Origin of the sequence: Methylotenera sp. N17 (assembly GCF_000799155.1) — a bacterium.
In the GTDB taxonomy this organism is placed as follows: domain Bacteria; phylum Pseudomonadota; class Gammaproteobacteria; order Burkholderiales; family Methylophilaceae; genus Methylophilus.
Window position 1 is genome coordinate 633,050 of the sequence record NZ_JUGE01000001.1, and the last position, 922,746, is coordinate 1,555,795.

The window sequence follows — 922,746 nt, forward strand, 5'->3', positions numbered from 1 at the left end:
CTAGTGTGGCAGAGAATAATAAAGTTTGACGCTCTTTAGGTAGTGCTTCGCAGATACGCTCTACATCTGGCATGAAACCCATGTCCAACATGCGGTCCGCTTCATCTAATACCAACATTTGTAAACGGCTTAGATCAATACGGCCACGTTCCATGTGGTCAATAAAGCGGCCTGGTGTGGCCACTAAGATATCCAATGGTTGTGAAAGTAATTTGTTTTGTAGCGGATAAGGCATGCCACCAACGATACTGACTGTACGGGCACGAATATATTTACCGTATTTACGCGCCGCTTCGTTCACTTGTGCAGCCAACTCACGGGTTGGTGTCAGCACCAAAATACGTGGGCCACGGCTTTTAGATTCGTGTGGTGTTGCTAATAAATTGAGTGCTGGCAATGTAAATGCAGCAGTCTTGCCTGTCCCTGTTTGTGCGGAGGCCATGATGTCACGGCCATTCAGTGCTTCAGGAATCGCTTGCGCTTGAATAGCAGTTGGCGTGTCGTAACCTGCTTCGAGTACGGCACGTAAAATAGTTGGGTGTAGATTTAATGATTCAAAAGACAAAGTATGTCCCTTTCTAAAAACAATAAAAAAGGGCGCGAGCAAAACACAGTTCAGCTGAAAATCAGCGTAATACGCGAAAGCAGTATGAATAATGGTAAATCAGTTCATGTAAATGCTTTTTACTAGCGCACGGGCATAGCCGCTAACCAGTAAAAGATAGATAAGAGAGGTCTCATCTAAAAGATTGCTACTTCCATATTTCGCGAGTAGCCGTTGGGTCAGGGCAATGAATCTAAAACTTTTAATTACTGCATAAGTTTTAAGTTGTGCGCAGTATAACCATATCCATCCAAATGTCAAATTAAAATTCACATTGTCAAATAAGTTTCATGCTAAATGTGTTAAAATCGCGCCCTTCCAAACAATCGGCAGCTTTCATGTCTCGTAATCTCAGAAATATCGCAATTATTGCGCACGTTGACCATGGTAAAACAACCATGGTGGACAAACTTTTACAACAAGCAGGTACGTTTGCATCGCACCAAGCGGTGACAGAACGTGTCATGGACAGTGGCGATATTGAAAAAGAGCGCGGCATTACTATTTTAGCTAAAAATACAGCCGTTAACTTTGAAGGTACGCACATTAATATTGTGGATACCCCAGGCCACGCGGACTTTGGTGGTGAAGTAGAGCGCGTATTAGGCATGGTGGATGGCGTGGTGTTGTTGGTAGATGCTGTAGAAGGCCCGATGCCACAAACGCGTTTTGTGACTAAAAAAGCACTGGCACTTGGTTTAAAACCAATTGTGGTGATTAATAAAGTGGATCGTCCTGGCGCACGGCCTGATTGGGTGATTAACCACACCTTTGATTTGTTTGCCAACTTAGGTGCAACAGATGAGCAATTAGACTTCCCGGTGGTCTATGCATCAGCCCTTAACGGCTTTGCAACCTTAGATATGAAAACACCATCTGAGACCATGCGTCCGTTATTTGAAACGATTTTAAGTCATGTTGCACCACCAGTAGGCGACAGCGATGCGCCATTGCAATTGCAAATCTCTGCACTGGATTACTCTACTTACACAGGCCGTTTAGGCGTAGGTCGCGTGCGCAATGGCCGCGTCAAACCTGGTCAAGTGGTGGCAGTGATGCGTGAAGACGAACAAGTGGCGCAAGGCCGTATCAACCAAGTGTTGGGCTTTCAAGGCTTGGAGCGCGTGCCAGTGGAAGAAGCAGAAGCGGGTGACATTGTCATTATTTCTGGCTTAGATGATATTGGTATTGGTTTTACCATTTGCGATCGCGATAAGCCAGTTGGTTTGCCACACCTAGGCGTAGATGAGCCAACATTGACCATGGACTTTATGGTGAACACTTCACCATTGGCCGGTACTGAAGGCAAGTTTGTGACCTCACGTCAAATTAAAGACCGTTTAACCAAAGAGTTATTAGTGAACGTGGCGCTACGTGTAGAAGATACACAAGATACAGATGTTTTCCGTGTCTCTGGCCGTGGTGAGTTACACCTGACTATCTTGCTTGAAAATATGCGACGAGAAGGCTTTGAGTTGGCGGTAGCTAAGCCACGCGTGGTGTACCGTGAAATTGACGGTGTGAAATGTGAGCCATACGAAGTACTCACCGTGGATTTGGAAGATGATAACCAAGGTGCGGTGATGGAGGAGTTGGGTCGTCGCCGTGGTGAAATGCAAAATATGGAATCAGATGGCAATGGCCGCACCCGTTTGGAATATAAAATTCCAGCACGTGGTTTGATTGGTTTCCAAGGTGAGTTTTTAACCATGACGCGTGGTACTGGTTTAATGGCGCATATTTTTGATGAATATGCACCGGTAAAAGCCGATATGCCAGGCCGTCGTAATGGGGTGCTGATATCAGCCGAGCATGGTGAAGCCGTTGCTTATGCGCTTTGGAAATTACAAGATCGCGGCAAGATGTTCTCAGTACCAGGCGATAAATTGTACGAAGGCATGGTGATTGGTATTCATAGTCGCGATAACGATTTGATTGTGAACCCGATTAAAGGTAAACAACTGACTAACGTGCGTGCATCTGGTACCGATGAAGCAGTACGTTTGATTCCACCTGTTGCATTGTCTTTGGAGTCTGCGGTTGAGTTTATTGATGATGACGAATTGGTGGAAATCACACCAAAAAATATTCGTATCCGTAAACGTTTCTTGTTAGAGCACGAACGTAAACGCGCATCTAAAGAGTAATACATAAAATAAAAAGGCCGCTTTAAGCGGCTTTTTTATTATCTAGGAATCAGAGAAAGATTTACTCAATACCCTGGCTGGCCAAGTAATCCTCATAGTTGCCGGTAAAGTCGACAATACCGTCCGCTTTGATTTCGATAATACGGGTGGCAATCGAGCTGACGAACTCACGGTCATGGCTGACAAAGAATAAGGTGCCTTTGTATTTATCCAAAGCAGTGTTCAGCGCCTCAATGGATTCCATGTCCATGTGGTTGGTTGGCTCGTCCATGAGTAACACATTGGTTTTTGCCAGCATCAGTTTGCCATACAGCATGCGGCCTTTTTCACCACCTGAGAGCACTTTAACTGACTTTCTGGTCGCTTCGGTCGGGAACAGCAAACGGCCGAGCATGCTACGCACGGTGTTGTCATCATCACCTTGTTGACGCTGTGCAGTCATCCACTCGAACAGGTCTTCGCCTTTTTCAAATTCGTATTCATGGTCTTGAGCAAAGTAGCCAAGCTTGGCTTTTTCTGCCCATTTGACTTCCCCATGTTTAGGCGCGAGATCACCTGCCAGACAGCGCAGGAAAGTGGTTTTGCCGATACCGTTTTCACCAATAATGGCGACTTTTTCACCAGCTTCAAACATCAGTTCTAAATCGTTGAATAAAGTCTTGTCAAAGCCATGGCTGAGCTTTTTGAGTTCTACTGCGTTACGATGCAGCTTTTCTCTATCGTCAAACTCAAAGCGAATAAACGGATATTGGCGGCTAGAAGGTTTAAATTCCTCCACCTTGATTTTATCAATCTGTTTGGCGCGGCTAGTTGCTTGTTTGGCTTTAGATGCGTTAGCCGAGAAACGGCGCACAAAGTCCTGCAAGTCGGCAATCTGCTGTTTGGCTTTGGCGTTGTCTTTGGCTTGCTGATTACGTGCGGCAATGCTGGCCTCCATGTAATCATCATAGTTGCCGGGGTAAGAGGTGATTTTGCCGTAATCCATATCGCAGGTATGCGTACATACCTGGTTTAAAAAGTGGCGGTCATGCGAAATGATGACCATGGTGCAGTCACGATTATTGACCACATCTTCTAACCAGCGGATAGTGTTGATGTCCAAGTTGTTGGTCGGTTCATCCAGCAACAATACGTCTGGGTTGGCAAATAGGGCTTGCACTAGTAATACACGCAGTTTCCAGCCAGGTGCAACTGCGCTCATCGGGCCGTTGTGCTGCTCAATAGGAATGCCAACGCCTAATAATAACTCACCGGCACGCGCTTCTGCGGTGTACCCATCATATTCCGCATAGATGCCTTCTAATTCGGCAGCGCGCATGTAGTCTTCTTCTGTGGCCTCCAGGTTTTCGTAGATGGCATTTTTTTCTGCGTTGGCCTTCCACATTTGTTCATGGCCCATCATGACTACATCCAGCACGCGCTGGTCTTCATAAGCAAACTGGTCCTGCCTCAAAAAAGCCATACGCTCATTGGTATCCAGTGAAATATTGCCGCTAGTCGGCTCTAAGACGCCCGCTAGGATTTTCATAAAGGTGGACTTTCCACAGCCATTGGCGCCAATTAAGCCATAGCGATTACCATCGCCGAATTTGACTGAAACGTTTTCAAACAGTGGCTTGGCGCCAAACTGCATGGTGATATTGTTAGCGGTTAACATAGACTCTCAAAAATAGCGTTAAATTAAAATGTGTTGTAAATGACGACTTCGTCTAAAGGCAACTGACCGGCACGCGCACGCGCAGGTTCTAATGCTTTGCCGATGACGACGAACATGACTGGGGTATGGTCTTCTGGTAGTTTTAATAATTTGCCTACGGCATCAAAATCAAACCCATCCATTGGGCAAGTGTCATAGCCCATCTCTTTGGCCGCAAGCATCAATGTAGTGGCTGCCATGCCGCACGAGCGCATGCCTTCATCACGTTGTACTTGTGCGTTATCGCGGTAATAATTGCCAATAGCCGGCACTAAATAATCTTGCACTGCCTGTGGTGCATTACGCCAATAGCGTTCAGGCTGTTTTGCCCATGCATTTAAATCTGCTGTGAGCACCACCAATAACGAGGCTTCTTCCACTTGGGCTTGGTTCCAGCTCACGGCGCGAATTTGTTGGCGCAATACAGGCTCTGTGACGACTACAAAACGCCAGTTTTGAATATTAAAGGCAGTAGGGGAGAGTATTGCAAGCGACATCAGCTTGTGGATTTCTTCATCGGTCATTCGATGGTGTGGGTCGAACGATTTAACGGACCGCCGCGCAATAATAGCTTCGGATACTTGCATGCTTAATTACTTTCCATAATGAATTTCAATAATATCTATTTGTAAATTGCCGGCTGGCCGTTGCCATATCACACTATCACCGACTTTTCGTCCAATCAATGCGCGGGCAATGGGAGAAATATAGCTGACTTTATGTTCGGCAATGTTGGCTTCATCCTCGCCAACGATAATAAAGCCACTTACTTCACCCGTTTCATCTTCCACTTTGACGTGTGCGCCAAACAATACGGTATGTTGATCTTGTTGTGCTGGGTCGACCAATATTGCATTTTCTAACCGTGCGCTAATATAGCGTAAATCACGTTCAATCACCCCAAAGCGCTGATTGGCTGTTGGATCGTCTTTGCGTTTACTCAGTGTCAGACGTTCTTGCGCTAATGCTTGTGCTTGCGACTCCAGTTGTGCCAACCCTGCAGGTGTCACGTAGTTAGGGTGAGCGCTGACTGGCCGTTCAGGTAAATCGGTTCCCGCATGTTCCAAATCATCCTCTTTGACGAAGCCACGACTCATGTTGCGGCCTGCATTTGTGTCATGGCAGAGGACACTTGGCGATGCGGCTCCTCTGGGTGCCAGCCTAATATAGTCAAGATGACGGCAAATCCAATGATGTAGGCTACAACGACATGCCAGCCTTGACGTAGCCATGCTTGGGTATTACGTGCCTCCGGGTACATATTGCTGATTGCAACGCCTGCAGAGGAGCCAAACCATAGCATGGAACCACCAAAGCCAACGGCATAAGCAAGGATGCCCCAGTCGTAGCCGCCTTGTTTAATCGCGAGTGCGGTCAAAGGAATATTGTCAAAAAATGCGGATACAAATCCCATGGCGAATGTGCTAGTCCAAGTAGCAACAGGTAATTTTTCTACCGGCATCAGTGATGCGCACATCACTAAGCATAGTAAAAACAATGACCCTTTAAATGTCTCGGGCAATATCTCCCAATCGTGACGGCGTATCTGCGTCGTGAGTAAAATAGCCACCCATAATGCAGTGCCTATCCAAGGGAATAAGTCGGCTTGTTCTGGCATCTGCAAATTAATAAAGAAATTGGTCCCTAGCGCAGCAAGCAGCATGCACGCCACAATCATTAGGCGTTTCCAATCTATATGTGCAGTGGCGGTTGCATCCTTGATGATGGGGGAGTAAGCATGTTGCTGCTTAGCTGCAACCCATCCCACCACGCATAATGCGGCAATCGCTGCCACGTAAGCATGCAATACTTGCGAGGGGGCAATCCCGGCAATCCACATCATGGTAGTGGTAGTATCACCCACTACTGAGCCCGCCCCGCCGGCATTGGAGGCAGCCACGATACCAGCTAAATAGCCAATATGGACTTTGCCCTTAAAGAGTTGGTGTGCCATGGCGCCGCCGATTAAAGCTGCCGCGATATTGTCTAAAAAACTGGATAGCACGAATACCAAGACCAGCAGCATAAAGCCGCCTTTCCAATCATCAGGTAAGTATTTGGGCAATACTTCTGGCATTTGGCTTTTCTCAAAATGGCGTGCGAGTAGGGCAAAGCCAGTGAGTAAACATAATAAATTAGCCAGTAATACCCACTCGTGATTGAGGTGGCTAATGAAGCCTTGTAGACCGGCTCCGGTTTTAAACCCGGTAAATAACCATTGGTAGAGCACGATGCTGAGTAGTCCGCTGGCAGACACAGCGAGCGTATGCCTATGCAACGTGGCGACACCCAGCAGTGTTAACCCAAATAGCATAAACTCAACTGGCATGTGAATGCTTATTCCCACTCAATCGTTGCAGGTGGTTTGCCAGAGATGTCATAGACCACTCGATTAATGCCACGGACTTCATTGATGATGCGATTGGAGACTTTGCCCAATAAGCTGTAGGGCAGCTCTGCCCAGTGCGCCGTCATAAAATCACTGGTGACGACTGCGCGTAATGCCACTACATAATCATAAGTACGGCCATCACCCATCACGCCCACCGATTTGACGGGTAAGAATACGGTAAAGGCTTGGCTGGTCAGTTCGTACCAAGTTTTGCCGGTTTTTTTGCATGTGGTATTGCGTAATTCCTCAATAAAGATAGCATCGGCACGTTGTAAGAGTAGGGCGTAATCACGTTTGACTTCACCCAAAATACGCACACCTAGGCCAGGGCCTGGGAATGGATGGCGGTAGACCATGTCATGTGGTAAACCAAGTGCTACGCCAAGTTGACGTACTTCGTCTTTGAATAAATCGCGTAAAGGCTCTAATAGCTTTAGGCCCAATTTTTCAGGTAAACCGCCTACATTGTGGTGGCTTTTAATCGTCACCGCTTTTTTAGATTTTGCGCCGCCGGATTCAATCACATCTGGATAAATAGTGCCTTGGGCCAGCCATTTTGCGTTCGCACATTTTTTGGCTTCTGATTGAAACACTTCAACAAATTCACCACCAATAATTTTACGTTTAGCTTCTGGGTCGCTCACGCCAGCTAATTTGCCCATAAACTGTTCGGTGGCATCCACGCGAATCACTTTGGCATGTAAGCGGCCTGCAAACATCTCCATGACCATGTCGCCTTCATTCAGGCGCAGTAAGCCATGGTCCACAAATACACAAGTGAGTTGGTTGCCAATGGCACGGTGAATCAATGCGGCGGCAACGCTGGAATCCACACCACCCGACAGACCAAGAATCACTTCTTCATCGCCCACCTGGGCTTTGATTTTAGCCACAGCTTCAGTAATGTAGTCGCCCATGATCCAATCGGGTTTTGCGCTACAAATATCCAACACAAAGCGCTCCAGCATGGCTTGGCCTTGTTTGGTGTGCGTGACTTCTGGATGGAATTGCACCGCATAGAATTTACGTGACTCGTCTGCCATGGCTGCAATCGGTGTGGTGTCATTGCTGGCAATCACTTTAAAGCCAGTAGGTAGCTCGGTGACTTTATCGCCATGGCTCATCCATACGTCGATCAAGCCATGTCCTTCTGTATTGGTCGCATCTTGAATATCGCGGAATAGTGCAGAGTGTCCGCGAGCACGCACTTGTGCATAACCAAACTCACGTTTGTGACCAGCTTCTACTTTGCCGCCGAGTTGCTGCGCCATGGTTTGCATACCGTAGCAAATACCTAGCACAGGCTTACCTAACTCAAATACGGCTTGTGGCGCCTTATCAGTTTCTTCTTCATACACGCTGGCATGGCTACCGGAGAGAATGATGCCATCGGCGCCAAAGTTGCGCACAAACTCATCTGATACATCACAAGGATGAATTTCACAATAGACATGGGCTTCGCGCACGCGGCGGGCAATCAGTTGTGTGACTTGAGAGCCAAAATCGAGAATAAGTATTTTGCTATGCATGGTTGTCGTTTGCTTTAAGACATAAAGGCACAGTAGCTCAGAAAAATTCTGAGTGCTGTGCCTTTTTAGAGTTATTAAAAAGGGTTAATCAATACGATAGTTGGGCGCTTCTTTGGTAATTTGTACATCGTGCACATGCGATTCACGCATCCCGGCACTGGTAATTTGCACAAACTCTGCTTTGCTGCGCATCTCTTGAATGGATGCAGCCCCTACATAGCCCATCGAGGCACGTAAGCCACCCATTAATTGGTGAATCACAGCCAATACACTGCCTTTATAGGGTACGCGGCCTTCAATACCTTCGGGCACTAATTTGTCGGCATTGCCATTGTTGTCTTGGAAGTAGCGGTCACTGGAGCCTTTTTGCATAGCACCAATCGAACCCATGCCTCGGTAAGATTTGTAAGAGCGACCTTGGAACAACTCTACTTCGCCAGGCGCTTCTTCTGTCCCAGCAAACATGCCGCCTAGCATGACGCTATAAGCACCTGCTGCAATGGCTTTAGAGATGTCGCCAGAAAAACGAATACCACCATCGGCAATAAATGGCACGCCTGTGCCTTCTAGCGCTTCTGCTACATTGCTGATTGCTGAGATTTGTGGAACGCCTACACCAGCTACGATACGCGTGGTGCAAATGGAGCCTGGGCCAATGCCGACTTTAACAGCATCTGCACCAGCATCTACCAGTGCTTTGGCAGCGCTAGCCGTTGCAATGTTGCCACCGATGACTTCAATTTTAGGAAAGTGTTTTTTTACCCAAGTGACGCGATCCAAAACACCTTGAGAGTGACCATGTGCGGTATCTACCACAATCACGTCTACGCCAGCTTCGGCTAACGCTTCTACGCGCTCCTCTGTGCCTTCTCCTACACCCACGGCAGCGCCTACGCGTAAACGACCTTTGCTGTCTTTACATGCAAATGGGTGATCGCTCGATTTTTGAATGTCTTTGACGGTAATTAAACCTTTGAGCGTGTCATGGTCATCAATCACTAGCACACGCTCTAAGCGGTGCTGGTGTAATAGGTGAATGACATCTTCTTTGCTGGCACCTTCCCGTACCGTCACTAAGCGGTTACGCGGCGTCATGATGTTTTGGATGGTTTGATCTAAATTGGTTTCAAATCGCAAATCACGGTTAGTGACAATCCCGACAATCTTGTCATTGTCTACTACCGGTAGGCCAGAGATTTTATGCAATTGTGTCAGTGCAATCACATCGCGCACAGACATATGGGGGGAAATAGTAATCGGGTCATTCACCACGCCAGATTCAAAGCGTTTCACACGTGATACATGCGCAGCTTGTTTGATGGACGTCATGTTTTTGTGAATGATACCTAAACCGCCTTCTTGCGCCAGTGCAATGGCTAATGGCGCTTCAGTGACGGTATCCATGGCGGCAGACACCAACGGAATGTTGAGTTTAATTTTACGGGTGAGTTGCGTGCTTAAATTTACTTCACGCGGCATGACGATCGAATGTGCAGGAACTAATAAAACGTCATCAAAGGTTAGGGCTTGTTGCAACAAACGCATGTGAAATCCTTAATCTCCAAAACGAGATTATACCGATTTGCAACACTTATTCAAAGTTCAACGTGATAATTCCGCCATGTTGCATTCAACCGATTGGGCTTTGCTGCGTTTTACAGTAAACTCAATCATAATAATAGAAAGATAATGTGGTTTAGTCTGGCATTCTTTTTTATAAAAATAATAAATAAAATCAACTGGATAGGACATAATATGAGAGATGGTCGTTCAAAATTATTGATCGCTTTGGGTGTGTTACTAGTGACAGCATTGCCGGTGCAAGCAGAGATTTATAAGTGGGTAGATAAAGACGGTACAGTGAAGTATACCGATACGCCGCCGCCTGCTGGTGCTAAATCGCTTTCCACCATCAAAAAGAAGGCGACTAGCCCTGCAGTGATTCCTGCGCCTGCAGCTGCAACTCCTGAGGGTGGTTTAACAAATCCTACTCTTGCACAACCTGCGGGTGGTGATGGAGCTGCATCGGAGCAGGAAATGGCGAAGAAAAAGCGTGAAATAGACGAAATCGAAAAGAAAAACAAAGCTGAGAAAGAAGCGCAGGCCAAGCAAAAGCAACTGAATTGTAGTGCCGCCAAAGCCAATTACCAGAGTTACAGTCAGGGTGGGCGCGTTTACCGTATGAATGAAAAAGGTGAGCGTGAGTACTTAGATGATAAAGGATTATCGGATGGTGCAGCTAAAGCCAAACGCGATATGCAGGAGTATTGCTCTTAAGCTCGGTAGTCGAGGTGGTCGGTAGGGGATTACACTTCATCAGTAGCTAAATCGCCACCACCTTTTTTCATCACTTTTCCGTCCGCAGCACGTTGTTTTCTCACTGCTTTCGGGTCGGCAATCAGCGGGCGGTAGATTTCCACGCGATCCATTTGGCGCAATGTTGTGTCGTTTTTGGCGAGTTTGCCGAAAATGCCTAGTTGGAGCGCGTTAGCATCAATGTCGGGGAATTTTTGTAATATGCCCGACAGTTTGACTGCTTCTTCTGCTGTGCATTCTGCATGTACTTTCAATGGGATAATCAGTTGCTCATGTGGCAATGCGTAGGCGACCTCTACGGTGATTAGGTGCATGGTTGATTCGTTCATATAATGGATTTTCCTAGTTACTCAGCGGTACACTTCATCTGCTCGCAGCACAAAGCTATCTACAAATGTATTGGCGATATGGCTGAATACTGGGGCAATGATTTTTTCTAATATTGCATTTGAAAATTCGTAATTCAGTTTAAATTCAATTTTACAGGCATCTTCGCGTAGTGCAATAAAGTGCCAGTGGCCTTCCATATGTCTGAATGGTCCATCGGAGAGTTGGATGTCCATGCGATGCGGGTATTGCTTTGTGTTGCGTGTGGTGAAATGCTGTTTGATCCCATGATAATTAATATGCAGCGTGGCTTGTGTCACGTGTTCTGTTTGCTCATGCACGTCTACACCACCACACCATGGCAGAAAGCTTGAGTAGTGTGTGACATCATCGACCAATGCAAACATTTGGGCACATGAGTGCATCACCAAAACCGTTTTTTCAACTTGTGCCATGCCAATACGACGAGATAGAGTAAAATGCTATTTTAAGTCATTCACCCACAAAAAAAAGATTTATGAGCATTGCCCAAAATAAAAAAGCCTTTTTCGATTATTTTATCGAAGAAAAATATGAGGCTGGCCTCGTCCTAGAAGGTTGGGAAGTCAAGGCAATCCGTGAAAACCGCATCAACCTGAAAGAGGCTTATGTGGTAATTATGCGTGGGGAAGTGTATTTGATTGGCTGTCATGTAACGCCTTTAGGTGCGGCGTCTACGCACATTCGTCCCGATGCGATTAGAACGCGCAAATTGTTGTTGCATAACGAGGAAATTGCAAAGCTGATTGGCAAAGTAGAGCGCGCTGGCTATACGCTGGTGCCGTTGGATATGCACTTCACGCGCGGTAGAGTCAAGCTGCAAATAGGGCTGGCCAAGGGTAAAAAACAGCATGATAAGCGTGATACGGAAAAAGCGCGTGACTGGGAGCGCGAAAAAGGCCGCATTATGCGCGCACATAATAAATAGCTAGTATAAAAAATAGAGAGTTGTACAGCGTTTTATTTCACTTATTTATCACCTCGTTGATTGTGGTGAAACGCCCTTTACGGTAAAATTTCATCCCGTCTGCAATGTTTCGCAAAGTTCTCAATGACCAAATATGTATTCGTTACTGGCGGTGTTGTATCTTCACTTGGTAAAGGTATCGCAGCGGCCAGTCTAGGCGCGATTTTAGAGTCGCGCGGTATCAAAGTCACCATGCTCAAATTGGATCCCTACATCAACGTGGATCCCGGCACCATGTCTCCCTTTCAACACGGCGAAGTATTCGTCACCGATGACGGTGCGGAGACGGATCTGGACTTAGGCCATTACGAGCGCTTTATTAGCAGTCGTATGGCCAAACGTAATAATTTCACTACCGGTCAAATTTACGAAACCGTGATTAAAAAAGAACGTCGTGGGGAGTATTTGGGCAAAACTGTCCAAGTCATTCCGCATATCACCGATGAAATTAAAACCCATATCAAGCGCGGTGCAGAAGGTGCAGATGTGGCAATTGTGGAAGTCGGCGGCACGGTGGGGGATATTGAATCACTGCCGTTTTTGGAAGCCATTCGCCAAATGGGTTTTGAAGAAGGTAAGAACAATGCCTGCTATGTGCATTTGACCTTGTTGCCTTGGATTCCAACCGCAGGCGAACTTAAAACCAAACCAACACAGCACTCGGTGAAAGAGCTACGTGAAATTGGTATTCAGCCCGATATCTTATTGTGTCGCGCTGAACGTGAAATTCCAGAAGATGAAAAGCGTAAAATTGCCTTGTTTACCAATGTCTCATTTGAGGCGGTCATTAGCGCGATTGATAGCGATTCCATCTATAAAATCCCCGGCTTATTGCATGAGCAAATGATGGACGAGATTGTCTGCCACAAGCTCAATATTTTGGCAAAAGCTGCCGATTTGTCAGCGTGGCACAAAATTACGCACGCTGTTGCGAACCCCAAACACAATATTGATATTGCCTTCGTGGGTAAATATGTCGATTTGACCGAGTCATACAAGTCGCTGACCGAGGCGCTGATTCATGCCGGTATTCACACTGAGTCTAAAGTAAAAATTCATTATATCGACAGTGAAGAAATTGAGAAGTCTGGTACAGATAAGCTAGAATCCATGGATGCGATTTTGATTCCGGGTGGGTTTGGTGTGCGCGGTACCGAAGGTAAAATTAGTGCTATTCAATATGCGCGCGAACATAAAATTCCTTACCTTGGCATCTGTTTGGGTATGCAGCTCGCAGTGATTGAGTTTGCACGTAATGTAGCAGGATTAAAAGATGCGAACAGTACAGAGTTCAACCCACAAGCTGAGCATAAACTGATTGGTTTGATTACCGAATGGCAAGATGCCACCGGTAAAAAAGAAACGCGGGATGAAAGTTCTGATTTAGGTGGCACCATGCGTTTAGGCGCACAACGCTGCCCAATTGAACCGAATACCATTGCAGCAAGTGTATATGGCGCAGATGTGAATGAACGCCATCGCCATCGCTATGAGGTCAACAACCATTATGTAGAGCAATTGAAAGCGGCTGGGCTAGTGATTTCTGCGCGGACGCCGACTGAGGAGTTGTGTGAGATGATTGAGCTACCACAATCGACACATCCATGGTTTGTGGCGTGTCAGTTCCACCCAGAGTTTACTTCTAATCCGCGTGCAGGTCATCCGCTATTCAAGGCGTATGTGTTAGCAGCGCTAGCTCATAAAACCAAAGGGAGTGATGCATGAAGTTATGCCACTTTGAGGCAGGCTTAGAGCATCCGCTGTTCCTGATTGCTGGGCCATGCGTGATTGAGTCTAAACAAATGGCCATTGATACGGCTGGGCAATTGAAAGAGATTGCAAGCCGTGTGGGTATCCCGTTTATCTACAAGTCTTCTTACGACAAAGCCAATCGTAGCTCTACCAAGACGTTTCGTGGATTTGGCATGGAAGAAGGCTTGCGCATATTAGATGACGTGCGTGCACAAATTGGTGTGCCAATATTGACCGATGTACACACAGAAGAGCAAGTGCCACATGTAGCTGCCGTAGTAGATGTGCTGCAAACACCAGCCTTTCTTTGCCGTCAGACCGATTTTATTGTGGCGGTAGCGACTTGTGGCAAGCCTGTGAACATTAAAAAAGGCCAGTTTTTAGCGCCTGGTGATATGCGTCAAGTGGTGAGTAAAGCCAAAGAAGCCAATGGTGGCGCAGATACTATTATGGTGTGTGAGCGCGGCGCTTCGTTTGGGTATAACACGTTGGTATCTGATATGCGTGGTTTAGCAATCATGCGCGAAACACACTGCCCAGTGGTGTTTGACGCCACGCATTCGGTACAGCAGCCAGGTGGTCAAGGCGATAAAAGCGGTGGTCAACGTGAGTTTGTGCCGGTATTGGCCAGAGCGGCTGTTGCAAGTGGTATTGCCGGCGTATTCATGGAAACACATCCTGATCCGGCAAAAGCCTTATCCGATGGGCCCAACGCATGGCCATTACATAAAATGGAAGATTTGTTACATCTCTTAGTTGATTTGGATCGCGTAGTAAAAAAAGCAGGCTTTGCCGAGCAAAGCTTATAAGCGTATCGCTGAAAAATATTGACATACATTAAGGACTAAAACATGAGCGCAATTGTAGATATCATCGCCCGCGAAATTATGGATTCTCGCGGTAACCCAACGATAGAAGCCGACGTATTACTTGAAAGTGGTGTCATTGGTCGCGCTGCTGTGCCTTCTGGCGCATCCACAGGGGCTAAAGAAGCCATGGAGTTGCGCGATGGCGACAAAGGGCGTTATTTAGGTAAGGGCGTGTTGCAAGCAGTAGAGAACGTCAATACGGAAATTACTGAAGCGATTATTGGGTTGGATTGTGAAGAGCAAAGCTTTATCGACAAAACATTGATTGAGCTGGATGGTACTGAAAATAAAGACCGTTTGGGTGCAAATGCTATTTTGGCTGTGTCTCTGGCTTGCGCACGCGCAGCAGCAGAGGAAAGTGGTTTGCCACTGTACCGTTATTTAGGTGGCTCTGGTGCAATGCAATTGCCTACGCCGATGATGAACATTATCAACGGTGGTGCACACGCAGATAATTCTGTCGATATGCAAGAATTCATGATTATTCCGGCCGGTTTACCTACATTCCGTGAGGCATTACGCTGTGGTGCAGAAGTATTTCACCAATTGAAAAAAACACTGCATAAAAAAGGCTTGGCAACTACAGTGGGTGACGAAGGTGGCTTTGCACCTAATCTGCCATCCAATGAGTCAGCCATTCAATTGATTATGGAGTCGATCTCAGACGCAGGTTACGAGCCAGGTCGCGATGTGTTCTTAGGTTTAGATTGTGCAAGTACTGAGTTCTATAAAGATGGTAAATACCACCTAGCGTCAGAAGGCGTGTCATTGACCTCTGCGCAATTTACGGATTACTTAGCTACTTGGGTGGATAAATACCCTATTATCTCGATTGAAGATGGCATGGGTGAGTTTGACTGGGACGGCTGGGATATTCTTACCCAACGACTAGGTAAAACAACGCAATTGGTTGGGGATGATTTGTTTGTTACCAACGCAAAAATCTTACGTGAGGGCATCCGCCGTGGTGTAGCTAACTCTGTACTGATTAAAGTGAATCAAATTGGTACATTGACTGAGACTTTCCAAACCATTGAGATGGCAAAACGTGCAGGTTATACGGCAGTCGTATCACATCGCTCTGGCGAAACAGAAGATACAACGATTGCAGATATCTCAGTTGCGACAAATGCGTTGCAAATTAAAACCGGTTCATTATGCCGTTCTGAGCGCGTAGCTAAATACAACCAATTATTGCGTATTGAAGAAGAGTTGGGTGATGCGACTAGCTATGCTGGTAAAGACGCGTTTTATCAGTTATTTAAATAAGTACAGTTGAAAGCACTTACGCTTATTTTTGTTGTACTCATTGCCTTGCTACAGTACCCACTGTGGCTAGGCAAGGGTAGCTGGCTTAGGGTTTGGAATGTGAGTCAAAAAATTGACGAGCAAAAGAAACTCAATGTCAGTTTCAAGTTGCGTAATGACACATTGCGCGCAGAAGTCCGTGATTTAAAACAAGGCAATGCTGCGATTGAAGAGCGTGCGCGTAGCGAGCTTGGCATGATTAAAGAAGACGAAGTGTTCTATCAAGTCATCGACCAGCCAATGCCAGCTCAGCCTGTCTTACCTACACCTCAGCTCTCTATCAAGCCTAACGAGTAAGGCATTACTTTTTGTTCCAGTGCAACGGCTTGCCAAAACACTGTACCGACTTGTTGTGCTTCGATTCTAAGCTCGGCTAACACATCAAATCCGCCTGTTGCATGCGGGGCGCTACGTACAATTTGCCCTACCTCACTCTGGTTAGCATCTGCAATTTTATCTCCTGCACTCGGCTTATTTTCGCCTGGCACATGCATAAGAAAAGTACGGCGCTTAACGGTGCCGAGATAGTGTGTGCGTGCGACAATTTCTTGGCCGGTATAACATCCTTTTTTAAAGTTAATGGCATTGAGTAAGTCTAAATTCACCATCTGTGGGACGAATTGCTCTTGTGTAGCCGGTACGATTTCTGGAATCCCTGCATTCACCTCAAGCCAATCCCAGCAAGGTTTTCCAGCGGGGGTTGCCTTTTGTTTGAGCGACTCCCATAGCGCTATTGCATGGTCGAGTGTTGTAAATATTTGGTAGCGATCATGACCGGCTATGCTGGGCAGTTTAAGCAGAGTTGCTTGCTCTAGTGTGCTAAGCGCATAGTGTGCTGCTGGCACCTCACTGAAATGTTGTAGCAATATTTGCGATGCATCCGGGCCATTGAGTCCCAGTTTGATAATACGGTCTGATGTATCGCTAATGGTGACTTTGCTTCTCATGACATACATTTTCAAGCGTTTGCTCACCGCATCCGCAATGGATTTCGGCAGTTGTAAATGCAAATGATGTTGATGTGCAAACGCTAGAAACAGCGCAAGCAATCTGCCCTTGGGTGAGCAATAACCCGTGTAATGCGCATGCTTTCCATCCAATAGTTTTACATCATTGGTGACTTGTCCTTGCAAAAAAGGCACGGCATCTGCACCGCTGACTTCTAGCAAGGTCAGATGTGATAAATCATACAATGTGTTGTGCTGAGCGGTGCGTTTAAGCGCTTGTTGTTGGTCACCAAAATACGTGGCGTCACCATCTACGTGTGCGCCTTGAGCGATTAAATGTGATTGCCATTGCGTTGCAGTCATGCCAGTATGTGCCTAACGATAAAGTTAAAAAAATGAAAACGCGAATAGTGCCAGCGATACATGTCGCACTCCAACCTTCTTACTTGATATTGGGATGCTATGTGTTTGTTTCAATACTCAGCCTGTTGAGTGTATTGCAAACCAGTTTCTCTATACTACTCAAGTGTGTGATTGTCTGTGCGGTGATTATAGCGACAATTTACACGATATTGCAGGATGTCTTGTTGACGCTGCCATGGTCTTGGAAGTTGGTTGAGGTGACTAGCCAAGGGAAAGTGCGTGTGCACAACCAGCGGGGCGAACTATTTGAGGTAGTGCCATTGGCTTCTTCAGTCAGTCACCCTTGGCTGACGATTCTACGTTTTAAACGACTCACTTATCAGCATGGGTGGAGAAATAGCCTAATGCTCACTGCTTGGCAAGTGCGAGACCCGCAGCAGTTTCGTAAATTACGTGTTTGGCTCAACTGGGGGAGGGCTGATAAAAAACATCAGCCCTTAGTTGACGTTGCTTTGCCCGAGTAACGTGAAAAGCGCTTCAAAAGCACATGCCAAGCGTGCTTAGTTTCTTGGATGGGATGCTTAGGGATATACGCCATCAAGAACAGTAGTCCGGCCAAGCTTGCCAATAGCCAGCGTAATTCAAAGCGTGCTTTATCGCGTCGGGCAGGGGGCTGGTTTTTCATTGCAGCCAATACGTTTTGTATACTTTCGCCATTGACATAGTTGCCAGTCACTTCTTTGGCAATGGATTCAAGGTATTTCTCATCTAATCTAGATAAAAAACGATCGCTTTCACTAGGTGCGACGTTGTCATCCCGAATGCCGATATTCGCCTCTGAGATTTGCGCAATGCCCGGTTGCATGGCAAAACTTTCGCTAGACCAGTAACCAATCAACTGATTATGTTCGTCTAGTTTGGGTACAGCAGTGCCTTTGTCACTGCCAATGCCAACAAATAGCCAGTTTTTGCCACCCTGAAATCCGGTGAGGTCTTTGGTGTTAAACGCGTGCAGCCTAGGTGCTTCTTCACCATCGCTAAAATAAACCACCTGTGCAGGCTCCGGGAAGCTACGAATAAGTTTGGCTAAGGTAAACATGCTTTCTCGTACGCGACTATTGCCAGACCAGCCCATACGCCAATCTAAGTGATCGATGCTGTCTTCAATCGCATGGAAATTTTCGCATACTTCAATCGGCGTATATAAAGCAGCTACGCTAACGCCAGCAAATAAGCCAATACTGACCAAGGTCCCACAAGGCAGTTCGCCAATCACACGGTGTAGCATATGTTGTTGGTATTCCATGCGTGAGACAGGCTTGCCCAAAATCGACATGTCTTTCACGTTCATGCTTTGTGAAATGTCTGCAACAAGCAAGTAACTGTAAATGTCACGTTTAATCGGGATGCTTGGCTTAAACATGGCGACGATTAACAACAGCAAAGCCGCCGCCAATAAGGCTAAGTCACGACGATGGCGTAAATAGTTAATAAGTTTTTTTGACATGATTTACGGCAATCCAACCGGAATATTGCCCATAATCAGCCCTGGTGTATCTGACTCACCCACGCCAGGCGTTGGCGTGCCAGGCAGCATGGTAAGCAGGCGATCAAAGTTGTGGCGTACATCCCAATGCGTATTGTCTAATTTTAACGAAGATTGATAGGCAGTTTTGGCTTGGCGGATAAAGTATTCCGCTTCGTTGCGTACCGTCATGCTGGTACCGTTAATGGCTAATCCGCGTAAAAAGAACATATTGCCAACGTTATATTGTATGGCGGCTTTTTGAGATGTATTGCCTTTTGGCATTAATTGCGTAAACAGTAAGGTGGCTTCTTTGTAGCGCTCTTTTTTAGCTAAATACAGGGCTGTCGCAAATTTAGCCTCAACACTTTGTTGATCCGTATCAGGGGTTTTTCCTGCAGAGACTGCTTTATTAAAGGCATGAATCTGCTGGATGCGCTGATAAGTGTATAAGCTGGCCAATATACATAGTAGGCTAATGCCAACCAGTAACCAGGTAAGTTTTTTGACTGTAAACCAAGATATTATGCTGTGCGCCATGTATTCACCTCTAAATATTTCACGCCTAATAGCAACGCAATCATGAGCGCTGCAATAAAAAAGAAAGCATTCGAAAAATCTTTACCGGGGATTTTTTCCAAATACTTGATAGGCTTTTTTTCTTTACGATTAATGTCATCAATCGCCATTTGTAATGTTCTTGGGTTCTCCGCTTCATAAGCGTTGAATGGTGTCTTCAGTGTTTTGAAGAACTCATATAGCTCAATTTCCGGCGGTAGCGGTTGGTCTTCTTGCGGTTTGTAGTTTTTATCAAAAATACTCAAACCACCAGGTTGTCTCAACACAATCCAATACAGGCCAATTTCCATGCGGTCAAACCATTCACGGATTTTTTCTTGGGTATTGGCATCAATTCTGCCGGCACCATCAGAAAGCAAAATCACCGCACGTGAGCCTGAGTTAGGTACTTTGTCGAATAATCCAGCACCGGAAGTTAAACCGCTGCCAATATTGGTTTGGAATAGTGCATTGCCTGCCGTGGCACGTACGGCGGCGACAATCGCTTCTTTATTTTCCGTTAGCGGCAACACATACATGGCAGAGTTACTAAAGGTAATCATGCCCATCATGTCGTTTTGGCGTGATTGCACAAACTGTGTGATCAAGCGGCTGGCGGCTGCTGATTTAGTTTCTCCCACGGTGGTGGCCGTTGAGCCAGAGAACGGGTCGTCCATACTTGCGCTGCGGTCCAGCACCAGTGCGATTTGTGCGCCTACGCCTATACGTTCGACTTCTTGCTGGTGGCTGTGCGGTCCACTTAAGCCAACAATGGTGCAAGCTAAAATACACACGGCGAGTATTTTTAAAATAAACCCAATCAGATTAGATAGCGGATCAGTTGGTAGCATTTCCACCCATGAATAATTACGGGTATGCGCGCGCTGAAACACTAGCGGTAACAACGCCAGTGGTAGTAGCCACAATATATAAGGGTTGGAAAACGCCATGGTTAAGCTGCCTTGCGTGTTGCGCTGTTGCGCGTAGTGCTCAAACTGTCTGGAATCAAACCACGCTCGCAGTCACGGCATTGCTTGCAAAATCGTGCTAACCACGCTAACTGTTGTTCTCCCGCCGGTTTGTCAGCATTGGGCTCAAAAAACACTTGACGTGACAACTCAAAAAATTGGGCTAACTCAGCTTGAATATGCTGAAAAGCAGGTTTTTTTGCTAAAAATGCATTTAAATTGTTGCTGAATAAACTGTATCCTGCGCTGCTATTCAGTGCTTCATGCAAGTGGCTAGCCGCACCTTGAATGCCTTCTGCGGTATGAGGTGCTTTACGGATACTTCTGTAAGCTTTGGCAAACGGCCCGCCCATGCGTGGTAGCCATGTGTACTTGCCCAGCATGTATAACAGAGTAAGTAACGCAATCGCCAGCACTGCAAGCAATACGGTTAGGCGTGTTTGTAGTGGGGATGCATCTAATAAAAGCGGGCCTCGATAGCCACTCATGTCCTGCTCAATCTTGACCTGTCCGAATACAGAGATGGGTGAGATAGAGAAATTCCAGCTCGGAATTCTGTACCTATACACTTTTTTATCTTTGGATGAAGTATCGAGTAGGCGCAAATACTCGCCAGGCAATGCTGCAGGTTTGGCCACCACGTTATTGGTAAATACTTGATAACTCAAAGAAATATGATGGGTAGTCGCGTCTTTGGCACTTTCTTTTGAATAGTCCAGTTTGGATAGGTCAATACCAATTAGCTGACCTTTGTATCGGCGCTCATAACCTACAATCGGCAAAGACTCTTCTACCAGTACATAGGGTTTTTTAATGGTAACGGTGATTTCTCTCGTTAGCACATCGCCCACGGTATAGCCAACATCACGCTCCGGCTCTTGAATGTGGATACTGACAATGCCAGCTTTCACATCAGGCAAAAAATCAGTCTCTAGCGCATAAGCCTGATGATGCAACAGTGTGATGCTTGAGAGAGTGAGCAGGGTGCGTAAAAGTTTTTTCATGGTGTGTAGAAGTGCATTAGGCGGCAACAAATTGATGAAAGTATTCGGTCAGTGTGTCTGCATCAAACTCACCTTCCACAAAGAAAGGGGGCATATCAAACTGCATAAATAGTTTATAGATAGCTTCGCGACGCGCTTCAAAGGCAGCAATGATGCGATCGCGGTATTCTTTACGTAGGAAAAGCGTACGTTTCATACCACTTTCCGGATCCGTCACAGCCGTAATGCCAAACTCAGGCAGCGACTTATATTCATCTGCATCCCATAGCACAACGGGCACAATATGGTGCTTGAGTAAATTGGCCAGCGCCTCTTCCAGTTGTTTGAGTGGCATATGAAAATCAGACACCATGAATACCAGTGAACGCTCGCGAGGTAAGTAGCGCCAAACATCGGCGATACCATCTCCAGACACCATTTGCGGATGATGCTCTTTCAGACGCTCCATCAGCTCTATGGCGCGCTGAGGTTTGAATGAAGCAGTGCTAATCCAATCCTCACGCACGACTTCATCAAAGCCGACAAAGCCAAACGGATCTGCATTTCGACTCGCAGATCGTGCAATCGACTCGACAATGTCGGCCGCACGACGGATTTTTCGCGTTTGCGCGCCAAAATTCATACTGCCAGACATGTCGCAAATGGCAAACACAGGTGTCGCGCTTTTTTGGTTAAACAAGCGTACATACACTTGTTCCATGGGGTCGCGTATGGTTTGGCGTAAATCAATCCGGCGAGGATCAGGATAAGCCACTAAAGTGGTATGACCAATAAACTCCATGCCCATGCCACGTTGTGTGCTGGCATGGCGCCCCGGGTGGCGCCCACGGTTTCTCCAGCCGATATGGTAGCTAAACTCTTTGATTTCGTTATACATAGTCATGTATCAAGCTCATGTATAAAATTCTCATGTATAAAATTAAGGTGCCGCCACCGCATTAATAATGCTCGTCAACATTTCACGCGCAATTTCCGTGCGGCGCATTTCGTAAACCGGGCTGAATACCAAGCGGTGCGCCACTGTTTCATGGAATACTGCGTGAATGTCTTCTGGCGTCACAGCTGTGCGCTCATTGAGCCAAGCGTTTACGCGCGCAGCCCGTAGCATCATGCTCATGCCACGTGGACTGGCACCTGCCAACACTAGGCGGTTCATGTCTACGTTACTGACTTTGACACCATAGTCGAGTGGTTGGCGTGTTGCTTTCCATAGATTCAGTGCATATTTTTGCAATGTAGGGGAGGCTTCAACGCTGTTTTGTATAGTGCCGGAGAAGCTATTGAGCTGATCAAATTGTAAAACGTCGGCTTTTAAAGTATCCACTAAGGCATCCACATTGTGGAATTTAGTGTCAAACATCAAGCCTTGCATGATGGCATCATCATTGGGTACCACGATAGGAATTTCCATCATAAAACGGTCACGTGCCGCAGATGGAATTTCGAATGTCTCTTCTTTTTCTACTTGGTTACGGTCAGCAAATACAATCATGTGCGGGAATGCATGCTCTTTATTGAATGCAGAGAGCGTACGCTCAGCCATTACGCGTAGTAGTAATGAGTGCACTTGTGGGCGGGCGCGATTAATCTCGTTAAAAAAGAATACAGACAAGTTTTCGCCGGACATGAGCAATGGGCCTGCACTTACATGGGGTTTGCCATCTTCACCCAAATACGTATGGTAGACCAAATCGTTAGGCATCAAGTCAATCGTACCTTCGATACGTTGATAACCACCACCAATGCCGCGTGTAAATGCACGCAGTAGTGTTGTTTTACCTACACCCACATCACCCTCAAGCAATACATGACCACGCGCAAAAATGGCAGTGGTGATCAGGCGTATAGGGTTGCTTTGACCGACTACAACTTTATTGACTTCGGATTCTAGAGTTAAGGCATGCTGGCGCCAGTCGGCAAGTAGACGATCGCTCATCGTGGTTTCCTAAAGATTAAAATGATGAATGGTTTGTTAATTTGTAACTAATTTGTAAATAATATAAACGAATTTTTTAAAAGTGTATACAGATTTGTATAGTAATTTTTTTAGCTATTTCATGATTAGTTTACAGTTAGGGCTTTCGTTAAATGCAATTTCCAGCGAAAATAGCGTAAATATCGTCTAGTTGAAGTTATATTGAATGTCTAAACAAACAAGTTATACCAAAGAAGAGTTGCTAACATGTGGTCGGGGAGAGCTATTTGGTGAGGGCAATGCGCAATTGCCATTGCCGCCGATGCTGATGTTTGATCGCATTGTCTCGATTACCGAGGACGGTGGTAAATATGGTGCCGGACAAATCATTGCTGAGTTAGATGTCACGCCTGACCTATGGTTTTTTGGTTGCCACTTTACGGGGGATCCGGTCATGCCAGGCTGTTTAGGCTTGGATGCGATGTGGCAATTAGTTGGTTTTTACCTTGGCTGGAAGGGTGGCCCTGGTCGAGGTCGTGCGTTGGGAGCGGGCGAAGTGAAGTTTACCGGTCAAGTGTTGCCAACGGCTAAGTTTGTGCGCTATCACATTGATTTAAAAAGAGTTATCATGCGTAAGTTGGTCATGGGGATTGCAGATGCACGCATGGAAGTAGATGGGCGTGAAATCTACGTAGCCAATGACTTACGTGTAGGTTTGTTTACTACGACTGACAATTTTTAGAATAATAAGATTTAGGCAAGGGAATACTCAATGCGTCGCGTTGTCATTACAGGATTAGGCATCGTTTCTAGCCTTGGTAATAATAAGGATGAAGTGCTTGCAAGTTTGAAAGCAGGTCAATCTGGGATTACTTACCAGCCCGAATATGCTGAGCATGGTCTTCGCTCACAGGTGGCTGGTTCTATTAAAAACCTCAATATTGAAGAGTTGATTGACCGTAAACTACTGCGCTTTATGGCCAAGGGTCATGCTTATGCTTGGTTAGCCATGCAAGAAGCGATTGCTGATGCCAGCCTAGGTGAGGATTTGGTCTCTAATGTGCGTACCGGCATTATTGTCGGTGGTGGTGGTCCATCGACTGAAAGCATTGAGCAAAGCAATGCTGTGCTTGCAGAAAAGGGTATCCGCCGAGTTGGGCCTTATATGGTGACTAAAGCCATGTGTAGTGGGATTGTGGCGACTTTGGCTACAGGCGCTAAAATTAAAGGTGTTAACTACGGTATCAGCTCTGCCTGTTCTACCAGTGCACATTGTATTGGTGCCGGGGTAGAGCAAATTCAGCTTGGCAAACAGGATATTGTGTTTGCCGGTGGTGGCGAAGAGGAACATTGGACCTTGTCATACCTGTTTGATGCAATGGGTGCCATGTCTACCAAGTACAACGAGACACCGGATAAAGCCTCAAGAACTTATGATGCTGATCGTGATGGTTTTGTTATTTCTGGCGGCGGTGGCATTGTGGTGCTAGAAGAGTATGAGCATGCCAAAGCCCGTGGTGCACAGATTTATGCGGAAGTCGTGGGTTATGGTGCCACTTCAGATGGTTACGATATGGTCGCGCCGAGTGGCGAGGGCGCAGTGCGTTGTATGCAATTGGCATTGCAAGGTATCGATAAAGTAGATTACATCAATACTCATGGTACCAGCACGCCAGTGGGCGATACCAAGGAGCTTGAAGCTATCCGCGAGGTGTTTGGTACGGATAATCCAGTCGCGATTGCTTCGACCAAATCATTGTCAGGTCACGCATTAGGTGCGGCTGGTGTGAATGAAGCGATTTATACGCTCTTGATGATGAAACATGATTTCATAGCAGCCTCCGCAAACATCGAGACATTGGATCCTGCCGCAGAAGGCTTGAATATTGTGCGTCAACGCATTGATAACGTCAAAATTGAAACAGCGCTATCCAATAGTTTTGGCTTTGGTGGCACCAATGCGACACTCACGCTGTCTACTAAATATCTGGATAAATAAACGCGTAGTTTTATCCTCAACCATGTGCATTTACACAAGGTGAAATTGCAGAAACTAGTTAACAGCCTGATAGTTTGTCTATGTGTCCTCAGTACTGCGTGTGCTGTGATGGGTGATAAAACCGTGCGTGTGACAGAAGCGCAGATTCAGCAAAAACTGAACGAGCGCTTAGCGGTGCCTTTCTCTTTACTTAAAATCTTCGATGTCAATTTATCCAATGCCTTGGTCACGTTTGATAAGACCACTGGGCGCATGTATACCACCTTTGATACACGTTTAAGCAGTGCATTGCTGGATGAAGCCTATGCTGGCAAGTTAGGACTCTCCGGAAAATTGCGGTTTGATGCGCCAACACAAGCCGTTGTACTGGATGAGACGGAAATCGATAAGTTTGAATTGGATGGTATGCAGGCCAAACAAGCTGATATGTTGAATGCATTAGCCAAGAAACTGGGTAGTCAGATGCTGAACGGCCTGCCACTTTATACGGTTAAGCCAGAAGATCTCACCATAGGCAACAGGCATTACCAGCCTAAAGAAATGCTAGTAACGGATAAGGGGCTGCAAATTACCCTAAGCCCTCATCCTTAATACGGCCTCTACAATGTTTACTTAGCTTAAGCATAATATTGCAGCTACATTGCGCCCTTCACTCATCAAAATATTATAAGTTCTGCATGCTGCTGCTGTATTCATGCACTCCAGTGGAATGCCAAGCTCGGTTAGCCCCGAATATATGCGCGGATGTAAAAAGCGATGTGTGCTGCCCGAACCCAATAGCACCACTTCTGGTTTGGTGAGACTGATCTCTGCAAAATGCGCTGGTGTAAGTGAGGCGAATGCATCGCAACCCCAATCAGCATGGATGTGCTCAGGCGTCACAATCAAGTTGTGATGGAAACGTTGGCGATTAATTTCAATAAAATCGTCTCCATAGCCAGTGATGAGATTTTGCTTTTCTGCAGTGGTTAGATGTAGTTTCATACGGACGCACTCACGTTCTATTCATTCGGCTTCGCTTTCATTGAAGAGCGGAGCCTTTCTAAGGTAAAATAAGGTTTTTGTTCAATGCCAATTTGACCGATAGTCATGTTGGTGAATTCTAGTCCTTATGCAGCCAGTCAACAAATCAAATAAGCTTAGTAATGTTTGCTACGATATTCGTGGCCCTGTACTTCAACGCGCCCGTCAAATGGAAGACGAAGGGCAACGTATCATTAAGTTGAATATTGGGAATCCGGCCGCTTTTGGTTTTGAAGTGCCAGAAGAGATTCAACAAGACACGATCCGCAATATGGGTAAGGCGGGTGGCTATACCGATAGCAAAGGCCTGTTCGAGCCGCGTAAAGCCATCATGCATTATACGCAAAGCAAAAACATTGCTGGCGTGACGGTAGATGACATCATCATCGGTAATGGTGTGTCTGAGTTGATTGTCATGGCGATGCAGGGCTTGTTGAACAATGGTGACCAGATGCTGGTGCCGATGCCGGATTATCCGCTATGGACAGCAGCGGCGACTTTGGCTGGTGGTACAGCCCGTCACTATATGTGTGATGAAGCCAGTGGCTGGCTGCCAGATTTAAAAGACATCGAATCTAAAATCAATGCCAATACACGTGGCATTGTGGTGATTAATCCTAACAATCCGACTGGCGCGCTCTATCCACGCGAGATTTTGGAAGGCATTATTGAAATTGCCCGCCATCATGGTTTGGTGATTTTTGCCGATGAAATTTATGACAAAGTGTTGTATGACGACAATGAGCATATTTCCATGGCATCGCTGGCGGATGATGTGTTGTTTGTTACGTTTAACGGCTTATCCAAAAACTATCGCACTTGTGGATACCGTGCAGGTTGGATGGTGATTTCCGGTGAGAAAAAACACGCGACCGATTATATCGAAGGCCTAAATATGTTGGCTTCTATGCGTTTGTGTGCCAATGTGCCTGGCCAATTGGCGATTCAAACTGCATTGGGCGGCTACCAAAGTATTCATGATTTAGTGGCGCCAGCAGGTCGCTTGTGTAAACAACGTGATTTGGCTTATGAAATGCTCACGGCGATTCCCGGCGTAAGCTGCGTCAAGCCCAAAGCCGCCATGTACTTGTTTCCTAAGCTCGATCCTAAAATCTATCCGATTGAGGATGACCAGCAGTTTATTTTAGATTTATTGCTGGAAGAGAAAGTCCTGCTAGTACAGGGCACAGGATTCAATTGGAAAAAACCGGATCATTTCCGCGTGGTTTTTTTACCCAATGTGGATGATTTAACAGAAGCAATACACCGTATAGCTAGGTTCTTAGAAGGCTATCGTAAAAAGCATCAAAAATAACGAAAGTTGAATGTAGTGATGAAAGTACTTAAGGTAGGGTTGTTAGGGATTGGTACAGTAGGCGGGGGCACATACACTGTGCTGACGCGCAATCAAGCTGAAATTGAGCGTCGTCTAGGCGCATCCGTACAAGTGGTGCAAGTGGCAGACCGTAATATTGCACACGCCAAACAAGTGACGGGTGGCCAAGTGGCCGTAACAGATGACGCATTTGCAGTGGTGAATAACCCCGAAGTAGATGTGGTGGTAGAGCTGATTGGTGGCTATACCGTGGCTAAAGAGCTGGTGTTGAAGGCCATTGAAAATGGCAAACACGTGGTGACTGCTAATAAGGCGTTGCTTGCTGTACACGGCAATGAGATTTTTAAAGCCGCTGCTGCAAAAGGTGTGATGGTGGCGTTTGAGGCAGCCGTTGCCGGTGGTATTCCAATCATCAAAGCGCTACGTGAGGGCCTAAGTGCAAACCGCATTGAATGGGTCGCTGGCATCATTAATGGCACGACAAACTTTATCCTGACCGAAATGCGTGAAAAAGGTTTGGCGTTCTCCGATGTGTTGGGCGAGGCACAGCGCTTAGGTTATGCCGAGGCGGACCCTACGTTTGACGTGGAAGGCATTGATGCTGCGCATAAATTGACCATCATGGCTTCGATAGCTTTTGGCATGCCTATGCAATTTGACCAAGCCTATACCGAGGGTATTACCAAGCTGACGACCAAAGATATCAAATACGCGGAAGAGTTAGGTTACCGCGTGAAGTTATTGGGCATCAGCAAAAAAACAGAAGCCGGCGTTGAGTTGCGTGTACATCCTACTTTAATCCCTGAGAAGCGTTTGATTGCCAACGTGAATGGTGCAATGAACGCAGTGGTTGTAAAAGGCGATGCAGTAGGCCCTACTTTGTACTACGGTGCAGGTGCAGGTGCTGAGCCCACAGCCAGCGCAGTGGTTGCTGATTTAGTGGACATTGCCAGATTAGCCAGTGCAAGTGCAGAGCAGCGCGTGCCTTACTTAGGCTTTCAATTAGCACAGCAGTTTGCATTAAATGTGCTGCCGATAGCAGAAGTTAACAGTGCCTACTACATACGCATGCGCGCAATGGATAAGCCAGGTGTGTTGGCAGAAGTGACCAAAATTTTAGGTGATCGCGATATCTCAATTGATGCCATGATGCAGAAAGAGCCGCAAGAAGGCGAGTCTGAGGCTGACATTGTTATTTTGACGCACATTACCATGGAAAAAAATATGGATGCTGCGATTGAAGCCATTGAAGCATTGTCTGCGATTGCAGGAAATGTCACAAAAATCCGTATGGAAGAATTAGGGCGTTAATCAGGTATGAAGTACATCAGCACACGCGGGCAGTCGCCTGCGCTTAGTTTTAGCGAAATTCTTTTAGGTGGTCTGGCGCCAGATGGTGGATTGTATTTGCCAGAAAGCTATCCACAATTTAGTGATGCAGATTTAACCGCCATGCGCGGCATGCATTACCGTGACTTAGCATTTGCTGTATTAAGTCGCTTGGTCGATGAAAGTGATATCCCGCACGATGATTTGCGCACAATTATCAACAATACCTATCGTGCCGAGGTATATGGCTACGTACGCCAAGGCCAAAATGCAGAGGACATTACGCCCACGTTGAAGTTAGAAGATAACTTGTATTTGCTAGGGCTTTCTAATGGTCCTACGTTGGCATTTAAAGACATGGCCATGCAGTTGCTGGGTAACTTATTTGAATACGTGTTGACCAAAAAAGGGGAGACCACCAATATTCTGGGGGCAACCTCCGGCGATACGGGCTCTGCCGCTGAGTATGCTATGCGTGGCAAAAAAGGTGTTCGGGTATTTATGTTGTCGCCGCATCAAAAAATGAGCCGCTTTCAAACGGCACAAATGTTCAGCTTGCAAGACGACAATATCTTTAATATTGCTGTGAAGGGCGTGTTTGATGATGCCCAAGATATCGTCAAAGCTGTATCGAATGACCATGCATTCAAAGCTAAATATAAAATTGGTGCGGTCAACTCGATTAATTGGGGGCGCATTGCTGCGCAAGTGGTGTACTACTTTAAAGGGTATTTGGCCGTCACGCAGAATAACAGCCAAAAGGTTAGTTTTGCTGTGCCTTCGGGTAACTTTGGTAACGTATGTGCCGGCCATATTGCACGTATGATGGGCTTGCCGATTGACCAGCTCATTGTGGCAACCAATGAAAATGACGTATTAGATGAATTTTTTAAAACGGGCGTCTATCGTCCACGTGGCGCAGCCAATACTTACCATACCTCCAGTCCGTCTATGGACATTAGCAAAGCTTCTAATTTCGAGCGCTTTGTGTTCGATCTCGTTGGTCGCGATGGAGCGAAAGTCCGTGCGTTGTGGAGCAAAGTAGATGCAGGCGGCGCTTTTGATTTGAATGCAGATGGCTACTTCAGTCACGTTTCTGAGTATGGCTTTGTCTCGGGTAGCAGTAACCATGCGAATCGTTTGCAAACCATCCGTGAAACGCAAGCAAAGTATGGTGTGACCATTGATACGCATACCGCAGATGGGTTGAAAGTAGCGCTTGAACATCGCGATCAGCAAGTGCCTATATTGGTTTTGGAAACCGCATTGCCAGCTAAGTTTGAGGATGCGATTGTGGAGGCCTTGGGTCACGTGCCGGAGCGTCCAGCTAATTTAAACGGACTTGAGGATCTGCCGCAACGTTCTGTGGTGATGGATGTGGACGTAGATGCAGTGAAAGCGTTTATTGTTGCTAACACCTAAGTAGCCGTGATTTTGACGGCTGTAATATATTCCGTATAGATGCCGTCATTAATTGTCCGCTAGTTTCAATTTTAACCGAGTGCAAATATGAAGCAATACCTCGAGTTGTGCCAAAGAATTATTGACGAAGGTGTTTGGGTTGACAATAAGCGGACGGGAAAAAGATGCTTAACCGTCATCAATGCTGACCTTACCTATGATGTGGAAAACGGTGTTTTTCCACTCGTCACCACCCGTAAAAGTTTCTACAAGTCTGCCATAGCAGAAATGCTTGGCTATTTGCGTGGCTATGATAATGCGGCGGATTTCAGAGCAGCAGGTACGACCACTTGGGATGCCAACGCCAACGATAATCAAGAGTGGCTGGCAAATCCCTATCGAAAAGGGCAGGATGATTGCGGCTTTATTTACGGTAAAGTAGCCAGAAACTTCCCTAAGCCTGATGGCGGCAGTATCGATCTACTAGCCAACATCGTAAAAGATCTCACGCAAGGCATCGATAACAGAGGCGAGATTCTCACGTTTTACCACCCTGGCGTGTTTCATATGGGCTGTTTAAGGCCTTGTATGTACAGCCATCATTTCTCTTTACTGGGCGATACACTTTACCTGAACAGTACGCAAAGAAGCTGCGATGTGCCGCTCGGTTTAAATTTTAATATGGTGCAAGTGTATTTCTTGCTGGCGCTAATAGCACAGATTACGGGTAAGAAAGCCGGTAAAGCCTTCCATAAAATCGTCAACGCCCATATTTATGAAGATCAGCTTGAGCTGATGCGCGATGTGCAATTAAAAAGAGCGCCATTCCCATCCCCTACATTCATCATCAACCCAGATATTAAAACACTGGAAGACGTGGAGACTTGGGTGACGGTGGATGATTTTAATGTGGTGGACTACGAGTTCCATCCAGCCATCAAATACCCATTCTCTGTATAACTTGCCTGATTAAAGTAAATAGCACACTAAGAAGTAAGCCACACTCAAATTTTGGGCAAAAAAAAGTTGCCCAGTTTGTTTTTATTGGGCAACTTCGGAATAGGTGACTACAAGGGAGGAAGTCACTGATTTACTATTAGCGAATAGTGTGCCAACTTTTTTATTTTTATAAATCAATAGGTTATAAAATTCACCTGTGACGCACTTGGACTATTTTGTCGCTCATAAGTGACAAGTTTTGTAATGTAATCTGTAAGTGATTGAATTAAAAGTTAAAATTTTGTCGCCAAATAGCGACAGTGTTTACAAGTAGTGACACGAATTGGCGACATTTATAACAGGGGCTGTTTAAATAGTTGTGGCTCAATCGTATGACGCTCTAATAAGCGATAAAATTCTGTGCGATTACGTTGTGCCAGTTTTGCTGCTTGGGTGACATTGCCGTGTGTGCTTTTCAAAAGATTCACCAAGTACTGGTGCTCAAACTGCTGGCGCGCAACCTCAAACGGTAGCACAGCTTCATGGTCGGCTTGTAGTGCTTTTTTCACCAAGCTGACAGGAATCAACGGCGTGGTTGCCAGCACTACCGTGTGCTCAATCACATTTTGTAATTGCCGTATATTGCCAGGCCAAGCACCTTGGCTTAGATAGCTGAGTGCATCCGGGGCGTAGCCCTGTATTTGCTTTTGATGGCGCTCACTGAATATTTTAAGAAAGTGGTGTGCCAGCAATGGAATATCTTCACGACGTTCTGCCAAGGCGGGCAGTACCAAATTCACTACATTGATGCGGTAGAACAAATCCTCGCGGAATTGTTGCGCTTTCATCTCGGCCAAGAGGTCGCGATGGGTTGCCGAAATCAGTCTGACATTGATAGGAATGGTTTGTGTGCTCCCCACCGGGCGGATGACACGCTCTTGCAATGCGCGTAATACTTTGACTTGCAGAGAAAGTGGCATATCACCAATCTCATCCAAAAAGAGTGTGCCGCCATCTGCCGCCTGAAATAATCCGACATGATTGTTGACCGCGCCCGTGAACGCACCTTTGGCATGGCCAAATAACTCTGATTCCAGCAAGTTTTCTGGGATAGCCCCGCAATTGATAGCAACAAAGGGTTGATGTTGGCGTGCGCTGGCTTGGTGTAAGGCATGCGCTAGCAGTTCTTTACCGGTACCACTTTCGCCCTGAATGAGCACACTCACATCGCTGCTGGCGATTAGCTTGGCTTGGCCAAGCAGATTTTCCATGCGTGGACTTTTGGTCAGGATCATTTTGCGCCAAATGTCCTGCTCCTCTCGTGCTTGTGTGCTTAATCCACTCAACTGTAATGCATTGGCCACTTGCTGCAACAGCACCTGACTTTCAAAAGGCTTGGATAGAAAACTGAATGCACCTTGGTGTGTGGCTGCAACTGCATCAGGAATCGTGCCATGCGCCGTGAGTATGATGACCGGTAAGGTAGGGTGCTGGCGATGCAGTTGTAGCATCAATTCCATGCCATCCAGCTCCGGCATCAATAAGTCGGTAATCACAAGATCAGGGCGCTGCATGGCAACGCTGGCCAGTGCTGCTGCACCGTTGTGCGCAATCACCGTTTGATAACCGGCCGATTGCAATCGTAAATCAATCAATCTCAAAATATCGTGATCATCATCTACGATTAAGATGGTGGCCACACTCATGGTGATACTTTCTGTTGTGATACTTGATTAACGTACATTAAGCGATTTTTCGATATTCTTCAGGTGAATGAGTTTTTGTTCAGCAGCATCGTACTTTTTCTGCAATGTGTCGTATTTTTGCGTGAGAGTATCTAACGACCTGGCCTCATCTTTGATTTTTTGCAGCTGCTTGATATTCTCTACATTAAATAGGAATAAATGGTTGATATACGCTTTTTCGGTTGCGTTCAGTGCAGGTTCCTCACGCAGTTGAGACAGCAACGTATGCGCTTTTGTTGCATCTTTAAGGTAGCTGGAGGGTAGTGCGTAGATGCATGCAAGCTTGATGCGCTGCACCACATCCTGTTTGTTTTGGCTCAGGATCTGTTGTGTTTCTAACCATTGTTTCTTTTGCCCGTCTTGATCTGCTTTGCTGTAGCTCTCACAAGCTAGTATCGGCTGTGGTAAATCTGCAGGTTTGGCGGGTAAAAGTGTGACGCCGCTATTCGTGGGCTCAGGCAGTTGGGCATTCGAATCACTGGCCAGTGGCTCTTGGTCAGCAGTAGGCTTTTGCATTTGTGATGTGGCACATCCGGAAATTAGGATGATGCCCGCAAGCAAGGTTAAGTAAGTGTACTTCATAGCATGTCCGTTCTAGGCAATCTAATCACGACGTGTGCGCCTTTGTCTTCTGGTTTTAACTCAATGCTGCCTTGGTGCAGCTCAACTAAGTTTTTGACGATGGTCAATCCCAATCCGCTGCTGTTGACTAACCCTTGATGCAACGTTTTCCCTTGATAGAACGGGTCAAATAACTTGTTGATATCCTCTTTGCTCAACCCTGGGCCGCTATCTTGCACCTCAATTAACTGCCATGGTTTGTCTTGTCTGGTCGAGATCACAATCTGACCAGCCTGAGGTGTGAATTTTACGGCATTTGAGATCAAATTATCTAACATTACTATTAATGTTTCTGCGTCAGCATAGATTGTTCCCAACCAAAAACGTGTATCAATATGCAACTGCTTATTGCGGATAGTCAACGCATGCGAAGCCAGTACAGATGAGACAATCTCGTTGATGTTCAGTGCTTGCACTTGCATCACGTGCTTGTCCGATTCCATTTTGGTAAAGGTGAGTAAATTCTCAATCATTTTTTGTAGGCGCAAACTGTTGTCTTTGAGAATGTGTGCAATCTCGTGTTGTTGCGCAGACAGCGTACCGCCAATACCATCGGTCAGTAATTCGGAAGCCTCACGAATTGCGGTGAGCGGGGTTTTAAGTTCGTGAGAGATATGCTGCAAGAAACGCTGTTTTTGTTCTTTTAAATGCAGTAATTCTTGGCGCAACCAATCTAGACGTTGCCCCAGTAGCCTCAAGTCACCAGGCCCATCAATGCTAATGGCATTTTGGTATTCGCCTTTACCCAAATCCTTAATCACAGTATCCATGCGTTGAATGGGCCGACCCAACATAAAGGCAATGGCACCCGCAACCAATAAGGCAAACGGTACCAGAATCAAACTTTGTAAAAAAAAGCGTTGCTGTGCTTTGCTGGCACTGGTTACTAGATGCGCCGATGCGTTATCGATGGATTGGTTATTGCGCAGGATTAACTGATTGACTTGTTGTGTCAGCTGTTGAAAGTCATTCAGCACCGGCATTTGCTCTAAGTTGCTGATATTGGTATGCAAAATCACCAGATTTAATTTAGCCTCAGTCTTTTTTACTTCTAATAATTGATTACGCTGTTGTGCTTCCGGGCTTAATATAATGAGCTCCTGCAGCGCAGTTAAAAAAGCGGCACGCGTATTATGATAGTTCTCTAAAAACTCAAAATCATTTAATACAAGAAACTGTCTAGCGCTGCGTTCCATCAAGTGTAGTTGCTCTTGTAGCATGTGGCTTGCGCGCGTTGTCTTCACGGCTTTATCGATGGTATTTTGGCTGTTTTTAGAGAGCTGATTAAACGCAAGGTTGGCATTAATAAACGCCATAATCAACGGCAGAATGGCAAAGGCAAAACCAATCAGCAAAAGCTTGAGAAATGAGTTTGGATACTGAATGCGCATGGGCTTGCAGGCGAATCTGTGTAAACATCCAGTATAATAGAAAAATGTCTTGTTTATCGATGATTGTGGCAGTGGCCAATAACAGTGTGATAGGGGTGAATAACACTTTGCCTTGGCACATTCCTGAGGATTTGAAGCGTTTTCGTGCGCTCACGATGGGGCATCACATCATCATGGGTCGCAAAACTTATGAATCATTGGGCCGTTTGTTGCCCGGAAGAACAACAGTTATTGTATCTAGAAATCAGGGTTATCAGGTAGAGGGTGCTGTGGTCGTGCATGCACTACAAGATGCGATGCGTTTTTGTCAGCAAGATGAAGAGCTATTTTTGATAGGTGGCGCGCAGTTATACCAAGAGGGCTTGCACCTTGTGAACAAGCTCTATATCACGCGCGTGGATTTAGAGGTACAAGGCGATGCTTTTTTACCGGAAATTGATTTGAATGCTTGGACGCTGATTGAAAAAAAAGACCACGTCTCAACGAGTGGTCTTTCTTATAGCGATCTCACTTACTTGCGTAAGTAAATCGCTTCAACTTACTGCGCTACGCAGTCCACATAGTAAATGGCTTTACCATCCACGACTTGTTTTACCAAGCCGTGTACGTCTGTTTCAAAGCCTGGGAAGCGCTCATTAAAGGTACGTGCAAACTTCAAGTAATTAATAATGACTTGATTGAAACGCTCACCCGGAATCAACAATGGAATACCAGGCGGGTAAGGCGTGAGTAGCACCGCAGTAATACGGCCTTCCAAATCATCAATCGGCACACGGTCAATCTCGCGGTGCGCCATTTTGGCAAACGCATCGGTTGGCTTCATCGCCGGTACCATGTTAGATAAATACATTTCCGTAGTCAGACGCGCAACATCGTTGGCTTTGTACACTTCATGAATTTGCGTGCATAAATCGCGCAAGCCCAAACGCTCGTAACGTGGATGCTTTTGTGCAAATTCTGGCAAGACTTTCCATAACGGCTGGTTCTTGTCGTAATCATCTTTAAATTGCTGTAATGCCGCTACCATCGTGTTCCAGCGGCCTTTGGTAATGCCAATCGTGAACATAATAAAGAATGAGTACAGACCGGTTTTTTCAACAATTACGCCATGCTCAGCTAAATACTTAGTGACAATCGCTGCCGGGATACCAAACTTGTCTGAGAAGTCACCCTTGATATCTAAACCGGGTGTGATAATGGTAGCCTTAATTGGGTCGAGCATATTAAAGCCTTCGGCCAAATCGCCAAAGCCATGCCAAGCTTCGCCTGCTTTCAGCATCCAAGCATCTCGCTCTTCAATGCCTTCTTCCGTCAAGTCGTCCGGGCCCCAAACTTTAAACCACCAGTCGGCACCCCATTCTTCATCTACTTTACGCATGGCGCGACGGAAATCCAGTGCTTCCATAATAGACTCTTCCACCAAGGCGGTACCACCTGGCGCTTCCATCATGGCTGCAGCTACATCGCAACTGGCAATAATGGAATATTGCGGGCTGGTTGAAGTGTGCATCAAGTAAGCTTCGTTAAATACGTCACGGTCCAGCCTGTTTTCAATGGCGTCTTGTACTAAAATTTGTGATGCCTGACTTAAGCCTGCCAATAGTTTGTGTGTGGATTGTGTAGAGAACACCATGCTGTCTTTGCAACGTGGACGGTCTGCGCCAATCGCATGGTAGTCACCATAGAAATCATGGAAAGTCGCGTGGGGTAGCCATGCTTCATCAAAATGCAGCGTATCAATCTTGCCATCGAGCATGTCTTTGATTTCTTCTACATTGTAAAGTACGCCATCATAGGTAGATTGCGTAATCGTCAGCACACGTGGTTTGGCATTTTTATCAGTGGCAAACGGGTTCAGTTGAATTTTCTTTTGAATGTTTTCCCAAGTAAATTCACTTTTCGGAATCGGGCCGATAATGCCAAAGTGGTTACGTGTTGGCATCAAAAAGACAGGAATCGCGCCAGTCATAATGATGGAGTGCAACACGGATTTATGGCAGTTACGGTCTACCACCACAATGTCACCCGGCGCAACGGTTGAGTTCCATACAATCTTGTTAGAAGTAGAGGTGCCGTTAGTGACAAAGTATAGGTGGTCACAATTGTAAATGCGCGCTGCATTACGCTCAGAAGCGGCAACCGGGCCAGTATGGTCAAGCAATTGTCCCAACTCATCTACCGCATTGCACACATCTGCACGCAGCATATTTTCTCCAAAGAATTGGTGAAACATTTGCCCTACAGGTGATTTCAAAAAGGCTACGCCGCCCGAGTGACCAGGGCAATGCCAAGAATAAGAGCCATCTGCCGCATAGTGGGTTAAGGCTTTAAAGAATGGCGGTGGCAGGCTGTCCAAGTAGGCTTTAGCCTCACGAATAATCAAGCGCGCTACAAACTCTGGCGTATCTTCGTTCATGTGAATAAAGCCATGCAGTTCGCGCAACACATCGTTAGGAATATGGCGTGAGGTACGTGTTTCACCATGCAAGAAAATAGGAATTTCTTCATTGCGGTAGCGAATCTCACTGACGAACTTGCGTAGCTGCTCAATGGCTTCAGGTTTTTCTTCGACGATCTCTTCATCGTCAATCGAGAGGATAAATGCTGAAGCTCGGCTTTGTTGCTGGGCGAATGAAGTAAGGTCGCCATAACTGGTCACGCCTAAGACTTCGACGCCTTCTTCTTCAATGGCTTTGGCAAGTACACGAATGCCTAAACCAGAAGAGTTTTCAGAGCGGAAGTCTTCATCGATGATGACAACGGGGAAACGGAATTTCATAACATTAATCCTTTACCACAGAGACGCAGAGGCACAGAGAACCTGGATGGTTTAAGCTCTGTGCCTCTGTGGTGAAATGCATTGAATAAATAGCTTACTTATATTTTAGGGAGGGTAACGCCCACCTGCCCTTGATATTTGCCACCACGGTCTTTGTATGAGGTCTCGCAAATGTCATCTGCATCTGCTTCAAAGAACAACACTTGCGCACAACCTTCATTCGCATAGATTTTTGCTGGCAGTGGGGTAGTATTACTGAACTCTAGTGTGACATAGCCTTCCCACTCTGGTTCAAATGGCGTGACGTTCACAATAATGCCGCAGCGCGCGTATGTGGATTTACCTAAGCAAACGGTTAGTACATTGCGTGGGATACGGAAATATTCTACGGTACGCGCAAGCGCGAACGAATTGGGTGGAATGATGCAGTAATCGGCATTTACTTCTACAAACGAATTCGGGTCGAAATTTTTTGGGTCGACAATAGTGCTGTTGAGGTTGGTGAACAGCTTGAATTCTTTAGAGCAGCGAATATCGTAGCCATAGCTAGACGTGCCATAAGAAACCATACGTTGGCCTTCGGCATTCATTTTGACTTGCTTAGGCTCAAATGGCTCAATCATGCCATGTTCTTCAGCCATTTTACGAATCCAACGATCAGATTTAATGCTCATATGCGTTCAGTTTTAGAGGTTAAAAGTGAAACGCATTATAAGGCCTAAATACTGATAAATGATGAAAATTTGCAGTCAATAAGCGAAAAAAATCCCCATTCGATTTTCATCAAATGGGGATGGTTTGGTGCGACGAATTAACGCTGGTCGCCACCGAGTTCAATGCTATAACGCCAGAACTGATCTTCAGCTTCAAAAATCACTTGAGAAGCTTCTGGGTCGCGGCTGCCAGCAGGGTATTGATGCACTGGCTTTTTATCTTCAGCCCATGCTTTCACTACTGGGTCGACTAAACGCCATTGTGCTTCAGCTTCGGAAATATGCAGGTAATTTGAGTTATCACCTTGCATCAAGTTGAGCAATAACGCCTCGTACGCATCCACAGAATCATCTTCCGGTAAGCGGTTAGCGGCATCTAATTGAATGGTGCGTGTGTTGATGTCTAAACCAGGGATCTTGGACTGGATTTCCATCTTGATACATTCACGCGGTTGGATACCAATGATGAGCCAATTTTGGTCTTGGCCACCGTTGATTTGCAAAGGTGACTTCTTAAAGCGAATCGAAATGCGTGTGTCCGCTTCGTGCAAACGTTTAGCTGTACGAATATAGAAGGGCACACCTTTCCAACGTGGGTTATCAATAAACAGCTTCAACGCAGCATAGGTTTCTACCACGCTGCTACTATCGCCTAATTCTTCAAGATAGCCTGGTACTTTTTCACCATTCACTTCGCCAGCCGCATATTGCGCGCGGAACGCATGTTTGCTTAACTCATTGACTGGAATCGGACGGATTTGCTCTAACACTTTAATTTTCGCTTCGCGGATGCCATCCGGTGTTAAATCTTTTGGCATTTCCATGGTAGCTAGTGCAAGTGTTTGCAAGATATGACTTTGAATCATATCGCGTAAAGCGCCTGTGCTGTCATAGAACTGCGTACGGTCGCCCACGCCCAACATTTCAGTATTGGTGATTTGCACGTGATCAATGTATTGATTGTTCCAAATCGGTTCTAAAATAGTATTGGTAAAGCGCTGCAACAGAATGTTTTGCAACGCAGATTTGCCCAAGTAATGGTCGATACGATAAATTTGATGTTCTTTTAAATGCGTTGTAATGGCTTTTTGCAGTTCTTTAGCAGATGCTAAATCTGTACCAAATGGCTTTTCAATTACCACACGGCGCCAGTATTTATCTTCGTTAGTTAAGCCCACTTTAGCCAGTGACTCTACAACGGGCGCGAAATCGACTGGGCGCACAGATAAGAAGTAAGCCAAGTTTTGTGGGAAAGTGCTCTCGTCACTTAACGTTTTACTTAGTTTGGTAAATGCATCCGGGTCGGTCGGCGGATTGGCGTGATAGAAGTTACGCGCAATAAAACGTTCAAATACTTGTTGATCGTAGCCTTTTTTAAATTTGGTATCGAGCATGCTTTTAATGTCTGCACGCCAAGCTTCTAAATCTACGATTTGACGACCAACCGCCATGATTTTTAGTTCTGCAGGTAGCCGACCCAGTAAATCTAGTCTAAATAAACCTGGATAAAGCTTCACGCGTGCTAAGTTGCCACTCGCGCCAAATAAAACCAAGGTACAAGGATCAATTTGTTTTGTCATAATAAATCCAAAAAAGGAACTGCCTTAAAATTTAAAGTAATAGGGAAAGGCTACACGCCTTTCCCATTATGCTAGCAGTGCAACTGCGCCATTAAGCGTATTGCACTGTATGCGCTACATCATCCGCTATTATTTTTTGGATTTTACTGCGTGACCGCCAAATGCATTACGCATTAGCGATAACAGTTTGTAGCTATAACCTTCTGCATCTTGGCTTCTGAAACGGGCTTGTAATGCCACTGTCAGCACTGGTGCCGCAACGCCTTGCTCAACTGCTTCCACTACTGTCCAGCGACCTTCACCGGAGTCAGCTACATACGGAGCGATTTCTGTGAGGCTTTGATCTTCTTTCAGTGCTTCAGCAGTTAAGTCGAGCAACCAGCTACGCACAACAGAACCATGGCGCCACAATTCGGTAATTTGCGCTAAGTCTAAATCGAACTCTTCTTTACCTTTGATTAAATCTAGGCCTTCAGCAAATGCTTGCATCATGCCGTATTCAATGCCGTTATGGATCATTTTGGTAAAGTGACCAGAGCCGACAGGACCTACGTGAGCCCAACCGCGGTCTGCATGTGTCAGTGCTTGTGCATAAGGGGCTAATACATCTGCGTATTGTTTTTCGCCACCGTACATTAAGCAGTAGCCGTTATCCAGACCCCAAACGCCGCCAGAAGTACCACAGTCGATAAAGCCAATGCCTTGCTCAGCCAGCATCGCGCCACGACGTTGACTATGTTTGTAGTTAGAGTTGCCGCCATCGACGATGATGTCGCCTTTGTTCAGCATTGGGATCAAATCTTTGATTTGTTTTTCGGTGATCTCGCCTGCTGGCAACATCAACCAGACGATTTTTTGACCTTCCAGTTTGCTGACTGCATCAGCGACTGAGGTCGCTGCTTCCAAGCCTTCGTCTTTTACAAGTTTGTTAACGAATTCGGTATTAAAGTCAAAACCTACTACATTAATTTTGTGACGGAGTAAACGTGCAGCCATGTTGCCGCCCATTTTGCCTAAGCCTATCATTGCTAATTTCATTCAGATTTTCCTATGGTGTGAGGATTGTTAAGAAACATCTACCTTGTGGGTAAGATGCACTCATTTGCAGAGTTAGGTATAATTATAGCAAATGCAGCTTGGCACTCAAAGGCTGCTTTTTCTTTTTTCATCTATATCTCAAAAGTTTTTGGTGGTTTTCATGGCACTTAATCAAACGCGTTGGCATACATTCCAAACGCAAGACGACATCAATCAGGCAGCAGTCAGCCGCATTTTGGCCGCTGCAACAGAAGCAATTGCTCAATACGGTAGCTTTTTAGTGGTGCTAGCAGGCGGGAGCACACCCAAAAGCGTGTATCAATTACTCAGCAAACAATCAGCAGACTGGTCTAAATGGCATATTTTTCACAACGACGACCGTTGTTTGCCTGTAGATCATGCGGAACGTAACAGTAAAATGGCACGCGAAGCATGGTTAAATCATGTGGCCATCCCAGCCAACCAAATTCACGATATTCCTACTGAGCTGGGAAATGTGGACGGTGCAAAAGCCTATGCTAAAACGTTAGCTGGTGTGCGTGCATTTGATTTGGTGATTTTAGGCTTAGGTGAAGATGGTCATACGGCCAGCTTATTTCCTAACCAAGTGGTAGATAATAGCGCCGATGTGGTGCCTGTATTCAATGCCCCCAAGCCACCTGCAGACCGTGTAACGATGAGCCAAAATCGCTTGAACAATACACATGAAGTGATGTTTTTAGTCACTGGCGCGGGTAAGCAAGAAGCTGTCGATAACTGGCGTAAGGGCGTTTCGATTCCTGCGACATTGATTGCACCGGCCAATGGTGTGGATGTCTATTGTTTTGGTGTGTCTTTAAATTAACTTGTGTATTAGCAATAAAAAAGGCGCTCAATGCGCCTTTTTTATTTTGCGTACTTGTTTAAGTATTTTGAATCACAATACTAGGGAATTTTGCACTGTGATCTAAATTGGCCATGGCAATTTTACTGGCGGCTTTGCGCGCGATTTCTTTATAGACGGCTGCAATTTTACTATCAGGGTCAGCAATGACAGTCGGTTTTCCGCCGTCAGTTTGTATGCGGATACTGATATCTAATGGCAAGCTACCTAATAGATCCACATGGTAATCTTTGGCCATCACTTCGCCGCCACCTGCGCCAAAAATATGCTCTTCATGCCCACAGTTTGAACAGATATGCGTGCTCATATTTTCGACGATGCCTAAAATGGGAATGCCCACTTTTTCGAACATTTTCAGCCCTTTACGTGCATCTAGCAGCGCAATGTCTTGCGGCGTAGTGACAATAATAGCGCCAGTGACAGGGATTTTCTGTGCGAGTGTCAGTTGAATATCGCCGGTGCCTGGTGGCAAATCAATCACCAAATAGTCTAGATCACGCCATTTGGTATCACGCAATAACTGTTCTAGCGCACCTGTCACCATTGGGCCGCGCCATACCATTGGCGTATCAGTATCTACCAAAAAGCCGATGCTCATGGTTTGCAAGCCATGCGCAACCATGGGTTCCATGCTTTTGCCATCCATACTTTCTGGTCGACCACTGATGCCAAGCATCTGCGGTTGGCTTGGGCCATAAATATCAGCATCCAGTAAGCCAACAGTAGCGCCCTCGGCAGCCAGTGCCAATGCTAAATTTACAGACGTAGTGGATTTGCCAACGCCGCCTTTGCCGGAAGCCACAGCAATCACATTTTTCACGTTTGGCAGTAAGTTCACCCCACGTTGCACGCTATGCGAGACGATGCGGCTGCCTATATTGATATTCACTTTTCCAATGCCTTCCAACCCGACTAACGCATCGTTGATTTGCTGCTTAATATTTTCGAATTGGCTTTTTGCCGGATAGCCTAGCACTACATCTAAACTCACATCGTTGCCAGCCATTTGGATATTTTTGATGGATTTGGCCGTTACAAAATCTTTACCTGTATTTGGGTCAATACATAATTTGAGCGTGCTTTGAATCAGTAATTCTGAGATGGCCATCCGTTATCCTTGGAAACATACTTGAGTGGTGAATCATGACAATTTTAAACTATATATTCCGCTATAAACCATGTGAAAGCGCTCACCATTTGTTAAAATGCTTAATTCTTTGATTTGAATAAGTTAAACATGACACGCAAACTCTTAGTCACCTCTGCGCTACCCTATGCCAATGGCAGTATTCATCTAGGGCACTTGGTGGAATATATTCAGACTGATATCTGGGTGCGCTTTCAAAAAATGCAAGGGCATACTGTGCATTACGTTTGCGCAGATGACACTCATGGCACCCCCATTATGTTACGTGCAGAAAAAGAAGGCATCACGCCTGAAGCATTGATTGAAAAAGTACATGCCGAGCATAGCCAAGATTTTGCTGAGTTTTTAGTCGACTTTGATAATTACTACTCTACCAATTCGGAAGAGAATCGTGAACTTGCTAGCAATATTTACAAGGCACTAAAGGCTAACGATAAAATCGCAACCAAAACCATAGAACAATATTTTGACCCAGTCAAAAACATGTTCTTACCAGACCGCTTTATTAAAGGCGAGTGTCCAAAATGTCATGCCAAAGACCAATATGGCGACAATTGCGAGGTGTGCGGTGCCACGTATAGCCCTACTGATTTAATCAATCCATTCTCAGCTGTTTCTGGAGCCACACCTGTGCGTAAAGAAACTGAACACTACTTCTTCAAATTGTCTGAGTGCAGCGATTTTTTACGTGATTGGACGCGTTCTGGCACCTTGCAGGCCGAAGCGGCCAACAAAATGACCGAGTGGTTAGGCGAGGCCGGTGAGAACAAACTGTCCGATTGGGATATTTCACGTGATGCGCCATATTTTGGTTTTGAGATTCCTGATGCGCCAGGAAAATACTTTTATGTATGGTTGGATGCGCCGATTGGTTATATGGCGAGCTTTAAAAATCTTTGTGCAAAGAATGGCTTGGATTTTGATGAGTATTGGAAAAAAGACTCTACAACCGAGCTTTATCATTTTATTGGTAAAGATATTTTGTATTTCCATGCCTTATTTTGGCCAGCGACTTTAGAGTATTCAGGCCATCGTAAACCCACCAATGTATTCGCACATGGCTTTTTGACGGTCAATGGCGAGAAAATGTCTAAATCGCGCGGTACATTTATTACTGCACGTAGCTACTTAGACCATATTAAAAACCCGGAGTATTTACGCTATTACTATGCTGCTAAATTGAATGGCAGCATGGAAGACATTGACCTGAATCTAGAAGATTTTGTCGCACGGGTAAATAGTGATTTGGTGGGGAAGTACATCAATATTGCGAGCCGCACAGCTGGGTTCATCAATAAACGCTTTGCCGGTAAGCTCAATGTGACACCAAATAATGCTGTGATTCAAGAGCTGGTTTCTGCTAAATCATTGATTAAAAATGCTTATCATGACCGAGATTTTGGTAAGGCTCTGCGTGAAATCATGCGTTTAGCGGATTTGGCCAATGGCTACGTGGCAGACAAAGCACCATGGGTCATGGCTAAACAAGAAGGTGCTGACCAAGAGTTACAAATGGTTTGTTCGCAAGCCATTGAAATGTTCCGTTTGCTAACACTCTATTTAAAGCCTGTTTTGCCACAATTAGCAAAACAAGTAGAACAGTTCTTAAACGTACCAAGTTTATCTTTTGCAGACGTAGAGCAAGCTTTGCCAACGCAACACCAAATTGGTGAATATGCACATCTGATTACCCGCATTGACCCTAAACAAGTAGAAGCCATGACCGAAGCCAATAAAGAAAATCTACAATCTTCAGCACCTGCTGCTGCAGTGGTGACACCGCCAGCAGAGGAAGCCAATTACATCTCGATTGATGACTTTACCAAAGTAGATTTGCGTATTGCTAAAATCGTCAATGCAGAGCATGTGGACGGCGCTGAAAAGTTATTAAAACTCACGTTAGATATTGGTGAAGAAAAACCAAGACAAGTGTTTGCAGGGATTAAATCTGCATATGATCCAGAAACGCTCAAAGGCCGTTTAACGGTGATGGTCGCTAACTTAGCCCCGCGTAAAATGAAGTTTGGCCTAAGTGAAGGTATGGTGTTGGCCGCATCGGATGAGCGTGGCGGCCCATTTATTCTCAGTCCGGACAGTGGCGCACAACCGGGCATGCGCGTGAAGTAGACTTTTTGTTTGCTAGCGCGTTTTAATAAGAGCGAGCAGAGCATCCTCTTATGTCAGCATATTCCTACAGATAAATCAGTATCTGCCTATAGGACATCTGGTAGAGACGCACTTAAGATTGCCTCGCGTTACAAAAGTAGTTACTCAATTAAAAAGGAAGTCATCATGAAACATACATGGACGCTAATGTTAGGCGCTTTATTAATTTCTGGGCATGCACTGGCGGCAGATAGCAATGCCAAAACCGCAGTAGGTGGTGGTTTAGGTGCAGCGGCAGGCACTGCGCTTGGCGGCGTAGTGGGGGGCAGTACAGGTGAGGTAGTGGGTGGTGCCGTGGGTGGTGGTTTAGGCGGTGCTGTTACTACTAAAGGCGAAGGCCAAGCGGGTGCTGTCATTGGTGGCGCTGCGGGCGGTGCCGGTGGTGCTTATGTTGGCCGTAAAGTAAGTGGTTCAGGTACAGGCGCTGTAGTCGGTGCTGGCTTGGGGGGTGCGGGTGGTGCGGTTGTTGGTAAAGTGATCGATGAGCCGGCCAAAGGTGAGAAAGCCTATAACAAAAAAGGCAACAGCAAGCATAAACATAAACATGGTAAAGGCCATTACAAACATAATCACCAAGGCCATGATGATTAATTAGATTTTTCATCATAAAAAGCCACCTAGAGGTGGCTTTTTATATGCGGCGAATGGATTAAGATTTCGCTTTGGTATCTTTTTTGTCTGCGGTTTCTTTTTTTGCTTTGCTATCTGATTTGGTTTTAGTGGCTTTGTCTTCCTTAGCAGCTGTTTCTTTTTTAGCCTTTGTCTCTTTAGCATTTGTCTCTTTGGCTTTAGCTTCTTTTGCAGGTTTTTCTTCTTTAGTTGTTTTAGCGTCTTTTGCTTTAGTATCGCTAGCTTTGGTTGTTTTTTCTTCTTTAGCTGCTTTCTCTTTTTTAGGCTCGTCTGCTTTCACTGTTTTGCTGTCAGCTGTTTTACCGCTAGTTGCTGCTTTTTCAGTTCCCACTGCTTTGGTGCTCTCTTTAGCCGGTTTATCGGTTTTTTTGGTAGTGCTTTCAGTGGCTTTAGATGCAGCACTTGCCGGTAATGATGTTTTGCCTGAAATTGTAACGTCTTTACGTACGTTACCCAACGTAACAGGGCCAACGCCATCCACTTTTTCCAACTCATCGATAGATTTAAAACCACCATTTTTTTTGCGGTAGTCAATAATCGCTTGGGCTTTGACTGGGCCAATGCCTTCCAAGCTCTCTAATTCTGATTGTGTGGCGGTATTCAGGTTGACAGCAGCATAAGCACTGATGCTAAAAACGAGTGATACAAATAGCGAAATGAGTAATTTTTTCATACGATTCTCCAGTTTAAATTATTGTTGAGGGCTCCCCGTATTTGCGATTGTACTGCTTTCACAAGTACGTGCCTATATACCTAATTATTCTTTACAGAGCAGCTTAAACGGAGGTGGACTCGATTTCCTGAAGAATCAAATGTAGGGCTTGTAAGGGGTCTGCTGCTTGCGTGATGGGGCGGCCAATCACCAAGTAGTTTGAGCCAACAGCCAATGCTTGGCTAGGCGTAAGAATCCGGCTTTGGTCATCTTTACTGGCAAAGCTTGGGCGAATGCCAGGCGTGACCAATAAAAAGTCTTGACCAATATGTTGGCGAATCAAGGTGGCTTCTTGCGCTGAGCACACTACGCCATCCAATCCTGCCGCTTTAGTGAGTTGGGCTAATCGCAACACATGCTGTTCTATATCGGCTTCAACCCCGAGTTCATGAAGTACGGCTTGATTCATGCTGGTCAGCACGGTAACCGCGATAAGGTAGGGAGTATGTGTACCGGTGCTACCTTTAGATGTGCCCTCTAGCGCAGCTTGCATCATAGCGCTGCCACCACTGGCATGCACATTCAGCATCCATACGCCGAGCTTAGCTGCGGCTTCGCACGCTTTAGCCACCGTGTTAGGGATGTCATGAAATTTAAGATCCAAGAATACTTTAAAGCCGTTATCTACTAGTTGCGCTACCAGCTGTGGCCCAGCGCTTGTGAACAGTTCTTTACCTACTTTAAGTTTGCATAGTGTTGGGTCTATTTGTGCTGCAAAGGCAAGCGCTTGTTGTGCATCTTGAAAATCAAGTGCGACTACAATCGGGCTGTCGGTAAAAAGGGTACTTGCTGGTGATTGCATGCTGACGGATTATTTTCTATTGATAAGCTTAATATCGCGGATAGTGGCTTCGGAGGGCTCGGAAGGTAATGACTCCCATGCGTTACATGCCGGGCATTGCCAATGGTATTGTTTAGCGCGGAATCCACATTGATTGCAGTGGTAGGCAGCGCGGTCACCAATAGCATTGCGCACAGTTTGTTGCATGAGCTGAATATCTTGTTGGTGGTCATTCACCATTGCGCGTGCTTGTAACAATTGGTCTAAGGCTTTTAAATTCGGTTTGCGAATCAATTCATTGCGTGCCAATTTGGCAGCGGCCTCTGCGCCTTCTTCTGCGAGTGTAGCTTCGTACAATACAGAAATCAGCGTGGGTAATTGATAGGTTTCTAGATAATTGTTGAGCTGGGCAATACCTTCTTTTAAGCCAGCACTGCCTTTTTTACTGGCAGCATAGCTTTTGAGCATTTTATTGGCCACTAAGCCTAGAAATTCTGGCTGCTGAAACTCAATACGTTTCCAGTAAGAAATAGCCGCTGCATGTGCACCGGTATTGGCTTCAATATCGCCCAGTAATACATTGGCGCGTACACAATCCTTATTGGCTTCTAATGCCTCAGCCAGTAATTGTTTAGCCTTATCATAGTCTTGCGCAATGATGGCGTTCATAGCCAATTCACAATGGTATTGTGCAATCTCTTTACGGAAAGGCACGCCGGATAAGCGCTCCAGCTCAGTTGCCATGGCAATAGCTTGTGACCATTCGCGTTCGCGTACATAAATTTCTAATAATGAGCGCAGAGCTGGTTGACGGTAACGCGTGTCATCTAGTCCTTTGAATAACTCCTCTGCACGGTCGAACAAGCCTGCCTTGAGATAGTCTTGCGCCAGTTCTGCTTTAACTGCATTCTTTTGCGGTTCGGTGAGTTCTTTTTTCTCTAATAAACTGAGATGTAAGTGGATTGCACGATCGGTTTCGCCAGTGCGTCTGAACAAACTACCCAAGGCAAAATGCAACTCAAGGGAATCGTTATTGATATTAATGGCTTCAGTAAACGCCTCTACGGCTTTGTGATGCTGGTCGCTAATTAAAAAGTTAAGCCCTTTGAAATAAGCAGCGGGGAGGGTAGTAGACTCCGAGATAAGTTGTCTGATATCTACGCGAGCAGCAATCCAACCTAATGTAAAAAAGAGGGGAAGGACTAGCAGCCACCAATATTCAAATTCTACGGACATATATTCTGAATAAAACGTAATGTGGGTATTTTACCTAATGGGCATGTACTAGGCTAATGATTTAGGGCCTATAAATACAAGTTTTGCATGATGCGTTGCTGCTTGAGCATATTGGATGCAAGGCGCAATAAAAAAAACGACACATTTTCATGTGCCGTTTCTATTGTTACATTTGTTGCTTTTGAATTAAATCATCAACTTAGCGTTAAGTCGCAGAATCCACACGATCACGCAACTCTTTACCAGCTTTAAAGTGCGGTACGTGTTTTGCTGGCACTTGCACTTTGCTACCTGTTTTTGGGTTGCGCCCCAAACGTGGCGGACGGTAATTTAAACTAAAACTACCAAAGCCACGAATTTCGATTCTTTCGCCCGTAGATAAATTATCTGTCATGGCATCTAAAATCGCTTTTACAGATAGTTCTGCATCTTTAACGACCAGCTGTGGAAAACGCTCCGCAAGCAAGTTGATTAATTCAGATTTTGTCATTGCTTTAAGCCCTAAATAGGTAGATGACGATTATTTTTTACTATCTAACTTGGCTTTTAATAACGCGCCAAGGTTAGTAGTGCCGGCTGCCGCAGAGTCATCAGCAATGATGTCGTCTGCTTTTGTTTTAGCTGCTTTTGCTTTTGGCTTAGCGGCTTTGTCGTCGGCTGCAGGATTACTGCTACCATTAGGATCTTCTGTCAGTTGTTTAACACCTAAAGAAATACGCTCTTTTTCTACATCAATGGCAAGAATCACAGCTTGTAATTCATCACCTTTTTTGAAGTTGCGAATCGCTTCTTCGCCAGTTTGTGTCCATGACAAATCAGACAAGTGCACTAAACCGTCAATGCCACCTGGCAAGCCGATGAATACACCAAAGTCAGTAATTGACTTGATTTGACCGGATACTTTGTCGCCTTTAGCGTGAGTAGCAGAGAAATCATCCCATGGATTTGGTTTGCATTGTTTCATGCCTAAAGACAAGCGACGACGTTCTTCATCAATCTCAAGAATCATCACTTCAACTTCGTCACCTAACTGTGCAATTTTGCCCGGGTGAATATTTTTGTTGGTCCAATCCATTTCTGAAACGTGTACCAAGCCTTCAATGCCTGGCTCGATTTCAACGAATGCTCCGTAGTCAGTTAAGTTAGATACTTTACCGAATAAACGTGTGCTGACTGGGTAACGACGCGTTAATGCAACCCATGGATCGTCGCCCAATTGTTTGATACCCAATGAAACACGGTTTTTCTCTTGATCGAATTTCAAGATTTTTGCTTCAACTTCTTCACCTACCGTCAATACTTCTGATGGGTGTTTAACACGACGCCATGCCAAGTCAGTAATGTGTAGCAAGCCATCGATACCGCCCAAATCAACGAATGCGCCGTAGTCAGTAATGTTTTTAACGATACCTTTAATCACTGCACCTTCGGTCAATGTGCCCATTAACGCTTCACGGTCTGCACCCATGCTGTCTTCCATCACAGCGCGGCGTGATACTACGATATTGTTACGTTTACGGTCTAATTTGATAACTTTGAAATCCCACTCTTTATTTTCGTATGGAGTAGTGTCTTTAACTGGACGCACATCTACCAATGAGCCAGGTAGGAAAGCCATAATACCGTTTACAGAAACGCGTAAGCCACCTTTAACACGGCTGCTAACGAAACCTTTAACCACACGGCCTTCGTTCATTGCATCTTCTAAATCAAGCCATGCTTGCATTTTCTTCGCTTTTTCGCGAGAAAGTTGTGTAGAGCCAAAGCCGTCTTCGAGTTTTTCAATCGCAACTTTTACAAAGTCGCCAACGGCAACTTCGAGTTCACCTTGCGCATTTTTGAACTCATCAGCGTTAATCACGCTTTCAGATTTAAGACCAGCATTAACAATGACGAAATCGTTATCTACAGAAACAACTTCCGCAGTGATGACTTCGCCTGAGCGCATTTCTTGACGCGCTAAGCTTTCCTCAAAGAGGGCTGCAAAAGATTCCATAGTAGATGGGGTTGAGTTAGAAGTAGAAGCCATTAAAAGTTTGTATCCAAAAAAGTTACTTAATAAGCCAAAGTGGTATCCCAATTCGGTATTAAGTAATCCCACCTAGCAGTGGGGTAGTTAATTAAACATTACGCCTAAATGTAGTCGTAACAAGAACACAGGATATTACACAAAAAATATCTTATGTTCAATGACTTAAATGCTTTTTTTCTATATTTTTTTGTAGGAATGCAAGCTTTTTTGGTAGGCATCCAGCACAAAGTCCACTGCTTGCTGAATGCTTCTGTCGGATGTGTCCAATAATAGTGCGTCGGGCATTTGTTTGAGTGGCGCTGCGCTGCGCTGACTATCACGTAAGTCGCGCACTTGCAGGTCTTGCAGAATGGTCTCGTAATCAGCATCCAAGCCGCGGTTGCATAATTGCTGGTAACGTCTTTGTGCGCGAATCTCAACATCGGCAGTTAAGAATATTTTGAGTGCTGCATCCGGAAACACGACAGAAGCCATGTCTCGACCATCCCCCACCAAGCCGGGTGACTGTCTGAACTGTTTTTGTAAATCGAGCAGTGCATGACGTACTGCAGGATGTACTGCGACCTCCGATGCGCCGCGACCCATTTCCTCGCTACGTACTTCAGCCGTGATATTACTGCCATTCAGCATGATATTGCCATGCGAGAATTCAATATTCAGCTGCGTGGTGAGTTTGGCAATGGCTTCTGCATCGCTCCAAACAATGTGCTGTAGCTGACTAGCATAAGCAACAATACGATAAATCGCGCCGGAATCTAAGTAGTGAAACCCGAGTTGCTCAGCAACTAGTTCTGCAACGCTACCTTTACCGGAAGCAGAAGGGCCGTCAATGGCAATCACGGGAATGGTAGGGGTTGTATTATTCATTAATAAAACTTATCAAACTGTTTAAAACTATCAATTGGATTTGTTAAATGCTTGCGTGCATGATGATTACAACAGCTATTTAAGGAGTTGGCATCATGACAAAAACGATTACTTTTGCAATTTTACACTTTACCGTTGCGTTTACGGTGGGTTATTTATTAACGGGTAGTGCAATGGTGGGCGGCTTATTAGCAGTGATCGAGCCCGCGTGTAATACCGTAGTGTTTTATTTCCACGAAAAGGCTTGGAAGAAATTTGAAGAAGCGAATCCGCAAGGTCATGCCAAAGCGGTGAGTTTTGGCTGGTTGCATATACACTAAGATAAGTTAGGATACGAGCTTCTGAAATTCTTCGAAGTAATTGGGGAATGTTTTAGCCACACAATTTGGGTCATTAATGGTGATAGGCACGCCGCCTAAGCTCACCAGTGAAAAACACATCGCCATGCGATGGTCGTCATACGTGTCAATCACAGCATTAGGCGTGAGTTGCACAGGCGGGGTGATTTTAATGTAGTCCGCGCCTTCCTCAACCATTGCCCCCACTTTGCGCAGCTCAGTTGCCATCGCACTAATGCGATCCGTTTCTTTAACACGCCAACTTGCAATGTTTTTTAGCGTGGTCGTGCCCTCGGCAAACAGTGCCAAAATGGCTAAAGTCATGGCCGCATCGGGGATGTGATTGCAGTCTAAATTAATAGAAGTGAGTTTTGATGTTGGTGAACTCACTTCTATCCAATTGTCACCCCAGCTAACCATTGCACCCATCTTGCTAATTGCTTCGGTAAATTTGATATCGCCTTGAATGCTATCTTTGGTGATGCCAAAAACACGAATAGGCCCTAGTCCAATAGTGCCAGCAGCGAAAAAGTAAGATGCTGATGAGGCGTCACCTTCCACAAAAAACTGACCTGGGCTTTGATATTGACTATTGGCAGGAATGGTAAAGCGCTGCCAACCATCGCGTTGTACTTGCACACCAAATTTGGCCATCAAATTCAGCGTAATCTCAATATAAGGCTTAGAGATCAACTCGCCGACCACTTCAATGGTGGCTTGTTGTTGCGTGAGAGGAAGTGCCATGAGCAGTGCTGTTAAAAACTGGCTGGAAACATCGCCACGGATTTGAATGGGTTTACTAACATCCAATTGTGCAGGTGCGATATTCAATGGAGGAAAACCGCTATTCGCTTCATAAGCGATATTCGCACCGGCTTGACGTAAGGCATCCACCAAATCGCCAATCGGGCGCTCGTGCATGCGTGGTACGCCATGCAAATGATATTCGCCGTGAGATAAAGCAAGCGCAGCCGTGAGTGGCCTAAATGCAGTACCGGCATTACCTAAAAATAAATCCGCTTGCTTGTTGGGGAAGTTGCCAGCACAGCCAGTGACTTCCCAATCACAATCACCGCATTTTTTCAGTGTTACACCCAGAGTTTGTAATGCTTCTAACATGCGGCTGGTATCATCGGAAATCAGTAAATCACGGATCAGCGTGGTGCCTTTGGATAAAGCAGCCAGCAACAACGTACGGTTAGAAATACTTTTGGAGCCGGGCAGCTTAATCTCGCCATTTGCATGTTGAGAAGCGGGTAAGTGAAGTTGTTCCATGGTGTCTACTAATTCAAATTGAATGATGTGGCTATTGTTTGCCTTTTGCCCATTGATTTCTGGCATGGCTGGCGCGTTCAAACAAAGCTTCTAAGCCAGTGCTATCACTGTTGATGAGCAATTGCTTCACTGTCGCAAGCTCTTGCTCAAAAGCAGTGATTTCATTTAACAGCGCTTGTTTATTGGCTAAACTAATGTCTCGCCACATTTCAGGGTGGCTACCTGCAATACGCGTAAAGTCTCTAAAACCGCTGGCGGCAAAGCTAAATAATTGAGCAGCATTGGGTCGGGAGGCAATATCATCTACCAGCGCAAATGCTAGCAAGTGGGGAAGGTGACTGACTGCGGCAAAAATGGCATCGTGCTGTTCCGCGCTCATGGTGGATACATTCGCACCACAGGTACGCCATAACTCAGTGACTGCAGTAATTGCAATGGCATCAGTATCAGCACTAGGGGTAATGACTACATTTTTGCCCATAAATAAATCAGCCATGGCAGCAGCGGCACCACTTTTCTCTGCACCAGCAATGGGATGGCCACCAACAAATTGTTTGCACTGATCACCTAACACCGCGTTAGCATTGGCAAGCACATCGTTCTTTGTACTACCTGCATCTGTTATCACGGTATGGTTAGATAAAAATGGCTGAATGCTTTTAAGTATTTGCGTAGTTTGTGCCACTGGTGCAGCGAGTATAATCATGTCTGCATCACGCACGGCGGCTTGAATATCGGACTCTGCGGCATCAATCATGCCTAGGTTTAATGCCTCATCCAAGCTATTACGTGTGCGGCCAACGCCCACAATATGCGTATCAACACCTGCCTTTTTTAAAGCAAGTGCAACCGAGCCACCAATGAGGCCAACACCAACAATAACCAGCTTTTTCACAGAGATATCTTGCACAAACAGAATAAAGCCGAAATTGTAACATGCCATGCGTTTGGCTCGGCATGGTCAACTTAAGTGATTGCAACTGCGTTATAGCGTATAATGTGATTTGCTTTGGGGCTGACCAGGTTTCGACGTGGGTTGCAAAGCAGTGCAGGGCATACCGAGGATTCAGGTTACCTCGTAAATCCATCTGAAAAAAGTATAGTCGCAAACGACGAAACTTACGCTTTAGCCGCTTAATACCGGCTGAACGCTGCACCGAAGAGCTTCTCGGTCGGGCTAGGTAACTAGCAGCAGCGTCATAAAGAGAAGATCGTGGTGTATTGGGTTACTTAATACATCATTAAACCTAAGGTAACTCGCTTTACTCTTGCTTGCTCGTTGGTGAGTGTACGGTTAAATTAAACAACACAGCTAAGTATGTAGAACTGTCTGTGGAGGGCTTGCGGACGCGGGTTCGATTCCCGCCTGCTCCACCAATAAACAAAAATGGCTATCGTTACGGTAGCCATTTTTGTTTGTGGATTAGGCTAGGAATAAACCGCAGCGTCAGCTAGGGAATTTGCATTAGCTGACAATTTTGGATTCACGATCTAATTTAAATGTTGCCTCTACTGCTCTAATTGCCGCATATGTAAAAATGAGTGACAAAATAATATTATTTCCACCCCCAAGATCATGACCCATCTTATTTAAGGTAGTTAAAACCAATCCAACCAATGAAAGAATAAGCATACAAATAGCAGCTACTCGACTTTGTTTGTAAGCGACGAAGTATCCACCTACAGCTAGAAGCACGGCATCGATTAGCATAAATGGCGCGAACAACAATGCGACAGCACCCTGAATTATTGCTAAAACAAAAAAACCTTGACCACAATCTTTCGCCATTTTCTCAGCATCTTCTCTATTGACAATACTAGAGAATAATCCGGTTTTTTTGTAAGCTGTTTTAGATTTCGAAGTGCCCTTCAAAGATTCAGATGCACTTTCTAATAAAGAGCTACTACAGTTATTGCAACGCAGAGCAGTATATTCATTGATGTGACCGCATACTTTACATGTCATCTTGCCCTCAGCATGTTAACGTTTAATTGAGTTCCACCTTCATAATCAATAATTATGCATAATTATTTGGTAGTATTGCAACACAACTTGGTGCCTGATTTTGCGAATATTTTTTGATATGTGGTTATAAAAAGAAAGTGGGAAAAGTAATTGAATAAATTATTTATAGTATTTAGTCTGCTTGTATTAATTGGATGCGCCACAACAGATTCTTTGCAGCCAGGCAAGGTTGGTAGCACTAAACTCACCATTACTGGCAAAACATATGATGAGGTTTGGAAGGCAGCTGTTAAGGCAATGGGTAATAATCTGACCATCGTTGAGAAATCAAAAGAGAGTGGTTATATTAAATCAGAAAAAGGTGCTGGTATATCTACGTGGGGAGAGGTTGTAGGCGTATTTATATCACCAGCCAACAAGCCTGCGGATAAGTACACTGTTGAAGTTCAAAGGCTAAAACGCCACCGATTGCAAGTAACTGGTCAGGACTGGACGCAATCAATAGTTACTGCTATTGAAACTGATTTAGACCAATAAGGAGATTGGTATGATTCCAGCGCTGTCATTGATAATTGCTATGTATGTCATAACTAGATACATTGAGATGATATGCAATGAGCAGTCGAAAACTATCACCAAAATATTGGCAAGCATTTTCATATTAGTAACGGCTGTTTGTATTATTAATATTTATACTGCTGGTAGCTCAGTTCCGAATCTTGGTCAGTAAGCTCTAATCCAAGTCTTGCAATTCACATTTTCTGCCCACATATGTAGAGAGCGATCGAATCCGTGTCCGAAAAAATAGCCCGCAATTGCGGGCTATTTGCTTAATTATTTTTTAAGCAGCTTTCGCAGAGTCCGATTCTGCTTCTGCACTCATCACACGCGTCAGTTCGTGTAGTGATTTTTTAAGTTGGTCAAACGCTTCATTGCTTAAACCGGTTTTACAAGCAACGCCTTTTTGGATTTCTGCGACTTCGTCTTGTAATGCGTAGCCTTTTTCTGTGAGTTTGATTTCTACCACGCGCTCGTCTGATTTATTGCGTAATCTTTGCAAAATACCAGCGGTTTCTAGTCTTTTTAATATGGGCGTTAGACTGGCGGAATCTAGGTCTAATTTTTGCGCAATAGCGCTAACGCTCATGGTGTCGTACTCCCAAAGTACCAGCAAAACTAAGTATTGGGTATAGGTGAGTCCTTTTTCGTCCAGTGCCGCTCGGTAAGCGCGCGTAAGTGCATGGGTTGCTGAATACAGGGCAAAACATAGTTGACTATCTAGTTTTAGGTTGATGTGTTTCATTGTGGCCAAAAGTGAATAGGGATAAGTGTAAATATTACACTTTATCTTTATTCAATAGTTTAGATTTTTATATGCATGTCTAAAATTTACACTTAAGCGTATGAAAAAATACATATTTATTGAAATGTATGCTTTGCTATTTTAAATAGTCTCCAGTTTGTAAGTCTATTGGCAGTTTAATTGGCGCAAATTCTGCGCAGGTAAGCACGATGCTAAGCCTGCCAACCCATGTATATCGGTGTTGTGTTGGCTGTTTGACATACACATGCATGTCATGAACATTGTTAATGCATTAAATTTTAGTGTGTTTTTTGTTGCCAAATAAGGTTTACTAAAATACGATTACATTGAACTCCATGTACTACCTGTTTGGCATATAAAAAATATCAATAATGTTGCAATGTACCGAAGGGGATGAAAATTAGTGAGTTAAGCAAAAATTTACTCAAGATTATTTGGCCATTCATCATCATCATTTCCCTAATGCTTGTGATTGTGCGGTTCAGTCTATATACACAATCCTCGGTTAGAGCATATGTCACTGGGGAAAGCGAGTGGTCAAAAGGGCAGAAGGATGCCGTTTTTTATCTGAATCGCTATGTTGAATCAAAATCTGCATTTGATTATGACTTGTATACCTATGCGATTGCCGTGCCACTGGGCGATCATCTGGCCAGAATCTCGTTAAACCAATCTCCTCCCGATACTGAAGCAGCCAAAACCGGGTTTCTGCAAGGCAAAAACCATCCGGAAGATATCGGCGGCCTGATCAAGCTCTATGTGCATTTACACGATACGTTGTTGATGCGTGAGCCTGTGGAGTTATGGAAAAAAGGCGATGTCATCATTCTGAAAATCCAGAAACTAGCAGAAGCGCTTAAACAGACTGTCGATAGCACTCCCCAAAATACAAAAGCGATTAAATTGCTAATTGATGAGATTAATCGCTTAAATATTGAACTCACTCCGATTGAAGAGGATTTTTCCAATGCGCTGGGTGAGATTTCTAGGCAAATCAATACCTGGTTTTATGTGATGTCGCTCATATTCACGGCTATTTTAGTGGCGATAGGCGTGACGCTCTCACGCCGGATGGTGCAGTTCAATTTGATGGCCACCGAGAAAATCAAAAACAGCGAGCTCAGATTCAAAGCGTTATTAGGCTCTTCGATGGATGCTGTGATTGAAATTAACGCAGAGAGTGAGATTAGCCATTGGAGCGCGCAAGCGGAGCAGATTTTTGGCTATCTAGAATATGAGGCCATTGGTGAAAAGCTGCATTTATTAATCATTCCTGCAGAACATATTGAGGCTCATTTGATGGGTATGCGTCGCTTTTTAAAAACAGGTGATGGCCCGGTGCTCAATAAGCGCATTGAAGTAACTGCAAAACGCAAGTCTAAAGAAGAGTTTCCGGCAGAGCTGGTGGTTTCTGCCTATGCTTTAAATGGCAAACATATGTTCTGCGCCTATATTCGAGACATTACTGAACAGAAAAAATACGCAGAGAAGCTACGCACCATTGCGCATTTCGATTCTGTTACTGGCTTGCCTAATCGCTTATTGTTCCAAGATTGTCTAGATGGACAAATCAAACTGTGCGATCAGTCTAATTTGCCGTTATCGGTGATGTTTATCGACATCGATAACTTTAAAGATATCAATGACACTTTAGGGCATCAAACTGGGGATTATCTGTTGAAAGAAGTCTCTAAAAGAATGCTCGGTTGCTTGCGCAAGGCTGATTTTCTGGCTAGGTTCGGCGGTGATGAGTTTGTATTGATTGTGAATCAGTTTAATGCCGATGATGATGTGGATGATGTGGCCGAACGTTTGATTGAAGCCCTTAAAGTGCCGTTCCAGATCCAAAATGAAATGGTGTATGTGACGATTAGCATAGGGATCTCATCGTACCCGACAGACTCACACTCTTATCATGAATTGGTCAAAAATGCCGACCAGGCGATGTACATGGTCAAGAAATCTGGTCGCAACGGCTACGCCCATTTCAATACTGCGATGGAAGAGTCCGTGGTGCTTAAACGTCAATTGACCAGTGATATTCGCTTAGCATTGCAAGATAATCAGTTTGAAATTTATTATCAACCGATTGTCGATTTGCAAACCAGCCAGATTCTTAAATGCGAGGCATTATTGCGCTGGAATCACCCATCCAAAGGCATGATTCAGCCAGGTGTGTTTATTGGTATTGCAGAAGACACTGGTTTGATCGTCGAGATTGGGGATATGGTGTTTCAGCGAGCGTTAGCTGCAGTGCTGGGCTGGCGTAAAACGGTGCATCCGGATTTCCAAGTCAGCATCAATGTATCGCCGGTGCAACTGCATCAAGCAGGGGGCAACAACTGGTGTTACAAGCTTAAAAATGCACTTTCTTTAACTGATGCACTAGTGATTGAAATTACTGAAGGGGTGTTGGTGAATGCCAATGAGGTCGTCAGTAAAGCATTATTGGAGTACCGCGATGCCGGTATTCAGGTGGCGTTGGATGACTTTGGTACAGGGTATTCTTCGCTTTCTTATCTGACCAAGTTTGATATTGACTACATCAAAATTGACAAGTCGTTTTTGGTGGACTTAAGTGAAGCTTCAGAGAATTATGCGTTGTGCGAAGCGATGATAGTGATGGCGCATAAACTGGGTTTGGCCGTAGTGGCAGAAGGGGTGGAAACACCAGAGCAATTGGCGCTGCTTAAACAAATTGGCTGCGATTACGCGCAAGGCTATTTATTTGCGCGACCCATTCCGGAGCTTGATGTAGAGTCATTCTTGATTCAATTTAATACGCGCAAATTAGAAGTGGTGAATACTTAGATTCTGATTCTGGTACGGGTTTAACGCTTTTTATCTTCAGCATCTTTCTTTGCTTTTAATTCGGCGCGTTGTGCTGTTTTTCTGCGGCGCATACTCACAATACCTTCACCAGATTTACGTTTGTCCGGCTCTGCAAATGGGTTTTCACCTTGATTAAACTGCACACGTAATGGCGTTCCGGTCAGTTGAAACGTTTTGCGGAAAACGCCTTCCAAAAAGCGTTTATAGCTATCTTTAATCCCATCCACGTGGTTACCGTGAATCACCACAATGGGTGGGTTCATACCGCCTTGGTGTGCGTAGCGTAACTTGGGGCGAATACCACGGGTAATCGGTGGTTGGTGTTGCGCAATCGCATCGGTAAGTACGCGGGTGAGTTGTGGAGTAGGGAGCTTGGCCATGGCCGCTTTAAATGCGCCATCCACAGAAGTTAGGAGTTCCGGCAGGCCTTTTTTGCGTAATGCCGAGATGTAATGGAATTTGGCGAAATCTAAAAATATAAGTTTGCGGTCAATTTCGCGTTTAATCCAATCGCGTTCGTCGTCTTTAAGGCCATCCCACTTATTGATAGCGACCACTAAGGCACGGCCAGCATCCAGAATATAGGCGGCAACGTGCGCATCTTGCTCGGTAATGCCTTCTTGTGCATCAACCACTAAAATGGCCACGTTGGCATCTTCAATGGCTTGCATGGTTTTCACAACAGAGAATTTTTCAATGGCTTCAAACACGCGGCCGCGTTTGCGTACGCCGGCGGTATCAATAATGGAATAACGCTTACCGTCTTTTTCCATCTCAATTTCAATGGAGTCACGCGTGGTGCCTGGCTCATCAAATGCAATGACGCGGTCTTCACCCAGCAAGGCGTTGACTAAGGTAGATTTACCAACATTAGGTCTGCCCACAATAGCAATGCGGGGGATTTTGTCTGCGTGTTTATCTTCGTCGAAGGCTGGTTCAGGAAAATGCTCAAGTGCCAGTTCAACAATATCTTTGACGCCTTCACCATGTGCTGATGAAATGGAGAGCGGGTCACCTAAACCTAGTTCGTGAAAGTCTGCCGCAACTACGGCTTTATTCATGCCCTCGGTCTTGTTTACCGCTAACAGTACAGGCCGCTGCGCTTTGCGCAATTTATCGGCAATGATGAACTCTTGTGGCGTTAAGCCTGCACGACCATCAACTAGGAAAATAATGACATCAGCTTCATCAATGGCGAGCAAGGTTTGCTTGGCCATTTCTTTCAAAATGCCGCTTTCTGCAGTTGGTTCAAAACCACCGGTATCAATCACCAAGTAGGGTTTGCTTGCACCGATGCCGCGACCATAGTGCCTGTCGCGCGTCAAGCCGGGCAAGTCTGCCACCAAGGCATCACGGCTTTTGGTCATGCGGTTGAATAGGGTGGATTTGCCAACGTTAGGTCGGCCAACTAAAACAATGGTAGGTAGCATAAATTATTTCACCGTGATGGCATACAGGCCACCACCACGCGTTTCTGCAAGGAGTTGAGAGGTGCTATTGCCTGCAGCGAGTGACATCACAGCATTGTCGTCAATTTTAATGCGCCCGACGAAGTTGCCTTCATCGCGACTTAAGAAGTGAATGTAACCTTCTAGATCGCCTACGGCAATAAATGCGCCCATTGACAAGGGTTTGGTGAGTCTGCGATTAGACAAATTGCCTTGACGCCAGAATGTACGGCCATTTTCGTAATCGAGTGAGTAAACAGAACCTAATGTGTGGCTGACAAACAGTTTGCCATCTTCAGCCGTGAGACCGTTATAGCTGGAAATATCACGGTTCCATAATACTTGTCCATTTTTGCGATCAATCGCGGCAATTCTGCCTTGGTAAGCCACGGCAAATAAAAGCGGGCCATCCACAAATGGCAGGCTAGTAATGTCGGCAATACGTTCAATTTCTGTGACGCCTTTGGGTTGTGCCACTGTGGCTTCCCAAATCAATTTTCCATTGTCTGCACGAATGGCGGCTAATTTACCGCCTGCATAACCAGCGTAGACAGCGCCACCGTCGACGATAATCCCTACACTGCTTCTGAGTGTGAGGGCTGGCGCGGTACGTTCATACACCCACTTGCGGCTGCCATCGGCTGCATCAATGCCGTAAATACGATTGTCCCCGGTTCTAACGATCACTTTGCCATCAAAGTAACGGGGCACACTTAAAATTTCGCTGCTTAATTTAGAGTTCCATAACGGTTTACCGGTGACATCCAGTGCGTATACATGGCCTTTGTTGGTGCCTACCAGTACTAAACCGCCACCCGTGCCCACACCGCCGCTAATGGTTTCACCGATATTGGTTTTCCATAGTTGCTGGCCTTTTGTGGCATCCAGTTTGATGACATCGCCTTCCACGTTGGTACCGTAGACAAATCCGGTTTCTAGCGCTGGCGTATAGTCGTAACGTGCGGTATCACCCAGCGAAAATTTCCAATCCACTTTTGCTGTATAAGACGCTTTAATGTCCTCTAACTCAGCGGGTGGGTTAGGGGGTTCCTCACCAAACAGTTTATCTGCCATGTCTGCACGAAACTCGGTCAGCGCACTACAGGCAGTCAATGAAACCATCAGCAGCATAATGCCGACTTTGATGAGGTGATGGGTGTATAGACGGTGCAAACTAAATTTCCTAAAGACGATTATTCAATGGACGATACAATACAATGACCTAGCTGCCCAATGACTCAAGTTTTTGCTTGGTTAATTGAAACAACCTGCCTTGTGTATCTAAGTTTTTTAATGCGACTTCGAAGGCTTGTTTGGCATCTTGTGTTTTGCCTTCTGCCAGTAAAACATCACCTAACATATTGTCTTTGAGCCCTGCATAGCCTGGGTCTTTGATGTCACTCAGTACTTTTTTAGCTTCGGCATACTCTTTATTTTCAAAATGAATACCTGCTAATTGCAGCCCTGCAATGGCTTGTACGCTACTTTCTTTTGCATGTGCGATGGCCCAAGTTAATTGCTCGCTAGCGCCTTTTGCATCGTTAGCTGCGTACTGCGCTTTTGCAGCAAACACAGCGGCGCGTCCAGCGTAAGGCGTTACACTGTATTCTGATTTAAGTTGGTTGACCTGGGTTTTAATCTCTTCTAGCTTAGTAGGTTCCGTAGTGAGCATGGTTTGATAGAGATTAGATGCCCCTGTGGCCTTGCTTTGAATCCAGTAATGGTAACCTTGCCAGCCTGCGTAAGCCAACACCACTAGTAACGCAATGCTACTGACTAACTTGCCGTTTTTGTTCCACCACGCTTTAAATTCATCTAACTGTTCTTGCTCTTCTAAATCATACGCCATGTTAATTGCCCTGGTTTCATTATCTTTGGTTAATTATCTTAGTTTAAGCGGCCTTGCGACCTGGAATTGCCTGTAACAACTGCTGTGTATAAGGCTGCTGAGGAGATGTGTAAATATCTTCTACTGCGCCTTGTTCTACAATTTTGCCTTTGTGCATCACGACAATGTCATTTGCAATATGCCGGACCACGCGTAAATCGTGGCTGATAAAAATATAGCTTAATCCCATTTCTGCTTGCAACGATTTGAGCAGCAGTAAGATTTGTGCCTGCACCGAAACATCTAGTGCAGAAACGGGTTCATCACAAATCACCACTTTAGGTTGCAACACCAGTGCTCTTGCAATGCCAATGCGTTGTCTTTGCCCACCAGAAAATTGATGCGGATATTTCGTTGCATCTGCTGCTGTTAGCCCAACACGTTCAAGCATTTGATGCACTAGTGCAATGCGTGACGCCGTTGAACCCACTCCATGAATCAGCAATCCCTCGCCAACAATCTCACCTACGCGCATACGTGGGTTGAGCGAAGCGAACGGATCTTGAAACACCATTTGCAAATGTTTGCGCACACCGCGCAAATCTTCTTTATGAAGTTGGGCTAAATGCTGCCCTTGGAATATTACATCGCCACTGTCAAACGGTTGCAATTGTAACAGACAACGTGCCAAAGTGGATTTTCCACTACCGGATTCACCGACCACGGCGAGGGTAGTGCCTTGTTTTAGTTGGATACTGACATCATCCAACGCTTTGATGTGTGTAGTGTTGAAGCCAAAACGGCCACTGCGCTGGGTATACGTTTTATTGAGGTTTAAGGCCTCTAATATGATGTCACTCATGCGGTCGCCTCTTGACTGAGCCATGCATAATCAATGGGTTTAAGCGTCTTCAGGCCTTCGGCATCGGGAACGCAAGCCAGTAGCGCTTTGGTGTAAGGGTGTTGCGGGTGGTTTAACACCTGATCGCGCGTGCCTGTCTCTACAATTTCACCACGGAACATCACAATCACATCATCGGCAATGTCTGCCACCACACCAAAATCATGGGTGATAAATAACATCGCCATATTCATGCGTGTTTTAAGCGCATCCAATAATTTCAATACTTGAGCTTGTACTGTCACATCTAGCGCTGTGGTGGGTTCATCGGCAATCAATAGGGCGGGTTCGCAAGCAATGCTCATGGCAATCATCACGCGTTGACGTTGACCACCGGATAACTCATCCGGATAACTGTCGGCTCGGCTGGCAGGTATACCCACTTGTTCGAGTAGTTCGGCGACTCGCGATTTAAGTGCTTGGCCTTTTAATCTTAAATGTGCGGTCAATGGCTCACCAATTTGATAGCCCACGGTCAGCACTGGGTTAAGTGAGGTCATAGGCTCTTGAAAAATCATGCCGATTTTTGCGCCACGGATGGTTTGCATGGCCTTGTCATCAAGCTGTGTGATGTCTTGGCCTTGAAAAACCACATTGCCACTGGCTTGTAGCTGCTTAGAGAGTAAGCCCATGATAGTGAGGGCTGTAAGACTTTTGCCACTGCCGGATTCACCGACGATACAAGTGGTTTTGCCAGTAGATAAGGAAAAGTTCGCTTGGTTGACCAATAGGCGTGACGTATCGTTTTTGGGTGTCACGTTTAATTGGCTAATACGCAGAATTTCACTCATGGCTAGTCATTTGGCTATTCAATATTGTAAACAATGGTCACCACAACGCGCGCGGTTTTATCAATTGTCGATTTGTCGTAGACCCCGCCATAGCTGTTGTCGCTATCATCCGCGCCACCTACGGGCAAAATGTAAAACGCACCCTGACTGGCGGATTTCATGACGCCTACTTTCACGCCATCTTGCTTCACAAATTCTGTGGCGCGTGAGCGTGCATTTTTGGTGGCATCTGCAATTAAAGACATTTTAATCGCTTCCAAGTTGCTGACCAGATAACTAGGTGCTTGCGCATTCACTGGATGATTGTCTGCTTTTAATTGCAAGAAAGCCTTATTGGCTGCGGTGATTTTTGTTAAATCTTTGGTATTGATGCGTATGTTTTGGTAGGCATCAAACCCTTTTTGCACTTGGCGCGGCACATCTTTAATAAAGACCTCTTCGTAATGCGGGCCAATGGTTTCCACATCGATGGTCCAAGTGTCCTGTGTCAGACCTTGTTTATCTAAAAAGGCTTGTACCACTTTTAATTCATCGGCCAGTGCAGTGAGCGCATTGGCTTGGGTGTCGCTCGCAACGCCAATGGTAATCGTCCATTCTGCGCTATCGGCTTTAATAGGCTTTTCTGCTAACCCTTTGACGGTAATAGATTGTTGACCAGACACGGCGCGCTTAGCTTGTACGCCCAAAATAAAGGCAGCGCTTGCCATCCCAATGGCAAGTAGCAAGCCAAGGACAGTCATTGCTTTAAACAAATTTTTATGTTCGGTCATGATGCTCCAATCAACTAGCTAATCAATTCGCGTACTTCGTTTAGTTTACAACGTTTTTGCTCACCTGCATTGAGTAGTGGCTTAATCGAAATTTCGCCGGCTAAGGCTTCGTCATCACCAAGAATAGCTGCGAAGCGTGCGCCGCTTCGGTCGGCTTTTTTCATTTGCGATTTAAAGCTACCGCCGCCTGCATGTAACACCACACGTAAACCATCGTTACGTAATTGTTCTGCCATTAAAAATGCGTGTTTTTCAGCATGTTCTCCCACATTCACTAAGTAAATGTCTGGTGCATTACTTGCGGTCACGCCATATTCCTGCATCAATAAAAACACACGTTCTAAGCCAATGCCAAAGCCGCAAGCAGGGGTGGGCTGCCCACCCAGTCGCTCCACTAACGTATCGTAACGTCCACCACCGGCAATGGTGCCTTGCGCACCAAGCTTGGTGGTGACCCACTCAAATACGGTGCGGTTGTAGTAGTCCAAACCACGTACTAAGCGGTGGTTTACAGTGTAGGCTATACCGGCTTGTGTCAGTAGTTGGCAAAGGCGCTCAAAGTGTTGTTTAGAGGCTTCACCCAAGCAATCCATCAGCTTGGGCGCTGCTTCACATATGGCTTGCATGCGCGGATTTTTGGTATCTAAAATACGTAGTGGATTCGTATGTAAGCGGCGCTTGGCATCTTCATCTAATAAATCTGTATGCTGTTCAAAATATTGAATCAATGTTTGACGATAGGCGGCACGTTCACTTGCATCGCCTATGCTGTTGATTTGTAAGGCTACATCTTGAATGCCTAATGCATTCCATAGTCTGGCCAGCAGAATGATTTGTTCTGCATCCACATCCGGGCCATCAAAGCCAAAGGCTTCTACACCAATTTGATGGAATTGGCGTTGGCGGCCTTTCTGCACGTTTTCGTGTCTGAACATCGGCCCCATATACCATAAGCGTTGCGGCCCATTGTAGGTCAAGCTGTGCTCGACCACGGCGCGCACGCAACCAGCGGTACCTTCTGGGCGCAAGGTCAGCTTGTCGCCATTCAGCGCGTCTTCCCATGCATACATTTCTTTTTCAACAATGTCGGTGTGTTCACCCACGCTGCGCACAAATAGCTCGGTAGGCTCTACTAGTGGCATGCGGATATTGTTGTAACCATAGCTGGCGAGTACTTGGCGTGCGGTATCTTCCAATTTAAACCAGAGAGGCGTGGACTCAGGAAGGATATCGTAAAAGCCTTTGATGGACTGGAATTTGGAGGTGGGAGAGGTGCTCATTGCTTAAACTTAGGCTTAAATTGCTTGAATCGGAATGGTTTTAGGGGGTAGGGTGGTGCGTAACTTTCCACCTTCTACATAATTTTTCTGTACGTAGTCTTCGACAATCGCTTGGAATTCTTGTGCGATATGGTCGCCTTTAAGGGTGACGGTTTTTTCACCGTCGACAAATACTGGCGCAACGGGGACTTCGCCAGTACCGGGCAAGCTAATACCGATATTGGCCAGTTTTGATTCACCAGGGCCATTAACTACGCAGCCCATCACGGCGACGCTCATATTTTCTACACCTGGATATGCGGCACGCCATACCGGCATTTGCGTGCGCAGGTAGCTCTGAATTTGCATGGCTAGTTCTTGAAAGTAGGTACTGGTCGTGCGTCCACAACCCGGACAAGCAGTGACCAAGGGTGTGAAGGAACGGATGCCCATGGTTTGCAGAATCTCCTGCGCAACGACTACTTCTTTTGTGCGTGATTCATTAGGCTCTGGTGTGAGTGAGACACGAATCGTATCGCCAATACCTGCCTGTAACAGCAACGCCAAAGCTGCGGTAGAAGCCACAATGCCTTTGGAGCCCATGCCAGCTTCGGTTAAGCCTAAATGCAGCGGGTAATCGCAGCGCTGGGCTAAATCGGTATAGACTTTCACTAAATCTTGTACATTGCTGACCTTGCAAGAAATAATGATTTGATTGGGATCTAAGCCAATATCTACCGCCTGCTGTGCGCTCTCCAACGCAGATTGAATCAGTGCTTCCTGCATCAGAGCATCGGCAGAGAGTGGAGAAGTAGATTGGCTGTTTTCATCCATCATACGTGCCATTTTGGCTTGGTCTAAGCTGCCCCAGTTAACCCCAATGCGTACCGCTTTTTTATATTGAATCGCCGCTTCAATCATGGCGGCAAATTGCTCATCACGCTTACTGCCTTTGCCCACATTGCCTGGGTTGATACGATATTTGGCCAAGGCTTGCGCGCAATCCGGATAAGCTTGTAATAACTTGTGGCCGTTATAGTGAAAATCGCCCACCAGTGGCACGTTACAGCCTAGCGCATCTACGCCACGACGGATATTGCTCACTTGTGCAGCAGCTTCGGGCGAGTTCACGGTAATGCGCACTACCTCAGAACCGGCTTGCCATAGTTCGTATACTTGTTGAATGGTGGAGGCTGCATCGGCAGTGTCAGTATTGGTCATGCTTTGCACAACCACACTGGCTGGTATGCTCCCGTTTAGGCCACCGCCCACTGGGACGTGACCAACCATTACTTGTCGAGTGTTTCTACGCATCATCACACCTTAATTCACTTTGATGCGGGCGACTCTATCTCTAGTGTGTGCCAATAAATCTAGTGCTTGGCCATTCATGGAGATAGAAGTGCCATGCGCGTTGCCTACCGTAATGCTAAGGGGAGGGGCAATATTAACGCTATCTGATGTGCCTGCAGCCAGCACTTTGCTGTAGATTTGCTTGCCACTGGCATCCACTATATTTACCCAGGTTTCTTCTGTGGCATCAATGACCAGTTGTGCACTTTTAGCTGTGTTTTGGACAGGCTCTTTCGGTGGAATAGGTTCGATAGGTGGTGGGGTGGCTGTTGTCACATTTGGCTTAGGCTGGAGTGCATTGGCTGCTGCGGTTGCAGCGTTATTGCTAGTGCTCGCATTGTTTGTCGTAGGGATTACTCTTGTATTGGCCGCTTGTGGTCCCTGTTGGGTTGCCAATTCAGTGGCAGTGGGCAGTGTTAAATTATTGCTACTGGTAGCATCTGTGGCAGGTGCTGGTAACTCAATCGGTGTGGTGTTGTCTTGCCGCTCTGCAGCGGGCAACGCAAATTCTACGCCGCCATCAACAGGCGCTGCTGGCGTAGATTCGGCACCTGGTTTTGCAGCTGAAATCGCAATCTCGGATATCACGTTTGGTTTAATTACTTGCGTGTAGTAATAGAATAGACCAGCGATTAATGCAAAGCACAGCAGTAAGCCAATGAACGACTTGAAAGAAAAGCTAGCGCGATGCTCACCAATGACAGAACGGTGCTCTGGCGGTTTGACAGCGAAAGATTGTGGTGAAATATCTGGTACTAATGCGCTATAAGCCGCCACTATAGGCGCAGCATCTATTTTAAGCGCTTTAGCATAGTTGCGAATAAAGCCACGCACAATCGACGGCTGGGGCAACTTATCATAGCGATCGGCTTCAAGCGCTTCGACTTGATTGACGCCTAAACGTAATTGGCTGGCAATATCCTGTACGCTTAGTTTTTGTTTTTCACGGGCAGCCCTCAGCGCACCTCCACAAGCGGAAGGCAAGGCCTCTTGTATGAGAGGGGCTGGCGATTCGATCTCAACAGTCGCCGCTTGCGTTGGTTCAGTAGTCTCAACCACTTGTTCAGGTTTACTTTGTGCTTTTCGCGCCATGGTAAATGATCCGGAGTGTACTAATGTTGTGAATTTAACAGCAATTGTGTTTCGGCTGAGTTGGGGTATTGTTTTCTGAGCTGAATCGCATAGCTAGCCTCATTGTCTTTATCACCCAACACACGTTCAATCTTAATGCCTAACCACAGTACTTCTGCACTCGGTGCAGCAATCAACGTGTTTTGCAAGGTTGCTTTAGCTGCCTTTATATCGCCACGATTGAATTGCAAGTTGGCAAGATGGTAGGCAGCTGGGTGTAACAAAGGTTGCAATTGCAAGGCTGCGGTTAAGTAACGTTCGGCATTGATATAGTCTTTTTTACGAATGGAACAAATCCCAGCGTTGGCATAAGCGAGATGCGGTGTTTCGTACAAAGGGTTTTTAACGGCGCTTAAAAAGTGATTGATAGACTCATCATAACGGTTTGTTTTGCATAAAAAGTTACCATAATTATTGTGCGATTCTGAACTGTTTGGTTTAAGTTGCAATGCTTTCTGAAAAGCAGCGTCAGCTTTGGCATTTTCACCCAATGTCCCGTAAACCAGTCCAAGCCCGTTGTAGGCAAGGGCGTAGTCTGGGTCGTTACGCAGTGCAATATTGAATTCTTCTAAGGCAATCTCAAATTTGCTTTCTTGTAAGTAGGCAGCACCTAGCTCGGTGTGCGCACGCGCTTGATTGGTGAGCGCAGAATCGGTGTTATAGGGGTTGGTGGATTGTTGTGATACACAGGCACTGAGCACTACAGCCAGCATGGCCGCTACAAATCTACCCAACATCCATTGCATTAAGACACCGCCTGTACAGAAATATGTTTCAAACTACGTTTGGTTTTATCTAGGACTTTGCCAGCCAATTGACCGCATGCAGCGTCAATATCGTCACCACGGGTTTTGCGAACGGTCACGACATAGCCAGCGCTCATTAAAATATCACGAAACACGCGAATATGACTAGGTTTTGACGTTTCATAGCCGCTATTGGGGAATGGGTTAAACGGAATCAGGTTAAATTTACATGGGACATTTTTAACGATATCCAGTAATTGGTGTGCATGTTCCACCGTATCGTTCACACCGTCTAGCATCACATATTCAAAGGTGACGAAATCGCGCGGGGCTTTGACTAAATAGCGCTCACATGCAGCCATCAGGTCTTTAATTGGGTATTTTTTGTTAATCGGGACAATCACATCACGCAGTGCATCATTTGGTGCATGCAGTGATACAGCCAATGCAACCGGGCAGTCTTCCTTTAATCTGTCCATCGCAGGCACCATACCACTGGTAGAGAGTGTGACGCGACGGCGACTCAAGCCGTAAGCGCTGTCGTCCAGCATGATTTGCATGGCAGTCACCACGTTGTCGTAGTTGGCCAAAGGCTCACCCATGCCCATCATCACCACATTGGAGATAATCCGGTCATTGAGCGGTAGCATGTCGTAGCCATCTGCTTGGCGTAAAGATTTATTCGCAATCCACAGCTGGCCAATAATTTCGGACACGCTTAAATTGCGGTTAAACCCTTGTCGACCCGTACTACAAAATGTGCACTCCAGTGCGCAGCCTACCTGGCTGGAAACACACAGTGTGCCTCGGTCATCTTCCGGAATAAACACAGTTTCAATACTATTGGCAGTATCTGTACCAATCAGCCACTTGCGTGTGCCGTCATCTGAAATTTGCTCTAGTTGCACATCAGGCAACTTCATTTCAGTTTCCGTCATTAATTTTTCACGCAGCACTTTAGCGATATCCGTCATTTGATTGATATCGGTCACGCCAAAATGATGCATCCAGCGCATCATTTGCTTGGCACGAAAAGGCTTCTCGCCGATACTCACGAAGTAATCGGCGAGTTGAGGTTGATTGAAATTCAGTAAATTAATCAACGTTTAACCTTTTCAAGTACAGTTTGCAAAGTACAGTTTGGAGATTAACCAAAGAAGTATTTGATCTCGATAGCTGCATTCTCAGCAGAATCTGAACCATGTACTGCGTTAGCATCAATGCTTTCAGCAAAGTCAGCACGAATCGTACCTGCAGCAGCTTCTTTCGGGTTGGTTGCGCCCATCAGTTCACGGTTTTTCAACACAGCGTTTTCGCCTTCTAATGCTTGAATCATCACTGGGCCAGAGATCATAAAATCGACTAACGCTTTGAAGAAAGGACGCTCTTTATGCACAGCGTAAAAGCCTTCTGCTTCTGCTTGTGTTAATTGTGCCATTTTTGCAGCAACAATTTTTAAGCCCGCGTTTTCAAAACGTGTGTAAATTTGACCAATGACGTTTTTAGCTACTGCGTCTGGTTTGATAATGCTGAGGGTGCGTTCTACTGCCATGGAAACTCCAAATAAAATTTACAAAATTAAAGAATTAAAATAACTACTTACAAAGACCGACACCTTACCATTTTTAGTGGTTTTAATAAACCAAAAGTTGCGATTTTATACGCTATTAATATCGTTGCCGCCAGCTGCAACTAGCATCAAAAGCGGGAATAGCGCATGATTTGTTATGTTGATAACGCAATATGCCGCTATTCAACACGTTATGATGCTTAGGTGGTGAAATTGTTTCGTGTATTGATGTGATTGGTCATGCGATGATTCACTTATATTGAACTCATTATAAATATGGCAGAATAGTATTCATGCAAACTTCAACGACAAAGACAGTCAATGCAACTTGCCCCGCTTGTGGGTTGCTGTGTGATGATGTGACGGTAAGCTGGCAGGGCCCGGACGCCAAGCTAGATGTGACCGTGAAGTCAGGCAAACCCTGTGGTAAAACCGTGGCATTCTTTTCACGCCCGCTCAATGCAGCAACGCCGATGATTGCTGGAAAACCGGTGAGCTTGGTAGAAGCGATTGCGCATGCCGGAAAATTGGTACAGCAAGCGCAGATGCCTTTGGTGGCTGGACTCAGTACGGATTTGGCTGGTTTTAGAGCGGCTTATCAGTTTGCGCACCCTGCGCAATCTAACAGGCCGCAGGCCAATATGATGCACATGAATGTGCATAGCTCACTACGTAATACCAAGGTGCTGCAATCTACCGGATGGCAGACCACAACGTTAACCGAAGTAAAAAATCGCGCAGATATGATTGTCTGTATCGGTACTGATGTGGTGCACCACAATCCACGGTTTTTCGAGCGTGCCGTGTGGACCGACGAAGCCATGTTTACAGATGCTAGCGCACGCAAAGTGGTGTATTTGGGTGGCGATGATTTGAATACCGCACCGGGTGTGAGCCCTAAGGGTGAATTACCCACCGTGTTGCCTTGTGCAACCATAGATTTACCTGAGGTCACGGCTGCTTTACGTGCGCTGTTGCAAGGCAAAGTGCTCAAGGTAGATGCCATCGCTGGTGTGAAGGTAAGCGCGTTAACACAACTGGTCGAGCAACTTAAACAAGCGAAATATGCCGTACTGATTTGGGTAGCCAAAGATCTGGATTTTCCACATGCAGAACTCACCATACAAAATATTACAGAGAGCGTTGTCATTTTGAATCAGCAGTCGCGCGCCATGGGCTTGGGGTTGGGTGGTAGCGATGGCGATACCACTGTGAATTATGCACACACTTGGTTAGATGGCTTGACTTTAGGTGAGCAGGACGTGGATGCGCACGATTTGATTGTGTGGATCAATAGTTTTAGCCCAGATAAGCCGATGCCAAACGTGAGTCAGCCGGTAGTTGCGTTTGGGCACCCTGATACGCAATTTACAACGCCGCCGGAAGTGTTTATTCCAGTAGCCACGCCTGGACTAGATGCTGCGGGCACTCTGTTTAGAGTGGATTCCTCTGTGGTGTTGCCACTGAAAAAAGTACGTGAAAGTACGTTGCCAACGTTGGCCGAAGTGTTATTAAAACTGGAGGCGCAACTGGCATGATTACTCTACTTAAAAACGCCAAAGTCATTGATCCAGCACATGGCAAAGATGGTGTGCGTGAAGATATTTATATCCGCGATGGCCGCATTATTGCCAAACCAAGTGACACGGAAAAATTACAGCAAACGATTGATTTGAACGGCAAGATCGTCATGGCGGGTGCGATTGATATGCACAGCCATATCGGCGGCGGCAAAGTGAATATCGCCCGCATGATGTTGCCGGAATATCAGGAAACCAAGCGCTATACCGAGCCTGAGGCGCACATCTGTACGCCAAGCTGTACGCATCATGCTACGCCGAGCACCACCGATACTGGTATGCACTATATCGAAATGGGCTATACCGCTGCGTTTGAACCAGCGATTTTAGCGGTCAATGCCCGTCAAGCGCATTTGGAGATGGGCGATACGCCCATGATCGACAAAGGCGGCTACGCCATGCTGGGCAACGACGATTATTTTTTGCGTTTGCTAGCAGGTAAAGCCGACCAAAAAGCGATTAACGATTATGTGGCTTGGACACTGCATGCCACACAAACCATTGGTATTAAAGTAGTGAATCCAGGTGGTATTTCTGCATTCAAGTTTAATCAACGCCGTTTGAATTTAGACGAAAACAATGTGCATTACCAAGTGACTCCGCGCCAAATTTTACAAAGTTTGAGTCGCGCAGTGCATGAGCTGGGTATTGCAAAACCATTGCATGTGCATTGCAATAACTTAGGCGCGGCGGGTAACTTTCAAACCACGTTAGATACGATGGGTGCCAGCGATGGCATTCCGATGCATCTCACGCATATCCAATTCCATAGTTACGGCACAGAAGGCGACAAGAAGTTTTCATCGGCCGCTGCACAAATAGCACAAGCGCTTAACGCCAACAAGCATATCAGCGCAGACGTAGGCCAAATTCTATTTGGTCAAACTGTCACTGCTTCTGGCGACAATATGATGCAGCACCTCAATGCCAAAATCGCCAATCCTAAAAAATCGGTGATTATGGACATTGAATGCGATGCAGGTTGCGGTGTCGTGCCGTTTAAATATCGCGACCAAAATTACGTGAATGCGTTGCAATGGGCGATTGGCTTGGAAATTTTCTTAAGTGTAGAAGACCCATGGCGTGTTTTCTTAACCACAGACCATCCTAACGGTGCGCCATTTACAAGCTATCCGCATTTAATTCGTTTATTGATGGATAAAAGCTTTAGGAACGATGCATTTGCCAAGTTGAACCTAGACGCACAAGCCATGAGCAACCTGACCAGCCTGAATCGCGAGTACAGTTTGTATGAAATTGCGACCATGACACGTGCAGCAGCTGCCAAATTGATTGGTTTACATGACCGTGGTCATTTGGGTGTTGGCGCCGCTGCAGACATTACGGTGTATACAGACCAAGCAGACAAAGAAGCGATGTTCAGTAAACCGGATTACGTGTTTAAAGATGGTGAGCTGGTGGTAAGAGACGGCAAGGTAGTCAAAGTGGTGTGGGGTAAAACACATACGACCAAACCTGCGTTTGATGTGGGTGTGGAAAAAGGATTAAAAGACTATTTTGATAAGTATCACACCATGCAGTTAGACAACTTTAAGATTAGTAACGATGAGATTGCACAAGATGGGCGTAATCAAGTCATTAACCATATGCCAACGTGAGTAAATAATGATACTAAACGGCGTACAAATAGACGATACCTTTGCCGAAGCTTTTAATATGCGCGGCACGCGGATTATCATCACTGCACTAAATCTCAAATGGGCTTATCACGCAGCGAATGCGATGACTGGTTTTGCGACCAGCGTGATCGGCTGTGGCGTAGAGGCTGGAATTGAACGCGAATTGACTGCTGATGAAACACCAGACGGACGTCCAGGGGTGAGCATTTTGATGTTTGCCATGGGGAGCAAGGTGCTGATGCAACAATTGGAAACCCGCATGGGACAATGTATTCTCACCTGTCCAACGGCAGCCGCGTTTTCGGGCATCGCCTCGGAAGACCAAATTAGTCTAGGTAAACATTTGCGTTATTTTGGCGATGGTAATCAAGTGTCTAAATTGATTCCAGATGCTAACGGAGTAAATCAACGTTACTGGCGCATTCCGGTGATGGATGGCGAGTTTTTAACGCAAGAAACCACCGGTATGGTGCGCGCGATTGGCGGCGGTAACTTTTTGGTATTGGGCCAAAGTCAGCCACAAGTATTAGCAGCATGCGAAGCAGCGATTGAGGCCATGAAAAAAGTGCCTAATGTGATCATGCCGTTTCCTGGAGGTGTGGTGCGTTCGGGTTCCAAAGTGGGGAGTAAATACCCCAAAATGTTTGCCAGCACCAACGATGCATTTTGCCCAACCTTAAAAGGTGTGGTCAACACGGAGTTAGATATGGACATTGAAAGCGTGATGGAAATCGTGATTGATGGCCTGACGTTTGAGGACATCGCCTTGTCCATGAAAGTTGGTATTGAAGCGGCTTGCAGTCTAGGCAGCGAAGCTGGTATCAAACGTATCTCTGCCGGTAATTATGGCGGTAAATTAGGGCAGCATCATTTTAAATTACATCCAATCTTGCAAGGAAATCTATCGGGGGCGACAGCATGAGCGCATTGATATTCACGCTAAAACCAACGGTTACCACTCAGGTGGATTGTCGAGCGCTGATACCGGACACGCTAGCAGGTAAAACACTGACCGATATCAAAGCGATGCGCTTGCAGCAACAGCTCACCGTAGCAGATGTGTTTGATGTGGCTGGCGAAGACACTACACATCTCATATTCAAACAAGCAAGCCCATTGATGCACCATGTTGGCTATCAAATGAAAATAGGCCAAATTATTATTGAAGGCAATGTCGGTGATTTTGTGGGTGCAGCCATGCAAGGTGGCGTACTCATTTGCAAAGGCAATGTAGGCGAACGGGCAGGTGATACGATGCGTAGAGGCATGTTGCTGATTGAAGGCGATGCGGGTGCGTATTGTGCATCGAGTATGAAAGCCGGTACTTTAGGTGTGTTAGGCAAAACAGGTGCACGGCTAGGCTTTGGCATGAAGCGAGGCACGTTATTATTAGCACAGGCACCGACATTGCACGCTACATGGTTGGATTGTGGCTGGCATACATTACCATTCTTGAATATTTTGTATCAGTCATTTAAAACACTGGATTCACGCTTTGCTGCATTGACACAAATGCGTGTACAGCGCTGGGTAGGGGACGTATCTGGACTAGGGAAGGCTGAGATTCTAGTACTGGCCTAATGGGGTTGTTACCTCATTTTTAAAAAAAGATAAGAATTCATCAAGAGGAGTCGTCATGAGCTTATTAGAAAAGTTGCAAGGTGAGCGTGCTGCGTTGCCCGCTGCGTTCTCGGCCAAAGCGGTGGGGCTTGCTTGGTTAGGCGCGTTTATTGCGATTGCGGTTGTTGCAATCTTGACGCAGCGCTTGGAGCATATGCTGATACTTGGCTCCTTTGGCGCTTCTTGCGTGATTTTATTTGCATATCCCGATGCACCGTTTGCGCAACCGCGCAACACAGTCGGCGGGCATTTCTTGAGTTCATTGGTTGGGTTGACAGTAGTTTCTTTGCTTGGGGTGACTTGGTGGGCGTTGGCAATCGCCGTAGCCACGGCGGTCGCACTCATGATGGTGACACGCACCGTACATCCGCCGGCTGGATCTAATCCGGTGATTGTTTGGTTGTTGGCCGCTTCTCATGGTGGCTTAGGTTGGGATTTTCTGTTGTTTCCAACATTGTTTGGCGCCATTGCAATTACCATTGTTGCCCTCATTTATAACAATGTCACCCGTGAAGGCCGGTACCCAAAATACTGGTTTTAATACGCGATTAGAACGGGTGGTGTTAAAATCCCCTTTTTCAGTTAGTGTTATTGTGTGATGAGTCAATATTTAACCGCTGCCCTCTATAAATTTGTAAGTTTGCCGAATTATCAAGCATTGCAGGCACCTATTTTGGACGCCTGTAATCAGCACCATATTAAAGGCACGTTGCTATTAGCAGGGGAAGGCATTAATGGCACCATTGCTGGCGCACCGGAAGATATCCGTGCTTTGCTGGCTTATCTAAAAAGCTTTCCTGAATTCAGTGATCTTGAACATAAAGAATCTTACGCTGATACACATCCGTTTTACCGCATGAAGGTCAAGCTTAAAAAAGAAATTGTCACCATGGGTGTAGCGGGGGTAAATCCGAATGATGTGGTGGGTACTTATGTGAAACCGGAAGACTGGAATACATTAATTAGTGACCCGGACGTGATTTTGCTGGATACACGTAATGATTATGAAGTGCATATCGGTACCTTTAAAGGCGCAGTGGACCCTAAAACTGCTACTTTTAGAGAGTTTCCAGAATACGTTGCGCAGCATCTAGATAAAACCAAACATAAAAAAGTCGCCATGTTTTGTACCGGCGGCATCCGTTGTGAAAAAGCTTCTTCTTTTATGAAGCAACAAGGTTTTGAAGAGGTATACCATTTACAGGGAGGTATTCTCAAGTATTTGGAAACCGTGCCGAAAGAACAAAGTATGTGGGAAGGCGAGTGCTTTGTGTTTGACCAGCGTGTTGCCGTGAAGCATGGGTTGGAAGTGGGTGAATACGATCAGTGTTATGCCTGCCGTATGCCGTTATCACCAGAAGAGCTGGAAAGCCCGCAATATACGCCGGGGATTAGCTGTCCACATTGTTATGATAAGACGTCCGAAGAGAAGAAAGCTGCCTTAACAGAAAGGCAAAAACAAGTGATTCTAGCTAAAAAAAGGGGCGAGAGTCACATTGGAGAAAAACAAAAACCTTAAGTAAACAAGGCAACCGAATATGAGAAACGGCGCATGCATAAAGACGTGGAAGCATTAAACGCCTACTTACATTTTTTGCGTTCAAAAGGCGTGGTACATACCAACCTAGCGCAGCGTGTTGCATTTCTGAATACATTGATTGTCGGTTTGGCTGCCAAACCCTATGATCGGGTTGCCTATGCCAGCGCGCTAAACGGCATCATGAAAAAGACACGAGACCATTCTTGGCATTTTCATATGCAAATTGCCAGAGAGTTCTATCCGTTTTGGATGCAGGATATCAAAGCGATTGCCGTATTGAGCGAGAGTTATGTGGTGGATAAAGATGCAGTCACATGGTCACCACTACCAACGTCACTGAAGGCTTTGTCTGCCATGCTAGATCAAATGACCTTTAGTGAACTCGAGAGCATACAGCTTGAGCGATACTTAAATGGTATGCGTCAGCAAGCGTTGACCAAAGATGTGGTGGTAGTGAACATCAAGCTAGCCAAAATTATATTAATCCGCTTGCGTGATGCGCCCCAAAGAAATGGGGCACTTTACCGAGTGGCTGTAGATATGACATTGCCACTATTCCGATTAAAAAACTCAAGACAACAGTTTTTAAGTGTAGTCCGAGAGTTTTTTAATTACTGGGTAGTGACTTAACTACCATTAGGTGATTTATTTAAGTTACTACGTTGTAGTAACTGGGTAATTGTTGCTAGTAAAGGCTTTCCCAAAACTTCCACCAAATACGCTCGTCCTGTGTTGCTTTGCCAGCCAGCATTGGGTTTTGCGGATAGTTCGTCTTCAAAATACGCAGTGTGTCGTTCTTCAGGTCGTCCATTTCCATATAGTCGTAGGCGCTGACCATCACCACCAATGCTTCTTCCACAGAGGTAGAGTTTGGGTAATATTCCAACACGTATTTAGCACGATTCAACGCTGCGACATAGGCTGTACGGTTCATGTAATAACGTGCAACGTGCATTTCATGCTGCGCAAGCGCATTGACTAAATACACCATGCGTTGTGTTGCATCTTTGAAGTAGCGACTTTTGGGATAGCGATCAGTCAACTCTTTAAATGCCGCAAAAGATAATTTGAGCGTTTTAGGGTCGCGGTCTGTAATTTCTTGCGCAGTATATTTTTCCATGAAACCACGCTCATTAAAGGTAGCCAGCCCCTTCAAATAGTAAGCGTAATCCACATTAGGGTGATTGGGGTGTAACTTGATAAAACGCTCGGCTGCGGCCAAGCACAAAATGGGGTCTTGTTTTTTATAGTAGGCATAAGCAATTTCTAATTGCGCTTGCGTAGCGTAGACACCATGCGGAAAGCGCGACTCCAATTTTTGGAAGTAACCGATCGCTTTGTCATAGTCCTTGTCGATCATTTTTTCTTGGCCAGCCGCATAAATGCGTTCTGCTTGCCAGCCTTTGGTTTCATCTAATTCGGTAGGTGCACCAAAAATGGCGCAACCATTTAAAAATAAAGCTGAAATGAATACGAGGATAAGCGGTAAAATACGATTCACTATGAAAACCTACATGAAATATTAAAGGCATTATAACTGATGCCACAAAAAAATATGAAAGAAAGCACACTGCAAGCACTGGCGATTCCGGAGTCACTTAATGGCCAACGTTTAGACTTGGCGCTGCAAACGCTGATGCCTGAACACTCACGTAGTCGCCTGCAAGCTTGGATTAAAGACGGCTTGGTACAACTTAACCAGCAGCAGGTCACGGCCAAAACCAAAGTATGGGGGGGCGATAAAGTACAGGTCACGCCGCCGCCCAACTTACAGGAAAATGCGTTTAAGCCAGAAGATATTCCACTGGATATTGTGTATGAAGATGATGCGCTGCTGTTGATCAACAAACCAGCTGGGCTTGTCGTACATCCGGCTGCGGGTAATTGGTCTGGTACATTGCTGAATGCCTTACTGTTCCACTATCCAGCGCTCACTGATATTCCACGCTGCGGTATTGTCCATCGCTTAGATAAAGACACCAGCGGTTTACTGGTAGTGGCCAAAACCTTGGAGGCGCAGACCAGTCTGGTGCGTCAACTTCAGGCTAGGACAGTCAAACGAGAGTATCGCGCCATTGTGTGGGGCCAAATCTGGCGCAACGGCAAAATTGACCAGCCGATCGGTCGTCATTCGCATGCGCGTACCAAAATGGCAATTTCGCGCACTGGCAAACCCGCTGTAACGCATTACGAAGTGCTGGAACGCTTTGGCGTGCACACGTATTTGCGCTGTAGTTTAGAAACTGGGCGTACCCATCAGATCCGTGTGCATTTGCAGTTTTTAAAGGCGCCGATGTTAGGTGATCCGGTCTATGGCATTGGCAATATCATTCCGCATAAGTTGATGACACAAACACTACGCGATGCTGTCTCCGGCTTTAAGCGTCAAGCCTTGCATGCAATTAAATTGGGCTTGATTCATCCCGTCACGCAACAGCCAATGGAGTGGCAAATTGAATTGGCCGATGACATGAAAATGTTATTAGAAGCGATGCGTCATGAAGATCCGCCTGAAGACGTCGAGCCATTTGATTTTGGTGTCGATGAAAATGGCTTATATGTTGGTGATGACGACGATGATTGGGATGATGAAGATTTTGACGATCACGAACTGGAAGATGACGAATGATCGCGTCATCGACACTATTCACATCGTTTATTCAGCCTAGTTGGCCAGCGCCTGCTAATGTGAAGGCACTGCAAACCACGCGCCTGGGTGGTGTAAGTCGTGCACCTTACAATAGCTTAAACCTTGGGGATCACGTCAAAGACGATCCCGTCCATGTCGCGCATAATCGTCAGTTATTGAGCGATTTTGTGCCATCAGAGCCTGTTTGGCTTAACCAAGTGCATGGCACCCGAGTGATTGATGCAGCGCTCAGCAGTTGTATTGAAACTGCCGATGCCGCCTTTACGGATCGCAAACAAGTGGTGTGTGTGACCATGACGGCGGATTGCTTGCCAGTATTGTTGTGTGATGCACAAGGTAGCATGGTGGCAGCGGTACACGCTGGCTGGCGTAGTCTGTGTGATGGTGCGATAGAGGCTACGGTTGAGTCGATGCTTGCACGGCAACCCGCACTAAAACCAAACCAGCTCATGGCTTGGCTGGGCCCTGCTATTGGTCCGCAAGCATTTGAAGTGGGCAGTGAAGTGCGTGCGCAATTTATAGCGAAAGCGCCATTAGCTGAACAAGCTTTTATGCCACACGGGGATAAATGGTTGGGTAATCTTTACCTAATTGCCCAGCAACGCTTGCATGCCTTAGGCGTGACGAATGTGTATGGTGGCGACATGTGTACTTATACTGATGAAGCGAGATTTTTTTCATTTCGTCGCGATGGGGATACAGGGCGCATGGCAACATTGATATGGCTAAGTGCTTAATACCATGCAGTATTATCAGTTGTAACAGTTTATAATGCGCGCTAATTGTTATTTGGGTGTATATGCAATCGTTTGAATTTTCTTCGTTGACTTGGATTATCGGTACCTGTCTGTTAGGCGGAGTGCTGAGTGTGGTAATCGCCGCATTTTTTGCCTTAAATGCACAGCGCAAGTGGGTGCCTCTGTTGGTAAGCTATGCGATTGGCGCATTACTTGCAGCAGTATTTTTAGAAATTTTGCCACATGCCTTTGAAGTTGCGCCAAGTGTGGAGGCCATGACAGGCACAGTATTGTTAGGCATCTTGTTATTTTTCACTTTAGAGAAGTTGGTATTGTGGCGCCATTGCCATGGCGATCATTGTGAAGCGCATGCGATGCATGATGAAGCCCACTGTCCGGACGCACAGAAAAAACAAGGGGTTAAGTTTACGGCAGTCACGCAAAAAGCACCGAGCATCCATGTGCACCATCATCACGAAGCGCATGACAGTGGACGTAGTGGCATGATGATTATGATAGGCGATACCTTTCATAATTTTGTGGACGGCATTTTGATTGCTGCTGCGTTTATGGTGGATACGCAACTAGGCTTGGTGACTGCCATAGCGATTATTGCCCATGAAATTCCGCAAGAAGTAGGCGACTTTTTAATTCTGCTACATTCTGGGTACAGTAAAAAACAAGCGCTGTTGTTCAATCTATTTTCTAGCTTAGCCACTATGGTAGGGGGCTTGTTGGCTTATTTTGCCCTGCAAACTGTACAGAGCTGGGTGCCCTATATTTTAAGCTTGGCAGCGGCTAGCATGTTGTATGTGGCAGTGGCCGATTTAATTCCTGGCTTGCATAAGCGCACTGCCATTAAAGACACATTGATGCAGATTTCGTTGATTTTTCTGGGGGTAGCGTCCATTGCTATCACCAAATGGTGGCTAGAAGGTTGATATCAGTAGGCTATATCAGCCGTTTCTTTTTACCGTTATTTTTGTATTAGGTTTAAGTATATGCGTACTCCAAAAGTTGGTTTTGTTTCATTGGGATGCCCCAAAGCAGGTTCGGATGCCGAGCGCATTCTGACGCAATTGCGGGCAGAGGGTTATGAGATTAGCGGCAGCTATGAACAGTCGGATCTGGTGGTGGTCAACACCTGCGGTTTTATTGATTCTGCAGTACAAGAGTCTCTGGATGCAATTGGCGAAGCCGTGCACAAGAATGGCAAAGTGATTGTGACTGGCTGCTTAGGCGCTAAGCAAGATGTGGTGCAGAACGCGCACCCGAGTGTGCTGGCCATTACCGGTCCGCACGCGCTAGAAGAAGTCATGACACATGTGCATACGCATTTGCCCAAGCCGCATGACCCATACACCGATTTGGTGCCGCCACAAGGCGTGCGCTTAACACCTAACCATTACGCGTATCTTAAAATTTCAGAAGGCTGCAATCACCGTTGCAGTTTTTGTATTATCCCCAGTATGCGTGGCGATTTAGTCAGCCGCCCGATTGGTGAGGTGATGAATGAGGCTGAAAATCTAGTCAATGCAGGCGTGTCAGAAATTCTAGTGATTTCGCAAGATACATCGGCATATGGCGTGGATGTAAAATATCGCAGTGGTTTTTGGAATGGGCGTCCGCTCAAAACCAGAATGACCGAGTTGTGTAAAGCGCTTGGTGAGCTCGGCGTATGGGTGCGTTTACATTATGTGTATCCCTATCCGCATGTGGATGAAGTGATCCCACTGATGGCAGATGGTTTGATTTTGCCTTATTTGGATGTGCCGTTTCAGCATGCTAGTCCACGCATTCTTAAAAGTATGAAGCGCCCAGCCAGTAGCGAGAACAATTTAGCCCGCATCAAAGCGTGGCGTGACATTTGCCCGGACATTACAGTGCGTAGTACCTTTATTGCTGGCTTTCCAGGTGAAACCGAAGATGACTTTCAAATGCTGCTCGACTTCTTGGAGGAAGCACAGTTAGATCGCGTAGGCTGCTTTGCTTATTCTGCGGTAGATGGTGCAAAAGCCAATGACTTGCCCGACCAAGTGCCGGAAGAAATCAAACAAGAACGCCTGAGTCGATTTATGGAAGTGCAGGAACGCATTAGCGCAGCAAAGCTGCAAGGCAAAATTGGGACAATGCAAACGGTACTGGTGGACGAAATTACCACAGACGATAATGATAATGTGATTGCAATTGGCCGCACCAAAGCCGACGCACCTGAGATTGATGGTGTGGTGTACCTGCAAGATGCTGAAGGATTAACGCCAGGTGATTTTGTGGATGTGCAGATTTTAGGTGCGGATGGGCATGATTTGGTGGGCGGCCCGCCTGCAGATTAAGTAAGCGACAAGGATATGATAAAAGATACGCCAGCATTGGTGTCTGTTGTGATTGTAACCAGAGATCGGCTGGTGCTGCTGCAACGTGCTGTGCAGAGCATACTCAGTCAGGCGTATACGCAACTAGAAATTATTATTGTAGATAATACGTCTGTGAATTCGCCTGACTTTCATGCGGTGGACACTGGTGGTATTCCTATTCAAGTGATCCGTACGCCTTCATTCCTAACGGCGTCTGCCTCAAGAAATTTTGGCGTATCACAAGCGCGTGGTGAATGGATTTGTTTTTTGGATGATGATGATTATTATCTGCCCAATAAAATTCAAGCGCTGGTAGATGCGTTCAATGCTGATGCCTCTGTAGAGATGGCGTATGGCAATACCCAAATGCTGGGGCCTGACCAAATAGACTTAGGGGTTTGCAATGGCCCACCCGAGATTTTACAGTTGATGTATTACCGCTATATTCACCTCAACGCAGTCATGATCAAGAGAAGTGTATTGCAGCGCATTGCTTTTGATGAAACCATGACGACTTATGAAGATGCGGATTTGATGTTCCGCATCGTAAAAGACTGCCGTTGTGTGCATGTGGATCAAGTGCTTGCGGTATGGAATCGTGACAACCGACCGGATCAGTTGACCACCAAAAATTGGGCACGCGCGGAGAAGAATTGGTTAATGCTTTGTCAGAAATTTTCAACGAGCATACAAGCGCATCAAAAAACAGCGCAGATGTATTATAAAAAAATGAGTGTATTGTCTTTTTATAACTGGCATCCGCTACAGGGTATTTACTATGGTCTGTGCTATGCTTTTTTTGGTTGGTTAAAGCCGTCCAGCAGTAAGATCAATATTCAGTAATTATGTTGCTGCAGTATCAAACTGCGTCAGCAAATAAATCAGGCAATATCGGAGCAGGGCGCTCGCTATCCGCGCGGGCTTCCAAAAAGTCTAGCGTGTATGGGCAACGCATTGGCTTTTTAAGCACTTTTTTCTTCTTAGCGGTTTGCATGTCTATAAAAGGTGTTTGGCTGATTCTGATATAGCCGGCACTGCTTAATTTATCCGCGGTCGTTTCAAACAGACTTAATGGGTTATCAATGTTTTGAAGGGTGATGCCATGTTTTCCCACTTTAAGTACGTGGTACATGACAAAACGTTGTGCTGTTTGTTTGCCGTAGATTTCGCCAGTGAAGATTTGCATAGCGATTCCTCAAGTATTTTCAGCATAATAATTTCTTTGTAATTGATTTACAACAGATTTTTATACTTTTAATGGCCTTGCTTGCGCTTGGATGATTTTAAGCGAGATTAGATCGTTTATTTAGCTTAACTCTTCTGGAAAACTAACACACACCCAATCATCTCCTTGTTCTATTGGGTCATCGAATTTAACGATTTCGCGCTTATGATTGAAGTGAATCTCATAAAAAGTACGCGGCAGAAATTCAATCTTGGGCATGATTAAGCTGGCAGGCTTGTGCAGTAGCGTGTGGTATGGGATAAATATCGCAAAAAACTCTACATTTAAGCTGTTGCTAGAAGTAGTTTGCTCGTGCGTATCCGTCTCTTTTTTGATCTCAAATTTTTTCAGTGAGGCAAGGTTGGGGTTTTCAGTTAACAGCTCAATACCAATTTTTAATTTACCACCGCTCATTTGCTTGCTGTTTCTAATTACACCAATGGCTGGTTTGGCATGTGCACGCGTGGTGAGAATAGCCACTAACTTGTTTGGCTTGACAGCTGGGCTGGTCTCTTGTGAGACAAACGTACCTAAGCCTAGCGTGCTTTCGTTCAGAATGTTCCATTTCTCTTTGCCCACCATCAGTGTATTGGTAGTGCCTTGGCTGACTACCCGCGTTTGTACTGGCCGCTTTGTCAAACTGCCATCTGCTAAATTTTTAACTGGCACATGGCTTAAATCAAGTTGTTGCAGTAAATCGCACACCGCAGAAACGCCTACAGAGACAGAAGCGGTTCTAATAATGTCGTGACGTAACTCTCTTCTGCGTTGACGCTGGTAGCCTGTTCTAGACCATTCTTTTTTAAGATAGGTCAGTGTTTCTTCTAATAAATAGGTATGTTTGAGAGAGGTACCTTTAAAGGCAACCGTTTGGTGCGTGTGTATTTGATGCAATGCGTGTTGTATTGACGCTTCAAAACCATCTAGCTCCCAAAATAAACTATACGTACTTGGGATGAGTTTGCGGATACGCCTTGCTGGGTGGTCTTTGGTGAGTTCTACAAAAAAAGTATCGCGCGCATTCCATTCCGAGTGAAGATTGATGTCATGCATTGATAAATTCAGCAACTCAGCAACCGTTTCAATTTGCGATTTGAGTAAGCCGCTAAAGTTTAGATTACCTAGCATCCACAATTGCAATAGCAAACTATCGATAGTGGTGTGCTGGAGGTCGGCATAAGGCTTGATCATGGCCTTGTTTAGCTGATGTTCCGCAGCATATTGATATAAGGTATTGCTTTGGGACCAGAGGTTTGCCGGTGGGCCAGCGCGCTCAAAATAGCGCCATTTCAACATGTTAATCGATGTCATGATGGCTCTGGACAGCATGACTAGCTTAATCGGCTGCTGTGGTTGTAGCTCCCGCGGTTTGTTGAAGCTGATGTCAATCAGTTTGGTATAGGACAAAAACACCATCCTATAATAAGCATAGTTAATGTCTACAATATGATGTGTGATTTCTGGCTTGAGGTTGTCCAGCTTGATAAACGCAATCAATTGCTGTTGCAGTGTTGAGCGATTCGCATCTTCTATGAGTAGCAAGAGATGAATTTTCTCAGAGACTGACAATGCGCTGTCATTTAAAATGGAAGTAATGTGCTTAATAGATAGCTTAATGCCGCTGATGGCATCAAGATGTGCCAAATCCGGCAGCCAACTCAGCCTTGTATTTAGGCCATGAACGCCTTCTTTTTTAATCAGCGATGTGAGTAGGTTTTTCATACAAAACGTCAGATAAGTTTCTGATTTTAAATTCATTCACTATTTAAACTTAATATAATTCTGTTTAATCGCAGAAGCAAGCTAAATTCAAGTGCTTAGCCCAATTGAGTCATTGTGCAAGCAACATTCAGCACTTATCGCGACACTGGCGCATGGGATGGGTGCATACATGTTAAAATGAGCGTTCATTGTTGAGAGTAATTATGCAAGTTCGTACACGATTCGCCCCCAGTCCTACAGGTTTTTTACATATTGGCGGTGCCAGAACCGCTTTGTTTTCATGGGCTTATGCCAAACGTTTTCAGGGTCAGTTTGTCCTGCGTATTGAAGATACCGATGTTGCGCGCTCTACGCCAGAAGCTGTGCAAGCCATTTTGGACGGCATGCATTGGCTAGGTCTGGATTATGACGAAGGCCCGTTCTACCAAATGCAGCGCATGGACCAATACAAAGTGGTCATTCAAAATATGCTGGCAGCTGGTACCGCTTATCTCTGCTATTGCAGCAAAGAGGAACTGGATGCGTTGCGTGAGCAGCAAATGCAACAAGGTCAAAAGCCACGTTACGATGGTCGCTGGCGTCCAGAAGCAGGCAAAGTATTGCCAGCACCACCTCAGGATGTGTCTCCCGTCGTACGTTTCAAAAATCCAACCGCAGGCGTAGTCGCTTGGGATGATTTAGTCAAAGGGCGCATCGAAATCTCTAATACAGAACTAGATGACGTGATTATTGCGCGTGCTGATGGTACGCCCACCTATAATTTCTGTGTGGTGGTAGATGACTGGGAAATGAACATCACGCACGTGATACGCGGCGATGACCATGTGAATAATACGCCTAGGCAAATTAATATGCTCAATGCACTGGGTGCAAAAGTGCCGGAGTACGCGCACCTTTCCATGATTTTGGGCGATGACGGACAAAAGCTCTCGAAACGTCATGGCGCAGTGAGTGTAATGCAATACGACGAAGAAGGCTACTTGCCGGAAGCAGTACTTAATTATTTGGCACGGTTAGGCTGGTCGCATGGCGATGACGAAGTGTTTGATATGCAGCAGTTCTGTACTTGGTTTGACCTTGATCACATTACACCGTCAGCCGCACAGTTCAATACGGAAAAGTTAAACTGGTTGAATGCGCATTACATCAAGACTTGTGATATCGGTAAGCTTGCACAGGATATTGCTAAACGCTTGGCGCAAGCGGGCGTGTCTGATGCACCGCCAGCACAATTGGCATCAGCACTGCAACTGTACCGCGAGCGTGCTAATAACTTAAATCAACTGGCGCAAGATATCCATTTCTTCTTTACGTTGCCACAAGCGAATGCAGCGGATGTTGAGAAACATATTACGCCAGAGACCTTGCCAATTGTGGCTGACTTTGCCCAAAAACTACAAACTATTGATTGGACGGCAGAAGCAATTCATGCGGTGATGAATGAAATTGTCACTACACATCAGGTGAAGTTTCCGAAGTTAGCCATGCCATTGCGCGTTATGCTGATTGGCATCGCACAGTCGCCAAGCATTGATCAGGTGATGATGATTTTAGGGCGCGAAGCATCAATTGCAAGAATTAATGCCTATTTATCATAAAAAATCCCTGTTTTCACAAACTAAACTGGAACAAAATAGTACAATCGTAGTCATTAAATTTAATAGCATGGGTGAAGTTGGCTGTTGCACGCTACTCCAACATTATTAAAACTAAAAAGGAGCATAATAATGAACAATAAAGGACAGATGTTACAAGACCCTTTCTTAAATGCATTGAGAAAAGAGCATGTACAAGTGTCTATTTATCTTGTCAACGGCATTAAGTTACAAGGGCAAGTAGATTCTTTCGATCAATACGTTATCCTGTTGAAAAATACCGTCACGCAAATGGTGTACAAGCACGCTATTTCTACCATCGTGCCTGCACGTGCAGTGAACATGAGTATTCCGGAACAATCCGAAGAATAATGCTGCATGTTTGAAAGACCTTCTGGCGGAGATGCCGTAGTACTAGTTAGTGTGGATTTTGGCGACGCGGATTACGCAGAGAGTTTGCAAGAGTTGCGGCATCTTGTGACCACTGCCGGTATGCAAATACGGGCGACGGTTGAAGGAAAGCGGCAATCGCCGGATGCCAAATACTTTATCGGTTCAGGTAAGGCAGAAGAACTCAAACTCATGCTGGAATCGAGTGAATCCAAAGTTGCTGCATTCAATCATGATTTAAGTCCCTCACAACAACGCAATCTTGAGCGCTTTCTACAAGCGCGTGTGGTCGACCGAACCGGCTTGATTTTGGATATTTTTGCGCAGCGCGCACAAACCCATGAAGGTAAATTACAAGTCGAGCTCGCGCAACTAGAACACCTATCTACACGCTTAGTCCGTGGCTGGACGCACTTAGAACGCCAAAAAGGCGGTATCGGGGTGCGCGGTGGTCCTGGTGAAACCCAGCTGGAATTAGACCGCCGTATGCTACGTGTGCGTGTTAAACAGCTACGTGAAAAGCTGGAGAAGTTGAAACAACAACGCGGCATGCAACGCAGAGCCCGTAAACGCTCCAACTTAATGACCGTCTCTATTGTGGGTTATACCAATGCGGGTAAATCCACTTTGTTTAACCGATTAACGCGTTCTGGTGTATACGCAGCCGACCAATTGTTCGCGACATTGGATACGACCTCGCGCAAAATGCATTTGCCAGATGCCAACCCTGTTGTGCTTTCAGACACCGTAGGGTTTATCAAACACTTACCCACCACTTTAATTGAAGCGTTCGGCGCCACATTGGAAGAAGCGGCGCAAGCAGATTTGCTATTGCATGTGGTGGATGTCGCTAGCACGAATCGCGATGCTCAGATTGAACAAGTAAATTTTGTGCTGAACGAAATCGGCGCTTCGCAAGTGCATCAAATCTTGGTGTTGAACCAAATTGATCGCCTAGGAATGCCTGCTGGGATAGAGCGTGACGAGTATGGTAAGATTTCCAAGGTAAGAATTTCAGCCATTGATGGCACTGGCCTTGATGATTTGAGGTTGGCACTCACAGAGTATCAACAATTATTGAAACAATTGAGCACAGAAGAAAGTGCTTACGCATAATCAATTCGGAGTAATGCATGATTAAGTTTCCAGGATTTGGACAACGCAACAATGAAGGGCCGCCTGATTTAGACGAGGTTTTTCGTGATTTAAGTAAAAAAATTAACGGCTTATTTGGTGGTTCAAATAATCAAGGGTCCACGCCTAGTAGAAATACAGAGTTTCCTGTTCTGCCGATTATTGGCTTAATTGCACTGGTGTGGCTGGCTACTGGTTTTTACATTGTGGACCAAGGCTCGCGAGGTGTAGTGCTACGCTTTGGGCAACATGTGGAAACTACATTGCCTGGTCCAAGATGGCATATGCCATTTCCTATTGAAAGTGTAGAGAACGTCAATCTTGAGCAAGTGCGTACCATTGAGGTGGGTTATCGCTCTGCCGAAGGGGGCAACACACGTAGCCGTGAGTCACGTGAGTCATTGATGTTAACGGATGATGAAAACATCATTGATTTGCAATTTGCCGTGCAATACAACTTAAAAGATGTAGAAAACTTTCAGTTTAAAAACCGCGCAACAGAAGACAGCGTAAGAGGCGTGGCAGAAACTGCCATTCGCGAGATTGTGGGTAAAAGCCGTATGGATTTTGCGCTGTACGAAGGGCGTGAAGAAATTGCAGTGCGTGCTAAAAAGCTGATGCAAGAAGTGCTGGATCGCTACGATTCTGGCATTAATGTAGTGAACGTCACCATGCAAAATGCCCAGCCACCAGAACAAGTGCAAGCTGCATTTGATGATGCGGTGAAAGCCAAGCAGGATTTGGAGCGCCAAAAAAATGAAGGTCAGGCCTATGCCAATGACGTGATTCCTAAAGCACGTGGTACTGCATCCAGACTGGCAGAAGAAGCTGCTGGTTATAAATTGCGTGTGGAGAACGAGGCCAAAGGTAATGCCAATCGTTTTGAGCAGGTGCTTACCCAGTACAACAAGGCCCCAGAGGTTACACGTCAACGTTTGTACATCGATGCGCAAGAGCAAATTTTGAGCAACACCAGCAAAGTGCTGATCGACCAAAAAGGTGGCAACAGTCTATTGTATTTGCCTTTGGATAAGCTGATGGAGCGCTCAGGTACTAGTAGCCAATCCTCCACATCTTCGGCTAAATCAGCCACAACAGAGCCAGTGCAAGTAGAGTTAGATACCGATCGTTCACGGGATGCTTTTAGAAGCCGTGACCGTGATGAACGATAGAACGAAAGCGGACATAATATGAAAAATTTTGGTGCAGGATTAATTGGCGCGTTTGTGGTGATGGTCATCTTGACGTTGTCCGCGTATACCGTGGATGAGCGCGAGTATGCAATCGTCTTCAGGCTGGGTGAAATCGTTTCTGTGAAGAAATCGCCGGGCTTATATTTCAAAATGCCATTGGTGGAGAATGTACGTTACTTTGATAAACGTATTTTGACTTTGAACTGGGATGAGCCTGATCGCTTTATTACCAGCGAGAAGAAAAACGTGTTGGTAGACTCGTTTGTCAAGTGGAAGATTGTCGATCCAGCTAAGTTTTATGTGTCTGTCAAAGGCGATGAAGCACAGGCAGAGCGCCGTTTATCACAAACAGTCAATGATGGTTTGCGTGCTGAATTTGGTAAGCGCACCATTCACGATGTGGTTTCTGGTGAGCGTTCTGAAATCATGGAAATTTTGCGTCAACGCGCAGACAAAGATAGCCGTCAAATGGGCATTCAAATTTTAGACGTGCGCTTGCGTCGTGTGGATCTGCCTAAAGAAGTGAGCGAGTCTGTGTACCAACGCATGGATGCAGAGCGTAAATCTGTCGCCAATGAACTGCGTTCTCAAGGTGCGGCAGCTGCTGAGAAAATTCGTGCAGATGCGGACAAGCAACGAGAGGTGATTATTGCAGAAGCTTTCCGTGAAGCGCAAAAAGTGAAAGGTGAGGGCGATGCCAAAGCGGCAGAGGTTTATGCCGATGCCTTTGGTAAAAACCCAGAATTTTATGCGTTCTATCGCAGTACAGAAGCGTATAAAAACAGCTTTAAAAGTAAGTCTGACGTGATTGTCTTAGACCAAAGCTCAGACTTTTTTAAATATATGCGTAGCTCAGGCGCTAAAAAATAGCGTGCTAGCTTGAAAGACTCTTTGCTGACAGCGTTAGGCTTGGTGCTTATCATAGAAGGTTTATTGCCACTATTGATGCCTCAAGCTTGGCGCGACACTTTTCAGCGGTTGATTGTGCTTAAAGATGGTCAGTTGCGATTTATTGGCCTGGTTTCTGTCCTAGGTGGTTTTTTACTGACGATGTTCAGTCGCTAGCGTAAGCCGTTTTAGGCTGTTTGCGGTTATAATAACGCCATGCGAAATTGGTTACTCCCCGAATTTATTGAAGATGTGTTGCCTGCAGAGGCCGCGCGTATTGAGTCATTGCGTCGTCAGCTTTTGGATCTGTTCCAAGTGCATGGCTATCAGTATGTGATTCCACCTATGTTGGAATACATGGAATCACTGATTACCGGTACCGGGTATGATTTGGACTTGGCGACATTTAAAGTGGTGGATCAATTGACGGGTCGTTTGATGGGCGTGCGTGCAGACACCACACCACAAGCAGCGCGGATTGATGCGCACATGCTGAATCATCAAGGCGTGTCACGTCTTTGCTATGCTGGCACTGTATTACGCACCAAGCCAGATGGTCTGGCACGTACGCGTGAGCCACTACAGCTGGGCGCTGAGTTGTTTGGCCACGCTGGTATCGAGAGCGATGTAGAGATCCAGCGCTTAATGATTAAGGCATTGCAATTGTTGGGTCTCAAAGAACTACATATTGACTTTAGTCATGTGGGTATTTTTGAAAGTTTGGTCAAACACGCAGGTGTTGATGCTAGCTTAGAACAAAGCCTGTTTGCAGCATTGCAAAGTAAAGATAAAGCGACTGTGACCCAGTTGGTTCAGGCATTAGATGCGCCCATACAACGTGCATTTATTCGCCTTACCGAGCTTAATGGTGGCGTGGACATGCTGATACAAGCGGCAGCCGAGTTGCCTGCATTTGTGGAAATCACCCGTGCATTAAATGATTTGCGCGCGATAGCAGACTTATTGGCGGACTTGGATGTACAGGTTGGATTTGATTTGAGCGAGTTGCGTGGTTATCACTATCATTCAGGCATTGTGTTTGCCGCTTATGCACATGGCTATGCAGGTCCCATTGCCTTAGGCGGACGTTACGATGAAGTAGGTATTGCATTTGGGCGTGCACGTCCAGCCACCGGGTTCAGTCTCGATTTGCGTGGTGCGGTACTCGCACTCGCGCCAGCAGTTGCTACCAAAGGCATACTGGCGCCATCAGGCAATGACGCAGCATTGCTAACAGCAATAGAATCATTGCGTGCCTCTGGGCAGATGGTGGTACAAGCCTTACCTAATACGCCTGCGCAATTGGATGAACTTAATTGCGATCGTACGCTGGAATTGCAGCAAGGCCAGTGGCGCGTAGCCACTGTCTCTCATTAACTCATTTTATTTATCTACGTAGAGATACATCTACACTATTGAAATTATGGCAAATCAATCAAGTAAACATCAGGCAAAAAATGTAGTCGTCATTGGCACGCAATGGGGTGACGAAGGCAAAGGTAAAATCGTTGATTGGTTAACCGACCATGCACAAGGTGTTGTCAGGTTCCAAGGCGGACATAACGCAGGCCACACCTTAGTGGTTGGGCAGGGTGCGGAACAACGTATATATAAACTTAACTTAGTGCCGTCAGGCATTGTGCGCGCAGGTGTCAATTGCTATATCGGTAATGGCGTGGTGTTGGATGCCGGGCATTTGCTGAGTGAAATTGAAACTTTGGAGAAAGGCGGTTTGGAAGTCAAAAGCCGTTTAAAACTCAGTCCGGGCTGTCCATTAATTTTGAGCCACCACGTGGCGGTAGATATTGCCCGTGAAGCCAAACGCAGTGCTGATAAAAAAATTGGCACGACAGGAAAAGGCATAGGCCCAACCTATGAAGATAAAGTCGCACGCCGCGCATTACGCGTCTATGACTTATTCTACCCAGAGCGCTTTGCCGAAAAATTACGCGAGGTGATGGATTATCACAACTTTGTACTGACGCAATATTTAGGCGCACCTGCAGTTGATTTTAATCAGCAATATGAGGCCAGTATGCAGCAAGCGCAAGCATTAAAGCCTATGGTGGCCGATATTTCCGCTGAACTCTACGCAGCTAACACGCGTGGCGAGAATTTATTATTTGAAGGTGCACAAGGTACCTTGTTGGACATTGACCATGGTACTTACCCATATGTCACCTCTAGTAACTGTATTGCCGGACAAGCTTCAGCAGGGACAGGTGTAGGTGCCAGTATGCTGCATTATGTGTTGGGCATTACCAAAGCTTATACCACGCGTGTCGGCGGTGGGCCATTCCCAAGCGAGTTGGATATTGAAACAGAGGGTGTCCCTGGTTATCAAATGTCAAACAAAGGCCAGGAAATTGGTACCGTGACTAAACGTAAACGCCGCTGCGGTTGGTTTGATGCTGCAGCGTTGAGACGTTCTGCCCGTATCAATGGCTTGACCGGTTTATGCATTACCAAGCTGGACGTGCTGGATGGCATTGATAGCCTCAATATTTGTACTGGATACAAGCTGGACGGCAAAGTGGTGGATATGCTACCTGTGGGCGCCGATGATGTGGCACGCTGCGAGCCAATTTATGAAACAGTGGCGGGCTGGCACGACAATACCTTTGGCGTAAAAACTTGGGAAGGCTTGCCTAAAAACGCACAAATCTACTTAAAACGCTTGGAAGCTTTATGTGGTGTGCCTATTGCGATTGTATCGACAGGCCCTGAGCGCGATGAAACCATTGTGCTAGAACATCCTTTCCATATTGGATAATCAGATGCAGCAACGACTTGCATGGGCGATTACAGGTTCTGGCCATTACTTGCGTGAATCACTCGCCATTTTGCAAACACTGGAATCGGTCGATATTTTTTTGAGTAAGGCTGCGGCCGAAATCATCAAGCAGTACGGCTTTCAAGATTTAATTGATGCGACTGGCCACCGTATCTATCAAGATAAAACTGCCAGCAGTATTCCTGTTGAGCTGTTTTATGAAGGCAAATACCATAGCTTGGTGATTGCGCCTGCAACCTCTAATACCATTGCCAAGATGGCGTATGGGTTTTCGGATAGCTTGGTGACCAATCTATTTGCGCAAGCAGGAAAAACGCGTGTGCATAGCATTGTCTTTGCTTGTGATACGGCACCAGAGCTCGAGTCGGAAGCTCCCCGTGACAATGTGGTTAAAGTTTACCCACGCCAGATTGATCTCGATAACGTAATCAAATTAAAAGCCTTTACCCACACCGAAGTAGCTGAAGATATGCAACAGTTGCAACAGTACATCATGCACCGCCTAGCTGCTGTGCATCAAATGGATGCTGAGTAAGTGACATGACTGAAAAACTGTTATTTTTAACAGGAAAATTAGCCGAAAAAAGCCTGCATAAAGTATTGCGTCAAATACAAGCCGATATTGAAGTGCAGGCCAATCTTAAAACCCCACAATTCAAATACCGTGTTGAACAAATAGGTGTATCAGTAGCGGCCCTGATGACGCCTGAAATGATTGCGCGACGGCTCAAAGATGTGGGTGACGCCAATAAAGTGATTTTGCCCGGACTATGCCAAGGCGACCTAGGTCCACTTGAAGAAAAGTTGGGTGTGCCGGTGGAACGCGGTCCTGCGGATTTGAAAGATTTACCCCAATATTTCGGTCAACAGGGCATCGCGCCTGATTTATCGCAACACAGCGTGCAGATTTTTGCAGAAATTGTAGATGCGCCAGATTTGTCAGTTGACGCCATTATTGCCAAAGCGGAGCGTTTTAAGCAACAAGGTGCGGATGTCATTGACTTGGGCTGTTTGCCCGGCAAGCCATTTGTGCATTTGGCAGACGCAGTGAAAGCACTCAAGTCTGCTGGCCATTTGGTTAGCGTGGATTCCATGAGCATTTCGGATTTACGCATCGCTGGGCATGCCGGTGCGGATTTCTTGTTGAGCTTGACGGAAAAGTCGATTGATTTAATCGACGAAGTGGCTGCTACGCCTATTTTAATACCGGCAAAACCTGGCAATATGGCTTCGTTGTATCGTGCCATTGAGCACTGTCTGCGTAAGAACAAACCATTTATAGCCGATGCCATTTTGGATCCTATTCATTTTGGTCTTACCGATTCTATTGTGCGCTATCACAAGCTACGTAAAAAATACCCAGAGATTCCCATAATGATGGGTGTGGGCAATTTAACTGAACTGACCGATGCAGACACGACAGGCATCAATGCATTGTTATTTGGCATGATTAGTGAGCTGAATATCAATGCAGTATTGGCAACCTCTGTCAGTGCGCATGCGGTGAATGCGATTGCAGAGTCTGATGTTGCCAGGCGGGTCATGTATCGCGCTAAACAAGACAATCGTTTGCCCAGAGGTTACAGCAACGGTTTGCTAGGCTTGCATGACCGAAAACCATTTAGCTATGATGAAGCTGAGATTCAAGAAATTGCAGCACAAATCAAAGACCCTAGTTTTCGTATTATGGTGAGTGAGCAGGGCATCTACGTCTACAATCGCGACGGCCTGCAATTGGATCAAGACCCTTTTCAATTTTACCCACACTTGGGCGTTGAGAATGATGCCTCGCATGCCTTTTATTTGGGAGTAGAGCTGGCGCGGGCACAAATCGCATGGCAGCTTAAAAAGCGCTTTGTACAAGATGAAGAACTTAATTTTGGCGTGGCATCGCAAGTGCAAAATAAGCAACCCAAAAAAGCCCATCGCGAGGCTTCAATTAAAGAAAAAAAGCATCAGCCTAAACCATGATTTACGAAACCATTATTTCGACTGTAGACCTTGCTGGAAATGTGCATATCACGCCATTTGGCGTTCAAAAAAAAGATAGCCTGATAGTCATCTCACCATTTAAACCCTCTACGACTTTAGAAAACATTTTGGCAACAGAATGTGCGGTGATGAATCTGACCGATGATGTACGTGTATTTGCTGGCGCCATAGTCAAAACACAAACGCACGCTATATTGCCCGCAACTTTGGTCAAAGGGTTTCGGTTGGCGGACACTTTATCGCATGATGAGTTACGTCTTGAAAAAGTGGTAGATGACCCTGTGCGTCCACAGTTGTGGATGCGCAGCGTGCATCAAGAAACACATCAGCCATTTGCCGGTTTTAATCGTGCACAGGCTGCTGTGATTGAGTTGGCAGTGCTTGCCAGCCGACTTAACCGGTTACCGCAAGACAAAGTGTTGATTGAACGGGCGTATCTGCAGATTGCTATTGATAAAACGGCGGGTGAACGTGAGTTGCAAGCATGGCAATGGTTGGTGGAAAAAATTGACGGATATTATGCGGAACAATCTGGATTTACCCAGGCTTAGTAGGGCTCAAGCATGATTCGCTTATTGATTAGTGTGAAAAATGCAGATGAAGCCTTAGACGCCATGCACGCGGGCGCTGACTTCATTGACCTAAAAGACCCGGCATTAGGTGCTCTGGGTAGCTTGGATGATGATGTGAGTTTGCAGGCGGTACGTGCAGTGAATCGGCAGACGTTGGTAAGTGCCACCGTGGGGGATACGCATGATGATTTAGATACGCTATTAAATCTGATTCACCGTAAATGGGATTTGGGCGTTGATATTGTCAAATTACCGATCGCTTCGTTGCAAAAACAAGCGGACTATCTCGGTGCACTCGCCAGTTTGATTCGCTCGAAAAAAATGAAATTAATTGCCGTAATGTTTGCCGAGCAACCCATAGATTTGACTTGGATTCCCATGTTGGCTGAAATTGGATTTTATGGCGTGATGCTAGATACGGCAGATAAACAACACCATTTATTGACGGCGGTTGATACTGATACCATTCATGCGTTTGTAAAATACTGTGAATTACACCATCTGCAAGCAGGGCTGGCAGGCGCATTAAGGGTAGAATACTTGAATGAATTGACACCGCTTTATCCCAGTTATATCGGTTTTAGGTCTGGGGTATGTCGCGACAATGTGAGACAAAACAATTTATTACCGCATTTAGTTAAAGAAATCAAAGATAAGTTGTATAAACACAACAACTTTTGTAATAAAATGCAGTCTTAAAACCGACTGCGTTGATATGTCAATGTTGAATGAGTATAGTTAGGTGTGGGATTTACACTGTACGTCGAGAAGTTACTAACAAAGGAGTTAACAAGATGAAAAAAAGTTTAATGAGTTTTGCTGTCGCAGCAGCACTAGGTGTAACAGCCTTTACCGCAACAGCAGAAGATATGTACCGTGGCGCTTGGTACGCAGTGCCAGGTATCAGCTATATGCACACTGACAGTGATTTAGAAGCCGACAATGGCGCAGGTGGTTTTCTTAGCATTGGTAAAGAATTAAGCCAAAGCTGGGATTTACAAGGTCGTTTAGGCTATAACCGTGCTGACGAAGACACAGGTATTGCCGGTGCAGGAGGTAAATACAAACAAACTACCCTTGGTTTAGATGCACTCTATATGTTTAGTCGTGACAAATTCCGTCCATTCTTATTGGCAGGGATTGGTGCAGCGCGCAACAACGTAGATTACAGTGGTCTTGGCTTAACAGATAAAACAAAAACTTCATGGCTAGCTGGCTTAGGTCTTGGTGCACAATACTTATTCAGCGATTCATTTGGTATCCAAGCTGACTTGCGTCACCAATGGAGCAAAGCAGAAGCTAAAAACGCAGCACGTACTGTAGATGCCGATGAAACGATTGGTAATACATTGTTCAATGTGGGTGGTATTTTCCGTTTCGGCGCACCAGCACCTGTTGTTGCTGAAGCTGCACCAGAGCCAGCACCGATTGCAGCAGCACCAGAACCAGCGCCAGCACCGGCTGCTGAGCCAGCACCTGCACCTGTAGCGTGTAAACCACAAACAGAAACAATTACTGTAGGCGCTGAAAAATTATTTGGTTTTGATAAAGCTAAACTAAAAGATGAAGGTAAAGCAGCATTGGATGAAGCCGCAGCTAAAATCAAAGCAAATCCAGAAATCAAAGCAGTGATTGTAACGGGTCATACAGATCGTATTGGTTCTGATGCATATAACCAAAAACTGTCTGAGCGCCGTGCTAAACAAGTGGCAGATTACTTAGTTGCACAAGGTGTGGACTCATCTCTCATCACAGCAACTGGTAAAGGTGAATCTGAGCCTGTTGTACAGTGCGAAGGTAATAAAGCAACGAAAAAATTGATTTCTTGCTTACAACCTAACCGCCGTGTTGAGATTCGTGCAGAAGGTACAAAAGAAGTAGGTTGCAACTAATAAAGCAGTCATTACGCTTTAATGCTTCAAAAAAAGCCTCGCCTAGCGAGGTTTTTTTATTGCCTAAATCACTTTTCTAAACGACCTGTATCTACCTGCCAGCCTTATGACCAGTTATAATCCAACCATGATTAAATCTGTTGATCTGGTGATTGTTGCCCGTTGGGTATTACCAGTTATTCCAAAAAATACGGTACTTGAGCATCAGGCAGTCGTGGTTCATCAAGGGGTGGTTATTGAAATCTGCCCGGCATCTATTGTTTCTGAACGATTTGTTGCAAATGAGACAGTGCATCTGGACGAGCATGTGTTAATGCCGGGCCTGATTAATTTGCATACGCACGCTGCCATGAGTTTGATGCGCGGGTTGGCGGATGATGTGCCGCTGATGCCTTGGCTGGAAAAACATATTTGGCCTGTCGAGCAAAGGTTTGTTTCCCCACCGTTTGTTTATGATGGTACCTTGCTTGCCTGTGCAGAAATGTTAAGCGGTGGCATAACGACGTTTAACGATATGTATTTTTTCCCTGAGGCGAGCATACAAGCTGCCACACAAATTGGCATGCGCGCGCATATTGGTTTGGTGGTCCTTGAATTTGCGACCAACTATGCCAATGATGCCGGTATGTATCTCGAAAAAGGTACGGCAGTACGCGATGCGTACAAGACGCAACCGCGTATCACGTTTAGCTTTGCACCACATGCACCTTATACGGCAAGTGACGCAACCTTATCTACCATCGGTACATTAGCGGAACAATTGGATTTGGGTATTCATACCCATATGCATGAAACCATGCATGAGGTACAAACCAGCAAGGCAAACCATGGCTTAAGCCCGCTTACACGCTTTGCTAATTTAGGCTTATTAGGCACGCGTTTGACGCTTGCGCATTGTGTGCATGTGAACGATGCCGATATGCAACTGATGGCTGATTATGGGTGTCATATTGCACATTGCCCAACCTCTAATTTGAAGTTGGCGAGTGGGATTGCGCCGATGGCGAAATGTGATGCATTGGGTATCAATATTGGTATTGGTACGGACGGGGCAGCCAGTAATAATCGATTAGATATGTTTGCTGAAATGCGTATGGCTGCCTTATTGGCAAAAGGGCAAAGTGGCGATGCTACTGCGATTTCTGCACATCAAGCCTTGGAAATGGCTACCATCAATGGGGCAAAAGCTTTGGGTTTGGAGTCTCAGCTAGGATCAGTCACGGTAGGCAAACAGGCGGATTTAATTGCAGTGAATATGGCAGAGATGGTGTCTCAGCCTTGCTACGACCCCATTTCTCACTTGGTGTATGTTGCAAGCCGTGAGAACGTAACGCATACGTGGGTCGATGGTCAGCTCAGATACAATAAGCCTGAATCTAGCACGGGTGTTTTTAGCCAAGGCGTGTTTAGTGAGGTGGAGCCGCACACACTATTGCACATTGCGCAGCAGTGGCATCATAAATTAAGCGGTGCTTTCTCCCACCGCCAAGCATGACAAGTATGAATGGGATGAATGAAGATGAGTAATGTTGATAGCGCCGAGCTAGATAAATTTAGCGTGTTAGCCCATAAGTGGTGGGATAAAAACAGTGAGTTCAAACCGTTACATGAGATCAACCCGTTGCGTTTGCAATACATTGATGCGCGTAGCCAGTTACGTGGCAAGCGTGTGCTGGATGTTGGGTGTGGTGGGGGTATTTTGTCTGAATCCATGGCTCAAGCTGGCGCAATTGTGACTGGCATTGATTTGGGTGAGAAAGCGCTCAATGTGGCTAAACTACATAGCTTAGAGTCTGGTGTTTCTGTGGATTACCAACGTATTGCAGTAGAAGCATTTGCGGCGGCACAGCCTGCCTCGTTTGATGTGGTGACCTGCATGGAAATGCTAGAGCATGTACCAGACCCCGCCAGTGTTGTGCGTGCTTGTGCGCAGTTGGTGAAGCCGGGTGGACAGGTATTTTTTTCTACTATTCATCGCAACCCTAAGGCCTATCTGCTGGCCGTGATAGGTGCGGAGTATATTCTCAATATGTTGCCACGTGGCACGCATGATTATGCCAAATTTATCAAGCCTTCTGAGCTGGCATCATGGATGCGTGATGCGGAGCTCACATTACAAGACCAAGTTGGGCTGCATTATCAACCGTTTACACAACAGTACTCACTTAACAGCGATGTCAGTGTGAATTACATGGTGCATGCACAAAAGGCAGAAGCGTGAGTTCTATACAAGCCATTTTTTTCGATCTGGATGGCACGCTGGTAGATACTGCGCCAGATTTGGGCTACGCACTGAATTTGCAATTGACGCGTCACGGCAGGCCAACATTAACCGATGATGAGATTCGTCCATTTGCGTCACATGGCTCGCGTGGTTTATTGGGATTGGGGTTTGGTGTGACGCCAGAAGATCCTAATTTTATTGTATTGCGTGATGAGTATTTGCATTTGTATGACCAAGTGTTTACTCGGCAACCCAAGTTGTTTGCGGGTATGCAAACCGTGCTGACTGCGTTAGATGTAAGCCAAATTCCATGGGGCATTGTGACCAATAAGCCTAAACGCTTTACGCAGCCACTGGTGGCAAGCATGGGCTTGCATGTGCAAGCTGCTTGCGTGGTGAGTGGTGACGATGCGCCACAGCCTAAGCCATCCCCGGCCACTTTGTTGATGGCATGTGAACAGATTGCTGTGGACCCTGCAAATTGTATATATGTGGGCGATGCAGAGCGTGATATACAAGCAGGAAAAGCCGCAGGCATGCAGACAGTCGTTGCGTTATTTGGCTATTTGGATGCCGGTGATAGGCCTGAAGCTTGGGGGGCTGATGTCATGATTCATCAGCCTGAAGAATTGTTGGATTTTATTTGAGCTAGAAATTTAAGCTATAAAATCAGCTGGAAATTCGTTGGGCCAATCAATGCATTTAGAGTAAAGATTATCATTAAGCAACGACTTTTCGCTCAATTAGCGCGGTGGAGAGCGTGCCACTATCTACATACTCTATTTCGCCGCCCATAGGTAAACCCCGTGCGATGCGGCTTACGGCAATACCGCGGGCTTTCACCATTTCGCTGATATAGTGAGCGGTGGCTTCACCTTCGCTAGTGTAATTGGTCGCTAGAATCACTTCTTGGATGACGCCGTCTTGCACGCGCTTAATGAGTTTGTCTAAGTGAATTTCTTTCGGGCCAATGCCATCAATTGGCGACAAGCGACCCATCAGCACAAAGTACATCCCCGCGTAAGATTGTGTTTGTTCCAGCATCATTAAATCCGTAGGCATTTCCACCACGCATAACATACTAGGCTCGCGCTGCTCAGCGTTACACAATGCACAAACGGCTTGTTCACTAAAGTTATTACATAGTTGGCAATGGCCAATCGTATCTAGTGCGTGCTGCATGGAATACGCAAGCTGTCCTGCACCTTTTCGATCACGTTGCATCAGATGGTAAGCCATGCGTAATGCAGATTTTGGCCCTACGCCTGGCAGGCAACGCAGGGCTTCGATCAATTGCTCAAGGGCGGGTGGATTTTTCACAAGGTAATGTGGGTTAAATTAGAAAGGCATTTTAAAGCCGGCTGGCATGACTGCACTCATGCGCGCGCTGGAGGTGGCTTCTACTTTTGCTTTTGCATCTTTTAATGCCAGCAGTACTAAGTCTTCTAATGTTTCTTTGTCATCCATCACTGCATCATCAATCACCACACGCTTGACATCGTGGCTACAGGTCATGGTAATTTTAACCATGCCGTTGCTTGCAGAGCCTTCCACTTCAGTTGTGGCAAGTTCTGCCTGCGCCTTTTGCATGTTTGCTTGCATTTGCTGGGCTTGCTTCATCATGTTGCCCATGCCGCCTTTCATCATTTGAATGCTCCTTTATTAAATGAATTATTGAACAGGTTTAATTGAGTTAGGAATAATCGTGGCGCCAAAATCGCTCATCAAGGATTGCACAAAATGATCCTGCAAAATAGCGGTTTCGGCATTCGATTGAATCGTCGCTTTTTCAATCGCTATTTGCTTGGCAGGGGTATTGGCCTCGCTGCCGATTTCAAACTGTAATTTGATTTTACGCCCAAAGTGTTGATGTATCGCATCGCTTAGTTTGTCTTGATAGTTTGGACTCGCTAAATGCTTGTGCGTTTCAGCCACTTTAAGCGTAATGCTGTGCTCGTCATAAGTGACCATTTCGCAGTTTTGTGCCAATGCACGTGCCAAGCCTAGTTTGAGCCGCTGTTCTACTAGCGTACGCCAATCTCCGTTAAAGCTGCGCTCGTTTGACTCTTGTTGTGCATCGGCCAACGTCGGTTCTGGTGCTATTGGCCTGCTAATAACGGGTTGAGGCGATGTTAATTCCGTTGTGCTAGATGCTATTTGCGGTGCGGTAGGGGCTACTTCTGGCACGGCTTTACGCTGATCGCCTAAGTTGGCGGAGACATTAGTAGTGTTGGTAACGGCTTTGCGTTCTGGCTCGCCAGAATCTGATAGTTTTTCTTGTGGCGTAAAGGCCAACATACGCAGCAGGGTCATGGTGAAGCCTGCATACTCATCGGGCGCTAACCCGATATCACGGCGCCCCAGAATGCTGATTTGGTAGTAAAGCTGCAGGGTTTCAGCAGAAATGGTCTCGGCTAACTGCAAGAGTGCAGCACGCTCTGGCAAATCATTGGCAATGGTTTCCGGACAGGTTTTAGCAATGGCAATTTGATGCAGTATGCCCGATAGATCGCCCAGTGCCGCTTCAAATGAGATGCTACGGGTGTCCATGACTTTTGCTTTGGCAATCAGCGCAGCGCTGTCATTCGCAAGCAGTGCCTGCAAAATCTCATATAGATAACTTTGGTCAATTGCGCCCAGCATGCTGCGTACTTCTGCTTCATTCACGGTTTGGTTGCCATAAGCAATGGCTTGGTCTGTGAGCGAGAGCGCATCACGCATGCTGCCGGCAGCGGCACGCGCAATTAAATGAATAGCGCTGGCTTCAAACCCAATCTGCTCTTGTTGCAAAATTTGCGTGAGATGTTCTGTAATCGTGGTGCTTGCCATTTGACGCAAGTTAAACTGCAGGCAGCGTGAGAGTACCGTTACCGGCACTTTTTGTGGGTCAGTCGTGGCCAAAATAAACTTCACATGTGCCGGCGGTTCTTCCAGGGTCTTCAGCATGGCATTAAATGCGCTCTTAGAAAGCATGTGCACTTCATCGATGATATAGACTTTAAAGCGGCCTGCCGTTGGCGCGTATTGTGCGTTCTCAAGGAGCTCGCGCATGGCATCTACTTGTGTGTTGCTGGCAGCATCTACCTCAATCAAATCAATAAAGCGGCCTTTATCAATCTCTGTACAGGCATTGCATACGCCACATGGCGTAGCGGTAATGCCTTGCTCACAGTTAAGGGATTTGGCCAAAATACGCGCAATGGTTGTTTTGCCTACACCGCGTGTGCCGGTAAACAAATATGCATGATGCAAGCGTTGTTGCTCTAGCGCATTGGTAAGCGCGCGCACGACATGCTCTTGCCCGACTAAGGTATTAAATGATTTGGGACGCCACTTACGTGCGAGTACTTGATAAGACATCTAGTGGCCTTTGCGTCAATACGTTAAATGATACATGGGTGCGTAACATGCCAACACTTGATGACTAGATGATGTGTCCGGCATGAAAAAGTGCTAAACGTTTGGCATGCATGTGAACGATCCAATCAAACAACGTTATCTTCCATACAAGTGGAGGAGGCGAGCCAAACCCCCGGCACTTGCTCAATAGTTGTGGCTGCTTGCTTCCGCATCTGACCAGGTTGGCTACTTTACAATGCGGGGAGGCCCGCCAAACAGTATTTTACAATACTTTCCTTCGTTCAACTTCACTTCGCTTGGCAATTTTTCTCTCACTTGTCTTATCACTCACAGATGAGGCCAGCCAATCTTGTTAATAAACTGCGCTAATTTTAGCAATTAGAGGGCTTAAGTGTGCTTTTTCAAGCATTCAAAATCATGCACATCGGGCCAAAATGCTATGACGACAATTGTCCATTTAGGAAATCTCAGAATTATTATGGCAACGCCTCAACCCAAAAAAATTGTATCGGCACCCGATATCGCACGTGAGACCATTAAGCAAATGGCAATGCGCCGCGTTGAGCCTACGCCCAATAATTACGAGCTTATTTACAATGAGATTGCGGGTGTTCCGCAAAAAGAAACCTTAAACAGTGCGATTAAAAAAGCATTGAAGCAATTGCCAAATCAGAGCACAGAGCAAGCCAATTGGATCAACCGCTGGGAAAAGCTATTGAAGCAGGATAACTGGTCCGGGCTAGCCGATGTGTTGAATGAAGGTATGGACAGCAGTGTGACCCAATCCAAACAATGGCCCGATGCGATTCGTCTTTTACTCAAAGGTTGGGATGCGCGCCGTAGCAGTACCGATATTGCGCGTAAAAGAGAAACGCTGGAACGCGTGCTAATTAATTACGGTAGCGACTCTCAGCTGTCTACCAAAATTCAAAATCTAGCGACCAGCTGGGGTGCGAATGAGCCAGTTGGTGAGAATGCGATGCCAGCATTGACCGAGCCAGATGAGGCTAATCAAGCTGACACGACATTACTGCAAAAAATCGACAATAAATTGAGCGCTGTCATCGGCGTAGGCAATGATGAAACTAAACAGTTTCATGAGACTTTCCAGATTTTACAAGACATGTTGAAGCAGTCATTGAACCACGGATTGATTCCACGTTTAGATGGCTACCCGGAATTGCGTGAAGAAGCCTATGAACTAGCGGTGTTGACTGAAAAGGCCCGCAAATTAAAAGACTGGCAGTTTATGGCCAAGCAATTTAGGGCACTGTTGGTGAGGGTGGAACTGATTGGTGCAAACGAAGAAGGCATTAAACAAGATTTATTAAGATTGCTCAAATTGCTACTCAGCAATATCAGTGAGTTGGTGGCCGAGGATCAATGGCTAAGAGGGCAAGTCGCTACTGTGCAAACCATTATCTCTGGTCCGCTAGATCGTGTGCAGATTCAATCGGCAGAGAAAAGCTTAAAAGAAGTCATCTATAAACAAGGCATGATTAAACATAGTTTAATCGAAGCAAAAAACTCCTTCAAAACGATGATTTCTACATTTGTGGACCGCTTGAAACATATGGCGGATACCAGTGGTAGCTACCACGAAAAAATCGAAGTCTACGCTGATAAGCTCTCTGAGACTGATGATATTTTGAGAATCAATGAGTTGTTAGAAGGCCTGATGCGCGATACGCACACCATGCAGGCAGACATCATGCGTTCACGCGAGGCATTGCTGCATCAACGTGAAGAAGCAGAGAGCTCACAAGAGAAAATCAAAAAACTGCAAGAAGAACTGACACAGCTGAGTGAAGCCGTGCGCATGGATCAACTCACCGGTGTATTAAACAGACGTGGTTTGGATGACGCACTGACCACTGAAATTTCAAGGTTTGGTCGCGGTGGTGGCCCATTAACATTGGCGCTGCTGGATATTGATAACTTTAAACACCTCAATGATACCTACGGGCATCACGTGGGAGATGTTGCGTTGAAACATCTGGCCAATGTCGTCAAAAAAACCATTCGCCCAACCGACATTGTGACCCGGCTTGGTGGTGAAGAGTTCGTCATTCTGTTGCCAGATACCAACATTGACGAGGCTGTCATTACCATGACACGTTTGCAACGCACGCTGACCAAAGAATACTTTTTAGGCAATAACGAGCGCTTGCTGATTACGTTTAGCGCAGGGATTGCCTTGTTTAAAGTAGAAGAAGATCAAACGGGTCTGATTCACCGTGCCGATCAAGCCATGTATTTAGCCAAGAAATCTGGCAAAAACAAGGTGATGACTGAGCTGGATTTAGCCAAAGCGCAATAGGAACACACCGGATGTATACCACTTTTGATGTAAGGAAATTCAATTGTTAGCACTTGTCGAATCACAGTTAATTTTAAAATCACTCACATTGGCGCCTACCGATGAAATTTATGTATTGGATGCCACCACGCTGAATTTGCTTTATGCGAGTGATGAGGCACAAAAGAGAATCGGCAATGATGAGTTAATGATTCAGCCTGAACAGTTAGAAGCAATCCTCGGCGTGAGTTCAAAAACTTTGGTTACGTATGTGAATCAGCAACGTGACAAAAAAGCACTGTTCGAATTGAGCGTCAATCAGCCGCTGCCTGAGGCTGGGGTTCATAAAAATCAACTCCGTGTTATGCTAATACAATCAGGTCAAACCGAATATATTCTTGTGACAAAAAGCGAAATCTCCCCTAACGAAAAAGTAGTGATGGCACTCAGCGAGAGTGAATCGCGTTTCCAAGCCATTGTCTCCAATATTCCTGGCTTGGTGTTCCAAATGCAAATGACGGCTGATCACGAAGTGAGTTTTCGTTATGTGAGTGACGGCTGTGAAGCGTTGCTAGGACTTACCGCAAACGACTTGCAGGTTGATGCACAGCAGTTGTTTTCTATTATGAATACCCGCGACCGCCAAGATTTACGTGCCAAACTCATCAGCAGTGCGCAAAGCCTAGAAAAATTGGATTGGGAAGGGCGGGTGTGGATTGATGGTTGGCAAGATACCAAATGGATTAACTTGCGTGCCACTATTAGCCAGTTAGGCGATGGTGTGGTGCAGTGGGATGGCATTATGCTGAACATCACACAAAGTAAATTAGAGAAGTTAGAGATTGAACAGTCACGCCGTGAGCTAGAGCAATTGACTGCCCATATGAATCAAGTGAAAGAGCAAGAGCGTATTAGCATTGCGCGCGAGATTCATGATGACTTGGGTGGTAATCTAACCGCTATTAAAATGGGCCTGGCCAGCATTGCACAACAAATAGCTGCACAGCAATCCGTATCTTTAGAACAAACCGCTAACTTAGAAGCGATTGTGAACCGTACGTTTGAAGCGGTACATCGTATCTCTGGCAATTTAAGACCGAGCATTTTAGACCTTGGTATTGTCGATGCAGTTGAGTGGCAGGTGAATCAGTTTAAAAAACAAGTCGGTTTAAAATGTGTGTTTAGCACTAATCAAGCAGAGATCATGCTTTCCACAGAGCAATCGATGGCTTTATTTAGAATCTGCCAAGAATCACTTTCCAATATTGCGAAATATGCCAAAGCCTCACAAGTGAATGTGAGCTTAGAAGCCTCGGGCTATGAGGTAACACTACGAGTGATTGATAACGGTATTGGTATCAATGATGTGGATAAACTAAAAACCAACTCATTTGGGCTTCGCGGTATGCAAGAACGTGTGTCTGCATTGAATGGTAGCTTATCTATTGGCGTGGTAGACCAAGCGAGTAGCGGTACCAAAGTAGAGGTCACTTTGCCGATATAAACCCCGTTATAAATTCATCACTTCTCTTGTAGTTTCGATAGTTAGTTAGCCACCCACAGGGTGGCTTTTTCATTTTGTAATTTTAATTAACTGTTTAAATACAATGATTTATTGGTAAATTATCAAAAATTTACACTTATTTTTTTGTTTGGCACGCAATTTGCTGTTATGTAATTAACAGTTAAGGGGTGCGTATGAACAACAAAAAAATTAGAGTGATTGTGGTAGATGACCATGCCATTTTAAGATCAGGCATCAAACAAATCTTATCCACCACCGGTGAAATTGAAGTGGTTGCTGAAGCAGAAAATGCGACTGAAGCGATTAAATTTGCGCGTGAGATTGAAGCCGATGTGATGTTGCTGGATATTTCACTGCCAGACCGCAGCGGCATGGACGCATTGAAATGCATCAAACGCGATAATCCTTCACTGTCTGTATTGATGTTGTCTATGTATATGGAAGATCAATACGCTGTACGCGCTTTAAAATCAGGTGCTTCTGGCTACTTATGTAAACACAGCGCATCTAATGAATTATTGTCAGCCATTCACGCCTTAGCCAAAGGCAAAAAATATATTACGCCAGAAGTGGCCGAGATTTTGGCTGAGCAAGTCAGTGATGAAAAAACACAAAATCCGCACGAGACACTTTCAGACCGCGAATACCAAACGATGATCATGATTTCATCGGGCTTCTCTGTGAGTGAGATTGCCGAAAAATTATCGCTCTCTGTAAAAACAGTGAGTATGTACCGCACACGTTTGTTAGAAAAAATGCATTTGCGTCATAACTCAGACATCACGCATTACGCGATTAAGAATCAACTGGTTTAGATCTATCGGGAGGTAGTCCTCGGGGTTTGCTATGCAAACCCCATTTTTTTTGCCTCGCATATCTACGTTTGTGCACTAATTCTCCTCAAAGTTTATCTTAAGAGATAGCTGGTTTTTGTCTCTTTGTTAATCCCTTCACCACACAAAATAATCGCTATCATGCTGATATATCGTATTTTTTTAAGGAGTCAGCCCTAAATAAAAAGGTATTACCCTAAAGTTTTGAAAATGATAGCCGACATCATATTCATCGGGTCTGCTTAATCGGTAATTGTTTGAGGTTATGTGGGTTAAGTAACTGTTTCATAAAAAGTTTTGTTCTTACCCTAAACTTTTACAAAAGCTTACCGATAATAGATTTAAGTGCGACGCAATATGAAAAGTTGCCAAGCGAACAGTAGGGTGATTTGAATATTTTATTTTATTTAGGAGATTTATCATGGCTGCAGTAATTAATACAAACATTGCTTCATTAAACACACAACGTAACTTGAGCGCTTCACAATCAGGTTTAAATACATCTATCCAACGTTTGTCTTCTGGCTTACGTGTAAACAGCGCGAAAGATGACGCTGCTGGTATGGCGATTGCAACACGTATGGACTCACAAGTACGTGGCATGAACGTAGCGATGCGTAATGCAAACGATGCGATTTCTTTCGCACAAACTGCTGAAGGTGGTTTGAGTAAAGTAACTGACGCATTACAACGTATGCGTGAATTGGCAGTGCAATCTGCCAACGGCAGTAACTCTGCTGGTGACCGTACAAACCTAGATGCTGAGTTCCAAGAACTAGCTGCAGAGGTAACACGTATCGGTACAGCTACTAAGTTTAACGGTACAGCAGTGTTTGGTGGTGGTTCAACTACATTCCAAATCGGTGCTGATTCTGGCGACACGATCTCTGTATCAGCAGTAGCTGCAGCAACCATTACAGGTAGCGTTTCAACAGCAGCAGCAGCAACAACAGCGTTAGGTGCAATCGATACAGCGTTAGATGCAACGAATACTAAACGTGCGACATTGGGTGCGGTACAAAACCGTTTTGAAGCTGTGGTAGGTAACTTGCAAGTGGCTTCAGAGAACCAATCAGCAGCTAAATCACGCATCATGGATACAGACTTTGCTGCAGAAACAGCTAACTTAACACGCGGTCAAATCTTGCAACAAGCAGGTACAGCGATGTTAGCGCAAGCAAACTCACTACCAAACAACGTATTGAGCTTGTTAAGAGGGTAATTCGTAACTTGAGTAAATTGACTTCCACAGGGCGAAAGCTCTGTGGAATTTTCAGTAAGATAGGGAGTACAACATGTTCCAATCTTCTTTAGATGCATACGGTACAGCTAAATTAACTGCTGTTCCAGGAAGTCAAACCGTTCAGGCCACTAGTGGCCTAAAAGTCGTTACGAAGCCAGAAGAGTCTTTACCAGCTGCTGTTGAATTAGATAGAGCAACATTGACTGGCGCAGTGAAGAAATTGAATGATTATGTAGCGCCTGCGTTACAAACCATTCAGTTTTCAATTGATCAGGAATCTGAGCGGATTGTCGTCAAAGTCGTCGATACCGCCACCCAAAAAGTGTTAAGACAGATTCCTAACGAAGAAGTAATGGCGATTACCAAGACGCTGGATAAGTTACAAGGCTTGGTGATTAGACAAACGGCGTAACAGCAAGCGTGCGCTTTAATAGGATGCAGTAAATATTAAGGATGGATAATTATGGCAACAGTCTCAAGTACCTCAGCAATTGATGTTAATTCAATTGTCAGTAGCTTAATGAGCGTTGAACAACGACCGCTCACCTTAATTACCAACCAAAAAACTGCTTACGAAGCTAAGCTTACGGCTTATGGCACTTTAAAAAGTGCACTTTCCACGTTTCAAACTTCGGTCAGTGCACTGGCAGCTGCTTCCAAATTTAACGCACAATCTGCCACATCTGCCACGCCTAGCATGTTTACCGCTACGGCAAATGGCAGTGCAACTATTGGTGATTACGCAATCACCGTGAATCAACTCGCAAAATCACAGAAAATTGCTTTAGATGGCGTGGCCAATACCACGGATGTCATCGGCACTGGCAAATTGACCATAGCGTTTGGTACGTATGCTCCTGAGATTGTTTCACCCGCCACGCCTGCTAGCTTTACTGCCAATCCAAACAAGACCTCATTTGATGTCACTATCGATGCAAGCAATAACACGCTAGCGGGTGTGCGAGATGCGATTAACGCTGCCAATGGTGGCGTGACGGCCACCATCGTCAATGATGGTACTGCCAATCGCTTGGTGATTACCTCTAAAGAAACGGGCGAGGTGAATAGTCTGAAGATTACCGTAGCCGATGATGACGGTAATCCAACGGATAACACGGGTTTATCGAGATTGGCTTATGATCCATTATCGACTGCGGGCGCTGGCAAGAACATGAGCCAGTTACAAGCACCACTGAATGCGTTGCTCAATATTGATGGCATTGATGTAGTAAAAGCCAGCAATAGTGTGAGTGATGCGATTGAAGGCATTACCCTTAATTTGCTAGGCACCAGCAATAGTCAGCCCGTCAATTTGGCTGTGGCGTCTGATCAAGCCAAAATCAAAGAATCGGTGACGGCCTTTGTGGATGCGTATAACAAGCTGAACGATACCTTGCGTACCCTCACCAAATATGACGAAACTGGAAAATCTTCCGGTAAGTTGTTAGGCGATGCGACTGCACGCAATATCACGGCGCAAATTAAATCTGTGGTGACCAAAGTGGTGGATACGGGCGGCACGATTACTTCGTTGACCGACATTGGCGTGAGCTTTCAGCGTGATGGTAAATTGGCATTAGACAGCACTAAGCTGACCGATGCGATTAGCAACCATTTTGATGATATTGCAGCATTGTTTTCGACCTCTGCTAGGACTTCGGATGCGCAAGTATCTTACCTTGGTAGCACCAGTAAAACACAATCTGGCACCTATCCCATTACAGTTTCGCAATTAGGTTCCGATAATACTAATATGCTAGGCATGATCAACGGTGTTGCCGGCACTGGTTTGAATCAAGAGTTGATTGGTGCAGCCGGTGATGTAAGCGAAGGCTTACGAATTAAAGTGACCGGAGGCAGCACAGGCGCACGCGGTACGGTGACTTTTGTGAAAGGCTATGCTGCACAGTTGGATGATATTTTGGATGGATTGCTGGACGATGAAGGTTTGCTGGCAGCACGTACGGATGGCATTACGGCTTCAGTGAAACGTTTAGAGCAACAGACCGATGCGTTTAATTTGAAAATGACCGTGATTGAGAAACGTTACCGTGATCAATACACACGTTTGGATACACTGTTATCGAGTATGCAAAATACAAGCTCGTATCTCTCACAGCAGATTTCAGCGCTCGGCAATAACTAATAAAAAGGGGACATAACATGTTTGGATTTAAAAGTAATGGTGCCAATGTTTACGCCCAATTGGGTTTAGAAACAGGTGTGGTCGCCGCAAGCCCCAATAAATTAGTGGTGATGCTGTATGAAGGCGCTATTTCAGCTTGCCGCAATGCCATTACGCACATGGCTAATCAAGATATACAGCATAAAGGTGAGATGATTTCTAAAGCCATTTTAATCATTGAAAGTGGCCTACGTTTAAGCTTAGATAAAAAAGCTGGCGGTGAGATCGCACAAAGCTTAGATGCTTTGTACGCCTATATGTCACAACGTTTAACCATGGCCAATATCCATAATCAAGCGCCATTGGTTGAAGAGGTGATTGGCCTGCTCACAGAGCTGAAAGGCGCGTGGGAAGCGATTGAAAACCAAAAACCAAACGCTGCGGATCTGGCGAAAGTAGTGGCGATGCGGCCACAAGCCAATATTCCAGCTAACTATAACCGATTAGTATTTTAGGCGTATACATGCAAGCACAAACACTGATACCAGCATACACCGCACTGGCCGACACCATGGCGCAAATGCTGGCTGCGGCCAAGCAGAATAACTGGGATAAAGTATCTGAATTAGAGGCTGGCTACTTAGAAAACGTAGCGCAGATTAAAGTGTTAGAGCGCACAAGTATCCTCACGCAAGAAACCAAATCACAGAAAATAGAGATTATTCAGCGTATTTTGGCGGATGATCATCAGCTTAAATTGCTTATTCATCCATGGATGCAAAAGCTTAGCCAGTGGGTGCAACCCAGCCAGTCACAAGCCGCGCAAATGCAAGCAAAGTTGAATAGCGCTTATCAAATGTAGTCTTTGCCATGTTTATTCATAAACCAGAGCCAAGCAATCCCCAGCAGATTGGGTCGGTTTATCGCGTGGTACCCGTATTGCCGGTGGGCGCAATCAATACGCCTTCGCAAGAGCTGGCGGCGCAAGCAAAGCACTTAACCCCCGGTGAGACCTATGACGCACGCGTGATGCAACGGGTCAGTGATACGACTTTTCTAGTGCAAATTAACTCAAAACAAACACAGGTCAATCCAAATCAAGCGCAAGCAAATCTAACACAGGCACAGCCATTGTTGTTGAAAATGGATATCGGACAGCAGGCCAAACTGGGGCAAACTTTATCATTGCAATATTTGCAGGCGCAACCTGAGCTCACCTTTTTGCTCAAGCAACCCACCACTGTGGGCTACACCGGCACAGCTGTCAATTTAAGCCAAGCCGGTAGCCTGCTTGGACAGTATCTGGGGCAAGCAGAAGCACAGCAACTATCTACACGTTATGAAGCCATCAACGTGATTACCCATTTCCCTAACAAGCCACAGTTGGTGGCGCAAGATTTAAAGCAAGCGCTAAGTCAGACCGGCTTATTTTACGAGTCGCATTTACAGGCGCTTTCACAAGGCCAATATGCGTTGAGCCAATTGAGGCAAGAGCCGCAAAATCAAGCCGGATTTAATCCGGCACACATCACGTTTCAGCAGTTAGCTGTGCTGGAACATCAGCGCTTTTCATGGCATGGCGAAGTATGGCCGGGCCAAACCATGACTTGGGATGTTTATCAGCAGCGTTTACCCTCGGACTCCAATGCGCAAGCCCAGTCGGAATCGCCAGAAGCGACTTGGACCGCGACTGAACTCAAGATTGATTTCCCACATCTGGGTGAAGTAAAGGCCAAGCTAAGTTTGGTCAATGGTCATTTGCGCATTCATTTGGAAAGCGGGCGTACCGACACCTTTGCCTTGTTACAGCAGCAAAAAACCAAGCTGGCGCAAACCATGCAAGAGAATCACCAATCGATAGATGCATTGACCGTGACGCAAACGCCTACTGTGATACAGGAGCGCGAATAAGCCTATGAGCCATCTGCCGACAAAGTATCATCAGCAAGCCATCGCGCTGGCTTACGACACTGGCGATTATGCGCCGCGAGTTGTCGCAAAAGGGCAGGGTTTGGTGGCAGAGCACATTATCGCGCTGGCCAAAGAGCATAATGTGTTCGTGCACGAATCTAAAGAGCTGATGCAAATGCTGATGCAGGTGGATTTGGATCAGCATATTCCACCAGCGCTTTATTTGGCCATTGCGGAAATTTTGGCTTGGCTGTACCGCATTGAAGAAGAAAAAGCACTCGCCAAGCAACCCACAACATTTACCGAGTAAACCATCTACCGTAGAGATAGCCACCTACGGACCAATTTCATACAAGCATTGTGAGTTTGCATCTGCTGCCTGACGTGTTAAATTGATGCTGTTCTGTTAGTGGGGTTCACCATGGCCAATCAAGAAAAATCGCTCGATAAAAATCTAGACCAATACAAAGTCAAACCAAATAGCAAATTCTCTTTAAGTAGTATTCAACCTAACGATAAATCTGAACGCAGCGATAGCAAAGCCAAAGATGCATTAGCGTTGGAAAAATTGGCGGTAGAGATTAATGCATTGCAGGATATCTTGCATGCGCAAGCCAAGCATAAAGTATTGCTGATTTTGCAAGGCATGGATGCCAGCGGAAAAGATGGCACGGTCAAACATGTGTTCAGTGAGTGTGATCCATTAGGCATTCGTTTAGCCAGCTTTAAAGCCCCCAGTGCAGATGAGTTAGCGCATGATTATTTGTGGCGTGTACACAGCCAAGTGCCCAAAAAAGGCGAGATTGTGATTTTTAATCGTAGCCACTATGAGGATGTGCTAATTGTAAAAGTGCACGACTGGATAGATGAAGCTGAGTGTAAACGCCGCTTTACACAAATCAATGACTTTGAACGCATGTTGACCGAAACCGGCACGCTCGTCATCAAATGTTTTCTGCATATTTCTAAAGAAGAACAGAAAGTGCGCATGGAAGAGCGTTTAGATGACCCTACCAAAACGTGGAAATTCAATCCCGGTGATTTAAATGAGCGTGCTGTGTGGTCAAAATACATGGTGGCTTATGAGAATGCATTGCAAGCCACCTCTACAAGCTATGCACCGTGGTATGTAGTGCCCGCTGACTCCAAAACCAATCGCAACTTGCTGATATCCCGGTTATTGCTGAATGCGCTTAAATCGCTCAAGCTTGCATATCCACCTGTGCCGGCCGAATATAAGAAAATAAGCATAGAAGATTAGCTTGATTGGTTTTAGGTTTTTTAATAGTTTTTACGCCTTTTGAATGGTTTTTACACTTTTAATGGTTTTTACACTAGGGGTGCGAGAGCAATTGCGCAGATACTACGGCTTTTGTTGCACATGGATGGTATGAGTTTACGCTTTAGATTAAATCTGCTGGTGACGATGCTTTCTCTCGCGTTTATGCTCGCCGTGGGTTGGGTACTGGTGATTGACACACGTATTTCTATCCGTGAACGGGTGGAAGCCGCTACCCGTGTGACGGTGCAACTGTTAGATACGGTCATTGTGAGTTCTGCCATGAACCCGAGTTTTGGTCCAACGCATTTGGTAATGCAAGAGTTTTTGCGCTCTTTAGGCTATGTACGTAGCAGCCATATCGAGTTATATGATCACGCGGGAAATCCGCTTTATATCTCGCCCGAATCGACCTTTAAAAGCGATGTGGTACCGCCACAATGGTTTGTTAAATTAGTAGAGCCGCAAAAAGAATCGGTACAGCGCCGTATTCATTATGGCACCTTAATTGTGACTTCTAGCCCTGGTGGATCAGTGCGAGAGGCATGGTCCGGGTTTCAGCAATTAATTCTGATAGGTGTAGGGTTTTTTGTGACCCTTAACTTAATGGTATATGCCTTATTAAGCCATGCTTTGCGTCCGGTACGTCATATTCTTAATGCCATCAATAGTGTAGAGCAGGGCGACCTGACTGTGAAGTTGCCAGACTTTAAGCTGCCAGAGTTTGATAAGATCGGACATAGTTTAAACCGCATGGTGGTCTCGTTAGATGCTGAACGTCAGTTGGAAGAAAACCGTCAGCTTACGCACTTAATACAAAAGCATATTGAGGATGAACGCAGAAGTTTGGCGCGCGAGTTGCATGATGAACTAGGTCAATATGTCACAGCTATCAAAACATTTGCGGTGGCCATTGCCAACAAAACCAAAGAAAAAGCACCCGATGTTGAGGCAAGTGCGCAGACCATTGTTGCCGCAGCCAATCATATTTACGATGGCATGCACAATATTATTCGCCAATTGCGCCCGGGCTCGCTAGATAACTTAGGCTTGAGCGAAACGCTGCGAGATTTAGTCAACACCTGTCAAAGCCAGCACCCTAATCTGGCCATCGATCTAGATTTATCTGGCAACCTCAATCAATTAGGTGAAAACATTAATATCAATGTGTTTCGTATCGTGCAAGAATCTATCAATAATGTAGTAAAACATGCAGATGCCAAACGTGTACACATTCAACTACACGCAAATCAGCAGGGCGATTTAGCGTTGACGATTCAAGATGATGGCAAGGGTATGGAAGTTTCACAGGTAGATCAAAGCAATCACTTTGGCTTACTGGGTATGCGCGAACGAGTGCAGGCATTACACGGGCAGTTTAATATTGTGTCTAGCCTGCAAAAAAAATCGCGTGGAACTACAATCTCGATTGTGATTCCAAAAGCATTGAATACCTGAAATAGCGAGCGAATGTAATGAAAAAGGAGTGGTATGGGTCAGATTAACGTGATGCTGGTGGATGATCATGCGGTAGTGCGCATGGGATTTAAAATGCTGCTGGAATCCGCAAATGATATTAAAGTGATCGCGGAGGCTGAGAACGGTGAGGCCGGTATTAAAGGCTATGTAGAACATAAGCCGGATGTGGTGGTGATGGATATTACCATGCCTGGTATTGGCGGCATGGAAGCGATAGAGCGGATTTTAGCTAAAGACAGCCATGCAAGAATCTTGGTGTTATCTGCGCATGAGGACTCGGTGCACCCTAAGCGAGTGCTGAATGCTGGCGCTATGGGCTATCTGACGAAGCGCAGTGCGGCAGAAGAGTTGATTAAGGCGATTCGTAGCGTAGCCAGTGGTAAGAAATACATAGAAGCCAGTGTGGCGCAACAAATGGCCATTCAGCAATTGTCCGGAGAGCAAAACCCTGTGGATGTGTTGAGTGAGCGCGAATTTGAAGTGTTTATGTCTTTGGCCAAAGGCAAAACCACCAACGAAATTGCAGAAACGCTATTTTTAAGCCCAAGAACCGTGGGCACCCATCTCTACAACATTAAACAAAAATTAAATGCCAACAACTCTGCTGAGATTGCGTTAATCGCCATGCGCAGTGGGTTGATTGATCCTTAAGTAGCTTACTTAATTAGTTAGATTTATAGCGTGCGATATTGAGGTCGCCGGATTGAGACAACTCCACGGTGGTCATGCTGCCACTAGGGGGCTTGCCGAATGAAGGTGGAAGTAGAAAGGTAATCAGTGTCTGCGTGCTTTGTGGAGGCGATTGGATTTTACCTGTTGCCACCTGCCACTCTTGCCACTCCGCAGCATCTGGTAAGTTAAGTGCGCCCTGCATGCGCGCTTTTTCAAACACCGCCAACTTTTCTTCACCAATCAACAAATTAAATAACTCCACCTGTACTAGCGGGTTGGTTTTAAGAATCACGATTGGAATTTCTTGTGCTTCTGTCGGGTATTCAGGTAAGGGTTCTTGGATTGCTTTCAGCGGTGCAAAGTCCATATTCAGCATGGCATTGCGGTAGGGGTCGGGTGTTGGGTTGTACAACATGCTGTTGAGTGTTGGCTGCTTAGCGGCTGCCTTTTTATCTTCAGCTTCTACCGCACTTCCTATTGCGTTATCCGCTACGCTGGTTGCAATAGAGCGTGCGATTTGTTGCGCGATGGTGCCACCTAAACAGCCGGAAAGCACAAGAGATGCGCTTACAAAGCATACCAATCGAAATGAATGCATAAGTTTATACATCAAGTCATTAGCGCAATAAAGTTAAAGTAGGATATTAAGATTAATCCTAAGTGAATTAAATGTCTATAGCTTAAATACTCTGTGTGTGATTTACGCGGTTGATTTTTTCTGAGTCGTGGTATTGACGCTAATCATCCCACTCAAAATAATCATGCCGATAGCGATATATTCGCTGGCACTTAATGTCTCTTGCCAAAAAATCACGCCTAACAAGGTAGCAAAAATGACGGTGGTATAGGCTAAGCTGGCCACAATCAGTGTATTGCCTGTTCTGTAAGCACGCGTCATGGCCAGTTGCCCAATGGTGGCAGATACGCCCAAGCCTAATAGCAATGGTAAGTCTTGCCATGCCAGTGCAGAAAAGTGGTCGAATAACATCCACAGTCCGCTGATGACTGTCGAGATACAGGTAAAGTAGAACACGGTGCGCCAATCGGGCTCTTGTAGTGCCCCTAACTGTTTTACGTGTACATAAGCCATTGATGCGCCAAATCCTGATAGTAAACCAAGCGCACCAGCTAGCATGTTTTGGCTAGAAAAACTGGGTTTAAGCAGTAGCGCGATGCCAAGAAAGCCAAGCAGGATGGTGCCTAATAAAATGGGTTTTGGCTTCTCGTGCAGTAAAAAAGGCGTGAGCGCTGCCAAAAATAATGCAGAGGTGTAATTGAGTGTGATGGCGGTAGCCAGTGGTAGGTGTGCAATGGCGTAAAAGAACAGTGCCAATGAGATCAGCCCGACCACGGCACGGCTCACTTGCTTGCCTAATACCGGCGTACGCAGTGGGAGCTTGTGATAAGCAATGTACCCATAAATGCTGATTAAACCGAAGATAGAGCGATAAAACACTAACTCTGCGTTGGAAAATTTTGGTGAGCCAAGCTTAACCAGTGCACCCATCACCCCAAACCCAATGGCAGCCACCAGCATCCATAGGCTACCAAGGTGCGGTAGCCGGCCTGATAATTGTAGTTTGCCAGCGCGCATGACGCTTATCTGGCGCTATCTGTGGGTAGAAATGGAGTGAGTTGTTCACGGTACCAGCGATGGAAATGCTCCAAGCCGGCTTCTAGTGGTTGTTGATAGGGGCCACGCTCGTCTATACCTTGCAGATAAAGTGCTTTGCGGCCATCGTGCATACGTTGGCAAATTTCTTTGTCTTCAACAGCCGTTTCCTCGTAAGCGGCTTGCTGTGCTTGCACAAATTCGCGCTCAAACAAAGCAATGTCTTCTGGGTAATAAAACTCAACTACATTGGTGCAGCTCTCAACGCCGGTAGGAATTAAATGTGAAACCACCAGCACATTGGGATACCACTCAATCATCAGGTAAGGGTAGTACACAAACCAGATAGCGCCAAATGATGGACGTTGCTGACCATGGTACTGCTCAACCGATTGTTGCCATTGGCGGTAAACAGGTGAGGCATGTACATCCGGACTTGACTTGTAACCTACTGTTTGCACGCTATAGTGCTGGCCAAATTCCCAAGTTAAATCGTTGCAGTTCACAAACTGATTCAAGCCTGGATGGAATGGGCCAACGTGATAGTCTTCTAGATACGTTTCAATGAATGTTTTCCAGTTGAACTGGTAATGCTCAATGCTGACTTTGTCAAAATGGTAGTTGGTAAAATCAAATGCCTGCTTACAACCAAGTGCGGCAAGCTCCTCAGCAATATTGTGCGGCTTTTGCGTGATGTCAAATAGCAGACCTTGCCATTCCTGCAAGCGTGATTGCGCTAGATGCAGGCATGGGTCTTCTTTGAATAGGGGCGCGCCCATGAGTTTGCCTGATAAATCATAGGTCCAGCGGTGCAATAGGCAGACAATATTTGGCGTGTTGCCACGGCCATTCAGCATGATGGCTTGGCGGTGACGGCATACATTGCTCAGCAGTTGAATGCGATTTTCCTGATTAACCAACGCCTTCGCTTCGCCCATCCAGTCTAGCGCGTAGTAATCACCTGGATTGGGAATCATGCGTGCATGGCCAATATATTTGGGCGCTTGCGCAAATAGATGGTTGACCTCTAATTGATAAATATCCGGACTCAAATACCAATGAATTGGTAGCTGGCTAAACTTTTCCTGATGAGATGCTTTAGGGAGAGAAGTGACCGAAACCATAAACCTTAAATGTGTGCTGATGCGACAAAAGAGTGCAATTTTGCCTGAATCTCATTGAATTGAAAAGGTTTTTTATCGAATTGCCGGCATGTAATGTCCAAACGTGTGCAAGCCATAGCATCGGTTTTTTGGTGGTGACTTACGTGCGGGTAAAAGGTAAAAACCCTTTTTAATTCTTACTGTTAACAGGGTATTCCATGTCAATTTTCTTGCTAAAAATTGAGATTTGCGCTAATCTCAAGGCTGATAAAAATAACTAATTTCACAAGAGGGAGCATGCCATGAAAAATCCGTTGGAATCTGTTGCAGGTACCATTATCTCAGGTGTGGTGTTAACTGTTGTATTGGTGTTTTTTCTTAAAAACTTTTTAGTTGCGGGGGTGTAACATGGATTGGATGCCCGCAATTGCAAGATGGATTCACTTTTTAGCCGGTATTACTTGGATTGGCTTATTGTATTACTTTAATTTTGTACAAATGGCAGCGTTAAAAGATGCTGCTGCAGATGGTACGGCGGCGGGGATTAGCAAGCATGTGGCCCCTAGAGCGTTGTTGTGGTTTAGATGGGCTGCCGTAGTGACTTGGCTGGCTGGCGCTGCCTTATTGGGTGCTAATTTCACAGATGCATTCTTATTACGCAATGGCTTCGAGGCGATTGGCTTGGGCGCTTGGTTAGGGACAATTATGTTATTTAATGTTTGGGTATTGATATGGCCCAATCAGCAAAAGATTCTTGGTATGGTGCCAGCCGACGATGCGGCCAAGGCCAAGGCGCGACGTGTTGCCATGCTGGCGTCACGAACTAATGTCATGCTGTCCATTCCTATGCTGTTTTTTATGGCAAATGGATTGAGTCACCGCGCCGTGTTAGGGTTTTAAATATAGTTAAGGCAATAACGGCGGCCTTAGCCGCCGTTTTGCTTTTTTAGTATTCACTTTTTTAGGTTTGAGTTATGTCTGAACATTTGATGAACACTTACGGTAGACAGCCAGTCTCCTTTGATAAAGGCGTGGGTGTTTGGTTGTACGATCAACAAGGTAATGCCTATTTAGATGGGTTGTCTGGCGTCGCTGTGAATGGGTTGGGGCACGCACATCCCAAGTTTGTCGCCGCGATTCAAGCACAAGTTGCACGCTTGGTGCATGTGTCTAATATTTATCAAATTGCAGAACAAGCACGCTTGGCCGATAAGTTGGCTGAAATCTCCGGTATGGATAAAGTGTTTTTCTGTAACTCAGGCTGTGAGGCGAACGAGGCTGCCATTAAGTTGGCGCGTTTGTACGGTCACAACAAAGGCATTGAAAATCCGGAAATTATTGTGATGGAACGCGCTTTCCATGGTCGAACCATGGCAACGTTATCAGCCACTGGTAATCGTAAAACACAAGCTGGTTTTGAGCCCTTGGTCAGTGGTTTTGTGCGTGTGCCATTTGATGACTTGGAAGCCGTGAAGCAAGTGGCAAAACGCAAAAACAACGTGGTGGCCATTTTGGTCGAGCCGGTGCAAGGTGAGGGTGGTGTGCATATCCCAGCTGACCTTAAAGCCTATTTTCAAGGCTTACGTCAGGTATGTGATGAAAATGGTTGGTTGTTGATGCTAGATGAAGTGCAAAGCGGTGTCGGTCGTACCGGTACATGGTTTGCATTTCAGCACACAGGCATCATGCCGGATGTGATGACGTTAGCCAAAGGTCTAGGCTCTGGCGTACCAATTGGTGCATGTCTGGCTAAAGGTGCAGCTGCGGATACGTTTACACCTGGTAAGCATGGCTCTACATTTGGCGGTAACCCATTGGCAACTGCCGCTGGGATTGCCACGCTCGATATCATTGCGGAAGAAAAGCTGCGTGAAAATGCCGAAGTAATTGGTGCGTTTTTAAATACACAAATTGCAGAAGCATTTGCAGGCAATAAGCACGTGGTCAATGTTCGCAACGCAGGCCTGATGGTGGGTATTGAGTTGGATGTGCCCTGTGGTGAGCTGGTTAAGCTGGCGCTGGAGCAGAAGCTATTGATTAACGTGACGGCAGAAAAAGTGATCCGCTTATTGCCATCGTTAATTATGAGCAAGCAAGAGGCGCAAGAGTTGGTGAATCGTCTGGTTCCCATCGTAAAGACATTTCTACTTTCGGCTGAAAAGCCTGAGATAAAGTAAGTGCTGAAGTAAGAGAGATGGGTTATGGCGATTAAACATTTTCTACAATTTAATGATTTGGCGCGGGATGAGATTGAATATATCTTTCAGCGCGCGGCTTGGATTAAAAAGCAGTTCAAGTCTTATCAGCAGTATTGGCCGTTATCAGACCGTACGCTGGTCATGATTTTTGAAAAAGCCAGCACGCGCACACGCTTGTCGTTTGAGGCGGGAATGCAGCAGTTGGGCGGTAGTGCGATTTATCTTAATACGCGCGACTCACAGTTGGGGCGTGGCGAGCCAGTAGAAGATGCAGCACAAGTGATATCACGCATGAGTGATATTGTGATGATTCGTACTTTTGAGCAAAGCATCATTGAACGCTTTGCGGCCAACTCACGTGTACCGGTGATTAATGGATTAACCAATGAGTATCACCCATGTCAGATTTTGGCCGATATTTTTACCTTTATCGAGCATCGCGGCTCTATACAAGGGAAAACAGTGGCGTGGATAGGGGATTCTAATAATGTCTGCAATACTTGGTTGCAAGCGGCAGAAGTGCTCGATTTTAATGTGCATGTATCTACGCCGCCAGAATACGAGGTAGAGCCGGAGCGCGCTAACCTCTACGGCACTGATCACTTTGAGGAGTTTGCGGACCCTATGCAGGCTGCGAAGGGTGCGGATTTAGTCACAACCGATGTGTGGACAAGCATGGGTTTTGAGGCGGAAAATGAAGAGCGTCGCAAAGACTTTGCGGATTGGCAGGTGGATGCGGACATGATGCGTGTGGCTGGAGAAAATGCGTTATTTATGCATTGTTTGCCTGCGCACCGTGGCGAAGAAGTTGCAGCCGATGTGATTGATGGCAAACACTCCGTGGTGTGGGATGAGGCAGAGAACAGACTGCACGTGCAAAAAGCATTAATGGAATATTTGTTGTTGGGTAAAGTTTAAATTCAATATTGAAGAGTTGGGTAAAGAGAAATGAGCGAAATTAAAAAAGCCGTGTTGGCGTATTCCGGTGGTTTAGATACCTCTGTGATCTTAAAGTGGCTGCAAGATGAGTACCAATGTGAAGTGGTCACATTTACCGCTGACTTGGGCCAAGGCGAAGAGCTTGAGCCTGCGCGCGCCAAAGCCAAAGCGGCTGGCGTCAAAGAGATTTACATTGATGACGTGCGTGAAGAGTTTGTACGTGATTTCGTATTCCCGATGTTCCGTGCCAACACTGTGTATGAAGGCGAGTATTTGCTCGGGACTTCTATTGCCCGCCCATTGATTGCTAAACGATTGATTGAAATTGCCGCTGAAACCAAAGCGGATGCGATTTCTCATGGCGCAACAGGTAAGGGTAATGACCAAGTACGTTTTGAGCTAGGCGCTTATGCGCTTAACCCGAATATCAAAATTATCGCGCCTTGGCGTGAGTGGGATTTACTCAGCCGTGAAAAGTTGATGGCTTATGCTGAAAAGCATGGCATCCCAGTGGATATGAAACATAAGCAAGGTGGAAGCCCATATTCGATGGATGCCAACTTACTGCATATTTCTTACGAAGGGCGCCATTTGGAAGACCCAGCTGCTGAGGCTGAAGAGTCGATGTGGCGTTGGACGGTGTCGCCGGAAAAAGCACCGGATGCAGCAGAGTATCTGGATATTGAATACGTGAATGGTGATCCCGTGTCGCTCAATGGCCAAGCCATGAAAGCCCATGAGCTTTTAGCGAACTTGAATATCTTAGGCGGTAAGCATGGCATTGGTCGTTTGGATTTGGTGGAAAACCGTTATGTGGGCATGAAGTCACGCGGTTGCTACGAAACCCCGGGTGGTACCATTATGCTTAAAGCACATCGTGCCATTGAAAGCATTACACTAGACCGCGAAGTGGCGCATTTAAAAGATGACTTAATGCCACGCTACGCCAGTTTGATTTATAACGGGTATTGGTGGAGCCCGGAGCGTGTTACTTTGCAAACGTTAATTGACCACACGCAACATAGCGTCAATGGCTGGGTAAGACTCAAATTGTATAAAGGCAATGTGATTGTGGTGGGCCGCGACAGTAAAACCAATTCATTATTTGATTCAACCATTGCAACGTTTGAAGATGATAAAGGTGCCTATGATCAAAAAGATGCGGGTGGGTTTATTAAGCTGAATGCGCTCAGAATGCGCATTGCTGCGAATTTAAGAAATAAAAAGTAAATATAAATATAAGTGTTAGGAGATAAGCATGGCTCAGTTTGACAATGTCAGTGTAAAGAAAAAAGCAAACATCTATTTCGATGGTAAGTGTGTCAGCCACACCGTGATGTTCCCTAATGGCACACGTAGTACGATTGGTGTCATATTCCCGAGTGTTCTGACGTTTAATACTGCAACACCAGAATTGATGGAGATCAATAGTGGTGTGTGTAAAGTGCGCCTCAATGGCGAAACAGAATGGAAAACCTATAGTGCTGGTGAGAAATTCACAGTGGCGGGTAATTCTTCGTTCGATATAGAGACAGTAGAAACAGTAGACTACGTTTGCCACTTCGAGTAATGGTGGCTCAGTATTACGTCGCTGCAATCACTTGCCGTACTGTTCGTACTGTCTTCGCGGTTGCGCCTAGTACTACTTTCGCTTGAAAGGTTGAAAAAACAATATGCCTAGTTTTGATATTAGTTCTGAAGTCGATATGGTGGCGTTAAAAAACGCGATTGATACTGCGGGTAAACAAATTACCAATCGTTACGACTTTAAAGGGTCGTCCGCCAAAGTGGAGCTGAATGAAAAAGACAGCATCATTACGATTTTTGGCGACAACGATTTCCAGTTAGATCAGGTCAAAGATATTTTATTGCCGGCGATGGAAAAAAAAGAGCCGGATAGCACCAAGCGCCTTGAGCATAAAGACGTGCAAAAAGTGTCTGGTAATAAAGTAAAGCAAGAGATGAAAATCCGCGCTGGGATTGACAGTGATTTGGCTAAGCGCTTGACTAAATTGATTAAAGATTCAGGCATGAAAGTGCAAGCCAGCATTCAAGGTGATACGGTGCGTGTGAATGGCGCTAAACGTGATGTGCTGCAAGACGCGATTGCCTTTTGTAAAAAGAATGTGACGGATTTTCCGTTGCAGTTTGGTAACTTTAGAGATTAATCATAGGTTAAGAGTATGTCTGTAAAGACTTTGTACGATAAATTATTTGATAGTCATGTGGTGCGAGAAGAAAATGGCACCGCATTGCTCTATATCGACCGCCATTTAGTGCATGAGGTCACCAGCCCACAAGCATTTGAGGGGTTGAAATTGGCTGGCCGTAAGTTGTGGCGGATTAATTCCGTACTAGCCGTGCCTGATCATAACGTGCCAACTACCAATAGAAGTACGGGTGTAGCGGGCATCGCCGACCCTATCTCTCGTTTGCAGGTACAGACCTTGGATGCTAACTGCAGCGAGTTCGGTGTCACCGAATTTAAAATGGACGATGTGCGTCAAGGCATTGTGCATGTCATTGGCCCTGAGCAAGGCGCTACTTTGCCAGGCATGACAGTGGTGTGTGGTGACTCGCATACCAGCACGCATGGTGCATTTGGTGCATTGGCCCATGGTATTGGCACCTCGGAAGTAGAGCACGTGATGGCGACGCAATGCTTGGTGCAAAAGCGCTCCAAATCAATGTTGGTCAAGGTAGACGGTCAGCTAGGCCATGGTGTGACTGCGAAAGATGTAGCGTTAGCTATTATTGGCAAAATTGGTACCGCAGGCGGTACAGGCTATGCGATTGAGTTTGCAGGATCGGCCATCCGTGGTTTAAGCATGGAAGGCCGTATGACCTTATGTAATATGGCGATTGAAGCAGGCGCGCGTGCTGGGATGGTGGCAGTAGACGATACCACCATCAACTACGTGAAAGGCCGCCCATTCTCACCGAAAGCTGAGCAATGGGATGCTGCTGTGGCCTATTGGCGCACTTTACACAGTGATGAAGGCGCGCAATTTGACGCGACAGTGGCGTTGAAGGCAGAAGATATTCAGCCCCAAGTCACGTGGGGCACATCACCAGAGATGGTGGTGGGTGTGGATGGCAAAGTGCCTAGTTTGGATATGGCCAAGAATGATGTACAACGTGCTGATTGGGAGCGTGCTTACGCCTACATGGGATTGAAAGCCAATACGCCGATTGAGCAGATTCAAATAGACAAGGTATTTATTGGCTCCTGCACCAACTCGCGTATTGAGGATCTGCGTGCAGCTGCCAGTGTCGCCAAAGGTAAAAAAGTGGCTGACAATGTCAAGTTGGCACTAGTGGTACCAGGCTCTGGTTTGGTCAAAGCGCAAGCCGAACAAGAGGGCTTGGACAAAATTTTTAAAGAGGCTGGATTTGAATGGCGCGAGCCAGGTTGCTCCATGTGCTTAGCCATGAATGCAGACAGACTAGAGCCGGGTGAACGTTGTGCGTCTACCTCTAACCGCAATTTTGAAGGTCGCCAAGGGCAAGGTGGACGTACGCATTTGGTGAGTCCTGAAATGGCGGCTGCTGCAGCGGTGGCAGGACATTTTGTTGATGTCAGGCAGCTTGTTTGAAAATTAGATTTTTAAAAGTTAATTTGAGTAATGAATCGTCTGAAATGATAGGAACTGGAAATGAGTAAATTATTGGCGTTGATGGTATTGGCTGCAGCATGCGTTTTAACTGGCTGCAATACATGGCATGGTTTAGGTAAAGACGTGGAAAAGGTTGGCGAAAAAATCCAGAAATCGCCTAATAACTAAATGAAGCCTTTTACATTATTAAATGGGTTGGTTGCGCCGTTGGATCGTGCCAATGTGGATACGGACGCGATTATTCCCAAACAATTTTTAAAATCGATCAAGCGCTCAGGTTTTGGCCCGAATGCCTTTGATGAGTGGCGTTATCTTGACCATGGCGAGCCGGGCATGGATAACAGCAAGCGTGCAAAAAATCCTGATTTTGTACTGAATCAAGCACGTTATCAGGGAGCTAGCATCTTGCTAACAAGAGAGAATTTTGGTTGTGGGTCTAGCCGTGAACACGCGCCATGGGCACTAGAAGACTATGGTTTTCGTGCGATTATCGCGCCAAGTTACGCCGATATTTTCTTTAACAACTGCTTTAAAAATGGCTTGTTGCCAATTGTTTTAGCGGATGACATTGTTAATCAGCTGTTTAAATCTGTAGAGGGCAATGTTGGCTATCAGCTCACGGTTGACTTGGAAAAACAGACGGTAAGTACGCCAGATGGTCAATCCTATGGCTTTGAGGTGGATGCGGTGAGAAAGCATAACTTGCTGAATGGTTTAGATGATATCGGGTTGACGCTGCAGCATGTGGAGGCGATTAAAACCTTTGAAGTGAAACACAAATCTACACAACCTTGGCTGTTTAATTAACACATTAGAAATAGGGATTTTGGATGAAAATCGCAGTATTGCCTGGTGATGGTATCGGGCCGGAAATCGTAGCGCAAGCAGTGCAAGTATTAAATGGCCTTAACCTAGGGTTGGAATTGACCGAAGCACCGATAGGTGGCGCAGGGTATGAAGCTGCAGGTGACCCATTGCCTGATGCAACACTAAAACTCGCCAAAGAGGCTGATGCAGTACTGTTGGGTGCGGTGGGTGATTGGAAATACGACAAGCTAGAGCGTCACCTGCGCCCAGAGCGCGGCTTACTGCGTATTCGTAAAGAGTTGAATTTATTTGCAAATTTGCGTCCGGCCTTACTATATCCAGAACTGGCATCGGCTTCTACGCTCAAACCAGAAGTAGTGTCTGGCTTAGATATTATGATTGTGCGTGAATTAACCGGGGATATTTACTTTGGCCAACCACGTGGCATCAGCACGCTAGAAAATGGTGAGCGCGAGGGGATTAATACCATGCGCTACAATGAGTCTGAAATTAAGCGCATTGGCCGTGTGGCATTTGATATTGCGATGAAGCGTAATAAGAAAGTATGTTCCGTAGACAAAGCCAACGTGTTAGAAACCACCGAGCTATGGCGTCAGGTCATGATCGAGTTGTCTGCTGAGTATCCTGAAGTGGAGCTTAGCCATATGTATGTGGATAATGCTGCTATGCAGTTGGTGCGCGCGCCTAAACAATTTGATGTGATGGTGACTGGCAATATCTTTGGTGACATCCTCTCGGATGAAGCCTCCATGTTGACTGGTTCAATCGGTATGCTGCCTTCTGCTTCACTAGATGCGAATAATAAGGGCATGTACGAGCCAAGCCATGGCTCAGCGCCAGATATTGCAGGTAAGAATATTGCGAATCCACTGGCAACAATTTTGTCTACTGCAATGATGTTGCGCTATACCTTTAACGATGAGGCAAATGCGACACGCATTGAAGATGCAGTGAAAAAAGCATTGGCAGATGGTTGTCGAACAGCCGATATTTATACAGAGGGTACGAAAAAAGTATCTTGCAGTGAAATGGGTGCTGCTGTACTAGCTGCGCTGTAACGGGTTGATTGTAAATGATAAAATCACACGGCAGTAAGGTGTGAAGATAATAGAGTGATGGGGATATCAAGATGTTGAAAGTAGGGTTTGTCGGCTGGCGCGGTATGGTGGGTTCTGTGCTCATGCAGCGCATGATGCAAGAAAATGACTTTGCGGATATTGAGCCGCAATTCTTTACCACATCGCAAACAGGTGGGGCTGCGCCTAATGTTGGCAAAGATTCTCCTGCCTTAAAAGATGCAAAAAATATTGCAGAACTGACTGCAATGGATGTGATTGTCTCTTGCCAAGGCGGCGACTATACCTCTGATATTTTCCCGCAACTACGCAACGCTGGTTGGGATGGCCACTGGATTGACGCGGCCTCCACCTTGCGCATGGATAAAAATGCCGTGATCATTCTTGACCCAGTCAACATGGGTGTCATCAAAGATGCACTACAGGCTGGTGGTAAAAACTGGATTGGCGGCAACTGTACTGTTTCGCTGATGTTAATGGCGCTTAATGGCTTGTTTAAAGCGGATTTAGTGGAGTGGGCTACATCTATGACCTATCAGGCTGCCTCTGGTGCTGGTGCCCAGAATATGCGTGAACTCATCAAACAGATGGGCGTCGTCAATCACTCTGTCAGCGGACTATTGGCTGATCCTGCCTCGGCAATCTTAGAGATCGATAAAACGGTCGCGGATACTATTCGCTCAGATGCATACCCAACGCCACACTTCGGTGTGCCATTGGCGGGTAGCTTGATTCCCTGGATCGATAAAGATTTGGGTAATGGGCAAAGCAAAGAAGAGTGGAAGGGTGGCGTGGAAACCAATAAAATCCTTGGACGTGAAGCCAATCCTATCGTGATTGACGGCTTGTGTGTGCGCATCGGTGCCATGCGCTGTCACTCTCAAGCCTTGACTATCAAGTTAAGAAAAGATGTGCCGTTAGATGAAATTAATCAGATGCTATCTGAGGCGAACGAATGGGCAAAAGTAGTGCCGAATGAACGTGAAGTAAGCATGCGTGAACTCACGCCTGCTGCGGTGACTGGTACACTGACAACCCCTGTGGGGCGTTTGCGCAAACTGGCCATGGGGAATGATTACCTTTCTGCCTTTACCGTAGGGGACCAATTGCTGTGGGGTGCGGCTGAGCCATTGAGACGCATGTTACGTATTTTAGTGACGCAGTAAGTTTCATTGTACAGCTGTCATCCGTTGTTAAAATGACACAGATAACATTAAACAAATACATAGCTAGCGAACATAATGTGCGTTATGAGCTTGCATCTCTAACTATTTGATGTTATTTTTGTTCTTGCAGAAATTAAGTGAAACAAGGGTGGGATAGTGCAGAGTCCAAAATTAAAAAATTTAGCATTTGCCTTATGTCTAGCATTTCTTCCTTCTACCGTACTTGCGGCAGGTTTGGGAAAGCTAAATGTGATGTCGGGATTGGGTGAACCGTTAAAAGCCGATATCGAATTGCTTTCCGTTACACCTGAAGAACTCTCCACGATAAGCGCAGCCATTGCTTCTACAGAAGCGTATGCCAATCAAGGCATTGAAAAACCAGCCTCACATAGCGACATCAAAATACAGGTCACTAAAAATACACGTGGTGTACCTGTGCTTAAGCTCAATAGCGTACAACCTATTACCGATGCATTTTTAGATATGCTCATTCAGGTGGACTGGTCATCCGGTCGTCTGTTAAGAGAGTACACCTTGCTGCTAGACCCTCCTGGTTATAACAGCGAGTCACAAACAAGCACAACACAACTGCCTTCCTCAGGTGCTACTACACAGGCCACGGCTTCCACCACAACTGAGACAGTTGTGGGCGGTGGTGCAAAAGCTGCGCCATCCGGAGTCGCCAAGCCAAAGAAGTCTAGCGCGTCACCTAAGCCTGAAGAAGTTCGGGCAAATCAAGCTCCCGTAGAAGAAGTTGTTTCTACTGAAACACAAGAATATACCACCGCACGTGGTGACACGCTTGTTAAAATTGCGCAAGAAATGAAGCCAGAAGGCGTGAGCTTAGAGCAAATGCTGGTAGGTTTGTATCAAGCCAATCCTAAAGCATTTGACGGTAACAATATGAACCGCTTGAAAGTCGGTCAAATTGTTCGCGCGCCAAGTGCAGAACAATTAGAGTCGACCAGTAAAAAATCAGCGTCTAAAGAAGTACGCGTACACAGTGCCAACTGGAACGCTTATAAAAATAAATTAGCTGGTATTGTTGCTGAGAGCGCCGGTACAGAAGATACAGCACCTTCACAATCGAGCAGTGGTAAGGTGATGGCGGCTGAGGATAAAGCAACTCCTCCGGCAAGCGGACCACGTGATGTGGTGAAATTGTCGGCCAGCGATAGTGCTGCCAAAAATGGTACTGGCGATAAAGCATTGCAAGACAAAGTGATTGCATTGCAAGAAGAAGCGACTGCGAAAGAAAATGCATTAAAAGAAGCGCATGGCAGAACAGCAGATCTCGAGAAGCAAATTGAAGACATGAAAAAGCTCATGGCGCTTAAAAATGATGCCATGGCTAAAATTCAGAGTGATGCAGCCAATCAGCCTAAACCGGAAGCGACTACTCCTGCGACTGCACCTACGCCAGCAGAAGCAGCGCCTGTGCAGGCAGATACATCGCCCCCAGTCACAAATCCAACAGTGAATACGCCGCCCGCAGAACCAGAAGCTGCAAAACCTGCGGAAGCCAAAGCACCCGCTGCACCTACACCAGCACCTGTTGCCGAGCCGCCAAGTGTGGTAGATGGCATCTTGCAAAATGTGGATACCGCCACGTTAGGGCTTGCAGGCGGTGGTTTGGCATTGTTGGGTGCAGGATGGCTGTACCTCAGAAATAAACGTAAAAAGAACTTAACCAGCTTTGAAGAAGGCATCATGACTTCAGGTGGGTTGAAAGCGAATACCGTATTTGGTAATACGGCTGGTGGCACCGTAGATACTGGTGACACTTCATTTTTAACAGATTTCTCACAAAGTACTTCTGGCGGCATGATCGATGCGCATGATGTAGACCCAATTGCGGAAGCAGAAGTCTACATGGCGTATGGCCGTGACGCACAAGCGGAAGAAATTCTGAAAGATGCGATTGTCAAAGAGCCTAAGCGTCACGAGTTACACTTAAAACTTTTAGAGATTTATCAAGCGAGCGGCAATACCTCTGCATTTGAGACAATTTCCGGTGAGTTGTACACTACATTAGGCGCCTCTGATCCTGTTTGGGCAAAGGTTGCACAACTCGGGATTAAGATGGACCCGGAAAATCCATTGTATAAAGTGGAAGCAGTCGAGCAAGAGAGTCCTGAGTCCTCTGCAAGCAGTGCAAAAGACGATTTCTTCGCCAGCTACGACAGTGATGCAGTCTCGCAAGAGGCTGCCGAAGATGCGTTCTCGGTAGATCCACTCAACCTAGATCAAGACAACACGACCATTAGCAATGTCACTGAACAAAGTCCATTTGACCTGGATTTAGGTGCACTGGACTTTGATATGGATACGCCAGCAGAAGCGCTTCCAGCGGATGTTCCTGTCGCGCTAGAGGAGTCTGCATATGACTTGGATGCGTTAAATTTAGAAGATAGCGCAGGGGCAGCTGAGCAAGTGTTCTCTGTGAAAGGTGATGCAGACGCGTTATCTGATTTGCCGGAAATAGGTGCGATGTCGTTAGATGATGATGCATCAGATTTTTCAGCAGCAGATACGGACCAAGTAAAAGAGACGCCTGCGTCCTTAGATGTGCCCACCATCGACTTCCCCAATTTCTCGATGCAGGCAAGTAGTGAGGATAGTATTGAGATAACTGCGGTAAATGTGCCAGAACAAGTAGAAGTGAAGGAAGCTGGTCTTGAAGACTTTAATCTTGAGTTTGGCGAGTCAAACGACGATGCACAACCAGATGACTTGGGAATGGCGCAAGCGCCAAGCTTTGACTTAACCGATATCAATCTTGATTTAAATGAGTTATCTACCAGTAGTGCGGCGTCACCAATGATGTCAGCCGGAGAACCGGAAGAGGTGGAAACTAAATTGGATTTGGTGATGGCTTATTTGGATATGGAAGATAAAATAGGCGCAAAAGAGCTACTCGAAGAGGTGTTGAAAGAAGGTGGTGAAAGTCAACGCAAGCGTGCCACTGAGTTGCTAGAAAAAATAGGTTAAATAGCGCTGCGCAAGCGATAGTCTTATATAAAAGCCGACAGTCATGTCGGCTTTTTGTTTGCCCCTATTCCATGCTTGGCTAGGTATAATGCCGCATGCATGTTTTGGTAAAACTGTTTTGTTTATTGATGTTGACATTGGCGCTAGCCTTTGTGAACTTGCAACAGATCATTTGGATGAGCGTGGTATTGGTAGCTGCTGCGTTGACGGTTGATACAAAAACATTAGTTAGTATGATGGTGCGTATCCGGTGGCTGCTATTGATACTTGCGCTGATGTATGCTTTTTCCACACCTGGTGAATATATACCACTTTGGGGTTTGCCGTTGCGCCCTACATATGAGGGCCTATTGCTAGGGTTAACTCAGCTGTTGAAAATGGTCATTATGTTGACAGGGCTGAGCCTTGTACTTGCTACTACAAGTCGCAGTATGTTGATTGGTGGCTTGTACCAACTTTTGTTACCACTAAGATGCATTGGATTGGATGCTGAAAGGTTTGCGGTACGTATATGGCTAACTTTGTATTATGCAGAAATACGCAAGCAAACTATACGGCAGCATGCAAAAGGGTTGGATTTTAATCAATTGTTTACGCTATCTGAACAGATGACACCCAGCACTTCTCAAGACCGTATTACGATAGAAGTACACCGGATGAAGCGACGTGATTATGTATTGATGCTGTTTATTGCATTATATTTATTGGCATTAGGGGCGATGTAGTGTTGCGTATTGCATTGGGAATAGAATACAACGGCGCGCATTATTGCGGGTGGCAAAGCCAGCCGAACCAAAAAGCAGTGCAGGATGCATTGGAGCAGGCGATTCAGAAGATTGCCACGCACCCGATACGTGTGCATGCTGCTGGCCGTACTGATACCGGCGTACACGCATTGATGCAGGTAGTGCATTTTGAGACGTCAACACTAAGGCCGCTCACGGCTTGGGTACGCGGTGTCAATGCACATTTACCAGATACGGTGCGCGTGCTTTGGTCGTGCGAAGTAGATGAAGCCTTTCATGCAAGGTTTTCGGCCATACAACGTAGTTACCAATACGTATTATTTAATCAGCCACAAAGTGCTGCTATTCAGCACGATCGGGTCGGTTGGTATCATCAGCCCTTAGATATTGCGCAGATGCAACAAGCGATTGCCTATTTGCGCGGTGAGCATGACTTCAGTGCGTTCCGCGCCAGTGAATGCCAAGCAAAATCGCCCATCAAATGCATGGCTGTGGCAGAGGTAAATCAAATCGGGGATTATTTTGTGTTTGCGTTTTCTGCCAATGCATTTTTGCAACATCAGGTACGCAATATGGTGGGCGCGTTAATTTATGTGGGCGCGGGTAAGCAGGATGCTACATCTATTCAAACCCTATTGGCGGCACGTGATAGAACACAATCACCCCCAACATTTTCACCTAATGGCCTATATTTAACCGGTGTTCAATATGGTGCAGAGTGGGGTTTGCCGGATACGCAACGGCGATTGACGTTCATTTGACGTTGAATTAATGGTGAAAGACTGTGACATCTATAGATATCTGTGGATGTTTCAGTTAATCTTCACCCTCCCATAGGATAAGAGAATGCAATTGCGTACACGTGTCAAAATTTGCGGCATTACCCGCCCTCAGGATGCTATCACAGCGATTGAGCAGGGCGCAGATGCCATTGGCTTGGTGTTCTATGCACCAAGCCCTAGAAATGTCAGTATCGAGCAAGCCGCAGAAATCGTTGCAAATCTGCCGCCATATGTCAGCAAAGTCGGGTTGTTTGTGAATGCAGAGCCTGCGTTTATTAGCTCAGTACTCAAACGTGTAGCTTTAGATTGCTTGCAGTTTCACGGAGACGAAACAGCCGCAGAATGTGAGCAAATTAATATGCCTTATTACAAGGCGATTCGCGTTAAAAATGACACAAATTTGTTACAATACGCGTCTCAATATCCGCGCGCTAACGCGCTGCTGTTGGATGCCTATTCTGAGGCTGCAGTAGGGGGGACTGGACAGGTGTTTGATTGGTCATTAATTCCATCCGAGATGGGTAAGCCAATTATTCTTGCTGGCGGGCTCACACCGGAAAATGTAGCACAGGCAATCAAACAAGTCAGGCCTTATGCAGTAGATGTGAGTGGCGGAGTTGAAGCAAACAAAGGTATTAAAGATGCATCAAAAATCGCATCGTTTATGCAGGCTGTTAATCAATTTAGAAGTTAGATTTGGAGTTAAACATGCAAGTGTATGATATGCCAGATGCGCGTGGGCATTTCGGTCAGTTCGGCGGTGTTTTTGTAGCAGAGACCTTAGTAGAGGCGCTGGAAGAATTACGCTTGATGTATGAAAAATACCGTCATGATCCGGAGTTTTTGGCGGAATTTGCCTATGATCTTAAGCATTTTGTCGGACGTCCTAGCCCGATTTATCATGCCAAGCGTTTATCAGACAAAATTGGCGGCGCGCAAATCTATCTGAAACGTGAAGACTTAAACCACACTGGCGCACACAAAGTTAACAACACCATCGGTCAGGCATTATTGGCAAAACGTATGGGTAAGCCACGTGTCATTGCTGAAACAGGTGCAGGTCAGCATGGTGTTGCCACAGCTACAATTGCTGCACGTTTGGGTCTTGAGTGTGTCGTGTATATGGGTGCTGAAGATGTGAAGCGTCAGGCCCCTAACGTGTTTAGAATGAAGCTACTAGGTGCAACAGTTGTGCCGGTAGAAAGTGGCTCTAAAACGCTGAAAGATGCATTAAATGAAGCCATGCGTGATTGGGTCACCAATATCTCTGATACGTTTTACATTATTGGCACTGTAGCCGGTCCGCACCCATATCCTATGATGGTACGTGATTTTCAGTCGGTGATTGGTATTGAAGCCAAAGATCAAATGATTGAAATGCTTGGCAGACAGCCGGATGCGATTGTAGCTTGCGTTGGCGGCGGTTCAAACGCCATGGGGATTTTCTACCCATATATTGACGTGCCTAATGTGAGGCTTATTGGTGTAGAGGCTGCTGGCCACGGCCTTGAAACAGGCATGCATGCGGCACCGCTTACTGCGAATAGTCCGGTAGGCGTATTACACGGTAACCGTACCTATTTGATGCAAGATGCAGATGGCAATATTATCGAAACTCACTCGGTCTCAGCTGGTTTGGACTACCCAGGCGTCGGGCCAGAACATGCTTGGTTGAAAGATATCAAACGTGCTGAATATGTTGCCATTACCGATGATGAAGCGATGGCTGCATTTCATCAGCTGTGTCGTACCGAGGGCATTATTCCTGCATTAGAGTCTAGTCATGCGCTGGCTTATGCGGAGAAATTGGCTAAAACGATGCCTAAAGATCAGGTGATATTAGTGAACTTGTCTGGTCGCGGCGATAAAGACATCAATACCGTCGCCAAGCTTGCTAACATCACTTTATAAATACATCACACCCATCCCATCTATTTAACTTATCACTCTCATGTCACGCATTCAATCTACTTTCGATACCCTTAAATCGCAACACAAAAAAGCACTGGTACCCTATATTACGGCGGGTGATCCGCATCCTAAATGGACGGTGGAGCTCATGCATACATTGGTGAAGCATGGTGCGGATATGATTGAGTTGGGGGTTCCGTTTTCTGATCCAATGGCGGATGGCCCTGTCATTCAGCGCGCAAGCGAGCGCGCTTTGGTACACAAAATGGGTTTGCGTAAAGTGTTGGAAATGGTGGGCGAGTTTAGAAAAACAGACGCTCACACGCCGATTGTGTTGATGGGCTATGCCAATCCGATTGAAGCGATGGGTATCGCACAGTTTACGCAGTTATCCAAGCAAATGGGCGTGGATGGTGTGCTCACCGTAGATTATCCACCAGAGGAGTGTGGGGCGTTTAACCAAGCGCTGTCTGCGGCTGGCATTGATAGTATTTTTCTGCTTTCGCCCACTACAGAGCCAGCACGGACTGATTTGATTGCACAACAAGCAACTGGCTTTTTATATTATGTATCGCTTAAAGGTGTGACTGGTGCAGCAAATTTAGATATTGAAGAAGTGAAAAAGCGTGTTGCCGAGATTAAAACAAAAACGCATTTACCGATTGGTGTAGGGTTTGGCGTAAAAGATGCTGCTACTGCAAAATCCGTTGCCGCTATTGCGGATGCGGTGGTAGTGGGCAGCCGAATGGTGCTGACCATTGAAGCATCGAATGAAGATAATTTGATTGAGAATGTAAGCAAGCTGATGCAAGAGTTGCGTACAGCGATTGACGCATCTTAAATTATTACAATAACAATCCCAGAGTAGTCATGAGGAGTAGCCATGAGTTGGTTAGATAAAATCCCGCAAAAAGTAAAACGCGCAGTCGGTTCTGTGCAAAAACGTAATGTGCCAGAAGGTTTATGGAGTAAATGTGACTCTTGCCAAACGGTGCTTTATCGCTCTGATTTGGAGTCGAACGCAGAGGTTTGCCCTAAATGCAGCCATCATAATCGCGTGGGTGCACGTGCCAGATTAAATACCTTGCTAGATCCGGAAAACCGCATTGAGATTGGTGATGAAGTCAGCCCGGTAGATGCCTTAAAGTTTAAAGATAGCAAAAGCTACGCAGATCGCATGAAGCTAGCGCAAAAAGAAGTAGGCGAGAAAGACGCTCTCATTGTGATGCAGGGGGCTATAGAGGGCTTGCCTGTAGTCGCAGCTGTATTTGAGTTTAAATTCATGGGTGGCTCAATGGGCGCCGTTGTAGGTGAGCGCTTTGTCCGTGGCGTGCAGGCAGCGATTGCGCAAAAATCTCCCTTTATTTGTGTTTCTGCCAGCGGCGGTGCACGCATGCAGGAAGGTTTGTTATCGCTGATGCAAATGGCCAAAACCAGCGCTGCACTTACCAAGCTTTCTGAAGCGGGTATGCCTTATGTGTCTATTTTGACCGACCCTACCATGGGCGGTGTATCTGCCAGCTTTGCTATGTTGGGCGATATTATTATTGCCGAGCCTAATGCCTTGATTGGCTTTGCCGGTCCACGGGTGATTGAGCAAACCGTGCGCGAGACGCTACCGGAAGGTTTCCAACGCGCTGAATTTTTATTAGCACATGGGGCCATTGATATGATTGTAGACCGTCGTGAATTGCGCCAAAAGCTTGCCACCATGTTGTCCAGCCTGCTCAAAATTCCTAAAGTTGCCTAATTAAAGTCTATTTGTGAGTAAGCCTATTGCCAAGCCCAATTCTGTAGACGGATGGCTTGCGTACATTGAAGCATTGCATCCCAAGTCTATTGCCATGGGCTTGGAGCGTGTGTCTATCGTGGCGGAACGTCTGGGCTTTTTTCAGCACCATTCACGCCCCACTATCATTACGATTGCCGGTACCAATGGCAAAGGTTCTTCCTGCGCCATGCTTGAGCACATCTATACAGCGGCAGGGTATCTTGTAGGATGCTATACCTCCCCCCATCTATTACGTTATCAAGAGCGCGTACGTGTGAATCGACAAGAGATAGCCGACGATGCTTTATGTGCAGCTTTTGCTGCAGTAGAAGATGCTAGGCAGGAGATTGAACTTACTTATTTTGAAATGGGCACACTTGCAGCCATGTGGCACTTTGCGCAACAAGCACTCGACGTACTTGTGCTGGAGGTAGGCTTGGGTGGTCGCTTAGATGCAGTGAATATCTTTGATGCAGACTGCGCCATTGTCACCAATATTGATTTGGATCACATGGAGTATCTAGGCGATACGCGCGAGAAAATTGGCTTGGAAAAGGCTGGAGTCTACCGTCCACGTCAAATTTCGATTTGCGGAGACCGTGCGCCACCACAAAGTTTAATGGATTATGCAGTCTCGATCGGCACACATTTGGATTGCATCCAGCAAGCATTTGAAGTGCAATCTGATGCCAATGGCTGGCATTATCGTGATGCGTCAGGCGTGCTTAAAGTACCCCAACTCTCTTTAATGGGTGAGTTTCAAAAAGACAATGCAGCTTCTGTGATTTATGCGATACGGGCATTGCAGTCGGAATTGCCTGTGGCCGATGAAGTGATTGCGACTACGCTGCCGCGTGTGCAACTGCAGGGGCGTTTTCAGTATTTGCATCGCGATCCGGATGTGATTGTGGATGTTGCGCACAACCCGCAAGCAGCGCAGTCACTCTTTGATAACTTAACTGAAATTCAAAAAAATATGCCCAATAATGGGCGATTGATTGCAGTTTTTGCCATGCTTGCCGATAAAGATATTCATGCGGTGGTGCAAATACTCAGGCAAAAAATGGATGTATGGTATGTGGCTGAAATCAACCATCCACGCGCAGCCAAGCTTGATCAGTTGCTGGAGAGTTTGAAACTTGTGTCGACCAACACCGCTGTACATGCTTATTCGACCGTTGAAACTGCATTACTGGACGCCTGTAAAACTATGACAAAAAATGATAAAATAGTCGTGTTTGGTTCATTTTTTACCGTGGCTGCTGCGCTGGATTGTTGGCATCAAGCGGTCTTTTCAGATAATCACATTTTGGGTAAATCGTAAGATAAGACTTTTACATGCAAAAAGACTCTGCAGCAGATATTGAACTGAATCTTAAAAAGAAAGCGCGCAGACGCCTTGTAGGTGCAATTGCCATGGTGGTGTTAATGGTGATATTGCTGCCTGTCTTGCTCAAAGACAGGACGGCAGGGGTTTCGCAAGATGATGTGAAAATCTCTATTCAGCATGAAGACGTTGTTTCGCCTGTAGAGATGACACCAACAGCCCCTACAGATTTTGACTCTAACGTAGTGCCTGCAGAAAAACCGGCCACAGAACAATCATCCGTAGATAGTGTTGCGCAAGCCAAGCCATCAGATACCACGAGCAGTGTACCACCCGCTGCACCGGCTAAGCCAGCAGCGATAGAAGATCCAGAAGCTGCGGCTACAGTGCAACAGCCTAAGCCTGCGAAACCTGTAGATACACCGAAAGACAATGCGGCAAAAGGGCAGTTCTTTGTGCAAATTGGCGTGTTTTCCGAGATGACGAATGTAAAGCAATTACAATCCAAACTGACTAGCTTAGGCTATCAATCCAAGACCGAAAAAATCAGTACACCGAAAGGTGAGAAGATCCGTTTACGCTCGCAAGTGTTTGATAGTCGAAATGAGGCGGCGATTGCGCTGCAGAATATTAAAGAGGCTGGATTAACCGGGATGGTCGTGAGTCAATGACCATGCTGAGTGCAGCTTATGACAGTATTTGATTATGCTGTATTGGTGATTATCGGCATCTCTGTACTCATTAGCTTGATGCGGGGAGCTGTGCGGGAAATATTATCTCTAGCAGGCTGGATTCTGGCATTTTATATTGCACGCACCTATGCGAGCGAACTGGTGCCATTGCTGCCATATGGTATTCCAACAGAAAAACTCAAAATGCTCGCGGCCTTTTTGGTGTTGTTTTTAGCAGTGTTGCTGGTAACCAGTTTGTTGTCTATTGCACTCTCCGGCTTGTTAAAGGAAGTGGGGCTGGGTTGGCTGAATCGATTGCTAGGCGGTGTGTTCGGTTTGCTGAGAGGGTTGTTAATCGTGACCGTACTGGTACTGCTGGCGGGGATGACCCAGATACCTAAAGATGAACGTTGGGCCAATGCTATGTTTAGTGCGCCGTTGGAGGCATTGGCAAAAGCCGTGTTGATGTGGTTGCCCAAAAGCATCAGTCAGCATGTGAGTTATGAGCAAGTTTAGTTTTTTTAAATGTTTCAATCACACAGTGAAGGTTAATACATGTGCGGAATAATCGGTATTGTAGGTAAAAATCCAGTCAACCAGTTGTTGTACGATGGGTTGCTAGTACTACAACACAGAGGCCAAGATGCAGCAGGAATTGTCACCTGTGATGGCAATACGTTCAACATGCACAAAAACAATGGGCTAGTGAAAGATGTGTTCCAAACACGTCATATGCGCAGCTTGGTAGGGAATGCCGGTATTGCCCATGTGCGCTATCCTACAGCAGGCTCATCTAGTGCGGCAGAAGCACAGCCGTTCTACGTGAACTCTCCATTTGGTATCGTGCTGGGCCATAACGGTAACCTGACGAATTCCGAGCAGTTGAAATCTGAAATGTTCAGACAAGATTTGCGTCATATCAACACCAATTCAGATTCTGAAGTATTGTTGAATGTGTTGGCGCATGAGATTGAGAAAACCTCGCGCAATGCATTATTAAACACGGATATGGCATTTGATGCCGTGGCTGGCGTACATAGACGCTGTAAAGGCGCATATGCCGTCGTGGCCATGATTGCTAATTTCGGTTTGCTGGCGTTTCGTGATCCGCATGGCATTCGTCCTTTGGTGATTGGTAAACAAGATACCGATAAAGGGGTGGAATATATAGTTGCCTCTGAGAGCGTTGCATTGGATGTATTAGGGTTTAAACTCTTACGTGATGTGGAACCTGGTGAAGCCATCTTTATTGATATGGATGGCAATATGTTCAGCCGCCAATGTGCAGAAGCCCCTAAACTGACTTCCTGTATTTTTGAATATGTCTACTTAGCGCGCCCTGACTCTGTGATTGATGGCGTGTCTGTATACCAAACGCGCTTAGATATGGGTGTGAGTTTGGCTGAAAAGATCAAACGTGAGTGGTCTGATAAAAAAATCGACGTGGTGATTCCTATTCCAGATACCAGCCGCCCAAGCGCATTGCAATTGGGTATTGCACTGAATTTGGATTACCGAGAAGGGTTTATTAAAAACCGCTATATTGGCCGTACGTTTATTATGCCTGGCCAAGCTTTACGCAAAAAATCAGTGCGTCAAAAGTTAAATCCTATCGGCATCGAATTTAAAGGTAAGAATGTATTGCTGGTCGATGACTCGATTGTACGTGGCACCACCTCTCAACAAATTGTGCAAATGGCACGTGATGCGGGTGCTAATAAAGTATATTTTGCTTCAGCTGCGCCGCCAGTGCGCTTTCCAAACGTGTATGGTATTGATATGCCAAGTAGGGAAGAGTTGCTTGCTACGGGTAGAACTGACGAAGAAATTTGCCAAGAGATTGGTGCTGATGCATTGATTTATCAAGATCTTGATGCGTTGAAAGCAAGTATTGCCAAATCCAACCCACATTTAACGTCGTTTGATAGTAGCTGTTTTGATGGGGTTTATGTGACAGGCGATGTAGATGCGGCCTATTTAAACCGCATTGAAGCAGCACGCAGCGATATGAACAAAAAACAGAAGCCGCCAAACTCCAGCACACAGTTGGATTTGAATTTACTATCGACCGATACCGTCGGTGTCGATTGATTCTGTTAGCTCATATGGGTGATTTCTTAAAAAATTAAAGTTGATATACTGACTTCATTATTCTAAGAATTGTTGAATGAAGTCATGATTCCCTTTAATAAAATCTATCTGACGGGTAAAGAAATTACCTATATTCAAACCTCGCATGAGGTCGGTAATTTATCGGGTGATGGCGGCTTTACCCATAAAGCCTGCGAATGGCTCGAGCAAAGCACACATACCAAAAAAGCACTCATTACACACTCCTGCACGGCTGCACTAGAAATGGCGGCCATTCTTGCTGATATCCAGCCGGGTGATGAAGTCATCATGCCTTCTTACACATTTGTTTCTACCGCTAATGCTTTTGTGTTGCGTGGTGGCGTGCCGGTATTTGTTGATATTCGTCCGGATACGCTGAACATTGATGAAAGATTGATTGAAGCCGCTATCACACCACGTACCAAAGCCATTGTGCCGGTGCATTACGCTGGTGTCGGCTGTGAAATGGACACTATTGTCGCCATTGCTAAAAAACACAATTTAATGGTGATTGAAGATGCAGCGCAAGGCGTGATGTCGACCTACAAAGGTCGTGCATTAGGCACTATCGGTGATGTCGGCGCCTATTCTTTCCACGAAACTAAAAACATCATCTCTGGTGAAGGCGGGGCGATCTTAGTCAATCATGAGGATTTAATGCTACGTGCAGAAATTATCCGTGAAAAAGGGACTAATCGCAGCCAGTTTTATCGTGGGCAAGTAGATAAATATACATGGCAAGATGTTGGATCGTCTTATCTGCCGGGGGAGGATGTTGCTGCATTCTTGTTTGCTCAGCTTGAGCAAGCCAAGTACATTACACAGCGCCGCATGGATATTTGGAATACTTATCACACTGCGTTACAGGCGTTGGAGCAAAAGGGTGTATTAAGACGTCCAATTATTCCGGAAGGTTGTCAGCATAATGCGCACATGTATTATATTTTGCTTAACTCTCTGGAACAGCGCTCGGCATTGATTAAGCAGTTTAAAGCACGAGACATTCATCCAACCTTTCACTACATTCCGCTTCATGGGGCACCCGCTGGAAAAAAGTACGCACGTGCGCATGGCAGTATGCAACATACCGAAGACTTGTCCGATCGCTTATTGAGGCTACCACTGTGGGTTGGTTTGGAATCTCATCAGCATGAAGTGATTGATGTATTGACCCAATCATTTGCTTGATAAAATTCTTGACAACAAATTTGATTAAGCGTTAAATGGAATTGCGCTGATTTGAGTGGCCAACCTTAAACAAAGCCTTACTCAGCTTGCGAGCGCATAATAAATACAGCTAAAGCGAGAAAACAAAAACCCGTTTTAGCTTTGGCTTTAGCGGGTTTTTTATTGCCCAGAATGTGAAGAATCATGAACAATCAAGACTATCAAATTGAAACACTTAGTGTGCGTGCCGGTACCGAGACTACACCCTATGGTGAGAACTCCGAAGCACTGTTTTTAAATTCCAGCTTCCGTTTTAAAAATGCGGCACAAGCGGCAGCGCGATTCGGTGGTACCGAGCCCGGTAATATCTACTCTCGGTTTACCAATCCAACGGTTAGCATGTTCCAAGACAAGCTCGCAGCATTGGAAGGTGCGGAGCAGTGTGTGGCTACATCCAGCGGCATGTCTGCAATTTTAGCCTGCGTGATGGGGCTATGCAGCGCGGGCGATCACATTGTGGCTTCTAGAAGTATTTTTGGTACCAGTGTGCAGCTGTTTAGCAATATTCTTAAACGCTGGGGCTTGGATGTCACCTTTGTGTCTCTGACAGATGTAGAGGCTTGGCGTAGTGCAGCGTTGCCTAATACCAAATTGTTTTTTGTGGAGACGCCGTCTAACCCCTTAACCGATATTGGTGATATTGCAGCACTAGCAGACGTTGCACATGCGGTGGGTGCAAAATTGGTGGTAGACAATTGCTTTTGTACGCCAATTATTCAACGACCACTTGAGCTGGGTGCCGATATTGTGATTCACTCGGCAACCAAATATATTGATGGCCAAGGCCGTTGTTTGGGTGGTGCGGTGTTGGGGACGAAAGCGCTGATGGAGCCTGTGTATGGTTTTTTAAGAACAGCCGGCGTGACCATGAGTGCTTTTAATGCGTGGGTGTTTTTAAAAGGCTTGGAAACCCTGCACGTACGTATGGAAGCGCATGCGCGCAATGCACTGGCATTAGCAACATGGCTAGAGGCGCAGCCACAAGTGGCGCGTGTATATTACCCTGGCTTGGCATCACACCCGCAGCATGCCTTGGCGATGCGTCAGCAACGTAGTGGCGCGGGTATTGTGAGTTTTGAAGTGAAGGCAAAAGCTGGTCAGTCAGAACAAGAGGCTGCTTGGGCAGTGATTGATGCTACGGAATTGATTTCAATTACTGCAAACCTAGGCGATGCCAAGTCTACGATTACGCATCCGGCTACGACCACGCATAGTCGAGTTAGCGCAGAGGCGAGGGCGGCCGCAGGTGTCAAAGATAGTTTGGTGCGCATTGCCGTGGGCTTGGAGCATGTGGATGATCTGAAAAAAGATTTGGCCATTTTAAGCCAAGCTTGATATGAATGCAGTACATGAAAACGGGGCTAAGACCCCGTTTTTTTTATGGGCTATCTCCTTACTTTGCTGACGTATTTGTATGAATCATTTTTATGATTTTTAATGTAGCCAAACACAGCAGAAACATGAAAACCCTGAGACGATTGGCGCGTTATCATGATAAAATCAGAGGATAAATTTTAACTAAAAAAGCTAGTCTGACTATGAGCCAACCAACTGACCAATTCGCTAAAGAAACCCTGCCTATCAGTCTTGAAGATGAGATGAGACGCTCATACCTTGATTACGCCATGAGCGTGATTGTGGGGCGTGCGCTACCTGATGTGCGCGATGGTTTAAAGCCTGTACATCGACGCGTGTTGTTCGCGATGCATGAGCTATCGAACGACTACAACAAACCTTATAAAAAGTCAGCCCGTATCGTGGGTGATGTGATTGGTAAGTACCACCCGCATGGTGATACCGCTGTGTATGACACCATTGTACGTATGGCGCAGGACTTCTCTTTACGCTACATGTTGGTAGATGGTCAGGGTAACTTTGGTTCTGTGGATGGCGACAACGCGGCGGCGATGCGTTATACCGAAATCCGTATGGCAAAAATCGCACACGAGTTATTAGCTGACATTGATAAAGAAACCGTAGATTTTGGCCCTAACTATGATGGCAGTGAGCATGAGCCGCTGATTATGCCTGCGCGTATTCCTAACCTACTCATCAATGGTAGCTCGGGTATTGCGGTGGGGATGGCGACGAATATCCCACCACACAATCTCAATGAAGTGCTGTCTGCCTGTTTTGCGCTATTAAAGAACCCTGAAACTACGGTTGAAGAGTTGATTGAGTTAGTGCCTGCGCCTGATTTCCCAACAGCCGGTATTATTTACGGCACTGTTGGTGTAAAAGAAGGCTATCGTACTGGCCGTGGTCGTGTGGTCATGCGTGGTCGCACACACTTTGAGGACATGGATAAAGGCGGGCGCCAATCCATTATCATTGATGAGTTGCCCTACCAGGTCAATAAAAAGACACTCATTGAGAAAATTGCCGAATTAGTTAACGAGAAAAAAATCGAAGGCATTTCTGATCTACGTGATGAATCAGACAAATCTGGCATGCGCGTGGTGATTGAACTGAAACGTGGTGAAGTACCTGAAGTAATCCTGAATAATCTCTATAAGCAGACGCAGCTACAAGATACCTTTGGCATGAACATGGTGGCGCTGTTAGATGGCCAACCACGATTGCTTAACCTCAAACAAATGTTAGAGGCCTTCCTGCGTCACCGTCGTGAAGTAGTGACACGCCGTACTGTATTTGAATTACGCAAGGCGCGTGAGCGTGGCCATGTGTTAGAAGGCTTGGCAGTGGCATTGGCCAATGTCGATGACATGATTGCGCTGATCAAAGCAGCACCTACCCCGCCGGAAGCGAAAAAAGACCTGATGGCGCGCACATGGCAGTCGCCAGTAGTAGAAGAAATGCTGAAACGTGCTGCCATGGAGGCATCGCGTCCAGAAGGCTTGTCAGTGGATTTTGGTTTAACGCCAAATGGCTACCGCTTGTCAGAAGTACAAGCGCAAGAAATCTTGCAAATGCGTCTGCAACGCCTGACTGGCTTAGAGCAAGACAAGATTGTGACAGAGTACAAAGAAGTGATGGATGTAATTGCTGATTTGTTGGATATCTTAGCCAATGCGCACCGCGTCACGGCGATTATTACGGACGAACTCTTAGAAATCCAAAAACAATTTGGTGATAAGCGCCGTAGTGAAATTGTGGCAAATGCACAAGATTTATCATTAGAAGATTTAATCTCACCGCAAGATGTGGTGGTGACACTTTCACATACAGGTTACATTAAATCACAACCGCTAGATGAGTATCGCGCACAGAAACGTGGTGGTCGTGGTAAGCAGGCGGCGGCGACTAAAGAAGATGACTTTATCGACAAGATGTTCGTGGCCAATACGCATGATTACATCTTATGTTTCAGTAGCTTAGGCCAAGTGTATTGGCTGAAAGTGTATGAAGTGCCGCAAGGCAGTCGTATCAGTCGCGGTAAGCCGATTGTCAACTTGTTCCCGTTAGAAGAAGGCGAAAAAATCAATGCCATCTTGTCGGTGAAAGAGTTTGATGAGAATCACTTTATTTTCATGGCGACTGCACAAGGTACCGTCAAGAAAACAGCGCTGACTGAATTTGCGAACCCGCGTAAATCCGGCATTATCGCGATCAAATTGGATGATGGCGATTACTTGATTGGTGCCGAAATCACCAATGGTAAAAATGACATTGTCTTGGTGTCCAATGGCGGTAAAGCAGTTTGGTTTACAGAGGATGACGTCAGACCAATGGGTCGTGCGACGCGCGGTGTACGCGGCATGAAATTAGGCGCTAAACAACAAGTGCTGTCATTGTTGATTGCAGAAAATGATCAGCAATCGGTATTGGTGGCGACAGAAAATGGTTACGGTAAACGTACGGTGTTGTCTGAGTTTCGTCATTCTGGTCGTGGTACGCAAGGGGTGAAAGCGATTGCGATTAGTGAGCGTAACGGTACTGCGATTGCTGCAAAACTTGTACGTGAAGATGATGAAATCATGCTCATTACTACCGGTGGCGTGTTGATTCGTACCCGTGTAAAAGAGATTCGCGATATGGGGCGTGCTGCACAAGGCGTGACACTGATTAACTTGGGTGAAGGTGAAAAACTTTCAGGTCTTGAGAAAATTGTAGAAACAGACGACGAAGAAGAATAACGCGAGAGACTGGCATCGGTAATGAAACAGATTTATAACTTTTCAGCAGGCCCGGCAGTATTGCCTAAAGAGGTATTGCAACGCGCGCAAGCAGAAATGCTGGATTGGCACGGTTCAGGCATGAGCGTGATGGAAATGTCACACCGTGGTAAAGAATTTACCAGCATTCTGGAAAAGACCGAAGCGGACTTCCGTACATTATTGAATGTGCCTAGCCAATATAAAGTATTGTTTTTGCAGGGCGGTGCGATTGCTGAAAATGCAATGATCCCGTTAAATCTGCTCAATGGTAAAAGCGCAGATTACGTGGTGACGGGTGCTTGGAGTAAGCGCAGCGTGGAAGATGCGCGCGCTTATGGCGAGATTCGTATCGCAGCGACTAGCGAAGCGAGCAGTTTTACAGAGGTGCCATCGTTTGATACATGGCAGCTCAATCAAGATGCAGCGTACGTCCATATCTGTACCAATGAAACGATCAACGGTGTTGAGTTCGATGGCATCCCCAATACACATGGCGTACCTATCGTTGCTGATATGTCATCACATATTTTATCTCGGCCTGTGGATGTCTCACGTTATGGCGTGATTTATGGTGGAGCACAAAAAAATATCGGCCCAGCTGGTTTATGTATTGTGGTGGTGCATGAAGACTTGTTGAATCAAGCGTCGCCACTGACACCTGCGGTATTTAGTTGGAAAACGCAGGCAGACAACCAAAGCATGATCAACACACCGCCGACCTACAGTATCTATATTGCAGGCTTGGTGTTTGAATGGTTGCTGGCACAAGGTGGTGTAGCCGCTATTGAGCAAAAAAATATCGCAAAAGCTAATTTGCTGTACAACTACTTGGATGGTAGTGATTTTTACTACAATAATATTCAAGTGGCTAACCGCTCCAGAATGAATATTCCATTTAGGCTGCGTAATGAGCAGTTGAATGATGCCTTCTTAAAAGGGGCGGAGGCGCAAGGCTTGCTGCAACTGAAAGGTCACCGTATGGTGGGCGGTATGCGCGCGAGCATCTATAACGCGATGCCGATTGAGGGTGTGCAGGCACTGATTGCCTATATGACTGAGTTTGCAAAACACAACGCCTAAGGTTAAGTGGATATGTCTGATTTACTTAAACAATTTCGCAATCAAATAGATGCGATCGATGACCAGATTCTAGAATTGGTGAATGCGCGCGCGAAATTGGCGCGTGAGATTGGGCATGTCAAACAATCTGGCAATCAAAAAGACGATGGTGTGATTTATCGTCCTGAGCGTGAGGCGCAAATATTACGTCGTTTGCAAGGCCAGAATACTGGTCCGTTGGCTAATGAGGCGGTGAATAATATTTTCCGCGCGGTGATGTCCAATTGCCGTGCTTTAGAAAAAGAGCTCGCCATTGCTTTTCTTGGACCGTTGGGCACTTACAGCGAGGAAGCCGCACTTAAGCAGTTTGGTGAAGGCCGTACCGCCGTCGTGTGTGGCACGATTGATGAGGTGTTTCGCACTGTGCTGGCCGGACAGGCTGACTACGGTGTGGTGCCTGTAGAAAACTCTACAGAAGGCGCGGTTGGACTTACCTTAGATTTGCTCATGGGCACGCCGCTTAAAATCTGTGGGGAAGTGACATTACCTGTGCATCATTGCTTATTGTCTGGGCAATCTGATTTATCCAATATTTCCCACGTATTTTCGCACGGGCAATCGCTTTCTCAATGTCATGAGTGGCTCAATAAAAACTTGCCATTAGCGCAGCGTGAACCTGTGACTAGCAATGCACGTGCTGCGCAAATGATTCATGAATTGGTTGCAAAAGATGGTACGTTTGCCGCGGCAATTGCCAGCAAACGTGCTGCTGAATTGTTCAAACTGAATATTTTGGCTGAAAATATTGAGGACGATACCAAAAATACCACGCGTTTCTTAGTATTGGGTGCGCATGATGTGGCGCCTTCAGGCAAAGATAAAACTTCTTTGGTGATGAGCGCTCAAAACAAACCTGGTGCAGTGTTGCAATTGCTGGAGCCTTTGTCTCGCCATGGTGTCAGCATGACCAAGTTTGAATCGCGGCCATCTAAGCAAACACTATGGGATTATGTGTTTTTTGTGGATATTGAAGGGCATCAACAAGAAGCCGCCATCATGGCTGCGCTGGATGAGATTGCAAAGCAAGCTTCGTTCTTGAAGGTGCTAGGTTCTTATCCAGTAGCCATTGTTTAATTGAAATATTGAGTAAATAGTTAAAAGATTACGTCATGAAAGTATCCAATTTAGCCCCAAATTATGTGCGTGCGATTGCGCCTTATCAAGGTGGTAAGCCTATCAGTGAACTCGCCCGTGAGATGGGCTTGAACGAAGCTGATATTGTAAAACTGGCTTCGAATGAGAACCCGCTTGGCATGAGCCCTAAAGCACAAATGGCAGTCGAAGATGCCATCGCTGATATCGCACGTTATCCAGACGGCAATAGCTTTGCTTTACGCGATGCCGTACGTCAAAAATTCGGTGTGGCTTCCAATCAGATTGTGTTTGGTAATGGCTCCAATGATATTTTAGAGCTGAGTGCACGCGCATTCTTAAGTCCAGGTGATGAGGTGATTTTTTCGCAGCACGCGTTTGCTGTTTATCCACTGGTGACGCAAGCGGTAGGTGCGACGGGTGTGATTGTCCCTGCAAAAGCATTTGGGCATGATTTAGATGGCTTTTTAGCGGCCATTACCCCTAAAACCCGTTTGATTTTTGTAGCAAACCCGAATAACCCAACCGGTACTTTGATTGCCAAAGATGTGCTGTATGCATTCTTAAAACAAGTGCCTGCACATGTGTTGGTGGTATTGGATGAAGCTTATGATGAGTACTTATCAGCACAGCATAAATCAGAAGCGATTGCTTGGTTAAACGAGTTTGATCAATTGATCATTTCACGCACTTTTTCAAAAGCCTATGGTTTAGCAGGCTTAAGGGTGGGGTTTGGTTTAATGCATGCGGATGTGGCCGATATTTTGAATCGTGTACGTCAGCCATTTAATGTGAATTCGATTGCACAAGCCGCCGCGATTGCTTCATTAGCGGATGAAGATTTTGTAGAGAAAAGTTATGCGGCCAATCAAGCGGGCATGGTGCAGTTGACGCAAGGGCTTTCCAAGTTAGGGCTTGGTTTTATTCCATCATTTGCTAATTTTATCAGCGTGAAAGTGCCCAATGCGGCCAATGTGAATCAGCAATTATTGCAAAAAGGTGTCATTGTGAGACCGGTTGCTAATTATGAGATGCCAGATTATTTACGAGTAAGCATTGGTTTGTTTAGCGAAAATGCACGCTTTTTACAGGTGCTAGAAGAAATATTGAAACCATGACTGAACAAGAAAAAATGCGTTACGAAAAGTTAGCGACAGATGATGTCCGCATTCGCGAGATCAAGCCGCTGGTGACGCCATTGGTGTTGTTAGAGCGCATGAAAGAAAGTGCGAGTACGACGCAAAATATTTTGGAGACGCGTGCCGCTATCCATCGTATTTTGCACCAAGCGGATGATCGCCTGTTAGTGATTGTGGGACCATGCTCGATTCATGATACAGAAGCAGGTATGGAGTATGCACGCCGTTTATTAGAAGTGCGCAAACAACTCAGCGCAGACTTACTCATTGTGATGCGCGTGTATTTTGAAAAGCCTCGTACTACCGTGGGTTGGAAGGGATTGATTAATGATCCCCACCTAGATGGTACCTACGACATCAATGAAGGGTTATCCCGTGCGCGTAAATTCTTGCTGGATGTGAATGAGATTGGCATGCCAGCAGGTGCTGAGTTTTTAGATACCATTACCCCACAATACACGGCGGATTTAGTGAGTTGGGGGGCTATTGGGGCACGCACGACAGAATCACAAGTGCATCGTGAGTTGGCGTCTGGCTTATCTTGCCCGGTAGGGTTTAAAAATGGCACAGATGGCAGCGTGCGTGTGGCGATTGATGCCATTAAAACTGCGGCAAGTCCTCATCATTTCTTGTCTGTGACCAAAGAAGGGCAGTCAGCCATTATTGCCACTACTGGCAATGAAGATTGCCACGTGATTTTACGTGGTGGTAAACACCCTAACTATGATGCAAAAAGTGTAGAGGCTGCTTGTGATAATTTAGCCGATGCAGGCTTGGCACCACTGTTGATGATTGATTGCAGTCACGCCAACAGCCAGAAGCAGTATGAATTGCAAAAAGAAGTGGCCAAAGACGTAGCTAACCAGGTGGCCAATGGCGATGCGCGTATCATTGGTTTAATGGTGGAATCACACTTAAATGCGGGACGTCAGGAACACACGCCGGGTTGCACGCTGGCTTATGGGCAATCCATTACTGATGCTTGTTTGGGCTGGCAGGACAGCGTACAAGTTTTAGAAGGGCTTGCAGAAGCTGTACGCAAAAGGCGCCAAAAAAGGCTGAGCGAAGAGGTTTAATCGTCTCGTTTCGTCAGCATCATGAAAATCACTAGCCGTTAATCATTGAAGCTTGCAGGGCGCTAGGTGAACGACTCCGTATAGTGTCAATCTTACTAGTACATCAATAAGATGTTAACTTATTAAATTTGGAGATGATTATGTGGACAACCCCAGCAGCTACAGAAATGCGTTTTGGCTTTGAAGTGACTATGTACGTCATGAACAAGTAATTGTTCCGTACCAAAGGCTGCCTAATCAGGCAGCCTTTTTTACATCTTTATAATACTTAATTACTACTGTTAAAGAAATTGAATTCATGCATATACACGTACTAGGTGCCGCAGCAGGCGGTGGTTTCCCGCAATGGAACTGTAATTGTTTCAATTGCGATGGTTTGCGCAAGGGCACGATTAAAGCCACTAAGCGTACACAGTCTTCCATTTGCGTCAGCGGCGATGGTGTGAACTGGGTATTGTTTAATGCCTCACCTGATGTGTTGCAGCAAATTCAAGACTTTGCACCATTGCAGCCGGGCCGTGCGATTCGCGATTCTGGTATTCAAGCGATTATCTTGATAGATGCGCAGATTGACCACACCACAGGTTTGTTTATGTTGCGTGAAGGTAAAGTGAAGCGTGAAATTTACTGTACAGACATGGTGTATGAGGATTTAACCAGTGGTAATCAAATATTGAACATTTTGGGTCACTACTGCGGTATCAATCGCCATGATGTACCCATTGATGGCAACACTAGTTTTGAAATCCCTAACGTACCAAACTTACGATTCACTGCAGTAGCACTCAAAAGTGCGGCACCTCCCTATTCACCACATCGTAATGATCCGCATCCAGGTGATACGATTGGTGTATTGATTGAAGAGATCAGTACCGGTAAAAAATGCTGGTATTCCCCTGGCTTGGGTGAGATCGAACCGCACTTGCCACCATTGATGAGCCAAGCGGACTGTATTATGGTTGATGGTACCTTTTGGACGAACACCGAGATGATCGATATGGGCTTGATGACGAAAACTGCACGCAGTATTGGCCATAATCCACAGTCGGGTGAAGGTGGTATGATTGAAAAGCTAAATGAATTTGGAGATGTGCGTAAAGTATTGATTCATATCAATAATACCAATCCTATTTTAAGAGAGGATTCTGCCGAGCGCGCCATCTTAGACACACATAAGATAGAGGTAGCGTATGACGGTATGGACATTATTCTCTAGGAGACAGACATGAATGCACTCACAAAAGACCAACTCCCTTGGACTCGCGAAGAGTTTGAGGATAAGTTACGCCAAAAAGGGCAGGGTTATCATATTTACCATCCGTTTCATGTGATGATGTACGAAGGTAAGTTAACTAAAGAGCAATTGCAATGTTGGGTGGCAAACCGTTTTTACTATCAAATTGCCATTCCAATGAAAGATGCCGCGATTCTGTCTAACTGCCCGGATAAAGAAGTACGCAAGCAGTGGATCGTACGCATTACCGACCACGATGGAGTGGATGGTCAAGTCGGTGGTATTGAGGCTTGGATTCAATTGGGCGAGGCTGTGGGGTTAACACGTGAGCAAGTAACAAGCTTAGACATGGTTAGCCCTGGGGTACGTTTTGCCGTGGATGCATACATCAATTTTGCAAAACAACGCTCATGGCAAGAGTCGGTCTGTTCAAGCTTAACAGAACTATTTGCACCACATATTCACCAGCAACGCATTAGCTCATGGCCGACCATGTATCCTTGGATCAAAGAAGAGGGCTTGTCTTACTTTAAAAAACGCCTGACAGAGGCGCGCCGTGATGTAGAGCAAGGCTTAGGCGTGACATTGGACTACTTTAGTACATCACGCGAAATGCAAATGAAAGCATTGGAAATCTTACAATTTAAACTCAATGTACTTTGGGTGATTGCCGATTCCATTATGTTGGCATCTACAGACATCAAAACGGAAGGACGTGACTACTTGCGTCAACCAGTGATTCATTTTGATTAATAAAAGATAAGCGCTATGGAAAATAATATTCAGCCTACAGATATTTACGCATTGGCATTTCATCATCGCTTCCAATGGGAAGAAGCACAAAATAGCTATGTGATACTTTTTCCAGAAGGCATGGTCAAACTACATGGGGGTGCTGGAGAAGTGATTAAACGCTTAGATGGTAAAGCTACTGTAGCGGATGTTGTAGCTGACTTAAAAGCGACATTTCCTGATGCACAAGAGATTGAAAAAGATATTATCGGCATGTTTGAATTGGCTGTTAGTAAAGCCTGGTTAAGAAAAGTGAATTAGGCAGGCTTTAAAGGAGTAGCAAAATGACACAAGCTTCATTAGGTGATTCAGTCGTACAAAAAGAGGTGCACGCCCAACAGCAAAATAATGGCGTAGCTGCCAATATTACGCATACACAACCTTTGTGGCTGTTGGCAGAGGTGACGTATCGTTGCCCGCTACATTGCGCCTTTTGCTACAACCCAACCGATTACGATAAGCATACACAAAACGAACTATCAACTGAACAGTGGATTCAGGCCTTACGTGATGCACGTAAGATGGGTGCGATTCAGCTTGGTATCTCTGGTGGTGAGCCATTATTGCGTGACGATATTGAAGATATCGTGATTGAGGCGAAGAAGTTGGGCTACTACAGTAACTTGATTACTTCCGGTGTGGGTCTGACTGAAAAACGCATTCAAGCGTTTAAAGAAGGTGGCTTGGATCATATTCAATTATCGATGCATGACATTACCGAAGAAATTAATAACTTCATTACCAACACTAGAACATTTGAGTTGAAGAAAAAAGTAGCTGCGATGATTAAAAATCATGGCTACCCAATGGTGCTGAATGTAGTGATTCATCGCTATAACATCGGCCATATCAAAGAAATTTTGGAGATGGCAGAAGCCTTGGGCGCTGACTATGTCGAGCTGGCCAATACGCAGTATTACGGCTGGTCTTTGGTAAATCGTAGCCAATTGATGCCATTGAAAGAGCAAATTGATGAAGCCGAGCGCATCACCAATGAGTTCCGCCAAAAAGTAGGCAATAAGATGAAAATCTTCTTTGTGGTGCCAGATTACTTTGGCAACCGTCCAAAAAAATGTATGAACGGCTGGGGTGAGGTGTTCATGATTGTGACAGCAAATGGTGATGTGTTGCCATGCCACTCTGCGCGCGTATTGCCAGGGATAGAGTTTCCGAATGTCCGCGAAAAAGGCTTGGAGTGGGCATGGAAGGACTCGCCTGCGTTCAATAAATACCGCGGTGATGATTGGATGAAGGAGCCATGTAGAAGCTGCCCTGAAAAAGAAAACGATTTAGGCGGATGCCGGTGTCAGGCTTTCTTGCTAAGCGGTGATGCAGAAAGTGCAGACCCGGTATGTTCACTATCTCCTAATCACCACCTAATTGAGCAAGCGATTGAAGAATCCAAAAATCCGCAGATTCAAGCGCAACCGATTATCTTTAGAACCGATAAAAATTCTAAAAAATATGCGAGTGGTGAGTCTAATGAACGGGTCGAAGCCTTTCACGCTTTGCCATAAGTACATCATTTCAAGGCTATAATAAAGGGCGCTGATAGGCGCCTTTTTTATTCAAGTATTCTAGTCAAGAGCAGATTTTAATTTGAAAACACATTCTATTTTTCTCGTCTATGTATTGGCCGCATTGGCTGCGCTCGCACCATTTGCCATTGATACGTATCTACCGGCATTTCATGTCATGGGCGCAGAATTAGCTACATCAGACTTACATATTCAACAAAGTCTCACCTTTTACCTGTTACCTTATGCTGCCATGACGTTATGGCATGGCGCAATCTCGGACGCGATTGGACGCATCACTACGATCAAATGGGGCTTAGGTATATTTGTGCTGGCCAGCATTGGCTGCGCGTTTGCACCCAATGTGGAAACGCTTTGGTTTTTTAGAGCCTTACAAGGTGCCAGTGGTGGGGCAGGTAATACCGTTGCACGTGCCATGGTGCGCGATTTATTTGAAGGCGCACAAGCTCAGCGCGTGATGGCAACCGTACAAATGCTGTTTGGCATTGCCCCAGCTGTGGCGCCTATTATTGGAGGCTTCTTGCTGGGAATTCACTGGCAAGCCATTTTTATATTTCTAGCCATCTACGCTGCACTTACGCTGTGGGCTTCGGTGAAGTTTTTACCCGAGACCATGCCCAGCGAAAAGCGTACTCAGCTATCGGCACGTAGCGTGCTCAAAAGCTATAAAACGATATATAAAGACATGGAGTTTGCCAAGCTAGTGACCGCGATTGGTGCCAACTTCTCTGGTTTTTTTATTTATGTATTGGCTAGTCCGGTATTTTTAGGCAAGCACCTCGGCTTGTCACCTCAGCAATATGGTTATTTATTTGTCCCCACGGTGACCGGTATGATCATCGGCTCTTATTTGGCAAAACGTGCGGCAGGTCGATACTCTGCCTCTCTGGTAGTGCGGTGGGCTTACGGATGGATGCTGGCACTGGCACTCGTCAATCTTACGGTATGTTATGTGCTGCCAGTGGCGGTGATGACCAATATTCTACCGATTGCACTATTTAACATTGGCATGGCCATGTGCATGCCGGTGTTATCGATTGCTGCGCTGGATCGCCATCCAAGAATTCGCGGTACTGCAGCCTCTGCACAAGCGTTTATGCAAATGCTCTTATCTACCGTGTCGGCTGGTATTGTGGTGCCGTTCGTCTGGTTTTCACCACTAGGGTTGGCTTGGGCGATGGCGGTGTACCTTGTATTGGGTTGGGTGCTAGTGCGCAAAACGCAGTTATGGGAGCCAAAAGCAAACACTGCTGTTGAACACTAGTTATTGAGTATTAACGCCCAGTATCTGCATTATTTTGTGTAGCATTAGGGTGATGCCACGCCAGAGTTTAGGCAGCATCCATAACATACCCAGTACAAATAGCAGTAGCACGCCTACAAACACTACGGGGTGGGCAAGTGCCAGCCAGCCGCCACTCAGCCATAAACCATCCTCACCAAATGATGTCGTGATATTGCTGACAGGCTCAGGAGATGTATTGATGAGTGCACGGCTGCCGGCTTTGGTGACATGCGTAATCCCCGTGAGTGATCCTCCGAGCAAAGCCGCAATTGCTGCCATCATCGGGTCGCTTGCATTCATGGCGCCCATGGCAAGGTAGGCACCTGCCGGAATCCGAACAAACGTTTGGATGCTATCCCAGACACTATCTACATAAGGGATTTTGTCTGCAAGAAACTCCACTATCATCAAAATACCAGCTACACCAATCACCACAGGATGGCGCAATATATCAAGCGTTTGGGGTAACTGTAAGTATTCGTAGCGGCTTAATAAACCTACTGCAAATACGGTTGCATACAGGCGAAATCCGCTGGCCCAGCTTAATCCACTGGCTAATGCAAAGCTAGAAATTGCATCCATAACGCCCTTTTGTTCCACAGATTCATAGACAACAACCCTTGTTAGTATAACGATTAATAGTTTTAGACCAATCAAGTTTAAAGCTTTGAGGTCGATATAAACTTAAATAGAGAAGAAGTGTAACCATTTCTTTAGATACGCGACAAGGGAGTTTGACATGAGTACACGTGAACAAGATGCATTAAAAGCCTATTTGAATTTACTGGAACGCAAAGGCGTGCCAGAAGTGAAATTGATTCAACGCCAATATATTATTTTACGTTTAGTGCCGTTTATCGAGCACATTGAGCTAGACGGTTTACATTACCGCGAAGCAGTAGATCAGCTATTCAAAAAACTAGATCATGCTGAATGGGCAATCTGTATTCCAGTTATTCGCGATTATTTCTCATTTTGGGTCAAAGACATCAAAGCCATTGCTGGTATGAATCAAGATCACGCATTTGAAGCCAATGCTAAAACTTGGCAACCTGAAACACGTAACTTAAAAGAGTTATGGGAATCATTGGATAAAGTGACATTGACCAATGTAGAGGTGAAACCATTAGAAACCTATGAAAATGCGCTGCGTAGCCGTGGTGCAGATGATTTGTTTATTGATACACGTCGTAAACTGGCTAAATTGTTATTGCTCAGATTGCGTGATGTACCACATAAACAGCCTAATGCGTACCGCAAAGTGATGGAGGCGAACCTGCCATTGTTCACGACAGATGAAACGCACCACACGTTTTTGAATGTGGGTAGAGAGTTTTACTATTTCTGGAAAGGTGATGGTAATGCGCAGCATCAGCTAGCCATGGCCGCATAAGGGTAGTTGCACAAATAAAAAAGGAGACCGATGGTCTCCTTTTTTATTTAGATTTTGTTACTCAATCAACAATTCAGCTTTGCCTGGTACGCCATTCATTGCATCTGCATCCTCTAACGGTGCTTTTCTTGCGCTGATGACTGGCCATACTTTTGCTAGTCTTGCATTGATTTCGATAAACTCCTGTTGGTCTGCGGGCACGTCATCTTCTGCAAAAATCGCTTCGGCCGGGCATTCTGCCACGCATAATGTGCAATCAATACACTCGTCTGGATTAATCGCCAAAAAGTTTGGGCCTTCGACAAAGCAATCTACCGGACATACGTCTACGCAGTCGGTAAATTTACATTGAATACAATTTTCAGTGACGACATAAGTCATTATTTATTCCTTTACAGCTTTTAAAAGCCTAAAACATTATTTTATTAGATTTAATCATTGAACGATAGTCTGGACTTAGACAATCATCCCAGCGCCTACCGTGTTATTTGTGCTTTCATCGATTACAATAAAAGCGCCCGTCGCACGGTTAGATTTATAACTGTCTACCATCAACGGTTGTGCCAATTTAAAGGTGAGTCGCGCAATGTCGTTCATTTTTAAATCTGCAGTAGGTTGTTGCTCTAGTGTGTTCACATCCACTTTGTATTGAATCGCGCCGATTTTGGCTTTTGACTCACGCGTGGTATGACGCACAATATAAGTGCGGGCAGGGGAGAGCGGTGTTTCAGACAGCCAGCATACAAACGCTTCTATTTGTTTGACTGGCTCTGGCGCTTCACTTGTTTTTACAATCATGTCGCCACGGGAAGTATCGATTTCATCTTCCAGCAAAAGCGTCACACTTTGTTCAGTTTGCGCGCTTTCCAATTGTGTCTCGCCTAATTGGATGGCTTTCACTTTAGACTGATACCCGTTAGGTAGCACCGTCACAGCATCGCCTACTGCAATATTACCTGACTCAATGCGACCCATAAATCCACGGAAATCGTGTAAATCGGCATCGGCACTTGCGTGTGGGCGGCAGACAAATTGCACTGGGAAACGGAATTGCTCAGATTGCTCTGTATGTGCAGCCGGTGCTTTTTCTAGCATCTCCAGCAAGGTCTCGCCAGTATACCAAGGCATGCTGTCTAAACGGTCAACTAACATATCGCCATTCAGTGCAGACATTGGGATAAAGCGGATGTCTCTTGCTGCTGCAAATCCAATCTCTTCTGCAAACTGTAAATAGTCGGCACAAATTTTGTCGTATACAGCTTGGTCGTAATTCACCAAATCCATTTTATTCACTGCAACCACAATATGCGGAATGCCTACCAAATGTGCCAAATAGCTGTGACGACGCGTTTGTGTCAGTACGCCTTTACGCGCATCGATCAAAATAATCGCTAGATTAGCAGTGGATGCTGCTGTCACCATATTACGGGTGTATTGCTCATGGCCAGGTGCATCGGCAATGATGTATTTGCGTGTGCCGGTACTGAAATAGCGGTAGGCCACGTCAATGGTAATGCCTTGCTCGCGCTCTGCTTGTAAGCCATCGGTCAGCAAAGATAAATCCACAGCTTCCATGCCACGTTTTTTAGACGTGTTAGAAATTTGTGTCAGCGTATCAGCCAAGATGGTTTTGGTATCAAACAGCAAACGACCAATTAAAGTGCTTTTGCCGTCATCAACGCTACCACATGTCATGAAGCGTAATAAAGAATCATTGTGTTGCATATGGTTACTCATTAGAAATACCCCTCTTTCTTGCGTTGCTCCATCGAAGCATCAGAGGTTTGATCATCTAAACGCGTAGCGCCGCGCTCAGTAATGGTAGTGGTCGCTGTTTCCAGCACAATTTTGCTGACGTTATCTGCATCTGAAAGTACTGGCGCTGTGCAGGTGATGTCGCCTACGGTTCTAAAGCGTACTTGCATATTGATGATTTCTTCACCGGCTTTAGGTACGTTAATCACTTCGCCACTGGTTAATGCTACATTGGCGGGCATCATGGCACCACCGCGCATAATTATGTCGCGTTGATGCGAAAAGTAAATGCTAGGTAAGCCTAAGTTTTCACGTTCAATGTATTGCCAAACATCCATCTCTGTCCAGTTGGAAATCGGGAAGGCACGAATGTTTTCACCTTTGTGTGAACGTGCGTTATACAGGTTCCATAGTTCAGGACGTTGATTTTTTGGATCCCATTGACCAAACTCATCGCGGAAACTCATGATGCGTTCTTTGGCACGTGCTTTTTCTTCATCGCGTCGTGCACCGCCAATACAACAATCAAAACCAAACTCCTCAATCGCTTCTAGCAATGTCACAGACTGGTGTTTATTGCGTGGTTCGTCCGGTGTTTTGAGTACGACGGTACCGCGTTTCATCGAATCTTCAACTGAACGCACAATCAGGCGCTCACCCAATTCAGCCGCACGCTGGTCACGGAAATTAATCACTTCTTGATAGTTGTGACCGGTATCAATATGCATAAGCGGAAATGGGAAGCGACCTGGGCGAAATGCTTTTTCTGCCAAGCGCAAAATGCACAGAGAATCTTTTCCGCCCGAGAATAGCAACACAGGGTTAGAGCATTGTCCGGCCACTTCACGCAAAATGTGAATGGCTTCGGCTTCCAGCCAATCAAGATGGCTTAGCGTTTTTTGAGATGTAGTCATAGTTGTTTACGATTTAAAATTACTTTTTGACATGCAGGCCGCATTCTTTGGAGGTTGGATCTTCCCACCACCAACGGCCAGCACGGATGTCTTCACCCATTGCCACAGCGCGCGTACATGGCGCGCAGCCAATGCTTGGGTAGAATTGGTCATGCAATTGGTTATAGGGCACACTAAACATGCGGATGTATGCCCAGACTTCTTTTTCAGTCCAGTCACTCAAGGGATTGAATTTTTCTAACTGGTTGCTCGCATCAAATTCACGGGTTGGTAAACTAGCACGCGTAGTGGCTTGCTCGGCACGCATACCGGTCACCCATGCCTGTTTTCCGGCAAGCGCGCGCTGAAGTGGCTCTACTTTACGCATATGGCAGCAGGCCTTGCGTAGTTCGATACTTTCATAAAACGCGTTAATACCGTTTGTGCGCACATATTGCTCTACGGCTTCATGTTTTGGAAAAAACACGACGGGTTTTGTATGGTAAGTAGTTTCTACTTCACCCATCAATGTATATGTTTCAGCAGGTAAGCGGCCAGTATCTAATGAGAAAATCTCAATCGGCAAGTGTTCTTGCATGATGATGTCGGTCAGCACCATATCTTCTGCACCATAGCTGTTAGCAAAGGTGATGGCTGTAAACTCTGCACTGGCAGCTTGCAATAAGCTTAATACTTGCGCGCGTTTTGTATGGACGCTTTGCGTAAGCTCATCTGTCAGCTTAGGCGAGGTCGCTGGGTTGCTAGCAGCAGGTTTGAGCATGCTAACACTGGAAACACTCATGCGCGATCCACTCTACGCCACACTGGTAGCGCATCATCCACAGCACCTTGGTAAGGTTGACTGAAATCTTTTAAGCTGGCTAACGCGTCTTCTGCTGAGCGGTCTGCACGAATCAAGTAGCTACTAAAGCCAGAACGTTTTAAGAAAAACAATTGATCGCGTAACACATCACCGACTGCACGTAACTCGTTTTTAAAGCCATAACGGGTGCGTAACAAGTTACCAATAGTGAAGATTCGCCCATCGGGGAAACGCTCTACAAATACGGCAATCAGTGGCAACTCATTGATGTCAGCAAAGGTTGCTGCTAGTGAATCTAATGGCTCATGTGTCGCTATTAAAATGCCTATTTCTCCAGCTGCCATGCGGCTAGCGAGTTGTTCGACATTTGCTTGCCATACGGTTAATGGCAATAATACTTTGCCTGTAGCGGGTATTTGCGTAGCCGCTATTTGTGCAGGAGAATAAGTAGGCTCTCCTGTCAATTTGAAAAGCACCACTTTACCGGCTTGCTTTTTGACGACTTCGTCACCTAAACTAGGTGGAATCACCCTTGTCCACTCATCAGCCACCAGCGCATTGTCTTTAATTAGATTACTCATGCGGCCTCCTTCTCGGCATAGACGTGGGCCTTGAACGGCGCAATACCTAAACGACGCACTGTATCAATAAAGCGTTCTTCATCAGTACGTTCTTTTAGATAGACTTCAATCAGTCGTTGCACGACACCTGGCATTTCATCTGCGGAGAAAGAAGGGCCAATGACCGTACCAATGCTTGCATCATTACCTTGCTTGCCGCCAATGGTGACTTGGTACCATTCTGAACCGTCTTTATCTACGCCTAAAATGCCAATATGCCCCACATGGTGGTGACCGCAAGCATTCATGCAACCAGAAATATTCAGCTCTAAGTCGCCAATGTCATGCAAGTAATCTAAGTTATCAAATTGCATTTGAATCGCTTCTGCAATTGGGATACTTTTTGCATTAGCTAATGAGCAGAAATCGCCACCAGGGCAGCAAATCATGTCGGTGAGTAAGCCAATGTTAGGCGTCGCTAAACCTGCAACACGCGCTTTTTCCCAAATAGCGAATAGGTCGCTTAATTTCACATCGGCCAAAATCAAGTTTTGCTCATGTGACGCGCGCAATTCACCAAAACTGTAGGCGTCTGCTAAGTCCGCGACCATCTGCATTTGCTCGCTGGAGATATCACCAGGTGGTTTGCCATGTGGTTTGAGTGACAAGGTCACTGCACGATAGCCAGGCTGCTTATGTGCATGTGTACAACGTTTAACCCAACTAGAAAAAGCTGGGTTGCTAGCAATGGCGCTATCAAAACCTGCATCATGTGCTGGCAAGGTTTCATATGGCATTGGTTCAAAGTGCTGTGCTACACGATGGAGCTCAGCCTCTGTGATGGTGTTAGGACCATCTTTAATATGCACCCATTCTGCTTCTACTTGTTGTTTGAATTCTTCAATGCCTAGTGCTTTTACTAAGATTTTAATGCGTGCTTTATACGCATTGTCGCGACGGCCATGCATGTTGTACACACGAATGATGGCTTCGCAGTAAGTGAGCGCATGTTGCCACTCTAGATGATCGCGAATCACCGTGCCTAGAATTGGCGTGCGGCCCAAACCGCCACCCACCCATACTTTAATCGCCACTTGGTTATTACTGTCTCTGTAAAATTCCAAGCCAATATCATGTGCTTGCACAATGGCGCGGTCTTGCTTAGTGCCAGATACTGCAATTTTGAATTTACGCGGCAGTAAAGCAAACTCAGGGTGAAAAGTACTCCATTGGCGCATGACTTCGGCCATTGCACGTGGGTCAATTACTTCATCCGGGGCAATGCTGGCAAATTGGTCGGTCGTGATGTTGCGAATGCAATTACCGGACGTTTGAATCGCGTGCATTTGTACCGTGGCTAGCTCTGCCAAAATCTCAGGCACGTCTTCTAGCTTAGGCCAGTTGAGTTGCAGGTTTTGACGCGTGCTGAAGTGGCCATAGCCTCTATCATAACGTTTGGCGATATCGCCTAGTTTGCGTAATTGTTTGCTGGATAGCATGCCATAAGGCACGGCAATGCGTAGCATAGGCGCATGACGTTGAATATATAAGCCGTTTTGAAGGCGCAGTGGACGAAATTCGTCATCGGAAAGTTGGCCGGCTAAGTAACGGCGTGTTTGGTCGCGGTATTGTTTTACACGCTCATCAACGATTTGTTGGTCAATTGCATCGTATTTATACATAAATTATGGTGTTTCCTAACAGAGGCGATATTTTAATGTAAAACCAGCTTTAAGCCTACTAAAATCAGTATGGCAGCCAATACAATGCGTACCCAATGTTCAGCTATTTTTGAGCTCATATGGCTTCCTAAATAGATGCCTGGGATAGAGCCAATGAGCAGTGTGCCAAGAAGCGGGTAATCGATTGTGCCTAGAGAGGCATGGCCTAATCCTGCAATGAGTGTAAGTGGCACGGCATGCGCAATATCGCTTCCTACAATGGTGGTGATTTTTTCTTTAGGATACAACATGATGAGCGCAGTGACACCCAATGCGCCAGCACCTACAGAAGTGAGTGTAACTAACGCACCCAAAACGATGCCCAAGAATACTGTTGCAATTGGCACATATTGCACTGGGAGCCAGTGACCTTTGCTGGATAAGTGTTTGAGCTTGTTTCTGAATAGCACTGCGGCCGATGTAATAATGAGTGCAACACCTAGCCAAAATTTAATGGTGGAGATTGCGCCGCTTGATTCAATATCAATCGTTTTTAAAAATAAGATCGTGGCAATGGAGGCTGGGATGCTGCCTATGGTTAGCAACTTCACAATGTTCCACTCAATATTGCCCAATTTGCCATGTGCAAATATACCCACAGATTTGGTCACGGATGCATAAAGCAAATCTGTGCCCACAGCGACAGCCGCTTTTACATTGAAAAATATGAGTAAAATAGGGGTCATCAGTGAACCGCCGCCCACTCCAGTCAGTCCGACTAGAAAGCCAACGAGGAATCCTGCTAATATAAAGTAGTAATTCACTGTGAGTAAAATCTAAAGAAAAATAACCTTAGATTTTAACATTTAATATATGTTTTATTAATAACCGTTGATTATTTCTATATACTGGTTAATTATAAAGTCACGATTGTTTGGATGCCGCGCATGAAGTTACACCAGCTAAAATATGTGCATGAAGTTTCGCAGCAAGGTTTGAATATCTCGGCAGCAGCAGAAGCGCTGCATACCTCTCAACCCGGCGTTAGTAAGCAAATTCAATTGCTAGAAGAAGAGCTAGGGTTACAAATTTTTCAGCGCAATGGCAAACGCCTAGTCGGCATTACCGAGCCTGGTCGGCAAATTCTAAAATTGGCCGCGCAGGTGATGTTTGATATGCAAAATATCAAACGTGTGGGTGATGAGTTCAGCCGTGTTGAGACAGGTACATTAACCATTGCTACCACGCATACGCAAGCACGTTACAAACTGCCTTCTGCAGTGCAACAATTTATCCAAATGTTTCCCAATGTTAAGCTCACTATTCATCAAGGCAATCCAAGTCAGGTGGCGTCACAAGTGGCAAGTGGCGAGGCCGATATTGGTATTGCCACCGAGTCTATCAGCTTGGATGAGCGTTTGTTGACATTGCCTTGCTATCAGTGGAATCGCTGCTTGGTCATGCCTAGCTATCATCCGTTGGCCAGTAAGAAGTCGATCTCGTTGGCGGATATTGGCTCATATCCACTCATCACTTACGATTTTGCCTTTACGGGCGGGACGCTGGTGTCACAGGTATTTCATGATGCAGGTGTGACGCCTAATATTGTATTAACGGCGATTGATGCAGACGTCATTAAAACGTATGTGAACCTTGGTTTGGGCATAGGCTTAATTGCCAATATGGCATATGACGAAAAGCGTGACGCGCCTTTGATTAGCTTAGATTGCAGCCATTTGTTTCCAGATAGTACGACCTATTTGGGGGTGAGGCGAGATGCATTTTTGCGTGGCTATATGCTAAGCTTTATGCAATTACTTTCTCCAGACATCAATCTCAAAGCAATCGAGCAGACACTTAAAGGGACTTAATGACACGTGTCTTAATACTTGTTGCAGTAATGTTGCTCATGCCAGCATGTATGCATGTTGCCAAACATGAGGCTGAGTCCATCGTAGCGCCGCGTATCAAAGTGGTAGGGCATGGTATGCCGGATATTGATTTGAGCACGGCCATCTATGAGGTGCCAGTGAACGCTGGCGTGAGCTATCTAGATTTGGTAGATAGCTTAAAGTCTATTTCTGAGGGCATGAATTTTGTGAGCCCTGCCAATTTCCCCATTGGAGAGCACATGAAGTTACGTGGAATTGACCCGCAAGGTATCAAAGAAGTACGCACTTTTTGTAACCTAACCATGGGCACGGAAATCATCTTAGACCACCCAGAATTTTTGGTATTTGCGCCTTGCCGTATTGCTATTTATGAAAAATCGAATCAACTATATTTGGGGCTGGATCGGCCCACGTATGATTTGAAGAGCATCAAACACCCAAGTGCACGGGCCATTCAGTCCGCACAAACATTAGAAGATGCGTTAATCCAGCTCATGGAAAAAGCACGTCGCGGTGACTTTTAACTTTAAAAACAGAAAACGGAAAAATGACTCAACCCATTCGCCTAGCCAAATCAGAAGACTTTTTATACCTATTGCCAAAAATGGCGAATCGGCATGGGCTGATTGCAGGGGCAACTGGTACTGGTAAGACGGTTACATTACAGAGTCTTGCTGAGGGGTTTTCTGATTTAGGTGTGCCGGTGTTCATGGCCGATGTCAAAGGCGATTTGTCTGGCATGAGCCAAGTAGGGGGCGGCAACCCTAAAGTGGATGCGCGTGTTCAGCAATTGGAAATTCCGGATTATGCGCCAGCGGCCTCGCCAGTCACATTCTGGGATGTGTATGGCATCAAAGGGCATCCAGTACGCACTACGGTAGCCGAAATGGGGCCATTGCTGCTGGCACGCATGTTGAACTTGAATGATATACAAGCTGGCGTGCTAAATGCGATTTTTAAAATTGCAGATGACCAAGGCTGGTTGCTTCTGGATTTGAAAGATTTACGTGCAATGTCGCAATACGCAGCCGAAAATTCAGCGCAGTATCAGACTGAGTACGGCAATATTTCTGCAGCCAGTGTGGGTGCTATTCAGCGCGCTTTGTTGCAACTGGAAACAGAAGGTGGCGATCTGCTATTTGGTGAACCTGCGCTGAATCTAGACGACTTAATGCAAACAGATACCAAGGGGCGTGGTGTCATCAACATTCTCGCATCGGATCAATTGTTTAACTCACCGCGTGTTTATGCCACTTTGTTGCTGTGGTTGCTTTCTGAGCTGTTTGAAAAGTTGCCTGAGGTAGGGGATTTAGAAAAACCTAAGCTGGTATTTTTCTTTGATGAAGCGCATTTGCTATTCAGCGATGCGCCGCAAGCACTCATGCAAAAAATTGAACAAGTCATTCGTTTGATTCGTTCTAAAGGTGTCGGGGTTTATTTTGTGAGCCAAAACCCGCTGGATATTCCGGACATTGTATTAGGGCAGTTAGGCAATCGCGTGCAGCATGCCTTGCGTGCGTTTACACCGCGCGACCAAAAAGCAGTGAACTCTGCTGCTGAAACCTTTAGAACAAACCCTAAAGTGGATGTAAAAACAGCGATTACCGAGCTAGGGGTGGGTGAGGCCTTGGTTTCATTCTTAGATGAGAAAGGCATTCCATCACCCGTCGAGCGCGCGTTTGTCTGCCCACCAAAAAGTCGTATTGGACCAGCCACAGATGCAGAGCGCGCAGCTGTGATCCGCCAATCATTGGTTGCAGGTGTTTATGAGAAGTTGGTGGATCGGGAGTCTGCTTATGAGATTCTAAAACAACGTGCTACCGAAGTTGCAGCGAAAGAAGCGCCTAAGGAAGAGGAGCAGGGCTTTGATTGGGGCGGTGTGTTGGGCGGTAAAAAAGCAAGCCGCTCAGATTCTGTCTTAGAAAGTGCGGCAAAATCAGCTGCGCGTGCCATTGGCTCTCAGCTTGGCCGTAGCATTATCCGCGGCGTTTTAGGCTCTATTCTAGGCAAAAAATAACGGAATCTAGTCATTATTGGTTTGGCTGAGAGGCTTACCTTTCAGTCTTGCTAGTCATTAATTAGGGGAGTTTTTATGCAGTCTGATATTGAAATTGCGCAACGTGCAGTATTAAAGCCAATTTCGACGATTGCAGAACAATTGCCCATTGCACCTTCTGCGTTGATTCCTTACGGGCACCATATTGCTAAAATCAGCCAGGAGTGTGTTCGGACTTTGGCAGATCGTCCCAACGGAAAATTAATTCTAGTCACAGCCATTAGCCCTACGCCCGCAGGTGAAGGCAAAACCACGACGACCATTGGGCTTGCCGATGCACTGAATTACATTGGTAAACACGCGGTAGCTTGCCTACGCGAGCCTTCTTTAGGCCCGGTGTTCGGCATGAAGGGCGGAGCAACCGGCGGTGGCTATGCACAAGTGCTGCCGATGGAAAATATCAACTTGCATTTTACTGGTGATTTTCATGCGATTACCTCAGCCAATAATCTACTGGCTGCTTTGATTGATAATCATGTTTATCAGGGCAATGCATTAGATATTCAGCAAGTGACTTGGCGGCGGTGTATGGACATGAATGACCGTGCCTTACGCCATGTGACCTTGCATCAGCGGCAGGACGTGGATACAGGGTTCGACATCACAGTGGCTTCAGAGGTGATGGCTATTTTTTGCTTAGCTGAAGACTTACAAGACTTAACACAACGATTAGGTAAAATCCAAGTGGGTGTTAACAGTCAGCATCAACCGGTGTTTGCAAGCGACCTACAAGCCGAAGGCGCCATGACTGCCTTATTAAAAGATGCATTTCAGCCCAACTTAGTGCAAACCATTGCGCATACGCCAGCCATTGTACATGGCGGACCTTTTGCCAATATTGCCCATGGCTGTAACTCGGTAGTGGCTACTAAAACTGCATTGAAACTTGCGGATTACGTGGTGACGGAAGCTGGGTTTGGTGCCGATTTAGGGGCTGAGAAGTTTTTTGATATCAAGTGTCGCCTTTCCGGGTTAACCCCAGATCTGGTGGTGTTGGTCGCAACGATTCGCGCATTGAAATACCATGGTGGCGCTGAGTTAGCGACCATTCAGCAAGAAAATATCGATGCTCTGCAGGCGGGCATTGAAAACTTAAAAAGGCATCTGCATAATTTGCATGATTTGTTTGGCATGCAAGTGGTGGTAGCCATCAATCATTTTACGCATGATACTCCCAGTGAGATTGCTGCTTTAAAAGATGCTGTGCAAGCGCTAGGGTTTGAAGTATGCATATGCAAGCATTGGGCAGAAGGTGCTGCCGGTGCACAGGCATTGGCAGAAACCGTGGTCAATTATCTCGCGCAAAAACCATCCAAGTTTCAAACACTGTATCCATTAGAAATGCCATTGGTCGATAAGATTTTGACAATTGCACAGAAGATGTACGGCGCGAGTACTGTTGAATATAGCAGTACTGCGCAAATACAACTGGCACAATTGTCTACGCAATATTCAACGTTACCAATCTGTATCGCCAAAACGCAATACTCTTTTTCATGTGATCCAACCGTGCGCAATGCACCTACCGGCCATACGATAGAGGTAAGCAGCCTGCGTTTATCTCGCGGGGCAGGCTTTATTGTGGCTATTTGCGGCAATATGATGACTATGCCGGGTTTACCTAAACAGCCTGCTAGTGTGCGCATCGGGGTGAATGCTGATGGCAAGATCACTGGGCTATCTTGAGTATAATGGTCACCCATGATCACACTTAAGCAAGTCGGTAATGCTGACCAAACCATACAAAAATCACGATTTATTGCACAGGCAAAAATGTGTGAAACCGAGCGCGAAGTGGGTCTGTTTTTAAGGCAGCTCGCATCACAGCACGCAACAGCGCACCATTTAGCCTATGCTTTTAGAATTAAAACTGCCGAAGGTGTGATTCCTAGGTTTTCAGATGCTGGCGAGCCATCGGGTACCGCAGGTAAACCTATCCTGCAGATATTGGATGGGGAGCAATACGTGAACGTCTGTGTAGGCGTGATTCGATACTATGGTGGCATCAATCTAGGGACTGGCGGCTTGGTCAAAGCGTATGGGGGCACTGCCAAATTGGCGTTACTGCAAGCCGGGGCAATTCCCTTTGTTGAGATGCAAGAGATGCGTATAACCACTAGCTATAAACGTGTAGACGAGCTAACACGCGAATTAAATAAAGTGAATGGTGTCGTGCTCAACAAAGCGTTTGATGAAGCCGCACATTTCATCATCAAATTGCCAGTACAATCGGCACAACAATTTATTCAACGTTTTCAATCATAGGCAAGGTGTTTTCATGCAATCGTCCCAACGCTCCTCAGATAAGTACAATATTGCCGCCTGGCTGTTGATGGCAATTGCAATGTTTTTTGTGCTGCATGTGCATTTGTTACCTGCATTGCTATCGGGTTTGCTGGTGTTTGAGCTGGTACATATTATTTCCCCCTATATTGCCCGCAGGCTTCCGGGGAAAGGCGCCAAAGTAATTGCAGTCGCCATACTGGCCGTGCTGGTGATCGGGCTGCTAGCGGTGGTGAGTATGGGGCTAGTCTCCTTGCTGCGTTCTGACTCTGGTGGGTTGACTACATTGATTGCACAAATGGCTGAAATTATTGAAGACTCCCGCAAAATTTTGCCTGCTTGGTTAGATGCACGTTTGCCAGAAGATGCTGTTGCACTGCAACATGCGGTTACGCAATGGTTGCGCGACCATTCGAACGACTTGCAATTTGTGGGGACGGAAGCAGGGCGTCACGCTGCGCACATGTTGATTGCCATGGTGATAGGTGGCATGTTGGCTTTGCATGAAGCCACACAGCGTGATCGTTATCCTGTGTTTACACGTAGTTTGGTAGAGCGTATTAGCTTATTTAGTGCCGCGTTTCGTAATATTGTGTTTGCGCAAGTGCGTATCTCAGCCATTAACGCAACGTTCACTGGTATTTATCTTGCAGTGGTGTTGCCGTTATTAGGTATTCATTTGCCTTTTACTAAGACCCTGATTTTAATTACATTTATTGTAGGCTTGCTGCCAGTGATCGGTAATTTGATCTCTAACACCGTGATAGTAGTGGTGAGCATGAGTCATTCACTAGCGATTGCGTTGTCTTCGCTCTTATTTTTAGTGGTGATACATAAATTAGAGTATTTTTTGAATGCGCGTATTGTCGGCGGGCAAATACGCGCACATGCTTGGGAGTTATTGGTGGCGATGCTGACCATGGAAGCTGCATTTGGCATTGCAGGCATCGTGGCAGCACCGATTTATTACGCGTATATCAAAAGCGAATTAAGAGAGCTACAGTTAATTTAGCGCAAAGGATACAAACGTTTTTCTAATGTTTTTCCAGGTTTAAGTGCATCTAATTGCGTACCAGCGCTTTCACCCAATTGCGCAAGTCTGTCATCTGGGTGTGGGTGTGTTTTAAATAGCAAGGCTACGCTGTTATCGCTTTTGTTAATTTGCGCCATGTTCTGTAATACTTCCGGTAAGCCATACACATCGTAGCCTGCACGATATGCCAATATCATGCCCATACGATCCGCTTCGTATTCTGCGCTTTTGTCTAAGTTACGCGCGCTGATTTCTGCACCGGTATTGATGGCTTTTTTCGATAGTTTGCTGCTGCCATATTTATCGCCTAATAAACCAGCGCCCATGTCTAATAAAGCTTGTTTTTGCATCACTTTCAGCTGATGTTTTTTGACGATATGTGCAATTTCATGGCCAAGCACCCCAGCCAATTGCGCCTCGTTTTGAAAGGTTTGGTATAGGCCTTTGGTAATCAGTACGTAACCGCCAGGCGCAGCAAATGCATTCAAATCACTACTTTCAATCACGCCAAACCGCCAAGGTAAGTCAGGCCGTTCAGATTGGCTGGCAATCCAGCGCCCCACTTTATTGACATATTGCTGTAGTGCATCATCTTTGACCAATGGCGCGGCGCCCAATAAGCTGCCTGTCACTTCTCGACCAATCGCTATTTCTTCATCTCGACTTGGACTTTTCCAATTGATCTGTGGTTTAGCAGCAGCCGTGTCGTTAGTAGCTGTAGCAGCTGTTGATTCGGTAGTGCTTGGTGCCGCTTTATCTGTATTGGTAGCACCAGTCGACTCTTGGATTTTATCTTTGATTGCGCCTTCTAGGGCTTTGCCAAGGTCAAGCGCATAGGTGTTACTCGTCAGGCTGCATGAGACTAGAAAGGCAAGGGTAGCAATACGCATTATTTGGTTCCTTTCATATAAGCCGTCTGGTTGGCACTCAAGCCACCGGCGCTGGCAAATTGTTGTGCGTCGCTTTTGTTAACAGTGTAGCTTTCCATTTTTTTTATTTCTGCTTCGTTAAATTGTGCGGATTGCAGTTCCTCAGCACTCAGGCCGCGAATCCCAGTAGTCGATACCACTTTCCCAGTGCCTGCGCGTCCAGTAGCTACATCCACGGTACCTTGTAACGCATTGCCAGTACTGGCGCGTTTAACAGAGAGTAAGCGTACCCAGCCCGTGGATTTTTTGGTTTTGACTTGCAGCCATGCACCTTTTTTATTCACAATCTGCAGCGGTTCATTTTTGATCAGGGCACCAGCTGATTTAGCATCCGCAAATGGCTCAGTGCGCAAAGTATCGGCCTTCAATGCGGTACCTGTTTCTGCCGCCATGGCGACTGGATGAATCCATAGATTGATACATAAGCCAGCGATGGCATAGTAAAGTGTGCGTTGTTTCATGCAGATTCCTTTGTTACGGTTGATTGGCCATGTTCGAGTTGGATGACCAACTGCGCGAACAAAGTGCGCCATTGTGTTCCAAGTGTTGGACTAGAGCTAGATTGATTAGTTTTGTGTAATGTACCTTCATGCGTGCCATAACGCAGCAAGGTCTGTTTTGGTAGACCTAGTGATTCTAGATTGTCAGGAAAGCTATCGATTAAGCGCTGCATGTCCTGCTGCGCTGCCGCTTTATATTCAGCCTTTTCATCAGAATACATCCAACTGATCACCATCATATCGCCAAACAATCCCCAGATCCCCGTTTGTGTGCCAAGTAATACTTCCACGCTATTGGGTGTGTGGCTGGTTAGCTCGGCTTTGCGCTTCAATTTCTTCATCACCACATCGCCCAGTGGCTCATCACTCTCAATCATTACCGCCAGCATCAGTACGCTGGTGTGATCGGCATTGGCCTGTACACCAAAGGTGAGCCAGCGCTGTAAAGCTCTATCGGTTGCTAGTGCATATATTTTTGCAATACCAAATAGCGCGACCGCCCACAGGATAGGCCCTGTTAAATCTAGATAAGTATTGCTGATATTGATGCCAATGTAAGAAAGCACCAACAGTCCAATCTGGCTGCCGGTAAAAATAGAGTTAAATTTATCGCGATCTACTTTGAAATAAAAGGCGAGAGTAGTCAGCCAGATCAACAGCAAACTTAACACGATATAAGGTGTTTTGCCGCGCCATACTTTTAAATAGTCACCATGTTTAACGTTATCAATCGCCGTTGCCAATACCTCAACACCGGGAAACTGCTTATCCATGGCGGTCGGTTTAATATCAAACAAGCCAGCTGCGGTAGAGCCGATAATCACAGTTTTATTGGTGAATTCATCTTGCGGGCGCGTTTTATGTTGGCTGGCCAAATCGGTAAACACATCACTAAAACTCACGTATTGATAACTAAATGGCTTGCCGCGCCAATTGATCAGCATATTCTGTGGCAGCTCAGTCAGGTCACCGCCAGCATTGGCACCGACAATCTCTGGTAAGGAGGGCAGATGCCAGCCTTTTTCTTCATGGTAAATACGATATTCACGAACAATCCCATCGTTATCCGGATACACATTATGGGTACCTAAGCGGCCGGGTTTTCGTGCACCATCAAAAAAAGGCAAAATGGCCGCAATGGTTGCGTTCTGATTATGATCTGGCTTGGCGCGTATGCCAGGGATTTGCGCATACTTTAGCTGGCTTAATTTGTCCTGTGATGCATCTAGCCGCAAGATAGGGAAAAACACATTGTTGCTCGCTGCAATGACCTCATTAAAATAAGCATCACTATCCGGGTTGTAAATATCCGCATCACTGAACACAATATCAAACACAATAGCCTTGGGTTTTTGTGCTTGAATATTCTCGACAAACTCGCCCAGCACTTGGCGAGGCCAAGGCCAGCGGCCATACTCTTTAGCAAACGCAGCCAAACTTGCCTCATTGATATCTATAATCACAATATCTGTATCTGGCTTGGCTTGAATCACGCGGTGTTTCACCATAAAGTCAAACGCTTTATCGCGCATATTCAGCCCCACATGAAATACGCTGGCATCCAGCAGTACCAGCAACGTAAATAGCGTGGCGAGGTAAATGTAAAAGTTGTTTTTAAGTTTGCGTGTGAGTTTAGCTAGCCATTGACCTAACAATAATTTGAGCTTAATCATAGTCTGTAATAAAACCGTGTAATCGAATCAATTTACTCTAACACAGTGTCTTGAATGCCCACAAATCCAATCCTAAATCCAACTTTGTTGGCTAAAACCGTCTGTTTTTTGCATTTGTTTTATCTTTTTTCACTAAACCCCTTATAAATTAAGAAGATACTCAAAAAATATTGGCAAATTTAAATTATTAGTTGTATGATTTGCATCATTATTGTGATGTATCACTTCCTTTATCGGGCTTAACTATATGAGTTTTAATGCAAAAATAATTTTTTTCAGCTTCGTAATGCTATTAATAGTGGGTGGAATTGATGCGATGATGGTGATGGTTTAGAAAAATACATCAATTAATCAGTTACTTAAAAACTTTGGTACGCACTGTCGTGCTAAAGTCAGCGTTGATTCGTATCAAAGCCCTGGGGTGTGCCACCTGAGGGCTTTTTTGTTTTAGATGGTAGCTGTGATGAGAGTTACATTGTGACATCCGCTATAATCTTAAATATGAACCTTGAAATATTACAATTCATTTTGACATGCGGTTTGCTACTGGTTGTTATCTGGTTGCTACTGCGTGTGATCAAGCAGCAATCCAATGTCCTACTGATGCAACAGTTGGAAGATAAGCACCGCGCCATGTTGTTAGATTTGAATGATGGCTTAAATAAACTTGGCGATCGCCTAAATACGGCTTCACAAGAGAGTGGGGAACGTCTAAAACAAGCGGTTTCGCAAGAGCTGCAAGCCACGCATGAAGCCATGCAAACATTGCAGCTTGCGCAAAATAATAGCTTGGCGGCCACGCGTGAGACCGTACTGGAAACCCTGCATAAAACGTTGAGTGAGCAAGGAAAAGCGCAGCAGATGATGATGCACGACACCATGCTGAAGGCAACGACCACACTCACGCAAACCATCGAAAGTTTAAGCAAGATTGTCGATACGCGCTTAGAAGAAATCGGCGGTAAAGTTTCCGAGCGTTTGGAAGAAGGCTTCCGCAAAACCAATGAGACGTTTGTCAGCGTAATGGAACGCTTGGCGACCATCGACGAAGCGCAAAAGAAAATCGATGGCCTCAGTACCAATATGGTGAGCTTGCAAGAGCTGTTAGGGGATAAACGTAGCCGTGGTGCGTATGGCGAAGTGCAATTAGAAGGGTTGGTGCGCAATGTGCTACCAACCACCAGCTTTAAAATGCAGCATAGCTTTGATAATGGTACGCGTGTCGATTGCGCATTATTTTTGCCTGAGCCTACAGGGACGGTGGCGGTGGATAGCAAATTCCCTTTAGAGAACTATCACCGTATGTTTGATACCAGCCTGAGTGAAGCGATGCAAGCGCAAGCGGAAAAGCAGTTTAAAGCTGATGTTAAAAAGCATGTGGATGATATCGCGGCGAAATACATCATTCCCAATGTGACGTCCGATGGTGCGGTGATGTTTATTCCAGCAGAAGCGGTGTTTGCAGAAATTCATGCCTATCATCCGGAAGTGATTGATTATGCAATGAATAAACGTGTATGGGTAGTATCTCCCACCACCTTAATGGCGGTGCTGAATACCGCACGCGCCGTACTTAAAGACGTGGAAATGCGTAAACAAGTGCATATTATTAAAGATGAACTGGGCAAACTTAGTAAAGACTTTGAGCGCTTTGATGTGCGTATGAAAAAATTGGCAGACAATATCCGCCAAGCAAACGACAATGCCCAAGAAGTACACATTTCTAGCCAAAAAATTACGAATCGATTTAAGCAAATCGAGCGTGTCGAACTCGGCAATCAACCCATTGATTTACTGGATGAAGTTGATGAATAACCTATTATTAGAAGCTGTTTACCATGCAAATTAAAGTGTTATATTTCGCAAGAATTAAAGAGGCTGTTAACTATTCCAGCGAGGATGTGGACTTGCCTGAAACCGTTGAAACCATCACTGCGTTAAAGCACTGGCTGGCACAACGCGGTGAAGTCTGGGCGAACCTATTTAGCGGCAAGCTAGTGGTCAGAGCCGCAATTAATCATACCTTGGTTGATGATTTGGCCACATTCGAGTCGGGGGATGAGGTTGCATTCTTTCCCCCTGTTACCGGTGGTTAGTGTGGTAAAAGTACAAATAGAAGATTTTGATGTTGGAGAGGTGCTGGCCAGTGTGCGTCGAGACCACCCTCAAATAGGCGCAATCGTCAGTTTCGTCGGGCTGGTACGCGATATGAATGATCATCAATCTGTCACTACGCTTACGTTAGAGCATTACCCAGAAATGACAGAGAAATCGTTGCAGGCCATTGTCGATCAAGCCCAGCAACGCTGGGATATTATGGATGCGGTGGTGATTCACCGTGTCGGCACACTCAAACCGTTAGATCAAATTGTATTGGTTGTGATCAGCAGTGCACACCGCCAAGCCGCTTTTTCGGCGTGCGAATTTGTAATGGATTACCTAAAAACGCAAGCGCCATTTTGGAAAAAGGAAACGAACAACGAAGGCGAGCGCTGGGTGGAAGCTAAAAGCTCCGACGACCAAGCCCAAGCGCGCTGGCAATCTACAAGACAATAAATTTATGCACATACTAGAAGAACAAGCGCTCAATGCGCAGATTAACCCAGATCACTTGGGCTTTCAAACAACCGCTGAGTTGCTATCCGTGCAGTCAGGCCGTTATTCAGATGTACATGCGTGGGTAGCGCAAAGCGAAGCAAAGAAAGCCGCCTTATTTGGGCTAAATATTCAACAGCGTGGATTTAATGTATTAGTGCTGGGTGCACATGGCAGCGGCCGCACCTCACTGATGCAAAGTGCGATGCACGAAGTGGCAAAGCACCCACATGAGACCAACGTGCTGCATGATCTGGTTGCGCTGCATGATTTTAATCAATATGCACAGCCCATTTTGGTGAAGTTGCCGGTAGGGCAAGCCGCAACATTACGTACAGAGATGGATGGATTTGCCCGTACGCTGATGACAGAGTTCACCAGTTTGAGCAATACGGATATACCGGAAAAAATGTTAGCGCATATGCGCACTTGGTTAGAGGTTGCCGTTGCACAATTGGCAGCACGATTTGAAGGCATCAGCGACGCATTGTCGGCTTATTTTAAGTTGCTTGCACCAGAGGTGTTGGCATATTTACAAGCATGGCAACCCGCGCCTGCCAGCGAGTCAGACAATCCCATGGAGGGGCTCGTTAACGAAACATTTTTTGCACGTTTTCGTGTGAATGTATTGGTGGATCATCGCGCATCGCAAACACACGGTTTTAACCAGCCTCTAGTGTATGACAATGACCCTAGTTTGCAGTCACTGTTTGGTGCCATTGAAACCACTACAGACGCTACATTGATGCCGGACTTTCTGCGATTACGTGCAGGGCATCTGCATAAAGCGGACGGTGGCATGTTGCTGATTCATTTGCGAGATATTCTGAATGACGAGCAAAATGGTAGCCAAATGATCGAGAAGCTACACCGGTTTCTGAGAAATGGTACCTTGCAAATTGAAGATGTCAGCAGTGCAGCGCAAAGTAGTGCAGTGCTTGCCAGCAACACGCTGATTCCCGTACAGGTAAAACTGGTCATGATTGCCACGCGTGAAGACTTCTATGATTGTTTGGATGAGCAACCAGACTTTTTTAACTACTTTCCAATCAAAGTAGAGTTTGCCGAGCGCGTTGTGGCAAGCCCTGAAAACTATGCTGCCATTGCTGGGTTCATTGCACAAAAATGTCAATCGCACCAATGTGCACACTTTGACAAAGAAGCTGTGGCTACGTTGATCATCGCATTGCAGCGCGTAGAAGAAGACCAAACCCGCATTAGCACCAATTTTGCCTATTTAGAACAATTGATGTTAGAGAGCGTGGCATTTGCTGGCAAGGCAACCGTTGTTATGGCCGAGCATGTGAATGCGGCGTTGCAGGCAAAAGCACAGCGTAATCAGTATTTTGAGTCGCAAATTCGCGACTCTATTATTGATAACGAACTGCTGATCCAAGTGCATGGCGAGGTCATCGGGCAGGTCAATGGCCTCACGCATATTGAGTTGGGGGATGCCAGCTTTGGTTCACCTATACGTATCACCGCACGCTGTTATCCTGGTAAAACGGGCCTCATTAATATTGACCGCGAAGTGAATATGAGTGGACCAAACCACGATAAAGGGATTTTCATTTTGCAGAACTGGCTCAGTGCTAGCTTTTGGCAACTGGCGCCGCTTAGCTTAAATGCCTCATTGGTGTTCGAGCAAGAGTATAACGGTGTAGAAGGGGATTCCGCATCTTGTGCTGAGTTGTTCGCTTTGCTTTCGGCTTTGGCAGGCTTACCTATTCAACAGGGCATTGCAGTGACTGGTGCTCTTAATCAGTTTGGTGAGGTGATGCCGATTGGTGGTGTCAATGAGAAAATCGAAGGGTATTTCCGCGTATGTAAAGCCCTTGGCTTAGACGGGAAGCAAGGTGTAATCATCCCAAGACGGAATCAACGTCATCTACTGTTAGATCAAGCCGTGATTGCGGCAGTGCAAGCTAAACAGTTTCATATTATTGCCATTGATCATGTGCTGGAAGGCATCGAGTTCCTGACTGGCTTGCAGGCGGGGATGCAAAATCACTTGGGGAACTATCCTGAAGGTTCCGTGATGGGCTACGCCCAGCAGGCACTGGCCAATTACCGTAAAACGCTTGAAAGTAATCAGGCGCGACTACACCAGCTACCATTGATCGAATAAGCGTTTTTTAAAAGATTTGAATATGCCAGTAATACTATTTTACAGTGCTAAGCTTGCTCGCTACGATAACAAGCTTTACCATGCGCCCAGCTGTTTTTGTGGCCTTACTTTATACAGTCATGCGTCTGGCGCTAGTATCAACTGATATGTTTTGAGTGTTTTTCATGGTTCATTCAGCATCAGCAAAAGAAGATCAGCACTGCCGCTTGGATAAGTGGTTGTGGGCAGCACGCTTTTTTAAGACGCGCAGTATTGCTGCAGATGCAGTTGATAGTGGAAAAGTGCGTGTCGATGGCGTCCGTGCAAAAAACGCAAAAGAAGTGAAGCTGGGGATGTTGATTGCCATTAAAAATAAAGACATTGAAATAGAGGTGAGTGTAACTGGCTTATCGAATGTGCGGCGTGCTGCACCAGAGGCAGCGCAACTATATGCTGAAACTGCAGAAAGTGTCGCCAAACAAACGGCATTGAAATTATCACACGAGACTGCATCGGCGGTGCGTGAGCGCGGTGCTGGCAGGCCAACAAAGCGCCAGCTACGTGATATAAAAAAATTTACGGGAATCAAGTTTTAGTGCCATAATTAATAACTATATGGCTAGTTAATTGAAACCCATTACTGCAACAAAAAAACAAAAAATAGGCGTTTGAATATGAAAAAAGAAGTGACCAAAGCAGTGTTTCCAGTGGCAGGATTAGGAACACGTTTTTTACCGGCAACCAAAGCCAGTCCCAAAGAGATGCTTCCGGTGGTGGATAAGCCACTCATTCAATATGCTGTGGAAGAAGCGATAGAAGCGGGCGCTACCGAATTGATTTTCGTGACAGGGCGCAACAAGCGCTCTATTCCAGATCACTTTGATAAATCTTATGAGCTGGAAGCCGAATTAGAAGCAGCCAATAAGCATGATGTGCTGAAAATGCTGCGCAGCATTTTGCCTAAAAAAGTATCTTGTATTTATATTCGGCAACCGCAAGCCTTAGGGCTTGGACATGCCGTGCTATGTGCACGTCCAGTGGTCGGCAATGAGCCGTTTTCTGTGATTTTAGCGGATGATTTAATTGATGCTAAGGTATCTGCAGTTAAACAAATGGTAGATATTTACGACAAGCATCAATCTTCAGTGTTGGGCGTTGAGGATGTGTTGCCGTCAGAAACAGCCAGTTATGGCATTGTGGATGCGTTCCCAATCGAACAAAATTTGTTGCAGCTAAAAGGGATCGTTGAGAAACCACAACCGCAAGATGCACCTTCTACACTTGCAGTGGTAGGTCGCTATGTGCTGAGCGGTAAAATTTTTGAGTGTCTAGAAAAGGTGAAGCCAGGTAAAGGCGGCGAAATTCAACTGACCGATGGTATCGCGATGCTCATGGAATACGAAAAAATACTAGCCTATCGCTTTGAAGGTAAACGTTACGACTGCGGTAGTAAAATCGGCTTTATGCAAGCCAATGTAGAGTTGGCATTGAAACACCCAGAAATCTCACAGCATTTTGCCGAGTATCTCAAGTCTGTCGTCTCCGAGATTAAGTAATCGTCTTGCAGCCAGTGGTAGATCCGCATCAACTTATCGCGCATTCCTCATTAGTCTACACGGCGGATGAGGTAGAGCGTGCGGTTGATGCCGTGGCAAGTCAAATCAATCAACATTTTGCCAGCACATCAATCGTACTCATGTGCGTTATGACGGGCGGTTTATATTTTTCTGGTAAATTACTGTCAAAACTCACTATGCCAGTGGAGTTAGATTACGTACAAGCCAATCGCTATCATGATAAAACCAGTGGCGGGGAGCTGGTTTGGACTAAGCAACCTTCATTAACGCTTATACAAAAGCAAGTGCTACTTGTTGATGACATTCTGGATGAAGGCGTCACGCTCGCAGCCGTATATCAGAAATGCTTAGCGTTGGGAGCAAAGTCAGTTGTGACGGCAGTCATGGCAGATAAGTCCAACCACCAAACCAAGCCGATTGCTGCAAATTTCGTGGCGTTGACTGTGCCTAATCGTTTTGTGTTTGGCTGTGGGATGGATGCACATGGTTGGTGGCGAAATTTAGCAGAAATCCGAGCATTAGATGACGAGGCTAGTTAAGTAAACGCATAGTGTTAGACTGTTGTGAATGTGACACTAGTGTTGATAAATAAATCAACACCTGCGTTTTTAGTAAAAAGTTTATTATTTAACTTTATGTTTTTAAAAGGTTTTTATAAAAATTAGAAGTTGGTACTGTTTGTGCAAGGCTACATCTGAACAATTCAGTTATTGTGAGAGATGGGTCAAATGGTAAATTTAAAACAAAATTGGGAAACGATTTTTGAAGTCATTCAGAAATCTTATGCGATTGAAAAGCATGTGGATTTCTTTAACTGGCTCAAGGACGATGTCAACCCTGTGCTTCCTCATGACGTGCTGCTGGCTGCATGGGGCGAGTTTGACGGGGGAGAGCTCAACTATGATGTTGCTTCCAATATTCCCGGGCTAACCACACAACGTTTAATTGATGCGCCAGGTATTGTTTCGTATCTGATGGCAAATCTGCACAAGCGTTGGATTGATAATGATGAAAAGTGGTTTGTTATCAATAGCTTTGATGCTGCAGGCATTCATGCACAATCGCCTACACCTTTTACCAGCAATCTGATTGAAATGCATTCATTATTGGTTTACGGCGTAAAAGATTTACGTGGCAAACACGATTGTATTTATGTGTTCTTTGATAAATCCCATGTCTTTAATATCCAGCATTCATTGTTAGGCTTATTAATGCCGCATTTAGATGCCGCACTTAGACGTGTTGAATACATCGAACCGTCCATGTCTGACGAAGATATCTTAGAGAGTATTGCCTTGGGTTCACTCAGTGACCGTGAGCATGAGATTTTACATTGGGTCAGAAGCGGAAAAACCAATATTGAAATTGGCATGATCTTGTCGATTAGCTCCAATACGGTTAAAAACCATCTTAAACGTATCTTCCAAAAACTAGACGTTTCTTGTCGTGCGCAAGCGGTAGCAAAATTGGCGCCACACAAAGGAAATTAAAGCATTTCAAAAGTTAAAAACTGTTGCAAAATTAGCGAATTACGTGGTTTTTCTAAAGTTACCCGTATGGACTAATATAAAAATAACGATTGTGTGTTATCTTTATATTATTATTAAAGTCATACGGAGGAAGTTTATGAATATGATTCGCTATATGGGGTTAGTTGCATTTGGTTTTGTTGCGTTCGTTCAATCATTCAATGCGGTTGCTGAAGAGAATTACCGGTTGCATTATGGTGACGCGGTATTTATCTCTGTCTGGGGTGAAGACACCCTCCAAAAAGAAGTCAAAGTACTGCCAGATGGAAGTGTTACATTCCCATTGGCAGGCAGAGTAGATGTAGAGAATGCGACCACACAAGAAGCACAAAAACGTATCACAGAAAAATTAAAAGTTTACTTAAATGATCCGCAAGTGACTGTCGTGGTTACCAGCGTAGAAGGCAATAAAGCGTATGTGATTGGTAAAGTGCTGAAAACAGGTGCGATTCCACTGAGTGGGCCAACTACTGTACTGCAAGCGCTAAGCTTAGCAGGTGGTTTTGATAAGTTTGCAGAGCTCAGCAAAATTAAAGTCTTACGTACAGTGAACGGTAAACAAACAGTGAGTGCTGTCAATTACGAAAGACTCATACAAGGCCAAAGCTTGGAAAGTAACTTGTTGTTGCAACCTGGCGATACGATTCTTGTGCCATAATCAAACTAACTCACTTAAGAAATCTAGGTTTATTGCATGAGAACCACACCTGTTAAATCTTCTGTGTACTTAAAGTACGCTTGCCTGTTCGGTTGCTTGTCACAAGTTCATCCATTGTATGCATTGGAATTTAAGACAGGTTTTTACTTGCCGACTTCTATCAATTACGACAGTAATTTGCAAATGGTGGAAAATGGCGAGGAGTCAGTAAGCTTCTACAATATTGCTCCAAGACTGAGTCTGGTCGGTGCTGACGAGGTGAATACCATCAACTTGGATGGTAGTATTCTTTTTCAGCGCTCTTCAGATGACCGTATCAGTGAGAGTCGTCGAGATCCAACCGTTGGTTTAGGGTGGACACGTGATTTCACAAAAGGGCAGTTTACGCTTTCAACTAACTATAACAAAACAAGTACACGTGTTTCTGAGCTAAGAAGGACAGGGGTCGTGTTCACAGACGGTAGCGCAGTGAATCGCTCTATTAATGCCGGTTTAAGTTATTTGTTGACGGAGAAGTTAAATTTAACGACAGGCTTGGGTTATCAAGAAGTGAATTACTCAGGTGCTGGGCTGACAGACTTTAGCTCAAAAACAGCAAATGCCAAGTTGAATTATTTGTACAGTCAGCAACTTTCCCCATTTGTACAATTCTCGATTAATAAATACGAGAACGACACCAATACAGTCAATACAATTGTGGGTAGTGACAGTAGTGTTTCTAGAAACGTATTGGTCGGTTACACCTATCAAATCAATCCACAGACAGATTATTCAATTGCAGCAGGTGTAAACCGGGTAAGCTCTGCCGGAAGTGGCTGGATTGGTGTGGCTTCTGCGCGTTATGCCATCAATGAAAAATCTAATGTCAGTGGCGCCATTGCTAGATCGATTGTAGCCAGTGGTTTGGGTGGTTTTCAGAAAAGCGATAGCTTGAATCTTAACTATACTTATGACGTCAATCAAAGTAATCATGTGGGTGCGGAGTTTAGCTGGAATATTAACCGCGCACTGAATGATACGCGTTTTAAACAAATTAACGGATTCTATACTCACGATATTTCAAACAGTTGGGGTGTCAGAACCTACGCTCAATATCGCATGCTTGACGGCAACAATACCAGCGCTGATGGCTATCAAGTTGGTGTTTCACTTAATTATAACAACCCCAACTTTTTTTAAAGAATTAATGCATGGCTGCTGAATACGAATTAACGTTTAACGACTATTTGTCTATTTTTAAACGCAGGATATGGCAAATAGTCATTGTTGCCAGCGTGATTATCATCGCATCAATCCTCGTTGCTATCTTACTACCGCCTGTTTACCAATCGACAGGCACCATTTTGGTCGAGTCACAACAAATCCCAACGGAAATTGTGCAGTCTAGCGTCAATAGTTACGCTGATGAACGTATTGAAGTGATTAAACAGCGTGTGATGACACGTGAAAATTTGTATCGCATCATGCAAAAATACGGATTGTATGAGGATCGCCTTAGTAAAGACTCCACCTCATTCTTACTAAATGAAATGCGTAACAATATTGGTGTGGAGTTGTTGAGCTCCAATACCGGAAACGATTGGGAAAAGAAGGCCACCATTGCCTTCAACGTTTCATTTTCTTACAAAAGCCCGGATGTCACACATAAAGTAGCCAATGAACTGGTGACTTTGTTTTTGGATGAAAACGTCAAAGCCAGAACTGAGAAGGCGACCGAGACCACAGAGTTCTTGAGCCAAGAAGTAGAAATTCTGCGTAAAGAGCTAGAAGCGACCGAAAGTAAAGTGGCTTCATTTAAAGAGCAATATTCAGGTGCATTGCCTGAGCACATGGATATGCATATGACCATGTTGCAACGCTCTGAGATGGACATTAAAGAGATAGACCGTGACTATAAAGCAGCGCAAGAAGAACTCAGATACTTGGATGTAGAACTTGCCTCAGCGAGATCCGGTATTAATCGTAAGTCTGTCGATGCTCCAGTGATGCTTTCTAGTGAAGCAGAAATTGATAAGTTAAAACTAGAGCTGGAAAGGGCACAATCGCTTTATAGTGATTCACACCCTACTGTTAAAGCGCTGAAAAGACGTATTGATAAATTAGAAAGCGCGGCAGCAAGTAAACCAGCACCAGGGTCAGATGACGCCAAGCCTAGACGTGGCGATATCGAGACAGATTTGATGGTGGCGAAGGTGCAAGCACAGATTCAAGCCGCAAAAGCACGACTAGAGTCGCTTGCTGAACAAAAAATTGCTATGCGTAAACGCGTAGATCAATTACAAGCCAGAATCTCGATGAGCCCAGAAGTTGAAAAAGGGCTTTTCAAATTGATGCGTGATTATGAAAACGCCAAAACTAAGTATGAAGAAGTGAAGTCCAAGCAAATTAACGCGAAAATTGCCGAGAACTTGGAGCAAGAAAACAAAGCCGAAAGATTTACGATGTTGGAACCGCCAATCTTTCCTGAGAAGCCGGTGAAACCAAACCGTAAAAAAGTGATTGGCTTAGGCGTGTTTGGTGGGATTGCAGCTGCATTGGGATTAGTCTTCTTGTTAGAAACGATTAATGCACGTGTGCGCGGTGTAGATGCGTTGGAGTCTATTACCAAAGTGCGTACCTTGGTGACGCTACCTTACATTAATACGCAGGCGGAAATTAACCGTAAAAAACATTTCTACCGCTATTTGTTCTTAGGATTTTTGGCCTTTATATTGATCTCTTCCATTATTGTGCACTTTCTAATCATGCCGTTGGATTTGTTAATCGTTAAAATTCTGAATAGATTTGCATAAGGTGTAACGCATATGGAAAAAATCAAAGATGCATTAGAAAAAGCCAAAGAAAAGTCGGCAACGAGCACGAATACTCGTCAGGCCAGCACGAGCACTAGTCCAAGTGCTGCTTATGCGCAAGCTGAGCCTACTGCTGAAAGTGTATTGGAGCAAGCAAACGAGACAAAAATCAATGCGATTAACTACACCAACACTAAGACGATTGAATTAAACCCGCAACACTTAGAGAAAAATCGTATTGTTGCTTACAATAAAAGCGAGTCTGCCACTTGGATTTTTGATAAATTGCGGACACAAGTACTGCAAAAGATGCAAGAGAACAATTGGAAAACACTCGCGATATTGTCACCCACGCCAGCATCTGGAAAATCCTTTGTCGCCATTAACTTGGCAATCAGTATCGCCAATCAACCTCAAAAAACTGCCATGCTGGTAGATTTTGATTTGAGAAAACCTAGGGTTGCTAAATATCTTGGTATTGAGTGCGAAAAATCACTGAATGAATATTTGGAGAACCGTGCGGAATTACAAGAAGTACTGGTCAATCCTGGTTTGCCACATTTGGTCATTTTGCCTACTATGAGACCAGTGAGTCATCCTGCAGAAGTGCTGTCTTCTGCCAAAGTGAATGCACTAATGCAGGATATTGCTACGCGTTATGAATCACGTATTGTGATTTATGATTTGCCGCCAATTTTAAATGCAGATGATGCATTGATTATGCTCAAAAAAGTGGATTGCGCATTGTTAGTAGTTGGCAATGGCATGGTGAAAGAAACGGAAATTGAAGAAGCGATGCACCACATCCCTAAAGACAAGCTGTTGGGCGTGGTATTGAATAAAGCTGAAGTCGGTGTTGAAGAGTATTATTATTAATTAATACGGTGAGCATGCAAGACGTGCATGCTGACGCTTAGCAATGCCAATACCATTTAGCTTGATAGATACTCAAGCTTATTGGTAAAGCCTTGTGACGAAACAGTTTATTCAGAGTACTTTACGCTTTTTATTCTAAACCATAACGAGTGTTCAACCATCCGTTGATTTTTTAGTCAGACCTCATTCATGATCACTAAACTTCTGCCTGTGGCCAAATATGTCCGCGGTATTATCAAAAATAATATTTTGCAGGCTGATAAAAACTTATATCAGTTAGCGGAGGCGCAAGGGCAGAGTCTGAATGTGGTGTATATTTTGCCATCTAATAAAGCCTCAAAAGCTGGGGGCGATAAAGTCATCTATAAGCAGTCTGAGTATATCAATCAAAGGGCCTATCTTGGGGTCACTTCTCAGATACTACATCCAGATAATCAAGCATTTAAGCACAGCTGGTTTGAGCATCAGGTTGATTTTAAGCTCAATAATCAGCTTTCAGCGCAAACGGATTTTGTCATAATTCCTGAGGTGATGGTCATTCCACATGCCAAAATGTTGGCCAGTTTAGGCATACGTTTTGGCATTTATGTCCAGAATGGGTACTCGGCCAGCATTCCACTTTATGTAGGCAGTGAGCAGGATTTGCGTGATGCCTATCATGCCGCTGAAGTCATTTTAACAATTTCTGACGATACTAGTGAATGCATGCAGTTGGCTTTCCCACACCTTGCAGACAAGATTCAGCGCATCTATTACTCGGTGGATAGTGGTAAGTTTAAGCCACATGCACAAAAAGAGAATTTGATTACGTATATGCCAAGAAAATTGGCACGGCATTCGGATTTGGTGCGGTTTTTTCTACAGGACAACCTGCCTGCAGGATGGCGCTTGGCGGCGATACATGGATTGAACGAGACCGGTGTTGTTGACTTGCTGTCTAGGTCTAAAATATTCCTATCTTTTAGTGAATTTGAGGGCTGCCCATTACCGCCCGTAGAAGCTGCGCTTTCTGGAAATGTAGTGGTTGGTTATACCGGTGAGGGCGCGCGTGAATACTGGCAGGCGCCTACATTTACCGAAATTTATAATGGCGATATCAAGCATTACGTCAAAGAGATACTACAGGCAATTCAACGCTTGGAGTCCAATACGCAAGACGATCAAATGGAGCAGATTCGTCAAAATTTAGCTAGCCGTTATTCTTTAGAGGCTGAGAGGCAAAGCCTTGAGGCTTTTCTTGGCCGTATTGCAAGCCGCTAAATCGTAACGCGCAAAACACTCGGTCTTTGGTAGTATAAATCCAAGTGCTAAGTTGGCACTGGCTGTGTCGGCAGACTCTCTAGCAGCAGCACTTTCTTGACTATTTGTGAATATGCTACGCAAAGTGCAATCAGCATATAGTACAAGTAGGGAATAATCAGCGTATCACTCATGGCTGCAATCATGAACATCACGGCCAGTATGGAGCTGATGAGTGACCGACCAATTTGGAAGAGTTCGTTGTGCACAGTTCTGATTCTCTTCATGGCTCTGTACGCTGCCCAAATAGCAGTTAAAAACATACCGAGATAGAAAAATAATCCAACGTAACCACTGTTAAGCATCACAGAGACATAGATGTTGACCAGATCAATAATGTGCTCGCCTTGGACCATCTTTTTCATTTCAGGCGCTTCTTTGAAATTTCGGTTACCAAACCAAGGTGATTTAGCCACCACAATCAGCGAGGTATCAAGCAGTTGTTGTCTGTAGTCTACATTTTGACTATCCGTTTTACCAACAAATGGCAGTAAATTCATGACCTTACCCCCGATGGGTAGCATGAGCACCAAGGCCAGCGTAAGTATGCCGCCCATTGCCAATTTAAGTAGGTTGGATAAGCCGTTTCTACCAAGGTATAGGTAGATAGTCACGAGTACCATGGCGCCGACCCACGGCCCCCTGGAAAGTGGTGCAATGAGGCCTAAAGTGATAATGCCGAACCCTGCAAGTTTAAAGAATTTGTTTTTAATGGTCGATTGCACAAACAAATAAAAGCCTAAGGCAATCACCATGGTAAAGCCAAAGGCAATGGAGTGGCCGAATGATGAACTCGCACGTAGGCCGCCATCACGCATTAAGTATCCACCATATTGCCAATATTGATTAAGCGCATGCTGGATAGAGGTGTAGAGTAACCAGCTTTTTCCAGCTTCAAACAAGCCAATCATTGCAGCGGGAAAGCAGGCGACCATGAATCCGGCAAACACTGCCTTAAGATGATCTACATCTTGTACGCGTCGGCTAATGATGTAATAAGGCAAAAACGTCGTCAGAAAGATCACCGCGCACTGACGAATATTGTCGGTCATGGTGGTGCCAATCAAATTAAGACCGATATTGACCAATAGGTAACATAGTAAAAACACGTCTGTGTTAATGCGCCCAAAACTTGGCTGCGGAGACTTGAGTTTAAAGTAGACAATCAGCAGTAGGCCAGCAGAAAGCATCACCAAGTAATCTACTTGCATGAGGTAATTCATGACGCCAAAGCCGGGAATGGCTGCTGTGATGGGTGGTACAGCCGTGAGCAGCGCCATGTATAATGCAAGCGGCTGGGCAGTTTTTTTTACGCGCACGGCAACAAATACGCAAGAAGCTGCTAAAAATAGCCAAAAGTTGAAGGTCAAAAATGCAAAACTGGTTACAACGAGCCAGCTGTTTTTTAAATAATTGAATTGGGTGCTGGGTAAGATACCTGCGGTTGCTTTTTTTGCAAAATGAAAAGCAAATGTTGAGAGCACTAAGATAACAATGTAGGCTTTAATAAACTCAGGCATGAAAACGCATTTTCGAAAATAAAAAACAGAATGTAAGGCGCTATCTGTGGTTAAAATTATGTAATGATTATAACAAGTAAGATACTGTCATTAAGTTATATTTATCACTATTTAAAGAATAGCAATTGATTGTTTTTTACAAAGTAAACGTAAGTATTCAAGTAAAGTGTTTTCCGTAAATAGATTGGATTCAGTTTGGTAGACGTATCAATAATTTTCGTGAGTTATAACACGGCTGAAATGACAAAAAAAGCCATTGATTTAGTCAAGCAGTCCAAGCATCAGCTCAATCTTGAAATTTTTGTGGTGGATAATGCTTCGCGAGATGGCTCAGCGGAGATGGTCGCACAGATATTCCCGGACGTTACACTCATCACGAATGCAATTAACGTTGGTTTTGGCCGCGCAAATAACCAAGTGCTTCCGCAATATCGCGGGCGTTATGTATTGCTTTTAAATACCGATGCATTTGTCGAAGCGGATACCATTCAGAAAACAGTTGCCTTTATGGATAGCCACCCTACTACTGGTATTTTGGGTGTTAAGCTACTGGGGCGAGATGGTGTGCTACAACCATCATGCCGTTATTTTCCTACGCCATTCAATATCTTCTTAAATCGCACGGGTCTATTTAAACTGTTTCCAAGTACACAATTGGTAGATGACATGGCGTGGGATCATCAAAGTGTAAGGGATTGTGATTGGGTGCCTGGCTGTTATTACTTGATTAGAAAAGAAGCGATTGATCAAGTGGGTCTGTTTGATCAACGTTATTTTTTATACTACGAAGAAGTGGATCATTGCTATGCCACCAAGCAGGCAGGCTGGCAAGTAACTTACTACCCAGATGCGCCTGTTGTGCATATTGGGGGGGAAAGCGCAAAAATAGACCATTCAATTTCTTCAGTCAGCCGACAAGTCAGCGCCTTGCAAATTGAGAGCGAATTATTATATTTCCGTAAGAACCTAGGGTTGCTATCTGTGTGCTTACATGTGCTGCTGACCATCATCGCTGAAGCAATTTTAGCAGTTAAACAACTACTTAAAACGCCAGGTCAATTGCGTCAAGTGTTGAATTTTAAAGGGCTTGGCCTGTTTTTAAAGTTAACCTATCTCTCGCGCGCTGGTAGCCGCGTGCTGCGCTAAGCAATTGATATGTTTAATCATATACGCGCAGATTTAACCACTTACCAAAACGATTGGGGCGCCCAAGGGTTTTGGGTGATGGTGGTCTATCGGTTTGGTCGATGGCGCTATCAAATTAACAATACACTTCTGCGGAAAATATGTTCTTTTATTTATAAGTTTTTATACAAATGTGTACAGATACTCACTGGTATAGAGTTTCCTTGTGAGGTGGAAGTTGGCGACGGCTTTGTGATTGACCACTTTGGTGGGATCGTCGTCAGTGGGTATGCCAAATTTGGCCATCATTGCAGAATTAGAAACGGGGTTGTGGTCGGGTTAAAGAATGTTGACGACCCATGCGCGCCAGTGTTCGGTGATAACGTAGATATAGGGGCTGGCGCTAAAATTCTAGGCAATATTCGTATTGGCAATAATGTGACTATTGGCGCAAATGCTGTTGTATTGTGTGATGTGCCCGATAATTCGATAGCAGTAGGTGTGCCGGCCGTGGTGAAAGCCAAAAAATGAGTCAGACATTATTAAGCAATGAGTCCACACATGCGTAATGACATCGGGTTTGTTGTCATTGGCCGCAATGAAGGTAGTCGTTTGGTGGACTGTTTGGCATCAATTGCTGCGTATACGCCACGCATTGTGTATGTAGACTCTGCTTCTACCGATCAGTCGGTTCAGCACGCACAGGCACAACATGTACATGTGCTTGAGTTGGATATGTCGATTAAATTCACTGCAGCGCGTGCGCGCAATGCAGGGTTTGAACTACTTCTTCAACATTATCCAGATTTAAGCTACGTGCATTTTGTGGATGGTGACTGCATGGTGGATCAAGCCTGGGTCAGTCATGCTGCAGACTTTCTATCTCATCATGCACAAGTGGCCGTGGTGTGTGGTAGACGGCGCGAGCGTTATCCGCAAGCGACACCTTATAATCAGTTATGCGATATTGAGTGGAACACGCCGATTGGAAAAGCCAAGGCTTGTGGTGGCGATGCCATGATGCGTGTGGCAGTATTCAAGCAGGTGGGCGGGTTTAATGTAAACCTGATTGCCGGCGAGGAGCCAGAGCTATGTATACGCATTAGGCAGCTAGGGTTTGACGTATGGCGCTTGGACCATGACATGACATTGCATGATGCAGCGATAACGGAATTCTCTCAGTGGTGGAAACGTACGGTGCGGGCAGGATATGCCTATGCTGAAGGCAGCCGTTTGCATGGCGCCGCGCCAGAGCATCATTGGGTCAATGAATCGCGACGTGCCTGGGTTTGGGGTGGTATCTTACCCGCTTTATGGCTGATTGCTTTGCTGGCATGCCCACTAGTATTTATCGCATTGACAGGTTTGTTTATAGTGCAGTATTTCCGTTTATTGAGCAAACACAAGCATTTAGGCAACTTTTCTTCAGTCTATGTAAAATACTTGATGTTGGGTAAAGTGGCGGAAATGTATGGGCAATTGCGATATACCTGGCACCGCTTATTGAACGTGAAATCAACGCTTATTGAGTATAAATAATGCTTATTTTAAGTGTATTGACATACAAAATTGCGAACATAACTTAATTCAATATATTTATGACGAATTCAGAAGTTTCTGCTGAAACACCAGACTGGCAACGTGAAAAAAAATCGTTGCTAGAGTGGGCGCCACCACGTGCTTTGTTGGCGAGTATTCGGCGCTATCAACATGCAGATCGCTATTGGCTGGTAATTGCCCGTGTGATAAAGATCGTTGCAGTGTTACAACACCGTTTTTGGTCGGCAGTCACAGGGGCCGATATTCCCATCAATACACAAATTGGCGGCGGTCTATTAATCCCGCATCCCAATGGTATTGTGATACACCCTGGGGTGAGTATTGGGCCTAATTGTTTGATTCTGCAACAGGTGACCTTAGGTAGCAATGAAGCTGGCGACCTTCCAGCGATTGGTGGGCATGTGGATATCGGCGCGGGAGCTAAGTTGATTGGCAAAGTCCATGTTGGCAACCATGCTAAAATCGGCGCCAATGCAGTCGTTCTTATTGATGTGCCTGCCTACGCAACTGCAGTAGGCGTGCCAGCAAAAATCATTTCCAAGCCGGAAAATTGATGTCGGCATGTATGCAAATATTGCATGGTAAAGCAATCTTGAAACACTGCTTGCTCATACAAGCGCCCTTAAACTTATTGAATGCATCGTCAAATGCGCATCACACACTTAATTAATCAATATCCTAAAGTCAGTCATACGTTTATTCGTCGCGAGATTATGGCGTTAGAGCGCCAAGGTTTTGAAGTACAGCGTGTTGCCCTGCGCGGCTGGGATGAAAAACTTATCGACAAAGAAGATATTCATGAGCAAACCTTAACGCAGTACGTGCTAAAAGCAGGATTGCTTGGCTTGCTAAGTGCTGGCTGCAGCGTGTTTTTGGCTCATCCAGTGCGGTTTATAAACGCTGCTATCTGCGCAATTAAGATGGGGATACGTGCAGACCGTAGCGTGCCATATCATTTGGTCTATTTGCTGGAAGCATGTCAAACACTACGTTTCATGCAAGCCTTTCAATCGCAACATATCCATGCCCATTTTGGGACAAACCCAAGCGAAATCGCCATGCTTGTGCATCTATTATCTGGTATTCCGTATAGCTTTACCGTGCACGGGCCGGAAGAGTTTGACCGACCACAATTTTTAAAACTCAAACAAAAAATTGAGCAAGCCAAGTTTGTGGTGGCGATTTCAAGCTTTGGCCGAAGCCAATTACAGCGTTGGGTGGATTATTCACACTGGCATAAAATTAAGGTCGTTCATTGTGGGCTTGAGCCCAGTTTTTATGACGTGGCCATCACGGACAGACAGTATCCCTTAAAGCTGGTTTGTGTAGGCCGCTTATGTGAGCAAAAAGGCCAGCTGCTATTGGTTGAGGCAGCAAAGAAGCTGGCAGATCAAGGGATTGCATTTGAGCTGGTACTGGCAGGGGATGGTGAGTTAAGGCAACCAATTGAGGCGTTGATACAAAAGTATCAGCTGAATACACACATTAAAATCACTGGTTGGATTAGCAGTGATCAAGTGCGTGATTATCTACTGGCTGCCAGAGCGATGGTATTGCCCAGTTTTGCTGAAGGATTACCGGTGGTGATTATGGAGGCGATGTCGCTAAAACGTCCGGTCATTTCTACTTATATTGCTGGCATACCTGAATTGGTAGAACATGAAACCATGGGTTGGTTAGTCCCAGCAGGAGATGTAGATGCACTGACTGACGCCATGAAGAATGCATTATTGGCTTCTGAAGAGACCCTTTTTGCAATGGGGGAGGCTGCATATGCAACGGTCACCAAGCGTCATAACATAGACATAGAAGCCAAAAAATTGGCAGTTTTTATTCAAACAGCATAAGCGAGTAGCCAATAATGACAATATTCGTTGTGATTTTTTTGTTGGTATCTTGTGTGGTGTTGATTCCAATAGCCGTACTGTTTGTTCAAATTGTAGCCGCTGTCATTGCCTTGAAAAAACCACAGCATACGCAAACAGTCGCATCATCAATACGTCCAAGTGTGGCGGTAATTGTGCCTGCGCACAACGAAGCGCTTGGCTTAGGCAATACATTACGCTCGATTTTGCCGCAGCTACAAACACAAGATCGCTTGGTTTTAGTCGCGGACAATTGCACGGATGACACGGCAGCAGTGGCGAGAGAATACAATGTCATCGTGCTAGAGCGTTTCCATCAAACGCAGCGTGGCAAAGGGTTTGCGTTGGATTATGGCATGCAGTATTTAAAAGATGCGCCACCGGACGTGGTGATGATTATTGATGCAGATTGTGAGATTTCTCAACACTTGATTGAAGAGTTGGCGGTGCAATGTGTTGCGCGGAAACGCCCAATACAAGCGAATTATCAAATGCGCTTCCCAACGCCCGGAGGTATCAAGCAGCAGGTGATGGAGTTTGCTTGGTTAGTTAAAAACACTGTGAGACCAATGGGTTATCAATGGTTTGGGTTGCCATGTCAGCTCATGGGCACCGGCATGGCCTTTACTTGGGCAGACTTATCTAATGCCGATTTAGCTAACGGGCATTTGGTTGAAGATATGAAGTTAGGGCTAGATTTGGCTAGTGTAGGCCGTGCCCCTTACTTTTGTGATCGTGTGTCTGTAAAGAGCTACTTTCCAACAACAGCACAGGGCATAGCTACACAGCGTCTGCGCTGGGAACACGGCCATCTTGGGCTGATTGCTCAGGAGTTCCCACGTTATTTGCCTAAAGCCATTCAACAAAAAAATGGATTGCTATTTGCGCAGCTAATGGATTTAGCAGTGCCACCACTCGCATTATTACTGATGCTAACGTTAGGATTATGGCTGATAGCGTTGTTGCTTGCATGGTTATCGGCGGTTACTTTGCCTTTGTTAGTGATGACCATTGCGCTGTGCTTACTAGGGTTTGGCATATTAATTGCTTGGTATTGGTTTGCGAGAAGCATCATTTCTTTAAACACCTTGTTGCTGGCACCATGCGTTTTACTCATGAAAGTGCCGCTATATTTAAAATTTATAGTGCGTCGACAGGTGGATTGGGTGAGATCAAAACGAGACCATGATTAATACAAATACGAATAAAAGAATCACATTATTTAACATCGATATCGATCAACTCACGATGAAAGAAACGGTTGAGAGAATTGGACAGTGGCTTTTGTCCGATGAGATCCATAATCACTATGTGGTGACACCGAATGTCGATCATATTGTGAATTTACACAGCAATGTACAGTTCAAACAAGCGTATTCAGGCGCATCTTTAGTTGTGGCAGACGGCTGGCCCGTTGTGCTCACCTCTAAGTTATTAGGCCGTCCCTTGCCAGAAGTCGTTTCCGGAAGCGATTTGGTACCTGCATTGTTTGACTATTTTCAGCATGAAAAAAGCCGACCATTAAAGGTCTTTTTGCTAGGTGCCATGCCAGGAGTTGCTGAAAAGGCCGCAAACAATATCCATGACAACTGGTCACAAGTGCAAGTAGTTGGCTTATTTAGCCCAGATTTTGGCTTTGAAAAATCAGAGCAGGCTAGTTTGCATATTTGCCAATTGGTTAGCGAGGCGAAAGCCGACGTTGTGATATTTGGCGTGGGTGCGCCAAAGCAAGAGTTGTGGTCTAAACAGTATGCCAAACAGCTCAACACCAAAGTAATTTTGTGTGTAGGTGCGACAATTGACTTTTTAGCAGGTGAAAAAGCAAGGGCGCCGATGTGGGTACGTAAGATTGGTATGGAATGGTTACATCGATTGATGACCGAACCGAAACGGTTGGCAAAACGCTATTTTGTGGATGCGTTCATTTTTCCAGTCTTGGTATTTAGAGAGTGGAAAGAAAAGTTTTAACGATTGTGATCGCGCGTTTGCGCAAGTACGAACAATACAAATAACAAAGTAGATAGGGTGCGTATGTCTGGTAGTACAAAGCTTTTTGGTAGTAAACAATGGTTGCTGGCTGTGGGTTTGATGCTGACATTGACGTTAGTAGGCTGTGCTTCGCCAGAAGAAAAAGCAAAAGCTTATTATGAAAAAGGGATTGCGCTATTAGAGACTGATCCGGCCAAAGCCAAGCTAGAGTTCCAAAATGCATTGCAAATGAAAAAAGACATGACCGAAGCCGTGTATGGATTGGCGCTGGTTGCAGAAAAACAATCCGACTGGAAAGCCTGCTTTTCCCTATTAAATAGCGTGTTGGATAACCAGCCAAAACATACAGAAGCGATTGTGAAAATCGCACAACTTTTTTTAGCCGCCGGTGAGATTGATAAAGCCAAAGAAAATGCGGATAACGCGCTAGCCATTACACCAGGCCACTTAGGCGCCACCATGGTGCTTGCGGCGATTGATTTAAAGCAAGGTCAATTTAACCCTGCGGTAGAAAAAGCCAATCAAGTCTTGGTCAAAGACCCTAACAATATCGATGCTTATATGCTGTTGGCTTCTGAACGGTTTGCGCAGAAAGATTTACCAAGTGCACTCAAATATTTAGACCAAGGCATTGCGATTGACCACAAAAGCTTATTACTTCAATTGTTTAAGGTGAACGTATTGACGGCAACCGGCAATGTAGCAGAAGCTGAAAAAACGTTTAAAGCCTTGGTAGAAGCAACACCAAGCGACGCAAACCTCAATGCGAAGTATGCAGAGTTCCTCATGCAACATGATAAGCCAGCCGAAGCAGAAGTGCAGTTAAGAAAAATTATTGCATTGGATGCATCGGCAATGGCACCTAAAATCAATTTAGTACAATTTTTGCTCAAAACCAAAGGGCCTAAAGCTGGGCGATTGGCACTTGAGCAATTTGTGAAAGAAACTCCTGACGATGTGGAGTTGAATTTTCAGTTGGTGAATTTATATGAATCGCAGCAAGATGCGGCAGCAGCAGAAAGCCAATTGCGCAAAATCATTCAAGTGGCGGGCAACAAACCAGAAGGCTTGAGCGCCAAGGTAAAAGTGGCCACTAAACTATTGGCGAACCACAAAAAAACAGAAGCCATGCAGTTGATTCAAGAAGTGCTGGCGGCAGACGCAAGAAACGTGGATGCGTTGATTGTGAAGTCTGGCGTTGAGATTGATGAAATGCAGTACGAGACTGCCATTGCAGACTTAAGATCAGTATTAAGAGACCAACCAAATTCTGCGCAAGCGTATTACTTTATTGCAAGGGCATATGAGCTGACGGGCTCGAATGCTTTGGCAGACGAGAGCTACACTAAATCGTTGGAGATTAGCAAATACTCGCCAGCTTATGCGGTGCCATACGCAAAATCGCTCATGGGTAAACAAACCTTTGCACGTGCCGAAGATATTTTACAAAACACGTTAAAACGTAACCCCAGCAATATGGCTGCAACCAAACTGCTAGCACAATTAAAACTGGCTAAAGGCGATATTGCAGGTGCGCAAAGCATTGCCGATAGCATTCAAAATGCAGCTAACTCAAATTTAGCTGAAATGATTACAGCTGAAATTTTAATGCGCAAAGGGGACGATGCAGGCAGCATTGCCATGTTGGAAAAAGCGCATAAAAAATTGCCGGAAGACATGGAAGCTATCACAGCCATTGTAAAAGTGCATTTGAGTAAACAACGTACAGACACAGCAAAAGCATTTTTAGATACCGTATTAACAGCGCAACCTAATAATTACGATGCAAAATTACTGTTAGCACAAATTTACGATGCCTCGAATGCATCTGCACAAGCACAAGAAATTTTTGAAAATATTATTGTGCTGGAACCTCATAAAACAGAGGCTTATCAACAGCTGGCTTCTTCCTACGCAAAAGCTGGAGATTTGGTGCGCGCAAAAGCGACAATAGAAAAGGGCATTAGCGCCAACCCGAACAGCGCTGAGTTGTATATGCTGCTGGCAGAAGTGCACCAGATGAATAAGCACTATAAAGCGGCAATGGAGGTTTATGAGAAAATATTAGCTAGCCATCCGGAGTTATTGGTTGCACTCAATAACTACGTGAGTATTGTGGCCGATTATGAAACTGACCCTAAGTTGCTGAATAGCGCCTATGAGCGCGCGCAAAAACTGAAAGGCTCTGGCATTCCACAGTTTCTGGATACAGTTGGCTGGATTGCGTATCGTGTAGCAAAATATGATGAAGCGTCGCGTTTGTTAAATGAGGCGGTGGCAAAATTACCAGATAATGCGACTTTTCACTATCATTTAGGTAAAGTGTATCTAGCTAAAAATGATCAGGCCAAAGCAAAGGCAAGTTTGGAGAAGGCGTTATCACTTTCAAAAAATCAAGACCAAGCGTTTACTAAAGAAATTGCAGCGCTACTCAAGAACGTATAACGTTTCACTATAAAAAATTAAGGCAACTCACAATATGTATGAAGATTTTTATGGTTTAAAAGAAAAGCCATTTTCAATTCAACCAGACCCAGACTTTTTATTTTTTAGCTTACGTCACAGCATGGCGTATGCCATGTTGGAGTATGGCATTCAGAACCGTGCCGGCTTCTCAGTAATCTGCGGCGAAATTGGCTGCGGTAAAACCACCTTGGTAAGACATCTGCTCAACAATCTGAGCGATCAGTTGCAAGTAGGCATTGTCTACAACACGCATAAACATATCGATGACTTGTTGGGCTGGATTATGCTGGCGTTTGGGCAACCCTATGAAGGCAAGTCCAATATTGCATTGTTTGATGCATTTCAGCAGTTTTTGATTAGAAGTTATGCAGAAGATAAAAAAGTCGTATTGATTGTGGATGAAGCGCAAAATCTCACGGCTGATGCACTGGAGTCTTTGCGCATGCTTTCCAATATCAACGCAGATAAAGACCAGCTTTTGCAGATTATCTTGGTCGGGCAACCACAGCTGCGTGATTTGCTAAGAAAGCCAGAATTAACACAGTTTTTCCAACGCGTTTCAGTTGATTTTTACATTCCACCTTTGGAAGACTTTGAAGTGGAAAAATATATCAACCATCGCTTATTAGTGGCAGGCCGAGAAACGCCTTTATTCACGCCTGTGGCCATTAAACAAATCGCATCAACCACCAGAGGTATCCCGCGTAGCATCAACATTTTATGTGATACCGCGTTGGTGTATGGCTTCTCCACCGGTGCCGATAAAATTGATGTTGGCTTAGTGCGTGAAGTGATTAAAGACCGCAATGACTTTGGTGTGCTTGGCTCATAATGCCAGGTCACACGCGTCTTTAGATCTATACTCAGAGAGCTTTTCATATGCGCCCACTCAACGTATTAATCGTCTGTGAGCATGCTTCTAACATCTTTGGTGGGGAGGCCATGCTTCCCCTCAACTATTTTAGATTGCTTTCAAATACGCCACATCAGGCGTATCTGATTACGCATGAGCGCGTCAAAGCCTCTATTCAGCAAATTGCTGATATTCAACAAGATCACGTGTTTTATATTCCGGATACTTGGATGCATAAAATGCTGCATCGGCATTTTGGATTTTTACCAGAACGCGTGCGCGTTGTGATTATTGGTTTTTTAATGCACCTGATTACCCAATGCTACCAATGGAAATTGGCCAGAAAAATCATTCGCGAAAAGAAAATTGACGTGATTCATGAGCCGGCACCGGTTTCTGCCACACAACCGTCCGCCATGTTTGGGCTAGGCGTGCCGGTCATCATCGGCCCGATGAATGGCGGCATGACATTTCCAGAGGCGTTTGCAGATATGTCGGGTAAGTTTGAAAAAGTGGTGTACCGCTTGGTTAAGGTGGTATCAACCTTTTATAACCTGTTGATTCCTGGTAAGTTTTTTGCGGATATGTTGCTAGTGGCAAACCAAAGAACAGCCAATAGCCTGCCACGATTTAAATTGGGTAAGGTAGTTGAATTGGTAGAAAATGGCGTTTTTACCACTAGAGACGCACCTATTGTGACGCATAAAGACAGCAATATTAATGTGCTGTTTGTTGGGCGCTTGGTGGATTGGAAAGCTGTGGATATTGTGATGGATGCTGTTGCAACCACAACGCAGCAGGTGAATTTAATCATTGTGGGCGATGGTGAAGAGCGTGCATCTTTAGAGCAGTACGCTAAAGAGAAAGGCTATAGCAACATCCGCTTTGTCGGCTTGGTGCCACATGTGGAAGTGAATCGTTACTACGATGAGGCCGATATTTTTGTACTACCTAGCCTGCGTGAGTGCGGAGGTGCGGTGGTGTTAGAGGCCATGGCACGCGGCTTGCCGGTGATTGCTACCAACTGGGGTGGTCCGGCAGATTATATTGCTGCTGATACAGGATATCTGGTGGAACCCTCCTCTAGGGAGGCCATGGTAAAAGCATTTGCGCATCATATTGATGTGTTGGCGGTGAATCCGACACTGCGCTATCAAGTAGGCGCAGCAGCGATTGCGCGCGTGAAAGCGCATTTTATGTGGGACAACAAAATAGACACCATGACGCACTACTATCAGCAAGTTTTATCATCAAATCCATCTTAGCCAATTTTATCTATGTCACTTTTTAAAAAAACATTGAGCGAACATTGGCGACTTTTTGTCTTTGCATTGGTCGCTTCAGCTTTAGTGCTCATCTTTAACGATGCCATTTTGGAAATCTGGGTGCGTTGGGGAGAGGAACGTTACAGCCATGCGCCTATCGTCTTCTTATTGGCCATTTACCTAGCCTGGATTAAGCGGCATGAATTAAATGCAGAAAATACCCATGCTTGGTATGGCGTGGGGATAGTTGTCTTTTCGGCCATCATTTTGATGATAGGGGAGCTCAGCGCAATTTGGACTATCGTGCAGTATGCGCTGGTGTTCTTGTTGTTTGGCTTTGCTTGGACCATCCTCGGCGTGCAGATTCGGAAAGTTACCATCCCATTTTTGCATATTTTGGTGGTGATTCCTTTGCCTTACATGCTGGATGTGATGCTTTCCGGCAAGTTTCAACTCATGTCTTCAGATTTAGGTGTGCACATCATTCGCTTGCTCGGTATGTCCGTCTACCAAGAAGGTAATGTGATTGATTTAGGTATCTATAAGTTACAAGTGGTAGAAGCGTGTAGCGGCTTAAATTATACCTACCCGCTGATGACCATCGGTCTGATGATGGGGTATATGTATAAAGCGCCATTTTTTGCGCGGTTTCTGCTGTTTATTACCACCATTCCTATCAGTATCGTCATGAACAGTTTCAGGATTGCGGTGGTAGCTTTGTTTGTCAATCACTCTGGCATTAAAGCAGCAGAAGGCTTTATGCATTATTTTGAAGGTTGGGTCATCTTCATTATTTGCATTATTACCTTGCTGATAGAAGTGAAAGTGATTAACCGTGTGCTTGGTAAACGTGAGTCCTTGGCAGATTCATTTGATTACCTTGAAGCCAAGCATAGCATTGCTGCAGATGCATCCAAGGTCAGGATCAATAAGCGTCCAATCGTGATTGCCTTCATCTGCATATTGGTGACAACCTTATCTACGCTGACCATTCACCATCGCGATGAAGTCATCCCAACGCGTGTCACGTTTGACCAGTACCCATTGGAAATAGACGGCTGGGTAGGGCGTCGCCATGAGTTCCAAAACGGCGAAAATGACATTCTTAAACTCAAAGATTATTTCTTGGCAGACTATAACCGTGCTAATAGAAACGTAGGCGTGTATTTAGGCTATACCGAATCGCAACGCCGTGGCTTTGTGCCGCATTCCCCCAAAGCGTGTATTCCGGGGGGTGGCTGGGAAATTACTGACACCAAGTTACATCGTATTGACTTGGATGCAAACAAGCATTTTGAAGTGACGCGAATGGTGATTGCCAAAGGCGAATCTAAACAATTGATTTACTACTGGTTTCATCAACGTGGCCGTGATTTATCGAATGAATTCCCCATGAAATTTGCGCTATTGTATGACGCGATTAAGCTAAACAGAACCGATGGTGCGATTGTGCGTTTTACGACGACAATTTATAAATCCGAAGCAGAAGCCGACCAAGTGCTAAGTGAGTTTGTGCGGTTGAGCTACCCGCAATTTCCAAGATTTATTCCCAATTAATATTAGGCTTAAAATAGGGGGAGTGGATGGATGTCAACTTAACCGAAGCGTTGAAAACTTGCAAAAGGTGGAGATGGAAAAGCAGATGCGTTTAAATAAAACAAATAAATCAATCGAGTCTGACCCCATTGATTGCACGTAATGCTGTTAGCGGCGCTGGTCCGTTAAGGGAAGCCAAAGGTATTGTTTACGGTGTGCGTCAGATGGAATCCTTGGGCTTTGATCTTATAGACCAGAGCTTTGCATATAGTGGGAAACAAGGTATTGACCTTGTTTTTATTAATAAGCAAACCGGACACTACGCAACGCTGGAAGCCAAGAATGGACTTGGTTTAGCTAGATTGGTAGAGGATACCAATGGTTTAAGGCAGGGTGGTAGACTGTATAATATCGATAGGTTGACAAAATATTTAGCCCGTGCAGATAACCCAAATGTATCTCTTGCTGACGATTTGATAGCTGGATTTAGAGCTGGCAATGTGGATAGTTTTGCAAGTTTTTATCGTGGTAAAAGTTTGTATCAGTTGAATTTTGAAAGCACTGCTAACTTCAGATTGGAACCTGAGGCAGCAATAAAAATTAGGGGTAATTAATGGCAGTAAGTTTTGAAGAGATGCTTAACCGCAAAAGACAAAGTTTGCTCCGTCAAATAAGTAGAACTGAGGAGATATTCCAAACTGTACGGGCCAAGCAAGACTGGAGAAATATTGCTTTTAATGTTCGCATGGTATCTCAATCAGCCCTCTGCTTAGGGATGATACAGGCGCGGATAGATCAGGACTTTGCCACTGCACTGAGAACTTTTTCTGCCGGAAAAGTGTTCGCATTAGAGTTAATACAGTTGGTAGAGGATGGTGATAAATTCCCACAGCAGACAACAGGTGATATTCAGAAGAATCGGGACTTGACGGCTAATTTTGGGTTGCCGATTTATTGTAGTTTATTGTCGGGCGACATTAATTTAGCAATCAAGTTGGCACAAGCGCAGAAAACATTTAAGCTTACTCAAGAACTAGAGTGGTTCGAGCTAAGCGCGAGGCTTTTAGGTGCTTTTATCTTGGATGACAAGTCATTGTTTAATTCACTATTGAAAAGTTACAGCAAACTTAAGCTGCTATACGGACAAGAGCTTTTGGATATATATATTAAGCTTTATGAGAGTGTCATCAATCGAGATAAGGCGCAATATGAAGTCTTACTTAAAAAAGCATCAGAAGACTTTAAGCTGAGAGCTAAAGACAAAAAGTTGGGAGATATATCGCCTGAATATGGTAGTTTGGTAGAAAATGCGTTTGTACTTGATTTTATGGCTTTGGGTATTGCTGTTGTCGCAAATCAGCGGGGGATGGATATTGATGTTGATACTATATTTTTTCCTCAAAAGCTACTCCAACTTATCACATAGTAGGTCTAGGGAAATGCTGCTATAGCTTGATAATTACTCACAATTCACTTAACAACTTCAGAGCTCAATAATTGTCACAAAAGGTTTGACTTAGTAGTGGAATAATAGTGGACAGACCACGTTAATCGCTATAATTTAGTCCATTTTATCCGTTGAGTAGATGCTTCTTATGCCCCGCCGTCCTCGCGTCATCCTCCCCAACGTTCCACAACACATCATCCAGCGTGGTAATAATCGCCAAGCTTGCTTTTATGCCGATGAAGATTATCTTTCTTACCTTGAATGGCTAAAAGAATACTCAGAAAAAACCGAGTGTAAAATTCACGCCTATGTATTAATGACGAATCATGTACATTTATTGGTTTCTACTGACAAGACTGAAGCAGTTGGCACCATGATGAAAGCACTGGGGCAGCGTTATGTGCAATACATCAATAAAATGTATAAACGCACTGGCACCTTATGGGAGGGGCGCTATAGATATTGTCCCACGCGCTAAATAATAGGGGACAGACCACATAAATGCTACCGTTAGCGCATCATTCAATCAACTATTGAGCGCCACATGCCCTGAGGTCCCCGCGTTATTCTAAACAATCAATGGGGTCAGACACCATTGATTGTTAGCTTGTGAAGTTCTATCTTTAATTTACTAGTCTAAGTGCTTTTGAAGTTGGAGCATGTGTGACGGGTATTTCTTATTTCATACTAATAGATCATAGCAAAGTCTAATAGACTTAATATTAGCAAAGTAGGGTGGGTTCAAGAACCCACGCGAGAAAGTAATTCTCGAATCGATGGGCTCAAACTCGATTGATCTTGTAATTTTCTAGGTAGTGGGTAGCAATTCAACCATTATGAGAATTGTTTTAATGGGATTACGCGATTTACGCATCATCAACACCAAATTCCATCATGTGCAAATTCAATGTACAATTCAAGCCATCAGCCGAATCTGTGTTTGTAAGCAATAGAAGTTACAAATGAATGATTTGTATGAGATTTAGTTGGTGCCCAGAAGAGGACTCGAACCTCCACATCTTTCGATACTAGTACCTGAAACTAGCGCGTCTACCAATTCCGCCATCTGGGCATCCTGTACTTGCGGCGCATTTTATAGAAAGCACAATTCTTGTCAATTAAAAAAAGTAAAAATAGTTCGCGTGAAAACGATCCATATGCCAAGCGTGAAGCTGCGCAATATGAAACGCCATTACCAAGCCGCGAGCTGATATTACAAGTGCTCTCTGACCAAGGCATCCCCTTGAGTACAGAGCAATTATACGTGTTGCTGGATATAGATACCAGCGAGCGAGAGATTTTTGGTAAACGCCTCAATGCCATGGAGCGCGAAGGTCAAATCATTCGCAACCGCAAAGGCGCGTTGTGTCTGCCAGAGAAAATTCATTTAATCCCCGGTGTGGTGTTTGGTCACCCAGATGGCTTTGGCTTTTTAGTGCCGGATGACAAACTAAAACATCCTGACGATTTGTTCTTGGGGCCGCGTGAAATGGCGCAAGTGATGCACGGCGACCGTGCCATGGTGCGTATGGCTGGCTTGGATAGAAAAGGGCGTCCGGAAGGCAGAATTGTAGAAGTGCTTGAGCGCGCCAATAAAACGCTGGTTGGGCGCGTGATGCGCGGCCAGGGCGTCACCATAGTCGCGGCAGAAGATAAACGTATCAATCAAGATATTCTCATTCCCTACCATCTGGATATGGATGCAAAAGTCGGCCAAGTCGTAGTGGTGGAGCTCACAGAGCAGCCTTCTTCGCACGCCATGCCCATGGGTAAAATCGTACAAATTTTGGGTAATTATGCAGATAGCGGCATGGAAATCGAAATCGCGCTGCGTAAACATAAATTGCCTTACGAATTTAAGCCGGAAGCGATTAAGCAAGCTGAGGCTTACCCCAAAACAGTGCAGCCAGCCGACTACAAAGGGCGTATTGATTTACGTGAACTACCGCTGATTACGATTGATGGTGAAACTGCGCGTGACTTTGACGATGCTGTATTTGCAGAACCACAAGGCAAAGGTTGGCGCTTGGTAGTGGCGATTGCCGATGTGAGCTTTTATGTGAAACCAGGCGATGCGCTAGACAAAGAAGCGTTTGATCGCGGTAATTCCGTGTATTTTCCACGCCGCGTGATTCCGATGTTGCCAGAAGCGCTTTCAAACGGCCTGTGCTCGCTCAACCCGGATGTAGAGCGTTTGTGCATGGTGTGTGATATGCAAGTAGACGGCTTGGGCGTAGTTAAACAATACAAATTCTATCCATCGGTCATGCGCTCAAAAGCACGCATGACCTACACCAAAGTGTATGAAATACTGCAAAACCCAGAAGGGGAGTTGGCACAAGAATACACTTGGTTAATGCCACATTTGCAGCACTTATATAGTGTATATCAGCTCATGCTTAAGCAGCGCGAAAAGCGCGGTGCGATTGAGTTTGAATCCTCTGAAACCATGATGATTTTTAACGACAACGGCAAGATTGACAAGATTGTGCCAAGCACCCGTAACGAGGCGCATAAACTGATTGAAGAGTGCATGCTCGCAGCCAATGTCTGCGCAGCAGAGTTTTTGATGTCGCACGAGCATCCGGCTCTTTATCGTATCCACGAAGGCCCCACGCCAGAGAAGTTGGAAGCATTGCGCCAGTTTATGGGTGAATTTGGATTTGGTGTAGGCGGTGGTGAAAAACCACAAGCTAAAGATTACGGTAAGCTCATGGCACGCATTAAAGAGCGCCCGGATGCACAGTTATTACAAACGGTGATGTTGCGCTCTATGCAGCAAGCTGTGTATAGCCCAGATAACGCTGGCCATTTTGGCTTGGCATATGATGCCTATGCGCATTTCACTTCGCCGATTCGACGCTACCCAGATTTATTGATTCACCGTGCGATTAAAGCGGTGGTGAATGGTGAGAAATATAACGCCAAAGACTGGCATGGCTTGGGCACACATTGCTCCATGACCGAGCGACGTGCAGATGATGCGACACGCGATGTGACGAACTGGCTGAAATGCTTCTACATGCAAGATAAGATTGGTGAAGTATTTGAAGGTACAGTGGCTGGCGTGACCAGCTTTGGTCTGTTTGTGGCGTTAGATGAGGTGTACGTAGAAGGCTTGTTACACGTGACAGAGTTGGGCAATGATTACTTTGTGTTCGATAAAGCACGCCACGAAATGCTGGGCGAACGATCAGGGATGCGCTACCGCTTGGGAGATCGTCTCACCATCAAAGTCGCGCGCGTAGATTTAGAAACCAGCAAGATGGATTTTACCCTAGTGAGTAATGGCGGGCTGAGTAACGGTAAATCCAAACAGGTGATAGATGACACGCTAAGCGATATACCAAGCAACCAATCAACCGCTGAAGGCGAGTCTGGCAAAAAAACATTACGCGTAAGCAAACCATTGGTGGAACGTGTTGTGGAAAGCAAACCAAAAACAACACGTGCCTTAGAGCAGGCCAAAAAAGAGCGTAGTGTCTCTAATAACGCAAAGGCTAAGCAGCCCAATGCTGCTAAGTCTGCACACCAAAAGCCTAGTGCTGGTAAAGCCACCAAACCTCCGGCAAAGCATAAACAACGCCTAAAAGATCAAAAAAATAAAGGCAAACCTAAACGTTAATCTGTTTTAAATGAACGTATTTTCTAATTGAATGAATAAGTGAGTAAGCAGTATGTCAGAGTCCCGAATTTTATTTGGCTTCCACGCGGTATTAAGCCGCATGCGCCAACACAGCACCAGTATCCAAGAAATTTTGATCGACCGTGATCGTGTCGATGCACGTATGAAAGATTTGCTCAATATGGCAGACAGTGCCGGCGTGCGTGTCATGCAAGTAGAGCGCAGCCGTTTAGATGGAATGGCAGGTTTAAATGGTCGTCATCAAGGCGTGATTGCACGTGTCGTGGATACGCCGATTCCATATAAAGACATTCACGATATTTTAGAGTCAGATCTCAAAGAGCCGCCATTTTTCTTGGTGCTGGATGGCGTAGAAGACCCGCATAACTTAGGTGCGTGCCTACGTGTGGCTGATGCCATGGGCGTGCATGCCGTGATTGCACCCAAAGACCGCGCAGTGGGCTTGAATGCAACCGTAAGAAAAGTCGCCAGCGGTGCAGCGGAGACGGTGCCATTTATTGCTGTGACGAATCTGGCGCGTACTTTGCGTGAGCTGAAAGACGCGGGGGTCACTGTAGTCGGTACCACCATGGATGCACCTAGCACGCTCCTCAATACCAAGCTTGATGGCCCGATTGCCATCGTCTTAGGCTCAGAAGGTGAAGGCATTCGCCGCTTGACGGCCGAAACGTGCGATGCGTTGGTGACAATTCCAATGTATGGTTCTGTTGAGAGTTTGAATGTTAGTGTGGCTAGCGGTATGTGTTTATACGAGGTGCGCAGACAGCGTAATTTAAACGCTTAATCAAGGACTTGTTATATGCAATACATTTGGCTTCGCAGAGCACTCATCATTGTCTCTTTAGCTAGCTTGGGCTGGTTTATCTTCACAAGCCAGCAGTCTATGTTCACTGTTAAAGTCTATGCAGTGATTGCGGCACTGACATTTATTGCTTATGCGATGGATAAAGCAGCAGCAAAAGGCAATCGTTGGCGAATACCAGAAAGCACTTTGCATGTGCTGGCATTGGTGGGCGGTTGGCCAGGGGCAATATTGGCGCAATCAATATTGCGCCATAAGTCTGTCAAAAGAGAGTTCAGGCTGATCTTTTGGGTAACAGTGGGTATCAACCTATTTGTGCTTGGGTGGTTAGTCACGCGCTAGCATAAATAGCGCGTATATTGCAGCTACATCAAACCTAACGTTTGATGCGTATGTTGTCTTACCCGTTTCAGTAACTCTGCATTGTCAACCAGCGATTCACCGTAAGATGGAATAGCAGCTTTCAACTTGTATTGCCAATCTGCTTCTGCTACGCGGTCTTTAAAACAGCGTTGGAGTACGTCCAACATAGCTTGTACGCTGACAGATGCACCGGGTGATGCCCCGAGTAGGGCAGCAAGGGTGCCATCTTTGGCAGCAACAATCTCGGTACCAAACTCTAGCTTGCCCCATTTCTCTTCGCTGTTTTTAATAATTTGCACACGTTGCCCGGCATTTTCCAAGGTCCAATCGTTAGCGTTCGCACCCGGTAGAAAATCACGTAAAGCGTTCATGCGCTGCGCATGGGTTTGCTTGGTTTCTTTAATCAAGTATTTGGTTAAATCCATATTGTGGCGGCCCACACTGATCATGGCCTTTAAGTTGTTCAACTTGAGCGACTTGGCTAAATCAAGCTTAGAGCCGCCTTTTAAAAACTTGGTAGTGAACCCTGCAAATGGCCCAAACAATAAGGCACGCTTGCCGTTGATAACACGGGTATCCAAATGTGGTACCGACATAGGTGGCGCGCCCACGGCAGCTTTGCCATACACTTTGGCGTAATGCTGTGCAATGACGGCTTCATTGTGGCAAATCAGCCATTGGCCGCTGACCGGAAACCCACCATAGCCTTTACTTTCGTCAATATTGGCTTTTTGCAGTAAGGGTAATGCGCCGCCGCCCGCGCCTAAGAATACGAATTTCGCTTTAACTGTTTGTTTATGTTTTGTTTGCAAATCTTGCAAGTGCACATGCCAGGTATTGTCTTTGGCGCGATTTTTCACTTTGGTCAGGTTGCTGACTTTGGTTTGTTTGAGTAAGGTGAAGCTTGGGCTAGATTGCAGATATCTCACCATATAGCGTGTGAGTGCACCAAAATCAATATCGGCGCCATGTCCAATATAGCTGGCAGCCAGTGATTCGTCATGATGTCTATTGGCCATCATCAATGGCATCCACGCTTGCAGTTGTTCGGGTGTTTCTGAATATTGCATGTCTGCAAATAGATGATGTTGCTTGAGTTGGGCCACCCGTTGGCGTAAAAACGCAATATTCTTTTCACCCCAAACAAAGCTCAAGTGTGGTGTCTTGGTCATAAAGCGGTTGGGTGAGGGGAGTGCACCTGTTTCTACCAAGTGTGCCCAATATTGCAGTGAAATCTCAAAGGCGGCATTGATATTGAGCGCGCGCTGAATGCCGATGTTGCCATCATCAGCTTGTGGCGTGTAGTTCAGCTCACAATACCCTGCGTGGCCAGTGCCTGCGTTATTCAGTGCATCAGAACTTTCTAAGGCGACATCGGCAAGCTGTTCTACCATAGTGATGGTTAAGCTTGGGTCAAGCGCATGAAGGAGTGTGCCTAAAGTTGCACTCATGATGCCACCACCTACCAACAATATATCTGTTTCTAAATGCGCCACGCGTTCTTTCCAAAGTTAAGAGTTAAGCAAAGCCTCTATTATAATAGTGAGTTATACGCTTTAAAAATAAAAAGCCAGCACGATGGCTGGCAAAAGGTTCTGCTAGGTTTGAACGCAGTTTTTAATATGAGCGTCGTTTTACCGGTGTAAAACTACCTTTGGATTCAATATGTCTAAAGGTAATGCGACCGTTATTGATATCGTAAGGCGATAGTTCTAGCGTGACTTTATCCCCGGCCAAAATGCGGATATGATTTTTCTTCATTTTTCCGCCGGTATACGCAATTAATTTATGTCCGTTTTCTAGTGTGACGCGATAACGTGAGTCGGGTAAAATTTCATCGACCACGCCGTTCATTTCAATCAGCTCTTCTTTAGCCATGTCTGCACTCCAATCTGTAATGAGACCCGTTTTACGCAACAATCTCAGAGGAGCTTGCAAGCAAATTGTAGTGTTTGTTGAGCACTACTTAGGGATATTATGTGAATATGTGCTATATGCACATTCAAAGTGGGCGAAGTATAGACCTGATGCCTCTATATAGCAAATTTGTTGCAATAAGACCATTAATGTGAAGATTATCGCAAAGAGTTAAAATAAAGCTTGACTCGGTTTTATATAGGGCGTACAAGGTGCATTAGGCGTTTTTAAATTTTAATTTGATGAGTCTTAATGACTCTTTTTTTTTGGAAAGTAAAAACTTTCAGGGTGCCTCCCTTTTTAAAGTAAGAAAGTAATATTATGGCAACAGGTATTGTAAAGTGGTTTAATGATGCAAAAGGTTTTGGTTTCATTACTCCTGACGCAGGCGGTGACGATTTATTCGCACATTTCTCAGCTATCGTTGATAGCGGCTACAAAAGTTTGAAAGAAAACGATCGCGTTAGTTTTGACGTGACAGATGGTCCAAAAGGTAAACAAGCTTCTAACATTCAAAAAGCTTAATTCACCTAGAATTCAAACTTGTGAATTCTAAACAATAGAATTCTTAAAAATGGCCCTTATCGGGCCATTTTTTTTACCCATAAGGTTTGCTTGGGCTACACTGACAGTGGTGGTCGCTGTAGTGAATATGCGCTTTGGCATGGTTCCTGCATTGCTATTCATAAAACAATCTTTAAATTAAGCTGTTGAGGGAATGAAGTGGCAATTCGCGTCGCATTACATCATAAAACCAGTTATCAATTTGACCGGCTTGTTAGCCTCTCCCCCCACGAAGTTCGCTTAAAGCCAGCCGCACACGCACGCACGCCCATACTGTCTTATTCCATTACAGTAAATCCGTCGCAACATTTTGTGAATTGGCAGCAAGACCCTTACGGCAATTACATTGCACGGTACGTATTCCCCGAAAAGGTGCGTGCGCTCGATTTTACGGTCGATTTAGTGGCAGACATGACCGTGATTAATCCATTTGATTTCTTTGTAGAAAAGTACGCGGAGCATTTTCCGTTTCACTATACAGAGCAACAGGCGTACGAACTTGGTGCATATTTAAAGCCAGAACCTACATCCATTTTACTAAGAGAATGGATTACACAAGCTAAACGCGACATTGTGCAACCGGAGTTAGGCATTGCAAATTTCTTGGTAGCACTTAATCAACACTTGCAGCGTGACATTGGTTACTTAGTGCGCATGGAGCCAGGTGTGCAAACGCCAGAAGAAACCTTGACTAAGCGCACTGGCTCCTGCCGCGATAGTGCGTGGCTGCTGGTGCAGATTTTACGCAATTTAGGATTGGCAGCACGTTTTGTGTCTGGGTACCTCATTCAACTCACCGCTGATATCAAAGCATTAGATGGCCCCAGTGGTACTACCGTGGACTTTACAGACTTGCATGCTTGGGCCGAAGTGTATGTGCCTGGTGCAGGGTGGATAGGCCTAGATCCTACATCCGGCTTGATGGCGGGCGAGGGACATATTCCTTTGGCATGTACGGCAGTGCCATCTTCTGCTGCACCGGTAACAGGCTTCACCGATATTGCCGAAGTGACGTTTCAGCATGAAATGACGATTACCCGCATTCACGAAGACCCCCGTGTAACAAAGCCTTACAGCGAGGATGATTGGGCAAAGATCGATCGGCTTGGCAAAAAAGTAGATACTGACCTTAAAAAGCAAGATGTAAGGCTAACGCAGGGCGGTGAGCCTACGTTCGTGTCTATTGATGATATGGATGGCCCAGAGTGGAATACGCTGGCACATGGTGAAAAGAAGCGCGAGTTGGCAGGTAAGCTTGCCTTGAAGTTAAAAACGCATTTTGCCAGAGGTGGTTTGCTACATTATGGGCAAGGCAAATGGTATCCAGGTGAACCGTTGCCACGCTGGGCCATTAATATGTATTGGCGTGTAGATGGCAAGCCTATTTGGCGTGATGCTAGTTTATTCTCCGAGGAAGGCGTAGCAGATGGCTACACCGCTAAAGAAGCAGAGCTCTTTGCGCGGCACTTGGCCATGGAGTTACATTTTCCACAGGCGTGCTTGATTCCCGCCTATGAAGATGTATTGTCGCAAATTAACTTTGAACAAAACCTGCCCGAAAACATTGATCCGCTAGAAGCGAATTTGAAAGACAGTGAAGAGCGTCGTCGCTTAGCGCGATTGTTAGAAACTGATTTAGGTGCGGTGGTTGGTTTTGTCATGCCGATTAAGCCAGTTGACACTAAAAAAGCAGGGGAATGGCTTACCAGTAAATGGCCGCTCAAACGTGAGCATCTGTATTTGCTTAGTGGGGACTCTCCGATGGGTTTGCGCTTGCCGTTAAGCTCTTTACCATGGAAACTACCCAAGGATATGGAAGCGGAGTTTCCGCTGGATACGTTTGCTGAGCTAGCGTCTTTGGCGGAATATGAGGCAAGCAGTCTTAAACCAACAGTCAGTGTTAAGCATCAATCTGCAAAGCCACTCCCCAAAGAAGTGATTCATACTGCACTTTGTGTGCAAGTACGTGCAGGCCGGTTGTATGTATTTATGCCACCAGTCACACGTTTGGAAGACTATTTGGCGTTGGCTACTGCAGTAGAAAATACAGCGGCCAAACTAAAATTAAAACTGTGGGTTGAAGGCTATACGCCGCCACGTGATGCGCGTATCCAAGTATTAAGTGTGACGCCAGACCCCGGTGTCATTGAGGTGAATATTCATCCTTCTGCCAACTGGCAAGAGCTGGTGGATAAAATGACGGTGCTATACGAAGAGGCTAGGCTCACGCGATTAGGCACCGAGAAATTTATGTTAGATGGCCGCCATACAGGCACAGGTGGTGGTAATCATGCCACATTGGGTGGCGCAACCGCTGCGGATAGCCCGATGTTAAGGCGCCCGGATGTACTCAAAAGCTTGATTACTTATTGGCAAAACCATCCAGCACTTTCTTACTTATTCTCGGGTACTTTTATTGGTCCTACCAGCCAATCACCACGCGTAGATGAAGCCAGAGATGATAATTTATATGAGCTTTCTATTGCATTTCAGCAAATGGATAAGGTGTTGCCAGACATGGCCGAAAGTGAAAAGCCTTGGCTAGTAGACCGTTTATTACGCAACTTATTGGTGGACTTAACCGGCAATACGCATCGCGCCGAGTTTTCGATTGATAAACTCTATTCGCCTGATGGGCCCACTGGGCGCTTGGGTTTGGTTGAGTTTCGCGCATTTGAAATGCCACCGCATGCACGCATGAGCTTGCTGCAAAGCTTGTTGCTGCGTGCATTGGTAGCAAGGTTTTGGAAAGAACCTTATCAAGGTAAGTTGATTCACTGGGGCACAGAGCTACATGATCGTTGGATGTTGCCGCACTTTGTTGCGCAAGATATGGCCGATGTCGTGGCGGATTTACGCGCATTTGGCTACAAGTTTGAAAAACACTGGTTTGATCCATTTGTGGAGTTTAGATTTCCGCGCTATGGCACGGTGGCTTATCATGGTATTGAGCTGGAGCTACGGCAAGCCATTGAGCCTTGGAATGTACTGGGCGAGGAAATGAGTGGTGGTGGTACCGCGCGTTATGTGGATTCGTCAGTAGAGCGTATGCAACTGCGTGTGCGTGGCATGACCGATGGTCGCCATATCGTCACCTGTAATGGTCGCCCGCTGCCGTTACAACCTACTGGAATTGCCGGGGAATTTGTGGCGGGTGTTCGCTTCCGTGCCTGGCGTCCGTGGTCAGCCCTGCATCCAACCATTGATGTACAAGCGCCACTGGTATTTGATTTGGTGGATACTTGGAGTGGTCGTGCAATTGGTGGTTGTACTTATCATGTATCGCATCCTGGTGGGCGCAATTATGCGAGTTTTCCGGTGAATGCAAATGAAGCAGAGGCAAGACGCTTTACTCGGTTTTGGGGGCATGGGCATACGCCGGGTAAAATGACAGTAGCGCAGGAGCCAAGGAATCCGCGTTTTCCATTTACACTAGACCTTAGATGGCAAGCCCATTAAACTGTTTGGGTTATGCAATCAATTCTTTATCAAATTCCGTGTCAGGTTGATCACTATAACGAGCTGTTAGACGCTAACGGCTTGCCGCATCCGCATTGGCAAGCACTGATAGAAACCTTGGCGAATGAGCCGGCATCACAGATGCGCCATCGCGTTGAGGCGATTCAGCGCCAAGTACGCGACAACGGCGTGACTTACAATGTATATGCGGATACCAATGGGCTGCAACGCCCTTGGGATTTAGATGCGCTGCCATTTATTTTACCGCATGAAGAGTGGACACACATTGCGGCTGCTGTTGCCCAGCGCGCCACATTGCTCAATCAAGTGTTGTTAGATATTTACGGCGCACAACAGACCTTGAGCGAAGGTTTACTGCCTTCTGCCTTGGTGCATGGGCACGCAGGTTTTTTACGACCCTGCCATGGCGTGCAGCATGAAGACAATATTGCCTTGCATTTATATGCAGTGGATATTGCGCGCGCGCCAAATGGCCAATGGTGGGTGGTGTCTGACCGTACGCAAGCGCCTACAGGCGCTGGCTATGCGCTGGAAAATCGCACCATTATTTCTAGCGCGTTTCCGGATCTATTCCGTGATTTAAATATTCAGCGTTTAAGTGGCTTTTTTACCAGCATGCGCGACAGTCTATCGCACTGGGGGCGGCTGTGCGCGCAAAAGCAAAGCGTGGTGCACCCAGAAATTTTATCGCTGAGCGAAGGCGAGCAACCGCTAATTGTCATACTGACGCCAGGCCCTTATAACGAAACCTACCATGAGCAATCCTATTTGGCTGGTTATCTGGGTTTTCCGCTGGTGCAGGGGAGTGATTTAACTGTAAGAAATGGCATTGTCTGGCTCAAAACTATTTCTGGGCTGAAAGCTGTACACGTGATTTTACGGCGCTTGGATGATGATTTTTGTGATCCTTTGGAGCTGAATGCTGACTCGCTACTTGGAGTGGCGGGGTTGGCACAAGCTACTAGGCAAGGCCACGTGGTGATTGCCAATTCCTTGGGCTCCAACATTTTACAATCCGGCGCATTGTTAGGGTTTTTGCCTAAGCTGTGTGAGCGCTTTCTGGGGGAATCGCTGAAGATGCCTTCCGTGGCGACTTGGTGGTGCGGGGAGCCCAGCGCATTGGAGACAGTGATTGCCAACCTGCATGAACTGGTCATTAAGCCTGCGTTTCCACAAATCAATCAGCATCCCATCTTTGGTGAAGATTTAACTGCCGAAGGGCGCGATGCCTTGATTGAGAAGTTGCGCGAAAATCCACAGAATTATATTGCACAAGAGCAGGTCAAGATCTCGCAAGCGCCTGCTTGGAGCGCACATCACAAGCCTAATCTAAACTCGTTGGCGATTGGCTTACGGGTGTATGCCTGTGCAACGCCCAATGGCTACGCGATTATGCCAGGTGGGCTGGCACGTATTGCCAGTGGCAAAGACGAGCGCGTGATTACCATGCAACGTGGCGGTACCAGCAAAGATACTTGGATTACATCTCCCACAGCAACCTATTACAGCAGTTTGTTGCGTCGCACTATGTCGAGCAGGGATTTGGTGCGTGGCAATACCTATCTTTCTAGCCGCATGGTGGAGAATCTGTTTTGGTTTGGCCGCTACACTATACGTAATGGACACACCACACGGTTGATTCGCATTGCGATTCAATTCTTAATGGAGTTTTCTGGTGAGCATCGTCCCATTGAATGGACGACGTTGCGTAGTGTGTGTATGTGGTACGGCTTGATTCCTGATGCAGATGTAGACAGCGATCAGGATACTTCCGCAATTGAGCCGGACGACTTGAGCGATGAAGAGATTGAACGCCAGCTTATACACGCTGTGTTCTCAAGTAAAGACCATAGCTTGCAAAGCAGCATACAACAGTTTTTTCAACTGGCATTTAATATACGTGAGCGTTTATCTGGCGATAACTGGCGCATTATCAATCAAATGTCGCAACGTTTTACGCATAGCAAGCACATGCCCACGCTGACAGAGACATTAGAGCATTTGAATGAGACCTCGGCTTCTTTGGTCACGTTGTCTGGTTTTACATTGGATGGCATGACACGAGACCAAGGTTGGCGATTTATGTCCTTGGGCAGGCGTATTGAACGCTTACAATTTTTGTGCGTACTGCTCCAGCACGCATTGACCATGCCGCCTGAGAGCAATCTAGATTGGTTGCTTGAGCTGACCGATAGCATTGTGACCTATCGTGCGCGTTATTCTGCACAGCCAGAATGGTTGCCTGTTTTGGATTTATTGTTGATGGATGAACACAATCCAAATGCCATGATTTTCCAACTGAAAGGCATGGTCAAATACCTCGCAGAAGTGTCTGCCAACTATGGTGGTGGGGCGCATGAAGCTGTATTTATAGAGCGATTAGAAAGTTTGAAAGCATTGGACCCGGATTTAGCGCTTTACCATGGCAGCTCCACGCTACTGATTTGGCTCAATGATACGTATAAGAAAAGCATTGATATCTCAGACCAGCTTAATTTGCGCTTTTTTAGCTATAGCGGATTGCCCGCCATGGAGCGCTATTAATCATGCGTTATCACGTATTACATGAGACCGAATATCACTACGACAGCGTAGTCACGCTATCGCAGCAGATGCTGCATATGACACCGCGTAACAGCAACGCGCAGTATTGCGAGCAGTATTCGCTCATCATTAGCCCAACGCCAACAGAGCATACGCAGTACTTTGATTACTTTAAGAATTACAGTGACTACATTGCGGTGTTCACACCACACGAGCTGCTCAAAGTCAGTTCTAGCTTTACTGTGTCTTTGCAAAGGCGGCCTTATTGGACAGAGCTGCAAAACAGCTTGCCATGGGAGACCGTGGCACAGCAATTATTGCATCCGTCCAATGTAGATTTAGAAGTGGTGGGCTATTTGTACAGCTCGCCAAATGTAAAGAGTAGCCAAGCGTTGATGGATTTTGCATTGCTAAGTTTTTGGCAGGGCAGACCGTTGATAGAAGCCGCGCTGGATTTGACCCAGCGTATTTACCAAAGCTTTGAGTTTGATCCAGAGGCAACCAATGTGTCTACCCCCTTAGATGAGGTGTTGGCAGGTAAACGAGGGGTTTGCCAAGATTTTGCGCACTTGATGATTGGTTGTCTGCGCTCGTTAGGCTTGGCCTCTCGTTACGTGAGTGGCTATATCTTAACCAATCCGCCTGAAGGTAAAGAGCGCCTAGTTGGGGCAGATGCCTCCCATGCATGGGTGTCTGTATATTGCCCAACCTATGGCTGGATAGACTTTGACCCGACCAATAACTGCTTGGTGCAAAGTGAGCATATCACTGTGGCATGGGGCAGAGATTTCAGTGATGTCTCGCCAATGCGTGGTGTGGTATTAGGGGGCGGCGCACAAGAGCTGACTGTACGTGTGACAGTCACGCCTGTTCCCTTGATGGCCATGACTTAAAAAAGTTAAAAGTGCGTGTTTTTCACGCCTTCTTCTGCGCCAGCCGCTTCGGTGAGTGCAGCCACGTTTTCTTTGGTAAAGAACCCATCAAAACTGCCATAACGCTGTACATACTCAATAATCAGAGATGAGTGTTCAGATGCATTGGAGAAGATTTGCTTGAGCCCTTGCTCTTTAGAGCCAATCACATCTAACAAGAAGCCTTTGCCTTGCTGCGTAATAGCGTTAACCACAAACTCAATATTCTCCAGCCCATCGCGTTCGCCATCTTTCACGGCCAATGCCATGTGGTGTAACCGTGGCCCATAATTACGCACAAAGGTCTCGGTAGGTGAGGGTAGCTTTTCCAAGTGGTTTACAAAGTAGGGTGTGTTGTTGGCGGTAAATACTTTGGCCGGGCTTTTGGATTCCGGCACTTGGTGCACGCTTTTCGTCACATTGGTGGATGAGTTTTGATCCCAAATATTGTAAGCGCCCCAAAAATAATAGCTGCTCCAAGATAAGTATTCCAAAATGGCTACTTCACGATTTTGGCTATACACGCGCGTTGCCAAGTGATCGACCGGTAAGATCAAATCATCAATCCGCAAATCCACCTGTAATTGCTTAGCGCCTTCGTAGGCGGTTTGCACATCATTGCGAATGGTACTCATGCCCAACGCGTATACGCGCAAATCGCCCGGATTACGTTCCAAGTACGCCACAATGTTATGTGTATAGGGGGAAGGTTTGCTAATGGCCAAATTGCCAGGCAGTTCCAGCTTACGTACATCGTTCTGATTAAAAAAGCGGAACTCACGTGCTTGCTGGATTTTTTCCACCTCATGCAAATTGGTGACGCGAATAATTTCACCCATATAGCGGCTATTGGGTTTTTGTGACCCTACCGGATAGATTTCATTCAGTGCACGAAAAATGCCCCTAAAATTAGGGTCTTTCACCTCACGTACAATCAAATCGGGGGAGTTTAAATCAATGCGTAAAATGTGTGTCCAGTGAGACTCGCTCTCCAGTGTTACCAAATAATGGTAGGGCGTCATCAAGCAGAGCTCAGCAATATAGCTAATCGAATGGTCAGGATCCACCGTAATCATCAGTGCATCAATGTCATGCACCATCTCGGTTAGGCCCAGCCGATCACGCTCTTCTAACAAGCGCTGTAAATACTCTTCAAAAAATGGCGAGTTTTCCTTATCACCATGACGATCAAACTGTAATGAATTCATTCACACACCTAACATACATAAAAATGGCTCACCATATTGGTGCATTGACCACACAAAGAGCCCCTGCAAAGGCAGGTGCCCGCTATAAAGAAAAGAGACTGCGTATTAAAAGATTTAATAATCAATAAGATGCTAACACTTGCAGCATTTGACAGCGCTACTTATAGATAGTTATAGCTAATTATGTGCCAATTGTATTGGCTAAAGCATTTGTTGCGCATATGACCAACCCATTGAGGTGATAGCGCGCGCTTGAGTTACTATTTAGCCTGACGAAGGCAACAGTCCAATATGTTGCCGTTATCACTTTTTATTCAATCAATGATTTGCTTATGACCCCACAACGTACATTTTGGACACTGGTGATTTCAGCCGCGGCAATTTTGGCTGTCACGATGGGAATTCGCCAATCCATGGGCTTATTCCTTTCGCCATTAAACACATCAACAGGCCTAGGGATTGTCACGATCAGCTTTGCCATGGCGGTTGCCCAGTTTACTTGGGGTGCAGCACAACCTCTATTTGGCATGCTGGCGGATAGGGTTGGTTCATTCAAGGTCATCGTGTTTGGCACCTTCATGTTGGCGCTTGGTTTAGTTATCACGCCATTTGTAAGTTCTGGCTTTGGCCTAATCTTTGCAATCGGCATCCTTACAGCGGCAGGCGCAGGTGCAGGCAGTTTCTCAATTTTGATTGGGGCTGCTGCACAAAGGCTACCAGCAGAGCGTCGTTCTACAGCCGCAGGTTTTATTAATGCTGGCGGTTCTTTTGGTCAGTTTATCTTTGCACCACTCACACAGGCACTCATCAATGCATATAGTTGGGTCATTGCGATACTCGTACTGGCCGCCACATCGCTAACGACCATCCTTTTGGCACTACCATTACGCAATAAAAAAGACGATGCAGAGAAGCATGTCGTAGCAGAGTCCGATGGCATCAAACTAGGCGAGCAACTACGTATTGCCTTTAAAGATCGAAGCTATCTTTGTCTGCATGCAGGATTCTTTACCTGCGGCTTCCACATAGCATTTTTAGTGACCCACCTACCTGGCGAAGTGAATTTATGCGGCTTGTCGGCTTCAGTAGGCGCAGCTTCACTCGCTATTATTGGTCTTGCTAACATAGTGGGCAGCATCGGCGCAGGTTGGCTGGGACAAACTAAGCGCATGAAAATGATTTTATTTTGGATGTATGGTTCCCGTGCCGTTGCAATTGCCATCTACCTAGTGGCGCCCAAGACAGAGCTCACTTTCTATCTGTTTGCAGCCGTGCTTGGCTTAACTTGGCTATCAACAGTACCGCCTACGGCCGGGCTTGTAGGCAAATTATTTGGCACCCGCTATTTGGGTACACTGTTTGGTTTTACCCTGCTGAGCCATCAAATTGGTGGTTTCTTTGGGGCTTGGCTAGGTGGCATCGCTTTCGTCAAAACTGGAAGTTATGACTGGATGTGGTACGCAGATATCGTGCTTGCAAGCGCAGCAGCGCTGGTCAATTTACCCATTCGTGAAGAGCACCCAAAGCGCTTATTCGCTTAAAAAATCATAGTATCCAATAACGATTAGAGGATGCTATCAGGCAGTGTTACGCTTATACTTTAAGCAACTGATTTTATCGATATTAAAAGATGTGAATAGTGCCAGAAGTGTATGTAGAAAAGCATACGCTAAAAGCAAAAAAAGACTTAGGTAGTTAAACCTAAGTCTTTGATATATTTGGCTCCTCGACCTGGGCTCGAACCAGGGACACACGGATTAACAGTCCGTTGCTCTACCGACTGAGCTATCGAGGAATCGGTAGTACTTGTGAAGGCGTGATAATACTGGCTTAGCGGTACTTGGTCAATCGAAAATTGGGTAATTTTTTGAAAAAATCTAAAAAAATTTGGTTGGGTGTTATTGGGCTATTTGGCCTGTTATTTGTTTTGCCTTTTTTCATCCCTACAGCCAGCTATCTTGCACAATTTGAGCATCAAGCATCAGAGATATTGGGTGTACCCGTCAAAATTAACAGTGCACATATATTTTTCATGCCTACGCCACGTATCCGTATTGATGGGATAGTGGTGGGTGATGCAAAGCAAGCCACGGTTCAATCGCTGACGGTGATTCCAACTATCCGTACCATATTTTCGAATACGCGTGTGATTCAGTTAACGATAGATCAACCAGTGTTCAAAGAGAGTGCGTTGCCAATATTGACGCAATTCATGAATAAGCCTCCGTCGTCAGCTAAGCCCTCTGTGATTGTCACGGCAATAGATATTCATAAGCTGACACTGGATTGGCCTAAACGCAAGTTACCTATCTTGGATGCTGAGATGCGTTTTGACAATGATATGCAATTTTTAAACGCATTGATTACGAGTGAGGATGGGCAGATAGAGGCTGAAATCACCCCGCACGAAGCTGGGCAAGCTATTGTGGTGAAGTTGCAAAACTGGTTGTTACCATTAGAAAAGCCCTGGCAGGTTGAACAGGGACGATTGGATATGATGTTGCATGGTAGTCACCTAGATATTTCCAAATTCACGTTAGCAATGTATGGCGGTACTATCAACGGTAATGCAACGTTAGATTGGCAGCGTCAATGGAAGCTCAATGGGCAATTACATATCAAAGAAGTCTCGCTCAAAACACCAACAAGCATGATCAGCGTCAGTACCTATTTGGGCGGACGTTTAATGGCTAATGGTCGCTTTGCGGCTACCGCTAGCAATGCAGAAGCGTTGATGAATCAGCTACGTGCCGAGTTCACGTTTACGGTAACTCAGGGTGTGTTATATGGCATGGATTTAGTCAAAGTCGCCAGTTTACTCATCAAGCAAAATGTTGCAGGGGGAGAAACGCAGTTTGATACGTTTACAGGGCAGCTTGCCATTTCTGGCAAGCGCTATCACTTAAAACGTTTGAACGTGAGCTCCGGATTGTTATCGGCCAAAGGGGATATCAGTATTAATGCGCAAGAAAAACTGGATGGTAGCGGCGAGGTAGCATTGAAGCAGAGCGTAGGACTGGTGTCTGTGCCTGTTATCGTATCTGGAACCGTGAATCAACCCGTGGTGTTGCCATCAAAGGCTGCGCTGGCAGGTGCTGCATTAGGTACGGCGGTACTAGGGCCAGGCTTGGGAACCAGCCTTGGTTCCAAGGCTGGCAGTGCTATGAGTGGGTTAAAAGACTTATTTGGCGGCGATTAGGCTGAGCATTGATTAGCTGAGTGCTTTTTCAATGCGGTCTAGCGCTTCTTGCAAGTTAGCCATGCTGGTGGCAAACGAGATTCTGAAATAGCCTTCGGCACCAAAAGCAGAACCCGGTACAACGGCCACATCAAACTTTTCGAGTAAATACTCAGCCAGTGCCATATCTGTAGTGGCTGATATTTTTCCAGCATTGAATAGGTTGGCAATCGCACCGCGTGCATCTGGAAACGCATAAAACGCGCCACCGGCCATTAGACAACTTAACCCAGGCATAGCGTTAAAGCGGTCAACCACATATTTGTGACGCTCTTTAAACGCGGCGACCATGGGTTTAATACAGTCTTGCGAGCCGCTTAACGCAGCTTCTGCCGCATATTGCGAAATGGAAGCAGGGTTGCTGGTAGATTGGCTCTGCAGAATTTCCATGGCTTTGATAATGTAAGCTGGGCCAGCGGCATAACCAATGCGCCAACCTGTCATGGAGTACGCTTTAGACACACCGTTTAACACGATACAGCGGTCTTTCAAGCCGGGTGCCGCGTTGAGAATGTTATAAAACTTCTCGCCGGTGAGGTTCACATGTTCATACATATCATCGGTAGCCACTAGCACATGCGGGTGTTTTAATAACACTTCGCCCAATGCTTTCAACTCATCTAAGCTGTAAACCGCACCAGTTGGGTTAGAAGGCGAGTTAAACATTACCAGTTTTGTTTGGGGGGTAATCGCAGCTTCTAGTTGCGCAGGCAGTAATTTAAAGCCTTGTTCAATACCACATTCAATAATTACTGGTTTTGCTTCTGCTACCAAGGCAATATCAGCGTACGATACCCAGTAAGGCGCAGGTACAATCACTTCATCGCCTTTGTTCAATACAGCCAAACATAGATTAAAAATCGTTTGCTTGCCGCCCACACCCACAATCACTTCGTTTACTTGGTACTCAAAACCATTTTCATTTTTAAACTTGGCGACGATGGCTTTTTTAAGTGCGGGGATACCGCTGACTGGGGTGTATTTTGTGTAGCCGGCATCAATGGCGGCTTTCGCGGCGTCCTTAATATGTTGAGGCGTATCAAAGTCTGGCTCGCCTGCTGCCAAGCCAATAATTGGGCGGCCTTCAGCCTTATATTTAGCGGCTTTTGCCGTAATGGCTAAGGTTGGGGATTCTTTGATGGATTGAACGCGTTGCGATAAAACGGCTGATGCAGAATTGCTCAAAATAACTTCCTTAGGCGTGCTTAAATAAATGTTTTTACGTTAAAAAACATTATTTTACGCAAAAAACGCAGCTATTTACAGAGAAATTTCGCTTAAAGAATCTAACCCAGTGAGCCCGTAAATATTAACAAGATTTTCCGCAGCCAAGCAGCTCTATGTACTCGTTGGCTAAATCTTCGCTAATCTTAGCTAAAGCCACTTGAATGCGATGCATTTCTGCTGAATCTCCTTTGCTTTTTGCAATCAACCCAACGTGTACCAGTGCATCGTAATTATTCGCATCCAATAGAAATGCTTGGTTAAATGCTTTTGCGGCCAAGTCCGTTTTATTTAAGTTTTCCAGCGCCGTGCCAAGGCTGTACCATGCTTCTGCAGTTTTCGGTTCTGCTGTGGTCCATTTTTCGGACACCTCGGCAAGTTTCAGCCAATCTTCACGGGATTCCGGCACGGCGGCTTGCATGTAGTAAGGTTTTTTGTCTTCGTCTTCTTCCCATAAGGCTTTGCCTTGAATCGGGAAAGTTGTAATTTCAGGTTGTTTTTCCAGCGATTGCAGCCATTCAATTGGCAGCGCGAAATGAATAGCGCCACCAATACCTGCGGTTTTGAACGTGTTGATGCCGACGAGTTTGCCATCCATATCGAACAGGCCGCTGCCGCTGGCGCCCATCATAAACTTGGCACTGGTACGGATGACATTGCCTGGGTTATCTGGATACAAGCCTTTGACATTACCACGCGAGGTTAGTGGTGCAGGTACACCATTTGAGTGACCGATGCCTGCGACTTCTTGCCCACGTTTGAGCGTGGTGCTATTGCCTAGTTTGGCTGGTTTAAAAGGCATTGCTTGTGTGGAGACCAAACATAAGTCATGCCAAGTGTCTGCTTTGACAGACGTGATGGGGTAGGTGTCTTCCCCGCGTGAAATCCATGGTTGCTTGGTGGCGCGCAGTACATGGCAATTGGTAATGACTTGGTTTTCTGCTATAACTACGCCGGAGCCATAGGCTAGACCGCCACTTGTGTTGTAGCCGCGTATCATCACAACACTGTAAAAAGAGTCCATCAGGGCTTGCATATCATAGGCTTTTGCAGGCACAGCAACGGAGAGCAAGCTAAATAGCAAAAATAAGTGACGCATGATGACCCCAAATAGAATGTAATTTTATGTTTTGTTAATGGACTCTATACGCTTTGCAAAGTTCTTGAAAGTCATGATTCAGTTTAAGAAACTGACTTAAAGCCTGCTAAAATCCAAACTCAACTTATAGCGCTTGGGTGTCCATGTGTTTGTTACGTTTCCAAATAGTAAATATCAATTACATCAACCATTTCCGCCAGCAGGAGATCAGCCGCAAGCCATTGATAAGTTAACGCAAGGTATTGAAGATGGCTTGAAATTTCAGACACTGCTAGGTGTGACTGGATCGGGTAAGACCTATACCATGGCTAATGTGATTGCGCGCACTGGTAAACCTGCCATTGTGATGGCACCCAATAAAACGCTGGCGGCGCAACTCTACAGCGAGTTCAGAGAGTTTTTTCCCAATAACTCCGTCGAATATTTCGTCAGTTACTACGATTACTATCAGCCTGAGGCTTATGTACCGTCGCGTGATTTGTTTATCGAAAAAGACTCCAGCATCAATGAACATATTGAGCAGATGCGACTATCGGCCACTAAGGCATTGTTAGAACGCGAAGACAGCATTATCGTGGCGACAGTATCGGCCATTTATGGTATTGGTGACCCGACTGACTACCACAGCATGGTGCTGCACTTAAAGCAGGGCGATAAAATGAGTCAGCGCGATGCCATAGATCGCCTAATCGGCATGCAGTATGACCGTAATGACTTTGATTTTGGTCGTGGCTGCTTCAGAGTGCGTGGGGATGTGATTGATATTTTCCCAGCAGAAAATAATGAAACAGCTGTGCGTGTGAGTTTGTTTGATGATGAGGTGGAAACCATTACCTTATTTGACCCGCTGACCGGACAAGTTTTCAATAAAATTCAACGCTTTACCATTTACCCATCAAGTCATTATGTCACCTCCAGAGAGACCACGATTCGCGCTATGGAAGGCATCAAACATGAGTTGCGAGACCGGGTTAACTTTTTTATTAAAGAAAATAAACTGGTAGAAGCGCAACGTATTGAACAGCGCACCCGTTTTGATTTGGAAATGCTCAATGAAATCGGCTTTTGCAAAGGCATTGAAAATTACAGCCGCCATTTGTCTGGCGCTAAACCGGGAGATCCGCCGCCTACGTTGATTGACTATTTGCCCGATGATGCGCTGATGATTATTGATGAAAGCCATGTCACCGTGCCGCAAATTGGCGGTATGTATTTGGGTGATCGTTCACGTAAATCTAATTTGGTGGACTACGGCTGGCGCTTGCCATCGGCCATGGACAATCGACCGCTCAAATTTGAAGAGTTTGAGCGCATCATGCGCCAATGTGTGTTTATCTCTGCCACGCCTGCCGATTACGAAAAAAACCATCAGCAACAAGTGGTGGAGATGATTGCGCGCCCAACCGGGTTGATCGACCCAGAAATCACGGTGAAACCTGCTGATACGCAAGTGGATGATTTATTGGGTGAGATTAAACTAAGAACAGCAGTAGGCGAGCGCGTATTGGCCACGACTTTAACTAAGCGCATGGCTGAAGACTTAACCGATTATTTGTCTGAGCATGGCGTGAAAGTGCGTTATTTACATAGTGATATTGATACGGTAGAACGCGTGGAAATTATTCGTGATTTACGCTTGGGCGAGTTTGATGTGTTAGTCGGCATTAATCTGTTACGAGAAGGCTTGGATATCCCGGAGGTCTCGTTGGTGGCAGTGTTGGATGCAGACAAAGAAGGTTTTTTACGCTCCGAACGTAGTTTGATTCAAACCGCTGGCCGGGCAGCACGTAATTTAAATGGTAGCGTGATTTTTTACGCCAATCGTATTACACGCAGCATGAAGCTGGCGATGGACGAGACCACACGCCGCCGCACGATACAAACGGCGTTTAATGAGGCAAATGGCATTACACCTAAAGGGGTGAGCAAACGCATTAAAGATATTATTGATGGCGTGTACGATGTGGAAGATGGCAAGCGAGAGCGTAAAGCGGCGCAAGAGCAAGCTAATTACGAAAGCCTAAGTGAAAAGCAGCTGACCAAAGAGCTGAAGCGCTTAGAGAAGTCTATGCATGATGCCGCCAAGAATTTAGAGTTTGAAAAAGCGGCTAACTTTAGAGATCAACTCAAAAAGCTCAAGTTGAGGGTGTTTGGCGCTGAAATGCCGGATTTAAAATAGTATTAATAAAAATCAATAATTTAAGTTTAAATATTAAAGTAATTTATCATGATAATATCGGATTATTCACACTATATCGGGTCCGCAGGGGCGGTGATGACAACCATTTCATTTGTCCCGCAAGTGATCCATTCATACCGTACGCGTGATTTATCCGGCGTCTCGCTCTCCATGTATAGTATTTTTACGTTGGGAGTAGGGCTGTGGCTGTTGTATGGTGTGCTTAAACACGATTGGCCATTGATAGTAGCCAATAGCATTACGTTCTGTCTGGCTGCTATCGTGCTTGTATTGAAGATCCAGCAATCAAACAAAAAGTAGAGACATGCCATAAAAGTTGGAACTGATTTGAATGCTGTTTACTCAACCTAAGTATGACTAAACTATTCAAGAAATTGCCTGGCTTTATACAAAGTCCATCAGGGTTTGAATGGGTGTTATTTAAAAGGCTACCTATTTTATTTTTGATGGGCACACTGCTCGCCAGCACGCCAATCATCTATGCGTATTTTTTTAATCAACCCATTGATTTAGAAAAACAAAAAACTATTTATATGGCGCTAGGTTTGATTTTTAGCTATTGGTTTTTTGTTGGCGCTACTGCAATTGGATGTGTGCTGGTGATAATCATGAAAGGGCCCGCTTATGTTGCAGACCCTTATCCCTTACCCAAAGAAGACCCTGAGCTGGAAAAATCTTCGATTAATAGTTAGTGCTCGATGAACAACAACTATTGGCCCAATGAACGCAGCCCTGTCATTTCCCCATGCTGGTTAAAATCAACCGTCACGTTTTTCTCTGTTTGCATGTGCGTTAATGTTGCTTCATCTATGTTGAAATAACTGGCTATTACATTGCTTTTGATGGGTTCGGCGCCGCGCCGTCTAGTTTTGTTCTTGAACCTTAGCTGTTCAAGGTTTGCCCAAGCAATTAAAAAGCCACACAGCATCACAATGAATAATAAGTAATTGAGCAGCAGATGCTTAAACCCTAATATGCCGTTGAGATCAATCATATGGTACACAAACGTTTTGTAGCCCAGCCACCACGCCACTAGCGAGATAAGCGGTAGCCATAAGTAAACGTAGATAAACCATAAAAATAACGTCACGGACAGCCAAACAGATTTGAGCGTTTTAGATTGTAATTGTGCGTTTTCAATAATCATAAAATCACCTTATTTGGGTAAATGATGTAAACCGCGGTCAGGGCTGGTCCAGACTGCTTTTTTCTGCTTATTACGGAGAATTGCTTTTGGAAAGCCAATGACGGAGGTAATGGCAGACAGCACCCAGAACAGCATGGGATACCAAATCATCCAGTAGTAATAGCGTTTAATACGATGCTCGTATTTGCTATCAATCAGCAGGCTGACACCGAACTGTAGCAAGCAGGTAAAGCCTAAAATCACACCGTTCCAACCTGGTAGCAAGGTGTTGACGTACAAAGCCGGAGGTAATGGGATAAACTTCCCAATGGCCCACAGCAACATAATAGCCACCATCACGTATGCCCAAATGAGGCTGGTGATCAGTTCTAAGTAGATAATCCACATGCGGCGTTTGCGCCATAAATTGAAAATATCAAAATATTTCAATAAGACTTCGGCGCCGCCTTGTGCCCAGCGTATGCGCTGTTTAAATAAACCTTTCAATGTTTCTGGCATTAAAATCCAACATAAAGCATTAGGTTCAAAGCGCACATCCCAATGATTGGTTTGGAGTTTCCAACTGATATCAATATCTTCGGTAATCATATTGGTGCTCCAGTAGCCCACCTGATGCAATGCCGATTTTCTGAACATCGACACTACGCCGGAGACAGTGAAAATGCGGCCGTAAACACGTTGCGCGCGTTTGATTAAGCCGATGATAGAAGAGAATTCACCCACCTGTAATTTGCCCAGCAGGCTAGAGCGGTTGCGAATTCTGGGGTTGCCCGTGACTGCGCCTACACGTGGGCTTTCAATACAGTGGCGCATCATCCATGTAATACAGTGTGTATCTAATACGGCATCGCCATCAATACACATTAAAAATTCGTTTTTAGAGAGCATGGCTGCTGCACGTAAACCAGTGGCCTTGCCCTGGTTACTGCTCAAGTGAATGGCTTTTACCTTGTGATGCTTGGCGGCTAGCCGGTTTAATTTATCTCCTGTGTCATCGCTGCTACCGTCGTTTACCGCGATAATGTCATAGTCGGGGTAATCAAGTTGCAGCATGGCTTCTATGGTGTCTACCACATGCGCACCTTCGTTAAAGCAAGGCACAATTATACTTACCGGCGGGTACTCGGGCAGGATAGGCGCTTGTGTAAAGTCAGCGTCTTTTCTTTCCCAATGGAAATAATAATAAAGTCCGCCCACTATCCACAAGTAAGCCATAAACAGTGGGTAATAAAATGCAAAATCTAAGAGAAATTGAATCATGATTTATTTGGGTAAGTAGGGAAAATCACGTGCCGACATATAAGGCCGGATTTTTTCCACATTGGGTTGGTTGTGAATAAAGTCATCAGCGTAATAGCCAATGTGTTGCGCATCATTGCGCAGTAGTAGAGAGAACTGCTCAACTAATACTGCATCTTGAATCGGCTGTTTGCTTACCCAGTCAAAAGACTGCAATTCAAAAATAGTTTTTTTGATGCCATTAGGTGTATCTTTGGCTTGCTTCACAAGCGTTGTAAGCCATTGTTTGGAATCAGATACCTTTTCCATCTTAGGCATCGCCATGACGGCGGTGTAATCGTAATGACCTAAAAAGTCTGCATAATTTTGGGCCAGCCACGCTTCACTTTGTGGGTTCAGCATTGCGTTTGCATATAGATTCCGCGCAGTTTTGAGACCCGGTTGATATTGTTTGACCACATTGGCTAGCTCGACGGTAAAGTCAGTTATCCAGCGACTTTTCAAAGAGATCCACTGTGCTTTTTGTGTTGGATTGGCTTGAATGCGAGTAATAGAGCGGGGCAGTTGCCACTGCTTTTCATATACATCAAGTGCAAAATGGCTGTTATCTTCCTCGTCATTGAAGGTAGCATCATCATGAAAAATAATGCCTTGGAATAGCGCGTGTGTGGCTAAGTCCTCATAAATATCTTTGATCAGGGTGCGAGCTTCTGGCGAAAACGGGCTGAGGCGGCGATAGGTACCTGTATTTGCGCGCTGGGTAAGTGCCGTAACGCTGAGTTTAGCTTGCAGGGCTTTATCCGGTAAATCATAGGCCAGCACTGGCATCCACGCGTACACGTTTACGCTGGCGCGTGTGTTGAGCTGACGCGCTACACGGCTAAAAATATCTGCTCGAACCGGCAGATGGCGATTTTGAAAATACACGGCATCTGCCGTGCCATCACCATCTGGGTCAGCAAAGGCTTGTAAATACACGGTGGTTGGCGCGAGTGATTTGATACGCTCAATTAGCCCATCCAGATTTTTCCACATCTGCGCTTCGTCTTTGTCGTACACATAGTCTAAGTCCACATGTACAACACGCTGCTGATCATGCTCAATTTTGTGGCTGAGTATGCGGATAAGTGTTTCCTCATTGAGGTTAGCGTCAATAAGCGCACGGTTGATACTAGATAGCTCTTGGATGTTGTTCGGGTGCTCAGTGTTGTCATCCAGTGAAAAAGTGATCGGCATGCCTAGCTGCTTGGCGATATCGAGTGTGGTCTGGTTGTATCTGCCATAAGGCCAAGTCATGATACGTGGCCTTTTTCCTGTAATACGTTCTAGATAGTCGCTATTACGTTTTAAATCGTCAGTAATCCGTGCGACGTAAGCCGCTTGCGTTTCATAGCGTTTGCTTTCCGGATCGTATTGGTGCGTGATTGCTGCAGGCGCAGTGCTGCCATACGGGTTCAACAGCACGCCACGATGCAAGTTGTAGCTATGTGAAGAAAACTCAATCAGCCCGGATTGCCCCATCTCTTTGATTTGTGCCGTGCTTAAAAAACCATTTCTTGGCACCTGCACATCACCATAATTAACCATGGCTGTAGGGGCTGCATCTAACCAGCTACCTACCAGCGCAACCACAGCTGGGTATTTAAATAACTTGAGCAATGGGTAGGCGTGCGTATAAAAGCTTTGATAGCCATCGTCAAACGTGAGTAATACTGGTTTAGATGGCAATGGTTTGATGCCTTGTTGCGCATCTAGAATGTCGTTGACGCTAATAGGATGATAGCCATGGTCGCTGAGCCAAGTTAAATGGCTGGCTAAGTGTTTGGTAGAAAGTAGGGTGGTTTCTTTTTCCAAGCTGCCATCGACTTCGTCTTTGATATCGTGATAGCAAAGCACATCGTAACTGATGGCAGTTGGCGTGGCTTCAGCCATTGTTGTTGTGAGCAACGCTAGTAGTAGAAGTCCGTGGGATAGCAAGTTAAACATAAATAAAGTCGCTGTTAAAAAAGTAAGTTAATGTGGCCAAACAAGCTGCTGCGAGACTCTCTGATACCGTCGTAAGGTTGGCTACGGCGACCGATGCCATACTCCAAGTTCAGCCAGCGATTGATATCCCAATCATGGCTATAGCTAATCGCCCAAGTAGCGCCGCTACCAAAGTCTTGCTGCTGATAATTGCCTACACCGAGCGCCAGGCGCTGGGTAAACGAGCGGTCGTAACGGCGCCATGTCAGCCAATCCTGTCTTAAGGTAGCGCCAATGGCAACATCACTTTTAGGATTAAAGTACACCGTGTTATCACGGCTATTGCGAGAGGCTGATGCATCGATGCGCACATTGGCTTTGTAATGCGGTTGTGTGTACATGCGTCTATCCCAAGCCACTTGTAGGTTCTCACGTGTATTGCCATCGGACATATGCATATAGCCTACGGACGCGGCGGCCTGCGTGAGCTCGCTCCAGCGGTAAGTCAAGCCTGCAGTCATCAGGTCACCTTGAATACCCACGCGCTGGCCTCTTACCGGTGCTTGTTGAGAGTTAAACGCAATTTCTGAGTTGAATAACCAGTAATCATCTGCGCGGTACTCAGCACGCACCGCGCCGGTCGCGCCATGACCATCTTGGGTGGCGAGCCCTAACTGTGAGGATATCAGCCAATCGTGGCTGCGATACTCTAGTCCAACTGCTGGTGCAAGTACGGCGCCTGATCCTTCCGGGAAAGTGCCGTGGTTATAGTCTGTATTCGCATATACACGGTAGTTGTCGTTAAATGGTGCTGAGTACAACCATGCATTGATATAACTAGACTTAGTGCCAATGGCCGCACCAGAAGATTTGCCAGTATTGAAATCACTGATGAATTGTCGTTTTTGATGCAAGTCCCAGCGTTTATTCAATTCCTTGAGCGCTGGATCATCGGGCGTGATGTAGGTGTTGAGTGTCTGAATTTCTTTGTTAGCCAGCACCCAGTCTCTGCCATCCAAGTAAGTGTGGGCTAATCCATAGCGTGCTTGTGTGTCGTACTTATCTTGTGCCAGATTGTCTTGGTATGTTTTTCCGGCCAAATCAACCCAACCGCGCCAGCGCCAAATGTTTGCTAAGTTATTCTTAAGCTCAGGGTTGCTCGGACCGATGTTTTGTAATGCAACGAGCGCTTGTTCACTCCCCGCTAAGTTATCACCATAGGCCATTCCCATGGCGGCCACGGTATCTGCCTGAAGCTTTTTGTCGTTTTGACGTACTGTAGGGTTGTCATTACGATTCAGATAGCTTGGTTCTTCCGCCGCGATTTTTTGAATGTGCGCTGTTGCTTCGTCAAATCGCTCTAACTCGATCAACGCATAAAACTTATCTAATTTGGTATTGTAGTTTTGCGGATCCTTGACAAGGATTGCGTCCAGTACAGTAAGCGCATGTTCAGGTTCGCGTAGCTCAAGGTAGGCATCTGCCACAGCGCTCATTGCGTAAACTGGAAGTTCGATATGCTGTGCGTTGAGTTGATTGAAATGAGCAATGACCTCTGCCGCGCGGTGGCGGTCGCGTAATGCCAACATGCGGTCAAACACTAACTTGCGTTTCGCTATATCGTTAACGTCTACTGTTGCCCAGTCGCATTGACAGGCCTTGTCCAATGCGTTTAATGCTTGGTCGGTATCAGCATACGGGCGTAATGGATTTTGTGGCTCAAGTTCACCCCATCGTACGTAAGAAGCCGCATGACTGGCCTTAATAGGTTGTGCTTGATTGGCTTCAAATTGATATTGTTGCTGTAGCTCATTGGCTTTGCTGGTGGCGCCTAAATCGCTTGCGGCGGAAGCCAGTGTGCCTGCCATGGCTGTGTCTTTGGGGTTCAGTGCCAGCAATCGTTGGCTAGCATCCAGTATTTTAATTGGGCTGTGTGTTTGCTGACCTAAATAGAGTTGTGCATTTAGTAGCTCTACATTCCCTGCATAGTTTTCTTTTAATGTGGCAATTTCGGCCTCGGCTAGCGTATATTCCTGGCGATCAATTTGTACCAATGCATGTGCAATTTTGTAGTCTACCAATTGAGGGTTACGCACAATCAGTGTTTCATAATGTTGTAATGCTTGTGTAAAGTCACCGGTTTGGCGTGCTTTTTTGGCCAAAGTAGCAAGGGTTTGTTCTGATATTTCGTCAGTTGTGTTGTGTTGGCTGGCAGCTAATAGTGTTTGGCTTTGCATGCCAAATGCTAAAATAATTGCAATGCTCATCTTACGCATGGCGCTTGTTACAATAGGGTTAGACTGCTTGATACGGTTCATATGAGTAGGCATTTTTTAAACTTATAATTGAGACAAAATAAATAAGCGCAACATGGAAAAAGCAAATTTTGTGCCAAAAGAACTTTACCATTATAATGAATGAGATACGTCAACTTTATTGTAAAAATTCATTAAAAAATTATGTGTTTTAATCCGTTAAAATAGAGGCTGAGTGAAGGGGGATGTGAGGGTGTATAAGGTAACGCGCCTACACATGGCGCAAATTATCCCCACACATTTTTGCTAGGATATTGGCTTGAATAAAATAATACTTGGGGATTGATACGTAGCATTTCTGCGCAATCAATGCGTTAAGGCGGATAAATCGTTTGATTAATAAACCCTTTTGACCTATAATCGCGGACTTTCCAACCTTGCCACACCACAACGCATATGGGTGGCTTTAACCAAAAGGAGATTCCATGCGACATTATGAAGTAGTATTTATCGTTCACCCAGATCAAAGCGAGCAAGTGCCTGCGATGATTGAGCGTTACCGTACGCAAATCACTACAGGCGGTGGCAACATTCACCGTTTGGAAGATTGGGGTCGTCGTCAACTTGCTTATCCTATTCAAAAAATTCACAAAGCGCACTATGTGTTAATGAACATTGAATGCAGCCAAGAAGTGCTTGAAGAGTTAGAGCACGGCTTCAAATTCAATGACGCTGTATTGCGCCATTTAACACTGTCTACTAAAGCCGCTGTGACTGCGCCAAGCCCAATGATGAAAGAAGAGAAATCTAAATCAGTATTGGCAGACGCACCAGCAGCAACAGAGGCAGCTGCAGCGTAATTGAATAAATTAGTGCTGAGTGGTGCTGTAACCTCGATTGAGCCGTTACGCTACACACCAGCAGGATTACCGTTGTTGAGTTTTGTGTTACATCATGTTTCAGAAGTAAGTGAAGCAGGGTTAAAGCGAAAAATTGAATGTGAAGTGAGTGCTGTGATGATGGGCGAACTGGCCAATACAGCGATTCAATTGGGAAGCCAAATCAAAGCCGCTGGTTTTTTGGCAAAGCGAAGCGCAAAAAGTACACAACTGGTAATGCACATACAGAATATAGCGCTTATTTAAATATTAAAGTTTAGGAGTATTACCATGGCAAGAGATATGTACAAACGCCGCCGTTACTGCCGTTTCAGTGCAGAAGGCATCAAAGAAGTCGATTATAAAGATGTGGATTTACTGAAAGATTTCATTTCAGAAAACGCAAAAATTATTCCAGCCCGTATGACCGGCACAAAAGCTAAATACCAACGTCAATTAACCTCAGCGGTTAAACGTGCGCGTTTCTTAGCATTGCTACCATACACAGACAAACACCCAGGCTAAGGAGAGCAAGATGCAAGTGATTTTATTAGAAAAAGTAGCCAACCTTGGTGTGTTGGGCGATATCGTTAAAGTTAAAGACGGTTTTGGCCGCAACTTTTTAATTCCACAAGGCAAAGCAAAACGTGCAACAGAAGCTAACAAAGCCGAGTTTGCTGCGCGTCGTGCAGAATTAGAAAAACAACAAGCAGATATCTTGGTTGCAGCAAAAGCACGTGGCGAAAAATTAGCTGGGGTGAATGTGCAAATTACACAAAAAGCAGGTGTGGATGGCCGTTTATTCGGTTCAGTAACCAACATTGACGTTGCTGAAGGCTTAAAAGCACTCGGTCACGATGTGGTGAAATCTGAAGTGCGTATGCCAACAGGTCCGTTGAAAACTATTGGTGAGTTCCCAATCAGCGTGGCGTTACATCACGATGTAGTAGTGGACATCACTGTGACTGTGGCAGCAGAAGCTTAAGTTTTAAGCTGCAGTAAAAAAGCCGATCTTCATGGTCGGCTTTTTTTATTTCTATCATCGACGAGATAAAATAAGGTTATGAAGAAATTATATGTATGTTTGTTGCTGTTGAAGGCGCAATCTTTTGCTTATGCAGAAGATACCATTGAGGATGGCCGTTTTTGGTTAACCCTAAGTCATGATTACCATATCAATGATCAATGGCGTATCAATTTGCATGTGCAGCCACGCTGGCGCCACGAGGGCCGTGAGTTTGATCAGATTATTTACCGTCCTAGCATTTACTATAAGCTGGCGCCAAGTTTGAGCGTGGGAGGGGGGTATGGTTATATCCTGACGCATCTCACAAGCGGCGGTAATACACACGAGCAGCGCTTATGGCAGGATGTCATTTACCAAACCAACCTTACGGAAGACATTAAGTTTCTATCGCGCTCAAGATTAGAGCAGCGTCATTTAGAAGGCCGGTCAGACGTTGCGCATCGCTTTCGCCAGACCGTGCGACTTGCTGTGCCAACGCGGCTAATCAGCGGGTTAAGTGCGGTGTTTTATGATGAGTATTTCATCAATATGAATGATGCAAGTTGGGGTGTGCATCGTGGCTTTGATCAAAACCGTGCTTTCGTTGGCGTGAATTATCTATTCAATCAACACGCCAACATGGATGTCGGCTATTTAAACCAGTATGTGAATCGTCCAAATGTAGATGTTGAGAATCATGTTCTGGCGATTACGATTAACACGCAATTTTAGTTTTACAATTTTGTTAATCAGCGTTTCGAGCACTGCTATAATCGCCTTATGGCAGACGAACAATTAGACGCATTAAAACTCCCCCCACATTCCATCGAAGCAGAGCAGTCTGTCATTGGTGGTTTGTTATTAGAAAATGATGCACTCGATAAAATCGCAGATATTTTATCGCCAGATGACTTCTATCAGCATGATCATAAAACGATTTATCAGCATATTGCCAAGCTAATTGAGCGTAATCGCCCGGCGGATATTGTCACTGTTGCGGAATCATTGGAAAGTACTGCTGAGTTATCCGCAATGGGTGGCATCGCCTATTTAGGCGCACTGGCGCAGAACACGCCAACGGCCGCCAATATTCGCCGCTATGCAGAAATCGTGCGTGAACGCGCGATTATGCGCAAGCTGGTGGCTGTGGGTTCTGATATTGCTGGCAGCGCATACAACCCCAATGGGCGGGATGCGCAGCAATTATTGGACGAAGCCGAAGCCAAGATTTTCCAGATTGCCGAAGGAGGCAATCGTAAGTCTGAAGGCTTCCAAGACATCAAAGAGCTATTGCCTCAAGTGGCAGAGCGTATCGACATGCTGTTCTCACGTGATAACCAAAGTGATGTAACTGGCATTCCCACAGGCTTTTCCGATTTAGACTCCATGACGTCTGGCTTGCAGCCTGGCGACTTGGTGATTGTGGCTGGTCGTCCATCCATGGGTAAAACAGCTTTCTCATTGAATATTGCTGAGAACGTAGCGCTGGATACAGGTTTGCCTGTGGCGGTATTCTCAATGGAGATGGCGTCTACACAACTCGCCATGCGTATGATTGGTTCAGTCGGGCGCTTAGATCAGCACCGCATGCGTACTGGTCGATTAGAAGATGAAGATTGGGAAAAACTGACCACAGCATTAGGCAAGCTGAACGAAGCGCCCGTATTTATTGATGAAGGCGCGGGTTTGAGCAGCTTTGATGTGCGTGCGCGTGCCCGACGTTTGCACCGCCAAACCGGTAAGTTGGGTCTAATTGTGATCGACTACTTGCAGTTGATGTCAGCACCTGCCGGTAAGCAAGGTGAAAACCGCGCGACTGAAATTTCAGAGATTTCTCGTTCACTTAAAGCATTAGCCAAAGAACTGGATGTGCCGGTGATTGCGTTATCTCAGCTGAACCGAAGCGTGGAGCAGCGCCCTGATAAACGCCCAGTGATGAGTGACTTACGTGAGTCCGGCGCGATTGAGCAAGATGCGGACTTGATTTTGTTTATTTATCGTGACGAAGTGTATAACCCGGATAGCCCGGATAAAGGCACGGCAGAAATCATTATCGGTAAGCAACGTAACGGTCCTATCGGGCGTGTGCGACTCACCTTTATTGGTGCCAATACGCGTTTTGAGAATTTTGCCAATTCGGGTCATATGGCAGATGAATACTAGTTTTTATTTTTCAAAGTGGATAAAGCCACTTTTAAAGCCAGTTCTTTACCTTTTTTGCGCTTCTGCAGTCATCGTAATCGCTGCAATGGCTGTTGCTTGGTATTTATTGACACCTGATCATGATATTTTTAAAAGTGAGAAGTTTGATAAAAAATTATGGCGTGAAGATGCCTTGGCTAATCGGCTCAGCAACCCAAAGGATTGTCAACGCGGTCGTATGACTCAACACGTCATTGATACTATCCGCAATGCTCACCTAACCAGAAACGATGTTATCAATATGTTAGGTGAACCAGATAATTCTAACTCCGCTTTGTTTCAATATGATATCGGATGGTGTGGCTATATTGATCCTAATACGCTTGATATTGAGTTTATGGAAGATGGTTATATATACCAAGCTGGAATTGTTAATCATTAAATTGAGATTTTAAATTGCGTCCTATTTTAGCCACAGTATCCCAGCAGGCGCTCGCCCATAATCTAAATGTGGTTAGGCAACTCGCGCCTGATTCCAAGGTCATGGCCGTGGTGAAAGCCAATGGCTACGGTCATGGCTTGTTTAACGTGGCACATGGTTTAAACGATGCGGATGGGTTTGCCGTGCTGGGCTTGAATGAAGCCATTGATTTACGCGAAGCAGGCTTTACGCAGACTATTTTGTTATTAGAGGGTGTATTTGATGCGCGCGAGTTGAATATTGCAGCGTCATACCATGTTGACGTGGTCGTACATTGCCAGCCACAAATCGCAATGCTACAACAGACAAGCTTGATTGCACCGATGCATGTGCACCTGAAAATGAATACTGGCATGAATCGCTTAGGTTTTCAGCCAGATGCCTATTTGCAAGCGTATAGCGAATTACAAACCTGCGTCAATGTGTCGGACATCACCTTGATGACGCATTTTGCGACTGCGGATGAAGCAGCGGGCGTAGAGAAGCCTCTCCATACATTTCACTCTGTGGTCAAACAATTGCCAAATGCACAATCTGTGGCCAATTCAGCCAGTATTTTGCGCTACAAAGAAACCCATGCAGATTGGGTGCGCCCAGGCATTATGTTATATGGTGCAAGCCCTGTCAGCGGCACGCCTGTTGAGTATTTCAATCTGAAGCCGGCCATGCAGTTCATGAGCCAACTCATTGCAACGCAAACGCTAGCGGCGGGGGAGAGTGTAGGTTACGGACAACGATTTACGGCAACACAGCCTACGCGTATTGGCATTGTGGCGTGTGGTTATGCGGATGGCTACCCAAGGCATGCACCAAACGGTACGCCCATCGCGGTGAATGGTAAATTGACCCAAACCTTGGGTCGTGTATCGATGGATATGTTGTTCTGTGATATCACATCTATCCCAGATGCGCTCATTGGTTCCCCAGTGGAGCTATGGGGCAATACGGTTGCCGTGGATGCTGTAGCCGAAGCTTCAGGTACCGTAGGTTATGAGTTGTTATGCGCCGTTGCACCCAGAGTGCCAATGAAAGTTGTAGATTGATGGCCAAAGTAAAATCGGTGTACACCTGTACCGAATGCGGTGCAGCCGAGCCGAAATGGCAGGGCCAATGCCCAAGTTGCAATGCTTGGAATACGCTGGTCGAAAGTGTAGCTGAGACGAGTACCTCTACTAACCGCTATGCCAATAAGTTTGAAGGGCTGGCGACCACAGGTCAGTTACAAAAGCTTTCGACGGTTCAAGCCGCTGAAATCGCACGCATCCCGACTGGGATTAGCGAGTTTGATCGCGTGTTAGGAGGGGGCTTGGTGGAAGGTGGTGTCATCTTAATTGGTGGCGACCCTGGCATTGGTAAATCGACATTACTGTTACAGACGTTGTGCCACCTTGGGCGCAATAGCAAGGCTATTTATGTCAGTGGTGAAGAGTCCCCGCAGCAAATTGCCATGCGTGCACACCGCTTGGGGTTAGACGCTTCAGAGTTGGACTTGCTGGCTGAAATTAACTTAGAGAAAATTCTCGCCACGCTACAAACCCACAAACCCAATATTGCAGTCATCGACTCTATTCAAACCGTCTATTCTGAAGCGCTACAATCTGCACCTGGCTCGGTAGCACAAGTGCGTGAATGCTCAGCGCAATTGACGCGTCTGGCCAAGCAATTAGGTATCACGGTGATATTGGTGGGGCACGTGACTAAAGAGGGTGCTTTGGCAGGGCCGCGTGTGCTGGAACATATTGTCGACACCGTACTGTATTTTGAGGGCGACCAGAACTCGTCATTCAGATTGATTCGCGCCTTTAAAAACCGCTTTGGTGCGGTGAATGAATTAGGCGTGTTTGCTATGACGGAAAAGGGTCTGCGTGAAGTAGCCAATCCTTCCGCATTGTTTTTATCGCATCATGAAAGCCAAGTCGCGGGTAGCTGTATTACAGTCACCATGGAAGGAACACGTCCGTTATTGATTGAAGTGCAGGCGCTAGTGGACGAAAGCCACGCGCCCAGCCCAAAACGCTTGTGTGTAGGCTTAGAGCAAAATCGTTTAGCCATGTTATTAGCCGTGCTGCATCGCCATGCAGGCGTCGCATGTTTTGATCAAGACGTATTTATTAATGCTGTAGGTGGTGTGAAAATTAGTGAGCCTGCAGTGGATTTGGCTGTATTGTTATCCATCGTTTCTTCCTTAAAAAACAAACCATTAAACGATAAACTTATAGTATTTGGTGAGGTTGGGTTGGCGGGTGAAGTGCGACCTGTGACAGGTGGTCAGGTACGATTGAAAGAGGCAGCGAAGCTAGGCTTTACGCAAGCGATTGTGCCAAAAGCCAATGCGCCAAAAACCAAGATTGCGGGTATGGAAGTGATTGCGATTGATCGTTTAGAGCAAGCCTTGCAAGTGATTCGGCAACACTAATTTTTGTAACCTGGTTCTCGTATTTAGCCTTCGCAAGCTAGTTATCTTGCAATATCAAATTGGCAGCAGCAATTCCACTACGTACTGCGCCCTCAATTGTGGCTGGATAGTCGCCAGCGGTATAGTCACCAGCAAGGTATAGATTGGGATAAGCTGTCTGATGATTTGGGCGGGCTAGATTGACATCACAACTAAATGTAGCGCGCTTTTCAGTCACCACTTTATGCCATATTGGTTTCTCAAGCTGTGGAATCGCTTGTGTCAATTCTGTATGGATAGTCTCGGCGAGTGTAGTCTGATCCATCTCTAAATCGGCATGCGCGCTGATGACAACTGCCAATAAGCCATCTTGACCACACACTTGGCCCCGATCAAATACCCATTGTGATGTGCTATTGACCATGCCTAGCATGGACTGCGATAAGCGGGTGGTCTTGTTGTATTGCAAATAGACTGTAGTGATAGGCTGGTAAGCAAACTGTTCAGTTGCTTGATTCAGTAATGGAAGCGTCTTAGTCAAATACTTCACTTGATGCGGCCCCGTTGCAATCATGACGTGGCTAAATACAAGCTCCTCTTCTTGCGTGGTGAGTGCGTAACCATGTTCTGTTTGGCGAATGGCTTTCACTGTTGTACTGGTGAGAATACGGCCACTTTGCTGAGTAACAAAATCCGCCCACGGTGCACTCAGTAGCGTGGTTAAATCTGTTTTAGCCAATAAGACATCTGCATCATGCGTTTTCTGATTAAAGCTATCGCGCAACACGTTTAAGAATACTTGTGCGCTGGCTTGCTGCAACGGTGTGTTTAACGCAGCCAAGCACAAGGGCTCCCACAATGATTGAATCAGCGTTTTAGTTTGATGTTGGCGAGACAAAAATGCGGCTAAAGTCTCATCTTGAGGCACTGTAAATGCATGCCATTTCATCCACACCATCATGCGTAACGCACACCATTTGTCACGCAGTGATAAGCCTTGCGCAGTGAGTAGGCCCGCCAATATATGTAGTGGTGCGGGCAAATAGGTTGGGGCTTTTAAGCGAAAATAGCGTTGCTGCGCAAGGTCAAGCACCGAGAGTGCGAGTGGGATACGTTGAATCGTTTGATGTAGCGGAGCGTGGGTCAGCTTGAGTAATCGCAAAGTTTCACGATAAGCCCCCAACAGAATGTGTTGACCATTGTCTAAAGGAAGGCCTTGATATTGAATGCCTTTCGCCCGCCCACCCAATTGGCTGTTGGTTTCAAATACGGTCACATTTGCATCCGCGTTTGCTAAAGTCACTGCCGCGGCCAACCCTGCAACACCGCCACCAATAATGGCAATTGAACGCTTAGGCATATTTGAAGTAAGTATGTAAGGCTAGCCTAAATTTTCGGAATGGGGGCAGAGAGGTTTTGTGATTGAGTACTTTTTCTGGCTCAGCTTTAATTTCACGTAATAACGTGCGGTAGATGGCAGCCATCATTAAGCCTGTACGTTGTTGCTTGGTATCTTCTTTGGGTAGCTCGTTGAGTGCTTTGTCATAAAAAGTCTCAGCACGCTCGATTTGAAATGCCATTAAGGTTTTGACTGCCTCAGTTTCGTGGCCTTGTAAAATGTCTTCCTCAGTCACGCCCGCTTTTGCCAGTTCATCCAACGGCAAGTAAATACGGCCTCTACGTGCATCCTCGCCAACATCTCTAATAATATTGGTAAGCTGAAACGCCATGCCTAAATCATGTGCATATTTAAGCGTTTTGCGATGTTGGAAGCCAAAAATCTGTGCAGAAAGCAAGCCTACGACACTGGCCACGCGATAGCAGTAGAGCTGAAGTTGTTTGAAATCTTCATAGCGATTGAATTTTAAATCCATCTCCATGCCATCAATAATTTCCTGAAAGTGCTCTTCTGCCAATTGATATTGCTGCACAATAGGGGTAAGTGCTTTGGTGACCGGATGCTGCGCTTGCTTGAGAAATAAACGCTGGATTTCAGTTTTCCACCAGTTGAGCTTGGTCTGAGCGACTTGATAATCGGTGCATTCATCCACCACATCGTCGACCTCGCGGCAAAATGCATAGAGCGCTGTCATGGCCTCTCGCTTTGCTTTGGGTAGAAAAATAAAACTAAGCGTAAAGCTAGAACCGCTCTCGGCGGTTTTTTGTTTGCAGTATTCGAGTGGTGTCATCGTTGGGCTTGGTGTTATCGTTGGACCAGTGCTTTTAGCAAAATGATAACCCAATCCCCCATATTTAATTGAGGGCGATGATAAAAAATATCGCCATTGCACGCTTTTAATTTGCTGATGATACGTTCACCGCCGGCGATGATCATGCGTAATTCAAGGCCTAAGCGCCCGGGCAATTGTTTGCCTAAAGGTTTGCCACGTGTTAATAATTGTTCGGCACGGCCAATGTTCATTTGCATGAAAGATTGCCATTGGGCATTGACCTGTTTGTCCGCAATACTTGATTCGTCAATACCTGCAGCTTGCATCTCGTCTTGGCATAAATAAATGCGGCGCTTACCTTCATTTTTATCAAAGTCGATTGCAATATCCTGATAAAAGTTGATGAGTTGTAACGCGGTACAAATGTCATCTGATTGTTGTAGCTTCTCGGGTGTGGCTTGGCCATATAAATGCATTAGCAGATTGCCCACTGGGTTAGCCGAGCGCTGGCAATAATCAATGACCTCAGTAAAATTGGCATAACGTGTTTTGGTGACGTCTTGACTAAAAGCATCCAGCAGATCGAAAAAAGGCTTGAGTGGTAAACGGTGCGTTTGGATTGTTTGCTGTAACGCGATAAAGAAATCAGTATTGGGATGAATATAGGCCTGTATCAGCTCTAGCTCATCTCTAAAGCGTTGCAGGTTCTCTAATCGTTGTGCTGGGGCAATGTCCCCTTCATCAGCAAAGTCATCGGCCTGACGAGCAAAGCTGTAAATCATCGCAACCGCCGCGCGATAACGCTTGGGTAATAACACGGATGCCACTGGAAAGTTCTCATAATGCTGCTGCGCATGCTGTAAGCTTGCTTGCGCAATGGCCGAGTGTTGGTGTAAGGGTGCAGGTGTATGAGGGTTGGCGTTCATGAGGCGTAAAGTATGCCATAAATTAATCGTCGCCTCAGCATGCACTACTATTAAGTGCATACGTTACAATAATCAAAATTATCGAAAGAAGGCAGTTATGTTAGGAATCATTGGTGGAACAGGCTTAACCGAGCTGGCCAATTTAAATATTCATCGGCGCCTGATTGCGCGTACGCCCTATGGCGAGCCATCACAACCGTTGGTATTTGGTGATGTAGATGGCGTAGAAGTGGTGTTTCTTGCTAGGCACGGCGGTGGGCATACCATACCGCCACATGCGGTGAATTACCGCGCCAATATTTGGGCATTACATTCTGTAGGTGTATGCGAGTTATTGGCCGTAGCTACAGTAGGCGGTATCCATTTGCAGCTGCGTCCGGCAGACATCGTGCTACCGAATCAAATCATTGATTACACCCACGGCCGTAGAAATACCTACCACGATGGCATTGAATTGCCAGTAAAGCACATTGATTTTACCGAACCATATTCCGCAGAAATGCGTCAAAAATGTTTACGCGCAGCACAAAACATTGCACAACCGTTAATTGAAGAAGGGGTGTATGCCTGTGTGCAGGGGCCGCGCTTAGAGACTGCCGCTGAGATTAATCGATTGGAGCGGGATGGTGCCACCATTGTCGGTATGACTGGCATGCCAGAGGCTGCGCTGGCACGTGAGCTAGGCGTGGCATATGCCGCAGTATGCCCTGTGGCCAATTATGCTGCTGGACGTGGAGATAGCGTGAATGGCATTCAGTTCGAAGGCGTCATCCCACTGCTGAATCAAACCATGTTGAAAGTCATGCGTCTCATTGAACAAATTGCCAAGGAGCGATAAGTCAATATGGCTATTAGAACTGTGCTTAGAATGGGTGACCCGATACTGCTGCAAAAAGCAGCTGCGGTCACGCAATTTGACACGCCAGAGCTGCATGCGTTGATTCAAGACATGCAAGATACCATGGCGCATATGAATGGCGCAGGCATTGCTGCGCCACAAATTGGTGTGAGTTTACGTGTAGTGATTTTCGGCGTGGGTAGTAACCCACGTTATCCGGATGCTGAACAGGTGCCCTATACGGTGTTGATTAATCCAGCACTTACTCCGGTAGGTGGCGAGCAAGAGGATGGTTGGGAAGGGTGCTTGTCTGTTCCAGGCTTTAGAGGGGTGGTGCCTAGGTACGAACGCCTACATTACACCGGGTTTGATCAATACGGAAACAGTATCGATCGGTTGGTTTCAGGTTTTCATGCGCGCGTAGTGCAACACGAGTGTGACCACTTGGATGGTATTTTGTACCCCATGCGCATTCAAGATTTAACAAAATTTGGCTTTACTGACGTACTTTTTCCAAATCAGGATATTCAAGACGACTAATTCTTTGCTATAATGCCGTCTTTCGCGGAAGGGCGGTAGCACGCAAGGTTGTAATATGTGCATGCTGCGGTCTTCAGACTGTCTAATCAATAGTCTAAAAAGCGATAATGTTTTATTTGGAAGAGTGGCAGAGCGGTTTAATGCTACAGTCTTGAAAACTGTCGAGGGTTCACGCCCTCCGTGAGTTCGAATCTCACCTCTTCCGCCATATTTTACGATGCCGCTTGCTAGCGGCATTTTCATTTAACGGTTAAGTTAGGTAAAGGATTTAACATGAGTCAAATTATTATCGATCACAATCCATCTCAAGAAAAATTGAAAGAGCTAGGCGTTTCTAGCTGGTCTATCTGGGATTGCGAGCCATCAAAATTCCCACTGGATTTCAGCATGACTGAAAGCGCTTATGTGTTAGAAGGAGAATTCCACGTGACACCACAAGGTGGCGAAAAAGTGGTCATTAAAGCCGGTGATTTTGTTGTATTCCCAAAAGGTTTGAAATCACAATGGGAAGTAGTGAAAACATTGAAAAAACACTACAAACATTCTTAATTGCAATTGTGTGTTGAAAGCATAAAATAAGCCTTGAGATTTCAAGGCTTTTTTATTTCTACCATGAGGGGAGTGAAGCATGGCAACAATACATGTAGAAAAACCGGATCAAGCAAAACTAGATGCGTTGGGCGTGTCTCGCTGGCCTATTTGGACGAAGGAAGTGTCTACGTTTCCATGGTCCTATAGCTCGAAGGAAGTCGCTTACATTTTGCAGGGTGAAGTGACGGTAACACCAACAAATGGCGCGCCTGTGAGTTTTGGCGTAGGAGATTTAGTCACATTTGAAGCGGGATTAGACTGCACTTGGCACGTCAAGCAGCCGCTTAAAAAACACTATCATTTTGAGTGACTGCTACATGGCTAGCACTGAAGTGGTTGTTGAGCTTGATTACAGTTGTGAGAACGCAGCTTCTAAGTTTTTGATGGCTTCAACGTTGAGTTTTTTACCATGTGGGGCAGAGATCAAGAAGTGATCCTCAACACGATTGCCCAATGTGTTGATGTTTGCGTTACGCAACTCAATATGGCAACTTAAAAGAATCTGTGCCATTTGCGCCAACAAACCCGGCCGGTCATTGGCAATGATTTCCAGTTGATGGTACTGGTTGTGGCTATCGGAAAAAATTTGCACCTGCGTATTGATCGGCATGTGTTTGACTTGCCGGTTCATCCTACCCTGAATCGGCTTCTCTAGCATGCCATTTTGAATGAGTTCTGCGGTTAATGTGGCCTCGATATGATTTAACAAACCACTGTAACTTACTTGTTTAGTGGATTGTTCTAAAACAATAAAATTGTCTAATGCATATCCGTGTTGCGTAGTAAAAATTTTGGCCTGCGCAATGTTGTAGTGCATGCTATCGAAGAAGTGGCAAATGCGCGCAAAAATATCATTGCGGTCTTTTGCATAGATCATTACTTGAATGCCGTCACCTTTCGGGCTTAATCTGGCCCGTACAATGGGCACCAACGTGTTCTTATGTGGCATCAATAAGCGGCTTTGCCATGCAATTTCATCACTATCAAACCGGGTAAAGTATTGCTCACCAAAACTTTCCCAAAGTGGGGCAGCAGAACTTTGAGAGAGATTAAAACTCGCCAGCTTTTTGCTGACTTCTTGTTTACGTATCTCAATTTGCGTTAAAGAGTCTTTGTGCTCTGCGCGTAGTATGTGAGTGGTTGAAAAGTACAGACTTTCAAGCAGTCGCGCTTTCCATGCATTCCAAACTACTGGGCTGGTGCCACGGATATCGGCAACCGTAAGCAAATATAGCGCGGTCAGTCGGTATTCGTCTTTCACAAATTGTGCAAACTGCTCAATCACTTTAGGGTCAGATAAATCAGACTTTTGTGCCGTGCTGGACATTTTTAAGTGGGCTTGTACCAGCCACGCCACGAGCTCTGTTTCGGCTTTTTGCAGGCCATGTAACTTACAAAAGCGTCTGGCATCTATGGTGCCTAAATCCGAATGGTCTCCACCACGTCCTTTGGCGATGTCATGAAATAGAGCGGCGAGATAGAGCAGATAAGGCTTGTCAAAATGCGCGAATAATTTGCTGCACAGTGGAAACTCATGTGCTAACTCTGGTTTGGCAAAGCGACGTAAATTACGTAACACATTTAAGATGTGCTCATCCACCGTATACACATGAAATAAATCATGTTGCATTTGCCCGATGATTTTGCCAAACACAGGAATATATTGCCCTAACACGCCATAGCGATTCATGTTACGCAAGGCACGGTTGACGCCATCTGGCTGCGATAGGATTTCCAGAAACAGCGCTTTGTGCACGCTGGATTGTCGAAAATCGTGGTTGATCGATTTTTTAACCCGTTGTAACTCACGGATCAGGTCGGCGCCAAACCCTTGGATGCTCTGATGCTGCTGCAGCAGTAAAAAGCTCTCAAAAATAGCAGCAGGGTTAAGCTGGAAAATATGGGCAATATTGGCATGGAGTAATCCATGCTGCACATAAAAATGACGATTGATTTCTGTGATGCGGGCAGGCGAGTTCGCTAAGTTTTCTTGAAATGTTTTAAGCAAAATCTCATTCATTAAACTGATGTATTTAACGCTTTGGTAATAGCGGTGCATCAGCTGCTCGCTGGCGCGTTTATGTGGCGTGGTGACAAAGCCTAAATCAGCAGCCAACTCATTCTGAAAATCAAATAATAAGCGGTCTTCTCTGCGTTTTGCTAAGTAATGCAAGCGTACGCGTAGCGTTTGTAAGTTAAGTTCATGCCGCTTAATTTGACGCAGTTCTTTGTCAGAGATGATGTTATTTTTGCGTAGTTCTGCCCATGTTTTGCCCCAGCCTTGGCTTTGCGCAATCCATAGAATCATATTTAAATCACGTAATCCGCCTGGGCTTTCTTTTAAATTCGGCTCCAAGTTATAAGCGGTATCATTAAATTTTGCGTGACGGTTTTGTTGTTCTTTTAATTTCTTTTCCAGGAAAGAGGCGGGGGCCAAGGTGTTATTCACCTCTACCTGAAATAATTGAAACTGCTTTTGTGGGCCGATAATCAGGCGCGATTCAATTAAGTTAGTCAGAATCGTGACATCGCGCTGCGCTTCCTCCAAGCATTCGGCATGGGTGCGCACGCTATGCCCAACGTTTAAACCAATATCCCACAAAATGCCAATTAAACTTTCAATCTTTGCTTGCTGATCTTGTTCAGTATCTTCTGGCTGCAAAATCAGCAAATCAATATCTGAGTATGGGAAAAGCGTTTGACGCCCATAGCCACCGACGGCAATCAGGCAGATGTCTGGGTGAAGCTGAAGCTGCTGCCACACCTCTGCCAGTAGATGATCAATGCTGTGGCTGAGTTTTTTGAGTAAACGGGGCGTGTTCTGGTGGCTAAAAAATTGCGATTCTAAGTTGGCATGCTCAGTCTTTAGTGACTGACGCCAATTTAAAACGGCTTCTTTGCTTGCTGTCATTTAGGCAGGCAGAGGGCTAGCCGGAGAGCCGGCAGAAACCGTGAGTACTTCATACCCGGTTTCGGTCACAAGCACCGTGTGTTCCCATTGCGCAGATAGGCTGCGATCTTTGGTGACAATAGTCCAGCCATCCGGCAATTGTTTAATGTCGCGCTTGCCAGCATTAATCATAGGCTCAATGGTAAAAATCATGCCTGCCTGTAGCTTTAAGCCGGCACCGGGGCGCCCATAATGCAGCACTTGTGGCTCGGTGTGGAATTTCTTTCCGATGCCGTGCCCGCAGAACTCGCGGACGACACTAAATCCATTTTTCTCGGCAAAACTTTGTATGGCGTAACCAATGTCGCCCAAAGTCGCTTGTGGTTTTACTTGCTGAATACCTAGCCACATAGCCTGATAGGTTAAATCGCATAAACGCTTGGCTTGGATTGAGGTCTCGCCAATCTGAAACATACGGCTGGTGTCACCGTGGTAGCCATTTTTAATCACGGTAATATCAATATTCACAATGTCACCATTTTTCAGCACTTTGTCGCCAGGTACGCCGTGGCAAATCTGATGGTTGACCGAGGTGCAAATTGATTTTGGATATGGTGTGTGACCATCTGGCGCATAGTTGAGTGGTGCCGGAATCGCTTGTTGTACGTTGACGATGTAATCATGGCAAAGCTGATCCAGCTTTTCGGTGGTGACACCGTGTACAACAAAGGGAGTAATATAGTCTAGGACTTCTGAGGCAAGTTTGCCGGCAATCCGCATCTGTGCGATGTCTTCAGCATTGTTAATTGTAATAGCCATGATCGATAAAAAATGATTAATCAACACACATTTTAACATGAGCAAGTTTAAGTAACGCCATTTAATAAAATAGCCGGTAAAAACACGTTTAATCGTGCAATCTGACTATCAGCGTCTCGGGTACCCTATTAGGCGAACATAGGAGATGTGTATGAATACACTTGAGCAAGCGTTAAGCAGCAGCACGGTAGCTGACTGGATTGCGTTTTTTCAAACCGCTGATATTCCGGTACTAAGACAAACCGCTAGAGATATCGCTACCCTGAAAGCCGACGAAGACAATACTAGCGCACGTGATATTACGCTAGCTGTACTAAAAGATCCCATGATGGTGTTTAAGGTACTTACTTATGCACAACGCCATAAAGGTCGGCAGCAATTACAAGACTTGGTGCAGGTGGAGCAGGCTGTGATTATGCTGGGCACCAGCACGTTTTTTAATCATATTTTGCCCGAGCCAACTGTAGAATCAGTCATTGGTACGCGAGTGATTGCGCTCACTCATTTGCTAAAGCTCATTAAGCGTGCGCATCGCGCATCGCACTATGCAATTGAATGGGCTGCCTATTTAAAAGACTTGCATGCTGAAGATGTACGCCTAGCCGCACTATTGCGTGATTTGGCAGAAATGTTGATGTGGTGTTTCGCGCCGGAGAAAATGCTTGAAATTCATCAAAAGCAGCAGCAGGATCGGCAATTGCGTAGCACGGATGTGCAACTACAGGTGCTGACATTTAAGTTGATGGACCTGCAAAAATCGCTGGTGGAGGCGTTTGGTTTACCACCATTGCTGACGGAGTTGATGGATGAAGATAAAGCTGACGCGCAACGTGTGAAGAACGTACGCTTAGCAGTCAATTTGGCGCGACATACTGCCAACGGTTGGGATGATGCAGCGCTGCCGGACGATTACAAAGAGATTGCCGATTTGCTCCATGTGGACGTGAGTCGTGTGATGCATTTAATTGGTGCGCCCAACGTATCTGCCGAATAGTCATTGGCAGCAGATTTTAGCGTGATTTACGTAATCTAAAACTAGCAAATTCAATTGCTTAGTGGTAATATTCTGCCTTCGCATTTCAATAGAAATGTGTTTTTAAATCTACACACAGCCTAATCTAGGGTGCCTAAACATAACGAGTGGTATTTAACTGCTTGATTTTGAGGGTGTTTTTAGCGTTGTGTGAATTCATAACCCTTTGAGAGTGAGAATAGTATGTCAGTAACCATGCGTCAAATGCTAGAGGCCGGTGTTCACTTTGGCCATCAAACCCGTTATTGGAATCCAAAAATGGCCGAGTACATTTTTGGTGATCGTAACAAAATTCATATCGTTAACCTTGAAAAAACATTGCCAATGTTTGAAGATGCACTTAAATATGTGCGTACATTGGCAGCTAACAAAGGTCGTATTTTATTCGTTGGTACAAAACGTCAAGCACGTGACATCGTAAAAGAAGAAGCTGCGCGTGCAGGTTGTGCATATGTGAACCACCGTTGGTTAGGTGGTATGTTAACTAACTTCAAAACAGTGAAGCAATCTATTAAACGCTTGACTGACTACGAAGCGATGTTGCAAGACGGTAGCTTGGAAAAATTTGGTAAAAAAGAAGCTTTAGGCTATAAGCGTGAAGTGGAGAAGTTAGAGCGCTCTATCGGTGGTATTAAAGAGATGGGTGGCTTGCCAGATGCGATTTTTATCATTGACGTAGGTCATGAGAGCGGTGCGATTACTGAAGCGCAAAAATTGGGCATTCCGGTGATTGGCGTTGTGGATACAAATAACTCACCTGATGGCGTGACTTACATTATTCCTGGCAATGATGACTCAAGCCGTGCGATTCGTTTATATGCACGTGGTATTGCGGATGCAGTATTAGAAGGCCGTGCTAACGCGATTACAGAGATCATTAAATCAGCAAAAGAAGAAGAGTTTGTTGAAGTAGCTGAAGCAGCTGCGGAGTAATTGCTTTTTAATCAAAAGGGGCGCATAGCCCCTTTTTGTATTCTCAAATAATGAATATAAACATTGAATCATCAATTTAGATTAGGAGTTTAAGATGGCTGAGATTACCGCAGGTATGGTAAAAGAATTGCGTGAGCGTACAGATGCGCCCATGATGGATTGCAAAAAAGCATTGACTGAAGCTGAAGGCGATATGACGCGTGCTGAAGAAATTTTGCGCGTACGTTTTGGTAACAAAGCCAGCAAAGCTGCTGGCCGCGTTGCAGCTGAAGGTACGGTAGGTATTAATATCAGCGCTGATGGCAAAACAGGCACATTGATTGAAGTGAACTCTGAAACAGACTTCTGTGCAAAAAATGAAGATTTCTTGAAATTTGTGGCTGAGCTTGCACAAGTGGTTAATAGCAATAGCCCAGCCAATATTGAGGCGGTAGCTACTTTACCTATGCGCGGCGCAACAGCTGAAGAAGCGCGTGCACAATTGGTGGGTAAAATTGGCGAGAACATCACGCCACGTCGTTTTGTGCGTACGGAAGCACAAGGTAAATTAATCAGCTACGTGCATGGCAGCAAAATTGGCGTGTTGGTGGATTTGGTGGGCGGTGATGAAGCCTTGGGTAAAGACATTGCGATGCACATTGCTGCTGCAAAACCAAAATCATTGGATGCGTCAGGTGTGGATGCAGCGTTGATCGAGACAGAGCGTCGTGTTGCGATTGAAAAAGCAAAAGAAGCCGGCAAACCAGAAGCGATGCTAGAGAAAATTGCAGACGGTACAGTGCAGAAATTCCTGAAAGAAGTGACATTATTGAGTCAAACATTTGTTAAAGATGATAAATTGTCGATCGAACAATTGTTGAAATCCAAAAATGCTTCAGTGGCTTCTTTCACTATGTATACTGTAGGTGAAGGCATTGAAAAAGCAGTAGTGGACTACGCTGCTGAGGTGGCTGCTGCAGCTAAGGTGTAATTAAAAGCATTGTAGCGCTACTGTTTGTTTGGTGGTGTTAAAGAGGTGAGTTTGACTAACGTCAAGCTCACTTTTTTTTGGCTTGCAGCACCTAATCACCGCTTAAAAGTTTAGGCAAACAAGGTGGTTTGTGATTAAATAAGCAAAATTTTAAATTAAGGAATAATATGGATAAACCTGCCTTTAAGCGCATTTTACTTAAACTTTCAGGCGAGGCTTTGATGGGGGATGATGCCTATGGAATCAACCGCATCACCATTGCGGCAATTGTTGCGCAAGTCAAAGAAGTGGTGGATTTGGGCGTAGAAGTAGGTGTAGTCATTGGTGGCGGTAATATCTTTCGTGGTGTAGCGCCAGCAGCCAGCGGTATGGATAGAGCGACAGCCGACTATATGGGCATGCTGGCCACTGTAATGAATGCATTGGCATTGCAAGATGCCATGAAGCATGCGGGCATTCCAGCACGCGTACAAAGTGCGTTGAATATTGAAGCAGTGGCTGAGCCCTATATTCGCGGCAAAGCCATTCGCTATTTAGAAGAAGGGCGCGTAGTCATTTTTGGTGCTGGTACCGGCAACCCCTTCTTTACCACCGATACCGCTGCAGCGTTGCGCGGCATGGAAATTGATGCAGAAATCGTGTTAAAAGCGACTAAGGTCGATGGTATTTACACGGATGATCCGAAGAAAAATCCAGACGCAAAACGCTACGAGACAGTCACCTTTGATGAGGCGATTCAAAAAAACCTTAAAGTGATGGATGCGACAGCATTGACGTTGTGTCGTGATCAAAAGATGCCAATCTCAGTATTTAGTATTTTTAAACCAGGCGCTTTAAAGCGCGTGGTGATGGGTGAAAATGAAGGCACACGCGTAGTACTTTAATAGTGCTTTAATATGCAATAGTGCGTTAAGAAAATTGTTGGAGTAATGACATGTTAGATGATGTAAAAAAATCTGCTGAGCAGAAGATGCAAAAGTCGATTGAGGCTTTAAAAAACGATTTGGCCAAAGTGCGTACTGGTCGTGCACATACCGGTTTGTTGGATCACGTGATGGTGGAGTACTATGGATCTATGGTGGCCGTGAACCAAGTAGCCAATGTGAATCTGGGCGATGCGCGTACGATTAACGTACAGCCTTACGAAAAAAACATGATGGCCAAAGTGGAAAAAGCCATTCGTGATTGTGATTTGGGCTTGAATCCGGCGACTAATGGCGATGTGATTCGTGTGCCGATGCCAATGCTCACCGAAGAGCGCCGCCGTGATTTGACTAAAATCGTACGTACCGAAGGTGAAAATGCCAAAGTGGCGATTCGCAATGTGCGTCGTGATGCAAATGATGCCTTGAAAAAGTTGGTAAAAGATAAAGCCATTTCAGAAGATGATGAACGTCGCGCACAGGATGAAGTGCAAAAGATGACGGATAAATCGGTGATTGAAGTGGATAAACTGCTGCAAGTGAAAGAAGCAGATTTGATGGCAGTATAACCACCGCCATCATTGTTATAGTTGCATAAAGCATTTATGCCAAAAGCTAATTAATCAGGGTTAAATAATTGGGTTTTTTCTCAAGCAGCACACAAACCATTCCTATTAGTGGAGACATTCCTAATCATGTAGCCGTGATTATGGATGGTAATGGGCGTTGGGCGCGTAAGCGCTTTCTGCCGAGAGTTGCCGGCCATAAGCGCGGTGTAGAAACCGTACGCACGTTAGTAAAAAAATGTGCTGAACTGAATGTAAAGTACCTCACCTTATTTGCGTTTAGCAGTGAAAACTGGCGTAGACCAGAAGAAGAGGTCTCATTTTTGATGGGGCTGTTTATGGATGCGCTCAAGCGTGAAGTGGTCAAATTACATGACAATAATATTCGTTTGATTTTAATCGGGGATAGCGCAAAGTTTGGTAGCGGATTGATTGAGCAGATTCGTGTCGCAGAGCAGCTCACCGCGAATAACACAGGCCTTACGCTGACCATTGCGGCCAACTATGGTGGGCGTTGGGATATTCTGCAAGCAGTGAATAAGATGCAGCTTGCGCATCCTGAAAAGGCAGGGCAATTTGTTGAAAGTGATATTGCTGAAGCACTCTCCATGCATTATGCACCAGAGCCAGATTTATTTATCCGTACTGGCGGTGAGACGCGTATTTCTAACTTCCTGCTTTGGCAATTGGCATATACCGAGTTCTATTTCACAGACGTGCTGTGGCCAGACTTTGACGACCAGGCATTTCTTCAGGCAGTGCAATCCTATCAGCAACGTGAGCGTCGTTTTGGGCGCACTAGCGAGCAGTTAACAAGTAGTTCGGTCGATGCTTAAAACCCGCATTTTGACAGCATTGGCACTGCTTGCCTGTTTCATTCCGGCACTTTTTTATTTAGACGATGTCATTTGGTCTTGGCTGATGCTGGTATTGACGCTATTGGCATTAAATGAATGGGCGCAATTAATTGGTCTGAATGTCAATCAAACCCGCCTTTATCTACTCACATCATTGATTTTAGCGTCATTTGCAATTTGGCAGATGACACTTAACTTTCATTTGTTTTTCTTTCATGCTTTAACCGTATTCGCAGTTGCTGCGCTATTTTGGGTAGTGTTGGTGCCTATCTGGCTAGCCAAAGGCTTGGTTTGCCGAAACAAAATCATTAATGTAGGGATTGGCTGGCTATTATTAGGTAGCCTGTGGATGGCCTTGGTTTGCGCAAAGAGAGTGGATCCGTGGTTGTTGCTGATTATTATCTCGACCATCTGGATTGCGGATAGCGCGGCTTATTTTGCGGGTAAACGGTTTGGCAAACACAAGCTGGCACCCAGCATTAGTCCTGGTAAAACTTGGGAAGGTGTCCTCGGTGCGCTTGCTGCGGTGAGTTTGTTTGCGTTGTTGCTCATCTTGTCTAACGCGCACCAGCCTTGGGTTATCTTGCCCGGACTGTGGGTTGTGGCTGTGTTGGGGGTGTACGGTGATTTGTTTGAGTCCATGTTTAAACGGCAAGCCAACATCAAAGACAGTGGGCAGCTTTTACCTGGGCACGGCGGTATTTTGGATAGGATTGATGGCGTGATACCTGCATTACCCATCGCTATTTTAATGCTCTATATTTACCATTACGTGCAAGCAATGGTATAAGTACGGTCAGATTCATTTCTTACGCGGATTTTAGATTGCAAAACGTCACCATACTTGGCAGCACAGGCACTATCGGACAGCAAACACTCGACGTGATTGCGCGTCATCCTGCACGTTTTAATGCCTTTGCACTGGCAGCTAACAATAACGTAGATAGTTTGTTTAAGCAGTGTCTTCAGTTCAAACCACGCTATGCAGTGCTGTTAGAAGAGCAAGCGGCGCATCAACTCACGCAACGCTTACGCGAAGCTAATTCCTTGACTGAGGTCTTGGTAGGCATGCAAGGGCTGGAGTTTGTGTCCAGCTGCGATGATGTGCAGGTCGTCATGGCGGCGATTGTGGGTGCTGCCGGACTGAAACCTGCAATGGCCGCAGCCAATGCTGGTAAGCGTATCTTACTGGCGAATAAAGAAACATTAGTGATGGCGGGCAGCTTGTTTATGCAAGCGGTCAAACAAGGCGGTGCAACATTATTGCCTATTGATAGTGAGCATAATGCTATCTTTCAGGTGATGCCACCAGTATCACATGCCCATTTGCAAGAAGGTGGCGTGCGCAAGGTTATTTTGACGGCTTCTGGTGGCCCGTTTAGAAACTACAGCCAAGCACAATTAAAACAAGTCACTACTGAGCTGGCGTTAAAACACCCCAATTGGGTGATGGGTGCAAAGATCACCATAGACTCAGCAACCCTGATGAATAAAGGGCTGGAAGTGATTGAGGCACATTGGTTGTTTAATGCACAGCCGGAACAAATTGAAGTGGTGGTGCATCCACAAAGTGTGATTCACTCTATGGTGGAATATGTAGATGGCAGTGTGCTGGCACAGTTGGGGAATCCTGATATGCGCACGCCGATTGCTTACGCACTGGGATACCCTGAGCGTATTGAGGCTGGTGTCAAGTCTTTGAATTTGATAGAAATTGCGCAGCTACAATTTGAGAAACCGGACATGGAACGTTTCCCTTGTCTGCGTCTAGCGTATGACGCGCTCAAATTGGGTGGTACCGCTTCAACCATTCTAAATGCTGCAAATGAAATTGCCGTTGCAGCATTTTTGCAGAAATCATTACATTTTTTAGAGCTCCCACAATTAATTTCAGACGCGCTGATGGCTATTCCTACCGAGGCAGTGAGTAGTTTGGAGCAATTGATTGAAGTGGATGCGCGCGCTAGAGCGTATGCGCGAAATTGGTTGGCTAACCATGCCAATGTTGAGGTGTTAAGCGCATGATGACTGTATTAGCATTCATTGTCACTATTGGTTTGTTGGTGACAATCCACGAATATGGACACTATCAAGTCGCACGTTGGTGTGGCATACGTGTATTACGTTTTTCTATTGGCTTCGGCAAGCCGTTGTGGAAAACAACCCTAGGTAAAGACCGTACAGAGTTCATTTTGGCAGCCATTCCATTGGGTGGTTACGTCAAAATGTTGGATGAACGTGAGCTCCAACAAGAGCAGGCAGACCCTCAATTACGCGGACGCGTTCCTCAGTATTCTGAACAGGAGTTGGCAAACGCATTCAATCGTAAATCAGTATATCAGCGCATGGCCGTGGTATTGGCAGGCCCTGCGGCCAATTTATTGTTGGCGGTGATTTTATATTGGGGCTTGTTTTTATTAGGTGTCACAGGTATCAGGCCCATCGTGGGCGAAGTGCAGGCAGATAGTTTGGCTAGTCAGGCTAGTTTGAAAAAGGGTGATGTCATCCAAAAAGTGGATGGTCAGCCAGTGAAAACTTGGCAAGATGCTCGGTGGGTACTGTTAAACGCTTCTCTTGAAAAGAGTGCGGTGGAAATAGAGACATTAGATGCTGGCAATGCTTTGCATCTCACAACACTCAGTTTTGATGGTGTTAACAATAATGCGGAAGAAGATATCTTACATAAGTTAGGCATGGACATGACTAAGCCTGATGTACCGGCCGTGATAGGCGAGCTGTTGCCGTCATCTGTGGCAGTGGCTGCTGGGTTTCAAGTGGGCGATCAGATTGTTGCTTTGGATCATATCGCGGTGAAAAACTGGGAAAGTGTGGTCAGCTACGTCAAAGAAAGCCCCAATAAGCAGATTCAATTTGAGGTGTTGAGGCATCAGCAATCTATTCGTATTAATGCGACGCCAGAAGCGATCACGGAGAATGGTAGTACAGTAGGGCGTTTGGGGGCAAGTGTTAAGGTTGATAAGCAAGCGTTGGAAAACCTGCTCGTTGAGGTGAACTATTCCGTGCTGGAGAGTCTACAAAAGGCAGTAGAGAAAACTTGGGATACCTCGGTGTTTAGCCTCAAGATGCTTGCCAATATGGTGACTGGTAAAGTGTCTTGGAAGGGCATCAGCGGCCCGGTAAGTATTGCCAGTTTTGCCGGAGAAAGTGCAAGTTTGGGTATTAAAGTGTTTTTGGGCTTTTTAGCGCTGGTAAGCATTAGTATTGGTGTGCTCAACCTTTTGCCGATACCTGTGCTGGATGGCGGGCATTTGATGTATTATATCGTAGAAATTTTTAAAGGGTCGCCTGTCTCCGAACAGGTGATGATGATGGGTCAGAAAATTGGTCTTGGGGTACTAGGCCTTTTGATGATGGTCGCAATCTTTAACGATATCAATCGTTTTATGATTGGTTAATAGAAGCAAAGTAATGAAATTAAAACCAAAAATCATTTCAGCATTGATGTTTGCTTTATTAAGCAACTCCGCTTTGGCGATAGAGCCTTTTGTCATTAAAGATATTCGGGTAGAAGGCTTGCAACGTACAGAAGCTGGCACGGTATTTAACTATTTGCCTATGCAAGTGGGTGATGTGATGAGCGATGAAAAAGCCACACAAGCCATTAAGTCTTTATATGGTACGGGCTTTTTTAAAGATGTCCGCGTTGAGGCTGAAGGTGATGTACTGGTCGTGACTGTGCAAGAGCGTGCTTCTGTTGCGCAGATTGACTTTAGCGGCAATAAATCATTTCCTTCCGACAAAATGAAAGATGGTTTGAAGCAAATCGGCATTTCTGAAGGCCAGATTTTCGATAAATCCCAATTGGATCGTGCCGAGCAGGAAATCAAACGCCAGTATTTGTCGCAAGGTAAATACGGCGCATCTGTCAAAACAGTGGTCAGCCCGTTAGAGCGTAATCGTGTCGCCGTGAAGTTTGAAATTGAGGAGGGTGCGGTTGCCAAAATTCGTGATATCAATATTGTTGGCAACCAAGCATTCACCACCGAAGATTTACGCGCAGAGTTTTTGCTGACTACACCTAACTGGATGAGTTGGTGGAATAAAGATGACCAATACTCCAAACAAAAATTAACCGCTGACCTAGAAACACTCAAGTCTTTCTATATGAATCAGGGTTACCTTGAGTTTGCGATTGATTCAACGCAGGTGTCTATTTCTCCTGATAAACAAGACATTTATATTACAGTCAATATCACTGAGGGTGAAAAATACACCATTAGCGATGTGAAGCTTGCAGGTGATTTACAAGTGCCTGAAGCTGACTTGACCAAGCTCATTACAATTCATAAGGGCGATGTGTTTAATCGCCAACTGGTATCAGAAGCCAGCAAAGCGTTAGGTGACCGACTCAGTGAAGATGGCTATGCGTTTTCAAACGTCAATGCCATTCCGGAAATCAACAAAGAAAATCACACGGCAGCATTTACATTCTTTGTCGACCCTGGACGTAAAGTCTATATTAGACGCATTAACCTGACTGGGAATACACGTACACGGGATTCTGTATTGCGTCGTGAAATGCGTCAATTAGAGTCGGCTTGGTATGCAGGTGACAAAATTAAACGTTCAAAAGAACGTCTGGATCGTTTGCAATACTTTGATAGCGTAGAACTTGAGACGCCAGCAGTACCAGGTACAAATGACCAAGTAGACTTGAATGTGAATGTGGCTGAAAAGGCGACTGGCAGTGTTCAGTTTGGTGCGGGTCTGTCCAGTAACGAAGGCGTGGTATTAGGCTTCAATATTAACCAGCCTAACTTTTTGGGTACGGGTAACCGTGTCGCCACGCAAATCAACACCAGTAAAGTCAATACGGTATATTCACTTTCATTCACGGATCCTTACTTTACACCAGATGGTATCAGTCGCGGTTTTGATGTGTATCGTCGTGACGTAGACACAGATACTAGTCAGACGAGCCAGCTGGGTTCTTATCAAAGCTCATCTTACGGCTTCGGCGTACGCTTTGGTTTACCACTGACTGAGCGTGACTTTTTATCCGCTGGTATTACCGCTGACTTTACCCAAATTGATTTGAATAGCAGTAGCCCAGTTCAATATATTAATTTCTGCGGTAACACCAGTGGTTGTGATAGTAACTCGGTGCAATTGTCTGCAGGCTGGACCTATGATTCGCGCGATAATATCTTGTTCCCAAGTAAAGGTGTTTTACAGAAACTGACGGCAGAAGTGGCAATACCCGGCCTTGATTTGCAGTACTACAAACTTAACTATCAGCACGCATGGTATAAAGATCTAGGCAGTTCCTTCACACTCATGTTGAATGGTGAACTCGGTTATGGCGACACCTATGGCGGTAAGAAATACCCATTCTTTAAAAACTACTATTTAGGTGGCGTGAACTCATTACGTGGCTTCCAGAATGGTTCACTTGGCCCGCGTGATATTGATCCTACGACGGGACAGGAGTTCTCCGTGGGAGGTACCAAACGCGTGCTTGGTAACGTAGAGTTATTTATGCCCGTACCTTTGATTAAAGACACTAAGCAGTTTAGATTGAGTGCCTTCTTGGATGGCGGTGGTGTGTATGCTGGGTCGGAATCTATCAATGCCGATGCATTGCGGTTTTCAGCAGGTGTAGGTGTCACTTGGGTATCACCGTTTGGTCCGCTAAAGCTAATTTTAGCCAAGCCGCTGAATGATAAAGAGGGTGACGATACACAAGTGTTACAATTCCAATTAGGGCAGCAGTTTTAATTCGGCCGTGAATCCTATAAGATGAATGGATATCCAAGGAGTATTGATTGAAGCAATTTTTTGTATCGTTAACTGTTGTATTAGGGGTGGTGTTAAGCGCGACTGTTAGCGCAGCAGAACTCAAAATAGGATATGTGCAGGTCGATAAATTGCTGCAAGAAGCTCCGCAAACTGCAGAAAGTGGTAAAAAGCTCGAGAAAGAGTTCAGCCCGCGTTCACAAGAATTAGATCGCTTGCAAAAGCAAATTCGAGATTTAGAAGCTACCTTAGACAAAGACCGGTTGACGACCACAGATACTGAACGTCGTAACCGTGAGCGCGATGCTTCTAATCTCAAATTAGAATTTCAACGTAAACAACGTGAGCTCAGAGAAGACATTAATCTCAGAAAAAATGAAGAGCTAGCTGTGCTGCAAGACCGTATCAATAAAGCAGTTACGTCAGTGGCCGAAACAGATAATTTTGATTTGGTCGTGTACGGCGGCGTAGCCTATGCCAGTAAGAAAATAGACATTACCGATAAAGTACTTAAGCTTTTAGGTAAGAAGTAGCATCTCACGCGTGCTAGGGTGAGATGATGCTGACGATTGCCGCAATTATAAACACGCTGGGGGGTGAGGTGTCTGGGGATGCTTCCACGCCAATCGATCGTGTTGGTTCACTGGGCTATGCACAGGTTGGTGCAATCGGTTTCTTTATGGATACCAAGTACTTAAACGCACTTACGCAAACGCAAGCGAGTGCCGTGATTCTTAAGCCAGAACATACGCATTTAACAGCACTTCCTAAAATCATTACCGACAATCCTTACGCTTATTTTGCTAAGGTTTCTTCGTTGCTTAATCCTCAACCACAACGTGTTGCTGGCATTCATCAGAGTGTCGTGATTGGAGAGCATACACAAATTGACCCAAGTGTGTCGATTGAAGCAAATGCGGTGATTGCTGATCACGTGACGCTGGGGGCAGATGTTTTTGTAGGTGCTGGCTGTGTCATCGAACACCATGTGGTGATTGAAGCGGGAACAGTGCTTGAGCCCAATGTCACCATTAAGCACGGCACTAAAATTGGCAAGCACTGTCATTTATATACGGGTTGTGTGATTGGTAACGATGGCTTTGGTTATGCAGAAGAAAATGGTCGCTGGGTAAAAATTCCTCAAGTCGGTCGTGTGGTGATTGAAGATCATGTCGATGTTGGCGCAAACACCACTGTGGATAGAGGTGCGATTGACGATACCGTGATTGAAGAGGGTGTAAAGTTGGACAACCTGATTCAGATTGCCCACAACTGCAGAATAGGCGCACATACGGTGATTGCTGGTTGCGTGGGTATTGCAGGTAGTGCCATTATTGGCAAGCATTGCAAAATTGGTGGTGCTGCCATGATACTTGGACATTTAACGATTACGGATGGCGTTACTATTTCGCCTGGCAGCATGATTATGCGTTCGATTCGCCAAGTTGGAACCTATACTGCGCTCATGCCGTTCCAAGAACATGAGGCGTGGCTGAAAACCGCCGCAAATATTCGCCACTTGAACCAATTAACAGATAAAATAAAAGCTTTAGAAGATGCTATTCATCAAATAAGTCATCAAGCAAAATAATCAGAGTTAGAGAGTCGCTATGTCAGAAAATGCAATAAACAGTATGGATATCCACGAAATATTGGATCATTTACCGCATCGTTATCCTTTTGTATTGATAGACCGTGTGCTCTCGATGGAAATTGGTAAAGAAATCACAGCGCTCAAAAATGTGACCGTAAACGAACCGTTCTTTCCCGGACATTTTCCTTATCACCCGGTAATGCCTGGCGTGTTAATTGTAGAGGCGATGGCGCAAGCTGCTGCAGTACTTTCATTTAAAACCATGGGTACCAAGCCCAATAATGATTCTGTGTACTATTTTGCGGGAATCGACAGTGCAAGATTTAAAAAACCAGTGTCTCCTGGCGATCAAATTATTCTCAATGTAAAAATTGATCGTATTTTAAAAGGCATTTGGAAATACACTGGAGTTGCAACTGTGGATGGTACAGTGGTTGCTGAAGCCAGCATGATGTGTATCCTGAAGGCCATCGAAAAGTAATTGTGTGGCTGCTAACCGCCAGCCTAGTATCTAACCACTCAAGTAAACAAAGATTAGTGTATGACAACAAAAATTCATCCGACGGCAATCATTGACCATAAGGCGGAGCTTGATTCAAGTGTTGAAATTGGTGCATACACTACGGTAGGCGCGGGTGTGCGCGTGGGAGCGGATACACGCATTGGCAGTCATGTTGTGCTTGAAGGCCCAACGACTATTGGCAAGAGCAATCAGATTTTCCAGTTTTCCTCTTTAGGTGCACAACCACAAGATAAAAAATACCGTGATGAGCCAACAACCCTAGAGATTGGTGATAACAATACGATTCGCGAGTTCTGTACGTTTAATCGGGGCACCATTCAAGACAAAGGCACCACCAAGATTGGTAACGATAACTGGATTATGGCTTATGTGCATATTGCGCATGACTGTGTGATTGGCAACAATACCATCATGGCCAATAATTCTTCGTTGGCAGGGCATGTGGATATCCATGATTTTGCAATTTTAGGTGGGTTTACTTTAATCCATCAGTTTTGCAAAGTGGGTGCTCATGTCATTACCGCGGTAGGTTCTGTGGTGTTTAAGGATATTCCGCCTTATGTTACAGCGTCTGGCTACGATGCGCAGCCGCATGGCATCAATTCCGAAGGTTTAAAGCGTCGCGGCTTTAGCCCGGAAAGTATTTTAGAAATTAAACGCGCTTATAAAGTGTTGTATCGTAATAGTCTTACATTAGAAGAAGCTAAACTAGAGTTAGCCAGCATGAAGGGAAGATGTTCAGAAATCGGTTTGCTTACTGATTTTCTTGATATATCTACACGCGGTATTATCCGCTAGATTACTTAAAGTATCGTATGTCAAAAACCGCACCCAAAGTGGCCATAGTGGCCGGGGAAGCCTCAGGGGATTTATTGGGCTTTCATTTGATTCAAGCGTTGCAATCCGAGCGAAGTGATATTGCCTTTCTAGGCATTGCCGGGCCCAAAATGATTAGTTTGGGTGCGCAATCCTTGTTTCCCATGGAAAAGCTTTCTGTGCGCGGCTATGTTGAAGTCATACGCCATTTGTACGGACTACTCAAACTACGTAAGCAGTTGCTAAAACAATTACTAGAAGCTAAGCCTGACGTATTTGTCGGGATTGATGCGCCAGATTTTAACTTTTGGCTAGAGCGTAAATTAAAAGCCAAAGGCATCCCAACCATTCACTACGTGAGTCCCTCTATTTGGGCATGGCGTAAGGGGCGTATACATAAAATCAAGCGTGCGGTCTCGCATATGCTTGCATTATTTCCTTTTGAGGCACCTATCTACGAGCAAGTGAATATACCGGTCACTTATGTGGGGCATCCTCTGGCCGATGTGTTGCCAATGGAACCCGATGTTGACAAAGTACGTGAGACGCTGAAAATTCATGCCAATACCATTGTGGTGGCCATGCTGCCTGGTAGTCGTCAATCTGAGGTCACACAGCATGCGCAGCTGTTTGTGGATACCGCGCAGATTATTCAACATGAATACGCAGACACGACACAGGTGGTTTTTTTAGTGCCGCTCATTACACGCGAAACGCGCGAGATTTTTGAGAGGGCAATTCATGCCGCCTATCTTTTGCAACCTGAGATGGTGTTGAATATGCAAATAATGTTTGGCCATGCGCACGATGCAATGGAAGCCGCAGATGTCGTGATTGTGGCTTCTGGTACCGCAACATTAGAAGCAGCCTTGCTTAAAAAACCGATGGTCATTACCTATAAAATGCCATTTTTGAGTTGGCAAATTCTCAAGCGTATGCAATATCTTCCCTATGTAGGGTTGCCCAATATCCTTGCAGGTAAGTTCTTAGTGCCAGAGCTCTTACAACATGAGGCAACGCCACAGAACGTGGCTGATGCAACCTTGCGTTTACTCAGTGATAAAACCTATTTGCAAACGTTAAAAGATGCATTTAGCCATATCCATCAGGGTTTAAAGCAAAATAGTGCGAAAAAAGCAGCCCAAACTGTACTCAGCTATTTATGATCGTGGCACCCTATATCTGCGGCGTAGATGAGGCAGGCCGTGGCCCTTTGGCAGGTGCTGTCTATGCAGCGGCTGTAATACTCGATCCTTCACGCCCTATTGAAGGTCTGGCCGACTCTAAGAAATTGACCGAAAAAAAGCGAGATGCGCTTGCCATAGAAATTAAAGCGCACGCCCTGGCATGGTCTATTGCCAGTAGCTCGGTGGAAGAAATTGACCGGATTAATATACTGCAAGCCAGCTTGCTTGCTATGCAACGCGCCGTGACGCAATTGCAAGCTGAGTTTCAACATGCATTAGCCGGTATTGAAATATTGGTGCAGGTTGATGGCAACAAGTGCCCAACATTGAACCTACCTTGCGAGGCGATTGTGAAGGGGGATAGTAAAGTCCAAGCAATCTCTGCTGCTTCTATTTTGGCAAAAACTGCGCGTGATGCAGAGCTTTATTTGTTGGATCAACAATACCCTATGTATGGCTTTGCGCAGCATAAAGGCTACCCGACAGCAGCACATATGACCTTATTGCAACAACATGGTGTCTCGCCTGTGCATCGCCGTAGCTACGCCCCAGTGAGGGCGTTGTTATCGCTAGGCCAGTAGTAAAAACACTGTAGGCTTTTTATGCAAATCCGGCAGTGGGGTTTGTTTCCACTTGGCTACGGTTTTGGTCAGAATCAATTCATCCGCTAGGCTTACATTGCACGCCACACACAGTCTGGTTTCCGCATGGCAATGTGCCAAAATGTCTTCGAGCATGTGCTGGTTACGGTAGGGCGTCTCAATAAACATCTGGGTTTCGTGCATGGCTTTTGAGCGTTTTTCAATGTCTTTTAATTGCTGTATACGTGCCGCTTTATCGCTGGGTAGATAGCCTAAAAAGGTGAAGCGTTGCCCATTCAGGCCGCTCCCCATCAACCCAAGTAGAATAGCGCTAGGGCCAACAAGTGGCACGACTCGAATCCCTTTTTGATGCGCAAGCCAAGCAAGTGATGCCCCAGGGTCAGCAATGCCAGGGCATCCCGCTTCACTCATGAGTCCAACATCCACGCCAGCTATTAACTCTGTCAATAACGCAGCTAGCTCTTTCTCTGCGGTGTGAGTGTTCAGTGTTTTAAAGGTAATGTCGCGGATGGGTGTTGGGTGCTGAATCTTAGACAGAAAATGGCGTGCAGTTTTTTCATTTTCTACAATAAATGTATCAAGTGTGCGAATACGCGCCAATACTTCAGTGGGAAGCACATGTGCGACTAAATCATCCCCAAGGGTGACCGGAATAAAATACAGAGTGCCTGATTTCACTTGTGGTAGAGAGTGGTGATTAGTATTTGACTTGGGCGCGATAGCTGAGTGTGGTACTGCCCTCAGCTGGCACTTCTATTTGCCAAATAGCCAGTTGGCTATTGGCTTTGCGGTGCGGCGCACTTTCACTCAGGATTTTCCAATCGCCAGAAATGGGTTCTTGAACACTGACCACCACTTTTTCTTTTTTGGCATTTTTGAGCGTGATTTCGTATGCGCTTTCAAACGCATTGATGCCCTTAGTTGGCTTTGGCAGCACTTTAAATTGGGTTTGTTTTTTATCTGCCGTCACATCAAAAGCATCGCCAAGTTTTAAGCGCACCGTTTCATTTTTGGGCGTGTGGTCAATGGTATCTTCACCCACAAATTGTGCATTACCGGCATTGTCTTTTTTATACACGCGTAAAATACCTTTGGGCAAAGGCAAGCCAAGTTGCGCACGCTCTGTATTGTCAAACTCAACAAATACGCCCACTTTCATTTTGGTACCAATTTCGCCATATTGGCCTTGGTAATAGTAGTCAGCACCTTTTAACACCAGCTCTTTACGTGCAGGAATGTGCTGAGCGCTTAATAAGGCTACTTGTTTGGTTTGGTTATCGGCAATCGTAGTGGCGCGATCTAGCGTGTATAAATGATATTCCAACAGCGATTCCTCTTGCATAGGCATAGCGGCCTCTGCCATGGCCATATCACTGCGCATGGTTTTTACCATGGGTCTGCCTTGTGGATGTACACGATTAACATCACCTGCAACCAGTTGCAGTTTTGCATGTTGATACGTTGCGCCACTGGTGTTGGATAGTGTGACCCAGCCGGATAAATCAATACTGTCTTCTTTTGCATTCAACTCGGCTACGTAGTCTGCTTTCCAGCCCAAGCCGCCAGTTAAATAGCTGAGTTCCACAGTTTGTAGCTGCGCTACTTTGTTGTTAATCACTGTGGTGAGAGTGGGGCGGTCACGCAAGTTGGCAGGAATCGTGTCAAACACAATTTTCCCGTTAAGTGACCCGTTAAACGGACCGGTTTCAATACGATTGCCGATCTTGAGTACCACGCCGTTATTGGCAGAAAGTACGGTAGCTACCTCGTTAGTTTCTACACCAGTTGCCGGATTACTTTTTAATAGATTGACGGTTTTACCCACATATTTTTCTAATAATTTTTCTGGAGTGAGTAAGTCAAAATCGAAATTTTGCTCTAATACACTAATGCTGCCCACTGCATTGATGCTTTTAAATAAGGCTGTTTCCGGACGAATTTGTGCACTGACGTCGCGTAAAGCAATCGTTTGTATGCCTTTGCTGAGTTTGATGGCGCGTGTGTCTTTTACCAGTGCGAGATCATTGTTATAGATAGTAATGGCAAGCGACTGTTGGTCTTTGGCCAAACTTAACAGTTCGTTACTATCTTCAGCGGCAGTGAGGGAAGTCACAAATAGGGGTGAGAACAAAAATAAAGTTAAATATTTTGGAATATGCATTTATCTCATCTGTATCAGTGTGTGCGGTGAGAAAGCTTGAATCGAATAGCCACAATGGCAAGCGCTAAACCTAGTAATAAGTACACGGCTTTCGGTACGGGTACGTTGGATATTGGATTGGAAGGACCACCGTTGCCTGGCTCATAAGGTGGAGGTGGTGGACCAGGAGGTCCAGGGTCTTTTGGTTCTTCAATAGGTTTGTGAGGGCCGAGTGGTTGATCTTTCTCGAAATACGGCGTCTTAGGAGGGTATCGTTGATCGTTAGGTGACCCTACAATAAAAAGAGGGTCTTTAATGTCCTCTGGCACTTGGTCAATAACAAAGGTTTGAGCGTTAGTGTCACTCGTGGTACTAGGGTCGCTTAGCTGAGCAACGTGAATAGGTGATTTACGCTCTTCATTGACTTCTTTTACGACTGTTGGATTGGTTAAATCGCTAATCATCTGCTTATAGCGTTGAAAATAGTCGCCCTTGTTGGCAAATTTATTTTGTAAAAAAGCTAAGTCTAATGCGGTTGGTGAACTGCCTTTGCGTGTCGGGTCTGTGGCAAACGGGTTGTCACGTAATGACTCAAGAAATGCGAGCCATTTTTTTAATTTTTCGTTATCAGAGTAGGGGGATTGTGTATCACAGTTGATTAAACAAGGACGTTCTTTGAATAGCATGTCATGAAAAGCAGCATAACCAAGCAATGTGATCAGAGCTGGTAGTAAAAACATGAACACTTTAATTGTTTTTTTCTGTGTAGACATATAGTTAGCTTTTTAATGAAGGCTAATAATCAAATATGAATTGCATAATACGCTATATATTGGAATTTTTACAGCACCTACAACTATATATTGTAATTTTTTTAATTAAACGTTTAATTAAACGATAGTGACGCCCTCATTGGAAAACATAGTAATCAGCTTAATTAATGGCAAGCCAACCAATGCGTTGGGGTCTTCGCCTAACATTCTTTCAATCAACACAATGCCCAAGCCTTCGGATTTGGCGCTGCCGGCACATTGGTAGGGTTGATCTTTTGCCAGATAGTTTTCGATGGCCTCGTCAGAGTAATTTCTAAACTTGACCAAAGTAGGCACCACTTCGGATTGTATATTGCCGGTGGCCGCGTTTAGCAAGCAAAGTGCACTGTAGAAAGTGACTTCACGGCCGCGCATCAATTGTAATTGCTTGGTAGCATTTTGATGATTAAGCGGTTTGCCTAAAACGGTATTGTCCAATGTGGCGACTTGGTCACAGCCAATGACCAATGCATGCGGGTATTCATCCGCTACTATTTTCGCTTTTTCTTCAGATAATCTTAATGCCGTTTGATGTGGCTTTTCATCTGGATAAGGCGTTTCGTCAATTTTTGGGGAAACACAGCTAAATTGTACTTGTAGCTTTTGTAGCAGCTCGCGCCGATACACTGAGGATGAAGCGAGGATGATGGTTTGTTTCATAAGCGAGATACAGTAAGACCTGCCATGTGGTTCACTGGCAGGTCTCGCTGATTAGTCAGGCTGAATTTCAAGTAAAGACTCATCCGGTGTCACGGTGTCGCCTTTAGCGACATGTACGGCAACCACTGTACCTGTTTTAGACGCTTGAATTTCATTTTCCATTTTCATTGCCTCAATCACCAGCACGCCGTCACCCGCTTTCACTTTATCGCCCACATTGACCTTTACTGCGACAATAGTGCCCGGCATGGCGGTAGTGACACAGCCCGCATGGTGTGGGCGAGGGCGGCCACTACTGGTAACAGATGCAGTTTTTTTCTTGGCAGTAGATTTGCCGCCTGACACTTCTACTTCGCTCAGTGTTTCTACAATGACCTCTTCGGCAATACCATCCACAGAAACGTAGAATGGACGTTGCTCTTCACCGGCATGACCACTTCCAGTGAGCTTAATGTGGAAAGTCTCGCCATGTAAGGTCACTTTAAATTCGTTTGGTGCGTAGCGCGCAGATGAAGTATTCACAGCTTCTTTGGTGAGCAGTGCTTCTGGTTTTAATGAGCCGGCATTGCGCTCTTGCAAGAATGTTTTACCAATGTCCGGGAACATGGCATAGGTCAGTACATCCTCATCATTTTGCGCAATACGATCTGCTTCTGCTTGCAGTTTTGCCATTTCTGGTTCTAGCAAGTCAGCCGGTCTGCAAGTGATGACTTTACCATCACCCACTGCCAGTTTTTTTACTTCCGCATTGACGGTAGAGGGTGCTTTGCCGTATTGGCCTAAGAAGTAATTTTTTACTTCATTGGTAATGGACTTATAGCGGCCCCCAGTCATTACATTAAGCACTGCTTGCGTACCAACGATTTGTGAAGTTGGTGTGACCAAAGGCGGGTAACCCAAATCTTCGCGCACACGTGGGATCTCTGCTAACACTGCATCCATTTTGTCCAGCGCGCCTTGTTCTTTCAGTTGGTTGGATAGGTTGGAAATCATGCCGCCAGGCACTTGGTTCACCAATACACGTGTATCCACACCGGTAAATGCGCTTTCAAATTGCCAGTACTTCTGACGTACGTCTTTAAAGTATGCGGTAATTTCTTGAAGCTTAGCCAAATCAAGGCCAGTGTCGTATTCGGTACCTTTTAGTGCAGCCACCATACTCTCTGTCGTTGGGTGGCTAGCACCTTCAGAGAATGAAGAGTTACAGGTGTCGATAATATCCACACCATTTTCCACACTCTTGAGCATCACCATGCTAGCCAGACCAGACGTTGCATGACTATGCATGTGAACTGGTAAACTAACTGCTGATTTAAGCGCTTTTACTAAGTCACCGGCAATCGTCGGCGTGAGTAATCCGGCCATGTCTTTAATACCAATACTGTCGCAGCCCATGTTTTCCAATGTTTTGGCCATGTCTACAAAGTAGGCGATGTCATGTACAGGACTGGTGGTATAAGAGAGAGTGCCAATGGCGTGTTTTTTTACTTTTTTAACCGCTTCAATTGAAGTTTGTAGGTTGCGTACATCATTGAGTGCATCAAAAATACGGAATACATCAACACCAGCATTGGCCGCTTGTTTTACAAATGCGTGCACCACATCGTCAGAGTAATGGCGATAGCCCAGTAAATTTTGGCCACGCAACAACATGTTAATTTGGCTGTTTGGTAACCCTTTACGTAGCTTTTTTAAGCGCTCCCATGGGTCTTCTTTTAAAAACCTGACGCAAGCATCAAAAGTGGCGCCGCCCCATGCTTCTAATGACCAGAAGCCTACGGCATCTAATTGTGGGCAAATAGGTAGCATATCCTCAGTGCGCATGCGTGTTGCGATTAGAGATTGATGACCATCGCGTAAAACCAATTCGGTGATATGTATTTTGCTCATAATTTTTTAGTCTAAAACGTTAATAATTAAATGCCTTCGTGTGCTGCAATCGCTGCAGAAATGGCTGCAGCAAATAACTCTGGTGGAAACTCGGTTTTGTAGTTAACAAGCTCCGGGTGTGCTTCCACAAAACTGGTGTTAAAGTTAGCATCTCTAAAGTCGGGATGCTTCATGATTTCTTGGTAATATGGAATGGTGGTTTTAACACCATATACCACCATGTCATCAAGTGCTCGTCTGCCACGCTCAATGACGCCTTCCCAATCTAGCGCCCAAACAGTCAGTTTCGCGCACATCGAATCATAATAGGGCGGAATAACATAACCACTGTAAATGGCAGCATCCATTCTGACCCCAGGGCCGCCCGGAGAGTAGTAGCGCGTAATCTTACCAAAGCTTGGTAGAAAGTCATTTTTAGGATCTTCCGCATTAATGCGGTATTCCATGGCAAAGCCACGGAAATGAATTTCACTCTGTTTGTATTGCAATGGCAGTCCATAGGCTACGCGAATTTGCTCCTGCACAATATCCACGCCAGTGATGGTTTCTGTCACCGTGTGCTCCACTTGCAAGCGCGTATTCATTTCCATGAAGTAGAACGTATTGTCAGAATCAAGCAAGAACTCTACAGTGCCTGCATTTTCGTAACCCACTGCTTTGGCGGCTTTCACTGCTAATCCGCCAATATAGTCACGTTGTGCTTGGCTAAGTTGTGGGGAGGGTGCAATTTCAATCAGTTTTTGGTTGCGGCGTTGAATAGAGCAATCACGTTCAAACAAGTGAATCACATTGCCATGGCTGTCGGCCAATACTTGTACTTCAATATGGCGTGGTGACACCACACATTTTTCTAAGAACACTTCCGGCTTACCAAAAGCTTTGCTCGCCTCGGAAATGACACGGTCGTAATTGGTCAGTAAATCTTTCTCAGAGTCACAACGTCGAATGCCGCGCCCACCACCGCCATTGGTGGCTTTGAGCATGACTGGATAGCCGATTGAGCTGGCGAGCTTGACCGCCTCGTCCAAATTTTCTAAGTTGCCATCACTGCCCGGTGTGCATGGAATGCCAGCACTGGTCATGGCATTGCGTGCTTGAATTTTGTCGCCCATTTGGCGAATCACATTGGCATCCGGACCAATGAATTTAATGCCACGGCGTGCACAGATTTCGGCTAATTCCGGATTCTCAGATAAAAAACCGTAGCCAGGATGCAACGCATCACAGCCTGCGGCTACAGCCACGTTGACGATATTGTGCGCGTTCAGGTAGCCGGCAACGGGATCCGTCCCAATGTTATAGGCTTCGTCCGCTTTTTTTACATGCAATGCATGGCGATCCGCCTCTGCATAAATGGCAACCGATTTAATGCCCATCTCAGAGCAAGCGCGCACAATGCGTACAGCGATTTCCCCACGATTAGCGACCAATATTTTTTTGAACACAAGACACCTAAATTCTGACTAACAAACTTTTCAATTGTAACACGGGCGTCACTGCTTATAAAGGTGACGCTGGCGACAATTTGCCCCAAGGTTTAGAATGGCACTCTTCATTTAAGTATGTGGATTTGAGGAAGCAATGGAAGCGCATTACATTAATAATCTGGATTTTGCTAAGCGACAGCAAGTACTTGTGGGAGATGTACCATTGGCCAATTTGACACGCTTGAATGCGATGCTGACAGAACAGCATGTGGCTGGTACGTCAAAAGTGAGCTTTAAGCTGGCTGGACAGTCGCATCGTTTTCAATTGCCAAGTTTGCATTTGGATGTTGAAGCAAATTTGCCCATGGTGTGTCAGCGCTGCTTAGAGTCGATCCATGTGCCCATGACGCTCCATTTTGACTATGTGATTAGTGCTGAAGATGCTACGGCGCTAGATGAGAATGATGATTTGGATTGGGTTGAGTCATCCGAGGCGATGGATATACAGGCTCTAATAGAAGATGAGTTGTTGATTGCGTTGCCGATTGCGCCAGTACATCAGACGCAATGTAAGCAGTTAAATCTGGAGAGCGGGGAAAAGCCCAATCCGTTTTCTGTATTAAAGGCCTTAAAAAAGGACGGAAATTAAGATAATTTATGACAATATGTTGTGTTTTGATTTACACATGAACACAAAATAGATTATTATTATGGATTAGTCACTTATCGCATATTTTACATGATTGCCATTAATCTTCATTTTTGGCAGTTTTTAATTGGAGTACATTATGGCAGTTCAACAAAATAAAAAGTCACCTTCAAAACGTGGCATGCATCGTTCACACGATTTCTTAACAAACCCACCATTAGCCGTTGAGCCAACGACAGGTGAGACACACTTGCGTCATCACGTGAGTCCAAATGGCTACTACCGTGGTCGTAAAGTAATGCCTGCTAAAGGTGAGTAATTGTTAATCTGCTGCTATCTTTATTGATACAAAAGCAAGGTTAATTAAATGCGCCGCACTGTGACAAGTGCGGCGTTTGCATATCTAGCTTGAGTTAATCACAGGCCATTGGCCCATTTGAATGCACGTTTGGATACTATTATGACCACATCTCACCATCACCCGCACATGGATATCACGATTGCAATTGACGCCATGGGCGGTGACCATGGGCCGCACGTAACTGTGCCGGCGGCAATTCAAGCTATTCGAGAAAATGCCAGAGTAAATATCGTTTTGGTAGGATTGCAAGATGCGATTCAGGCTGAGATGACTGCACATAAGGTCAGCACTAGTCCGCGTCTACGCATTCATCATGCCAGCGAAGTGGTGCAAATGGACGAATCCCCACAGAGTGCTTTGAAAAACAAAAAAGACTCTTCCATGCGCGTCGCCATTAATATGGTGAAAACCGGAGAGGCGCATGCCTGTGTCAGCGCCGGTAACACTGGCGCATTGATGGCTACTGCGCGTTTCGTTTTAAAAACACTGCCTGGAATTGATCGACCTGCCATTGCCTCTTCATTGCCTTCGGAAAAAGGGACAACTTTTATGTTGGACTTGGGTGCCAATGCAGACTGCACGCCTGAGCATTTGTACCAATTTGCCATCATGGGGGCGATGTTGGTCAGCAGCGTTGAAAACAAGCCGAATCCAAGCATTGGTTTATTAAATATTGGCTCAGAAGAAATCAAAGGCAATGAAGTGGTAAAGCAGGCGGGCGAATTGTTGCGCAATAGTCACCTCAATTTCTATGGCAATATTGAAGGCGATGATATTTTTAAAGGTACCACCGATATTGTGGTGTGTGATGGCTTTGTAGGTAATGTGTCTTTAAAAACGACCGAAGGCTTGGCCCACATGATGGGCAAATTTTTAACGCAAGAGTTTAAAAAGAACTGGCTAACCAAGCTGATGGCGCTAGGGGCGATGCCTGTATTAAAGGCGTTCAAAAAACGTTTGGATCCGCGCCGTTACAATGGCGCGAGTTTCCTCGGTTTGCGCGGTATCGTTGTGAAAAGTCACGGCGGCGCAGACAGTGTGGCGTTTTGCAATGCCCTGCATGTGGCTATTGATGAGGCGGGCAGTGGTATGTTAAAACGCATCTCTGAGCAGCTGGAATTGGAGCATGCGCAAATTCTTTCTACGCCAACAGTCACTGAGCAAACAGCTTAAATGGTAGGTTTTGCAGCACTTTTCAGGCATAATCTCACGCTATGATTTATTCAAAAATAGCCGGGACAGGTAGCTACCTCCCACCCAAAATCCTCACCAATCAAGATTTAGAAAAAATGGTGGATACCACCGATGAGTGGATTTTTTCCCGCACCGGAATACGTGAGCGTCACATTGTTGAGCAGGAAACCACGAGTGATCTTGCCTATGAGGCATCTAAGCAAGCAATTTTAGCGGCGTCTGTGCAAGCCTCAGACATCGATTTGATTATTGTGGCAACCACCACGCCGGACAAAATATTCCCAAGCGTTGCCACCATGGTGCAGCGTAAGTTAGGTATTTCTGGCTGTCCTGCATTTGATATTCAGGCAGTATGTAGTGGGTTTGTGTATGCATTGGCAGTAGCTAATAACTTTATTAAAGCGGGTACTAACCGTTGTGTATTAGTCATTGGCGCAGATAGTTTTTCTCGCATTACAGATTACACGGATCGTAGTAACTGTATCTTGTGGGGCGATGGTGCTGGGGCTGTGATTTTACAAGCCGGTACTGAACAAGGCGTGATTTCCACACATATTCATGCGGATGGGCAATATGAAAAAATGTTGCATGTACCCAGAAGTGGTGGAAAGCAAGATTACGTGCAGATGGAAGGCAATGCCGTCTTTAAAGTGGCCGTGAACACCTTGGATCAAATTGTAGACGAGACCTTGACTGCCAACGGATTGCAAAAATCCGATGTGGACTGGTTGGTGCCGCACCAAGCCAATATTCGTATTTTGCAGGCAACTGCTAAAAAATTAGATATGTCGATGGATCGCGTTGTGGTGACTGTAGATAAACATGGGAACACCTCTGCGGCCTCTATCCCGCTTGCCTTGGACACTGCGGTACGTGATGGTCGAATTCAGCGCGGGCAAATCGTTCTCATGGAAGCGTTTGGTGGCGGATTCACTTGGGGTTCCGCGCTTGTTAAGTATTAATACCGTATTTTAGGAATATTTCAGTATGCAGAATTTCGCATTTTTCTTTCCAGGTCAGGGTTCTCAATCGGTTGGCATGATGGCTGGTTTTGAAGGTTTGGCTGTCATTCAAGAGACATTTCAGCAGGCCTCGGACACTCTCAAGACAGACTTTTGGGCGATGGTGACCGAGCCTAACGAATTGTTGAACCAGACACAACATACACAACCGCTGATGTTAACAGCAGGTATTGCTACTTGGCGTGCTTATCAACAGCTGGGCGGCACTGCGCCGAGTGTGTTGGCTGGCCATAGCTTGGGTGAGTACACCGCGCTAGTGGCAGCAGGTGCGCTCAGCTTTGAGGATGCTTTACCTCTAGTGAAGTTCCGCGCTGAAGTAATGCAAAGCGCCGTGCCGGAAGGGCAAGGGGCGATGGCGGCTATTCTTGGGCTGGGCGATGATGTGGTGCGTGCTGTTTGTGCCGAGTCAGCGCAGGGCGAGGTATTAGAAGCCGTGAATTTTAACTCGCCCGGACAAGTGGTGATTGCTGGCAATAAAGCGGCAGTAGAGCGCGGCATGGAGTTGGCAAAAGCCAAAGGTGCAAAACGTGCGTTGCCGTTGCCTGTAAGCGTACCTTCGCACTGTGCATTAATGAAACCTGCCGCAGAAAAATTGGCTGAGTACTTGAAGTCTGTACAGGTGCAAGTACCTAACATCAGCGTGCTACATAATGCTGATGTAAAAAGCTATACGGATGTAGATGCAATTAAGCATGCTTTAGTACAGCAATTGTATAGCTCGGTCAGATGGGTGGAAACAGTGCAAGCGATTCATCAGCAAGGTGTTGCCGTGGCTGCGGAATGTGGTCCAGGTAAAGTGTTGGCTGGACTCACCAAACGCATTGTGGCCGATATGAGCTGTGTTGCGTTGACAAATCAAACATCTATTAATGAGTTTATCTCATTATAATTTTATAAATAATACTCATTAATATCAATATATTACAGGGGATATCTAATGTTAAATAATCAAATAGCGTTGGTCACAGGTGCCAGTCGTGGTATTGGTGCAGCCATTGCAAAAGCACTTGGTGAACAAGGCGCTACCGTGATTGGTACAGCAACTTCTGCTGCTGGTGCTGATGCAATTACTGCAGCATTGAAAACTGCTGGCGTGAATGGCGTGGGCTTGGCATTAGATGTGACACAACCTGAGCAAGTGGATGCTGTGTTGAAACAAATTGCCGAGCAATATGGGGATGTGGCTATTCTTGTGAATAACGCCGGGATTACTAAAGATACACTATTGATGCGGATGAAGGACGAAGATTGGGATGCAGTACTGAACACCAATCTTAAATCTGTATTTCGCATGAGTCAGGCCGTGTTGCGCCCGATGATGAAAGCGCGTCAAGGTCGTATTATCAACATTTCTAGTGTGGTAGGCCATATGGGTAATGCAGGCCAAACTAACTACGCAGCAGCCAAGGCGGGCATGACAGGGTTTACAAAATCTTTAGCGGCCGAAGTAGGTAGCCGTGGGATTACCGTGAATTGTGTGGCACCTGGCTTTATTGAAACCGATATGACGGCTGAACTGCCGGAAGATATTAAACAGCAGATGTTGACGCGAGTGCCGCTAGCACGTTTGGGCCATGTGGATGAGATTGCGGCTACAGTGGCCTTTTTGGCTTCGCCAAGTGCTGCGTATATTACTGGTGAGACCATTCATGTGAATGGTGGTATGTATTGCGCTTAATACTTATTGTGTAAATTAATAAGTATTTTTTGTGTTATTGCGTAGTTTTGCTAGAATGTGCGCTTAGCAAAACAACGCTAATTTTTAACTAAAGGGGTATTTAGATGTCTGACATCGAACAACGCGTAAAAAAAATCGTTTGTGAACAATTAGGTGCAAACGAAGCTGACGTAAAAAATAATTCATCTTTTGTGGATGATTTAGGAGCTGATTCACTTGATACAGTTGAGTTGGTTATGGCACTTGAGGAAGAGTTTGACTGCGAGATTCCAGATGATGAAGCAGAAAAAATTACGACAGTGCAACAAGCGATTGACTACGTCAACGCCAACCTCAAATAAATTCCATACTTATCAGCTCTCGAGAGAGGGCTGATTTCTTAATATGACTAAACGCAGAGTAGTAGTGACGGGTTTAGGCGTGGTTTCTCCGGTGGGTATCGGGGTTTCTACCGCTTGGCAAAACCTCATTGCAGGCCAATCAGGCATCACCCGTATCACCAAATTTGATCCAAGTAATTTTGCATCGCAAGTAGCTGGTGAAGTGAAAAACTTCAACGTAGAAGATTTTCTGCCAGCTAAAGATGCAAGACGCATGGACACTTTTATTCAATACGGCTTAGCCGCGGGGATAGAAGCGTTCAAAGATTCCGGTATCGAAGTGACCGAGCAAAATGCCGAGCGTATTGGCGTAGCCATTGGTTCTGGTATTGGTGGCTTGGGCTTAATTGAATCCACCAACGATACTTACGATGAAGGTGGTCCACGTAAAGTGTCTCCATTCTTCATTCCCGGCACTATCATTAATATGATCTCCGGCAATCTATCCATTATGTTTGGCTTAAAAGGGCCAAATGTAGCCATTGTGACAGCCTGTACGACGGGTACACACTGTATTGGTGATGCTTCAAGAATGATTGAGTACGGGGATGCCGATGTCATGGTGGCAGGCGGTGCTGAAGCTGCCATTACTGAGCTGAGTGTTGCGGGCTTTGCCTCTGCACGTGCGCTATCTAACAGGAACGATGACCCGGCAACGGCTAGTCGCCCTTGGGATAAAGACCGTGATGGATTTGTGATTGGCGAAGGTGCTGGCGTATTGGTGTTGGAAGAGTATGAGCATGCCAAGGCCAGAGGCGCTAAAATCTATGCTGAGCTTTCTGGCTATGGCATGAGTGCTGATGCCTACCATATGACTGCGCCTAACATGGATGGACCTAGACGTTCGATGGTCAATGCGTTGAAAAATGCTGGGGTGAATCCAACGGATGTGCAGTTTATGAATGCGCATGGCACTTCTACACCGCTGGGTGATACCAATGAAACCAATGCCATCAAAGCCACATTTGGTGACCATGCATACAATTTAGTGGTGAACTCGACTAAATCAATGACAGGTCACTTATTAGGTGGAGCAGGTGGGTTGGAGTCTGTCTTTACGGTACTTTCTATTCACCATCAATTATCGCCGCCTACCATCAACCTGATGCATCCGGATCCAGATTGTGATTTGGATTACTGCGCGAATACAGCACGTGATCTTAAAATCAATTATGCCCTGAAGAACAATTTTGGGTTTGGTGGCACCAACGGTAGCTTGTTGTTTAAAAAAGTCTAGCGCTTGGTATGTTAAAAAAGCCTGTGTTAACCATAGCACAGGCTTTTTTGTTTGTAGCTGCTATGGTTTAATTGCGCATGATGAATAAGCAACACACCTATTTGATTAATGGCGGCACAGATGATGCCGTGAGTGCGTTAGACCGTGGTTTGAGCTATGGCGATGGCGTATTTCGCACTTTTCAAGTGGTGGATTGCGTACCGGTCAACTGGCCCATTCAGTACCAAAAACTGGTCGCCGACTGTGGTGCCATTGGTATTGTTTGCCCCAGTGCAGAGTTGGTGATGGCTGACTTTCAGGTACTGTTTACGATAGATGAGACAGCGGTGGCTAAAGTCATCATTACGCGTGGGATTGGCGAACGTGGCTATGCACCACCCGCGGTGACTACGCCTACACGTATCGTGTTGAAATCGCCAATGCCAGTATATGCAGAAACTAACTTCAGCGAAGGAGTGTCTTTATATGTGTGCAAAACGCCAGTGGCGCACCAACCCATGCTGGCTGGCATTAAACATTTAAATCGCTTGGAAAACGTGCTGGCGCGTGCTGAAAGTCTAGACCCTGTTTACGTGGATGGGCTCATGCTGGATGTGGATGGCCATGTGATTGAGTGCACGAGCGCCAATTTTTTTATACGGATTGGCAAGCGCTTGATTACACCGGATGTGACGCAAGCAGGCGTGGCAGGTGTGACTAGGCAGCGTATTCTAGACTTGGCACATTATCTTCAGTTGACAGCTGAGATAGGCTATATCCGTTTAAGTGATGTGTTGTCGGCGGATGAAGTCATTATCTGTAATAGCCTATATGGTGCTTGGCAAGTAAGACGTATTGGCGATACCCATTGGCCGGCTGGATCGCTAGCCCATGATTTAAGAGAGTTGCTTAAGGTATGATAAAAAAATTACGGTTGCTACTATGGATAGCAATCATCGGATGTGTTGGGTTAGCAGCCTGGATGGCGTACTACGCGAAAACACCGCTCAATATCCGACCGGACGCGCAAGAAATTACGATCAAGCCCAATAGTAGCTTGAGAAGTATTGCTAAGCAATTGGTAGCGCAAGGCGTACTTAAGACAGAGTGGCCTTTTGTATTGTTGGCCAAAGTGCTCAAGAAAGAGCCTTACCTACAAGCTGGCGATTACACGCTCAATAAAAATATCAATCCATATCAACTGCTGTTGTCACTTAACCATGGCAAATCGACACAAGGCAGCATTACATTTATTGAGGGTAAAACGTTTAAGCAAATGCGTCAGCGCTTAGCTAAAAACGATGCAATTAAACATACGATTCATGGGCTGTCTGACGCAGAGGTCATGCAAGTAGTGGGGCGAGGGGAGCATCATGCGGAGGGATTGTTCTTTCCGGATACTTTTTACTTTGACCGAGGCACTTTGGATACGGTGGTCTTAAAGCGCGCCTATGAAATCATGCAAAATAGGCTCACCAAAGCATGGGCGACCAAAGCGGATGGTTTGCCATATAAAACCAGCTATGATGCTTTAATCATGGCTTCTATCATCGAAAAAGAAACCGGTAAAGCCAGTGAGCGTGAAATGATTGCTGGCGTGTTTATCAATCGGCTACGCATAGGCATGCGTTTACAGACGGACCCCACTATTATCTATGGCATGGGCGATGACTATCAAGGCAATATCCGCCGAAAAGACTTGGTGAAAGACACGCCCTACAATACTTACACGCGTAGCGGTTTGCCGCCAACGCCCATCGCGATGCCCGGGTTGGCATCGATTGAAGCAGCGCTACATCCGGCCAATACGAAAGCGCTGTATTTTGTAGGCAAAGGAGATGGCAGCCATGCGTTTTCGAATAATTTGGCTGACCATAACCGCGCCGTTGTTAAATATCAATTACAGAAATAAATCATGAAGCATACTTCCGGAAAGTTTATCTCTTTAGAAGGCATGGATGGTGCGGGTAAGAGTACGCATATCCCGTCAATTATTTCGCAATTACAACAGCGTAGAGTAGAGGTTGTGTCTACCCGAGAGCCCGGTGGCACGGCGTTGGGAGAGCGGTTAAGAGAAATTCTACTGCATGAGCCTATGCACCCTGAGACCGAAGCTATGTTGATGTTTTCGGCACGGCGCGAGCATATTGCACAGGTGATTCAACCGGCTTTGGCGCGTGGTGCATATGTGCTGACGGATAGATTCTCCGATGCGACCTATGCGTACCAGTGTGGTGCTAAAGGCGTAGCTGCTGAAAAAATCATACAGTTGGAGCAATGGGTGCAAATGGGGCTTCAACCGGATCTGACCTTGCTATTTGATGTGCCACCGGAAGTCAGCCTACAAAGGCTTTCTACCGCTAGAGCACCAGACAAGTTTGAGCGGGAAGGCTTGGCATTTTTTGAGCAATTACGTAGCAGTTATTTACAGCGCGCCACGCAGTTTCCACAACGCTTTCGTGTGATCGATGCGAATCAACCATTGGAAAAAGTTAAAGTTTTAGTTGCAAATATTATTGCAACTATATAATTAATATGAAAATATATCCTTGGCAACAGCCTATTTGGCAACGCATTCATCAGCAAAAAGACCGCTTAAGCCATGCTTTGCTGTTGCATGGACGTGCGGGCGTTGGCAAGTTAGATTTTGCACAGCATTTAAGCCAGTCATTATTGTGTGCAACGCCAAAAAATGGCGAGGCATGTGATGTTTGCCCGCAATGTACGTGGTTTAAAGAAGGTGCGCATCCTGATTTTAAATACATAACGCCAGAAGACATCGACGCGGCAGAAGATGCCCCTAAAAAGAAAACGGGCAAAAAAATGCAGATTTCAGTTGACCAGATCCGTCAATTGATACAAATGTTAAGCCTGACCAACCACGGAGTCTCTAGCTTACGCGTGGTATTGATCCACCCAGCCGAAGCATTGAATACAGCTTCGGCCAATGCATTGCTAAAAGTGCTGGAAGAACCGCCAAATAACACGATATTTATTTTAGTGACACATCAAATTCACCGACTATTACCGACCATCTTGAGTCGTTGCCAATCCATTGCAATGCCAATCCCAGAGCGTAATGTGGCGATTGAGTGGCTGGCTGGACAAAAAGTAGCCAATGCTGCAGATCTGCTGGACTATCATGGTGGGGCGCCATTGGCTGTGCTACAGAGGCAAGCTGACTTTTCAGCGCAATCGAATGTGTTTCAGCAGTTGGCGAAAGGGGCCAAGTTAGACAGTGCAGTGTGTGCCGGTTTGTTGATAGAGCAGGGCATGGAGCATGCCATCACACTGTTGCAGAAGTGGGTGTTTGATCTTCAGTTGGCATTACACCAATTACCGCACCATTACCACATGCAACTAGGCAAGCCTTTGCAAGCGCTGGCGAAAAGCGTAAACTTAGGCGTGCTGTTAGAGTTTCAGCGCCAGTTGGTGCAAGCCAAACAAACAGCAAACCATCCATTGAGTCAGGAATTACAACTGGAAAATTTACTGTTACAGTATAAAAAAGCATTTAAGCATTAACATGGTGCGAAACGTGCCCATCACTTGAGAGTTATAGTTTTATGCAGCCAGATACCGAACAAAAAGAAGCCGCCAATAAACCAGGCGTATTGTCTCTTGCGATTAAAGAAAAGGCTGCGCTATATGCTGCTTATATGCCTTACATCAAGGGCGGCGGCTTATTTATCCCTACCAATAAAAACTTCAAGATGGGCGAAGAGGTATTTATGTTGTTAAGTTTGGTCGATGATCCAGTCAAACTTAAAGTGGTAGGTAAAGTGGTCTGGGTTTCACCGGCTCCGGTGAACAATCGCCCACAGGGTATCGGCGTGCAATTTAGTGAAAAAGACGGCGGTATCGAAGTTAAAAACAAAATCGAATCAATCTTGGGTGGCGCACTAAAGTCGAATCGTCCTACCCATACAATGTAGTGTGGTGATGTATGTTAGTTGATTCACACTGCCATTTAAACTTTCCCGAACTTTCCCAAAACATAGAGGCTGTACGCACTGCGATGGTCGAATCGCAAGTAGGGCACGCACTCTGTGTCTCCGTCACTTTAGATAAAGTGCATGAAGTGCTCGCATTGGCAGAGGCGTACGATAATTTTTACGCATCTGTGGGCGTGCATCCCGATTATGAAGACATAGAAGAGCCCACGGTCGAGGTGTTGGTCAAGCTGGCTGAGCATCCCAAAGTGGTTGCCATCGGTGAGACTGGCCTAGACTATTTTAGATTGACCGGAGATTTGGCGTGGCAGCGTGAGCGCTTTCGTACGCATATTCGTGCAGCGATTATTGCCAATAAGCCATTGATTATTCATACACGCAGTGCGGCAGAAGACACCATTCGTATCATGCGTGAAGAGCGTGCAGAGTTGGTGGGCGGTGTGATGCATTGCTTTACCGAGTCGTTAGAGGTTGCGCTGCAGGCCATTGAACTCGGATTTTATATTTCATTTTCCGGTATTGTTACTTTTAAAAACGCCGGCCAGCTTAAAGAGGTTGCCAAAGCGATTCCACTGAACCGTATATTGGTAGAAACAGATTCACCTTATTTAGCGCCTATCCCATTTAGAGGGAAAACCAATCAGCCCGCTTATGTGCGTTATACGGCACTGGAAATCGCGCAGTTACGTGGGATTGAGTTAGAAGAGGTGATGCAAGCGACTACCGACAATTTCTTTCGTTTGTTTGCCGATGCTGTCCCATGCAACTGACTATCCTTGGCGCCGGTTCCAGCGCGGGGACACCGGTCATTGCTTGTGATTGCGCAACCTGCACTTCATCGCATCCCAGAAACTATCGTACACGTTGCTCCAGCGTGGTGCAGTTAAATACTGGCGAAAATATTCTGATTGATACTGGCCCGGATTTACGTATACAGGCATTGAGGGAACAACTCACCCGTGTAGATGCGGTGCTTTACACACACACGCATGCAGACCATATTCATGGGATTGATGATTTACGGGCATTTTGCCAACGTAATCGCCAACAAATTCCTTTGTACGCCAAGCAAGATGCCGTAGATCATATTATGGCCAAGTTTGGTTATGCCATTCGCGCGCCTAGCCACTTTTGGGATCTACCGGTATTGAGCATAGAAGCCGTTGAAAAGCCATTTGCACTGCTTGGGCAAACCATTACGCCGATTCCTGTGGTACATGGACGCATGATGATTTATGGGTATCGCATTGGTAATATGGCATACCTGACGGATGTCTCTGCCATTCCGGAAACCTCATTCCCACTGCTACAGGGGCTGGAATTGCTGTTGATCGACTGTTTACGTCACGAGGCGCATCCCACGCATGTGAATCTAGAGCAAAGCTTAGCTTTAGTTGCGCAAATCGGCGCAAAACAAAGTGTTATGATTCATATGACACATGAATTAGAATACGAAACCTTGAGCAGTCTGCTACCAAGTAATGTGTATGTTGGCTATGATGGGTTAAAACTTAACTTCAGTTAGCTTGTCTAGGATTAACTTGTCTAGCGGTGTCAACACATTCAATTAAAAAGCGTTATTGTTAGAAAATGATAGGAAATCTAATTACCATGCAAATCTCCACCGTTTCAATCTTTAATTTATTGATGGCAATCTCATTATCTGTGGCTTCTTCGCTGAGTTTTGCGGGAGGTAAAACTTATACGGAAGACGAGTTTTTGGATTCATTTAGTGGTAAATCTAAAAAAGTGGTAGAGGCAAAATTAGGCACGCCCGCCAAAAAGCAATTGTCTGTAAAGCCAACCAATGCTGGGACTATGCTAGGTAAAAACGTAGAAGAAAAGAACTCCAAACCAGTGAAAGTGGAAATGTGGTACTACAAGAACATTGTGAAATATGACCCAAAACGTACCTACAAAGAAACTGAAATTACCTTTGTGAATGATAAAGTCATGAATATTGGTTTTTTCAATAACCGTTAATACGTCTATCCTGATTTTCCAATAAGCCTGCAATTGCAGGCTTATTTTTTGTGCCCGCACCACGTTTAACTAGGCTGAAAGTAAAACGCAGTACAATAACCTCATCTTATTTCTCAATCATCTATTTTCTTAATCATTATGTATTTTCATGGTTACTGACCGCAATGAAGCTATACGAGCAACTGGCTGATAGTATTGCTATTTCTATCCAAACTGGCGTGTTGCGCAGGGGAGATAGATTGCCGTCAGTACGTCAAACCAGTGTGAGCCGACAGGTAAGTGCTGCAACAGTGTTTCAAGCGTACTATTTACTAGAATCCCGTGGCTTAATTATTGCACGCGAGCGTTCCGGCTACTTTGTGAATGCGGGTGCAACCACCATTCCTAACCTGCCAGAGCCTAGCGCTAACCAAGAGATAAGCCCATCCGAAGTCGATGTCAGCCATTTGGTATTTGAAGTGTTGGCAGCGATTCGTAGTAAGGCTGTGGTGCCTTTTGGCTCTGCATTCCCCAGCCCATTGTTATTTCCGCTAAAGAGCCTTGGCCGCATGCTGAGTGCTGCCATTGAGCATGCTGACCCTTGGATGAGTATCGACAATATTAGCGCTGGCGATTTAGAGCTAAGACGCCAAATTGCATTGCGCTATATGATTGATGGCATGCAAGTCACCGCGGACGATATTGTGATTACCAATGGCGCACTAGAGGCGCTGAACCTGTGTTTGATGGCGGTGACACGGCCTGGCGACACCGTGCTGATTGAATCACCCACGTTCTATGCGGCATTACAATCCATAGAGCGGATTGGGCTCAAAGCAGTGGAGGTGCCTAGTCACCCCAAGCACGGCGTGGATTTGGTAGCCATGGAGCACGCGATTCAAAGCCATCAACCTAAAGCATGTTGGCTGATGACCAATTTTCAAAATCCGTTGGGTAGCTTGCTGACGAATGAGAAGAAGCAAGCATTAGTCAGCATGCTGGCAAGATACGAGATTCCATTGATTGAAGATGATGTCTATGGAGAGTTGTATTTTGGAGAGCAGCGTCCCACACCGGCGAAAGCATTTGATGGTCAAGGATTGGTGATGCATTGTGCTTCCTTTTCCAAATGCCTAGCACCTGGTTATCGGGTAGGGTGGGTGGTTGCTGGTCGCTTTGCTAAACAGGTGGAACGCCTAAAGCTCACGACAACGATTTCGGCCTCTGTGCCTGCACAGCTCGCGATCGCACGCTACCTGCAAAAAGGTGGCTATGACAAGCACCTGCGCCGATTGCGTCATACCCTGATGGTGAATCAAATCAAGTATATTGAGGCGATTGAACGCTATTTTCCAGAGGGGACACGGCTTACCGTGCCACAAGGCGGATATTTTTTATGGGCAAAACTGCCTGATGGTGTGAATGCACTTAGCATTCATCGCCAAGCGCTGCAGTTAGGGATCAGCATCGCCCCCGGCCCCATTTTTTCTGCCCAGCAACAATTTCAAGAATATATTCGCCTAAATTATGGACACATTTGGGATGCGAGTATTGAACAAGCGCTGATAAAGCTTGGTCAGCTGATTCAAGCTGAAATGAAATAGCATCTCAAGTAAGTTTTAGCTAAAGATCACACAATTTTTGTAGGCTTTTTTATCATCTGATATGGTTTTTATATCAATATCTGATGCTGTTTTTAATCTGTTTTTTTCTTTAATCTAACGCTGCACCTTTCTGTTATCCAAAGGCCAATGTATGCTGAGATCAGAGCTTAAACGCAGTAAAAAAATCATTCCAATTCTTCCACAAGCGTCGGAAGAGCAGTATGTCTCTTTATATGCCAGTCAGAGCAAAGTGTACCCGCGCGCGATTGCAGGGTATTTCAAAAACTGGCGTTGGGCCATGATATGGCTAACGCAATGCATATTTTATCTGGTGCCTTGGTTAAGTTGGGGTAATCGCCAAGCAGTGTTGTTTGATATTACGGCGCATAAATTCTATTTGTTTGGCTTGGTGCTGTTCCCGCAAGATTTAATCTACCTGGCTTTCATCCTGATTATTTCAGCCATGGCTTTGTTTTTGTTTACTGCAGTGGCTGGTCGTTTATGGTGTGGTTTTTCCTGCCCGCAATCGGTGTATACAGAGATTTTTCTGTGGATAGAGCGCAAGGTGGAAGGTGACCGTTTAGCGCGGATGCGTTTAGACAGTCAACCAATAGGTGTACATAAACTAAGCAAAAAGTTGAGTAAACACGCCATTTGGATAAGTTTTTCCATGTGGACTGGCTTTACATTCCTAGGCTACTTTTCGCCAATTCGCGATTTGATGCAGCATATCGTGGTGTTTAACCTGAGTGGGTGGGAAACTTTTTGGATTTGCTTTTATGGGTTTGCGACCTATGGCAATGCTGGTTTCTTGCGGGAGCAGGTATGTAAATATATGTGCCCATATGCGCGCTTTCAAAGTGCTATGTTTGATGACAATACACTTATCGTTGCTTATGACGAGCAGCGCGGAGAGCCAAGAAGCGGGCGCTCCCGCCATGTGAAGGCCGAAGCAGTGGGGTTGGGTGATTGTATCGATTGCAAGATGTGTGTGCAGGTATGCCCGGTGGGGATTGATATCAGAGACGGCTTGCAATACGAATGCATCAGTTGCGGCCTGTGCATTGATGCCTGTAACGACATCATGGATAAGATGGAGTACCCACGTAACCTGATTCGCTTTTCAACTAAAACTGATATGGAGCAACCGCAACTATCTACCTCCATTCTACGTAAAGTATTGAGACCGAGAGTGTTGATTTACAGTGCGATACTACTGGTAGTCTCAATTGGGCTGGTAGTTTCCTTGGCTGTGCGTACTCCATTTAAAGTGGATGTGGTGCGTGACCGTGGCGTGATGGCGCGGTTTACGTCAGATGGGCATATTGAAAACGTGTATCGCCTGCAAATTACCAATACCACAGAGTCAGCACATGATTACAAAATCACAGTGGATGGCATTGAGCAGCTTTCGGTGATTGGGCAATCCACTGTAAAAGTTAATCCGGCCAGTGAGCAAATGTTCCCTATCAGTTTGCAATTGCCTGATGGAAAAATCACCAGTGGCACGCATCCGATTCGCTTTACCATCAAAGCTACCGATATGCATGCACTTGTGGTGGAAGAGTCTATGTTCTATGTGCCTAGATAACCATTCAATCAAGCAACATTGCGTTATATCAATATGTTATTTAATACGGCATTTAATATTGTGCTATGCAAATTGTAACCAAGTGTAACAGTTGGCAAAAACCGTATTATTTAATTGAGGTACATTATGTATATTTATATAATGTGCAGCTTGATTTAGATGGTTAAACACGTGGTTAGGCGTGAACCCGTATGTTTAATTATCCTTTGGGATTCCAACCTTGAACAATGCAGCCTACATAGGATTAGACGAGACCGACGAATGGGCCAAGTTTAGTCATGCACTCAATTCGCCAAAACAGGTTTGGGAATCTCATATTGTGGTGGATGGCATGCACTGTGCCGCGTGTGCGATGAATGTAGAGCGTGCACTGACGTCTGTTGCAGGGGTCATTTCTGCTGAAGTCAACGCAACCAGTAAGCGTGCGCGTATTACCTGGTCTGCGGATACCACTAAACCATCTGCCTGGATGGCTGCACTGAGTCAGGCCGGTTATGCTGCATTGCCTGCCAATGAAGTGTTTAATCTGGATGCACGCCGTAAACAACAGCGATTAATGCTGTGGCGTATGTTAGTTGCTGGCTTTTGTATGATGCAAGTCATGATGTACGCATATCCTGCTTACATTTCCCCATCGAGTGACATGACGCAGGATATTCAAACGTTATTGCGCTGGGCGTCTTGGGTGCTGACGTTACCCGTCATGTTGTTTTCTGCAACGCCTTTCTTTAGTAACGCTTTCAATGATTTAAAAAATCGCCAAATCAGTATGGATCTGCCGGTGGCGCTAGGCATTCTCATCACTTTTGTTGTCAGTTCTGCCGGCACCTTCCAGCCAGAGGGGTGGTGGGGCCAAGAAGTCTACTTTGATTCGCTCACGATGTTTGTATTTTTTCTACTCACAGGCCGTTGGTTAGAGCTCAGAATGCGCGACCGCACAGCTGGTGCGCTAGATGTGCTGATGCGCAGATTGCCTAGCACCATTGAACGCCTCACTGCAAAGGGTGAGTTTGAGCGTATTGCTGTTAATCGCTTACTGGTGAATGATGTTGTACGTGTGCTACCCGGAGAAGCATTTCCTGCTGATGGTCAAGTGTTGGCAGGTGAGACGCGTGTAGACGAAGCGTTGTTGACAGGGGAGTCCTACCCACTCGTGAAAACTGTCGGCCAAACAGTCATTGCCGGTAGCTACAATTTGCAGACACCAATAGAAGTACGTGTCACCCAGCTAGGTAACAATACACGTTACGCACAAATTGTCAGTCTGATGGAGCGTGCCTCGATTGAGAAGCCAAGGTTAGCGATGATTGCAGATCGTATTGCCAGACCTTTCTTAATAGGAGTGATGCTTGCTGCCGCGATTGCGGCTATCCTCTTATGGCCAACTGATCATGCGCGCGCCTTGATGGCGGCTGTCGCTGTGTTGATTGTCACTTGCCCTTGTGCGTTATCGCTCGCGACACCGGCTGCCATGTTGACTATCTCCGGCGCGTTGGCGCAAAAAGGTGTATTGGTTAGAAAAATGCAGGCACTAGAGGCGCTATCACAGGTAGATACTGTGGTGTTTGATAAAACCGGCACCCTCACCCAAGATGCGCTGACGATTGCAAGCATAGACACTGCATCAGAGTACACGCCAGTACAAGCACTGGCGATAGCAGCTACGCTTGCCAGTGCCTCGCTGCACCCACTCTCTAAAGCGATTGTGCAAGCAGCTGCGCCGCAGCCGCCAGCGCAAGATTTGCAAACACAAGATTTACACATAAGTGCAGTGAAAGAAGTGCATGGCGCAGGGCTTAGCGCAAATTCTGCAATTGGCGCATTAAAATTAGGCTCTTCAGTATTTTGTGGATTAGAAAATTTAGATAGAATGGCGGCCCCTGTGGTTTATCTTGTTTCTGAGCACGGTTGGATCGCGACGTTTACGTTTGAAGAGTCCATCAGAGCCGATGCTGAGTCATCTATCCGTACATTAATCCAGCAAGGCATCCAAGTGCAGTTATTGTCAGGCGACCAAGCCGATACCGTGAGCGCTTTTGGGCAAAAAGTAGGGATCGCGCATGCCCGTGGTGGATGTACGCCAAAAGATAAATTGCTACATATGCAACTACTGCAGCAGCAAGGTAGTCAAGTAGCCATGATTGGTGATGGATTAAACGATGGGCCGATTTTAGCGCTTGCCAATGTGTCGATTGCGATGGGGCAGGCGGTGCCATTGGCGCAAGCGCAAGCGGATTTTGTGGTAATGAACAACCAAATTGGGATGGTAGTGTTATTGCTGAGTCAAGCTAAACGCACCATGCGTATTGTGAAACAGAATTTAATGTGGGCTTTAGCTTACAACGTGGTGTGTGTGCCGATTGCCATTATGGGATGGCTCCCAGCGTGGCTGGCAGGGTTAGGCATGGCATTGAGCTCGCTTTTGGTAGTGGCAAACGCTTTGCGCTTATCCACATTACCTACACAGAACTTATCCGGCTTAGGTAACACGGGTTAACTCAATCATGGATATTTTATTTTTATTGGTACCGCTGTCAGTTGTCCTAGTGTTTTTTATTTTAGGCGGCTTATGGTGGGCAATTAATACCGGTCAATTTGAAGACATTGAGCCGGAAGGTGAACGTATTCTGCACGAAGATTGATTTGTATCAATTTGGATACAGCAATTTTACGGCAAACTGATTTGTAGTCATTAAGTAACTTTGGAGAAGTCAATGCAACTTGAACATGCGCAACCAACCACCTATAACGACAAGGTGGTGCGGCAATTTTCTATTATGGCTGTCGTCTGGGGCGTCTTTGGGATGCTCATGGGCGTTATCATTGCCGCCCAACTGGTATGGCCGGAGCTCAATCTGGGTTTACCATGGACTAGTTTTGGTCGCTTAAGACCACTACACACCAATGCGGTGATTTTTGCATTTGGTGGCTGTGCGTTGTTTGCAACTTCTTTGTATGTAGTGCAACGCACCTGTCAGACGCGTTTATTCTGTGGCAAGCTGGCCTCGTTTATGTTCTGGGGCTGGCAGGCTGTGATTGTGGCTGCAGCCATTTCTCTGCCATTAGGTTATACCCAAGGTAAAGAATATGCAGAGCTGGAATGGCCGATTGATATCCTTATCGCCATTGTGTGGATCTCTTATGCGGTTGTTTTCTTTGGCACCATTGCGCAACGTAAGGTGAAACATATCTATGTCGCCAACTGGTTCTACGGCGCTTTTATTATCGCAGTTGCTTTGCTGCATATCGTCAATAGTGCGGCGATTCCAGCAGGTTATATGAAGTCTTATTCTGCCTATGCGGGTGTGCAAGATGCCATGGTGCAATGGTGGTATGGTCATAACGCTGTGGGCTTCTTCCTAACGGCTGGCTTTTTGGGCATGATGTATTACTTTGTGCCTAAGCAAGCAGAGCGTCCAGTGTATTCATACAGCTTGTCTATCGTACACTTTTGGGCATTGATATTTACCTACATGTGGGCGGGCCCGCACCACTTGCATTACACCGCGTTACCAGATTGGACACAATCATTAGGTATGGTGTTCTCACTGATTCTACTGGCACCAAGCTGGGGTGGCATGATCAACGGCATTATGACCTTATCTGGCGCATGGCATAAATTGCGTACAGACCCGATCTTACGTTTCTTGATTGTTTCGCTTTCTTTCTATGGCATGAGTACATTTGAAGGCCCAATGATGGCGATTAAAACGGTGAATGCTTTATCACATTACACCGATTGGACTGTTGGGCACGTGCATTCTGGTGCGTTAGGTTGGGTTGGGTTAATTTCCATGGGTTCACTGTATTACATGATTCCACGCCTGTTTGGCCAAAAACAAATGTACAGCGTCAAAGCGATTGAGTTGCACTTTTGGTTAGCCACAATCGGCATCGTGTTGTATATCGCTGCTTTATGGATTTCTGGCGTGATGGAAGGCTTGATGTGGCGTGCCATGAATGCGGACGGCACCTTGGCGTACACCTTTGTAGAAAGTGTAAAAGCTAAGTTCCCATACTACTTTACCCGTTTACTAGGGGGTAGCTTGTATCTCAGCGGCATGTTAGTGATGCTCTGGAATACCTATAAAACGGCCACCAATGGTAAACCAGTGGTGGTGAATATTCCTCCTGTAACTGCGCACGCTTAAGGAAGACAAGATGTCGAATGAACAAAAGAAAGGTGGCTTTAGCCACGAGAAAGTAGAAACCAACAGCTTTTTGTTGATTGTGTTAACACTGATTACCATTGCATTTGGTGGGCTGGTAGAGATCGTGCCGCTGTTTTTCCAAAAATCGACCACAGAGCCGATTCGTGGACTTGAGCCTTACACGGCTGTGCAATTAGCCGGGCGCGATGTGTACATTCGTGAAGGCTGCTACAACTGCCACTCACAAATGGTGCGCCCATTCCATGCGGAAACGTTGCGTTATGGACATTACTCAGTAGCGGGTGAGTATGTGTATGACCATCCATTCCAATGGGGTAGTAAACGTACTGGCCCAGATTTACACCGAGTTGGTGGTCGCTACAGCGATGATTGGCATCGTATTCACCTGAATAACCCACGTGATTTAGTACCTGAGTCTATTATGCCGGCTTACCCATGGTTAGAAACCGCGCAAGTTGATCCTTCACAAATGGCGCCTAGAATGCGTGCACTCCGCACGGTAGGTGTGCCATATACCGATGCACAAATTGCAGCGGCGGCTGATGAAGTGAAAGGTAAGACAGAAATGGATGCGGTGATTGCTTATCTGCAAGTGTTGGGTACCCACCTCAAATAATTAACAGGAGCAGCACATGGAAATTACGACATTGCGTGTATTGGCTACGGTGGTTAGCTTCTTGGTGTTTGTTGGGATTGCGGTTTGGGCTTGGCGCAATCGCGATTCATCAGGCTTTAAAGAGGCAGAATCACTGCCGTTTATAGAAGATTAAGGGAAGTTATTATGAGTGATTTTGTTCATGGGTTTTGGCCGGCGTTTATTACGGCCATCAGTTTAGGCGGTATTTTCGGTTGCGTACTATTGCTCTGGTTTGCTAGCAAAGTGAAAGTCAACGTAGCAGATGATGGTTCTAACGGCCACGTTTGGGATGAAGATTTGCGTGAAATGAACAACCCAATGCCGATGTGGTGGGTGGGTTTGTTTATCATCACTGTGATTTTTGGCTTGTCCTATTTGTTCTTGTTCCCGGGCTTAGGGACGTATGCAGGCAAACTGGGCTGGACGGAGATTAAAGAGTACGAGGCGGAAGTGGCTAAAACTAACGCTGCCATCGCGCCTATTTATGCTAAATACGCGGCAACCTCTGTCGAGGACTTAGCGAAAAATGAAGAAGCCAAAGGGATTGGGCAACGTTTGTTTTTGAATAATTGCGCACAATGTCATGGCTCAGATGCACGTGGTAGTCGTGGCTTTCCAAATTTAACCGATCACGATTGGTTACATGGTGGTAGCCCTGAAAAAATCAAAGAGACGATTGTCAATGGTCGTATCGGTATGATGCCTCCAATGGCTGGCGCGCTGGGCACAGAAGATGATGTCAAGAATGTAGCTAACTATGTGTTAAGCCTCTCTGGCAGTATGTATGATTCTGGACGTGCCGGCGCTGGTAAAGCCAAATTTGGTGTATGTGCAGCATGTCATGGCGCGGATGGTAAAGGCAACCCGATGATTGGCGCACCCAACCTAACAGATAATATTTGGTTACATGGCGCTGGCGAGGCGGCCATTATTAAACGTATCCACGAAGGTAAAGTAAACCAAATGCCAGCATGGCAAACCAAATTCACACCTGAGCAAATTCATGTGTTGACCGCCTATGTGTGGGGTTTGTCCAATAAATGATCGATGCTAAACCGCGGGGCGTGAAAGAGACAGCGATTCCACTGGAACAGGTGGTGTATTCGCTGTATCAATCTCAAGACAAGATCTACCCCCGCAGTGTCAGTGGCATATTTAACAATTGGCGCTGGGCCATGGTCTGGCTCACCCAATTGTTTTTTTATGGCGTGCCTTGGTTGGAGTGGGGGCAACGTCAGGCCATGCTGTTTGATATAGAGGCCAAGCGCTTTTATATTTTTGGCTTGGTATTTAATCCGCAAGATCTCATCTACCTTACTTTTTTGCTCATACTTTCTGCGCTTGCGCTGTTTCTGTTTACCGCCGTGGCTGGTAGGCTGTGGTGTGGGTACACTTGCCCGCAGACCGTGTATACCGAAATATTTTTGTGGATTGAAGCAAAGATAGAAGGGGATAGAGCCGCCAGAATGCGGCTAGATCAGTCCGGTGCCAATGTTAAAAAAGTCAGCAGAAAATTCTTCAAACACGTTGTTTGGATTGTTTTCTCCTTATGGACGGGCTTTACCTTCGTCGGTTATTTCACACCCATCCGTGAGTTGTCCGCGCATTTAATGCAATGGTCCATGGGCCCGTGGGAAATGTTCTGGGTAGGTTTCTACGGTTTTGCCACTTATGGCAACGCAGGATTCATGCGCGAGCAAGTCTGTAAATACATGTGTCCTTATGCACGCTTTCAAAGCGCAATGTTTGATGATGACACGTTGATTGTGACGTATGACGAGGCAAGAGGCGAGCCACGCGGTGGCCGTAATAAGAAATCGGTTGAGGCCAATGCCAAACTGGGTTCTTGCATTGATTGTAGCTTGTGCGTGCAAGTGTGCCCAACCGGGATAGATATTCGCGAAGGTTTGCAATACGAATGTATTGGTTGTGGTGCTTGTGCAGACGTGTGCGATACGGTCATGGATAAAATGGGCTTTGCCCGTGGCTTGATTAAATACTCCACACAAAATGCCATGCAGCAACACTGGTCTCGTCATCAGATTTTGCAGCGTGTACTCAGGCCTAGAGTGCTGATTTATTCTGCCATTTTGGGTTTGTTGACATTAGGCTTAGCCATTAGCTTATATGTGAAACCGTCATTCCGTGTGGATGTATTAAGAGACCGCACGGTAATATCACGCATTTCTCAAGACAACAAGCTTGAGAATGTATACCGCATAAAAATCATGAATAATGCAGAAGTGACACAGCAGTACGAGGTACATGTACTTGCGGATGCCGCGTTTGAAGCAGAGTTTAGCGAGATGAAATCGCTGCCGATTGACCGTGCACGCTACGTGATGGATATCAAACCAGGACAGGAACGTTCCTTGGTGATGGAGCTCAAAGTAGCGGACGGTGTGTTGAATCGTGGTTCGCATCCGATTGCTTTCCAAGTTAAATCACTGGGTACGCAAGAAACCACGGTAGAAAAATCTGTATTTATTATCACGCAGTAAACTCAAATTAAAGGTGTAGCGAATGAATCAAATGCAATCTAAACGTTGGTGGCAATATGGGTATGTATGGTTACTGATTGCCGGGCCTACACTGGTGGTGATTGCATCTTTTATTACTGCTTATTTGGCCATTACGCACCCGGATCCTCCCATTGAAGATTACTATCGCAAAGGTATCGAAATCAATAAAACGCTGGATGCCGAACGTGATGGCTTGGTCCCTGCAGTGCAAGGTAGAAACCATGCAGCAACTGGCGTAAAACCTACGCAGCCTGCAAACTAGGGCAAGACACTTATTCGCTCACATGCACGGTAATGCCTAACTGGCGAATTTGATGTGCAAAATCAGCCAGCCAAGCCTTGGGCACAGCCGAAATCCATGGTGCTTCCGGCTGATGTGATGGCCTAGCAACACCGTACACATAGACACCTTCAATCTCACTACTGACTTGTGCCAAGCAATTTAAGTAAGCCTCAACAAACTGCACATCGGGGGGCAAACCATGCCACGCAAACACACAAGTCTGTACCCAAGTAGGGCAGAGTGCAGTGCACGCGCGGAGACGTGACAACTGTTGTTGCGGATTCACATGCACATGGTTGATGCGTTGAATATCGTTGCGTGTGCCTGCATCTAACTTAAACCAGACCTCACCGTACATACCTTGTAAATACGCGATATTGTCTAATACCTGTTTGCGATGCATGAGGCTACCATTGGTGATAAGCCGTGTTTTTACTGCAGGTGGCAACTGATATTGGTGACGCAGCGCCTCAACAACTTCTAACGCTTGGTGCAACGCAATACAACTGGTAGGTTCGCCATCACCAGAAAACGCAATATCGCTCAATACGCGCATTTCAGGACCAACATGCTGTTGCATAAAGTCAGTATGTATCAGCATGGTCAGCGCTAGATTTAACTCACTCTCTAACTGCCGAACATTGAGCACTGGTGCCATGCCGCGAGTGAGGTTAGGCACTTGGCAATACACGCATTGCCAGTTACAAGCATGGTTAGGGTTGAGGTTAATGCCGAGCGATACGCCGCCAGCGCGTCTGGAGACTACTGGGTAAACATAGGTGTAATTTTCAAAATGACGGTAGTGATCATGTACCGATAGTAGCTCTGATTCAGGCATGGTAGTCACTAAAGGTACATATGTGCTGCTAGTTGTTGGTTCAAATGACCAACTGACTTAGCCACACGACTGCGGTGTAAAAATATTCTTCAGTGCATCCGGATTGAGAATTTTGACATTGCGTTGCTTGACTTCAATAATGCCTTCTTCGCTAAATTTTGAAAATGTGCGGCTGACTGTCTCTAACTTCATGCCTAAATAGCTGCCGATTTCCTCACGTGTCATGCGTAATACAAACTCAGTTTGGGAAAATCCACGTGCATGTAGCCGTTGCACGAGATTGAGTAAAAAAGCTGCAAGGCGCTCTTCTGCACGCATGTTGCCCAATAGCATCATGACACCATTTTCACGCACGATTTCCCGGCTCATGATTTTATGTACATGACGTTGCAACACTGGAAATTCGCGTGAAAGTTCTTCTACGTTCTCAAACGGCATGACACACACTTCGGCGTCTTCCAGCGCAATTGCGTTGCAGTGATGCTGGTCACTGACAATGCCATCCATGCCAATGATTTCACCCGCCATTTGAAAGCCTGTCACTTGTTCGCGGCCATCTTCTGACAGCACAGAGGTTTTAAAGTAGCCGGTACGAATCGCGTATAAAGTAGTGAACGGGTCGCCATGGCTAAATAAATGACTGCCTTCTTTAATGCGTTTTCTGGTAGAGACCACGCTGTCTAACTTCACCATTTCTGCTTGCTGCAGGCCGACTGGCATACACAACTCACGCAAATTACAGTTGGAACAGGCAACTTTAAATGATTCAGGATTCATTGGTGGCGATATCCAAGCTTGGTCTGACAAAGAGCTTACATTATATGCTTCCGTCAACGTGATTGCATCTAGCATGGTGTGATCCTGATGTAGAGGTGATAACGGATTATGCTGGATTGTATTTTTCATTGTTTGATGTACATCAAAGAGTTTGCCGATTAATGATGGCAAAGTAGCGCTTATCTTAAGGAGCACCATCATGACGACAGCCAATTCTATATATGCGGTTTTAGAGGATGTAATAGTTGCGCATTTACCAGAAAACAAATCATCGACTTTGCCAATGATTTCGCCATCGCACATTAAGCAATACGATGTAGCGGGGCCACGTTATACGTCTTACCCTACGGCGGATCGCTTTGTAGAAGCGTTTACTGAAGACGCCTATATACAAGCTTTGGCGCAACGCAGAGTGAGTCGTTGGACACAGCCCTTATCTATTTATGTACATATTCCATTTTGCGAATCGCTTTGTTTTTATTGTGCCTGCAATAAAATCATCACCAAGCAACACAAAAAAAGTACAGAGTACTTGCGTTACTTAAGTCGCGAAATTGATTTAAATATTGCCCATTTGGGTCGTGGTCAAACTGTGACCCAATTGCATTTAGGGGGTGGTTCGCCTACATTTTTCTCCGATGAAGAGTTAACCGAATTGATGACCATGATACGGCATCATTTTGAGTTGCCAATTACCGGTGAGTACTCGATTGAGATAGACCCAAGAACAGTGGATGCGCAACGGCTAGCCCATTTAGCCGCATTGGGATTCAATCGCTTGAGCTTTGGTGTGCAGGATTTTGACGAAGAAGTGCAAAAAGCCGTACACCGTATTCAGCCTGCTGAGCAAGTGTTTGACTTAACAAAAGCAGCACGTCAACTAGGCTTTAATTCAATGAATGTAGACTTGATTTATGGCTTACCTAAGCAATCAACCGAGTCATTTAAACGTACCTTGGATCAGGTTGTCGAGCTTAAGCCTGATCGTGTGGCTTTATATGCCTACGCACATCTGCCAGAGCGCTTCAAACCACAACGCCGCATCAGCCAATATGAGTTGCCATCGGCTGCTACTAAAATCAGTATGTTATCGGATGCGATTAGTACCTTGATGCAAGCTGGCTACATCTATATTGGTATGGATCACTTTGCATTGCCTACAGATGCGTTGGCGATAGCGAAAAAGCAGGGGCGTTTGCACCGCAATTTTCAAGGCTATAGTACGCAAGCCGATAGTGATTTAATTGGTTTGGGCGTCTCATCGATTGGCCGCATTGGCGCGACTTACAGCCAAAATGCGAAAGGCCTGGCAGAGTACTACGATCATATTGATCAAGGGCATTTGCCAGTTGCACGTGGGTTGGCGTTATCTCGCGATGATTTGATCAGGCGTGCTGTGATTATGGCTATTATGTGTCATGGTGAATTACAATACGAGTCTATTGAATTATCTTATATGATTCGCTTTAACGAATACTTCTCACAAGAGCTTACTGCGCTGAAAGAAAAAGAACAGGCGGGAATGCTCACCATGGAGCAGGATGGTTTTAAAGTGACTGAGATGGGATGGTTCTTTGTGCGTGCAATCGCCATGGTATTTGATCGTTACCTCCAAATCGATACTAACCGAGCGCGTTTTTCTAAAATTATTTAGTGAACACCTATCGTTGCCTGACATTCCATTTTCATTTGCAGTTGCCACTTTCTTGATGGGTTTTGCAGGCGGGCCGCACTGCGTGGCTATGTGCGGCGGCGCCTGTGCTTATATTCGACAAAACCAATCGCAACCTTACGATTACCTCATATTTCAAGCAGGCAGATTAGTCGGCTATGCCAGCTTAGGCGCAGTAGCGGCTTCCTCAGTCAAAAGTCTGGCTTGGGTGTCAGAACAAACCGCCACTTTGCATCCTTTATGGACATTTTTTCATGTGCTTGTGCTTGCTTGGGGGCTAATGTTGTTATTGCTAGCACGTCAACCCATTTGGGCTGACCAAGTAGGTAAGGGTATATGGGCACGCTTACGCCAAGTTGCAGGGCCCTCTAAAGGTGTATTTTTCACAGGCATGCTATGGGTGCTAATGCCCTGCGGGTTGTTGTATTCGGCTTTACTAGTCGCTTCCCTGCAAGCCAATCCACTCAATGGTGCTATCAGTATGGCTACCTTTGCAGCGGGCAGCAGTATTTCACTTATTTTAGCGCCGCAACTTTGGTTAAAACTTAAATCGGGTATTTCCTGGTTAACAGATGCAACCAGTATGCGTTTGGCAGGCTTATTGCTGACCTTGGTCAGTGCCACTGCGATTTGGATGGACTTAACACATCAAGTAAAAATTTGGTGTAATTGAGTCCTAAGTTTGTTGTGGTTGATGGTCAAAAAAACCTCTAACCTAGTGGGGACTAGGAAAGAGGCAAGGGAGCAGACCAAGTGGAGCAATAGGTTAAACTTTTACCGTTAAAACTTTTTACCGATGCCGATACCAACCACCCATGGATTAATATCAAGCGAGTCAATTTTTCTCCATGCATTGCCAGTAACCGCGCCTTTTAACTTCACGTCAGTATCCAGCCATACATATTTAACATCCGCATTAATAAGCCAGCCATCTTTTAAATTAATGTCAAAGCCTGCTTGCAGTGCAGGGCCCCAGCTATCGCTATCAATCTTAATTTTATTGCCGTTGATGGCGCCAGCGCTGCCTTTTAAATTACGGTCTAGCATGATGGTGTAGTTGATGCCTGCACCCACGTAAGGGTCAAATGTTTGGTCAGGATTAAAGTGCCACTGTGCTGTTAACGTAGGGGGCAGCAAGTTGACGCTACCCAATGCCTGGTTGCCTACAACCCCAGCGCGATCACCTTGAATGCTGACATTGTGGCGAGTGCCTACGGCCAAAATCAACTCAGCAGCAATGTTTTTAGTAATGTAGTAAGAAATATCCAACTCAGGAATCACTTTATCGCTCACAGCCAATTCTGCGCTGGGCGTCATCACAGATGCACCCACAACGTTATTCACAGTGCGACCTAATTTGCTGTCTTCATTTGGGCTGACATTCACTGCACGCAAGCGAACTACCCAATCGCCTTCCTCGGCGTAAGCAAAAAAAGGTGTAAAAGATGTGGCAATTAAAAGGCTAATGATTGTTTTTTTCATTTTTTTTGAACTCCGTATGTAAATTAAGAATCTGATGATTTGCATCTTACGTGTGTATTTCTTAAGTAGATTTGATATGGGTCAAATGGAATGCACTTAAATTCCATAAAATACAAGCATGAGGAGAGCGTAATGATTGGGAGCTATGGCATGACAAATTTGAATCAACTAAAAGGCAAAATTCAAGCCTCTTGGACTAAGTTAACGGATGATGATTTTGATACAAATGGATTAAGGCGGCAGCAAATTGTGTTGAAGTTACAAGAGAAGTATGGCTATAAAAAAGAACAGGCTGAAAATGCCTTGAAAGATTGGGAAATAAAGAACAGAAGTTTTCTCTAATTAACTCATGTATTTAGTGTGAGAGTTTGATTGCGACTAAGTACGCACAGAATTTTTATGTGTCTGTGGTATTGCAAACCAAACTAAACCAAACCAAACGAAACCATTTTATAGTCCGAACGGACTAGATAAACCGCGTATTTAGTCATCTTGATGAAATCTGGCTAAGACATCCTTACACCCTATTCACAAACGTTTGTTTGATGTTTGTAACGAAGAGGGTTTATGGTTAAAAAGCGAATAAAATCAACAAGTCATCAGCTTGTCAAAACATACACAGCGCTTTTGTCTGCCTCACGATTTTTGCTGGATAACGTGAGCTCACTGCTACGTATCCGTATATTCAATAAATTGGCTTCTGATTCTAGTTGTTCAACTACCGCGCAGCATTCAGCATTCAACTTATCACCACAAGCTTTTATTTTAGATGCCAGCGTTTCTGAGTCTGGCTATGTTGGTACTTGGTATCACGACTACTCACAAACAGCCAAGCCCTTACGCGTCATGATGCTGGGGTTACGTGGCTTTCCGCAGGTGCAGGGTGGCATAGAAACACACGCAGAGCATTTAGCGCCATTGTTAGTTCAGCAAGGGTGTCAGTTGGAAGTGATTGTTCGTGCCGCGTACCAACCGCAGGCAGTGGGCAATGTATGGCAAGGCGTTAAGTTCACACGTTTGTGGGCGCCTAAATCAAAAGGTTTAGAAGCCATCGTACATACCTTTTTGGGTGTGATATATGCCGCCATCAAGCGCCCTGATATTTTGCATATCCATGCCATTGGCCCGGCACTGATGACGCCGTTAGCAAGATTACTCGGCCTAAAAGTGGTGATCACGCATCATGGGCCAGATTACGATAGACAAAAATGGGGTAAGTTTGCCAAGTGGGTACTCAAAGCGGGGGAGTGGGCAGGTATGCGCTTTGCCAATGGCAGAATTGTTATCTCAAATGTCATTCGCGAACTTGTTGTGCACAAGCATGGCGTGCATTCGGAAATCATTCGTAACGGCGTGGTCATGCCTAGCTTAGATACATGTGATTCACATTTGGCGCAGTTTGGCTTGGAAAAGCAGCGCTATATCTTGCAAGTAAGTCGGTTGGTGCCTGAAAAGCGTCATTTAGACTTGATCCATGCATTTACACAAGCACGTTTTAATGGCTACAAACTAGTATTAGTGGGAACATCCGACCATCCGGATGCGTATGTTGCACAAATTGAACAAGCTGCCCGCGCGAATAGCAATGTTGTACTCACAGGATTTCAAACAGGAGATGTGTTGAAGAGTCTGTACACACATGCCGCTTTGTTTGTATTACCATCCTCGCATGAAGGGCTGTCTATTTCATTGTTAGAGGCATTGAGTTACGGCTTGCCCGTATTAGCGAGTGATATACCTGCTAATAAAGAATTGGAGTTGAACCCAATGGCTTATTTTGAATTGGGCAATATTGAAATGTTGACCGAGAAAATGCACTCAAAATTACATCATCCGCAATCCGAAGAAGCCAAAATGGACAAGCGTGCATGGATAGATAGCCAATATAATTGGCGGAAAGTGGCTGAAAAAACCTATAGCGAATATCGTAGGGCTGCTACTGATTAAGATAACACCCACTATTGGCGCGGCATAGTTACACCAATCTATTCATGCATCTAAGTTTTAGATAAGGTTTTAAGTAAGCAGCTAAACATTGCCAATCGTTTAGCATAGTCATTTCACTCGGTTTGCTAATTGCGCTACATTATTTAAGTGCGCAACATTATAAGACCGCTGCATTAGTGGACAACCACCTCACTACATCATCTCAGTCACAACATGCCCGTGTGCTAAGTAGATTGCGCGAATATTGATCCCAAAAATAGCCAAGCCATTGCGTGTAGCTTGCCGTATATGCAAGAAAAAACAAACAAAATTGAACTGGCCGCAGTTCATTCTGTCGGATGCTTAAAGCACCTTTAAAGATGCATTAACGTATTGACCCATTAGCCCTTTCAGGCTAATCTGATACTAAATGACTATCACTTTCATAAAACTTTAATTACAGTGTCATGTGGATAGCACATCCTCTGTTGAGGGAAAATATTTTTAATATGAGGAGTTTTAAAATGAGTTTAATGAAAGCCTTAGCATTCGCTTTATCTCTGAGTGCACCAATGCTAGTTTCCGCAACAGAATCCGTGCCTTTTAACCTATCACCTAATGGCAATAACCTATATGTGGCCAGCACTGGTGATGTGGTACTTACTTTTTTATCCAAGGATGCTGATTACTTCAATGATTTGTTCTTGGCTGGTATTGCCACACCAATTTTAAATAACCAATCTGCTGTTTCTGGTGCCCAGTTCAATTTAGGTAGTTTTGAAGCTGGTACACAACTTACATTTGGTATGTTTGTTTACAACACAAGCAATACGTTTTACAACGGGGCTGCATCTCTTAACCCAGATGGTTTAATTCATGCTGCTTATAGCGACGTGGTTGGTAACAATGTGACCATTGGTTTTGAAGACTTGTTTGCAGGTGGTGATACAGACTATAACGACTTAGTGTTTTCACTGAATAATGTGTCTGTGTCTGCCGTACCAGAGCCAGAAACTTATGCCATGTTGACCTTGGGACTTGGTTTAATTGGTTGGGCAAGCAAACGCCGCCAGTCAAAATAATCACAATAGTCATCTCAAATTAAAAAAAGCGATTGTTTCAATCGCTTTTTTTATGGGCGCTGTTTGCCAAATTGCAGTGACCGTCATAGTAAGGTCATGAATCATCGCTATCATGCTGATGAAGGTAGTAATCGTCACAGCAAAGAGAGCATGCAATGAAAGCAATGATTTTAGCGGCAGGCAAGGGCACACGCGTCCGTCCGCTGACCTATGAGTTACCTAAGCCTATGATTCCCATATTAGGCAAGCCAGTCATGGCGTATTTGATTGAGCATTTGGCACAGCATCAAATTAAAGACGTGATGGTAAATGTCAGCTATTTACATGAAAAAATTCAACAGTATTTTGGCGATGGACATCGCTTTGGCGTCAATATTGGCTATTCGTTTGAAGGCGATATAGACAATGGAAAAATTGTACCCAGCCCCGTAGGGTCAGCAGGTGGCATGCGCAAGATTCAGGATTTTGGTGGGTTTTTTGATGAAACCACGATTGTCATTTGTGGGGACGCCATCATTGATTTGGATATTACCAAAGCGGTCGCTGAGCATAAGCAGAAGGGCGCTTTAGTCAGTTTGGTGGCCAAAGAGGTACCTACAGATAAAGTGTCCGGCTATGGCATTGTCGTCACCGATGACGCCGGAAAGATTATCTCTTTTCAGGAAAAGCCAACACAGCAAGAAGCCCGTTCCAATTTGGCGAGTACTGGCATTTATATCTTTGAGCCAGAGGCGCTCAACCTGATTCCATCCGGGAGTACGTTTGATATCGGGTCGGATTTGTTCCCGCTGCTGGTCGAAAGAAATTTGCCGTTTTATGCTATCAACCATCCTTTTAACTGGATCGATATTGGCTTAGTCTCCGATTACTGGTTAGTCATGCAGCAAGTCATGCGTGGTGAAGTACCTAGCATGCCGATGCCTGGCACCCAAATTAAGCCTGGCGTGTGGGTGGGGTTAAATGTACATATTGATTGGGAGCACACCAGCATTGAAGGCCCCGTGTATTTAGGCTCTGGCGTTAGAGTGGATAAAGGCACGCAGATTATTGGCCCAAGCTGGATCAGTAATGGCTGTCATATTCAACGCGGTGGGCGTGTAGTGCGTAGCGTGTTGTTTGAATACACCCGTGTTGGGCAAGACTATACGTTTGAAGACATGATCGTATGCGGTGAGTATTGTGTCGATAAAAGCGGGCGCATGATGCATGTGGATGATGATGCTTGTGATCTGATTTGGTCGGATGCCCGTGAAAAAGTGATCTACCCAATGAATTACGCACATGCAAGGCTATAAGGTAATGTGGACTATAAGTTAATGTGATAGTGGGGCACTAGTGCAAATAGACTACATGCGTACATCGGCATGTCATCTGCCTTAAATAGCATAGCTCATATTTTAAACTCCCCGTTGGCGTGTTTGTGATGAATGATTTTGCATCACGCCTTTTTTCTTATGTGGCCTGTGAGAGTTGTTACAAAACTGTAAAAAAACTGACACTTAGTATTCATGCTAGTGTCATTCACATGGTCAAGAATAGTGCACTAATTATAATTAAATCAAAGAGCACTATCATCATTACTCAGCCCAGCCACCAGACGAGCCACCCAGAAGCGGAAGCCATGCTAAGTGCCGAACAGCGCTTAGTGTTTATGGAGGTGATTGAGGAATCGTTACGTTTAACGCAACGCACACACTTATTTAACTGGCTACAACGCGGCGTGCAATATTTAATTGGGCACGAAGTCATGCTGTTTGGCGTGCGTTCGTCGGATAGTGATTTATATGATTATGAGTACTTCACCTCATCACGTTATTTTGGTGAGTTGCAGTTTAATCAGGTGATTAAAAAAGACGAAGGTATCGTCAGAAAAGCATTGGCTACATGGAACAAAACCGGCACGCCAGTGTTTGTGACCAATCAAATCATGCCGGTCGATTTTAATCATTATGGCGTGATGAGCGCCGAAGACGATGAGCTATTGGCTGCTGAGCTTAAAAACTTTGTAGTGCATGGGTTTGGTGACAACCGTACACGCATTTCTACGGTAGTTGCATTTGGCCGCTTGTCTTCTCCTATTTCTGCGCATACCGCCTATTTGCTGGAACTGATCATGCCGCATTTGCATTGCGCATTGATTAAAGTGACTGCGAATCGTAGCGGCGTCTCAATGATATTAAATACGCCGCACACCACTAAAAAAATCACGAAACGTGAGTTTGAGATTTTGCAGTGGTTACATATGGGCAAAACCAATTGGGAGATATCTTCTATTTTGGAAATTAGCCCGTTGACCGTCAAGAATCATGTCCAAAATATTCTGCGCAAATTAGATGTAGAGAATCGCGGTCAAGCGGCTGTCAAGGCTGCCAAGTTGGGCTTAGTCACCATCTCCAATTAGCTTTTCTAGCTGTGAATTTAATCGTCACAAAATCTGCATCATTCCTAGTTCTTTCGGACTAGTTTATCTCCAATAAATATCACACCGTCTTTTTATACTTTTAAGTGAGTAATAGGTTTGATTAAGCGCCATTACCAGTAGTCCAGACAGACTAGATGAAAAGTTAGGGATGTCATACGCGGTGATTAAAGTGGCGAAGTCGCTTAATTAGATGGCATAAGCGAGATAGGTTGCCAAATAGCAGCACATATTGGCAAACAGTAGTGTTAAGTGTTTTTTTAATTTTTTGGGAGAAAAGTATGAAATTTCAATTGAAAGCATTGGCAGCAGCAATGGTATTGGCAGCAGCTGTACCAGCACAAGCGGCTATCGACTTTGCTAGTACAGGTAACAGCAGTTTGTCATTAGCAGTGTTCGATTCAGTAAATAACGTATCTGCATTGTTTGACTTAGGTAAAAGCTACAGTGATTTTAGTGTTATCGGTAGTTCATTTGCAGACAGCAACATAGACGCTTTGGGCACAAATCTATCATGGAATTTGACCGGTGGTGATTATTCTACTGCTTGGAATACATTCCTATCTTCAGCAAATATTGCAAACTTGCAGTTTGCAGTAATCGCTGCAGACAATAATGCAGGTACAGCAGCTGGTAACAAAGGCATTATTAGTACATTAAATGCTGAAACAGTTACTAGCGTAAACAATCTTGTATTGCTAGCGCAACTTGCTGGTTGGGATACCTACTTGGCTGCTGGGCAAACTGATAATGGCACAATTTACCAAAATCATTTACTGGTGGATAACGGTGCTAGTGTTGGTAACTCTGGTAAAGCAAATACATTGGGCTATTTTGGCCAAAATAAAAACAATGCCGCAGGTGGCGTTTCAGTGGGCAATATTGGCCAATCTTTAGCGGTATATCAGCAGGTGTCTGGCCCTTCTACAACGTCAACAGGCGCATTCACACTTTTTGGTAACAACGCAACTTTCACATTAGGTACTAATGGCGTATTGACTTACGCAACTGCACCGGTTGTTGAAGTGCCAGAAGCTGATACATGGGCCATGATGATGTTGGGCTTAGGCTTTATGGGCTTTGTAGCACGTCGTAAACAAGCGTAATTCGATTCAAACTCTGCCACGGCGAAGCGCTCGCCATCTACTGAACTAAACGAGTAGACCCTGAAATTGCTTCAGGGTGGCGGACTACTTATACCTATTATTTGAGGGAACGATCATGAAAATGAAACAAATCGCATTATTGGTAGCTGGCTTAGCGGCTTCAGCTTCTGTATTGGCAGCACCTGTGACTGTGGGCGAAATTGATGCTGCACGTTCAGCAGGTACATTGCAACAAGCTTGGATCTCTGGTGCATCTGCACCAACTAAATCAGTATACGAAGGCTGGGTAGGTTCTGGTACAGGCGTAGGCTGTGACTCTGGTACTAATACTATTTTTACTAACGCAACTGGCGCTTCAAACGTACCGGGTGGCTTAGGTAACTTTACTGCTTATGCATGTAAACGCTCTGGTATCGTTTCTGTGTTGTATCACACATTAGACGGCGGTTCATTGAATGCCTATTCACCACACACAGTGGGTACACGTTTAGCACGCCTTAAATTTGTAGGTACAGGTAACGGTTGTACATCAAACGCAAGTTATGTAGATGCAACCAATACTGAAAACAATGCAACCGTATGGAAGGGTTGTACTCGCGTAGGTAATGTATTGCCAGGTACGGGTGCTACGGCAGCATCCAACTCAGCCAATGCAACTGCAGTTGCGGCTGATCCATTTGCACCACAATTACCAGTAGGCGGTTTTTCTGATGTGGAAGCCGCCTTATTTCCACCAGTAATCGGTGGCGGTAATGTGTCTGCTAAAGGTGTTGAAAGTGATGCTAACGTAGGTCAAGTATTTGGCGTGGCAGTCAGTACGCATTTATACCGTGCATTGCAAGCTAAGCAAGGTTTGTCTGATGTGAACTCAACGACATACGACCCAGTCAATGCGCCAACCATTACACGTGCACAGTATGTGGCTATTGTTAGTTCAGGTGGTGCAGCTAACGGTGACTGGACACCTATTTTAGGTAGCAATCCGGGTAAAGTAAAAGTGGAGCGCCGTGTAAATACCTCTGGTTCACAAGCGAGCTCAAACGCATTCTTCTTAGCAAACCCGTGCGCTGATGGCGCAAGTGCTTCACTCTTCCCAGCAGCAACTGCAACTGACTCAACAACAGATTACGTTGTGACTGAGAATGCAGGTTCAGGCGATGTAAAAACACGCATCACTACTGCAACTTCAACGGGTGGCGTAGAAGGTTACGCAATCGGTGTGTTATCCACTGAGAATAACTGGCGCTTAGACAGTGGTACACAAAATGGCTACCGCTATGTCAAAGTAGATGGCGTACACCCAGAGTTAGGTGATACTGAAAATGCACGTGTAACAGCTACAAACGGCGACTACGAGTTCCACATGGAAATGAAGAACTTTGTACGTAGTAACTATGCTGGTGTACCTGCTAAAACAGCGTTTGAAAACAATGTTGTCGGCCAAATCACTGCAGCATTGGCTAACCCACAAGCAGCAGCTTGTGCAGTATTGCCACGTGGCTTGACATTAAATCCACTGGCAGGCTCTGTATGTACAGTTGGCGCACAAGTAGCACGTGCAACTAACTTGGGTAAAAACTGCTCACCAGCACAATTAGTACAATAATCTAACTTTCTCTGACACACACAGAGTAGCTAGTCAAAAGCACACACCTCACAAGGGTGTGTGTTTTTTTATGTGCAATAGATGTTGGTGCGGACTAGTCTTTTTCATCAACCTGAAACATAGTTTTTTGATAATGATGGAGTTTTTATAAATTGAAGTTGGTATGCAAACACCTCTCTTGCGAAAGCCCATAGCGAAACACAGATGGACTTACATATTGTTATTGCTGGCACCTTTACGTGTGCTTGCTGAGCATGCGGAGGCACCACCAGCGCCTAGCACCGAGCAAGATGGCCCAGCTCCATTTAGTCAATCCAATGGTTCTCCGGCTCCGGATAAGACCACGCAAGCACCTGAAAAAGAAACGCCTAAGTTTAATGTGTTTGAGTTTAAGGTGGATGGCAATACCGTGTTAGGCGCCAGCAAGATTGAAGAAGCGGTGTACCCGTTTATGGGTGAGGCCAAGACCATTGATGATGTAGAGAAGGCGCGTAGTGCGTTAGAAAAAACTTATCAAGATGCTGGCTACCTCACGGTATCTGTGAGCATTCCGCAACAAGAGGTAGATACCGGTGTAGTGCGCTTGTTAGTCACAGAAGGCACGGTAGAAGCATTACGTATCAAAGATGCGCAATATACTTCTTTGGCAGAAATCAAATCGCGTGTGGCGGAATTTCAGGAAGGCAAGGTACCGCATTTTCCTACTGCGCAACAACAATTGGGCACGGTCAACAAAGGTCAAAACCGCCAAGTGACGCCTGTGCTAAGGCCTGGAAAATCGCCCGGCAAAGTGGATGTGGATTTAAAGGTACAAGACAAACTGCCTTTGCATGGCAGCTTAGAATTGAATGATCGCTACTCGTCTAATACCACCGAAACACGGCTGAATGGCTCGATGCGCTATGAAAACCTTTGGCAAAAAGACCATAGCATTGGTTTGAGTTTTCAAGTCTCGCCAGAAGATTTGAACGAAGTGAAAGTGTTCTCTGGCACGTATGTGATTCCGCGCTTGAATGGTGATTACTTTGCTGCTTACGGCGTGATTTCAGACAGTGATATCAGTGCGGTGGGTGATGTGAGTGTGATTGGTAAGGGCTACATTGCTGGCGCGCGCTATATCCATCCCTTGCCTTATAGTGAGAATTTTTATCAAGGTCTGACGCTGGGTGCTGATTACAAAACCTTTAAAGAAAGCGTTGTGTTGCTGGGCGCGGACGGGTTTAACACACCGATTTCTTATCTCGCCTTTATGGTGGGTTACGATGGCACGTATCAAACGTCAAGCTCGCAAACGCAACTCAACCTTGCCTTTAACTTTGCGCCACGTGGCTTGGGTAACAATGAGCGCGAATTTAATGATAAACGTGATGATGCCAAGCCTAACTATGCATTTTTACGGGCGGATTTAAAACACACGCACAAACTGCCCATGGATTGGTCTGTGCAGGCAAAGTTGGGCGGCCAAATTGCGAGCGATAAATTGATCTCAGCTGAGCAATTTACCATTGGCGGCGTGGATTCCGTGCGTGGTTATCTTGAATCCAGCGAGTTAGGTGATAACGGTGTACTTGCTTCTTTAGAACTGCGCACGCCGCCACTCAAAAAATATATCAGCCAGCATTTATTTAGTGACTACATCAAAGACTTTTACGCCTTTGGGTTTGTAGATGCAGGTATCACAAAAACATACCTGTTATCAGGGAGCGATAGTACGCGTGAGCTCACTTCGGCCGGGTTGGGTTTCAAGATTAAAAGCAATGGTGGTGTATTTACCAACCTAGATTATGCGCACGCTTACAAAGATGCGGTGCAGGTCGACAAGGGTGATGATCGCCTACATTTTAGAGTGGGCTACGAGTGGTAACCGTTAGTTAACGTAAATCCATATTGGCACGGCAGCAAAGAAAAGGAAAATACAATGAATCAAGGCATATATAAACTAGTGTACAGCCGTGTGCTTCACATGATGGTGCCTGTCTCTGAGGCTGCCAAAGGACATGTGAGCAAGAGTGGTCGCCGTATCCGCAAACAAGTTGCACAGGCGCTGCAATATACCTTGATGCTGAGCTTTACGATGGTGGGGAATGCGTGGGCAGAGACGGTATTGTTGAATGGAAATGTAGTTATTCAAAGCCTTAATAACGCAGAGTTGGCGAGTCATAGTGCGACTAATGTCACTTTTAGAAATCTTGCTAATGCTGCGACTGGTGACTTTGCTAAACTAAATATACAGCGTGGCCAAAGTTTGGATGTGTTGATGAATGCAGGCCAGAGTTTTTTAGCGCGCATTCATGATGTTGACCCAAGTATTTTAAATGGCAGTATTAATGCCGCGGGAAGCCTATATTTTATTAATGCTAACGGCATTATTATTGGTAAAGATGCGCAATTTAACGTGGGCTCGCTATACGCTGGCACACTCAATATCACGGATGAGATGTTTCAATCCGGCTTTGTGAACGACCAAACCTTTACCAAAGCCTTTGAGCTTGTGGGTACATTGGACTTAACTGACGCAGCGCGCGCCAAGGTGGAAAACGCACAAGTGTTAGTGCAAGGCGGTGCCCAAATCACCACGGCTAACAATGGCAAGGTGATGCTGTTTGCGCCCAATGTCAAAGTGGAAAAAGAAGGTGTGGTCACGGATATCAATGGTGTTGTACAAAAAGACGCCAACGGCAACGCCATCATGCGCGAGACATTAATCCGCACACCAGAAGGCCAAACTATTTTGGCCGCCGGTAAAAAGATTTACTTAAAAGGCGCCACAGATCCGGCGGGATTTTTGGTGGAAGTGGATGCCGGCGGTTCTGCCGTCAACTTAGGTAAGATTGTGGCAGAGCGTGGCAATATCACCATGATGGGCTTAGCCGTGAACCAAGGCGGCACCTTGACTGCCACCACATCGGTACGTGCCAATGGCTCGATTAAATTGATTGCGCAGGACCGTGCAACTGAAACCGGTGTGAGTGTCGTAGGGGCGCGTAATGGTAGTGTGACGCTCGCTAAAGGCAGCGTCACTGAAGTGAAGCCGGATTATGCGGATAAAGAAGAAACGATCGTATCGCAGCCATTTAAAACCTCGGATGTGACGATTGAGGCCAGCTTAATTAATATTGATGGCAAAGTCAGCGTGAAGGGCGGCAATGTGACCGCTAAGTCTGAGTTTGATGCTTCTAGCGCCCTTAAATTTGATAGCAATGGCAATGTGGATTTAAGCTTAGATCCAACCATTGCAAAAGCTGGTGTGAATAAGCGCCGTATCTATTTGGGTGAAAATGCCAGCATTGATGTTTCCGGTGTAGATGCTATTGCACCGATGTCACGTAATCAGCTGACAATTCAGTTGTTTTCAGACCAACTAAAAGACAATCCGATTCTGCGTAATAGCGGCTTGTTTAAACAAACCGTATATGTAGATGCGCGTAAAGGCACCGACCTATTGGATATTCAGCCATTCTTGGATTTGGTTGGGGCAACAGTAGCAGAGAAAATGACCAATGCCGGTACGGTGACACTCTCAACCAATCAAGACTTAATTATTAGTAAAGGTGCCGTGATTGATGTATCTGGCGGTTCTACAACATATACAGCCGGCACAGTAAAAGAATCTCAGTTGCTATATAACGGCAAGCTGGTGCCAATTTCTGAAGCCAAAACTGGTGTGGCTTATGACCAAGTGGCGGACAGCCAAAAAATTGTGGATGAAAAGTGGGGGACGGTAAAGACCTACACACTTGGGGGTGCCACGCAACAGGTGAATACCTATTTTGAAGGTGCAAATGCCGGTACGGTGAATTTGACTACGCCCGTTGAAGCTGAAAACACCCAAAATCTAGTCTTGGCAGGGCAACTGATTGCCAATACTAAAGTGAGCAAAGAGCAACTGCTCGCACATGAGGTGCCAAAGCAGGGTAGGCTGCTGGCCAGTGCAAACAAATTGACCATTGATAAACAGGCCAAGGCTTTGCCAAGTGAGTTTAACTTTAATCAGGCGCTAGCAGACAGTGCCAATTATCAGTCGGTAATTAGCAGTGACTTTTTAGCCAATGGGTTTAATGATGTTGATTTGTCCAAGGTGACGCAGTTAACGGTCAATACACAACTGAATATCAATCCACATGGTCAACTCATATTGGGCAATAGCGGCGTTGGTACCATCACCAATATCAACGCGAGCATTTACGCACCTAACTCAGATATTTTGTTGCAATCATTGCGTACCAATATTGCTGATAATGTCACGCTCAGCACTGCGGGGATATTTACTAATGACCGGCCGGTGATTGCTGGCGCACAAACGCGAGAAGTAGCCGCTGATGGTGGCAACATTACCGCTGGTTTACTGTCGCTTGGCAAGAACGTTACTTTAGATGCTTCAGCAGGCGCGTGGGTAGACAGTGCTGGCACCTTGCATACCGGGGAAGCAGGCGATATCAGTTTTAAATCTAACCAAAATATCGACAGTAGCATTCGCTTGCAGTCTTACGGGTTTGACCATGGCGGTCGCTTAGCCATTAACTTTATTAATGTAGATGCGCAGGATGGGGAGCTAGCTGCTACCTTAAACATAGCCAATAATTTGAGTGGCGACTTTACTGTCAATAATGGTTTTTTCAGTCAAGGTGGCTTTTCCGAATACGCATTGTCCGCACACCAAGTGAATATTGGCGCGGCGGGCGGCACGGCGCAGCAAGTGTATGGCGTTGCGCAAAATTGGCAGATTAATGCCGGTTACCTCAATCAATCAGGTGGTCAGGCTATCTCAGCCATGGCTAAACCTGTCGTGCAGGCCGATTATTTACGTGAGGCAGTTTCTCTGGACTTTACTGCCAATCGTGTAGGCAACGATTTAGGTACTTTAACGCTGGCAGAAAACACCACACTGCGTACGGATAGAGGCGGTAGCGTATCGCTAAGTGCTGGCAAGCAAGTCAATGTGTTGGGCGATATTACAACACCAAGCGGCCACATCAATATTCGTATTAACGATAAAGACATAGAACTGCCGAATGATGCTACGCAAGCTGTGTATATTGGCGAGAATGCTTACTTAAGTGCTGCTGGCAGCACAGTCACGCTGCCGGGTTCACGCGATAAGTTGCTAAAAACACAGGTGTTTGATGCCGGTACGATTGATATTAATAAGCCTGAGGATAGTTCAGACCCGAGAAAAGGCGCGACGATTATCAAACAAGGTGCGGTGCTGGATGTGTCTGGCGCTTCTGTGGTGAACGATACCCAGACCACCAAAGGCTATGTCAGAGAAACCTTGTACGGAGATGCTGGCACCATTTCACTCAACGGTACTGGTGCGTTATTGGTAGATGGTGATTTTAAAGCGAGCGCGAGTGGTACTGGCCGCGATGGCACATTGAATATGGTGTATAACGCTAGGCTAACCAATGATTTTTCACCAGTTGTGTCTGGAACTGAAACCGTGGTGCTGACCAATGACAAACAGTTATCTGCGGCAGGGTTTAGCATGGGCGATGCCATTAAAGATGGCAGTGGTATTAGCGCGCCTTATGTTAAAGCGCAGTTGTCAGCTGACCAGATTGAGCAAGGCGGTTTTGCTAATGTAACTGTCAAATCATTTCTCAATACGCCTAATGCCAATGACAAGATTGAGTTGGCGAATGGGTTCTCGCTCAATATCGCCGGGAATCTCACGCTGGAAACCCCTATATTACATGTGCAGAATGATGGGATTGCCAACATCAATGCCGGGCATATTACTTTTAAAAGCCCTACTTTATTTTTAGATCCAAGTAGTGTGGTGGCGGGCAATGGCCAACTGACCACGCAATCTAAACAAGTGTATGTTGACGGGTTAATGGGCGTTTCTGGTACGCAGCAATTGGCCATTAATACAGACTTGGATATTCATGGACAGGGTACTAGAACCTATGTGCAGGATGGTGCTGAGGCGACAGAATCAGGCTTAACCGCTAATGGTGAAATCACACTGACCGCGCGTCAGATTTACCCAGACTCCGGTGCAAAACTGAAGTTTGAAGCATTGGGCACTGCAAGTAAAGTCACCGTGAATAGCAATGGCAAAGCCGCTACGCCAGTGCTTTCCGCAGGGGGTGAGCTCACACTGAAAGCCGCAGATGTGGTGCAAAACGGCGTGTTGACTGCGCCGTTTGGTCGCATTAACTTGGTGGGCAGTAACTCTGTTACCCTCACCAGCAATAGTAAAACCAGTATTTCCGGTAGCGGGCAGAATATTCCGTTTGGGATTACGACTACCGGCGGTGAAGTATTTAACCCTAGTGGCGGTGCCACAAGGCCATTGGTAGAAAAAACCATTGATATCGATGGTAAAAATGTAGATTTGCAACAAGGCGCAGTATTGGATTTATCTGCCGGTGGCGATATGTTTGCCTATGAATGGGTGCCTGGTATTGGTGGTAGCAAAGATATCCTAGCGCAGCCCAATACCTATGCGGTGATCCCTACCTTGAAAGGTGAGTTTGCACCTACAGATTTAACTTACGCAGGCAGCTCTGCAGGGGTGGGTGTCGGTCAATCGGTATATCTAAGTGGTGTGCCTGGCTTGCCGCCTGGTATGTACACTTTGTTGCCTGCGCGCTACGCACTAGTACCGGGCGCCTATGTGGTACAAACCCAATCTACCAATGTATTACCGGGCACTGCGGTCAAACAGCAAGATGGTAGCACCTTGACTGCAGGTTATTTTGGGGATGTCAGCACTGGTGCACGTGATGCTAACTGGTCTACATTTAAAGTACTAGATGGTGCTATTTTCAGGCCAGCTACAGGCGCGGTGTCACAATCACCATCGCAATATATCCTGACTAGCGCCAATACCTTCTTTAATAATCCACTCAAAACGAATGGTGCGGAAGTGAATACACCTCTGGATGTGGGTAAGCTCAGTTTAAGCGCAAGCCAATTAGCATTAAATGCGCACGTCATTGCCAATACGCAAGTAGGCGGTAATGGCTTAGAGGTCGATATCAGCTCAGGCAAGATTCGTGTAGTAGATGCGCAAGACAACAGTAACGATGGTAGTTTGCAACTCACCGCCGCCAGCTTGAATGCACTGAATGCAGAAAGCGTGTTATTAGGCGGTAAACGTCAATTGGTGAAAGGCGTGACGGACATCACGACCGTGGCGGATAGCGTGGTCATCGAAAATACCAGCGCACAAGTGTTACGCACCACAGAGTTTATCGCAACAGCGAACCAGCAGGTGGTGGTGAATGCTAATGCAGTGATTAATACTGGCGCGGCAGCAGCCAAGCCCGGCGAAAAAGTCATCACTAGTAATGGTCAAGGCGCGGTGTTAGCGCTGTCATCCAAAAACAATATCACTTATAGCCGTAATGGTGGCTCTGCCAGCGCGACGCAAGGCGAGTTGATTGTGCATGAAGGTAGCCAGCTCATCGCAGGTAATTCAGCAGTATTGGATGCGACCAATAATGTAAGCTTAAAAGGGGATGTGAAGTTAAGTGATGGCGGTAAGGTAACATTAGGCGCTAAACGTATATTGATTGGTGATGCACCGCAAGGCACAGCAGGATTAAATGTTACCGCTGCGTCTTTGGCAGCATTGGGCCAGCTTAAAGCACTGACACTGAACAGTTACAGCAATATAGATACGTTTGGTGCAGTAAATGTGGGCAATAACAACTTAGACTTAACCTTTAATGCTGCTGGCATCGTCGGGCACTTAGCTGCGGGTGAAAGTGGTGCACCAAGTAGCAATGTTGCCAGCGTGATTACGGCCAACACTTTTACGCTGAAAAATAACCAAGATGCTGTGTTGATTGGCACTGCGGACAACTCAGGCAGAGCGCTGAATATCAACGCGAACACAGTACGATTTGAAGGTGAGCAATCGCCGGTCATGACGAATGGTCAATTAGCCACGACGGATCAGACCACAGTGCAAGGGTATAGCCAGTTGAATATCAACGCTGGCGAAGTACGTACGGCGGCTACTGGACAAACTAATCTGAACGTTGCGCAGACCAATATCAACGCAGGGCGCATCACCAGTGAAACTGGTGGAAAATACACACTGAAAGCCAGCGATACGTTAAATACGCAACAAAATACAACCGTGAACTTGGGCGCAAACACGCAGTTTGGTGGGCAACTGACCATTGCGGCTGATCGCCTGAATGTCGCGAGCAACATCGAGTCATTATCTGGTCAGGTTACATTGCAGTCTAACCAAGATTTAACCTTGGCCTCGGGTGCAAGTATATCTGCAAACTCACAAACCATAGGCTATTACACCACTACCCAGCATTTGAATGCAGGTAAGGTGACTTTGAGTTCTGCTAACGGCAATGTGAATGTAGACACAGGCGCAGCGGTGAGTGTGACCAGTACCGGCGATGCGAAGGCCGGTATGGTGCAAGCCAATGCCATGCAAGGTACGCTTAACTTAAATGGTACGCTTAACGGTAAGGCCAATGGCACTGGGCTAGGTGGCCAGTTGGATGTAGACGTGAAGACATTGGCGAGCCTGACGGCGACAGACCAAAAAGCGACAGGCTTTAGCGAATCAAGGCATTACCGTGCGCGCACTGGTGATGTGGCGATTACCGGTACAGGTGACCAAGCCTTGACCGCGCGTGATATTAGCGTGTCGGCAGATGCAGGCAATATCCGTGTGAGTGGCGATATTGTTGCCACAGCCCCAAAAAATAGTCGTGTAGGCTTATATGCCAATCAAAACCTTACCTTAGAAAGCACCGCCAATATTCAGGCCAATAGCACTAAGTCTGGAGAAGCAGGCGGTAAGGTGGAGTTGTTTACCCAACAGGGTACGCTAGCACTCGAGAATGGCTCCAAGATTAACGTAGCAGGCGGTACTGGCGGTGCCGGTGGCGATGTGCATTTACGTGCGCCAAGAACAGGCGCAGGTGCTGGTAATGACGTTGCTGTGAGCGCTTTAGCAACGGCGATTAATGGTGCAAAATCCACGGTGCTAGAAGCATTTAAAGTATTTACTGGCGTGACTACGGTGACTACAGGTAATAGCACAGGTGCAACGCTTGGGTTTAATACTGTAGCCAATGACGTGACGGATTTTATGGCCAACAAAGGTAATATTGTGGCGAGCTTAGGCAAGAGTGGTGACGATAGCTTCCATCTACGTGCAGGTACTGAAATTCAATCAAGCGGCAATTTAACTGTGGTCAGTGATTGGAATTTGTATAGCGAAACCCGTGCCGGTAATGAGCCCGGCGTATTGACCTTACGCGCGGCTGATAATTTGATGTTGAACGGCAGCATTAGCGATGGCTTTACCACGGCGCTACCTACAGGCCTGATTGGCAGTGGTGATGCATGGGCGTATCGTTTGGTGGCCGGTGCTGATTTTAACGCGGCAAGTCCTCTGAGTACCATCGCATCGGCAAAAGCAAGCGATGGTAGTTCGCTGACTGGCAATATAACCCTAGCCAATAACAAACTGATTAGAACCGGTACGGGCGATATTGATATTGCAACCGGTGGCGATGTCATCATGCGTAATGCCTCATCTGCTATTTATACGGTAGGTACACAAGCGCAAGCATTGGATGGTTTTGATGCGCCTACAGCTGGGAACCCACTCTATTTAACCAATGGCGGCGATATACGTGTCACTGCTCAAGGCAATATTGTGGGTGCTGAACCAGCAAGTGGCCGTCAGTTAATCAACCAATGGTTGTTTAGACAGGGCGGTGGCAACAGTAATTTAGATACCACATGGTGGGTGCGCCCAGATCTGTTCAAACAAAGCCTAGCCACGCTTGGCGGCGGCGATATTGAATTGCGAGCTGGTGGTGATATTTCCAACTTCTCTGCTTCTGCGCCAACCACTGCGCGCTTTGATAATTTTGGTACAACGGGTGACCTTGCGACCAATGTACAACGTATCGATGGTGGTGGCGATGTTACCGTGGTAGCAGGTAACAACATTAACGGCGGTGTATATTTTGTTGCAAAAGGGGATGGTGACATCAATGCTGGTGGCGCTATTCAACCGCAAGAGGGCACCTTTGGTACCGTATTGGCATTGCAAGATGGTCAATGGAATGTCAACGCCGGGGGCAATGTGCATATCGATGCGATTATCAACCCGACACTGGTGGCACAATCTACCACTAACGCACCCGTGCTAGATGCCACTGGCAGAAATAGCTACTTTAATACCTATGCACCACAGGCAAGCGTACATTTAGCGAGTGTGGTGGGCGATGTCAATCTAGCGGTACAAAATGCGATATTGACGCAAACAACTGGCCTAGATAATAGCATCACCAACAGTCTGTTATATGCACCAGCAAACATCAGCATGGCTGCATATCAGGGTGATGTCAACGTGGGCGACGTTACTTTGATGCCAGCTGCATCTGGCAATTTGAATGTGTTTGCTGCGCAAAATGTTGGGCTTGGCAATGTCAGCATGTCTGATGCGGACCCTAATATCTTGGCAGGTATCAACACGCCGAGCTCAAGGTTTAAAGGGTTTACCAATACCATCTTTAGCCAACTACTCACCCATAGTCCTAGTTTACTGCATGGTGCAGATACACAGGCTTCGTATATCGTGGCTAAAGAAGGCGATATCTTTGCTAATGTGGCCAACGCAATTGTCAGTTTGCCCAAAGCCACCAAACTAGTTGCGGGCAATGATATTACTGGGCTTAATATTGCATTACAAAATAACCGCACGACCGACATTAGCGTGATTAAAGCGGGTAATGATGTGAACACGCAAAACATTACGGTGGCAGGCCCTGGTGAGTTGTTGGTACAGGCAGGGCGCAATATTGATTTGATCTACCCTAATGTGACGACTATCACTACAACGGGTAACTCTGGTAGTACCAATCCGATTTTTAACAATACGTTTGCATCGCGTGCCAATACTGCGCTGCCAAATGAAGGCGCCTCTATTACTTTGCAAGCAGGTTTGGGGCAGGGCGCTGCGGTACAGGCTTATATTAACCAATATGTATTGCCAACAGGCACTGGCCCTGTAACTTTGGCCGAAGACGCCAAACGCTTGGCCGAATATCGTAAAGCCACTGCGCAAGCAGTCACGGATTTTATGCGTAAACGTAATGGTGACAACACGCTGAGTGATGACGAGGCATTGGCACAATTTAGCGCGCTGGATGTAGAAGCAAAGACGATATTTGCTAATCGCCACCTCACTTCTGAATTGATTGGTTCCGCCAAAGACTTTGCCAAAGCAGGTAACCATGCACGTGGTGAAAATGCGATTGCCAGCTTGTTTCCAACGCTCAGTCAAGGTGATATCTTATTGTTTAACAGCAAAGTATCGACCAACAGTGGCGGTAGCATCGATCTGATTGCGCCGGGCGGCCTGATTAACGTCGGTGTGCCGGGTCGAGGCGGTGACATTGGCATCATCACGGAAAAGGGTGGGGAGATTCGCGCGATTGCTGATGGTGATTTCCAAGTCAATCAATCTAAAGTCATTACACAGTTCGGCAGTGATATCGCTATCTGGTCTACGCACGGCACGATCGATGCGGGTCGTGGTTCCAAAACAGCGACTTCTGTGCCAGAACGTATTGTGCAAACCGATGCTTTTGGTAACACCATTATTGAAGTACGTGGCGTAGCTGCCGGTAGTGGTATCCGCGCGCAGAGTTATGATCCGGATGGTCCGAATGGCCCGAAAGTAGAGCCGAAAAAAGGGACTGTCTATCTAACAGCGCCAACCATCGATGCAGGTGAGGCCGGGATTGAAGCAGGTGACCTTTTTGCAGTTACTCAAAACTTCCTCAATGCGATTAATGTGCAGATACAGGGCACGTCATCTGGCGTCCCAATTGCCGCAACTTCTAGCATTGCTGGTGTTGGGGCAGGCTTATCGCCAGATGCAGTCAACTCTGCTACACAATCTGTAGTGAATAGCGTAGCCCAGTCTGCAAATAACAGTTTTGTGAAACCTACATTACCGTCCATTATTTCTGTCGATGTGATTGGTTTTGGTAATTAATAAATAACATTAAATTATATTAATAAATTACTGATTTATAATAAAAATATAGCCTGTATCTTTATCAATAGGTACAGGCTTTTTTTATAGGTAATTTGTGCAAGGACTAGTCCTTTTTTAATCAAACTGACACATTACATTCATACAATGCCTGCAAGTCTAATTTTATAAGTACATGGCATGTTCACCACAATTTTTGCATTTACCACACAACGTTTTACCAAGATTTTTGTTGCTGCGTTACTCACCATTCATGCTGGGCTTTCACACGCAGAGTGGAATGCAGACTGGCCTGTACGTAACAAAGTTAGCATTAACCCGCAGGCGTTGGGGGTAAGTGAGCCAGCTGTTGCTTTGATGCGCTTACATTCTGGTAACTTTGACTTTACCAGTGTCAATGTGGATGGCTCGGATATTCGCCTGATTGCGGCGGATGATAAAACAGAGCTCAAATTTTATATTGAAAAATTTGATGCAGTGAATGAGTTGGCAACCATTTGGGTGCAATTGCCCACCATTGCCGCCGGTGAGAAAGATGCACATATCTGGGTATATTCCGGCAACGAAAATGCAACTACCGCCAGTAACGAAAAAGCACTGGTAGCAGCCAGTACCACAGGCCTGTTCCATTTTGCCGAAAATGGCTTGTTAAAAGACAGTAGCGCAAACAATTTGACCACAACTGGCGCAATCACTGCACAAAAAGCAGGGTTGATTGGTGAGTCTGCCGTATTTAATGGCGCTGCGCTCAGCATTGCCGCGAACCCAGCCATCACCTATGCCAACGGCTTTACCTGGTCCGCTTGGATTAAACCTGCCAGCCTGCCGCAAACCGCAAGCTTATTTGCGCAAGCCGATGGCGCAACATTGACCATTGATGCACAAACGCTGCAATTAAACATTGGCGATGCCTTGATTTCTGGAGGCGAGCTCAAAGCCACCACTTGGCAGCATGTTGCATTCACCATTAACAACGGTGCGGCCACGTTATATGTAAACGGTGCAGAAGTGGCTACAGGCGCAGCACCTGTACTTACCCCAGCCGCTGCGATTAGCATTGGTGAAGCATATCTCGGTGAGATGGATGAGATGCAATTGGTCAATACCGCGAGCAAAGCGCACATTCAACTCGCTGCAAGCAGCCAAGGTGTGGATAGCAAAATATTCGCAGTCGCTGCCGGAGAAGGGGGTGAAGGCGAAGAAGAGGGTGAAGCGAACTATATCGGCATCTTGATTGGCAGTTTGACGCTCGATGCCAAGATCGTGATTGCTATTTTGGCGGTGATGTTTGCTATCAGTGCGTGGGTCATGTGGACGAAAGCGCAACTGGTGGCCAAAACCGATAAAGACAATAAAAAGTTTTTAGCGCGCTTTCAAAAAGCCAGTGGCAAAGAATTGCTAGAGTTAGACAAAGGTGCTCACTTCCCCAACTCCAATCTATTTGGCTTGTACCAAGCTGGCTTACGTGAAATTAAAAAGCGTGAACATGATGGTCAACTATCCCTCAGCGGCGCCTCTATGGACGCCATTAAAGCAGCGATTGACGCAGACTTGGTACGCGAAACACAACGCCAAAATGCCGGCATGGTGTTGCTGACGATTGCGATTTCTGGCGGGCCATTTTTAGGCCTATTAGGTACGGTAGTGGGTGTGATGATTACGTTTGCCGCGATTGCAGCAGCCGGGGATGTGAACGTAAACGCGATTGCGCCGGGTATTGCAGCAGCGTTGTTAGCGACTGTGGCTGGCTTGGGCGTGGCGATTCCAGCTTTATTTGGTTACAACTACTTAGCCAGCCGCATTAAGAACATCACCATTGCCATGCAAATTTTCGTCGATGAGTTTGTGACACGTACCGCAGAGCTGTTCGGTAAAGAATAGGGCAGGCTATGTCAGAAGGCGTCAAAGAAGAGAACCAGCTGTATGACGAAATCAATATCACGCCGATGCTGGATTTGGCCTATGTGTTACTGGTGATTTTTATCATCATGACCACGGCATCAGTACAAGGCGTGAAAGTTGAAACGCCACAAACGGTGAACTCTGCTGCGTTGGCAAAACCGCAAATGCGGGCCATTACCATTACCAGCGATGGCGCAGTGTATTTAGATGCGTACCCAGTGGATATGGCGACCTTAGAGCAACGCTTGGCAGAGTACAAAAGTGGCAATCCGGAATTGCCAGTGGTGCTAAAAGGCGATGCTGCCGCCCATTATGAAAAGGTCTCAGAAGTGCTAGAGATTTGTAAAAAGTTGAATATTACTGAAGTCGGATTAGTGACGAAAAAGGTGGCTGAATAATGCAGGTTCAAAACGACGCTCAACCTTACGACACCATCAACATCACGCCGATGCTGGATTTGGCCTATGTATTGCTGGTGATCTTTATTTTGATGACCACGGCCGGTGTGCAAGGGCTGACGATGAACCTGCCCAAACCGTCTAACAAACCAAGCACCGAGAAGCACGACGTGAAAATTGTTCAGGTGCAGCAAGGTGGCTCCGTCACCATCAACGGTGCAGGTGTGAGCATGGCGGAATTGGAAAGCCAGCTTAATAGCGCTAAAGCCGCAGACCCTAAATTTAACGTGATGATTAAAGGCGATGCCAAAGCGCCTTATGCAGGCGTAGTCAGCGTGATTGATTTGGTGAACAGACTAGAAATAGAAAACGTGGGTTTGGTCACCGGACGTATTGGAACTTAAGGATGCAAGTGACTCACGATCCGATGATTGATGGCGAAGACGCAAATACCATGCAATTGTGGTTGAAGCGTATTGCCATTTGGCTACTCGCGCTATTGGTGCTGGGTGCCATTGGCTACGGCATTAGCAAATTGATGTCTGGTGGGGCAACACACAAAAAACAAGTGACCACCATTAAGTTATTACCAGATACGCCGCCACCGCCACCGCCGCCACCGCCAAAGGAGCCGCCAAAAGAACAGCCTAAGGAGCAACCCAAAGAAGCGCCTAAAGCCCCTGAGCCTAAGCCAGCAGAAACGCCACCGGCTGAAAACCTGAAGATGGAAGGTGCGGCAGGTGATGGCCCTAGCCCGTTTGCTGCAGGGGCGGTGAGCAATGACTATAAAGGTGGCGATGTGAAAACCATCGGCTCGGATGGTGGTGCCAAATTCAATTGGTATGCGGGTTTGGTCAAATCGCAAATTGAAAATGCGCTGGAAAAAGATAAGAACATCACCCAAGGGCAGTACAAATTAGTGGTGAATGTGTGGATTAAATCTAACGGTGATGTAGAGAGACTGGACTTGGTGCAATCCGATGCCAAAGATGACGTAGAGCAAGCTGTGAAGGCAGCGTTGAACAGCATGCCACGCATACGAGAAGCACCACCAGAAGGTATGCCGCAGCCCATTAAGTTACGTATTTCTGCAAGAAAGCTTGGCTAACAAGCAGTAAATGAATAGATGAGAGAACAATAGAATGATTAAACACTTGCCGATGAAAAAGATATCCCTTGCGATTTCCATCATGATGGGCTTAGGCATGACTGCGACACAAGTCCAAGCGGATGAACGTGAATCACTGGAGCAGTTAAAAGCCACCACGACCAACTTGATTGATCTGTTAGTCAAAGAAGGCGTATTGCCTAAAGACAAAGCAGATGCTTTGGTGAAAAAAGCGACAGAAGATGCCGCCAGACAAGTAAAACAGCAACAGGCGTTGGATGCGCTTGTAGCAAAACCAAACGAAACGGCTGTTGTGGATGAGAAATCGGTACGCGTGCAATATGTGCCAGAGCACGTGAAAAAAGAAATGCGCGCCGAAATTGAAAAAGAAGTAATGACCAAACTCAACTATAAAGCAGGTGAGCGCTTGGGCTTGCCTGGCTGGCTGGACCGTATTGAGTTTTACGGCGATATTCGTTTACGTGCACAAGAGGATAGCTTTGCTTCTGATAACGCAGACATCGCTCGTTTAAACGATCCAGAGCAGGATATGAATCTTAAAAATTCCACAGTAGATAGAGACCGCTTGCGTGTACGTGCTCGTTTGGGTGCAGATATCAAAGTGAATGACTGGCTCACGGGTGGCTTGCAGTTTGTAACAGGCTTGCAAACAACACCCGTCACGCCTAACCAGACCGAAGGGATTGCACAAGGTAAATATATTTTTGGTTTAGACCGCGCATTTTTAAAAGCCACACCAAGACCTTGGTTGATGGTAGAGGGTGGGCGCTTTGCTAACCCGTTTCTGTACACAGATATTATGTTTGACCCCGATTTGGCGTTTGATGGCGTGGCGGCAACATTTTCGCCTAAATTGACTGACTCATTCACCTCGTTCACGACAGTTGGCGCCTTTCCTATTGAAGAAGTCGAATCGTCTGAAGACAATAAGGCAAAAGACAAATGGTTGTACTCATTGCAAACTGGGCTGAAATGGCAAGCACCGAATAAATCTACGGTGAAGTTGGCAGTGGCTTACCATGATTACAAAAATGTAGAAGGACAGTCTAATTCGGTTGGTTTAAATGACTACAGCGGCACTGCACCTGCCTTCAGACAGCGTGGCAATAGTACTTTTGATATCAATGCGGCGAACCTTCCAGGCCAAGCATCCATTATTGGTCTGGCCTCCAAGTTTGAGCAAATCAATATTATCGGTCAAATCGATTTTCTCAATTTTGACCCGGTACATGTCACCCTCACTGGCGATTACATCAAGAATATTGGTTTTGATAAAAACGAGATCCTGAGAAGAACAGGTAATCTCTATAAAGAGGAAACTGATGCATACCAAGTAAAAATGGATGTAGGCACCAAAACGTTTAGCGGGCTACGCTCTGAGGCGATTGAAAAAGATGATTGGCAAGTATCGTTGGCCTATAAACGCATAGAAGCCGACGCTGTATTAGATGGCTTAAACGACTCCAACTTTAGGTTAGGCGGCAGCGATGCTAAAGGTTGGGCTTTAGTGGGTAATTATGCGATTGATAAAAATACATGGGTAGGCGCACGCTACTTATCTGCTGATACGGTAAGCGGCTTGGATTATTCGGTCGATGTATTTTTATTGGATTTAAATGCCAAGTTCTAATATGCCCAGTTCTAACATGCACAGTACTAATATGACAAATTTTCATGCAGATAGTGATAGGAGAGACGATATGCGTATCTATTCCAAGTTAATTGCACTGATCATCATTCCATTTTTATTTGGCCTGTTTGCCGACCCAAGCTTTGCTGCGGAAAAGAAAGATAAAGCTGCGCGCAAGGCTGCATTAATGATGCAGAAAATGAAACAAGACATGGAAGCTGAAAAAGCAACGCTACAGGCACAGTTTGCAACAGAAAAGAAAACGCTGGAAGACCAACTCAAAGCAGAAACAGAAGCCAAAGATCTGGCACAAAAAAAACTCAGTACGGCTGAATCTAAAGTGCGCAGCCTAGGTGCAGAACTCACAAAAGCAAACACTGAAAAAACAGCACTAGACACACAGCTGACGCAGACAAAAGCCGATTTGGAAACGACACAAAACAATTTGGCTGAGTTAAAAACACAGCACCAAAAAGCACTGGGCGATTTGGCGTTTAATGATGGTCAGCGTAAAACTTTATCCACCAACTTGGCGGAGACCACCAAATCACTCAATACCTGTGAAGATAAAAACGGCAAGCTCTATACCTACGGCAAAGAGCTAGTGCAGATTTATGATAATCCTAGCTTGTATGAATCGGTGATGCGTAAAGAAAAGTTTTTTCAACTAAAACGCGTGGAGCTGGAAAATATTTTGCAGAGTCAGCAAGATAAATTGGACGAAGCGCGGTACGTGCACGTCACTAAGCCATACTGAGTGGGTATGAAGGTTGGCTATATCGATAGTTTATCTAAATAGCCAACCAGTAATTAATCACGCAGTAAGCGCGTTATTTCTTTTTAGATGATTTTGTTAACATTTGCGCACGCTTTTCACGCCATTCTTTCAATTCTTCGTCTTCAATTTCCAGTTGGATGGCGAGTGCCTCTTGTAACGTTAGCTTTTGGTCTTCAGCACGGCGATAGAGCTTGCCGCGCATTCTGTACTGCAGCTTGTCAATTTCATCGTCTGAGAGATCTTGTGCTTTTGCTAGGTATTCATCTTTGGCGGTTTTAATTTTCACTTGATATCCTTAAGTCAACGCATACGGGCGTAGGCCGTGCCTGCGCAGATTATAAAACGGATGTAATAGCTGCTATGTTAAATATTTATGAAATAAATGATACACCTCAGTGTAAAGCATAGTCTGCATAGACTATATTTTATAGGTACGCCGTCATCACTGCGTCACGCCATTTTCATACGCTAGTTAGGTTTTAATTTGTATCATCAAAACTACTATTTAGAGGGAAGAGCAATGAAAAAAAGTATGATTACTGCGCTGGTCGCTGCGCTATTTTTGCCACATATGGCAATGGCCGATAGCCCATTTACCAGCATCACGAAAGCGTGGACATACAGCCATGCCAACACTGGCGTTACATCAGAGATCAGCGCTTACGACAGTATCAGCAACACCATTTGGGTGGCGGGTGTGGTCGGTGTAGATGTCTTGAATATGAGTAACGGTAGCTTGGTGCAACATATCGACACTACCAGTTTTGGCTCTATTAATAGTATTGCCATCAATAATGGCGTGGCTGCGTTTGCCATCGAATCTAGCACTAAAACCAACCCTGGTATTGTTCAACTTTACAATACAACTACGCGCGCCCTGACGAGCGGCACCAATACCATTACGGTAGGTGCACTGCCAGACATGCTGACATTTACTGCAGATGGCTCTAAATTGCTAGTAGCTAACGAGGGTACGCCAAGTACTTATGGCGCAAGAATCGGCAGCACAATCCCACGCGTGTTTGGCGCGGCAGCGGTAGACCCAGCGGGCAGTGTCAGTGTGATTGATATGAATACGCGTACTGTAGCGGCAACCGCAGGTTTGAATGGCGTAGCGCAATCTGGTAGCTATATCCGTACCAATACTGGTATGGATTTTGAGCCTGAATACATTGCTGTGAATGCTGCAGGCACTAAAGCCTATGTGACACTACAAGAGGCGAATGCGATTGGCGTGTTAAATTTGAACACCAATCAATTTGATCAAGTGATTGGTTTAGGCGTTAAAGATTTTAGTTTGCCAGGTAACACGATCGACCCATCCAACAATGGTACCGTCAATTTTGTGTCTGCCAATGTAAAAGGCTTTTACATGCCGGATGGTATTGCAGCCTATCAAGCCAATGGTCAAGATTACTTGGTCATGGCGAATGAAGGCGATTTCCGTGAGGATGATGGTGACCGTTCTGCAGCTAGTTCAGTAGGTGCAACAGGCGACCTCACCAATCTGCGCGTGACCAATACAGATTCATCTGTTGGTAACTTATTTGCAGCAGGTGCAAGATCGTTCTCTATTCGTGATGCCAACGGCAATATCGTATTTGATAGTGGTGACTTTTTAGACAAAAAAGCGGCCGAATTAGGCATTTACGATGATGCAAGAAGCCGCGACAAAGGCGTGGAGCCAGAAGGCGTGGAGTTATTTACCATCAATGGCAGAACGATTGCTGCGATTGGTTTAGAGCGCACACTAAAATCAGCAGTAGCGTTGTATGACGTGACGGATCCAACCCAAGCCAGCTTTATTGACATGATTGTGACCGATGGTGACTTAGCACCAGAAGGCATTGAAGCGTTTACATTCAATGGCTTGACTTACTTGAGCGTGACTAATGAGACATCTAACACTACTTCGCTATATAACCTTACTGCTGTGCCAGAACCTGAGACTTATGCCATGTTACTTGCTGGCTTAGGGTTAATGGGTGTGAGCGCACGTCGCAAAGCAAACAAATAAACTGTATTGATGCTGTTAAAAAAGCCTCGTATTTGCGAGGCTTTTTAATTGTTGAAATGCAGCTTGTGCCAGTGGTTGAAAGTAATCAGCCATCTTGGAGTAAAGATAGATTGTCATTGCAATCAAAGTTTGTTAGATTAGGCTCATGGCTTTAAATAACACTAGATGGGTTACGTTAGCGGTTGCTATTTGCTTTGCAATTTTGCAAGCATTGCAACCGTTTATTCACGCGCATCTAGATACTGAGCACCCCATTCAACACACTGGTTTTCATGTGGGCGATGAGCACGAAGAAGCTTATAGTGTGGAGCATTCAGCAGACCATGCCGTATCAAATATTCCGCATGCTACGCACACAATTTCAGTTGCTTCTGGCATTAAGCAAGATGTTGATGTTAAGTTGCTTATTAATATCCTTGCTGTGGTATTCAGTGTTTGCTTTTTACTCAAGTTACAAGCCACTCAAAAACTCAACCCCGCACTTTTATCAAACCCCAAAGAGTCTCTCAAGCGACGGCTGCCTGCCGCACGCGCTCCACCCCAACGCTAAATTCAATTCGTTGATAGCTACTCATTTCTAAGTCATTACTTAGATGGAAGTTATCGGATTTGTATTAGATTTGGGAGAGCATCTTGCTATTCACACTGAAATATTTTATTAAGCCAGTCAGCACAGCGCTTTTGATGATGGCCTTTACCAGCCATTTGGCAAACAGCGCCGAGCATGTAGAACCAGCTTATCCATTAACGCTAGCAGCGGCAATAGACTTAGCGATGCGCGCTAATCCTAGCATTGCAGTTGCAAAGCGTGAGCTTGAAGCGATTGAAGGCGTGAGAACGCAAGCTGCGGTTCGGCCTAACCCTACCATTTCTACTTCGATGCAAGACACCCGTAGCGACACCCGCCAAATCTATCTGCAACTCAATCAAGAAATTGAAATGGGAAATAAGCGTGAAGCCAGAATAGAGGCTGCGGATGCTTTCTACCAAAAAGCACTAGCGGCGCTTGAAAGTAGAAAAGCAGAGGTACATGCCAATATAACCAATGCATTTTATGAGGTGTTAGCAGCGCAGGAACGATTAAAGCTAAGCAAGTCCTCTCTGGATATTGCAAATCTAGCATTGGATGCGGCTGCCAAACGCGTGAAAGCAGGTAAAAGCGCACCGGTCGAAGAGACCAAATCCAAGATAGCTGAAGTTGGCGCCAAGATAGAGTTTAATCAAGCCACCAGCCAACTCAACAGCGCACGCAAGCGCTTAAGTGCCTTATGGGGCAATCCATTGCCGGTGTTTGAGCGTGCGCAAGGCAATGTTGAGGAAATTCCGCCTGTTGCGACTTCCGCAGAGCTATCCGCCTTGTTAGAAAATGCACCAGCCATTAGCCTAGCCAAGCTAGAGATAAGCACGCGCGATGGAATGACCAAGATTGAGCGTAGCAAAGCCACGCCCAATATCACACTTAGCGCCGGTGTCATCAATAACCAAGAGCTAGGTGGGCTGAATCAAGCATTGCTTGGGTTAACCGTGCCCATACCGTTGTTTGACCGCAATCAAGGCAATCTGCAAGAGGCGGTCAGCCGCCAGTATAAGGCGCAAGATGAACTCGTTGCATTAAGAGCACAGTTGGAAGCCAACCTTGCAACCCATTATGAGCGGCTAAGCGCATCAAGACAAAGTGCGGAATCGTTACGTAGCGAAATACTGCCTAGTGCTCAAAGTGCATTTGATGCGGCAAGTAAGGGGTTTAGTGCGGGTAAGTTTAGTTTTTTAGATGTGCTAGATGCCCAGCGCACCTTATTTCAAGCCAAATCTCAATATATTCAGGCCTTGTTAGATGCACATCAAGCTGTTGCTGAAATCGAACGTATTTTAGGTAATCGGGTGATAAATCCAACCCAACGGACACAGGAGTAACACATGCGATTCATACACAAAAACAAACAAATCGTAGCCATTTTTGCGGTGATTGCCATTGGCGTGATATTGGCAATATGGATACTAAGCACTGAAAAACCTAAAGCTATGGATGAAGAGCATGGGCATACAAATGAAAGCATGTCTTCAGCGCCGGATACCAGACCCCAACATGGTGCGCCGGGACACAACCATGAAAAAGACCATTTACCTTTGCCTACAAGTGATAGCGTGCCACACGATGCGCATGAACATCAGGCACAACCGCATGAAATATTAAAGGGGCCACATGGCGGCAAACTCTTTACGCAAGCCGGGTATGGCTTGGAAGTGACTATTTTTGAACAAAACGTACCGCCAGAATTCAGGATATATGCCTATCAAGATGGTCAAGCAATCGCGCCGGAAGCCTCTACCGTCAGCATTGAATTGGACCGATTGGGACGTAAGCCAGAAGTGTTTAAGTTTGAGAAAGAGAATGACTACCTCAAAAGTAATGCGGTGGTTGAAGAGCCACATTCTTTTAAGGTCAATATCACTGCGCAATACAACAACCAACACTATCAGTTTGCTTACGATCAAGTGGAGGCAAGAGTGCAAGTGAGTGATAAGCAACTTACGTTGAATAGTATCGAGGTGCTGACAGCAGGGCCTGCAAGCATTAAGTCTGTATTAAATTTACTGGGTGAAATCAAGCGCAATGCAGACAAAAGCGTACAAGTAGTATCACGCGCCAGCGGTATTGTGGAATCGGTCAATGTGAACGCTGGCGACAACGTGCATAAAGGCCAAGTGCTGGCCAGCGTATCTAGCCAAGCCGTTGCAGATATGCGTAGTGATTTATTTGCAGCACAAAAACGGATGGAGTTAGCGCGTACAACCTACATCAGAGAGAAGCAACTTTGGGAGGAAAAAGTCTCTGCTCAGCAAGATTATCTGCAAGCGCAGAATGACTTGCATGAGGCAGAAATTACTGTGCAACGCTTACAGCAAAGGCTGGTAGCCATAGGCGCGAGTGCCAGCAGCAAAGGACTCACACGCTATGATATCCGCTCCCCAATTGATGGTGTGGTGACCAATAAGCAAATCAGCCAAGGTCAAGTAGTCAGTGAGACAGATAGCCTTTATGAGATTTCAGACCTATCTACCGTGTGGGCCGAGATGGTGATTTATGCCAAAGACATCAACACGGTAAAGGTCGGCCAAACCGTTACCATTAAAGCAACCGCCTTTGCAGCAGAAACTACTGGCGTGATTGCTTACGTCAGCGCTTTGGTTGGCGAGCAGTCTCGTACCGCGATGGCGCGTGTGGTGTTAAATAATGCTGGCCGTATTTGGCTGCCAGGGTTGCCAGTCAATGTCGTACTTGTTTCCGATGAAGTAAAGGTGCCGCTGGCCGTATCTGTAGAGGGCATACAAACGTTGCGAGATTGGTCTGTGGTGTTTGGCCGTTATGGTGAATATTTTGAAGCCAGACCTCTGGTGCTCGGTCGGCGAGATGATAAGTACGTTGAGGTGTTGGAGGGTATTCAAGCGGGCGATAAGTATGCGGCAGGTAACAGTTTTTTGATTAAAGCAGATATTGGTAAGGCAGGGGCTAGTCATGATCATTAAATTAGCCACCTTGACGCAAGAAACTATCCAATCGAAGGAGTGCTGCTATGTTTGAAAAGCTGATTCGTTTTGCCATTGATCAGCGTTGGCTCATCATGCTGATTGCATTGGCTATCGCCATAGTGGGTTTCTTTAGTTACAAAGCGCTGCCTATTGATGCTGTCCCCGACATTACTAATATTCAAGTGCAAATAAACACCGCAGCCCCAGGCTATGCACCGCTGGAGGCTGAGCAAAGAGTGACCTACCCAATTGAGACAGCAATGGCTGGGTTGCCTAGATTAGAACAAACGCGTTCAGTTTCACGCTTTGGCTTATCGCAAGTCACCGTTGTGTTTGAAGAGGGTACGGATATCTACTTTGCACGCCAACTCGTCAACGAGCGGATACAACAGGCGAAAGAGAAATTGCCCGCTGGTATTTTGCCTGTAATGGGGCCCACGTCGACTGGCCTTGGTGAAATATTTATGTGGACGGTTGAAGCGAAAGAGGGTGCTTTAAAAGCAGATGGCACACCGTATACGCCTATGGATTTACGTGAAATTCAAGACTGGATTATTAAGCCGCAATTGCGCAATGTGCCCGGCGTCAATGAAATCAATACGGTCGGCGGTTTCGTCAAGCAATACCAAGTGGCACCTTACACAGACCGTTTAATGGCCAGAGGGTTGACACTGAATCACTTGGTGGCGGCACTGGAAAATAACAATGCCAATATTGGCGCAGGGTATATCGAAAAATCAGGTGAGCAGTACTTGATTCGTGTGCCCGGCCAAGTCAGCAGTTTAGAAGACATTGGTAACATTGTGGTGGATACGCAAGCAGGTGTTCCGGTACGTATCCAAGATGTGGCTGACGTGGTGATTGGAAGTGAGTTACGCAATGGCGCTGCCACTGAAAATGGCCAAGAAGTAGTGTTAGGTACGGTGTTTATGCTCACAGGGGAAAACAGCCGCAAAGTATCTGCCGCGGTAGAAGTCAGACTCACGCAAATCAACCAAACCTTACCCATGGGGATTGTTGCAAAAACAGTTTATGACCGCACGACCTTGATCGATAAAGCGATTAATACCGTCAAAACCAACCTATTGGAAGGCGCGTTATTGGTGATTGTGGTGCTGTTTATTTTTCTAGGTAATATGCGTGCAGCCGTGATTACCATGCTCGTCATCCCACTGGCCATGCTCTTTACATTCACTGGTATGGCGGCAGGCAAGGTCAGTGCAAACTTGATGAGTTTAGGCGCATTGGACTTCGGCATTATCATCGATGGTGCGGTGGTGATTGTGGAAAACTGCATGCGACGGCTTGCGCATGCGCAAACCAGTTTAGGCCGCCCACTGACAAAGCAAGAGCGCTTTGCCGAGGTATTTACTGCTGCGCAAGAAGCCAGAAAACCATTGGTGTACGGCCAGCTGATTATTATGGCCGTGTACTTGCCCATCTTTGCACTGACGGGCATAGAGGGCAAGATGTTCCATCCGATGGCATTTACGGTCGTCATTGCATTGATTGGTGCGATGCTGCTTTCAGTGACGTTTATCCCGGCAGCCGTTGCCATTTTTATCACGGGTAAAGTCGAAGAAAAAGAGCAGGTGCTGATTCGCTGGTCTAAAAAACGTTACTTAACGTTGTTGACATGGGCAATGGTCAATAAGGCCTTGGTGCTGACAATCGCTGTGGTATCCGTGCTATTAAGTGGCTTGTTAGCCAGCCGCATGGGCAGCGAGTTTATCCCCAGTTTAAATGAAGGCGATATTGCGTTACATGCACTGCGTATCCCGGGCACCAGCCTGACACAAGCTGTTGAAATGCAAAAAGAACTGGAGCACACGATTAAAGGCTTCCCGCAAGTGGATCGCATATTTGCCAAATTAGGTACTGCAGAAATCGCCACTGACCCAATGCCACCGAGCGTTGCAGATAACTTTATTATGCTCAAGCCCACATCAGAATGGCCTGACCCTAGCTTGACCAAAAGCGCGCTGATTGCACAAATGCAAGAAGCTGTGCAACAGGTGCCTGGCAATAACTATGAGTTTACGCAACCCATTCAAATGCGTTTTAATGAGCTGATATCAGGTGTGCGTAGCGATGTAGCCGTCAAAGTGTATGGCGATGATATGCAAGTGATGCATGCGACAGCGGAAGAAATTTCCAAAGTGTTATCTAGCATTCAAGGTGGTGAAGATGTCAAAGTGGAGCAGACAACGGGCCTGCCAATGCTTACCGTGAAAATTGACCGCCAAAAGATTGCAAGGTTGGGGGTCAATATTGCGGACGTACAAGATGCCATCTCTATTGCAATGAATGGTCGCGAAGCCGGCACCCTATTTCAGGGGGATAGGCGATTTGAAATTGTGGTTCGCCTACCAGAAGAGGCTAGGGCGGATATAGAAGCGTTCAAACGGCTACCGATTAACATCAACGGCAAAACGGAGACACCTGTTTACTTGCAGCTTGGCGAGGTAGCCAGTATTGACATTGCGCCTGGTGCAAACCAATTTAGTCGCGAAAATGGAAAACGTAATGTGGTGATTACCGCCAATGTGCGTGACCGCGACATTGGCTCTTACGTGGCAGAGGCACAGCAACGTGTGCAGCAGGAAATAAAAATCCCCACGGGATATTGGATGCACTGGGGCGGGACTTTTGAGCAATTGCAGTCTGCAAGCCAGCGCTTGCAAGTGGTAGTGCCGTTGGCATTGTTATTGGTATTTGTATTGCTTTATGCCATGTTTAATAACTTTAGAGATGGCCTGATTGTATTTACCGGCATTCCATTTGCGCTTACAGGTGGTGTGCTTATGCTGTGGTTAAGAGATATTCCCCTATCCATTTCTGCCGGCGTTGGTTTTATTGCCTTATCTGGCGTGGCGGTGCTGAATGGCTTAGTCATGATCAGTTTTATTCGCCAGTTATTGGCAGAAGGGAAATCACTAGACACGGCCATCGAGGAGGGTAGCTTGAGTCGTTTAAGGCCTATTTTAATTACGGCGCTGGTAGCGTCGCTCGGCTTTATCCCAATGGCGATTGCGACTGGCACGGGTGCCGAAGTGCAAAGGCCGCTGGCAACTGTCGTCATAGGCGGTATATGGTCTTCCACATTACTGACGCTGTTAGTGCTACCTTTACTTTATCGATTGGTTTACCACCGAAGTAAACTTAATTTTAGCTAGGCTGGGGAGTGAGCGCTGTGATGGCTGGAAATATTTGGTTTCTCCCTAAAGTTTTGGCCTGGTACAAGCGCATATCAGATTCATGCCATAGCTTTTCAAAGTTTTGTGCTACTTCAGTGGAACTGGCTATACCAATGGAAACTGTCAGTGCAATCGGGGTGTCGTGTAACAACCTAAAGGAATATTCCTGAACTGCTAGCCTTAATCGTTCGGCAATCGCTAGCGCAGCTTCTAAATCTGTTTCTGGTAATAGCACCGCAAACTCCTCACCACCGATACGCCCAACCAAATCATGCTCACGTAATATGTATTGCATTACTTGGCTTAATTGTTTTAATACGTTATCGCCTGATAGGTGTCCGTATTGGTCATTCACCGCTTTAAAATGGTCTATGTCTAGCATAAACAGTGATAGCGGATATTGATAACGCTTAGCACGTGCTAATTCCAAATGGGCTTGCTTCATCAAAAAACGTCGATTAGCCAGCCCGGTCAGATCATCATGGTTGGCTTGCTGTGATAGCTTGTCGATTAAATCAAGACGATCTGTCACATCACGCGCAATACCAACAAACTCAATTAATTCACCCTGTGCGTTAGTTAAGCCTTTTCCCGTCCATTCCAAACGGCGTATACCTCGCGCAGTATTCTCTCGATGTGTAAAGTTGACCGCATAAGGGGGAGTGAATAATTGATTAAAAAACACATCAACCATGGCTCGATCATCTTCTACTACATCCTCTGAGTAGTGCCGCCCTAGCAAGTTGTTAGCTTCAATGCCATATAGCGCACAAAATGCAGGGTTTACATAGGTGTAATGGCCGCTTAAACTCACTTTGATAATGAGGTCTAAGCTATTTTCGACCATGCAACGAAAATCATGTGCTTGCTGATGGGGGTTGGGGGGTGCAGAGGAGGCTGTTGCTGTTTGATGATTTTCCATCTAGGGTAGATCCATATTTCTTCATGTTGTTGGTAAATATCGGCAAGCTTAGCCTATATCTTAAGCCCAACTCATGGTATCAAACTTGTATGTGTAGCTTATTTCAGCAATATCAATCAATTTCAATTTGATATTTGCCTTGGATTACAAGTATGAATATCTGGCAAAAAAGCCCTGCGAAAAGGGCTTTTCAACCTGTATAATGCTTATTTATTAACTGCAGATTTAAGTGAAGCACCTACTGAAAAGCTTACGCGGTTACTTGCAGCAATTTTCAATGTTTCGCCATTTGCAGGATTACGGCCATCGTAAGCAGGTTTATGCGTTACTTTGAATTTGCCGAAGCCGATGATGTTCACATCATTGCCTTTTGCTAAGGCATCAGTAATCACAGCCAACACATCGTTTAACGCTTCTTGTGCCTCTTTTTTGTTGCGGCCATTGGTTGCCAATAACTCCACTAATTCTGATTTTCCAATAATTACTTTTTTTTCTGTTGTAGCCATCTGTATTTCCTCTACTTGGTAGTTAGTCGTATGAAACCCTATCAAACGGGGTGATGCGACAATAAAGCACAAGTTAGTTAAGGTCAAATAGAAAACTGCATAACAGGGCGCATTTACATAGTTTGCGCATTTATTTACACATTTAAGGAGCATTTCCCGTGACCAACGCACAACGCAGAGCGCTAGCCAGAATGGCTGAATTGAACTCAGCAAGTAACGGCAGCAAGCCTGCGCCAACCCTCAGTAGTGCGTTTAGCCCACATGCACTGGGCGCGTATTATGTTATTTCGGTGGCAACGGTTGGCAAAATCATCAATTTACTAGCCAATGAAATCGAACCGCCCGTTTATACGTATGGAATTACCACCATTCACTTTGAACGGGATACGGATACCGGCCAATGGTTCTGGTTTGATGGTAAGGAAAAGCTATCCCCACGCAAAAACCAGAGCAACTGGCGCTTAGGTAGCAAGATAATATATGACACGCGCGAAGCTGCAGAAGCTGAACTTCAGCGAGTGATGGCAAAAAACGGTGACCGCGTAACCAAAGTACATGATTTGCCAGATGATTTAACGCATTTAAAAAAAATCCGTAGTGCAAATCATCCAGACCGCAACAATCCTGATTCCGACCATGATCTCTATCAAGCAGTGGTCGAGAAAATTGACAGAATGCGTTTGGCGAGTGTTTGAAGCGTGTAGTGAATGTCATCTATATCCTATCCGGCAGAATCCCCTAAGCAGACCTAACAATGACTTCCTCCATCACTAAACCAACCAACTTAAATTAAAAATTAAAAATCACTGCTGTAGTCGCGGTTAGACTTTCATCAGAAAGCCCGTCATTATCTTCAAAGATTTTGTCCTGACTGTGAAATTTCCTCAGCTCTGCTCTAATCGCAACATTATTAGATAGCCTGTAATCAAGATTAGTTGAATAGCTGAATGTTCTAAAGCCATTAGGTGTGTCAGTGGTGACAATCACACCATCTTTGTCTTGGTAATATTCTGCTCTTACAGCCAGACTCAACTTATCCGAGTAGGTATATTTTGCAATCACAATAGGCGTCAACCACACGTTGTAGCGTTTGCTGTTTCTCTCAGTTTGCTCAGCACCAATATCAAACCCTGTAATGAGACCCCATCGATCATTTAATTGATATTGGCCATAAAAATTGTGGAAATAACGCATTCTTCTATCGTTATCTGACTTATCGTTACCAATGAATGAACTGCTATTAAGGGTAATGTTTGCGTTGGGTTTGTAAGTGAGTTGATGGCCGATTGCTGGCGTTGTATTGCCATCTGGCCTTTGAATGCGTTGCCAGCCATTCAATAGTAAGCCACTGGCATACCATTTGCCATCGTCTGAGGTATAAGAAAGCCTTACGCCTGTTTCAAAATAAGGCGAGTTATCCGCCAGCATGCTTCTGGTCAGCGTCCAATTGTCTAAGCCAATGGCACTTTCAAATCCAATGTGTGAGGGCATCACACCTGCATCCAGCCACACGTTATCAGTAAGCTTTAACCCAACATTCGCTTCGAATATCTTTTGTAAGTCTCTAGGCTCTAATGCGTAATTAGCGCGCATGTAAGTGCCTGAACCTAAAGCCAAATTGGCTCGCATGCGCTCAGTATTTACACTCGCTTTAATAAGCCCTAGATTAATACTGGGTTTGTCTGTGACATTGTGGCTATAAGTAAAGCCAGGCCGAATATCACCTGTGGGGCGATTAAAATCATGCAGATAGTAGGTTTCCAGATAACCACTTATACGAACATCAATAGGTGCTTGTTGAGTGGCGCCTTGAAATTGCGGCGTTTGTATTGTCACATCCTCTTCACTGGCTTGCGCTATCGTGAGGTAAGTGCAGCTTGCTATGCCAATGAGGGCGCTAATATTTGTTAACAGTTTCATACTTTCCATAATCCCTTTTGTTTAACTTTCATGTTCGCAATTGTGTTGATTCAAAGCACTTGCGATACATAACTAGCTTATCTTGTCAGGTGTTAAACAGTTGTAAAACTATGGTGACTCGATATAAAAAAACTGTAAATATCGAGCGTTATTCCAATGATTGGTGTGCAATGCATCACAATCAGTCAGCGCGCTATCTTTAATCTTTACACTTTTTTTACACCACTGCGCAGACTTATTACGACATTTTTACTGCGCGAAGCCTACCATTCGCTCATCACAAACTTCATCACATAATCAAATGTATTTTTACAGCGCTGTCTTGATTTGCATTTATCTCATTTGTTGTTATGGGGTGATCTATTTATTGTTGAATTGGATGGATGAAAAATGAATGTAATGCTTTGGGTCAGTGGTGCATTGGCTTTGCTTGTGCTGATTTATTTGATGTACGTATTGTTTAATCCGGAGAACTTCTAATGCTCTCAAATATGGTTGTTCAAGTGGGTTTGTTTTTTATAACGCTTTTGGTACTCACCAAGCCCATGGGTTTGTGGTTATCAGCCGTAATGCATGGTGAATGTAAATTTATCAATAAAGTAGGTGGGCCAGTTGAACGGGCAATCTACCGGCTCATTGGTACATCACCAGAAGGTGAGATGGGCTGGCGGCAATACGCAGTTGCAGTAATGATTTTTAATGTAGTAGGCGCAATCTTCATCTATTTTTTACAGCGCTGGCAATTAAATTTACCTCTCAATCCACAACAGTTCCCGGCTGTCAGTGTGGATTCATCAATCAATACGGCCATTAGTTTTGTCACCAACACTAACTGGCAGGGTTACGCTGGTGAGGCAACCATGAGTTACCTCACGCAAATGTTGGGATTAACCGTACAGAACTTTTTATCTGCGGCTACAGGTATTGCTGTGTTGTTCGCGCTGATTAGAGGCTTTGCCCGACATACGTCTAAAACAATCGGTAACTTTTGGGTCGATGCCACACGCTCGACCTTATATGTCTTATTACCCTTATCTTTTTTGCTGGCGGTTGCGCTCATTGGGCAGGGCGTCATTCAAAATTTTGATGCCTATCAAGAAGTGACAACGATCAATCCAACCAGCTACATTACAAAAGATGCAGCGGGTAAAGACATTACCCAAACGACTAATACGCAAACCATTGCTATGGGGCCGGTGGCATCTCAAGAGGCGATTAAAATGTTGGGGACCAATGGTGGTGGCTTTTTTAATGCCAACTCAGCACATCCGTTTGAAAACCCGACGCCGCTATCAAACTTTCTAGAAATGCTCGCCATCTTTTTAATCCCAGCAGGATTGTGCTTTGCATTCGGCAAAATGGTCGGTGATAAGCGGCAAGGTTGGGCAATTTTTAGCGCGATGTTCATCATTTTTATCGTGATGGTAGCTGCGACGCTATGGGCAGAGCAATCAGGCAATCCAGTGCTTACTGCAAATGGTGCAGATCAAACTGCGGTGGTTTCTGAATCAGGTTTCGCACTTCAATCTGGCGGCAACATGGAGGGTAAAGAAACGCGTTTTGGTATCGTTAGTTCTGCATTATTTGCCACCATTACCACAGCAGCTTCATGCGGTGCAGTCAATGCAATGCATGACTCACTGACGCCCATTGGTGGATTAGTGACGATGTGGCAAATGCAGCTAGGAGAAGTTGTTTTCGGAGGGGTTGGTTCTGGTCTTTACACCATGTTGATTTATGCTGTACTCGCGGTATTTATTGCAGGATTAATGATAGGACGTACACCCGAATATTTAGGTAAGAAAATCGAAACCTATGAGATGCAAATGACCGCGCTCATTATATTGGTCACTCCGTTGCTGGTGTTGATGGGTACCGCCCTTGCAGTAAGCGTTGCTGATGGCGTTGTCGGTATTGCCAATCCTGGCGCACATGGCTTTAGTGAGGTGCTCTACGCTTTATCATCGGCTGCAAACAACAACGGTAGTGCTTTTGCAGGCCTATCTGCCAACACACCATTCTACAACTCATTGTTGGCGGTAGCGATGTTCTTTGGTCGCTTCGGCATCATTATTCCTGTGTTGGCAATAGCAGGTTCTATGGCGGCAAAAAAACGTATTCCAGTGAGTGTGGGCACTATGCCAACACACGGGCCATTGTTTGTCATTTTATTGATAGGGGCGGTCATTCTGGTAGGGGCATTAACTTATATACCAGCGCTTGCACTTGGCCCTGTGGTTGAACAATTACAGATGCTTAATATTTAAAAGATACATTTTAGGATAACACCATGTCTAGTCCCGCAATCAAATCATTGTTAGACCCTACGCTAGTCAAACCCGCTATTGTAGATTCATTTAAAAAATTGGCACCTCAAATACAGTGGCGCAATCCTGTCATGTTCGTTGTATATCTTGGTAGCTTGCTGACAACCGCTTTGCTCATTCAGGCCTTGCTTAGTCATTCAGAAGCATCGTTAGGCTTTATTGCCTCCGTGGCTATTTGGTTATGGTTTACTGTGTTGTTTGCCAACTTTGCAGAAGCGATGGCCGAAGGACGTAGCAAAGCGCAAGCAGCCTCTCTCAGAAGTGCTAAAAAAAATGTCGTCGTCAAAAAACTGGCGAATGAATCCAGAGATGCTGCGGTCACCATTACAGACAGCAATAGCATACAAAAAGGAGATATTCTCTTGATTGAGGCCGGTGATATGATACCGGCGGATGGCGAGGTGATTGAGGGAATAGCGTCCGTGAACGAGGCCGCAATTACTGGTGAGTCTGCACCCGTCATTCGAGAATCTGGCGGAGACTTTAGTGCCGTGACTGGCGGTACACAAGTACTATCTGATTGGATAGTTATGCGTGTCACGGTTAATCCAGGTGAAGCATTTTTAGATCGCATGATTGCCATGGTTGAAGGGGCAAAACGTCAGAAAACGCCAAACGAGATTGCACTCACTATTTTACTGGTGACATTAACTATTGTGTTTCTGTTGGTAACAGTCACGCTAATGCCATTTTCTTTATTTAGTGTAAACGCTGCAGGTGCCGGGAGTCCGCCAAGCGTGACAGTACTTATCTCTTTATTAATCTGCTTAATTCCCACAACAATTGCTGGTTTATTATCAGCTATAGGTGTGGCTGGCATGAGTCGTATGATGCAGGCCAATGTGATTGCGACATCTGGCCGTGCAGTAGAGGCGGCGGGGGATGTCAATGTACTGTTGTTAGATAAAACTGGCACCATTACTTTAGGTAATCGCCAAGCGTCCATTTTTATTCCTGCTGCGGGCATTGCTGAGCAAACGTTAGCAGATGCAGCACAACTCGCATCCATGATGGATGAAACCCCAGAAGGTCGAAGTATCGTTGTACTAGCGAAAAATCGTTTTAATATCCGTGAGCGCGATGTGATGTCACTTGGTGCAAGCTTTGTGCCATTCACAGCGCAAACGAGAATGAGTGGCGTTAATTTACAAGAGGGTGAACATCAACGTCAGATTCGTAAAGGTGCAGCCAGCGCTATTCAATCACACGTGGAAAGTTTAGGCGGCGAATTTTCAAACGATATTACTCAAAAAGTGGATGAGGTAGCGCGTCGAGGCAGCACACCATTGGTTGTTAGCGATGGTAGTCAAGTATTAGGAGTGGTTGAACTTAAAGACATTGTAAAAGGCGGTATTAAAGAGCGTTTTGCAGAGCTGCGACGCATGGGCATTTCTACCATTATGATTACTGGCGACAATCGTCTCACGGCTGCGGCGATTGCAGCAGAGGCAGGTGTGGATGACTTTCTAGCGGAAGCAACGCCAGAAGCTAAATTGAAGTTAATCCGCGACCATCAGGCAGAAGGTAAGTTGGTCGCCATGACCGGTGATGGTACGAACGATGCGCCTGCACTGGCACAAGCGGATGTGGCGGTAGCCATGAATACAGGTACGCAAGCGGCAAAAGAGGCCGGCAATATGGTGGATTTGGACTCAAACCCGACTAAATTAATTGAAATCGTAGAAATTGGTAAGCAAATGCTGATGACCCGAGGCTCATTAACTACATTCAGTATCGCCAATGATGTCGCTAAATACTTTGCCATTATTCCAGCTGCGTTTGCCAGCACCTATCCACAGTTAGATACGTTGAATATCATGCAGCTGACCAGTCCGAATTCGGCCATTTTATCGGCGGTGATATTCAATGCGCTTATTATTATTGTGTTGATTCCATTGGCACTTAAAGGCGTGAGCTATACCGCGATTGGTGCGCAACAATTGCTGCGTAAAAACTTGGTAATTTATGGCTTAGGGGGGTTAATTGTTCCTTTTATTGGGATCAAAATCATTGATATGTTGTTAACGGCTTTAGGTTTAGCCTAGTTTATTCATAGTGAGCAAAGTGAAGGAAAAATCATGCAAGAAACATTAAGCGGTCATAGCGATACATTGAGTTTCAAGTTGGCACTTAAAGCACTAAGGCCAGCACTCATGCTGTTTGTGATATTGACCATCATCACGGGTGTCATATACCCACTGGTAACAACAGTGGTTGGACAGTGGTGGATGCCATTTCAGGCCAATGGCTCTCTTATCGAAAAAGGTGGGATCGTTGTCGGGTCTTCATTCATCGGACAGAATTTCACGGAAGCAAAATACTTTTGGAGTAGGCCGTCTGCCACAGGGCCTTATAGTTACAACGCAGCCGCATCCTCTGGTGCTAATCAAGGGCCACTTAACCCAGCACTTGCAGATGCAATCAAAATCCGCATAGCTGCTTTAAGAGAGGCGGATACTGATAACAAATTGCCAATTCCTGTAGATCTAGTGACGGCCTCGGCAAGTGGGTTAGACCCACATATCAGTCCCGCAGCCGCGCAATACCAGCTAACCAGAGTTGCAAAGGCAAGAGGCTTGAGCGCGGAAAGCATTCAACAGATGATTGATAACCATACAGAATCGAGGCAACTAAGCATTTTGGGAGAGCCTAGAGTGAATGTATTACAATTAAATTTAGCTTTAGATAGCATGGTGCAACCATAGTACGCTGCTGTAATTTATAAATATGTGATAGCAATTACACCTATGACAAATGATGAACGACCAGATCCAGACCAGTTACTAGAAAAAATCAATAAGGAGGCTGAGCGTGAAAAACGAGGTCAACTTAAAATATTTTTTGGTGCTTGTGCTGGCGTGGGTAAAACCTTTGCCATGCTGTCAGCAGCAAGGACAATCAAGCAAGACGGCACAGATGTCATCATCGGTATTGTAGAGACGCATGGTAGAGCTGAAACAGCAGCCCAGCTTGGTGATCTAGAAGTGTTGCCATTGAAGAAGGTGGCTTATCGAGAGAAAGACTTAACAGAATTTGATTTAGATGCGGCATTAGCACGCAAACCATCGCTTATTCTGGTGGATGAGTTAGCACACTCCAACGTTGAGGGTTCACGCCACCCTAAACGCTGGCAAGATGTGGAGGAGCTGTTATCCGTAGGCATTGATGTGTTTACCACGTTAAATGTGCAACATATCGAAAGCCTCAACGATGTGGTTGGTCAAATAACAGGGATTCGCGTCAATGAGACCATTCCGGATAAAGTGTTTGATATGGCGGATGAAGTTACATTGGTTGACCTCCCTGCAGATGAACTACTGCGGAGGCTACAAGAAGGCAAGGTGTATCAAGCGCAACAAGCAGAACGTGCCGGTAAAAGCTTTTTTCGCAAAGGTAATTTAATAGCTTTGCGTGAAATGGCATTAAGAAGAACTGCCGATCGTGTGGACTCACAAATGCGTGAGTACCGCAATGACAGTGCAATTAGCCAAGTGTGGCAGACTAAAGATCGTTTGTTAGTATGTGTGGGCACGGATGCAGAAGCTGAAAGACTTGTCAGAGTGGCGGCAAGGCTAGCGCAGAGTTTAAAGTCCGATTGGCTGGCTGTGTACGTTGAGACACCCAAGTTGCAACGGCTGCCAGAAACGCAGCGCAGTATTATTGCAAAAACACTTAAACTTGCTGAGACATTAGGCGCTGAAGCTGCATCGCTAAGTGGTACCAATGTTGCAGAAGTCATACTTAACTACGCTAGAAACAAAAACGTCACCAAACTTGTGGTTGGAAAATCGAATCGCTCTGCTATCGAGCGACTGATTTACCCCGGGGTTGTAGACGATATCACTCACCTAGCCACCGACATCGACATTCACGTTGTGTCGCGAGAACGCACATTAGCAGAAAAATATACCGATTCAAAAAACGCATCCCAAGCTGAAGTTTCAACTCACGAGGTTGCTTATACTGGTTATTATGTTTCGGCAATGGTATGTGTAGCAACTGTATTGATTGCGACGCTACTTATGCAGTATTTTGAATTGGCCAATGTAGTGATGTTGTATCTGTTAGGTGTGATTTTAATCTCATCTAGATACGGCAGAGGACCAGGTATTTTCTCATCCTTTATAAGTGTCGCTACGTTTGATTTTATTTTCGTGCCACCCAGATTCTCATTCAGTGTATCCGATACCCAATACCTACTCACTTTTGGCGTCATGCTGACTGTTGCTCTAGTGGTGAGTAATTTGACTGCGAACTTACGTTATCAGGCGATGGTAGCCATGCACCGAGAGCGGCGAAGCCAAACACTCTATGATTTAGGAAAGGCTTTGGCTTCTGCATTGACAGCAAACCATATCATTGAAATTAGCACGCATCAACTAACTGGTATTTTTAAATCTAAAGTATGCATATTGCTTCCTAATGGCGATGAAAAAGTAGTCATGCCACTTCAAAACAAGCAAGATCCACCTCATGAAATACAAGACCAAAATCATCAGCTGGCTGTCGATTTGGGGATAGCACAGTGGGTATATGACCACCAGCAACAAGCGGGTCTGGGCACTGATACCTTACCTTCTACACCAGCGCTATATATTCCCCTGCAAGCACCAATGAGAACACGCGGTGTTTTAGTGATTTTTCCGAGTAATGTTTTGTTTAAAGGCAGCAGGACAAGCATTTTGCTAGAGCAAAGACAATTGCTGCAGACGTTTGCCTCACAAATTGCCATTGCTATTGAACGCGTGCATTATGTAGAGGTTGCACAGCAAGCGCTTGTTTCAATGGAATCGGAGCGTTTGAGAAACTCCGTGCTCAGCGCAATTTCACACGATTTAAACACGCCACTTACCACAATTGTGGCAGCAGCTAGCTGGCTCAAGCAAGAAACGCCATTGAAAGACAAGCGATACGAGTATATTTCGATGTTATATAGTCAGTCTATTCGCATGAAAAATCTAGTCATCAACTTACTTGATATGGCAAGGTTGCAGTCTGGTAAAGTGAGGTTGAATAAACAATGGCAAGTATTGGAAGAAGTTGTAGGGACATCGCTTCGTACGATGAAAGAAATCTTAGGTAAACGAAATGTAGTGATTGATTTGCCCGTTGACTTACCTTTGGTTGAATACGACGCAATTCTAATAGATAGAGTGTTGTGTAATTTATTAGATAACGCCGCTAAATACACAAGCGCGGACAGCAAAATTTACATCAGTGCTAGAACAAATAAACACGATATGTTGATCTCAGTGGCTGATGATGGTGCAGGGCTACCTAAGCACGCTGAAATTCAAATATTTGAGAAGTTTACCCGTGGCGAGAAGGAATCTTCGAATACAGGCGTTGGATTGGGATTGTCTATTTGCAAAAGTATTGTAGAAGCGCATCAAGGAAAAATATGGGCATCGAACAAACTGCCGCAGGGTGCAATATTCACATTCTCGCTACCTTTAGGTACACCGCCAGCATTGCCACAGATTGAGGAACATTGAGGTATCCATGACTAATCACTCGGGAAATATTGTTTTAATCGAGGATGATGCGCAGATTCGTCGCTTCGTCTCCTCTGCCTTAGAAAGTGAATGTTTCACTGTTTACTCTAGTGAGACTGGTAAAAAGGGGTTGATTGAGATCGGCACAAGAAAACCAGATGCCGTTATTTTGGATTTGGGTTTGCCAGATATTGATGGTTTAGAGATCATCCGAGAAACCAGAAATTGGAGCAATATCCCCATCATTATTTTATCGGCCCGCACACAAGAGCAAGAAAAAGTTGCCGCGTTGGACGCTGGCGCAGATGATTTTTTATCCAAACCGTTTGGTACGCAAGAGCTAATTGCAAGACTACGTGCGCAGTTGAGGCGCAGTAACATGGTGGGTGAAGTAAGTCATCACGGTATTTATGATTTTGGTAATATTAATGTGGATTTACCAAAAAGGCTCGTGACGAAGAATAATCAGCTCGTGCACCTTACCCCTATAGAGTTTCGGCTATTTTCAGAATTAATTAAAAATGCTGGTCGCGTAGTCACGCAACGACAGTTATTAAAAGAAGTTTGGGGTCCAAGTTATGTTGAGAATGAGCACTACCTTAGAATTTACATGAGTCACTTAAGACAAAAGTTAGAGGACGACCCAACGCAACCGGAACATTTCATTACTGAAATAGGCATTGGATTTAGATTCGTTTAATCGATCAAAAGGAGAGTCTGTTGACTCTCACAGTTAATGATTAGTTAAGTCCGCTTTGTCCCCCAAGCAGCCACTTAATTGACTAATTGACAGTCACGTACTTAGCTGAGTTTTCTGAAGGCATTGCGATTAACGATACTTTCATTTCGGCGACTTCATCCATCGGTGTCCGCCCAAAGAAACGTTTAAATTCCCGGCTGAACTGAGAAATGCTTTCGTAGCCGACTTTTCGAGATGCAGTGGATGCGCTCATGCCGTCTTGTAACATATGTAGTCTAGCCTTATGAAGACGGGTTGTTTTGAGGTACTGTATCGGCGTTGTTGCTGTTAGGGCTTTAAAATGCGCATGGAATGCTGCTATGCTCATATTGGCATCTTCAGCCAAAGCAGATACGTTTAAGTCGCCTGCAAAATCGCTATGTATGCGTTTCAACGCTTTGCCTATCTTGCTGAAATGACTTTGTTGCATTAACACTTCTCGAATAGCTGCGCCTTGTTGCCCTGTGAGTACACGATAATAAATTTCCCGCATGATCGATGCGCCTAGAATTTCAGACTCTTGCTGCGAGGACAGCACTTCAAGTAGCCTCAATATGGCATCTGATAGTTTGTCGTCCAATGCGGTGGAAACCATGCCTAATTGCGGAAACCCTAATTCTGAATTACCGGAATCTAGCGACAGTACTAATTCGGCAACCACAGCGAGATTAATGCGAATGGAGATTGCCAGCATAGGTTCTTCTATCGTGCCTATGGTTTCGCTTTCAAAAGGCAGGGGTAGAGATAGCACTAAAAATTGTTGCGGGTCATACTGAAACACCTGATCGCCAAGATAACCCAGTTTTTTTCCTTGTAATACAACGACAATGCTAGGTTCGTATAGCACCGGCATTCTAGCGATGTATCGATTAGCGCGCATAAACTTTACGCCATTCAAAATGGATAAGGTGTAGCCCTCGTTAGGCGCAAGTTTTAGTAGAAGGTCTATCATGGACTGCTGACGTGTCATGGTTTACTCCAATTTGGCCTGTCATAAATGTGCAGTATATTAGGCATTAATTTATATTTAATGTCCATATTAGAATAGGAATAGGCAATATATAAAGAATTTTAGGCATTTTGTTCTTAATGGCGGAAATCTACACTTGCTGTTAGGTTCTTAAGCTACTGACACATGTGGAAAGTGACATTGGCAATGAACATTCGATTCGTTTTTTGAAAAGAGGGCATGATGCAAATCAGATACAAAGTATTGAGTGCGGTAATTCTTGCAACATTAGGTTTACATGCGGTTTCCAGTATGGCTGGCGCTGCAGATGTCGAGGCGAATTTAAGTAAACTCCATATGCCACCGGGTTTTAAAGTGGAGATCTATGCTGAGGTACCGGGTGCGCGACAAATGGCGCTTGGTACGAATGGCAATGTATATGTTGGCACGCGCGGAAATAACGTTTACGCCGTTGTCGATAAAAACAAGGACCACAAGGCAGATAAGGTTGTAGTGATGATGGATGACCTTAAAGTTGCGAATGGTGTCGCGATGTACAATGGCAATTTATATGTAGCAGAGCAAAACAGAATCACACGTTATGCAGCGCCAGACTTTGACTTGAGCCTGCCATTTAAGCAAATGCGTGAAGTGATTTACGATAAACTTCCAGACAAGGCGCATCATGGCTGGCGCTATATTACATTTGGACCAGACAGTAAGCTTTACGTCACGGTTGGGGCCCCATGCAATATTTGTAATGCTGAAGGGATTGAAGCCAGTATTATTCGCATGAATCCGGATGGCAGCAATGTAGAAACGTTTGCTAAAGGGGTTAGAAACTCTGTTGGCATGGATTTTCAGCCTGGCACCAATGTCTTGCACTTTACCGACAATGGGGTGGATATGATGGGAGATGATATCCCCCATGATGAATTGAATGCAGCGCCCAAGAAAGACATGCACTTTGGCTTCCCATTCTTTGCGGGTGGAGAGGCTAGACAATCTGAGTGGAAAGACAAAACGCCGCCTAAAAATGTCGCTTTCCCAGCCACTGAGTTCCAAGCCCATAGCGCTAATTTAGGGTTTAAATTTTATACTGGTAAACAGTTTCCAACTGAATATCAAAACAATGCCATCATTGCGCAGCATGGTTCATGGAATCGTTCTAAACCAGTAGGCTACCAGCTTATGCGTGTTACTTTTGATGACAAGCATCAAGTAAAAAGTAGCGAAGTCTTTATTGATGGCTGGTTAGCCAATGGTGAAATATGGGGACGCCCAAATGATGTATTGCAAATGCCAGATGGCTCGCTGCTTGTCTCTGATGATTATAATGACATCATTTACCGTGTCAGCTATGGTGAGCAATCCGCACCAGTTGCTAAGGCAGTGAATGGTTCAACCAAGACATTAACCGGTTTGCAAATGCCTGAGTCATCCATTGCCCACCCGGATGGTCGTGTGTTTATCACCGAAATTGGTGAGTTTGGTAAGAATGGTGATGGTAAAGTAACTGTAATGAATACCGATGGCTCTACCAAGACACTTGCGGATGGTCTAGATGACCCCAAAGGCATTGATTTATTTAACAATCAGCTATACGTGGCCGATGTGAATCAGGTAGTGCGTGTTGGCTTAGATGGTAAAAAGACAGTCATCGCGAAACCAACTGACTTTCAGGATGCTCCAATCTTCCTGAACGATATTGAAATTGATGGTGTAGGTAATGTCTATGTCTCAGACAGTGGCGACGACAATGGCAAGCATGGGGCGATCTATAAAATCACGCCTGCTGGAAAAGTCATTCAAATCATCAATGATAAGTCAGGTATCAAACGCCCTAACGGCTTACTGATGGATGGCCCTAATAAACTATTGGTTGCCGATTTTGGTACTGGCAAGTTGTTTCAGGTTACCTTTGATGGTGCGTCCAACAAACCAAAAGCAAAAGTCACGTTGCTGAATAGTGGATTTGGCGGTGCAGATGGGTTGATTCGCGATACAAATGGTGTTTTATATGTCAGCGATTGGGCAAGCGGTAAGGTTTGGCAATTGAGCGAACCTAAAGCGACACCGCAATTACTCACAGAAGGTCATCAATCTGCAGCAGATATTTCATTGTCTATCGATGGGCAATTTATCCTGATGCCGGATATGAAAGCAGGGCAACTGGTGGTATTACCCATATCAAGCAAATAAAAAAAGGTAAGCATGTTTAATGTAGTTGGTATAGCTTTAAAACGTCCATACACGTTTGTGGTCATGGCCTTGTTGCTGCTCATTGCTGGCATACTGTCTGCGCTACGTAGTCCAGTAGATATCTTTCCGGAGATTCGTATTCCAGTGATTGCGGTGGCATGGCAATATGCTGGCTTACCGCCAGATGACATGGCAGGGCGTATTACTACGCTATACCAACGCAGTCTCACTACTACTGTGAATGACATCGAACATATTGAAGCCAACTCTTATACTGGCTTTGGTATCGTTAAAATTTTCTTCCAACCAGGTGTGGATATTGCCACGGCAAATGCGCAAGTAACGGCTATTTCACAAGTGGCGACACGCCAAATGCCAACGGGGACGACACCGCCCCTTATCATGAATTATAATGCGTCAACCGTCCCTATCTTGCAGATTGCTTTGTCTGGCAAAGGCCTCACTGAGCAGAATCTGGCTGACTTAGGGTTGAATGCGGTTCGTTTACGTTTAGTCACCGTGCCAGGGGCTGGGGTGCCTTTCCCTTATGGAGGCAAAAGCCGCCAGGTTCAAATTGATCTTGACCCATCAGCGATTCAAGCGCGCGGCCTTTCTGCACAAGATGTCTCTAACGCCTTGGCCGCGCATAACCTGATATTGCCTGTGGGCACACAAAAGATCGGCAGCATTGAGTACACGTTAAATCTCAATAACTCAGCAGTTGAAATTGATGACTTGGGAAGTTTACCCGTCAAAGTCGTCAATGGTGCAACGGTGTATATCCGTGATGTTGCGCAGGTGCGTGATGGTAATCCACCTCAAACCAATATCGTGCATGTGGATGGAGGACGCTCGGTATTGATGACCATTCTTAAAAATGGTGCCACCTCTACACTGTCTATCGTGTCTGGCATTAAAGACAAGCTCGAAGAAATCAAACCCACCTTGCCAGAGAATTTAATTGCTACGCCGATTAATGACCAATCGTTATTTGTACGTGCAGCCATCAAAGGCGTAGTGTTTGAAGGTGTGCTTGCAGCTGTCCTCACTAGCTTAATGGTATTGTTGTTTTTGGGGAGCTGGCGCTCTTCATTGATTATTGCAACTTCTATCCCGCTTTCAATATTAGGTGCCATCATTGCGCTTTCTGCCATTGGCGAAACGCTCAATATTATGACACTGGGTGGTTTGGCGCTGGCAGTGGGTATATTGGTCGATGAAGCCACCGTGACGATTGAGAATATCAACTGGCACTTAGAGCAGGGCAAAGAGGTTGAAGCCTCCATCTTAGATGGCGCAGCACAAATCGTGACCCCGGCATTTGTGTCTCTATTGTGTATTTGTATCGTATTCGTCCCAATGTTTTTCTTAGAAGGCGTATCACGCTTCTTGTTTGTGCCAATGGCAGAAGCAGTGATGTTTGCAATGGTGACTTCGTTCATTTTGTCGCGAACGTTAGTACCAACGATGGCCAATTACTTACTTAAAAAGCATGCACCGCATACCGATCAAGATGGCACCGTAACATTACCAACCAGAAACCCTTTAGTACATTTTCAACGTGGTTTTGAAGCGCGCTTTGAGCGTTTCCGCGCAGGTTATAAAGGCATATTAGAGCTGGCTGTCTCGCATCGCCGCATCTTTGTAATGGGCTTTCTGGCTGTCATCATGCTTTCATTTTTGCTGATTCCATTTCTTGGCCAAAACTTTTTCCCTACGGTAGATAGTGGGCAGATATTGATGCACGCACGCGTGCCTGTGGGTACCCGCGTGGAAGACACCGCCATGCGATTCGCAAATATACAATCTGCAATAAAGAAAGTGATTCCAGCCGATGAGATCCTGACGATTGTAGACAATATTGGCATTCCGATTAGTAGTATCAATATGACCTATAACAACACAGGGCTGATAGGTGCGCAGGATGGCGATATACAGATTGCGCTTAAAGAACACCATGCGCCGACAGCCGACTATGTGCGTAAATTACGTGAAATATTACCTAAGCACTTCCCGGACACTACATTCTCTTTTCCGCCGGCAGATATCGTCAGCCAAATATTGAATTTTGGTTCGCCAGCGCCGATTGATTTACAGATTCGTGGGGGTAAGCTCGCCGATAATTTTGATTATGCCAATAAGCTATTGGCCAAAATTAAACTTGTGCCCGGCGTTGTCGATGCGCGCATTCAACAGTCACACACTCGGCCTGTATTTGATATCAATCTTGATCGAACGCGCTCACAAGAGGTGGGCATTAGCACCAGAGACGTGACCAATAGTTTGGTCATTAATTTAGCCGGTAGTTCGCAGGTATCGCCCACATTTTGGCTAAATCCAACCAATGGCGTGTCTTATCCTATTGTGTTACAAACCCCGCAATATCATCTAGATAGCCTAAATGCTTTAGCTAATTTACCTATTAGTAGCGTAGGCGGTGCTCCACAGACATTAGGGGCGTTGGCAACGTTTAAGCGTAATACCGGTAATGCGGTTGTCAGCCAATATGATATTCAAGCCATGGTCCAGATCAATGCCACTACACAAGACCGTGATTTAGGTGCCGTGGCGAAAGATATTCGGCAAATCATTGCTGATTCAGCAGACCACGTGCCTAAAGGTGCAACGGTCGCGTTATTGGGTCAAGTCAAAACCATGGATAGTGCGTTTTCTGGCTTGTTATATGGTTTGCTTGGTGCCATCGTATTGATTTACTTGCTGATTGTGGTGAATTTCCAATCATGGAGCGACCCATTTGTGATTATTACCGCGTTGCCAGCAGCACTGGCAGGTATTGTCTGGATGTTGTTTGTAACCTACACACCATTATCTGTACCGGCTTTAACTGGTGCCATTATGTGTATGGGGGTGGCTACTGCCAACAGCGTGCTAGTCATTAGCTTTGCGCGCGAACGACTCACGCAATTAGGGGATGCTACTGCAGCAGCGATTGACGCAGGTTTTGTGCGTTTTAGGCCTGTATTGATGACAGCGCTCGCAATGATTATTGGAATGACGCCAATGGCATTAGGTTTAGGCGAAGGAGGGGAGCAGAACGCCCCCTTGGGTCGTGCAGTGATTGGTGGCTTGATTTTTGCCACGGTTGCCACGCTGTTTTTTGTGCCTGTCGTATTCAGCATTGTGCACAGGCGCTATAACAATCAACTTAGTCACAAACAATCTGTACCCAATTCAACTGGAGAATTTCATGCAGTCTAATCACAAAACCTCTGGTAGCAAGTTATCAAATAGGACTTTGCGCATAAGCGCTGTACTCGTGGCCATTGTAGCGATAGCGCTTGTCGTCGTCGGCGTGACGACTCGTGCTAATCACTACGCCAACCTGAAAGCGCAGACGGATAAGCGAGCAGTGCCTACAGTGAGTGTCGGTTTGCCAGTGAATACGAGTGAAGGGGCGTCTACGTTAGCATTGCCAGGCAGGTTTGAAGCCTATGCACGTGCACCTATTTACGCGCGTGTGGGTGGCTATTTAAAAAACTGGAAGGCTGATATTGGTACGACAGTAAAGGCTGGGCAATTGCTAGGTGAAATCGAAACGCCGGATTTAGACCAAGAGTTACTGCAAGCCAGAGCTGATTTAGCCAGTGCACAAGCGAATGTTAGCCTAGCCGAAACGACAGCCAAACGCTGGCAAGAAATGTTAACCACACAGTCTATTGCTAAGCAGGAAGTGGACGAAAAAGTAGGGGATTACATCAGCAAACAAGCCATAGTAAAAGCAGCAGAGGCAAACGTGAACCGTTTGGTGGCGTTAAAAGGGTTTGCACGCATCGTTGCACCATTTGATGGCTCAGTGACTGCACGAAATACGGATACTGGCGCATTGATCAATGCTGGCAGCAGTACGGCACTCCCGTTGTTTGAGATTTCTGACACGCGTAAATTACGCTTGTATGTCAATATCCCGCAAAATTATGTCGCCAGTATTAAAGTGGGTACGCAGGCAAAAATTACCGTTCCTGAACACCAAGGAAAAACTTACACTGCAATCATTAACTCTACTTCAGGGTCTATTGATGCTGCCTCTGGCACTACTTTAGTACAGCTTTCAGTAAACAACGCTGCAGGTGAGTTATTGCCAGGCGGGTTTGCCAATGTCAATTTGGATTTGCCGAGCAATACAAGCTTGCTGAGTGTGTCCGCAAGCGCATTGATCTTTGATCAAGCCGGGTTACGCGTTGCGACTGTAGGCCCAGATAATAAGGTGATGCTAAAAGCGATTACTATTTCACGCGATTTTGGTAAAACCATCGAGCTGTATTCTGGTGTGGCGGCCAATGATCGTGTGATAGAAAATCCACCGGACGGTATTTCGAATGGCGATCTAGTTAATATTGCAAAGACAATCTAAAACCATCTAGCGCATTATGCCTGATGAACAACCGCCATTTAGAGTGTTAAATGGTGGCCTAATTTGTTCTTTTTAGTCGCGAGATATCCTTGGTTTGAATCATTTAGCTGCGTTTGAATCGGGATGAGTTGATTGACTAAAATGCCTAGTGATGCGAGCGACTCGCTTTTAGTTGGGTTGTTAGTCATCAATTTTATGGATTGGATATGCAATAATTTAAGTATGTTAGCTGCAACATCATAGCTTCGGTTGTCTATTGGAAGTCCTAGCGCCAAATTCGCATCTACAGTATCTAAGCCTTTATCTTGCAACGCATAAGCGCGGATTTTATTGGGTAGGCCAATGGCTCTGCCTTCATGACCACGCAAGTAAATGATGATGCCGGCGCCTTCATCACGAATGCGCTGCTGGGCTAGTTTTAATTGATCGCCGCAATCGCAACGCGTAGATGAAAAAACATCTCCTGTCACGCATTCGGAATGGACTCTAGTCAGCACATCTTGTTTGCCTTCTAGGTCACCCATGACCAGTGCAATATGTTCTAAATCGGTGTCTGCGTCTTGATATACATGAATTTTGTAATTGCCAAACGCAGTAGGTAAATCAGAGGTTGAGAGTTGAATGATGTCGCTCATTATTTCGTTTTAATATGCTATCCAGTTGATTTGTCAGATTATCTGAGAGCGCTGATGGCCCCCATTTTAATTAATTTCGCTCTAATAATATTTCGGCTCACACCAAGTAGTTTTGCTGTTTGCACTTGATTATTGTGGCAATGATTATAAGCTGCTCTGACCAATGTGTCCTCAAAATGCTCATATAAATTACTTGAGTAGCTTGATGAAGGTGTTGTTGAGTAGTGGCCTAGCGCTCTATGCTTGAGTTCAGATGGGGTTAATCTAAAGGAATATCTCTAGGAAAGTAGTGCAAACCATTTCGCTACATTAGATATATTTATATCGATATACTTGAGATGTATTAATTAGACGAGTTTATACTTCAGTACGCAGCCATGTGTGACGCTTTGAAGTTTAAACTATTAATTTATTGGATTATTACTGCGAATTAATCGTTTAAGATTAACTGGCGTCCCCACGGGGAGAGAAAGCATTTTTTAATAATTATGCTTGGAAGCCACATCTAGCTTAGCTTTGAAACTTTTAGAAAAATTTTTTACAGCGTCGAATCAGTGACACCATCAGTGACACTTTCTCCTATAAAAATTAATGAATAAATCCAATTGAAGCTTTGATTTTTTGCGCAACTTGGTCAAAATCTTCAACCCTTAAACTACTTCTTTTTGCAATGGCTGCTCGTCCTAAACCGGTCTCAAGAGATAGCATAATTCTTCTTGGCGACAGTTTGATTAGATAGTCGGTCACATCATCACTTAACTCAGCATCAAACTTTGATTTAAGCAGTTCTGACTCGCTCAATATAGCACTATAAATTCTGCTCGTAATCAATCTTGCTTGGTGACTATCTGGCTTAGGTATTCTAAACATCCTCACTCTAGATAGAATTGCCTCAGGGATTGTCTCCTCGGAGTTTGCAGTCAAAATCCACGTAATTTTACTCGCATCAAGCATCAAATCAGGCAGTGATTCATCATTAAACGACTTCGCACTGGTAACTTCCAACAAGTTATAAAGGCTATTAAGTGGATTATACTGAGAATGTACATTGGCCTTATCTAACTCATCAAGCACTACCACTGGGTTGCCGTATTTCTCATTGGTCAGCAAATTAAACACAAGGCCAGCCTTACTATTGCTCCAAAAGTCTGCACTGCCCACTAAACCCGCACTGGTTTGTTGATTCTCCATCCGCATGACTCTAAAAGGCACATTCATACAACCTGCCAATGCTTGTGCAAACATGGTTTTACCCAAACCGGGTGGGCCAAGTAACAGAGTAGGGGGGATTTTCGGCACATTCAATTCGTTCGATAGTGCCTGAATGCCCTTAAGCATGTCTGTAACTTCCTTAAAATTAGGAAAGTTATGTTCAAGCTCATCCAGTACGTGCGGTATAGGTTGAATAACCTTGTTAGGGCCAATTTTGAGTAGTTTGTTTAGCGTTGTTTTTACTTTATTGGCATCATCTCTATCTCGATATTTGTTCTGCACATCAGCCAATAACTCCTTAGCTTGGCTCACACTAAATACATCAATACTATTAATTGACTGCAAGTTAGATTGATTAACAGTCTCGGTTGAATCCATTCCCTCGTTTACGACTTCTGCTGTATCAAGTTGTTTTTCAATATCATCATTGTCAGTCACCTTGCTATCGGCATCATTGCTCTTTTCATCTTTCTGCTCCTTTATCTTGGTACAACCGCAAGTCGGCAACTCATGGTATTTGTGATTTTTCATTTCAATATCGCTTCCACAATCCACGCAAACAAACTCACTCATGCTGCGTAACTCCTCAATTAAGCTTTCCACAGCCAAAGCTTTAGCCTTTGCCTTGTCGTCAAATGCACATTCAAGGAAAAGTTGAAGCTTGTAGTCACGCACGGCAGCAAAAAAATACTGAATCTTTTGCTGTGGATTCTCTGGGCTTAGTAATGCCTCAATTTCACAGCAAGCGCTCTCAAGTAGTTGAAGCCACCCATTCGGTAGTCGTATACGACGGTTTCCAACCCATGGATGTCTCTTTACCAATGCATCTTCAAAAGTTGTTTCTCGATAATCTAAAAGCATATTCTTCTTCTTTCATTTTTAATTTTTTCATTGGTGGCTTTCCAACTATATTTCCGGTCTGTTTCATTCCATGCAAACCCAACGGCACGTTTACCCTTGTAAGCTTTTTGATGGTCATAGTGGTCAGCACTGAATTTGTCAGCAAATCTCACAATATTTGCCAGCGGGGTACAAGGTTGAAACCCATAGCGACTGCCTGGGCTCGAGCAAGTCCAGATATGCCTTAGCGCATTGGCTGCATCTGGCCAGTCTCTATCAAGCGCTTTCAATGCAACTGCGCAAACTTCAAGGGTCAATTGATCGTGACTCACCATTTTTCCAAGATTTGTAGTTTTCATGTTGGTCGTATACGACTTTGTTTTACCAATGTCGTGAAGCAACGCTGCAACAACTGTGATATCGCGATCCTCAGTGGAATCGTATCGTTGCAGTGTTGCTATCTCCGCAGCTTCAATACTGTGTTCCATCAATCCCCCCACATAATTGTGATGATGCTCTGTGCTCGCAGGCAGCTCTAAAAATGCACTCATGATCTTTTTATCGCTAAATACATTTCCCAAGAACCTATTGAGGGCAGGGGACTGGATGCTATGCATTAATTCCATCAATCTATTTAAGTTAATTTGTTCGATGTCCATTTGGTTAGTTGCCAATTCATGGTTGCGTTTTGTTTTAACTATCACTTGTTTCACTGAGTTGCTCCTTTTATATATCTACATTTATCAAAGTTATTTGCTGAATTTGTATCTTGTCTATTGTGTAGACAAGATACATCGTAACCACTAGGGTTTCATGTGTCAAGTCTAAAGTGTAGACAAATATCAAAAATATTGATAAATGTTGTAAACTAAGAAAAATGATTAATAGGGGTGTGCAATGGTCGATAACTCAGCAAAAAATGCTGTTGAACGAATACAAGTGAATGTTCGTGTAGATGGTGATTTAATACGACTGCTGGATGAAAAGCGTACAGAACTTCTAGATAAAGTTGGTTCAATACCATCACGCTCAGAAGTAATACGCATGGCCCTAGAAGAATATCTAAATAAAAAATAGCAATAGGTAAAGTAATGGCAAAAGATAAAGAACAAAAAAACCCACTAGAAAAGCAACTCTGGAAAACCGCAGATATACTCCGAAAAAATATTGATGCGGCTGAGCACATGAGTATTCCAGCGAAAAACGCCACCCAGAATTATTTCAAAGTTGCCAGTGATTAATGTTTAATCTATACCAATTTATTTAACGCATACTTTGGGTACAAAGCCGCCTGTTAGTTAGGGTTTTTAGAGGGCAACATTCGGCCCAAAACAGTCATATATAGATTCGTATTTCGAATAATCCCAACTTCAATTAAAATCATTTTTGTTAATGCTCTGACTCTAAATTCACTATTAGAATTTTGGATTAATTAAAGCCAACTCATAAACTTAATAACAAAGGTTAACTGTGAAAAAATTAAATATCTTTATCATTGCAATTGTTCAATTCTTGATTGTTGGTTGTGCTGGTAATGAATTCATGACAAAAAACCTTTCTACAATTAGCTCCGAAAATAAGATCATCTTTAATGAAGATCAGACTTACTTACAGAAAAGAGGAATTGGAGTGATGTGGAAAGAAGGGTTGAAAAGAGGCGTATACAGGCCTGAACTCGAAAATGAGGCTGGCACTTTCTACAGAGGTCCTGAAGGGTGTGTAATCCAATTTATGGAAGCAAGTTCCATGGGACCTTTTGATGGAGGCATTTGGATTCCAAAAGATAAAATTAACAACCGTCCAAGAATTTACTATTATTTCAATTTTAACCATGAAAAAGCTATCAAGGCTGGTGGAGCTATTGTAGCCTTATTGCTAGCGCCGTCAGTTGGCGATATTACTATTATGCCTTCTGCTGAGAATGGCACATTTCTAGATGAAATCAGCATTACTAATTTTTAATATTAGGATAGTTACTTGAGCCCATTATCAAGCGGTACACGTTAAAGAGCACCATTTATCACAAACTTTAGGTTTAATCATGGACGGCTTCAGAAAGTTATTATCAATGTTGCTAATCTATCCAGCTATTTGTTTTGGAGCCGAAAGTATGAGTTGGAAATTTGACCAATCAACATACGTTGCAACAGTGACAACAAAGCAGGTTATGCATGAGAAACTCCCTATTTGATGGTTGTACACTATGCGCATGATCATTCGTGGGGGGGGTTACTTGTGGTACAACAAAGAAATCTGAAGACATAATGTTGGTTGGTATTGGGCAAGTGGTGGACCTTGACCCAGCACTAGAATCTATCGCAGATTTGCCAGCCGATTGGAGTGCTCAAAGAAAATCAATAAATTTAAGCTGGGTTCGTATTAAAGATGAGTAAATCTAATCCATTATCAACGTGCAATATCTTAAGGGTCACCTCAAACCAAGCACGATGGAGAGGTCATTTGTGAAAATCAATTTTGCACTGGCATTTATTCTGTTGAGTCTCACTGCGTGGGCTTCGCTTAACACAGTCGAAGCATTCCCTGTCAAAAGAAAACAAGTGCTTACTGGGGAATATACAAATGTTGCTGCTTCTGATAAAGCTCCCAAAGTTATATTTCGGATAAATCCCATATATCCTGCGAAATTTATCAATAGCGGTATAGAAGGCAGAGTTAAAGTCTTTTTTGTTGTAGATATCCAGGGTATCCCGGTTCAGGTTCAGTACATAGAAGCAACAGATTTAGCGTTTGCTCAAGAAGCGATAAATGCAGTAAAAGAGTGGCGTTTTGAACCAGCATTGAAGGATGGGGTTGCTGTACCTGCTTGCGTTGTGGCATCAATAGTTTTTCTATCAAATGCCTCTAATGGATAATGGCGCCCCTTAACTTAGACATTAGGCCAATTAAACTATTACGGAATAAAGAAAATATGAATCAAGTGATTACAACAATAAAAAGATTAACAGTTTTTTTTGCTTTTCTTTTTCTTTCAGCTTGCGCTAGTTATTCGCACATTCAAAACTATCCCGAAAAACAAGCAATCAAAACAGTTGTGATTGCCAAATCTCCATTATCTAAAATGTCTGATCTCCCTATGGGCGTATTCTATGATGAAGAAAACCAAATCATTGTTAGTGGACACCAAAAAGGAAGCTTTCTAGGTATACTTTTTGGTCCATTAGGAATGCTTGCCACTGATCAGGCTAACAAGGCCGCCGGAGAATCGCGATTCGGTTCAACAGTCAAGAGTAATACAAATGATTTAGTTCAAATAACCCAAAATGAGTTGAATGAACTTATTGCCTCTGGTTCTTCGCCCCTAATTAAACTTGGCAGCGGTAACGCAGATATTACAATCTCCCCTCATGCTCAATTTACGGTACTTCCATCAGGCAAAGCAAAGCTATACGCATTGCTAAAAGTAGATATGAAGAACTCAACAGATGGTACGAATTGGTCGGCTCGTTATTGGTCAATGGCTCCAGGAGAGTACTTTATTGAAGGAAATGATGGCTGGATGACAAATGGACGTTTTAGTGAGGGCATGCAGTTCGCACTTAAAAATGCGATGAAAGTATATTCAGCGGAAATTCACAGCACACTCACGGGAGCAAAAAAAATTAAGGCAAAGGGTATGTTCCCGTATATAGGCAACCCAGTAGAAATGCCATTTATATCTATTTACGAAACCACCGACAAGATTATTGGACGGCTTGCAGCAGGAGATGCAGTTACCTTTTCAGGGACACATATTTTGTACAAAAATGACTATGAAATAAGTGATACTGATTTTCAAGACCCTCGTAAATAGAACATACAACAATACCTAACCCATCTTTTAAGCAGGACGCATAACGGCGCACCTAAATTCAAACGTTAACTATAAATAATGAAAATTTACTGGTCTATTATTACTATATTTAGTTTGTTTATAATTGGTTGTGTAAAAACTTCCCCTTACATCAAACCCAGTTCTGAGAATAAAGCCTTTATTGAATTTCCTAAGTCAGAGTTCTCTGATGGCTTTGTTCAATATATGGAAGATGGTGAGAATTGTGGTGATATTAAAAGTTTCACTGATGAAACTAATCCACTTAAAAACTTTGAAGTTGCGATGGAGGTACCAGCTAATAAGCGTATCGCTTTTAACATAATTGACACCAGATTTCTTACATCATGCAATGTTATCTTATCTTTCGAACTACCCAAAAATTCTAAATATCGATTCAAAAAGAAATGGGTTGGCGAGCACTGTTATGCTTCATTAGTAAAAATATCAAATGGTGAAGAAACGGATGGAAGTGATGCCAAAGTAAAACAAATGATACTGACAGGGTTAAACAATGATAGTTGTAAAGTAAAAAATAATGCTAACTCATCACTCAGCGAGACGCTTAACGGTACTCCTTAATCAAACATTAGTCATCAAGCCTTAAAGGAGATTAAATTGGATCAAAGAGTAGTAGGTTTATGTGTTTTTGTGGCGGCGTATGTTGTTGTTATGGGCCGTAAGCGGCATTTAAAGCAGTGCAACTGAGCGGCTGCTATGGGGATTTATGAGCCATCGTTATTGTGTTAATAATCTATTGGCTCCATCTTATAGGTATGATTGGCGCTCTTAAATTCTAATAGGTGGTATAGCCTCTATAATTTTGGGTGGAATACACAGAGTGCAAACACATTATATTAGGCTTAATCTTTCTTAAATATATCTCCGATTCGTTCGAGCAACACTTTGCTAAATTGAAAGAAGGTGAGGGTGAATACGAAGGCGCAGATTCGCGAAAATACAAGTATCGATTGGACCATTAAAGAAAACGTAAAAGCCAAACTCAAAGTAATTGCTAAACGCACACTCAGACAGTTCGGCTACCCTCCCGACATGGAGCTTTTGGCTATTGAAACTGTGTTGATGCAAGTCGAAAGGGTAGCGGACGAATTTGTAAACGTTTAGTCCTTAAGATTTTCATTTTGATAACCACGCAATAAATCTTCAAGTGCGGTTACTTACCCGCTCAATAATCATAATCTGGACATTTACCCGCCCAAGCATATTTTTTTACTTTATCTATCCTGTTATTATTAACCCTAACGGATAGAGGTTTGAAGTCGGTTTTGTCCTCGTAAGATTTTATGCTTGCTTGTCTCTTCTGTGAGGATTGTTTTTTAGAGGAAGTCATACTTAATCCTTGGAGAACTTAAAGTCTTCGATTTATGAATGTAATCCGAATTTTTAGCCTTTTTGGGTGGCCTTACTGGATTTGTTGCCTCAATGCTTAGAGGTGGGATTCTGTCAATGCCAAGTGTCGATGAACCATAGGTTGATTTGGTGTCTGCACTTTGATGACCTAGCGCTAACGAAATATCATCTCTATCAATATTAGAGCTTTTTAAATTTGATGCAATCTGATGACGAACTGAATACGTAGAGATTATCTTCTTTGCCTTCGTAGCTTTTCGTTCAATTTTTTTACCATAATTCCTTACAGCATCTTGAATTTGTTTTGAGTTTGCAAAGTAGAAACCTGGCTGCAGACCAGCTACAAATGGATGGTCTTTCGGGAAGGTCAATTTTCTGAACTCTTGACCCGATTTTCTATCATCGCTACATTTTGAACCAGCAATTGTAATTGATATGATATCGCCCAATATTTCCACCTTAATACCTGCAGAATTTTCAGACTTTAATTTGTTTGCAAACTCTGAGGGACGACATCCAGTAAGACACATAATCCTAATGTGACTTGCAAATTTTGATCTGAAAGATAACGATATTAGCTGGGCTAACCAATCATCATCCAATCCTATTATTGAATCTCGTTTTGTGTCTTTTACTGACTTGTTACATTGAAGTTCACCAATCTTATACTTGAGCTGGTTTGCATGTGCATCAGAATAGGTTTTTTGTACAAGCTTGTATAACTTGATAGCTTTATTTGGAGCGGTAATTGAAAACTTAACAATTTCTTTCGCTGCACAATAACGAAATGAACATCTATGAAAAGATCTTGTGTTTTTACAAGACAAGTTATTTATATCATTGATATCCAATCTTGGCTTCTGAGTGATCGGTTCGTTTTTGGTGTACATACGATAAACCCTTTTATACTGAGTTATCGTTGCCTCTTTAATGTTAACCCTAGCCTGATTTGCTAAGAATGATTCTGCCCATTCCTTAGCTAGCATTAGTTCTGTTGGCTGTTTACTCTGTAGCCATATATTCTGTATCGGAAATCTCATTTTTACTCCTTTGTGAGCCGAATTGACTAATATCCGGGTGATTGAGAATTTCGCCACCACCGTGGCGAAAAATCTCCCTCACCCTAGTATTATCGTGAGTAAAAATCGTCACGATAATACGAATAAACCAAGCAGTTTTGGCTCACCTTTTTCTTATTTGTTTTTGATTCCAGCATTCATTTTGTACCTGCTAGCCTGCAGATATTTTTACTGGTACTCAATTTCAAATTTGAAGCTTTGGTTGCCAAATTTAACCGATTTCATTTGTGGTTTAACTGTGGTTGTACGTATAAAATATCATCGCTTAACCAACAATTAAACATAATTAAGTTATTGTTTTTATTTAATTGTTTTAAATATATTAAAACCAATTTTGTTGATTTTGTTTGTATCAAAATTTCACTTATGGGCCTGATCAATTTAGGGTTGTTGTATAAAAGACACATCGACATTTTTATATTTTTTTCATGAGTTTTATTGATTGTTTACAGTAAATTGATTTAAATTTTTTTTTGAGTATTAAGTTCCTTAAATCTAAGTTGCATCTGTGGGTTTGAATTCAATATCAACCTGAAATTTGTAGTCTTTTCGCAGTAGAAATGAATACACTGCAAATTAAAATGTTTAATCAAAGGTGAATTTAGGGTGAATTTGTTCAATTGCTAAAACCCTTGCGATTACTGGCTTGTAGCTGAATTTCAAAGCGTTGTATTTTGTTTAGTAAGAGTTGTAGCTGACACTTGATGTGTTGTGGTTAGTTAATTTTGCTTACTTGATAGCAAGCGGCTGATTACTATATGTTTACTATTTGATTTGTAGTCGTTTCGTAGTGGAAATGAATACACTGCAAATTAAAATGTTTAATCAAAGGTGAAATTTGGGTGAATTTGCTAAATAGCTGAATTCCTTCTAAATAGAGGGTTCTAGCTGATTTTTAGAGTGTTGTATTTTGATTAGTAAGTGTTGTAGCCGACGTTTGATGTGTTGTGGTTTGTTCTTTTTGAATTATTGAAGTTCACCTACTGATTAATATGTCATTTGTATTCGTTTTGTTGTTGAAACGAATACACTGGAAAATGAAGTGTTTAATTAAGGGTGAATTTAGGATGAATTTGTTCAATGGCTAAAACCCATGTATTTACGGGGCTGTAGCTGAATTCTAAAGTGTTGAGATTTATTTGAAAAGTGTTGTAGTTATTTCACAAAGCGTTGTTAGTGTCATATCAATTTCCTAAATGAAAAAAGCTCTTGTTCTAATGTGAAAGTATGGTGGATGGTTATAAAGTTATGCCTTGCTTAGTTGCAAGCACAGCAATTAGCCCGATACTTTGACTATATCTTTCCAGTTCGTTGTATACGACGGACTTTTATTTTCCTGCTTCATCTTCCAAGGCCTAGTAAAGCCTTCACTGGCAAGCTTAATCGATTCCTTGCCCATTTTCCTATTGATCGCATCCATGGCCTGCATAAGGTTGGCAGATTTAGCTGAGGTGTGCACCACGCTGAACATGTCGGATTGCACGCCTTGAGCTGGCACTAACTCGCCTAGCATCACTCCAGCCTTCGCGTAGTTGTAGTTGGGTTTGTAAAGTCGTTTAAGTATCCACAGCGCGATGTTCACTAACTGCATGGTGTCATTAGTAGGAGAGGAGACGGGGATCGTCATGCCATTGCTATAAAAGGAGTCCTGCTCTCTGAACGGACTGGTTCTGATGTACACATACACTGACCCTGCAAAGGATTGCTGTTTTCGTAGTTTCTCTGCTGCTCGGCTCATATACAAGGTAATCGACTCGGCCAAGCTTTGGTAATCACGCACAGGACGGCCAAAGCTACGTGAACTGAGTATTTGCTTTTTAGGCGGTGCGATTTCCTCCAACTCAATACACACTGTGCCGTTTAGCTCTCGGACGGTCTTTTCCATCACAACGCTAAACTGTTGCCTTAACTGCTCTGGGTCGGCTTGCTTTAAATCCAATACGGTATGAATACCTAATGCATAGAGCTTTGGGGCTAGCTTTCTACCGACACCCCACACTTCACCCACAGCTATCTCACTCAGAATCAGATTTAATGCAACATCATTCATCGTATTGAAATTACACACGCTATTAAAGTGTGCACGCTTCTTTGCACAGTGATTAGCAAGCTTGGCTAGTGTCTTTGTGGATCCTATACCTACGCATACTGGTAACCCAGTCCACCGCAAGATACGTTTGCGCATCTGTTGGCCATAGCTGATTAAGTCACGTGATTGAAAGCTGGTTAAATCTAAGAAGGACTCATCTATCGAATAGATTTCCTGGTCTGGACTGAACTGCCTGAGGATCGACATCACTCGATTGCTCAAGTCAGCATACAAAGCATAGTTAGATGAGTAAGCAATGATGCCGTGCTGTTTGGCTAAGTCTTTAAACTTAAACCAAGGTGCACCCATGCCCACGCCCAGCGCTTTCACCTCATTGCTTCTCGCCACGGCACAGCCATCATTGTTAGATAGCACTACGACAGGCTTATTAATCAGCTTAGGATTGAATACGCGCTCACATGAGACGTAAAAGTTATTCACATCAATCAGTGCAATATTGCGTGGCGGCTTTAGATGGTGCATTTAATACTCAGAGTAGATTCAATAAAAACACAGTGACGTAGGCACTACTCATGAAATTACGCAGTCTTCATTCATGATGAGTGATAGAGCTAATTTTTAACCGAGGTGCATAATGAATACATACGAACAAGACATATCGTCGGTTCAAACAGACAAACACTTTGGAGATTATTATGTGGACAACACCAGCAGCTACAGAAATGCGTTTTGGCTTTGAAGTAACAATGTACGTAATGAACAAGTAATACAGAGTTCACGTACTTCCGAAAGCCTAGCCTAGCTAGGCTTTTTTGTTTTTAAGTAGACTGGTCTTCGATTTCATCTGCTTTAAGTTTATAAAACCATCGTTTCCCACCTTTGTTGGTCTCTTCTTCCAGTAAATCAAACAGCTCAGATGCAAGTAAAACGTCTTTAAATGTTTTGAATCCAAACTGCTCTTTCAACTTATCAAAAGCACCTGGAAGCACCTGCTTAATTTCGTTTCCGGCATTTGCCAAAGATGTCCAACCATCTTGTCTTGATGCGTTCAAAGCAATCTCTACCAATTTTTGTACTAAGTTACTTTGTTGGATAAACATCAAATCAACTTGCTTAATACCTGCTGGCGAATTGATAAAGTCATATTGAGCTTTTGACGATTCAGCAAATCCATTAACCATTACCCTCAGGTACTCATGCTCAGCGACAATGCGCTCACGCTGGTCGTCTAAAAATGCATCAATCTCGATATAACGATCGATTGATTCGTGGTTCACCTCACTAAATATGTGGTGAACTAGATGATTACGCTCATCCACTAGGTCTTTTAATATTTTTCTTCTGGTCTCGATATACTCTGGCGTGGTTTCAATATTAAATCTTGTCCTGACATGTTCTTCTTTAATGTTTCCCAAAGAATCATTTGATGTTTCTTCTGCTTTTATTTTTTCTGCAGTCGTGTAGATGTTCTCTATGAGGTTCTTAACCAATGGACCCATATTGGAGCTATTGGATTTCTCTCTCTGAATCGCCACTAATTTTATAGACACTCTTCAGCCGTTTTCTTGAATTGGTTTTCGTAGTCTATCGGAGATAGCAAGTTATTGGAATTATGACGTCGTTTTGAGTTGTAGAACAACTCGATGTAATCAAAAATATCCTGCCTTGCATCATCGCGATGATTGTATATTTTGCGTTTGATCCTTTCCCGTTTTAATAATTGAAAGAAGCTTTCAGCCACAGCATTATCGTGGCAATTTCCGCGTCTACTCATGCTGGACTCAAGGTTATGTGCCTTCAAGAATATATCCCAATCCTCGCTGGTGTATTGGCTACCTTGGTCAGAATGTATCAGCACTTTATGTTTAGGTTTCCTGCGCCATACCGCCATCAGCAATGCATCCAACACCAGCTCTTTAGTAATGCGCGATTGCATGGACCAACCCACAATGCGTCGTGAGAACAAATCCATGACCACAGCAAGATAGAGCCAGCCCTCATGGGTACGGATATAAGTAATATCTGTTACCCATGATTGGTCTGGCAATGTGGGATTGAATTGCCTATTTAACGTGTTGGGACTGGTTATATAAGGCTTGCCACCATAATGCCTAGGCTTACGGTAGCCCACCTGCGCTTTTAAGCCGTGTGCATGCATCAAGCGATAGACGCGGTTAACCCCAATACGCTCACCCAGTGCACGCATATCACTATGTACTTTACGATAGCCATATACGCCACCGGACTCTAGCCAACATTGCTTAATCAAGCCTGTTTGGCGTTGATCGTTCTTATGGCGAATTGAGTGCGGATGTTTTAACCAGGTATAGAAGCCGCTGGGATGCACCTCTAGCATCCTACACAGCCATCTTGTCGGCCAACAGTCCTGATGATCTTTGATAAAGGCATACCTTACTCGGACTGCTTTGCGAAGTATGCCGCGGCTTTTTTTAATAGATCACGCTCTTCTGTGACACGTTTCAGCTCTTTACGTAGCCGGTTGAGTTCAGCTTGTTCCGCATGTTTGGTTTGGTGGGTTGCTGCGTCGGGTCCGAACTTCTTCACCCACGCATAGAGGCTGTCAACAGTCACATCAAGTCGCTTTGCCACATCGGAGACTGTATACCCCCCTTCAGTGATTTGACGGACTGCTGCTAATTTGAATTCTTCTGGATATCGTTTACCGCTCATTTGTCGCCTTTCTTTGGTCGCCATTATTACGGCTCAAAGGCGTCTAGTAAACTAGTGGCGATTCACTCTTTAGTTTGGCAATCTTTTCTAACTTACTTACAGGGCCAGCAAGATTGTTAATAGAATTTAGATGTTTGAGTAACTTTTCAACTTGCTGGAATAGATATAAGTTTCTTCCCGCTTTTCGAAATACTTCGTTGCGGATTGATAAGAGCTTCTCATCCTGATTGGTCGAATCTGTCACTGAATAATGCTCGCTACCATGAGGTTTATTTATACTTCCTAAACGACCCTGTCACCACACCCCAAATCTCTACATGCATGTGCTTTTTAACTTCAATCGGTTTGTATTCACCCGATTTGTTAGCCGGCAAAAGCAGGGGAGAACCGTCTTTTGAACGCCCTAAAGTTTTGATGGTGAATTCACCATCGACGATTGCGAGCACAATGTCACCAACGTAGGCCAGTTTAGAGCGGTCTACCACAGCTTTGTCACCAGGGATTAGTCCAGCATCCACCATTGAATAACCTTGTATGGTCACAAAGAACGTGGCGTCTACCTGCTCGATAAGATAGTCATTAGGACTTAACCGTGTTTCTACATGGTCATCGGCAGGGCTTGGAAATCCAGCTGGTACCTTAGAGTTGAATAGGGGAATATGGATAGTTTTTTGATGCAGCAAGGGCAATATAAAATCACCGACAGCATCTATATCAATCTTGTGGTCATTAGTTTGCTGTTTACGTGCATAGGCTTCTAAAAAGTCTGCGATGACAGGCTCTTGGCTAGTAGGGACGCGAATGACTTTGGTAGGCTCTTGGAATTTACCAGTGCCCGTTTTGCGGCCCGATCCTTCGCGGTATCCGCCTCTTTTCGCTTTAATGTTTTCTGATTCGTTTTCCATTTGGATATTGTAACGATAATCAAATAGATGTAAAGTTAATTGAATATAAAAATTGCTTATTAAACTCTATGACATATACATCCAAATAGCTGACTTAAAAAGATGTAAGTTTATCAAGATGAATTTAAGATTCTCTTAGCTGGCAAGCTTTGTTTTATGGCTTTAGTAAAATGGCGATATTCACCAAGCATAATTATAGGCTTAGTAATATATAGTTCTGATAATTGATAAATTGATCTAGTTTGATCTGCAAGTGGCCAAAATATTCGTAGCGGCCAAATCAATCAAAGCTAACCTAGCCAAAACAGGTTTAATCGTTGGAAGTAGACAGGTGAAACTATTATGACCATCAATGTGTTTTTGGATTGCGAGTTTACCAACTTCGATCAGCCAAAACTGATCTCGATTGCATTGGTCACAGAAGACGGCAAACAAAGCTTCTATGCCGAGTTAACAGACACCTATACGCTTGCCGATTGCTCTGAATTTGTTATCGAGAATGTGTTACCTCTCCTAGATGCCCAGGAATTCTCTTTGCCAGAGAATGGCGGCTACTCTAACGTTCATTCTAAAATGGCATTTGCTCAATGTAGCGAATATATGAAGCGTTGGATTGATTATTTAGATGAAAAAGTTGTAATCTTCAATGATGCTGCACACTATGACTTCACATTTTTAACTGAGGTGCTTTACGACAACTGGCCAGCGCAGCTGCGCAAGAAATGTCATCAGATATCTGCAAGAACTATTGAAGGCCAGGAGCGATACGAAAATACCACAAACGAAGAGTTCAAAAATGGCTTTAGGCAGCACCATGCGCTTGATGATGCAAAGGTCATGATACGCGCTTTTAGAGCCATGAACAGGAGACACAATGCTAAATTTTATTAACACTTTCAATGCAGAGTTTCTGACCAAAATTAACTGTTACCTATCTGGCGACGAAGCGATACATCTGCTCACAAACCAATTCCGTGAACCAACAGAATTGCGATTTGTTTGTGCAAGCAGAGAAGGGTATGCAACGCTGGTTGATAACTTATATAACAATGATATAGGATCACTGTTTTTATCAGGCATGGCGCCAAAGCTTTTGGGAAATATTAAGGGTGACATGTACGGTAGATACATGCTGGTTGAATTCGACGGCAACCCCATCAAAATCACGTTTGCAAACGCCATGTTTCCGGTTACTAGCGAACCTAGCTCATTACCTCTGGCCACACTTTCAAAAGAATCTTTGTTTACCGAGAAGCTTACGGCTTTAGATGAGCACATCGACCACCCAGACTTGCTTGAACAGGATTTCCAGGACCTAATTGCAATGCAGAGAATTTGGGGTGATATCCAAGAGTCTGTTTTAACAAGTGCGGGCAGTAGGGCAACAGAAACTTACTTAAAAAGACTAAACACAAATTTATCCTGAACCGTAACAATAATTCAAAATAGAACAGTTTTGTCATTAAATAACAGGGGTGAATCGCTACAAGTTATGTGGACACTAATTTTCCGTTGTCTTGAATTGATTGTATGTCTATTTAGTCTCATAAATCCCCATAGCAGCCATTCAATAATCAAAATTTCCATATCAAGCAACTTCATGGAAAATCACTTTACATTGCCTCTTTGACTCTATAATAATTGGCTGATATCAACCGCCATTATGGTTAATATCAACCAAACTCATTAAGGAAATATTCCCTGCTGATTAATTAATCGTATTGAATTCATATAGTTAATTTCGGGTGTTGTAACGGTATAAAACTTGCACGCAATTGAGTTGTTAAATAATTGCGGGACCCTAAATGCCTGTTTTGAGCAAATGAATATGATGTTTTGGTACGGCATTGATTTGCGCTGGGCTTATGCCGATTTATTACCAAGTATCTACAGACAAACAACATGTAAACACTCGGCATACGACATTTTGCATGATGCTTTAGTACGTTTTGCATTAAGCAGTAACGTTAGTCGCCAAGAAAATCCTCATGCCTATCTGCGAACAATTACACAAAATTTAGTGGTCGATGGGTTTAAACAACGCTCGCGTTTTGTGTCGGCCTTTGATGCCAATTCAAATCATGCCGAAACCAATAATGATATTGAGAGTTTGCAACAGCTTGATTCAATCCCATCAGCAGAGCATCTGCTAGATATTAAGCAACGGTTACAAATTGTGCAAAACATCATGGATAAGCTGCCAGCAAAATGCAAACAGGTGTTTTGGTTATACCGTATTGAGTCAATGCCACAAGAAGAAATTGCAACCGTCATGAATATCTCTAAAAATATGGTGCAGCGCCACATGATGAGAGCGATGTTAGATTTTATGGAAGCAAGAGACATAGTCTCGTAATATCAATGCATCAGGCTCAACAAAAAAAGACACTTCGTGAAACCGCCATTAGTTGGTTTTTGCGCATGCAGCAGGTGGATTATGATCACCCAGACCGTGGTCAATTTGAAGCTTGGTTGATGATGAGTCCTATCCACCAAATTGCATATGAAGAAGTCGCCAAAACTTGGGAAGTATTTGATTCAACCGAAGATCTCAAGTCACTAGATGCGGCAATGGAGCAGAAAACCTTTTTAGATAAGAAAAAACGCAGCAATAAAATCACACAATCAATTGGCTCCTTATTGGCTATCACGCTTATCGCTTTTGCAAGCCTTTTTGCGTATCGCAGTTGGCAAGCGCAACCCATCATGGAAGTAGTCAAAGTTGCAGACATTGGGCAAATCAAAAATGAAGTACTAGACGATGGCACCAAACTTAATCTCAATGCCAATAGTGAGCTGGAAATTACTTATTTCCGTGATCGACGCGTCGCAAAACTAAAACGTGGCGAGGTAATTTTTGATGTGGCGCGTGATGAGAGCCGTCCATTTATTGTAGATAGCGGCTATGGGCGTATTACCGTGCTAGGCACCAAGTTTGCAGTCAATCGATTACAAAAACTGATTCGCGTTAGTGTGGACCACGGTAAAGTGCAAGTGGATGCGCTAGACACTACAGGCGCTTCACTAAGTGCGCCATTGGTGATTACAAATGGGCAAGTCGCAGAGGTGCATCAAAACCACCCACCAACACGCACAAACCAACTGGCTAGTGATGCATTTAGCTTTACCGATGGCATTATCACGTTTGATAAAGCAGGGCTGGAAGAGATTGCAGAGACTTTATCAAGATACCGTCAGCCACAAGTTAGCGTGCAAATGCCATTAACTAGCGATGCCGAGATAACCGCTGTGATCAATAAACAGGACGTGGAGAAGTTTATTGCCAACTTGCCTAATATGGCATCAGTAGGCATTGAAAAGTCACCTAATCAAACATTGATTCGGCAATCCAAAAATTAATTAGATAATTTTTAGATATTTTTTCAATTCAGGCATCAGTCGATTTCTTATTAAACAGTTAAACAAGTATCAACACTGTTTTTTAGGAAATTGGTATGAAGTATTCAAAACGACAACAATTAAAGTCTTTGGCTTTAGCCGTTTCAGTCTCAGGCTCGGCTTTTATGAGTGGTTTGTTGCTACCAACATCCGTTCAAAGTGAAGAGTTGAACACCAAACTACCAGCCACGCAAGATAACCACTTCAACCTACCTGTTACTGTTGATCTGCCTAAACAGCCTTTATCAATGTCTTTAAAGGAGTTTGCGCGTAGCTCAGGGCTTAGCCTTTCATTTGATAATAAATTAGTAGACGGAAAAACAGCGCCAGCCATTAAAGGCCGCATGACTCGAAAAGAAGTGTTGCGAGAACTACTCTCAAACAGTGGATTAACGACTGAGCTTGATGGTGATAGTGCAGTCTTAAAGAAAATCCCAGATACTGATAGCACCAACATCCAATTGGATCAAATCAATGTACGCGCCAAACGTTTTTATGAGGTAGGTCCACTACCTGGTTTAGGTCTCACCAAAGATCAAATCCCTGGCAATGTTCAAAGCATTACCGCCAAAGAAATTAAAGAGTCACATTCATTAAGCCTTACTGATTTAATGAACAAAAAATTGCAATCGGTTAATGTAAATGATTACCAAGGCAACCCATTTCAGATGGATGTAACTTATCGCGGCTTTACTGCAGGCCCACAGATTGGTACACCTCAAGGTCTCTCAGTGTTCTTTGATGGTATTCGAGTCAACGAGCCCTTTGGTGATGTTGTCAATTGGGACATGATTCCCATGAACGCCTTAGCTAGCGTGGATGTGTTCCCAGGCTCTAATCCCATCTTTGGTTTAAACACGCTAGGCGGCGCTTTCACGCTCAAAACTAAGGATGGTTTTAACAACACAGGAGTAGATGCTGAAGTGCTGACCGGCTCGTTTGGTCGTAAACAGTTGCAAGTGGAGGGCGGTGTTAACAACGGTACATTTGCCCTTTTCGGTGCTGGTAATTTCTTTCTAGAAGATGGCTGGCGCGAAAACTCTCCGAGCAAGGTTAACCAACTTTTTACTAAAGCCAGCTATAGAGGAGACAAGCTAGATATTAACCTCAGTACCTTGTGGGTGGGGACTGATTTAGTAGGGAACGGTTTGCTTCCTAGCCAGATGTATCAGCAAGATCGCAATGCCTCATTCACTTCCGAAGATACCACTAAAAACAGGCTCAGTCAGTTTCAACTTTCTGGTAGCTATTTTGTGAATGACAATTTCACTATTACTGGGCAAACCTATAGAAGAGATAGTAAGCGTAGATCTCTAGGCGCAGATGCATATACCGACGGTTTTGGCGATACAAATTACGTCCTTCGTAATTTAGACCCTGGCGAAGAGTTCACTTGCCAGTATCTCAGTACTAACCAATACCGCATACCCGATTATTACGTGCTGGATATTGACCCGCTCACTGGGTCAAACGCATTTTTAGATGATTTTAATGCCAATAGCGGCGACCCTGCTTATGATCTTTATCAAAGAATTAGTGATTTCGCAGGTGTCATCACAAAAAATGGTGAGCTTACCGCGGCATATGCACAAGCAGCAGAATACAACTTTAACTATTACAAAAATGATGCCGACACACGAATTTCTCGTCCCAATGATCCTGTGCCCATCAATCTTGGACCAATAGAAACCTATTCCAATGGCGATTTTTCTTATCAAACCTTGGATCAAACACTTTGGAACTTTCCCAAATCTTATGCTTTGGATATAGATCCTAATATCGAAGGTAATTTTAATTATTTTTATACAACTGATGGTGTAAAACACATAGTAGCTACCATTGCACCTATAAATAAGAGTGCTTGCTACAACAATCCACAATTACTTGTTGCGCCTACAAGTCCTACAGGAACCTCAGCGGATAGATTCCGGCCTGATGGCAATGGTTTTGCTGACCCTGGATTGGTTGAAGGTACGCCAGTTGCATTACTAACTGATAATAATATTAAGCAAATCGTCGATGGCGGTTCATTCCAATTTAACTGGAATCTAGAAAAGCACAAGTTTATGGTAGGTGCTTCTATTGACGTTGCTAGTGCTAGTTATACCAATAGCCAACGCTTAGGTTTGTTTGATAATAATCGCAAGGCATATCTTTCACCCGAAGGCATTCGTGACCAATATACAGCGGCGGATGTCCCAATTTCTAATAATGATTTTGATGGTACTTCTGTCACTAAAAGTATTTATGCCAGTGAAACTTGGAGCCCAATTGATACATTGCATATTACTGGCGCTATACGCTATAACGACACACATGTAAAAAATAAAGTAGCTACTCGAACAGCATTTACTTTTTTCGACTTGGCAAACTATCAATCCAGACCAGATGATTTTGGCCTTTGTTTTGGTAGCGCGGCTAACTGTCCTAGCAGTGGTTACAGACAAAGTGACGGTAGCAAAGTACTGAAACCTGCAGAAACAGAAAAATTTAGCTATTACTCACTTAACCCCTCGTTTGGCGCAAGCTGGCAAGCCAAAGAGAATTTAAATGTGTATGGTAATTTTGCACAAGGTACCCGCACACCTAGCGTAATTGAGTTGGGCTGCGCATTTGATAGAACGCCTATATACAGAGGTGGGGCAGCAGGAGATCCAAATGATCCCGCAAACTATGTAGCTAAAAGTTTACAAGAGAACCGTTCTTGTTCTTTACCCACAACTTTATCTGGAGATCCATTCCTACCGCAAATTAAAGCAACCACCTATGACATTGGCTTGCGAGGTAGTTTTAAAGGTTTATTAGAAACAGATAATTTGCAATGGAATTTAGGGGCATACCGTACCAACCTCAAAGATGATATTTATTTGGTTGGCATTGGTGGTACAAATAGTTTTTTTGATACCGTCGGTAAGACCAAGCGCCAAGGCATAGAAGCTGGATTATCTGGCAATTTAGGCAAGTGGGGATTTGGCCTTAACTATGCGCTCACTGATGCTACCTTTCAAGATACTTTCGACATTATATCGCCAAATAATAGCAGTGCCGTTCAGTTACCTCTTTTTAGTACAGGAAGAGAAGCTTTTAAATCAATTACCGTGAAGCCAGGGGACCGTATGCCTGGCGTACCGTTGCATAATTTAAACGCCAGTATGAATTACGAAGTAACGCCAAAATGGCAAGTCGGTTTGAGCGCAGTGTTGCACAGTGAAAGTTTTATACGCGGTAACGAGAATAATAAACACAAACAGGGTGTAGCAGAAACTTACGTCATTAGTGTGCCAGATGGTGTTGGTGGGTTTGTGCCTGTAACTGCAACTAGACAGCCTTTTACTAACCCCGGAAAAGTGGCGGGTTACACCGTATTTAACTTGCAAACTAGCTATAAGTTTAATAACGAATGGATAGCTACTATGCAAATTAGCAATTTGTTCGATAAAGAATATTTCAGTGCTGGTAGGTTAGGGCGCAATCCATTTTCACCAAGCATTAATGGCGCCATTGGCCCTGGCGGTTATAACCATAATTCTGATGACTGGTTAGCATCTAACTTTTTGGCACCGGGTGCGCCAAGAGGTATCTGGTTTAGCTTGCGGTATTCGTTTGACCCTAACGCCAAGCCTAGCTTTTAGAGCCTAAGCTGTAGTGACCTACCTGTAAATAATGCTGCTTACTCATTGCTAACAAATACATTAAAACAAGAACATTAATAACAACACTCAAAGGAACCCCATGCTCTTCCAACTCCCCAGCATCATCGATAGCGTACTCATCCTACTCGCCCTCATGTCTATCGTGGTATGGGGAGTCGTCATCCATAAATGGGTGAGCTTCTACCAACTCAACAAACGCAATCATCTATTCCTAGAAGAATTCAGCCAAGCAGAAGATCTGCAGCATGTACGCGCTAATACCAAACTCACCGATGGCAGCTTGGCAAGGATTTGCCAAGCTGGCTTGGATGAATGGAAACGTTTACGCCTCAGTGTGAACGCATTTAACCATGACGACAGAAAAGCACTGGTCACCGCCGTACTCCAACAACAAGCCCATATCGAACAATCCCATACCGAGAAAGGCCTTGCCATCCTTGCCAGCATTGGCTCTACAGCCCCCTTTATTGGCTTGTTTGGCACGGTATGGGGCATCATGCATGCCCTCAAAGACATCTCCAGCAAAGGCTCAGCAGGGCTTGATGTCGTCGCAGGCCCGATAGGGGAGGCCCTCATTGCCACTGGCATTGGTATTGCCACTGCTGTCCCTGCTGTACTCGCTTACAACTACTTCCTCAGACAACTCAAAAGCTCCAATGCCCAAATCGAGAACTTCGGCATTGCATTTCACTACCTCATCGTGAAATCAGGCATGGGTGCCAAACTACCATGAGCATGTTACTCAGCAATCAAGAAGACCAAGTCATGAGCGAAATCAACGTCACCCCACTGGTCGATGTCATGCTGGTATTACTCACCGTGTTTATTGTGACCGCACCCTTGCTCATGAACGCAGTCTCCGTCAAGCTACCGCAAGCCAATGCCCACATTGCCAAGACCGAACCCAAGACCTTACAACTTAGCATCTCACCGCAGGGGGACATCACCCTCAACACCACCCCCATTACCATCACCGCACTCAGTGACGAACTGAATATGCTCAAAACCAGTACCGACCCAGCCATAGAAATCTATGCAGATGAGCAGGCTGCGTATGGCACTGTGGCGAAAGTCATGGCCGCCATACAACGTGCCAACATCACCAAATTTAGCTTTGTGATGCTGCCAGAGGCTACCAGCTCTTAATTCGCCAAACGTTCTGATTCATTCACCACACCTCTCCATGCCTACCTACCACCAATCATTTCTTGTGACGACACAAGACAATGAAGACCAATCCCTAGTCTGGGCATTATTCGCCTCCATGCTATTGCATATCGCCATCGCATACGTCTTTCCGTACTTTAACCAACAGAGCCTGCAACCACGCAGTACCAGCATACAGATCGAGTTAAACCCATTACCAGAACAACCCACATCTGCAGCAACACAACCACCAGCACCACCTGTATCACAAGCAGAACCACAGCCAGAAGAACAACCTAAGCCACCCATACCTATTCCACCTACCCCAGTGACCAAACCACTTAAAACGAAGACAGAGCATCCAGTAATCGCCACCCCCACACCAGTGCCTGATCCAAGCTACCAAGTCCCTGTAGAACCACAGACAGAGACACCACCAGACACACAGGAAGAAACACCCCCAGTACAGACATCACCGAACACTACCCCTGCTACAGCCAACCCCACACCAATACAGACTAAAACAGCGCCTACCAATACAGAGAAAACCAGGACAAGCACTACACAAGATGCCACGGCAAGGTCTAGTGAAGTAGCGACCTCAGACGAAGTATGGGATGGTTACGGTAAAGCCTTAGCAGCTATGGTAAACAAACTCAAACAATACCCGACTATCGCGATACGTCGTCATTTGGAAGGGGAGGTGCAAGTGATTGCCAGTTTTAGGCAAGGTAAACTTATTTCAGTCGAGCTAGCAGAGGCAAGTCAACATCAAGTACTGAATGAAGAAGCGATGAGAACGATTAAGAAAGCGATTGAGCAGGTGGCGTTAAATGCCAATTTAGAGCGTAAAACCTTTACGGTGACGATTCCTGTGGGGTTTAAGTTGGAGTAAGTCTAAACAGTGCTAACTCTTACTGGACGTCTGCTTTGTCCCCATAGCTGACCTCATGAATGTGTCGTATACGACAATAAATTACCTTAAAAAGCTGTTAGCCAACTCTTTGAGTTTCTTTTCGTCTAACTCCAATCCGCAATACTCTTGCCAATTTAACTTTTCAATCAGATTGGTTTGGATAGATTTCAGACTCAAAGCCTCTCTGCCATATACCTTATTATGAACACCTCCACCTTTATCATGACCTGTATACTGGCATTGATGAGCAAAGGGGATATCTAATTGATTCATGTGATCAATGATTGTGTGCCTGAAACTGTGGAATACCTTGTTATCACCGATTAGGCCGATCTTATTTTTGTACTGTGTAAACCACTTGCTTGGAGCGGCACCATAACCATTTTGAGCACTTGGTGTGATGTCAAATAACATTTCCTTGCCCGCTCTTTTTCTCATTTCAGCTAATTTCAATAAGCCTAATTTTTCTAAAGCGGGGTGAATAGGAATATCTCTCGGACTTGCATCTGTTTTGGTGCCAGGTAAGTGCATTACGTTTAAACCGGACTTGAAATAGATATGTTCTGTCTTTAAAGACGCTATTTCACCAATACGCGCGCCTGTATATAAGCCAATCAATGGAATGTAGAAATGCCATGGCTTTTTTGCATGTTCGATGAGACTATCAAAGATTAATTTCAGGTCATTGTTATTTAAATATGACCAGTGTTCACCTTTGGCTTCAATTTTAAAAGTTAGAGGGGTGGGGGAGTGATTTCTGCTTGGACTTGAAGCCCAGGCCGAGTAAGAGCGTATGAAGCTTAGATCGCGTTTAATAGTTGTTTTTGCTACTTCCTTTAATCTAGCAGGTAGCCACTTGTTTTCAATAACTTCGTCATTTAACTGTTCTGCAAGAAAATCATGACCAAGTAATTCTAATAGACCATTAAGAGTCGAAATAGCCATTTTTTTTGATTTTTCGGCTTGACTACTTTTTGACAACTCAAAAATATAGTCTTTTATCGAATCTACTAATTTAATAACTGTTTTTGTAGAAGTATCTGGAAAAGGGTGACTTGAGCCATTTTTTAATTGTGCTTGTGCCATAACAAGCATAACTAACGCATCTTTTGCACGTTCATGATCTTCTGGTGACCCGTCAGTTGTGATTTCCATACCATCTGAATTTGATTTGATGGTATAGCCTTTGATTTTTTTTAAATCCATAGCTGAAATTGTAGCACCTAGAGAATGTGCAGCAATAGTCGCAACGGATAAATCACGTGTCCTTAACGATACTCTCTTATCTATCCCTCCACGCTGTAAGCGCAAGTAATAAATACCATGACGTGACTTAACTAATCGAGATGTTAGATTCAATTTCAACAGTGACACTAGCAGTGACACTACTGATTCGACGACTCTTAAAAAATGACTTTAAAATCAAAGGCTAAGATAAATTGGCGTCCCCACGGGGATTCGTTGATTCAACAGTTAATTTAATAAAAATCAATGAGATATAAACATCCAAGTGAGCTTATGTGTAGCACTTTAGTGTAACAGATAATCATGTATAAAATTTTAATCTATACTATTTATTATAAGTTATCCTTAGAGGGTAATATGCACAAGAAATCTACTTATTATCGATGTAGTTGAGGAATCAAAAATGGCTCTAGATGCAACAGATGAATTAATTGATGCGGAGACGAAACTCCAGCAAGAAGATGACAATTCAGAAACACCTCCCTCAGATATTGTAGCCTTTAACGAGTTGAGATCGTGTGCAGACTTAACCAGAATGGATAAGACTAACCAGCTAATAATCAAACCAGAGTTTCAAAGAGATATTGTCTGGCCAAATACAGCGCAAACGAGATTTATTGACTCTTTAGTTAAACAATTACCAATACCTAGTATGTGTATTAGTTTGGATTATAAAACTGAAAAAAGATTGGTTATAGACGGGCTTCAAAGAATATCGACAGTAATAAAATTTTTGACAGATGATAAATGGAGATTGTCTGAGCTTGAAGATATTGACCCCAGAATATCTGGTAGAACAGCATTATATATAAAAGATAAATACCCGGATATTTACGGCCGAATAGAGAATCTTACAATTCCAATAACTGTGTTACGTTGCGACTACTCAAAGAAAAGTCATTTAAATTATTTGTTTACTATTTTTCACCGGCTTAATACTGGAGGTAATAAACTTAGCAATCAAGAAATAAGGAATTGTATTTTTTCTGGTGGATTTAATGATTTGTTAAAAAAGATTGTAAATCTTGATATAACTAAAAATTTATTTGTTATTGAGCCTGATAAAAAATATCGATATTCTTTTGAAGAGTTAATCCTTCGGACATTTTGTTTTGCTGAGACTTATGAGATTTATACCGGAAGGCTGGCAAAATTTCTGAATGATTACATGCAGTCTAAAAAGAATGTTTCAGAATTTGAGTTATTAGAAAAAGAACTAAGGTTAATCAATACTTTTGCGTTATTAAACCAAAAAATATTAGATGGAAGACCTCTTCCTAAATTAAGTAAAGCTACTACTGAAGCATTATTGGTTGGAATTTATAATAACTATGAAACGTTAATCGCCAGAACTGATCAAGAGGTTTTGGGGATGTATGAAGCTTTAAGAAATGATCAATTATTTTCTGTCGATAATTTAAAAGAAGGCCTTGCTGAAAAGGATAAAGTAATTGGCAGAATTAGAAAAAGCATTCAAATATTTTCATGATAATCAAGAAAAATATTTTGAAAACATTGACTGATTTAGACCGTAAATATAACCAGTCACTCATTTCACCAAATCCCAATGACTCGATATTTTTTTCTAAGCTAGCAGTTCTTGAGTATTGTGGGTGGATTGAACATTGCTTTGATGAGATTGTTTTAAGATCAGTTCAATCAAAACTAAAAACACAAAGATTTAAAGATGTCCTTAGGGAAAGGGTCGTTGGAAACAATCATGGATTTGAATATAAAAAACATTTTAGACCAATGATGCTACAAGCTATAGGTATTGTAAAAATGGAGGCTCTTGAATTTGAGTTGGATGTTTCAGGCCAATTGCCTGTCCTAGTAAGCGAATTAGATAATGTAAAAACTGAAAGAGATTCTGCCGCTCATACTTATTCGGAAAATTTATTAATCACTTACTCTTCCCCTTCAGTAACAATTCAAAGATTCAAACGTATATTTCCAATAGTTAAGCATACGTATTCATACATAGTAAATAAGATTTAGAGTGTGTTTTAGGCGCTATGAGTGGACTCTAAGATTGTAGCAGTTCAGCCTCTCAATAACGGACACACTATTTAAACTTGCGTACTGACCCAGTTACACCCCCCATATTTAGAAGAGTATCTCTCCCTGAATTTCGATAGGAGAGAATTTGGGGTTGGCGGGGAGTAGTCTAGGGCTTCCATCTTTAGACCTCGCTAAGGTCTTAGAGGAAATGAAAGCCCTTTATAAAGGTACATAGGCTAGTGCCATCGCAAGAACAACAAACAGACCTTTTTGGATTTACTTTAGATGACTCTAAGACAGCTAAGCTTATGGAGACCCTAGATAGTATTAATCAGAAGTATAGTAAAGGGACTATCAAATTAGCCTCGGAGGGCATTCATAAGACGTGGGTAATGAAGAGGGGTTTAAAAAGTCCGAACTACACTGGTGACTGGAATGAGATTCCAGAAGTAATCTAACCAAATGAGTGCTCAATGAAGTTGATTCTTATATAGAAACACGTAGAACTTTCCTAAAAGTACTAGAAACGCACCTAGCAAGGCAAACAGAATTGTAATGGCCTTAGCACTTCGCCCTTCGTTATTCAGAATCTCTTGAAGCTTTGCATCTTGTAAGGAGATGTCAACATTAGCTCGATTGATAGTGTCGTGGTTTCGGACTAAACGCTCGAGATTATCAGTAGAGTCAGGGTCGCGCATAACGAAAGAAATTTCCCTAAGTACATTTAAGGTTGCTAAATCAGCAATTCTTTGGTTATACGCCTGAGATTGTTGGGGATACTTATTGAACCAGTCACTTGTAATCCCTTGATAGAAAGCTGCTGTAAAGATTAGAGTCAATCCTAGTAGTTCTAGCATTAACCCTTTTGTTTCTTCGTTAAGTTTATTCATGTGGGCTATCCTCCAGTTGTAATGCTATTTGTACTTTGAGCTGTCACACAAACTATCCTAGGCCACCGATCATGCACCCAAGCGTACTCTTGCGGAGTATCTTCAGTGACCACATAGACCCGTTGGTCATCGTTATGACTGACTATAAGAGCTTCTATAGCTTTCCCCTGAGGTACGTCTATCCAGTGTGATACCTTCTCAGCGTCCTTCTCCATGAAGCTGTGAGCTGCTAACAGAACAAGGGTAGGGTTGTAGCGTTCCCACTTACCAAGCTCAATCGAGTCAGACCTAGCCCATCCACCTTGCACGAATGGTGCTTGTTCCTCTCTGCGTCTTCCCCATCTTACCCATTCAACACTTCCGTCAGACTTCAATACAGGAAGAGCTGCTTTAGGATTGGGGAAGTAGACCTTCCATTCCTTACCTGATGATTCTGTGTATCTAACACCTGAGCACATAGGGTTACCTCGTAGCCTTTCTCCAGTCCCAAGGAGGGGTAGGGTTAGGTTCAATCCAAAGACCAGTCTTAGACTCTCTAGCTTCTTCCTGAGCGTGTAAGTAGGAGAGCCTATCCTCTAAGGGTTGTTCCTTTTTGTACTTAGTATAGTGCCACGCTAGACCTCTCTTAACTTGCTCTAAATTAGCATCAAGTTCATTGACCCATACCTTACCTACTATTCGCTCATAGCGGTCATGCTTAGTCCAGTCCACCAGCACGGTCTTGTTATAGATTAAATCGGAAAGAGACCTCTTAGCGACCTGACCAAAGGGTTGCTTCTTCTCAGGCGCATCTATACCAGCTAATCTAACTTTGTATTGATTGTTGGTTGCATCAAGAACGGTGATGGTATCTCCGTCAGTTACCCCTACGACTCTCCCTTGGAGTAACTCTGCGTATGCTGGTGAGAGGTGTAAGAAAGCGAATAGGGTAAGGAAGAGTCTAGTCATCCCCGAATAATCTTACTTCTTTGAGAGGTGGTCAAGATTGGGATGAGTATCTCTAAGACCCCTTAAGTGAATCTTAGAGATACGCGCTTTAGATTAAAACTGTGCTTGTTTACGGCGGCGGGTAGCGAAGCCAATCACACCCAAACCTATCAATATCATTGCGTAAGACTCTGGTTCTGGTACGGCTGCTATAGGAGTACCCTCAAGGATTAATGCAGCAGAGTAATCTGAGCCAACAAGTCTAAGCCATGTTTCACCGAAGTTCCGAGTGTAAGCTACTTCAAGTGGTGAAGGTACGCCGGTCGAAAGAGCGCCATAAAAATATTGCCCATCTCTAACTTCAAATGAGACCCAGTAGTTACCTGCATCTACATCCCAAGTTAAATTGCTAGAACCATACCAGTTAGAGCCCTCTACTGAGAGCAAACTATGATAAAGCTCTTCTCCCGGTAAGCTGCTGACATCACTATAAAGAGCTACTGTAAGATTACCTGCGGTAGTTCCAAGAGAGAAATGGCTCCGAATGTCAGTGATGCTGGTTGCTTGAGATAAGTTGACTTTAAGTGCAACTGACTGATTGCAGTAGGGGTCTGGAATATTCTCTCTGCAAACCCTCAAACCTGACCCACCCGGTGGAGTGCCTGTATCAACTAAAACTGCACCCTGAGCAATTGAGCTAAACAAAAGCAAAGATAATAAGTAGGCGTTGATTTTTTTCATTATTAAGTCCCTTGTTATATTTTTTAGCGGTTCGAGTTTAGCAGGTCTTTTTAATAAAAGGTTTAGTCCGAAAGGGCTATTATTACTCAATAAGAATTATCTTTACCAAAGAAAAAATAGATACATAAACACAGATACCCTAAAGAATCATGAAGACCCTTTAGGATGACTGTAATTTATATCTACTATTTAGCGCTTATTTTTGCCAGATGCAATTTGTACGCCTGTGCCGCGTGTGCCCTTCAAATCGCGTCCTTCATTAGTGGAAATACTTTGTACGCCTGTGCCTCTAAGCCCGGGAAGGTTGTGTCCAGCATCGTCATCAACAATCTGAGTGCCAGTACCTTTGAAGCCTCGCATTGCGTGACCTTCATCATTAAGAACGAAACGCATCCCTGTACGTCTATCTATACTTGAAGCTAACTGTATACCTGTTCCTCTATTATCTTTATCTAGGTCTCGGTACTCATTATCCATTTGTATCTTAAGACCAATTCTTGGCTCTACTGGGTAGCACATCTGTAACCTTTCTTCTTAAGGTAGACTGAATCGCTACAAGTTATGTGGACACTAATTTTCCGTTGTCTTGAATTACTTTATGTCAGATTTTCCCTTCTCATAATCCCCAAAGCGGGCATTCATTAGAGCATTAAATAAACTTAGTTGCATCCGCATTTAGTATTAATTATTATACGGACAGAGCAATAGCTAACCTTAAGATTTAAAAAGAAAAATAACATGCCAAAATCAATTTTCAAATTATTAATATGCGGACGTCTGCGTCCGCATATTAACTGTTAGGGTCTTATGCCAATTTCTATGCCACTCACATTAGTAATTGCTTGGGTTTTATTCTTCGGCTTTATAAACACTCATCAGCGCCATGCCAACACTTTCAAAGGCGAATCTCAAAGTTATTTGTTAGCTCTCCATGCGTCGGTTTTACTTGGTACGTTAGTTGGTTTAGGGTTACTCATTTACTATTTTATTCAAGTTGCATGGTATTGGCCTTTTGCTTTATTTTTTCTCGGCAGTCTTGTTGGCGGTATTTTATTTGGCACATTGGATGCAAAAATCAACCCTTTAATTTTAAGCATTGTTGGGTTTATCGCTTGGCCTTTAGCTGCACTTTGGGGGTTCTATGTTATTAGCAATCTACAACCCTAACCCAACATTCAAGCGGGACACGCTAAAGCGTGCCCCTTAATTCAAACGTTAGTACTTAGGAGAGTTTGTGAAGCCCCTTTACCCAGATGAAGCATGGGATGTCACAGTTCAGTGGACTAAGCCCAAAGAATATGAAAGCCTAATCATCGAGGGCAGTCAATACGACGAATACGCCGATCTATATTTAATTTCGGCTAAATATTCAAAATCAACAGCGAAAGGTCTCTATATTGGCAAAACGTGGAAGCAGCAAGTTAGCACGCGCATAAAACAAAAAGACCATAAATCTCGATACGCAGCATTTACTGGCATATATCCTAATCACAAATTCTTTGTCAGTCATGGAATTATCATCATGAATAATGGAAAGCTTACGGAAAAAAGACTTGCAGATATTGAGCAAATTCTTATTTACTCCAATGATCCATCGCACTCAGGAAACGTCAAAAATTTCTACGCTCATGGTGTGCGTGGCTCATATTCAATAGAGAATACTGGTTATCGCTGTTCACTTCCCAAAAAGCTATGCTTAGGCGTGTTCGGCACTTATTAAGTTCTAACAAGGCGTTGCAACATAAAAACCCACCTTCGCTTTGCTACGGCATTTTTTTCCGGAGAACTTAGGCGTTAGGGTTATATGATTATAATTTTACTCAGAATAACAACTACAGGTTTGCTGATACTTACTACTTGGGTCTTAGCTGATGTTAATTTACCCGCCACCTGTTCAGCTGCAAACCCCTTTATTCGCGAGCAATTCAATACTAAAGTCGAAGAATTTAACCAAATGATGTCTAAAAGCGCCGAAAGAGAATCTAAAAACCCATCCCAGAATGAGTTCTCGTGCGCTGGTATAGGAGTGATTGACTATCACTCAGTTATGGATGGAGAGTTGTACTTCTATAATACGTCATCAAGGAAACTCATTAGTATTTGTGGAATGGGCTTATATATTTCTCCAATTCCAAACCAGCAAAAGAAATGTGGCGAAATATGTCCACCACTAGAGTGGAGAGCGAATGGTTGCGATGAGAAATATACAAAATATATAAAATCTCAGTAAATTGAAATGAAAGTTTTGAATGATAAAACAGAACGCCATATATCCTCTAACCCATCATTCAAGCGGGACGCCTAACAGCGTCCCTTAATTCAAACGTTAGGCATCAGAGAGTCACCACGCGACGGTCGATGTACATACATCAGGATGGTCACAACCAAAGGAGAAAGTAATGGCACGATGCACAGCACCAGTTCGAGGTCACAGTTCCGCAGCCGCCCGAGCGAACTGCCCTGCATGCAGTTCCCGCTATGGCGGCTATGGCAGAAGTTACGGCGGTGGCTACAGTTCGTCTTACTCATCAGGCGGTGGCAGCAGCTACAGCGGTAGTGGAAGATCAATCGGGAGCGGCAGTTCAAGGCCGCGCTGGTCGCGCGCCGGCTCGTCCGTCTCGTATACGCCAGCTCAAGTGGCGTCGCTCACACCGGTACGTGAAGCTGTTGAGATCCAAACGGCAACTAAGCCAGATCTTCGAGACTGTTTCCTCTGTCACGCCTGGGACGACCGGCAAGGTGCCGCCAAGGAATTGCACGATTTGCTCGAAGCGGCTGGTGTCAAGGTTTGGTTCAGCGAAAAAGACCTTGGCCTTGGCGTGCCCATGATGCGCGCGATCGACAAGGGCTTGGCCGCCTCGAAAATAGGACTCGTTCTGGTTACCCCCGCATTGCTCGCAAGCCTGCCGAAGGAAGGTGTTGCAGATAAAGAGCTTTCGACGCTCTTGCAAGGTAACCGGCTGGTGCCTATCGTGCACGGCACGACGTACACGGCACTTCGTGATGTCAGCCCCATGCTTGCTTCGCGAAGCGGCTTGGATACATCGGAAGACACAATGACGGTGATCTCAACCAAGATTGCCGAGCTAGTCGCCATTTGGAGCTGATATGCCTAACCCCTCCATCAAGCGGGACGACTAACGGCTCCCCTTGACTCAAATGTTCTACGTCCGATTTGTCCCTATCACATAAATCCCCTTAGCGGACATTAAGCCAAAACATCCGCTAGGTATAATCTGGAGTTAGAGGTTATCAAAAGGGCTAATCACTGATTTAGTTGCCTCAATGACATGTGTATAAATCATGGTTGTTTGTAGACTTCGATGTCCCAGTAATAGTTGAATCGTTCTGATGTCTGTACCTGAACTTAGAAGATGAGTTGCGAACGAGTGTCGTAATGTGTGAATAGAAGCATGCTTCTCAATCTTGGCCTGTCTTAACGCCAGCTTAAAAGCTCTCTGAATCGTGCTATCTGACATATGCCATCGTACTTTCTTATGACTCTCACTCCAGTCGCGCAACACACTCGATGGAAATACGTATTGCCAAGCTAAAGAACGAGAAGCCATCGGGTACTTTTTATAAAGTGCACCAGGCATAGCTGCAAAACCAGCGCCACGATTCAAGTCAGCCTGATGAATCTGAGCCACTTTCACTAAGTGCTTCTGTAAAGGCCCAAATAATTGTTTAGGTAGCAGGGTGGTGCGATCCTTACCACCTTTTCCGTCTCTTACACTTAATGAACCAGTCTCAAAATCTATATCTTTAACTCTCAAGCCTAAGCATTCATTGACTCTAAGCCCTGCGCCATAGATCAATTGCGCAATCAACTGACAAGTACCACTCATGCCATCAAAAATCATTCTTACCTCTGAAACACTTAATACCACAGGTACACGATGACGCTGTTGAACGCGTTGCAAACCTTTCATATTGCCTAAAGGATTTGCAAGAACATCTTGGTAAAGAAACACCAAAGCATTTAATGCCTGTGTTTGGGTAGAAGCGGAACAATATCGATCGACTGCTAGATGGTTAAGGAAGGCTTCAACTTCCGAGACCCCCATGAGATTAGGATGGCGCTTCTGATGAAAGAAGATAAATCGTTTAATCCAATGAATATAAGCCTCTTCGGTTCTGAAGCTGAAATGTCGTCGACGACAAATGGTAGAGACTAAATCAAGTAAACGAGGAGGTCGGTTTGTAGGAGTAGCTTGACCCCATAATTTTAGATCCTATGGTGGTGATAAAAAAGCCATTAGTTTACAATCAGAAAAAAGGTAACGCTCTGTCTCTATATTAATAATTTAATATAGAGACGCATAAACAATAAAACCAAAGGGAGCAAGGGATTCCAGCCATGCATATCAATTATCCAATTCCTAATATAGAGACCCATGGGTCTCTATAATTACTGTTAGGGTTTAATTTTGTCAGTCTATTTATTCAGCAAACTTTTACTATTGGTTTTATTTGCAATAGTATGTTTCGCTGGCTATTTGATAGTTAAAGCACTCCCGGAAAAAAATCCACTTCGCACTAAGCTCTTACTTTTAGGTACCCCGCATGTGCTAAAAATGGCTAAAGTCTCTGTGTTTATTGTAATCATTACTTATTGGTTAGGTGCTTTAATTCTTTATGGCTAGTTCTAACCTAACCCATCATTCAAGCGGGACGCCTAACGGCGCCCCTTACTTCAAACGTTGGGCATCATGGTAATTTCCAAAATAATCTTACGGTGGGGTCTACTGCTAACTGGGGTTGTGTTTTGCCTCATATACCTTAACAGTGCCTTCTATCGTGCTTGGGTTGCTGGCGGCCCTCCCACAGACAATCCCGAAGGCTGGCTTTTCAGTGCTGGTAACTATTTATCGTGGGCTTTTGCCTTTCTTAGCTCAGGCATTGGTGCGTTTGTTCTTATCAGCAAATTACCCTCGGTAAGTAGGGTCGCTTTGGTTTTTATTGCCCTATCAATCATTCTTGGTATTTTTCCAAGTGCACGAGAGTTTGTAGCAACAGATGCTTGTTTAGACTCAGGCGGCAAATGGCTCTCATCAGAACTTAGGTGCGCTCATGAGTAATATGCCCAACCAATCATTCAAGCGGGACTGGCTAAAGCCAGCCCCTTAATTCGAACGTTAGCTATCATGAAAAACACATATAAACTTTTGCTTACAATATTGCTTCTCTCATTTAGTTTTAACCTATTTGCAGAAGAAAAACCTACCGCTATATATGTCAAAATCAAAAAGGCAATCATGCCTATTGAGAGAGGTGAAAAATTTGAAGACCCGTTAAACGAAGCACTTCAAGCAAAACACCTAGGAGAGGTTATGGGTGGCGGCTCTATGTTAAACAAAGATGGTTCTATTGAATTTGTAGGTATTGACGTGGATTTAACCAACTTAAATGATGGAATTCCTTTTTTAAAGTCAAAACTAATTGAGTTGGGTGTACCAGAAGGAACAACCATAGAGTACGAATTTTTCAACAATAAAGTAGTTGAAACTGTGAAATGAAAGCTAACCCATCATTCAAGCGGGACGCCTAACGGCGCCCCTTAATTCAAACGTTGGGCAGCAAAAAAATGACTCGCATTCGACTTGAATACTTTGACCAAAACGAAAACTTCGCGCCTTGCCTGCCACGCGAGGCAACGGTTCTAAAACGTGTCGCAACAGCCAACGTTGATGATTGGTATCTTGTTGAACTTGATCAGCCTATTGAATACCAAATTAAGGTCGGGGATCCGTATAGATATAGGGGCGTGGAAACGAATCATTTACTAATCAGGTCACGCTGGGCCGATAATCAAATTGGAGACATAGAACCAACATCCGTTTTTATTGTGCTCGTCGAGCGAGAGCAGTTACCACTCGTTACACCAGTTCAAATTGAGCAGTACCATCATGTTGCGTGGGGTATGTGCCATACGCTCAGCAATGCTGCCCAACCCGGCGTTCAAGAGGGACTGCCGAAAAGCGCGGCAGCCCCTTAACTTTACGTTGGGCATAACGCTCTATAAACTTGCACCCTAACTACAAATTAACGAAAGATAAAAATGCGTTCTATCCTAATCAAAAAAATTTATATTGCTACAATTATCAGCTGCTTTGCATCTACCGGCTACTCGGCTGGTTTAGATGATATAACCAGCTATAAAAAAGAGACTGAAATTGAACAAATAAGTGTTGCACCATATACCACCCAAGAAATTATCAGCAAAGTGGCTGATCATCTTGATGAGGAAAATGTGTTTCAGGATGGTGAGTATGGGAAAGAAGTTTTTTTCTATCAAGATCCAAAAACAATTGCTTTTAACAAGGCGAAATTCGGGAATTGTGAAGAGTTTTATGTTGGGCAATCAAGTTTTGGGAATACAGCTTTTAACTCCACAGTAAAGTTCTTCTTTCCTAAAAGCGAAGAATATAAAGAAAATCTTGGTAGCGCGGTAAAAAGCGCATTGAAGCATTTAGAAGATCCATTTATAAAAGGGTCTTTAGGAGGACATTGCAAAAATCATTTAACCTATACTGCTGAATTAAAAGATTTTCTTAACTCAATCGCTCAAGCAGCCCCATCAATTTTAGAAAAAAATAAAAATAAAATAGCTGCTGCAAAGATTAAAGAAGAAAAAAGATTGGCAATAGCAAAATCAATAGCCAAAGAAAAAGCGGATAAAGAAGCAATAAGACAAGCTGATGTGCAAGCGAAAGATAAAGCAGAGAAATTAGGTATAGAAGCAAACGCCAAAAAACTCACCGCTTGTCAGCAAAAAGTTGAGTACCAACTTTACGAAGCATCACTTTTAATTCAACTCAACAATAATATTGCAAAAAATTCTCAAAAAGAAATTGACTCTCAAAAAGAAGGGGCAAAAATTTCGGGCATTGTTAATAAAAATGTGATGTATACAGCAGGAAATCGAATAGTTGGTGCTAAAGAATCCAACAATAAGCTTTTTGCAGCTTATAAAAAGTTGGGTGGAACGGCAAAGACATCCGAAACGGTTGTAGTGCCCACCAACCCATGTAAGTCTTTTGAATAGTTAAAAACTTTTGACTATTAGGTTATCTTTATTGTTGAAAAAGCAGAAATAGTTATTTCTTATCGCTGGGTAGGTGGTGAGCTTTAACATGCCCAACCCATCATTCAAGCGGGACGCCTAACGGCGCCCCTTAATTCAAACGTTAGAGCTATATGACATATGAATGGCAAGGAGATGATTCTCCACCAGAATTTGACAGTAAATTAGCTGATTCTTACATTGGCAAATACATACTAATTGGCGTCACTTATTTTAATAAAGAAGGCGCGCAATTAGAGCAAATTCAAATGCATGGAATTATTGAGTCAGCTAATACTGAGGGGTTAACTATTAGTTTAAAAGGTAAGAAAAGTGGTGAGTTTTGGGTCATGCCACCAGTTTTGAATGCAATTCAACCAGCTAAGCCAGGTTCATATTCATTACATTCCACAAGTGAGGTTATTGAAAATCCTGATTTACTTTCAACTTGGAGCGTTACCAGACCATGAAATTGGCGTTTAGCTCTAACCCATCATTCAAGCGGGACTGGCTAAAGCCAGCCCCTTAATTCAAACGTTAGGGGTCAAAGTAAGTATGAGGATTTTAATTGTCCTACTAATAATAATTGGACTTATGGGATGTGAAAGAAAATTGGAAAATAATAATTTGCCCAAAGATGCGCTACATGATATTGCCCAAGCCGAACGTGATTTTTATATTAGTGGCTACCTTGATTCGTACAAAAAATTCTCATCTGATAAAGAAGGTAAAAGCATTTTGGAGCTTCTAGTTAGACCTAACCAAATGCCTTGGCCAGACCCCTATGCTCAAGTTAGAGTTGACATGTTATCTAATCTGAATAATGAAGTAAAAGCAACACGCTATGAGCAAGAGCACCCAGTAAAAAATTTCAAAGTTTCATCTTTTACAGTGAACTCAATGAATGTTGATTTATATCCATTTGTTTGGAACAGAGTCGAGTTTCGTTCTACATACACCCCTAAAAATATTCAACTATTGACTGATTGGACGACTAAATGGATGGATCTAGAAGATAAAAATCCAGTTGATAAAAATGGTCTCAGTGGAGCTATTCATAGTGTCACTTACCCCAGCTCTAACAATAGTTTTTGGTATTTTATGGTCGATTTTGGCTCTGCTCCAACCCAATCACTTGATGAACTGTTAGCCGTACTCAGTAGTATGGGCGTAACTAATATTACAGTTGGCTCATTTTCACCTATTCAACAATAGCAAATGAATACCCCTAACCCATCAGTCAAGCGGGACTGGCGAAAGCGCGCTTTGAATATACAATTATTAATAACGAGGGTTGAGCCACCAATGTCGCCAGCTCCTTACTTCAGACGTTAGGCGCTTTGATGTTTCGACACGACTGCAAAATGGAAGAGTTTGAGTTGCTTGGCTCCCGCCACAACCCGATAGATCGTTTTTGGCCACCTTGGACTTTGGTCATTTGCAGGAAATGCAAAAAAATCCATGAATGGCAGATTCATTCGCAAGAGGGAATGCATGGTGGAGCTCTAGAATGCACAGCATTCCCGAGTAGTGATTACGTGGAGATGCAGTACGGCCTTGATGTCTCCGCAATAGAAGCAATTCTTTCTGGGCAAAAGCATCCCCGCAGATATGACTGGCATAAGGCTACCTACAATGACGCCTAACCTTTCGGTCAAGCGGTACGCTCCGCCGGCAAGCCGGCTCCGCGCCCCTTACCTCCAACGTTAGCTTTTAAACTTATGAGCATCAACGAACACTTGTTATCATTGATTTATCGTGAAGACATTACAGGTATACGGCAAATTCTCAGCGAGGGCGCTTCATTAATGGACACCGACTCTGATGGACGTAACGTGCTCATGCATACAATTCTAAGTGAAAACAAAAACTATGAACTCATTTCCATGTTTCTGAAAAGCGGTATTAATGTAAACCACAAAGACAAAATGCAAAATTGGAGTGCCTTGGCATTCGCAGCACGGGAGGCTAGTATCAACATTATCTCCTTACTGCTAGATAATGGAGCTGAAGTCGACTCACTAGATAGTTTTGGTAACACTCCACTTTGGCGTGCTGTAATGGCAAAAAGAGAGGAAGTAGTTAAACTTCTTGTTAGTCGAGGTGCAAATCCAGATTGTGTTAATAAATCTGGGATTAGCCCTTTGATTTTGGCGCAACAACTTGGCGTTTCATATTTTGAATAACGGCAAAGCTAACCCATCATTCAAGCGGGACGCCTAACGGCGCCCCTTAATTCAAACGTTAGGGGCTATGAAAAAAACTCTAAAAATTGCAGCAGCGCTTCTTATCGCATCAGTCATTTTCGCGGCTGGTTACGCTTTTCATGCATTTTCATTTTGGTACAAATCTCCAGTTTCAGTGTCCATTGAGAATCAATCTGGTCAAAGCCTTCAAAACCTGAAGTTAACATTTCGTAGTCAAATCTCTGGCAACCTAGACATTCCACCGCCTCAAAATGGTAAAGATATATTAGTAAAGTTTTTTCCATGGGGTGAGGGTAGCTTCACACTTGAAGCAACCCTTGAGTCTGGTAAAGTTGTTCAATACTCAGCGGGCTATATTGAAGCTGGTTACTTTGTTCATACGGTAATTACAAATAATGAATTTAAAAACCGCCCCTAACCCATCATTCAAGCGGGACGCCTAGCGGCGCCCCTTAATTCAGACGTTAGAGAATAATAAAAATATGCACAAGATAATTCTGGCAATAATACTAATCACAAAAATTACATGTTGCTTTGCTAATGAAAGTCCAGAAACGCCACTTCAACCGCCAGAACTTGCAATGAATAATTTTTCCAAAGAAGCCAAAGCAAGAGCAGAGGTTTTTGATTCAGTTGCAAAAAGATATGGTTTCATCGCGATTGATGGTCGTTTTGGTGGCGAGTTTAATAATGATAAGTTAGCGTTCAAAATTCAGGAGGGTAGAACGATATTATTATTGGGCTTAAAAACAACGTCAGAAGCAGGTGACTTGCAGTTAGATCAAGCCTCGATGGGACCTTTCCTGCAACTGTCAGATGACTGGGTGCTTGCAGTTATTCAATGTTTAAAAATAGATAGGTCGCAAGGATTCAAATCTGTAGCTCTAGAAGTTGCTCTTAAAAACAAAACACTTGACCGTGCTGTTCTCTTATATGACAGAAAGTCTAAAGATGTTAAGTTCTTGGGCGTTTCAGCTCCAAATAACTCTCTAACCCCTCATTCAAGCGGGACGCCTAACGGCGCCCCTTAATTCAAACGTTATGCCTAAGGAATTTCATGTGAGCGAACCGTCAAACGATCTTGAACTAATGCTGAAAAATGCCGCTGACGACCCAGCGAGTCGTCCTGAGTTCTACAAGGCATTAATGGAGGCGGATGTTTTCGTGATTGGATTCACCGATTCTGAAGGAGAGGGAGTGAGTACGATTCCCGCTGGTGCCAAGTTGTCGATAGTGAATTGGGAAAAGAACGATGGAACCCCAATCACCCCGTTCTTTACTAGTCTCGAATCACTACAGCGCGCATTGAAGGAAGAGTCGAAATATGTCGCCCTTCCTGCCAAGAATTTTTTTGAGATGACGCTCGGGTCATTCCTGGTACTCAACCCTGCCTCGCCGTATAGCAAGGAATTTTTTCCTAATGAGATACAGGCATTGCTGGAAACCGGCATGAACCATGCCCCGAAAACCAGAACAGTTCAGAAGGAAACGAAGGTATTGCTTGGTCAGCCAGCTAATTACCCATCAGCAATGATATCCGCCCTCACAGCGCTTCTCGCTAAGCACTCGGCGGTCAAGGCTGCGTACCTTTGCTTGATGCATGACCCCTCATCTAGCGAAAAGCCATCGTTAGTCGTAGGCTTTGAGGGCGACAAGGATATCAGCGAGGCCATGAAGGAGGCGGGCTCAGTGGCGGCGGACACTGCCCCAAAAGGAGAGTTGGTTGATTTTGTAGTGCTCAAAAGAGGCGAGCCGGGGATAAGTGATTACATGTTTGATTCTGTTAAACCATTTTATGAGCGTACTTGGGGCAGTAAATTGCGGTCACTATTTAGCCCGGGTAGGGCATAACAACTCATTCAAGCGGGACGCCTAACGGCGCCCCTTAATTCAAACGTTAGGTAAAAACACAATCAGGAGATACTTTTGTTATATCAAACATTCACGGCTTTGTTATTTCTTTTTGGCGGTATCTACTGCCTACTCGTTACATACAAACGTGTAAATTTACATCCCGATATTAATAAATCTAAGGATATGCTTGCAAAATGGGGAACTGCATATAAATGGGGTGGGTGGGTTTTAACAATTTGGGGCTCTTTGCGTTTGATGGCAGTTTTATTTGCCACATTTTCCTAACCCATCATTCAAGCGGGACTGGCGAAAAGGTGCTTCTATGAAATGTTTATTAATAACTTGGGTTGAGCCACCGATGTCGCCAGCCCCTTACTTCAAACGTTAGGCAACCTGTGTCGAAAAATGAAAAATATTAATATATTGCTAAGTAGAAAAAGAGTATTCCTTGGAGTATTAATTTCGCTTGCTATTATTTGTTACGGATTATGGCTTTTACCCCAAATAAATTCTTCAGTAATCGTATCGCATCAAACTGAAAATATTAATATGACAGATTTCTGGATAGCAGTTAGCGCTATTGCTATTGGTTTGCTTTGTGCTTATTTTCACTTTAAAAAGCTTTTTGATTGGAAGCCAGGGCTAGTCTTAGATTCTTTAGGTATTACAGATAACTCAAGTGGCACGCCCGCAGGTTTTATTCCATGGAGCGAAATTATTGGCTTTACAGTTTTTGAAATTTACAAGCAAAGAACACTTTTTATATTACTCAGAAACCCGTATAGCTTTATCGAGAATGCAAATTTCCTAAAACGTTTTATGTATAAGGCCAATTTTAAAACATTTGGTAGTCCGATAGGAGTTTCTATGAATACATTAAAAATAGATTCTACTGAGCTATACAATTTATGTAATAAGTATTTGGAAAACTTTGGCAAGCCTAACCCATCATTCAAGCGGGACGCCTAACGGCGCCCCTTAATTCAAACGTTAGGCATCCATTTGAAATGAGACTATTTGGTTACGCACTGCAGACAATAGGTCTTTTCACGATTCTAATATTTTATGTCACACCCGTGTTCATGCTGCCTTTCGTAAATGAGCTTCCTTACTTACACTATTTAACACTATGGCAGAAGGTACAAATTTCTTTTTTTATTTTCACATTAAGTTATTTTTTGATTATGTTTGGTGCAAAACCTAAAAACAGACGGGCGGCAAGATTATTTACCGAGGATGTAAAAGGTAAATTTATGACGACTTGTGGTTTCTTTGGGGCCATATTTTTTGGTGCGCTTTTTAGCGGCAATATAATGGGCTTGCTGGTTTTGCACACCTTGCCCACTCAGCCATATCTCAATCATGTACTCGTAGATGAAATGAAATATCAAGGTAGTAAACACAAATCTATCTTATTGACCTTGCATTCGGAAGCTGATGGGAAAACATATTATTTGACACTTGCGAAAAAATTATTTGATTACCCGAGAATAGAGGCTGGCAATAAAATGATACTCAAAGGTCAGCAAAACGTTTTTGGCATTTATGTTGAGCAATTTGAGATGGATTATTAACTAGTAAGGGTGTGCAAAAAAAAGTTAATGCCAGCATCGCAATTGTTTTAACTTTAACTGGATTCCCACGCAACGAGGACGGTTTCGATGCAATTAAAAGAGGCAGAAAGCAGTACGCCTAACCCTTCATTCAAGCGGGACGCCTAACGGCGCCCCTTAATTCAAACGTTATGCACTAAGGAGAAATGAATGAGTATCGTGGCTTACTACGGTCGTTTTACACCTAGTCAGATAGAAGAATGTGCGGCCACACCTGAAGCATTATCCACTGGCGCTATTGGTCATCTCGCAGGAGCTGAAATAATTGATATAGACCGATCATACGCGCCAATGGCATGGTTACTTTCCCCATGCAAGCGAGCAGAAGATGAACATAATGCCTTAATAATGCAAGAGTATTTTAAAGAACAACACGCACCGAAACCTTCATTATTATCAAAAGTCACAGGTTTTTTTGCAAAAAAACCTGAAACAATTCAAGAACCACAGCCCGCCAAAAAAATTGAGGAATTACCTCTTGATCCACCACTTATTGCAATTGAGGGTAGAACCGAAAAGCGTGACGAGCGATTCGATTTCGGATTAGGAGCTGCTGCTGTATTTTCTCCTGAAGAAGTGATTGTGCTAAACGACGCTTTGGCATCTCTTACAAAAGAAAACCTCGAACAGCACTACAACCCTGAAATCATGGATGAACAAAACATATTTCCAGGACAGTGGCTTGAAGAAGGGCGTGACCTTATGGAAACTTACGTTCTACCAAATTTTCTACAGCTCCAGTCTTTTTATTCAAATGCTGTAAAAAACAATCAAGCTGTTCTAATTTGGTATATTTAGTGCATAACCCATCATTCAACAGGGACGCGCTAAAGCGCACCCGTTAATTAAGACGTTAGAGCGCATATGAATGTTCAGTCACTAAAACGAAGAGCAAAAGCCAATACGCTTGAAGTTGAGCACATTCTTGAAGCGGCCATTGAAAAAACACCAGGGTTGGCTGCAACTTTATCAATCCTGGCTGAAGAATATAAATGGCCTAATGAAAATAGGCTTCCTGATGGGTCTCTTGTGGTGCCGTTTGGAAGGTGGAGCAAAATTGCAATCGTCTATGTAGAGGGTGGCTTCTCCTCACTAGTGCAATTAGCTAAAAGCACTGATGAGGCATCTTTCATACTCGCTTTAGCTAGACAGATAAAAACACAAGAATCTGTCAGTTTTGTTTTAACGGCATATAAACCTTTCATGATTGAGCCATCAAAAAATATAGACATATCAATTATGGTTGCGAGCGCACTAAATCTAATGCTGTCATTCAAAGATGCCGCATCTATATCAGAAGAACAAGCACAGTTCATTGAAAGCTTTCTGCTTACTCTTTACCCACTAGCTCATACCGAGGCTGCTCGTGCAATTGCCATCTTAGGTTTGCGTGGAGTAGGCAGTGAAAGTGCACTTAATTTTGTTAAAAATCTTCCTGAGCTCTCAGCAACGTGGGAGAGCTCTAGGCAATCAACTTTGAAAACATTAAGAAAACGAGTACGAAGTGCGCTCTAACCCATCATTCAAGCGGGACACGCTAAAGCCAGCCCCTTAATTCAAACGTTAGAGCTTAAAAACCTATGGGTCTTAGACAAGAGTTTCTTTTTTCGTATAACTCGCCCGAGGAGGTATTCACCTTTCTAGAAAGTCTTAGCAAGGCAGCAGTTGTAAACCGAAATTCTGACTTTTTTGTCTTTTCAAGCCTAGTAGGGCAACCTGAATTTACGTTTGATTGCGAGCTAACTCCATCAGGTATAGCATCTGACCGAGCAGGAAATTACTTCGATTTCCTGGGTTTTTTTGTTGAGGCCATTACTGGCCAATTTGGTAAAGTTGAGGTGCAAGACCTATGAGCTCTAACCCATCATTCAAGCGGGACGCCTAACGGCGCCCCTTAATTCAAACGTTAGGTTTTATAATGCAAATAGAATTACCAGCGCATTTATACGAACGAATTGGTCAGCTTTCTGCAGAAGGTGATGTACTTGCGGAAAAATCTGAATTTGAAAATGCTATCTCCAAGTACAACGAAGCTTGGGAAATCGTACCAGAGCCGAAAAATGATTGGGAGGCAAGCACATGGTTGCTAGCGGCTATAGGTGATGCCTGTTTTTTATCTGGGTTCTACACCTCTGGAATAGAGGCATTTCAGTATGCCCTTACTTGCCCCAACGGCAAAGACAACCCCTTTATTAATTTGCGTCTTGGCCAATGTCTATTTGAAAAACAAGATTTAACAAACTCCACCGAGTATTTAAGTCGTGCTTACATGCTGGAAGGTAAAGATATTTTCAGGTTGGAGAGTCCAAAATATTTCGAGTTCTTGAAAACAAAAATCCAAGAGCCTGTTTCTGGCGTATGGTAAAAAACCTAACCCATCATTCAAGCGGGACGCCTAACGGCTCCCCTTAACTCAAACGTTAGAGTGCAACAATGAAAATAGCTGGGCATGCTTTTGATTGTGAAATTGATTTATCACTTCCCGATAGTGAGGAGTGGATGGATGCCAACGTCAAAGTTAAAACCCATCAGTTTCAGGGAGCTTTTACATGTACCGTTCAAAAAAGTGAATGGTTGTTACTAATCGAAACACTCAAGAACCTAGAGGCCTCAGTCGGTAAAAGCACTGAACTAAAATGGTGGAACATGGAAGAAAATATCTATTTTGAGTTCAAACTTAGTGCATTAGGCTCTCTTGAAATAGAGTATAAATTTAGCCCTGAGAACTTTAGTGTCAGTCCCGTTCTTTCTGGTTGTTTTACAGCAGACCAAAGCTATATAAGAACGTGGGAAAGTTCAGCGCTGCAAGAGGTAGAAAATGGTCTCTAACCCATCATTCGAGCGGGACGCCTAACGGCGCCCCTTATCAAACGTTAGGTTTATTGCATGTCAGAAGACTCGAAAGTTCAATGCCAAATTCACGGGCAACAAGATGAAGCCTATGCATGCCAACACATCGTAAATTCTTTGCATACTGGAATACCTGTAGGGTTCTATTGGCCTGAAGATTCAGACCAAACTCATCCTGATGCTTGGTGCCATGAGTGTGAGAGCGCTCGAATAGAAGCAGGTGGAGACTGGACGCCTGAAGTAGAAAAGCTTCTTAGTATAAAAATACTTTGCGGTTCATGCTATGACTACGCGAAGTCTATTTGGAAAAATGCAGGAAAAGTAACGCAATGAGTACACCTAACCCCTCATTCATGCGGGACTGGCTAAAGCCAGCCCCTTAACTCATACGTTAGGGCTATATGTCAAAACACTGCTGCGAATCTATGGATTACTGGGCAAATTACAAATGTCCAGACCACACCAACATTTTTGAGTGTCCTGACAATCTTGTTACGTTTGATAGCAAATCAAAAAGTTATGGTCTTATAATCCATGACGGTGGTTCATCATCAATCGAAATGAAGTTTTGTCCTTGGTGTGGGGCAAGTATTGCAACAGAAAATATCGAGTAAAAGTGAGGTCATTTAAATTGCAAAGCTCTAACCCATCATTCAAGCGGGACGCCAAACGGCGTCCCTTAATTCAAACGTTAGAAGGCAAAGAAAATGTTATTTGAGTGGCCTCAAATATGGGGTTTTGGTCTTGCATTTGTAGGTCTAGTATTTCTGCTTAGACGAAAAATAGACGTTGGTATTCAAGGTCGTCCAACTTCTTATGTTGTTACTGGAAAGTGGGCAATTATTCTAAGTTTGTTAACAATTGTCTTAGGTTTATTTGTTGGGTTTCAAGTGCCTAAACAACTAAAAATCGATAGTTGTTTAGATAATGGTGGAAAGTATAATTATCAAAAAAGCTTATGTGAACATAACTAAAAATGAGTTTACTTATCGGCACTATGCCATTTAACCCATCATTCAAGCGGGGCTGGCTTTAGCCAGTCCCTTAATTCAAACGTTGGTCGTCAAATTCTGCGGCATCGTAAAGATGTCATCACATGTAGGAGGTAAAAATTATGAAACTTACTGGTGGTTGTCATTGCAGAGCCATTCGGTACGAAGTTGAAGGCGAGCCCCTGACTCATGCACTATGCCATTGCTCTGACTGTCGGCGGCACTCCGGCGCTCCGATGGTAGGATGGACCATGTATCCTCACGAGGCCATCAAGATTACGAAGGGCGCACCTAAGACTTACGAGTCATCGCAACATGGCAGACGGCAGTTCTGCCCAGACTGCGGGACAGGGCTTTTCTACTCGAATGCTTCTGTTCTACCTGGTCTAATCGACGTTCAGAGCGCAACTTACGATGAGCCAAATGCTGTTCCTGTGCGAATTCATATTCAAGTTGCAGAGCGCATCAGCTGGATGGAGCATGCGCACGAATTGACGAAGTACGATCGCTATCCACCGATTGAGTAGATGAGATGACGCCCAAACTGGCAGTCGAGCGGATTTGCGGGAAAGCCACACAGTCTTGTCACCTCCACGTTGAAAGTCTGCTTTGTCCCCAAAGCAGACCACATAAATGTATCGTATACGACAATAAATTACCTTAAAAAGCTGTTAGCCAACTCCTTGAGTTTCTTTTCGTCTAACTCCCATCCACAATACTCTTGCCAGTTTAACTTTTCAATCACATTGGTTTGGATAGATTTCAGACTCAAAGCCTCTCGGCCATATACCTTATTATGAACACCGCCACCTTTATCATGACCTGTATACTGGCATTGATGAGCAAATGGCACATCTAATTGATTCATGTGGTCAATAATTGTGTGCCTGAAACTGTGAAATACTTTGTTATCACCAATTAGGCCAATCTTATTTTTATATTGCGTAAACCACTTGCTTGGAGCGGCACCATAACCATTTTGAGCACTTGGTGTGATGTCAAATAACATTTCCTTGCCCGCTCTTTTTCTCATTTCAGCTAATTTCAATAAGCCTAATTTTTCTAAAGCGGGGTGAATAGGAATATCTCTCGGACTTGCATCTGTTTTGGTGCCAGGTAAGTGCATTACGTTTAAACCGGACTTGAAATAGATATGTTCTGTCTTTAAAGACGCTATTTCACCAATACGCGCGCCTGTATATAAGCCAATCAATGGAATGTAGAAATGCCATGGCTTTTTTGCATGTTCGATGAGACTATCAAAGATTAATTTCAGGTCATTGTTATTTAAATATGACCAGTGTTCACCTTTGGCTTCAATTTTAAAAGTTAGAGGGGTGGGGGAGTGATTTCTGCTTGGACTTGAAGCCCAGGCCGAGTAAGAGCGTATGAAGCTTAGATCGCGTTTAATAGTTGTTTTTGCTACTTCCTTTAATCTAGCAGGTAGCCACTTGTTTTCAATAACTTCGTCATTTAACTGTTCTGCAAGAAAATCATGACCAAGTAATTCTAATAGACCATTAAGAGTCGAAATAGCCATTTTTTTTGATTTTTCGGCTTGACTACTTTTTGACAACTCAAAAATATAGTCTTTTATCGAATCTACTAATTTAATAACTGTTTTTGTAGAAGTATCTGGAAAAGGGTGACTTGAGCCATTTTTTAATTGTGCTTGTGCCATAACAAGCATAACTAACGCATCTTTTGCACGTTCATGATCTTCTGGTGACCCGTCAGTTGTGATTTCCATACCATCTGAATTTGATTTGATGGTATAGCCTTTGATTTTTTTTAAATCCATAGCTGAAATTGTAGCACCTAGAGAATGTGCAGCAATAGTCGCAACGGATAAATCACGTGTCCTTAACGATACTCTCTTATCTATCCCTCCACGCTGTAAGCGCAAGTAATAAATACCATGACGTGACTTAACTAATCGAGATGTTAGATTCAATTTCAACAGTGACACTAGCAGTGACACTACTGATTCGACGACTCTTAAAAAATGACTTTAAAATCAAAGGCTAAGATAAATTGGCGTCCCCACGGGGATTCGAACCCCGGTCGCCTCCGTGAAAGGGAGGTGTCCTAGGCCTCTAGACGATGGGGACCTAAGAAATTACAACAACCGCATTTTACTATAAATCGTTCAATTCTGACACGATTTATTCAAATTTATGGTGGAGGTAAGCGGGATCGAACCGCTGACCTCTTGCATGCCATGCAAGCGCTCTCCCAGCTGAGCTATACCCCCGATTACCCTATTTGGTACCACTAAATTTGGGTTCTTTGAAACTGCTTCAAATCAAAGAAGGCGCAATATTAAAGACGGGCAGAGTAGTTGTCAATGATTTTCTGCGATTAATATTAATTAACCACGAATGTTGGATTGCGCGGAAAATTGCAACAGATCTACTAGTGGCTGAGGTTGCCAACCTTCTTTGCGATGCTCTGTCACTACGTTGGTGAAAATGCCGCCACGTACATAGAATTTAGCAGTTACCCGCATGAATTTTGGTTGAGTCGCGGCAACGAGGTCATCCAACATGCTATTGGTCACGGCTTCATGAAAACAGCCTTCATCACGGAATGACCACATATATAACTTGAGGCTCTTTAATTCAACACACAACTGATCAGGAATGTAGTCTAGATAAATAATGGCAAAGTCAGGTTGACCGGTCTTAGGGCACAAGCAGGTAAACTCTGGGATCTCCATGTGGATATGGAAGTCCCTACCTGAGTTTGGGTTGGGGAAAGTCTCCAGCTGTTTGCTAGGTTGCGCGGTAGGTTTAGCGCCTAAAGATTCGTTGTGCATAATGAAGAGCAGTTTTTGCGTTAAAAAAACGTTATTATAACGCTTAAAAATTAAACCATATTCATCAATCACGCTTTGCGCTTAACTCATTTAAAACTTGCCGGTTTCAAATCCTTTGTGGATCCAACGACCATCCATTTGCACGGCCAGCGTGTCGGTGTGGTGGGGCCGAATGGTTGCGGGAAATCCAATGTGATGGAATCCGTGCGCTGGGTGTTGGGCGAATCTTCTGCCAAGGAAATGCGCGCAGATGCCATGGATGCTGTGATTTTTAATGGCTCATCCAACCGCAAACCTATTTCTCGCGCAAGTGTGGAGCTGATTTTCGATAATAGCTTAGGTGGCGCCAGCGGTGAGTGGAATCAATATGCTGAAATCTCAGTCAAACGTGTGATTGAGCGCGAAAAAGGCTCCAGTTACTACATCAACAATACCGCGGTGCGCAGGCGCGATGTAGCAGATCTGTTTCTTGGTACCGGCCTGGGTGGCCGTGCCTATGCGATTATCGGCCAAAATACAATTTCACGGATTGTTGAAGCCAAGCCAGAAGAGCTGCGTATCTTTTTGGAAGAAGCGGCTGGTATCAGCAAATACAAAGAGCGTAGACGTGAGACTGAGCTGCGCTTGCGTGATACCCGTGAGAACCTGACACGTGTGGAAGACATTTGCCGCGAGTTGCAAAAGCAAATCAATAAGCTAGAAGTGCAGGCGGTAGTGGCGGAGCAGTTCCATCAGCTGCAAACTGCGCTAAAGCATGCAGACGGCCAGTTGTGGCTACTTAAAAAGCGTGATGCTGGGCGTGATTGGGATAAAGCAAAAACCAAAGTAGAGACTTTGGTGAATCAACTAGAAGCACAAATGGCAGCATTGCGTACCAGCGAGAGTCAGCTGGAAACTACGCGCCAAGCGCATTATTCTGCCAGTGAAGGCATTAACCAAGCGCAGGCAACCTATTACGAATCGAACGCCGAAGTAGCCAACCTTGAAAATCAACTCAAGCAGACCGAAGAAGCGCGTGAACGCATGCGCTTACAGTTGCAGCAGCTACAATCTACACTTGAACGTAACGCACAGCAATATCAGGCATTGCAAGGGCAGCTCAGCCAAAAAATGTCAGAGCTGACGCAAGCAGAGCAATTGGCTAAGCAGGCAGATGAGGCATGGCGGCTGTTAACGCAAGGGCTGCCCGCCAAAGAGCAAGCGCTTAAGCAGGGCAACGAGCATGCAAATACAAGTCAACATGCACTTGGACAGGCTAGACAGCGTATTCAGATTGAACAAAACAATGTGCAACATCTGACGCAAAGCCAGCAAGAGATTAAGCAGCGTATTGCGCAGTATCAACATACGCTGGCCAATCTGGTGAAACCAGATTTAACTGAACTGACGACGCATGAGACGCAGCATCAAGCTTTACAGAACGACATCCATGCGCGTGAGCAACTGATTCAGCAACTGGCGCAATCTGAGCTTGAGCATCAAGCAGCCTTGCAGCAGCAGCGTCAGGCATTGTTAGAAGCAGAGCGTACGTTACATCAGGCCGAAGCAGAAGCGCGCTCGTTAGAAAAGTTACAGCAATCGCTGAATCAGGAATCCAAGCTATCGCAATGGTTGGCGCAAGCCGGCTTGCAGCAGCATGCGCGCTTGTGGCAAAAAATTCAGGTGGATCCAGCTTGGAGCACCGCGCTGGAATCCGTACTTGGCGCTAAATTAAATGCGCTCATGACTGATAAAGCCGCGCAACAGCGTCCGCCAGGCGCTTTGGTGCTTGGTTTTGCAGCTAACCAGCAAGCAAAACCTTATGCGCACCAATCAGGATTAACGCCGTTGTTGTCATTGGTTACCAGCAAAGACGCGATGGTGATGGGCGTATTAAGTGATTGGCTGGCAGGTGTATATGTGCTTGATCAAGCTGCATCACTCAATCAGGCATTAGCGTTGTTAACTTCGGGGGAGTCGCTAGTGAATGCATCTGGCGATATTTATACGCCACATAGCGTGACTTATCATGGTGTACAAAACCAATTGCAAGGCGTGTTGGAGCGGCAACAGCAACTGGAAACGATTCAACATGCGTTACCTCGTTTGCGTGAAGCAGTTGAGAGCGCAAAGCAAACGTTAATTGTTCAAGAGCAAAAAATTCAGAGTCTCAAGCTAGAGCATCAACAAGAGAATACACGCTTACGCCAATTCACTACGGAGCTACATACCACGCAATTAGCGGTATCGCGCTTAAAACAAGCGCATGAGAATGCGGTGCAGCGCGAATCCGCCGTCTTGCAGGACATGCAAGCAGCGCAAGCTAAGCAAACGGAATTGGTTGGTCAGATTGAGGCCAAACAGCTAGCTTTAGGCCAACTCCGTGCGGAGATCCCACAACTTGAGCAACAGGCGGCAGCGCAGTCGGAAGCCAAGCAACTTGCCGAAAGCACGTATTTTGCGTTGCGCGATGAGATTCAACGTGCAGAGAAAAAACATCAAGAATGCGCATTCAATTTAAAATTATTAAATAATTTAATCAATGATTTAAATGATAAATTGAAAGTAAACTCAGAAGAAAAACAAGCGAGTTTACACCGCCAGACCGAAACGGAGTCGACATTGGCGTTGACGCCCATGGAAACGCTTAAAACCAATTTATTGGCGGCAGTGAATCAAAAGCAACTAGCCGAGGCCGCATTGGCTAATGCGCGTAATCATTTAGCAGAGCAAGAACAAACATTGCAAGCACAGGAAAGATTGCGCATGCAAAATGAGCAGCAATTGCACCCGATGCGTGATGCGTTGGAACAAAGCCGGCTTAAAGAGCAAGAAGCGCGCCTATATTTTGAGCAATGCATGACCGGGTTACAAGAAAATGGCTTAGCAGAAGCGCATTTGGCAGAGGGGCTCGCGGAGCAAACAAAAGCCAGCGAACTTGCCAATAAAACCATGCAATTGCAACGCGACATTGACGCCTTAGGCGCTGTCAATTTGGCGGCCATTCATGAGTTAGCTACAGAAAAAGAGCGCAAAGTATATTTGGATAGCCAAATGCAGGATTTGCTACAAGCCAGCGAAACACTGGATGATGCGATTCGCAAAATTGATAAAGAAACGCGCGGTAAGCTACAAGCCACATTTGATGAGGCAAACCGCAATTTTAATGAGTTATTTAATGTGCTGTTTGGCGGTGGTCAAGCCAAGTTGGAGTTGTTGGGCGAAGAAATTCTCGACACGGGCATTCAAGTGTTTGCGCAACCGCCCGGCAAGAAAAATACGACGATTCAATTGCTTTCCGGCGGTGAAAAAGCACTGACAGCCATGGCCTTGGTGTTTGCATTGTTTAGACTCAATCCGGCGCCATTCTGCTTGATGGATGAGGTAGATGCGCCACTGGACGATAGTAATACCGAGCGTTTTTGTAGTTTGGTCAAAAAGATGTCCGAGCGCACACAGTTTTTATTTGTGTCACACAATAAAATCACCATGGAAATGGCGCAGCAACTGATTGGTGTGACAATGCAAGAGTCCGGTGTTTCTAGAGTTGTAGACGTGGATATTGATGCTGCCATGCGCATGCAAGCTGCGTAGTCTAGGCTTTTAGGAGTATCATATGGGTAGTTTAATGGTTAGGTATAAATAGTAGATGTCAGATTTACTCATCATTTTAGTAGTATTGGGTGCGCTGATTGTGGTTGGTGTGTTGGCATTCAATTGGTGGCAAGAAAAAAAATACAAAAGCCGCATCGCTAATGATTTTAAGCCATCCAAGCGCGACGTGCTGATTGAGGATTTTCAGTTAAACACAGAAAACTTACGTCAAGCGCAAGCAAAGTCTGCCATTAAGCAGAAACTTGAGCCGAGTATCGATGAATTTTCGCAGCATGGTATTGCACAGCGTAAAGAGCCGGTATTTGAACACTCCTTATCTGACTTGTCAGATACTTCCCATGAAGTGACTACAGCCACGCTTGAGGCGGATACGCAGCTATCTGTCGAGGATATTGCATTGGAAGACATTGAAGCGTTTGGCGGTACAAGCCAATACACGCAAAATGAGCCAGCCACGCCTGATAAAGAAGAAACCACGCTAGATAAAACACCCGCCTATGTGATGGAAGAAGTCTCCATGCCATCTGAGTTGCATGCGCAGATTGATTTGATTGCGTTTTTATATGCAGCAATCCCTATCGCACAAGCCAAAGTAGTTGGCTTGGAGACGCAATTTAAAGAATTTTCTGAGCATATTTTTGCGTTTGGATTAACCACAGATGATGCGTGGATTCTGATTGATGAAGCCAAACCGGAACAAAACTTCACGCAATTAGCCTATAGCCTGCAATTGGCCGATAGAGGCGGGCCGGTAACACGTGCCACGCTCAATCGCTTTCAACACATGGTAGAAACCATCGGTTTAGATTTAAGCGCGCATGTGGAGTGGCAGGGGGCAGGCGATCCGCTAAATAATGCGATGTCACTAGATCAGTTCTGTATTGAAGTCGATAAAACGGTGGGGTTTCATTTGTTAGCCAACAACGGCGCTAGTTTCCACGCCACTAAATTGCGCGGCTTAGTGGAAGCGCAAGGCTTGCAATTAGGCAATGACGGACGCTTTCACCACCTACAAACGGTAAAGCCACATCAGCTAGAGTTTGCCATCAAAAACTATGAAGGCAATGCATTTAGCGCGGAAATGCTTAAATCGTCGGTGATGCATGGCATTACATTTCAACTGGATATTCCCACAGCAAAAAATAGTGCGGATGTCTTTGATAACATGGTGCAAATTGCAAAACACATTGCCAAAAGTTTGGATGCCAGCATTGTGGATGATAACCGCAAAGTGTTGGGTGATATTCAGCTGGAAAAAATTCGCCAGCAACTGAAAGTCATTAATGCCACCATGATTGCTAAAGGCATCATCCCAGGTAGCACACACGCCTTACGTTTATTCTCATAAGTACTGCAATGACGACCGCGCTCACGAAAGAACAGGCGAGTGCTGAGATTTCAGCTTTAAAAACCCAACTCGCACAATACGATTACCATTATTACGTTCTAGATGCGCCGCTAGTTTCCGATAGCGAATACGATGGCTTGTATCGCCAACTTACTGTGCTGGAAACAGCGTATCCGGAACTAGTCACATCCGATTCACCCTCCCAACGTGTCAGTGGCACAGCATCCTCGGCTTTTCAGAGTGTTCAACATCGGCAAGCCATGCTATCGCTCAATAATGCATTTGCTGATGATGAGCTTGTTGCCTTTGATAAACGCATTACAGAAGCGTTGGATACCTCGAAAATTGCCTACGCTGTTGAGCCGAAATTTGATGGCTTAGCCATCACACTTACCTATGAAAATGGGTTGTTTGTGCAGGGCGCTACCCGTGGTGATGGCTATACCGGTGAAAATGTCACACACAATTTGCGTACTATACGCGCTATCCCTGCCAAATTAGCTACTCAGCAGCCACCAGCGTTGTTAGAAGTACGCGGTGAGGTGTTGATGCTGAAACGTGATTTTGAACGCCTAAATCAAGCGCAAGAGGCGCAAGGCGGCAAACTGTTTGCCAACCCTAGGAATGCAGCAGCAGGTAGCTTGCGCCAACTGGATCCCCGCATTACTGCAACACGTCCATTACATTTTTTTGCGTACGGCTTGGGTGAGGCGATTGGTACGCCCAATTTCACCTCACATAGCCAAGCCATGCAGTATCTGGCTGATATGCATTTTCCGGTCAGCGATTTACGGGCTGTGAAACAAGGCGTAGATGGCTTGCGCGAATACTACGCGAGTATTGGTACCAAAAGAGCGACATTGCCTTTTGATATCGATGGCGTGGTATATAAAGTCGATGCATTTGAGCAGCAGACCGCATTAGGGTTTGTATCACGCGCACCGCGCTGGGCCATTGCGCATAAGTTTCCAGCAGAAGAAGCCACAACGATTGTGGATGATATTACTGTACAAGTAGGCAGAACGGGCGCCATTACGCCAGTCGCACGTTTAAAGCCTGTGTTTGTCGGTGGTGTTACTGTCACCAATGCCACGTTGCACAATGAAGACGAATTAAGGCGCAAAGATATTTATATTGGCGATACCGTGATTGTGCGCAGGGCAGGGGATGTTATTCCGGAGGTCGTTGCTTCTATTCCGGAAAAGCGCCCAGCACATGCACGTTTGTTTGTCATGCCTACCGTTTGCCCGGAGTGTGGCTCACATATTGAGCGGCCGCAAGACGAAGCTGTAGCGCGTTGTACCGGCGGCTTGTTTTGTCCTGCACAGCGTAAACAAGCAATTACCCACTTTGCATCACGGCGCGCCATGGATATTGAAGGCTTGGGCGAAAAGTTGGTAGACCAACTGGTAGAAGCTAATCTAGTGCATCGTTTGGATGATATTTATCGCTTAGATGTCGCCACTTTGGCAAACCTTGAGCGTATGGCACAGAAGTCTGCGCAAAACGTGGTGGATGCGATACAACATAGCAAGCAAACCACGTTAGCGCGCTTTATCTATGCGTTAGGCATACGTAACGTGGGTGAGGCCACCGCCAAAGACTTGTCTCAGCACTTTGGTCAATTAAGTACGTTAATCACAGCCAATCTTGAGCAGTTGCTGCAAGTGAATGATGTGGGCCCGATTGTGGCAGAAGCTATTTTGCAGTTTTTTTCAGAGCCGCATAACACCGCGGTGATTGCATCTATGCAGGCAATGGGCGTGACTTGGCCTGAACACGAAGGCAAAAAAACATCTTCCGGTGCGCTGATGAATCAAACATTTGTGCTGACAGGTACTTTGCCCACTATGTCTCGCGATGCAGCGAAAGCGTTGATAGAAGCGGCGGGTGGCAAGGTCAGTGGTAGCGTCTCTAAAAAAACGCATTATGTAGTGGCGGGAGCAGATGCAGGCAGTAAGTTAGAAAACGCGTTAACACTAGGCATCACCGTGCTGGATGAAGCTGGATTGATTGCGTTGCTGGCCGATGCCGAACAACAAGCTGCAACTATTCACCTAGATAACAAGTCAGATGAGCAGGTAATAATAAGCGAAACACAAGCAGGCATACAGAAAGCTTTATTTTAAAAATGACAAAACTACAAACAACATTAAATTTAAGTGTTATGACATTGTTATTATTGACTTTTAATGTCAATTCCGCAGAGGTGGATCCGCAAATCATTGCCTGTAATAGTGCATTAAATAATCAACAATATGAGTCTGCTATTGCAAAAGCAAACGTCGCAATCAAGCAAAAAAACTTAGCGGCACAAGGCATGATGTGTAAAGGGCGTGCTTTGTTGGCGATGGGTAAAACAGAGGAAGCAAAAGCCGAATTTACATTGGCGGATAAAAAAGCATCGAATGATTTTGACAAAACAGTTGCCAATTTATTATTAGGCAATTTGCACAAAAACCAGCACCAGTACCAAGAAGCCATCAAGTTATACGAAGCCAGTTTGGCATTTGCACAAAAAGACGATAATCGTAATTACACACGCGTTAGCTACAATCTTATAGGTGAAGCCTACGGCTTATTAGCCAATCATGAGATGGCTTTAAAATATCTTGAAGAGGGTGAAAAGCTTGCAATGAATGATAATGAGCGTGCGGATAGTTATGAGCGTCTTGCCGCAAACTACCAAGCACAGCAGCAGTTTGATCAGGCGATTGCGTACCAAATTAAAGGCATTACCATGCAGAAAAAAGCTGGTACATTAGACCAATATGCAGAAGCCAATCTTACCTTGGGCCAGATGTATACACAAAATAAAGATTTTATTAACGCAGAAGCAACCTTCGCCAAACTCATTCAGTTTAGCCAAGAAAATGGTGGTGCTTATTACGAAGCTAAAACCAACATTTATTTGGCACAAGCCAAATTAGCGCAAGGTGATAGCGCAACTGCCAAACAGCTATTTGAGCAAGCAAAGACTATCGCAGATAAGATCCAAGCGACTGATTTAACAGCGCTTATCGAAACATCACAAAAAAAATGATTATCAGCCCGTAAGTCTGCTCTGTAAATCACGACTAAGGTGTAAGCACATTAACATTTAAGGTGATTTAGCATGATTCTAGACAACAACAAACGTAACCCAAGTCAGATACAACCATCGGAAATCACACCACGCGAAGTGTTTGAGGATCGGCGCCACTTTATTAAAGCCGCTGGTGCTGGGCTGATCGCTGGTGCAATTGCTAGCACACAAGCCACCAAAGTGATTGCAGGTGAAATCAAAACAGATGCTAACGCCAAAAAGCCAGCAGCCAAAACTGGCGCCACACAAAAGACCCTCACATTTAAGAAAACCGCTTATGGAGAGGGTGAGAAGCTCACCAAGTTTGAAGACGTCACCACCTACAACAATTACTATGAGTTTGGCACAGACAAGTCAGACCCAGCCACCCACTCCACGTTATTTAAACCGCGCCCTTGGAGCATCAGTATTGAAGGGGCGGTTAAAAAAGCCAAAACAATCTCCATAGAAGACTTATTGAAACTTGCACCACTGGAAGAGCGCATCTACAGAATGCGCTGTGTAGAGGGGTGGTCTATGGTGATTCCTTGGGTGGGTTTGCCGTTGGCCAATCTAATTAAATGGGCAGAACCCACTGGTAATGCCAAGTATATCGAATTCATTTCTGCTAACGATGCATTAACGATGCCAGGGGTGCGTGTACCGGTGTTGGATTGGCCCTATGTGGAAGGGTTGCGTATGGATGAAGCCAATCATCCGCTGACGCTACTGGCCGTTGGTTTGTATGGCGAGGTGCTGCCCAACCAAAATGGCGCACCGGTGCGCTTAGTTACGCCTTGGAAATATGGATTTAAAGGCGCTAAAGCCATTGTCAAAATCCGCTTTGTAGAAAAAATGCCGGTCACCACTTGGGTAAAAACTGGCCCCAGTGAGTATGGATTTTATGCCAATGTAAATCCATTTGTGGATCACCCGCGCTGGACACAATCCTCTGAGAAGCGCATTGGCGCTGGCCTGTTTGCTGGCCGCATTAAAACAGAAATGTTTAATGGGTATCCGGAAGTAGGGCAGATGTACGCTGGCATGGACCTTAGAAAGTACTTTTAGTCATGTATGCGCAACGTGTCTTTTACGCCAAGTGTTTGATTTGGGTATTCGCCTTTATACCCATCCTTCGCTTAGTTTGGTTGGGCGTGAACGATGGTTTAACGGCTAACCCAGTTGAATTTATAGAGCGTTCCACAGGTACTTGGGCATTGGTATTTTTACTGCTGAGTTTAAGCATGACGCCAATTCGACTGCTCACTAAACAGGTCTGGCAAATTCAATTGCGTCGCTTATTGGGCTTATGGATGTTTGCTTATGCCTGCTTCCATATCACCACCTATGTTTGGCTGGATTACGGCTTTGTTTGGGCGGATATCGCCAAAGACATTATTAAACACCCCTACGTAATTGTTGGATTTACGGCGTATATGCTGACCATACCACTGGCGCTGACTTCTAACAGCGCCATGATTAAACGCTTGAAAAGTAAGTGGAAGACACTGCATCAAGCGGCTTATCTTATTAGCATATTGGTTATATTGCATTTTTGGTGGTTGGTTAAAAAAGATGTCACAGAGCCCTTTTACTATGCAGCCGTTCTGTGCATATTGCTGGGTATCCGCGTTTATTACAAAGCCATCGCTTCAAAAAATAAGTTGTAAGGTTTGGCGCAGTGTTGCGACCAATCAATACATTATTGATTAGGAGTCGACATGCAAGCCATCACAAAACTATCTGCGTTCTATCAAGCAGTCACCCAAGTGCTTAATGGCATCGGCACATGGTTACCCCAAACCATTTTGAGGCTGTTTATCGCTTGGGAATTTTCAGAAGCGGGCTTTGAAAAACTGCATGGTACGAATTGGTTTGCTGATATTGCATTCCCGTTTCCGTTTAACTTATTACCACCAGATATCAGTTGGGCTGTTGCCACTTTTTTTGAAATTATTGGCGCCGCTGCGATTGCATTTGGTCTAGCAACACGTTTCTTTGCTGTTTCATTATTCATATTAACCATCGTGGCGATTGCTAGTGTGCATTGGCCGAGTGAGTGGCATTCATTAGGTGAGCTGCTGATGGGGTATCGATTTTCAGACAAAGCAGGGGATGGCTTGGGCAACTACAAATTACCGCTGATTTATCTGATTGCATTGGTGCCATTGATTTTCAGTGGCGCAGGAAAATTCAGTGTTGATTATTTGCTACATAAATATGTGTACAAACAACGCACATAAGCGGTTATCTGATTTCAAGCGTTGAAGAGAAGGGGGCGTTGATGAAAACGCCCCTAATTTTTTCACTCTAACACTCTTATTGAACTCATTCTGTTATAGATAGTTGGCTAAAAAGCTTAGCCTGATTGCGCCCATTCAGCTTTGCCGAATAAAGCGCTTTGTCTGCTTCTGCCATTAACGACTCTGTAATAGAAATGCCCCAACGATCAAATGAATCATCGGTTGAGGTGCTCCAGTAGTCAGTAATCCCGAAGCTGCAGCTTAATTGAATGGGGTGGTCATTGTGCATAAGTGCTATCTGCCCAATATTCAGACGCACTCGTTCCACTAGGTTAAACGCATTCAGTTCATCACAATCCGGAAGCACAATCACAAACTCCTCACCGCCAATTCTGAAAAGCTGATCCGTCTCTCTAATTTCTGACTGTATCGTATTTGCAATCTCAATCAGCGCTTCATCACCCTTGGAATGCCCATACAGATCATTTACCTTTTTAAACTCATCCACGTCTACCATCACAAGGCTGAGTGTGTGATTATGGTGTTTGAGATGCGCAAGCCGTTTAGACATATACTCGTAAAATGCACGGCGATTGTATACTTTGGTGAGAGGGTCGACCCTTGCCAACGCTTCTGCTTCTTTGTACATCGTTTCTAGCTTTTGTTGAGCTAACTTATTTTCAGTGATATCCACAGCGATTTCCAATCTTACATAGCGGCCATCCACCCATTTAACGGCTTGATCTCGGCACTGATACCAGCGTTGCGTCACTGTGTTTTGAAACTCCCAAATATGCACGCCTGTTGGCTTGCCTTCTTCGTTAAGTAGCTTGGAGTTGTTGCAAAAGCTGCAAGGTTGCTCTTGGCCAAATTGGAGATACTGATAACACTTGCGGCCTAAAGGCACCCCCCAGCTTTTCTGACCGTAATTATTGACGAAAATTAGCTCATACGTCTTAAAGTCAGACACGTATACCAAGGCATCCAGGCTATTTAAAATTGTCGCAATACAATCAAATTCAAACTGCAAAGATTGCGCGTTGGCATCGATATTTCGATTAAAGAATTTCAAGATATGTTCTTTCACTACTCAGCCTCAATTCATTTAGAAAAGTTCTAAATGCCTGGTTTCTAGGCTATTTAGAGTAAGCCTGCTGGCAAAGTTGTGTGGTATTACAAGGTGCTGCTAGCGCCTAGTTACTTACAAAAGTAGGCTAAATTAATTATATGTAAAATACAGTTAACCCATCTGTAAACTATTGTTAACTGATAAATTCGAAAGATACTGAATGAAGATAAGGCGCAAGTTTTATGAGCTTGTTGTCTTGGGATTTCAGAAAACACTCAGAAGCTGAGTAGTCTTAATCTTACAAAACTTTGTGAATCTGCTGACAGTAATCTGCGAATGGAAAACTTAAACTAAGCATACCAATTAATAATATTCAGAAGGGATAGTCTATATGCTTAAATTTGCACACATGATGAATAAAAAGTCAGTAAATGGCTCAATTGTAGAGCTAGCGTTGGAATTTCCTTCTGAACCTCAACTAGCACCAAAAAAAGGTGATCCCGTGCATATCAAATTACCAGAGAACGATGTTGATGGTGTCATTGCTTCAGTCATCGGTCAGGATTTGCTAATTGATGTCGAGGGGCTGATATCTTATTGGGTTTTTAATAAAGCTGAGGCTTTGTCTGCAACAAAAGGTTTCAAGCATACGTACAGCGTGTTGTAAAAGCTTAAATCTAGATTGTTGATAGCGAACTCATTTTAAAAGCATTCAAAATCGCCAATATTCAAATGATTGATAATTCCTTCGTAGGGCACATTATTGCCATTCCATTACTTCGCATAATGTATAGAAGTGATAACAATCAGTGTGTGAAATGTTGTTGAATGGTCTTTAATTCTTAGCCGCTTTGCCGATGCGTAATAAGCCTCCTAGCAGTAAAATTTCATAATTACTCTTCATCTACACACATGAAAATGCGAACTCTACCAACCCCTGGATAAGTCATAAAAGAAGGCCCTTTAGCCATACTGCCGGTGTGAGGCTTTCCAAAAGGGTCAGCAGGGACGGTTGTACCTTTTACGCATAAAGCTTGCATATTAAAATTACAATCATCAGCAGTACCGTTTGTGCATTGCATGAAGTAGGGCTTGCCCTCGGTACCCTTATTTGAAAAGATTATGTATTCAGCAGGGTTAAGCTGAACTGGGGGCTCTGAGTTTGGATAGTCTGATTGCTTTAATATTGAAACCTCCCCAAGTCTAGCAACTGCGCTAGTGCTGATTAAAATTAGCAGTATCAATAACTTATTCATTCTATTTTCTTTCTTATTAAGTACTATTAACAAAACTGTTGCTCGCAGGGTATACCATCGTTATCACCATCCATTTTGGTGCCAGGGCAATTATTGATAAAGAAAGTAGCTTCTTCACAAGAGTGCATTTGAGAGCAGTGAATCCTACCATCGCAACTAAAATTAGATTTCGTTGTGGTGGTTTTAAAAGTATTTATTGATTGTGAAATAGTAGGGGAGTCAACCTCTTGGTCAGATAGCTGTTCCCTCTTTTGCTTTTCGCTAAAATATTGGTAGCCGAATAAAACCAAGCAAATGATCAGTATTATTTTCATTTAATAATTTATTGCTTTGAATTTAGTTATAGTTAACTCAACTTCGACTAATAATTCATTAAGTACAAAATCGACTGGATGGTCATCAAAATAACCATTTTTACCAAAAAATGCCTGAATAGATGGCAAGTTAAATTTTGTAATATTAGCTACGTGCTTGCTAACAGTCGCTATGTTTGGCTGGCTAATCATATCTCTGATATTTGCAAACATTACTCCAAATGGACTCCCATCAATATAAGTGCCTTCTAATCCAGTAGCCGTTCCTTGACCAAATACTAATAGCAATCTATGTTTATCAATATTATTGAGCTTGCTTAATGCCCATAATTTATAGTTGCCAGTTTCATAAGGTTGAATAGCATCTGAAAGTAATGTTATCGCTTTTGCAGAGTGCTTTTTTAAAATCAAGAACGACTCGCATTTTTCCAACTCATCTGATTTATTAATTATTGGAAATTGATAACGATTGGTTGGGACTCCATAATGAATAAGTATTTCACTGAATAGATGGTCCAGACTTGAGCGTAAATTATGTAAAGTGTCACCGATAGTTAAAGCAATCGACTGTGGTAGTGCTTTCGTAACAGTTAGAGATATGTTCGACGTTCCATCATTCAAAGGGCGTATTTCTAACTCGCAAAAATCCGATCTACTAAAATCCTGTAATTCATTCTGAATTTCTAATAAATGCTTTCGAGCTCTTTGTACTTTTAAATATGAGCTTTCAAAACTTAATTGCACATATCCTCCAAAAGCTTTTTTTTACTTTACGTGCCAGTTACACGTAAAGTATCGCTCAGTTTTGAGCTATAAGTACGCATTAAAAAAATATACAAAAACCTCTAAAACCCTCGCCAATATTGGCTTTCAGCCAATATTACCGTTTTAATAACTAGTGGAAAATAGGGAAAAAAGTACCAAAAGTTATCCACAGGGCATTTCTAAATCGGCTGAGCGCAAGCACTGGTGCGAGCTCCAGCCGATTTAGGTACTTGGATGGTATCCAAAATTACCTTTAATTTCTCCCAATGTATCATTATCGGAAATTATTTCCAACGTCATCTGTAATACCGAGTTCTCGTAGGAACTTCTCAAACTCAGGAGGCTTTTCTTGAAGACTCAGCGACATATCGAGCTTTTTCGGTTTTTCATGGAGCGGGGCGGCGCCGCCTAACGGCAGGGTACCTGCGCGAAGCGTAGGGGAGCCGTTACTTGCCGCTCCACGCTCGATGCTTGTAACTTCATGTGTTTGGGTTTTAGCCGCCCTACGTTCTGCGAGCCAACGGTTCGCCATCCAAAAGTAGTTTCCAATGTAACGAAGCTCGTAAGGCTTAAAGCCTCTGCCTTCAGGAGACCACAACGTGTCATCGCGCACAAACCAATCTTTAAAGTGCTCGTCATTGAATACATACCCTACTTCAATCTTTAAAGTCCTAAAAGCAGTGTAGGGGATGCGTACACGCCCTTTTTCCCAGTTCTGTAATGTCTTATGCGTGACATCTAGTAGCTTAGAAGCCTCTAAAGTGGTAAGGCATGCTCTACGACGCATCAAATAGAAGTCGTTGGGGTCAATGTATATGCTAGGTGATTTTAACGCGCCTAAAGTAACGAATTTTTTTGACTTTTTTGGTTTTTCTGAAAAGTTAGTCATTGAAGTGCTCCAAGATATGGAACCGGCTTAATGACTCTGATTTTTTCTTCGGTTGTTAATAAATTCATAAACATTTCTAACAACGCATGATGACGTAGTAGAAATTCATCTGGCATGAAGTCACTGGCAGAACCAATGTCTGATGCTAACGATGCTGCGATATGAATTATTTGCTCATGTGTGAGCATGAAGCTGTGAAGGGCTTCGGCATTTTGTGTGTGTGACATACTTGACTCCTTGGGTCACACGCCAATTATTTACTTCGCATAATGTATATTATGTTAAATAATACAAGTACCTGTTTATCAGGCACTATTAAATGTTGTCCTGATTATTTCCATGAATGCAGTAATGAAACCTGTCGTATTCACATTCGCTGCAATAAACAGGATACACGCGCAAAATGTATTCAAATAATAATGATTATATGAATTAGCTACTGTGTTACACATTTATAAAAAATATTAGGTTTCGGCTTTTCTTCGTCTAATATTTTCGCAAAAAATGCGATCATTAAACAAACAAAGACGCACAACGCTACAAACGTGTATATACCCTGCCATCCAAGAAAGAACATCATTCTCTCCTTTGCCATTTACCATATTCAATGGTGGCTTAGCCAAAAACCATAAGCCACGTCTTGCATTATGAAAGTGAAGATTCTTGTATCAAACTAGAGCAATAGTAATGATTTACAGAACCTTTAGTGGTTATTAATGGTACCGATTTTGAATAACTCCACTCAGCTACCTGACCATCAATGTCTACGTATAGGTTTTTTCCTCTGACTGATACAACTTCGCCACATAAGAATGAATTGTGCCGTAGCATCGCTATTCTTAAGGTGTCGCCCTTGCTAGGTTTATAGGTTGACTCTTGTGGTGTTTCAAAAGCGATGACTTCAATATTAGAGCCAATGACTAGTCTCGGACTCAGTATGTAAGCTGATCTATGCATATAGAAACCCTAGTGGTCTTATTAGAACCGACTATAAACCAAGCGAAAAATGATTGCTGTCGGACAATTCATCATTTTTTGTCAGAATGGGATTACTTCAACAAAGCTGTAGGAACTACTGATATTTATAGCTGTCGGTAATATCTTACAGACAAAAATAAATCAAATTCACAAGGGAATTAAGGAGCATAAAGTGAGTAATTTATTTGTTTCGTATGATGCTAAGTATTTACCTGCAATTGACTTCCCCTTTCCGCCTGTATATAAAGCGATTGAAAGTTTGGGGATGGCGATTAAGCTTCACCCCGCCCTTTGGTATATTTCATCTAGTTATACAGCTTCAGAGGCCTACGTGTTTCTTGGAGATTATTTAGATGAACACGAGAAGCTCGTGGTCATTGATGCATCTAGCAATGATTTTGTGAGTAAAGGGTACTTCGAGAGTTATTGTGTAGCTGACCTTTGGCAGCAGCCACTAATACAAAGCCCTTTGTGATTAACGACTTAATGCTATTTTTTTGAATTTAGATAATCTCGAATTTTTTGAGCATCTACATCGTCCGTGTCTAGTAATGGATTTCATTTCAAGTCGTCAATATTTTCTGCAACGGCATTTCTTTTGGCTAATAGCTTTTAATATCGACGTTGCCAATGCTTATCGCGCAAACCTATATAGACAAAATGTTTGAAGCATATTCGTCACTACCAAAAGTTGCCATAGTACTTTTGGACTAGACTTCGGTCTATGATGATAAGTCTCTACAAAAACACCAGTATCCGCATGACATTAGAAAAGAAATATTTAAAGTTAAGCGATTTGGCAATGGAGCACATTCAGCGAAAAAAAGATGCGCACAAAGGTAGCCATGGCAGCTTGGTAGTGTTGGGTGGTCAGGATGGCATGCTGGGCGCATTATTGCTAGCTACTCGCTCTGCGTTGTTATGTGGTGCAGGCCGAACCTATGCTTGCGCTATGGCAAGCATCATTGCGCCTTCGGTGGATATGATGTACCCAGAGGTGATGTACCGCAGCTTTGATAAATTGCCTGAATTAGCCAGCACGATTGATGCCTATGTGATTGGTCCGGGTTTGGGGCAGTCGGCGCAAGCCATTGCATGGATTATGTATTGTTTACAGCAGACTAAACCGTTATTGCTGGATGCGGATGCGCTTAATTTGTTGGCTACACATACCTCTCTAGCCGAGGCAGTCAAGCTACGTGAGGCCCCTACTATCATTACACCGCATCCGGGTGAGGCTTCTCGCTTATTGAATACAGACATTACACATATACAAAACAACCGCATTGCCAGTGCGCTAGCATTGGCTAAACAAGTGCATGGCATATGTGTATTAAAAGGTGCTGAAACTATATGTGCCGATGCCGATGGGCACTATTGGACTAACCCTACTGGCAACCCTGGCTTGGCCAGTGGTGGGACTGGGGATGTGTTAAGTGGCTTGATAGGGAGCTTGTTAGCACAAGGCATGCCCCCTATTGAGGCTGTTAAGTTAGGCGTTTATGTACATGGTGCCGCTGCTGATGCTTTGGTAGCGAGTGGCACCGGCCCTATTGGGCTTACCGCTTCTGAAGTTGCACTCAAAGCACGGCAGCTATTAAATATCTGGTGTGAAAACACTTCTATTTAATGGCAAAGGCCGTGACTGCATCCCCCTGCTTATAGCCAAAGATAGAACTACCGCCGCTTGCCACAGCAATATACTGCTGGCCGTTTACAGTGTAGGTGATAGGGGGTGCATTTACGCCCGCATCAGACTTGCCTTGCCACAATAGCTCGCCTGTTTGCGTGTTATAGGCATTGAATTGACCATTGCCCTCCCCTGTAAATACTAAGTTTCCAGCGGTTGCTAACACTCCGCCAATTAAAGGCTGCGCGGTTTTAACTTGCCACAGCACTTTGCCTGATACTAAATCAATCGCAGAGAGCAAGCCCCAGCGTGGGTCATTGGTAGGTTCGCTAGCGGCATAGCGGATCGCAGGTTTGCCTTCTTTACCGGGAGATTCATGTAAGGTGTATTTAATAGGCGCATGAATCGCGGCTACAAATACACGCTGATGCGCTTCATCCAAACTCACTGGCGACCAATTAGCGCCACCTAAGATGCCAGGATAGACCACGGTTCCCTCAAATGTCGCTTTTTTAAATAGGTTATGCTGTGGTACAAATGCGTCGGTTTTTTTCAGCAGTTGGCCAGTGGCACGGTCATGAATGAAAAACCAACCTGTTTTGCTGGCTTGCCCCACCGCAGGTATTTTTTTGCCCTGCCAAGCGTAGTTAAACAATACCGGCGGGCTTGCTAAGTCGTAACCCCATAAATCATGTGGTACTTGCTGGTAGTGCCATTTAAGCTTGCCGGTTTCGGTATCAAGTGCAATTAAAGAGACGGTATATAGATTATCGCCTGGGCGTGAAATATCGTTCATTTGTGGCGATGGATTACCTGTGCCGAAATACAAAGTATTGGTTGCAGAGTCAATGGCTGGCGTGCTCCATGCCGAGCCACCGCCGAAACGGGAGGCATCCGGATATTTGGCTAATTCGGTTTTTTCTTGCGCAATATCGCGGTTAAAGCTTGTGCCGTCATCGCTTGTCTCTGTAAACTTACCCTCCCAGCCCTGCGCAGGAATGGTATCAAACTGCCACACACGCTTGCCATTATTCACATCATAAGCGGCAAGAAAACCCGGACGACCAAACCGCCCTGTTACCCCAATGACTGCACCTAATGGTGCATCTTCACGTGGATTATCAATGTGCAGACCATACCCTACCCCGGTAATGCCCACAATCACTTTACCTTTGTACACCACTGGTGCCATGGCAATGCCTATCCCAGTACCGCCGGTGACTTTGCGCGCGCTATTTGGATCATTTTTGTCCAATGCATCTTGCCCTTCGGTCACGATGGCATTTTCTACTACATCAATATCCCACTCTTTTGCGCCGGTTTGCGCGTTGAGTGCAATTAGTCGTGCATCTACCGTGCCGATGAATACTTTGCCATTGGCTACCGCTACGCCACGGTTAGCAGGCCCACAGCACATTTGCCAGTCCTTGCGTCTATAGTGGGTGTAGCGCCATAGCTCCTGACCGGTTTTAGCATTCAGTGCCACCACATGGTTATAAGGTAGGGATAAATACATCACCCCGTTTTGGACAATGGGTGTGGCTTGAAATGTAGCGCTAATGCCAGATTTGTAGCGCCAAGCTTCTGCCAGTTTTTGCACGTTTTGTGTGTTAATTTGGTTGGCTGGTGAAAACCGTTGGCTGGTTAAATCTCGTCCATAGCTTGGCCAGTCATCTCGATTGGAAGTGGATGACTTGTTGGATGATGCACAAGAGACTAAGACTAACAAAGCCACTGTAGATGCAACAATATTTAAACAACGATTGGTTTTCATTTTTTCACTTTCACCATGTGTATACAGAACAGTATATACTAAAAATAATGTTTGTTAATAGTTGCCTATGCATTTTGAATGTCCGTTGCAAAGTGCTTGGTTTTTTTATATATGCATCATCACAGGAACAAATTTGGGTGGATGATGGACAAACAGGCACATTAGAAAACTACATGCAATTGCTGAGCAATATTTTTGCCAAAAGCAAAATATTTACAAAATATATTTAGTTAATGCGCTAATTAACATTGTGCATGGTAATCTACCCTATCATGTGTAAGCTAATATTTTTCGTAGCACAAAGTAAGCAGGTAATTGATAGAAGCCAGTGATATGCGTGTCGTGTTCTAGTGAAGCTATATATAACCAACATCAAAAAAAGGCTTGAATTCATGAGTTTAGCAATCAAGCTGGCAGAAGCCGGCAAACTTCCAGACACATTGGTGCGTAAAGGCATTCGTTTACTTACCGAGCAAAGGCTTAAAGATATCAATGCGCAAGACTGCGAGGCATCGATGGCGCATTTGACGCAGTTTATCGCCGGCATGCGTGCCTCAGCGCAGATTGCGCCTATGCCAGAATTGGCCAACGCACAGCATTACGAAGTACCAGAAGCATTTTTTCATTACTGTTTAGGCGCACAACGCAAATACAGCAGCTGCTTTTGGCTGGCCGATACCAGCACGTTAGATGAAGCGGAAGTGTTGGCGCTAAACCAGACCTGCGACCATGCGGACTTGCAAGATGGGCAAACCATATTAGAGCTAGGCTGTGGCTGGGGCTCGCTCTCATTATGGATGGCAGAAAAATATCCGAATGCCAACATCACAGGTGTTTCCAATTCTAACTCCCAACGTGAATACATTACTGCAACCGCAAAGTCACGGGGGATTACCAATCTCACTATCCTGACTGCAGATATGAATACGTTTGAAGCGCCCGCGCATTATGACCGCATTGTCTCGGTAGAAATGTTTGAACATATGCGCAACTATCAAGTACTGTATGGCAAAGTGGCCAGTTGGCTCAAACCAAAAGGCAAGTTTTTCAAGCATATATTTGTGCATCGCAGCACCCCTTATGCATTTGATGTGCAAGATGCAAACGATTGGATGAGCCAGTATTTTTTCAGCGGCGGCATGATGCCCAGTGATGATTTGCCTCTGTATTTTCAAGACCATATGCGTTTGATTAATCGTTGGCGCTGGGACGGTACACATTACGAAAAAACTGCAAACGCTTGGCTAGACAACATAGATAAGCATCATGACGAGATTACACCGATATTGGCCAACACCTACGGCGCAGATCAAGTAGAGGTATGGCGCAACCGCTGGCGTATGTTCTATATGGCTTGTGCTGAGCTATTTGGCTATCACAATGGTCAGGAGTGGTGGGTCAGCCACTATTTGTTTGAGAAAAGATAAATGTCCACACAACGCGTCATTATTAATTTTGTATTGTTCCAGCTGGCATGGCTAGCGTTTGTGATTGGGGCCGCCAACCAATTGCCCTGGCTAGGGTTTATTGTCGGCGTATCTTTGGTCAGTGTGCAGTTGATATTTGTACCTCACCCAGCTAGAGAGTTGCTTTTAGTGTTGACGATATGCGGCATAGGGGCTGTATTTGACCAATTGCTGTTAAACCACGGCGTGGTGCAATACCAAGCGCATGGCTGGTCAATCGGTTTGGTGCCGGTGTGGATTATCGGCCTGTGGATTGCATTTGCCAGCACCTTGAATGTCAGCATGCGCTGGCTGCGCAATTACCGCTGGGCGGCCGTGTTGTTGGGTGCTCTGGGTGGGCCTTTGGCGTACGTTGCAGCGCAAAAGTTAGGCGCTGTTACCCTCACCATTACGCCCAGTAGCCATATTGTGCTGGGTGTAGGCTGGGCAGTATTGATGCCGCTCATGATTCATCTCTCGAAAAAATTTGATGGGTATGCCCATGTTTAACTGGTCACTTTATCTTTACAGTTTGTATGCCATAGGTGCGTTTGCACTGTTTGGTTGGATGCTCAGTTTAATGACCAACAAAGTCAGCCATGTGGATGGCATGTGGAGCTTGTTTTTTGTGTTGGCAGGCTACTCGGTTGCCCTGCTTAACTATGAATTCACCATGCGCATACTGGTAGTGCTCACGTTGCTGAGTATTTGGGGGGTGAGGCTGAGTGTGCATATCTCGTGGCGCAACTTTGGGCATGAAGATCAGCGCTATGTGGTGATTCGTCAAAACAACGAACCCAATTTTTGGTTTAAAAGCTTGTATATCGTGTTTGGCCTGCAAGCCGTGTTGGCTTGGATCATTTCGCTTGCCATCTATGGCGCATTAGATGGTGAGACATCATTTAATGCTTTGGATTATTTAGGCCTGATATTGGTGGCATTTGGCTTGTATTGGGAGGTTGTAGCAGACTGGCAGTTGCAGCAGTTTAAGGCAAACCCTGCCAATGCCAATCAAGTGTTAAGCACAGGCTTATGGCGCTATAGCAGGCACCCCAACTATTTTGGCGAGTGCTGCGTATGGTGGGGATTTTACTTGTTTGCATTAGCGGCAGGCGCATGGTGGGCCATCCTTTCCCCTATATTAATGACTTTCCTATTGTTAAAAGTCAGCGGCGTCAGTTTGCTGGAAAGTACAATTACTGAGCGCCGCCCTGCTTATCTGGATTACATTCGAAACACTAATGCCTTTGTGCCGGGGTTACCAAAAGATGCAAACTAAATCGCTATGGATGACGCTCGCATTGCTACTCAATGCACCCGCTTACGCCAAAGACTGGTCGTTTGATGTGTACTTGGATAAGCAAAAGATAGGCACGCACACCTTCACTCTTGATGGTAACCAATTGAGCAGCCAAGCTAGTTTCAAAGTAAAAGTGCTGTTTATCAATGCTTACGATTATCAACATGCTGCACAAGAGACCTGGCAAAACGATTGCTTGACCAAGCTGAAAGCACACACTGTTGAAAACAAGGTTGTGATGGATGTAGACGCAGAGCGCAAAGACAGTGTGTTTGAGGTGAATTACAACAAAACTAAGCAAAAACTGCCTGAGTGCACTATGACGTTTGCTTACTGGAACACCAAAATCCTGACGCAAAAGAAACTACTGAATCCGCAAAATGCTGAGTATTTGGATACCAATATTCAATCTCTGGGTAATGAAACTATTCAAGTAAAAGGACGCTCAATAGACGCTAAGCATTACAAGATCATGGGTGCGCTGAATGGGAAAAATAAGCTCAATATCGAAGTGTGGTATGACCAAAACGATGATTGGTTAGCGTTAAAATCCATCACGCCAGAAGGTTATGAAATTAACTATAAACTTAAATAAATCATGAATTTAAAATATCTATTTAATGTAATTTATTGCTTAATTATTGCGGCGAGCATTAGTGCCTGCACAGGAAACGCTATGAACGAAGTCAAGCCAGTGAAGCAAGTTGAGCTTTCCAAATTTATGGGGGATTGGTACGTGATTGCGGTGATTCCCACCATGATAGAAACGCAAGCCTACAACGCGATTGAAAATTACCAATTGAATCCAGATGGTACGATTGCCACTACCTTTACCTATTACAAAGGCGGGTTCGATGGTCCGCTTAAAACCTATCACCCCAAAGGCTTTGTGCAGCCCAATACCGGTAATGCGATTTGGGGCATGCAGTTTATCTGGCCGATTAAGGCAGATTTTCGTATTGCTTACCTAGACCAAGACTATCAACGCACAGTGATTGCCAGAAATGCGCGTGATTACGTATGGATTATGGCGAGAACGCCAGCCATTGCGGCCACCGACTATGATGAGATGGTGCAATTTGTAAAATCACTGGGTTATGACACTGCAAAATTGAGAAAAGTACCGCAATCTTGGCCTGCAACGACTAAATCTTCGGCTGAATAATATGCATACGCTACGGATAGGTAAGCTTTTTAAATTTCTACTGAGTTGGTTTGATAACCAAGTGGCTTCTGACATGCGCATGCCAAACGTGCATCACATTGATTGGGCACGCGTGATTCCTTTCGTGGCATTGCATCTTGCTTGCTTAGGCTTGTTTTGGGTGGGTTGGAGCTGGTTTGCCATTGTCTTTGCCATTGCTTTGTATGCGGTGCGTATGTTTGCCATCACTGGGTTTTACCATCGCTACTTTGCCCATAAATCCTTTCAAACCTCACGTTTTGGTCAATTTGTATTTGCCTTAATCGGCGCAACGGCAGTGCAGCGTGGGCCACTGTGGTGGGCTGCGCACCACCGCGACCATCATGTACATTCGGACGAAGAGCAAGATGCGCACTCCCCTGTTAAACATGGCTTTTTTTGGAGCCATATTGGTTGGTTTTTATCCAGTGCCAATTTTGCAACCAAATTTGAACGCGTCAAAGAGTTGGCGCAGTTTCCGGAGTTAAGGTTTTTAGACCGCTTCGATATTTTGATGCCTATTGCGCTTGCTGTTGCTATTTTTATCACAGGCGAGTTATTGGCACACCATACCCCAGAGTTAAACACCAATGGGCTACAGCTGTTGGTATGGGGGTTTGTGATTTCTACTGTTGTGTTGTATCACGCCACGTTTAGCGTTAACTCCCTCGCGCACGTATGGGGCAAGCGGCGCTACCAAACGCGCGATCACAGCCGTAATAACTTCATCATCGCCCTATTTACCTTGGGCGAAGGCTGGCACAACAACCATCACCACTATCCGGGGGCGGCAAAGCAAGGCTTTTATTGGTGGGAAATTGATTTTACTTACTATGGTTTACGTGTATTAGCTGCGTGTGGGCTGATCTGGAATTTGCGCAAAGTCCCCCATAACATCAGAGAGTCCAAACAGTATCGTTAAGTCAGGAATTACGTTTTAGTCATGAAAATTGCCATCATTGGCAGTGGTATTGCCGGCAATACGCTGGCTTATCACCTGCACCCACAACACGAGATTACCGTTTTTGAAGCCAATGCGCATATTGGCGGGCATACCCACACCCATGATATCCACTTGTTTGGCAAGCCTTACCAAGTAGACACCGGATTTATTGTATTTAATGACCGCACTTACCCCAACTTTATTGCATTGTTGGATAAGCTGAATGTGAGCTGGCAACCCAGCGATATGAGCTTTAGCGTGCGCGATGAAGTATCTGGATTGGAGTACAACGGTACCAGCATGAATAGCTTATTTGCGCAGCGTAGAAACCTGCTTAAACCCAGCTTCTACCGTATGATTTTGGATATTTTGCGTTTCAATAAACACGCGGTTGAATTATTGAATGACGGCACTGAAATCACTTTGGGCGCTTATCTTGCACAAGGCCGTTATAGCCAGCCCTTTATTGAACATTATATTATCCCCATGGGCGCTGCTGTTTGGTCGACCGATGCAGCACAGATGCTGGATTTTCCTGCGCGTTTTTTTGTACGTTTTTTTCATCACCACGGCTTTTTAACGGTCAATAACAGGCCCAAATGGCGTGTGATCCAAGGTGGCTCAAAAAGCTATGTAGAAAAACTTACAGAGTCCTTTAAATCCAACATCAAACTTAACACGCCGATTGAAAGTGTGCGTAGGCTCAAAAATACAGTCAAAGTCAAACCAGTCGGTCAAGAGGAGCAAACCTTTGATTACGTATTTTTTGCCTGTCATAGTGACCAAGCATTGGCCATACTGGGCAAAGATGCAACGGCAGCCGAGCGTGAAATATTGGGCGCGATTCCCTATCAGGAAAATACAGTTTATCTGCACCATGACCGCAGCATGATGCCTAAGCGCAAGCTGGCTTGGGCGGCTTGGAATTACCACATCACAGCCAAGCCATCTGACAAGGTGCAAGTCACCTATAACATGAATATCTTGCAGGGGCTGCAGTCTGAAGCGCCGATTTTAGTGACGCTGAATCATGTCGATTGGATTAATCCAGCCAAAGTCATCAAACGACTCACTTATATGCATCCCCTATACACGGTAGCAGGTGCAGCGGCTCAAGCAAGACACGCTGACATCAGCGGGCACAATCGCACCGCCTATGCAGGCGCTTATTGGCGCAATGGCTTCCATGAAGATGGCGTAGTAAGTGCATTAGCCGCGCTACAGCATTTTGAGCAGTCTCAACATGGTAGCTAGTGCGATTTACACAGGCTGGATCACGCATCAACGCTTGATGCCTAAGCGCCATGGCTTTCAATACCAAGTATTTATGATGTATTTAGATTTGGACGAATTACCTGATCTGTTTAAAGAAAACCGTTTTTGGTCTTACAGCAAACGCAATGTGGCATGGTTTAACCGCGCAGACTATTATGGCAACCCCAGTCAGCCACTTAAGCAAGCCATCAGTCAGTTAGTGCAACAAGCCACCGGGCATGCAGTGCGCGGCCCAGTCAGGCTGCTCACTAACATGCGTTACTTTGGCCATTGCTTTAATCCTGTGAGTTTTTATTATTGCTTTGAGCCAGATGGCTTTACGCTACAAGCGATTGTCAGCCACATTACCAATACGCCGTGGGGTGAAGATTATGCTTATGTGCACGATTACCACGGAGTGAAAGAAACAAAGCTGACGCATAACGGCACCATCACTGGTTTTAAGCTATCCAAAGTGTTTCACGTCTCGCCCTTTATGCCTATGCAAATCGAATATGACTGGCGCTTTAAACTCGCTGACCAGGCCTTGCTGGTACACATGAAAAATATTGAAGCCGGGCAAGAGATATTTTCCGCTACATTAACGCTGGATCGTCTAGCACTTACGTCTAAACACCTTAACCGCATGCTGTGGCTGTACCCATTGATGACCGTCAAAGTGGTGGCCGCCATTTATTGGAATGCACTGCGGCTATGGTTAAAGCGTGTTCCTTTTTACTCACATCCCGATACCCATTCATCATGACTTCACACACGCTGCCGCAAGAAAAGCTGACCACCCTTTTAAAAGCGAAAAGCCGAGCTAAATGGGTGGCCGATGTTGCCAAAACGCAGGTACTCAAACGCCTGCAACAGTTACGTGTAGGGCAACTTATGCTAGTCGATGGTGAATCAATGCATACATTTGGGCAGCCCACTTCAATACAGGCCTCCATACATGTGCATGACCCAAGATTTTACGGCGAGATTGCCTTTGGCGGCAGCATTGGCGCAGGTGAGGCCTATATGCTGGGCTATTGGACAGCAGACAACCTGACCAATGTCATTCGTTTGATGGTGTTGAATCAACAGGTGATGGACAGCTTAGAAGGCGGGTATCAGTGGCTGACTAAGCCTATGTTTAAAATCATGCACTGGCTCAATAGCAATACCACTGAGGGTAGCCGTAAAAACATTGCCGCACACTATGATTTAGGCAATGCCATGTTCGCACTGTTTTTAGACGACACCATGATGTATTCCAGCGCGATATTCAACGCAGAAACTCACACCCTACAACAAGCTTCAGAACTCAAGCTAAAATCCATTTGCGATAAGTTAAACTTGCAACCCGATGACCATGTGATTGAAATTGGCACCGGTTGGGGTGGTTTTGCGATTTACGCCGCTACGCATTACGGTTGCAAAGTCACAACCACGACCATTTCTAAGCAACAATATGATTTAGCAAAAGCACGTGTAGCGGCTGCTAATCTGCAAGACAACATCACTTTGTTGTTAGAAGATTACCGTCATTTAACGGGTACTTACGATAAGTTGGTCTCGATTGAAATGGTGGAAGCTGTTGGCCACCAGTTTTACGATACCTACTTTGCAAAAGTCAGCAACTTACTCAAACCCAATGGTTTAGCGCTGATTCAAGCCATTACCATTGCGGGTCAACGTTATGCTAGCGCAATCCAATCCGTCGATTTTATTCAGCGTTACATCTTCCCCGGTTCTAACATCCCGTCTAACACAGCGATGCTGGATAGCATTACACGCATGACAGACATGCGCCTGTATGATTTAGAAGACATTGGCCCGCACTACGCCACCACCTTGCGCATGTGGCGGGAAAACTTCTTTGCAAACATTGCCGCTGTGCGCCAATTGGGCTACTCAGAAGAGTTCATTAAGATGTGGGAATTCTATTTATGCTATTGCGAAGGTGGCTTTACTGAGCGCGCCTTGGGTGATGTACATTTGCTGCTGGCCAAGCCGGAAAACAGACGCAGAACAGTACGCACTTAAACACCAGTTTGATAGCAGTGCGCCTGTTAACTTGGTGTACATGTACTTGGTGTTCATGTACTAGGTACACGGGTACTTGGTATACTGGCACCCATGCAAACTCCGCCATATCAGCCCCCGCCGCCAGCCCAAGCCAATGCTGTGGACTGGCGAGATGGCCAGCCCTACTCTACACGCTTTGATGATGTCTATTTCTCGACGGATCCAGACCACCCACAGCAAGGCATTGCCGAAACCCATTATGTGTTTTTGCAGCACAATCAATTAGAAAATCGCTGGAGACATCTGCAACAGCCAACATTCACGATTGCAGAAACTGGGTTTGGCACAGGCTTAAACTTTTTGTGTGCTTGCAAACTTTGGCTGGAAACAGCGCCTAGCCATGCCAGACTACATTTTCTCAGCATTGAAAAATACCCACTCACACGGCAGGACATGCAGCTGGCGCATCAAAACTGGCCAGATTTTCAAACACTGTCTCAGGCATTGCTCGCACAATATGGTGGCTTATGTGCAGGGGTGCATCGATTAGCACTCTTTTCCGGACGCGTGCTGCTCACACTGGCCATAGGCGATATGGCGAGCCAGCTTCCGCAACTCAATGCATCCGTAGATGCATGGTTTTTAGATGGCTTCTCCCCCGCTAAGAATCCGGACATGTGGCAGCCTGTACTGTATCAACAGATGGCACGTTTATCACATCGCCAAACCACGTTTGCAACGTTTACCAGCGCTGGTTTTGTAAAACGCGGTCTGGCAGAGCGTGGATTTATCACACATAAGGCTGCCGGCTTTGGGCGTAAGCGTGAAATGCTCTATGGGCAATTTTCTGGCCAAGGTGCAGCGTTATTATCACTACATCTTAATCAAACAGTCGCCGTAATTGGTGCTGGCATTGCTGGCTGTGCTACTGCCTATGCTTTGGCCCAACGTGGCATCCATGTAACACTCATAGAGCGGCATAGCCAAATTGCACAAGAAGCCTCTGGCAATCCTAAGGGTGTGCTATATCCGCGCCTTGCCGGGCACCCCAACGCGCAGGATCGCTTCGCACTCAGCAGCTATCTATACACCTTACGCCTATTAAAACAACTAGACTTAGCTGAAGAAAATTTTCAGGCTTGCGGCTTATTGCAACTCGCGTTTAACGCTAAAGAATCGGCACGTATTGCTGAGATCGCGCAACGTACCTTGAATGAGGATATTGTGCGTTTTGTCGAGTCTGCACAAGCGAGCGAGCTGGCCGGTGTGCCGCTTGCGCATGCCGGCTTGTATTTTAGCGAGGGCGGCTGGGTCAACCCAACTGCATTGTGTGCTGCGTTAATACAGCACCCCAATATCACGCTGTGCACGGATACGTCTGCACTTGAACTCTCACAGATAGATGACAAGTGGCATATCATCAACGCGCAGCAAGCTGTCATTACTGCAGATAAGGTAGTAATAGCCAACGCAAACGATGCGTTACGCTTTACACAAACCGCGCATTTACCACTCACCGCAGTGCGCGGGCAAATGACTACCGTGCAAGCCTCAGCAAATAGTCTCGCCCTAAACACAGTGCTATGTACGGATGGCTATATTACCCCAGCAAGCGCTGGGCAGCATTGTTTAGGCGCAACGTTCTCAGTGGGTGATACGACATTGGATCTGCGTGCAGAAGACAACCAGCACAACCTGGCCATGATTAAAAAAATGTCTCCACAGTTGGTTGATTTGCAGCATCAAGCCCATGCTGGGCGTGCTGCCCTGCGTTGTGCCACGCCAGATTATCTACCCATGGTAGGCGCGCTTGTGGATGCGCAATTATTATCTCAGCAGCCACCCAAACACAAAACCAATGCAAGTGCATTACCTTGGCATGCGGGCTTGTATCTGCATGTGGGGCACGGTACAAAAGGCCTCACCACGGCCCCACTTTGCGCCGAGCTATTGGCCTGCATGATGACTGGAGAACCGTACCCTGTTGAGGCTGACCTTGCCTTACAGCTCAACCCTAATCGATTTTTATTGCGTGATTTAGGGTTAAAACGACTGGTCAACTTGACTGTTTAAGGTAAACTTTCGCGCATGCAAAGTATTCAGCAGCTATTACAAGCCATTCAAGATAATCCACGCGACCCTAGCCTGCATTACGATCTGGGCGGGCTTTATTTGGCAGATATGCAGACGGATAAAGCGCGCGCATGCTATCAACAAGCATTGCGCTTGGCGCCCAATCATCCGCAAATTTTGTTACAACTGGGCAATACGGAAAATACAGCGCAACGCTACCAAGAGGCGACGGTGTATTTTAAACAGTGTATCGCCATAACGCCTGATGACGCAGCCGCTTATTACAATCTAGGCAACGCACTACGCGCCCTTGGCCAGTCTGAAGAAGCTGCAAAACATTACCGGCAATCACTCAAACTAGCCCCCAACGATGCAGACGCACACAACAATCTTGGCAATGTATTGCGCGATTTAGGTCGATTGAATGAAGCCATTGCTTGCTACCAGCAGGCATTGGCGATTAACCCGCAGTTGCATCATGCGCTGGCGCATTTGATTCACCAAAAGCAGCACATTTGCGATTGGCAAGGGTTGGACGCGGAAATTGCGCAATTACGCCAAGTGCTTGCGCAGTCGCCACAAGCGCAAATTCCGCCGTTTGCTTTTTTAGCCATGCCCGGCACTACTGCGCAAGAGCAACTGCAATGCGCAAGCCAGTGGGCACAACAGCAATTTGGGCATATCGCCCCACTTCCGTCTACGTATCAAGCATTTAAAGCTGTCAAACCCATTAAAGTTGGTTACTTGGCAGCCGATTTTAGGCTGCATCCGCTGGCTTTTTTAATCACGGAGCTACTTGCCGCGCATGACCACACCCGTTTCCATATTACTGCCTATAGCTACGGGCCCAATGACCATTCTCAAGAGCGCGCTGCCATACAGCATAGTGTGGACCACTTTGAAGATATTCAAACGTTCAGTGATATCGAAGCAGCGCAGCTGATGCAAACACAGCAAATAGATATTCTGGTGGACTTAACCGGATACACCAAACATAGCCGCACTGCAATTATTGCCCTAAAACCGGCGCCCATCAGCATCAATTGGCTAGGTTATCCCGGCAGTATGGGCAAGGTCGGCGCAAAAAGTGTTTTTGACTATGTGATTGTGGATGAAACCATTGCGCCGCAAGCAGAGCACTTCGCAGAAAAATGTATCTATCTGCCCTGCTATCAGCCCAACAATCAACATCGTCCAGTTGCCGAGCCATCCAGCAAATCTGCACTCGGAATACCGGAAGATGCGTTTGTGTTTTGCAGCTTTAACCAGACATTTAAAATCACCGCTGAAGTCTATGCAGTCTGGATGCAGCTACTGCAAGCAATACCCAATAGCGTATTGTGGCTGCTCGATTGCAATGTTTGGGCCAAAGCCAATTTAATTGCCACCGCCAACCAAGCGGGTATTGCTGCGGAACGCATACTATTTGCACCAAGAGTGCCTATTGCAACGCATTTGGCGCGGCATGCACATGCAGATTTATTTTTGGACACGCAACCTTACAATGCCCACACCACTGCCAGCGACGCGCTGTGGATGGGTTTGCCTGTATTGACTTGCATGGGCGAGACATTTCCATCCAGAGTGGCTGCTAGCCTACTCCATCAACTTGGTTTAGATGCTCTGGTAACACAATCGCTTAGCGAGTTTGCCGAGCGCGCACGCGCACTTGCGCAAGATACTGATCAGCTCAAAGCCGTTAAACAACAGCTCATGACACAGCGCAAACTGCTATTTAACCCAGATGTATTTGTACAAGCTTTAGAAACTGCGTATATTCACGCTTATAATAATTTATGCGCGCCACCCGATGTGTGACGTGTACCTAGTGTTAATAATCCGTATGATGATTTGAGTGTAAGGGGCAACATGGCTGTCATTGATATTTCGCCGGTCTTAAAGTTTATGGTGGATAAAGGCGCTTCAGATATTTTCTTTAGCACCAATACTGCTATTCATATCAATATTGAAGGTGAAAACTTACCAGTGAATGCGCAAATCATGGGGCCAGGCATGATCAAAGAGATTGCCTACTCACTGATGACTGCCGATCAAATCAAAGAGTTTGAAACCACGCTGGAATGCAATTTTGCCATTAGCAAAACCGATATAGGCCGTTTCCGCGTCAATGTGTTTCAGCAACGTGGCGAAGTGGCCATGGTGATTCGCCATATCAAAACCGAGATTCCTTCATTCGAGCAACTTGGGCTACCGCCGATACTCAAAGAGTTGATTATGCGTAAGCGTGGGCTGTTGCTACTGGTCGGTGCTACCGGCTCTGGTAAATCCACTACGCTGGCTTCCATGATTGATCATCGCAATGAAAACGCAACTGGCCATATTATTACGGTAGAAGATCCGATTGAGTTTGTGTATCAACACAAAAAATCGATTGTGAATCAGCGTGAAGTAGGCATAGATACGCTCTCTTTTGATAACGCGTTAAAAAACGCCATGCGCCAAGCGCCGGATGTAATTCTGATTGGTGAAATCCGCGATATGGAAAGCATGAAGTTGGCCATGGCATATGCAGAGACTGGCCATTTATGTTTGGCTACTTTGCATGCCAATAACGCTAACCAAGCACTAGAGCGCATCATCTCATTCTTCCCGCCTGAGATTAAACAAGGGCTATTACTCAGTGTTTCCTTGAATTTGGTGGGCATCATTTCGCAGCGCCTAGTTGCTGCAAAATCACAAAAACGTGTTGCAGCCAGCGAGGTGCTTATCAATACGCCCTACGTGGCCGAGTTGATTCAAAAACAAAAGCTGGGTGAAATCAAAGACATCATGGCGGACAATAACGACATTGGCATGAATACGTTTGACCAATCGCTGTTCCGCTTGTATGCCAACGGCAAAATTGACGAAGAAAACGCACTGACCAATGCGGATTCCCGCAATGACCTATCACTCAAAATACGCTTTGCTGCAGAAAGCAATAAAAGCTTTTAGCCAATAAAAATTTAGCCCAATATAAAGATCTAGCTTGGTGGCTCAGCGTTTTCGGGTTGCATGGCAGACATAAGTGCTGCCGCAATAATCAATCCGCCGCCTAGCCATTCATTCCAAGTCATCGCCTCGTTAGCCAAGTAATACGAGGCAACTGCGGCCACTACCAATTCAAACATAAACAATACCGATGCGCGTATCGCAGGCATTTTTGTCACGCCATACTGCACAAAAATCGTCGCAGAAGTCAGTAGCAATGCAATCAACACCATGAGCTGCCACTGTGTTGGATGAAATGCTGTCACCGGCGGGATAGATTGACCGAGTATTGGTAGCAGTACACAAGCCATACCAGCTACCCCAACCCATATCAGCATGGATTTTGCTGCAATGCTTAAATGGGTGGAGCGTCGCGTAATGACATTGGTGAGCGAAAACCCAATACCCGAAGAAAGTGCCAGCCATTCAGCTTGGTTGCGCGGTAGCGGCCAGTCTGTGCTGTTAAAATCATGTAGCATCACCAGCGCGCCAATCAAAGAAATGACGATGGCAATCATGCCTTGGCGATAAATAGGCTCTTTTAACCAGAGATGCGCCAATATCAGCGTCCACAGCGGAGATAAGTAAAACAGCAACATGACCCGCATGACTTCGCCATCAATCACGGCTAATACATAGCTCAGGTTAGTCCAGCCCGCCACAAAACAGAGAATAAACGCGTGCTTGGGTAACTGCAGCACGCCGCGCCAATGACGTGCAAACAACACACATCCCATCGCAATAGCGATGCTATACGTGTAAACACTGGAGACCACGCCAGAAAAACCAGCCTCTGCCATTAAACGGTATGGATACCAGATAATGCCCCAGCATACCGCGCCAAATAACAGCCCAAACACTGCAAAAAAGTTTTGATTATTGCTATTGCTCACTATAATACACACCTATGAATCCACATTTACAATTACTCCAGCCTTACCCATTCCAACGTTTACGCGATCTGTTTAAAGGTATTACCCCTAATTCAGCTTATAGTGCAATTAACTTGTCGATTGGCGAGCCTAAGCATGCCACACCTACACTCATTCAAGATGCGCTTGTTCACAATATTGCAGGTCTGGCCAATTATCCCACGACTATCGGTGTTTTAGCGTTGAGAGAAGCGATTTCCAATTGGATATCTCGCCGCTATCACATTCCGGCGCTCAATCCGGAGACTGCGATTCTGCCAGTGACCGGAAGCCGCGAAGCTTTATTTGCCTTTGCACAAGTGGTGATTGACGGCAGTAAAGCGGATCCGGTGGTGATTTCCCCCAACCCGTTTTATCAAATTTATGAAGGTGCTGCCTTTTTGGCTGGCGCTACGCCCTACTTTCTGAATACATTGCCCAGTGAGCACGCAGACCAAGACCATGTGATGGACATTGAAAGTGTGCCAACGGATGTATTACAACGTACGCAGCTGATATACGTATGTAGTCCGGGCAACCCCTCTGGCAAAGTCATGACTTTAGCGCAATGGAAAACGATTTTTGAGTTATCAGACCGCTATGGGTTTGTCATTGCAGCAGATGAGTGCTATTCCGAGATTTATTTTGAAGAAGGCAATCCACCACTGGGCGCTTTGCAAGCCGCGCATCTACTAGGGCGAGATTACAAAAATTTAGTGGTATTCAGCTCGCTATCCAAACGTTCAAACGTGCCGGGCATGCGCTCTGGCTTTGTGGCTGGAGACGAAAAAATCATCGCGCAATTTGCGCTCTACCGCACCTACCATGGCTGCGCGATGAACCCTGCAGTGCAAGCAGCTTCTATCGCCGCATGGAATGACGAAGTGCATGTGATTGAAAACCGCCGTTTATATGCTGAAAAATTCAATACCATGACCCCGATGCTCAACCAAATATGGGCGACTAAAAAGCCGGATGCCGCTTTCTACCTATGGGTACAAACGCAACAAGCAGATACGGAAGTGGCTGTTACGCTTTACCGCGACCTAAACATTACCGTACTGCCTGGCAGCTTTTTGGCGCGCGAAGCGCACGGCATTAACCCAGGGCAAGGCTTTATCCGTATGGCATTAGTCGCTTCATTGGACGAATGTGTAGAAGCTGGTAGACGTATACAGCAAGCATTTAAGTGATAAATTACTTTAATTAATACATTTAATTAATTGTTTTAATTAAATATTTAGTAAAATATTTCTACGTTGCACTAAGCCTAGGTATTCACACTTTCGCCAACTCTCTTTTTAAATGGAACTCACCTCAGGTCACTCCTGTCATTCATAGACAGGAGATGGTTTCCATCTTCTCGCTAGAACTTTCTATCAACAAGACTCAACACCGACTGAATGGAGAGCGTCATGAAAGTAGATATTTATAAAAGCGCCAGTAGTGCACACAAGTTTATCTCTGTACTAGCCAATAGCGATATTTCTAAAATTGAAGTACCGGACCCTGATTATGCCAAGTTGATTTTTGAAAGAGCGGCTGTTGACTACAAGGCGAATTCAGAAACGACGGCAGATATTAAAAAGCACGGCTACCATCTACATGTCGTCAAATATCCAATTAATTGAGTAAAGCATGACAAACGGCGTGTTAGCAGAAACCTAACACGCTTATTCTTTGCGTTTAGGCTCAAAGAATAAGGACTCAGAGCAAAAAGTTTTGTACGGCCTTCATGACTTGTGTATTCAGTTGCGCATCCAAACAGTCTAGCGCAAGCGTATCATCCATACCGCGTAACCAAGTCAGCTGGCGTTTGGCCAATTGACGTGTTGCAAAAATACCTCGGTCACATAACTCTTCCAACGAATATTGTCCCTGCATATATTCCAGTACTTGGCGATAACCCACACAGCGCATTGAAGTACTGTCCATGGTGAGTGTTGGATACTTTTCTAGCAGTACACGCACCTCTTCGACCAAGCCATCGTTTAACATTTGCTGAAAACGTATGGCAATACGCGTGTGTAATACGCTGCGGTCACTGGGGATCAGTGCAACCTTTAACACACGATAAGGCAATGTCTGCGCCTGCTGCTTGGCATGCAGTTGTGTCATGGTTTCCCCAGCAATCGCATAGACTTCTAGTGCGCGTTGTATGCGCTGCATGTCGTTAGGCATTAAGCGTGCCGCCGTTTCCGGATCTATTTGCGCCAATTTAGCATGCATGCCGGGCCAGCCAATAGCAGCCGCTTCGGCATCTATTTGCGCACGCATTGTGGCATCGGCTTCTGGCAATCCACTTAAGCCAGATACTAAAGATTTAAAGTACAACATGGTGCCGCCGACCAGCACAGGGATATTGCCGCGCGCCGTAATCTCATGCATCAAGGCCAAGGCGTCTTCTCTAAAGTTGGCGGCAGAGTAAGCACTGGTAGGCGGGATAATATCCACCAAAAAGTGCGGCGCCTGCTTTAACACAGCCGGCTCAGGTTTGGCGGTGCCGATATTCATGTCTTTAAACACCAGTGCAGAATCGACACTGATCAGTTCTACCGGTAGGTGCTGCTTTAAATACACGGCCGCATTGGTTTTGCCACTGGCCGTTGGTCCCATTAAGAAAATGGCAGGAGGTAACAAGGACATAACGGCCAGCAATCTATGGTGATGAGTTAATCGTATTTGATATATTTAAAGCGCGGGTCTTCATTTGGTGTACCTTCTAATGCAGAAGGCTGACCTTTAAACCCTTGTTTGTTGGGCTGCCATTGAATGGTTTCTTCAATTTTAGTCGCTAGCTCAAAGTCTTTATCGGTAATGCCTTTGGCGCTGTGTGTGCACAGTTTTACAATCACAAACGCATAAGAAACCGTTAAATCCGGATGATGCCATGCTGCTTCCGCTAAATGGCCTACAGTATTGACTACCATTAACGTGCCTTTCCAGCCACTGGTTTTAAATTTGCGTCTAATCCAACCGTCTTCTAAAAACCAATGCGGCAAGTCAGACTGAAGTTTTTGTGTGACTTCCGCCTCGCTATATACACGCTCGTGGGTTGCTGGTTCATCTGTTGTAGTCATATTCTGCTCCTATCGTTTACCCTAAAAATGCGTGCACTATTTACCACGCATAAACATTTTATCTAAATCACCCATACTCACCTGAAACCAAGTAGGACGGCCGTGATTACATTGACCTGAACGCTCAGTTGCTTCCATATCACGTAGCAAGGCATTCATTTCTGGCACGGTCAGGCTGCGATTAGCACGTACAGCAGCGTGGCATGCCATGGTACCCAATAATTCGTTTCTACGCTCTGTTAGCGCCCTACTCGCACCGTACTCGCGTAAATCACGCAATACGTCGCGCGCCAAGGTCACGGCATCAGCATGTTGCAACATAGTTGGCACCGCCCGTACTGCAAGCGTTGTGGGTGAAAGTACCGCGATATCAAAGCCAAGCTGCTGCAAGCCTCCAGCATCGCTGGCTAATGTATCTTGTACAGTCGCTACTTCTAGCCTATCTGCATTAAAACTTACCGGCAATAGTAGGGGCTGCATCGGTACCTGTTTGTGGTCCAGTGCATCTTTGAGCTTTTCGTACATGATACGCTCATGCGCAGCATGCATATCCACCACAACCAAGCCATGTTTGTTTTGCGCCAGCACATACACCCCATGAATTTGCGCAACCGCAAACCCTAGTGGAAATTCATCGATGTTGGTTTGCTGATTTGGGGTAGTACTGTTTTCAAATGTGTCGGCATAGCATACCGGGCTAGAAAATTCACGCGTATCTGTAGTCCCTATAGTTGGCGTTGTGCCAAACATGGTTTGATAAAAATTAGCTGGCTCGTTTGTTGCCAAATTGATTTGTGATTGATAAGTAGGGTACGGTGTTTGCCCATTGCTGGCAGTTGGCGCAAATGGATTGTATTGCGCCTGGCTGGCGGTGACTGCATTGGAGACACCAGTGGGCGTTGCCAGCGCCTTGTGTAGCGCATGAAAAATAAAACGATGAATCGCTTGACCATCTCTAAATCGCACCTCGGTTTTGCTGGGGTGCACATTTACGTCAACCAAACTAGGATCCAGCTCTAAAAACAACACAAATGCAGGATGGCGGTCATGATGCAGCACATCTTGATAGGCTTGACGAATTGCGTGGCTGATTAGCTTGTCGCGTACAAAACGCCCATTGACATACACGTATTGCGTATCGCGGCTATTGCGATTATAGGTAGGCTTGGCAGCAATACCCCACAAGCGTAAACCAGCGGCAGACTCGTCTAGCTGAATAGATTCCGCGGCGAATTCGGCACCGAGCACTTCGGTAAAACGCTTTTCCGGCGCACTCACTGCATAGCGGCTCAGCGCCCTACCGTTATGTTGCAACATAAACGCTACATCTGGGCGTGATAGCGCTACCCGGTGAAAAGCCTCTTCACAATGGCCAAACTCAGTGCCTTCGGTTTTAAGAAATTTACGTCGCGCCGGTGTATTGAAATATAAATCGTTCACTTCAATCACTGTGCCGGCATCTAACGCAGCTGGCTCAATGGTAGATACCTCGCTACCATCAGAAGTGATCCGCCAAGCATGTTTGGTGGTTTGCGCCCGGCTGCTGATTTGCGTGCGCGAGACAGAAGCAATGCTGGCCAATGCCTCGCCACGAAAGCCTAAGCTGGCGACTGCTTCCAAGTCTTCTAAGCTGGCGATTTTGCTGGTGGCATGACGCGTCAGCGCTAGTGCCAAATCCTCTTGTGCGATGCCACTGCCATTGTCGGCCACCCTTAATTGCTTCACGCCGCCTTGCATTAGCGATACTTGAATATCCGTACTGCCTGCATCTAAGCTATTTTCTAATAATTCCTTAAGCGCTGAAGCCGGGCGTTCGACTACCTCGCCTGCGGCAATTTGACTGATGAGCTGATCGGGTAAAAGACGTATTTGCATCACGCCATTTTACCTTAGCCTCTGTCACAAAGACCATGGCATAAAATAAGAATTTAGGCTAAATTCTGGGCATATGCATAACCAGCCATTACCTTTATTTGCCACGCAATTTACGCACGCACGCAAACTTAAACGCCATCATCATTTTTATGTGGGGCCTACCAATTCTGGCAAAACTTATCATGCGCTCAACGCGTTAACACAAGCAACATCTGGTGTGTACTTAGCACCATTGCGTTTATTGGCAATGGAAGTGCGAGATCGCTTGGTAGCGGCTGGCGTACCTTGCAACCTAATTACAGGCGAAGAGCGCGTAATAATGCCCGGTGCACAGCATACGGCTTCTACCATTGAAATGATGAACCCATCCAAAGTAGTAGAAGTGGCAGTGATTGATGAGGTGCAGATGCTGCAAGACCCTGACCGGGGCGCGGCTTGGACCCATGCGCTGGTGGGCGTGCCGGCAGCGCATGTGTTTATCTGTGGCTCCAACGCGGTGACCAAACCCTGTGTTGCAGCCATTTCGTCACTGAATGAAACGTACCAAGTGACGGAAACCACACGGCTCACGCCTTTGGTGGTCGAAGACGAAAGCATTTGCGGCGAGCGCTACAGCAAGCCAAAGTTAAAGTCCAAACTGCAAAAAGGCGATGCCATCATTGCTTTCAGCCGGAAAGATGTACTCACCTTTTCTGCGCGGATTCGGCAATGGGGGTTTACCGTTGCCAGCATCTACGGCGCGCTTTCGCCCGAAGTACGCAGAACAGAATCAGAACGATTTAACTTAGGGCATGCCGATATTTTGGTAGCCACTGACGCGATTGGGATGGGGCTCAATCTACCCATTCGCCGCGTGATATTTGCCAATACGCATAAGTTTGACGGTGTTGCATCACGTTTACTCAACGCAACTGAGGTGAGGCAAATTGCTGGCCGCGCAGGCCGCTTTGGGCTCTACCCTACTGGCTATGTCAACGTGTTTGAGGCCGATGAGCGCATCCATATTGCGCATATGCTGACGACCGATGACGATGCTAATTTAAGCAAACTGCCCGTCAGCATTGGCTTTGATCAGATTGAAACACTGGGTAACCAACTGCATACCGGCAAAATTGCTGAAATACTGGCCTATCATGAAGAGCGCAGCCGTTTTCAACATGCGCTATTTGCAGCAGCACCTCTTAGCAATCAAATTCAACAAGCACTATTAGTGGATGCATTTGCACCAGGCATGTCGCTTAAAGATAAATACATCTTCGTCTGTGCGCCTATCGCGCTCAATGTGGCATATGAAAAAGACTATTATTTGCTGTGTTTAAAAAGCGTTGCAGCATCGCAGATACGTGGTTTACCCATTACGCCAGATTGGCTGGCTGGCAACAGCCCAAAGCATTTGGAAGCCGCTGAGTTATTAAGCCATAACCTTAGCTTGTATGCATGGCTCAGTTTTAAATTTCCAAAAACGTTTACGGATGGGGAGCATGTGCAAGCCCTACGCCAACGCATTAGCCGATATATCGAAGGTGCCTTACAAACGCAAACCGGCTATGGTGACACGCAAAGAGAAGGTGAGCTGAGTCATTACCGCAAGCGCTAGCATCTGTGCAAACATTAACAATGCATTAATTAGATGACTTATTGACCAGAGCTGGATTGGCAGAAAAATATTTTTTCACGCCTGCCAAAATGGAATTCACCAGCTGATTTTGATAGTCATCATCTTTTAATTTGCGCTCCTCCTCCGGATTGCTAATAAAAGCAGTTTCTACCAAAATAGATGGCGTATCTGGCGATTTCAGCACGGCAAAGCCCGCTTGCTCTACGTGGCTCTTATGCAGTTTGTTGATTTCGCCAATTTTAAGTAATACGGCTTTACCCAGTTTAATGCTGTCGTTAATGGTGGCTGCCTGCGATAAATCCAGCAAGGTTTTGGCCAGTTCAGGATCTTTGCCGCCTAAGCTTACCCCACCAATCAGATCAGACTCGTTTTCCTTTTTAGCCAAATAGCGCGCACTGGCACTGGTTGCTCCACGCTCAGACAACGCAAATACTGAAGAGCCACGTGCTGCTGGATTGGTGAATGAATCCGCATGGATGGAAATGAATAAATCCGCTTTCAATTTGCGCGCCTTAATGACACGGCCTTGCAATGGAATAAAGTAGTCACCATCGCGCACCAATACGCCTTGCATGTTCTCTTCGGCATCAATTTTTTCTTTGAGCTTTTTAGCAATCATCAGTGTGATGTCTTTTTCATGTGTCCCGCTAGCACCACGTGCTCCGGGGTCCTCGCCGCCATGTCCAGCATCAATGGCAATGGTGATTAAGCGCCCTTTTTTCTTGATGGGCTGCTCTGGTTTGTTAGATTTAGTGTCTGCAGTTGCTACTGTGGTGGGCTCTGTAGGGATAGTCGCGTCGGTTGGGTTATCCGGTAACGGTTCAATAGGTGTTTCGGGGGTGGGTTCAATGGCAGGTAAATCTGCCTCTGCTGCTGTGCCGGATGGCAAAGGCTCCACCACTGGCTTAGGCGTGTCTTTTGCGGCGGTGTCTGCGGCACCACGTGACTCATGCTTTTCCAGCATTGCCATAATAGGATCTTTGTCCGGGTAAATATCCACGACTAAACGATGCTTGTAATCCCCCGCTGGCGCCAGCGCAAATACATTAGGGCTCACCTCGGCCTTTAAATCAATCACAATGCGCATCACGCTGGGTTTAAACATAGCAACGCGAATTTGTTTGATGTAAGGATCGCTGGATAAAATACGATCAGACAGTGTTTTAAGAATGGGGTTGAGGTCTACGTCTTCAATATCCAGCACCAAGCGATGTGGATTTTTTAAAATCAGTAGTTGATGCTTAATCGGCAACGGCGCTTCAAATGCAATCCTAGTGTAATCCTCCGCAGGCCATACACGGGCGGCAGTAATGCTATTGTTGGCGGCGCTTACCCATGGGCTCATTAGAAGCATGGATAACATTAAAGCTGTGCGTAAATGCTGAGTCACTGCGTGTTTAATCATGTGTTCAATTGCTGTAAAAATTGTTGTGCGTTAAGTGAGTTTGCCTGATAGCGCAATTGCCTACCTTGCGCTTGATGACTTAAAAAGATATCGATATCCGCTTGCGGGAGTAAGCGCTGCGCTTTCTCCGGCCATTCAATCATACAAATTGACTGCGTATTAAAATAATCTCTAAATCCCGCCTCTTCCCATTCCTCGTCATCAATAAGCCTATACAAATCAAAATGATAGATGGTTTTATTTGCAATTTGATAAGGCTCAACCAATGTATACGTTGGGCTTTTTACTTTACCCTGATAGCCCATCCCTTGCAACACGCCACGCACAAAGGTAGTTTTTCCGGCACCCAAATCACCATGTAAAAACACGGTCATCCCAGCAGGCAGGTCTTTCGAAAATGCTTGTCCTGCAAGCAAGGTTGCCGCTTCATCGTTTAAAACCTGTGTAAAATTGCACATATTCATGAACACTACTTTAGATAACGCGTATGCTCAATTGGCCGTCGACATTAAACGTTGGGGGCAGGCACTGGGATTTGCCGATATTGGCATTACCGATACGGATTTGAAGCACGCCGAAGTTGAACATCAACAATGGATTGATAAAGGCTTTCATGGTGACATGGATTATATGGCAAAACATGGCACTAAGCGCACGCGGCCCGCAGAATTAGTGCCCAATACCATTCGTGTGATTTCCGCACGCCTTGACTACAAGCCGCCGCAAGCTAAGGACAGCTGGCAAGTCATTGGTGACGGCCAGCAGGCCTTTATTTCACGTTATGCACTGGGGCGCGATTACCACAAAGTAATGCGTCAGAAGCTTCAGCAACTTAGTGATCAAATTGCTCAGGCTGTCGCCAATGTGGAATACCGCGTATTTACCGACAGTGCGCCAGTGTTAGAAGTGGCTTTGGCAGAAAAAGCCGGGCTAGGCTGGCGTGGTAAGCACACATTGCTGATTAATAAAAACCACGGTTCCTGGTTTTTTATCGGGGAAATTTACACCAACCTACCCTTACCCATTGATACACCAGCCAGTGCACATTGTGGCACCTGTACAGCGTGTTTAGATATCTGTCCGACACAGGCAATTGTTGCACCCTATAAAGTAGATGCCAGACGCTGTATTTCTTACCTCACCATCGAGCTAAAAACAGCCATTCCGATTGCGTTACGTCCGTTAATTGGCAACCGGGTGTATGGTTGCGATGATTGCCAATTGATTTGCCCATGGAACAAATTTGCGCAAGTCACGCCTGAGCAAGATTTTCATGTGAGACATGGTTTGGATGACATTACCTTGGTAACTTGTTTTGGTTGGAGCGAGGCTGAATTTAAAGAGAAGATGGCAGGCAGCGCTATTTACCGGATTGGCTACACACAATGGCTGCGTAATATTGCGGTAGGGCTAGGCAATGCCCCTACCACGCCAGAGGTGGTTCAAGCGCTTGAGATGCGCAAAAACGATGCATCTCCTTTAATACAAGAACACGTCATGTGGGCATTAAGTCAACACCAAATCACGCACACTTAATATTGACGTCGATCGACGAACAAGCTGTTGCCGATAGATTTCTTCGCTTGTTTTTTTGCACTATTCATCGCCCCCGCCACTTCATGATGACTTTTGAAATGCTCGGGAATCACTTTTACCGCGCCTATGGACATACTGCCAAATGGGAAAAATGCAATATTCCCCATGCGATCTTCTACACGAATACCACCTTGCGCCACATCTTTTTTGTCATAAAAATCAGGCATCACATTCGCAACGGTATTGAGCACTTCATGACACAACACCTCCCAATTTTCAGATTGAAACAACAATACAAAATCATCGCCGCCAATATGGCCGACAAAATCATGTTCGCTACTTGCAATGCCACTGAGCAAGCGCCCGACAAATTGGATCACTTCATCCCCACGTCGATAGCCGTAGGTATCATTAAATGGCTTAAAGTTGTCTAAATCGCAATAACAAGCAACAAACGATTCGGTATTTTCTAGCAAGCGATCAATATGCGCATTGATAGGCACATTGCCGGGTAGCATGGTGAGCGGGTTGGCATATCTGGCTGCATTGATTTGTAAATTGGTGATTTCTCTGAGTAAAGCATGACCACTGCCAGTGCCCACGTAGACGTCACCATCGACAATAATGAATCCGTTCAACAAGTACTTAGGGTCTGCACTTAAAATTAACTCACTTAGTGCATTGATGGTCATTGTTTTTTGTACCACCAATGGGTCTTTATCCATAAAGGCTGTGCACGATTTTCGTCCATGCAATTCTTTTTGATAACGCTTGGCAAAGCGATTGATCGTGTCATAACGGCTGATCAGGCCTACAGGTTTGTTGCTATCAACAACGGGGATCGAGTTGATGGAAGCATCGGCTTGAAACAAGCCGTAAATCTCATCATTTGTCATCTCGGCAGTGACTGCCTGCTGATAAGTGATGAGGCTGGATACCGTTGCTTGTTTGGTATTGTGCTGATAGGTGTCCATAAACACGCTAATAGCGCTTTTATTCAGCAGCACTTTTACATCATCGGTCAGCATGCATTGAAATTTTGGCAGCGGCCTGCCCAGTAAAAAGCCTTGCGCAAAATCTATTTTCAAGTCTTTAACTACCGCTAACTCTTCGCGATTTTCTACGCCCTCTGCAATGGTCAGCGCACCGGATTCAGATGCGATTTTCTGAATAGCACGCACAAACTCCATCTTAATCGGGTCATTTTGGATATTGGCAATAAAGTGCTTATCTATTTTGACAAAATCCGGCGATATTTCAGACCATAAACGTAAACTGGAATACCCTTCACCTAAATCGTCTAACGCAATGCCAAACCCAAGTTTGCGATATTTCGTCACCACATCACACAGCTGGCTATAATCGCGAATGCTCGAGCCTTCGGTAATTTCAATGAAAATTTGATTGGCACTTAAGCCAAAGCGATTGAGCTGTGCCAAGCTAAATTCTAGCGCGGGATTTTGCAGCGATAAACACTCCGGACTGACATTGACGAACAAACGGCCGGGCTGTGCGGATTTGGCATACTCCTGCAAAATGACATCGCGCGCGGCATATTCCATATCAAAATTTAAACCCGCCATATGGGCTGCATTGAACAATGCGATTGGCGAATGTAACTTAGATTCTACCGGACCTCTTATCAATGCTTCATGTGCATAGATGTCAGCGCCACTGATATTCACGATCGGTTGAAACACCCCAAGCAATTTCTTTTCAAGTAAAATCTCTGATATTTCAGAGGGTAACACACTAAGGCTCATACAATACTTTAATAGTAGAAAGACAGGTCACCCTACCATTCAGGTATGAAATTTTTATGACAAATGTGTGTTATGTAGCAATGCCAACTGGGCTGCACCCAACATGCCAGCAATATCATGCGTGTGTGAAGGTGTGACTGAAAGCTTGCCACGTAACACTGGAATAAGATCGGTTTCCAACTGAATATCAAATGCAGTTTTCATCAAATGCCAAGCGTGGCACATACCACCGCCAACCACAATGTTCGGAACATCCACTACTTTCACCACGGTTGCCAGCATTTGTGCAAGATAGATTGCTGCCTGCCGATAGGCTTCTAGTGCCAATGCATCTCCGTCATCAGCGCGCTGCGCTATTTCATAGGCAGATAATCGCTGCCCTGACAGTGTGTGATAGGAGGTGGCGACGCCGCTTGCTGAGGCATATTGCTCCACACAGCCATTGTTACCGCAACCGCATGGCCGTCCATTTGGCTCCACGATGATATGCCCTACTTCCATCGCAACGCCATGTTGTCCTGCAAAAGGCCGTCCTGCATGGATAAGCCCACCACCCAAACCGGTACCTAGCCCAATATAGATCAACCCTGTGTCAGGCTTGCCAGCCAAGCAATATTCGCCGTAAGCCGCTGCCAACGCATCATTCTCCACAATCACTTTTTTTTGCAACACCTCACCCAAATCTTGGGCTAAATTGACATGATCAAGGCCGGGGAAATTAGGGGATTGTGCAACGGTCTGTGTGTTGGGGTCTATAAATCCCGGGAAACCCATGCCAATGTGCTGCACGTCTGGAAACTGCACCAACACATTACGTATGCCAGTAGATGTGATGCTGATGATTTTTTCCCATGCTTGGGAAGGTGAATGCGTGTGGCAAATGTGTGAAAAATCGGCCTGAAAACGCGTTTCTTGTATTAACTGATGCCCTTCAAATACACCAACACGTAAATTAGTGCCGCCGACATCAATGCCAATTACGTTAGCCATGGCTACGGCCGGCCGCTTCGACAACCTCTTTCAATGCTTGCTGATGTTCCCATGACAGTTGCGGCCAAGCAAAGCGCCAATTCCAATTGTCAATCACAGTGCCTGGGGTGTTCATGCGGCAATCACTGCCTAAGCCCAATACATCTTGCATGGGGATAATTGCCAAGTAACCTTTGCTATGCATCACAAGCTCAATCAAAGCTTTGGGCATGACAGGCTCTGTATTTTGTAAATAACGATGTAAATGCTCAATTACATGTGCCTCGGCAAGGCGATACCAGCCAAGTGTAGTGTCATTATCATGTGTGCCTGTATATACCACGCTATTGAGCTCAATTTGTTCGGGCAGATAAGGGTTGTGCTCATCCCCACCAAACGCAAATTGCAAAATCTTCATGCCTGGCAAGGCGTACTTCAACCTTAAGGCATCTACCTCCGGTGTAATAATGCCTAAATCTTCAGCGACCAAATGGATGCCAGGCAGTTGTCGATAGATGCTTGCCAGCAATGCATCACCTGGCGCTATAGCCCAAGTCCCGCCTATCGCAGTATCTTCGTGCGCAGGGATTTCCCAAGCAGCCTCTAGTCCGCGGAAATGATCAATTCGAATCAAATCAAATAACTCAGCTTGCGTATGCAGCCGCTCTACCCACCAAGCGTAGTCATCTTTGGCCATCACATCCCACTGATAATGCGGGTTACCCCAACGCTGTCCGGTAGCGGAAAAGTAATCTGGCGGGACACCGGCCACTACCGTCATATGCATGTTTTCATCTAACTTAAATAGCTGTGGGTTCGCCCACACATCAGCACTATCGTATGCCACAAAAATAGGGATATCGCCAAACAACTGCACTTGTTTGCTGTTGGCGTAGGCTTTTAATGCAATCCACTGAGAGAAAAACAAGTATTGCGTAAATTGGATTAGATTAATTTCTTCTGCGTATTGGTTAGCCAGTTTTTCTAACGCTTGTGGAGAGCGATTTTTGAACTGCTTGGGCCAGTCAAACCAGCCTTGATGATGACGTTGGTCTCTTAGCAATAAATATAAAGAAAAATCATCCAGCCATGCGCTATGTTGTTGGCAAAACCGAATAAAGTCATCATAAATGGCGGATTTTTTGGCTGTTTCATACGCAACTTTGAACACCGTAATGCGACACTCATGGCTTTGTGTATGGCTAATCAGCCCCTGCTCTACTAGTTTATCTAAGCTAATAAATGCAGGGTTTCCGGCATGTGCAGACAAGCATTGGTAAGGTGAGTTGTCTGTATGCGGCATGTTAATTGGTAACGTCTGCCAAACGCAAATGCCAGTTGCCGCAAGAAAATCTACAAAGCGGTAAGCATCTCGGCCTAAATCGCCGGTAGGTAACGAGCTAATATGTAGTAGTACGCCTGCACTTCGTGTATCAATGTTGATGGGGTGTTTGCATGTTTCAGCCATTAAGCATCCTGTCCTCTGCGCATGGTGCCCGCATTTTCGGAGTTACCGCCCCCTTGGCTGATGGGCTGATGCAAGTTGTCAGGAATAGGTTGATTGAGCAATTGATACAAATTGATTAAGTTAAGCCGGTACAAACGATCAAAGCTCTTAACGCTATCGGATGCGTTGTAATCGCCAAACCACCAAAACCAATCCGACCCCTCACATATAGCCAATTGACGTTCGCATGCTTGTTGCTCCGCGGTCGGTAAAGCATTAATGGTTTGATCGTACACTTTCTTAGCCGTGCATAACAAATCCCACGCCAAGTTTTTGGCCTGGCTGCCAATCCAAGTGCTAAAGGTGCCGTACACCCAACTCCCGGCTGCTACTTGAGGCAAAATTTTTGCCGGCGGTAATTGGCCGGTGTGTTGCATCTTGAGGATATCGCTAAATGTCGTCATGGTGATAGCAGAGTGATTGGCTAAGGCTTGATATAACTCTTTAAGAAAATAATAGCCGTTGTATGGGTAGTATTCCCAAGCGTTTTCACCGTCTAAAATCACACTCACCACTTTGCATTGCCCTTTGGGCGTTGCGGCCAAAATCTCATCTAATGCGCGCATAAAGTCATTCACCGCATCGGTAGAGTGCATTTTGGCGTACTCAAAGCCAATCTTGTCGGAGAGTGCGTCATCCCTGAAAAAGCACATCACATCATTTTTACCATTGGTGACCCGGTATGGCTGATAAAGATATTGATGTTTGTCATCTGCGCTTAAATGCGACTTAACTAAGCTATTGGCTAACACACCTTGGCCCGTTGCCGCCCACTGGACACCATGCTCCGCAAGCAAAGACAATGCAGCATGAGATACGGCACCTTCTGCAGGCCACATGCCTTTGGGTACTTGCCCAAATAGAGTTTGATGGTAATCGCGCGCGGACTCAATGTGTGCACGCGCCCTATTCACGCCATCATCATAACGTGCATGCTCGGGCAATGGCGCGTCTGGCATGGCATCTTTTGTCGATGTGAAGTCGAGCAATAACGGTAATATCGGGTGATAGTATGGTGTGGTCGAAAGCTCTACCTGCCCCTTTTCCATCAACGCTTTGTAGCGCGGAATCAACCCTTGAATCGTGCTGGCAATCACATTTAACAATTGTTGCCGTTCTTCTAACGTAAATAACACGCCCTTTTGCATGAGGTGTTGAACAACACTATTTTCACGACGTAAACTCTCGCCACACCAAGCCAAGTGGTACCACACCAACAAATCCGCTTTGTATTGGGCTGATAAATAATGGAAATCATTATTCACCATGATGGGCTCGATGAGCTGGAAAAGTTGTAATAGGCGCTGATAATGCGGGAACGGACTCAGCATCTTTTCATGATGCGATTTAAAACAACTTTCCACGATGAGCCGGCATTGCTCGGGCGAGATATTGGATAAATCCGGCTCAACCAACAAGGCTAATAATGGGTCACGCAGTTTACCTTGTGAAAACTGTTCGGAATAATCCACTAGCTGCTCAAGCAAAATCGGCACAAAGTTAAAGCTAGCTCGCGCTTTAGGATTCTGCTCCAAATGATAGACCATATCGCTATAGTCTTTCATGGCATGTAGATAAGTCCAAGGTAGTACGTATTCGCCAGTACTTAAATCCCGATAATCCGGCTGATGCATATGCCAGTATAGATTTAAATAAAGTCTAGAAGAGGTTGGCATATATAGACTCATGATCCAAATAAAATACTTTAACTAAATATCATAATGCATTGTTTATTATACAACTCTGTACAAATCCTGCCCCAGCATATCAGGTGTAACCAATACAATGCCCTTCTCGGAAACATGGAAACGCTTAGCATCTAAGGCTAGGTCTATCCCGATTTGCATGCCTTCTGGAATTTCGCATCCGCGGTCAATCACGACATTTTTTAATACAACATTGTGGTTAATCGTGACCTTAGGCAGCACCACAGAACCCTCAATCGTGCAGTAGTCATTGACATGTACATCTGAAAACAACACTGAGCTTGTGACACAAGAGCCGCTAATTAAGCAACCGCCAGACACTAATGAATCTGTTGCTTTACCCGTGCGCCCTTCGTCGTTAAACACGAACTTGGCCGGTGGCAATTGCTCTTGATAAGTCCAAATAGGCCACTCTCTGTCGTAAAGATTTAGCTCCGGAATTACCTTGGTCAGCTCCATATTTGCTTCCCAGTAAGCGTCAATAGTGCCCACATCACGCCAGTAGTAGTTATTATCCAATGCCCCGACGCAACTATCGGTAAACCGGTGTGCTTGTATACGGTACTTGTTGATGATGTATGGGATGATGTCACCACCAAAGTCATGCGATGACTTTTTATCGCCCGCATCACGTATCAATTGCTCATATAAGAACTTAGCATTGAAAATATAAATACCCATACTGGCAAACGCTTGCTCTGTATTGCCTGGTATATGCTTCGGATTTTTTGGCTTTTCCGCAAACTCAATGACGCGATCTGTTTCATCTACTGCCAATACGCCAAACCCTTTTGCATCCTCAAGCGGTACATTAATACAAGCAATGGTCATGTCTGCATTACTGCGCGCATGTGTAGCCAACATTTTGCCGTAATCCATCTTGTAAATATGATCCCCTGCTAGCACTAGAATGTACTCACCGCCATTCTCTCTCAACAGGTCTATATTTTGATATACGGCATCTGCCGTACCTTTATACCAATCTTCTGACAAGCGCTGTTGTGCTGGGATAATGTTGACGTACTCATTGAACTCACCACGCAGGAAACCCCAGCCGCGCTGGATATGCTGAATTAAGCTCTGCGCTTTATATTGTGTAGCGACATTAATGCGGCGAATACCTGAGTTAATACAATTAGACAGTGGGAAATCAATGATTCTGAATTTACCGCCAAACTGTACGGCTGGTTTCGCGCGCCAATCTGTCAGGTTCTTTAAACGACTACCGCGACCACCTGCCAAAATAATGGCGACTGTGTTTTTAGTGAGGTTGCTAATAAATCGATCAGAGGGACGTTCTTGCCGACGATTAACTTTTCTACGTTCTTCTTCTTGAATGGATGACATCTTGATTTCCTAACCTAGCTCGTTACTATCACATCGAATTACATCTCAAACCCTTACAACTGCATTATAATCACCTTGACGGCGCTAGAACTTACTTTATCACATTTAATTAACAAAAATTTAAGAGAAAATTTTGGTAAAAAAAATACAATCCAGTTCTATCATCAGTAGCGATACATTGCATCTGCAAAGGGTGTTAGATGCCAAGCATCATGACCCTTTTAGCTTTTTAGGTGTGCACCGCATCGACGGTCAATTTATCTTAAGGGTATTCAACCCTCACGCAGATCAAGTACACGTCAATATCGATGGTCAGTGGCTAATGCTGACCCATAGCGACTGCAAAGGATTGTTTGAATTTACTAGCCCTACTGAATTAAGTACGCCCTGTTTGCTCAAAGTAGAGATTGGCAAACGTAGTTTTGAAGCTTATGACCCCTACACGTTTCAAGCCTATATCACGCAAGACGAGTTATACCTATTTGGCGAAGGCAAGTTAAAACAAGCTTATAAAACGTTAGGCGCGCAAACACGCAGTCAGCAAGGCGTGATGGGCGTACGCTTTGCCGTTTGGGCACCCAATGCCGAACGTGTGAGCGTGGTAGGCAACTTTAACCAATGGGATGGACGCATACATAGTATGCGCACGCACGGTAGCAGCGGCGTATGGGAAATCTTTATTCCACACCTCACCACCCACGATTTATACAAATTTGAAATCCGCAATCGTCATACCGGACACATTTTAGTTAAAACAGACCCTTACGGCGTGGAGTTTGAGCAAAAGCCGGGCACTGCTGCTAAAGTCAGCCAAAGCCAATACCAATGGGCGGACCAATCATGGCTGCAACAGCGTGAGAAGAACGATTGGCTACATACGCCGTTCAACTGTTACGAAGTGCATTTAGGTAGTTGGCAACGTAACGCTCAAGGGCATTTTCTAAGTTATCGCGAGTTGGCCAAAACGTTGGTACCGCATGTCGTGAACATGGGATACACCCATGTTGAATTATTGCCTATCACCGAGCACCCACTCAACGAATCTTGGGGCTACCAAACCACCGGTTATTTTGGCGTGACCAACCGCTTTGGCTCACCGGACGATTTACGTTATTTAATTGATACGTTTCACCAAGCTAACATTGGTGTGATTTTAGATTGGGTGCCTGGGCACTTCCCTAAAGATGATTGGGCGCTTGCGCGTTTTGACGGCACCGCTCTTTACGAGCACGAGGACCCAAGGTTGGGTGAACACCAAGATTGGGGTACCTACATTTTTAATTATGGACGCAACGAGGTCCGTAACTTTTTGATGTCCAATGCCTATTATTGGCTTGAAGAGTTTCATATTGATGGCTTGCGGGTAGATGCTGTCGCTTCTATGTTGTATCTAGACTACTCGCGCAAAGCTGGCGAATGGTTGCCAAATAAATATGGTGGTCGTGAGAATTTAGATGTGATTGAGTTTTTAAAACAACTTAATGTGATGGTGGGCGAAGACTTCCCTGGCGCACTCACCATTGCAGAAGAGTCCACTGCTTGGCCAGCCGTTTCTCGCCCGGTCTATGCAGGTGGGCTAGGTTTTAGCATGAAATGGAACATGGGCTGGATGAATGACACTCTGGCCTATATGGAAGAAGACCCTGTTCACCGTAAGTTTCATCACGACAAACTCACCTTTGGTCAACTCTATGCCTACAGTGAAAACTTCGTGCTGCCGTTTTCGCATGATGAAGTGGTACACGGTAAACATTCATTATTAGACAAAATGCCGGGAGATGCTTGGCAGAAATTTGCAAACTTACGCTTATTGATGACCTTGCAATCAACCTCCCCAGGTAAAAAACTCAACTTTATGGGCAATGAATTTGGGCAAGGCCGCGAATGGAACGTAAATACCAGTCTAGACTGGCATTTACTACAAGAAGACTATGAAGGTAAAGCCTACCACCAAGGCATTCAGCAGCTGTGTAAAGATTTAAACCATCTCTACCGCAACCAAAATGCGCTGTACAGCTTAGATTTTGACGTGCAGGGCTTTAACTGGATTGACTGTCACGATGCCGACCAATCAATTATCAGTTACATCAGGCGCGGAACCGACCATAGTTTTGCTATAATAGTGCTAAATTTTACGCCTGTACCACGCAATGCTTATCGCATTGGTGTGCCAACTGCTGGCAGTTACCACGAACTATTTAATAGCGATGCAGCCTGTTATGGTGGGAGCAATTTAGGTAACAACGCAGGCATTCAATCCGAATACGTTCCATGGATGAACCAACAGCACTCGATTGTGCTCACACTACCACCTTTGGCAGGCATCATCTTAACGTTAACGTGATTTTAACCAACGATAGACATTGATTTACAATTTACTTAATGAATATAAAAATATAAATGGCGACACTTACACAACACCCTAGCTGGCAGGCTCTGTGCCAACATCAAAAACTCACTTCTACGCAACACATGCGTGACCTATTTAACTCAGACCCTAAGCGTTACGAAACTTTCAGCATGCAGTGTGGTGATTTGCTACTGGATTATTCAAAACACCGCATTACGACAGAAACACTCAACTTGCTGTTCCAAATGGCGCGCGAAGCGAATATTGAAGGTTGGCGTGATCGCATGTTTTCCGGCGAGAAAATCAATATCACCGAAAACCGTGCCGTATTGCACACTGCTTTAAGAAACAGAAGCAATGCACCTGTGTATGTAGATGGTAAAGACGTGATGCCGGATGTGAATGCAGTACTGGCACAAATGCGCACATTCACAGAAAAAGTACGCAATGGCAGTTGGACTGGCTATACCGGCAAAGCCATCACTGATATTGTCAATATCGGTATCGGCGGCTCTGATTTAGGCCCTGTGATGGTCTGTGATGCACTCAAACCTTATGCTAGCCCAAACCTGAATGTGCATTTTGTTTCTAACATTGATGGCGCGCACTTAATGCGCGCGCTGGAAAAATGCAATCCGGAAACCACCTTGTTTATTGTGGCATCTAAAACATTTACCACGCAAGAAACCATGACCAATGCTACATCTGCACGTACATGGTTTTTAAATGCGGCTAATGATAATGCACATGTCGCCAAGCACTTTGTGGCCTTGTCCACCAATGCTAAAGCAGTAGAAGCTTTTGGCATTGATACTGCCAACATGTTCGCGTTTTGGGATTGGGTGGGTGGTCGTTATTCATTATGGTCAGCAATCGGCTTATCCATTGCGCTATACGTAGGTATGGACCACTTTGAAGAGCTGCTCGCTGGTGGTCATGCCATGGACAATCACTTTAAAACAGCACCTTTAGAACAAAATATGCCAGTCATTATGGCCATGATTGGCGTCTGGTATAACAATTTCTTCCATGTGGATACACATGCCATTTTGCCCTATGACCAAGGCTTGGCTAGATTTGCAGCCTATTTGCAACAAGCAGACATGGAAAGCAATGGCAAGTTTGTTTGCCGTGATGGTACCGATGTGCAATATAAAACAGGCCCAGTGATTTGGGGTGAAGCCGGCACCAATGGCCAGCACGCGTTTTATCAATTGATTCACCAAGGCACACAAATCGTCACTGCGGATTTCTTAATGCCGATTCACAGCCACTACCAAGTAGGCACCAATGGCGATCAGCATCACAAAATCTTATTGGCTAACTTTTTGGCGCAAACGCAAGCCTTGATGTTGGGTAAAACCAGAGAAGAAGCGCGTGCCGAACTTGAACAACAAGGCTTATCTGGTGAAGCGCTGGAACAGCTGTTACCGCATAAAGTGTTTCCGGGCAACCGCCCTACCACTTCGATTATGTTCGATAAACTGACGCCGCATACGCTAGGTAAATTGATTGCACTATACGAGCACAAAATCTTTGTACAAGGCATTATCTGGGACATTAACAGCTACGATCAGTGGGGCGTAGAATACGGCAAGCAGATTGCACAACAAATCTTGCCACTGCTTACCAATGATGACGTGATTGATCGTTTTGACGGTTCTACTAATGGTTTGATTAACTACGCAAAACAACGCACTTAAATTTCCAAGTCATACCACCAAGTCATATTGAGTACAATAAAAAAGCTGGGTTTCCCCAGCCTTTTTTATTTGTACCTGTTACATACAGATTAACGTAACTGCACACCTTTTTGCAGTGCATTCAATCCTAACGATTGCGCCATGCTTGCGCCTAGGCGTTTAGCAAATCGATCCACCACAGTCTCTTGATAGGTGAAGTCTACAATTTCCTCTTGCTTAATCACTTCGCGCGCGACGTAATCGGCACTGCCTAATGCATCAGCCAACCCCATTTTAATGCTTTGCTCACCGCTCCAAAATAAGCCACTGAATGTTTCCGGGCTTTCTTTTAAGCGATTTCCACGCCCTTCTCGCACCACGGTTTTAAATTGCTCATGAATCTCATTCAACATAGCTTGCGCAAACGCTTGATGTTTTGGATTGACTGGTGAGAATGGATCCAGCATTGCCTTGTTTTCACCCGCGGTGAGCAAACGACGCTCCACGCCTACCTTTTTCATGATTTCTGTAAATCCATAACCATCCATCAATACGCCGATAGAACCAACGATACTGGCCTTGTCTACGTAAATTTTATCTGTTGCCACGGCAATGTAATACCCACCGGATGCACAAATATCTTCCACTACCGCATATACCGGAATAGCTGGATGCAATGCTTTTTGGCGCTTAATTTCCTCATTAATAATGCCGGCTTGTACTGGGCTACCACCAGGACTGTTGATGCGCAGAATAATACCCTTCGTACCTTTATTTTCATAAGCATCATTAAGGCTACCCATCACCGCATCTGCATTCACTTCTCCGCCTGGCTCAATCACGCCTGATATCTCAATCAATGCAGTATGTGCACTGGATGGTGCTTTTCCATCCCCTAGCCAACCAATTATCATGAGTAACAAGAAAAATAGGTAAATAAAAGTGAGTAATTTAAAAAAGATAGACCAACGGCGGGCTGTTTTTTGCTCAGCCAAGCCAGCCAACGCAACTTTCTCTAGCGTAGTCTGCGCCCATTGCGGGTCTTGGTTAGCTTGTGATTGATTACTATCGGTTGTCATCTTATGGAATGCTTTCTAAATTTATAATAATTTCATCATTGGTTTCATACACTTCAATGGGCTGCAAAGACTTCCCCTTGCATGGCCCAAGCACGCATCTGCCAGAGTTGGGTTCATAATGCGCACCATGCGTAGCACAGATAATAAAATCTTGCGTTAAATTGAAGAATTTACCCTGTTGCCAATCTAACTCAATGGGCACATGCGCACATTGATTTAAATACGCATACGGCTTGCCATTAAATCTAACAACAAACCCTGTCGCCAACTCACCGCGTTGAGGCACATTAAAGCGCAAACCATCTGATTTTTCAATCAAATCACTGCTTTTAAATCGAATATTAGTGACTTTCATCCAGTAACCAAGTGCTTAAATCGTGAAAACTATTAAAAACATACTCAGGACTGTATGGGCTTAACTGCACAGCCGACTGTGCGCCATAGGTAACAGCGGCCGTATGCACACCCGCATTTTTAGCCATCTGCAAATCGTAATGCGTATCACCAATCATCAAGGTACGCTCAGGCATGACGACGAGCTCGTCCATTAGTGCATCCAACATTTGTGGATGTGGCTTAGAAAAGCACTCATCCACTGTTTTGGTTGCATGAAAATACTGCGTCAATCCACAGTGCTGTAGTGCCAAATTGAGGCCTCTGCGCCCTTTTCCTGTAGCCACAGCCAGTTTGTAGCCGCGTTTGTTTAACTCAATAATGGTGTCGGATGCACCCGGAAACAAGGGGATTTCGCTTTCGCCTGCGTAGTAATTAGTATTATATTGCGCGGCTAAATCACGTGCTTGCGCTTCAGGCAAATCACCAAATAAGGCATAAATCGATTCACGCAAGCCCAGCCCAATAATGCTGGTCGCTTTTGCAGGGTCCAATGCAGGCAAGCCTACCTGTTGCGCAGCTTTTACCAGCGCGTTGGTAATCATGCCTGTAGAGTCTGCTAGCGTACCATCCCAATCCCACACGATTAGATCATATTGCTTTTGCATCTATTGCTCGTTGCTTTCATTTTTTTGAATAAACTTTTTAAGTTCCGCAGGTAACTCAGCTTTTAGTTTGAGTTTTTCGCCCGAAATAGGATGGCGAATGTTGGTTTCTGCCGAGTGCAAGAACATGCGTTTTAAGCCTAGTTTGACCAACTGCTTATTCAGCGCAAAATCGCCATATTTGTCATCGCCTAGAATCGGGAAACCCAAATGCGCAAGCTGCACTCTTAGCTGATGCGTTCTGCCTGTGATGAGTTTCGCTTCTAACAACGAGTATTCACCTAAATTTTTCGTCAGATAAAAAATCGTTTCGGACACTTGTGCAGCATCAAACTTATCTTTTTTCGGATCTGTCACCACATTGACGCGGCGCTCACCATCACTGGTCACATATTTTTGTAAATCCAAGGTGACATGTTTCTTTTTCTCGGTCCAAACACCATGCACCATCATTACATAGCGTTTATCCATATGGTTGTTACGGATGGCTTCGTGCAAAGCGACCAATGCACTGCGTTTTTTGGCTAACATGAGTACACCGGAGGTGTCGCGATCTAATCGATGCACCAACTCTAGAAACTTGGCTTGTGGGCGCTCTAGACGCAATTGCTCAATTACGCCTCGGCTGACGCCACTGCCACCATGCACAGCAAATCCGGCCGGTTTATTGATGACCAGCATCGCGTCATCTTCGTACACAATCGCATCATCAAATTTACTGGTGACGGGTCCTGACACCACAGCTTGTGGCACATTGGCTACGCGGATAGGCGGCACGCGCACCACATCTTCTAAACTCAGACGAAAATCCGCATCAATTCTTTTTTTATTCACTCGGACTTCACCACTGCGCAAAATGCGATAAATATGGCTTTTTGGCACCCCTTTTAAGGCTTTTTGCAAAAAATTATCAACGCGTTGTCCAGCCGAAGATTCATCAATGACCAAATTGGCCGATGCAGTAGCAGATATCTCACTAGAGGGTGCGGTAATTGTTTCAATCAATGTGTTCATACTTTGCTTTAATAGTACTTCTAGCCTATACTGGTAAGGTTCTTAAGGAATGCATGCTTTATAAAAGCGCGTTTAAGAATATGTTTTATGAAACATCATGTTTTAAAAACAGTTGTGACAACAAATACTTGGTTAATACCGCTCGCCAATAAGTAGCGATATGTAAAATTTGCGCTATAGCCAACGCAGACAATTAAAAATCAAAGCGTGACTAAAGTTTGCTGAAAATTGAATTTTAACGAATTAATGCCTGATTCGGGTATTAATTTTTTGTGATGTCGTGCATGACACTAAATAATTGCACCCATATTATTATGAATTGCAGTTATATCGCTGGTCATCATCCAGCCTAGTATCACATATAAACGTAGGGCAAATACCCATGCGTAGACCACATCACGTTAACTTGCATTTAATCGATAGCGTTCGACTATCTTAAATGCGCAATCAGCGCTCTAGCTACCTGCTGGTTTGTCTGCTCGCTTAGCCCAGGAGCACACAATGAAAAGAATGTTATTTAATGCAACGCAATCAGAAGAATTACGCGTTGCGATTGTAGATGGGCAAAAACTCATCGATTTAGATATTGAACATGCGGGAAAAGAACAACGCAAAAGCAATATCTACAAAGGCGTCATTACACGCATAGAGCCTTCCCTAGAAGCAGCGTTTGTCGACTATGGTACAGACCGTCACGGCTTCTTGCCTTTCAAAGAAATCTCACGTAGTTATTTCCAAGATAAACCGGAAAGTGGTCGTCCACGCATTCAGGATGTGATCAAAGAAGGTCAAGAACTGATTGTTCAGGTAGACAAAGATGAGCGTGGTAACAAAGGCGCTGCACTTACCACCTATATCTCACTGGCTGGCCGTTATTTGGTATTGATGCCAAACAATCCTCGCGGAGGTGGTGTATCGCGCCGTGTTGAAGGTGAAGAGCGTAACGAGCTACGTGACACCATGGCACAATTAGAAATCCCTAACGGCATGAGCATCATTGCACGTACGGCTGGTATTGGCCGTAATGCCGAAGAATTACAATGGGATCTCAACTACCTGACCCAACTGTGGACAGCCATTGAGGAAGCTTCACATATTCAACCTGGCGCATTTCTAATCTACCAAGAAGGTAGTTTGGTCATTCGTGCTATCCGTGATTATTTCAGTGCGGATATTGGCGAAATTTTGATTGATACTGCCGATGTGCATGAGCAAGCCGTACAGTTTATGAATCATGTGATGCCAGGCAATGTGGCACGTGTAAAACTGTATCAGGATGAAATCCCCCTATTCTCTCGTTTCCAAATCGAACACCAGATTGAAACTGCTTTCTCACGTGAAGTGCGCTTGCCATCCGGTGGCGCGATTGTGATTGACCATACCGAAGCCTTGGTATCGATTGACGTGAACTCCGGTCGCTCTATCAAAGGCTCTGATATTGAGCAGACTGCGTTCAACACCAACTTAGAAGCTGCCGAAGAAGTCGCGCGTCAAATGCGTTTACGCGATTTGGGTGGTTTAGTGGTGATTGACTTTATTGATATGGAAAATCCACGTAACCAACGTGAAGTTGAAAATGCCTTACGTGACGCACTGCATTATGACCGTGCGCGCGTCCAAACCGGCAAAATCTCTCGCTTTGGTTTGTTAGAGTTATCACGTCAACGTTTGCGTCCTAGCTTGGGTGAAACCAACCATGCGACATGTCCACGTTGTAACGGTACTGGTCATATCCGTGGCATTGAATCTACTGCATTACATATCTTGCGTATCACGCAAGAAGAAGCGATGAAAGATAACAGCGCAATCATTCAGGTACAGTTACCAGTTGAAGCTGCAACCTTCTTGCTGAATGAAAAACGTGCTGATATCCACAAAATCGAACAGCGCATGGGCGTTGAAGTGATTTTGATTCCGAATATCCATATGGAAACCCCTAACTACAACATCATTCGCATTAAACATGATGATGTGAACGAGGAAACCTCACGCGCTAGCTACAAAATGGTAGAACTGCCTTCTGAGACAGACTACGTAAGTAGCTTGAACCAAGACAGCAAGCCCAACGTACCAGAAGCATTGGTAAAAGGCATTACGCCAGCCACTTCTGCACCAATTGTAGAGGCTAAACCAGAGAAGGCTGCACCAGTAGTAGCTAAAGCTTCTATTTTCGGCCGCATCAAAGCACTATTCGGCTTAAATGCTGATGAAGCAAAATCAGAAGCAGACAAACCTGCAGAACAACGGACGCAAAACCGTGAGCAACAACGTGATCGCGATCGTAACCGCAATCGCGATCGTAATAAAAATCGCAACCGTGATCGCAATGCCACAGATAAAAATGGTGCCGAACGCAATCCAAACGAGCGTAATGAACGTAACCGTAATGAGCAAGCAGCGCAACCACGTCAAGAGCAACCACGTCAAGACAAGCAACAAAAACCGCCTGTAGAGAAACGTGTAGAGGCCGACACTGCAGTTGAAAAAACTAATGATCAAATAGTTAATGCAACTGAGACCCCGAATGAGCAAGGTGTACCACGCCAAGAGCGTTCGGGTCGTCGTAATCGCCGTGGTCGCCGTGATCGTCGCCCACGTGATGAAGCAAACAAAGAAAACGTGCAAACGCCAGCCACAGCAGAAACTGTTGCAACTCCAGTGGTAGAAACATCAACCCAAGTCACACAGACGCCTGTTGAGACAAAAGCTGCTTCGGTAGAAATCGTCACGGCCGCGCCAACTTCAGAAGCAGCGAACACACCTGTAGCTAAAAAACCAGCTAACAAAAAACAGCGCGCGCCTAAAGCCAATGTAGAAGCTACGGATACTGTGACGACTGTTGAAACAGTTGCAGCAGCCACTGAGCCAGTGCAAGCTGAAACGCCAGTTAAAGCGGAGAAGAAAAAACCAGCACGTAAGCCAGCAAAAGCTAAAGCAGCGCAAACGCCTAGCGCCTTGCCAGCAAATCTAGCAGATGCTGGGCTACAACTGGTGGAGACCAAAGGTGAGTTGAAAGTGAACACACCAGCAGTAGCGACAGCTAAACCAAAGGCACCACGTAAGGCAGCTAATTGGAAGAAAAACGATACAGCGGCTACAGAAGATGCACCATTGGTGATGGTCGAAACGCAGAAATAACGTTTCAGTATCGCACAGTAAAAAAGGACTCTTAATAGAGTCCTTTTTTATTTTTGTGTTTTATTTAGTGATTACGCAAATATTGCACGGTGAGATAACCTAAAGCGGTCATGCACAGTGACCCAAACACATGTAGCAACACATGCAATGCTGCCCAACCATACTGCTCACGATGCAGCAATTGAAAAGCTTCGGCCGAAAACGTGGAAAATGTGGTTAGCCCTCCCAAGAAACCCGTAGTAATCAACAGCTTAATCTCAGGGCTCCACTCCGGTTGTTGCACCACGCCAGCCAGTGCTAAACCCATTAAATAGCCCCCTAACAGATTGGCAACAAGTGTTCCCAGCGGTAACACACTAGCATTCAGTAACACTGCCAGCCCCCAGCGTAACCAAGCACCTAACGCCGCCCCGATACCTACAGCAATAAACCCGCCTATCATTTTTCACCCTATGATTGATTCAATGAAGTATTTTTAGAAATATAATAGCAGTTGGCTACCAATTCCAAGAAAGAATATTTTGCGCGTTTTATTCGTTAGTTCTGAAATTTTCCCGCTCATTAAAACAGGTGGACTTGCAGATGTCAGTGGTGCTCTACCCGCCGCGCTTAACGTGGCAGATGTAGATGTCAAATGTCTGATTCCCGGCTACAGTGCGGTGCTGGATAAAGTTGAAAATCAAACCTACTTAGGCACACTGCAAGTATTCACACATTTGAGCTGTGATTTGATTCTTGGCGTGATTCCCAATACGCAAGTTGAAGTCATCATCATTAAGCACTCTGGGTTATTTGAACGTGATGGCGGCCCTTACACGCACCCACATGGCCATGACTGGGCAGACAACCCAATGCGCTTTGGCGCGCTCTCCAAAGTGGCTAGCTTACTCAGCCTGCATCAACCCTTTTGGAGTTGGGTGCCGGATATTGTGCATTGCAATGATTGGCAAACAGGGCTAGCACCTTATTACATGAAACAACGTGGCCTTACGCAAGCCAAGTCTTTGCTCAGCATTCATAACATCGCGTTTCAAGGCAACTTTGCACCGCATTGGATACAATCGCTTGAGCTGTCGCCACAAGACTACCAACTGAATGGCTTTGAGTTTTACCAGCAAGTCTCTTTTCTAAAAGCCGGGATTTTTTACGCAGATCAACTCTCCACGGTAAGTCCGACCTATGCATTAGAAATTCAAACAGAGGCCTTTGGATTTGGACTGCAAGGATTGTTACAAGTGAGAAGTGCCGACATCACAGGTATTCTCAACGGCATTGATACCGATGAGTGGAACCCTGGTGCCGACCCCTACTTGCCAGATCACTACTCTGAAAAAAACCTAGCAGGCAAAGCGCGCATTAAAACAACCTTGCAAGAAGCTTTACATTTGCATGTCACAGATAAAATGCCTTTACTTGGCGTAGTGAGTAGGCTCACGCATCAAAAGGGCTTGGATATTCTCATAGAGTCTATGCAAGAGTTGATTGACTTAGGCTGTCAATTTGCAATTTTGGGTGGCGGCGAAAAGTCTTTTGAAGCGCAGTTTTTAGCATTTGCAGAAAACAACCCGAACCAAGTGTCCGTCACCATCGGCTATAACGAGCCTTTATCCCATTTGATTATGGCGGGTGCTGACATCTTCATTATGCCTTCGCGCTTTGAACCATGCGGGCTCAATCAGCTATATGGATTGCGCTACGGAACGCCTCCTATTGTCTCTAACACAGGTGGCCTAGCAGATTCTATCTGCCATAGCGATGAAGTCAGCATTCAAAACAATAGAGCCACAGGATTTGTGATAGAAAATGTCAACAGAATGTCACTTTTGGTCACAATCAAACAGGCTTTGTCAAGATGGAATGACCGAAAGATTTGGAAAAAAATACAGAAAAATGGGATGAAAAAAGAAATTGGTTGGAAGAACAGCGCCAATGCTTACATTGCGCTGTATCAAAAACTCTTGGAATAAGCGTTTGGCTAGTTGGCATAGTTGATGCTTATGTATAACTAAGCTTCTCCAAAGCTAACTTCTCCTCCCTCGGGACATTATGTAGATAATGTCCTTTTTTTTGTCCGTAACTTCTTCAGTAAACTATTCTAAATTAGCTGTAAGGCTTACTTGACGATAAAGTGTTCGCGGTAATATTTCAGCTCATCAATAGACTCATAGATGTCGGCCAGTGCTTCATGTCTGCTGGCTTTTTTAAAGCCAGCATAAATTTCCGGCTTCCAGCGTCTGGCCAGCTCTTTAAACACGCTCACATCTAAGTTTCTATAATGAAAATAACTTTCCAGCTCTGGCATATAGCGCGCCATAAAACGCCTATCTTGGCAGATAGAGTTACCGCACATAGGAGATTTGCCTGCTGGCACATGCTCTTTTAAAAAAGCAATCATCTGCTCAGTCGCCATTTGCTCACTGGTCGTAGATGCTTTGACCTTATCAATCAAACCACTACGACCATGCGCACCTTTGTTCCATGCATCCATGCCGTCTAACACAGCATCGCTTTGATGAATCACGAACACTGGGGACTCACCCAACACGTTGAGATTTGCATCGGTCACCACGGCTGCCAACTCTAAAATACGGTCAGAATCAGGTAGCAACCCGCTCATCTCCATATCCAACCAAATTAAATTTTCGTTATTGACATTGTTATTGCTAGCGACCATCATGATTTCCATTAAAATACGGGTTAAAGACATAGACTGTGAACCATTTGCCTTGGGATGCTTCACAATCATGTTAGTTTAACTTAATTAGTGAATTTATAGACCTTATGGCAACAACATTAACATTTATTTTTGTGAGCTTATTAGCCATTACTACCTTGGTAAGACTTTGGTTAGGCAATCGCCATATTCAATACATACAATCGCACCGCCAACAGGTACCAGCTGCATTTACACAAACCATTTCACTAGAAGCACACCAAAAAGCCGCAGACTATTCCAGCGCTAAAACAAAAGTCACTATTGCAGAAACCGCGGCACACGCGATTCTTTTGCTATTGCTGACGATCGGCGGTGGATTACAGTGGATAGACCAAGTATGGACACAATGGCTACCCAATCAAGACATCATACGCGGTGCGTTGGTGATTTGCAGTGCGCTATTTGCCAGCACCCTGATTGAGCTGCCCTTTGACTATTACCGTACGTTTACAGTAGATGCGCAGTTTGGATTTAACAAAATGACGCCTGCTATGTTTTTTAGCGACATGTTCAAGCATGGCTTGGTAGGATTAGCATTAGGTGCCCCCATTTTATTTGCCGCACTCTGGCTAATGCAAGGCGCGGGCGATTACTGGTGGTTCTACTTATGGGCTATATGGAGTGTGTTTAACATTGTGATGTTGGCGGTTTATCCAACATTTATTGCGCCTTTGTTCAATAAATTTACACCACTTGCTGATATCACACTTAAAAGTCGCATCGAAAATCTGCTGACGAAGTGTGGTTTTAAGTCACAAGGCTTATTTGTGATGGATGGCTCCACACGTTCAGGGCATGGCAATGCCTATTTCACGGGCTTTGGCAGCAGCAAGCGCGTGGTATTTTTTGATACCTTATTAGACAAGTTGAATGCAGATGAAATTGAAGCGGTATTGGCACATGAGCTTGGCCACTTCAAACATCATCATGTCATTAAACGTGTGGTCATGATGTTCTCTATCAGCTTGATTGGCCTCGCTTTATTAGGCTGGCTTATCAACCAATCATGGTTTTACGCTGGCTTAGGGGTACACCAACCCAGTGACTATATGGCCTTGATATTGTTTTTATTGGTCTCCCCTACTTTCTTATTTTTATTGCGCCCAATCATGGCCAGCTACTCACGTAAAAATGAATTTGAGGCCGATGACTATGCAGCAAAACACGCAGATGCAAAATTCTTGGTAGACGCACTGGTTAAACTGTATCGTGAGAATGCATCTACATTGACGCCGGACCCTTTACATTCTGCGTTTTATGACTCGCACCCACCGGCAAGCATTCGTATTGCAAAACTCGCCGCTTATACTGGGAATCGTTAATCGTATGATGCATAAATGCATTTTCTTAAGCGCATTGCTAGCCTCTAGTGTTTGCTATGGTGATGCCTTGTTCAACAATGCAGATATACCTGCTGGTAAAAAACTATTAGAGGCGCACTGCATTCAATGCCATGCATCTAGTTACGGCGGCGATGGTTCGGAAATCTATACGCGCGAGTTGAGAAAAATCAAAACGCCTACTGGTCTTGTTGTGCAGGTACGCAATTGCAATACCATGTTAGATTTAAAATGGTTTGAGGAAGACGAAATAAACGTTGCAGCGTATCTAAACCAACAGTATTACCATTTTAAATGATACTTAATGGGCTAGTAGTCGCCGCTTTTGGTAAGCGGTATGAAGTAGAACTTGAAGACAAACGCCGCATCAGTTGCGTCACCCGTGGTAAAAAAACAGACATTGCCTCCGGCGATCAAGTAGAAATAGCCCTTACCGACCACCGTGAAGGTGTCATTGAACGCACGTTAGCCCGCAAAACCTTGCTCTATCGTAGTAACGCCTATAAAAGTAAACTCTTAGCGGCCAATGTCACACAAATCATCATTGTGCTGGCCACCCAACCTAGTTTTTATGAAGCGTTGTTGAATCGATGCTTGGTTGCAGCAGAGGAAGCCGGCATTAAAATATTGATTGTGTTAAATAAGTGCGACTTAAAAAACGATGAAGCGCTAGAAAAACTTAATCTATATACAGCGCTTGGCTATACCACACTCCCGCTTTCCGCAAACCAAGATATTGCGCCACTACTCCCATTCCTAACGGGCGAGCAAAGCGTGATGGTCGGGCAATCCGGCATGGGGAAATCCACCATCATCAATGCGCTATTGCCAAATGAAACGGCACGCACACAAGAAATGAGTGTAGCCTTGGATAGCGGTAAACATACCACCACCGCCACGCGCCTGTATTATTTGGATCAGCACAGCAGTTTAATCGACTCGCCCGGCTTACAAGAATTTGGGCTGAATCATATTTCGCAGCAGGCGTTGGAACAAGCATTTGTTGAGTTTAGACCGTATTTGGGCCACTGCCGATTTAACAACTGCAGACATATACATGAACCTGACTGTGCTATCCTAAGCCAAGTGAATTTGACCATTAGCGCCAACCGGCTGGCACAATACCAATTATTGACCGAGGAACTTCATCGCCCAATATCATGAACCGTACCGCAGTGATCTCTCACCCAGATACCTTGCTACATGTCATGGATGGGCAACATCCTGAATCACCGGCGCGCATTTCTGCCATTCAAGCTGCAATCAACGCTTCACCTATTCGGCATCAACTCGATTTTTACCAAGCGCCACTAGCAACTAGGCAGCACTTAACCCTAGCGCACGATCAAGCATACGTAGATTACATTTATGCCATAGCCCCCAGCGCTGGCATTGTGAAACTGGATGCGGACACCGCCATGGGCCCAGCCAGCTTAGAAGCCACCCTGCGTGCCAGTGGCGCTGCTATCTTGGCAACCGACCTAGTCATGCAGCAAAAAGCCCGCCATGCTTTTTGCTGCACCCGCCCACCCGGTCACCATGCTGGCAAGCGCAATAGTGCCGGTTTTTGTATTTTTAACCATGTAGCGGTGGGCGTGATGCACGCACTCAAACATTATCGTCTTCAACGTATTGCGATTATTGATTTTGATGTGCACCATGGCGACGGCACAGAGGATATTTTCAAGCAAAACCAGGCAGTGATGTTGTGTTCAACATTTCAGCACCCGTTTTATCTGCACAAAGGCGCAAACTCAAGAACAAACCGTATGATTAATGTGCCCTTACCTGCAAACGCCAGTGGCGAAGCATTTAGAGAGGCAGTCACTCGAGAGTTTACCCCCGCGATTGAAGCGTTTAAGCCGGAAATATTGTTTGTTTCCGCTGGGTTTGATGCACACCGCCAAGACCCACTTGCCAACTTAGCACTCGAAATTGAAGACTTTAGTTGGATTACGCGCTATATCGTGGCATTATCTGAAAAATATTGTAAAGGTAGAATTGTTTCATGCTTGGAAGGTGGCTATCATTTGCAGTACTTAAGCGAGAGTGTATTGGCGCATATTAAAACATTGAGCGAATCAACTTAAAATAGCCATGGACATCACCAAAGAAAAGGTTCTTTCAAACCAACTCAGGTTAGGCATGTTTATCGCTGACCTTGATAGACCGTGGTTAGGAACCCCCTTCTTGCTGCAAGGCTTTGTGCTTGAAGAAGATGAGCAACTGCAAACACTAAAACAGCTGTGTGAGTTTGTGTATGTAGATCGCACCAAATCCATCGGCGACCAATTTGGCAGTAAGGTCAAAGTGGATGTTGCTATCAAGCGTGAATCCGTCCCAGTGATTATCAAACAAGCAGCTAGCACCAAACAGCCTAACACCCGCGTGAATACGGCGCCCAAGGTGATGGTTAAAACCACAAATAACCAAAAGAAGACGCTTCAGCAATCCAATTTTTTTGAGATTATGAGTGCCATCAAAAAAGGTGAAATCACGCAAACCAATGATGGCATCATCTTTAATGTCAGAGAGGCTAAACCATCAGCGTCAGCATCAGCACCGCTCAATGGCACGCACAGTGCTGAAAGTACACAGCCAGATACCGATAGCAATGGAAGCGCACTTGGCTTCTTGAGAAATCTATTTGGGAATAAAAAAGAAAAGCTCAAAACACCTAAGTCTAATGGTGAAACAGACGATGATCCATTTGGGATTACCGAATCTGAAATGTATCGCATTCATATTTATCAAAATGAAGTGCCGCGTGTAGAGCAGGAAATGGCGGTGATTTACCCCACCTATGAAAAGACACAAATTGCCACCAAAGAAATCTTCGAAGCCATTGCCAATAAACAACACCTAGATATCAGCACGGTCTCCGAGGTGTTAGATCATATGGTGGATAGCATCAGCCGCACACCGGATGCGCTGATGTGGCTTGCCAAACTCAAAGATGCGGACAATGTAGCTTATGCGCAGGCGCTCAATGTATCGATCAACATGATGGCTTTTTCTAGCTTTTTAGCATTACCAAAACTAGAGATTAAAGAAATGGGTTTGGCTGGCCTGCTGCAAGACTTGGGCAAGGTAAAAATTCCGCAACGCATTTTGTTAAAAAATGCAAAACTCAGTCCCACGGAATTTGAAATTGCTAAATTACATATTGAAGAAGGACTGCGTATTCTGGCAAAAACATCGGATATTCCAGATTCTGTAATTGAAGTGATTGCACAACACCACGAGCGCTATGATGGCAGCGGCTACCCAAACAACCTAGATGGCGAGCAAATTCAAATACGCGCGCAAATTGCTGGCTTAATTGATACCTATTGCGCGCTCACCACTGATCGCAGCTACGCCAAGAGCATCCACAACCTGAAAGCATTGGATGAAATTCATCAGATGCGAGATAAATTATTTTCAAGTGAACTAGTCGAACAACTCATTCAGTTTTTTGGCATCTACCCCGTCAGCTCTCTGGTCGAACTGAATAGCGGAGAAATTGGCGTAGTGATTCAGCAGAATCAGGTGCGGCGCTTACTCCCCAGAGTGATGGTAGTGCTCGCGCCAGATAGAACGCGCAATGAATTTCCAGTTACCCTTGATCTATTAAACTCTCCTAAAACGCCAGATGGCGAAGTGTACAAAATAGTACGTGCGGTGACGGCAGATAGCCTAGGGCTGCATGCCGAAGACTTTTATATCTAATATCTAGCTTATGCGCCTACTCGATAGATTGGAAGATGGCGAACAAACGCCTTATTTACGTACGCTCGACATTGAATACACCGCAGAACATCTGGCGATCAAAGCAACGCAATATCAACTGGAAATGCATCAGCTACAGGGCACGTATCAAGCCGATGTAGATGCTATAGAAGCGTTATATCTAGCGCTGGATAACGAAGATAAAAACGATGCGCTGGAGCAGTTGTTTGTAGACATTGCGACTTGGCCAAGCACTATGTCATGGGATGCATTTTGTATCCGCATCAACACGTGTATCGCGCATTGGGTACAAGCCATTCAAGCCAATACCAAACTGACCAGCATCACCAGCTTGTTGCGCTGCCTCGCTCTCGGGCATGCATCAGGCACCGGCAGTACCAGCACGGCACGCCTTCACCTTTACCTATTTGAAATATTGAGCGAAAGTTTACATACCTATGAGCAGCATCAGATTCATTTTCTGTTGGATCATGATGCCATTACCAATTTGCCGAATACGCACCTGCTGATTCAAGCCATTGCGGAAAGCGCAGAACCGTCATCAGCTCCGGTCGAGTTAAGCCTGATCTCAATCCGTTTTTTAATCGAACGCGGCACCAATACAATTTCTCCGACATTGCCCCCCGCGCTCAGCATCAAAATTGTAGAGCTACTGACCACGTGTTTCCCAAGTGCCCACAGCTTGTTTCAGTCTGGCGCGTTGTTGTTTAACGTGTTGCTTGAAAAGTCTATACAGCCGCCACAAATGAATTTATTGATTGCTAAAATTCAACGTTGTTTTGAGCAAGTCATTCCTTTTGACCACCAAGCATTCATTGTCACCCCTGTGATTGGGGCGGCCATACAAACACAACCGAATGACTACGTGCACATGGTGGAACATGCCCGCATTGCACTTAACCATGCACTTACTAGTCAACTGGATGCTGTGATTTATACGCAAGCAATCTCCGATGAAGCCGATCATCAAAAGAAACTGGAACTAGATATTACCGATGCGTTCAACAATGAAGATCTAGAGCTTTACTTGCAGCCTATTGTTGGGTTGCCGGATGGACATTGTGTAGGTGCCGAAGTCTTATTGCGCTGGCCGAGTGCAAAGAGTAAAGGTATTTATCCCAATGTCATGGTGGAGATTATCAATAAAGTTGGGCTGGGCAAGATGTTCACGCGCTGGCTTATTCACTCGGTATGCCGACTAGCGCACCAACTGATTAACCAAAACAAGCTCTCGGTCTACCTAACACTCAACTTGCGCGCAGAAGATCTATACGATAAAGACTTGCCCTTGCTGATTCTGCAAAGTAGTCAGTTTTGGAAAATCAAACCGCAAGATTTGATTTTGGAAATCACAGAAAATGGCATTTTGGAAGAAAATGAAACCACACTGCATACTATTCAGCAAATGACGGACCATGGGTTTAGGTTAGCACTGGATGATTTCGGTACTGGCTATTCATCTATGGCGAGGCTACGCAATATGCCCATCTCATTGATTAAAATCGACCAGTCTTTTGTGCGTGATATTCATTTATCCGACAAAGACTTCAGAATGGTGCAATCCATGGCTTCTCTGGCAGAGAGCTTAGATAAAGAAGTGTTGGTGGAAGGTGTGGAAAACGAGGCCGCGCTGCAATTAATCAACCAAATTGGCATCACCAAAGCACAGGGCTACTATTTTTCAAAACCGATGCCCTTTGATGAATTTGTACAGTGGGCAAAAATAAATTCTGCGAGCTGATATAATTCAGCCATGCAAATCACTACACGCCTTGAATTTGATGCGGGCCACCGTATCCCAGACCATAAAAGCCAATGCCGCAACTTGCACGGCCACCGCTACGCCATCGAAATCACGTTATCCGGCGATATTATTCAGCAAGACCATGCTTCAGAAAACGGCATGGTCATGGACTTTTCTGATGTGAAGAAAATTGCACGTGAAACCGTAGTAGATGTTTGGGATCATGCGTTTATTGTCTATCTGGGCGACCAAGTTGTTTTAGACTTTCTGAACAGTCTGCCTAGCCATAAAACCGTAATCTTCCCCACTATTCCTACTGCGGAAAATATGGCGTCTGAAGCATTCAGGTTATTAAAAGCACAGTACAAAGATGTATACGGCAACCACCTCACACTTGAGCGCGTGCGCTTATACGAGACCCCTAATAGCTGGACAGACGCTGTCCGCTAGTCAAAACGCTGCACTTGTCCCATCACTTCATCCAATGCCAGCTCCCAAGAAGGCAATGCAACACCAAAGGTTTTGTTCAGTTTAGTCTGATCTAATCTTGAGTTACGTGGGCGTACTGCTGGCGTTGGGTATTCTGCAGTGGTGATAGCGCCCACCGTATCTGCTTTGACTCGCAATGGGGGCAAGGCAAATGCATCCGCCCGCACCTCATATGCCGCCAAAATGGCGCGCGTAAAACCAAACCATGTAGTACTGCCGGCATTGGTAAAGTGATAGATGCCTGATTGTGATTGATTATCTGTCTGCCAAGCATCTAGCAACTGATTGACTGCCGTGGCAATAGCATGGCTACTTGTAGGTGCGCCCCATTGATCGTCAACAATCTTTAATTGTTCGCGCTCTGCGCTTAATCTTAAAACGGTTTTCAGGAAGTTTTTACCGTGCGCACCGTATACCCAGCTTGTGCGTAAAATCAAATGTGGTAAACCAACAGCTTGTATCGCAACTTCGCCCATTAGCTTGCTACGGCCATATACGCTGAGCGGATTCACTGCATCGGTTTCTACATAAGGCGCTTCTTTATTACCATCAAACACATAGTCTGTAGAAAAGTGGATTAATCCGGCACCAATATTTGCGGCTTCTTCCGCCAAAATACCAGGGGCAACGGCATTAATCGCATGCGCTAACTCAGGTTCTTTTTCAGCTCTATCTACTGCAGTATAAGCTGCAGGATTAATAATAAGTGCTGGCCTCACTAGCTGCACGACACGACGAATGGCATCTGTATCAGCAAGGTCCAGTTGCTCGCGATCCAGTGCAACGATTTCGTGATGACCGCCTAGCGTGTGCTGCAAAGCATGGCCGACTTGACCTTTTACACCTGTCACTAAAATTTTCATGGGCTACCAGATGAATGGATTAAAGGAATTTTCTTGCATCACGCAAGCTTGAAGCAACGCTGTCTTTGGCCGACAACACTGGTTTAGCATCGCTTGGCCATTCGATACCAATATCAGCGTCATCCCAGCGAATGCTGCACTCAAATTGTGGCGCATAAAAATCAGTGGTTTTATACAAAAATTCGGCATGATCAGAGAGCACTAGAAACCCATGTGCAAATCCTGGCGGTATCCACATTTGGCGTTTGTTCTCTGCGGAAAGCAGTTCACCTACCCATTGACCAAATGTAGGCGAGGATTGCCGAATGTCCACAGCGACATCAAACACTTCGCCTTGCGTCACGCGCACTAGCTTGCCTTGCGCCTGTTCAATTTGATAGTGCAGGCCTCGCAGCACGTTCTTTGCAGAACGTGAGTGATTATCCTGAACAAAATCATAGTGTTGGCCTACTGCTGCATCAAACTGGTTTGCATTAAAACTCTCAAAAAAGAACCCACGATCATCACCAAATACCTTGGGCTCAAACACCAACACTTCTGGAATACGCGTTTGAATCACATTCATTAAAACACTTTCTCTGTTAACACTTGTTTCAAATACTGACCGTAGCCATTTTTAGCGTACTTGCTGGCCAACTTCTCTAATGCTGCTGCGTCGATAAACCCTTTGCGGTAAGCAATCTCTTCCGGACATGCAATTTTTAACCCTTGGCGCTTCTCGATGGTCTGAATAAAGGCGCCAGCTTCCAATAACGATTCATGCGTACCTGTATCCAACCAAGCCATGCCGCGCCCCATCACCTCTACATGCAAATCTGCCAACTCCAGATAATGACGATTGACGTCGGTAATTTCTAATTCGCCACGAGGTGATGGTTTAAGATTTTTTGCAATATCAACCACGCGATTGTCGTAAAAATACAAGCCTGTGACAGCATAACGGGATTTAGGTTGCGTCGGTTTTTCTTCCAAACTAATGGCTTGACCTGCTTGGTTAAATTCCACCACGCCGTAACGCTCAGGATCATTCACCGGATAGGCAAATACAGTGGCACCGCTTGTACGCTCAGCAGCTTTTTGCGCCATCAGCGCCAGCTCGTGCCCGTAGAAAATGTTATCGCCCAATACAAGGGCACATGGGTCATTGCCAATAAATGATTCGCCCAAAATAAAGGCTTGTGCCAATCCATCTGGCGATGGCTGTACTTTGTATTGAATGGACATGCCCCATTGACTACCATCGCCTAGCAATTCTGAAAAACGCGGTGTGTCTTGCGGTGTTGAGATGATCAATACTTCACGAATACCAGCCAACATCAGCGCGGATAATGGGTAGTAAATCATCGGCTTGTCATACACCGGCAATAACTGCTTAGAAACCACCTGCGTAACAGGATACAAACGTGTACCAGAACCACCGGCCAATACAATGCCTTTCATTGCCATTATGCTAGCTCCTCACCACGTTCTTTGTAATTCTGGCTCACCCAGTTTTTATATTCACCACTAGTGATATTGTTGACCCATTGTGGGTGCGCTAAATACCACTTCACGGTTTTATGAATGCCAGTCTCAAACGTCTCTGCTGGCTTCCAGCCGAGTTCTCGTTCAATTTTGGTGGCATCAATTGCATAACGCTGATCATGTCCCGGACGATCCACGACAAATGTAATTTGGTCGCGGTAACTGCCTTGCGCTTTAGGTTGTTCCTGATCCAGAATATCGCACAAGGTATGCACTACATCTAAATTCGTTTTTTCGTTCCAGCCACCAATATTATAGGTCTCACCTACTGTCCCGTCTTCTAATACACGCCTAATCGCGCTACAGTGGTCTGTCACATACAGCCAATCACGGACATTGCTACCATTACCATAAATGGGCAGCGGTTTACCTTGCAGTGCATTGTGAATCACCAATGGGATTAGTTTCTCTGGAAAATGGTAAGGGCCATAATTGTTAGAGCAGTTAGTGGTTAACGTTGGCAAGCCGTAAGTGTGATGATAGGCGCGCACCAAATGATCTGAAGCGGCTTTAGAAGCAGAGTATGGGCTGTTAGGCTCATAAGCATTGGTCTCTTTAAATGCAGGGTCTGTTGCGCTCAATGAACCATACACTTCATCGGTAGACACATGTAGAAAACGGAACTGCGTTTTATCGGTTGCACCGAGTGCACCCCAGTATGCCCGCACCTCTTCTAATAGATGAAAGGTACCGACCACATTGGTCTCAATAAACTCACCAGGCCCGTGAATCGAGCGGTCTACATGACTCTCTGCAGCAAAATTGACCACTGCACGTGGTTGATGAGCCGCAAGCAACTTTTGCACAGCCTCTCTATCACCGATATCTGCATGCACAAATACATGGTCTGGATTGTGCTGAATTTCTGCCAAATTTTCTAAATTACCAGCATAGGTCAATTTATCCAAATTAATGACTTTACCTAGTCCATGCTTCACCCATTCATTGACAAAGTTACTACCGATAAAACCTGCACCACCTGTCACTACGATACAATTTTTCATATTATTTCCATTATTCTAAAATCAATCCGGTGAATTCATCTCGGGCTAACATCACCTACCAAAGCTGCGCACCTGTTTTTTTCAAACCTTCTAAATAAGCCGCATGTGCCTCTAGCTCTTCACTTTCTGGCGGAAGCACTTTAATGCTGACAGCTTGGTGCTGATGCATCACCTGTTGTGACTGCGTCTCTTTGGCTTGCTGCAAATCCATCAACAAACTGTCTTGACCACGCGTCATTGCCATATAGACTTCAGCCAGCAACTCCGCATCTAGCAGCGCGCCGTGCAAGGTACGTTTGGAATTATCAATGCCAAAATGCCTACATAATGCATCCAAATTGTTACGCTGGCCCGGACGCGCGTCTTTGGCCATCTTCAATGTGTCAGTAATTCTATCGCAAAACTTCTGGATTGGCTGTAGCCCAATCCGGCCAAGCTCTGCATTTAAAAAGCCAACATCAAACGGTGCGTTGTGAATAATCAGCTCAGCATCTTTGATAAATCTTGTAAATTCATCGGCAATCGCATCAAAATGTGGCTTATCTTGTAAAAATTCCAAAGTAATGCCGTGCACTTCCTGTGCAGCCGCATCAATCTCGCGATCAGGGTTCAAATACACATGGAAATGATTCTGCGTAGGCCGTCTGTTAATCATCTCCACCGCTGCAATTTCTATAATGCGGTGCCCTTGATCTGGATATAAGCCTGTGGTTTCAGTATCTAAAAAAATCTGTCTCATCTACGTCAGTCCTAGTTGCTTTAATTTGCCAACACTTCTTCTACACCAAGGTTTGCCAAGGCATCAGCACGTTCATTACCAATATTACCGGCATGGCCTTTGACCCAAATCCACTCAATTTGGTGGGATTGCACAAGCGCATCTAATTGCTTCCACAAGTCTTCGTTCTTCACCGGTTTTTTGTCTGCGGTGCGCCATTGGCGTTGCTTCCAGCCAATAATCCACTCGGTTATCCCTTTTTGCACATAAGATGAATCGGTGTAAATTTTAATCTGACACGGGCGTTTAATCGCCTCTAGTGCGCGAATGACGGCAGTTAATTCCATGCGGTTATTCGTGGTTTGCGCCTCACCACCAAAGAGCGTTTTTTCTTGTGCGCCAAATAATAACAGTGCACCCCAACCACCTACACCAGGATTCCCTTTACATGCACCATCTGCGTATATTTCTACTAAATTGATTGTCATCTTACTATTGTGTTTTTTTGTTTATTTTTTGTGAAGGTTTTGTTTTTTGCTGTGTCGCCACAAGGGCAGATTTCACTAACGATTTTTTCCAGTTTGGCTTGAGTAAGGTCATGTTAACGACACGTTTTTTGGCCACAATGTAGTAAATACCGCCTAAAGGCGCATTGCACTTTGTAGCAAAGGTTTCAATACAGCGTTGCCGATGAATCCACTTCGTATCATTGATCGGCAAGATAAAGGCTTGTGTACCGCCATGCACAAACTCTAAACCTAGCAACGCCAACCAATCTTTAATACGCTTTAAAGACAGCGTATTGCCGCACCAAGGATAATGCTGCTTTTTAGAAAACAAGCGCCGCACACCCCAAGCACTCATCGGATTATAGCCTGTTAATATCAAATGCCCCTCAGGGACAAGTACGCGCTCTACTTCTCGCAGCGTTTGATGAGGGTTCTGACTAAACTCTAATACATGCGGTAGGCATAGCAAATCTATAGATGCAGAAGCAAACGGCAAAAATTCGCTCTCACACAACACATCACCGGCGCCAGCATCTGCACGTAAGCGCTTGGCAATACGGGATTGCTGTAACAAATCCATTTCGAGCAAGCCAATCTGCAAGGCATTAAAGCCAAAAATATCAGCGACGTGCTGATCATAAATGGCTTTTTCACTTGCAAGCAAATAATTGCCTAGCGGACTTTTTAACCAATCATCTTGAGTATTCGGGTACATTTATCAGTTGACAAATACTGGCAGAATCACAACCATGAGATACTCTGTTGGCTGTCGTTTGTTTAAGCATTGATACATGATCACTATATTCCCAATTCCTGCATTTGAAGACAATTATATATGGGTTTTACAACTCGGTCGCAACGTTGTGGTCGTTGATCCCGGAGATGCGACACCTGTATTGCAAGTTTTAAAAGAAAAGCAATTAGTGTTAAGTGCTATTTTAATTACACATCACCATCTAGACCATATTGGCGGTGTAGAAACTTTACTCGAACAATACCAAGTGCCTGTGTATGCGCCCAGTTATCGCGACTACCCTTTCCCACACACTGCAATAAAAGAAGGCGACCACGTTACACTGCCTGCAATTGAGCAATCCTTCAAAATAATGTGGTTACCTGGACACACGTTAGACCACATCGTTTATGTGAATGATCAGTTTCTATTCTGTGGCGATGTGTTATTTGGTGCGGGTTGCGGTCGATTGTTTGAAGGCAGCCCAGAACAAATGCTTCATTCATTACAGCGCATTAAGCAATTGCCTAGCACCACACAAATTTTTTGTACCCATGAATACACGCTGACAAACATTCAATTTGCACGTGGTTTGGAGCCCAACAACCTCAGATTGGCGCAACGTGAAACGCACATAGTATCGTTACGTAAGCAAAATATCCCAAGTTTACCCAGCACACTTGAAGAAGAAATTGCAACCAATCCTTTTTTAAGGTGTCTTGAAACAGAAATCCAACAACATATCAAGATGCAAAACGCATCTGAAATTGAAATTTTTACTGCAATAAGACAGCTTAGAAACCATTATTAATCAATAAGATAAATAAGTTAATCTAAGTAATACTTTTACTTGACTCATGCAATAATCGCCGCTAGTATTCAGTCATGTTTCAAACTTTTTATACTCTTCAAGTGTTATGACCCAATTTTTGCCATCACGTCACCCACAGCAACATTCCAAACGCGTACCCATTTGTTTGATGGGTTTGTGGTTAACGTTAGCTTTACCGCTGTCTGGCTTTGCTGCTACGTCACTACAAAGCAACGTTGCCGGCGATGAAATGCTTATTTTGGAAGACCATATTGACAGCACTTTAACGGCCGATCCAATTGAAGAGTTTATTCAAGAGCATGACGACACCAGCATCTATGTAGGTCAAGATGACTTGTGGGAGCGTATTCGCAATGGCTTTAGCATTCCCGATATCGATTCTGAATATACCGCAAAGCATGAAAACTGGTATGCCTCTAGGCCAGACTATGTAAAACGTATGCTGGAAAGAAGCCAGAAATACCTGTTTCATATTGTAGAAGAAGTTGAAAAACGTGGCATGCCTACGGAAATTGCCCTGCTACCCATGATAGAAAGTGCCTATAACCCACAGGCTTATTCACGCAGCCATGCATCAGGCATCTGGCAGTTTGTGCCAGCCACTGGCAAAGATTACGGCTTAAAACAAAACTACTGGGCAGATAAGCGTCGCGATGTAACCGCTGCCACCAACGCTGCCCTCACCTATTTACAAAGATTGCACGGCATGTTCGGCTCTTGGGACCTAGCACTTGCTGCCTACAACGCTGGTGAAGGCACAGTCTCCCGCGCTATCGAACGCAACCGCAAACAAGGCTTACCTACCGATTACCAGCATTTACGCTTGCCTGAAGAAACAAAAAACTATGTACCGAAACTGCAGGCCATTAAAAACATTGTATTCAAACCAGATGAGTTCGGCCTGAGTCTAGTAGATATTCCTAACAAACCTTACTTTACGCGCGTGCTTGCACCTAAACAAATTGATGCCAAGCTGGCAGCCGAGCTTGCTGAAATATCACCAGAAGAGCTTAGCGCTCTAAATCCGAGCTATAACCGCCCGGTCATTGTTTCTAACAATGAGGTACATCAATTGCTATTGCCAACTTGGGCAGCAGATCGCTTTAAAGAAAATTTGGCCAATTACGATAAACCACTGACTAGTTGGAAAACCTATTCAGCCAAGCGTGGCGAACGGATTGATTACATTGCAAGAAAATTCAATATTGGCGTGAGCGAGTTAAGAGAAGTCAATGATTTGACCGGCAAAAAGAAAATTATGACTTCACGTCCTATCTTGGTGCCCAACGGATTCAGTGCAGATGCCAATATTGTGCAGGCTAGCTTTGATGAAAATATTTCTGTGAAAGAAGACAATGCCAGCACAGAAAATGAATCTCGCGCTACAAGAACCATCCGTTATAAAGTAAAACGTGGTGATACGGTTTCTAGCCTAGCCGATAAATTTAATGTTGAAAAAAGCCATCTGCTAAGTACTAACCGTATCAGTGCAGGGCAATTAAAAGCCGGGCAAATCATCAAAGTGGTGACTCGCCAAGCCAGCACGCAACGCGCAAGCAGCCGTTATGTAGCAGGTAGCCATAAGAAAAAATACTCGACTACATCTTCTAGGTATATCAGCCATAAAGCAAAGAAATCGTCGAAAACATCTCATCGCAGAACTCGAGTCTCTTCCAAAATCCACTAATTGATTGGGGTCACTGTGTTTCATCTATCAACCACTCACCCCCTCTCAACTTGTGTGTATTTTCACAAACATATATTCACGGCCTTATTGCTTAGCTTATGCCTGAGTGCTTGTAATCAACCCCCACCTACCAAAGCAACCAAAGACTATGCAGCGCGCTACCCTAGCGTAGCAGGCGGCACCATGATTGGCGCGATGACCGCTGAACCGAGCGGCCTGATTTACATGGTTGCCGGAGAATCAGCCTCGGCCGCGATTGCCTCTAACATTTTTAATGCACTACTAAAATACAATGCCACACTAGATTTAGAAGGCGATTTGGCAGAGAGTTGGACGATTTCCGATGATCAAAAAACCATTACATTTAAATTAAAGCCCAATCTAACTTGGGCCGATGGACATCCACTCACCAGTGCTGATGTGCTATTTACCTGGAAATTGGTCATCGATGAAAAGACGCGCAGCCCTTATGCTTCCGATTACCAGTTGGTCAAAAAAGCAGAAACGCCAGACGCATTCACATTTAAAGTCAGCTACGATCAAGCGTATGCCCCAGCCTTGGATAGCTGGTCAGGCTTGCAGATTTTGCCAGCGCATTTATTAAAGGGCCAGGACATCCATACCACAGCATTTGCGCGCAAACCCGTGGGGAGCAACTACTATCAGTTAGATGTCTGGAAAAACGGTGAAAATATTCAATTGTCGCGTAACACCAAAAGTGTGTTGGGCCCAGCACAAATTGACAAGCTCATTACACGCATCATTCCAGATAACTCGGCACAATTTCTTGAGCTCATGGCAGATAATATCGACACCATGGGCTTAGACCCAATCAAATACTCACGCATCATTCCTTCTCGCCCTGAGCTACAAAAAAACCTCAATCTATACAAAGAGTTAGGCAATAGTTACACCTACATGGGGTTTAACCTCAAGCATAAACCGTTTGACGATATCCGTGTCAGAAAAGCCATCAATTATGCGATTGATAAGCAGGAAATTATTGATGGCGTCTATTTAGGGCTAGGCATTAACATTGCCTCTCCCTATAAGCCAGGTACGCGCTGGAGCAATGCTGCACTTAGCCCCTACCCTTACGACGCACAAAAAGCCAAAGCGCTACTCAAAGAAGCTGGCTTTATCGACACCAATAGCGATGGTATTTTGGAGCGCGACGGCAAACCTTTTGCATTCGAAATCATTACCAACCAAAATAAAGAGCGTGAAAAATCAGCCGTGCTGATTCAACGCAGGCTCAAAGATATTGGTATAGACGTTAAGATTCGTGCCATTGAATGGGCAAGTTTTATTAGTCGCTTTATTAAAACCGGTGATTTTGACGTTGTGGTGTTGGGCTGGGGCTTAGGTTTGGATCCGGATCAATATAGCATCTGGCACTCCAGCCAACAGGCACCGGGCCAGTTTAACTTTATTGGTTACAATAACCCAACCATCGACAAACTCTTAGAGCAAGGCAGAACCGAATTAGATCCGGATAAGCGCATGAATATCTATCACGAGTTTGCCAAGGTATTACTGGAAGACTGCCCGATTGTGTATTTATCAGCTGGATATGGGCTGACAGCAATGCATAAACGCATTCAAGGCATTGTAGATCCGATTCCCCCTGCTGGAGTGGGTTATGATTCACACAAGTGGTATATCCCTGAACCATTACGTAGAAATGAAATTAGCGCACAATAACTATGCTGACCTATCTGATTAAACGGGTGTTATGGATGATCCCCATGCTAATCGGCATTAGCCTGATTTCATTCTTTATTATGCATTTAGCTCCTGGCGATATCACCAATAACGAGGCAGCATTTAACCCCAAAGCATCGGAGGAATCCCGCCAAAAACTGCGTGAACTCTACAATTTGGATAAACCGGTCATTGTCCAATATGGCTTATGGTTAAAGCGCATGATACAGCTCGACTTTGGCAATTCTTTCGCTGGACATCAAAAACCTGTGTTTTGGCAAACTACAGATAAAGATGGCAACGTGACAAAGGGCATGATTCAAGAGGCGCTCCCCATCACGCTCATGATTAACATTCTCGGGCTCATCATTACTCTGCTACTCGCTATTCCGCTTGGCGTCATTGCCGCCAAACATTACCAAGGCTGGAAAGATCGATCGATCACCCTGTTTAATTTTATTGGCTTTTCCATTCCAGGCTTTTGGTTATCTTTATTGTTGATGTATTGGTTAGGCGTCATGAACAATTGGTTACCCATCTCCGGCTTACATAGTCTGAATTACGATACATTCGACACATGGGGGAAAATAAAAGACAGCATTAGCCATCTCATCATGCCAGTCATCATTCCATCTGTTACAGGGCTAGCAGGCATTACCCTTTTTGTCAAAAATGGCATGCTAGATGTACTTAGCCAAGACTTTATTACCACCGCACGTGCCAAAGGCCTGAATGAACATCAGGTTGTATACACCCATGCGCTTAGAAACGCGCTTTTGCCCCTCATTACCATTGTTGGCTTGTCTATCCCTGGTTTAATTGGCGGCTCAGTCATCGCTGAAACTATTTTTGCTATCCCAGGCATGGGAAAGCTGTTTTACGACGCCGTACTCATGCGCGATTTTCCCGTAGTCATGGGTGTACTAACCATTGGTTCGGCGCTGACGCTACTTGGTAATTTGATTGCAGATGTTTCGTATGCATGGGCAGACCCGCGCGTACGACGTGGTGTGGTGAAAGGCTAATATGCGTATAGACGTCATCAAAAAAGCGCTTTCCAACCCATTAGCATTGGCCGGATTTATCATCATCCTCACCATATTTTTACTGGCTATGCTCGCTCCAGTTATTTCACCTTACGACCCGGACGAGATCAATGTGAAAGCCATTCTGCTAGGGCCTTCATGGATTCACTGGATGGGCACCGACGGCCTTGGTCGTGACGTACTGAGCCGGATGTTACATGGCGGCCGTATTTCATTGCTAGTGGGGCTAGTAGCAGTAGGCATCTCTACGGCCATTGGCATACTTCTCGGCGCACTCGCAGGCTATTACCGAGGCTGGGTAGATACACTTATCATGCGTCTGGTCGATATCATGCTGTCTATCCCGAGTTTCTTCTTAATCTTGGCGGTCATCGCTTTCCTCACCCCCTCAATTATCAATATCATGATTGTGATTGGCTTGACTTCATGGATGGGTGTCACACGTTTGGTACGCGCAGAATTTTTGAGTTTGGCCGAGCGAGAATTTGTACAAGCCTCACGCACGCTGGGTGCAAAAGACATGCGATTAATCTTCACACATCTATTACCAAATAGTCTGACGCCAATCATCGTGAGCGCAGTGTTGGGTGTTGCTAGTGCCGTGCTGATGGAATCTGGCCTAAGCTTTCTCGGCTTGGGCGTACAAGCACCACAGTCTTCTTGGGGCAATATCTTGACGGATGGCAAAGAGTATATTCAATTCGCATGGTGGCTATCACTCTACCCTGGCATGGCGATTTTAATTACAGTGTTAGGGTATAATCTGCTTGGTGAAGGGTTGCGCGATGCGCTTGACCCAAGAAGTGGTTCAAATCGATAACCCTATTATCTTTTCTGATAGGCCAGATCGTGACAACCAATATCACTGGACAATCAATAATTAGGATAGATTATGGGCTTTCTCGCAGGTAAAAAAATTCTTATTGCTGGGTTACTCAGCAACCGTTCCATTGCGTATGGTATTGCTTCTGCCATGAAGCGTGAAGGCGCTGAACTAGCATTTACCTATCAAATGGAAAAACATCAACAGCGCGTGGCAGATCTAGCTGCCGACTTTGGTTCAACCATTGTGCTACCTTGCGATGTAGCAGATGACGCGCAAATTGATGCACTATTTCCAGCACTCGCCAAACACTGGGATGGTTTGGACAGCCTAGTACATTCTTTGGCTTTTGTACCAAAGGTTGCTTTGGATGGTGACTACTTAGATGCAGTCAATCGTGAATACTTCAGAATCGCGCATGACATTAGCTCTTACAGCTTCTCTGCTCTGGCAAAAGCAGCTTACCCGATGATGCAAGGCCGTGGTGGCAGCTTACTCACACTAAGCTACTTGGGTGCAGAGCGTACAATGCCAAACTACAACGTCATGGGCGTAGCTAAAGCTAGCCTAGAGGCCAATGTGCGCTATCTAGCCCAAAGCTTGGGACCTAGAGGTATTCGTGTCAATGCAGTGTCTGCCGGCCCAATTAAAACATTGGCAGCTTCTGGCATTGCAGACTTTGATAAAATGATTGGCTTTAACGAGCGCCACGCAGCGCTGCGTCGCAACGTTACGATTGAGGAAGTTGGTAATGCAGCGGCATTCTTATGTAGTGACTTAGCTTCTGGCATCACAGGCGAGATTACTTACGTTGATGGCGGTATGAACATCACCGCAGCAGGGCAAATTGACTAAGCCATCGTGATGTAATGGACTCTGTCATCATAAAAAAGCTGATGGTAACATCAGCTTTTTTTACATCAAAATAATACGTTGATTAATATGTGTTAATTACTCAGCCTTGCTAAACAGCACGCTCGTATTGACCTTAATGTTTTCTTTCGCTCTCAGAGATGCAGCATAAGCACTGACATACTCTGCTGCTACAGCCGCCTCGTATTCGGAAGCTGCAGTCTGCTTAGAGTCTGCATCATCCCCTAGCTGATTGCTGACGCCAATGACTTTCACAATCACATAGGTTTTGTTCTCATCCAAAAAGCCAGCATATGCAGGTAGCTTATCAGTATTGATTCTAAACACTTGATTCATCACACCATTGGATAGCCCTTGCGCATTCTTACGATCAACAATGACTGACGAAATCCAATCCAATGGTTCTTTTGTATCACCAGACTTCAGTTTAGCGAGTATAGACGCGCCCTTATCCGAGGCAAGCTTCACTGCTTGCTCAAGCTTCAATACCGCTTCAATACCACTTTTTACCTCATCAAAGCTGCGTGGCGCTTCTGGCTTATACTCAACAACACGTACAGAAACTAGATTGTTTGGAGACACCTCTACCGCTTCAGAGTTACGCTTTTCTTTTAACACTTCATCAGAAAAGGCCATATTCATTAATTTGTCGCTCTTGAAGTACTTAGCACCATCAGCGCGGCTCATCAGCTGAGTAGTTTGCAACTGTAAGTTATATTTCTTAGCAACTGGGGCCAGACTCGCAGACTGCTCGTACACCATATTGCTGAAGTCTTCAGACAACTCAGCGTATTTAGCCTGTGCTTTTTGAAAAATAAGTTCCGCTTTTATCTGTGGTTTCATCTGGTCAAACGAGGACGACTGACCGGTAACCCCATTTAACTTGATAATATGGTAACCAAACTCAGACTCAACCAAATCACTAACTTGATTGACCTTCATGGCAAAGACTGCGTCTTCAAATGGTTTCACCATCGCACCGCGCCCAAAACTACCCAAATCACCACCCTTGGTTGCAGTGCCAGTGTCTTGAGAGTTTGTGATGGCAAGCTCTTCGAAACGTTTAGGGTTTTTCTTCACTTGTGCTAATACATCAAGTGCTTTTGTTTTTGCTGCTGCTTTATCTTGCCCAAAATTAATCAGAATATGGCTCGCTTGGCGTTGCTCATCTCCTTGAAATTTAGCGGCATTCGCATCGTAAAACTCTTTGACTTCCTGATCGCTGACACTTACCTGATTCATTAAGCCAGCAGCTGACAATAAGGCAAACTCAAGCTTTACCTGCTCTGGCACTTTGAACTTATCTTTGTGTTGCTCGTAATACTGCTTTACTTGCTCAGGAGTTACCGTCACTTGCTTGATATAGTCCACAGCTTTTACATCGACCGTGCTCACCTCTCTCTGCTGAAAAGCAAACTGCAGTGCTTTCTCTGCAATCGCTTTTGGTGCAAATGCCAGTTTTGCTATCCCATCGCGCGCTTGTTGCGTCACCATATCACTGCGAATACCACTTTCAAACTTGGCCGCAGTTAACTTATTTTGTTGTAATGTTTTTTGGTACAGATCTTCTGAGAACTTACCATTTTCCTGAAACTCAGGCATGCTCAAAATGTGCTGGTTCAGTTGCTCATCGCTAATTTTAAAATGTTCGCGCTGTACTTCCTTATTGACTAGGCGGCGTGTAATTAAGCCATCCAGCACCGATTGCTTTAACGCAGGACTATCTAGCAGCGCTGCATCGACCTTCTGCCCCTCTGATTGCAAGCGGTTACGCACACTCTCAATAGAGTTGCTAAACTCCTGTACTGAAATCTTCTCGCCCGCTACTGTAGCAACCGCTACATTCCCGCCAGCCTGATTCAGATACGAGTCAATACCAAATAGGGCAAATGGTACTGTAATGATGGCTAGGATTGCTTTTGCCAACCATCCTTGGGTATGCTTTCTGATTGCGTCTAACATAAAAACAACATCTTTCAGTGACTTTAAAAGGTAGATAAATACTGCAATAAATTGGACATTAATTTTTGCCTAACAACCTAGCAATATATCACAAGCCTAGTGTGATTTCAGCTGATTGATGACTGAATACCCCAACAATTAAACAATGATTGTTAAATATGTGATGGATAGGAGCAAATAAAAAAAGCGAACCGTAAACGATTCGCTTTTTTAAGTGTTGGCGGAGTGGACGGGACTCGAACCCGCGACCCCCGGCGTGACAGGCCGGTATTCTAACCAACTGAACTACCACTCCAGTTGTGCTTTATATCGATACCCCTAAAAATAAAGAGTGCTAAACAACTAGCACTCTCAATATATTTTTAGGCGATATGTCTGTTAGTTTTTGGTGGGTGCTAACGGGGTCGAACCGCTGACATTCGCCTTGTAAGGGCGACGCTCTACCAACTGAGCTAAGCACCCTGCATAACTTTACAAACTAAACTCTATAAAACTTTGCAGTACTGTCTGATTAATTGCTTAATCAGTAAAAACGCTAGTTTACAGCATCTTTAAGCGCTTTACCAGCTCTAAATTTAGGAGAGTTTGCTGCGCTGATATTAATAGTTGCACCAGTACGGGGATTGCGACCAGAACGTGCTGCACGTTTCCCAACATAAAAAGAGCCAAAACCAATTAAAGTGACAGTATCACTCTTTTTTAGTGCTTTAGTAATTGCTTCTGTTGTTGCATCGAGTGAACGGCCGGCGGCAGCTTTAGAAATTCCTGCTGCTTTAGCAATTTGATCAATCAATTCTGATTTATTCACGTGTATCCCCTCAAAGGTTATTTTAAAAAATGTTACAGGCCTTCCTGTATTAGCTTTATATCAAGTGATAAAAGCCCATGTCAAGAACTTAACGATTAATTTGGGCGATTTTTGCCTAATTTAATGCGTAGTCAGCTGATTTGCGTCTTCTGAGCCTTCTTTTGATACGTTTGCTAGCTCCGCCGCGTTACCCTGTAAAGGTTTCGGCGCAGTTTCCAAAGCCAAGTCTAAGACCTGATCAATCCACTTTACTGGATGGATGGCAAGACTACTTTTGATATTATCTGGGATCTCAGCCAGATCTTTCTCATTGGCCTCTGGAATTAATACCGTTTTGATGCCACCACGGTGTGCAGCCAGCAGCTTTTCCTTCAATCCGCCAATGGGTAACACTTCCCCACGTAAAGTAATCTCCCCTGTCATCGCCACATCTGAGCGTGCAGGGATGCCCGTCAGCACAGAAACCAGTGCTGTAGTAATGGCAATGCCTGCGCTTGGGCCATCTTTAGGCGTAGCACCTTCTGGCAAGTGAATATGAATGTCTTTTTTCTCATAAAAGTCTTCATGAATCCCCAATCCGCTTGCACGACTTCTCACCACGCTCATCGCCGCCTGTACAGACTCTTGCATCACATCACCCAACTTACCAGTTGTAATGGTTTTGCCCTTGCCTGGCAGCACAACCGTTTCAATGGTAAGCAGCTCACCACCTACAGAGGTCCATGCCAAACCAGTCACCTGCCCTACTTGATTCTCTTTAGCAGCCACACCAAAATCATAGCGTCTCACGCCTAAGTATTGATCCAAGTTTTTGGGTGTTACATTGACTTTTTTAGGTGCAGCCTTGCTCTTATCTTGTTTTAGCAACAGCTCTTTCACCACTTTACGGCAAATTTTCGCAGCTTCTTGCTCCAAGCGTCGTACACCCGCTTCTCTGGTGTAGTAGCGCACAATGTCGCGAATCACAGATTCAGGCACATTAATTTCAGTCGCCTTTAGTCCATGCGCCTTTAACTGTTTAGGGAACAGATAACGTTGTGCAATATTTACTTTTTCATCTTCGGTATAACCAGCAAGACGAATAATTTCCATACGGTCTAACAATGGTGCAGGAATATTCATGCTATTGGCAGTCGCCACAAACATCACATCCGATAAATCATATTCGACTTCCACATAGTGGTCAGCAAATGTGTGGTTTTGTTCTGGGTCTAATACTTCAAGCAAGGCAGATGAAGGATCGCCGCGCATGTCTTGCCCCATTTTATCCACTTCATCTAATAGAAACAGCGGATTCTTCACACCAACCTTAGTCATGCTTTGCAACACTTTGCCCGGCATAGAGCCAATATAAGTGCGGCGATGACCACGAATTTCAGCCTCATCACGCACGCCACCCAGTGCCATGCGCACAAATTTACGGTTAACTGCTTTGGCAATACTTTGACCCAGCGATGTTTTACCAACCCCTGGTGGGCCAACTAAGCATAAGATAGGTGCTTTCAGCTTACCAACGCGTTGCTGTACCGCGAGATACTCTACAATACGTTCTTTCACCTTTTCTAGGCCGTAATGATCTGCATCTAACACTGCTTCAGCCGCTTTTAGATTTTTACTGATTTTGGTTTTTTTCTTCCAAGGAAGGTTCACCAATGTATCAATGTAATTACGCACCACTGAAGCTTCCGCTGACATTGGTGACATCATTTTGAGTTTTTTCAACTCAGCACTGACCTTGGCCAATGCTTCTTTAGGCATGGCAGAGTCTTTAATGCGCTGCTCGAGCTCCTCCATATCGGCATTTTCGTCGTGCTCGCCGAGTTCTTTTTGGATAGCTTTGACTTGCTCATTTAGGTAGTACTCACGCTGGCTTTTCTCCATCTGGCGTTTGACACGTCCACGGATACGTTTTTCCACCTGAAGGATATCAATTTCAGATTCCATCAAGTAGAGCAGATGCTCCAAACGCTCGATCACACTCAGCATTTCTAATGTTTTTTGCTTTTCTTCAAGCTTTAAGGTCAAGTGTGCTGAGATAGTATCGGCCAAACGACCAGGATCATTGATGGTTGCCAATGACGTAAGTATTTCCGGCGGAATTTTTTTGTTCAACTTCACATATTGATCAAATTGCGTGAAGACTGTGCGCATTAGAGCCTCAGCCTCGCTATCTTTGTCATCGGTCTGCTCTACTTTTTCCGCAAGTGCCATAAAGCACTCTTCTGTCTCCACAAAGCCAGATACGCGTACGCGGTGCAAACCTTCTACCAATACTTTAACGGTACCATCAGGTAGTTTAAGCATTTGCAAGACAGTAGCCATCGTGCCGATTTCATATAAATCATCGGCATCGGGATCATCTTTATTGGCAGATTTTTGTGCGACCAGAAGAATTTGTTTATTGGTGTCTGAGGCGATTTCTAGCGCCTTGACAGATTTTGCTCGGCCTACAAATAGTGGAATCACCAAATGTGGATAGACCACAACATCACGCAACGGCAATAATGGGATGAGCGCGCTCTGGTCTTCGGAAGATACTTGCAAAGTTTGTTCAGTCATAAATTCTTTCAATTGAAAACAAAGGGAGCGATATCACCAACTCACCCTTGTGTTTAAATGGGGAACATTCTTTGGTAGTTCAAGTGGTACAACTTAAATATATACCAGTTGCGTAGTATATCAATAGCTAATTCAAGTAATTTAACAAAATCTCGAACTAGCCTGCGTTTTCTACACGTTTTTCGGCTTCAGAATAAATCAGGATAGGTGCAGACTCTTCGTTAATTACACCTTCATCAATCACCACTTTGCTTAGATTTTCGATAGAAGGCAACTCGTACATAATATCAAGCAAAGCATGCTCTAAAATAGAACGCAAACCACGGGCACCCGTTTTACGCTCTAACGCCTTTTTGGCAATGACATGCAAGGCGGACTCTCTGAACTCCAGTTCGACACCTTCCATTTTGAACAGTTTCATATACTGTTTAGTTAATGCATTTTTCGGCTCAACCAAGATAGTCATTAACGCTTTTTCATCAAGTGATTCCAGTGTAGCCACTACTGGCAAACGACCGATAAACTCAGGAATTAGGCCGAACTTGATCAAGTCTTCAGGCTCCACTTCGCGTAGCACCTCACCGACTTGACGGATATCATCTTTGCTCTTCACTTCTGCGCCAAAACCAATGCCGCCTTTTTCTGAGCGATGACGGATCACTTTTTCTAGACCATCGAACGCGCCACCGCAAATAAACAAGATATTAGTGGTGTCCAACTGCACAAACTCTTGATTAGGGTGCTTGCGTCCACCTTGTGGAGGTACTGAGGCAACAGTTCCCTCAATCAGTTTCAGCAAGGCTTGCTGTACGCCCTCGCCAGAAACATCGCGGGTAATAGACGGGTTATCTGACTTGCGTGAGATCTTATCGACTTCATCAATATACACAATGCCGCGCTGTGCTTTTTCAACGTCATAATCACACTTCTGCAATAGTTTTTGCATGATGTTTTCTACGTCTTCACCCACATAACCAGCCTCAGTCAAAGTGGTTGCATCAGCCATCACAAACGGCACATCGAGTAAACGTGCAAGCGTTTGCGCAAGCAGTGTTTTGCCGGAGCCTGTAGGTCCTATCAACAGAATGTTACTTTTCTGAATTTCCACGTCATCTTTAGCTGTGTTTTCAGAAATGTGGTTATGGCCTAATCGTTTGTAATGGTTATATACCGCAACAGACAGGTTTTTCTTGGCTTGAATCTGACCAATCACATATTGATCCAATATCGCGCAGATTTCTTGCGGCGTTGGTAATGATTTGTCGGTGGCTTTAATATCATTGAGATTTTGAATTTCTTCACGAATGATGTCATTACATAAATCCACACACTCGTCGCAAATAAACACAGAAGGCCCAGCGATGAGCTTTTTCACCTCATGCTGACTTTTGCCACAAAATGAGCAATAGAGTAATTTTTCGCCTTCAGCTTTTGTTGCCATGCTTAATTCCTAAATTCAACTACTTTAAAAAATATATCGTTCTAAGCCGCGTCTGTGCGGGCAGAAATCATTTTATCTACCAATCCGTACTTCACAGAGTCTTCTGCGCTCATAAAGTTATCACGGTCGGTGTCATTGGCAATGGTATCTACTGGCTGACCCGTATGATGCGCCATGATCTTATTGAGCTTGTCTTTTAAATACAAAATTTCTTTGGCATGAATCTCAATGTCAGATGCCTGACCTTGGAAACCGCCTAAAGGCTGATGAATCATGACGCGTGAGTTGGGTAAGCAAAAGCGCTTACCTTTCGCACCTGCCGTTAATAATAGCGCACCCATGCTAGCCGCTTGGCCGATACATAAGGTGCTGACATCAGGCTTAATAAACTGCATGGTGTCATAAATAGCCATACCAGCCGTCACGGAACCACCAGGTGAGTTAATATAAAGCGAAATGTCTTTATCTGGATTTTCAGCCTCCAAGAATAGCAACTGGGCAACAATCAGGTTGGCCGTCATGTCATTCACTGGGCCTACTAAAAAAATCACACGCTCTTTTAACAGTCTTGAGTAAATATCGTATGAGCGTTCACCGCGTCCACTTTGCTCAATGACCATCGGGATATAACCCAACCCTTGTGGTTCAAAGATCTCTCTTGTGTTAGTCATAAAACTGCTCATACCTTTCACCATTATGCGCCTGCCATTAATTCGTCAAATTTGATTTTTTTATTGGTTACTTTTGCTTGATTCAATACCCAGTTCACCACGTTCTCTTCTGTAGCTAGCGCCGCTGGCTCATCCAAGCGTTTCACATCGGCGTAATACCAGCTGACCAACTCTGCTGGCTTTTCAAAGCTTTGTGCAAAAGTATCCACCATTGCGCGAATTTGATCCGGTGTCGCTTGCAAGTTATTGGTATTCACCACTTCAGCCAAAATTAATCTTAATGCAGCATTACGCTTTGCTTGCTCTTCAAACATTGCTGGCTCAAGCTGAATCGCTTTTGGATCCATGCCGCGTTGCTGTAGATTTTGCGCAGTGACTTGCATTAAACGGTTAATTTCAGAACCTACAATCGCTTTTGGCGCTTCAAACTCTGCCTCAGCAATCAGCGCTTGGAATACAGCCTCTTTTACGCGTGCTTTTACACGTTTTTCCACTTCTTGCGTCAAGCTTGCTTTGATTTCAGTTTTCATTGTGTCGATATTACCGTCTTCCACACCTAAGCTTTTAGCAAACTCAGCATCTACAGGAGGCAATACTGGTTGCGACACTGTATTGAATGTCACTTCATAGCTGACTGTCTTGCCAGCCAACTGTGCCGGATTGTGATCTGCCGGATACGCGATCTCAAATGTTTTTGTTGCGCCTGCTTTACCACCTAGTAAAGCATCATCAAAGTCTGCCATACGACCAGGCTCACCTAGCACCAAATCAATACCATTATCGGCCGTTCTTTCCACTTCTTTACCGTCAATAGAGGCAATCAATGCAATGTTAATACGATCACCTTTTTTGGCGGTACGTTTCACAGGCTCAAAAGTCACGCGCTGTTTCACCAACACGTCTAATGTTTTTTCAACATCAGCATCCGCAACTTCCAATGCTGGCTGCTCAATTTTCACTTTAGATAAGTCTTTTAATTGAATTTCTGGCAGCACTTCAAAGGTTGCGGTGTATTCAAAATCTTGCGCAGCTTCAGCAAACGGCTTGTGCTCGATGTTAGGAAAACCTGCAACACGCAATTTATTCTCTTCAACCGCATCACCAAAGCTGGTTTCTACTGCTTTGGAATACACTTCATCACGTACTTGATCTCCATAGTGTTGATTCACAAGGCCGATAGGTGCTTTTCCAGGACGAAAGCCCGCAAATTTTGCGGTGCGTGAAATTTGACTTAGACGCTGTCTAATTTGTCCTTCAAGCGGTGCCAAAGGTACTGAAATCGTCATACGACGTTCTAAATTACTAATTTTTTCAACAGATACTGCCATGTTGCATTTCCTGTAAAAGTTCGTTCAATTGAACGGTTGGTTATGGTGGCGCGATAATGACATCGCACATGTAGTTAAATCGACTTCAAATTGTTTTTGCTTGTAACGCCTAACCAATATGAGCAGGCAAGCGATAAGCGCAAAAAATAGCACTAAAATATATCACAAGTCGCCTCTGAAATAAACTCAAGCGTATAAAGTTATCTGTAGTTTGGCGTGTATCAATAGCAGATTCAAGCCTTAGGCAAGACTCACAATCGCCTCAATTTCCACCAGTACATCTCTTGGCAACTTAGCCACTTGTACTGTTGAACGTGCTGGCGTATGACTGCCAAAGGCTTCGCCATAGATAGCATTCATAGTTGCAAAGTCATCTAGATTTTTCAAAAACACCGTGGTCTTCACCACTTTGGATAAATCTGCACCGGCTTGTTGAATAATGGCTGATAAGTTGGCTAACACTTGTTGCGTTTGCAATGTGATATCACCTTCTACCAATGTGCCATCTGGGCGCAAGGCAATTTGACCTGAGGTATAGAGCACTTGCCCAACCACTACGCCTTGTGCGTATGGGCCGATGGCAGCTGGTGCATGTGGAGTTTGAATGATTTGCATAAATATCCTTATATGTCAGTACATCAACGATTCACAAAAGTTCATCGCATCACACTAGGTTGTTGCTGATGCGCTTGCTTTAAAAACAACAAAGGCCTCTCCTAAGAGAAGCCTTGTCATGGTGCGAAAGGAGAGACTCGAACTCTCACGCCTCGCGGCGCTGGAACCTAAATCCAGTGCGTCTACCAATTCCGCCACTTTCGCATGCGCTTGCTGTTACACATTCGCTAAAGACGCTATTGTATCTCAAGTTTGGTCTTTCGGAAAATAAAACCTGCGTAAATGCGGTTTCACCTTACTGAACATTGACAAACCAAGGCGTTAAAATGCACTATGTTGTTTCACTCAAATAAATAAATCTGTAAAGAATTAAGAAAAGTCACTATGTCCAATACCCAACAAATCGCAGAAAGCAATATGCTGCGAGCCGAATTAGAGCTTTTGATGAAAGAGCGCGAGACCCTTTTGATTATTGCTGGGGCTGCTGCTGGGTTGATTGCTGAGCTCAATACCGCAGATTTACCAATTCGCACAGTAGAAGCTGCCGATTTACTTGCGACCACCATCAACAAGTTACCTGAAGAGTCGCTTCAGGATGCCTTAAATGCGGTGCATGCCACCATTGATCATTAAGTACTAACGGCTTTGTCAGGCGAGTGCTTTCGCATGCAACCCACTTTCCGCAACACGTTCAGCATTTGCTCAATCACCTTAATTCTATTGGGTTGTGCGCATCAAACCTATTCCGCCAAACCATTAGATGCAGCACAATCCGCACGCAAATTATCACAAAAATCTTTAGATAATCCGGAGTTTAGAGCTTACCTAGTTAGAAACGGTGTGGCGGACACGGCTATTCCTTTTCAATCTTGGGATTTAAGTACACTGACGCACACCGCCCTGTTTTACCACACTAACTTAGTGGTAGTAAAAGAGAAATTGGCACTGGCGGAATACTCTATCCAAGCCGCAGGATTAAAACCAGCCTTAGGTATCAACGGCACCATCGCCCGCAGCGATCGTGCCAATGGTGACATCAACCCGATGTCATATGGCTTACAGGTAGACATTCCATTTGAAACAACTGCCAAGCGTGCCGTAAAAGTGGAAGAGGCTCAGCATTTGGCAGAAGTTGCAAGGATGGATGCTGCAGAAATCGCATGGCAACTGAGGCACCAACTGCAAATTGACCTCATTGATTATCAAGCACATCAGCATCAACTTACTTTACTGCAGCAAGAAATTGCACTTTACCGCCAACTGGTCGATATGCTACAGAAGCGTGTCGCCACAGGCTTAGGCTCCAATACAGAACTTGCACAATATCAACTCTTATTGCAAAAAAGCCAGATTCAATTACGCAATGAATCAGCTAAAACTGATGGGTATAAGATTAAACTTGCAGCAGATACAGGCTTGAGCTACGCACAGTTTAATGTCATCCCTATTGCCCCTTTGACAGAGGCTATTACAGCACAAGCACAATCTGAAATAACGGCACAAGCATTACAAACTGATGCTCTGATTAACCGCATTGATATTAGACGAGGGCTTGCGCGCTACGCGGTAGCTGAGTCCAAATTAAAATTAGAAATCGCCAAACAAGTACCTGATATCACTTTAACACCGGGCTATATTTTTGAATTTGGTGACCGTATTTGGTCACTTGGCTTGGGTACACTACTCAACTTACTTCAGCAACAGCCAACGCTTATTCATGAAGCCGAGCTGCTCCGAACCATCGAAGGCGCGCAGTTTGAGGCCTTGCAAGCCTCAGTTATTGCACAAGTGGAACAAGTGCATGCACAGTATCAACTCGCCATCACTACATTCGAGCACGCAAAAGAATCGCATGCAGCACAGCGCCTGTATATTGCAAGTATACAAAAGCAGTTTGACGCTGGCTTGATTGACCGTGTAGCCCTCACACAAGCGCAATTAGTGCTAAGCGTTGCCAACCAAGACCTGAATAATGCGACGTTTGATGTGCTGAAAAAACGCGCGCTGCTGGAAAATGTAGTGCAACGGCCACTCCCTTACGATAATGCAACTTTACGCACGGTAAAGCATGATGAATAAAAAAATTACACTAATAATTGGGTTACAAGCGCTGATTATTGTCACGCTATTTTGGGTCTTGGTCTTTTATAGTAAAGACGAGTATGAGGCCTACCAAAGCGAACAAGAAGAGGAAATCGAAAGCCCAAACCGGGTCACAGAAAAAGAAGGTATTAGTACGGTAGCGCTCTCGCCAGAAACGCAAGCCAACAGCGGGATCACCTATAGCAAGGTACAAAAAATCGCCTATCAAGGTGTGGTCAAGACTTACGGCAGCGTCATCTCTATCGATAAACTGGTTGAAGCGAAGTCACAATACATTGCCTTGTCTACAGAGCTGCAAATTACAAAAAGCAGCAGCCAGCAACTAACATCACAGTTTCAGCGCTTAAAAACGCTCAATGAAGATGACAAAAATATCTCAGACAGCGCCGTGCAAGAAGCACAGTCGCAACTCCATGCCAACCAAGCAAAAATTCAAGCCTTGGTACAACAGCAGCAAAATCTGAAATCAACGGTTCAACTGCAGTGGGGTGAACCGTTGACGCAACTAGTGGTTGGTGGACAAGGTTCGCCACAAGTCAATCAATTACTTACCCGTCAAAATGTGTTGGTACAGGTCAGCCTGCCCATTACTGCCAACACACCTGCGGCTGGCGATAGCATTCAAATCATCTCACTAAACGAGCGCGCTGCCAGTGTAAAGGCGCTATATATCTCGCCAGCAAGTACCGCAGACATTAGCGGTATAGGCAAAACCTATTACTATAGTGCGCCAGCAGAATCGCTACGCGTGGGCATGCGGGTACACGTAGTACAAGCCAACCGTACGCAACTGCAAAACGAAGGTGTTGTCATCCCTAGCAGTGCAGTGGTTTGGCATGCTGGCAAACCTTGGGTTTATGTGAAACAAAAAAACAATCAATTTATCAGGCAACCTATTTCGACAGACACAGAAATTGAAGAAGGTTGGTTTAACCAAAACATTGCTGCGGGCAGCCAGGTAGTGACCAGTGGAGCACAGCTACTACTCTCGGAAGAGTTTAAATATCTGATTAAAAATGAAAACGAGGATTGATATGTCTATATCAACCCAAATTTCCGTGCAGATGCTTATTGCAAAGCAGTGTGATGCCGTCATGATAATAAGGATACAAGGCTAATGCATTTGCTTGAAAGCACCCCATTATGATGTCCGCCATTGTTCGTTTTTCTATCCGCTTTTATGGTGTGATAGTTGGGCTGGCCATCCTGATTGTATTGTATGGCTTATACAGTCTCACTCGTAGCAATCTAGATGTATTTCCGGAATTCTCCCCTACGCAAATCATCATTCAGACCGAATCCCCGGGACTGTCTGCAGAGTTAGTAGAGTCGCTAGTCACGCAACCGATTGAGAGCAGTATATCTGGTACGGTGGGCGTGATTAACCTGCGCTCACAGTCAATTCCGGGCTTATCGATTGTGACCGTAATTTTTGATGAAAAAACGGACATATACCGTAATCGGCAAGTGGTGGCAGAACGCCTAAGTACAATTGCTAATCAACTACCCAGAGGCATTGTACCCAACATTACCCCACTCACCTCTTCTGCCAGCACGGTGTTGGGCTTTGGTGTCACCTCTAAAACGCTCAATTTAATGCAGTTGCGTACACTGGTCGATTGGACGATTACGCCTCATATGATGGCGATTCCAGGCGTGGCTGACGTGAATGTATTTGGTGGCCAAGTCAGGCAGTTTCAAATACAGATTGACCCAGACAAACTGGTGCGTTATCAACTCAACCTCAATGATGTTGTGCTTGCTGCACAAAAGGCGACTGGAGTGAGCGGTGCCGGTTATATCCAGAATAACAATCAACGCATTATCATCAATACGCAAGGTCAAGCGACCGATGCTAAAACACTGGCAAAAGCAACGCTAGTCCACCAAAACGGCGTGACCATTCAGCTAGGTGACATCGGTCGTGTGGTGGAAGGACCAGCACCATCGATCAGTGCTGCGGCTATTAACGAAGAAATTGGCATTTATCTATCCGTGCAAGGCCAGTTAGGTGCAAATACGCATGCCGTGACACTAGCGATTGAGTCTGCATTGCAGGAGTTAAAGCCCCACCTGCAAGCACAGCATGTGACCTTACATGAAGGCCTATTTAGACCCGCCAATTTTATTGAAACCGCTATTGACGGTGTACGTACCGATATTCTGATTGGTTCAATACTGGTCATTTCCATTTTATTTTTATTCTTATTTAATGCCCGTACCGCATTTATTTCTGCAACAGCTATCCCACTGTCATTGCTCACAGCCATTGTTATCATGAGCTATTACAACGTGGGCTTGAATATTATGGTATTAGGGGGCTTGGCCATTGCGCTGGGCGAGGTGGTCGATGACGCAATCATCGATACCGAGAATATTTTTAGGCGGCTGCGTGAAAACCGCGCATTGGCACAACCGCGGCCTATCCATCAGGTAGTGTTCCAAGCCTCTATGGAAGTCCGTAGTTCCGTATTATATGCCACCATCATTGTGGCACTTGTGTTCATGCCTCTACTTACCCTCTCTGGTGTCGCAGGCAAATTATTCGCCCCACTGGGGTTTGCTTATATTGCGGCCATTTTGGCGTCACTGGTTGTCGCCCTCACGCTCACGCCGGCGCTCTGTTACATGATGTTGGGGCATGCCAAATTAGAGACCGAAGACTCACCCATTATTAAATATATCAAACGCAACTATATCCAACTGCTGTATGTCATCGAGAAAAACTACAAAGCCATTATCACTATCAGCTTCATCACCATTGCCATGGGGTTAGGTGTACTTCCACTGTTTAAAAATCAATTTATTCCAGCACTGCATGAAGGCCACTTCATCATGCATATGACTGCAGTTCCGGGCACATCGGAAGAAGCATCGTTACGGCTTGGCCAAAAAGTGTCTAGCACAATCAGGAAAATCGATGGTGTTAAATCTGTGACCCAATGGGTTGGTCGCGCGCAAAACGGTGCAGACACATTTGGCACGCACTATAGTGAATTTGAAATTGAGATTGGTACCTTGGCAGGTGAAGAGCAAACGCGTATTTTGAACGATATCCGAGAGGCATTGGGCGGAGATCCAGAAGATGTAGATAACGATGGTATTGCTGAAGTAGGATTTGTCGGCGCCAACTTTGCTATTAACACTTTCCTTACCGAACGTATTGAAGAAACCATTTCCGGTTATGCGGCCAGTACAGTTATTAACATTTATGGTGATGATTTGGATGCGCTGGATCGTGATGCGCAAAAAATTGCGGGGGTACTCAATGCCACCAAAGGTGCAACTGATGTGTTGGTACAGTCTCCTCCTGGCACCCCACAAGTAGTGATACGACTCAGACCTGACCAACTTGCAGTCTGGGGATTGCATCCAACAGATGTATTGGACACGATACGTGCAGCGTATGAAGGCGTGCCTGTCTCACAAATATACCTAGGTAGCCGTGTTGTTGGCTTGAGTGTGTTGCTTGATTTAGAAGCACGGGACGATATTGGTGATATCAGCCGCATTCCGCTGTTTAATGCAGAGGGCAAATTACTACACCTCAACGATATCGCTTTCATTACGCAAGAGAATGGGCGCTCTAAAATATTACATGCGGGCGCAAAACGTATTCAAACCGTCACTGCCAATGTGGAAAACCGAGACCAAGACAGCTTTATACGTGAGCTGAAAAAACGAATTAAAACTGACATCAGTATCAGCCCCGGCAACTACCTTGAGTTCACCGGAGAAGCTGAGGCCAATGCACAATCCAGAGAAGATTTGATTGTCCATTCACTCTTGGCCGGCGTGGCAATTTTCCTGATGCTATACATTGCATTTGGTAAGTTACGCAATTTATTACTGACCTTTGCTAACCTACCTTTTGCCTTGATTGGCGGGGTATTGGCAGCACTATTTACCGGCGGCTGGATATCTCTTGGCTCTTTGGTTGGGTTTGTCACTTTGTTTGGTATTACCTTGCGCAACTCCATCATGATGGTGTCGCATTTTCAGCATTTGGTCGATGAAGAAAATTGTGTGTGGAATCTAGAAACCTGCATACGGGGCGCGTCAGAACGCTTGCCCTCGGTGCTGATGACAGCCTTAGTCACTGCACTAGGCTTACTGCCTTTGGCAGCAGGTAGCGGTCAGCCCGGTAGAGAAATCGAAGGGCCAATGGCGACGATTATTGTGGGAGGATTGATTACTTCCACCATGTTGAATTTACTGATTTTACCGACCATCATGCTGCATTTTGGTCGCTTTGAGAAATCGCAGCAAGACTAAGCTTCACTGTAATCAGCATCTTAATGCGTGAGCAAGTGCCCTACTTGCCGCAAGGATGACTCCTGAAAACCATTAGAGAATGCAGTGTAGTCACCTTTGTAAGCCACCCATGCCTTTACTTGGCTATCCGCATTAAAGTGTGAAAATGCGGGGTCTATCACACCTTGGTCAATCATCTCTTCTAGACTAGCCGTGTGAGATGGTGGCTCAGATTTAACCAGTATCAGATGCTCTGCGGATATTTTTTTGGCTAGCCATAGCGCCAAACTGTCAGAAGTCACATCCCAACTATGCGGAATATCATCACCATCCGTCATGACCATTTTACTAGGCATCCAGACAATGCCGCGGTGTTGCCAACTGCGTTCTGCAATTTCCAGTTCGCTATGTGCGGGAACCAGCATAGGTACTTGATCAATCAGCAGCGTTCCAAATTGGTTCATCGCACTGACCGCCAGTGCATGTGCACAGGCATCAGTCATGGGCGTTTGCTGGGATACACTTCTGACCACATCAGCAAACACGCCACCACCTGGCACGATAACCACTCGCCCATCGCCATACTGCGCCACCAACTTTAGCCAGTGCTGCAACTCATCCGACCCGAGAAGGCTGCCCCCTAATTTAATCACCCACACGGATTTCCCCTTAGAATACGCTGTTGTTTTGCCAGTTATTATCTAGCTTATACAAAATATTGCCGGGACCATTGGCCTAATTTACGGCCAATTACGCGTTAATTATTGTTTTAAATCTAAAGTATCACGCTTTTTGTCATACTCACGTATGGTTTTACTCAAAATATCCATGGTCGTCAGGAAATTAGAGGCTTTATCTAAGGTTTCTTTATACTCTTTTTCGTAAGTGGAATCAGCCACAACACCACCGCCAGCATAAAAATGAATCTGCCCTGCAATAACCACGGCGGTACGAATAGCAATATTGATGTCCATATCCCCATCAAACCCAATATAGCCTATCGCGCCACAATAAATGCCTCGCCTATGCGGCTCAAGCTCTTCTATGATTTCCATTGCACGCAATTTGGGCGCACCAGTAATTGATCCGCCAGGGAAGCAGCCACGCAGTAAATCCAAAGCTGTATAGCGATAATCCAATACGCCAGTGACGAAACTCACCAAGTGATGCACATTGGCAAAACTTTGCAGATTAAACAGCTTTTCAGCTTTGACACTACCGCGTTCACACACTTTGCCAATATCATTACGCAGCAAGTCAACAATCATGACATTTTCAGCGCGGTCTTTCAGGCTCGTCACTAACTCAATCGCACTTTGCAAATCTTTATCAGGGTCTTCAAATCGAGGGCGTGTACCTTTAATTGGGCGTGTTTCCACTTGCTGACCAATCAGTTGCAAAAAACGCTCCGGTGAGGCCGACAGCACTTGTAAGGACTGCTGGTTACCAAAGCTTAAATCCATATATGCCATAAACGGCGCTGGACTAATTGCTCTTAAAGTGCGGTAGCACTGCCAGCTATCGCCGTCAACTTCAGCAGAAAAGCGTTGTGCCAAATTAACTTGGTAGCAATCCCCTTCTTGAATATAGTGCTGCACTTGCTTAAACGCTTGCTCGTATGTTTCTGCGTTAAAGTTTGAGCGCACTGCAGACGTAACTTGAAAGGTAGCAGTTTCCTCGTGTGCGGCTTGCTCACACAGCGCGCACAATGTATGCCAAACATCATTGCTGGTATAAAACTGATGTGAGACGATATGCGTAGTCTTAGCACGGTGATCCACCACAATCGCCCAATCGTAAATACCCACCATCATTTCCGGCATTTGTGTGTCATTGGCGGCAATACTAGGCAATTGCTCAATGCGTCGCCCTAAATCATAAGAAAAATAACCTAGAGCACCACCGGTAAATGGGTAATCACTATGCGCACTGGGCGTGCGTTGTAGCGTTTGCTTAACCAAAGTAAACGGATCTTCTTCAGAAATGGTTTGTTTGCCCGCATGTTCAACCACCGTTTGCGACCCTGTGGTGACAAAGGTCATGGCTGGGTCTGCCACTAATATGTCATAGCGCCCAAACTGACTCGCCGGCAATTGGGTGTCTGCGTGCAACATTTGTGCGCTGTCTAAGAACATCGGCCAGCGCATATGCTTAATGCGTGCAAATAATTGTGCACTGTCGTGCTGATAAGGCAGTGCATGTTGAATTAACGCCATGCTATGCCGCCAATCTCGCTACTGCATAAGCAGGAAAGCAATTAACGGCTTGTTGATGCGTAGTTGCATCTTTAGCTTGCACCAACTGCGCGCCATGAATAAACGGACGTTGTAATTCGTCAGCAAGCTCACGACACAAAAGCGTACCGATGCCCACGCCGACTATGGGGACAATGGCATCGGTAAGATGTGCATTCAATGCTGTCATGATTAGGTTCTTTTGTGTTTGTTTAAACTGCTGTGCAAGTGTTTTCCAATCAGTTAAGGTAGCATCTTCCACATCGTGGCCAATCATGCGCGCTAGCCGTCTTGCCGTGCTCAGAGGGGACCGATCTTTGCCATCGGCTGTCTCTGCCAAGTCCACCTCTGCTGGCAACTGCTCCAATAAGCGGTACACATCTGCACTGGTTGCAAAGTACTCAGCGGCCACGTAGTAACTGCGGTGATTAAACATAATGGTTGGACCCAGCGCCATGAGTGGTGTTCTCACAATACCAGTATAAATTAAGCCATGGCGCGCCATCCTTTGTGCATCCGTATATCCCACATCCAGCAAGCCATGCTGCTGAATCGGAATAACGTCAGTGGTGGTACTGCCAATATCCACAAACAAACCATCCGCTACTGTCTGTGCAATAAACGCTGCACTGGCATGCCAATTCATGGAAGCTATAGCGCCCGTGTTAGATTCTACCTCAGTGTAGGATAACCAACCCGTTTCTCCCGCATAAAATCTAGCATCCGCGCCCAACTGCGCATGCACTACCCTAGCAATCTCGCACACACCAGTATGGCGATTGGGAAAGTAATCCACCAACTCCCCAGTCATGGTTACTGCAGACACCACATTGGACGGTAACAATGCTTGTATCTGTGCCATCGACTGCACCAGCTCTTGTGGCCCACGCCACAGTGGGCAAGCCAGTTGATATACCTGATGCGCCAGCCCCTGCGCATCAACCAATGCAGCCTTGATATGCGCCCCACCAATATCCCAGCCGATTGTATAGTTATCTTTACACATAAAACTCTATTTGCTCTCGTTTGATGTCTGGCATTGAAAACGTAGGTGCCAGCATGGCATCCATCACCATAGCCGCAGGGTTGCACCCTATGGCTTGGTGCAAGTGTACGTAACTTGTAGTTAAACGCGGGTTGACTTCAACAATCGTTACCCCTCTCGCCGTTTGCGTATCTAGCAATAGGTCCACCCCAAAATACCCGATCAAGCCAGGTACGGCAGCCTTAATGTCGTTTGCCAGCAATTTCAATTGTGGCCAATAAGCGCTAGCGCCATTGATCCTGCCGCCGGTATAGCTTAGCTTTCCATCCTGCAACAGCATCCATTGTAAATTACAACTCAACACCACCACCTCATCTTTTAACCCCAACACACAAATACTCGCAGGCTTACCCGAGATATAAGGCTGAATCACATGTGTTTGCTGGCGCTGCTTGTCTTGAGTAAACCAAGTTTCAAGTGCAGCCATTTGATTAAATACATAGGTAGATGCGCACCCTGCACCATCATTCGGCTTAACTACCCAAGCTGGGTTGGCATCTGGAATCCATTCCGAAAAAAAATAAGTAGGGATGACTGGCAAATTAGCACGCCCTAATACTTGCGCGGTAAGGTGTTTTTGACTCGTTACGCGAATCGCTTCCGGAACGGGGCCGATCCAGCGCACTTGCAGGCTATGCGCCATCTCCGCCAATTGATACAAAATACCATCTGTCTCTGGTGCAACAACCCACACAGCATCAGCCTCAGCCATGCATTCACGCCAAATTTCCCATACATCGCAGTGACCGTCCACAGCAATGCTGCGCACCTTTGCATGAACGGGTGAAACACGACTGTCGTAGGTGGTCACTAACTGCCAGCCCTCAAGTTGGTCAAGGTCTCTCAGCAATGCATCTCGCATCAACATACCCTCTTGGGCCAAACTCTCTGGCAATGCAGCCCCCACAAAGCCACCGCCAGTGATAAACTCACATACAAATAAAGTTTGTTGTGATTTCATTGTGCATATTATTCCTGTGATTGATTTACTGAATGGTGTTGTTGTACACGCCAAGCAAGGGCAGCGCCATCAGTATCAACCGATTCAGTCGTCACTCACCGCCTCTACCAAGCCGCTAGATATTGTAAAGGCTTTTAGAGATATTTATCCGTTTGACACGCTCTACATTGCCGATTTAAATGCAATACAACACCTGCTGGGTACACCTAGCAATCATCGTCCCATTATTGATAATATCCTTGAGACATTCCCCGACCTAACGATTTGGATCGATGCCGGCATACAAGAAGCAAGTGATGTGCAGTCTTGGCATCATCCTAGGGTAAAGTCGATCATTGGCACAGAGAATATGCGGCAGATGGATGACTACTTGGCCATTGCACAGGGATATTCTGAGCATATTGTGCTATCGCTAGACTTTATGCCAAATGGCTACCAAGGTCCTAGCGCACTTCTGCAGCAACATCAGGATTGGCCCCAAGATGTCATTGTGATGACACTGAATCAGGTAGGCGCGCAATCGGGTGTCGATATCGCCACGCTCAACAAAGTTATCCGCTTGGCTAACAAACAGCGCATTTACGCTGCCGGTGGCGTACGCAATACGCAGGACTTGGCACAACTAAGCACCATGCTTGTCCATGGCGCCTTGATTGCCACAGCATTACATAGCCAACACATCACTGGTGCAGACCTATGTGCACTCCATAGTGTGGATGCAAAAAAGCCCGAGTAAGCTCGGGCTTTTTAATACGACAAACCGTTGATGACAAGCGATTACTCTAAGTTCGCATGAATCGCGCGCATACCTTCTTCGGTTAAATCTTTAGCAAAAATCAAATCAGCAATCGCCGCTTCGAGGAATACTAATGTTGAAAGCTCAAATTGTGAGCCCATCGGCATGCCTTTAGTGAGTGGGAAACTGCTATCGTTACCAATTTGAACTACTAAATCAGCAACATCCGCCATGGCAGATGATTTTTTCATTGAAATCACCACTAGTTTTGCGCCCACAGATTTAGCTTTTTTAACGAATGGCAATAGTGTTTCCGTGCCGCCAGAGCCAGAAACCAACACCAATAAATCGCCTGCTTTAATGGCAGGCGTCACGACTTCACCAATCATACTGACGTTATACCCTGCATGCACTAAACGCATGGCAAAAAAACGTGATACCAATAGTGAACGACCTGCGCCACCAATGAATGTACGACCAGCTTCTTCAACCAGTTTCAAAAGCTCAGCAGCTTTAGAATTGTCTGTTTCTGACAGGATGCTAGTTAATTTATTTAAAATCAATGACTGACTATTGCTCATAATATTTCCTTATTTAGTCTAGGCTTACGCGCCACAATTAGATAAAAAAGCCCGACACATTGCTGAGTCGGGCTTTTTAAAACTCACATCAATAATTGCTTATTGACACAGCGTTTAATTTAAAAGGCAATTAAGCGTGAGCGATTTTTGTGATTTCTGCAGCAGAAGCAGCAGGATCAGCAGCACCGTAGATAGCAGCACCAGCAACGATGATAGTCGCGCCTGCATCACGTACTTGAGCAGCTGTAGCAGCTTTAACGCCACCAGCAACTGAGATCTCAACACCTAAGTTCAAACCAGAAACCAATGCTAAGTCAGCAAATGGTGTTTGGCCAGCAGCTTGTTGGTCTAAACCAGTGTGCACGCCAATGATGTGTGCGCCTAATTTAGCAACTTCTTGTGTGCGTGCTTTTTTGTCAGCAACGTTGATCAGGTCAACTTGTGCTTTTTTGCCGTATTTGTTAGCAACGTCGATTACACCTTTGATTGTACCGATATCTGCAACGCCTAATACAGTCACGATGTCTGCACCAGCTTTGTAGAATGGCTCAGCTTCGTAGAAGCCAGCGTCCATTGTTTTCAAGTCAACTAAGATTTGGTTGTTTGGGAATTTAGCACGTAATGTTTCTACCAATTTGATACCGTTATGCTTAATGCATGGTGTACCGATTTCTAAGATGTCTACGTGTGGAGCAACTGTAGCTGCTAATGCAACTGTTGCGTCGAAATCTAGTGAATCTAATGCCATTTGGGTTTTAGCCATGGTTTTCTCCAAAGTTAATAAATATGTTTTTCTAAAATGCTAATTTCTAGCGAATTACAGAATTTAAGCAGGACGCTCATGTTAAGTGCCCTGCTCAATTATGTCAATGTTAAAGCAGCTTAATTACAACCATATGACCCATATGGGAATGGTTTAATTCCCGCGAAACTTATAGTTTTGCGCTTAAAGCAGCCTCTAGTTTGTTTTGATCAGCAACAAAGCCACGAATGCCTTCTGCTAATTTTTCTGTTGCCATTGGATCTTGATTTAATTCAAAACGGAACTGTTCTTCAGTCATTTTAGCTGGGGCTTCTTTTGTTTTGCCGCCATCTTTTAATACTTGTACTAAAGTACCTTCAGTCGCTGCTAAATCTTGCAATAAGTTTGGTGAAACTGTTAAGCGGTCACAACCAGCCAAAGCGATCAACTCGCCAGTATTACGGAATGAAGCGCCCATGACTACAGTTTTATATCCGTGCTCTTTGTAGTATTGGTAGATCGCGCGCACTGAAACTACACCTGGGTCTGTTTCTTGTGTGTATGTTTCACCAGTTTTAGCCTTGTACCAGTCTAAGATACGGCCAACGAATGGAGAGATTAAGAATACGCCAGCTTCTGCACATGCACGCGCTTGGCCGAAACCGAATAACAATGTGAGATTACATTGGATGCCTTCTTTTTCTAAGATTTCACCCGCTTTAATGCCCTCCCATGTAGAAGCTAATTTAATCAACACGCGGTCTTTGCTAATGCCTGATTCAGCGTAAAGGGCGATTAATTTACGGCCTTTAGCTACCATTGCATCTAGGTTGAATGACAAACGTGCGTCTACTTCTGTAGAGATACGGCCTGGTACTACTTTAGTGATTTCTGTACCGATTAACACAGCTAATTTGTCAGCCGCGTTTTCGATTTGTTGCTCTTTTGAACCGCCTTGCGCTTTTGCATAAGCAATTGCAGTCTCAATCAATGGCGCATATTCTGGGATTTGACTTGCTTTTAAAACAAGTGATGGATTGGTTGTTGCGTCCACAGGTTTAACGCTTTTGATTGCTTCCACGTCACCGGTATCGGCTACGATTGTTGTCATTGCTTTAAGTTGGTCTAATAAATTTGCCATTGCATCCTCCTAGAAAATTGCTTAACTTGATTGCGCCAAAAATTTAAGCTTAGCATTATAGCTTAATTTACCTAAGATGCATGGACAACTTACACAAGAAATAAAAGCAAATCCTAGCAGAGACAATTGAAAAACATTGTTAAGTGGCTTGTGTCGCTATAACGCACCATGAATAATGGCAACCATCATGAGAGTTTGGTGTGGTGTGTGATGTCAATCAGCGAAGACGATATTGCTAGCAATGCCCTTTCGTTACTTGGGGCCAGCAGCACTTGGGTGTTGGTGCGTCATCAATGGCTCATTGATAATATGCGTAGCATACTCACCGGCGAGCCCCCACCTCCACTTGAGCACCTCTATGAATTTGACGTGATCATCCCCAAGGATTTGAAGCTTCCGGACAATCTGATTCTCAGCTTCTTAGAAGTCAAACACACACTAGAAACTTTATGGCATAACACCGTCAAGGCTACACACCCCCTTTCAGGGAAAACCTTACTTGAGCAACTGGATCAATATCAGCTGCGTGCTCATCACTTTATGCAATCTACCAAAGAGGCTAATCAGCATTTGTGGCATGAATTCACCATGCGGGATTCGCTTACGGGCGCATGGTCAAGACTTACATTGCAGGCAAGTCTGACGCAAGAGCTTAAACGCCACAAGCGCTACCTTACACCATGTTCAATTGTGTTGTTGGATCAAAATAATTTCAAATCAATTAATGATTGCTGGGGACATGTCACTGGCGACCAAGTGTTGGCAAAAACAGCCAACATCATCGAAAACAACTTAAGAATTAATGATCAGTTATTCAGATATGGCGGTGATGAGTGGTTAGTGCTAATGCCAGCTACCACTGCAGGGATTGCCGAAGCTGCCATGCGACGTATTAGTCAATTTGTGGAATCCCATGCGTTTCAATCCCCCTCTGGCGAAGTGTTTCATGCAGGATTTAGTTATGGCATAGCTGAATCAGCAAACTTCCCTAGTGTTGATGATTGGATATCTGCGGCAGATCGTGAATTGTATTCAAAAAAGCAGCGTTTAACCGCGTAAAAGCACCGCCTACATGCATCATTCTTCCGAATGTGGCTGAAACTCAATGATAGGAATGCGCAAACTAAATGTAGTCGGCTGCTCCAAATCACTCTCCACCGCAATTGCACCCCCATGTTTTTCAATCACAGTTTTGACGAAATATAAGCCCAATCCAACGCCATCTGCAACCTCATCATTAGGCTTAATGCGCGAAAATCGCTTAAAAAGATAACGCTGCTCATCTTTAGATATCCCCGCACCATCGTTAGTTACAGAGAACAATACACTACGCTTATCAGCGTCCACCTTAAGCGCAATGCGTACCGTTGAGTCTACCGGCCCATATTTCACCGCGTTCAATATCATATTGAGCAATGCGCGATGGAGTAAGCCAAAGTTACCTAGTACCCATACCATACCATCTACCAAGACGCGGCTGAGCTCTATATCTTTCATTAAGGCCACCTCATAAGCATCATCAATAGCTTGATGCACAAGGCCAACAAAATCAATTTCATTAAACTGCGCAACATCCATCATTTCTGCGCGTGAGGCATGCAAAAAGCCTTCCGCCAAACCTAATGCTTGCGACAAAGGGCTATGTAATTGAGGCAGCATATCTGGATGCTGTTTCAGCGTCATCAGTGCACTCACAATAGGTGCACGCAAATCGTGTGAAATAAACGCCAACGTTTCTTTTCTATCGTTTTGTAAAAACCTCAACTGCTGTGAGGCAGCGCGCACTTGGTCAATGCGGGTATCAAACACATCATAATGTTCTATCGAATGCTCGGCAGTTTGCACAGGCAGCGCAATGAGGTTTTCTCGCAAATAGGCTAACTCAAAATCAAGAAACCGTTGCGCGGCCTCCAGCTTTCGCCAGCTCCATATGGGGTAAGCAATCATCAGCGCCACCAGCGCTGCTGCTGGCGGCATCCACACGCCAAAAAACTTGGGCACCATGCCAGAAATCAATGTAATCAAAATCAGAAAAAGCAATGTACATACAAAACCCGGCAAAGCAGGCAATTTTGGCATCCACAACAAAGGCATCAGGGCGACAGCTACCACAATCAATGTACTCAACCACAATGGCATAGACTGTATTAACCGGTCATCTCGAATAGAAGCGAGCACGTTGGCATGAAACTCTACACCAGCCATGGGCTGACCCCTTCCAGAAACTGGCGTAGACAGCAAATCATTCATGCCTAGTGCTGTAGCACCTACCAGCACAATTTTGTCTTTGAATAACCCGGCAGGAAACTCCCCCTTTAATACTTGCGCATACGAAATTCTAGGAAAATGTCCGGGTGGTCCAATAAAGTTAATTTTCCTCTGGTCTTTCCTCGCTAATGTAAAAGGGTTCACTTTGGGATCAAACGCTAAATCGAAGCGGTTTAGGGTGGGTTTATTTTCCGCCACATTAAGAACCGCCTGTGAAAATAGCTGCCAAGTGGGGGTACCCACGCCTTCAAACAAGTACACACTTCTTGCGATACTGTCTGCATCAAGCACTGCGTGCACGCTGCCCATATCAGCACTATGCTCAATTAAGCTTGGTAAAGGTAGTGTCTCTATGATTTGACCATTGGCACGCGTGGTTTCTAACAATACTGGCAACACCACTTTTTTAGACTGCGTAATAGCTTGTGCTAACAATGCATCTGCATCCGGAGATTGCAGCTCTTGTTCTGAGAAAACAATATCCATCCCAATCGCAGCGGGCTGCTCTGCATTGAGCCGCTGGATTAATTGCGCATGGACTGTTCTTGACCAAGGCCAGCGGCCAAGCTGAGATAGGCTATATTGGTCTATTGCAACAATAATGACATCATCCGGCAGCGCTTGCGGCAGTATCTTTTGACCAATATCGAAAACCAAGTAATCCACCCGGTCCAACACATGTGTAAGGTGAATAACGAGTGTAAGCACCAGCAGAATTAGCGCCGAGGACGCTAAATCATTAAGTTTTATATGATGAAATGTAAGCCCCAGCACTATTCCGGGTATGCATAGAATTCATAAACCGTGGCAGCACTCACCACCCCATCGCTGTCCGCATGACGGATATATAGAGTCTGCTTTCCGTACTCTTTGAGCAAGAATTGGTAGTCCGTCTCAACACCACGTTTAACCCACACATCTTTTTGCTGATTCGCATCATTGTCCAGATTAAATTGATAACTTAATCCATCCGCAGGCGGTAGCGTGTGAATGTTGACACGATTGTCAGCAACGTCTATCCAGAACTGGTGGAGATCCGGCTTGCTAGGTATAGGTCTGACGCTAAACTGCGCGACTTGATCAAACGGTCCCTGATCATCTCGCCCATCTGCTTGCATCTCTATACTTGCCACACGCCAATAATAAGTCGCTGGAGGCAATGACTGCACTGCCTGATACTCTGTGTTTTCGATGCGTCGCTGCTCAATGATGTGCTTAAAATCCACGTCTTTTGCAATGTCTAAGTGATAGGCCTGTGCATTGGCGACTGTCTTCCATTTGAATATTGGGCGCGCATCCCCAGTACGTTCACCTGCACTAGGCGAAACCAGTGCCGGCGCAAACGGCTGTGCATTCAAGGTAAAAGCATGCACACTCTCGTAACCTGCAATACCGTATGCATCACGTGCGTGCACACTCAGATAGTAATGACCATCAGGGATATCTTCAAACACTAGCTGAGGCTTGGCTGATGTGAATTCCGCCGTCAATTGATTGATTGTGACATCGGTCGCCACTTTACCTTGCCAAGACACTGCCGCAGCTTGATCTGGCATATCGAACACCACGGGTAAATGGGTAAATTGTGAGTTAAGGCTAGTGGTATCTACAGCAGAAAGCAGCATGGTGGGTGGCATCGGTGGCTTGCCTTTTTCTGCCTGACTACCAAACCCTGCATTCACGATGACTTCATTATCTGCTGCTTGCAAACTCACTTGACCTGCCAGCGTAGCTTGCAGGGTATGCGTGTCATCTGCATCCACGCGAAACTTCGTCCCACGTACAGCGGCGACTGCGCTAGGCGTGATAATTTGCATGGCATTGCCTTTGATATGTTTGGGATTAGCGACCGTTTCGGCCTGACCTTGCTGCAAACGCAGCTTAGTATCCACCATTGCGCCTCCACTATACAAGCTCATCGTATCTAATACCAACTTTGCATTGGATGCAAGGCTTGTCAGCGTGCCATCGGCAAACTGAAGCGTCACTTTACTGTTGTCTTTGGTGATAAGGGTCGCTCCAGGACCTAGCGCTTGGCCTAGCCGTAACGGAACTAATGTTGGCGGATTAGGTGCTTGCGCGCCCAGCTGCAAAAACACTTGACCACTGACCTGCACTGCCTGCGCTGAAGCTGGCACTTGTTTAACCAAAGTGAGTGGCACTTGTAAAATAAATCCAATAGGGATGCGATAAGGATCTTTAATATGATTAAGCCGCTGGAGCTTTATCCAATCATTAGGATTGATTAAATGTGCACGGGAAAAATGAATAAGATTATCGCCAGGATGCATGGCGTAACGCCATATCATATCGTTCTCAGCAGCATGCACACTCAGTGTTGAAAATGCATATAAGGCAATCAGTATTGAATGTGCAGCAGTCTTGTTTAAACCAGCTGATTCTTTCATAAAGAATTAATCCAACCGTTCTAAGCGATAACCTTGGTGATACACAGAGATCAAACGCCAACCAAAAGGTGGCAACAATTTCAGTTTACTACGCAAATGACTTACATGTACATCAATCGTACGGGTGTCGATATCTGGCGAGGAAGCCCAAACGACCTTGGTCAAGTGTGACCTAGACAATAGAACACCCATCTGGCTAAAAAAATACAGTGCCAAATCTGTTTCTTTTTCAGTAAGCTTGATAGGATCGCCTTCAATCTCGAACTTGCGTTTGTCAAAATCCACTTTTAAACCACCGTAAACACTGGTGTCTCGTGATGATAGCCTGGCATGATGGCGACGATACAGCGCGTTGATTCTGGCGAGCAATACTTTGGGGTTAGGTGGCTTAACAATGTAATCATCAGCGCCGGACTCAATCACAGAAACGACGTCCTCTTCTGAATCACGACACGTTAAAAATACTACTGGTGGGTAATTACCTTTTATTTTTAAACTGGCCAACACTTCGGTACCTGCCATATCTGGCACTTCCCAATCCAAAATCGCAACATCGTATTTTGCACCGTTGAGTGCTTTTAAGCATTCACGACCAGAAGGAAAATAATCAACATCATGTCCATCGCTTTGCAAAATCGCAGTGATTTCACTGGCAAATGTTTGATCATCTTCTAAAAATGCTATTTTCATTCAATCACCTATCAAGATTAACGCGGGGCGCATTTTTACATAATTATATGGACGAACTGAATAGACAAATTGTTAAATTTCGTTAAGCGCTTTAGTACCTCAGCTTTCACGCAACAACTAAGCTGTGATGTAGAAATAACGTAGCCACCGTTAAATCCGCACTAGTACCCGGGTTAATGCCTTGGTTTTTCAAATCACGGTCAAACGCTCTCAATGTTGGGAGATAAAGTTTAGGATTTTCTTGATTTAAAAAAGCCAGATAATGCTCACGTGCTTCTTTTTGCAACTGATCCGCCACCTCCAAGCCATATTTACGCGCAACATGACTATCGGTGTGATGCGCAAGCCAATACAAATAAACGGCTGTCGTAGCCCATGCTGGGCGGTCCCATCTCACTAGTGCTTGCTGATAGTGTGGCAACCCTTCGTGCAATATAGGGTAAAACTGATTGGCATATTGCAGCGCAATGTGATCTCTCAGTGCCGCTGCTTGCATCGCCTCTAACAAGGTGCATTGCGCTGATTCATGAATATCATGCTGTGCACTCTGCCCCAACCCACCGGGATTCGCCAATTGAATAGCGTCGAATGCCCATTGTGCGTCTTCAATGGTCGTATGCGCCAATACATCGGTTAGTGCAGCCTCAAAAGGCTCCGCCTGACTGTGTAGCGCAGCCTGTATCAATGGTGCACACAACAAAATAATGCCTAAATTGGTATTGCAGCCCACGGCTTGATGCGTTGCCGCAACAGATTCGTAGATACGCTGACCCAGCGAGAAAGATGGATTTGCAATCACATTTGCAGATACTTCTGCACTGGTGATAAATTGCTCAACGACCATGCCGTGTCCATCAGCAAAAATATGCACATTACCGGGCTTCAGCGCTTCCAGTTCAGCCATGCATGCATTCTGATACACCTTTGCAAGCCGTTGTGCAATGATGTGTTTAGGGTCGCTTACCATATCATCCGTTTGATTTATTTGATTTATCGATTAAGTCGTCTACCAATGTTTGCGCAATATCCACAGTGCATACACTTTGTAGACCACGCCATGCAGGAATGCTATTTACTTCTAGCACCCATAATTGATCATCCGCATCTCGGATAATATCCACTCCGCAGTAATCAATGTCAACGGCTAGCGCAGCACGCTCTGCCAACGCCTGAATCTCGTCATCTTCTACTAATAAACATTGGGCGCCACGTGCGACATTATGCAGCCAACCCTCGCCGCTCCGCCGCATAGTAGCAACTGCTTTATTATTGACGACAAACACGCGGTAATCATAATTATAAGCACCTGTATTCACCATTTGCTGTAAATAATACACGCCATCCACAAACATATCGCGTGGCAATGGCAGCGCATCCTGCTGCGTCACTAGGCGCACGCCTTGGCCCTGGGAGCCAAATAGCGGCTTGATAACTAACGAGGTATGCAGTTCTAGCTGGGCTGAGATAATATCGTGTGCCTGCTGCCTAGATTCACATACCCAGGTAGCGGGCGTTGGGATGCCGTGATGTTTCAACAAAAAACTGGTCATGCCTTTGTCTACGGTACGCTCAATCGCTTTCGCATCGTTATATATATAGGTGCCTTGCATGCGCAAAATATGCAATATATTCAAACGTGTAATGACTTGCTGCAACGTGCCGGCGGCTATGCCGCGAATAAAAGCGAAACTTGGTTGTACTGGAAAATGTGGGATGTGTATGCTTGCTTGTTGCCCAGACAAATCAATCATACAGTCTTGCAACTCTACAAACACAGCTTCTACGCCACGCGCGGCAAATGCATTGCTAAGCGCAACGCCATGCCAGCCACCCTGCTGGGCGGCTTCGTCCGTAATAATGGGGATTCTCATTTAGAACAAATTACTTTAACTAATAAATTTAAACTATTGATTTATAATATTTTTAGTTAAAAGACTGCTCTAACAACGCTTCGTTAAATTGCCCAGCAAAATAGCTATGGCCTGTGTCTAAATTAGTCACTGCTACTTTGGCTGGCGAGAACAATAATGGATCAATTTTATAAAAATCCATATTCACTGCTTTAAATACTTCAGCAAACGGGCGGCCGTAATCTTTAGATGAACTGCTTGGCAATGATTTTGCTAACGCTTCTGCCGCCTCATCTGTGCATTTCACATACAAATGTACAAATCCACCAAACAATATCGCATCATTGGTTCTACCCATGCCAGTTAAAAAGTCCGGAGAAGGCGCAGGAATTGGCGCAACACCATATCCATCCACTAATTGATGCAATGGAAAATGCACTGTATGCAATTTGTGTAAAGCCACTTCCAATATGCGCGCGGTAATTTGCACCGTCCCCGCCAGGCTTCTGGTAGGCGTTAAAATAAAAGTTAATTCATTTGCCGGAATTTGCGTGTCTCTGGCCACTTTTTCAATGACTTCTTTAGGTGGAATTTTGTCTGTTTCCAGCACCAAGACCGTTTTTTTAGCTGCATCCTGATATTGAATCTCAGAAAAAATCTCTTCACGTTGCGCCAGCGCACGTGCAGGCCCGCTACCTAACGAGAAAAATTTCTCATGGGAGAGTGCCCAGCCCGCATACTGACTGCCTAAGCAAGCCACTACGGGGCTCATCGCATGCACTTTCACGCTGAGTGGCCAGTTGGCAAAAGTAGTGTTGTTTTGCAAAGTAACTTGCCCAAGCCCACCCATGCAGATCTCCGCCACAAGCCGCCCAGCCTCTAAACCGCCTTTTGCTTGAATGCCTGCATCAATCAGCGTAGCACCTGTCTCGTGTTTGGACACTATCACCTGCAAAGCATCTGCTTGTGCGATCATCCGCTCAACTATTGGTAATGTGAGCGCATGAATACTCATTTTTGATGGATTTGTATTGTTTTGATTTTGCATCGGAACCCCCGTTTTACTATCTTAAATAATGCCAGCTCTGGCTTGTACCAAATGCTTAGCTTCTTGTACATTATCTGCCGATGACGTCACCGTACAGATAGGCATACCAATCTCAAAATACTGTGATTGGCCAGGAATATCACTCACCCACTCCGGCCAAATTTTATCTTTAGCAATCTGTACTGGTTGATGCGCATACACAATATGGTGCGCTTTAGACTGTGTGCTCAATACCAGTGTCGGCATGGCCTCAATACCAAATGCACTAACATGCGATGCCATCAATGTGCCTTTCTCTGGTGCATACAAATCCACGGTTGCACTTAGGCGTGGATTGATTTCCAGCATCACCAATTGTTCGCCATCGACCACCGCATCTACACTGTTCAAACCTTTAAGGTTGAATTGCTTACTGGCTAGCGAGACAAACCGCTTAAAGGTTTCAACCAAATGTGCACTTAAAATAATTTGACTGACCGCCCCACCATACTTAAAAGGCGTATGCTTATCTGCATCTACCCATTGTTCATTCATGCCAATCACTTGTACATCTTGTTCACTGGCTAAGAATAGACAAGAAACCGGTGTGCCGATTTGCATTTGTTGAAAATATTGATTAGATTTCAACGGTGCTTGATAGGCGCTAGCCCATTGGATATGCGCACCACCACTCCCGCCAACCTCTTTCACCAGCCAATCATCTAGCACGCAGGGTTGATTCATTGAAATAGCTGGCGTTAAAAACTGATTCGCATGGCAAAACGCAGCAAATATTTCGGGGTGCTTACTTGCTTTTATAGTATCTGCAGAATTGCCTAATAAACGGAAGCGTTGACTGATGCTAGCTAGAAGATCAGGCTGCGCTTCAAACCCTGCGCCATAGCAAACACCAAAGACATCTGCAGAATCTATTGCATCTAATGCACGCAATAAAGCTTGTGCGTCAAACCGATGGCCAGTGCAGGCCACCTGAATACATTGCTTGGCCATGGCTTGCGTGTCTTGATCGACAAACGCATCCACAGCAATCACATCAAATCCGGCATCCTTTGCAGCTTTTACGTATGGCCGGCTAGATATTGCAACAATAACGAGCGTTTTATTTGGCATTGGCGCAAGCAAAGTCGTAGGCATCATGATAATCAATATGCATGGGCACATCACTGCTGAGCATGCGTTGTAACAACTTGTGTTGTGTTACATATTTAAGCTGACCAATGGCTAAGGCGCCGAAGCCTGCAATCGCAGTACCTGCAATCACATCTCCATTCGCCATCACATCCACACCTTCTATCGCAGAAGGCGGCACTGCGTTTACGTCTGCCACTACTTTCAAGCTGGAAGATTTTGCGAAATGATCTAGGCCTAACACACGTACACCTGCCGGTGTTGCGCACAAAGCAACACTGGCTTGCGCCAACGCTGTTTTTTTGGCGGCATCGCTACTGCCATCCGCTACAGTTAATTGCACGTCATAACGTTGCTGCATGTTATCCACATAGGCTTGCATGCTGGCTGTGTCTGCATGTGCCATCATCATAATTTTTGCGCCTTGGCGCGCAGCAATCAGTGCGGCGGTAGAGCCAACCGTGCCGCTCGCACCAAAAATCGCAATGGTTTGCTGGCCTAATGTTTGCTGGCTCTTTTGTAAATGCGCGTCTACTTTTGCCAACATTGCCGCAGCTGTTGTAAATGCGCCGGAAGGATCTGAAAACGTAGACATTTCAAACGGTTTAAACATAGCGCTTCTGGCCGCTTTTTGCATATCGAGTGCTAAGTGAATATCGCGTCCGCCGAAAAAAAATGCTTCTTGTTTAATCCCACTTGGGCTTCTAGAGAAAATCGCATCTTGCGTCAGCGCAACCACTTCATTCAACAGCACATTGGTATAAGGCATGATCTTTTCGTACCCGGCATCAAACGCCATATTGACATCAAACGGGCTTGCATTTTTGGCTGCTGTCACAAGGTGTAATATGCTGATTTTATTCATAATTCGTCTTCTTATATAAAGTAATCGAAAAAATTTATTAATATTGTATTTCTAATCATGCACTTTAACCGCAACACAACGCAACCAAAGCCATGATTAACCTAGCAATTAGCCTTTATTTCTAATATTAATCTGCGCACCGTGATTGTTTGCCGTACATATTTTCCATCGTAACGACATATCACTAAAGCGAGCCTGTAGGCGAGACAAATGCATTTGTGCTTCTTGTTGGTTAGCAAATACAGCAAAGCCTGTCGGCCCCCAAGAGCTTTGCCCAGCGCAGTGAATACCATGCGCCAACAAATCACCCAAGACCGCAGTCACTTGCTTGCTCGCGTAGCGCCCTCCTTGCACTGGCGCAAAATAATCACCATTGTAAGCCTGCAATGCCGATACAGCTTTACCAAACGTGGCTAAATCCTGCTCCACAAGCGCCGGTAATGCTTGCATCAGTAATTGGTGGCTTAATTGCTGCGTGTTTGGTAAGGCATGATCCGCCAATCGCTTGAACGCCTGCAACTCCTCGTCGCCATGCACGCCTGTGTGTTGGTCATCGAATATCAACAAAATACGCCATACTTCTGGAAACGCATGCTGCGCAATAATAGGCGGTACGACTGTATGAGAATTGCTACCTGCATCCAGTACAACACCACCCGTAGCAAATGTACCGATGCCAATCCCAGAGCGCGCACCGCGTCCAATTAAGCCGGCAATATCGCGTAAAGGTAAATTTACGTTAAATAATGTACTGATTGCGGTACCAATCGCCAGTGCCATTTGCGTCCCAGAACCCAAGCCGGCATGACGAGGTATTTGCTCAATCACCCGGACATGTACAGGCGTATGTATCCCGGTATGCTGTAACAACAGTTGCTTGGTACGTTCAATATAGCTAGGCGCTGCCTCACCTTCACCGATAGATACTTCGACACGCGTATGCGGTGCTTGCAGGCTCACGCCCATGCTGCCAAAGCGGCGCCCTATCGACCCGTTAAGATCAAAAAACCCCATATGCAACCTAGCGGTGGTGATCACTTCAACGGAATGCGGTAATGAATTTGATTTCATGATGCTCTAACAAATAAGGGTTAATTCTTGAGTGAATCGCACTATACCAAGATTTCATCAATGGTTTTAGTCAATTCTGACTAATCAAGCAACGTGACATCAGTGGCCTAATTTGGCATAATGAACGTAATAAACGCTTTAATTATATTCAATATAAACCTGTCTTCACACGCAAATTTAGTGTGGGTTGTTAAAACAATATTAAGGGATTCGTATGTCTAGCCATGTCATTCCATTTGAAAATCTACGTAATAGCGATGTACCTTCGGTTGGGGGTAAAAACGCTTCACTAGGTGAAATGATTTCTCAATTAAGTGCTAAAGGCGTACGCGTTCCAACCGGTTTTGCAACAACCGCTGATGCGTACCGTGAGTTTTTATCACAAGGCGGTTTAGATAAAAAAATCAATGATTTACTAGACAAACTTAATGCAGATGATACGCAAGCATTAGCCAAATGTGGTGCGCAAATCCGCGGTTGGATTATGGAGGCACAATTTCCGCCTGCATTACAAACAGCCATTGCAGAAAGCTATGCTCGTTTGATTGAGAAATCTGCCCCGGGCACTACCTTTGCCGTACGTTCTTCTGCGACCGCAGAAGACTTGCCAGATGCCTCATTTGCAGGCCAGCAAGAAAGTTTTTTAAATATTCACGGCTTGGACAATATTACCCACGCAATTAAAGAAGTATTTGCCTCTTTATACAACGACCGTGCGATTTCATACCGGGTACATAAAGGTTTTGTGCATGCAGATGTAGCGCTTTCAGCGGGTGTGCAGCAAATGGTGCGTAGCGATATCGGCTGTGCAGGTGTCATGTTTACGATTGATACGGAATCAGGCTTTAAAGACGTGGCATTCATTACCTCCTCTTATGGCTTGGGTGAAACTGTGGTACAAGGCGCCGTCAATCCGGACGAGTTCTATGTACACAAACCATTATTGGCACAAGGCAAACCAGCAATCGTACGCCGCACCATGGGTTCCAAACTCATCAAAATGGTGTTTTCAGATGCTACGCAAGCAGGTAAATCAACCCATACCATTGATGTAGATCCAGTAGATTCTGACCGCTACTCACTCACGGATGCAGATATTTTGGAATTGGCTGGCTACGCCATGACCATTGAATCTCATTACGGCTGCCCAATGGACATTGAATGGGGTAAGAACGGTTTAGATAACAAGCTGTATATCTTGCAAGCACGCCCAGAAACAGTGAAGTCACAAGAAGCCAATAACAACGTAACCGAAACTTACAAATTACAAAAACACTCAGCTAAACCATTGGTTGCCGGCCGTGCCGTGACACAAAAAGTGGGCGTGGGCCCAGTACGCATTGTGTTAGACCCTGCACAAATGCATGAAGTACAACCTGGCGATGTGCTAGTTGCCGACATGACAGACCCGAACTGGGAACCCGTGATGAAACGTGCAAGCGCGTTGGTAACGAACCGCGGTGGCCGTACCTGCCACGCTGCGATTATTGCGCGTGAATTAGGTATTCCTGCCATTGTAGGCTCTGTGAATGCGACAGACTTGCTGCGCGAAGGCGAGATTGTGACCGTTTCATGTGCAGAAGGTGAGACTGGTTTTGTCTATCACGGTGCCTTCGATTTCGAAGTCAGCACACAAACAAACAGTGCTTTGTCTAAACCACCATGCAAAATCATGATGAACGTAGGTAACCCAGACATGGCGTTTAGCTTTGCGCAAATCCCGAATGACGGTGTAGGCTTAGCGCGCTTGGAATTTGTGATTAACAATATGGTAGGTATTCACCCGAAAGCTATTCTGAATATCGACGCCATGCCGAAAGCCATTCAAGACACGATTAAGAGCCGTGCGCGTGGCTATGCTTCACCTAAACAGTTCTATATTGATAAAGTAGCAGAAGGTGTCGCCACCATTGGTGCAGCGTTTTACCCAAAACCAGTCATCGTGCGTACATCTGATTTCAAATCGAACGAATACAAAAAACTGGTCGGCGGCGAGATTTACGAGCCAGATGAAGAGAACCCAATGATTGGTTTCCGTGGTGCGGCACGTTACATGGCAGAGGACTTTAAAGAGTGCTTTGCTATGGAATGCCAAGCCATGAAACGTGTGCGCGATGAAATGGGTCTCACCAATGTTGAGTTAATGATTCCATTTGTACGTACCTTAGATGAAGCGAAAGCTGTCACAGAAATCATGGCAGCCAATGGTTTAAAACGTGGTGAAAATGGCTTGCGCCTCATCATGATGTGTGAAATTCCATCGAATGCATTATTGGCTGAGCAGTTCTTAGAATACTTTGATGGATTCTCTATCGGCTCTAACGACTTAACGCAATTAACACTAGGCATGGACAGAGACTCTGGGATTTTGGCCGATGGCTTTGATGAGCGTAACGACGCGGTCAAAGTGCTACTAAAAATGGCCATCAGCACCTGTAACCGTCTTGGTAAGTATGTGGGCATTTGCGGACAAGGCCCTTCTGACCACCCTGACTTTGCAGAATGGCTAGTTGCGGAAGGTATTCAATCCGTTTCCTTGAATCCAGATACTGTTGTTGCCACTTGGCAGCGTCTAACCAAAAAATAGTTAGGTGGGCATTGTGAATCGTACCGTTTTCTTTATCTCAGATGGCACTGGCATTACTGCTGGCGCCCTCGGTAAATTGCTTGAGCACTTTCCCAGAACACACTTCACACAAGTGCGCATGCCATTTACCGACACATTAGATAAAGTGAAGTTGGCGAAACACGCAATCCAGGAAGTGACAGAAGAGGATAAAATCCGCCCAGTTGTGATTATGTCGGTAGGCAATGTTGAGCTGCGCCAAGCGTTGAAAGACATTGATGCCTACTTTATTGATTTATTCAATGTCTTTATTGATCCATTGGGTGAAGAGCTGCAACAAAAACCACTGACCGGCGCAGGCATTGCGCACAGTGTCATGGGTAGCAATTATCACGAGCGCATGGAAGCAGTGAATTTCACGCTGAACCATGATGATGGCATGACCAACTCTGGCTTAGAAGAAGCACAGGTGATTTTGATTGGTGTATCACGCTGCGGTAAAACACCTACCAGCGTGTATTTAGCCATGCAGTTTGGCATTAAAGCCGCTAACTACCCTCTTATTCCAGAAGACTTTGAGCGTGGCTCACTGCCTGCGGTATTGCATAAGCATATCGATAAAATATTTGGATTAACCATTAAACCTGAGCGCTTGCACTCTGTGCGCAACGAGCGTCGCGCAGGTAGCTTTTATGCTTCTTTAGATAACTGTAAAAAAGAAGTCGCAACGGCCGAAAACTTAATGCGGAATGCAGGCATTACTTGGGCTGATTCTACCAGTCGCTCTGTAGAAGAACTTTCTGCCATCATTATGCAGAAGATTAGACAGCCAGCTAAAACAGCGGCATAATCCATCGCAAAATAATAAAGCCACCCTCAAATCGGGTGGCTTTATTATTTTACAGGCTTCAAATAGGGTTTAATTTTACCTAAAATCTCTTTTGAATCCGGCAGCACACTACTCTCGTAGGCATATACCTCTTTACCACCAGGTAAAATGACATATTTATAAAAATTCCATTGTGGCGCTTGACCAGTTTTGGCAATCAATTGTTGGTACAACGGATTAGCATTCGGGCCGGTCACATTGCTTTTTGCCATCATCGGGAATTTCACTGCATAAGTTAACTTACAAAAATCACCAATTTGCTTGTTATCGCTCAACTCCTGCTTAAAGTCGTTGGACGGAAATCCAATCACCATCAAGCCTTGGGCTTTATATTGGCTATACATACCCTCCAACGCCTCAAACTGTGGTGTGAACCCGCATTTGCTGGCCGTATTCACCACTAAAATTGGCTGCGCTTGATAATCACACAAATTAATCTTCTCACCTTGTAATGTCGTCAGTTGCTGATTATAAATACCGTCACAAGACTGCGCGGAGTTCACATAAGTAGTGCCCAACAACAATAAGACACTACTTATGATCAAAATACTGCGCTGATATCCAGTTGCAAACTCACCCATATCCATACTCCTTTTTTGGTTCAACAGATTGACTGCTAACACACACAATCGTTCACCTCACATTAACGCACTATTTCTATGCGCATTTGTACTAATACTGTGCATTTTTCATATATATAGCTATGCAATACATGAGGTTAAGGCACATACCACCTACTTACGCATGGCATATTAATTGCTTATATTTTCCCTGAAGTTTTACGCAAAATCGAAGTATCTCGAAAGCAACAAGCCTCTTGTACAGATTCAGATACCACATTCGCAAATACCCCTACCGGTTAATAACCTCAAATAACATGGAGACTTAGATTGAACTTGAGTATTATTTTTACTGCCCTTGCCATTTTTTCAGGGCAAGCATTGGCTACATGCAACACAGTCATGGGTGGCTGCACCACAGAACAAGCCGTGAATGTGGCCCCACATATGCATTCCGACAGCAATAAAGCTGCAACAGCCACACCTAGCGCGCCTAGCACTAACAACGCAGTAGTCAATAAAAATATCAAAAATGCTAACGCGGCTACCCCAGCAACAAAACCAGCCACTAAGAAAATGTAACGGCATTTCTTCTAACCTCGCACTTTTCGATGAGGTTTGATTGCAAGACAAAAACAGGCAGCTTACTTTACTGCCTGTTTTTTTATGCCCGTTCTGCAAGAACTGGTGCGAAAAATGTTAGTTTCTATACGCATATGTCTAAAATTTGTCAGTCATATTAACCAAACATTGATGCCTTAGCACGAATACAGGTTGGTTCAAATCAATGATAAGCGGCTTTTTTACCTCTCAGTTTTATCTATTTCGCTATTTATGCATCGTTTCTCAACAATTTAAGCCCATAACAAGCTTGGCACGCAATATGCTTTTGTATAACTAAGTGATGAAAATTGCTTAATTACTAACAGCAAGTTGAAGGGAAAACAACATGCCAACCGAAAATGTAAAAAAAGTAGACAAAATTAAAGTGATTGATCAAATGCTAGAAGATTTTGCAGGCGATGAATTTGATGATTATCAAGAAAGCTATCGTGGCATGAGCAGTGGTAACAAACACTATTCTGCAGATGAAGACACCGTCTCTCTCGATGATATTTATTAATCACCACGGATTGCTAAGCTTTACTTGTCACACCCGATAACCTGCGTTTGACGCACTTCATTTTCGTCTCAAGCTGCCGTTAACAGTCATACAAGAGAAGCATTTGCAAGACGCATCTCTATTGTGAGCAGAATTGAGGCCAACATGAGACTATTGAGCGCACTATTACACCACGCATGGCTTGCCATTACACTTAAACACCATGGCGTAGGCATGCCTACCCAGCCCATGGGTGCAATTGCACTTGTGAGCCTCTACATTGCTTTGCTGCTGACGAATATCAACATGCAACACACGTTAACTATTGAAAGCGTGGTTGGTATATTGTTTGTTGCGCAATTTTATATCTTTAGCTTAAGAAACCGCATTGTGGGCCTAATCATCTTGATTGGGATTATTGCGAACGCGCTCATGCTCTGCGCACAATGGTTAACAGACATTCCTCAGCAACAACTGTTTTTGATCACGCTATTAGAATACGTGATGATTTTTTCTGCCATGCTCAATGTCATCAAAGACCTGATGAGCACCAACCACTACTAATTTCTTGGCTTTGCTTGTGGATGACGTGTGAGAAACACTCGCCCGCAAAATGCCAACAGAACAAGCATCACAAGGTAAACTTCTTGGGTAAAAAAAACCCCACACTTTCGTATGGGGCCACCCCTTGAGGAGGGAAACTAGTATGAAGACACGTTCACACATATTAGTCTTGACACAAAATATAATATCACACTAATGAATAGTGCGCTAATATAACAGATGGCATCATGAGTGAAATCAGAACATGAACTGCCGCCTAAATAGGCAATCAATACTTACGCAAGCGCACAAATAACATTTCTACTTATTTACACCACCATACGCGTGATTAATATTCCAAACCTAATCTCATCCTGCATTGCATTATTGATGTTGGCAAGCACAGCTTGCTCGCCCATTAAGGTGCTGAACAGCCTCATACCATCACAGGGTTACACCATCAAAGCTGACATTGCATATGGCGCACTTCCGCGGCAAAAAATGGATATTTATCTTCCCAAAATGCCGATCACCGCAAACAACCCTATGCCAGTGATTGTATTTTTTTATGGGGGCAGTTGGGATTCTGGTGAAAAAGAAGACTACTTATTCGCGGCTGAAGCATTTACTTCCAAAGGCTATATGGTGGTCATCCCTAACTACCGCGTATACCCGGATGTCAAATTTCCAGAACTCATGCAAGACCCGGTCAGCGCGGCCAAATGGGTAAAAACGCATATCGCCGAATATGGTGGTGATGCCAATCAGATCATGATGGTAGGACACTCGGCAGGCGCACACTTACTTGTGATGCTGGCACTTAATCCCGATTACTTAGCACAAGTTTCACTCAGCCCGAATGCCTTTAGTGCTTATGTAGGGCTGGCAGGTCCGTATGATTTTCTACCGTTAAAATCTACCAGATTAAAAGAGATTTTTGGTCCGGATAAGACACAATGGACTTCCCAACCAATTCACCATGTGCGAGGCGACAACCCACCACTATTGCTAGCAGTAGGCTTAAAAGATGGGACAGTGTGGCCGCGCAACACCTTTAATTTGGCACAAGCCATCCGTGCACAGCATGGACAAGTAGAAGTCGTTGAGTTTCCGCATTACGGACATGTTGATATGGTGGCTAAGCTTGCTAAACCATTACGAGGCAACAGTGAGCTACTGAACGCAATTGTGCAGTTTTTAGAAGCTAACCGTAATCTATAGGTGGTTGACCAACAGCTTTATACTAATCAACACTAGCAGGCACGCAAATGTGCGTCTGATAGTAGCCACTGGCAGTTTGTGCGCAAGACTTGCGCCGTAACCTACCGTAAATACACTCACAACAGAAATGCACAAGACCGCAGGCAAATAAACATAACCTACTGTAATAGGTATGCTGCTGTGCCAAGTAGCTATTGGCCCATTGAGAATATACCCTGCCGTACCGGCTATAGAGAGCGGAAAGCCTAATGCAGCCGACGTGCCTATCGCTTTTTTAATATCGACATTACGGTAAGCAAGATAAGGCACAGTCAAAGAGCCGCCGCCAATCGACACCACTGAAGAAATCGCGCCAATAGCAAACGCAACACTAGCCAACTCCAATGGATGAATTCTCACATGCTCGACTGAGGACTGCGGTGCAGCCTTAAGCATTTGCCACGCGACAAACACCAAAAACACAGAGAAAATCAACGACAGCACAGCACTATTGAGTTTGGCCACAACAAATGTGGTACAAAATGCGCCGAGCACCACGCCTATGGCCATAGACTTTACATAAGGCCATAACACGCCTTGTTTGCGTTGATGTGATCGCAAACTGAAAAATGAAGTAATGACAATACAGGCCATGGAAGTGCCGAGCGCATAGTGAAAAATGAGGTCAGGCGGAAAATGTAATACGCCTAGTACTGCAGTAAAAAATGGTACTAAAACCAGCCCCCCGCCTATGCCTAGCAATCCGGATAGTACGCCTACAATGGCACCAGTCAGTAAAAAAATCAGTACGAGTTCAATGGTCATAGCGGCAGTAAATATGGTTATTTATTCAGTATAAAAATGGAAGATATGCTGCCTGTACATCTCAAGCTGGCAATTGGGCGAACTTGGAATGTATCACTCTATCGATATTAAATTAAATAATATTCGATTATATTTTTATACCAAACGCAGATGAAGCCTATGATGGATGGACCACTTACGCCCAAGGCCTGCACGCATCATGTGAGATAATACTTACGGAGGATTGCCCATGGACGTAAACCACAATACACATATAAACACCCAAGCCCCTAGATCTATCTCCATCACACAAGCCATGCTTTATTGGCTCAAGTTAGGATTTATTAGCTTTGGTGGTCCGGCAGGTCAAATTGCCATCATGCATCATGACTTGGTAGAGAACAAACGTTGGATTTCCGAAAAACGCTTTCTGCATGCGCTTAATTATTGCATGGTGCTGCCCGGCCCTGAAGCACAACAGCTCGCTACTTATATTGGCTGGTTAATGCACCGTACATGGGGTGGCATCATTGCTGGCACACTGTTTTTTCTCCCCTCTTTTTTTATTCTGGTGATACTGGCTTGGGTTTATATGGCCTATGGTGCAGTACCTGCAGTAGCTGGCGCCTTGTACGGCATTAAACCGGCAGTGGTAGCCATTGTATTATTTGCCGCATACAGAATCGGCGTGCGCACGCTTAAAAATACAACTACGTGGACGATTGCTACATTGGCTTTTTTAGCCATTTTTGCATTAAAGCTCCCCTTCCCGCTCATTGTGCTGGCAGCTGGCTTGATTGGTTACTTGGGTGGACACTTATATCCCACGCACTTTAAAATTGGCGGCGGACATGGTGCCACTCAACACACATACGGCCCGGCGCTGATTGATGATGACACACCTACACCGTCACACGCTTTTTTTACTTGGCGTAAAGTATGGAAAATCACGCTGATTGGGCTTGGCATTTGGTTGAGTGCAATGCTGCTATTGATTAGCAACTATGGCTGGCAAGGTGCCTTTACACAAATGGGCTGGTTCTTTACCAAAGCAGCACTACTTACCTTCGGTGGCGCGTACGCGGTACTCCCATATGTGTATCAGGGCGCTGTAGAACACTACCAATGGCTGAGCCCAACGCAAATGATAGATGCATTGGCATTAGGAGAAACCACTCCCGGCCCGCTGATTATGGTCGTCACATTTGTCGGCTTTGTCGGTGGCTGGGTAAGCCAAGTATTTGGTGCAGATGCCCTGCTTTCCTCTGCATTGATAGCGGCTACCGTGGTCACCTTTTTCACGTTCCTACCAAGCTTCATTTTTATTTTGCTAGGCGGGCCATTCATTGAAACGACGCACGGCAACCTTAAATTTACCGCCCCATTGAGCGCCATTACCGCCGCTGTAGTTGGCGTAATCTTGAACCTGGCACTATTTTTTGCTTACCATGTATTTTGGTCGCCAGATAATTCCGCAACACTGGATTGGTTCTCAGTCGCATTGACGGCAATGGCTGCGTTTGCCATCTTTAGATATAAAGCCAATGTGATTGCAGTGATTTTAGCGTGTGGATTTTTGGGGATGTTATGGCGTCTTTTTTATTAATCTATTAAGATTAATAAAAATAAATAAATATTTGATTTTATTTGAAATAGTTATTTATACATTACTAGCAAAGCGCATTTAATAACCACACCCCTCAAAACTTATTCAATATCATTCATTGTGTAGCTAGCCAGCTCTGTAATGTCAGCATCCCAAGCTGGGCATTGCCTTGTGGTGTAAGCGATTGATCATCTATCACCAAACCAAAGTATGCTGATTGATCATCCTGCACTACCTTGCGGGTATCCTGCTTGGCGCTTAGTGCTGTAGACACAGCGTCATACAAAGAAATTTTCTGAGGACCCGCAATATCAATGATGCCATTGACAGGTTTTTCCAAGGAGATGGTGGCTAGTATCGAGGCCACATCTTCTGCTGCGATTGGTTGGAACAGTGCCGAAGTTAATCGCACGGTCTCTCCTTCTGTAGCGGCATGTGCAATGCTGGTTAAGAACTCAAAAAACTGAGTAGCACGAACGATTGTGTAAGGAGTTCCCGACGCTTTAATCAGATTCTCTTGTACGAGTTTTGCCCGGAAATAGCCACTATCTTGTAGGTTTTCTGTGCCTACTACAGAAAGCGCAATATGATGCTTAACGCCTGCGGTTTTTTCAGCTGCTGCAATGTTTTTTCCAGCAGTTTCAAAAAAATGCATGACAGCTGTATCTTCGAAAGAAGGTGAATTGGCAACGTCGACTACAATATCAGCCCCTTGTAGCACCTCTGCCAGGCCTTCGCCAGTAATGGTATTCACGCCCGAGTTTGGAGAAGCTGGCGTCACTTCATGGCCTAACTTCCGTAAATTGCCAACGAGTTTTGTTCCAATTAAACCTGTACCACCTATCACTACGATTTTCATATTTTCTTCCTCAGTTAGCCAAATGCAAGATGTTGACGTGACATTGTAATGGTGAAAGAATATGGCGGAAATGACATACATCCCTAATTATCCGCCATCGTCCCAAAAACATGAAAAACTAGTAGTCTTCCTAGCATTTCCACACATGGGTTTACTTGATCTAACAGGAGCGCAAACTGTGTTTTGGGCGGCTTCAAGGTATATGCAAGAAAGAGGCTTGCCACCATATGACCGACACACCATCAGCCTGAATGGCGGCCTTGTGAGCAGCGCAGAAGGTGTCGCATTGGATACAAGGACGCTAGCAGATTTTTCCGATGCTGACATCCATACCATCATTGTGCCTGGCTCCCCACACATCATCGAAGTGCTGGAGGAGTCGGCCACGCTAGCACTATGGTTACGCAAAAGGCATGTCAGTGTTCGTCGTATTGCTTCAGTGTGTAGCGGAGCATTCCTACTAGCGCAAGCAGGCTTGCTAGAAGGCAAGCGTGTAGCTACGCATTGGGCAATGCTGGATTTACTGCATGCACGGCACCCTTCTATCAAGGTTGATGGAGATGCCATATTCGTTCAAGAAGGCTCCATCTGGACATCAGCAGGCGTGACAGCGGGGATCGATCTGGCACTTGCACTAGTCGAAGAGGATTGTGGGCGCGATATTGCAATGAAAGTGGCACGCGAATTAGTCGTGTACATGAAGCGCTCAGGTGGGCAATCCCAGTTCAGTGCACTGCTGCAATCGCAATCTGGTGATGCTTCGTTTGATGTACTTCACCAGTGGGTTTCGAATAGTCTTCAAATGAAAGATCTGACCATCGATACCCTTGCCGCTCAGGTATGTATGAGTCCTAGAAACTTTGCGCGTGTCTATAAGCAGAAAACTGGGAGAACGCCAGCCAAAGCGGTAGAAATATTTAGGCTTGAGGCTGCACGACGACTGTTAGAAGATTCCCTTCATAGCGTTCAGGAAATCGCCAATCGATGCGGCTTTGGTGATGAGGAGCGCATGCGCATTACCTTTCATCGAAATCTGAATGTATCGCCTTCAGAATATCGAAAAAGGTTTTCAGCTAAATAGCGACTATCGGCGTGGAGATTTAGGTGGCTTCAACAGCAGCTGGGTAAGTCACCACCATATGAAATAAAAATGCCCATGTTGCAATGCAAACATGGGCTGCTTAAAGCACCTGGCAAATTAAAACAAGTAGGTAAATAACCAATACAGTGAGCCAGATAGCAACATGGCCATCGGCAGTGTCAACACCCAAGCCGTCAATAAGCTCTTGATTGTTGACCACTGCAGGCCAGATTTATTGGCTGCCATGGTACCGGCCACGCCAGAAGACAATACATGGGTGGTGGACACTGGTAGGCCATACATGTCTGCAGCACCAATCATGCTCATGGCGACGAGCTCAGCCGATGCACCTTGTGCATAGGTCAAATGTGTCTTACCAATTTTTTCACCCACAGTGACGACGATACGCTTCCAGCCAACCATGGTGCCCAAACCAAGCGCGATGGCCACTGCAACTTTGACCCATAGCGGGATAAATTTTGTAGAAGCATCTATCTCTTTTTTGAATGCAGTGACATTCTTCTTGGTATCTTCATCAAAACTAACCGCTTTATCTTTATCAATCAGGCGGATAGCCTCTGAAGTTAAGTACATATCGTTACGCACGTTGCCTACGCTTTCACTTGGTACGCGGTCAAATGTACCGTACTCTTTTACTTGGCTACCGATTTGTCCGGTAAGTGCGGCCAGCGCAGGTAACACATTGGCGTTGTATTCTTTAGTGCGGATATAGTCAGAGATGGCTTGTCGTGGCTCTGCCGGTGCAGCTGCAGGCGCAATTTTCACCAATGATTGTTGTGTCACTTGCGCCACAGCAACGAACTGCGTCATCTGGTCTACAGGCATTGCTCTATTCAAGGCATATGCCATGGGCACAGTACCCACCAATATCAGCATGATTAACCCCATGCCTTTTTGGCCATCATTGGAACCATGCGCAAATGACACGCCAGTACAGGTGAGTATGAGTAATCCACGAATCCATACAGGTGGAGGTTTGTTACCTTTGGGCTCTGCATACAACTCTTTATTTTTAACAAATGCTTTTAATGCCAGCAATAGCAGCGCTGCAAACACAAATCCAATCATTGGAGATAGCAACAAAGAATAGCCGACTTTAGTGGCTTGCGCCCAATCCACACCACTGGTACCTGTGCGCCCATGCATCAAGGCGTTAGCCACCCCTACACCAATAATAGAGCCAATCAATGTATGGGATGATGATGCCGGCAAACCTAGCAACCATGTGCCTAAATTCCATAGGATTGCCGCAATTAGCAACGCAAACACCATGGCAAAGCCGGCACCAGAACCCACTTGCAGAATGAGCTCAACGGGTAATAAGGAAATAATGCCGAATGCAACTACCCCACTGGAAAAGAGTACGCCCAGAAAATTGAAAAACCCTGACCACACCACGGCAAAATTGGGCGGGAGAGAATGCGTGTAAATCACGGTGGCTACTGCGTTTGCAGTATCGTGAAAGCCATTGACGAACTCAAACCCCAGTGCGATTAACAGCGCAACTCCTAACAATATATAAGGCAGTATGGTGGTGGTTTTAACGCCTGTATTCGTCACATCATTCATCAGGCTGATTGCTGTAAATGCCAGCCCGCCAATTAACAAAGCAACGAATATAATCGCTGTCATTAACCCTGGTTTATGATCAAAATTTGGTTTGATGGGTGGGCTGTAGCTAAGCGTGTTCATATTGGATCCCGACATAATTGATTGTGACTATTCTTCGCTAATTTGATGTCAGTTTGATGACATAGGCTGGTATTAATATACTTCAGGGACAAAGAGCTCTTTAGGTACGGGCATCCGCACATAATCTTCGTGATGTTCGCGCTGTGGTAGCTCAATGACGGGCCGCTTGATTTCCTCATACGGCATCTGATTGAGCAAATGGTGGATACAGTTTAATCTAGCTTTCTTCTTGTCCACTGCTTCCACAATGCGCCAAGGTGCTTCTTCGATATGCGTGCGTTCCAGCATGGTTTCCTTGGCTTTGGTGTATTGCTCCCAACGACGGCGCGATTCTAAATCCATAGGGCTCAACTTCCATTGCTTCAATGGGTCGTGCGCGCGCCCTAAAAAGCGTAAGTGCTGTTCTTCATCTGAGATTGAAAACCAATACTTAATCAGCTGGATTCCAGAGCGAACCAGCATGCGTTCAAAATCGGGGACAGATCGGAAAAACTCTTCGTACTGCGTATCGTCGCAAAAGCCCATCACGCGCTCGACACCGGCGCGGTTGTACCAACTGCGATCAAACAATACGATTTCGCCTGCGGCCGGGAGGTGCGAAACGTAACGCTGGAAATACCATTGGGTACGCTCACGTTCGTTGGGTGCTGGAAGTGCGGCGACTCGACAGATACGTGGATTTAATCGTTGGGTGATGCGTTTGATGACGCCACCTTTACCTGCAGCATCGCGACCTTCAAACAGAATGACTACTTTATGACCAGTTGCGGCCACCCAATCCTGCAGCTTAACTAATTCGCCTTGGAGCCTGAATAACTCACGGAAATACTTTTGACGGTACCTTTTTTGCTCTGCTGTTTGGTCTAAAGCACCACTCTCCAGAATTTCGAGATCGCGATCACCGAGCTCTAACTCCAGCTCTTCATCGTAGCTATCAATCAAATCATTGTGAATACGGCGGACTATTTCATCGTTACTTAGGCTCATTATTATGCTCACCAACGTAGAGTGTTAAGCATAAACGGTGAAAATGACAAATTTGTGACGTATTGAAGCTACCAGCAGTTTTAGCGACTATGAATATTCACTTTGGGAATGCGATACGCTAGCCAAAACGCTACCAACACAAGGCCAGTAATAAACCATTGGCTGTCATGCACGGCAGTGACCAGCGCCTCCCTAGCACTGGTCAGCAAATGCAATCCTTCGCTCTGGCTTAAATGAAATAATTGTAAAAACTGTGTTGATTTTTCATGACTAAATAATATCTGTGGGTTGTCTAGGCTAGGCGCTAGTTCCGGGGCGCTTTTCAAGGTTAATAAAGTGTGTATTTTCGAGATATATTGACTTGAAATAATTGAGCCAATCACCGCTGCACCCATCATACTTCCAACCATCCGCATTGACTGTAGCATGGCAGTAGCAATGCCAAGCTGTGTTCTAGCTGCACTTGCTTGCACGATAAGCGTTAAGTTTGGGAGCAATAATCCGATGCCTAACCCGCCCAATGCCATTGCGCTAAAAATCATGATATGCGCTGTTAGAATAGTGACTTGTGTCATGGCTAATGCTGATATTAAAAATGCGGCCAACCCAACATATATCACTACGTTGGGGGAGTCTATGCGTGACATGATTCTTCCATTCACGATACTGCCCACCGTAATAAAAACGGCCAAAGGCGTAACCAAAATACCGGCTTGATTAGGGGAAAGCCCGAAGCCACCTTGAAACATGAGCGGCGCGTAGTACATGATGGCAAATAAACAAAACCCCATCATGGATGACAGTGCAAAGACCGGACCCAGAATATTATTCTTGAACATGCCTAATGGCAGAATCGGGTTCTCACAACGGCGTTCCCACCAAAATAAAGTGAAGCCAGCAATAATGCCAAGTACGCCTAATGGGATTAGCAGCACAGAATATTTATCTTGTAACAACCATTCAACCATCAGTTGTAAGCTACCAAGTGTTAGCGCAATTAAAAAAGCCCCTAGCCAATCCATGCGTGATGGCGGCTGATTTGAATAACGGATTTTTGGTAAAAAGTACCAAATAAATGCAAGGCTTAATATACCGACAGGTAGATTCACAAAGAATACCCAGCGCCAACCCCAATACTCCGTGAGATAGCCGCCAATCGATGGGCCAACAGCGTTGGCTAACCCAAATGCGGTGCTGAATAGCACTTGCCAACGTAAACGTTCATGGGTGTCTGGAAATATGTCTGGAATGCTTGCAAAAGAGGTAGCGACTAACATACCACCGCCAATCCCTTGCAGGGCCCGAGCAAATACTAGTTGAAGCATGCTTTGCGCCATGCCACAAAGCATGGATGCCAGTGTAAATAACACGATGGCAATGACAACAAATGGCTTACGGCCATATTCATCGCCTAACTTACCAAAGATGGGCACCGCAATGACTGAGGTAAGTAGATACGAAGTACCAACCCATGCATAGAGCTCAAACCCATTGAGCTCTGCGATGACAGTGGGCAATGCGGTGCCTATGACCGTTTGATCTAGCGCCACCATCACGAGTACGAAACAAAGCCCCATCATGGCTAAAAGTTTTTGTCTAAAGTCTCTAGGTCTTGCTGGCGCGTCGTTGGCTTTCAATGACATCTTTTAAAATTTAATCCTGGCGAAGCTGCTGAGTTGATGCACTGAAATACATGCACTAAAAATATGAGTGTAATGGAATTAATAATTGAATTTCTACCCTGTAGATATCTTTGTTGATATCTTTTGTATTTTTAATGGTTAAATTATTGAATATAAATTACTAGACAACTGGTCTACTAGTTGATATTATTGCGGCATGAATACAGTAAACGACAATATGGATGTGCGTGGCCATATACTGGAAACCGCTCAGAACATTATCAGCAGAAAAGGTTATTCTGCTGTTGGTTTGAATGAGATTCTGGCAGCAGCTGACGTTCCTAAAGGCTCCTTCTATTATTACTTTAAATCTAAGGATGCCTTTGGTGAAGCCATGCTCCAAAGCTATTTTGAAGAGTATCACGCTAATATGGATGCAATACTCAACGCTGAAAATCAGACCAATAGCCAGCGCATTTTAAATTACTGGAACCATTGGCAGGAATCGCAAGCCAGCTTTGATTGCCAAGGTAAGTGTTTGGCCGTTAAGTTGGCTGCTGAAGTTGCGGACTTATCTGAAGCCATGCGCTTAGCACTTAAATCTGGGACCGCAGGCATTATTGATCGATTAGCAGAGGCTATTGAGCGTGGGAATGCAGATGGCTCATTAAAGACTAAGGTTGAGCCCAGCAGCTTAGCGCAGACACTTTATCAAATGTGGCTGGGCGCGAGTTTAATGGCTAAAATTACACGAGATATGGCACCTATTCACAACGCAATGACCTCCACAAGAAGTCTGTTGCTGGTGTAATTGGCATTACTTTTTAATATTCATAATTTTTTATTTAACTCAGTTTTTTATACTTTATTCAAACCAGCTATTTTTTTAATTGCATTATATACGACCGGTCTAATTGTTGGGAACCGAGCGTATTTTATTATCCCAACATTTAAAAGGTAAACGCATATGAAAATTCTAATCGTACTCACTTCTCATGATCAACTAGGCAGCACCGGAAGAAAAACTGGATTCTGGCTAGAAGAGCTTGCTGCCCCCTACTACGTTTTTAAAGATGCAGGTGCAGAATTAGTGCTTACCTCCCCTCATGGTGGGCAACCCCCGCTAGACCCAAAGAGCAATGAGCCTGATTTTCAAACCGAAGCGACCCATCGCTTTGAAGCCGATGCAGCAGCAAATACTGCCTTAGCCAACACCATACGTTTAGATACGATCAATCAAGCGGATTACGATGCAGTATTTTATCCAGGTGGCCATGGCCCATTATGGGATTTGGCTGAAGATAAGAGTTCCATACAGTTAATATCAAGTGTATTGGCAAGCCATAAACCTGTAGCATTGGTGTGCCATGCGCCTGGCGTGTTAAGACATATTAAGAATGCTGACGGTACGCCACTTGTAAAAGGTAAGAAAGTCACGGGTTTCAAAAACTCGGAAGAAGCTGCGGTTGGGTTATTAGAGATTGTGCCATTTTTGGTAGAAGACGAATTGATCAGCAAGGGTGGGCAATATTCCAGCGCTTCAGATTGGGCATCGTATGTGGTGCAAGACGGAAATCTTATTACGGGCCAGAACCCTGCTTCTTCTGCCGAGGCAGCGAAACAACTTCTACAGTTTCTAAGTAAAAGGACTTGATGATGAGTGCTTATGTGGTGATGATACGGGAGCGCACACTGGACCAAGACGAAATGGTGCTGTATGCCCAACTAGCGAAATCAGCGCGGGAGGGGCATCAGGTCACTCCTTTGGCTAGATATGGCGCGATGGAGGTTTTAGAAGGTTCTCCGGCCGAAGGTTGTTTGATTCATGAGTTTCCAACAATCAAAGATGCGCAAAATTGGTACCACAGTGCCAAGTACCAGGAAGCACTTAAACATCGACTTAAAGGCGCTGAATATCGTGTTTTAATCGTTGAAGGTTTAGAGGCTTAAGCAAATTAAATATAACAATGGACAATCAATGATGGGCAATATCAATACTTACCTGATGGCTACTATGGCTGCAATATTTTGGGGTGCTAACTTTAATTTAGCAAAACCAGTGGTGGCGGAGATGGGCCCCTATATTGCTGGGGCTAGCCGCTATATTCTTGCTGCAGCCATTATGGTGCTGATTGCGCTGATCAGAAAAGAGAACATTCCACTACGACATTTGAAGGCTTATCTGACTTTAGGCGTGGTGGGTGTTTTTGGATTTAATTTGTTTTTCTTTTTAGGGATGGAAACCACCTCTGCTATCAATGGCGCACTCATCATGGCATTAAATCCGCTATTAACAGCTATTTTGGCGTATCTCATACTGCAGGATAAACCCTCTAAACAACAGATGATTGCATTCCCCATTGGCGTGGCTGGCGTAGCGATTGTTGTATTGGGTGCCGGCGCACACTTAACACTCTCTATTGGCGACCTTTACATCTGCATAGCCAATGTAAGTTGGGCGCTGTATAACGTGCTCGTTCGTCAAGTAATGCCTAAGAATGTCAGTGGCATAGCCAATACGGCAGGCATCATGACTGTAGGTGCAATCGCATTGAGCATCGCCGCAATATTGCAAGGTGATCGCTTTGTAGTGCCGACACTAGCTACGGGCGCCTCACTCGCTATGATGGCAGTGGGCGGCGGTGTCTTGGCTTATCTTTTCTGGAATGCAAGCATCGCCAAATTAGGGCCATCAAAAGCGGCGATTTTTATGAACCTAGTGCCTGTTACCTCCATGGTCATCGCTACGATTGAACGTATACCACCCAATAATGCACAGGTGCTAGGCGCAATCTTAGTCATCAGCGCGGTAACGTTTAGCTCGTTTTCACAATCAAAATCGACATCATGATTTGAAAATTCAAACGCTGACAACAGCGGCAATCAATTAGAATGTATGTCGCTGTTTTTTCGTAATTTATTGACGTAATCTACGCCAACTTAATATCACACCAGTGAGGCTGAATATAAATCCAGTGACAGTAAACAAAATCACTAGAATCGTTTTTAATTGCGGCGTTTGATTTAGTGCTGGGAAGTGTTGTTGCCTCAGATACAACTTACTGAATCTGCTGCTTCAATATCAACAGCTGGAAATCATGAGAAAAACCTCTGAATGCGCTTTGCTAGCGCCAAGTCTTTAAAAGCGATAGATACAAAAAAACCCGCATTTAATTTTATTAAAGCGGGTTAGAGCAATTGCAGATGATGTTTGAATTATGGATTATTGAATGGTACCAAACTGCTTGAGCAATGCGCGTAATACGTTGCGACTAATGCCAAGTACTCTAGCAGTTTGCACTTGGACTTCACCCGTTTTACTAGACGTTTATTGACTTCCACTTTGTAGCTTTTCGAACGCCATCGGACTTAGTTGATTAAGATGACTGTGCCGACGCTTACGATTGTAAAACACTTCGATGTATTCAAATATCTCTGATTTAGCTTCCTCTCTTGTTGAATAGATTTTTCGTTTGATACGTTCTTTCTTCAAATTACTGAAGAAAGACTCAGCGACTGCATTGTCATAGCAGTTTCCACGTCGACTCATGCTGGGGACTAAATGGTTATCTTTACACCATCTTGCAAAGTCATCACTACCAAATTGACTGCCTTGGTCTGAATGAATAATGACAGCTTGCTTAGGTTTGCGCCGCCAGACTGCCATCAGCAATGCATCCAATACAATCTCAGTGGCCATCGTGGGTTTCATCGACCAGCCAACTACACTGCGGGAGTACAAATCAATCACAACGGCCACATATAACCAACCTTCATAAGTGCCAACATAGGTAATATCCGTTACCCAAGCGACATCTGGCTGATTGACAGTGAACTGCTGTTGTAGACGATTAGGCGCTGCGATTGACGGTTTGCCTGACTTATATCGTGGGCGTCTGTAACCACATATGGATTTGAGCTTGGCTTGGTGCATCAAACGTGCAACACGCTTTACACCACAGTGAAAGCCAGCTTCACGTAAGTCTCGATGAATACGTGGGCTGCCATAGATACCGTAACTGTCATCGTAAGATTGTTTAATCTCAAGCAGCAGCTTACTGTCCTCTATTGCTCGATTTGAGTGTGGCTTAACTTTCCAAGCATAGTATCCACTGCGATGCACCTTTAACACTCGGCACATGCTCGCCACCTTAAACTCAGTACAGTGTTGATCGATAAAAGTGTACTTCACTCTTGGTGACTGGCAAAGTACACGGCGGCCTTTTTTAGAATGTCACGTTCTTCTGTGGCGCGTTTTAATGCTGCATTCAATCGAATGACTTCTTGTTTTAAAGCCATCACATCTTTATTCACTACGGGTTGCTATTGTAGCTCAGCTTCTTTAATCCACTTGTAAATACTTTTAGTGGATATCCCTAAACGCTCTGCAACCTCTGCAGTATTGTGGCCGCGTTCTGTGATTTGTTTGATAGCTTCAGCCTTGAATTCGGCCGTATATCTGATGCCCTTCATTTTTAACTCTCCATTCCTGTTTCGACATTATGATATGTCTATTGAAACGGGTGAAGTCCAACTTGATTGCTTTTGCAATACTCATACGTTTGCAACACTACTTTTTGAATAAATAAATCATAAAGCTGATCGGGCTCTTGTCGAATTAAATCATTGATTGATTTTTCTAATCGCTGATCTGAAGATAGCGCATGTTCACCATCTGACATATGCGTCTGCTGTATAGAAGGCAGATTGAGATCAAACGGCTTTAATGTTTTCCCATCGCAGACCAGTAGCGCCCGATGAATCACATTTTCAAGCTCACGAATATTGCCTGGCCATGGATACTCAATGAGATGCTTTAATGTATCTGAAGTGAGCTCCGGCTTAACCGTATGCAAGCGATTGCGATAGACCTCAAGAAAGTGTTCAACCAAAGGCAATATATCGCCCCTGCGCTCTCTTAAAGGTGGAATCTCAATCGGCACTACTTTAATACGGTAATACAAGTCTTCCCTAAAACGGCCTGCATTCACCGCCTCGGTGAGATTGACATTGGTGGCTGCGATCAATCTAACATCAATCGGAATTGGCTTCCGTGACCCAATAGGAATGACTTCACGCTCTTGCAACACTCTTAGCAATTTCACTTGTGTAGACAATGGTAAATCACCGATTTCATCCAAAAACAAAGTACCGCCATTCGCCGTTTCAAACCATCCTTTTTTAGAGCCCACTGCACCGGTAAAGGCACCTCGCTCATATCCGAACAACTCACTCTCAACCAAAGTTTCTGAAAAAGCGCCGCAATTAATCGCCGCAAACGGTCCTTCTCTGCGCGGGCTAAGGTTATGCAAATGCCTTGCCACCAACTCTTTACCAGTGCCCGTTTCTCCTTTTATCAGCGCAGTAGCATTGCTAGGCGCCACTTTTTCAATCAGAGATAATAGCTGCTGTGATTTTTCATCAGCAAATATGAGCGCGCTAGCACGTATGGAAAGGCTAATTTGCTGTGGATTCGGGAATTGGATAATCGACTTTTTTGTCCAGTCAGATTCCGAGCTAATCGCCTTATCAAATTGAATTCCGTGCATTTTTTTATCAACTAAAAACAAAACGGAAATGTATCACCAAGCAAATATATTATAAAATAATATTAAATTATACTTTTATAACAAAAAAGAATATAACTGCAGAAATAAAACATACCTCGCAGAAATAAAACATACCTCATTGTTGAACACGTTCTTGAATGTCTTTTTGACAGCTATCCAAACGGACTTCTGAATCTTGAATGCAATGGTCTAGTGAACCCAGCTGTTCTACTCTATGTTAAAACACGGGCGTCTATTTTTAAACCGCCAGCAAATACAGAAGTAGATTGGGTAATCAGGTGTTGATACAGTCTTATTAAATGCTTACCTAATGACAACACCCCATGGCAAATTGCCTACTGGGATTTCACCGACTATTTGATTCGTTGATGTATCAATCACTGATATGCTATTACTACGTCCATTAGCCACGTATAGCTTTTTACCGTCAGGGGTTAGCGCCATATTCCACGGGCGCTTCCCTACAGCAATTGTTGTAATCACAGTATTGTTAGTGGCGTCAATCACGCTAATATTATGATCACCACCATTACTCACATATACACGACTACCATCATGCGACACCTTTATACCGTTTGAGCGTAAACCAACGGGGATGCGATGCAGAATTGTCCAGTCGCCGACAGAGACTACTTCGACTAAGTTAGCGGCTTCATTGGCAATATAAACCAGCTTTCCGTTTGGCGAGAAGCCAATTCCTCTAGGGTGCTTGGTCGCTTTAATCAAATGTACAGATTGATATGTTGAGGTATCAATCACATCCACATCACCGCTTTCCTCATTGCTCGCTAACAACCAATTACCTTGAGGAGAGTATTCACAATGTTCTGGGTTGCGGCCTTGTGTTTTTGCGGTATGCGATAATTTAACGGTTGCTAAGTCCACAAATGAAACCGCATTTTCTTCCTCTAGACAGGCGGCTAATGTTTTACCATCCGGAGAAATACTAATCCCCTCAGGCTCATCCCCTACCTTCACTAACGCTTCCTGCTTATGCGTTTCTAAGTTCACCACAGCGACGGCATTTTTATCGCGGACCACGACATATAGTTTTTTGCCATCTGGCTGAATAGCAACTGCCTGAATTTTCTTACCAAACTTCCCTTTGGCGGGCAATTGATATATCACTTTATCTGAAGCAGTATCAATCACTGAAACTTTGCCATCTTTTTCATTGGGCACGTAAGCTAATGGAGCAGCATATATTTTAAATGCATAAGTACTTAATACAACGGATAAAAGGGCAGCAGTCTGTAATGTTTTATTCATATGTCTTTTTAATATCGGCAATCAATTATTCAATGGCGCATCAATTTTAATAGGTAAATTTTTACAATCACTTATCCCTGCGTCTGTATACAGGGATACTAAACCTATATCCCGAATTTCATACGTCAAAACTCACTAAAAACATTAGGATTTCTTCCCTAAACTTTATATAAGTAGTTCAACAATTAATTTATAAGCGCTATTCCACGTAAGGATAATTTTCCATGGATAAGATGAAAGACTCCCGTTACATCCCTAAATCAATAACGCTAAACTAAGGTCTCGTTATCTCCAAACTAACGGCTATTTCAATCTAAAGCTAGATTGGCAATAGAAAAAGCCACGCACCTTATATCGCGTGGCTTTTTATTTTCTTCATATTTCTAGCAATCTTAACTATCAACAATCAGCCCATGTTTCATTGCCAGTCGCACCATTTCTATGGGGCTAGACACTCCGAGCTTTTGTTTAATAAGTGTGTAGTAGTTTGCAACTGTTTTCTGGCTAAGCTTCAGCATGTCGGCCACCTCTTCTACACGCTTACCCTCCACCAACAAGCGAAACACTTCAAACTCACGAGAAGTCAGTTGATGAATGGGGTCTGTATCACCTGTAAGCGTTTGCATAGCAATTTTTTTTGCAACGCCTGCACTAAGAAAAGTTTTTCCTCTTGAAACATCAATGACGGCTTGTAATAAGTCTTCTGCCATGCCGGTTTTTGTTACAAACCCTTTAACCCCTGTTTTAAGTGCTTGTGATGCAAACGAAACAGCCTCATGCATTGAAAAAATAATAATTTTTGCATGACTATATCGCTGCAATATCCTTTTCGCTGACTCTATGCCCCCCATGCCTGGCATAGAAATATCCATGACAACAATATCAGGGTTCACTTCACCATATAACTGATAAGCAATCTCTCCTGTAGCTGCCTCTGCTACAACCTCAATGCCATTGCTGTTTTCTAAAAGTCGCCTTAACCCAGACCGCACCACAGCATGATCATCTACTAACAAAATCTTAAGATGTCTCATTACAGCCCCTTATCATCTGAATTAAATGACTTCTTAGGTAAGATAACGCCAATTTTGGTACCTCTTCCTACTACACTATCTATATGCATAGTGCCTCGTAATCCTTGCACCCGCTCCATCATTCCAGCAAGACCATAACCCTTTGTGTGCTGATTAAAATCAAAACCATTGCCATCATCTTCAAACTCCATAAACACATGCTTTTCATCATGCTTTATTTCTATGTTTAATTTTCTGGCATTGGCATGCTTACTAACATTGGTCAAACATTCCTGCATGACTCTATATGCAGTTACAGCTGTGGTTTCCTCAACACAACCCGTAATGTTAGCAATGTTGTGGATTAATAGCGTATTACTATTACGCTCGCGCCAATGATGCGCCAACTCAGCCAATGCCAAACTCAATCCTAATTCATCTAGAACTCTGGGCCGTAACCTTTGCAATAGATCATGAATGGTATTCATCATCTGTCTAGTCACAGCACCGATAGCTTTGGCGCTTTCTTTAGCAGTCACTAATGTTTTAGCTGCAAATATCACGCTCGCATCAACATGGATAGCTGTTAAATACTGCCCTATTTCATCATGAATATCTTGTGCCAATCGTTTTCTTTCGTCTTCTTGCAAATTAATTATTTGCTGGGTCAGGCGATGATTATTCACTGTGCTTTGTTGCAAAGTATCTGCCATCAAGTTAAATTTAGAGCCAATTTCCTTTAGCTCAACTTGCTTAAACTCAGGCAATCTACTTTGAAAATTACCAGTTTCAAGTTGCGTCAGCGCCGAAATAATTTGTTTGACTGGTTTAAAAGTGTACTTCACAGCAATGTAGGCAAATAGGTTCATCAACACGAAAAAAATAGCTACTAAGGTTAACAGCCCAACCGTATCATCCCAAACCTCAGCCATTTCAAAGCTAGGGTCAGGCGTAACGACTAACTCACCTAAAAATCGGCCATTTAAAACAATATTCTTTCGTGTTTGCGAGACGCTCAGTGTGGACAAATCCATTGCCTTAACAAACCATTGCGGCGGCTGATTGATGTCAGTTTTATCATAGGCGTTTTTATTTGTTTCACGTAATCGACCACTCGCATCATAAAAATCTATTCTAAGATGACGGATATTGCCTAGATTTTTGAGTCTAAAAATCGATGTTTGGCCTTCGGCTCCTGGGCTCAGCCACCCAAAATCAGAACTATAATGAATGATTTCTGCATCTAGCAAATGTAAAACTAGATTCGAGGTTGACTCAATTTCAGCACGTACATCTTCTCGAGCATTATGGGTAATTGAATAAAAACTAAGTGCTAATAATGACAATAGCAATCCAGTAATCATTAAATTAAGTTTTAACTGCAGACTCATGGATAGGTACTCAAATTAACGCAGACATAGTATAGGTTCTTGCAGCATTGTTCTTGGGAAAAATTCCCGACCTCAATAGCGCCCTATTGGAAAATAGCCTAATAACGAATGAAACTGCAATTACAGTTCTATTCAAACACAGTCAAATAAACACTGAGACCCTTCAATTGAAACGGGTGTTAGCACTTGAGTGTTTGCACACAAGATTAACGCTTTCTGCGCCTATATAACACATAAAAAGTTAAAAAAGACAGTAGCCCGGGAATAATATATTGAATCGTATAGCCAATCAGTTTAGGCGCTACTGAATGCTCAGGCACAATCATATTCACATCTTTTAATCGTGTAGGCTTAATTGTCACTTTGGTAGCATCAAAAGTTAGCCATTGCAGTATGTTACTCACAAATTGCTGGTTACCACCCTTACTCAAAGACTGACTTGTAAGAAAATGTGAGTCACCTACAACGACAATGCGCTGGACCTTTGCGTTTAACTTCCGTTCATATGTTAAGACCACATGATGCGGAACAAGCGTAGGCTCTACAGTGCTCGCTTTTTGACCTTCTGCATCACTCGTTGTGACAACCAATACTAGCGGAGTCACCTTCCAGCCTTGTTCTACTGGAGGTTGGCCATTGATTTCGTGTGGCCAACTGAATATCGTTTTCATTGAAAATTGCTGTGTAATTGGATGTTGCGCATAATAGTTAGCATAGACTTCTTTGCTAACCTGCGATATTTTTTGTGAAGAATTTTGCTGGATGATTGCCTCTGAAACTTTAAGCCCCAATCGATCGGCAAGCTCAGACAGGCTCACATTTACATGATCATCTACCATCCATAGTAAATTTCCGCCTTGATCTATAAACTGCTGTAGTTGCGTCACTTTACTTGAGGTTAGTGAGTCTGATGTGTTGAGTATTAACGCACCCAGTTTTGCGGCGTTCAAGTCATCCGATCTTTCAGTGATGCCATAACCTTGCTGATTTAACGCCCGCTTTAATGCGAGATAATCACTATTGTCTTGTGATTGGGACTGATTAGCTGCATCAAGCAATGCAATACGCCGGCTTTTAGTATGCGATAACTTCAAAAGCAGATTGGTAAATCTCTCTTCATTGATTGGTGGGAAAATATGCATTGATTGTTGCTGGTACTTGACTACTATTTCGCCATCAATCGTGATATTTTCGGAACGCGCTAATGCTGGGTTCTCGTGTGTACTGAATATATTCAATGAAATATTGGGCTTAGTCCGTTGATAGCGCGCAATAAAATCCTGCATACTTTGACGAAATTGATCACCATGGGTCATGTCATCCTTAGAGGCAAACACAGTCATTTGGATAGCATCTGGCATAGACTTTAAGACCGAAATACTTGGCTGTGACAAGCTGTTGCGGTTGTTTTGCGTTACATCCACGCTAAACAGATACTGCTTAGAGAAATAGCCCATCAACAAACACAAGCATAACATTACGATCAAACATGATTTGGTATGCATTACCCAATGCTCGAATGGTTGGTGTAGATGCATAGAAGTTCCTTTAACGCTATTTGCAAATTTAACCATATACCCTCTGATGCTCTAATTTACGGACGGTTAAGAACACAAAAGAAAGCGCTACTAAGAGATAGAATGCAATGTCTGCCGTATTTAACAGGCCAACAGCAAATGATTTATAGTGTTGCATCATCGACAAATCAGACCAAATAGTGTTGGGCTGTTGTGCAAAAATATGATCCAAAAACAAGAGCATGATCAATACAAGAAATGAGAGTACTGCTGCCAGAATGGGTTGACGCGTTAAGCTTGAAAAAAACAAGCTAATGGCAGAAAAGCTTGCAATCAGCAAACTTAAACCTAATACGTTGGCAAAAATATATCCGAAATCAATATCTGTCCATGCATTTAAAATGCAGATAATCACAACTAAGTAAGCTAACATCAGCGCCAAAAAGAGTATTAAGCTTAAAAATTTCCCCACTACAATTTCTGCAAGCGAGATAGGCGCACTTAGCATAAAAGGCATGGTTAGATTTTTTTGCTCTTCAGAAAATAGCCGCATGGAGAGCAAAGGAATAAAAATCAGCATAATGAAAGAGGATGTGCCAAACAAATTAGATCCTATGTATTTCGTGAGTCCAATTTGTTCAACGATAGGGATATTTCCCATCATCACTTGCATATATTCGCTAAGCGATTGGGTATATAAAATTCCCATGACAATTGCATATATCGCCAACATACCCCAACCGATATAGCTGGCAAACAATACTTTTATTTCTTTTCTAATCACGACAAAGATCATGTCAGCAATTCCTTCACTCTGATTTTGTAATCTTTAAAAAAACATCTTCTAGCGAAGTTTGCTGCTCGCTGATCAGAAACAATCCCCAATTATTTTTTACTGCCAATCCAACAATCTCCTCAGCTGGCGATGCATGTTGATATTGAACAACCAAGGTATTTTCATTTTTGTAATCCACACCAACCACATGTTGAAGCTCAGTAATGGCTTGAAGATTGACGGGGCGTTTAAACCCGACAACGAGTGCGCGTGTTTGCATGTGCTGCTTGAGTGTTTCAATATCCGACTGATAAAGCGATTTCCCCTGCTCCAGAATCTGCACATCGTCACACACCATTTCGACTTCTGGTAATAAGTGCGTAGAAAAAATCAAACTGGCGTCTTGGGCAATGTCACGCATTAAACTTCTAATCTGCCTAATTTGAATTGGGTCTAAACCAACCGTCGGTTCGTCTAAAATAACCACCATAGGTGAGTGAATAATGGCTTGAGCTATGCCTACACGCTGCTGAAAACCATTGGACAACTGCTCTATCACACGCCGCCCCACTTCGGTTAATCCACACCGCTCTTTCACTAAAGCAATGGATTGTTTCGCTTTACGTGAAGATAACCTGTGAAAACTTGCCGCAATCTCAAGATACTCATCGACTGTCAGCTCTTTGTACAAAGGACGCTGTTCTGGCAAATAGCCAATCAACGCTTTTGCTTCAGTTGGCTTACGCAAAATATCAATACCACAAATACGAACAGCACCATGTGAAGGCGCTAGATGACCTGCAATCATTCTCATGGTTGTGGTCTTACCGGCGCCATTGGCGCCCAATAACCCCAGCGCTTTACCCTGCTCTAGAGTAAAGCTTAATTCACTCACCACTTTGCGGTCTTCATAGATGCGGGTAATAGCATCGACTTCTACAGTTATGTTATTCACAGTACAACTTTTCATGTCTAAAGAAGCTGGCAACGTCTATTGCCAGCTTGATTCCAAATCCTCAATGAGTATCTGCCAACCATATTTATTTAAATATGGTTACTAGATTTCCCCACCAGCGGCGCAGTGTATTCGCGACCTCTCTTGAGTCAGCCTTACTTACTTTTTTGGTGAGCTTGCCTCCAAATTTGCAAGGCCCTGCTTCACATATGCATTCACCGCATTACGTGCTGCTTCATCATCCGTACCCGGAGGTGGCTCATTAGTCGTATCAACGCGATAGTAGCGTACCATCCAGGAAACACGGGTACCTGAACCCTCAGCTTTAATGCTAATGCGTCCATTTAACGAACTCACTGGCATGGCTTTGGTATCACTGTTGGCTCCTAGTCGATAAGAAATTTTCATTTCGCTAACCAATACCTCGTCAAACTCTTCATAGATTTTTCCACCTGATTTGAGCGTTAACACTCGCTTATTCTGTTCAGGCGCTTCACATGTGGTGACCGAAGGATGCCAGTCTTGAATCGCACAAGGTTCGCTGAGCTTTTTCCAAACAACCTCCGGTGACAAATTTACCAATACAGATTCATCTGTTTTCTGTGGTGTAGGCCCGTGTGCAAGCGCAGTAGATGAGACAACACATAACAAACTAACTAGATACTTCATTTTTTCTCCTTAATAAAACTAAACGACTGATACGTTGGTATACCCACTTTGGAATGAGATAGAGAATAGCCATTAGCAAACAGATGGTGGCCAACCATGGCCTTAAGTCGATCTGAGTCATTTGCCATTTGGAAAATTGGCTCGAATTAAAGAGTGATGACATCGTGCTCAACTGGTCTAGGGTGATGTATTCCAAGCCAGTCTGATTCGCTAGCTGCGTTAAATGTGCTTTATTCAATGCAGACAAATGCGCATTTTCTGCTTCTGCCGGGTTATTACCATGCGGTGAGTTACGACCGTGATAGCCTTCCTCCATCTCTAATACTGAGAGTGTCTTTCTGTTCACACCAAATGTTGCAAATCGCATCACTTCTTCTTTATCCCAATATCCAGTGACATTATTTTTCTCATCCAACTTAGGAATAGGCGCAGGCTTATCTCCCCCTACACCGAATATGGCTCCTAATACTTGTCCTGCTTTCCCTTCAAACTTAGGTGTATTGTCTACGCTCAGGGGCGGTGCTTGATGACCGTCAGTTATAAATGCCAAGCGAAGATTTGAATCAATTTTCTTCACTTTAGTGATTGCGTCAAACAGCCCGTGTGCTATAAATGAATCGGCAGCCCAAGCCATGCGCCAATCCAATTGCGCTACTGTTTCATCTAATGCATTAAAGTGCTGACAGACTTCCAGAGGCTTTAATACAGTAACAATGGAGCGTTCTGTAAATACACCTAATGCCACTTTTGATCCGCAAGGAAAATGACTTAACGCTTGCCGTATCGCACGCTTGGAAAACTCAAGGCGGCTCATTGATTTTCCATCTACCCAATAATCACTCACATTCATACTTTGGGTAATATCCACCACCACAAACCAATGATGCACCGGCGATGGTAATCGTATGGCTGGCTTAAACATGGTAACCACTAGCATGAGCAATATCGCCATCAAGCAGATACCGCGATAATCACGCACATATGGCTTTAGTTTTTTTAAACTCAAGGCATCCCTCTCGGAAAGCCCGGGATAGAAGGCCAACCTTTTTGCGGCAACCCCTCTTGCTCTTCTTCGTCTTGATGGCCTTTGCGTTGTGACGATTTAATGTCTGGTGCAAGTCTGAACACCAACTCCATGTTGTACTTAGCCTCAAGCCAGTTGGGGTCTATACTTAGCGCATTTCGGTACCCATCTTTGGCCAACGCAAGCAATGGCATCACTTCATCCCATGCGCCATAGCCTTGCGCATCTAGCAGTCGCAAGGCTTTTTTTAACCGAATATTTGCGCTGTTGTAATAAGCTAATTTTTTGATGTCTGAGTCTGCCACGCTCAGCACTTGGGTATATAGGTCTAATGCTTTTTGCTCGTACGCTAATTTCTGCCCTAATTTCCAAGCATTCATCAATCTATAAGATTCTGTTTGCTGTTGACTAAGCGCGTGTGCATTCAAGGCCTGATTGTATTGATAGTGCTGATAGCAACGGACGGCAGAAAGAACAAACACCAATAAGGCTATCACTAGCACAAGGGCTATTTTCCAATTGAATCGATACGCCATGTGCGAACCTCCGTTAAATACAGCCCTGAAATGACAACCGTGGCAAGTAAAGCAATTACGTAAAACAGGTGTGCCATGTCTTTTCTTGCAATCACTTCCTGATACTTAACTGGCTTATTTTTTAATTTGGCGATAGTTTGCATCGCCAGCTTTACCTGAGCCGGGTCTTCTGCCATATAAGCGTGATAAGGCACACCCAGTGTTTGAAAATATTGGTTTAGCGCATATTCCGGCGCAGCTTGATCGTCATCTCCCTCTAGCTTTTCGTGTAAACTCGACCCATTTTTAGAGCGTAAATAGATCCAATAGAGTGATGCGTTCTGACGTACAAATGCATTGCGCAGGAAGTCTTGTGTTTTGGCATCCAGATGTGCGGCACCATCCGAGACCAATAGCACCACCCTAGAACCGGTAACAGGCTGGCCTTCAAAAAAATCAAGCGCCATTGCCAGTCCTTTGTCTACGGCTGTAAAACCCATCCCCCCCACTTCTGTTGCACTTAAGCCCGACAATACTGCTTCACGATCATGACTCAGGGATGCAACTAACATGGGTGATGTACTAAACGTAATCATGCCAATCAGGTCTTGACGACTACTTTTTGTAAACTCAGTTAATACGCGTCGTGCAGCCGCCATTTTGGAGGCACTGCCGCGCTCAGGACGGTCTGCAAAATCATCATTCATACTTCCACTTCTGTCGAGTACCACCATAATGTGCGCACCATTGCCATAACGATCTATCTTTTGCTCACCCAAATAAGGCTTACACATAGCAATTAATAAACACGCCACTAACAGCGCACAACTGATGCGCCAAATACGTTCTATCCATACAGAAAATGGATCTTCGGGAATCATGTAAATAGAGGGATATTGAAACTCGCCTTCTGTTTTAACAAGCCAAGGCAACAACACGAGTGGCAACAAATACAGCGGCCAAACTTCAGTGATCTGAAACTCATTGAAAAGACCAATCATTACCCTTGCTCCAACTGCATGAGTTGTTTAGCAAAACTTTTCAACTCTTTTACAGAGATATTGAGCGGTTGATTAGCAAACAAGAATACGTCCGTGGCATTAAAAAACTGATGAATTTCATGTTCCAACTTGGCGTAGTGTGGGTATCTAATAAACAGAGAAGACAGTTGCTCTGTACTCATGCTGGACTGCATAGTGGCATCGAATGCATTTCGAATAGCTTTTACGGCTGCATATACCGCTGTACGGCCTTGATCCTTGCGTAAAGCACCAATTTGACGGAATGCTAAGCGAAACGGTTGGGCATGTTTAGCACCAAAGGCCAGCCAATCATTCTTCCAGGCAAGATATATCAGCGCCCAAACCATCACCAAGGCACTGATAGTCATCGCTACAATATCCGCTGTGTAGGCTTTAGCTGGCGGCTTTGCATCTGCGCGCGGTTTGAGATGTGCTTCATCCAGCACAGTTGGAATCACTGGTGACACTATGATGGATGCTGCTTTTACGGGCACTTTGATGGATGTCTTATCCTTTACAAACTGTAAAGCCAATGCACCCAGTTTGTAGCTGCGCACTTCTTGTACCGATCTAAAATTTTGCCAATATAAATAAATGGTAAATTGTGTACGTGTGCCAAATTTTTGCTGTTTAGTATCTACTTTCACCAAATCATAATATGTTTTATTCCCCACGCTTGGCAGTGAAGAAGCATCTAACACATAGCCACTCGGCGCTTCAATAGTCACGGTTTGTAAGGTAATGTCTGCTAGGTGATATCCAAGTTCGCGCGTTTGGCTATGCACTGTAAATTGTGCCTGTAATGCCTCTACCGTTGCAGTTTGTGCTGCACACGAGATCGCCCATACCAACAGGCACAATAATTGAAATATCAATCGCATCAATAGTCCTCCAACAAATGCTGAGTCATCGCTTCACTATTAAATTGATTTAATACAAAAAAAGGAGGCCTGGTTCCAAAAGCTCTAAACAGTTGTGCCAAGTGTTCTCGACGATTTAGGTAAGCATTTTCGATTGCCTTTTTCAACCTAGGACGTAAGAAAACAGGACGAGTACCACGCCCCTCCATATCGTTCACTCGCATCCATCCCCAATCTGGCAATTGGCTGATTTCAGCAGTATCCCAAAGCACTACTGGTACCACATCATGCATGGCTAATCCATGCAAAGACTCTGTTAGTAAAGCATCGTCCATATGAAAATCAGAGATTAAAAAAATCAATGAGCGTCTTTCAGGTAGCAGTTCAGTGACACGGGGCAAAGCTTTAGCGCCTGCAGGATGCAAGGGTTGAGTGCTACGCATTTTGTGCACAATATCGTCAACTACGGATACGCGATAAGCGCTTGGCTCATAAATATCCATACGTAATGTATCGTCTGCAGCAACGCAACCAAAAGCATCACCATTGCGCGTCGCCGACCATGCAATGGCTTGCACAATGTCGGTTGATAATTGCCATTTGTTTTGTTGCCCGACAAATTTCATGGATGCAGACATATCCACCACAGCAAACACTTGTATGGCATAACGCTCATGAAAGCTTCGCACCATGAGTTGATTCGGGACTGTATTTAAAGAGGCCTTTAAATCTAAGCGCTTAGGATTAAAATGCTGCATCAGTGGGACATGCGCGTTGAAGTCAGTATTACCACCTTTCGCTTTGGTCGAGTGGCTGCCTACACGCCCTCCCCGGGTGCGCCATCCAATGTGGTAGAAGAACTCTTCCATCAATATCACCAAGGATGTAAGTCTAAGGAGCCGTTACGTGAGATAACACCGCATCTAGCAATTTGGGCGCAATATCATTTCGTCTTAATTCATAGGCTGGTGTAAAAAATATACGGTGCATCATCACCGCATGAAATACGCTACGAATATCATCTGGCGTCAAATAGTCACGCTGCTCTAACCAAGCTCTTGTACGCGCGGCAGTCATTAGCATACCAACACCGCGTGGGCTAGCACCACCTGCAATCAATCGTGGCATATCAATACCATCTAATGTGATACCGGCTGCAACAGGGTCTTTTAACGTACGCCAAAGATGTACTGCATAATCTTGAAACACAGGCTCTGCGCGTACATGCTTTTGTATCATCTCAAACATCGTATTCATCGCCGCAAATGGCACAACGCCTTCATATAAGCCTGTAATCATCTTATCCACTTGCTGAAACTTAACGTCAAACATGAGGGCGCGCTGCAATTCAAAATCATCCGGCGCGCTGATGTTAATTTCCATAAAAAAACGATCACGTGCCGCGGCAGGTAACTCAAATGTTTCTTCACGCTCTAAGCGATTTCTGTCTGCAAATACCGTCAGATGCGGGAAATAATATTCACGATTAAATGCATGTGCTGAACGTTCAGCCATTAAACGTAACAACATAGAATGCGCTTGTGGTCTTGCTCGATTAATCTCGTTGAAAAAGAAAACCGCCAACTCTTCACCATGCTGTAGCAATGGCCCAGGCGCCACCGATGGCTGTCCATTTTGGTTGATATAAGCGTGGTATAAAAAATCAGAAGGCATCAGATCGACAGCACCTTCTATACGTTGATATTGCCCGCCCAACAATCTTGCAGCGGCTCTTAATAATGTTGTTTTACCAACACCCACGTCGCCTTCTAATAAGACATGGCCGCGTGATAAAACTGCAATGGTGAGCAACCTCACTTGATGGTTTAAGCCTAGAACAATTTGATTGATTGCATTTTCAAATAAGATGACTTGCTGGCGGTATACGTCTAAATCCATTTTGTTTGAATCGGTCATAAGTTTCTTTAATATGAGTGCGCGGGCTAGCGGTAAAAATTGTGTTTCATCAATGGTGGTAATCACCAGAATGAATTAACCGATGCTTCTCAGCATCGGTTAATGTTGTCACTCAGATTACTCTGCGACGTTATAATCAAACTTGCCAGTTGCTTTTGCATTTGCAATACGCTTTTCATTACGCGCATCCATGGCTTTAATCGAAGCTTCTTGTTTACCCACTTCTACTGGATCATGTTTTGGATCGTATTTTGATCCAGCAATTTTTGCCGGAAAGCCAGGTTTAGCTTCCCAGCAATTGCCAGCTTCTTTACAGTTTTGTCCGTCATAAGCCAATGCTGAGCCAGATGCAACCATCGCGCCCGCAAGTACTACCAAAGTCATGATTGTTTTCATTTAAATCTCCTTTTCATATGGTTGCTGGTGTTGCTGTCTACTTGTAGCAAGCCACCAGTCAGCTCACTACAAATTTAAAACTGGTGAATCTATTTTTTCCATTTCGCTTTTTTGGGGTCTCCGCTGTAAGCACTTCTCAACCAGCTCATGACCTGCAGGATTTCATCTTGCGACAACAACCCCCTTTGCGGCCCCATCATGCCCTGTCCGCCTCCATAGATAGTCTCGAACAACCCTTTATCTGTTGCGTTGTTTGGGTATGTCCAATAATCATCCGTAAGCGCCGGCCCTAGTTTCCCCTCAGCTAAGTGACCATGACACCCCGCGCAAGCAGTAGAGAAAATGGTGTACCCACTTTTATTGATGGCTTCATAGTCGTTGTAAGGGTTTTTACCCGTCACTTTGAATGCTTTGACTGCAGGCGTGTCATCGCCTTTTTTATCATTAAAATCCAAAGGATCCCCAGAGATGGTGCCACGAAAATCAAGCATCGGCCCAGGTGGCACCGCTATCGTTGTAGGCTTGTTTGCTTCAGCCAGTTTGAGATGCTCTGACACAGCTTCTTTTTTTGCATCCTCGCTAACCATGCTGTGACTATCAAGCTCTTGTGCTGAATTACAGGCCGCCAGATACACTGTCAATCCCACTGCTGCAACTGCAGTATGAAATCGAACATCTCTCACCATAGAAAAACTAAACTTCATATTTTTACTCACTTATTCAATTAAAAAACTTTGTTTATTAAAGCAATGGAATACCTTCTTTTTTTAGCACTGCTTCAATCTCAACCTTTTTGTCATCAATCACTTTGTTCAACGCTTGTTGCAATTCAGTGTCACCTTTTCTCACACCCATCACTACGTCATAATGCATAGGCACTTTCACGCCATTGGATTTCTTCGCATCATCTTTAATCAATTGCATTTTTAACTTGGTCTTTGCCTCACGCACATAACGAGCAGCCTCTGGCGCCCACAACTCAGCAGCGTGTAGCACTTGGCTCTCAACATCGTTGACCAACCTTGATGGCTCAACTCTGATGTAGTTATTTCGCGTCGATTTATATCCTTGAATCTCTGCAAAATAGTCGAACATGTCATCAAAACGATTAATCTGAAGCAACATCACCTTGCCCGGACTGTCTGGTAAAACACCTATCCGAAATGATTTGGCTTTCAACATTTCATCGTTCCAAGAAGAAATATCAATTTCACGGTCTTCTTTTGTCACAAATACATAACCGCTTTTAAAGTAAGGCTTGGTTTTTAAAACCCGCGGGTCAGCCGCATCCATACCAAACACAACATCACATTTGTTCTTATCTAAAAAATCACGTACGGAATATCTTGGGTCTTTCCAAAATACAAATTCCACTTTTTTATTGAGCCCTTGCCCGATCACTTCGGCTAGTGCATTCTCAAAGCCCTCTTTTTTCACATTAGAAAATGGCATTTCATTTTCACCGGCACACACACGCAACTCATCTGCATGTGCCTGCGTTGCAAGAAAACACAACACACCGGCTACCATTGAAAACAAACTGAATACCTGCTGTTTTTTAAACATAAAATTCGCATCGCCTTATTAATATTGCCAAAAGTGGTTACTCATTCGTCAGGATCTGTACCCAACATTTAGTTTGACCGTGGCGCTAAAGGTGAATACACCTCAGAGCGCCACAGTTTCCCTATTTAAAAACTACAGACTGAACACCATTAAACCGCCACCCATATTGGTGTGGTTTTGGAGCTCTTTAAATGCACCTACTGCACCCAAACCAGCACTTGGATCGGTTAAGTCAAACACCAAACCTACACCAGGCCAACCACCTACACCGTACATACTGCCGACGTATTGTTTGCCTTTAAATGAGTAAGTCATTGGCGAACCGATACCACCTGAAGGCATTTTGAATTTCCACAACTCATTACCGTTGGTTTTATCCAAAGCTTTAATATGGCCATCAAGTGTGTTGTACCAAACCAAGCCGCCTTTGGTGTATAAAGTACCGCCCCAAGCAGCAAACTTCTCCCACTTCGTCCATTTAACGTTGCCTGTTACGGTGTCAAATGCACGAACCTGACCCATCTCTTTCTTAGTTGGGCCATTTGGGCCAGGGTACATCGCTAACGTTGCACCAACGAAGAATTGACCTGCACGGTATGGCAACATGAACGGCTCCCAATCCATACAAATATGGTTCAAACCTGCATAGAGCGTACGTGATTCAGGATCGTATGAGTCAACCCCTTGGTTATGGAAACCCATCGCTGATGGGCAAATGTTGGTACCTTTGTGGTCCATGCGTGTTGAGAACTCTGGATCACGTACTGGCAAGCCAGACTTCAAATCTACTTTCTTAAACACGTTCACTGCTGGGTCCACTTTATCTGCCAAGATGAGCTCGCCAGTATCGCGATTTAATGTGTACATAATGCCGTTGCGGTCAATATGTGTTAACAGTGGCGTCACTTTGCCTTTTACCGGCTGGTCAGTCAGCACCATTTGGTTTACACCAGCAAAGTCCCATTCATCATGAGGTGTTTTTTGGTAACCCCACTTTGCCATGCCGGTATCCACATCACGCGCCCAAATCGTCATAGTCCATTTGTTGTCACCAGGACGCATCGTTTCATTCCATGGTGCTGGATTACCAGAACCGTAGTAGAACAGATTTAATTTAGGATCATATGCATACCAACCCCAGTTAGTACCGCCACCAATCTTCCATGCATCACCTTCCCATGTTTTGGTACCCAAACCAAATTGACCATAGTGCGGATTTTTTTCATTGAAGTTTTTAGCTAGACGAACAGACTCATCTGAACCAGTAGCAAACGCACGCCACTTCAGCTCGCCTGTTTTTAAGTCCACAGCATTCACTGCACCACGTACACCCAATTCAGCACCTGAGCAACCAATCAACACCGTATCTTTAACGATATAAGGTGCCTGCGTAAGCGTCATCCCTACTTTAGGATCGCATAACTCAATTTTCCAATTTTCTTTACCGGTTTTAGCATCCAATGCCAAAAGATGGCCATCCGCTTGTTTTTTCACAATCTGACCAGCGCCATAGGCCACACCACGGTCGACAATGTCACAACACATCACTGCTTTTGTAGAAGCATCTTGTTTTGGCTTGTGTGACCAGACAATTTTGCCTGGATCATTCAAATTGATTGCATATGTATTATTTGGAAACGCAGAGTGAACATACATCATGTCGCCAATGACCAACGGTGCGCCTTCGTGCCCATGCAAAACACCCGTTGAAAAAGACCAAGCCGCTTTTACATTTTTTACATTATTTTTGTTGATTTGCGTCAAATTACTATTGTGCTGACTAAAGTAATTCCCAGTTTGAGTTGCCCATTGATTTGGATCTTGTACTCGCTTATCCAAATCAGCATCTGCATATACAGCATGACTTGTCGCCATCGCCAGCAGACCCCCTACGGCCACCCCTATCAGTTTGCGCTTATTCATAAATGTCCCCTCTATAAGGTTAAAATTAAAAACCAACCATCACGTCAGTAATGGTGCAACCGAATAGTGAGCCTGCACGACCAATTAAATAAGATGAATGATTCCCGCTAACCTGATAAAAGGTTCCCTTTCGTCATGTTTTGTTACAAATTACTTAATCTTTCTTACTTTTTTTCATTAGCGGGAAGGATTCACTATTCTGAATCAAGCGCAGTAAGTAAAAATGCCAAACATGAATACCTGTAGAAATTTTTGGGTGAATCTCAACCCAGTCAAGCGTGATGTAATTGTTTTATCTTCGATCATCGTGTTGTCCTATACCACAATGATGTATATCGACCTGGCAGAGCTAATTTCAAATAGCCTATCTGCTTACGAATATCTGCAATTGGACGAAATCCCTTATCTCATCTTGCTGGTTGCTTTATCCTTGGCCATCTTTACCAAAAACCGGATGGCTGATTTAAAAAGAAGCATTCACTTAAAAGAGTTGGCAGAAGAAAAAAGTGCAACGCTGCTCGTGGAAAACCAACTGTTAACACAGCATGTCATGGAAGTTCAAGAGCGAGAAAGGCTAGAACTTGCGCGTGAGCTACACGATGAAATTGGGCAATATCTCACCGGCATCAGTTTGGATATCGCGACACTGACGGCATATCAAGATGAACGTATTGCCCTACTCGCCAATCGAATTTCCAACAACTGTCGCATGACACGCAATATTTCTAGAAAATTGATTAGACGCTTGAGGCCAAGTTCGCTGGATAGTCAGGGAATCAAAGGCGCAATCCATGCAACGGTCAAAGAATGGATCAGTTATCACCCGCAGATTCGCATAGATACTGAGATTGATAGCTTTACAAAAGATACAGATGAGAAAACCAACATCACGATTTATAGAGTCGTGCAAGAATCCCTGACCAACATCGCCAAGCATGCTCAGGCAAAGCATGTGAAGCTTGCATTGCTATTTAATACATCTAATCAAAGCATTCATCTTGCTATCCAAGACGATGGGATTGGCATCCAGCTGCAATCACGCCCTTTAGGATTTGGTCTGATTGGTATGCGCGAACGCGTTCATGCCGTGCATGGCCAACTATCCATTCATTCCAACTATCCGCGTGGCACTTCAATTGAAGTAACAATACCGCTCACGCCTTTTAATCAAAATTTAAGGTAACCACACATATGAACTATCACACGAACAAAACCATATTACTCGTTGATGATCACGTTGTTGTCAGACAAGGGTTAAAAAACTTATTACAACAATGGGGATACACTGTGGTTGCAGAAGGCAGCTCCGGGGAAGAGGCCATTGTTCTGTGGCAGAAGCATCAACCCAGCCTTGCTATTATTGATTTAGATATGTCTGGTATTGGCGGTTTAGAAGCGTTAAATCGTATTTTATTGCGGGATAAAAGCGCAAAAATTTTGATTTATAGCATGCATGAGGACAGTATTTTTGCCATGCGTGCCATCCAAGCCGGCGCAAAGGGGTATGTTATCAAAACCGATGATGCCCAAACCTTGTTAGATGCAGTGAGTAAGATTATCAATGGTCAGCGCTATATCGGCCAAAAACTTGCGCAAAACTTAGCCATTGATCATGTCAATGACAATCGACGTCCCTTAGAAAAACTCTCAGCTAGAGAGTTTGAAGTATTTCGACAAATTGTTGATGGCAATTCACTCACTCAAATTTCGAACAGCCTTAATATTTCTTATAAAACGGTTGCTAATATTCAGACACAAATTAAGCAAAAGTTAGACGTGCAAACTACAGCAAATTTGGTACATTTGGCTATATTACATGGCGTAGTAGGCAAGCGGGAACCTTTGGCATAATCAAGAGTGAATCATTCCCTATTCAGTCAAGTAGCATCTCTATAGCATAGCCACTTCAATTACAACCTTTTGTAAAGTCGCCGCTATGTCAATGATGAAGTCTCTGCGTATTTTGTTTAGTCTAGTCTTAATAAGTTTATCCGCCATATCCCATGCAAAATCTAACGTAGCTAGTGAGAAAATCATCTATTCAGAGCAGGAGTTTATTCAAGCGTTTGATGGAAGATCTCGCAGTGAAGTACAGAAAATATTAGGCAAACCAAACAAAAAAGAAACGGCCGTACGCCCTATGGGCGCCGACCAATATACGGAAAAAGCGGGCAATACCAGCTTAAAGAAAGATGCCATTGAAATGTGGTACTACAGCAAAATAGTGCGATTTAACAGTAAAAAAATTTACAAAACCATTGAGCTAACCTTTGCCAACGACAAATGCATCAATTTCTCTTTTGCATTCTAGATCACAAATATTATGTCGACTATTACGCTAAACAAACACAATTTTAAACATACCATTGAGCAAAGTAACTTTGTGATTGTATTGTTTACTGCCGATTGGTGTGAGCCATGCAAACTGTTTGATACAATATTCAACGATCAATCAAACAGTAACACTGAGATTGTATTTGGCAAGGTTAACATCGACGATGATCCGTTGATTGCAGATTACCTTAATATACAACAAGTCCCAACTGTACTCGCCATTAGAGAAACCATTATTGTCGATGGCATCCATGGCGCCATGAATTCAATTGAGTTCATGCAGATGATTCGTGTATGGGCAAACATCCGTACCACTGAGTTTAATCGGCATTTTTCAAATACAGGCAAAAACAACATTACTGATGCCACCATCAGTGAATAGTGATGCGCGTAAAATATCTCTTTGTAAGTTCGCTATGCTTCATATCAAGCCATTCAACCACTTTGCTCGCAGACAGTTCTCGTCAACCACAGGATACGGTCAAGCAAAATCACACACCGGCTCGCTCATCAGCCCACATAAAAAATCTTGCTGCTTTATTCGACCAACATGCTGATGACCTTCAGAAGTGGATGGAACAAGTCTATATATCCAATCCACATGAACTTGAAAAAAGCACCAAGGTTAGTGCACATGAAATGGCTGACTGGGTTTTTAAAGGGCCTTTTAACTGGAAATTTGACGCTATTCAAGAACTACAAGCACGCGAGGCATTGGTAATAAGTGTATCTGCAGATTTCAATGGTGATCGTATTTTAGCTTTCATCACAGGCACGTATACATTGCTTGCCCAGTATTATCAAGGGCATCACCCACTGCCACATAGGAAGTCATTATTAGAGGCTACCCAAGATATACAAGTAGCGTTGAACGCATTAGTAAAAAACGCAAATAATTCAAATGCTAGTCTAGCAATATCCAGTATTGATTACGACGCCTTCACCGCCATTATCCACAGCATTAAATCCGAGATAAAAATGATTGAGCAATAAAATCCGCCATTCACTACTTCATAAAATTTACTGTATTAATACAATGTATCTCACACACCTATTCCTCATTGTGTTTTCTCTCCTATCACTACCAGGATGTCAGAAGGATAACGCTGACACCCCAATCGATAGTGTTACGCAGGTTGTACAAGTCAATCCTGGGGCGATCGATATTCAATCCTTGTATTCCATCTCATTCCTTTCCCCGCAAGACAATAACATTGCAGCCAAGTGGCTCGTTACTCAAGACCAAAAAGATCGAGTCTATAGCGTCATTCCAAATGCTATGGAAAATCAGTTTCAACAGCGGCTGGACTACTTATCCACACAGTTTAAAGAAGAAAAAAGGATTATCGCCAACCGCATTGTTCAGACACGTGACCTATTGGAAAAATTTAATATTTCAACTAATTTTCTCATGCTGCTAGACGGGATGATTGCTGTGAAACAATCGCACCTGATTGGTAATTTTGGTGATTATTGTCAATTTTATATTAACTTGAGACAGCACAACTACGAGCATGCTGAAGCTGTTAAAAAAATGAAATCTCTCTCTATTTCTCATTAAGGCCGTCATGAAGCATCCTTTTACATTTGATTCTCCAAGCTTGGTTTTCATCATGTTAATCAGCTACTCGGCACTCATCGGTGCCGAACCAGCCGACGCAGAGACGCCGGCACTCTCTTTTATTCAATTAGTTGGGAAAGAAGATGCTGACTGTGCAATGAAGGACGGTCAGATGATGCTACTGGCTAGCAGTAGCCAAGATCACACTATAGAAGTGTGGGTCGATCGTTGGTTTATGGAGGTGCAGACCGCAGACCACACCAAACATGTTTTATCCATTGACACTCCGACAAGCCTACTTGGCTGCTCTAACACATTATCAGGTAAACAGCGCTGGACAATTCACAGTGCAAAAGTTTTGCCTTAGAAAAGAGTAGCTACTGCGCGCTGCGGTGCAGTGGGCCAAAGCACTGCTCCAAGTAAGCTGACTCATCAGCACACATGACTAAACTATTCCCAGTATCATCAAACCGTACATAGTGCACCGCGCTTATACCAGACTGTGAGACTTCACCATCACAGTCTTTCTCATCATTGGCGCGCGTGACCTGGTGCTCTAACTTATAAAAAGCATATTCACTATGTTCATCCGCAATAAAATAAATACTATCTGTCACTTGTTGTGCGCTAGACGCTCTCAAATGACCATCTCTGGAAAACTCGTAAGTTTCAACACATCCAGAATCGGGCAACTGGTAACGCCATGTGCCAATAATGGAAAATTGAGGGAATGTAACCAGCCCGTGCAGATGCTCCTGATTTGCATGTAAGGTAACAGCGCTTAGACCAAGTAACAGTATGAATAGATACTTCAACATTTCTATACCTCGCAATACGTGCAAATGTGTTGTTGAAATATCATAAAATATCCTTCTATATTTACATCATGATAATTTGAAATTAACTCTTGGAGTTTTTCCTTCTAAAACCATATAACCATATGTTTTAATGAAGCATTCAGTTAAACAGTCGCTTTCCACTAATGTACCTTGATGAATGTGAGCTATGAAAAAAGCCATTACATTGATATTAGTTTTGACCCAGCTTAATGCACACGCTGTCATCAATGGTCAAGAAACATCACCCAACGATGTATTCTCAGTCAAACTTAACATTAAACACCAGCATTGGTTGAACTCAGTCCAAGAGTGGGACAAATATGAATCGACCTGTAGTAGCGTTATTGTCGGCACACACCCTTTAACAATCATCACTGCAGGCCACTGTCTAAAAGAAATTGAGTTAGATCCCAACAATCAGCTACCTAAAATCACCATCACTGACACCAACTTTGATCAATTAGACTCCATCAATATCAGTAATGCTTTTTATTACCCATTTAGTGAAATTGAAAACAACTTAGCGCTTGATGTTGCCATTCTGGTTTTCGACAAATCACTACCAAAAAATGTGAAATCTGTGTCAATTGACACAAACCCAAACCTTGGCGATGTATTGGTGTGCGGCTTTGGTAGTGCATCTAACGAAGCCGTGTTATTTAACCCACGCTGTAGCGTTAAAAAAACCTTAAATAACTTAGATGATTTTTATGCGGTGATGCCTAAACAGTATGAACAGTCGGACCCAATGCTACATATTAAGGCAAGAGCCCAATTTCACTACAAACAAGAAATTATCAGCTCTCTAGATTACTTAACTGCAATCAATCGGTTGGATAGCAAGCATCAATATTCGGCAGCAGAACCGATGCCTACGCATGGAGATTCAGGCGGCCCATGGTTAGCCAAAACAGCGGATGAGGGTTTCTTGCTAGTAGCCATTACAAGCTACGTGGAGCGTTTTTACAATAAAAACGATGACTGGTCATTCTTTGCTAAAGAGGCTCCTTTAGACGATTACCCCTACATTGCCTACGGCGTAAAGTTTAATAGTCCAGAAGTAAAAAGTTTAATCGAAAATGCGAAAGCTAACGGTGCTGATATCACACTCATAGACACTACAATAAGATGAAATAAACCATTATTGGTTACATTTTTTAACCACCTTTCTCCTAGATAGTTTATAGGTATATTACTCTCAACTTAAAGCCTAAGGCTTTATAAACCCAGATGATACCGCGAGTCACACTGCTAGAAATTAGGTTTGGCATAGGGGTCAAACTGCCAGTTCAGGCTAAACCAAACCCCGCGTGGTGCGCTTGGAGATATAAAGTTTGTACTTAGCCAATCGTTAGAGTTATGGTTGAAGCCATCTGGTCCGATTGCGCCATCAATACTAGGCGAGAATGGGTTACGTCCCAGCCGACCAGCGGTAAAATATTCTCTATCAAACAAGTTATTCACCAGCATGGTCGCTGTCCACTCCTTGTTGAATTTGTAGCTGGTCTGAAAGTTAAATACTGCATACCCTGGTACAGTGCCTGGGTTGCTGGTAGGCTGGCGTAGAGCTCGATTATCTACTCCGACCGAACCTCTGCCTACTACTTCCACCCCTACTTTATGTTCATTGTTCTCATTGCCGCGCACGTAGCTCTTGGAATGTGCCACCGCACTTAGCCCGACCGTCCATTTATCGGTCACGTCATAGCTAACGCTGGCATTCAGGTTATGCAGGGCAACGCCCGGCATACGGCTGCCTTTTTTTACTTCTATGACATTGCCATAACCACTTACAAAAGTTGAGCTGCTATTGTCCTCGCTGATCATATTGAAATTATTTTCAAACGTGGCGTCAGTGAGGCCGTAATTCAGGCTGAACCCCAATTTATCTTTTTTACCGGAAAGACCGGCTTCAATACCGCGGCGACGCGTTCTGCCAATGCTGTCAAAAAATCCAGTACCATTACCATAAGTTACAAAATAGATATCGTCTTTTAAATCAGTCTGGTAAGCACCTAGATTCCATTGCAAGTCCTCAGCACCTAGTAAGCTCTTGAATGTACCACGCATGCCCAAGTCATAAGTGGTGGCTCTAATCTGGGGTAGGAATGGGTCGCCCGAGAGCGTGGTGGGAAGCGTGCATTGGCGATTCTCAGCAATGCTTCTGGGTACCATGGTATTGCCCGGTCCGGGAACCAGCGTTTTGTCAAAGGCACAACCCAACTCAATTACACTAGGGGTACGCGTGCCCTGTGCCCAATTGGCGAACAGATTGAGATTCTCTCTGGCTTGCCAGGTAGCACCTAATTGAGGATTGAACGAGTAGAAACTGAATTTCTCAGTCTCTGCTGCATCTACCGTCTTGAAACCAAGGAAAGGCTTGTTATTTGCGGGCGGACGATTAACCGTGCAATCCCCTTCACATACGTTGTACCTATCGGGGTAGCTGATCAAATCGCCAATACCATAGTTGTCATTGCCATACCGAACAGCAATCTTGTTGATGGTCTTGGTCTGGTTATAACGGCCTGAAGCACTGAAGTTCCATGCTGCAACAGGTGACCAGGTCTCGCTGAAATAAATACTTTTGGTGGTATTAGTACCATTGAAATCGTTATTCTTAAGCGGTACAAAAGCGCCGATAAACATGGGATGCGCCTGTGCCGGATCCAGATAGGCCTTGCGATCCGTTGTGAGGAAACCCAGCTGGCTGCTATTATTATATTCAGCACTGGCTGCATCGATTGAAGCACCCACCATGAATTTATGTTTGTCAAAATTCCAGTTGAATTGGATGGATGCGCCATCCACAATTTGCTTAATCTGGTTATCATTAAAGATAGCAGTAGGAACACCCTCAACGACACCTGGTTGACCTTTACCAGTTACCTGATCGTAGCCGCCGACTGCGCCATCAATAGGAACTTCCAGCCTGTCAACATCCCTGTATTGTTCTAATGCAAGACGGCCAGCATTACACTCATCATTGTTTGCAGGTGCTGCCAATACCACGATATTTTTAATAAAGCCGCCAGGGTTGGCTGGATCAGGTGTAAAAAAATAATTATCATCAGTGAAGAGCGATAGATCAGAAATATTACTCCCTAGCAAAGCTGTATATTGTGATGATCCGAAAAAGCTCTCACCAAAAGCAAAAGAAGGTAGAGGATTTCCGGACCCATCCAACACCAGATTGCCTGATGAATCCCTAAGCGGTGTTACTGGGCCCTGAATCTTGGATATCTCCCTGTTATAAATGATGTTTTCATAATAATTTTTGTCAAATGCTATTAAATCCCTCATCCTTATCGCCATCTCTTCAGGTAAAGGTATATTGGCATTTGACTGGTAATCTGCTGGGTTTATGTAAAAACGGCCATCAGGATAAGCAGGGTCGCTACCATAATTATTGCTAATATCGGTATAAAACTGCGTTGTGGTGATATCTGCATTACCGTTCGCATCTGCCTGCACTGGAATAACATAGTAAAGTGGCACGCCTTTTGTAACAGCAGATTCTGCAAATAAACAGGTTGTTTCTGCACCTGGCTGATGTCTTATCTGCCGTACCGCATCTTCTCGTATATCCGTAAACACATCCGCTCCAACTTGATGGCGGTCACTTTTTCGACGGTAGACTTGTCCTGTTACGCTGAAGGTATCACTTGCCTGGAATGCGCCTGATAACTGGAATTGCGCCAAACGATTATCGGTCGTATCGGGACTGCTAAATACGCTACTGGGATCTTGAGCATACATCTGGCTAGGCAACAGGCCATTGCCCACCAGTTCGGTTTTTACCAGTAAAGTACTTAGATTAAGGTCCAACTTGTCGCCGCGATAACTGGCCTTACCGAAGAATTGATTTACCTTGCTAGGTGAGTTGTTCCGCCAGCCATCTTCTATAAAAAAATTGCCAGCGCCAAAAAAAGCAAAGGTACCGTTGTTGGTGCCGCCTTCAACCTGTAATTGCTTACGGCCATAGGAGCCTGCAAGCACTTCAGCATCTACACCCGTATTGTTGAACCCATCCTTGGTTTTAACTGTAAATGCCCCGCCAAGTGTATTCAAACCATAGATTGGGTTGGAGCCAGGGAACACATCCACACTGGAAAGCGCATTCATGGGAATCATGTCCCAGTTGACGACATCGCCAAAGGGTTCATTGACACGAATACCATCGAAGAACACTGACAACCCCTGAGGCATGCCGATCTGCGGGCCTGCGGTAAAGCCCCGGTATTGCACATCCATTTGAAACGGGTTGCCTTGGTAATCATTCACAGTCACAGACTGTAGCTTTTTGTTCATTAAGTCAGTAATGCTGAGTGAGTGAGACTCTTTAATCTCTTTGGCAGTGATACTTTGTACGTTGCCGGGGATTTGGTCTTTGGTTAAACCTAGGCCGGGTAATGGGCCTACTTCGTAGAAGCGCTTGGCACGGACTTGAATCTCATCAAGCTGTAAAGTTTGGGAATTTTGATCTGGTTCTTGCTTGATCACAGCAGAGTTGCCGTTGATATTGAGTTGCAGACCACTGCCTTGTAGTATCTTTTTCAAAGCATCCTGTGGGGACAGTAACCCTTTAACAGCAGGTGCAGTTTTATTTTTAGTCAGTTCACTATCGAACGAAATACTTAAGCCAGTCTGATTACCCAATTGCCGAATCGATTGATTTAAAGGCTGAGAAGGTAAATTAATCTGTAATGGGAAACCGGATGCATCTGCCGCTGTGGGTAGCTGGGTATTAAGTTCAGCCGCATGCAGCTCATGTAAACCTACTTGGCCAATATCCAATGTGGATAACACGGCCCATGCCAACAAGCCACGTTTTTGTATGATCTTTCTCGCCATTGCCAAATTCCTGAATTCGTTTTAATACTGCAATGACGTTTTAGGTAGGCAATTTAGTGATGTCTTAATTTAAGAATTTTTATTTTCTTGAAGAAGTGCCTTTGATTATGGTGGCTTTGGATGTTTGCACAATGCTAACAGGTGCCATTTCAGGCATCTGATTGATAAAGGTCTCAATCGCATCCGCCTTTAGCATTGAGGAAATATGCACTTTAGCGGATACTGGTTGTTCTACTATTAGTGGCAATTTGCGATACCTGGATAACGTCTCTGCGATTTCATCCATATCTGCCTCTTCAAAAATCACCATCCCCTTTTCGAAAGCGAATGCATCAGACGCTTGGCGTTGTACGTGCGTTGGCTCGCTGCGATAGGCGTTCACTTCCGCAACTTCACCATCGTGTAATATCAAAGAATCTGGACTTTCAATATTTTTGGAGTCATGCTGCTCAACCTTCACCGTTCCATGGTCTACGCTAACTCGCACGAGTTTTTTCATACGGTTTACTGCGAATCGGGTGCCTAATACCGTAATTTTCGCTTTACCACTATCAATGATGAATGGACGGCGCTCATCACGCGCAACATCAAATATGGCTTCACCTTGCTTGAGGTTGACCAGACGTTGGTCACGATAATACGTGACTTCAATTACCGTACCCATGTTCATGGTCAATAGAGTGCCGTCATTCAATCGTTGAGACTTGATTTGTCCAACTTCAGTCTGAGCCATCATCTGCATGGTCGGTTGAGCACGCCAGCTTTGAAAACCCAATAAACCACCAAGGCCAATAGCAACAGCAGCCATTAATCCAACAATATATTTTTTGACATGCTGAGACCGTTCAGCTTTTTGGAGATAGATATTTTGCTCTGCAACACCGGCTAGCTTTTCAAGGTCACTGGTAGAGCCAAAAGTTTCCCACATTTTCGAGATGTCGGCATACGCTTGTTGATGTGCTTGGCTAGACATCAACCACTGTTCAAATTTGCTTCTAATAACATCGTCAGCTTCGGCATCTCGAATTCGAATGAACCAAGCAATAGCCGATTCACGTAGTTTATCTGTATGGTTACGTGGCATCATTACCGAATCTGATCTTGTAATTTGGTTAAATCCAACATTGCCCGTGTGATATGACGCGACACCATATTGACAGAGATAGAAAGCTTGACGGCGATTTCTTTAAGAGCCAACTCTTCTATTCGGTATAACCAAAACGCTTCTCGACACTTTGGTGGAAGGCTATTGATAACCATTTGCAAAGCTTCTAGTCGTTGCTTGAGAGAGGTTAACTCTTCTGGGGATGGGGCCAGTTTAGTGACATCATTTGTAAAGTCCTGAAAACTAAACGCTTCATTAGGTACAAGCGGTATAAATCTTTTGTTTGACCTGCGATCATCTGATACGAGGTTTTGTGCAATTATTCTGAGGTAAGCATGGGGTTTATCCAGATTGATTGCTGTCGGTGAAATGGCAATTTTCAACAATGCATCATGTAAGATATCGTAAGCTCGATGGTGACATCGAATGTCGCTATAGATAGCCGGCAATAACTCACAATATGCCCATCTTAAATTAATACCATGCCATTCAATTGAGGAATTCATCGCTGAAGCGTTTCCAGATTCTTTCAAGAACCCCAGCAAATACCATTCCCATCAATCAATAAAAATTCAACCTATTGATTATAATAATTTTTTACATACACCATCTATGCAGCCAGACTTATTTAGGTTGTTTACAGCCATACAACTTGGCTAAATTTAACCATCTTATAAAGTGGAGTAATCAATACCTAAGATGCAAAGTTTGAATGGAGGGAATTAGGGTCACGAATACACTGACTAGCAACCCTAATATCTAGCAATTAAAGATTAATTCACTGCGTCTTTCAGTGCCTTACCTGCAGTGAATGCAGGCGCATTACGTGCAGCCACTTTAAGTTCTGCACCCGTACGTGGATTGCGGCCTGTGCGTGCTGCACGTTTGTTTACTTTAAATGTACCAAAACCAATCAAGGTAACTGCCTCTCCTTTTTTGAGTGAGGATGTAATGGCGGATGTCGTGGCATCAATCACGCGCCCCGCCTCTGCTTTGGTGAGTCCTGCATTTTTTGCTATTTCAGCAATCAATTCTGTTTTATTCATTTACACTCCTTTTTGTTAGTTGTTGAATGACAACGAACCCTTACTTTGCTGGGTATTGAATGGCGTGTCAATAAATAGACGTATAGCACTACTCTAGTTTAAAGCCTATCAGAATTTTGACTGTAAAGGTTTCCCCCTAAACTTGCATTCAAAGCCACCTGTTCAATCGCTCTTTTAATCGTTCTCATCGCCACTTCATTTAAGACTTAATGTGACTGGCACCTGTCTGGTTAAACACTTCTAATAACATGCCCTCAATACTAAAAGCTAGGCTTGGCATTGGGGTCAAACCGCCAGTTCAAACTAAACCAAACACCTCTTGGTGCACCTGGCGCTAAAAAGTTAGCGCTCAGCCAGTCATCAGAATTATAGTTATATCCACCTGAGCCAATTGCACCGTTAATGCTGGGGGAAAAAGGATTACGTCCTAAACGTCCTGCACTGAAATATTCTTTATCAAAAATATTATTCACCAGCATGGTGGCAGTCCATTCTGAATTAAATCTGTAACTTGTTTGGAAGTTGATTACCCCATAACCATCTACCTTTCCCGGATTACTGAATGGTTGGCGTGATATCACTTGTCCTGCAACATTGGTGTACACCTCTGTCACCCCTGCACGATGACTGTTATTTTCATTTCCTCGAATAAAGCTTCCCGAATGTAAAACCGCGCTAAACCCTACATTCCATTGATCAGTCACATCATATGCTACGCTCGCATTTAGGTTATGTAGGGGTATACCTGGCATACGATCACCAGGCTTAACGGTAATACTTCTAAATGCTTCTAGGTCGCCTACAGCAAACAGTGCAGCATCCGGCACAGAACTACTATTATTTTCTGAAATCATTTTAAAACTGTTTTGAAACGTTGCATCTGTCAAACTATAATTAACGCCAAAACTTAGCTTATTGATCTTGCCTGAAAGACCAGCCTCTAGGCCGCGACGACGTGTTTTACCTACCGTATCAAAAAAACCTGTGCCATTGCCTAATGCAACAAAATAGATATCGTCTTTTAAATCAGTTTGATAGGCACTCAGATTCCATCTAACGCTATCCCCAATTGTCCCGCGTAAGCCAATATCGTAAGTTGTCGCTTTAATTTGAGGTAAATAAGGGTCTCCGGAAAGCGTTGTAGGTAGCGAGCATTCACGATTTTCTAGCAAGCTTTTAGGAATATCCACCATTTCTTCTGGGTCTGGAATCAAGTTACCATTTTTATCTCCACCCCATGTTTTTGAACCGCTGGGTCTATGATCAAACGCACAACCAAGTTCGATTACACTAGGTGTACGTGTACCTTGCGACCAATTGCTGTAAATATTGAGGTTTTCTTTCGCTTGCCAAGTTGCACCTAAAGACGGGTTAAAGGAGTAAAAGCTAAACTTCTCAGTTTCTGCAGGTTTTAATAATTGGCTACCGTCACTTATTCTATATCCCGTTGTTGGGCAGTTAGCCACACTACCTAAACACAAATTGAAAAAATCTGGGCGCTGCTGGTAGCCTGAAAGCACATAATAACTACCGAATACAGTGCGGCTGGCAACAGTATTCTTAACGTGTGTATCGTTGTAGCGAGCGGATCCAGTAATATTCAGTGTATCTATTGGGCTCCACGTTTCACTAGCGTAAATACTTTTAGTGGTTGAAGTGCCTTCAAAATTGTTATTCGCAATACCAATATCAGCAGCACCGTACTGGTCACGAATACCTTCTGGTGACAGGTAGGCTTTGCGATTATCATCAAATAAACCTAAACGTTGGCTATTAGAGTAACTGGCACTAGCCGCATCGATTGAAACGCCCACCATAAATTTGTGATGTTCCAGATTCCAATTGAGTTGTAATGATGCGCCGTCTGTTTTTTGTTTGATATTGTTATCAGACAGCACGGAAACTGGCGTTCCTTCAACCACCCCTGGTGCATTGATACCGTGACCATCCGGGCTTACAGGAAGTCCATTTTCGTTTAGAACATTTACATTGTAGCTAGCCCCTTGACACACATCCTTATTGATTGGGGATTTGGTCAAGACAACATGTTTAACACCGTCTGGCGTATAAAAAAAGTTCATATTGACTTCAAAATCGGGAAATAAATCAAAAGTATTGCCTCGAAGAATGTCATAATTAAATCCTAATGTTGAGTAAGAGGACTCCCCGTTAGAGTATGAAGTAACAGGCCCTAAATCCACAGGTGTTGGGGCGCTTTGTTCTCGATATAGAAACGTATCAATAAAGTTTTTCCAGTAATCAAAGCCATTTCTTGCTTGCTTTGCATACTCATCATCCAGCGTTCCATTAAATGCAGTTGGCGGTAGCAATGCTAATGAATCGTTCATGTCGTACCCAGGGTTACCACTATTTGCAAAATAATCCGCCATAAAAGGATTAGAGGCGTAATCAAATGGATCAGCTAAATCGATAACATAATAATCGGGCAATTGATATTTATTCGTACTGAGGAACTGACAGGCCACTACTTCACCGGGGTTCAGGTTTCTCTTCACTTCATTAGTCTCGTTGTCAGGAAATCCATCCACATATGCATCAGCACCCAAGGAATGGCGATTACTGTTACGGCGATAGACTTGTCCTGTAACTGTAAAATTATCGTTCACGAAGTAATTGCCTGACAACTGAAATTGGCTAAGCCTGTTTTTGGTGGTATCTTCAGACGTGAATGAGGCATTTCGATCTTGCTGATACATTTGGTTAGGCAGCAACCCATTCCCTACCAAATCAGTCCCCACCCATAAGCTGCTCAGGTTAAGGTCCAGCTTGTCTCCCCTATAGCTGGCTTTGGTGAAGAGTTGATTGACTTTGCTAGGTGAGTTCTCACGCCAGCCATCTTCCAGAAAGAAGTTACCGGCTGCAAATAAACCGACAGTACCGTTGTTCCAGCCACCTTCTACTTGTAGCTGTTTACGGTTAAAAGAACCATACAGTACTTCTGCATCCACACCTGCATTGTTAAAGCCGTCTTTGGTTTTAAGGGTGAAAGCACCTCCCAATGTGTTTAATCCAAAAATAGGATTAGAGCCTGGGAATACATCCACACCCGCTAAGGCATTCATAGGAATCATGTCCCAATTCACCACATCGCCAAACGGTTCATTCACACGGATACCATCAAAGAAAACACTTAAACCTTGTGGTGTACCAATCTGTGGCCCTGCGGTAAAGCCACGATATTGCACATCCATTTGAAAGGGGTTGCCTTGGTAATCATTCACAGTCACAGACTGTAGCTTTTTGTTCATTAAGTCAGTAATGCTGAGTGAGTGAGACTCTTTAATCTCTTTAGCGCTGATGCTTTGTACATTGCCGGGGATTTGGTCTTTGGTTAAGCCCAAGCCAGGTAAAGGGCCTATCTCGTAGAAGCGTTTGGCGCGGACTTGGATTTCGTCGAGTTGAATTTCTTTAGCGCTACTCGAATGCTTTGCTCCAAGATCAGGAGTATTGTCTTTGTTAAGTGGAGGAACAGCTTTATCTAAGTAAAAGCCACCACGTTGATCATTCACCACTTCTAATCCAGTACCTTTGAGCAGTTCTTTAAAGCCATCTTGTGTATTGTAAACACCCTTTAAACCTTTGGTTTCTTTGCCTTGCGCAATCTCCGGAGGAAATGATAAATACACGCCTGAAGAGCGTGCAAATTGATTTAAAGCATTATCTAAGGCGCCAGCGGGGATGTTATATTTTTTATTTGTTCTAACACTTGTCTCATCTGCTTGTGCTTCTGTGCTGGTTATCGCATAGATAGAAACAAGATGGAATAGCAGTGCAAATAATGTGCATATGTTTTGTTTTGCAATATATTTTACTGAAAGTTTTCTGTGATTCATTCGTTTCACCTTTAAGAATCAAGTAGAAATTAGGGTTCTATTTGATATACCGAACGAGATCAAAAAAACTGTAAAAAATTTTAAAACATTTTTTAATAGCGCTTATTTAGCGTAGTCCAATATCGCATGCGCTTCTCTGCGACTATTGGTAGTGTGCGTTCCAATGACACAATCACCCTGTCAGGATCATTGATTGGGAATACTCCTGAAATCATGAGATCAGCCACAGATGCGTCGCAGATAATCTTGCCAGAACGATAACGATCCAACTCTTTTGCAAAATCAGCCAGCCGTGTATTTTTTGCAACGATCACACCATCTGACCATGCAGATATGTCTAGATCTGCCTGAACGATGGGACTTGCCTGTGACGCGCTAAATGTAAGCTGTTGATCTACATCAAGGCGAATAGCCATTGTGGTGGTATTGGGGCGTACTTCTACTGCTTTTTCGTACACTGCAACTAGCGTAGCGTTTTCTTGTTGATGTACCAAAAACCGTGTACCTAGGGCACGAACATTACCATGGGCAGTTTGAATGCTAAAGGGTCTATATTCGCCATCTAAGTGGCCAGTGGTAATTAATACTTCGCCCTTAAGTAGTTTAACAAGCCGCTGTTGAGTATCAAAACGAATGTCAACGGCGCTGTCTGTGTTCAGCAGTAGCGCTGTGCCGTCGGCTAGCATTACTTTGCGCTGCTCACCCACATTGGTACCGTAGTCTGCAATCAATTGTTGCCATGGCGCAAATTGATACCCACCAAAGGCTATTGCGCCAGTGCCCGCCAAAAGCAATATTGATTTAAGCACTAGCCGTCTGCTTTGCAGTTGATGATAAGTTGAAGCATTATCTAAAGTGGCATGCGCAAGCGCTTTGGGAATTGTTTTAAAGCCTCCACTTAAGCTTTCTAGCTGCTGCCACGCTGCTTCATGCAATGGGCTTTGTTTAAGCCATCGCTCACAGTTAGACAAGTCTTCACTGCTTGCAATACCGGATTGCATGATCACCATCCATTTAATGGCCTCTTGCACCGTTGCCGAATCAGGCGAAGTATGAGCGCGATTAGTCACTTGTATTGATAGCGCACTGCATAGCAGGCCAAGAATGTTTGTGTCATGTGTTTTTGAACACTGCTCAAAGAGATGTTTAGTTGCTTTGCAATCTCAGGGTAAGTCAGACCATCTAGCTGAGAGAGCAGAAATATTTTACGCGCCTTGCTTGATAAACCATCAAGCATACGGTCAATTTCGCAAAGTGTTTCTAAAAGAATAGCCCTGTCTTCAGATGAAAGTGTTTGCTCTTCGGACAGGTATACCAAAGCGCTTAAGTAGGCAGCTTCTATGGCCTGACGCCTATAGTGATCCACAAGCAACCCTTTAGAGATAGTAGTCAGAATCGCTCTGGCTTCTGACAGATAGAGATGGTTGTGTGAGGTTAAAATGCGTGTAAAAGTATCTTGTGCTAAATCAGCAGCCTTTTGGGGGCAACTGAGTTTTTTATAAAGCATGCCGACCAACCAGTTGTAGTTGTTAATATAGACGTCTCGCACCGTTGACGTACTTATCTTTGAAGTATTGATGGTGTTTAGTGTGTCATTTAACTTAATTGAACTCAAAGTATCCATACTGCGCTGGTAATGTTTTCACTAGAAAGAGTTTGAAAATATCAAGTACCAGCAAACTTTATTCCAACAATTTAAAACGAATTAACTAGATGAATTAATTGAATAACCTGTGAAGATGAGTTTGAACTTTAAATAACTATGGTTGAATATAACCGCAAGACGGTTAATATGAACCATCTTCTTCAATCTCACACTATCGTAAATCCCTTTAGTTTAATTAAGCAGGTGCAGTACGGTGGTAAGGGCAAGATTTCAGAGGAGTCGAAATCTGATGTTACTAAGCGATTAGAAGCACCCACACAAAACATTTACAAGTAGACAAGTGCATCAGGTCCATCCGAACAAACAAATCGAAATAAATAATCCAAAATTCGGGAAAAACTCCCATATGCACAAACGGTAAATTTCATCATGCTAATGGCTAGGGCTTGTTTTTACCACTAGGAACGTTTGAATTAGGGCGACTTAATTTAGACGGGGTAAGCAAACCCTAACAGCACTGCTAAACTTGCATGTTTATCTCTTGCTTTAAAGCATCTCTTCGGAGGTGCTTTTTTCTTTTGGAACTATAGGTAACACAAAGTAACTCATCTGAACCCGCATAGTAAGGTCGCTTTTATTTTCTCTGCTAACTCTACTTTGCTATTCTTTGTATCTGGTAATCACCCGCCTATACTCCCCGCTTTAGAGTTGCTTACTTGCAATCTATGGAAACTCAACAGATACGGGAACAAAGCCGCTGTTGAGTTAATCTATCGTTTCAGAAATGCTCTACCTTAGTTTATATTTAATGGCGAAGTAGTACCCGGGCTGAAAGCATTTACAAAAGACCCGATATTGGACGCACTTTTTGCTAGGATAGAGTACCACTACGACTGAATCGCCACTAATTTTATAGACACTCTTCAGCCGTTTTCTTGAATTGGTTTTCGTAGTCTATCGGAGATAGCAAGTTATTGGAATTATGACGTCGTTTTGAGTTGTAGAACAACTCGATGTAATCAAAAATATCCTGCCTTGCATCATCGCGATGATTGTATATTTTGCGTTTGATCCTTTCCCGTTTTAATAATTGAAAGAAGCTTTCAGCCACAGCATTATCGTGGCAATTTCCGCGTCTACTCATGCTGGACTCAAGGTTATGTGCCTTCAAGAATATATCCCAATCCTCGCTGGTGTATTGGCTACCTTGGTCAGAATGTATCAGCACTTTATGTTTAGGTTTCCTGCGCCATACCGCCATCAGCAATGCATCTGACCTGCCCCCTGTAACACTACCAACCGATTCTGAAAAAAAGTCCGTTTAAAAATCATGTTGCTTGTCTAAGTTTTTGTGCATAAATAGCTGGTGGAATGCGCCCACAGCTACTATGCGGTCTTACTTCGTTATAATCTCTGCGCCAGGCTGATATTACCTTCCTAGCTTGCGCCAATGTTTCAAACCATTGTTCATTTAAGCATTCATCTCTAAATTTACCATTGAATGACTCAATATACGCATTCTGGGTTGGCTTACCAGGTTGAATCAGTAAATGCTCTATACCGTTGGTGTGCATCCAGCCCATAAATACACGACTGGTAAACTCGGGACCACCGTCGGTTCTAATCGCCTGTGGAAAGCCTCTAAATATTGCCGCTTGCTCTAAGACTCTGGTGACATACAAACCACTGATGCCATGATCCACTGCAATATCGATACATTCATGGGTCTTGTCATCTGCGATTGTTAAACACTTGAGCTTGCGTCCATTAGCTAAGCTGTCCATCACAAAGTCGATACTCCACACTTGATTAGGCTCATCAGGTATTAGCAACTCTGCACGTTCTGTGATGGGTCGCTTGGCTTTCTTACGTCGCTTTACCGTGAGCTTTTGCTCAGTGTAAAGACGATAAACGCGTTTGTGATTCACCGCGTATCCTTCAAACTTGAGCATATCGTGGATACGTCGATAGCCAAATCGCTTACGTTCATGAGCGAGTTGCTTAATACGCTGCCGAAGTAATACTGTTGCTTCTTCATCCTGCGGCGGGTTGCGCCATGATGATCTAGATAACCCCACCAAGCTACAAGCTCTACGCTCTGACAACATGCCAGCATCAAGGATACGTTGTATGCCTACTCGTTTTGCTTGTGGGGTTAGCGCTTTACCCCAAAAGCCACTTTAAGTGCGGAGATATCCAAATGCGCTTCTGCCAGCAGTTTCTTAAGATCCGCGTTCTCGCGTTCTAATGCACGAAGACGTTGTGCTTCGGTGCTGTCCATACCACCAAATTTGGCGCGCCAACTATAAAAAGTACCAACACTGATGCCTTCTCGCCGACATAAGTCGGCAATTGGAAATCCTGCTTCTGCTTCCTTCAAAAAACCAATGATTTGTTCTTCTTTATATCTGCTCTTCTTCATTACGCCACTCCTGAAAGTGGACTTTATTTCAATTTAGATTGGTATGGCAAGCGGGGAGCAGGTCAGTCTTACTTTGATAATTCCCTATAAATTAACTCTTCAATTACAATAAATAGGGTCATTATCTTCTCAAATTTAACTTTCTAGGGTTAATATTTATGAAAGTAAAGAAACAAAAATACTAACCTTGAATAGCGCATATGTATAAAAAAATAATAATCTTATTCCCTCTAATTTTCTTTGGTGCATGTAGTCATTACATTCATACTACTAGTGCAAGAACTAGCGGGAATGTATCAGATCACAATAGGCTTCTAGAAACTCTCACAATTGATAAAGTTAATAGAGATTATTATTTGAACTTTGGTAAAAGTATTTATCCAAAAGTATCGAATCTACCCAGTTCAAATGATGTTGAAAATAAGGTTTGGGCCCCTCCAAAAATTATTAATATGACGAATGCTTTTTACGAAACGGATAAGATCGGACAAGAAGGAAATGTTTTAATTGCAACTTTAATTTCAGAAAGTGGTGAAGTTATCATTTCCAAAATTGTGGAATCATCAAATGATAATTTGAATAAGTCTGCAACGGCAACGGTTACACGATGGAAAATTCTTCCAGCAACAATTGATGGTAAACCTAGTAAGTCAGTATTATTTTTACCTTTTACTTTTAAAAATGACCCCGATTCCTCGCCCGATCAAAATTTAGCAAAAGGTGTGATAGGCGATGCGCATGCCTTACAAAGCTTGCTAATTGGAACGTGGCGCCCAGACCCATATTCCGAACTCAGGCCTCCTTCAAAATCGACATATCACGATGACGGAACTCTTGAGTTTGTTGCATATAATTCATACAAATGCGATGTTCTTTTCAAAGCGAGTGGTGTTTGGCGAATTGAAGACGATGAACTTCATATCTTAATGCAATCAAGCGAGCGAACAGACCTTATGCCAGTGCCACTAGAAATAATTGATGAAGTGGTTTCAATTACTGAAAGTTCTAAAGTTTTACGTGCAAAAGATAATGGAAATATTCAACATCGTATTAAAAGTGATGTTTGCAACAACAAATAGTTTTGGCAGACTATTTTTCATTACAGCAGACAGTGTGTGTCCGAATTGAAATGTTTATCAATGGAGATAGATATTCAGTATCTGAAGGATGCAAAAGAATGACTGCTTTGGGGTGTGAGTTCAATTCAAATAAATTTTAAAAGAGTAATGCATCTGTTTTCTTTATAATTTATTTATTAAAACATGTAGTTTCTGAGCTTAAAGTAAATGCACATGGCATTGTCTGTTTCCAAAGAGGATTATCCAAGTCTGCTGTACAACCAGCGTCTTCTAGTAAACCCTGCGTACCATCACTGCTGCATACCAGCACAATGGCATGATTGAAATCCCTGTTTATCTTTAATGTATACCCATCGAACGGATCTAATAAACCCGGATCGTCAACTGTTGAAAGTTTTAGCAACTCCTCATCACTCAAAGTTGCTGGAGGATTTTCATAACGCACTGTTACTTCAACCGCCTTACTCAATTTGGTTAGTGCGGATGCTTGGATATACATAGCTTCCGAATTGTTTTTATGGCTGACGCCGACACATCCGCTGAGCAGGCCAATAAAAACTATTTTGATCGATAGGTGTTTCATTGATGAGCTAAACCCAATAGACAAGCTTTTCATGTTGATCCCTTCCTGTATCAAAATTCCAGTTACCGATCACCTGTTTGTATGCGTTATCGTTCGCCACTATCGCTCTGGCAATAATTGCCCAGACATTACCAACATTCGCCACGGCTTGGTCAAAAATATCGTCATAATGCATAGGCCCGTTTGGGGTATGTAAATCCTCAATATATTGCATGTCGATTTCTTCTGGATTGGGGTAAGTCAATCCACAATTCACTGCCACGTGTCTGGCCAAGGGCAATAATCGATGGCCCTCCTCACCAACTTTATCCACCATAAAGTCAAAGGCTTGATGCCATTTATTGATGTCTGGTGGATTTTCTATAAAAGCTTCTGGATAAACATCATTAAACATGTTCGACCAAAGGGTAGATATCGCAGAGTCCACTACACCCGCTTTTCCGCACTTACGAATACCAGAGTCAAAGTGTTCCGATATGCCTATTTTGCTGAGCTTAAGCCGCTGAAAAATATAACTGTCTTGATGCATTTCACATCGTCGATGCGCTGTTTTGTTTTGCGCATAAGGACCAACTTTGAGCTCAACAATCGGGTGTATGGTCACATCTGTAATCATATGGGCAGCATAGCCAAGCAGCCATGCAATGGCTTTACGTTTAGGCAAACCATCATTCATGGCTTTGATATTGGCGATACCAGCATGGATCATTTCACCACTACGGGTGTAATGCATGCGGTCAGCCCATGGTAGTGATTTCTTGTCGGTGATAGCTAAATAGGGATAATCTGGACTTACCGCACCCAGTTCACAGAATTTAAAATTCCGGAGTAAACCCGGAATAATTTGAATTGGGAAATTGGGGATTGCCTCAAGGCGAGGTGTCTCACTCAATAAGTTGACGAGTGTAATGTGAGCAAAGGCACCTGGCATTAATTTCCCAATCAAGAAAAACTTTTGTAGAGAATAATAGAGTTAACATAAATTGCAAGTGTAATCAGTTACTGCGTTATCCATTTACAGTTAGGCGCTTTTTGTTTGTCTGAACATATACAAAATCACACATCCGTGGTGGATTATTTCGATTTGAGAAATCTTGATAAATCCAATTAAAAAATCTCAGAATTAGGGAGGAATCGAAGTTTGAGAATACCTATATTGGCTTGAGCCCCGCATGGTGCGGGCTTTGTGGCTAGGAATGATTAATATGCATGAAAAGCATGACTTCTTGGCGGGAGGGAGGGATTACTAAATTAAAGAAAAACATAGGTTGCGTATAGAAATATAGAGTTTAAATAAATAAGTTACCCCTAAAGTTACCCCAATCTGTGACCTATTAAGCTTAATAATAGGTTTTATAGGTCTTATTAAAATCACTGAAAACTAAAAACTTAAATGTCTCCTTAGGGGTGTGAGTTCAACCGGTCGATGCAACACGTTATTCTTATACAAAAGAATGAGGTGTTGAAAAATGAAATACAGACCAAGAATTTATTACAGTGATGAGCAAAAGGCCATCATGTGGGATCGCTGGAAAAAAGGTGACTCGCTGCATGATATAGCCCGTTTATTTGACAGAAATCACTCTTCAGTAGGGCGTATATTATCTCTGACAGGTGGGATAAGACCGCCACAAAGAATACGTTCACATCTAGCTTTATCACTATCAGAGCGTGAAGAAATTTCCAGAGAGTGTAACAACACCATCTTTTACTTCTACGCCTATTTCATTGGCATTAATAGCACTATCCCATTTAAGTTCTGCCATGACATCACTTTGTAACTGTGTATCTGTTTTCATAATATTGATTCCAATAAATTTAGGGAATTCAATATTGGCTCTTTGTCATTCATATATCTGTTCGATGACGTACTTAACCATCAAATAAATTCAGAACCTTTAATAATAATCGTATTATGTATCTATAAGATTTCTCAAATGAGCTGTCTTCTTATTTCTTATGTGTGGCGTCATACAGACGCAAAGCACTAAAACATTTATGCTGTTTACAAGTAGTAGACTGATAAATAAATGTATTACTCGCAGTAGGTAATAGCACGTAAGAAAATTGGTTTTACCCAAAGATAGATTCAATTCAGAAATTCTTTAATGCCTAAATTTAGTAATTATTTGCGAGCGAAAGCGTTTCGATACAATGAATATTGACAGCATGATTTGGGTTAACTTTGCAATTGCACTAGGCATTGGTTTGCTGATTGGCGCTGAGCGTGAGCGAAACAAAAGTACTGGTTTAGATAAGTCCTCTGAAGGGATACGCACATTTACCATTGCAACTCTGCTCGGCGCGACGACTGCATTCATACACTTCTGGCTGTTTATAGTAGCCATTTTATGTGTGTTAGTGTTTGCTGCAATTGCATACTACAAGCAACTAACCAAGCACCCAGGAATCACCACAGAAATCGCCCTGATTTTCTCAGTGATTTTAGGTGGTCTATGTGTAAGCGCTCCTGATGTAGCAGCACCTTTGGCGGTACTGATGGCTATTCTACTTGCTGCAAAAGATACCATTCATGGTTTTGTATTACGCATATTATCCAAAGCTGAGTTAAACGACTTTTTAATTTTAGCGGCATCAACAGTCATCATTTTACCTTTAGTGCCAAACGATTTTATCGGGCCATTCAATGCAATCAACCCGAGAAACCTTTGGCTGATCGTCATTTTAGTGATGGTCGTTGGCGCGCTTAGCCATATGGTATTGAGGTTGGTAGGTGCCCGCATTGGCTTGCCACTGGTCGGATTATTATCAGGTTTCATTTCCAGCATTGCTACTGTGACATCCATGGGCGAACGTGCGAAAGAAACACCCGCTTTGCAGGGTGGAGCAATTGCAGGCGCAATATTATCAAGCCTAGCGACCATTTTACAGCTGGCAATATTGCTTTTAGCCGTTAACCCGCCCACATTACTCGCACTCGCGTGGCCGCTGACCTTTGGTGGGGTATCAATAGCAGTTTATGGGTTAGTGATGAGCATTAAATCATTTCAAGAAAATAAATCTGAGATACAGAGCCAAGCAACTAAAACCTTCAAACCCACAACTGCGTTATTGCTATCTACAATTATTGCAACAGTACTGATCATTTCATCTGCATTAAAAGATTGGTTTGGACTAGCTGGTTTAATTGCAATTTCAGGTATCGCTGGTTTAGTTGATGTGCATGCGCCTACGATTGCGGTAGCAACACTCGTGGACACAGGTAAATTGGCTACAAGCCATGCGGCAATCTCTATTTTGGTTGCATTTTCATTAAACTCAGTCACTAAAGCATGTATGGCGGTTATCAGCGGCACTCGACAGTTTTGGCAGCAAGTCATTATCGGCTTGGTCATTCAAGTGATATTCACTTGGTTAGGATGGTGGTTTACTATATGAAATTAAATGTTTGATTTAATGTATTCATTTAATGCTATTGAAAGTGCGAGTAATGCTTCGTATTTCAACATTTAACATCCACAAAGGCTTTACACAGTTTAACGCTCGGTTTTCTTTAAAAAACCAGCGTGAATTGCTTAGGAAACTACATTCTGACATTGTCTTTTTACAAGAGGTGCAGGATGTTCATATCAAACACAATCAACACGTTAACTCTCAATCTATTTCAGGGCAACTGCAATACTTAGCAGAAGCGACTTGGGCAAACTATGCTTATGGCAAAAATGCAGTTTACCCAGCAGGCCATCACGGCAATGCTGTGCTATCCAAATACCCTATTATTCAGATTCATAACCAAAACATTTCTGCACATGCATCAGAACATAGAGGCATGTTACATTGCGAAATTAAGCTACCAAATTCAGATCTGCCAGTACATACAATATGTGTCCACTTAGGCTTACTAGCTATGTGGCGACGCCAACAACTAGATCTAGTAGCCGAGTATATCGAGCGGAATATTCCGGTTGATAATCCATTGATTATTGCGGGTGACTTTAATGACTGGGTCATGCATCAAGGATCAACATTTGCTAAACGTCTAGACGTCACAGAGGTCTTTCAACATCATTCTGGTAAGCCTGCAAGAAGTTACCCAGCATGGCTGCCAATATTAAGATTAGATCGTATCTATGTAAGAGGATTTCATGTGGAACGTGTGCAAGTGTATTCTGGACCAAGGTTCCTCAACATTTCTGACCATGCCATATTGTCTGCAACCCTAAAGAAAACATAATGCATTTTACGCATGGCAATAAGATCAAGCTTTTAAGAAATGGCCTAGAGTACTTTGCGGCACTGGAAGATGCTATTCAAAATGCAAAGCATGACATTTATGTACAAACATACATTTACCAAGCAGATGCAACAGGTATCCGTATTGGAAACGCGCTTAAAGACGCCGCAACGCGAGGTGTCATTGTTAATCTTTTATTAGATGGATATGGCTGCAAAGATCTGCCCGTGACATTCAGGCACGAATTGCAGCAGTATGGTATTCATGTCAAGTTGTATCGCCCCAACATTTCACCTTGGACATTGCAAAAAAGTCGATTAAGGCGCATGCATCGAAAAGTGGTCACTATTGATGGAGTCATGGGTTTTGTGGGCGGTATCAATATCATCGATGACATGGATGTACCGCATCACATTGCGCCACGCATTGATTATGCACTGCAATTAGAGGGGCCAATATTAGACAGTATTGTCACGAGTGTACAAAGACTGTGGCGCCGAGCAACACTGTCACTGATGCAGCATATCGACTTAAATTTCAACAATCCATCATTAAGCGCAAAACAACCAATCAATCAGCATGGCATAAAAGCTGCATTTGTGGTGCGTGATAATCTATTGCACAGGCGGGACATTGAAAATGCTTATAAATCCGCCATGTTGCAAGCAACATCAGAAATCACTATCGCGAATGCCTATTTTGTTCCTGGCAGAAACTTCCGACAGGCGTTGCTAAGTGCCGCGTTAAGAGGTGTCAAAATCAAACTGCTATTACAAGGCCGTCAAGATGATCTTTTAATGTTTGCCATGCATGCGTTGTATAGCCAGCTGTTGAATGCAGGCATAGAAATATACGAATATCGCAAAAGCTTTATGCACAGCAAAGTGGCGGTGATAGATACTCATTGGGCCACGGTAGGATCTTCTAATATTGATCCATTTAGCTTGATGTTGGCATATGAAGCCAATGTAATAATCGAGGATGATGATTTTGCTGCCACGTTAAAAAGTGATATTGAAAAATCAATCAGCAGTGCACATCATGTCACTATTGAAGAATGGGAGAACAGCAATCGATTAAAGCGTTTTTTTTCTTGGATCGTGTACGGAGTGCTGAGAGTGATGTTGAATGTCATTAGCACTTCTAAAACATCACATCCTTAAAGGTATTTGAGTGGTCAGTCACCAGCTCATCACAGAATATGTATAGTTGCTACTCTATCTTATTCAGTGAAACGCGATAAGCTTCTAGTTTTACTTCATAGTTTTCGGCTGACCCAAAAGCTAAAAAATGTGCATAGCGTGCATGTGTGCCTAATACTTTTCTTGCATGTTTGATTGGACAAAAATATTGCTCCGTTCTCGCCACAATCTCGCTGATGTAAGCAATCATGCCGCTACCATAGGCACAATAGGTACAGTGAAATTTCTCTATAAAGTTGAGATAGTTGAGATGTTGCCGATCAAAAACAATATAATCAGCTCGCTTTACTTTCTTAATACCATAAACAGGAAAGCAAGTAAGTTGGTAAAAAGTAATAAAAATATCTGTAATCACTAGCGGAATAATCATCGAGTAGATAATTGGCCCAGTAATGAGATTTTGCGGACGACTTGTCACCAGCCAATGAAAAAAGTTCTTTTTAAGGATCAAGTGGGTGAGTTTGATAGATTGTTCAAACTCAATTCTTTTTCCTTTTATTTGGAAAAAAATCTTTGTCTGCTGGTCATAATCAATCTACACTTATATGTGCGTTAGCGCACTTAATAAAAAATTCAGCTGGCTTCTTGGTTGGGAACTTTGCTAATAGGTGATCAAACAGTTGTTAACTTCTGGGCAAACCAATCAATGTTGGTAACTTGCAGTTGTGTAGTGCACTCAACCAGATGGAGTCGAGCTAAATGTCTGCTTAGGGGATCTCTGCGGTTATGGGGATTGTGCATATATGAGAACAAAGTAGTTACTTAAGCTAACCCGTTTAGATGTTCATAAAGTATGTAACTACCAATACCAATCAATACTACTCCACCAAATACCTCTGAACGCTTACCTACCACGACTCCTAATACCCGACCAAGCATGAAACCTATTGTCACCATCGTAAAAGTTGCGACACCAATTGCAACTGCAGTTAAGATAATGCTTACATCAATAAAGGCTAGACTTACCCCAACAGCCATTGCATCAATACTCGTGGCAAACGCTGTAACTGCGAGTACGAGAAATGAGTGTTTGCTGGGTTTTTCTTCAATAGAAGTTGGTGTCTGAATGCCTTCATAAATCATATGAAGCCCTAATACAGCAAGTAATGTAAAAGCTATCCAATGATCCCAGTCTGCAACGAATTTTGAAGCAACACTACCTATAAGCCAACCAATTACTGGCGTTATAAACTCAATTACCCCAAAAATAAGTCCTGTTCGTACTGCTTCTGATAATTTTGGCTGATGTAGTCTAGCGCCTTTGCTGATAGCAGCAGCAAAAGCATCGGTGGACATTGCAAGTGCGATGAGTAAAATAGAAGTTAAATTCATGATGGGTTCTCTAGTCGAGACGAGAGCTGTAAACGCCATCGCGCCCGACTAAAAGTCGCGTTGACATCCATTAGTCTCGCCAACCGAAAACGGCTATCTGCACCACGACAAAAGTCGATTATGTTGATACAGACACTTCATAAAAGAAGCAGGCTACTCCCTAAAAGTTAATTCCATTTTAACTGAATTTACAGAATTTAATCCTTTTTGAGATCAGGGAGCATTCTAGTTAAAGTATTGTCACCTTTAATGAAGTGATGAAATAGTGCTGCTCCTGCATGTAAGGCGATCACGTAGTACCCAATCTCGCCTATAGTCTCGTGAATCTCTTTTAATGTATCTTCGTACCCTTCGTTTGCTGCGATAAGTGCAGGTAACTCTAGCCCAAAAAATGGGATGACTTTGCCCGCAGCACTCAAAGTAAGCCAACCTAGTATCGGCATGGCTATCATCATGAAGTAAAGAAATGCATGTACAGCTTTTGCTGTGATTTTCTGCCATGTATTTAGCTCTGGAATAATGGCTGGTGTGCTACTAGACAAGCGAGTCCAAATACGAATCGAGACAAATAACAAAACCGTAAGGCCAAGCATAAAATGTAATGCTTTCATGGCTTCACGTGGATCACTGCCTTTGGGAAATAACTCTCGAAGATTAATTGTGGCATATACAGCGATTATTAATAGCAACATTAGCCAATGTATTGCAATTGTGAGTTTGCTGTAGCGTGCAGCATTTGAACTTGTATTCATTTTAACTTCCCTTTGTAACGATTATTTTCTAATATTGAATGTTGCCATTTAAACTTTAACCTACTAAAGTCTTAGTCATTTAAGTGGCATCGTAATTGCTTCGCACACGACGTCACGCCAGCAAATAACTAAAAATTATAGACAACACCCACACTTACCACATTGGCATTTATATTGTGTTTGTTACCACTACTCATGTCGACAGCCGCATTATAGTGATCCCACCCTAAACGCATTCCAATATCCTTATTTAAATTATATTGACCACCAAAACCATAAGTAACACTTGTTCGACTTGCATCATTCATAGGCGATAAGCTTGAGGAAACTGTACTTTTGGTCGCCGCAACACCGAGTTTGCCATATAGATTAAACTCTTCGTTTACAGGTAGGTAACCAATAGCCGACAAACTCAATGCATCGGCTTTTGCGCTACCGCTTACATTGTCTGTCACTTTACCAATACCAGTATACTGTCCCTCTACACCGAAATATTGATTCAACTTGTAACCAAGTACAAGTCCACTCACAAGAGACCTACTTTTATCCAAGCCGTTGGGTGTATTGAAATCAGCTTTACCAATTCCTATATTTAGACCAGCATAAAAGCCGTAATCTTCAGCGAATACTGAATGAGAAATTGATATAAATCCAAGTATTACCAACATTTTTTTCATATACACGCTCCATTAAAATTACTTAAGCAGTAGCAACTTAAATGCCACAGGCAATTAAATTTTACGAACCATGAACTATGTATATATAAATCATGTAGTTAGGTTTTTTCAATTTAAAAATAAATGTAACCAGCTTAATAAACTGTGCAAATTTTGCATGATTTAACCGGTATTTGACGCAGGATATATGCAAAATTTGCACTTTTAATTCTCAATAAATTCACTTTCCCTTTATAAATCAAATAGGTATATATTAGGAATGCAATTTGCTCTAATTCCTAAAAATATACTTATTAGATAGCGTTAGAGGAAACATGCCAGCAAACTTTCTAAATCGTTTGTATCAGCCACTCTCTCAGAGAAGTAAAGCGCAAACACAAACTTTTGCCATTTTATTAGTGGTCACATTTATTATGCTGTCTGGTAACTTTTCGTTGTTCCATGGCATTTTCAACATCTATCCACTGACACTTCATAATCTTCCGTTTCTCATTTCATTAGCGTTATTTTTTACATCACTCACTGCAATATTTTTCTTACTCATTAGCCTCGGTAAATGGACGCGTTGGATACTTGCTGCTTTCCTGTTGATCGCATCCCAATCGGCTTATTACATGGATCATTTGGGTGTCATCATCGATACAGTCATGATTGACAATATCGTGCAAACAAATAGCAGTGAATTTTCAAGCCTCGTTACTTCTACGCTAATTCTTAGAACTTTTCTTTTGGGTGTTATTCCAGCCTGGTTAATATTGAAATATTGCCCAGATCCTCTTAGTTTTAAAGAGGAATTGAAATCTAGACTACGCTCAATATTGCTGTTCTTGCTAGCCATAGTTGTACTGGTTATTCCGTTTACTGCGGATTACACATCATTTATCCGCGAACATAAAATCGTGAGGTTTTACTCAAACCCAACCTATTCAGTTTACTCAGCGATTAAATACGCTACACAACAATCGAGTATATCCGTTCATACCTTGCCATTACTTAAGACCGCTGAGGATGCTGTACTTTTAGACCCGTCTACCAGTAAAAAAGAATTAATCATCATGGTGGTTGGTGAAACAGCGCGTGCTGATAGATTTTCATTGAACGGCTATAAACGCATTACTAACCCCGAGCTATCTAAGCAGGACATTGTCAGTTTTAGCAATGTTTCGTCTTGTGGTACATCTACAGGCGTCTCGGTGCCTTGTATGTTTTCATCATTGGGTCGAGCAAAGTACGATAAAGAAAAAGCGCTTGATCAAGAAAACGCACTAGACGTACTTGCAAAACACGGTATTGAAGTTTTATGGCGCGACAACAACTCTGATTCCAAAGGGGTGGCGACGCGCATTAAATACGAAGACTTTAAAACACCTACGCTAAACCCAATTTGCAAAGGCGAATGTAGGGATGTAGGCATGTTAAGTGGCTTGGACGAATATATCGCCAAAAATAAAGACAAAGACATGATGATTGTTCTACATCAAATGGGCAATCATGGACCAGAGTATTATCGCCGTTATCCCAAGGAATTTGAACGTTTTAAACCAGCTTGTCAGACTGGAGAGCTAAGAGATTGCACCCAAGAAGAAGTGGATAACGCTTACGACAACGCAATCTTGTATACCGACTACTTCTTGTCAGAAGTAATCAATTTCCTAAAAAAATATGATGAGAAGTATGAGGTTGCAATGTTGTATGTGGCTGATCACGGTGAATCCTTAGGCGAGCATGGTATTTACCTGCATGCCGCACCCTATATGATTGCCCCCAAAGAACAAACCCATGTACCCGTCATTGCCTGGACAGGTAAATATTTCGACTATAACTTGAGCGACATTAAACCTTATAAAGATACTGCAATTAGCCATGATGACTTATTCTGCACACTACTCATAGCTTATGAGCTTGAGTCCGATATGTGTGCAGGCAAAAATGCCATCTTCGCAAAAAATAAGATGTTGAAATCTTATGCGCTATCTGATGATACTTTGGATAAAAATGTGGACTAGATAAATATGGAACGCTGGATCATCTATGCATTTATCTCGATGTTATTTGCTGGCTTTACTGCTGTCATCGCAAAGCAAGGCTTAGTTGGCATATCTGCGGAATTAGGCCTCACACTAAGAACCCTGTTTGTCTGTGTTTTTATCATTGTATTTGGCTTAATGACCATTGCCCCCAATGAAGTAAAGTCACTGCAACAAGCTAATTATTTATGGCTGTCTTTATCTGCTGCTACTACTGCAGGCTCTTGGATTTTTTATTACAAGGCACTCAAAATGGGGGATGTAGCCACAGTAGCACTCATTGATAAAGGCAGTGTGGTGGTATCCGTACTACTAGCTTGGTGGCTGTTTAAAGAAATCATCACGCTAAGAATAGTCATAGGTGCAATGCTGATTGTCACTGGCATCATGGTCATTTCCAAGAAGTAAAATAAAAATGGGGGCTATATTGTGAGAGTTGCGGTCGTTGGAACAGGTTACGTAGGCTTGTCGCTGGCTGTGCTTATTGCGCAGCGTCACCAAGTGATTGCGCTTGATATCGTTCAAAACCGTGTGGATATGCTTAACAACCAGCAATCTCCTATTATGGATGCTGAGATTCAAGATTATTTAAGCAATAAACCCCTACAATTTAAGGCAACGACAGACAAACACACTGCTTATCAAGATGCAGACTTTGTCGTGATAGCCACCCCAACTGACTATGACCCTAACACCAACAGATTTAACACCGAGTCTGTAGAGAGTGTGATCAGCGATGTAGCTTTAATCAACCCAAAAGCCGTGATTGTGATTAAGTCGACTGTGCCGGTTGGTTATACCGAGAGAGTAAAAACGGAATTCAATAATGAGAATATATTTTTCTCACCAGAGTTTCTGCGAGAAGGTAAGGCTTTGTATGACAATCTATACCCATCACGGATTGTTGTAGGTGAGGTGAGCAAGCGGGCTAAACTATTTGCAGAGCTGCTTATGGAGGCCGCATTAAAGCCAAAGGTCGATCTCCTATTCACACATAATACTGAAGCAGAAGCAATCAAGCTGTTTTCAAACACTTATCTCGCGATGCGGGTCGCATTTTTTAATGAACTAGACACTTATGCCCTGATTCACGGATTAAATACGCGAGAGATTATCAATGGCGTCTGTCTGGATTCGCGTATCGGCAACCACTATAACAATCCATCATTTGGTTACGGTGGATATTGCTTGCCAAAAGATACTAAGCAGTTACTGGCGAATTACAAAAAAGTACCTCAGAACTTAATTAGAGCCATTGTAGAAGCCAACTCCACCCGCAAAGACTTTATTGCACAGGAAATTATCGATTTAAAACCCAAAGTAGTTGGTATTTATCGTCTCATTATGAAAGCCGGCTCGGATAACTTCAGGTCATCTAGCATACAAGGCATTATGAAGCGCATCAAAGCAAAAGGGATTGAAGTAATTGTGTATGAACCCGTGCTAGAAGCAGACGATTTTTTCCACTCAAAAGTTTTCAAAGATTTGACACAATTTAAGCAGCTATCAGATGTTATTGTCAGCAATCGTATGTTACAAGAGTTAAGCGATGTATCGCACAAAGTATATACGCGCGATTTATTTGGGAGTGATTAGTTGAAGATTCTGCTAACAGGTGCAGCTGGCTTTATCGGTATGCATGTCGCACGCATTCTGCTGGAGCGTGGTGATGAGGTGGTAGGTGTAGATAATCTGAATGATTACTATACACCGCAGCTCAAAAACGACAGGCTTGCTCAGTTACGTGGCTTTGCAAATTTTAAATTTATTGCATTAGATGTTGTGGATGCCAAGGCGCTACAGCAACTCTTCAATCGTGAGCAATTTCAACGTGTCATCCATCTGGCAGCGCAAGCGGGTGTTAGATATTCGTTAACAAATCCTTCCGCTTATATTCAATCTAATTTAGTCGGTTTTTCTAATATCCTTGAATCTTGCCGACAACACCAAACAGAACATTTGGTATATGCCAGCTCATCTAGCGTATATGGTAGCAATAGCCATATGCCATTCTCAGTGCATGACAATGTAGATCATCCATTGAGCTTATACGCAGCCACAAAAAAATCGAATGAATTGATGGCGCATGCTTACAGCCATTTATATGGCATACCTACCACCGGCCTGCGTTACTTTACTGTATATGGGCCTTGGGGGAGACCGGACATGTCACCTTGGCTATTCACTTCAGCCATACTTTATGGGAAACCTATCAATATATTCAATCATGGCAAAATGCAGCGCGACTTTACCTATATTGATGATATTGCTGAGGGTACTGTCAAAGTATTGGATCGAATTGCAGAGCCCAATCCCAATTATCTTACCGACTCACCAGACCCGGCCACAAGTTCTGCACCTTACAGAATCTACAATATTGGCAATCATCAACCGGAAGACTTGATGCTCTTTATTGAAACCTTAGAAAAAGAGCTAGGAGTCACTGCCGTAAAAAATTTCATGCCTATGCAAGCTGGCGATGTCCTAGCCACCTATGCAGATGTCGATGATCTTCAACGTGATGTTGGGTACGCACCTAGCACCAGCTTGCAAACAGGTCTCAAGCAATGGGTTCAGTGGTATCGCAACCATGCCGAAGGCGTTTATTCATAATAACTAATAAGACTTTATTACACACATGAAACAGCTATTTAATCGGCTTTCTGCTTTGCTAAGCAAACGATGGGTAATATCAATACTCTTGGTTGTGTTGTCTATCGGCGCTATTGGCCTACACAGGTATTTTCATCCAAACATCTACCGCATTCCATCTAATCCTGACAATGCACAAGAAATCAATTTTTTCGCATTAGGTGATCAAGGCTCTGGCAGCTTAGAGCAAAGAGCCGTTGCTGACGCAATGGAAAAAGTGGCAAGAAAGAATAAAAATCTAGATTTTGTGGTACTACTAGGTGACAATTTTTATATCGACAAAAAATTGACTGAAAGCAGCGATGAATGGAATACGATGTTTGAAGAGGTCTATTCTGGCGCCTATCTAAGTGCTGTTCCCTTTTACGCAATATTAGGCAATCATGATAAAGATTTATCCTTTAGCGAAGCTACACACCCAGAGATTGAATATTCAAAAAAAGCACTGGGCTCAAATCGTTGGCGCATGCCTGCACACTACTTTCATAGTGACTTTGGGAATATTAATGGACGCCCGCTACTTCGTATCGTTTTTATAGACACAAATGCATCAGCCAATGAAATGGCAATCCAAGCAAATTATGTACGCGAGCAATTCATCAACAATCCTGTACAGCCCATCTGGAAAATAGTGGCTGGACATCATACTATTCGCACTTGTGGTAAACACCTTGAAGATAAGGCCAATTTGATAAAAACACTTCTACCAGTTTTGCAAGAAGCTAAGGTAGACATTTATCTGTCAGGTCATGATCATAACCAGCAGTTGATAGTCAAAGATAATGAACCGACATATGTCATTAACGGGGCCGGGGGCAAGAGTCTATACGCACAAAAAATACATTCGGATGACTTGCGTTTTTTTAACGAAGCGTATGGTTTTGTCAGCCTAAAAATCAATCCCACTACACTTAATATCAACTTTTATAATAAGAGTGCGAAAAATGTTTCATCACATGTGCTATCAAGAGCATGTGATCGCTTGAAGTCTGATTGCCTCAAAGCGGTTAATTAATGCCACCAAATCACGCCAATCTATATCGTGTACTGCTGATAGCAACAGCGCTGCTTGGTATAGCTGTGTTTTTTTGGGGATTAGGCAACATACCCTTTCTGTCATTTAATGAAGCTCGCAGAGCAATCCCTGCCGCCAATATGATCAAAGAGGGTGATTGGCTATTGCCCAAATTGAATGGTGAGCTTTATATCACCAAACCACCCCTGCTCTATTGGTTATCTGCCACAACTTCTCTTCTATTCGACGTGGTCAACGAATGGACTGCGCGTATCCCATCTGCCTTGTCTGCCTTTGCAACTGCATGGTTAGTCTATAGTTATACGCGACGTCATTTTGGCGCTTGGTCAGCGTTGTTTGCATTGCAGATAATCATTGCGAATGCTGGCTTTGCTATGCTCGGACGCCAGGCTGGCATAGAGATGCTATTAACTTTTCTATGCTTTAGTGCGCTGATTTGCGCATTCAAATATACATATGAAGAAGTCGGCAGGAAATGGCTACTATTGAGCTATTTTTTGTTAGGGTTGGCAGTACTCACCAAAGGTCCAATAGCGCTGCTATTCGTTACTTTGCCGCTGTTGGTCGATGCACTTTATCAACGTAAACCGCGCCAATGGCAAGTACTCCGATATCCCTTGGGATGGTTAATTTTTCTCGCGGTAGGCGCATCATGGTACTTGGCTGTCACTTGGAAAATGGATTTCGATATATGGCAATCCACTGTTCAGAAAGACATGGTGACCAAAATATATGGCAATTCTGGTGAGCCAGTTTACAACTATATTTTATGGTTGGCTGCAGATTTTTTTCCTGCATTTTTTCTAATATGCATCAGCCCACTCACGACATGGAGAGCGTGGAAGCAACGTGATGTTACGATTTCTTTAATTGTTGCGTTACTTGTACCATTCTTAATTTACACGGCTTTTAGTGATAAACATGCAAAATATCTCTTACCAGTTTACCCAATATTCTCCATCTTGCTAGGTCACAAACTAAGTGAGATATTCCTGAAAGCAGGCAATCAACTAAAAAATTTGATACTGGTTCTATCCATGTTAATGCCTATCGGCTATGCCATATTTTATGGAGTGGCCGAGGCTAAAGTCTTCCACTACCGTTACGAGACATTACCGCTCATAAAAAGCTGGTTTGCAGAAGAGGCAAGCCATATACCAATGTTCGGATATAAACATTTAGACGAGCGTCTGATTTACTATGCCAATCGCAACATCCCTATTATTGACGATACTAAATTAGCATCATTAACAACAATGGATGCCATACTGCTGGTAGAGGATTCAGGTATTCTAAGACTAAAAGCCGTAGCGCAATGTACTATAAAAGAGTTTAAGCCGTACCTAAGTAGAAAAGGAGCTTTGGCAATATTAGGATTCGGTGCAGCTTGCCAAAGCGCTGTAGTATTACCGTCAATGAATTAATAAATAATGGCAGTATACCCACTAAAAATTGCGAACTCTTAAACTTAATCACTCCTCATCATAAAATGACTAATCTCATACATTTACTTAGCGTAGTAGTCCCAGTTCACAACGAGGCGGAAAACATAGCGCCCTTAATTCAAGAAATAGAAGATGCGCTTTCTGATTTCGTGGCGTTTGAAATCGTCTATGTGAATGATGGTAGTAAAGACGATACAAAAAAACGCTTAGCTGAAGCGAAAGCCCGCCACACAAAACTCAGAGTGATTACGCATGCGCATAGCTGCGGCCAAAGCACTGCCGTACGTACAGGCATTCAAGCTGCTAGAGGTGACTGGGTGGCAACGCTGGATGGCGATGGTCAAAATGACCCAGCAGACATTAAAAAATTGATTGCTGCAATTGACAATGGAGTGGATCTGATTGGAGGCAATCGTCGTCATTCAAGACGTGATACTTGGATAAAACGTATATCTTCGGTGATAGCCAATACTGTACGCTCTAAACTATTGAGAGATTCCACGCCGGACACAGGTTGTGGCCTTAAATTAATCAGGCGCGAGGTTTTTCTCGATTTACCTTACTTTGACCACATGCATCGCTTCTTACCTGCGCTGGTTCAGCGGCGTGGTGGGCGTGTTGTCTCGGTACCTGTCAGTCATCGCGACAGAGAGCATGGACAATCCAAGTACGGCACCATCGATAGACTGCTTGTCGGCATCGTTGATTTATTAGGTATGCTCTGGCTCATTAAACGATCTAAGCGCCCAGTAATCTCCGAGGAGTTAACATGAACCAAGGCTTAGGATACTACCTTGCACATCTGATATCGCAATGGCAACACTACTTTGGTGGAATGGACAACATAGAGTTGATTTGGCTAGTAGTTGGCTTATTGGGTCAGTCTATGTTCATGATGCGTTTTGTCGTTCAGTGGATACACAGTGAGCGGCATCAGAAAAGTGTTATACCGGTGAGTTTTTGGTACCTAAGTCTTGCGGGTGGACTAATCGTTTTAGCTTACGGTATTCATAAAGTGGAGCCCGTGATTATTCTTGGGCAATTGCCAGGCACATTTGTGTATATTCGCAACTTGATGTTAATCCGCAAAGAAAAAGAACACAGCTTTTAACTATAGCTTAATCAAGATGGTGTATGCGCTTTTTCGGACAGAAGCTTTGGCTTCCGTTTGCATTTCTGGATTCTTCTGAGAGCCAACTGAGCAAGTTGAGCCTTAACACTCTAAGGTCAGCTAAGGGGATTTTATGGTGGTTATGGGGACAAAACTGCCATTAGGTTTTTAAATTTCAGCTTTCCGATTTTACAAGCCAGCGTGAAAGCAATGTAAAAAGCACCTCGGGTTCTAGTGGTTTATGTAACACAAGGTAACCCTCGTTTTCTGCCTCTATCAATTCTGGCGAGTTAAACTCCCCGCTCACCATTGCGCCAGATGCCTCGGGGCAACGCTCTAATAAGTTGCGTAATACGTCAAACCCGCTTTCTCCAGCGCGCAAGCGCTGATCACACAAAATGGCGTTAGGCGTAAAGCCTGCGTCTATAACCTCTAAAGCCTGTTTGCCAGACTCAACACATCGCACACTAACGCCCCAAGTGTTAAGCAGCGATTCCCAAGCGGTGATGACCTGAGGGTCATCATCGACAATTAAGCACGTACCCGATAGTTTTGAATTGTCAGATTTAAACGCGGGCGATGTAGTTTCACTCATAATCCTTACTGATTGCAAACTACCTGTCATTGCGGGTAAGCGTAACCAAAAATGAGAGCCTCGATTTAAGCGAGACCTAAACCCATACTGACAGCCCATCATTTCACAGCAGCGCGCCACCACTGCTAAGCCCAAGCCGTGGCCTGCACTATCGATACGCCAAGCATGTTTGTTACGATAAAACGGTGAAAAAATATGGCTGCTATCTTCTGAAGCGACACCGACACCTGTATCCCACACGTCAATCTGCCAATCAACGCCACGTTTGCGCACAGCCATTAACACGCCACCTTGTTTGGTATAGCGCAAAGCATTGTGCATTAAATTCATGACAGACTGGTGTAGCAACGTTCCATCTACATTCACCATTGCATTGCCACCGCTGTGGCGAGTACGAATATCTAGATTTTTAGCATGTGCTTCTTCATTAAAGAGTGTGGCGATTTCTTGAATGAGACCATCCAAATAAACGTTGCCTGCACTTAGCTTCACCTGCCCGAGCTCTATTTTAGATAAATCAAGCAATGCGTTAAACATTTGCGTTACCGAACGCACACTCTGCTTTAAATCTTTGAGTGCAGGCTCAATCAATTTGTCTTGATTACGCCTTGCAATTGATTCAATCAAAAAGCCCATGGCGTGCACCGGCTGGCGTAAATCGTGGCTGGCCGTGGTGAGAAACTGGTTTTTAGCTTGCAATGCGTTTTCGGCTGCAATTTTTGCAATGCGATAATTTTCTGCCAGTTTCGCGCCTTCATCTTCTAAAGTAATTTGCTTAAGAAAAAACTGATGCCCCAATAGCGCATGCCTATACATCGAAATAGCGTAAATAATGCCGAGAAAAATCAAAATCGGCCAATGAGATGGAAATATCCACGGCATCAAAAAAATACAAATGCTCCAGCAAGGAATAAAGAGGTAGAAAAACGCGGTGAGAATAGGAGTGAGATGGGTAGCAAAAGCTGCAATAATGGCTGCCACAGTCACCAAGTACAGTAAATTAAACTCAAAGGGTACTTTTCCCATAAAAATAAAAAAAGGTAGTGTTAAGCCAATGCCGTGTGTGAACGTTACGCCATTAATTGCGGCCAGCCATTTTGAAGGTGTTAGCGTGTGATTGTTTTGTTTACGGTTAATTTGGTAGGTTTTTCGAAATAAACGAATACCAATTGCAGCAAACATGTAGAAAGAACCCCAGACAATCAATCCAAGAGTATCCACCTTTAATGTATACGCCCAGATTGTCAACGCAACAGCGCAAAAAGGGATGGAGCTTATACCGAAGACTAAGGAGTGAAATCCTAAATCAATCAATCGCATTTGACCATCTTCAGTAAGCTGGTCGAACTTTAAACTATTGTTTTGACTCACCTTATTCCAATCTTCTGCCACGCAGCTTAGTCATCGCTTCCATTCGATTATTGACACCTAATCTATTTAAAATACCGGTAACGTGCTCTTTGACTGTTTGTTCAGTCAGGTTTAATGCCTTTGCAATGCGCTTATTGGGCAAGCCATTCATCACCATGGATAAAATTTGCCCTTGCCTTGCCGTTAAACCAAGCTCTTGTGCGGTCACAGGTAACTCATTGGGCTGATAGGTGTTTAGAACTCGCTGCTCTGCGCTATTAAACCAAGTATCACCGTTCATAATGGTGTTAACTGCATGCACGAAAACTTCAGGGGCTTCTTGTTTGTGAAGAAACCCCTGCACCCCTGCTGCATGTACTTTATTTTCCACTGCAACATTATCGTCAGCGCTAATCACTAATAGGGAAGTGTTTGGGTATTTTGTCTTAAGCTCGCTCAACAGTATTAATGAGGCGCCACCTGGCAACCAAAAATCTACCACAATAAGAGATGGCAAGACACTTGTGGCAAGATGCCTCCAAAGGTCTTCCACATCGTTTACTGCAGTCACCAGGCTAAATGCGCAATGCGATTGCAGAAAATCAGCAATCCCACGCGCCACCAAAGGATGGTCATCAATCACAAGCGCAGTCTGTTGTGTGGTCACACCTTACCTCGAATAGCGAACAAAATATTCGTCACCATCATAGCAAATTGCCCAACACACTGGGCACCCTACTTTGGTAGGGTTGTGCGATACGCCATATGTTCTGATAATTCCCTCTAGATTTTCTCGGCTTAGACGAGATGAAACTTTAGACACTGTATAGGAATATAAAATGAAGCAAACGAAACTCATTATTGGTGTAGTTACTTTGGCGTTGGCTGGGTGCGCGTTGGTGAAAACCAACCAACTTTCTGACGACGTGTTAACTCAGAGAACTGCATTTACGCTTGGCTTAGATAAAAGTGAATTCACTATTACAAATCGGCAAGAGCCTAATAAAAGTTCAGAAGTTTATTATTTGGTAACCACTAAATCGGGCAGAAAATTTAACTGTTATGTCGCTGCAGGATTCACTTCGATAGTAACGCCCAATTCAGACGCCTCTGATGCAGTGTGTAGTGAAATAGGCGGATCGTCTGGCAGCTCTAGTGGCAATAGTAAAGGTAAGGCATGCAATGCTTTACTTAAAGCAGCTGGCAAGTGTTAATCATTTAAGGAGCTAGATGATGCGTGCGATTGCTTGTGGAATGATATTGTTATCAATGAATACACTCAGCTATGCCGATTTGGCATCAGATCTTCGGCAGCTAAGAGGCGCGATTTCAGAAACAGCGCAAACTGGCAAAGAGCTAGCTAATCTAACTGGCGGTACAGCTACCGCATCGCCTCAGAGCGTGCCAGTCAATGAAAATGCTACTGTACAAACGGGTGTGAACGAAGGGGATATTTTGATTGGCAAACTGGCCAACATCAAATTATTCAAAGAACCCTCTAAAAAAGCAGGCAGTATGGGCACCTTAACAAAAAGTGATGAAATGATTTACACTGGCACTCAAGCCAATGGCTTCTACTCTGTCGCTACTGCCAATAAAGGTGACGGTTGGGTAGAAAAAGTGCTTGTTAAAAAACGCTAATACACAAAATGGTGCTGAAAAATTGGGGCTTTGTATGAAAGTTAACTTAACCTAGAAACCTATCTCTGGTTATCACCCGCATCAGCAGTCACTTACTAAATTACACTTGGTAAACTCCAAAACTTCAACGTACTCAGTTGAAGTCTTATAAAATGTCCGTTAAGGGGATTTACGAGATGGGGACAAAGTTATTGTCAAAAATATTAAGAGAAGTTTCACCCCCCCCCTCTTTAAAAAATTACCTCCGCGCAAAATTGGATGGAGAAGACGGTCTAGCTTTTTAAAACTGTAGAGATTTTACCCGCCCCCCATAAAAACTACATGAGTTCTATCACCATAATTTATGGCTGGTATGGTATTAATAGAAGGTTCGTATTTTTTACTGGAATTCGACATCGCAAAATCTTTTAACAACAGTATCTTTTATCTTAGTTTTAATAAAATAAAAAAAGTGTTGGGTAATATTCACCTCTATCCCTTTCAATCAACAGTAGATATTACCCATTAAAGTTTTTTCCAACTTAACTTTCAAATTTTAAATAGCCTTTATAAGGGAACCCTATTTTAGTGAAGTCAAACTTGGGACTTTCGTTTAAAGCTAACCAAGTAACTGCGTAAAGATTTGCTTTGTTAGGTAAATGGCCTTGCCTAGTTTTAACTATCAACAAAGCTCCTTCTAATTCCTTGGCAGCCTTACGGATAGTCTTGTCACTTCTCCACCCTCGTTTTGATAAAACTCTCAACGCAGTGGTCAAATCACCATTATTGGTAATTTCACCATATCTACTTCTAATCTGCGCTGCTAAATCAATTAACAGTGCCTTCGCAGTTATTGAGAGAGATGCATAAGCCTTTCCAAAAAGTACGTCTAAGGGTAGCCATATGCGTGGACCTGACATTTTATCTTTTAAACCAAGAGCCTTTGTTTGTTTTGAGTGACTACTTCCCATAATTAACCTCCTTCTCTGGTGAAATTAGTGCTCTAATTTCACCCACATTAAAAGTGGTTGTTCTGGTCGTTAATTTATAGGTTTTGATCCGATTCGACTTCACCAATCGCCAGACTGTTGCACTACTGACACCAAGTAAAGCTTTCACTACAGGTAGTCGAACATATGCACAATTGGGGTACTGATCAAAGTCCCTCAAACTAGGACTTATTGTTTCTTTCTTATTCATGAATACTCACCCTTTCTCAAGTTTGCTCGCATCAGCCCCTGCCATTGCGAAAAGGTGAATTTAGTTTTAATACCAATCCCCGTCTAAGCCATTAAATCTAGTATTTAATGGTATTGACTTATGCAAATTTCTGTGTACGCATATCCACCAAAAGTCTTCCAGAAAAATCAAGTTTAAAATAGACATAATGTAATATCTCACCATTATCTATCCATACCTCTCTCGTCTCCCCTTTCTCAAAACGACCATTTTTATAACTCAGTTTCTTTCCGTTTTTATCCGTAGCATTTCTTATATCAATAACTTCCCATCCTTCTTTTTTCGCTCTGGTGATTAGACTCCGAACTGAACCAACTCCCTTATAAAAGTACTCTGCGATTAGCTCCGCACTGCACGAATAATTCAATGCAAAATACATCAAATGAATCCTTTTATACTTTTGTCGGCCTCTGCTTCTTGGCTCGAGTCCCGTTGTCAGCAATTCAATTACTTCAGGAGTAATTTCTCCACCGGATTTTTTCTTTTTCAAGAACCAGTCAATAATTGCTTGATTAGCCATTCGACTCTCCTATAAGAAGCTCTATAGAAACAAATACAAATTGTTTGTAATTAGATCAAGTAGACCGAATTGCATCTAGATAATCAGCCCAGTGCTGCATCATTAAACTTCGTTGTTTGAGGTAAAGGGCATGGTTATAAGCTGCACTAACCTGATTACGCTCTTGATGGGCTAGCTGTAGTTCTATGTGAAGGTGTTCAAAGCCCTGTTCATGCAAAGCTGTGGAAGCTACACCCCTAAAACCATGCCCAGTCATTTTATGTTTGTACCCAGCAATCTCAAGCGCTTTTAGGATTGTATTGTTACTCATCGGTTTGCTGTGATCGTTTTGATTAGGGAAGACCAGTTCACAATGCCCCGATATTGCTTTAATGGATTCTAAGGTTCGTATGGATTGCCTGGATAAAGGCACTATGTGGGGTGTTTTCATTTTCATGCGCTCAGCTGGAATGCGCCATTGTTGTTCTTCCCAGTCAATCTCGTTCCACTCAGCTTCTATCAACTCAGTAGTTCTAACAAAGGTGAGTGCCATTAACTTGACCGCCAGTCTGGTGAGAGGTTGTGACTTACTCGCCTCAAGAGCCCTCAGAAGCTTAGGTAGCTCTTTAAGATCAACTCTTGCATAGTTTTCTTTGGGTTTGCTTTGAATGATGTCGCTAGGTTTAACATCAGTGGCTGGATTACGCTTTACCTTGCTATCCCCATTGTGCGCTATAGCGTATCTGAATACCTGGCCTATGGTTTGATGTGCACGCTTAGCAATATCTAACGCACCACGCTCAGCGATGGCTTTGACGGCATAAACTATTTGGTGTGCTTCAATATCTGCGACAGGTAGTTTACCTAAACTGGGATAGATATCCGCTTCCAAACGTCTTCTTACATACTCTGCATGACGAGGAGTTTGACATGAATGCCAATGCTGCCACCATTTCTTAGCCCATACTTCGAAGGTATTGGTTTGGCTGATGCGCTTTTCAGATTTAACTTGCTGTCTTTTTACACTGGGATCTTGTGGAGGGTCGCTCGCCAATAGGACTCTGGCATCATCACGTTTACGCCTGGCATTTACTAGAGGTACATCAGGATAAGTTCCTAACGATAGTAATTTTTCTTTACCATCAAAACGATATTTGAATCGCCACCATTTACCGCCTGTTACGGTAATCTGCAGATACAAACCACCCTCGTCATAAAGCTTATAAGCCTTATCTTTGGGCTTTGCTGTACGTATTGCGGTATCTGTTAAAGCCATATTGGGGTAACTCCAAACGGGACAACTACAGTTACCCCCAATATTACCCTAATAATTGTTAAGATTACAAGATATTGCCTGATGCAATGTGATAGAAAAAATCCATAAAACCACTGATTAATATAAGATTTTTAATTCCGCATGCTATGATATGAAACTAACTTTTGGCGGAGAGGGAGGGATTCGAACCCTCGACAGAGTTGCCCCTGTGCCACCTTTCCAGGGTGGTGACTTAAACCGCTCATCCACCTCTCCGAACAGGATGCGGATTATATAGTATCTGTGTTTCCGCTCCAAATACTTGTAACGAGTTTAGCGTTTATTTTTAAGCAAATAGGTGTTAACCAGCCCTTTGCCCTTTACCTGTACATCGTACCGAGTCTCAAACGTATAGTCGTCTTTCAATAAGGCATAGGTTGATTCTGATACTTGTATTTCATCCACCAATCCAGTTTGTTCCATGCGGCTGGCCATGTTCACCGCATCGCCCCAGATATCATAAGCAAATTTGCTGGTACCAATGACGCCAGCCACCACTGCTCCGCTGCTAATCCCAATACGCATCCGTAAATGATGGCCTGTTTTATGGTTAAACTCAGCCAACGCACCACGCATTTCACAGGCCAAAGCAGCCACAGTGTTCGCATGGTTTTCTAGGTAGACAGGTGCGCCACCCACCACCAAGTACCCATCACCAATGGTTTTAATTTTTTCTAACTGGTGCCCTTCTGCCAAGTAATCAAACATCGAGAAAATACCACTCAACAGGTTCACCAAATCAAACGGCGTCATGGTGGCGCTTAATTCGGTGAATCCGACAATATCAGCAAACAAAATAGTGACGGAAGGATGGCTATCAGCAATGCGTTGATCCTGATTTTTAAGGCGCTGCGCGATAGAGGTTGGCAAAATATTAAGCAACAGCTTTTCCGAGCGTGCTTGCTCCAATGCCAATGCCTGCAAAGTGCGCTCTTTTTGTGATTGAAAATAACGCATGGCGGCATACAGAATACATGCCGTACCAATAATGTTCATCAAGAAGAAAGTATCTTTCACATTAGCAGGCATCGGCATCAAATTACCCACAAACAGATCGTTAAATATCCATGAGAACATTGCCAACAACACAAACAATATGAACCAAGGGGTAGATTTACGGGTCCCTAAAATCATTAAAGCGCCAATCGGAGAAAGAATACCCCAGATAGCGACACCGCCGGCTGCTTGATACCCACCAATGGTCCACTGCAGAAAGAAAGGCATCACCAGTAGCATGATGAGTTGCGTAAAAATAAAGTAGTGATAGCGTTGGGTGCGATAAAACACAAACAAGCTGACATAGGAAAAAATGAGATAGACGTAAGGTGTTACGGCCATTAAGGCGTAACCTTCACCCAAACCAGAGATAGTAAATATCCAAAAAATACTGACTGCGCTCTCTGCCAGCACGAGCATAGACAGAATGGTTTTACCGAGCAGCTCATCATCTTGCGTGATGATGTTTTGCTGCGCAGAGCGTTTAATCACGCCACGCAACTTGGGCAAAAATCGTTGTAAGAGCGCGATCATACTGGCGGAATGGGGATGCCTAATAGGGGATTATATAGATGTGATTGCCACTATAACCTAGGTGCAAAAATGTTGCTATACACCTGTATGGGTGTGCTAATTTATGTCTTATAAATATTTAATTGATTAATGCACAAAGTACTTGATTTACCAATTAGTAAGGTTTAATGTTGAAGGATAATTCGCTATCAAACTCCTTTATCTACAAGGGTTTTGAAGCAATTAGCAGGCGATTGAAATTTGCTTTCAATCATATGGGGTGCGTGGCAGTTTCGTTAGATAATTGATAAAAAAACTATAGGAGTTAGCATGAGTTTGGATATTTTAAAAGGCTTGGGTGTAACCATTCCTTACAAAAGCAAATACGATAATTTCATTGGGGGCAAATGGGTTGCACCTATTAAAGGTGAGTATTTTGATGTCATTTCACCGATTACCGGCAAAACTTACACCAAAGCTGCACGCTCAAGTGCAGAGGATGTTGAGTTAGCATTGGATGCTGCGCATGCAGCTGCCGAGAAATGGGGTAAGACTTCAACTACGGAACGTGCCAATATTCTATTGAAGATTGCAGACCGCATTGAAGCCAACTTAGCCCTCATTGCCACGGCCGATACCATTGATAACGGCAAACCGATTCGTGAAACCATGAATGCGGATATCCCACTGACGGTAGACCATTTCCGCTATTTTGCCGGTGCGATTCGCGCGCAGGAAGGCGGCATCAGTGAGATTGACCATGATACTGTGGCCTATCATTACCATGAGCCACTAGGTGTAGTGGGTCAGATTATCCCTTGGAACTTCCCAATTTTGATGGCTGCTTGGAAACTAGCGCCAGCATTGGCTGCCGGTAACTGTGTGGTATTAAAACCTGCCGAATTCACACCGATTTCCATTCTCATTATGATGGAAACCATTGCCGATTTACTGCCACCTGGCGTAATCAATATCGTGAATGGCTATGGCCGTGAAGTGGGTGCACCACTTGCCAACAGCAAACGTATTGCTAAAATTGGCTTCACTGGCTCCACCGCTACTGGCCGCGCCATTGCAACGGCAGCCGCCAATAACTTGATCCCAGCTACATTAGAATTAGGCGGTAAATCTCCTAATATCTTCTTTGCAGACATTATGGATGAAGATGATGCGTTCTTTGATAAAGCAATTGAAGGCTTGGTGTTGTTTGCATTTAACCAAGGCGAGGTCTGCACTTGCCCATCACGTGCCATTATTCAAGAATCTATCTACGACAAGTTTATCGCCCGTGTATTAGAGCGCGTAAAAGCCATTAAACAAGGCAACCCGCTTGATGCCAACACCATGCTAGGCGCACAAGCTTCGCAAGACCAGTTAAACAAAATCATGAATTATATTGATATTGGTAAACAAGAAGGTGCTGAAGTGTTGATTGGTGGCAACCGCAATGTGCTGAGTGGTGATTTTGCAGAAGGCTACTATGTGCAACCAACCTTGCTGAAAGGTCATAACAAAATGCGCGTATTCCAAGAAGAGATTTTTGGGCCAGTGCTTGCAGTCACTACATTTAAAGACGAAGCGGATGCATTGGCGATTGCGAATGACACTATCTTTGGCTTAGGCGCTGGTGTATGGAGCCGTAATGGTACTACCGCTTACCGCATGGGTCGTGGCATTAAAGCAGGTCGTGTGTGGACAAACTGTTACCACGCTTACCCTGCCCATGCTGCATTTGGTGGTTATAAAGAATCTGGTATCGGCCGTGAAAACCACAAAATGATGCTAGACCATTACCAACAAACCAAAAACTTGCTGGTCAGCTATAACCCTAACAAATTAGGTTTCTTCTAATTGATAGATAATTATAGGCTTAGGTAACGATAGGTATTGTGCAATTAAGGGGCGGGCTTACTCGCCCCTTTTTACTTTAAAATAAATAGGTGATTGGTTTGGAGATATGAAATGATGGCTGAACGTCTATCCGCAACCCTGCCTGCTGTCGCATTAATCGACAAACTGGTGGCAGAGCATGGTGAAATTATTTTTTTACAATCCGGCGGATGCTGTGAGGGCAGCGGCCCATTATGCATGCCAAAAAATGAGTTTCACCCTAGCCCGTCCGATGTGGTGTTAGGTGTACTGGGTACAGAACAGAAGGCGACTTTTTATATGGGGGATAGCCACTTTACGTTTGCAGAAAATATGCACACTATACTAGATGCACAACCCGGCTCCAGCGGCTCATTTTCATTGGACTGTGGCAGTGGGTTTGCCTTTATTACGCAAGGCCGATTGTACTCTGATGAAGAACTAGCCAGCCTCCCACCTGTGGTGAGAGTTGGCTACCGATAAGAATTGCGTTAGAAACCTAGACTATCTAGCAAATCATCCACTTGCTCTTGGCTCGCCACTACATCTACTGTATTGACTGGGTCAATTTGCGGACCATTCATCAATGAATCATCTTCTTTTTTGTGCACAGGCGGAGAGAAATCCACTAGCACTTGCACCAATTGTTTTTCCAGATCTTGCGCCAGCGAAGTGATTTTCTTAATCACTTGGCCAGTCAAATCTTGGAAATCTTGCGCCATCATAATGTCCATCAATAAGGCTTTGGTGGCTGCCGTGTTTTTCTCGGTTAACGCTAAAAACGCTAAAGTCTCTTGGGCTACACCGTTATATTCTGACTTTAATGACGGCTTATCCAAAATAGCCTGCCATTGCTGCGTCAATTTAGCAGCCTCTGTCGATAGCTCCGTTTGCAGCGGTGTGGCTTCATCGGTTGCATTCAATACACGCTCTGCAGCCTGTTCCGTCATGCGGGCAACGTAGTTTAGACGGTCACGCGCATCCGGGATTTCCGATGCTACTTGCTCAAGCATCTTATCAAAACCTAAACCACTCAAATTATCATGCAGCGCACGGGTAACATGCCCGATACGGTTGAGCATTTCATCATGAGGTGGAATATGTGGCATGATCTCTGGCTGCGGCGTGTTCTTATTGATTGTTTGTGCCTTCATGATTAAGCTCCAGCCTTCTCAAGCTTCTCAAATATTTTAGATAGCTTTTCATCCAGTGTTGCTGCGGTAAATGGTTTTACCACATAGCCGTTGGCACCCGCACCTGCGGCTGCAATAATGTTCTCTTTCTTGGCTTCTGCCGTCACCATCAACACCGGCAAATGCTTGAGCTCTGGGTCAGCGCGAATACTCTGCAACATGGTCAATCCATCCATGTTCGGCATATTCCAATCTGACACCACAAAATCAAAATCACCGCCTTTTAATTTACTCAAGCCAATGGCGCCATCTTCAGCTTCCTCTACATTGCTGTAGCCAAGTTCCTTGAGTAAATTGCGGACGATTCTACGCATGGTAGAAAAATCATCGACCACTAAAAATTTCATATTGGGATTTGCCATGTCTTACTCCGTCACCATTTATTCATTAAAATCGATTGCGTATGCTTGTTTAAGCTTGCACCTTACACACATATCAGCGCCTAACTATATTATCGGCAAATATCTGTAAAGCTTAAGTCTAAAGTAACTCTATAAAAGCCTATTTATTCAGTCATTTAATACCATGTTTGGCATTGCTCATTACACACGTAAAGCGCGTGTGCCGTGTTCGGTTAAATAATCTAATACTAATTTTGGCAGCGCATTTAAGTGTGCAACTTCATCCACGCCGCCATGCGCAACTGCCTCTCTCGGCATACCATACACCACACAGCTTTCTTCGTTCTGTGCATAGTTAAACGCGCCGGCTTCTTTCATTCTTGCCATACCTGCGGCGCCATCTTTACCCATCCCGGTCAAAATCACACCAATCGCATTTTTACCGGCGTAGCTTGCAGCAGAATCAAACAGCACATCTACAGATGGCTTGTGTCGATTCACCGGCTCGGCATCACTTAGTTTGGTGATGTAGTTTGCACCACTTCTGGCCAGCAATAAGTGCTTATCACCAGGTGCAATATAGGCATGGCCTGGTAACACGCGTTCACCATCTACCGCTTCTGTCACCGAAATTTTGCAAAGCGAATCTAAACGATTGGCAAAGGATTTGGTGAACCCAGCTGGCATGTGTTGTGTAATCAAAATGCCAGGACAGTCCGATGGCATTTGCAATAAAAACGATTTAATCGCTTCTGTACCACCTGTAGAAGCGCCAATAATGATGAGTTTTTCACTACTAATCAGCGGGTTTTTCAGCATACCTAGCGTTTCACCCTGCGCGGCTGGCTTGGCAGAACGCTGTAAGCAAGCTACCTTGGCTTTTGCTGCTGTGCGGATCTTATCGGCAATAATCTCGGAATACTCACGCATGCCTTCGCTAATTGCAGTTTTCGGCTTGGTCACAAAGTCTGTGGCACCCAGCTCTAATGCGCGCAGTGTAATTTCTGAGCCACGCTCTGTTAGCGTGGATACCATCAGTACTGGCATCGGTCTTAATCGCATCAATTTTTCTAAAAAATCTAGCCCGTCCATTTTCGGCATCTCGACATCCAATGTCAGTACATCTGGATTCAGTTGCTTAATCATCTCGCGCGCAATCAACGGATCTGGCGCGGCACCGACCACTTCCAGATCTTTCTGTTGGTTAATCATCTCCGTTAGCAAGCTACGGATGAGCGCAGAATCATCAATCACTAAGACTTTGGTTTTCATACAATACTCTCTAGTTATTTCATCTAGTTGCAAGCAACACGGTACTGGCTGCAATACACATGAAATGGGTTAGAACAAGTCCACTTCACCGCCCACATCATTGGTTTTGAGTTTGCTTGAGTAAGCTTCTTCACGTTTCACCAAGGTGTAGTTGTTCAATTGTTTCAGTTTTTTCACTAAGACTTTTCCGGTTTTCGGGAAAAAGTACACTTTTCTTGGGTAGATATCCAACAAGTCTTCACCTGTAACGCGGATACCTTCATCTCTTAAATACTGTTTCACAAACGCGGCGTTACGGTCGCCTACGTTATTGGTAGTAAAGCTTCTGAGCACATTGCCACCGCCAAAGATCTTGGCTTCCAGATTCTCTCTGCGCGCGCCATTACGTAGGAGCTGGTTAATCAGCACCTCCATCGCATAGGTACCATAACGCATGGACTCTGATACTGGACTGTCCCGATCTGCTTTCGCACTATCCGGCAACATAAAGTGATTCATCCCGCCAATGCCACTCACGGTATCGCGAATACAAGCCGATACGCATGACCCTAACACGGTAACAATCAACATACTTTTGTCAGTATAGTAATATTCACCTGGTGAAATCTTGGCCGCATCGATATCAAACGTGCGGTCGTAATACAAGGTAGTAGAAACCTCTTCGTGCATCACGGTCATACCATTGCCTCATGTTTTAGCGCGGCAATACGGCTAGTGCTATTGGTATTTTTAAGTTGATACACTGTTTTACCTAGCAGTTGCAGCGCATTAGAGACGTATAAAAAGTTCTCTGAGTGGCCAGCAAATAATAAGGTTTGTGGTTTCATGAGCGGCACAAAGCGGCTCAAAATTTTGGTTTGTGTAGGCTTATCAAAATAGATCATGACATTCCTACAAAAAATAGCGTCGAATGGCTCTTTGATTGGCCATTGTTCATCCAGCAGGTTCAGCTGGCTAAACGTAATTAAACTTCTTAATTCATTGCGCACACGCACACTGCCTTCGTTTTGCCCTGTGCCTTTTTGAAAAAATTCTCTGCGTCTTTTCTCAGAAAGTTTGCTCACGCGCTCATAGGGATACACGCCTTTAGAGGCTGTGGCCAGCACGTTGGTATCAATATCTGTCGCATAAATTTCTACAGGTGGTTTGAGTGTGCCAAACGCTTCGCATGCTGTCATGGCAATGGTATACGGCTCCTCACCTGTGGACGCTGCTGAGCACCAAATACGGATGGGCTTTTGCAGTTTAACTAAGTGATCAGCCAAAATTGGGAAATGATGTTCTTCTCTAAAAAAAGAAGTCAGATTAGTAGTCAACGCATTGGTAAATGCTTCCCACTCATCTGCATTTTGTTGCTGTTCTAACTCATCTAAGTATTGCTTAAAAGAATCGTGGCCTACGGCACGCAGTCTGCGGCCAATACGGCTATACACCATGTCTGTTTTTGCATCTGAGAGTGAAATGCCAGCGTGCTGGTAAATGAGTTTACGCACTCTGGAAAAGTCTTGCGCAGTAAATTCAAACTCCCGTTCATCTTGGTATTTTTCTTTTAACATTGCATACTTTCATATCAAAACTATCTGTTCAACATCACCCCAGATGTTGAATGCCAATCCATCACAGTGCGCAATCAAAGGCTAAAAAGCCTAAGATTGCTTACTGATTATTGATGTCACCATCATTAGTCGTGCGCTACAAGACCTTTACGTTGTTTCATTTGATCTAAGGCTTTGTCAGCTGCATCTACTACTGTTGGTTTTGGTGTCAATGGATTACGTGATTTCATTTGCTCAATCGCTAATGCATAAGCATGATCTTCTACGCGGCGATTTTTAGTAGCTGCAAATGGATGCAATGCTTCTTTGTAATGTTTCAACACTTCAGCAGCTTTTGGCTCACGTGCAATTGCACTCTTGATTGCCATTTTTGTTGCGCGGTAGTTCCAATCTTGAATACGGTCATCCATATCCGCTTTATGATCGATAAACACACCTACGCAGATATATACGTCATCCGCTTCTTCAATTGGAATAGTGCCATCTTCAACACACTCCATTACTGCCATGGCTACACCGCGTTGTGCTGGGCCAAACATTTGCACAGCTTGACGACCATCTTTAATCGTCACTTTGTTAAACATCACAGTGTTTGGTTTTACCATCATGTTTGGCGCTGCAATCGCCAATAAACCGTTTACTCCTTGTTTTTGATCGGTGAGCGTACGACAAAATGCGTCTTCTGCAGCGCTACCGCGTGGGCCCATGACTAAGTCAATGTGCGCCACATTTTTTAAATCTAGGCCTGAACCATCTGGACGTTCTTCGATGACTAAACCTTCACCAATTAATACACGATCAATTACAGCCATTTTATTTCTCCTAATATCAACATTCAAAAATTCGCAACCCATACCCCTGTCGCACTTGTTTTACTTCTACTACAGTTACTATTTACTACTACTTCTAGGCTAAACAAATTCTAGAAAAAGACTGCTTAACCATTGCTAACCTTCAAATACTCGGTTTCATAACGTTGTTGCTGACCACTTTCAAGACTAAATACACTCACTGTTTGTGTTAGCTCATCTGCTTGCTCCATCAATGACTCTGCAGCAGCAGCGGCTTCTTCAACCAGGGCAGTATTTTGTTGTGTCACATCATCCATCTTCATGATGGCATCATTGACTTGGGCAATGCCCACGCTTTGTTCACCAGAAGCGGCAGCGATCTCAGCAATGATGTCAGACACGCGGCGCACCGATGCCACAATTTCCTGCATGGTTTCCCCTGCCATTTCCACTTGTTTGGTACCCTCTGTTGTCTTGTTCACAGAGTCTGTAATCAGCTCTTTAATCTCTTTTGCTGCAGTAGAGGAACGTTGTGCCAAGTTACGCACTTCAGCAGCTACCACAGCAAAACCACGGCCTTGCTCACCGGCACGTGCTGCTTCAACAGCAGCGTTTAACGCCAAGATATTGGTTTGGAAAGCAATGCCGTCAATCACACTGATAATGTCTTCAATTTTGCGTGCGCTCTCGTTAATCGCGCTCATGGTATCCACCACTTGGCCTACAGCCTCACCACCTTTGACTGCAACACTAGAGGATGCCAATGCCAGTTGATTGGCTTGTTTGGCGTTCTCTGCATTGAGTTTTACCGTGCCGGCTAACTGATCCATGCTGGATGCAGTTTTTTCCAAGCTGCTGGCTTGCTCTTCAGTACGGCGGCTTAAATCAGAGTTGCCTTGTGCAATCTCTTTTGCTGCCGTGTTAATCGCATCTGCAGCAGATTTCACTGTGATGATCGGGCCCACAATCATTTCCAGCGTTTCATTCACGCCTTCTACAATTTTGCGGAAATCGCCTTGGTGACGCGTCACATCAGCACGTACGCTAATGCGGCCTTCTTTTGCAGCATCTGCCAGCATTTGTGCATCGGCATTCAGTGCTTTCAAATTCACACGTACTTGCTCAATCGCCTCGTTCACAAATGATTTTTTACTTGGGAATTTTTCCAATGGTGCATCAAAATTACCCTCACCAAATTGTTTCACGCAAGCCAATGCTTTTTCTGTCAAATCGATCTGACCAGCGACAATCGTGTTCACCGCACCGGCAATTTCAGAGAAACCACCTTTAAACATATGTGCATGCAGTGACATATCGATATTGCCTTTGGCATGCTCTTCAGTTACCCACTTCACAGACTCTAAGATGCCTTTGAGCTTGCCTTGCAGGCGATCTAGGTTTTTATTGATCTCGGCTTTTTTGCCAGGATATTGCTGAATTTCTACAGCAAAGTTACCGTCACCAAGCATTTTCATCACTTGGATCATTTCATCTTTTTCTTGCACGTGTGCATGCACCATGCTGTTCACGCTATTCACCATTTCGGCATAGGCACCAGCATATTTCACTGCATCAATATAGACATCCACATCGCCCGCATCATGCTGTTGAGACATCTCTTGCATATCGGCAATAAAGGTTTTGATGTTGGTACGTAATAGTTCTACACCTTCATTAATAAAGGCGCGTTTGCCCGGGAATTTCTCAAGTGGCGCATCAAAATTACCTTTTGAGAACTCAGCAATACATGCAGTCACTTTACGCATCACTTCGGCCTGATTCGCCGCCATGTTGTTCACGTTTTCTGCCATGGTTCTATAGCTGCCTTGGAATTTAGCGGTATTGATGACTTCATCGATATTGCCTGCCTTGTTTTCTGCAGACATATGGCTTTGTGCTTCAATCACGCTCTTCAAGGTGAGTTGCATTTGCTGCATAGACGCCATCAAACTCGCGCTATCACCTGCTTTTATAGAGATTGGGCTATTCAAATCCCCTTGTGCAATATGGTTAGCAATGTTCACTACATCTGTCGGTTCACCACCTAACTGTTGTAATAAACTGCGGGTGATGTAGTAACCCAAACCCAATATTGCCAATACCACTAACACAGCAATCGTTAACGTAAATGTTGCAGAAGCACTCTTTACCGCAGCCGCTTCTACAGCGCTCGCTTTTGCCAACTCGACGTTGTACGCAATATGGTTTGAAATATGTTCATTGGCTTTTTCTGCCGGCGCACGAATCGCAATGTACAACTCACGTGCCACGTCTTTTTTATTCAAATTAGATGCATTTAGGATAGGCTTCATACGCTCAAAGTAGAGTTCGATACTGGCACGATCTTCTGCAAGTAGAGCCTTATCTTTTTCGTCCACAACCAACGCTTCATAGCCTTTAAGTTTTTCGGTTAATTCCGTTTCCAGCGCACTGATTGCATTTTCTACTTCGTGCATCTTTTCTGGTTGCGTCAGCATGGTGTGATTAGACACACGCACACGTAACACATTGAATTTATATCGAATATCTGCCATTTTCAAAATGCTTGGTAAGCTATTTTGATTCACAGAATTCGTCTTATCAAATACCGCATGCAGTTGATATTGACCTACCGTAGCCAAGCCAATCAACCCCAACATACTGATCAGCACTAGCAACATCATTTTTTTCGCAACAGTTAGCTTCATATCTATTCCTTAATTAAACTCTTTTGATTTTGCTTAAATTAAAACTCTGCCCAATCATCATCCGTACCCGTTTTCGCGTAGCTCTGTGCTGCAACTGGTTTGGCTTGTACCTGATCCGATTTATGTGTTTGGGCCGGTTTGTGCACTTGGGTCGGTTTGCTATAGGCAACACTGGCTAATTTTGCTGATGATTGATGATATGAAGCAGAGCTGCCTTCAATACTAAATACGCTCACGGTATTCATTAGCTCGTCTGCTTGCTCCATCAAGGATTCAGCTGCCGCTGCTGCTTGTTCAACCAATGCAGTGTTTTGCTGTGTAGTGTCATCCATACGAATAATGGCGTCATTGACTTGTGAAATACCCACGCTTTGCTCTTGTGAAGCCGCTGATATCTCGGCAATGATGTCTGCCACATGTTTTACCGAAGTCACAATCTCTTGCATGGTGGCACCGGCGTTTTCTACTTGCTTAGTACCTTCTGTGGTTTTGCTGACAGAATCGGTGATCAGCTCTTTAATTTCTTTGGCTGCACTGGCAGAACGTTGTGCTAGGCTACGTACTTCGCCTGCTACTACGGCAAAACCACGGCCCTGTTCACCTGCACGAGCTGCTTCTACCGCAGCGTTTAGCGCCAAGATATTGGTTTGGAAAGCAATACCGTCAATCACGCTGATAATGTCTTCAATTTTGCGTGCGCTCTCATTAATCGCGCTCATGGTATACACCACTTCACCCACGGCTTGACCGCCCTTCACTGCCACATCGGAGGCAGTAATGGCTAATTGATTGGCTTGTTTTGCGTTGTCGGCATTCTGTTTCACAGTGCTGGACAACTCATCCATGCTGGACGCTGTTTTTTCTAGATTGGCGGCTTGCTCTTCGGTACGGCGACTTAAATCGGAGTTACCTTGCGCGATTTCTTTAGCAGCCGTATTGATGGTTTCTGCAGCCACTTTTACGGTGGTGATTGGGGTCACAATCATGTCTAGGGTTTCATTCATACCCTCTACAATTTTGCGATAATCACCAAGATGACGTGAGGCATCAGCACGCACAGACACACGACCATCCCGAGCAGCATCAGCCAACAGCTGCGCATCTTCGTTCAGATTTTTTAGGTTGCTACGCACTTGCTCAATGGTTTCGTTAATAAATGCTTTTTTGCCAGGGAACTGCTCTAATGGCGCACTAAAATTACCCTCACCAAAGGCTTTGACTACCTGCATCGATTTTTGATTCATATCCAGCAAGCCAGCCATCATTTTGTTGACGGACTTAGCGAGCGTACTGAAATCACCTTTAAACATGTCGTCACGTAAGGTCATGTCTATGCTGCCTTTTTCGTGCTCGCCACTCACCCAATTCACAGACTCAATCAGGCCTTTAAGATTGCCACCAATTTTCTTGATGTTCTTGTTAATGTAGGCTTTTTCACCTGGGAATTCTTTAATATTGGCTGAGAAATCGCCGTTGCCGAACTGGCTGACACATTCCATGACCGCTTTATTCTCGTCGATATACTCATTCACCATGCTATTGACGCCAATCGCCAACAAGCGATAGTCACCGGCAAACTTGTCTGTATCTATCACAAAGTTGGTGTTACCTTTGCTGTGCTCTTCGGCCATCAAACGCATATCAGAAATAAGTGCGTGGATATTGCCACGTAGCCCTTCTACACCCTCATTGACCAAGGCCAATTTGCCTGGGAATTTCTCTAACGGCACGTCAAAGTCGCCTTTTGCAAAGCTATTGACGCAACTTGTCGTTTTGGTCATGACCGCTACATGGTTTGCCACCATACGATTGATGCCAATGGCCATATCGCGGTACGCACCTTTAAACTTGCTTACATCGATATTCGCGTCCACATTGCCTTGCTGATGTTCGGCATCCATACGTGCCATTTCACGGTCGATCTGGATAAGCGTTTCTGAGGCAAGCGCCAGTGCGCCAATGACATTGGCACCTTGATTGGAATGTGATGTATTGGCACTAAAATCACCTTCGGCAATATGTTGGGCCGCTGCCAATGCTTCTGAAGCCTCACCGCCAAGCTGACGGATGACATGCGTCACTACAGCAAATAAACCGGCTAATGCAATGCTCAATGCAATGAATGCCAATACTAAGGATTGTGTGCGTGCAGATTGCACTTGTGCAGGCACTTCAGTTTCAATGACTTTATAAGCCTTGTCATTCAATACGACTAATTCATCAATCACCGCACGGTGTTGTTGATAGGCATTTTTAAGGTTATTCAGCGCAGCATCAATACGTTTGGCATCGCCAGAACGCACGGCTGGAATCAATTGATTATCACGCACACGAATGAATGTCTCACCTGTGGGGATGAGTGATTCTGTCAGGATTTTTTTCAGCTGTGGTTGTGTCTCTACCCAGAATGCAGCGCGTTTGGTAAAGGCCTCTGACAATTGCTCGCTTTTATCAATTAAAGGCTGTAAAGGCGCATTTTTAATGGCTGCCATCTCAAGCGCAACCTGCCAAGACTCAAGCAAGTAAGCGGGTGGCGGCAGAATATCTGCCGCCAAATTTTTATGTGCCTGAATGTTTTGATAGACCTCACCATTGACCAATACTTTATCAAAAGCACGGTCTGCCATGACGCCAGCAAACGCAAACCCTAATACCATGACGCCAATCAATAACAACAGTTGCGTCTTTAATTTCAAACTGCGTAATTGGCTCATCACAATATTTTCCTTTTTCATTGTTGCCATGTTGCATCCTTAATTTCTTCAACCACTATTCAAATGTATTATGGGTGGACGCAAGCTGTTTTATATTGGCGATTAAGTAGGCTTAAACCGCTCAATTCTTGCGTCACATGCTAAAATTAAAACTCTTCCCAATCACCATCATCCGTGCCTGTCTTCATCGATACTTTGGTAGGCGCAGGTTGACTAAGTGGTTTTGATTGGACAGCTGGTTTTGATTGCATAACCGGTTTAGAGGCGCTACGCATTGGACTGTGTGTTGCACGACGATCCGTACCTACAGTATCCAACTTGAATACGCTCACCACTTCCGACAGCTGATTGGCTTGTTCCAGCAATGATTCCGCTGCAGCTGCAGCCTCTTCGACTAATGCCGCATTTTGCTGCGTCACTTCATCCATGCTGGTCACAGCTTGATTCACCTGGTCAATGCCTGTAGTTTGTTCTGCAGAAGCCGCTGCAATCTCACTGATAATGTCGGCAACACGCTGTACAGAAACCACGACTTCTTCCATCGTAGTCCCCGCGTTTTCCACCAATTTGGTGCCTTCGGCTGTTTTATTGACAGAGTCGGTAATCAGTTCTTTGATCTCTTTGGCCGCACTGGCAGAACGTTGTGCCAAGTTACGCACCTCACCCGCCACCACTGCAAAGCCACGGCCTTGCTCACCAGCACGTGCCGCTTCTACCGCAGCGTTTAATGCCAAGATATTGGTTTGGAAGGCAATACCGTCAATCACGCTGATAATGTCTTCAATTTTATGGGCGCTCTCGTTGATGCCTGTCATGGTATTCACCACTTCGGCCACCACTTGACCACCTTTGACAGCCACACCAGAGGCGGTAATCGCCAGCTGATTTGCTTGTTTTGCGTTGTCCGCATTTTGTTTAACGGTGCCAGCCAACTCTTCCATGCTGGCTGCTGTTTCTTCTAAGCTAGAGGCTTGTTGCTCTGTGCGCGCAGACAAATCGCTATTGCCGGTGGATATTTCGCCAGCGGCAGTGGCAATTGTTTCTACGGCCGCTTTAACGGCGGTAATGGGCGCCACAATCATATCCAGCGTTTGATTCACGCCTTCTACAATTTGACGGAAGTTACCTTGGTGTTGCGTGGTATCTGCGCGTTGGGTCACACGGCCTTCGGTGGCCGCTTCCGCCAGCATATTCGCATCGGTGACCAAGCGATTGATCGCATCGATACAAGTGTTTAAGTTAGTCTTAATGACATTAAAGTCGCCACTGTAATCATCGGTAATCTTCGCTGGGATATTGCCTTTAGAGATGTTCTCTACATACTCTGCAGCCATGTTCAGCGGGTTAATCACAGAGTCCAATGTAGCATTGACGCCTTCCACAATCTTACGGAAATCTCCCTGATGTTGATTTGCGTCTGCACGCGTCGCCAGCTTGCCTTCTACTGCGGCTTGCGCCAAGCGTGCAGCATCGGCAACTAAAGCATTGACTGCATCAATACAGGTATTGAGGTTATGTTTAATGGTATTAAAGTCACCACTGTAATCGTCTGTAATTTTCGCGGGGATATTGCCCTTAGAAATGCTATCCACATAGCTAGCCGCAACGTTAAGCGGGTTAATCACAGCGTCTAATGTGTCGTTAACACCTTGTACAATCTTGTAGAAATCACCTTGGTGTTTACTTGCATCGGCACGGGTAGATAAGCGACCCTCTACAGCTGCATGCGCTAACATATCGGCATCCGCTACAAGCGCTTGGATATTGGCACGTACCTGCTCAATGGCTTCATTCACAAACGCTTTTTTACCTGGGAACTGTTCCAGCTCAGCGGTCAGATTACCTTCACCAAATGCTTTCACTACTTGAATGGCTTTTTGGTTCATCTCAATATGACCCGCCACCATTTTATTGATGCCTTTGGCCATGTCTGAATAGCCGCCTTTAAAGCGTGTAGCATCTACGGTGCAGTCAATATCGCCCGCATCATGTTGCTGGCTGACATACTGCAAAGATTGCACCAAGCCGTCTAAGGTTTTTTGTAAGCTGCGGATAGAGTAAGCAACACTGGCTTTGTCATGCTCAGCCAACTCAATTTTTTGCGTTAAATGGCCTTCTACAAAGTTTTTGGCAATCACAGACAGCGCAGCTGGCTCCATGCCAAGTTGCTGCATTAAATTACGTTTGATGTAGAGACCAATGCACACCACTGCTGCCAAGATGGATCCGGCAATCACGAGTAACAGCAACACCGCGCCAGCCTTCATTTCTGCGGCTTGTTTGGCGCTAGCTTGGCCTAACTCAAAGTTGAACTCACGGTGCTCTTTGATTGCATTTTGAACTTGCTCTACCTTGATGGATGACGCCAACAAACTATCACGCGCATTATTTTTCTTATTCGCCAAAGACAGTGTGAGTACTTCACCACCCATTTGGTCGTACTCGGCCAACATGGCAAAATCTTTATCGAGATAAGCTTTATCTTTCTCGTTACTTACATTGTTTTTTTCGTAACCTTTAAGCGTAGATGTCAGCAAGTTATGTGTTTCAGCTACTTGCGTTTCAATCACTTGCATTTTGGCGCTATCGGTATTCAGCATATGCTGCCAAATCAAGCTGTTTAAGCGCTCAAATTGTGCGAGTGCACGATCCAACACTTCTACGCTCGGGGCTGAATTTTGATTTGCATAATTGGTGGTTTCGTAAATGCGGTTCATTTGAATATAGCTGACACCCGCCAGAGAAAACAACCCGACCGCTGCTAACAAAATTAGCGCATACATTCTATTGGCAACACTCATTTTTTTCTCCAAACGATATTCATTTCCAAATTTCCCAGTTAATTAGGTGTGTTATTAGTTGTCTTACTTTACTCATTTAACGACACCATTTTGTACTTTCTGAAGGCCATTTCATTACTAGAAAAGCATCGTAAATACCCCTCTTTTCCAAATCAGATGTCACCCAATGCCTGTAAACCGTTTCCCCATAAAAAATGCCCCTCAGCGTGATACTGAGAGGCATTTTTAGTTGTACTATTTTTCGATTAAATCGATCGATTAATTTAGCAATTAAGCTATCAAAATTACACCTTATTTACTCACTAATTTTTTAGTTTCTTTAGAAGCATCAGCAACCTCAGTTTTTTTCTTAGCGGCAGCATCTGCAACAGCATTACCCTTCATGTGTGCTGCAGTGGCTTCCGGGCTACCTTCTTCATAACATACGCGGCCCATCATAGACACTGTGCATACTTCCGCTGCTAGTGCTTGCTGTGTTGCTAAAGCTAAAACCAATGTTGTTAATGTTGTTGCTACTAATTTAACTGCCATAAACACTCCGTTACTAGGATTAAAAAAGGTCTAGTTATTGATCTCGTACAAATATCTCATACAAAAATCTCGTACAAAACTAAACCACTTATTAAAATTAACGGAGCGGCTCCTACAATCTTTAAGACTTTTACAATGTAGTTACAAATATTTTTTTACTCGCAATACACCATGATGCATATTGACGAAATGTCTTTGAAACCCGCGTGAATACATCATTTTTGCAACATCCCATACTGACCCATACAATAAAAAACAGCGGGCATTTAGCCCGCTGTTTTATGTCCACTGATTTGCTTGCAGATTGGTTTAAAACTCTTCCCAATCTCCGTCATCTGTACCGGTTTTCATCGATACTTTTGCTGGGGCTGGTCTTGCAACAGGTCTTGCGGTTGCCACCGGTTTTGGTGCGCTGCGCATTGGACTGCTGTGTGAACGACGCTCATGTTGAGCAGCACCTTGCAGTTTAAAGCTACTAACCACATCCATTAAGCTAACGGCTTGGTCAACGAGTGATTCAGCTGCTGCTGCTGCTTCTTCCACCAAGGCCGCATTTTGCTGTGTCACTTCGTCCATGCTGGTAATCGCGTTATTCACTTGATCAATACCAGCACTTTGCTCACTTGAAGCCGCTGAAATCTCACCCATGATGTCCGTCACACGTTGTACTGATGACACAATCTCAGTCATGGTGTTGCCAGCATTTTCAACCAGGCGTGTACCCTCTTCTACTTTGCTGACAGAGTTAGAAATTAACTCTTTGATCTCTTTTGCAGCACTGGCAGAACGTTGTGCCAAGTTGCGCACTTCACCCGCCACCACAGCAAAGCCACGGCCTTGCTCACCCGCACGTGCCGCTTCTACCGCAGCGTTTAATGCAAGAATATTGGTTTGGAAAGCAATGCCATCAATCACGCTGATAATGTCTTCAATTTTGCGTGCGCTCTCGTTAATCGCGCTCATGGTTGTCACTACGTTGCCAACCACTTCGCCACCTTTGACTGCTACACCAGAAGCCGCAGCCGCCAATTGATTGGCTTGTTTAGCGTTCTCTGCATTTTGTTTCACTGTAGATGAAAGTTGCTCCATGCTTGAAGCCGTTTCTTCTAGTGATGAAGCTTGTTGTTCAGTACGTTGTGATAAATCGTTATTGCCTGTTGAAATCTCACCGGCAGCAGTGTTAATGGTTTCGCCTGCTTCACGTACAGATAATAATACTTCTGTCATCTTATCCATGAGTGAGTTCACGCCATCGCACAAGCTAGCAATTGCACCAGACTTACCTTCTAATGGCACACGGCTTGTTAAATCGCCAGCTTTGGCAGATTCAATCACATGTTGCGTTTCTTCAACCGCAGCTTGTAACACATCAGTTGCTTTATGTTGTTCAGTAATATCAATAGCAAATTTAACCACTTTGAATGGCTTGCCATTCATATCAAGAATTGGATTGTAGCTAGCTTGTAGCCAAATATCTTGACCAGACTTGTCCACACGTTTGAACTGACCAGCTTCGAATTCTCCAGTATTCAGTTTTTGCCAAAAATGTGTGTATTCGGCAGAGCCACGATAAGTAGGCTCTACAAACATACTGTGATGTTTACCAATGACTTCAGACTCTTGATAGCCCACAGTATCTAAGAAGTTTTGATTGACTTTGGTGACATGGCCGTCCATCGTGAACTCAATCGAAGCCAAAGCACGATTAATCGAAGCCAATTGACCAGCATTATCCGCATCTAATAACTTATATTTGGTCACATCTGTTGCGTACTTCACAACTTTAAATGGCTGGCCATCCAAATTTAAAATAGGGTTGTAGACCGCTTGCAACCAAACGTCTTTTCCTGATTTGGTAATGCGCTTAAACACACCAGCATTCGCTTCGCCTTTAGCCAGTTTTTCCCAGAATGTTTTGTACTCTTGGCTATTTTTGTAGGACTCTTCTACAAATTGGCTATGGTGTTTGCCAACAACTTCATCTAGTGAATAACCCATGGCTTTAGAGAAATTATCATTGGCTTTCAGAATATTACCTTTTAAATCAAACTCAATAATCGCTTGTGTGCGGCCAATCGCACTTAACTGACCTTCGTAATCAGCATTTTTCATTTTCTCTGCGGTTATGCAATAAGAGTAGATAATGACTTTAGGGGTGGGTACATGACTACCTTGTACAGGCACATAAGTGGATTGAAACCAATACTCTTTAAGGTCTTTGGCTATACGTTTAATTTGACGCGTTTCACTTAAGCCTTTATTCAGCTTTTCCCAAAGTGCTTTGTAATTCGCACTTTGTGCCGTGCCTGGATCCAGAATCATGGTAATGTTTTTACCAATGACCTCGTCTTTGCTATAGCCTAAAGGTCCTAAGAACTGCGCATTACAGTCTAATACGATGCCATTAAAATCACATTCCATCACACCAAACGTTTCGTTTAAAGCCGCTTCACCAGCTTGTAGCATTTGGGTATGAAACTGAGATTCTGTCACATCGGTTAGGTAAGCAACCGCTTTCATGAGCTTGCCTTGTGCATCCAGCACTGGTGCAAAATAACCTTGAAACCATTTTTCTTGGCCAGCTTTATCTTGCAATTTAAATTGCCCAGTATGCGATTGTCCTTGTGCCAGTTGCGACCAGAAAGTTTGATATCCAGCATCTGCGGCTTCAGCACGACTTAACAAGACCGTATGGGCTTGTTTAACTAACTCATGTGCTTGATAACCTAATGCATTCAGTGCATTGGCGTTGACAGAAACAATCGTACCATTCGCATCATACTCAATCACGCATCTGGCTTTATCAATCTCTTTCTTCAGCGCTCGAAATTCCGCCACCTCTTCTTTCAGCTTTTGTACACTGGTGGTTTGACTGGCTAATTTATCTACAATACTGGATAACATAAAATTCCCCCTAGGCTGGATGAATATGTATTAATGGACAGCAGCGTCGATAAGTTGCATTTCTTGGCTACTCATCAGTTTTTCAATGTCCACAAGAATGAGCATGTGTTGCTCAACTGTTGCAAGTCCTACAATATATTTGGTATCAATACTGGTCACTAACGAAGGTACCTCGCGTAGCTGCTCTTCTTTTAATGCCATCACATCAGATACACCATCGACCACGATGCCCACAATACGGCCACTCAAGTTAAGAATAATCACGACTGTAAACTCGTCATATTCCACCTTGCCTAAATTAAATTTGATGCGTAAATCCACAATCGGCACGATCTTGCCGCGCAAATTGACTACTCCTTTAATAAAGTTTGGGGTATTCGCAATTTGCGTCACTGCGTCGTAACCGCGGATTTCTTGTACTTTGAGAATTTCCAGTCCGTATTGCTCTGTGCCTAGCACAAAAGTTAAATACTCACCTGCGGCGCTCTTAATGCCTGCGCTCGTGTTGGTGGAAACCGCTTCAGTATTCGTGTTCATTGCATTCACTCCTTATGCATTCGCTGGATTTGAAATGGAGGGGACAGCTTGATGCGAAAAAGTCGCAGCCCCAGTAATATAATTGGTGGTTTGGCCCATCTGAATAATCGCAGGCACATCCAAAATAAGCGCTACTGAGCCATCGCCCATGATGGTAGCGCCGGATACGCCTGGTACTTTCTTAAAGTTGGTTTCCAAACTCTTAATCACCACTTGCTGCTGACCCACTAAACGATCGACAAACAAGGCTGATTTTTTACCATCCGCTTCAATGAGCACTAAGACGCCTTGTGTTGGATCTGTAATGTCGGTGTGATGATTGAATAAGCGATGCAGCGCAATAATAGGCAAATATTCACCACGCACATGCACCATATAGCCTTCACCTGTGACTGTTTTAATGTCTTCTGCTTTAGGTTGTAATGTCTCCACAATTAAGTTGAGCGGCACTACATAGACGCTATGACCAAGTGAGACAGACATACCATCTAAAATAGCAAGCGTCAGTGGTAACGCAATCGAAATTGTCGTACCAAAGCCTAAAGCAGAACGAATCTCGACCACACCACCCATGGCAGTAATGTTTCGTTTCACCACGTCCATCCCTACACCTCGGCCAGACACATCGGTCACGACTTCAGCAGTTGAGAAACCTGGCGCAAAGATCAGTGAATACACGTCGCTATCCGACATGTTCTCATTGACAGCTAAGCCATTGGACTGGGCTTTGGCTAAGATTCTGTCGCGGTTTAAGCCTGCTCCGTCGTCTGTCACTTCAATCACAATGCTGCCGCCTTTGTGTGCTGCAGATAATGTCAACACACCGGTTTCTGATTTACCTGCGGCTCTACGTTTTTCTGGTGTTTCAATACCGTGATCCACACTGTTACGCACTAAATGCGTTAATGGATCGACGATACGCTCGATCAAGCCTTTGTCTAATTCTGTGGTTGCACCAATGGTGACAAACTCTACTTTCTTGTTCAACTTGCCTGCTAAATCGCGCACCATGCGTGGGAAGCGTGAGAACACGAAGTCCATTGGCATCATACGAATCGACATCACAGACTCTTGCAAATCGCGTGTATTGCGTGTGAGCTGACCAACGCTATTGATTAAGGCCTCGTTCTGCACTGGATCCAATGCGTTCACACGCTGCTCGATCATGGCTTGAGTAATGACCAGCTCGCCAACTAAGTTAATCAGTTGATCGACTTTTTCAATCCCGACACGAATCGATGTCGTTTCCGCATTGGCTGGCGCTTTGTCAGACTCGCGTCTGGCTAATGTACGTTTCTCTGCTGGCTCTGCGCTACCTGCAGCTGGTTTAGCCGCTTCCGCTTTGGCCTCGACAGTAACAGCACTGGCACCTGCATTTTCAGCCGTCAATTTAGTGTCGTCACCAATGAGCTGCGCTTTCTCTGCATCTGGATGTGGTTTGAATGGCGCAAAGAAACCGTAGCCTTCTTCTTGGCTCTCTTTACCATCTTCGGCAAACAAGCCATAGCCAACCTCTTCCTCTACTTTCACTTTACCATTGGCAACGGGCTCTGGCTCAGCTTCGACTTCAGCAGGTGCTGAGGGAGCAGGAGCAGCCACGGCAGCTTCAGGTGCAGCACCTGGCGCATTGCCCAAGGTAATGACCAAATCATCCGGATCTAAAATAAAGGAACAGATAGAAACGATGTCATCTTGTGTGGAATCAGTAATTAAGGTCAATACGTAGCGATCATTGGCACCTTTTGCCGCTGTCACCTCACCTAATAGCGCTAATTCATCTTTAATATTGGATAAATCTTTTTCTGAAATTTCTGGCAATGCCACATTAAACACTTGGTGGCCTGGTGGTAAATCGATGGCGATATCTGCCGCAACAACCGGTGCTGGCGCTGCCGCAATAGGCGCGGGCGTTTCAACAACTGGCGCAGTCTGTGGTGCTGGCGCGGCTTGTTGAGCTGGTGCATCTTGGCTTGCCTCAGACAATGATTTCAATACCATTTTGACATCAGCCACTTGGTCTTGATCTACATCTGTCGCATGGCGATGTCCATCCAGCTCCATTTTCAACACATCTTTGGCAGCCAAAAATGCGTCTACATGTTCACCGGTCAATTTCATTTCATTCTTACGAATTTTATCCAACAGGTTTTCCAGCACATGCGTAATTTCAGCCATGTCCATAAAACCAAATGTTGCAGCGCCACCTTTAATGGAGTGCGCTGCTCTAAAAATCGCATTTAAATCTTCTGTATCGGGCTGATCAATATCAATCCCTAGTAACAGGCGTTCTGCTTCAGCAAGCAGCTCATCTGCTTCATCAAAGAAGACCTCATAAAACTGACTCATGTCTATTGTCATTGTGGTACCCCGTTTTTCATTGTGTACGTCCGGCTTGCATCTATTAAACTCGCCCAACGTTGCGGATATCTCTTCATCTCTATACTTTATGAACCAATTACTTTTTGTACAACTTCGATCAAACGCTTCGGATCGAACGGTTTAACTAACCAGCCATTGGCGCCAGCAGCTTTACCCTTAGCCTTCATTTCGTCGCTAGACTCAGTGGTTAGCATCAAAATAGGCACCTTTTGGTATGAACCCAATCCGCGTAAATTTTTAATTAAAGTCAGGCCATCCATAATCGGCATATTTTGATCAGTCAGCACAAGGTCTACTGTTTTTTCTTTGGCTTTGTTTAAGCCATCTTGTCCGTCTACCGCTTGCAACACATCGTAACCAGCAGCTTTAAGGCTAAATGCCACCATTTGACGAAGTGAACCGGAGTCATCGACTGCTAAAATTGTTTTTGCCATTTCGTACTCGCTTTTATTTTGTTAAAAATTACTACCCAAAAAATAGAGTGATACTTGTGCCTAGAACAAATCAATATCGCCGGTGGCCATATCTTTTTGTCCCACTGCTTTTCTTAAATTGCCTGAAAGTGCATGACTACCAGCATGCAAAATGTCGTTGATATTGACCAAAAACTTGGCAATATCATCATGCTCACGCTGTGCGTCCATGTCATACCCATGTTCAGATAGCTCTTGTAATAGCGCTTTCAAACCATTCACACGATTGATCGTGCGGTGTAATAATTGACTCGTCATGTCTTGAAACTGCATACCCGTCACCACTGAATTTACTTCATTACCAATCTTTTCCTCATATTCTTCAATTGCAAAAGTCATGGCTTCATCTAACTGGCCAGAGGTCACCAATAAATTATGTTGGTGTGCAATCAAGTCATGAATCTTCATAAAACTGGTGCTGAGTTTCTCAATCGCTTCATTCAATAAAAAAGCGGTTTGCTGTAGATCAGATTCCACTTCGACCAAATGCTGATTACCGTGGTTAGCCACGGCTGTCAAAAGCGTTCTTAACTCATTGATGGGTAATTTATTCATTTCCATAACATCATGCCTCATTGCACTTCATCTCAATTTGTTGAATACCGTTGTAAAACCAGCTTAATTGTTGCACTACTTTGGCGATACAATACCCGCTGGCAATACCACACCAGCCTGATTACTCGTTATATCCGCATGCTCACTCTCTGCATCTTTCAGTGCATCTTCTTCTGCTTGCTTATTCATTACCACCAAGCTAATACGTCGATTGGTAGGATTAAATGGATTCTCTTTATCATATAAAGACGCAGAAGCCAGCCCCACTACGCGGAGTAGTTTTGACTCATCCATACCGCCTGCAATCAGTTCGCGGCGTGAAGAGTTCGCACGATCAGAAGACAGTTCCCAATTGCTATACCCTTTGTCGCCATTCGGATAAGGTGCAGCATCGGTGTGCCCAGATAAACTGATTTTGTTTTGCACGCCATTCAACATTTTGCCAATTTCATGGAGAATCTCTTTAGCATACGGCTGCAAATCAGCTTTAGACGATTCAAACATCGGACGATTCTGTTCATCTAAGATTTGAATACGCAGGCCTTCAGGCGTAATGTCTAACATCAACTGACTTTTGAATTTCTTTAAGGTCTCGCTTTGATCAATCGTTTGCTCAATCTTTTGTTTCAAATCTTCTAATTTCGCTTGCTCCGCTTTTTTCAATGCTTCTTTTGCATCTTCAATCGTGACTGTTTTCTGCTTACCTGGCGGGCCATCCACTGGTTTGACCTGGCCTTGTTTTTTGGTGATGTCTCTACCACCCGTGTTTTTAATCGCTGAATCCGTGACGCCCATCGCAGGGCCGCCCATCATGGCGACCTTCAATGGTGTTTTAAAGTATTCTGCAATGCCTTCTTTCTGCGCTTTAGAGGTAGACCCCAACAGCCACATCAAAAGAAAGAACGCCATCATGGCTGTCACAAAGTCAGCATAGGCAATTTTCCATGCACCACCATGGTGGCCACCACCACTTTTTTTAATCTTCTTAACAATAATCGGTGCAATACGATCTTCAGCCATAACTGCTTCCTCTAACTATCTATTACGTCAATTCAATCGAATTATTTAGCTGCTCTAGCTTGTTTTACATGGTCTTCAAGTTCCGCAAAACCAGGACGCTCTGTGGAGTACAGCACTTTACGGCCAAACTCAACGGCAATGGCTGGCGCATAGCCATTCAAGCTTGCCAACAGCGTCACTTTGACGGTCTGGAACATCTTGCTGGACTCTTCTAATTTCTGCTCAAGCAAACCAGATAACGGGCCAACAAAACCATAAGCCAACAGAATCCCCAAGAATGTCCCCACCAATGCGTGCGCAATCAAAATACCTAATTCAGCTGGCGGCAATGCAACGTTTTCCATGGTATGCACTACCCCCATCACTGCAGCCACAATACCAAAAGCGGGCAAGCCATCGCCTAGTTTGGCAATACAATGCGCAGGCACATGGCCTTCCATATGGTGTGTTTCAATCTCGTTATCCATTAAGTTTTCCACTTGGAATGCATCCATATTGCCGGACACCATCAAGCGTAAATAATCGGTAATAAACTCAACCAAATGATGGTCGTGCAGGATTTTTGGGTATTTGTTGAACAAGGCACTGGATTCAGGATCCTCGACGTCCTTTTCGATTGACATCATGCCTTCTTTACGGATTTTGCTAAGAATCTCAAACAAGAGCGCTAACAAATCCATGTACAGGGATTTGGTATATTTGGAGCCTTTAAAGATAGTAGGGAGTGCTTTTAATGTGGCTTTGAGTGCTTTTGTGTCGTTGCCTACAATAAATGCACCGACTGCACCACCAAAAATCATCAGCACCTCCAGCGGCTGCCATAAGCCACCCAAGTGCCCTCCCGCCAGCGCATAGCCACCAAAAATGGTGCCGCACACTACGATGTAACCAATAATGACAAACATGTTATCGTCTCCGAACAGCCAATAGAAAACTTCTTAAATTGGTATCAGAATAACAAGTGCGGACAAAAATCAATTGAGGGAATAAAGGGCATTTTTCAGGCTTTTAATCCTGTTCATCCGTGATGCTTTAAATAGGCACTATGTATTGCTGGAAGGATTGGGAACTTACGAGAAGCGTGTAATGACGCAGCTTTAACGCTTAGTGGCTAACAGTTATGCCATGCGCCACACAAACAAGTCAGGTGTAGTATCGCCGGTCTGAATAATCTGCTCTGGCATGACATTGGGAATATCAAACTCAAGGCTGACCAACAGTGTGTCTTGACGCATTTCTTGGCTGGCTTTTTCCCACAATTGAGTCATCGCTGCGGGTGATAAGTAGGCAAATACAACGTCATAGTCTGCAAAATTTAAGGCGTGATAACTACCCAGTGTAAAGGTGGCTCGCGAGCCTTTCAAATAAGCTCTTACTTTGCTGATCAACCAAGGTAATGGTGCAATTTCAATGCCTTCGACCATATCATTGGGGCGGTGCTGCGCAATGTAGGTGGAGACATCACCCAAGCCGCTGCCAATATCGATCATGCGTAAAGCATGGTGTGGACGATGTTGTTGCATCAAGCTGTGCAATGCTTGCCATACGGCAGGACGGGAAGGATAAAACGGGACTTGTGTTTTAAATGTGGTCCAATACAGGGCCATGGTCACCACAAATCCAATGAAATATACGCTGCTGGGCACATGCAAAATGGACATCAGCCATAACGCCAGCGGGAAGAAAAAGTGAATCCAGCGCCACCATACTGCCATGCCTACACAGGTGGCAATAAACGTAGCAAACATGGACTGCAACAAGACCAAAGAGAACACATAAAACGTCATGTCAGCTGTTAACATTGCGCTCTCAGCCGGTGCACTCATTTTGGCGTACATCAATATCACACCAAATGCGGCAGACTGTACTAACAGTGCTAATAGCGAAGGCGTCTTACTAAGGCTTTGCAACGCACGCTGATACCAAGCAGTGTCTTCAAAAAATGTGTCTGGACGGTGTTGGCTATGAAGTTGCATTTGCGCTCGCCTCAATCATTCAATCTATACAATTAAGCTGTCATAGAAACTAATTTGTAGCTTAACTCTTTGGCTTTTTTGGTTTTGCCTGCACGTGAAGGCACATGGCATAAGTTACATACATAGTGTTGATTCAAGTCGTAGGTGTTCACAATAAAGTTGCCACCGCAGCAGTTACATGCATTGAGTTTCAACATTTTGCTTTCTACAAAGCGTACCAAGGTCCAGGCACGTGTCAGTGAAAGCACTGGCTCTACATCTGCATCTGTTTGGCCATCAGTCACTTGTTGCAAGTACAAACCGTAGGCTTTGATGATGGCTTGAATACCGCTTACATCTGCGTAATCCACCATGAATTTATAGATATTATAAAAAATGGAAGAGTGGATATTTGGCTGCCAAGTTAAGAACCAATCGGTTGAGAATGGCAACATCCCTTTTGGAGGTGAGCAGCCTTTCATTTCTTTATAGAGTTTAATCAAGCGCTCGCGCGATAATGTGGTTTGTGATTCTAGGAGCTGTAAACGCGCGCCTAAACGAATCATTTCCATGGCCAATTGAATTTGTTCTGCCTCATTGACTACGCTTTTCTTTTGCATGATAAACCCCTTATTCCTTAATATCTTTTAGAGATCGAATGTCTCAAAAACTAAGCCATTGCATCGGCAGTTTGGCCTGCCATCAACACTGCTGTATGTAGGTGTGCTTGTGCACGATCTTTAGTGTAGTTAGTCAACATGCCTAAAATATCGCTATCATCAAAACGGAAGCGTGCTAACATCATGTTGGTATTACACAATTTTAGAAGTTGTAAGTTGCTCAAGCCTTCTAACAAGTCTGCAATGTCTTTGCTGATACCTAAACGGAAAATTGCTGTTGCTTTATCGGAACGAATTAATTGTTGTGCCAACATTAAGTAGTTAAGGTTTGCATCTTTAATCTCTAACATCATTTCTTCTTGATTCATGATTGACCCCATTCTTGTCTGGTTAACTTTAAAAACATGTTGTGTTGCGTTAGGCGTACTTTGAACTTATTGATGCCTAGCAACAATTGGGGTTTGTCGGTTAATTACGTAAGTGAAACGGACGCGAGCACGTAGGCGTTTGTCCTACAAACGCCTACGTGCTGCTGATGGGTTATTTTAAAATCAATGACTTAGACATCATCACTTAGTACAAGCGTGATGCTAAATACGGTTAAAAATCGACTTTCATTGCATTAAATTCCAAAAATAGTTTAAAAATAATTAAAGTTTATCTACATAGTGTCGTTACATGGTGTCGTTAAATAGTGCCGTTACATCGGGCTGTCGCATCTCTGCCACCAATTGCAATTGCCCGTGCTCACTTTTTTTCATCTATTGACGCATTAACTTCACTAACGGCCCGCCTTAAAAAAACTTTAGGGGAAATTTAAAATATTTTTAAAAAAGTTCATAAACCATTGAATTTAAATAATAATAAAATTAAAAATATTTATTATTTGTAGAAAAAATGCATCTTTTCAAACAAAAAACATGCTACTGGACAAAAGAAAGGGGGGGATAAACCCTTTTATTCTCAAGATGTAATTGTCATGAGTTATCTAATAATTCAATCATCCACTAAGAGGTAATGAATAGTTAGAGATCATCATGGCTGAAGAAAGCGATTTAGAAAAAACAGAACAGGCCTCCCCCAAGCGATTAGAAAAAGCTAGGGAAGAAGGCGATGTGCCCCGCTCTCGCGAGTTGGCGGCATGTGCTGTGTTGTTTGCTTCTGGCTTGAGCTTAATGATGATGCAGCAACCTCTGAACACCGCATTAAAGCAATCGCTACGTTCCGGCTTAGAGTTTGACCGTACTGTAGCATTTGATCCTGCCGTACTATTAATGCGCGTCTCGCATACCGTATTCGATTTATTGATTGCATTTGCTCCACTGGCATTGGTACTACTTGCCGTTGCAGTTGCGTCTCCTATATTAGTAGGCGGCTGGGTATTCAGTAATAAAGCATTCGTGCCGCAATTCAATCGCCTGAATCCATTACAAGGCATCAGCAATATGTTCTCTAAAAATGCTGTGGTCGAACTTATCAAGTCCGTAGGCAAAGCCATCATCGTTGCTGGTGTTGCTTACTGGGTAGTCAGTAACGACTTAAAACCGATTCTGTCACTTTCTAATATGCCGCTAGAAGCTGGCATTGGTGAAGTAAGTGATTTAATGCTCTCAGGCTTCTTAACGATTGTGGCTGCATTGATTTTTATTGCAGCAATTGATGTGCCTTATCAGCTCTATCACTACGCTGAAAAACACAAAATGACCAAAGAAGAGATCAAACAAGAATCTAAAGAAGCCGAAGGTAATCCAGAAATCAAAGCCAAGATTCGCCAACAACAACGTGAGATGGCACGCCGCCGCATGATGTCAAAAATCCCAACAGCGGATGTGGTCATCACTAACCCAACCCACTACGCCGTTGCTGTGAAATACCAAGAAGCAGGCATGAGCGCACCGATTGTAGTGGCCAAAGGTGCAGATGCTGTTGCGCTTAAAATCCGTGAGATTGCCAAAGATAACAATATTGTCACGCTCGAGTCTCCTAAACTTGCCCGTGCCTTATATGCTCATACAGAACTAGATCAAGAAATCCCTGAAGCTTTATATGCGGCAGTGGCTGAAGTCTTAGCGTATGTATTCCAATTGCGTATGTTTAAACAACAAGGCGGCTACCAACCAGAAGTACCAAAAGCCTTGCCAGTACCTGATGCACTAGACCCACATAGCTTGATCCCAGCACCTAACTTAATGGCACAAGGAGGCTTAGCATGAACAACTTACCTCCATGGTTAGCCAATATGGGCGCACGTTCCGCTGCCGCACCAGTCATCATCATCATGCTATTGGCCATGATGATTTTGCCATTGCCAGCGATTATGCTGGACGTGTTCTTCAGCTTTAATATTGCGTTGTCTATCTTGGTCTTGATGATCGGTCTGCAAACTAGAAAAGCTTTGGACTTCATTGCTTTCCCTACTGTGTTGCTGATGACTACCATGTTGCGCTTATCCCTCAACGTGGCTTCTACCCGTGTAGTACTGACAGAAGGTCATACTGGCCCAGACGCAGCAGGTAAAGTGATTGAAGCGTTTGGCCACTTCTTGATTGGTGGTAACTATGCAGTGGGTATCGTGGTATTCATTATCCTCACCATCATTAACTTTACCGTGATTACCAAAGGTGCTGGCCGTATTGCAGAAGTCGGCGCACGCTTTACTTTAGATGCGATGCCAGGTAAACAAATGGCGATTGATGCGGATTTAAACGCTGGCTTGATTGGCGAAGATGAAGCACGTCGTCGCCGTACCGAAGTGGGCCAAGAATCTGAATTCTACGGCGCGATGGACGGTGCCAGTAAATATGTACGTGGTGACGCGATTGCTGGCATCTTGGTCATCATCATCAACATTGTCGGCGGGTTGATTGTGGGCATGGTGCAACATGACCTGCAGTTTGGCGATGCCGTTAAAAATTATACTTTATTAGCCATTGGTGATGGCTTGGTCGCACAGATCCCTTCACTCATTATCTCTGTCGCGGCTGGTGTGGTGGTATCACGCGTAGCCAACAACGAAGACATTGGCGGTCAACTGATTACCCAACTATTCAATAACCCAACTGTGATTTACCTGACTGCAGGCATTATCGGTGGTATTGGTTTGATTCCAGGTATGCCGCACTTTGCGTTCCTATTATTGGCTTCTATTTTGGCCGGTATTGCGTATGTGGTGGACAAACAAAAAACACAAGCAGCGCTTGAACCAGAAGTAGAAGCACCGGCAGAAGTGGTGACCGAAGTAGAAGAAGCCAGCTGGGATGATGTAGTGCCGGTCGATATCGTGGGCCTAGAAGTGGGTTACCGCCTGATTCCATTGGTAGATAAAGCACAAGGCGGTGACTTGCTTAAACGCATTAAAGGTATCCGCAAAAAATTCGCACAGGAAGTTGGCTTCTTAGCACCTACCGTGCATATTCGCGATAACTTAGAGTTACGCCCAAACAGCTACCGCGTCACCCTTAAAGGGGTTGAGGTAGCTACAGGTGAATCAAACTTTGGTCAGTTTTTAGCGATTGATCCAGGAACGGTGACAGGCCAATTAGAAGGTGCCGTAACGACAGACCCTGCCTTTGGTTTGCCAGCAGTGTGGGTAGATGCCAACATGCGTGACCATGCACAAGCCATGGGCTATACCGTGGTAGACGCTGGCACCGTGATTGCCACACATTTGAATCACATGATTTCGATGCACGCAGCCGAGTTATTAGGCCGTGAAGAAGTACAAAAACTCTTGGATCACGTAGGTAAAGAATCACCTAAATTGGTTGAAGACTTAGTGCCTAAACTCTTATCGTTCGCACTCGTACAAAAAGTGCTGCAAAACTTACTGACAGAAGGTGTGCATATCCGTGACATGCGTACTATTTTGGAAACGCTGTCCGAGCATGCAATCCAAACACAAGATGCTGGCGATTTGACTGCGCTAGTACGCGTGAAATTGGGTCGCGCCATTGTGCAAGACTTGTTCCCAATTGGTAACGAAGTGACTGCCATGACGTTAGACGGCAACCTAGAGCGTATTTTATTGCAAGCCTTACAAAACAATGCAGCCAACAATACATCTATAGAGCCAGGCATTGCCGAAGCCTTAGCCAGACAAGCCGAGACTGCCTCTAAACAACACGAACAAATGGGCTTAACGCCTGTGTTATTAGTGCCAGCGCCATTACGCGCAGCACTTGCAAAATTTTTACGCCGTTCCGTTCCACATCTTCGCGTGTTGTCACACGAAGAATTACCAGATTCAAAAACCATTCGCGTCACTAGTCTTATTGGAGGTCAAGCATGAACATTAAACGATTTTTCGGAAAAAACTCACGCGAAGCGTTGAGCATGGTACGTAAAGCCTTAGGCGAAGACGCGGTAATTATTTCTAACCGTGCCAGCAATGGTGGCAATGAGATTCTTGCAGTCAGCGAGGCAGACATGCACGCGATGGCTAACCAGTTCAGCCCACTCAGCGCAGATATGCTGGATAGCCCGACCATGCAGCTCCCACAAGAAACGTTTGAAGATGAAGAGGAAGAGGATTACGCGGATGCGCCTACCCTGCTTTCCATTCTCAATCAAAACAAACGTGCTGTGAAAGCACCAGAGTTTGTGCCAGAAAAACCCAAAGCAGTAATGCCGGCAGCCAAAGTTTCGCCTAGACAAGAAACTTCACCTAGACGCGCACCTATCGCACAACCCAGTTTTGATATGCAAGCAAATGACGATATGAGTGGCTTGTCTCACCAAGAGTTAAGTCAACAATTTAGCATGATGTTGAATGAAATGCGTGGCATGCGTAGCCGTGTGGAAACACAGTTAACGGCCATGGCATGGAACAACAATCTGCAACACAACCCGGTGAAAGCCAAAATATTGAGCACTTTATTAGCCGCTAACTTTAGCGCATCACTTTCTAGACAGTTGGCAGAAAAATTGCCGAATAGCCTAGAAATGAACCGCGCATTGGCTTGGATCAAAGGTGCATTGGCCAGAAATCTGGATACGATTAAAGACGAAAGCGAATTATTAGACCAAGGCGGCGTATTTGCTTTGGTAGGCCCAACTGGCGTGGGTAAAACCACTACTACGGCTAAATTGGCAGCGCGTTATGTCATGAAGCATGGCACACAAAACTTAGGCCTCATCACTACAGATGGCTACAGGATTGGTGGTCATGAGCAACTGCGTATCTACGGCAAGATTTTAGGCGTGATGGTCTATGCAGTGAAAGATGAAGCCGATTTGAAAATCGCCTTGAATGAACTCAAACACAAACACTGCATTTTGGTGGATACCGTAGGTGTGAGCCAACGTGACCGCATGGTGACAGAACAAATCGCCATGCTTTCTAAAATGAATGTGAATATCAAAAAATTGCTGTGCCTGAACGCTACTTGCACCGGTGAAACATTAACTGATGTGATCCGTGCCTATAAAGGCCGCGCGTTGGATGGCTGCATTATCACTAAATTGGATGAAGCCGCGACCATTGGCAATACCTTAGACGTCATCATCCGCGAGAAATTAAAACTGTACTACACCACGCACGGTCAACGCGTGCCAGAAGACATGCAAGTGGCCAACAAAGTAGAGTTGATTTCTAGAGCATTGACATTGAATTCGACCAGCTGGCCTTTCCAATACTTGGAAGAAGAATTGCCATTTGTGGTGGCCAATGTAGATAACTACGCAGATTACGTGAAAGCGACGGAGGTGAACCATGCTTAATGTGCCACAAGACCAAGCGGCTGGCTTACGTAGGATCATGGCGGCGCCTGCGCCACGTATTATTTCTATTATCTCGGCTGCCGCTACGCAAGATAAATCTCGTCTGATGACGAATCTTGCAGCATCGATCAGCGACCAAGGCAATAAGACATTAGTCATCCATGCCTCTAAAGAGTCTTCTGAGACTTATTATGGCATTAACGCCCTACCTACTTTGGTGGATACTGCCGGTAAAAAAATGGGATTAAACAAAGCCATTCATTTATCGCAACATGGTTTCTCCATTGCCAAAATGATGCAGAAAAGCCAATTGGATCAGATGTTGAATCACACCATGAGCGAATACTTAACCCAAGTATTTCATACCTTGGCCGATCAGTACGAGATTTTATTGGTAGACGCTTCACTCAATAAGGCTCATTTACTACCCATTAGTTTGCTCAACGATGGCGAAATTATTATCCAGCTCACGCGTCAGCCAGAATCGATTAAAGATGCGTATGCCATGATTAAAAAGGTCTACAGTCAATTAGGCCGTCGTCACTTTGGCATCATTGTGGACGATGCTACTGAACAGCAAGCCAAAGTGGTGTTTAACAATATTTCATCTGTGGCTAAACGCTATATGCGCATTGATTTAGAGTATTTTGGTGCGATTCCCAAAGATGATCACATAAGCAAAGCCTCGCAATTAGGCCGATCTGTCATCGATGCATTTCCATTGGCAACCGCCTCTAACGCGTTTAAGAAAATGGCACTTAAATTAGATTATAAGCACGCTACTCCTGCAGATTTTACGCCTGCACAATTTGCCTGAATTTAGGCCAGAGGTTATTTATGTATACAGTTACTGGTAAACACGATCAAAAAAGTGAAATGCTGACCAAGCATGCCACCATGGTGAAAAAACTCGCCTATCAACTCAAGGCAAAACTACCGCCCAGTGTTGAGCTAGACGATTTAATACAGGCTGGCATGATAGGACTGCTGGATGCGATTAACCGTTATGAAGACACGCATGGCGCGCAATTTGAAACGTATGCCGCCCAGCGTATCCGTGGTTCTATGTTAGATGAGTTGCGTAGCGCAGATTGGCTACCGCGTAGCATTCGCAAGAATATGCGTGATATTGAAGCAGCTATCCATCAGTTGGAACAACAACTTGGCAGAGCACCTTCAGAAAACGAGATTGCTAAAAAGTTGGATGTCTCGCTCAATGATTACTACGAAACACTGGGCGATTGCCAAGGCCATCAACTGGTGTATTACGAAGACTTTCATGATGATGAAAGTGGTGGTGAGCACTTTTTAGACCGCTATGTAGACGACGAGAACAGCGACCCGATCAAAGGCCTGCTGGAAAGTGATTTCCGTGATGCGCTCATTGAATCGATTGAAGCGTTGCCCGAGCGTGAAAAAATATTGATGGGACTTTACTACGAGCAAGAGCTCAACCTCAAAGAGATTGGTGCCGTCATGAACGTATCCGAATCCCGCGTATGTCAATTACATAGCCAAGCGGTTGGCCGCTTACGTGCACATTTGAAAGAAAGAGCATGGACTGGGGTAGTTTAGCTGGCCTAGCCATTGCCCTGCTCGCACTGGTTGTTGGCCAAGCGGTAGAGGGTGGGCAAATTGCCTCATTGGTACAGCCAGCTGCGCTGCTGATTGTGCTATTTGGCACTTGCGGCGCAGTATTGCTGCAAACCAATTATGCAAGCTTTATAGAAGGCGTAGTGATGGCGAAACATGTATTTATCACGCCACATGATGATCGCCGTGAGTTGGCTGCACGCATCAGCGCTTGGGCCACATATGCACGTAAAGAAGGCATTTTTATGTTGGAAAGTTATTTAGGCCGCGAAACTGATCTGTTCATTCGCAAAGGCTTACAACTGATGATCGACGGTACACCGCCTGACCGTATTCGTGAGATTTGTGCGATTGATATCCATTTTTATGAACTCAAACAACGCAATGCCGCCAAAATTTGGAGTGCAGCGGGTGGCTACGCGCCCACCATTGGCATTTTAGGTGCAGTAATTGGCTTAATCCATGTGATGGAAAATTTATCTGACCCCAGCAAATTGGGCAGTGGTATCGCAGTTGCCTTTGTCGCCACCATTTATGGCGTAGGCTTTGCTAACTTAGTGTTTTTACCCATCGCCAGCAAGCTTAAAGCCTTGATTACGCACGAGATGATGCGCCGAGAAATGCTACTGAATGCCTGGGTATCGATTGCACGCGGCGACCATCCGAAAATTGTGGAAGAGCGTTTGCAGTCTTACTTACACTGATGTGACGAATCATGATTAGAAGAAAACCACTGGACGATGATGACGATAACCCAGACCGCTGGTTAGTATCGTATGCAGACTTTATTACCCTGCTGTTTGCCTTTTTTGTGGTGATGTATGCCATTTCATCCGTGAATCTCAGCAAATACAATGCGCTGACTAACGCCATAGATACTGCATTTAGCGGCGATAGCGCACCAACAGTGCCACAGCAAAAAAAAATAGACGTAAAACCGCAACCGGAAAAATCGCTGATTAAACCATTACCACTGAGTTATTTGTATCAAGAGAAATCGAAACGTGAGCGTGAAAACATGGCTAAGTTAGGCGTTGATCTTTCTAACAAGCTTGCACTGATGATACAGGATGGTAAAGTACAAGTGATGCAAAATAACCGTGGCGTGCGCATCGATATTAACGATAGCGTATTGTTTAACTCTGGCTCCGCAGACCTTGCAGATTCTGCTGTGGAAATCATCAACGAAATCGCAGTGATTTTGAACGCCAACCAACGCTTGATTCAGGTAGAAGGCCACACTGACGATACGCCGATACATACACACCAGTTTTACTCCAACTGGGAGCTCTCCGCAGTACGTGCCAGTACAGTAGTACGCATGCTAAATGCAGCAGGCGTAGTAGAAACGCGTTTAAGCGCACTAGGCTACGGCGCCACCCAACCTATTAGCAGTAGTGACACCGAGTTTGGTCGGGCAAAGAACCGTCGCGTATCGATCATGATTTTGTATGAGACAAAAAACGAATTGCAAGATACGCTAGAAATTAAACCTCAAGAAATTAAACCTCAAGAAGTCAAACTGCAAGAAATCACACCACAAGTGCCATAACTGGCCTGCGTATTATTGTTTACTCAGCTTTAAAATTGCATTGAATTGCTCAATGGGCAATGGCTTACCAAAAAAGTAACCTTGGTAACGACGGCACCCATTGGTAAGCAAGAGTTCGCGCTGCTCATGGGTTTCTACCCCTTCCGCAATCACGCCGATGTACATACTTTGCGCCATGGCAATGATCGTACGCACAATCGTCCTATCGTGGCTATCTGTCACAATATCGCGCACAAAAGACTGGTCTATCTTAAGCTGATAGAGCGGTAACCGTTTTAAATATTGCAGCGATGAATAACCCGTACCAAAATCATCTAGCGAGAACTGCACGCCAACCTGCCCCAGCGCATTCATGTACTCTACGGTTTCTTCTACATTTTCCAACAACATGCTTTCTGTCAGCTCTAAGCGCAAATGCATCGCATCAATGCCATGTTTTTGTATGCTGGCTTTCACTTGCTGCACAAAATCCACTTGTCTAAACTGCTTGGCACTAATATTCACAGACAAAGTCAGCTCACGGGTATTGGGATCCGCCTGCCATGCTTTGATTTGTGCACAAGCGGTATCTAGCACCCATGTACCAATCGGGATAATCAAACCACTTTCTTCCGCCAGAGGAATAAACTCGGCCGGCGAAATCATGCCGCGCTCTGGGTGTAGCCAGCGAATGAGCGCTTCCGCACCAAATGGCTGTCCTAAATGATCGACTTGCACTTGGTAGTAGAGTTTGAGCTGGCATTCGTTGATGGCTTTTCTCAGCTCTGTTTCTAAACCCACCAATGCTGTGATGTTGGCTTGCATTTTAGGGTCAAAGAACCTAAAGGTATTGCGCCCTGCTTTTTTGGCCTGGAACATGGCAATATCAGATTGTTGCAACACATCCTCTGCATCCATTTTCTGCTGCCCAAACAGGGTAATGCCCACACTGGCGCTGCTATGATGTTTTTGCTTGGCAATCGTGAATGGTTTGTTCAGTACTTTTAAAATACGATCTGCGACAATTTCTACTTGCTTGGCCGCCTCAATCAACTCACTACTTAGGTTTTCGACCAGCACAACAAACTCATCGCCACCTACGCGTGCAATCGTATCGGCAGCTTGCAGATTGGCTCTTAAGCGATTGGCCACCTCTACTAACAGCATATCGCCTATATCATGGCCGCGTGAATCGTTCACCGTTTTAAACTGGTCTAAATCCAGATACATCAGCGCACTATTGGCCCCAGATTCAAGATTCATCGCCATGGAACGCTTGAGTTGCTCAAATAAGAATCTGCGATTGGGCAAGCCGGTGACGTCGTCATAATAGGCTAAGTGCGCAATCTTAGAAATGGATTCGCTACGCTCTAAGGCGATGCTGATCAGGCGCGCGGACTGCTCAATCAATATCATGTCGTACTCATCCGGCGCATGCGCCTCATGGTGATAAATGCCAAAGGCACCCAGCACATTGCCTTTTGCCCCAATAATGGGCTCCGCCCAACTGGAACCAATGCCATATTTCTGGGCAATTTCTCGGTTCTTAGTCCAGTAAGGATGCGTCATCACATCCTCTACAATCACCCGTTTTTTAATAAATGCCGCCGTACCAATCGAGCCCATTCCCATGCCGATTTTCATGCCTTCTAGTGCATCCACAAAGCCTTCTGGCAAACTTAGGGCAGATACTACTGTCAGTTGCTTTCCATTCTCCGCAAGCATGGCAATCAAACAAAACATAGAGGGATTGAGCTGTTCAATACCCGCTACAATACTATCTAAAAGCACTTGCAGGTTTTCTTCGCGCACCACCAGTTCCAGCATGCGACTTCTAAATTGCTCGTAATTTGATATCCGCCGACGGTTAGAAATATCTCTGGCAAAACCCACTGTACCCACGACTTTGTCTTCTACAATGACTGGCGATTTGTAAGCTTCAAACCATAAACGATTACCTTCCACCTCTATAATTGCATCCAGCGTCTTGGGCTCACGGCTAATCATGACCGCTTTGTCCTGAGATCTATAAGAATCAGCCAAATCAGGCGGCCAAAAATCTGAATCGGTTTTGCCAATCACCTGCTCTAAAGTATCGGCACCGCATGCATGCAAAAACGCCTCATTCACGGTTAAGAATCGACTATCTTTGTCTTTTAACCAGACCATGAATGGGAAATTATCCAACAAAGAACGTTGATACGCTTCTTTCTGCCTCAGCTCAAAATCGGCCTGCTTGCTGGCGGTAATATCAAACAACGTCATTCTGACCATCGCATGGTCTTCAGTCACATGCGTACGTACGCATGTAAGTTTTACATCAACATGTGTCCCAGTTTCTTCGTCTGCTAACCCAATCTCAAATGCCAGCTCTGCGCCCTCTTGCAACGCTTTTAATGCAGCAAACTGTGATTGCCAATACTTTTTATCTTGCTGCGCGACATAACGTGCAAAGCGCTCTTTACCTAGTTCTTTGCGCTTAATACCAAGAATAGACCTAGCTTTCCAATTGGCTTCTGACACCATGCCTTGCTCATTGACTGTTAAATAGCCAATCGGGGCAAACTCGTACAAATCCACATAACGCTCACTAGACTCCAATAATGCATGCTGGGTTTTACGCAGTTTCTCTTGTTCTTGTTTACGTTCAGTAATAATGTCAAATACACCCAGTAGGCCAATAATCTCATTACGCGCATTGCTGAGTGGCACTTTGGACTTCAGTGCCCAATCATGTTTGCCTTGGCCATTGGTGACTTCTTCCTCGTAAAACAACTTAGGCACACCCGCGGCCATAATCGCAGCATCATCCTGCCTAAATTTTTCGGCATGCGCTGACGGAAAAAAGTCCTCATCACTTTTCCCATAAATTTCAGAAGGGTCGCTTAAGCCCATTTCTAAGGCAAATGCTTTGTTGCAGCCTAAATAACGTGAATGTTTGTCTTTCCAAAAAATTCTCGATGGCGCAGCATCAATCACGGTAACCAATAAATAACGAGACTCTTCAATGGCATTGTGCAGTGCGTTTTGTTCTGTAATGTCTCGGATCACACACACAAAATTGCTGGCTGCATTATATTCATCCAGCACCGGCGTGATGGTGAGCTCGTTCAGGAACGGGTTTCCCTCTTTGTGATAGCTGATGACTTCCCCAGAGAAAGAGAGATTCTGTGTAAGTAGTTGCTGAATTTCTAATAAGGCATCAGCATTGGTATGCGCCGAGTATAAAAAATCCAAATGCTGCTCTTGCAAATCACTCAGCAAGTAACCAGTGATTCTAGTAAACGCATCATTGACCGCTACAATTTTCCGGTTAGCATCGGCCACCAATACACCCTGAGAGATGGCACGGAAAGCATAGGCATCAATCCGCAGCTTCTCTTGTGTTTTTTTCTGTTCGGTCACATCGCGCACCAACACAACATAGGTGTGCGCATCATCGTCTTTTACATTATTTACCACAGACAACTCAAACCAGCGTTTACCTTGCAAAATCTCCAAACTAAAATGCTTATCTTGAGAGCGTCCGTGCTGCTTAGCTTCTTGTATGGCGGCTAAAATCGCTTCACAAGCCTGCGATGGCAGAAACTCATGAATGGGTTCGCCCATAAAAGCATTTGGCGAAGCGGCCAACAGCTCTTGCGAGGCCGAATGCACCAATAGGCAAATGCCATGCTCATCGGATTCAAACAACAAATCCGGAATGGAACCCAGTTTTGCGTGTAATGCAATGCCACCCATGATGGCCGCTTCTTTTAGCTGTTTATTCTCGGTAATATCTTTGATATAACCGGTCCACAATATACTGCCATCCGGCTCTAACTCAGGCGTAGAGTTGCCAAACAGCCAACGTACCCTGCCATCTGGCAAATGCACACGGAACTCGCACTGCCAAGCAGACAACTGTTGTGCAGATTGGCGGCCAGCTAATATAAAGCGATCGTAATCACGTGGGTCAATGCGCGTAAGCAATGCGCTGGCATCGTCTTTCACATCGTCAGGGTTAAGCGCAAACAGCTCTTTGATTTGTGGACTGGAGAATGGAATACTGGTGGATTTATCAGACTTCATCCGAAATTGATAAATCATACCTTGTAAGTGCAGGGTGATTTTTGAAAGCAGGTCTAAAGCGTGTTTGCCAGCTTTATCCACAGATGGGTCAGTAGGTTCCATATTCAACTTTCAATCTAATCAAGTCAAACGGATTTCTACTTGCTGCAATTGATAAGCCTACTTGTGTCAAGCCCATTTAATCTAGAAAACCACACGTATGTTCAAAAGCAACGATGTTCAACTTATTGTTTTTATTGTATAAACATACACTTATTGATGTATATTTATGGAGTAGATTTAAAGCAGAATGATGCTAACATTCTTGATGGTTGTCAATTGATTTGTAAAACTTTATTAAACAACGAGTGAGCTGCGCAGATAATGCTGTGATTTAGCTTGACCGTTTTTACCGTAGGTATCTGTGCGTACAGATTCGCCTTGTAAATGGCCTAACACCTGTTGATTGCGATTGAAATGTTTATTGATGAGTACGCCGTTTAATCGATTCAATTCTTTTGCTTGCACTAAAGCCTTCTGAAAAGTTTCCCAAGCGCGGTTCAATATTGGCTTGGCTTGCGCTTTTAGCCATTGTGCCATGCCTTTTTCATTCGCTTCGTAGCCTTGCTGTGCCAATGCATCATAGCGATTCTTAGCTGCAACGCTCAACTGCTGCAACAGCACCAAACGTTTATCAATCAGTTGTTCGATTGCATCAATGTCAGACACCACTAATGCAGCCTGCTCTTTTTGCAAATCAGACAATAGTTGATTCACCAATAAGGCATCTTGTTCAAACGTGATTGCCGAACGTGATGCTTGTGCTGCTGATGATGGTGCGTGCATAAGTAACCTCGATTTATTTGTTTTTCAGCAAATCTTTCACAGTATCAATCAAGCCATCCGCTACTTTCTCTGAATTGACTTTAAATTGACCACTTTCAATCGCCGATTTGATGGCATTGACTTTTTCTGTATCAAACACGCCAGAAGTGGAGACTTCTGAAGCAATTGCTTGCAGTTGTACAGACATAGGAGACAAGGTGACATTTTCGCTTGATGCAGCCGCGACTGTAGACTTGTTGTCAGCTACACCACCTGTACTGGAACGCTTGCCAGCACTTGCTTTGTCAGCACTCAGTGTATCTACACCGTGCTCCAGTTTGTTTTTGATGGAATCATTAATTTTCATGGTGAAATCCTTTTCGCGAAACACTATGCTCAATCTGCCTAGGTAATCTATGTATTGATTAATACATCTCTATATGAGTGGTATCGGCATAGTTTAAGCGAACTTTAATCCTTTGTGATGATTTTTTTAATTCCCACTAGTTTAACTTAAATTTTAAAAATTAAACTTTTTAATTCAACATATTAAATAAACTTATTAATAGTTTACTTCAACTTTTCCACCGGTACGGGCAATGCCTGAAATGTACTGCCCATTACTGACTTTAACCTGTACTACCTGACCATCACTGGCCTTTGCCATGGCTTGACCTTCTGCTGAGACAGAAAACCCCTGTCCTTGCGAGATCACCATCACCATTTGCCCCTGCTGCACTACCGGGCTGGCTTTTAACATGTCTTGTCGTAGCACAGTGCCTGCACGCATGGAGATGTTTGCGGTACGTCCAACAGCTTGACTGGCTTCTGTGAAAATACCCGCTGGCAATTGCGTTAAATCACCAGTCTCAAACATCATGTCTTGTGCAGTAATTTGCTGACCTTGCACTAATGGATTTACAGCGACCAAATATTGCGCTTGTACGCTCACAGTTGCTTGCACATAAATCGTCCACTGTGGTGATGAGCAACGCACACCCACGCTGGTCTTGCCCCATGGGCGACTGCCACTGGGAATAAATACATTAACGTCACCACATGCGGCTAACTTGAGGTTAGGATCAATGGCACCGGCTTTGATATCGACTTTGCCAGGGTACCCGACCGTTTGCACGGCTAAGAATGCAATGATTTTTTCTTTGAGTAGGGCTAGATTTTGTTTGTTGGGTACTTGCTCATAGGCTGCCACGCGGGCAGCCCCCGCCTCTTCTGCAAAAGATAATGGACTCACCATCATGCAAGCCGCGCTACAAACGCATGTCAACCACATGATTTTAAATGACTTTCTACTGATCATTTGCATAATCAACATCCATATCTACATTGAATTAATGATGCATTCTACGCATTTGCCGTACAACTAAAGGCAAGAAAAGGACGGGTTTTATCCGTTTACTTGCAAAATCAAATAGCAGGTATGCGTCTTAAACTTACGGCAAGACTGATACAAGAATACCCAATAAATAGGCATAAGCGCTTACTCGGTGTTCGATGGAAGGAATTGCAGATGTTAAATAAATTAGATGCAGCTTTAAGTTTTCACCAAAACGCGCTACGGGTGCGTAGCCAACGCCAAGAAGTGATTGCGGCCAACATTGCCAATGCGGATACGCCTAATTATAAGGCGCGGGATATTGATTTTAAATCAGCCATGCAGAACGCACTGACGCAAGGCAGCCAGATACAAGGCGCGGTAAGCGATGGCTTGAGCAAAACCTCATCCATGCATATCAATGGCGCAGGTAACAATACATCTGCCGGACCCAATGAGCCGCTGTTCAGGCCGATTATCCAAGGCAGCGTGGATGGCAATACGGTTGATATGGATGTGGAGCGTAATCAATTTGTAGATAACGGCCTGCGTTATGAAGCCAGCCTGACCATGATTAACGGTCAGATTAAAAAGATGCTTACGGCCATCACCGGCCAGTAATTTTCCTTTATAAAGGAGTGAATGATGTCTTTATTTAACGTATTTAATATTTCCGGTTCCGCCATGAGCGCGCAATCGCAGCGCTTAAACACAGTCGCCAGTAATTTGGCCAATGCCGATAGCGCCACCAGCGCCAATGGCAAACCTTACAAAGCCAAGCAAGTCGTGTTCAGCGCAATACCCAGCGCCTCACCTGCTGCCAATGGCGTTAAAGTCAATAAAGTGGTTGAGGATAACTCGCCTGGCAAAGTGGTGTACGACCCCAAGCATCCACTAGCAGATGAAAAAGGCTATGTGACGATGCCGAATGTGAATGTGACCGAAGAAATGGTCAACATGATTTCGGCCTCTCGTGCTTACCAAAACAATGTAGAAACCATGAATGCGGCTAAAACAATGCTGATGAAAACACTCAGCCTTGGCCAATAAATATTACTGATCCATCTAGCCCTATTTAGACAAGGAAACCCAAATGACAACCGTACAAACCAATGCACCGTCTCAAACGTTATTAGATAACGTCAATGGTACTAAAAAGACCAATACCTCGACCGTAGGTGATGTTCAAGATCGTTTTATGACGCTGCTGGTGACGCAGATGAAAAACCAAGACCCTTTGAACCCAATGGATAACGCGCAGGTCACCAGTCAAATGGCGCAGCTATCTACTGTGACGGGCATTGATAAATTAAACGAAACCATGTCGGCATTAATTTCAAGCGTACAAGTGGGTCAGTCTTATCAAGCCTCCGGCATGATTGGGCACAATGTATTGGTCTCCGGCAACACGCTATCCACAGAGGGCGCAGGCGCTTACTTTGGTGTGGAGCTACCGGTTGGGGCAGACAAATTATCTATCACCATTAAAGATGCTGCAGGCAACACTGTGCGTAATGTTGAACTAGGCGCACAAAGCGAAGGCACTTTACCACTGACTTGGGATGGCAAAACCAATGATGGCGCCGTTGCAGCCACTGGCGATTACAAAATTGAAGTAAGCGCCACAATTGGCGGCCAAGCCGTAGATGCCGCTGCACTCAGCTACGCCAAGGTATTAAGCGTTTCTAACATCAATGGCGGCATTAAGCTCAATTTAAGCAATAACAGCTCAGTCAACACGGCTGATGTGAAAGAGATTTTTTAGTCATTAAGTTTGTGTCACCCACCCATATTTATTTGTATCAGTTTTAGGAGAACACCATGAGTTTTCAACAAGGTTTAAGCGGATTAAACGCAGCATCAAAAACATTAGAAGTGATTGGCAACAACGTATCGAATGCCAACACGGTTGGGTTTAAACAATCACGTGCTGAGTTTGCCGATGTATTTGCTAATTCACTGACTGGCAGCGGCACTTCACAAATTGGGATTGGTACCAAAATTTCTACAGTGGCCCAGCAATTTACACAAGGCAATATCACTGGCACCAACAATCCTTTAGATATTGCGATTAATGGCGGTGGCTTCTTCCGCATGAGCAATGACGGCGCGATTACTTATACTCGCAATGGTCAATTCCAAATGGATAAAGCTGGCTATATTGTGAATAGCGAAGGTAACCGTTTAACTGGCTATACAGCGGATGCATCAGGTGTGTTATCAGCTGGCGCACCGTCAGAACTCAACATCAACACCTCTGATTTACAACCAGAGGCCACCACTGAAGTCACTGGGATGGTGAACTTGGACTCTAGAAAAACTGCGTTGACTGCTGCTGGTTTTGATCCTGCAGATCCAACAACCTACCATAACTCTACTGCAGTCACGGTGTTTGATAGCTTAGGCAACGCACATAATGTACAAAGCTTTTTTGTAAAAACTGGCGCTGGCACATGGGATGTATTTACCACAGCAGATGGCGTACCTACCACGACATTGCCTACCCCTACTTCAACACTTACATTTAGCGGCACAGGTGTTGCACCTACTTCCGCACCTGCATTACCTACCGTTGGCTTTACACCTACCACCGGCGCAAACCCTGTTTCACTGACATTAGATTACAGCGACAGCACACAATTTGGCTCAGACTTTAGCGTGAGCGCGCCTAAAAAAGACGGCTACTCCTCAGGCAGTTTGGCAAGTTTTAGCACCAGCAACAACGGCATGATTATTGGCCGTTACACCAATGGTGAATCACGTGTATTAGGCCAAGTCGTATTGGCCAATTTTGCCAATCCAAATGGTTTGCAATCATTGGGTGGTAACGCTTGGGCAGAGAGTGGCACTTCTGGGGATCCATTGGTTGGCCCGCCAAACACTGGCAGTTTTGGCGTATTGCAATCTTCAGCAGTTGAAGATTCGAACGTCGACCTCACGGCAGAACTGGTCAATATGATTACGGCACAACGTGTTTATCAAGCCAATGCGCAAACCATTAAAACGCAAGACCAAGTATTACAAACCTTGGTGAACTTACGCTAATTTAATTAATTAGCGCTAATAGCTAAAAGTGCTTTAAAGGAGTAGACGATGGATAAAATGATATACACGGCCATGACAGGCGCAAAACATATCCTAGAACAACAGGCGACGACTGCGCACAACCTTGCCAATGCCACCTCTACTGGCTTTAAAGCACAAGTGGATTCGTTCCGTGCTGTGCCAATTATCGGCCAAGGCCTGCCTACACGCGCTTTTGTGGTGGACTCCACCGTGGGTGCGGATTTCAACTCCGGTGCGATTGAGCACACTGGCCGTGATTTAGATGTCGCAGTACAAGGCAATGGCTGGCTGGTAGTACAACGCCCGGATGGCTCTGAAGGTTACACCCGCAACGGCGCGCTTAAAGTCAATGAAAATGGCGTATTGCAAACCTCTAATGGCCTGACAGTCATGGGCGATGGCGGCCCCATCAGCATTCCACCCGATGTGACTGTATCGATTGGTAAAGACGGTACTATTTCATCGGTTTCTAACAACACCCTACCCGGCCCCTCTAGCGTCATTGGTCGTTTAAAATTGGTGAATCCCGATCTAAATAACCTGAAGCGTTCTGAAGAAGGTGTCTTTGTCACCAAAAACGGCACGCCGGCACCTGCAGACGCTAATGTCAGCGTGGTCGGTGGTGCGTTGGAAAGTAGCAATGTCAACGTCGTGGACTCTATGGTCAACATGATTAGCTTAGCCCGCCAGTTTGAAATGCAGATGAAATTGGTATCAAGTGCTGAGAATAACGCCAATAAAGCCAGTCAACTCTTCAATATGAGTTAGTTATGCCTGTATTAACATGGTGATAAGGTTAAGCAAATTGCTTACAACGCTATGTGAAAGGATGCATGATGATACGCTCACTTTGGATTTCAAAAACCGGTTTAGACGCGCAACAAACGCAAATGGACGTGATTGCCAATAACTTGGCTAACGTCAGTACCAGTGGGTTTAAACGCTCACGCGCCGTATTTGAAGATTTGCTCTATCAAAACATTCGCCAGCCTGGCGCACAGTCTTCACAACAAACACAATTGCCTTCTGGCTTACAGATTGGTACTGGGGTAAAACCCGTGGCCACTGAGCGTATTTTTACGCAAGGCAACTTACAACTCACCAGCAATGATAAAGACGTGGCGATTCAAGGCCAAGGCTTCTTTCAAGTACTGCTGCCAGATGGCACTACTGCTTATACCCGTGATGGTTCTTTTCAAATGGATAGTCAAGGTCAATTAGTCACCTCTAGCGGCTTTCCGGTACAACCTGCCATTACCATTCCAGCCAATGCACAAAGTCTCACCATTGGGCGTGATGGCGTGGTATCGGTGACCACCACAGGTGCTACTGCGGCCACCCAAATTGGTCAGCTGCAACTTGCTACGTTTATTAATCCGGCCGGCCTCATGGCTAAAGGCGAAAACTTGTATGTGGAAACCACGGCTTCTGGCAATGCCAACACCAATAACCCAGGTAGCAATGGCGCTGGTTTGCTGACACAAGGCTATGTAGAGACTTCTAACGTGAATGTGGTGGAAGAGCTGGTCAACATGATTCAAACGCAACGTGCGTATGAGATCAACAGCAAAGCCATTACTACGTCTGACCAAATGCTACAAAAACTCACGCAAATGTAATGGTTGTTTAACCACCTAGCGAGATGCATATGAACAAGTTATTGAAATACGTATTACTGATTGCGACCATGGCCATATTAGGCGCATGCTCCATTACGCCAGATAGCATCGTGAAACAGCCAACCACGGCCAGACCACAAGCCGCTGCTGCAGTACCTGTGAAATCCGGTGCGATTTTTAATCAAGCCGCTTACCGCCCTTTATTTGAAGATCGTCGCCCACGTTATGTAGGTGATACCGTCACGGTGACGATTGCAGAAAATACCTCTGCTACCAAAGCAGGTGGGAGTTCCGGCAGCAAAGACGGCGAAATTGATGCTTCCATTGCTTCCTTCTTAGGCAAAGCTATTCCAAAAGCCACTATGTCTGCAAGCTCAGCTAGCAGCTATGAAGACAAAGCCGCGGCCAATTCTAGCAACGTATTTAATGGTGCCGTGACTGCTACAGTGGTCGAAGTGTTACCCAATGGCTTCTTAGTGGTGAGTGGTGAGAAACAAATCTCGCTGGATAAAGGCACAGAGTTTGTACGCTTCTCCGGTGTGGTCAATCCAGACACGATTACGATTGGTAACGTAGTGAGCTCTACCAAAATTGCAGATGCACGTATTGAATACCGTACGAACAGCAAAATTGATGCGGCAGAGGTTGCCTCTATGTTCGCACGTTTCTTCTTGAGTATCAGCGCACTGTAAGGACCTATCCCATGCATGTTCAATCTTACAAACTGATGCAACATATAAGTCACCTCATCTCTGGGGTGCTTTGTGTATGCTTAATCAGTGCAGCAATGTTTGCGCCCAGTGCACAGGCAGAGCGCTTAAAAGACATTACCTCTATTCAAGGCGTACGTAGCAACCAATTGATTGGTTACGGCTTGGTAGTAGGCTTGGATGGCACTGGCGACCAAACCACACAAACCCCTTTTACCGTGCAAAGTATTATCAGCATGATGCAACAAATGGGTGTGAATTTACCACCCGGCACCAACCTGCAACTTAAAAATGTGGCTTCTGTGATGGTGACCAGCAGCCTGCCTGCATTTGCACAACCTGGTCAAACCTTAGATATTACTGTCTCCTCTATGGGTAACGCCAAGAGCTTACGTGGCGGTACCTTATTGATGACACCACTCAAAGGTGCTGACGGACAAATTTACGCCATTGCACAAGGTAACTTGGTGGTGGGCGGTGTAGGTGCTTCTGCTAATGGCACGCAAACACAAATCAATCACTTAAGCGTCGGTCGAGTGTCTGAAGGTGCTACCGTAGAGCGCGCCCTACCCAACCCTATCGCACAAAGCGGTAGCGTGAATTTAGAGTTAAAAGAAAGCGACTTCTCTACAGCGAGCATGGTGGTGGATGCGATTAACCGTCGTTTTGGCCAAAACACAGCGTTTGCAGAAGATGGCCGTGTGATTAAAGTGCGCACGCCAGAAAACACTAACCGGGTTGCATTTCTAGCGTCTTTAGAGTCGATCAATGTCACACCGTCTGCTACGCCTGCCAAAATCATCTTGAATGCACGTACTGGCTCCGTAGTAATGAACAAGGCCGTGACATTAGACAGCTGCGCAGTTTCTCATGGCAATCTGTCTGTGGTCATTAACACTGCACCTGTCATCAGCCAACCTGGTGCATTCTCAGATGGCACAACGGTATCGACAGCGGTTTCACAAGTCGACATTACCAAAGAGCCTGGCAAAGTATTGAAATTAAACAGTGGTGCCAATTTATCTGATGTGGTCAAAGCATTGAATGCGATTGGCGCGACCCCGCAAGACCTGTTAGCCATATTGCAAGCCATGAAAGCGGCTGGCGCATTGCGTGCGGAACTTGAGATTATCTAACCATGATAGACGGCGCAGACTTAACCGGAAAAGTAGCGTTTGATGCCAACGGCTTGAATCAACTCAAGCGCGCGGCCAAAGAAAACTCGCCCGAAGCACTCAAAGCCGTTGCCAAGCAGTTTGAATCTGTATTGATGAATATGATGCTGAAAAGCATGCGCGATGCCAACCCGCAAGATGGTGCGTTTGATAACGAGCAAAGCAAGATGTTTACTTCGATGCTCGACCAGCAATTGAGTAGCAATTTAAGCGCAAAAGGCTTGGGGCTTGCCGACGTGTTGGTGCGCCAACTGAGCAAAACCACACAAACAGCAGTGGATAACGTAGGCCAGATGTTAGAGAAAGTGCCCGCCTCTGCCAGCGATTTAGTGGACAGCCTGATTGCACCACATTTATCGAATTCCACAGATAAAAAAACTAACGCAGTCACGCCAACCGATAGTACAGAAAAACCAGCCAAAAGCAGCAGTATCGGTGAAAGAGTCACAGAAAGCATCTCAGGCTTTTTAAAAGAAATGGTGCAACATGCCAAAGCTGCAAGTCGTAGCACGGGCATGCCATCACATTTAATGCTAGGTCAAGCTGCATTAGAAACCGGTTGGGGCAAAAAAGAAATCAAAGCAGCGGATGGCACACCCAGCTATAACTTGTTTGGTATTAAAGCCACTGGCAACTGGCAAGGTAAAGTAGTAGAAGCCACGACCACAGAATATATCAATGGGGTAAAACAAAAACGTATTGAAAAATTTAGAGCTTATGACAATTACGCAGAATCTTTTAAAGACTTTGCCAACATGATGAAAAGCAATCCGCGTTACCAACAAGTAGTGGCGAATACGCACAATGTTGAACACTATGCACAGGCCATGCAAAACGCTGGTTACGCGACAGACCCTGCTTATGCGAAGAAGTTAAGCAGCGTGATTCAGAAAATTATGTCTACTTAAGCGGTGATAATGCATGTAATAAAAAAACCAATGCGCATTAAAGTTTTGAAAGATAGTGCCGTTAGGCAACTTATGAGGACTAAAAGGACCATATCATGGCTTCCAATATATTAAGTATCGGCAAGAGCGCACTTAACGCTGCGCAAATTGGGCTCAGTACCACTGGGCATAACATTGCCAATGCCTCTACGCCTGGCTATTCCCGTCAAATAGTGGTGCAAGCAGCAGCGCAAGCACAGAACTTTGGTTATGGGTTTATCGGCCAAGGTGCAGAAGTCACTGGCGTAACACGCGTGTATAACGAGATTCTTGCTCGCCAAATGATTAGCTTGCAATCAACCAGTGCAGCTTATACCACCTATGGCAATCAACTGAATGCGATTGACAACATGCTGTCAGATGAAGCCTCAGGCTTAAATCCGGCCATGAACGATTTCTTTGCCAGCGTACAGGCATTAGCATCTAAACCGAATGACATTCCAACACGACAAACCATGCTGTCCAATGCACAGTCATTGGCTAGCCGTTTAAATAGTATGGATAGCCGCCTGAATGAAATTGAACAGGGCGTGAATAACCAATTGGTCTCCAGTGTCAATTTGGTCAACAACTACGCCAAACAAATTGCCAGCCTCAACGATATTATTGAGCAATCGATCAGCACGACAGGTAATGTGCCGAATGATTTAATGGATCAGCGCGACCAGTTGATTTCTGAATTAAGCAAACAGATTAAAACCACGGTTGTACAGCAAAACCAAGGCACATATAACGTTTTTATAGGCAATGGCTTACCTTTGGTTGTTGGAGAAGACACTTATAATCTAGTCACAACCACTTCGCCAACAGACCCATCACGCATCGAAGTTGGATATCAAAGCGCATCTAAAGTCACTGTATTAGGTGCATCCAATTTATCTGGTGGTGCAATAGGCGGTTTGATACAGTTCAGAAGTGAATCGCTCGACCAAGTGCAAAACCAAATTGGCCAAATTGCTGTGGCATTGGCAGGCGCATTCAATACACAACATGCGCAAGGTTTAGACCGAAACGGTGACCCAGGTGGCATTTTGTTTAACATTCCTGTGCCCGTTGCCACAAGCAGCAGCGCAAACACCAGCAATGGCGAGTTAAGCGCACAAATTGTGGACCCAAGCTTGGTGACAAGTAGTGACTATCGCGTGCAGTACGATGGTAGTAATTATAAAATTACGCGCTTGAGCGATCAAACCTCTCAAACGTTTGCTAGCTTACCGCTAACCATAGATGGGTTAACTATCTCGCAAGCGAGTGGTACCAATAATGCGGGTGATGACTTTTTAATCCGCCCGACTGCGAATGCAGCAGCTACGATGTCATTAGCCATTACCGATGTGAACAAACTGGCAGTGGGTAGCCCGGTATTGAACCCGACATTAGGGGTTGGCAATACAGGTACTGGTGCCATTAGTGCAGCAAAAGTGGATGGCACTTATGCAAGTAGCCCGCTCAGCACAGCGCTTAACTTTACCTATACCAGTGGTTTACCAAGCACACTCACACTAGCACCTTCTACATTACCGGTGACTGTGACTTATGGTGGCGTTAGCACCACCTACCCTGCTGGCGCGCCTATCACTTATACCAGTGGTGCAACCATATCCGTCGCAGGAACTAGTTTTGCAATTTCCGGCGCGCCTGCCAATGGCGATCAATTCAATATTGCACCAGGTACAAGCACAGGCAGTGCTGACAACCGTAATGGCTTATTGTTAGCTGGGTTGCAAACCGCCGGCAATGTGGCGATGACAGGCTCCACGAGCAAGAACACGTTTACCACTGCATTCTCACAAGCGGTGAGCAGCGTTGGTAATAAAACACGTGAACTTAAAGTCACTGGCGAAGCAGAAACCAAAGCATTGGCACAAGCTACAGCGGCGATGCAATCAGAATCCGGGGTGAACCTAGATGAAGAAGCCACTAACTTAATTCGTTACCAACAAGCGTATCAAGCAGCGGGCAAAATGATGCAAATTGCGAGTGATTTATTTGATGTATTACTGCAAATCGGCTAAAGACGTCGTAGCAAAAAGGAAATAATATGCGTATTAGCACCAATACTTTATTTGATAGCGGCATTCAAAAGATTACAGGCTTGCAATCTGATCAAGCGCGCTTGCAAGGTCAAATTTCTACCGGAAAGCGCTTTACAACGCCTTCTGATGATCCTGTAGCCGCAGCACGCGTGCTTGAGATTTCGCAGCAAAAAGAAATGAATGCAACCTACGCAAATGTGCGTACCGTGGCTAAAACGAATTTAGAAACCATAGAAGCTAACTTAACTAACATCACCAATTTGATGGTGGCCGCACAATCTACATTGGTTGGCGCAGGCAATGGTGCTTACTCTAATTTGGAACGCAGTTTTGTGGCAACAGATCTCAAAAACTCGCTGGAAGCACTAGTAGGCATGGCTAACGGTAAAGATGCTTATGGCAACTACCTATTTTCTGGTTTTAAATCTGAAACCGCACCGTTTACGGCCAACACCACCGGCGCAACTTACAATGGTGATAGCAATGTGCAGCAACTGCAAGTAGATTCACAGCGCCTGATGGATGTGAGCGTCAGCGGTAGTCAGTTGTTCTTAGCCAATGGGAATGACGTGTTTGCCACGCTCAATGATATCGTCAACTTGCTCAACACGCCGATTACCGATGCCACTACCCAAGCCAATTTTTCTAATGGTTTGGCTACAGCCATTACTAAAATGCAATCGTCTGTAGACAACATCATGAATGTACGCGCTAGCGTGGGTTCTAAGCTCAATGAATTAGACAACTTGGATATCTCTGGGCAAGACCGTGATTTGCAATATGCAAGCTCACTGTCAGACATTCAAGATTTAGACTACGCGGAAGCGCTATCTGAGTTCTCTAAAAATCAAACCATTATGGAAGCGGCGCAGAAGTCATTCTCTTCTACCGCGCAACTCTCGTTGTTTGATTTTATTTAGTCCGAATTAAGCTAGCTTAAATAGCTGCGTGCACCTTTCCATGTGCAATATGCATCACATGGTCTGTTAACTGCGTAATTTCGTCCATGGAATGGCTAACATAAATCATGGGAATCTCTACCTCTTCGGCCACGCGCTTTAAATAAGGCAAAATCTGACTTTTTAAGCGTTTATCGAGCGAGGCCAGCGGCTCATCCAGCATCAATAAACGTGGTTTGCTCATTAAAGCCCTGCCTAGTGCTACGCGCTGCTTCTCACCGCCAGATAATTGATAAGGCTTTTGCCTTAACAAACTACCCAACTCTAATAGGGCAGTAATTTCCTCCAAGCCTTTTTGCTGTGCGGCGGATTCAAACCGGTGCGCGCCATAGCGTAAGTTTTTTTCTACAGACAAATGAGGGAACAAGCGATGATCTTGAAACACCAGCCCGATTTGGCGCTGATGAACCGGTATGTCTATCTTTTGCTGCGCATCAAACAAGGCAACACCATCAATCACAATACGGCCACTGTCCGGGTGTGCAATGCCGGCGATCACGTTTAATAGCGTTGATTTTCCGGCACCAGAAGGCCCAAATAGCGCAGTGACTCGGTGCGTGAGCGCAACATACGCATCCAGCTTAAAACGCTTTCTACTGAGTGTGGCGACAATCTCAATCATCTTGATGCTCAATATGTCGGTTGGCTTTGCGTTCGAGCTTCTCACTTAACATTAAAGCCCCTAGCGCCAGCAACAAACTCAAAATCACCAATCTCAGCGCTGGAATATCGCCATCCGGCACTTGTGTGTAAGTGTAAATAGCCAATGGCAGCGTGCGCGTCTCCCCTTCGATATTACCCACAAAGGTAATGGTCGCACCAAACTCTCCCAAGCTACGGCTAAATGCCAGAATCAGCCCAGTAATGATGCCCGGCAACGCCAAAGGCAAGGTAATGGTGAAGAACACACGCAAGGGATGCGCGCCCAAAGTTTGGGCTGCAATTTCTAATTGGCGATCGACCTGTGCGATGCCTTGGCGCGCAGCACGTACCAAAAGCGGAAACGCCATGACCGCCGATGCGACCACCGCCCCCACCCAAGTAAAAGCTAAGCTGATGCCAAAATACTCGTATAAATACTTGCCAATCCATCCCTGCCGTCCCAACAGCACCAGCAAGATAAAGCCTGGCACCACGGGTGGCAGCACCATAGGCAAATGCACCAAACTATCTAATAGTGATTTTCCGTAAAAAGACTTACGTGCTAGCAACCATGCTGTGGCAATCGCTGGAATGCTGATGACAAGCACACAAAAAATTGCTACTTTCAACGAAAGTAGCAATATGGTGAGTTCTGCGGGCGTAAACTTAACCAGCTCTAACATCTATGTTGTATATCCTGCCATTGATCAAAATATCCGACTGTTGTCTCGAAAAAAATTACCCGTTTATTTTGCAAGTACTGTAAACCCATATTTGGTAAACACGGCGTGCGCCTGAGGCGAACTCAAGTAACGATAAAACCCAACGGCATTGCTACTAGCACCTACCACCAAGCCTAACGGATACACAATCGGCTCATGGCTGGATTCCGGAAACTTAGCCACAATCTCCACTTTATCCGAAATATTCGCATCTGTCTCATAGACGATACCTGCATCACACTCACCACGCTCTACCAGCACCAGCGCAGAACGCACATCTTGTGTACCGACCAGTTTTGGCGCAAGCGATGACCACCAATTTAAAGCCGTTAAGCTTTGCTTAGCATAAATACCCACTGGTACAGCCGCAGGATCCCCTGTGCACAGCTTGCCAGAAAAGGCCGCAGCAATATCAAAGCCCTTTTCCATATTCACTTTAAAGCGTTTACCTGCAGGCGCAATCAATACCAGCTGGTTACCCAATAAGTTGACTTGTGTATTGGCTTGTATCAATTTTTTGTTTTGCAGATATTGCATCCACTGTGTATCGGCAGAAATAAAAATATCTGCAGGCGCCCCCTTTTCAATCTGCTTAGCCAATGCAGACGAAGCCGCAAATGAAGTACGTATCTCCGTTTGATTAGCCGTATTCTCTTGCTCGTATTGCTTAGCGATTTGGCTAATCACATTGGTTAAGCTGGCGGCAGCAAACACCTTGATTGAGTCATCTGCATAGGCAACACGCATTGGCATCCATGCAGATACACATAAACTGACTAAAACTGCTAATTGCTTAATCATGAAATCACCTCTGTCTTCATTTGTATTAAAACGCACTCACAGAAATCTGTGTATAAAAGAAATCTGAATCATCACGACGCTCAGGATCCGTCAATTGCGATGTGGTCTCGGTGAAATCACCTGCCCAAAAATGTGCATAGCCCATACCAACGTTGACATATTTCCCCACTGGGAAGCGCGCAAGCAAATCAAATTCTTTGCCTAAATTTTTACCGCTCCTACCCGTGGTATCTCTTAGATTACCGCCTGCATTCCAGCGATCTTTTGCACTGTCCAAACGATACCAACCAAAGCCGGTATCCATTTTCAAACCGGGCAACCAAGTGACTACAGGTTCAAACTCCAAACGCACTTTGGGTGTTCTAATATTTTCCATCTGGATATAGTCATTGTTCGACCATGGCCTAGCAAAACCAAACAAACGTTCAAAACGCTCATTGCTGCCATCTGTAGGTTGCTTATCGCCACTTGCTACGCCATAAAATGCGCTCAAACGCGGTTTCCAAGGATGTGTAAAGGTATAACCGATTTCTGCATTATAGGCATACGCATCATGATCTAACGCTTCAATAAACACACCAGCATTGCTAAGGCGATCCTGATGTCCCCATTGTTGAGCATAGCTTGCGTCATAGTCCCAACCGGTTTTTCCAACAACGCCATAAACCCGTAAACCAGCGGTGTGAATTTCCCTATCAATTTTGGTGTTGGCCGCAGCCGCTTTGCCGTTAGCGTCATATTTCACTTTGCTGCCATCTTGCTTTAGCAATAGATAATATGGCTGCAAGGTCACGTATTCTGACCAACCACGCCAATCAGCAATCACCCCATAAAAATCTTGTGAGTGATCGACTTCATCCAGCTGCGTAGATAATCGCTGCATTGGCTTCATGGCGAACACATCAACTTGCCAATCGTTCTTTTGTTGACCAATGGTGGCACGTACACCCTGAAAATTGTTCGTGGTATTACGCCACTCGTTTCGTGCAATTAAGCGGCGATCCAAATATTCAAATGCCTGGCGGCCAGCTTTAATGCTGACAGTACGCGCATTGCCCAAATCGTCTTTACCCAACGGGGTGTTATCAAAATACAGCTCTGCATAGGCTTGAATCGGCTCTGCATAATTGATATCACGTGTATCAAACTCACGTGTAAATTGGCTATGGTTACGACGTGCATCTTCCACCTCTATGGCAAAGCGCAGTGGATCCAAAATATTCTTCACACCCAGATAGCCACGTGTTCTTAACAAAAATGGCTCATCAATACTGTCACGAGAACGCCGGAAATCATTGTCACGGTATTCGTAACGAAACCGGTAATCCAACCCAACATCTAACCAATCCACATCGGCAAATGTGTCATAGTCTTTTAACCATGTTTTGTTCAACTGTTTCACATAGCGTGGTGGCTCGGTATCGCGCAAGGTGCCATAGCTTTTCCGCTCTACATAGTAACTAGCTTTAGTATTGGTATCTTCTGCGTACAGTTGTGGTGTGAATGCCCCACTTATACTCATGATCAGCATGCTCAAATAATGCGTTTTCTTCATCCCTTGATTACCTATTGTTCTCGTTATTCCCATTTAATCATAACTATCGCTATATTCAAATAGGAATAGCGATAGTTATGATTAAAAAGAATGAAGTGAGGCGAGTTTATTTAAGTGCAGCGCTGATTTTTGTAATCTCGGCTTGCGCGGCTAGTTGAGATTTCACGATTAAATCTCGATAGGATTTAAGAATGGTTCGGCCAAACTCCGTAAGATGCGCGCCCCCGCCGTGCGCGCCACCCGGAGAGCTATGAACCAAAGGCTCGGTAAAGCATTTATTCATTACATCGACCAACTCCCATGCACGCCGATAAGACATTTTCATTTGTTTGGCGGCAGCAGAAATAGAACCGCAAGCGTCAATAGCTTCTAGCAAATCGGCCTTGCCTGGCCCCATTGCCACCTGGCTGCCAAAGCTGATGCGAATTTTAAGTGCTGGCGTTGTCATGAATTTGCCCGTAATGCCGATAGAGCAAATATCATATTTGAAAACAGGCGAAATTTCAGCCTGTTTAGAAATAATATTATTTTGTGATTTGCAACATATGGCTAGCACCTACATCAATCATCTTCTCCAATGGTTTGACAATGGTAGGCAGAGAAACTGCAAGTACGATAAAGCCGATGCTGATGGTGATTGGGAAGCCGATTCCAAAGATATTAAGCTGCGGTGCGGTTTTGGTGAGTATGCCTAGCGCCATATTGGTAATGAGCAACGCAGTGACTACCGGCAATGCCAAGAGTAAGCCTGAACTAAAAATCGTCTCACCCCAACTGGCAATTTTCATGGCATCAATGCCGTGACCATCCACTGCAATAGGCATCGCGGTAAAACTGTTCGCAAGCACCGAGACAAACATCAAATGCCCATCTAAACTTAAAAAGACTAACAAGCAAATCAATACCAAAAATTGGCTGACTGCAGTGGTTTGCCCTTCTGATTGCGGATCAAAAAAGCTGGCAAACCCTAAGCCCATGCTCATGCCTATCATGTGTCCGGCCAACTCAATCGCCACAAAAACTAAGCGCATAGCAAAGCCCATGGCAATGCCAATCATAAACTGCTGCACTAAGATGAGTAAGCCCTGAAAAGAAATGATATCTAAGGCAGGCATGGCGGGTATGGCAGGCATCATCGCTAGTGTTAGCACAATGCCATAACCCAGCCTGACACGTTGCGGAATAGCGGTATGGCTAAGAATAGGCGCTACTGCGATAAAACCTAAGATGCGTGTCAACGGCCAAAGCAGGCCGACAATCCATGCTTGTAATAAATCGCTGCTGATTGTGACCATACTGCGGAATCGTGATGAGGGTTAATTAACTGGAGCCGCTGATTAGCCAGCCAATGTTGGAATACTGGTAAACACGGTGCGCATGTAGTCCACCATGGTCGTAAGCATCCATGGCCCTGCCACAACTAATGAGGCGACCACGCCAACCAACTTTGGAATGAACGAGAGTGTTTGCTCGTTAATTTGTGTCGCTGCTTGAAAAATACTCACAACCAAGCCAATGATGAGCACTACCAATAACACAGGCGCTGCCACAATCAAGGTGGTTTGCATGGCTTGCCCTGCTAAGGTCATTACACTTTCTGGCGTCATGATGTTTCCTTTTTATATACGTTTAGTTTTTGTATGTGTCACTGGATGTTTTAGCTAATGAAAGCTTTGTACCAGCGAACCCAGAATCAGTTGCCAGCCATCGACCAGCACAAATAACATGAGTTTGAATGGCAGTGCGACAATCGCAGGAGACACCATCATCATGCCCATCGCCATCAATACGCTTGCTACCACCATATCGATAATCAAGAACGGGATGAAAATAGCAAAGCCAATTTGGAAAGCCGTTTTCAGCTCACTGGTCATAAAAGCCGGCACCAATACGCGTAATGGCACCTGCTCTGGCGAGGCAATATTTTCAACCTGCGCCATATTGGCAAACAAAGCCAAGTCGCCTTCGCGCGTTTGTTTCATCATAAAGGTTTTGAGTGGTTCTACGCCTTTTTCCATGGCCACTTGCATGGTGATTTTGTTTTCAGACAATGGTTGATAAGCATCCACATAAATCTTGTCGATCACCGGGCTCATCACAAAAAATGTCAAAAATAAGGCCAAACCGATTAATACTTGGTTAGAAGGTGCAGATTGCGTACCCAAGGCCTGACGCAACAAAGACAGCACGATGATGATGCGTGTAAACCCGGTCATCATCAAAATAGCGGCAGGGATAAACGTCAGTGACGTCAGTAGCACCAGCGTTTGCAAGCTGAGTGTGTAATCTTGACCACCGCCAGCACTTGGAGTGGCATTAATAATGGGCAATCCATTTTCTGCCAGTGCAGCCAACGGCAGCATCCATAAACAGAATGCAATGACTAGAAAACGTAAGACTGGGTGTTTAAATCGTGAGATGTACATAGTTGTTCGCTTTAATCTCGTATTATTTTTGAGGGTTCTTTTGCATGGCTTGCTTCAACCAATTGGTAAATGGCTGTAGCGGGTCATGTTTCGGTGTAGGGGTTACCGATGTATTGGTATTGGCGGCTAGCGTCGCTGTCGCATCCGTATTAGGCTCTACGTTGGCAATGCTATTAACCTGACCATTGGCCACGCCTACTACTAGCCAACGCCCTGCTACTTCCAATACCACCACACGTTCGCGTGTGCCTACACTCACGCCGCCCACTACTTTAATCACAGAAGGTTGCGCAGTTACGCCAGGTAAGAATTTTTTAGCGCCCCAAGCAAACAAGGCCATGACACCAAGCACAACCACCAGTCCCATCACCATTTTTAATACACTCATGGTGGGGCTTGGTGCATTTGCAGTAGCAGCCAAGCCAGAGATGGCATAGCTGTTTAATACCAATAGTAAGAAAGCACGTAATAACATAATGACCTTTTGCTTGATTGCGCAATGCACTCAACCCTTGAGTGCACGCAAACCATTAACGGTTGATTTTGCGGATACGCTCAGCTGGCGTAATGATGTCAGTGAGGCGGATACCAAACTTATCGTTCACCACCACCACTTCACCCTGTGCAATTAAACAGCCATTCACCAGCACATCCATCGGCTCACCGGCCATGCCGTCTAGCTCCACTACAGAACCTTGTGCCAGTTGCAATAGGTTTTTAATCGCAATTTTGGTGCGGCCTAATTCAACCGTGAGCTGTACTGGAATATCCAAAATAAAATCGATGTCATTTTGTGTATCATGCAATTTATTGCTGGGGCTAAATTCGGTAAAGACCTGTGCCTTTTCAACGGTTTCTGCCTGCAATACTGAAGATTCAGCCGTTGCCTGCTCCGCCATGGCGGCACCCCAATCATCTTCCGCTATTGTTTCTACGCCGTTATCTGCCATTGTTTCGTCCATTTCTGTTTGAGTTTCTGCTGCTGAAGGATTAGTCGCCATTGGATTCGCCCCTTATGTATTCACTAGAGTTTGACCGTAGTAGTTTTTCTACGCGTAACGCATACTGACCATTAAAAATGCCGTATTTACATTCCATGACAGGAATGCCGTCAATCTGCGCCTCAATGGCATCATCAATACTGATAGGAATGACATCCCCAGCTTTTAAATTCAATATTTCGCCCAAATGCACTTTGGTTTTGGCCAAGTCCGCCACAATTTCTACTTCTGCCGCTTGCACTTGCTGCGTCATCAATTTGACCCAGCGCTTATCCACGCCTAACACCTCACCTTGTAAAGATGAAGTCAATAAATCTTTAATCGGCTCAATCATGGAGTAAGGGATGCAGAAGTGCATCTCGCCACTGGCTGGGCCAAGCTCGATATTGAAGGTGATTGCCACCACCACTTCATTAGGGGTAGCAATATTGGCAAACTGCGTGTTCATCTCAGAGCGGATATATTCGAAATTTAGTTGGTAGACTGGCTCCCAAGATTTACCATAAGTTTCAAAAACGATATTGAGAATGCGATGGATAATGCGTTGCTCGGTTTGCGTGAAATCACGGCCTTCCACACGTGTGTGAAAGCGACCATCGCCACCGAACATATTGTCCACCACTAAAAACACTAACGTGGGGTCTAACACCATCATGGCTGTACCACGTAGTGGGTTAGCATGAATCAGATTCAGATTGGTTGGCACCACTAAATTACGGATAAAGTCGGTGTATTTGATAATACGCACAGGGCCAACAGAAACCTCGACCGTACGGCGTAAAAAGTTAAATAATTCTATGCGCAATAAGCGGGCAAAGCGTTCGTTGATAATTTCCAGCGTAGCCATACGGCCACGTACAATGCGCTCTTGCGTGGCAAGATTGTATGAGCGCACACTGTCTTGGTCCGCCTCTTGTTTATCGTCGCCTTGATCGCCTTCAACGCCTTTGAGTAAGGCGTCAATTTCGTCTTGTGAGAGAAATTTATCTGACATAGCGTGCTCGATTGATCTTACTGAACCACGAAAGAAGTGAACAACACGCCTGTAACTTCTTGCGGTTTTTCACCAGCAGCATACGGTTTTTTCACTTCGGCCAGCATTTCTTCGCTTAGCGTCGCTTTGCCTTCAGAAGTAGAAATGTCTGATGCTTTTTTGCTGGTCAATAACATCAGCAAGCGATTTCTTACTGCGGGCATTTGTAACTTAATATGCTCAGCCACTTCTGGCCCAGCCACTTGCAAAGTCACATCCATTTGCAAGAATTTTTCATCGGGATCCGGTTGCAGATTCACGGTAAATGTTTCTAAAGCTAGGAACACAGGTGGCTTAGGCGCCTCTACATGTTTTTCGGCTTTTTTATCGGCATGTTTAGGCTTCATCAAATACCAAGCCGCACCGCCACCAACGCCCGCCAACACCAGCACCCCAGCTATGATAATCACTAGCTTCTTTTTAGAGGATTTAACCGGCGCTTCTGCTTCTTCGCCGCTCGTGTCTTGTTTTGGATCTTGTGCCATGTGTAATACCTTTCAACTCAATGACTACCTAGCTAATCGCACACCAAAGTGCACGTTGTATGGTGACATTATGAGAAAAAAAGTGCGTTGAACATGGTTAGATAAGAGATGTAAAAGACCGTCTAATCTCAGTTTTCAACGTATGGGCTGCCATTTGGCAACAGCAGTCCACCTTGATTGACGCAAAATCACACCCACGGCCCAGTATAAGACGAGGCCATAGTGATAGAAGTCTATTAGGCGAAGGTATCTACCAGGCCATTAGAAACACGCTGCACCACTACGCCGCTGCTAACAGTCTCTTCTGCTGTGTTTGTTGCCTGCGTCGACTGTTCTAAACGCTGCTGCGCACGCTGTTGCATGGCTTGCTCAAAATGGCGCTGTGACTGCGCTTGTGAGCTCACTTGCGCATTGCCAAGCTGCATACCAGAGTCTTGCATTTTATCGCGCAACATATTCATGCCATCCTGTAATGCTTGACGCACTTCCGGATTATCCGAAATAAAGGTGGTATCCACTTGATCATTCTCTACTTGGATCACCACTTGCAATGGTCCCAAATCCGGTGGGTTAAGTGTCAGTGTTGCAGATTGATCACCCGCACCTACCATCCACACCACTTTCTGATTCACTGCTTGGCTCCATTCAGGCCTACCAAATGGCGTTGGGATTTCACTAGCTGCAGCCACGCTGGCTACCATATTGTCTGATAACTTATTAGCCACTGGTGCAACGGCTGCCATCTGAACCGGTACCGATTTCATTTCGATTTCTTTAAACTCTTTGTCGCGCACCAAGGTTTGATTAATTGCTTGATCGCCTTTTAAGGGCACAGCCTGATCATCAGCAGCTAGCTCCGGTGCTTGGTTGCTGCTATCGGCTGATTCGTGCAAAGCAGTATCCGTGACTTGCGCGCTTTTAGCTTCTACACCCGTCCAAGGCAATGCATTTTTCGCAGAGGCACCGGCACGCTCACCCAACGCTAACTCACCACTTGCAGCAGGATCAGTTGCTACTGCATTGGCTTGCTGAGTATTCAACTGTGCGGCAGGCTGCAAGCCCATTTGCATCAATATTAAGTCTTGTATCGGCGGCAAATTTTCTTCAGCTTTCTCGTCTAAATCTGCTTTCGGTATCAACGTCGATTCACTTAACACCACGCCATCCGCTGCAGCACTGTCTGTATCCGCTGCTTTGTTTGGAGTGGTAGCCGTGTTGCCTGCGGGTTTAGCGCTATCGGCAGCCTCACTAGCCTCTGTTTTTTGCTGCTTTACCTGTTTCTTTAATAGCTCGGCAAATGCATTCGGCGCACTGTTCACGGCACTATCCGCGCCTAAATTGGCCATATTGTTTTGATTAGCCGCTTGTTTTGTCGGTGCCGCTTTGGCGATCTGTAATGCTAAATTTTGCATATCACTATTCCTAGTTAGCTATATTTCGTTCAGTTAAATAACACTGTATTTACTTGGCTTGCCGGCCAATACGGCTGGCAAACTCATCCATTAATCGTTGCTCTTTCTTTTGCGTGGCTTTCAGTTGCTTATCGCTATCACGCTGCTCTAACACATCGTAAGAAAGCTTTTTGCGTTGCGATTCTTTCCAACGCTTTTTCTGTATCAATACATGGTGCTGTGCCGATACCAACATTTCAAACTGCCCTTTTACCGCTTGGTCCAACTTGCGGAAAAACCCTTGAAAGTTTTGGTACGCTTGTGCGCCAATGCCGGTTTCTAAACTCTGCTGCAAGTTCTTGCTATAGTCGTTACGGTATTCCACCAACAAATCGTATTTAGATTGCGCTTCATCGGCAATTTTCATGGCTTCTGCCAATGCCTCAGTCGCTGTATCCACTTCTTTTTGGGCAATGTCTTTTAACATACTCATTACACCTGCGGCGCGTGTTGCCATACTTCATTACCCTTCTCATGACGCTCATTGTTATTGTTTAAATGAATTTACTTACATTAATCTGCCAGTACATGCGCTAAAAACTGCACGCTTTCTTCCATATCTGCACGCTCAGAAATATCTTGCTGTAAAAATCGCTCAATCAATTCGTGTTTTGCAATCGCTGTATCCAACACAGAGTCAGACCCCGCCTCGTACGCGCCCACGCTAATCAAATCAATGCTGCGCATGTAGCGCGAATTCAATTGCTTTAACTTACGTGCTAGTTTCTGATGATCCGGACTCGTAATGTTATGCATAGCGCGGCTAATGGATTGCTCCACATCAATGGCTGGGTAATGGCCGCTCTCGGCCAAACTACGGCTGAGTACAATGTGGCCATCCAAAATCGCACGGGCCGCATCCGCAATGGGGTCTTGTTGATCATCGCCTTCGGTCAATACCGTATAAAACGCAGTAATCGAGCCTTCACCTTCGGCACCATTCCCTGTGCGTTCTACTAACGCTGGCAGTTTTGCAAATACAGAGGGCGGATAACCTTTGGTCGCCGGTGGCTCGCCAATGGCTAAAGCAATCTCACGTTGCGCCATGGCATAACGTGTAAGTGAATCCATGATCAGCAATACGTTTTTACCTTGATTGCGGAAGCTCTCGGCAATCGTGGTCGCGTAGTTGGCGCCCTGTAAACGCATTAGCGCAGAAGCATCAGCAGGCGCTGCCACAACAACAGAGCGTGCCAAACCCTCAGGCCCTAAAATTTGTTCAATAAACTCTTTTACCTCACGGCCCCGCTCGCCAATCAAACCCACTACAATCACATCCGCAGTGGTGTAACGTGCCATCATGCCTAGGAGTACACTTTTACCTACGCCGGAGCCAGCAAATAAGCCCATGCGTTGGCCACGGCCTACCGTGAGCATGCTGTTAATCGCTCTCACACCTACGTCCAATGTTTCTTGAATAGGAGCACGTGACAACGGATTGGTCGGTCTTGCACTGAGTGGCGCACTCTCGGTCACTTCAATTTTTCCCAAATTATCCAATGGGTTACCAGCACCATCCACTACGCGACCTAGCAACGCATCGCCCACTGGCAAATGGCGTGCACGGTCATTGACTCTGCGGCGAGGTGGTCGGCCTGCGGTAGGTTTAGGTAAGGTTTCAGCCACATCCATGGCAAAGACTTTGGCGCCTGGCACCACACCATCTACACTGCTTTGTGGCATTAATAATAAGTGTTCGCCATCAAAGCCCACTACTTCGGCTTCTACGCGGCTACCTTCAGATAAAGGTACATAACAAGCGCTACCAATCGGCAATTTAATGCCAGCGGCTTGCATCACCAAGCCCGTCAGTTTGGTAATACGCCCAGCAATTTCCAGCGGCTCTACAAGTTGCAGCACCTCGTTGCAATCACGTAGGTAGCTATGCCAGCGCTGATGATGCACATTTTGCGTAGATTGCATCATGGCAATAACCAATCATCATGTTTAGCTAAGGCTTCAGTAATACGTTTCCAACGCATGCCATTGCTGGCATCAATTTGATTAGCACCGGTTTCCACCAGACAGCCGCCACGTTCAATGCTGCTGTCTTCCTGAATCTGCCATTGTTGGCTTGAAATTTCTTCTGCAAGATATTCACGCAAGATATGTGCATCTTCGTGATGTACCAAAATACGTGCTGGCTTTTGTACGTGTGGTAAATAATGAATCGCATCCACCACCACTGGAATGACGGCTGCAGCATCTACATTTAACTTCACTTTAAGCATGGATTTAGCAATATCCAGCGCCAATGCAAGTAAATCTTCCGCAATGGCTTCATCGGTTTTTTCTAGCGCTTGATTAAAATTTTGCATGATGGTCAAAAACTGTTGGCGCTCTTCTTCCGCATGTTCTCTGGCTTTGGCCATACCCACGGCAAAGCCCTCTTGCACGCCTTTGGTGTAGGCTTCTTTACGTATATTTTCAAGAATCGCATTCACTGCGTGATCTGTTTCTTCCAACTTTTTCTTAGGCTTAGCAGCCATTGCCGGGCTGGGTTTATCCTCACCAAAGGATGACATTTCCCAACGTTGATAGGCTGTTTGTTGTTCTTTTGGAATCGCCATATTTGCCATCTATTACACCTTTATAATTACACTGCTATACGTACTGATCGTCTGTACCCTTGCCAGCCAACATAATTTGGCCTTCATCGGCAAGTCTTCTTACAATTTGCAGAATTTGTTTTTGTTGTGCTTCCACCTCAGAGAGCTTGACTGGCCCTTTGCTCTCCAAATCTTCTCTCATCATTTCTGCCGCGCGGGTAGACATGTTCTTGAAGATTTTGTCGCGCATTTCTTCGGTAGCACCTTTTAGCGCAATAATCAGCATTTCAGATTGCACTTCACGCAACATGACTTGGATACCTTTGTCATCAATATCTAAAATGTTGTCAAACACAAACATTTCATCCATGATTTTTTGCGCCATGTCATCGTCGTAATTTTTCAAACCTTCCATCACGCTGGCTTCGTTGTCGCCGCTCATGTAGTTCATAATCTCGGCCGCCACTTTAATGCCGCCCATGGTTTGTTTTTTGATGTTCTCATTGCCTGTCAGCAACTTGGTCATCACATCGTTCAGTTCTTTTAGAGCGATTGGCTTTACACCATCCAACGTTGCAATCCGTAACATCACGTCCTGACGTAACCTATCGGTAAAATGTCCAATGATTTCAGATGCTTGGTCTGGATCCAAATGCACCAGAATCGTAGCAATAATTTGTGGGTGCTCATTTTTAATAAACTCCGCCACAGTAAACGCATCCATCCATTTCAAGCTCTCAATGCCGCTGGCATCGCGCGATGACAAAATGCGGTTGAGCAAGTTAGAAGCTTTATCGTCACCCAAAGCCTTGGTTAGCACAGAGCGGATATACTCATCTGAATCCAAACCAAAATCACTGCTCTGCTCGGCCTCAGTTAAAAATTCCGTCACCACAGTCTCTACTTGTTCACGCCCTACTGATTTCATGGTGGCCATGGCCGAACCTAGTTTTTGCACTTCTTTCGGGCTCAAATACTTCATCACCTCTGCGGCGCCATCTTCGCCCAAGGTCAGCATCAAAATTGCACTGCGCATTACACCGGCATCACTCATATCTGCTACTCATTTCCATTTGTCCAATTGGAGACCACGCTTGCTACCATTCTTGGGTTATCTTTGGCTAGCTGCTTTACCACTTCAAGATTTTGCGCATAACCAGGTGCACCCAACGTCATTTGAGGTTGTCCACTGATATTCACAATTGCATCTTGGCCAGCCTCTTGCTGTGCCTGACCCAACATTTTAGGTTGTGACAATGGGCTAGAAAGTTTGGCCAATAAAGGCTTAAGCAAGCGTGTATACACCAAGAACAACACCACAATACCCACCAAGAAGCGCAAGCCATCTTTGCCATATTCCACAGCCACTGGGTTTTCCCACATCGGTACCTCTGGTAGGATTTCAGTCGGCTCACCAGCAAACGAGCTATTCACTACGGTAAGTGAATCACCGCGTTCTTTGTTAAAGCCCATGGCCTGCATGGCTAAGTCATTAATCTGTTGCTTCTCAGCTGCTGTTAATGGGCGGTAAGTCACTTTGCCTTTCTTATCAGTGACAGGCATGTTGTTGACTACCACGGCTACGTGTAAACGTTTCACGCCACCTTTAGGCTGCTGCACATATCGTACGGTCTTATCTACCTCATAATTGGTTGTGGTATTTTTTTGTGTGCTTGTCGCTGCACCACCTGCATTGGCCGTAGCGCCAGCTGCATCTGCCGATGTATCGATCGGTGCGGTTGAATTAGGTGGTGGTTGGTTAGATAAAGCACCTGGCACACCAGAAGCCTCTGCACCTGAGCCATTGCTAGACTCATTGCTTTGCATACTTCTAATCGCCATATCATCTTGTTTGTAATTAGGCTTATAAGTCTCAGCTGCTTGCTCAGTGGTAGAGAAATCAATCTCAGCGCTGGCCTCGGCACGTACGTTTTTAGCACCCACAATCGGCGTGATAATTGACTCCACACGACGCGCAATGCTTGATTGCATATCATCGACATATTTAATCTGGGTTTGATCTAACCCATTCGCCCCTTGTTTTTTAGAGGTATCTGAAAGTAAGTTGCCATTTTGGTCCACTACCGTCACATTGGTCGCTGGTAAGTTAGGTACGCTGCTCGCTACCAAATGCACTACCGCTGCCACTTGTTGTGGGTCTAAGGTTCTGCCGGGGTGTAAATTAAGTAATACAGATGCGGTTGGGTTTTGTTGATCACGCACAAATACGCTAGGTTTTGGAATGGCCAAATGGATACGCGCTACTTGCACCGCTGCAATCGCTTGAATGCTGCGCTCAAGTTCGCCTTCTAGTGCACGTTGAAAATTCACTTGCTCTACAAATTGAGAAACACCAAATTTTTGGTTCTCTAATAACTCAAAACCAATATTGCCACCTTTAGGCAAACCTTCAGAAGCCAGTTTAAGGCGTGCGGTATGTACTTGCTCGGCAGGCACTAAAATGGCAGAGCCGCTTTCAGAGAATTTGTATGGCACATTCATTTTCTCTAGCGCTGCGACAATCGAGCCACCATCTTTATCAGAATAGTTAGAGAATAAAATGCGGTAATCCGGTTGTTGACTCCACATCCAAAATACCACCATCACCGCAACTACTGCGGCCACGCCAGCCAGCAGCATAAGTTTGCTGCCCAACTGCGCTGCACTGGGTAATCCGTTGCCACTTACTAACACGGCGTCGTTGCCTGCTGCCATTGTGTAACCTCCAAAAACATCCTGTTCCAAAAGCATCTCTGCTCAAAGTGTTGCTGCTGCTAACTACACACACATCACCTTTACGATTGAGTACCATTATGCCGATATTGCCAATATTCAATTTTGGGAATAAAGCACTTTTCCCTCGCCTATTTCAACGCTGGCTAAAAATCAGAGGTGCTACAGTGTGCATAAGTCAAAAAGTATGTGTGCATAGCAGACATACCAATGAAGCAACATCATTACTGGAGGTAAACCATGAAAGCCGGTGGAATAGATTCAAGCAGAATAGAATCCATGCTTGCGCAACTAAAGGCAGCAGCACAAGGCCCACGTGTTGGGCAAGAGAATCCTATTGGTGGTGGGTTAGGTATTCAAAAGTTAGATAGCCCACAATCGTCAACCAAAGTAAGCTTTACCGATGCATTGAAAGCATCGTTAGATCAAGTCAACCAAGTGCAGGTAGATGCAGAAAAATTAGGCAAAAACTTTGCCATGGGGGACGACAGCGTCAGCTTGTCAGATGTGATGATTGCAGGACAAAAAGCCAATATCTCGTTTCAGGCCACTGTGCAGGTACGCAATAAATTAGTATCTGCTTATCAAGATATGATGAATATGCAGGTGTAAAGTTATAGTCAAGTATTGATACAGGGCCTTAACCCTTGCTAGATTGGCTATGCGTACGTATCCAATCAGCAAACTCAGCTTCCGATATTTCACCCGCAGCAACTGCCAGCATGGTCAACACACAGGCGACATCATCTGCAGTCAGCACATACCCGTTCAGCACTAAAAACAGTTCCGTTGCAACAAACGCAGTACGCTTGTTGCCATCTAAAAACGGATGGTTCTTAGCCAGCCCCACACCATATGCCGCAGCTAACTCAGCATAATCGGGGGCTCCATATGCAGCCAAATTGGGTGCCCGCTGCATTGCAGACTCAAACATACCTTGGTCTCGTATACCAGCAATGCCGCCATGCTCAGCCAACTGCTCGTCATGTACTGCCAACATCACAGCACTATCCAACCAAACCCAGCCAGTCATTTAGCTAACTCGCGCAGTACATTACGTCGTGCCTTCATTATCTTGCGTGCGGCATCCATTTGCGTTTCAAAGTTTGCGTCATTCGGCGTAATCGCAATACCACCTGGCGTATCAGTTAAAAACACCGTATCGCCCTTCTCCAGTTTCAGCCTTGCCAATACCTCTTTTGGCAAAATCAACCCAACAGAATTACCAATTTGTGTAAGTTTAATACCTTGCATGTTGTGCTCCCAAAGTTATAACAAAAGTTATAATATAACAATTGTTATAACATAGCAAATTCAAGCGCTCATTGTATCTAGTGGGCTAGCCACACCCTGCCCACCTTTGTTCAACACATGCGTATAAATCATGGTAGTCGCTACATCGCTGTGCCCAAGCAACTCTTGCACAGTGCGAATATCGTAGCCGCCTTCTAACAAATGCGTGGCAAAGCTATGCCGCAGTGTATGAGGCGTAGCAAGTTTAGTAATGCGCGCTAAATTCACTGCTTTTTTTACTGCACGCTGTACAGTTTTTTCATCTGCGTGGTGTCGCCTAATCACTTTTGATAACGGATCTACCGATAACTTAATGGATGGAAACACATACTGCCAAGCCCAATCTTTACCTGCATTGGGGTACTTTTTATCTAATGCCATGGGCATAAACACTGCACCAAGTCCTGCTGCCAAATCCTCTTGATGTAACGCTTTAACTTTAAGCAAATGTTGCTTTAATGGTTCAATCAATGACTTAGGCAACATGGTGACTCTATCTTTAAAGCCTTTTCCCTCACGCACTAAAATCTCACACCTTGCCAAATCCACATCTTTAACCCGCAACCGCAAGCACTCCATCAGTCGCAAGCCACTGCCATACAGCAAACTGACCAACAACCACATAGTCCCGTCTAAACGATTCAATAAAGCTTGTACTTCATCCCTGGTTAACACCACAGGTAATCGTTTAGGTGCTTTGGCCTGAGTCACGTTATCTAACCAAGGCAACTGAACACCTAGCACCTCTTTATACAAAAACAATATCGCACTTTTAGCTTGATTTTGCGTGCTGGCAGAAACATTACGTGTTACAGCCAAATGAGATAAAAAGGCCTCTACCTCCGCCGCACCCAAATCTTTTGGGTGACGCTTGCCATGATGCCAAATATATCGTTTAATCCAATCCACATAGGATTTCTCTGTGCGTAAGCTGTAATGTTTAACACGCATACGCGCAGCAACTTGCTCAAGTAACTTAGGGGGCTGAGATTCTGCAGGTGTATTTATCATATTGTTTTATTCTTTTTTAGGTGTGATAAAAATAGATTAACCATTGAATTAATGATGATAATACAAATTAAAAACAATATAGACACCTGTCCAACTATTTTTTATTGGACGTTTCTGGGGTCTACTTTACGTTAGCCAGCAGCATCGGTTTCATGGCGCATCAACGTCTCCGCGGGTTCTTGGCACCTCTGGTCTTGGCAGGCCGCCGTCAGGCCTCGTGCTCTGCTGGCGGCGCTCGTCTTTTCGCCTTCTCGGGTTTTCGTAGCTCCATGCCTGGCGTTGTCGCCACTTTGAGTTGCCGCTCAGCGCTGGCCCTGCCTTCGGCAGCGCCGGGTCTGGCTTTCCTTTGGGGCATCGGCTTTGCCCATGCCGCCCGCTTTGCCGCGGTGCTCCACAATGCTTTTGTGCATTCCGCTCTGCTCCTGGCTAACCCTGCGGTCAAGGGGACGCACAACGGCGGGCTTGGTTTGTCTGTCTTCGCTGGGTCCGTGCCGCCGTCGTGCGCCCCTTACCTCACACGTTAGATTTATTAACAATCAAAGTGAATTATGTCATCTGAAGAAAAAGTCAAAGGACCTGCCTCGTATTTCCCTTCGATAGAGAAAAAGTACGGTCAGCCTATTGCGCATTGGTTATTGCTTGTGGGCAATCTGAAAGATATGAAGCACATGGAAATGGTTAACTGGCTTAAAACAGAACATAAAATGGGGCATGGGCATGCCAATGCAATCGTCGCTTATGCGCTTGCAAATCAAATAAAGTAACAATATCTCCATCCATCTAACCCTTCATTCAAGCAGAATGCCTAATGGCGCACGTTAATTTTGGTGTTAGGGTTTACAATCTAAACACCATTTATCAAGGAGATAGCAATGTCAAATGAAGGGTATCACGAACCAATCAGTGAGCTTACGGATGAAACCAGAGATATGCACAGGGCTATTACATCACTTATGGAAGAGCTAGAAGCAGTGGATTGGTACAACCAAAGGGTTGATGCGTGCAAAAATAAAGACTTAAAAGCGATTCTTGCACATAATCGAGATGAGGAAAAAGAACATGCAGCAATGGTGCTTGAATGGATCAGACGGCAAGACCCTAGTTTTGATAAACAACTAAAAGATTACTTGTTTACAGAAAAACCAATAGCACATAAATAAAATGCCTAATCCATCATGCGAGCAAATTACTCCATGCTAACTGGGCATATTTTGTCAGCTCAAAAGCTGGGTGGTATGCCATAGGTGATTGCATGCCTCAGTATCAATAAAGGCCTTAAATGTGGTCAAGCTGTTTCGCAGTTAGACGCATCAAGCGCAGCCGAATGATGCGCGTTAGATGATAGGAAACGTTATGACAAAGTATTTGGTAGCTATACACCGCCCTAACGACTATGACCCATACGTTGCAGAAGATGAGGCCATGTCACGCGATATCGACGCACTTAACGTTGAGATGGTCACTGCTGGCATCAGAGTTTTTGTAGGCGGTTTGCAGCCAATCAACAGCGCGAAATCACTGCGGTGTGAGACTAATAGTGAGGTAAGCATGGCTGACGGGCCATATTTAGCTACCACGGAACACATAAGCGGTTTTTGGGTGCTGGAAGTAGCTAACTTAGAACAAGCGTTGACATGGGGCCGCAAAGCAGCCGTCGCTTGTCGTGCACCAGTAGAGGTGCGTCCGTTTCATTGACGGAAAACCTAAATTGGAAATAGTGAAATGGATGACTGTAGAAACGTCTGCGTGTTGAATAGAAAACACTTAAAAAATAGCCTTACATTATCTAGTGCAGAATATTCTAGAATGCATCTTTCAACTTATATACAAACAACAAACTAACGCCCATGGAAATCCTCTCTACTAAGCTACTTTGGGAAATTTTAAAGCACGCAAAATCATGGCTCACAAACCTAGATCGAGCGAGCAACGATAGAAAAACACAATCAGTTAAAGCGGTTAGAAAAGTCATTACCGCCTCAAGGGAAACCGCTGTGTATATTCGTAGCATAAAAGATACTGGTCAACCCAACCACGAGACGGAGGCGCGCTTATCTGTACTGTGGACTGAGTTGGGGTTTGAGCTGCAAGACATTGGCATTCACAAGCTTGCTAAGCGTTGCCAAATTAGAGGCAAACATTGGTCGGATCCTCATCATTACGATCAAGATTTTCTACAAAAAGCGGATATTAGCTTAGAAACTATGGAAAAATTGGCCAATGAAATACTGATACAGATCAGCCGCTAGCGCTCGCCAGGCAGCATGTACATAAATATTCAGGATTAAACACCATGTCTAACTTGCAAGTGACTGAAATTAAAGCGTTTGTACCATCTAAGGACTTTGAAGTATCCAAACAGTTTTACCAAGACATGGGCTTCACCATGGCATCAGAAGGTGGTGGTGTCGCTTATTTTCATTATTCACACGTGAGTTTTTTGCTACAAGATTATTGTACTGAAGGTTTTGCCGAAAATTTTATGATGCACATCTTGGTTGAAGATGTGGATGCGTGGTGGGATCATATCAATCAACGTGACTTGGCAAACAAGTATTCCGTTAAGCTTTGGCCAATGCAACTTCAGTCATGGGGCATGCGTGATTTCTGCATTACCGATCCGTCTGGTGTGCTATGGCGCATTGGTCAGAATGTAGCCTAAACTGAATGATTCAAAACTAATGCTAGTATCAATATAGTAGGAGCATATATGTTAACGACCTATCACGGCAGTTGCCATTGCGGCGCTGTGACTTTTGAAGCAGATTTAGATCTTACTCAACACTCCTACCGTTGTAATTGCTCTATTTGTAGACGCACACGCTTTTGGCCAGCCATTGCCAAGCCTAAGCACTTTCGCTTGCTGACTGGCGAATCTGAATTAACCCAGTATTTGTTCAATACTAAAAAAAACCATCATTATTTTTGCAAGCACTGCGGCGTGCGGTGCTTTGGCGTGGGTAACGACACACCCATTGGCAAAATGTACGGGGTCAATCTTGGCTGTTTAACTGATGTAAGTGACGAAGTGCTGGAGAATACGCCCATTGTGTATGTGGATGGACTGCACGACAATTGGCAAAATGCACCTACGTTTTATCGACACCTTTGATGGCTACTATTGAGGTATATTAATGAATCATGACGATGGAACCCAAGGAATACGCATGAAACTTGCATACCGTGCACTCACTATTGTTGCTGCATGTTGTTTTACCCTGCTAGGCTGTAAAGAAAGTGCCCCGCCTGCACCTACTACCTATGGCACCACCACGCCCAATGACCATACCACCTTTGAAAACTTTACCGATACTTGGGCAGGACAATGGAATGGCCCGGAAGGCACGTTTTTGAAGATCGATGGCAGAAGAGGTGTTTATACGCTAACGATTCAAAACCTAGATGGCCCCAGCACCTACGAAGGCAAGTCTGTCGATCACCGTATCCGCTTTATGCGTAATGACAGAGAAGCCTATATTCAAGCGACAGATGGCGCAGGCACAGGCATGAAATGGCTTGCAGAAAAACAAAACTGCCTAGTGATTCGCGCGGGAGAAGGCTTTTGCCGTGATTAATTAGTCGCAACATTAAGCGCTGTTGATTTGCATCAAACGGCCTGTGTCATATGGGCACACAATTAACGTAATTTTTATCACCACCAACACTAGATATGAACACTGCATTTATATTAAACGCCTGCCTACATATTCATGCTGCCATTGTGGCGCATGAGGCAGATATTGAATCATTAGACCGTGCCATTGGCGATGGTGACCATTACATCAACATGAAGCGTGGCAGCGAAGTAGCCGCTGGCATGTACAACACATTACTGCCCTTACCCGCAGATGAGGCATTGAACAAAATTGGCATGAAGCTATTAAGCACCATTGGCGGTGCATCCGGGCCTTTATTTGCCAGTTTTTTCATGAGCATGGCCAAAACCGCGCAACAAAATGGCGCGAATACACCATTAGAAATCGCCGCAGCGTTTGCAGCTGGCGTACAAGCGATTATGCAGCGCGGTAAAGCCAGCGTGGGTGAGAAAACCATGTTGGATGTATTAGTACCAGTCTCTACTACTTTTACCACACTGGCCGCACAAGGCAAATCCAGCCAAGAGATCGCCACCGCGCTCAAACAAACCGCAGATATTGGATTGGAATCTACACGTAATCTGATTGCGACCAAAGGCAGAGCTGCTGGTTTAGGTGAGCGAGCCATTGGCCATCTGGATGCCGGTGCCAAAAGCTGCCAAGTCATGATACATGCGGTATGTGATTTAATGCTTAAAGAAGCCGACGCATAAAAATATTACTGCTTAAAAAGGTCAATCTATGAAAAAGTTTATTAACCAAGTAGACCAAGTGCTCGTTGAGAGTCTATCCGGCTTTGCTAATGCGCATCATGATTTGGTCACGTTGCATGTGGATCCCACATACCTGACTCGCCGTGAAAAAGCCGTGAACAAAGTCGCTATCGTGTCTGGCGGTGGCTCTGGTCATGAGCCACTACATGCAGGCTATATCGGCTATGGCATGTTAGATGCGGCTTGCCCAGGACAAGTATTCACATCCCCTACACCCGACCAGATTTTGGAAGCAGCTGAGGCCGTGCATACCGACCAAGGGGTGCTGTTTATTGTTAAAAACTATGCGGGTGATGTGATGAATTTTGAAATGGCTGCAGAAATGCTACCGTTTCAACACGCCACCGTACTCACTAGCGATGATTGTGCCGTGGTGAACAGCACCTATACCACTGGGCGGCGTGGGGTAGCAGGTACAGTGATTGTAGAAAAATGTGTAGGCAGCTTAGCCGAAACGGGTGCAGATTTAGCAGCATGCAAAGCCTTGGGCGATAAGGTCAATCAACAGACGTCCAGTATCGGTGTGGCACTCACTAGTTGTACAGTCCCTGCCGCTGGGCGTGCTACCTTTGATATTGCCGATATTGAGCTGGAAATGGGCGTGGGTATTCATGGTGAGCCTGGGCGTAGGCGCGAGCAAATGCGCGAGGCTGATGCCATTGTGCATGACTGTATTCAGGCTATTTTGGCAGACTTTGCCACCAAAGGCCTCACCCATCGCCAAGACGTTTTGCTTCTGATTAATGGCTTTGGCGCGACACCACTGATGGAATTGTATTTGCTTTACCACAGTGCAGCTAAATTATTGGCAGCGCATGGTGTACGTATCGAACGCTCATTGGTAGGCAACTACACCACCGCATTGGATATGGCCGGCGCATCCATCACCGTTTGTTTGCTAGATGACGAGATTAAACAACATTGGGATAGCCCTGTGCATACCGCAGCGTTGCGTTGGGGGCGTTAATGCGTAACGTTTTAGTAACCGCCACGCGATCAACACAGCTACTTTAAACACTAGCCCAAAACATAGTTCCACAAGCTGGAGACTGCCGTTTGCTGTGCCACAATCTCCGTCGTAGGTACCTTAGCGTCTTTGCCTTGTAGTTTGCTGCTATGAATAACTTTACGATATTCGCGGTAAGCATCGGCCACCGCTTCTGCCGCATCAGCATCTATTAATTTTAATGTTGCCAAGCGATGCAGTAAGCCAATATTACCAATATTTTCAAGCAGTTGGGGATGATGATGTGCATGCAATAACACCAAATATTGCACCATAAACTCCACATCGATAATGCCGCCTTTATCATGCTTTACATCAAATACCGCAGCTTTAGGTGGGTGACTCACGCGCATTTTCTCGCGCATCTGCACGACTTCTTGCTTTAATGTGGCCTGATCACGCACTTGTAACACTACTTGCTGGCGGATAGCTGCAAACTGCGCACCTACTTGCGCATCGCCAGCGACGAATCGGGCACGCGAAATAGCCTGATGCTCCCACACCCAGGCCTTGTGCAACTGGTATTCAGCAAACGCCTGCACACTACTCACAAGCAAACCACTATTACCATCGGGGCGCAGCTGCAAATCGGTTTCGTACAACAAGCCAGCATTGGTTAAGCTGTTAAACCAGTTGTTGATGCGCTGGGCAAACCTCGCATAAATCTCTGCTGCCTCTGGGTGGTCGTCCTCATACAGAAAAATAATATCTAAATCAGAGACATAACCTAACTCTTTGCCACCTAATTTGCCATAACCGATGATGGCAAATTGCGGAGTATCTTGATGTTTAAATTTAAGCGTAGGCCAAATGGTCTGCAAACTCACCTGCAGAATCAGCTCTGCTAGCGCACTTAAATAGTCCGACAATGTTTCCAATGCCAGCAACCCACCTACATCTTGCGCGGCAAAGCGCAATACCGCCGCATTTTTGTAGTGGCGCATCGTGTCCATCTGCGCCTCGGTATCACCATCCAGTGCGCGCATTTTTTTAGTCAGCTCAGCTTGCATGGCCACAAAATCAGGTGCGTCATACAGGCTTTGTGTGTCCAGTAATTCATCTAACAAAATTGGGTGTGCAGTGAGATACTGCGCCAACCATGGACTAGCCGCGCATAATTTAATGACAAGCTGTAACGATTCTGGAAACTCCGTCAGTAGCGCTAGATAGCTGGCGCGACGGCAAATGCTTTCTAATAAGTTAATTGCGCGCAGCAGTGCAATATCCGGTGTCGCAGTCTGCGCTGATTGATAAATCACCAGCGGCATCAACTTATCAAAGCGCAGTTTGCTTTGTTCTGGCAACTGCTGATAACGGCTACTGGCATGTAGTGCGCGTAAGCGTCGGACGCTTTCCAACGGCTCTACAAAACCAGATGTTTTCAAATCCTCTGCCGCCGCGTCTTGCCCGACGGTACCTTGCCAAATCGCCGTTTCCGTTAAAAATTCTTGGTGTCCGGTATCGCTAAAGGTCGCATCAAAATGGGCCTGAATGATAGCGCGGTGATGGTTCAACTGTGCTAAGAACTCTGCCCATGTTTCTAAGCGCATCATCCACACCAAACGCTGTTGTGACGCCTCAGAAGTGGGCAAATCTTGTGTCTGTTGATCATCAATATACATAAGCCGATGCTCAACGTTACGTAAATAGAGATAGCCCTCCGTCAACTGGTCTACCGCTTCTTGCGGAAGCACGCGCTGTTGTGCCAATAATTGCAACACCTGCAATGTGGGTTTAATTTGCAAATCGGTGTCTTGCCCGCCACGAATCAGCTGAAACACTTGGGCAATAAACTCCACCTCGCGGATACCGCCCCGACCTAGCTTAATGTTATTTTCCAAGCCCCGTTGCATCACATCGCGCTGAATCTGCACTTTTAAATCGCGCATAGAAGCGTACGCATTAAAGTCTAGGTATTTTCTGAATACAAAAGGCTTCAACACGCGTGTTAAGGCTTTGTCTGGGCCAGCCACCACACGCCCCTTGATCCAAGCATAGCGTTCCCACTCACGCCCGTAATTCTGATAATAATCCTCTAGCGCATCCAAGCAGCTTACCAACGCGCCTTCAGAGCCAAATGGCCGCAAACGCATATCCACCCTGAATACAAAGCCATCCTCGGTAATGTCATCTAGCGCAGCTATTAACTTTTTGCCTAGCTTGGTGAAATACTCCTGATTGCTAATGGATTGCGCGCCATCAGTCTCGCCCTCTTGCTCATAGGCAAAAATCAAATCAATATCGGAAGAGACATTGAGTTCTGCGCCGCCGAGCTTGCCCATTCCCACCACAATCAGCGGTTGCGTCTCCCCTGCCAGACTCTTAGGCAAGCCATACTGCGGCTGGAATTGCTCGGTATAGAATGCAATGGCCTGCTGAATCGTCAATTCTGCTAACGCAGAGGTCGCCATCACGACTTCCTCAAAGTCTGCCAAGCCATTTAAGTCTCGTACAATCAGGCGTGCCATTACCTGCTGGCGTAAACGCCTTAATTGTTGTTTTAAAGTAGTTTCATCAAAAAAAGTTTGCTTGCTCAGGTAAGCTTGCATGTCTTCTAATAGATATACTTTATGTAGATTGTTTAGCAAATCACTCACTAATTGCGCATCTTTTGCCATTAATCGGGTGACGAACGGACTGCATTTCACGGCATGGAGCACATATGCCTCATCCCTAGACGCAGCGCGGTTTTCTGATAGAATCATGTCCAGTGTTAGCATGCTTTTTTGTATCTTTTATGACGGTTAGTATTACTCAATAAATTTAATTATATGTGCGTTGCAAAATATTAGGGGAGTTGTATGTCAATTGAATCCGTACTTCATGAAAATCGCGTATTTGAGCCCAGTGCAGAAACTGTGAAAACAGCCGCTGTCTCTGGCATGCAAGCGTATACGCAGCTATGCGCAGAGGCCAATGCCGATTATGAAGGTTTTTGGGCAAAACTGGCACGCGAATTACTGATATGGCACAAACCCTTTACCAAAACACTCAACCAAGACAACGCCCCCTTTTATAAGTGGTTTGAAGATGGCGAGCTGAATGTTTCGGCTAACTGTTTAGACAAACACCTCAATACTATTCCCAACAAAACTGCCATTATTTTTGAAGCTGACAATGGCGATGTCAAAACGGTGACTTACAAACAGTTGTACCATCAAGTATGCCAATTTGCCAATGGTCTAAAAACGCTCAATCTCAAACTAGGCGATCGCGTCATTATCTATTTACCCATGGGCATTGAAGCTGTGGTCGCCATGCAGGCCTGCGCGCGCATTGGCCTCACCCACTCCGTAGTATTTGGTGGATTCTCTGCCAAAAGCTTGAACGAGCGCATTATTGACGCTGGCGCAGTCGCTGTGATTACTTCTGATGGTCAATTCCGCGGTGGTAAAACTTTACCGCTCAAGCAAGCGGTTGATGAAGGCATTGCCATGGGCGGCTGTGACAGCATTCAAAAAGTGATTGTGTTGAAAAAAACCAGTCAAGAGATTCAATGGGCAGCCAATAATATTTGGTGGGATGACTTGATTGCTGGTCAACCTGACGAATGTGCACCAGTGATGGTAAATGCAGAGCATCCGCTATTTCTGCTATACACATCTGGCTCAACTGGCAAACCTAAAGGCGTGCAACATGCGTCTGCGGGCTATTTATTGCATGCCATGAATACCATGCGCTGGACGTTTGATGTAAAAGCAGATGACATCTATTGGTGTACGGCAGATGTGGGCTGGATTACCGGCCATAGCTATGTGACCTACGGCCCACTCGCCATGGGTGCGACCCAAATCGTGTTTGAAGGCATTCCAACCTACCCAAATGCAGGTCGCTTTTGGCAAATGATTCAAAAACATCAAGTGTCGATTTTTTACACAGCGCCTACTGCGATTCGCTCATTGATTAAGGCCGGTGAAACTGATCCAGCTACACACCCCAGCCAATACGACTTGTCTAGCTTACGCTTGCTAGGTACTGTGGGCGAGCCGATCAACCCAGAAGCTTGGATGTGGTATTACGAGCAAGTGGGCGGCAGCCGTTGTCCCATTGTCGATACCTTTTGGCAAACAGAGACTGGCGGCCATGTGATTACCCCTTTACCAGGCGCAACGGCATTGGTGCCGGGCTCCTGTACACTACCCTTCCCCGGTATTGATATAGATGTAGTCGATGAAACTGGCAAAGATGTACCATGGGGTACCGGTGGTTTACTGGTCATCAAAAAACCATGGCCATCCATGATTCGCACCATCTATAACGACCCTGAGCGTTATAAAGCCAGCTATTACCCCGCTGACTTGGGCGGAAAAACCTATCTGGCCGGCGATGGTGCCGTGCGAGATGCCAAAACAGGTAACTTTACCATCATGGGCAGGATTGACGACGTGTTGAACGTATCTGGTCACCGTCTTGGCACCATGGAAATCGAATCTGCCTTGGTAGCCAACGCGCTTGTTGCCGAAGCTGCCGTGGTAGGAAAACCCCATGATATCAAAGGAGAATCCGTCGTTGCCTATGTCGTGCTTAAAGGCGCACGCCCGTTAGGTGACGATGCTAAGAAAATCGTAGCAGAGTTACGTGAGTGGGTAGGCAAAGAGATTGGTCCGATTGCCAAGCCAGACGAGATTCGCTTTGGTGATAACCTGCCAAAAACCCGTTCCGGAAAAATCATGCGCCGCTTGTTACGCAGCTTAGCCAAGGGCGAAGAAATCACGTCGGACATTTCTACATTAGATAACCCAGCCATTTTGGAACAACTGAAAGAAGTCGTGAAATAAATGGAAGGTTTATTGGTGATGGCAGCATTGATTCTTGCTGCCATTTTTTTGATGCGGAAATAGTCCACATAGCCCACTTGAGGCATAGACAATCCATTTACTTTTGTTAACATGGCTACCTGTGCATAACATACTGTTTATCCATGAACATTATCAAGCAGCTCTCTTTACTTAGAAGAAAAAATCTAAATCAAGTCAAAGACTATGGCTATACCAAGCCTCTACCCATGGGCAACAGTATTCCCAAGGTTATTCACCAAACTTACTTTAGCCGAACCCTACCCGAAGCAGTACAAGCCAATGTTGACCACATCCGGGCGATGAACCCGGACTGGGAATATCGCTTTTATGATGACGCGGATATCGACGCTTATATTCAAGAATACTTTCCTGAGTTATTCAGCATCTTCAAAAAAATCAACCCTGCCTATGGCGCAGCCATGGCCGATTTTTTTAGATACCTATTGCTCTACAGAGAAGGTGGCGTTTACCTAGACATTAAAAGCAGCATGGATAAGCCGCTCAATGAGATCATCCAAAAAGATGACTACTACTTACTGAGTTACTGGAAAAATGATGCTGGCGACAATATGCAGAACTTGGGTAAATATGTCGATATCCCCGATCCATTGGGTGAGTTTCAGCAGTGGTATATTGTGGCTGTGCCGGGCCATCCCTTCTTAAAATCAGTGATTGAAACCGTATGCCATAACGTGATGCGTTATAACCCGTTTCTTAACCACACCGGTCATTTGGGTACATTTAGAGTCACAGGACCCATTGCTTACAGCTTAGCCATTGCGCCCCACTTAAATCAATACCCTAAGCGATTAGTGCGCTCCAATCATGATTTGCACCTGGTTTACAATATCTTCACAAAATCAGCCACGCATGAACATCATGTGATCTACAAAACGCATTATTCCAAACTCAGAAAACCCATTGTGCTGCCTTCTAAGTTTTTTGCGCCGATTCTGAGTGTTTACTTACCCATTAGCGAGCAAATATCGGGCTTCTTAAAATATTTTGTCTAATTAAACTGCTGACATTTGGTATCATTCTGCCTTCAAACTATTACCCGCAGATTCAATATTTATGAGCACAGCAGATCTCAACAAAATAGAGGTCAGACGTACCTTTGCAATTATCTCTCACCCGGATGCCGGTAAAACCACCTTAACTGAAAAGTTACTGTGGTTTGGTGGCGCTATTCAGGTGGCTGGTGAAGTACGTGGACGCAAAGCTGCGCGCCACGCTACTTCTGACTGGATGGAACTCGAGAAGCAACGTGGTATTTCCGTCACATCTTCCGTGATGCAGTTCCCGTATCGCGAACACATGATTAATCTGCTGGACACCCCCGGCCATGATGACTTTTCAGAAGACACTTATCGCACGCTGACGGCAGTGGATTCTGCGGTAATGGTGATTGACTCCGTTAATGGCGTAGAAGCGCAAACCATCAAACTGCTCAATGTGTGTCGTATGCGTGATACACCAATCGTCACCTTCATCAACAAATTAGACCGTGAAAGCCGCGCGCCCATTGAGCTGTTAGATGAAATTGAATCCACATTAGGCATGGAATGCGCACCCATGACATGGCCCATAGGCATGGGGAAAACTTTCCGTGGCGTGTACCACTTACACAACGACGAAATTTCTTTTTTTGACCCACGCGCCGAAAAAGGTACCTCTGAAATCATCAAAGGATTAGACAACCCACGCTTAGATGAAGTGATTGGACGCCAAGCAGAAGAGTTGCGCATTGATATCGAGCTAGTACGCGGTGCATCACATAGCTTTGATAAAGAACGCTATTTAAGTGGCAAACAAACACCGGTGTTTTTTGGCTCTGCCATTAACAACTTTGGCGTGCAATCGCTGTTAGATGCGGTGGTCGATTTATCGCCCCCACCCCAATCACGTAAAACAGCCACACGAGAAATTGCCGCCAACGAGTCCAAGTTTTCTGGATTTGTATTTAAGATTCAAGCCAATATGGATCCAAAACACCGTGATCGTATTGCGTTTTTACGTGTGTGTTCTGGCCGTTTTGAGCGTGGCATGAAAATCAAACAAGTGGCTACCGGTAAAATGCTGAGCGTCAATAATGCGATTACCTTCATGGCGCAAGACCGTACCACCATGGATGAAGCGTACTCAGGTGATATTATTGGGATCCCCAATCACGGCACGATTAAATTGGGCGATACGTTTACCGAAAATGAGAATCTCAAGTTTATTGGCATCCCTTCGTTTGCACCGGAATTTTTCCGTCGTGCACGAATAAAAAATCCAATGAAAATGAAGCAGTTGCAGATTGGACTTAAACAACTTTCTGAGGAAGGTGCAGCGCAACTATTCCGTCCACTGCTCTCTAATGACTTAATTCTAGGTGCGGTAGGTATGCTGCAATTTGATGTAGTAGCCCACCGTTTGGAACACGAATATGGGGTCGATATGATATTTGAACCCTATGATTGCTATACAGCGCGTTGGTTAAAAGGCAGTGATGCTGACCTGAAAGCGATTGCAGACAAGTATGGGTTTAACGTAGGATTAGACAGTGCCGACGATTATGTGTATCTGGCACCGAACCGGGTGAACTTGCAAATGGCGCAAGAGCGCTATCCGGACATTCAGTTTATGGAAACACGTGAAATCGCTTAAGACAATGGATGGGCACACATTCATATGCAAAAGTCCAATCTAAACATTATTAATTTAAGTGATCTTTCGGCTGACTGGCATTGGCTGAGAGATGAGTTCAAGCATTTACCAAACAAGTGGGCGCACTACACTAGTTTAAACACCAAGCTGCCCAAGCGCTTGCCTAAGCGACAATCCATTGCCCGTTTTATGACGGCCACGCAAGCCGTACTTGACGCAAAAAAACAGCCCAGTTTGCTGGTATCCCATGGCCCGCGCCCTACTTATTATGGCGCGCGCATGGCGCAGCACCTACACCCGCAGCTGCCCCATTTGGCGTACTCCTTTAACTTTACCGATTTACCCACTGGCTTTCAGCACAAAGCCATGGCTAAGGCGTATCAGCAAATCGATCGCTTTGTGGTCTACTCATCCCTAGAAAAGAAACTCTATGCAGATTACTTCGGTATCGCACTTGAGCGGATTGATATGCTGCATTGGTCAGTGCACGCACCTACAGTTCCACACGATGAGCCACCGATTGAGCAAGGCGACTATATTTGTGCATTAGGCAGCCAAGGACGGGATTACGAAACACTGTTTGCGGCCATGCGCACACTCCGCCATATCCGCTTAGTGGTGGTGGCCACTGCGGATAGCGTACAACATCTTTCAGTGCCAGAAAACGTCACTATACGCACGCATATCCCACTGGCGCATGCGCATAATATTTTGACGCATAGCCGCTTGATGGTGGTGCCATTGCGAGACAGCCAAGTGCCATGTGGTCATGTCACCATTGTATCGGGGATGTTTTTCAATAAAGCCATGATTGTCACCAATTCTGAAGGTGTGCATGACTATATTCAAGACCAAAAAACGGGGGTGTTTTTCAACCCTAAAGAAGCCAATGACTTGGCTGAGAAAATTCAACAGCTATGGGATGACCCAATACAAGTCAACCGTTTAGCAGCCACTGGCTATGCATTTGCACTTGAACATTGCACCGAAAAAAACGTTGTACGCTACTTTGCTGACTATCTTAGCCATCTACAACATCTATAGTAAAACAAGCCTGCATGAAATCTACCAAAGCGCTTATTGATTGCCCTTGCGGCTCAGCTAAGGCTTACGCAAGCTGTTGCCAGCCATTACACCATGGCCAAGCCGCCAAGTCTGCGGAAGCGCTGATGCGCTCACGCTATGCGGCTTATGTACTGCATCTTGAGAATTATCTTTTAGCGACCTGGCACCCGAGCACCCGTCCAGACAGCCTTGATTTAGCACATGACGATATCAAATGGTTAGGTTTAGAAGTGTTACGAGAAGAAGTTACCAGCCCAAGCACAGCCATTGTGGAGTTTATTGCACGGTACAAAGTAGGCGGCACACGCGCTGAGCGCATGCATGAAGTCAGTGAGTTTGTGTATACCAATGCTTGGTACTATGTTACGGGTCAAACCAATTAGCTTATATTGGCAATACCCTATACTGGCAATATCATCGTCACACTGAAACCATGAGGTTTCAGATTTGCAGCCCACACCTTACCACCATGCGCTTCAATGACTTGTTTAGTGATTGCCAACCCGACGCCATGTCCAACCACTTGACTACCTGAATGCCCACGCACAAAAGGTTTGAAGATATCTTCCAACTCAGTTTCGAGCACACCTGAACCCTGATCAGTAATGGTGATTTCTATTGGTTTGCTAGTAGAGTGTGACTTGCAATCTATATTGACGATAGAATCATTAGGCGCGTACTTAATTGCGTTTCGCACTACATTTTCAATTGCACGGTGCATCAAATCTTGCTGTCCAGAGATTTTAACCGTTTGCGGTGCATTCAGTGCAATACGAATGCGTTTATTAGAAGCCTCAAACGCAGCGTCCTCCACAATCATATCCAACAACTCATTTAGCAAGAAATCTTCTTTTTTAAGATCCACCATGCCAGACTCAAAGCGAGACAACTCAAGCAACTCACCAATCATCTTATCCATACGATTCGCCTCCAGCTCAATACGAGCAAGCGAGTTTTCTGCTTTTTCCGGCGTTTGCAGCGCCAGCCCTAACGCCATATGTATTCTAGCCAACGGCGAGCGTAGCTCGTGCGAAACATGGTGTAAGAGTCGAGTCTGCCCTTGCAGTACCGTCCCCAGTCGGCTAGTCATATGGTCAAAATGACGGCCTAAATCGGATAACTCATCTTTACGCGACCCCATTTTATCGGCCACACTGATATTGAGAACACCACTCGCTGCGTGTTCAAATGCAAGACGCAATGTTTTAATGGGCTTAGAAAAGTACCAAGCCAGTATGGCAGCAAACAGTGCACTTGCAAGCGTACCTATCAGCAAACCTTTCATCGGGAATTTTGCCAGCGCCTTAAACAGCGCATTCGAATGCCCAAAGCGCTTGAAATATGATGGCCTGCCACCCTCCTCAGGTCCGGGTGGAGGTGGCAGTCCGGCGCGTGGTCGATTCGGGCGAGATGAAACGACAAAAATCAAATAAGACTGTTGGTTGGCTAACGTTACTTTGGCTACATTTTCTTGCGTCCCAGATTTGATAGACTGTTGCGCGACGTCTAACCATGATGCGTCGAGCTTTCGATTGAGCAGATCTTGCTCACCTTGATCGACTACGTATACGTGATGTGCAAGCCGTTGTGACTCCCATCGGCTAAGTAGTTGCTTGGTTGCTTGAATTCCGCCTAATTGTAATGTCGATTGCGCCGCATCTATTAACGATTGGCCCATTGGTGACTGGTCAATACTGGGATTTTGATTGGTAACATTAAACAAGACAAAAGCACTAACACCCAACGCTGTCGTCAGCTGCGCTAGAAAGAAAAATAAAAAGAACTTCCAGAACAAACGTCCCATGGCTTACTCTTTCAGCAATTGATATCCCATGCGATACACTGTTTGTATCACATTCGGGTTATCGGAATATTGTGCGATTTTTTGCCGGATGCTACTGAGATGTACATCAATGCTACGATCAAACTTGGCCAATGGCCTGCCCAGTGCCTGCAACGATAGCTCTTCTTTTGACACCACAGCCCCTGCGTGCCGTGCCAGTATTTCAAGCAGATTAAATTCTGTGCTGGTGAGGTCGAGCATATGATTTTGCCATTCAGCACGCCGTTGCGAAGACAACACTTTCAGATCACCGACAGTAATCACATAAGTACGCGAGGTATTTGACTGTATCCTTCTGAGGATTGCACGCACCCTTGCCACCAACTCTCTAGGCGTACACGGCTTAGGCACGTAATCATCTGCACCCAACTCTAAGCCTGTGATTTTGTCATTATTGTCACCCTTGGCCGTCAACATAATGACTGGGATGCTACTGTTGGCACGAATATTTCTTAATGTTTGAATGCCATCCTGAATCGGCATCATCACATCTAATATCATCAGATCAAAATTGCCAGCCAACACATACTGCTCGGCAGTCACACCATCATGCGCAACAGTTACATCAAAGCCTTCTTGCTGTAAATACTCTTTGAGCATACCTGCCAACTCAACATCATCATCAGTCAATAGTAACTTATTCATTTTATATCTCTAGATCAACATCTTATCGGCACATCATAGCGATTAATCATGCGCATTAACAAGTGTAAAGAAGCTGTTTTACGCAACTTTACACCACGTGAATTTTATTCTGGATAAGGAACCTTTACATGTTTTTACGTCATCTTAACAGCACTTAACAAGAAGGTGCTCCAAAATGCAATTGTCTTAATTGAGACATATTTTTGAAAGGTAAATGATGAAAACAACATTAAAAACATTATTAGCTGCAGCATGCATTACCATGGCTGCAACTGGTGTAGCGATTGCTGACCAAGATGGCAATGGCGAGAGATCTGGCCACTGCACAAAAGGCGGCCATCATAACCGTCACCATGCAGGCGCCCACGGATTTGGTCAGCCACACTTTTTACATGGCATTACACTAACATCAGAGCAAGAAGATAAAATCTTTGCGCTTAACCATGCAGAAGTGCCAAAAGTACGCGATCAAATAAAACAACGCCAACAGTTGCATCAAGAACTTAGACAAGTGAGCCAAGCCCCACAATTTGACGAAGCCAAGGCCAAAGCCATTGCAGACAAGTTAGCGACGTTAGAAAAAGATGGTGCTTTGAATCGCGCTAGAACTGAAAACAAGGTGTTGGCCGTACTCACGCCAGAACAACGCGAGCAAGCGCTTAAGAATAAAGAGCAATTTAAAAAACATCGCGAAGATCGCCAGCCTGCCGGCTTTCGTGGTCACCCACAACAGCATCCTGATGTAAGAAGCTAAGCTACAGCAAGGCTCTACGATGCATTGATAGCCAGATGACTTAACCCATCTAGGCTAAAATAAAAAGACCACAGTGATGTGGTCTTTTTATTGCCGGTGAATGATCAAGTGCTTATACCTGCTCAAATGCTTCACACAACTGACTGAGCAACTGCCCAAATAATGGCAACACTTCATCTTTATCATGCGGGCTATCATCATCGGTACCGGCAACCACAAAGCTCACTGTCATCTTATCCACATTCTCTCTGAACTCTGCCCAATGCTCGACTTCGGCATCGCCAATCAGCTTGAATTTGTTTAAGCCAGACTCAATAATCTCCACCAACTGTGCATCACTGATACCGGCAAATAAGGTTTTTGCTATCGTAATTTGCGCAGTTTGGTAATCTGGCGTGATATCTTCTTGCGTCAATGGCATGGTTAAGAATGCAAATAGCAACAAACCGTAGGCTTGATACACACTCAACATATCAAAATTTTCTTGTAACTCTTGCCCAGGCTGACGCCCTGCTTCCTGAATCGCTTTAAACGTCAAAAAACTCGCCAAATAGTGCGCAGCATCCACCGCATCAAAATCGTTTAAATCAATGGTGGGTTTAGCGCCATCATCATACGTTTCTGCCAAGCAAATGGCATGTAACAATTTTAACCGTTGGGAATACGTCATTTCATTCATACAAAATACCTATCAAAAAATTATTGAATTTCCGGAAGTGCTTCTAATGCTTCGTGTAATGCCAACCACTCTAGCTCGGTGGCTTCTATTAATGCTGCTAACTCAGCTTGGCGCTTTAAATGCTGTTGCAATTCTACCTTACGGCCAGGCTCATAGAGCGTTGCATCTAAAGCACTGGTATCTAAGCTTTGCTTTTCGGTCTGGTACTTTAGCAGCCCTTCGTCAACCTGTGCTAGGGATTTAAGCAATGGCCTGCGTGCAAGAATACGCGCCTGCCGATCTGCTTTATTTTGCGCATATTCGTTCTTTTTCATTGGTTTTTCGACGGCATCAGCTGCAGCTTGCTGCGCTTTAGAAGAGGCTAGCCAAGTTTTATAATCATCCAAATCTCCGTCAAACACCTCCGCTTTGCCTTCTGCCACCAACACAAAACGGTCACAACTAGCCCGCAATAATGCGCGATCATGCGAGACCAAAATCACACCCCCCACGTAGTCTTGCAGCGCCAACGTCAAGGCATGACGCATCTCTAAATCCAAATGGTTGGTGGGCTCATCTAGTAATAATAAGTTGGGGCGTGTCCAAATAAGTAAAGCCAGTGCTAGGCGTGACTTTTCCCCACCAGAGAAGTTAGTACAAGGTGAGCGAGCCATATCGCCCTTGAAATCAAACCCACCTAAATAATTCAGGTGCTCTTGCTCTCGCGTCAATGGGTCTAATCGCAGCATATGCTGCAATGGTGATTCATTTGGGCGTAATTGCTCCAACTGATGCTGCGCAAAATAGCCAATGTTGAGGTCTTTACCTTCTACCCTTTTTCCAGTTAAAGGTTGTAACTCAGCAGCCAACGCTTTAATCAATGTAGATTTACCCGCTCCGTTCTTGCCCAGCAACCCAACACGCTCACCGGGACGAATTGTAAATGCGACTTTGCTCAGTATGGGGTTATCCGCATAACCTATCGTCACGTCATCTAATACCAGAAGAGGATCTGGCGCACTGACCGGCACACGGAATTCAAAGTTAAACTGCGAATCTATATGGGCGGCAGAAATCATCTCCATGCGCTCTAATGCTTTGATCCGGCTTTGTGCCTGACGCGCTTTGGTGGCCTGTACACGAAAGCGGTCAATATAGCTTTGCAAATGCGCGACTTTACGTTGTTGCTTCTCGAACATGGCTTGCTGCAACGCTAGTTTTTCTGCGCGCTGCCGCTCAAAATCACTGTAACCGCCACGGTACAAAGTTAAACGCTGTTGCTCAATATGCAGAATATTATTGACCACGCTATCTAAAAAATCACGGTCATGCGAAATTAGCAACAAAGTGCCACGATAATCACGCAGCCAGCCTTCCAGCCAGATCACTGCGTCTAAATCCAAATGGTTGGTGGGCTCATCCAATAGCAACAAGTCAGAACGACACATCAGTGCACGCGCCAGATTCAAACGCACGCGCCAGCCACCGGAGAAATCACTCACGGCACGCTGTAAATCTGTTTGTAAAAAACCTAAACCATCCAGCAAGGCAGCAGCGCGCGCTTTTGCACTATAACCATCAATGTCGCTTAAACGCTGATGCAACTCGGCAATCTTTTCGCCCGCATGTGCGGCCTCTGCTTGCACTAATGCCTGCTCTACCTCGCGCAGCTCAGCATCGCCATCCAACGTAAAGTCGATAGCTGACTGCGTCAATGCTGGGGTTTCTTGCGCAACGTGTGCCACTATCCAGTTGGGGGGAATCTCTAAATCGCCCACCTCTGGGTGCAGCTCTCCACGCAGCAGTGCAAATAAAGAAGATTTGCCTGCACCATTTGCACCGGTCAACCCCACTTTATGCCCGGGATGCAATTGAAAGGACGCCTCTTCAATGAGTATTTTGGCACCGCGCGTGAGTGTTAACTGTTTAAATTGAATCAAAGTGTATCCAAGTATCGATGGCTACAACATGCTGAAAATTCACCACGCCGACCATTTTTGACAAAGAGCGTTATTTTAAAACAATCTAAGCCATATGCTTAATAGAACTTAATGTTTTCTTTCCGTTCCAAGCTATAAAATAAAGTAAAATAGCGCAATATCCCTATGCACCCACCCATTATCACTTCATGACTATACGCAATATCTTTCGATGGGCTGCTTACCTCGTTGCATTTCTCTCGTTACTGATAATACTTGCAGTATTAGTCATACGCTTTTTTGTATTTCCTAATATCAACAATTACAAAGATGACATCGCCACCTACGCCAGCAAAACCATGCAGCGTAAAGTCACCATTGGCGACATCAGCACTGGCTGGCACCATCTCTCGCCGCGCGTTACGCTCTCCAACATAGATATTTATGATGAGCAAAACCGACCAGCGCTCACCTTGCAAAAGGTAGATACGCAACTTTCATGGTTAAGCATTGGGCTGCTTGATTTAAGACTTTCAGAACTCACTGCCTATGCACCTACGCTGATCATCCGCCGCTCAAAGGAAGGTGTGTTTTATTTGGCTGGTGTTAATTTAAGCGGCCGTGGCAACCCTGATTTTGCCAACTGGCTACTGGCGCAGTCTAATGTCGGTGTACAAAATGCAAACATCACTTACATTGACGAGCTCAGACAAGCGCCCCCACTCGTACTCAAGAAGCTCAACCTAACGCTAAGTAACTCTGCCTGGAAAAGTATCTTTGGAAGGCATGAGTTTAAATTAGACACATTTTCCTCTGTTGGCACAAAGCAACCCATTAAGCTTTCTGGATATTTCATTGGGCGAGACATGTCAAATATCAAAGATTGGCGCGGCAATGTGCATCTTGCTGTGCAAAATACTGACATTTCCGTGTGGCGCGCATGGGTAGACTATCCACTAGAAATCAAAAGTGGCATGGGCAATGCAGAAGCCGATCTGCATTTTTCTGCTCTTGCGATTGACGAAATAGAAGCAAATATTCGTTTACAACACCTTAGCGTGCATCATGCGCACACTGACACACCACTCATCGCACCCAAGCTACAAGGCCATTTGGGTTGGAAGAAAACCAAAACAGGCGAAACATTGACTGCAAAAGATGTGAATGTCGCATTCAATACGGGTTTAAAGGTTGAGTCTGCCAACGGAGAGTGGGAGCGCACAACTAAGAAAAATCAAGCTTGGATAGATGCTTATGTGTCTCTACAAGCGCTAGAGCTCAGTAAAGTGGTAGAAACTGCGCGCTATTTCAAACTATCCCCGCAATGGATGGAATGGATTGAGGGTATTTCACCAAGCGGAAAGTTAACCACTATCAAAGGTGCGCTCTCTGGCCATCCTAATCAACTGCAAAACTATGCGTTGTCGGGCGAGTTTAAACAACTCAGCATACAACCCTATGGGAAACTGCCCGGATTTAACAACCTCACCGGAAATATCGACTTAAATGAGCGTAAAGGCGAAGTGCAGTTTGATACACATGCTGCCGCCCTAGACCTCAAAGATATCTTACGCTGGCCTGTGCCTATCGATTCACTACAAGGCGCCGTTGAATGGCAAACGAACAAACAGGGCACTACCCTGTTTGCTGACCAACTCATCGTCAAGAACCCCCATATTTCAGGGGTCATTAAAGCCAAGTTTGCGCATCAACAAGGCAAAGGTGACTTTTTAGATTTACATGCAACATTTGACCAAGGCAACGCCAAATTTGCGCCTTTTTATTACCCGATTATCTTAGGTAAAGAAACATTGCACTGGTTAGATACTTCCATCTTGGCTGGGCGCGCCAACGATGTAAATGTCATTATCAAAGGGCGTTTGGCAGACTTTCCCTTTGTCAACGCAAAAAACCAGCCAGATGCAAAACTTGGGCAGTTTAAAGTCACTGCGCAAATCGAAGAGGCCCTGATTGAATATGGCACAGGCTGGCCACTGGTTAGAAACTTGAACACGCAAATGCTGTTTGAAGGCAAACGCATGCTGCTAAATGCCAACAAGGGAGATATCCTTGGCAACAAAATCATCAGTAGCAAGATTGAAATTCCTCAATTAGATGCCGATTGGCCTATGTTGCATATTGCCAGCGTGGTTGAAGGACCTGTACGTGAGGGCATTAAATTTGTGAATGAAAGCCCGGTCAAAGAAGTCGCCATGGGCTTTACCGAATCACTCAAAACAGCTGGCGATGGGCATTTGGATTTGGACTTACTGATTCCAATGCAAGATTTAGAAGCCGCCAAATACAAAGGGGCTTATCAAATTAAAAATGGCACCTTATTTGCCAATGATGAAGTTGGATTGCCCGAACTGAGTAAGATCAACGGCACGCTGAACTTTACTGAAAATGGCTTAAATGCAAATAACATCAGTACGGAAGTGCTGGGTGGACCAGCGCGTATTACATTGATGACAGGGGCAGAAAAAAGTCTGCAAATTAGCGCTAGTGGTCGCATTAACGATGCTGGAATTAAGAAAGTAATCTCACACCCAATCGTTAACGCCTTACAGGGCACCACCGATTGGAAAGGTGACATTCTCATCAAGAAACCGCTAGCGGATTTCACGTTTTCATCCAACCTAGTAGGCATGGCCGTGAATCTGCCTAGCCCCATGACCAAAGCCACTGGCCAAATCTACCCGCTACGTATCGATAAAGTGCAGCGCAGTGCCGATAACGATGAAATTAACATGCAATATGGCGATCTCATTTCAGCCAAGATCGCTCGCAATACCGTAGATGGAAAATGGGCGATTGATCGTGGCGAAATTGGCATTAATACTCCAGTTGCTATTCCTGCCGGCAAAGGCTTGGTACTCAAAGCCAAACTGGACACTTTTGATGTAGACGAGTGGCTGGCATTCTTTAAACAAAACACGCCTAGCGATGCGCGAGGCACGAATGCGCTACCACCATGGCTGAGTCAAGCCGATGTGTACGCTGGCACCTTGAATGTGCTCAACCGCGACATCCACCAATTTAAAGCAAGCGCCAAGCCTTCTGCTAGCGGGATTAAGTTCAATATTCAAAGCCAAGAAATGACGGGCGATGTGACATGGCAAACCGAAGGCAACGGAAAAATCACAGCTAAACTCAAAAACTTAGTGATTCCTAATGTCACAGGTAAAGAGGATGCCTCCGCCAAAAAGGAAATCAAACGCGTCACCAAACAATATCCCGCGCTGGATTTAGATGTCGAGAACTTTGAAATTGGCGACAAAAAGCTAGGTGCGCTAACCGTTGATGCCTTTGAGAACGGGGACGACTGGCAAATACAAAAACTAAGCATCAGCAATACGGATTTCACGCTATTGGCAGATGGCACTTGGCATAACTGGACACGCAGCCCCAATACTACATTCAAGTTTAACTTGCAGTCCGACAGTATTGGTAGGTCACTGAGACGTTTTGGTCAACCAGATGCCGTAAAAGGCGGGAAGGCTACGCTCTCCGGCCAGTTACGTTGGCCTGGTAGCCCACATGAATTTGAGACTTCCGGCCTCAACGGCAATTTAAAACTGGAAGCAGAAAAAGGGCAAATTGTGAAAGTGCAGCCTGGCGTGGGTCGCCTGTTAGGATTGCTCAGTTTACAAAGCCTCCCTAGAAGACTGAGCTTAGATTTTAGAGATTTGTTTAGCGATGGCTTTGCCTTTGACAAAATCAGCGCCACAGCAACAGCCACGGGTGGTGTCTTACGCAGCAACGACTTTTATATGACAGGCCCCGCTGCCGAAGCCAAAATTCAAGGGGAAACCAATTTAAAAACCGAAACCCAAAACTTGAAGGTCACCGTGATTCCGCATGTCAGTGACTCGCTTTCGCTTGCTGCACTTGCAGGCGGGCCTATTGTGGGTGCCGCTGCATTTGTTGCGCAAAAGATACTAAAAGATCCCTTTAACAAAATTGCCTCGACCGACTATGTCATTACAGGCACATGGGACAACCCACAAGAGATAGAATCAAAGAAAGATGCGCCACAAAAACAGGACATCTTGAACACACGTTAATTGCTAGCAAAGAAAAACATCATGGAAAGTAAGCAAAAATTAAAGACTGTTAAAAAAGACGCTATGTTTAAAGTGGCTGCCGTTCAAATGGCATCAAGCCCACACGTCTCGTCTAACTTGGTTGAAGCAAAACGCTTGATTGAATTGGCCGCAAAACAAGGTGCCAAAATTGTGGTACTGCCAGAGTACTTTTGTATCATGGGCAACAAAGAATTCGATAAAGTCACCGTGCGTGAAAAACCGAACGATGGCCCTATTCAAACTTTTCTAGCCAAAACGGCCAAACAATACAAAGTATGGATTGTGGCTGGCTCGGTTCCGCTGGTCAGTAATTTCCCTAATAAGGTTAGAAACAGTTGCTTGGTCTATAACGACAAAGGCGAGCAAGTTGCACGCTATGACAAGATCCATCTGTTTGGCTTGGATTTGGGTACAGAACATTATCACGAAGAAAACACCATTGAATCCGGTGATCAAATTGTCACGGTTGAGACGCCTTACGGCAAAATCGGTTTGTCTATTTGTTACGATTTACGCTTCCCGGAGCTTTACCGTGCCATGGGTGAGGTCGATATGATTATGGTGCCCTCTGCGTTTACAGAAACCACCGGCAAAGCGCACTGGGAAAGTTTAATACGTGCGCGCGCCATTGAAAATCAGTGCTATGTTGTCGCTTCGGCACAGGGTGGTTACCATTTATCCGGGCGTGAAACCCATGGCAATAGCATGATTGTAGACCCTTGGGGCGTGGTGCTAGATCGCTTACCACGTGGTTCTGGCGTGGTGATTGCCAATATTAACCGTGAGTATCTGAGTAGCCTGCGCCAAAGTTTGCCTGCGCTCAAGCATAAAACCATTAGAGCCATTTAATGGCTTTCATGATGGCGCATCAGGTGGATATTCCACTGCGCCATACATGCTGCCTTGTTAATATGTGTGTTATTTTATTAGAAGTCCATTTGTAAGAAGCAAACCATGAGCACACGCACAGACCAGAGCCATCTGGAAACAGCACAGGAACTATTACTCAGACCCACCGGTATCGATACTTCATCGCTACAAGAGGTGCTGGGACAAATGATGTCGCACCAGGTAGATTATGCCGATTTGTATTTTCAATACAGTCGTAGCGAATCCTGGGGCTTGGAAGAAGGTCAGGTCAAGTCAGGCAATTTCAGCATCGATCAAGGCGTAGGTGTGCGTGCAATCAGCGGTGAGAAAACCGCCTTTGCTTATTCAGATGACATTAACCTGCCAGCCTTACTTGAAGCAGCGAATGCTACCAGATCAATTGCGGCATTGGGAACAGAGCAAACGGGCAAAACCGTACTGACGCGCCAAACGCCTTCCCTTTACTTACCACAAGACCCGATTGCCAGCCTCAGCGCAGACGCTAAAGTGAAATTGCTTGAGCGCCTAGAACAGTTTGCTAAACAAATCGATACGCGTGTGACACAAGTCATGGCCTCTATTGCCGGTGAGTATGAGGTTGTGATGGTAGCGCGCAGCGATGGTTTGATGGCTGCGGATGTGCGCCCATTGGTACGTATTTCCGTGCAAGTGATTGCAGAACACAATGGCAGACGCGAGCAAGGTTCTAGTGGTGGTGGTGGTCGTTTCGATTACAGCTACTTTACCGATGAAGTCTTGCACGATTACGCACAAAAGGCAGTGCATCAAGCCTTGGTGAATTTAGATGCACGCCCTGCCCCTGCGGGCAGCATGACGGTAGTACTTGGCGCAGGCTGGCCTGGCATTCTGCTCCATGAAGCGATTGGACACGGCTTAGAAGGTGATTTTAACCGTAAAGGCAGTTCAGCTTTTAGTGGCATGATCGGCAAACAAGTAGCGGCCAAAGGCATCACGATTGTCGATGACGGCACCATTGCCGACCGTCGTGGTTCGCTGAGTATGGATGATGAAGGCAACCCGACTAATCGCACTGTGTTGATTGAAGATGGTATTTTGCGTGGCTACATTCAAGATGGTCTGAATGCAAGATTAATGGGCATGCCCTTAACCGGTAATGCCCGACGTGAAAGCTATGCACACATCCCCATGCCGCGCATGACGAATACCTACATGATGAACGGCGACAAAGATCCGCAAGAGATTATTAAATCTGTCAAAAAAGGCCTGTATGCTGCTAACTTTGGTGGCGGTCAAGTCGATATCACCAGTGGTAAGTTTGTATTCAGTGCCGCCGAAGCTTATATGATTGAAGATGGCAAAATCACCTATCCGGTAAAAGGAGCCACTTTAATAGGTAACGGTCCGGATGTGCTCACACGCGTGAGTATGATTGGTAACGATATGGCCTTAGATTCAGGTGTGGGCACTTGTGGCAAAGAAGGCCAAAGTGTGCCGGTAGGCGTTGGGCAACCCACGCTTAAAATCGATGGCTTGACAGTGGGAGGCACTGTTGAATAGGATGTAAACAAGTAGCAGACACCGATGACTTAGGACAAAGGAGAGCACGATGGCAACAGCAAAAAAAGTATCTGAGGAAAAAACAAAACCAAAAAAAGCAGCAGCTAAACCAGCTGACAAGGTAAAAAAGGCAGTTGCAGCTAAACCTAAAGCAACAGCAGCTACCAAGAAAACCAGTTCAGCATCCAGCTCGACCAAGGCAAAAAAAATCGGGGATGCTGAACGCTATAGAATGATAGAAGTAGCTGCCTACTATATTGCAGAGAAGCATCACTTCTCAGGTAACACAGCAGATTATTGGATACAAGCAGAGCAAGAAATTAACGCGAAATATCCCAAATAAAAAAGGCGCCTTGAGCGCCTTTTTTAATATTGCATGTCACCAAAGTGACTGATGATTACTTCATTACGCGGTTACGGTATTCACCGGTACGCGTATCAATCTCAATTTTGTCGCCTTGGCTTACAAATAATGGTACTGGAATTTCAAAACCGGTAGCAATTTTCGCTGGTTTCATCACTTTGCCTGAGGTATCACCCTTCACTGCTGGCTCGGTATAAGTGATTTCTCGCACCACAGTGGTTGGCAATTCGATAGAAATCGCTTTACCGTCGTAAAAACGCACTTCGCATGGCATACCATCTTCCAAGTATGGCAGCGCGTCTTCCATAAACTCAGCATCCACATCATATTGGTTGTATTCAGCATCCATAAATACATAGGTAGGATCTGCAAAGTAAGAGAAAGTCACTTCTTTTTTCTCTAACACAATCACATCAAATTTATCTTGTGCTGCGTATACGTTCTCGCTCGGTGCCTCTGTCAGCAAGTTTTTCATTTTCATTTTAACGACAGCAGAGTTACGGCCAGATTTATTGTATTCGGCTTTAACGATTACCATCGGATCGTTGCCAATCATTACCACGTTACCCACGCGAAGGTCTTGTGCGATTTTCATAATATTGAGTTAGAAAAATAAAATTTTAGAAGCGCGCATTATACGCAATTTTTACAAATTATTGCAAAAAATCACCAACTTAGAAGCCAAATCGGTTTGGCTAAAGAGCGTTCGACTCGCCTCTTGAGTGGCCGCGTTAATCGATGACCATGCCGCTAGATAGTCATCCCAAACAGAAGCCTGAAACGCTGTATCCTGCCAAGCCATATGCATGGCTTGGCTGACATTCAGAGCTGTTATTGGCATGCTCTGATAATGTTGCGCTAAAAAGGCTTTCAGCTTAAGCACATGCGCGCCCTCTTCTTGCAGATAAGGCTGCCAAACAAATGGTTTTCCAGCCCAAATGGCACGTACCCAGCTATCTTCACCCCGCACAAAATTAATGTCACAACGCGTGAGCAATTGGTCGTAATCGGCTTGTGATAAAAACGGTAACACCTCTACCGTTAATGCACCATGGCTTACCATTTGGCCAACCTGCAACGATGTCTTTCCAAAAAAATCAGCGACTTGAGGCAAAATCGTGGTGGAAGGCACATAGCAATGCACAGGCTGCTTACCTTCTGCAATTGCACTAAGTAAACTTATGATAGGAGCATGCGGATAACAAAATAGCGAAACTTTGCACGCATTTACAGCTTGCTTAGCAGGCGGATGCAAAACGGGTGGTATGTGGCGCTCACGAATCAGCCCACCTGTAGCTTGTGTAAACCCTGGAAAATAAAAGTGGCGCACCATACCATTTGCCTGCGGTGAGGGCTTGGCATGAAAATCTTCTGCCCAAGCTTCAGCCGTCAGATACTCTAGGTTCACCCATCTGGATTGCTGTTGTTGCATAGCAGCAATGTATGCTGGTGGCAAGCCACAAGCAAAAGCCTCAATGACCATGTCTGCCGCATCAGAGAAATCTGCATCCGTACACCAATGCATCACACGGATATCTTCTACCCTCTGTTCAGTAGCCGCCAAGGTGAGTGAAGGTATCAAGCGTTGCGCCACTTGCAAGTCATCCACCCACAGGCGAATATCCAATTGATGCTCGGATTGGAGCTGACGTGCTAGACGCCAGCACACGCCAATATCGCCAAAGTTATCGACGACCTTGCAAAAAACATCCCAGCGCTGCGTCATATCAGATAAGGTCAATCCCAAAAGTTTTTAAAACCATAGCATAAACACCAAATATGCCGATTGAAATCGCCAGACTCAAAAATAAGCTCAACCAGAAATTGTATCGGGTTAAAAAATACGGCATCAACAAAAACATAGGTAAGGTTGGAATGACATACCAGAACGTGTAATAAGCGTGATTTGAAATTTTAGCAATCGGCTGCTGCTCATAATTTAACCAGATCAAAGTAAATACTGTAACAAGCGGTAAAGCTGCTATTAACCCACCCAGTTTAACGCTCAGCTTAGCTGCTTCAGATATTACCAAAATCAAACCAGCCGTCACTAAGTACTTTATCAAAAAATACATTGCGCCCCCTTTAAATACCTAACTGCTCAATACAGTTAGGTATTAGCGATTGTTTATAAAATAATCGGTGCTACAAATGCAAAAAAGCCGCCTACCAGAAATATCAGTACCGAAAACACGTAAACACGCCATGAAACTTTACGCGCTTTCATACATGCGGCTGCCAGCGCAGGATCGACTGGGCAAGGTAAGCTTCTAGCACGCCATTGCAGCATGCCTGAGACTATCAACATGCATGCTGCAAAAATAAACACCACTACTTTATGCTCCGAAAACCACACAAGCTGCGGTACATTGGCGACTAGGCTCGACATTGCAGCGCCTGCACCAATGCCTACCAGCAGTGCAGGTAAGGCGCAACAAATCAGCGTACCGCCACTGGTGAATAAGGAAAGCACTGAGGCTGCTTTGGTATGCTTGAGATGCGTCATCTCAGGAGGATGCGCTGTCACTTATTTGGCTCCTTGCTTGGATTCAATCTCTGCCTTGATATGCGCTACTGGATGATCCGTGATTTCAATTGCAGTCACATCATAACCAGCATCCTTAATCAGATCTTTCACTGTACTCTCCGGCAAGGTTTGGCCTTCTTTTAGCTCAACCGCGACAATGCGCTGCTTTAAATTGACATACACATCTTTGGTTTGTGATAGCCCACGCATCTTTTTCTCGATGCCTTGTGCGCAAAACGCGCATACCATGCCATTGACTTTTGCTTGGATAGTTTGGGTTGCAGCCATGGCCCATTGACTGAACAATACAGTTGAAACAAGTAAAACAATGCTTAATTTTTTCATGATAAATGCCTTCAAATTTGCGAATTAAAATATATACATAAAGTTGAAACGTGGTTCACGTGCGTTATTCACACCCGCCTCAACAAAGTAGTTTTTGTTAACCAAACGTAGCATGGGGGTGACTTCTACTTTGTCTGATAAGCCGTTCATATTGCGTGCCTCAACAATTAACCAAGGCTGTGTCTTATCGTAATCGGTTTCGTAAAAGGAGAAGCCAGCGCGCGCACTGGTAAAGTCGTGGTTGATATCGGACGCGCGATAAAAGCGATGTGTCGCTGCGAAGTAAACACGCGTGGTTTCATAATCAAACTGAATACCAGGCGTAATCATGACCTTGCTAACATCATGATGCACACCTTCTTGCTTGTCTTCGCCTTGCAGCGCCCCTACTCCACCAATAAACCATACATTGGCTTGTGCATGCGGCAAGTTCCATCGCTGCAATAAGCGTGTGTATATCACCTCTTCCAACGTGCGGGTTTTGGTTTTATCGTCTGCGCGCATATAGGTTGCGCCCACGCCCAATGCATCTCGCGGGGTGATGGCGTAGTTAATAAACGACTCACGCCAGTGATTATTGAAATCGCCCATGGCCATATAGGAATCGTTAAATCCCATCGGCCCGGCAATGACATATTGACTCGTCATCAGGGCTGCGGCAGTTAGCCACAGCCTTGTTAAGACTTTGAAAAACATAGATTTCCTTTCTATCAAGTAACAGTCACGTCCATGTATAGACGTGACAAAGCTTTACTTAAGAAAGGAATATAGGGGGACGTTGTAGGCTAGGTAAGGTAATAGAAGCGTATGAAAAATGTGCTGAGCCGATTAATGCAGTGACACTAGGTAACATGGCTGCTTTATTACGCATGGGTAAAGCTGCAATCGCGCACAAATTTGTACATAAAGTATTGCAACTGGTTTTACATGCGGTAGTTGAGGACTTACTATGGTCTACGTCTGCATCAGCATGCCCACTGCTCTGCGCCATGTGTGCATGACATGGCATTGCATGTGTTTGCGCTTGAGTCTGCTGCATTTGCTGTATTTGCATCGTGCTATTGCACACCAACATATTTGCCGCAGCAATACCCTGTAGCGGCATAACCAGCAGCAGGACATAAGCAAACAAACGTGAAAAGCGAATCAACATGGCGGATATGATAACAGTCTATGTATTAAGTTCAATGCAGAAGTATTTGTTAAATGGCTGGTTAATAGTGAATATCAATCACTTCAAACGCTTCTTCTGCTTTGGGGGTCGCTACACGTACGGTATCACCAACACTTTTACCTAACATGGCTTTGGCTAATGGCGATATCCAGCTGATATAGCCTTTGGTCGGCTCGATTTCATCTTTGCCGACAATGCGATAGATATGCTCGCTATCATCCTGTAGATTGAACAAGGTCACCCATGCGCCGAAAAATACTTTCTCTAAGTGCTGCTGCAAGCTGCTATCGACCACCTCGGCTAAGTCCATACGCCGCATTAAATGGCGGCAACGGCTATCAATCTGACGTAATCTGCGTTTGCCGTAAATATAGTCACCGTTTTCACTGCGATCACCATTGCCAGCAGCCCAAGATACGGTGCGCACCACTTCTGGACGTTCTACTTTGTACAGCTGATGAAACTCTGCCTGTAAGGCAGCGAAACCCTCTGGTGTGATGTAATTTTTCTCGTCGCTTGCTGCCATAGTTACTGAGGTTCGTTTTTCTGAATCATCTCGATTTGCGGAGTATCCAACAGCTCAACATCGCTCACAAAATGCGGTGTCTCGGCAAAGCAAGAACTCGGCACACCCAAATGCTCTTCATAAATTAAGCGTACGCGCTTACCCACGGTTTCATTGATACGTTGCGCGACTTTTTCATCACGCACGGAAAAAAAGAACTTTTCCGCTTGCGTGCCTGGCATGGAAACCAGCACCAGTTCACCTTCATAAGTTTTACACACCCAACCCTTTAATGAGAGCTTTTGCACGTACCCTGCGCGCTCACCGGATGAATAGACCCATGTCAATGTTGCCCATGTGTAGAGTGCAAACAATGCAATGGGTATCACAATCAGACCAATACTGTATTTCAAAAATTTTGCCAAACCACCCAACATATCTTCCCTTTCAAGCACTTTCTTTGATAACGCCCATTATCCAACAATCCGCAGATTTAATTGTTAATTTTTAATCGTTGCGCCTGCTCATCCATTGGCATGGTCGGTTAGAATGTGGCAATGTTAGCACAAGCCCATAGCCCGCTCATTTTATGCTCAACCACGCGTCTAGCACGTAGCCTGCATCTGGATTATCAGCGTAAGCAAACAGAAAGCGGCTCGCAGCAGTGGGCAGCCCCGCAGATTGATACGCTCACACAGTGGCTGCATCGTTATACCGGCTTTGCTTTATTGGCTGGCGAGATTGATGCTGATTATTTCTCCCCTAACACTCTAGATAGTTTTACTGAGACCATGCTGTGGCAACAAGCCATTGAAAGCTGTCTTGCCAAGCATGCCTTTTCTGAGTTGTTTGATGTTCCGAGTTTGGCACAATCGGCCATCGCCGCGAACCAGATGCTGATTCATTGGCAGATTGAGGACGCACAACTTAGCGACTACTTTACCAGTACCGAAACCCGTCAGTTTTTGCGCTGGCGCAATGCATTTTTTAAACTTTGCGAACAACATCAAACCGTCACTCCCGCGTGGCGATTACAGCAAGAGATACAAGCACTTACGCAATGCCAAAGCCCATTGCCCCGCCACATTCAACTGATTGGCTTTGACCGTATTACACCGTTAGAACAACGCTTAATGGCGATTTTGCAAAGCAAAGGCATGACTATCGACGTGCGTAAACTAGACATTGCCGATGCACAACTCATGCAGATTGCGCTGCCCGATTTGCAAGCCGAGTGTCGCGCAGCAGTCGCTTGGGCCAAGCAGTACCTAACGCAACGTCCACAAAGCAACCTTGCCATTATCTCGCCAGTGCAAAATGAGGTACGACGCGTTTTAAGTGATCTACTAGACGATACGTTTCATCCGGAAGCACTGCATGCGCATCAATATGAAACGCCTAGAATTTACGATTTCTCGGTAGGCATGATGCTCAGTGAGCATAGCATGTGCCGCACCGCGCTAAACCTACTACGTTTGGCAAGCAGCCATCAAACGCTGACACAAACCGACATCAGCCCACTATTACTTGATGTCTACTGGAGTGACTTAACCGAATTAGACGCGCGCAGCCTTGCCGATGCACGGATGCGTAAAAAACTGATGCGTACTTTTCACTTAACGCAATTGATTGCTTTAATAGAACAAAGTAACGACTTGCCGCACTGCTTTGCCCATTTGCAGTGGCTACACGCCACACAATCACAATGGGCAAAGCCTCAACCGCCTTCCGTTTGGTCAACACGCTTTGCAGAACTGTTAGCCCATTTACACTGGGCTCAAACACGCCCACTCAGTAGCCATGAATACCAAGCCAAACAAGCGTGGGATGCGGTGTTAGAAGCATTTGCAGCACTTGATTCTTTAACAGGTGCTATCAGTGCAAGCAATGCCTTACAAAAGTTGTACCAGCTTGCCCGCAGCAAAATGTTTATGCCAGAAGCCATTGGTGATGTGCGTATTCAGCTATTGGGCATGTTAGAAAACCTGAGCCAGCCGATTGATGCAATATGGGTGATGGGGATGAATGACCACTTGTGGCCTCCGCCTACTGATTTGAATCCGCTCTTGCCTGCCACGTTGCAGCGAGAGCTACTCACGCCAGGCGCAAGCCCCAATGCACAAAGTGTGTTTGCACAAGCCATCCACAGCCGGCTGTGTCACAGCGCGCATGAGGTGACATTTTCTTGGTCGCACAAAGCGGGAGAGCGTGAATTACGCGTTTCTCCCCTATTAGCGAATATTCCCAGTGTGGCGCACGCACCGCAGGCCAACACCATGGCAGAAAACCTTGCAGAGCCGCAAGCCATGCAGATGCTGGATGACGCGCTAGCACCGCCTGTACATGCAGATAACAAGCTGCGTGGCGGCACAAAACTGCTAGCAGCCCAAGCTGTATGCCCGGCTTGGACATTCTATCAATACCGCTTAGGTGCAATGGCGTTGGAAGAACCCAGTGACGGTTTAGACAGCATGACCCGCGGCAATTTAGTGCATACCGTTTTGCAGCATTTTTGGCTAGCGTGTGGCGATCTACAAACACTGAAGCAGTTGAGCCATGATGCGCTTGATAGCAACATTCGACACGCCGTAGAAAAAGCACTGCAAGACATTGCCCAAACCTTACCTAAGCAACTAGTACGTATCGAGCAACATCGCCTGCAACAACTGCTACGCGCTTGGCTGGCCATCGAAATACAACGAGAAGACTTTACTGTGAAAGCATGTGAGGCTGTCTACCCGATTCAGGTGGCCGGATTGGCGATTGAATGTCGCATCGACCGTATCGACAAGCTTGAGGATGATGCATTGGTCATCATCGACTACAAAACAGGCGCCAGCGACCCCAAAACCAGTAGCTGGGTCAAAGACAGAATCAATGAACCACAGCTACCACTCTATGCGTCTATTGCCTTAAAAGACAATGAAGTGGTCGCCGTGTGTTTTGCCAAAGTGCATGCAGAAGAATGTAAATTTAGCGGCTTGGCACAAGAGGAAGGCATTCCCAATATTACACCGTTTGAAAAACTCAAAAGCAACTCGCCATTTAAAGCCTTCGATACCTTGCCTGCGCTCATCAGCCATTGGCGTAGTAGTTTAGAAAATATTGCCGAAGAAATCCGTGCGGGCCATGCAGGCGTCATATTTGAAGACGAAAACGATTTAATGTATTGCGATGTAAAACCCTTATTGCGTTTACCAGAGCGGCAATTACAGTTTGAGATGCAACGTATGGAGGCATCTGCCAAGGGTGCAGGCAATGCATGATATGAGTCCACAAGCGCTGATTGGATTGGATGCAGACAACCGCCTAAAAGCGCTGGATGCACGCCAATCGTTTATTGTAGAAGCGCCAGCGGGTGCCGGAAAAACCGAGTTATTGACGCAGCGTTATCTTAAATTACTTGGCACAGTAGAATCGCCTGAAGAAATCATTGCACTTACCTTCACCAATAAAGCCGCGGCGGAAATGCGCAACCGCATTTTACAAAGTTTGGAAGCGGCCGAGCAAAACACACCGGTGGATGCGCCACATAAACAGCAAACACGCGCATTGGCGTTATCGGCCTTGCAACAATCCGGCCAAAAAAACTGGCAATTGCTCACACAGCCCTCCCGTTTACGCATTTTAACTATTGATGCGTTATGCAGCAGCCTGTCTGCACAAATGCCATTGCTTAGTCGATTGGGTGGGCAACCACGTGTAGCAGATGATGCCAATACCCATTATCTAGAGGCCGCCAAACGCACACTGGCCATGGTCGCACAAGAAACCAGTCTGGATGCGCCCATCAGCACTGTATTGGCGTTTATGCAGAACGACACGCAGAAGCTTGCGCAATTATTAAGTGAGATGCTTGCCAAGCGTGAACAATGGCTGCCACTCACCTCACAGCACCAAGCATTAGATTTGGATGAAATATCCAGCCAATGCGCACATATCATCCAAACCGTGATTGAAGAGAAATTAGCGCTGGCTTACCAAGTACTCACCCCTCATCGCCAAACCATATTGATGCCAGTAGTGCGATTTGCAGCAAGCAATTTATTAGATGAAACCCATCCACTAAAAGCACTGCAAGATTGGCAAACCCCTTTAGCACTGCATGCGCAAGCGCTTCCCCACTGGCTGCTCTTGATTGATTTTTTACTCACCGACAAAGGGACGTTTCGTAAGCCTGGTGGCTTAAATGTGAATTTAGGGTTTCCAAAAGAGCATGCAGATAAAAAATCACATGTAGAAGTGTTTGAGCAAATTACCGAGATGATAGGCGACCCAGATGCCTTACATGCGTTACGTAGCTTGCCCATGCTCAATGACGCAGACTTACACCAAAATAGCGTAGTCGTCAGCGCGTTTAGCCAAGTGCTGCAATTGGCGGCTGCGCATTTGTGGCAAGTATTTCAATCGGCCGGTGAGGTTGATTTTGTTGCGATTTCACGATTAGCCATCAATGCACTGCGTGACGAGGATGGCGCAACAGACTTAGCGCTGAAACTGGATTACAAAATCTCGCATCTATTGGTCGATGAGTTTCAAGACACCAATGCCACGCAAAAAGAATTGTTGGAGTTATTGACGGCAGGCTGGCAACCCAATGACGGCAGAACGCTGTTTTGTGTGGGCGATCCCATGCAATCGATTTATCGCTTCCGTAAAGCGGATGTCAGTTTGTTTCTGCAAGCAGCCACCCATGGCATTGGGCAAATATCACTACAACCACTCAAACTCACGCGCAATAACCGCTCGCATCCGCAAGTGGTGGATTGGATTAATCAAAAATTCAAATCCATCTTCCCCCCTGCCGACAATACGCTAGAAGCGGCTATTAGTTATCGCGAGTTTATTGCCACGCGCGATGCCATTGATCATGAAGGTGTACAAGTACACGCGCTGGCGGTAGAAGGCGATGAGGAAAGCGCAGCCGTTTACACGCATGAAGCGCATTATGTCGCCGCACTGATTGACCAAGCACAACGAGAACACCCCTCACAAACAATAGCCGTGCTCGTGCGTTCACGTACGCATCTACACGCGCTGGTCTCGGAAATTCGCCGCCATTTCAATCACTTAAAGTTTCAGGCGGTGGAAATCGAAGGCTTGAGCCAACGCCAAACTGTGCAAGATGCGCTCTCGCTTACACGCGCCATGCTGCATCGCGCAGACCGCGTACATTGGCTCAATATATTACGCGCGCCTTGGTGTGGCTTAACGCTTAATGATTTACATGCATTGTGCGCACATGACCACCGCGCTACCATTTGGCAGTTGATGCAACGTGCGATATCTAGTGAAAGCGCACTAAGTATTGATGGCCAAGCGCGCTTAACGCATGTGCACGCCATTTTAAACCAAGCATTTAATGCGCAAGGCCGTGTGCCATTGCGCCGCTGGATAGAAAGCACTTGGCTGCAGCTGGGTGGTGGTAGCACGCTCATCAGCGCAGGGGATAACCGCGACATTCAAGCATTTTTTGATTTAATAGAAACGTTAACGCAAGGCCATTCACTGGATTTTACGCAACTTGAAACAGCCATGGAAAAGCTGTACGCCGAGCCAGACATTACCGAAAATGACCATTTGCAATTTCTCACCATCCATAAATCCAAAGGCTTGGAATTTGACTGTGTCATTCTGCCGGCGCTGAATCGCAAACCTCGGCATGCCGATTCACCACTCATGCTGTGGGAAGAGGTGCAATCAGAGGCGCATACACAATTGCTAGCTGCACCCTACAGCAAAAAAAAGAAAAACAGCGCGCCCACCATTTACGATTACATCAAACAACTAGAAGCCACGCGTGCCAATAACGAAACAGCGCGGCTGCTTTACGTGGCGGCCACCCGTGCTATCCGTCAACTGCATCTGGTAGCAACGGTCAAACGTAAAGACGGTGACATCACGCCAGTGAAACAATCGTTATTAGAACTGCTCTGGCCAAGCGTAGGCGCTGCGTTTATGCAAGCAGAGCCCATCCGCTTACAAGAAGACGCAAGCTCACTGGCAGAATTTACGCCGCAGCTCATGCGTTTACCTACTGTGCAAATGCCTGCCATATTGGCGCAACACAACACAGCTAAACCAATGACGAGTGCATACCAGCAAGTCAGTCCAGAACCAGATAGCGCTTCTACATCATCAACGCTAGCAACTGACAAAGGCACGCTAGCGCACTTGTATATGCAGCTCATCAGCAATATTGGGCTTGATCAATGGTCGATTCAGCGACTCAATGATTGCAAACCTGCGATGGTACACTGGCTGTTACAACAGAGACACTCTCAGCCGCTAAGCACAAGCGCCGCCGATGAAATCATTACTATGTTGCACACCACATTGACCAGCCACGATGGGCAATGGGTATTAAAAGCAAGGCCAGATGCTGACAATGAGCTTGCAATTGAAGCCCTTAACAACCAAGTGATTCAAAAGAAAGTGATTGACCGTACATTTATAGAACATGACACGCGCTGGATTATCGATTACAAATCCATCCCACTGACGCCCGGACTGTCTGATGCAACGCTCCAGCAAATGGCCGAACCATACCGGGAGCAATTAGAAGGTTATGCAGTGCTATTTAAACAACAAGGCTTAACCGTACAAAAGGCCGTGTTCTTTTTAAGTGTGGGTAAATTGGTGACGCTAATATGACGTCTTTGAAATGCTGGATATTGATTGCAACGCCTATATTGTTGAGCGCTTGTGATGAACAATCTCATGACCAACCCAGCAAAGATTTAAAAGTAGTCATTATTCGACATGCAGAGAAACCTGCAGATGGGGATAACTTATCTTGCCAAGGGCAAAACCGTGCACTGCAATTATCGCAGGTGCTCCATCAAAAATTCAAGCTGCCCGATTACCTGTATGTGCCTTCACTTGATGCGGATAAAAACACATCGCATAGCCGCATGTTTCAAACCATTACTCCGTTTGCGGTGAAGTACAACTTAACCATCAACAGCAAATATGAGGATAACGATTATGAGGGTGTTGCTAACAATGTCTTCAAAAAGCGAGGCACAGTACTCATGGTATGGTCTCATCAATCCATCCCCAAACTGGCTCGTGCGCTTGGTTTAAAAGACGCACCGCAGTGGGAAGATGCTGATTTTGATTCGATATGGATACTCACCTATCAACATCACAAACCCACACTCACGTTAGATCAAGAAGGGCTCAATCCATCTAGCAATTGTGATTACTAGCCGCTAGTGCTCATTTTTAAAATGACGGTGAATATACCAAGCCAGAAAAATCACCCCTAGCGCTGCAATCACATAGTGAGACTCGTGGAAATACACTTTCAAGTCTTCCCAGTGTTCGCCAGTCTTCATGCCAATGTAACCCAATGCGTAACACCAAATCAGCGAGCCTACAAAGGTGTAGCTGACAAACTTGGTCATGTTCATCCGCGCCACTCCGGCTGGGAAAGCAATAAACGTGCGGACTGCCGGCAATAGGCGCGCAATAAAAATAATGATTTCGCCATGATTGGCAAACCAGCGATCTGCCATGTCTAAATCTTTTTTGCTGATGAGTACATATTTACCGTATTTTTCAGCCAGTGGTCTGCCACCAAACAGCCCCACATAATAGGCTGGAATAGAGCCCACCACACAGCCAATCGCACCCGCAAGCGCAATGCCCCACAGTGTCATTTCGCCTTTACTCACCAAAAATCCAGCAAACGGCATGATGATTTCTGACGGTAACGGAATACAGGCAGATTCGATGGCCATCAGTAATACAATGCCACCGTAACCCATGGTGGAAATCACAGAAATAATCCATGCGGCAACTGCAGCAAGCGCTTTTTCTAACATAGTGAATCACTCTTTAATTTGAATAAAAACGAATATAGCATTGTTTTGTGAAATCCATCCGCAGGCTACGCATCTAGGCTATGTAATTTCGTTACAAGCACAACCATCTCAAGCAAACTCTTTCAATAAAGTTTTCACCAATTCAGCACGATGATTCACATTACCAAGCTGTACAGATACGCGCAGTTTATCCGGGCCATTCATACGGCAGCGTCTATCTCGTTGCAGTAGGTTGACCAGTTTCATCGGGTCAATGTCTGCTTTGATATTGAACTGCAATTGAATGGCTGCATCGGAAGCATCAATTTTAATAATGCCAAGTGGTTTGGCGGCAATACGTAATCGATGACACGCGATCAGCGCTTCTCCAGGCTCTGGCAATAAGCCAAAACGGTCAATCAACTCTTCTTGCATCGCATCCAGCGCATCATCATCGTTACAGTTGGCTAGGCGCTTATAAATCACCAAACGTTCATGTACATCCGGGCAATAATTATTAGGTAGCAACGCAGGCGTATGCAAGTTGATTTCTGTCGTCACGCCAAGTGGCGCATCCAAATCGGGCTCTTTACCTGCTTTAAGCTGCTTCACTGCGTGGTTGAGCATATCGGAATATAAGCTAAAGCCTATCTCTTGCATCTCACCACTTTGGCTATCACCTAGCAACTCCCCTGCTCCACGTATTTCTAAATCGTGCATGGCCAAATGAAAACCTGCGCCTAAATCTTCTAGCAATTGAATCGCATCCAAACGTTTTTGCGCTTGCGGGGTGATTTTGCGGTGCGGGTCTGTGAGTAAATAAGCATAAGCTTGGTGATGGCTACGCCCCACGCGACCACGCAGTTGGTGCAATTGCGCCAACCCAAACATGTCGGCTTTGTTCATGATGATGGTATTGGCGGTGGGCACGTCAATCCCAGTCTCAATGATGGTGGTGCACAGCAACAGGTTTGAGCGTTGCTGATAAAAATCACGCATCACATACTCCAACTCACGTTCACGCAACTGCCCATGGGCAATGGCAATACGCGCTTCTGGCAGTATCTTCTCCAGCTTTTCTTTTTGCACAAAGATGGTATCCACCTCGTTATGCAAAAAGTACACTTGACCGCCGCGCTTAAACTCGCGCATGACCGCCTCACGGATAATGCCATCGGAATAATCGGTATGGAATGTTTTAATCGCCAAGCGCTTTTGCGGCGGCGTAGAGATCACCGAGAATTCGCGTAAGCCTTCCATCGCCATGCTCAAGGTACGCGGTATGGGCGTTGCAGTGAGCGTCAATACATCCACCTCTGCACGCAAGGCTTTCATCTGCTCTTTTTGGCGCACCCCAAAACGATGTTCTTCATCTAATATCGCTAAACCAAGGTTTTTAAACTTCACATCTTTTTGAATCAGACGATGCGTACCGATAATGATGTCGATTTTGCCATCAGCTAGACCACGTAATGCTTCTGCTTGCTCTTTCGCCGTTCTAAAGCGCGATATCTCGGCAATCTTAATCGGCCAATCGGCAAAGCGATCACAGAAGTTCTGATAATGCTGCTCAGCCAATAAGGTTGTCGGCACTAATACGGCTACTTGTCTGCCGCCCATTACCGCCACAAAGGCAGCGCGCAATGCCACCTCGGTCTTACCAAAGCCCACGTCACCACACACCAGCCTATCCATGGGGCGACCAGACTGCATGTCTTTAATCACATTCTCAATCGCTTCTAGCTGGTCTGGCGTTTCTTCAAACGGGAAGCCTTCACAGAATGCTTCGTAATCATGCAAACCCAAGGTAAATGCATGGCCTTTGCGTGAGGCGCGTTGCGCATATAAATTCAATAATTCGGCTGCAGTATCGCGGATTTGCTTAAGTGCTTTTTTCTTGGCCTTTTCCCACTGCCCACTACCTAAACGATGCAACGGCGCACTTTCCGGCGGGCCACCTGAGTAGCGTGAAATAAGAAATAGCTGTGACACTGGCACATAGAGCTTATCTTCACCAAAATATTCCAGTAGCAATAATTCGGTCTCGCCCTCGCCAAAATCAATATTGACCAAGCCTTTATAACGCCCTACCCCATGCTGCTCGTGCACCACCGGGTCATCTAAACGTAACTCGGACAGATCTTTGAGCATGCCCTCGGTATTGCGTGCTTTTTCTTTGTCCCGACGGCGCTGCTGGCGTACCGTGGAGGCATAGAGTTCAGCCTCGGTAATCACAGCATAGCTGTCATCAATAAAGCCTGCATGCAATGCGGACACTGCCAGCATGATAGACGCTTTAGATTGTGTAAATTCAGCCCACGATTCGCAAGTATTTATCTGCAATCCATGCTCGTTAAACAGCTGCAACATGGTTTCTCGGCGCCCTAGACTTTCGGCCACAATCAACACTCGCTGCTTGGTTTGGGCAATAAACGTATTTAATTTATGCAGGGGATGCTCAGCGCGCCTATCCACATCAATCGCAGGCAAAGGATTCGCCGACTCTAATTGCGCTTGCACGATAGAAAATTGGTGGGTTTGGCTAAAAAATGCATCAGCCTTAAGCAGCAGCACTTCTGGCTGCAATATTGGTTTCTCTGGGTCATGTGCCATCAAACGATAGCGCGAAGTGGCATCAAACCAGAAGCTTTGCGCCGCTTTATCCAAGCCACCATGCAAACACAATACCGCTTGTTTTGGCAGATAATCAAAAATCGTTGCGGTCGCATCAAAAAACAATGGCAAATACCACTCAATACCCCCACTGGCAGTGCCTTTGCTCACGTCTTTATAAATTTTGGCGCGCTGCGGGTCACCCTCAAAATACTCTCTAAACTGGCTTCTGAACTTGGCAATACCAGCTTCATCTAGTGGAAACTCACGCGCTGGTAGCAATCTGATTTCTGGGACAGGGTAAAGACTACGCTGCGTATCAATATCAAACGTACGTATCGTCTCAATTTCTGCATCAAACAAATCAATACGGTACGGCAACACACTGCCCATGGGGAACAAATCCACCAAGCCGCCACGCACGCTGAACTCACCTGGGCTCATGACTTGGCTGACATGATGGTAACCCGCATGTGCACATTGATTTCTGAGGGCTTCTAAATCGAGTTGCTGCCCTTTTTTGAGCATAAAGGTATGCGCGGACAGAAACGCAACAGGTGGTAAGCGTAACAAGGCCGTGGCCATGGGCACAATAATCACGTCACTGACATTCTGACTGATTTGATACAGCGTCGCTAAACGCTCTGAAATTAAATCCGGATGGGGAGAAAACACGTCATACGGCAATGTCTCCCAATCTGGCAATAAATTCACTTTTAAATCAGGCGCAAAAAATGGAATTTCTTCTAATAAACGCTGTGCTTCAAATGCATTGGAGGTCACGATGACCAATGGGGCATGTGTTGTTTTTAAGCGACAAGCCAGTGAAGATAGGGCGACACTATCTAAGCCATTGGCAGCATAAGAAAAACGTACAGGATGACCAACCGATGGTTGAGATAAGACCATAAATGAATGTTGAAAAATAGCTAAGATGAAGAAGAAAAACTTGGATTAACACCAAACATTGCCTATTATAACTGTAAGCGCGTGGATAGATAATGCGATTTCATAGCGACATCTACGTACTTGCCGCAATCTGTGTCTCAGCGTGTCATCCATGCGCCGCACATCGTGCTGATCATTGCTGCAACAGCAATATTTATAGCAGTACAGCTTCAATAGGGGGAACACCACAAATGAACGAAAAACAACTTGTTGCCATTCATGCCGCAAGCTATGTGCAATCGGGCATGCTGGTCGGTTTGGGCACCGGCTCTACCGCAAATTTTTTTATTGAAGAGCTCGCGCGCAAACAAAAAGAAGAAAACCTCAACGTCACTACCATTGCCAGCTCCAATATCAGCATGATCAAAGCGCAGAGCCTTGGACTCACCGTCATCGGCTTACAGCAAGTGTCTTCTATTGATTTATATGTCGATGGTGCAGATGAAATTACACCGAGCATGGCATTGCTCAAAGGTCGCGGCTACGATTTAGTGATGGAAAAACTACTGGCCAAAGCGGCTAAACAGTTTTTGGTGGTGGCAGATAAAAGCAAACTGGTCGACCATATTGGCACCAACTTCCCTATTCCCATTGAAGTTATGCCATTTGCCTGGCAAGCAGCCAAAAAAAGTATTGAAGCCCTAGGCGGCGTGGGTGAGTTACGGCCAAATGCTGCAAAGGATGGCCTCAGCATTACTAGTTATGGCAGCTTAGTGTTAGATATGCGCTTCCCATCTGACATAGATGAAGTGACGTTAAACCAGTGTTTGAACAATATTCCCGGTGTGGTTGAGCATGGCATCTTCAGTGAGTTAGCCCATGGCATTCTCATTGCAGATGCTGGTGCTGACCAGCAAGTAGAAGAGCGCTGGAAGTAGCCCGCGCTACTTGCCTATACTCTGAGATTGATCGTGCGTTTGATTCAGTTAGCCTACGGGGCTGTTGTACTAACGCTGCTAAGTTGCAGTGATGAAGCCGCGTTATCCGCACAAAAAAAAGCGCATGAAGCCAATCAAGCGCACGTTATTCGCTTTGTCACCATCAATAGCCCCAACACCTACTTTGTGAATGAATACGATACATTAGCTGGATTGGAATATGAGCTAGCGACACGTTTTGTTGAGAGCTTAGGCCCAGACTATCAACTTAAAATCATTGTGGTCGATAGTTTCTCAAAAATCATTCCGGCATTGCTTTCTAATAAAGCGGACATTGCCGCAGCCGATATTTCAGTCACCAATGAGCGCAAGAATATCGTCGATTTTTCCGAGCCCTTCCATGATGTACAACAGCAGCTCGTTTATAACCGCGATAAAAACCCACCACCTAAAACACTCACTGCATTGGAAGGCCACATTATTGCTGTGCCTGCCGGCACTAGTTTTGCAGAGCGTATCCGCAAGATAAGTAAACAGCACAGTGGTTTGGTGTGGGATGAAATTGAAAACACCAGTTCAGAGCAGCTGCTGGAAGCATTGGCCAATCAAGAGATTGATTACACGATTGCGGACAGCCATTTGCTGGCGGTGATGCAGTATTACTACCCCAGTATCAGCCCCGCTTTTGCCGTGGGCGATCCTGAAAAAATCGCATGGGCGATGGCCAGAGGCAAAGATCCGGTACGCATGCAACAAATCAATGCCTTCTTTAAGAAAATTCAACAGGATGGCACATTACGCAACTTAATTGACCGCTATCACGGCAATACCAAACGCTTGAAACCGTTTGATGTAAAAGCTTTTTTGACGCGCACGCAAACCATTTTGCCAAAATACACACGCTTATTTAAGGATGCGCAAGAGATTACCGATGTCGATTGGCGACTGCTGGCGGCGATTAGCTACCAAGAGTCGCATTGGGATACCTATAGCACCTCGCCCACCAATGTACGTGGGCTGATGATGTTAACTGAGCAGACTTCAGACATGATGAATGTGACGGATAGACTCGACCCCAAACAAAGCATTCCGGCTGGCGCCAAGTTCTTTTTGTGGATGAAAGATCGTTTTCCGGAGCGCATTCCAGAACCAGACCGTACGTTTATGGCGCTGGCCGCGTACAACAATGGGGTCGGACATATTGAAGATGCACGTGTGCTGGCGCAGCGCTTAAAACTCAATCCGGATAGCTGGGCCGATGTAAAAACGACGCTGATGAAGCTGAATGACCCTAGATACTATACTCAAGCTAAGCATGGCTACTGTAGCTGCGGCGCACCTGTTATCTATACAGAATCTATACGCAGCTACTATCAAATTCTCATCAAACACCTACCCAGCCATACGCCGGATATTGATCCATTTAAAATTGCAGCACGTTGAGGCCAGTGATGCCTAAGGTCAGTGCTGTTTAAATATGAAGCTGCCGAGATTATTTAAGCTCAAACAGTAATGGCTGTTTTCCCGCCCATATAAGCCTGCAACACTTTAGGAATCGTCACACTGCCATCGGCATTTTGATAGTTCTCTAACACCGCTACCAAAGTACGTCCTACCGCTAACCCAGACCCATTTAAGGTGTGTACTAGCTCTGGTTTACCTTGTGCATTTCTAAATCTAGCTTGTAAGCGACGTGCTTGAAAGGCCTCACAATTGGAGACAGAGGAAATCTCACGATAGGTATTTTGTGCAGGCAGCCACACTTCTAAATCATAAGTTTTGGCTGCGCCAAAGCCCATATCCCCTGTACATAATGAAACGACACGGTAAGGCAATTCCAACGCTTTTAAGATATTTTCAGCATGGCCAACCATTTCTTCTAACGCTTCATAGCTTTTTTCAGGGTGCACAATCTGCACCATTTCTACTTTGTCGAATTGGTGCTGGCGTATCATGCCTTTGGTATCTTTACCGTAAGAGCCAGCCTCAGAACGGAAGCATGGTGTGTGTGCAGTGAGCTTAATCGGCAGCGCTTCAGCCGCTACTATTTCATCGCGTACCGTGTTAGTCAATGTCACTTCTGATGTAGGGATTAAATAGAGCTTGCTGTCATTGTGTGCCAGTGAAAACAAATCTTCTTCAAACTTGGGGAGCTGACCAGTACCAATCAGCGTTTCTGCATTGACCATATAAGGCGTATAGCACTCGGTATAGCCATGCTGTTCGGTCTGCGTATCCAACATAAACTGTGCAATAGCACGGTGTAATTTTGCTATTTGACCACGCATCAACGTAAAACGCGCACCCGACAATTTAGCGCCAGTATCAAAATCCAAACCTAGTGGTGTGCCTACATCGGTATGGTCTTTAATCTCAAAATCGAAGGTGCGTGGCGCACCCACTTTACGCACTTCCACGTTATTAGTTTCATCATTTCCTACAGGCACACTTTCATGCGGCAAGTTCGGCACATTCAATAACAGGTTTTGTAATTCCGTTTGTATTTCAAGCAGTCTTGCTTCGTCTGCTTTTAATTGGTCGCCCAAACCAGCCACTTCTGCCATGATGGCACTGACATCTTCACCTTTAGATTTGGCAATGCCGATTTGCTTGGAGGTATTATTACGCTTGGCCTGTAAATCTTGTGTGCGAGTTTGCACTGTTTTACGTTCAGCTTCTAACGCAGTAAAAGTAGCCGTATCCAATACAAATTTTCGGCTGGCCAGTTTGGCTACCACATTGTCTAAATCATTCCGTAATTGTTGAATTTCTAGCATGAAGTTCTCTATTTCTTATCTTTTTGGTTGCGTTGCTGTTGTTGGTCTAATTCGCGCAGACGCGCTAATTTTTCCGCTATTTTACCTTCCAAACCGCGCGGTGTGGGTGCATAAAACTGAATCGGCTGTAAATCTTCTGGGAAATAATGTTCACCCGCCGCATAAGCATCTGGCTCATTGTGCGCGTAACGGTACTCTTTACCGTAATCCAGCGCCTTCATTAACTTGGTGGGCGCGTTACGCAAATGCAATGGCACCGGGCGCGATTTATCTTGCCCCACAAACGCTTTGGCTTGATTATAGGCCATATAAGCTGCGTTACTTTTAGGCGCAACTGCCAGATAAATCACAGCATTAGAAAGCGCCAATTCCCCTTCCGGCGAGCCTAAACGCTCGTAAATCTGGCAAGCTTCTAGCGCCATGGTTTGCGCGCGTGGGTCGGCAATGCCAATATCCTCCACCGCCATACGAATAATGCGCCGACCTAAATACAATGGGTCTGCGCCACCATCAATCATGCGTAAAAACCAGTATAAGGCGGCATCCGGATTCGACCCACGTACCGATTTATGCAAGGCGGAAATCTGATCGTAAAAAGCCTCTCCACCTTTATCAAAGCGCCGCATCTTACTCGCCATGCTCGCTTGCAGAAACGTTTCGTCTATCACTTGGGTGTGACTGGTAAGTGCGCTATTAAACAAGCTCTCTGCAAAATTCAACAGCCTTCTTGCATCGCCATCGGCATAGGCCAACACCTGTTCGGTCACTTCAGCATCCAACTGAATCTCTGGTGCCATCAGCAAACGCGCACGCTCTAATAGCTGGCCCAGCTCCGGCTCAGATAACGCATTGAGCACAAATACCTGCGCGCGGCTCAATAATGCGCTGTTCACTTCAAACGATGGATTCTCGGTAGTCGCACCAATAAAGGTAATTAGGCCGCTTTCCACAAATGGCAGGAATGCATCTTGCTGGCCTTTGTTAAAGCGATGTACTTCATCTACAAATAAAATGGTTTTACGCCCATTGTGTTGAAGCGTTTGGTCTGCACGCTCAACGGCTTCACGAATATCTTTAATACCAGAAAGCACAGCAGAAAGTGGAATGAATTCCGCATCTGCAGTTGCCGCAATCAAACGTGCCAATGTGGTTTTTCCTACGCCTGGCGGCCCCCACAGAATCATAGAGGGCAATTTTCCAGATTCAAACGCGCGGCGCAGGGGTTTACCCTCGCCCAAAAGATGCGTCTGTCCGACCACATCGTTCAGTGTTTTGGGGCGAAGCTGCTCAGCCAAGGGCGCTTGTGGACTCACAGGTTGAAATAGGCTATTCATAGGGTGATATTATGCCGCGATTTACTTAACCATTTACCAATTAAAATCACGGCGTATGTTAATACTCATGGTGGCGCGCTCAAATCCATTCAGCTCGATATTGGAATCATTCTTGATCAGACTGATTTGCGGCTTGACTGTCCAATAGCGCGCGGGCACGTAATTCACACCTAACGTGATGTCGTATTGGTCGTCTTTACGTTTGCGCAAAAAAGCCAAGTCTTCCGCCTGATAATCCCGCGACTCGTACCCGGCAGACATATAGGCTAGCCAACTTGGCGCCACAACTAACTGCCCACCTGCCCGAACACCATAAATATCTTGATCTAAAAAACGTGTATTTGAGCGCACTGCATTTTCTTGCGCAACATAGGCACCTAAAAATATCACTGGGTTTGTGGCTGCATCAAACGCATGCGCATAATTGACCCCAAGCACATAGCGATCCGCATCGCGAATCGGGCTATCGTCGTATTCCAACTTGGCATATTGCCCATAAACACTGGCTTGATTGGCCGGATCAATATTTTTCTGCCACTGCGCAATCGCACCATAAGCACGACGGAATCGCGAATCATCCACATAAAAGTGGCCATCTTGTGCGGCAATCGTATAAATATCATCTGCCTGCTTAATCTGCACACCAAGGTTTAAATCGATAGCGCCGGTTTCAAATGCTTGGTAATGCTGATTGATTTTTTTTGCAAACTGCACATTGCCGATATACGCTACTTGCGCTGACACCGGGATACGAAAACCCGCGCCACCCGCCATGTTGAAAAAGCTGTCTGATTGCCTTTTGGCATCGTCGGCCAACGCAAAATTCAAACCGCCAAATACCGGCAGCGCGATAGTGTTTGCGCTGGTCGCACTGTTGATATTGCTATCCCAACCCAGCCCACCTTCCAAATAAGCGCTAAACGTAGTGGATAAGCCCATGGCTTTATCAATGGCTGCTAAATATTTTTCGATGGCTTTGGCAGTTTCTGCAGAAGGATTTTGGTTCAGCAAGTACCCAAACTCTGATTTGGAGGTATCAATTTCGCCCAAGTAGTAATGTGCTTTAGCCGCTTTGGCCCGCGCTAGCTGATGGTCTGGCTCAATGGCCAATGCACGCTCAAGTGCAAACATGCCTTCGGTGTAATGGCCACTTTCTACGGCTGCGCTTCCTAGCAGCACATCAAAATTCAATTGCCCTGCCAAGGTTTTTTCTAAGGGGAGCAGTTGCTGGTAAGCCGCCTCATAGTTGCCAGCGTTGAGTAATGCCTCCGCCTGTTGCATTGTGGCTGCGTCTGCCGATGTCTCTGCCGCAGCGAGCGGTGTAGCGATGAATGCAAGTAGTGCAACTGCATAGCCAAAACCATAGGTGTGGCGGCGCAGCATGGTGCCTGCTTATTCGCCCACCACATCCACCCCTTTAGGTGTGGTGAACAGGAAGGTTTGCGTGGTTAGCGCCGGATTGCGTTCAATTTGATTGAACGCAATATGCGTGACATGGCTAAAGCTATCGTACAACTCCATTTTTTTGAGCTGCCCTTCTTTAAAACCCAACAATACGCGGTCAAAGCCGCTTTCTTTATCTTTAGGTAAAGCCAGCACCCACGTCAAATCGTCTTTACGTACTGCGTTTTTAAGCGTAAAACTTTTCTCAACGGCCTCGCCACCAGCCAACATCGCCGCAGGGCTGGAGCCTAAAGTCTTGCTTAAATCGCGTACCGTGACTTGTTGCAAGTCCACGTCATACAAAAACACTTGCTTACCGTCACTGATAATCTGCTGTTCGTATGGCTTTTGATAATCCCAGCGAAATTTATTTGGCCGTTGCAATTGCATCGTGCCTTCTACCTTTTGCACTTTGCGGCCTTGTTTATCCACCACCTCTTGCTTGAACTCTGCACGCATCGATTGCGTATTCAAGAAAAAATCTTTCAAGCTACTTACACCATCAGCATAAGCCATGCCCGCGCTTGTTGCAGCAAGCCACAGTGTTGCTGTTAATACGTATTTACTCAAATTCATTACTCTTGACTCCCAGAGCCGCTATTCACTAATACTTCTCGATTGCCATTGCTTTGCATAGCTGAGACCAAACCCGCACGCTCCATCTCTTCAATCAAACGTGCAGCGCGGTTATAGCCAATACGTAGCTGGCGCTGTACAGAAGAAATCGAAGCGCGACGACTAGTCAGTACAATATTGACGGCTTCATCATACAAGGGATCTTTCTCACCGCCGGTATCACTCAGTACGCTGCCTTCGCTGCTCTCTTCTGTTTCATTAGTGAGAATACCTTCAATGTAATTTGGTTCACCTTGCGACTTCAGGTAGTTGACCACCTTATGCACTTCTTGGTCAGACACAAATGCACCGTGAATACGTTGCGGGAAGCCAGTGCCAGGTGGCATATACAACATATCGCCCTGACCCAATAGCGCCTCTGCGCCCATCTGATCTAAGATGGTACGCGAGTCAATTTTACTTGATACCTGAAACGCCACACGGGTAGGAATATTGGCTTTAATCAAGCCGGTAATCACATCTACGGAAGGACGTTGTGTCGCCAACACCAAGTGAATACCAGAAGCACGTGCTTTCTGCGCCAAACGTGCAATCAGCTCTTCCACTTTTTTACCTACTACCATCATCAAATCCGCTAGCTCATCAATCACCACCACAATCAATGGCATCTCATCCAATGGCTCAGGGTCATCCGGCGTTAGGCTAAACGGATGCGGAATGGTGGTATCTGCTTTTTTCGCATCATGAATTTTTTGGTTGTAACCTGCCAAATTACGTACACCCAACATGGACATCAGTTTGTAGCGACGCTCCATCTCGGCCACACACCAATTCAGCGCATTGGCGGCTTGGCGCATATCCGTCACCACTGGCGCTAACAAATGCGGAATGCCTTCGTATACCGATAGCTCCAGCATTTTCGGATCGATAAGAATCATGCGCACTTTGCTGGCTTCCGCTTTGTAGAGCAGGCTTAGAATCAACGCATTGATGGCGACTGACTTACCAGAACCAGTGGTACCCGCAACCAATACATGTGGCATTTTGGCCAAATCTGCCACCACAGGTTTACCTGCAATGTCTTTACCCATGGCAATAGCCAGCGGCGAATGCATATCAGCATACACTTGGCTGCCCATAATCTCTGAAAGGCAAACGATTTGGCGTTTAGGGTTAGGAATCTCTAAACCCATACAGCTTTTGCCGGGAATGGTCTCTACCACGCGAATACTCACCACAGAAAGCGCACGTGCCAAGTCTTTGGCCAAATTAGTAATTTGGCTACCTTTTACACCAGGTGCTGGTTCAAATTCATAACGCGTGATCACAGGGCCGGGTTGCGCTGAAAGGACTTTGACCTCAATACCGAAATCGACTAATTTACGTTCGATTAAACGCGAAGTGAAATCTAAGGTTTCTGCAGATTGCAGCTCAATAGTAGCTGTTGCTTCATCCAGCAAATGCAATGGCGGTAGCGAGCTGTCTGGCAGACTATCAAACAATACCGTTTGACGTTCTTTTTGCACGCGCTCACTTTTGGGAATTTCCATCTCCGGCACTTTGATTTCAATCGGTGGGCGGTCCTCCGTACGTTTACGCTCAGCCTCAATAAACTCATCCCGTTTGATTTCTACTTGCTTACCGGCTTTTCTATCTTGCCAATCGTAATATTTCTCTAATGCCCATGCATGCGCGGCCAATACCCACGCACCCAGTTGTTCGGTGATCATAATCCATGACCAACCTGTAAACAGGCTAAACCCAATGGCCATCAAGATAATTAAGCACATGGTAGACCCAGCAAACCCGAACATGCTATGCAACATGCTATCTACGGCATTGCCAATCATGCCGCCTTGTGTCAGTGGAAACTGGGCGGGTAAAGCTAGCAGGTGTCCGGCCTCAAATGCTGAAGAAGCCAGTAATAACAAAGTAAAGCCGATTAAGTTAAACATCAGGAATGGGCGCTCACTGATCGTGGTCCCCAAGCGTTTGTAGACCAGCCACATGCCGTAAAAGGCTAACACTACCCACCACCACGCGGAGAAGCCAAACAGGTATAACAACATGTCAGAAACCCATGCACCCACCGCCCCACCAGCATTATCCACAGGGGCACCTTCGGTCGCCATATGTGACCAAGATGGATCTTGCGGAGAATAGGTGATGAGAATGACTGCCAAATACAAGCCGACCAGTACCAAGCCCAGCCACCATGCTTCTTTGACTAAACTGGCGCCATGTAATGCTTTTTCACTAGGCTCCGCCTGAACTCGACCGTTGGATACTGAGGTTTTTTTATTAAAAAACAAGGTGTTATGAACCCTATATAGAAACGAAAGAAGAAATAAAATTATTAAACGATTATAACAAAATCAAATTGCACTAAGTGTGTCTAATCCTTAAAATAGTCACTTAAATAACAAAGGAAACACTATGGATACAGGCATTAAACCACAAGATCGAAAAGTCATTGCAGAAGGTTTGTCTAAACTGTTAGCTGATACCTACACGCTCTACCTCAAAACCCATTACTTTCACTGGAACGTGACAGGGCCAATGTTTAATACACTCCATCTGATGTTTGAAACGCAATATACCGAACTAGCCTTAGCCGTAGATTTGGTGGCAGAACGTATCCGCGCATTAGATGTGTATGCGCCAGGCACCTATAGTCAATTTTCAAAACTCACTTCTATTCAAGAAACAATAGATGTACCTAAAGCCAATGACATGATTAAAGAATTGGTAGCTGGTCATGAAGCGGTATGTCGCACCGCACGCAGTGTGTTCCCTGCAGCCGATGCAGCAGCGGATGAAGCTACTGCCGACTTACTGACACAGCGTTTACAGCTACATGAAAAAACTGCATGGATGTTACGCAGCCTGCTTGAATAGGCGTTAAAGTAATACAAATGGGTCTTTAAATTGTATTTAAAGACCCCATCTCATAGCTAATATTCGCAACGAAAGTACATTCATGGCAACAAAACACGCGCACTTACTTATTTTGGGCTCAGGCCCGGCTGGCTATTCGGCGGCAGTCTACGCAGCCCGCGCAAACCTCAAACCGGTACTCATCACAGGTATTGCACAAGGCGGTCAGCTGATGACGACCACCGATGTAGATAACTGGCCTGCCGATGCCGATGGCGTGATGGGGCCAGAGCTAATGGCGCGCTTTCAAAAGCACGCCGAGCGTTTTAATACCGAAATGATTTTTGATCATATTCACACCACACATTTGACCGAAAAGCCAATTCGTTTAGTGGGTGACTCTGGCGAATACACCTGTGATGCACTGATTATTGCCACAGGTGCATCTGCCAAATATCTAGGCTTGCCATCTGAAGAGAAGTTCGCCGGCAAAGGCGTTTCCGCCTGTGCCACTTGTGATGGGTTTTTCTATCGTAATCAAGAAGTTGCCGTGATAGGTGGCGGCAATACAGCGGTAGAAGAAACGCTATATTTGTCCAATATTGCCAGCAAAGTTACGCTAGTGCATCGTCGCGATAAATTTAAAGCCGAGGCGATCTTGGTGGATAAACTGATGGAGCGCGTGAAAGAGGGTAAAGTGGTACTGGAAACTTTTCAGACATTAGACGAAGTATTGGGCAATGAAACCGGTGTAACTGGTATGCGCCTTAAAGATGCCAACAACGGCAGCACAAAAGAGCTAGCTGTGAATGGCGTGTTTATTGCCATTGGCCACCAACCTAATACCGAGATTTTTGCTGGCCAGCTTGAGATGGAAGGCGGCTATATCGTGACGCAAACCGGTCGCCAAGGCAACTTTACTGCAACCAGCATTCCAGGCGTATTTGCGGCGGGTGATGTGCAAGACCATATTTACCGTCAGGCCGTGACCAGTGCAGGCACCGGCTGTATGGCAGCCTTGGATGCTGAGCGCTATTTAACCAGCTTAGCCTGATTACAATAAAGTAAGGTAAATCACGCTTAAAAACGCACAACGCTGGCGATGCTTGCTTGTGCGTTTTTTTATGGAGTGTAGATGCAGTGACTGCCAAAGATGACAAACCGACAAATAAAACTAGCACCCCTCCAGAGGAGGATATAGCGCTGTTTTATGAAGCCGTTAAAGGTGCGCGCCCGGTGAAGGCCAATCGCTTATTGCACCCGGTTAAAAAACCCAAACCCATTCCTAGGCAGTTGCTCAAAGATGAACGTCAAGCGCTGGCAGACTCACTGAGCGACCATTACTACCCTGCTGAAGAGTTAGAAAGTGGCGAAGAGTTACTGTATCTGCGCGATGGACAATCGCCCTTGGTATTGAGCAAGCTGCGGCGCGGACATTGGGTAGTACAAGCCAATATTGATTTACATGGCTTGATTGCGGATGAAGCACGCATGTACGTCTCTGAGTTTATTGCTGACTGCAAAAAACGCAATATCCGCTGCGTGCGCATCGTGCATGGTAAGGGCTTGGGCTCAAAAAATCGTGAGCCAGTACTCAAACATAAACTTCGTAGCTGGCTGATGCAAAAAGATGAAGTAATTGCCTATGCACAAGCCAAAGCCAATGATGGCGGCAGTGGCGCAGTGATTGTGTTATTGAAGGCGTAAACTAATAGTTTATTTGTCTTGGTTCGGCACATAGTTGCCAGTTAATCCAAGTTGTCCATAGACTGCTTAGGGGACAAAGCAGATAGTCAACCATTTGAATTAAGGACGTCATATCAGATTAAATGACTCTGGATTGTGCGTATGAACAAACGTTGCAAAATCATCTGGTGTTAATGGCTTTGAAAATAAGTAACCTTGAAGTTTATCAGCGCCAAACTCGCGACATAATCTAGCCTGATCAAGTGTCTCAACACCTTCAACAATCACCTCAAGATCTAGACTTTTTGCCATTATGATGATTGCCTTTAATACTTTGCAGTCTGCTTCACTTTCTGGCACATTTTGTACAAATGAACGATCTACTTTTAGTATTGATGCAGGCAACCATTTTAAGTAGGCCATAGATGAATATCCAGTTCCAAAATCGTCTATCGCGACCTTCACACCTAATGCTTTGATGCGATTCAAGAGTGAAGCCGTTTTTTCGAAATCCGAAACAAGTACACTTTCTGTCACCTCTATAGTGATACACTCACCCGTTAGGTGAAAGCTCTCTAGGTCACGCCTAATATCATCATGCAAGCTCTCACGTTGCAATAATTGTTCACTAGCATTGACTGCTAACACGAACTGGCTACCTACCACGCCATTTTTTCGCCATTGAGCTAGCTGCATGCACGCCAACTGTCTATTGTCTGTATCAATGGCAGCTATATACCCAAGCTCTTCTAAGATATCAATAAAATCTCTTGGTGGTAATATGCCTCTTGTTGGATGGTTCCAGCGTACAAGCATTTCTGCTCCACACACTTGTAAACTTTTAGCATGAATGACAGGTTGGTAATATTGTACTAGCTGAGTTTGAAAACGATGTGAGCGCAACTCTCCTTCCAGCATAATCCTATGTAGAATCTGAACTTGCAAGATTTCACTGAAAAAATGAAAGCCATTACGTCCTTCACGCTTCACTTGATACATGGCCAAATCAGCACGCTTTAGCATGTCTTCGGCCGTCGTGGCACATCTAGGATACGTTGCAATCCCAATACTACAGGTTATAAATTGCTCCACATTATTCAGTAGAATAGGTTCTCGCACACGCTCAATCACTCGCTGTGCTAATGCGCCAACTGAAGTTTCCGTTTCCAAATCATGCACAATGATTGCAAACTCGTCACCTCCCAGTCGACAAACTACATCCCCTTCCCTAACAACCTCCAGCAGCCGCTGTGCTATTATTTGTAACAATTGATCGCCTGAATCGTGTCCCAAGCTGTCATTAATCAATTTAAAGTTATCAATGTCCAGATACACTAAACCAAGCTGAAAGTTAAGTCGATGCGCTCGCTGAATCGCTCCACGTAAATGCTCTTCAAAGTAATAACGGTTCGATAAGCCTGTCATGGGATCGTTTTCCGCTAAGTACTTTAAGCGTTTATGTGTGTCAATCAGCTTACTGGCAAGTGCATGCCGTGCCTGCGCGTGAATTAGCGCCTTGGTCAAATGTCGTTCGGAAAGCTCTTTTTTCAGTAAGAAATCTTGCGCTCCAGCAAATATACAATTTTTTTCGATGATTTCATTGTCTTCCATGCCTGTCAGTATGACTACGGCTGCATGTTTGTCTGTATGTTGCGTAATTTGACTCAACACATCAAGACACTCCATGTCTGGCAAACGATAGTCTAGCAACACGATATCGAACGTACTCTCGTCGAATAACTTAAGCGCTCTTACTGCAGTATTAGCATGCACGATATCTTTGACTAGCTTTGGATTTCGCAACACACGGACCACTGCCATCCGATCTAATTCATCATCATCAACAAGTAGAAGTCGCATCTTGCTTATTCCTTTGTGATTGGTAACTCGACCAGTCGCCAATAGTGCTCAATTAAGCTAATCACCTCAAGAAAGTCCCTATCCATATGCTGCTTGAAAATATATCCAGCAACATGCTTGCGATAAGCGGCCACTAAATCCTCATCTGATTTTGAGGTGGTCAAAACAAATACGACTGAATGCGTCAGTACCTCATCTGCACGGAGCACTTCCAGAAACTCCAACCCGCTCATGCGCGGCATATTTAGATCTAGAAAGATAATATAGGGCGCAGGTATCGCCCCAGCCCGTAGCAATTCCAATGCCTCTCGACCATCTCGTGCACGGTGCGTGACGTTAAAGAGACTTAACTTACGTAATGCACGCTCTAGTGCAATGGCGTCGATATCATCATCATCAACAATCAGCAATGTGACCTCTTTATAATTTTGTTTATGATGGACTTGCAGAGGCCAGTCTCCCCTCTATATTGATTGGCCAAGTGAAGCGAATAGAAGTACCTCGTATTCCATCGGAAACAATTCCTGTAGTACCACCGTATGCTTCCACAATTTTTTTAACTAGCGCCAACCCCATACCACTACCCTCTACTTCGTCACGCGGCCGCAGCGTTTGGAACATGATATAAACCCGCTCTTGATACTCTGGTGAAATACCAGGGCCGTCATCGGTCACGCTAAATTCATAGTAATTTTTACTTACTACACGCCAACTTAGATTGATGTGACCTTCTGTCCGATCATGATGCTTAATCGCATTTGCAAACAAATTGCGGAGCACTTGCTCTAGAGGGGTTGCAAGGGTTGTAAAAGTGGGTAGGTCTTCAGCAACTACAAGCGTAAAGCCTTCAGGGGGTGCTTGCATCTCAAAAACATTTTGTGCCAGCCTGCCAACCTCAACTTGACTCGCACTTCCTTCCAATCGTCCTGCACGTGAATAAGCAAGCAAATCATCCAGCAAATGCTCCATCCTACGAAGGCGTCCACGCAATAAATTCATATGGTCTGGAATAGCGTGGGTTTGTCCATTATTGAGATCCTCTTCAATCCAATGCGATATCTGAAATATACCTCTCAATGGTGACTTAAGATCGTGTGATGCGACATAAGCGAATGTTGCCAATTCTTTATTACTACGTTCTAACTCATCACGATGCTCAGCTAGTTTTTCACTTGCTTTTACACGCGCTGAGATATCGGTAATTGCAGACAGCACTTTCACCCCATCATCTGTTTCAATCGGGTTGAGTCCTACTTCTACTGGAAACTCACTCCCGTCCTTGCGCCGACCATACAGGTCTCGACCTGTTCCCATGGCGCGGGGACTTAGGTCTGAAAAGAATGAAGCTCGGTGATGTGGATGCTGGTGACGAAATCGCTCGGGAAGTAAGATATCAATGACTTGGCCAAGAAGCTCGTCTCGGCTATAACCAAAAATGATTTCGGCCTGCGTGTTTACCATTTCAATCAGGCCGGCCTTGTTCACCATTACCATAGCATTCGGTGCGGCTTCTACCACCTGACGAAAACGCTCTTCCATCCGCTTGCGGGCCGAGATATCGGTAATTGCAGACAGGACTTTTACGCCATCATCCGTTTCAATAGGATTGAGGCCTACTTCTACAGGAAACTCACTCCCATCCTTGCGACGTCCATAGAGATCTCGACCCGTTCCCATGGCGCGGGGACTTAGGTCTGAAAAGAATGAGGCCCGATGATGAGGATGCTGGTGACGAAATCGCTCTGGAAGCAAGATATCAATGACTTGGCCAAGAAGCTCGGCCCGGCTATACCCAAAAATGATTTCAGTCTGAGTATTTACCATTTCAATCAGGCCAGCTTTGTTTACCATCACCATGGCAGTGGGCGCGGCTTCTACCACTTGTCGGAAGCGTAAGTTTGCTCGCTCGATATCCCCAATGCCATCGTTCATGACAGGACCTTTTTGACCAAACAAAATATGTTTGATTATGTTATTTTAAATAAATTATACGCTCTTATATCTTATATAGTATCTATCTTAGGACGATTCCTTTTGCGCAAATAAAACTTAACAAATACAACAAACTGTAAATAAAGATCAAGATGCTTCTTAGTTTTCATAATACTAGTACTAACTCAAAATGTCCGCTATGGGGATTTTTGAGACATTCAGTAAATTTTAGTAACACCTCTCAATTGGGCCGAAGCCTGCCATTAATTCCAATCTAATCCAACAAAAACCCACCACTTTGGTGCGCCCATAATTTGGCGTATACACCATTGAGCGCTAGCAATTCAGTATGACTACCCTGCTCCACCACTTTGCCCGCATCTAACACAATTAATCGATCCATGGCGGCAATAGTAGACAAACGGTGCGCAATAGCAACAACGGTCTTGTGGTCCATCAGTTGATCCAAATGGCTTTGAATGGCAAGCTCCACTTCCGAATCCAGTGCGCTGGTAGCTTCATCCAATAGCAATATCGGCGCATCTTTCAGCATCACCCGTGCAATGGCAATACGCTGGCGTTGGCCGCCGGATAGTTTCACGCCGCGCTCGCCCACATGTGCATCATAACCGGTGCGGCCTTTGGCATCTCTTAGTGTCAAAATAAAATCATGTGCCTCGGCACGTTTGGCAGCCTCCATCATGTCATGTTCGTTAGCATCTGGGCGCCCATATAAAATATTATCGCGCACAGAGCGGTGCAATAGCGACGTATCTTGCGTGACCATGCCGACATTAGCGCGCAAGCTGTTTTGCGTCACCTGCTGAATGTTTTGACCATCAATCAAAATTTGTCCGGATTGAATATCATAAAAACGTAATAGCAGATTTACCAAGGTAGATTTGCCCGCGCCCGAACGACCAACCAACCCTACCCGCTCACCTGCATTGATACGTAGATTAAATGCTTCCAGCAAGTATGGTTGGCTCTCATAGCCAAAGTGCACATCATCAAACACGATTTCACCGCGCTTTACATCGATGGTTTTGGCATTGGGCGCATCTTGCACTTTATGCATGGCTGAAAGTGTATTGATGCCATCCTGTACCGTCCCGATCTGCTCGTACAGTGAGGTCATCTCCCACATCACCCAATGGGAGATTCCATTCAAACGTAAACACATGGCGGTAATTGCAGCGACTGCGCCCATGCCTACTTTTCCTTGCGTCCACAGCCACAACGCCATACCGCCACAGCCGATAATCAGCAGCATGTTTAAGAAATGGTTAATGGTCTCCACACTACTGACCATTTGCATCTGTTTTTTTACCGTACTTAAAAACTCATCCATGGCGGATTTTGCATAGTTTGCTTCTCGCCCTGCATGTGAGAATAATTTGACGGTACTGATATTGGTGTACGCATCAGTAATGCGTCCAGTCATCAACGCGCGCGCATCGGCCTGCCGTTGTGAGACCTTAGCCAGACGTGGAATGAAATAAGTGAGCGCGCCTATATACAATGCCAGCCAGATCAAAAATGGCCACACAATCAGCAAGCTAAAGCCGCCTACTACCGTCACAATGGTGACAAAATAAATGACGACGTAGACCATAATATCGGAGACGATAAACCAAACGTCGCGCACTGCTAGTGCAGTCTGCATAACTTTGGCGGAAACGCGCCCGGCAAATTCGTCTTGGTAAAAACTCATGCTTTGGCCTAACATCAAACGATGGAAACTCCAACGCAAGCGCATGGGAAAGTTGCCCGCTAAGGTTTGATGCTTGAGTAAAGTCTGTATCCAGATCACCGCGGTACTAAATAACAAAATACCGGCTAATACTAACAAATCGTGCAAGTGCTGATGCCATAAATCTTTGGGGGCGATATGGCTTAACGTATCTACCACCTTACCCATCATGGCGAATAGCAATGCTTCAAACGCGCCAATCAAGGCAGTGAGCAACGTCATGCCCAAAATAAACGGCCGCATACCTTGCGTGCATGACCATACAAACGCCCAAAACTGTTTGGGCGGTGTACTGATGACCTGCTCAGGGAACGGGTTGACGAGATTTTCAAACCAACGAAACATATACTTACACTTAAATTATTTGGGAATGGGTTATTTCAACGCGATCAAGCACACGGCTTCTGCAGCAATCCCTTCACCGCGGCCGGTAAAGCCTAACTTTTCTGTCGTGGTGGCTTTGATGTTGACTTGCTGGATAGCAATCGCACAATCCTCGGCAATATGTTGCTGCATTTGTGCCGTATGTTGGCTAAGCCTAGGCGCCTCGCAAATCACTGTGGCATCAACATTGCCGACCACATAGCTATGACTATGCAACAAAGCCACAACATGCCTGAGCAGATTACGTGAATCAATGCCTTTGTAGCGCGCATCACTGGGGGGAAAGTGTTTTCCGATGTCACCTAATGCTGCTGCTCCCAGCAACGCATCGCAGATCGCGTGCAATAAGACATCTGCATCAGAGTGGCCATCTAATCCACGCTCGTACGGAATATTCACGCCACCGATAATGCAGGGGCGACCCACCACTAAGGCATGCACGTCAAAACCGTGCCCAACTCTAAAAGGGATATTCATTTGGGTTATTTTCACTCAGTTATTAATGCATTAAGCACAGTGAGATCTTCGGGATAAGTGACTTTTAAATTACGTAATGCGCCACGTACTAATTTAGGCTGTAGTCCAATCGATTCAATGGCTTGTGCTTCATCAGTAGGCACGCCATGAAAACTGGCTAAAGCATCTCTTAAAATTGCCAATTTAAACATTTGAGGTGTTTGTGCTTGCCAAAGTTGCTCGCGTGGGATAGTTTTTTGCGCACGTTGTGTCGCGTCAGCTAACTTCAAGGTATCCGCCAGAGGCAAAGCGAGTAACCCACCCACTTCATCGTCTCCCAAGCTCTCAATCAATAGGTTTAACATTGCTTGGTTGAGGCCAGGTCTTGCTGCATCGTGCACCAACACCCAATCCGTACCTTCAATTGACTTGATTGCATTTAAACCATTTAACACAGTCTCGGCCCGCGTTGTACCACCACATGTGTGTAAAGTCGTTTTTGAACCCAATGATATGTCCAATGCTGCCCAATAACGATCATTGGGGCTTAGCAGCACATGTACTGACTGAATAGATGCAGATTGCTCAAAGGTATGAATCACATGCTGAATCAATGGCTTACCATTGAGCTTCAAGTATTGTTTTGGAACCTCTGCACCCATGCGAGCGCCGCTTCCCGCTGCAGGAATAATGGCATGAAATTTTGTCATGCCACATTTTAACATGCAGCCTAAGCAATAAGACTGGAATAACCAATCGTGTGACAATGTAATTGATACGTATTAAAAAAGGCGCTCTAGGCGCCTTTTTTAATTACTCACTAGAAATTACTCTAGGCCAACTTGCAATTACTCTTGGCCAATTTGATAGTTTTCATAGCTAACTTCAACAATTTTGCCTGTTGTTGCGTCTACTTCTACTTTAATCTCTTCACCATCAGCTTCCAAAATATCAAATTCGTAAGAAGCTTTACCATCTGGCTCTAACTCATACTCTACTTCTACTACTTTGCCTGGATGTGCTGCCAATGCAGTGGCTTTCGCATCTGCTTCTGATACTTTAGCTAGAGCTGTGAATTTTGCATCATCCGCTTTTACTTCTTCTTCGATTTCAGTTATTTTGCCTGTTTTAGCATTGCACTCAATATCCCAGGCTTTACCGTCAGGTGTTTCAATATCAAACTCATACACGCCTGCTTTTTTCTCAGATTTGTATTCTACTTTGACAACTTTGCCATCATGTTTAGTCAGCGCTGCTTTTAAGCACTTACCTAAACTATCATAGCTTTTTGGGGTAAATGTCTCATGACCAGCGTTGGCAGTGGTAGCAAATGCAGCCGCCAATACTGCAGCACCGAGTGTTAAACGTAACATATTTCTCTCCTCTAGGATTTTACAAAAAACTTGCCTATATAGTATGAGACCAGCATTTAAAAGTTCAATAGGTAATTGATTCTTTTACATTTTTTTTACATATTTGGTTATATATAGCCAAAAAACAGATCTAAAAATGCACTAAAAGCACCACCAACGTACATTATGTAAAAATTGTCTTACCTATGCCAACTTCATTAGGTCAACAAAAAAGCCCGCGATTGCGGGCAATTTAGAAACCGAACGATGTATATTGCAATATATCTATACTGCAATTAATCCTCTGAGCGTGCAGGAATTTTATGGATACTTAAGTCTGCACCATCAAATTCAGCTTCCGCATCCATCCGAATGCCGACAAACTTTTTGAGTGACCCATACACAACAATCCCGCCAATCACTGCAACTGTGACACCTAGCAACGTGCCCGCCGCTTGCGAGGCAAAACTTACGCCGCCTAAGCCGCCCAATGTTTTGGCACCAAAAATACCCGCAGCCAAACCACCCCAAGCGCCACATAAACCGTGTAATGGCCACACACCGAGCACATCATCAATTTTGAGGCGATTTTGTGTCAGCGTAAATGCCCATACAAACAAGGCGCCAGCCACCAAGCCAGTGGTCAAAGCGCCCAACGGATGCATAATATCGGAGCCTGCACATACCGCCACCAAACCAGCTAATGGCCCGTTGTGCACAAAACCCGGGTCATTCTTACCTAAAACCAATGCAGCCAATGTCCCACCCACCAGTGCCATCAGCGAATTGACCGCAACCAAGCCGGAAATACCTTGTACCGCCTGCGCAGACATCACATTAAAGCCAAACCAACCTACTGTTAAAATCCAAGCACCCAATGCTAAAAATGGAATATTAGATGGCGGATACGCATGTAAGCGACCATCTTTGGCATAACGCCCAGTACGCGCGCCCAACAAAATCACTGCAGCCAGCGCAATCCAGCCACCCATGGCATGCACCACGACAGAGCCGGCAAAATCATGAAAATTGGCACCAAAGTTTGCTAATAGCCAATCTTGAATACCGTAATGCTTATTCCAAGCAATGCCTTCAAAGAAAGGATAGACAAAACCCACTACCAAGAAAGTGGCTGCAATTTGTGGGTTGAATTTAGCGCGTTCGGCAATCCCGCCAGAGACAATTGCCGGAATCGCTGCAGCGAATGTGAGCAAAAAGAAAAACTTCACTAAATCGTAACCATTTTTAGCTGCCAATACCTCAGCGCCACTATAAAAGCTGACACCATACGCCACGCTATAGCCAATAAAAAAATAGGCAATGGTAGAAATAGAAAAATCTACCATGATCTTGACCAAGGCATTGACCTGGTTTTTACTACGTACGGTGCCTACCTCTAAAAATGCAAAGCCAGCATGCATGGCAAGCACCATAATGGCCCCTAATAACACAAATAATACGTCGTTGGCTGTCACCAATCCCTCCATGACTATCTCCTTAAATCGTTATATGGATTATTTTTATTTGCATGACAGAAAGCAAAATGCACGCCAAAAGGCAGTGTATTGATTTTTAAAGACTATTTATTACGGGGGTTTATAATTTGCACAAAAAAAGTGCTATGCACTGTGCATTGCACAAAATATGTGCATATATTTGATTACAAGATACTCACTTTACTGACTTTGAGCACATGTTCTCTAGCATCCGGATTGCCAGACCAGAAGTTATAGAACTCTCGCACGACGACCAAAAACAGTTGTCGCGTTTTCTTAAGCTCAAACAAAGGTGTCGTTGCATCTACCGCGATACGGTATGCGTTTTTTTCGGTCAATGGCGCATCGCGCAGGCGTACTATTAATATTTTGGCAAATTTGATACGGACATCAATCGTTTCAGCATCCGCAACTTCATCGGTGAGCGCTTTGAGGTAGGATTTAATGGCCCAGCTTTCTGCCGTGGAAAATTTTTCCTGGTCGATATTCTTCCATAAGTCAGCCAAAGAAACTTCAGCAGGCATCCAATCTACCGGGTGTAAATCAAACCCGCCTTCTGAATTCAATTGGCTAATGGCTCTGATATCTGCCATCCAGAAAGGATAGAACTCACGTGCAATCACGAGATTGGCTGGCCAGTCTGCTGCTGCCTGCCCTTCCATCAGCTGTTCTAATGACTCTCGATAGACAGTGCCGGCGAGTTCTTTTCCTGCAAGATAAGGCGTCAATTGTGACAAGAATAGCTCTCGCTGAGAGATGCTTTTATCGTCACCACCTTTACTTCTTAACAGCTTAAAATAAGCAGCTATTGCATCATCTTCGCGCGTTTTATTCATTTTTTGATGATAATTTGAGGATTGTTAGCTAATATAATTCAAGTGGGCAAATATTCAAATATATTCTTGCCGCTGTCTATACCCATATCAACATTATCATGCAGGGATTCTCTTGGAAATTGCTCTATTACTTATATTAATTGGCTGTGCCTGGTTTTGGCTAGATACCATTGCAAAGCGTGAGGCTGCGATTCAATATGGCCATACGTTAGCGCAACGGTTTCAGCTACAACTACTAGACGAAACCGTCGCTTGCACCAAAATCAGCATTGCGCGTGATGCGCATGGCCATGCTCAATTTTTGCGCGTATATGCCTTTGAGCTCAACGCCAACGGTGCTGAGCGCATGCAATGCACGTTACAGCTGCTTGGCAAACACTTGCATAGTTGGGATATTCCCCCATACCTGCAAACACTTCAATAACCATGTCGTCTTATGTGGGCCGCTTTGCCCCCTCTCCCACCGGGCCTTTGCATTTTGGTTCATTGGTAGCTGCGGTCGCTAGCTACTGCGATGCCAGAGCCAACCAAGGGCAATGGTTGGTGCGCATTGAAGACTTGGATAAACCAAGGGAAGTGAAAGGCGCAGCACAAGACATACTCCATTGCCTAGAAGCCTACGGATTCAGTTGGGATGGCGAAGTCATCTACCAAAGCAAGCAAACTGCGCATTATGCAATAGCGCTACAACAGCTCCAAGCTTGGGTGTATCCATGTACATGTACCCGTAAGGAGATTGCAGACTCGTCCACCCGCCAAGGTATAGAAGGCTTTATTTACCCGGGTAATTGCTTGCATCACCCCATTAAGCCACAAGCACCTGTGGCTTGGCGTGTAAAAACACAAGATTTTGTAGATCACTTTCATGACAACATTCAAGGTGCACTCCATCAGCAACTTGCGACAGATATTGGTGACTTTGTTTTAAAACGTGCAGATGGCTTGTTTGCTTATCAGTTGGCGGTAGTGGTAGACGATGCAATGCAGGGTGTAACACACGTGGTACGTGGGGCAGATTTGCTGTACTCTACATCTAGGCAACGCTATCTGCAACTGTTGCTGCAGTTGCCTACGCTAAACTATGCGCATATCCCGATTGTGATGAATGCTGATGGCGAGAAACTGAGCAAACAGACATTAGCACCTGCCATACTAGCCAACGATGCCAGCACGCAACTACTCAATGCGCTCGCCTTTCTGAAACAAACTCCTCCAGACTCGCTACACAACGCCACGCTTGCGACTATTTGGGCATGGGCCATTGCACATTGGGATATTCACAAAATCACCGCCTAATAATATTTAGCACACTAACATTTAGCTAGCTATATTATTGATAATTATTCTCATTTTTATTACCATTCTAAAAATTGTAAAAAAAATCAATTAATTGTTAGGATTATCAATGATACAAAGCGCTAACGCTTCTGAAGCTACACCAAACTTTCAACTTAAAAAGCTGAATAATGCTTTATACAACAACATTCGCTTTGTGGTCGCATCTACCCTATGCTCATTTATTGCCAACATAGCCTTGGCAGAAGATGTCATAGAACTAGACACAATTACAGTGTCAGCTAAAAAAGATAACGACACAAAACCAGTACAAGGCTACAACGCCAAAAAAAGCTCTGCTTCTACTAGAACAGATACGGAATTACGTGATACACCCCAATCCATTACCGTGATTCCACAAGATTTAATTCAAGATCAATCGATTCAAAGCATTTCACAAGCCGTGCAATATGTGCCGGGTGTGCAAGCAGCTCAAGGCGAAGGTAACCGTGATGCATTGATCTTCCGTGGCAATGCCACGACTGGCGATTTTTTCTTAGATGGCTTGCGTGATGATGTGCAAACTTACCGCGACTTTTACAATATAGACCGCTTAGAGGTGTTAAAAGGCCCCAATGGCATGGCATTTGGACGTGGTGGTGCAGGCGGCGCAATTAATCGCGTGAGTAAGCAAGCTGGCTGGACACCGATTAGTGAGTTGACTGCTAGTTACGGCGCGTATAACCAAAAACGTATTACCGGTGATTATGGCCAAGCCTTCAATGATGAAATCGCTTTCCGCGTAAATGCTGTGTATGAGAATTCAGACTCTTATCGTGATGGCGTGAATTTAGAGCGTTTTGGTGTGACGCCAACCGTGACGATACGCCCGGATGAAAATACAAAAATCATCGTTGGCATGGAGTATTTTAAAGACAAACGTGTGGCAGACCGTGGTGTACCTTCAGTGAATGGTCCTGGCAACTCAACATTGAAAAATCGCCCTTATAAAATCGGTGACTACGACACATTTTTTGGGAATGCCCATCTAAGCCCTACTGAAACTGAAACGGTCGCTTTCAATGCATCCATAGAACATGCTTTTGATAACGGCATCAGCGTTAAAAATAGTACACGCTACGCCAACTACAATAAATATTATCAAAACGTGTTTGCCAGAAACTCCGTGACCAACGTCGGTACTGTTCAATTTGGTGCTTACCTTGATGAGACAGATCGTGAAAACATCATCAACCAAACTGACTTAACATACAATGCAAAAACAGGCTCTGTTGAACACAAACTGTTATTCGGTATGGAGTTGGCAAAACAAGATACAACGAGCAAACGTTTTCAACCAACAGTGGGCTCAACCAATATTGCGACTGTAGTTTCCGCAAGCAATCCATATCTGCCTTCTGCCTCTTTTTCCGCTTTGGCAACCAACAGAAAAAGTGATGTGAGCGTAGCAGCCTTTTATTTGCAAGATCAAATCATTTTTAGCCCAAAATGGCAGGCGATTGTTGGCTTACGAAATGATAACTTTGATACGGACTTTACTAACTTATTAGACAATACCGAGATTAAAGTCAGTGATAATTTATTATCACCACGCGCGGGTCTGATTTTCAAGCCAGTAGAGGCTATCTCCATTTATACCAACTACAGCGTTTCCTATGTGCCACGTGCTGGCGACCAATTAACCTCTTTAACGCCGAGCAATGCATCATTCAAGCCAGAGAAATTTATCAACTATGAAGTGGGTGCGAAATGGGATGTGAATCCGAGCTTAGCGCTAACGGCTGCGGTGTACAAATTGGAACGTGAGAATGTTTTAGTTGCTGATCCTAGCAACCCAGGCGCAAACTCTATTTTGGTTGATGGTCAAGAAACCAAAGGTATCGAGCTTGGGGTTTCTGGCGACATTACTGACAAATGGAGCGTATTTGGCGGTGTTACTTTTCAAAAAGGTGAGATTACCGAAACGCAAGCAAACACAACTGCAGCAAATGTCATTGCTAAAGGCGCAGAATTAGCACAAACGCCTGACCGCACCCTATCTCTATGGAACAAATATGAGATTAACGATATGTGGGCGGTGGCTCTAGGTGTTGTCAGCACATCTGATCGCTATGCACAACTGCCAACCGTATCACAAAGCACAATATTGCCAGGCTACACCCGTTACGATGCAGCAGTCTTTGGCAAGTTCAGTGAGAAGTTACGCCTGCAGCTCAACATTGAGAACATCACTAACAAAGAATATGCATTGTTCTCACATACCAATAACAACATCACGCCTGGTTCACCCATTACTGGCCGTGCAACATTAATTTACAACTTCTAATATAGAGGCAACTCACCAAACTATTTACTCAGCCCATGCCACACATGGGCTTTTTTATATGCAGCAAATATAGAGATGTTAAAATAGCGGCATGCAAACATATCAAGACACCTTACACCCATTTATTTTTGACAACACGCCAGTGCGCGGTAACGTGGCGCATCTTAATGCTACCTATATCGACGCGTTACAGCACCAAGCACTGCCGCCATTACTAAAGCGTGCATTGGGTGAGCTAATGACTGCGAGCGCACTGCTGATTTCCACCCTTAAAATGGAAGGTGCGCTGATACTACAATTACAAGGGCGTGGCATTCTCAAATTATTGGTAGTGGAGTGCAGCTCTGATTTGGAAATGCGCGCCACCGCGAAATGGGATCAATCACTGCTGGATAAAGAAACAGCACATCACGACACCACATTTAAACAACTGATTACGCACGGACAATTTGTGATTACTCTAGACCCAAAAATTGGGGAGCCGTATCAAGGCATTGTACCCATTGAAGGCGACAGCATTGCAGAAATGCTAGAGCACTACATGTTGCGCTCACAGCAAATTGACACGTCTATTTGGTTGCATTGCGATGGCACACAAGCAGCTGGTATGCTATTACAAAAGCTACCCAATCAACATGCAGAAGATATAGACGTGTGGAACCGAGTCAATCAGCTGGCCAATACGGTGACAGACGCAGAGCTGATGCTCGCCCCCATTGATTTACTTACACGCCTGTTTCACGAAGAAGAAGTACGCTTATTTAGCGCCCGCACCACCAAAGCCTTTTGTAGCTGCACCCGTGACAGTGTGGCCAACATGCTCACCATGCTTGGGCACGCCGAAGTGGACACCATTATTGAAGAACAAGGCAGCATCCAAATTCATTGCGATTTTTGCAACAAACATTATGTGTTTGATGAACAAGAAACAGCTCAACTATTTGAAGAGAACGCTGCAAGTATTAAACATTAATGTGTTTCAGTCACTGGCGGAACAGGCTGTTGAATATTTCCCAGAATAGCTTCGATATCCCAAGTCAGGTTTTTACAGTCCGTACAAGGATGCTGTTTTGCAAATTGCTCTGCCAGATGAATGCGATGTTGGGTGTCAGGATGTGAGGACAACCATTCCGGTACCTGACCAGTCTTAGGTTCTTCCTTAGATAAGCGTTTAAAAAAGCTCGCCATACCATTGGGTTGAATGTGCTGCTTTAATAGCAACTGAGCACCTTTTAAATCCGCTTCTGCTTCTACTTGCCGGCTAAAAAACTGCGTCGAGACCTGATGTGCAATCAAAATCATCGCTGCATTGGCGTCACCAAGTACCAGCATTACCACTGCAGCTACACCTGCGCTGTGCATCATGTTCTTAAGTGCATGTCGTTGCTCTACATGCTGCACCTCATGCGCCAGTACCGCGGCTACTTCGTTAGCATTACCGGCTTTTTTAAGTAAACCAGTATTCACAATCACAATACCGCCGGGCATGGCAAAAGCATTCACCATGTCATCTTTAACCACCAGCCATTGGTAAGTATAAGGCGAGCCTTGTGTAAGTTGATTGCCCACCGATTTAACAAAATCCACAGCAGCACCAGAAGTAATGATGTCTTGCTGCCTATTGTAGGATGCCAGCACAGCCTTACCCATTTTCTGTTCGGTTTCTATAGAGACACGATTAGCAGCCCAACCCAACATACGGTCGTATTGCCAAACCCCGATGCATACAAGCAATACAATCAAACCTGCACCGTAGATCAAACTGTTCCATACTGTTTTTTGGCTAAAAGTCGCAATACGCCACCCTTTAAGCCCAGCTACCAATGGTGCCGGTAGCAATCCAAGCAGTTGTTTTTGCGCATCAGGAGCACCTGCAATTACCATATAGACACCGGCAGTACCCTGCCAATGTAGTTGCAACTGGTCATGATCAAACCCGCCTATATCAGCCTTGAGTACAGACAACGGCACCGCTAGCTGATGTGAGGCAATACTGATGCTATGCTCATTGATAGCGCAGGTAGTAGCCACCCCGGCATGTGGCAAGCCGGGGCCAAAGAGTAATACGGGAACAGCGTGTACCATTGCGCGTTATTTGCCAGCGAGTGTGATGAACACCACTACGATAATAAAGATGAGATAGAGTTTGCCCCAGACAGATCCTTTGCTCTTGCCGGAAACGGCTGCGTTGAGAATAACCTGACCTAAACGATTCATTGGTAGTGATTGCACCCAGACGCGACCTGGCCCAGCCACGGTGGCGTAAAACAAGCCTTCGCCGCCAAACAAGCTAGTCTTGAGTGTACCAGTGTATTTAATGTCATAGCGCACAGTAGAAGACATAGCCACCAAGCAACCCGTATCAATTTTTAGACTATCGGTAGGGCCAAGCTCCACCGCTTTAAGCGTGCCAGAGGCATGGACAAATACCGTGCCCTCGCCACTGATTTTTTGCATGATAAAGCCTTCGCCCCCCAACAAACCGACACGTATACGTTTTTGGAACGCCAGTGTGATTTTTTGCCCAACTTGTCCAGCCAAATAAGCGCCTTTTTGGCAAATGAGCGTACCGCCCTGCTCTTGCAGCTGAATCGGAATAATCTGACCAGGGCTAGGCGCTGCAACGGCTACATCTTGCGCCACAAAGCCCTTATTGGTATACACGCTACTAAACAATGACTCACCGGTAAAACGTCTTTTAACCGCATTCACAAAACGGCCAATAGCACCGAATTTAGAGGCGCTACCATCGCCTAATACTGCATTCATCTCAATTGCCTGATCGGTATACATCATGGCGCCCTGCTCGGCCATCATTTGCTCGTCAGGGGCAAGCGTGACTTGAATATACTGTAAACCGTGGCCATGAATGGTGTAGTTAAGCGCGGTCATTGTTTTCCCTTGTTATTGTTAAGTATTTAAAAATAAGTTACACGATTAGATAAGCTCAGTGGCACTGAGCTCAGCGAAGCTGAAATTTAACATAGCATGCAGTAGTGTAGCTATGCTTGCACTATATTAAATTAACGACAATATTGTGGATTAACGACAGGATTGTGGTAAATATTCGTCTGGAATCGTGGTCTTATCTTGGCCTTTTACCACCATGGGCGTAGGTCCTTTGGCGTGACCACATACCCAAGTCACTGGCACAACCGTGGACTCTTCAATGACCGCAGGCCGAATGCTGAGTACTTTACCTTGAAGCTTAGGGTGTATTTTGTTGCCAAGCGTCATGTGAATTGCACCACCCTCAACCACCAAAGACGATACATAATTACTCACCATCTTATCTGCACTGGGTAATCCTGCTGCCGCATTGTCGGCAGGAAAGGTTTTATTGTTTTTCCAATTGCTGGCAATCGGCTCCTTGGCAGCATCTGCCCACGGCACAGTTGCCGCTACTTGTTCCTTGAGAATACGCCCCAAGCTGGAGGGGATGGCAATCATCGCTAAGATAATCAATATTGCCATCACTACCATCATCTCAATCACACTAAATCCGTTACATTTAATAGGGTTACTTTGCATATTTACTCCTGTTATCACGTCACATCCGCTGGCGTTGGCACTCAAACAAACAAATGGCCGTAGCGGCTGCAGCATTTAATGATTCCACCGCCAAAGTACTGGCATTCGCCATGGGAATCGTAATGGCTTGATCTGTCGCGTTGATAACGGCAGGACTTAAACCGGCCCCTTCATTGCCTACCACAAACAAGCTGGGCGTTTTAAAGTCCTGTGTGTACAAAGACTCACCGTGCATGGTCATGGCATAGCGCTTACCTTGAAACGCGGTAAGCGTTGCCGACAAATCTACTTGTTCGACAACAGGTAATACAAATTGTGCGCCTTGCCCTCCACGCAATGCCTTGGGCGACCAAGCATCGGTACATCCTTTAGACAAATACACCACCTGTACGCCTGCAGCGGCGGCTGTACGCAGCATACTGCCCATATTGCCTGGGTCTTGAATATCTTCCAGCATCAACGCAAAGTGCACTGCTTCAGGCAACGCAATCGTCGGCTTTTTCACCAGTGCCAAAATACCCGTACTGGCAGCCACCGGAGTAAGCTCTGCAAACATCAGCGTGGGCAACATCATGGTGTTCACATCTTGCAATTGCTGCATCAACTGTGTGGCTTCAAGCGCGCTTTTTCCTTCTGGAATAATCAGCAGCTGCGGCTCACCAAACACCTGCAAGTAGGCTTCTATCAAATGCACACCATCCAATAGCGTCAGCCCTTCACGTTGGCGTTCGCGCGCGTTATCTGCCAGTTTCTTCAGTTGTTTGAAAACGAGATTATCGCGGGAAGTGATGTGTTTAAACGCCATGGGCTCAGTTCTTTACATTTATTAACTGGCATTCTAACCGATGCTTATTGTGAAACATAAAATTTGGGCGTAAATTTGCAGCACAACAATAACACTTTTATTTTCTGGAGGAAGTTCATATGTCATTAACAAAACGTGCAGTTGCAGAACTCATTGGTACATTTTGGCTAGTATTAGGAGGATGTGGTAGCGCAGTGCTAGCTGCAGGCATTCCTGAACTAGGGCTTGGTTATTTAGGCGTTTCTTTTGCATTTGGCTTAACCGTGGTGACTATGGCGTATGCTATCGGCCATATCTCTGGTTGCCACCTGAATCCTGCGGTTTCTATCGGTTTGGCTGCTGGTGGGCGCTTTAAAGCAGCGGAGCTTCCCCACTACATCATCGCACAAGTCATCGGCGCAATTTTGGCTGCACTGGTCATTCGTTGCATTGCCAGTGGTGCAGAAGGCTACGCTGGCGGCTTAGCGTCTAATGGCTTTGCCGAGCACTCTCCACATGGCTACAGCATGATGGCAGCACTAACAACAGAGATCGTCCTGACTGCTATGTTTTTGTTTATTATCATGGGTAGCACAGATAAACGTGCACCAGCAGGCTTAGCACCACTAGCAATTGGCTTTACACTCACATTGATTCACTTAATCAGCATCCCAGTCACCAACACTTCCGTTAACCCTGCGCGTAGTACAGGTCCAGCTTTGCTAGAAGGCGGCATCGCGCTTGACCAATTATGGTTATTTTGGCTGGCACCGATTGTAGGCGCAGTGATTGGTGCTTTGGTATACAACTTTATTCAAAAAGAGTAGTCATCATTAGTGAAATAAGTATTAATCAGTATTAAAAGCCCACGTCATGTGGGCTTTTTTTATGCACCCGTTATAATAGCCGTATGGCTAAAAAACTCGATTTAGAACGTATCCTCCATAAGCAAGGCTTTGGTTCCCGCAAACTCTGTCGCATCATGATTATCAACGAAGAGATTACCGTTAATGGTGTACTTTGTGATGACCCGGATATGGAGTTTTCATTAGAAAATTTAAGTTACACCATTAAAGGAGAGCCGTGGGAATACCACGAAAAATCGTATTTAATGATGCACAAGCCCGGCAACTATGAGTGCTCTCACAAAACACAGCATCACCCCACCATTTACAGCCTGTTACCTTTTCCGCTTGTAGAAAGAGGCGTCCAATGCATAGGCCGGTTAGATGAAGACACGACGGGCTTGATATTAATCTCAGATGACGGGCAATTCATTCATCGCATGAGCTCGCCTAAACACAAAGTGCCAAAAGTGTATGAAGTGACCTGTAAGCACCCAGTCAGCGATGCGCAAATTGCACATATCCTTAATGGCGTACAGCTGGTGGATGAAGATGCGCCGATTGCCGCACTTGCTTGTGATCGGATCTCAGAACATATCATTCATATGACCTTAGCAGAAGGCAAATACCATCAAGTCAAACGCATGGTTGCCGCTATCAGCAATCGCGTCGATGGCTTAAAGCGTATCCGAATTGGCCGCTTATCTCTGCCTGACGATTTAAAACTTGGCGAATGGCGCTGGTTAAGCGATGAAGATATCGCCAATTTAAGCGCCAGCTAGCGGTGGCAACCCACCGCTAGCTACTTATGCTAACCAAGCCACTATGCCAAGCCATTATGGTTGCGGATAAATAAACTTACCAAATACCGCATACACAGCCTGACTGTCTTGAATGATCTTTGTGATATTGTCAGCCTGTTGTTTGGATTCCACATTGCCAGACGCGTTCACAATCCCTTGCTCATCAATTTGAATATCTAATTGGCTTACATCGATTTGGTGCTGACTTAACGTAGCTTGAATGTTTTGTTTGAGTACACCCGCTGGCAAATATTGATATATCGGCTCATTCAGATTGGCAAATGCGCCACTTGTAGCTAACAAACCCAATGTAACAAACAGTGATTTTTGCATAAACATATTGTCTCCCTTCAATGTTGATTAACGACAAGTCCACTTTATGCGTAAACCAACGATTCAAATATCGGTAACACGCCTAAACTCTTGTAAGAATCCTCCTTCATTGAAACAAATCTTGCACATCTAGGCCGCAAATATAATGCTCGCTTTTCTACGTTAAGCTCGTATAATGCGCTCACCCAACACATTACCAATCAGTGTTGCGGTTCTTTGATACTTCAAGTCACGATGACTCTTTAATTCGTCTGCCTCGATTGGTGTTGCTTAAGCAACTGGCCGTCGCAGGAAAAAACATTACATGAATACCCCAAACACAACACTTAGCCAAGTTAATGGCCAAGACACACCTTTACAATTTGATCAACTAGGATTGGCAGCGCCTATCTTGCGTGCGATTCAAGAAGCGGGCTACACCACACCAACGCCGATTCAAGCCAAAGCTATTCCACAAGTACTCAACGGTGGCGATTTATTGGCTGGCGCACAAACCGGCACCGGCAAAACCGCAGGATTTACGCTACCCATCTTACATATACTGAGCCAGACACCGGCAAGCAATCCAGCCAAAAGCAAACCACGTTGCTTGATGCTGACACCTACACGTGAGTTGGCCGCACAAATTGAGGAATCCGTTCAAACCTACGGTAAATATCTACACTTAAAATCCATGGTGGTATTTGGTGGCGTGAGCATCAACCCACAGATTAATCGCTTAAGCCGTGGCATTGATATTTTAGTAGCCACGCCAGGCCGCTTATTAGATTTGGCCAATCAAAAAGCTGTGGATTTATCCGGCGTAGAAATTTTGGTATTGGATGAAGCAGACCGCATGCTGGACATGGGCTTTATTCATGACATTAAAAAAATCTTAGCCATGCTACCCAAAAAACGCCAGAACCTATTGTTCTCTGCAACGTTCTCTGATGAGATTAAGCGCTTGGCAGACAATCTACTGAACAGCCCAGCGTTTGTGGAAGTTGCCCGCCGCAACACAGCCTCTGAGATGGTCACGCAAACCGTGCACTTGGTAAAACAAGCGCACAAAAGTGCGTTGGTGAGCTATTTAATCAAGCAAAACAATTGGGAACAAGTACTGATTTTTACACGTACCAAACATGGCGCAAATCGCTTGGCAGAAAAGCTGGTGAAAGATGGGATTCCTGCTGCAGCCATTCACGGCAACAAGAGCCAAGGCGCACGCACCAAAGCACTGGCTGATTTCAAAAACGGAAACATTCCTGCGTTGGTCGCTACTGATATCGCTGCGCGTGGCTTAGATATTGACCAGCTACCGCAAGTCGTCAACTTTGAATTACCCAACGTGCCGGAAGACTATGTGCATCGCATTGGCCGTACAGGGCGTGCCGGTAGCACGGGTGCAGCTATTTCTTTGGTCGATTTTGAAGAGTCTAAATACCTCAAAGACATTGAAAAGCTGATTAAACGTGAGATTCCTAAAGTCACGGTAGAAGGCTTTGAACCACCCGCCAAATTGGAACCTGAAGCACCTAGACCGCCAAGACCAGCGCAAGGCCGTCGTCCGCAAAGCAATGGTCAAAAGCCTGCGAATGCGCGCAATGCCGGACAAGGTCAACAGAAAAATACCAACCAATCACATAAGCAAGGACAGGCTAAGCCAAAATCACAGAATCAGCCACAAGGGCAAGCAATGCCACATGGTCGATTAATCTCTGAAGCAGCCAAACATCAAGCCATGCCACAAACCCCTTTGTTTGCGCCAAAACCGGTGCACCGTGGTGGTAACCGCGGGCGATAATCAGACACTCTCCTACTTATTGATACATCCGGTGTATGCGTTAGAATAGCTTTAACTTAAGCATAGCTTTAACTTAGCACCGGATGCAGCCCATGAACACCATACACCTCAGCATTGTGCCCATCTATGCATCTCTGCTCGCTTTGCTGTTTATTTATTTGAGTGTCTTGGTAGTCAAACAACGCAGGCTACATCGCGTAGCCATTGGCGATGGCCATAAACCTTCTCTCAAACGTGCGATTGCTGTACAAAATAACTTCGCACAATATGTTCCTTTCAGTTTGCTATTGTTAAGCTTGATGGAAATCAATCATGCACCAGCTTACTTGGTGCATACGCTATGTGCGTTACTGCTGTTTGCGCGCTGCCTGCATGCCTATGGTGTGAGTCAAGAGCCAGAGCCTTTCCGTTATCGAAAAATCGGCATACTCACCACCTTTGGTGTCTTAGCGACTGCTGCGTTATGTTTACTCTATTCGGCCTGGTTTGCATGAATATTTGGGTAGATGCAGATGCTTGCCCGGTGGTGATTAAAGAGATTCTGTACCGGGCTGCCAATCGCACTAAAATCATGACTACGCTGGTAGCGAACAAATCTTTGCGCGTGCCAGTCTCACCTTATATCAAATCACTGGAAGTCCCCAAAGGCTTTGATGTGGCTGATAATCGTATCGTGCAGGAACTCGTTGCGGGCGATTTGGTGATTACTGCAGATATCCCATTGGCGGCGCAAGTGATTGCAAAACAAGCGCATGCACTTAATCCGCGTGGTGAGTTCTACAGCACCGCCAATATTGCTGAGCGCTTAGCCATGCGCAACTTTATGGAGGAGCTGCGTGCCAGTGGTGTGGAAACTTCGGGCCCGGCTGTATTTAATCACAGTGACCGACAACAATTTGCGGCTGAATTAGATCGCTTTTTAGCACAGGTTCGGCCAAACAAGCACACATAACCGAGAATACTGATGAACAAAATACTGAGTTGCTTATTACTGTGTATACCCATGGCGTGTATGGGCGTACCAGACAACGTAAAAGTAGTAGATAACGTAGATGCCAGCCAGTATTTAGGCACTTGGTATGAAATAGCGCGTTTAGATCACTCTTTTGAGCGTGGACTTGAGCAAGTCACTGCCAATTACAGCAAGAATGAAGATGGCAGCATCAAAGTAATTAACCGCGGCTATAACCCCATTAAAAATGAATGGGAAGAGGCAGAAGGCAAAGCCTATTTTACAGAAGCGCCGAATAAAGATGGTAGCTACAAAGGCAAACTCAAAGTTTCATTTTTTGGTCCGTTTTATGGCGCTTATAACATCATGGAACTCGACAAACCCTATTACAACTACGTCATGGTATGCGGCCCAGACAAATCTTATTTGTGGATACTCTCACGCACGCCACAGCTCACCTATCCCATCAAGCAAGAGCTCATGTCCAAAGCCAAAGCACTGGGGTTTGAAACGGACAATCTCATCCATGTAAACCAAGTGCCGGACACCCGCGTATTTAAAGCAGGGCCGCATGTTAACTAATTAACAGAGCGGCGCCTATCCTTTGCGCGCTTCTACCTCTGTAATCACCTGACAAGCTAAAGTGCTCAAATACGGGAGCGATTGCAAGGTCAGCATCAGCACCCATAACTGGGCATCCAGATTATGGAACCCTCTGGTAGCCAGCATGGCCATACTTGCAAAAATCAATGCCAACAATAATGCCAACTCTTCGTAGATGGGTTTAAAAATATCCCATTTGGTGCCCGTAACTTTTCCTTTTGCTGTCACTTTAAATACACCATGTTTCTGAATCAGCCCCATCATCACACCACGGGCAATTGCATGTGACAAGCCTAAGCTGGCCAATGATGCTCCCCAAATATCCAACCAGCCACAACGCATGGTCTTGCGATAGAGAATTGGCCCTAATGCAGCTTTAATCACCAAGAAGCATAAAATCGGCGTAATCATAATTGCCACCGGCAAACTGAAAGCATTAGGGAAAGCCAGCATAGCCACCGTCCAACCGATGGAGCCCAACGTAAAAAACAACTGCAGTGCATCCCCCAGCCAGCCAAACCAGCCGGTTAAAAAGTGATAACGCTGTCCAAAGCTTAGTGTAGAACTCCCTACTAATTTAGGAATATGGTGTTTAAGAATCTGCATGGCACCAAATGCCCAGCGGAAGCGCTGCGATTTGAGCGCACTGAAGTTTGCCGGCGTAAGCCCGCGCCCAAACACATCATCCACATAGCGTAGCTCGTAACCACTCTCTAGCAAGCGCAGGCCAAGCTCAGTATCTTCACAGATGCACCACTCAGACCAACGCCCATTGTCTACAAGCGCTTGATAACGTACCAGCGTCATAGTGCCGTGCTGAATCAAGGCGTTACGTTCGTGGCGATGATGCATGCCGATTTTAAAGAAGCCTTCAAACTCCCAATTGCACATCCTTCTGAAAAAGTTATGCTCCCAATCACGGTGCGCTTGAGGCGCCTGTACCACAGCCACTTTTTCATCTCCAAAGTGCGGGACTAAATCTGACAACCAATCCGCCGTAACCACGTAATCGGCATCCACCACACCCACCACTTTGGCCTGTGGATTTGTCTGTTGCAAGGCAAAGTTAAGTGCGCCCGCTTTAAAGCCAGGCCAACTTGGCAAGTGGAAGAACTTAAAGTGTTCTGGCAAAGTGGCCATATAAGCCTCAATCGGCTTCCATTTGGCTTCATCTTTGGTGTTATTGTCCACCACGATCACCTCAAAATGGGTGTAGTGAAGTTTGGCTAAGCTATCAATCGTCGCAATCACCATTTCTGGCGGCTCGTTGTAGCAGGCTAAATGGATAGACACAAACAGCTCTTGCTCAGCAGGGACTGGTGTTGCACGCTTAAATGCCCTGACCCATAAGCCTTTGAACATCACCTCACTAAACTCGACAGCGTAAATCATCAATACGGCAGAGGTCAGCATCATGCCGATAATCAAGCCCACCAGCACAATAAAGTCTCGCAAAGTATAGTAGTAATCGCCTGGCAGATTCCAAGCCACAACCAAGGTGGTGATGCAGGCTTGCAGTAATATGGCCATTGAAATCTTGCCGCCTAAGCGCCAGTGTCTAAAACGCCAAGCGATGAACATGATGGGGAAAAACGCAATGACGGTCGCCCACTTGGCCTTAATTACCCAACGGCTGTCTTTTGGCACAGCGCCTTGTAACGAGTATTTAGGATGCCGATGCGCATCAAACATCCCCCAATAGGCGCCAGCCCAGCCCTCGATTTGTTGTTTCCATGGCTGATCAAATGCTTCCATCAAATAATAGTCGTAGTTTTCATAGGCAGTCTTTGCTAAAAACTCACGCACAAAGCGCGCCTGATTGACTTCTGAGGCTTGCGCACCGCCGATGTCGGGACCTCCACTGGGCCAACCAATCTCGGTAATGACAATTTTTTTGCGTGGATACGCGTTCATTAACTCGTTATAGCGTTGGATCGCATAGCTGACTGCATTTTCTACTGGTACGCCTTCATGGTAGGGCAATAGATGTACCGCAATAAAATCCACATGCTTAACCAGCTCCGGATTTTTCAGCCAGATATGCCAAGGCTCTGCCGTGGAAATCGGCACTTCGGTCGCATTTCTGACTTTATCTAAATACGGAATCAGCTGCTGTAAAGTCAGGTCTTTTCTTAATAGCACCTCGTTACCCACAATGGCGCGTTCGATATTGGGATAGAACTTTAACTTCTCTTCTAACGCGTCTATTTCACGTTGATTCATGTCATGGTCTGCGTTAACCCAAGCGCCTGCGATGACTTTAAAACCAAGCTTAGAGGCCAGCGCAGTAATCTCAGAATTATCTAGCGACCCGTATAAGCGAATATGGTTGGTCAACGGATTCATCAGCTTTAAATCCTTGGCTAATTCTGCCGTACTAGGAAACTGACGATCTAACGGGCTTTGGTCTTCTTGGTAACCACTGTAGGCAAACCCGCGCACAAGCGGCGGTGCTTCCAATAAATTGCTTGCGCTGTTGGTCAGTGCCCATATACCAAAATGGGCAGCAGCTACCGACAATGCAAACAGCAGCGGAATAAAGAGACGTTTCACAAAATTCAACATAGATAAGACCGTAAGCAATTCTTTGGATGGTTATTGTTTTTTAAATAACAGGGGAACAGTAAATAGCACGAGTACGCCCAGCCAGTAGGCGGCATTGTAGTTAAGTGGCTCAATTAAATAGCTAACCAGAGCTGTTGTCAGCGCACCCACACCCAACACCAATGAGACTGGATTAGTAAACCTTAACGGCGTTTTTGCCAACCACAAGCCGAGCGAAAATTGCAATACAGGCAATGCGTAAATCATCACAGGAAAATCGCGATAACGTCCATCCACCGTGAGTAAAAGACCTATCGCTAGCGCACCTACCAACAGCAATACCACCATTAGCTTAACAAAACGTACCGCTTGCGCTGACTGCTGATAAATGAGTACAGGTAAGCTCAATAGCATCAGCCATGCTGCTAATACGGCACCGCCCATCGATAACCATTGCAAACCCATGATAACGCTGGCGAGTGGACGCCCTGCTGTGGGCACACAACTTAGTGCGCCGAATATTGATCCATCACCGCATAGCGCACCCAAGTACTCCAGCTGCAATAAGCTGGTCACGCCAGCCAATGCGCCAAGTATTGCCATGCCTATATACGACGGCACATGCTTTTGCCCCACCACGAACGTGACTGCACATAATATAAAAGCGCCAATCGCTGCAAAAAGCGCTGGCATAATGCCGTCATGTCGATCAAATACTGGACCAGTCAAATTAAACTTGGGGCTTAGCTCGGTATCGTATATGCCCCAAAAGCCACCAACCGCGCCCTCCAACCCACGCTTCCACGGTTGATCGAACGCTTCGATCAAGTTGTATTGCCAATGCTTTTGCTCAGCCTCGCGCAAAAAGGTTCTGATATAACGCGCTTGGTTAAGCGCACTTGGAATCGAAGTGCCGCGTTGACGCCCAGTGGAAGGCCAACCCGTTTCACCAATCAAAATAGGCTTACTGAATGCCGTATCTAATTTGTTCATTACGATATTGGCATGTTGAATCGATTGCTCTACCGATTGCGGATTGTTCTCCCAATACGGCAGTAAATGAATCGTCACAAAATCGACTGATTGCTCTAGATTACGATGGTTGAGCCAAAATTCCCAGACATCGGCATACGTCACGGGTACTTTGGTCAATTGCTTTGCGCGCGCGATATACGCTTGCATCGCTTCTTCTGTTTGCTCGCCACGTAGCAACACTTCATTACCAACAATAACTGCTTTCACGGTATTGGGATATTGATTGGCCAATGCAGTCGCAAGATTAATTTCTTTATTGTTATCAGCGGCAGTCCAGCCTATCCATGCGCCTACCAGTACCTTCAGCCCTAACTTTTGTGCAGCTGCTGGTACATAATCCAAGCCTTGGCCTACTGAGTAGATTCGCACGCAATTGGATACTTTGGCTATACGTTCAAGATCTGCATCAATTTGAGACTGTGTGATGTGAGTGCCAATTTTAAATGGCGTTTGATCTTTGCCGTAATATGGCGCATAAGAAACGCACTGTACTTTAGCCGCAGCATCCACAGGCAATATGGCGTCTGGCACAATTACTGGCTGATTTTTCTGCCAAAGCCACGCACCTAAAAGCACCAGCAAAATGAGATTGAACAGGGTAAATTGCCACAAAACAGGTGGCTTATGGTTATACATAGGTTGAAAATTCCATTAGATAGACGTGATTGATAACTTATCGTGTCTAAGAATCCAGTATGATAAAGCAGCGCTAGAATAAAAACAAAAAACGATGTAAAAAAACGTAGGTTCCTTACGTCATATTCTTGTGGCAAGTTACAATAGCAATTACAGGGGCAATTCTAATTTAGGTAAACGTAATTTATGGTAAAAGTTCTAATCACAGCATGTTTGTTTGGCTTCATAGGCATTGCACAAGCCAAACCAACATTTACTGGTGTTAATTTTAGCGGGACATACGAGTGTAAAGGCAACAACGAGCAAGTGGGAGATTATCAAGTCACCGCTATTTTTAAACTCAACCGCATTAGCAGCCATGACAAGATTGGTGCTTATGATTTTAGTACCGACTCAGAAAACGCAGTAATTTATCGCGGACAAGCCATTGCAAATGGCACCAAGCTAGCACTTTCTTATAAGTACAAAGAAGGTAAATATATTGAATACAGTACCGGCATTGCCGAAATGAAGAAACTTGGCCGCAATCGCTGGAGCTTCCGTAATATCTATTATGAGCCAGATGACAACGGCGGCAACTATGGGTACGAAGACTGCGTGATGCAGACACCAGTTGCGGCCAAACCTCTGGCCAAGCCATTAAAAAAACGATAATCACTCATCTAAAGCGGCACTACTACCACGGGATAGCGAGACATTATGGCGCGCTATCAACGTTGCAAATTGTGGGCTAGACAGTGCCGCATACTCATGTAATCTTGCTGTGAGAATAGGGTCTGTTGCATCTTTGAATGACGTACCCTCTGCAGGATGACACATCACAGCCACTGGCTTGCGTATTGCGTTAGCTGCCTGTATCCAGCCAGCCAACTTACTCTGGTAGGCTAAAGCATCCACATTAAAACCGTACACACCCAGCAAAGTATTCGTGTATCGAACCCCATTCAAAGAAGCTAACTCTTGGAGTGTTGAAGCCCCCAACCACCGAATAATCATGCCCTTCACGCCATCTGCCAGCGGCGGTACCGCAATACGTAACCACGGTAAACGGGTAGGATAACGCGCCATCAATTCTTGAATGAGTACTTTTCTAATTTGTGGCAATTGATGCACATGCTGATGCCCATCAATATAATCCGGTGCCATGCCTAATGCCTGCTCAAATGCATCCAGCTGCGCTTTAATCGCATGCCGGATAGCAGACTCATCCAGCAGTCTAAACTTGGTTTTCAGTATCAAAGCCGCCAAACCATGCTTGAGCGGTTGCGTATACTGGGTGAAATCCAAATGCAGGCCAATATCCGCTGATTGTTTTATCTGCTGCGTGATACGTGTTGCGGCTTCTGGCCAACGCGGACTGAGTGTCAGGCAAGAGAATGCAGTCACCCTACCCATACCCACCAGATTTAGAATGCCGGTATCAATCGCAGCGCTTTGTGCGTAATCATCTGCTGTGATAATAAGGGTAGTCATGTGTGTGAAAAAGCCCAGTAACGGCTTAATAAATAAGTACTAATCGCCACTACCACCATCACGATGGCCAGAACCAGCCAGAACGGCAGTGTCGTATAGCGCAGGCTAAGCAATACTAATGTCTGGTTTGCTAAAAACCCAAATACGGCAACACTTAAAAACTTAGGCAACGTATGCTGATGCGCTTGATTCAAGCCTGGAAAAGACAACGTACGGTGCCCAATATAGCTGACCGGGAACGCGCAAACAAACCCAACGATATTGGCCCAAGCAGGCTGGATGTTTAGATAACGTTCTAATCCCACTGCGACGACATAATGCACCAAGGCCGCTAAAGCCCCGACACAGGCAAACCAAGAGACTGAGCGTCTTAACTTATCTAAATCGGCATGCATGCGTTTAGCGCAAGCCCTCTGGCCTGCTTACTTCTGCAACAATGTAAGGTGGTCGCCCTTTGACTTCATCATAAATTCTCGCGAGGTATTCACCCAAGATGCCAATAAACAGAAGCTGGACACCAGACAAAAACATCATGCTGGCCACCACCGTTGGCCAACCTGGTACCGATTCATGGAAGAACAGCTTATCCACCACCACCACTATCCCATAGGCGAATGAAAGCAATGCCAAAATAACGCCTACCGCACTTGCCAATCGTAATGGCAATGAAGAAAAACTGGTAATGCCTGTCCACGCCAGACTCATCAGCCTGAGCCTAGAGAATGCGCTTTCACCATGGGCTCTGGGCAAGGGTGTAAATGGAATACCGATTGACCGGTAACCGACCCAGGCATAAATGCCTTTCATAAAACGATTGCGCTCTGGCAGCGCGCATAAAGCGTTTACAACGGCACGATCCATCAAACGGAAATCACCGGCATCTTTGGGAATATTAATCTGTCCGCTTGCGCTCATCATGCCGTAAAACAGTTTTGAACCCCATTTTTTAAATCTAGACTCGACTTCGCGGTCTTGTCGCACCGCGTACACCATATCGTAGCCCTCTCGCCATTTGCTCAACATCTCACTCAGTAGCGATGCCGAATGCTGCCCATCCGCATCCATGCAAATCACGATATCGCCCAGCGCATAGCTTAGGCCAGCAGTAATGGCATACTCTTTACCAAAATTGCGCGAAAAGCGCACCAAGGTAGTGTGAAGCTTAGCAGACAGTGCTTTCACAATATCCGCGGTTTCATCTCGGCTGCCATCATCCACCACCACAATATCCCACTTTGTACTCAACGCAGTTAAGGTATTGGCAATATTTTGTATAGTGCTGGTAATTGCCAGCGCTTCATTATAGGCAGGTACAATCACCGTCAGGTGCGGCTCCACTTGAAGCCTGCTATTAGATGCTTGTATGAGCGATGTATTCTGCATGTTCATCTCAATTGGGTGCTGGCCTTGCATAACGCGCCTCTCCTTCCAACTGTCTCCTATCTTTTACTACTGCCAATAGTGTACCAAGCCGCTTTACTTCTGCAATCACTTTACCTTGTAATACTTGATCGCAGTTCATATTGGTCGATGACATATAAAAATCTGCGGCATCCCAGTTTTTGGTCACCTCAAAGCGCTGATCTAAATAAGCGCTGCCTTGAAACGACTCTGCACATACCGCCACCAAATAAGGCGCTGTTCTAGCAGGTATCGGTGTGCTCATGAGCGCCTTGGATGCTTCACGTAAACTACTAGACCAGTAATCGCTCTCCCATTGCTTTTCGGCAATGGCAGGGTTGCCGGCTAAATGGTTATAAAAAATATATTCGTATGGATGCAGGTGAATCAGCACACTCAATGTCACCACAGATAAAGCCGCTACTACCGTGGCATATGCCAAGCTTACACGCTTAGACCATTGCAACGCATTCAATGCTTGATCAATCCCCAACGCTGCTAATACTGCCAGTGGCGGCAACACAAAGGTAAAGTGTCTCACGCCATTATACAAAGCTGGCTTAGTGATCAGTACAAATGCCAGCGGAAAAGCCACGGCAATCACCACAGGGCTTAACAGCAGCGCATGTTGAGAGCTTAAATAGCTACCTGCTTTTTTATAATTGGCCATCGCCACTAGGCACAAGCTTAACAAGCCTAATAAAAATACTTCAGGCAACCTGACCATTAAATAATTAAGCAAATAGGTTCTTGGCACTTCTCCTATACTGGTGACCGTACCGTCATCGATGGTCAACATATTAAATGAAAAGTTTGAGAAAGCTTTGATCGCCTCGGCCGGATGATCCGGTGACATCACTCCCCATGGCCAAAAAACGGCCATGATAGCAAAAGCAACCAAGCCAGCCGGTAACAAATACCATGCACTGACTGATAAGCATTGCACTCTAGCCGACCAGTTTTTCTTTACAATTAAACTGGCAACCAACAATGCTAAGATTAAATACACGACCGCAAAACCACCGCCAATACGCATGCCTAAGGCGCACCCTACCGCCACACCCAACTTCAAACTTATATTGAGTGGGATTTTAGGCAAGTGCCGGGACAACTGCACGGTGTAATACAGCGCCCAAGTCATGCAAGTGGCAAATGGAATATCTTTGGTATGCGTAAACATGGCGCCGCTCCACGCTGCCGTCAGTGCCAATAGCAATAAAGCTAAAAAGCCAGTACGCGTAGAACCAAGCGTAACAGCAATTTTATACACGGCTAAAAATCCCAATAGCCCGAAAGCTGCGGAAAGTAAGTGCCGCATATCCCACAGCCACATGGTGGTCAGTTTTTCAAGAATCGCGGCAATGACATCAAAGAACCCTCCATATAAATAAAGATTTTTATAATGAAAGGCAGATTGGTTACTAAAGCCGGATTGGTAAAACTCTAATAAAAGACGCCCATACACATGCTGCACCTCCTCATCGTTACTGATACCGTAATGACGAAACGTCAGCAAAGTAAACAATACTAAGATAACGAAAATGCCATAACTAGCGATGCGATATTGATTGGAATGCATGGGTAATGTGATCAATTAATTTTTATAAAAAGTGCGTGATTATCAACCAAATTTACCAGCAACGGAAGGGAACCAGCATGTGTGATGCAATTATTGTGCAATGAATGCTAATCTATAGCCAAAAGTAGATTGACTTAACGGAGAGAGACATGACCAAAGCTTGGTATTCGCATCTTGCAAGAGCCATTGCGCACTTCAGTGGAAAGCCCATCACATTTGCTATTGCTGCTGGGGTTATTCTTGTATGGATCATTTCAGGGCCGCTTTTTAACTTTAGCGACACCTGGCAGCTAGTGATTAACACTGGTACAACGATTGTGACCTTTTTGATGGTGTTTTTAATTCAGAACACGCAGAACCGAGATACTGAAGCTATTCAAGTCAAACTAGATGAATTGATTCGTGTTACCAAGGGTGCTCACAATGCACTGTTGGATCTAGAGGAAATTGAAGAGGAAGAATTGGATGCTTTTCGCACCAAATACCAAGCCCTTGCAAAATCAGCCAGAGAAGAGTTATTGCAAGGCCTAATAGATACTGACATTCCGGAGGCTTAAACATATTACGTTTCATACCGGGTATGCTGTGACCACGTACAACACTAAATCACAGCTACAACTCTATCCATTGTAGCTATGAATGAAAGCATAAAAAAACCACACCAAATGGTGTGGTTTTTTGAGCGAGCAATGCTTAATTTAATTCAAATGGATTAGCCTTTGACCACTAAACCATTTTTAACAGACTTAACGCCTTCAATCGAGGCCACTACTTCTTCAGCTTTTGCTTTAGTAGCTTCATTATTCACAAAGCCGCTTAGAATGACTTCACCTTTGTAGGTTTCTACACTAATTTTCAGTGACTTGAGTGACTCTTCGGCCAATAACTTCGCTTTAGCTTTAGTAGTAATCACACTATCACTCACGACTTGTGAGACTTTCTTTTGACCAAGTTCGGTTTTAATTTCGGCATATTCATCTTTATCCAGTGAGCCGTCATGGTCTTTATCTGCTTTGGCAAATTGCTTACTGTTCAGCGATTTGTCTTTAGCAGCCTCTGGCCAGGTCAGTAAGCCATTACCGCTTACATCTAACTGGTTAAACTGTTCTGCGTACGAGGTTTGACTATCTTGCACTTGGTCAGTATCAAATGCACTGGCGTGAAATGAAAAACCAGCTGCCCCCATGGCTAATATAAGTGTTGTTCTCTTAATGTTGGCATAATTCATGTTGTATCTCCTCTATGGTTTGCATACACAAAACTGACTGTGTTTTGTTGATGCCATAGTAGAGAGTCCAAACGCCTACGTCAGTCGAACATTCTCTGATTCTGCTGTCAGAGGAAGACTACAACGTGGTGAATGTAGGTTCGGATAATTTCACATCCAAAGGCAGGATAGCGCGCGTAAACAGCCCCTTGCCTATCCCACTGGACACTTCAAAGTGTCCGCCAATGGCTAAAACACGATGACGCATTCCACTCAAACCGTGTGTAGTTGCTTCGAGTTTATCTAAATCAATGCCTACGCCATTGTCTTGAATTTCGATTTTCAAGTGCTTGTCGTCACTGATCATATGAATAGACAGTGTGGTTGCTTTGGCATACTTATTACAATTATTGAGTGTCTCTTGCACAATGCGGTACGCCACCAAACTAATGGTTTCATGTATCACTGTGCCTTCGTCTGGTAATGTTATCGTGAGCTCCCATTGGTTGCGTTCAACCGCATCGTCAATCAATGCACGCAATGCAGGCCAAAAGCCAAAAGTTGAAATCATAGCAGGATGTAACTCTTGCACTACTTGTCGCTTAAAGTTAATGCCTTGATCCAAATAGGTATTGGTTTTTTTGAGTTTGTCCGCAATTTCCGGATGGGATTTCGCCAGAGATTTAATCACCCAGGCGATATCCATTTTAGAAGCGGTAAGAATAGAGCCCAACTCATCGTGCAACTCTCTGGCCAGCTTGTGTCGCTCCCGTTCTACATCGGCCTGATAGTCTAAGGCTAGGCTACGCAACAGCTTGCTTTGCTCTATCGCATGTTTCTCATGTTGTAGATTCTCATCGGATAACTGTTGCTGTAGTAAGGCCTTATCTGCCAACTCTTTTAATAGCTGCTTAATCACCAGCACCACTAAAAAAATCAGCACAATCGGCCCAGCAATAACAGAAGTGCGAATGACCATACGCGTTAAATTACGTGCCTCATATACCACTTGCAAACGCTGTTTCAACGCGTTTTGCAATAACTCAATGTTGTGGTTAATGGTGTGCATCTGCATCAAACCACTGTCTAGCTTCACAATTTTCTTGGCATCCACCATTTTGCCATCGGTCGCAAATTCCAGCGTCACATTCATTTCGGAGATTTTGGCGCCCACATCGGCAGATAGCTTGCTTAAAATCGTCTGCTCTTTTTTATAGGCTTCAGCGGGGGTTAATGCAAGCAAGGCGGTATTGATAGATTGCAGGCCTTTTTTGGCGTCATCCACACCTATATCATAAGGTAGCAAATACTCTTTAGCGTTGGTCAGTAAGTAGCCCCGTTGCGAACTTTCAGCTTTATAGACACTGCTCTGCAACTGTTGCACCTCTTGCATCAGGCGATTCAACTGTGCGATCTCTGCTGATTTTTCCGTAGCCGTATGCAGCCAATTCTCATTAAAGAATAAGCTAAAGATGGTAACAATGAGAGAAACACCTAATAACGTAATATTGCGGCCGCCAAAGATATTGAACAGTTGGTCTAGCTTGGCAAACATTAAATTAACGAGTTTTTGCATTGCGTTACATTCTTTGAAACAGGACCGTCAGCATAACATGCTTCACCTGTTTTACCTTTTTGTTCATGGCACTTCTTATCTCCACATACTTGATCCCCACATACGTGGGTGGCCTACGTGTAGGCGCTTTCCTACGCTGAATTCAGACGTTCCCCACTCACTTTTGCCAGCCAATCTTCTTAATATGGCAACACGTTGTAGGCAATCACTCAAGCCCTACGTTTTTAGGAGAACACCATGCTTCATTACACCGTAGTATTTTTTGTCATTGCGCTTATTGCCGCAGTACTGGGCTTTGGTGGCATTGCAGCCGGTGCTGCCAGTATCGCCAAAATACTCTTTTTTGTATTTTTGATATTGACCATTATTTCATTTTTAAAATCCAGAGGCTAATCACTCATTATTAGTGAGCACCTTTTAGTAAATGATTCATTTTTTAGGAGTCCATCATGTTTAATTTAGGTAAAGAACCCGTCACAACAAAAGCTGATCAATTGGCGCAGGAAAGTAACAAAGTTGTGGAAAAAGTAAGCGACAAAATTAAAGCGTCTACCACTAACCTGTCCGACAAAGTCGTCGATAAGACTGAAGAGGCGAAAGATCAGGCGCAATCACTCATCCATAGCTTAAAGTCCCTTATTAATGAGCACACACAAGCCTCTAAAATAAATAGTCTAAAAGATCAAGTGACAGACAAAGCCGCCGAACTGAAAGCAGTAGTCACCGATGAAGTGGTGAATGCTTATGCCACGACTAAAGAACGTGCTGCTGAAACTGTGCGCGAAAACCCAGTAGGTACACTCGTACTGGTTGCGGGGGTAGGCTTGCTATTGGGTTATGTGTTAGGCTCAAAGCAATCTTCAAAATAAAGAAAGCCCAGACCATGCTTGCATCTATCGTTAAATTTGTTGCGTTCTATCTTATTGGCAACCGTATTTCCGAAGCGAAACAAGACTTACGTGACGTAAAGGAAAATGCGGCAGATTATGCCGAGAGCCGAGTCAAATACATTAAGCAGAATGTAACGCGCGATGTGCAACGCATGGTGAACAGCTTTATTGGGTTTTTAGTGATGTTTTCCGCGATTATTTTTAGTGGATTGCTGGGCTTAATGTGGCTGTTTGCCACGGCCTGGCAAAGCCCGGATCGCAATCTAATTTTAGGAGTCGCTATGTTAGTGCCGTTGTGCATCAGTGCACTTATTTTTGGTGTAATTAAAACCTCTTGGAAGGAAAAGCCACTCTTAGAAGAAACCAGCGAACTCATCGCAAAAGATTGGCAATCGTTTAGACTAGGATTAGACGGCACAGCCGACACCTCAGATGAAGCAAACCGCTAGTCCAAGCGGTTTTCAATATGTGGTTTAATCAACAAAATATTTGCTTAGTTGGGAATTGCGCATGAAAAAAATTCTATTGGTCGATGACCATAAAATCGTATTACAGGGTTTGCGTAATTTAATCGCGTTGGAATCTGACCTTGAAGTTGCTGATGAGGCCACGTCAGGCGCAGAGGCGTTAAACCTTATTCGTAAAAATAGATATGATATTGTCGTGCTGGATATTTCCATGCCCGATAAAAATGGCGTGGACACCTTGCGTGACCTCAAGCATATTGCACCCGATTTGCCGGTACTGGTACTCAGCGGCTATGCCGAAGAGCAGTATGCGCTCAACTTGATGCGTAGCGGCTGCAAAGGTTACTTGTCTAAAGATGCTGACTCAGATGAAATCATTCTTGCGATACGTACCATTGCACAAGGCAAGCGCTATATCTCATCGCAGTTAGCTGAACTCATGACCAATGAACTCAGCCATCCATCTGAAAAACAACTGCATGAGCTGCTTTCCGAACGCGAATTTCAGGTTTTTTTCAAACTAGCCAGTGGATCTACCCCAACAGAAATTGCAGAAGAATTGCATATCAGCATTAAAACTGTGAGCACTTATCGCACCCGCATTTTGGAAAAAATGAGCTTAAAGACCAACGCAGACCTCACTTACTATGCCATTAAATATGCGCTGGTCACTTAGGTTGTGTAGGACAAAACCCGATAGAAGTACTTGAGATGATGTTTTAAACTGTGAAATGTCGAACGTAATAGTGAAGATTTTATATATATGATGCGTGTGTTATTGGTGGAAGATTCTCGGTTGTTGCGGGAATCGATTATAGAAATGTTGAAAGTCTGCGAACATGTTTCGATAGACGATTATGCGACCAATAAAGAGGACGCGATCCAACTGCTCGACACCAAACAATACGACTTTATGATTGCCGATATTGAGCTAGCCCAAGGCAATGGTTTTGAAGTGGTCAAACATACAATGAACCCGGATTACGCTTTCAAAGCACCGCTAACACTGATGCTGACCAACCATGCGAATGGCTACTACAAAAGCCTTGCGCGTCAGTTGGGCGTTAAATACTTTTACGATAAATCGATGGATTTTGAAACCGCCATTCAAACCATCGAAAACGAATCTAAGTATTTCGTATAGCAATCACCCTAATATAACAATCATCTAGTATAACAATCATCTAGCCACGCGCTAACGCATGTTGAGCGGCGTTAACTTATACCCGGCTTTTTTAAATGCGGCGATCAACCCTGAGTTACCCGCCAAATGTGATGCGCCAACCGCGATAAAGGTTGCTTGTGCGTTAGCTTTAGCAATACCACGTTCTGCCATCACCACATTGCGCTCATCAAGCAGCTTGGTACGCATTTTTTCCCACAATGGTGCTGGTAACATGCCCCCTGTGATTTGCGCATCTAAATTGGCAATCTGCTCAGCATCCCCTTTTAAATAAGCACTCATTAGTCTTTCAAAATCCTTTTCTTTTTGCTTTGGCGTACGCTTAAGTACCGCACGTAACATAACCATTTGCTCATCTAAGCTAAAATCATCCATTACGCCAAAGTGCTCTTGGGCTGTCTCAATGCCTTCCACATCTTTCGACAAATCTTCTGATTTGGTCATAAGTAAATTATCTTGTGCAAATGGTGTCTGTGGTTTGGGCAAATCAAAAATAACCGCCAATAGCCACGGTTTCATCTGCATGGCAGCGCCTAGGTGCATGACATGAAAATCTGCCAACTCACGCACTTGCTCAAATTCTTCATTCGTCATCAGTTGAGCGATATTGCCTTCTTGCAACATCAACAATTTGGGGTCTTGACTAGGGGAGACTTCCATCATGAAGGTGTCTACCTGATTCAGCGCATTGAGCACCTCTGGGGAAAACTCAGTGACGCGATTGTCATCGGTATGCATGGTGCCAAACAAATAACTGGTCACGCCAGCAGGCGATTCCATTTTCCAGAACAACCCTTTTTCTGCGGCTTGCGCTGTCAGTGCACAACCCAATAATATCATTGCGATGCAATATTGCTTGATTGAGTCAATTCTCATGATGGCCTAAATGGTTGTTGAACTGTACTCATAGTCTATACAAATCAGTTGATAGTTCAAACATATCCATCTTCAAGTATAATTTTCTATCATCTAAAAACCACAATAAAGAATCCATATGTCAATTCACAAGTTCAGCACGTCTCTCCTATTGTTACTCCCGTTATTGTTTACATCAGTTGCTTATGCAGGGCCAGCTGCAGATGCTGTCGGGACTTGCTTGGCAAACTCGACAACGGGCAAAGATAGAGTGAATTTAGCAAGATGGGTATTTGCGGCAATGACTAAGCACCCGGAAGTCAGCAGTATCGCCAACCTACCCCCAGAAAAGCTAGAGGAGATCAATATGACCAATGGCAGACTATTGACGCGCTTACTTTCGGTCGATTGTAGAAATGAGATTAAAATTGCAACCGACTTAGAGGATCCCACAGCACTTAGAACTGCTTTCGAGTCGCTAGGTAGACTAGCCATGCAAGAGCTCATGAGCAATCCAGCAGTTGGTGCGGAATTTACATCTGGGTTGAGTAAATATGTAGATATGAAGAAAATTCAAGACGCTTTAAAATAAAATAAGACGCTCTCAAATAACATAGCATCTTAAAATATCCGGCGCTACATTTTTATTGCCAGTTTAAATGTAGCGCTTATTTTGATTTCTTAAACGCTGGTCTAGCCGCATTTTTAAAATTGGCAAAGGTTTTCGGCAACGGTTTGGCTTTAAAGCTCGTCCCATCTGACTGCTTAATATTCGCCATTACCGCTGGCTGGAACGCTGGCACCAATTGCTTTTTACCCGGCCCAATCAAATCGGCTCTGCCCATGCGTTTAAGCGCCTCACGCAACATCGGCCAGTTGGCTGGGTCATGGTAACGAATAAAGGCTTTATGTAGCTTGCGCACACTGCCCGATTTGGCCACAGGCACATCCTCGGAGTCCCCCGTCACTTTGCGTAGCGGATTCTTGCCTGAATGGTACATGGCGGTCGCCATCGCCATTGGTGTGGGCGTAAAGTTTTGCACTTGGTCTAATCTAAACTCATACTTTTTGAGCCAAAGCGCTAAATTCAGCATGTCCTCATCCGTGGTTCCCGGGTGTGAGGCAATAAAGTAAGGGATCAAATACTGCTTCTTACCTGCTTCAGCACTAAACTTCTCAAACATGGCTTTAAATTCATCATACGCACCCATGCCAGGTTTCATCATTTTGCTCAGCACATTGTCTTCTGAGTGCTCAGGCGCAATTTTTAAATAGCCGCCCACATGGTGCTGTACCAGCTCTTTAACGTATTCTGGCGATTTCACGGCAAGGTCATAACGCAAACCAGAACCAATCAATATCTTCTTCACGCCTTTAATGGCACGCGCTTTGCGATAGAGTTGAATCAAAGCGCTATGGTCTGTATTCAGGTTTTCGCAAACACCTGGGTATACGCAACTGAGTTTACGGCAGGCTTTTTCAATGGTTTCCGACTTGCAGGCAATGCGGTACATATTGGCGGTCGGGCCACCTAGGTCTGAAATAATTCCTGTAAAGCCATCCACTTTGTCGCGGATTTCTTCAATCTCTTTGAGAATAGAATCTTCACTACGGCTTTGAATAATTCGGCCTTCATGTTCCGTAATCGAACAGAAAGTACAGCCGCCAAAACAACCACGCATGATATTCACAGAGAAGCGGATCATCTCCCATGCAGGAATTTTGGCATTTTTATACAGCGGATGCGGCTTACGTGCGTAAGGCAAATCGTATACATAATCCATTTCTTTGGTGGTCAATGGAATGGGCGGTGGGTTCAACCACACTTCACGATCACCGTGCCTTTGTACCAATGCACGTGCATTGCCTGGGTTAGCCTCTAAATGTAACACGCGCGAAGCATGTGCATACATGATGGGGTTGGCAATTACCTCTTCATAGCCTGGCAATCGCACCACTTGTGTTGCACGGTCGGCTTTCGGTTTGCGTACAATCTGAATCGGGTTGGTACCCTCAGGCATTATCGGTTTAGCAGGCTCAGTCGCACAACTGGCATCGGCTTTACCCATTTTCATTTCATAGGGGTCTACCGGTTTATCCACCACACCAGGGCGGTCTAGCTTGGTACTTTCAATTTCAGACCATCCTTCTGGAATGGCTTTACGCAAAAATGCAGTGCCACGAATATCTTGAATTTCGCTGACTTTCTCACCTTTTGCAATGCGGTGACTGATCTCAATAATGGCGCGCTCAGCATTTCCGTACACTAAAATATCTGCTTTGGAATCCACCAAAATAGAACGACGTACTTTATCCGACCAATAATCGTAATGGGCAATACGACGCAAGCTGGCTTCAATACTACCAATCACCAGCGGCACATCGGAATACGCTTCTCGACAACGTTGTGAGTACACTAGCACTGCACGGTCGGGGCGCTTATTAGGCGCAGCATCTGGCGTGTAAGCATCGTCCGAGCGAATTTTACGGTCTGCAGTATAGCGATTGACCATGCTATCCATATTGCCTGCGGTAATGCCGAAATACAAATTGGGTTTACCTAATACTTTGAATGCACTCGCATTTTGCCAATCGGGTTGCGCAATAATGCCTACGCGAAAGCCTTGCGCTTCTAGCAAGCGCCCAATCAGTGCAATGCCAAAGCTAGGGTGATCTACATAGGCATCACCAGACACTAAAATAATGTCACAACTATCCCAGCCCAGTGCATCCATTTCGGCGCGGGTCATGGGTAAAACAGAGGCTGTTCCAAAACGTTTTGCCCAATATGGGCGATAGGTATGAATCGGCTTGGCTAAACTATCGGTGTAGACTTCCATAGGGCAACTATTTTACGCGCTAATGATTTGATTTAAAAGCTTTTTTTGATGTTGTATTTAAGTACTAGCCGTACTATGATTGAAGTATGAATGCAATAACGAAAAAAATAAGCTATCAAGTCACCGGGATGACCTGCGGTGGTTGCGTTAAACGCGTTCAGGCCACCTTATCCCAATACGCATCGCATGTAGACGTCTCACTTGACCCCGCACTAGCGACACTGCACCAGCCCAATGCAAATATCGATGAATTGAATCAGGCACTTAGCCAAGTGGGGCATTACACATTAAGCACAATAGCATCTCCAACTGCACCTACCACTTCTATTGAATCAAGCTCTTGGTTCAGTACCTATCGGCCACTCTTATTGGTATTCGCCTATATTTTGCTCGTTTGTTCAGCGGTTGAATGGGTAGCTGGCGGGTTTGTACTGCACCGATTTATGCCAAATTTTATGGCAGGTTTTTTTCTGGCTTTCTCTTTTTTTAAACTGCTTGATCTGCCCGGATTTGCCAGCAGCTATGCCATGTATGATGTACTCGCCAAACGTGTTCCACAATACGGCTATGCCTATCCGTTTATTGAGTTGAGCTTAGGGATAGGTTACCTCATTCAGGGCGATAGCCGTTTACTCAACCTCGTGACTTTTATCGTCATGGCATTTTCCACCTTGGGCGTACTCATTGCAGTGAGTAATCGCCAAAAGATCCGTTGCGCTTGTTTGGGCGCTGTATTTAATTTACCAATGAGCACCGTCACTATTATCGAGGATTTGCTGATGGCTGGCATGGCGTTATGGATGCTGGTATCCATCGGCTAATCCTCAATCTATGTGATATTTGTTACGGGTATCGACTACAGAAGATTGAGGTACGGCCGATACTAATCATTGAGATGACTGAATCTTAATTCCTATAAGAATAGCCTGACTAATAATATGAACAAATTGGCAATATGAATCAATCGGCAACATGAAAAAATTAGCTTTTTTCCAACGCTTCCTACTACCACTCTTGCTTGTCGGCCTATTTGCGGTTCTTTCCACCACGGTCTACATGTTCACGCTTAACATGCGTGAAATAGAAGCAGATGCGCATCAGGAAACCAATGAGCTTGCACACCTACTCACCATGGCCAAGAGTTTGGTTGAGGAGCGCGTGCACTCCTCTATGGAGCTATTGAAAAAAAATAGCGAGGCACTTGGCACCCCGCATATTCGTGGCACTGTTGTGCTCAATGGCGAGACGATTCCTAACTTAACGTTTGCTGAAGAAGCACAAATCCGACAAAGCAGTTTGGTCGATGGTGTCACGAGCATCGGCAATGGCACAGCCACCTTGTTTGTCAAACACCACGATGCTTTTATTCGCATTGCCACCAACGTCAAAATCAAAAATAGCGCACGTGCTGTCGGCACACAATTAGACCCTACTGGCAAAGCCATTCCATTTTTACGCAAGGGAAAAGCTTTTTACGGCGTGGTTGATATTTTGGGAGAGCCCTACATCTCAGGCTATGAGCCGATGTTTGACCAAAGTGGTACAGTCATCGGCGCATGGTATGTCGGGTACAAAGTAGACGTGAAAGCGCTGGATCAAGCCATTAAACAATGGTCATTTTTAGACACCGGCTTTGCTGCTATCCGTGATTACAATCATCAGTTGCGCTTTGTTTCAGAACGCACACAGCCATTAGCGGCACAATCCATCCTCAATCAAACAGATGATCGCTGGGTCATTATTAAAAAACGTATTCCAGATTGGAATTTTGACGCTTATATTGCCTACCCTAAACACGAAGCCTATTTGCAAAGCATAGGCAACCTCTATCCGATTTTGGTGCTAGGTAGTGTATTTGGCTGCGTGCTGTTGTTATTGGCATCGCATGCCATTAAGCGCTTTGTGCTTAAACCCTTGGGCGGTGACCCGGAAACTGCTTACAACCTTGTACACCGTATAGAGCAAGGCGATTTTAATGATGATGGCACGCATGCACCCCCAGATACATTGATAGGCAACATGCTCACCATGCGCCAGCGCATACACGATATGGTGACAGAACTTACGGAAAATGCTGATCGCCTCCGCGTGTCTTCCAGCGTATTCGAGCACGCGCACGATGGTATTTTCATTACCGACTCCACAGCGCGTATTATTGAAGTGAACCCTGCGTTTACCGTGATTACAGGATTTAGCCGAGAGGAAGCCTTAGGCAAAAACCCAGAAACACTAGGCTTTGCCTATCAGATCGAGGCGTTTTTCTCTCAATTTTTTGAATCTACCAAGCAGCAAGGCGAATGGCAAGGCGAGGTATGGAACCGTCATCAGAACGGCGAAACCTATATTGCCTGGCTAGATGTGTTTCCCGTACACGCCAAAACCGGCGAGTTTCAGCACTATGTCGGGTTGTTTTCTGACATTACGCAAGCCAAAGAACAGCAAAAATCTCTGGAACACTTGGCTTACCATGATGCATTAACCAAGCTACCGAATCGCATTTTGTTTTCAAACAGCCTGCAAAAAACGTTAGCACATGCAGAACGCACCAAAGAAGTGGTGGCTATTTGCTATTTAGATTTGGATGAGTTCAAACCCATCAACGATCAGTTTGGTCATGAAGTGGGTGACCAATTACTGGTGATGCTGGCAGAGCGTCTACAATCAAGCTTACGCAAACAAGATACCGTGGCCCGACTTGGGGGTGATGAATTTGCCTTACTGCTGAGCGGCTTACACAGTACAACAGAGTATACAGAAACGCTGGACCGTATTTTGGCGGCGATAGAAGCGCCCTTTCATATCGCCAATCATGCGTTCTCTATCTCGGCCAGCATAGGCTATACCGTGTACCCAGGTGATAAAAACCCACCGGATACATTATTGCGCCATGCCGATCACGCCATGTATCACGCCAAAACGCATGGCGGCAAACAATACCACCTATTTGATCTACAGCTCGCCCAATTATCACGCGATAAACATCAGCTCAAAGAAGATATTGCGAAAGCACTCTCCAACAATCAGCTTAGCGTCTACTTTCAACCACAAATTAATGTACGCACCGGTCAGGTCGTTGGCATGGAAGCACTGATTCGCTGGCAGCATCCACAAAAAGGCTTATTACTACCCAATGACTTTTTGCCGCTGATCGAAAACACACACCAAATCATCGACATCAGCGAATGGGTGATTGAAAACGCACTGGGCCAATTAAAAAAATGGCACCTAGCTGGGTTTGATTTTTATGTGGCGGTCAACATTGCCGCGCATCATTTATTGGATAAAGGTTTTGAAACTAAGTTGGCGGCCATGCTCAGCAAATTTCCCAACGTGCCACCGCACTACTTAAACCTTGAAATTACAGAAAGCGCAGCGATTGGCGAGATTAACAATGTTACCCATATCATCCAGCAATGTAAAAAATTGGGGGTGACGTTTGCCATTGATGATTTTGGCGCCGGCTACTCGTCACTCACCTACCTACGCCGTCTGCCAGTAGACAGCATCAAGATTGACCGTTCATTTATCAACGGCATGCTAGTCGATTCCGAAGACTTAGCTGTTGTGAGCAGCATCATTACACTCTGCAAAGAATTCAAACGCACCGTCATTGCCGAGGGTGTCGAGTCTGCAGACCATGCCCAAAAACTGATGCAATTGGGGTGTGACCTAGTGCAAGGCCATAGCATTGCCAAGCCTATGCCAGCCAACAAGGTCATGCAGTGGGCCAAAGCACACGCTCCTTTCAAGTTTAGCTAAACATGACACCTGCCATGACCGATGCCTACTATCAACTACCGACCGGCAATGTACTAGCATTGAATCGGCACAATGCTTTTCCGCCACTTCATCAGGCATTAACAGAACCCAATGGCTTAATTGCCATTGGTGGTGAGTTAACCATGACACGTTTGTTAGACGCGTATCAACAGGGGATTTTCCCTTGGTTTAGTGAGGGCGAACCGATATTATGGTGGAGTCCACATCCGCGCATGGTGTTGTATCCAGAGGAACTAAAGGTCTCGCGCTCACTCTCAAAAACAATTCACAAGCAATTGTTTGAAGTACGCATCAATACTGCGTTTCGTGAGGTGATAACTGCTTGCAGCGCAACGCCTAGGCCTCAGCAATCCGGTACTTGGATTAGCCCAGCCATGATTGACGCTTACTGCGAACTGCACGCAGCAGGCTATGCGACTTCTGTGGAGAGTTGGCAAAACGGTGTGTTAGTGGGCGGTTGCTACGGCATTCAAATACAGCGTATGTTTTATGGAGAAAGCATGTTTCACCATGTGTCAGAAGCATCTAAAGTGGCGTTTGTACACTTAGTGCAATACCTTATACAACAAGATGTTGGGCTAATTGACTGCCAGATGCGCACGCCTTTATTGACACAATTTGGCGGACGCGAAATTGAACGCGATCTGTTTATTCAGCAACTGCAAACACTTACACAAGTCCAACATGACGCTCCCTAACGAACCTTCCCTGCAAAAACTACAGTTCTATGTCACCACACCTTATCCGTGTGGTTATCTGCCCAACCAGCTTGCGCAAAGCTTAATCGCGTCTCCGCAGTCATTGGTCAATGCGCAGGTGTACAGTGGCTTGATCCAACAAGGGTTTAGACGTAGCGGCAAATTTGCCTACCGCCCACATTGCGAACATTGCCATGCGTGTACACCCGTGCGCTTAGTGCTTGCACGTTTTTCTCCATCGCGCAGCCAGCAACGCGCGTTTAAACAACATCAAGAGTTATCGGTGAGGATACTACCGCTGGATTTTCACGATGCGCACTTTAGTCTGTATGCGCAATATCAGCAATTACGGCACCGCGATGATACGGCAGGCATTGCAATAGAAAGCAATGAAGCCGAGCAATACCGCCAATTTTTGTGCCTAAGCAATGTAGAAAGCTTGATGATTGAGTTTGCTGACGCACAAGGGCAAATCAAAATCGTCAGTGTCATTGATGTTGTACAAGATGGCGTGTCGGCCGTATATACATTTTACGACGCAACCGATGCTAAAAATAGTTATGGGACATATGCCATTGTGTGGTTGACCGAATGGATCAAAACGCTAGAATTGCCTTATTTGTATCTGGGCTACTGGATAGCGCAGAGCCAAAAAATGGCTTATAAACAACGCTTTAAACCTCAAGAACAATTGATTGATGGTGAGTGGGTAGAAAATAATCATATAGCATGAAGCCATATGATTTAAGTTTCTAATGGGTCAGCCCAACTGCTGTAACCTTTAAACTGCGCAAACACCGCCTGCATTTCTACTTCACTGAGTATATAAGGCGTACCCAACTGCAAGGCACGCCAATATTGCTCCGCCAGATTCTCCACTTCTATTGCAATCGACAAGGCTTCAGCTAAGTCTTTACCAAGCGCAATCACGCCATGGTTTGCCAGCAGGCAGGCTTTACGTGCCTTCAACGCCTCAATCGCTGCATCCGAGAGTGCTTGCGAGCCAAACAGTGCATACGGTGCACAACGAATATTGGCACCGCCGGCCACGGCAATCATGTAATGAAAAGCAGGGATTTCACGATGCGAACATGCCAGCGTCGTGGCAAACATGCTATGCGTATGCACCACTGCATTGACTTCCGGCCGTTGCTGCAAAATATCACGATGGAACCGCCATTCACTGGATGGTTTCTTATCGGTTTCAGCGATACCATCTAACCCCATCTGTACCATGGTTGTGGCTGATAATGCATCTACCGGTACACCAGAGGGTGTAATCAAAAAGCCCGTTGCATTGCGCACGCTGACATTGCCAGAGGTGCCTTTATTGAGTCCGGCCTGCTGTAATTGCTGTGCCGTTTGTAATAACTCTGTTGCTAAATGTGTGTCTGTTTGAAGCATAGTGGCGATCAATGCGACTGTAATGATGTAAGCATATCAGGCGCGTACACGCCTTTTTCAGTAATGATGCCTGTAACCAATCTGGCCGGTGTCACATCAAAGGCCGGGTTAAGTGCTTGGCTTTGCAATGGAATCACACGCACATTCTCAATAGTACCTTGTGCGGTCAATCCCTGTATCCACGCCACCTCTTCCGGATTGCGCGCTTCAATTTCAATGTCCAGCAAACCGTTTTCTATTTGCCAATCAATCGTAGGGCTAGGTACCGCCGCATAAAAAGGGATTTGCTGATCAAACGCCGCCAATGCTTTCAAATAGGTGCCTATCTTGTTACAGACATCGCCTGTACGCGTGACGCGGTCTGCACCCACAATCACCATATCCACCTGCCCATGCTGCATCAAATGTCCACCGGCATTATCGGTAATCACAGTATGCGGTACGCCATGCTGGGCCAGTTCCCAAGCCGTTAAGCTCGCCCCTTGGTTACGCGGGCGCGTTTCGTCCACCCACACGTGCACAGGTATTCCCGCATCATGTGCAGCATATATCGGTGCCAGCGCAGTGCCATAATCCACCGTGGCTAACCAACCAGCATTGCAATGTGTCAGAATTTGCACCGGTTTATCTGTATAGCGTTTCTGTATACACACCAAACCATGTCGCCCAATTGCCTGATTTTGCAGCACATCTTCATCAGCCATGGTTGCCACCTCCTGCCATGCACCATCGCGACGCAATGATGTTGGCAGCTGCGTTAAGTAAGTCTGCATACGCTGAACCGCCCAAGCCAAGTTCACGGCAGTGGGCCTACTTTGTAATAACTGTTGTGCTGCCATAGCCAGCGCAGCATCCGAAGTATCTTGATTCATAGCCAAAGCAATACCATAAGCAGCAGACACACCAATCAAGGGTGCCCCCCGCACTTGCATGGTGTTGATGGCGGTCACCATTGCAGCAACGGAATCTATGCGCACCAGCTCAAACGCAAATGGCAAACGTGTCTGGTCAATAATGGTGACATAGCGTGTTTGGGTGTCTGGCCAGATGGTGCGGTAATGTTGTTGCTCAACGTTCATAATATAACCGTTAGTTTTTTTAATGAAATTGCAAGCGGTTCAAATGAAAAAAATATCAAAAAAATAATTGCATTTTTAAAATAAATAATATTGATTTTTTCCATCCACAAAATCTGTGGATAACTTTGTGGATTACTGTGTCTTAAAAACGTAACTTACCATTTTATAAGGACTTTTTCTAAAAGTTCATTTTTTAATCTATTTTTTTTATTAATAAAATCAATTACTTACAATATCCCCTTGGTTTAATAACACTTTTTAACGAAACTTAATGTAACACTTCAAGTGGTGTGCATAAATACGCTAATTTTGGAAAAATATCGATAGAATTTTTGCTTGTATTTTCAATGATTTGCGTCACATGCATCCCCCTTAACTCAGCCAAAATCTCAGCGATTTTCATTAGCTCTTTTGGGCTATTTCTACCCTGTGTACCTAGCCATTCCGGGGGAATATCTGGCGCATCTGTCTCTAATACAATCGCATCCATGCCGACTGCTTTGGCTAGCGCTCTGATCTTGAGCGCACGGGTGTAGGTCATGGCACCACCAAATCCTAGCTTAAAACCCATCTCTACAAACATCTCCGCTTGTTGCAAGCTGCCATTAAACGCATGTGCTATCCCGCCACGTACGCTATGACGGCGCAGATGCTTGAGCACATCGTCTACCGCACGTCGTACATGCAGAATCACCGGCAAATCGAAATCCCGCGCCATTTTTAATTGCTCGGTAAAGAAATAGCTTTGCGTTTCTGCATTTTGCTTGGTGACAAAAAAATCCAAACCAATTTCACCGACAGCTACCAGTTTATTTGATGTGCCTACATGCTGCGCAATCAATTGCCGCAAAGTGTGCATGTCACTCGGTTGCGCTGCATCAATGTACATCGGGTGCCAGCCAAGCGCGTACCAGCATTGTGGGTATTGATCGGATAGCGCTATTACTGTTTGAAAATTATTGGCACACACTGCGGGCACAACAATGGCTGCAACCCCTTGCGCAATACTCGCCTGCACCTGCGCATCGCGGTCGGCATTAAATTCAGGGGCATCCAAGTGGCAATGTGTATCAATCAACATATTAAGTAACTGCCGATGCGTACTCTGGCAGTGCCAGCACACGAATATCCGCCCCAAACTGCCTGATATCGGTAATGTTTAAATCAATGGCTTGGGACATATGCGTGAGACTAGGCATTGCCAACATATTGTGGGCTTGCCCGCCCATCAATTTAGGGGCGTAATACATGAGCAACTCGTTCACCAACTGGCGTGCGATTAGCGCGCCGTTTAATCCTTGCCCAGCCTCTACCATCACCTCGTTCATTTGGCAGTGCGCTAGGTGCTTTAACAGCGTATTTAGACACACCTGCCCCTGTGCATCTGCCGCATGAAACAAAGTGACACCCTGATCTGCCCAATAAGACGTACGTTGTAGGGAGTCCGTGGCGTAGGCAATCATAGTAGATCCGCCTTGCATAATGCGTGCATCCATAGGCATGCGCAGCTGACTGTCCACCACCACGCGCAGTGGCTGGCGTGTGTCAGGAATATCACGTACGGTCAGTTGAGGATTATCGGCAAGTACAGTACCGATACCAGTGAGTATGGCACAAGACCTAGCGCGCCAGTGCTGCACATCCAGACGCGATGCTTCTGAGCTTATCCATTGGCTGTGGCCATTTGCCATCGCGGTTTTGCCATCTAAACTTGCCGCGATTTTGCAACGGACCCACGGCATTTGCTGCGACATACGCAAAATAAAGCCAGGATTAAGTGCCTTTGCTTGTGTTTCCATTAGCCCATGCTGGGTTTCAATACCATGCGCTTGTAAATAGGCCAAACCTTTACCCGCTACCAACGGATTTGGGTCCACCATCGCCGCAATGACTTTGCCAACTCCGGCTTTGAGTAGCGCATCGGCACAAGGCGGTGTGCGACCGTGGTGGCTGCAAGGCTCTAGCGTGACATAGGCAGTTGCACCACGCGCATGCTGTCCAGCTTGCTGTAAGGCATATACCTCAGCATGAGGCTCTCCCGCCTTGAGGTGTGCGCCCTCACCTACTATTTTTTGTTGATGAACAATGACACACCCTACCCGCGGGTTAGGTGTGGTGGTATAGAGACCGCGCTCCGCCAGTTGCAAAGCACGCTGCATGTATAGATGATCAAGTGCAGAAAACATACTGCATTGTAATGGGCGGTGCGGGCATTACACAATAAAGAAAATGTGGATTTACGCTAGGTGCTTGCCTAGCGTAAACAGGCGTTTAGTGTGAGGAGATACGAGAATGCATCAAACGGCCATTCTCATCAAAGAAAATACGCAAAGCATGGTACACATGCATACACTTGCCTAAATCGTATTCAATGGCATTGGTGTCTTCTAGGCTGGGGCGCCCAAGCAAGGCCATCACGGCTTCACGTTGCGCGCCTTTAATCAGAATATGCTCTTTTAAATCATAGGCCATGTCACCACGCTTGCACTCTTGCTCCAGAGTAGCGGCGCTCTGCATCCATCTGGTTTGATCAAACTTTTCACTACCAAACACCGCTTGGTCTTTAAACGCCCACCAAGTAAAAAACACTATAGTGAGCAACAACGTGAATACAGCCAGTGCAATCGAAGCAGCATTTATTAGTTTCATCGAGCTATCCTTATCTCAAACGCATGCGTTTATTTTTTCTTACGTGGTATATCCAAATCACGAATCACATCATGGAAGTCATCCACATCGGAGAAGCTACGGTACACCGAAGCAAATCGAATATAAGCCACTTTATCCATGAGCTTAAGCTCTTGCATGACGCTTTCCCCTAAATCCCGCGCTGGAATCTCACGCTCGCCCAAACTGAGGATTTTTTGCACGATATGGTCTAGCGCTCTGTCCACGTATTCGGTTGGCACTGGACGCTTGTGCAATGCACGCGTAAATGACAACCTTAACTTATCGCGATTAAATTCCTCACGTGTGCCGTTTTGTTTTACCACTTGCGGCATATGCAATTCAGCCGTTTCATACGTGGTGAATCGCTTGTCGCAAGCGCTGCAGCGGCGGCGGCGGCGAATAGAATCACCCTCGTCATTAATACGGGAATCAATGACTTGGGTATCGTTGTCACCACAAAATGGACATTTCAAGCGTTATGCTCCGTACACAGGGAAGCGACTGGTTAAGGCATGCACTTTTTCTTTGGTTGCAGCAATCACGGCTTCTGAAGTTGGGTTATCCAATACATCTGCAATCAAATGCGCCACTTGCTCAGCCTCTGCCTCTTTAAAGCCACGTGTCGTAATCGCAGGTGAACCGATACGGATACCAGAAGTCACGAATGGGCTTTCTGGGTCATTAGGAATCGCATTCTTATTCACAGTAATGTGCGCTTGACCCAAATAGGCATCGGCTGCTTTACCGGTTAACCCTTTTGGACGTAAATCCACTAGGAATACATGTGACTCAGTACGGCCCGAAATAATACGTAAGCCGCGAGCTGCTAATGTTTTCGCCATTACATCAGCATTTTTAAGCACTTGCGCTTGATACACTTTAAACTCAGGCTGCTGTGCTTCCAAGAACGCAGTGGCTTTACCAGCAATCACGTGCATCAATGGGCCACCTTGCAAGCTCGGGAACACATTTGAATTCAGCATTTTCTCGTATTCGGCTTTGGCTAAAATGATCCCACCACGTGGACCGCGTAAGGTTTTGTGCGTAGTTGACGTCACAAAATCTGCATGCGGCACTGGGTTAGGATAGACACCTGCCGCAATCAAACCAGAGTAATGCGCCATATCCACCATGAAATAGGCGCCCACTTTTTTGGCAATCTCAGCCATGCGTGCCCAATCAAAACGCAAGGCATACGCACTGGCACCACCAATCAGGAGCTTTGGTTTAGCTTCAATGGCAATACGCTCCATTTCATCGTAATCAATCTCTTCTTTATCATTCAGGCCATAGGCCACAATGTTAAATAGCTTGCCTGAAAGGTTAGCCGGTGATCCATGGGTTAAGTGACCACCATGACCTAGGTTCATCCCCATCACGGTATCACCCGGTTTAAGGATAGAAAAATACACGGCTTGGTTAGCCTGAGAGCCTGAGTGTGGCTGCACGTTCGCGTATTCTGCGCCATAGATTTGCTTTAAGCGATCAATCGCCAATTGCTCTACTTGGTCTACATATTCGCAACCACCGTAAAAACGTTTACCTGGGTAGCCCTCTGCATATTTGTTGGTCAATTGAGAGCCCTGTGCTTCCATCACCGCTGGGCTGGTGTAGTTCTCTGACGCGATGAGTTCAATATGCTGATATTGACGAACGACTTCGTCTTCAATCATCTTGGCTAACGAAGGATCTGCGATTTTTAAATTGCGAGAAGTGCTAAACATGAGAGGCATCCATAAAGCTGAAAATTTAGAAACGTGAGTTTAACATGATGTATATGGTGCATAAACAGTCATGATTACTTTATGTGTGGTGCACATATGCACCATTTTGGTTCATGCGAACCACCACACACCACCTCTAAACCAGCACTTAATATCAGGCTTTTCAATAACCCATTGAATTAAATAAACTAAATTACTTGGCACGGTGTTTGCTAAACATAAATTAAGCGCATATCTCCAAAATCGCTCCCCCTAGGCCCAACACTCGTGTTGGGCATTTTTTTGCCTACGGCAGTATTGCTGGCCCATTGTGGCTACTTACCTCTGCATACCAAGCAGGCTATAATCGCATCTGATTGGCTTAACCAAGGATGCAACATGAAATGGACCGATAGTCAGCGCATTGCTGAAGCGCTATACGACAAACACCCCGAAGTAGATCCTAAAACTATCCGGTTTACCGACTTGATGGAATGGACATTGGCCTTGGATGGATTTGATGATCTACCGGCCCATTGTGGTGAAAAGATTTTAGAAGCGATTCAACTTGCTTGGATAGATGAAGCCGAATAGCACATGTTTGAAGCGCTCTTCTTATTATTTGTAAAGCACTTTGTATGCGACTTCCCATTGCAAACTTCTGCATGGATGTATCGCAACAAAGGCATTTATTTACATTTAGGTGGGATTACACACTCTGCCATTCACGCGCTTGGCACTTGGCTGGTACTGGTTTTTTTTATTGGCGAACACGCCTGGCTTTACGCGCTGATCGATTTCATCGTGCACTACCATATTGACTGGGCAAAGCTACAACTCAACAAACGCTTTGGCCTGCGCCCCGATAACAGCAATTGGTTCTGGATTCTTTTAGGATTTGACCAACTTGCGCACCATATTACTTATTTTGTGATTATTTACTATGCATTCAACTATCAATTTACCTAAAGAAATTTTCAAGGCCTATGACATTCGCGGCATCGTCGGCAAAACGCTTACGCCGGAAATCGTCGAGCGCATCGGCCATGCCCTAGGTTCCGAAGCCAAGCACCGCGGCCAATCAGAGATTTGCATTGGCTATGATGGCCGTTTATCTGGTCCGGAATTGGCGGACGCATTATCCGTCGGCATTCGTAAAGCGGGTATCGATGTGGTGAATTTAGGTATGGTCGCCACCCCCATGGTGTACTTTGCTGCACACTTTCTTAACACGCAATGTGGTGTCATGGTGACTGGCAGCCACAACCCGCCTGATTACAATGGCTTAAAAATGGTGCTGGCAGGAGAAACGCTTTCTAACGAAGCGATTCAAGGACTAAAAGCACGCATTGAAAACAATCAACTGACCTATGGTGAAGGCTTAGAGCGTAAATACAGCATCGCAGATGACTACATCCAAACCATTAAGGCCGATATCAATCTGACGCGCCCACTGAAAATTGCGGTGGATTGCGGCAACGGTGTGGCCGGTGCATTTGCAAAATCACTTTATAACGCCATTGGTTGCAGCGTAGATGAATTATTCTGCGAGGTGGATGGCCATTTCCCTAATCATCACCCAGACCCTTCTGTGCCCGAAAACCTAGAGGATTTAATCAATGCGCTGAAAACCAGCCGCGCTGAAATTGGCTTAGCATTTGATGGCGATGGCGACCGTTTAGGCGTGGTGACAAAAGATGGCAAAATCATTTACCCAGATCGCCAGCTGATGCTGTTTGCAGAGGATGTATTAGCTAACAACCCCAATGCCAGCATCATCTTTGATGTGAAATCGACCCGTAACTTAACGCCATGGATTCAAGAAAAAGGCGGGCAAGCGGTGATGTGGAAAACCGGACACTCACTCGTCAAATCCAAGATTAAAGAAATCGACGCCGCACTTGCCGGTGAAATGAGCGGCCACGTATTTTTTAATGACCATAAACAAGGCAAAAAACGCTGGTATGGCTTTGATGATGGCCTCTACTCTGGCGCACGCTTGCTAGAAATTCTGAGCCGCTTCCCCAACCCATCAGAGATTCTGAATAAACTACCGGATAGCGTCAGCACGCCGGAACAGCATATCCATATGAACGAAGGCGAACCACATGCCTTGATTCATACCCTACAGAAAACGGCTAATTTTCAAGGCGCAAATGAAGTGATTACGATTGATGGCCTGCGTGTGGAATACCCAGACGGCTTTGGTTTAATGCGCCCATCTAACACCACGCCTGTGATTGTATTGCGCTTTGAGGCCGATAGTGAAGCAGCACTCAAACGCATACAGGCACAGTTTAAAGAGATCATTTGGGAAGCTGCACCGCACGTTGCCATTCCATTCTAAATCATGTCTAGACATACCCTAGTGATTGTATGTATCTGGGTTGCGCTGGCGAGTGTCGTGTACTATCTGGTTGACCGCATTCAGCAGCCCAATACCTTACAAGCCCTAGGGCATGACCACACCGTGGTACTCAAAAGAGGGTTGGATGGCCACTACCGCGCCGAAGCATTGATTAATGGCGAACAAGTAGATGTACTAGTCGATACCGGCGCAACCGGTGTCGCCATCTCACAAGCAGTAGCAGACAAACTTCAATTAAAAAGCCTCACCGCAGTCCGCACCAATACAGCCAACGGCACCACAGTGGGCTATATGGTGCGCCTCTCTTCCGTTAAGCTAGGCGGCGTGGAAGCCAATAACGTATCTGCCATGATTGCCCCTGGCCTAGAAGGCGATGTCTTACTTGGCATGAGCTTTTTGGCGCGCATGGACGTGCGCTTATTTAAAGGCGAGATGACGATTCGCCAAGTTGAATAAAAATATAAGTTTTTGTTTTTTATAGCTATATTTTTTCCTGATGTGTTTTATGTAAGTATTCCTCACAAGGTGTGACTAATGGTGGCTAGCTAGCCACTTACACATTTAATATTCACATTTTAATATTTGAGGAGCTTTACCATGAAGACACATTTAAAACTATCCACACTGGTTGCAACCATGCTAATGGTCGCAACTACACAACTAATGGCAGCTGAACCGATGCTAAGTACTGGCGGTTATGCGACCCAACTGCAAAAGCTAGAAATGATGAAGATGCTGGACGCAGATGGCAACCATATGGTCACCATTGCTGAGTCAGATGCTTATTACAACAGTATTTTCGATGCATTGAACAAAGACCAAGATGACTCACTAGACGCTAAAGAATGGGCTGGCACGACAAAACAGACCAAGCTTGATTTAGCTACCGGCGGCTACACCCGAGAGCTGCGTTCAATGAAAATGATGAAAATGATGGATACCGATGCCGATCACTTAGTAACACGTGAAGAGTTCTTAAATCATCACCGTGCAATCTTCAACAAAATGGACACGTCGACTGACAAGCAATTGGATGCGCAGGAATGGGTGGCTAAAGTATTTGGCGGTCACTAATACTCGTAGCAATTCACTTAATTAAGTAACTCTCTCGTATTAAGGCCGGCATCGCTGGCCTTAATCGATTAGCGAATAACGCTACAATTTATTGCGCCAACTCTGCCGCATCCACCACCACTTTGTACAACTGCAGCTCCTGCTGTGTTTTTACCGTTTCCCCTACTGCAATCTGGTTACGTTTACCCGGTGCAACTCCATTAATAATCATCGGTCTGCTTTGCGCGACGGGCCTGCCTGTTTTTGCATCATATTTAATCATGCGCACTTGCACCCTGCCAATTGGCACCGCTGTGGCATTTTGCACTACGGCATACACAGCACCATTATTATCGGCCACAGGGCCAGACTGAATATACTTAGCAGGATTACGCGGTAGATCAATACGCACCGCACGCGCATTGGCGTCTTTACCTATATCCGAATCTGAGCCTGCTGCCGTTTGGTAGTGTTTGAGGGCCACATCGGTTTCCCCGCGTCCTTCTGCAATTTGCCCAAGCAAATCATGCCCTGGCGCCGTTGGAAGCAGCGCATTAGCACGATTTAAAAATGGTTCAGCTTCTGCTTTTTTACCCATATTAAATAAAGCAATACCGCTTTGGATATGCGGCTTAAAATAATCCGGCTGCATTTTTATGGCTTTATCATAGTAGCCCAATGCTTCTTGTGGCTTTTTCTGCGTCAGCGCAATATCGCCCAACAGCTCTTGAAATCTTGCCTCTCTAGGCTCGCCTGCAATTGCCTGATTCGCTAATTTAGTGGCCGCTGCGGTATCGCCTTTTTTAAGGGCAACCAATGCATCGTCATAAGCTTTATAAGCAGCGCGTGTGGCCTTTACTTTACCTACTTTTTGCGCATACGCCTCTTTACCCCAATCACCTCCGGCACCAATTCTGGCCAGTGTTTCCTTGTTGGCATCTACACGTTCTTGTGATGGTGGATGGCTGGCAAATAACCCTGTAATAAAGTCGCTTTTCTTACCTTCGCTCAAACGCACAAACGTCTCCTGCAGTGTTACCGCTGCAGTAGGGTCGTACCCTGCTTTTTTCATATATTGCATGCCATACAAGTCTGATTCTGACTCTGCATCACGTCCATATTTACTGGTAGCCAGCTGTGCGCCTAGCTGCGCCCCACCTACAATCAAATTAGAGTAATTCGTGTTTTGTGCGCCTATCCCCACCGCAATCATAGCGCCTTGTAATAAAATACCGCGCTCCATGCTTTTAGCGCCATGCCGAGCTGCGGCATGCACAATTTCATGCCCCATCACTGCCGCCAACTCCGCCTCGCTATTCAGCTCATATAACAATCCACGGTTAAAAGCAATTTTGCCCCCAGGCATCGCCCAAGCATTCGGAATCGAGTCATTCAATACCACGAATTCATAAGGCAAATCTGGTCGATCCGAAACAGCAGCCAGACGTTTACCTACCCCTTGTACGTAAGCCGTTAACTCAGGATCAATCACATAGTCGCCCCCTTGCGATTGACGTGCAGGTGAATAGTTTTGCGTACCAATTGAGATCTCTTGTGCTTGAGACACAAATTGAAACTCGGTTTTTTTGGTGACAGGATTGGTACCGCAAGCCGTCACTGCGACTACTGCCCATAGGCTCAGCCATTTGCATGCATATCTCATGATTTTCCCCTTATGCACTTGTTATTCTTCAGCCAACTAAGTAATCACCGTAGGTGCTGAGCGTCCAGTTTTTTCCACAAGCTGCGACAGCTTCAATGCCAACTGAATCATTTCCGCCAACGCCACCTGTGCATCTAAATGATGCTGATTGGTGTCTGATTCAAAAGCCTCAAGATAGATGCGGATGGTCGCGCCCTCTGTGCCAGTGCCGGACAATCTGAATATGATTCTTGAGCCACATTGGAATAAAACGCGTATGCCTTGTCCCCGGCTGACAGAATGATCGACCGGATCTTGATAACTAAAATCATCACAAGTAGCCACAGTATAGCGACCAAACGTTTGACCAACCAATGTCTCGAATTGCGCTTTCAAATGTGCCATGACTGCATTGGCTTGTTCAGTCGGAATGCCTTCATAATCATGGCGGGAATACACGTTACGGCCATATTCCGCCCAATGCGCTCTGACTATCGCCTCTACACTTTGTTTGCGCGCAGCAATAATATTCAGCCAGCACAACACCGCCCATAAGCCATCTTTTTCGCGCACATGATTAGAGCCGGTACCAAAACTCTCTTCACCGCATAGCGTTACCTTATCGGCATCCATTAAATTACCAAAGAACTTCCAACCGGTAGGTGTTTCATAACAGGCGATATGCATTTTTTTGGCAACGCGATCCACCGCCCCACTGGTTGGCATAGAGCGTGCAACACCCGCCAAACCAGCTTTGTAGGCGGGAATCAAATGCGCGTTGGCTGCAATAATCGCCAAACTATCAGAGGGGGTGACGAAGAACCCTTTGCCTAAAATCATATTACGATCACCATCCCCATCGGATGCTGCCGCAAAATCGGGCGGATTGGCCCCATAGACAATCTTAACCAACGCTTCGGCATACGTCAGATTTGGGTCAGGGTGACCACCACCAAACGTTTCTGAGACCTGACAGTTCATTAAGCTGCTGTCAGGTGCGCCTAATCTGTGTGCGAATATTTCCTGTGCATAAGGCCCTGTGACTGCATGCATGGCATCAAACTGCATGGTGAAGCCATTGGCAAACAATGTGCGTATTGCCGCAAAATCAAACATGCTTTCCATTAAATCGGCGTAATCACGTACTGGGTCAATCACTTCAACACTAAAGCCATCAAATGCTGTGAGCCCAATTTTATCCAGGTCGACTAATGGCAGATCGACTAATTGATATTGTAGGATGGCCTTTGAGATAGTAAAAATAGCCTCTGTGATTTTCTCAGGCGCAGGCCCGCCGTTGGGCGTATTGTATTTAATGCCAAAATCATCGTCTGGCCCAGCCGGGTTATGACTTGCAGACAGAATAATGCCGCCTAATGTTTGATATTTGCGAATCACATGCGACGCAGCAGGTGTAGATAAAATACCGCCTCTACCCACCAAGACCTTAGAGAACCCATTAGCAGCGGCCATTTTAATAATGGTTTGAATCGCTTGCGCATTGTAATAGCGCCCATCACCACCCAGCGTCAACACAGCACCTGTCGGGATGTCTAGCGAATCAAAAATACTTTGTACAAAATTTTCTAGATAATGCGCTTGTTGGAAAACTTTGACTTTTTTACGCAGACCGGATGTGCCCGGTTTTTGGTCTGGAAAAGGCGTGGTGCTGACAAGACTGACTTGCATGGAGATTCCTAAACTAAGCGATTAACAGAGGGTAGTTCATTAAGATGAACGGTTCAATAGAATATAAATCAAGTTCAGGCGAATCACAATTGCCAATATGGATATTTACACAACATGGATATTTACATAAAAGAAACAGATACAAAAAAACCAGCATATGGCTGGCTTGTGTGTTTTATTGCTTATATAAATTGGAAATCACCGTTATAGTTTAACAAACTAAACGGATGTCGATATGGCAATGAAACGATTTGCTGAGGATATCGTATCTTTTATCCGACTAATGCTTGCTCAAAACTTTCAATTGGGACTGGTTTACCAAATAAATAGCCTTGATAATTTGAGCAACCTTCCCTCAATAGTATTTGCCGTTGCCCTTCCGTTTCCACACCTTCAGCAATTACATTTAACTCCATTGTCTCAGCCATTGCAATAATCGTACGTACAATTGATTTATCTATTTCATCATTGGCGATATCCCGCACAAACGACTGATCAATTTTGATTTGTTCCAGCGGGAGCTTTTTAAGATATTGCAAAGAGGAATAACCGGTGCCAAAATCATCTAAAGAGAATCGCACACCTACTTTGCATAAAGTATTCATCGTATCAATGGCTTGGTCGACATCATGCAACAACAAGCCCTCTGTAAGCTCAAGTTTAAGCAGTGTCGGGTTTACATTAAAGCGTTGCAAAGCGAGCTTCACTTGATCCACAAAGTAGGATTGCGCAAATTGTTTGGCACTGACATTGATAGATAAACCTAGCTCACGCGTGTGAGGTTGCTGTTGCCAGTCGCGTAACTGAGCACAAGCAGTATTGATTACCCAATCGCCTATTGGCAATATCAAACCAGTTTCTTCACTCAGGGGGATAAAGTGGATGGGGGAAATCAATCCGCGTTCAGGATGTATCCATCGAATCAAGCCTTCTGCCCCCACCGCTTTACCTGATGCGTCTACCTGAACTTGGTAAAACAGTTTAAATTGCTCTTCTCTAATGGCTACCTGCAGTTCTTCTTCGAGTAAAGCTCTCGCATTAATCACTTCTTGCATGTGCGGGTCATAGAAGCGGATGGTATCTCCCCCTTCTTTTTTGGCTTGATACATCGCAATATTTGCCTGCTGCAACAACTCCTCAACCATCGATTCTTTGCGGTTAAACAGCGTCACACCAATACTTGAAGTACAGACATACGGATTTTGCTCAAGCTGGTAAGGCTTATTTAATTCAATGAGAATTTTATTGGATATCGCTCTCGCTTGGGCTGCTGCCTCAAGGTTACGCGTACTCAGTGCTTGCAGTAGGATGACAAAGTCATCGCCGCCTATGCGTGCCACCGTGTCAACTGCGCGCAAGCATGCCGCTATACGCTTGGCCACTTGCTCAAGCAGTAAATTGCCAGAATCATGCCCGATGGTGTCATTGAGTGTCTTGAAATTATCTAAGTCTAGGTAAAGCACTGCGCCCTCTTGGCCAGTTCGGAGGCTTGTGGATAAGGCTTGCTGAAGACGATCTACGAGTAGTTTTCTATTAGGCAGCTTTGTGAGCGGATCATAAAACGCCAGTTCATTCATCTCGCTCGTACGTTTTTCCTTTTCATCATTTTGAAACGCAAGCTCTTTGTTCGCTTCTATTAGCTCTGCAGCACGCTTGCTTTTTTCCTTACTTTGGAAAGCCAGCTCCTTATTAGCAACAATCAGTTCAGCGGCTCTTTTACTTTTTTCTTTGTTCTGAAAAGCTAACTCTTTGTTTGCAATCACCAGCTCGGCTGCGCGGTTTTCTTTTTCTTGATTTTGGTACGCAAGCTCGGTATTGGCTATCACTAGCTCTGCCGCCCGCTTTTCCTTTTCTGAATTCTCATAAGCCAACTCACCATTTGCAATTGCAAGTTCTGCCGCCCGCTTTTCTTTTTCTTCATTTTGAAGAGCGAGTGCTTTATTTGCGGCAACTAACGCCAAATTTGCTGCTTCAAGCGCGGAATATTTTAATTCTAATACTTGTACCGATGCACTCAATTTAGATCAGCCAAATGATAAAACAACTGACTTGGCGGTGTGCTATGTTTGAGATGAGTTGACTGGCAATGTGGGTAACGCACTCTAGTTAGCATGATAACTTTCTGTTTTTATTATTCGTTATTAAATTTAGACCGATATTATCAAGTATGCAGAATGAATATAGGCGCTACTGATACTAGGCTCATGACAGCCAAAATGCAATGCATGCAATTCAAATTGCTAAAATTATGTGTTTGTTTTGGGAGTTTTGCGCATATAGTCAGAAAGCTGTACGGCCTTCTGGGAGAATATTATGGTCTCTATCTGAAATACGCTGATTAATCTACAAATATACCTCTGCCTCAACCCAAGCAGGGTTACATACATCGATATTTACTGGTTTTAAAAGTGCCTTCCGTTAATCAATTAGCTATAGAACGTTCGGTTAGGCCTGCCTTATTACAGACCTCAGACTTGTGTATCAGTCGCAATGTTTGCGCACTCACTCATTGTCTCCTTAACACGACTTAAGCCATTGGTGGAAATAATTATGCGTTGCAAAAACGCTGCTTTTCACTGCTTTTAGAAGTAGGGCGGAGAGTGGTGATTTTGGATTCGAATTAGATGTTACGCTTTGATTCAAGCACCCCTATGAGCACCCCTAAAATAAAAAAACCACTCAGTGAGTGGCCTGTCTATTTGTTTCTATTGGTCGGGACGGTGTGATTCGAACACACGACCCCTTGCACCCCATGCAAGTACGCTACCAGGCTGCGCTACGCCCCGATCCTTACTGAAACTTCAGTGCAGGCATTATAAATCAAAATAGCCATACGCCGAATGTAGAATCAATAATTTTAACAAAAAGGGGAATAGAAATCAGGCGCGCAGCAACTGTATAACTTGGCGAATCTGCGCACGCACCTGCGTCAAATCAACAGCGTCAGCAAATGGCGCAGCCATAGATTGGGCTATCGCCACTACCGGAGCAGCGACTGGCGCTGCTTCAGTAGACTCTTGCCCATCTAAACGATTGCGTGCGCCACTGATGGTAAAGCCTTGCTCATATAACAGCTCACGAATCTTACGGATGAGCAACACTTCGTGATGTTGGTAATAACGACGATTACCACGACGTTTCACAGGTTTTAACTGTGTGAATTCTTGTTCCCAATAACGAAGCACATGTGGTTTGACACCACATAACTCACTCACTTCACCAATCGTAAAATAACGCTTGGCTGGGATAGGTGGCAATTGTACTTTGGGAGACTCTTCAACCATGTTTACTCACTTTTAAGTTATTGATTCGCGTAATGCTCTTCTACTTTAGTTTTTAACTTTTGGCTTGCGTGAAAGGTAACTACACGTCTTGCAGTAATCGGGATTTCTTCACCCGTTTTTGGGTTACGACCTGGACGTTCTGATTTTTTACGTAACTCAAAGTTACCAAAACCAGATAATTTCACACTATCGCCTGCTTCTAACGCGGTACGTACTTCTTCAAAAAACGCTTCTACCATGTCTTTAGCTTCACGTTTGTTGAGCCCAACTTGCTCAAACAACAAATCGGCTAAATCTGCTTTAGTTAATGTCATGAACTCCCCTAACTACTTTTTACTTAATTCTTGATGGACAGTCGGTACTTAATTACGTAACTCGGCACCAAATTGATTTTCGAGTATTTTTAACAACTCAGCCATTGCGGCTTCGGCTTCGGTGTCGACCAAAGTTTTATGAGTATCTTGTATAAGTACAAGAAATGCAAGGCTTTTTTTGTTTTCAGCGATACCTTTTCCTTGGTAAACATCAAACAATTGTATCTGTTGCAACAATGGAATTTGTGCCATTTTCACTGCATCGATAATGGCTTGCACTTGCACATTAGCATTCACGATCACCGCAATATCACGTCTCACCCCTAAAAACTTAGAGACTTCTTGGTATTGCGGGACAGAAGCATGTAATAACGCGTCCACATTCAGCTCAAACAAGAACGTTGCTTTAGGGAAATTGTAATCTTGCTGCCATTTGGGATGCAGTTTACCAAACCAACCTTGCGCTTTCCCATTGATATAAACACGCGCAGTTTGTCCCGGATGTAGCGCAGTGTGTGTCTCTACGCGATACTCTGCTTGCTGCTTAGTCAGTGCGTCTACCGTGGCTTTTACGTCATAGAAGTCTACTTCGCGCTTATCGGATGCCCATTGCTCAGGCTGAAAGTCGCCATAAAATAAACCAGCGAGTTTCTGCTGTTCAGCATAGCCCTGTGCAGCCGTGTGGTAGCTACTACCCACTTCAAACAACAAAGCACGGTCTTGTTTGCGATTCAGGTTATAACTCAATACATCTAGCAAACCGCCCCACAAACCACTGCGCATCACACTCATATTACTAGCAATCGGATTTTTCAACGGGATTGGCGACGCATTTCCGAGCAAATCACGCTCCCAAGCCTCATCCACAAAGCTATAGGTGACCACTTCTTGGTAGCCTTGCGATTGCATTGCATCACGCAAACTAGCCACATTTAAGCGACTTTCAGATTGCTCGAGCATCGCCAAATTGGCATGTGGCGTGATGGCCGGTATTTTGTCGTAGCCGTATAAACGGGCAATTTCTTCTATCAAGTCTTCTTCGCGTGCGATATCAAAGCGATAGCTTGGCGCTTGCACTAAAAACACATGGTCTTGCTCGGTAAATGTGAAGCCTAATTGCGTTAGCAACTTACCTACCGTTGCATAGGGAATATCAATGCCTAATACGGATTGTATACGGTCATAACGTAATGTGACTTGCTTACGTACTGGCAGTGTTGCAACCGATTGCGTGATTGGACCAGCTTGACCGCCACATATAGAAAGTACCAAATCCGTAGCGCGTGCCAATGCGTTGGCTGTATTACCAAAATCCACACCGCGCTCAAAGCGATAAGATGAATCCGTGCTCAGCCCAATGCGGCGGGCTTTGCCAGCGCTTGCATCTGGTGAAAAGAAAGCACTTTCTAAAAAGACAGCTGTGGTGACATCTGTCACTGAGGTAGGCTCGCCGCCCATAATACCAGCCAGTGCAATCGCACCGCTATTGTCAGCAATCACTAAATCATCCGCAGCCAATTGCACAGTATTGCCATTTAATAGTTGTAATGACTCACCCGCTTTTGCCAAACGTACATTCACATTGCCTTGCAACTTGTCCAAATCAAACGCGTGCATGGGTTGCCCCAGCTCTAACAACACATAATTAGTGATATCGACTAAAGCGCTGATGCTACGGATACCGCTACGCTCCAAGCGACGCACCACCCAATCTGGAGATTGTGCTTGTGCATTAACACCGGTGATGACACGTCCAAAATAAGCCGGACATGCCTCGGTTGCCTGTACTTGTACTGAAATACTTTTGTCTGTGGTGATTGCTGGGGGTTGAGTAGTCGGGACACTTAATGGCGCGCCCGTCATGGCCACTACATCTCGTGCAATACCCAGAATACTCAAACAATCTGCACGATTAGGTGTCAGCTTCAATGTAAAGAGCGTGTCGTTCAAATCCAAATAATCACGAATATCCTGACCTACTGGCGCATCGGCAGGCAATTCTAACAACCCTGTTGCTTCTGCTGCCAAGCCTAACTCTTTGGATGAACACATCATGCCAGATGATTCCACACCGCGCACTTTAGCTTGCTTGATGGAAATACCAGGTAATTCCGCACCCACCAATGCACAAGGCGCTTTGAGGCCAACACGCGCATTAGCTGCACCGCAGACAATTTGTAACGTTTCTTGGCCAATTTTTACCTGACACACTTGTAAACGATCCGCATCGGGATGTTTAACGGCAGACACAATCTCACCCACCACAATTTTCTCAAAAGCAGGCGCAACAGGGGTGAGCTCTTCTACCTCAAGCCCAGTCATCGTCAGCGCATGGCTTAATGCTTGCGTATCCATCTCTGGATTAACAAATGTACGTAACCAATTTTCTGAAAATTGCATAAGAAACTTTACTTAATAAATTGCTGCAAAAAGCGCAAATCGTTGTTAAAAAAGTGACGCAGATCGTTGACACCGTAACGCAGCATAGCTAAGCGTTCTACGCCTAAGCCAAATGCAAAGCCACGGTATTGCTCACTATCAATATTCACATGCTTGAATACTTCCGGGTGCACCATGCCACAGCCGCCAATTTCCAACCAGCCGCCATTCCAACTCATGTCCATCTCCGCAGAAGGTTCTGTGAATGGGAAAAAAGAAGGCCTGAAACGCACGGTCAAATCATCGCGCTCAAAGAATTTTTGCAGGAAATCCTGCACCACACCTTTTAAATTGGCAAAGCTGATATGTTCATCCACCCACAAGCCTTCTACTTGGTGAAACATCGGTGAGTGCGTAGCATCGGAATCCACACGATATACACGTCCCGGCGCAATGATTTTCAACGGAGGCTGTTTGTTTTGCATGTAATGTACTTGCACGGGTGAGGTGTGCGTACGCAATACATGCGATTCATCCACATAAAAAGTGTCGTGCATGGCGCGCGCAGGATGATTTTCCGGAATATTCAGTGCGGTAAAGTTGTAAAAGTCAGTTTCGATTTCCGGACCATTTGCGACATCAAACCCAATGGAATGAAACAACTGCTCAATACGTTGTAACGTTAAGGTAACTGGATGCAATCCACCACGCGATTGTGTGCGTGCCGGCAAGGTAATGTCCAATGATTCACTGGCCAATTGTTGCGCTTGCGCAGCTTCAAGAATCGCTTCTCTACGTGCATTCAGCGCTTGTTCAATGGCTTGTTTGACTACATTGATTGCAGCTCCAGCCGCTGGACGCTCTTCAGCGCTCAATTTGCCTAGGCCCTTGAGCGCATCTGTGAGCAACCCTGTTTTACCTAAATACTTTGCTTTTGCATTCTCAAGCGCAGGTAATGCATCACATGCAATAAAATCTGTTTGCGCTTCTGCGATTAGATGATTTAAATCTGACATGTTTGCGTTTGCACTCAATCAAAAAATTTATCGGTCAAAAAAATTCATGCTATAGCACTTAATCTTTGCATGAATAAAAAAAGAGGCCGCAGCCTCTTTTTTTAATTGGTTTGTTTAGGCGCTTAAACCAGTTTTTGCCAATTCAACAAACTTTGCAAATGCAGCCTTATCAAATACAGCTAAGTCAGCGAGTACTTTACGATCCACCTCAATAGAAGCCTTTTTCAAGCCATTCATGAAGCGGCTGTAAGTTAAACCTAACTCACGTGCACCTGCGTTGATACGCGCAATCCACAATGTACGGAATTGACGTTTTTTCTGACGACGGTCACGGTAAGCATATTGGCCAGCTTTCATTACCGCTTGCTTAGCAATACGGTATACGTTTTTACGGCGGCCACGATAGCCTTTGGCTGCTTTTAATACTTTTTTATGTCTTGCGCGAGCGATGACACCACGTTTTACTCTAGGCATATCAGTCTCCTTATTGTGTTGGCATCATTGCGCGAACGCGTTTGACGTCAGTTGCTGAGATGATAGAAGTGCCACGTAATTTACGTTTTTGCTTCGTCGTTTTTTTCGTCAAAATATGACGTAGGTGGGAGTGAGTACGTTTTACTTTACCGTTCCCTAAGAACTTAAAGCGCTTTTTGGCGCTGCTCTTGGTTTTCATCTTTGGCATTTTTTTCTCCTTGAGAGTTGAATAAAGAGTGCTTGGGCATGCCTTTTCGCCGTATCACTCATAAAAAACTTGTTTGTTACTTATTCGGCTTTGTCCGATTTTTTTACAGGTAATTTTTTCGCCGGAGCCAATACCATCACCATTTGACGGCCTTCCATTTTCGGAAACTGCTCTACTACCGCATGCTCCTGTAAATCTGCCTCAACACGTTTTAATAGCGCCAGACCAAACTCTTGGTGCGTAATCTCGCGACCTCTAAAACGCAATGTAATCTTTGCTTTATCGCCCTCTCCCAAAAAGCGGATGATATTACGTACTTTGATGTTGTAGTCACCATCGTCAGTACCTGGACGAAACTTCACTTCTTTAATTTGTACTTGTTTTTGCTTTAGTTTTTGCTCATGCTGGCGTTTGCTTTCGGCATATTTAAACTTGCCGTAATCCATCAACCTACATACAGGTGGCGAAGCGTTCGGTGCAATTTCAACCAAATCAATATCCGCCTCTTCTGCCTTGGCAAAAGCTTCTCTCAAGCTCACAATACCAAGTGGTTCACCATCCACACCAATCAAACGTATTTCGGGCGCTGTAATATCACCGTTAATGCGCGTTTCTTTATCCTGAGCTATAACTATCCCCTAAACAAATAAATTAAGCCGTGTTCCAGACAATTTAAACCTTGGCTGCTATCTCTGTCTTGATGCGTTCAATAAACGCTTCCAGAGACATTGAACCCAAGTCTTCACCTTTTCTGGTTCTCACGGCTACATGACCATTTTGCATTTCACGCTCACCCGCTACAAGCAAGTAAGGCATCTTTTGCAAACTATGTTCGCGTATTTTATAGGTAATCTTCTCATTTCTCAAGTCAAAATCGCATCGAATGCCATTTTTCTTTAAGATTTCAACTACTTGGCGAATATAATCGGCTTGACCATCTGAAATATTGAGTACCATGGCCTGCACTGGCGCCAACCAAGTTGGCATTGCACCCGCATAGTTTTCGATCAAGATACCTAAGAAACGCTCCATAGAGCCAACAATTGCGCGGTGTAACATAATTGGGCGCTTGCGTGTATTGTCTTCCGCCACGTATTCAGCACCTAAACGCTCTGGTAAGTTCGGGTCTAATTGAATCGTGCCGCATTGCCACAGGCGACCCAGTGAGTCTTTCAGTGTAAATTCGATTTTTGGACCATAGAAGGCACCTTCACCTGGCTGATACTCAAACTCTAAGCCATTGATTTTAAGCGCGTTAGCAAGCGAAGTTTCTGCCCTATCCCATTCCTCATCGGTTCCGATGCGTTTTTCTGGACGCGTAGATAACTTGACCAACACATCTTTGAAGCCAAAATCGTTATACACCTGATATAGCATTTTGATAAAGCTCGCGACCTCAGATTCCACTTGCTCTTCGGTACAGAAAATGTGCGCATCATCTTGTGTAAAACCACGCACGCGCATCAAGCCGTGTAACGAACCTGATGGCTCATTACGGTGACATGAACCAAACTCTGCCAAGCGCAAAGGCAAATCACGATAGCTATGTAAGCTGCTATTAAAAATTTGAATATGGCCAGGGCAGTTCATCGGCTTGACCGCATAATCGCGACTTTCTGATGACGTCACAAACATATTGTCGCGGTAATTCTGCCAGTGACCGGACTTTTCCCACAGGGTGCGATCCATCACAGTAGGCGTACGCACCTCTTGGTAGTCATGACTACGAAACATGTCACGCATGTATTGTTCGACTTCCTGCCAAATACTCCAGCCACGCGGATGCCAGAACACCATGCCTGGCGCATCGTCTTGCATATGAAAGTAATCGAGTTGCTTACCGAGTTTACGGTGATCGCGCTTTTCTGCTTCCTCCAATTGGAACAGGTACGCATCCAACTCTTCCTTGTTGCGCCAAGCTGTGCCGTACACACGTTGCAGCATTTCGTTATTGCTATCACCACGCCAATAGGCGCCGGCCAACTTCATCAGCTTAAACGCTTTTAACTTACCAGTATTGGGCACATGCGGGCCGCGGCATAAATCGGTAAAGCCACCTTCAGAATATAAGGAGACATCTTCACCCGCAGGGATAGAAGCAATAATCTCTGCTTTGTAATGCTCACCAATCGATTTAAAGTAGGCAACGGCCTCGTCACGCGGCAGCACTTTACGTGTGACTGGCTCGTCTTTTTTCGCCAGCTCTACCATTTTCTTTTCGATTGCCACTAAGTCTTCCGGCGTAAACGGACGCTTATAGCTGAAATCATAATAGAAGCCATTGTCAATCACCGGCCCAATCGTCACTTGCGCATCTGGAAACAGCTCTTTAACTGCGTAAGCCAATAAATGCGCAGTTGAGTGCCGAATGACTTCCAAGCCTTCAGGATTTTTGTCTGTAATGATGGCCAAATCAACATCTTGCTCAATCAGATAGCTGGTATCGACTACTTTCTCACCCACTTTGCCAGCAAGTGCTGCTTTGGCCAAACCCGCACCAATATTCATGGCGACTTCAGCGACCGTTACAGGCTGATCAAACTGTCTTACAGAACCATCTGGCAATCGAATATTAGGCATAACACGTCCGAAATCTATCTGAATAAAAAGCAAAAACAATAAAAGCCGTTAATTATAACGGCTTTTATAAGTTAATTTGGTAGGCAGTAGCAGATTCGAACTGCTGACCTCTTGGATGTCGACCAAGCGCTCTAACCAACTGAGCTAACCGCCTAATACTAGACTAAATTCTTAATTGCTTAAGAGGTGCGAATTCTAGCCGATTATGCACGTTGGCGCAAACCCAGCCTGCTATAATTTTGCAATGCAGACGAAAATACTTTCAACGACAGATGACGACAAGATTGTCACTACATTAGCAGAACAAGGCTATGTCGTTATTGACGATTATCTACCTGCGCACACCATTTTTGCGTTAGCAGAAGTAGCTCGAACTAAGCTATCCAATCAAGAAATGGCGCATGCACGCACAGGAAAACAAGCGGAAACACGCCAACATATCAGAGGCGACCATATTTGTTGGTTAGATGAAAATAGCCCAGATATTGCCATTCAGCAATATTTTGTGCATATGCAGCATTTAAAACAGCTGCTCAACCAACAGCTATTTATAGGGTTGGCGTCATTAGAAACGCATTTGGCCATTTATCCAGTTGGCGCTGTGTACCAAAAGCATCTTGATCAATTTAATGCGGGTGGCTCTGCACAGCTCAACACCCGCAAAATCAGTTCTATCTTATATTTAAATCAAGACTGGCAGCCTAAGCATGGCGGCGAATTAAGACTGCACCTTGATAATGAAGAGTGGATAGATATTTTGCCAATTGGCGGGCGACTGGTGTTATTTTTATCGGCTGATTTTTGGCATGAAGTGCTGCCTGCGCATCGTGAACGCCTAAGCTTAACTGGTTGGTTTAGAACACGCGAACCACAATTACTTTAATGACTCGATTAGACGCACATACAAACTGGGGCTAGCATAACCATCTTGAGGTAAGCCATGTGCGGATTGATACATGCGAATGGCCTCTTGCGTTTTTAAACCGGGGAAACCATCTGGCGGCCCACTAGGAAACCCCAGTTCATTCAATTTGCCTTGCAATGCCCACATTTCGTTAAAACTTAACGCACCCAACTCAACATCATCTTCCACCGCAATATCGGCCACCCCCACCAACTGCTCTGACAAATAGGCAACTGCCAACGCATAGTTCACGGAACGGTTCCAGTCCATCACCACATCAAAATTGCTGAATACCATCAATGCCGGACCACGCCAGCCTTGCGGTAATAAGATGGCCGCATTTTCAAGATTACGAATATGCGCAGGCACGTATACGCCTAACGCTTTCCAAGCGTCCACATGCTGGCGGTAGTTAAGCTTTGCTAACCGATAATCAAAATCGGCAGGCAGATCCACTTGCACCATAATAGGCTCATCACCACGCCACCCCGCTTTGGCCAGATAATTGGCTGCGGAGTACATGGCATCTGGTAACGATTGCCAAATATCCACGCGACCATCGTGATTCGCGTCCACGCCATGTGCAATCAACGTAGAGGGCATAAACTGCATATGCCCCATCGCGCCAGCCCACGAACCTTGAATACGCACAGATGTTGACGCATGACGCGCATCAGCTATGCGCATTAAATTGAATAGCTCGTTACGAAAAAACACTGCACGCCGCCCTTCATACGCCAATGTCATTAAAGCAGAGGCCAAATCAAAATCACCTTGCATCTTGCCATAGTGTGTTTCCATGCCCCAAAACGCAACGAGCACTTGCTTAGGTACGCCATAGCTGGACTCCACTTCTGCCAATAACGGTTGATGCTGGGTCAATAAATAACGTCCGCGCTCAACCAAACTTGTGTTCACGCGGCGATTTAAATAATCCAAAAAGGTAGAGATAAATTCAGGTTGAGAACGATCCAATTGAATGACACGTGGCAACAGTTTGGCATGCTTAAAAGTGGCATCCACGGTTTTTTTAGAGATGCCCTCACGCACTGCATCCGCCTTTAGCTCTTGCAGCCACTCCGTAAAAGTTTGTTGTGTGTCTGCCTGCGCAACAGTTACACATAGACTCAAGACAGTGATGATAAATAGATGTCGCATTGACTAGAGTATAGTTAAATAAGTGTTGAATAACCGTGCTGATAGCTTGGATAACTCAGCACAAAACCGGTGTCTCGTAGCCGCTCATTGGATAAGCGCTTACCTTGTGTTACGGGCGGAATACGCACATTCTTTACATTACCACCCATGTTGGTTGCCAACCAAGTCAGGACTTCATATTGCGCTACGGGCAAATCATCCGTCACGATGTACAACGGGTGTATAGATTGATTACCTAACACTTGCCCAACTAAAAAAGCTGCAAACGCTGCTGCATCATCCCGATGAATACGATTCGTCCATTGGTTCTCGGCTGGCCATCTTGTTTGATCTTTTGCCAGATTGACCAAATATAAGCGTCCCGGCCCATAAATTCCAGACAATCGCAATACCGTGCTTGAACAAGGCAAAGCTGACAGTAGCTGTTCTGCTTCCAACAGTCGCTCACCACCAAAGTCTGTCGCAATCGCTGGTGTCGCTTCATCTAGTAGCGCGTCTGCATGCTGCCCGTAAACACGGGTACTGGAGACAAAAAATACATGTTTTAATTGTGGGCCAGACTGTGATTGCAATACATTACGCAAGCCCTGCACATAGTGCCGATGATAGTTTTCATCCGTTGGCGCACTGGCAGCTACACAATACACAATCACCTCTGCAGTTAACGGCGCAAGCGTGCCCTGCTCGGTCACATCGGCCTGAATCGTATGCATGCCCAATGGCAATGTGCGCGTACTTTTACGCACACCAACCACTTCGTGGCCAGATGCATGTAATCGCACCGCGATTTCAGCGCCCAAGTCACCGCAGCCTACCAACAATATCTTAGCCATGTTGTGTTAAATATTTCTCTGCAAACAACATAGCCACGATGGTTTTACCATCGGTAATCTCGCCATCCAGAATCATCTGCATACACTGCGACAAACTCATCTCAAACACTTCCAGCGCCTCATCAATATCGCGCTGATGCTCGCCAAGCGTGAGACCCCGCGCTAAATACATATGAATCACTTCATTAGAGTAACCGATACATGGATGCTGCAAACCAAGCTTTACCCACTGTGCAGCCGTGTAACCAGTTTCTTCCAGCAGCTCGCGCTGTCCTGTCGTTAAGATTGCTTCATTTGGATCAATTTTACCCGCCGGCAACTCAATAAACACTTGATGTAGCGGGTATCGAAATTGCCGTTCGAAAATAATATTGCCATTGTCTAATAGCGGCACCACCACTACCGCGCCAGGGTGCAGCACAAACTCGCGCTGACTATGATGCCCGTTCGGCAATCGCACCTGATCGCGTTTGACTGTGAGCATACCGCCCGAGGCAATCACCTCAGAGCGAATCGTGTGCTCTTCCAAATTTACCTTGTTCACCGCCATTTAAATCGATGCCGCTTTAAACGTGTCACATTGGCGCATATCGCCAGTAGACAAACCTTGATTAAACCAATGCATACGCTGTTGAGAAGTGCCGTGGGTGAAGCTATCTGGCACGGCATAGCCTTGTGCTTGTTTTTGCAAGGCGTCATCGCCAATGGCTGCCGCAGCAGTCATGGCTTCTTCCACATCGCCAGCCTCTAAAATACGGTTCTCGCCATCGGCATGATTAGCCCAAACGCCAGCATAACAATCTGCCTGCAATTCCAAACGCACGGAATATTGATTGGCCTCCGCTTCACTCCGAGCTGACTGACGCGCGCGTTGCACTTGCTCGGAAGTGCCCATGAGGTTTTGGATATGGTGCCCCACTTCATGCGCAATCACATAGGCTTGCGCAAAGTCGCCTGGCGCATGAAAACGGTTTTTCATTTCTTGATAAAAACTTAAATCGATATACACTTTTTGATCGGCAGGACAGTAAAATGGCCCCATTGCCGCCTGCCCTGCACCACAGGCAGTACTAGTCTGCCCTGTAAACAAAACCAGTTTAGGCGCTGGGTATTGCTGGCCAGATTGCTGAAATACCTTATCCCACGTTTGCTCGGTACTCCCCAATACTTTGGCCACAAAGATTGCCATCGGGTCATCCTTAGGAATAGGCTGCGCTTCAGATGTCTCCGTTTGCTGCAACCCTTGCCCAATATTCAAGACGACCGAAGGATCTACGCCAAAATACATAGCCACCAAAGCAAGTACTATCGTACCGACACCAATGCCTTTACCGCCGATACCACCGCCACCGCCACGCCGATCTTCAACATTACTACTTTCTTGTTGGTCATCTAAACGCATTTATACACTCCTTATATATTCACACTATTGCGATACAACTAATCGCGTATACATCCTCAAAAAAGCTTATCGAAGAGATAGTTAGCCACCAAGCCAGCAGCATAGCCCACCACCAATACAGGCAACACCATCAGCTCTTTTTTCCAATCCAAAATGCCAAACCGTTTTAGGTAGAATAAAATTAACGGAATGGTGGACAAGGCACTGCACGCAATAGCCCATACCGCACCTTTAAACCCATATAAATGGTACATGCTAATACCCATGACATACAGGCAGACCAAATTGACGAATATCAGGCTACTTTGTAACTTTGGTTTACCCATGGCCAAGAAACACTCCCCTGCCAAGCGATAACGTACTTCAAACAAACTGATGGCCATGATCTGTAATATCCACCCTACAGAATGGTAGCGATCATCATAAAGAATTGTCACGATCGTATCTGCCGTCACAAACAAAAAGCTGCAACTAAACATTAAAATCAAGTCAAACGGCAGTCTTAATTTATAAAAAACCGATTTCAACGCACTAGGGTTGTCACGAAAAGTCTCACTCAAGGCGGGAAAGCCAACGGAGTGAATTAAGCTACCAATCAACTGCACTACGGCACCGACTAACAATCCAGCAATGGCGAAATAACCTAAAGAAGCTGCATCTACTAAGCCGCCTAACATCAGCTTATCGCTACTCATCACCAAAAAACCCATGATGGAGGATATAAAAATCCATTTCCCAAAGTGGAAAATGTCGTCCATGATCGTTTTGTCCCAGCAAAACCGGTTGCCTTTGCCTTCAATCATCAGATAGCTCGCGATGGTTTGAGAAAGCGTTGCAACGATCGATCCAGCTACTAACGCCCAGACATCCGGCCTAAAGTAAGCCCAAATCATCATAGCAAAAAATCCGATGACTTGGCTAATGAGTGAAATCGTCACATTGATTTTGAGGTTTAAATTTCGATTACCAAATACCAACTTGGTAGACTCGTATCCGGAAATGACCGAATTAATGCCGATGATGGCAATGATGTAAGGAAATGCCGGGTCTATATATACGCTATTGGCTGGCAACATCTGTTCGTAAGCAAGCAAGTAAAACACAACGGCCACCACTACAGACAATAACCAAATCATCCAACCCCTGACGACTTGAATGGTCCACACAGTGTTCACAAACCGCTCGTCTGAACGCTTGTTCTGAATTAAAATTTGTCTGAGCCCAATATCAGACAATAAATTCAAACCGAAAATAAACACGCCTGCCAACGCCATCAGGCCAAACATTTCTGGCGCTAACAACCTTGTCATAATCAAGTTACTGACGAACCGGATGACTTGTGTGAGCGCGTTACCACTAAAAATCCACAGACTTGAACGAATAACTCTATGCTTGAATGATTGCGATTGCATGCGGTAACTTTATAAAAAACAACAGGTTAAAATGGATGACTAACAAAACGATAGAAACTTAATTGAGATTATTAGAAAGATAACGTAACTTATTAATTATTTGTAATATTTCGTAACAATTTTTTAAGAAAAAATGCAATTTATGTCTTGACAGATTCGCATCATTATATAGAATGTTAATCATAACAAAATAGTATTAATAGTACCTCCCGTACATACATATAAAATATATTCAAAGAAACAAGGGTCATTAGTAGTAAGAATTAAAGAAGTTGGAGTTACCCAAATGAATATAACCCAATCCACCAGAACAGGGCTCAGCTCCTTGCTTCTGCTTGCATTATTAGGTTCTAGCAGTAATTTATTAGCAGATGTTTACCGTTGGCGCGATAGCAAAGGCGTCATGCAGTATTCGGATGTGCCCCCGGCAGCAATCACTAACAAACGCTCTGAAAAGATTTTGTTAAATATTATTAAGGATGGCAATCTCTGTGCAAATCCAGCAGAGCTTAAAGCAGGGAAGATTGATAATAGCCCCATTAGATTGAATATAATATGGAACACCGTTAGTAAAAACCTTACACAGACGGCCAGTCCATCAACGACCACAAGTACGACTACGTCTACAAATACAAGCACATTCAAACCAATTGCTTCAAGTACGACTACATCAACACCTAATGGGGTCGCAATAGCTACGTTAGGGTGGAAGGCTAAGGCAACTACTGGCGGCTCTACGACTACTGGTGGCTCTACGACTACTGGCGGCTCTACGACTACTGGCGGCTCTACGACTACTGGTGGTTCTACGACTACTGGTGGTTCTACGACTACTGGCGGCTCTACGACTACTGGTGGTTCTACGACTACTGGCGGCTCTACGACTACTGGCGGCTCTACGACTACTGGCGGCTCTACGACTACTGGTGGTTCTACGACTACTGGTGGTTCTACGACTACTGGTGGTTCTACGACTACTGGCGGCTCTACGACTACTGGCGGTTCTACGACTACTGGCGGTTCTACGACTACTGGCGGTTCTACGACTACTGGTGGTTCTACGACTACGAGCACCACACTGTTAGCACCTCCTAAGGTTGCAGTATTTTGCAATGGCAACATGGAGCAGTGCACAATCCCTGCAGGGGTCACTGCAAAAGTGTGGTTTGGGGTAGCTACAAAATGGACGACCAAAGAAAATGTAACAGGCAGCATCGGTTGTAATGCAACTGTGATGGGTGACCCGAAATCTAGCGCCTATAATCGTTGCTTCTACGTAGACAACAAACTGCTGGAAAAAGTACTTGATCCTAAAGGTCAAAACTTAATGCCTGCAGTGAATACAGCGCTAGCACCTAAAGCTGCGGTTGGTTTCTCAACAAAAATGCTTAAAGCAGCAACCATTCCAAAACTTGAATCGTTCCCTTACGCTGGCGCATTCCGTATGAGTTGCGAATATTCACATATGAGCAATGATGACCCGATTGTGTATCCTGGTGTGCCGAATGCAACACACCATCACACGTTCTTTGGCAATACAGCTGCAAATGCATACAGCACGAATGAAACATTGCATAACTCTGGTAACACCACTTGTGCTGGCGGCATTTTGAATCGCTCTGGTTACTGGATGCCTAGCCTGATTAATACCGCTAATGGCGCACCAGCAAAACCAAGCGTGGTTGTGGTGTATTACAAGGCCATTGATGATAAAAGCGGTGCGTATATCAAAGCACCACCAGCAGGACTACGTATGATTGCTGGCAATGCTAAACCATTAGCAGTTGCCGATGCACAAGGCGGTTTCTACTGCCAAGACCAAACCCAAGTAATGAACCCAGCCAACTGGGGGATTATGTGGCAAGGTAGTCATATCAAAGGCACTTGTGGCGGCGCAAATCAAATGTTACGTTTGATTGTGAGTTTCCCGCAATGCTGGGATGGTAAAAACCTTGACAGTCCAGACCACAAATCTCACATGGCTTATGCTTGTGGTGACGAGTGCGAAGACGCGACAGGCAAAGTGACCAAATCTGCAAACTCTTGTCCGGCTAGCCATCCTGTGGCCATTCCGAACATCACCATCAATGCAGACTTCTTCAACTTGGATGCTGCCGCTAAATACCGCTTAGCTAGTGATAATTATAGTACAGCGTATCCTGGTGGTTACTCATTACATGCTGACTGGATGAACGGTTGGGATGAAAATACGATTGGCCGTGTAGTGAAGAACTGCTTGAACAACCCTAGAAATTGCGGTGGTCCAAACTTAGGTGATGGTGAAACTTTATATGGAGTGAATCAGGACTAAGTTTCTGAACGTGTAAGGTTGTAATTCAAATAAAAAAGCCATGTGAATCATGGCTTTTTTATTGCTGGTAACTTTTAAGCTTCATTTACTTTGCTACACATGCTGCATTTAATTACACACTGACATTAACGCTTTTTCCACAGAATCTTATAAATAAACCCAGGAAATGCAAACACAAGGAACAGGCTAAATGTCACTGCGTAAAACTCCCAAGCCTGCGGGTTCACCTGCCCGTACGTCTTATACTCAGCATACTTGGCAATGCCGCCTATCACAACATATAGCACTAGCAGCTCAAGTAGACACCACGCCAAACTCTTATGGCCAGCTTTGAGTGGGGCTAGATAAAAGACTTTATCGGTAAACCAAGGTGAGTTTGCAGCTACAAAAGCAAGCAAAAGGATGGTGATTTGTGTCATAAGGGTATAAGAGCTTTGAAGTGCGAGTGGCTACTGCAAACTGGTGACGATGGATAAACCACAGAGATTCATCAGCACTTGTGGCAACAATCCAATCAGTAACAATGCCAACGCATTCATGCCCAATACAAATTGCATATCGATAGGTGCATGAATCGGACTGAGGTCGGTTGGCGCATCAAAATACATCAGCTTGACGATGCGCAGGTAGTAAAACGCACCCACCACGGCCATCAATACGGCCAACACCACTGCCCAAGTAAAGCCTGCCTGCCATGCGGCCTGCAGAACGGTAAACTTTGCATAGAAACCGATTGTGGGTGGTATCCCTGCCATGCTAAACATGGTGATTAGCATCATAAAGGCGGCCCAAGGGCTGCGTTGATTTAAGCCTTTAAGGTCATCTAGCTTATCAGCTTCAAATCCTTTACGAGACAGCAACAGGATCATGCCGAAACCGGCCAATGTCATTAACACATACGCTGAGATATAAAACAGGCTAGAAGCAAAGCCATTGAGATTTGCGCTCATTAATCCGAACAACAGGAAGCCAATGTGCGAGATGGTGGAGTATGCCAACATTCGTTTCAGATTTGTTTGTGCTATCGCGCTTAAATTGCCAATGATGATAGACAGCAACGCCATGATAAGTAACATGTCTTGCCAGTCTGCCGCTAACGGGTACAGGCCCTGTGCCAGCAAACGAATAGTGATGGCAAATGCCGCAAACTTAGGGACAGAGCCAATTAATAAGGTAATAGAGGTCGGAGCGCCTTGATAGACATCTGGCACCCACATTTGGAACGGCACGGCACCAAACTTGAACGCCAACCCAGCCACTACAAAGACCAAGCCCATAATCAGCACAGGATTATGTTGCCCAATATTCGATATCTCCACTGCGATTTCTGAAATATTCAGGCTGCCGGTCATGCCGTAAATCATACTCATACCATACAGCAGCATGCCGGAAGCGAGCGCACCCAATACAAAATACTTCATGGCAGCTTCAGAGGCGCGTGGGTTATCTCGATCAAACGCAACCAAAGAATACAAGCATAAAGACAATAGCTCTAAGCCCATATAAATGGTCAGCATATTCTGACCGGAAATCATGATCATCATGCCCAGCATGGAAAATAGCACCATGGCGTAGTACTCACCACGGAACATATTGCGCTGCTTTTGATATTGGCGTGTATACACCAACATAATTGAGCTACCGAGATACGTCATCAGTTTGAGCACATCGCCTAAACTATCATCCACAAACATGCCGCTAAACGCATAGCTCACGCCCAATGTGTGGGTTTGAAACGTAAATACCGCTGCAGCAAACAAGGTAAATTGTGCCAAGCTGTAAATTACAAAGCGGTTTTGCGGTTTAATAAATAAATCGACCAGCAAAATAAACATGGCCATGCACAGCACGGTCAGTTCAGGCAGCACATTGAGAATATCGTATTGAAAAGTTTCCATCGTTAGATACTTGCTGCAGGCACACTGCTTATGATTGGTATTTTAGTGGTTTGCATATGGGTCAAAAATTCTGCACTGGTGGCTTGTAATAATGCGGTAATAGGCTCTGGGTACACACCAAAACCAATGACCAACAATGCCAACGTTGCCAGAATTATAAATTCTCTTGCGTTAATGTCGGTTAATTCGGCCACATGTGTATTGGCGATTGCGCCATAGAATACGCGTTTGGTCATCCATAACGTATAGGCCGCGCCAAAAATCAAAGTGGTCGCTGCTAAAAAAGCTACCCAGAAGTTAAACTTAACCGCAGCTAGAATTACCATAAACTCGCCCACAAAGCCCGATGTACCTGGCAACCCGCTATTGGCCATGGCAAATAACACGGCAAATGCAGCAAAGATCGGCATGGTATTCACTACGCCGCCGTAGTCAGCAATTTGGCGGCTATGCATACGGTCATACAGCACCCCCACACATAAGAACATGGCGCTGGAAATAAATCCGTGGGAAATCATTTGCACCACTGCGCCCTCCAACCCCAGCTGGCTAAACATAAAGAAGCCTAGTGTGACAAACCCCATGTGTGAAATCGAGGAATAAGCAATCAGCTTTTTCATGTCTTTTTGCACCAATGCCACCAAAGCAATATATACAATCGCAATCAATGACAGTGTGACCATGGTATTGGCAAAGTAATGCGCCGCATCCGGTGCAATCGGCATGGCAAATCGTAAAAAGCTATATCCACCCAACTTTAGCGCGATGGCCGCAAGTACCACCGAACCACCGGTAGGCGCTTCAACGTGCGCATCCGGCAACCATGTATGCACAGGCCACATCGGGATTTTGACAGCAAATGCCATAAAGAAGGCAATAAAAATCCAAATCTGCGCACTCATGCTAATCGGCAACGCATAGTAATCTGTAAGCGCAAAACTACCTGTTTGATGGTACAGGTAAATAAATGCAACCAACATCAACAATGAACCAAGTAGCGTGTATAAGAAGAATTTGATGGTGGCATAAACGCGGTTTGGGCCACCCCAAATTCCAATCACCAAGAACATCGGGATCAGCATTGCTTCCCAGAACACATAATACAAAATGGCATCTAAGGCACTAAATACGCCAATCATCAGGCCACTCATGATTAAAAACGCAGCCATATATTGTGCAATGCTTTTGGTAATCACTTCCCACGCTGCAATCACCACCAATACCGTGGTAAAACTGGTCAATAAGATAAGGGGTACAGAAAACCCGTCAGCACCTAAGTGGTAGTAGATATTAAACGCAGGGATCCATGATGCACTTTCCTCAAACTGGAACGTACCAATCTGCAATTGGAACCCAGTGTAGAGCGGAATCGTCACTAAAAAACTAATGACCGCGCCAACCAGAGCGACCCATCGTGTTCGATTTGCGTTTTGATCACTACCAAGCAATAAAACAATGACGCCAGCCAAAATAGGCAACCAGATGGCAAAGCTTAGTATGTGTTGATTGAATAAATTCATGTGCAACTTTTTTAGTTGATTTTAATAAAGAATGTTAAAAACAAAAACACGCCGATAATCATGGCAAATGCATAGTGATAAATAAGACCAGACTGCAAATGACGCACTTTGCTCGATATTTTTACAATCAAGTTTGCCGTGCCATTGACCATGGCGCCATCGATGAGTTGAACATCGCCAATCTGCCATAATTTGCTGCCTATAAAACGTGAGCCTCCTGCAAAAAAGCGCTCATTAAAACTATCGAAGCCGTATTTGTTTTCAAGCACTTGGTAAATCAAATTACATTTACGCTGAATCGTGGCAGGAATATCTGGGCGTTTCATATAAAAGAACCATGAAATCAGCACACCAGAAGCGGCTAACGCAAATGGTAGTGTCAGGAAACCATATAACGCCATACCTGCTGGACTATGTAATAGTTCATGGTAATGGTGAGCCAAGTGCTGCATGGCCGGATGTGCGTTGGCATCCACAAAAATCACCTGATTGAAAAAATCACCAAACAGCATGGACTCAATCGCGACATAGCCCACAATTGCTGAAGGAATCGCTAGCAAAATTAACGGTGCAGTCACTACCCAACCAGGCTCATGCGGATCGTCCGTAGGCGATAGGCCATGGTGGTGATCATCGTCATGGTGTGCATGTGCGTCGTGATGCACTTCACGCCACTTTTCTTTACCATGGAACACCAAGAAATAGAGTCTAAATGAGTAGAAAGCAGTGACGAACACGCCTGCTAACACTGCAAAGTAGGCAAATCCACTGCCATTGATATGCGAAAACTTCACTGCCTCGATAATGCTATCTTTGGAATAGAAGCCAGCAAAAAATGGTGTGCCAATCAGCGCGAGTGAGCCGATCAAGGAAGTAATCCAGGTAACTGGCATGTATTTTTTCAAGTTACCCATATTGCGGATGTCTTGATCATGATGCATACCCATGATGACTGAGCCAGCCGCTAAGAATAGCAATGCTTTAAAGAATGCATGCGTCATCAAATGAAAGATAGCCACTGAGTAAGCAGACGCGCCAAGCGCTACGGTCATATACCCTAATTGGGATAAGGTGGAGTAAGCCACCACACGTTTAATGTCGTTTTGAATAATGCCTAAGAACCCCATAAACAAAGCGGTGATTGCACCAATCACCATCACTGTCGACAATGCAGTAGTGGACAATTCAAACAAAGGCGACATACGGGCCACCATAAAGATACCTGCAGTTACCATGGTCGCAGCGTGAATCAATGCGGAAATAGGCGTTGGGCCTTCCATAGAGTCTGGTAGCCACACATGCAATGGCACTTGCGCAGATTTACCCATGGCACCCACAAAGAGCAAAATACAGGTCACAGTCATCAACGACCAGTCAATATTCGGTAAAATCTGAACCTGCGCACTGGCTAGTCTTGGTGCAGCTTCAAATACAGTGGCATAGTCCAAACTACCAAAGTGGAATAGCACCATGCCAATGCCGAGTAAAAAGCCAAAGTCGCCTACACGATTCACTAAAAAAGCTTTGAGGTTCGCATAAATAGCAGTGGGTCTGGTATACCAAAAACCAATCAGCAGGTAGGAGACCAAGCCTACGGCTTCCCAACCAAAGAACAGCTGCATGAAGTTATTGCTCATGACCAACATCAGCATAGAGAAGGTAAACAATGAGATGTAGCTAAAGAAACGGCTATAGCCAGGATCTTCATGCATATAGCCAATGGTGTAAATATGTACCATTAACGATACAAATGTCACCACAACCATCATCATGGCAGTGAGGTTATCAATGAGAAATCCCACTTCAAAGTTAAAAGCGCCAGAAGTAAGCCAGCGATAGACTGTCTCATTAAGCGTAAAACCATGCATGGTTTGATTCAACACATAGGCGGATAAGACAAATGCCAGCCCTACCCCAGCGATGGTCAGCACATGTGCATAGTGTCTGGGCAATTTGCCCCCAAACAAGCCCACAATCGTTGCTGCAATCAGTGGCAGGATAGGAATCAGCAATAAAATTTTTGACATACTCATATTCATTAACCGTTTAAATGGTCTAAATCATCTACGTTAATCGTACGTAAATTACGGAACAGCACGACTAAAATAGCTAGTCCGATAGCCGACTCTGCTGCTGCCACGGTTAAGATGAAAAACACAAACACTTGGCCGGCAATATCGTTTAAGTAATGCGAGAACGCAATAAAATTCAAATTGACCGCCAACAGCATTAACTCAATGGCCATCAATAAAATAATCACGTTTTTTCGGTTGAGAAAAATGCCGACTACACTGATAGCAAACATCAGTGCGCCCAGGATAAGGTAATGAGATAAACCGACCATGTTATTGTTTCCCCTCTGCAGGTGTATCCGTCACAGCTGGTGGCTCAACTGGCAGCTCTACTTCGGCCGGCATGCTGACGATACGTACCCTGTCTTGTTTACGCACTTTCACTTGATCTGCTGGGTTCATCGATTTATTGTCTTGGCGATCGCGCAATGTCAGCACAATGGCTGCCACAATGGCCACCAGCAGTACTACAGAAGCCAATTCGAATGGCAATAGATATTCGGTATACAAAACACGCCCCAACTCAGCCGTATTGCTGTAGCCAACCGGCTTGCTCACCGCATGCGTAGGACTAAAATATTTGCCACCCAGTACCATGGCCATTTCCACCACCATCAGCAGGCCAATGAAACCAGCCATGGGCAAGTACTCCCAAAACCCTTCGCGCAGCTTGTCTACATTGATATCCAGCATCATGACCACAAACAGAAAAAGCACCATCACCGCGCCGACATAGACCAACACCAGTGCAATACCCAAAAATTCAGCTTCTAATACTAACCAGATGCCGGCAGCCGTAAAAAAAGCCAATACCAAAAATAGCGCGGCATATACTGGGTTACGGGTAGTGATAACACGTAAACCTGCGAACAGTAGAATGGCAGCCAGTGTATAAAAAACAATATCAGTAAATACCATGGCAATTACCTAAACGTCTTATCTTGCGCGCGGTCTGCGGCAATTTGTTGCTCGTATTTGTCGCCAACTGCTAGCAGCATTTCCTTGGTGTAAAGTAAATCACCCCGTTGCTCGCCGTGGTAGTCAAATATGCGCGTTTCCACAATGCTATCCACCGGGCAGGACTCTTCACATAGTCCACAGAAAATACACTTGGTTAAATCAATGTCATAGCGCGTGGTTCTGCGGGTATTGTCTTCGCGCTGTTCCGATTCGATGGTGATGGCCATTGCAGGGCAAACCGCTTCGCACAACTTACAGGCAATGCAGCGTTCTTCGCCATTGGGGTAGCGACGTAATGCATGCAAACCTCTAAAGCGGTTAGATTGCGGTGTACGCTCTTCCGGATATTGGATGGTGATTTTACGTGCAAAGAAATAACGTCCAGTGAGCGCCATGCCTTTCAGCAACTCCCAGAGCATCAAACTTCCCAATGTGTTTTTAATAGTATTTAGCATATTAGTGGAACAAATAACCTAATGAGGTTTGCATCATGGCACCGACGAAAACAATCCAAACCAATGTGATTGGAATAAAAATCTTCCAGCCCAAGCGCATAATTTGGTCATAGCGGTAACGTGGGAATGTTGCACGGAACCACAGGAACATGAACAATAAAAACGCTACTTTAGCCAGCAGCCACAAGAAGCTATCTGGAATGAAGGGTACCGGTGACAACCAACCACCTAAGAACATCAACGCAGCCAACATTGATACCAGAATCATATTGGCATACTCAGCCAAGAAAAACACAGCAAACGCCATACCGGAGTATTCCACATGGAAGCCCGCCACAATCTCAGACTCACCCTCAGCCACGTCGAACGGTGCACGGTTGGTCTCAGCCACCGCACTAATAAAATACACCACAAACAACGGGAACAATGGAATGAAATACCAATGCCAGAAACCACCAGCCTGACCCAGCACAATCTTGCCTAGATTCAAGGAGTTGGCGCACATCAGCACCCCCACCAAGGTAAAGCCCATGGCAATCTCGTAAGAAACAATCTGCGCCGCAGAACGTAACGAACCTAAAAATGCATACTTAGAGTTAGAAGCCCAACCGGCAATAATCACTCCGTATACGGCTACTGAAGTCATGGCCAGAATGTAAAGCAAGCCAGCATCGATATCCGCCAGCACCATGGTGGCATCAAACGGTACCACGGCCCAAGCAGCAAACGCAGGTGCAATGGCGAGCACAGGGCCTAGGAAAAACAGACCTTTATTGGAAGCCGTTGGCAGAATGATTTCTTTGAACAATAATTTCAGGCCATCGGCTAGTGGTTGCAATAAGCCCCAATAGCCTACCCGGTTTGGGCCAATGCGCACCTGCATATAGCCAATCACTTTACGCTCTGCCAACGTTAAGTACGCAACAGCGATCATCAGCGGCAATACAATCGCTACGATTTTAATCAGTGTCCAAGTCACTGTTTGCACAGACGGCCAGTACTCACCAAAAAATTGCGCTAAAAACGCCATCATGACACCGCTTCCATCATCGTGGTTTCATAAGGCTTGTAATGTTCTTCCGTCGTTTTTTCAAGGGTGATATCCCCCATCAAATCGCCCAACCCTACGGTCAGCTCATGTGATGCTGCTACACGTACGCAACCTTTAGCCACATGGTGATCTAATTTCACTTTCAGAACAGCACTACCACGGTCTTGTTTTGCCAATACAACGTCACCTTCTACCAAGCCGAGTAACGCCATTTGTTCGGCGCACATTCTAGCCATTGGGCGAATGTTGTATTTGGTTTTTTGCAACGGTGGCGAACGACGCACAATTGGGTCTGACTCGTACTGTGGGACTTCCCCAATGCGCTGCAAGCCTTCTTTTTTGATGTTAACCTGAATTTCAACCAACTCTTTTAGGTTGTTATTCAAACTGCGCCATGCTACTGCGGATGGTTTCTCGCCATTGAAGATTTTATTTTTCACTTCTTCACTGCTATTAAAATCAAAACCTTCCAGCCCCAACGTATTGGCTAATACGCGTAGTACTTTCCATGCTGGACGACACTCCCCTAATGGTTTGGTCACTGCTTGGAAGCTTTGAATACGCCCTTCCATACTCATATACGTACCGGAAGTCTCAGTAAATGGTGCTATTGGCAATAAAATATCTGCATTTTCTAGCGCTTGTGATTTATAAGCAGTCAACGCAACTACGCACTCAGCTTTGGCCATGGCGGCTTTGGCTAAGGCGGCATGTTGGCAATCCAATTCCGGCTCAATATTGAGCAACATATAGGCTTTGCGTGGCACCTCTAGCATAGCGCGCGCATGCATTCCTGTCGCACTCGGCATTACGCCCATCAAATGCATCCCGGTACTATTGGCTGCCGCTGGCAAAATACCGCCCTTAGCACCAGAGATACCAGCAATCGCTTCCGCCATACTGTACATCTCGGTAAAGCGTGGGTCACTGAGCCCCATATTGCCGATAAAAATACCTACTTTTGGTGCAATCAATACCAAGTCTTCGCTGATACCAGCCAAGCTCTCGGCCATGGCTTGTGTATTAGGGCGTACACGAATCTCTTCTAATAATTGATTGAGTGATGGTGGTAGGCACAAGGAAAGCTTTTGTAAGCCAGACATGGCTTTGAGCACTTGACCCAGCACATTGACCATATCATTTGGGCGCACAATCACTTTATGCGCAATATCCATCAATGGATCATTGTCCAGCGGGCTGACGATACAAAGCTCGGCGCCATTGGCAACGGCTTTACGGAAGCGTTGCGCAAGCAATGGGTGCTCATTTCGGATATTGGAACCAATCAATAAAATGCGATCAAGCTCTTCAATCTCTTGAATATTACAACCCATCCATGGCGTACCTACACGTTTGCCATCCAACCTAAAGTCGGTCTGGCGTAAACGATAGTCCACATTGCCGCTGCCTAAGCTATTGGCAAGTTGCTTAATTAAATAGCCCTCTTCCATCGTGCTATTGGGGGAAACCAATACGCCTAATGCATCTCCGCCATGTTGTGTGGTAATGTCTTTGAGCTGGCCTGCAGCAAACTCTAATGCAGTTTTCCAGTCGGTTTCTTGCCATTGTCCGTTGTGCTTAATCATCGGCACTTTTAAACGGTCTGGGCTATTGAGACCTTCATAGGAGTAGCGGTCACGATCTGATAACCAGCACTCATTAATAGACTCTTTTTCACGCGGCAATACACGCATGACCTTATTATCTTTGACGTGTACTTCAATATGTGAACCCAAACCATCATGTGGCGCAATGGATGGGCGGCGTGTGAGTTCCCAACTACGGGCAGAATAGCGGAAGGGCTTGCTGGTCAAAGCGCCCACTGGGCACAAATCAATAATGTTGCCACTCAATTCAGAGTTCACGGATTTGTCGACATACGCTGTAATCTCTGCATGCTCACCACGGCCAACTAAACCAAGCTCTTGCATGCCACCCACTTCTTTCAAGAAGCGAACGCAGCGTGTGCATTGAATGCAACGTGTCATATCGGTACTGACTAACGGCCCAATGTTTTTATTGAACACCACGCGTTTTTCTTCTGCATAACGTGAGCCACTGGCACCATAGGCCACTGCAATATCTTGCAAATCGCATTCGCCACCTTGGTCACAAATTGGACAATCCAATGGGTGATTAATCAGCAAAAACTCCATCACGCTCTGCTGTGCTTCCACCGCGGCTTTACTGCGCGTGTAAATTTTCATCCCATCGGCCACTGGTGTGGCGCAAGCTGGCAGAGGCTTATTAAATTTTTCAACTTGCACTAGGCACATACGGCAGTTGGCTGCGACCGATAGTTTTTTGTGATAACAAAAACGCGGAATCGCAATACCCACTTTATCAGCAGCATCGATAATCGTGCTGCCGTGTTCGACTTCTAATGGTTTGCCGTCTATTTCAATATTTAACATGTAGATACCGTATTGTTTATCTCGTCGCGATTACTTACCGTCAACCATGCTTTTGCCATGCTGAATATAGTATTCAAACTCTGGTCTAAAGTGTTTAATAAAACTCAGCACAGGCGTTGCTGCTGCATCCCCCAACGCACAAATAGTGCGCCCAGAGATATTATTGCTCACGTCGGTCAGCAAGTCTAAATCTTCCATCTTACCTTTGCCATCGACAATACGTGAGATGACGCGGTATACCCAACCTGTGCCCTCACGACATGGCGTGCATTGCCCGCAACTTTCTTCATAAAAGAAATAGCTCAGGCGTTTTAACGCTTTGACCATACAGGTCGTCTCGTCCATGACAATCATGGAACCTGCGCCTAAGCTGGAACCGGCTTTACTCAAGCCATCATAGTCCATGGTCGCATCCACTATCGCACTGGCAGGCATCACCGCAGTAGAGGGCCCACCCGGAATCACCGCTTTTAACTGACGGCCTTTCCAAACACCACCGGTCATTGCTAGCAAGTCAGCAAATGGTGTACCCATTTTAACTTCGTAATTGCCTGGCTTTTCTACGTGGCCAGACACTGAGAATAACTTAGTACCGCCTGAATTCCGCACCCCCAAATCAGCAAAGGCTTGGCCGCCGTGTTGCAATATCCAAGGGATAGAAGCATAACTCTCTGTATTGTTGACATTGGTAGGTTTACCAAACACACCATAGCTGGCTGGGAATGGTGGCTTAAAGCGCGGCTGGCCTTTTTTACCCTCGATTGATTCAATCAGCGCAGTCTCTTCACCACAAATGTAAGCGCCATAGCCATGCACCGCATATAAATCAAAGCTGAAATTAGAGCCAAATAAATTTTCGCCAATGTAGCCAGCTTTACGTGCTTCAGCCAGAGCCAGTTCAAATGACTCATAATCTTGCCAAATTTCACCGTGGATATAGTTATACCCTACGCGCGCGCCTAACGTATAAGCGGCAATCGCCATGCCTTCAATTAGCTGATGTGGGTTATAGCGGATAATATCGCGGTCTTTAAATGTACCTGGCTCGCCTTCATCTGTATTGCAGACCAAATATTTGGTGCCGTCGTAGTAACGCGGCATAAAGCTCCACTTGAGTCCTGTTGGAAAGCCAGCACCGCCTCGACCACGCAAATTGGAGATTTTGATTTGACTGATTATGTCTGTGGCTTTTACCTTCTCGGTCACCAGGCGTTTTAACTGTGCATAGCCACCTAGTTTTTCATAGGTTTCTAGCGATGCCGGATTTTTCTCTGTAAGTGTGCGCAGTGTGAGTAATGTCTGGCCTTTTAAATCCGTCATCACAGGCTTCGCTGTTGCTTTCTTTAACGCAGCCATTATGGAAGCTCCTTCAAAATCTCATCCACTTTTTCTGGCGTTAAAAACTCATGCATCTGCGTATTATTGACATGCAGCAACGGTGCGCCGCCACAACAACCCATACACTCACCTTCTTTTAAGCAAAACTTACCATCAGCAGTGACTTCATTAAAGCCAATACCAAGCTTTTCTTGAAGATGGTCTACGATGACATCAGCCTCACGCAACATGCAAGAAATATTGGTACACACCGTAATTTTGTATTTGCCTACGGGAGACAACTCATACATATTGTAAAAAGTAGCCACTTCCATCGCCGCAATTTCCGGGATACGTAAGTATGTTGCCACCTCAGTAATACTCTCTTTAGATAGCCAGCCACGCTCTGTTTGCACAATACGCAGGGCTGACATCACCGCTGCTCGACGCTGATCGGCAGGGTACTTGGTCAGTTCATACTCTATTTTTTGAATAGCTTCTTTACTTAACATAATCTTTATTAACTCACCACAGAGACATCGAAGCGCAAAGAAAATCTTTTTCTCATATCACTTGAAAAAGTAAAGTTTCTAAACAAGACGAGTAGCACAGCAAAAAAATTTGCGCCGCATAGACCAACTATGTAAGCAGATTTTTTTGTGAAGCCACGCAGTATTGTGACGAAAGTTTGCTTTTTCATCGGTCTATCTCACCAAACACAATATCTTGCGTACCAATAATCGCCACCAAATCTGCAATCATGTGACCTCTTGTCATTTCATCTAGCGCAGCAAGATGCGGGAAACCTGGTGCGCGTATTTTTAAACGATAAGGCTTGTTCGCGCCATCGGAAATCATGTAAATACCAAACTCACCTTTTGGATGCTCCACCGCGGCATACGCTTCGCTGGCCGGCACATGAAAGCCTTCGGTAAACAGCTTAAAGTGATGAATCATATCTTCCATGTTGGTTTTCATGCCTTCACGGTTAGGTGGCGCTACTTTATTGTCGTCCGTAATGACAGGGCCGGGATGCTTACGTAACCAATCGACACATTGCTTGATAATGCGATTGGATTGTCTAAACTCCTCAATTCGCACCAAATAACGGTCATAACAATCGCCATTCACACCAATCGGAATATCAAAATCTAAATCAGCATAGACTTCATAAGGCTGTTTTTTACGTAAATCCCAAGCAATACCAGAGCCACGTAACATCGGGCCCGTCATGCCAAGCGCCAATGCGCGCTCAGGCGTCACCACGCCAATACCGACGGTACGTTGCTTCCATATACGGTTGTCCGTCAGCAGTGTTTCATACTCATCTACATAAGCGGGGAAACGGTTGGTAAAATCCTCAATAAAGTCCAATACTGAACCTTGGCGATTTTCATTGAGTTTTTTGATTTCATCGGCACTTCTAAACTTAGTTGTTTCATGCTGAGGCATTTTATTAGGTAAATCGCGATATACGCCACCCGGACGGTAATAAGCGGCATGCATACGTGCACCAGAAACAGCTTCATACACATCAAATAAATCTTCACGCTCACGGAAAGCATATAAGAATACGGTCATAGCACCAACATCCAATGCATGCGCACCCAACCATAATAAGTGATTGAGCACACGCGTGATTTCATCAAACATCACACGGATATACTGCGCACGGATAGGTACTTCAAGGCCCAGCATTTTCTCGATTGCCATCACATAAGCATGCTCGTTCGCCATCATCGACACATAATCCAAGCGGTCCATATATGGTACGCTTTGCAAATAGGTACGATTTTCGGCCAGCTTTTCTGTGGCGCGGTGTAACAAGCCAATATGTGGATCAGCACGCTGAATCACTTCGCCATCCAACTCCAATACCAATCGCAACACGCCATGTGCGGCAGGATGTTGCGGCCCAAAGTTCATGGTGTAATTACGAATCTCAGCCATGATGGAATCCTTCGTCGCGAATCACACGCGGCACATTATTGCGCAACTCGATGGATACCGGTTGATACACCACACGCTGCTGCACTGGGTCATAACGCATTTCAACGTTGCCTATCATGGGGAAATCTTTACGGAACGGATGACCGACAAAGCCATAATCTGTCAGCAATCGACGTAAGTCCGGATGGTTCTCAAACATCATGCCATATAAATCAAACGCCTCGCGCTCAAACCAGTTGGCGACCGGCCAAACATCAATCAGGGTGGTGAAAACAGGAAAATCGTCATCTGCAGCAAATACACGCACACGTACACGCTGATTGAGAGAGACTGAAAGCAAATGCAGCACTACAGCAAAGCGCGCACCCTGCCACTGCCCATCCCCATACTCGGAATAGTCGACACCACAGAGGTCAATTAACTGCTCGAATTTCAATTCAGCATGCTCGCGCAACTTGTAACAGGCGGCGATCATATCCGTACACTTCACTTCAATGGTAATTTCCCCTTGCGCAACCGTGTGCTTGGTCAATACATCACCAAGGGCAAGTTTAATTTGTGCAGAGAGTTGTTCTAATTTGGCAGACATGAATAAGGGTTATCCAATAGGCAGATTTATCGAGCAATAGTATTGGTTCTTTTAATTTTCTTTTGCAACTGAATAATGCCGTAAAGCAAAGCTTCGGCAGTGGGCGGACAACCCGGCACATAGACATCCACCGGCACAATACGGTCACAACCACGCACTACAGAATAGGAATAATGGTAGTAGCCACCGCCATTGGCGCAACTGCCCATGGAAATCACCCAGCGCGGCTCTGCCATTTGGTCATACACCTTACGCAAGGCCGGTGCCATTTTATTGACCAAGGTACCCGCCACAATCATGACATCTGACTGACGCGGACTAGGACGAAACACAATACCGAAACGATCCAAATCATAACGAGAGGCGCCAGCGTGCATCATTTCCACTGCACAGCATGCCAAACCAAACGTCATTGGCCACATAGACCCAGTGCGCGTGTAATTGATGACCGTATCGAGCGTGGTCGTCACAAAGCCTTTTTCTAAGACGCCTTCAATACTCATACGCCCACCTTGTGATGACTCAATCCCACTCTAGCGCACCTTTCATCCACTCGTAAATAAAGCCAACCACCAGCACAAACAAAAAGAGCATCATTGCCCAAAAACCGGCCAGGCCAATCTCTTGAATGACCACTGCCCATGGGAATAAAAATGCAATTTCCAAATCAAATAGGATAAATAAGATAGCGACCAGATAGTAACGCACATCAAACTTCATACGCGCATCTTCAAACGCTTCAAAACCACATTCGTAGGGGGAGTTTTTTTCTGAATCTGGTCGGTGAGGAGAGACCAATTTACCAAGGATTAGCGGACCCAAGCCAACACCCAAACCAACCAAAATAAACATCAAAATAGGAAAATAGTTTTCTAGCACTGGTCAGCCCTAAGCTAATTTACATCAATCATTACATTTTTTGGGTGAATGCTTACGCATCCATACTGCAGACTATTCACTTACGCTATTACTTAAATACTGCTGGTGCCGTCGGCGAGACTCGAACTCGCATGACTTTCGTCACTACCCCCTCAAGATAGCGTGTCTACCAATTTCACCACGACGGCAATTACAACACATACCTTTTAGTTAGTTTGGAATATCCTTAGCAGCGTTTCCTTTTGCTGGCGCTTGTGGCGCAGGCACACTAGGGGTATCCGCCGCTGGCAGTGGACTTACCTGTATTGCTGGCGCTGTAGTTGCTTTCACTACGCTACCATTACCAGTACGATGACTCGCCAAGAAGGCCAAAGTTAGACTGGTCACAAAGAAAATAGCCACAAACACAGCCGTCAACTTACTTAACACATTTGAGGAACCTGACACGCCGAAGAGGCTACCAGATGCGCCGCTACCAAATGCTGCGCCCATATCCGCACCCTTACCGTGCTGAAGCAGCACCAATCCGATCACTGCAGCGGCAGCAAGGATATGCACAACCAATATAATTTTTTCCATAGTATTTTTTCTAGATTTACAGCAAGGATTGCTCAGCCATCGCCTCACTAACATCCTCTGCTGCCTGACATATTTTGACAAAGTCTTGCGCTTGAAGAGAGCACTTACCTACCAAGCCCCCATCAATGCCGTTCACAGAGAATAATTGTACCGCATTTTGTGGATTTACGCTTCCCCCGTACAGTATTTTTAGGGTGTTTTCGATGCTTGCATCCGATTGCAAAAGCTTATATCGGATAAAGGCATGCATTGTCTTTGCTTGTTCTGGCGTCGCTGCCAAGCCTGTGCCAATCGCCCAAATGGGCTCGTAGGAAATAATCGTATGCGCAAACACACCTGCACCAAATTGACGAATGATGGTGTCCAATTGCTTCCCGACCACCATTTCCATCACGCCAGCCTCACGCTCAATCAAGGTCTCCCCCACACATAACACAGGCGTTAGACCGTGCTGTTTGGCTGTCATAAACTTGTCCGCAATATTCTCATCCGATTCGCAATAAGCAGTACTACGTTCGGAATGCCCAAGAATCACATATTGCACGCCAAAATCCAACAGCATCTCTGCACTTACTTCACCCGTGTATGCGCCACGCTCAAACTTGCCCATGTTTTGCGCACCCCAAGCAATAGGGGTACTACTCAGTAGCTGCTGCGCTTGTGCTAAATAGGGATAAGGCACACACACCACTACTTGTGTATGTTTGAGTGTTGAAAGCTCAGCCAGATAACCACGTAGTAGCTGCTCGTTTTGTTTAAGGCTGCCATGCATTTTCCAGTTGGCAATGACGATTTTTTGTGGCGTGGACTGATGAGAGTGAACTGACAATGGACGTGACCAATAAACGATAAGCAGCCCGAATTTTACGCTTTGCCTTACCATGCAGCAATAGCATTTTTCCAGACTTTTATAATGAAAAGCCCCTATCCATCATGGCAGGGGCCAGCTATGGTGTAACACGCTAACGAAAGTTAGCCATGCAATGCAGGGTAATCTGTATAGCCCTGCTCTGCACCGCCATAAAATGTATTACTGTCTGCTTCATTAAGTGGCGCATCTTGTTGAAAGCGCTCCACTAGATCCGGATTGGCAATATACGGCACACCATAAGCCACAACATCGGCATGTCCGCTGGCAACTGCCTGATTACCGCGTTTTTTGTCGTAACCTAGATTCGCCATATAAGCGCCCTTAAATTGCTTGCGAAACACAGAAAAATCAAATGGATCCGCTTTGCCTCCACCGTGAATCCCACCTTCCACCGCATGTAAATACGCCAAGTTAAACTGGTTGAGTGCATTAGCAACATAATTAAACACCGCTTGCGGATTGCTATCGTTCATATCGTTAAACGGATTAACCGGAGATACGCGCACACCCACTTTATCGGCGCCGATGACATTCACGACTGCTTGCGTGACTTCCAGCAACAATCGCGCACGATTTTCAATGCTGCCACCGTACTGGTCAGTGCGGTGGTTTGTACCATCACGCAAAAACTGATCAAGCAGGTAGCCATTGGCTGCATGAATCTCTACGCCATCAAACCCAGCTGCAATCGCACTCTTAGTGGCATGCACATAGTCTTGCACAATGGCAGGCAGTTCAGAGACATCCAGTGCACGCGGCTCTACATAATCGACCAACCCTTGGTAAGTAAACGCCTGACCAGCAGGCTTGATGGCAGAAGGCGCTACTGGCAACGCTTGATTAGGCAATAGACTTGGGTGAGAAATACGCCCGACGTGCCACAACTGGATCACAATCTTGCCGCCTTTAGCATGCACGGCATCCGTGACCTTTTTCCAGCCTGCCACTTGGGCATCCGTGTAAATCCCCGGCAATGCAGGATAGCCATGCCCCATGGCAGAAATAGGCGTCGCCTCCGTCACAATCAAACCGGCCGAAGCACGCTGCGCATAATAAGTAGCGTTAATGGCTTGCGGCACACCGCCCTCACCGGCACGATTACGCGTCAATGGTGCCATGACGATGCGATTTTTGAGAGAAATGCTGCCTAGTACAACAGGAGAAAATAAATCTTTACTCATAGAAACCCTTTACTATCAAAATGGAGTGTTTAAGTTCATAAATCACCGACAGCTGATTACTTAGCTTTTACACCCTCAATTAACAAAGTGATTTCAATGTCATCACCCACTGGGCTATTCGCTTTTTGCATCCAAGTAAAGCCGTAGTCTGAAGCCTTGATAGTGGTATGTGCTTCAAACCCAGTGCGTTGGCCACCCCAAGGGTCTGCGCCAAAACCCAGCACTTTGAAAGGGATGGCAATCTCTTTTGTAACACCGTGTAAAGTAAACTGCCCTGTCATAACACCTTCTGTGGCGCTTTTGGCTTCCACCTTGCTACTAACGAAGGTGATTTCACCAAACTTTACCGCATCCAGATATTCTGGCTTTTGAATGTGCTCATCACGCTTAGCGTTTCTGGTGCTGATGCTCGCTACGCTGATTTTTGCATTGACACTGGAGTTCGCCAGTTGTTCGCGGTCAATTTTGACCACGCCTTGTACATCACTAAAGCTGCCGGACGTTTTTGATACCACATGGCGAATACTGAAATTGGCAAAGCTGTGACCTGCATCAATATTGTAAGTCTCTGTAGCTGCATACGCATTGGCGGTTAATGCAAAACCCGATGCAATACTGAGTGCCACTAATAATTTCTTCATACTTAAATTCCTCATATTATTTGCTCCTATTATTTTAATTAATTAGATATTTTTAGCCGTACATTTTCTTAGTGATGGTCGCAACACGCTCACCCAAGTGCTCTGCGGTGAGCAAATCACTTTGTATCGGCGCCACATCAGCACCTTCATCGGCATTGGCTTGTGCCATTGCGCCTAAAAAACTGCCCAGACGATTCAAATCGTTCACAGAACCTTTGCTGTTATTGTTACCCGGCAACAAATCCTGCCCAACCCAAATCATGCCGTGCTGTGCCGCAAACACTGCCAACTGCACTAGCGTATTCAGCTTATCGCCGCTTTGGCTGGCAGAGGTGGTGAAACCTGCTGCGATTTTGTCTTTCCAATCTCTGGTATACCAAGCTTTAGAACTCGCATCCATAAACGCTTTGAATTGCGCGGAAGCAGAACCCATATAAGTCGGGCTACCAAACACAATGGCATCCGCAGCCTTTAAAAGTTCCCATTGCTGTTGTGCTTCTTCCGCATTGAGCAAATGTACCGTCACGCCTTCCACCTTAGCTACACCACGCGCAACGGCTTGCGCTTGCGCCCCGGTATGCCCATAACCACTGTGATACACCACTGCTACTGTTGTCATTTTGTTCTCCATAAAAATATAAAATTAACTCTTTGGTTTTTAATTCTGTGATTAACTGGCGTCCCCACGGGGATTCGAACCCCGGTCGCCTAGCCTGAAAAATCTCTTAAGTCTGCAACTCTGGTAAATCAAATAGCAATACTTCACTTTCTTGCTGCGCTTGAATTTCAATTGCTTGTTTCGCATCCAGCATCACCGCGTCGCCTGTAGAGAGCACTTGTCCATTCAGCGTTAACTGCCCTCTTGCCACATGCAAGTAAGCACAACGCTCTGCCTGAATGGCATAGTTGAGTGCATTGCCTGCTTGCAATACTGTTGCCCATAATTCCACATCTTGATGAATCATTAATGAATGTTCACGTGCATCGGGTGACGCCACCAAACACCAACGGTTAAGCTTTTTCTCTGCAGGAATGCTCTGATCTTGATAACTTGGTGGCAACCCATTTTGCGCCGGTATCAGCCAAATTTGCAGCAAGTGCGCTTGATCTTGGGCGGAGGCATTGACTTCACTATGGCGAATACCTGTGCCGGCTGTCATGCGTTGCACATCACCAGCGCGAATCACTGAGCCGTTACCCATGCTATCTTGATGCTTTAACTCACCTGCCAACATATAGGTAATGATTTCCATATCGCGGTGTGGGTGCATGCCAAACCCCATGCCACCGGCCACTTTATCTTCATTGATCACGCGTAATACAGAGTACTGCATATGCGCAGGATCAAAATATTCTGCAAACGAGAATGAATGATAGCTATCCAACCAACCATGATTAGCATGGCCGCGGTCTTGTGATTTTCTAACGGTTATCATATAGTCTTGCTCAACCTTTCTTATTCAATAGGATTGAATTGATTGATGCATGATATCTATAGAAAAAACTTATGAATAGCGAATTATTTTGCCCAAGTTATTCAAAAAATATGAACAAGCCTTTGATTGAAATGATTGCATGCTCAAATTATCCATAGACGCGTTAGAAGTAATTGATGCGATTGCCCGCAAAGGCAGCTTTGCTGCAGCGGCTGAATCGTTGTACCGCGTACCGTCAGCCGTCACCTATACCATACGCAAGTTAGAAGAAGATCTCGGCGTGGCGATTTTTGATCGCAGCGGTCATCGCGCCAACTTAACCGAAGCCGGTGCTGAGCTACTTAAAGAAGGACGCTATTTATTGGATGCAGCCCATGCGCTTGAATCCCGCGTCAAACGTGTGGCCACTGGGGTTGAAACCGATATTGGGATTGCCATCAGTGATTTATTCAGCAACGAAGCTTTGTTTAATATTTTGCAGGACTTTTATGCACAAGGCTTTGGCACTCGCATTAAAGTCATGCGTGAGGTATTTGGTGGGAGCTGGGATGCGCTCATTTCTGGTCGTGCTGATATTTCAATCGGCGCCCCTGGTGAAGCCCCCCCAGGTGGTGGCTTTAGCACCAGTTTGCTAGGGCAATTAGAGTTTGTGTTTGCAGTTGCGCCGCATCACCCGCTCGCATTACTGCCAGAGCCACTCAATAACCAAGACATTATTCAATACCGTGCGGTAGCCGCCGCTGATAGCTCTCGTAACTTACCCCCACGCACTTCTGGTATTTTGTCTGGGCAAGATGTGCTCACGGTATCTGACATGCAGGGTAAGCTACAAGCGCAATTAGCTGGGTTGGGTGTAGGCTACCTTCCCATCAAAATGGCGCAGCACTATGCCGACCAAGGGAAACTGATCATTAAAGAAGTCGCCGAAGCCAAAACCTTGGCCCCTACTTTTTTAGCGTGGTCTATCCAACGAAACAGCAGTATGGGTAAAGCACAACAATGGATGTTGAAACGACTAGCGCAATTAACACTAGATGAACTGCTGATGTAATGCCAAAATATACATTCACTCTTTGAGGACACTTCATGTCGCAAGACCAATTACCAGAAGAATTCGCACCGCTCAACAACATGGCAATTAAAGCCATGCTTTGGCTCAATGGCTTTGCTCACGTCATTATTGGGCTGGCGCTTGCCATCTCTATTTTGATGTTTACTTGGTTGTTCTTTATTGATGTCAAAGAAGCCGCATATGCACACAACCTAGTGCATGGCTTTTTACATGCCCTTGGCACACTGATGTTGCTGTGGGCCGTATCAGCGCTGATTTCCGCTGAAATCCGCTACTTACGCGGTCATAAATTACTAGTCGAAACATTTATCGAAGTGGTGTTGGTCATGTTTTTACGCAAACTGATTGTGATCCCCGTACAAGACGCCTCGCCAACCTATCAAGAAATTGGTATTTGGCTGGGCGGCGCATTTGTCATCGGCCTTGTCTATGTACTGGTGCGTTGGGCAGACAGGCAGCCTAATAATCAGCATGAGTGACACCTTATTTATGCAGCAAGCCATCTTGTTGGCCGAAGCTGCTGCTGAAAAGCAAGAAGTCCCAGTAGGCGCGATCGTCGTAAAGGATGGCGTCATCATTGGCCGTGGTAGCAATGCGCCCATCGGCAATCATGACCCCAGTGCCCATGCTGAAATCATTGCGTTACGAGATGCAGCCCAACATCTTAACAACTATCGGCTAGTGGATTGCACCCTATATGTAACACTGGAGCCTTGCGCCATGTGTGCCGGCGCGATTCAACATGCGCGTATTGCTCGGCTAGTGTATGGCGCGGCCGACCCCAAAACTGGCGCATGTGGCAGTGTGGTGGATTTGATGGGCGAGCCTAAATTAAACCATCATTGCGAAGTGACGAGTGGCGTGGAATCGATTGAATGCGGGCAATTATTAAGTGATTTCTTTAAAAAAAGAAGGGGTAGTAAATAATCCTTCACTGATTGTTGTAGTGATGCTGGCAGACACATCTTGCCTGAAGCTTGCTGTGTTACGCTAAAAGCGTATCGCCAATAAAAAAGACTCAAGTAAATTGAGTCTTTTTTATTGTTTGATTGATGGCTTAAAACTTCATGCGCATGCCCGCCCCTACGCTGCTTACATCGTGATAGAAACTGGCAATTGGGAATTTATCACCGGAGAAGTGGTTATTGGTATAAGCCACATAGGTGTCAAAGCGTTTGTTAAAGCGGTAATCAGCCACCATAGTCCAAGTGTCGATTTTACCTTCGGAATTGGTTGAAACGGTCGGACCCTCAATAGCATCAAATTTGGTTTCGTAAAAACCTGCTGAAGTGGATAATCCCGCCAAGACTGGCACACGTTGAGAAAAGTCGAAGCTGGCACCGATATAATAGACATTATTGTCTTGTTGATAGCCGGGTTTCAGCGCAGAAGTGACCACACCACCAAACACGGTTTGATCAAATAGTTTGTTGTATTTGATAGATGCATCTGAAGACGGCTTTAAGCGATACCACTCCCAACCACCCATGACTTTGATATCTTTGGTCGGCGTCCATTTCAAGGTAAGCAAAGTCGCCTCTGTGTTGTAAAGTGCTGCAGAAATCGTGTCGTTTGCTAATGGATTGCCAGGAGCCGCGTTACCCGCTTTTACTGCATCGTCAAAACGATCGTAGGCAAACTGCACACCAAACAGACTGTTCTCATACCCTAATTGCGCGGTATAGCCGTAACCTTCTGACGTACCTTCAGCATTGCCAAACTGATACATCCCAGCATAGTTGACTTTGCCATGCCCCTCAATTTCATAAGTATTGCCGTACTTAACTGAGTTTTTCATGCGTGAATTTTCAGAAATCCCACCGCCGCCGCCAATCGTGCCGCTTTCGCCCAATGGTGAAAATGTATCCGCTTTACTGTTGGGGTCATATGCCGCAGTAATTTCAAAGAATGGATTGTACTGGGTACCGTATGACACTCGACCCAATGCACCACCGTCTACGCCTACCCAAGCTTGCCGTGCAAACAGCTCGCCGTTCATGGAAGAGTCTGCATTTACACTGGAATTAGCGTTGGCACCAGAGTTATCCGCCAGTGTTTGCGCGGCATCGTGGAGTTTCATATCAATCGGGTTAAACCCAGCTTCAAATTGATACACGAATTTAAAGTCATGTTCCAACATCTGAAGTTTAGCCACTTCGCCACGCAAGCCAAGGCGCGAAGCTTGCAAGCCGCCATTCACCCATTCGGTTCTAGAAGTCACTCGGTCCGTCACTTTAGCACCGGAGTAAGGGTAAAAATTATTGGGTAGCTCGTAGTTCTCTGGCAGCGAATGGTTGATACTGACACGCGCCACATCCAGAATGCCATAGACTTGTGCATAAGCCGGATGGTCACCCAGATTAAAATCCATCCGGAATGGCGCGTCGTCATTGATGAAGCGTGAAACAAATGAAGGGGAGTCCTGTTCGTTTTGGCTGGCTTGGTCTGCTGGGTTTTGGCCATGCGCAGCCATGGCTTGGCCTATTGCCAATGGTAGCAGTGCTAGTTTAAACAAGTGTTTGATCATCATCTTCCGTCCTTATAAGCAATGTGATTTGAAGCAAATGGATGACCAGCATTTTGAACCGCCAATATGACACTTACATGACATTTTGGTGACATATGACTATTAGATATATAGTCCGACAACTGCGCTCTTATTCAGAAACCAACCATCCTCTATACAGCATTATCCACAGAGAGAATTGTAATAAAAAAACCCGCCGTGGCGGGTTTTTTACTCACAGATTGCTTAGTCGTTATTACCAAATGACATCAAAATGCTCAGCAAGTTAGCAAAAATGTTGTAGATGCTGATGTACAGAGACAACGTTGCCATCACATAGTTGGCTTCACCACCGCGCACGATATTGTTCACTTCATACAAAATAAAGCCAGATGAAATCAAAATCACCACGCCTGAGATAGCTAATGATAAGGCTGGAATTTGGAAGAACATATTGGCCACAATAGCCACCAAAGCCAACACCATACCAATCATCAAGAACTTGCCCATGTTGCTCAAGTCACGCTTAGTCGTAGTTGCAATACCCGCCATGGTTAAAAAGATTAAGCCCGTACCGCCTGCGGCCAAGCCTACCAACTGAGCGCCATTACGCAAATGTAAGGCGTGTTGTAACAGTGGGCCTAACATCACGCCCAATAAGAATGTGTAACCTAGCAACAGTACAATGCCTAAGCTATTGTTACGGTTTGCGGTAATGGCCATTTGCATACCAATGGTCACTAACATAAACGCACCAAACGCCATAAATGGGTGCTGCGCAATAATACTGAAATTGATACCCATACCGATGAATGCACCAATCACGGTTGGAATCATGGTTAAGCCAAGCAAAGCATATGTGTTGCGCAACACTTTATTTTGCGTTGTGGATAAACTACCCTCGCGACCTAATACTTGCATATTGTCTGACATTACTTTTTTCCTTTGTTCATAAATTGCCAAATGGCAACACATTTAAGATAACGGCATTAGCAAAAAGTTTCAAGTGAATTTTTTGCGCATATGCCATTCAATATCAATGATATTGAAATACTAGGCAAAGAGATCGCCTTCTTTTTTCCCTACCATCGCTACGCGTTTTACCGCATCCACATACGCATTGCCTTCACGTAATTGCGTCATACTCTGTGGATGATGCGCACCATGCATACGCGCTAGGCGCGCGGTACTCTGTGCAGGCATTTTCCATACTAAGTTGTTCAATAGCTCATCGGCTAAATCAGGCTTATTGCATAACAACACCATATCGCAACCTGCATTTAACGCAGCCAAGCTGCGGGTGGTGACATCGCCACCTACTGTCGCGCCTTCCATACTGAGGTCATCGCTGAATATCACACCATTGAAGCCTAAACGCTCACGCAACACTTTTTGTAACCACTTGCTTGAAAAGCCAGCAGGCTTGTCGTCTACTTTGGGATAAATAACATGCGCAGGCATAATCGCAGCTAAGCCTTCATCAATCATTTGTCTAAATGGTTGCATATCATTTTGCGCAATTTGGTCAAACTCGCGCTCATCAATCGGAATGCTGACATGTGAATCAGCCACCACAAAGCCATGCCCCGGAAAATGTTTACCCACGGCCGCCATACCGCCTTTTTTCAGCCCTTGCATTAGGCTGAATGCCAGTTCATTTATGGCTTGCGGGTCACGATGAAAGGCTCGATTGCCAATCACCAGACTATCGCCATAATCCATGTCTAGCACGGGCGTAAAACTAAAATCGATGCCATGCGCACGCAACTCTGCTGCCAGTACAAAACCTGCTTCTGTCGCTAGTTCACGTGCTCTTTTAGGGCTCTCATCCCAAATATGGCCAAACTCACGCATGGGTGGAATCTTGGTAAAGCCTTCTCTAAAGCGTTGCACTCGGCCACCTTCGTGATCCACTGCAATCAACAAAGGAGGCTGTCTTACTGCATGAATGCTAGCAGTCAGCGCTTTTAACTGCTCGCAATCCACAAAGTTACGTGCAAATAAAATCACACCGCCGACTAGTGGGTGCTGTAAACGACGAATGTCATCGGCAGTTAATGCTGTGCCGACTACATCTAACATGACGGGACCTAAACTCATTGGGGTTCTTCCAAAAAATAGTGCCAATTAATATCACTGGCATTTTAGCTTAAAGTGCCTGCTTCTTCGTTCTAAAATCACTGTTTTGAATCATGGCTGTCAGAATGTGTAGGAAACTTCTGATAGCAATTTAGGAAAAACGACCATATTTGGCCTGAAAAAAACCCGGTTTAATGATCACATCAATAAGAACAAAGGAACATGCAATGGGTCGTTACACAGTCTTTGGCTACTTGATGCAAGTAAAAGGCAAAACAAAAACGACTGTCGGCAAACTAGCCGGCAATCGTTTATGGGTGTTATCTGGCAAAAAAGATAGGGTTGCCGGCAAACTACAGGCAAAGTACAGCTTGAGCTTTGATGAAGCCAAAACCATTAAAGATTGGAATCTGTTTTAGACTTTTATTTCAGCCGATACAGCGATGTCACTTCTTTTGAACGTGCCGGATATAAAGGATCAGACTGATCGCTCGCTTTTGCATGTTTAGGCGCAATGCTAAGCTGCTCTACAATAGTCAGCCCAGCATCAGCGATCCATTGTTGCAAGGCGTCTGGCGCACGCAACCCTAAATGCTCTGCCAAATCGGACATCACTAACCAAGCTTCGCCATCTGCATTAAGGTGCGCTTTAACGCCTGCCAAATACGCTTTCAGCATGGCACTATTCGGATCATAAATAGCATGTTCTATAGGTGCATTGGCTTTCGCTGGAATCCATGGCGGATTACACACTATCAAATCGGCTTTTCCTTCTGGGAACATATCTGCCTGCTGAACACTGATATATTGCGCCAAGCCTAACTGTTGAATGTTCTCAGTGGCGCAGCGCAGCGCACGTTCACTATTATCGGTAGCAAGCACTTGTTTAATACCACGACTCACCAAAATGGCAGCAATCACGCCTGTACCTGTACCAATATCGAAAGCGACTGCTGGGTTATTGAGTGGTGCTTGATTAATCAATTCCAAATACTCACCACGTACGGGTGAATACACGCCATAGTGCGCATGCACGTTGGCTTGCAAGGCATCGATATACACCCCTTTTTTGCGCCACTCGTGTGCACCTATCATACCCAGTAACTCTCTTAAAGAAAGCAATAATGAGACTGGCGGTTTATCGCGCTTTTCATCCAGCACCAATGCGCCTAATACTGCTTCTTTTACATGAGGCGCACGATTTAAGTCGCACTTCACATGCTGCAACTCAATGAGTATTTTATTGGTGATGTTGGCCCGTTGAATTTGCCTAGCACGATGTTGGTGAAATGCCTCGGTCAGATTATCTGTCGGCTTAATCGGCTTGCGATCGACACGGCGTGTAATGGCTTGCAGTAATTGTTTTGCATTTTGAAAATCGCCACGGTACAGCAATGCAGTACCTTCGCAAGCTAGCTTATAGGCTTCATCGGCTTTGGTTTCATCATTGGCAATGACAATATGCTTAGGCACCGCCAAGTTTGCTTCTGATTGCCAGCTCGCTTGCTGCGTTTTATTTTTTTCTTGCCAAGTGGCGGTTTGAAACTGTGTCAATGAGTATCCTTAAAGTACATCTGGCTAAAAAGTATAACGAGCTGCATGGTTGAAACGAAACGCGTGAAACGTTGAGATCGAGAAAGTTAGGATTGTACAGCGAGACTGCACGCATGACATCAAGTAGTCACAACCCACCTTGTTATTTAGCGTGTTGTCTCTAGTGTAAACGGGTTGAAATCGGTGTCTTTATCGTAATAGTCTTCGCGCTCGGCCTTTTTAAGAAATGCCACAACCTGATACACCACGGGCGTAAATGCGACTTCCACCAATATTTTCGCAATGAGTTGCGCGCCTATCACCAAAGGAATTTTATCGTTGGGGATAATGCCCGTATTCCAAAACGCCAGCGGCACAAACATCACCGTATCAATCGCTTCACCAAAAATGGTACTGGTAATGGTGCGTTGCCATAAGTGTTTACCCGCGGCGATGATTTTCATTTTGGCCATGATGTAGCTATTGACGAACTCACCTACTGCAAATGCGACCAAGCCAGCCAGTGAGATACGCCAAGTACTACCTAGCACTACCTCATACTCATGTTGATTTTGCCAGAATGGCGCCGGCGGTAATGCCACAATCATCCAAGCCATTAAGCTGGCAAAGGCTAACCCTGCAAAACCGGCCCAGATCACACGCCGACTGGCTGCATAGCCATAGACTTCAGTCAGAATATCGCCAAAAATAAACGAGATGGGGAAAAACAAAACGCCAGCACCAAATGTCAGCGTTCCCAATAATGGCGCGTCTATTTGCGTGACTTTGGCAGGGCCGATAAGATTAGAACATACCAACACGCAGACAAATGCTGCCATGATCAGGTCGTAATATTTGTACTGTTTACGCATAAATGATGGCCATAACAGAGAATATATAAAATAACGTTGATAGCTCAACCAAGCGTCTATTTAGCATTTTTCTTGCTGACTTCATCAACAATTGTTTGTGCCTCTTTAAGTTTAGTGTATTGGTTAAGCTCTTGCTGAATACTTCCTTTATTGTATAGCGATGGGTTTGGTGTATCAAAATTACCCCAGTATGCTGCAGGCTTCTGATCGATAGAATGGACAGTACCATCGCGCTTAAGCTGTTCTAATTTCAACTCTATCGCTTGCCGATCAGCTTCGTTAATTTGGGTTGGTTCAGATTGACTACAAGCTCTGACCACCTGGAGTAAGGCAAATATCAATAGCCAAATTAGCCAAGAATTCGTTTTAGAGTCCGTCTTTTTAGTTTTGGCGCTCTGTTGAACAGCTGTCTTACGACTTTGGTAATCTTGCCAAACAGTATGCATAGCATAGTACTCTTCATGCCAAAGTATGTGCTTGTGATCTACCCAACCGAACTCGCGAACCAGCACTTCTAAAGGCTCATCACAAAAATCATCGATTTTTTCCGCGACCTTATTAATCAAACAACGCTCAAAAAAGTGTTTTGAATCAAGAGCGATCAACCAATCATCTTTTAGTCGCTCATTTAACAGCTCGCGCGCTTTTGTTGCGGTAAATGTTTGTAGCAATTCGTCACACAGCGCGCCAGCCCTTTTATCAGCCTCCTGCCACAAATTAGCTTGCAAACGCTCTTGTGCTACCGTCAAAGGGTCTGTGCTGCGCTCCTCATGTAACTGAACAGGCGTTACTGAATCGTTTGCAATTTCCGACTCTTCTTGCTCAACCAAATAGTCTGCTGCCCAGCCATTTTCTATCGCTTGAATTGCTTGTTCATAAGCACCTCGAAGCACTTGAAAAGCCGCAGGATCATCTTCAGGATTGATAGTTTTTAGCTTAACTGCATAAGCACGTTTAATTGCTTTAACATCGCTGGTTGGCGCTATGCCTAATATAGTCCACATCGTGTTGAAATCGCCTTAGCTTATAGCACTGGCTTACCTTCTAAGCCATCTGCATACTGATTAATTTTCGTCCTTATATCTGCAATTTCTTTAGGATCTTGTTTTTCCAGCACCATTTCAAATGCATTTATCCACCCTGAAACGACTAATCTCGTATCACCCAGATGTTGCTCATAAAGCCTGTATAAACGTGATAACAAGGCTTTGTTTTCAACTTGCTCTCTAGGGCTTATTTTAAGATTCTGCAATCGCTCCAAGCTGACTTTCACATCGTCGTCAGTCATTGCTCCAGGAGTTTGCTGTATGACTAAATCATATCTTTTTTGTGTGGCAAGCTCAGTCACTTCAACTTCTAACAAGCCATTAATATCATAGGTAAAGCGCACCTCTAAAGATCGACTTTCATTTCTACTTCTCGCTTTGGCTAAAGGTATTTTTAGCTCGCCCAACGGCACATTCTCGCTCACTTGTCGGCTTTCACCTTGATACACTTTAAGCAATATCAATTTTTGATCTGGAGTGAGCGGCGAAATAGGCTGGGAGCGACTTGCTGGAATGACTGTATTGCGCTCAATAACAGGTAGGTACACGCCTTCAAGATACTGTCCAGAGGCCATCTGCTCTGTAGTCTCTACCCCCAATGTAAACGGACAAACATCCGTCATTACAACATCATCCAAGGCTGAATCTCGCATTTTTAGGCCTGCTTGCACAGCGGCACCCGAAGCAATTGCTTCGTCTGGGTCTATATCACGCCTTGGAAAACGCCCTAGCATTTTTGCAACCAACCGATGTACGATAGGCATACGCGTAGCACCACCGACTAGCACAATATCAGCTAAATCAGCCGCCCTTAACTTAGCATCTCGCAAAGCACGTTCTATGGGTTCTCTTAAGCGGCTCAGCAAAGGGCTGGCTAGCTCCTCAAACTGATTAGTATTGATTTGCCACACAATTTCTTTCGCTGCATCTTTATACACAAATGTGGCTTCATCCGCCAAGCTAAGCGCTCGCTTTACGCGCTCCGCTTCTGTACGCAACTTAGCATGTTGCTGTGCGCTGAGTTTTTCTGATATTAATCCTGCAGGTTTCCCAGCCTGGTCTATAAAAGCATTCACTAATAAGGTAACAAAATCCTCGCCACCTAGGTGATTATCGCCAGAGGTTGCTCGAACTTCCATCACGCCAGAGAACATCTCAAGTATAGAAACATCGAAAGTTCCGCCACCTAAATCAAACACTAAAAACTGACTCTCAGCCTCTTTATCATGCATACCGTAAGCTAAAGCAGCGGCTGTTGGCTCGTTTAACAAACGCTCTACCTTCAGGCCAGCTAACTCTCCTGCCAAACGGGTGGCTTTACGTTGGGTATCGTTAAAATACGCAGGTACGGTAATAATTGCCTCATCAACCTGCTCCCCCAAAAAGGCTTCTGCATCAGCTTTAAGCGTTTTTAAAATAACTGCTGAAAGCTCCTCAGAACGAAATTTCTTTTTACCCAACGTAATTTGCTTATGGGTACCCATATATCGCTTAAAAGCCGCAGTTGTCATATCAGGGTGAGTAATAAGTCTGTCTCGTGCGGCCAACCCTACTAACAAATCACCATGTTCATCAATACTCACACACGATGGTGTTAATACATGCCCTAGTGAGTTAGGAATTAACTGAGACTGCCCATCTTTCCAAACGGCTACAAGGCTATTAGTTGTACCTAGATCTATTGCTAAAATCATTCACTACTTTCCTTTTTTGTTTTTTTAAACGCTCTTCACATCCAGCTGATCGCGCAGATAATCCCCACCCAGATTAATCGCCAGAATCAGGCTCATCAAACTTAAACCGACAATCAAAACGTAATGAGGTGCCACTAGCATATAGCGCACTCCGTCTCGCAACATGGCGCCCCATGAAGCACTCGGCGCTTGTATGCCTAACCCTAAAAAGGAAAGACTGGCTTCTGCAATCATGATACTGGCTAAGCTATAAGTCGCTTCTACCATTAACAAAGATGTTAATAATGGCAATATATGGCGCAACATCAAGCGGAATGGCGTGGCCCCTAAAGACTCTGCAGCTTGTACATGCTGCCGATTACGCAAGCTTAAGGTTTGACCACGGGCTAATCTGGCATAGCTGACCCATCCTGTGAGGCATAGCGCAAAAACCAAATTCAACATACCCGGCCCCAACACTGCAGCAAAAGCGATGGCCAGCAAGATGCCAGGAAACGCTAAAAACACATCGGTAATATGCATGAGCAAACGGTCTACTTTGCCCCCATAAAAACCAGCCAACACACCCACGCTGACACCAACCAACATATTCACCAGCGTGACTACAATGGCTACCAAGAACGAAACCTCGGCACCACGTAGCACGCGTGCCAATATGTCTCGCCCCAAATCATCACTGCCAAACCAGAAGTGTAACGATGGGGTAGCTAAAATATGCTGTAAATCGATCTCGTTGCCATGCACTTCTAATACGCGTGCTAGCAATACAGCACATGCCCAAAACACTAACACACTAATCGCAAATGTTTTGGCCATCATGCATGCCTCATCCGTGGGTCAGCAAACCGATACAACACATCCGTCAGCAGATTAACCAATACATAACTAAGGGCAATGATAAGTACGCAAGCTTGCGTGATCGGATAATCACGTTTCTCTATACTCTCTACCAGCAACCTGCCAATGCCATCCCAGCTAAAAATCGTTTCCGTAATCACGGTGCCGGCTAGCAAGCTCCCCATTTGCAAACCCACAATGGTGATGATGGGCAATAGGGCAGCACGTAAAGCGTGTTTCACAATCACCGTGCGCTCACTAAGCCCTTTGGCACGGGCGGTGCGGATATAGTCCTCGTTGAGCACTTCTAACAAACTAGTACGTGTCATGCGGGTGAGGATTGCACTTAAGCCAAATCCTAACGTCAGCGCGGGCAACACAATGGATGTTGAATGATCCATGCCACTCACCGGTAACCACCCTAGCCATACTGCCAAGAGCAACATGAGCAATGGCCCTAGCCAAAAGGCAGGCATGGCAGAAAAGCGTACGCTGATGATTGTCACAACAAAATCTTGCCAATGCCCTGCATGCAATGCTGCAAAAATTCCCATGGGAATGCCTATCAGCAAACCAAGCGCAAGTGCCACAAGTGCTAGCTTAATTGTTGCAGGATAGCGCGCTTGAATCAGCGTAGTAATCGGCGTTTTGGTATGAATAGATTGCCCAAGATCCCCTTGTACGAGCTTCTTTAAATACGTACCAAATTGTATGACCAAGGGTTGTGTTAATCCTAACTCCTCACGCAAAGCAGCACTGTCGGCTGCCGTAGCAGACTCACCCAGCATCACTTCCACCGGATCGCCCGGTACCAAATGAATCAGCAAGAAGGTGAGCAACAACACACCAAACACGACAGAAAGTAAGCTTAAACAACGGCTAATCAATATTTGGCCCCGCATACATATTGCATAGACTACGCATTCTGAATGTCTACCGTAGTGCCTACTGGCACCTGCTCAAACAGTTGAATGATATCGGCATTACGCATGCGCACACAGCCATGCGAGCCGATGGTGCCTAACTGCGTACTGTCTGGCGTGCCATGAATATAAATATAGCGCTGCATGGTATCGACATTGCCTAATCGGTTTTTGCCGATTTCTTGCCCGCTCAACCATAAAATGCGTGTCAATATCCAATCCCGGTTAGGAAATTCTGTCATCAGCTCAGGGGTGAAAATTTCACCGGTTGGGCGCCGTCCTATAAACACGGTATTGGTAGGTGCGTCAGTCCCAATCTTGGCACGGACAATATGCTTACCTAGCGGCGTGCATCCGCTGTCTTTTTCGCAGCCCACACCGTTGGCAGCAGTGGAAATTGCATACTCGGCCAACAATATAAAACTGTCATCAAACAAATAAAGTGTTTGTTTAGGAATGGAAATTTGGATGTGCATAGTTACGTGTATTTTACGGTATTCTTATCCAAGGTAGTCAATCAGCATATCTGGATACTAAAATTTTATACGGATATGATATATATCAACGTGATGTCAGATATCACAGACTACACTTCAAGGCGTATGTTTTAATTCACTGCTGTTAAAAAGCTGGGGGAGTATATTGAGGCATTTTGAGTTTCATAAGTCGCATCGCATTGCTTGGTTGCGTGCCGCAGTGCTAGGCGCAAACGATGGCATTGTCTCTACCGCCAGTTTGATTATTGGCGTAGCAGCTGCGCAAGCAAGCCATTCCTCTATTTTACTGACTGGCATTGCTGGTTTGGTGGCGGGGGCTATGTCTATGGCCGCTGGAGAGTATGTGTCGGTCAGTTCACAAGCGGATACTGAATCTGCTGACTTGGCAAAAGAATCGCATGAACTGACACATGAGCCGGAAAGTGAGCTAAAAGAACTCACCGGCATTTACATAGGGCGTGGATTAAGCGCGGATTTAGCACATCAGGTGGCGTTGGCACTGACTGCACACGATGCGCTTGGTGCCCATGCACGTGACGAACTTGGCATGTCTGATACAGTTGCAGCCAAACCACTTGTGGCTGCAGTCGCGTCTGCGGGCACGTTCGCCGTCGGTGCAGCGCTACCGCTCATAGTGACCGCGCTGGCCCCGCAACTTTATCTGATCAAAGCCGTCACCGGATTATCCTTGTTGTTCCTAGCCATACTGGGTGGCTTAGCCGCAAAAGCGGGCGGTGCAAAGCTCATCACTGGCGCAAGTAGAGTCGCATTCTGGGGAGCGCTTGCCATGCTGATCACCGCCATGGTAGGCAAGCTATTTGGTGTGGCGCTTACTTAAGCAATTGAATAGTCGCCAGCCCGTCCCAATTACCATCCGATTGTGCAGCATAGTCACGCACCGGCGCTCGATACGCTGCAAACTGTCCTTCGTACCATAGTGGAATATAAGGCAGTTGCTGATGAATACGCTGTGTGACGGCAGGCCAGCTCTCTTTTACCAGCAGCTGGTCTAACGTTACATCACTATACCGGCCACGATTAAACCCATGCGGTGGAGTCGCATTGCTCGCAAAGGCTTTGGCGTAGATTTCTGGCGTTTTAATACCCACCCACGTTAAGCCATAGACCTGAAACTGCCCTTGCTTTATCTCTTCAAAAAAGGTGCCCCAATCTAAGCTGCGGATTTCCAAATCAATGCCTGCTGGCGCCATTTGCGCTTGTAATATGGTGGCAAAACGTACCCGTTGTGCATCGGTTGAGGTTTTGTATACCAGCTTGAGTGGCAACTGAATGCCTGCCTCACGCAACAACTGTTTTGCATACAAAGGGCGATATGCATACGGCGCTAACTGACGGTTACCGGCATAATGCTCGGGCGGTAAAATGGCCTCTGCTAAGCGCGTCTGGTCTACCATCACCTGCCGCACAATCGCTTGCCGATCAATCGCATGTGCCAGCGCTTGCCTCACTTTCAGTTGCTTAAGCACGGGGTCTTGCATATTCAGGCCTAGGTAAGAGAAGTTCGAGCCTACATGTGATTTCACCGTAATATCCGGTTTCGACTTTAAATAGCCCACCAGTTCCGGCGGCAAATCGCCTTGCAGCACATCCACCTCTGCGCGCAGCAACTTGAGCACGCGCACGGTTGGGTCTTTGACTTCTGTGAGTGTTATCTGCTGGCCATCTGCCACCCGTGCTAACGTTAAGGCGCTCTGCCAACGGACAAACTTGAGTGGACCGCTGCCAATGGGCGCATGGGCAAAATCATGGCCTTGCGCAATGCCTGTCGCCGGCAAAATACCAATAATGAGCTTCTCAATAAAGTGTGGGTCCGGCTGCTTCAAGTAAAAATGCAATACTTGGTTGGACACCACTGCTATGCGTGCAATATGTTCAAATTCGGCACGATGCGGCGCATCTGGCAAGGTGAGAAAACTAGCATAAGTGGCTTTCACATCATGCGCAGTGAGCAATTGGCCATCATGAAACGCAGATTGATGCTTAAGCGTAAATTGGTAATGCAGCGGGCTGAGTTGTTGCCAACTAGCAAGCGCAGGTACGGCTTTTGAGCTTGCATCAAACTCGACCAAGCGTTCATACAATAAGCGATTCACGCGCTCGGAAGCAGCATCTGTGGCATAACGCGGATCTAAATTCAACGGCGCTTGGGCAATAGCCATCCGTATCGTAGCTGGCGTACTTGCAGGCTGAGTAGGTGTGCACCCCAGCAGAACAAATGATAAGCTAAGTAAATAGGCGAAAAATTTCATCCACGCAATTTTACTTGATATTCATCTCACTCTAGTAAAGTCTATTACATCAACACCTTACAAGCGTATGTGTAAACACCATGCCTTAGAGAAACTCGTGCAGCTCGACTTCCATCTGTTTTGCGTATTCTTCTGATGCTTTGATGACATTGGCCAATAACTGATCTGCCTTCACTGGACCCATTGATTCGCAAATGGCCACATAGGAAAAGTTAATGATCTGCCGCATGGTCTCTAGGCTATAACTCAAAGGCAGTGCCGATGCACGCTTGTCTAACCAGTCTCTTAAAAAGGCTTTTCTTAATGCATCTAAATTCAGCTTATCCAACTGATTCAGTATGGCTAAACGCACACTCAGTACCTCTTTTTCGGCCAGCGCGCCCAATAAGTGACGGAACAAATGCACAAATACGGTAGTGACATCATCGCAACCGTGTACCGCTAGCGGCATGCTGGCCACTTGATGCTCGGCAATATCAAAGGGATCTGGCAGCAAGTCTCGCTCTGGCATATCTAGCGCTTTAAAAATGGAGCTCAAGATATGCGTACGCTGTGAGCGCAGATCTTTATCTTGGCAACATTCTGATAAAAACTCAGTGAATGCAAACTTGGGCTTATCGGAATATTTGACTTGCCACAAATGCATCGCCGCTAGCAGTGCGGCATCATCAAAATATGGCCGCATGCCCGTATAGATGGCTCTGCGCCTCGTTTTTAAATCCATAGCGTATACCTGTATCTCATTGTATTTACCGCTAACACTATCATTACAGTTTCTCTAGCGATTTAAGATTATCTGAAGAATAGGCCGTGGCATGACTAAACTCGGGATAGCCAATCTCGCCATGTTCAGTAATATCCAAACCGCGCTGCTCATGCATCGCACTCACGCGTAATCCTGCTGTTTTTGAAATCAACCAGTACATGCTAAATGCTGTCACAAACACCCACAAAAATGCAGCTGTGATGCCGATGACTTGCACCATGATTTGATGCGGGTTATACATGTTGCCGATTAAGAATAGACCAGCGGCCAAAGTACCCCAAGCTCCGCAAAATCCATGCACCGCCACTGCGCCCACCACGTCGTCTAAGCGCACGCGTTCTAATAGCATTACCCCTAACACAGACAACACGCCGCCAATTGCGCCGGTGAGCACAGCATAGGGAAGCGCCATACTGGCACAACCGGCAGTTATCGACACCAAGCCTGCAATACTGCCATTGACGGCGTTTGTCATCAGTGCTGGCTTGCGCATCACATAGCTAATCAGCAATGCCCCTACTGCACCCGCTGCACCTGCCATGTGCGTGTTCAATAAAATATGCCCAAGATTTGTGCCTGCCGTGAGTGTACTGCCCCCATTAAAACCAAACCAGCCAAACCACAACAAGAAGCCACCAATCGTGACATAGCCCAAATTATGGCCTGGCAAATCCCGCACCTCTCCATTGGCACCAAAGCGTCCTAAGCGCGGGCCAAGCAACATAATCGCAGCCAATGCACACCAACCACCCACAGAATGCACAACAGTGGAGCCTGCAAAATCAATGAACCCCATTTGTTTTAACCAGCCATGATCATTCCATGCCCAGCCGCCATAAATAGGGTAGATCAGCGCGGACATACCACATGTGCCAATCAAATACGCCACATAATTAGTACGCTCTGCCATGGCACCACTTACAATCGTAGCGGCCGTAGCGGCAAACATTATCTGAAAAAACAATAAGTTAAAGTCCCAATCCGGGGCTCTGGCCAAACCAAATAAATCTGTGCCAACCCAACCTGTGGGGCTGCTGCCAAACATCAGACCATACCCCACCAGCCAAAATAGTAATGAGCCTACACACAAATCCATGTAGTTTTTCATCATCACATTCACCGTATTTTTTGCGCGCGCCATACCGGATTCCAGCAACGCAAATCCGGCCTGCATCAAAAATACCATGGCCCCTGCAATCACCACCCATAGGGTATGAATCACTTTGGCATCCACGGTTTCAGCAACGCTCATCAGAGGAAACAACACACAAACCGCACTTAGCATCAGGGCTAATTTTTTAGATAATGGCATAGGCTCTTCTCAAGATGTATTCATGATTGAAATATCAATCTGCTACAGCAATAAGCGCGCCAACTATCAGCGCACTAGCCACATGGGCGGCCATATGACAAACCAAAACAGTTCACGTATGATGGCTTTGCAATTTTCTATGACAACAAGAGAGGAAGAAGCATATGAACGGAATCATCCAGTTAATAGGTAGAGTGATGTTGGCATTGATTTTTATACTCGCCGGCGTCGGCAAGATTTCAGACCCGGCAGGCACCGCCGGTTATATGCAAGCCATGGGTGTGCCAACCGTGTTGTTATGGCCGACTATCGCGCTAGAACTGCTGGGCGGCTTGGCGATTGCTGTTGGCTTTAAAACCAAATACGCAGCGTTTGCGTTAGCTGGATTCTCGGTAATCGCTGCCGTTATTTTCCACAGCAATTTCGGCGATCAAATACAAACCGTCTTGTTCTTGAAAAATATTGCCATGGCCGGTGGCTTGCTACTGCTAGCAGTGAGTGGAAAAACAGCCTACAGCATAGATAAGTAGCAATACGTTAATCTAACTGACAGTAAGCAAAAGGCGATGCACCTGCATCGCCTTTTTTACACCCCGCTTGTATTAAGCATCTTTGAGCGTAAACAGCGCAATAGACTCCACATGTGCAGTGTGGGGGAACATATTGATAACCCCTGCCGCAGCCAAGGTATAACCCTTTTCATTGACTAGCACACCTGCATCGCGCGCCAGTGTGGCCGGATTACATGACACATAGACAATACGCTTAGGTGCATTGTCAGCCGTGATTGCTTTGACCAACTCAAACGCACCATCGCGCGGTGGATCCACCAGCCATTTATCAAAACGGCCTAGCTCGGTCAAACTAGCTTCGGTCATTTTGAATAAATCAGCCACGCCAAACTTCACATATTTAATTTGATTTAACTGTGCACTCTCGTTAGCACGCTCAACCAAATTAGCCAACCCTTCCAAGCCCAATACCTGTGCACCACTACGCGCAATGGGCAAGGTAAAATTGCCAATACCACAGAAGAAATCTGCGATTTTTTCATCGGCCTGTGGTGATAACAACTGCACAGCGCGACGTATCATCACTTGGTTGATTTGCGGGTTGACCTGCGTAAATTCGTTAGGCTTAAACGGATAAGTCAGGCCAAACTCTGGCAGACTATATTGCAGCTGTGCACCAAAGCCATTGCTTGCATGCGCCTCTAATTGAGTCGCATTAGGATAAAATGGCATGATGGTGTCCGGGCCTTTGGTTTGCGTCCACATCTGCACTTGGTGCGTATCTGCAAAAACCTTTAGCAGTTGCTCATCTTCACTGGTTAAGCCAGCCATAATGCGGAAAATCAGCACGATGACGGGATGATGATTGATGGCTTCACCCACCGCCAACTCAATTTGTGGCAATTTATCGCGTAAGCTCAATTGCAATATCATCTCCTGCAAAGGCTGAATCAATGCCGACACTTCTGGCACCAGCACTTCACAGCTATTCATGTCCGACACAAAGCGCGTGGCTTTTTCATTAAAGCCCACCAGCACACGCTGTTTCTTCTCTACGTATTTGACACTCAAACGCGCTTTGTGACGATAGCCCCAAGTGGGGCCATACAATGGAGGCAACATATTGACTGGTTTTACCTTGCCAATATGTTTGAAGTCACTCTCTAACAAGCGCTGCTTGGCGGCCACTTGCGCGGCAAAATCCAGATGCTGCAATTTACAGCCGCCGCATATCCCAAAGTGCCGACATTGCGGCTTGACACGCTGGTTACTTTGCTTAAACACTTGCACCACATTGGCCACTTCAAACGTGTGTTTTACGTGGTGGGATTGATAGCTGACATGCTCTTGCGGCAAAGCGCCATCAATAAAAATAGTTTTGCCATCCACATGCGCTACACCACGTCCTTCCTGATCGAGCGATTCGATAAATGCAGTTTGGATAGGTTGGGGCGTGGCAGACTGACGGGATTGATTACGGTTTCTTCTCATAGCCGCTATTTTAGCCGATGCGCGCGCAGAATAGACACTCTCATATTGATTAAACCTGTTAAAGCTAGCATTCACGCCATTATTGAGCTTGGTTAGTGCAAACGAGCTATTGCGGCATATCCCCCAAATGGGTAATGTGCGTACTTATTCGTCATAGCTATTTTGGGGGCGCACCATGAAAACCAGAGCGCGGAAACAAACTAAAAACAACCGTTTAAAATATGCATTATTCGCCATGCTAGGATTGATATCGCTGCTAGCTTATGCTATGCAATTCAAACCAAACCAAGCGATGGAAAATGAGTCCACTGTAAAGTCGGGGCATGGTATTGGCATCCCATCTATTCAAGCAGCAGAAGCCCATACGCCATTTATTCAACGCTGGGAAAAAGCTTTTAGCCAAATAGACCCTGTGTTGCGTGAGAGTCCTTTCAAACATGCTAACTTTTTCCAAGAAGGCGAGATTGTCGCTTCTAATGACGTGTTCGATTTACCTACCGAAGAGACAGGTGCAGGTGTGGCAAAAGGGTTGGAACAATACGTCATGGATTTAGAAGACGCAATTGCGGCTGGTTTCATGCCTCATCAAGATTCGGGTAATTTTTCTGGTGGTGGTGTCGGCGGCGCAGGCGGTGGTGGCAGTGGAGGCAAAAATAAACAACCAATTTACTTGGTCAAAAAAGAAGATATCGACCCTAATAATACCCATCAGGAAGGCGGCCAAGATAACGTATCCGCTGTACCCGTACCACCGGCTATTTGGTTACTAAGCTCAGCATTGCTTGCATTAATGGGCTTGCGCCGCAAGCACGCTGTGTTGTAAAAAGTTAAGACGAGCGTGGGAGATAATATTTATTACTTCCACGCCTTTAAGAACTCTTGCCAGTGCTCACCTGAATAACCACTCAAGGTATCCCGCACCAACTGTACTTCTTTTTCATAGTCAACTGGACTCAAGTGGCCACGCATCAGCTGAAACCGTAAAAAAACCAAATAAGTATTGGCCACATCGGTCTCGCAATAATTGCGTATCGCCTCAATCTCACCTGCTTGATAAGCGCCCCACACTTTACTGCCATCCATCCCTAACTTACCGGGGAATCCACATAATTGCGCAATTTCATCCAACGGCGCATTGGCGCGGGCATTGAACATCGCAAGCACGTCCATTAAATCCAAATGGCGCATGTGGTAACGGCTGATGTAGTTATTCCATTTAAAGTCTTTATCGTCCTCACCCAAATCCCAATAACGCGGTGCCTGTATTTGGTTGATCATTGCGCGGTAATGCAAGACGGGCAAATCAAAACCGCCACCATTCCATGAGACGATTTGCGGGGTGTATTTTTCTATGCCATCAAAAAAACGCTGAATGATTTCTGCTTCTGTTGATTGTGCATCGCCCAGCGTCCACACCCTAAATTGATTGCCTTCACGCAATGCGCAAGAAATCGCACAAACACGGTGTTGATGTAGCGGTAAAAAATCACTACCGTTATGCTGCCTGCGCTGATGAAACGCAATATTGGCAATTTCTGCTGGGGTAACGCTATCAGGGAGGTTATACAAAGTGCGAAGGCCTTCCGTATCCGGAATGGTCTCAATATCAAAAATCAGAGTGGGCATAATCATGCCCGATAGCTTACACTAAAAGCACCGGCTTGGCCTATGCCAAGCCTTGCTGTCACTTACAAACCGATGACGACCACTGGATGAATTAGGCGAACTCGACTTCTCGTTCTACGGTTTCTTCCACAATCGTTTGCATCATGTCTTCTTGCATTCTATGCAAGCGAATGACTGCTTTGATTTCATCTTGCTCAAACATCAAGAGCGCATAAGCTATTTGTTGATTGGCTTCTAATGGAGTGAATTTGCCAAAGCCATACTGTTGATTACGAATGACTTGCCAGGCACCTTTGGGTTCAGCAAACTCAGGTCGTGCAAAGTGATGGGCAATTTGGCTAGAAGTCATGCTGTTCAGTGCATAACGGCTATCCTCCGCCATCACTGTCCAACAGTATTCATCGGCTACGCTGGTGTGTTGCAACTGCATCAAACACCATTCGTCTCGCGCGTAGCTCAGTTGAATCACGCCTTGAATCGTATCTTCATACTGATTCATTACATAGAACACACCTTGATCATCCAAGGTGATGGCTTTGCCATAGGCAGGTAGCACATAAAGATTACTTGGCATCACAACACTCCCTTTACTTTTGAGAAGTTAGGTTCAGTGTATGTGATTGTGTATTGATTTAAAACGTGAAATAAATGTGCATTCAGGGTTCAGTTTATAAAACTCGTCTTACCCTTGCAGTCATTTAGCTGGCTGGTGTAGCTAGCTTTAATCCAACAATACCGATAATAATCAACAGCAAACTGGCAAGCCGACCCCAATTGGCCGACTCATTGAACAAGACTATGCCCAATATTGCGGTACCCACTGCACCCACGCCCACCCATACAGCATAGGCGGTGCCCACTGGCAGCGATTTCATGGCCAAGCCAAGCAAGCCTACACTAATCACCATGGCCGTCACTGTACCTACGGTAGGCCATAGTCTTGTAAAACCATCGGTGTATTTCAGGCCAATCGCCCAAATAATTTCAAACAAGCCTGCTAATACCAATATCAACCAATTCATCTATTTAGCTTTCTTAATGCAATATATATGTTATTTTTTAACCCAAGCACCCTCTTTTTGATAGAACCAACCCGCTTGTGCTTTATCAATCCAGCGCCCGGCAAAGGTACTTTGAATCTCCCCTTGCCACTCCGGATGGCCATTGGCGGCTGCAATTTCCTTGTAGAGTCTAGCGCGGTCGCTGTTTTCATCTTTCACCAGCCCAGCCAGCCCACCACGCTGAGACAGTGGCACGGCACTGGCATCTTTCACTGCAATATAGCCATCTTGTGTCAAGCCAATGGCACCAGACCCATAATATGATTGCAATTGTGCATGGCGTGTCTGCATACTGGTTTTAATAGCAGTGATTACCGGCGTATTCGCTTCTAGATCAGGCGCCGCCTGTAGCAAGCCTACACCACCCATCAACGTCATACTCAGCAAACCTGTCAATAATAGTTTCTTCATATAAACTCCTTAGGGTGTCGTGGTGGTGGGCGCCGCTGCAGGAGGATTTTGCGCCCCCTCTTGCTCTTGTTTCAGTTGCCAGACTTCATCGATGATTTTGTCTGCCGCTTTTTCTGCCGCCGCTGCCGGGAAATATATATTGATGGTCACGCATGCCGGCAGCGCTACTACCGCTAACAACCCTGCTATTACCAGCCAAGTTTTCCCAAATTCAATTTGTCTGCGTCTCATTCTGGTTCCTTTTGATTCCACTGGATTACTCCCTACATCATCGCCTAAATGTGCGATGGCTTATTGTACGACAGCCTTGGTATTACCGTCGGTAATGCGTTGCATTCTGGCCAGCAGATCTTTCCAGCTGACATATTGCGTATAACCATTCACATTCACGGTAGGTGCACCTTTACCTTTAACGATGACAAAGCCACTTGGCGTTGACTCCACCCCGCCCATTTTGCAAATATCCTGCCTTAATTGACAGCTTAACCCAATTTTTTCGTAGTTAAACTCTTTAAAAAATCGCAAAAACGTACGTTGTAACGCAGCAGCCGTACCTTCGCCCCCTAAAGCGGTGATGTTTTCCACCGCGCGTTGCGAGACCTTTTTCAGATGCTTGCCATCCGCTGTTTGAATAATCGCATCCATGTACACCGGCTTCCAATTCTCCAATCGTAAATCTTTGACATCGCCTTCCAGCTTGCCTTCAATCGAGCCAAAATTAAAAGTACGTGTCAAATCACCCAAGTCAATATCGCGCATGGTCAGGTTGGCATAGAGTTTAGGCGCCACACCAATCGGGCGGTCTATGCGCAGATCCGACATGGCGACCATGCCGTTGAACATATTAAACCGCATTTGGCCGTCCATATTCAGTTGTTGATTAGCGTAAGTGATCAATGGGATTTGACCATCGATGTGCCCTTTCATTTCCGGCCAGCCCAACGCTTTGCTAAAGCTATTCATGCTAATGGGCTGTAGCTTCATTTGTAAGTGCCACACCATGCCATTGCCTACCCAAGCGGCAGACACATCTTCAAACTGCAACGCACCATCTAAAATGGGGAGGTTCAATTGTGGTGTCACAATCGAATAGCGGTTTACTTCTGCTGCTAGATGCGTAAGGCCCAAAGGCAGCTTGAGCAAATGTCCACGCTCATACGCCAGAAATATCTGTTTGGCTTGGTTGTAATCCCAAGGGATATGCGCATTAAGATTGGTAAAACCGAACTTTCCATTCAAGTCTTCGATATTGGCGTTCTCGATATTCAGTTCAAAGTTTTGCGGTTGCAAATCTTTTACTTCAAACTCCCAGTCTGCTTTGCCTGATACGCGCAAATTACCAAACACCGACTTCTGTGCCATCGGTTGGATAAATGTCTGATACAACCCAGCAAAATCGACATCACGCGCTTTCACTTTAATGTCGTTAAACGCTTTGGTTTGTACATTAATATCGGCGCTTGCCGAGAGTTGGCCTACGCCGTTGATTTGCAAGTTGGCCTGCTGAATATTGAGCATGGGGGCTTGATATGTCCCTTGAATATCAAACTGATTGCCGGCCTGGCCAAAATAGAATGGTTGCCAGAACAACTCGCCTTCTTTCCAGCTGAACACACCCTTCCACGACCATTTAGACTTGACTAACTGGGCTGATAATTTGACGCTACCAGTTAGCTTATCGCCTGCATGCAGCCCAGATTCATCACTAAAACTGACCTGCTTGAACTGGATATCTGCTTCCAAACCGTTAGGCTGCGGTAAAAAATCAATGGTAAACGGTACACGTGTGCGCTCGCCTACATATAAGCCATCTACACAATGCCAAGTATCTTTTTGTTTGTTGGGTGGAATCAAGCAATGCAAACTGAAGTTAGCCCACTGCTTATCTGACAGCGGCTTAATCTCTGCGTTAAAGCTTAATGTGGGCTGTAAGGTTGTCTGACGGTAATCCAGATAAATAGTAGGATTGCGCGCATCAAACTGTGGGGAAGAGATTTGTCGCGCTTTCACCAGTAAGGTCGTATTGGCTTTTAAATCCAGCAGAATATGTGCATCGTCTAGCCGAGCCGTTCCATATTGCAAGGTCTTGGCATCAACAATTGCCTGTTCATTGCCAGACAAATCCAACGTCACTTTGGCATCGGCCAGTACGGCTTCATCGTAAGTAATGCTATCTGCCGTGATGCTAACCCCGGTGAGTGCATACGCGTTTGCACACCACAACACACCAATAAGGGCTACGCGCCACATCACTACGCCGGGAACACGCCTGTCGACAGATATCTGTCACCCCTGTCGCACACAATACTCACAATCACGGCATTATTGACTTCTCTGGAAAGCTGTAATGCACTATATAACGCACCACCACTAGAGATACCAGCAAAGATACCTTCTTCTACCGCCAGTTTTCGTGTCACGTTCTCCGCCTGTTGCTGACTGACATAGCGTAACTCATCCACGCGTTTCGGGTCGTAGATGGTCGGCATGTACTCTTCAGGCCATTTACGAATCCCTGGAATCTGCGAACCTTCTTCCGGTTGCACACCAATGATTTGGATATTGGGGTTCTGCTCTTTTAAATAGCGCGAAGTCCCCATGATGGTCCCGGTGGTGCCCATGCTAGAGACAAAATGTGTAACTTGCCCTTCGGTATCACGCCAGATTTCAGGGCCAGTACCTTCGTAATGCGCTTGGGGATTATCCATATTGCCAAACTGATCCAGCACAATACCCTCACCCTCGGCCTGCAGCTTCATTGCGACATCCCGCGCCAATTCCATGCTGCCATCTTTAGGGGTCAGCACCAATTCCGCGCCGTAGGCTTTCATGCTTTGCCTGCGCTCCACGCTTTGGTTTTCCGGCATCACCAACACCATTTTATAGCCCCGCATGGCGGCTACCATGGCCAATGCAATGCCGGTGTTGCCGCTGGTTGCTTCAATCAAGGTATCACCAGGTTTAATATCCCCGCGTGCCTCTGCCCGTTTAATCATGCTATAGGCTGGGCGATCTTTGACTGAACCAGCCGGATTATTGCCTTCAAGTTTCAGCAAAATGGTATTGCTCTTGTTCGGGTTCATGCGTTGCAGAGCAACCAAAGGCGTATTGCCTACAAAATCATCTAATGTTTTAAAATTTGGTGTTTTTATATTCATTTCTTCATCACAAATCTGGCCAGTAACGTTACAACTGCAACAATAACCGGCCCAACAAACACGCCATAATATAGCGCATGGGCAATACTTGAATTACGTCCGGCATCAGCATACGCATGCCAAAACGTAAAAGGATTAAACCAACCGTAGAGTAAACAGGCCAATATAAACAGCAAAAAAGCTATCCCACCTAGTTTAAGGCTTGCCAGCCAGCCTCTTAATGCAGAAGGTTCCGCATTATGTATGTCGCGCTCACTCATGCTTTGGCACTTTTTAGCAACCAGATAGCGTAGCCGGCAAATCCTACAAAGCAAATCAAGGCTAATTGCGGCAGCGTTAACCCAAGCAACGTCCAATCAATGGCAGCGCAATCTCCGGTACCGCGAAACAGCAATTTGAATGCTTTTTGTAGCGGAAAATTTTCAAACATATAATCAAAACCCACGCCACAATCGGCAATCATGCTTTCTTTATTGGCTTGCAAATACCAGTGTCGAATCGCAACCCCTGCACCGCCTAGCGCTGTAAGCACTTGCAATAGTGCGAATATTTTTTTCAACACATGAGCAGGTGGAATAAAGGCAGCGATTAAAAACAATACCCCCAAGCTCATAAAGACGATACGCTGTGAAATACACAACGGGCAAGGCTCTAAATGATAAGTCGTCTGCACAACCAAAGCCAACATAACAATAGCAAAGCAGGCAGCAAATCCAACCAAATAACCAGATTTACCTTTTAAGCAGCGTGAGATACAGGATGTCATTGCGTGGTCTTTCTTGCATAAATACGGTTTAACAAAACGAAATTGTAATGGATAATAACGCCTATGGCAGTTTCTGACAGCACTCCGCAACAAAAAATCCTCACCGTCAGTGAATTGAATCGTCTCGCGCGCGAAATCCTCGAAATGAGTTTTCCGCTGTTTTGGGTCTCCGGTGAAGTTTCCAATTTCACACGTGCCGCTTCCGGCCACTGGTACTTTTCATTAAAGGATGCAGGCGCGCAAGTACGTTGTGTGATGTTTAAAGGCCGCAATAGCTACGTCGATTTTATGCCAAGAGAAGGCGATAAAATCGAAGCGCGCGCCACAGTAACGCTATACGAAGCCAGAGGCGACTTTCAGCTGACCGTAGAATTTATTCAAAAAGCTGGCTTGGGCACACTATTTGAAGCCTTCGAGCGCTTGAAAAAAGCATTGAGTACCGAAGGGCTTTTCGATGCCGCGAGAAAGCGGCCGATTCCGCAGTTTCCTAAAGCAATTGGTATCGTGACTTCTGCTGATGCTGCTGCACTGCGTGATGTACTGACCACATTAAAGCGCCGCAACCCCAATATTCCGGTGATTATTTACCCAACGCCGGTACAAGGCAAAGGTGCAGCAGCACGCATTGCAGAAGCGATTGATATGGCCAACCAGCGCGCTGAAGTGGATACATTGATTGTGTGCCGTGGTGGCGGTAGCTTAGAAGATCTATGGTCGTTTAACGAAGAAATCGTTGCGCGCGCCGTGTATCAAAGCCAAATTCCGGTCATTAGCGGTGTGGGGCACGAAACGGACTTTACTATTTGTGATTTTGTGGCAGATTTACGTGCAGCAACGCCCACAGCTGCAGCGGAGATGGCTTGTGTCGACATTGTCACACTGCAAAACAATTTAAAACAAATTACCAAAACCATGTATCAACGTATCGAAAGACTGATTCACACGCACACGCAGCGACTTGATTATCTGGCAAAACGCCTCATTTCACCCACACAAAAGATACAGGCATCTCAAGCCCATTTACGACAATTATCACTCCGACTTGCAGCCGGTGGTGACCGACAGCTTCGGTTTCACCAGCACCGCCTGCAATCGCTGTCTGAGCGTCTCCATCTACTTAACCCAAATCAAGTGCTCAGCCGCGGCTATGCTATTGTGAAAGATGCACATGACACAGTGGTCTCCGACGTACATCAGTTAAGCCATCAACAGTTGGTTCACATTACGTTTGCGAATGGCGGTATTCACGCAAAAATTCATGAGAAAAATAGCCCTTAATGGCTATTCGCGTACCTTTACTTCACTGGTTAATTATGTAACCATTTGTTTTCAAAAATTATTATCAACTTTTTTACTTTGATGACAGACTATGAATTATTCCAGCAATGATCTCGCACAGTTAAAGTCAGATTTTGAAGACAAAGGCTTTATCGTCCTCAAGCACTTTTTTGCTCAAGACGAAATGCCTGCGCTACTGGAATATATTTTACAGGCTGAGCCTTCTGAAGGCCAAGGTGGCTTATCCAAAGGCGCCATGCAGTTTCGTAGCAACTTATTCTACAAAAGCAAAAATATCCAAAACTTTATCACTCAGCAAAAAATGGTCGATGTATTACGCCATCTGATTGGCAACGACTTTTGGATTCGCTGGGATCAAGCTGTAGGCAAAGGTCCGGGCGCACCGGTATTTCCATGGCATCAAGATAACGGCTATAACGAGCTTTCCTGCGAGCATTTCCAGTTTTGGATTGCAGTCACCAAATCTACAGAACAAAACGGTACGATTTTGATTTCTCCGGAGAGTCACCTAAAAGGCCGCTTGCCGCATACATTTGATGGCAAACATACTTGCTACCAAGGTGAGGTTGACCAGTCGATGATGATTGAAGCTGAACCTGGCGATGTATTGTTGTTTTCATCGCTCACCTTACATAAAACATTGCCTAATGTGACTGCAGATGATGTACGCTGGGCTTATGTGCTTGAGTTCATGTCACTGAAAGACTATGACCCTGGCGTACCCAAACCTTATTTTGTGGTTTCTAAAGAAGGTAAGCCATTTGGCGAGTTTGTACACCACCATCCTGCTAAAAACATGTTCACTGAGTTGGAATATCAGCTCAGAAAACTGAAAGGTCCTGTCAGAGTGGCACTCCAAAGAGTGAAGAAAGCTTTTGCGCCAACGGCTGCCTAAGTTACTTCCTGGTTACGTTGTAAGTTACTTTGTTTCGCATTCAGAAAGACTAGCTAGCAAGAAAACTGTAAAATTAGTGAATGCGCTAGTGTGTTTATTTCTCAATATGTTTATCATACGCCTTTAGATTAGGTATCTACGTACTCGCCATCTATGCAAAACCAATCTGTTGCAAAACAACCTCTGCACGTACTATCCATGGCTGCGCTCGGGGTTGTTTTTGGTGATATCGGCACCAGCCCACTGTACACCATGAAAGAAGTATTTTCTGTCGGGCATCATCCCATCGCACTCACAGTAGAAAACGTGTACGGCATTCTTTCGCTGATTACCTGGGCACTCATTCTCATCGTTTCCATTAAATATGTGGCCTTCATTATGCGTGCGGACAACCGCGGTGAAGGCGGCATTATGGCGTTACTGGCATTGGCCAGCCGCAACGCCGACCACAATCCAATCAAGCAACGCAAAATCATGATGCTAGGCATTTTGGGTGCGTGTATGTTTTATGCCGATGGCATGATTACGCCAGCGATTTCTGTACTTTCTGCGGTAGAAGGCTTAGAGGTAGCGGCGCCTAGCCTACATACACTGATTGTACCCATTACCTTACTCGTACTACTGGGCTTATTTTGGACCCAAAGCAAAGGCACCGCCGTGGTGGGCGCATTCTTCGGCCCAGTCATGCTGTTATGGTTTGGCACACTAGGCGTACTCGGGGTAATCAATATCTCACACGACCCCACCATTCTCAATGCCCTCAACCCGATCTACGCCATCAACTTTTTTGCGCACCAACCTTGGACAGCCTTTGTAGCACTAGGCGCGGTGGTGCTGGCTGTCACTGGTGCAGAAGCGCTGTACGCAGACATGGGACACTTTGGTAGACTGCCGATTCGGCTTGCTTGGTTTGGCTTTGTGCTGCCAGCCTTATTACTTAACTACTTTGGACAAGGCGCACTGATTCTGCATGATGCCGCTACCGTACAAAATCCGTTCTACCACCTAGCCCCTGACTGGGCATTGTTCCCACTGATTATTTTGGCCACACTTGCTACCGTGATTGCCTCGCAAGCTGTGATTACCGGCGCATTTTCAGTGTCTCGCCAAGCTTTACAGCTTGGGTATTTACCACGCATGCATGTCACCCACACCTCTGCCAGCGAGCAAGGCCAAGTCTATATGCCGCGCGTAAACTGGGGGCTAATGGTTGCGGTCATGGTCTTAGTCATCAGCTTTGGCAGCTCTGGTGATTTAGCAGCAGCGTATGGTATTGCCGTGACTGGTGACATGGTGATTACGACACTACTGGCAGCCATCGTGTTCCATGAAATCTGGGGCTGGAGCAAACTCAAAACCGGCCTACTGGTCACGTTATTCTTAACGGTGGATTTAGCTTTCTTTGGCGCAAACGTACTGAAGATTCCTGACGGCGGCTGGGTGCCACTCATCATCGGCACTATTATTTTTATACTCATGCTGACATGGAAAACCGGCCGACGCTTACTCTACACGCGCCTAAAATCCGAGTCGATGGAGTTGATTCCTTTTATTGATGCCATTGGCGCTCACCCGCCCACTAGAGTTGGCGGGTTCGGCATGTTCATGACGCCTAATCCGGAAGGCGTACCCCACGCGCTGTTACACAATCTCAAACACAATAAAGTGTTGCACGAAAAAGTAGTTATTCTGACCGTGCGTTTTACTGACTTTCCTCACACCAACTCACAGGAACGTGTCACTGTAGAGGCGATGCCCTATCAGTTCTATCGCGTGTTGGTGAATTACGGCTTTAAAGACGAACCAGACTTGCCGAGAGACTTACTACTTTGTAGCCAGCATGGACTAGAGTTAGATACGATGGATACTTCCTTTTTTATCGGCAAAGAAATTTTATTAGCCAAAGAAAAAACCGAAATGTCGATCTGGCGCAAAAAGATTTTTATCGCCATGTTCCGCACCGCAGAAACCATTACTAACCAATTTAAACTACCACCCAATCGCGTGGTCGAACTGGGTACGCAAGTAAAAATTTAAAGCCCCAATGGCTGAATCAACCAAAATAAAGTTGATGCGTTAGTACCATCACCACAATAATGCAACACAACAATGTTTGAGGAGATTTTATGAAAACGCTGCACATCACACTCATTTCCACCCTACTGCTAACGCTTGTCGCTTGTGCCACCACCACCAAAGATAGCGTTTCCGGGGTAAAACGCTCTCAATTCATGCTGCTCCCGGCAAGCAGTGTGGACACGATGTCTGCGCAGGCTTATACCCAGACACTCAAAGAAGCTGAAAGCAAAAAGACCCTGAACGCAGATAAAGCCATGGTAGATCGTGTGCGTCGTATTTCTAACCGGTTGATTGCACAAGTCGGCGTGTTCCGCCCCGATGCAGTGAACTGGAAGTGGGAAGTGAACGTAGAAAAAAATGATCAGCTCAATGCCTACTGTATGCCTGGTGGAAAAATCATGGTGCTATCTGGTTTAGTTGAAAAAATCAATGCCACCGATGACGAACTAGGCGCGGTGATTGGCCACGAGATTGCCCACGCGTTGCGTGAGCATGGGCGCGAACGTATGTCGCAAGCTTATGTACAAGAGTTTGGCTTACAGGCTTTGGCCGCCATGGTAGGCGGCACAGCTGGTAGCGTAGCCGCACAAGGCGCTGGCATGGGGTCGCAATTATTCTTCTCTCTCCCTAACGGGCGTGAGCAAGAACGTGAAGCTGACAAGATGGGCCTAGAACTGGCTGCACGCGCTGGCTATAACCCTGATGCAGCCGTCACGTTATGGCAAAAAATGAGTGCGCAATCGAAAGACGCACCGCCTGAATTCTTTAGTACGCACCCGGCTAGCGCTAATCGTATTGCCGATTTGAAAGCGCTTGCACCAAAAGTAAGGCCGCTATATGAGGCAGCAAAAGCAGGCAAATAAGCGTTTACACCTGTAAAAAATACTTTCAAAGCACACCGCCTGTCGGTGTGCTTTTTTTCATTTAAAAGCTATACCCATACAGCCTAATCATGAGCATCATCAAAGATAGCTTGCACTTAAACTTTTGGTGTACAGACAATTAGTTTAAAATGCTACCTTTTGATGCGCGACACTTTTGCGCATCCGTTTAACCTTATTCTAAATTCAACCCTATTCTAACCATCGATTAAGAGAACATTATGGATCCACGTCAAAGTATTATCGAGGCAGCATTTGAAGACCGCGCCAATATCAACCCTACCAACGCTTCTGCTGAAATCAAATCCACAGTGGCAACTATTCTGGCAGATTTGGATGCAGGTAAGCTGCGTGTAGCCTCACGCGTGGGTGATACCCAACAATGGGAAACACATCAATGGCTCAAAAAAGCGGTACTACTGTCTTTCCGTTTAGAAGACAATGTATTGCTAGATGGCGGTTGTACTAAATACTTTGATAAAGTGCCGCCAAAATTTGCTGACTACACCGAAGAAGACTTTAAAGCTGGTGGTTTCCGTGTAGTACCCAATGCGATTGTCCGTCGCGGCTCATTTATCGGCAAGAACGCAGTATTGATGCCATCTTACGTCAACATTGGCGCTTACGTGGGTGATGGCACCATGGTAGACACATGGGCCACAGTCGGTTCATGTGCACAAATCGGTAAGAACGTTCACTTATCTGGTGGCGTAGGCATTGGTGGTGTATTAGAGCCAGTGCAAGCCGGCCCAACCATCATTGGCGATAACTGCTTTATCGGCGCACGTTCAGAAGTAGTAGAAGGTGTGGTGGTTGAAGACAACTGTGTGATTTCAATGGGTGTTTACATTGGTCAATCCACCAAAATTTACGATCGCGAAACCGGCGATGTATTCTATGGCCGTGTACCTGCAGGCTCCGTTGTCGTTTCAGGTAACTTACCATCTAAAGATGGTAGCTACAGCCTGTATTGCGCTGTGATCGTGAAAAAAGTCGATGAGAAAACGCTAGGAAAAGTAGGCATCAACGAATTGCTCCGCGGCATTTAAGCATGCTCGCACTTGTCAGGTAATGGCTTAAATTACAGACATTGCAGTGAAATGAGGCACATGGATATACAGTATCTATGTGCCTTCATTTTATTGAAAAACTCAGTACCACCGACATAAAACTGCACGTTCACACCACAAAAAGTTAATCCCACCATTCGATTTTTAGCTGTACCAATACCGTTAAAACCGTTCGATTCTCGTCGGTAAAAACAACCACAACACACATCAAAAAGCGTTAAAACCCATCACGCTACGCGTCAATAAAAACAATCTCAAGCTATTGTTTTTATAAGCATTTATCCCAACCATTTCACACCAAAAAATAATCTGGCACGTCTATTGCTTATCACTAGCAACTTCAATCCAAACCGAACATATAGACAACACATGCTTTCAGAATTTAGTAGCTCTATACTGCTGATTTCGCTCATGGCGGGTGCCCTGGCTTGCTTTGCCACGTTTGGCTTTGTCGCGTCTCTATATAAAGCCAGCCCAAGACAATACAAACGATTATTGACTGTGTATTCCGCGCTTGTTGGCGTAGGTTTATTCGCCATTCACTTTATGAATATGCGTGCATTCAACCACAGCTACATGCATGAGCTTTCTTATTTGTATTTATTGTTAGCGCTGATTTGCGCCAGTACGGTAGGCGTGTCTGTGTTACATACAGCCAATCGTCATACTTTACCCATTTACTCTTTGATTCTTGCTGGCCTGCAAACTGGTATTGCTGGTTTTGGTATCTTTATTTTCTTTACCAAAGCCATGCTGCTAAATCAATTCGAGATTTTATTGCTCCCCGCGATGTTGGCAGTGGCGATTGCGGTTGGCGTTGGCATCTTAGGCATCATCACGTTTTACTGGCTTAAAAGCTATGAGGGTGCACATCGTTATTCTGTGCGCGCATTCTTTTCTATTCTGATCTCTATTGGCATTCTCTCCACGCACCTTGCTTTCAATACCAGCATTGCAAGCACAGGCGAATACGCAACCGATAGCAGTGTATTGAACTCCAGCTTTATTACCATGCTGTTTGCCATGGTGTTGATTTTTGTATTCTTAACCGCGTTTATCGTGGTGGTGTTTTACGATCGCCTGAACCCCAATATCGCCAAACGTATTAACTTTAAAAACACGACGTCGACGTCCAATACATTGGATTCGTTTGATCCGCTGACAAAGCTGCCTAACCGCAATGCGTTGAATCAGCACTTGCAACTAGCCGCTAACCGTTGTGACCGTCTCAATGACAGCATGGCACTGGCGTATATCGACTTGGATCACTTTAAGCCGGTGAACGACTCATTTGGCCACCACGTGGGCGATTTATTGCTGATTGAAGTTGCCGAACGCTTTAACTCTTCTATTCGCAATTGCGATTACATTGCACGTGCAGGCGGCGACGAATTTGTTGCTATCCTGGGCGAGATTGATGCACACGAAAGCATCGTAGCAGTAGTGCAACGCATGATTGATGCAGTCAAAGAGCCATTCTTTATCGAAGGCCATTTAATTGAAATTTCTTGCTCAGTAGGCGTTGCCATCTATCCGCGCGATGGCAATTTGGAAAAGCTGAAAGTAAGCGCTGATGCCGCCATGTACAAAGCCAAAGAAAATGGCCGTAATCAATTTAGATTCTACGATGCTGAAATCGAACAAGCTTCTGATGAAATGCAAAAAATCAGAAAAGAGCTATTGGATGCGATTGAAAAAGATCAATTCACACTGCACTTTCAACCTAAAGTCATCGCTAAAACACAAGCGCCGGCTGGTGCAGAAGCCTTGCTGCGCTGGAACCACCCGACCAAAGGCTTGCTCACGCCTATTTACTTTATCGAGGCCGCAGAACGCTTTGGCTTTATTGACAAGATTAACAACTGGGTATTGATGCAGGCGTGTAAAACCATTGCAGATGCACGTGAGCACGGTATTGCCTTGAGCTTATCCGTCAATTTATCGCGCCAGCAGTTTCGTAATGCGTACTTGGTAGATGACATTAAAAAGGTCATGGAACAATATCAAGTGCCTCCGCAAAGCCTTATTTTCGAGATATCTGAAACGCACGCGATTCATAACCAGAATCAGTTTAAAAAATTGCTCTCTAAATTCAAATTTGCACACCTCAAAGTGTCCATTGATGACTTTGGCTTACATCCATTCAGCCTGACTTACTTGCAGAATCTAGAAGTCAGCGAAGTGAAATTAGACAAATCATTTACTTCTGGTGTGGCCAAATATAGCTCTGCGCTTGCCATTGTAGATGCGGTGGTCAAGTTAGCCCACGCGCTTAATTTAACGGTGGTGGCTGAAGGTGTGGAAACCGATGAACAACGCCAAGCGCTTACCACAACGGGTTGCGATCAGATGCAAGGTTATTTCTTTTCCAAACCGGTGCCAACCGCGCAGCTATTTACGATCTACCACACGCTCAATCATCGTTTCAGCGAAGTGGGTGAGTATTCGATTAACGACTACTTACCTCAAGAAGCCTACCCCGAAGATACCTAAGCATTTCCGCATCCATAGCAAACTCCCTGATAAAATAGCGTTTTAGATTTTAGGGAGTGGGGATGAAACTGTACGGCATACCCAATTGCAACACCGTTAAAAAAGCACGTGACTGGTTAGATACCCACCACATCGCCTATGAATTTCACGACTTTAAAAAACAAGGCATTTCACCAAAAAAGCTCCAAGCTTGGCTAGACCAACTACCAGATTCCAAACTGATTAACCGTGCTGGCCTCACCTGGCGTGGGTTAGACGATACAACCAAGCAAAGTATTATAGACAACGCCAGCGCAATTGCATTGATGTCCGCAAAAACTTCTGTGATTAAACGCCCGATTTTAGAAAAAGACAGTAAAATTATTGCTTTAGGATTTTCAGAAACCGAATACAGTGCGCTATTCAAACAGTAAAATAGTCCAATAGCACACCGTCCATAAGAAAGACTTCACCATGTCAAACACGCTAGACCTTGCGATTGACTTACTTCAGCGCCAATCCAACACACCGGAAGATGCAGGCTGTCAGGAGTTAATGATTTCACGCCTTGCGCCCTTGGGCTTTAAGATTGAGCGCATGCGCTTTGGCAATGTGGATAACTTCTATGCACGTCGTGGCACAACAGCGCCACTGATTGTGTTTGCAGGACATACCGATGTGGTGCCGACCGGCCCTCTGGATAAATGGCACACACCACCGTTTGTACCAACAATCAAAGACGGCATGCTCTATGCACGCGGCGCCGCCGATATGAAAACTTCACTGGCAGCATTTATCACCAGCATAGAAGAGTTTATTGCTGAAAATCCAAACCACACGGGCTCAATCGGCTTGCTGATCACCTCGGATGAAGAAGGCGTAGCGGTAGATGGTACGGTAAAAGTAGTAGAAGCCTTAAAAGCGCGTGACGAGCATTTTGATTACTGCATTGTGGGCGAACCCACTAGCAATAAAGTGGTGGGCGACATGATTAAAAATGGCCGTCGCGGCTCACTCTCAGGCAAGCTGACTGTAAAGGGCATACAAGGCCATATTGCCTACCCGCACTTGGTCAAAAACCCTATCCATTTGGTGGCCCCTGCCATTAAAGACATGGTAGATACCGTGTGGGATCACGGCAATGAATATTTCCCGCCCACTAGCTGGCAAATCAGTAATATGAACGGCGGCACTGGCGCTACCAATGTCGTGCCCGGCGAAGTTGAAATATTGTTCAATTTTAGATATTGCGCTCTAGTAAACAATGCTGGCAGCACAGAAACCAATTTAAAAGAGCGCGTACTCGCCATTTTGGATAAACACCAACTGGAATATGATTTGGAATGGGAACACTCCCCTAGCTACATTACGCCGCGTGGCAATTTGGTAGAAGCCATTACCGAAGCCATTCAACAAGCCTACCAAGTGACACCTGAGCTTTCCACCACTGGCGGCACCTCAGATGGCCGCTTTATTGCAGACATTTGCAAACAAGTGATTGAATTTGGCCCACTCAACGCTACTATCCACAAACTCAACGAGTGTGTGGGCGTGGCCGATATTGAGCCACTCAAAGAAACTTACAAACTCACCATGAAGACCTTACTTAAATGAATGCCTCCCCCAGTATTACGCAATCGTTAATCACTATTCGCGATTGGCTACGTTACACCGTCAGCCAGTTTGAGCAGTCAGATATTTTCTTTGGTCATGGTACTGATAATAGTTATGACGAAGCAGTATGGTTAATCATGAGCGCATTGCATTTGCCACATGACACACTTGATAACTTTTTGGATGCAAAGTTGACAGAACCTGAACGCAAGCAATTGCATCATTTGCTTGAGCAGCGCATTACCAAACGTGTGCCTACCGCTTACTTGGTACGGGAGGCTTGGTTGCGCGGCTTTAAATTCTACGTCGATGAGCGTGTGATTGTACCGCGCTCTTTTATTGCCGAATTGCTAGAGGATGGCTTTCAGCCTTGGATTGAGTTTCCAGAGATGGTGGAATCCGTTGCCGATATTTGTACAGGCAGCGGCTGTTTAGGCATTTTACTTGCCGACACTTTCCCGAATGCGCAGGTGGATGTAGTAGATATTTCACCGGATGCGATTGCAGTGGCCAATATTAATATTGCTAACTATGGCTTGCAGCAGCAAGTGCATGCGATTCAATCCGACATGTTTGGCGCACTGACTGGCAAGACTTACGATGTGATTATTAGCAACCCGCCTTATGTGGATGCGCCTAGCATGGCGGAATTGCCAGCGGAGTATCGCAATGAGCCGCAACTTGCATTAGGAAGCGGCACTGCCGGATTGGATCACACGCACACGCTATTACGTGAGGCCGCGCAGTATTTGAACGATGATGGGATTTTGGTGGTGGAAATTGGGCATAACCGTGAGGCCTTGCTAGACGCGTATCCTAACTTGCCATTTACTTGGCTAGAGGTTGCATCTGGCAACCAGTTCGTATTTCTACTCACCAAGGCCGAGCTGCTAGGCGCGGCATAACTGAGTCGAGCTAGCCGCGCCCGCGATTCCTATCGCTTTTCTTTTGCATAGCTGGTGGCGCCAAATCGGTCGACTGTCGAATACGGCGATTGACTGGTTTTTTAGCGCTAGGTTTTCTAGCAGCATTGTCTCGACCATTTGATGTACGATCTGATGACTCTTTACTGCCGAATTTAGCGCCTTCACGTGCTGCACCAGATCGGGTTGTATTGGGTCGCGCTGAGCCTTCTGCATCCAACTCGCGTGGCACACGGTTCAATACACTGCCGCGCTGCTTACGTACTTTAGGCACAAACACTGTAGTCGCTTTGTCTTTCTCACGCTGCGTCAGCTGTTTAAGTGGCGCTTTGGGTACAGGTAAACCTGCCCACTCTAATAACTCCACCACTTGCTTTTGTTCCAGCTTTAACATGCTGCCACGCTTCACGCGCGGAGGTAAATTTACTGGGCCAAAGCGTACACGCATTAAACGGCTGACTGGTAACTGAAACGCCTCAAATAGGCGACGCACCTCACGATTACGGCCCTCACGGATAATGACTTGATACCAATGATTTGCGCCCTCGCCCCCTTGTGCAATGATACGATCAAAACTGGCAGGGCCGTCTTCTAACTCAATGCCTTGGGTCAGCATGGCCATTTGCTCTTCCGTCAACTCACCAAACACGCGTACCGCGTATTCGCGCTCCACTTCATAACGTGGATGCATAAAACGGTTGGCCAACTCGCCGGAGTTAGTAAAAATCAACAAGCCGCTGGTATTGATATCCAAGCGGCCAATCGCAATCCACTTACCTTGCTTAATCCGTGGCAACTTATCAAATACGGTGGCACGGCCTTCCGGGTCATCCTGACTCACAATCTCGCCTTCCGGCTTGTGGTAAATCAATACTTGAGGCAATTCCGCTTCAAATGGTAGTCGCAATGGACGGCCATCTACACGCACCATATCATGCGCAGTCACCCCTGCACCCACTTGCGCAGTTTGCCCATTGATCGTCACACGACCATTGGCAATCAGCTCTTCCATATCACGGCGAGAACCCAAGCCTGCCAATGCCAACAGCTTATGTAACCGTTGTGTATGTTGCGGCAACGCTACACCATCAGCATCCACCTCCACTGGGGCGGCTTGCGGGGCTTTTCGGGTAGTATCACGTTGCTGTTTAAAAGGGCGTGCCATAAGAGAACTCTATTTTGAATCGTGCTATTTTACCGCAGATGAGCTTGATTCTTATGATTATTTCTAGTTTAGGGCCAAACACTTAAGCGTGTGCGTACTTTAGTTGCAGTTGCACTTGCTGTTGCCCCTTATAGTCATTGATCTGTAATTGATAGACCGCATGCACTTGCTCAGGCAATAATTCAGCCTGATTAAAGTAAATCGCATCGTAACGCGACTGGCCTTTCTGCAATTGTAGCTTCAAGTGCTTTTCGCCCAAGATACGCTGACTGACCACACGAAATTGGTCATAAAACATCGGTGGTGGAAACCCTTGCCCCCATACCTGTTTCTCTAATAACGATGCTGTTTCCAAGGTCATCTCATCTGGCGTTAGCGCGCCATCCGTTTCAATAGCTTCTTGTAAATCCTCCACCGTGATATACGTGCGCACGGCAGTCTCAAATGCCTGCTGAAATGTGAAAAAATCAGTGTCACGTATGGTTAACCCTGCGGCCATGGCATGTCCACCAAACTTAATAATTAATGTCGGATGCTGCTTAGTCACATAATCCAATGCATCACGTAAATGCAATCCCGGGATTGAGCGTCCGGAGCCTTTTAACAAACCCTCGCCTGCGGATGCAAACGCAATCACCGGCCGATGATATTGCTCTTTGATACGTGACGCCAAAATACCGATGACACCCTGGTGCCATTCTGGCTGATAAATGCTAAGGGTAAACCTATCTGCGACTGTGACCTCTTCCAAATCGGCCAAGGCTTCCTGCTGCATCCCCGCCTCGATTTGACGTCGTTCCACATTGAGCGCCTGCAACTGTTGTGCATCAGGCATGGCTGCTTGTATGTGATCAGCCAACAAACAACGAATGCCAAGTGCCATGTCATCTAGTCGCCCCGCTGCATTTAATCTTGGCCCCACATAAAAACCTAGATCTTGCGCGGTGACTTTATGCATATCGCGTCCGGCACACTGCAGAATCGCAAGAATGCCCGGGCAACAGGCACCCGCCCGAATACGACGTAGCCCCTGCTCGACCAAAATACGATTATTGCGGTCCAGTTTGACTAAATCTGCCACTGTACCCAACGCCACTAAGTCTAACAATTCGGCTAACGGGTATGGCTGTGCAGCGTCCATACGGCCTTGCGCAATCAGTTCTGCACGTAACGCCAATAATACGTAAAACATCACGCCCACACCTGCCAAATGCTTGCTGGGAAATGTGCAACCACGCTGATTGGGATTCACAATACAAGTCGCCTGCGGAGTAGCTTCTGCTGGCAAGTGATGGTCTGTGACCAACACTTGTATCCCCAACGCATTGGCGTGCGCCACACCCTCTATACTGGCAATGCCATTGTCCACCGTTAAAATTGCATCTGGCTTAGATTGATGGGCTAGTTGCACAATTTCCGGCGTGAGTCCGTAGCCATATTCAAAACGATTAGGCACCAAAAAATCTACTTGGGCGCCCATGCCACGCAAGCCTTTCACCGCAACCGCAGTGGCTGTTGCACCATCTGCATCATAATCGCCCACCACTAATATTTTGCGTTGCTGCGCAATTAACTCGGCTAAACATTTAGCCATGGCCGTGTTTTGCATGAGTAAATGCGGTGGAATCAAATGCTTGAGCGTACTTTCCATAGACACTTGCGAATCCACACCTCTTGCCGCCAATAACTTGGCTAATAGCGGATGCACGCCTGCATCCACCAGCATTTGTGCGTTTTCAGTTGAGTAGTGCCGTGTTTTAATGAGTTTGGTCATAATGCGCTACCAGTGATGCGATGGTGCGAGGCTTACGCCAGAGCTTCCAGCGATCGGATGATGTAAGTGTGACCTGCAACGTGCCTTGTGCTACTGGCCAATAGCAATCTAATCGCTGTATTTTTTTAAAACGTACATTGTCGTAAATAGTGTCCCAATCCACTATTGAATCATCCTCTACCAACATACATGCCGATTGCACACCTTGTTGTAATACCTCGTTGATATCTTTGATCGAAGATTGCAGAGTAACAGGCGACTTTACCAATTTAATATCAGGCGATGTAGGTGGCAATGTGTCTGCACTAACACCGGAAAACCAAACACTATTAACTTCCGCCAACCCATGTTGCGCGCGCTGCTGATTGATTGGATGCTCATGCATCAGCATTTGCACCTGATTCATGATTTGCCGCAAACGCTGTGCATCGGGGCCTGTTGGCATATAGCGTTGAATATTGCGTTGTAAGGCCGCTTGTGCAAAATGTGTCTGCAGTTGCCAAACATGCGGTGTTTTTAAAAACCAATACTGCTGTGTGTGGCTTGGTAAAAACTGTAACTGTTCTTCTGCAAAAAACTGATTCAGCAAATCAGTAAGCGTGTTGTACTCATCTGCGCTAAGTTTAACCAAGCCCTCGAGCGCAAATGAATCACGTTGCAAAGACAAATACACAGGCTGTACTAATAATAAGCTGCCTGATAGCAAGCTGTCTTGGTCTGCACTTAACGTATCATTTTCGGCTGATTCTGCCGTCCATAACCAACGCGCCAAGGGCCATTCGTTTTGCACGCCTATCCCCAGTTGCTGTAGCCACAGCGTATCGGTCACTTGCTCTAAAAAACGGGCATGACCGAGCGTTAAAATTTTGCTTTTACCCGAATGGGGAGTATCTTTTGCTTGGCTTCCCAAGTATCCTATCTGATAGATAGATAAGTTCATGATTATTAAGTATTCAGTATAGAAAATATGGCTGGCAAGACGACTCGCACAAGCAAGCAGTATTGTATAATGCAACCGCCTGAGAAGATTGACTATTTATCTAAGCACCATACAGTTTTTTCATGCTTAACCTGTCAATCACGTTCTAGTGTCATCACTCGTGAGAATAAGCCGATGAAACCACACCTATTGCTGAGTTTGTGTTTACTATTGTTGGGCAGCGTCAACGCGTTTGCGGATGATGCCACTCAACTTGCCTATTTGCCTGAAGACGACTATTTGGGTGATGTGCCACAAGTGCTGACCATTGCGCGATTACGCCAATCCGCTTCGGATGCCCCGTCTGCCTCTACCATCATTGATCGCGAAACCATACGCGCAGCCGGCATTATTGATTTACCTGAGATTTTTAGATTGGTGCCTGGCTTTTATGTAGGCACCAATGCTGGTTTTATTCAAAACACCAACCATGTGGTGAGCTACCACGGGCTGACCGATGCTTATTCAAGAAGCATGCAAGTCATGATTGATGGCCGCTCTATTTATCAACCACTATATGGTGGTGTGCAATGGAGCGAGATTCCTATCACCATCAATGATATCGAACGCATTGAAATTACACGCGGCCCCAATGCCGCCAGTTACGGCGCCAATGCATTTTTAGGCACCATTAATATCATTACGCAATCACCCACCGGCGCTAACGGCAATCGTGTATCCGTTAATCATGGCAATGGCCGCAATGAGGCGTTCTATCATCATTCTGGAAAAGTCAGCGACCTCAGCTACCAAGTCAGTACAGGCTACCGCGAAGACGATGGTTTGAGCAATCGCTCTGACTTTAAACGGACAAACCTAATCAATGGGCGTGCCAATCTCAAAATTTCTGATAAGCATGACATTGATTTTCAACTGGGGTATGCGCAAGGCAAGCGCCAAGAAGGCGATGACCAACCTGATGCTCTGCTGTTTATGCCGAGAACGCATGATATCAGCAACCATTTTGAGCTGGTTAAATGGAATATGCACTTGACGCCTAAATACGATTTCTACGTACAGGCATTTCATACCAGAGACAACAGTGATGACGTAGTGCCCACAGCCGTCTTACCGTTTCCAGTATCTCCTAGTGTACAGACCTATCGTAACCCATATCACTTCGACCGCTATGATATCGAAACTCAATTATCGGCCAATCTAAGCGACAATTTTCAATATGCAGTGGGCGGAAGCATTCGGCGTGATCGCTTATATTCGCCATTTTGGATAGGCAGTAATAACACACAAAACTTTGATTTAAGAAGACTATTTGCCCAAGCGCAATACGATGTTCACCCTAAGCTGACACTCAACGGCGGCTTTATGATTGAAGACAATGATTTTACTAATACCGATTTCTCCCCCAGAGCCAGTATGAACGTGCATGTCACCCCAAATCAAACTGTTCGCTTGGGCTACTCAGAAGCATTCCGCACGCCAAGTTATTTGGAAGAAAAGTTTAGAGGCAGCGTATTAGTCACCACAGCATTTCCACAAAAACTTTTATACCAACGCTTTTTTGATGAGGGCAATTTAAAGCCCGAAAAAATACAATCACGCGAGATTGGTTATGTCGCCAAATGGGACAGGCTTTCGGTAGATGCCAGATTTTTCCACGACACCATCAGCAACTATATTACCGAATTTGATAACAACAGTTTTGTAGCGCCTGCTGGCACTGTATTAGTAGGTGGAGATGTTGGCACATTTCGCAATATGGGCTCACTAGATATGCGTGGCTTTGAAACACAACTGAACCTAGCGCTGGGCGAAGATACCAAACTGATGGTGAACTATGCGCATATTAAAAATTTACCCAACAACGTCAAATCTAATGAAATAGATGATTTGATTGACGCCACCCCCAGAGACATTTCCAGCTTTTTGCTTTCGCATCACTTCTCAGACAATTGGGACGCCAGTTTTGCCGGTTATTACAATTCACCAGTCAGAGCACTGGGAGATGGCAACCCTGTCGATAGCAACCACCGTTTTGATGCCCGCGTGGCCAAGCGCTTCAAACTATCCAAGTGCGATGGTGAGGTTTCACTCAATATCCAGAACATCACAGATCGCCATGAGAAAGAGTTTGCAGACTATAACGTTCTACGCCGACGCGGCTTCGTCAATGTGAGATTGGATTTCTAGCCCGTGAATGTGATGTCTTATTTCAGTATGCGTGCACGACTACAATGCCTGTTCGGCCTAGTCGTCTTGTTTTATTTTGGGCTCAACCCCATACACGCTTACGCCTGGAGTAACGTCACTATTCTGACCACCAATGATACGACTGCCGTAGCAGAGTTTGTCAAACAGCTGAAGATAGAAATTAACGAGCAGAGTGGGATTAAAGTCAATGTCTCTAAAAACGATAGCGGCTTATCGATTAACATCCCTAAAGATACTTTAGTCGTGGCGGTTGGCACACAAGCGCTTTCTTATGCGGGCAACCTAGATGAAAGTACGCCCGTGATAGGCGTATTGGTGCCTAAATCCAGCTATGAAAGCATTTTAAAAGAAAGTGAGCGTAGCCCAGATCGTTTCTCGGCTATTTATTTAGATCAACCTTTTACACGCCAACTCGCGTTGATTCGCGCTATTTTCCCTAACTTGTATACTATGGGCGTATTGCTTGGTCCGGTATCTCAGTTTCAAAGTAATGATTTACAAAGTGCCGCTAAAAAATTTAATATGGAAGTGAATATCCGCCTAGTCAATAAGGCCGATGAGCTTCAAAGTAACTTGGAAAAACTCATGATGAGCAAACAGTTGCTGCTCGCGATCCCAGACCCTTTGATTTATACGCGAGAAACCGCACAAACCATATTGCTGACCACTTATCGTCACCAAACACCGGTCATTGGCTTTTCACAATCGTATGCTAAATCTGGTGCAGTGGCGGCTGTATTTAGCAGTCCAAAACAGTTTGCATCCGAAGTAGCCAACACCATCAAACAATTACCTAAAGACCATGTAACATTGCCGCTAGCAAAAGCGGCCAACCAATTCTCCATTGAAATTAACCGTCAAGTTGCCCGCTCGCTTGATATTCGAATTGCTGATGATGCTGTAATTTATCAGCAAATGTTAAAGGATGAAAAATGAGCTTTTTTAATAAGCTTGGTATTAAAGCAAGGATGATGCTACTAACCGTAGTGCCAACGTTTGTGATTACACTTTTCTTGACGGCGTATTCAATTTCAAAAAGCATCAATACACTCAATGACTCGCTGAGCGACCGAGGCCGCATTATTGCCACACAAATTGCCCCCGCCAGTGAGTACGGCGTACTTTCTGGCAACATCAACTTTTTACAGACACTGATTCAGCAAACCATCTCGCGTGAAGATGACATCATTTCGATTTTAATTACCAATACAGAAGGCGTTCGATTAGCCGTTAGCGGACAGATCCCGTATCAAATCAAGCCCAATGTCAGCAATGACTTATCGATTAAAGAGATTAATCAAGCCGAATACATTGTGTCTAACGCGCCGGTGATTCGTAATGTGGTGGAAATTGACGACTTCTACGATGGCACCAATAACATGTTGGAAGCGAATAAACGTGCAGAGGTCGTTGGTCAGGTCTATGTGGCATTGAGCAAAGACCGCATTAAAGCCACCAAAAAATCCATGATTTGGAAAAGTTTGCTGTTAGGTCTCATTGGGTTTCTGACCAGCAGCATTTTGGCTTACCGTTTGGGGCGCAGTATTACCAACCCTATTATTTCGATGGCGGAATCTGTGAAGAACTTAGGTGCCGGGCATCTAAATTTACGTGTGGACGAAGATGCCGCGGGCGAGATTAAAACCTTGCAGCTTGGGCTTAACACCATGGCCAACCATATTCAAATGGCGCATGATAGTTTGCAAGACCGCGTACACGATGCAACACGCATGTTGCGTCATCAGGCACAGCATGATGCGCTGACTGGTCTGGTCAACCGACAAGAGTTTGAGCGCCGCCTGAATGTGGCTTTGAACGATGTCAAAATCAGCAATGCGCAGCATATTTTCTGCTATATGGATTTAGACCAATTCAAGGTAGTGAATGACACCTGTGGACACCGTGCCGGTGATGAATTGTTGCGACAAATTAGCCTGATACTAAGCCAGCGCGTGCGTGAAGAGGATACCTTTGCCCGCCTGGGTGGTGATGAATTTGGCCTATTGCTCACCAATTGTGATGTGCAAAATGCCCTGCTGATTGCAGAAGAAATGCGCTCCATGGTGGAAGATTTCCGCTTTGTGCATGATAACCGCATGTTTAAAATTGGCGTGAGCATCGGCATGGTCGAAATCACATCCGAGATGCAAGATTTGGGTGACATTACCAGCTATGCCGATGCCGCCTGCTATGCAGCCAAAGACAATGGCCGTAATCAGATTCACCTGTTTAGACACCATGATGATGATTTGGCGAGACGCCATGTGGAAATGGAATGGGTATCGCGTATTAACTCCGCGATGGATGAGAACCGCTTCTGCCTGTATTGCCAGCCTATCTTGCCGTTGCAGGATGACAATAACAATATCTTTTATGAGATCTTAATTCGTAAGATTGATGTCGACGGCACCATTATTTTGCCGATGGCGTTTATCCCATCGGCCGAGCGTTATCACTTGATGTCTAAAATCGACCGTTGGGTCATCAACAAGACGTTCTCTATTTACCATCAACTCATTAATACCAATGAGCAACATGACTTCTTACTGACCATCAACTTATCCGGCATGTCACTCAGCGATAAGGGTTTGCTTGGGTTTATCAAAGACCAGTTTGAGCTATACCAAGTACCGCATACTAAAATTTGTTTCGAGATCACAGAAACCTCAGCCATTATTAACTTAACCAATACCATTACATTGATGCAAGAGTTGAAAGCCATCGGTTGTAAATTCTTATTAGATGACTTTGGTAGCGGTATGTCATCATTTGCGTATCTTAAAAATCTACCGGTAGATTTCTTAAAAATGGACGGTGGCTTTGTCAAAGACATTACCCGTAATGACATTGATTTGGCCATGGCCAAATCTATCCAAAGCATTGCCGAGGCAATGAAAATCAAAACCATTGCCGAGTTTGTGGAGGATGCAGAGACCATGAAGTTACTGAAGAAAATGGGCGTCGATTATGGTCAAGGGTTTTACTTAAGTAGCCCTATGCCAATTGAAGCAGCACTTGGCAACTTTAGGCAACTTAGCTTATTGCAACAGTCTCAATAGCTGGCTAACTGATACATTCCAATAAAAAAGCCGTACTTTGCAGTACGGCTTTTTGTTTCAAGCTGATTACCAGTATTGGCGATCACGCTGTTTACCACGTCCACGGCCAGGATGGTTGTCGTCATCCCATTTTGAGGGTTTGTACACCACCTCGGTCACGTAGCCACTTGGTCTTACCGCAACATTGACCGGGATAAAACGGCCAGGATCACGTTCTGTGACAGTCGTATATTGGCGACCATTGTATTCATAATTCACCAAATAGCCTGTAGTCACAGATTGCCAGTTATCGACAGTCACGCAACGCTCAACTGGTCTCGTTTCCACACGCTCGCGGCCATATCCAGCATCACGGTTATCATAACGGTCACCTACAACCGCACCTAAACCAGCACCTACCGCTGCAGTCGCAATACGTCCGTTACCACCACCAAAGCGGCTACCGATTAAACCACCGGCAATACCACCCACAATGGCACCTGCATTAGAACGGCGTGGCGCTTCATAGTAGCTCTCACGCACATATTCGGTACGGCACTCTTGACGCGGGCTATTCACGCGTTCAATTTGTGGTGTCACTGAGAGTACACGTGCACGGTCTTCATATTCGTGGTCAGCTAACGCTGGCAACGAAACAGACGTTGCTAATAAACCTAACCAAATACTGTGATGCATTTTAACGCTCATTTCATTCTCCTCTGAGTATTCTGCTTTATTGGGCAGATAAGCACATAACGAGTTGACCATGGCCGTTGACGACAAGTAATTGTTAATAACTTGTATCTCATGAAAATCATGAGCTGGTTGTAAGATAGTGAAATTGGCTACGTGAATTTAGTTTATGTGACTTTAGTTACTGTGAGGAATGCGTACCCGCCTATACTAGCTGACATCTGCTGACACAAGCAGCTCATCACTATTGGGGGCTATCATGAAATCATTCAGTTACTTTATTACCATCACAGGCCTACTTTTCTCATCATTGGTTTGGGCTGGCGAGCTTGGCAACAACTGCGCCACAGGGCTATCGACTGGCGCTATGATGAAAACCAATTGCGAGGTCAATGCGCTATACCAAGGTAAAACCTATTGTTTTAGCAGTGCTGCTGCTAAAGAAACTTTTTTGACGAACCCAGACATGGTGATTGAAAAAGCAACCGCCTTTTATGCAAAAAACGCAGAACCAGAGCGCGAGAAAATTACACAAGAAGCAGCGCTTACACAAATTGCCAGCAAACAATGTGATTTAAGCAACAAAGATGCAGGCTACTTAATTTTTAACGGCATGGATTTACGTCACTGCAATATGCAAAACGTCAGTTTTTTTGGTGCTGAACTCAAAGGCGCCAATTTAAGTGGGGCCAATTTATCTGGCGCCTACCTTAATTTGGCGCGCTTAGAAAACGCCAACTTTACCGGTGCCAATTTAAGCAATGCCATTATCTTTCAAGCCATATTTAGTAAAACCAATTTTAGTCAGGCCAATTTAAGTAATGCCAGAATGATAGGCACCTTAGGCAATGTGGATATGCATGAAGCTAACATTAGCAAAGGTCGCTTTGGCCTAGACATGGGAAACCAACCGATGGGACAAATGAAGTTTGACTCTGTGGGCGGCAACTTTGCTGGTGCTAATTTTGAAGGGGCCGATTTGAATATTGCAGCCTTTGCTTTTGGCGATTTGCGTGGCGCCAATTTGCGCAATACTAATCTCTACCGTGGTGATTTAAATAAAGCGGATCTAACAGGTGCGGATCTTACCGGCGCCAACTTAACCGATGCTGAAGTAGATGGTGCTATATTTAAAGATGTCAAAGGCTTAGCCACGGTTAAAGGCTTTGACACCACCAAAGGTAAATGTATTGATTGTAAAGTGACGCTATCAGAGAGCGAAGCGCCTGCGGTATCTAAAACAGCGCAACTACAAGCACAAGCTTGCGTGATGCAAATACAACATTAATGATTGGCCATATTCAATAACTGCGCGCGGTCTTGGATATTGACCTGACCGCGCCCCATGGCCACCCAACCTTTTTGCTCAAACCGTTTTAATTGTCGGCTGACCACTTCACGCGCGGTGCCTAACTCATCTGCAATTTGCTGATGGGTGCGTGATACATTATTGTTGCCTGCATCTAATAATAGCTTAGCCAAACGTGCATCCAAGGTATGAAATGCGACCTCATCCAACAACACGATTAAATCACTGATGAGCGCACCATAATTGGTCATCACAAATGTTCGAAACACTCTAGAGTCAATCATAAGCTGATTGAATGCAGGTGCTGGAATAACAACATCACGAATTGCCTCTTCGACCACGGTAGATGCCGGGTAATTGCTGTTCCCCAGTAAACAGGTAGTGGTTATGACGCAGGTTTCGCCGGCATTGACGCGGTATAGCAAGATCTCGCGCCCGCTAGACGACATTTTGAACACACGGGATTGCCCAGCCAAACGCATGACATAAGCACCACACGCCCCGCCTTCACGATAACCCACCGTACCAATTGGCGCTTCTACGATACGCGCATATTGAGCCAATAGCGCCTTTGCTGGAGATTCTAATGCCTCCAAGTCCGGGAACATCGTTAACCACTCAAGCGAAATTGGTGCGTTTTGCATCGTTGTCTCCTATGATTGACGTGCATTGTAACGCTAATGATTCAGCTTGTGCACTCATACTGTGCGCACAAACGAAGCTTACCCCTGCAGCAGAGTATCCTCATCTACGCCACATTTGCGATTAGCCGGTACGGCAATATCAATCATCTTTGGTTTTGGCAAATTAAGCTGTTGCATCAGTGCAATAAATGCCTCTCGCGTTTTGCCAGACAAACGAGGATTAATCGCTTTCTCTTGCGCGATGCAACTCACCCACCTACCTTGATAATCATGCGCCGGATACACCAAAGTCTCATCAGGTAGTATGAATAAGCGCTGTGTAATACTGTCGTACAGTGTACCGGCATCCCCACCTTGAAAATCGGTACGGCCACAGCCATTAATCAACAGCGCATCTCCGGTAAATACTTTGTCTTGCCATACATAAGAGACGCTACCAGGGGTGTGACCAGGGGTCGCTATTACTTTGACAGATTGCTGCCCCAACTTAAGTACGTCGCCATCATTGAGTTGCAAATCTGCACTGGTGGCACCACATTGTTGGCTGACCGCAGTTTGGATGCCGAAGCGTTGACGCAGTTTGCCACTAGCGGTGACATGGTCTGCATGTACATGGGTTTCCAAAGCATACTTCAACGTCACGCTTAACTCTTCTAATAGCGCAACATACACCTCCATCTGACAATCGACCGGATCGATCAATGCGGCTTCTTTTGTTTGGTCATCCACAATCAGATAGGTAAATGTAGAAGACTCTCTATCCAACAATTGCTTAAACATATACACTCCGATTAAAATATTGAAAAACATTATATATTAAAATATAATATAAAAATATTAACCATGACGATAACTATCACACAATCTAATATTAACTTTGACGAACTCCGTGCTTCGGCCGACAAAGCCTGCAACTTGATGCGCGCCATGGCCAACACGGATAGACTGATGTTGCTTTGTCAGCTATCGCTAGGTGAAAAATCCGTGGGTGAATTAGAAAGTATCTTAGGCATACACCAGCCCACGCTCTCCCAACAGCTTACAGTATTAAGAGAGGCTGGTTTGGTGACCACACGGCGCGAAGGAAAAAGCATTATTTACAGTATCTCTAGCAAAGCCGCCATGGCGGTCATGCAAGTATTGCACCAGCAGATCTGTACACAATATACCAACCCTTAACGATTGAAGGAACACGCGTTATGGCACTTAGCATCACAAAAATCTCTGATGATTACAGCACGGCACCGCAAATTAGCCCGAGCGATGTTGTAGAAATCGCACAATTAGGGTTTAAGACCATCATTAACAATCGTCCGGATTTAGAAGGTGGTGCAGACCAGCCTAGCAGCGATGCAATTGCTGAAGCTGCAAAACAGCAAGGCATTCATTACGTCTATATTCCGGTGATCCCTAATCAAATTCAAGCGAGTCAAGTGGATGCTTTCAGTGCAGCGCTATCCGTCTCAGCAAAACCAGTACTCGGTTTTTGCCGTACGGGCAATCGTGCAGCTCAAATGTATACGCGCGCCACGGCCCAACGCAATACCCAAACAAACACGCCATTTCAAGCTATGTGTGCTTGGATAAAAAGCAAATGTTTGATTACCCGCTTTGTACGCTGGGTAAAAGCCAAGCACGCATAGCATCACCGTCATTTTATAATTATTAGAAAGCCCAAAAAAAATGGACGCACAAACGAATACTTTTGAAGTTGTGATTGTTGGCGGCGGCTCTGCTGGTTGTGGCGTCGCGGCCAGTCTATTAAAGCGCGACCCCTCGCTCTCGATTGCTATTATTGAACCGTCCACACAACATTACTACCAGCCAGCTTGGACATTGGTAGGCGCTGGTGAATTTGAAGCCAACAAAACAGTACGTGATATGGCAGATTGCATCCCGAATGGCGTGACTTGGTTAAAAGCAGCGGCCACGACGTTTGACCCAGCTACCCACCAAGTCCATACAGATCACTTAGGCGCTGTGACGTATCAGTACCTGATTGTATGCCCGGGCCTCACCCTGAATTGGGATGCGATTAAAGGCTTGAAAGAGTCTTTGGGCATGTATGGCGTCACATCCAATTACCGTTACGATTTAGCGCCATACACTTGGGAACTAGTGAAAAAATTTCACTCTGGCACCGCCATTTTCACACAGCCTGCCATGCCGATTAAATGCGCTGGCGCACCACAAAAGGCCATGTATTTATCTTGCTCACACTGGGAGCATAGAGGCTTGCTAAGCGGTATCAATGTAGACTTTCATAATGCAGGTGGCGTGTTATTTGGCGTAAAAGACTACGTTGAACCACTCATGCAGTATGTGCGACGCTATGGCGCGCATCTTAATTTCAATAGCACATTGATTGAGGTCGATGGCCCGAAAAAAACAGCCGTGTTTCAAATCAAAGATGCAGATGGCAACACGACTATCCAGAGCAAGAGATTTGATATGTTGCATGTAGTGCCGCCACAAACAGCGCCCGCATTCATTAAAGCAAGCCCGCTTGCCAATGCAGATGGCTGGGTCGAAGTCGATCAGCACACTTTGCAACATGTACGCTTCCCCAATATTTTTGGGCTGGGTGACGCAACCTCTACCCCCAATGCCAAAACACTGGCTGCGGTGCGTAAACAAGTAGTAATCGTGGCTGAAAATCTTTTAGCGCTTAAAGCTGGGCAAGCAATGCCTTCACGCTACGATGGCTATGGCTCTTGTCCGCTAACTGTAGAAAAAGGCAAAATAATTCTGGCGGAATTTGGCTATGGCGGCAAACTGGTGCCCACCTTTAATTGGGATTCCACCAAGCCGAGATGGTCTGCATGGATATTGAAAAAATATATTCTACCTACAGTGTATTGGCGCTTAATGCTCAAAGGGCGAGAGTGGCTTGCCCGTTGCGGCGCCTGCGGCTAACCCGTTTTGATATCAGAAATTAGCTTAATCAGCGCTGGTTTAGGCGCACTGGTCGGATGCATCTTGGCCCTCACAGGCGCAGGAGGCGCGATATTAGCGATACCATTACTTGCGTTTAGCTTAGGGCTTAACTTACAACAAGCTGCGCCCATTGCTTTACTCGCCATCTTTACCGCAGCATCTATTGGTACTTTACAAGGGTTAAGCCAAGGCTTAGTAAGGTATAAAACAGCATTGCTGATCGCATTGCTCGGTATCATTTGCGCGCCGTTAGGTGTGATGTTGGCCCATTGGTTACCACTCCCTCTGCTCAGTGGGCTGTTTGCAGGGATACTGATTAGCGTTGCACTGCGTAGTTGGCAATACGCAAAATTTGAGCAAATCGATAATAAAGATACGCCACCGCCTGCATGCACCATCAACCCAGCCACATCTAGGTTATTCTGGACAGCACGCTGCACTTGGCGACTGCTGTCTACCGGCGCATTGGCAGGACTATTATCAGGATTGCTTGGGGTAGGCGGCGGATTTGTGATTGTGCCTAGCTTGCAGCGCGCCAGCAATTTCAAACCTCAGGTGATTGTCGCGACGACGCTAGCCGCCATCGCGATGATTACAGCCAGCAGCTTGGCTTTGCATGGCGTTAAGTCAACTATCCATTGGCAGATAGCCCTTCCATTCACATTCAGTGCAACGATAGTTATGCTTGCACTAGGTACATTCAGTGAAAAAATCCCCAACGCTATCCGCCAAAAAGGGTTTGCAATACTGTGTATCGTTGCAGCGTTTTACTTGGCGGCCAATGCGGTTATTCTTTGAAAAAGTGTCTAATCGGCAAAACGTTTAAGTAGCTCTAAACTTAAGCCAACGCCAAAACCATTGATATCCGACAATACAGCGCCCAACCCGCCTTTGCGATTATAGGATGACAAATCAATATGCACCCACGGTACATCATGCTCAATAAACTTGCTTAAAAAGCGTGCTGCATGAATGTGATCCGCGCCACCTTCTAACGTACATTGCTTAATATCGGCAATATCGCTGTCCAAATCCACATCGTAGTCCTCATCAAAAGGAAAGGCGACAACGCGCTCACCCACTGCATCACCAGCACCTACAGTCTTGCAAGCCAAGGCTGGGCGATTACTCATAATACCGCTCATGCGATCCCCCAATGCGGTCATCATGCTCCCAGTCAGGGTAGCAAAATCAATGATCAATTCGGGCTTAGCACGACTTGCTAAGGTAAGCGTATCTGCTAATACCATGCGCCCTTCTGCATCCGTATGCACAACCTCAATGCTCATGCCATTGAGTGCAGTGACGACATCATTTTGTTTGTAAGCCAATGGGCCAATGTGGTTTTGTGCAATCGCCAGCCAGCAGTCAATCTTAATAGGGAGCGCCTGTTGTGTTGCAGCTAGCAGCGTACCCACAGCCACAGCACTGCCATTCATATCTTCGTGCATGCCTTGCATATACTTTGCAGGTTTCAGGTTATGGCCGCCAGTATCAAAGCATATGCCTTTACCCACCAAGGCAATATGTTGCTTTGCGTCATTCGGCGCATACGTGATGTGCACAATCGCCGCATCTAGCGGGTCAGACCCTTGCGCTACAGCAACAAAAGCACCAGCGCCCATTTTCTTGAGGGCTGCCATGTCAAACTCTTCGTATTGCCAGCCATGGGTATTGGCTAGATCCAGCAGTTTTTTTCGGTAAAGTGCAGGCGTCAACTCATTAGGGGGCAATATGGTCAAGCTACGGCATAGCGCATTCCCCGCCACTCTCGCATTCACTCGCCCGTAAGCATGCTTTGCTTGATAGCCATAAATGGCAACCTCAGTTAACATATTGTTTTTTTGGTCTTTTTTTCGCGTAGGTAGTTGTACCGCATTCACTGTCACCACGTAATAACTTGCACATGCATTGGCCTCGCGTACAACCTCATCTCCATAGACAGCAATCGCAATATTGGCAGGCGACTCATCCAGCAGTGGCTTCACCGCCTTAGCTAATAGTGCGTGTTTTTGAAATACCGTTAACGTAGGCAACACTATCACCACGCTGGCTATGCCGCCATTCGTCAGCTCAATTTGCAAGGGCGTTTTCTGCAAATCTTTCCATTCCCCTGCTGTACGTGCAAGTTTGGAAGTAACAATTTGTAAAAACGGGCAATCATTTTGCGTTTCATCCCCCAAAACAATCAATATGTGTTTTTCTAACGATAGCGACTGTTCGCTACCGATAGGTGCATGTTGTGATAATTTTAACGACATTCAATCCCTTTGTACTCTTATATAAGATGTATAGAAAAGCTAGCAAAACCAATTTTAAATCCGCCATAAGTCACTGTTTTAACTTGACCAAATGGCATAAAAAAGCCACACTAATGCTTAAGAACAACCCAACTCACGTTAAGTAGCTACCCCATTGAACACATTATATGCCTAGCAACAATACTCTTGTTGTAGGCGCTTGTTATAGACGCGCACTATTGCGCCTTGTTTTTAGCGCACAATAGCGCGATGGAGAAATCTCACGCATGGCAACAAACCCGAGTAACAATCACTTACAAGAAACAGATCCGTTAGAAACTCAAGAATGGCTAGACGCACTCACCTCAGTGATTGAAACAGAAGGCACTGAACGTGCACACTTTCTGTTAGAAGCGATGATTGATAAAGCACGACGCTCTGGTAGCAACTTGCCTTACAACGCAACAACCGCCTATGTAAATACCATCCCAACCCATTTACAAGCAAAATTGCCGGGCGATCCGGAAATGGAACGCCGCGTACGTGCGCTGGTACGTTGGAACGCCATCATGACGGTATTGCGCGCCAATGAGAAATCGCCAGGTGTAGGTGGACACATTGCCAGCTTTCAATCTGCTGCTACTTTGTATGACACGGGGTTTAACTATTTCTTCCGCGCTGCCAATGAGAACTTTGGCGGCGATTGCGTCTACTTCCAAGGCCACTCCTCACCAGGCGTATATGCCCGCGCTTTCTTAGAAGGCCGCATTAACGAAGAGCAAATGGATAACTTCCGTCAAGAAACTGGCGGCAACGGCTTATCTAGCTACCCACATCCTTGGCTGATGCCGGATTTCTGGCAATTCCCAACCGTTTCAATGGGCTTAGGGCCATTGGCTGGGATCTATCAAGCACGCTTTTTAAAATACATTCACGACCGCGGTATTGCCGATACCAGCGACCGTAAAGTATGGGTATTCTGTGGTGATGGCGAAATGGACGAGCCTGAGTCATTAGGTGCGATTTCATTGGCTTCACGCGAAAAATTAGACAACCTTATTTTCGTCATTAACTGTAACTTGCAACGCTTGGATGGTCCGGTACGTGGCAACGGTAAAATCATCCAAGAACTGGAGTCCGACTTCCGTGGTTCTGGCTGGAACGTACTCAAAGTGATTTGGGGTTCTTATTGGGACCCACTGTTGGCCATGGATAAAGATGGTCTACTCAAAAAACGCATGGAAGAATGTGTAGACGGCGAGTACCAAAACTTCAAAGCCAAAGGCGGTGCATACACGCGCGAAAACTTCTTTGGCAAATACCCAGAACTGAAAGAAATGGTCGCCGCCATGTCCGATCAAGACATCTGGCGCCTGAATCGTGGCGGTCATGATCCACATAAAGTATTTGCTGCGTATCACGCTGCAGTCAACCATAAAGGCCAGCCTACAGTAATTTTAGCCAAAACCGTCAAAGGCTATGGCATGGGTGACGCAGGTGAGGGTCAAAATACAACCCATCAACAAAAGAGCATGGATATTGAGTCACTCAAAAAATTCCGCGATCGCTTCGACTTACCACTGACTGACGAGCAAGTCGAAAACCTATCATTCTACAAACCAGCAGATGACAGCCCAGAAATGAAGTACATGGCGGAACGCCGTACTGCAATGGGTGGTTTTGTACCGCAACGTCGCCGTAAAGGTAACGAACTTACCGTGCCTGAGCTATCAGCCTTTGAGAACATGCTAGGTGCGACCGGTGAGCGGGAAATCTCGACCACCATGGCGTTTGTGCGTATTTTGTCTACATTGGTACGTGACAAACAAATTGGTAAATATGTGGTGCCAATTGTGCCAGACGAAGCACGTACATTCGGTATGGAAGGTATGTTCCGTCAGCTCGGCATCTATTCATCAGTTGGCCAGCTATATGAGCCAATGGACTCTGACCAAGTCATGTATTACAAAGAGTCTAAAGATGGTCAGATTTTAGAGGAAGGCATCAACGAGGCCGGCTCATTCGCCAGCTGGTTAGCCGCTGCTACGTCTTACAGCGTGACCGGCACACAAATGATTCCGTTCTACATTTACTACTCTATGTTTGGTTTCCAACGTATTGGCGACTTTGCATGGGCAGCAGGTGATAGTCGTGCACGTGGCTTCTTATTAGGCGCAACCGCTGGTCGTACCACATTGAATGGTGAGGGTTTACAGCATGAAGATGGCCATAGCCATTTGATGTCTGCAACGATTCCTAACTGTGTCTCTTACGACCCAACATTCGCCTACGAATTAGCTGTAATTATTCAAGAAGGCTTACGTCGCATGGTACAAAATCAAGAAGATGTGTACTACTACATCACCTTGATGAACGAAAACTACAGCCACCCAGCCATGCCAGAAGGCAGCGCGGAAGGCATTCTCAAAGGCATGTATAGCTTTAGCAAATCCAAAGCCAAAGGCCCTAAAGTGCAATTGATGGGTTCAGGCGTAATTCTGCGTGAAGTGATTGCCGCAGGTGAGTTGCTAGAAAAAGATTGGGGCGTATCGTCTGATATCTGGAGCGTCACCAGCTTTACAGAACTGCGCCGTGAAGGTATCGATGTAGAGCGCTGGAACTTGCTCAACCCGGATCAAAAGCAAAAAACCAGCTATGTTGGCCAGTTACTTGCCAAAGCAGAAGGTCCAGTCATCGCTTCTACTGATTACATGCGTTCATTTGCCGATCAAATTCGTAACTTTGTACCTAATCGCTTTGTGACTTTAGGCACCGATGGTTATGGCCGCTCAGACTCACGCGAAGCCTTGCGTGACTTCTTTGAGGTAGATCGCTACCACGTTGTATTAGCGGCATTAAAAGCATTGGCTGACGATGGCAAATTACCTGCAAGTAAAGCGGCAGAAGCCATTAAGAAATATAACATTAATGTTAACCGCCCCAACCCTGCGACCATTTAACGTAGAGTTTGCGAGTGTCGCGCATCGAAGCAATTCTTGTGCGCGGCAACTTTACGCTACATATGATTGCCCAGAATGATTGAGTGCGCTGCATAGTGCATAAATTGGATCTGTTAATGAATCTGAAACACCGGTTAATACGTAAAAGAAACAAGTACTTGCTATTATTAATGCTAATAATAAATACCTTTAGCATTACCTCAGCATTTGCACAACAAAGCTTATTTAATGTTCCTTCAGTAGAAACGACAGAAAAAAACAAGTACTTTTTTCAAGAGCAGGTGGACTTATTTTCTAAAGGGGTCGCCAACACCACCTTAGACTATGGCTTAGGACAAGGATGGGAAACTGGCCTGACAATCCCTGGCGTCAACTTTTACTCAGGAGACCAAGCCGATCCGATGCTATTAGTGAATGTGCAAAAAGGATTTTATGTAAACGAATCTTGGAAAGTAGGCGTCGGTACGCAAACTGGCTATACCGTGCCATTCCATGATTCCAGCACAGAGTTCGCTACTTTTAACTATTGGAACAATGCCTTTGATTTAAATGATTGGGGCAAATATTACTTAGGCGTCTATTCAGCCAATAAAGCCATTACGGGAAACAGCGCAAATACTAACTTTTTAGCTGGCGTAGAACTGCCTTTTACTCAGAACGTCCACATCATGGCAGATTATATTGGTGGCAAAAATGATATTGGCGCAACCGCTATTGGTCTTGTTTGGTATGCCTCCAAAAAATGGCAATTTTCAGCGGGTGGTCAGTTTTCTAACGACCATCATTCTAAAGACGCCTTCCAAGGCGCTATTGTCGAGTTTACTTTTGTAGAGCAATAAAAGCGTAAAATTCACATGAAAGTTTTATATAATTAAGGGCTATGAAAGCGTAATGACAATGACAGAAAACCTACCCTCCTGTTGCTTTTTAGTCTTACGCTTTTAAAAAATAAAAAGGTACTTTATGAGTTTGAAAGAAATTTTAGTCCCGGATATCGGTAACTTTGACAGCGTGGATGTGATTGAAGTACTGGTCAAAGTGGGCGACACCATTGCAAAAGAAGACTCGCTCATTACTGTAGAGTCTGACAAGGCTTCCATGGACATCCCCTCCTCGCTCGCTGGCGTGGTGAAAGAAGTTAGCATTAAAGTGGGGGACAAAACCAAACAAGGCGCTTTGATTTTAACAGTGGACACCTCGGCGGAAGCCGCGCCAGCGGAGAAACCTGCTGCGCAACCAACCGCAACACCTGTCGTTTCCACTGTCAAAGTGGACGAGAAGCCTGTGGCCATTCCACAGCCTAGCCACCCTGTTGCCGAGCCACCAGCAGTGATCCAACCGAAAGCCACACCTAATCCGGTGGCGGCTTCTAGCGTAGCAGCTGACGGAAAATTGGCACACGCCAGTCCATCTGTGCGTAAATTTGCACGAGAGTTAGGTGTGAATTTAGCGTTAGTCAAAGCCTCTGGCCCTAAACACCGTATTTTACAAGCCGATGTACAAGCCTTTGTGAAAGGCGAGCTTGCCAAACCGCGTACCGAGACCATGGGCAGCGGATTATCCACATTGCCTATGCCTGTGATTGATTTCAGCCAGTTTGGCGAGATTGAAACCAAACCGTTATCACGCATCAAAAAACTATCCGGTGCTAACTTGCATCGTAATTGGGTCACTGCTCCGCATGTGACACAGTTTGACGAGGCTGACATTACCGATTTGGAAGATTTCCGTAAATCCATGTTGGCGGATGCTGAAAAACGTGGCGTGAAATTAACCTTACTTGCTTTCTTGATGAAAGCGGTGGTCAATGCATTACGCACCTACCCTAACTTTAACGCATCACTTTCACCAGAAGGCGATAGCCTGATTTTGAAACAGTATTATCACGTAGGCTTTGCTTGTGATACACCTGATGGTTTAGTGGTACCGGTAGTACGCAATGTCAACCAAAAAGACGTGATGGATATTGCCCGTGATTTAGCAGAGCTCTCTGCCAAAGCGCGCGAGCGCAAACTTAAAGTAGAAGAGATGCAAGGTGGCTGTTTTACTATTTCTAGCTTGGGTGGTATTGGCGGCACCATGTTTACCCCGATTATCAATTGCCCAGAAGTGGCGATTTTGGGTGTGTCTCGTGCGTCTATGCAGCCAGTCTACAATGCAGAAATGAAAGGCTTTGAACCAAGACTGGTCATGCCACTTTCACTCTCTTACGATCACCGTGTGATTGATGGTGCAGATGGGGCGCGCTTTACTAGCCACTTACGTATGATGTTAAGCGACGTTCGCCGTCTCTTGCTCTAACAGGAATTTTCATGAGTAATATTGTAGAAGTTTTAGTACCAGATATTGGTAATTTTGAATCTGTTGATGTCATTGAAGTGCACATCAAAGCGGGTGACACCATCGCCAAAGAAGACTCGCTCATCACCGTAGAGTCAGACAAAGCGTCGATGGACATCCCTTCCTCACATGCAGGGACAGTCAAAGAAGTCAAAATCAATGTCGGCGACAAAGTGGCCAAAGGTACCGTTGTTTTATTATTAGAAGCGGAAGCCGCAGCGAGTGCACCTGCAAAAGCAGAGGCTGCAGCGCCTATTGCGACACCAGCGCAAGTTGCAGCGCCAACACCGGCAGCACCTGCTGGCAATAACGATTTATCTGCCCAAGTGGTCGTGCTGGGCTCAGGCCCCGGCGGTTATACCGCAGCCTTCCGCGCTGCTGATTTAGGCCTAAAAGTGGTCTTGATTGAGCGCTACTCCACATTAGGTGGCGTATGTTTAAACGTAGGCTGTATTCCATCTAAAGCATTGTTACATACGGCAAAAGTCATTACAGAAGCAGAAGAAACTGCACACCACGGTGTCGCCTTTGGTAAACCGAATGTAGATCTAGAGCAATTGCGTAACTGGAAAGCCAATGACGTAGTAGGCAAGCTCACCGGCGGCCTAGCAGCCATGGCTAAACAGCGCGGTGTGACCGTGGTCAATGGCGTGGGCAAGTTCACTAGCTCACATCAAATTGCCGTGACTGCAGCAGATGGCAAAGTGACTACAGTTGGTTTTGAAAACGCCATTATTGCAGCGGGCTCTCAAGCCACGAAATTCCCAGGCGCACCAGAAGATGAGCGCATCATGGACTCCACGGGCGCATTAGCTTTGGCTGATATTCCAAAACGCATGCTTGTCATCGGCGGCGGGATTATCGGCTTAGAAATGGGCACCGTGTACGACGCCCTTGGCACCAAAGTCAGCGTGGTTGAGTTTATGGATGGGCTGATTACCGGCTGTGACCGCGATTTAGTTCGCCCACTGCAAAAGCGCATGGAGAAACGCTTTGAAAGCATCATGCTCTCTACAAAAGTATCTAAAATTGAAGCTAAGTCAGACGGCATTCACGTGAGTTTTGAGGGTGAAGAAGCGCCCAAAGAAACACAAGTATACGACCGTGTGTTGGTTTCCATTGGTCGTCGCCCAAATGGCAAAAATATCGGTGTGGAAAACGCTGGCGTTGCAGTAGATGACCGTGGTTTTATTGCCGTCGATAAGCAAATGCGCACCAACGTATCGCATATCTTTGCGATTGGTGACATTGTTGGTCAACCTATGCTGGCACACAAAGCCACGCACGAAGCCAAAGTAGCGGCGGAAGTGATTGCCGGACACAAAGTAGAATTTATAGCCAGCGTGATTCCAAGCGTGGCTTATACAGACCCAGAAGTGGCTTGGGTAGGGTTAACAGAAACAGAAGCCAAAGCCAAAGGTATCGAGATTGAAAAAGCCAGCTTCCCATGGGCAGCAAGTGGTCGTGCGCTTTCTATTGCGCGAACCGAAGGCACTACCAAGCTAATTTTCGACAAAGAAACCCACCGCGTGATTGGGGCTGGCATTGTCGGCATCAATGCTGGTGAGTTATTGGCCGAAGCAGTATTAGCAATTGAAATGGGTGCGGATGCCCATGATTTAGGCCTGACCATCCATGCGCACCCTACACTTTCCGAGACGATTTGCTTTGCAGCCGAAGTCAAAGAAGGCACCATTACCGATATGTTGCCGCCCAAAAAACGCTGATATTCACTTAGCTAATTATGTCCAATGATCATTTTTCAGCACAGGACTTATTACTAAGCTTAGAAAAGTTACTCCCAGCAGACAGAGTCTTTACTGACCCTGTCGATTGCTTCGCTTACGCATACGACAACTCCCGAAACTACCACAGCCCAATCGCTGTGGTATTTCCGCTTAGTGCAGAAGAAGTCTCTAGCGTTATTCTGTTATGCAATCAGCACCATTTACCTGTAATCCCAAGAGGCCGCGGCACTGGTACAGCCGGTGGTAGCGTGCCAGAGATAGGTGGCGTGGTCATGTCGTTAGAACGCATGACCAACATCCTCAGTGTCGATGGCGATAACCGCATGGCCATTGTTGAGCCCGGCGTGCTTAACCAGACCTTGCAAGATGCCGTGAAATCAGCCGGATTTTTCTGGCCGCCAGACCCTTCCAGCGCCGCGTATTGCAGCATCGGTGGCAACCTCGCCACTTGTGCTGCTGGACCACATGCAGTGAAGTATGGTGTCACACGCGACCACGTATTAGGGCTTAAGGCAGTCACAGGCAAAGGCGATATCATCCGCACTGGTTGCTACACCAGTAAAGGCGTAGTGGGCTATGACTTGACCCGCCTGATTATTGGTTCCGAGGGCACTTTGGCGGTGGTGACAGAAGCCACGCTCAAACTCACCCCACTCCCCAAGCACACTGGCGGCATCACGGCAGAATTTGTGGACACCTACAGTTGTGCTAAAGCCATCGCAGCCATTATGGCGCAGCCGTATACCCCAAGCGCGTTAGAATTTTTGGATAATGGCGCGCTGAACCTGATACGCAACAAACACAAAAACTTACTGCCAGAAAATGCCAAAGCCTATCTGATGATTGAAGTGGATGGCAGCCAACAAGAAATTATTGAAGCGACCGAAGCGATTTTACAAGCCTGCCAAGTCAATGGCCTGATTGAAGCAAAACCCGCGCATGACACCAAAGCGTTGTGGGCTGCGCGTAAAGCACTGTCACCCCTGCTGAAAGACATAGCACCAAAAAAAATCAATGAAGATATTGCAGTGCCAGTATCACACCTGCCTGAATTGCTGACTGGGTTGGAAAAACTGAGCAGCCAGTACCAAATCAGCAACGTCAATTTCGGTCACGCCGGCAATGGCAATATCCATGTGAATTTACTGGTAAACCCCGATAACCCGGAAGAAATGAAACGCGCCTATGCCTGCTTGGACGAGGTGTTTAGTTTAGTACTATCGCTGCAGGGCACGCTCTCTGGCGAGCATGGCGTAGGCATGGCCAAACGCCCATTTGTATCGCGCGAGATTGATGCCGTCACCATGCAGTTGATGAAGCAAGTCAAACTGACGTTTGACCCCAATAACATTCTGAACCCGGGCAAGTTATTCCCGGCAGATAACGCTTAACCAAATAGGCAAAGCCTAGCTAAACACTAGGGCAAGTGGCCTCTTTAATCGCAGTACCGGGAAAGTCAGGCTGATTCTTTTTAAGCTGGCCTAACAAAGTACGGGTCACCCCTTCTAACACTAGCGTAGAATGGCCGTTACCTTGATTGCGTACCGATTTCACGACTTCACGTACGCCACGATGGCGCAAATCGTTCACCAGATTGGTCGCCAATTGCTCATCCCTAAATACGCCGAATGAGATTGCATTACGCCATTTTGGCTCTTGCACCACAAAAAAATCCTCAATCCCCAACGTCTTTAATTCATCTGCTTTTTCTTGTGCAGCGGCATCGTTGGGTAATGGTGGTTTATACACCCAATAACGCACGGCCTCTTGAGATGATTGTTGAATGACTTGATGCTTGATAGATAAAGCGTTGATGACCGTGACTACATCGTTTAATTTTGCTGGCTCAAAAATCCCCCACTCGTAGCATGCAGTAGATTCATTCACAATGACAGCAGGTGCGGTAGAGATTGGCGTTGCAGAAATGGCCTCTTGTCGTTTTGGCATGGCTTCCACCTCTTTTGGTGTGAGCAGTTTCATTTTTTCCGGCAGAATATCCGGTTTGATTACAGAGGGTTGTGGTGGCGCAATGACATCGATATTGAAGTAAATAAAAGCCACTATATTCACTAGTAGCAAAGCCCAAACTAACACTCTCATGCCATTTCTCTTTCCATGCGCATCAATCCACGTAAAACCAAATTATCCACAATAATTGTCTTTTCTGCCAAGTCAGCTGGCAAATGTTTAGCCAACAACTCGGCATCTCCACCACTGAGTAAAATAGCTGGGGCTTGCTGATCAAGCGCCTGTAATAATTGCCACTGCCGCTGAATCACCCCAATCACTGCTGCTAAGCAGCCGGTATGCATCGCATCCTGTGTGTTGGTAGGAAAATCCATCACACTCCCGTCCATCACATTCAGCTGTGCCGTTTTTTCTGCCAATGTATTCAGCATCACACCTACTCCCGGCATAATCACACCACCCATAAAATTAGCGTGGTCAGCAGCTTTAGGCACGCTGAGTGCATCAATGGTCACCGCCGTGCCAGCGTTAATGACTAAGCAGCTCGCTTTTTGTTTATCGTAGGCAGCAATCAGCGATACCCAACGATCCACACCCAACGCTTGGGGGTAATCGTATCCATTACGCACACCACAGGCCTCATGGCTGGTCTGCACCATTGTCACTGGCGCATCTACAGCTTGCATCACTTCGGCTAGTGTTTGCGCCATAGCATCCCCTGCCACGTTGGCAATGCTCACCTTATGCACCACTTCAGCTAAGCTAGCAATTGTAGAACTGGCGACATCTTGATTCAAACAGACGTCAATTTCTGTCAACATGTGGTTATTTTCGGCCAACACCCATTTTGTGCGCGTATTCCCAACATCCACCAGTAAGATCATGATGCACTCCTCAAACTAATTTCACCCGCAGAAAAACGTTGCAAGCCAAACGCGGTTTCCACCAACAAGATACCATCTTCGGCAATCCCCTTCACCGTGCCTTGGGTCTCCACGCCATTGGGCATGAGCATACGCACCGCCTGATGCTGATAGGCATGATGCCGCAACCATTCATCACGCAAACCCAAAAACCCCTGCTGCTCAAACTGCTGTAAGCAATCACTGATATGTTTAAGTGCCAATCCCAGCATCTCGCTTGGGCTAATTGGTGTATCGCGCAAGCTCGCCACATCCGTCGCAGGTTGATCAATACTATTGAGCACGTGTTTAGGTAAGTTTAAATTAATCCCCACGCCAATCACAGCGGCACTAGGCCCTTCCATATCGCCTTGCAGTTCAATCAAAATCCCTGCCAGCTTTTTGCCATTCACTAATACATCATTTGGCCATTTCAATTGCACCTCTGTCAGACCTAATTGATGAAGGGTACGAATCAACGCCACGCCCACCGCCAAACTTAAGCCGGACAATGCAGAAGCGCCGCACTGAAAACGCCACAGCAGCGAGAAGGTTAAGCTAGCCCCCAGCTGCGAAACCCAAGTACGGCCGCGCCTACCTTTGCCCTGTGTTTGCATGTGCGCCGCCACACAAGTTACATGCGCAGCACCTTTGGCCGCTTGCTGCATCAAATAAGTGTTGGTCGAAGCCACCTCATCTAATATCACCACATGAAACCACTCACGCTGCTCACCAATCGCTTGCAACACTTGCGCGTGGTCTAACAACACAACCGGGTGCGGTAGTTTATAGCCACGTCCACGTACTGAAAACAATGTGATCCCCAACGATTGCGCATGCGCCAGTGCATTAAAAATGGTGGCACGCGAGACATTAAAATGCTGCGCCAAGGCCTCTCCCGAATGGAACTGTCCATCGGCCAAGCGCTGTAAAATGGGGAAAGTAAGTTTGCTCATATGGAATGCCTAGCAGTGTAGCACAGCCCTTTTTGTTTATACCCGGCGTGCATTCGGGTAAATTGCTGGCTTCAGCGTTTAATCTATATGCTGATTTTATTTAATGCATGCCTGCATGGGTGTAAAATAATTAAAAATTTAACTAGAAATCATTATGTCAGCAGAAAAAGAAAATATCCCGTCAGGTTCCAATTTTATCCGTGCCATTATCGAAAAAGATTTGGAGCAGCACAAATTTAATCACAAAAAATGGGCAGGTAGCCCAGGTGGTGCTGAACATCAAAAAGCTGGCCAAGTAGATACGGCCAAAATCCGCACGCGCTTTCCGCCAGAGCCCAATGGTTACTTACATATCGGCCATGCCAAAAGTATTTTTTTAAACTTTGGTTTGGCGCGCGATTACGAAGGCATTTGCCATCTACGCTTTGACGATACCAACCCGGAAAAAGAAAGCCAAGAATACGTAGATAGCATCTCCGAGATGGTGAGCTGGCTTGGGTTTGGCTGGGAGAATGGCAAAGAGAATAACCTCTACTTTGCCTCTGATTATTTTGATTTTATGTACCAATCGGCAGAAGCGCTGATTACGCACGGCCATGCCTATGTAGATGCACAAACTGCCGAAGAAATGCGCATCAATCGCGGTTCACTGACTGAAGCTGGCAAAGATTCACCTTACCGCAATCGTAGCGCGGAGGAAAACTTAACACTGTTCCGCGAGATGCGTGACGGCAAGCACCCAGATGGTAGTTTGGTATTGCGCGCAAAAATTGATATGGCATCGCCCAATATCAATATGCGTGACCCAGCCATTTACCGCATTCGCCGTGCGCACCACCACAACACTGGGGATGCATGGTGCATTTACCCCATGTACACCTTTGCGCACCCGATTGAAGATGCCTTGGAACAAATCACACACTCCATCTGTACGCTGGAATTTGAAGACCAACGCCCATTTTATGATTGGCTGATGGAACGCTTGGTGGAAGCAGGTTTGCTCAGCAACCCAGTGCCGCATCAATACGAATTTGCACGCTTAAACCTCACCTACGTGGTACTTTCTAAACGCAAGCTGATTCAACTGGTAGAAGAAAAACACGTGAGCGGCTGGGATGACCCTCGCTTACCTACGCTGGCAGGCGCGCGCCGCCGTGGCTACACGCCAGCAGGGTTTAAGTTATTTACCGACCGCATTGGCGTGAGCAAAGCCGATAGCTGGATTGAATACACCATTTTGGAAGACTGCATGCGTGAGGTGTTGAATATAGACGCCGAGCGCCGCATTGCCGTACTCGACCCGATTAAACTGGTGATTGATAACTATGACGATAATAAGTCTGAAGATTGCTTTGCGCCTAACCACCCACTTAAACCAGAGCTAGGCAAACGCACCATTCAACTATTCAAAGAGTTATGGATAGAGCGCGAAGACTTTATGGAAGTACCGAGCAAAGGCTTTTTCCGACTCACGCCCGATGGCATGGTGCGCTTGCGCTATGGCTATGTGGTGAAATGCACGGGCTGCGAAAAAGACGCACAAGGCAATGTCACTGTGGTGCATTGCGAATACTTGCCCGATACCAAATCAGGCACACCGGGTTCTGATAGCGTGAAAGTTAAAGGCAATATCCATTGGGTGAGCGCCGCGCATGCGTATGAGGCTGACATTAGAATGTACGACCGCTTATTTAAAGAAGCTAATCCCGGCAGTGGCGATAGAGACTTTTTAGATGATATCAATCCAAATTCAGTCACTACCATTCAAGCGCAATTAGAGTTAAGTTTGAAAGACGCTAAACCCGCAGAGAGCTTTCAATTTGAACGCCACGGCTACTTTGTGGCAGATAGAAAAGACAGTGTAGAAGGTAAGCCAGTGTTTAATAGAACAGTGACACTACGGGATACTTGGCAGAAGTAATGAAAAAAATCATCATTATCGCAGGCCCTAACGGTGCTGGTAAAACCACCTTCGCCCGCGAATACCTGCCCAATGAAGCCAACTGCCCTATTTTTATCAATGCTGACCTAATTGCCGCAGGCTTAGCCCCATTTGCACCAGAAACCGCTGCCATTAAAGCTGCAAGATTGATGCTAAAAGAAATTGAATTAAATGTGAAAGCTGGTAATAACTTTGCTTTTGAAACGACGCTTTCTGGCAAAACTTATGCAAAGGACATCGCGGAGTGGAAAAAGCTCGGCTATCACATCACCTTAGTTTTTTTAAGTTTGCCAAACGCAGAGTTTGCAATTCAACGTGTAGCAGCAAGAGTGGCAGCAGGTGGGCATAACATTCTAGAACCCATCATTCGCAGAAGATTCAAAGCTGGTATCGGTAATTTTGATAGAATCTATAAACCACTATCAGACACTTGGGCTTTATACGACAACTCAGGTGAGCAACCTATCTTAATTGAGAGAAAGGATAACTAATGCAAAGTAGCAAAAAAGTCAGCCCCGAATTACTTGGTATAGACCAAGCGCTTCAGCGCGCTGCGGTCAATGCCAAACTACAAGCAGAACGTCAAGGTTTGCCTTACGTGGTATCTCGCGAAGCGAGTACTGGTCAATTTGTGAGTAAAAATAAAAGTGTCACAAAAGCAAAATAAATTTGAGCGCCACGGTTACTTTGTGACTAATAGAAAAGATAGCGTAGCAGGCAAACCAGTGTTTAATAGAACTGTGACGTTAAGGGATGCTTAGTCGAATGACTAAAGCCATATCAATAGGCGTGGCTTTTATTTTAGGAGTGGGCGCCGGATGGATCGTACAGGGTCGGCACTGGGACACTTTTCTTACATCTTACATTCCTGCATTAGCAACACTATTAGCAGCTTTTTATGGTGCTAAATACGCATTTCAATTCCAAAATGACAAAGAGCTAAATGAAATTAAAAGGCGTAACCTTGAACACGTTAACTCAGTAATTTTTGATTTGATGCGAATGGCAAATGCCCTTTTTGTCTATAAGCGAGATTTTATAAATCCGATTAAAAATAGCCCCAATTACTTTATTGAATTGCGCCCATCACAGCCTTTAGAAAAGCTGGTTCATCTAAAGATTGAAGGTTTATATTTTTTACTAGAAACAGAGCACAGAAACCTTGTGGGTGAAATCATAGCTGAGGAGGAGAAGTATAGAAGTGCCATTGATTCGATTAACGCTAGATCTAAATTTCATCTAGAAGAATTCCAACCAGCATTAGAGAAATATGTATTATCCAATCACCATACCGTCGATTCTATAAGAGCCTTAGTTGGTGACCGTATCTATGTCAGCTTAAAAAACTCTAGTGACACCATCATAGACCAAGTGGATGATTACACAATAAGTATTGAAAATATTGGCAATAAACTTACTCAGTGCATCAAACAAATTTACCCAAATGATGTAATCATTAGCTTCAAGCTGCCACGAGAGTAACTTTATACATGCTCGAAAAAATCGCACTCTCTCAAAGCTACCGCCTTCTCAACCACGGCCCCACCACTCTCATCACTTCTTCTCACAATGGTAAGCGCAATATCATGGCAGCGGCTTGGGCATGTGCTTTGGATTTTGACCCACCCAAAGTGACGGTGGTGATTGATAAAAATACCTATACACGTGAATTGATTGAAGCATCTGGCACGTTTGCCATTAACCTACCCTGCGTTGCACAGATTGATTTAGTACAACAGCTTGGCAGCAGCTCTGGCAGGGATTTGCCCGATACCGATAAGTTTACAGTGCACAAATTAACCACCTTTGATGCACAACAGATTGCCGTACCTTTGCTGGAAGGCTGTGTGGCTTGGCTGGAATGCAAAATCATCCCCGAACCGCATAATCAAAATACGTATGATTTATTTATTGCGGAAGTGGTCTCAGCTTATGCGGATAAACGCGTGTTCTCCAACGGGCGTTGGCACTTTGAGGGGGATGACCAAGAAACTTTGGATAAGTTACGCACCATCCACCACGTAGCAGGCGGCGCTTTTTTTGCGACAGGCCAAGCCATACAAGCTGGTCAACCCGATTAATTTTGTTAGGCCATAGGCATGAAAAAAACGCGCGCGAATAAGCTAAAAAAGCTCTCTAAAAAAATTGGCATGCCTCCGGGCAGCCTGATGTACATTGGCGATGAAGATACAAAAGCCATCAAACCCACCATTACCAAAATGGTGTACACCGCTGATGAGTTGGTAGAGTGCCAGTTAGATGCTGCGACATTAGCCAGCTTTAAGCCTGACCCGAATAAAAAGCTGTGGCTGAATATGCATGGCGTGCACGATGCAGAACTCATTAAACAGGTAGGCAAGCTGTTTCAGCTACACCCACTGGTGATGGAAGATATTTTGAACACCGAGCAGCGCCCGAAACTGGATGAGTTTGAGGATTATCTGTTTTTGGAAACCCGCCATTTTCATTACGATAAAGAGGCAATGGCGGTGAACTCCGAGCAAATCAGCATGATACTAAGCAAAAATGTGTTGCTCACCTTTCAAGAGCGCCCTACCGGTGCATTTGAGCCTGTGCGTGAGCGTTTGCGCACCAGCAAATCGCAAATCCGCACTTTGGGCGTCGATTACCTGGCCTATGCTTTGTTAGATAGCGTGGTGGATAGGTACTTTCATGTGCTGGAGGATGTGAGTGAGGCCAGCGAGCATTTGGAGCAACAAATTCTGACCAAGCCGAGCAATACTGATTTACAAAACATTCACCAATTGAAGCATGTAAGTATTGAATTGCGACGTGCCGTGTGGCCGCTGAGAGAGGTGGTGAATGGTTTGATTCGCAATGAAAAGAACTTGTTTAATCAGGCAACCCTGCCGTATCTGCGCGATGTGTATGACCATACCATCAGTTTTATTGAGGCACTGGAATCGATACGCGATTCACTGGTGGGATTGATGGATATTTATATGGCCAGCATGAGCCAGCGTGTAAACCTTGAATTACGCGCACTGACAGTAGTGACCATGCTATTTATGCCAGCCACGCTAATTACCGGCATATTTGGGATGAACTTTGACAATATGCCGTTTATTAAAGACAAAGATGGCTTTTGGTTTGCCATTGGCATTATGCTGATTATTGCCTTTTTGATGCTGCTGATTTTCTGGCGCCGGCAATGGGTAAACCGTAGCATTTTCTCTGCCGATGACGTGAACAACCGTTAAAGAAACCGACACTACTTAAGCCACTGCGCGTATTTTTGGCGTATTTTGGCCGCCTTAGGCGCAGCCACTGCCACACAGTATGGCTGCGTAGGGTTTTTGGCAAAGTAATACTGGTGATAATCTTCTGCCGGATAAAACGTGGTGGCGGGCACCACTTCCGTCACAATCGGCGCGCTGTATACATGCGCTTCATCAAACTCTTGAATAATCTGTAATGCACTTTCACGCTGCGCTTCATCCAAATAAAAAATCGCCGAACGATATTGGGTACCTACATCTGCGCCTTGACGGTTAGGTGTGGTGGGGTCATGCGCCACCAAGAACACCTCCACCAATTGCCCGTAGCTGATCTCCGCCGCGTTAAAGTGAATTTGTATGCCTTCTGCATGGCCGGTATCGCCATTACAAATGGTTTTGTAGGTCGGGTTAGGTGTGTGGCCACCAATATAGCCAGAAACCACTTTGCTAACGCCTTTTAGCTGTGTGAATACGGGTTCTGTGCACCAGAAACAACCCCCGGCAAAAATAGCAATTTGTTCGTTACGCATATCCATTTACCCTTTAAAATAAATAACTCAATTCCATATTGCTTAGTCTGTTTTGTAGTCAAATCATTGCATATCTTTTTAAAATAATTAGCATGACCTTAAACGCCCTGTATGTCGATTTCAACTCTTATTTTGCTTCTGTAGAACAGCAGCTCCGACCAGAGCTGCGCGGTAAACCTATTGGCGTATTGGCAGTGCTGGCAGAAACCACCTGCTGTATTGCCGCCAGCAATGAAGCCAAGGCCTTTGGCGTTAAAACTGGCACGATGGTGCGTGATGCACGTAAGTTATGCAAAGACATTATTTTTGTGGAGGCACGCCCGCCGTTGTATGTGGAGCTTCACCACAAACTGATTGCAATAGTGGAAAGCTGCACACATGTAGAAAAAGTGTTATCGATTGATGAAATGGTGTGCAAACTAACTGGCAGCCAAAAAGTAACAGAAAACGCACTTGCGCTTGCCACCAAAATAAAGCGCGCAGTTTATAAGCAATATCCTTACATTCTGTGCTCTATTGGCATTGCGCCCAATACATTCTTAGCCAAAACTGCATCTAATATGCAAAAGCCTAATGGTTGTGTGGTGATTGAAGCGAGTGACATTCCCCATAAGCTATACCCGCTTAAATTGCGCAGCTTAAATGGCATTGGCCGCCAAATGGAAGAACGGCTCCAGCGCTACAAAATCCATACGGTGGAGCAACTATATGCACTGAACCGCGACCAATTGCGTAGTGCTTGGGGCAGTATTGAAGGCGAGCGTTATTACGATAAGCTCCGCGGCATAGAGCCTTACTACGTAAAAAATGCGCGCAGCAGCTTAGGCCATTCTCACGTATTGCCGCCAGAACAGCGCAATATTGCGGGCGCGAAGGCGGTATTACACCGCTTATTGCAAAAAGCCGCTATGCGCATGCGTAGCTATGCCCTACTGACGACACGCATGAGTGTCAAAGTAAAGTTTAGAGATCACCCTAGCTTTTATGGCGAAAGCGGCATCTCCGCAACCGATAACACCTTATCACTCATACAATCTTTAGAAACCTTATGGCAGCGCTACCCGCAGCACCTGACAGAGCCAGTGGCGGTAGAGGTGAGTTTTAGCGGGCTATCTAACACCAACGAAGCCGCTTACGATTTATTTGCGGAAAAGCCTGCAGAGACAGAGACGAAGTTAAACAAAGCCATGGATATGCTCAACTTGAAGTATGGGAAAAACACCGTGTATTTTGCGGGCGCGCATCAGGCGCTGAAAAGCGCACCCATGCGCATTGCGTTCAACCATATCCCCGATGTGGTGGTTGAGGATGACGAGTAGCCTTATTTAATTGCAGCGACTGAGTGGCTCTGTATCTTTACCGCGGCTCAAATCATCGTTCACTCTACGCATGCTCAAGTCTTTGGAATAATCACCTCGTGTTAGCTCTGCCGTACGCTTGCCAAAAGACAAATCTGCGGTGTGAGCACCGCGCGATAGGTCATCTCTTTTTTTGCTGAACACCAAGTCTTGCGTATAAGCCCCACGGCTCAATACATCATCATAGCGGCGCATGGATAAATCAGGAGAATACTGCCCATGTGTCAGCGGCACATTGATTTTACTAAAGGTTAAATCATCACGCCGATGACTCGTACTGAGCTCGTCTGTTTTACGGCCCATAGATAAATCATCCAGTACGCGGTTATAGCTAAGGTTGTCTTGCGGACATTTGCTATTGTGCGATGTGCATGCAACACAGGCCTGTAAGTCTGCATCGCCAGCATTTGCAAGCGGCTGTAGCAGTATACTTAAACAAAAAAACGTGATGACTCTCATCCGCTTATCTCCAGTGAGCGATAGTTGACTATACCGCGCACTTTTCGCAATTTCAAGTTTATCTCTGTTTAACACCTTGGTTAAGTGATTCGCTGTTGTACTTTAGCTGCTGCCCTAGAGTGCTGTCCTAGGGCACAGCAATCGCTTCCGGGATGTATGCAAAATACCATTCGCCATAATATTTTTTATTATTCAGATGGCGCAGATGTGGGCGAAATCCGGCAATTTTAAAAGGTGGTTTATCTGACAAACTATATACGCCCATGATGCCGCCACTCGGTGCTTCCACAATACCCCAACCTTCGCGTTGGGTAATCGGGTCTGTATATAGCTTGCGTATATGTTTTCTAGAGGTGGGGAAACGGTTGTCGGATAACAAAGCTTCCAGATTGGGCGGATATTCTTTAATCACACTGGGGCTTTGGTTGTAGTAGCGCCCAATGGCCAACCGATAGGCCTCCCCTATCCGGATAAGCTCCTGCTCTCTTTCTCGTTGTACAGCATCACGCCACTTTACGCCGGCTTGTGCCAGCGCAATACCACTCATCATAATCAACAGCAGCAGGCCAATTAAAATAAACCCACTGGCTTGGTCTAGCGCTGGCTTACCATGTTGCATAGGCAGTACCGTCTTCTGCAATCTCGGCCGAGCCACTATAAATATCCGCTACAGCCCCCTGCTCATTTGGATCCGCCGGCGGCGTAATGATCCAAGTTAAGTTGCTATCGGTGATAGGGTCTGGCGGGATACTCCGCAGATATTTGTATTGCACTAACTCTTCTAGTGTATTGGGGTAGGTATTTCTATCGCTGTAAAACTTATCAATCGCTTCACGCATGGTATTCAAATCGTGCTTGAGTGTCGTTTCTTTAGATTGCGTTAAGTAATGAAAAAAGCGTGGCGACACCACACTTAATAACGTGGCAATAATGGCCAGCACGACTAAAATCTCGACCAAGGTAAATGCTTTAAGTTGTTTTTTTCTTACCATGTGTTATACGGCTGCTGATTAATACCCAACTGTGCTGAGCGTGAAGAAATATCATAGACATCTGTGGCAAGTTCGCCTTGTGTACCATCGTAGGCGCGCACCAGCCAGGTTTCCTCATTCGAGATTTCTGGGTCCTCTGCAAAGGGGTCTCTTGGAATACGTCGCAAAAAAACCAACTTTTTCTTGGCTGGATCCTGACTGTTTTCAACCCCATTGGCCAATGCACGCAGCGTAGGCGGATAACCATTGTCGTTCTGGTTTTTTTTGATCAAACCGTCATCCGCTGCCTGCTTGTAAGCGTCAATCGCATCCCGCATTTGCCACAACATTCTACGTAACTCCTGCTCTTTTTGTCGCTTAGCATTGATCTGCACCATAGGGGTTGCCGCCGACACCAATAACGCCAGCAAGGCCAACGCCACCAGCAGTTCCACCAAGGTAAACCCTTGATAACGGTGCGATTGATGTCTAAGGTATAGCATCATTATGGGTTAACTGGCGTGGTAGAAACGGGCGGATTAAATAACTGATTGGCAAAATCCGCATCGGTTCTAGCTTGCCCGGATTGTGTGGTTTGTGGTGTGGCGACAGGTGGTGGAGTGACCTCTACGCCAACCACAGCTGGTCTGGCCGAGTTCACGGTTGCGCTATGGTTCACACCAGAAGGGAATAAAGTATAGGTAGCGCTTGCCGGTAAAATATTGTGCAAAATCCGTGGCGTAATCAGCAGCACTATCTCGTTCTTGCGCTTGTCATTGCTATCGTTACTGAACAACTTACCAATAATAGGCAAGCTGCCTAAACCGGGTAACTTTCTTTTGGTTTTTTGCTCATCATCACGAAATAAGCCCGCCAGTATCTGTGTCTCATTATTTTTCAATTGCAGGGTAGTATTGGCGTTGCGACTACCTATGGTATAAGCCAGCACGCCGTTATCGGTTCTCACTTGGTCGGTGATATTGCTGACCTCCATGCCCACTTTAATGCTGACCTGATCTTGCAGTTGCACCACAGGCTCTACATCTAGCTTAATGCCCACCTCAATGTAATTGACCGTTTGCGACACGAAGCCCTGTGCATTGGCAATACTGGTCAGCACCGGTATTTTGTCACCCACATGAATTTTTGCCCTGTCACGATTTTTAACGCGAATCTTTGGGCTGGCGAGCAAATTGGTGTCGGTATCTTGATGCAATAAATTCAGCACGATGGCGGGGTCGTTCACCGAGAACACGCCAAAATCCCCATTAAAATGACGCAACTCCGTCAGCGTTAATTTGCCAGCCTGAGGGATGACGCCGCCAGCATTGCCAATGGCATTGCCTTGTACACCTAATCCAATCTGGCTTGGATATTGGATGCCCAGCTGCTCCAGATTACGGCGATTAATTTCCATCACCTCTACTTCCAGCATCACTTCCGGCTCGTTCAAATCTTGCGAAGCAATCAGCTTTTCGGCAACCTTTACATTGTCCAATGTATCGCGCATCACTAGCGTATTCAGCTTTTCATCGATATACACATCTTTGGCCTTCAGCACCGTTTTGACCAAATTCAGCGCGCGTTTGGCATCCATATTGGCCAGATAAAAACTCCGCACAAATAGCTCTTCGTACTCTTGTGCGCGACTCAGTGGATAAATGAGCAAAGTATTTGCGTTTAATATTTTTTTACCTAACTGATGGCTGGTTAACATCACGTCAATCGCATCTTCAATCGGCGTATCACGTAAGAACAGGTTGACGCGTATCGCCTCGCTCAGCTCTTGATCGTACGAAAAATTGAGATTGCCTGCTTTGCCGATATATTCAAATGCATTTTTAATGGGTGTGTTTTTCAACTCCAGCGAGATCGTCTTTTTAAACGATGACTGCATGTTAGGCGCCACGCTATGCTTACGGCTTTTATTTTGTTCCAGCTGCTCATAAAGCGCTTTTGCCTCTTGGTGCAAAGAATTTTCTGCCAAAATCGTACGTAACAAATAGTCAGCCTTGGACATATCATGAGCAGTGAAAGCAGCCTGCGCGCTACTCAACAAGGTGGCATGCTGATGGGCTAAACGTGTTTTCTGCAACCCTTCTGACGCGGCTTTGCTGGTAGGGTATTGTGCTAAGGCTTGCTGATAAGCCGCTTCCGCTTCTGTATATTGTTGCGCGGCATACAAAGTATCTGCGCGTTGAATCACTGCGGTCTCTTGCTTATCTTGCAAAATTTTGAGCCAGTTTTTATACTGAGGATTATCCGGGTTCTGCGCTACCAGCGTCGTCAAGTCTTGCACGGCCAGATCGTAACTGCCCTGTGCAATTAAACGTTTAACACCCTCGAACTGCGCATCGGGCTGCTGTACCCGCGGCATATCCGCACAACTGACTAACAACAACCCCATTGCAACTACTGCATATTTATTCATTAAAATGCTACTCCACTGTTTGATCATTCATGTGTGATCACTCATTTGCCTAAATGCTAATTCGCCCGAATACTAGTTTGCTCAATTGCCTAAAGACTCATTTACCAATTTAAGTGTGTGCTGTATTTTTCCGTTCTGCAGCACAAGCAAACTTTCTGTCAAACGACGGACTTTCCAACCGTTCGCAAAGTGATCTCCTTCGCGTAACGAAAACTGGTTGGTGCCATCGGTTAAAAACACTACCCACTGTCTACCATCCAATACCCGGCCATCATAAGTGTATGGATTCACTGGTTCCGGAATGCTCACTGGCGCAGCAGCTGTATCCATTTGCATGATCAGTGGGCTAAACAAATCCACCGGTGGCGAGGTGTCAGCCTGACGTAACAAGGGCTGGGGGCGCTGGGTGTCCTGCGCTGTTAATACCGTTGGTACTTTGTGAGCCAATACCACATGAGTTGACCTAACATCGGCAACCGGAGAAGCCTCCTGCTCTTGTCGATCAGCCCACCAGCAGGCAACCAATGTCAGTGCCAACCCCACCCAAACCATCAATTGTCTGGGCATTACGGCTGACCCTTACGCAAATAGAGGGTGAACTCAATTTGCGATTCCACTTGGTCACGCGTTGCATCTTCGCGCTGCAATTTAAGCTCGGTCAGCGCCAGACTGGGGTACGCATTGAGTAATGTGTTTAAAAATTGACGAATCTGAATGTAGTTACCTTTTAAAGGCAGCTTGATGTGTTGCACCACCAAATGCGCGTCATCGACTGGAATAGACTTAAACTCAGCATGTTCAAATACCATGCCGAGGCTATCCGCCGACCGTAGTATTTGTGCGCTGATTGCATCTGCCTGACGTTCATCCGGTAGCAGGTTATAAAATTTCTGCGTCAGCGCTGATGGCTTCTCTTTTGCCGTACTAGGCGCTAATGTTGGCAGTGGCTGGCTCAGTTCGCTTTGGAGCTTGGTATGGCTTTGTAACGCTACCAGCACAAATATCAACACTACAACAGCGGCAAAAAGCATGCCGATGCCCAATTTGGTGTAAGTGTCCGTGTAACGGATTTTGTAGATGGCCGATTGTAGCTTTAGCGCTAAATATCCCATAAGGCCTCCACTTCAAAAGCAACCACTGGCATCCCATTCAAATGGGTGGATTCACTCGACTTTAGCTTCACTTCTTTCATCATGCCGAGTTGGCGCAGCCCTTCCATATAAGCCCAAATGGCTTCACGGTTGGTGGCCAAGAGCCTCAATTGAATGAGTTTTCTTTTCCACTGCGGGTCAAGCGACATCAGCCTAATATCGTCTCTATGTATGGATTCCATGCCTTTGAGCAACCCCGACCAAGGCAGAATAATATGGAGAATGGCTTGCTGTGCAGCTGCGCTCTCAGGCTTATGCATCACCACCTCAGCTGCGGATACTTTCTGCCGCAACTGATCGGCACGTAGTGTTAATCTTGCTTGGAGCATGTCGTTTTCGGCCAGTATTTTCTGCTGCCAAACCAACGCCATCAATAAAGCAAGCAGACCTAAAGTTAATACCATATAGCCGCCTGGCGTCGCTTGATTGCTGCGAATGTGATTGAGTTCGAGCATGTTCATAGCGCACGACTTACTAATGAAGTTTGTGGATAACGGGGTGATACCGCCTGTGGTGGATGCAAGTCAATCACGCGGTATTGCGGAAGCTTGATGTTGCTTGCTACTTCAACATTGCTATCAACAAACACCGGCATGTTTGCTCTGTCTGGCGCGATGACAGACTCCCGGACAATCCACTTTTCTATCTGAATCGCAGCGGATGACTCCATGGGCATGCTATGCACAGCACGCCATATACCAGCCTCCATGCGCGCAATGGTGAAGCGTGTAGGCTCAAGGCAAACAATCCACCCATGTGCTGGCAAACGATGTTGATGCATATGCGCCAACGCTTTATTGGCAGTGAGCATCAATTGCGGATACACCGCCTGGAGCGGCATGTTGGCTTTAGCAAATGCACTTTCCAGCCCACTCAACAAGGTCTGGTGGATTGCGCTGGCTAATGCAGGCTGTCTGTAGCCCGCGTGATGCGCTGTCATATGCCAATCTGCACTGGCATCGCCATAACTTTGCCCAAACAAGTGCGTCATGTACGCCTGCATTTCTGGCTTAGTGTTGATGGCATCACTCCAAGGGATCACCAGATAGCGGCTAAACAGGTTAGCTAAAATTACAACCGGCACCACTGGCTTACCTTGGTATTTTTCCAAAATGCTTTCAAGCGCAGCAAAGAGCGTTGGAGATGCCTCCATACTTTCCACTGGGTTTAATAAATCCAGCTGTTCGTGGGCCACAGTCTCCGGTTTAAACCCTTGCAGTATCGATCGTTTGATCAGGAACACTTCAATGGAGTCAACGGACAGCACCACTCTGAGCTCTGGCCTGAATAGCATGGCAAGGTTAGCCGGGCAATTAAGAAATAGATCAGACCAAGGAAGTAACACGGTTCATCTCCTGTAGTGTGGTTTCGCCAGCCTTCACCATATCCATACCCGCTTCACGCATGCTGCGTGTACCATTGGTTCTAGCCATTTCCTTCAACTTGCTAATCGGTTCTTTAGCAACAATCAGCTCACGAATTTTGTCGTTAAAACATAACAGCTCGGCAATCCCTTTACGTCCTTTGTAGCCGCTGCCGTGGCACTGCCCACAACCCTGCCCTTTTTTAAATTGAAAATGGCGCACAGCATCAGGGTCTAATCCTGATTTTCTGAGTAATAGTTCGTCCGGCTGATCATCTACTTTGCAGTGCGGGCAAATCACTCTGACCAAGCGCTGCGCCAATATGCCGTTAATGGCGGAGACAAAGCTATAGGCATCTACCCCCATATTGGTAAAACGCCCAATCACATCAAATACATTATTGGCATGCACGGTGGTCAGCACCAAGTGGCCAGTCAAAGCCGATTGCACTGCGATTTGTGCAGTTTCACCATCGCGAATCTCGCCGACCATAATTTTGTCAGGATCGTGACGCAAGATTGAGCGCAGCCCGCGCGCAAAGGTAAGCCCTTTTTTCTCGTTGACGGGAATTTGCAGCACACCGGGCAATTGATACTCCACCGGGTCTTCAATGGTGATGATCTTGTCTTGCCCGCTGTTGATTTCAGAAATAATGCCGTAGAGCGTGGTGGTTTTTCCGCTACCGGTTGGGCCAGTGACTAACAACATGCCATAAGGCTCTTCGGCCAATGTACGGATGCTTTCCAGCATATGGGGTGCAAATCCTAGTACATCTAAGCTCAAGCCTTGTGCCTCATCACTCAAGGCTTTTCTGTCGAGGACACGTAATACGGCGTCTTCCCCAAATATGCTGGGCATAATCGATACGCGTAAGTCAATTTCACGCGGCTTACTATCACCCAGCTTGGCCTGCACCTTAAAGCGCCCATCTTGTGGAATACGGCGCTCAGCAATGTCGAGTTCCGACATCACCTTGATTCTGGAAATCGCCTGTTCGGCTTGCGTTAAGCCAGCAATGCCGCCAACCTCAGTCAACACGCCATCAATGCGGTATTTCACCTGTAGCCCCTGCGGGCTGGTTTCTAGATGGATATCACTGGCGCCTGCTTTCAGCGCATCGTAAAGGGTTGAGCGTACAAACTTGACAACTGGGCTAGTGTCTTCGCTAATGGATTTTAAGGAGAGCTCTTCGATAGATTCTCCATCTTCGCTTTGTGTTGCATGCACGTGCGCGACATTATCCAGCGCACGCATAGTGATTTCATGATGCTGCAAATAAGCGGTAATGTCGTCAGTATGTGCCAGCGCCCAACGTACAGGCTGTTTGATATAGGCATCTAGCTGCGTGGGTAGTAATGCATCAAATGGGTCGGCACATACAATAGTGAGTACACCATCTTGCGCACTCAGCAGAACACAATGCAATCGGCTAGCCTCAGTAAACGGCAAGAGGTTAAACTGCGGTTGCAGCGCATGCAAATCAAGCGCAGCAAGTACCGGATATTGCATCAGCCTGCCCAGCGCACGGACAAAACCATCGGCTGGTAAACCGCTTTGTTCCTCTAATACATTTAATAGCGGCCTACCGGTTTCACCCGCCATCCTCCGTGCATCTTGTAACTGCTGTGCAGTAATAGCGGCAGTCTCATCCTGCACGGCTACATGGGGGAAAGCCACCACTTGCGCAGAAGGCATTGGCTTAATATTGACCGAACTCACTCTATCCCTCCTGCCAGTTCAAAAATAGGCATGTACATCAGCACCACCACCAACCCAACAATCAACCCAATGACTACCATCAATGCAGGTTCAAGCAGCTTGCTCAGCCATTCCACTTTGCGTGCAGTCTCTTCATCATAAAATGCGCCAATACGTTCCAGCATCTCGTCCATACGGCCGGTGCGCTCACCTACCCGTAACATGCGATTAGAAATTGAGGTCGTCATGCCATGCTGCTCCATAGCCATGGATAATGGCTTGCCGTCTTTCACATCATGGATAGCATTTTTTAGTGCGATTTGCAGATTGGCAGGCAATAACGATTGCACCATCTGCATGGCAGTGGTGAGTGGAATACCGCCTTGCAGTAGCATGCCCAATGTGCGGTAAAACCGTGCTAATTGATAAATACGGATGGCTTCGCCCATGGTTGGGATTTGCCATATTTTTTTAGCTATCCAAGCCCGGACGGCTGATCGAGACAACAAGAACATCAGCCCGGCACTGCTTGCCAAGGTAACCATGAGCACTTCTGACCCATGCGTTTGCAACAGTTGCCCCCACTTGAGCAACATCTGACTGGCCCAAGGTAAATTTTGCCCGGTATTCTCGTAAATGCCGCTGAATCTAGGAATCACATAGCCCAATAAAAACAGTACAACCAATCCCCCCACTACCATCAACAACGATGGATAAATGGAAGCGGCAATGATTTTTTTACGCACCGCATCCACTTGTGTTTGATAAGCCACATGCCGGCGCAATGCCTGCGGCATATCGCCAGTGCGTTCACTAGCCCGGATCAGCGCCACATACAGTGCGGTAAATGTTTCTGGCAAGCGCTCTAGCGCCTGGGACAGCGGCAACCCTTCGTACAGCGCCACTTTCATTTGCTTAAAAACAGCCACCGATTGCACCTGCTGTTCTTTTTCAGACAATGCTTCAATGGCTTCCATCAGGCTCATGCCAGACTCCAGCAATGCCAGCAACTCTTGGCTAAACAACATGACATTGAAGGTATGTTTCTCAAATCGAAACGCTGTGATATCTGCCAACTTGAAGCCAGCGCGCTGAATGCTCAGAATCTGCAAACCCTGCGATTCAGCTAGTTGCTTTGCCGCACTGACATTTGGTGCCTCTAACGCCAACGCGCTGACCTGGCTGCCCTGCATGACTTTCAACTCAAATTTCATGGCAATACCCGTATGACATGATTACCAGTTCCCAACATCTGTATCCGCATCTAGGCCACCAGCCTGACCATCGTTACCCAAGGTCCAGACATCGTAATCGCCATGCTCGCCCGGATATTTGTATTGGTAAGCCCTACCCCAAGGGTCATTGGGGACCTTTTTAGCAAGATAAGGACCATGCCACTTATTTTCTCCACTAGGTGCGCTGGTAAGTGCGGCCAAGCCCTGCTCAGTGGTTGGGTAATGCCCCATATCCAAACGATAGGTATCGAGCGCTTTTGCCAGCGCTTCGACTTGTGCTTTGGCAGCTTTGGTTTCAGATTTACCCAATTGCGCAAAATATTTAGGGCCAACATACCCTGCCAGCAAGCCAATAATGACCATGACCACCAATAGCTCTAGCAATGTGAACCCTAAGTGATGGCTACTGGATACTGGCTTGTGTTTCATGTTGGTTCCTTGGGGTTGTGGTAATAAACATCGCACTAATTTTTGTCAGCTCGCCTTGATTCAACAAGCCGCTGCTAAACTTTAAATTGACCAGATCATTGATCAGGCTATATTGCGATTTAGTGAGCTCAAGCTGATTGCTGAATAATTTCTGTTGTGCATCCAGCACTTCAATATTGGTTTTAAACCCGGCAATGAATCCTTTTTGTGTACCTTCCATCGCCACACGGGATGATTTGACGGCTTGCTGATACGCATTGATGGTTTGAAACTGCGTTTCTACACTGTTGTAGTATTTGCGTACCTGATACTCCACCTCACGCGTTTTGGCGGTCAGGGATTCTTCGGCTGCTGTCAGCTTATTGGCGGCCTGCCGTACATTGGCACTCACATATCCACCAGCAAACAAAGGCACATTCATCTGTAAAGCCACAGTTGTGGTATCAAAGCGAGAGCCCAAGGTGTTGTTACTATCATTCTCGCTGTAAGAACGTGCACCCACCAGATCCAGTGTTGGGTAATGCCCGGCACGCCTTTTTTCGAGCTCCTGTTTTGCTACTTCAAGCGTATGTGTCGCCGCCGATATTTCTGGGTTATGTTGAGTTGCCATCCCCAGCCAATACGTCATGTTTTCTTCTTTTGGCAAACTGATGGGCAATTTAGAAACTATCAGCTCTGCCGATAACGGGCTGATTTCTCCTGTGAGTATTTGCAGCGTATTCAAATGCTCGTTCAAGTCGTTTCCAGCCTGTATGGTTTCTACATTGGCAATATCCAGATTGGTTTGCGCTTCGTTGATTTCCACCACAGTACCGCTACCTTGTGTGTATCGTTTCTCTGCTTGGCGCAGTTGTTGGCTAACCGCTGTTACCTTGGCGTTGAGCAAGTTGACCTTGGCACGTGCATACAATATCTCTAAATAAGTTGACGTGAGTTTGAGTATTAACTTTGCATTTTCTTGACGCAATAGTGACTCTTGCGCACTAACAAAAGACTTTGCGCCACCGTAAATAGCCCAAGTTTCTTTATTAAAAATGGGCTGGCGTACCGTCAATCCATAATTCTCTAATCGGTAATCTAAATTAGTTTCTATCGCACCAATGGCGGTTTGCGTGGTTCTATCGGTAATACCACGACCACGTGAAAGCGCCATCTGCACTTTGGGGTAGAACAAGGCTTTGGCTTTATTCAACTCTTCCCTGTCGGCCTCGGTATTTACTAAGGCCGCACGGTAATCGGCATTGTGTTCCACCGCTTTTTGATACAGGCTGTTTAGGTCTTCTTCTGCCCACGCTTGCTGGCCAATACACCATAGCAATACCATGACACTGATTCGCCACATCGTTATTCTTCCTTCATCGAGGCAGCAATGCGCTTACTGAGGGGATGCATCAAATACGCAAACAACGTGCGTTCGCCGGTTTTAATCACCACCTGCACCGGCATACCTGGTTGTAGTTGATGCCCTTTTAAATCCTGCATGCCTTTCGGTGTAATAGAAACGCGGGCTAGATAATAAGTCGTTCCGCCATCTAGCGTGCCGGCTGGTTTGGTGAGCAAGTCTTTAGAGATTGTCATCAGCTTGCCTTCGGCCAATAATTGCGGGCTATTAGCAAAGGTCGAAAACCTAACATCGGCCGCCAACCCCACTCTGATCTTGTCTATCAGGTGTGGCTGAATTTGCGCATCAATAATCAATGGCTCGCCCGATGGCACAATATCCATTAACTTTTGGCCAGCCTGAATAACCGCACCTACGGTATGTACTTGCAAGCCGACGACTTGGCCAGAAGCCGGTGCCCGAATCTCGGTACGTGCCAACTCCTCTTGTAACGACTTTACCTTTTGCGCATCAGACTCTACTTGCAACCGCACTTGCGCCATGTCGCCATCTGTCTCTTTTTTCTCTGTTTGGATGCGCGTAGTGATTTGCTGGTTAAGTTCTAAAATCGCTTTATTGGCGCGCAAGATATTGGCTTTGGTATTTGCAATGTCGCCATATACTGCGGCCACCTTTTGCTCAAGATCGTTCTGCTGATTACGTGGCGCAAACCCCTCTTTGGTGAGCTCTTTGATACCGTTTAGTTGGTCTTGCAATAGCGCCAGCTGCGCTTGCTGGCTGGTGAGCACCCCTTCATACCCTTCAATCAGCGCCTTCTGCCCAGCAATGGATTCGCGTCTTGCCGCAGTATCAGAGGCCAATGCGCTACGCCGCGCCATTAACAGTTGAGATTGATTCTGCATGTGTTGCTGTATCAGCGGGTCTGTCTGCTGTGCCTGTAAATCCGGATGAAACTGAATTAAGGTCAAGCCCGCTTTTTCTGCCTGCAAACGCCCCTCTTGCGCACGTAACCCGGCATAGCGCTGCCTAATTTCTTCGTAACGCGCTTTCGTACTGGTATCGTCCAGCTTAAACAGCAAATCGCCCTGATGTACCTCTTGCCCTTCTCGCACCAATAACTGGCTGACCATGCCACCGTTCAAGTGCTGCACTACTTTGTGATTCGTTTCTACGCTCACCACACCTTCTGTCGGCACCCCTTCGTCCAACGGCGCCCATATTGCCCAAGCCAGAAACCCAAGCAGCCCGATGAGCAACACCCATACGCCTCTGCGTGTATGGTGGTGTGCTTGTACGTATTGCTCAATAGAATGCACATTTTGCGGAGCCTGCACGGTTTCTGAAGCTGTTTTGGCTGAAGCTATGTTGGCTGAAGCTATACTGGATTGTGTAGTCATAGTGTTATGTTGCATTCGCGACTGAAATGGTTTGAAGTTGGTTGAGATACGCGATGCCCGCGTCTCTTGGCCCGCAATGTGCGACCTCGCCCTGTTTTAAAATCAACAGGTCATCGGTCACCTTTAATAAGCTGGAGCGATGTGAGATCAATACAATGGTTTTTTGCTTGGCCTTGAGCGTTTGTAGTGCCTGCATCAAGCTGGCTTCGCCAAACTCATCCAAGCTGGCATTGGGCTCATCCAGCACAATCAAAGCAGGCTCTTTGTAAATGGCTCTTGCCAAGCCAATGAGCTGTCGTTGCCCACCAGACAATGGTGCACCATGCTCATCTAAGCGTGTGTCATAGCCTTGTGGCAGATGCAATATAGATTCATGCATGCCCACCGCTTTGCATGCGGCGATAATATGTTCTGTCTCCAGCAAGCCAAAGCGCGCAACGTTTTCTGCGATGGTGCCCTCCAACAATGACACCCGTTGTGGTAAATAGCCCACGCTTGTATAGGCTGAGAGCCCGGCCTGGGTCTGTATCAATTGTTTGCCAAGCAGATACTGCCCACTTTCCGGCGTGACCAGCCCAACCAAGGTACGCGCTAGCGTGCTTTTGCCAGAGCCGGATGGCCCCATGACATTTAAGATACGCCCCGGCACAATTGTCATTGAAATATGTTTAAGTACTTCAGCATCGCCCAACTTCACGCTTAACGCTTTCAGTTCGATGTGATTAGCCGAATCAGCATGTGGCGCAGACGTACTTGGATGTATCTGTAAGTGTTGGCTATGCAAATGCTGGCGCTGCCGAGCTAATAAATCGCTTAGATTGCCCGCTGCGGTTTTTGCCGTGATGTATTGCCGCCAAGTGTGCACAATCACATCAAACGGTTGCAGCGCACGCGCAATCAATACGTTAGAAGCAATCATGGAACCCACGCTAATATCACCGCGGATAGTAAGCACGGCAGCAATGGCCAGCATGAGCGACTGCATGGTGTAGCGCACAAGTTTGTTTATAAACTGGCTACGGTTTTGTATTTGTTGAACACGCGCGTCTTGCTCACCCAATTGATGGTTTAATGCTTGCCAACGTTGAAACAACGCATTGAACATACCCATGACATGGCTGGTTTGTAGATGGCGAATTTTGTGATGTAAAAACAGGTCCGTTTGTTGCTGCGCCGCTGCATAACCCTGCAATGGCACTTGGCTTTGCCGCTGATTCCATAACGCAAGCACAAACTGAATCAGGCAAAACACTACGGCGGTGGCCCCTAATACCGGGCTCAAAATAAACAGCACTGCAATGTAGATCACACTCCACGGCATATCAAAAAATGCAAACAAACCATTGCCCGTCATAAACTGCCTCACGGCAGTTAAGTCTTTTAAGGCTTGCGCCGGTGCTTGCAAAGTGTGTCCGGCCGTAGAAAATGCTGCACCAAACACTTGCTTGCCATAAGTCATATCAAAGCGCACCCCAGCCTTAATGGCGTGCATGGAGCGAATCCACTCAGCCAAGGCCATCAGCGCAATCAAAAACACGGTCATGCATGTCACCGCAATCAGCGTAAGCGTGTTGCGGCTCACCATGACGCGATCGTAAAGTTGCAGCATATAAATGGTGGGTACCAACATCAGCACGTTGGTCAGCATGCTTAACCACGCCATGTGCATAAAGGTTTGCTTAAATGGCTTCAGTAGCAAACTAGCATCCACTTTACTGTCAGGCTGAAATAGATACGCTAAGACCTTGCTCATTTGCTGGCCACCTTTCCACCGGATGTTTGAAAGCTGGCCAATACCTCTTTAGGTTTACCAAAGCGTATCATCTGCCCTTGCATCATCACTAGCATCCAATCCGCTACACTCAAGATATGCTGCAGGTGGCTGATGACGACAAACGTAGTACCTTGTTGCTTCATGCTAGCAATAGCGTGATATAGCGCTTTCTCGCCAGCAGTGTCCAGATTTGCATTGGGCTCATCTAGCACGACCACTTTAGGCGCACCATACAATGCGCGCGCTAGGCCAATGAGTTGACGCTCGCCACCTGAAAGATAAGCGGCCTCGCGCCCAATCACTGTGTCTAGGCCATTGGGGAACCGGCTCAGCAATTCATTCAAGCCCAATAAAGTCACGACGTCATGCATCGCCTGCTCGTGATGCGCACCAAACCTGCAAATATTCTCGGCAATCGTACCGTCGAACAAATCGACTTCTTGTGATAAATAGCCAATGTGTGGCCCTAGCGATTGCTTGTTCCAAGCATAGACATCAACGCCATCTAAACGCACACGACCGGAAGTGGGCGGCAATAAGCCCACCAGTAATTTGCCCAGTGTAGTTTTGCCAGAGGCGGATGCACCTGCAATCACTAGCACATTGCCCGGTGCTAATTGGAGTTGCACATTGCGAATAAATAACGCTTGCGACAAGCTATCTACTGCATAGCTCACATTGTCCACTGTGACTTCACCGCTGGGGGCTGGCAATGTCATGCCTGTCACGGGTTTTTCTGCCTTGGCAAATAAGCTTTCTAGCCGGATATAGGATGCTCTGGCTTGTACCAGCATTTTCCAGTGGCTGACCAATTGCACCAAAGGCGCAAGCACGCGCGCAGCCAGAATGGAGGCCACAATCATCATCGCCCCACCATTGAGTAGCTCACCCGCGATCACCAAGTAACACGCCACGCCTAAAATCACACTGCTTTGCAGCGTTTGTAAAAACTTGGAGATAGCCGCATTTTTACCAGCCAGCTCAGAAGCTTGCGCCTGATTCCATAAAAAGCCGTGTTGGCTTTGCAACCACTTTTGCTGAATAGGCGCCAGCATATCCATGACTGTCACAACATCGCTATGCTGTGTCACGCTACTAAAATAACGCTGGGATTCAATGGCATGCTCGTTCGCCAGTTTCATTTGCGGCTCTATATGCAATTGATTATTGAGCGTAATGAATAACTGAATCGCTAGGCCGAGTAGGGTTAACACACCTAATACCGGGTGAATTAAAAAGACCACCACTAAAAAAATCAAACAGAATGGTGCATCCATCAGGCCTAAAAACGCAGAAGAATTCAATGTGTTTTTAAGGCTGGAGAAATCGGAAAAGACCTGCTGAATAGGAAAAGCCGGATTGCTTAACTTTGCGGCAAAACTGCTTTCGAACAACTTTGCCTGCAAGCTTTGTTCAAAGGTTTTTGCTGCGGCCTGTAGCATTTTTCTGCGCTGCCATTCTAGTGCTTCCATCACTACATAAATAAAGGTGACCAGCACAGTGAGCATTGCTAACGTAGTGATATTGCGGCTGTTGATGACGCGGTCATACACCTCCAACATATACCAGGAGGGTGCCAGCACCATTAGGCTAGTAAAAAAGCCAAACACAAATACTTTGCGCCAAATAGGCCAAAGCAAAGGCAAGGTCTGCTTAATCGTCTGCAGTTGCGACAACATCATGTTCACGAGGGATAACTATTTAACATGTGGGTGCAGGCAAGTTGCCTTGCCCGCGCCCTATCGCATTAAGCAATAATAAAGTCAGAAGTAGACAAGGTGCTTACGCCTGTCAACACTGCAATATTCACTGCCGCTCCGGCACCATTACCATCCGCATCGTAACTCAGCGTTTTGCTCGTGGTGTTGTATACCAGATAGTCATTTGCATCTTGAGCAGTACCGCTTGCATTCACACGCAGCATGCTTGAGTTAAAGCCAGCCAATTGGCTGTACTGATCCAAATGCAATTCCAACTTATCCGTACCACGGGTAAAGTCAGTAATCGTATCTACACCTGTCAGGTTAAAAGCTGTGTTGGTATACGTTTGCACGCTGGTAGATGAACCAGTAACGACTTGCTCATACACTTTGCCAAATACAAACTTATCCGCACCGCCATTACCAGTCAGCGTATCGTTACCGCCATTGCCCACAAACACATCGGCTTTGCTGGTACCAATAAATTTCTGTGTATTAGCGTTACCTTCAAAACGTAAACCGTTAGTCGTTACACCAGAAGCATCGACAACTACGTTATTGATGGTGCCGCTGTTATTACCCAAGGTATTTGATAAGTCAGAAACAGAGCTATTGGCACGATGGTAATAGTGGTCATTCAATAATTGAAGCGCGGAGTCTTCAACATTTAAACGGCCCACAGTACCGCCCACTTGCACTACTTCCATGGATTGGAAGTTAGCGTTATTGAGCACAATAGTGCCATTGGCTTGTGTGTTAGCGCCAATGCCGGTAGTAATACGCAATGTATCTACACCTGCACCACCCACAATCAAATCATGGTTAGCGCCGGTAGCAATCCACTCTTTATTGCCATCATCCGCTTTAGAAGTTGTGCCTTGTACGCCACTGCCAAAACCACCGATGAGGAAAATGTCGTCACCATCTTCACCATACAATTTATCGGCACCACCGTGACCCACTAACAAATCATTACCATCGTTTGCGTAGTAAGTGTCATCACCTAAGCGCATCGTTGCATTGTCTACGCCTTCACTACCATACACAGTCTCGCTGGCACCAGCTGATTCATTGGCACCATCAATGCGCGTATAGCTACCAGCTTCACCTTCGCTGGCATCGTAAATCATATCGACGTTATGGAATAAATTAGCGATTGAATAGTCATCAAACTCAAGCGCAGCAGCATCGTAAGTCACAGGTGTAGCACCTACAATGGTAGCGGCTGGCTCAAATGTGGTTTCTTCATACTCCAGCTCAACAGTGACAGTTTCGGCATCACCACCAGCAACACCGTAAATGTGTAAACCTGGATTGATAAATTCACGATCCAAAGACTCACCATTATTTTCTAATTGCTCAGCTGAAAGAGTAATGTTGACACCATCTGCCAATTCAATGCGTTCAATTCCAGAAAATTGGATTTCCTCATATTCACCACTTTCTGTAAATTCAATAGTGTCTACCGCGTTGTAACCGGCAATAGTCGTAGCGAATGTGCTAATCGCACTAGATCCAGGCCTTGTTACAATATTCAAACGAACATCAGTTTCGGTTTGTTCAGCAATTTCTTGGTCCTCAAGCTCGACGAATTCATTGTTGACGGTATCAAATACATAAAGCTCTTCTGTCTCTTCGTCTTCCTCAACTTCAACATAACGAGCTTCATCACCAGCATTATCAAATTCTGAAACACCGCCATCAATCACTATATTTTCGCCATCTTCGCCAATCACGAAAGTATCATTACCGTCACTGCCAATTAAGATATCGTTAGAAGTTGCTAAATATAAGTCGCCTACCACCGTCTCATCACCAAGTGAGCTTTCCGTGCCAGAAATGAAATCAAAGCCATCTCCGCCATTCATTACATCATCACCTTCGCCTCCATAAATAGCGTCGTCTCCAGCCCCACCAAGTAAAACATCATTACCGTCATCACCAAATAAATTGTCAATACCATCACCGCCGTACGCTACATCATTACCTTCGCCTAAAATAATATAGTCATCACCAGCCCCTCCGTAAACGGCATCATTGCCTTCACCACCAAGTATAAGGTCATTACCAGACCCACCCCAGATAGCATCATTTCCTTCAGCACCATCAATAAAGTTACCTAGATTATTACCAATAATTAAATCATCGCTAGACGTCCCTGTATATTCAGTTTCTGTCGCGTTAAATTGTTTATAAGCCATATCAATACTCCTAAAATTAATTTAATCCACAGCGAATTAATCGCTAATTCGCTGTGGTATTTTTTGTTCAATAATTAAGTACAACTATGGGACAATTGTTGCAGGTGCACTTGGTGGTACAAAGCCAGTCGTCGTGACTGAAATAAATGGCGACTTTTCTTGACCAGTTTGACGTACGCGGATTGCGTTCGGACGTGTAACTGGCGCTGCAGTAGTACAAGCTGCTTTTACATAAGTCATTGCAGAAATAGCCTGCGAACTACCATCATCATCCACAGCATTTGCATCAAATGTAAAATCAATCCAAGCATCATTTACATCAGCGGCTTGCTGAGTTGCTGTTGGGTTTGCAAGACAAGCAGGAGGAACAAACGTGATAGGAGCAGTACCGGTGAAGCGGCTTACCCCATTGATATCTACTGCACTACCAAACCCTGGTAAAGCCAAATATCCTGTACCAGCAGTACTACCCCCAGCATCGCCACAAACTGGCGAGGTCGCTAAAGCCCGATGTTGTACAGAAGTGTAAGTACGACCAATGCGATACACTGGTGAAGCATTAGGCGTTGTAGCCGTAATTGCATATCCTGCATCTATCACCAAACCATCAAAACCTGCGCGGGCAAGGTCATTCACCTCAAAAGTTTGGGTGCCTCCGTTCACGGTATCGTAATCAGAGCTATTCATAGTTGCTTTTGCGCCATAAATACATATAGGGGTTGCTGTTACGGGCGCTGTTGCAGCAGGTTTACGCCACACATATTCATTAACTGTACCCACAGTTTTATTGGTACCACCTGTTTGGGCATTGTTCACCACAATTGAGCGTGCAGCTGTTGTCACTAGCGTATACCCAGTTTCTGGTGATGTAGGATCAGTTGCAGGCGCTGGATAGTAAGCGCAAGTATCATTAGTTCCAGCACCCGGTGCTACAGGTGCGCCAGCACCACTACCCGAACCAAAGTTACCTGTGGTATTACAAAGTGTGTAGGCCGTTGTTCCAAAACCAGTGGTTGGTATATTTACCAAACCCGGCAATGCTAATGCATAGGTAGAACAACTTAAAACTCCAATAATTGCCAACTTCATTTTAACGTTTATCATAATAATTCCTTTTTACGTTACAATTAGCAGGCATTTGTGGCTGCCTGCAACACCAATTCACCTCAATCTGTGTTAGCGCCTCGTGAGTACTAATTTTGATTTCAGTTGAATTCTTTTAAAGTGGCTGCAAATGCCTTTAGTTTGGTGGCGTAATTACTGCTGGTGCAGTAGGTGGTACAAACCCAGTGACCTCCACCGAGATAAATGGTGATTTCTCTTGACCAGTTTGGCGCAAGCGAATTGCATTCGGGCGTGTTACTGGCGCTGCAGTGGTGCAAGCTGCTTTTACATATGTCATTGGAGATAACGGCTGTGGATTTCCTGCGTTCACATGTAACGTAAAGTCAATCCAAGAACCATTGGGTGCAATTGGAGGATATACATCAGCGGCTTGTTCTGTTGCTGTTGGATTTGCAAGACAAGCAGGAGGGGAAAACGAAATTGGAGCAGTTCCGATAAAACGGCTTACGCCAGCTACTGCAGCTGAGTTGCCAAATCCAGGCAAAGCTAAATATCCTGTACCTGGAACACCGCCACCCGCATCTCCGCAAATAGGCGATGTTGCAAATGCTCTATGCTGTACAGAGGTATATGTGCGACCAATTCTAAAAACAGGCCCCGCATTTGGCGTGGTACCAAGGATAGCATAACCCGCTTCTACACTTAAGTTATCAAAACCACCACGCGCTAGATCATTTATTTCAAATGTTTGAGTGCCTGCATTGATGGTGTCATAGTCCAATACGTTCATGACAGTTACCGCTCCATAAATGCACACTGGCGTTGGTGTTACTGGCGTTGTGGTAGCAGGTTTACGCCATACATACTCATTAACGATACCTACAGATTTATTAACACCCCCAGTTTGGGCATTGTTCACTACAATTGAACGCGCGGCACTTGTTACTAGTGTATATCCTGTTTCTGGAGGTGTCGGGTTAGTGGCAGGGGCCGGATAATAAGCACAAGTATCATTGGTGCCAGCACCGGGTGCTACAGGTGCGGCAGCACCAATACCGGAACCAAAGTTACCTGTGGTATTACAAAGTGTGTAGGCACTTGTTGCAAATCCAGTCACCGGGATATTGACTAAACCGGGCAGTGCTAATGCATAGGTGGAACAAGTTAAAACTCCAAAAATAGCTAACTTCATTTTAACGTTTATCATAATATTTCCTTTTTACGTTACGATTAGCAGGCATTTGTGGTTGTCTGCAACACCCTTTAACGCCAGTCTAGTATCAGAACACTGCTGAGCTCGCATGAGTCCCTTAGCCGATGAATTGGTAATGTTTCTATTTTTTATTTGGGTCAAACTGCCAATTCAAACTGAACCAAATGCCTCTTGGGGCACCTGGCGCAATAAGATTAGTGCTTAGCCAGTCGCCCGAATTATGGTTGTAACCACTTGGGCCAATAGCACCATTAATGCTGGGTGAAAATGGGTTTCGACCTAAACGACCTGCGCTGAAATACTCTTTATCAAGCAAGTTGTTAATCAAAATAGACCCTGTCCATTCTTGGCTAAATTTATAGCTAGTTTGAAAATTAAAAGTAGCGTAGCCAGGCACTTTTCCAGGGTTATTGCTCGGCTGACGCGGAAATAAAACATTTATTAATTGGCCTGGATTACTTGGATCTGGTATTTCAGCGGCTATAAATTGGGTGACCCCTTTTCTATGTTTGTTATTTTCGTTCCCACGTAAAAAACTCTCTGAATGCAATACTGTACTGAGTCCTACTTGCCATTTCGGTGTCACTTCGTAATTTAAGCTGGCGTTTAGGTTATGCAAGGGCACTCCAGGCATGCGGTCACCTGGCTTTACTGTAATAAATCTAAAAGTATCACTATTGAAGTTTTGGCTTACAGCCACAACAGAACTACTATTGTTATCAGAAACCATATTGAATGTATCCTGAAAAGTTGCATCAGTCAGGGAGTAATTTAGCCTGAAACTGGCTTTGCCAACTACGCCAGAGAGGCCGGCCTCCAAGCCTCTCCGGCGTGTTTTCCCAATAGTGTCGAAGTAACTACTATTCCCACCCACAGAGACCAAATAAATATCATCTTTAAGATCAGTTTGATATGCTCCTAAATTCCACTCCAAACGCTCCATACCTAATAAACTTGAAAAGCTACCACGCATACCAAGATCGACTGTCTCAGCTTTGATTTGTGGTAAATAAGGATCCCCTGAAAGTGTAGTGGGGAGTGTACAGGCGCGATTTTCTGCCAAGCTTCGTGGCAATGGAGCTGTTGTACCATCGGCAAACACTAATAACTGGCCAGATGGCCTGCTATCAAAAGCACAACCCAGCTCAATCACACTTGGTGTGCGCGTGCCTTGTGACCAGTTACTGTATAAATTTAGGTTTTCTTTTGCTTGCCAAGTGACGCCTAAAGATGGATTAAGCGAGTAATAACTGAATTTTTCCGTCTCAGCTGGTTTTAATAATTTGCTACCATCCCCTTGTCGATATCCTGTAGTTGGGCAATTGTCTTCACTACCAAGACATACATTAAAATAGTCTGGGTAAGCGCGATATTGGGCAAGATTAAAAAAGTCAAAGGCTGTTCGGGTGGCTACTTTGTTTTTGATATGCGTGTCGTTATACCGGGCTGATCCAGAAATATGCAGCGTGTCAATCGGGCTCCACGTTTCGCTGGCATAAATACTTTTGGTAGTAGACTTCCCATTAAAGTTATTGTTAGCTATATCTATGTCTGCTGCCGCATACTCGTCCCGGATTTGGTCGGGGGCTAAATATGCTTTACGATTTTCATCTAACAAACCCAGGCGCTGGCTATTGCTGTACTCTGCGCTTGATGCATCAATCGAAGCCCCAACCATGAATTTATGTTTCTCGAAATTCCAGTTGAATTGTATAGATCCACCGTCCGTTAATTGATTGATATCATTATCGGTCAGGATAGATACTGGTGTACCTTCAACGACTCCTGGTTCCGCAGTACCACCACCATCTGGGACTATAGGTAGCCCAACAGGCCCTGCATATGCACCATAAGGCCTTTTAATTTCCAATGGCCTACTTTGATCAGGCGCTGTTTGGAGCGCTTCCAAACATTCAGCCTTGTTGATAGGCGCTACTGTCATAACAAAATGCTTAACGCCATCGGTGGTATAAAAATAGTTAATACTCCCCAGCGCTTCAATTGGATCCACATCAAATACGTTAAATTTCGAAAGGATATAACTTACACCTTGTGGAGCGCTGTAAGCAGCTTCCCCATTAGAATATGATGTGATTGGCCCAACCTCTGGTTGAACAGCATTACTGCCCTGAAAGAGAAGTGTATCTGCTTGATTTTTCCAAAAAGCTATCGTTTCTTGTGCATGCCTTGCATATTCAGGCGTTAGCTCACCGTTTTTTCTGATGGTGGGGTTAGGTTGTGATGTATAAAAATTAAGGGCAGCATTTACGTCATATGCCGGATCCCCGCTATTTATTAGATAATCTAAAACAAACGGATTAGAACTAAAATCATTTGGATCAGCCACATCAAAAACATAATAATCAGGAATTTTGTAAGGATTAGTACTTAAAAACAAACAAGTAAATTGCTCTCCAGGCGCAAGATTACGTTGTATATACTGCTCACCTCCAAACCCATCTGTATAGACATCAGCCCCCAATGCCTTTCTTTTACTATTTCTGCGATAAATCTGACCTGTAATCGTAAAATTATCATTGACAAAGTAGCTGCTACTTAACTGAAACTGGCTCAATCTATTTTTTGTGGTGTCTTCGGATGTAAATGAAGCGTTGCGGTCTTGTGCGTACATTTCACTAGGTAACAGGCCATTCCCCACCAGATCCGTCCCTACCCACAAGGTACTGAGGTTTAGGTCTAGCTTGTCTCCTCTATAACTGGCTTTTGTAAACAGTTGGTTGACCTTACTCGGAGAATTTTCGCGCCAGCCATCTTCTAAAAAGAAGTTGCCTGCTGCAAACAAACCAATGGTGCCGTTGTTCCAGCCACCTTCAGCTTGGAGTTGTTTTCTGCCGAAGGAGCCTGTGAGCACTTCCGCATCAACACCAGCATTGTTAAAGCCATCTTTAGTTTTAAGAGTAAAGGCGCCACCTAGTGTGTTAAGACCAAAGATGGGATTAGAGCCGGGGAATACATCAACGCCTGCTAGTGCATTCATGGGAATCATGTCCCAGTTGACGACATCACCAAAGGGTTCGTTTATACGGATACCGTCAAAGAAGACACTTAAGCCTTGAGGAGTGCCGATCTGCGGGCCTGCGGTAAAGCCACGGTATTGCACATCCATCTGAAACGGATTGCCTTGGTAATCATTCACAGTGACTGACTGTAGTTTTTTGTTCATTAAGTCGGTAATGCTTAATGAATGAGACTCTTTGATCTCTTTTGCACTAATACTTTGCACGTTACCGGGGATTTGGTCTTTGGTAAGACCTAAGCCTGGTAATGGACCCACCTCATAAAAGCGTTTGGCGCGTACATTGATAGTGTCTAACTGGATATTCTTGTCGTCATTTGAGGCACGTTCTATATAAGCATTCCCCTCATCAATTTTAGCGGCTAGCCCACTGTTAGCCAGAATGCGTTGTAGCGCTTCTTTGCGAGACATTCGTCCTTTGACCGCAGGGGATGTTTTACCCAATACCAAATCGCTAGGGAACGCGATATTGAGATTAGTACTTTTGCCTAATTGATTGAGCGCAGCCGCTAGTGGCTGGCTAGGGATATCAATTGTCACGGGCACAGCAAATACAGCGTCTTGATCAGCCGGCAATTTAGTATTCAGTTCTGCAGCTTCTACGTGAAACTGCACAAATATCCAACACATGCACACCACTACGATGGCTAATATGGTTTTGTGAACCGCGCCCAAGATATCCATTCTTCTTCCTCAAAAACTATATATTTTTCTATTTATCGTTTGAGGAAAGAAAACCCTGACGTGGATAATAAAAAATAATTACTTTTTTATTATTTATATAAAGTAGCTAGAGGTCTTTTGCTAGAGAATTGCCCAGCATTTTTCGCCATGTATGCAAATACAGCAGCTGTATAAAGGTTGAAACGTGATTACTATTAGGTAAGGGGTGGTTACAGCGTAGGGGCGATCTGACTAAAATCTAAAGCTTCGTGTTTGCGCTCTCAATGACAGTCTGTTTAGTTTGATTGTGCACAATTACCGGGGCAATATTGGGTAGCCCTTGTAAGAACTCTTCTGCATCTTGCACGCTGACAATAGCAGAAATATTATGAGAAGACTGTCCGTCAGCCACCACAGGCCGTGCGCGGTAGCGCGACAAGGTGTCTGCAACCTCATAAGTATCCGCCCACTCAAATACTAGCTTACCGTTCACAAACGCAAAGGCATCTGCTGCACGGCGCTGCGTAATAACCGCCGTCTGATTAGGATAGACTTCTACTACTTGACCATTAGTTAGTAGTTTGGCGCTATCTGCAGCCTCTGACTTAGGCATAATGGGCTCAACACGCACGCTACCGTGATCTACGCTAATCCGCACCAGTTTGCTTAGCTTGTTGACCGCAAAGCGCGTACCCAATACCGTTACTTTGGCCAGCTCAGTCTCTACTACAAAAGGGCGATTAGCATCTTTGGCAACATCAAAAATTGCTTCTCCGCGCATAAGATGCACGTGCCGCTGATGCCGATAAAATTTGACTTCCATTTGGCTATTACCACTTAAGGTTACACGGCTGCCGTCATCTAACGTACGCGTGGCTATATTGCCTACCGGCGTATCTGCAACGATTTGGACGGTAGGCTGTTGCAGCCATACCTCGTATTGTTTGTTTGCAAACAACGCAAACAATCCCACAGCACAGATTGCGACCACATGGGCAATGTGCTTGACCACTTTTTGGCGTTTGGCGGATTTTTCCAGAAATGCATTTTGCTCCATTGCATCAGCTAACTTTGCTAACGACTTGGGCGATGCCAATTGATCCATGGTACTGCAGATGCTTTCGTACTCGGCTTGATGCATAGGACTCGTCGTTAACCAGCGCTCAAACTCCCCCCGCTCGGGCGCATCCGGTTCTGCATCTCGCAAACGGATATACCAAAGCGCTGCGGCTTCGCTGGAATGAATGGCTTTCGACATGGTTAAACTATAGCAGTTTTTGTTTGGCCGCGCGCAAATCCAACATGGCGCGAATCATATGCTTCTCTACCATATTGAGACTAATGCCAAGCTTGTCTGCAATCTCTTTTTGTTTCAGGCCATCCACATGAAACAGCCAAAACACTTGCCGACATTTTTCAGGTAGTAAATCAACGATACGTTGCAAATAGAAAAGTTTTTGCTTGGTTTCATACAACTGCTCTGGTGAATAATCCGTTGTACTTTCTTCTAGCGCCACTTCATCATAAGGCACAAACTTAACCTCTTGGCGATATTGATTCACCAATAAATTGTTCACAATGCCGTTTAGGTAGGCTTGTGGCTCAGTATCGCGGTACGGGCTTCTAGAAACCGCAAAATAGACAATGGCATCTTGCAAAATATCAAATGCTTTATGTTTGCAAAATGTATGCCTGCTGATTCGGTTCAGCACATCCGAATAAGCCCATTGAAGATCTAAACCACTCCAAGTAAGTGCTTCGCTCATATTCTTCTTCTATTAAAACTTAAGAGTGCTATATAAATAGCAAAAATCGCTCCCACGACTAGGCTAGATTCAAGCT

General features: G+C 45.2%; 873 protein-coding genes, 12 tRNA genes, 2 other RNA genes and 6 pseudogenes (1 of these 893 running past the window's edge). 475 read left to right on the forward strand and 418 right to left on the reverse strand.

Going from position 1 to position 922,746, the window contains the following annotated elements; genetic code table 11:
• A protein-coding gene (locus FG11_RS03035) for a DEAD/DEAH box helicase (RefSeq protein WP_047533042.1) crosses the window boundary here: on the reverse strand, positions 1–565 show its beginning. 1,112 nt of this gene lie to the left of the window's left edge; only the first 565 of its 1,677 coding nucleotides appear in the window; it begins with the start codon at positions 563–565; the stop codon falls past the left edge of the window.
• 377 nt (positions 566–942) lie between these two features.
• On the opposite strand from FG11_RS03035, the gene typA reads away from it, so the two are divergent.
• On the forward strand, positions 943–2,751 hold the full coding sequence (typA, locus tag FG11_RS03040; protein ID WP_025224002.1) for a translational GTPase TypA: 1,809 nt from the start codon (positions 943–945) through the stop codon (positions 2,749–2,751).
• 61 nt (positions 2,752–2,812) lie between these two features.
• Here the strand turns inward: typA and FG11_RS03045 are convergent, their stop codons facing one another.
• From FG11_RS03045 to guaB, 6 genes are all read right to left on the reverse strand, one after another.
• Positions 2,813–4,408: an ABC-F family ATPase gene (locus FG11_RS03045; RefSeq protein WP_020181599.1), complete on the reverse strand. Its 1,596-nt coding sequence runs from the start codon at positions 4,406–4,408 to the stop codon at positions 2,813–2,815.
• A gap of 23 nt (positions 4,409–4,431) precedes the next feature.
• Entirely contained in the window at positions 4,432–5,034 is a 603-nt protein-coding gene (locus FG11_RS03050; protein ID WP_025224003.1) for a nitroreductase family protein, read from the reverse strand.
• Between the two features lie 6 nt (positions 5,035–5,040).
• On the reverse strand, positions 5,041–5,544 hold the full coding sequence (locus FG11_RS03055; protein WP_025224004.1) for a GreA/GreB family elongation factor: 504 nt from the start codon (positions 5,542–5,544) through the stop codon (positions 5,041–5,043).
• Entirely contained in the window at positions 5,541–6,776 is a 1,236-nt protein-coding gene (locus FG11_RS03060; RefSeq protein ID WP_047533046.1) for an SLC13 family permease, read from the reverse strand. Before FG11_RS03060 ends, FG11_RS03055 begins: the two co-directional genes overlap by 4 nt.
• An 8-nt stretch (positions 6,777–6,784) precedes the next feature.
• The gene (gene guaA / locus FG11_RS03065) at positions 6,785–8,368 is read right to left on the reverse strand and encodes a glutamine-hydrolyzing GMP synthase (RefSeq protein ID WP_047533049.1); all 1,584 of its coding nucleotides are present in this window, start codon (positions 8,366–8,368) and stop codon (positions 6,785–6,787) included.
• Between the two features lie 84 nt (positions 8,369–8,452).
• On the reverse strand, positions 8,453–9,913 hold the full coding sequence (gene guaB, locus FG11_RS03070) for an IMP dehydrogenase (protein WP_020181604.1): 1,461 nt from the start codon (positions 9,911–9,913) through the stop codon (positions 8,453–8,455).
• A gap of 210 nt (positions 9,914–10,123) precedes the next feature.
• Between guaB and FG11_RS03075 the strand changes: the two genes are divergently transcribed.
• A complete protein-coding gene (locus tag FG11_RS03075) occupies positions 10,124–10,645 on the forward strand; it encodes a DUF4124 domain-containing protein (protein ID WP_025224007.1) in 522 nt (173 codons plus the stop codon).
• A 29-nt stretch (positions 10,646–10,674) separates the two neighbouring features.
• Here FG11_RS03075 and FG11_RS03080 read toward each other — a convergent pair whose 3' ends face one another.
• Entirely contained in the window at positions 10,675–11,013 is a 339-nt protein-coding gene (locus tag FG11_RS03080; protein WP_025224008.1) for an RnfH family protein, read from the reverse strand.
• 21 nt (positions 11,014–11,034) lie between these two features.
• Positions 11,035–11,466 carry a type II toxin-antitoxin system RatA family toxin gene (locus tag FG11_RS03085; RefSeq protein ID WP_025224009.1) on the reverse strand — a complete coding sequence of 144 codons (432 nt, stop codon included), beginning with the start codon at positions 11,464–11,466 and terminating at the stop codon, positions 11,035–11,037.
• A gap of 29 nt (positions 11,467–11,495) precedes the next feature.
• Between FG11_RS03085 and smpB the strand changes: the two genes are divergently transcribed.
• The 5 genes from smpB (at position 11,496) to ftsB (ending at position 16,243) form a co-directional block, all read left to right on the forward strand.
• On the forward strand, positions 11,496–11,978 hold the full coding sequence (gene smpB, locus FG11_RS03090) for an SsrA-binding protein SmpB (RefSeq protein WP_268747040.1): 483 nt from the start codon (positions 11,496–11,498) through the stop codon (positions 11,976–11,978).
• Between the two features lie 123 nt (positions 11,979–12,101).
• Entirely contained in the window at positions 12,102–13,742 is a 1,641-nt protein-coding gene (locus tag FG11_RS03095) for a CTP synthase (RefSeq protein ID WP_047533053.1), read from the forward strand.
• Complete coding sequence (gene kdsA, locus FG11_RS03100; RefSeq protein ID WP_020181610.1) at positions 13,739–14,578, forward strand: 3-deoxy-8-phosphooctulonate synthase; 840 nt, start codon at positions 13,739–13,741, stop codon at positions 14,576–14,578. The genes FG11_RS03095 and kdsA overlap by 4 nt, the downstream gene beginning before the upstream one ends.
• A 42-nt stretch (positions 14,579–14,620) precedes the next feature.
• Positions 14,621–15,907: a phosphopyruvate hydratase gene (gene eno, locus FG11_RS03105; protein WP_020181611.1), complete on the forward strand. Its 1,287-nt coding sequence runs from the start codon at positions 14,621–14,623 to the stop codon at positions 15,905–15,907.
• A gap of 6 nt (positions 15,908–15,913) precedes the next feature.
• A complete protein-coding gene (ftsB, locus tag FG11_RS03110) occupies positions 15,914–16,243 on the forward strand; it encodes a cell division protein FtsB (RefSeq protein ID WP_020181612.1) in 330 nt (109 codons plus the stop codon).
• On the opposite strand, the gene ygfZ is transcribed toward ftsB, so the two are convergent.
• Positions 16,216–17,256: a CAF17-like 4Fe-4S cluster assembly/insertion protein YgfZ gene (gene ygfZ / locus FG11_RS03115; RefSeq protein WP_047533056.1), complete on the reverse strand. Its 1,041-nt coding sequence runs from the start codon at positions 17,254–17,256 to the stop codon at positions 16,216–16,218. The genes ftsB and ygfZ overlap by 28 nt on opposite strands.
• A 32-nt stretch (positions 17,257–17,288) precedes the next feature.
• Between ygfZ and FG11_RS03120 the strand changes: the two genes are divergently transcribed.
• Positions 17,289–17,780, forward strand: coding sequence for a hypothetical protein (locus FG11_RS03120; RefSeq protein WP_152604037.1), 492 nt, complete (start codon positions 17,289–17,291; stop codon positions 17,778–17,780).
• Here the strand turns inward: FG11_RS03120 and FG11_RS03125 are convergent.
• Genes FG11_RS03125 through FG11_RS03150 form a run of 6 tightly spaced genes read right to left on the reverse strand, consistent with a single transcriptional unit; the run spans position 17,747 to position 23,247 of the window.
• Positions 17,747–18,763 carry a VWA domain-containing protein gene (locus tag FG11_RS03125; RefSeq protein WP_020181614.1) on the reverse strand — a complete coding sequence of 339 codons (1,017 nt, stop codon included), beginning with the start codon at positions 18,761–18,763 and terminating at the stop codon, positions 17,747–17,749. The two genes, FG11_RS03120 and FG11_RS03125, sit on opposite strands and share 34 nt — an antisense overlap.
• Positions 18,764–18,766: 3 nt before the next feature.
• Positions 18,767–19,321: a hypothetical protein gene (locus FG11_RS03130; RefSeq protein ID WP_020181615.1), complete on the reverse strand. Its 555-nt coding sequence runs from the start codon at positions 19,319–19,321 to the stop codon at positions 18,767–18,769.
• On the reverse strand, positions 19,306–20,289 hold the full coding sequence (locus FG11_RS03135; RefSeq protein WP_020181616.1) for a vWA domain-containing protein: 984 nt from the start codon (positions 20,287–20,289) through the stop codon (positions 19,306–19,308). The genes FG11_RS03130 and FG11_RS03135 overlap by 16 nt, the downstream gene beginning before the upstream one ends.
• Before the next feature lie 2 nt (positions 20,290–20,291).
• Complete coding sequence (locus FG11_RS03140; protein ID WP_020181617.1) at positions 20,292–21,311, reverse strand: hypothetical protein; 1,020 nt, start codon at positions 21,309–21,311, stop codon at positions 20,292–20,294.
• Positions 21,312–21,327: 16 nt separating this feature from the next.
• The gene (locus FG11_RS03145) at positions 21,328–22,188 is read right to left on the reverse strand and encodes a DUF58 domain-containing protein (RefSeq protein WP_025224015.1); all 861 of its coding nucleotides are present in this window, start codon (positions 22,186–22,188) and stop codon (positions 21,328–21,330) included.
• 42 nt (positions 22,189–22,230) lie between these two features.
• Positions 22,231–23,247, reverse strand: a complete 1,017-nt coding sequence (locus FG11_RS03150; RefSeq protein WP_025224016.1) for an AAA family ATPase — start codon at positions 23,245–23,247, stop codon at positions 22,231–22,233.
• Between the two features lie 205 nt (positions 23,248–23,452).
• On the opposite strand from FG11_RS03150, the gene fabA reads away from it, so the two are divergent.
• The 3 genes from fabA (at position 23,453) to FG11_RS03165 (ending at position 25,816) form a co-directional block, all read left to right on the forward strand.
• Positions 23,453–23,968, forward strand: a complete 516-nt coding sequence (gene fabA / locus FG11_RS03155; RefSeq protein WP_047533062.1) for a 3-hydroxyacyl-[acyl-carrier-protein] dehydratase FabA — start codon at positions 23,453–23,455, stop codon at positions 23,966–23,968.
• 30 nt (positions 23,969–23,998) lie between these two features.
• Positions 23,999–25,225: a beta-ketoacyl-ACP synthase I gene (gene fabB, locus FG11_RS03160; protein WP_020181621.1), complete on the forward strand. Its 1,227-nt coding sequence runs from the start codon at positions 23,999–24,001 to the stop codon at positions 25,223–25,225.
• 108 nt (positions 25,226–25,333) lie between these two features.
• Entirely contained in the window at positions 25,334–25,816 is a 483-nt protein-coding gene (locus FG11_RS03165) for a DUF1439 domain-containing protein (protein WP_047533065.1), read from the forward strand.
• 21 nt (positions 25,817–25,837) lie between these two features.
• On the opposite strand, the gene FG11_RS03170 is transcribed toward FG11_RS03165, so the two are convergent.
• A complete protein-coding gene (locus tag FG11_RS03170; RefSeq protein WP_020181623.1) occupies positions 25,838–26,209 on the reverse strand; it encodes an Mth938-like domain-containing protein in 372 nt (123 codons plus the stop codon).
• 127 nt (positions 26,210–26,336) lie between these two features.
• Here FG11_RS03170 and FG11_RS03175 point away from each other — a divergent pair, with 127 nt between their 5' ends.
• From FG11_RS03175 to FG11_RS03190, 4 genes are all read left to right on the forward strand, one after another.
• Positions 26,337–27,563, forward strand: coding sequence for a pyridoxal phosphate-dependent aminotransferase (locus FG11_RS03175; RefSeq protein ID WP_020181624.1), 1,227 nt, complete (start codon positions 26,337–26,339; stop codon positions 27,561–27,563).
• An 18-nt stretch (positions 27,564–27,581) separates the two neighbouring features.
• The gene (locus FG11_RS03180) at positions 27,582–28,895 is read left to right on the forward strand and encodes a homoserine dehydrogenase (RefSeq protein ID WP_047533069.1); all 1,314 of its coding nucleotides are present in this window, start codon (positions 27,582–27,584) and stop codon (positions 28,893–28,895) included.
• Between the two features lie 6 nt (positions 28,896–28,901).
• Complete coding sequence (gene thrC, locus FG11_RS03185) at positions 28,902–30,335, forward strand: threonine synthase (RefSeq protein ID WP_047533072.1); 1,434 nt, start codon at positions 28,902–28,904, stop codon at positions 30,333–30,335.
• An 87-nt stretch (positions 30,336–30,422) separates the two neighbouring features.
• Positions 30,423–31,274: a thymidylate synthase gene (locus FG11_RS03190; protein WP_047533075.1), complete on the forward strand. Its 852-nt coding sequence runs from the start codon at positions 30,423–30,425 to the stop codon at positions 31,272–31,274.
• Between the two features lie 332 nt (positions 31,275–31,606).
• Here FG11_RS03190 and FG11_RS03195 read toward each other — a convergent pair whose 3' ends face one another.
• Genes FG11_RS03195 through FG11_RS03205 form a run of 3 tightly spaced genes read right to left on the reverse strand, consistent with a single transcriptional unit; the run spans position 31,607 to position 35,010 of the window.
• Entirely contained in the window at positions 31,607–32,959 is a 1,353-nt protein-coding gene (locus tag FG11_RS03195; RefSeq protein WP_047533077.1) for a sigma 54-interacting transcriptional regulator, read from the reverse strand.
• A 27-nt stretch (positions 32,960–32,986) separates the two neighbouring features.
• Complete coding sequence (locus tag FG11_RS03200) at positions 32,987–33,580, reverse strand: hypothetical protein (RefSeq protein WP_047533080.1); 594 nt, start codon at positions 33,578–33,580, stop codon at positions 32,987–32,989.
• Entirely contained in the window at positions 33,577–35,010 is a 1,434-nt protein-coding gene (locus FG11_RS03205; protein ID WP_047533083.1) for a sensor histidine kinase, read from the reverse strand. Before FG11_RS03205 ends, FG11_RS03200 begins: the two co-directional genes overlap by 4 nt.
• Before the next feature lie 44 nt (positions 35,011–35,054).
• Between FG11_RS03205 and FG11_RS03210 the strand changes: the two genes are divergently transcribed.
• Complete coding sequence (locus FG11_RS03210; RefSeq protein ID WP_026361657.1) at positions 35,055–35,537, forward strand: dihydrofolate reductase; 483 nt, start codon at positions 35,055–35,057, stop codon at positions 35,535–35,537.
• Positions 35,538–35,548: 11 nt separating this feature from the next.
• On the opposite strand, the gene FG11_RS03215 is transcribed toward FG11_RS03210, so the two are convergent.
• The 4 genes from FG11_RS03215 to gnd form a co-directional block, all read right to left on the reverse strand.
• Positions 35,549–37,789, reverse strand: a complete 2,241-nt coding sequence (locus tag FG11_RS03215; RefSeq protein ID WP_020181632.1) for an arginine/lysine/ornithine decarboxylase — start codon at positions 37,787–37,789, stop codon at positions 35,549–35,551.
• 98 nt (positions 37,790–37,887) lie between these two features.
• Entirely contained in the window at positions 37,888–38,463 is a 576-nt protein-coding gene (gene dcd, locus FG11_RS03220) for a dCTP deaminase (RefSeq protein WP_020181633.1), read from the reverse strand.
• Positions 38,464–38,600: 137 nt separating this feature from the next.
• A complete protein-coding gene (zwf, locus tag FG11_RS03225) occupies positions 38,601–40,082 on the reverse strand; it encodes a glucose-6-phosphate dehydrogenase (RefSeq protein ID WP_020181634.1) in 1,482 nt (493 codons plus the stop codon).
• Between the two features lie 129 nt (positions 40,083–40,211).
• Positions 40,212–41,120, reverse strand: a complete 909-nt coding sequence (gnd, locus tag FG11_RS03230) for a phosphogluconate dehydrogenase (NAD(+)-dependent, decarboxylating) (protein ID WP_020181635.1) — start codon at positions 41,118–41,120, stop codon at positions 40,212–40,214.
• A 160-nt stretch (positions 41,121–41,280) separates the two neighbouring features.
• Between gnd and pgl the strand changes: the two genes are divergently transcribed.
• Entirely contained in the window at positions 41,281–41,964 is a 684-nt protein-coding gene (gene pgl, locus FG11_RS03235) for a 6-phosphogluconolactonase (RefSeq protein ID WP_020181636.1), read from the forward strand.
• 58 nt (positions 41,965–42,022) lie between these two features.
• Here the strand turns inward: pgl and apbC are convergent, their stop codons facing one another.
• Positions 42,023–43,111 (reverse strand): iron-sulfur cluster carrier protein ApbC, encoded by a 1,089-nt coding sequence (gene apbC, locus FG11_RS03240; protein WP_047533092.1) that lies wholly within the window; start codon positions 43,109–43,111, stop codon positions 42,023–42,025.
• A 129-nt stretch (positions 43,112–43,240) separates the two neighbouring features.
• Here apbC and metG point away from each other — a divergent pair, with 129 nt between their 5' ends.
• Both metG and FG11_RS03250 read left to right on the forward strand, forming a co-directional pair.
• A complete protein-coding gene (metG, locus tag FG11_RS03245; RefSeq protein ID WP_047533095.1) occupies positions 43,241–45,277 on the forward strand; it encodes a methionine--tRNA ligase in 2,037 nt (678 codons plus the stop codon).
• Between the two features lie 165 nt (positions 45,278–45,442).
• Entirely contained in the window at positions 45,443–45,907 is a 465-nt protein-coding gene (locus FG11_RS03250; RefSeq protein ID WP_025224028.1) for a glycine zipper domain-containing protein, read from the forward strand.
• Positions 45,908–45,965: 58 nt separating this feature from the next.
• Here the strand turns inward: FG11_RS03250 and FG11_RS13775 are convergent, their stop codons facing one another.
• The 6 genes from FG11_RS13775 to cmk all read right to left on the reverse strand — a co-directional run bounded on the left by FG11_RS13775 (position 45,966) and on the right by cmk (position 51,574).
• Positions 45,966–46,619, reverse strand: coding sequence for a ComEA family DNA-binding protein (locus FG11_RS13775; RefSeq protein ID WP_047533098.1), 654 nt, complete (start codon positions 46,617–46,619; stop codon positions 45,966–45,968).
• A gap of 103 nt (positions 46,620–46,722) precedes the next feature.
• Complete coding sequence (gene pyrF, locus FG11_RS03260; RefSeq protein ID WP_047533101.1) at positions 46,723–47,460, reverse strand: orotidine-5'-phosphate decarboxylase; 738 nt, start codon at positions 47,458–47,460, stop codon at positions 46,723–46,725.
• A gap of 9 nt (positions 47,461–47,469) precedes the next feature.
• A complete protein-coding gene (gene lapB / locus FG11_RS03265; RefSeq protein ID WP_020181642.1) occupies positions 47,470–48,675 on the reverse strand; it encodes a lipopolysaccharide assembly protein LapB in 1,206 nt (401 codons plus the stop codon).
• A 205-nt stretch (positions 48,676–48,880) separates the two neighbouring features.
• The gene (locus tag FG11_RS03270; protein ID WP_020168729.1) at positions 48,881–49,165 is read right to left on the reverse strand and encodes an integration host factor subunit beta; all 285 of its coding nucleotides are present in this window, start codon (positions 49,163–49,165) and stop codon (positions 48,881–48,883) included.
• 30 nt (positions 49,166–49,195) lie between these two features.
• Entirely contained in the window at positions 49,196–50,704 is a 1,509-nt protein-coding gene (gene rpsA, locus FG11_RS03275) for a 30S ribosomal protein S1 (RefSeq protein WP_025224030.1), read from the reverse strand.
• Positions 50,705–50,884: 180 nt separating this feature from the next.
• Positions 50,885–51,574, reverse strand: a complete 690-nt coding sequence (cmk, locus tag FG11_RS03280; protein ID WP_047533107.1) for a (d)CMP kinase — start codon at positions 51,572–51,574, stop codon at positions 50,885–50,887.
• 95 nt (positions 51,575–51,669) lie between these two features.
• Here cmk and FG11_RS03285 point away from each other — a divergent pair, with 95 nt between their 5' ends.
• Positions 51,670–51,894 (forward strand): DUF2061 domain-containing protein, encoded by a 225-nt coding sequence (locus FG11_RS03285; protein WP_020181645.1) that lies wholly within the window; start codon positions 51,670–51,672, stop codon positions 51,892–51,894.
• A 6-nt stretch (positions 51,895–51,900) separates the two neighbouring features.
• Here the strand turns inward: FG11_RS03285 and aroA are convergent, their stop codons facing one another.
• Together aroA and FG11_RS03295 are read right to left on the reverse strand one after the other, a co-directional pair.
• Positions 51,901–53,187 carry a 3-phosphoshikimate 1-carboxyvinyltransferase gene (gene aroA, locus FG11_RS03290; RefSeq protein ID WP_047535700.1) on the reverse strand — a complete coding sequence of 429 codons (1,287 nt, stop codon included), beginning with the start codon at positions 53,185–53,187 and terminating at the stop codon, positions 51,901–51,903.
• A gap of 31 nt (positions 53,188–53,218) precedes the next feature.
• Positions 53,219–54,130, reverse strand: coding sequence for a prephenate dehydrogenase (locus tag FG11_RS03295; protein WP_200884558.1), 912 nt, complete (start codon positions 54,128–54,130; stop codon positions 53,219–53,221).
• Positions 54,131–54,198: 68 nt separating this feature from the next.
• Here FG11_RS03295 and ssrA point away from each other — a divergent pair.
• Positions 54,199–54,564, forward strand: a transfer-messenger RNA (tmRNA) gene (gene ssrA / locus FG11_RS13405).
• 88 nt (positions 54,565–54,652) lie between these two features.
• Here ssrA and FG11_RS03300 read toward each other — a convergent pair.
• Complete coding sequence (locus FG11_RS03300) at positions 54,653–55,153, reverse strand: hypothetical protein (protein ID WP_152604038.1); 501 nt, start codon at positions 55,151–55,153, stop codon at positions 54,653–54,655.
• A 150-nt stretch (positions 55,154–55,303) separates the two neighbouring features.
• Between FG11_RS03300 and FG11_RS03305 the strand changes: the two genes are divergently transcribed.
• On the forward strand, positions 55,304–55,690 hold the full coding sequence (locus tag FG11_RS03305) for a hypothetical protein (protein ID WP_047533110.1): 387 nt from the start codon (positions 55,304–55,306) through the stop codon (positions 55,688–55,690).
• Between the two features lie 304 nt (positions 55,691–55,994).
• Here the strand turns inward: FG11_RS03305 and FG11_RS03315 are convergent, their stop codons facing one another.
• Positions 55,995–56,456: a MarR family winged helix-turn-helix transcriptional regulator gene (locus FG11_RS03315; protein WP_020181648.1), complete on the reverse strand. Its 462-nt coding sequence runs from the start codon at positions 56,454–56,456 to the stop codon at positions 55,995–55,997.
• A gap of 414 nt (positions 56,457–56,870) precedes the next feature.
• Between FG11_RS03315 and FG11_RS03320 the strand changes: the two genes are divergently transcribed.
• The gene (locus FG11_RS03320) at positions 56,871–59,288 is read left to right on the forward strand and encodes a putative bifunctional diguanylate cyclase/phosphodiesterase (RefSeq protein WP_052184917.1); all 2,418 of its coding nucleotides are present in this window, start codon (positions 56,871–56,873) and stop codon (positions 59,286–59,288) included.
• Between the two features lie 20 nt (positions 59,289–59,308).
• Here the strand turns inward: FG11_RS03320 and der are convergent, their stop codons facing one another.
• The 12 genes from der to ndk all read right to left on the reverse strand — a co-directional run bounded on the left by der (position 59,309) and on the right by ndk (position 71,088).
• Positions 59,309–60,739, reverse strand: coding sequence for a ribosome biogenesis GTPase Der (der, locus tag FG11_RS03325; protein ID WP_025224039.1), 1,431 nt, complete (start codon positions 60,737–60,739; stop codon positions 59,309–59,311).
• A gap of 3 nt (positions 60,740–60,742) precedes the next feature.
• Positions 60,743–61,888 carry an outer membrane protein assembly factor BamB gene (bamB, locus tag FG11_RS03330; protein ID WP_047535722.1) on the reverse strand — a complete coding sequence of 382 codons (1,146 nt, stop codon included), beginning with the start codon at positions 61,886–61,888 and terminating at the stop codon, positions 60,743–60,745.
• 91 nt (positions 61,889–61,979) lie between these two features.
• Complete coding sequence (locus tag FG11_RS03335; protein WP_047533117.1) at positions 61,980–62,606, reverse strand: YfgM family protein; 627 nt, start codon at positions 62,604–62,606, stop codon at positions 61,980–61,982.
• 43 nt (positions 62,607–62,649) lie between these two features.
• Positions 62,650–63,447 (reverse strand): ATP-binding cassette domain-containing protein, encoded by a 798-nt coding sequence (locus FG11_RS03340; RefSeq protein ID WP_025224040.1) that lies wholly within the window; start codon positions 63,445–63,447, stop codon positions 62,650–62,652.
• Positions 63,444–64,277 (reverse strand): ABC transporter ATP-binding protein, encoded by an 834-nt coding sequence (locus tag FG11_RS03345; protein WP_020181654.1) that lies wholly within the window; start codon positions 64,275–64,277, stop codon positions 63,444–63,446. Before FG11_RS03345 ends, FG11_RS03340 begins: the two co-directional genes overlap by 4 nt.
• Before the next feature lie 14 nt (positions 64,278–64,291).
• Positions 64,292–65,047: an SIMPL domain-containing protein gene (locus FG11_RS03350; RefSeq protein ID WP_025224041.1), complete on the reverse strand. Its 756-nt coding sequence runs from the start codon at positions 65,045–65,047 to the stop codon at positions 64,292–64,294.
• A gap of 14 nt (positions 65,048–65,061) precedes the next feature.
• Positions 65,062–66,327: a histidine--tRNA ligase gene (gene hisS, locus FG11_RS03355; protein WP_047533120.1), complete on the reverse strand. Its 1,266-nt coding sequence runs from the start codon at positions 66,325–66,327 to the stop codon at positions 65,062–65,064.
• Between the two features lie 15 nt (positions 66,328–66,342).
• Positions 66,343–67,620, reverse strand: coding sequence for a flavodoxin-dependent (E)-4-hydroxy-3-methylbut-2-enyl-diphosphate synthase (gene ispG, locus FG11_RS03360; RefSeq protein WP_029647370.1), 1,278 nt, complete (start codon positions 67,618–67,620; stop codon positions 66,343–66,345).
• 9 nt (positions 67,621–67,629) lie between these two features.
• Positions 67,630–68,751, reverse strand: a complete 1,122-nt coding sequence (locus FG11_RS03365) for a helix-turn-helix domain-containing protein (protein WP_047533122.1) — start codon at positions 68,749–68,751, stop codon at positions 67,630–67,632.
• Between the two features lie 20 nt (positions 68,752–68,771).
• Entirely contained in the window at positions 68,772–69,536 is a 765-nt protein-coding gene (pilW, locus tag FG11_RS03370) for a type IV pilus biogenesis/stability protein PilW (protein ID WP_025224044.1), read from the reverse strand.
• Positions 69,536–70,639 (reverse strand): 23S rRNA (adenine(2503)-C(2))-methyltransferase RlmN, encoded by a 1,104-nt coding sequence (gene rlmN, locus FG11_RS03375; RefSeq protein ID WP_047533124.1) that lies wholly within the window; start codon positions 70,637–70,639, stop codon positions 69,536–69,538. The genes pilW and rlmN overlap by 1 nt, the downstream gene beginning before the upstream one ends.
• Positions 70,640–70,683: 44 nt before the next feature.
• Positions 70,684–71,088: a nucleoside-diphosphate kinase gene (gene ndk, locus FG11_RS03380; protein ID WP_020181661.1), complete on the reverse strand. Its 405-nt coding sequence runs from the start codon at positions 71,086–71,088 to the stop codon at positions 70,684–70,686.
• Positions 71,089–71,399: 311 nt separating this feature from the next.
• On the opposite strand from ndk, the gene FG11_RS03385 reads away from it, so the two are divergent.
• Genes FG11_RS03385 through FG11_RS03415 form a run of 7 tightly spaced genes read left to right on the forward strand, consistent with a single transcriptional unit; the run spans position 71,400 to position 78,116 of the window.
• Complete coding sequence (locus tag FG11_RS03385) at positions 71,400–72,644, forward strand: formylmethanofuran dehydrogenase (RefSeq protein ID WP_052184918.1); 1,245 nt, start codon at positions 71,400–71,402, stop codon at positions 72,642–72,644.
• Positions 72,641–74,305, forward strand: coding sequence for a formylmethanofuran dehydrogenase subunit A (locus FG11_RS03390; protein ID WP_047533129.1), 1,665 nt, complete (start codon positions 72,641–72,643; stop codon positions 74,303–74,305). Before FG11_RS03385 ends, FG11_RS03390 begins: the two co-directional genes overlap by 4 nt.
• A 7-nt stretch (positions 74,306–74,312) precedes the next feature.
• Positions 74,313–75,248, forward strand: a complete 936-nt coding sequence (gene fhcD / locus FG11_RS03395; protein ID WP_047533132.1) for a formylmethanofuran--tetrahydromethanopterin N-formyltransferase — start codon at positions 74,313–74,315, stop codon at positions 75,246–75,248.
• Complete coding sequence (locus tag FG11_RS03400) at positions 75,245–75,907, forward strand: hypothetical protein (protein WP_020181665.1); 663 nt, start codon at positions 75,245–75,247, stop codon at positions 75,905–75,907. Before fhcD ends, FG11_RS03400 begins: the two co-directional genes overlap by 4 nt.
• Before the next feature lie 55 nt (positions 75,908–75,962).
• The gene (locus FG11_RS03405; RefSeq protein WP_047533134.1) at positions 75,963–76,487 is read left to right on the forward strand and encodes an HPP family protein; all 525 of its coding nucleotides are present in this window, start codon (positions 75,963–75,965) and stop codon (positions 76,485–76,487) included.
• A gap of 57 nt (positions 76,488–76,544) precedes the next feature.
• Entirely contained in the window at positions 76,545–77,465 is a 921-nt protein-coding gene (trhO, locus tag FG11_RS03410; RefSeq protein WP_020181667.1) for an oxygen-dependent tRNA uridine(34) hydroxylase TrhO, read from the forward strand.
• 33 nt (positions 77,466–77,498) lie between these two features.
• Positions 77,499–78,116 carry a hypothetical protein gene (locus tag FG11_RS03415; RefSeq protein ID WP_025224048.1) on the forward strand — a complete coding sequence of 206 codons (618 nt, stop codon included), beginning with the start codon at positions 77,499–77,501 and terminating at the stop codon, positions 78,114–78,116.
• 55 nt (positions 78,117–78,171) lie between these two features.
• Here FG11_RS03415 and FG11_RS03420 read toward each other — a convergent pair whose 3' ends face one another.
• Positions 78,172–78,987 carry an outer membrane protein assembly factor BamD gene (locus tag FG11_RS03420; RefSeq protein ID WP_020181669.1) on the reverse strand — a complete coding sequence of 272 codons (816 nt, stop codon included), beginning with the start codon at positions 78,985–78,987 and terminating at the stop codon, positions 78,172–78,174.
• A gap of 39 nt (positions 78,988–79,026) precedes the next feature.
• Here FG11_RS03420 and rluD point away from each other — a divergent pair, with 39 nt between their 5' ends.
• The 5 genes from rluD to FG11_RS03445 all read left to right on the forward strand — a co-directional run bounded on the left by rluD (position 79,027) and on the right by FG11_RS03445 (position 84,070).
• Positions 79,027–80,115: a 23S rRNA pseudouridine(1911/1915/1917) synthase RluD gene (gene rluD, locus FG11_RS03425; RefSeq protein WP_047533137.1), complete on the forward strand. Its 1,089-nt coding sequence runs from the start codon at positions 79,027–79,029 to the stop codon at positions 80,113–80,115.
• Positions 80,112–80,873: a peptidoglycan editing factor PgeF gene (pgeF, locus tag FG11_RS03430; RefSeq protein ID WP_047533140.1), complete on the forward strand. Its 762-nt coding sequence runs from the start codon at positions 80,112–80,114 to the stop codon at positions 80,871–80,873. The genes rluD and pgeF overlap by 4 nt, the downstream gene beginning before the upstream one ends.
• Positions 80,874–80,935: 62 nt before the next feature.
• On the forward strand, positions 80,936–81,814 hold the full coding sequence (locus FG11_RS03435; protein ID WP_047533143.1) for a ZIP family metal transporter: 879 nt from the start codon (positions 80,936–80,938) through the stop codon (positions 81,812–81,814).
• 60 nt (positions 81,815–81,874) lie between these two features.
• A complete protein-coding gene (gene rimO, locus FG11_RS03440; protein ID WP_047533146.1) occupies positions 81,875–83,206 on the forward strand; it encodes a 30S ribosomal protein S12 methylthiotransferase RimO in 1,332 nt (443 codons plus the stop codon).
• Positions 83,207–83,221: 15 nt separating this feature from the next.
• Positions 83,222–84,070, forward strand: a complete 849-nt coding sequence (locus FG11_RS03445; RefSeq protein WP_047533149.1) for a glycosyltransferase family 2 protein — start codon at positions 83,222–83,224, stop codon at positions 84,068–84,070.
• A gap of 16 nt (positions 84,071–84,086) precedes the next feature.
• On the opposite strand, the gene FG11_RS03450 is transcribed toward FG11_RS03445, so the two are convergent.
• Positions 84,087–84,413, reverse strand: a complete 327-nt coding sequence (locus FG11_RS03450; protein ID WP_020181675.1) for a hypothetical protein — start codon at positions 84,411–84,413, stop codon at positions 84,087–84,089.
• Positions 84,414–84,533: 120 nt separating this feature from the next.
• A complete protein-coding gene (locus FG11_RS03455; RefSeq protein ID WP_047533152.1) occupies positions 84,534–86,174 on the reverse strand; it encodes a hypothetical protein in 1,641 nt (546 codons plus the stop codon).
• Between the two features lie 203 nt (positions 86,175–86,377).
• Here FG11_RS03455 and gltX point away from each other — a divergent pair, with 203 nt between their 5' ends.
• From gltX to FG11_RS03535, 16 genes are all read left to right on the forward strand, one after another.
• Positions 86,378–87,772: a glutamate--tRNA ligase gene (gltX, locus tag FG11_RS03460; protein WP_047533154.1), complete on the forward strand. Its 1,395-nt coding sequence runs from the start codon at positions 86,378–86,380 to the stop codon at positions 87,770–87,772.
• A 129-nt stretch (positions 87,773–87,901) separates the two neighbouring features.
• Positions 87,902–88,141, forward strand: a complete 240-nt coding sequence (hfq, locus tag FG11_RS03465) for an RNA chaperone Hfq (RefSeq protein WP_020181678.1) — start codon at positions 87,902–87,904, stop codon at positions 88,139–88,141.
• A 6-nt stretch (positions 88,142–88,147) separates the two neighbouring features.
• Complete coding sequence (hflX, locus tag FG11_RS03470; protein ID WP_047533162.1) at positions 88,148–89,275, forward strand: GTPase HflX; 1,128 nt, start codon at positions 88,148–88,150, stop codon at positions 89,273–89,275.
• Positions 89,276–89,292: 17 nt separating this feature from the next.
• Entirely contained in the window at positions 89,293–90,465 is a 1,173-nt protein-coding gene (hflK, locus tag FG11_RS03475) for an FtsH protease activity modulator HflK (RefSeq protein ID WP_020181680.1), read from the forward strand.
• Positions 90,466–90,483: 18 nt separating this feature from the next.
• Entirely contained in the window at positions 90,484–91,356 is an 873-nt protein-coding gene (gene hflC / locus FG11_RS03480; RefSeq protein WP_020181681.1) for a protease modulator HflC, read from the forward strand.
• Positions 91,357–91,365: 9 nt separating this feature from the next.
• Positions 91,366–91,551 (forward strand): DUF2065 domain-containing protein, encoded by a 186-nt coding sequence (locus FG11_RS03485; protein WP_047533165.1) that lies wholly within the window; start codon positions 91,366–91,368, stop codon positions 91,549–91,551.
• A gap of 39 nt (positions 91,552–91,590) precedes the next feature.
• Positions 91,591–92,751 (forward strand): ATP phosphoribosyltransferase regulatory subunit, encoded by a 1,161-nt coding sequence (locus FG11_RS03490; protein ID WP_047533167.1) that lies wholly within the window; start codon positions 91,591–91,593, stop codon positions 92,749–92,751.
• 46 nt (positions 92,752–92,797) lie between these two features.
• Complete coding sequence (locus FG11_RS03495) at positions 92,798–94,147, forward strand: adenylosuccinate synthase (RefSeq protein WP_020181684.1); 1,350 nt, start codon at positions 92,798–92,800, stop codon at positions 94,145–94,147.
• Between the two features lie 4 nt (positions 94,148–94,151).
• Positions 94,152–94,703 (forward strand): flavoprotein, encoded by a 552-nt coding sequence (locus FG11_RS03500; RefSeq protein WP_029647374.1) that lies wholly within the window; start codon positions 94,152–94,154, stop codon positions 94,701–94,703.
• A 5-nt stretch (positions 94,704–94,708) separates the two neighbouring features.
• Positions 94,709–96,139, forward strand: coding sequence for a DUF6513 domain-containing protein (locus FG11_RS03505; RefSeq protein WP_047533173.1), 1,431 nt, complete (start codon positions 94,709–94,711; stop codon positions 96,137–96,139).
• Entirely contained in the window at positions 96,136–96,711 is a 576-nt protein-coding gene (locus tag FG11_RS03510; protein ID WP_047533175.1) for a DUF447 domain-containing protein, read from the forward strand. Before FG11_RS03505 ends, FG11_RS03510 begins: the two co-directional genes overlap by 4 nt.
• Before the next feature lie 12 nt (positions 96,712–96,723).
• A complete protein-coding gene (locus tag FG11_RS03515) occupies positions 96,724–97,431 on the forward strand; it encodes a (5-formylfuran-3-yl)methyl phosphate synthase (protein WP_020181688.1) in 708 nt (235 codons plus the stop codon).
• A 95-nt stretch (positions 97,432–97,526) separates the two neighbouring features.
• A complete protein-coding gene (locus tag FG11_RS03520) occupies positions 97,527–98,624 on the forward strand; it encodes an OmpA family protein (protein WP_047533177.1) in 1,098 nt (365 codons plus the stop codon).
• 106 nt (positions 98,625–98,730) lie between these two features.
• Positions 98,731–100,119 (forward strand): TRZ/ATZ family hydrolase, encoded by a 1,389-nt coding sequence (locus tag FG11_RS03525; RefSeq protein WP_047533179.1) that lies wholly within the window; start codon positions 98,731–98,733, stop codon positions 100,117–100,119.
• Between the two features lie 24 nt (positions 100,120–100,143).
• Positions 100,144–100,845 (forward strand): bifunctional 2-polyprenyl-6-hydroxyphenol methylase/3-demethylubiquinol 3-O-methyltransferase UbiG, encoded by a 702-nt coding sequence (ubiG, locus tag FG11_RS03530; RefSeq protein WP_025224061.1) that lies wholly within the window; start codon positions 100,144–100,146, stop codon positions 100,843–100,845.
• The gene (locus FG11_RS03535) at positions 100,842–101,495 is read left to right on the forward strand and encodes an HAD family hydrolase (protein ID WP_235276330.1); all 654 of its coding nucleotides are present in this window, start codon (positions 100,842–100,844) and stop codon (positions 101,493–101,495) included. The genes ubiG and FG11_RS03535 overlap by 4 nt, the downstream gene beginning before the upstream one ends.
• Positions 101,496–101,568: 73 nt before the next feature.
• Here FG11_RS03535 and recR read toward each other — a convergent pair whose 3' ends face one another.
• The 4 genes from recR to ffs form a co-directional block, all read right to left on the reverse strand.
• Positions 101,569–102,168, reverse strand: a complete 600-nt coding sequence (recR, locus tag FG11_RS03540; RefSeq protein WP_020181693.1) for a recombination mediator RecR — start codon at positions 102,166–102,168, stop codon at positions 101,569–101,571.
• A gap of 18 nt (positions 102,169–102,186) precedes the next feature.
• The gene (locus tag FG11_RS03545; RefSeq protein ID WP_020181694.1) at positions 102,187–102,495 is read right to left on the reverse strand and encodes a YbaB/EbfC family nucleoid-associated protein; all 309 of its coding nucleotides are present in this window, start codon (positions 102,493–102,495) and stop codon (positions 102,187–102,189) included.
• Positions 102,496–102,519: 24 nt separating this feature from the next.
• Positions 102,520–104,208 carry a DNA polymerase III subunit gamma/tau gene (gene dnaX, locus FG11_RS03550; protein WP_047533181.1) on the reverse strand — a complete coding sequence of 563 codons (1,689 nt, stop codon included), beginning with the start codon at positions 104,206–104,208 and terminating at the stop codon, positions 102,520–102,522.
• 155 nt (positions 104,209–104,363) lie between these two features.
• An RNA gene (gene ffs / locus FG11_RS13410) (signal recognition particle sRNA small type) lies at positions 104,364–104,460 on the reverse strand.
• A gap of 226 nt (positions 104,461–104,686) precedes the next feature.
• Between ffs and FG11_RS03555 the strand changes: the two genes are divergently transcribed.
• From FG11_RS03555 to FG11_RS03615, 13 genes are all read left to right on the forward strand, one after another.
• Positions 104,687–106,528: a GGDEF domain-containing protein gene (locus FG11_RS03555; protein WP_020181696.1), complete on the forward strand. Its 1,842-nt coding sequence runs from the start codon at positions 104,687–104,689 to the stop codon at positions 106,526–106,528.
• Between the two features lie 43 nt (positions 106,529–106,571).
• The gene (locus tag FG11_RS03560; protein WP_020181697.1) at positions 106,572–108,011 is read left to right on the forward strand and encodes a PAS domain-containing sensor histidine kinase; all 1,440 of its coding nucleotides are present in this window, start codon (positions 106,572–106,574) and stop codon (positions 108,009–108,011) included.
• Between the two features lie 194 nt (positions 108,012–108,205).
• Positions 108,206–108,847 carry a response regulator gene (locus FG11_RS03565; RefSeq protein WP_020181698.1) on the forward strand — a complete coding sequence of 214 codons (642 nt, stop codon included), beginning with the start codon at positions 108,206–108,208 and terminating at the stop codon, positions 108,845–108,847.
• Positions 108,848–109,286: 439 nt separating this feature from the next.
• Positions 109,287–110,087: a flagellin N-terminal helical domain-containing protein gene (locus FG11_RS03570; RefSeq protein ID WP_020181699.1), complete on the forward strand. Its 801-nt coding sequence runs from the start codon at positions 109,287–109,289 to the stop codon at positions 110,085–110,087.
• A gap of 73 nt (positions 110,088–110,160) precedes the next feature.
• The gene (locus FG11_RS03575; protein ID WP_020181700.1) at positions 110,161–110,520 is read left to right on the forward strand and encodes a flagellar protein FlaG; all 360 of its coding nucleotides are present in this window, start codon (positions 110,161–110,163) and stop codon (positions 110,518–110,520) included.
• A gap of 51 nt (positions 110,521–110,571) precedes the next feature.
• Complete coding sequence (gene fliD, locus FG11_RS03580; protein WP_020181701.1) at positions 110,572–112,254, forward strand: flagellar filament capping protein FliD; 1,683 nt, start codon at positions 110,572–110,574, stop codon at positions 112,252–112,254.
• A 17-nt stretch (positions 112,255–112,271) separates the two neighbouring features.
• On the forward strand, positions 112,272–112,748 hold the full coding sequence (gene fliS / locus FG11_RS03585) for a flagellar export chaperone FliS (RefSeq protein WP_020181702.1): 477 nt from the start codon (positions 112,272–112,274) through the stop codon (positions 112,746–112,748).
• Positions 112,749–112,756: 8 nt separating this feature from the next.
• Complete coding sequence (locus FG11_RS03590; protein WP_020181703.1) at positions 112,757–113,095, forward strand: flagellar protein FliT; 339 nt, start codon at positions 112,757–112,759, stop codon at positions 113,093–113,095.
• Between the two features lie 8 nt (positions 113,096–113,103).
• Positions 113,104–114,144 carry a flagellar hook-length control protein FliK gene (gene fliK / locus FG11_RS13205; RefSeq protein ID WP_052184919.1) on the forward strand — a complete coding sequence of 347 codons (1,041 nt, stop codon included), beginning with the start codon at positions 113,104–113,106 and terminating at the stop codon, positions 114,142–114,144.
• A gap of 4 nt (positions 114,145–114,148) precedes the next feature.
• Complete coding sequence (locus FG11_RS03600) at positions 114,149–114,454, forward strand: EscU/YscU/HrcU family type III secretion system export apparatus switch protein (RefSeq protein ID WP_020181705.1); 306 nt, start codon at positions 114,149–114,151, stop codon at positions 114,452–114,454.
• A gap of 111 nt (positions 114,455–114,565) precedes the next feature.
• A complete protein-coding gene (locus tag FG11_RS03605) occupies positions 114,566–115,405 on the forward strand; it encodes a polyphosphate kinase 2 family protein (RefSeq protein ID WP_047533183.1) in 840 nt (279 codons plus the stop codon).
• A gap of 129 nt (positions 115,406–115,534) precedes the next feature.
• The gene (locus FG11_RS03610) at positions 115,535–116,881 is read left to right on the forward strand and encodes a histidine kinase (RefSeq protein ID WP_025224069.1); all 1,347 of its coding nucleotides are present in this window, start codon (positions 115,535–115,537) and stop codon (positions 116,879–116,881) included.
• Positions 116,882–116,914: 33 nt separating this feature from the next.
• Positions 116,915–117,553 carry a response regulator gene (locus tag FG11_RS03615; RefSeq protein ID WP_025224070.1) on the forward strand — a complete coding sequence of 213 codons (639 nt, stop codon included), beginning with the start codon at positions 116,915–116,917 and terminating at the stop codon, positions 117,551–117,553.
• Between the two features lie 13 nt (positions 117,554–117,566).
• Here the strand turns inward: FG11_RS03615 and FG11_RS03620 are convergent, their stop codons facing one another.
• From FG11_RS03620 to FG11_RS03630, 3 genes are all read right to left on the reverse strand, one after another.
• Positions 117,567–118,172 (reverse strand): hypothetical protein, encoded by a 606-nt coding sequence (locus FG11_RS03620; RefSeq protein ID WP_235276331.1) that lies wholly within the window; start codon positions 118,170–118,172, stop codon positions 117,567–117,569.
• A gap of 102 nt (positions 118,173–118,274) precedes the next feature.
• The gene (locus FG11_RS03625; protein WP_051436890.1) at positions 118,275–119,168 is read right to left on the reverse strand and encodes a DMT family transporter; all 894 of its coding nucleotides are present in this window, start codon (positions 119,166–119,168) and stop codon (positions 118,275–118,277) included.
• Positions 119,169–119,173: 5 nt separating this feature from the next.
• Entirely contained in the window at positions 119,174–120,310 is a 1,137-nt protein-coding gene (locus tag FG11_RS03630) for an aromatic ring-hydroxylating oxygenase subunit alpha (protein WP_047533188.1), read from the reverse strand.
• 387 nt (positions 120,311–120,697) lie between these two features.
• Between FG11_RS03630 and FG11_RS03635 the strand changes: the two genes are divergently transcribed.
• The 35 genes from FG11_RS03635 to FG11_RS03800 all read left to right on the forward strand — a co-directional run bounded on the left by FG11_RS03635 (position 120,698) and on the right by FG11_RS03800 (position 157,023).
• Entirely contained in the window at positions 120,698–121,189 is a 492-nt protein-coding gene (locus tag FG11_RS03635; protein WP_025224074.1) for a urate hydroxylase PuuD, read from the forward strand.
• 74 nt (positions 121,190–121,263) lie between these two features.
• Complete coding sequence (locus FG11_RS03640) at positions 121,264–122,466, forward strand: aspartate aminotransferase family protein (protein ID WP_020181714.1); 1,203 nt, start codon at positions 121,264–121,266, stop codon at positions 122,464–122,466.
• Between the two features lie 24 nt (positions 122,467–122,490).
• Positions 122,491–123,405 (forward strand): ornithine carbamoyltransferase, encoded by a 915-nt coding sequence (gene argF, locus FG11_RS03645; protein WP_020181715.1) that lies wholly within the window; start codon positions 122,491–122,493, stop codon positions 123,403–123,405.
• Between the two features lie 30 nt (positions 123,406–123,435).
• The gene (locus FG11_RS03650; RefSeq protein WP_020181716.1) at positions 123,436–124,656 is read left to right on the forward strand and encodes an argininosuccinate synthase; all 1,221 of its coding nucleotides are present in this window, start codon (positions 123,436–123,438) and stop codon (positions 124,654–124,656) included.
• A 28-nt stretch (positions 124,657–124,684) separates the two neighbouring features.
• Positions 124,685–124,996: a pyrimidine/purine nucleoside phosphorylase gene (gene ppnP / locus FG11_RS03655; protein WP_047533190.1), complete on the forward strand. Its 312-nt coding sequence runs from the start codon at positions 124,685–124,687 to the stop codon at positions 124,994–124,996.
• A 103-nt stretch (positions 124,997–125,099) separates the two neighbouring features.
• Positions 125,100–125,594, forward strand: coding sequence for a YajQ family cyclic di-GMP-binding protein (locus tag FG11_RS03660; protein ID WP_020181718.1), 495 nt, complete (start codon positions 125,100–125,102; stop codon positions 125,592–125,594).
• Between the two features lie 15 nt (positions 125,595–125,609).
• On the forward strand, positions 125,610–127,022 hold the full coding sequence (gene leuC / locus FG11_RS03665) for a 3-isopropylmalate dehydratase large subunit (protein ID WP_047533192.1): 1,413 nt from the start codon (positions 125,610–125,612) through the stop codon (positions 127,020–127,022).
• Positions 127,023–127,082: 60 nt separating this feature from the next.
• The gene (locus FG11_RS03670; protein WP_047533194.1) at positions 127,083–127,211 is read left to right on the forward strand and encodes an entericidin A/B family lipoprotein; all 129 of its coding nucleotides are present in this window, start codon (positions 127,083–127,085) and stop codon (positions 127,209–127,211) included.
• Positions 127,212–127,850 carry a 3-isopropylmalate dehydratase small subunit gene (gene leuD / locus FG11_RS03675; protein ID WP_047533196.1) on the forward strand — a complete coding sequence of 213 codons (639 nt, stop codon included), beginning with the start codon at positions 127,212–127,214 and terminating at the stop codon, positions 127,848–127,850.
• A 23-nt stretch (positions 127,851–127,873) separates the two neighbouring features.
• Complete coding sequence (gene leuB / locus FG11_RS03680; RefSeq protein ID WP_047533198.1) at positions 127,874–128,929, forward strand: 3-isopropylmalate dehydrogenase; 1,056 nt, start codon at positions 127,874–127,876, stop codon at positions 128,927–128,929.
• Positions 128,930–129,000: 71 nt separating this feature from the next.
• Positions 129,001–130,113 carry an aspartate-semialdehyde dehydrogenase gene (gene asd / locus FG11_RS03685; RefSeq protein WP_020181723.1) on the forward strand — a complete coding sequence of 371 codons (1,113 nt, stop codon included), beginning with the start codon at positions 129,001–129,003 and terminating at the stop codon, positions 130,111–130,113.
• Positions 130,114–130,269: 156 nt separating this feature from the next.
• Positions 130,270–133,104 (forward strand): FimV/HubP family polar landmark protein, encoded by a 2,835-nt coding sequence (locus FG11_RS03690; protein WP_047533201.1) that lies wholly within the window; start codon positions 130,270–130,272, stop codon positions 133,102–133,104.
• Positions 133,105–133,199: 95 nt separating this feature from the next.
• Complete coding sequence (locus tag FG11_RS03695; RefSeq protein WP_025224081.1) at positions 133,200–133,829, forward strand: CbiQ family ECF transporter T component; 630 nt, start codon at positions 133,200–133,202, stop codon at positions 133,827–133,829.
• A gap of 2 nt (positions 133,830–133,831) precedes the next feature.
• Positions 133,832–134,611 carry a tRNA pseudouridine(38-40) synthase TruA gene (gene truA, locus FG11_RS03700; RefSeq protein WP_025224082.1) on the forward strand — a complete coding sequence of 260 codons (780 nt, stop codon included), beginning with the start codon at positions 133,832–133,834 and terminating at the stop codon, positions 134,609–134,611.
• Between the two features lie 91 nt (positions 134,612–134,702).
• Positions 134,703–135,326, forward strand: coding sequence for a phosphoribosylanthranilate isomerase (locus FG11_RS03705; RefSeq protein WP_047535734.1), 624 nt, complete (start codon positions 134,703–134,705; stop codon positions 135,324–135,326).
• Between the two features lie 14 nt (positions 135,327–135,340).
• Complete coding sequence (gene trpB, locus FG11_RS03710; RefSeq protein ID WP_020181728.1) at positions 135,341–136,543, forward strand: tryptophan synthase subunit beta; 1,203 nt, start codon at positions 135,341–135,343, stop codon at positions 136,541–136,543.
• 40 nt (positions 136,544–136,583) lie between these two features.
• Entirely contained in the window at positions 136,584–137,384 is an 801-nt protein-coding gene (gene trpA / locus FG11_RS03715) for a tryptophan synthase subunit alpha (RefSeq protein ID WP_025224084.1), read from the forward strand.
• A gap of 42 nt (positions 137,385–137,426) precedes the next feature.
• Positions 137,427–138,293 (forward strand): acetyl-CoA carboxylase, carboxyltransferase subunit beta, encoded by an 867-nt coding sequence (accD, locus tag FG11_RS03720; protein ID WP_020181730.1) that lies wholly within the window; start codon positions 137,427–137,429, stop codon positions 138,291–138,293.
• A gap of 13 nt (positions 138,294–138,306) precedes the next feature.
• Positions 138,307–139,638, forward strand: coding sequence for a bifunctional tetrahydrofolate synthase/dihydrofolate synthase (gene folC / locus FG11_RS03725; RefSeq protein ID WP_025224085.1), 1,332 nt, complete (start codon positions 138,307–138,309; stop codon positions 139,636–139,638).
• 14 nt (positions 139,639–139,652) lie between these two features.
• Complete coding sequence (locus FG11_RS03730; RefSeq protein ID WP_047533205.1) at positions 139,653–140,312, forward strand: SPOR domain-containing protein; 660 nt, start codon at positions 139,653–139,655, stop codon at positions 140,310–140,312.
• 18 nt (positions 140,313–140,330) lie between these two features.
• Entirely contained in the window at positions 140,331–140,828 is a 498-nt protein-coding gene (locus tag FG11_RS03735; RefSeq protein ID WP_047533208.1) for a CvpA family protein, read from the forward strand.
• Between the two features lie 39 nt (positions 140,829–140,867).
• Positions 140,868–142,403 carry an amidophosphoribosyltransferase gene (purF, locus tag FG11_RS03740; protein ID WP_020181734.1) on the forward strand — a complete coding sequence of 512 codons (1,536 nt, stop codon included), beginning with the start codon at positions 140,868–140,870 and terminating at the stop codon, positions 142,401–142,403.
• 84 nt (positions 142,404–142,487) lie between these two features.
• Entirely contained in the window at positions 142,488–143,612 is a 1,125-nt protein-coding gene (gene rffA / locus FG11_RS03745) for a dTDP-4-amino-4,6-dideoxygalactose transaminase (protein ID WP_047533211.1), read from the forward strand.
• Between the two features lie 183 nt (positions 143,613–143,795).
• Positions 143,796–144,986 carry an O-succinylhomoserine sulfhydrylase gene (locus FG11_RS03750; RefSeq protein WP_047533214.1) on the forward strand — a complete coding sequence of 397 codons (1,191 nt, stop codon included), beginning with the start codon at positions 143,796–143,798 and terminating at the stop codon, positions 144,984–144,986.
• Positions 144,987–145,189: 203 nt separating this feature from the next.
• On the forward strand, positions 145,190–147,748 hold the full coding sequence (gyrA, locus tag FG11_RS03755; protein ID WP_047533217.1) for a DNA gyrase subunit A: 2,559 nt from the start codon (positions 145,190–145,192) through the stop codon (positions 147,746–147,748).
• Between the two features lie 21 nt (positions 147,749–147,769).
• Positions 147,770–148,849, forward strand: a complete 1,080-nt coding sequence (gene serC / locus FG11_RS03760) for a 3-phosphoserine/phosphohydroxythreonine transaminase (RefSeq protein WP_047533220.1) — start codon at positions 147,770–147,772, stop codon at positions 148,847–148,849.
• Positions 148,850–148,861: 12 nt separating this feature from the next.
• Positions 148,862–149,962: a prephenate dehydratase gene (gene pheA / locus FG11_RS03765; protein ID WP_025224091.1), complete on the forward strand. Its 1,101-nt coding sequence runs from the start codon at positions 148,862–148,864 to the stop codon at positions 149,960–149,962.
• Positions 149,963–149,997: 35 nt separating this feature from the next.
• Positions 149,998–151,098, forward strand: a complete 1,101-nt coding sequence (gene hisC / locus FG11_RS03770) for a histidinol-phosphate transaminase (protein ID WP_047533224.1) — start codon at positions 149,998–150,000, stop codon at positions 151,096–151,098.
• On the forward strand, positions 151,095–152,195 hold the full coding sequence (locus tag FG11_RS03775; protein ID WP_020181742.1) for a 3-deoxy-7-phosphoheptulonate synthase: 1,101 nt from the start codon (positions 151,095–151,097) through the stop codon (positions 152,193–152,195). Before hisC ends, FG11_RS03775 begins: the two co-directional genes overlap by 4 nt.
• A gap of 140 nt (positions 152,196–152,335) precedes the next feature.
• Positions 152,336–152,407, forward strand: coding sequence for a pyrroloquinoline quinone precursor peptide PqqA (gene pqqA, locus FG11_RS13415; RefSeq protein ID WP_012777389.1), 72 nt, complete (start codon positions 152,336–152,338; stop codon positions 152,405–152,407).
• Positions 152,408–152,493: 86 nt separating this feature from the next.
• Positions 152,494–153,411, forward strand: coding sequence for a pyrroloquinoline quinone biosynthesis protein PqqB (gene pqqB / locus FG11_RS03780; protein ID WP_020181743.1), 918 nt, complete (start codon positions 152,494–152,496; stop codon positions 153,409–153,411).
• Positions 153,412–153,420: 9 nt separating this feature from the next.
• Positions 153,421–154,182 (forward strand): pyrroloquinoline-quinone synthase PqqC, encoded by a 762-nt coding sequence (pqqC, locus tag FG11_RS03785; protein WP_020181744.1) that lies wholly within the window; start codon positions 153,421–153,423, stop codon positions 154,180–154,182.
• A gap of 15 nt (positions 154,183–154,197) precedes the next feature.
• Entirely contained in the window at positions 154,198–154,482 is a 285-nt protein-coding gene (gene pqqD / locus FG11_RS03790) for a pyrroloquinoline quinone biosynthesis peptide chaperone PqqD (RefSeq protein ID WP_020181745.1), read from the forward strand.
• Positions 154,483–154,505: 23 nt separating this feature from the next.
• Positions 154,506–155,738, forward strand: coding sequence for a pyrroloquinoline quinone biosynthesis protein PqqE (gene pqqE / locus FG11_RS03795; protein WP_020181746.1), 1,233 nt, complete (start codon positions 154,506–154,508; stop codon positions 155,736–155,738).
• An 82-nt stretch (positions 155,739–155,820) separates the two neighbouring features.
• Positions 155,821–157,023: a multidrug effflux MFS transporter gene (locus tag FG11_RS03800; protein WP_025224093.1), complete on the forward strand. Its 1,203-nt coding sequence runs from the start codon at positions 155,821–155,823 to the stop codon at positions 157,021–157,023.
• Here the strand turns inward: FG11_RS03800 and FG11_RS03805 are convergent, their stop codons facing one another.
• Positions 157,024–157,626 carry a DUF4126 domain-containing protein gene (locus FG11_RS03805; RefSeq protein WP_025224094.1) on the reverse strand — a complete coding sequence of 201 codons (603 nt, stop codon included), beginning with the start codon at positions 157,624–157,626 and terminating at the stop codon, positions 157,024–157,026.
• Positions 157,627–157,783: 157 nt separating this feature from the next.
• Between FG11_RS03805 and FG11_RS03810 the strand changes: the two genes are divergently transcribed.
• Positions 157,784–158,437 (forward strand): hypothetical protein, encoded by a 654-nt coding sequence (locus FG11_RS03810; RefSeq protein WP_020181749.1) that lies wholly within the window; start codon positions 157,784–157,786, stop codon positions 158,435–158,437.
• Between the two features lie 57 nt (positions 158,438–158,494).
• Here the strand turns inward: FG11_RS03810 and fdxA are convergent, their stop codons facing one another.
• From fdxA to FG11_RS03845, 7 genes are all read right to left on the reverse strand, one after another.
• Positions 158,495–158,818 carry a ferredoxin FdxA gene (fdxA, locus tag FG11_RS03815; protein ID WP_020181750.1) on the reverse strand — a complete coding sequence of 108 codons (324 nt, stop codon included), beginning with the start codon at positions 158,816–158,818 and terminating at the stop codon, positions 158,495–158,497.
• 75 nt (positions 158,819–158,893) lie between these two features.
• Positions 158,894–160,174 carry a sulfate adenylyltransferase subunit CysN gene (gene cysN / locus FG11_RS03820; protein ID WP_047533229.1) on the reverse strand — a complete coding sequence of 427 codons (1,281 nt, stop codon included), beginning with the start codon at positions 160,172–160,174 and terminating at the stop codon, positions 158,894–158,896.
• Positions 160,174–161,106 carry a sulfate adenylyltransferase subunit CysD gene (cysD, locus tag FG11_RS03825; RefSeq protein ID WP_020181752.1) on the reverse strand — a complete coding sequence of 311 codons (933 nt, stop codon included), beginning with the start codon at positions 161,104–161,106 and terminating at the stop codon, positions 160,174–160,176. Before cysD ends, cysN begins: the two co-directional genes overlap by 1 nt.
• Before the next feature lie 19 nt (positions 161,107–161,125).
• Entirely contained in the window at positions 161,126–161,887 is a 762-nt protein-coding gene (locus tag FG11_RS03830) for a phosphoadenylyl-sulfate reductase (protein WP_020181753.1), read from the reverse strand.
• On the reverse strand, positions 161,884–162,489 hold the full coding sequence (locus FG11_RS03835) for a DUF934 domain-containing protein (protein WP_020181754.1): 606 nt from the start codon (positions 162,487–162,489) through the stop codon (positions 161,884–161,886). Before FG11_RS03835 ends, FG11_RS03830 begins: the two co-directional genes overlap by 4 nt.
• Positions 162,486–164,150 (reverse strand): nitrite/sulfite reductase, encoded by a 1,665-nt coding sequence (locus tag FG11_RS03840; protein ID WP_047533232.1) that lies wholly within the window; start codon positions 164,148–164,150, stop codon positions 162,486–162,488. The genes FG11_RS03835 and FG11_RS03840 overlap by 4 nt, the downstream gene beginning before the upstream one ends.
• A gap of 32 nt (positions 164,151–164,182) precedes the next feature.
• Entirely contained in the window at positions 164,183–164,953 is a 771-nt protein-coding gene (locus FG11_RS03845) for a sulfite exporter TauE/SafE family protein (protein ID WP_047533235.1), read from the reverse strand.
• Positions 164,954–165,076: 123 nt separating this feature from the next.
• Here FG11_RS03845 and FG11_RS03850 point away from each other — a divergent pair, with 123 nt between their 5' ends.
• The 6 genes from FG11_RS03850 to FG11_RS03875 all read left to right on the forward strand — a co-directional run bounded on the left by FG11_RS03850 (position 165,077) and on the right by FG11_RS03875 (position 171,372).
• Positions 165,077–166,000, forward strand: a complete 924-nt coding sequence (locus FG11_RS03850; protein WP_020181757.1) for a CysB family HTH-type transcriptional regulator — start codon at positions 165,077–165,079, stop codon at positions 165,998–166,000.
• Positions 166,000–166,545 (forward strand): DUF302 domain-containing protein, encoded by a 546-nt coding sequence (locus FG11_RS03855; protein WP_047533238.1) that lies wholly within the window; start codon positions 166,000–166,002, stop codon positions 166,543–166,545. The genes FG11_RS03850 and FG11_RS03855 overlap by 1 nt, the downstream gene beginning before the upstream one ends.
• 23 nt (positions 166,546–166,568) lie before the next feature.
• Entirely contained in the window at positions 166,569–168,038 is a 1,470-nt protein-coding gene (locus FG11_RS03860) for a helicase HerA-like domain-containing protein (protein ID WP_047533241.1), read from the forward strand.
• Positions 168,039–168,113: 75 nt separating this feature from the next.
• Positions 168,114–169,763: a formate--tetrahydrofolate ligase gene (locus FG11_RS03865; protein ID WP_047533244.1), complete on the forward strand. Its 1,650-nt coding sequence runs from the start codon at positions 168,114–168,116 to the stop codon at positions 169,761–169,763.
• Between the two features lie 15 nt (positions 169,764–169,778).
• Positions 169,779–170,342, forward strand: a complete 564-nt coding sequence (locus FG11_RS03870) for an IMPACT family protein (RefSeq protein ID WP_020181761.1) — start codon at positions 169,779–169,781, stop codon at positions 170,340–170,342.
• Between the two features lie 13 nt (positions 170,343–170,355).
• A complete protein-coding gene (locus FG11_RS03875) occupies positions 170,356–171,372 on the forward strand; it encodes an AI-2E family transporter (protein WP_020181762.1) in 1,017 nt (338 codons plus the stop codon).
• Here the strand turns inward: FG11_RS03875 and FG11_RS03880 are convergent.
• Genes FG11_RS03880 through FG11_RS03890 form a run of 3 tightly spaced genes read right to left on the reverse strand, consistent with a single transcriptional unit; the run spans position 171,369 to position 174,495 of the window.
• Positions 171,369–172,283 (reverse strand): M48 family metalloprotease, encoded by a 915-nt coding sequence (locus FG11_RS03880; protein ID WP_047533247.1) that lies wholly within the window; start codon positions 172,281–172,283, stop codon positions 171,369–171,371. The two genes, FG11_RS03875 and FG11_RS03880, sit on opposite strands and share 4 nt — an antisense overlap.
• On the reverse strand, positions 172,283–172,783 hold the full coding sequence (locus FG11_RS03885; RefSeq protein ID WP_047533248.1) for an SH3 domain-containing protein: 501 nt from the start codon (positions 172,781–172,783) through the stop codon (positions 172,283–172,285). Before FG11_RS03885 ends, FG11_RS03880 begins: the two co-directional genes overlap by 1 nt.
• Positions 172,780–174,495, reverse strand: a complete 1,716-nt coding sequence (locus FG11_RS03890; RefSeq protein ID WP_047533251.1) for a CHASE2 domain-containing protein — start codon at positions 174,493–174,495, stop codon at positions 172,780–172,782. The genes FG11_RS03885 and FG11_RS03890 overlap by 4 nt, the downstream gene beginning before the upstream one ends.
• A 501-nt stretch (positions 174,496–174,996) precedes the next feature.
• On the opposite strand from FG11_RS03890, the gene FG11_RS03895 reads away from it, so the two are divergent.
• The 13 genes from FG11_RS03895 to FG11_RS03955 all read left to right on the forward strand — a co-directional run bounded on the left by FG11_RS03895 (position 174,997) and on the right by FG11_RS03955 (position 187,889).
• A complete protein-coding gene (locus FG11_RS03895) occupies positions 174,997–176,310 on the forward strand; it encodes a DNA recombination protein RmuC (protein ID WP_047533254.1) in 1,314 nt (437 codons plus the stop codon).
• Between the two features lie 23 nt (positions 176,311–176,333).
• A complete protein-coding gene (gene moaD, locus FG11_RS03900) occupies positions 176,334–176,591 on the forward strand; it encodes a molybdopterin converting factor subunit 1 (RefSeq protein ID WP_020181767.1) in 258 nt (85 codons plus the stop codon).
• On the forward strand, positions 176,554–177,051 hold the full coding sequence (gene moaE, locus FG11_RS03905) for a molybdopterin synthase catalytic subunit MoaE (RefSeq protein WP_051086407.1): 498 nt from the start codon (positions 176,554–176,556) through the stop codon (positions 177,049–177,051). Before moaD ends, moaE begins: the two co-directional genes overlap by 38 nt.
• Positions 177,052–177,055: 4 nt before the next feature.
• Positions 177,056–179,218: a Lon protease family protein gene (locus FG11_RS03910; RefSeq protein WP_047533258.1), complete on the forward strand. Its 2,163-nt coding sequence runs from the start codon at positions 177,056–177,058 to the stop codon at positions 179,216–179,218.
• Between the two features lie 164 nt (positions 179,219–179,382).
• On the forward strand, positions 179,383–179,793 hold the full coding sequence (locus tag FG11_RS03915) for an RNA-binding S4 domain-containing protein (RefSeq protein WP_047533262.1): 411 nt from the start codon (positions 179,383–179,385) through the stop codon (positions 179,791–179,793).
• A 78-nt stretch (positions 179,794–179,871) separates the two neighbouring features.
• On the forward strand, positions 179,872–180,753 hold the full coding sequence (galU, locus tag FG11_RS03920; RefSeq protein ID WP_020181771.1) for a UTP--glucose-1-phosphate uridylyltransferase GalU: 882 nt from the start codon (positions 179,872–179,874) through the stop codon (positions 180,751–180,753).
• Between the two features lie 14 nt (positions 180,754–180,767).
• Positions 180,768–181,313 (forward strand): hypoxanthine-guanine phosphoribosyltransferase, encoded by a 546-nt coding sequence (locus tag FG11_RS03925; protein ID WP_232418438.1) that lies wholly within the window; start codon positions 180,768–180,770, stop codon positions 181,311–181,313.
• Positions 181,314–181,502: 189 nt separating this feature from the next.
• A complete protein-coding gene (epsA, locus tag FG11_RS03930) occupies positions 181,503–182,264 on the forward strand; it encodes an XrtB/PEP-CTERM-associated transcriptional regulator EpsA (RefSeq protein WP_025224110.1) in 762 nt (253 codons plus the stop codon).
• Positions 182,265–182,400: 136 nt separating this feature from the next.
• Positions 182,401–182,961 (forward strand): polysaccharide biosynthesis/export family protein, encoded by a 561-nt coding sequence (locus FG11_RS03935; protein WP_020181774.1) that lies wholly within the window; start codon positions 182,401–182,403, stop codon positions 182,959–182,961.
• A gap of 36 nt (positions 182,962–182,997) precedes the next feature.
• Positions 182,998–184,140, forward strand: a complete 1,143-nt coding sequence (locus tag FG11_RS03940; RefSeq protein WP_020181775.1) for an outer membrane beta-barrel protein — start codon at positions 182,998–183,000, stop codon at positions 184,138–184,140.
• An 11-nt stretch (positions 184,141–184,151) separates the two neighbouring features.
• Complete coding sequence (locus FG11_RS03945; protein ID WP_025224113.1) at positions 184,152–185,753, forward strand: GumC family protein; 1,602 nt, start codon at positions 184,152–184,154, stop codon at positions 185,751–185,753.
• Between the two features lie 12 nt (positions 185,754–185,765).
• Positions 185,766–186,629, forward strand: a complete 864-nt coding sequence (locus FG11_RS03950; RefSeq protein WP_025224114.1) for a CpsD/CapB family tyrosine-protein kinase — start codon at positions 185,766–185,768, stop codon at positions 186,627–186,629.
• A gap of 189 nt (positions 186,630–186,818) precedes the next feature.
• Positions 186,819–187,889, forward strand: a complete 1,071-nt coding sequence (locus FG11_RS03955; protein WP_052184921.1) for a hypothetical protein — start codon at positions 186,819–186,821, stop codon at positions 187,887–187,889.
• A 47-nt stretch (positions 187,890–187,936) separates the two neighbouring features.
• Here the strand turns inward: FG11_RS03955 and FG11_RS03960 are convergent, their stop codons facing one another.
• Entirely contained in the window at positions 187,937–189,448 is a 1,512-nt protein-coding gene (locus FG11_RS03960) for an O-antigen ligase family protein (protein WP_047533266.1), read from the reverse strand.
• Between the two features lie 195 nt (positions 189,449–189,643).
• Here FG11_RS03960 and FG11_RS03965 point away from each other — a divergent pair, with 195 nt between their 5' ends.
• The 14 genes from FG11_RS03965 to FG11_RS04030 all read left to right on the forward strand — a co-directional run bounded on the left by FG11_RS03965 (position 189,644) and on the right by FG11_RS04030 (position 204,032).
• Positions 189,644–190,594 (forward strand): glycosyltransferase family 2 protein, encoded by a 951-nt coding sequence (locus FG11_RS03965; RefSeq protein ID WP_268747035.1) that lies wholly within the window; start codon positions 189,644–189,646, stop codon positions 190,592–190,594.
• A gap of 9 nt (positions 190,595–190,603) precedes the next feature.
• Positions 190,604–191,104 (forward strand): serine O-acetyltransferase, encoded by a 501-nt coding sequence (locus FG11_RS03970; RefSeq protein ID WP_047533269.1) that lies wholly within the window; start codon positions 190,604–190,606, stop codon positions 191,102–191,104.
• Positions 191,105–191,134: 30 nt separating this feature from the next.
• Entirely contained in the window at positions 191,135–192,112 is a 978-nt protein-coding gene (locus FG11_RS03975) for a glycosyltransferase family 2 protein (protein WP_047533272.1), read from the forward strand.
• Between the two features lie 59 nt (positions 192,113–192,171).
• Positions 192,172–192,687 carry a serine O-acetyltransferase gene (locus tag FG11_RS03980; protein WP_047533274.1) on the forward strand — a complete coding sequence of 172 codons (516 nt, stop codon included), beginning with the start codon at positions 192,172–192,174 and terminating at the stop codon, positions 192,685–192,687.
• A gap of 93 nt (positions 192,688–192,780) precedes the next feature.
• Positions 192,781–193,980, forward strand: coding sequence for a glycosyltransferase family 4 protein (locus FG11_RS03985; RefSeq protein ID WP_047533276.1), 1,200 nt, complete (start codon positions 192,781–192,783; stop codon positions 193,978–193,980).
• A gap of 14 nt (positions 193,981–193,994) precedes the next feature.
• The gene (locus FG11_RS03990; RefSeq protein ID WP_047533278.1) at positions 193,995–195,191 is read left to right on the forward strand and encodes a glycosyltransferase family 2 protein; all 1,197 of its coding nucleotides are present in this window, start codon (positions 193,995–193,997) and stop codon (positions 195,189–195,191) included.
• Positions 195,184–195,966: a WecB/TagA/CpsF family glycosyltransferase gene (locus FG11_RS03995; protein ID WP_047533279.1), complete on the forward strand. Its 783-nt coding sequence runs from the start codon at positions 195,184–195,186 to the stop codon at positions 195,964–195,966. The genes FG11_RS03990 and FG11_RS03995 overlap by 8 nt, the downstream gene beginning before the upstream one ends.
• 63 nt (positions 195,967–196,029) lie before the next feature.
• The gene (locus tag FG11_RS04000; RefSeq protein WP_052184923.1) at positions 196,030–198,432 is read left to right on the forward strand and encodes a tetratricopeptide repeat protein; all 2,403 of its coding nucleotides are present in this window, start codon (positions 196,030–196,032) and stop codon (positions 198,430–198,432) included.
• 34 nt (positions 198,433–198,466) lie between these two features.
• Positions 198,467–199,285 carry an ExeA family protein gene (locus tag FG11_RS04005; protein WP_020181788.1) on the forward strand — a complete coding sequence of 273 codons (819 nt, stop codon included), beginning with the start codon at positions 198,467–198,469 and terminating at the stop codon, positions 199,283–199,285.
• 47 nt (positions 199,286–199,332) lie between these two features.
• Positions 199,333–200,571 carry a glycosyltransferase gene (locus FG11_RS04010; RefSeq protein ID WP_047533280.1) on the forward strand — a complete coding sequence of 413 codons (1,239 nt, stop codon included), beginning with the start codon at positions 199,333–199,335 and terminating at the stop codon, positions 200,569–200,571.
• Positions 200,572–200,583: 12 nt separating this feature from the next.
• The gene (gene xrtD / locus FG11_RS04015; protein ID WP_047533282.1) at positions 200,584–202,128 is read left to right on the forward strand and encodes a VPLPA-CTERM-specific exosortase XrtD; all 1,545 of its coding nucleotides are present in this window, start codon (positions 200,584–200,586) and stop codon (positions 202,126–202,128) included.
• Between the two features lie 128 nt (positions 202,129–202,256).
• Positions 202,257–202,721: a hypothetical protein gene (locus tag FG11_RS13635; protein ID WP_052184924.1), complete on the forward strand. Its 465-nt coding sequence runs from the start codon at positions 202,257–202,259 to the stop codon at positions 202,719–202,721.
• Positions 202,721–203,533, forward strand: coding sequence for a hypothetical protein (locus tag FG11_RS04025; protein ID WP_047533284.1), 813 nt, complete (start codon positions 202,721–202,723; stop codon positions 203,531–203,533). Before FG11_RS13635 ends, FG11_RS04025 begins: the two co-directional genes overlap by 1 nt.
• 169 nt (positions 203,534–203,702) lie before the next feature.
• Positions 203,703–204,032 carry a transposase gene (locus FG11_RS04030; protein WP_047535752.1) on the forward strand — a complete coding sequence of 110 codons (330 nt, stop codon included), beginning with the start codon at positions 203,703–203,705 and terminating at the stop codon, positions 204,030–204,032.
• A 509-nt stretch (positions 204,033–204,541) separates the two neighbouring features.
• Here FG11_RS04030 and FG11_RS04035 read toward each other — a convergent pair.
• Positions 204,542–204,626: transfer RNA gene (locus FG11_RS04035), tRNA-Leu, on the reverse strand.
• Positions 204,627–204,665: 39 nt separating this feature from the next.
• Between FG11_RS04035 and rnr the strand changes: the two genes are divergently transcribed.
• Genes rnr through FG11_RS04050 form a run of 3 tightly spaced genes read left to right on the forward strand, consistent with a single transcriptional unit; the run spans position 204,666 to position 208,344 of the window.
• The gene (gene rnr / locus FG11_RS04040) at positions 204,666–207,179 is read left to right on the forward strand and encodes a ribonuclease R (protein WP_052184925.1); all 2,514 of its coding nucleotides are present in this window, start codon (positions 204,666–204,668) and stop codon (positions 207,177–207,179) included.
• Between the two features lie 52 nt (positions 207,180–207,231).
• Positions 207,232–207,984: a 23S rRNA (guanosine(2251)-2'-O)-methyltransferase RlmB gene (rlmB, locus tag FG11_RS04045; RefSeq protein WP_020181797.1), complete on the forward strand. Its 753-nt coding sequence runs from the start codon at positions 207,232–207,234 to the stop codon at positions 207,982–207,984.
• Between the two features lie 15 nt (positions 207,985–207,999).
• Complete coding sequence (locus tag FG11_RS04050; protein ID WP_047533286.1) at positions 208,000–208,344, forward strand: DUF1294 domain-containing protein; 345 nt, start codon at positions 208,000–208,002, stop codon at positions 208,342–208,344.
• 23 nt (positions 208,345–208,367) lie between these two features.
• Here FG11_RS04050 and mqo read toward each other — a convergent pair whose 3' ends face one another.
• Both mqo and infA read right to left on the reverse strand, forming a co-directional pair.
• A complete protein-coding gene (gene mqo, locus FG11_RS04055; protein WP_047533290.1) occupies positions 208,368–209,861 on the reverse strand; it encodes a malate dehydrogenase (quinone) in 1,494 nt (497 codons plus the stop codon).
• A gap of 121 nt (positions 209,862–209,982) precedes the next feature.
• Complete coding sequence (gene infA / locus FG11_RS04060) at positions 209,983–210,243, reverse strand: translation initiation factor IF-1 (RefSeq protein ID WP_020181800.1); 261 nt, start codon at positions 210,241–210,243, stop codon at positions 209,983–209,985.
• 360 nt (positions 210,244–210,603) lie between these two features.
• Between infA and FG11_RS04065 the strand changes: the two genes are divergently transcribed.
• The 4 genes from FG11_RS04065 to FG11_RS04080 all read left to right on the forward strand — a co-directional run bounded on the left by FG11_RS04065 (position 210,604) and on the right by FG11_RS04080 (position 217,763).
• The gene (locus FG11_RS04065) at positions 210,604–210,807 is read left to right on the forward strand and encodes a cold-shock protein (protein WP_020181801.1); all 204 of its coding nucleotides are present in this window, start codon (positions 210,604–210,606) and stop codon (positions 210,805–210,807) included.
• A gap of 198 nt (positions 210,808–211,005) precedes the next feature.
• Positions 211,006–214,305, forward strand: coding sequence for a transglutaminase family protein (locus tag FG11_RS04070; protein WP_047533293.1), 3,300 nt, complete (start codon positions 211,006–211,008; stop codon positions 214,303–214,305).
• Between the two features lie 12 nt (positions 214,306–214,317).
• Positions 214,318–216,870 carry a circularly permuted type 2 ATP-grasp protein gene (locus FG11_RS04075; protein WP_047533296.1) on the forward strand — a complete coding sequence of 851 codons (2,553 nt, stop codon included), beginning with the start codon at positions 214,318–214,320 and terminating at the stop codon, positions 216,868–216,870.
• Positions 216,871–216,872: 2 nt separating this feature from the next.
• Positions 216,873–217,763 carry a transglutaminase family protein gene (locus tag FG11_RS04080; protein WP_025224178.1) on the forward strand — a complete coding sequence of 297 codons (891 nt, stop codon included), beginning with the start codon at positions 216,873–216,875 and terminating at the stop codon, positions 217,761–217,763.
• A gap of 5 nt (positions 217,764–217,768) precedes the next feature.
• Here FG11_RS04080 and FG11_RS04085 read toward each other — a convergent pair whose 3' ends face one another.
• A complete protein-coding gene (locus FG11_RS04085; protein ID WP_047533299.1) occupies positions 217,769–218,989 on the reverse strand; it encodes a hypothetical protein in 1,221 nt (406 codons plus the stop codon).
• Positions 218,990–219,321: 332 nt separating this feature from the next.
• Between FG11_RS04085 and FG11_RS04090 the strand changes: the two genes are divergently transcribed.
• Entirely contained in the window at positions 219,322–220,530 is a 1,209-nt protein-coding gene (locus tag FG11_RS04090; RefSeq protein ID WP_047533302.1) for an MFS transporter, read from the forward strand.
• Positions 220,531–220,708: 178 nt separating this feature from the next.
• Here FG11_RS04090 and FG11_RS04095 read toward each other — a convergent pair.
• Positions 220,709–220,784: transfer RNA gene (locus FG11_RS04095), tRNA-Asn, on the reverse strand.
• Positions 220,785–220,856: 72 nt separating this feature from the next.
• Here FG11_RS04095 and FG11_RS04100 point away from each other — a divergent pair.
• A complete protein-coding gene (locus tag FG11_RS04100) occupies positions 220,857–222,188 on the forward strand; it encodes an AsmA family protein (protein WP_047535756.1) in 1,332 nt (443 codons plus the stop codon).
• 12 nt (positions 222,189–222,200) lie between these two features.
• On the opposite strand, the gene FG11_RS04105 is transcribed toward FG11_RS04100, so the two are convergent.
• Positions 222,201–223,412 (reverse strand): pyridoxal phosphate-dependent aminotransferase, encoded by a 1,212-nt coding sequence (locus tag FG11_RS04105; RefSeq protein WP_047533305.1) that lies wholly within the window; start codon positions 223,410–223,412, stop codon positions 222,201–222,203.
• A gap of 124 nt (positions 223,413–223,536) precedes the next feature.
• On the reverse strand, positions 223,537–224,550 hold the full coding sequence (locus tag FG11_RS04110; RefSeq protein WP_047533307.1) for a trypsin-like peptidase domain-containing protein: 1,014 nt from the start codon (positions 224,548–224,550) through the stop codon (positions 223,537–223,539).
• Between the two features lie 145 nt (positions 224,551–224,695).
• Between FG11_RS04110 and uvrB the strand changes: the two genes are divergently transcribed.
• From uvrB to FG11_RS04125, 3 genes are read left to right on the forward strand one after another with little or no spacing between them, the layout of a single operon-like run.
• Positions 224,696–226,729, forward strand: coding sequence for an excinuclease ABC subunit UvrB (uvrB, locus tag FG11_RS04115; RefSeq protein WP_025224182.1), 2,034 nt, complete (start codon positions 224,696–224,698; stop codon positions 226,727–226,729).
• Positions 226,730–226,777: 48 nt separating this feature from the next.
• On the forward strand, positions 226,778–227,050 hold the full coding sequence (locus FG11_RS04120; RefSeq protein ID WP_047533310.1) for a SemiSWEET transporter: 273 nt from the start codon (positions 226,778–226,780) through the stop codon (positions 227,048–227,050).
• Between the two features lie 53 nt (positions 227,051–227,103).
• On the forward strand, positions 227,104–227,442 hold the full coding sequence (locus tag FG11_RS04125; RefSeq protein ID WP_047533312.1) for a hypothetical protein: 339 nt from the start codon (positions 227,104–227,106) through the stop codon (positions 227,440–227,442).
• A 17-nt stretch (positions 227,443–227,459) separates the two neighbouring features.
• On the opposite strand, the gene pgaD is transcribed toward FG11_RS04125, so the two are convergent.
• The 4 genes from pgaD to pgaA form a co-directional block, all read right to left on the reverse strand.
• Positions 227,460–227,897 (reverse strand): poly-beta-1,6-N-acetyl-D-glucosamine biosynthesis protein PgaD, encoded by a 438-nt coding sequence (pgaD, locus tag FG11_RS04130; RefSeq protein ID WP_020181814.1) that lies wholly within the window; start codon positions 227,895–227,897, stop codon positions 227,460–227,462.
• A 9-nt stretch (positions 227,898–227,906) separates the two neighbouring features.
• Positions 227,907–229,157 carry a poly-beta-1,6-N-acetyl-D-glucosamine synthase gene (gene pgaC, locus FG11_RS04135; RefSeq protein WP_025224184.1) on the reverse strand — a complete coding sequence of 417 codons (1,251 nt, stop codon included), beginning with the start codon at positions 229,155–229,157 and terminating at the stop codon, positions 227,907–227,909.
• 3 nt (positions 229,158–229,160) lie between these two features.
• The gene (gene pgaB, locus FG11_RS04140) at positions 229,161–231,068 is read right to left on the reverse strand and encodes a poly-beta-1,6-N-acetyl-D-glucosamine N-deacetylase PgaB (protein ID WP_052184927.1); all 1,908 of its coding nucleotides are present in this window, start codon (positions 231,066–231,068) and stop codon (positions 229,161–229,163) included.
• A gap of 68 nt (positions 231,069–231,136) precedes the next feature.
• Positions 231,137–233,419, reverse strand: a complete 2,283-nt coding sequence (gene pgaA, locus FG11_RS04145) for a poly-beta-1,6 N-acetyl-D-glucosamine export porin PgaA (RefSeq protein ID WP_047533320.1) — start codon at positions 233,417–233,419, stop codon at positions 231,137–231,139.
• A gap of 422 nt (positions 233,420–233,841) precedes the next feature.
• Between pgaA and rpsF the strand changes: the two genes are divergently transcribed.
• The 9 genes from rpsF to radA all read left to right on the forward strand — a co-directional run bounded on the left by rpsF (position 233,842) and on the right by radA (position 240,279).
• The gene (gene rpsF / locus FG11_RS04150) at positions 233,842–234,216 is read left to right on the forward strand and encodes a 30S ribosomal protein S6 (protein ID WP_020181818.1); all 375 of its coding nucleotides are present in this window, start codon (positions 233,842–233,844) and stop codon (positions 234,214–234,216) included.
• Positions 234,217–234,501: a primosomal replication protein N gene (priB, locus tag FG11_RS04155; protein ID WP_020181819.1), complete on the forward strand. Its 285-nt coding sequence runs from the start codon at positions 234,217–234,219 to the stop codon at positions 234,499–234,501.
• 24 nt (positions 234,502–234,525) lie between these two features.
• Positions 234,526–234,759 carry a 30S ribosomal protein S18 gene (rpsR, locus tag FG11_RS04160; protein ID WP_020181820.1) on the forward strand — a complete coding sequence of 78 codons (234 nt, stop codon included), beginning with the start codon at positions 234,526–234,528 and terminating at the stop codon, positions 234,757–234,759.
• Positions 234,760–234,769: 10 nt separating this feature from the next.
• On the forward strand, positions 234,770–235,219 hold the full coding sequence (gene rplI / locus FG11_RS04165) for a 50S ribosomal protein L9 (RefSeq protein WP_020181821.1): 450 nt from the start codon (positions 234,770–234,772) through the stop codon (positions 235,217–235,219).
• A 78-nt stretch (positions 235,220–235,297) separates the two neighbouring features.
• Positions 235,298–235,972 carry a DUF2490 domain-containing protein gene (locus FG11_RS04170; RefSeq protein ID WP_047533322.1) on the forward strand — a complete coding sequence of 225 codons (675 nt, stop codon included), beginning with the start codon at positions 235,298–235,300 and terminating at the stop codon, positions 235,970–235,972.
• Between the two features lie 48 nt (positions 235,973–236,020).
• Positions 236,021–237,403: a replicative DNA helicase gene (gene dnaB / locus FG11_RS04175; protein WP_047533324.1), complete on the forward strand. Its 1,383-nt coding sequence runs from the start codon at positions 236,021–236,023 to the stop codon at positions 237,401–237,403.
• Positions 237,393–237,824 (forward strand): hypothetical protein, encoded by a 432-nt coding sequence (locus tag FG11_RS04180; RefSeq protein WP_152604039.1) that lies wholly within the window; start codon positions 237,393–237,395, stop codon positions 237,822–237,824. Before dnaB ends, FG11_RS04180 begins: the two co-directional genes overlap by 11 nt.
• A gap of 14 nt (positions 237,825–237,838) precedes the next feature.
• Complete coding sequence (gene alr / locus FG11_RS04185; protein WP_047533326.1) at positions 237,839–238,906, forward strand: alanine racemase; 1,068 nt, start codon at positions 237,839–237,841, stop codon at positions 238,904–238,906.
• Entirely contained in the window at positions 238,906–240,279 is a 1,374-nt protein-coding gene (radA, locus tag FG11_RS04190; RefSeq protein WP_047533329.1) for a DNA repair protein RadA, read from the forward strand. The genes alr and radA overlap by 1 nt, the downstream gene beginning before the upstream one ends.
• 37 nt (positions 240,280–240,316) lie before the next feature.
• Here radA and hpnE read toward each other — a convergent pair whose 3' ends face one another.
• The 3 genes from hpnE to hpnC are packed head-to-tail and all read right to left on the reverse strand — an operon-like array spanning position 240,317 to position 243,415.
• The gene (hpnE, locus tag FG11_RS04195; RefSeq protein WP_047533332.1) at positions 240,317–241,618 is read right to left on the reverse strand and encodes a hydroxysqualene dehydroxylase HpnE; all 1,302 of its coding nucleotides are present in this window, start codon (positions 241,616–241,618) and stop codon (positions 240,317–240,319) included.
• Entirely contained in the window at positions 241,611–242,447 is an 837-nt protein-coding gene (gene hpnD / locus FG11_RS04200; protein ID WP_047533334.1) for a presqualene diphosphate synthase HpnD, read from the reverse strand. The genes hpnE and hpnD overlap by 8 nt, the downstream gene beginning before the upstream one ends.
• A 14-nt stretch (positions 242,448–242,461) precedes the next feature.
• Positions 242,462–243,415 (reverse strand): squalene synthase HpnC, encoded by a 954-nt coding sequence (gene hpnC / locus FG11_RS04205; RefSeq protein ID WP_235276334.1) that lies wholly within the window; start codon positions 243,413–243,415, stop codon positions 242,462–242,464.
• 37 nt (positions 243,416–243,452) lie between these two features.
• Here hpnC and FG11_RS04210 point away from each other — a divergent pair, with 37 nt between their 5' ends.
• The 5 genes from FG11_RS04210 (at position 243,453) to FG11_RS04230 (ending at position 245,634) form a co-directional block, all read left to right on the forward strand.
• Positions 243,453–244,193, forward strand: coding sequence for an S-methyl-5'-thioinosine phosphorylase (locus FG11_RS04210; protein ID WP_047533337.1), 741 nt, complete (start codon positions 243,453–243,455; stop codon positions 244,191–244,193).
• Positions 244,194–244,199: 6 nt separating this feature from the next.
• Complete coding sequence (def, locus tag FG11_RS04215; RefSeq protein ID WP_047533339.1) at positions 244,200–244,733, forward strand: peptide deformylase; 534 nt, start codon at positions 244,200–244,202, stop codon at positions 244,731–244,733.
• 118 nt (positions 244,734–244,851) lie between these two features.
• Positions 244,852–244,941, forward strand: a tRNA-Ser gene (locus FG11_RS04220).
• 65 nt (positions 244,942–245,006) lie between these two features.
• Entirely contained in the window at positions 245,007–245,282 is a 276-nt protein-coding gene (locus FG11_RS04225; RefSeq protein WP_020181847.1) for a cupin domain-containing protein, read from the forward strand.
• A gap of 79 nt (positions 245,283–245,361) precedes the next feature.
• Positions 245,362–245,634, forward strand: a complete 273-nt coding sequence (locus FG11_RS04230) for a cupin domain-containing protein (RefSeq protein ID WP_020181848.1) — start codon at positions 245,362–245,364, stop codon at positions 245,632–245,634.
• Positions 245,635–245,673: 39 nt separating this feature from the next.
• On the opposite strand, the gene FG11_RS04235 is transcribed toward FG11_RS04230, so the two are convergent.
• Positions 245,674–248,235, reverse strand: coding sequence for a [protein-PII] uridylyltransferase (locus FG11_RS04235; RefSeq protein WP_047533341.1), 2,562 nt, complete (start codon positions 248,233–248,235; stop codon positions 245,674–245,676).
• Positions 248,236–249,126, reverse strand: coding sequence for a type I methionyl aminopeptidase (map, locus tag FG11_RS04240; protein WP_268747041.1), 891 nt, complete (start codon positions 249,124–249,126; stop codon positions 248,236–248,238). It abuts the gene before it with no gap.
• 58 nt (positions 249,127–249,184) lie between these two features.
• Here map and FG11_RS04245 point away from each other — a divergent pair, with 58 nt between their 5' ends.
• The 16 genes from FG11_RS04245 to rnhB all read left to right on the forward strand — a co-directional run bounded on the left by FG11_RS04245 (position 249,185) and on the right by rnhB (position 264,773).
• Complete coding sequence (locus FG11_RS04245) at positions 249,185–250,027, forward strand: HDOD domain-containing protein (RefSeq protein WP_020181851.1); 843 nt, start codon at positions 249,185–249,187, stop codon at positions 250,025–250,027.
• Between the two features lie 222 nt (positions 250,028–250,249).
• Positions 250,250–250,999, forward strand: a complete 750-nt coding sequence (gene rpsB, locus FG11_RS04250) for a 30S ribosomal protein S2 (protein ID WP_020181852.1) — start codon at positions 250,250–250,252, stop codon at positions 250,997–250,999.
• A 94-nt stretch (positions 251,000–251,093) separates the two neighbouring features.
• Complete coding sequence (gene tsf, locus FG11_RS04255; RefSeq protein ID WP_020181853.1) at positions 251,094–251,969, forward strand: translation elongation factor Ts; 876 nt, start codon at positions 251,094–251,096, stop codon at positions 251,967–251,969.
• A 167-nt stretch (positions 251,970–252,136) separates the two neighbouring features.
• On the forward strand, positions 252,137–252,853 hold the full coding sequence (gene pyrH / locus FG11_RS04260) for a UMP kinase (protein ID WP_020181854.1): 717 nt from the start codon (positions 252,137–252,139) through the stop codon (positions 252,851–252,853).
• A gap of 50 nt (positions 252,854–252,903) precedes the next feature.
• The gene (frr, locus tag FG11_RS04265) at positions 252,904–253,461 is read left to right on the forward strand and encodes a ribosome recycling factor (RefSeq protein ID WP_020181855.1); all 558 of its coding nucleotides are present in this window, start codon (positions 252,904–252,906) and stop codon (positions 253,459–253,461) included.
• A 68-nt stretch (positions 253,462–253,529) separates the two neighbouring features.
• The gene (locus tag FG11_RS04270; protein WP_047533343.1) at positions 253,530–254,294 is read left to right on the forward strand and encodes an isoprenyl transferase; all 765 of its coding nucleotides are present in this window, start codon (positions 253,530–253,532) and stop codon (positions 254,292–254,294) included.
• Complete coding sequence (locus FG11_RS04275) at positions 254,287–255,105, forward strand: phosphatidate cytidylyltransferase (RefSeq protein ID WP_047533346.1); 819 nt, start codon at positions 254,287–254,289, stop codon at positions 255,103–255,105. Before FG11_RS04270 ends, FG11_RS04275 begins: the two co-directional genes overlap by 8 nt.
• A 35-nt stretch (positions 255,106–255,140) precedes the next feature.
• The gene (ispC, locus tag FG11_RS04280) at positions 255,141–256,340 is read left to right on the forward strand and encodes a 1-deoxy-D-xylulose-5-phosphate reductoisomerase (protein ID WP_047533347.1); all 1,200 of its coding nucleotides are present in this window, start codon (positions 255,141–255,143) and stop codon (positions 256,338–256,340) included.
• Positions 256,337–257,731: an RIP metalloprotease RseP gene (gene rseP, locus FG11_RS04285; protein WP_047533350.1), complete on the forward strand. Its 1,395-nt coding sequence runs from the start codon at positions 256,337–256,339 to the stop codon at positions 257,729–257,731. The genes ispC and rseP overlap by 4 nt, the downstream gene beginning before the upstream one ends.
• 13 nt (positions 257,732–257,744) lie before the next feature.
• Positions 257,745–260,054, forward strand: a complete 2,310-nt coding sequence (gene bamA / locus FG11_RS04290; protein ID WP_047533354.1) for an outer membrane protein assembly factor BamA — start codon at positions 257,745–257,747, stop codon at positions 260,052–260,054.
• 47 nt (positions 260,055–260,101) lie between these two features.
• Complete coding sequence (locus FG11_RS04295) at positions 260,102–260,605, forward strand: OmpH family outer membrane protein (protein ID WP_020181861.1); 504 nt, start codon at positions 260,102–260,104, stop codon at positions 260,603–260,605.
• Positions 260,606–260,631: 26 nt separating this feature from the next.
• The gene (lpxD, locus tag FG11_RS04300) at positions 260,632–261,663 is read left to right on the forward strand and encodes a UDP-3-O-(3-hydroxymyristoyl)glucosamine N-acyltransferase (RefSeq protein ID WP_081978226.1); all 1,032 of its coding nucleotides are present in this window, start codon (positions 260,632–260,634) and stop codon (positions 261,661–261,663) included.
• A gap of 19 nt (positions 261,664–261,682) precedes the next feature.
• Positions 261,683–262,147 (forward strand): 3-hydroxyacyl-ACP dehydratase FabZ, encoded by a 465-nt coding sequence (fabZ, locus tag FG11_RS04305; RefSeq protein ID WP_025224203.1) that lies wholly within the window; start codon positions 261,683–261,685, stop codon positions 262,145–262,147.
• Between the two features lie 60 nt (positions 262,148–262,207).
• A complete protein-coding gene (gene lpxA / locus FG11_RS04310) occupies positions 262,208–262,987 on the forward strand; it encodes an acyl-ACP--UDP-N-acetylglucosamine O-acyltransferase (RefSeq protein WP_047533361.1) in 780 nt (259 codons plus the stop codon).
• A 17-nt stretch (positions 262,988–263,004) separates the two neighbouring features.
• Positions 263,005–264,171 carry a lipid-A-disaccharide synthase gene (lpxB, locus tag FG11_RS04315; protein WP_047533364.1) on the forward strand — a complete coding sequence of 389 codons (1,167 nt, stop codon included), beginning with the start codon at positions 263,005–263,007 and terminating at the stop codon, positions 264,169–264,171.
• Positions 264,168–264,773, forward strand: coding sequence for a ribonuclease HII (gene rnhB, locus FG11_RS04320; protein WP_047533367.1), 606 nt, complete (start codon positions 264,168–264,170; stop codon positions 264,771–264,773). Before lpxB ends, rnhB begins: the two co-directional genes overlap by 4 nt.
• Here rnhB and FG11_RS04325 read toward each other — a convergent pair.
• The 6 genes from FG11_RS04325 to FG11_RS04350 all read right to left on the reverse strand — a co-directional run bounded on the left by FG11_RS04325 (position 264,762) and on the right by FG11_RS04350 (position 271,741).
• Entirely contained in the window at positions 264,762–265,472 is a 711-nt protein-coding gene (locus FG11_RS04325; protein ID WP_026361683.1) for an SAM-dependent methyltransferase, read from the reverse strand. The genes rnhB and FG11_RS04325 overlap by 12 nt on opposite strands.
• Before the next feature lie 19 nt (positions 265,473–265,491).
• Positions 265,492–266,955 (reverse strand): DUF4139 domain-containing protein, encoded by a 1,464-nt coding sequence (locus FG11_RS04330; protein ID WP_088177896.1) that lies wholly within the window; start codon positions 266,953–266,955, stop codon positions 265,492–265,494.
• A 14-nt stretch (positions 266,956–266,969) separates the two neighbouring features.
• Positions 266,970–267,707 carry a hypothetical protein gene (locus tag FG11_RS04335; RefSeq protein ID WP_047533369.1) on the reverse strand — a complete coding sequence of 246 codons (738 nt, stop codon included), beginning with the start codon at positions 267,705–267,707 and terminating at the stop codon, positions 266,970–266,972.
• Positions 267,708–267,824: 117 nt separating this feature from the next.
• On the reverse strand, positions 267,825–268,406 hold the full coding sequence (locus FG11_RS04340; protein WP_047533372.1) for a Maf family protein: 582 nt from the start codon (positions 268,404–268,406) through the stop codon (positions 267,825–267,827).
• 51 nt (positions 268,407–268,457) lie between these two features.
• Positions 268,458–270,296 (reverse strand): sodium-extruding oxaloacetate decarboxylase subunit alpha, encoded by a 1,839-nt coding sequence (oadA, locus tag FG11_RS04345; protein ID WP_020181871.1) that lies wholly within the window; start codon positions 270,294–270,296, stop codon positions 268,458–268,460.
• A 26-nt stretch (positions 270,297–270,322) separates the two neighbouring features.
• On the reverse strand, positions 270,323–271,741 hold the full coding sequence (locus FG11_RS04350) for an acetyl-CoA carboxylase biotin carboxylase subunit (RefSeq protein ID WP_047533375.1): 1,419 nt from the start codon (positions 271,739–271,741) through the stop codon (positions 270,323–270,325).
• A 136-nt stretch (positions 271,742–271,877) separates the two neighbouring features.
• Between FG11_RS04350 and FG11_RS04355 the strand changes: the two genes are divergently transcribed.
• From FG11_RS04355 to FG11_RS04480, 26 genes are all read left to right on the forward strand, one after another.
• Positions 271,878–272,372 carry a YceD family protein gene (locus FG11_RS04355; RefSeq protein ID WP_047533378.1) on the forward strand — a complete coding sequence of 165 codons (495 nt, stop codon included), beginning with the start codon at positions 271,878–271,880 and terminating at the stop codon, positions 272,370–272,372.
• Positions 272,373–272,511: 139 nt separating this feature from the next.
• Entirely contained in the window at positions 272,512–272,691 is a 180-nt protein-coding gene (gene rpmF / locus FG11_RS04360; RefSeq protein WP_020181874.1) for a 50S ribosomal protein L32, read from the forward strand.
• Between the two features lie 168 nt (positions 272,692–272,859).
• On the forward strand, positions 272,860–273,906 hold the full coding sequence (gene plsX, locus FG11_RS04365) for a phosphate acyltransferase PlsX (protein ID WP_025224211.1): 1,047 nt from the start codon (positions 272,860–272,862) through the stop codon (positions 273,904–273,906).
• A 41-nt stretch (positions 273,907–273,947) separates the two neighbouring features.
• On the forward strand, positions 273,948–274,889 hold the full coding sequence (locus tag FG11_RS04370; protein ID WP_020181876.1) for a beta-ketoacyl-ACP synthase III: 942 nt from the start codon (positions 273,948–273,950) through the stop codon (positions 274,887–274,889).
• 25 nt (positions 274,890–274,914) lie between these two features.
• Positions 274,915–275,838, forward strand: a complete 924-nt coding sequence (gene fabD / locus FG11_RS04375; protein ID WP_047533381.1) for an ACP S-malonyltransferase — start codon at positions 274,915–274,917, stop codon at positions 275,836–275,838.
• Between the two features lie 48 nt (positions 275,839–275,886).
• Positions 275,887–276,627 carry a 3-oxoacyl-ACP reductase FabG gene (gene fabG / locus FG11_RS04380; protein WP_025224212.1) on the forward strand — a complete coding sequence of 247 codons (741 nt, stop codon included), beginning with the start codon at positions 275,887–275,889 and terminating at the stop codon, positions 276,625–276,627.
• Positions 276,628–276,731: 104 nt separating this feature from the next.
• On the forward strand, positions 276,732–276,968 hold the full coding sequence (acpP, locus tag FG11_RS04385; protein ID WP_020181879.1) for an acyl carrier protein: 237 nt from the start codon (positions 276,732–276,734) through the stop codon (positions 276,966–276,968).
• A 43-nt stretch (positions 276,969–277,011) separates the two neighbouring features.
• On the forward strand, positions 277,012–278,244 hold the full coding sequence (gene fabF / locus FG11_RS04390; RefSeq protein WP_047533384.1) for a beta-ketoacyl-ACP synthase II: 1,233 nt from the start codon (positions 277,012–277,014) through the stop codon (positions 278,242–278,244).
• 77 nt (positions 278,245–278,321) lie between these two features.
• Positions 278,322–279,143, forward strand: coding sequence for an aminodeoxychorismate lyase (gene pabC / locus FG11_RS04395; RefSeq protein ID WP_047533387.1), 822 nt, complete (start codon positions 278,322–278,324; stop codon positions 279,141–279,143).
• Entirely contained in the window at positions 279,140–280,135 is a 996-nt protein-coding gene (gene mltG / locus FG11_RS04400) for an endolytic transglycosylase MltG (RefSeq protein WP_025224214.1), read from the forward strand. The genes pabC and mltG overlap by 4 nt, the downstream gene beginning before the upstream one ends.
• 3 nt (positions 280,136–280,138) lie before the next feature.
• Complete coding sequence (gene tmk / locus FG11_RS04405) at positions 280,139–280,753, forward strand: dTMP kinase (protein ID WP_047533389.1); 615 nt, start codon at positions 280,139–280,141, stop codon at positions 280,751–280,753.
• A gap of 5 nt (positions 280,754–280,758) precedes the next feature.
• Positions 280,759–281,748 (forward strand): DNA polymerase III subunit delta', encoded by a 990-nt coding sequence (gene holB, locus FG11_RS04410; protein WP_047533391.1) that lies wholly within the window; start codon positions 280,759–280,761, stop codon positions 281,746–281,748.
• A 41-nt stretch (positions 281,749–281,789) separates the two neighbouring features.
• Entirely contained in the window at positions 281,790–282,158 is a 369-nt protein-coding gene (locus FG11_RS04415) for a PilZ domain-containing protein (protein WP_020181885.1), read from the forward strand.
• Positions 282,159–282,169: 11 nt separating this feature from the next.
• The gene (locus FG11_RS04420) at positions 282,170–282,946 is read left to right on the forward strand and encodes a TatD family hydrolase (protein ID WP_026361687.1); all 777 of its coding nucleotides are present in this window, start codon (positions 282,170–282,172) and stop codon (positions 282,944–282,946) included.
• The gene (locus FG11_RS04425; protein ID WP_047533393.1) at positions 282,937–283,701 is read left to right on the forward strand and encodes an MBL fold metallo-hydrolase; all 765 of its coding nucleotides are present in this window, start codon (positions 282,937–282,939) and stop codon (positions 283,699–283,701) included. The genes FG11_RS04420 and FG11_RS04425 overlap by 10 nt, the downstream gene beginning before the upstream one ends.
• 86 nt (positions 283,702–283,787) lie before the next feature.
• Positions 283,788–284,159, forward strand: a complete 372-nt coding sequence (locus tag FG11_RS04430) for a hypothetical protein (RefSeq protein ID WP_020181888.1) — start codon at positions 283,788–283,790, stop codon at positions 284,157–284,159.
• A gap of 164 nt (positions 284,160–284,323) precedes the next feature.
• The gene (locus FG11_RS04435; RefSeq protein ID WP_047533395.1) at positions 284,324–285,742 is read left to right on the forward strand and encodes an aminotransferase-like domain-containing protein; all 1,419 of its coding nucleotides are present in this window, start codon (positions 284,324–284,326) and stop codon (positions 285,740–285,742) included.
• 151 nt (positions 285,743–285,893) lie between these two features.
• A complete protein-coding gene (gene ccoG / locus FG11_RS04440; RefSeq protein WP_047533397.1) occupies positions 285,894–287,333 on the forward strand; it encodes a cytochrome c oxidase accessory protein CcoG in 1,440 nt (479 codons plus the stop codon).
• Positions 287,334–287,553: 220 nt separating this feature from the next.
• The gene (locus tag FG11_RS04445; protein WP_047533399.1) at positions 287,554–289,830 is read left to right on the forward strand and encodes a heavy metal translocating P-type ATPase; all 2,277 of its coding nucleotides are present in this window, start codon (positions 287,554–287,556) and stop codon (positions 289,828–289,830) included.
• Positions 289,831–289,837: 7 nt separating this feature from the next.
• Positions 289,838–289,975, forward strand: a complete 138-nt coding sequence (gene ccoS / locus FG11_RS04450) for a cbb3-type cytochrome oxidase assembly protein CcoS (RefSeq protein ID WP_025224222.1) — start codon at positions 289,838–289,840, stop codon at positions 289,973–289,975.
• 72 nt (positions 289,976–290,047) lie between these two features.
• Positions 290,048–291,484 carry a cytochrome-c oxidase, cbb3-type subunit I gene (gene ccoN, locus FG11_RS04455; protein WP_020181894.1) on the forward strand — a complete coding sequence of 479 codons (1,437 nt, stop codon included), beginning with the start codon at positions 290,048–290,050 and terminating at the stop codon, positions 291,482–291,484.
• Between the two features lie 10 nt (positions 291,485–291,494).
• Positions 291,495–292,121: a cytochrome-c oxidase, cbb3-type subunit II gene (ccoO, locus tag FG11_RS04460; RefSeq protein WP_020181895.1), complete on the forward strand. Its 627-nt coding sequence runs from the start codon at positions 291,495–291,497 to the stop codon at positions 292,119–292,121.
• Positions 292,122–292,137: 16 nt separating this feature from the next.
• Positions 292,138–292,275, forward strand: a complete 138-nt coding sequence (locus FG11_RS04465) for a cbb3-type cytochrome oxidase subunit 3 (RefSeq protein WP_020181896.1) — start codon at positions 292,138–292,140, stop codon at positions 292,273–292,275.
• Positions 292,276–292,286: 11 nt separating this feature from the next.
• On the forward strand, positions 292,287–293,186 hold the full coding sequence (gene ccoP, locus FG11_RS04470) for a cytochrome-c oxidase, cbb3-type subunit III (protein ID WP_025224223.1): 900 nt from the start codon (positions 292,287–292,289) through the stop codon (positions 293,184–293,186).
• Positions 293,183–294,643, forward strand: a complete 1,461-nt coding sequence (gene ccoG, locus FG11_RS04475; protein ID WP_020181898.1) for a cytochrome c oxidase accessory protein CcoG — start codon at positions 293,183–293,185, stop codon at positions 294,641–294,643. Before ccoP ends, ccoG (FG11_RS04475) begins: the two co-directional genes overlap by 4 nt.
• Before the next feature lie 22 nt (positions 294,644–294,665).
• On the forward strand, positions 294,666–294,926 hold the full coding sequence (locus FG11_RS04480) for a FixH family protein (RefSeq protein ID WP_020181899.1): 261 nt from the start codon (positions 294,666–294,668) through the stop codon (positions 294,924–294,926).
• Between the two features lie 10 nt (positions 294,927–294,936).
• Here the strand turns inward: FG11_RS04480 and FG11_RS04485 are convergent, their stop codons facing one another.
• Together FG11_RS04485 and fnr are read right to left on the reverse strand one after the other, a co-directional pair.
• Positions 294,937–295,785: a radical SAM protein gene (locus tag FG11_RS04485; protein WP_047533403.1), complete on the reverse strand. Its 849-nt coding sequence runs from the start codon at positions 295,783–295,785 to the stop codon at positions 294,937–294,939.
• 57 nt (positions 295,786–295,842) lie between these two features.
• Positions 295,843–296,562 carry a fumarate/nitrate reduction transcriptional regulator Fnr gene (gene fnr / locus FG11_RS04490; protein ID WP_026361688.1) on the reverse strand — a complete coding sequence of 240 codons (720 nt, stop codon included), beginning with the start codon at positions 296,560–296,562 and terminating at the stop codon, positions 295,843–295,845.
• A gap of 283 nt (positions 296,563–296,845) precedes the next feature.
• On the opposite strand from fnr, the gene hemN reads away from it, so the two are divergent.
• Both hemN and FG11_RS04500 read left to right on the forward strand, forming a co-directional pair.
• Positions 296,846–298,216: an oxygen-independent coproporphyrinogen III oxidase gene (gene hemN / locus FG11_RS04495; protein WP_047535762.1), complete on the forward strand. Its 1,371-nt coding sequence runs from the start codon at positions 296,846–296,848 to the stop codon at positions 298,214–298,216.
• A 13-nt stretch (positions 298,217–298,229) separates the two neighbouring features.
• Positions 298,230–298,907, forward strand: coding sequence for a sulfite exporter TauE/SafE family protein (locus FG11_RS04500; RefSeq protein WP_200884560.1), 678 nt, complete (start codon positions 298,230–298,232; stop codon positions 298,905–298,907).
• Between the two features lie 107 nt (positions 298,908–299,014).
• Here FG11_RS04500 and FG11_RS04505 read toward each other — a convergent pair whose 3' ends face one another.
• A complete protein-coding gene (locus FG11_RS04505; protein WP_047533408.1) occupies positions 299,015–299,716 on the reverse strand; it encodes an OmpW/AlkL family protein in 702 nt (233 codons plus the stop codon).
• Positions 299,717–299,866: 150 nt separating this feature from the next.
• Between FG11_RS04505 and FG11_RS04510 the strand changes: the two genes are divergently transcribed.
• The 15 genes from FG11_RS04510 to FG11_RS04580 all read left to right on the forward strand — a co-directional run bounded on the left by FG11_RS04510 (position 299,867) and on the right by FG11_RS04580 (position 325,675).
• Positions 299,867–300,058, forward strand: a complete 192-nt coding sequence (locus FG11_RS04510; RefSeq protein ID WP_232418328.1) for a CsbD family protein — start codon at positions 299,867–299,869, stop codon at positions 300,056–300,058.
• A 285-nt stretch (positions 300,059–300,343) separates the two neighbouring features.
• Positions 300,344–301,663, forward strand: a complete 1,320-nt coding sequence (locus FG11_RS04515) for a glycosyltransferase family 4 protein (RefSeq protein WP_235276335.1) — start codon at positions 300,344–300,346, stop codon at positions 301,661–301,663.
• A gap of 503 nt (positions 301,664–302,166) precedes the next feature.
• On the forward strand, positions 302,167–302,724 hold the full coding sequence (locus FG11_RS04520) for a DUF4114 domain-containing protein (RefSeq protein WP_052184931.1): 558 nt from the start codon (positions 302,167–302,169) through the stop codon (positions 302,722–302,724).
• Between the two features lie 155 nt (positions 302,725–302,879).
• Positions 302,880–304,019: a sugar phosphate nucleotidyltransferase gene (locus tag FG11_RS04525; protein ID WP_020181909.1), complete on the forward strand. Its 1,140-nt coding sequence runs from the start codon at positions 302,880–302,882 to the stop codon at positions 304,017–304,019.
• 326 nt (positions 304,020–304,345) lie between these two features.
• On the forward strand, positions 304,346–305,125 hold the full coding sequence (epsA, locus tag FG11_RS04530) for an XrtB/PEP-CTERM-associated transcriptional regulator EpsA (protein ID WP_052185068.1): 780 nt from the start codon (positions 304,346–304,348) through the stop codon (positions 305,123–305,125).
• Positions 305,126–305,424: 299 nt separating this feature from the next.
• Entirely contained in the window at positions 305,425–306,249 is an 825-nt protein-coding gene (locus FG11_RS04535) for a PEP-CTERM sorting domain-containing protein (protein WP_047533412.1), read from the forward strand.
• Positions 306,250–306,364: 115 nt separating this feature from the next.
• The gene (locus tag FG11_RS04540) at positions 306,365–307,855 is read left to right on the forward strand and encodes a hypothetical protein (protein WP_020181912.1); all 1,491 of its coding nucleotides are present in this window, start codon (positions 306,365–306,367) and stop codon (positions 307,853–307,855) included.
• 163 nt (positions 307,856–308,018) lie between these two features.
• The gene (locus FG11_RS04545; RefSeq protein WP_235276336.1) at positions 308,019–309,719 is read left to right on the forward strand and encodes a ShlB/FhaC/HecB family hemolysin secretion/activation protein; all 1,701 of its coding nucleotides are present in this window, start codon (positions 308,019–308,021) and stop codon (positions 309,717–309,719) included.
• A 54-nt stretch (positions 309,720–309,773) separates the two neighbouring features.
• A complete protein-coding gene (locus tag FG11_RS04550; protein WP_047533415.1) occupies positions 309,774–319,859 on the forward strand; it encodes a filamentous haemagglutinin family protein in 10,086 nt (3,361 codons plus the stop codon).
• Between the two features lie 180 nt (positions 319,860–320,039).
• Positions 320,040–321,740, forward strand: coding sequence for a MotA/TolQ/ExbB proton channel family protein (locus tag FG11_RS04555; protein ID WP_052184932.1), 1,701 nt, complete (start codon positions 320,040–320,042; stop codon positions 321,738–321,740).
• Between the two features lie 8 nt (positions 321,741–321,748).
• Complete coding sequence (locus FG11_RS04560) at positions 321,749–322,159, forward strand: ExbD/TolR family protein (RefSeq protein WP_047533417.1); 411 nt, start codon at positions 321,749–321,751, stop codon at positions 322,157–322,159.
• A complete protein-coding gene (locus tag FG11_RS04565; protein WP_047533420.1) occupies positions 322,159–322,563 on the forward strand; it encodes an ExbD/TolR family protein in 405 nt (134 codons plus the stop codon). Before FG11_RS04560 ends, FG11_RS04565 begins: the two co-directional genes overlap by 1 nt.
• Positions 322,564–322,565: 2 nt before the next feature.
• Positions 322,566–323,267 (forward strand): TonB C-terminal domain-containing protein, encoded by a 702-nt coding sequence (locus FG11_RS04570; RefSeq protein ID WP_052184933.1) that lies wholly within the window; start codon positions 322,566–322,568, stop codon positions 323,265–323,267.
• 52 nt (positions 323,268–323,319) lie between these two features.
• Complete coding sequence (locus tag FG11_RS04575; protein ID WP_235276337.1) at positions 323,320–324,918, forward strand: putative porin; 1,599 nt, start codon at positions 323,320–323,322, stop codon at positions 324,916–324,918.
• A gap of 31 nt (positions 324,919–324,949) precedes the next feature.
• Positions 324,950–325,675 carry a hypothetical protein gene (locus FG11_RS04580; protein WP_235276338.1) on the forward strand — a complete coding sequence of 242 codons (726 nt, stop codon included), beginning with the start codon at positions 324,950–324,952 and terminating at the stop codon, positions 325,673–325,675.
• Positions 325,676–325,748: 73 nt separating this feature from the next.
• Here the strand turns inward: FG11_RS04580 and FG11_RS04585 are convergent, their stop codons facing one another.
• On the reverse strand, positions 325,749–325,982 hold the full coding sequence (locus FG11_RS04585; RefSeq protein WP_025224241.1) for a hypothetical protein: 234 nt from the start codon (positions 325,980–325,982) through the stop codon (positions 325,749–325,751).
• Between the two features lie 234 nt (positions 325,983–326,216).
• On the opposite strand from FG11_RS04585, the gene FG11_RS04590 reads away from it, so the two are divergent.
• The 5 genes from FG11_RS04590 to FG11_RS04610 all read left to right on the forward strand — a co-directional run bounded on the left by FG11_RS04590 (position 326,217) and on the right by FG11_RS04610 (position 334,420).
• Positions 326,217–327,713 (forward strand): choice-of-anchor I family protein, encoded by a 1,497-nt coding sequence (locus FG11_RS04590; protein WP_047533429.1) that lies wholly within the window; start codon positions 326,217–326,219, stop codon positions 327,711–327,713.
• 145 nt (positions 327,714–327,858) lie between these two features.
• On the forward strand, positions 327,859–328,263 hold the full coding sequence (locus FG11_RS04595; RefSeq protein ID WP_020181923.1) for a hypothetical protein: 405 nt from the start codon (positions 327,859–327,861) through the stop codon (positions 328,261–328,263).
• Positions 328,264–328,346: 83 nt separating this feature from the next.
• A complete protein-coding gene (locus tag FG11_RS04600) occupies positions 328,347–329,627 on the forward strand; it encodes a TolC family protein (RefSeq protein ID WP_047533432.1) in 1,281 nt (426 codons plus the stop codon).
• A 3-nt stretch (positions 329,628–329,630) separates the two neighbouring features.
• Positions 329,631–331,241, forward strand: coding sequence for an efflux RND transporter periplasmic adaptor subunit (locus FG11_RS04605; RefSeq protein ID WP_047533435.1), 1,611 nt, complete (start codon positions 329,631–329,633; stop codon positions 331,239–331,241).
• Positions 331,242–331,288: 47 nt separating this feature from the next.
• Positions 331,289–334,420, forward strand: coding sequence for an efflux RND transporter permease subunit (locus FG11_RS04610; RefSeq protein WP_047533438.1), 3,132 nt, complete (start codon positions 331,289–331,291; stop codon positions 334,418–334,420).
• Here the strand turns inward: FG11_RS04610 and FG11_RS04615 are convergent.
• Together FG11_RS04615 and FG11_RS04620 are read right to left on the reverse strand one after the other, a co-directional pair.
• The gene (locus FG11_RS04615) at positions 334,413–335,363 is read right to left on the reverse strand and encodes a GGDEF domain-containing protein (protein WP_052184934.1); all 951 of its coding nucleotides are present in this window, start codon (positions 335,361–335,363) and stop codon (positions 334,413–334,415) included. The two genes, FG11_RS04610 and FG11_RS04615, sit on opposite strands and share 8 nt — an antisense overlap.
• 206 nt (positions 335,364–335,569) lie before the next feature.
• Positions 335,570–335,869, reverse strand: a complete 300-nt coding sequence (locus tag FG11_RS04620; RefSeq protein WP_052184935.1) for an HU family DNA-binding protein — start codon at positions 335,867–335,869, stop codon at positions 335,570–335,572.
• Between the two features lie 158 nt (positions 335,870–336,027).
• On the opposite strand from FG11_RS04620, the gene FG11_RS04625 reads away from it, so the two are divergent.
• The gene (locus FG11_RS04625) at positions 336,028–336,564 is read left to right on the forward strand and encodes a hypothetical protein (protein WP_020181929.1); all 537 of its coding nucleotides are present in this window, start codon (positions 336,028–336,030) and stop codon (positions 336,562–336,564) included.
• Positions 336,565–336,658: 94 nt separating this feature from the next.
• On the opposite strand, the gene FG11_RS04630 is transcribed toward FG11_RS04625, so the two are convergent.
• Positions 336,659–337,789, reverse strand: a complete 1,131-nt coding sequence (locus FG11_RS04630; protein ID WP_020181930.1) for a porin — start codon at positions 337,787–337,789, stop codon at positions 336,659–336,661.
• 390 nt (positions 337,790–338,179) lie between these two features.
• Between FG11_RS04630 and kdpF the strand changes: the two genes are divergently transcribed.
• The 6 genes from kdpF to kdpE are packed head-to-tail and all read left to right on the forward strand — an operon-like array spanning position 338,180 to position 346,311.
• The gene (gene kdpF, locus FG11_RS13420) at positions 338,180–338,269 is read left to right on the forward strand and encodes a K(+)-transporting ATPase subunit F (RefSeq protein ID WP_081978179.1); all 90 of its coding nucleotides are present in this window, start codon (positions 338,180–338,182) and stop codon (positions 338,267–338,269) included.
• Positions 338,269–340,056 carry a potassium-transporting ATPase subunit KdpA gene (gene kdpA / locus FG11_RS04635; protein ID WP_026361697.1) on the forward strand — a complete coding sequence of 596 codons (1,788 nt, stop codon included), beginning with the start codon at positions 338,269–338,271 and terminating at the stop codon, positions 340,054–340,056. The genes kdpF and kdpA overlap by 1 nt, the downstream gene beginning before the upstream one ends.
• Before the next feature lie 23 nt (positions 340,057–340,079).
• Positions 340,080–342,161 (forward strand): potassium-transporting ATPase subunit KdpB, encoded by a 2,082-nt coding sequence (gene kdpB / locus FG11_RS04640; protein WP_047533441.1) that lies wholly within the window; start codon positions 340,080–340,082, stop codon positions 342,159–342,161.
• Between the two features lie 33 nt (positions 342,162–342,194).
• Positions 342,195–342,821, forward strand: coding sequence for a potassium-transporting ATPase subunit KdpC (kdpC, locus tag FG11_RS04645; protein WP_051436901.1), 627 nt, complete (start codon positions 342,195–342,197; stop codon positions 342,819–342,821).
• A gap of 42 nt (positions 342,822–342,863) precedes the next feature.
• A complete protein-coding gene (locus FG11_RS04650) occupies positions 342,864–345,611 on the forward strand; it encodes a DUF4118 domain-containing protein (RefSeq protein ID WP_020181935.1) in 2,748 nt (915 codons plus the stop codon).
• 7 nt (positions 345,612–345,618) lie between these two features.
• Positions 345,619–346,311 carry a two-component system response regulator KdpE gene (gene kdpE, locus FG11_RS04655; protein ID WP_047533444.1) on the forward strand — a complete coding sequence of 231 codons (693 nt, stop codon included), beginning with the start codon at positions 345,619–345,621 and terminating at the stop codon, positions 346,309–346,311.
• An 82-nt stretch (positions 346,312–346,393) separates the two neighbouring features.
• Here kdpE and FG11_RS04660 read toward each other — a convergent pair whose 3' ends face one another.
• Entirely contained in the window at positions 346,394–347,320 is a 927-nt protein-coding gene (locus FG11_RS04660) for an AraC family transcriptional regulator (RefSeq protein WP_020181937.1), read from the reverse strand.
• 219 nt (positions 347,321–347,539) lie between these two features.
• On the opposite strand from FG11_RS04660, the gene FG11_RS04665 reads away from it, so the two are divergent.
• The 3 genes from FG11_RS04665 to FG11_RS04675 are packed head-to-tail and all read left to right on the forward strand — an operon-like array spanning position 347,540 to position 353,873.
• Positions 347,540–349,501 carry an SMP-30/gluconolactonase/LRE family protein gene (locus FG11_RS04665; protein WP_235276339.1) on the forward strand — a complete coding sequence of 654 codons (1,962 nt, stop codon included), beginning with the start codon at positions 347,540–347,542 and terminating at the stop codon, positions 349,499–349,501.
• A 12-nt stretch (positions 349,502–349,513) separates the two neighbouring features.
• Complete coding sequence (locus FG11_RS04670; RefSeq protein WP_047533448.1) at positions 349,514–352,720, forward strand: efflux RND transporter permease subunit; 3,207 nt, start codon at positions 349,514–349,516, stop codon at positions 352,718–352,720.
• Positions 352,710–353,873 (forward strand): efflux RND transporter periplasmic adaptor subunit, encoded by a 1,164-nt coding sequence (locus tag FG11_RS04675; RefSeq protein ID WP_047533451.1) that lies wholly within the window; start codon positions 352,710–352,712, stop codon positions 353,871–353,873. Before FG11_RS04670 ends, FG11_RS04675 begins: the two co-directional genes overlap by 11 nt.
• A gap of 38 nt (positions 353,874–353,911) precedes the next feature.
• On the opposite strand, the gene ribA is transcribed toward FG11_RS04675, so the two are convergent.
• The 4 genes and pseudogenes from ribA to FG11_RS04690 form a co-directional block, all read right to left on the reverse strand.
• A complete protein-coding gene (gene ribA / locus FG11_RS04680) occupies positions 353,912–354,508 on the reverse strand; it encodes a GTP cyclohydrolase II (protein ID WP_020181941.1) in 597 nt (198 codons plus the stop codon).
• 38 nt (positions 354,509–354,546) lie between these two features.
• Positions 354,547–354,675, reverse strand: a pseudogene (locus FG11_RS13425) (helix-turn-helix domain-containing protein); the annotation flags it as partial.
• Positions 354,676–355,096: 421 nt separating this feature from the next.
• The gene (locus FG11_RS13215; RefSeq protein WP_052184936.1) at positions 355,097–356,581 is read right to left on the reverse strand and encodes an AAA family ATPase; all 1,485 of its coding nucleotides are present in this window, start codon (positions 356,579–356,581) and stop codon (positions 355,097–355,099) included.
• A complete protein-coding gene (locus FG11_RS04690; protein ID WP_052184937.1) occupies positions 356,572–357,273 on the reverse strand; it encodes an HD domain-containing protein in 702 nt (233 codons plus the stop codon). Before FG11_RS04690 ends, FG11_RS13215 begins: the two co-directional genes overlap by 10 nt.
• Positions 357,274–357,457: 184 nt before the next feature.
• On the opposite strand from FG11_RS04690, the gene FG11_RS04695 reads away from it, so the two are divergent.
• From FG11_RS04695 to FG11_RS04720, 8 genes are all read left to right on the forward strand, one after another.
• Positions 357,458–357,637, forward strand: a complete 180-nt coding sequence (locus FG11_RS04695; RefSeq protein WP_047533453.1) for a ribbon-helix-helix protein, CopG family — start codon at positions 357,458–357,460, stop codon at positions 357,635–357,637.
• A 14-nt stretch (positions 357,638–357,651) separates the two neighbouring features.
• On the forward strand, positions 357,652–357,801 hold the full coding sequence (locus tag FG11_RS13600) for a hypothetical protein (RefSeq protein ID WP_160277124.1): 150 nt from the start codon (positions 357,652–357,654) through the stop codon (positions 357,799–357,801).
• A gap of 229 nt (positions 357,802–358,030) precedes the next feature.
• Positions 358,031–358,522: a hypothetical protein gene (locus FG11_RS04700; RefSeq protein ID WP_047533455.1), complete on the forward strand. Its 492-nt coding sequence runs from the start codon at positions 358,031–358,033 to the stop codon at positions 358,520–358,522.
• Positions 358,523–359,022: 500 nt separating this feature from the next.
• Positions 359,023–359,433 carry an energy transducer TonB gene (locus FG11_RS13220; RefSeq protein ID WP_160277126.1) on the forward strand — a complete coding sequence of 137 codons (411 nt, stop codon included), beginning with the start codon at positions 359,023–359,025 and terminating at the stop codon, positions 359,431–359,433.
• Positions 359,434–359,489: 56 nt separating this feature from the next.
• Positions 359,490–360,371: a hypothetical protein gene (locus FG11_RS04710; protein WP_152604040.1), complete on the forward strand. Its 882-nt coding sequence runs from the start codon at positions 359,490–359,492 to the stop codon at positions 360,369–360,371.
• A 78-nt stretch (positions 360,372–360,449) separates the two neighbouring features.
• Complete coding sequence (locus FG11_RS04715) at positions 360,450–360,971, forward strand: hypothetical protein (RefSeq protein ID WP_047533458.1); 522 nt, start codon at positions 360,450–360,452, stop codon at positions 360,969–360,971.
• 245 nt (positions 360,972–361,216) lie between these two features.
• On the forward strand, positions 361,217–361,372 hold the full coding sequence (locus FG11_RS13670; protein ID WP_081978180.1) for a type I restriction-modification system subunit M N-terminal domain-containing protein: 156 nt from the start codon (positions 361,217–361,219) through the stop codon (positions 361,370–361,372).
• A complete protein-coding gene (locus FG11_RS04720) occupies positions 361,314–361,514 on the forward strand; it encodes a type I restriction enzyme endonuclease domain-containing protein (protein ID WP_081978181.1) in 201 nt (66 codons plus the stop codon). Before FG11_RS13670 ends, FG11_RS04720 begins: the two co-directional genes overlap by 59 nt.
• Positions 361,515–361,726: 212 nt before the next feature.
• Here the strand turns inward: FG11_RS04720 and FG11_RS04725 are convergent, their stop codons facing one another.
• Both FG11_RS04725 and FG11_RS04730 read right to left on the reverse strand, forming a co-directional pair.
• Positions 361,727–362,800, reverse strand: coding sequence for a site-specific integrase (locus tag FG11_RS04725; protein WP_047533464.1), 1,074 nt, complete (start codon positions 362,798–362,800; stop codon positions 361,727–361,729).
• Between the two features lie 1,315 nt (positions 362,801–364,115).
• Positions 364,116–365,411: a Y-family DNA polymerase gene (locus FG11_RS04730; RefSeq protein WP_047533467.1), complete on the reverse strand. Its 1,296-nt coding sequence runs from the start codon at positions 365,409–365,411 to the stop codon at positions 364,116–364,118.
• Positions 365,412–365,584: 173 nt separating this feature from the next.
• Here FG11_RS04730 and pqqA (FG11_RS13435) point away from each other — a divergent pair, with 173 nt between their 5' ends.
• Positions 365,585–365,656, forward strand: a complete 72-nt coding sequence (gene pqqA / locus FG11_RS13435) for a pyrroloquinoline quinone precursor peptide PqqA (RefSeq protein ID WP_012777389.1) — start codon at positions 365,585–365,587, stop codon at positions 365,654–365,656.
• A 51-nt stretch (positions 365,657–365,707) separates the two neighbouring features.
• Here the strand turns inward: pqqA (FG11_RS13435) and FG11_RS04735 are convergent, their stop codons facing one another.
• The 3 genes from FG11_RS04735 to FG11_RS04750 form a co-directional block, all read right to left on the reverse strand.
• Complete coding sequence (locus FG11_RS04735) at positions 365,708–366,439, reverse strand: hypothetical protein (RefSeq protein ID WP_200884602.1); 732 nt, start codon at positions 366,437–366,439, stop codon at positions 365,708–365,710.
• Positions 366,430–367,580 (reverse strand): IS3 family transposase gene (locus tag FG11_RS04740; protein ID WP_369751682.1). Its coding sequence is split into 2 segments (ribosomal slippage): positions 366,430–367,343 and positions 367,343–367,580, totalling 1,152 coding nucleotides; the frame shifts between segments, so codons are not numbered across the junction. Before FG11_RS04740 ends, FG11_RS04735 begins: the two co-directional genes overlap by 10 nt.
• A 269-nt stretch (positions 367,581–367,849) precedes the next feature.
• The gene (locus tag FG11_RS04750; RefSeq protein ID WP_047533474.1) at positions 367,850–368,485 is read right to left on the reverse strand and encodes a LexA family protein; all 636 of its coding nucleotides are present in this window, start codon (positions 368,483–368,485) and stop codon (positions 367,850–367,852) included.
• 342 nt (positions 368,486–368,827) lie between these two features.
• Between FG11_RS04750 and FG11_RS04755 the strand changes: the two genes are divergently transcribed.
• From FG11_RS04755 to FG11_RS13740, 8 genes are all read left to right on the forward strand, one after another.
• A complete protein-coding gene (locus FG11_RS04755; protein WP_047533477.1) occupies positions 368,828–369,376 on the forward strand; it encodes a 3'-5' exoribonuclease in 549 nt (182 codons plus the stop codon).
• Positions 369,360–369,911, forward strand: a complete 552-nt coding sequence (locus tag FG11_RS04760) for a hypothetical protein (RefSeq protein WP_047533480.1) — start codon at positions 369,360–369,362, stop codon at positions 369,909–369,911. Before FG11_RS04755 ends, FG11_RS04760 begins: the two co-directional genes overlap by 17 nt.
• A 402-nt stretch (positions 369,912–370,313) precedes the next feature.
• Entirely contained in the window at positions 370,314–370,841 is a 528-nt protein-coding gene (locus tag FG11_RS04765; RefSeq protein WP_327037000.1) for an RNA polymerase sigma factor, read from the forward strand.
• A 5-nt stretch (positions 370,842–370,846) separates the two neighbouring features.
• Positions 370,847–371,845 carry a FecR family protein gene (locus tag FG11_RS04770; RefSeq protein WP_047533483.1) on the forward strand — a complete coding sequence of 333 codons (999 nt, stop codon included), beginning with the start codon at positions 370,847–370,849 and terminating at the stop codon, positions 371,843–371,845.
• A gap of 95 nt (positions 371,846–371,940) precedes the next feature.
• A complete protein-coding gene (locus FG11_RS04775) occupies positions 371,941–375,516 on the forward strand; it encodes a TonB-dependent receptor domain-containing protein (protein WP_047533486.1) in 3,576 nt (1,191 codons plus the stop codon).
• A gap of 100 nt (positions 375,517–375,616) precedes the next feature.
• Positions 375,617–376,270: a MotA/TolQ/ExbB proton channel family protein gene (locus FG11_RS04780; protein WP_047533489.1), complete on the forward strand. Its 654-nt coding sequence runs from the start codon at positions 375,617–375,619 to the stop codon at positions 376,268–376,270.
• A complete protein-coding gene (locus FG11_RS04785) occupies positions 376,267–376,683 on the forward strand; it encodes an ExbD/TolR family protein (RefSeq protein ID WP_047533491.1) in 417 nt (138 codons plus the stop codon). Before FG11_RS04780 ends, FG11_RS04785 begins: the two co-directional genes overlap by 4 nt.
• Positions 376,684–376,720: 37 nt before the next feature.
• Positions 376,721–377,578, forward strand: a complete 858-nt coding sequence (locus tag FG11_RS13740) for a TonB family protein (RefSeq protein ID WP_268747036.1) — start codon at positions 376,721–376,723, stop codon at positions 377,576–377,578.
• An 81-nt stretch (positions 377,579–377,659) separates the two neighbouring features.
• On the opposite strand, the gene FG11_RS04795 is transcribed toward FG11_RS13740, so the two are convergent.
• Entirely contained in the window at positions 377,660–378,964 is a 1,305-nt protein-coding gene (locus FG11_RS04795) for a site-specific integrase (protein WP_160277130.1), read from the reverse strand.
• 283 nt (positions 378,965–379,247) lie between these two features.
• On the opposite strand from FG11_RS04795, the gene FG11_RS04800 reads away from it, so the two are divergent.
• The 3 genes from FG11_RS04800 (at position 379,248) to FG11_RS04810 (ending at position 381,303) form a co-directional block, all read left to right on the forward strand.
• The gene (locus tag FG11_RS04800; protein ID WP_052184941.1) at positions 379,248–380,333 is read left to right on the forward strand and encodes a GmrSD restriction endonuclease domain-containing protein; all 1,086 of its coding nucleotides are present in this window, start codon (positions 379,248–379,250) and stop codon (positions 380,331–380,333) included.
• Positions 380,330–380,842 carry a hypothetical protein gene (locus FG11_RS04805; RefSeq protein ID WP_047533494.1) on the forward strand — a complete coding sequence of 171 codons (513 nt, stop codon included), beginning with the start codon at positions 380,330–380,332 and terminating at the stop codon, positions 380,840–380,842. Before FG11_RS04800 ends, FG11_RS04805 begins: the two co-directional genes overlap by 4 nt.
• 311 nt (positions 380,843–381,153) lie before the next feature.
• Positions 381,154–381,303: a DUF4113 domain-containing protein gene (locus FG11_RS04810; RefSeq protein ID WP_081978229.1), complete on the forward strand. Its 150-nt coding sequence runs from the start codon at positions 381,154–381,156 to the stop codon at positions 381,301–381,303.
• A gap of 12 nt (positions 381,304–381,315) precedes the next feature.
• On the opposite strand, the gene FG11_RS04815 is transcribed toward FG11_RS04810, so the two are convergent.
• The 4 genes from FG11_RS04815 to FG11_RS13690 form a co-directional block, all read right to left on the reverse strand.
• Positions 381,316–381,735, reverse strand: a complete 420-nt coding sequence (locus tag FG11_RS04815; RefSeq protein ID WP_047533497.1) for a hypothetical protein — start codon at positions 381,733–381,735, stop codon at positions 381,316–381,318.
• A 462-nt stretch (positions 381,736–382,197) separates the two neighbouring features.
• Complete coding sequence (locus FG11_RS04830) at positions 382,198–382,683, reverse strand: thermonuclease family protein (RefSeq protein WP_047533501.1); 486 nt, start codon at positions 382,681–382,683, stop codon at positions 382,198–382,200.
• Positions 382,684–382,776: 93 nt separating this feature from the next.
• Entirely contained in the window at positions 382,777–383,403 is a 627-nt protein-coding gene (locus FG11_RS13685) for a PEP-CTERM sorting domain-containing protein (protein WP_047533503.1), read from the reverse strand.
• 189 nt (positions 383,404–383,592) lie between these two features.
• The gene (locus tag FG11_RS13690; protein WP_235276340.1) at positions 383,593–383,796 is read right to left on the reverse strand and encodes a hypothetical protein; all 204 of its coding nucleotides are present in this window, start codon (positions 383,794–383,796) and stop codon (positions 383,593–383,595) included.
• 426 nt (positions 383,797–384,222) lie between these two features.
• On the opposite strand from FG11_RS13690, the gene FG11_RS04845 reads away from it, so the two are divergent.
• From FG11_RS04845 to FG11_RS04860, 4 genes are all read left to right on the forward strand, one after another.
• Entirely contained in the window at positions 384,223–384,570 is a 348-nt protein-coding gene (locus FG11_RS04845; protein ID WP_047533507.1) for a hypothetical protein, read from the forward strand.
• 67 nt (positions 384,571–384,637) lie between these two features.
• Positions 384,638–385,123, forward strand: a complete 486-nt coding sequence (locus FG11_RS04850; RefSeq protein WP_047533509.1) for a hypothetical protein — start codon at positions 384,638–384,640, stop codon at positions 385,121–385,123.
• 84 nt (positions 385,124–385,207) lie between these two features.
• The gene (locus FG11_RS04855) at positions 385,208–385,633 is read left to right on the forward strand and encodes a hypothetical protein (RefSeq protein WP_047533510.1); all 426 of its coding nucleotides are present in this window, start codon (positions 385,208–385,210) and stop codon (positions 385,631–385,633) included.
• 406 nt (positions 385,634–386,039) lie between these two features.
• Positions 386,040–386,510: a toll/interleukin-1 receptor domain-containing protein gene (locus FG11_RS04860; RefSeq protein WP_235276341.1), complete on the forward strand. Its 471-nt coding sequence runs from the start codon at positions 386,040–386,042 to the stop codon at positions 386,508–386,510.
• A gap of 135 nt (positions 386,511–386,645) precedes the next feature.
• On the opposite strand, the pseudogene FG11_RS04865 reads toward FG11_RS04860, so the two are convergent.
• A pseudogene (locus FG11_RS04865) lies at positions 386,646–387,578 on the reverse strand (integron integrase); the annotation flags it as partial.
• A 972-nt stretch (positions 387,579–388,550) separates the two neighbouring features.
• Here FG11_RS04865 and FG11_RS13230 point away from each other — a divergent pair.
• From FG11_RS13230 to FG11_RS13800, 20 genes are all read left to right on the forward strand, one after another.
• Positions 388,551–388,922 carry a hypothetical protein gene (locus FG11_RS13230; protein ID WP_052184942.1) on the forward strand — a complete coding sequence of 124 codons (372 nt, stop codon included), beginning with the start codon at positions 388,551–388,553 and terminating at the stop codon, positions 388,920–388,922.
• Between the two features lie 68 nt (positions 388,923–388,990).
• Positions 388,991–389,401: a hypothetical protein gene (locus tag FG11_RS04880; protein WP_047533517.1), complete on the forward strand. Its 411-nt coding sequence runs from the start codon at positions 388,991–388,993 to the stop codon at positions 389,399–389,401.
• A 63-nt stretch (positions 389,402–389,464) separates the two neighbouring features.
• Positions 389,465–390,451, forward strand: a complete 987-nt coding sequence (locus FG11_RS04885) for a hypothetical protein (protein ID WP_047533518.1) — start codon at positions 389,465–389,467, stop codon at positions 390,449–390,451.
• 152 nt (positions 390,452–390,603) lie between these two features.
• On the forward strand, positions 390,604–390,939 hold the full coding sequence (locus FG11_RS04890; protein ID WP_052184943.1) for a hypothetical protein: 336 nt from the start codon (positions 390,604–390,606) through the stop codon (positions 390,937–390,939).
• A gap of 85 nt (positions 390,940–391,024) precedes the next feature.
• Positions 391,025–391,684 carry a hypothetical protein gene (locus FG11_RS04895; RefSeq protein ID WP_152604043.1) on the forward strand — a complete coding sequence of 220 codons (660 nt, stop codon included), beginning with the start codon at positions 391,025–391,027 and terminating at the stop codon, positions 391,682–391,684.
• A 506-nt stretch (positions 391,685–392,190) separates the two neighbouring features.
• Positions 392,191–392,655 (forward strand): ankyrin repeat domain-containing protein, encoded by a 465-nt coding sequence (locus tag FG11_RS04905; RefSeq protein WP_047533525.1) that lies wholly within the window; start codon positions 392,191–392,193, stop codon positions 392,653–392,655.
• 67 nt (positions 392,656–392,722) lie between these two features.
• Positions 392,723–393,094, forward strand: a complete 372-nt coding sequence (locus FG11_RS04910) for a hypothetical protein (RefSeq protein ID WP_047533527.1) — start codon at positions 392,723–392,725, stop codon at positions 393,092–393,094.
• A 64-nt stretch (positions 393,095–393,158) separates the two neighbouring features.
• Entirely contained in the window at positions 393,159–393,707 is a 549-nt protein-coding gene (locus tag FG11_RS04915) for a hypothetical protein (protein WP_052184944.1), read from the forward strand.
• 28 nt (positions 393,708–393,735) lie between these two features.
• Positions 393,736–394,527 (forward strand): enhanced serine sensitivity protein SseB C-terminal domain-containing protein, encoded by a 792-nt coding sequence (locus FG11_RS04920; protein WP_200884561.1) that lies wholly within the window; start codon positions 393,736–393,738, stop codon positions 394,525–394,527.
• Positions 394,528–394,602: 75 nt separating this feature from the next.
• On the forward strand, positions 394,603–394,815 hold the full coding sequence (locus FG11_RS13545) for a hypothetical protein (protein WP_152604044.1): 213 nt from the start codon (positions 394,603–394,605) through the stop codon (positions 394,813–394,815).
• A gap of 120 nt (positions 394,816–394,935) precedes the next feature.
• Positions 394,936–395,499 (forward strand): STM3941 family protein, encoded by a 564-nt coding sequence (locus tag FG11_RS04925; protein WP_052184945.1) that lies wholly within the window; start codon positions 394,936–394,938, stop codon positions 395,497–395,499.
• A 113-nt stretch (positions 395,500–395,612) separates the two neighbouring features.
• The gene (locus FG11_RS04930; protein ID WP_160277132.1) at positions 395,613–396,104 is read left to right on the forward strand and encodes a hypothetical protein; all 492 of its coding nucleotides are present in this window, start codon (positions 395,613–395,615) and stop codon (positions 396,102–396,104) included.
• Between the two features lie 189 nt (positions 396,105–396,293).
• Complete coding sequence (locus tag FG11_RS04935) at positions 396,294–396,941, forward strand: DUF1877 family protein (protein WP_047533536.1); 648 nt, start codon at positions 396,294–396,296, stop codon at positions 396,939–396,941.
• 66 nt (positions 396,942–397,007) lie between these two features.
• Positions 397,008–397,658, forward strand: coding sequence for a hypothetical protein (locus FG11_RS04940; protein WP_047533539.1), 651 nt, complete (start codon positions 397,008–397,010; stop codon positions 397,656–397,658).
• A 403-nt stretch (positions 397,659–398,061) separates the two neighbouring features.
• A complete protein-coding gene (locus FG11_RS04950) occupies positions 398,062–398,508 on the forward strand; it encodes a tetratricopeptide repeat protein (RefSeq protein ID WP_047533544.1) in 447 nt (148 codons plus the stop codon).
• A gap of 68 nt (positions 398,509–398,576) precedes the next feature.
• On the forward strand, positions 398,577–398,972 hold the full coding sequence (locus FG11_RS04955) for a WapI family immunity protein (protein WP_047533547.1): 396 nt from the start codon (positions 398,577–398,579) through the stop codon (positions 398,970–398,972).
• Positions 398,973–399,029: 57 nt separating this feature from the next.
• The gene (locus FG11_RS04960; protein WP_047533550.1) at positions 399,030–399,326 is read left to right on the forward strand and encodes a hypothetical protein; all 297 of its coding nucleotides are present in this window, start codon (positions 399,030–399,032) and stop codon (positions 399,324–399,326) included.
• 68 nt (positions 399,327–399,394) lie between these two features.
• Positions 399,395–399,607 (forward strand): DUF6980 family protein, encoded by a 213-nt coding sequence (locus FG11_RS13795; RefSeq protein ID WP_081978182.1) that lies wholly within the window; start codon positions 399,395–399,397, stop codon positions 399,605–399,607.
• A 93-nt stretch (positions 399,608–399,700) separates the two neighbouring features.
• The gene (locus FG11_RS04965; RefSeq protein ID WP_047533555.1) at positions 399,701–399,967 is read left to right on the forward strand and encodes a hypothetical protein; all 267 of its coding nucleotides are present in this window, start codon (positions 399,701–399,703) and stop codon (positions 399,965–399,967) included.
• 140 nt (positions 399,968–400,107) lie between these two features.
• A complete protein-coding gene (locus FG11_RS13800; RefSeq protein WP_047533557.1) occupies positions 400,108–400,512 on the forward strand; it encodes a GFA family protein in 405 nt (134 codons plus the stop codon).
• A gap of 128 nt (positions 400,513–400,640) precedes the next feature.
• Here FG11_RS13800 and FG11_RS04975 read toward each other — a convergent pair whose 3' ends face one another.
• The 4 genes from FG11_RS04975 to queF form a co-directional block, all read right to left on the reverse strand.
• Positions 400,641–401,945, reverse strand: coding sequence for a site-specific integrase (locus FG11_RS04975; RefSeq protein WP_160277134.1), 1,305 nt, complete (start codon positions 401,943–401,945; stop codon positions 400,641–400,643).
• A gap of 75 nt (positions 401,946–402,020) precedes the next feature.
• Positions 402,021–402,096, reverse strand: a tRNA-Glu gene (locus FG11_RS04980).
• Positions 402,097–402,163: 67 nt separating this feature from the next.
• Positions 402,164–402,239 (reverse strand) — tRNA-Ala (locus FG11_RS04985).
• 117 nt (positions 402,240–402,356) lie between these two features.
• Positions 402,357–402,803 (reverse strand): preQ(1) synthase, encoded by a 447-nt coding sequence (gene queF, locus FG11_RS04990; protein WP_025224259.1) that lies wholly within the window; start codon positions 402,801–402,803, stop codon positions 402,357–402,359.
• 75 nt (positions 402,804–402,878) lie between these two features.
• On the opposite strand from queF, the gene smc reads away from it, so the two are divergent.
• The 7 genes from smc to FG11_RS05025 all read left to right on the forward strand — a co-directional run bounded on the left by smc (position 402,879) and on the right by FG11_RS05025 (position 413,052).
• The gene (gene smc, locus FG11_RS04995) at positions 402,879–406,376 is read left to right on the forward strand and encodes a chromosome segregation protein SMC (RefSeq protein WP_047533562.1); all 3,498 of its coding nucleotides are present in this window, start codon (positions 402,879–402,881) and stop codon (positions 406,374–406,376) included.
• A gap of 55 nt (positions 406,377–406,431) precedes the next feature.
• Complete coding sequence (locus FG11_RS05000) at positions 406,432–407,745, forward strand: cell division protein ZipA C-terminal FtsZ-binding domain-containing protein (protein ID WP_020181944.1); 1,314 nt, start codon at positions 406,432–406,434, stop codon at positions 407,743–407,745.
• 8 nt (positions 407,746–407,753) lie between these two features.
• The gene (ligA, locus tag FG11_RS05005; protein ID WP_047533566.1) at positions 407,754–409,874 is read left to right on the forward strand and encodes an NAD-dependent DNA ligase LigA; all 2,121 of its coding nucleotides are present in this window, start codon (positions 407,754–407,756) and stop codon (positions 409,872–409,874) included.
• A 38-nt stretch (positions 409,875–409,912) separates the two neighbouring features.
• Positions 409,913–410,788, forward strand: a complete 876-nt coding sequence (locus FG11_RS05010; protein ID WP_052185071.1) for a tetratricopeptide repeat protein — start codon at positions 409,913–409,915, stop codon at positions 410,786–410,788.
• Between the two features lie 72 nt (positions 410,789–410,860).
• Positions 410,861–411,877 carry a protein-methionine-sulfoxide reductase catalytic subunit MsrP gene (msrP, locus tag FG11_RS05015; protein ID WP_047533569.1) on the forward strand — a complete coding sequence of 339 codons (1,017 nt, stop codon included), beginning with the start codon at positions 410,861–410,863 and terminating at the stop codon, positions 411,875–411,877.
• A 2-nt stretch (positions 411,878–411,879) separates the two neighbouring features.
• Complete coding sequence (locus FG11_RS05020; RefSeq protein WP_047533571.1) at positions 411,880–412,479, forward strand: sulfite oxidase heme-binding subunit YedZ; 600 nt, start codon at positions 411,880–411,882, stop codon at positions 412,477–412,479.
• Between the two features lie 51 nt (positions 412,480–412,530).
• A complete protein-coding gene (locus FG11_RS05025; protein ID WP_020181949.1) occupies positions 412,531–413,052 on the forward strand; it encodes an HvfX family Cu-binding RiPP maturation protein in 522 nt (173 codons plus the stop codon).
• Positions 413,053–413,137: 85 nt separating this feature from the next.
• Here the strand turns inward: FG11_RS05025 and FG11_RS05030 are convergent, their stop codons facing one another.
• Positions 413,138–414,139 (reverse strand): GGDEF domain-containing protein, encoded by a 1,002-nt coding sequence (locus FG11_RS05030; protein WP_047533574.1) that lies wholly within the window; start codon positions 414,137–414,139, stop codon positions 413,138–413,140.
• 373 nt (positions 414,140–414,512) lie between these two features.
• Between FG11_RS05030 and FG11_RS05035 the strand changes: the two genes are divergently transcribed.
• Positions 414,513–414,788, forward strand: a complete 276-nt coding sequence (locus FG11_RS05035) for a hypothetical protein (protein ID WP_020181951.1) — start codon at positions 414,513–414,515, stop codon at positions 414,786–414,788.
• A 226-nt stretch (positions 414,789–415,014) separates the two neighbouring features.
• Here the strand turns inward: FG11_RS05035 and FG11_RS05040 are convergent, their stop codons facing one another.
• The 5 genes from FG11_RS05040 to FG11_RS05060 form a co-directional block, all read right to left on the reverse strand.
• A complete protein-coding gene (locus FG11_RS05040; protein ID WP_047533577.1) occupies positions 415,015–415,377 on the reverse strand; it encodes a hypothetical protein in 363 nt (120 codons plus the stop codon).
• Positions 415,378–415,403: 26 nt separating this feature from the next.
• Positions 415,404–415,691, reverse strand: a complete 288-nt coding sequence (locus tag FG11_RS13780) for an excalibur calcium-binding domain-containing protein (protein ID WP_047533580.1) — start codon at positions 415,689–415,691, stop codon at positions 415,404–415,406.
• Positions 415,692–416,435 carry a hypothetical protein gene (locus tag FG11_RS13550; RefSeq protein WP_152604046.1) on the reverse strand — a complete coding sequence of 248 codons (744 nt, stop codon included), beginning with the start codon at positions 416,433–416,435 and terminating at the stop codon, positions 415,692–415,694.
• Positions 416,436–416,730: 295 nt separating this feature from the next.
• The gene (locus FG11_RS13235; protein WP_152604047.1) at positions 416,731–417,243 is read right to left on the reverse strand and encodes a VC1465 family Xer recombination activation factor; all 513 of its coding nucleotides are present in this window, start codon (positions 417,241–417,243) and stop codon (positions 416,731–416,733) included.
• A 98-nt stretch (positions 417,244–417,341) separates the two neighbouring features.
• Positions 417,342–417,572 (reverse strand): hypothetical protein, encoded by a 231-nt coding sequence (locus FG11_RS05060; protein ID WP_047533585.1) that lies wholly within the window; start codon positions 417,570–417,572, stop codon positions 417,342–417,344.
• A 923-nt stretch (positions 417,573–418,495) separates the two neighbouring features.
• Here FG11_RS05060 and FG11_RS05065 point away from each other — a divergent pair.
• On the forward strand, positions 418,496–418,798 hold the full coding sequence (locus FG11_RS05065; RefSeq protein WP_052184947.1) for a hypothetical protein: 303 nt from the start codon (positions 418,496–418,498) through the stop codon (positions 418,796–418,798).
• A gap of 249 nt (positions 418,799–419,047) precedes the next feature.
• Positions 419,048–419,953: an NAD(P)H-hydrate dehydratase gene (locus tag FG11_RS05070; protein WP_235276342.1), complete on the forward strand. Its 906-nt coding sequence runs from the start codon at positions 419,048–419,050 to the stop codon at positions 419,951–419,953.
• On the opposite strand, the gene FG11_RS05075 is transcribed toward FG11_RS05070, so the two are convergent.
• The gene (locus FG11_RS05075; RefSeq protein WP_052184948.1) at positions 419,946–421,727 is read right to left on the reverse strand and encodes a pyrroloquinoline quinone-dependent dehydrogenase; all 1,782 of its coding nucleotides are present in this window, start codon (positions 421,725–421,727) and stop codon (positions 419,946–419,948) included. The two genes, FG11_RS05070 and FG11_RS05075, sit on opposite strands and share 8 nt — an antisense overlap.
• A 392-nt stretch (positions 421,728–422,119) precedes the next feature.
• Here FG11_RS05075 and FG11_RS05080 point away from each other — a divergent pair, with 392 nt between their 5' ends.
• From FG11_RS05080 to FG11_RS05135, 12 genes are all read left to right on the forward strand, one after another.
• Positions 422,120–423,154 carry an SAM-dependent methyltransferase gene (locus FG11_RS05080; RefSeq protein ID WP_047533590.1) on the forward strand — a complete coding sequence of 345 codons (1,035 nt, stop codon included), beginning with the start codon at positions 422,120–422,122 and terminating at the stop codon, positions 423,152–423,154.
• Positions 423,155–423,682 (forward strand): DUF2878 domain-containing protein, encoded by a 528-nt coding sequence (locus FG11_RS05085; RefSeq protein WP_047533593.1) that lies wholly within the window; start codon positions 423,155–423,157, stop codon positions 423,680–423,682.
• Positions 423,675–424,451, forward strand: a complete 777-nt coding sequence (locus FG11_RS05090; protein WP_047533597.1) for a DUF1295 domain-containing protein — start codon at positions 423,675–423,677, stop codon at positions 424,449–424,451. The genes FG11_RS05085 and FG11_RS05090 overlap by 8 nt, the downstream gene beginning before the upstream one ends.
• The gene (locus tag FG11_RS05095) at positions 424,441–425,067 is read left to right on the forward strand and encodes a DUF6134 family protein (protein ID WP_020181964.1); all 627 of its coding nucleotides are present in this window, start codon (positions 424,441–424,443) and stop codon (positions 425,065–425,067) included. Before FG11_RS05090 ends, FG11_RS05095 begins: the two co-directional genes overlap by 11 nt.
• Before the next feature lie 81 nt (positions 425,068–425,148).
• Entirely contained in the window at positions 425,149–425,637 is a 489-nt protein-coding gene (locus FG11_RS05100) for a lipocalin family protein (protein WP_155930877.1), read from the forward strand.
• Position 425,638: 1 nt separating this feature from the next.
• Positions 425,639–426,577, forward strand: coding sequence for a fatty acid desaturase (locus FG11_RS05105; RefSeq protein ID WP_047533603.1), 939 nt, complete (start codon positions 425,639–425,641; stop codon positions 426,575–426,577).
• Between the two features lie 21 nt (positions 426,578–426,598).
• Positions 426,599–427,852 carry an NAD(P)/FAD-dependent oxidoreductase gene (locus tag FG11_RS05110; RefSeq protein ID WP_047533606.1) on the forward strand — a complete coding sequence of 418 codons (1,254 nt, stop codon included), beginning with the start codon at positions 426,599–426,601 and terminating at the stop codon, positions 427,850–427,852.
• The gene (locus FG11_RS05115; protein ID WP_047533609.1) at positions 427,842–428,618 is read left to right on the forward strand and encodes a DUF1365 domain-containing protein; all 777 of its coding nucleotides are present in this window, start codon (positions 427,842–427,844) and stop codon (positions 428,616–428,618) included. Before FG11_RS05110 ends, FG11_RS05115 begins: the two co-directional genes overlap by 11 nt.
• Entirely contained in the window at positions 428,615–429,886 is a 1,272-nt protein-coding gene (locus tag FG11_RS05120; RefSeq protein ID WP_047533612.1) for an SAM-dependent methyltransferase, read from the forward strand. Before FG11_RS05115 ends, FG11_RS05120 begins: the two co-directional genes overlap by 4 nt.
• Before the next feature lie 93 nt (positions 429,887–429,979).
• Entirely contained in the window at positions 429,980–431,941 is a 1,962-nt protein-coding gene (gene mnmC, locus FG11_RS05125) for a bifunctional tRNA (5-methylaminomethyl-2-thiouridine)(34)-methyltransferase MnmD/FAD-dependent 5-carboxymethylaminomethyl-2-thiouridine(34) oxidoreductase MnmC (protein ID WP_052184949.1), read from the forward strand.
• Positions 431,942–431,956: 15 nt separating this feature from the next.
• Positions 431,957–433,759 (forward strand): O-linked N-acetylglucosamine transferase, SPINDLY family protein, encoded by a 1,803-nt coding sequence (locus FG11_RS05130; protein WP_047533615.1) that lies wholly within the window; start codon positions 431,957–431,959, stop codon positions 433,757–433,759.
• Positions 433,760–433,810: 51 nt separating this feature from the next.
• Positions 433,811–434,896, forward strand: a complete 1,086-nt coding sequence (locus tag FG11_RS05135; protein ID WP_020181972.1) for a PilT/PilU family type 4a pilus ATPase — start codon at positions 433,811–433,813, stop codon at positions 434,894–434,896.
• 29 nt (positions 434,897–434,925) lie between these two features.
• Here FG11_RS05135 and FG11_RS05140 read toward each other — a convergent pair whose 3' ends face one another.
• Positions 434,926–435,825, reverse strand: coding sequence for a DMT family transporter (locus tag FG11_RS05140; RefSeq protein ID WP_047535805.1), 900 nt, complete (start codon positions 435,823–435,825; stop codon positions 434,926–434,928).
• A gap of 14 nt (positions 435,826–435,839) precedes the next feature.
• Between FG11_RS05140 and dapC the strand changes: the two genes are divergently transcribed.
• Positions 435,840–437,036: a succinyldiaminopimelate transaminase gene (gene dapC, locus FG11_RS05145; protein ID WP_047533618.1), complete on the forward strand. Its 1,197-nt coding sequence runs from the start codon at positions 435,840–435,842 to the stop codon at positions 437,034–437,036.
• A gap of 222 nt (positions 437,037–437,258) precedes the next feature.
• Complete coding sequence (locus FG11_RS05150; protein WP_020181975.1) at positions 437,259–437,474, forward strand: hypothetical protein; 216 nt, start codon at positions 437,259–437,261, stop codon at positions 437,472–437,474.
• A gap of 76 nt (positions 437,475–437,550) precedes the next feature.
• Here the strand turns inward: FG11_RS05150 and miaA are convergent, their stop codons facing one another.
• From miaA to mutL, 3 genes are read right to left on the reverse strand one after another with little or no spacing between them, the layout of a single operon-like run.
• Positions 437,551–438,489 (reverse strand): tRNA (adenosine(37)-N6)-dimethylallyltransferase MiaA, encoded by a 939-nt coding sequence (gene miaA / locus FG11_RS05155; RefSeq protein ID WP_047533621.1) that lies wholly within the window; start codon positions 438,487–438,489, stop codon positions 437,551–437,553.
• A gap of 26 nt (positions 438,490–438,515) precedes the next feature.
• Complete coding sequence (locus FG11_RS05160) at positions 438,516–438,923, reverse strand: 4a-hydroxytetrahydrobiopterin dehydratase (RefSeq protein WP_047533624.1); 408 nt, start codon at positions 438,921–438,923, stop codon at positions 438,516–438,518.
• A gap of 36 nt (positions 438,924–438,959) precedes the next feature.
• Positions 438,960–440,798 (reverse strand): DNA mismatch repair endonuclease MutL, encoded by a 1,839-nt coding sequence (mutL, locus tag FG11_RS05165; RefSeq protein ID WP_047533628.1) that lies wholly within the window; start codon positions 440,796–440,798, stop codon positions 438,960–438,962.
• Between the two features lie 73 nt (positions 440,799–440,871).
• Between mutL and FG11_RS05170 the strand changes: the two genes are divergently transcribed.
• The gene (locus tag FG11_RS05170) at positions 440,872–442,395 is read left to right on the forward strand and encodes a helicase-related protein (protein WP_047533631.1); all 1,524 of its coding nucleotides are present in this window, start codon (positions 440,872–440,874) and stop codon (positions 442,393–442,395) included.
• A gap of 25 nt (positions 442,396–442,420) precedes the next feature.
• Here FG11_RS05170 and FG11_RS05175 read toward each other — a convergent pair whose 3' ends face one another.
• Positions 442,421–443,821 (reverse strand): N-acetylmuramoyl-L-alanine amidase, encoded by a 1,401-nt coding sequence (locus tag FG11_RS05175; RefSeq protein ID WP_047533634.1) that lies wholly within the window; start codon positions 443,819–443,821, stop codon positions 442,421–442,423.
• Positions 443,818–444,285, reverse strand: a complete 468-nt coding sequence (gene tsaE, locus FG11_RS05180; RefSeq protein WP_020181981.1) for a tRNA (adenosine(37)-N6)-threonylcarbamoyltransferase complex ATPase subunit type 1 TsaE — start codon at positions 444,283–444,285, stop codon at positions 443,818–443,820. Before tsaE ends, FG11_RS05175 begins: the two co-directional genes overlap by 4 nt.
• Here tsaE and queG point away from each other — a divergent pair.
• Positions 444,284–445,357: a tRNA epoxyqueuosine(34) reductase QueG gene (gene queG, locus FG11_RS05185; RefSeq protein ID WP_047533637.1), complete on the forward strand. Its 1,074-nt coding sequence runs from the start codon at positions 444,284–444,286 to the stop codon at positions 445,355–445,357. The genes tsaE and queG overlap by 2 nt on opposite strands.
• Here queG and FG11_RS05190 read toward each other — a convergent pair.
• The 5 genes from FG11_RS05190 to glgC are packed head-to-tail and all read right to left on the reverse strand — an operon-like array spanning position 445,354 to position 452,649.
• The gene (locus FG11_RS05190) at positions 445,354–447,120 is read right to left on the reverse strand and encodes a GGDEF domain-containing protein (protein ID WP_047533640.1); all 1,767 of its coding nucleotides are present in this window, start codon (positions 447,118–447,120) and stop codon (positions 445,354–445,356) included. The two genes, queG and FG11_RS05190, sit on opposite strands and share 4 nt — an antisense overlap.
• 54 nt (positions 447,121–447,174) lie before the next feature.
• Positions 447,175–448,110, reverse strand: a complete 936-nt coding sequence (locus tag FG11_RS05195) for an ROK family protein (protein WP_047533643.1) — start codon at positions 448,108–448,110, stop codon at positions 447,175–447,177.
• On the reverse strand, positions 448,103–449,557 hold the full coding sequence (malQ, locus tag FG11_RS05200) for a 4-alpha-glucanotransferase (protein ID WP_047533646.1): 1,455 nt from the start codon (positions 449,555–449,557) through the stop codon (positions 448,103–448,105). The genes FG11_RS05195 and malQ overlap by 8 nt, the downstream gene beginning before the upstream one ends.
• A complete protein-coding gene (locus FG11_RS05205) occupies positions 449,557–451,272 on the reverse strand; it encodes a glycoside hydrolase family 57 protein (protein WP_047533648.1) in 1,716 nt (571 codons plus the stop codon). The genes malQ and FG11_RS05205 overlap by 1 nt, the downstream gene beginning before the upstream one ends.
• Positions 451,273–451,329: 57 nt before the next feature.
• The gene (gene glgC / locus FG11_RS05210) at positions 451,330–452,649 is read right to left on the reverse strand and encodes a glucose-1-phosphate adenylyltransferase (protein WP_020181987.1); all 1,320 of its coding nucleotides are present in this window, start codon (positions 452,647–452,649) and stop codon (positions 451,330–451,332) included.
• Between the two features lie 133 nt (positions 452,650–452,782).
• Here glgC and glgB point away from each other — a divergent pair, with 133 nt between their 5' ends.
• Together glgB and pgi are read left to right on the forward strand one after the other, a co-directional pair.
• Complete coding sequence (gene glgB, locus FG11_RS05215) at positions 452,783–454,993, forward strand: 1,4-alpha-glucan branching protein GlgB (protein ID WP_052184950.1); 2,211 nt, start codon at positions 452,783–452,785, stop codon at positions 454,991–454,993.
• A 56-nt stretch (positions 454,994–455,049) separates the two neighbouring features.
• Entirely contained in the window at positions 455,050–456,702 is a 1,653-nt protein-coding gene (gene pgi, locus FG11_RS05220) for a glucose-6-phosphate isomerase (RefSeq protein WP_047533651.1), read from the forward strand.
• Positions 456,703–456,791: 89 nt separating this feature from the next.
• On the opposite strand, the gene FG11_RS05225 is transcribed toward pgi, so the two are convergent.
• The 4 genes from FG11_RS05225 to FG11_RS05240 are packed head-to-tail and all read right to left on the reverse strand — an operon-like array spanning position 456,792 to position 459,772.
• Positions 456,792–457,760 carry a S49 family peptidase gene (locus tag FG11_RS05225; protein ID WP_047533653.1) on the reverse strand — a complete coding sequence of 323 codons (969 nt, stop codon included), beginning with the start codon at positions 457,758–457,760 and terminating at the stop codon, positions 456,792–456,794.
• A gap of 1 nt (position 457,761) precedes the next feature.
• Positions 457,762–458,115 carry a Rieske (2Fe-2S) protein gene (locus FG11_RS05230; protein ID WP_020181991.1) on the reverse strand — a complete coding sequence of 118 codons (354 nt, stop codon included), beginning with the start codon at positions 458,113–458,115 and terminating at the stop codon, positions 457,762–457,764.
• Complete coding sequence (locus FG11_RS05235) at positions 458,102–458,761, reverse strand: HAD family hydrolase (RefSeq protein ID WP_047533656.1); 660 nt, start codon at positions 458,759–458,761, stop codon at positions 458,102–458,104. The genes FG11_RS05230 and FG11_RS05235 overlap by 14 nt, the downstream gene beginning before the upstream one ends.
• On the reverse strand, positions 458,762–459,772 hold the full coding sequence (locus FG11_RS05240; protein WP_047533659.1) for an RluA family pseudouridine synthase: 1,011 nt from the start codon (positions 459,770–459,772) through the stop codon (positions 458,762–458,764).
• A 501-nt stretch (positions 459,773–460,273) separates the two neighbouring features.
• Between FG11_RS05240 and FG11_RS05245 the strand changes: the two genes are divergently transcribed.
• Complete coding sequence (locus FG11_RS05245; protein WP_047533661.1) at positions 460,274–462,910, forward strand: Rne/Rng family ribonuclease; 2,637 nt, start codon at positions 460,274–460,276, stop codon at positions 462,908–462,910.
• 64 nt (positions 462,911–462,974) lie between these two features.
• On the opposite strand, the gene crcB is transcribed toward FG11_RS05245, so the two are convergent.
• A complete protein-coding gene (gene crcB / locus FG11_RS05250; RefSeq protein WP_047533663.1) occupies positions 462,975–463,352 on the reverse strand; it encodes a fluoride efflux transporter CrcB in 378 nt (125 codons plus the stop codon).
• A gap of 79 nt (positions 463,353–463,431) precedes the next feature.
• Here crcB and glgA point away from each other — a divergent pair, with 79 nt between their 5' ends.
• Positions 463,432–464,877, forward strand: a complete 1,446-nt coding sequence (glgA, locus tag FG11_RS05255) for a glycogen synthase GlgA (RefSeq protein WP_047533665.1) — start codon at positions 463,432–463,434, stop codon at positions 464,875–464,877.
• Between the two features lie 146 nt (positions 464,878–465,023).
• On the opposite strand, the gene orn is transcribed toward glgA, so the two are convergent.
• On the reverse strand, positions 465,024–465,617 hold the full coding sequence (gene orn / locus FG11_RS05260) for an oligoribonuclease (RefSeq protein WP_442922035.1): 594 nt from the start codon (positions 465,615–465,617) through the stop codon (positions 465,024–465,026).
• A 74-nt stretch (positions 465,618–465,691) separates the two neighbouring features.
• Between orn and FG11_RS05265 the strand changes: the two genes are divergently transcribed.
• The 7 genes from FG11_RS05265 to queD are packed head-to-tail and all read left to right on the forward strand — an operon-like array spanning position 465,692 to position 472,892.
• Positions 465,692–466,948, forward strand: coding sequence for a M48 family metallopeptidase (locus tag FG11_RS05265; protein ID WP_025224298.1), 1,257 nt, complete (start codon positions 465,692–465,694; stop codon positions 466,946–466,948).
• A 4-nt stretch (positions 466,949–466,952) separates the two neighbouring features.
• The gene (locus FG11_RS05270) at positions 466,953–467,264 is read left to right on the forward strand and encodes a c-type cytochrome (protein ID WP_088177898.1); all 312 of its coding nucleotides are present in this window, start codon (positions 466,953–466,955) and stop codon (positions 467,262–467,264) included.
• Positions 467,261–468,130 carry a ribosome small subunit-dependent GTPase A gene (gene rsgA / locus FG11_RS05275; protein WP_047533667.1) on the forward strand — a complete coding sequence of 290 codons (870 nt, stop codon included), beginning with the start codon at positions 467,261–467,263 and terminating at the stop codon, positions 468,128–468,130. Before FG11_RS05270 ends, rsgA begins: the two co-directional genes overlap by 4 nt.
• Positions 468,127–469,056: a histone deacetylase family protein gene (locus FG11_RS05280; RefSeq protein ID WP_047533670.1), complete on the forward strand. Its 930-nt coding sequence runs from the start codon at positions 468,127–468,129 to the stop codon at positions 469,054–469,056. The genes rsgA and FG11_RS05280 overlap by 4 nt, the downstream gene beginning before the upstream one ends.
• Positions 469,057–469,063: 7 nt before the next feature.
• Positions 469,064–470,677, forward strand: coding sequence for an HD-GYP domain-containing protein (locus FG11_RS05285; RefSeq protein WP_047533673.1), 1,614 nt, complete (start codon positions 469,064–469,066; stop codon positions 470,675–470,677).
• Positions 470,678–470,687: 10 nt separating this feature from the next.
• The gene (locus FG11_RS05290; RefSeq protein WP_025224302.1) at positions 470,688–472,439 is read left to right on the forward strand and encodes an EAL domain-containing protein; all 1,752 of its coding nucleotides are present in this window, start codon (positions 470,688–470,690) and stop codon (positions 472,437–472,439) included.
• 12 nt (positions 472,440–472,451) lie between these two features.
• The gene (gene queD / locus FG11_RS05295) at positions 472,452–472,892 is read left to right on the forward strand and encodes a 6-carboxytetrahydropterin synthase QueD (protein ID WP_047533676.1); all 441 of its coding nucleotides are present in this window, start codon (positions 472,452–472,454) and stop codon (positions 472,890–472,892) included.
• Here queD and rfbD read toward each other — a convergent pair.
• The 7 genes from rfbD to FG11_RS05330 are packed head-to-tail and all read right to left on the reverse strand — an operon-like array spanning position 472,889 to position 478,264.
• Positions 472,889–473,794, reverse strand: a complete 906-nt coding sequence (rfbD, locus tag FG11_RS05300) for a dTDP-4-dehydrorhamnose reductase (protein WP_047533678.1) — start codon at positions 473,792–473,794, stop codon at positions 472,889–472,891. The two genes, queD and rfbD, sit on opposite strands and share 4 nt — an antisense overlap.
• 19 nt (positions 473,795–473,813) lie before the next feature.
• Complete coding sequence (gene rfbC, locus FG11_RS05305) at positions 473,814–474,359, reverse strand: dTDP-4-dehydrorhamnose 3,5-epimerase (protein WP_047533681.1); 546 nt, start codon at positions 474,357–474,359, stop codon at positions 473,814–473,816.
• A complete protein-coding gene (gene rfbA, locus FG11_RS05310) occupies positions 474,359–475,234 on the reverse strand; it encodes a glucose-1-phosphate thymidylyltransferase RfbA (protein WP_026361710.1) in 876 nt (291 codons plus the stop codon). The genes rfbC and rfbA overlap by 1 nt, the downstream gene beginning before the upstream one ends.
• A 5-nt stretch (positions 475,235–475,239) precedes the next feature.
• Positions 475,240–476,322: a dTDP-glucose 4,6-dehydratase gene (gene rfbB, locus FG11_RS05315; RefSeq protein ID WP_025224305.1), complete on the reverse strand. Its 1,083-nt coding sequence runs from the start codon at positions 476,320–476,322 to the stop codon at positions 475,240–475,242.
• Positions 476,323–476,377: 55 nt separating this feature from the next.
• On the reverse strand, positions 476,378–477,061 hold the full coding sequence (dnaQ, locus tag FG11_RS05320) for a DNA polymerase III subunit epsilon (protein WP_025224306.1): 684 nt from the start codon (positions 477,059–477,061) through the stop codon (positions 476,378–476,380).
• A 20-nt stretch (positions 477,062–477,081) separates the two neighbouring features.
• Positions 477,082–477,528, reverse strand: a complete 447-nt coding sequence (gene rnhA, locus FG11_RS05325) for a ribonuclease HI (protein WP_025224307.1) — start codon at positions 477,526–477,528, stop codon at positions 477,082–477,084.
• Between the two features lie 4 nt (positions 477,529–477,532).
• A complete protein-coding gene (locus FG11_RS05330) occupies positions 477,533–478,264 on the reverse strand; it encodes a class I SAM-dependent methyltransferase (RefSeq protein ID WP_020182011.1) in 732 nt (243 codons plus the stop codon).
• Between the two features lie 76 nt (positions 478,265–478,340).
• Here FG11_RS05330 and gloB point away from each other — a divergent pair, with 76 nt between their 5' ends.
• The 6 genes from gloB to FG11_RS05360 all read left to right on the forward strand — a co-directional run bounded on the left by gloB (position 478,341) and on the right by FG11_RS05360 (position 485,229).
• On the forward strand, positions 478,341–479,093 hold the full coding sequence (gloB, locus tag FG11_RS05335) for a hydroxyacylglutathione hydrolase (protein WP_047533684.1): 753 nt from the start codon (positions 478,341–478,343) through the stop codon (positions 479,091–479,093).
• A gap of 106 nt (positions 479,094–479,199) precedes the next feature.
• Positions 479,200–480,801 carry a transglycosylase SLT domain-containing protein gene (locus FG11_RS05340; RefSeq protein WP_047533687.1) on the forward strand — a complete coding sequence of 534 codons (1,602 nt, stop codon included), beginning with the start codon at positions 479,200–479,202 and terminating at the stop codon, positions 480,799–480,801.
• Positions 480,802–480,984: 183 nt separating this feature from the next.
• Positions 480,985–482,505, forward strand: a complete 1,521-nt coding sequence (locus FG11_RS05345; protein WP_235276399.1) for a peptide-binding protein — start codon at positions 480,985–480,987, stop codon at positions 482,503–482,505.
• A 2-nt stretch (positions 482,506–482,507) separates the two neighbouring features.
• Positions 482,508–483,530 (forward strand): ABC transporter permease, encoded by a 1,023-nt coding sequence (locus tag FG11_RS05350; RefSeq protein WP_025224311.1) that lies wholly within the window; start codon positions 482,508–482,510, stop codon positions 483,528–483,530.
• Position 483,531: 1 nt separating this feature from the next.
• On the forward strand, positions 483,532–484,371 hold the full coding sequence (locus FG11_RS05355) for an ABC transporter permease (protein WP_020182016.1): 840 nt from the start codon (positions 483,532–483,534) through the stop codon (positions 484,369–484,371).
• A 72-nt stretch (positions 484,372–484,443) separates the two neighbouring features.
• Positions 484,444–485,229: an enoyl-ACP reductase FabI gene (locus tag FG11_RS05360; RefSeq protein WP_020182017.1), complete on the forward strand. Its 786-nt coding sequence runs from the start codon at positions 484,444–484,446 to the stop codon at positions 485,227–485,229.
• A 96-nt stretch (positions 485,230–485,325) separates the two neighbouring features.
• Here the strand turns inward: FG11_RS05360 and FG11_RS05365 are convergent, their stop codons facing one another.
• The 10 genes from FG11_RS05365 to FG11_RS05410 all read right to left on the reverse strand — a co-directional run bounded on the left by FG11_RS05365 (position 485,326) and on the right by FG11_RS05410 (position 494,835).
• Positions 485,326–487,209, reverse strand: a complete 1,884-nt coding sequence (locus FG11_RS05365) for a SurA N-terminal domain-containing protein (RefSeq protein ID WP_025224313.1) — start codon at positions 487,207–487,209, stop codon at positions 485,326–485,328.
• Positions 487,210–487,427: 218 nt separating this feature from the next.
• Positions 487,428–487,504, reverse strand: a tRNA-Asp gene (locus FG11_RS05370).
• 91 nt (positions 487,505–487,595) lie between these two features.
• Positions 487,596–487,671: transfer RNA gene (locus FG11_RS05375), tRNA-Val, on the reverse strand.
• A gap of 73 nt (positions 487,672–487,744) precedes the next feature.
• Positions 487,745–488,023 carry an HU family DNA-binding protein gene (locus tag FG11_RS05380; protein ID WP_255349038.1) on the reverse strand — a complete coding sequence of 93 codons (279 nt, stop codon included), beginning with the start codon at positions 488,021–488,023 and terminating at the stop codon, positions 487,745–487,747.
• A gap of 114 nt (positions 488,024–488,137) precedes the next feature.
• Positions 488,138–490,576, reverse strand: a complete 2,439-nt coding sequence (gene lon / locus FG11_RS05385; RefSeq protein WP_020182020.1) for an endopeptidase La — start codon at positions 490,574–490,576, stop codon at positions 488,138–488,140.
• A gap of 157 nt (positions 490,577–490,733) precedes the next feature.
• The gene (clpX, locus tag FG11_RS05390) at positions 490,734–492,017 is read right to left on the reverse strand and encodes an ATP-dependent Clp protease ATP-binding subunit ClpX (RefSeq protein ID WP_020182021.1); all 1,284 of its coding nucleotides are present in this window, start codon (positions 492,015–492,017) and stop codon (positions 490,734–490,736) included.
• A 41-nt stretch (positions 492,018–492,058) separates the two neighbouring features.
• Positions 492,059–492,688, reverse strand: coding sequence for an ATP-dependent Clp endopeptidase proteolytic subunit ClpP (gene clpP / locus FG11_RS05395; RefSeq protein ID WP_026361712.1), 630 nt, complete (start codon positions 492,686–492,688; stop codon positions 492,059–492,061).
• 23 nt (positions 492,689–492,711) lie between these two features.
• The gene (tig, locus tag FG11_RS05400) at positions 492,712–494,016 is read right to left on the reverse strand and encodes a trigger factor (RefSeq protein WP_047533689.1); all 1,305 of its coding nucleotides are present in this window, start codon (positions 494,014–494,016) and stop codon (positions 492,712–492,714) included.
• A 240-nt stretch (positions 494,017–494,256) separates the two neighbouring features.
• Complete coding sequence (locus FG11_RS05405; protein WP_020182024.1) at positions 494,257–494,631, reverse strand: RidA family protein; 375 nt, start codon at positions 494,629–494,631, stop codon at positions 494,257–494,259.
• Between the two features lie 119 nt (positions 494,632–494,750).
• A tRNA-Leu gene (locus tag FG11_RS05410) sits at positions 494,751–494,835 on the reverse strand.
• A gap of 180 nt (positions 494,836–495,015) precedes the next feature.
• Here FG11_RS05410 and FG11_RS05415 point away from each other — a divergent pair.
• The 4 genes from FG11_RS05415 (at position 495,016) to FG11_RS05430 (ending at position 501,009) form a co-directional block, all read left to right on the forward strand.
• The gene (locus tag FG11_RS05415; RefSeq protein WP_020182025.1) at positions 495,016–495,264 is read left to right on the forward strand and encodes a hypothetical protein; all 249 of its coding nucleotides are present in this window, start codon (positions 495,016–495,018) and stop codon (positions 495,262–495,264) included.
• Positions 495,265–495,297: 33 nt separating this feature from the next.
• A complete protein-coding gene (locus FG11_RS05420) occupies positions 495,298–496,710 on the forward strand; it encodes a TolC family protein (protein WP_052184951.1) in 1,413 nt (470 codons plus the stop codon).
• Complete coding sequence (locus tag FG11_RS05425; RefSeq protein WP_235276343.1) at positions 496,700–497,767, forward strand: efflux RND transporter periplasmic adaptor subunit; 1,068 nt, start codon at positions 496,700–496,702, stop codon at positions 497,765–497,767. Before FG11_RS05420 ends, FG11_RS05425 begins: the two co-directional genes overlap by 11 nt.
• Before the next feature lie 110 nt (positions 497,768–497,877).
• Positions 497,878–501,009 (forward strand): efflux RND transporter permease subunit, encoded by a 3,132-nt coding sequence (locus FG11_RS05430; RefSeq protein WP_047533691.1) that lies wholly within the window; start codon positions 497,878–497,880, stop codon positions 501,007–501,009.
• A 20-nt stretch (positions 501,010–501,029) separates the two neighbouring features.
• Here FG11_RS05430 and FG11_RS05435 read toward each other — a convergent pair whose 3' ends face one another.
• From FG11_RS05435 to FG11_RS05450, 4 genes are all read right to left on the reverse strand, one after another.
• On the reverse strand, positions 501,030–501,647 hold the full coding sequence (locus tag FG11_RS05435; protein WP_025224343.1) for an amino acid kinase family protein: 618 nt from the start codon (positions 501,645–501,647) through the stop codon (positions 501,030–501,032).
• 102 nt (positions 501,648–501,749) lie between these two features.
• Positions 501,750–503,204, reverse strand: a complete 1,455-nt coding sequence (gene pabB, locus FG11_RS05440; RefSeq protein WP_047533692.1) for an aminodeoxychorismate synthase component I — start codon at positions 503,202–503,204, stop codon at positions 501,750–501,752.
• 1 nt (position 503,205) lies between these two features.
• Positions 503,206–504,228, reverse strand: a complete 1,023-nt coding sequence (locus FG11_RS05445; RefSeq protein WP_029647482.1) for a hydantoinase/oxoprolinase family protein — start codon at positions 504,226–504,228, stop codon at positions 503,206–503,208.
• Positions 504,221–505,228: an ATP-grasp domain-containing protein gene (locus FG11_RS05450; protein WP_025224345.1), complete on the reverse strand. Its 1,008-nt coding sequence runs from the start codon at positions 505,226–505,228 to the stop codon at positions 504,221–504,223. Before FG11_RS05450 ends, FG11_RS05445 begins: the two co-directional genes overlap by 8 nt.
• A 1-nt stretch (position 505,229) precedes the next feature.
• On the opposite strand from FG11_RS05450, the gene FG11_RS05455 reads away from it, so the two are divergent.
• Positions 505,230–505,964 (forward strand): HisA/HisF-related TIM barrel protein, encoded by a 735-nt coding sequence (locus FG11_RS05455; protein WP_047533694.1) that lies wholly within the window; start codon positions 505,230–505,232, stop codon positions 505,962–505,964.
• Positions 505,965–506,005: 41 nt separating this feature from the next.
• Here the strand turns inward: FG11_RS05455 and hxlB are convergent, their stop codons facing one another.
• The 3 genes from hxlB to tal form a co-directional block, all read right to left on the reverse strand.
• Positions 506,006–506,545, reverse strand: coding sequence for a 6-phospho-3-hexuloisomerase (gene hxlB, locus FG11_RS05460; protein WP_020182034.1), 540 nt, complete (start codon positions 506,543–506,545; stop codon positions 506,006–506,008).
• 130 nt (positions 506,546–506,675) lie between these two features.
• Positions 506,676–507,308, reverse strand: coding sequence for a 3-hexulose-6-phosphate synthase (gene hxlA / locus FG11_RS05465; protein WP_020182035.1), 633 nt, complete (start codon positions 507,306–507,308; stop codon positions 506,676–506,678).
• 169 nt (positions 507,309–507,477) lie between these two features.
• The gene (gene tal, locus FG11_RS05470) at positions 507,478–508,428 is read right to left on the reverse strand and encodes a transaldolase (RefSeq protein WP_020182036.1); all 951 of its coding nucleotides are present in this window, start codon (positions 508,426–508,428) and stop codon (positions 507,478–507,480) included.
• A gap of 168 nt (positions 508,429–508,596) precedes the next feature.
• Here tal and FG11_RS05475 point away from each other — a divergent pair, with 168 nt between their 5' ends.
• Positions 508,597–509,487, forward strand: coding sequence for a GGDEF domain-containing protein (locus FG11_RS05475; protein WP_200884562.1), 891 nt, complete (start codon positions 508,597–508,599; stop codon positions 509,485–509,487).
• A gap of 18 nt (positions 509,488–509,505) precedes the next feature.
• Here FG11_RS05475 and FG11_RS05480 read toward each other — a convergent pair whose 3' ends face one another.
• The 9 genes from FG11_RS05480 to FG11_RS05520 form a co-directional block, all read right to left on the reverse strand.
• Complete coding sequence (locus FG11_RS05480; protein ID WP_235276344.1) at positions 509,506–511,404, reverse strand: CHASE2 domain-containing protein; 1,899 nt, start codon at positions 511,402–511,404, stop codon at positions 509,506–509,508.
• 65 nt (positions 511,405–511,469) lie between these two features.
• Positions 511,470–513,104: a FecR family protein gene (locus FG11_RS05485; protein ID WP_052184952.1), complete on the reverse strand. Its 1,635-nt coding sequence runs from the start codon at positions 513,102–513,104 to the stop codon at positions 511,470–511,472.
• Positions 513,105–513,110: 6 nt separating this feature from the next.
• Positions 513,111–513,794 carry a response regulator transcription factor gene (locus FG11_RS05490; protein ID WP_020182040.1) on the reverse strand — a complete coding sequence of 228 codons (684 nt, stop codon included), beginning with the start codon at positions 513,792–513,794 and terminating at the stop codon, positions 513,111–513,113.
• Between the two features lie 106 nt (positions 513,795–513,900).
• Positions 513,901–514,761: a triphosphoribosyl-dephospho-CoA synthase gene (locus tag FG11_RS05495; protein WP_029647486.1), complete on the reverse strand. Its 861-nt coding sequence runs from the start codon at positions 514,759–514,761 to the stop codon at positions 513,901–513,903.
• 1 nt (position 514,762) lies between these two features.
• Positions 514,763–515,665: an ATP-grasp domain-containing protein gene (locus FG11_RS05500; RefSeq protein WP_025224351.1), complete on the reverse strand. Its 903-nt coding sequence runs from the start codon at positions 515,663–515,665 to the stop codon at positions 514,763–514,765.
• A 52-nt stretch (positions 515,666–515,717) separates the two neighbouring features.
• Entirely contained in the window at positions 515,718–516,692 is a 975-nt protein-coding gene (mch, locus tag FG11_RS05505; protein ID WP_047533702.1) for a methenyltetrahydromethanopterin cyclohydrolase, read from the reverse strand.
• Positions 516,693–516,713: 21 nt separating this feature from the next.
• Positions 516,714–517,829 (reverse strand): ATP-grasp domain-containing protein, encoded by a 1,116-nt coding sequence (locus FG11_RS05510; protein WP_160277137.1) that lies wholly within the window; start codon positions 517,827–517,829, stop codon positions 516,714–516,716.
• Complete coding sequence (locus FG11_RS05515) at positions 517,792–518,685, reverse strand: NAD(P)-dependent methylenetetrahydromethanopterin dehydrogenase (protein WP_020182045.1); 894 nt, start codon at positions 518,683–518,685, stop codon at positions 517,792–517,794. Before FG11_RS05515 ends, FG11_RS05510 begins: the two co-directional genes overlap by 38 nt.
• Positions 518,686–518,793: 108 nt before the next feature.
• Positions 518,794–519,756: a beta-ribofuranosylaminobenzene 5'-phosphate synthase family protein gene (locus FG11_RS05520; protein WP_047533706.1), complete on the reverse strand. Its 963-nt coding sequence runs from the start codon at positions 519,754–519,756 to the stop codon at positions 518,794–518,796.
• A 214-nt stretch (positions 519,757–519,970) separates the two neighbouring features.
• On the opposite strand from FG11_RS05520, the gene ppsA reads away from it, so the two are divergent.
• Both ppsA and FG11_RS05530 read left to right on the forward strand, forming a co-directional pair.
• Positions 519,971–522,343, forward strand: a complete 2,373-nt coding sequence (ppsA, locus tag FG11_RS05525) for a phosphoenolpyruvate synthase (RefSeq protein ID WP_020182047.1) — start codon at positions 519,971–519,973, stop codon at positions 522,341–522,343.
• 10 nt (positions 522,344–522,353) lie between these two features.
• Positions 522,354–523,172: a pyruvate, water dikinase regulatory protein gene (locus tag FG11_RS05530; RefSeq protein WP_025224357.1), complete on the forward strand. Its 819-nt coding sequence runs from the start codon at positions 522,354–522,356 to the stop codon at positions 523,170–523,172.
• 44 nt (positions 523,173–523,216) lie between these two features.
• Here FG11_RS05530 and FG11_RS05535 read toward each other — a convergent pair whose 3' ends face one another.
• Positions 523,217–523,792, reverse strand: a complete 576-nt coding sequence (locus FG11_RS05535; protein WP_052184953.1) for a glutathione peroxidase — start codon at positions 523,790–523,792, stop codon at positions 523,217–523,219.
• A gap of 315 nt (positions 523,793–524,107) precedes the next feature.
• Between FG11_RS05535 and FG11_RS05540 the strand changes: the two genes are divergently transcribed.
• The 4 genes from FG11_RS05540 to FG11_RS05550 all read left to right on the forward strand — a co-directional run bounded on the left by FG11_RS05540 (position 524,108) and on the right by FG11_RS05550 (position 526,637).
• Positions 524,108–524,353, forward strand: coding sequence for a hypothetical protein (locus FG11_RS05540; protein WP_152604048.1), 246 nt, complete (start codon positions 524,108–524,110; stop codon positions 524,351–524,353).
• Between the two features lie 367 nt (positions 524,354–524,720).
• Positions 524,721–524,894, forward strand: a complete 174-nt coding sequence (locus tag FG11_RS13640; protein WP_020182051.1) for a hypothetical protein — start codon at positions 524,721–524,723, stop codon at positions 524,892–524,894.
• A gap of 144 nt (positions 524,895–525,038) precedes the next feature.
• Positions 525,039–525,437 carry a hypothetical protein gene (locus FG11_RS05545; RefSeq protein ID WP_025224360.1) on the forward strand — a complete coding sequence of 133 codons (399 nt, stop codon included), beginning with the start codon at positions 525,039–525,041 and terminating at the stop codon, positions 525,435–525,437.
• 324 nt (positions 525,438–525,761) lie between these two features.
• Positions 525,762–526,637 (forward strand): alpha/beta hydrolase, encoded by an 876-nt coding sequence (locus tag FG11_RS05550; protein ID WP_235276345.1) that lies wholly within the window; start codon positions 525,762–525,764, stop codon positions 526,635–526,637.
• On the opposite strand, the gene FG11_RS05555 is transcribed toward FG11_RS05550, so the two are convergent.
• Positions 526,632–527,441: a sulfite exporter TauE/SafE family protein gene (locus FG11_RS05555; RefSeq protein WP_025224362.1), complete on the reverse strand. Its 810-nt coding sequence runs from the start codon at positions 527,439–527,441 to the stop codon at positions 526,632–526,634. The two genes, FG11_RS05550 and FG11_RS05555, sit on opposite strands and share 6 nt — an antisense overlap.
• Positions 527,442–527,670: 229 nt before the next feature.
• Between FG11_RS05555 and chrA the strand changes: the two genes are divergently transcribed.
• Positions 527,671–529,026 carry a chromate efflux transporter gene (gene chrA / locus FG11_RS05560; protein ID WP_047533709.1) on the forward strand — a complete coding sequence of 452 codons (1,356 nt, stop codon included), beginning with the start codon at positions 527,671–527,673 and terminating at the stop codon, positions 529,024–529,026.
• 115 nt (positions 529,027–529,141) lie between these two features.
• Here the strand turns inward: chrA and FG11_RS05565 are convergent, their stop codons facing one another.
• The gene (locus FG11_RS05565; RefSeq protein WP_047535822.1) at positions 529,142–529,885 is read right to left on the reverse strand and encodes an SDR family oxidoreductase; all 744 of its coding nucleotides are present in this window, start codon (positions 529,883–529,885) and stop codon (positions 529,142–529,144) included.
• Between the two features lie 145 nt (positions 529,886–530,030).
• On the opposite strand from FG11_RS05565, the gene FG11_RS05570 reads away from it, so the two are divergent.
• Entirely contained in the window at positions 530,031–530,966 is a 936-nt protein-coding gene (locus FG11_RS05570) for a GlxA family transcriptional regulator (RefSeq protein ID WP_200884564.1), read from the forward strand.
• Between the two features lie 117 nt (positions 530,967–531,083).
• Here the strand turns inward: FG11_RS05570 and FG11_RS05575 are convergent, their stop codons facing one another.
• The 3 genes from FG11_RS05575 to FG11_RS05585 form a co-directional block, all read right to left on the reverse strand.
• A complete protein-coding gene (locus FG11_RS05575) occupies positions 531,084–532,619 on the reverse strand; it encodes an inorganic phosphate transporter (protein WP_235276346.1) in 1,536 nt (511 codons plus the stop codon).
• Between the two features lie 132 nt (positions 532,620–532,751).
• The gene (ppk2, locus tag FG11_RS05580; RefSeq protein ID WP_047533714.1) at positions 532,752–533,666 is read right to left on the reverse strand and encodes a polyphosphate kinase 2; all 915 of its coding nucleotides are present in this window, start codon (positions 533,664–533,666) and stop codon (positions 532,752–532,754) included.
• An 80-nt stretch (positions 533,667–533,746) separates the two neighbouring features.
• Complete coding sequence (locus tag FG11_RS05585; RefSeq protein ID WP_047533717.1) at positions 533,747–535,309, reverse strand: MDR family MFS transporter; 1,563 nt, start codon at positions 535,307–535,309, stop codon at positions 533,747–533,749.
• Positions 535,310–535,505: 196 nt separating this feature from the next.
• Here FG11_RS05585 and FG11_RS05590 point away from each other — a divergent pair, with 196 nt between their 5' ends.
• From FG11_RS05590 to FG11_RS05605, 4 genes are all read left to right on the forward strand, one after another.
• Positions 535,506–536,099, forward strand: coding sequence for a TetR/AcrR family transcriptional regulator (locus FG11_RS05590; protein WP_047533721.1), 594 nt, complete (start codon positions 535,506–535,508; stop codon positions 536,097–536,099).
• A gap of 156 nt (positions 536,100–536,255) precedes the next feature.
• Complete coding sequence (locus FG11_RS05595) at positions 536,256–536,942, forward strand: type 1 glutamine amidotransferase domain-containing protein (RefSeq protein WP_047533724.1); 687 nt, start codon at positions 536,256–536,258, stop codon at positions 536,940–536,942.
• Positions 536,942–537,238: a DUF1330 domain-containing protein gene (locus FG11_RS05600; RefSeq protein WP_235276347.1), complete on the forward strand. Its 297-nt coding sequence runs from the start codon at positions 536,942–536,944 to the stop codon at positions 537,236–537,238. The genes FG11_RS05595 and FG11_RS05600 overlap by 1 nt, the downstream gene beginning before the upstream one ends.
• A gap of 31 nt (positions 537,239–537,269) precedes the next feature.
• Positions 537,270–538,139 (forward strand): DMT family transporter, encoded by an 870-nt coding sequence (locus FG11_RS05605; RefSeq protein ID WP_047535828.1) that lies wholly within the window; start codon positions 537,270–537,272, stop codon positions 538,137–538,139.
• A 477-nt stretch (positions 538,140–538,616) separates the two neighbouring features.
• Here the strand turns inward: FG11_RS05605 and FG11_RS05610 are convergent.
• The 19 genes and pseudogenes from FG11_RS05610 to FG11_RS05705 all read right to left on the reverse strand — a co-directional run bounded on the left by FG11_RS05610 (position 538,617) and on the right by FG11_RS05705 (position 557,670).
• A pseudogene (locus FG11_RS05610) lies at positions 538,617–539,761 on the reverse strand (IS3 family transposase).
• A 38-nt stretch (positions 539,762–539,799) separates the two neighbouring features.
• Positions 539,800–540,837: a sigma-54 interaction domain-containing protein gene (locus tag FG11_RS05620; RefSeq protein WP_033425015.1), complete on the reverse strand. Its 1,038-nt coding sequence runs from the start codon at positions 540,835–540,837 to the stop codon at positions 539,800–539,802.
• Between the two features lie 324 nt (positions 540,838–541,161).
• Positions 541,162–542,127 (reverse strand): beta-propeller fold lactonase family protein, encoded by a 966-nt coding sequence (locus FG11_RS05625; protein WP_020182067.1) that lies wholly within the window; start codon positions 542,125–542,127, stop codon positions 541,162–541,164.
• A gap of 392 nt (positions 542,128–542,519) precedes the next feature.
• The gene (locus tag FG11_RS05630; protein WP_020182068.1) at positions 542,520–543,161 is read right to left on the reverse strand and encodes a response regulator; all 642 of its coding nucleotides are present in this window, start codon (positions 543,159–543,161) and stop codon (positions 542,520–542,522) included.
• A complete protein-coding gene (locus FG11_RS05635) occupies positions 543,161–544,531 on the reverse strand; it encodes a histidine kinase (protein ID WP_047533730.1) in 1,371 nt (456 codons plus the stop codon). The genes FG11_RS05630 and FG11_RS05635 overlap by 1 nt, the downstream gene beginning before the upstream one ends.
• 206 nt (positions 544,532–544,737) lie before the next feature.
• Entirely contained in the window at positions 544,738–546,105 is a 1,368-nt protein-coding gene (locus tag FG11_RS05640; RefSeq protein ID WP_081978185.1) for a DUF4350 domain-containing protein, read from the reverse strand.
• Entirely contained in the window at positions 546,098–546,844 is a 747-nt protein-coding gene (locus tag FG11_RS05645) for an ABC transporter permease (RefSeq protein WP_020182071.1), read from the reverse strand. Before FG11_RS05645 ends, FG11_RS05640 begins: the two co-directional genes overlap by 8 nt.
• Positions 546,845–546,857: 13 nt before the next feature.
• Entirely contained in the window at positions 546,858–547,778 is a 921-nt protein-coding gene (locus tag FG11_RS05650; protein ID WP_047535831.1) for an ATP-binding cassette domain-containing protein, read from the reverse strand.
• A gap of 159 nt (positions 547,779–547,937) precedes the next feature.
• Entirely contained in the window at positions 547,938–548,447 is a 510-nt protein-coding gene (locus FG11_RS05655; RefSeq protein ID WP_025224406.1) for an SRPBCC family protein, read from the reverse strand.
• Positions 548,431–549,453 (reverse strand): vWA domain-containing protein, encoded by a 1,023-nt coding sequence (locus tag FG11_RS05660; protein WP_020182074.1) that lies wholly within the window; start codon positions 549,451–549,453, stop codon positions 548,431–548,433. Before FG11_RS05660 ends, FG11_RS05655 begins: the two co-directional genes overlap by 17 nt.
• Entirely contained in the window at positions 549,450–549,974 is a 525-nt protein-coding gene (locus tag FG11_RS05665) for a hypothetical protein (protein ID WP_020182075.1), read from the reverse strand. Before FG11_RS05665 ends, FG11_RS05660 begins: the two co-directional genes overlap by 4 nt.
• 5 nt (positions 549,975–549,979) lie before the next feature.
• Positions 549,980–550,987 carry a vWA domain-containing protein gene (locus FG11_RS05670; RefSeq protein WP_047533741.1) on the reverse strand — a complete coding sequence of 336 codons (1,008 nt, stop codon included), beginning with the start codon at positions 550,985–550,987 and terminating at the stop codon, positions 549,980–549,982.
• Positions 550,987–551,889, reverse strand: coding sequence for a hypothetical protein (locus tag FG11_RS05675; RefSeq protein ID WP_047533744.1), 903 nt, complete (start codon positions 551,887–551,889; stop codon positions 550,987–550,989). The genes FG11_RS05670 and FG11_RS05675 overlap by 1 nt, the downstream gene beginning before the upstream one ends.
• A complete protein-coding gene (locus FG11_RS05680; protein WP_020182078.1) occupies positions 551,889–552,737 on the reverse strand; it encodes a DUF58 domain-containing protein in 849 nt (282 codons plus the stop codon). Before FG11_RS05680 ends, FG11_RS05675 begins: the two co-directional genes overlap by 1 nt.
• A gap of 22 nt (positions 552,738–552,759) precedes the next feature.
• A complete protein-coding gene (locus FG11_RS05685) occupies positions 552,760–553,785 on the reverse strand; it encodes an AAA family ATPase (protein WP_025224408.1) in 1,026 nt (341 codons plus the stop codon).
• 117 nt (positions 553,786–553,902) lie between these two features.
• Positions 553,903–554,181, reverse strand: a complete 279-nt coding sequence (locus FG11_RS05690) for a hypothetical protein (RefSeq protein WP_020182080.1) — start codon at positions 554,179–554,181, stop codon at positions 553,903–553,905.
• Between the two features lie 89 nt (positions 554,182–554,270).
• Positions 554,271–554,885: a cytochrome c(L), periplasmic gene (gene moxG / locus FG11_RS05695; protein ID WP_020182081.1), complete on the reverse strand. Its 615-nt coding sequence runs from the start codon at positions 554,883–554,885 to the stop codon at positions 554,271–554,273.
• A 37-nt stretch (positions 554,886–554,922) separates the two neighbouring features.
• Positions 554,923–555,747 carry a methanol oxidation system protein MoxJ gene (gene moxJ, locus FG11_RS05700; protein ID WP_020182082.1) on the reverse strand — a complete coding sequence of 275 codons (825 nt, stop codon included), beginning with the start codon at positions 555,745–555,747 and terminating at the stop codon, positions 554,923–554,925.
• A gap of 132 nt (positions 555,748–555,879) precedes the next feature.
• Complete coding sequence (locus tag FG11_RS05705; RefSeq protein WP_020182083.1) at positions 555,880–557,670, reverse strand: methanol/ethanol family PQQ-dependent dehydrogenase; 1,791 nt, start codon at positions 557,668–557,670, stop codon at positions 555,880–555,882.
• A 232-nt stretch (positions 557,671–557,902) separates the two neighbouring features.
• Between FG11_RS05705 and FG11_RS05710 the strand changes: the two genes are divergently transcribed.
• From FG11_RS05710 to FG11_RS05740, 7 genes are all read left to right on the forward strand, one after another.
• Positions 557,903–558,853 carry an ATP-binding protein gene (locus FG11_RS05710; protein ID WP_026361724.1) on the forward strand — a complete coding sequence of 317 codons (951 nt, stop codon included), beginning with the start codon at positions 557,903–557,905 and terminating at the stop codon, positions 558,851–558,853.
• 8 nt (positions 558,854–558,861) lie between these two features.
• Positions 558,862–559,521 (forward strand): response regulator, encoded by a 660-nt coding sequence (locus FG11_RS05715; protein WP_020182085.1) that lies wholly within the window; start codon positions 558,862–558,864, stop codon positions 559,519–559,521.
• A 91-nt stretch (positions 559,522–559,612) separates the two neighbouring features.
• On the forward strand, positions 559,613–559,981 hold the full coding sequence (locus tag FG11_RS13560; protein WP_157355019.1) for a hypothetical protein: 369 nt from the start codon (positions 559,613–559,615) through the stop codon (positions 559,979–559,981).
• Positions 559,982–559,993: 12 nt separating this feature from the next.
• Positions 559,994–560,386, forward strand: a complete 393-nt coding sequence (locus FG11_RS13240) for a thioredoxin family protein (protein WP_052184954.1) — start codon at positions 559,994–559,996, stop codon at positions 560,384–560,386.
• Between the two features lie 62 nt (positions 560,387–560,448).
• Positions 560,449–560,997 (forward strand): hypothetical protein, encoded by a 549-nt coding sequence (locus FG11_RS13245; protein ID WP_025224411.1) that lies wholly within the window; start codon positions 560,449–560,451, stop codon positions 560,995–560,997.
• Positions 560,998–561,040: 43 nt separating this feature from the next.
• Positions 561,041–561,565: a hypothetical protein gene (locus tag FG11_RS05735; protein ID WP_020182090.1), complete on the forward strand. Its 525-nt coding sequence runs from the start codon at positions 561,041–561,043 to the stop codon at positions 561,563–561,565.
• Between the two features lie 7 nt (positions 561,566–561,572).
• Positions 561,573–561,932 carry a hypothetical protein gene (locus FG11_RS05740; protein WP_020182091.1) on the forward strand — a complete coding sequence of 120 codons (360 nt, stop codon included), beginning with the start codon at positions 561,573–561,575 and terminating at the stop codon, positions 561,930–561,932.
• A gap of 10 nt (positions 561,933–561,942) precedes the next feature.
• Here the strand turns inward: FG11_RS05740 and FG11_RS05745 are convergent, their stop codons facing one another.
• Positions 561,943–562,383 carry a hypothetical protein gene (locus FG11_RS05745; RefSeq protein ID WP_020182092.1) on the reverse strand — a complete coding sequence of 147 codons (441 nt, stop codon included), beginning with the start codon at positions 562,381–562,383 and terminating at the stop codon, positions 561,943–561,945.
• A gap of 187 nt (positions 562,384–562,570) precedes the next feature.
• On the opposite strand from FG11_RS05745, the gene FG11_RS05750 reads away from it, so the two are divergent.
• Positions 562,571–563,536, forward strand: a complete 966-nt coding sequence (locus FG11_RS05750) for a trypsin-like serine protease (protein ID WP_047533747.1) — start codon at positions 562,571–562,573, stop codon at positions 563,534–563,536.
• A gap of 119 nt (positions 563,537–563,655) precedes the next feature.
• Here FG11_RS05750 and FG11_RS05755 read toward each other — a convergent pair whose 3' ends face one another.
• The 9 genes and pseudogenes from FG11_RS05755 to FG11_RS05800 form a co-directional block, all read right to left on the reverse strand.
• Positions 563,656–567,258 carry a TonB-dependent receptor domain-containing protein gene (locus tag FG11_RS05755; protein WP_047533749.1) on the reverse strand — a complete coding sequence of 1,201 codons (3,603 nt, stop codon included), beginning with the start codon at positions 567,256–567,258 and terminating at the stop codon, positions 563,656–563,658.
• 79 nt (positions 567,259–567,337) lie between these two features.
• Complete coding sequence (locus tag FG11_RS05760; protein ID WP_047533752.1) at positions 567,338–568,345, reverse strand: FecR family protein; 1,008 nt, start codon at positions 568,343–568,345, stop codon at positions 567,338–567,340.
• Positions 568,345–568,896, reverse strand: coding sequence for an RNA polymerase sigma factor (locus tag FG11_RS05765; RefSeq protein WP_235276348.1), 552 nt, complete (start codon positions 568,894–568,896; stop codon positions 568,345–568,347). The genes FG11_RS05760 and FG11_RS05765 overlap by 1 nt, the downstream gene beginning before the upstream one ends.
• 240 nt (positions 568,897–569,136) lie before the next feature.
• Complete coding sequence (locus FG11_RS05770) at positions 569,137–569,409, reverse strand: HU family DNA-binding protein (protein ID WP_047533754.1); 273 nt, start codon at positions 569,407–569,409, stop codon at positions 569,137–569,139.
• A 260-nt stretch (positions 569,410–569,669) separates the two neighbouring features.
• Positions 569,670–573,263 (reverse strand): TonB-dependent receptor domain-containing protein, encoded by a 3,594-nt coding sequence (locus FG11_RS05775; protein WP_047533757.1) that lies wholly within the window; start codon positions 573,261–573,263, stop codon positions 569,670–569,672.
• 92 nt (positions 573,264–573,355) lie between these two features.
• Entirely contained in the window at positions 573,356–574,333 is a 978-nt protein-coding gene (locus tag FG11_RS05780) for a FecR domain-containing protein (protein WP_047533759.1), read from the reverse strand.
• Positions 574,330–574,887, reverse strand: coding sequence for a sigma-70 family RNA polymerase sigma factor (locus FG11_RS05785; RefSeq protein ID WP_081978186.1), 558 nt, complete (start codon positions 574,885–574,887; stop codon positions 574,330–574,332). Before FG11_RS05785 ends, FG11_RS05780 begins: the two co-directional genes overlap by 4 nt.
• An 892-nt stretch (positions 574,888–575,779) precedes the next feature.
• Positions 575,780–576,142: pseudogene (locus FG11_RS05795) on the reverse strand (IS3 family transposase); the annotation flags it as partial.
• A 55-nt stretch (positions 576,143–576,197) separates the two neighbouring features.
• Positions 576,198–577,291, reverse strand: a protein-coding gene (locus tag FG11_RS05800; RefSeq protein WP_088177900.1) for an IS3 family transposase whose coding sequence is annotated in 2 segments (ribosomal slippage) — positions 576,198–577,030 and positions 577,030–577,291 — 1,095 coding nt in all. Because the reading frame shifts where the segments join, the coding sequence is not laid out codon by codon here.
• 200 nt (positions 577,292–577,491) lie between these two features.
• On the opposite strand from FG11_RS05800, the gene FG11_RS05810 reads away from it, so the two are divergent.
• Positions 577,492–578,370: an energy transducer TonB gene (locus FG11_RS05810; RefSeq protein ID WP_047533763.1), complete on the forward strand. Its 879-nt coding sequence runs from the start codon at positions 577,492–577,494 to the stop codon at positions 578,368–578,370.
• 169 nt (positions 578,371–578,539) lie between these two features.
• On the opposite strand, the gene FG11_RS05815 is transcribed toward FG11_RS05810, so the two are convergent.
• Together FG11_RS05815 and FG11_RS05820 are read right to left on the reverse strand one after the other, a co-directional pair.
• Positions 578,540–578,986: a hypothetical protein gene (locus tag FG11_RS05815; RefSeq protein ID WP_052184955.1), complete on the reverse strand. Its 447-nt coding sequence runs from the start codon at positions 578,984–578,986 to the stop codon at positions 578,540–578,542.
• Entirely contained in the window at positions 578,961–579,884 is a 924-nt protein-coding gene (locus FG11_RS05820) for a zinc dependent phospholipase C family protein (protein WP_047533765.1), read from the reverse strand. Before FG11_RS05820 ends, FG11_RS05815 begins: the two co-directional genes overlap by 26 nt.
• Positions 579,885–580,422: 538 nt before the next feature.
• Here FG11_RS05820 and FG11_RS13445 point away from each other — a divergent pair.
• Positions 580,423–580,641, forward strand: a pseudogene (locus FG11_RS13445) (IS30 family transposase); the annotation flags it as partial.
• Here the strand turns inward: FG11_RS13445 and FG11_RS13450 are convergent.
• The gene (locus FG11_RS13450; RefSeq protein ID WP_081978187.1) at positions 580,618–580,752 is read right to left on the reverse strand and encodes a BON domain-containing protein; all 135 of its coding nucleotides are present in this window, start codon (positions 580,750–580,752) and stop codon (positions 580,618–580,620) included. The pseudogene FG11_RS13445 and the gene FG11_RS13450 overlap by 24 nt on opposite strands.
• 355 nt (positions 580,753–581,107) lie before the next feature.
• Between FG11_RS13450 and FG11_RS05825 the strand changes: the two genes are divergently transcribed.
• Genes FG11_RS05825 through clsB form a run of 3 tightly spaced genes read left to right on the forward strand, consistent with a single transcriptional unit; the run spans position 581,108 to position 584,311 of the window.
• A complete protein-coding gene (locus tag FG11_RS05825) occupies positions 581,108–582,352 on the forward strand; it encodes an MgtC/SapB family protein (protein ID WP_047533768.1) in 1,245 nt (414 codons plus the stop codon).
• A gap of 43 nt (positions 582,353–582,395) precedes the next feature.
• On the forward strand, positions 582,396–583,148 hold the full coding sequence (locus FG11_RS05830; protein ID WP_088177922.1) for an endonuclease/exonuclease/phosphatase family protein: 753 nt from the start codon (positions 582,396–582,398) through the stop codon (positions 583,146–583,148).
• Positions 583,148–584,311 carry a cardiolipin synthase ClsB gene (clsB, locus tag FG11_RS05835; protein ID WP_047533777.1) on the forward strand — a complete coding sequence of 388 codons (1,164 nt, stop codon included), beginning with the start codon at positions 583,148–583,150 and terminating at the stop codon, positions 584,309–584,311. Before FG11_RS05830 ends, clsB begins: the two co-directional genes overlap by 1 nt.
• 49 nt (positions 584,312–584,360) lie before the next feature.
• Here the strand turns inward: clsB and FG11_RS05840 are convergent, their stop codons facing one another.
• From FG11_RS05840 to FG11_RS05855, 4 genes are all read right to left on the reverse strand, one after another.
• Positions 584,361–584,720: a hypothetical protein gene (locus FG11_RS05840; protein ID WP_235276349.1), complete on the reverse strand. Its 360-nt coding sequence runs from the start codon at positions 584,718–584,720 to the stop codon at positions 584,361–584,363.
• Between the two features lie 392 nt (positions 584,721–585,112).
• Complete coding sequence (mntP, locus tag FG11_RS05845) at positions 585,113–585,682, reverse strand: manganese efflux pump MntP (protein WP_047535849.1); 570 nt, start codon at positions 585,680–585,682, stop codon at positions 585,113–585,115.
• 197 nt (positions 585,683–585,879) lie between these two features.
• Positions 585,880–586,434: a cytochrome b gene (locus FG11_RS05850; RefSeq protein WP_047533779.1), complete on the reverse strand. Its 555-nt coding sequence runs from the start codon at positions 586,432–586,434 to the stop codon at positions 585,880–585,882.
• 128 nt (positions 586,435–586,562) lie between these two features.
• Positions 586,563–587,111 (reverse strand): outer membrane protein, encoded by a 549-nt coding sequence (locus FG11_RS05855; protein WP_047533781.1) that lies wholly within the window; start codon positions 587,109–587,111, stop codon positions 586,563–586,565.
• A gap of 314 nt (positions 587,112–587,425) precedes the next feature.
• On the opposite strand from FG11_RS05855, the gene FG11_RS05860 reads away from it, so the two are divergent.
• The 8 genes from FG11_RS05860 (at position 587,426) to FG11_RS05895 (ending at position 595,382) form a co-directional block, all read left to right on the forward strand.
• Complete coding sequence (locus FG11_RS05860) at positions 587,426–589,117, forward strand: phosphoethanolamine transferase (RefSeq protein ID WP_052184956.1); 1,692 nt, start codon at positions 587,426–587,428, stop codon at positions 589,115–589,117.
• Positions 589,118–589,123: 6 nt separating this feature from the next.
• Positions 589,124–589,546 (forward strand): EamA family transporter, encoded by a 423-nt coding sequence (locus FG11_RS05865; RefSeq protein WP_047533783.1) that lies wholly within the window; start codon positions 589,124–589,126, stop codon positions 589,544–589,546.
• Between the two features lie 21 nt (positions 589,547–589,567).
• A complete protein-coding gene (locus tag FG11_RS05870) occupies positions 589,568–590,734 on the forward strand; it encodes a nucleotide sugar dehydrogenase (protein WP_047533785.1) in 1,167 nt (388 codons plus the stop codon).
• Positions 590,735–591,751 carry an NAD-dependent epimerase gene (locus tag FG11_RS05875; RefSeq protein WP_047533788.1) on the forward strand — a complete coding sequence of 339 codons (1,017 nt, stop codon included), beginning with the start codon at positions 590,735–590,737 and terminating at the stop codon, positions 591,749–591,751.
• Between the two features lie 25 nt (positions 591,752–591,776).
• Positions 591,777–592,805, forward strand: a complete 1,029-nt coding sequence (locus FG11_RS05880) for a metallophosphoesterase (RefSeq protein ID WP_081978188.1) — start codon at positions 591,777–591,779, stop codon at positions 592,803–592,805.
• Positions 592,805–594,250 (forward strand): ArnT family glycosyltransferase, encoded by a 1,446-nt coding sequence (locus FG11_RS05885; RefSeq protein ID WP_047533791.1) that lies wholly within the window; start codon positions 592,805–592,807, stop codon positions 594,248–594,250. The genes FG11_RS05880 and FG11_RS05885 overlap by 1 nt, the downstream gene beginning before the upstream one ends.
• 65 nt (positions 594,251–594,315) lie before the next feature.
• Positions 594,316–595,044: a glycosyltransferase family 2 protein gene (locus tag FG11_RS05890; protein WP_047533793.1), complete on the forward strand. Its 729-nt coding sequence runs from the start codon at positions 594,316–594,318 to the stop codon at positions 595,042–595,044.
• A complete protein-coding gene (locus tag FG11_RS05895) occupies positions 595,041–595,382 on the forward strand; it encodes a lipid-A-disaccharide synthase N-terminal domain-containing protein (protein WP_081978189.1) in 342 nt (113 codons plus the stop codon). Before FG11_RS05890 ends, FG11_RS05895 begins: the two co-directional genes overlap by 4 nt.
• A gap of 175 nt (positions 595,383–595,557) precedes the next feature.
• Here the strand turns inward: FG11_RS05895 and FG11_RS05900 are convergent, their stop codons facing one another.
• Both FG11_RS05900 and FG11_RS05905 read right to left on the reverse strand, forming a co-directional pair.
• Positions 595,558–597,369: an ATP-binding response regulator gene (locus FG11_RS05900; RefSeq protein ID WP_200884565.1), complete on the reverse strand. Its 1,812-nt coding sequence runs from the start codon at positions 597,367–597,369 to the stop codon at positions 595,558–595,560.
• Positions 597,350–597,994 carry a LuxR C-terminal-related transcriptional regulator gene (locus FG11_RS05905; RefSeq protein ID WP_047533795.1) on the reverse strand — a complete coding sequence of 215 codons (645 nt, stop codon included), beginning with the start codon at positions 597,992–597,994 and terminating at the stop codon, positions 597,350–597,352. Before FG11_RS05905 ends, FG11_RS05900 begins: the two co-directional genes overlap by 20 nt.
• 172 nt (positions 597,995–598,166) lie before the next feature.
• Here FG11_RS05905 and FG11_RS05910 point away from each other — a divergent pair, with 172 nt between their 5' ends.
• Both FG11_RS05910 and FG11_RS05915 read left to right on the forward strand, forming a co-directional pair.
• The gene (locus FG11_RS05910; RefSeq protein WP_052184958.1) at positions 598,167–598,541 is read left to right on the forward strand and encodes a hypothetical protein; all 375 of its coding nucleotides are present in this window, start codon (positions 598,167–598,169) and stop codon (positions 598,539–598,541) included.
• 16 nt (positions 598,542–598,557) lie between these two features.
• On the forward strand, positions 598,558–598,968 hold the full coding sequence (locus FG11_RS05915) for an SH3 domain-containing protein (protein ID WP_160277141.1): 411 nt from the start codon (positions 598,558–598,560) through the stop codon (positions 598,966–598,968).
• Positions 598,969–599,489: 521 nt separating this feature from the next.
• On the opposite strand, the gene FG11_RS05920 is transcribed toward FG11_RS05915, so the two are convergent.
• The 5 genes from FG11_RS05920 to FG11_RS05945 form a co-directional block, all read right to left on the reverse strand.
• Complete coding sequence (locus FG11_RS05920; protein WP_052184959.1) at positions 599,490–599,918, reverse strand: hypothetical protein; 429 nt, start codon at positions 599,916–599,918, stop codon at positions 599,490–599,492.
• A 347-nt stretch (positions 599,919–600,265) separates the two neighbouring features.
• Positions 600,266–600,706 carry a hypothetical protein gene (locus tag FG11_RS05930; RefSeq protein WP_047533801.1) on the reverse strand — a complete coding sequence of 147 codons (441 nt, stop codon included), beginning with the start codon at positions 600,704–600,706 and terminating at the stop codon, positions 600,266–600,268.
• Between the two features lie 55 nt (positions 600,707–600,761).
• Positions 600,762–601,961 carry a tyrosine-type recombinase/integrase gene (locus FG11_RS05935; protein ID WP_047533802.1) on the reverse strand — a complete coding sequence of 400 codons (1,200 nt, stop codon included), beginning with the start codon at positions 601,959–601,961 and terminating at the stop codon, positions 600,762–600,764.
• 165 nt (positions 601,962–602,126) lie between these two features.
• A tRNA-Ser gene (locus tag FG11_RS05940) sits at positions 602,127–602,216 on the reverse strand.
• A 57-nt stretch (positions 602,217–602,273) separates the two neighbouring features.
• On the reverse strand, positions 602,274–603,530 hold the full coding sequence (locus tag FG11_RS05945) for an adenylate/guanylate cyclase domain-containing protein (RefSeq protein WP_025224414.1): 1,257 nt from the start codon (positions 603,528–603,530) through the stop codon (positions 602,274–602,276).
• A gap of 309 nt (positions 603,531–603,839) precedes the next feature.
• Between FG11_RS05945 and exaC the strand changes: the two genes are divergently transcribed.
• Both exaC and FG11_RS05955 read left to right on the forward strand, forming a co-directional pair.
• On the forward strand, positions 603,840–605,360 hold the full coding sequence (gene exaC / locus FG11_RS05950) for an acetaldehyde dehydrogenase ExaC (RefSeq protein WP_047533804.1): 1,521 nt from the start codon (positions 603,840–603,842) through the stop codon (positions 605,358–605,360).
• A 114-nt stretch (positions 605,361–605,474) separates the two neighbouring features.
• Positions 605,475–605,861, forward strand: coding sequence for a DUF779 domain-containing protein (locus FG11_RS05955; RefSeq protein ID WP_025224415.1), 387 nt, complete (start codon positions 605,475–605,477; stop codon positions 605,859–605,861).
• A gap of 8 nt (positions 605,862–605,869) precedes the next feature.
• On the opposite strand, the gene cheZ is transcribed toward FG11_RS05955, so the two are convergent.
• From cheZ to flhD, 20 genes are all read right to left on the reverse strand, one after another.
• Entirely contained in the window at positions 605,870–606,487 is a 618-nt protein-coding gene (cheZ, locus tag FG11_RS05960) for a protein phosphatase CheZ (RefSeq protein ID WP_232418442.1), read from the reverse strand.
• A gap of 47 nt (positions 606,488–606,534) precedes the next feature.
• The gene (gene cheY / locus FG11_RS05965) at positions 606,535–606,933 is read right to left on the reverse strand and encodes a chemotaxis response regulator CheY (RefSeq protein WP_020182143.1); all 399 of its coding nucleotides are present in this window, start codon (positions 606,931–606,933) and stop codon (positions 606,535–606,537) included.
• Between the two features lie 180 nt (positions 606,934–607,113).
• Positions 607,114–608,184, reverse strand: a complete 1,071-nt coding sequence (locus FG11_RS05970; RefSeq protein ID WP_020182144.1) for a protein-glutamate methylesterase/protein-glutamine glutaminase — start codon at positions 608,182–608,184, stop codon at positions 607,114–607,116.
• A 69-nt stretch (positions 608,185–608,253) separates the two neighbouring features.
• Positions 608,254–608,862, reverse strand: coding sequence for a chemoreceptor glutamine deamidase CheD (gene cheD, locus FG11_RS05975; RefSeq protein WP_020182145.1), 609 nt, complete (start codon positions 608,860–608,862; stop codon positions 608,254–608,256).
• Entirely contained in the window at positions 608,859–609,740 is an 882-nt protein-coding gene (locus FG11_RS05980) for a CheR family methyltransferase (RefSeq protein ID WP_020182146.1), read from the reverse strand. Before FG11_RS05980 ends, cheD begins: the two co-directional genes overlap by 4 nt.
• Before the next feature lie 125 nt (positions 609,741–609,865).
• Complete coding sequence (gene fae, locus FG11_RS05985; protein ID WP_020182147.1) at positions 609,866–610,552, reverse strand: formaldehyde-activating enzyme; 687 nt, start codon at positions 610,550–610,552, stop codon at positions 609,866–609,868.
• A 125-nt stretch (positions 610,553–610,677) separates the two neighbouring features.
• Positions 610,678–613,218 carry a methyl-accepting chemotaxis protein gene (locus FG11_RS13785; protein ID WP_047533806.1) on the reverse strand — a complete coding sequence of 847 codons (2,541 nt, stop codon included), beginning with the start codon at positions 613,216–613,218 and terminating at the stop codon, positions 610,678–610,680.
• Positions 613,219–613,256: 38 nt separating this feature from the next.
• Positions 613,257–615,962, reverse strand: a complete 2,706-nt coding sequence (locus FG11_RS05995; RefSeq protein WP_052184960.1) for a methyl-accepting chemotaxis protein — start codon at positions 615,960–615,962, stop codon at positions 613,257–613,259.
• 116 nt (positions 615,963–616,078) lie between these two features.
• Entirely contained in the window at positions 616,079–618,733 is a 2,655-nt protein-coding gene (locus FG11_RS06000) for a methyl-accepting chemotaxis protein (RefSeq protein ID WP_047533808.1), read from the reverse strand.
• A gap of 291 nt (positions 618,734–619,024) precedes the next feature.
• Positions 619,025–619,264, reverse strand: a complete 240-nt coding sequence (locus tag FG11_RS06005) for a hypothetical protein (RefSeq protein ID WP_020182151.1) — start codon at positions 619,262–619,264, stop codon at positions 619,025–619,027.
• Positions 619,265–619,573: 309 nt separating this feature from the next.
• Positions 619,574–622,168 carry a methyl-accepting chemotaxis protein gene (locus tag FG11_RS06010; protein WP_047533810.1) on the reverse strand — a complete coding sequence of 865 codons (2,595 nt, stop codon included), beginning with the start codon at positions 622,166–622,168 and terminating at the stop codon, positions 619,574–619,576.
• Positions 622,169–622,198: 30 nt separating this feature from the next.
• Complete coding sequence (locus FG11_RS06015) at positions 622,199–622,705, reverse strand: chemotaxis protein CheW (protein ID WP_047533812.1); 507 nt, start codon at positions 622,703–622,705, stop codon at positions 622,199–622,201.
• Between the two features lie 12 nt (positions 622,706–622,717).
• The gene (gene cheA / locus FG11_RS06020; RefSeq protein ID WP_047533814.1) at positions 622,718–625,063 is read right to left on the reverse strand and encodes a chemotaxis protein CheA; all 2,346 of its coding nucleotides are present in this window, start codon (positions 625,061–625,063) and stop codon (positions 622,718–622,720) included.
• An 86-nt stretch (positions 625,064–625,149) separates the two neighbouring features.
• A complete protein-coding gene (locus FG11_RS06025) occupies positions 625,150–625,518 on the reverse strand; it encodes a response regulator (RefSeq protein ID WP_020182155.1) in 369 nt (122 codons plus the stop codon).
• A gap of 60 nt (positions 625,519–625,578) precedes the next feature.
• Positions 625,579–626,118: a hypothetical protein gene (locus tag FG11_RS06030; protein ID WP_020182156.1), complete on the reverse strand. Its 540-nt coding sequence runs from the start codon at positions 626,116–626,118 to the stop codon at positions 625,579–625,581.
• Between the two features lie 69 nt (positions 626,119–626,187).
• The gene (gene motB, locus FG11_RS06035; protein ID WP_020182157.1) at positions 626,188–627,132 is read right to left on the reverse strand and encodes a flagellar motor protein MotB; all 945 of its coding nucleotides are present in this window, start codon (positions 627,130–627,132) and stop codon (positions 626,188–626,190) included.
• A 41-nt stretch (positions 627,133–627,173) separates the two neighbouring features.
• Entirely contained in the window at positions 627,174–628,037 is an 864-nt protein-coding gene (gene motA / locus FG11_RS06040) for a flagellar motor stator protein MotA (RefSeq protein ID WP_020182158.1), read from the reverse strand.
• 213 nt (positions 628,038–628,250) lie between these two features.
• A complete protein-coding gene (locus tag FG11_RS06045; RefSeq protein WP_052184961.1) occupies positions 628,251–629,108 on the reverse strand; it encodes a class I SAM-dependent methyltransferase in 858 nt (285 codons plus the stop codon).
• Between the two features lie 32 nt (positions 629,109–629,140).
• The gene (gene flhC / locus FG11_RS06050) at positions 629,141–629,707 is read right to left on the reverse strand and encodes a flagellar transcriptional regulator FlhC (RefSeq protein WP_020182160.1); all 567 of its coding nucleotides are present in this window, start codon (positions 629,705–629,707) and stop codon (positions 629,141–629,143) included.
• A gap of 50 nt (positions 629,708–629,757) precedes the next feature.
• Positions 629,758–630,075 carry a flagellar transcriptional regulator FlhD gene (flhD, locus tag FG11_RS06055; protein WP_020182161.1) on the reverse strand — a complete coding sequence of 106 codons (318 nt, stop codon included), beginning with the start codon at positions 630,073–630,075 and terminating at the stop codon, positions 629,758–629,760.
• Positions 630,076–630,744: 669 nt separating this feature from the next.
• Between flhD and flhB the strand changes: the two genes are divergently transcribed.
• The 7 genes from flhB to motD are packed head-to-tail and all read left to right on the forward strand — an operon-like array spanning position 630,745 to position 638,570.
• Positions 630,745–631,920: a flagellar biosynthesis protein FlhB gene (gene flhB / locus FG11_RS06060; protein ID WP_020182162.1), complete on the forward strand. Its 1,176-nt coding sequence runs from the start codon at positions 630,745–630,747 to the stop codon at positions 631,918–631,920.
• Complete coding sequence (gene flhA / locus FG11_RS06065; protein WP_025224425.1) at positions 631,917–633,995, forward strand: flagellar biosynthesis protein FlhA; 2,079 nt, start codon at positions 631,917–631,919, stop codon at positions 633,993–633,995. The genes flhB and flhA overlap by 4 nt, the downstream gene beginning before the upstream one ends.
• Positions 633,992–635,425, forward strand: coding sequence for a flagellar biosynthesis protein FlhF (gene flhF, locus FG11_RS06070; RefSeq protein WP_047533816.1), 1,434 nt, complete (start codon positions 633,992–633,994; stop codon positions 635,423–635,425). The genes flhA and flhF overlap by 4 nt, the downstream gene beginning before the upstream one ends.
• Positions 635,418–636,242, forward strand: coding sequence for a MinD/ParA family ATP-binding protein (locus tag FG11_RS06075; protein ID WP_047533818.1), 825 nt, complete (start codon positions 635,418–635,420; stop codon positions 636,240–636,242). Before flhF ends, FG11_RS06075 begins: the two co-directional genes overlap by 8 nt.
• Positions 636,243–636,262: 20 nt before the next feature.
• Positions 636,263–637,000: an RNA polymerase sigma factor FliA gene (locus FG11_RS06080; RefSeq protein WP_020182166.1), complete on the forward strand. Its 738-nt coding sequence runs from the start codon at positions 636,263–636,265 to the stop codon at positions 636,998–637,000.
• Entirely contained in the window at positions 636,982–637,722 is a 741-nt protein-coding gene (locus tag FG11_RS06085) for a flagellar motor protein (RefSeq protein WP_020182167.1), read from the forward strand. The genes FG11_RS06080 and FG11_RS06085 overlap by 19 nt, the downstream gene beginning before the upstream one ends.
• An 11-nt stretch (positions 637,723–637,733) precedes the next feature.
• Positions 637,734–638,570: a flagellar motor protein MotD gene (motD, locus tag FG11_RS06090; protein ID WP_047533819.1), complete on the forward strand. Its 837-nt coding sequence runs from the start codon at positions 637,734–637,736 to the stop codon at positions 638,568–638,570.
• Between the two features lie 12 nt (positions 638,571–638,582).
• Here motD and FG11_RS13250 read toward each other — a convergent pair whose 3' ends face one another.
• From FG11_RS13250 to flgA, 4 genes are all read right to left on the reverse strand, one after another.
• Positions 638,583–642,722, reverse strand: a complete 4,140-nt coding sequence (locus FG11_RS13250; RefSeq protein WP_052184962.1) for an EAL domain-containing protein — start codon at positions 642,720–642,722, stop codon at positions 638,583–638,585.
• A 234-nt stretch (positions 642,723–642,956) separates the two neighbouring features.
• Entirely contained in the window at positions 642,957–643,445 is a 489-nt protein-coding gene (locus FG11_RS06100; protein ID WP_020182170.1) for a flagella synthesis protein FlgN, read from the reverse strand.
• Positions 643,446–643,458: 13 nt separating this feature from the next.
• Entirely contained in the window at positions 643,459–643,791 is a 333-nt protein-coding gene (gene flgM / locus FG11_RS06105) for a flagellar biosynthesis anti-sigma factor FlgM (RefSeq protein WP_020182171.1), read from the reverse strand.
• 195 nt (positions 643,792–643,986) lie between these two features.
• Positions 643,987–644,682 (reverse strand): flagellar basal body P-ring formation chaperone FlgA, encoded by a 696-nt coding sequence (flgA, locus tag FG11_RS06110; protein ID WP_235276350.1) that lies wholly within the window; start codon positions 644,680–644,682, stop codon positions 643,987–643,989.
• A gap of 270 nt (positions 644,683–644,952) precedes the next feature.
• Between flgA and flgB the strand changes: the two genes are divergently transcribed.
• From flgB to flgL, 11 genes are all read left to right on the forward strand, one after another.
• Positions 644,953–645,378, forward strand: coding sequence for a flagellar basal body rod protein FlgB (gene flgB, locus FG11_RS06115; RefSeq protein WP_047533821.1), 426 nt, complete (start codon positions 644,953–644,955; stop codon positions 645,376–645,378).
• Positions 645,379–645,402: 24 nt separating this feature from the next.
• Entirely contained in the window at positions 645,403–645,807 is a 405-nt protein-coding gene (gene flgC / locus FG11_RS06120; RefSeq protein ID WP_020182174.1) for a flagellar basal body rod protein FlgC, read from the forward strand.
• Between the two features lie 43 nt (positions 645,808–645,850).
• Complete coding sequence (locus FG11_RS06125) at positions 645,851–646,522, forward strand: flagellar hook assembly protein FlgD (RefSeq protein ID WP_020182175.1); 672 nt, start codon at positions 645,851–645,853, stop codon at positions 646,520–646,522.
• Between the two features lie 56 nt (positions 646,523–646,578).
• The gene (flgE, locus tag FG11_RS06130) at positions 646,579–647,802 is read left to right on the forward strand and encodes a flagellar hook protein FlgE (RefSeq protein WP_047533823.1); all 1,224 of its coding nucleotides are present in this window, start codon (positions 646,579–646,581) and stop codon (positions 647,800–647,802) included.
• 48 nt (positions 647,803–647,850) lie between these two features.
• Positions 647,851–648,591, forward strand: a complete 741-nt coding sequence (flgF, locus tag FG11_RS06135; RefSeq protein ID WP_020182177.1) for a flagellar basal-body rod protein FlgF — start codon at positions 647,851–647,853, stop codon at positions 648,589–648,591.
• A 68-nt stretch (positions 648,592–648,659) separates the two neighbouring features.
• On the forward strand, positions 648,660–649,442 hold the full coding sequence (gene flgG, locus FG11_RS06140; RefSeq protein ID WP_047533825.1) for a flagellar basal-body rod protein FlgG: 783 nt from the start codon (positions 648,660–648,662) through the stop codon (positions 649,440–649,442).
• A 29-nt stretch (positions 649,443–649,471) separates the two neighbouring features.
• Positions 649,472–650,134 carry a flagellar basal body L-ring protein FlgH gene (locus FG11_RS06145; protein ID WP_020182179.1) on the forward strand — a complete coding sequence of 221 codons (663 nt, stop codon included), beginning with the start codon at positions 649,472–649,474 and terminating at the stop codon, positions 650,132–650,134.
• 95 nt (positions 650,135–650,229) lie between these two features.
• Positions 650,230–651,288, forward strand: a complete 1,059-nt coding sequence (locus tag FG11_RS06150) for a flagellar basal body P-ring protein FlgI (RefSeq protein WP_020182180.1) — start codon at positions 650,230–650,232, stop codon at positions 651,286–651,288.
• Between the two features lie 2 nt (positions 651,289–651,290).
• Positions 651,291–652,235, forward strand: a complete 945-nt coding sequence (gene flgJ, locus FG11_RS06155) for a flagellar assembly peptidoglycan hydrolase FlgJ (RefSeq protein WP_047533827.1) — start codon at positions 651,291–651,293, stop codon at positions 652,233–652,235.
• Between the two features lie 95 nt (positions 652,236–652,330).
• Positions 652,331–654,289, forward strand: a complete 1,959-nt coding sequence (gene flgK, locus FG11_RS06160; protein WP_047533829.1) for a flagellar hook-associated protein FlgK — start codon at positions 652,331–652,333, stop codon at positions 654,287–654,289.
• A 26-nt stretch (positions 654,290–654,315) separates the two neighbouring features.
• Positions 654,316–655,230, forward strand: coding sequence for a flagellar hook-associated protein FlgL (gene flgL, locus FG11_RS06165; protein WP_025224434.1), 915 nt, complete (start codon positions 654,316–654,318; stop codon positions 655,228–655,230).
• Positions 655,231–655,246: 16 nt separating this feature from the next.
• Here the strand turns inward: flgL and modC are convergent, their stop codons facing one another.
• The 18 genes from modC to fliF form a co-directional block, all read right to left on the reverse strand.
• Positions 655,247–655,891 carry a molybdenum ABC transporter ATP-binding protein gene (gene modC / locus FG11_RS06170; RefSeq protein WP_047533830.1) on the reverse strand — a complete coding sequence of 215 codons (645 nt, stop codon included), beginning with the start codon at positions 655,889–655,891 and terminating at the stop codon, positions 655,247–655,249.
• Positions 655,884–656,594, reverse strand: coding sequence for a molybdate ABC transporter permease subunit (gene modB / locus FG11_RS06175; protein ID WP_020182185.1), 711 nt, complete (start codon positions 656,592–656,594; stop codon positions 655,884–655,886). Before modB ends, modC begins: the two co-directional genes overlap by 8 nt.
• 63 nt (positions 656,595–656,657) lie before the next feature.
• The gene (gene modA / locus FG11_RS06180) at positions 656,658–657,434 is read right to left on the reverse strand and encodes a molybdate ABC transporter substrate-binding protein (RefSeq protein ID WP_047533831.1); all 777 of its coding nucleotides are present in this window, start codon (positions 657,432–657,434) and stop codon (positions 656,658–656,660) included.
• Between the two features lie 25 nt (positions 657,435–657,459).
• Entirely contained in the window at positions 657,460–658,956 is a 1,497-nt protein-coding gene (locus FG11_RS06185) for an alginate export family protein (protein WP_235276351.1), read from the reverse strand.
• 139 nt (positions 658,957–659,095) lie between these two features.
• Positions 659,096–659,437 (reverse strand): winged helix-turn-helix domain-containing protein, encoded by a 342-nt coding sequence (locus FG11_RS06190; protein WP_047535878.1) that lies wholly within the window; start codon positions 659,435–659,437, stop codon positions 659,096–659,098.
• Between the two features lie 76 nt (positions 659,438–659,513).
• Positions 659,514–660,284 (reverse strand): flagellar biosynthetic protein FliR, encoded by a 771-nt coding sequence (gene fliR / locus FG11_RS06195; RefSeq protein ID WP_047533833.1) that lies wholly within the window; start codon positions 660,282–660,284, stop codon positions 659,514–659,516.
• A 42-nt stretch (positions 660,285–660,326) separates the two neighbouring features.
• Positions 660,327–660,596: a flagellar biosynthesis protein FliQ gene (fliQ, locus tag FG11_RS06200; RefSeq protein WP_020182190.1), complete on the reverse strand. Its 270-nt coding sequence runs from the start codon at positions 660,594–660,596 to the stop codon at positions 660,327–660,329.
• A gap of 54 nt (positions 660,597–660,650) precedes the next feature.
• On the reverse strand, positions 660,651–661,352 hold the full coding sequence (fliP, locus tag FG11_RS06205) for a flagellar type III secretion system pore protein FliP (RefSeq protein WP_051086438.1): 702 nt from the start codon (positions 661,350–661,352) through the stop codon (positions 660,651–660,653).
• Between the two features lie 85 nt (positions 661,353–661,437).
• On the reverse strand, positions 661,438–661,890 hold the full coding sequence (gene fliO / locus FG11_RS06210) for a flagellar biosynthetic protein FliO (RefSeq protein WP_047533834.1): 453 nt from the start codon (positions 661,888–661,890) through the stop codon (positions 661,438–661,440).
• A gap of 55 nt (positions 661,891–661,945) precedes the next feature.
• Positions 661,946–662,416, reverse strand: coding sequence for a flagellar motor switch protein FliN (fliN, locus tag FG11_RS06215; protein ID WP_020182193.1), 471 nt, complete (start codon positions 662,414–662,416; stop codon positions 661,946–661,948).
• Positions 662,406–663,410, reverse strand: a complete 1,005-nt coding sequence (fliM, locus tag FG11_RS06220) for a flagellar motor switch protein FliM (RefSeq protein WP_020182194.1) — start codon at positions 663,408–663,410, stop codon at positions 662,406–662,408. Before fliM ends, fliN begins: the two co-directional genes overlap by 11 nt.
• A 17-nt stretch (positions 663,411–663,427) precedes the next feature.
• On the reverse strand, positions 663,428–663,934 hold the full coding sequence (gene fliL, locus FG11_RS06225; RefSeq protein ID WP_047533835.1) for a flagellar basal body-associated protein FliL: 507 nt from the start codon (positions 663,932–663,934) through the stop codon (positions 663,428–663,430).
• A 236-nt stretch (positions 663,935–664,170) separates the two neighbouring features.
• Positions 664,171–665,346, reverse strand: coding sequence for a flagellar hook-length control protein FliK (locus FG11_RS13255; protein ID WP_052184963.1), 1,176 nt, complete (start codon positions 665,344–665,346; stop codon positions 664,171–664,173).
• A gap of 49 nt (positions 665,347–665,395) precedes the next feature.
• A complete protein-coding gene (gene fliJ / locus FG11_RS06235; protein ID WP_020182197.1) occupies positions 665,396–665,842 on the reverse strand; it encodes a flagellar export protein FliJ in 447 nt (148 codons plus the stop codon).
• A gap of 56 nt (positions 665,843–665,898) precedes the next feature.
• Positions 665,899–667,311 carry a flagellar protein export ATPase FliI gene (gene fliI, locus FG11_RS06240; RefSeq protein ID WP_088177901.1) on the reverse strand — a complete coding sequence of 471 codons (1,413 nt, stop codon included), beginning with the start codon at positions 667,309–667,311 and terminating at the stop codon, positions 665,899–665,901.
• Positions 667,308–667,964, reverse strand: coding sequence for a flagellar assembly protein FliH (locus tag FG11_RS06245; protein ID WP_047533836.1), 657 nt, complete (start codon positions 667,962–667,964; stop codon positions 667,308–667,310). Before FG11_RS06245 ends, fliI begins: the two co-directional genes overlap by 4 nt.
• A gap of 25 nt (positions 667,965–667,989) precedes the next feature.
• Complete coding sequence (gene fliG, locus FG11_RS06250) at positions 667,990–668,988, reverse strand: flagellar motor switch protein FliG (protein ID WP_020182200.1); 999 nt, start codon at positions 668,986–668,988, stop codon at positions 667,990–667,992.
• A gap of 5 nt (positions 668,989–668,993) precedes the next feature.
• Positions 668,994–670,649, reverse strand: a complete 1,656-nt coding sequence (gene fliF / locus FG11_RS06255; protein WP_047533838.1) for a flagellar basal-body MS-ring/collar protein FliF — start codon at positions 670,647–670,649, stop codon at positions 668,994–668,996.
• A 258-nt stretch (positions 670,650–670,907) separates the two neighbouring features.
• Here fliF and fliE point away from each other — a divergent pair, with 258 nt between their 5' ends.
• Positions 670,908–671,279, forward strand: a complete 372-nt coding sequence (gene fliE / locus FG11_RS06260) for a flagellar hook-basal body complex protein FliE (RefSeq protein ID WP_047533840.1) — start codon at positions 670,908–670,910, stop codon at positions 671,277–671,279.
• Between the two features lie 28 nt (positions 671,280–671,307).
• On the opposite strand, the gene FG11_RS06265 is transcribed toward fliE, so the two are convergent.
• From FG11_RS06265 to FG11_RS06275, 3 genes are read right to left on the reverse strand one after another with little or no spacing between them, the layout of a single operon-like run.
• Positions 671,308–671,700, reverse strand: coding sequence for a type II toxin-antitoxin system death-on-curing family toxin (locus tag FG11_RS06265; RefSeq protein WP_025224445.1), 393 nt, complete (start codon positions 671,698–671,700; stop codon positions 671,308–671,310).
• A complete protein-coding gene (locus FG11_RS06270) occupies positions 671,697–671,921 on the reverse strand; it encodes an AbrB/MazE/SpoVT family DNA-binding domain-containing protein (RefSeq protein ID WP_025224446.1) in 225 nt (74 codons plus the stop codon). Before FG11_RS06270 ends, FG11_RS06265 begins: the two co-directional genes overlap by 4 nt.
• A 60-nt stretch (positions 671,922–671,981) precedes the next feature.
• Entirely contained in the window at positions 671,982–672,971 is a 990-nt protein-coding gene (locus tag FG11_RS06275; protein WP_047533843.1) for an integron integrase, read from the reverse strand.
• Between the two features lie 548 nt (positions 672,972–673,519).
• On the opposite strand from FG11_RS06275, the gene FG11_RS06285 reads away from it, so the two are divergent.
• From FG11_RS06285 to dhaK, 9 genes are all read left to right on the forward strand, one after another.
• Positions 673,520–673,735: a DUF4287 domain-containing protein gene (locus FG11_RS06285; protein WP_020182218.1), complete on the forward strand. Its 216-nt coding sequence runs from the start codon at positions 673,520–673,522 to the stop codon at positions 673,733–673,735.
• Between the two features lie 108 nt (positions 673,736–673,843).
• Positions 673,844–674,131, forward strand: a complete 288-nt coding sequence (locus FG11_RS06290; protein WP_020182219.1) for an encapsulin-associated ferritin-like protein — start codon at positions 673,844–673,846, stop codon at positions 674,129–674,131.
• Between the two features lie 193 nt (positions 674,132–674,324).
• Positions 674,325–674,666: a YciI family protein gene (locus FG11_RS06295; protein WP_047533848.1), complete on the forward strand. Its 342-nt coding sequence runs from the start codon at positions 674,325–674,327 to the stop codon at positions 674,664–674,666.
• Between the two features lie 152 nt (positions 674,667–674,818).
• Positions 674,819–675,220, forward strand: coding sequence for a hypothetical protein (locus tag FG11_RS06300; RefSeq protein WP_047533851.1), 402 nt, complete (start codon positions 674,819–674,821; stop codon positions 675,218–675,220).
• 44 nt (positions 675,221–675,264) lie between these two features.
• On the forward strand, positions 675,265–675,633 hold the full coding sequence (locus tag FG11_RS06305; RefSeq protein ID WP_025224458.1) for a VOC family protein: 369 nt from the start codon (positions 675,265–675,267) through the stop codon (positions 675,631–675,633).
• Between the two features lie 48 nt (positions 675,634–675,681).
• Positions 675,682–676,083 carry a GFA family protein gene (locus FG11_RS06310; RefSeq protein ID WP_047533853.1) on the forward strand — a complete coding sequence of 134 codons (402 nt, stop codon included), beginning with the start codon at positions 675,682–675,684 and terminating at the stop codon, positions 676,081–676,083.
• Positions 676,084–676,138: 55 nt separating this feature from the next.
• Positions 676,139–676,546, forward strand: a complete 408-nt coding sequence (locus tag FG11_RS06315) for a hypothetical protein (RefSeq protein ID WP_020182224.1) — start codon at positions 676,139–676,141, stop codon at positions 676,544–676,546.
• Between the two features lie 95 nt (positions 676,547–676,641).
• Positions 676,642–677,280 carry a dihydroxyacetone kinase subunit DhaL gene (dhaL, locus tag FG11_RS06320; RefSeq protein ID WP_047533856.1) on the forward strand — a complete coding sequence of 213 codons (639 nt, stop codon included), beginning with the start codon at positions 676,642–676,644 and terminating at the stop codon, positions 677,278–677,280.
• A gap of 28 nt (positions 677,281–677,308) precedes the next feature.
• Positions 677,309–678,307, forward strand: a complete 999-nt coding sequence (dhaK, locus tag FG11_RS06325; protein WP_025224462.1) for a dihydroxyacetone kinase subunit DhaK — start codon at positions 677,309–677,311, stop codon at positions 678,305–678,307.
• Between the two features lie 50 nt (positions 678,308–678,357).
• Here dhaK and glnE read toward each other — a convergent pair whose 3' ends face one another.
• Positions 678,358–681,066: a bifunctional [glutamate--ammonia ligase]-adenylyl-L-tyrosine phosphorylase/[glutamate--ammonia-ligase] adenylyltransferase gene (gene glnE / locus FG11_RS06330; protein ID WP_047533859.1), complete on the reverse strand. Its 2,709-nt coding sequence runs from the start codon at positions 681,064–681,066 to the stop codon at positions 678,358–678,360.
• A gap of 81 nt (positions 681,067–681,147) precedes the next feature.
• On the opposite strand from glnE, the gene acs reads away from it, so the two are divergent.
• The 5 genes from acs to FG11_RS06355 all read left to right on the forward strand — a co-directional run bounded on the left by acs (position 681,148) and on the right by FG11_RS06355 (position 687,245).
• Complete coding sequence (gene acs, locus FG11_RS06335; protein ID WP_047533862.1) at positions 681,148–683,124, forward strand: acetate--CoA ligase; 1,977 nt, start codon at positions 681,148–681,150, stop codon at positions 683,122–683,124.
• A gap of 143 nt (positions 683,125–683,267) precedes the next feature.
• On the forward strand, positions 683,268–684,158 hold the full coding sequence (locus tag FG11_RS06340; protein WP_020182229.1) for a glycosyltransferase family 32 protein: 891 nt from the start codon (positions 683,268–683,270) through the stop codon (positions 684,156–684,158).
• A gap of 61 nt (positions 684,159–684,219) precedes the next feature.
• Positions 684,220–685,797: a peptide chain release factor 3 gene (locus tag FG11_RS06345; protein ID WP_020182230.1), complete on the forward strand. Its 1,578-nt coding sequence runs from the start codon at positions 684,220–684,222 to the stop codon at positions 685,795–685,797.
• A 24-nt stretch (positions 685,798–685,821) separates the two neighbouring features.
• On the forward strand, positions 685,822–686,841 hold the full coding sequence (locus FG11_RS06350; RefSeq protein ID WP_052184964.1) for a glycosyltransferase: 1,020 nt from the start codon (positions 685,822–685,824) through the stop codon (positions 686,839–686,841).
• A gap of 14 nt (positions 686,842–686,855) precedes the next feature.
• Positions 686,856–687,245 carry a YchJ family protein gene (locus FG11_RS06355; RefSeq protein WP_025224467.1) on the forward strand — a complete coding sequence of 130 codons (390 nt, stop codon included), beginning with the start codon at positions 686,856–686,858 and terminating at the stop codon, positions 687,243–687,245.
• 17 nt (positions 687,246–687,262) lie between these two features.
• Here the strand turns inward: FG11_RS06355 and FG11_RS06360 are convergent, their stop codons facing one another.
• The gene (locus FG11_RS06360; RefSeq protein ID WP_047533865.1) at positions 687,263–688,666 is read right to left on the reverse strand and encodes a HAMP domain-containing sensor histidine kinase; all 1,404 of its coding nucleotides are present in this window, start codon (positions 688,664–688,666) and stop codon (positions 687,263–687,265) included.
• A gap of 3 nt (positions 688,667–688,669) precedes the next feature.
• On the reverse strand, positions 688,670–689,350 hold the full coding sequence (locus tag FG11_RS06365; protein WP_020182234.1) for a response regulator transcription factor: 681 nt from the start codon (positions 689,348–689,350) through the stop codon (positions 688,670–688,672).
• Positions 689,351–689,564: 214 nt separating this feature from the next.
• On the opposite strand from FG11_RS06365, the gene FG11_RS13260 reads away from it, so the two are divergent.
• A complete protein-coding gene (locus FG11_RS13260; protein WP_052184965.1) occupies positions 689,565–690,104 on the forward strand; it encodes a Spy/CpxP family protein refolding chaperone in 540 nt (179 codons plus the stop codon).
• 112 nt (positions 690,105–690,216) lie between these two features.
• Here the strand turns inward: FG11_RS13260 and FG11_RS06375 are convergent, their stop codons facing one another.
• Together FG11_RS06375 and FG11_RS06380 are read right to left on the reverse strand one after the other, a co-directional pair.
• Positions 690,217–690,783: a hypothetical protein gene (locus FG11_RS06375; protein ID WP_020182236.1), complete on the reverse strand. Its 567-nt coding sequence runs from the start codon at positions 690,781–690,783 to the stop codon at positions 690,217–690,219.
• 20 nt (positions 690,784–690,803) lie between these two features.
• A complete protein-coding gene (locus FG11_RS06380) occupies positions 690,804–692,702 on the reverse strand; it encodes an ATP-binding cassette domain-containing protein (protein WP_047533868.1) in 1,899 nt (632 codons plus the stop codon).
• Positions 692,703–692,890: 188 nt separating this feature from the next.
• On the opposite strand from FG11_RS06380, the gene FG11_RS06385 reads away from it, so the two are divergent.
• The 4 genes from FG11_RS06385 to FG11_RS06400 all read left to right on the forward strand — a co-directional run bounded on the left by FG11_RS06385 (position 692,891) and on the right by FG11_RS06400 (position 699,521).
• A complete protein-coding gene (locus tag FG11_RS06385) occupies positions 692,891–696,748 on the forward strand; it encodes a YhdP family protein (protein ID WP_047533871.1) in 3,858 nt (1,285 codons plus the stop codon).
• A gap of 21 nt (positions 696,749–696,769) precedes the next feature.
• Entirely contained in the window at positions 696,770–697,618 is an 849-nt protein-coding gene (locus tag FG11_RS06390; RefSeq protein ID WP_020182239.1) for a carbon-nitrogen hydrolase family protein, read from the forward strand.
• Between the two features lie 105 nt (positions 697,619–697,723).
• A complete protein-coding gene (gene tldD / locus FG11_RS06395; protein WP_047533872.1) occupies positions 697,724–699,178 on the forward strand; it encodes a metalloprotease TldD in 1,455 nt (484 codons plus the stop codon).
• A gap of 49 nt (positions 699,179–699,227) precedes the next feature.
• Positions 699,228–699,521: a DUF2934 domain-containing protein gene (locus tag FG11_RS06400; RefSeq protein ID WP_047533874.1), complete on the forward strand. Its 294-nt coding sequence runs from the start codon at positions 699,228–699,230 to the stop codon at positions 699,519–699,521.
• Between the two features lie 55 nt (positions 699,522–699,576).
• Here the strand turns inward: FG11_RS06400 and efp are convergent, their stop codons facing one another.
• The 9 genes from efp to FG11_RS06445 all read right to left on the reverse strand — a co-directional run bounded on the left by efp (position 699,577) and on the right by FG11_RS06445 (position 704,530).
• On the reverse strand, positions 699,577–700,137 hold the full coding sequence (efp, locus tag FG11_RS06405; protein ID WP_020182242.1) for an elongation factor P: 561 nt from the start codon (positions 700,135–700,137) through the stop codon (positions 699,577–699,579).
• Between the two features lie 51 nt (positions 700,138–700,188).
• Entirely contained in the window at positions 700,189–701,268 is a 1,080-nt protein-coding gene (gene earP, locus FG11_RS06410; protein WP_047533875.1) for an elongation factor P maturation arginine rhamnosyltransferase EarP, read from the reverse strand.
• 1 nt (position 701,269) lies between these two features.
• Complete coding sequence (locus tag FG11_RS06415; protein ID WP_047533877.1) at positions 701,270–701,617, reverse strand: DUF3147 family protein; 348 nt, start codon at positions 701,615–701,617, stop codon at positions 701,270–701,272.
• Positions 701,618–701,670: 53 nt separating this feature from the next.
• On the reverse strand, positions 701,671–702,048 hold the full coding sequence (locus FG11_RS06420) for a hypothetical protein (protein WP_052184966.1): 378 nt from the start codon (positions 702,046–702,048) through the stop codon (positions 701,671–701,673).
• 21 nt (positions 702,049–702,069) lie between these two features.
• Positions 702,070–702,414: a heavy-metal-associated domain-containing protein gene (locus tag FG11_RS06425; RefSeq protein WP_025224476.1), complete on the reverse strand. Its 345-nt coding sequence runs from the start codon at positions 702,412–702,414 to the stop codon at positions 702,070–702,072.
• 24 nt (positions 702,415–702,438) lie between these two features.
• Entirely contained in the window at positions 702,439–703,110 is a 672-nt protein-coding gene (locus tag FG11_RS06430; RefSeq protein ID WP_047533881.1) for a hypothetical protein, read from the reverse strand.
• A 58-nt stretch (positions 703,111–703,168) separates the two neighbouring features.
• On the reverse strand, positions 703,169–703,567 hold the full coding sequence (locus FG11_RS06435; RefSeq protein ID WP_047533883.1) for a CopL family metal-binding regulatory protein: 399 nt from the start codon (positions 703,565–703,567) through the stop codon (positions 703,169–703,171).
• A 61-nt stretch (positions 703,568–703,628) separates the two neighbouring features.
• Positions 703,629–704,114: a transcription elongation factor GreB gene (gene greB / locus FG11_RS06440; protein ID WP_020182249.1), complete on the reverse strand. Its 486-nt coding sequence runs from the start codon at positions 704,112–704,114 to the stop codon at positions 703,629–703,631.
• A gap of 2 nt (positions 704,115–704,116) precedes the next feature.
• A complete protein-coding gene (locus tag FG11_RS06445; RefSeq protein ID WP_025224478.1) occupies positions 704,117–704,530 on the reverse strand; it encodes a hypothetical protein in 414 nt (137 codons plus the stop codon).
• A 120-nt stretch (positions 704,531–704,650) separates the two neighbouring features.
• Here FG11_RS06445 and FG11_RS06450 point away from each other — a divergent pair, with 120 nt between their 5' ends.
• Genes FG11_RS06450 through FG11_RS06460 form a run of 3 tightly spaced genes read left to right on the forward strand, consistent with a single transcriptional unit; the run spans position 704,651 to position 711,304 of the window.
• Positions 704,651–707,359 carry a PD-(D/E)XK nuclease family protein gene (locus tag FG11_RS06450; RefSeq protein WP_047533886.1) on the forward strand — a complete coding sequence of 903 codons (2,709 nt, stop codon included), beginning with the start codon at positions 704,651–704,653 and terminating at the stop codon, positions 707,357–707,359.
• Positions 707,352–710,747, forward strand: coding sequence for a UvrD-helicase domain-containing protein (locus tag FG11_RS06455; protein ID WP_047533889.1), 3,396 nt, complete (start codon positions 707,352–707,354; stop codon positions 710,745–710,747). The genes FG11_RS06450 and FG11_RS06455 overlap by 8 nt, the downstream gene beginning before the upstream one ends.
• Entirely contained in the window at positions 710,744–711,304 is a 561-nt protein-coding gene (locus FG11_RS06460) for a histidine phosphatase family protein (protein WP_047533891.1), read from the forward strand. Before FG11_RS06455 ends, FG11_RS06460 begins: the two co-directional genes overlap by 4 nt.
• 3 nt (positions 711,305–711,307) lie before the next feature.
• Here FG11_RS06460 and FG11_RS06465 read toward each other — a convergent pair whose 3' ends face one another.
• Positions 711,308–711,922, reverse strand: coding sequence for a DedA family protein (locus tag FG11_RS06465; protein ID WP_020182254.1), 615 nt, complete (start codon positions 711,920–711,922; stop codon positions 711,308–711,310).
• Between the two features lie 108 nt (positions 711,923–712,030).
• A complete protein-coding gene (gene mfd, locus FG11_RS06470; protein ID WP_047533893.1) occupies positions 712,031–715,423 on the reverse strand; it encodes a transcription-repair coupling factor in 3,393 nt (1,130 codons plus the stop codon).
• A gap of 230 nt (positions 715,424–715,653) precedes the next feature.
• Here mfd and rpiA point away from each other — a divergent pair, with 230 nt between their 5' ends.
• Together rpiA and mltF are read left to right on the forward strand one after the other, a co-directional pair.
• Positions 715,654–716,340, forward strand: a complete 687-nt coding sequence (gene rpiA / locus FG11_RS06475; RefSeq protein WP_020182256.1) for a ribose-5-phosphate isomerase RpiA — start codon at positions 715,654–715,656, stop codon at positions 716,338–716,340.
• A 33-nt stretch (positions 716,341–716,373) separates the two neighbouring features.
• The gene (gene mltF, locus FG11_RS06480) at positions 716,374–717,783 is read left to right on the forward strand and encodes a membrane-bound lytic murein transglycosylase MltF (protein WP_232418353.1); all 1,410 of its coding nucleotides are present in this window, start codon (positions 716,374–716,376) and stop codon (positions 717,781–717,783) included.
• 59 nt (positions 717,784–717,842) lie between these two features.
• On the opposite strand, the gene serS is transcribed toward mltF, so the two are convergent.
• From serS to FG11_RS06505, 5 genes are read right to left on the reverse strand one after another with little or no spacing between them, the layout of a single operon-like run.
• Positions 717,843–719,117: a serine--tRNA ligase gene (gene serS / locus FG11_RS06485; protein WP_020182258.1), complete on the reverse strand. Its 1,275-nt coding sequence runs from the start codon at positions 719,115–719,117 to the stop codon at positions 717,843–717,845.
• 8 nt (positions 719,118–719,125) lie between these two features.
• Entirely contained in the window at positions 719,126–720,451 is a 1,326-nt protein-coding gene (locus tag FG11_RS06490) for a replication-associated recombination protein A (RefSeq protein ID WP_020182259.1), read from the reverse strand.
• Positions 720,452–720,484: 33 nt separating this feature from the next.
• Positions 720,485–721,834 (reverse strand): surface lipoprotein assembly modifier, encoded by a 1,350-nt coding sequence (locus FG11_RS06495; protein ID WP_020182260.1) that lies wholly within the window; start codon positions 721,832–721,834, stop codon positions 720,485–720,487.
• Positions 721,835–721,843: 9 nt separating this feature from the next.
• A complete protein-coding gene (gene lolA / locus FG11_RS06500; protein WP_047533896.1) occupies positions 721,844–722,470 on the reverse strand; it encodes an outer membrane lipoprotein chaperone LolA in 627 nt (208 codons plus the stop codon).
• Positions 722,470–724,782, reverse strand: a complete 2,313-nt coding sequence (locus FG11_RS06505) for a DNA translocase FtsK (RefSeq protein ID WP_020182262.1) — start codon at positions 724,780–724,782, stop codon at positions 722,470–722,472. The genes lolA and FG11_RS06505 overlap by 1 nt, the downstream gene beginning before the upstream one ends.
• Positions 724,783–724,906: 124 nt before the next feature.
• On the opposite strand from FG11_RS06505, the gene FG11_RS06510 reads away from it, so the two are divergent.
• The 3 genes from FG11_RS06510 to FG11_RS06520 all read left to right on the forward strand — a co-directional run bounded on the left by FG11_RS06510 (position 724,907) and on the right by FG11_RS06520 (position 727,054).
• On the forward strand, positions 724,907–725,368 hold the full coding sequence (locus tag FG11_RS06510; protein WP_020182263.1) for a Dps family protein: 462 nt from the start codon (positions 724,907–724,909) through the stop codon (positions 725,366–725,368).
• An 82-nt stretch (positions 725,369–725,450) separates the two neighbouring features.
• Positions 725,451–726,401 carry a thioredoxin-disulfide reductase gene (gene trxB / locus FG11_RS06515; RefSeq protein ID WP_025224487.1) on the forward strand — a complete coding sequence of 317 codons (951 nt, stop codon included), beginning with the start codon at positions 725,451–725,453 and terminating at the stop codon, positions 726,399–726,401.
• Between the two features lie 143 nt (positions 726,402–726,544).
• Positions 726,545–727,054 carry a Smr/MutS family protein gene (locus FG11_RS06520; RefSeq protein ID WP_026361741.1) on the forward strand — a complete coding sequence of 170 codons (510 nt, stop codon included), beginning with the start codon at positions 726,545–726,547 and terminating at the stop codon, positions 727,052–727,054.
• Positions 727,055–727,162: 108 nt separating this feature from the next.
• On the opposite strand, the gene FG11_RS06525 is transcribed toward FG11_RS06520, so the two are convergent.
• From FG11_RS06525 to FG11_RS06565, 9 genes are all read right to left on the reverse strand, one after another.
• Positions 727,163–728,935, reverse strand: coding sequence for a putative bifunctional diguanylate cyclase/phosphodiesterase (locus FG11_RS06525; RefSeq protein WP_235276353.1), 1,773 nt, complete (start codon positions 728,933–728,935; stop codon positions 727,163–727,165).
• Positions 728,899–729,342, reverse strand: coding sequence for a response regulator (locus FG11_RS06530; protein ID WP_025224490.1), 444 nt, complete (start codon positions 729,340–729,342; stop codon positions 728,899–728,901). The genes FG11_RS06525 and FG11_RS06530 overlap by 37 nt, the downstream gene beginning before the upstream one ends.
• The gene (locus tag FG11_RS06535) at positions 729,326–730,825 is read right to left on the reverse strand and encodes a sensor histidine kinase (protein ID WP_025224491.1); all 1,500 of its coding nucleotides are present in this window, start codon (positions 730,823–730,825) and stop codon (positions 729,326–729,328) included. The genes FG11_RS06530 and FG11_RS06535 overlap by 17 nt, the downstream gene beginning before the upstream one ends.
• Before the next feature lie 274 nt (positions 730,826–731,099).
• Positions 731,100–732,923, reverse strand: a complete 1,824-nt coding sequence (locus FG11_RS06540; protein ID WP_025224492.1) for an ABC transporter ATP-binding protein — start codon at positions 732,921–732,923, stop codon at positions 731,100–731,102.
• 30 nt (positions 732,924–732,953) lie between these two features.
• The gene (ispF, locus tag FG11_RS06545) at positions 732,954–733,439 is read right to left on the reverse strand and encodes a 2-C-methyl-D-erythritol 2,4-cyclodiphosphate synthase (RefSeq protein WP_029647539.1); all 486 of its coding nucleotides are present in this window, start codon (positions 733,437–733,439) and stop codon (positions 732,954–732,956) included.
• Positions 733,440–733,450: 11 nt separating this feature from the next.
• Positions 733,451–734,128 (reverse strand): 2-C-methyl-D-erythritol 4-phosphate cytidylyltransferase, encoded by a 678-nt coding sequence (ispD, locus tag FG11_RS06550; protein ID WP_025224494.1) that lies wholly within the window; start codon positions 734,126–734,128, stop codon positions 733,451–733,453.
• A 138-nt stretch (positions 734,129–734,266) separates the two neighbouring features.
• On the reverse strand, positions 734,267–734,791 hold the full coding sequence (locus FG11_RS06555) for a PepSY domain-containing protein (protein ID WP_020182272.1): 525 nt from the start codon (positions 734,789–734,791) through the stop codon (positions 734,267–734,269).
• Positions 734,792–735,066: 275 nt separating this feature from the next.
• Positions 735,067–736,257: an ammonium transporter gene (locus FG11_RS06560; RefSeq protein ID WP_047533899.1), complete on the reverse strand. Its 1,191-nt coding sequence runs from the start codon at positions 736,255–736,257 to the stop codon at positions 735,067–735,069.
• 173 nt (positions 736,258–736,430) lie between these two features.
• Complete coding sequence (locus tag FG11_RS06565) at positions 736,431–737,102, reverse strand: hypothetical protein (RefSeq protein ID WP_047533901.1); 672 nt, start codon at positions 737,100–737,102, stop codon at positions 736,431–736,433.
• Between the two features lie 112 nt (positions 737,103–737,214).
• Between FG11_RS06565 and FG11_RS06570 the strand changes: the two genes are divergently transcribed.
• The 4 genes from FG11_RS06570 to hslO all read left to right on the forward strand — a co-directional run bounded on the left by FG11_RS06570 (position 737,215) and on the right by hslO (position 741,697).
• Positions 737,215–737,526: a DUF3301 domain-containing protein gene (locus FG11_RS06570; RefSeq protein WP_020182275.1), complete on the forward strand. Its 312-nt coding sequence runs from the start codon at positions 737,215–737,217 to the stop codon at positions 737,524–737,526.
• A 2-nt stretch (positions 737,527–737,528) separates the two neighbouring features.
• A complete protein-coding gene (gene gluQRS, locus FG11_RS06575) occupies positions 737,529–738,398 on the forward strand; it encodes a tRNA glutamyl-Q(34) synthetase GluQRS (RefSeq protein ID WP_047533903.1) in 870 nt (289 codons plus the stop codon).
• 109 nt (positions 738,399–738,507) lie between these two features.
• Positions 738,508–740,724, forward strand: coding sequence for a TonB-dependent receptor (locus FG11_RS06580; RefSeq protein WP_047533905.1), 2,217 nt, complete (start codon positions 738,508–738,510; stop codon positions 740,722–740,724).
• A 91-nt stretch (positions 740,725–740,815) separates the two neighbouring features.
• Positions 740,816–741,697, forward strand: a complete 882-nt coding sequence (gene hslO, locus FG11_RS06585; RefSeq protein ID WP_047533907.1) for an Hsp33 family molecular chaperone HslO — start codon at positions 740,816–740,818, stop codon at positions 741,695–741,697.
• On the opposite strand, the gene FG11_RS13265 is transcribed toward hslO, so the two are convergent.
• The 4 genes from FG11_RS13265 to FG11_RS06605 all read right to left on the reverse strand — a co-directional run bounded on the left by FG11_RS13265 (position 741,694) and on the right by FG11_RS06605 (position 745,060).
• Positions 741,694–742,809, reverse strand: a complete 1,116-nt coding sequence (locus FG11_RS13265) for a M48 family metallopeptidase (protein ID WP_052184967.1) — start codon at positions 742,807–742,809, stop codon at positions 741,694–741,696. The two genes, hslO and FG11_RS13265, sit on opposite strands and share 4 nt — an antisense overlap.
• Positions 742,810–742,815: 6 nt before the next feature.
• The gene (locus FG11_RS06595; protein WP_047533909.1) at positions 742,816–743,616 is read right to left on the reverse strand and encodes an AIM24 family protein; all 801 of its coding nucleotides are present in this window, start codon (positions 743,614–743,616) and stop codon (positions 742,816–742,818) included.
• A 150-nt stretch (positions 743,617–743,766) separates the two neighbouring features.
• Positions 743,767–744,255 carry a pilin gene (locus FG11_RS06600; RefSeq protein ID WP_020182281.1) on the reverse strand — a complete coding sequence of 163 codons (489 nt, stop codon included), beginning with the start codon at positions 744,253–744,255 and terminating at the stop codon, positions 743,767–743,769.
• 19 nt (positions 744,256–744,274) lie between these two features.
• Entirely contained in the window at positions 744,275–745,060 is a 786-nt protein-coding gene (locus FG11_RS06605; protein ID WP_047533911.1) for a TrmH family RNA methyltransferase, read from the reverse strand.
• A gap of 119 nt (positions 745,061–745,179) precedes the next feature.
• Here FG11_RS06605 and aqpZ point away from each other — a divergent pair, with 119 nt between their 5' ends.
• Both aqpZ and FG11_RS06615 read left to right on the forward strand, forming a co-directional pair.
• Positions 745,180–745,866: an aquaporin Z gene (gene aqpZ / locus FG11_RS06610; protein WP_020182283.1), complete on the forward strand. Its 687-nt coding sequence runs from the start codon at positions 745,180–745,182 to the stop codon at positions 745,864–745,866.
• Between the two features lie 83 nt (positions 745,867–745,949).
• On the forward strand, positions 745,950–746,666 hold the full coding sequence (locus FG11_RS06615; protein WP_047533913.1) for a pseudouridine synthase: 717 nt from the start codon (positions 745,950–745,952) through the stop codon (positions 746,664–746,666).
• 54 nt (positions 746,667–746,720) lie between these two features.
• On the opposite strand, the gene FG11_RS06620 is transcribed toward FG11_RS06615, so the two are convergent.
• Positions 746,721–747,020 (reverse strand): hypothetical protein, encoded by a 300-nt coding sequence (locus tag FG11_RS06620; protein ID WP_157355041.1) that lies wholly within the window; start codon positions 747,018–747,020, stop codon positions 746,721–746,723.
• Between the two features lie 304 nt (positions 747,021–747,324).
• Here FG11_RS06620 and FG11_RS06625 point away from each other — a divergent pair, with 304 nt between their 5' ends.
• From FG11_RS06625 to FG11_RS06640, 4 genes are all read left to right on the forward strand, one after another.
• Positions 747,325–748,803 carry a DEAD/DEAH box helicase gene (locus FG11_RS06625; protein WP_025224500.1) on the forward strand — a complete coding sequence of 493 codons (1,479 nt, stop codon included), beginning with the start codon at positions 747,325–747,327 and terminating at the stop codon, positions 748,801–748,803.
• A 92-nt stretch (positions 748,804–748,895) separates the two neighbouring features.
• Positions 748,896–749,297 carry an MAPEG family protein gene (locus tag FG11_RS06630; RefSeq protein ID WP_152604052.1) on the forward strand — a complete coding sequence of 134 codons (402 nt, stop codon included), beginning with the start codon at positions 748,896–748,898 and terminating at the stop codon, positions 749,295–749,297.
• A complete protein-coding gene (locus FG11_RS06635) occupies positions 749,294–749,755 on the forward strand; it encodes a YaiI/YqxD family protein (RefSeq protein WP_047533915.1) in 462 nt (153 codons plus the stop codon). The genes FG11_RS06630 and FG11_RS06635 overlap by 4 nt, the downstream gene beginning before the upstream one ends.
• Before the next feature lie 12 nt (positions 749,756–749,767).
• A complete protein-coding gene (locus FG11_RS06640; RefSeq protein WP_047533917.1) occupies positions 749,768–750,337 on the forward strand; it encodes a lipocalin family protein in 570 nt (189 codons plus the stop codon).
• A 15-nt stretch (positions 750,338–750,352) separates the two neighbouring features.
• Here the strand turns inward: FG11_RS06640 and FG11_RS06645 are convergent, their stop codons facing one another.
• Both FG11_RS06645 and FG11_RS06650 read right to left on the reverse strand, forming a co-directional pair.
• Positions 750,353–752,923, reverse strand: a complete 2,571-nt coding sequence (locus FG11_RS06645) for a glycosyltransferase (protein ID WP_047533919.1) — start codon at positions 752,921–752,923, stop codon at positions 750,353–750,355.
• A 30-nt stretch (positions 752,924–752,953) separates the two neighbouring features.
• Complete coding sequence (locus tag FG11_RS06650) at positions 752,954–754,573, reverse strand: glycoside hydrolase family 17 protein (RefSeq protein WP_047533921.1); 1,620 nt, start codon at positions 754,571–754,573, stop codon at positions 752,954–752,956.
• A gap of 186 nt (positions 754,574–754,759) precedes the next feature.
• Between FG11_RS06650 and FG11_RS06655 the strand changes: the two genes are divergently transcribed.
• Positions 754,760–755,227: a hypothetical protein gene (locus tag FG11_RS06655; RefSeq protein ID WP_020182292.1), complete on the forward strand. Its 468-nt coding sequence runs from the start codon at positions 754,760–754,762 to the stop codon at positions 755,225–755,227.
• On the opposite strand, the gene FG11_RS06660 is transcribed toward FG11_RS06655, so the two are convergent.
• From FG11_RS06660 to FG11_RS06675, 4 genes are read right to left on the reverse strand one after another with little or no spacing between them, the layout of a single operon-like run.
• Positions 755,228–756,046 carry a ChbG/HpnK family deacetylase gene (locus tag FG11_RS06660; protein WP_047533923.1) on the reverse strand — a complete coding sequence of 273 codons (819 nt, stop codon included), beginning with the start codon at positions 756,044–756,046 and terminating at the stop codon, positions 755,228–755,230. It lies immediately after the preceding gene.
• Entirely contained in the window at positions 756,043–756,441 is a 399-nt protein-coding gene (locus tag FG11_RS06665; protein ID WP_047533924.1) for a GtrA family protein, read from the reverse strand. The genes FG11_RS06660 and FG11_RS06665 overlap by 4 nt, the downstream gene beginning before the upstream one ends.
• A 4-nt stretch (positions 756,442–756,445) precedes the next feature.
• Positions 756,446–757,429: a glycosyltransferase family 2 protein gene (locus FG11_RS06670; protein ID WP_052185081.1), complete on the reverse strand. Its 984-nt coding sequence runs from the start codon at positions 757,427–757,429 to the stop codon at positions 756,446–756,448.
• A gap of 7 nt (positions 757,430–757,436) precedes the next feature.
• Positions 757,437–759,026 (reverse strand): glycosyltransferase family 39 protein, encoded by a 1,590-nt coding sequence (locus FG11_RS06675; protein ID WP_047533926.1) that lies wholly within the window; start codon positions 759,024–759,026, stop codon positions 757,437–757,439.
• A gap of 149 nt (positions 759,027–759,175) precedes the next feature.
• On the opposite strand from FG11_RS06675, the gene FG11_RS06680 reads away from it, so the two are divergent.
• A complete protein-coding gene (locus FG11_RS06680; protein ID WP_020182297.1) occupies positions 759,176–759,583 on the forward strand; it encodes a low affinity iron permease family protein in 408 nt (135 codons plus the stop codon).
• 155 nt (positions 759,584–759,738) lie between these two features.
• On the opposite strand, the gene FG11_RS06685 is transcribed toward FG11_RS06680, so the two are convergent.
• Together FG11_RS06685 and FG11_RS06690 are read right to left on the reverse strand one after the other, a co-directional pair.
• Positions 759,739–760,254: a BON domain-containing protein gene (locus FG11_RS06685; RefSeq protein ID WP_020182298.1), complete on the reverse strand. Its 516-nt coding sequence runs from the start codon at positions 760,252–760,254 to the stop codon at positions 759,739–759,741.
• A 118-nt stretch (positions 760,255–760,372) separates the two neighbouring features.
• The gene (locus FG11_RS06690; RefSeq protein ID WP_047533928.1) at positions 760,373–761,809 is read right to left on the reverse strand and encodes a sensor histidine kinase; all 1,437 of its coding nucleotides are present in this window, start codon (positions 761,807–761,809) and stop codon (positions 760,373–760,375) included.
• Between the two features lie 237 nt (positions 761,810–762,046).
• Here FG11_RS06690 and FG11_RS13455 point away from each other — a divergent pair, with 237 nt between their 5' ends.
• The 5 genes from FG11_RS13455 to FG11_RS06715 all read left to right on the forward strand — a co-directional run bounded on the left by FG11_RS13455 (position 762,047) and on the right by FG11_RS06715 (position 764,310).
• Complete coding sequence (locus tag FG11_RS13455; RefSeq protein WP_020182300.1) at positions 762,047–762,202, forward strand: DUF1328 domain-containing protein; 156 nt, start codon at positions 762,047–762,049, stop codon at positions 762,200–762,202.
• Between the two features lie 56 nt (positions 762,203–762,258).
• Positions 762,259–762,678, forward strand: coding sequence for a DUF883 family protein (locus FG11_RS06700; RefSeq protein WP_020182301.1), 420 nt, complete (start codon positions 762,259–762,261; stop codon positions 762,676–762,678).
• A 14-nt stretch (positions 762,679–762,692) separates the two neighbouring features.
• Positions 762,693–763,148 carry a hypothetical protein gene (locus FG11_RS06705; RefSeq protein ID WP_047533931.1) on the forward strand — a complete coding sequence of 152 codons (456 nt, stop codon included), beginning with the start codon at positions 762,693–762,695 and terminating at the stop codon, positions 763,146–763,148.
• A 61-nt stretch (positions 763,149–763,209) separates the two neighbouring features.
• Positions 763,210–763,842: a response regulator gene (locus FG11_RS06710; RefSeq protein WP_020182303.1), complete on the forward strand. Its 633-nt coding sequence runs from the start codon at positions 763,210–763,212 to the stop codon at positions 763,840–763,842.
• An 87-nt stretch (positions 763,843–763,929) separates the two neighbouring features.
• A complete protein-coding gene (locus tag FG11_RS06715) occupies positions 763,930–764,310 on the forward strand; it encodes a response regulator (RefSeq protein WP_047533934.1) in 381 nt (126 codons plus the stop codon).
• Positions 764,311–764,361: 51 nt separating this feature from the next.
• On the opposite strand, the gene FG11_RS06720 is transcribed toward FG11_RS06715, so the two are convergent.
• Positions 764,362–765,225, reverse strand: coding sequence for a TraB/GumN family protein (locus FG11_RS06720; RefSeq protein ID WP_025224512.1), 864 nt, complete (start codon positions 765,223–765,225; stop codon positions 764,362–764,364).
• 118 nt (positions 765,226–765,343) lie between these two features.
• Here FG11_RS06720 and FG11_RS06725 point away from each other — a divergent pair, with 118 nt between their 5' ends.
• Positions 765,344–765,796 carry a hypothetical protein gene (locus tag FG11_RS06725; RefSeq protein ID WP_020182306.1) on the forward strand — a complete coding sequence of 151 codons (453 nt, stop codon included), beginning with the start codon at positions 765,344–765,346 and terminating at the stop codon, positions 765,794–765,796.
• A gap of 76 nt (positions 765,797–765,872) precedes the next feature.
• On the opposite strand, the gene FG11_RS06730 is transcribed toward FG11_RS06725, so the two are convergent.
• The gene (locus FG11_RS06730; protein ID WP_047533936.1) at positions 765,873–768,044 is read right to left on the reverse strand and encodes a YgiQ family radical SAM protein; all 2,172 of its coding nucleotides are present in this window, start codon (positions 768,042–768,044) and stop codon (positions 765,873–765,875) included.
• An 86-nt stretch (positions 768,045–768,130) separates the two neighbouring features.
• Between FG11_RS06730 and FG11_RS06735 the strand changes: the two genes are divergently transcribed.
• The 4 genes from FG11_RS06735 to FG11_RS06750 all read left to right on the forward strand — a co-directional run bounded on the left by FG11_RS06735 (position 768,131) and on the right by FG11_RS06750 (position 773,255).
• Entirely contained in the window at positions 768,131–768,865 is a 735-nt protein-coding gene (locus FG11_RS06735) for a heavy-metal-associated domain-containing protein (protein WP_047533937.1), read from the forward strand.
• Between the two features lie 151 nt (positions 768,866–769,016).
• Entirely contained in the window at positions 769,017–771,803 is a 2,787-nt protein-coding gene (locus FG11_RS06740; RefSeq protein ID WP_047533940.1) for a bifunctional diguanylate cyclase/phosphodiesterase, read from the forward strand.
• Positions 771,804–771,817: 14 nt separating this feature from the next.
• Entirely contained in the window at positions 771,818–772,522 is a 705-nt protein-coding gene (aat, locus tag FG11_RS06745) for a leucyl/phenylalanyl-tRNA--protein transferase (protein ID WP_047535894.1), read from the forward strand.
• Positions 772,509–773,255, forward strand: coding sequence for an arginyltransferase (locus FG11_RS06750; RefSeq protein ID WP_047533943.1), 747 nt, complete (start codon positions 772,509–772,511; stop codon positions 773,253–773,255). Before aat ends, FG11_RS06750 begins: the two co-directional genes overlap by 14 nt.
• A gap of 11 nt (positions 773,256–773,266) precedes the next feature.
• On the opposite strand, the gene FG11_RS06755 is transcribed toward FG11_RS06750, so the two are convergent.
• From FG11_RS06755 to glyA, 7 genes are all read right to left on the reverse strand, one after another.
• Positions 773,267–773,926 carry a class II aldolase/adducin family protein gene (locus tag FG11_RS06755; RefSeq protein ID WP_047533945.1) on the reverse strand — a complete coding sequence of 220 codons (660 nt, stop codon included), beginning with the start codon at positions 773,924–773,926 and terminating at the stop codon, positions 773,267–773,269.
• Between the two features lie 8 nt (positions 773,927–773,934).
• A complete protein-coding gene (gene mtnA / locus FG11_RS06760; RefSeq protein WP_047533947.1) occupies positions 773,935–775,005 on the reverse strand; it encodes an S-methyl-5-thioribose-1-phosphate isomerase in 1,071 nt (356 codons plus the stop codon).
• A 268-nt stretch (positions 775,006–775,273) separates the two neighbouring features.
• Entirely contained in the window at positions 775,274–776,086 is an 813-nt protein-coding gene (locus FG11_RS06765) for a TatD family hydrolase (RefSeq protein ID WP_020182315.1), read from the reverse strand.
• Position 776,087: 1 nt separating this feature from the next.
• Positions 776,088–777,191, reverse strand: coding sequence for a bifunctional diaminohydroxyphosphoribosylaminopyrimidine deaminase/5-amino-6-(5-phosphoribosylamino)uracil reductase RibD (gene ribD / locus FG11_RS06770; RefSeq protein WP_047533949.1), 1,104 nt, complete (start codon positions 777,189–777,191; stop codon positions 776,088–776,090).
• Between the two features lie 85 nt (positions 777,192–777,276).
• The gene (locus FG11_RS06775) at positions 777,277–777,654 is read right to left on the reverse strand and encodes a hypothetical protein (protein WP_020182317.1); all 378 of its coding nucleotides are present in this window, start codon (positions 777,652–777,654) and stop codon (positions 777,277–777,279) included.
• A gap of 29 nt (positions 777,655–777,683) precedes the next feature.
• Positions 777,684–778,148, reverse strand: a complete 465-nt coding sequence (nrdR, locus tag FG11_RS06780) for a transcriptional regulator NrdR (protein WP_020182318.1) — start codon at positions 778,146–778,148, stop codon at positions 777,684–777,686.
• Positions 778,149–778,151: 3 nt separating this feature from the next.
• Positions 778,152–779,399 carry a serine hydroxymethyltransferase gene (gene glyA / locus FG11_RS06785; protein WP_025224521.1) on the reverse strand — a complete coding sequence of 416 codons (1,248 nt, stop codon included), beginning with the start codon at positions 779,397–779,399 and terminating at the stop codon, positions 778,152–778,154.
• A 378-nt stretch (positions 779,400–779,777) separates the two neighbouring features.
• Here glyA and iscX point away from each other — a divergent pair, with 378 nt between their 5' ends.
• The 5 genes from iscX (at position 779,778) to FG11_RS06810 (ending at position 782,820) form a co-directional block, all read left to right on the forward strand.
• The gene (iscX, locus tag FG11_RS06790; protein WP_020182320.1) at positions 779,778–779,972 is read left to right on the forward strand and encodes a Fe-S cluster assembly protein IscX; all 195 of its coding nucleotides are present in this window, start codon (positions 779,778–779,780) and stop codon (positions 779,970–779,972) included.
• Positions 779,973–779,975: 3 nt separating this feature from the next.
• On the forward strand, positions 779,976–780,347 hold the full coding sequence (locus tag FG11_RS06795) for a DUF3307 domain-containing protein (protein ID WP_020182321.1): 372 nt from the start codon (positions 779,976–779,978) through the stop codon (positions 780,345–780,347).
• Positions 780,322–781,725, forward strand: coding sequence for a phosphomannomutase/phosphoglucomutase (locus tag FG11_RS06800; RefSeq protein ID WP_020182322.1), 1,404 nt, complete (start codon positions 780,322–780,324; stop codon positions 781,723–781,725). Before FG11_RS06795 ends, FG11_RS06800 begins: the two co-directional genes overlap by 26 nt.
• A 3-nt stretch (positions 781,726–781,728) precedes the next feature.
• A complete protein-coding gene (locus FG11_RS06805) occupies positions 781,729–782,202 on the forward strand; it encodes a retropepsin-like aspartic protease family protein (RefSeq protein ID WP_047533952.1) in 474 nt (157 codons plus the stop codon).
• A gap of 141 nt (positions 782,203–782,343) precedes the next feature.
• Positions 782,344–782,820 carry a hypothetical protein gene (locus tag FG11_RS06810; protein ID WP_020182324.1) on the forward strand — a complete coding sequence of 159 codons (477 nt, stop codon included), beginning with the start codon at positions 782,344–782,346 and terminating at the stop codon, positions 782,818–782,820.
• Between the two features lie 88 nt (positions 782,821–782,908).
• Here FG11_RS06810 and FG11_RS06815 read toward each other — a convergent pair whose 3' ends face one another.
• The 13 genes from FG11_RS06815 to FG11_RS06875 form a co-directional block, all read right to left on the reverse strand.
• Entirely contained in the window at positions 782,909–784,462 is a 1,554-nt protein-coding gene (locus FG11_RS06815; RefSeq protein ID WP_047533955.1) for a M48 family metalloprotease, read from the reverse strand.
• Positions 784,463–784,498: 36 nt separating this feature from the next.
• A complete protein-coding gene (locus FG11_RS06820; RefSeq protein ID WP_047533956.1) occupies positions 784,499–786,130 on the reverse strand; it encodes an alpha-D-glucose phosphate-specific phosphoglucomutase in 1,632 nt (543 codons plus the stop codon).
• Between the two features lie 272 nt (positions 786,131–786,402).
• The gene (locus tag FG11_RS06825; protein WP_235276354.1) at positions 786,403–788,091 is read right to left on the reverse strand and encodes a putative bifunctional diguanylate cyclase/phosphodiesterase; all 1,689 of its coding nucleotides are present in this window, start codon (positions 788,089–788,091) and stop codon (positions 786,403–786,405) included.
• Between the two features lie 748 nt (positions 788,092–788,839).
• Positions 788,840–788,916 (reverse strand) — tRNA-Pro (locus FG11_RS06830).
• A 93-nt stretch (positions 788,917–789,009) separates the two neighbouring features.
• The gene (locus FG11_RS06835) at positions 789,010–789,414 is read right to left on the reverse strand and encodes a MerR family transcriptional regulator (protein ID WP_025224527.1); all 405 of its coding nucleotides are present in this window, start codon (positions 789,412–789,414) and stop codon (positions 789,010–789,012) included.
• Between the two features lie 17 nt (positions 789,415–789,431).
• Positions 789,432–789,728, reverse strand: coding sequence for an integration host factor subunit alpha (locus FG11_RS06840; protein ID WP_020182329.1), 297 nt, complete (start codon positions 789,726–789,728; stop codon positions 789,432–789,434).
• Positions 789,729–789,776: 48 nt separating this feature from the next.
• Positions 789,777–792,128: a phenylalanine--tRNA ligase subunit beta gene (gene pheT / locus FG11_RS06845; protein ID WP_047533958.1), complete on the reverse strand. Its 2,352-nt coding sequence runs from the start codon at positions 792,126–792,128 to the stop codon at positions 789,777–789,779.
• An 8-nt stretch (positions 792,129–792,136) separates the two neighbouring features.
• Positions 792,137–793,123 carry a phenylalanine--tRNA ligase subunit alpha gene (pheS, locus tag FG11_RS06850; protein WP_025224529.1) on the reverse strand — a complete coding sequence of 329 codons (987 nt, stop codon included), beginning with the start codon at positions 793,121–793,123 and terminating at the stop codon, positions 792,137–792,139.
• Between the two features lie 114 nt (positions 793,124–793,237).
• On the reverse strand, positions 793,238–793,597 hold the full coding sequence (rplT, locus tag FG11_RS06855) for a 50S ribosomal protein L20 (RefSeq protein WP_020182332.1): 360 nt from the start codon (positions 793,595–793,597) through the stop codon (positions 793,238–793,240).
• A 10-nt stretch (positions 793,598–793,607) separates the two neighbouring features.
• Entirely contained in the window at positions 793,608–793,805 is a 198-nt protein-coding gene (gene rpmI / locus FG11_RS06860; RefSeq protein WP_019881750.1) for a 50S ribosomal protein L35, read from the reverse strand.
• An 80-nt stretch (positions 793,806–793,885) separates the two neighbouring features.
• On the reverse strand, positions 793,886–794,440 hold the full coding sequence (gene infC / locus FG11_RS06865; RefSeq protein ID WP_081623261.1) for a translation initiation factor IF-3: 555 nt from the start codon (positions 794,438–794,440) through the stop codon (positions 793,886–793,888).
• A 37-nt stretch (positions 794,441–794,477) separates the two neighbouring features.
• Positions 794,478–796,385, reverse strand: coding sequence for a threonine--tRNA ligase (gene thrS / locus FG11_RS06870; RefSeq protein WP_020182334.1), 1,908 nt, complete (start codon positions 796,383–796,385; stop codon positions 794,478–794,480).
• A 77-nt stretch (positions 796,386–796,462) separates the two neighbouring features.
• Positions 796,463–796,539 (reverse strand) — tRNA-Val (locus FG11_RS06875).
• A 90-nt stretch (positions 796,540–796,629) separates the two neighbouring features.
• Between FG11_RS06875 and FG11_RS06880 the strand changes: the two genes are divergently transcribed.
• A complete protein-coding gene (locus tag FG11_RS06880) occupies positions 796,630–797,268 on the forward strand; it encodes a 2OG-Fe(II) oxygenase (RefSeq protein ID WP_047535897.1) in 639 nt (212 codons plus the stop codon).
• On the opposite strand, the gene FG11_RS06885 is transcribed toward FG11_RS06880, so the two are convergent.
• Genes FG11_RS06885 through FG11_RS06905 form a run of 5 tightly spaced genes read right to left on the reverse strand, consistent with a single transcriptional unit; the run spans position 797,260 to position 802,094 of the window.
• Positions 797,260–798,447 carry a lytic murein transglycosylase gene (locus tag FG11_RS06885; RefSeq protein ID WP_235276355.1) on the reverse strand — a complete coding sequence of 396 codons (1,188 nt, stop codon included), beginning with the start codon at positions 798,445–798,447 and terminating at the stop codon, positions 797,260–797,262. The two genes, FG11_RS06880 and FG11_RS06885, sit on opposite strands and share 9 nt — an antisense overlap.
• Positions 798,448–798,461: 14 nt before the next feature.
• Positions 798,462–799,280: an SDR family oxidoreductase gene (locus tag FG11_RS06890; protein ID WP_047533961.1), complete on the reverse strand. Its 819-nt coding sequence runs from the start codon at positions 799,278–799,280 to the stop codon at positions 798,462–798,464.
• Entirely contained in the window at positions 799,273–799,830 is a 558-nt protein-coding gene (locus FG11_RS06895; protein ID WP_047533962.1) for an NUDIX domain-containing protein, read from the reverse strand. Before FG11_RS06895 ends, FG11_RS06890 begins: the two co-directional genes overlap by 8 nt.
• On the reverse strand, positions 799,831–800,682 hold the full coding sequence (gene ypfJ / locus FG11_RS06900; RefSeq protein ID WP_047533964.1) for a KPN_02809 family neutral zinc metallopeptidase: 852 nt from the start codon (positions 800,680–800,682) through the stop codon (positions 799,831–799,833). It abuts the gene before it with no gap.
• 56 nt (positions 800,683–800,738) lie between these two features.
• Complete coding sequence (locus FG11_RS06905) at positions 800,739–802,094, reverse strand: oligosaccharide flippase family protein (protein ID WP_081623263.1); 1,356 nt, start codon at positions 802,092–802,094, stop codon at positions 800,739–800,741.
• A gap of 286 nt (positions 802,095–802,380) precedes the next feature.
• Here FG11_RS06905 and FG11_RS13805 point away from each other — a divergent pair.
• Positions 802,381–802,485, forward strand: a pseudogene (locus FG11_RS13805) (hypothetical protein); the annotation flags it as partial.
• Here the strand turns inward: FG11_RS13805 and FG11_RS13700 are convergent.
• On the reverse strand, positions 802,470–803,216 hold the full coding sequence (locus FG11_RS13700; RefSeq protein WP_052184970.1) for a hypothetical protein: 747 nt from the start codon (positions 803,214–803,216) through the stop codon (positions 802,470–802,472). The pseudogene FG11_RS13805 and the gene FG11_RS13700 overlap by 16 nt on opposite strands.
• On the opposite strand from FG11_RS13700, the gene FG11_RS13705 reads away from it, so the two are divergent.
• Entirely contained in the window at positions 803,215–804,405 is a 1,191-nt protein-coding gene (locus FG11_RS13705) for a DUF1996 domain-containing protein (protein WP_020182342.1), read from the forward strand. The genes FG11_RS13700 and FG11_RS13705 overlap by 2 nt on opposite strands.
• A gap of 125 nt (positions 804,406–804,530) precedes the next feature.
• On the opposite strand, the gene FG11_RS06920 is transcribed toward FG11_RS13705, so the two are convergent.
• From FG11_RS06920 to FG11_RS07025, 22 genes are all read right to left on the reverse strand, one after another.
• Complete coding sequence (locus tag FG11_RS06920; protein WP_020182343.1) at positions 804,531–804,824, reverse strand: DUF2818 family protein; 294 nt, start codon at positions 804,822–804,824, stop codon at positions 804,531–804,533.
• A gap of 30 nt (positions 804,825–804,854) precedes the next feature.
• Entirely contained in the window at positions 804,855–806,303 is a 1,449-nt protein-coding gene (gene nuoN, locus FG11_RS06925; RefSeq protein ID WP_047533966.1) for an NADH-quinone oxidoreductase subunit NuoN, read from the reverse strand.
• Between the two features lie 2 nt (positions 806,304–806,305).
• A complete protein-coding gene (locus tag FG11_RS06930; RefSeq protein WP_047533968.1) occupies positions 806,306–807,823 on the reverse strand; it encodes an NADH-quinone oxidoreductase subunit M in 1,518 nt (505 codons plus the stop codon).
• A gap of 11 nt (positions 807,824–807,834) precedes the next feature.
• Positions 807,835–809,856, reverse strand: a complete 2,022-nt coding sequence (gene nuoL / locus FG11_RS06935) for an NADH-quinone oxidoreductase subunit L (RefSeq protein WP_047533969.1) — start codon at positions 809,854–809,856, stop codon at positions 807,835–807,837.
• Between the two features lie 5 nt (positions 809,857–809,861).
• Complete coding sequence (gene nuoK / locus FG11_RS06940; protein WP_025224540.1) at positions 809,862–810,167, reverse strand: NADH-quinone oxidoreductase subunit NuoK; 306 nt, start codon at positions 810,165–810,167, stop codon at positions 809,862–809,864.
• A 1-nt stretch (position 810,168) separates the two neighbouring features.
• A complete protein-coding gene (locus FG11_RS06945; RefSeq protein ID WP_047533971.1) occupies positions 810,169–810,813 on the reverse strand; it encodes an NADH-quinone oxidoreductase subunit J in 645 nt (214 codons plus the stop codon).
• 5 nt (positions 810,814–810,818) lie between these two features.
• Entirely contained in the window at positions 810,819–811,310 is a 492-nt protein-coding gene (gene nuoI / locus FG11_RS06950; RefSeq protein WP_025224542.1) for an NADH-quinone oxidoreductase subunit NuoI, read from the reverse strand.
• A 1-nt stretch (position 811,311) separates the two neighbouring features.
• Positions 811,312–812,340, reverse strand: coding sequence for an NADH-quinone oxidoreductase subunit NuoH (gene nuoH, locus FG11_RS06955; RefSeq protein WP_025224543.1), 1,029 nt, complete (start codon positions 812,338–812,340; stop codon positions 811,312–811,314).
• A complete protein-coding gene (gene nuoG, locus FG11_RS06960) occupies positions 812,340–814,775 on the reverse strand; it encodes an NADH-quinone oxidoreductase subunit NuoG (RefSeq protein ID WP_020182351.1) in 2,436 nt (811 codons plus the stop codon). Before nuoG ends, nuoH begins: the two co-directional genes overlap by 1 nt.
• Before the next feature lie 30 nt (positions 814,776–814,805).
• Positions 814,806–816,131, reverse strand: a complete 1,326-nt coding sequence (nuoF, locus tag FG11_RS06965; protein WP_025224544.1) for an NADH-quinone oxidoreductase subunit NuoF — start codon at positions 816,129–816,131, stop codon at positions 814,806–814,808.
• Positions 816,131–816,604, reverse strand: a complete 474-nt coding sequence (gene nuoE, locus FG11_RS06970) for an NADH-quinone oxidoreductase subunit NuoE (RefSeq protein ID WP_020182353.1) — start codon at positions 816,602–816,604, stop codon at positions 816,131–816,133. The genes nuoF and nuoE overlap by 1 nt, the downstream gene beginning before the upstream one ends.
• 184 nt (positions 816,605–816,788) lie before the next feature.
• Positions 816,789–818,042 (reverse strand): NADH-quinone oxidoreductase subunit D, encoded by a 1,254-nt coding sequence (locus FG11_RS06975; protein WP_025224545.1) that lies wholly within the window; start codon positions 818,040–818,042, stop codon positions 816,789–816,791.
• Entirely contained in the window at positions 818,035–818,631 is a 597-nt protein-coding gene (locus FG11_RS06980) for an NADH-quinone oxidoreductase subunit C (protein ID WP_047533973.1), read from the reverse strand. Before FG11_RS06980 ends, FG11_RS06975 begins: the two co-directional genes overlap by 8 nt.
• A 26-nt stretch (positions 818,632–818,657) precedes the next feature.
• Entirely contained in the window at positions 818,658–819,134 is a 477-nt protein-coding gene (locus FG11_RS06985) for a NuoB/complex I 20 kDa subunit family protein (protein ID WP_020182356.1), read from the reverse strand.
• Positions 819,135–819,153: 19 nt separating this feature from the next.
• A complete protein-coding gene (locus FG11_RS06990; protein WP_029647559.1) occupies positions 819,154–819,483 on the reverse strand; it encodes an NADH-quinone oxidoreductase subunit A in 330 nt (109 codons plus the stop codon).
• A gap of 130 nt (positions 819,484–819,613) precedes the next feature.
• A tRNA-Leu gene (locus FG11_RS06995) sits at positions 819,614–819,698 on the reverse strand.
• A gap of 22 nt (positions 819,699–819,720) precedes the next feature.
• Entirely contained in the window at positions 819,721–820,089 is a 369-nt protein-coding gene (gene secG / locus FG11_RS07000) for a preprotein translocase subunit SecG (protein ID WP_047533975.1), read from the reverse strand.
• A gap of 16 nt (positions 820,090–820,105) precedes the next feature.
• Positions 820,106–820,972, reverse strand: coding sequence for a triose-phosphate isomerase (tpiA, locus tag FG11_RS07005; protein ID WP_081978191.1), 867 nt, complete (start codon positions 820,970–820,972; stop codon positions 820,106–820,108).
• An 89-nt stretch (positions 820,973–821,061) separates the two neighbouring features.
• Positions 821,062–822,141 (reverse strand): alkene reductase, encoded by a 1,080-nt coding sequence (locus tag FG11_RS07010; protein ID WP_047533978.1) that lies wholly within the window; start codon positions 822,139–822,141, stop codon positions 821,062–821,064.
• 56 nt (positions 822,142–822,197) lie between these two features.
• Entirely contained in the window at positions 822,198–822,782 is a 585-nt protein-coding gene (locus FG11_RS07015) for a YceI family protein (protein WP_020182361.1), read from the reverse strand.
• A 52-nt stretch (positions 822,783–822,834) separates the two neighbouring features.
• A complete protein-coding gene (locus FG11_RS07020) occupies positions 822,835–823,401 on the reverse strand; it encodes a flavodoxin family protein (protein WP_020182362.1) in 567 nt (188 codons plus the stop codon).
• Positions 823,402–823,507: 106 nt separating this feature from the next.
• Positions 823,508–824,218: a pirin family protein gene (locus FG11_RS07025; RefSeq protein ID WP_020182363.1), complete on the reverse strand. Its 711-nt coding sequence runs from the start codon at positions 824,216–824,218 to the stop codon at positions 823,508–823,510.
• A 139-nt stretch (positions 824,219–824,357) separates the two neighbouring features.
• Here FG11_RS07025 and FG11_RS07030 point away from each other — a divergent pair, with 139 nt between their 5' ends.
• Genes FG11_RS07030 through tadA form a run of 3 tightly spaced genes read left to right on the forward strand, consistent with a single transcriptional unit; the run spans position 824,358 to position 826,217 of the window.
• Positions 824,358–825,269, forward strand: coding sequence for a LysR family transcriptional regulator (locus tag FG11_RS07030; RefSeq protein WP_025224550.1), 912 nt, complete (start codon positions 824,358–824,360; stop codon positions 825,267–825,269).
• A gap of 35 nt (positions 825,270–825,304) precedes the next feature.
• Positions 825,305–825,769 (forward strand): phosphate-starvation-inducible PsiE family protein, encoded by a 465-nt coding sequence (locus FG11_RS07035; RefSeq protein WP_020182365.1) that lies wholly within the window; start codon positions 825,305–825,307, stop codon positions 825,767–825,769.
• Positions 825,762–826,217, forward strand: coding sequence for a tRNA adenosine(34) deaminase TadA (gene tadA / locus FG11_RS07040; protein WP_020182366.1), 456 nt, complete (start codon positions 825,762–825,764; stop codon positions 826,215–826,217). Before FG11_RS07035 ends, tadA begins: the two co-directional genes overlap by 8 nt.
• Before the next feature lie 130 nt (positions 826,218–826,347).
• Here tadA and FG11_RS07045 read toward each other — a convergent pair whose 3' ends face one another.
• The 3 genes from FG11_RS07045 to nagZ form a co-directional block, all read right to left on the reverse strand.
• Entirely contained in the window at positions 826,348–827,820 is a 1,473-nt protein-coding gene (locus FG11_RS07045) for a porin (RefSeq protein ID WP_047533979.1), read from the reverse strand.
• A gap of 222 nt (positions 827,821–828,042) precedes the next feature.
• Entirely contained in the window at positions 828,043–828,729 is a 687-nt protein-coding gene (locus FG11_RS07050; RefSeq protein WP_047533981.1) for a Bax inhibitor-1/YccA family protein, read from the reverse strand.
• A gap of 120 nt (positions 828,730–828,849) precedes the next feature.
• The gene (gene nagZ / locus FG11_RS07055) at positions 828,850–829,896 is read right to left on the reverse strand and encodes a beta-N-acetylhexosaminidase (RefSeq protein WP_047533983.1); all 1,047 of its coding nucleotides are present in this window, start codon (positions 829,894–829,896) and stop codon (positions 828,850–828,852) included.
• Between the two features lie 206 nt (positions 829,897–830,102).
• Here nagZ and FG11_RS07060 point away from each other — a divergent pair, with 206 nt between their 5' ends.
• The gene (locus FG11_RS07060) at positions 830,103–830,294 is read left to right on the forward strand and encodes a CsbD family protein (RefSeq protein ID WP_020182370.1); all 192 of its coding nucleotides are present in this window, start codon (positions 830,103–830,105) and stop codon (positions 830,292–830,294) included.
• Positions 830,295–830,298: 4 nt separating this feature from the next.
• Here FG11_RS07060 and FG11_RS07065 read toward each other — a convergent pair whose 3' ends face one another.
• From FG11_RS07065 to FG11_RS07095, 7 genes are all read right to left on the reverse strand, one after another.
• Positions 830,299–831,429: a methyltransferase gene (locus FG11_RS07065; protein ID WP_025224553.1), complete on the reverse strand. Its 1,131-nt coding sequence runs from the start codon at positions 831,427–831,429 to the stop codon at positions 830,299–830,301.
• A 146-nt stretch (positions 831,430–831,575) separates the two neighbouring features.
• The gene (locus FG11_RS07070; RefSeq protein WP_020182372.1) at positions 831,576–832,280 is read right to left on the reverse strand and encodes a queuosine precursor transporter; all 705 of its coding nucleotides are present in this window, start codon (positions 832,278–832,280) and stop codon (positions 831,576–831,578) included.
• Between the two features lie 56 nt (positions 832,281–832,336).
• Positions 832,337–833,284 carry a hypothetical protein gene (locus tag FG11_RS07075; protein ID WP_020182373.1) on the reverse strand — a complete coding sequence of 316 codons (948 nt, stop codon included), beginning with the start codon at positions 833,282–833,284 and terminating at the stop codon, positions 832,337–832,339.
• Positions 833,285–833,304: 20 nt separating this feature from the next.
• Positions 833,305–835,020 carry a molecular chaperone HscC gene (locus FG11_RS07080; protein WP_025224556.1) on the reverse strand — a complete coding sequence of 572 codons (1,716 nt, stop codon included), beginning with the start codon at positions 835,018–835,020 and terminating at the stop codon, positions 833,305–833,307.
• 24 nt (positions 835,021–835,044) lie between these two features.
• Positions 835,045–835,839, reverse strand: a complete 795-nt coding sequence (locus tag FG11_RS07085) for an ABC transporter permease (protein WP_025224557.1) — start codon at positions 835,837–835,839, stop codon at positions 835,045–835,047.
• Entirely contained in the window at positions 835,836–836,759 is a 924-nt protein-coding gene (gene nikB, locus FG11_RS07090; RefSeq protein ID WP_052184971.1) for a nickel ABC transporter permease, read from the reverse strand. Before nikB ends, FG11_RS07085 begins: the two co-directional genes overlap by 4 nt.
• 14 nt (positions 836,760–836,773) lie before the next feature.
• Positions 836,774–837,256, reverse strand: coding sequence for a L,D-transpeptidase (locus FG11_RS07095; RefSeq protein WP_047533985.1), 483 nt, complete (start codon positions 837,254–837,256; stop codon positions 836,774–836,776).
• Between the two features lie 166 nt (positions 837,257–837,422).
• On the opposite strand from FG11_RS07095, the gene FG11_RS07100 reads away from it, so the two are divergent.
• Positions 837,423–838,115, forward strand: coding sequence for a VIT1/CCC1 transporter family protein (locus FG11_RS07100; protein ID WP_047533987.1), 693 nt, complete (start codon positions 837,423–837,425; stop codon positions 838,113–838,115).
• On the opposite strand, the gene FG11_RS07105 is transcribed toward FG11_RS07100, so the two are convergent.
• The 3 genes from FG11_RS07105 to FG11_RS07115 form a co-directional block, all read right to left on the reverse strand.
• A complete protein-coding gene (locus tag FG11_RS07105) occupies positions 838,108–839,457 on the reverse strand; it encodes an ABC transporter substrate-binding protein (RefSeq protein WP_088177902.1) in 1,350 nt (449 codons plus the stop codon). The genes FG11_RS07100 and FG11_RS07105 overlap by 8 nt on opposite strands.
• Positions 839,458–839,632: 175 nt before the next feature.
• A complete protein-coding gene (locus tag FG11_RS07110; protein WP_036317670.1) occupies positions 839,633–840,271 on the reverse strand; it encodes a hypothetical protein in 639 nt (212 codons plus the stop codon).
• Between the two features lie 43 nt (positions 840,272–840,314).
• Positions 840,315–841,625 (reverse strand): ammonium transporter, encoded by a 1,311-nt coding sequence (locus FG11_RS07115; protein WP_047533993.1) that lies wholly within the window; start codon positions 841,623–841,625, stop codon positions 840,315–840,317.
• A gap of 164 nt (positions 841,626–841,789) precedes the next feature.
• Between FG11_RS07115 and FG11_RS07120 the strand changes: the two genes are divergently transcribed.
• Positions 841,790–842,155 carry a DoxX family protein gene (locus tag FG11_RS07120; RefSeq protein ID WP_026361753.1) on the forward strand — a complete coding sequence of 122 codons (366 nt, stop codon included), beginning with the start codon at positions 841,790–841,792 and terminating at the stop codon, positions 842,153–842,155.
• Between the two features lie 72 nt (positions 842,156–842,227).
• Here the strand turns inward: FG11_RS07120 and rlmD are convergent, their stop codons facing one another.
• Positions 842,228–843,628 carry a 23S rRNA (uracil(1939)-C(5))-methyltransferase RlmD gene (gene rlmD / locus FG11_RS07125; RefSeq protein ID WP_047533995.1) on the reverse strand — a complete coding sequence of 467 codons (1,401 nt, stop codon included), beginning with the start codon at positions 843,626–843,628 and terminating at the stop codon, positions 842,228–842,230.
• 175 nt (positions 843,629–843,803) lie between these two features.
• Here rlmD and FG11_RS07130 point away from each other — a divergent pair, with 175 nt between their 5' ends.
• Positions 843,804–844,451 carry a hypothetical protein gene (locus FG11_RS07130; protein WP_025224563.1) on the forward strand — a complete coding sequence of 216 codons (648 nt, stop codon included), beginning with the start codon at positions 843,804–843,806 and terminating at the stop codon, positions 844,449–844,451.
• 32 nt (positions 844,452–844,483) lie between these two features.
• On the opposite strand, the gene FG11_RS07135 is transcribed toward FG11_RS07130, so the two are convergent.
• The 9 genes from FG11_RS07135 to FG11_RS07175 form a co-directional block, all read right to left on the reverse strand.
• Complete coding sequence (locus tag FG11_RS07135; protein ID WP_047535913.1) at positions 844,484–845,257, reverse strand: 3'-5' exonuclease; 774 nt, start codon at positions 845,255–845,257, stop codon at positions 844,484–844,486.
• A gap of 88 nt (positions 845,258–845,345) precedes the next feature.
• Positions 845,346–845,828 carry a hypothetical protein gene (locus FG11_RS07140; protein WP_047533997.1) on the reverse strand — a complete coding sequence of 161 codons (483 nt, stop codon included), beginning with the start codon at positions 845,826–845,828 and terminating at the stop codon, positions 845,346–845,348.
• 124 nt (positions 845,829–845,952) lie between these two features.
• Positions 845,953–846,276, reverse strand: coding sequence for a quaternary ammonium compound efflux SMR transporter SugE (gene sugE / locus FG11_RS07145; protein ID WP_020182387.1), 324 nt, complete (start codon positions 846,274–846,276; stop codon positions 845,953–845,955).
• Between the two features lie 30 nt (positions 846,277–846,306).
• Positions 846,307–846,726 (reverse strand): YdbL family protein, encoded by a 420-nt coding sequence (locus tag FG11_RS07150; RefSeq protein WP_020182388.1) that lies wholly within the window; start codon positions 846,724–846,726, stop codon positions 846,307–846,309.
• A 9-nt stretch (positions 846,727–846,735) separates the two neighbouring features.
• Positions 846,736–846,957 (reverse strand): hypothetical protein, encoded by a 222-nt coding sequence (locus FG11_RS07155; protein WP_025224565.1) that lies wholly within the window; start codon positions 846,955–846,957, stop codon positions 846,736–846,738.
• 60 nt (positions 846,958–847,017) lie between these two features.
• Positions 847,018–848,976, reverse strand: a complete 1,959-nt coding sequence (locus FG11_RS07160; RefSeq protein WP_052184972.1) for a hypothetical protein — start codon at positions 848,974–848,976, stop codon at positions 847,018–847,020.
• Between the two features lie 2 nt (positions 848,977–848,978).
• The gene (gene cysM, locus FG11_RS07165; protein WP_047533999.1) at positions 848,979–849,884 is read right to left on the reverse strand and encodes a cysteine synthase CysM; all 906 of its coding nucleotides are present in this window, start codon (positions 849,882–849,884) and stop codon (positions 848,979–848,981) included.
• Positions 849,881–850,144 (reverse strand): hypothetical protein, encoded by a 264-nt coding sequence (locus FG11_RS07170; protein WP_020182392.1) that lies wholly within the window; start codon positions 850,142–850,144, stop codon positions 849,881–849,883. Before FG11_RS07170 ends, cysM begins: the two co-directional genes overlap by 4 nt.
• Positions 850,141–850,650, reverse strand: a complete 510-nt coding sequence (locus FG11_RS07175; RefSeq protein WP_047534001.1) for a disulfide bond formation protein B — start codon at positions 850,648–850,650, stop codon at positions 850,141–850,143. Before FG11_RS07175 ends, FG11_RS07170 begins: the two co-directional genes overlap by 4 nt.
• A 63-nt stretch (positions 850,651–850,713) precedes the next feature.
• Here FG11_RS07175 and xseA point away from each other — a divergent pair, with 63 nt between their 5' ends.
• From xseA to prmB, 9 genes are all read left to right on the forward strand, one after another.
• Positions 850,714–851,928, forward strand: a complete 1,215-nt coding sequence (gene xseA, locus FG11_RS07180; protein ID WP_047534003.1) for an exodeoxyribonuclease VII large subunit — start codon at positions 850,714–850,716, stop codon at positions 851,926–851,928.
• A gap of 91 nt (positions 851,929–852,019) precedes the next feature.
• Positions 852,020–852,844 carry a phytanoyl-CoA dioxygenase family protein gene (locus tag FG11_RS07185; RefSeq protein WP_020182395.1) on the forward strand — a complete coding sequence of 275 codons (825 nt, stop codon included), beginning with the start codon at positions 852,020–852,022 and terminating at the stop codon, positions 852,842–852,844.
• A gap of 153 nt (positions 852,845–852,997) precedes the next feature.
• Complete coding sequence (locus FG11_RS07190) at positions 852,998–854,881, forward strand: potassium transporter Kup (protein WP_020182396.1); 1,884 nt, start codon at positions 852,998–853,000, stop codon at positions 854,879–854,881.
• An 89-nt stretch (positions 854,882–854,970) separates the two neighbouring features.
• A complete protein-coding gene (locus FG11_RS07195; protein WP_047534005.1) occupies positions 854,971–855,786 on the forward strand; it encodes a M48 family metallopeptidase in 816 nt (271 codons plus the stop codon).
• Between the two features lie 239 nt (positions 855,787–856,025).
• The gene (gene dapD, locus FG11_RS07200; RefSeq protein WP_047534007.1) at positions 856,026–856,853 is read left to right on the forward strand and encodes a 2,3,4,5-tetrahydropyridine-2,6-dicarboxylate N-succinyltransferase; all 828 of its coding nucleotides are present in this window, start codon (positions 856,026–856,028) and stop codon (positions 856,851–856,853) included.
• 432 nt (positions 856,854–857,285) lie between these two features.
• A complete protein-coding gene (locus FG11_RS07205; RefSeq protein WP_235276356.1) occupies positions 857,286–859,367 on the forward strand; it encodes a bifunctional diguanylate cyclase/phosphodiesterase in 2,082 nt (693 codons plus the stop codon).
• A gap of 62 nt (positions 859,368–859,429) precedes the next feature.
• Complete coding sequence (locus FG11_RS07210) at positions 859,430–859,780, forward strand: ArsC family reductase (RefSeq protein ID WP_047534009.1); 351 nt, start codon at positions 859,430–859,432, stop codon at positions 859,778–859,780.
• A 40-nt stretch (positions 859,781–859,820) separates the two neighbouring features.
• Complete coding sequence (gene dapE, locus FG11_RS07215) at positions 859,821–860,960, forward strand: succinyl-diaminopimelate desuccinylase (protein WP_047534011.1); 1,140 nt, start codon at positions 859,821–859,823, stop codon at positions 860,958–860,960.
• Positions 860,957–861,865 (forward strand): 50S ribosomal protein L3 N(5)-glutamine methyltransferase, encoded by a 909-nt coding sequence (gene prmB / locus FG11_RS07220; RefSeq protein ID WP_025224572.1) that lies wholly within the window; start codon positions 860,957–860,959, stop codon positions 861,863–861,865. Before dapE ends, prmB begins: the two co-directional genes overlap by 4 nt.
• Positions 861,866–861,875: 10 nt before the next feature.
• On the opposite strand, the gene rluB is transcribed toward prmB, so the two are convergent.
• From rluB to FG11_RS13275, 3 genes are all read right to left on the reverse strand, one after another.
• On the reverse strand, positions 861,876–863,048 hold the full coding sequence (gene rluB, locus FG11_RS07225) for a 23S rRNA pseudouridine(2605) synthase RluB (RefSeq protein ID WP_025224573.1): 1,173 nt from the start codon (positions 863,046–863,048) through the stop codon (positions 861,876–861,878).
• 82 nt (positions 863,049–863,130) lie between these two features.
• Positions 863,131–864,822 carry a single-stranded-DNA-specific exonuclease RecJ gene (recJ, locus tag FG11_RS07230; RefSeq protein ID WP_047534013.1) on the reverse strand — a complete coding sequence of 564 codons (1,692 nt, stop codon included), beginning with the start codon at positions 864,820–864,822 and terminating at the stop codon, positions 863,131–863,133.
• A complete protein-coding gene (locus FG11_RS13275) occupies positions 864,806–865,762 on the reverse strand; it encodes a hypothetical protein (protein WP_152604053.1) in 957 nt (318 codons plus the stop codon). Before FG11_RS13275 ends, recJ begins: the two co-directional genes overlap by 17 nt.
• Positions 865,763–865,936: 174 nt before the next feature.
• On the opposite strand from FG11_RS13275, the gene FG11_RS07240 reads away from it, so the two are divergent.
• The 3 genes from FG11_RS07240 to FG11_RS07250 are packed head-to-tail and all read left to right on the forward strand — an operon-like array spanning position 865,937 to position 871,029.
• Positions 865,937–867,949 carry a TonB-dependent receptor plug domain-containing protein gene (locus FG11_RS07240; protein ID WP_047534014.1) on the forward strand — a complete coding sequence of 671 codons (2,013 nt, stop codon included), beginning with the start codon at positions 865,937–865,939 and terminating at the stop codon, positions 867,947–867,949.
• Positions 867,950–867,961: 12 nt separating this feature from the next.
• Complete coding sequence (locus tag FG11_RS07245; RefSeq protein ID WP_081739950.1) at positions 867,962–868,906, forward strand: ABC transporter substrate-binding protein; 945 nt, start codon at positions 867,962–867,964, stop codon at positions 868,904–868,906.
• Positions 868,903–871,029 (forward strand): EAL domain-containing protein, encoded by a 2,127-nt coding sequence (locus FG11_RS07250; protein ID WP_025224578.1) that lies wholly within the window; start codon positions 868,903–868,905, stop codon positions 871,027–871,029. The genes FG11_RS07245 and FG11_RS07250 overlap by 4 nt, the downstream gene beginning before the upstream one ends.
• A 66-nt stretch (positions 871,030–871,095) precedes the next feature.
• Here FG11_RS07250 and FG11_RS07255 read toward each other — a convergent pair whose 3' ends face one another.
• Positions 871,096–871,716 (reverse strand): glycine zipper 2TM domain-containing protein, encoded by a 621-nt coding sequence (locus tag FG11_RS07255; RefSeq protein ID WP_232418361.1) that lies wholly within the window; start codon positions 871,714–871,716, stop codon positions 871,096–871,098.
• Positions 871,717–871,960: 244 nt separating this feature from the next.
• Here FG11_RS07255 and FG11_RS07260 point away from each other — a divergent pair, with 244 nt between their 5' ends.
• Positions 871,961–872,989: a pentapeptide repeat-containing protein gene (locus FG11_RS07260; RefSeq protein WP_047534016.1), complete on the forward strand. Its 1,029-nt coding sequence runs from the start codon at positions 871,961–871,963 to the stop codon at positions 872,987–872,989.
• On the opposite strand, the gene FG11_RS07265 is transcribed toward FG11_RS07260, so the two are convergent.
• Together FG11_RS07265 and FG11_RS07270 are read right to left on the reverse strand one after the other, a co-directional pair.
• Positions 872,986–873,654 carry a Crp/Fnr family transcriptional regulator gene (locus tag FG11_RS07265; RefSeq protein WP_020182412.1) on the reverse strand — a complete coding sequence of 223 codons (669 nt, stop codon included), beginning with the start codon at positions 873,652–873,654 and terminating at the stop codon, positions 872,986–872,988. The two genes, FG11_RS07260 and FG11_RS07265, sit on opposite strands and share 4 nt — an antisense overlap.
• Positions 873,655–873,732: 78 nt before the next feature.
• Entirely contained in the window at positions 873,733–874,434 is a 702-nt protein-coding gene (locus FG11_RS07270; protein ID WP_025224581.1) for an MBL fold metallo-hydrolase, read from the reverse strand.
• 63 nt (positions 874,435–874,497) lie between these two features.
• Here FG11_RS07270 and FG11_RS07275 point away from each other — a divergent pair, with 63 nt between their 5' ends.
• Genes FG11_RS07275 through FG11_RS07290 form a run of 4 tightly spaced genes read left to right on the forward strand, consistent with a single transcriptional unit; the run spans position 874,498 to position 877,389 of the window.
• Positions 874,498–874,833, forward strand: coding sequence for an ArsR/SmtB family transcription factor (locus FG11_RS07275; protein WP_020182414.1), 336 nt, complete (start codon positions 874,498–874,500; stop codon positions 874,831–874,833).
• A 20-nt stretch (positions 874,834–874,853) separates the two neighbouring features.
• A complete protein-coding gene (locus tag FG11_RS07280) occupies positions 874,854–875,297 on the forward strand; it encodes a TIGR01244 family sulfur transferase (RefSeq protein WP_047534018.1) in 444 nt (147 codons plus the stop codon).
• A 40-nt stretch (positions 875,298–875,337) separates the two neighbouring features.
• Complete coding sequence (locus tag FG11_RS07285) at positions 875,338–876,570, forward strand: NAD(P)/FAD-dependent oxidoreductase (protein WP_047534021.1); 1,233 nt, start codon at positions 875,338–875,340, stop codon at positions 876,568–876,570.
• 6 nt (positions 876,571–876,576) lie between these two features.
• Positions 876,577–877,389, forward strand: a complete 813-nt coding sequence (locus FG11_RS07290) for a sulfite exporter TauE/SafE family protein (protein WP_081623266.1) — start codon at positions 876,577–876,579, stop codon at positions 877,387–877,389.
• An 8-nt stretch (positions 877,390–877,397) separates the two neighbouring features.
• On the opposite strand, the gene FG11_RS07295 is transcribed toward FG11_RS07290, so the two are convergent.
• On the reverse strand, positions 877,398–878,852 hold the full coding sequence (locus FG11_RS07295) for a M17 family metallopeptidase (protein ID WP_047534022.1): 1,455 nt from the start codon (positions 878,850–878,852) through the stop codon (positions 877,398–877,400).
• Between the two features lie 266 nt (positions 878,853–879,118).
• Here FG11_RS07295 and aceE point away from each other — a divergent pair, with 266 nt between their 5' ends.
• The 5 genes from aceE to FG11_RS07320 all read left to right on the forward strand — a co-directional run bounded on the left by aceE (position 879,119) and on the right by FG11_RS07320 (position 887,270).
• A complete protein-coding gene (aceE, locus tag FG11_RS07300; RefSeq protein WP_025224586.1) occupies positions 879,119–881,791 on the forward strand; it encodes a pyruvate dehydrogenase (acetyl-transferring), homodimeric type in 2,673 nt (890 codons plus the stop codon).
• A 170-nt stretch (positions 881,792–881,961) separates the two neighbouring features.
• Positions 881,962–882,630: a hypothetical protein gene (locus FG11_RS07305; RefSeq protein ID WP_036317675.1), complete on the forward strand. Its 669-nt coding sequence runs from the start codon at positions 881,962–881,964 to the stop codon at positions 882,628–882,630.
• 124 nt (positions 882,631–882,754) lie between these two features.
• The gene (gene aceF, locus FG11_RS07310) at positions 882,755–884,092 is read left to right on the forward strand and encodes a dihydrolipoyllysine-residue acetyltransferase (protein ID WP_020182421.1); all 1,338 of its coding nucleotides are present in this window, start codon (positions 882,755–882,757) and stop codon (positions 884,090–884,092) included.
• 11 nt (positions 884,093–884,103) lie between these two features.
• The gene (lpdA, locus tag FG11_RS07315; RefSeq protein WP_047534024.1) at positions 884,104–885,858 is read left to right on the forward strand and encodes a dihydrolipoyl dehydrogenase; all 1,755 of its coding nucleotides are present in this window, start codon (positions 884,104–884,106) and stop codon (positions 885,856–885,858) included.
• Positions 885,859–885,875: 17 nt separating this feature from the next.
• Entirely contained in the window at positions 885,876–887,270 is a 1,395-nt protein-coding gene (locus FG11_RS07320; protein WP_047534026.1) for an FAD-binding oxidoreductase, read from the forward strand.
• Between the two features lie 19 nt (positions 887,271–887,289).
• Here the strand turns inward: FG11_RS07320 and FG11_RS07325 are convergent, their stop codons facing one another.
• From FG11_RS07325 to FG11_RS07335, 3 genes are read right to left on the reverse strand one after another with little or no spacing between them, the layout of a single operon-like run.
• Entirely contained in the window at positions 887,290–887,979 is a 690-nt protein-coding gene (locus FG11_RS07325; RefSeq protein WP_047534028.1) for an SPOR domain-containing protein, read from the reverse strand.
• A complete protein-coding gene (locus FG11_RS07330) occupies positions 887,976–888,731 on the reverse strand; it encodes a type III pantothenate kinase (RefSeq protein ID WP_047534030.1) in 756 nt (251 codons plus the stop codon). The genes FG11_RS07325 and FG11_RS07330 overlap by 4 nt, the downstream gene beginning before the upstream one ends.
• The gene (locus FG11_RS07335; RefSeq protein ID WP_047534032.1) at positions 888,728–889,705 is read right to left on the reverse strand and encodes a biotin--[acetyl-CoA-carboxylase] ligase; all 978 of its coding nucleotides are present in this window, start codon (positions 889,703–889,705) and stop codon (positions 888,728–888,730) included. Before FG11_RS07335 ends, FG11_RS07330 begins: the two co-directional genes overlap by 4 nt.
• A gap of 154 nt (positions 889,706–889,859) precedes the next feature.
• On the opposite strand from FG11_RS07335, the gene FG11_RS07340 reads away from it, so the two are divergent.
• The 6 genes from FG11_RS07340 (at position 889,860) to corA (ending at position 894,868) form a co-directional block, all read left to right on the forward strand.
• Positions 889,860–891,626: a glutamine--tRNA ligase/YqeY domain fusion protein gene (locus tag FG11_RS07340; RefSeq protein ID WP_047534033.1), complete on the forward strand. Its 1,767-nt coding sequence runs from the start codon at positions 889,860–889,862 to the stop codon at positions 891,624–891,626.
• Complete coding sequence (locus FG11_RS07345) at positions 891,626–892,138, forward strand: AAA family ATPase (protein WP_047534035.1); 513 nt, start codon at positions 891,626–891,628, stop codon at positions 892,136–892,138. The genes FG11_RS07340 and FG11_RS07345 overlap by 1 nt, the downstream gene beginning before the upstream one ends.
• Positions 892,138–892,314, forward strand: coding sequence for a hypothetical protein (locus FG11_RS13605; RefSeq protein WP_160277144.1), 177 nt, complete (start codon positions 892,138–892,140; stop codon positions 892,312–892,314). Before FG11_RS07345 ends, FG11_RS13605 begins: the two co-directional genes overlap by 1 nt.
• Positions 892,315–892,412: 98 nt before the next feature.
• Positions 892,413–893,129 carry a hypothetical protein gene (locus FG11_RS07350; RefSeq protein WP_047534037.1) on the forward strand — a complete coding sequence of 239 codons (717 nt, stop codon included), beginning with the start codon at positions 892,413–892,415 and terminating at the stop codon, positions 893,127–893,129.
• A gap of 8 nt (positions 893,130–893,137) precedes the next feature.
• Positions 893,138–893,728 carry a flavin reductase family protein gene (locus FG11_RS07355; RefSeq protein WP_047534039.1) on the forward strand — a complete coding sequence of 197 codons (591 nt, stop codon included), beginning with the start codon at positions 893,138–893,140 and terminating at the stop codon, positions 893,726–893,728.
• Between the two features lie 18 nt (positions 893,729–893,746).
• Positions 893,747–894,868, forward strand: coding sequence for a magnesium/cobalt transporter CorA (gene corA / locus FG11_RS07360; protein ID WP_020182431.1), 1,122 nt, complete (start codon positions 893,747–893,749; stop codon positions 894,866–894,868).
• Positions 894,869–894,879: 11 nt separating this feature from the next.
• Here corA and msrA read toward each other — a convergent pair whose 3' ends face one another.
• Positions 894,880–895,416: a peptide-methionine (S)-S-oxide reductase MsrA gene (gene msrA, locus FG11_RS07365; RefSeq protein WP_026361761.1), complete on the reverse strand. Its 537-nt coding sequence runs from the start codon at positions 895,414–895,416 to the stop codon at positions 894,880–894,882.
• A 92-nt stretch (positions 895,417–895,508) separates the two neighbouring features.
• On the opposite strand from msrA, the gene FG11_RS07370 reads away from it, so the two are divergent.
• Positions 895,509–896,735, forward strand: coding sequence for a DNA polymerase Y family protein (locus FG11_RS07370; RefSeq protein ID WP_047534041.1), 1,227 nt, complete (start codon positions 895,509–895,511; stop codon positions 896,733–896,735).
• 6 nt (positions 896,736–896,741) lie between these two features.
• On the opposite strand, the gene FG11_RS07375 is transcribed toward FG11_RS07370, so the two are convergent.
• The 22 genes from FG11_RS07375 to FG11_RS07480 all read right to left on the reverse strand — a co-directional run bounded on the left by FG11_RS07375 (position 896,742) and on the right by FG11_RS07480 (position 922,670).
• Positions 896,742–897,233 (reverse strand): hypothetical protein, encoded by a 492-nt coding sequence (locus tag FG11_RS07375; RefSeq protein ID WP_052184974.1) that lies wholly within the window; start codon positions 897,231–897,233, stop codon positions 896,742–896,744.
• A gap of 127 nt (positions 897,234–897,360) precedes the next feature.
• A complete protein-coding gene (locus FG11_RS07380) occupies positions 897,361–897,852 on the reverse strand; it encodes a hypothetical protein (RefSeq protein ID WP_047534043.1) in 492 nt (163 codons plus the stop codon).
• A complete protein-coding gene (locus FG11_RS07385; RefSeq protein ID WP_025224601.1) occupies positions 897,839–898,225 on the reverse strand; it encodes a type II secretion system protein in 387 nt (128 codons plus the stop codon). The genes FG11_RS07380 and FG11_RS07385 overlap by 14 nt, the downstream gene beginning before the upstream one ends.
• A complete protein-coding gene (locus FG11_RS07390) occupies positions 898,219–898,710 on the reverse strand; it encodes a prepilin-type N-terminal cleavage/methylation domain-containing protein (RefSeq protein WP_047534047.1) in 492 nt (163 codons plus the stop codon). The genes FG11_RS07385 and FG11_RS07390 overlap by 7 nt, the downstream gene beginning before the upstream one ends.
• Positions 898,710–900,662, reverse strand: coding sequence for a type II and III secretion system protein (locus FG11_RS07395; RefSeq protein WP_047534049.1), 1,953 nt, complete (start codon positions 900,660–900,662; stop codon positions 898,710–898,712). The genes FG11_RS07390 and FG11_RS07395 overlap by 1 nt, the downstream gene beginning before the upstream one ends.
• 54 nt (positions 900,663–900,716) lie before the next feature.
• On the reverse strand, positions 900,717–901,202 hold the full coding sequence (locus FG11_RS07400; protein ID WP_047534050.1) for a hypothetical protein: 486 nt from the start codon (positions 901,200–901,202) through the stop codon (positions 900,717–900,719).
• Entirely contained in the window at positions 901,202–901,747 is a 546-nt protein-coding gene (locus tag FG11_RS07405) for a hypothetical protein (RefSeq protein WP_052184975.1), read from the reverse strand. The genes FG11_RS07400 and FG11_RS07405 overlap by 1 nt, the downstream gene beginning before the upstream one ends.
• Positions 901,735–902,247: a hypothetical protein gene (locus FG11_RS07410; RefSeq protein ID WP_160277146.1), complete on the reverse strand. Its 513-nt coding sequence runs from the start codon at positions 902,245–902,247 to the stop codon at positions 901,735–901,737. The genes FG11_RS07405 and FG11_RS07410 overlap by 13 nt, the downstream gene beginning before the upstream one ends.
• On the reverse strand, positions 902,244–903,131 hold the full coding sequence (locus FG11_RS13280) for a hypothetical protein (RefSeq protein WP_052184976.1): 888 nt from the start codon (positions 903,129–903,131) through the stop codon (positions 902,244–902,246). Before FG11_RS13280 ends, FG11_RS07410 begins: the two co-directional genes overlap by 4 nt.
• Positions 903,112–904,845, reverse strand: a complete 1,734-nt coding sequence (locus FG11_RS07420) for a type II/IV secretion system protein (protein WP_052184977.1) — start codon at positions 904,843–904,845, stop codon at positions 903,112–903,114. The genes FG11_RS13280 and FG11_RS07420 overlap by 20 nt, the downstream gene beginning before the upstream one ends.
• A 20-nt stretch (positions 904,846–904,865) precedes the next feature.
• Positions 904,866–906,062 (reverse strand): type II secretion system F family protein, encoded by a 1,197-nt coding sequence (locus tag FG11_RS07425; protein WP_047534059.1) that lies wholly within the window; start codon positions 906,060–906,062, stop codon positions 904,866–904,868.
• A gap of 21 nt (positions 906,063–906,083) precedes the next feature.
• Entirely contained in the window at positions 906,084–906,512 is a 429-nt protein-coding gene (gene gspG, locus FG11_RS07430) for a type II secretion system major pseudopilin GspG (protein WP_025224610.1), read from the reverse strand.
• Positions 906,487–907,854: a TolC family outer membrane protein gene (locus FG11_RS07435; RefSeq protein ID WP_052184978.1), complete on the reverse strand. Its 1,368-nt coding sequence runs from the start codon at positions 907,852–907,854 to the stop codon at positions 906,487–906,489. Before FG11_RS07435 ends, gspG begins: the two co-directional genes overlap by 26 nt.
• 2 nt (positions 907,855–907,856) lie before the next feature.
• Entirely contained in the window at positions 907,857–909,251 is a 1,395-nt protein-coding gene (locus FG11_RS07440; protein ID WP_235276358.1) for an HlyD family type I secretion periplasmic adaptor subunit, read from the reverse strand.
• A 4-nt stretch (positions 909,252–909,255) separates the two neighbouring features.
• Positions 909,256–911,004, reverse strand: a complete 1,749-nt coding sequence (locus FG11_RS07445) for a type I secretion system permease/ATPase (protein ID WP_081978193.1) — start codon at positions 911,002–911,004, stop codon at positions 909,256–909,258.
• Positions 911,001–912,707: a type I secretion system permease/ATPase gene (locus FG11_RS07450; protein WP_052184979.1), complete on the reverse strand. Its 1,707-nt coding sequence runs from the start codon at positions 912,705–912,707 to the stop codon at positions 911,001–911,003. The genes FG11_RS07445 and FG11_RS07450 overlap by 4 nt, the downstream gene beginning before the upstream one ends.
• A 65-nt stretch (positions 912,708–912,772) precedes the next feature.
• Positions 912,773–914,926, reverse strand: coding sequence for a calcium-binding protein (locus FG11_RS07455; protein ID WP_020182450.1), 2,154 nt, complete (start codon positions 914,924–914,926; stop codon positions 912,773–912,775).
• An 84-nt stretch (positions 914,927–915,010) separates the two neighbouring features.
• Positions 915,011–916,030, reverse strand: coding sequence for a hypothetical protein (locus FG11_RS13285; protein ID WP_235276359.1), 1,020 nt, complete (start codon positions 916,028–916,030; stop codon positions 915,011–915,013).
• A 136-nt stretch (positions 916,031–916,166) separates the two neighbouring features.
• Positions 916,167–917,198: a hypothetical protein gene (locus FG11_RS07465; RefSeq protein ID WP_235276360.1), complete on the reverse strand. Its 1,032-nt coding sequence runs from the start codon at positions 917,196–917,198 to the stop codon at positions 916,167–916,169.
• A gap of 127 nt (positions 917,199–917,325) precedes the next feature.
• Positions 917,326–920,925: a TonB-dependent receptor domain-containing protein gene (locus tag FG11_RS07470; RefSeq protein WP_047534065.1), complete on the reverse strand. Its 3,600-nt coding sequence runs from the start codon at positions 920,923–920,925 to the stop codon at positions 917,326–917,328.
• A gap of 238 nt (positions 920,926–921,163) precedes the next feature.
• Positions 921,164–922,162: a FecR family protein gene (locus FG11_RS07475; RefSeq protein WP_047534068.1), complete on the reverse strand. Its 999-nt coding sequence runs from the start codon at positions 922,160–922,162 to the stop codon at positions 921,164–921,166.
• Between the two features lie 7 nt (positions 922,163–922,169).
• Entirely contained in the window at positions 922,170–922,670 is a 501-nt protein-coding gene (locus tag FG11_RS07480; RefSeq protein WP_020182455.1) for an RNA polymerase sigma factor, read from the reverse strand.
• Between the last annotated feature and the right edge of the window lie 76 nt (positions 922,671–922,746).

Coding starts and splice junctions, on each gene's coding strand:
- typA (WP_025224002.1), top strand. CDS start 943: ATGTCTCGTAATCTCAGAAATATCGCAATTATTGCGCACGTTGACCAT.
- FG11_RS03045 (WP_020181599.1), bottom strand. CDS start 4,408: ATGTTAACCGCTAACAATATCACCATGCAGTTTGGCGCCAAGCCACTG.
- FG11_RS03050 (WP_025224003.1), bottom strand. CDS start 5,034: ATGCAAGTATCCGAAGCTATTATTGCGCGGCGGTCCGTTAAATCGTTC.
- FG11_RS03055 (WP_025224004.1), bottom strand. CDS start 5,544: ATGAGTCGTGGCTTCGTCAAAGAGGATGATTTGGAACATGCGGGAACC.
- FG11_RS03060 (WP_047533046.1), bottom strand. CDS start 6,776: ATGCCAGTTGAGTTTATGCTATTTGGGTTAACACTGCTGGGTGTCGCC.
- guaA (WP_047533049.1), bottom strand. CDS start 8,368: ATGCATAGCAAAATACTTATTCTCGATTTTGGCTCTCAAGTCACACAA.
- guaB (WP_020181604.1), bottom strand. CDS start 9,913: ATGCGTTTGTTGCAACAAGCCCTAACCTTTGATGACGTTTTATTAGTT.
- FG11_RS03075 (WP_025224007.1), top strand. CDS start 10,124: ATGAGAGATGGTCGTTCAAAATTATTGATCGCTTTGGGTGTGTTACTA.
- FG11_RS03080 (WP_025224008.1), bottom strand. CDS start 11,013: ATGAACGAATCAACCATGCACCTAATCACCGTAGAGGTCGCCTACGCA.
- FG11_RS03085 (WP_025224009.1), bottom strand. CDS start 11,466: ATGGCACAAGTTGAAAAAACGGTTTTGGTGATGCACTCATGTGCCCAA.
- FG11_RS03095 (WP_047533053.1), top strand. CDS start 12,102: ATGACCAAATATGTATTCGTTACTGGCGGTGTTGTATCTTCACTTGGT.
- kdsA (WP_020181610.1), top strand. CDS start 13,739: ATGAAGTTATGCCACTTTGAGGCAGGCTTAGAGCATCCGCTGTTCCTG.
- eno (WP_020181611.1), top strand. CDS start 14,621: ATGAGCGCAATTGTAGATATCATCGCCCGCGAAATTATGGATTCTCGC.
- ygfZ (WP_047533056.1), bottom strand. CDS start 17,256: ATGACTGCAACGCAATGGCAATCACATTTAATCGCTCAAGGCGCACAC.
- FG11_RS03120 (WP_152604037.1), top strand. CDS start 17,289: ATGAAAACGCGAATAGTGCCAGCGATACATGTCGCACTCCAACCTTCT.
- FG11_RS03125 (WP_020181614.1), bottom strand. CDS start 18,763: ATGTCAAAAAAACTTATTAACTATTTACGCCATCGTCGTGACTTAGCC.
- FG11_RS03130 (WP_020181615.1), bottom strand. CDS start 19,321: ATGGCGCACAGCATAATATCTTGGTTTACAGTCAAAAAACTTACCTGG.
- FG11_RS03135 (WP_020181616.1), bottom strand. CDS start 20,289: ATGGCGTTTTCCAACCCTTATATATTGTGGCTACTACCACTGGCGTTG.
- FG11_RS03140 (WP_020181617.1), bottom strand. CDS start 21,311: ATGAAAAAACTTTTACGCACCCTGCTCACTCTCTCAAGCATCACACTG.
- FG11_RS03145 (WP_025224015.1), bottom strand. CDS start 22,188: ATGTATAACGAAATCAAAGAGTTTAGCTACCATATCGGCTGGAGAAAC.
- FG11_RS03150 (WP_025224016.1), bottom strand. CDS start 23,247: ATGAGCGATCGTCTACTTGCCGACTGGCGCCAGCATGCCTTAACTCTA.
- fabA (WP_047533062.1), top strand. CDS start 23,453: ATGTCTAAACAAACAAGTTATACCAAAGAAGAGTTGCTAACATGTGGT.
- fabB (WP_020181621.1), top strand. CDS start 23,999: ATGCGTCGCGTTGTCATTACAGGATTAGGCATCGTTTCTAGCCTTGGT.
- FG11_RS03165 (WP_047533065.1), top strand. CDS start 25,334: ATGGGTGATAAAACCGTGCGTGTGACAGAAGCGCAGATTCAGCAAAAA.
- FG11_RS03170 (WP_020181623.1), bottom strand. CDS start 26,209: ATGAAACTACATCTAACCACTGCAGAAAAGCAAAATCTCATCACTGGC.
- FG11_RS03175 (WP_020181624.1), top strand. CDS start 26,337: ATGCAGCCAGTCAACAAATCAAATAAGCTTAGTAATGTTTGCTACGAT.
- FG11_RS03180 (WP_047533069.1), top strand. CDS start 27,582: ATGAAAGTACTTAAGGTAGGGTTGTTAGGGATTGGTACAGTAGGCGGG.
- thrC (WP_047533072.1), top strand. CDS start 28,902: ATGAAGTACATCAGCACACGCGGGCAGTCGCCTGCGCTTAGTTTTAGC.
- FG11_RS03190 (WP_047533075.1), top strand. CDS start 30,423: ATGAAGCAATACCTCGAGTTGTGCCAAAGAATTATTGACGAAGGTGTT.
- FG11_RS03195 (WP_047533077.1), bottom strand. CDS start 32,959: ATGAGTGTGGCCACCATCTTAATCGTAGATGATGATCACGATATTTTG.
- FG11_RS03200 (WP_047533080.1), bottom strand. CDS start 33,580: ATGAAGTACACTTACTTAACCTTGCTTGCGGGCATCATCCTAATTTCC.
- FG11_RS03205 (WP_047533083.1), bottom strand. CDS start 35,010: ATGCGCATTCAGTATCCAAACTCATTTCTCAAGCTTTTGCTGATTGGT.
- FG11_RS03210 (WP_026361657.1), top strand. CDS start 35,055: ATGTCTTGTTTATCGATGATTGTGGCAGTGGCCAATAACAGTGTGATA.
- FG11_RS03215 (WP_020181632.1), bottom strand. CDS start 37,789: ATGAAATTCCGTTTCCCCGTTGTCATCATCGATGAAGACTTCCGCTCT.
- dcd (WP_020181633.1), bottom strand. CDS start 38,463: ATGAGCATTAAATCTGATCGTTGGATTCGTAAAATGGCTGAAGAACAT.
- zwf (WP_020181634.1), bottom strand. CDS start 40,082: ATGACAAAACAAATTGATCCTTGTACCTTGGTTTTATTTGGCGCGAGT.
- gnd (WP_020181635.1), bottom strand. CDS start 41,120: ATGAAATTAGCAATGATAGGCTTAGGCAAAATGGGCGGCAACATGGCT.
- pgl (WP_020181636.1), top strand. CDS start 41,281: ATGGCACTTAATCAAACGCGTTGGCATACATTCCAAACGCAAGACGAC.
- apbC (WP_047533092.1), bottom strand. CDS start 43,111: ATGGCCATCTCAGAATTACTGATTCAAAGCACGCTCAAATTATGTATT.
- metG (WP_047533095.1), top strand. CDS start 43,241: ATGACACGCAAACTCTTAGTCACCTCTGCGCTACCCTATGCCAATGGC.
- FG11_RS03250 (WP_025224028.1), top strand. CDS start 45,443: ATGAAACATACATGGACGCTAATGTTAGGCGCTTTATTAATTTCTGGG.
- FG11_RS13775 (WP_047533098.1), bottom strand. CDS start 46,619: ATGAAAAAATTACTCATTTCGCTATTTGTATCACTCGTTTTTAGCATC.
- pyrF (WP_047533101.1), bottom strand. CDS start 47,460: ATGCAATCACCAGCAAGTACCCTTTTTACCGACAGCCCGATTGTAGTC.
- lapB (WP_020181642.1), bottom strand. CDS start 48,675: ATGTCCGTAGAATTTGAATATTGGTGGCTGCTAGTCCTTCCCCTCTTT.
- FG11_RS03270 (WP_020168729.1), bottom strand. CDS start 49,165: ATGACAAAATCTGAATTAATCAACTTGCTTGCGGAGCGTTTTCCACAG.
- rpsA (WP_025224030.1), bottom strand. CDS start 50,704: ATGGCTTCTACTTCTAACTCAACCCCATCTACTATGGAATCTTTTGCA.
- cmk (WP_047533107.1), bottom strand. CDS start 51,574: ATGAATAATACAACCCCTACCATTCCCGTGATTGCCATTGACGGCCCT.
- FG11_RS03285 (WP_020181645.1), top strand. CDS start 51,670: ATGACAAAAACGATTACTTTTGCAATTTTACACTTTACCGTTGCGTTT.
- aroA (WP_047535700.1), bottom strand. CDS start 53,187: ATGGAACAACTTCACTTACCCGCTTCTCAACATGCAAATGGCGAGATT.
- FG11_RS03295 (WP_200884558.1), bottom strand. CDS start 54,130: ATGGCATGTTACAATTTCGGCTTTATTCTGTTTGTGCAAGATATCTCT.
- FG11_RS03300 (WP_152604038.1), bottom strand. CDS start 55,153: ATGACATGTAAAGTATGCGGTCACATCAATGAATATACTGCTCTGCGT.
- FG11_RS03315 (WP_020181648.1), bottom strand. CDS start 56,456: ATGAAACACATCAACCTAAAACTAGATAGTCAACTATGTTTTGCCCTG.
- FG11_RS03320 (WP_052184917.1), top strand. CDS start 56,871: ATGAAAATTAGTGAGTTAAGCAAAAATTTACTCAAGATTATTTGGCCA.
- der (WP_025224039.1), bottom strand. CDS start 60,739: ATGCTACCTACCATTGTTTTAGTTGGCCGACCTAACGTTGGCAAATCC.
- bamB (WP_047535722.1), bottom strand. CDS start 61,888: ATGCTGCTGATGGTTTCATTGACTGCCTGTAGTGCGCTGACCGAGTTT.
- FG11_RS03335 (WP_047533117.1), bottom strand. CDS start 62,606: ATGGCGTATGATTTAGAAGAGCAAGAACAGTTAGATGAATTTAAAGCG.
- FG11_RS03340 (WP_025224040.1), bottom strand. CDS start 63,447: ATGAGTGACATCATATTAGAGGCCTTAAACCTCAATAAAACGTATACC.
- FG11_RS03345 (WP_020181654.1), bottom strand. CDS start 64,277: ATGAGTGAAATTCTGCGTATTAGCCAATTAAACGTGACACCCAAAAAC.
- FG11_RS03350 (WP_025224041.1), bottom strand. CDS start 65,047: ATGACCGAACATAAAAATTTGTTTAAAGCAATGACTGTCCTTGGCTTG.
- hisS (WP_047533120.1), bottom strand. CDS start 66,327: ATGAGCACCTCTCCCACCTCCAAATTCCAGTCCATCAAAGGCTTTTAC.
- ispG (WP_029647370.1), bottom strand. CDS start 67,620: ATGCGTAGAAACACTCGACAAGTAATGGTTGGTCACGTCCCAGTGGGC.
- FG11_RS03365 (WP_047533122.1), bottom strand. CDS start 68,751: ATGGCGCGAAAAGCACAAAGTAAACCTGAACAAGTGGTTGAGACTACT.
- pilW (WP_025224044.1), bottom strand. CDS start 69,536: ATGCAATGGATGTTGGGTAGATTTGTAGCGGCCATGCTGGCTGTAGTG.
- ndk (WP_020181661.1), bottom strand. CDS start 71,088: ATGGCAGTAGAACGCACCCTCAGCATTATCAAACCAGACGCAGTAGCT.
- FG11_RS03385 (WP_052184918.1), top strand. CDS start 71,400: ATGCAAACTTCAACGACAAAGACAGTCAATGCAACTTGCCCCGCTTGT.
- FG11_RS03390 (WP_047533129.1), top strand. CDS start 72,641: ATGATTACTCTACTTAAAAACGCCAAAGTCATTGATCCAGCACATGGC.
- fhcD (WP_047533132.1), top strand. CDS start 74,313: ATGATACTAAACGGCGTACAAATAGACGATACCTTTGCCGAAGCTTTT.
- FG11_RS03400 (WP_020181665.1), top strand. CDS start 75,245: ATGAGCGCATTGATATTCACGCTAAAACCAACGGTTACCACTCAGGTG.
- FG11_RS03405 (WP_047533134.1), top strand. CDS start 75,963: ATGAGCTTATTAGAAAAGTTGCAAGGTGAGCGTGCTGCGTTGCCCGCT.
- trhO (WP_020181667.1), top strand. CDS start 76,545: ATGAGTCAATATTTAACCGCTGCCCTCTATAAATTTGTAAGTTTGCCG.
- FG11_RS03415 (WP_025224048.1), top strand. CDS start 77,499: ATGCATAAAGACGTGGAAGCATTAAACGCCTACTTACATTTTTTGCGT.
- rluD (WP_047533137.1), top strand. CDS start 79,027: ATGCCACAAAAAAATATGAAAGAAAGCACACTGCAAGCACTGGCGATT.
- pgeF (WP_047533140.1), top strand. CDS start 80,112: ATGATCGCGTCATCGACACTATTCACATCGTTTATTCAGCCTAGTTGG.
- FG11_RS03435 (WP_047533143.1), top strand. CDS start 80,936: ATGCAATCGTTTGAATTTTCTTCGTTGACTTGGATTATCGGTACCTGT.
- rimO (WP_047533146.1), top strand. CDS start 81,875: ATGCGTACTCCAAAAGTTGGTTTTGTTTCATTGGGATGCCCCAAAGCA.
- FG11_RS03445 (WP_047533149.1), top strand. CDS start 83,222: ATGATAAAAGATACGCCAGCATTGGTGTCTGTTGTGATTGTAACCAGA.
- FG11_RS03450 (WP_020181675.1), bottom strand. CDS start 84,413: ATGCAAATCTTCACTGGCGAAATCTACGGCAAACAAACAGCACAACGT.
- FG11_RS03455 (WP_047533152.1), bottom strand. CDS start 86,174: ATGAAAAACCTACTCACATCGCTGATTAAAAAAGAAGGCGTTCATGGC.
- gltX (WP_047533154.1), top strand. CDS start 86,378: ATGCAAGTTCGTACACGATTCGCCCCCAGTCCTACAGGTTTTTTACAT.
- hfq (WP_020181678.1), top strand. CDS start 87,902: ATGAACAATAAAGGACAGATGTTACAAGACCCTTTCTTAAATGCATTG.
- hflX (WP_047533162.1), top strand. CDS start 88,148: ATGTTTGAAAGACCTTCTGGCGGAGATGCCGTAGTACTAGTTAGTGTG.
- hflK (WP_020181680.1), top strand. CDS start 89,293: ATGATTAAGTTTCCAGGATTTGGACAACGCAACAATGAAGGGCCGCCT.
- hflC (WP_020181681.1), top strand. CDS start 90,484: ATGAAAAATTTTGGTGCAGGATTAATTGGCGCGTTTGTGGTGATGGTC.
- FG11_RS03490 (WP_047533167.1), top strand. CDS start 91,591: ATGCGAAATTGGTTACTCCCCGAATTTATTGAAGATGTGTTGCCTGCA.
- FG11_RS03495 (WP_020181684.1), top strand. CDS start 92,798: ATGGCAAATCAATCAAGTAAACATCAGGCAAAAAATGTAGTCGTCATT.
- FG11_RS03500 (WP_029647374.1), top strand. CDS start 94,152: ATGCAGCAACGACTTGCATGGGCGATTACAGGTTCTGGCCATTACTTG.
- FG11_RS03505 (WP_047533173.1), top strand. CDS start 94,709: ATGACTGAAAAACTGTTATTTTTAACAGGAAAATTAGCCGAAAAAAGC.
- FG11_RS03510 (WP_047533175.1), top strand. CDS start 96,136: ATGATTTACGAAACCATTATTTCGACTGTAGACCTTGCTGGAAATGTG.
- FG11_RS03515 (WP_020181688.1), top strand. CDS start 96,724: ATGATTCGCTTATTGATTAGTGTGAAAAATGCAGATGAAGCCTTAGAC.
- FG11_RS03520 (WP_047533177.1), top strand. CDS start 97,527: ATGAAAAAAAGTTTAATGAGTTTTGCTGTCGCAGCAGCACTAGGTGTA.
- FG11_RS03525 (WP_047533179.1), top strand. CDS start 98,731: ATGACCAGTTATAATCCAACCATGATTAAATCTGTTGATCTGGTGATT.
- ubiG (WP_025224061.1), top strand. CDS start 100,144: ATGAGTAATGTTGATAGCGCCGAGCTAGATAAATTTAGCGTGTTAGCC.
- FG11_RS03545 (WP_020181694.1), bottom strand. CDS start 102,495: ATGATGAAAGGCGGCATGGGCAACATGATGAAGCAAGCCCAGCAAATG.
- dnaX (WP_047533181.1), bottom strand. CDS start 104,208: ATGTCTTATCAAGTACTCGCACGTAAGTGGCGTCCCAAATCATTTAAT.
- FG11_RS03555 (WP_020181696.1), top strand. CDS start 104,687: ATGGCAACGCCTCAACCCAAAAAAATTGTATCGGCACCCGATATCGCA.
- FG11_RS03565 (WP_020181698.1), top strand. CDS start 108,206: ATGAACAACAAAAAAATTAGAGTGATTGTGGTAGATGACCATGCCATT.
- FG11_RS03570 (WP_020181699.1), top strand. CDS start 109,287: ATGGCTGCAGTAATTAATACAAACATTGCTTCATTAAACACACAACGT.
- FG11_RS03575 (WP_020181700.1), top strand. CDS start 110,161: ATGTTCCAATCTTCTTTAGATGCATACGGTACAGCTAAATTAACTGCT.
- fliD (WP_020181701.1), top strand. CDS start 110,572: ATGGCAACAGTCTCAAGTACCTCAGCAATTGATGTTAATTCAATTGTC.
- fliS (WP_020181702.1), top strand. CDS start 112,272: ATGTTTGGATTTAAAAGTAATGGTGCCAATGTTTACGCCCAATTGGGT.
- FG11_RS03590 (WP_020181703.1), top strand. CDS start 112,757: ATGCAAGCACAAACACTGATACCAGCATACACCGCACTGGCCGACACC.
- fliK (WP_052184919.1), top strand. CDS start 113,104: ATGTTTATTCATAAACCAGAGCCAAGCAATCCCCAGCAGATTGGGTCG.
- FG11_RS03600 (WP_020181705.1), top strand. CDS start 114,149: ATGAGCCATCTGCCGACAAAGTATCATCAGCAAGCCATCGCGCTGGCT.
- FG11_RS03605 (WP_047533183.1), top strand. CDS start 114,566: ATGGCCAATCAAGAAAAATCGCTCGATAAAAATCTAGACCAATACAAA.
- FG11_RS03610 (WP_025224069.1), top strand. CDS start 115,535: ATGAGTTTACGCTTTAGATTAAATCTGCTGGTGACGATGCTTTCTCTC.
- FG11_RS03615 (WP_025224070.1), top strand. CDS start 116,915: ATGGGTCAGATTAACGTGATGCTGGTGGATGATCATGCGGTAGTGCGC.
- FG11_RS03620 (WP_235276331.1), bottom strand. CDS start 118,172: ATGCATTCATTTCGATTGGTATGCTTTGTAAGCGCATCTCTTGTGCTT.
- FG11_RS03625 (WP_051436890.1), bottom strand. CDS start 119,168: ATGCGCGCTGGCAAACTACAATTATCAGGCCGGCTACCGCACCTTGGT.
- FG11_RS03630 (WP_047533188.1), bottom strand. CDS start 120,310: ATGGTTTCGGTCACTTCTCTCCCTAAAGCATCTCATCAGGAAAAGTTT.
- FG11_RS03635 (WP_025224074.1), top strand. CDS start 120,698: ATGGATTGGATGCCCGCAATTGCAAGATGGATTCACTTTTTAGCCGGT.
- FG11_RS03640 (WP_020181714.1), top strand. CDS start 121,264: ATGTCTGAACATTTGATGAACACTTACGGTAGACAGCCAGTCTCCTTT.
- argF (WP_020181715.1), top strand. CDS start 122,491: ATGGCGATTAAACATTTTCTACAATTTAATGATTTGGCGCGGGATGAG.
- FG11_RS03650 (WP_020181716.1), top strand. CDS start 123,436: ATGAGCGAAATTAAAAAAGCCGTGTTGGCGTATTCCGGTGGTTTAGAT.
- ppnP (WP_047533190.1), top strand. CDS start 124,685: ATGGCTCAGTTTGACAATGTCAGTGTAAAGAAAAAAGCAAACATCTAT.
- FG11_RS03660 (WP_020181718.1), top strand. CDS start 125,100: ATGCCTAGTTTTGATATTAGTTCTGAAGTCGATATGGTGGCGTTAAAA.
- leuC (WP_047533192.1), top strand. CDS start 125,610: ATGTCTGTAAAGACTTTGTACGATAAATTATTTGATAGTCATGTGGTG.
- FG11_RS03670 (WP_047533194.1), top strand. CDS start 127,083: ATGAGTAAATTATTGGCGTTGATGGTATTGGCTGCAGCATGCGTTTTA.
- leuD (WP_047533196.1), top strand. CDS start 127,212: ATGAAGCCTTTTACATTATTAAATGGGTTGGTTGCGCCGTTGGATCGT.
- leuB (WP_047533198.1), top strand. CDS start 127,874: ATGAAAATCGCAGTATTGCCTGGTGATGGTATCGGGCCGGAAATCGTA.
- asd (WP_020181723.1), top strand. CDS start 129,001: ATGTTGAAAGTAGGGTTTGTCGGCTGGCGCGGTATGGTGGGTTCTGTG.
- FG11_RS03695 (WP_025224081.1), top strand. CDS start 133,200: ATGCATGTTTTGGTAAAACTGTTTTGTTTATTGATGTTGACATTGGCG.
- trpB (WP_020181728.1), top strand. CDS start 135,341: ATGCAAGTGTATGATATGCCAGATGCGCGTGGGCATTTCGGTCAGTTC.
- trpA (WP_025224084.1), top strand. CDS start 136,584: ATGTCACGCATTCAATCTACTTTCGATACCCTTAAATCGCAACACAAA.
- accD (WP_020181730.1), top strand. CDS start 137,427: ATGAGTTGGTTAGATAAAATCCCGCAAAAAGTAAAACGCGCAGTCGGT.
- FG11_RS03730 (WP_047533205.1), top strand. CDS start 139,653: ATGCAAAAAGACTCTGCAGCAGATATTGAACTGAATCTTAAAAAGAAA.
- FG11_RS03735 (WP_047533208.1), top strand. CDS start 140,331: ATGACAGTATTTGATTATGCTGTATTGGTGATTATCGGCATCTCTGTA.
- purF (WP_020181734.1), top strand. CDS start 140,868: ATGTGCGGAATAATCGGTATTGTAGGTAAAAATCCAGTCAACCAGTTG.
- rffA (WP_047533211.1), top strand. CDS start 142,488: ATGATTCCCTTTAATAAAATCTATCTGACGGGTAAAGAAATTACCTAT.
- FG11_RS03750 (WP_047533214.1), top strand. CDS start 143,796: ATGAACAATCAAGACTATCAAATTGAAACACTTAGTGTGCGTGCCGGT.
- gyrA (WP_047533217.1), top strand. CDS start 145,190: ATGAGCCAACCAACTGACCAATTCGCTAAAGAAACCCTGCCTATCAGT.
- serC (WP_047533220.1), top strand. CDS start 147,770: ATGAAACAGATTTATAACTTTTCAGCAGGCCCGGCAGTATTGCCTAAA.
- pheA (WP_025224091.1), top strand. CDS start 148,862: ATGTCTGATTTACTTAAACAATTTCGCAATCAAATAGATGCGATCGAT.
- hisC (WP_047533224.1), top strand. CDS start 149,998: ATGAAAGTATCCAATTTAGCCCCAAATTATGTGCGTGCGATTGCGCCT.
- FG11_RS03775 (WP_020181742.1), top strand. CDS start 151,095: ATGACTGAACAAGAAAAAATGCGTTACGAAAAGTTAGCGACAGATGAT.
- pqqB (WP_020181743.1), top strand. CDS start 152,494: ATGCATATACACGTACTAGGTGCCGCAGCAGGCGGTGGTTTCCCGCAA.
- pqqC (WP_020181744.1), top strand. CDS start 153,421: ATGAATGCACTCACAAAAGACCAACTCCCTTGGACTCGCGAAGAGTTT.
- pqqD (WP_020181745.1), top strand. CDS start 154,198: ATGGAAAATAATATTCAGCCTACAGATATTTACGCATTGGCATTTCAT.
- pqqE (WP_020181746.1), top strand. CDS start 154,506: ATGACACAAGCTTCATTAGGTGATTCAGTCGTACAAAAAGAGGTGCAC.
- FG11_RS03805 (WP_025224094.1), bottom strand. CDS start 157,626: ATGGATGCAATTTCTAGCTTTGCATTAGCCAGTGGATTAAGCTGGGCC.
- FG11_RS03810 (WP_020181749.1), top strand. CDS start 157,784: ATGAGTACACGTGAACAAGATGCATTAAAAGCCTATTTGAATTTACTG.
- fdxA (WP_020181750.1), bottom strand. CDS start 158,818: ATGACTTATGTCGTCACTGAAAATTGTATTCAATGTAAATTTACCGAC.
- cysN (WP_047533229.1), bottom strand. CDS start 160,174: ATGAGTAACCATATGCAACACAATGATTCTTTATTACGCTTCATGACA.
- cysD (WP_020181752.1), bottom strand. CDS start 161,106: ATGACTACATCTCAAAAAACGCTAAGCCATCTTGATTGGCTGGAAGCC.
- FG11_RS03830 (WP_020181753.1), bottom strand. CDS start 161,887: ATGAGTGTTTCCAGTGTTAGCATGCTCAAACCTGCTGCTAGCAACCCA.
- FG11_RS03835 (WP_020181754.1), bottom strand. CDS start 162,489: ATGAGTAATCTAATTAAAGACAATGCGCTGGTGGCTGATGAGTGGACA.
- FG11_RS03840 (WP_047533232.1), bottom strand. CDS start 164,150: ATGTATAAATACGATGCAATTGACCAACAAATCGTTGATGAGCGTGTA.
- FG11_RS03850 (WP_020181757.1), top strand. CDS start 165,077: ATGAAGTTACACCAGCTAAAATATGTGCATGAAGTTTCGCAGCAAGGT.
- FG11_RS03855 (WP_047533238.1), top strand. CDS start 166,000: ATGACACGTGTCTTAATACTTGTTGCAGTAATGTTGCTCATGCCAGCA.
- FG11_RS03860 (WP_047533241.1), top strand. CDS start 166,569: ATGACTCAACCCATTCGCCTAGCCAAATCAGAAGACTTTTTATACCTA.
- FG11_RS03865 (WP_047533244.1), top strand. CDS start 168,114: ATGCAGTCTGATATTGAAATTGCGCAACGTGCAGTATTAAAGCCAATT.
- FG11_RS03870 (WP_020181761.1), top strand. CDS start 169,779: ATGATCACACTTAAGCAAGTCGGTAATGCTGACCAAACCATACAAAAA.
- FG11_RS03875 (WP_020181762.1), top strand. CDS start 170,356: ATGCAATCGTCCCAACGCTCCTCAGATAAGTACAATATTGCCGCCTGG.
- FG11_RS03880 (WP_047533247.1), bottom strand. CDS start 172,283: ATGCGTATTGCTACCCTTGCCTTTCTAGTCTCATGCAGCCTGACGAGT.
- FG11_RS03885 (WP_047533248.1), bottom strand. CDS start 172,783: ATGAAACAACGCACACTTTACTATGCCATCGCTGGCTTATGTATCAAT.
- FG11_RS03890 (WP_047533251.1), bottom strand. CDS start 174,495: ATGATTAAGCTCAAATTATTGTTAGGTCAATGGCTAGCTAAACTCACA.
- FG11_RS03895 (WP_047533254.1), top strand. CDS start 174,997: ATGAACCTTGAAATATTACAATTCATTTTGACATGCGGTTTGCTACTG.
- moaD (WP_020181767.1), top strand. CDS start 176,334: ATGCAAATTAAAGTGTTATATTTCGCAAGAATTAAAGAGGCTGTTAAC.
- moaE (WP_051086407.1), top strand. CDS start 176,554: ATGAGGTTGCATTCTTTCCCCCTGTTACCGGTGGTTAGTGTGGTAAAA.
- FG11_RS03910 (WP_047533258.1), top strand. CDS start 177,056: ATGCACATACTAGAAGAACAAGCGCTCAATGCGCAGATTAACCCAGAT.
- FG11_RS03915 (WP_047533262.1), top strand. CDS start 179,383: ATGGTTCATTCAGCATCAGCAAAAGAAGATCAGCACTGCCGCTTGGAT.
- galU (WP_020181771.1), top strand. CDS start 179,872: ATGAAAAAAGAAGTGACCAAAGCAGTGTTTCCAGTGGCAGGATTAGGA.
- epsA (WP_025224110.1), top strand. CDS start 181,503: ATGGTAAATTTAAAACAAAATTGGGAAACGATTTTTGAAGTCATTCAG.
- FG11_RS03935 (WP_020181774.1), top strand. CDS start 182,401: ATGAATATGATTCGCTATATGGGGTTAGTTGCATTTGGTTTTGTTGCG.
- FG11_RS03940 (WP_020181775.1), top strand. CDS start 182,998: ATGAGAACCACACCTGTTAAATCTTCTGTGTACTTAAAGTACGCTTGC.
- FG11_RS03945 (WP_025224113.1), top strand. CDS start 184,152: ATGGCTGCTGAATACGAATTAACGTTTAACGACTATTTGTCTATTTTT.
- FG11_RS03950 (WP_025224114.1), top strand. CDS start 185,766: ATGGAAAAAATCAAAGATGCATTAGAAAAAGCCAAAGAAAAGTCGGCA.
- FG11_RS03955 (WP_052184921.1), top strand. CDS start 186,819: ATGATCACTAAACTTCTGCCTGTGGCCAAATATGTCCGCGGTATTATC.
- FG11_RS03960 (WP_047533266.1), bottom strand. CDS start 189,448: ATGCCTGAGTTTATTAAAGCCTACATTGTTATCTTAGTGCTCTCAACA.
- FG11_RS03970 (WP_047533269.1), top strand. CDS start 190,604: ATGTTTAATCATATACGCGCAGATTTAACCACTTACCAAAACGATTGG.
- FG11_RS03975 (WP_047533272.1), top strand. CDS start 191,135: ATGCGTAATGACATCGGGTTTGTTGTCATTGGCCGCAATGAAGGTAGT.
- FG11_RS03980 (WP_047533274.1), top strand. CDS start 192,172: ATGACGAATTCAGAAGTTTCTGCTGAAACACCAGACTGGCAACGTGAA.
- FG11_RS03985 (WP_047533276.1), top strand. CDS start 192,781: ATGCGCATCACACACTTAATTAATCAATATCCTAAAGTCAGTCATACG.
- FG11_RS03990 (WP_047533278.1), top strand. CDS start 193,995: ATGACAATATTCGTTGTGATTTTTTTGTTGGTATCTTGTGTGGTGTTG.
- FG11_RS03995 (WP_047533279.1), top strand. CDS start 195,184: ATGATTAATACAAATACGAATAAAAGAATCACATTATTTAACATCGAT.
- FG11_RS04000 (WP_052184923.1), top strand. CDS start 196,030: ATGTCTGGTAGTACAAAGCTTTTTGGTAGTAAACAATGGTTGCTGGCT.
- FG11_RS04005 (WP_020181788.1), top strand. CDS start 198,467: ATGTATGAAGATTTTTATGGTTTAAAAGAAAAGCCATTTTCAATTCAA.
- FG11_RS04010 (WP_047533280.1), top strand. CDS start 199,333: ATGCGCCCACTCAACGTATTAATCGTCTGTGAGCATGCTTCTAACATC.
- xrtD (WP_047533282.1), top strand. CDS start 200,584: ATGTCACTTTTTAAAAAAACATTGAGCGAACATTGGCGACTTTTTGTC.
- FG11_RS04025 (WP_047533284.1), top strand. CDS start 202,721: ATGGCAGTAAGTTTTGAAGAGATGCTTAACCGCAAAAGACAAAGTTTG.
- FG11_RS04030 (WP_047535752.1), top strand. CDS start 203,703: ATGCCCCGCCGTCCTCGCGTCATCCTCCCCAACGTTCCACAACACATC.
- rlmB (WP_020181797.1), top strand. CDS start 207,232: ATGTCAGAGTCCCGAATTTTATTTGGCTTCCACGCGGTATTAAGCCGC.
- FG11_RS04050 (WP_047533286.1), top strand. CDS start 208,000: ATGCAATACATTTGGCTTCGCAGAGCACTCATCATTGTCTCTTTAGCT.
- infA (WP_020181800.1), bottom strand. CDS start 210,243: ATGGCTAAAGAAGAGCTGATTGAAATGAACGGCGTGGTCGATGAAATT.
- FG11_RS04065 (WP_020181801.1), top strand. CDS start 210,604: ATGGCAACAGGTATTGTAAAGTGGTTTAATGATGCAAAAGGTTTTGGT.
- FG11_RS04075 (WP_047533296.1), top strand. CDS start 214,318: ATGCAATCAATTCTTTATCAAATTCCGTGTCAGGTTGATCACTATAAC.
- FG11_RS04080 (WP_025224178.1), top strand. CDS start 216,873: ATGCGTTATCACGTATTACATGAGACCGAATATCACTACGACAGCGTA.
- FG11_RS04085 (WP_047533299.1), bottom strand. CDS start 218,989: ATGAATTCATTACAGTTTGATCGTCATGGTGATAAGGAAAACTCGCCA.
- FG11_RS04090 (WP_047533302.1), top strand. CDS start 219,322: ATGACCCCACAACGTACATTTTGGACACTGGTGATTTCAGCCGCGGCA.
- FG11_RS04110 (WP_047533307.1), bottom strand. CDS start 224,550: ATGCGTCACTTATTTTTGCTATTTAGCTTGCTCTCCGTTGCTGTGCCT.
- FG11_RS04120 (WP_047533310.1), top strand. CDS start 226,778: ATGATAATATCGGATTATTCACACTATATCGGGTCCGCAGGGGCGGTG.
- FG11_RS04125 (WP_047533312.1), top strand. CDS start 227,104: ATGACTAAACTATTCAAGAAATTGCCTGGCTTTATACAAAGTCCATCA.
- pgaD (WP_020181814.1), bottom strand. CDS start 227,897: ATGATTATTGAAAACGCACAATTACAATCTAAAACGCTCAAATCTGTT.
- pgaC (WP_025224184.1), bottom strand. CDS start 229,157: ATGATTCAATTTCTCTTAGATTTTGCATTTTATTACCCACTGTTTATG.
- pgaB (WP_052184927.1), bottom strand. CDS start 231,068: ATGGCTGAAGCCACGCCAACTGCCATCAGTTACGATGTGCTTTGCTAT.
- pgaA (WP_047533320.1), bottom strand. CDS start 233,419: ATGAACCGTATCAAGCAGTCTAACCCTATTGTAACAAGCGCCATGCGT.
- rpsF (WP_020181818.1), top strand. CDS start 233,842: ATGCGACATTATGAAGTAGTATTTATCGTTCACCCAGATCAAAGCGAG.
- rpsR (WP_020181820.1), top strand. CDS start 234,526: ATGGCAAGAGATATGTACAAACGCCGCCGTTACTGCCGTTTCAGTGCA.
- rplI (WP_020181821.1), top strand. CDS start 234,770: ATGCAAGTGATTTTATTAGAAAAAGTAGCCAACCTTGGTGTGTTGGGC.
- FG11_RS04170 (WP_047533322.1), top strand. CDS start 235,298: ATGAAGAAATTATATGTATGTTTGTTGCTGTTGAAGGCGCAATCTTTT.
- dnaB (WP_047533324.1), top strand. CDS start 236,021: ATGGCAGACGAACAATTAGACGCATTAAAACTCCCCCCACATTCCATC.
- FG11_RS04180 (WP_152604039.1), top strand. CDS start 237,393: ATGAATACTAGTTTTTATTTTTCAAAGTGGATAAAGCCACTTTTAAAG.
- radA (WP_047533329.1), top strand. CDS start 238,906: ATGGCCAAAGTAAAATCGGTGTACACCTGTACCGAATGCGGTGCAGCC.
- hpnE (WP_047533332.1), bottom strand. CDS start 241,618: ATGCCTAAGCGTTCAATTGCCATTATTGGTGGCGGTGTTGCAGGGTTG.
- hpnD (WP_047533334.1), bottom strand. CDS start 242,447: ATGACACCACTCGAATACTGCAAACAAAAAACCGCCGAGAGCGGTTCT.
- hpnC (WP_235276334.1), bottom strand. CDS start 243,415: ATGCACTTAATAGTAGTGCATGCTGAGGCGACGATTAATTTATGGCAT.
- FG11_RS04210 (WP_047533337.1), top strand. CDS start 243,453: ATGTTAGGAATCATTGGTGGAACAGGCTTAACCGAGCTGGCCAATTTA.
- def (WP_047533339.1), top strand. CDS start 244,200: ATGGCTATTAGAACTGTGCTTAGAATGGGTGACCCGATACTGCTGCAA.
- FG11_RS04225 (WP_020181847.1), top strand. CDS start 245,007: ATGAGTCAAATTATTATCGATCACAATCCATCTCAAGAAAAATTGAAA.
- FG11_RS04230 (WP_020181848.1), top strand. CDS start 245,362: ATGGCAACAATACATGTAGAAAAACCGGATCAAGCAAAACTAGATGCG.
- FG11_RS04235 (WP_047533341.1), bottom strand. CDS start 248,235: ATGACAGCAAGCAAAGAAGCCGTTTTAAATTGGCGTCAGTCACTAAAG.
- FG11_RS04245 (WP_020181851.1), top strand. CDS start 249,185: ATGAATACACTTGAGCAAGCGTTAAGCAGCAGCACGGTAGCTGACTGG.
- rpsB (WP_020181852.1), top strand. CDS start 250,250: ATGTCAGTAACCATGCGTCAAATGCTAGAGGCCGGTGTTCACTTTGGC.
- tsf (WP_020181853.1), top strand. CDS start 251,094: ATGGCTGAGATTACCGCAGGTATGGTAAAAGAATTGCGTGAGCGTACA.
- pyrH (WP_020181854.1), top strand. CDS start 252,137: ATGGATAAACCTGCCTTTAAGCGCATTTTACTTAAACTTTCAGGCGAG.
- frr (WP_020181855.1), top strand. CDS start 252,904: ATGTTAGATGATGTAAAAAAATCTGCTGAGCAGAAGATGCAAAAGTCG.
- FG11_RS04275 (WP_047533346.1), top strand. CDS start 254,287: ATGCTTAAAACCCGCATTTTGACAGCATTGGCACTGCTTGCCTGTTTC.
- rseP (WP_047533350.1), top strand. CDS start 256,337: ATGATGACTGTATTAGCATTCATTGTCACTATTGGTTTGTTGGTGACA.
- bamA (WP_047533354.1), top strand. CDS start 257,745: ATGAAATTAAAACCAAAAATCATTTCAGCATTGATGTTTGCTTTATTA.
- lpxD (WP_081978226.1), top strand. CDS start 260,632: ATGCTGACGATTGCCGCAATTATAAACACGCTGGGGGGTGAGGTGTCT.
- fabZ (WP_025224203.1), top strand. CDS start 261,683: ATGTCAGAAAATGCAATAAACAGTATGGATATCCACGAAATATTGGAT.
- lpxA (WP_047533361.1), top strand. CDS start 262,208: ATGACAACAAAAATTCATCCGACGGCAATCATTGACCATAAGGCGGAG.
- lpxB (WP_047533364.1), top strand. CDS start 263,005: ATGTCAAAAACCGCACCCAAAGTGGCCATAGTGGCCGGGGAAGCCTCA.
- rnhB (WP_047533367.1), top strand. CDS start 264,168: ATGATCGTGGCACCCTATATCTGCGGCGTAGATGAGGCAGGCCGTGGC.
- FG11_RS04330 (WP_088177896.1), bottom strand. CDS start 266,955: ATGCATATTCCAAAATATTTAACTTTATTTTTGTTCTCACCCCTATTT.
- FG11_RS04335 (WP_047533369.1), bottom strand. CDS start 267,707: ATGTCTACACAGAAAAAAACAATTAAAGTGTTCATGTTTTTACTACCA.
- FG11_RS04340 (WP_047533372.1), bottom strand. CDS start 268,406: ATGAAACAAACCATCATCCTCGCTTCATCCTCAGTGTATCGGCGCGAG.
- oadA (WP_020181871.1), bottom strand. CDS start 270,296: ATGAGCAAAATACATATCACCGAATTGGTTTTACGCGATGGTCATCAA.
- FG11_RS04355 (WP_047533378.1), top strand. CDS start 271,878: ATGGAAGCGCATTACATTAATAATCTGGATTTTGCTAAGCGACAGCAA.
- rpmF (WP_020181874.1), top strand. CDS start 272,512: ATGGCAGTTCAACAAAATAAAAAGTCACCTTCAAAACGTGGCATGCAT.
- plsX (WP_025224211.1), top strand. CDS start 272,860: ATGGATATCACGATTGCAATTGACGCCATGGGCGGTGACCATGGGCCG.
- FG11_RS04370 (WP_020181876.1), top strand. CDS start 273,948: ATGATTTATTCAAAAATAGCCGGGACAGGTAGCTACCTCCCACCCAAA.
- fabD (WP_047533381.1), top strand. CDS start 274,915: ATGCAGAATTTCGCATTTTTCTTTCCAGGTCAGGGTTCTCAATCGGTT.
- fabG (WP_025224212.1), top strand. CDS start 275,887: ATGTTAAATAATCAAATAGCGTTGGTCACAGGTGCCAGTCGTGGTATT.
- acpP (WP_020181879.1), top strand. CDS start 276,732: ATGTCTGACATCGAACAACGCGTAAAAAAAATCGTTTGTGAACAATTA.
- fabF (WP_047533384.1), top strand. CDS start 277,012: ATGACTAAACGCAGAGTAGTAGTGACGGGTTTAGGCGTGGTTTCTCCG.
- pabC (WP_047533387.1), top strand. CDS start 278,322: ATGATGAATAAGCAACACACCTATTTGATTAATGGCGGCACAGATGAT.
- mltG (WP_025224214.1), top strand. CDS start 279,140: ATGATAAAAAAATTACGGTTGCTACTATGGATAGCAATCATCGGATGT.
- tmk (WP_047533389.1), top strand. CDS start 280,139: ATGAAGCATACTTCCGGAAAGTTTATCTCTTTAGAAGGCATGGATGGT.
- holB (WP_047533391.1), top strand. CDS start 280,759: ATGAAAATATATCCTTGGCAACAGCCTATTTGGCAACGCATTCATCAG.
- FG11_RS04415 (WP_020181885.1), top strand. CDS start 281,790: ATGCAGCCAGATACCGAACAAAAAGAAGCCGCCAATAAACCAGGCGTA.
- FG11_RS04420 (WP_026361687.1), top strand. CDS start 282,170: ATGTTAGTTGATTCACACTGCCATTTAAACTTTCCCGAACTTTCCCAA.
- FG11_RS04425 (WP_047533393.1), top strand. CDS start 282,937: ATGCAACTGACTATCCTTGGCGCCGGTTCCAGCGCGGGGACACCGGTC.
- FG11_RS04430 (WP_020181888.1), top strand. CDS start 283,788: ATGCAAATCTCCACCGTTTCAATCTTTAATTTATTGATGGCAATCTCA.
- FG11_RS04435 (WP_047533395.1), top strand. CDS start 284,324: ATGAAGCTATACGAGCAACTGGCTGATAGTATTGCTATTTCTATCCAA.
- ccoG (WP_047533397.1), top strand. CDS start 285,894: ATGCTGAGATCAGAGCTTAAACGCAGTAAAAAAATCATTCCAATTCTT.
- ccoS (WP_025224222.1), top strand. CDS start 289,838: ATGGATATTTTATTTTTATTGGTACCGCTGTCAGTTGTCCTAGTGTTT.
- ccoN (WP_020181894.1), top strand. CDS start 290,048: ATGCAACTTGAACATGCGCAACCAACCACCTATAACGACAAGGTGGTG.
- ccoO (WP_020181895.1), top strand. CDS start 291,495: ATGTCGAATGAACAAAAGAAAGGTGGCTTTAGCCACGAGAAAGTAGAA.
- FG11_RS04465 (WP_020181896.1), top strand. CDS start 292,138: ATGGAAATTACGACATTGCGTGTATTGGCTACGGTGGTTAGCTTCTTG.
- ccoP (WP_025224223.1), top strand. CDS start 292,287: ATGAGTGATTTTGTTCATGGGTTTTGGCCGGCGTTTATTACGGCCATC.
- ccoG (WP_020181898.1), top strand. CDS start 293,183: ATGATCGATGCTAAACCGCGGGGCGTGAAAGAGACAGCGATTCCACTG.
- FG11_RS04480 (WP_020181899.1), top strand. CDS start 294,666: ATGAATCAAATGCAATCTAAACGTTGGTGGCAATATGGGTATGTATGG.
- FG11_RS04485 (WP_047533403.1), bottom strand. CDS start 295,785: ATGCCTGAATCAGAGCTACTATCGGTACATGATCACTACCGTCATTTT.
- fnr (WP_026361688.1), bottom strand. CDS start 296,562: ATGAATCCTGAATCATTTAAAGTTGCCTGTTCCAACTGTAATTTGCGT.
- hemN (WP_047535762.1), top strand. CDS start 296,846: ATGATTTCGCCATCGCACATTAAGCAATACGATGTAGCGGGGCCACGT.
- FG11_RS04505 (WP_047533408.1), bottom strand. CDS start 299,716: ATGAAAAAAACAATCATTAGCCTTTTAATTGCCACATCTTTTACACCT.
- FG11_RS04510 (WP_232418328.1), top strand. CDS start 299,867: ATGACAAATTTGAATCAACTAAAAGGCAAAATTCAAGCCTCTTGGACT.
- FG11_RS04520 (WP_052184931.1), top strand. CDS start 302,167: ATGAGTTTAATGAAAGCCTTAGCATTCGCTTTATCTCTGAGTGCACCA.
- FG11_RS04525 (WP_020181909.1), top strand. CDS start 302,880: ATGAAAGCAATGATTTTAGCGGCAGGCAAGGGCACACGCGTCCGTCCG.
- epsA (WP_052185068.1), top strand. CDS start 304,346: ATGCTAAGTGCCGAACAGCGCTTAGTGTTTATGGAGGTGATTGAGGAA.
- FG11_RS04535 (WP_047533412.1), top strand. CDS start 305,425: ATGAAATTTCAATTGAAAGCATTGGCAGCAGCAATGGTATTGGCAGCA.
- FG11_RS04540 (WP_020181912.1), top strand. CDS start 306,365: ATGAAAATGAAACAAATCGCATTATTGGTAGCTGGCTTAGCGGCTTCA.
- FG11_RS04545 (WP_235276336.1), top strand. CDS start 308,019: ATGCAAACACCTCTCTTGCGAAAGCCCATAGCGAAACACAGATGGACT.
- FG11_RS04550 (WP_047533415.1), top strand. CDS start 309,774: ATGAATCAAGGCATATATAAACTAGTGTACAGCCGTGTGCTTCACATG.
- FG11_RS04555 (WP_052184932.1), top strand. CDS start 320,040: ATGTTCACCACAATTTTTGCATTTACCACACAACGTTTTACCAAGATT.
- FG11_RS04560 (WP_047533417.1), top strand. CDS start 321,749: ATGTCAGAAGGCGTCAAAGAAGAGAACCAGCTGTATGACGAAATCAAT.
- FG11_RS04565 (WP_047533420.1), top strand. CDS start 322,159: ATGCAGGTTCAAAACGACGCTCAACCTTACGACACCATCAACATCACG.
- FG11_RS04570 (WP_052184933.1), top strand. CDS start 322,566: ATGCAAGTGACTCACGATCCGATGATTGATGGCGAAGACGCAAATACC.
- FG11_RS04575 (WP_235276337.1), top strand. CDS start 323,320: ATGAAAAAGATATCCCTTGCGATTTCCATCATGATGGGCTTAGGCATG.
- FG11_RS04580 (WP_235276338.1), top strand. CDS start 324,950: ATGACAAATTTTCATGCAGATAGTGATAGGAGAGACGATATGCGTATC.
- FG11_RS04590 (WP_047533429.1), top strand. CDS start 326,217: ATGAAAAAAAGTATGATTACTGCGCTGGTCGCTGCGCTATTTTTGCCA.
- FG11_RS04595 (WP_020181923.1), top strand. CDS start 327,859: ATGGCTTTAAATAACACTAGATGGGTTACGTTAGCGGTTGCTATTTGC.
- FG11_RS04605 (WP_047533435.1), top strand. CDS start 329,631: ATGCGATTCATACACAAAAACAAACAAATCGTAGCCATTTTTGCGGTG.
- FG11_RS04610 (WP_047533438.1), top strand. CDS start 331,289: ATGTTTGAAAAGCTGATTCGTTTTGCCATTGATCAGCGTTGGCTCATC.
- FG11_RS04615 (WP_052184934.1), bottom strand. CDS start 335,363: ATGGAAAATCATCAAACAGCAACAGCCTCCTCTGCACCCCCCAACCCC.
- FG11_RS04620 (WP_052184935.1), bottom strand. CDS start 335,869: ATGGCTACAACAGAAAAAAAAGTAATTATTGGAAAATCAGAATTAGTG.
- FG11_RS04630 (WP_020181930.1), bottom strand. CDS start 337,789: ATGAAACTGTTAACAAATATTAGCGCCCTCATTGGCATAGCAAGCTGC.
- kdpF (WP_081978179.1), top strand. CDS start 338,180: ATGAATGTAATGCTTTGGGTCAGTGGTGCATTGGCTTTGCTTGTGCTG.
- kdpA (WP_026361697.1), top strand. CDS start 338,269: ATGCTCTCAAATATGGTTGTTCAAGTGGGTTTGTTTTTTATAACGCTT.
- kdpB (WP_047533441.1), top strand. CDS start 340,080: ATGTCTAGTCCCGCAATCAAATCATTGTTAGACCCTACGCTAGTCAAA.
- kdpC (WP_051436901.1), top strand. CDS start 342,195: ATGCAAGAAACATTAAGCGGTCATAGCGATACATTGAGTTTCAAGTTG.
- FG11_RS04650 (WP_020181935.1), top strand. CDS start 342,864: ATGACAAATGATGAACGACCAGATCCAGACCAGTTACTAGAAAAAATC.
- kdpE (WP_047533444.1), top strand. CDS start 345,619: ATGACTAATCACTCGGGAAATATTGTTTTAATCGAGGATGATGCGCAG.
- FG11_RS04660 (WP_020181937.1), bottom strand. CDS start 347,320: ATGACACGTCAGCAGTCCATGATAGACCTTCTACTAAAACTTGCGCCT.
- FG11_RS04665 (WP_235276339.1), top strand. CDS start 347,540: ATGATGCAAATCAGATACAAAGTATTGAGTGCGGTAATTCTTGCAACA.
- FG11_RS04670 (WP_047533448.1), top strand. CDS start 349,514: ATGTTTAATGTAGTTGGTATAGCTTTAAAACGTCCATACACGTTTGTG.
- FG11_RS04675 (WP_047533451.1), top strand. CDS start 352,710: ATGCAGTCTAATCACAAAACCTCTGGTAGCAAGTTATCAAATAGGACT.
- ribA (WP_020181941.1), bottom strand. CDS start 354,508: ATGAGCGACATCATTCAACTCTCAACCTCTGATTTACCTACTGCGTTT.
- FG11_RS13215 (WP_052184936.1), bottom strand. CDS start 356,581: ATGCTTTTAGATTATCGAGAAACAACTTTTGAAGATGCATTGGTAAAG.
- FG11_RS04695 (WP_047533453.1), top strand. CDS start 357,458: ATGGTCGATAACTCAGCAAAAAATGCTGTTGAACGAATACAAGTGAAT.
- FG11_RS13600 (WP_160277124.1), top strand. CDS start 357,652: ATGGCAAAAGATAAAGAACAAAAAAACCCACTAGAAAAGCAACTCTGG.
- FG11_RS04710 (WP_152604040.1), top strand. CDS start 359,490: ATGAATCAAGTGATTACAACAATAAAAAGATTAACAGTTTTTTTTGCT.
- FG11_RS04715 (WP_047533458.1), top strand. CDS start 360,450: ATGAAAATTTACTGGTCTATTATTACTATATTTAGTTTGTTTATAATT.
- FG11_RS04725 (WP_047533464.1), bottom strand. CDS start 362,800: ATGAGATTTCCGATACAGAATATATGGCTACAGAGTAAACAGCCAACA.
- FG11_RS04730 (WP_047533467.1), bottom strand. CDS start 365,411: ATGCACCATCTAAAGCCGCCACGCAATATTGCACTGATTGATGTGAAT.
- FG11_RS04750 (WP_047533474.1), bottom strand. CDS start 368,485: ATGGAAAACGAATCAGAAAACATTAAAGCGAAAAGAGGCGGATACCGC.
- FG11_RS04755 (WP_047533477.1), top strand. CDS start 368,828: ATGACCATCAATGTGTTTTTGGATTGCGAGTTTACCAACTTCGATCAG.
- FG11_RS04760 (WP_047533480.1), top strand. CDS start 369,360: ATGCTAAATTTTATTAACACTTTCAATGCAGAGTTTCTGACCAAAATT.
- FG11_RS04765 (WP_327037000.1), top strand. CDS start 370,314: ATGATGTTTTGGTACGGCATTGATTTGCGCTGGGCTTATGCCGATTTA.
- FG11_RS04770 (WP_047533483.1), top strand. CDS start 370,847: ATGCATCAGGCTCAACAAAAAAAGACACTTCGTGAAACCGCCATTAGT.
- FG11_RS04775 (WP_047533486.1), top strand. CDS start 371,941: ATGAAGTATTCAAAACGACAACAATTAAAGTCTTTGGCTTTAGCCGTT.
- FG11_RS04780 (WP_047533489.1), top strand. CDS start 375,617: ATGCTCTTCCAACTCCCCAGCATCATCGATAGCGTACTCATCCTACTC.
- FG11_RS04785 (WP_047533491.1), top strand. CDS start 376,267: ATGAGCATGTTACTCAGCAATCAAGAAGACCAAGTCATGAGCGAAATC.
- FG11_RS13740 (WP_268747036.1), top strand. CDS start 376,721: ATGCCTACCTACCACCAATCATTTCTTGTGACGACACAAGACAATGAA.
- FG11_RS04800 (WP_052184941.1), top strand. CDS start 379,248: ATGGCTCTAGATGCAACAGATGAATTAATTGATGCGGAGACGAAACTC.
- FG11_RS04805 (WP_047533494.1), top strand. CDS start 380,330: ATGATAATCAAGAAAAATATTTTGAAAACATTGACTGATTTAGACCGT.
- FG11_RS04810 (WP_081978229.1), top strand. CDS start 381,154: ATGGAGACCCTAGATAGTATTAATCAGAAGTATAGTAAAGGGACTATC.
- FG11_RS04815 (WP_047533497.1), bottom strand. CDS start 381,735: ATGAATAAACTTAACGAAGAAACAAAAGGGTTAATGCTAGAACTACTA.
- FG11_RS04830 (WP_047533501.1), bottom strand. CDS start 382,683: ATGACTAGACTCTTCCTTACCCTATTCGCTTTCTTACACCTCTCACCA.
- FG11_RS13685 (WP_047533503.1), bottom strand. CDS start 383,403: ATGAAAAAAATCAACGCCTACTTATTATCTTTGCTTTTGTTTAGCTCA.
- FG11_RS13690 (WP_235276340.1), bottom strand. CDS start 383,796: ATGCGTTTCGTTCTTAATGATGAAGGTCACGCAATGCGAGGCTTCAAA.
- FG11_RS04845 (WP_047533507.1), top strand. CDS start 384,223: ATGCCACTCACATTAGTAATTGCTTGGGTTTTATTCTTCGGCTTTATA.
- FG11_RS04855 (WP_047533510.1), top strand. CDS start 385,208: ATGATTATAATTTTACTCAGAATAACAACTACAGGTTTGCTGATACTT.
- FG11_RS13230 (WP_052184942.1), top strand. CDS start 388,551: ATGAAAAACACATATAAACTTTTGCTTACAATATTGCTTCTCTCATTT.
- FG11_RS04880 (WP_047533517.1), top strand. CDS start 388,991: ATGACTCGCATTCGACTTGAATACTTTGACCAAAACGAAAACTTCGCG.
- FG11_RS04885 (WP_047533518.1), top strand. CDS start 389,465: ATGCGTTCTATCCTAATCAAAAAAATTTATATTGCTACAATTATCAGC.
- FG11_RS04890 (WP_052184943.1), top strand. CDS start 390,604: ATGACATATGAATGGCAAGGAGATGATTCTCCACCAGAATTTGACAGT.
- FG11_RS04895 (WP_152604043.1), top strand. CDS start 391,025: ATGAGGATTTTAATTGTCCTACTAATAATAATTGGACTTATGGGATGT.
- FG11_RS04905 (WP_047533525.1), top strand. CDS start 392,191: ATGAGCATCAACGAACACTTGTTATCATTGATTTATCGTGAAGACATT.
- FG11_RS04910 (WP_047533527.1), top strand. CDS start 392,723: ATGAAAAAAACTCTAAAAATTGCAGCAGCGCTTCTTATCGCATCAGTC.
- FG11_RS04915 (WP_052184944.1), top strand. CDS start 393,159: ATGCACAAGATAATTCTGGCAATAATACTAATCACAAAAATTACATGT.
- FG11_RS04925 (WP_052184945.1), top strand. CDS start 394,936: ATGAAAAATATTAATATATTGCTAAGTAGAAAAAGAGTATTCCTTGGA.
- FG11_RS04930 (WP_160277132.1), top strand. CDS start 395,613: ATGCTGCCTTTCGTAAATGAGCTTCCTTACTTACACTATTTAACACTA.
- FG11_RS04935 (WP_047533536.1), top strand. CDS start 396,294: ATGAGTATCGTGGCTTACTACGGTCGTTTTACACCTAGTCAGATAGAA.
- FG11_RS04940 (WP_047533539.1), top strand. CDS start 397,008: ATGAATGTTCAGTCACTAAAACGAAGAGCAAAAGCCAATACGCTTGAA.
- FG11_RS04950 (WP_047533544.1), top strand. CDS start 398,062: ATGCAAATAGAATTACCAGCGCATTTATACGAACGAATTGGTCAGCTT.
- FG11_RS04955 (WP_047533547.1), top strand. CDS start 398,577: ATGAAAATAGCTGGGCATGCTTTTGATTGTGAAATTGATTTATCACTT.
- FG11_RS04960 (WP_047533550.1), top strand. CDS start 399,030: ATGTCAGAAGACTCGAAAGTTCAATGCCAAATTCACGGGCAACAAGAT.
- FG11_RS13795 (WP_081978182.1), top strand. CDS start 399,395: ATGTCAAAACACTGCTGCGAATCTATGGATTACTGGGCAAATTACAAA.
- FG11_RS04965 (WP_047533555.1), top strand. CDS start 399,701: ATGTTATTTGAGTGGCCTCAAATATGGGGTTTTGGTCTTGCATTTGTA.
- FG11_RS13800 (WP_047533557.1), top strand. CDS start 400,108: ATGAAACTTACTGGTGGTTGTCATTGCAGAGCCATTCGGTACGAAGTT.
- queF (WP_025224259.1), bottom strand. CDS start 402,803: ATGCACAACGAATCTTTAGGCGCTAAACCTACCGCGCAACCTAGCAAA.
- FG11_RS05000 (WP_020181944.1), top strand. CDS start 406,432: ATGTCAGATTTACTCATCATTTTAGTAGTATTGGGTGCGCTGATTGTG.
- ligA (WP_047533566.1), top strand. CDS start 407,754: ATGACGACCGCGCTCACGAAAGAACAGGCGAGTGCTGAGATTTCAGCT.
- FG11_RS05010 (WP_052185071.1), top strand. CDS start 409,913: ATGACATTGTTATTATTGACTTTTAATGTCAATTCCGCAGAGGTGGAT.
- msrP (WP_047533569.1), top strand. CDS start 410,861: ATGATTCTAGACAACAACAAACGTAACCCAAGTCAGATACAACCATCG.
- FG11_RS05020 (WP_047533571.1), top strand. CDS start 411,880: ATGTATGCGCAACGTGTCTTTTACGCCAAGTGTTTGATTTGGGTATTC.
- FG11_RS05025 (WP_020181949.1), top strand. CDS start 412,531: ATGCAAGCCATCACAAAACTATCTGCGTTCTATCAAGCAGTCACCCAA.
- FG11_RS05035 (WP_020181951.1), top strand. CDS start 414,513: ATGCTTAAATTTGCACACATGATGAATAAAAAGTCAGTAAATGGCTCA.
- FG11_RS05040 (WP_047533577.1), bottom strand. CDS start 415,377: ATGAATAAGTTATTGATACTGCTAATTTTAATCAGCACTAGCGCAGTT.
- FG11_RS13780 (WP_047533580.1), bottom strand. CDS start 415,691: ATGAAAATAATACTGATCATTTGCTTGGTTTTATTCGGCTACCAATAT.
- FG11_RS13235 (WP_152604047.1), bottom strand. CDS start 417,243: ATGCGTCGTAGAGCATGCCTTACCACTTTAGAGGCTTCTAAGCTACTA.
- FG11_RS05060 (WP_047533585.1), bottom strand. CDS start 417,572: ATGTCACACACACAAAATGCCGAAGCCCTTCACAGCTTCATGCTCACA.
- FG11_RS05070 (WP_235276342.1), top strand. CDS start 419,048: ATGATGATAAGTCTCTACAAAAACACCAGTATCCGCATGACATTAGAA.
- FG11_RS05075 (WP_052184948.1), bottom strand. CDS start 421,727: ATGAAAACCAATCGTTGTTTAAATATTGTTGCATCTACAGTGGCTTTG.
- FG11_RS05080 (WP_047533590.1), top strand. CDS start 422,120: ATGAGTTTAGCAATCAAGCTGGCAGAAGCCGGCAAACTTCCAGACACA.
- FG11_RS05085 (WP_047533593.1), top strand. CDS start 423,155: ATGTCCACACAACGCGTCATTATTAATTTTGTATTGTTCCAGCTGGCA.
- FG11_RS05090 (WP_047533597.1), top strand. CDS start 423,675: ATGTTTAACTGGTCACTTTATCTTTACAGTTTGTATGCCATAGGTGCG.
- FG11_RS05095 (WP_020181964.1), top strand. CDS start 424,441: ATGCAAACTAAATCGCTATGGATGACGCTCGCATTGCTACTCAATGCA.
- FG11_RS05100 (WP_155930877.1), top strand. CDS start 425,149: ATGAACGAAGTCAAGCCAGTGAAGCAAGTTGAGCTTTCCAAATTTATG.
- FG11_RS05105 (WP_047533603.1), top strand. CDS start 425,639: ATGCATACGCTACGGATAGGTAAGCTTTTTAAATTTCTACTGAGTTGG.
- FG11_RS05110 (WP_047533606.1), top strand. CDS start 426,599: ATGAAAATTGCCATCATTGGCAGTGGTATTGCCGGCAATACGCTGGCT.
- FG11_RS05115 (WP_047533609.1), top strand. CDS start 427,842: ATGGTAGCTAGTGCGATTTACACAGGCTGGATCACGCATCAACGCTTG.
- FG11_RS05120 (WP_047533612.1), top strand. CDS start 428,615: ATGACTTCACACACGCTGCCGCAAGAAAAGCTGACCACCCTTTTAAAA.
- mnmC (WP_052184949.1), top strand. CDS start 429,980: ATGCAAACTCCGCCATATCAGCCCCCGCCGCCAGCCCAAGCCAATGCT.
- FG11_RS05130 (WP_047533615.1), top strand. CDS start 431,957: ATGCAAAGTATTCAGCAGCTATTACAAGCCATTCAAGATAATCCACGC.
- FG11_RS05135 (WP_020181972.1), top strand. CDS start 433,811: ATGGCTGTCATTGATATTTCGCCGGTCTTAAAGTTTATGGTGGATAAA.
- dapC (WP_047533618.1), top strand. CDS start 435,840: ATGAATCCACATTTACAATTACTCCAGCCTTACCCATTCCAACGTTTA.
- FG11_RS05150 (WP_020181975.1), top strand. CDS start 437,259: ATGAAAGTAGATATTTATAAAAGCGCCAGTAGTGCACACAAGTTTATC.
- miaA (WP_047533621.1), bottom strand. CDS start 438,489: ATGTCCTTGTTACCTCCTGCCATTTTCTTAATGGGACCAACGGCCAGT.
- FG11_RS05160 (WP_047533624.1), bottom strand. CDS start 438,923: ATGACTACAACAGATGAACCAGCAACCCACGAGCGTGTATATAGCGAG.
- mutL (WP_047533628.1), bottom strand. CDS start 440,798: ATGCAAATACGTCTTTTACCCGATCAGCTCATCAGTCAAATTGCCGCA.
- FG11_RS05170 (WP_047533631.1), top strand. CDS start 440,872: ATGCATAACCAGCCATTACCTTTATTTGCCACGCAATTTACGCACGCA.
- FG11_RS05175 (WP_047533634.1), bottom strand. CDS start 443,821: ATGATTAAACACGCAGTGACTCAGCATTTACGCACAGCTTTAATGTTA.
- queG (WP_047533637.1), top strand. CDS start 444,284: ATGAACACTACTTTAGATAACGCGTATGCTCAATTGGCCGTCGACATT.
- tsaE (WP_020181981.1), bottom strand. CDS start 444,285: ATGAATATGTGCAATTTTACACAGGTTTTAAACGATGAAGCGGCAACC.
- FG11_RS05190 (WP_047533640.1), bottom strand. CDS start 447,120: ATGAGCCTTAGTGTGTTACCCTCTGAAATATCAGAGATTTTACTTGAA.
- FG11_RS05195 (WP_047533643.1), bottom strand. CDS start 448,110: ATGGCTAACGTAATTGGCATTGATGTCGGCGGCACTAATTTACGTGTT.
- malQ (WP_047533646.1), bottom strand. CDS start 449,557: ATGGCTGAAACATGCAAACACCCCATCAACATTGATACACGAAGTGCA.
- FG11_RS05205 (WP_047533648.1), bottom strand. CDS start 451,272: ATGCCAACCTCTTCTAGACTTTATTTAAATCTATACTGGCATATGCAT.
- glgC (WP_020181987.1), bottom strand. CDS start 452,649: ATGTCATCCATTCAAGAAGAAGAACGTAGAAAAGTTAATCGTCGGCAA.
- pgi (WP_047533651.1), top strand. CDS start 455,050: ATGGCGACACTTACACAACACCCTAGCTGGCAGGCTCTGTGCCAACAT.
- FG11_RS05225 (WP_047533653.1), bottom strand. CDS start 457,760: ATGACAACCGATAGTAATCAATCACAAGCTAACCAAGACCCGCAATGG.
- FG11_RS05230 (WP_020181991.1), bottom strand. CDS start 458,115: ATGAAAGTCACTAATATTCGATTTAAAAGCAGTGATTTGATTGAAAAA.
- FG11_RS05235 (WP_047533656.1), bottom strand. CDS start 458,761: ATGCAAAAGCAATATGATCTAATCGTGTGGGATTGGGATGGTACGCTA.
- FG11_RS05240 (WP_047533659.1), bottom strand. CDS start 459,772: ATGAACACATTGATTGAAACAATTACCGCACCCTCTAGTGAGATATCT.
- FG11_RS05245 (WP_047533661.1), top strand. CDS start 460,274: ATGAAAAGAATGTTATTTAATGCAACGCAATCAGAAGAATTACGCGTT.
- crcB (WP_047533663.1), bottom strand. CDS start 463,352: ATGATAGGCGGGTTTATTGCTGTAGGTATCGGGGCGGCGTTAGGTGCT.
- orn (WP_442922035.1), bottom strand. CDS start 465,617: ATGTCTTTAACCCGTATTTTAATGGAAATCATGATGGTCGCTAGCAAT.
- FG11_RS05265 (WP_025224298.1), top strand. CDS start 465,692: ATGGCAACAACATTAACATTTATTTTTGTGAGCTTATTAGCCATTACT.
- FG11_RS05270 (WP_088177898.1), top strand. CDS start 466,953: ATGATGCATAAATGCATTTTCTTAAGCGCATTGCTAGCCTCTAGTGTT.
- rsgA (WP_047533667.1), top strand. CDS start 467,261: ATGATACTTAATGGGCTAGTAGTCGCCGCTTTTGGTAAGCGGTATGAA.
- FG11_RS05280 (WP_047533670.1), top strand. CDS start 468,127: ATGAACCGTACCGCAGTGATCTCTCACCCAGATACCTTGCTACATGTC.
- FG11_RS05285 (WP_047533673.1), top strand. CDS start 469,064: ATGGACATCACCAAAGAAAAGGTTCTTTCAAACCAACTCAGGTTAGGC.
- FG11_RS05290 (WP_025224302.1), top strand. CDS start 470,688: ATGCGCCTACTCGATAGATTGGAAGATGGCGAACAAACGCCTTATTTA.
- queD (WP_047533676.1), top strand. CDS start 472,452: ATGCAAATCACTACACGCCTTGAATTTGATGCGGGCCACCGTATCCCA.
- rfbD (WP_047533678.1), bottom strand. CDS start 473,794: ATGAAAATTTTAGTGACAGGTGTAAAAGGTCAAGTCGGCCATGCTTTG.
- rfbC (WP_047533681.1), bottom strand. CDS start 474,359: ATGAATGTGATTCAAACGCGTATTCCAGAAGTGTTGGTGTTTGAGCCC.
- rfbA (WP_026361710.1), bottom strand. CDS start 475,234: ATGAAAGGCATTGTATTGGCCGGTGGTTCTGGTACACGTTTGTATCCT.
- rfbB (WP_025224305.1), bottom strand. CDS start 476,322: ATGAAAAATTGTATCGTAGTGACAGGTGGTGCAGGTTTTATCGGTAGT.
- dnaQ (WP_025224306.1), bottom strand. CDS start 477,061: ATGAGACAGATTTTTTTAGATACTGAAACCACAGGCTTATATCCAGAT.
- rnhA (WP_025224307.1), bottom strand. CDS start 477,528: ATGACAATCAATTTAGTAGAAATATACGCAGATGGTGCATGTAAAGGG.
- FG11_RS05330 (WP_020182011.1), bottom strand. CDS start 478,264: ATGTACCCGAATACTCAAGATGATTGGTTAAAAAGTCCGCTAGGCAAT.
- gloB (WP_047533684.1), top strand. CDS start 478,341: ATGATCACTATATTCCCAATTCCTGCATTTGAAGACAATTATATATGG.
- FG11_RS05340 (WP_047533687.1), top strand. CDS start 479,200: ATGACCCAATTTTTGCCATCACGTCACCCACAGCAACATTCCAAACGC.
- FG11_RS05345 (WP_235276399.1), top strand. CDS start 480,985: ATGATTGGCGCGATGACCGCTGAACCGAGCGGCCTGATTTACATGGTT.
- FG11_RS05350 (WP_025224311.1), top strand. CDS start 482,508: ATGCTGACCTATCTGATTAAACGGGTGTTATGGATGATCCCCATGCTA.
- FG11_RS05355 (WP_020182016.1), top strand. CDS start 483,532: ATGCGTATAGACGTCATCAAAAAAGCGCTTTCCAACCCATTAGCATTG.
- FG11_RS05360 (WP_020182017.1), top strand. CDS start 484,444: ATGGGCTTTCTCGCAGGTAAAAAAATTCTTATTGCTGGGTTACTCAGC.
- FG11_RS05365 (WP_025224313.1), bottom strand. CDS start 487,209: ATGTTAGACGCAATCAGAAAGCATACCCAAGGATGGTTGGCAAAAGCA.
- lon (WP_020182020.1), bottom strand. CDS start 490,576: ATGACTGAACAAACTTTGCAAGTATCTTCCGAAGACCAGAGCGCGCTC.
- clpX (WP_020182021.1), bottom strand. CDS start 492,017: ATGGCAACAAAAGCTGAAGGCGAAAAATTACTCTATTGCTCATTTTGT.
- clpP (WP_026361712.1), bottom strand. CDS start 492,688: ATGACTAACACAAGAGAGATCTTTGAACCACAAGGGTTGGGTTATATC.
- tig (WP_047533689.1), bottom strand. CDS start 494,016: ATGGCAGTATCTGTTGAAAAAATTAGTAATTTAGAACGTCGTATGACG.
- FG11_RS05405 (WP_020182024.1), bottom strand. CDS start 494,631: ATGCAAATCATTCAAACTCCACATGCACCAGCTGCCATCGGCCCATAC.
- FG11_RS05415 (WP_020182025.1), top strand. CDS start 495,016: ATGTCCAATACCCAACAAATCGCAGAAAGCAATATGCTGCGAGCCGAA.
- FG11_RS05420 (WP_052184951.1), top strand. CDS start 495,298: ATGCAACCCACTTTCCGCAACACGTTCAGCATTTGCTCAATCACCTTA.
- FG11_RS05425 (WP_235276343.1), top strand. CDS start 496,700: ATGATGAATAAAAAAATTACACTAATAATTGGGTTACAAGCGCTGATT.
- FG11_RS05430 (WP_047533691.1), top strand. CDS start 497,878: ATGATGTCCGCCATTGTTCGTTTTTCTATCCGCTTTTATGGTGTGATA.
- pabB (WP_047533692.1), bottom strand. CDS start 503,204: ATGGCGTTAATTCAACATGCACTGCCTTATCAGCACGACAGTGCACAA.
- FG11_RS05445 (WP_029647482.1), bottom strand. CDS start 504,228: ATGTGTAAAGATAACTATACAATCGGCTGGGATATTGGTGGGGCGCAT.
- FG11_RS05450 (WP_025224345.1), bottom strand. CDS start 505,228: ATGAAATCACAACAAACTTTATTTGTATGTGAGTTTATCACTGGCGGT.
- hxlB (WP_020182034.1), bottom strand. CDS start 506,545: ATGAGCAATAGTCAGTCATTGATTTTAAATAAATTAACTAGCATCCTG.
- hxlA (WP_020182035.1), bottom strand. CDS start 507,308: ATGGCTAAAACCCAAATGGCATTAGATTCACTAGATTTCGACGCAACA.
- tal (WP_020182036.1), bottom strand. CDS start 508,428: ATGGCAAATTTATTAGACCAACTTAAAGCAATGACAACAATCGTAGCC.
- FG11_RS05475 (WP_200884562.1), top strand. CDS start 508,597: ATGAATAATGGCAACCATCATGAGAGTTTGGTGTGGTGTGTGATGTCA.
- FG11_RS05485 (WP_052184952.1), bottom strand. CDS start 513,104: ATGAAAGAATCAGCTGGTTTAAACAAGACTGCTGCACATTCAATACTG.
- FG11_RS05490 (WP_020182040.1), bottom strand. CDS start 513,794: ATGAAAATAGCATTTTTAGAAGATGATCAAACATTTGCCAGTGAAATC.
- FG11_RS05495 (WP_029647486.1), bottom strand. CDS start 514,761: ATGGTAAGCGACCCTAAACACATCATTGCACAACGGCTTGCAAAGGTG.
- FG11_RS05500 (WP_025224351.1), bottom strand. CDS start 515,665: ATGAGAATCCCCATTATTACGGACGAAGCCGCCCAGCAGGGTGGCTGG.
- mch (WP_047533702.1), bottom strand. CDS start 516,692: ATGCAAAATCAAAACAATACAAATCCATCAAAAATGAGTATTCATGCG.
- FG11_RS05510 (WP_160277137.1), bottom strand. CDS start 517,829: ATGATGCCTACGACTTTGCTTGCGCCAATGCCAAATAAAACGCTCGTT.
- FG11_RS05515 (WP_020182045.1), bottom strand. CDS start 518,685: ATGAATAAAATCAGCATATTACACCTTGTGACAGCAGCCAAAAATGCA.
- FG11_RS05520 (WP_047533706.1), bottom strand. CDS start 519,756: ATGAAATCAAATTCATTACCGCATTCCGTTGAAGTGATCACCACCGCT.
- ppsA (WP_020182047.1), top strand. CDS start 519,971: ATGTCTAGCCATGTCATTCCATTTGAAAATCTACGTAATAGCGATGTA.
- FG11_RS05535 (WP_052184953.1), bottom strand. CDS start 523,792: ATGGGTGAGTTTGCAACTGGATATCAGCGCAGTATTTTGATCATAAGT.
- FG11_RS13640 (WP_020182051.1), top strand. CDS start 524,721: ATGCCAACCGAAAATGTAAAAAAAGTAGACAAAATTAAAGTGATTGAT.
- FG11_RS05545 (WP_025224360.1), top strand. CDS start 525,039: ATGAGACTATTGAGCGCACTATTACACCACGCATGGCTTGCCATTACA.
- FG11_RS05555 (WP_025224362.1), bottom strand. CDS start 527,441: ATGACCATTGAACTCGTACTGATTTTTTTACTGACTGGTGCCATTGTA.
- chrA (WP_047533709.1), top strand. CDS start 527,671: ATGGACGTAAACCACAATACACATATAAACACCCAAGCCCCTAGATCT.
- FG11_RS05565 (WP_047535822.1), bottom strand. CDS start 529,885: ATGAAAATCGTAGTGATAGGTGGTACAGGTTTAATTGGAACAAAACTC.
- FG11_RS05570 (WP_200884564.1), top strand. CDS start 530,031: ATGGGTTTACTTGATCTAACAGGAGCGCAAACTGTGTTTTGGGCGGCT.
- FG11_RS05575 (WP_235276346.1), bottom strand. CDS start 532,619: ATGACAGCGATTATATTCGTTGCTTTGTTAATTGGCGGGCTGGCATTT.
- ppk2 (WP_047533714.1), bottom strand. CDS start 533,666: ATGAGCCTAAGTAACGATGAAATAGTCCGCCGTATTCACAATGATTTG.
- FG11_RS05585 (WP_047533717.1), bottom strand. CDS start 535,309: ATGTCATTGAAAGCCAACGACGCGCCAGCAAGACCTAGAGACTTTAGA.
- FG11_RS05590 (WP_047533721.1), top strand. CDS start 535,506: ATGAATACAGTAAACGACAATATGGATGTGCGTGGCCATATACTGGAA.
- FG11_RS05595 (WP_047533724.1), top strand. CDS start 536,256: ATGAAAATTCTAATCGTACTCACTTCTCATGATCAACTAGGCAGCACC.
- FG11_RS05600 (WP_235276347.1), top strand. CDS start 536,942: ATGATGAGTGCTTATGTGGTGATGATACGGGAGCGCACACTGGACCAA.
- FG11_RS05605 (WP_047535828.1), top strand. CDS start 537,270: ATGGGCAATATCAATACTTACCTGATGGCTACTATGGCTGCAATATTT.
- FG11_RS05620 (WP_033425015.1), bottom strand. CDS start 540,837: ATGCACGGAATTCAATTTGATAAGGCGATTAGCTCGGAATCTGACTGG.
- FG11_RS05625 (WP_020182067.1), bottom strand. CDS start 542,127: ATGAATAAAACATTACAGACTGCTGCCCTTTTATCCGTTGTATTAAGT.
- FG11_RS05630 (WP_020182068.1), bottom strand. CDS start 543,161: ATGAGACATCTTAAGATTTTGTTAGTAGATGATCATGCTGTGGTGCGG.
- FG11_RS05635 (WP_047533730.1), bottom strand. CDS start 544,531: ATGAGTCTGCAGTTAAAACTTAATTTAATGATTACTGGATTGCTATTG.
- FG11_RS05640 (WP_081978185.1), bottom strand. CDS start 546,105: ATGGTTAAATTTGCAAATAGCGTTAAAGGAACTTCTATGCATCTACAC.
- FG11_RS05645 (WP_020182071.1), bottom strand. CDS start 546,844: ATGATCTTTGTCGTGATTAGAAAAGAAATAAAAGTATTGTTTGCCAGC.
- FG11_RS05655 (WP_025224406.1), bottom strand. CDS start 548,447: ATGAAGTATCTAGTTAGTTTGTTATGTGTTGTCTCATCTACTGCGCTT.
- FG11_RS05670 (WP_047533741.1), bottom strand. CDS start 550,987: ATGATTGGTCTTTTCAATGAGTTTCAGATCACTGAAGTTTGGCCGCTG.
- FG11_RS05675 (WP_047533744.1), bottom strand. CDS start 551,889: ATGCGATTGATATTTCAATTATTGTGCCTGTTGGTATGGGCGATCTCG.
- FG11_RS05680 (WP_020182078.1), bottom strand. CDS start 552,737: ATGGAAGAGTTCTTCTACCACATTGGATGGCGCACCCGGGGAGGGCGT.
- FG11_RS05685 (WP_025224408.1), bottom strand. CDS start 553,785: ATGACCGATTCAAACAAAATGGATTTAGACGTATACCGCCAGCAAGTC.
- FG11_RS05690 (WP_020182080.1), bottom strand. CDS start 554,181: ATGAAAACAATCATGACTTTGGTAGTACTTGCGGGCGCGATGGTTGCA.
- moxG (WP_020182081.1), bottom strand. CDS start 554,885: ATGAAGTTTAGTTTTTCTATGGTGAGAGATGTTCGATTTCATACTGCA.
- moxJ (WP_020182082.1), bottom strand. CDS start 555,747: ATGTTTAAAAAACAGCAGGTATTCAGTTTGTTTTCAATGGTAGCCGGT.
- FG11_RS05705 (WP_020182083.1), bottom strand. CDS start 557,670: ATGAATAAGCGCAAACTGATAGGGGTGGCCGTAGGGGGTCTGCTGGCG.
- FG11_RS05710 (WP_026361724.1), top strand. CDS start 557,903: ATGAATACCTGTAGAAATTTTTGGGTGAATCTCAACCCAGTCAAGCGT.
- FG11_RS05715 (WP_020182085.1), top strand. CDS start 558,862: ATGAACTATCACACGAACAAAACCATATTACTCGTTGATGATCACGTT.
- FG11_RS13560 (WP_157355019.1), top strand. CDS start 559,613: ATGATGAAGTCTCTGCGTATTTTGTTTAGTCTAGTCTTAATAAGTTTA.
- FG11_RS13240 (WP_052184954.1), top strand. CDS start 559,994: ATGTCGACTATTACGCTAAACAAACACAATTTTAAACATACCATTGAG.
- FG11_RS05735 (WP_020182090.1), top strand. CDS start 561,041: ATGTATCTCACACACCTATTCCTCATTGTGTTTTCTCTCCTATCACTA.
- FG11_RS05740 (WP_020182091.1), top strand. CDS start 561,573: ATGAAGCATCCTTTTACATTTGATTCTCCAAGCTTGGTTTTCATCATG.
- FG11_RS05745 (WP_020182092.1), bottom strand. CDS start 562,383: ATGTTGAAGTATCTATTCATACTGTTACTTGGTCTAAGCGCTGTTACC.
- FG11_RS05750 (WP_047533747.1), top strand. CDS start 562,571: ATGAAAAAAGCCATTACATTGATATTAGTTTTGACCCAGCTTAATGCA.
- FG11_RS05755 (WP_047533749.1), bottom strand. CDS start 567,258: ATGGCGAGAAAGATCATACAAAAACGTGGCTTGTTGGCATGGGCCGTG.
- FG11_RS05760 (WP_047533752.1), bottom strand. CDS start 568,345: ATGATGCCACGTAACCATACAGATAAACTACGTGAATCGGCTATTGCT.
- FG11_RS05770 (WP_047533754.1), bottom strand. CDS start 569,409: ATGAATAAAACAGAATTGATTGCTGAAATAGCAAAAAATGCAGGACTC.
- FG11_RS05775 (WP_047533757.1), bottom strand. CDS start 573,263: ATGAATCACAGAAAACTTTCAGTAAAATATATTGCAAAACAAAACATA.
- FG11_RS05785 (WP_081978186.1), bottom strand. CDS start 574,887: ATGGATACTTTGAGTTCAATTAAGTTAAATGACACACTAAACACCATC.
- FG11_RS05810 (WP_047533763.1), top strand. CDS start 577,492: ATGTATAAAAAAATAATAATCTTATTCCCTCTAATTTTCTTTGGTGCA.
- FG11_RS05815 (WP_052184955.1), bottom strand. CDS start 578,986: ATGAAAAGCTTGTCTATTGGGTTTAGCTCATCAATGAAACACCTATCG.
- FG11_RS05820 (WP_047533765.1), bottom strand. CDS start 579,884: ATGCCAGGTGCCTTTGCTCACATTACACTCGTCAACTTATTGAGTGAG.
- FG11_RS13450 (WP_081978187.1), bottom strand. CDS start 580,752: ATGAAAACAGATACACAGTTACAAAGTGATGTCATGGCAGAACTTAAA.
- FG11_RS05825 (WP_047533768.1), top strand. CDS start 581,108: ATGAATATTGACAGCATGATTTGGGTTAACTTTGCAATTGCACTAGGC.
- clsB (WP_047533777.1), top strand. CDS start 583,148: ATGCATTTTACGCATGGCAATAAGATCAAGCTTTTAAGAAATGGCCTA.
- FG11_RS05840 (WP_235276349.1), bottom strand. CDS start 584,720: ATGATTATTCCGCTAGTGATTACAGATATTTTTATTACTTTTTACCAA.
- mntP (WP_047535849.1), bottom strand. CDS start 585,682: ATGAATTTAACTTCTATTTTACTCATCGCACTTGCAATGTCCACCGAT.
- FG11_RS05850 (WP_047533779.1), bottom strand. CDS start 586,434: ATGAATACAAGTTCAAATGCTGCACGCTACAGCAAACTCACAATTGCA.
- FG11_RS05855 (WP_047533781.1), bottom strand. CDS start 587,111: ATGAAAAAAATGTTGGTAATACTTGGATTTATATCAATTTCTCATTCA.
- FG11_RS05860 (WP_052184956.1), top strand. CDS start 587,426: ATGCCAGCAAACTTTCTAAATCGTTTGTATCAGCCACTCTCTCAGAGA.
- FG11_RS05865 (WP_047533783.1), top strand. CDS start 589,124: ATGGAACGCTGGATCATCTATGCATTTATCTCGATGTTATTTGCTGGC.
- FG11_RS05880 (WP_081978188.1), top strand. CDS start 591,777: ATGAAACAGCTATTTAATCGGCTTTCTGCTTTGCTAAGCAAACGATGG.
- FG11_RS05885 (WP_047533791.1), top strand. CDS start 592,805: ATGCCACCAAATCACGCCAATCTATATCGTGTACTGCTGATAGCAACA.
- FG11_RS05890 (WP_047533793.1), top strand. CDS start 594,316: ATGACTAATCTCATACATTTACTTAGCGTAGTAGTCCCAGTTCACAAC.
- FG11_RS05895 (WP_081978189.1), top strand. CDS start 595,041: ATGAACCAAGGCTTAGGATACTACCTTGCACATCTGATATCGCAATGG.
- FG11_RS05910 (WP_052184958.1), top strand. CDS start 598,167: ATGAAGCAAACGAAACTCATTATTGGTGTAGTTACTTTGGCGTTGGCT.
- FG11_RS05915 (WP_160277141.1), top strand. CDS start 598,558: ATGATGCGTGCGATTGCTTGTGGAATGATATTGTTATCAATGAATACA.
- FG11_RS05920 (WP_052184959.1), bottom strand. CDS start 599,918: ATGGGAAGTAGTCACTCAAAACAAACAAAGGCTCTTGGTTTAAAAGAT.
- FG11_RS05930 (WP_047533801.1), bottom strand. CDS start 600,706: ATGGCTAATCAAGCAATTATTGACTGGTTCTTGAAAAAGAAAAAATCC.
- FG11_RS05935 (WP_047533802.1), bottom strand. CDS start 601,961: ATGGCTTTAACAGATACCGCAATACGTACAGCAAAGCCCAAAGATAAG.
- FG11_RS05945 (WP_025224414.1), bottom strand. CDS start 603,530: ATGATCGCGCTCTTACAACGATTTTTGCCCAAGTTGCGTGGCGTGATT.
- exaC (WP_047533804.1), top strand. CDS start 603,840: ATGAGTTTGGATATTTTAAAAGGCTTGGGTGTAACCATTCCTTACAAA.
- FG11_RS05955 (WP_025224415.1), top strand. CDS start 605,475: ATGGCTGAACGTCTATCCGCAACCCTGCCTGCTGTCGCATTAATCGAC.
- cheZ (WP_232418442.1), bottom strand. CDS start 606,487: ATGCCACATATTCCACCTCATGATGAAATGCTCAACCGTATCGGGCAT.
- cheY (WP_020182143.1), bottom strand. CDS start 606,933: ATGGCAAATCCCAATATGAAATTTTTAGTGGTCGATGATTTTTCTACC.
- FG11_RS05970 (WP_020182144.1), bottom strand. CDS start 608,184: ATGAAAACCAAAGTCTTAGTGATTGATGATTCTGCGCTCATCCGTAGC.
- cheD (WP_020182145.1), bottom strand. CDS start 608,862: ATGACCGTGATGCACGAAGAGGTTTCTACTACCTTGTATTACGACCGC.
- FG11_RS05980 (WP_020182146.1), bottom strand. CDS start 609,740: ATGTTAAAAGAAAAATACCAAGATGAACGGGAGTTTGAATTTACTGCG.
- fae (WP_020182147.1), bottom strand. CDS start 610,552: ATGGCTGTAATTGATCGTGTATTAATTGGTGAAGGTTTAGTCATCGAA.
- FG11_RS13785 (WP_047533806.1), bottom strand. CDS start 613,218: ATGAAGCTAACTGTTGCGAAAAAAATGATGTTGCTAGTGCTGATCAGT.
- FG11_RS05995 (WP_052184960.1), bottom strand. CDS start 615,962: ATGGCAACAATGAAAAAGGAAAATATTGTGATGAGCCAATTACGCAGT.
- FG11_RS06000 (WP_047533808.1), bottom strand. CDS start 618,733: ATGAGTGTTGCCAATAGAATGTATGCGCTAATTTTGTTAGCAGCGGTC.
- FG11_RS06005 (WP_020182151.1), bottom strand. CDS start 619,264: ATGGCAGTTAAATTAGTAGCAACAACATTAACAACATTGGTTTTAGCT.
- FG11_RS06010 (WP_047533810.1), bottom strand. CDS start 622,168: ATGTTATCCAGTATTGTAGATAAATTAGCCAGTCAAACCACCAGTGTA.
- FG11_RS06015 (WP_047533812.1), bottom strand. CDS start 622,705: ATGAACACGAATACTGAAGCGGTTTCCACCAACACGAGCGCAGGCATT.
- cheA (WP_047533814.1), bottom strand. CDS start 625,063: ATGACAATAGACATGAGTCAGTTTTATGAGGTCTTCTTTGATGAAGCA.
- FG11_RS06025 (WP_020182155.1), bottom strand. CDS start 625,518: ATGGCAAAAACAATTTTAGCAGTCGATGACTCCGGTTCACTTCGTCAA.
- FG11_RS06030 (WP_020182156.1), bottom strand. CDS start 626,118: ATGGAAATGAATAAATTACCCATCAATGAGTTAAGAACGCTTTTGACA.
- motB (WP_020182157.1), bottom strand. CDS start 627,132: ATGGCTGAAGATCGTATTGCACCGATTATTGTTAAGAAGATTAAAAAA.
- motA (WP_020182158.1), bottom strand. CDS start 628,037: ATGTTTGTCATTATTGGTTACATCGTAGTGTGCGGCACCATTTTTGGT.
- FG11_RS06045 (WP_052184961.1), bottom strand. CDS start 629,108: ATGCAACTTCATAGCCAACACCGTCCAGACACATTTTTTGAAGACACT.
- flhC (WP_020182160.1), bottom strand. CDS start 629,707: ATGCAAAAGAAAAGCGTAGTCAATGAGGCAGAACAAATTCAATTGGCC.
- flhD (WP_020182161.1), bottom strand. CDS start 630,075: ATGAATCAAGAAGAAATGATGTTAGAGATTAAAGATGCAAACCTTAAC.
- flhB (WP_020182162.1), top strand. CDS start 630,745: ATGGCTGAAGAAAGCGATTTAGAAAAAACAGAACAGGCCTCCCCCAAG.
- flhA (WP_025224425.1), top strand. CDS start 631,917: ATGAACAACTTACCTCCATGGTTAGCCAATATGGGCGCACGTTCCGCT.
- flhF (WP_047533816.1), top strand. CDS start 633,992: ATGAACATTAAACGATTTTTCGGAAAAAACTCACGCGAAGCGTTGAGC.
- FG11_RS06075 (WP_047533818.1), top strand. CDS start 635,418: ATGCTTAATGTGCCACAAGACCAAGCGGCTGGCTTACGTAGGATCATG.
- FG11_RS06080 (WP_020182166.1), top strand. CDS start 636,263: ATGTATACAGTTACTGGTAAACACGATCAAAAAAGTGAAATGCTGACC.
- FG11_RS06085 (WP_020182167.1), top strand. CDS start 636,982: ATGGACTGGGGTAGTTTAGCTGGCCTAGCCATTGCCCTGCTCGCACTG.
- motD (WP_047533819.1), top strand. CDS start 637,734: ATGATTAGAAGAAAACCACTGGACGATGATGACGATAACCCAGACCGC.
- FG11_RS13250 (WP_052184962.1), bottom strand. CDS start 642,722: ATGGAACCTACTGACCCATCTGTGGATAAAGCTGGCAAACACGCTTTA.
- FG11_RS06100 (WP_020182170.1), bottom strand. CDS start 643,445: ATGCACGCACCATCATCAGCAGCACAAGCATCACGTTCGGCAATCACG.
- flgM (WP_020182171.1), bottom strand. CDS start 643,791: ATGAAAATTAATGATTCCATCAAAAACAAACTGGAGCACGGTGTAGAT.
- flgA (WP_235276350.1), bottom strand. CDS start 644,682: ATGATGGTGAGTCCATTATCTTTTGCAGAAGAGGCGGGGGCTGCCCGC.
- flgB (WP_047533821.1), top strand. CDS start 644,953: ATGTTAAATAAATTAGATGCAGCTTTAAGTTTTCACCAAAACGCGCTA.
- flgC (WP_020182174.1), top strand. CDS start 645,403: ATGTCTTTATTTAACGTATTTAATATTTCCGGTTCCGCCATGAGCGCG.
- FG11_RS06125 (WP_020182175.1), top strand. CDS start 645,851: ATGACAACCGTACAAACCAATGCACCGTCTCAAACGTTATTAGATAAC.
- flgE (WP_047533823.1), top strand. CDS start 646,579: ATGAGTTTTCAACAAGGTTTAAGCGGATTAAACGCAGCATCAAAAACA.
- flgF (WP_020182177.1), top strand. CDS start 647,851: ATGGATAAAATGATATACACGGCCATGACAGGCGCAAAACATATCCTA.
- flgG (WP_047533825.1), top strand. CDS start 648,660: ATGATACGCTCACTTTGGATTTCAAAAACCGGTTTAGACGCGCAACAA.
- FG11_RS06145 (WP_020182179.1), top strand. CDS start 649,472: ATGAACAAGTTATTGAAATACGTATTACTGATTGCGACCATGGCCATA.
- FG11_RS06150 (WP_020182180.1), top strand. CDS start 650,230: ATGTTTGCGCCCAGTGCACAGGCAGAGCGCTTAAAAGACATTACCTCT.
- flgJ (WP_047533827.1), top strand. CDS start 651,291: ATGATAGACGGCGCAGACTTAACCGGAAAAGTAGCGTTTGATGCCAAC.
- flgK (WP_047533829.1), top strand. CDS start 652,331: ATGGCTTCCAATATATTAAGTATCGGCAAGAGCGCACTTAACGCTGCG.
- flgL (WP_025224434.1), top strand. CDS start 654,316: ATGCGTATTAGCACCAATACTTTATTTGATAGCGGCATTCAAAAGATT.
- modC (WP_047533830.1), bottom strand. CDS start 655,891: ATGATTGAGATTGTCGCCACACTCAGTAGAAAGCGTTTTAAGCTGGAT.
- modB (WP_020182185.1), bottom strand. CDS start 656,594: ATGTTAGAGCTGGTTAAGTTTACGCCCGCAGAACTCACCATATTGCTA.
- modA (WP_047533831.1), bottom strand. CDS start 657,434: ATGATTAAGCAATTAGCAGTTTTAGTCAGTTTATGTGTATCTGCATGG.
- FG11_RS06185 (WP_235276351.1), bottom strand. CDS start 658,956: ATGAGTATAAGTGGGGCATTCACACCACAACTGTACGCAGAAGATACC.
- FG11_RS06190 (WP_047535878.1), bottom strand. CDS start 659,437: ATGACAACGCCAGCACTTAAAATTCGCATCAGCTTTGGCAGCCAGGTG.
- fliR (WP_047533833.1), bottom strand. CDS start 660,284: ATGGTCACAATCAGCAGCGATTTATTACAAGCATGGATTGTCGGCCTG.
- fliQ (WP_020182190.1), bottom strand. CDS start 660,596: ATGACGCCAGAAAGTGTAATGACCTTAGCAGGGCAAGCCATGCAAACC.
- fliP (WP_051086438.1), bottom strand. CDS start 661,352: ATGCTGCCGTTGGCTGCACTGGCAGAAAATGGATTGCCCATTATTAAT.
- fliO (WP_047533834.1), bottom strand. CDS start 661,890: ATGTTATTACGTGCTTTCTTACTATTGGTATTAAACAGCTATGCCATC.
- fliN (WP_020182193.1), bottom strand. CDS start 662,416: ATGGCGACTAATCCTTCAGCAGCAGAAACTCAAACAGAAATGGACGAA.
- fliM (WP_020182194.1), bottom strand. CDS start 663,410: ATGTCAGATAAATTTCTCTCACAAGACGAAATTGACGCCTTACTCAAA.
- fliL (WP_047533835.1), bottom strand. CDS start 663,934: ATGGCACAAGATCCAAAACAAGACACGAGCGGCGAAGAAGCAGAAGCG.
- FG11_RS13255 (WP_052184963.1), bottom strand. CDS start 665,346: ATGCAAAATTTAGCATTACAGATCGCCAAAGCGGCACCGACAAAACAA.
- fliJ (WP_020182197.1), bottom strand. CDS start 665,842: ATGGCAACACGCGCCGCAGGTGTAATGAGTATGTTAAAAGACATTGCC.
- fliI (WP_088177901.1), bottom strand. CDS start 667,311: ATGATGCAATCTACGCAAAATGTGCATCATCAGCGCTGGCATAGCTAC.
- FG11_RS06245 (WP_047533836.1), bottom strand. CDS start 667,964: ATGGCAAATATGGCGATTCCAAAAGAACAACAAACAGCCTATCAACGT.
- fliG (WP_020182200.1), bottom strand. CDS start 668,988: ATGAGTGATGCCGGTGTAATGCGCAGTGCAATTTTGATGCTGACCTTG.
- fliF (WP_047533838.1), bottom strand. CDS start 670,649: ATGGCAGCAGGCAACGACGCCGTGTTAGTAAGTGGCAACGGATTACCC.
- fliE (WP_047533840.1), top strand. CDS start 670,908: ATGAAAGCCGGTGGAATAGATTCAAGCAGAATAGAATCCATGCTTGCG.
- FG11_RS06265 (WP_025224445.1), bottom strand. CDS start 671,700: ATGACTGGCTGGGTTTGGTTGGATAGTGCTGTGATGTTGGCAGTACAT.
- FG11_RS06270 (WP_025224446.1), bottom strand. CDS start 671,921: ATGCAAGGTATTAAACTTACACAAATTGGTAATTCTGTTGGGTTGATT.
- FG11_RS06275 (WP_047533843.1), bottom strand. CDS start 672,971: ATGATAAATACACCTGCAGAATCTCAGCCCCCTAAGTTACTTGAGCAA.
- FG11_RS06285 (WP_020182218.1), top strand. CDS start 673,520: ATGTCATCTGAAGAAAAAGTCAAAGGACCTGCCTCGTATTTCCCTTCG.
- FG11_RS06290 (WP_020182219.1), top strand. CDS start 673,844: ATGTCAAATGAAGGGTATCACGAACCAATCAGTGAGCTTACGGATGAA.
- FG11_RS06295 (WP_047533848.1), top strand. CDS start 674,325: ATGACAAAGTATTTGGTAGCTATACACCGCCCTAACGACTATGACCCA.
- FG11_RS06300 (WP_047533851.1), top strand. CDS start 674,819: ATGGAAATCCTCTCTACTAAGCTACTTTGGGAAATTTTAAAGCACGCA.
- FG11_RS06305 (WP_025224458.1), top strand. CDS start 675,265: ATGTCTAACTTGCAAGTGACTGAAATTAAAGCGTTTGTACCATCTAAG.
- FG11_RS06310 (WP_047533853.1), top strand. CDS start 675,682: ATGTTAACGACCTATCACGGCAGTTGCCATTGCGGCGCTGTGACTTTT.
- FG11_RS06315 (WP_020182224.1), top strand. CDS start 676,139: ATGAAACTTGCATACCGTGCACTCACTATTGTTGCTGCATGTTGTTTT.
- dhaL (WP_047533856.1), top strand. CDS start 676,642: ATGAACACTGCATTTATATTAAACGCCTGCCTACATATTCATGCTGCC.
- dhaK (WP_025224462.1), top strand. CDS start 677,309: ATGAAAAAGTTTATTAACCAAGTAGACCAAGTGCTCGTTGAGAGTCTA.
- glnE (WP_047533859.1), bottom strand. CDS start 681,066: ATGCTAACACTGGACATGATTCTATCAGAAAACCGCGCTGCGTCTAGG.
- acs (WP_047533862.1), top strand. CDS start 681,148: ATGTCAATTGAATCCGTACTTCATGAAAATCGCGTATTTGAGCCCAGT.
- FG11_RS06340 (WP_020182229.1), top strand. CDS start 683,268: ATGAACATTATCAAGCAGCTCTCTTTACTTAGAAGAAAAAATCTAAAT.
- FG11_RS06345 (WP_020182230.1), top strand. CDS start 684,220: ATGAGCACAGCAGATCTCAACAAAATAGAGGTCAGACGTACCTTTGCA.
- FG11_RS06350 (WP_052184964.1), top strand. CDS start 685,822: ATGCAAAAGTCCAATCTAAACATTATTAATTTAAGTGATCTTTCGGCT.
- FG11_RS06355 (WP_025224467.1), top strand. CDS start 686,856: ATGAAATCTACCAAAGCGCTTATTGATTGCCCTTGCGGCTCAGCTAAG.
- FG11_RS06360 (WP_047533865.1), bottom strand. CDS start 688,666: ATGGGACGTTTGTTCTGGAAGTTCTTTTTATTTTTCTTTCTAGCGCAG.
- FG11_RS06365 (WP_020182234.1), bottom strand. CDS start 689,350: ATGAATAAGTTACTATTGACTGATGATGATGTTGAGTTGGCAGGTATG.
- FG11_RS13260 (WP_052184965.1), top strand. CDS start 689,565: ATGATGAAAACAACATTAAAAACATTATTAGCTGCAGCATGCATTACC.
- FG11_RS06375 (WP_020182236.1), bottom strand. CDS start 690,783: ATGAATGAAATGACGTATTCCCAACGGTTAAAATTGTTACATGCCATT.
- FG11_RS06385 (WP_047533871.1), top strand. CDS start 692,891: ATGACTATACGCAATATCTTTCGATGGGCTGCTTACCTCGTTGCATTT.
- FG11_RS06390 (WP_020182239.1), top strand. CDS start 696,770: ATGGAAAGTAAGCAAAAATTAAAGACTGTTAAAAAAGACGCTATGTTT.
- tldD (WP_047533872.1), top strand. CDS start 697,724: ATGAGCACACGCACAGACCAGAGCCATCTGGAAACAGCACAGGAACTA.
- FG11_RS06400 (WP_047533874.1), top strand. CDS start 699,228: ATGGCAACAGCAAAAAAAGTATCTGAGGAAAAAACAAAACCAAAAAAA.
- efp (WP_020182242.1), bottom strand. CDS start 700,137: ATGAAAATCGCACAAGACCTTCGCGTGGGTAACGTGGTAATGATTGGC.
- earP (WP_047533875.1), bottom strand. CDS start 701,268: ATGACGCAGCGCTGGGATGTTTTTTGCAAGGTCGTCGATAACTTTGGC.
- FG11_RS06415 (WP_047533877.1), bottom strand. CDS start 701,617: ATGTATTTTTTGATAAAGTACTTAGTGACGGCTGGTTTGATTTTGGTA.
- FG11_RS06420 (WP_052184966.1), bottom strand. CDS start 702,048: ATGACGCATCTCAAGCATACCAAAGCAGCCTCAGTGCTTTCCTTATTC.
- FG11_RS06425 (WP_025224476.1), bottom strand. CDS start 702,414: ATGAAAAAATTAAGCATTGTTTTACTTGTTTCAACTGTATTGTTCAGT.
- FG11_RS06430 (WP_047533881.1), bottom strand. CDS start 703,110: ATGTTTTTCAAAGTCTTAACAAGGCTGTGGCTAACTGCCGCAGCCCTG.
- FG11_RS06435 (WP_047533883.1), bottom strand. CDS start 703,567: ATGTTGATTCGCTTTTCACGTTTGTTTGCTTATGTCCTGCTGCTGGTT.
- greB (WP_020182249.1), bottom strand. CDS start 704,114: ATGGCAGCAAGCGACGAGAAAAATTACATCACACCAGAGGGTTTCGCT.
- FG11_RS06445 (WP_025224478.1), bottom strand. CDS start 704,530: ATGTTGGGTGGTTTGGCAAAATTTTTGAAATACAGTATTGGTCTGATT.
- FG11_RS06450 (WP_047533886.1), top strand. CDS start 704,651: ATGTTAGCACAAGCCCATAGCCCGCTCATTTTATGCTCAACCACGCGT.
- FG11_RS06455 (WP_047533889.1), top strand. CDS start 707,352: ATGCATGATATGAGTCCACAAGCGCTGATTGGATTGGATGCAGACAAC.
- FG11_RS06460 (WP_047533891.1), top strand. CDS start 710,744: ATGACGTCTTTGAAATGCTGGATATTGATTGCAACGCCTATATTGTTG.
- FG11_RS06465 (WP_020182254.1), bottom strand. CDS start 711,922: ATGTTAGAAAAAGCGCTTGCTGCAGTTGCCGCATGGATTATTTCTGTG.
- mfd (WP_047533893.1), bottom strand. CDS start 715,423: ATGGTCTTATCTCAACCATCGGTTGGTCATCCTGTACGTTTTTCTTAT.
- rpiA (WP_020182256.1), top strand. CDS start 715,654: ATGAACGAAAAACAACTTGTTGCCATTCATGCCGCAAGCTATGTGCAA.
- serS (WP_020182258.1), bottom strand. CDS start 719,117: ATGCTAGAAATTCAACAATTACGGAATGATTTAGACAATGTGGTAGCC.
- FG11_RS06490 (WP_020182259.1), bottom strand. CDS start 720,451: ATGAATAGCCTATTTCAACCTGTGAGTCCACAAGCGCCCTTGGCTGAG.
- FG11_RS06495 (WP_020182260.1), bottom strand. CDS start 721,834: ATGCTGCGCCGCCACACCTATGGTTTTGGCTATGCAGTTGCACTACTT.
- lolA (WP_047533896.1), bottom strand. CDS start 722,470: ATGAATTTGAGTAAATACGTATTAACAGCAACACTGTGGCTTGCTGCA.
- FG11_RS06510 (WP_020182263.1), top strand. CDS start 724,907: ATGGATACAGGCATTAAACCACAAGATCGAAAAGTCATTGCAGAAGGT.
- trxB (WP_025224487.1), top strand. CDS start 725,451: ATGGCAACAAAACACGCGCACTTACTTATTTTGGGCTCAGGCCCGGCT.
- FG11_RS06535 (WP_025224491.1), bottom strand. CDS start 730,825: ATGAACGATGGCATTGGGGATATCGAGCGAGCAAACTTACGCTTCCGA.
- FG11_RS06540 (WP_025224492.1), bottom strand. CDS start 732,923: ATGTTTCGTTGGTTTGAAAATCTCGTCAACCCGTTCCCTGAGCAGGTC.
- ispF (WP_029647539.1), bottom strand. CDS start 733,439: ATGAATATCCCTTTTAGAGTTGGGCACGGTTTTGACGTGCATGCCTTA.
- ispD (WP_025224494.1), bottom strand. CDS start 734,128: ATGACAAAATTTCATGCCATTATTCCTGCAGCGGGAAGCGGCGCTCGC.
- FG11_RS06555 (WP_020182272.1), bottom strand. CDS start 734,791: ATGTTACGTTTAACACTCGGTGCTGCAGTATTGGCGGCTGCATTTGCT.
- FG11_RS06560 (WP_047533899.1), bottom strand. CDS start 736,257: ATGGAGGGATTGGTGACAGCCAACGACGTATTATTTGTGTTATTAGGG.
- FG11_RS06565 (WP_047533901.1), bottom strand. CDS start 737,102: ATGAATAAAACGCGCGAAGATGATGCAATAGCTGCTTATTTTAAGCTG.
- gluQRS (WP_047533903.1), top strand. CDS start 737,529: ATGTCGTCTTATGTGGGCCGCTTTGCCCCCTCTCCCACCGGGCCTTTG.
- FG11_RS06580 (WP_047533905.1), top strand. CDS start 738,508: ATGATACAAAGCGCTAACGCTTCTGAAGCTACACCAAACTTTCAACTT.
- hslO (WP_047533907.1), top strand. CDS start 740,816: ATGCAAACATATCAAGACACCTTACACCCATTTATTTTTGACAACACG.
- FG11_RS13265 (WP_052184967.1), bottom strand. CDS start 742,809: ATGGTACACGCTGTTCCCGTATTACTCTTTGGCCCCGGCTTGCCACAT.
- FG11_RS06595 (WP_047533909.1), bottom strand. CDS start 743,616: ATGACCGCGCTTAACTACACCATTCATGGCCACGGTTTACAGTATATT.
- FG11_RS06600 (WP_020182281.1), bottom strand. CDS start 744,255: ATGCAAAGTAACCCTATTAAATGTAACGGATTTAGTGTGATTGAGATG.
- FG11_RS06605 (WP_047533911.1), bottom strand. CDS start 745,060: ATGGCGTTTAAACACATCACTTCCCGCGATAATCTCGTTTTCAAACAA.
- aqpZ (WP_020182283.1), top strand. CDS start 745,180: ATGTCATTAACAAAACGTGCAGTTGCAGAACTCATTGGTACATTTTGG.
- FG11_RS06615 (WP_047533913.1), top strand. CDS start 745,950: ATGGCTAAAAAACTCGATTTAGAACGTATCCTCCATAAGCAAGGCTTT.
- FG11_RS06620 (WP_157355041.1), bottom strand. CDS start 747,020: ATGCAAAAATCACTGTTTGTTACATTGGGTTTGTTAGCTACAAGTGGC.
- FG11_RS06625 (WP_025224500.1), top strand. CDS start 747,325: ATGAATACCCCAAACACAACACTTAGCCAAGTTAATGGCCAAGACACA.
- FG11_RS06630 (WP_152604052.1), top strand. CDS start 748,896: ATGAACACCATACACCTCAGCATTGTGCCCATCTATGCATCTCTGCTC.
- FG11_RS06635 (WP_047533915.1), top strand. CDS start 749,294: ATGAATATTTGGGTAGATGCAGATGCTTGCCCGGTGGTGATTAAAGAG.
- FG11_RS06640 (WP_047533917.1), top strand. CDS start 749,768: ATGAACAAAATACTGAGTTGCTTATTACTGTGTATACCCATGGCGTGT.
- FG11_RS06645 (WP_047533919.1), bottom strand. CDS start 752,923: ATGTTGAATTTTGTGAAACGTCTCTTTATTCCGCTGCTGTTTGCATTG.
- FG11_RS06650 (WP_047533921.1), bottom strand. CDS start 754,573: ATGTATAACCATAAGCCACCTGTTTTGTGGCAATTTACCCTGTTCAAT.
- FG11_RS06655 (WP_020182292.1), top strand. CDS start 754,760: ATGGTAAAAGTTCTAATCACAGCATGTTTGTTTGGCTTCATAGGCATT.
- FG11_RS06660 (WP_047533923.1), bottom strand. CDS start 756,046: ATGACTACCCTTATTATCACAGCAGATGATTACGCACAAAGCGCTGCG.
- FG11_RS06665 (WP_047533924.1), bottom strand. CDS start 756,441: ATGCATGCCGATTTAGATAAGTTAAGACGCTCAGTCTCTTGGTTTGCC.
- FG11_RS06670 (WP_052185081.1), bottom strand. CDS start 757,429: ATGCAGAATACATCGCTCATACAAGCATCTAATAGCAGGCTTCAAGTG.
- FG11_RS06675 (WP_047533926.1), bottom strand. CDS start 759,026: ATGCATTCCAATCAATATCGCATCGCTAGTTATGGCATTTTCGTTATC.
- FG11_RS06680 (WP_020182297.1), top strand. CDS start 759,176: ATGACCAAAGCTTGGTATTCGCATCTTGCAAGAGCCATTGCGCACTTC.
- FG11_RS06685 (WP_020182298.1), bottom strand. CDS start 760,254: ATGAATTATGCCAACATTAAGAGAACAACACTTATATTAGCCATGGGG.
- FG11_RS06690 (WP_047533928.1), bottom strand. CDS start 761,809: ATGCAAAAACTCGTTAATTTAATGTTTGCCAAGCTAGACCAACTGTTC.
- FG11_RS13455 (WP_020182300.1), top strand. CDS start 762,047: ATGCTTCATTACACCGTAGTATTTTTTGTCATTGCGCTTATTGCCGCA.
- FG11_RS06700 (WP_020182301.1), top strand. CDS start 762,259: ATGTTTAATTTAGGTAAAGAACCCGTCACAACAAAAGCTGATCAATTG.
- FG11_RS06705 (WP_047533931.1), top strand. CDS start 762,693: ATGCTTGCATCTATCGTTAAATTTGTTGCGTTCTATCTTATTGGCAAC.
- FG11_RS06710 (WP_020182303.1), top strand. CDS start 763,210: ATGAAAAAAATTCTATTGGTCGATGACCATAAAATCGTATTACAGGGT.
- FG11_RS06715 (WP_047533934.1), top strand. CDS start 763,930: ATGATGCGTGTGTTATTGGTGGAAGATTCTCGGTTGTTGCGGGAATCG.
- FG11_RS06720 (WP_025224512.1), bottom strand. CDS start 765,225: ATGAGAATTGACTCAATCAAGCAATATTGCATCGCAATGATATTATTG.
- FG11_RS06725 (WP_020182306.1), top strand. CDS start 765,344: ATGTCAATTCACAAGTTCAGCACGTCTCTCCTATTGTTACTCCCGTTA.
- FG11_RS06730 (WP_047533936.1), bottom strand. CDS start 768,044: ATGGAAGTCTACACCGATAGTTTAGCCAAGCCGATTCATACCTATCGC.
- FG11_RS06735 (WP_047533937.1), top strand. CDS start 768,131: ATGAATGCAATAACGAAAAAAATAAGCTATCAAGTCACCGGGATGACC.
- FG11_RS06740 (WP_047533940.1), top strand. CDS start 769,017: ATGAAAAAATTAGCTTTTTTCCAACGCTTCCTACTACCACTCTTGCTT.
- aat (WP_047535894.1), top strand. CDS start 771,818: ATGACCGATGCCTACTATCAACTACCGACCGGCAATGTACTAGCATTG.
- FG11_RS06750 (WP_047533943.1), top strand. CDS start 772,509: ATGACGCTCCCTAACGAACCTTCCCTGCAAAAACTACAGTTCTATGTC.
- FG11_RS06755 (WP_047533945.1), bottom strand. CDS start 773,926: ATGCTTCAAACAGACACACATTTAGCAACAGAGTTATTACAAACGGCA.
- mtnA (WP_047533947.1), bottom strand. CDS start 775,005: ATGAACGTTGAGCAACAACATTACCGCACCATCTGGCCAGACACCCAA.
- FG11_RS06765 (WP_020182315.1), bottom strand. CDS start 776,086: ATGTTGATTGATACACATTGCCACTTGGATGCCCCTGAATTTAATGCC.
- ribD (WP_047533949.1), bottom strand. CDS start 777,191: ATGTTTTCTGCACTTGATCATCTATACATGCAGCGTGCTTTGCAACTG.
- FG11_RS06775 (WP_020182317.1), bottom strand. CDS start 777,654: ATGAAACTAATAAATGCTGCTTCGATTGCACTGGCTGTATTCACGTTG.
- glyA (WP_025224521.1), bottom strand. CDS start 779,399: ATGTTTAGCACTTCTCGCAATTTAAAAATCGCAGATCCTTCGTTAGCC.
- iscX (WP_020182320.1), top strand. CDS start 779,778: ATGAAATGGACCGATAGTCAGCGCATTGCTGAAGCGCTATACGACAAA.
- FG11_RS06795 (WP_020182321.1), top strand. CDS start 779,976: ATGTTTGAAGCGCTCTTCTTATTATTTGTAAAGCACTTTGTATGCGAC.
- FG11_RS06800 (WP_020182322.1), top strand. CDS start 780,322: ATGCATTCAACTATCAATTTACCTAAAGAAATTTTCAAGGCCTATGAC.
- FG11_RS06805 (WP_047533952.1), top strand. CDS start 781,729: ATGTCTAGACATACCCTAGTGATTGTATGTATCTGGGTTGCGCTGGCG.
- FG11_RS06810 (WP_020182324.1), top strand. CDS start 782,344: ATGAAGACACATTTAAAACTATCCACACTGGTTGCAACCATGCTAATG.
- FG11_RS06815 (WP_047533955.1), bottom strand. CDS start 784,462: ATGAGATATGCATGCAAATGGCTGAGCCTATGGGCAGTAGTCGCAGTG.
- FG11_RS06820 (WP_047533956.1), bottom strand. CDS start 786,130: ATGCAAGTCAGTCTTGTCAGCACCACGCCTTTTCCAGACCAAAAACCG.
- FG11_RS06835 (WP_025224527.1), bottom strand. CDS start 789,414: ATGGTTGAAGAGTCTCCCAAAGTACAATTGCCACCTATCCCAGCCAAG.
- FG11_RS06840 (WP_020182329.1), bottom strand. CDS start 789,728: ATGACATTAACTAAAGCAGATTTAGCCGATTTGTTGTTTGAGCAAGTT.
- pheT (WP_047533958.1), bottom strand. CDS start 792,128: ATGCAATTTTCAGAAAATTGGTTACGTACATTTGTTAATCCAGAGATG.
- pheS (WP_025224529.1), bottom strand. CDS start 793,123: ATGTCAGATTTAAATCATCTAATCGCAGAAGCGCAAACAGATTTTATT.
- rplT (WP_020182332.1), bottom strand. CDS start 793,597: ATGCCTAGAGTAAAACGTGGTGTCATCGCTCGCGCAAGACATAAAAAA.
- rpmI (WP_019881750.1), bottom strand. CDS start 793,805: ATGCCAAAGATGAAAACCAAGAGCAGCGCCAAAAAGCGCTTTAAGTTC.
- thrS (WP_020182334.1), bottom strand. CDS start 796,385: ATGCCTAATATTCGATTGCCAGATGGTTCTGTAAGACAGTTTGATCAG.
- FG11_RS06880 (WP_047535897.1), top strand. CDS start 796,630: ATGCAGACGAAAATACTTTCAACGACAGATGACGACAAGATTGTCACT.
- FG11_RS06885 (WP_235276355.1), bottom strand. CDS start 798,447: ATGCGACATCTATTTATCATCACTGTCTTGAGTCTATGTGTAACTGTT.
- FG11_RS06890 (WP_047533961.1), bottom strand. CDS start 799,280: ATGGCTAAGATATTGTTGGTAGGCTGCGGTGACTTGGGCGCTGAAATC.
- FG11_RS06895 (WP_047533962.1), bottom strand. CDS start 799,830: ATGGCGGTGAACAAGGTAAATTTGGAAGAGCACACGATTCGCTCTGAG.
- ypfJ (WP_047533964.1), bottom strand. CDS start 800,682: ATGCGTTTAGATGACCAACAAGAAAGTAGTAATGTTGAAGATCGGCGT.
- FG11_RS06905 (WP_081623263.1), bottom strand. CDS start 802,094: ATGCAATCGCAATCATTCAAGCATAGAGTTATTCGTTCAAGTCTGTGG.
- FG11_RS13705 (WP_020182342.1), top strand. CDS start 803,215: ATGGAGCAGTGCACAATCCCTGCAGGGGTCACTGCAAAAGTGTGGTTT.
- FG11_RS13700 (WP_052184970.1), bottom strand. CDS start 803,216: ATGTTGCCATTGCAAAATACTGCAACCTTAGGAGGTGCTAACAGTGTG.
- FG11_RS06920 (WP_020182343.1), bottom strand. CDS start 804,824: ATGACACAAATCACCATCCTTTTGCTTGCTTTTGTAGCTGCAAACTCA.
- nuoN (WP_047533966.1), bottom strand. CDS start 806,303: ATGGAAACTTTTCAATACGATATTCTCAATGTGCTGCCTGAACTGACC.
- FG11_RS06930 (WP_047533968.1), bottom strand. CDS start 807,823: ATGAATTTATTCAATCAACACATACTAAGCTTTGCCATCTGGTTGCCT.
- nuoL (WP_047533969.1), bottom strand. CDS start 809,856: ATGAGTATGTCAAAAATTTTATTGCTGATTCCTATCCTGCCACTGATT.
- nuoK (WP_025224540.1), bottom strand. CDS start 810,167: ATGGTCGGTTTATCTCATTACCTTATCCTGGGCGCACTGATGTTTGCT.
- FG11_RS06945 (WP_047533971.1), bottom strand. CDS start 810,813: ATGGTATTTACTGATATTGTTTTTTATACACTGGCTGCCATTCTACTG.
- nuoI (WP_025224542.1), bottom strand. CDS start 811,310: ATGCTAAATACTATTAAAAACACATTGGGAAGTTTGATGCTCTGGGAG.
- nuoH (WP_025224543.1), bottom strand. CDS start 812,340: ATGGCGTTTTTAGCGCAATTTTTTGGTGAGTACTGGCCGTCTGTGCAA.
- nuoG (WP_020182351.1), bottom strand. CDS start 814,775: ATGTTAAATATTGAAATAGACGGCAAACCATTAGAAGTCGAACACGGC.
- nuoF (WP_025224544.1), bottom strand. CDS start 816,131: ATGGCTGCGTTAAAGAAAGCAACAGCGAAGCCTGTGATGACGGATTTA.
- nuoE (WP_020182353.1), bottom strand. CDS start 816,604: ATGTTAAGTAAAGAAGCTATTCAAAAAATAGAGTATGAACTGACCAAG.
- FG11_RS06975 (WP_025224545.1), bottom strand. CDS start 818,042: ATGGCTGAGATTCGTAATTACACCATGAACTTTGGGCCGCAACATCCT.
- FG11_RS06980 (WP_047533973.1), bottom strand. CDS start 818,631: ATGTCTGCCAAATTAGAACAACTCTCTGCACAAATTAAACTTGCCCTT.
- FG11_RS06985 (WP_020182356.1), bottom strand. CDS start 819,134: ATGAGTATTGAAGGCGTCTTAGAAAAAGGCTTTGTGACGACCACGCTC.
- FG11_RS06990 (WP_029647559.1), bottom strand. CDS start 819,483: ATGTTTATTTTGGTTGGTTTGGGTGTTGGCTTGGGTCCGCTAATCCTT.
- secG (WP_047533975.1), bottom strand. CDS start 820,089: ATGGAAAAAATTATATTGGTTGTGCATATCCTTGCTGCCGCTGCAGTG.
- tpiA (WP_081978191.1), bottom strand. CDS start 820,972: ATGGTAAGGCAAAGCGTAAAATTCGGGCTGCTTATCGTTTATTGGTCA.
- FG11_RS07010 (WP_047533978.1), bottom strand. CDS start 822,141: ATGAGTAAAGATTTATTTTCTCCTGTTGTACTAGGCAGCATTTCTCTC.
- FG11_RS07015 (WP_020182361.1), bottom strand. CDS start 822,782: ATGAAGAAATTATTAGTGGCACTCAGTATTGCATCGGGTTTTGCATTA.
- FG11_RS07020 (WP_020182362.1), bottom strand. CDS start 823,401: ATGACAACAGTAGCAGTGGTGTATCACAGTGGTTATGGGCATACCGGG.
- FG11_RS07025 (WP_020182363.1), bottom strand. CDS start 824,218: ATGATAACCGTTAGAAAATCACAAGACCGCGGCCATGCTAATCATGGT.
- FG11_RS07030 (WP_025224550.1), top strand. CDS start 824,358: ATGCTCAAATTATCCATAGACGCGTTAGAAGTAATTGATGCGATTGCC.
- FG11_RS07035 (WP_020182365.1), top strand. CDS start 825,305: ATGTCGCAAGACCAATTACCAGAAGAATTCGCACCGCTCAACAACATG.
- tadA (WP_020182366.1), top strand. CDS start 825,762: ATGAGTGACACCTTATTTATGCAGCAAGCCATCTTGTTGGCCGAAGCT.
- FG11_RS07045 (WP_047533979.1), bottom strand. CDS start 827,820: ATGATGATCAAACACTTGTTTAAACTAGCACTGCTACCATTGGCAATA.
- FG11_RS07050 (WP_047533981.1), bottom strand. CDS start 828,729: ATGTCAGACAATATGCAAGTATTAGGTCGCGAGGGTAGTTTATCCACA.
- nagZ (WP_047533983.1), bottom strand. CDS start 829,896: ATGAGTTTAGGTCCCGTCATGTTAGATGTAGTCGGCACAGCATTAACT.
- FG11_RS07060 (WP_020182370.1), top strand. CDS start 830,103: ATGGGTCGTTACACAGTCTTTGGCTACTTGATGCAAGTAAAAGGCAAA.
- FG11_RS07070 (WP_020182372.1), bottom strand. CDS start 832,280: ATGCGTAAACAGTACAAATATTACGACCTGATCATGGCAGCATTTGTC.
- FG11_RS07075 (WP_020182373.1), bottom strand. CDS start 833,284: ATGTGGACTATATTAGGCATAGCGCCAACCAGCGATGTTAAAGCAATT.
- FG11_RS07080 (WP_025224556.1), bottom strand. CDS start 835,020: ATGATTTTAGCAATAGATCTAGGTACAACTAATAGCCTTGTAGCCGTT.
- FG11_RS07085 (WP_025224557.1), bottom strand. CDS start 835,839: ATGATGGCCAAAACATTTGCGATTAGTGTGTTAGTGTTTTGGGCATGT.
- nikB (WP_052184971.1), bottom strand. CDS start 836,759: ATGCGGGGCCAAATATTGATTAGCCGTTGTTTAAGCTTACTTTCTGTC.
- FG11_RS07095 (WP_047533985.1), bottom strand. CDS start 837,256: ATGCACATCCAAATTTCCATTCCTAAACAAACACTTTATTTGTTTGAT.
- FG11_RS07105 (WP_088177902.1), bottom strand. CDS start 839,457: ATGGCTATTGCCCAAGCGCCGTTGAATTTAGATCCGCGTTATGCCACA.
- FG11_RS07110 (WP_036317670.1), bottom strand. CDS start 840,271: ATGGATTTAAAAACGAGGCGCAGAGCCATCTATACGGGCATGCGGCCA.
- FG11_RS07115 (WP_047533993.1), bottom strand. CDS start 841,625: ATGCCATTATCTAAAAAATTAGCCCTGATGCTAAGTGCGGTTTGTGTG.
- FG11_RS07120 (WP_026361753.1), top strand. CDS start 841,790: ATGAACGGAATCATCCAGTTAATAGGTAGAGTGATGTTGGCATTGATT.
- rlmD (WP_047533995.1), bottom strand. CDS start 843,628: ATGAGAAGAAACCGTAATCAATCCCGTCAGTCTGCCACGCCCCAACCT.
- FG11_RS07130 (WP_025224563.1), top strand. CDS start 843,804: ATGAAAACCAGAGCGCGGAAACAAACTAAAAACAACCGTTTAAAATAT.
- FG11_RS07140 (WP_047533997.1), bottom strand. CDS start 845,828: ATGCCAAGTAATCTTTATGTGCTACCTGCCTATGGCAAAGCCATCACC.
- sugE (WP_020182387.1), bottom strand. CDS start 846,276: ATGAATTGGTTGATATTGGTATTAGCAGGCTTGTTTGAAATTATTTGG.
- FG11_RS07150 (WP_020182388.1), bottom strand. CDS start 846,726: ATGAAGAAACTATTATTGACAGGTTTGCTGAGTATGACGTTGATGGGT.
- FG11_RS07155 (WP_025224565.1), bottom strand. CDS start 846,957: ATGAGACGCAGACAAATTGAATTTGGGAAAACTTGGCTGGTAATAGCA.
- FG11_RS07160 (WP_052184972.1), bottom strand. CDS start 848,976: ATGTGGCGCGTAGCCCTTATTGGTGTGTTGTGGTGTGCAAACGCGTAT.
- cysM (WP_047533999.1), bottom strand. CDS start 849,884: ATGAATATAAAAACACCAAATTTTAAAACATTAGATGATTTTGTAGGC.
- FG11_RS07170 (WP_020182392.1), bottom strand. CDS start 850,144: ATGAGTGAGCGCGACATACATAATGCGGAACCTTCTGCATTAAGAGGC.
- FG11_RS07175 (WP_047534001.1), bottom strand. CDS start 850,650: ATGACATCCTGTATCTCACGCTGCTTAAAAGGTAAATCTGGTTATTTG.
- xseA (WP_047534003.1), top strand. CDS start 850,714: ATGGCAGTTTCTGACAGCACTCCGCAACAAAAAATCCTCACCGTCAGT.
- FG11_RS07185 (WP_020182395.1), top strand. CDS start 852,020: ATGAATTATTCCAGCAATGATCTCGCACAGTTAAAGTCAGATTTTGAA.
- FG11_RS07190 (WP_020182396.1), top strand. CDS start 852,998: ATGCAAAACCAATCTGTTGCAAAACAACCTCTGCACGTACTATCCATG.
- FG11_RS07195 (WP_047534005.1), top strand. CDS start 854,971: ATGAAAACGCTGCACATCACACTCATTTCCACCCTACTGCTAACGCTT.
- dapD (WP_047534007.1), top strand. CDS start 856,026: ATGGATCCACGTCAAAGTATTATCGAGGCAGCATTTGAAGACCGCGCC.
- FG11_RS07205 (WP_235276356.1), top strand. CDS start 857,286: ATGGCGGGTGCCCTGGCTTGCTTTGCCACGTTTGGCTTTGTCGCGTCT.
- FG11_RS07210 (WP_047534009.1), top strand. CDS start 859,430: ATGAAACTGTACGGCATACCCAATTGCAACACCGTTAAAAAAGCACGT.
- dapE (WP_047534011.1), top strand. CDS start 859,821: ATGTCAAACACGCTAGACCTTGCGATTGACTTACTTCAGCGCCAATCC.
- prmB (WP_025224572.1), top strand. CDS start 860,957: ATGAATGCCTCCCCCAGTATTACGCAATCGTTAATCACTATTCGCGAT.
- rluB (WP_025224573.1), bottom strand. CDS start 863,048: ATGGCACGCCCTTTTAAACAGCAACGTGATACTACCCGAAAAGCCCCG.
- recJ (WP_047534013.1), bottom strand. CDS start 864,822: ATGACCAAACTCATTAAAACACGGCACTACTCAACTGAAAACGCACAA.
- FG11_RS13275 (WP_152604053.1), bottom strand. CDS start 865,762: ATGAACTTATCTATCTATCAGATAGGATACTTGGGAAGCCAAGCAAAA.
- FG11_RS07240 (WP_047534014.1), top strand. CDS start 865,937: ATGAAACCACACCTATTGCTGAGTTTGTGTTTACTATTGTTGGGCAGC.
- FG11_RS07245 (WP_081739950.1), top strand. CDS start 867,962: ATGTCTTATTTCAGTATGCGTGCACGACTACAATGCCTGTTCGGCCTA.
- FG11_RS07250 (WP_025224578.1), top strand. CDS start 868,903: ATGAGCTTTTTTAATAAGCTTGGTATTAAAGCAAGGATGATGCTACTA.
- FG11_RS07255 (WP_232418361.1), bottom strand. CDS start 871,716: ATGAGCGTTAAAATGCATCACAGTATTTGGTTAGGTTTATTAGCAACG.
- FG11_RS07260 (WP_047534016.1), top strand. CDS start 871,961: ATGAAATCATTCAGTTACTTTATTACCATCACAGGCCTACTTTTCTCA.
- FG11_RS07265 (WP_020182412.1), bottom strand. CDS start 873,654: ATGCAAAACGCACCAATTTCGCTTGAGTGGTTAACGATGTTCCCGGAC.
- FG11_RS07270 (WP_025224581.1), bottom strand. CDS start 874,434: ATGTTTAAGCAATTGTTGGATAGAGAGTCTTCTACATTTACCTATCTG.
- FG11_RS07275 (WP_020182414.1), top strand. CDS start 874,498: ATGACGATAACTATCACACAATCTAATATTAACTTTGACGAACTCCGT.
- FG11_RS07280 (WP_047534018.1), top strand. CDS start 874,854: ATGGCACTTAGCATCACAAAAATCTCTGATGATTACAGCACGGCACCG.
- FG11_RS07285 (WP_047534021.1), top strand. CDS start 875,338: ATGGACGCACAAACGAATACTTTTGAAGTTGTGATTGTTGGCGGCGGC.
- FG11_RS07295 (WP_047534022.1), bottom strand. CDS start 878,852: ATGTCGTTAAAATTATCACAACATGCACCTATCGGTAGCGAACAGTCG.
- aceE (WP_025224586.1), top strand. CDS start 879,119: ATGGCAACAAACCCGAGTAACAATCACTTACAAGAAACAGATCCGTTA.
- FG11_RS07305 (WP_036317675.1), top strand. CDS start 881,962: ATGCTAATAATAAATACCTTTAGCATTACCTCAGCATTTGCACAACAA.
- aceF (WP_020182421.1), top strand. CDS start 882,755: ATGAGTTTGAAAGAAATTTTAGTCCCGGATATCGGTAACTTTGACAGC.
- lpdA (WP_047534024.1), top strand. CDS start 884,104: ATGAGTAATATTGTAGAAGTTTTAGTACCAGATATTGGTAATTTTGAA.
- FG11_RS07320 (WP_047534026.1), top strand. CDS start 885,876: ATGTCCAATGATCATTTTTCAGCACAGGACTTATTACTAAGCTTAGAA.
- FG11_RS07325 (WP_047534028.1), bottom strand. CDS start 887,979: ATGAGAGTGTTAGTTTGGGCTTTGCTACTAGTGAATATAGTGGCTTTT.
- FG11_RS07330 (WP_047534030.1), bottom strand. CDS start 888,731: ATGATCTTACTGGTGGATGTTGGGAATACGCGCACAAAATGGGTGTTG.
- FG11_RS07335 (WP_047534032.1), bottom strand. CDS start 889,705: ATGAGCAAACTTACTTTCCCCATTTTACAGCGCTTGGCCGATGGACAG.
- FG11_RS07340 (WP_047534033.1), top strand. CDS start 889,860: ATGTCAGCAGAAAAAGAAAATATCCCGTCAGGTTCCAATTTTATCCGT.
- FG11_RS07345 (WP_047534035.1), top strand. CDS start 891,626: ATGAAAAAAATCATCATTATCGCAGGCCCTAACGGTGCTGGTAAAACC.
- FG11_RS13605 (WP_160277144.1), top strand. CDS start 892,138: ATGCAAAGTAGCAAAAAAGTCAGCCCCGAATTACTTGGTATAGACCAA.
- FG11_RS07350 (WP_047534037.1), top strand. CDS start 892,413: ATGACTAAAGCCATATCAATAGGCGTGGCTTTTATTTTAGGAGTGGGC.
- FG11_RS07355 (WP_047534039.1), top strand. CDS start 893,138: ATGCTCGAAAAAATCGCACTCTCTCAAAGCTACCGCCTTCTCAACCAC.
- corA (WP_020182431.1), top strand. CDS start 893,747: ATGAAAAAAACGCGCGCGAATAAGCTAAAAAAGCTCTCTAAAAAAATT.
- msrA (WP_026361761.1), bottom strand. CDS start 895,416: ATGCGTAACGAACAAATTGCTATTTTTGCCGGGGGTTGTTTCTGGTGC.
- FG11_RS07370 (WP_047534041.1), top strand. CDS start 895,509: ATGACCTTAAACGCCCTGTATGTCGATTTCAACTCTTATTTTGCTTCT.
- FG11_RS07375 (WP_052184974.1), bottom strand. CDS start 897,233: ATGAGAGTCATCACGTTTTTTTGTTTAAGTATACTGCTACAGCCGCTT.
- FG11_RS07380 (WP_047534043.1), bottom strand. CDS start 897,852: ATGCAACATGGTAAGCCAGCGCTAGACCAAGCCAGTGGGTTTATTTTA.
- FG11_RS07385 (WP_025224601.1), bottom strand. CDS start 898,225: ATGGTAAGAAAAAAACAACTTAAAGCATTTACCTTGGTCGAGATTTTA.
- FG11_RS07390 (WP_047534047.1), bottom strand. CDS start 898,710: ATGATGCTATACCTTAGACATCAATCGCACCGTTATCAAGGGTTTACC.
- FG11_RS07395 (WP_047534049.1), bottom strand. CDS start 900,662: ATGATCAAACAGTGGAGTAGCATTTTAATGAATAAATATGCAGTAGTT.
- FG11_RS07400 (WP_047534050.1), bottom strand. CDS start 901,202: ATGCCCAGACAATTGATGGTTTGGGTGGGGTTGGCACTGACATTGGTT.
- FG11_RS07405 (WP_052184975.1), bottom strand. CDS start 901,747: ATGGGATATTTAGCGCTAAAGCTACAATCGGCCATCTACAAAATCCGT.
- FG11_RS07410 (WP_160277146.1), bottom strand. CDS start 902,247: ATGAACATGCTCGAACTCAATCACATTCGCAGCAATCAAGCGACGCCA.
- FG11_RS07420 (WP_052184977.1), bottom strand. CDS start 904,845: ATGCCTTCTGCGCAAGTGGTGGCTTTCCCCCATGTAGCCGTGCAGGAT.
- FG11_RS07425 (WP_047534059.1), bottom strand. CDS start 906,062: ATGAAATTTGAGTTGAAAGTCATGCAGGGCAGCCAGGTCAGCGCGTTG.
- gspG (WP_025224610.1), bottom strand. CDS start 906,512: ATGAAACACAAGCCAGTATCCAGTAGCCATCACTTAGGGTTCACATTG.
- FG11_RS07435 (WP_052184978.1), bottom strand. CDS start 907,854: ATGTGGCGAATCAGTGTCATGGTATTGCTATGGTGTATTGGCCAGCAA.
- FG11_RS07440 (WP_235276358.1), bottom strand. CDS start 909,251: ATGACTACACAATCCAGTATAGCTTCAGCCAACATAGCTTCAGCCAAA.
- FG11_RS07445 (WP_081978193.1), bottom strand. CDS start 911,004: ATGAGCAAGGTCTTAGCGTATCTATTTCAGCCTGACAGTAAAGTGGAT.
- FG11_RS07450 (WP_052184979.1), bottom strand. CDS start 912,707: ATGATGTTGTCGCAACTGCAGACGATTAAGCAGACCTTGCCTTTGCTT.
- FG11_RS07455 (WP_020182450.1), bottom strand. CDS start 914,926: ATGGCTTATAAACAATTTAACGCGACAGAAACTGAATATACAGGGACG.
- FG11_RS13285 (WP_235276359.1), bottom strand. CDS start 916,030: ATGATAAACGTTAAAATGAAGTTGGCAATTATTGGAGTTTTAAGTTGT.
- FG11_RS07465 (WP_235276360.1), bottom strand. CDS start 917,198: ATGATAAACGTTAAAATGAAGTTAGCTATTTTTGGAGTTTTAACTTGT.
- FG11_RS07470 (WP_047534065.1), bottom strand. CDS start 920,925: ATGGATATCTTGGGCGCGGTTCACAAAACCATATTAGCCATCGTAGTG.
- FG11_RS07475 (WP_047534068.1), bottom strand. CDS start 922,162: ATGTCGAAAGCCATTCATTCCAGCGAAGCCGCAGCGCTTTGGTATATC.
- FG11_RS07480 (WP_020182455.1), bottom strand. CDS start 922,670: ATGAGCGAAGCACTTACTTGGAGTGGTTTAGATCTTCAATGGGCTTAT.